This is a genomic window from Roseibium sp. JB4-4, assembly GCF_055693425.1.
In genome coordinates, this window is the sequence record NZ_CM146333.1 from 921,041 (window position 1) to 1,843,786 (window position 922,746).

General features: G+C 55.1%; 806 protein-coding genes, 7 tRNA genes, 43 pseudogenes and 1 riboswitch (2 of these 857 only partly in view). Of the genes and pseudogenes, 364 read left to right on the top strand and 492 right to left on the bottom strand.

Annotation, left to right across the window (positions count from 1 at the left end):
* A protein-coding gene (locus tag ACZ1HV_RS04175) for an AraC family transcriptional regulator (protein ID WP_298814252.1) crosses the window boundary here: on the bottom strand, positions 1–894 show its 5' portion. Its footprint begins 78 nt before the window's first position; 894 of the gene's 972 nt are visible here — the first part of the coding sequence; it begins with the start codon at positions 892–894; its stop codon lies off the left edge, out of view.
* A 120-nt stretch (positions 895–1,014) separates the two neighbouring features.
* Between ACZ1HV_RS04175 and ACZ1HV_RS04180 the strand changes: the two genes are divergently transcribed.
* Complete coding sequence (locus ACZ1HV_RS04180) at positions 1,015–1,419, top strand: DUF4345 domain-containing protein (protein WP_298814253.1); 405 nt, start codon at positions 1,015–1,017, stop codon at positions 1,417–1,419.
* A 92-nt stretch (positions 1,420–1,511) separates the two neighbouring features.
* Here ACZ1HV_RS04180 and ACZ1HV_RS04185 read toward each other — a convergent pair whose 3' ends face one another.
* The 3 genes from ACZ1HV_RS04185 to ACZ1HV_RS04195 all read right to left on the bottom strand — a co-directional run bounded on the left by ACZ1HV_RS04185 (position 1,512) and on the right by ACZ1HV_RS04195 (position 4,620).
* Positions 1,512–2,618, bottom strand: a complete 1,107-nt coding sequence (locus ACZ1HV_RS04185; RefSeq protein ID WP_472717408.1) for an alkene reductase — start codon at positions 2,616–2,618, stop codon at positions 1,512–1,514.
* Between the two features lie 102 nt (positions 2,619–2,720).
* A complete protein-coding gene (locus ACZ1HV_RS04190) occupies positions 2,721–3,329 on the bottom strand; it encodes a TetR/AcrR family transcriptional regulator (RefSeq protein ID WP_298814255.1) in 609 nt (202 codons plus the stop codon).
* A 103-nt stretch (positions 3,330–3,432) separates the two neighbouring features.
* A complete protein-coding gene (locus ACZ1HV_RS04195; protein WP_298814256.1) occupies positions 3,433–4,620 on the bottom strand; it encodes an ABC transporter substrate-binding protein in 1,188 nt (395 codons plus the stop codon).
* Between the two features lie 351 nt (positions 4,621–4,971).
* On the opposite strand from ACZ1HV_RS04195, the gene ACZ1HV_RS04200 reads away from it, so the two are divergent.
* From ACZ1HV_RS04200 to ACZ1HV_RS04215, 4 genes are all read left to right on the top strand, one after another.
* Positions 4,972–6,138: an SH3 domain-containing protein gene (locus ACZ1HV_RS04200; protein ID WP_472717409.1), complete on the top strand. Its 1,167-nt coding sequence runs from the start codon at positions 4,972–4,974 to the stop codon at positions 6,136–6,138.
* Positions 6,139–6,286: 148 nt separating this feature from the next.
* The gene (locus tag ACZ1HV_RS04205) at positions 6,287–6,766 is read left to right on the top strand and encodes a hypothetical protein (protein WP_472717410.1); all 480 of its coding nucleotides are present in this window, start codon (positions 6,287–6,289) and stop codon (positions 6,764–6,766) included.
* Between the two features lie 141 nt (positions 6,767–6,907).
* Positions 6,908–8,104 (top strand): lytic murein transglycosylase, encoded by a 1,197-nt coding sequence (locus ACZ1HV_RS04210; RefSeq protein WP_472717411.1) that lies wholly within the window; start codon positions 6,908–6,910, stop codon positions 8,102–8,104.
* Positions 8,105–8,254: 150 nt separating this feature from the next.
* A complete protein-coding gene (locus ACZ1HV_RS04215; protein WP_472717412.1) occupies positions 8,255–8,938 on the top strand; it encodes a CPBP family intramembrane glutamic endopeptidase in 684 nt (227 codons plus the stop codon).
* Positions 8,939–8,959: 21 nt separating this feature from the next.
* On the opposite strand, the gene ACZ1HV_RS04220 is transcribed toward ACZ1HV_RS04215, so the two are convergent.
* Together ACZ1HV_RS04220 and ACZ1HV_RS04225 are read right to left on the bottom strand one after the other, a co-directional pair.
* Positions 8,960–9,523, bottom strand: coding sequence for a cupin domain-containing protein (locus tag ACZ1HV_RS04220; protein WP_298957764.1), 564 nt, complete (start codon positions 9,521–9,523; stop codon positions 8,960–8,962).
* A 23-nt stretch (positions 9,524–9,546) separates the two neighbouring features.
* Positions 9,547–10,251 carry a metal-dependent hydrolase gene (locus ACZ1HV_RS04225; protein ID WP_298814265.1) on the bottom strand — a complete coding sequence of 235 codons (705 nt, stop codon included), beginning with the start codon at positions 10,249–10,251 and terminating at the stop codon, positions 9,547–9,549.
* Between the two features lie 260 nt (positions 10,252–10,511).
* On the opposite strand from ACZ1HV_RS04225, the gene ruvX reads away from it, so the two are divergent.
* The 4 genes from ruvX to ACZ1HV_RS04245 all read left to right on the top strand — a co-directional run bounded on the left by ruvX (position 10,512) and on the right by ACZ1HV_RS04245 (position 14,411).
* Complete coding sequence (gene ruvX, locus ACZ1HV_RS04230; protein WP_298814266.1) at positions 10,512–10,997, top strand: Holliday junction resolvase RuvX; 486 nt, start codon at positions 10,512–10,514, stop codon at positions 10,995–10,997.
* 78 nt (positions 10,998–11,075) lie between these two features.
* Positions 11,076–12,002 carry an AEC family transporter gene (locus ACZ1HV_RS04235; protein WP_472717413.1) on the top strand — a complete coding sequence of 309 codons (927 nt, stop codon included), beginning with the start codon at positions 11,076–11,078 and terminating at the stop codon, positions 12,000–12,002.
* 134 nt (positions 12,003–12,136) lie between these two features.
* Positions 12,137–13,093, top strand: coding sequence for an aspartate carbamoyltransferase catalytic subunit (locus tag ACZ1HV_RS04240; protein WP_298814268.1), 957 nt, complete (start codon positions 12,137–12,139; stop codon positions 13,091–13,093).
* A 16-nt stretch (positions 13,094–13,109) separates the two neighbouring features.
* Positions 13,110–14,411: a dihydroorotase gene (locus ACZ1HV_RS04245; RefSeq protein ID WP_472717414.1), complete on the top strand. Its 1,302-nt coding sequence runs from the start codon at positions 13,110–13,112 to the stop codon at positions 14,409–14,411.
* Between the two features lie 80 nt (positions 14,412–14,491).
* Here ACZ1HV_RS04245 and ACZ1HV_RS04250 read toward each other — a convergent pair whose 3' ends face one another.
* A complete protein-coding gene (locus ACZ1HV_RS04250) occupies positions 14,492–15,571 on the bottom strand; it encodes an alpha/beta hydrolase (RefSeq protein WP_472717415.1) in 1,080 nt (359 codons plus the stop codon).
* Between the two features lie 296 nt (positions 15,572–15,867).
* On the opposite strand from ACZ1HV_RS04250, the gene ACZ1HV_RS04255 reads away from it, so the two are divergent.
* From ACZ1HV_RS04255 to rpmG, 9 genes and pseudogenes are all read left to right on the top strand, one after another.
* Positions 15,868–16,647, top strand: a complete 780-nt coding sequence (locus ACZ1HV_RS04255; protein WP_472717416.1) for a DUF3108 domain-containing protein — start codon at positions 15,868–15,870, stop codon at positions 16,645–16,647.
* Positions 16,648–16,788: 141 nt separating this feature from the next.
* Complete coding sequence (gene plsY / locus ACZ1HV_RS04260) at positions 16,789–17,454, top strand: glycerol-3-phosphate 1-O-acyltransferase PlsY (protein WP_298982239.1); 666 nt, start codon at positions 16,789–16,791, stop codon at positions 17,452–17,454.
* Positions 17,451–18,584: a DNA-processing protein DprA gene (dprA, locus tag ACZ1HV_RS04265; protein ID WP_298982241.1), complete on the top strand. Its 1,134-nt coding sequence runs from the start codon at positions 17,451–17,453 to the stop codon at positions 18,582–18,584. The genes plsY and dprA overlap by 4 nt, the downstream gene beginning before the upstream one ends.
* Before the next feature lie 188 nt (positions 18,585–18,772).
* Positions 18,773–21,439: a type I DNA topoisomerase gene (gene topA, locus ACZ1HV_RS04270; RefSeq protein ID WP_472717417.1), complete on the top strand. Its 2,667-nt coding sequence runs from the start codon at positions 18,773–18,775 to the stop codon at positions 21,437–21,439.
* Positions 21,440–21,501: 62 nt separating this feature from the next.
* Positions 21,502–23,752: pseudogene (gene rnr, locus ACZ1HV_RS04275) on the top strand (ribonuclease R).
* Positions 23,749–24,225, top strand: a complete 477-nt coding sequence (locus ACZ1HV_RS04280; RefSeq protein WP_298814276.1) for a DUF983 domain-containing protein — start codon at positions 23,749–23,751, stop codon at positions 24,223–24,225. The pseudogene rnr and the gene ACZ1HV_RS04280 overlap by 4 nt, the downstream one beginning before the upstream one ends.
* Positions 24,222–24,968: an NUDIX hydrolase gene (locus tag ACZ1HV_RS04285; RefSeq protein ID WP_472717418.1), complete on the top strand. Its 747-nt coding sequence runs from the start codon at positions 24,222–24,224 to the stop codon at positions 24,966–24,968. The genes ACZ1HV_RS04280 and ACZ1HV_RS04285 overlap by 4 nt, the downstream gene beginning before the upstream one ends.
* Positions 24,969–25,154: 186 nt before the next feature.
* Complete coding sequence (locus ACZ1HV_RS04290) at positions 25,155–25,448, top strand: Rid family hydrolase (RefSeq protein ID WP_472717419.1); 294 nt, start codon at positions 25,155–25,157, stop codon at positions 25,446–25,448.
* Positions 25,449–25,660: 212 nt separating this feature from the next.
* Positions 25,661–25,828 (top strand): 50S ribosomal protein L33, encoded by a 168-nt coding sequence (rpmG, locus tag ACZ1HV_RS04295; protein ID WP_055676652.1) that lies wholly within the window; start codon positions 25,661–25,663, stop codon positions 25,826–25,828.
* Positions 25,829–26,340: 512 nt separating this feature from the next.
* Here rpmG and ACZ1HV_RS04300 read toward each other — a convergent pair.
* Entirely contained in the window at positions 26,341–26,712 is a 372-nt protein-coding gene (locus tag ACZ1HV_RS04300; protein WP_298814279.1) for a response regulator, read from the bottom strand.
* 137 nt (positions 26,713–26,849) lie between these two features.
* On the opposite strand from ACZ1HV_RS04300, the gene ACZ1HV_RS04305 reads away from it, so the two are divergent.
* Genes ACZ1HV_RS04305 through ACZ1HV_RS04315 form a run of 3 tightly spaced genes read left to right on the top strand, consistent with a single transcriptional unit; the run spans position 26,850 to position 29,165 of the window.
* Positions 26,850–27,149: a DUF3572 domain-containing protein gene (locus ACZ1HV_RS04305; protein ID WP_298814281.1), complete on the top strand. Its 300-nt coding sequence runs from the start codon at positions 26,850–26,852 to the stop codon at positions 27,147–27,149.
* Entirely contained in the window at positions 27,142–27,804 is a 663-nt protein-coding gene (locus tag ACZ1HV_RS04310; RefSeq protein ID WP_472717420.1) for a hypothetical protein, read from the top strand. The genes ACZ1HV_RS04305 and ACZ1HV_RS04310 overlap by 8 nt, the downstream gene beginning before the upstream one ends.
* 50 nt (positions 27,805–27,854) lie before the next feature.
* On the top strand, positions 27,855–29,165 hold the full coding sequence (locus ACZ1HV_RS04315) for a DNA polymerase IV (RefSeq protein ID WP_298957785.1): 1,311 nt from the start codon (positions 27,855–27,857) through the stop codon (positions 29,163–29,165).
* A gap of 24 nt (positions 29,166–29,189) precedes the next feature.
* Here the strand turns inward: ACZ1HV_RS04315 and ACZ1HV_RS04320 are convergent, their stop codons facing one another.
* A complete protein-coding gene (locus tag ACZ1HV_RS04320; RefSeq protein ID WP_472717421.1) occupies positions 29,190–30,050 on the bottom strand; it encodes a cell envelope integrity EipB family protein in 861 nt (286 codons plus the stop codon).
* Positions 30,051–30,335: 285 nt separating this feature from the next.
* Between ACZ1HV_RS04320 and ACZ1HV_RS04325 the strand changes: the two genes are divergently transcribed.
* The 3 genes from ACZ1HV_RS04325 to ACZ1HV_RS04335 all read left to right on the top strand — a co-directional run bounded on the left by ACZ1HV_RS04325 (position 30,336) and on the right by ACZ1HV_RS04335 (position 33,016).
* Positions 30,336–30,803: a RidA family protein gene (locus tag ACZ1HV_RS04325; RefSeq protein WP_472717422.1), complete on the top strand. Its 468-nt coding sequence runs from the start codon at positions 30,336–30,338 to the stop codon at positions 30,801–30,803.
* A gap of 41 nt (positions 30,804–30,844) precedes the next feature.
* Positions 30,845–31,618, top strand: a complete 774-nt coding sequence (locus ACZ1HV_RS04330) for a glycerophosphodiester phosphodiesterase family protein (RefSeq protein ID WP_472717423.1) — start codon at positions 30,845–30,847, stop codon at positions 31,616–31,618.
* Positions 31,619–31,702: 84 nt separating this feature from the next.
* Positions 31,703–33,016, top strand: coding sequence for a GNAT family N-acetyltransferase (locus ACZ1HV_RS04335; RefSeq protein WP_298957791.1), 1,314 nt, complete (start codon positions 31,703–31,705; stop codon positions 33,014–33,016).
* A 48-nt stretch (positions 33,017–33,064) separates the two neighbouring features.
* Here ACZ1HV_RS04335 and ACZ1HV_RS04340 read toward each other — a convergent pair whose 3' ends face one another.
* From ACZ1HV_RS04340 to ACZ1HV_RS04350, 3 genes are all read right to left on the bottom strand, one after another.
* A complete protein-coding gene (locus tag ACZ1HV_RS04340; RefSeq protein ID WP_472717424.1) occupies positions 33,065–33,916 on the bottom strand; it encodes a GNAT family N-acetyltransferase in 852 nt (283 codons plus the stop codon).
* Positions 33,917–34,161: 245 nt separating this feature from the next.
* Positions 34,162–34,482 carry an antibiotic biosynthesis monooxygenase family protein gene (locus tag ACZ1HV_RS04345; RefSeq protein ID WP_152502201.1) on the bottom strand — a complete coding sequence of 107 codons (321 nt, stop codon included), beginning with the start codon at positions 34,480–34,482 and terminating at the stop codon, positions 34,162–34,164.
* Between the two features lie 70 nt (positions 34,483–34,552).
* Positions 34,553–35,488 (bottom strand): LysR substrate-binding domain-containing protein, encoded by a 936-nt coding sequence (locus ACZ1HV_RS04350; protein WP_298814301.1) that lies wholly within the window; start codon positions 35,486–35,488, stop codon positions 34,553–34,555.
* A 125-nt stretch (positions 35,489–35,613) separates the two neighbouring features.
* Between ACZ1HV_RS04350 and ACZ1HV_RS04355 the strand changes: the two genes are divergently transcribed.
* On the top strand, positions 35,614–35,799 hold the full coding sequence (locus ACZ1HV_RS04355) for a YdcH family protein (RefSeq protein WP_298957794.1): 186 nt from the start codon (positions 35,614–35,616) through the stop codon (positions 35,797–35,799).
* A gap of 524 nt (positions 35,800–36,323) precedes the next feature.
* Here the strand turns inward: ACZ1HV_RS04355 and ACZ1HV_RS04360 are convergent.
* From ACZ1HV_RS04360 to ACZ1HV_RS04375, 4 genes are all read right to left on the bottom strand, one after another.
* The gene (locus ACZ1HV_RS04360; protein WP_472717425.1) at positions 36,324–39,443 is read right to left on the bottom strand and encodes an efflux RND transporter permease subunit; all 3,120 of its coding nucleotides are present in this window, start codon (positions 39,441–39,443) and stop codon (positions 36,324–36,326) included.
* A gap of 31 nt (positions 39,444–39,474) precedes the next feature.
* A complete protein-coding gene (locus tag ACZ1HV_RS04365) occupies positions 39,475–40,569 on the bottom strand; it encodes an efflux RND transporter periplasmic adaptor subunit (RefSeq protein WP_472717426.1) in 1,095 nt (364 codons plus the stop codon).
* 19 nt (positions 40,570–40,588) lie between these two features.
* Positions 40,589–41,146 carry a TetR/AcrR family transcriptional regulator gene (locus ACZ1HV_RS04370; RefSeq protein ID WP_298814308.1) on the bottom strand — a complete coding sequence of 186 codons (558 nt, stop codon included), beginning with the start codon at positions 41,144–41,146 and terminating at the stop codon, positions 40,589–40,591.
* Between the two features lie 149 nt (positions 41,147–41,295).
* Entirely contained in the window at positions 41,296–43,020 is a 1,725-nt protein-coding gene (locus tag ACZ1HV_RS04375) for an EAL domain-containing protein (protein ID WP_298814310.1), read from the bottom strand.
* Positions 43,021–43,095: 75 nt separating this feature from the next.
* Between ACZ1HV_RS04375 and ACZ1HV_RS04380 the strand changes: the two genes are divergently transcribed.
* The gene (locus tag ACZ1HV_RS04380; protein WP_298814312.1) at positions 43,096–43,995 is read left to right on the top strand and encodes a sugar kinase; all 900 of its coding nucleotides are present in this window, start codon (positions 43,096–43,098) and stop codon (positions 43,993–43,995) included.
* Between the two features lie 115 nt (positions 43,996–44,110).
* On the top strand, positions 44,111–45,283 hold the full coding sequence (locus tag ACZ1HV_RS04385) for a hypothetical protein (RefSeq protein ID WP_298957802.1): 1,173 nt from the start codon (positions 44,111–44,113) through the stop codon (positions 45,281–45,283).
* Between the two features lie 76 nt (positions 45,284–45,359).
* Here the strand turns inward: ACZ1HV_RS04385 and ACZ1HV_RS04390 are convergent, their stop codons facing one another.
* The 3 genes from ACZ1HV_RS04390 to ACZ1HV_RS04400 all read right to left on the bottom strand — a co-directional run bounded on the left by ACZ1HV_RS04390 (position 45,360) and on the right by ACZ1HV_RS04400 (position 49,567).
* Complete coding sequence (locus ACZ1HV_RS04390; protein ID WP_298957804.1) at positions 45,360–47,165, bottom strand: ABC transporter ATP-binding protein; 1,806 nt, start codon at positions 47,163–47,165, stop codon at positions 45,360–45,362.
* A gap of 107 nt (positions 47,166–47,272) precedes the next feature.
* Positions 47,273–49,054: an aspartate--tRNA ligase gene (gene aspS / locus ACZ1HV_RS04395; RefSeq protein ID WP_298957806.1), complete on the bottom strand. Its 1,782-nt coding sequence runs from the start codon at positions 49,052–49,054 to the stop codon at positions 47,273–47,275.
* Positions 49,055–49,234: 180 nt separating this feature from the next.
* Complete coding sequence (locus ACZ1HV_RS04400) at positions 49,235–49,567, bottom strand: winged helix-turn-helix transcriptional regulator (RefSeq protein WP_472717427.1); 333 nt, start codon at positions 49,565–49,567, stop codon at positions 49,235–49,237.
* Between the two features lie 112 nt (positions 49,568–49,679).
* Between ACZ1HV_RS04400 and ACZ1HV_RS04405 the strand changes: the two genes are divergently transcribed.
* Positions 49,680–50,792 carry an oxidoreductase gene (locus tag ACZ1HV_RS04405; protein ID WP_472717428.1) on the top strand — a complete coding sequence of 371 codons (1,113 nt, stop codon included), beginning with the start codon at positions 49,680–49,682 and terminating at the stop codon, positions 50,790–50,792.
* A 299-nt stretch (positions 50,793–51,091) separates the two neighbouring features.
* Here ACZ1HV_RS04405 and ACZ1HV_RS04410 read toward each other — a convergent pair whose 3' ends face one another.
* Positions 51,092–51,718: a nucleotide-binding protein gene (locus tag ACZ1HV_RS04410; protein ID WP_472717429.1), complete on the bottom strand. Its 627-nt coding sequence runs from the start codon at positions 51,716–51,718 to the stop codon at positions 51,092–51,094.
* A 143-nt stretch (positions 51,719–51,861) separates the two neighbouring features.
* Between ACZ1HV_RS04410 and rnd the strand changes: the two genes are divergently transcribed.
* A complete protein-coding gene (gene rnd, locus ACZ1HV_RS04415; protein ID WP_298814323.1) occupies positions 51,862–53,046 on the top strand; it encodes a ribonuclease D in 1,185 nt (394 codons plus the stop codon).
* Between the two features lie 204 nt (positions 53,047–53,250).
* Here rnd and ACZ1HV_RS04420 read toward each other — a convergent pair.
* From ACZ1HV_RS04420 to ACZ1HV_RS04435, 4 genes and pseudogenes are all read right to left on the bottom strand, one after another.
* Positions 53,251–54,779: pseudogene (locus tag ACZ1HV_RS04420) on the bottom strand (Ppx/GppA phosphatase family protein).
* A gap of 1 nt (position 54,780) precedes the next feature.
* Positions 54,781–57,003: an RNA degradosome polyphosphate kinase gene (locus ACZ1HV_RS04425; protein ID WP_472717430.1), complete on the bottom strand. Its 2,223-nt coding sequence runs from the start codon at positions 57,001–57,003 to the stop codon at positions 54,781–54,783.
* Between the two features lie 121 nt (positions 57,004–57,124).
* A complete protein-coding gene (locus ACZ1HV_RS04430) occupies positions 57,125–57,805 on the bottom strand; it encodes a P-loop NTPase family protein (RefSeq protein ID WP_472717431.1) in 681 nt (226 codons plus the stop codon).
* Between the two features lie 6 nt (positions 57,806–57,811).
* Positions 57,812–58,909 carry an AI-2E family transporter gene (locus ACZ1HV_RS04435; RefSeq protein WP_298814332.1) on the bottom strand — a complete coding sequence of 366 codons (1,098 nt, stop codon included), beginning with the start codon at positions 58,907–58,909 and terminating at the stop codon, positions 57,812–57,814.
* Positions 58,910–59,140: 231 nt separating this feature from the next.
* Between ACZ1HV_RS04435 and purM the strand changes: the two genes are divergently transcribed.
* From purM to ACZ1HV_RS04455, 4 genes are all read left to right on the top strand, one after another.
* Positions 59,141–60,217: a phosphoribosylformylglycinamidine cyclo-ligase gene (gene purM / locus ACZ1HV_RS04440; RefSeq protein ID WP_472717432.1), complete on the top strand. Its 1,077-nt coding sequence runs from the start codon at positions 59,141–59,143 to the stop codon at positions 60,215–60,217.
* Positions 60,214–60,864, top strand: coding sequence for a phosphoribosylglycinamide formyltransferase (purN, locus tag ACZ1HV_RS04445; RefSeq protein ID WP_298982270.1), 651 nt, complete (start codon positions 60,214–60,216; stop codon positions 60,862–60,864). The genes purM and purN overlap by 4 nt, the downstream gene beginning before the upstream one ends.
* A 246-nt stretch (positions 60,865–61,110) precedes the next feature.
* The gene (locus ACZ1HV_RS04450) at positions 61,111–61,596 is read left to right on the top strand and encodes a hypothetical protein (protein ID WP_472717433.1); all 486 of its coding nucleotides are present in this window, start codon (positions 61,111–61,113) and stop codon (positions 61,594–61,596) included.
* The gene (locus ACZ1HV_RS04455; protein WP_472717434.1) at positions 61,593–62,006 is read left to right on the top strand and encodes a hypothetical protein; all 414 of its coding nucleotides are present in this window, start codon (positions 61,593–61,595) and stop codon (positions 62,004–62,006) included. Before ACZ1HV_RS04450 ends, ACZ1HV_RS04455 begins: the two co-directional genes overlap by 4 nt.
* Before the next feature lie 71 nt (positions 62,007–62,077).
* On the opposite strand, the gene ACZ1HV_RS04460 is transcribed toward ACZ1HV_RS04455, so the two are convergent.
* Positions 62,078–62,974, bottom strand: a complete 897-nt coding sequence (locus tag ACZ1HV_RS04460; RefSeq protein WP_472717435.1) for an amidohydrolase family protein — start codon at positions 62,972–62,974, stop codon at positions 62,078–62,080.
* Between the two features lie 236 nt (positions 62,975–63,210).
* Between ACZ1HV_RS04460 and ACZ1HV_RS04465 the strand changes: the two are divergent.
* Positions 63,211–64,164 (top strand): annotated as a pseudogene (locus tag ACZ1HV_RS04465) (DUF808 domain-containing protein); the annotation flags it as partial.
* 165 nt (positions 64,165–64,329) lie between these two features.
* Here the strand turns inward: ACZ1HV_RS04465 and ACZ1HV_RS04470 are convergent.
* Positions 64,330–65,055 (bottom strand): GntR family transcriptional regulator, encoded by a 726-nt coding sequence (locus tag ACZ1HV_RS04470; protein WP_298957821.1) that lies wholly within the window; start codon positions 65,053–65,055, stop codon positions 64,330–64,332.
* Between the two features lie 267 nt (positions 65,056–65,322).
* Here ACZ1HV_RS04470 and ACZ1HV_RS04475 point away from each other — a divergent pair, with 267 nt between their 5' ends.
* The 5 genes from ACZ1HV_RS04475 (at position 65,323) to ACZ1HV_RS04495 (ending at position 70,196) form a co-directional block, all read left to right on the top strand.
* Positions 65,323–66,315 carry an ABC transporter ATP-binding protein gene (locus ACZ1HV_RS04475; protein WP_472717436.1) on the top strand — a complete coding sequence of 331 codons (993 nt, stop codon included), beginning with the start codon at positions 65,323–65,325 and terminating at the stop codon, positions 66,313–66,315.
* Between the two features lie 67 nt (positions 66,316–66,382).
* Positions 66,383–67,675 carry an ABC transporter substrate-binding protein gene (locus ACZ1HV_RS04480; protein ID WP_298814356.1) on the top strand — a complete coding sequence of 431 codons (1,293 nt, stop codon included), beginning with the start codon at positions 66,383–66,385 and terminating at the stop codon, positions 67,673–67,675.
* A 68-nt stretch (positions 67,676–67,743) separates the two neighbouring features.
* The gene (locus tag ACZ1HV_RS04485; RefSeq protein ID WP_472717437.1) at positions 67,744–68,673 is read left to right on the top strand and encodes an ABC transporter permease; all 930 of its coding nucleotides are present in this window, start codon (positions 67,744–67,746) and stop codon (positions 68,671–68,673) included.
* A gap of 4 nt (positions 68,674–68,677) precedes the next feature.
* Positions 68,678–69,517 carry an ABC transporter permease gene (locus ACZ1HV_RS04490; protein WP_472717438.1) on the top strand — a complete coding sequence of 280 codons (840 nt, stop codon included), beginning with the start codon at positions 68,678–68,680 and terminating at the stop codon, positions 69,515–69,517.
* 7 nt (positions 69,518–69,524) lie between these two features.
* On the top strand, positions 69,525–70,196 hold the full coding sequence (locus ACZ1HV_RS04495) for an aspartate/glutamate racemase family protein (RefSeq protein ID WP_472717439.1): 672 nt from the start codon (positions 69,525–69,527) through the stop codon (positions 70,194–70,196).
* A gap of 19 nt (positions 70,197–70,215) precedes the next feature.
* Here ACZ1HV_RS04495 and hdcA read toward each other — a convergent pair whose 3' ends face one another.
* Positions 70,216–71,085 (bottom strand): histidine decarboxylase, pyruvoyl type, encoded by an 870-nt coding sequence (hdcA, locus tag ACZ1HV_RS04500; protein ID WP_298814368.1) that lies wholly within the window; start codon positions 71,083–71,085, stop codon positions 70,216–70,218.
* Between the two features lie 205 nt (positions 71,086–71,290).
* Between hdcA and ACZ1HV_RS04505 the strand changes: the two genes are divergently transcribed.
* Positions 71,291–72,451, top strand: coding sequence for a WD40/YVTN/BNR-like repeat-containing protein (locus ACZ1HV_RS04505; protein WP_472717440.1), 1,161 nt, complete (start codon positions 71,291–71,293; stop codon positions 72,449–72,451).
* A gap of 39 nt (positions 72,452–72,490) precedes the next feature.
* Here the strand turns inward: ACZ1HV_RS04505 and ACZ1HV_RS04510 are convergent, their stop codons facing one another.
* Positions 72,491–73,006 (bottom strand): nucleoside deaminase, encoded by a 516-nt coding sequence (locus ACZ1HV_RS04510; RefSeq protein ID WP_472717441.1) that lies wholly within the window; start codon positions 73,004–73,006, stop codon positions 72,491–72,493.
* 297 nt (positions 73,007–73,303) lie between these two features.
* Here ACZ1HV_RS04510 and ACZ1HV_RS04515 point away from each other — a divergent pair, with 297 nt between their 5' ends.
* Both ACZ1HV_RS04515 and ACZ1HV_RS04520 read left to right on the top strand, forming a co-directional pair.
* Complete coding sequence (locus tag ACZ1HV_RS04515) at positions 73,304–74,698, top strand: aminotransferase-like domain-containing protein (protein ID WP_472717442.1); 1,395 nt, start codon at positions 73,304–73,306, stop codon at positions 74,696–74,698.
* Between the two features lie 157 nt (positions 74,699–74,855).
* Entirely contained in the window at positions 74,856–75,263 is a 408-nt protein-coding gene (locus tag ACZ1HV_RS04520; RefSeq protein WP_472717443.1) for a DUF983 domain-containing protein, read from the top strand.
* An 83-nt stretch (positions 75,264–75,346) separates the two neighbouring features.
* Here ACZ1HV_RS04520 and ACZ1HV_RS04525 read toward each other — a convergent pair whose 3' ends face one another.
* From ACZ1HV_RS04525 to ndk, 3 genes are all read right to left on the bottom strand, one after another.
* Positions 75,347–77,446: a molybdopterin-containing oxidoreductase family protein gene (locus ACZ1HV_RS04525; RefSeq protein WP_472718398.1), complete on the bottom strand. Its 2,100-nt coding sequence runs from the start codon at positions 77,444–77,446 to the stop codon at positions 75,347–75,349.
* Between the two features lie 103 nt (positions 77,447–77,549).
* Entirely contained in the window at positions 77,550–78,674 is a 1,125-nt protein-coding gene (locus ACZ1HV_RS04530) for a YHYH protein (protein WP_472717444.1), read from the bottom strand.
* 174 nt (positions 78,675–78,848) lie between these two features.
* Positions 78,849–79,271 carry a nucleoside-diphosphate kinase gene (gene ndk / locus ACZ1HV_RS04535; RefSeq protein ID WP_152502235.1) on the bottom strand — a complete coding sequence of 141 codons (423 nt, stop codon included), beginning with the start codon at positions 79,269–79,271 and terminating at the stop codon, positions 78,849–78,851.
* A 237-nt stretch (positions 79,272–79,508) separates the two neighbouring features.
* Between ndk and ACZ1HV_RS04540 the strand changes: the two genes are divergently transcribed.
* Positions 79,509–80,417, top strand: a complete 909-nt coding sequence (locus ACZ1HV_RS04540; RefSeq protein WP_472717445.1) for a DUF4344 domain-containing metallopeptidase — start codon at positions 79,509–79,511, stop codon at positions 80,415–80,417.
* On the opposite strand, the gene ACZ1HV_RS04545 is transcribed toward ACZ1HV_RS04540, so the two are convergent.
* The gene (locus ACZ1HV_RS04545; protein ID WP_472717446.1) at positions 80,378–81,343 is read right to left on the bottom strand and encodes a helix-turn-helix domain-containing protein; all 966 of its coding nucleotides are present in this window, start codon (positions 81,341–81,343) and stop codon (positions 80,378–80,380) included. The two genes, ACZ1HV_RS04540 and ACZ1HV_RS04545, sit on opposite strands and share 40 nt — an antisense overlap.
* Positions 81,344–81,565: 222 nt before the next feature.
* Here ACZ1HV_RS04545 and ACZ1HV_RS04550 point away from each other — a divergent pair, with 222 nt between their 5' ends.
* The 3 genes from ACZ1HV_RS04550 (at position 81,566) to ACZ1HV_RS04560 (ending at position 85,344) form a co-directional block, all read left to right on the top strand.
* Positions 81,566–82,648: an alpha/beta hydrolase family protein gene (locus tag ACZ1HV_RS04550; protein WP_472717447.1), complete on the top strand. Its 1,083-nt coding sequence runs from the start codon at positions 81,566–81,568 to the stop codon at positions 82,646–82,648.
* 111 nt (positions 82,649–82,759) lie between these two features.
* Entirely contained in the window at positions 82,760–84,646 is a 1,887-nt protein-coding gene (locus ACZ1HV_RS04555; protein ID WP_472717448.1) for an ABC-F family ATP-binding cassette domain-containing protein, read from the top strand.
* The gene (locus ACZ1HV_RS04560) at positions 84,646–85,344 is read left to right on the top strand and encodes an HAD family hydrolase (RefSeq protein ID WP_472717449.1); all 699 of its coding nucleotides are present in this window, start codon (positions 84,646–84,648) and stop codon (positions 85,342–85,344) included. Before ACZ1HV_RS04555 ends, ACZ1HV_RS04560 begins: the two co-directional genes overlap by 1 nt.
* A 36-nt stretch (positions 85,345–85,380) precedes the next feature.
* On the opposite strand, the gene ACZ1HV_RS04565 is transcribed toward ACZ1HV_RS04560, so the two are convergent.
* Both ACZ1HV_RS04565 and ACZ1HV_RS04570 read right to left on the bottom strand, forming a co-directional pair.
* Positions 85,381–85,833 (bottom strand): DNA polymerase III subunit chi, encoded by a 453-nt coding sequence (locus ACZ1HV_RS04565; RefSeq protein WP_472717450.1) that lies wholly within the window; start codon positions 85,831–85,833, stop codon positions 85,381–85,383.
* Positions 85,834–86,284: 451 nt separating this feature from the next.
* A complete protein-coding gene (locus ACZ1HV_RS04570) occupies positions 86,285–87,784 on the bottom strand; it encodes a leucyl aminopeptidase (protein ID WP_472717451.1) in 1,500 nt (499 codons plus the stop codon).
* 256 nt (positions 87,785–88,040) lie between these two features.
* Here ACZ1HV_RS04570 and lptF point away from each other — a divergent pair, with 256 nt between their 5' ends.
* The 7 genes from lptF to ACZ1HV_RS04605 all read left to right on the top strand — a co-directional run bounded on the left by lptF (position 88,041) and on the right by ACZ1HV_RS04605 (position 96,956).
* Complete coding sequence (lptF, locus tag ACZ1HV_RS04575) at positions 88,041–89,228, top strand: LPS export ABC transporter permease LptF (protein ID WP_298814400.1); 1,188 nt, start codon at positions 88,041–88,043, stop codon at positions 89,226–89,228.
* Positions 89,225–90,319, top strand: coding sequence for an LPS export ABC transporter permease LptG (gene lptG, locus ACZ1HV_RS04580; protein WP_298814403.1), 1,095 nt, complete (start codon positions 89,225–89,227; stop codon positions 90,317–90,319). Before lptF ends, lptG begins: the two co-directional genes overlap by 4 nt.
* Before the next feature lie 4 nt (positions 90,320–90,323).
* On the top strand, positions 90,324–92,699 hold the full coding sequence (locus tag ACZ1HV_RS04585; protein ID WP_298814406.1) for an LPS-assembly protein LptD: 2,376 nt from the start codon (positions 90,324–90,326) through the stop codon (positions 92,697–92,699).
* A 220-nt stretch (positions 92,700–92,919) separates the two neighbouring features.
* Positions 92,920–93,840 (top strand): SurA N-terminal domain-containing protein, encoded by a 921-nt coding sequence (locus ACZ1HV_RS04590; RefSeq protein ID WP_298814411.1) that lies wholly within the window; start codon positions 92,920–92,922, stop codon positions 93,838–93,840.
* A gap of 6 nt (positions 93,841–93,846) precedes the next feature.
* Positions 93,847–94,866, top strand: coding sequence for a 4-hydroxythreonine-4-phosphate dehydrogenase PdxA (gene pdxA, locus ACZ1HV_RS04595; RefSeq protein WP_298814414.1), 1,020 nt, complete (start codon positions 93,847–93,849; stop codon positions 94,864–94,866).
* A 17-nt stretch (positions 94,867–94,883) separates the two neighbouring features.
* Positions 94,884–95,735, top strand: a complete 852-nt coding sequence (gene rsmA, locus ACZ1HV_RS04600) for a 16S rRNA (adenine(1518)-N(6)/adenine(1519)-N(6))-dimethyltransferase RsmA (RefSeq protein WP_298814417.1) — start codon at positions 94,884–94,886, stop codon at positions 95,733–95,735.
* Between the two features lie 297 nt (positions 95,736–96,032).
* A complete protein-coding gene (locus ACZ1HV_RS04605) occupies positions 96,033–96,956 on the top strand; it encodes a LysR family transcriptional regulator (RefSeq protein ID WP_298957857.1) in 924 nt (307 codons plus the stop codon).
* 16 nt (positions 96,957–96,972) lie between these two features.
* Here the strand turns inward: ACZ1HV_RS04605 and gmk are convergent, their stop codons facing one another.
* From gmk to fabD, 7 genes are all read right to left on the bottom strand, one after another.
* Complete coding sequence (gene gmk, locus ACZ1HV_RS04610; protein WP_472717452.1) at positions 96,973–97,683, bottom strand: guanylate kinase; 711 nt, start codon at positions 97,681–97,683, stop codon at positions 96,973–96,975.
* A gap of 5 nt (positions 97,684–97,688) precedes the next feature.
* Positions 97,689–98,582 (bottom strand): YicC/YloC family endoribonuclease, encoded by an 894-nt coding sequence (locus ACZ1HV_RS04615; RefSeq protein WP_298814426.1) that lies wholly within the window; start codon positions 98,580–98,582, stop codon positions 97,689–97,691.
* A 41-nt stretch (positions 98,583–98,623) separates the two neighbouring features.
* A complete protein-coding gene (gene mltG / locus ACZ1HV_RS04620) occupies positions 98,624–99,754 on the bottom strand; it encodes an endolytic transglycosylase MltG (protein WP_472717453.1) in 1,131 nt (376 codons plus the stop codon).
* A gap of 128 nt (positions 99,755–99,882) precedes the next feature.
* A complete protein-coding gene (gene fabF, locus ACZ1HV_RS04625; protein WP_298814432.1) occupies positions 99,883–101,148 on the bottom strand; it encodes a beta-ketoacyl-ACP synthase II in 1,266 nt (421 codons plus the stop codon).
* Positions 101,149–101,235: 87 nt separating this feature from the next.
* Complete coding sequence (locus tag ACZ1HV_RS04630; RefSeq protein WP_008194310.1) at positions 101,236–101,469, bottom strand: acyl carrier protein; 234 nt, start codon at positions 101,467–101,469, stop codon at positions 101,236–101,238.
* A gap of 246 nt (positions 101,470–101,715) precedes the next feature.
* The gene (gene fabG / locus ACZ1HV_RS04635; protein ID WP_472717454.1) at positions 101,716–102,453 is read right to left on the bottom strand and encodes a 3-oxoacyl-[acyl-carrier-protein] reductase; all 738 of its coding nucleotides are present in this window, start codon (positions 102,451–102,453) and stop codon (positions 101,716–101,718) included.
* 71 nt (positions 102,454–102,524) lie between these two features.
* On the bottom strand, positions 102,525–103,469 hold the full coding sequence (gene fabD, locus ACZ1HV_RS04640) for an ACP S-malonyltransferase (RefSeq protein WP_472717455.1): 945 nt from the start codon (positions 103,467–103,469) through the stop codon (positions 102,525–102,527).
* A 524-nt stretch (positions 103,470–103,993) separates the two neighbouring features.
* Between fabD and rpsF the strand changes: the two genes are divergently transcribed.
* The 4 genes from rpsF to ACZ1HV_RS04660 all read left to right on the top strand — a co-directional run bounded on the left by rpsF (position 103,994) and on the right by ACZ1HV_RS04660 (position 107,231).
* On the top strand, positions 103,994–104,413 hold the full coding sequence (gene rpsF, locus ACZ1HV_RS04645) for a 30S ribosomal protein S6 (RefSeq protein WP_298814445.1): 420 nt from the start codon (positions 103,994–103,996) through the stop codon (positions 104,411–104,413).
* Positions 104,414–104,419: 6 nt separating this feature from the next.
* A complete protein-coding gene (rpsR, locus tag ACZ1HV_RS04650) occupies positions 104,420–104,668 on the top strand; it encodes a 30S ribosomal protein S18 (protein ID WP_207139517.1) in 249 nt (82 codons plus the stop codon).
* A gap of 117 nt (positions 104,669–104,785) precedes the next feature.
* Positions 104,786–105,379 carry a 50S ribosomal protein L9 gene (gene rplI, locus ACZ1HV_RS04655; RefSeq protein ID WP_472717456.1) on the top strand — a complete coding sequence of 198 codons (594 nt, stop codon included), beginning with the start codon at positions 104,786–104,788 and terminating at the stop codon, positions 105,377–105,379.
* Positions 105,380–105,746: 367 nt separating this feature from the next.
* Positions 105,747–107,231: a replicative DNA helicase gene (locus tag ACZ1HV_RS04660; protein WP_298814464.1), complete on the top strand. Its 1,485-nt coding sequence runs from the start codon at positions 105,747–105,749 to the stop codon at positions 107,229–107,231.
* A gap of 168 nt (positions 107,232–107,399) precedes the next feature.
* Here the strand turns inward: ACZ1HV_RS04660 and ACZ1HV_RS04665 are convergent, their stop codons facing one another.
* The gene (locus tag ACZ1HV_RS04665; protein WP_298957868.1) at positions 107,400–107,723 is read right to left on the bottom strand and encodes a hypothetical protein; all 324 of its coding nucleotides are present in this window, start codon (positions 107,721–107,723) and stop codon (positions 107,400–107,402) included.
* A 95-nt stretch (positions 107,724–107,818) separates the two neighbouring features.
* Between ACZ1HV_RS04665 and alr the strand changes: the two genes are divergently transcribed.
* The 7 genes and pseudogenes from alr to ACZ1HV_RS04700 all read left to right on the top strand — a co-directional run bounded on the left by alr (position 107,819) and on the right by ACZ1HV_RS04700 (position 114,452).
* Positions 107,819–108,961: an alanine racemase gene (alr, locus tag ACZ1HV_RS04670; RefSeq protein ID WP_472717457.1), complete on the top strand. Its 1,143-nt coding sequence runs from the start codon at positions 107,819–107,821 to the stop codon at positions 108,959–108,961.
* 20 nt (positions 108,962–108,981) lie between these two features.
* Positions 108,982–110,375: pseudogene (gene radA, locus ACZ1HV_RS04675) on the top strand (DNA repair protein RadA).
* A gap of 71 nt (positions 110,376–110,446) precedes the next feature.
* The gene (locus ACZ1HV_RS04680) at positions 110,447–111,064 is read left to right on the top strand and encodes a CvpA family protein (RefSeq protein ID WP_298814473.1); all 618 of its coding nucleotides are present in this window, start codon (positions 110,447–110,449) and stop codon (positions 111,062–111,064) included.
* 76 nt (positions 111,065–111,140) lie between these two features.
* A complete protein-coding gene (gene purF, locus ACZ1HV_RS04685) occupies positions 111,141–112,613 on the top strand; it encodes an amidophosphoribosyltransferase (protein WP_298814475.1) in 1,473 nt (490 codons plus the stop codon).
* A 9-nt stretch (positions 112,614–112,622) separates the two neighbouring features.
* Complete coding sequence (locus tag ACZ1HV_RS04690) at positions 112,623–113,345, top strand: SDR family NAD(P)-dependent oxidoreductase (RefSeq protein ID WP_298982319.1); 723 nt, start codon at positions 112,623–112,625, stop codon at positions 113,343–113,345.
* Between the two features lie 76 nt (positions 113,346–113,421).
* Entirely contained in the window at positions 113,422–114,036 is a 615-nt protein-coding gene (locus ACZ1HV_RS04695; RefSeq protein ID WP_472717458.1) for an HAD-IA family hydrolase, read from the top strand.
* 44 nt (positions 114,037–114,080) lie between these two features.
* Positions 114,081–114,452 (top strand): VOC family protein, encoded by a 372-nt coding sequence (locus ACZ1HV_RS04700; protein ID WP_298957875.1) that lies wholly within the window; start codon positions 114,081–114,083, stop codon positions 114,450–114,452.
* Positions 114,453–114,530: 78 nt separating this feature from the next.
* Here the strand turns inward: ACZ1HV_RS04700 and ACZ1HV_RS04705 are convergent, their stop codons facing one another.
* From ACZ1HV_RS04705 to ACZ1HV_RS04750, 10 genes and pseudogenes are all read right to left on the bottom strand, one after another.
* Complete coding sequence (locus ACZ1HV_RS04705) at positions 114,531–115,328, bottom strand: inositol monophosphatase family protein (protein WP_472717459.1); 798 nt, start codon at positions 115,326–115,328, stop codon at positions 114,531–114,533.
* A gap of 88 nt (positions 115,329–115,416) precedes the next feature.
* The gene (gene der / locus ACZ1HV_RS04710) at positions 115,417–116,844 is read right to left on the bottom strand and encodes a ribosome biogenesis GTPase Der (RefSeq protein ID WP_298814493.1); all 1,428 of its coding nucleotides are present in this window, start codon (positions 116,842–116,844) and stop codon (positions 115,417–115,419) included.
* Between the two features lie 50 nt (positions 116,845–116,894).
* Positions 116,895–117,194: an outer membrane protein assembly factor BamB family protein gene (locus ACZ1HV_RS04715; RefSeq protein ID WP_472718399.1), complete on the bottom strand. Its 300-nt coding sequence runs from the start codon at positions 117,192–117,194 to the stop codon at positions 116,895–116,897.
* A pseudogene (locus ACZ1HV_RS04720) lies at positions 117,189–118,246 on the bottom strand (PQQ-binding-like beta-propeller repeat protein); the annotation flags it as partial. The gene ACZ1HV_RS04715 and the pseudogene ACZ1HV_RS04720, both read right to left, overlap by 6 nt.
* Positions 118,243–118,926 (bottom strand): tetratricopeptide repeat protein, encoded by a 684-nt coding sequence (locus ACZ1HV_RS04725; protein ID WP_472717460.1) that lies wholly within the window; start codon positions 118,924–118,926, stop codon positions 118,243–118,245. The gene ACZ1HV_RS04725 and the pseudogene ACZ1HV_RS04720, both read right to left, overlap by 4 nt.
* Positions 118,927–119,127: 201 nt before the next feature.
* The gene (locus tag ACZ1HV_RS04730; protein WP_298814502.1) at positions 119,128–119,709 is read right to left on the bottom strand and encodes an NnrU family protein; all 582 of its coding nucleotides are present in this window, start codon (positions 119,707–119,709) and stop codon (positions 119,128–119,130) included.
* A 103-nt stretch (positions 119,710–119,812) separates the two neighbouring features.
* Entirely contained in the window at positions 119,813–120,946 is a 1,134-nt protein-coding gene (locus tag ACZ1HV_RS04735; RefSeq protein WP_472717461.1) for a Gfo/Idh/MocA family protein, read from the bottom strand.
* 134 nt (positions 120,947–121,080) lie between these two features.
* A complete protein-coding gene (locus tag ACZ1HV_RS04740; RefSeq protein ID WP_472717462.1) occupies positions 121,081–121,488 on the bottom strand; it encodes a Fur family transcriptional regulator in 408 nt (135 codons plus the stop codon).
* Complete coding sequence (locus ACZ1HV_RS04745) at positions 121,485–122,354, bottom strand: metal ABC transporter permease (protein WP_472717463.1); 870 nt, start codon at positions 122,352–122,354, stop codon at positions 121,485–121,487. The genes ACZ1HV_RS04740 and ACZ1HV_RS04745 overlap by 4 nt, the downstream gene beginning before the upstream one ends.
* Positions 122,302–123,138 carry an ATP-binding cassette domain-containing protein gene (locus ACZ1HV_RS04750; RefSeq protein WP_472717464.1) on the bottom strand — a complete coding sequence of 279 codons (837 nt, stop codon included), beginning with the start codon at positions 123,136–123,138 and terminating at the stop codon, positions 122,302–122,304. Before ACZ1HV_RS04750 ends, ACZ1HV_RS04745 begins: the two co-directional genes overlap by 53 nt.
* Positions 123,139–123,309: 171 nt before the next feature.
* Here ACZ1HV_RS04750 and ACZ1HV_RS04755 point away from each other — a divergent pair, with 171 nt between their 5' ends.
* The 3 genes from ACZ1HV_RS04755 to ACZ1HV_RS04765 all read left to right on the top strand — a co-directional run bounded on the left by ACZ1HV_RS04755 (position 123,310) and on the right by ACZ1HV_RS04765 (position 126,888).
* Positions 123,310–124,710 carry a mannose-1-phosphate guanylyltransferase/mannose-6-phosphate isomerase gene (locus tag ACZ1HV_RS04755; RefSeq protein WP_472717465.1) on the top strand — a complete coding sequence of 467 codons (1,401 nt, stop codon included), beginning with the start codon at positions 123,310–123,312 and terminating at the stop codon, positions 124,708–124,710.
* A 127-nt stretch (positions 124,711–124,837) separates the two neighbouring features.
* The gene (gene pcaF, locus ACZ1HV_RS04760) at positions 124,838–126,043 is read left to right on the top strand and encodes a 3-oxoadipyl-CoA thiolase (RefSeq protein ID WP_472717466.1); all 1,206 of its coding nucleotides are present in this window, start codon (positions 124,838–124,840) and stop codon (positions 126,041–126,043) included.
* A gap of 695 nt (positions 126,044–126,738) precedes the next feature.
* Positions 126,739–126,888: a hypothetical protein gene (locus ACZ1HV_RS04765; RefSeq protein ID WP_298814522.1), complete on the top strand. Its 150-nt coding sequence runs from the start codon at positions 126,739–126,741 to the stop codon at positions 126,886–126,888.
* Positions 126,889–126,925: 37 nt separating this feature from the next.
* On the opposite strand, the gene ACZ1HV_RS04770 is transcribed toward ACZ1HV_RS04765, so the two are convergent.
* Positions 126,926–127,294: a hypothetical protein gene (locus ACZ1HV_RS04770; RefSeq protein WP_472717467.1), complete on the bottom strand. Its 369-nt coding sequence runs from the start codon at positions 127,292–127,294 to the stop codon at positions 126,926–126,928.
* A gap of 305 nt (positions 127,295–127,599) precedes the next feature.
* Between ACZ1HV_RS04770 and ACZ1HV_RS04775 the strand changes: the two genes are divergently transcribed.
* The 4 genes from ACZ1HV_RS04775 (at position 127,600) to ACZ1HV_RS04790 (ending at position 134,318) form a co-directional block, all read left to right on the top strand.
* Positions 127,600–128,151 (top strand): PadR family transcriptional regulator, encoded by a 552-nt coding sequence (locus tag ACZ1HV_RS04775; protein WP_472717468.1) that lies wholly within the window; start codon positions 127,600–127,602, stop codon positions 128,149–128,151.
* Positions 128,152–128,174: 23 nt separating this feature from the next.
* A complete protein-coding gene (locus tag ACZ1HV_RS04780; RefSeq protein ID WP_472717469.1) occupies positions 128,175–129,278 on the top strand; it encodes an efflux RND transporter periplasmic adaptor subunit in 1,104 nt (367 codons plus the stop codon).
* Positions 129,275–133,240 carry an efflux RND transporter permease subunit gene (locus tag ACZ1HV_RS04785; protein WP_298982339.1) on the top strand — a complete coding sequence of 1,322 codons (3,966 nt, stop codon included), beginning with the start codon at positions 129,275–129,277 and terminating at the stop codon, positions 133,238–133,240. Before ACZ1HV_RS04780 ends, ACZ1HV_RS04785 begins: the two co-directional genes overlap by 4 nt.
* A 127-nt stretch (positions 133,241–133,367) precedes the next feature.
* Positions 133,368–134,318 (top strand): helix-turn-helix domain-containing GNAT family N-acetyltransferase, encoded by a 951-nt coding sequence (locus ACZ1HV_RS04790; RefSeq protein ID WP_472717470.1) that lies wholly within the window; start codon positions 133,368–133,370, stop codon positions 134,316–134,318.
* A gap of 128 nt (positions 134,319–134,446) precedes the next feature.
* Here ACZ1HV_RS04790 and ACZ1HV_RS04795 read toward each other — a convergent pair whose 3' ends face one another.
* The 4 genes from ACZ1HV_RS04795 to ACZ1HV_RS04810 form a co-directional block, all read right to left on the bottom strand.
* Complete coding sequence (locus ACZ1HV_RS04795) at positions 134,447–135,196, bottom strand: SDR family oxidoreductase (protein WP_472717471.1); 750 nt, start codon at positions 135,194–135,196, stop codon at positions 134,447–134,449.
* Between the two features lie 101 nt (positions 135,197–135,297).
* Positions 135,298–136,083 (bottom strand): CDP-alcohol phosphatidyltransferase family protein, encoded by a 786-nt coding sequence (locus ACZ1HV_RS04800; RefSeq protein ID WP_363324439.1) that lies wholly within the window; start codon positions 136,081–136,083, stop codon positions 135,298–135,300.
* Positions 136,084–136,178: 95 nt separating this feature from the next.
* Complete coding sequence (locus ACZ1HV_RS04805; RefSeq protein WP_298814546.1) at positions 136,179–136,883, bottom strand: phosphatidylserine decarboxylase; 705 nt, start codon at positions 136,881–136,883, stop codon at positions 136,179–136,181.
* A gap of 141 nt (positions 136,884–137,024) precedes the next feature.
* Entirely contained in the window at positions 137,025–137,975 is a 951-nt protein-coding gene (locus tag ACZ1HV_RS04810) for a LysR family transcriptional regulator (protein WP_298957899.1), read from the bottom strand.
* 96 nt (positions 137,976–138,071) lie between these two features.
* On the opposite strand from ACZ1HV_RS04810, the gene ACZ1HV_RS04815 reads away from it, so the two are divergent.
* Entirely contained in the window at positions 138,072–138,260 is a 189-nt protein-coding gene (locus ACZ1HV_RS04815; RefSeq protein WP_298814552.1) for a hypothetical protein, read from the top strand.
* A gap of 229 nt (positions 138,261–138,489) precedes the next feature.
* Entirely contained in the window at positions 138,490–138,675 is a 186-nt protein-coding gene (locus ACZ1HV_RS04820) for a hypothetical protein (protein WP_298814554.1), read from the top strand.
* A gap of 41 nt (positions 138,676–138,716) precedes the next feature.
* On the opposite strand, the gene ACZ1HV_RS04825 is transcribed toward ACZ1HV_RS04820, so the two are convergent.
* The 3 genes from ACZ1HV_RS04825 to ACZ1HV_RS04835 all read right to left on the bottom strand — a co-directional run bounded on the left by ACZ1HV_RS04825 (position 138,717) and on the right by ACZ1HV_RS04835 (position 142,923).
* Positions 138,717–140,600 (bottom strand): ABCB family ABC transporter ATP-binding protein/permease, encoded by a 1,884-nt coding sequence (locus ACZ1HV_RS04825; RefSeq protein WP_298982621.1) that lies wholly within the window; start codon positions 140,598–140,600, stop codon positions 138,717–138,719.
* Positions 140,601–140,712: 112 nt separating this feature from the next.
* Positions 140,713–141,108: an ArsR/SmtB family transcription factor gene (locus tag ACZ1HV_RS04830; protein ID WP_298957902.1), complete on the bottom strand. Its 396-nt coding sequence runs from the start codon at positions 141,106–141,108 to the stop codon at positions 140,713–140,715.
* A gap of 141 nt (positions 141,109–141,249) precedes the next feature.
* Positions 141,250–142,923, bottom strand: a complete 1,674-nt coding sequence (locus ACZ1HV_RS04835) for a LysM peptidoglycan-binding domain-containing protein (protein WP_472717472.1) — start codon at positions 142,921–142,923, stop codon at positions 141,250–141,252.
* Between the two features lie 197 nt (positions 142,924–143,120).
* Between ACZ1HV_RS04835 and ACZ1HV_RS04840 the strand changes: the two genes are divergently transcribed.
* The 3 genes from ACZ1HV_RS04840 (at position 143,121) to ACZ1HV_RS04850 (ending at position 145,132) form a co-directional block, all read left to right on the top strand.
* Entirely contained in the window at positions 143,121–143,756 is a 636-nt protein-coding gene (locus tag ACZ1HV_RS04840; protein ID WP_298982345.1) for an LOG family protein, read from the top strand.
* Between the two features lie 123 nt (positions 143,757–143,879).
* A complete protein-coding gene (locus tag ACZ1HV_RS04845) occupies positions 143,880–144,443 on the top strand; it encodes a response regulator (RefSeq protein WP_472717473.1) in 564 nt (187 codons plus the stop codon).
* A 47-nt stretch (positions 144,444–144,490) separates the two neighbouring features.
* Positions 144,491–145,132 (top strand): GGDEF domain-containing protein, encoded by a 642-nt coding sequence (locus ACZ1HV_RS04850; protein WP_472717474.1) that lies wholly within the window; start codon positions 144,491–144,493, stop codon positions 145,130–145,132.
* Positions 145,133–145,155: 23 nt separating this feature from the next.
* Here ACZ1HV_RS04850 and rarD read toward each other — a convergent pair whose 3' ends face one another.
* From rarD to cysS, 5 genes are read right to left on the bottom strand one after another with little or no spacing between them, the layout of a single operon-like run.
* A complete protein-coding gene (gene rarD, locus ACZ1HV_RS04855) occupies positions 145,156–146,067 on the bottom strand; it encodes an EamA family transporter RarD (RefSeq protein ID WP_298814566.1) in 912 nt (303 codons plus the stop codon).
* Between the two features lie 36 nt (positions 146,068–146,103).
* Positions 146,104–147,702, bottom strand: coding sequence for a citramalate synthase (gene cimA / locus ACZ1HV_RS04860; protein WP_472717475.1), 1,599 nt, complete (start codon positions 147,700–147,702; stop codon positions 146,104–146,106).
* 32 nt (positions 147,703–147,734) lie between these two features.
* Positions 147,735–148,229, bottom strand: a complete 495-nt coding sequence (locus ACZ1HV_RS04865) for a GFA family protein (RefSeq protein WP_472717476.1) — start codon at positions 148,227–148,229, stop codon at positions 147,735–147,737.
* Positions 148,226–148,723, bottom strand: coding sequence for a GFA family protein (locus ACZ1HV_RS04870; RefSeq protein WP_298814572.1), 498 nt, complete (start codon positions 148,721–148,723; stop codon positions 148,226–148,228). Before ACZ1HV_RS04870 ends, ACZ1HV_RS04865 begins: the two co-directional genes overlap by 4 nt.
* A complete protein-coding gene (cysS, locus tag ACZ1HV_RS04875) occupies positions 148,720–150,135 on the bottom strand; it encodes a cysteine--tRNA ligase (protein WP_472717477.1) in 1,416 nt (471 codons plus the stop codon). The genes ACZ1HV_RS04870 and cysS overlap by 4 nt, the downstream gene beginning before the upstream one ends.
* A 277-nt stretch (positions 150,136–150,412) precedes the next feature.
* Here cysS and ACZ1HV_RS04880 point away from each other — a divergent pair, with 277 nt between their 5' ends.
* From ACZ1HV_RS04880 to ACZ1HV_RS04890, 3 genes are all read left to right on the top strand, one after another.
* Positions 150,413–152,077 carry a L,D-transpeptidase family protein gene (locus tag ACZ1HV_RS04880; RefSeq protein ID WP_472717478.1) on the top strand — a complete coding sequence of 555 codons (1,665 nt, stop codon included), beginning with the start codon at positions 150,413–150,415 and terminating at the stop codon, positions 152,075–152,077.
* A 139-nt stretch (positions 152,078–152,216) separates the two neighbouring features.
* A complete protein-coding gene (locus ACZ1HV_RS04885; protein WP_298814578.1) occupies positions 152,217–152,405 on the top strand; it encodes a sugar transporter in 189 nt (62 codons plus the stop codon).
* A gap of 69 nt (positions 152,406–152,474) precedes the next feature.
* Positions 152,475–152,816: an ArsR/SmtB family transcription factor gene (locus tag ACZ1HV_RS04890; RefSeq protein WP_298814580.1), complete on the top strand. Its 342-nt coding sequence runs from the start codon at positions 152,475–152,477 to the stop codon at positions 152,814–152,816.
* Between the two features lie 28 nt (positions 152,817–152,844).
* Here ACZ1HV_RS04890 and ACZ1HV_RS04895 read toward each other — a convergent pair.
* Positions 152,845–153,359, bottom strand: a pseudogene (locus ACZ1HV_RS04895) (CreA family protein).
* Entirely contained in the window at positions 153,347–154,717 is a 1,371-nt protein-coding gene (locus ACZ1HV_RS04900; protein WP_472717479.1) for an MBL fold metallo-hydrolase, read from the bottom strand. Before ACZ1HV_RS04900 ends, ACZ1HV_RS04895 begins: the two are co-directional and overlap by 13 nt.
* A 370-nt stretch (positions 154,718–155,087) precedes the next feature.
* Between ACZ1HV_RS04900 and ACZ1HV_RS04905 the strand changes: the two genes are divergently transcribed.
* On the top strand, positions 155,088–155,588 hold the full coding sequence (locus ACZ1HV_RS04905; RefSeq protein ID WP_298814585.1) for a MarR family winged helix-turn-helix transcriptional regulator: 501 nt from the start codon (positions 155,088–155,090) through the stop codon (positions 155,586–155,588).
* A 134-nt stretch (positions 155,589–155,722) separates the two neighbouring features.
* Complete coding sequence (locus ACZ1HV_RS04910) at positions 155,723–157,063, top strand: DUF2865 domain-containing protein (RefSeq protein WP_472717480.1); 1,341 nt, start codon at positions 155,723–155,725, stop codon at positions 157,061–157,063.
* Here ACZ1HV_RS04910 and gltX read toward each other — a convergent pair.
* From gltX to ACZ1HV_RS04940, 6 genes are all read right to left on the bottom strand, one after another.
* Positions 157,026–158,387: a glutamate--tRNA ligase gene (gltX, locus tag ACZ1HV_RS04915; RefSeq protein WP_472717481.1), complete on the bottom strand. Its 1,362-nt coding sequence runs from the start codon at positions 158,385–158,387 to the stop codon at positions 157,026–157,028. The two genes, ACZ1HV_RS04910 and gltX, sit on opposite strands and share 38 nt — an antisense overlap.
* 183 nt (positions 158,388–158,570) lie before the next feature.
* On the bottom strand, positions 158,571–159,788 hold the full coding sequence (locus ACZ1HV_RS04920) for an MFS transporter (RefSeq protein WP_298982370.1): 1,218 nt from the start codon (positions 159,786–159,788) through the stop codon (positions 158,571–158,573).
* 34 nt (positions 159,789–159,822) lie between these two features.
* Positions 159,823–161,490: an NAD+ synthase gene (locus ACZ1HV_RS04925; protein ID WP_472718400.1), complete on the bottom strand. Its 1,668-nt coding sequence runs from the start codon at positions 161,488–161,490 to the stop codon at positions 159,823–159,825.
* Positions 161,491–161,742: 252 nt separating this feature from the next.
* Positions 161,743–162,135, bottom strand: a complete 393-nt coding sequence (locus ACZ1HV_RS04930) for a GFA family protein (RefSeq protein WP_472717482.1) — start codon at positions 162,133–162,135, stop codon at positions 161,743–161,745.
* Between the two features lie 199 nt (positions 162,136–162,334).
* On the bottom strand, positions 162,335–162,922 hold the full coding sequence (locus ACZ1HV_RS04935; protein ID WP_298814602.1) for a response regulator: 588 nt from the start codon (positions 162,920–162,922) through the stop codon (positions 162,335–162,337).
* Positions 162,923–163,133: 211 nt separating this feature from the next.
* Positions 163,134–164,516 (bottom strand): class II 3-deoxy-7-phosphoheptulonate synthase, encoded by a 1,383-nt coding sequence (locus ACZ1HV_RS04940; protein ID WP_298958587.1) that lies wholly within the window; start codon positions 164,514–164,516, stop codon positions 163,134–163,136.
* Positions 164,517–164,790: 274 nt separating this feature from the next.
* On the opposite strand from ACZ1HV_RS04940, the gene ACZ1HV_RS04945 reads away from it, so the two are divergent.
* Entirely contained in the window at positions 164,791–165,522 is a 732-nt protein-coding gene (locus ACZ1HV_RS04945; RefSeq protein WP_298814606.1) for a VIT1/CCC1 transporter family protein, read from the top strand.
* 27 nt (positions 165,523–165,549) lie between these two features.
* Here ACZ1HV_RS04945 and ACZ1HV_RS04950 read toward each other — a convergent pair whose 3' ends face one another.
* The gene (locus tag ACZ1HV_RS04950; protein WP_472717483.1) at positions 165,550–166,140 is read right to left on the bottom strand and encodes a gamma-glutamylcyclotransferase family protein; all 591 of its coding nucleotides are present in this window, start codon (positions 166,138–166,140) and stop codon (positions 165,550–165,552) included.
* A 53-nt stretch (positions 166,141–166,193) separates the two neighbouring features.
* Here ACZ1HV_RS04950 and ACZ1HV_RS04955 point away from each other — a divergent pair, with 53 nt between their 5' ends.
* The 3 genes from ACZ1HV_RS04955 to ACZ1HV_RS04965 all read left to right on the top strand — a co-directional run bounded on the left by ACZ1HV_RS04955 (position 166,194) and on the right by ACZ1HV_RS04965 (position 170,754).
* The gene (locus tag ACZ1HV_RS04955) at positions 166,194–167,402 is read left to right on the top strand and encodes an aminotransferase class V-fold PLP-dependent enzyme (protein ID WP_472717484.1); all 1,209 of its coding nucleotides are present in this window, start codon (positions 166,194–166,196) and stop codon (positions 167,400–167,402) included.
* 75 nt (positions 167,403–167,477) lie between these two features.
* Positions 167,478–169,013, top strand: a complete 1,536-nt coding sequence (locus ACZ1HV_RS04960; protein WP_472717485.1) for a sensor domain-containing diguanylate cyclase — start codon at positions 167,478–167,480, stop codon at positions 169,011–169,013.
* 148 nt (positions 169,014–169,161) lie between these two features.
* Complete coding sequence (locus ACZ1HV_RS04965; RefSeq protein ID WP_472717486.1) at positions 169,162–170,754, top strand: sensor domain-containing diguanylate cyclase; 1,593 nt, start codon at positions 169,162–169,164, stop codon at positions 170,752–170,754.
* Between the two features lie 45 nt (positions 170,755–170,799).
* On the opposite strand, the gene gor is transcribed toward ACZ1HV_RS04965, so the two are convergent.
* From gor to rpiA, 3 genes are all read right to left on the bottom strand, one after another.
* Positions 170,800–172,176 carry a glutathione-disulfide reductase gene (gor, locus tag ACZ1HV_RS04970; protein WP_298814622.1) on the bottom strand — a complete coding sequence of 459 codons (1,377 nt, stop codon included), beginning with the start codon at positions 172,174–172,176 and terminating at the stop codon, positions 170,800–170,802.
* A 250-nt stretch (positions 172,177–172,426) separates the two neighbouring features.
* Positions 172,427–172,942: a DUF2059 domain-containing protein gene (locus ACZ1HV_RS04975; protein ID WP_298814625.1), complete on the bottom strand. Its 516-nt coding sequence runs from the start codon at positions 172,940–172,942 to the stop codon at positions 172,427–172,429.
* 53 nt (positions 172,943–172,995) lie between these two features.
* The gene (gene rpiA / locus ACZ1HV_RS04980) at positions 172,996–173,688 is read right to left on the bottom strand and encodes a ribose-5-phosphate isomerase RpiA (RefSeq protein WP_472717487.1); all 693 of its coding nucleotides are present in this window, start codon (positions 173,686–173,688) and stop codon (positions 172,996–172,998) included.
* A gap of 232 nt (positions 173,689–173,920) precedes the next feature.
* On the opposite strand from rpiA, the gene ACZ1HV_RS04985 reads away from it, so the two are divergent.
* Both ACZ1HV_RS04985 and gph read left to right on the top strand, forming a co-directional pair.
* Positions 173,921–175,693, top strand: a complete 1,773-nt coding sequence (locus tag ACZ1HV_RS04985) for a methyl-accepting chemotaxis protein (protein WP_472717488.1) — start codon at positions 173,921–173,923, stop codon at positions 175,691–175,693.
* Between the two features lie 104 nt (positions 175,694–175,797).
* Positions 175,798–176,478, top strand: coding sequence for a phosphoglycolate phosphatase (gph, locus tag ACZ1HV_RS04990; protein WP_472717489.1), 681 nt, complete (start codon positions 175,798–175,800; stop codon positions 176,476–176,478).
* Here gph and ACZ1HV_RS04995 read toward each other — a convergent pair.
* The 3 genes from ACZ1HV_RS04995 to ACZ1HV_RS05005 all read right to left on the bottom strand — a co-directional run bounded on the left by ACZ1HV_RS04995 (position 176,465) and on the right by ACZ1HV_RS05005 (position 179,577).
* Positions 176,465–178,426 (bottom strand): DUF4139 domain-containing protein, encoded by a 1,962-nt coding sequence (locus ACZ1HV_RS04995; RefSeq protein WP_472717490.1) that lies wholly within the window; start codon positions 178,424–178,426, stop codon positions 176,465–176,467. The genes gph and ACZ1HV_RS04995 overlap by 14 nt on opposite strands.
* 249 nt (positions 178,427–178,675) lie before the next feature.
* Positions 178,676–178,978, bottom strand: a complete 303-nt coding sequence (locus ACZ1HV_RS05000) for a hypothetical protein (protein ID WP_472717491.1) — start codon at positions 178,976–178,978, stop codon at positions 178,676–178,678.
* A gap of 320 nt (positions 178,979–179,298) precedes the next feature.
* Complete coding sequence (locus ACZ1HV_RS05005; RefSeq protein ID WP_472717492.1) at positions 179,299–179,577, bottom strand: hypothetical protein; 279 nt, start codon at positions 179,575–179,577, stop codon at positions 179,299–179,301.
* 210 nt (positions 179,578–179,787) lie between these two features.
* On the opposite strand from ACZ1HV_RS05005, the gene ACZ1HV_RS05010 reads away from it, so the two are divergent.
* Positions 179,788–181,641 (top strand): tetratricopeptide repeat protein, encoded by a 1,854-nt coding sequence (locus tag ACZ1HV_RS05010; RefSeq protein ID WP_472717493.1) that lies wholly within the window; start codon positions 179,788–179,790, stop codon positions 181,639–181,641.
* A gap of 32 nt (positions 181,642–181,673) precedes the next feature.
* Here the strand turns inward: ACZ1HV_RS05010 and ACZ1HV_RS05015 are convergent, their stop codons facing one another.
* The 6 genes from ACZ1HV_RS05015 to ACZ1HV_RS05040 all read right to left on the bottom strand — a co-directional run bounded on the left by ACZ1HV_RS05015 (position 181,674) and on the right by ACZ1HV_RS05040 (position 187,251).
* Positions 181,674–182,555 (bottom strand): class I SAM-dependent methyltransferase, encoded by an 882-nt coding sequence (locus ACZ1HV_RS05015; protein ID WP_472717494.1) that lies wholly within the window; start codon positions 182,553–182,555, stop codon positions 181,674–181,676.
* A 36-nt stretch (positions 182,556–182,591) separates the two neighbouring features.
* Entirely contained in the window at positions 182,592–183,293 is a 702-nt protein-coding gene (locus tag ACZ1HV_RS05020; protein WP_472717495.1) for an acylneuraminate cytidylyltransferase family protein, read from the bottom strand.
* 42 nt (positions 183,294–183,335) lie between these two features.
* A complete protein-coding gene (locus ACZ1HV_RS05025; protein WP_472717496.1) occupies positions 183,336–184,367 on the bottom strand; it encodes a GDP-mannose 4,6-dehydratase in 1,032 nt (343 codons plus the stop codon).
* 150 nt (positions 184,368–184,517) lie between these two features.
* Complete coding sequence (locus ACZ1HV_RS05030; RefSeq protein ID WP_472717497.1) at positions 184,518–185,792, bottom strand: N-acetylneuraminate synthase family protein; 1,275 nt, start codon at positions 185,790–185,792, stop codon at positions 184,518–184,520.
* Between the two features lie 35 nt (positions 185,793–185,827).
* Positions 185,828–186,181 carry a hypothetical protein gene (locus ACZ1HV_RS05035; RefSeq protein ID WP_472717498.1) on the bottom strand — a complete coding sequence of 118 codons (354 nt, stop codon included), beginning with the start codon at positions 186,179–186,181 and terminating at the stop codon, positions 185,828–185,830.
* Between the two features lie 257 nt (positions 186,182–186,438).
* Entirely contained in the window at positions 186,439–187,251 is an 813-nt protein-coding gene (locus ACZ1HV_RS05040; protein WP_472717499.1) for a ferredoxin--NADP reductase, read from the bottom strand.
* Between the two features lie 478 nt (positions 187,252–187,729).
* On the opposite strand from ACZ1HV_RS05040, the gene ACZ1HV_RS05045 reads away from it, so the two are divergent.
* Together ACZ1HV_RS05045 and ACZ1HV_RS05050 are read left to right on the top strand one after the other, a co-directional pair.
* Positions 187,730–188,359 carry an AraC family transcriptional regulator gene (locus ACZ1HV_RS05045; RefSeq protein ID WP_472717500.1) on the top strand — a complete coding sequence of 210 codons (630 nt, stop codon included), beginning with the start codon at positions 187,730–187,732 and terminating at the stop codon, positions 188,357–188,359.
* Positions 188,289–188,768, top strand: a complete 480-nt coding sequence (locus ACZ1HV_RS05050; protein WP_472717501.1) for a helix-turn-helix domain-containing protein — start codon at positions 188,289–188,291, stop codon at positions 188,766–188,768. Before ACZ1HV_RS05045 ends, ACZ1HV_RS05050 begins: the two co-directional genes overlap by 71 nt.
* A 50-nt stretch (positions 188,769–188,818) precedes the next feature.
* Here the strand turns inward: ACZ1HV_RS05050 and ACZ1HV_RS05055 are convergent, their stop codons facing one another.
* Together ACZ1HV_RS05055 and ACZ1HV_RS05060 are read right to left on the bottom strand one after the other, a co-directional pair.
* Entirely contained in the window at positions 188,819–189,589 is a 771-nt protein-coding gene (locus tag ACZ1HV_RS05055) for a sulfite exporter TauE/SafE family protein (protein ID WP_472717502.1), read from the bottom strand.
* Positions 189,590–189,605: 16 nt separating this feature from the next.
* On the bottom strand, positions 189,606–190,355 hold the full coding sequence (locus ACZ1HV_RS05060; RefSeq protein ID WP_472717503.1) for a substrate-binding periplasmic protein: 750 nt from the start codon (positions 190,353–190,355) through the stop codon (positions 189,606–189,608).
* A gap of 270 nt (positions 190,356–190,625) precedes the next feature.
* Here ACZ1HV_RS05060 and ACZ1HV_RS05065 point away from each other — a divergent pair.
* From ACZ1HV_RS05065 to ACZ1HV_RS05080, 4 genes and pseudogenes are all read left to right on the top strand, one after another.
* Positions 190,626–191,839 (top strand): annotated as a pseudogene (locus ACZ1HV_RS05065) (winged helix-turn-helix domain-containing protein).
* Between the two features lie 240 nt (positions 191,840–192,079).
* Positions 192,080–192,721: a hypothetical protein gene (locus ACZ1HV_RS05070; protein ID WP_298814696.1), complete on the top strand. Its 642-nt coding sequence runs from the start codon at positions 192,080–192,082 to the stop codon at positions 192,719–192,721.
* A 161-nt stretch (positions 192,722–192,882) separates the two neighbouring features.
* Positions 192,883–193,278, top strand: coding sequence for a hypothetical protein (locus ACZ1HV_RS05075; protein WP_298814699.1), 396 nt, complete (start codon positions 192,883–192,885; stop codon positions 193,276–193,278).
* A 54-nt stretch (positions 193,279–193,332) separates the two neighbouring features.
* Positions 193,333–194,295 carry a DoxX family protein gene (locus ACZ1HV_RS05080; RefSeq protein ID WP_472717504.1) on the top strand — a complete coding sequence of 321 codons (963 nt, stop codon included), beginning with the start codon at positions 193,333–193,335 and terminating at the stop codon, positions 194,293–194,295.
* Positions 194,296–194,454: 159 nt separating this feature from the next.
* Here the strand turns inward: ACZ1HV_RS05080 and ACZ1HV_RS05085 are convergent, their stop codons facing one another.
* The 7 genes from ACZ1HV_RS05085 to ACZ1HV_RS05115 all read right to left on the bottom strand — a co-directional run bounded on the left by ACZ1HV_RS05085 (position 194,455) and on the right by ACZ1HV_RS05115 (position 200,559).
* Positions 194,455–194,895 carry a hypothetical protein gene (locus tag ACZ1HV_RS05085; RefSeq protein WP_472717505.1) on the bottom strand — a complete coding sequence of 147 codons (441 nt, stop codon included), beginning with the start codon at positions 194,893–194,895 and terminating at the stop codon, positions 194,455–194,457.
* Between the two features lie 59 nt (positions 194,896–194,954).
* Complete coding sequence (locus ACZ1HV_RS05090; RefSeq protein ID WP_472717506.1) at positions 194,955–195,863, bottom strand: nicotinate phosphoribosyltransferase; 909 nt, start codon at positions 195,861–195,863, stop codon at positions 194,955–194,957.
* Between the two features lie 70 nt (positions 195,864–195,933).
* Complete coding sequence (locus ACZ1HV_RS05095) at positions 195,934–196,998, bottom strand: NUDIX domain-containing protein (RefSeq protein WP_472717507.1); 1,065 nt, start codon at positions 196,996–196,998, stop codon at positions 195,934–195,936.
* 167 nt (positions 196,999–197,165) lie between these two features.
* Positions 197,166–198,206, bottom strand: coding sequence for an L-threonine 3-dehydrogenase (gene tdh / locus ACZ1HV_RS05100; RefSeq protein ID WP_298957984.1), 1,041 nt, complete (start codon positions 198,204–198,206; stop codon positions 197,166–197,168).
* Positions 198,203–199,390 carry a glycine C-acetyltransferase gene (locus tag ACZ1HV_RS05105; RefSeq protein WP_472717508.1) on the bottom strand — a complete coding sequence of 396 codons (1,188 nt, stop codon included), beginning with the start codon at positions 199,388–199,390 and terminating at the stop codon, positions 198,203–198,205. Before ACZ1HV_RS05105 ends, tdh begins: the two co-directional genes overlap by 4 nt.
* 113 nt (positions 199,391–199,503) lie before the next feature.
* On the bottom strand, positions 199,504–200,130 hold the full coding sequence (locus ACZ1HV_RS05110; protein ID WP_298814717.1) for a LysE family translocator: 627 nt from the start codon (positions 200,128–200,130) through the stop codon (positions 199,504–199,506).
* Between the two features lie 42 nt (positions 200,131–200,172).
* On the bottom strand, positions 200,173–200,559 hold the full coding sequence (locus ACZ1HV_RS05115) for a RidA family protein (RefSeq protein WP_472717509.1): 387 nt from the start codon (positions 200,557–200,559) through the stop codon (positions 200,173–200,175).
* An 81-nt stretch (positions 200,560–200,640) separates the two neighbouring features.
* Here ACZ1HV_RS05115 and ACZ1HV_RS05120 point away from each other — a divergent pair, with 81 nt between their 5' ends.
* Positions 200,641–201,171: an Lrp/AsnC family transcriptional regulator gene (locus tag ACZ1HV_RS05120; RefSeq protein ID WP_298814723.1), complete on the top strand. Its 531-nt coding sequence runs from the start codon at positions 200,641–200,643 to the stop codon at positions 201,169–201,171.
* A gap of 252 nt (positions 201,172–201,423) precedes the next feature.
* Here ACZ1HV_RS05120 and ACZ1HV_RS05125 read toward each other — a convergent pair whose 3' ends face one another.
* Complete coding sequence (locus tag ACZ1HV_RS05125) at positions 201,424–201,984, bottom strand: helix-turn-helix domain-containing protein (RefSeq protein WP_152502347.1); 561 nt, start codon at positions 201,982–201,984, stop codon at positions 201,424–201,426.
* A gap of 153 nt (positions 201,985–202,137) precedes the next feature.
* On the opposite strand from ACZ1HV_RS05125, the gene ACZ1HV_RS05130 reads away from it, so the two are divergent.
* Positions 202,138–202,371, top strand: a complete 234-nt coding sequence (locus tag ACZ1HV_RS05130) for a hypothetical protein (protein ID WP_472717510.1) — start codon at positions 202,138–202,140, stop codon at positions 202,369–202,371.
* A 46-nt stretch (positions 202,372–202,417) separates the two neighbouring features.
* Here ACZ1HV_RS05130 and ACZ1HV_RS05135 read toward each other — a convergent pair whose 3' ends face one another.
* Entirely contained in the window at positions 202,418–202,972 is a 555-nt protein-coding gene (locus tag ACZ1HV_RS05135) for a hypothetical protein (protein WP_472717511.1), read from the bottom strand.
* A 387-nt stretch (positions 202,973–203,359) separates the two neighbouring features.
* On the opposite strand from ACZ1HV_RS05135, the pseudogene ACZ1HV_RS05140 reads away from it, so the two are divergent.
* From ACZ1HV_RS05140 to ACZ1HV_RS05170, 7 genes and pseudogenes are all read left to right on the top strand, one after another.
* Positions 203,360–205,037 (top strand): annotated as a pseudogene (locus ACZ1HV_RS05140) (formate--tetrahydrofolate ligase).
* Positions 205,038–205,303: 266 nt separating this feature from the next.
* On the top strand, positions 205,304–206,005 hold the full coding sequence (locus tag ACZ1HV_RS05145) for a corrinoid protein (RefSeq protein WP_298814737.1): 702 nt from the start codon (positions 205,304–205,306) through the stop codon (positions 206,003–206,005).
* Positions 206,006–206,014: 9 nt separating this feature from the next.
* Positions 206,015–206,683 carry a DUF1638 domain-containing protein gene (locus ACZ1HV_RS05150; RefSeq protein ID WP_298957993.1) on the top strand — a complete coding sequence of 223 codons (669 nt, stop codon included), beginning with the start codon at positions 206,015–206,017 and terminating at the stop codon, positions 206,681–206,683.
* 115 nt (positions 206,684–206,798) lie between these two features.
* Positions 206,799–207,101, top strand: coding sequence for a virulence factor (locus ACZ1HV_RS05155; protein ID WP_298814743.1), 303 nt, complete (start codon positions 206,799–206,801; stop codon positions 207,099–207,101).
* Positions 207,094–207,987, top strand: a complete 894-nt coding sequence (locus ACZ1HV_RS05160) for a methylenetetrahydrofolate reductase (protein ID WP_472717512.1) — start codon at positions 207,094–207,096, stop codon at positions 207,985–207,987. Before ACZ1HV_RS05155 ends, ACZ1HV_RS05160 begins: the two co-directional genes overlap by 8 nt.
* Positions 207,988–208,950: a methyltetrahydrofolate cobalamin methyltransferase gene (locus ACZ1HV_RS05165; protein ID WP_298814749.1), complete on the top strand. Its 963-nt coding sequence runs from the start codon at positions 207,988–207,990 to the stop codon at positions 208,948–208,950. It begins immediately after the preceding gene.
* A 232-nt stretch (positions 208,951–209,182) separates the two neighbouring features.
* Positions 209,183–211,216, top strand: a complete 2,034-nt coding sequence (locus tag ACZ1HV_RS05170; protein WP_472717513.1) for an ASKHA domain-containing protein — start codon at positions 209,183–209,185, stop codon at positions 211,214–211,216.
* Between the two features lie 24 nt (positions 211,217–211,240).
* On the opposite strand, the gene ACZ1HV_RS05175 is transcribed toward ACZ1HV_RS05170, so the two are convergent.
* Positions 211,241–212,362, bottom strand: coding sequence for a thioesterase domain-containing protein (locus ACZ1HV_RS05175; protein WP_472717514.1), 1,122 nt, complete (start codon positions 212,360–212,362; stop codon positions 211,241–211,243).
* A gap of 159 nt (positions 212,363–212,521) precedes the next feature.
* Entirely contained in the window at positions 212,522–213,550 is a 1,029-nt protein-coding gene (locus tag ACZ1HV_RS05180) for a DUF1194 domain-containing protein (RefSeq protein WP_472717515.1), read from the bottom strand.
* Positions 213,551–213,560: 10 nt separating this feature from the next.
* Between ACZ1HV_RS05180 and ACZ1HV_RS05185 the strand changes: the two genes are divergently transcribed.
* Both ACZ1HV_RS05185 and ACZ1HV_RS05190 read left to right on the top strand, forming a co-directional pair.
* The gene (locus ACZ1HV_RS05185) at positions 213,561–214,382 is read left to right on the top strand and encodes an enoyl-CoA hydratase (RefSeq protein ID WP_472717516.1); all 822 of its coding nucleotides are present in this window, start codon (positions 213,561–213,563) and stop codon (positions 214,380–214,382) included.
* Positions 214,383–214,415: 33 nt separating this feature from the next.
* Positions 214,416–214,850: a DUF3052 family protein gene (locus ACZ1HV_RS05190; RefSeq protein WP_298958591.1), complete on the top strand. Its 435-nt coding sequence runs from the start codon at positions 214,416–214,418 to the stop codon at positions 214,848–214,850.
* A 17-nt stretch (positions 214,851–214,867) separates the two neighbouring features.
* On the opposite strand, the gene ACZ1HV_RS05195 is transcribed toward ACZ1HV_RS05190, so the two are convergent.
* Positions 214,868–215,743 (bottom strand): AraC family transcriptional regulator, encoded by an 876-nt coding sequence (locus ACZ1HV_RS05195; RefSeq protein ID WP_472717517.1) that lies wholly within the window; start codon positions 215,741–215,743, stop codon positions 214,868–214,870.
* Positions 215,744–215,922: 179 nt separating this feature from the next.
* On the opposite strand from ACZ1HV_RS05195, the gene ACZ1HV_RS05200 reads away from it, so the two are divergent.
* From ACZ1HV_RS05200 to ACZ1HV_RS05215, 4 genes are all read left to right on the top strand, one after another.
* Entirely contained in the window at positions 215,923–216,453 is a 531-nt protein-coding gene (locus ACZ1HV_RS05200) for a CoA-binding protein (protein ID WP_298982420.1), read from the top strand.
* A gap of 111 nt (positions 216,454–216,564) precedes the next feature.
* Complete coding sequence (locus tag ACZ1HV_RS05205; protein WP_472717518.1) at positions 216,565–216,768, top strand: hypothetical protein; 204 nt, start codon at positions 216,565–216,567, stop codon at positions 216,766–216,768.
* A 134-nt stretch (positions 216,769–216,902) separates the two neighbouring features.
* Positions 216,903–217,028 (top strand): hypothetical protein, encoded by a 126-nt coding sequence (locus ACZ1HV_RS05210; RefSeq protein ID WP_472717519.1) that lies wholly within the window; start codon positions 216,903–216,905, stop codon positions 217,026–217,028.
* 130 nt (positions 217,029–217,158) lie between these two features.
* Complete coding sequence (locus tag ACZ1HV_RS05215) at positions 217,159–218,439, top strand: O-acetylhomoserine aminocarboxypropyltransferase (RefSeq protein ID WP_298814771.1); 1,281 nt, start codon at positions 217,159–217,161, stop codon at positions 218,437–218,439.
* Positions 218,440–218,656: 217 nt separating this feature from the next.
* On the opposite strand, the gene ACZ1HV_RS05220 is transcribed toward ACZ1HV_RS05215, so the two are convergent.
* The 3 genes from ACZ1HV_RS05220 to ACZ1HV_RS05230 form a co-directional block, all read right to left on the bottom strand.
* Positions 218,657–219,025: a dihydrofolate reductase family protein gene (locus tag ACZ1HV_RS05220; RefSeq protein WP_472717520.1), complete on the bottom strand. Its 369-nt coding sequence runs from the start codon at positions 219,023–219,025 to the stop codon at positions 218,657–218,659.
* Positions 219,026–219,180: 155 nt separating this feature from the next.
* On the bottom strand, positions 219,181–220,287 hold the full coding sequence (locus ACZ1HV_RS05225) for a COX15/CtaA family protein (RefSeq protein ID WP_298982424.1): 1,107 nt from the start codon (positions 220,285–220,287) through the stop codon (positions 219,181–219,183).
* Positions 220,288–220,494: 207 nt separating this feature from the next.
* Positions 220,495–221,844: a hypothetical protein gene (locus ACZ1HV_RS05230; protein WP_472717521.1), complete on the bottom strand. Its 1,350-nt coding sequence runs from the start codon at positions 221,842–221,844 to the stop codon at positions 220,495–220,497.
* 345 nt (positions 221,845–222,189) lie between these two features.
* On the opposite strand from ACZ1HV_RS05230, the gene ACZ1HV_RS05235 reads away from it, so the two are divergent.
* Positions 222,190–222,405 carry a DUF2842 domain-containing protein gene (locus ACZ1HV_RS05235; RefSeq protein WP_298814783.1) on the top strand — a complete coding sequence of 72 codons (216 nt, stop codon included), beginning with the start codon at positions 222,190–222,192 and terminating at the stop codon, positions 222,403–222,405.
* On the opposite strand, the gene ACZ1HV_RS05240 is transcribed toward ACZ1HV_RS05235, so the two are convergent.
* Positions 222,365–223,465, bottom strand: coding sequence for a polysaccharide deacetylase family protein (locus ACZ1HV_RS05240; protein ID WP_298814786.1), 1,101 nt, complete (start codon positions 223,463–223,465; stop codon positions 222,365–222,367). The genes ACZ1HV_RS05235 and ACZ1HV_RS05240 overlap by 41 nt on opposite strands.
* Before the next feature lie 192 nt (positions 223,466–223,657).
* On the opposite strand from ACZ1HV_RS05240, the gene ACZ1HV_RS05245 reads away from it, so the two are divergent.
* Positions 223,658–224,827: a GNAT family N-acetyltransferase gene (locus tag ACZ1HV_RS05245; RefSeq protein ID WP_472717522.1), complete on the top strand. Its 1,170-nt coding sequence runs from the start codon at positions 223,658–223,660 to the stop codon at positions 224,825–224,827.
* A 26-nt stretch (positions 224,828–224,853) separates the two neighbouring features.
* On the opposite strand, the gene ACZ1HV_RS05250 is transcribed toward ACZ1HV_RS05245, so the two are convergent.
* Both ACZ1HV_RS05250 and ACZ1HV_RS05255 read right to left on the bottom strand, forming a co-directional pair.
* Entirely contained in the window at positions 224,854–226,104 is a 1,251-nt protein-coding gene (locus tag ACZ1HV_RS05250; RefSeq protein ID WP_472717523.1) for a hypothetical protein, read from the bottom strand.
* Positions 226,091–227,344 carry a GumC family protein gene (locus ACZ1HV_RS05255; protein WP_472717524.1) on the bottom strand — a complete coding sequence of 418 codons (1,254 nt, stop codon included), beginning with the start codon at positions 227,342–227,344 and terminating at the stop codon, positions 226,091–226,093. Before ACZ1HV_RS05255 ends, ACZ1HV_RS05250 begins: the two co-directional genes overlap by 14 nt.
* 195 nt (positions 227,345–227,539) lie before the next feature.
* On the opposite strand from ACZ1HV_RS05255, the gene ACZ1HV_RS05260 reads away from it, so the two are divergent.
* From ACZ1HV_RS05260 to ACZ1HV_RS05285, 6 genes are all read left to right on the top strand, one after another.
* A complete protein-coding gene (locus tag ACZ1HV_RS05260; RefSeq protein ID WP_173006068.1) occupies positions 227,540–228,097 on the top strand; it encodes a polysaccharide biosynthesis/export family protein in 558 nt (185 codons plus the stop codon).
* 106 nt (positions 228,098–228,203) lie between these two features.
* Positions 228,204–229,436 (top strand): glycosyltransferase family 4 protein, encoded by a 1,233-nt coding sequence (locus tag ACZ1HV_RS05265; RefSeq protein WP_472717525.1) that lies wholly within the window; start codon positions 228,204–228,206, stop codon positions 229,434–229,436.
* The gene (locus ACZ1HV_RS05270) at positions 229,433–231,058 is read left to right on the top strand and encodes an undecaprenyl-phosphate glucose phosphotransferase (protein ID WP_472717526.1); all 1,626 of its coding nucleotides are present in this window, start codon (positions 229,433–229,435) and stop codon (positions 231,056–231,058) included. The genes ACZ1HV_RS05265 and ACZ1HV_RS05270 overlap by 4 nt, the downstream gene beginning before the upstream one ends.
* A 5-nt stretch (positions 231,059–231,063) precedes the next feature.
* Positions 231,064–232,314 carry an O-antigen ligase family protein gene (locus ACZ1HV_RS05275; protein ID WP_472718401.1) on the top strand — a complete coding sequence of 417 codons (1,251 nt, stop codon included), beginning with the start codon at positions 231,064–231,066 and terminating at the stop codon, positions 232,312–232,314.
* A gap of 89 nt (positions 232,315–232,403) precedes the next feature.
* Positions 232,404–232,480 (top strand) — tRNA-Pro (locus ACZ1HV_RS05280).
* A 303-nt stretch (positions 232,481–232,783) separates the two neighbouring features.
* Positions 232,784–233,596 (top strand): hypothetical protein, encoded by an 813-nt coding sequence (locus ACZ1HV_RS05285; RefSeq protein ID WP_472717527.1) that lies wholly within the window; start codon positions 232,784–232,786, stop codon positions 233,594–233,596.
* 222 nt (positions 233,597–233,818) lie between these two features.
* Here ACZ1HV_RS05285 and ACZ1HV_RS05290 read toward each other — a convergent pair whose 3' ends face one another.
* From ACZ1HV_RS05290 to ACZ1HV_RS05335, 10 genes are all read right to left on the bottom strand, one after another.
* On the bottom strand, positions 233,819–236,641 hold the full coding sequence (locus tag ACZ1HV_RS05290; protein WP_472717528.1) for a hypothetical protein: 2,823 nt from the start codon (positions 236,639–236,641) through the stop codon (positions 233,819–233,821).
* Positions 236,631–237,560, bottom strand: coding sequence for an SIR2 family protein (locus ACZ1HV_RS05295; RefSeq protein ID WP_472717529.1), 930 nt, complete (start codon positions 237,558–237,560; stop codon positions 236,631–236,633). Before ACZ1HV_RS05295 ends, ACZ1HV_RS05290 begins: the two co-directional genes overlap by 11 nt.
* 470 nt (positions 237,561–238,030) lie before the next feature.
* Positions 238,031–239,815, bottom strand: coding sequence for an adenine deaminase (locus ACZ1HV_RS05300; RefSeq protein WP_472717530.1), 1,785 nt, complete (start codon positions 239,813–239,815; stop codon positions 238,031–238,033).
* Entirely contained in the window at positions 239,802–240,182 is a 381-nt protein-coding gene (locus tag ACZ1HV_RS05305; protein WP_472718402.1) for a hypothetical protein, read from the bottom strand. Before ACZ1HV_RS05305 ends, ACZ1HV_RS05300 begins: the two co-directional genes overlap by 14 nt.
* Positions 240,125–240,709, bottom strand: coding sequence for a nucleoside hydrolase (locus ACZ1HV_RS05310; protein ID WP_472717531.1), 585 nt, complete (start codon positions 240,707–240,709; stop codon positions 240,125–240,127). The genes ACZ1HV_RS05305 and ACZ1HV_RS05310 overlap by 58 nt, the downstream gene beginning before the upstream one ends.
* Positions 240,706–241,719, bottom strand: coding sequence for an ABC transporter ATP-binding protein (locus ACZ1HV_RS05315; protein ID WP_472717532.1), 1,014 nt, complete (start codon positions 241,717–241,719; stop codon positions 240,706–240,708). Before ACZ1HV_RS05315 ends, ACZ1HV_RS05310 begins: the two co-directional genes overlap by 4 nt.
* Positions 241,712–242,488, bottom strand: a complete 777-nt coding sequence (locus tag ACZ1HV_RS05320; protein ID WP_472717533.1) for an ABC transporter permease — start codon at positions 242,486–242,488, stop codon at positions 241,712–241,714. Before ACZ1HV_RS05320 ends, ACZ1HV_RS05315 begins: the two co-directional genes overlap by 8 nt.
* Positions 242,489–242,491: 3 nt before the next feature.
* Positions 242,492–243,316 carry an ABC transporter permease gene (locus ACZ1HV_RS05325; protein WP_472717534.1) on the bottom strand — a complete coding sequence of 275 codons (825 nt, stop codon included), beginning with the start codon at positions 243,314–243,316 and terminating at the stop codon, positions 242,492–242,494.
* 60 nt (positions 243,317–243,376) lie between these two features.
* Positions 243,377–244,396, bottom strand: coding sequence for an extracellular solute-binding protein (locus ACZ1HV_RS05330; protein ID WP_298814816.1), 1,020 nt, complete (start codon positions 244,394–244,396; stop codon positions 243,377–243,379).
* Complete coding sequence (locus ACZ1HV_RS05335) at positions 244,393–245,370, bottom strand: LacI family DNA-binding transcriptional regulator (protein ID WP_472717535.1); 978 nt, start codon at positions 245,368–245,370, stop codon at positions 244,393–244,395. Before ACZ1HV_RS05335 ends, ACZ1HV_RS05330 begins: the two co-directional genes overlap by 4 nt.
* 1,315 nt (positions 245,371–246,685) lie before the next feature.
* On the opposite strand from ACZ1HV_RS05335, the gene ACZ1HV_RS05340 reads away from it, so the two are divergent.
* Entirely contained in the window at positions 246,686–247,654 is a 969-nt protein-coding gene (locus ACZ1HV_RS05340) for an aldo/keto reductase (protein ID WP_472717536.1), read from the top strand.
* A 118-nt stretch (positions 247,655–247,772) separates the two neighbouring features.
* On the opposite strand, the gene ACZ1HV_RS05345 is transcribed toward ACZ1HV_RS05340, so the two are convergent.
* The 7 genes from ACZ1HV_RS05345 to ACZ1HV_RS05375 form a co-directional block, all read right to left on the bottom strand.
* Positions 247,773–248,189: a universal stress protein gene (locus ACZ1HV_RS05345; protein WP_298958027.1), complete on the bottom strand. Its 417-nt coding sequence runs from the start codon at positions 248,187–248,189 to the stop codon at positions 247,773–247,775.
* A 175-nt stretch (positions 248,190–248,364) separates the two neighbouring features.
* Positions 248,365–249,978: a fucose isomerase gene (locus ACZ1HV_RS05350; RefSeq protein WP_472717537.1), complete on the bottom strand. Its 1,614-nt coding sequence runs from the start codon at positions 249,976–249,978 to the stop codon at positions 248,365–248,367.
* Between the two features lie 11 nt (positions 249,979–249,989).
* The gene (locus ACZ1HV_RS05355; protein WP_472717538.1) at positions 249,990–250,937 is read right to left on the bottom strand and encodes an FGGY-family carbohydrate kinase; all 948 of its coding nucleotides are present in this window, start codon (positions 250,935–250,937) and stop codon (positions 249,990–249,992) included.
* Positions 250,904–251,608, bottom strand: coding sequence for an FGGY family carbohydrate kinase (locus tag ACZ1HV_RS05360; RefSeq protein ID WP_472717539.1), 705 nt, complete (start codon positions 251,606–251,608; stop codon positions 250,904–250,906). The genes ACZ1HV_RS05355 and ACZ1HV_RS05360 overlap by 34 nt, the downstream gene beginning before the upstream one ends.
* 3 nt (positions 251,609–251,611) lie before the next feature.
* Positions 251,612–252,394: an ATP-binding cassette domain-containing protein gene (locus ACZ1HV_RS05365; RefSeq protein ID WP_298958032.1), complete on the bottom strand. Its 783-nt coding sequence runs from the start codon at positions 252,392–252,394 to the stop codon at positions 251,612–251,614.
* An 8-nt stretch (positions 252,395–252,402) separates the two neighbouring features.
* On the bottom strand, positions 252,403–253,374 hold the full coding sequence (locus tag ACZ1HV_RS05370; RefSeq protein ID WP_298982454.1) for an ABC transporter permease: 972 nt from the start codon (positions 253,372–253,374) through the stop codon (positions 252,403–252,405).
* Positions 253,375–253,425: 51 nt separating this feature from the next.
* Entirely contained in the window at positions 253,426–254,406 is a 981-nt protein-coding gene (locus ACZ1HV_RS05375; RefSeq protein WP_298814841.1) for a sugar ABC transporter substrate-binding protein, read from the bottom strand.
* Positions 254,407–254,623: 217 nt separating this feature from the next.
* Between ACZ1HV_RS05375 and ACZ1HV_RS05380 the strand changes: the two genes are divergently transcribed.
* Both ACZ1HV_RS05380 and ACZ1HV_RS05385 read left to right on the top strand, forming a co-directional pair.
* Positions 254,624–255,277, top strand: a complete 654-nt coding sequence (locus tag ACZ1HV_RS05380) for an SGNH/GDSL hydrolase family protein (protein WP_298958036.1) — start codon at positions 254,624–254,626, stop codon at positions 255,275–255,277.
* A 148-nt stretch (positions 255,278–255,425) separates the two neighbouring features.
* The gene (locus ACZ1HV_RS05385) at positions 255,426–256,493 is read left to right on the top strand and encodes an ROK family transcriptional regulator (RefSeq protein WP_472718403.1); all 1,068 of its coding nucleotides are present in this window, start codon (positions 255,426–255,428) and stop codon (positions 256,491–256,493) included.
* Positions 256,494–256,613: 120 nt separating this feature from the next.
* On the opposite strand, the gene ACZ1HV_RS05390 is transcribed toward ACZ1HV_RS05385, so the two are convergent.
* The 3 genes from ACZ1HV_RS05390 to ACZ1HV_RS05400 all read right to left on the bottom strand — a co-directional run bounded on the left by ACZ1HV_RS05390 (position 256,614) and on the right by ACZ1HV_RS05400 (position 257,911).
* Positions 256,614–257,069: an SRPBCC family protein gene (locus ACZ1HV_RS05390; RefSeq protein WP_298958038.1), complete on the bottom strand. Its 456-nt coding sequence runs from the start codon at positions 257,067–257,069 to the stop codon at positions 256,614–256,616.
* Entirely contained in the window at positions 257,059–257,397 is a 339-nt protein-coding gene (locus ACZ1HV_RS05395; protein WP_472717540.1) for an ArsR/SmtB family transcription factor, read from the bottom strand. The genes ACZ1HV_RS05390 and ACZ1HV_RS05395 overlap by 11 nt, the downstream gene beginning before the upstream one ends.
* Positions 257,398–257,722: 325 nt before the next feature.
* The gene (locus ACZ1HV_RS05400; protein ID WP_298814854.1) at positions 257,723–257,911 is read right to left on the bottom strand and encodes a hypothetical protein; all 189 of its coding nucleotides are present in this window, start codon (positions 257,909–257,911) and stop codon (positions 257,723–257,725) included.
* A gap of 280 nt (positions 257,912–258,191) precedes the next feature.
* Between ACZ1HV_RS05400 and ACZ1HV_RS05405 the strand changes: the two genes are divergently transcribed.
* The 3 genes from ACZ1HV_RS05405 (at position 258,192) to ACZ1HV_RS05415 (ending at position 262,112) form a co-directional block, all read left to right on the top strand.
* A complete protein-coding gene (locus ACZ1HV_RS05405; protein WP_298814856.1) occupies positions 258,192–259,427 on the top strand; it encodes a cytochrome P450 in 1,236 nt (411 codons plus the stop codon).
* A gap of 79 nt (positions 259,428–259,506) precedes the next feature.
* Positions 259,507–260,706 carry a glycerophosphodiester phosphodiesterase family protein gene (locus ACZ1HV_RS05410; protein WP_472717541.1) on the top strand — a complete coding sequence of 400 codons (1,200 nt, stop codon included), beginning with the start codon at positions 259,507–259,509 and terminating at the stop codon, positions 260,704–260,706.
* A 95-nt stretch (positions 260,707–260,801) separates the two neighbouring features.
* Positions 260,802–262,112, top strand: coding sequence for a hypothetical protein (locus ACZ1HV_RS05415; protein WP_472717542.1), 1,311 nt, complete (start codon positions 260,802–260,804; stop codon positions 262,110–262,112).
* A gap of 21 nt (positions 262,113–262,133) precedes the next feature.
* Here ACZ1HV_RS05415 and ACZ1HV_RS05420 read toward each other — a convergent pair whose 3' ends face one another.
* The 6 genes from ACZ1HV_RS05420 to ACZ1HV_RS05445 form a co-directional block, all read right to left on the bottom strand.
* Positions 262,134–262,742, bottom strand: a complete 609-nt coding sequence (locus ACZ1HV_RS05420) for a MerR family transcriptional regulator (protein WP_298814865.1) — start codon at positions 262,740–262,742, stop codon at positions 262,134–262,136.
* 14 nt (positions 262,743–262,756) lie between these two features.
* Complete coding sequence (locus ACZ1HV_RS05425; RefSeq protein ID WP_023003819.1) at positions 262,757–263,071, bottom strand: integration host factor subunit alpha; 315 nt, start codon at positions 263,069–263,071, stop codon at positions 262,757–262,759.
* Between the two features lie 143 nt (positions 263,072–263,214).
* Positions 263,215–264,192, bottom strand: a complete 978-nt coding sequence (locus tag ACZ1HV_RS05430; RefSeq protein WP_298814870.1) for a beta-ketoacyl-ACP synthase III — start codon at positions 264,190–264,192, stop codon at positions 263,215–263,217.
* On the bottom strand, positions 264,189–265,253 hold the full coding sequence (gene plsX, locus ACZ1HV_RS05435) for a phosphate acyltransferase PlsX (protein ID WP_298814873.1): 1,065 nt from the start codon (positions 265,251–265,253) through the stop codon (positions 264,189–264,191). Before plsX ends, ACZ1HV_RS05430 begins: the two co-directional genes overlap by 4 nt.
* A 224-nt stretch (positions 265,254–265,477) precedes the next feature.
* Positions 265,478–266,053: a YceD family protein gene (locus ACZ1HV_RS05440; RefSeq protein WP_298982461.1), complete on the bottom strand. Its 576-nt coding sequence runs from the start codon at positions 266,051–266,053 to the stop codon at positions 265,478–265,480.
* A gap of 58 nt (positions 266,054–266,111) precedes the next feature.
* Positions 266,112–266,660 carry a ubiquinol-cytochrome C chaperone family protein gene (locus ACZ1HV_RS05445; protein ID WP_472717543.1) on the bottom strand — a complete coding sequence of 183 codons (549 nt, stop codon included), beginning with the start codon at positions 266,658–266,660 and terminating at the stop codon, positions 266,112–266,114.
* A 110-nt stretch (positions 266,661–266,770) separates the two neighbouring features.
* On the opposite strand from ACZ1HV_RS05445, the gene ACZ1HV_RS05450 reads away from it, so the two are divergent.
* Entirely contained in the window at positions 266,771–267,208 is a 438-nt protein-coding gene (locus ACZ1HV_RS05450) for an outer membrane protein assembly factor BamE (RefSeq protein WP_265681224.1), read from the top strand.
* A gap of 70 nt (positions 267,209–267,278) precedes the next feature.
* Here ACZ1HV_RS05450 and ACZ1HV_RS05455 read toward each other — a convergent pair whose 3' ends face one another.
* The 16 genes and pseudogenes from ACZ1HV_RS05455 to ACZ1HV_RS05530 form a co-directional block, all read right to left on the bottom strand.
* Positions 267,279–269,417: a sodium-translocating pyrophosphatase gene (locus ACZ1HV_RS05455; RefSeq protein ID WP_298814894.1), complete on the bottom strand. Its 2,139-nt coding sequence runs from the start codon at positions 269,415–269,417 to the stop codon at positions 267,279–267,281.
* Positions 269,418–269,634: 217 nt separating this feature from the next.
* A pseudogene (locus tag ACZ1HV_RS05460) lies at positions 269,635–270,857 on the bottom strand (MFS transporter).
* 101 nt (positions 270,858–270,958) lie between these two features.
* Positions 270,959–271,972, bottom strand: coding sequence for a thiamine-phosphate kinase (thiL, locus tag ACZ1HV_RS05465; RefSeq protein WP_472717544.1), 1,014 nt, complete (start codon positions 271,970–271,972; stop codon positions 270,959–270,961).
* A 2-nt stretch (positions 271,973–271,974) separates the two neighbouring features.
* Positions 271,975–272,496: a transcription antitermination factor NusB gene (gene nusB / locus ACZ1HV_RS05470; RefSeq protein WP_298814904.1), complete on the bottom strand. Its 522-nt coding sequence runs from the start codon at positions 272,494–272,496 to the stop codon at positions 271,975–271,977.
* Positions 272,497–272,499: 3 nt separating this feature from the next.
* Positions 272,500–272,949: a 6,7-dimethyl-8-ribityllumazine synthase gene (gene ribH, locus ACZ1HV_RS05475; protein WP_298958049.1), complete on the bottom strand. Its 450-nt coding sequence runs from the start codon at positions 272,947–272,949 to the stop codon at positions 272,500–272,502.
* A gap of 160 nt (positions 272,950–273,109) precedes the next feature.
* Entirely contained in the window at positions 273,110–273,721 is a 612-nt protein-coding gene (locus ACZ1HV_RS05480) for a riboflavin synthase (RefSeq protein ID WP_298814910.1), read from the bottom strand.
* Position 273,722: 1 nt separating this feature from the next.
* Entirely contained in the window at positions 273,723–274,814 is a 1,092-nt protein-coding gene (ribD, locus tag ACZ1HV_RS05485) for a bifunctional diaminohydroxyphosphoribosylaminopyrimidine deaminase/5-amino-6-(5-phosphoribosylamino)uracil reductase RibD (protein ID WP_472717545.1), read from the bottom strand.
* 55 nt (positions 274,815–274,869) lie between these two features.
* Positions 274,870–275,346 (bottom strand): transcriptional regulator NrdR, encoded by a 477-nt coding sequence (gene nrdR / locus ACZ1HV_RS05490; RefSeq protein ID WP_298814916.1) that lies wholly within the window; start codon positions 275,344–275,346, stop codon positions 274,870–274,872.
* Between the two features lie 31 nt (positions 275,347–275,377).
* On the bottom strand, positions 275,378–276,679 hold the full coding sequence (glyA, locus tag ACZ1HV_RS05495) for a serine hydroxymethyltransferase (RefSeq protein ID WP_472718404.1): 1,302 nt from the start codon (positions 276,677–276,679) through the stop codon (positions 275,378–275,380).
* Between the two features lie 248 nt (positions 276,680–276,927).
* Complete coding sequence (locus ACZ1HV_RS05500) at positions 276,928–277,155, bottom strand: DUF6898 family protein (RefSeq protein WP_152502409.1); 228 nt, start codon at positions 277,153–277,155, stop codon at positions 276,928–276,930.
* 101 nt (positions 277,156–277,256) lie between these two features.
* On the bottom strand, positions 277,257–278,540 hold the full coding sequence (locus ACZ1HV_RS05505; RefSeq protein WP_298814923.1) for a L,D-transpeptidase family protein: 1,284 nt from the start codon (positions 278,538–278,540) through the stop codon (positions 277,257–277,259).
* A gap of 397 nt (positions 278,541–278,937) precedes the next feature.
* A pseudogene (ldtR, locus tag ACZ1HV_RS05510) lies at positions 278,938–279,454 on the bottom strand (transcriptional regulator LdtR).
* Positions 279,455–279,607: 153 nt separating this feature from the next.
* Positions 279,608–280,500, bottom strand: a pseudogene (gene mmsB, locus ACZ1HV_RS05515) (3-hydroxyisobutyrate dehydrogenase).
* An 87-nt stretch (positions 280,501–280,587) separates the two neighbouring features.
* On the bottom strand, positions 280,588–281,028 hold the full coding sequence (locus tag ACZ1HV_RS05520) for a DUF6163 family protein (RefSeq protein WP_298958053.1): 441 nt from the start codon (positions 281,026–281,028) through the stop codon (positions 280,588–280,590).
* Between the two features lie 26 nt (positions 281,029–281,054).
* Positions 281,055–282,089, bottom strand: coding sequence for an enoyl-CoA hydratase/isomerase family protein (locus ACZ1HV_RS05525; protein WP_298958054.1), 1,035 nt, complete (start codon positions 282,087–282,089; stop codon positions 281,055–281,057).
* 55 nt (positions 282,090–282,144) lie between these two features.
* Positions 282,145–283,284, bottom strand: a complete 1,140-nt coding sequence (locus ACZ1HV_RS05530) for an isobutyryl-CoA dehydrogenase (protein WP_472717546.1) — start codon at positions 283,282–283,284, stop codon at positions 282,145–282,147.
* Between the two features lie 275 nt (positions 283,285–283,559).
* On the opposite strand from ACZ1HV_RS05530, the gene hemB reads away from it, so the two are divergent.
* From hemB to ACZ1HV_RS05545, 3 genes are all read left to right on the top strand, one after another.
* Positions 283,560–284,555: a porphobilinogen synthase gene (gene hemB / locus ACZ1HV_RS05535; protein WP_298982627.1), complete on the top strand. Its 996-nt coding sequence runs from the start codon at positions 283,560–283,562 to the stop codon at positions 284,553–284,555.
* Positions 284,552–285,799, top strand: coding sequence for a threonine ammonia-lyase (locus ACZ1HV_RS05540; protein ID WP_298958056.1), 1,248 nt, complete (start codon positions 284,552–284,554; stop codon positions 285,797–285,799). Before hemB ends, ACZ1HV_RS05540 begins: the two co-directional genes overlap by 4 nt.
* Positions 285,800–285,963: 164 nt before the next feature.
* Positions 285,964–286,476 carry an RDD family protein gene (locus ACZ1HV_RS05545; RefSeq protein WP_298958057.1) on the top strand — a complete coding sequence of 171 codons (513 nt, stop codon included), beginning with the start codon at positions 285,964–285,966 and terminating at the stop codon, positions 286,474–286,476.
* A gap of 20 nt (positions 286,477–286,496) precedes the next feature.
* On the opposite strand, the gene ACZ1HV_RS05550 is transcribed toward ACZ1HV_RS05545, so the two are convergent.
* Both ACZ1HV_RS05550 and ACZ1HV_RS05555 read right to left on the bottom strand, forming a co-directional pair.
* Positions 286,497–287,246, bottom strand: coding sequence for an anti-sigma factor family protein (locus ACZ1HV_RS05550; RefSeq protein WP_298958058.1), 750 nt, complete (start codon positions 287,244–287,246; stop codon positions 286,497–286,499).
* A gap of 41 nt (positions 287,247–287,287) precedes the next feature.
* The gene (locus ACZ1HV_RS05555) at positions 287,288–287,782 is read right to left on the bottom strand and encodes an RNA polymerase sigma factor (RefSeq protein ID WP_298814947.1); all 495 of its coding nucleotides are present in this window, start codon (positions 287,780–287,782) and stop codon (positions 287,288–287,290) included.
* A gap of 118 nt (positions 287,783–287,900) precedes the next feature.
* On the opposite strand from ACZ1HV_RS05555, the gene ACZ1HV_RS05560 reads away from it, so the two are divergent.
* Complete coding sequence (locus ACZ1HV_RS05560; protein WP_472717547.1) at positions 287,901–289,349, top strand: S8 family serine peptidase; 1,449 nt, start codon at positions 287,901–287,903, stop codon at positions 289,347–289,349.
* Between the two features lie 11 nt (positions 289,350–289,360).
* Here ACZ1HV_RS05560 and ACZ1HV_RS05565 read toward each other — a convergent pair whose 3' ends face one another.
* Both ACZ1HV_RS05565 and ACZ1HV_RS05570 read right to left on the bottom strand, forming a co-directional pair.
* Complete coding sequence (locus ACZ1HV_RS05565; protein WP_472717548.1) at positions 289,361–290,824, bottom strand: ABC transporter ATP-binding protein; 1,464 nt, start codon at positions 290,822–290,824, stop codon at positions 289,361–289,363.
* Between the two features lie 68 nt (positions 290,825–290,892).
* Positions 290,893–291,948, bottom strand: a complete 1,056-nt coding sequence (locus tag ACZ1HV_RS05570) for a molybdopterin-guanine dinucleotide biosynthesis protein B (protein ID WP_298814991.1) — start codon at positions 291,946–291,948, stop codon at positions 290,893–290,895.
* Positions 291,949–292,207: 259 nt separating this feature from the next.
* Between ACZ1HV_RS05570 and ACZ1HV_RS05575 the strand changes: the two are divergent.
* The 3 genes and pseudogenes from ACZ1HV_RS05575 to ACZ1HV_RS05585 form a co-directional block, all read left to right on the top strand.
* Positions 292,208–293,323 (top strand): annotated as a pseudogene (locus ACZ1HV_RS05575) (SLC13 family permease); the annotation flags it as partial.
* Positions 293,260–294,024: an SLC13 family permease gene (locus ACZ1HV_RS05580; protein ID WP_472718405.1), complete on the top strand. Its 765-nt coding sequence runs from the start codon at positions 293,260–293,262 to the stop codon at positions 294,022–294,024. The pseudogene ACZ1HV_RS05575 and the gene ACZ1HV_RS05580, both read left to right, overlap by 64 nt.
* A gap of 45 nt (positions 294,025–294,069) precedes the next feature.
* Positions 294,070–294,852 (top strand): arginyltransferase, encoded by a 783-nt coding sequence (locus ACZ1HV_RS05585; protein WP_298814998.1) that lies wholly within the window; start codon positions 294,070–294,072, stop codon positions 294,850–294,852.
* A gap of 156 nt (positions 294,853–295,008) precedes the next feature.
* Here ACZ1HV_RS05585 and ACZ1HV_RS05590 read toward each other — a convergent pair whose 3' ends face one another.
* Positions 295,009–295,668, bottom strand: a complete 660-nt coding sequence (locus tag ACZ1HV_RS05590) for a uracil-DNA glycosylase (RefSeq protein ID WP_298815001.1) — start codon at positions 295,666–295,668, stop codon at positions 295,009–295,011.
* 19 nt (positions 295,669–295,687) lie between these two features.
* A complete protein-coding gene (locus tag ACZ1HV_RS05595; RefSeq protein WP_298958071.1) occupies positions 295,688–296,281 on the bottom strand; it encodes a LabA-like NYN domain-containing protein in 594 nt (197 codons plus the stop codon).
* A 407-nt stretch (positions 296,282–296,688) separates the two neighbouring features.
* Between ACZ1HV_RS05595 and rpoZ the strand changes: the two genes are divergently transcribed.
* The 9 genes from rpoZ to recO all read left to right on the top strand — a co-directional run bounded on the left by rpoZ (position 296,689) and on the right by recO (position 304,622).
* The gene (gene rpoZ, locus ACZ1HV_RS05600) at positions 296,689–297,090 is read left to right on the top strand and encodes a DNA-directed RNA polymerase subunit omega (protein ID WP_298815007.1); all 402 of its coding nucleotides are present in this window, start codon (positions 296,689–296,691) and stop codon (positions 297,088–297,090) included.
* A gap of 108 nt (positions 297,091–297,198) precedes the next feature.
* Positions 297,199–299,445, top strand: a complete 2,247-nt coding sequence (locus ACZ1HV_RS05605; protein WP_298815010.1) for a RelA/SpoT family protein — start codon at positions 297,199–297,201, stop codon at positions 299,443–299,445.
* A gap of 28 nt (positions 299,446–299,473) precedes the next feature.
* The gene (pyrE, locus tag ACZ1HV_RS05610) at positions 299,474–300,055 is read left to right on the top strand and encodes an orotate phosphoribosyltransferase (RefSeq protein WP_298815013.1); all 582 of its coding nucleotides are present in this window, start codon (positions 299,474–299,476) and stop codon (positions 300,053–300,055) included.
* Between the two features lie 29 nt (positions 300,056–300,084).
* Positions 300,085–300,687, top strand: a complete 603-nt coding sequence (locus ACZ1HV_RS05615; RefSeq protein WP_298815016.1) for a DUF2062 domain-containing protein — start codon at positions 300,085–300,087, stop codon at positions 300,685–300,687.
* Between the two features lie 60 nt (positions 300,688–300,747).
* The gene (gene acpS / locus ACZ1HV_RS05620) at positions 300,748–301,179 is read left to right on the top strand and encodes a holo-ACP synthase (protein WP_472717549.1); all 432 of its coding nucleotides are present in this window, start codon (positions 300,748–300,750) and stop codon (positions 301,177–301,179) included.
* Between the two features lie 116 nt (positions 301,180–301,295).
* Positions 301,296–302,048 carry a signal peptidase I gene (gene lepB / locus ACZ1HV_RS05625; protein WP_472717550.1) on the top strand — a complete coding sequence of 251 codons (753 nt, stop codon included), beginning with the start codon at positions 301,296–301,298 and terminating at the stop codon, positions 302,046–302,048.
* A 22-nt stretch (positions 302,049–302,070) separates the two neighbouring features.
* Positions 302,071–302,775, top strand: a complete 705-nt coding sequence (gene rnc, locus ACZ1HV_RS05630; RefSeq protein WP_298815025.1) for a ribonuclease III — start codon at positions 302,071–302,073, stop codon at positions 302,773–302,775.
* A gap of 82 nt (positions 302,776–302,857) precedes the next feature.
* Positions 302,858–303,784: a GTPase Era gene (gene era, locus ACZ1HV_RS05635; RefSeq protein ID WP_298815093.1), complete on the top strand. Its 927-nt coding sequence runs from the start codon at positions 302,858–302,860 to the stop codon at positions 303,782–303,784.
* Between the two features lie 79 nt (positions 303,785–303,863).
* Complete coding sequence (gene recO, locus ACZ1HV_RS05640; protein ID WP_472717551.1) at positions 303,864–304,622, top strand: DNA repair protein RecO; 759 nt, start codon at positions 303,864–303,866, stop codon at positions 304,620–304,622.
* Positions 304,623–304,641: 19 nt separating this feature from the next.
* Here recO and lepB (ACZ1HV_RS05645) read toward each other — a convergent pair whose 3' ends face one another.
* Positions 304,642–305,310 (bottom strand): signal peptidase I, encoded by a 669-nt coding sequence (gene lepB / locus ACZ1HV_RS05645; protein WP_472717552.1) that lies wholly within the window; start codon positions 305,308–305,310, stop codon positions 304,642–304,644.
* A 348-nt stretch (positions 305,311–305,658) separates the two neighbouring features.
* Here lepB (ACZ1HV_RS05645) and parC point away from each other — a divergent pair, with 348 nt between their 5' ends.
* On the top strand, positions 305,659–307,914 hold the full coding sequence (gene parC, locus ACZ1HV_RS05650) for a DNA topoisomerase IV subunit A (protein ID WP_472717553.1): 2,256 nt from the start codon (positions 305,659–305,661) through the stop codon (positions 307,912–307,914).
* Here parC and ACZ1HV_RS05655 read toward each other — a convergent pair.
* On the bottom strand, positions 307,909–308,823 hold the full coding sequence (locus tag ACZ1HV_RS05655; RefSeq protein ID WP_472717554.1) for an AraC family transcriptional regulator: 915 nt from the start codon (positions 308,821–308,823) through the stop codon (positions 307,909–307,911). The two genes, parC and ACZ1HV_RS05655, sit on opposite strands and share 6 nt — an antisense overlap.
* Here ACZ1HV_RS05655 and ACZ1HV_RS05660 point away from each other — a divergent pair.
* From ACZ1HV_RS05660 to ACZ1HV_RS05670, 3 genes are all read left to right on the top strand, one after another.
* On the top strand, positions 308,822–309,229 hold the full coding sequence (locus tag ACZ1HV_RS05660; RefSeq protein WP_472717555.1) for a DUF2000 family protein: 408 nt from the start codon (positions 308,822–308,824) through the stop codon (positions 309,227–309,229). The two genes, ACZ1HV_RS05655 and ACZ1HV_RS05660, sit on opposite strands and share 2 nt — an antisense overlap.
* Positions 309,230–309,322: 93 nt before the next feature.
* Positions 309,323–310,486, top strand: a complete 1,164-nt coding sequence (locus tag ACZ1HV_RS05665) for an iron-containing alcohol dehydrogenase (protein ID WP_472717556.1) — start codon at positions 309,323–309,325, stop codon at positions 310,484–310,486.
* Complete coding sequence (locus ACZ1HV_RS05670; RefSeq protein WP_298815095.1) at positions 310,486–310,941, top strand: acyl-CoA thioesterase; 456 nt, start codon at positions 310,486–310,488, stop codon at positions 310,939–310,941. The genes ACZ1HV_RS05665 and ACZ1HV_RS05670 overlap by 1 nt, the downstream gene beginning before the upstream one ends.
* Positions 310,942–311,127: 186 nt before the next feature.
* On the opposite strand, the gene smpB is transcribed toward ACZ1HV_RS05670, so the two are convergent.
* Entirely contained in the window at positions 311,128–311,607 is a 480-nt protein-coding gene (gene smpB, locus ACZ1HV_RS05675; protein WP_298820183.1) for an SsrA-binding protein SmpB, read from the bottom strand.
* Positions 311,608–311,650: 43 nt separating this feature from the next.
* Positions 311,651–312,529, bottom strand: coding sequence for a 4-hydroxy-tetrahydrodipicolinate synthase (dapA, locus tag ACZ1HV_RS05680; protein ID WP_298958084.1), 879 nt, complete (start codon positions 312,527–312,529; stop codon positions 311,651–311,653).
* A gap of 358 nt (positions 312,530–312,887) precedes the next feature.
* Between dapA (ACZ1HV_RS05680) and ACZ1HV_RS05685 the strand changes: the two genes are divergently transcribed.
* Complete coding sequence (locus ACZ1HV_RS05685; RefSeq protein ID WP_472717557.1) at positions 312,888–313,817, top strand: alpha/beta fold hydrolase; 930 nt, start codon at positions 312,888–312,890, stop codon at positions 313,815–313,817.
* 158 nt (positions 313,818–313,975) lie between these two features.
* Here the strand turns inward: ACZ1HV_RS05685 and ACZ1HV_RS05690 are convergent, their stop codons facing one another.
* The 12 genes and pseudogenes from ACZ1HV_RS05690 to phnC all read right to left on the bottom strand — a co-directional run bounded on the left by ACZ1HV_RS05690 (position 313,976) and on the right by phnC (position 329,621).
* Positions 313,976–315,139 carry a porin gene (locus ACZ1HV_RS05690; protein ID WP_298958088.1) on the bottom strand — a complete coding sequence of 388 codons (1,164 nt, stop codon included), beginning with the start codon at positions 315,137–315,139 and terminating at the stop codon, positions 313,976–313,978.
* Between the two features lie 508 nt (positions 315,140–315,647).
* Positions 315,648–317,096 (bottom strand): penicillin-binding transpeptidase domain-containing protein, encoded by a 1,449-nt coding sequence (locus tag ACZ1HV_RS05695; protein WP_472718406.1) that lies wholly within the window; start codon positions 317,094–317,096, stop codon positions 315,648–315,650.
* Positions 317,097–317,126: 30 nt separating this feature from the next.
* Positions 317,127–317,788: pseudogene (locus ACZ1HV_RS05700) on the bottom strand (transglycosylase domain-containing protein); the annotation flags it as partial.
* Positions 317,789–317,818: 30 nt separating this feature from the next.
* On the bottom strand, positions 317,819–321,280 hold the full coding sequence (locus ACZ1HV_RS05705) for an alpha-2-macroglobulin family protein (protein ID WP_472717558.1): 3,462 nt from the start codon (positions 321,278–321,280) through the stop codon (positions 317,819–317,821).
* Positions 321,244–321,576, bottom strand: a complete 333-nt coding sequence (locus tag ACZ1HV_RS05710; RefSeq protein ID WP_472717559.1) for an MG2 domain-containing protein — start codon at positions 321,574–321,576, stop codon at positions 321,244–321,246. The genes ACZ1HV_RS05705 and ACZ1HV_RS05710 overlap by 37 nt, the downstream gene beginning before the upstream one ends.
* Positions 321,577–321,671: 95 nt before the next feature.
* Positions 321,672–323,354: pseudogene (locus ACZ1HV_RS05715) on the bottom strand (PAN domain-containing protein); the annotation flags it as partial.
* A gap of 98 nt (positions 323,355–323,452) precedes the next feature.
* Entirely contained in the window at positions 323,453–324,094 is a 642-nt protein-coding gene (gene parA / locus ACZ1HV_RS05720) for a ParA family partition ATPase (RefSeq protein WP_298816334.1), read from the bottom strand.
* Positions 324,095–324,186: 92 nt separating this feature from the next.
* A complete protein-coding gene (locus ACZ1HV_RS05725) occupies positions 324,187–325,386 on the bottom strand; it encodes a lytic murein transglycosylase (protein WP_472717560.1) in 1,200 nt (399 codons plus the stop codon).
* A 155-nt stretch (positions 325,387–325,541) separates the two neighbouring features.
* Positions 325,542–326,879 (bottom strand): phosphonate ABC transporter, permease protein PhnE, encoded by a 1,338-nt coding sequence (gene phnE / locus ACZ1HV_RS05730; RefSeq protein ID WP_472717561.1) that lies wholly within the window; start codon positions 326,877–326,879, stop codon positions 325,542–325,544.
* Positions 326,880–326,890: 11 nt separating this feature from the next.
* The gene (gene phnE / locus ACZ1HV_RS05735) at positions 326,891–327,739 is read right to left on the bottom strand and encodes a phosphonate ABC transporter, permease protein PhnE (RefSeq protein ID WP_298816331.1); all 849 of its coding nucleotides are present in this window, start codon (positions 327,737–327,739) and stop codon (positions 326,891–326,893) included.
* A 73-nt stretch (positions 327,740–327,812) separates the two neighbouring features.
* Positions 327,813–328,730 (bottom strand): phosphonate ABC transporter substrate-binding protein, encoded by a 918-nt coding sequence (gene phnD, locus ACZ1HV_RS05740; RefSeq protein ID WP_298816330.1) that lies wholly within the window; start codon positions 328,728–328,730, stop codon positions 327,813–327,815.
* Positions 328,731–328,787: 57 nt separating this feature from the next.
* The gene (phnC, locus tag ACZ1HV_RS05745) at positions 328,788–329,621 is read right to left on the bottom strand and encodes a phosphonate ABC transporter ATP-binding protein (RefSeq protein ID WP_298816328.1); all 834 of its coding nucleotides are present in this window, start codon (positions 329,619–329,621) and stop codon (positions 328,788–328,790) included.
* Between the two features lie 394 nt (positions 329,622–330,015).
* On the opposite strand from phnC, the gene ACZ1HV_RS05750 reads away from it, so the two are divergent.
* The 6 genes from ACZ1HV_RS05750 (at position 330,016) to ACZ1HV_RS05775 (ending at position 333,371) form a co-directional block, all read left to right on the top strand.
* A complete protein-coding gene (locus ACZ1HV_RS05750; RefSeq protein WP_472717562.1) occupies positions 330,016–330,642 on the top strand; it encodes a DapH/DapD/GlmU-related protein in 627 nt (208 codons plus the stop codon).
* A 78-nt stretch (positions 330,643–330,720) separates the two neighbouring features.
* Complete coding sequence (locus tag ACZ1HV_RS05755) at positions 330,721–331,158, top strand: GFA family protein (protein ID WP_298816324.1); 438 nt, start codon at positions 330,721–330,723, stop codon at positions 331,156–331,158.
* Positions 331,155–331,577, top strand: coding sequence for a VOC family protein (locus tag ACZ1HV_RS05760; RefSeq protein WP_472717563.1), 423 nt, complete (start codon positions 331,155–331,157; stop codon positions 331,575–331,577). The genes ACZ1HV_RS05755 and ACZ1HV_RS05760 overlap by 4 nt, the downstream gene beginning before the upstream one ends.
* A 39-nt stretch (positions 331,578–331,616) precedes the next feature.
* Positions 331,617–332,189 (top strand): helix-turn-helix transcriptional regulator, encoded by a 573-nt coding sequence (locus ACZ1HV_RS05765; protein ID WP_472717564.1) that lies wholly within the window; start codon positions 331,617–331,619, stop codon positions 332,187–332,189.
* Positions 332,190–332,238: 49 nt separating this feature from the next.
* On the top strand, positions 332,239–332,877 hold the full coding sequence (locus ACZ1HV_RS05770; protein WP_472717565.1) for an HD domain-containing protein: 639 nt from the start codon (positions 332,239–332,241) through the stop codon (positions 332,875–332,877).
* Positions 332,878–333,005: 128 nt separating this feature from the next.
* Positions 333,006–333,371 (top strand): SpoIIAA family protein, encoded by a 366-nt coding sequence (locus ACZ1HV_RS05775; protein WP_298816316.1) that lies wholly within the window; start codon positions 333,006–333,008, stop codon positions 333,369–333,371.
* Here the strand turns inward: ACZ1HV_RS05775 and ACZ1HV_RS05780 are convergent.
* The gene (locus tag ACZ1HV_RS05780) at positions 333,368–334,165 is read right to left on the bottom strand and encodes a class II glutamine amidotransferase (protein ID WP_298816314.1); all 798 of its coding nucleotides are present in this window, start codon (positions 334,163–334,165) and stop codon (positions 333,368–333,370) included. The genes ACZ1HV_RS05775 and ACZ1HV_RS05780 overlap by 4 nt on opposite strands.
* Before the next feature lie 10 nt (positions 334,166–334,175).
* A pseudogene (locus ACZ1HV_RS05785) lies at positions 334,176–335,641 on the bottom strand (aminotransferase class V-fold PLP-dependent enzyme).
* A gap of 104 nt (positions 335,642–335,745) precedes the next feature.
* Here ACZ1HV_RS05785 and ACZ1HV_RS05790 point away from each other — a divergent pair.
* Positions 335,746–336,207 (top strand): Lrp/AsnC family transcriptional regulator, encoded by a 462-nt coding sequence (locus ACZ1HV_RS05790; protein ID WP_298982507.1) that lies wholly within the window; start codon positions 335,746–335,748, stop codon positions 336,205–336,207.
* A 46-nt stretch (positions 336,208–336,253) separates the two neighbouring features.
* Here the strand turns inward: ACZ1HV_RS05790 and ACZ1HV_RS05795 are convergent, their stop codons facing one another.
* Together ACZ1HV_RS05795 and ACZ1HV_RS05800 are read right to left on the bottom strand one after the other, a co-directional pair.
* Positions 336,254–337,333 carry a class I SAM-dependent methyltransferase gene (locus ACZ1HV_RS05795; RefSeq protein WP_472717566.1) on the bottom strand — a complete coding sequence of 360 codons (1,080 nt, stop codon included), beginning with the start codon at positions 337,331–337,333 and terminating at the stop codon, positions 336,254–336,256.
* Between the two features lie 157 nt (positions 337,334–337,490).
* A complete protein-coding gene (locus tag ACZ1HV_RS05800) occupies positions 337,491–340,148 on the bottom strand; it encodes an SH3 domain-containing protein (protein ID WP_298958111.1) in 2,658 nt (885 codons plus the stop codon).
* A gap of 222 nt (positions 340,149–340,370) precedes the next feature.
* Here ACZ1HV_RS05800 and ACZ1HV_RS05805 point away from each other — a divergent pair, with 222 nt between their 5' ends.
* Complete coding sequence (locus ACZ1HV_RS05805; RefSeq protein WP_298816303.1) at positions 340,371–340,799, top strand: hypothetical protein; 429 nt, start codon at positions 340,371–340,373, stop codon at positions 340,797–340,799.
* A gap of 64 nt (positions 340,800–340,863) precedes the next feature.
* Here ACZ1HV_RS05805 and ACZ1HV_RS05810 read toward each other — a convergent pair whose 3' ends face one another.
* Both ACZ1HV_RS05810 and ACZ1HV_RS05815 read right to left on the bottom strand, forming a co-directional pair.
* Positions 340,864–341,988, bottom strand: a complete 1,125-nt coding sequence (locus tag ACZ1HV_RS05810) for a Gfo/Idh/MocA family protein (protein WP_298816300.1) — start codon at positions 341,986–341,988, stop codon at positions 340,864–340,866.
* Between the two features lie 37 nt (positions 341,989–342,025).
* Positions 342,026–342,736 carry a GntR family transcriptional regulator gene (locus ACZ1HV_RS05815; RefSeq protein WP_298816298.1) on the bottom strand — a complete coding sequence of 237 codons (711 nt, stop codon included), beginning with the start codon at positions 342,734–342,736 and terminating at the stop codon, positions 342,026–342,028.
* A 178-nt stretch (positions 342,737–342,914) separates the two neighbouring features.
* On the opposite strand from ACZ1HV_RS05815, the gene ACZ1HV_RS05820 reads away from it, so the two are divergent.
* From ACZ1HV_RS05820 to ACZ1HV_RS05845, 6 genes are read left to right on the top strand one after another with little or no spacing between them, the layout of a single operon-like run.
* Complete coding sequence (locus ACZ1HV_RS05820) at positions 342,915–344,069, top strand: LLM class flavin-dependent oxidoreductase (RefSeq protein ID WP_298816296.1); 1,155 nt, start codon at positions 342,915–342,917, stop codon at positions 344,067–344,069.
* Positions 344,069–344,959, top strand: coding sequence for an aldo/keto reductase (locus ACZ1HV_RS05825; RefSeq protein WP_472717567.1), 891 nt, complete (start codon positions 344,069–344,071; stop codon positions 344,957–344,959). The genes ACZ1HV_RS05820 and ACZ1HV_RS05825 overlap by 1 nt, the downstream gene beginning before the upstream one ends.
* Positions 344,959–345,474: a flavin reductase family protein gene (locus ACZ1HV_RS05830; protein WP_298816293.1), complete on the top strand. Its 516-nt coding sequence runs from the start codon at positions 344,959–344,961 to the stop codon at positions 345,472–345,474. Before ACZ1HV_RS05825 ends, ACZ1HV_RS05830 begins: the two co-directional genes overlap by 1 nt.
* Before the next feature lie 59 nt (positions 345,475–345,533).
* Positions 345,534–346,124, top strand: coding sequence for a TRAP transporter small permease (locus tag ACZ1HV_RS05835; RefSeq protein ID WP_472717568.1), 591 nt, complete (start codon positions 345,534–345,536; stop codon positions 346,122–346,124).
* Complete coding sequence (locus tag ACZ1HV_RS05840) at positions 346,124–347,617, top strand: TRAP transporter large permease (protein WP_298816289.1); 1,494 nt, start codon at positions 346,124–346,126, stop codon at positions 347,615–347,617. Before ACZ1HV_RS05835 ends, ACZ1HV_RS05840 begins: the two co-directional genes overlap by 1 nt.
* A gap of 27 nt (positions 347,618–347,644) precedes the next feature.
* Entirely contained in the window at positions 347,645–348,703 is a 1,059-nt protein-coding gene (locus ACZ1HV_RS05845; protein ID WP_298816287.1) for a TRAP transporter substrate-binding protein, read from the top strand.
* Between the two features lie 137 nt (positions 348,704–348,840).
* Here the strand turns inward: ACZ1HV_RS05845 and ACZ1HV_RS05850 are convergent, their stop codons facing one another.
* The gene (locus ACZ1HV_RS05850) at positions 348,841–349,323 is read right to left on the bottom strand and encodes a tetratricopeptide repeat protein (RefSeq protein ID WP_298816285.1); all 483 of its coding nucleotides are present in this window, start codon (positions 349,321–349,323) and stop codon (positions 348,841–348,843) included.
* Positions 349,324–349,353: 30 nt separating this feature from the next.
* On the opposite strand from ACZ1HV_RS05850, the gene ACZ1HV_RS05855 reads away from it, so the two are divergent.
* Together ACZ1HV_RS05855 and metG are read left to right on the top strand one after the other, a co-directional pair.
* A complete protein-coding gene (locus tag ACZ1HV_RS05855) occupies positions 349,354–350,643 on the top strand; it encodes a cytochrome-c peroxidase (protein WP_472717569.1) in 1,290 nt (429 codons plus the stop codon).
* A gap of 194 nt (positions 350,644–350,837) precedes the next feature.
* Positions 350,838–352,358 (top strand): methionine--tRNA ligase, encoded by a 1,521-nt coding sequence (gene metG / locus ACZ1HV_RS05860; protein WP_298958123.1) that lies wholly within the window; start codon positions 350,838–350,840, stop codon positions 352,356–352,358.
* 54 nt (positions 352,359–352,412) lie between these two features.
* On the opposite strand, the gene dapA (ACZ1HV_RS05865) is transcribed toward metG, so the two are convergent.
* The 3 genes from dapA (ACZ1HV_RS05865) to ACZ1HV_RS05875 all read right to left on the bottom strand — a co-directional run bounded on the left by dapA (ACZ1HV_RS05865) (position 352,413) and on the right by ACZ1HV_RS05875 (position 354,379).
* The gene (gene dapA / locus ACZ1HV_RS05865) at positions 352,413–353,291 is read right to left on the bottom strand and encodes a 4-hydroxy-tetrahydrodipicolinate synthase (RefSeq protein WP_472717570.1); all 879 of its coding nucleotides are present in this window, start codon (positions 353,289–353,291) and stop codon (positions 352,413–352,415) included.
* Positions 353,292–353,464: 173 nt separating this feature from the next.
* Entirely contained in the window at positions 353,465–353,752 is a 288-nt protein-coding gene (locus ACZ1HV_RS05870; protein ID WP_298816276.1) for a YciI family protein, read from the bottom strand.
* 33 nt (positions 353,753–353,785) lie between these two features.
* Positions 353,786–354,379, bottom strand: coding sequence for a TetR/AcrR family transcriptional regulator (locus tag ACZ1HV_RS05875; RefSeq protein ID WP_298958128.1), 594 nt, complete (start codon positions 354,377–354,379; stop codon positions 353,786–353,788).
* A 561-nt stretch (positions 354,380–354,940) separates the two neighbouring features.
* On the opposite strand from ACZ1HV_RS05875, the gene egtB reads away from it, so the two are divergent.
* On the top strand, positions 354,941–356,206 hold the full coding sequence (gene egtB, locus ACZ1HV_RS05880) for an ergothioneine biosynthesis protein EgtB (protein ID WP_472717571.1): 1,266 nt from the start codon (positions 354,941–354,943) through the stop codon (positions 356,204–356,206).
* Positions 356,203–357,150: an L-histidine N(alpha)-methyltransferase gene (gene egtD, locus ACZ1HV_RS05885; RefSeq protein WP_472717572.1), complete on the top strand. Its 948-nt coding sequence runs from the start codon at positions 356,203–356,205 to the stop codon at positions 357,148–357,150. Before egtB ends, egtD begins: the two co-directional genes overlap by 4 nt.
* Before the next feature lie 27 nt (positions 357,151–357,177).
* Here egtD and ACZ1HV_RS05890 read toward each other — a convergent pair whose 3' ends face one another.
* The gene (locus ACZ1HV_RS05890) at positions 357,178–357,804 is read right to left on the bottom strand and encodes a LysE family translocator (protein WP_472717573.1); all 627 of its coding nucleotides are present in this window, start codon (positions 357,802–357,804) and stop codon (positions 357,178–357,180) included.
* Positions 357,805–358,061: 257 nt separating this feature from the next.
* On the opposite strand from ACZ1HV_RS05890, the gene ACZ1HV_RS05895 reads away from it, so the two are divergent.
* The 7 genes and pseudogenes from ACZ1HV_RS05895 to ACZ1HV_RS05925 all read left to right on the top strand — a co-directional run bounded on the left by ACZ1HV_RS05895 (position 358,062) and on the right by ACZ1HV_RS05925 (position 367,861).
* Positions 358,062–358,931: a MurR/RpiR family transcriptional regulator gene (locus tag ACZ1HV_RS05895; protein ID WP_298816267.1), complete on the top strand. Its 870-nt coding sequence runs from the start codon at positions 358,062–358,064 to the stop codon at positions 358,929–358,931.
* A gap of 63 nt (positions 358,932–358,994) precedes the next feature.
* Positions 358,995–359,958, top strand: a pseudogene (locus tag ACZ1HV_RS05900) (TAXI family TRAP transporter solute-binding subunit).
* Between the two features lie 196 nt (positions 359,959–360,154).
* A complete protein-coding gene (locus tag ACZ1HV_RS05905; protein ID WP_472717574.1) occupies positions 360,155–362,782 on the top strand; it encodes a TRAP transporter permease in 2,628 nt (875 codons plus the stop codon).
* Entirely contained in the window at positions 362,779–363,213 is a 435-nt protein-coding gene (locus tag ACZ1HV_RS05910) for a universal stress protein (protein WP_152502480.1), read from the top strand. Before ACZ1HV_RS05905 ends, ACZ1HV_RS05910 begins: the two co-directional genes overlap by 4 nt.
* A gap of 352 nt (positions 363,214–363,565) precedes the next feature.
* A complete protein-coding gene (gene yghU, locus ACZ1HV_RS05915) occupies positions 363,566–364,438 on the top strand; it encodes a glutathione-dependent disulfide-bond oxidoreductase (protein ID WP_472717575.1) in 873 nt (290 codons plus the stop codon).
* 406 nt (positions 364,439–364,844) lie between these two features.
* Positions 364,845–366,415: pseudogene (locus tag ACZ1HV_RS05920) on the top strand (Re/Si-specific NAD(P)(+) transhydrogenase subunit alpha).
* A gap of 12 nt (positions 366,416–366,427) precedes the next feature.
* The gene (locus tag ACZ1HV_RS05925; RefSeq protein WP_472717576.1) at positions 366,428–367,861 is read left to right on the top strand and encodes an NAD(P)(+) transhydrogenase (Re/Si-specific) subunit beta; all 1,434 of its coding nucleotides are present in this window, start codon (positions 366,428–366,430) and stop codon (positions 367,859–367,861) included.
* A 46-nt stretch (positions 367,862–367,907) separates the two neighbouring features.
* On the opposite strand, the gene ACZ1HV_RS05930 is transcribed toward ACZ1HV_RS05925, so the two are convergent.
* The 3 genes from ACZ1HV_RS05930 to ACZ1HV_RS05940 all read right to left on the bottom strand — a co-directional run bounded on the left by ACZ1HV_RS05930 (position 367,908) and on the right by ACZ1HV_RS05940 (position 370,647).
* On the bottom strand, positions 367,908–368,429 hold the full coding sequence (locus ACZ1HV_RS05930) for a hypothetical protein (RefSeq protein ID WP_472717577.1): 522 nt from the start codon (positions 368,427–368,429) through the stop codon (positions 367,908–367,910).
* Positions 368,430–368,649: 220 nt separating this feature from the next.
* Entirely contained in the window at positions 368,650–370,191 is a 1,542-nt protein-coding gene (locus tag ACZ1HV_RS05935; protein WP_298816255.1) for an alanine/glycine:cation symporter family protein, read from the bottom strand.
* A gap of 21 nt (positions 370,192–370,212) precedes the next feature.
* Positions 370,213–370,647 carry a universal stress protein gene (locus tag ACZ1HV_RS05940; protein WP_298816253.1) on the bottom strand — a complete coding sequence of 145 codons (435 nt, stop codon included), beginning with the start codon at positions 370,645–370,647 and terminating at the stop codon, positions 370,213–370,215.
* 141 nt (positions 370,648–370,788) lie between these two features.
* On the opposite strand from ACZ1HV_RS05940, the gene ACZ1HV_RS05945 reads away from it, so the two are divergent.
* Positions 370,789–371,247, top strand: a complete 459-nt coding sequence (locus tag ACZ1HV_RS05945) for an Lrp/AsnC family transcriptional regulator (RefSeq protein ID WP_298816251.1) — start codon at positions 370,789–370,791, stop codon at positions 371,245–371,247.
* 90 nt (positions 371,248–371,337) lie between these two features.
* On the opposite strand, the gene ACZ1HV_RS05950 is transcribed toward ACZ1HV_RS05945, so the two are convergent.
* Complete coding sequence (locus ACZ1HV_RS05950; RefSeq protein ID WP_472717578.1) at positions 371,338–373,701, bottom strand: transketolase-like TK C-terminal-containing protein; 2,364 nt, start codon at positions 373,699–373,701, stop codon at positions 371,338–371,340.
* Between the two features lie 93 nt (positions 373,702–373,794).
* Between ACZ1HV_RS05950 and ACZ1HV_RS05955 the strand changes: the two genes are divergently transcribed.
* On the top strand, positions 373,795–374,292 hold the full coding sequence (locus ACZ1HV_RS05955; protein WP_472717579.1) for an Lrp/AsnC family transcriptional regulator: 498 nt from the start codon (positions 373,795–373,797) through the stop codon (positions 374,290–374,292).
* Between the two features lie 3 nt (positions 374,293–374,295).
* Here the strand turns inward: ACZ1HV_RS05955 and ACZ1HV_RS05960 are convergent, their stop codons facing one another.
* A complete protein-coding gene (locus ACZ1HV_RS05960) occupies positions 374,296–375,498 on the bottom strand; it encodes a methionine gamma-lyase (RefSeq protein WP_472717580.1) in 1,203 nt (400 codons plus the stop codon).
* 112 nt (positions 375,499–375,610) lie between these two features.
* Between ACZ1HV_RS05960 and ACZ1HV_RS05965 the strand changes: the two genes are divergently transcribed.
* Positions 375,611–376,069 carry an Lrp/AsnC family transcriptional regulator gene (locus tag ACZ1HV_RS05965; protein WP_472717581.1) on the top strand — a complete coding sequence of 153 codons (459 nt, stop codon included), beginning with the start codon at positions 375,611–375,613 and terminating at the stop codon, positions 376,067–376,069.
* On the opposite strand, the gene ACZ1HV_RS05970 is transcribed toward ACZ1HV_RS05965, so the two are convergent.
* From ACZ1HV_RS05970 to ACZ1HV_RS06030, 13 genes and pseudogenes are all read right to left on the bottom strand, one after another.
* Positions 376,066–377,124, bottom strand: a complete 1,059-nt coding sequence (locus tag ACZ1HV_RS05970) for an ABC transporter ATP-binding protein (RefSeq protein WP_472717582.1) — start codon at positions 377,122–377,124, stop codon at positions 376,066–376,068. The genes ACZ1HV_RS05965 and ACZ1HV_RS05970 overlap by 4 nt on opposite strands.
* 9 nt (positions 377,125–377,133) lie before the next feature.
* The gene (locus ACZ1HV_RS05975) at positions 377,134–377,976 is read right to left on the bottom strand and encodes a carbohydrate ABC transporter permease (protein WP_472717583.1); all 843 of its coding nucleotides are present in this window, start codon (positions 377,974–377,976) and stop codon (positions 377,134–377,136) included.
* 8 nt (positions 377,977–377,984) lie between these two features.
* The gene (locus tag ACZ1HV_RS05980) at positions 377,985–378,914 is read right to left on the bottom strand and encodes a carbohydrate ABC transporter permease (protein ID WP_472717584.1); all 930 of its coding nucleotides are present in this window, start codon (positions 378,912–378,914) and stop codon (positions 377,985–377,987) included.
* The gene (locus tag ACZ1HV_RS05985; protein ID WP_298816236.1) at positions 378,911–380,167 is read right to left on the bottom strand and encodes an ABC transporter substrate-binding protein; all 1,257 of its coding nucleotides are present in this window, start codon (positions 380,165–380,167) and stop codon (positions 378,911–378,913) included. Before ACZ1HV_RS05985 ends, ACZ1HV_RS05980 begins: the two co-directional genes overlap by 4 nt.
* Before the next feature lie 41 nt (positions 380,168–380,208).
* Positions 380,209–381,374 (bottom strand): annotated as a pseudogene (locus ACZ1HV_RS05990) (aminotransferase class I/II-fold pyridoxal phosphate-dependent enzyme).
* Positions 381,367–382,086: a FadR/GntR family transcriptional regulator gene (locus ACZ1HV_RS05995; protein ID WP_472717585.1), complete on the bottom strand. Its 720-nt coding sequence runs from the start codon at positions 382,084–382,086 to the stop codon at positions 381,367–381,369. The pseudogene ACZ1HV_RS05990 and the gene ACZ1HV_RS05995 overlap by 8 nt, the downstream one beginning before the upstream one ends.
* Before the next feature lie 325 nt (positions 382,087–382,411).
* Entirely contained in the window at positions 382,412–383,152 is a 741-nt protein-coding gene (locus ACZ1HV_RS06000) for an SDR family oxidoreductase (protein ID WP_472717586.1), read from the bottom strand.
* A gap of 42 nt (positions 383,153–383,194) precedes the next feature.
* Positions 383,195–384,649, bottom strand: a complete 1,455-nt coding sequence (locus ACZ1HV_RS06005; protein WP_472717587.1) for an aldehyde dehydrogenase family protein — start codon at positions 384,647–384,649, stop codon at positions 383,195–383,197.
* Between the two features lie 9 nt (positions 384,650–384,658).
* On the bottom strand, positions 384,659–386,248 hold the full coding sequence (locus ACZ1HV_RS06010) for an ABC transporter ATP-binding protein (RefSeq protein ID WP_472717588.1): 1,590 nt from the start codon (positions 386,246–386,248) through the stop codon (positions 384,659–384,661).
* Positions 386,245–387,075, bottom strand: a complete 831-nt coding sequence (locus ACZ1HV_RS06015; protein WP_298816225.1) for an ABC transporter permease — start codon at positions 387,073–387,075, stop codon at positions 386,245–386,247. Before ACZ1HV_RS06015 ends, ACZ1HV_RS06010 begins: the two co-directional genes overlap by 4 nt.
* A complete protein-coding gene (locus ACZ1HV_RS06020; RefSeq protein WP_298958158.1) occupies positions 387,076–388,023 on the bottom strand; it encodes an ABC transporter permease in 948 nt (315 codons plus the stop codon). It lies immediately after the preceding gene.
* A gap of 108 nt (positions 388,024–388,131) precedes the next feature.
* Positions 388,132–389,616, bottom strand: coding sequence for an ABC transporter substrate-binding protein (locus tag ACZ1HV_RS06025; RefSeq protein WP_472717589.1), 1,485 nt, complete (start codon positions 389,614–389,616; stop codon positions 388,132–388,134).
* A 28-nt stretch (positions 389,617–389,644) separates the two neighbouring features.
* Positions 389,645–390,928 carry an acetylornithine deacetylase/succinyl-diaminopimelate desuccinylase family protein gene (locus tag ACZ1HV_RS06030; RefSeq protein ID WP_472717590.1) on the bottom strand — a complete coding sequence of 428 codons (1,284 nt, stop codon included), beginning with the start codon at positions 390,926–390,928 and terminating at the stop codon, positions 389,645–389,647.
* A gap of 85 nt (positions 390,929–391,013) precedes the next feature.
* On the opposite strand from ACZ1HV_RS06030, the gene ACZ1HV_RS06035 reads away from it, so the two are divergent.
* Positions 391,014–391,574, top strand: coding sequence for a PAS and helix-turn-helix domain-containing protein (locus tag ACZ1HV_RS06035; protein ID WP_298816217.1), 561 nt, complete (start codon positions 391,014–391,016; stop codon positions 391,572–391,574).
* 67 nt (positions 391,575–391,641) lie between these two features.
* On the opposite strand, the pseudogene ACZ1HV_RS06040 reads toward ACZ1HV_RS06035, so the two are convergent.
* Positions 391,642–393,167 (bottom strand): annotated as a pseudogene (locus ACZ1HV_RS06040) (UxaA family hydrolase).
* 108 nt (positions 393,168–393,275) lie between these two features.
* Here ACZ1HV_RS06040 and ACZ1HV_RS06045 point away from each other — a divergent pair.
* A complete protein-coding gene (locus ACZ1HV_RS06045) occupies positions 393,276–393,989 on the top strand; it encodes a GntR family transcriptional regulator (protein WP_472717591.1) in 714 nt (237 codons plus the stop codon).
* Positions 393,990–394,079: 90 nt separating this feature from the next.
* Here ACZ1HV_RS06045 and ACZ1HV_RS06050 read toward each other — a convergent pair whose 3' ends face one another.
* Entirely contained in the window at positions 394,080–395,087 is a 1,008-nt protein-coding gene (locus tag ACZ1HV_RS06050; RefSeq protein ID WP_298816211.1) for a LacI family DNA-binding transcriptional regulator, read from the bottom strand.
* A 171-nt stretch (positions 395,088–395,258) separates the two neighbouring features.
* On the opposite strand from ACZ1HV_RS06050, the gene ACZ1HV_RS06055 reads away from it, so the two are divergent.
* The 7 genes and pseudogenes from ACZ1HV_RS06055 to ACZ1HV_RS06085 all read left to right on the top strand — a co-directional run bounded on the left by ACZ1HV_RS06055 (position 395,259) and on the right by ACZ1HV_RS06085 (position 402,716).
* Positions 395,259–396,242 carry a substrate-binding domain-containing protein gene (locus ACZ1HV_RS06055; protein WP_472717592.1) on the top strand — a complete coding sequence of 328 codons (984 nt, stop codon included), beginning with the start codon at positions 395,259–395,261 and terminating at the stop codon, positions 396,240–396,242.
* 67 nt (positions 396,243–396,309) lie between these two features.
* Positions 396,310–397,815 (top strand): sugar ABC transporter ATP-binding protein, encoded by a 1,506-nt coding sequence (locus ACZ1HV_RS06060; RefSeq protein ID WP_472717593.1) that lies wholly within the window; start codon positions 396,310–396,312, stop codon positions 397,813–397,815.
* Positions 397,808–398,820: pseudogene (locus ACZ1HV_RS06065) on the top strand (ABC transporter permease). The gene ACZ1HV_RS06060 and the pseudogene ACZ1HV_RS06065 overlap by 8 nt, the downstream one beginning before the upstream one ends.
* Complete coding sequence (locus ACZ1HV_RS06070; protein WP_472717594.1) at positions 398,817–399,809, top strand: ABC transporter permease; 993 nt, start codon at positions 398,817–398,819, stop codon at positions 399,807–399,809. The pseudogene ACZ1HV_RS06065 and the gene ACZ1HV_RS06070 overlap by 4 nt, the downstream one beginning before the upstream one ends.
* A gap of 2 nt (positions 399,810–399,811) precedes the next feature.
* Positions 399,812–400,660, top strand: a complete 849-nt coding sequence (locus ACZ1HV_RS06075) for a sugar phosphate isomerase/epimerase family protein (protein ID WP_298958604.1) — start codon at positions 399,812–399,814, stop codon at positions 400,658–400,660.
* Positions 400,657–401,295 (top strand): nucleoside/nucleotide kinase family protein, encoded by a 639-nt coding sequence (locus ACZ1HV_RS06080; RefSeq protein WP_472717595.1) that lies wholly within the window; start codon positions 400,657–400,659, stop codon positions 401,293–401,295. The genes ACZ1HV_RS06075 and ACZ1HV_RS06080 overlap by 4 nt, the downstream gene beginning before the upstream one ends.
* The gene (locus ACZ1HV_RS06085; protein WP_472717596.1) at positions 401,292–402,716 is read left to right on the top strand and encodes an FGGY family carbohydrate kinase; all 1,425 of its coding nucleotides are present in this window, start codon (positions 401,292–401,294) and stop codon (positions 402,714–402,716) included. The genes ACZ1HV_RS06080 and ACZ1HV_RS06085 overlap by 4 nt, the downstream gene beginning before the upstream one ends.
* A gap of 132 nt (positions 402,717–402,848) precedes the next feature.
* On the opposite strand, the gene ACZ1HV_RS06090 is transcribed toward ACZ1HV_RS06085, so the two are convergent.
* Complete coding sequence (locus tag ACZ1HV_RS06090) at positions 402,849–403,079, bottom strand: hypothetical protein (RefSeq protein WP_472717597.1); 231 nt, start codon at positions 403,077–403,079, stop codon at positions 402,849–402,851.
* 263 nt (positions 403,080–403,342) lie between these two features.
* Between ACZ1HV_RS06090 and ACZ1HV_RS06095 the strand changes: the two genes are divergently transcribed.
* From ACZ1HV_RS06095 to ACZ1HV_RS06115, 5 genes and pseudogenes are all read left to right on the top strand, one after another.
* Entirely contained in the window at positions 403,343–404,371 is a 1,029-nt protein-coding gene (locus tag ACZ1HV_RS06095) for a helix-turn-helix transcriptional regulator (RefSeq protein WP_472717598.1), read from the top strand.
* 236 nt (positions 404,372–404,607) lie between these two features.
* Positions 404,608–405,276, top strand: coding sequence for a cysteine hydrolase family protein (locus tag ACZ1HV_RS06100; protein ID WP_472717599.1), 669 nt, complete (start codon positions 404,608–404,610; stop codon positions 405,274–405,276).
* 70 nt (positions 405,277–405,346) lie between these two features.
* On the top strand, positions 405,347–406,261 hold the full coding sequence (locus ACZ1HV_RS06105) for an urea transporter (protein WP_472717600.1): 915 nt from the start codon (positions 405,347–405,349) through the stop codon (positions 406,259–406,261).
* Positions 406,262–406,331: 70 nt separating this feature from the next.
* Positions 406,332–406,700 carry a cupin domain-containing protein gene (locus ACZ1HV_RS06110; protein WP_472717601.1) on the top strand — a complete coding sequence of 123 codons (369 nt, stop codon included), beginning with the start codon at positions 406,332–406,334 and terminating at the stop codon, positions 406,698–406,700.
* 239 nt (positions 406,701–406,939) lie between these two features.
* Positions 406,940–407,144, top strand: a pseudogene (locus tag ACZ1HV_RS06115) (hypothetical protein); the annotation flags it as partial.
* Positions 407,145–407,483: 339 nt separating this feature from the next.
* Here ACZ1HV_RS06115 and ACZ1HV_RS06120 read toward each other — a convergent pair.
* From ACZ1HV_RS06120 to ACZ1HV_RS06200, 17 genes and pseudogenes are all read right to left on the bottom strand, one after another.
* The gene (locus ACZ1HV_RS06120; RefSeq protein ID WP_472717602.1) at positions 407,484–408,134 is read right to left on the bottom strand and encodes a peroxiredoxin; all 651 of its coding nucleotides are present in this window, start codon (positions 408,132–408,134) and stop codon (positions 407,484–407,486) included.
* Positions 408,135–408,441: 307 nt separating this feature from the next.
* Positions 408,442–409,137 carry an RraA family protein gene (locus ACZ1HV_RS06125; protein ID WP_472717603.1) on the bottom strand — a complete coding sequence of 232 codons (696 nt, stop codon included), beginning with the start codon at positions 409,135–409,137 and terminating at the stop codon, positions 408,442–408,444.
* Complete coding sequence (locus ACZ1HV_RS06130) at positions 409,137–409,829, bottom strand: alpha/beta fold hydrolase (RefSeq protein ID WP_298816195.1); 693 nt, start codon at positions 409,827–409,829, stop codon at positions 409,137–409,139. Before ACZ1HV_RS06130 ends, ACZ1HV_RS06125 begins: the two co-directional genes overlap by 1 nt.
* Positions 409,826–410,959, bottom strand: a complete 1,134-nt coding sequence (locus tag ACZ1HV_RS06135) for a cobalamin-independent methionine synthase II family protein (RefSeq protein ID WP_472717604.1) — start codon at positions 410,957–410,959, stop codon at positions 409,826–409,828. The genes ACZ1HV_RS06130 and ACZ1HV_RS06135 overlap by 4 nt, the downstream gene beginning before the upstream one ends.
* Positions 410,960–411,009: 50 nt before the next feature.
* A complete protein-coding gene (locus ACZ1HV_RS06140) occupies positions 411,010–411,975 on the bottom strand; it encodes a cupin domain-containing protein (protein WP_472717605.1) in 966 nt (321 codons plus the stop codon).
* A gap of 30 nt (positions 411,976–412,005) precedes the next feature.
* Positions 412,006–412,974, bottom strand: a complete 969-nt coding sequence (locus ACZ1HV_RS06145; protein WP_298982584.1) for a nuclear transport factor 2 family protein — start codon at positions 412,972–412,974, stop codon at positions 412,006–412,008.
* A complete protein-coding gene (locus ACZ1HV_RS06150; protein WP_472717606.1) occupies positions 412,961–413,992 on the bottom strand; it encodes a LacI family DNA-binding transcriptional regulator in 1,032 nt (343 codons plus the stop codon). Before ACZ1HV_RS06150 ends, ACZ1HV_RS06145 begins: the two co-directional genes overlap by 14 nt.
* The gene (locus tag ACZ1HV_RS06155) at positions 413,992–414,759 is read right to left on the bottom strand and encodes an SDR family NAD(P)-dependent oxidoreductase (protein ID WP_298816186.1); all 768 of its coding nucleotides are present in this window, start codon (positions 414,757–414,759) and stop codon (positions 413,992–413,994) included. The genes ACZ1HV_RS06150 and ACZ1HV_RS06155 overlap by 1 nt, the downstream gene beginning before the upstream one ends.
* Complete coding sequence (locus ACZ1HV_RS06160; RefSeq protein ID WP_472717607.1) at positions 414,756–415,811, bottom strand: ester cyclase; 1,056 nt, start codon at positions 415,809–415,811, stop codon at positions 414,756–414,758. Before ACZ1HV_RS06160 ends, ACZ1HV_RS06155 begins: the two co-directional genes overlap by 4 nt.
* Complete coding sequence (locus ACZ1HV_RS06165; RefSeq protein ID WP_472717608.1) at positions 415,808–416,440, bottom strand: glutathione S-transferase family protein; 633 nt, start codon at positions 416,438–416,440, stop codon at positions 415,808–415,810. The genes ACZ1HV_RS06160 and ACZ1HV_RS06165 overlap by 4 nt, the downstream gene beginning before the upstream one ends.
* Positions 416,437–417,746, bottom strand: a pseudogene (gene hisD, locus ACZ1HV_RS06170) (histidinol dehydrogenase). Before hisD (ACZ1HV_RS06170) ends, ACZ1HV_RS06165 begins: the two are co-directional and overlap by 4 nt.
* Positions 417,736–418,425 (bottom strand): ester cyclase, encoded by a 690-nt coding sequence (locus ACZ1HV_RS06175; RefSeq protein WP_472717609.1) that lies wholly within the window; start codon positions 418,423–418,425, stop codon positions 417,736–417,738. The pseudogene hisD (ACZ1HV_RS06170) and the gene ACZ1HV_RS06175 overlap by 11 nt, the downstream one beginning before the upstream one ends.
* Complete coding sequence (locus ACZ1HV_RS06180) at positions 418,422–419,423, bottom strand: nuclear transport factor 2 family protein (protein WP_298816177.1); 1,002 nt, start codon at positions 419,421–419,423, stop codon at positions 418,422–418,424. Before ACZ1HV_RS06180 ends, ACZ1HV_RS06175 begins: the two co-directional genes overlap by 4 nt.
* 12 nt (positions 419,424–419,435) lie before the next feature.
* Positions 419,436–420,317, bottom strand: coding sequence for a carbohydrate ABC transporter permease (locus ACZ1HV_RS06185; RefSeq protein ID WP_298816175.1), 882 nt, complete (start codon positions 420,315–420,317; stop codon positions 419,436–419,438).
* A 3-nt stretch (positions 420,318–420,320) separates the two neighbouring features.
* Positions 420,321–421,346, bottom strand: a complete 1,026-nt coding sequence (locus ACZ1HV_RS06190) for a carbohydrate ABC transporter permease (RefSeq protein ID WP_298982597.1) — start codon at positions 421,344–421,346, stop codon at positions 420,321–420,323.
* Positions 421,347–421,419: 73 nt separating this feature from the next.
* Complete coding sequence (locus tag ACZ1HV_RS06195; protein ID WP_298958181.1) at positions 421,420–422,655, bottom strand: ABC transporter substrate-binding protein; 1,236 nt, start codon at positions 422,653–422,655, stop codon at positions 421,420–421,422.
* A 72-nt stretch (positions 422,656–422,727) separates the two neighbouring features.
* Positions 422,728–423,783, bottom strand: coding sequence for an ABC transporter ATP-binding protein (locus ACZ1HV_RS06200; RefSeq protein ID WP_472717610.1), 1,056 nt, complete (start codon positions 423,781–423,783; stop codon positions 422,728–422,730).
* Between the two features lie 150 nt (positions 423,784–423,933).
* On the opposite strand from ACZ1HV_RS06200, the gene ACZ1HV_RS06205 reads away from it, so the two are divergent.
* The 3 genes from ACZ1HV_RS06205 to ACZ1HV_RS06215 all read left to right on the top strand — a co-directional run bounded on the left by ACZ1HV_RS06205 (position 423,934) and on the right by ACZ1HV_RS06215 (position 426,018).
* A complete protein-coding gene (locus ACZ1HV_RS06205; RefSeq protein WP_472717611.1) occupies positions 423,934–424,920 on the top strand; it encodes a nuclear transport factor 2 family protein in 987 nt (328 codons plus the stop codon).
* A gap of 186 nt (positions 424,921–425,106) precedes the next feature.
* Entirely contained in the window at positions 425,107–425,541 is a 435-nt protein-coding gene (locus ACZ1HV_RS06210; RefSeq protein WP_472717612.1) for a Rossmann-fold NAD(P)-binding domain-containing protein, read from the top strand.
* A gap of 87 nt (positions 425,542–425,628) precedes the next feature.
* Positions 425,629–426,018, top strand: a complete 390-nt coding sequence (locus ACZ1HV_RS06215; RefSeq protein ID WP_472717613.1) for a hypothetical protein — start codon at positions 425,629–425,631, stop codon at positions 426,016–426,018.
* Between the two features lie 356 nt (positions 426,019–426,374).
* Here the strand turns inward: ACZ1HV_RS06215 and ACZ1HV_RS06220 are convergent, their stop codons facing one another.
* The 3 genes from ACZ1HV_RS06220 to ACZ1HV_RS06230 form a co-directional block, all read right to left on the bottom strand.
* A complete protein-coding gene (locus ACZ1HV_RS06220) occupies positions 426,375–427,655 on the bottom strand; it encodes a TRAP transporter large permease (protein WP_298816160.1) in 1,281 nt (426 codons plus the stop codon).
* On the bottom strand, positions 427,652–428,176 hold the full coding sequence (locus ACZ1HV_RS06225) for a TRAP transporter small permease (protein ID WP_298816158.1): 525 nt from the start codon (positions 428,174–428,176) through the stop codon (positions 427,652–427,654). Before ACZ1HV_RS06225 ends, ACZ1HV_RS06220 begins: the two co-directional genes overlap by 4 nt.
* Positions 428,177–428,248: 72 nt before the next feature.
* Positions 428,249–429,232: a sialic acid TRAP transporter substrate-binding protein SiaP gene (locus tag ACZ1HV_RS06230; protein WP_472717614.1), complete on the bottom strand. Its 984-nt coding sequence runs from the start codon at positions 429,230–429,232 to the stop codon at positions 428,249–428,251.
* A 146-nt stretch (positions 429,233–429,378) separates the two neighbouring features.
* Here ACZ1HV_RS06230 and ACZ1HV_RS06235 point away from each other — a divergent pair, with 146 nt between their 5' ends.
* Together ACZ1HV_RS06235 and ACZ1HV_RS06240 are read left to right on the top strand one after the other, a co-directional pair.
* The gene (locus tag ACZ1HV_RS06235) at positions 429,379–429,612 is read left to right on the top strand and encodes a hypothetical protein (RefSeq protein ID WP_472717615.1); all 234 of its coding nucleotides are present in this window, start codon (positions 429,379–429,381) and stop codon (positions 429,610–429,612) included.
* On the top strand, positions 429,609–430,277 hold the full coding sequence (locus ACZ1HV_RS06240; RefSeq protein ID WP_298816154.1) for a GntR family transcriptional regulator: 669 nt from the start codon (positions 429,609–429,611) through the stop codon (positions 430,275–430,277). The genes ACZ1HV_RS06235 and ACZ1HV_RS06240 overlap by 4 nt, the downstream gene beginning before the upstream one ends.
* Before the next feature lie 84 nt (positions 430,278–430,361).
* On the opposite strand, the gene ACZ1HV_RS06245 is transcribed toward ACZ1HV_RS06240, so the two are convergent.
* The 9 genes and pseudogenes from ACZ1HV_RS06245 to ACZ1HV_RS06285 all read right to left on the bottom strand — a co-directional run bounded on the left by ACZ1HV_RS06245 (position 430,362) and on the right by ACZ1HV_RS06285 (position 438,685).
* Entirely contained in the window at positions 430,362–431,195 is an 834-nt protein-coding gene (locus ACZ1HV_RS06245) for an amidohydrolase family protein (RefSeq protein ID WP_472717616.1), read from the bottom strand.
* The gene (locus ACZ1HV_RS06250) at positions 431,192–432,157 is read right to left on the bottom strand and encodes an aldo/keto reductase (protein ID WP_472717617.1); all 966 of its coding nucleotides are present in this window, start codon (positions 432,155–432,157) and stop codon (positions 431,192–431,194) included. Before ACZ1HV_RS06250 ends, ACZ1HV_RS06245 begins: the two co-directional genes overlap by 4 nt.
* Complete coding sequence (locus ACZ1HV_RS06255) at positions 432,150–433,187, bottom strand: zinc-binding alcohol dehydrogenase family protein (protein WP_298816148.1); 1,038 nt, start codon at positions 433,185–433,187, stop codon at positions 432,150–432,152. Before ACZ1HV_RS06255 ends, ACZ1HV_RS06250 begins: the two co-directional genes overlap by 8 nt.
* A gap of 3 nt (positions 433,188–433,190) precedes the next feature.
* Positions 433,191–433,957 (bottom strand): annotated as a pseudogene (locus ACZ1HV_RS06260) (SDR family NAD(P)-dependent oxidoreductase).
* Entirely contained in the window at positions 433,954–435,465 is a 1,512-nt protein-coding gene (locus ACZ1HV_RS06265) for a sugar ABC transporter ATP-binding protein (protein WP_472717618.1), read from the bottom strand. Before ACZ1HV_RS06265 ends, ACZ1HV_RS06260 begins: the two are co-directional and overlap by 4 nt.
* Positions 435,462–436,436: an ABC transporter permease gene (locus tag ACZ1HV_RS06270; RefSeq protein WP_298982610.1), complete on the bottom strand. Its 975-nt coding sequence runs from the start codon at positions 436,434–436,436 to the stop codon at positions 435,462–435,464. Before ACZ1HV_RS06270 ends, ACZ1HV_RS06265 begins: the two co-directional genes overlap by 4 nt.
* 76 nt (positions 436,437–436,512) lie before the next feature.
* Entirely contained in the window at positions 436,513–437,505 is a 993-nt protein-coding gene (locus ACZ1HV_RS06275) for a sugar ABC transporter substrate-binding protein (protein WP_472717619.1), read from the bottom strand.
* A gap of 56 nt (positions 437,506–437,561) precedes the next feature.
* On the bottom strand, positions 437,562–438,332 hold the full coding sequence (locus tag ACZ1HV_RS06280) for an enolase C-terminal domain-like protein (RefSeq protein WP_472717620.1): 771 nt from the start codon (positions 438,330–438,332) through the stop codon (positions 437,562–437,564).
* Positions 438,333–438,340: 8 nt separating this feature from the next.
* The gene (locus ACZ1HV_RS06285; protein WP_472717621.1) at positions 438,341–438,685 is read right to left on the bottom strand and encodes a hypothetical protein; all 345 of its coding nucleotides are present in this window, start codon (positions 438,683–438,685) and stop codon (positions 438,341–438,343) included.
* Positions 438,686–438,869: 184 nt separating this feature from the next.
* On the opposite strand from ACZ1HV_RS06285, the gene ACZ1HV_RS06290 reads away from it, so the two are divergent.
* Positions 438,870–439,670, top strand: coding sequence for a helix-turn-helix domain-containing protein (locus ACZ1HV_RS06290; protein WP_298958193.1), 801 nt, complete (start codon positions 438,870–438,872; stop codon positions 439,668–439,670).
* Positions 439,671–439,715: 45 nt separating this feature from the next.
* Here the strand turns inward: ACZ1HV_RS06290 and ACZ1HV_RS06295 are convergent.
* Positions 439,716–439,805, bottom strand: a tRNA-Ser gene (locus ACZ1HV_RS06295).
* 507 nt (positions 439,806–440,312) lie between these two features.
* Here ACZ1HV_RS06295 and ACZ1HV_RS06300 point away from each other — a divergent pair.
* Positions 440,313–440,801 carry a DUF930 domain-containing protein gene (locus ACZ1HV_RS06300; protein ID WP_472717622.1) on the top strand — a complete coding sequence of 163 codons (489 nt, stop codon included), beginning with the start codon at positions 440,313–440,315 and terminating at the stop codon, positions 440,799–440,801.
* Between the two features lie 125 nt (positions 440,802–440,926).
* Here the strand turns inward: ACZ1HV_RS06300 and ACZ1HV_RS06305 are convergent, their stop codons facing one another.
* Positions 440,927–441,166 (bottom strand): hypothetical protein, encoded by a 240-nt coding sequence (locus tag ACZ1HV_RS06305; protein ID WP_472718407.1) that lies wholly within the window; start codon positions 441,164–441,166, stop codon positions 440,927–440,929.
* Positions 441,167–441,604: 438 nt separating this feature from the next.
* Between ACZ1HV_RS06305 and ACZ1HV_RS06310 the strand changes: the two genes are divergently transcribed.
* The 3 genes from ACZ1HV_RS06310 (at position 441,605) to ACZ1HV_RS06320 (ending at position 443,511) form a co-directional block, all read left to right on the top strand.
* Positions 441,605–442,285 carry an alpha/beta hydrolase gene (locus ACZ1HV_RS06310; RefSeq protein ID WP_472717623.1) on the top strand — a complete coding sequence of 227 codons (681 nt, stop codon included), beginning with the start codon at positions 441,605–441,607 and terminating at the stop codon, positions 442,283–442,285.
* 223 nt (positions 442,286–442,508) lie between these two features.
* The gene (locus ACZ1HV_RS06315; RefSeq protein ID WP_472717624.1) at positions 442,509–442,931 is read left to right on the top strand and encodes a DUF2147 domain-containing protein; all 423 of its coding nucleotides are present in this window, start codon (positions 442,509–442,511) and stop codon (positions 442,929–442,931) included.
* Positions 442,932–443,040: 109 nt separating this feature from the next.
* The gene (locus ACZ1HV_RS06320; protein WP_472717625.1) at positions 443,041–443,511 is read left to right on the top strand and encodes a DUF2147 domain-containing protein; all 471 of its coding nucleotides are present in this window, start codon (positions 443,041–443,043) and stop codon (positions 443,509–443,511) included.
* Between the two features lie 37 nt (positions 443,512–443,548).
* Here ACZ1HV_RS06320 and ACZ1HV_RS06325 read toward each other — a convergent pair whose 3' ends face one another.
* The 8 genes from ACZ1HV_RS06325 to fliK all read right to left on the bottom strand — a co-directional run bounded on the left by ACZ1HV_RS06325 (position 443,549) and on the right by fliK (position 451,962).
* Positions 443,549–444,262, bottom strand: coding sequence for a glutathione S-transferase N-terminal domain-containing protein (locus ACZ1HV_RS06325; RefSeq protein WP_472717626.1), 714 nt, complete (start codon positions 444,260–444,262; stop codon positions 443,549–443,551).
* A gap of 126 nt (positions 444,263–444,388) precedes the next feature.
* A complete protein-coding gene (locus ACZ1HV_RS06330; protein WP_298816088.1) occupies positions 444,389–444,853 on the bottom strand; it encodes a GNAT family N-acetyltransferase in 465 nt (154 codons plus the stop codon).
* Positions 444,854–444,900: 47 nt separating this feature from the next.
* Positions 444,901–446,442 (bottom strand): ArnT family glycosyltransferase, encoded by a 1,542-nt coding sequence (locus tag ACZ1HV_RS06335; RefSeq protein ID WP_472717627.1) that lies wholly within the window; start codon positions 446,440–446,442, stop codon positions 444,901–444,903.
* 64 nt (positions 446,443–446,506) lie between these two features.
* The gene (locus ACZ1HV_RS06340) at positions 446,507–447,127 is read right to left on the bottom strand and encodes a LysE family translocator (protein ID WP_298816084.1); all 621 of its coding nucleotides are present in this window, start codon (positions 447,125–447,127) and stop codon (positions 446,507–446,509) included.
* Between the two features lie 91 nt (positions 447,128–447,218).
* Positions 447,219–447,614 (bottom strand): GFA family protein, encoded by a 396-nt coding sequence (locus ACZ1HV_RS06345; protein WP_298816082.1) that lies wholly within the window; start codon positions 447,612–447,614, stop codon positions 447,219–447,221.
* A gap of 3 nt (positions 447,615–447,617) precedes the next feature.
* Positions 447,618–449,099, bottom strand: a complete 1,482-nt coding sequence (gatB, locus tag ACZ1HV_RS06350; RefSeq protein ID WP_298816080.1) for an Asp-tRNA(Asn)/Glu-tRNA(Gln) amidotransferase subunit GatB — start codon at positions 449,097–449,099, stop codon at positions 447,618–447,620.
* A 186-nt stretch (positions 449,100–449,285) separates the two neighbouring features.
* Positions 449,286–449,579 (bottom strand): EscU/YscU/HrcU family type III secretion system export apparatus switch protein, encoded by a 294-nt coding sequence (locus tag ACZ1HV_RS06355; protein WP_298958202.1) that lies wholly within the window; start codon positions 449,577–449,579, stop codon positions 449,286–449,288.
* Positions 449,580–449,592: 13 nt separating this feature from the next.
* Positions 449,593–451,962 carry a flagellar hook-length control protein FliK gene (fliK, locus tag ACZ1HV_RS06360; RefSeq protein WP_472717628.1) on the bottom strand — a complete coding sequence of 790 codons (2,370 nt, stop codon included), beginning with the start codon at positions 451,960–451,962 and terminating at the stop codon, positions 449,593–449,595.
* 224 nt (positions 451,963–452,186) lie between these two features.
* Here fliK and ACZ1HV_RS06365 point away from each other — a divergent pair, with 224 nt between their 5' ends.
* A complete protein-coding gene (locus ACZ1HV_RS06365) occupies positions 452,187–452,429 on the top strand; it encodes a DUF6455 family protein (RefSeq protein ID WP_298816339.1) in 243 nt (80 codons plus the stop codon).
* Between the two features lie 7 nt (positions 452,430–452,436).
* Here ACZ1HV_RS06365 and ACZ1HV_RS06370 read toward each other — a convergent pair whose 3' ends face one another.
* On the bottom strand, positions 452,437–452,739 hold the full coding sequence (locus tag ACZ1HV_RS06370) for a phosphatidylglycerophosphatase (RefSeq protein WP_298816073.1): 303 nt from the start codon (positions 452,737–452,739) through the stop codon (positions 452,437–452,439).
* 252 nt (positions 452,740–452,991) lie between these two features.
* Between ACZ1HV_RS06370 and ACZ1HV_RS06375 the strand changes: the two genes are divergently transcribed.
* Positions 452,992–453,585 carry a hypothetical protein gene (locus ACZ1HV_RS06375; protein ID WP_298816071.1) on the top strand — a complete coding sequence of 198 codons (594 nt, stop codon included), beginning with the start codon at positions 452,992–452,994 and terminating at the stop codon, positions 453,583–453,585.
* Here ACZ1HV_RS06375 and ACZ1HV_RS06380 read toward each other — a convergent pair.
* Positions 453,493–454,548, bottom strand: coding sequence for a nucleotidyltransferase domain-containing protein (locus tag ACZ1HV_RS06380; RefSeq protein ID WP_472717629.1), 1,056 nt, complete (start codon positions 454,546–454,548; stop codon positions 453,493–453,495). The two genes, ACZ1HV_RS06375 and ACZ1HV_RS06380, sit on opposite strands and share 93 nt — an antisense overlap.
* Before the next feature lie 883 nt (positions 454,549–455,431).
* Between ACZ1HV_RS06380 and ACZ1HV_RS06385 the strand changes: the two are divergent.
* Positions 455,432–455,688, top strand: a pseudogene (locus ACZ1HV_RS06385) (YjhX family toxin).
* Between the two features lie 78 nt (positions 455,689–455,766).
* Here the strand turns inward: ACZ1HV_RS06385 and ACZ1HV_RS06390 are convergent.
* A complete protein-coding gene (locus tag ACZ1HV_RS06390; RefSeq protein ID WP_472717630.1) occupies positions 455,767–457,665 on the bottom strand; it encodes a PhoX family protein in 1,899 nt (632 codons plus the stop codon).
* A gap of 207 nt (positions 457,666–457,872) precedes the next feature.
* A complete protein-coding gene (soxR, locus tag ACZ1HV_RS06395) occupies positions 457,873–458,379 on the bottom strand; it encodes a redox-sensitive transcriptional activator SoxR (RefSeq protein ID WP_298816045.1) in 507 nt (168 codons plus the stop codon).
* A 98-nt stretch (positions 458,380–458,477) separates the two neighbouring features.
* On the opposite strand from soxR, the gene ACZ1HV_RS06400 reads away from it, so the two are divergent.
* Complete coding sequence (locus ACZ1HV_RS06400) at positions 458,478–458,867, top strand: VOC family protein (protein ID WP_298983326.1); 390 nt, start codon at positions 458,478–458,480, stop codon at positions 458,865–458,867.
* Positions 458,868–458,918: 51 nt separating this feature from the next.
* Here the strand turns inward: ACZ1HV_RS06400 and ACZ1HV_RS06405 are convergent, their stop codons facing one another.
* Positions 458,919–460,160: an HlyD family secretion protein gene (locus tag ACZ1HV_RS06405; protein WP_298816043.1), complete on the bottom strand. Its 1,242-nt coding sequence runs from the start codon at positions 460,158–460,160 to the stop codon at positions 458,919–458,921.
* A complete protein-coding gene (locus ACZ1HV_RS06410) occupies positions 460,160–460,672 on the bottom strand; it encodes a hypothetical protein (RefSeq protein WP_472717631.1) in 513 nt (170 codons plus the stop codon). Before ACZ1HV_RS06410 ends, ACZ1HV_RS06405 begins: the two co-directional genes overlap by 1 nt.
* Positions 460,673–460,829: 157 nt before the next feature.
* On the opposite strand from ACZ1HV_RS06410, the gene ACZ1HV_RS06415 reads away from it, so the two are divergent.
* The gene (locus ACZ1HV_RS06415; protein WP_298958211.1) at positions 460,830–461,006 is read left to right on the top strand and encodes a hypothetical protein; all 177 of its coding nucleotides are present in this window, start codon (positions 460,830–460,832) and stop codon (positions 461,004–461,006) included.
* Here the strand turns inward: ACZ1HV_RS06415 and ACZ1HV_RS06420 are convergent.
* From ACZ1HV_RS06420 to ACZ1HV_RS06445, 6 genes are all read right to left on the bottom strand, one after another.
* A complete protein-coding gene (locus ACZ1HV_RS06420; protein WP_298816040.1) occupies positions 461,003–461,770 on the bottom strand; it encodes an SDR family NAD(P)-dependent oxidoreductase in 768 nt (255 codons plus the stop codon). The genes ACZ1HV_RS06415 and ACZ1HV_RS06420 overlap by 4 nt on opposite strands.
* A 158-nt stretch (positions 461,771–461,928) precedes the next feature.
* Entirely contained in the window at positions 461,929–463,284 is a 1,356-nt protein-coding gene (locus tag ACZ1HV_RS06425) for an adenylate/guanylate cyclase domain-containing protein (RefSeq protein WP_472717632.1), read from the bottom strand.
* 100 nt (positions 463,285–463,384) lie between these two features.
* Positions 463,385–464,536, bottom strand: coding sequence for a helix-turn-helix transcriptional regulator (locus tag ACZ1HV_RS06430; protein ID WP_472717633.1), 1,152 nt, complete (start codon positions 464,534–464,536; stop codon positions 463,385–463,387).
* A 360-nt stretch (positions 464,537–464,896) separates the two neighbouring features.
* Positions 464,897–465,721: an MBL fold metallo-hydrolase gene (locus tag ACZ1HV_RS06435; protein ID WP_298816033.1), complete on the bottom strand. Its 825-nt coding sequence runs from the start codon at positions 465,719–465,721 to the stop codon at positions 464,897–464,899.
* A gap of 10 nt (positions 465,722–465,731) precedes the next feature.
* Positions 465,732–466,190 carry a cyclic nucleotide-binding domain-containing protein gene (locus tag ACZ1HV_RS06440; protein ID WP_152502590.1) on the bottom strand — a complete coding sequence of 153 codons (459 nt, stop codon included), beginning with the start codon at positions 466,188–466,190 and terminating at the stop codon, positions 465,732–465,734.
* Between the two features lie 62 nt (positions 466,191–466,252).
* On the bottom strand, positions 466,253–468,835 hold the full coding sequence (locus ACZ1HV_RS06445) for an ATP-binding cassette domain-containing protein (RefSeq protein WP_298816030.1): 2,583 nt from the start codon (positions 468,833–468,835) through the stop codon (positions 466,253–466,255).
* 231 nt (positions 468,836–469,066) lie between these two features.
* Between ACZ1HV_RS06445 and ACZ1HV_RS06450 the strand changes: the two genes are divergently transcribed.
* From ACZ1HV_RS06450 to ACZ1HV_RS06470, 5 genes are read left to right on the top strand one after another with little or no spacing between them, the layout of a single operon-like run.
* Entirely contained in the window at positions 469,067–470,287 is a 1,221-nt protein-coding gene (locus ACZ1HV_RS06450; RefSeq protein WP_298816029.1) for a glycosyltransferase family protein, read from the top strand.
* 51 nt (positions 470,288–470,338) lie between these two features.
* Complete coding sequence (locus ACZ1HV_RS06455; protein ID WP_472717634.1) at positions 470,339–471,559, top strand: glycosyltransferase family 4 protein; 1,221 nt, start codon at positions 470,339–470,341, stop codon at positions 471,557–471,559.
* Between the two features lie 19 nt (positions 471,560–471,578).
* Complete coding sequence (locus ACZ1HV_RS06460) at positions 471,579–472,706, top strand: glycosyltransferase family 4 protein (RefSeq protein ID WP_472717635.1); 1,128 nt, start codon at positions 471,579–471,581, stop codon at positions 472,704–472,706.
* Positions 472,703–473,857 (top strand): glycosyltransferase family protein, encoded by a 1,155-nt coding sequence (locus tag ACZ1HV_RS06465; protein WP_472717636.1) that lies wholly within the window; start codon positions 472,703–472,705, stop codon positions 473,855–473,857. The genes ACZ1HV_RS06460 and ACZ1HV_RS06465 overlap by 4 nt, the downstream gene beginning before the upstream one ends.
* Positions 473,854–474,612 carry a polysaccharide deacetylase family protein gene (locus ACZ1HV_RS06470; protein WP_472717637.1) on the top strand — a complete coding sequence of 253 codons (759 nt, stop codon included), beginning with the start codon at positions 473,854–473,856 and terminating at the stop codon, positions 474,610–474,612. The genes ACZ1HV_RS06465 and ACZ1HV_RS06470 overlap by 4 nt, the downstream gene beginning before the upstream one ends.
* A gap of 26 nt (positions 474,613–474,638) precedes the next feature.
* Here the strand turns inward: ACZ1HV_RS06470 and ACZ1HV_RS06475 are convergent, their stop codons facing one another.
* A complete protein-coding gene (locus ACZ1HV_RS06475) occupies positions 474,639–475,139 on the bottom strand; it encodes a peptide-methionine (S)-S-oxide reductase (protein WP_298816019.1) in 501 nt (166 codons plus the stop codon).
* Positions 475,140–475,447: 308 nt separating this feature from the next.
* Between ACZ1HV_RS06475 and nthA the strand changes: the two genes are divergently transcribed.
* The 4 genes from nthA to ACZ1HV_RS06495 are packed head-to-tail and all read left to right on the top strand — an operon-like array spanning position 475,448 to position 477,533.
* Positions 475,448–476,077 carry a nitrile hydratase subunit alpha gene (gene nthA, locus ACZ1HV_RS06480; RefSeq protein ID WP_472717638.1) on the top strand — a complete coding sequence of 210 codons (630 nt, stop codon included), beginning with the start codon at positions 475,448–475,450 and terminating at the stop codon, positions 476,075–476,077.
* On the top strand, positions 476,074–476,733 hold the full coding sequence (nthB, locus tag ACZ1HV_RS06485) for a nitrile hydratase subunit beta (RefSeq protein WP_472717639.1): 660 nt from the start codon (positions 476,074–476,076) through the stop codon (positions 476,731–476,733). The genes nthA and nthB overlap by 4 nt, the downstream gene beginning before the upstream one ends.
* Positions 476,720–477,073 carry a nitrile hydratase accessory protein gene (locus tag ACZ1HV_RS06490; protein WP_298816013.1) on the top strand — a complete coding sequence of 118 codons (354 nt, stop codon included), beginning with the start codon at positions 476,720–476,722 and terminating at the stop codon, positions 477,071–477,073. The genes nthB and ACZ1HV_RS06490 overlap by 14 nt, the downstream gene beginning before the upstream one ends.
* The gene (locus ACZ1HV_RS06495) at positions 477,045–477,533 is read left to right on the top strand and encodes a methyltransferase family protein (protein WP_472717640.1); all 489 of its coding nucleotides are present in this window, start codon (positions 477,045–477,047) and stop codon (positions 477,531–477,533) included. The genes ACZ1HV_RS06490 and ACZ1HV_RS06495 overlap by 29 nt, the downstream gene beginning before the upstream one ends.
* Positions 477,534–477,537: 4 nt before the next feature.
* Here ACZ1HV_RS06495 and ACZ1HV_RS06500 read toward each other — a convergent pair whose 3' ends face one another.
* Positions 477,538–478,440 (bottom strand): LysR family transcriptional regulator, encoded by a 903-nt coding sequence (locus ACZ1HV_RS06500; protein WP_298958224.1) that lies wholly within the window; start codon positions 478,438–478,440, stop codon positions 477,538–477,540.
* An 88-nt stretch (positions 478,441–478,528) separates the two neighbouring features.
* Between ACZ1HV_RS06500 and ACZ1HV_RS06505 the strand changes: the two genes are divergently transcribed.
* Positions 478,529–478,816 carry a DUF1330 domain-containing protein gene (locus tag ACZ1HV_RS06505; RefSeq protein WP_298816008.1) on the top strand — a complete coding sequence of 96 codons (288 nt, stop codon included), beginning with the start codon at positions 478,529–478,531 and terminating at the stop codon, positions 478,814–478,816.
* A gap of 139 nt (positions 478,817–478,955) precedes the next feature.
* On the opposite strand, the gene ACZ1HV_RS06510 is transcribed toward ACZ1HV_RS06505, so the two are convergent.
* From ACZ1HV_RS06510 to ACZ1HV_RS06555, 10 genes and pseudogenes are all read right to left on the bottom strand, one after another.
* Entirely contained in the window at positions 478,956–479,549 is a 594-nt protein-coding gene (locus ACZ1HV_RS06510; protein WP_298983308.1) for a class I SAM-dependent methyltransferase, read from the bottom strand.
* Positions 479,550–479,615: 66 nt separating this feature from the next.
* Positions 479,616–480,796 (bottom strand): annotated as a pseudogene (locus ACZ1HV_RS06515) (ABC transporter permease).
* A complete protein-coding gene (locus ACZ1HV_RS06520; RefSeq protein ID WP_298816000.1) occupies positions 480,793–481,818 on the bottom strand; it encodes an ABC transporter permease in 1,026 nt (341 codons plus the stop codon). The pseudogene ACZ1HV_RS06515 and the gene ACZ1HV_RS06520 overlap by 4 nt, the downstream one beginning before the upstream one ends.
* A 77-nt stretch (positions 481,819–481,895) precedes the next feature.
* Complete coding sequence (locus tag ACZ1HV_RS06525; RefSeq protein ID WP_298815998.1) at positions 481,896–482,558, bottom strand: O-methyltransferase; 663 nt, start codon at positions 482,556–482,558, stop codon at positions 481,896–481,898.
* A gap of 43 nt (positions 482,559–482,601) precedes the next feature.
* Positions 482,602–484,485, bottom strand: a complete 1,884-nt coding sequence (locus ACZ1HV_RS06530) for an ABC transporter substrate-binding protein (RefSeq protein ID WP_472717641.1) — start codon at positions 484,483–484,485, stop codon at positions 482,602–482,604.
* Positions 484,485–486,371 (bottom strand): ABC transporter ATP-binding protein, encoded by a 1,887-nt coding sequence (locus tag ACZ1HV_RS06535; RefSeq protein ID WP_298958236.1) that lies wholly within the window; start codon positions 486,369–486,371, stop codon positions 484,485–484,487. The genes ACZ1HV_RS06530 and ACZ1HV_RS06535 overlap by 1 nt, the downstream gene beginning before the upstream one ends.
* Positions 486,372–486,563: 192 nt before the next feature.
* Complete coding sequence (locus ACZ1HV_RS06540; RefSeq protein ID WP_472717642.1) at positions 486,564–488,435, bottom strand: adenylate/guanylate cyclase domain-containing protein; 1,872 nt, start codon at positions 488,433–488,435, stop codon at positions 486,564–486,566.
* 95 nt (positions 488,436–488,530) lie between these two features.
* Positions 488,531–489,124, bottom strand: a complete 594-nt coding sequence (locus tag ACZ1HV_RS06545) for an NUDIX domain-containing protein (RefSeq protein WP_472717643.1) — start codon at positions 489,122–489,124, stop codon at positions 488,531–488,533.
* Positions 489,125–489,139: 15 nt separating this feature from the next.
* Entirely contained in the window at positions 489,140–490,318 is a 1,179-nt protein-coding gene (locus ACZ1HV_RS06550; protein WP_472717644.1) for a CaiB/BaiF CoA transferase family protein, read from the bottom strand.
* A 30-nt stretch (positions 490,319–490,348) separates the two neighbouring features.
* Positions 490,349–490,846 (bottom strand): class I SAM-dependent methyltransferase, encoded by a 498-nt coding sequence (locus ACZ1HV_RS06555; RefSeq protein WP_298815986.1) that lies wholly within the window; start codon positions 490,844–490,846, stop codon positions 490,349–490,351.
* Positions 490,847–491,055: 209 nt separating this feature from the next.
* Here ACZ1HV_RS06555 and pepN point away from each other — a divergent pair, with 209 nt between their 5' ends.
* Together pepN and ACZ1HV_RS06565 are read left to right on the top strand one after the other, a co-directional pair.
* On the top strand, positions 491,056–493,701 hold the full coding sequence (gene pepN, locus ACZ1HV_RS06560; RefSeq protein ID WP_472717645.1) for an aminopeptidase N: 2,646 nt from the start codon (positions 491,056–491,058) through the stop codon (positions 493,699–493,701).
* A gap of 301 nt (positions 493,702–494,002) precedes the next feature.
* On the top strand, positions 494,003–496,213 hold the full coding sequence (locus ACZ1HV_RS06565) for a PAS domain-containing sensor histidine kinase (protein WP_472717646.1): 2,211 nt from the start codon (positions 494,003–494,005) through the stop codon (positions 496,211–496,213).
* Positions 496,214–496,227: 14 nt separating this feature from the next.
* On the opposite strand, the gene ACZ1HV_RS06570 is transcribed toward ACZ1HV_RS06565, so the two are convergent.
* From ACZ1HV_RS06570 to ACZ1HV_RS06590, 5 genes are all read right to left on the bottom strand, one after another.
* A complete protein-coding gene (locus tag ACZ1HV_RS06570; RefSeq protein WP_472718408.1) occupies positions 496,228–499,218 on the bottom strand; it encodes a bifunctional [glutamine synthetase] adenylyltransferase/[glutamine synthetase]-adenylyl-L-tyrosine phosphorylase in 2,991 nt (996 codons plus the stop codon).
* Positions 499,181–500,629, bottom strand: coding sequence for a sensor histidine kinase (locus ACZ1HV_RS06575; protein ID WP_298815980.1), 1,449 nt, complete (start codon positions 500,627–500,629; stop codon positions 499,181–499,183). The genes ACZ1HV_RS06570 and ACZ1HV_RS06575 overlap by 38 nt, the downstream gene beginning before the upstream one ends.
* Entirely contained in the window at positions 500,613–501,299 is a 687-nt protein-coding gene (locus ACZ1HV_RS06580) for a response regulator transcription factor (protein WP_298815978.1), read from the bottom strand. The genes ACZ1HV_RS06575 and ACZ1HV_RS06580 overlap by 17 nt, the downstream gene beginning before the upstream one ends.
* Before the next feature lie 190 nt (positions 501,300–501,489).
* The gene (locus ACZ1HV_RS06585; protein ID WP_472717647.1) at positions 501,490–503,019 is read right to left on the bottom strand and encodes a Do family serine endopeptidase; all 1,530 of its coding nucleotides are present in this window, start codon (positions 503,017–503,019) and stop codon (positions 501,490–501,492) included.
* 254 nt (positions 503,020–503,273) lie between these two features.
* Positions 503,274–503,930, bottom strand: coding sequence for a glutathione S-transferase (locus tag ACZ1HV_RS06590; RefSeq protein ID WP_298815973.1), 657 nt, complete (start codon positions 503,928–503,930; stop codon positions 503,274–503,276).
* Between the two features lie 127 nt (positions 503,931–504,057).
* On the opposite strand from ACZ1HV_RS06590, the gene ACZ1HV_RS06595 reads away from it, so the two are divergent.
* Entirely contained in the window at positions 504,058–505,056 is a 999-nt protein-coding gene (locus ACZ1HV_RS06595; RefSeq protein ID WP_472717648.1) for a DUF2336 domain-containing protein, read from the top strand.
* Positions 505,057–505,156: 100 nt separating this feature from the next.
* Here the strand turns inward: ACZ1HV_RS06595 and ACZ1HV_RS06600 are convergent, their stop codons facing one another.
* Positions 505,157–506,068, bottom strand: a complete 912-nt coding sequence (locus ACZ1HV_RS06600) for a LysR family transcriptional regulator (protein WP_472717649.1) — start codon at positions 506,066–506,068, stop codon at positions 505,157–505,159.
* A gap of 107 nt (positions 506,069–506,175) precedes the next feature.
* On the opposite strand from ACZ1HV_RS06600, the gene ACZ1HV_RS06605 reads away from it, so the two are divergent.
* The 3 genes from ACZ1HV_RS06605 (at position 506,176) to ACZ1HV_RS06615 (ending at position 508,314) form a co-directional block, all read left to right on the top strand.
* The gene (locus tag ACZ1HV_RS06605) at positions 506,176–506,331 is read left to right on the top strand and encodes a hypothetical protein (RefSeq protein ID WP_472717650.1); all 156 of its coding nucleotides are present in this window, start codon (positions 506,176–506,178) and stop codon (positions 506,329–506,331) included.
* Between the two features lie 155 nt (positions 506,332–506,486).
* Positions 506,487–506,951, top strand: coding sequence for a nuclear transport factor 2 family protein (locus ACZ1HV_RS06610; RefSeq protein ID WP_472717651.1), 465 nt, complete (start codon positions 506,487–506,489; stop codon positions 506,949–506,951).
* 280 nt (positions 506,952–507,231) lie between these two features.
* Complete coding sequence (locus ACZ1HV_RS06615) at positions 507,232–508,314, top strand: DUF2336 domain-containing protein (RefSeq protein WP_298815964.1); 1,083 nt, start codon at positions 507,232–507,234, stop codon at positions 508,312–508,314.
* Between the two features lie 31 nt (positions 508,315–508,345).
* Here ACZ1HV_RS06615 and ACZ1HV_RS06620 read toward each other — a convergent pair whose 3' ends face one another.
* The 14 genes from ACZ1HV_RS06620 to ACZ1HV_RS06685 all read right to left on the bottom strand — a co-directional run bounded on the left by ACZ1HV_RS06620 (position 508,346) and on the right by ACZ1HV_RS06685 (position 523,910).
* Positions 508,346–509,581 (bottom strand): bifunctional alpha/beta hydrolase/OsmC family protein, encoded by a 1,236-nt coding sequence (locus ACZ1HV_RS06620; RefSeq protein WP_298958260.1) that lies wholly within the window; start codon positions 509,579–509,581, stop codon positions 508,346–508,348.
* A gap of 117 nt (positions 509,582–509,698) precedes the next feature.
* A complete protein-coding gene (locus ACZ1HV_RS06625; protein WP_472717652.1) occupies positions 509,699–510,184 on the bottom strand; it encodes a cytochrome c-type biogenesis protein in 486 nt (161 codons plus the stop codon).
* A gap of 4 nt (positions 510,185–510,188) precedes the next feature.
* Positions 510,189–512,180, bottom strand: coding sequence for a heme lyase CcmF/NrfE family subunit (locus ACZ1HV_RS06630; RefSeq protein WP_472717653.1), 1,992 nt, complete (start codon positions 512,178–512,180; stop codon positions 510,189–510,191).
* Between the two features lie 37 nt (positions 512,181–512,217).
* Positions 512,218–512,667, bottom strand: a complete 450-nt coding sequence (gene ccmE, locus ACZ1HV_RS06635) for a cytochrome c maturation protein CcmE (RefSeq protein WP_298815957.1) — start codon at positions 512,665–512,667, stop codon at positions 512,218–512,220.
* Between the two features lie 66 nt (positions 512,668–512,733).
* Complete coding sequence (gene ccmI / locus ACZ1HV_RS06640; protein WP_472717654.1) at positions 512,734–513,867, bottom strand: c-type cytochrome biogenesis protein CcmI; 1,134 nt, start codon at positions 513,865–513,867, stop codon at positions 512,734–512,736.
* A gap of 114 nt (positions 513,868–513,981) precedes the next feature.
* Complete coding sequence (locus ACZ1HV_RS06645) at positions 513,982–515,382, bottom strand: hypothetical protein (RefSeq protein ID WP_472717655.1); 1,401 nt, start codon at positions 515,380–515,382, stop codon at positions 513,982–513,984.
* Positions 515,383–515,588: 206 nt separating this feature from the next.
* Positions 515,589–516,026 (bottom strand): RT0821/Lpp0805 family surface protein, encoded by a 438-nt coding sequence (locus tag ACZ1HV_RS06650; RefSeq protein ID WP_298815951.1) that lies wholly within the window; start codon positions 516,024–516,026, stop codon positions 515,589–515,591.
* A 270-nt stretch (positions 516,027–516,296) separates the two neighbouring features.
* The gene (locus ACZ1HV_RS06655; protein ID WP_472717656.1) at positions 516,297–517,715 is read right to left on the bottom strand and encodes an ATP-binding protein; all 1,419 of its coding nucleotides are present in this window, start codon (positions 517,713–517,715) and stop codon (positions 516,297–516,299) included.
* On the bottom strand, positions 517,705–518,373 hold the full coding sequence (locus tag ACZ1HV_RS06660; protein WP_152502628.1) for a response regulator transcription factor: 669 nt from the start codon (positions 518,371–518,373) through the stop codon (positions 517,705–517,707). Before ACZ1HV_RS06660 ends, ACZ1HV_RS06655 begins: the two co-directional genes overlap by 11 nt.
* A gap of 79 nt (positions 518,374–518,452) precedes the next feature.
* Positions 518,453–518,707: a PepSY domain-containing protein gene (locus tag ACZ1HV_RS06665; protein WP_173006090.1), complete on the bottom strand. Its 255-nt coding sequence runs from the start codon at positions 518,705–518,707 to the stop codon at positions 518,453–518,455.
* 114 nt (positions 518,708–518,821) lie between these two features.
* Entirely contained in the window at positions 518,822–520,117 is a 1,296-nt protein-coding gene (locus ACZ1HV_RS06670; RefSeq protein WP_298815945.1) for a glycosyltransferase, read from the bottom strand.
* 72 nt (positions 520,118–520,189) lie between these two features.
* Positions 520,190–520,939 (bottom strand): HAD family hydrolase, encoded by a 750-nt coding sequence (locus tag ACZ1HV_RS06675; RefSeq protein ID WP_298815943.1) that lies wholly within the window; start codon positions 520,937–520,939, stop codon positions 520,190–520,192.
* A complete protein-coding gene (locus ACZ1HV_RS06680) occupies positions 520,936–522,474 on the bottom strand; it encodes a glycosyl hydrolase (protein ID WP_298983281.1) in 1,539 nt (512 codons plus the stop codon). The genes ACZ1HV_RS06675 and ACZ1HV_RS06680 overlap by 4 nt, the downstream gene beginning before the upstream one ends.
* Before the next feature lie 257 nt (positions 522,475–522,731).
* Entirely contained in the window at positions 522,732–523,910 is a 1,179-nt protein-coding gene (locus ACZ1HV_RS06685; protein ID WP_472717657.1) for a phytanoyl-CoA dioxygenase family protein, read from the bottom strand.
* Between the two features lie 93 nt (positions 523,911–524,003).
* Here ACZ1HV_RS06685 and ACZ1HV_RS06690 point away from each other — a divergent pair, with 93 nt between their 5' ends.
* Entirely contained in the window at positions 524,004–525,029 is a 1,026-nt protein-coding gene (locus ACZ1HV_RS06690; RefSeq protein ID WP_472717658.1) for a LacI family DNA-binding transcriptional regulator, read from the top strand.
* 102 nt (positions 525,030–525,131) lie between these two features.
* On the opposite strand, the gene ACZ1HV_RS06695 is transcribed toward ACZ1HV_RS06690, so the two are convergent.
* Together ACZ1HV_RS06695 and ACZ1HV_RS06700 are read right to left on the bottom strand one after the other, a co-directional pair.
* Entirely contained in the window at positions 525,132–525,824 is a 693-nt protein-coding gene (locus ACZ1HV_RS06695) for a helix-turn-helix transcriptional regulator (RefSeq protein ID WP_298815936.1), read from the bottom strand.
* Positions 525,825–525,836: 12 nt separating this feature from the next.
* Positions 525,837–526,211, bottom strand: coding sequence for a VOC family protein (locus ACZ1HV_RS06700; RefSeq protein ID WP_152502635.1), 375 nt, complete (start codon positions 526,209–526,211; stop codon positions 525,837–525,839).
* Positions 526,212–526,497: 286 nt separating this feature from the next.
* On the opposite strand from ACZ1HV_RS06700, the gene ACZ1HV_RS06705 reads away from it, so the two are divergent.
* Positions 526,498–528,441, top strand: coding sequence for a calcineurin-like phosphoesterase C-terminal domain-containing protein (locus tag ACZ1HV_RS06705; RefSeq protein ID WP_298983278.1), 1,944 nt, complete (start codon positions 526,498–526,500; stop codon positions 528,439–528,441).
* Between the two features lie 79 nt (positions 528,442–528,520).
* Entirely contained in the window at positions 528,521–529,789 is a 1,269-nt protein-coding gene (locus tag ACZ1HV_RS06710; RefSeq protein WP_472717659.1) for a HupE/UreJ family protein, read from the top strand.
* Positions 529,790–529,873: 84 nt separating this feature from the next.
* Here the strand turns inward: ACZ1HV_RS06710 and ACZ1HV_RS06715 are convergent, their stop codons facing one another.
* Positions 529,874–530,665, bottom strand: a complete 792-nt coding sequence (locus ACZ1HV_RS06715; RefSeq protein WP_298958279.1) for a crotonase/enoyl-CoA hydratase family protein — start codon at positions 530,663–530,665, stop codon at positions 529,874–529,876.
* Between the two features lie 103 nt (positions 530,666–530,768).
* Here ACZ1HV_RS06715 and ACZ1HV_RS06720 point away from each other — a divergent pair, with 103 nt between their 5' ends.
* The 4 genes from ACZ1HV_RS06720 (at position 530,769) to ACZ1HV_RS06735 (ending at position 533,774) form a co-directional block, all read left to right on the top strand.
* Positions 530,769–531,347, top strand: a complete 579-nt coding sequence (locus ACZ1HV_RS06720) for a TetR/AcrR family transcriptional regulator (RefSeq protein ID WP_298815925.1) — start codon at positions 530,769–530,771, stop codon at positions 531,345–531,347.
* Positions 531,348–531,659: 312 nt separating this feature from the next.
* Positions 531,660–531,863 (top strand): YdcH family protein, encoded by a 204-nt coding sequence (locus ACZ1HV_RS06725; RefSeq protein WP_472717660.1) that lies wholly within the window; start codon positions 531,660–531,662, stop codon positions 531,861–531,863.
* A gap of 798 nt (positions 531,864–532,661) precedes the next feature.
* The gene (locus ACZ1HV_RS06730) at positions 532,662–532,991 is read left to right on the top strand and encodes a hypothetical protein (protein ID WP_472717661.1); all 330 of its coding nucleotides are present in this window, start codon (positions 532,662–532,664) and stop codon (positions 532,989–532,991) included.
* 27 nt (positions 532,992–533,018) lie between these two features.
* On the top strand, positions 533,019–533,774 hold the full coding sequence (locus ACZ1HV_RS06735; RefSeq protein ID WP_472717662.1) for an SDR family NAD(P)-dependent oxidoreductase: 756 nt from the start codon (positions 533,019–533,021) through the stop codon (positions 533,772–533,774).
* A 9-nt stretch (positions 533,775–533,783) separates the two neighbouring features.
* Here ACZ1HV_RS06735 and ACZ1HV_RS06740 read toward each other — a convergent pair whose 3' ends face one another.
* Positions 533,784–534,080, bottom strand: coding sequence for a hypothetical protein (locus ACZ1HV_RS06740; protein ID WP_472717663.1), 297 nt, complete (start codon positions 534,078–534,080; stop codon positions 533,784–533,786).
* A gap of 135 nt (positions 534,081–534,215) precedes the next feature.
* On the bottom strand, positions 534,216–534,641 hold the full coding sequence (locus ACZ1HV_RS06745; RefSeq protein ID WP_472717664.1) for a secondary thiamine-phosphate synthase enzyme YjbQ: 426 nt from the start codon (positions 534,639–534,641) through the stop codon (positions 534,216–534,218).
* A gap of 205 nt (positions 534,642–534,846) precedes the next feature.
* Here ACZ1HV_RS06745 and ACZ1HV_RS06750 point away from each other — a divergent pair, with 205 nt between their 5' ends.
* Complete coding sequence (locus tag ACZ1HV_RS06750) at positions 534,847–536,148, top strand: glycosyltransferase (RefSeq protein WP_472717665.1); 1,302 nt, start codon at positions 534,847–534,849, stop codon at positions 536,146–536,148.
* Between the two features lie 44 nt (positions 536,149–536,192).
* Here the strand turns inward: ACZ1HV_RS06750 and ACZ1HV_RS06755 are convergent, their stop codons facing one another.
* Positions 536,193–537,107 (bottom strand): hypothetical protein, encoded by a 915-nt coding sequence (locus ACZ1HV_RS06755; RefSeq protein WP_472717666.1) that lies wholly within the window; start codon positions 537,105–537,107, stop codon positions 536,193–536,195.
* Positions 537,108–537,471: 364 nt separating this feature from the next.
* Between ACZ1HV_RS06755 and ACZ1HV_RS06760 the strand changes: the two genes are divergently transcribed.
* Positions 537,472–539,118: an FMN-binding glutamate synthase family protein gene (locus ACZ1HV_RS06760; RefSeq protein ID WP_472717667.1), complete on the top strand. Its 1,647-nt coding sequence runs from the start codon at positions 537,472–537,474 to the stop codon at positions 539,116–539,118.
* A gap of 33 nt (positions 539,119–539,151) precedes the next feature.
* Here ACZ1HV_RS06760 and ACZ1HV_RS06765 read toward each other — a convergent pair whose 3' ends face one another.
* Positions 539,152–539,304: a hypothetical protein gene (locus tag ACZ1HV_RS06765; protein ID WP_472717668.1), complete on the bottom strand. Its 153-nt coding sequence runs from the start codon at positions 539,302–539,304 to the stop codon at positions 539,152–539,154.
* Between the two features lie 35 nt (positions 539,305–539,339).
* Positions 539,340–540,185 (bottom strand): helix-turn-helix domain-containing protein, encoded by an 846-nt coding sequence (locus ACZ1HV_RS06770; protein ID WP_298958291.1) that lies wholly within the window; start codon positions 540,183–540,185, stop codon positions 539,340–539,342.
* 317 nt (positions 540,186–540,502) lie between these two features.
* On the opposite strand from ACZ1HV_RS06770, the gene ACZ1HV_RS06775 reads away from it, so the two are divergent.
* Positions 540,503–541,594 carry a class I SAM-dependent methyltransferase gene (locus ACZ1HV_RS06775; RefSeq protein WP_472717669.1) on the top strand — a complete coding sequence of 364 codons (1,092 nt, stop codon included), beginning with the start codon at positions 540,503–540,505 and terminating at the stop codon, positions 541,592–541,594.
* A 75-nt stretch (positions 541,595–541,669) separates the two neighbouring features.
* On the opposite strand, the gene ACZ1HV_RS06780 is transcribed toward ACZ1HV_RS06775, so the two are convergent.
* The 3 genes from ACZ1HV_RS06780 to ACZ1HV_RS06790 form a co-directional block, all read right to left on the bottom strand.
* Positions 541,670–542,506 (bottom strand): hypothetical protein, encoded by an 837-nt coding sequence (locus ACZ1HV_RS06780; protein WP_472717670.1) that lies wholly within the window; start codon positions 542,504–542,506, stop codon positions 541,670–541,672.
* Between the two features lie 100 nt (positions 542,507–542,606).
* Entirely contained in the window at positions 542,607–544,496 is a 1,890-nt protein-coding gene (locus ACZ1HV_RS06785; RefSeq protein ID WP_298958297.1) for an ABC transporter ATP-binding protein, read from the bottom strand.
* Between the two features lie 102 nt (positions 544,497–544,598).
* Complete coding sequence (locus ACZ1HV_RS06790; RefSeq protein WP_298958299.1) at positions 544,599–545,225, bottom strand: helix-turn-helix transcriptional regulator; 627 nt, start codon at positions 545,223–545,225, stop codon at positions 544,599–544,601.
* A 358-nt stretch (positions 545,226–545,583) separates the two neighbouring features.
* Here ACZ1HV_RS06790 and ACZ1HV_RS06795 point away from each other — a divergent pair, with 358 nt between their 5' ends.
* A complete protein-coding gene (locus ACZ1HV_RS06795) occupies positions 545,584–547,581 on the top strand; it encodes a putative bifunctional diguanylate cyclase/phosphodiesterase (RefSeq protein ID WP_472717671.1) in 1,998 nt (665 codons plus the stop codon).
* 47 nt (positions 547,582–547,628) lie between these two features.
* Complete coding sequence (locus ACZ1HV_RS06800) at positions 547,629–547,946, top strand: DUF2293 domain-containing protein (RefSeq protein ID WP_472717672.1); 318 nt, start codon at positions 547,629–547,631, stop codon at positions 547,944–547,946.
* Between the two features lie 45 nt (positions 547,947–547,991).
* On the opposite strand, the gene ACZ1HV_RS06805 is transcribed toward ACZ1HV_RS06800, so the two are convergent.
* From ACZ1HV_RS06805 to ACZ1HV_RS06820, 4 genes are all read right to left on the bottom strand, one after another.
* Positions 547,992–548,384, bottom strand: coding sequence for a RidA family protein (locus tag ACZ1HV_RS06805; protein ID WP_472717673.1), 393 nt, complete (start codon positions 548,382–548,384; stop codon positions 547,992–547,994).
* Between the two features lie 59 nt (positions 548,385–548,443).
* Positions 548,444–549,061 carry an MOSC domain-containing protein gene (locus ACZ1HV_RS06810; RefSeq protein WP_472717674.1) on the bottom strand — a complete coding sequence of 206 codons (618 nt, stop codon included), beginning with the start codon at positions 549,059–549,061 and terminating at the stop codon, positions 548,444–548,446.
* Positions 549,062–549,240: 179 nt separating this feature from the next.
* On the bottom strand, positions 549,241–550,068 hold the full coding sequence (locus ACZ1HV_RS06815) for a hypothetical protein (protein WP_298815881.1): 828 nt from the start codon (positions 550,066–550,068) through the stop codon (positions 549,241–549,243).
* Positions 550,069–550,240: 172 nt separating this feature from the next.
* On the bottom strand, positions 550,241–552,496 hold the full coding sequence (locus ACZ1HV_RS06820; protein ID WP_472717675.1) for an FUSC family protein: 2,256 nt from the start codon (positions 552,494–552,496) through the stop codon (positions 550,241–550,243).
* 142 nt (positions 552,497–552,638) lie between these two features.
* Here ACZ1HV_RS06820 and ACZ1HV_RS06825 point away from each other — a divergent pair, with 142 nt between their 5' ends.
* Positions 552,639–553,166, top strand: a complete 528-nt coding sequence (locus ACZ1HV_RS06825; protein WP_472717676.1) for a ricin-type beta-trefoil lectin domain protein — start codon at positions 552,639–552,641, stop codon at positions 553,164–553,166.
* A gap of 284 nt (positions 553,167–553,450) precedes the next feature.
* Here the strand turns inward: ACZ1HV_RS06825 and ACZ1HV_RS06830 are convergent, their stop codons facing one another.
* The 3 genes from ACZ1HV_RS06830 to ACZ1HV_RS06840 all read right to left on the bottom strand — a co-directional run bounded on the left by ACZ1HV_RS06830 (position 553,451) and on the right by ACZ1HV_RS06840 (position 557,434).
* Positions 553,451–553,978, bottom strand: a complete 528-nt coding sequence (locus tag ACZ1HV_RS06830) for a phosphoribosyl-AMP cyclohydrolase (protein ID WP_298958311.1) — start codon at positions 553,976–553,978, stop codon at positions 553,451–553,453.
* Between the two features lie 643 nt (positions 553,979–554,621).
* Positions 554,622–556,271, bottom strand: coding sequence for an energy-dependent translational throttle protein EttA (gene ettA, locus ACZ1HV_RS06835; protein ID WP_298815873.1), 1,650 nt, complete (start codon positions 556,269–556,271; stop codon positions 554,622–554,624).
* Positions 556,272–556,453: 182 nt separating this feature from the next.
* Positions 556,454–557,434 carry an acyl-CoA desaturase gene (locus ACZ1HV_RS06840; protein ID WP_472717677.1) on the bottom strand — a complete coding sequence of 327 codons (981 nt, stop codon included), beginning with the start codon at positions 557,432–557,434 and terminating at the stop codon, positions 556,454–556,456.
* Positions 557,435–557,655: 221 nt separating this feature from the next.
* Between ACZ1HV_RS06840 and ACZ1HV_RS06845 the strand changes: the two genes are divergently transcribed.
* The 3 genes from ACZ1HV_RS06845 (at position 557,656) to ACZ1HV_RS06855 (ending at position 560,444) form a co-directional block, all read left to right on the top strand.
* Positions 557,656–558,009 carry a metalloregulator ArsR/SmtB family transcription factor gene (locus tag ACZ1HV_RS06845; RefSeq protein WP_298958315.1) on the top strand — a complete coding sequence of 118 codons (354 nt, stop codon included), beginning with the start codon at positions 557,656–557,658 and terminating at the stop codon, positions 558,007–558,009.
* A gap of 208 nt (positions 558,010–558,217) precedes the next feature.
* Complete coding sequence (locus ACZ1HV_RS06850) at positions 558,218–559,171, top strand: 2-hydroxyacid dehydrogenase (RefSeq protein WP_298815869.1); 954 nt, start codon at positions 558,218–558,220, stop codon at positions 559,169–559,171.
* A gap of 148 nt (positions 559,172–559,319) precedes the next feature.
* Positions 559,320–560,444, top strand: coding sequence for a hypothetical protein (locus tag ACZ1HV_RS06855; RefSeq protein ID WP_472717678.1), 1,125 nt, complete (start codon positions 559,320–559,322; stop codon positions 560,442–560,444).
* Positions 560,445–560,535: 91 nt separating this feature from the next.
* Here the strand turns inward: ACZ1HV_RS06855 and ACZ1HV_RS06860 are convergent, their stop codons facing one another.
* Both ACZ1HV_RS06860 and bla read right to left on the bottom strand, forming a co-directional pair.
* Entirely contained in the window at positions 560,536–560,928 is a 393-nt protein-coding gene (locus ACZ1HV_RS06860; protein ID WP_472717679.1) for a hypothetical protein, read from the bottom strand.
* 21 nt (positions 560,929–560,949) lie between these two features.
* Entirely contained in the window at positions 560,950–561,843 is an 894-nt protein-coding gene (gene bla, locus ACZ1HV_RS06865; protein WP_298958319.1) for a class A beta-lactamase, read from the bottom strand.
* Positions 561,844–562,005: 162 nt separating this feature from the next.
* Between bla and ACZ1HV_RS06870 the strand changes: the two genes are divergently transcribed.
* Positions 562,006–562,890: a LysR family transcriptional regulator gene (locus ACZ1HV_RS06870; protein WP_472718409.1), complete on the top strand. Its 885-nt coding sequence runs from the start codon at positions 562,006–562,008 to the stop codon at positions 562,888–562,890.
* Here the strand turns inward: ACZ1HV_RS06870 and mnmC2 are convergent.
* The gene (gene mnmC2, locus ACZ1HV_RS06875) at positions 562,887–563,609 is read right to left on the bottom strand and encodes a tRNA (5-methylaminomethyl-2-thiouridine)(34)-methyltransferase MnmC2 (protein WP_472717680.1); all 723 of its coding nucleotides are present in this window, start codon (positions 563,607–563,609) and stop codon (positions 562,887–562,889) included. The genes ACZ1HV_RS06870 and mnmC2 overlap by 4 nt on opposite strands.
* Before the next feature lie 119 nt (positions 563,610–563,728).
* Between mnmC2 and ACZ1HV_RS06880 the strand changes: the two genes are divergently transcribed.
* The 3 genes from ACZ1HV_RS06880 to ACZ1HV_RS06890 all read left to right on the top strand — a co-directional run bounded on the left by ACZ1HV_RS06880 (position 563,729) and on the right by ACZ1HV_RS06890 (position 565,887).
* The gene (locus ACZ1HV_RS06880) at positions 563,729–563,950 is read left to right on the top strand and encodes an FAD-dependent oxidoreductase (protein WP_472717681.1); all 222 of its coding nucleotides are present in this window, start codon (positions 563,729–563,731) and stop codon (positions 563,948–563,950) included.
* The gene (locus ACZ1HV_RS06885; RefSeq protein ID WP_472718410.1) at positions 563,911–564,888 is read left to right on the top strand and encodes an NAD(P)/FAD-dependent oxidoreductase; all 978 of its coding nucleotides are present in this window, start codon (positions 563,911–563,913) and stop codon (positions 564,886–564,888) included. The genes ACZ1HV_RS06880 and ACZ1HV_RS06885 overlap by 40 nt, the downstream gene beginning before the upstream one ends.
* A 525-nt stretch (positions 564,889–565,413) precedes the next feature.
* Positions 565,414–565,887 carry a YbaK/EbsC family protein gene (locus ACZ1HV_RS06890; protein WP_298815855.1) on the top strand — a complete coding sequence of 158 codons (474 nt, stop codon included), beginning with the start codon at positions 565,414–565,416 and terminating at the stop codon, positions 565,885–565,887.
* Positions 565,888–565,900: 13 nt separating this feature from the next.
* Here ACZ1HV_RS06890 and ACZ1HV_RS06895 read toward each other — a convergent pair whose 3' ends face one another.
* Positions 565,901–566,914 carry an NAD-dependent epimerase/dehydratase family protein gene (locus ACZ1HV_RS06895; protein WP_298958325.1) on the bottom strand — a complete coding sequence of 338 codons (1,014 nt, stop codon included), beginning with the start codon at positions 566,912–566,914 and terminating at the stop codon, positions 565,901–565,903.
* A 168-nt stretch (positions 566,915–567,082) separates the two neighbouring features.
* Here ACZ1HV_RS06895 and galE point away from each other — a divergent pair, with 168 nt between their 5' ends.
* Complete coding sequence (gene galE, locus ACZ1HV_RS06900; protein WP_472717682.1) at positions 567,083–568,072, top strand: UDP-glucose 4-epimerase GalE; 990 nt, start codon at positions 567,083–567,085, stop codon at positions 568,070–568,072.
* Between the two features lie 35 nt (positions 568,073–568,107).
* Here galE and cysN read toward each other — a convergent pair.
* The 3 genes and pseudogenes from cysN to ACZ1HV_RS06915 all read right to left on the bottom strand — a co-directional run bounded on the left by cysN (position 568,108) and on the right by ACZ1HV_RS06915 (position 571,750).
* Positions 568,108–570,041, bottom strand: a pseudogene (cysN, locus tag ACZ1HV_RS06905) (sulfate adenylyltransferase subunit CysN).
* A gap of 1 nt (position 570,042) precedes the next feature.
* Positions 570,043–570,972 carry a sulfate adenylyltransferase subunit CysD gene (gene cysD / locus ACZ1HV_RS06910; protein WP_472717683.1) on the bottom strand — a complete coding sequence of 310 codons (930 nt, stop codon included), beginning with the start codon at positions 570,970–570,972 and terminating at the stop codon, positions 570,043–570,045.
* A gap of 61 nt (positions 570,973–571,033) precedes the next feature.
* Positions 571,034–571,750 carry a 3'(2'),5'-bisphosphate nucleotidase CysQ family protein gene (locus ACZ1HV_RS06915; protein ID WP_472717684.1) on the bottom strand — a complete coding sequence of 239 codons (717 nt, stop codon included), beginning with the start codon at positions 571,748–571,750 and terminating at the stop codon, positions 571,034–571,036.
* A gap of 420 nt (positions 571,751–572,170) precedes the next feature.
* Here ACZ1HV_RS06915 and ACZ1HV_RS06920 point away from each other — a divergent pair, with 420 nt between their 5' ends.
* On the top strand, positions 572,171–572,674 hold the full coding sequence (locus ACZ1HV_RS06920; RefSeq protein WP_298815842.1) for a PilZ domain-containing protein: 504 nt from the start codon (positions 572,171–572,173) through the stop codon (positions 572,672–572,674).
* Positions 572,675–572,860: 186 nt separating this feature from the next.
* On the opposite strand, the gene ACZ1HV_RS06925 is transcribed toward ACZ1HV_RS06920, so the two are convergent.
* The gene (locus ACZ1HV_RS06925) at positions 572,861–574,783 is read right to left on the bottom strand and encodes an acyl CoA:acetate/3-ketoacid CoA transferase (RefSeq protein WP_472717685.1); all 1,923 of its coding nucleotides are present in this window, start codon (positions 574,781–574,783) and stop codon (positions 572,861–572,863) included.
* 1,050 nt (positions 574,784–575,833) lie between these two features.
* A tRNA-Gln gene (locus tag ACZ1HV_RS06930) sits at positions 575,834–575,908 on the bottom strand.
* 366 nt (positions 575,909–576,274) lie between these two features.
* Here ACZ1HV_RS06930 and ACZ1HV_RS06935 point away from each other — a divergent pair.
* Positions 576,275–576,351: transfer RNA gene (locus tag ACZ1HV_RS06935), tRNA-Pro, on the top strand.
* 182 nt (positions 576,352–576,533) lie between these two features.
* Positions 576,534–576,983, top strand: a complete 450-nt coding sequence (locus ACZ1HV_RS06940; protein ID WP_472717686.1) for a hypothetical protein — start codon at positions 576,534–576,536, stop codon at positions 576,981–576,983.
* Between the two features lie 72 nt (positions 576,984–577,055).
* On the opposite strand, the gene ACZ1HV_RS06945 is transcribed toward ACZ1HV_RS06940, so the two are convergent.
* Positions 577,056–577,943, bottom strand: coding sequence for a LysR substrate-binding domain-containing protein (locus tag ACZ1HV_RS06945; RefSeq protein WP_298958451.1), 888 nt, complete (start codon positions 577,941–577,943; stop codon positions 577,056–577,058).
* 107 nt (positions 577,944–578,050) lie between these two features.
* Here ACZ1HV_RS06945 and ACZ1HV_RS06950 point away from each other — a divergent pair, with 107 nt between their 5' ends.
* Together ACZ1HV_RS06950 and ACZ1HV_RS06955 are read left to right on the top strand one after the other, a co-directional pair.
* The gene (locus ACZ1HV_RS06950) at positions 578,051–579,211 is read left to right on the top strand and encodes a trans-sulfuration enzyme family protein (protein ID WP_472717687.1); all 1,161 of its coding nucleotides are present in this window, start codon (positions 578,051–578,053) and stop codon (positions 579,209–579,211) included.
* A 58-nt stretch (positions 579,212–579,269) separates the two neighbouring features.
* Positions 579,270–580,247, top strand: a complete 978-nt coding sequence (locus ACZ1HV_RS06955; RefSeq protein WP_472717688.1) for a DMT family transporter — start codon at positions 579,270–579,272, stop codon at positions 580,245–580,247.
* A 30-nt stretch (positions 580,248–580,277) separates the two neighbouring features.
* On the opposite strand, the gene ACZ1HV_RS06960 is transcribed toward ACZ1HV_RS06955, so the two are convergent.
* Positions 580,278–580,472, bottom strand: a complete 195-nt coding sequence (locus tag ACZ1HV_RS06960; RefSeq protein ID WP_298815831.1) for a helix-turn-helix transcriptional regulator — start codon at positions 580,470–580,472, stop codon at positions 580,278–580,280.
* Positions 580,472–580,870: a hypothetical protein gene (locus tag ACZ1HV_RS06965; protein ID WP_298815829.1), complete on the bottom strand. Its 399-nt coding sequence runs from the start codon at positions 580,868–580,870 to the stop codon at positions 580,472–580,474. Before ACZ1HV_RS06965 ends, ACZ1HV_RS06960 begins: the two co-directional genes overlap by 1 nt.
* 140 nt (positions 580,871–581,010) lie before the next feature.
* On the opposite strand from ACZ1HV_RS06965, the gene ACZ1HV_RS06970 reads away from it, so the two are divergent.
* Positions 581,011–581,310: a hypothetical protein gene (locus tag ACZ1HV_RS06970; RefSeq protein WP_472717689.1), complete on the top strand. Its 300-nt coding sequence runs from the start codon at positions 581,011–581,013 to the stop codon at positions 581,308–581,310.
* Between the two features lie 47 nt (positions 581,311–581,357).
* Positions 581,358–581,729 (top strand): VOC family protein, encoded by a 372-nt coding sequence (locus tag ACZ1HV_RS06975; protein WP_298983226.1) that lies wholly within the window; start codon positions 581,358–581,360, stop codon positions 581,727–581,729.
* 101 nt (positions 581,730–581,830) lie between these two features.
* Here ACZ1HV_RS06975 and ACZ1HV_RS06980 read toward each other — a convergent pair whose 3' ends face one another.
* The 7 genes from ACZ1HV_RS06980 to ACZ1HV_RS07010 form a co-directional block, all read right to left on the bottom strand.
* Positions 581,831–582,220, bottom strand: coding sequence for a VOC family protein (locus tag ACZ1HV_RS06980; protein ID WP_472717690.1), 390 nt, complete (start codon positions 582,218–582,220; stop codon positions 581,831–581,833).
* A 213-nt stretch (positions 582,221–582,433) separates the two neighbouring features.
* Positions 582,434–583,858: a M20 family metallopeptidase gene (locus tag ACZ1HV_RS06985; RefSeq protein WP_472718411.1), complete on the bottom strand. Its 1,425-nt coding sequence runs from the start codon at positions 583,856–583,858 to the stop codon at positions 582,434–582,436.
* 171 nt (positions 583,859–584,029) lie between these two features.
* Positions 584,030–585,028: an ABC transporter ATP-binding protein gene (locus tag ACZ1HV_RS06990; protein WP_472717691.1), complete on the bottom strand. Its 999-nt coding sequence runs from the start codon at positions 585,026–585,028 to the stop codon at positions 584,030–584,032.
* Positions 585,025–585,999 carry an ABC transporter ATP-binding protein gene (locus tag ACZ1HV_RS06995; RefSeq protein ID WP_298958463.1) on the bottom strand — a complete coding sequence of 325 codons (975 nt, stop codon included), beginning with the start codon at positions 585,997–585,999 and terminating at the stop codon, positions 585,025–585,027. Before ACZ1HV_RS06995 ends, ACZ1HV_RS06990 begins: the two co-directional genes overlap by 4 nt.
* Positions 585,996–586,913, bottom strand: a complete 918-nt coding sequence (locus tag ACZ1HV_RS07000; protein WP_298815817.1) for an ABC transporter permease — start codon at positions 586,911–586,913, stop codon at positions 585,996–585,998. The genes ACZ1HV_RS06995 and ACZ1HV_RS07000 overlap by 4 nt, the downstream gene beginning before the upstream one ends.
* A complete protein-coding gene (locus ACZ1HV_RS07005; protein ID WP_298815815.1) occupies positions 586,910–587,887 on the bottom strand; it encodes an ABC transporter permease in 978 nt (325 codons plus the stop codon). Before ACZ1HV_RS07005 ends, ACZ1HV_RS07000 begins: the two co-directional genes overlap by 4 nt.
* Before the next feature lie 60 nt (positions 587,888–587,947).
* Complete coding sequence (locus tag ACZ1HV_RS07010) at positions 587,948–589,531, bottom strand: ABC transporter substrate-binding protein (RefSeq protein ID WP_472717692.1); 1,584 nt, start codon at positions 589,529–589,531, stop codon at positions 587,948–587,950.
* 171 nt (positions 589,532–589,702) lie between these two features.
* Between ACZ1HV_RS07010 and ACZ1HV_RS07015 the strand changes: the two genes are divergently transcribed.
* Entirely contained in the window at positions 589,703–590,614 is a 912-nt protein-coding gene (locus ACZ1HV_RS07015) for a LysR family transcriptional regulator (protein WP_298958465.1), read from the top strand.
* On the opposite strand, the gene ACZ1HV_RS07020 is transcribed toward ACZ1HV_RS07015, so the two are convergent.
* The gene (locus tag ACZ1HV_RS07020) at positions 590,611–592,149 is read right to left on the bottom strand and encodes a M81 family metallopeptidase (protein ID WP_472717693.1); all 1,539 of its coding nucleotides are present in this window, start codon (positions 592,147–592,149) and stop codon (positions 590,611–590,613) included. The genes ACZ1HV_RS07015 and ACZ1HV_RS07020 overlap by 4 nt on opposite strands.
* Positions 592,150–592,196: 47 nt before the next feature.
* On the opposite strand from ACZ1HV_RS07020, the gene ACZ1HV_RS07025 reads away from it, so the two are divergent.
* The 4 genes from ACZ1HV_RS07025 (at position 592,197) to ACZ1HV_RS07040 (ending at position 597,542) form a co-directional block, all read left to right on the top strand.
* The gene (locus tag ACZ1HV_RS07025) at positions 592,197–593,156 is read left to right on the top strand and encodes a M14 family metallopeptidase (protein WP_472717694.1); all 960 of its coding nucleotides are present in this window, start codon (positions 592,197–592,199) and stop codon (positions 593,154–593,156) included.
* A 29-nt stretch (positions 593,157–593,185) separates the two neighbouring features.
* Complete coding sequence (locus ACZ1HV_RS07030; RefSeq protein ID WP_472717695.1) at positions 593,186–593,932, top strand: M20/M25/M40 family metallo-hydrolase; 747 nt, start codon at positions 593,186–593,188, stop codon at positions 593,930–593,932.
* A complete protein-coding gene (locus tag ACZ1HV_RS07035; protein ID WP_472717696.1) occupies positions 593,908–594,588 on the top strand; it encodes a hypothetical protein in 681 nt (226 codons plus the stop codon). The genes ACZ1HV_RS07030 and ACZ1HV_RS07035 overlap by 25 nt, the downstream gene beginning before the upstream one ends.
* A 308-nt stretch (positions 594,589–594,896) precedes the next feature.
* Complete coding sequence (locus ACZ1HV_RS07040) at positions 594,897–597,542, top strand: molybdopterin-dependent oxidoreductase (protein ID WP_472717697.1); 2,646 nt, start codon at positions 594,897–594,899, stop codon at positions 597,540–597,542.
* A gap of 117 nt (positions 597,543–597,659) precedes the next feature.
* Here the strand turns inward: ACZ1HV_RS07040 and ACZ1HV_RS07045 are convergent, their stop codons facing one another.
* From ACZ1HV_RS07045 to hmgA, 12 genes and pseudogenes are all read right to left on the bottom strand, one after another.
* Positions 597,660–598,520 carry a metal ABC transporter permease gene (locus ACZ1HV_RS07045; RefSeq protein WP_472717698.1) on the bottom strand — a complete coding sequence of 287 codons (861 nt, stop codon included), beginning with the start codon at positions 598,518–598,520 and terminating at the stop codon, positions 597,660–597,662.
* Positions 598,520–599,449: a metal ABC transporter permease gene (locus ACZ1HV_RS07050; protein ID WP_472718412.1), complete on the bottom strand. Its 930-nt coding sequence runs from the start codon at positions 599,447–599,449 to the stop codon at positions 598,520–598,522. The genes ACZ1HV_RS07045 and ACZ1HV_RS07050 overlap by 1 nt, the downstream gene beginning before the upstream one ends.
* Complete coding sequence (locus tag ACZ1HV_RS07055; RefSeq protein WP_472717699.1) at positions 599,449–600,351, bottom strand: manganese/iron ABC transporter ATP-binding protein; 903 nt, start codon at positions 600,349–600,351, stop codon at positions 599,449–599,451. Before ACZ1HV_RS07055 ends, ACZ1HV_RS07050 begins: the two co-directional genes overlap by 1 nt.
* A 118-nt stretch (positions 600,352–600,469) precedes the next feature.
* Positions 600,470–601,384, bottom strand: a complete 915-nt coding sequence (locus ACZ1HV_RS07060; RefSeq protein WP_472717700.1) for a metal ABC transporter substrate-binding protein — start codon at positions 601,382–601,384, stop codon at positions 600,470–600,472.
* 190 nt (positions 601,385–601,574) lie between these two features.
* Complete coding sequence (locus ACZ1HV_RS07065) at positions 601,575–604,019, bottom strand: methyl-accepting chemotaxis protein (protein ID WP_472717701.1); 2,445 nt, start codon at positions 604,017–604,019, stop codon at positions 601,575–601,577.
* A 291-nt stretch (positions 604,020–604,310) separates the two neighbouring features.
* On the bottom strand, positions 604,311–604,517 hold the full coding sequence (locus tag ACZ1HV_RS07070) for a DUF2783 domain-containing protein (RefSeq protein WP_298815794.1): 207 nt from the start codon (positions 604,515–604,517) through the stop codon (positions 604,311–604,313).
* A pseudogene (locus ACZ1HV_RS07075) lies at positions 604,514–606,015 on the bottom strand (FAD-dependent oxidoreductase). Before ACZ1HV_RS07075 ends, ACZ1HV_RS07070 begins: the two are co-directional and overlap by 4 nt.
* A 140-nt stretch (positions 606,016–606,155) precedes the next feature.
* Positions 606,156–606,650, bottom strand: a complete 495-nt coding sequence (locus ACZ1HV_RS07080) for a DinB family protein (protein WP_298815790.1) — start codon at positions 606,648–606,650, stop codon at positions 606,156–606,158.
* A gap of 33 nt (positions 606,651–606,683) precedes the next feature.
* Entirely contained in the window at positions 606,684–607,643 is a 960-nt protein-coding gene (locus ACZ1HV_RS07085; protein WP_298815788.1) for an MBL fold metallo-hydrolase, read from the bottom strand.
* 71 nt (positions 607,644–607,714) lie between these two features.
* On the bottom strand, positions 607,715–608,731 hold the full coding sequence (locus tag ACZ1HV_RS07090; protein ID WP_472717702.1) for a fumarylacetoacetate hydrolase family protein: 1,017 nt from the start codon (positions 608,729–608,731) through the stop codon (positions 607,715–607,717).
* Positions 608,728–609,614: pseudogene (locus ACZ1HV_RS07095) on the bottom strand (MBL fold metallo-hydrolase). The gene ACZ1HV_RS07090 and the pseudogene ACZ1HV_RS07095 overlap by 4 nt, the downstream one beginning before the upstream one ends.
* The gene (hmgA, locus tag ACZ1HV_RS07100) at positions 609,611–610,984 is read right to left on the bottom strand and encodes a homogentisate 1,2-dioxygenase (RefSeq protein ID WP_472717703.1); all 1,374 of its coding nucleotides are present in this window, start codon (positions 610,982–610,984) and stop codon (positions 609,611–609,613) included. Before hmgA ends, ACZ1HV_RS07095 begins: the two are co-directional and overlap by 4 nt.
* 258 nt (positions 610,985–611,242) lie before the next feature.
* Between hmgA and ACZ1HV_RS07105 the strand changes: the two genes are divergently transcribed.
* On the top strand, positions 611,243–611,560 hold the full coding sequence (locus ACZ1HV_RS07105; RefSeq protein ID WP_298958482.1) for a hypothetical protein: 318 nt from the start codon (positions 611,243–611,245) through the stop codon (positions 611,558–611,560).
* Between the two features lie 61 nt (positions 611,561–611,621).
* On the opposite strand, the gene ACZ1HV_RS07110 is transcribed toward ACZ1HV_RS07105, so the two are convergent.
* A complete protein-coding gene (locus tag ACZ1HV_RS07110; RefSeq protein ID WP_472717704.1) occupies positions 611,622–612,092 on the bottom strand; it encodes a DM13 domain-containing protein in 471 nt (156 codons plus the stop codon).
* A gap of 296 nt (positions 612,093–612,388) precedes the next feature.
* Here ACZ1HV_RS07110 and ACZ1HV_RS07115 point away from each other — a divergent pair, with 296 nt between their 5' ends.
* Positions 612,389–613,372, top strand: a complete 984-nt coding sequence (locus ACZ1HV_RS07115) for a DUF4274 domain-containing protein (RefSeq protein WP_472717705.1) — start codon at positions 612,389–612,391, stop codon at positions 613,370–613,372.
* A 58-nt stretch (positions 613,373–613,430) separates the two neighbouring features.
* On the opposite strand, the gene ACZ1HV_RS07120 is transcribed toward ACZ1HV_RS07115, so the two are convergent.
* The 4 genes from ACZ1HV_RS07120 to ACZ1HV_RS07135 form a co-directional block, all read right to left on the bottom strand.
* Positions 613,431–614,906 carry a helicase HerA domain-containing protein gene (locus ACZ1HV_RS07120; protein ID WP_472717706.1) on the bottom strand — a complete coding sequence of 492 codons (1,476 nt, stop codon included), beginning with the start codon at positions 614,904–614,906 and terminating at the stop codon, positions 613,431–613,433.
* A gap of 424 nt (positions 614,907–615,330) precedes the next feature.
* Positions 615,331–615,759, bottom strand: coding sequence for a hypothetical protein (locus tag ACZ1HV_RS07125; protein ID WP_472717707.1), 429 nt, complete (start codon positions 615,757–615,759; stop codon positions 615,331–615,333).
* A 464-nt stretch (positions 615,760–616,223) separates the two neighbouring features.
* Positions 616,224–616,754, bottom strand: a complete 531-nt coding sequence (locus tag ACZ1HV_RS07130; protein WP_472717708.1) for a DUF2867 domain-containing protein — start codon at positions 616,752–616,754, stop codon at positions 616,224–616,226.
* A 130-nt stretch (positions 616,755–616,884) separates the two neighbouring features.
* Positions 616,885–617,469, bottom strand: a complete 585-nt coding sequence (locus tag ACZ1HV_RS07135; protein WP_298983199.1) for a nitroreductase family protein — start codon at positions 617,467–617,469, stop codon at positions 616,885–616,887.
* A gap of 209 nt (positions 617,470–617,678) precedes the next feature.
* Between ACZ1HV_RS07135 and ACZ1HV_RS07140 the strand changes: the two genes are divergently transcribed.
* Positions 617,679–619,040 (top strand): MFS transporter, encoded by a 1,362-nt coding sequence (locus tag ACZ1HV_RS07140; protein WP_298815765.1) that lies wholly within the window; start codon positions 617,679–617,681, stop codon positions 619,038–619,040.
* Between the two features lie 36 nt (positions 619,041–619,076).
* On the opposite strand, the gene ACZ1HV_RS07145 is transcribed toward ACZ1HV_RS07140, so the two are convergent.
* Entirely contained in the window at positions 619,077–620,588 is a 1,512-nt protein-coding gene (locus ACZ1HV_RS07145; RefSeq protein WP_472717709.1) for a malonate--CoA ligase, read from the bottom strand.
* Between the two features lie 96 nt (positions 620,589–620,684).
* On the opposite strand from ACZ1HV_RS07145, the gene ACZ1HV_RS07150 reads away from it, so the two are divergent.
* A complete protein-coding gene (locus ACZ1HV_RS07150) occupies positions 620,685–620,840 on the top strand; it encodes a hypothetical protein (RefSeq protein WP_298983194.1) in 156 nt (51 codons plus the stop codon).
* Positions 620,833–621,486 carry a PAQR family membrane homeostasis protein TrhA gene (gene trhA / locus ACZ1HV_RS07155; protein WP_298815761.1) on the top strand — a complete coding sequence of 218 codons (654 nt, stop codon included), beginning with the start codon at positions 620,833–620,835 and terminating at the stop codon, positions 621,484–621,486. The genes ACZ1HV_RS07150 and trhA overlap by 8 nt, the downstream gene beginning before the upstream one ends.
* 68 nt (positions 621,487–621,554) lie before the next feature.
* On the opposite strand, the gene ACZ1HV_RS07160 is transcribed toward trhA, so the two are convergent.
* Positions 621,555–622,289, bottom strand: coding sequence for a L,D-transpeptidase (locus ACZ1HV_RS07160; protein WP_298815759.1), 735 nt, complete (start codon positions 622,287–622,289; stop codon positions 621,555–621,557).
* 169 nt (positions 622,290–622,458) lie between these two features.
* Here ACZ1HV_RS07160 and ACZ1HV_RS07165 point away from each other — a divergent pair, with 169 nt between their 5' ends.
* A complete protein-coding gene (locus ACZ1HV_RS07165) occupies positions 622,459–623,526 on the top strand; it encodes a dipeptidase (protein WP_298983190.1) in 1,068 nt (355 codons plus the stop codon).
* Positions 623,527–623,960: 434 nt separating this feature from the next.
* A complete protein-coding gene (locus ACZ1HV_RS07170; protein WP_298815755.1) occupies positions 623,961–624,728 on the top strand; it encodes a GntR family transcriptional regulator in 768 nt (255 codons plus the stop codon).
* A gap of 21 nt (positions 624,729–624,749) precedes the next feature.
* Here the strand turns inward: ACZ1HV_RS07170 and ACZ1HV_RS07175 are convergent, their stop codons facing one another.
* From ACZ1HV_RS07175 to ACZ1HV_RS07195, 5 genes and pseudogenes are all read right to left on the bottom strand, one after another.
* Positions 624,750–626,375, bottom strand: coding sequence for an ABC transporter ATP-binding protein (locus ACZ1HV_RS07175; protein WP_298815753.1), 1,626 nt, complete (start codon positions 626,373–626,375; stop codon positions 624,750–624,752).
* Positions 626,376–626,385: 10 nt separating this feature from the next.
* On the bottom strand, positions 626,386–627,510 hold the full coding sequence (locus tag ACZ1HV_RS07180) for an ABC transporter permease subunit (RefSeq protein ID WP_298815751.1): 1,125 nt from the start codon (positions 627,508–627,510) through the stop codon (positions 626,386–626,388).
* A gap of 14 nt (positions 627,511–627,524) precedes the next feature.
* Positions 627,525–628,446: pseudogene (gene oppB / locus ACZ1HV_RS07185) on the bottom strand (oligopeptide ABC transporter permease OppB).
* A gap of 90 nt (positions 628,447–628,536) precedes the next feature.
* On the bottom strand, positions 628,537–630,123 hold the full coding sequence (locus ACZ1HV_RS07190; RefSeq protein ID WP_298815745.1) for a peptide ABC transporter substrate-binding protein: 1,587 nt from the start codon (positions 630,121–630,123) through the stop codon (positions 628,537–628,539).
* 222 nt (positions 630,124–630,345) lie between these two features.
* A complete protein-coding gene (locus tag ACZ1HV_RS07195; protein WP_298815742.1) occupies positions 630,346–630,846 on the bottom strand; it encodes a BA14K family protein in 501 nt (166 codons plus the stop codon).
* Between the two features lie 207 nt (positions 630,847–631,053).
* On the opposite strand from ACZ1HV_RS07195, the gene ACZ1HV_RS07200 reads away from it, so the two are divergent.
* Complete coding sequence (locus tag ACZ1HV_RS07200) at positions 631,054–632,865, top strand: ABC-F family ATP-binding cassette domain-containing protein (protein ID WP_472717710.1); 1,812 nt, start codon at positions 631,054–631,056, stop codon at positions 632,863–632,865.
* Positions 632,866–633,072: 207 nt separating this feature from the next.
* Here ACZ1HV_RS07200 and ACZ1HV_RS07205 read toward each other — a convergent pair whose 3' ends face one another.
* From ACZ1HV_RS07205 to ACZ1HV_RS07230, 6 genes are all read right to left on the bottom strand, one after another.
* Positions 633,073–633,621 carry a GNAT family N-acetyltransferase gene (locus ACZ1HV_RS07205; RefSeq protein ID WP_472717711.1) on the bottom strand — a complete coding sequence of 183 codons (549 nt, stop codon included), beginning with the start codon at positions 633,619–633,621 and terminating at the stop codon, positions 633,073–633,075.
* Positions 633,618–634,175, bottom strand: coding sequence for a helix-turn-helix domain-containing protein (locus ACZ1HV_RS07210; RefSeq protein ID WP_472717712.1), 558 nt, complete (start codon positions 634,173–634,175; stop codon positions 633,618–633,620). Before ACZ1HV_RS07210 ends, ACZ1HV_RS07205 begins: the two co-directional genes overlap by 4 nt.
* Positions 634,176–634,244: 69 nt before the next feature.
* Complete coding sequence (gene fabF / locus ACZ1HV_RS07215) at positions 634,245–635,507, bottom strand: beta-ketoacyl-ACP synthase II (protein WP_472717713.1); 1,263 nt, start codon at positions 635,505–635,507, stop codon at positions 634,245–634,247.
* Positions 635,508–635,802: 295 nt separating this feature from the next.
* Entirely contained in the window at positions 635,803–637,875 is a 2,073-nt protein-coding gene (locus tag ACZ1HV_RS07220; RefSeq protein ID WP_298958507.1) for a methyl-accepting chemotaxis protein, read from the bottom strand.
* A 259-nt stretch (positions 637,876–638,134) separates the two neighbouring features.
* Positions 638,135–638,869 (bottom strand): helix-turn-helix transcriptional regulator, encoded by a 735-nt coding sequence (locus tag ACZ1HV_RS07225; RefSeq protein WP_298815731.1) that lies wholly within the window; start codon positions 638,867–638,869, stop codon positions 638,135–638,137.
* A gap of 364 nt (positions 638,870–639,233) precedes the next feature.
* Complete coding sequence (locus ACZ1HV_RS07230; protein WP_298958509.1) at positions 639,234–639,653, bottom strand: MarR family winged helix-turn-helix transcriptional regulator; 420 nt, start codon at positions 639,651–639,653, stop codon at positions 639,234–639,236.
* Positions 639,654–639,802: 149 nt separating this feature from the next.
* Here ACZ1HV_RS07230 and ACZ1HV_RS07235 point away from each other — a divergent pair, with 149 nt between their 5' ends.
* Positions 639,803–640,366: an HdeD family acid-resistance protein gene (locus tag ACZ1HV_RS07235; RefSeq protein ID WP_298958510.1), complete on the top strand. Its 564-nt coding sequence runs from the start codon at positions 639,803–639,805 to the stop codon at positions 640,364–640,366.
* Between the two features lie 267 nt (positions 640,367–640,633).
* A complete protein-coding gene (locus ACZ1HV_RS07240) occupies positions 640,634–641,749 on the top strand; it encodes a TauD/TfdA family dioxygenase (RefSeq protein WP_298815724.1) in 1,116 nt (371 codons plus the stop codon).
* A 74-nt stretch (positions 641,750–641,823) separates the two neighbouring features.
* Here the strand turns inward: ACZ1HV_RS07240 and ACZ1HV_RS07245 are convergent, their stop codons facing one another.
* The 7 genes and pseudogenes from ACZ1HV_RS07245 to katG form a co-directional block, all read right to left on the bottom strand.
* Entirely contained in the window at positions 641,824–642,522 is a 699-nt protein-coding gene (locus ACZ1HV_RS07245; RefSeq protein WP_298958511.1) for a pseudouridine synthase, read from the bottom strand.
* 1 nt (position 642,523) lies between these two features.
* A complete protein-coding gene (locus tag ACZ1HV_RS07250; RefSeq protein ID WP_298958512.1) occupies positions 642,524–643,567 on the bottom strand; it encodes a class I SAM-dependent methyltransferase in 1,044 nt (347 codons plus the stop codon).
* 59 nt (positions 643,568–643,626) lie between these two features.
* Complete coding sequence (locus tag ACZ1HV_RS07255; protein WP_472717714.1) at positions 643,627–644,205, bottom strand: GDYXXLXY domain-containing protein; 579 nt, start codon at positions 644,203–644,205, stop codon at positions 643,627–643,629.
* Positions 644,202–645,563: a DUF2157 domain-containing protein gene (locus ACZ1HV_RS07260; protein ID WP_298983174.1), complete on the bottom strand. Its 1,362-nt coding sequence runs from the start codon at positions 645,561–645,563 to the stop codon at positions 644,202–644,204. Before ACZ1HV_RS07260 ends, ACZ1HV_RS07255 begins: the two co-directional genes overlap by 4 nt.
* Positions 645,564–646,008: 445 nt before the next feature.
* Positions 646,009–648,611: pseudogene (locus ACZ1HV_RS07265) on the bottom strand (DUF3141 domain-containing protein).
* 9 nt (positions 648,612–648,620) lie between these two features.
* Positions 648,621–649,385: an enoyl-ACP reductase FabI gene (gene fabI / locus ACZ1HV_RS07270; protein ID WP_472717715.1), complete on the bottom strand. Its 765-nt coding sequence runs from the start codon at positions 649,383–649,385 to the stop codon at positions 648,621–648,623.
* 234 nt (positions 649,386–649,619) lie between these two features.
* Positions 649,620–651,791, bottom strand: coding sequence for a catalase/peroxidase HPI (katG, locus tag ACZ1HV_RS07275; RefSeq protein WP_472717716.1), 2,172 nt, complete (start codon positions 651,789–651,791; stop codon positions 649,620–649,622).
* A gap of 277 nt (positions 651,792–652,068) precedes the next feature.
* Between katG and ACZ1HV_RS07280 the strand changes: the two genes are divergently transcribed.
* Positions 652,069–652,971, top strand: a complete 903-nt coding sequence (locus tag ACZ1HV_RS07280) for a LysR substrate-binding domain-containing protein (protein ID WP_472717717.1) — start codon at positions 652,069–652,071, stop codon at positions 652,969–652,971.
* Here the strand turns inward: ACZ1HV_RS07280 and ACZ1HV_RS07285 are convergent.
* The 4 genes from ACZ1HV_RS07285 to ACZ1HV_RS07300 form a co-directional block, all read right to left on the bottom strand.
* Entirely contained in the window at positions 652,965–654,146 is a 1,182-nt protein-coding gene (locus tag ACZ1HV_RS07285; protein ID WP_472717718.1) for an MFS transporter, read from the bottom strand. The two genes, ACZ1HV_RS07280 and ACZ1HV_RS07285, sit on opposite strands and share 7 nt — an antisense overlap.
* A 120-nt stretch (positions 654,147–654,266) precedes the next feature.
* Positions 654,267–654,938, bottom strand: coding sequence for a class I SAM-dependent methyltransferase (locus ACZ1HV_RS07290; protein WP_472717719.1), 672 nt, complete (start codon positions 654,936–654,938; stop codon positions 654,267–654,269).
* A gap of 16 nt (positions 654,939–654,954) precedes the next feature.
* Positions 654,955–655,731: a class I SAM-dependent methyltransferase gene (locus ACZ1HV_RS07295; protein WP_472717720.1), complete on the bottom strand. Its 777-nt coding sequence runs from the start codon at positions 655,729–655,731 to the stop codon at positions 654,955–654,957.
* The gene (locus ACZ1HV_RS07300; protein WP_472717721.1) at positions 655,728–655,874 is read right to left on the bottom strand and encodes a hypothetical protein; all 147 of its coding nucleotides are present in this window, start codon (positions 655,872–655,874) and stop codon (positions 655,728–655,730) included. Before ACZ1HV_RS07300 ends, ACZ1HV_RS07295 begins: the two co-directional genes overlap by 4 nt.
* An 86-nt stretch (positions 655,875–655,960) precedes the next feature.
* Here ACZ1HV_RS07300 and ACZ1HV_RS07305 point away from each other — a divergent pair, with 86 nt between their 5' ends.
* Positions 655,961–656,869, top strand: coding sequence for a LysR family transcriptional regulator (locus ACZ1HV_RS07305; RefSeq protein WP_298983161.1), 909 nt, complete (start codon positions 655,961–655,963; stop codon positions 656,867–656,869).
* A 114-nt stretch (positions 656,870–656,983) separates the two neighbouring features.
* Here the strand turns inward: ACZ1HV_RS07305 and ACZ1HV_RS07310 are convergent, their stop codons facing one another.
* Both ACZ1HV_RS07310 and ACZ1HV_RS07315 read right to left on the bottom strand, forming a co-directional pair.
* Positions 656,984–657,568, bottom strand: a complete 585-nt coding sequence (locus ACZ1HV_RS07310) for an alpha/beta hydrolase (protein ID WP_472717722.1) — start codon at positions 657,566–657,568, stop codon at positions 656,984–656,986.
* A 26-nt stretch (positions 657,569–657,594) separates the two neighbouring features.
* On the bottom strand, positions 657,595–657,867 hold the full coding sequence (locus ACZ1HV_RS07315) for a hypothetical protein (protein ID WP_472717723.1): 273 nt from the start codon (positions 657,865–657,867) through the stop codon (positions 657,595–657,597).
* 247 nt (positions 657,868–658,114) lie between these two features.
* Between ACZ1HV_RS07315 and ACZ1HV_RS07320 the strand changes: the two genes are divergently transcribed.
* The 7 genes from ACZ1HV_RS07320 to ACZ1HV_RS07350 all read left to right on the top strand — a co-directional run bounded on the left by ACZ1HV_RS07320 (position 658,115) and on the right by ACZ1HV_RS07350 (position 663,707).
* The gene (locus ACZ1HV_RS07320) at positions 658,115–658,741 is read left to right on the top strand and encodes a Crp/Fnr family transcriptional regulator (protein ID WP_298958522.1); all 627 of its coding nucleotides are present in this window, start codon (positions 658,115–658,117) and stop codon (positions 658,739–658,741) included.
* Positions 658,742–658,804: 63 nt separating this feature from the next.
* Positions 658,805–659,020, top strand: coding sequence for a YgaP family membrane protein (locus ACZ1HV_RS07325; RefSeq protein ID WP_298983158.1), 216 nt, complete (start codon positions 658,805–658,807; stop codon positions 659,018–659,020).
* A 6-nt stretch (positions 659,021–659,026) separates the two neighbouring features.
* The gene (locus ACZ1HV_RS07330; RefSeq protein WP_298815691.1) at positions 659,027–659,389 is read left to right on the top strand and encodes a rhodanese-like domain-containing protein; all 363 of its coding nucleotides are present in this window, start codon (positions 659,027–659,029) and stop codon (positions 659,387–659,389) included.
* Positions 659,390–659,779: 390 nt separating this feature from the next.
* Positions 659,780–660,484: a ParA family protein gene (locus tag ACZ1HV_RS07335; RefSeq protein ID WP_298815689.1), complete on the top strand. Its 705-nt coding sequence runs from the start codon at positions 659,780–659,782 to the stop codon at positions 660,482–660,484.
* Between the two features lie 189 nt (positions 660,485–660,673).
* Positions 660,674–661,630, top strand: coding sequence for an HlyD family secretion protein (locus tag ACZ1HV_RS07340; RefSeq protein WP_298815687.1), 957 nt, complete (start codon positions 660,674–660,676; stop codon positions 661,628–661,630).
* The gene (locus ACZ1HV_RS07345) at positions 661,630–662,565 is read left to right on the top strand and encodes an ABC transporter ATP-binding protein (protein ID WP_298816053.1); all 936 of its coding nucleotides are present in this window, start codon (positions 661,630–661,632) and stop codon (positions 662,563–662,565) included. The genes ACZ1HV_RS07340 and ACZ1HV_RS07345 overlap by 1 nt, the downstream gene beginning before the upstream one ends.
* Positions 662,562–663,707 carry an ABC transporter permease gene (locus tag ACZ1HV_RS07350; RefSeq protein WP_298815685.1) on the top strand — a complete coding sequence of 382 codons (1,146 nt, stop codon included), beginning with the start codon at positions 662,562–662,564 and terminating at the stop codon, positions 663,705–663,707. The genes ACZ1HV_RS07345 and ACZ1HV_RS07350 overlap by 4 nt, the downstream gene beginning before the upstream one ends.
* Before the next feature lie 11 nt (positions 663,708–663,718).
* Here ACZ1HV_RS07350 and ACZ1HV_RS07355 read toward each other — a convergent pair whose 3' ends face one another.
* Both ACZ1HV_RS07355 and ACZ1HV_RS07360 read right to left on the bottom strand, forming a co-directional pair.
* Complete coding sequence (locus ACZ1HV_RS07355; RefSeq protein ID WP_298815683.1) at positions 663,719–664,639, bottom strand: DMT family transporter; 921 nt, start codon at positions 664,637–664,639, stop codon at positions 663,719–663,721.
* 215 nt (positions 664,640–664,854) lie between these two features.
* Positions 664,855–665,187: a MerR family transcriptional regulator gene (locus ACZ1HV_RS07360; protein WP_298815681.1), complete on the bottom strand. Its 333-nt coding sequence runs from the start codon at positions 665,185–665,187 to the stop codon at positions 664,855–664,857.
* Between the two features lie 373 nt (positions 665,188–665,560).
* Between ACZ1HV_RS07360 and minC the strand changes: the two genes are divergently transcribed.
* From minC to minE, 3 genes are read left to right on the top strand one after another with little or no spacing between them, the layout of a single operon-like run.
* Entirely contained in the window at positions 665,561–666,397 is an 837-nt protein-coding gene (minC, locus tag ACZ1HV_RS07365) for a septum site-determining protein MinC (protein ID WP_472717724.1), read from the top strand.
* Positions 666,398–666,452: 55 nt separating this feature from the next.
* Positions 666,453–667,274 (top strand): septum site-determining protein MinD, encoded by an 822-nt coding sequence (gene minD / locus ACZ1HV_RS07370; RefSeq protein WP_298815677.1) that lies wholly within the window; start codon positions 666,453–666,455, stop codon positions 667,272–667,274.
* Complete coding sequence (gene minE / locus ACZ1HV_RS07375) at positions 667,271–667,531, top strand: cell division topological specificity factor MinE (protein ID WP_298815675.1); 261 nt, start codon at positions 667,271–667,273, stop codon at positions 667,529–667,531. The genes minD and minE overlap by 4 nt, the downstream gene beginning before the upstream one ends.
* Before the next feature lie 341 nt (positions 667,532–667,872).
* Here the strand turns inward: minE and ACZ1HV_RS07380 are convergent, their stop codons facing one another.
* Positions 667,873–668,388 carry a P-loop NTPase family protein gene (locus ACZ1HV_RS07380; protein WP_298958531.1) on the bottom strand — a complete coding sequence of 172 codons (516 nt, stop codon included), beginning with the start codon at positions 668,386–668,388 and terminating at the stop codon, positions 667,873–667,875.
* A 347-nt stretch (positions 668,389–668,735) separates the two neighbouring features.
* Between ACZ1HV_RS07380 and ACZ1HV_RS07385 the strand changes: the two genes are divergently transcribed.
* Both ACZ1HV_RS07385 and ACZ1HV_RS07390 read left to right on the top strand, forming a co-directional pair.
* Positions 668,736–669,782: a methyltransferase gene (locus ACZ1HV_RS07385; protein WP_298815671.1), complete on the top strand. Its 1,047-nt coding sequence runs from the start codon at positions 668,736–668,738 to the stop codon at positions 669,780–669,782.
* A gap of 12 nt (positions 669,783–669,794) precedes the next feature.
* Positions 669,795–670,247 (top strand): thioesterase family protein, encoded by a 453-nt coding sequence (locus tag ACZ1HV_RS07390; RefSeq protein WP_472717725.1) that lies wholly within the window; start codon positions 669,795–669,797, stop codon positions 670,245–670,247.
* Positions 670,248–670,327: 80 nt separating this feature from the next.
* On the opposite strand, the gene ACZ1HV_RS07395 is transcribed toward ACZ1HV_RS07390, so the two are convergent.
* From ACZ1HV_RS07395 to ACZ1HV_RS07405, 3 genes are all read right to left on the bottom strand, one after another.
* Positions 670,328–671,773: a diguanylate cyclase domain-containing protein gene (locus ACZ1HV_RS07395; RefSeq protein WP_472717726.1), complete on the bottom strand. Its 1,446-nt coding sequence runs from the start codon at positions 671,771–671,773 to the stop codon at positions 670,328–670,330.
* A gap of 323 nt (positions 671,774–672,096) precedes the next feature.
* Positions 672,097–672,942, bottom strand: coding sequence for a metal-dependent phosphohydrolase (locus tag ACZ1HV_RS07400; RefSeq protein ID WP_298958537.1), 846 nt, complete (start codon positions 672,940–672,942; stop codon positions 672,097–672,099).
* Positions 672,943–673,103: 161 nt separating this feature from the next.
* Entirely contained in the window at positions 673,104–673,982 is an 879-nt protein-coding gene (locus ACZ1HV_RS07405) for a choline kinase family protein (protein ID WP_298815661.1), read from the bottom strand.
* 172 nt (positions 673,983–674,154) lie between these two features.
* On the opposite strand from ACZ1HV_RS07405, the gene ACZ1HV_RS07410 reads away from it, so the two are divergent.
* On the top strand, positions 674,155–677,757 hold the full coding sequence (locus ACZ1HV_RS07410) for a P-loop NTPase fold protein (RefSeq protein WP_472717727.1): 3,603 nt from the start codon (positions 674,155–674,157) through the stop codon (positions 677,755–677,757).
* Positions 677,758–677,803: 46 nt separating this feature from the next.
* Here ACZ1HV_RS07410 and ACZ1HV_RS07415 read toward each other — a convergent pair whose 3' ends face one another.
* Positions 677,804–678,520, bottom strand: coding sequence for a class I SAM-dependent methyltransferase (locus tag ACZ1HV_RS07415; protein WP_472717728.1), 717 nt, complete (start codon positions 678,518–678,520; stop codon positions 677,804–677,806).
* 123 nt (positions 678,521–678,643) lie between these two features.
* On the bottom strand, positions 678,644–680,245 hold the full coding sequence (locus ACZ1HV_RS07420; RefSeq protein WP_298983146.1) for a peptide chain release factor 3: 1,602 nt from the start codon (positions 680,243–680,245) through the stop codon (positions 678,644–678,646).
* 181 nt (positions 680,246–680,426) lie between these two features.
* Here ACZ1HV_RS07420 and ACZ1HV_RS07425 point away from each other — a divergent pair, with 181 nt between their 5' ends.
* The gene (locus ACZ1HV_RS07425; protein WP_298815654.1) at positions 680,427–680,981 is read left to right on the top strand and encodes a DUF2585 domain-containing protein; all 555 of its coding nucleotides are present in this window, start codon (positions 680,427–680,429) and stop codon (positions 680,979–680,981) included.
* 51 nt (positions 680,982–681,032) lie between these two features.
* Here ACZ1HV_RS07425 and ACZ1HV_RS07430 read toward each other — a convergent pair whose 3' ends face one another.
* A complete protein-coding gene (locus ACZ1HV_RS07430) occupies positions 681,033–681,707 on the bottom strand; it encodes a GntR family transcriptional regulator (protein ID WP_152502757.1) in 675 nt (224 codons plus the stop codon).
* The gene (locus ACZ1HV_RS07435; RefSeq protein ID WP_472717729.1) at positions 681,700–682,740 is read right to left on the bottom strand and encodes a Gfo/Idh/MocA family protein; all 1,041 of its coding nucleotides are present in this window, start codon (positions 682,738–682,740) and stop codon (positions 681,700–681,702) included. The genes ACZ1HV_RS07430 and ACZ1HV_RS07435 overlap by 8 nt, the downstream gene beginning before the upstream one ends.
* A gap of 221 nt (positions 682,741–682,961) precedes the next feature.
* Here ACZ1HV_RS07435 and ACZ1HV_RS07440 point away from each other — a divergent pair, with 221 nt between their 5' ends.
* The 8 genes from ACZ1HV_RS07440 (at position 682,962) to ACZ1HV_RS07475 (ending at position 689,954) form a co-directional block, all read left to right on the top strand.
* Complete coding sequence (locus ACZ1HV_RS07440; RefSeq protein ID WP_298958552.1) at positions 682,962–683,975, top strand: TRAP transporter substrate-binding protein; 1,014 nt, start codon at positions 682,962–682,964, stop codon at positions 683,973–683,975.
* 68 nt (positions 683,976–684,043) lie between these two features.
* Positions 684,044–684,571, top strand: coding sequence for a TRAP transporter small permease (locus tag ACZ1HV_RS07445; protein ID WP_298958554.1), 528 nt, complete (start codon positions 684,044–684,046; stop codon positions 684,569–684,571).
* On the top strand, positions 684,571–685,854 hold the full coding sequence (locus ACZ1HV_RS07450; RefSeq protein WP_298815643.1) for a TRAP transporter large permease: 1,284 nt from the start codon (positions 684,571–684,573) through the stop codon (positions 685,852–685,854). The genes ACZ1HV_RS07445 and ACZ1HV_RS07450 overlap by 1 nt, the downstream gene beginning before the upstream one ends.
* Positions 685,855–685,869: 15 nt before the next feature.
* Positions 685,870–686,160: a putative quinol monooxygenase gene (locus ACZ1HV_RS07455; protein ID WP_472717730.1), complete on the top strand. Its 291-nt coding sequence runs from the start codon at positions 685,870–685,872 to the stop codon at positions 686,158–686,160.
* Entirely contained in the window at positions 686,157–686,954 is a 798-nt protein-coding gene (locus tag ACZ1HV_RS07460; protein ID WP_472717731.1) for an N-acyl homoserine lactonase family protein, read from the top strand. Before ACZ1HV_RS07455 ends, ACZ1HV_RS07460 begins: the two co-directional genes overlap by 4 nt.
* Positions 686,951–688,183 carry a 3-oxo-tetronate kinase gene (gene otnK, locus ACZ1HV_RS07465; RefSeq protein ID WP_472717732.1) on the top strand — a complete coding sequence of 411 codons (1,233 nt, stop codon included), beginning with the start codon at positions 686,951–686,953 and terminating at the stop codon, positions 688,181–688,183. The genes ACZ1HV_RS07460 and otnK overlap by 4 nt, the downstream gene beginning before the upstream one ends.
* Complete coding sequence (otnC, locus tag ACZ1HV_RS07470) at positions 688,180–688,827, top strand: 3-oxo-tetronate 4-phosphate decarboxylase (protein ID WP_298958560.1); 648 nt, start codon at positions 688,180–688,182, stop codon at positions 688,825–688,827. The genes otnK and otnC overlap by 4 nt, the downstream gene beginning before the upstream one ends.
* Positions 688,828–688,838: 11 nt before the next feature.
* Positions 688,839–689,954: an isocitrate/isopropylmalate dehydrogenase family protein gene (locus ACZ1HV_RS07475; RefSeq protein WP_298815633.1), complete on the top strand. Its 1,116-nt coding sequence runs from the start codon at positions 688,839–688,841 to the stop codon at positions 689,952–689,954.
* Between the two features lie 40 nt (positions 689,955–689,994).
* Here ACZ1HV_RS07475 and ACZ1HV_RS07480 read toward each other — a convergent pair whose 3' ends face one another.
* Entirely contained in the window at positions 689,995–691,029 is a 1,035-nt protein-coding gene (locus ACZ1HV_RS07480; RefSeq protein WP_298815631.1) for a LacI family DNA-binding transcriptional regulator, read from the bottom strand.
* A gap of 202 nt (positions 691,030–691,231) precedes the next feature.
* Here ACZ1HV_RS07480 and ACZ1HV_RS07485 point away from each other — a divergent pair, with 202 nt between their 5' ends.
* From ACZ1HV_RS07485 to ACZ1HV_RS07505, 5 genes are all read left to right on the top strand, one after another.
* Positions 691,232–692,755, top strand: a complete 1,524-nt coding sequence (locus tag ACZ1HV_RS07485; RefSeq protein ID WP_472717733.1) for a sugar ABC transporter ATP-binding protein — start codon at positions 691,232–691,234, stop codon at positions 692,753–692,755.
* 2 nt (positions 692,756–692,757) lie between these two features.
* Positions 692,758–693,765 carry an ABC transporter permease gene (locus ACZ1HV_RS07490; protein ID WP_152504383.1) on the top strand — a complete coding sequence of 336 codons (1,008 nt, stop codon included), beginning with the start codon at positions 692,758–692,760 and terminating at the stop codon, positions 693,763–693,765.
* Positions 693,766–693,872: 107 nt separating this feature from the next.
* A complete protein-coding gene (locus ACZ1HV_RS07495) occupies positions 693,873–694,829 on the top strand; it encodes a substrate-binding domain-containing protein (protein ID WP_298815627.1) in 957 nt (318 codons plus the stop codon).
* Between the two features lie 76 nt (positions 694,830–694,905).
* Positions 694,906–695,961 (top strand): sugar phosphate isomerase/epimerase family protein, encoded by a 1,056-nt coding sequence (locus ACZ1HV_RS07500; RefSeq protein WP_298815625.1) that lies wholly within the window; start codon positions 694,906–694,908, stop codon positions 695,959–695,961.
* A 182-nt stretch (positions 695,962–696,143) separates the two neighbouring features.
* Positions 696,144–697,304: a Gfo/Idh/MocA family protein gene (locus tag ACZ1HV_RS07505; RefSeq protein WP_472717734.1), complete on the top strand. Its 1,161-nt coding sequence runs from the start codon at positions 696,144–696,146 to the stop codon at positions 697,302–697,304.
* 75 nt (positions 697,305–697,379) lie between these two features.
* On the opposite strand, the gene ACZ1HV_RS07510 is transcribed toward ACZ1HV_RS07505, so the two are convergent.
* The 7 genes from ACZ1HV_RS07510 to chvE all read right to left on the bottom strand — a co-directional run bounded on the left by ACZ1HV_RS07510 (position 697,380) and on the right by chvE (position 706,501).
* Positions 697,380–698,888 carry an aldehyde dehydrogenase (NADP(+)) gene (locus ACZ1HV_RS07510; protein WP_472717735.1) on the bottom strand — a complete coding sequence of 503 codons (1,509 nt, stop codon included), beginning with the start codon at positions 698,886–698,888 and terminating at the stop codon, positions 697,380–697,382.
* 26 nt (positions 698,889–698,914) lie between these two features.
* Positions 698,915–699,838 (bottom strand): Gfo/Idh/MocA family protein, encoded by a 924-nt coding sequence (locus ACZ1HV_RS07515; RefSeq protein WP_472717736.1) that lies wholly within the window; start codon positions 699,836–699,838, stop codon positions 698,915–698,917.
* Entirely contained in the window at positions 699,838–701,580 is a 1,743-nt protein-coding gene (araD, locus tag ACZ1HV_RS07520; RefSeq protein ID WP_472717737.1) for an L-arabinonate dehydratase, read from the bottom strand. The genes ACZ1HV_RS07515 and araD overlap by 1 nt, the downstream gene beginning before the upstream one ends.
* 3 nt (positions 701,581–701,583) lie before the next feature.
* On the bottom strand, positions 701,584–702,579 hold the full coding sequence (gene araD1 / locus ACZ1HV_RS07525) for an AraD1 family protein (protein WP_472717738.1): 996 nt from the start codon (positions 702,577–702,579) through the stop codon (positions 701,584–701,586).
* A 3-nt stretch (positions 702,580–702,582) separates the two neighbouring features.
* Positions 702,583–703,827 (bottom strand): multiple monosaccharide ABC transporter permease, encoded by a 1,245-nt coding sequence (gene mmsB, locus ACZ1HV_RS07530; RefSeq protein WP_298983130.1) that lies wholly within the window; start codon positions 703,825–703,827, stop codon positions 702,583–702,585.
* Positions 703,828–703,839: 12 nt separating this feature from the next.
* Positions 703,840–705,354: a multiple monosaccharide ABC transporter ATP-binding protein gene (mmsA, locus tag ACZ1HV_RS07535; protein WP_472717739.1), complete on the bottom strand. Its 1,515-nt coding sequence runs from the start codon at positions 705,352–705,354 to the stop codon at positions 703,840–703,842.
* A gap of 82 nt (positions 705,355–705,436) precedes the next feature.
* Positions 705,437–706,501, bottom strand: coding sequence for a multiple monosaccharide ABC transporter substrate-binding protein (chvE, locus tag ACZ1HV_RS07540; RefSeq protein WP_298815611.1), 1,065 nt, complete (start codon positions 706,499–706,501; stop codon positions 705,437–705,439).
* Between the two features lie 157 nt (positions 706,502–706,658).
* On the opposite strand from chvE, the gene ACZ1HV_RS07545 reads away from it, so the two are divergent.
* A complete protein-coding gene (locus tag ACZ1HV_RS07545) occupies positions 706,659–707,615 on the top strand; it encodes a LysR substrate-binding domain-containing protein (protein WP_298958573.1) in 957 nt (318 codons plus the stop codon).
* A 546-nt stretch (positions 707,616–708,161) separates the two neighbouring features.
* The gene (locus ACZ1HV_RS07550) at positions 708,162–711,920 is read left to right on the top strand and encodes a LamG-like jellyroll fold domain-containing protein (protein WP_472717740.1); all 3,759 of its coding nucleotides are present in this window, start codon (positions 708,162–708,164) and stop codon (positions 711,918–711,920) included.
* A gap of 155 nt (positions 711,921–712,075) precedes the next feature.
* Here the strand turns inward: ACZ1HV_RS07550 and ACZ1HV_RS07555 are convergent.
* The 13 genes from ACZ1HV_RS07555 to ACZ1HV_RS07615 form a co-directional block, all read right to left on the bottom strand.
* Positions 712,076–712,151 (bottom strand) — tRNA-Phe (locus ACZ1HV_RS07555).
* 205 nt (positions 712,152–712,356) lie between these two features.
* On the bottom strand, positions 712,357–715,251 hold the full coding sequence (locus tag ACZ1HV_RS07560; RefSeq protein ID WP_472717741.1) for a FecR domain-containing protein: 2,895 nt from the start codon (positions 715,249–715,251) through the stop codon (positions 712,357–712,359).
* Between the two features lie 9 nt (positions 715,252–715,260).
* A complete protein-coding gene (locus tag ACZ1HV_RS07565) occupies positions 715,261–716,652 on the bottom strand; it encodes a hypothetical protein (RefSeq protein WP_472717742.1) in 1,392 nt (463 codons plus the stop codon).
* Positions 716,653–716,865: 213 nt separating this feature from the next.
* Positions 716,866–718,476, bottom strand: coding sequence for a bifunctional metallophosphatase/5'-nucleotidase (locus ACZ1HV_RS07570; protein ID WP_472717743.1), 1,611 nt, complete (start codon positions 718,474–718,476; stop codon positions 716,866–716,868).
* Between the two features lie 263 nt (positions 718,477–718,739).
* A complete protein-coding gene (yacG, locus tag ACZ1HV_RS07575) occupies positions 718,740–718,934 on the bottom strand; it encodes a DNA gyrase inhibitor YacG (RefSeq protein WP_298822698.1) in 195 nt (64 codons plus the stop codon).
* A gap of 43 nt (positions 718,935–718,977) precedes the next feature.
* Positions 718,978–719,604, bottom strand: coding sequence for a Maf-like protein (locus tag ACZ1HV_RS07580; protein ID WP_472717744.1), 627 nt, complete (start codon positions 719,602–719,604; stop codon positions 718,978–718,980).
* Between the two features lie 43 nt (positions 719,605–719,647).
* Positions 719,648–719,866 (bottom strand): translation initiation factor IF-1, encoded by a 219-nt coding sequence (gene infA / locus ACZ1HV_RS07585; RefSeq protein WP_006939340.1) that lies wholly within the window; start codon positions 719,864–719,866, stop codon positions 719,648–719,650.
* 229 nt (positions 719,867–720,095) lie between these two features.
* On the bottom strand, positions 720,096–720,530 hold the full coding sequence (locus ACZ1HV_RS07590) for a YybH family protein (protein WP_298822700.1): 435 nt from the start codon (positions 720,528–720,530) through the stop codon (positions 720,096–720,098).
* A 76-nt stretch (positions 720,531–720,606) separates the two neighbouring features.
* Positions 720,607–721,059 (bottom strand): arsenate-mycothiol transferase ArsC, encoded by a 453-nt coding sequence (locus ACZ1HV_RS07595; protein WP_298822714.1) that lies wholly within the window; start codon positions 721,057–721,059, stop codon positions 720,607–720,609.
* Between the two features lie 175 nt (positions 721,060–721,234).
* Positions 721,235–721,738, bottom strand: a complete 504-nt coding sequence (locus tag ACZ1HV_RS07600; protein ID WP_298822701.1) for a UPF0262 family protein — start codon at positions 721,736–721,738, stop codon at positions 721,235–721,237.
* A gap of 26 nt (positions 721,739–721,764) precedes the next feature.
* Positions 721,765–723,060, bottom strand: a complete 1,296-nt coding sequence (hisD, locus tag ACZ1HV_RS07605) for a histidinol dehydrogenase (RefSeq protein WP_472717745.1) — start codon at positions 723,058–723,060, stop codon at positions 721,765–721,767.
* 52 nt (positions 723,061–723,112) lie between these two features.
* Positions 723,113–723,550: a DUF2948 family protein gene (locus ACZ1HV_RS07610; RefSeq protein ID WP_298966559.1), complete on the bottom strand. Its 438-nt coding sequence runs from the start codon at positions 723,548–723,550 to the stop codon at positions 723,113–723,115.
* 144 nt (positions 723,551–723,694) lie between these two features.
* Complete coding sequence (locus ACZ1HV_RS07615; protein ID WP_298822704.1) at positions 723,695–723,907, bottom strand: hypothetical protein; 213 nt, start codon at positions 723,905–723,907, stop codon at positions 723,695–723,697.
* Positions 723,908–724,039: 132 nt separating this feature from the next.
* Here ACZ1HV_RS07615 and ACZ1HV_RS07620 point away from each other — a divergent pair, with 132 nt between their 5' ends.
* Positions 724,040–724,522: a DUF3124 domain-containing protein gene (locus tag ACZ1HV_RS07620; RefSeq protein ID WP_472717746.1), complete on the top strand. Its 483-nt coding sequence runs from the start codon at positions 724,040–724,042 to the stop codon at positions 724,520–724,522.
* 9 nt (positions 724,523–724,531) lie between these two features.
* Here ACZ1HV_RS07620 and murA read toward each other — a convergent pair whose 3' ends face one another.
* A complete protein-coding gene (gene murA, locus ACZ1HV_RS07625; protein WP_298822706.1) occupies positions 724,532–725,821 on the bottom strand; it encodes a UDP-N-acetylglucosamine 1-carboxyvinyltransferase in 1,290 nt (429 codons plus the stop codon).
* Positions 725,822–726,014: 193 nt separating this feature from the next.
* Positions 726,015–726,194, bottom strand: a complete 180-nt coding sequence (locus tag ACZ1HV_RS07630) for a hypothetical protein (RefSeq protein WP_298983733.1) — start codon at positions 726,192–726,194, stop codon at positions 726,015–726,017.
* Positions 726,195–726,628: 434 nt separating this feature from the next.
* Between ACZ1HV_RS07630 and ACZ1HV_RS07635 the strand changes: the two genes are divergently transcribed.
* Positions 726,629–726,703: transfer RNA gene (locus tag ACZ1HV_RS07635), tRNA-Thr, on the top strand.
* Between the two features lie 197 nt (positions 726,704–726,900).
* On the opposite strand, the gene ACZ1HV_RS07640 is transcribed toward ACZ1HV_RS07635, so the two are convergent.
* The 3 genes from ACZ1HV_RS07640 to ACZ1HV_RS07650 all read right to left on the bottom strand — a co-directional run bounded on the left by ACZ1HV_RS07640 (position 726,901) and on the right by ACZ1HV_RS07650 (position 729,268).
* Entirely contained in the window at positions 726,901–727,629 is a 729-nt protein-coding gene (locus tag ACZ1HV_RS07640; protein WP_472717747.1) for a hypothetical protein, read from the bottom strand.
* The gene (locus ACZ1HV_RS07645; protein ID WP_472717748.1) at positions 727,626–728,093 is read right to left on the bottom strand and encodes a hypothetical protein; all 468 of its coding nucleotides are present in this window, start codon (positions 728,091–728,093) and stop codon (positions 727,626–727,628) included. The genes ACZ1HV_RS07640 and ACZ1HV_RS07645 overlap by 4 nt, the downstream gene beginning before the upstream one ends.
* 221 nt (positions 728,094–728,314) lie before the next feature.
* A complete protein-coding gene (locus ACZ1HV_RS07650) occupies positions 728,315–729,268 on the bottom strand; it encodes a hypothetical protein (protein ID WP_472717749.1) in 954 nt (317 codons plus the stop codon).
* Between the two features lie 441 nt (positions 729,269–729,709).
* Between ACZ1HV_RS07650 and ACZ1HV_RS07655 the strand changes: the two genes are divergently transcribed.
* Positions 729,710–730,252 carry a recombinase family protein gene (locus ACZ1HV_RS07655; RefSeq protein WP_472717750.1) on the top strand — a complete coding sequence of 181 codons (543 nt, stop codon included), beginning with the start codon at positions 729,710–729,712 and terminating at the stop codon, positions 730,250–730,252.
* A 70-nt stretch (positions 730,253–730,322) separates the two neighbouring features.
* Here ACZ1HV_RS07655 and ACZ1HV_RS07660 read toward each other — a convergent pair whose 3' ends face one another.
* The 4 genes from ACZ1HV_RS07660 to ACZ1HV_RS07675 form a co-directional block, all read right to left on the bottom strand.
* Positions 730,323–731,936 carry a hypothetical protein gene (locus ACZ1HV_RS07660; RefSeq protein ID WP_472717751.1) on the bottom strand — a complete coding sequence of 538 codons (1,614 nt, stop codon included), beginning with the start codon at positions 731,934–731,936 and terminating at the stop codon, positions 730,323–730,325.
* A gap of 577 nt (positions 731,937–732,513) precedes the next feature.
* On the bottom strand, positions 732,514–733,026 hold the full coding sequence (locus ACZ1HV_RS07665) for a hypothetical protein (RefSeq protein ID WP_472717752.1): 513 nt from the start codon (positions 733,024–733,026) through the stop codon (positions 732,514–732,516).
* Between the two features lie 318 nt (positions 733,027–733,344).
* Positions 733,345–733,740: a hypothetical protein gene (locus ACZ1HV_RS07670; protein WP_472717753.1), complete on the bottom strand. Its 396-nt coding sequence runs from the start codon at positions 733,738–733,740 to the stop codon at positions 733,345–733,347.
* Positions 733,741–734,213: 473 nt separating this feature from the next.
* Positions 734,214–735,200, bottom strand: a complete 987-nt coding sequence (locus ACZ1HV_RS07675; RefSeq protein WP_472717754.1) for a tyrosine-type recombinase/integrase — start codon at positions 735,198–735,200, stop codon at positions 734,214–734,216.
* A 41-nt stretch (positions 735,201–735,241) separates the two neighbouring features.
* Between ACZ1HV_RS07675 and ACZ1HV_RS07680 the strand changes: the two genes are divergently transcribed.
* From ACZ1HV_RS07680 to ACZ1HV_RS07715, 8 genes are all read left to right on the top strand, one after another.
* A tRNA-Leu gene (locus ACZ1HV_RS07680) sits at positions 735,242–735,380 on the top strand.
* A gap of 411 nt (positions 735,381–735,791) precedes the next feature.
* The gene (locus ACZ1HV_RS07685) at positions 735,792–736,784 is read left to right on the top strand and encodes an OmpA family protein (protein ID WP_472717755.1); all 993 of its coding nucleotides are present in this window, start codon (positions 735,792–735,794) and stop codon (positions 736,782–736,784) included.
* Between the two features lies 1 nt (position 736,785).
* Entirely contained in the window at positions 736,786–738,213 is a 1,428-nt protein-coding gene (locus tag ACZ1HV_RS07690) for a caspase family protein (RefSeq protein WP_472717756.1), read from the top strand.
* A gap of 5 nt (positions 738,214–738,218) precedes the next feature.
* The gene (locus ACZ1HV_RS07695) at positions 738,219–738,386 is read left to right on the top strand and encodes a hypothetical protein (protein ID WP_472717757.1); all 168 of its coding nucleotides are present in this window, start codon (positions 738,219–738,221) and stop codon (positions 738,384–738,386) included.
* The gene (locus ACZ1HV_RS07700; protein ID WP_472717758.1) at positions 738,383–739,831 is read left to right on the top strand and encodes a caspase family protein; all 1,449 of its coding nucleotides are present in this window, start codon (positions 738,383–738,385) and stop codon (positions 739,829–739,831) included. Before ACZ1HV_RS07695 ends, ACZ1HV_RS07700 begins: the two co-directional genes overlap by 4 nt.
* 295 nt (positions 739,832–740,126) lie before the next feature.
* On the top strand, positions 740,127–741,461 hold the full coding sequence (locus ACZ1HV_RS07705; protein WP_472717759.1) for a caspase family protein: 1,335 nt from the start codon (positions 740,127–740,129) through the stop codon (positions 741,459–741,461).
* Positions 741,462–741,517: 56 nt separating this feature from the next.
* Positions 741,518–742,060, top strand: a complete 543-nt coding sequence (locus ACZ1HV_RS07710; protein ID WP_298959399.1) for a hypothetical protein — start codon at positions 741,518–741,520, stop codon at positions 742,058–742,060.
* A 68-nt stretch (positions 742,061–742,128) separates the two neighbouring features.
* Positions 742,129–742,800 carry a hypothetical protein gene (locus ACZ1HV_RS07715; RefSeq protein ID WP_298813289.1) on the top strand — a complete coding sequence of 224 codons (672 nt, stop codon included), beginning with the start codon at positions 742,129–742,131 and terminating at the stop codon, positions 742,798–742,800.
* A gap of 177 nt (positions 742,801–742,977) precedes the next feature.
* Here ACZ1HV_RS07715 and ACZ1HV_RS07720 read toward each other — a convergent pair whose 3' ends face one another.
* The 24 genes and pseudogenes from ACZ1HV_RS07720 to ACZ1HV_RS07835 all read right to left on the bottom strand — a co-directional run bounded on the left by ACZ1HV_RS07720 (position 742,978) and on the right by ACZ1HV_RS07835 (position 769,295).
* On the bottom strand, positions 742,978–743,700 hold the full coding sequence (locus tag ACZ1HV_RS07720; protein ID WP_472717760.1) for an SDR family NAD(P)-dependent oxidoreductase: 723 nt from the start codon (positions 743,698–743,700) through the stop codon (positions 742,978–742,980).
* A gap of 68 nt (positions 743,701–743,768) precedes the next feature.
* Positions 743,769–745,378: pseudogene (locus ACZ1HV_RS07725) on the bottom strand (isochorismatase family protein).
* 63 nt (positions 745,379–745,441) lie between these two features.
* Positions 745,442–746,290, bottom strand: a complete 849-nt coding sequence (locus ACZ1HV_RS07730) for an N-acyl homoserine lactonase family protein (RefSeq protein ID WP_472717761.1) — start codon at positions 746,288–746,290, stop codon at positions 745,442–745,444.
* Positions 746,291–746,334: 44 nt separating this feature from the next.
* Positions 746,335–747,210: an amidohydrolase family protein gene (locus ACZ1HV_RS07735; RefSeq protein WP_472717762.1), complete on the bottom strand. Its 876-nt coding sequence runs from the start codon at positions 747,208–747,210 to the stop codon at positions 746,335–746,337.
* Positions 747,207–748,310: a vWA domain-containing protein gene (locus tag ACZ1HV_RS07740; RefSeq protein ID WP_472717763.1), complete on the bottom strand. Its 1,104-nt coding sequence runs from the start codon at positions 748,308–748,310 to the stop codon at positions 747,207–747,209. Before ACZ1HV_RS07740 ends, ACZ1HV_RS07735 begins: the two co-directional genes overlap by 4 nt.
* Positions 748,307–749,188 (bottom strand): AAA family ATPase, encoded by an 882-nt coding sequence (locus tag ACZ1HV_RS07745; RefSeq protein ID WP_298959386.1) that lies wholly within the window; start codon positions 749,186–749,188, stop codon positions 748,307–748,309. Before ACZ1HV_RS07745 ends, ACZ1HV_RS07740 begins: the two co-directional genes overlap by 4 nt.
* 3 nt (positions 749,189–749,191) lie before the next feature.
* Positions 749,192–750,213 (bottom strand): annotated as a pseudogene (locus ACZ1HV_RS07750) (xanthine dehydrogenase family protein molybdopterin-binding subunit).
* 485 nt (positions 750,214–750,698) lie between these two features.
* Positions 750,699–752,110: pseudogene (locus ACZ1HV_RS07755) on the bottom strand (xanthine dehydrogenase family protein molybdopterin-binding subunit); the annotation flags it as partial.
* Positions 752,110–752,592 carry a (2Fe-2S)-binding protein gene (locus ACZ1HV_RS07760; RefSeq protein WP_298813308.1) on the bottom strand — a complete coding sequence of 161 codons (483 nt, stop codon included), beginning with the start codon at positions 752,590–752,592 and terminating at the stop codon, positions 752,110–752,112. The pseudogene ACZ1HV_RS07755 and the gene ACZ1HV_RS07760, both read right to left, overlap by 1 nt.
* Positions 752,592–753,395: an FAD binding domain-containing protein gene (locus ACZ1HV_RS07765; RefSeq protein ID WP_472717764.1), complete on the bottom strand. Its 804-nt coding sequence runs from the start codon at positions 753,393–753,395 to the stop codon at positions 752,592–752,594. Before ACZ1HV_RS07765 ends, ACZ1HV_RS07760 begins: the two co-directional genes overlap by 1 nt.
* A gap of 3 nt (positions 753,396–753,398) precedes the next feature.
* Entirely contained in the window at positions 753,399–753,842 is a 444-nt protein-coding gene (locus ACZ1HV_RS07770) for an SRPBCC family protein (RefSeq protein ID WP_472717765.1), read from the bottom strand.
* A gap of 18 nt (positions 753,843–753,860) precedes the next feature.
* A complete protein-coding gene (locus ACZ1HV_RS07775) occupies positions 753,861–754,319 on the bottom strand; it encodes a nuclear transport factor 2 family protein (RefSeq protein WP_298813312.1) in 459 nt (152 codons plus the stop codon).
* 36 nt (positions 754,320–754,355) lie between these two features.
* Positions 754,356–754,793 (bottom strand): SRPBCC family protein, encoded by a 438-nt coding sequence (locus ACZ1HV_RS07780; RefSeq protein ID WP_298813313.1) that lies wholly within the window; start codon positions 754,791–754,793, stop codon positions 754,356–754,358.
* The gene (locus ACZ1HV_RS07785; RefSeq protein ID WP_472717766.1) at positions 754,794–758,132 is read right to left on the bottom strand and encodes a flotillin family protein; all 3,339 of its coding nucleotides are present in this window, start codon (positions 758,130–758,132) and stop codon (positions 754,794–754,796) included. It lies immediately after the preceding gene.
* A complete protein-coding gene (locus tag ACZ1HV_RS07790; RefSeq protein ID WP_472717767.1) occupies positions 758,129–758,281 on the bottom strand; it encodes a hypothetical protein in 153 nt (50 codons plus the stop codon). Before ACZ1HV_RS07790 ends, ACZ1HV_RS07785 begins: the two co-directional genes overlap by 4 nt.
* Positions 758,282–758,302: 21 nt before the next feature.
* A complete protein-coding gene (locus tag ACZ1HV_RS07795; protein ID WP_472717768.1) occupies positions 758,303–759,130 on the bottom strand; it encodes a phosphoenolpyruvate hydrolase family protein in 828 nt (275 codons plus the stop codon).
* Between the two features lie 2 nt (positions 759,131–759,132).
* Complete coding sequence (locus ACZ1HV_RS07800; protein WP_472717769.1) at positions 759,133–761,304, bottom strand: Tm-1-like ATP-binding domain-containing protein; 2,172 nt, start codon at positions 761,302–761,304, stop codon at positions 759,133–759,135.
* The gene (locus ACZ1HV_RS07805) at positions 761,291–762,106 is read right to left on the bottom strand and encodes an ABC transporter ATP-binding protein (RefSeq protein ID WP_472717770.1); all 816 of its coding nucleotides are present in this window, start codon (positions 762,104–762,106) and stop codon (positions 761,291–761,293) included. Before ACZ1HV_RS07805 ends, ACZ1HV_RS07800 begins: the two co-directional genes overlap by 14 nt.
* Positions 762,103–763,170: a branched-chain amino acid ABC transporter permease gene (locus ACZ1HV_RS07810; RefSeq protein WP_298813316.1), complete on the bottom strand. Its 1,068-nt coding sequence runs from the start codon at positions 763,168–763,170 to the stop codon at positions 762,103–762,105. The genes ACZ1HV_RS07805 and ACZ1HV_RS07810 overlap by 4 nt, the downstream gene beginning before the upstream one ends.
* 3 nt (positions 763,171–763,173) lie before the next feature.
* Positions 763,174–764,187, bottom strand: a complete 1,014-nt coding sequence (locus tag ACZ1HV_RS07815) for a branched-chain amino acid ABC transporter permease (RefSeq protein WP_298813317.1) — start codon at positions 764,185–764,187, stop codon at positions 763,174–763,176.
* Between the two features lie 206 nt (positions 764,188–764,393).
* Positions 764,394–765,227, bottom strand: coding sequence for a helix-turn-helix transcriptional regulator (locus ACZ1HV_RS07820; RefSeq protein WP_298813318.1), 834 nt, complete (start codon positions 765,225–765,227; stop codon positions 764,394–764,396).
* Between the two features lie 150 nt (positions 765,228–765,377).
* Positions 765,378–766,808, bottom strand: a complete 1,431-nt coding sequence (locus ACZ1HV_RS07825) for an aldehyde dehydrogenase family protein (RefSeq protein WP_472717771.1) — start codon at positions 766,806–766,808, stop codon at positions 765,378–765,380.
* Complete coding sequence (locus ACZ1HV_RS07830) at positions 766,808–767,959, bottom strand: iron-containing alcohol dehydrogenase (RefSeq protein ID WP_298983713.1); 1,152 nt, start codon at positions 767,957–767,959, stop codon at positions 766,808–766,810. Before ACZ1HV_RS07830 ends, ACZ1HV_RS07825 begins: the two co-directional genes overlap by 1 nt.
* Positions 767,960–768,041: 82 nt before the next feature.
* On the bottom strand, positions 768,042–769,295 hold the full coding sequence (locus tag ACZ1HV_RS07835; RefSeq protein WP_298959363.1) for an ABC transporter substrate-binding protein: 1,254 nt from the start codon (positions 769,293–769,295) through the stop codon (positions 768,042–768,044).
* 584 nt (positions 769,296–769,879) lie between these two features.
* Between ACZ1HV_RS07835 and ACZ1HV_RS07840 the strand changes: the two genes are divergently transcribed.
* Positions 769,880–778,579, top strand: coding sequence for a beta strand repeat-containing protein (locus tag ACZ1HV_RS07840; protein WP_472717772.1), 8,700 nt, complete (start codon positions 769,880–769,882; stop codon positions 778,577–778,579).
* Between the two features lie 153 nt (positions 778,580–778,732).
* Here ACZ1HV_RS07840 and ACZ1HV_RS07845 read toward each other — a convergent pair whose 3' ends face one another.
* Together ACZ1HV_RS07845 and ACZ1HV_RS07850 are read right to left on the bottom strand one after the other, a co-directional pair.
* Positions 778,733–779,662 (bottom strand): response regulator transcription factor, encoded by a 930-nt coding sequence (locus ACZ1HV_RS07845; RefSeq protein ID WP_298983711.1) that lies wholly within the window; start codon positions 779,660–779,662, stop codon positions 778,733–778,735.
* Positions 779,649–783,050 carry a hybrid sensor histidine kinase/response regulator gene (locus tag ACZ1HV_RS07850; RefSeq protein WP_472717773.1) on the bottom strand — a complete coding sequence of 1,134 codons (3,402 nt, stop codon included), beginning with the start codon at positions 783,048–783,050 and terminating at the stop codon, positions 779,649–779,651. Before ACZ1HV_RS07850 ends, ACZ1HV_RS07845 begins: the two co-directional genes overlap by 14 nt.
* Before the next feature lie 532 nt (positions 783,051–783,582).
* Between ACZ1HV_RS07850 and urtA (ACZ1HV_RS07855) the strand changes: the two genes are divergently transcribed.
* From urtA (ACZ1HV_RS07855) to mog, 11 genes and pseudogenes are all read left to right on the top strand, one after another.
* Positions 783,583–784,752 carry an urea ABC transporter substrate-binding protein gene (gene urtA / locus ACZ1HV_RS07855; protein ID WP_472718413.1) on the top strand — a complete coding sequence of 390 codons (1,170 nt, stop codon included), beginning with the start codon at positions 783,583–783,585 and terminating at the stop codon, positions 784,750–784,752.
* 168 nt (positions 784,753–784,920) lie between these two features.
* Positions 784,921–785,847, top strand: a complete 927-nt coding sequence (gene urtB, locus ACZ1HV_RS07860) for an urea ABC transporter permease subunit UrtB (RefSeq protein WP_298813327.1) — start codon at positions 784,921–784,923, stop codon at positions 785,845–785,847.
* Between the two features lie 10 nt (positions 785,848–785,857).
* Positions 785,858–787,021, top strand: a complete 1,164-nt coding sequence (urtC, locus tag ACZ1HV_RS07865) for an urea ABC transporter permease subunit UrtC (RefSeq protein WP_472717774.1) — start codon at positions 785,858–785,860, stop codon at positions 787,019–787,021.
* A 9-nt stretch (positions 787,022–787,030) separates the two neighbouring features.
* The gene (gene urtD, locus ACZ1HV_RS07870; RefSeq protein ID WP_298813329.1) at positions 787,031–787,786 is read left to right on the top strand and encodes an urea ABC transporter ATP-binding protein UrtD; all 756 of its coding nucleotides are present in this window, start codon (positions 787,031–787,033) and stop codon (positions 787,784–787,786) included.
* Between the two features lie 9 nt (positions 787,787–787,795).
* Positions 787,796–788,485 carry an urea ABC transporter ATP-binding subunit UrtE gene (gene urtE / locus ACZ1HV_RS07875; RefSeq protein WP_298813330.1) on the top strand — a complete coding sequence of 230 codons (690 nt, stop codon included), beginning with the start codon at positions 787,796–787,798 and terminating at the stop codon, positions 788,483–788,485.
* A 50-nt stretch (positions 788,486–788,535) separates the two neighbouring features.
* Positions 788,536–789,765, top strand: a complete 1,230-nt coding sequence (gene fmdA / locus ACZ1HV_RS07880) for a formamidase (protein WP_298813331.1) — start codon at positions 788,536–788,538, stop codon at positions 789,763–789,765.
* Between the two features lie 10 nt (positions 789,766–789,775).
* Positions 789,776–789,847 (top strand): annotated as a pseudogene (locus ACZ1HV_RS07885) (FmdB family zinc ribbon protein); the annotation flags it as partial.
* An 11-nt stretch (positions 789,848–789,858) separates the two neighbouring features.
* Complete coding sequence (locus ACZ1HV_RS07890; RefSeq protein WP_472718514.1) at positions 789,859–790,215, top strand: hypothetical protein; 357 nt, start codon at positions 789,859–789,861, stop codon at positions 790,213–790,215.
* A 59-nt stretch (positions 790,216–790,274) separates the two neighbouring features.
* Positions 790,275–790,820 (top strand): DUF2478 domain-containing protein, encoded by a 546-nt coding sequence (locus ACZ1HV_RS07895; RefSeq protein WP_298959355.1) that lies wholly within the window; start codon positions 790,275–790,277, stop codon positions 790,818–790,820.
* Positions 790,813–791,826 (top strand): annotated as a pseudogene (gene moaA, locus ACZ1HV_RS07900) (GTP 3',8-cyclase MoaA); the annotation flags it as partial. The gene ACZ1HV_RS07895 and the pseudogene moaA, both read left to right, overlap by 8 nt.
* Positions 791,827–791,832: 6 nt before the next feature.
* Positions 791,833–792,354 carry a molybdopterin adenylyltransferase gene (gene mog, locus ACZ1HV_RS07905; protein ID WP_472718414.1) on the top strand — a complete coding sequence of 174 codons (522 nt, stop codon included), beginning with the start codon at positions 791,833–791,835 and terminating at the stop codon, positions 792,352–792,354.
* Positions 792,355–792,420: 66 nt separating this feature from the next.
* On the opposite strand, the gene ACZ1HV_RS07910 is transcribed toward mog, so the two are convergent.
* The 5 genes from ACZ1HV_RS07910 to ACZ1HV_RS07930 form a co-directional block, all read right to left on the bottom strand.
* Complete coding sequence (locus tag ACZ1HV_RS07910; RefSeq protein ID WP_472717775.1) at positions 792,421–794,829, bottom strand: HEAT repeat domain-containing protein; 2,409 nt, start codon at positions 794,827–794,829, stop codon at positions 792,421–792,423.
* Positions 794,830–794,921: 92 nt separating this feature from the next.
* On the bottom strand, positions 794,922–797,597 hold the full coding sequence (locus ACZ1HV_RS07915; protein WP_298983699.1) for an arsenate reductase (azurin) large subunit: 2,676 nt from the start codon (positions 797,595–797,597) through the stop codon (positions 794,922–794,924).
* Between the two features lie 11 nt (positions 797,598–797,608).
* Positions 797,609–798,205, bottom strand: a complete 597-nt coding sequence (locus ACZ1HV_RS07920; protein ID WP_298813337.1) for an arsenate reductase (azurin) small subunit — start codon at positions 798,203–798,205, stop codon at positions 797,609–797,611.
* Between the two features lie 11 nt (positions 798,206–798,216).
* Positions 798,217–799,359 (bottom strand): cytochrome-c peroxidase, encoded by a 1,143-nt coding sequence (locus ACZ1HV_RS07925; protein ID WP_298959341.1) that lies wholly within the window; start codon positions 799,357–799,359, stop codon positions 798,217–798,219.
* A 12-nt stretch (positions 799,360–799,371) separates the two neighbouring features.
* Entirely contained in the window at positions 799,372–800,445 is a 1,074-nt protein-coding gene (locus ACZ1HV_RS07930; RefSeq protein WP_298813339.1) for a cytochrome-c peroxidase, read from the bottom strand.
* Positions 800,446–800,726: 281 nt separating this feature from the next.
* On the opposite strand from ACZ1HV_RS07930, the gene ACZ1HV_RS07935 reads away from it, so the two are divergent.
* Both ACZ1HV_RS07935 and ACZ1HV_RS07940 read left to right on the top strand, forming a co-directional pair.
* The gene (locus ACZ1HV_RS07935; protein ID WP_298959337.1) at positions 800,727–801,506 is read left to right on the top strand and encodes a Crp/Fnr family transcriptional regulator; all 780 of its coding nucleotides are present in this window, start codon (positions 800,727–800,729) and stop codon (positions 801,504–801,506) included.
* A gap of 130 nt (positions 801,507–801,636) precedes the next feature.
* Entirely contained in the window at positions 801,637–802,134 is a 498-nt protein-coding gene (locus ACZ1HV_RS07940) for a plastocyanin/azurin family copper-binding protein (RefSeq protein ID WP_472717776.1), read from the top strand.
* A gap of 118 nt (positions 802,135–802,252) precedes the next feature.
* On the opposite strand, the gene ACZ1HV_RS07945 is transcribed toward ACZ1HV_RS07940, so the two are convergent.
* On the bottom strand, positions 802,253–803,512 hold the full coding sequence (locus ACZ1HV_RS07945; protein ID WP_472717777.1) for a molybdopterin molybdotransferase MoeA: 1,260 nt from the start codon (positions 803,510–803,512) through the stop codon (positions 802,253–802,255).
* A 368-nt stretch (positions 803,513–803,880) separates the two neighbouring features.
* Between ACZ1HV_RS07945 and ACZ1HV_RS07950 the strand changes: the two genes are divergently transcribed.
* Entirely contained in the window at positions 803,881–804,507 is a 627-nt protein-coding gene (locus tag ACZ1HV_RS07950; protein ID WP_298983696.1) for an HAD-IA family hydrolase, read from the top strand.
* Between the two features lie 90 nt (positions 804,508–804,597).
* Here ACZ1HV_RS07950 and ACZ1HV_RS07955 read toward each other — a convergent pair whose 3' ends face one another.
* The 5 genes from ACZ1HV_RS07955 to ACZ1HV_RS07975 all read right to left on the bottom strand — a co-directional run bounded on the left by ACZ1HV_RS07955 (position 804,598) and on the right by ACZ1HV_RS07975 (position 808,922).
* Positions 804,598–805,371: an IclR family transcriptional regulator gene (locus ACZ1HV_RS07955; RefSeq protein ID WP_298813346.1), complete on the bottom strand. Its 774-nt coding sequence runs from the start codon at positions 805,369–805,371 to the stop codon at positions 804,598–804,600.
* A gap of 31 nt (positions 805,372–805,402) precedes the next feature.
* The gene (locus tag ACZ1HV_RS07960; protein ID WP_472717778.1) at positions 805,403–806,764 is read right to left on the bottom strand and encodes a TRAP transporter large permease; all 1,362 of its coding nucleotides are present in this window, start codon (positions 806,762–806,764) and stop codon (positions 805,403–805,405) included.
* Positions 806,765–806,776: 12 nt separating this feature from the next.
* The gene (locus ACZ1HV_RS07965; RefSeq protein WP_298813349.1) at positions 806,777–807,442 is read right to left on the bottom strand and encodes a TRAP transporter small permease; all 666 of its coding nucleotides are present in this window, start codon (positions 807,440–807,442) and stop codon (positions 806,777–806,779) included.
* A complete protein-coding gene (locus ACZ1HV_RS07970; RefSeq protein ID WP_298813350.1) occupies positions 807,439–807,567 on the bottom strand; it encodes a hypothetical protein in 129 nt (42 codons plus the stop codon). Before ACZ1HV_RS07970 ends, ACZ1HV_RS07965 begins: the two co-directional genes overlap by 4 nt.
* A gap of 122 nt (positions 807,568–807,689) precedes the next feature.
* Positions 807,690–808,922, bottom strand: coding sequence for a TRAP transporter substrate-binding protein (locus ACZ1HV_RS07975; RefSeq protein ID WP_472717779.1), 1,233 nt, complete (start codon positions 808,920–808,922; stop codon positions 807,690–807,692).
* A 127-nt stretch (positions 808,923–809,049) separates the two neighbouring features.
* On the opposite strand from ACZ1HV_RS07975, the gene ACZ1HV_RS07980 reads away from it, so the two are divergent.
* The 4 genes from ACZ1HV_RS07980 to ACZ1HV_RS07995 all read left to right on the top strand — a co-directional run bounded on the left by ACZ1HV_RS07980 (position 809,050) and on the right by ACZ1HV_RS07995 (position 814,674).
* Positions 809,050–810,666 carry a GMC family oxidoreductase gene (locus ACZ1HV_RS07980; protein ID WP_298813352.1) on the top strand — a complete coding sequence of 539 codons (1,617 nt, stop codon included), beginning with the start codon at positions 809,050–809,052 and terminating at the stop codon, positions 810,664–810,666.
* Positions 810,667–810,697: 31 nt separating this feature from the next.
* Entirely contained in the window at positions 810,698–812,479 is a 1,782-nt protein-coding gene (gene xsc, locus ACZ1HV_RS07985) for a sulfoacetaldehyde acetyltransferase (protein WP_298813353.1), read from the top strand.
* Between the two features lie 81 nt (positions 812,480–812,560).
* A complete protein-coding gene (locus ACZ1HV_RS07990) occupies positions 812,561–813,568 on the top strand; it encodes a YeiH family protein (RefSeq protein WP_298813354.1) in 1,008 nt (335 codons plus the stop codon).
* Positions 813,569–813,693: 125 nt separating this feature from the next.
* Positions 813,694–814,674 (top strand): LysR family transcriptional regulator, encoded by a 981-nt coding sequence (locus ACZ1HV_RS07995; RefSeq protein ID WP_298959325.1) that lies wholly within the window; start codon positions 813,694–813,696, stop codon positions 814,672–814,674.
* A gap of 33 nt (positions 814,675–814,707) precedes the next feature.
* Here ACZ1HV_RS07995 and ACZ1HV_RS08000 read toward each other — a convergent pair whose 3' ends face one another.
* Positions 814,708–816,231, bottom strand: a complete 1,524-nt coding sequence (locus ACZ1HV_RS08000; protein ID WP_472718415.1) for a trimethylamine methyltransferase family protein — start codon at positions 816,229–816,231, stop codon at positions 814,708–814,710.
* 178 nt (positions 816,232–816,409) lie between these two features.
* Between ACZ1HV_RS08000 and ACZ1HV_RS08005 the strand changes: the two genes are divergently transcribed.
* The gene (locus ACZ1HV_RS08005; protein WP_472717780.1) at positions 816,410–818,845 is read left to right on the top strand and encodes a GcvT family protein; all 2,436 of its coding nucleotides are present in this window, start codon (positions 816,410–816,412) and stop codon (positions 818,843–818,845) included.
* Positions 818,846–818,910: 65 nt separating this feature from the next.
* Here ACZ1HV_RS08005 and ACZ1HV_RS08010 read toward each other — a convergent pair whose 3' ends face one another.
* The 4 genes from ACZ1HV_RS08010 to ACZ1HV_RS08025 all read right to left on the bottom strand — a co-directional run bounded on the left by ACZ1HV_RS08010 (position 818,911) and on the right by ACZ1HV_RS08025 (position 825,384).
* Entirely contained in the window at positions 818,911–820,113 is a 1,203-nt protein-coding gene (locus tag ACZ1HV_RS08010; protein WP_472717781.1) for a DegT/DnrJ/EryC1/StrS family aminotransferase, read from the bottom strand.
* 123 nt (positions 820,114–820,236) lie between these two features.
* Positions 820,237–820,959 carry a FadR/GntR family transcriptional regulator gene (locus ACZ1HV_RS08015; protein ID WP_298813360.1) on the bottom strand — a complete coding sequence of 241 codons (723 nt, stop codon included), beginning with the start codon at positions 820,957–820,959 and terminating at the stop codon, positions 820,237–820,239.
* A 131-nt stretch (positions 820,960–821,090) separates the two neighbouring features.
* Positions 821,091–822,005 (bottom strand): response regulator transcription factor, encoded by a 915-nt coding sequence (locus ACZ1HV_RS08020; protein ID WP_298813361.1) that lies wholly within the window; start codon positions 822,003–822,005, stop codon positions 821,091–821,093.
* On the bottom strand, positions 821,995–825,384 hold the full coding sequence (locus ACZ1HV_RS08025; RefSeq protein ID WP_472717782.1) for a hybrid sensor histidine kinase/response regulator: 3,390 nt from the start codon (positions 825,382–825,384) through the stop codon (positions 821,995–821,997). The genes ACZ1HV_RS08020 and ACZ1HV_RS08025 overlap by 11 nt, the downstream gene beginning before the upstream one ends.
* Before the next feature lie 358 nt (positions 825,385–825,742).
* Between ACZ1HV_RS08025 and urtA (ACZ1HV_RS08030) the strand changes: the two genes are divergently transcribed.
* The 7 genes and pseudogenes from urtA (ACZ1HV_RS08030) (at position 825,743) to ACZ1HV_RS08060 (ending at position 834,038) form a co-directional block, all read left to right on the top strand.
* On the top strand, positions 825,743–827,026 hold the full coding sequence (gene urtA / locus ACZ1HV_RS08030) for an urea ABC transporter substrate-binding protein (RefSeq protein ID WP_298983686.1): 1,284 nt from the start codon (positions 825,743–825,745) through the stop codon (positions 827,024–827,026).
* A 233-nt stretch (positions 827,027–827,259) separates the two neighbouring features.
* Complete coding sequence (urtB, locus tag ACZ1HV_RS08035) at positions 827,260–828,882, top strand: urea ABC transporter permease subunit UrtB (RefSeq protein WP_472717783.1); 1,623 nt, start codon at positions 827,260–827,262, stop codon at positions 828,880–828,882.
* The gene (urtC, locus tag ACZ1HV_RS08040; protein ID WP_298813366.1) at positions 828,879–830,123 is read left to right on the top strand and encodes an urea ABC transporter permease subunit UrtC; all 1,245 of its coding nucleotides are present in this window, start codon (positions 828,879–828,881) and stop codon (positions 830,121–830,123) included. Before urtB (ACZ1HV_RS08035) ends, urtC (ACZ1HV_RS08040) begins: the two co-directional genes overlap by 4 nt.
* Positions 830,124–830,127: 4 nt before the next feature.
* A complete protein-coding gene (gene urtD, locus ACZ1HV_RS08045; protein WP_298813367.1) occupies positions 830,128–830,874 on the top strand; it encodes an urea ABC transporter ATP-binding protein UrtD in 747 nt (248 codons plus the stop codon).
* A 3-nt stretch (positions 830,875–830,877) separates the two neighbouring features.
* Complete coding sequence (gene urtE, locus ACZ1HV_RS08050; RefSeq protein WP_298813368.1) at positions 830,878–831,573, top strand: urea ABC transporter ATP-binding subunit UrtE; 696 nt, start codon at positions 830,878–830,880, stop codon at positions 831,571–831,573.
* A 171-nt stretch (positions 831,574–831,744) separates the two neighbouring features.
* A pseudogene (locus ACZ1HV_RS08055) lies at positions 831,745–833,051 on the top strand (UDP-glucose dehydrogenase family protein).
* A gap of 273 nt (positions 833,052–833,324) precedes the next feature.
* Positions 833,325–834,038, top strand: coding sequence for a sugar transferase (locus tag ACZ1HV_RS08060; RefSeq protein WP_472717784.1), 714 nt, complete (start codon positions 833,325–833,327; stop codon positions 834,036–834,038).
* Between the two features lie 41 nt (positions 834,039–834,079).
* Here the strand turns inward: ACZ1HV_RS08060 and aroQ are convergent, their stop codons facing one another.
* Positions 834,080–834,529, bottom strand: a complete 450-nt coding sequence (gene aroQ / locus ACZ1HV_RS08065; RefSeq protein ID WP_472717785.1) for a type II 3-dehydroquinate dehydratase — start codon at positions 834,527–834,529, stop codon at positions 834,080–834,082.
* A 199-nt stretch (positions 834,530–834,728) separates the two neighbouring features.
* Here aroQ and ACZ1HV_RS08070 point away from each other — a divergent pair, with 199 nt between their 5' ends.
* Entirely contained in the window at positions 834,729–834,953 is a 225-nt protein-coding gene (locus ACZ1HV_RS08070; protein ID WP_298813372.1) for a hypothetical protein, read from the top strand.
* Between the two features lie 72 nt (positions 834,954–835,025).
* On the opposite strand, the gene ACZ1HV_RS08075 is transcribed toward ACZ1HV_RS08070, so the two are convergent.
* Positions 835,026–835,529, bottom strand: a complete 504-nt coding sequence (locus ACZ1HV_RS08075; RefSeq protein ID WP_472717786.1) for a response regulator — start codon at positions 835,527–835,529, stop codon at positions 835,026–835,028.
* Positions 835,530–835,845: 316 nt separating this feature from the next.
* On the opposite strand from ACZ1HV_RS08075, the gene ACZ1HV_RS08080 reads away from it, so the two are divergent.
* Positions 835,846–835,995: a hypothetical protein gene (locus tag ACZ1HV_RS08080; protein ID WP_298813374.1), complete on the top strand. Its 150-nt coding sequence runs from the start codon at positions 835,846–835,848 to the stop codon at positions 835,993–835,995.
* Between the two features lie 35 nt (positions 835,996–836,030).
* On the opposite strand, the gene ACZ1HV_RS08085 is transcribed toward ACZ1HV_RS08080, so the two are convergent.
* From ACZ1HV_RS08085 to ccoN, 9 genes are all read right to left on the bottom strand, one after another.
* Positions 836,031–836,699 carry a class I SAM-dependent methyltransferase gene (locus ACZ1HV_RS08085; RefSeq protein ID WP_472717787.1) on the bottom strand — a complete coding sequence of 223 codons (669 nt, stop codon included), beginning with the start codon at positions 836,697–836,699 and terminating at the stop codon, positions 836,031–836,033.
* 86 nt (positions 836,700–836,785) lie between these two features.
* Positions 836,786–836,935, bottom strand: a complete 150-nt coding sequence (gene ccoS, locus ACZ1HV_RS08090) for a cbb3-type cytochrome oxidase assembly protein CcoS (RefSeq protein WP_152502863.1) — start codon at positions 836,933–836,935, stop codon at positions 836,786–836,788.
* Positions 836,936–836,940: 5 nt separating this feature from the next.
* Complete coding sequence (locus ACZ1HV_RS08095; protein ID WP_472717788.1) at positions 836,941–839,190, bottom strand: heavy metal translocating P-type ATPase; 2,250 nt, start codon at positions 839,188–839,190, stop codon at positions 836,941–836,943.
* A gap of 10 nt (positions 839,191–839,200) precedes the next feature.
* Positions 839,201–839,713, bottom strand: coding sequence for a FixH family protein (locus tag ACZ1HV_RS08100; protein WP_298813387.1), 513 nt, complete (start codon positions 839,711–839,713; stop codon positions 839,201–839,203).
* 10 nt (positions 839,714–839,723) lie between these two features.
* Complete coding sequence (ccoG, locus tag ACZ1HV_RS08105) at positions 839,724–841,187, bottom strand: cytochrome c oxidase accessory protein CcoG (protein ID WP_298813389.1); 1,464 nt, start codon at positions 841,185–841,187, stop codon at positions 839,724–839,726.
* Positions 841,188–841,376: 189 nt separating this feature from the next.
* Positions 841,377–842,255: a cytochrome-c oxidase, cbb3-type subunit III gene (gene ccoP, locus ACZ1HV_RS08110; RefSeq protein ID WP_298959293.1), complete on the bottom strand. Its 879-nt coding sequence runs from the start codon at positions 842,253–842,255 to the stop codon at positions 841,377–841,379.
* A 3-nt stretch (positions 842,256–842,258) separates the two neighbouring features.
* Entirely contained in the window at positions 842,259–842,414 is a 156-nt protein-coding gene (locus ACZ1HV_RS08115; protein WP_152502866.1) for a cbb3-type cytochrome c oxidase subunit 3, read from the bottom strand.
* 5 nt (positions 842,415–842,419) lie between these two features.
* Entirely contained in the window at positions 842,420–843,154 is a 735-nt protein-coding gene (gene ccoO / locus ACZ1HV_RS08120) for a cytochrome-c oxidase, cbb3-type subunit II (RefSeq protein ID WP_298813394.1), read from the bottom strand.
* A 13-nt stretch (positions 843,155–843,167) separates the two neighbouring features.
* A complete protein-coding gene (ccoN, locus tag ACZ1HV_RS08125) occupies positions 843,168–844,823 on the bottom strand; it encodes a cytochrome-c oxidase, cbb3-type subunit I (protein ID WP_472717789.1) in 1,656 nt (551 codons plus the stop codon).
* Positions 844,824–845,174: 351 nt separating this feature from the next.
* On the opposite strand from ccoN, the gene ACZ1HV_RS08130 reads away from it, so the two are divergent.
* Both ACZ1HV_RS08130 and ACZ1HV_RS08135 read left to right on the top strand, forming a co-directional pair.
* Positions 845,175–845,882, top strand: a complete 708-nt coding sequence (locus ACZ1HV_RS08130) for a DMT family transporter (protein WP_472717790.1) — start codon at positions 845,175–845,177, stop codon at positions 845,880–845,882.
* The gene (locus ACZ1HV_RS08135; RefSeq protein ID WP_472718416.1) at positions 845,879–846,076 is read left to right on the top strand and encodes a hypothetical protein; all 198 of its coding nucleotides are present in this window, start codon (positions 845,879–845,881) and stop codon (positions 846,074–846,076) included. Before ACZ1HV_RS08130 ends, ACZ1HV_RS08135 begins: the two co-directional genes overlap by 4 nt.
* A 24-nt stretch (positions 846,077–846,100) precedes the next feature.
* On the opposite strand, the gene ACZ1HV_RS08140 is transcribed toward ACZ1HV_RS08135, so the two are convergent.
* Positions 846,101–846,994, bottom strand: coding sequence for a LysR family transcriptional regulator (locus tag ACZ1HV_RS08140; protein WP_472717791.1), 894 nt, complete (start codon positions 846,992–846,994; stop codon positions 846,101–846,103).
* Between the two features lie 104 nt (positions 846,995–847,098).
* On the opposite strand from ACZ1HV_RS08140, the gene ACZ1HV_RS08145 reads away from it, so the two are divergent.
* The 4 genes from ACZ1HV_RS08145 to ACZ1HV_RS08160 all read left to right on the top strand — a co-directional run bounded on the left by ACZ1HV_RS08145 (position 847,099) and on the right by ACZ1HV_RS08160 (position 852,421).
* Positions 847,099–848,421: a serine hydroxymethyltransferase gene (locus ACZ1HV_RS08145; protein WP_298813402.1), complete on the top strand. Its 1,323-nt coding sequence runs from the start codon at positions 847,099–847,101 to the stop codon at positions 848,419–848,421.
* Positions 848,422–848,522: 101 nt separating this feature from the next.
* Positions 848,523–849,668 carry a two-component system sensor histidine kinase NtrB gene (locus ACZ1HV_RS08150; protein ID WP_472717792.1) on the top strand — a complete coding sequence of 382 codons (1,146 nt, stop codon included), beginning with the start codon at positions 848,523–848,525 and terminating at the stop codon, positions 849,666–849,668.
* Between the two features lie 22 nt (positions 849,669–849,690).
* Positions 849,691–849,999 (top strand): response regulator, encoded by a 309-nt coding sequence (locus ACZ1HV_RS08155; protein ID WP_472717793.1) that lies wholly within the window; start codon positions 849,691–849,693, stop codon positions 849,997–849,999.
* 94 nt (positions 850,000–850,093) lie between these two features.
* The gene (locus ACZ1HV_RS08160; RefSeq protein ID WP_472717794.1) at positions 850,094–852,421 is read left to right on the top strand and encodes a methyl-accepting chemotaxis protein; all 2,328 of its coding nucleotides are present in this window, start codon (positions 850,094–850,096) and stop codon (positions 852,419–852,421) included.
* 132 nt (positions 852,422–852,553) lie between these two features.
* Here ACZ1HV_RS08160 and ACZ1HV_RS08165 read toward each other — a convergent pair whose 3' ends face one another.
* The gene (locus ACZ1HV_RS08165) at positions 852,554–853,603 is read right to left on the bottom strand and encodes an AbrB family transcriptional regulator (RefSeq protein ID WP_298959272.1); all 1,050 of its coding nucleotides are present in this window, start codon (positions 853,601–853,603) and stop codon (positions 852,554–852,556) included.
* 113 nt (positions 853,604–853,716) lie between these two features.
* Positions 853,717–854,457, bottom strand: coding sequence for a glutathione S-transferase family protein (locus tag ACZ1HV_RS08170; RefSeq protein ID WP_472718417.1), 741 nt, complete (start codon positions 854,455–854,457; stop codon positions 853,717–853,719).
* 102 nt (positions 854,458–854,559) lie between these two features.
* On the opposite strand from ACZ1HV_RS08170, the gene hemN reads away from it, so the two are divergent.
* Positions 854,560–855,924, top strand: coding sequence for an oxygen-independent coproporphyrinogen III oxidase (hemN, locus tag ACZ1HV_RS08175; protein ID WP_472717795.1), 1,365 nt, complete (start codon positions 854,560–854,562; stop codon positions 855,922–855,924).
* Between the two features lie 48 nt (positions 855,925–855,972).
* On the opposite strand, the gene ACZ1HV_RS08180 is transcribed toward hemN, so the two are convergent.
* From ACZ1HV_RS08180 to ACZ1HV_RS08205, 6 genes are all read right to left on the bottom strand, one after another.
* Complete coding sequence (locus ACZ1HV_RS08180; protein WP_298959266.1) at positions 855,973–857,055, bottom strand: MerR family transcriptional regulator; 1,083 nt, start codon at positions 857,053–857,055, stop codon at positions 855,973–855,975.
* 123 nt (positions 857,056–857,178) lie between these two features.
* Positions 857,179–857,892: a Crp/Fnr family transcriptional regulator gene (locus tag ACZ1HV_RS08185; RefSeq protein ID WP_298813416.1), complete on the bottom strand. Its 714-nt coding sequence runs from the start codon at positions 857,890–857,892 to the stop codon at positions 857,179–857,181.
* Between the two features lie 251 nt (positions 857,893–858,143).
* Entirely contained in the window at positions 858,144–858,485 is a 342-nt protein-coding gene (locus ACZ1HV_RS08190; RefSeq protein ID WP_152502879.1) for a response regulator, read from the bottom strand.
* Between the two features lie 144 nt (positions 858,486–858,629).
* Positions 858,630–859,235, bottom strand: coding sequence for a response regulator transcription factor (locus tag ACZ1HV_RS08195; RefSeq protein WP_298813419.1), 606 nt, complete (start codon positions 859,233–859,235; stop codon positions 858,630–858,632).
* A gap of 19 nt (positions 859,236–859,254) precedes the next feature.
* Complete coding sequence (locus ACZ1HV_RS08200) at positions 859,255–860,448, bottom strand: two-component system sensor histidine kinase NtrB (RefSeq protein WP_472717796.1); 1,194 nt, start codon at positions 860,446–860,448, stop codon at positions 859,255–859,257.
* A 61-nt stretch (positions 860,449–860,509) separates the two neighbouring features.
* On the bottom strand, positions 860,510–861,682 hold the full coding sequence (locus ACZ1HV_RS08205) for a pyridoxal phosphate-dependent aminotransferase (protein ID WP_472717797.1): 1,173 nt from the start codon (positions 861,680–861,682) through the stop codon (positions 860,510–860,512).
* A gap of 277 nt (positions 861,683–861,959) precedes the next feature.
* On the opposite strand from ACZ1HV_RS08205, the gene ACZ1HV_RS08210 reads away from it, so the two are divergent.
* Positions 861,960–865,481: a PAS domain-containing hybrid sensor histidine kinase/response regulator gene (locus ACZ1HV_RS08210; RefSeq protein ID WP_472717798.1), complete on the top strand. Its 3,522-nt coding sequence runs from the start codon at positions 861,960–861,962 to the stop codon at positions 865,479–865,481.
* Between the two features lie 29 nt (positions 865,482–865,510).
* Here the strand turns inward: ACZ1HV_RS08210 and ACZ1HV_RS08215 are convergent, their stop codons facing one another.
* Both ACZ1HV_RS08215 and ACZ1HV_RS08220 read right to left on the bottom strand, forming a co-directional pair.
* Positions 865,511–868,003 carry a putative bifunctional diguanylate cyclase/phosphodiesterase gene (locus tag ACZ1HV_RS08215; protein WP_472717799.1) on the bottom strand — a complete coding sequence of 831 codons (2,493 nt, stop codon included), beginning with the start codon at positions 868,001–868,003 and terminating at the stop codon, positions 865,511–865,513.
* A gap of 209 nt (positions 868,004–868,212) precedes the next feature.
* Positions 868,213–868,899 (bottom strand): response regulator transcription factor, encoded by a 687-nt coding sequence (locus ACZ1HV_RS08220; RefSeq protein WP_298813429.1) that lies wholly within the window; start codon positions 868,897–868,899, stop codon positions 868,213–868,215.
* 456 nt (positions 868,900–869,355) lie between these two features.
* Between ACZ1HV_RS08220 and ACZ1HV_RS08225 the strand changes: the two genes are divergently transcribed.
* Positions 869,356–870,225 (top strand): acyl-CoA thioesterase, encoded by an 870-nt coding sequence (locus ACZ1HV_RS08225; protein WP_298813431.1) that lies wholly within the window; start codon positions 869,356–869,358, stop codon positions 870,223–870,225.
* Between the two features lie 44 nt (positions 870,226–870,269).
* On the opposite strand, the gene ACZ1HV_RS08230 is transcribed toward ACZ1HV_RS08225, so the two are convergent.
* From ACZ1HV_RS08230 to ACZ1HV_RS08240, 3 genes and pseudogenes are all read right to left on the bottom strand, one after another.
* Complete coding sequence (locus ACZ1HV_RS08230) at positions 870,270–870,809, bottom strand: hypothetical protein (protein WP_472717800.1); 540 nt, start codon at positions 870,807–870,809, stop codon at positions 870,270–870,272.
* A gap of 148 nt (positions 870,810–870,957) precedes the next feature.
* A pseudogene (locus tag ACZ1HV_RS08235) lies at positions 870,958–872,612 on the bottom strand (cisplatin damage response ATP-dependent DNA ligase).
* Positions 872,613–872,702: 90 nt separating this feature from the next.
* Positions 872,703–875,024 carry a methyl-accepting chemotaxis protein gene (locus tag ACZ1HV_RS08240; protein ID WP_472717801.1) on the bottom strand — a complete coding sequence of 774 codons (2,322 nt, stop codon included), beginning with the start codon at positions 875,022–875,024 and terminating at the stop codon, positions 872,703–872,705.
* 311 nt (positions 875,025–875,335) lie between these two features.
* Between ACZ1HV_RS08240 and ACZ1HV_RS08245 the strand changes: the two genes are divergently transcribed.
* Both ACZ1HV_RS08245 and ACZ1HV_RS08250 read left to right on the top strand, forming a co-directional pair.
* Positions 875,336–877,405: a DEAD/DEAH box helicase gene (locus ACZ1HV_RS08245; RefSeq protein ID WP_298959248.1), complete on the top strand. Its 2,070-nt coding sequence runs from the start codon at positions 875,336–875,338 to the stop codon at positions 877,403–877,405.
* Positions 877,406–877,495: 90 nt separating this feature from the next.
* Positions 877,496–878,134 carry a PAN domain-containing protein gene (locus ACZ1HV_RS08250; RefSeq protein WP_472717802.1) on the top strand — a complete coding sequence of 213 codons (639 nt, stop codon included), beginning with the start codon at positions 877,496–877,498 and terminating at the stop codon, positions 878,132–878,134.
* Between the two features lie 94 nt (positions 878,135–878,228).
* Here ACZ1HV_RS08250 and ACZ1HV_RS08255 read toward each other — a convergent pair whose 3' ends face one another.
* Positions 878,229–879,080: a MipA/OmpV family protein gene (locus tag ACZ1HV_RS08255; RefSeq protein WP_298813441.1), complete on the bottom strand. Its 852-nt coding sequence runs from the start codon at positions 879,078–879,080 to the stop codon at positions 878,229–878,231.
* A gap of 287 nt (positions 879,081–879,367) precedes the next feature.
* Here ACZ1HV_RS08255 and ACZ1HV_RS08260 point away from each other — a divergent pair, with 287 nt between their 5' ends.
* Positions 879,368–880,045, top strand: a complete 678-nt coding sequence (locus ACZ1HV_RS08260) for a TetR/AcrR family transcriptional regulator (protein WP_298813443.1) — start codon at positions 879,368–879,370, stop codon at positions 880,043–880,045.
* On the opposite strand, the gene ACZ1HV_RS08265 is transcribed toward ACZ1HV_RS08260, so the two are convergent.
* From ACZ1HV_RS08265 to ACZ1HV_RS08280, 4 genes are all read right to left on the bottom strand, one after another.
* The gene (locus ACZ1HV_RS08265) at positions 879,988–881,388 is read right to left on the bottom strand and encodes a right-handed parallel beta-helix repeat-containing protein (RefSeq protein ID WP_472717803.1); all 1,401 of its coding nucleotides are present in this window, start codon (positions 881,386–881,388) and stop codon (positions 879,988–879,990) included. The two genes, ACZ1HV_RS08260 and ACZ1HV_RS08265, sit on opposite strands and share 58 nt — an antisense overlap.
* Positions 881,381–881,824 (bottom strand): DUF4440 domain-containing protein, encoded by a 444-nt coding sequence (locus tag ACZ1HV_RS08270; protein ID WP_472717804.1) that lies wholly within the window; start codon positions 881,822–881,824, stop codon positions 881,381–881,383. Before ACZ1HV_RS08270 ends, ACZ1HV_RS08265 begins: the two co-directional genes overlap by 8 nt.
* Positions 881,825–881,865: 41 nt before the next feature.
* Positions 881,866–882,888: a ligase-associated DNA damage response exonuclease gene (locus ACZ1HV_RS08275; protein WP_472717805.1), complete on the bottom strand. Its 1,023-nt coding sequence runs from the start codon at positions 882,886–882,888 to the stop codon at positions 881,866–881,868.
* A gap of 71 nt (positions 882,889–882,959) precedes the next feature.
* Positions 882,960–884,174, bottom strand: coding sequence for a DUF4189 domain-containing protein (locus tag ACZ1HV_RS08280; protein WP_472717806.1), 1,215 nt, complete (start codon positions 884,172–884,174; stop codon positions 882,960–882,962).
* Positions 884,175–884,291: 117 nt separating this feature from the next.
* Between ACZ1HV_RS08280 and ACZ1HV_RS08285 the strand changes: the two are divergent.
* The 5 genes and pseudogenes from ACZ1HV_RS08285 (at position 884,292) to ACZ1HV_RS08305 (ending at position 890,734) form a co-directional block, all read left to right on the top strand.
* A pseudogene (locus ACZ1HV_RS08285) lies at positions 884,292–886,795 on the top strand (ligase-associated DNA damage response DEXH box helicase).
* A complete protein-coding gene (pdeM, locus tag ACZ1HV_RS08290; protein ID WP_298813454.1) occupies positions 886,792–887,529 on the top strand; it encodes a ligase-associated DNA damage response endonuclease PdeM in 738 nt (245 codons plus the stop codon). The pseudogene ACZ1HV_RS08285 and the gene pdeM overlap by 4 nt, the downstream one beginning before the upstream one ends.
* 10 nt (positions 887,530–887,539) lie before the next feature.
* Positions 887,540–888,127, top strand: coding sequence for a hypothetical protein (locus ACZ1HV_RS08295; protein WP_472717807.1), 588 nt, complete (start codon positions 887,540–887,542; stop codon positions 888,125–888,127).
* 378 nt (positions 888,128–888,505) lie between these two features.
* Positions 888,506–889,435 (top strand): alpha/beta hydrolase, encoded by a 930-nt coding sequence (locus ACZ1HV_RS08300; protein ID WP_472717808.1) that lies wholly within the window; start codon positions 888,506–888,508, stop codon positions 889,433–889,435.
* A gap of 192 nt (positions 889,436–889,627) precedes the next feature.
* Positions 889,628–890,734 carry a linear amide C-N hydrolase gene (locus tag ACZ1HV_RS08305; protein ID WP_298813460.1) on the top strand — a complete coding sequence of 369 codons (1,107 nt, stop codon included), beginning with the start codon at positions 889,628–889,630 and terminating at the stop codon, positions 890,732–890,734.
* A gap of 348 nt (positions 890,735–891,082) precedes the next feature.
* Here the strand turns inward: ACZ1HV_RS08305 and ACZ1HV_RS08310 are convergent, their stop codons facing one another.
* From ACZ1HV_RS08310 to ACZ1HV_RS08330, 5 genes are all read right to left on the bottom strand, one after another.
* Positions 891,083–892,198, bottom strand: a complete 1,116-nt coding sequence (locus ACZ1HV_RS08310) for an AI-2E family transporter (protein ID WP_298813462.1) — start codon at positions 892,196–892,198, stop codon at positions 891,083–891,085.
* Between the two features lie 98 nt (positions 892,199–892,296).
* Entirely contained in the window at positions 892,297–893,076 is a 780-nt protein-coding gene (locus ACZ1HV_RS08315) for a TIGR02186 family protein (RefSeq protein ID WP_298813463.1), read from the bottom strand.
* The gene (locus ACZ1HV_RS08320) at positions 893,073–894,002 is read right to left on the bottom strand and encodes a sulfite exporter TauE/SafE family protein (RefSeq protein WP_298813464.1); all 930 of its coding nucleotides are present in this window, start codon (positions 894,000–894,002) and stop codon (positions 893,073–893,075) included. Before ACZ1HV_RS08320 ends, ACZ1HV_RS08315 begins: the two co-directional genes overlap by 4 nt.
* Before the next feature lie 159 nt (positions 894,003–894,161).
* Positions 894,162–895,640 carry a peptidoglycan-binding protein gene (locus ACZ1HV_RS08325; RefSeq protein WP_472717809.1) on the bottom strand — a complete coding sequence of 493 codons (1,479 nt, stop codon included), beginning with the start codon at positions 895,638–895,640 and terminating at the stop codon, positions 894,162–894,164.
* 110 nt (positions 895,641–895,750) lie between these two features.
* Positions 895,751–898,279 (bottom strand): hypothetical protein, encoded by a 2,529-nt coding sequence (locus ACZ1HV_RS08330; RefSeq protein ID WP_472717810.1) that lies wholly within the window; start codon positions 898,277–898,279, stop codon positions 895,751–895,753.
* Between the two features lie 481 nt (positions 898,280–898,760).
* Here ACZ1HV_RS08330 and ACZ1HV_RS08335 point away from each other — a divergent pair, with 481 nt between their 5' ends.
* Positions 898,761–899,222 (top strand): MerR family transcriptional regulator, encoded by a 462-nt coding sequence (locus tag ACZ1HV_RS08335; RefSeq protein WP_298813466.1) that lies wholly within the window; start codon positions 898,761–898,763, stop codon positions 899,220–899,222.
* A 114-nt stretch (positions 899,223–899,336) separates the two neighbouring features.
* On the opposite strand, the gene ACZ1HV_RS08340 is transcribed toward ACZ1HV_RS08335, so the two are convergent.
* Complete coding sequence (locus tag ACZ1HV_RS08340) at positions 899,337–899,657, bottom strand: EthD family reductase (protein ID WP_472717811.1); 321 nt, start codon at positions 899,655–899,657, stop codon at positions 899,337–899,339.
* Between the two features lie 79 nt (positions 899,658–899,736).
* Entirely contained in the window at positions 899,737–900,480 is a 744-nt protein-coding gene (locus ACZ1HV_RS08345) for a VOC family protein (RefSeq protein WP_472717812.1), read from the bottom strand.
* Between the two features lie 293 nt (positions 900,481–900,773).
* Between ACZ1HV_RS08345 and ACZ1HV_RS08350 the strand changes: the two genes are divergently transcribed.
* The 7 genes and pseudogenes from ACZ1HV_RS08350 (at position 900,774) to ACZ1HV_RS08380 (ending at position 909,231) form a co-directional block, all read left to right on the top strand.
* Complete coding sequence (locus tag ACZ1HV_RS08350; protein ID WP_472717813.1) at positions 900,774–902,570, top strand: acyl-CoA dehydrogenase C-terminal domain-containing protein; 1,797 nt, start codon at positions 900,774–900,776, stop codon at positions 902,568–902,570.
* Positions 902,571–902,675: 105 nt separating this feature from the next.
* Positions 902,676–903,314 carry a glutathione S-transferase family protein gene (locus ACZ1HV_RS08355; RefSeq protein WP_472717814.1) on the top strand — a complete coding sequence of 213 codons (639 nt, stop codon included), beginning with the start codon at positions 902,676–902,678 and terminating at the stop codon, positions 903,312–903,314.
* Between the two features lie 27 nt (positions 903,315–903,341).
* Positions 903,342–904,549, top strand: a pseudogene (locus tag ACZ1HV_RS08360) (acetyl-CoA C-acetyltransferase).
* Positions 904,550–904,552: 3 nt separating this feature from the next.
* Positions 904,553–904,933, top strand: a complete 381-nt coding sequence (locus ACZ1HV_RS08365) for a cupin domain-containing protein (RefSeq protein WP_298813477.1) — start codon at positions 904,553–904,555, stop codon at positions 904,931–904,933.
* Positions 904,934–904,952: 19 nt separating this feature from the next.
* Positions 904,953–907,162, top strand: a pseudogene (locus ACZ1HV_RS08370) (FAD-dependent oxidoreductase).
* A 155-nt stretch (positions 907,163–907,317) separates the two neighbouring features.
* Complete coding sequence (locus ACZ1HV_RS08375; protein WP_298813481.1) at positions 907,318–908,454, top strand: AraC family transcriptional regulator; 1,137 nt, start codon at positions 907,318–907,320, stop codon at positions 908,452–908,454.
* A gap of 498 nt (positions 908,455–908,952) precedes the next feature.
* On the top strand, positions 908,953–909,231 hold the full coding sequence (locus tag ACZ1HV_RS08380) for a DUF6460 domain-containing protein (protein WP_152502913.1): 279 nt from the start codon (positions 908,953–908,955) through the stop codon (positions 909,229–909,231).
* Here the strand turns inward: ACZ1HV_RS08380 and ACZ1HV_RS08385 are convergent.
* Positions 909,158–910,126, bottom strand: a complete 969-nt coding sequence (locus ACZ1HV_RS08385) for a histone deacetylase family protein (protein WP_472717815.1) — start codon at positions 910,124–910,126, stop codon at positions 909,158–909,160. The genes ACZ1HV_RS08380 and ACZ1HV_RS08385 overlap by 74 nt on opposite strands.
* Positions 910,127–910,281: 155 nt before the next feature.
* On the opposite strand from ACZ1HV_RS08385, the pseudogene ACZ1HV_RS08390 reads away from it, so the two are divergent.
* Positions 910,282–911,633: pseudogene (locus tag ACZ1HV_RS08390) on the top strand (MATE family efflux transporter).
* Positions 911,634–911,635: 2 nt separating this feature from the next.
* On the opposite strand, the gene ACZ1HV_RS08395 reads toward ACZ1HV_RS08390, so the two are convergent.
* A complete protein-coding gene (locus ACZ1HV_RS08395; RefSeq protein ID WP_298813491.1) occupies positions 911,636–912,730 on the bottom strand; it encodes a quinone-dependent dihydroorotate dehydrogenase in 1,095 nt (364 codons plus the stop codon).
* Positions 912,727–913,071 (bottom strand): DUF952 domain-containing protein, encoded by a 345-nt coding sequence (locus ACZ1HV_RS08400; RefSeq protein WP_298959193.1) that lies wholly within the window; start codon positions 913,069–913,071, stop codon positions 912,727–912,729. The genes ACZ1HV_RS08395 and ACZ1HV_RS08400 overlap by 4 nt, the downstream gene beginning before the upstream one ends.
* A 297-nt stretch (positions 913,072–913,368) precedes the next feature.
* Here ACZ1HV_RS08400 and ACZ1HV_RS08405 point away from each other — a divergent pair, with 297 nt between their 5' ends.
* Positions 913,369–914,268 carry a thermonuclease family protein gene (locus ACZ1HV_RS08405; RefSeq protein WP_472717816.1) on the top strand — a complete coding sequence of 300 codons (900 nt, stop codon included), beginning with the start codon at positions 913,369–913,371 and terminating at the stop codon, positions 914,266–914,268.
* A 57-nt stretch (positions 914,269–914,325) separates the two neighbouring features.
* On the opposite strand, the pseudogene ACZ1HV_RS08410 reads toward ACZ1HV_RS08405, so the two are convergent.
* Positions 914,326–915,983, bottom strand: a pseudogene (locus tag ACZ1HV_RS08410) (lysine--tRNA ligase).
* 257 nt (positions 915,984–916,240) lie between these two features.
* On the opposite strand from ACZ1HV_RS08410, the gene ACZ1HV_RS08415 reads away from it, so the two are divergent.
* Positions 916,241–916,612: a tellurite resistance TerB family protein gene (locus tag ACZ1HV_RS08415; protein ID WP_298983777.1), complete on the top strand. Its 372-nt coding sequence runs from the start codon at positions 916,241–916,243 to the stop codon at positions 916,610–916,612.
* A gap of 18 nt (positions 916,613–916,630) precedes the next feature.
* A complete protein-coding gene (locus ACZ1HV_RS08420; protein WP_472717817.1) occupies positions 916,631–917,707 on the top strand; it encodes an alpha/beta hydrolase family protein in 1,077 nt (358 codons plus the stop codon).
* Positions 917,708–917,748: 41 nt separating this feature from the next.
* Here ACZ1HV_RS08420 and apaG read toward each other — a convergent pair whose 3' ends face one another.
* On the bottom strand, positions 917,749–918,150 hold the full coding sequence (gene apaG, locus ACZ1HV_RS08425) for a Co2+/Mg2+ efflux protein ApaG (RefSeq protein WP_298813500.1): 402 nt from the start codon (positions 918,148–918,150) through the stop codon (positions 917,749–917,751).
* A 148-nt stretch (positions 918,151–918,298) separates the two neighbouring features.
* On the opposite strand from apaG, the gene ACZ1HV_RS08430 reads away from it, so the two are divergent.
* Entirely contained in the window at positions 918,299–918,907 is a 609-nt protein-coding gene (locus ACZ1HV_RS08430; protein ID WP_298813502.1) for a CDP-alcohol phosphatidyltransferase family protein, read from the top strand.
* On the opposite strand, the pseudogene ACZ1HV_RS08435 reads toward ACZ1HV_RS08430, so the two are convergent.
* Together ACZ1HV_RS08435 and ACZ1HV_RS08440 are read right to left on the bottom strand one after the other, a co-directional pair.
* Positions 918,904–919,706 (bottom strand): annotated as a pseudogene (locus tag ACZ1HV_RS08435) (Stf0 family sulfotransferase). The gene ACZ1HV_RS08430 and the pseudogene ACZ1HV_RS08435 overlap by 4 nt on opposite strands.
* Before the next feature lie 212 nt (positions 919,707–919,918).
* Entirely contained in the window at positions 919,919–921,118 is a 1,200-nt protein-coding gene (locus ACZ1HV_RS08440) for an O-succinylhomoserine sulfhydrylase (RefSeq protein WP_298813506.1), read from the bottom strand.
* Between the two features lie 44 nt (positions 921,119–921,162).
* Positions 921,163–921,242, bottom strand: a riboswitch (SAM riboswitch).
* Between the two features lie 127 nt (positions 921,243–921,369).
* On the opposite strand from ACZ1HV_RS08440, the gene ACZ1HV_RS08445 reads away from it, so the two are divergent.
* Positions 921,370–922,506 carry a 2'-deoxycytidine 5'-triphosphate deaminase gene (locus ACZ1HV_RS08445; RefSeq protein ID WP_298813508.1) on the top strand — a complete coding sequence of 379 codons (1,137 nt, stop codon included), beginning with the start codon at positions 921,370–921,372 and terminating at the stop codon, positions 922,504–922,506.
* Between the two features lie 6 nt (positions 922,507–922,512).
* Positions 922,513–922,746, top strand: the beginning of a protein-coding gene (locus ACZ1HV_RS08450; RefSeq protein ID WP_472717818.1) for an IMPACT family protein. 315 nt of this gene lie beyond the right edge of the window; the window shows 234 of its 549 coding nt (coding positions 1–234); it begins with the start codon at positions 922,513–922,515; the stop codon falls past the right edge of the window.

Below are 922,746 nucleotides of genomic sequence, written 5' to 3' on the forward strand. Positions count from 1 at the left end.
CCCGACAGCTGAGGCAATCCCGGCCAGCGAACTGCCGCTGTTTTTCAATTCGCTGCAAGCAAGCTGCATCCTCCATCGGGTCACATAATTCATCACCCCTTCACCGGTCAGTTCCTTAAACCGCGCAGCGAATGCTGATCTGGACATGCCGGCATGCTGGGCAAGACGCTCTATCGTCCAGGAGGCTTCAGGCTCTTTGTGAAATATCTGCAGGGCTTTACCGACTTTCGCATCACGGAGCGCTGCAAGCCAACCGGTTTGCTGATCCGGCGCGCGCTTCAACCAACTTCGAATGGCCTGAACAACCAAAATGTCCGTGAGTCGCGTGAGGACCGTTTCACCGCCAGGCTGAGGGTTCCGGGCCTCTTCTGCAAGATATTGAAGTGTACCTTCAACCCACCTTCCTGCTAGCAAATCAAATTCGTCCAGCAAGATCACCGGTGGCAAAAGCTCGATCAGCCTTTCGGCTGCTGCATGATCCACCTTCAGTACACCGCAGGTCATACGTGTCATGACACCGCCACCACCAAAACTCATGGTCTCGAAATTTGCACTGTGTCTTTTGGCAGGAATATCAAAAAGGGGTGTCAGTGGACTGCATGGGTGATCACGCAGATCAACTGCCCCTCCATGAGGCAGCAGCGCCAATTGGCCCTGCCCCAACTCAAGCACGTCTCCGTTCTTGAGATCCAAGACACACTTGCCTTCGGTCACGACAATCAAAACCAGTCGCTTTGCAAGCTCCGGAACTGCAATGCCCCAAGGCGCTGTCAGTTCCGGTACGCAATAAAATGTCCCGCTGAGATTGAGCAGGTGAAGCGCTTCATTCAATGGATCATGCCTGTCGACTTTGACAGGCGTGGGATGATTTTCTTCTGCAACGATATCGGACAAGGATGTGTGTCTGAGCCTACTTCTGGACGATCTGCTGACTTTTTAACACTTTCAAGCATGGAAAATCCAGACTTCGACCGTCACCTTGAAATCAGATCAAACCACGACCGGAGAATTGGAATGGCCAGCATTCAAACAAAAATCGCCCTATCCTTGTCTGCTTTGACATTAGGTATCGTCGGCATTCTCGTAGTCTTTGCGCCCGCATTTTTGTATGGTTTGAACAATATCGCTCTTGACCCGTCCGCTGCTATGATGAGCGAAATCAGAGCTCCTGGAGTGCCGATCCTCGCTGGATGCATCCTGGCAATCGCCGGCTTGAAAGACGATAGACTTGTAACACCAGCTCTCATCCTGTCGGCCGTGCTTCTGCTGTCTTATGCGGTTGGACGCCTGATCAGCTTGCCGATGGACGGAATACCGCCTGCGTCACTTCTTGCGGCCCTGGCAATAGAGCTTGCTCTTGGCTTGTGGTGCGCCCTCATTGTGGTCAATGTGCGCGAGCCAGCGCAGCACGCAGGCTAAAAAGAAGCCGGTGCTGGCAATTACGCCGCACCGGCCAAGCTTCAGGCCGCCTCAGAAGGGGTGGATGTCAGACAGCCTGAATCTTTTCATGCCTATTCGGCCGCAATTGTCGCTTCACTCAAGGAGGGATAATCGATGTATCCCTTTTCAGTGCCGCCGTAGAGTGTATCGGGATCGAGCTGGTTCAACACAGCGTCGACTTTGAGACGCTCCACCAGATCGGGGTTGGAAATGAACGGCCTGCCAAACGCCACGAGGTCAAGCGTGCCACTCTCAACCGCCTCGATTGCCGTAGCGCGGTCATAACCGTTGTTGCCCATTCTGACGCCGTTGAAGAGCGCATATAGCGCAGCAAGATCGCCACCTTCGGGGATATCGCGCGGTCCGCCGGTCTGGCCTTCGACCAGATGTAGGTAGGCAAGGTCGTATTTGTTCAGCAAACGTATCGCGTGAGAGAAGGTCTGTTGCGGATCGCTGTCAGAAATGTCGTTTGCGTTTGAGAACGGACTAAGGCGGATCCCCACCCTTTCGCCACCCCAGACACCTACGACCGCATCCATGACTTCCTTCAAGAACCGAGACCGGTTCTCGATAGATCCGCCATAAGCGTCCTCTCGCTTGTTAGACCCATCCCGCAGGAACTGGTCGATCAGATAGCCATTGGCCGCATGCACTTCGACCCCGTCAAAGCCTGCATCAAGGGCATTTGCCGCGGCTTTGCGGTAGTCTTCGACAATCTGCGGAATTTCACTTGCTTCAAGTGCTCTTGGTGTCGGCGTGTCCACAAATTGCGCGCCGTCGAAGGTCTTCGATTGAGCGGCAATCGCGCTCGGTGCAACAGGATCAACACCTTCCGGCTGCAAGACTGGATGCGAGATCCGGCCGACATGCCAGAGTTGAAGAACAATCTTGCCACCCTTGGCATGAACCGCGCTGGTTACCTTTTTCCATCCATCAACCTGCGCCCTGGAGTAAATACCAGGTGTCCATGCATAACCCTTGCCTTGCGGCGATATTTGAGAGGCCTCGGTAATGATCAGGCCCGCCCCTGCTCGCTGTCCATAATATTCAGCTTGCAATTCTGTTGGGGCATCGTCCTCGGCACGGGCGCGGTTCCGCGTCAGCGGTGCCATGACCACGCGGTTCTTGAGTTCAATTGCACCTGCTTGTGAGGCCTGGAAAAGCTTGCTGTCCGACATCTTACTATCCTTTGCAGTCCTTTGGTCGGGTTGGCATAAAATTGGAACGATCAGTCCAATATTATTCGCGAAACGTATTGTTGGAATAGAGTTCAGGTCGACTTAAGGTGAAAGCACCTCTTTTGCCTGTTGAATCGTTCGGGTGATCCGTTCGGCAGGAATTCCGGCTTTTCTGAGTGCCAGCGTGCCTATGGCCAGCGACGAATAGGCACTGGCCTTGTCACGGACGGCATCTGGATTCGCGGGATCGAGTGCCTTGGCAAACAGATCCTCAATGCTTTCAAGATGACGCCGGCCGAGTTCGGCAACTTTCTCATCGTGTGGGGCAAGCTCTGTTATGCAGTTGATGAGAAGGCACCCGCGCGGCCCACCCTTGGGGTCTGACAAGGCCTTCATCATGGCATCAACGACATTTGCGTCGCTCGCCTCAGCTGCTCTCGCCGTTTCCGCAAGACCGCGTATCCCATTGCGGGAATAATATCCAATTGCCCTCAGAAACAGATCCTGCTTGCTGCCGAATGTAGCATAAAAACTTGATCGGCTTAACCCCATGGCGCCGGTCAGATCATCAAGAGAGGTTGACTCGAAACCATTCTGCCAGAAGACGTTCATCGCTGCTTCAAGCGCAGCCGCTTCATCAAACGCACGAGGACGCCCAGGCCCTGAAGCCCGTTTTTCCTCGATGGTTGTTTTGCTTGCAGTGTGGCTCATGACACTGATATGGACTGGCCAGTTCAGAATACAAGATGGCAGCGGACGTTTTTTGGACTGACCAATTCAATACTCACGCAGTGCAACGTCGAATTGAGCGTAGTTACATGCGGCAAGAACCGGCATACGCGTCGCCGACATCGTCAAATACCCGCGCAATAGCTTCCATTTCATAGAGCCTGCTGGTTCTGCGAACACCTTCGACGAGATAAAAATCCTGAATTGGAAACTGGTTCGAATTGAACCGGAAGTCTCCGCGAACACTTTCGAACGGGGCCGCGCTAATTGCCGAAATAAGAGCTTCCTGCTCTTTCACCCCGCCTGTCAGTTCGAGTGCAAAGTGGATGAGCTTGGCTGCATCATACCCCTGCGCGGCATAGACTGACGGCGCATATTTGTACTTTCGGGAAAACTCCCGAACGAACCTTTTGTTTGCGGGATTGTCGAGATTTGGGGCCCAATGAGATGCTGAAAAAAGCCCCTCACCCATCTCCGACGTTATTGGAAGCGTGATGGCATTGATCGTGTTCGATGACAGAAATGGGACAATGCCCTTCAGTCCGGATGTGTGAAACTGCTTGACCAGTTCGACACCCATGCCACCCGGCATGAAGGCATAAATGGCATCCGGTTCAATCTCAGCGATCTGGTTGAATTCCTCGGCAAAATCGGTCTGACCGAGTCTCGGGAAAAGCTCTCGTGCAATCTGCCCCTTAAAGTGTCGTCTGAATGCCGTAACCGCATCCCGCGCGGCTTCGTAGTCAGGTGCTATTGTCACAACCTGCTGATATCCCTTGAGACTCGCGTATCGCCCCATGGTTTCGTGAACCTGGTCGTCCTGGGATGCAGTGGAGAAAAAGAAGCGGTTACACTTGCCGCCTGCGATGGGAGCGGGCCCGGAATTTGTTCCAATGAACAGCGTCTTGGATCGCACGACGGGATCGTGAACCGCCAGCATCACTCTTGAGAAATTGACACCAACGAGAACGTCGACACCATTTTCATCTATCAGTTTGGTGACCTGCTTGACCGCATGTTCAGGATCGAGCTTGTCGTCAACGACCAGCACGTTCGTCGCAAGACCACCAAGAGCTCCATTTGATTGCGCGACTGCCAGCATGAAGCCGTCCCGCATATGTTCGCCGAAGATCGCTGCCGGTCCTGACAAGGTTGCCAAGAGCCCGACCTTCAGTTCCTTGGCTTCTTGAGCGACAGAAACATTCGTTGCATAGATCAATACAACTGCAATTCCCATCGACTTGATGAAGAGTTGAGATAACCAGCGCGCCATAGTTTTCACTTGCCCATTTTTCTAAACGCCGGTGCGACCCACATTTCGCATCCGAACGCTCGACTCGGACATATTGTGAACGAGACTCGTTAGGCATTTGCAAACAAGGCCAACCTGCCCGTCATTCACCACAAGCCCGTCACATTTTCCGTGAAATTCCCCAGTGCTGCCCCAATCCGGCCTGTGAACCGACGCATTATCAAAGGTTAATGCTTCAGGTCGTGGTCAGTGCCCGATGTCGTTTTGAACATGTTGAGGAACGGCAGGCACAAGAGTGTTCAGCAAAAAATACCGACCGGGACCAATGTCACCGCTCTGAGCGTACCCGTAGCGCAAACCCGGGAGGGCCAAATGTATTCCGTAATCGCGCCTGCCAACTCTTGCGATATCAGCACCAGCTACAGACCGGACAATGTAACAGCAAAACCACCCAAAAAAGACCTCAAACTCGTTCATACAACCGATACGGCTGCACTTGCTCTTCAAGATCCCGAACCGCTGGATGCCAGCAAAATTGCAGCAAAGATCTTGCACATGCATGCAACCACTGAGGAAGCAGCCATCAAGGAAGCACGGAAACCGAAACTGCTCGATGGCCATGAGGAACCGGATCTGGAAATCCCCGGCGTGTTCCGCCGGCCGCGAGACAGTTCTGAAACAACGCCCCCGAAACCGGCCGTGGTTCCCCTGCCTCAAGCCATAAAACAAAAAGCAAAATCCGGCCTACAGGATCCGAAATCCAAAATGTTCCTGATCAGCGGGCTGCTGATTGCCGTGATCGGATCCGCGGGTTTTGCCATTGGCATGGCTGCTGCCAACAAACCGGTTGAGGAAGATGCCCGACTGGTGACAACAGAAGCGATCTCCGCCGAACCGACCATCGAAGGGCTCATCGCCGAAGACGCTGCGTCCCCTGTCAGCGCAACCGCCGTTCATTCCAGCGGAGCAACAACTGCACAAATTGAAAACGCCAAGGAGCGCATACGCCTGGCATTTGCAGAGCGAGGCACCTTGACGACACCGCAAGTTGCGCCTCTTTACCCGCAGACAAACGACACGAGGCCTTCAGGTTCAGAGCAGCCGACGCTCGACTTGGGTGACAAAGCGATTGGTGTTGATGCTATCGCCGGGAATAATGCACAACAGGTTGCTGCCGGTACAACGGCAACTATCGCGCCATCTCTCGCAGAACCTGCACCTCAACCCGAAACACCGTTGCAGAGTGACCCAACTTTACAAACAACCCCTGTTGAGTTGACGGAAACAGCCAGCGTGACGCCCAAAACGACGGCTGACCCTGGTGCCGCTGGCACCGACTATCCCAACAAGGGGACCATCACCGCATCGGTCAATCTCAGGAAATCGGAAGACAAGGACGGAACGATCCTTGCTGTAATTCCTGCCGGTACTGAAATCAGTTTTAATACCTGCGGCACGTGGTGGTGCGGCGTCGACTTCGATGGGCAGACTGGTTTTGTCGGCAAGAAGTTTATCGAACGAACAGCTTCGGGCGAATGAGTCACCTGTTCAGGTAGAGGCTTGTTAAACCCTGCCCCGTATCCTTCTCTTGGGCACATCCCACGTCTTCTTGATGGGCTGTCCCTGACACACTGGAATGGCTCCGGTGGATGATTAAACTGGCCTGAAGCAGCTACGGAGACGGATCATGGCTTACCGCCAATCGTTCGCATTTGCCGCCGCAGTGTTTGCCATGTCCGGCCTGAATGTCGGCCAAGCAGCACTCGCTGACGGGACAGACTGCGTCGTCTATGCCACCGACTATGCCAATGCGCATGTGGGAAGCGGCGACGTCGTGGGCGACGCCGTTTCCGGAGGCATGGCGGGAGCGGTTGTCGGAGGCGAATGGCGCGGCCCGAGCGGCGCGCGTCGTGGTGCACGCGTAGGCGGAGCACTTGGCGTGTTGGACAATCTCGGATCGATGCCCGGTGGTTGGGAAGCGCTTTATGACATGGCCTACCAGATGTGCCAGCAGCAGACTTCCGGCGTGAATACCGACAGCTACCCGCAGTCTGGCTTGGCAGGTCCACGCTCCGACTGCCGCTCCTCAGCGACCGTCAATGGTCACCTGAAGCGCTCACCCGATGGCACCATTATGGCAGGGTCAGATTTCGGCAACTGCCGGTAACCCGCTCAAGCACCCGAATTCCTGTGTGCGACACGTATCAGCACGCTTGACCTGTTGACCTTGCCTGCGAAGCACAGTCAACTAGGGCGGATTTTTTAGGCTCCGCCGTTTCCATTGCGCCAGAATACGACAGGACTGTTCATGAACCGCCGTGCCAAATTCACTTCCAAACTCACCCTCGCTGCCCTTGCAGGACTTTGCCTGACAACTGCACCGGGTCTCGCACAGCAATGTGGCGGAGACTTCCGTCAGTTCCTGGCGGGCGTGAAGCAGGAAGCCGTCGCCAAGGGCCTTTCCGCCAACGCGGCCGACAAGACACTGGCAGGTGCCCAGATCGACAGAAAGGTCCTTTCCCGAGATCGGGCGCAGGGTGTTTTCAAGATGACATTTTTGGACTTTTCCAAGAGGGTCATCTCCAACTACCGCATGAAGAACGGCGCGGCCAATATGAAGAAATATGCCGCTATCTTTCAGCGTACAGAGCAGGAATATGGCGCTCCGGCACCGGTCATCACGGCATTCTGGGCATTGGAGACCGATTTCGGCGCGGTCCAGGGCGATTTCAATACGGTCAACGCACTCGCGACGCTTGCACATGATTGCCGGCGGCCCGAGCTCTTTCGGCCGCAACTTATCGCTGCTATCGAAATGGTCCAGCATGGCGACCTAGACCCACAGCGCACAACCGGGGCCTGGGCAGGTGAAATCGGCATGGTCCAGATGCTGCCTGAAGACATCATCAAATTCGGCAAGGACGGAAATGGCGACGGTCATGTGCGCCTGAAGCAGAGCGCGGAAGATGCAATCCTGACAGCAGGTGCCTTCATTCAGCATCTTGGCTGGAGACGCGGTGAACCCTGGCTTCAGGAAGTCGCGGTGCCGCAGAACCTCAACTGGGCCGAGACCGGGCTTGGAAAAACCAAGACCGGAGCGCAGTGGGCAGCACTCGGTGTCCAGTCCCGTTGGGGGCAAATCTCCAGCAACCTGCCGGCTTCACTCCTGCTGCCACAAGGTCGCAAAGGTCCGGCGTTTCTCGCCTATCCGAACTACAACATTTATCTGGAATGGAACCAGTCCTTCATCTACACGACAACAGCGGCCTATTTCGCAACCCGGCTTGCCGGAGCTCCGCGTTATACTGCGGGCAATCCGGACCCGGGCCTGAACGACGCTCAGATGAAACAGCTGCAAACCAAACTTCAGAGCATGGGTTTTGATGTCGGCAAGATCGACGGTATTCTCGGCTCCGGGACCCGCGCCGCCGTTCAGGCGGTCCAGGAGCGCCTCGGCTTGCCAGCTGATGCGTGGCCCACACCGGCATTGCTCAATCGTCTATGATAAACGCGCGTGTCGCGCGATTAAAATAAGAGAACTGCCGGTCGTCCTGCCATTTGTGAGACACGACACGCGTTGCCAGTGGTGATGATGTGGCACACGCCTTGAAACGGCAGTATTGCGTTGCAGAAAGGGATCCAAAGTTCCGGCAATTTGAGCCGAACCAAGCCCGGCACTGGGAAGGCCCTGCTTGTTCTTGAGCTTTTAGCGATTGTCGTCGGTCCAATTGTCCTGACAGGTCTGAGCGTTCGATTCCTCAGATTCTCAACAATCTTCCTTGTCGCCGGTTACTGTTTCTGGCGCTTAAAAGCCAATGGCGTCGAGACGAGTTATCTCGCGGTCAACTGGGCAGGCTGCGTCAAGGCGTTACCTGGCATTTTTGCCAGATGGCTCCTTGGCACTGGAGCGATTGCGCTTGTCGTTCTTGTCCTCAATCCGGACAGACTATTTTGTATTCCACGCGCGGCGCCTCTTATGATGGCATCGATTGTGGTCTTCTACGGGTTTGTTTCCGTTCTTCCTCAGGAAATTGCCTTCCGGGCGTATGCTTCCTGGCGGATGGACGCCTTCAATCTCACCTATCTGCCGGCCTTACTGGTATCTGCGGCTCTTTTCGGCTGGGTACACATCATCTTCGGCACCTGGGTGTCGGTCGTTCTTGCCGCTGTCGCAGGTCTTTTCTTTTACCGGACATACCGGAAATACAAATCTCTCGCAGCCGTGTGGCTGGAACACAGTCTGATCGGCGTTTCTGTGTTTGCGCTTGGGCTGGACAACTACTTCTATCTTGGTCCGATCTCGCCCGCGATCGCTGCCACCTGCGGTGCAGCTACATGACAACTACCCGGCGTTGAACACTCACTCGACCTTGGCCCCGTTAGCACCGGGTGCGGCTTGATCGACCGTCGCTTTGCCATCATCGCCCAGCAAAAAGACAGCCAGAATCTTCGCAGGCCCGCTTCCGGTGTTTTCACTGCGATGTGTCACATTCATAGCTTCGAGAATGCCCTCACCTTCCCGATAGACCTTCTTGCCAATTTCCTCGTAGGTCACCGTTATTTCGCCTTCCAGGATATACGCGAACAAAGGCGCATGGTGTTGATGCCAACCTGTCACGTCTCCCGGTTCCATCGTGACGATCAAAGACTTCACTGATGGATTGTCCTGCGGAAATGCGACTTTCTCACCTGCGACCGTGAGATCACCGGAGAACACTTCCTGGACCTTTTCATACGGTGTCTTGGCGGCGCTTTCAGCCTCGACCGCTGCCTTGGAGCCAGGCTTTGCCAGAGGCTGCGACGGGGCTGGCTTTCCGTCCGGTGTAATGGATTTGTCCGCCGCAAAAACCGGATTTGCAACAAGTGCCAGCGACAAACACAAACATACCGGCAATGCCAGCAGCGACTTCACAGAGATGTTCACTTTCACTTGTCTCCAAATACCGGTTAGATGCTTATCCCGGAACCGGGCTCCATGCTCTTTACCTTGCCTGAGTCGGCCCCGAGAGCCGAAACAAATGTCTCTGCCGTCTGATCAATAATCGGAAAGGTGCCATAGTGGCAGGGAACAATGGTGTCGAATTCAAAAAATCTCTTACAAGCCATTGCGGCCACTTTACCGCCCATGGTGAACCGGTCACCAATGGGCACAAGACCGATCTTCGGCTGGTAAATCTCGTTGATCAGTGACATGTCGGAAAAGATATCCGTATCGCCCATATGATAGAGAACCGGTTCATCAGGCGCTTCGATGATCACGCCATGCGGATTTCCAAGATATATGGCTTCGCCGTCGCCTTGTTTGGAAGAGGAATGCAAAGCCGACGTCAGCGCCACCTTGAACTTGCCGGTATCAACCATTCCGCCACTATTCATCGGGTTGATGTTCTCAACACCTTGTCGGCCGGCCCACATGCAAATCTCGAAGTTTGTCGTCAACAGCGCTCCGGTCTTTTTGAGGATCTCGACCGCGTCTCCGATATGATCGTCGTGACCATGTGTCAGAATAACGTGGTTCACACCCTCACAAACCTGATCAACCGAATGTGTTTCCGGGAACGAAGGATTGCCTGTCAGGAAAGGGTCTATGAGGATGGATGCACCATCGACCTCGACCTTGAATGCGGAATGGCCGTACCACGTCAATTTCATTTGTGCCGCCTCTTTGTCTGCTCCTATTCCGAGCACTCCAATTGAGCACCGGGAGCGTTACTCTTAACTCGCATGAAACTTCTTTTGACGCGATTGCACAATGTCAGGTCAACGGATTTTGAAAGCCTGTTGCGCAATGGAACCACTCGATTTTGTTCCCAATGGGATGACCGGAGGCAATGTCGTCTCCGGCAAGACTTTGGGCTTTGAAGAGCGTTTTCACGCTGGATCAGAGCCATTGGGCCTGTTAAAGGCACCGCATGGCAAATGATCCCGCGCTTTCACTTGAAGACTTTGTGGCCACGCTTCCTGCCAATACCAGGTTGATCGGCCTCGATCTCGGCACCAAGACCATCGGACTTGCACTTTCTGACCTTGGCCGCGGCATCGCAACGCCAATGGAGACAATAAAGCGCAAAAAGTTCACTATCGATGCGGAGCACCTGCTGAGCCTATGCGCCAGTCAGGATGTCGCTGGTATCGTGCTCGGTCTTCCTTTGAACATGGATGGCAGCGAAGGTCCGCGGGCGCAGGCGACACGCGCGTTTGCACGCAACCTTTCGCAGAAAACCGATCTTCCGATTACCTATTGGGACGAGCGCCTTTCCACCGCCGCTGTGACGCGCACGCTTCTGGAAGCCGATTCCAGCCGTGCAAAAAGAGCTGAAGTAGTCGATAAAATGGCCGCAGCCTTCATTCTTCAGGGATTTCTGGACCGGTTGGGATTTATGGGATTAGATAGCTGACAACCTGCCCTGCCGTCTGTTAAGTGGCTTTCCCGCTATCGGGCGAGCCGGGCTTATCCAATTCGCGACCATCACACTATGCTGACGACCCTTGCCGCGCTGACGCCGGTTATTCTTGTTATTGCCTCCGGGTACCTTCTTGCACGCATTGGCCTGATTACGGGTGAACAATGGCGCGGTGTTGAGAAGCTTGCCTTCTATGCGCTCTTTCCAGCCGTTCTCTTCCGGACGATTTCACAGGCAGATTTTGCTAGTTTTCCAACGCTGGATCTCGGCCTCGCACTGCTTGCCGCGATCCTTGTCATGGCAGGTGTGTTGCTACTGCTTCAGCCGGTCATCGAGCGCATCTGGGGCATAGCCGCGACGCGCTTCACGTCGATTTTTCAAGGCACTCTGCGATGGAACGTCATGATAGCGCTCGCAATCGCGGACAATATTCTGGGCGACACCGGACTTGCACTGATGGCAGTTGCAATGGTGTTCATGATCCTGCCATTGAACATCATGAGCATCATAGTGCTGTCACGCTACGCAAGCGGCCCTGCTCCCAGCGCTGCCAAGGTTCTCAGGGATCTCTATTCGAATCCTTTCATCATCTCCATCGGCGCAGGTATTGTCTTCAACTTCAGCGGCTTGAGCCTGCCATTCGTTGTCAGCGACACGCTTGAAATCTTTTCCAGGGCAGCCCTGCCGATCGGCATTATTTGCGTCGGCGCCGGTCTCGATCTGAGTTCGCTTAGAAGACCCGGCCCGGCCCTGACGATGGGAACATTCCTAAGACCGGTCTTGATGCCGCTCTTGGGCTTTGGTTGCGCCATGTTGTTCGGCGTTTCGGGTCCGGCGATGACCGTCGTCATCATCGCCTGTTCCGTGCCATGCGCTAGCAATTCTTACCTTCTGGCAAAGCAACTTGGCGGCGATGCAAAACTCATGGCGGAGATCATCACGTTGCAGACACTGGCCGCCACCGTGACTATTCCTGTCGCTCTGCTGATCTTCACATGACATGTCAGACAAGAACCCGGAACGCTTTCAATATTTGTCCAATTGTTCAAATCCTTAGCTGACATGTGGACAGCGGGCACGATGCGAATTGTTTCTTGTACAGGCGTGCGATTCCCCATATAGGGATGGTCTCGATGACCGCGAAAGACTCCCATCGAGACAACCCCTATCCCCATCGACATTTGCTGGGCATAGAGGGTCTTCACCCCCACGAAATTCTGGGCCTACTGGACAGAGCTGAAGAAGCTGTTGAAGTTTCCCGGCAGATCCACAAACGCAAGCATGTGCTGGCGGGGCGAACCCAGATCAATCTCTTCTTCGAGAACTCAACCCGCACCCAAAGCTCTTTTGAGCTGGCTGGCAAGCGGCTTGGGGCAGACGTCATGAACATGGCGGTCTCTCAATCCTCGGTGAAGAAAGGCGAAACGCTGATCGATACGGCGGCCACGCTGAATGCGATGCATCCGGATCTCCTGGTTGTGCGCCATCACGCTGCAGGCGCTGTTCATTTGCTGGCGCGAAAAGTTGGATGCTCTGTTGTCAATGCGGGAGACGGCCCGCATGAACACCCGACACAGGCTCTTCTCGACGCTCTGACAATCCGGCGGCATAAGGGGAAAATCGCCCGGCTCACCGTTGCTATTTGCGGCGATATTGCCCACTCGCGTGTCGCCCGTTCAAACATCATCTTGCTGAATGCTCTCGGCGCGCGGGTCCGGGCAATCGCACCGTCGACATTGCTGCCTTCAGGCATCGCCAAGATGGGTGTCGAGGTTTTCAACGACATGCGCGAAGGCCTCAAGGGCGCTGACATCGTCATGATGCTGCGCCTTCAACGCGAGCGCATGAATGGGGCCTTCATTCCTTCTGTTCGCGAGTACTATCGCTACTACGGCCTTGATGCAGAGAAGCTTGGCTTTGCGCGTGACGACGCGCTGGTTATGCATCCTGGACCGATGAACCGCGGTGTCGAAATCGATGCCTCCATTGCAGATGGCGCTCAAAGCCTGATCCGGGAACAGGTCGAAATGGGTGTGGCCGTCCGCATGGCTGTTCTTGAAGCACTCGCCGCCAATTTACCGAACAACTGAACCGGGGACAGACACCGTGGCACTCGACACACCAAAACCTCTGGTTCTTTCCAACGCCAGAGTGATCGATCCAGTACGCGAGCTGGACGCACCGGGCTCGGTCATCATTGCCGACGGCACAATCCTGGCTGCCGGGCCGGAAGCCGCCAACCAAGGAACACCTTACGGGGCCGAAATCATCGATTGCAAAGGCGCTATCGCCTGCCCCGGCCTGATTGACATGTGCGTTTCTGTCGGAGAACCGGGCGCTGAGCATCGCGAAACCCTTGCCAGCGCGTCACAGGCGGCAGCGGCGGGCGGGGTTACCACGATTTGTACCATGCCCGATACGGATCCGGTAATCGATGATCCGGCACTGGTCGACTTTATCTTGAGACGCGCCCGCGACACCGCGATCGTCAACGTTCATCCGCTTGCTGCGCTAACCAAGGGGCTCAACGGCAAGGAAATGGCCGAAATCGGTCTGCTCAAGGAAGCCGGTGCCGTTGCTTTTACAAACGGGCACATTTCCCTCAAAAACGCCCAGGTCATGCGGCGTATCATGACCTATGCCCGCGATTTCGACGCTCTTGTTATCCATCACACCGAAGATCCCGACCTGGCAGGCGGTGTTATGAATGCCGGTCTCAATGCGAGCTGGAAAGGCCTTTCGGGCATTCCCCGCGAGGCGGAAATCATCATGCTGGAACGGGATTTGCGCCTGGTCGGTATGTCGAAAGGCAAATATCACGCGAACCTGATTTCGACTTCTGACAGCGCTGATGTCATTCGCACAGGCAAAAAGCGGGGCTTGGACATAACTGCGGGCATTTCGATCAACAATCTCACCCACAACGAGAACGACATTGGAGACTACAGGACCTTCTTCAAGATGTCCCCGCCACTCAGGGATGAAGACGACCGGCAGGCGATGATCGAAGCTGTCGCGGATGGAACCATCGATATCATCTGTTCAAATCACGACCCCCAGGACGTGGAAACGAAGCGTCATCCGTGGGCAGAAGCAGAAGATGGAGCGATTGGCCTGGAAACCCTTCTTGCGGCGGCACTGCGGCTCTATCATACAGAGCAGGTTGATCTGAAAACGCTTTTAAAGACGATGACGTGCCGCCCCGCCGACAGACTGGGTCTTGAAACAGGCCGACTGACCAAGGGCGCACCGGCGGATGTCACGGTTTTTGACCCGGAACGGCCCTGGGTGCTGGAAAAAAGCGCCATCAGATCCCGCTCAAAGAATTCACCTTTTGAAGATGCAAGGTTTTCAGGCCGGGTTCTGACCACTGTTGTAGCGGGCAAAACAGTGTATCGCTACTCCTGAGGCCGATAGTGGGGAAAATGCCAGCCCTTTCAGCACGATTGTGGGCCGGTAAATCCTTAGAGCCACGCTCTGCCTAAACCCTATTTGGTTGACGTCAGTCGCTCAGCCACCCAAGGGAATGCCGTGCTTTCCAGACGTTCTCCGACGAGTTCGCGATGGTCTCCGTCATAAACATCCAGCCTGTGCGGAACCCGTTCTTTGCCCAGCTCCTGTGAAAATTTTAGCGTCCCTGAAGGGATGTGAAGGAACTGGTCATCCAGCCCGACACTCATACCTAACCCGTGAAGGCTGCGGAGACTTTCGCGTGCATTCCTTATCTGGCGAACCGGGAACTGATCCAGGTACCGGTCGAGAGCCTCATCGTCGAGCACTATTTCGCCGCGAACGATATCAAATGGAAAGTCACCGTATAACGGGGCGGCATGAAGATCGGGACTGAAAGCAGTCACAATACCCAGGAGAGCGATCGGATAAAAGTCTCCGGCCTCAAGCAGCTCTTGAAGGTCTTCGATTTTTTCAACTGCCGCTGCACGCCGCCAGGCATCGTTGCCGAAACTCAGATCTTCTTCGGGCACAAGACAACAAGGGCTGAGCGCCCATATGACCGAAAAAACATCTGGCCGTGTTATCGCCAGGTTCAGTGCGCCGTAACCGCCCATGGAATGGCCCACTACCGCGCGGCCTGCGGTGTTCGCCACGGTACGAAATTCATTGTCAACAAAGTCCACCAAGTTTTCTGCGATGTAGTCAGCCCAGTTTCCTATCACGGGTGAATTTCGGTAAAAGCCTCCACCAAATCTGTTACCGCCATTTGGCATCACAACGATCAGATCCGGGATCTCGTCACGTGCAATCAATCGGTCCAGGATCTTCGGGACTTCAAAGTTTTCAACCCAGACGCCGTAATCATCAAAGATGCCATGCAGAAGATAGATGACCGGGTAGCGACGGTCCTCTGAAAGATCATAGCCGGGAGGCAGATAAATGGCGGCTTTCTGGATGCTGTTTGTCCCGACCAGATTACCTTTCAGTGCGGGCGCTGGCACTTCGACCTCCAGCACACGGCCAGGGTTTGGAAGTTCGGACTGAGCCAAAAGGACATTGGGGCTCAAAAACAGGATCAAAGCCGAGATCATCCCAATGAAAATCGACTTTCGCATCCTCACAGGCTCCTTTTGAACGTCATTGACATCTAGGTGTGTTTTTTCCAGCGCAAGCGGTTACCCGCCTAGCCAGTGCACCGAACCGAACCAACCCAGGTGCACTCAAGCTCTGTTGTTGCCTTTGCGTCCCGCAGTGTTCGCTGGCGAAAACAAGTGTACCGTCGGCTATTGTGAGTTTGTTGCTATGGCATCCAGACCAGACTGCAAGCAGGGCCAAGATGTTCCGGCGTCCTGTTTGGTGCCACAATTCTCCGGGATCTTGTTCGCGACGATGAACCGGATTGGACCGCTCTATGCGCTTGTTGGCATTTTTCTTTTCGCTCCAACTGATAAGCCTCGCACCGGCGGCAGGAGCGGATCTCTACTTGAAATACAAGCTCTATGCGCTTGGGCTGCCCGTCGGGTCAGGCGTCCTGCTGCTGAATGTGAACGACGAAAGCTATTCGCTGAGTGCAAAAGGCCAGACAGCAGCATTCGGGCGACTCGTTTCCGACGGCAGAGGTTCAGCCGAAGTGCGCGGCGGTGTGCGAGATCGCAATTTACAGCCTGAAGCCTATTCACTTGACATCAAGAGTGAGGATGACAGCGGTTCGGTCGCAATGACAATTCGCTCCAGGGACGTCAAAAAGGTTGCAGTCGATCCTCCTCAGGATCGAATGAAAGAGCGGATAAAGGTAACAGCCGGTCACCTGAAGAACGTCCTTGATCCCCTGTCAGCCGCCATCCTACCTGCACCGAACGGACTGAAGAAGGAAAGCTGCAACCGAACGCTGCATATCTACGATGGCAAGGAGCGATATGATGCGCACCTGAGCTACAAAAGCACGCGGACCACAAAAACGGCTGACCGGCGTTTCAAGGGCAAGGTAATCGTCTGCCGGGTACGTTATGAGCCTGTTTCAGGTCACCGGCCGAAGCGCAAAGCCATTCAGGAGCTCGCTGCCAACAAATCCATGGAGGTCTGGCTCGCACCCGTTGGCAGCAAACCCTATCTGGTGCCTCTCCGGGCGGCCATTTCGCTTCCCTTCGGCTCCCTGGTGGTCGAAGCTGAAAAGTACAAACTGTCAGATTAAATGTGGTGCCTGATTTCTGTTGGTGATCAACACCCTATTCCACCAGGCAAGCCGTTTTGACCACGATCTCCTTGATCCGATAAGCGATACCGTTACAGTGCCGGTGCAAATTGCCTTGTGCACTACCTGAAGGAAAAGAGCGTGCCTGATCCGATAAGCTGGGAATTCGCCTGGCCATATTTTGTTGCTGCGCTTGTCTTCGGCTATCTGCTCGGTTCGATACCGTTTGGCCTGATCTTCACGCGCATGGCGGGCCTTGGAGACATTCGCAAGATCGGCTCCGGCAACATCGGGACAACCAACGTTCTGCGTACGGGCAACAAGGCCGTTGCAGCGGCCACACTGCTGGGTGATGGGCTGAAGGGAACTGTCGCGGTGCTGGTCGCGGGTTCGTTCTATGGTCAGGATATGGCGGTTGTTGCCGGCTTGGGCGCGTTTCTCGGACACCTTTTCCCTGTCTGGCTGAAATTTAAAGGTGGAAAAGGCGTCGCCACTTATCTGGGCATTCTGCTTGGTCTTTATTGGCCGATGTTTCTTTTGGCTGCCGCAATCTGGGTCGCGATGGCTGTCGTTTTCCGCTATTCGTCCATGTCAGCTTTGACCATGACCCTTTTGACGCCAATCCTGCTCTTTGTGGCTTTCCAGCAAGCGCAGTTTGCGGAACTCTTCCTGCTGCTTTCGGTCCTGCTCTGGCTAAAACACAATGAAAACATTGGCCGTCTTCTCAAAGGACAAGAGAGCAAGATCGGCTCGACTTCCAAACCAGCAGTAGAAACGGCACCCGAGCCGGACAACGGAGGCTCGTGAGCAGCTCAGCTCAATATAAAAGCAAGAGCCTCGCAGAGGCCGAGAAACTTGCATGGCTTCGGCTAATACGATCTGAGAACATCGGTCCGGCAACGTTCCACGATCTGATGGATCATGCAGGATCTGCCGTAAATGCCTTGGAGATGCTACCGGCACTGTCCCGTCGCGGCGGCAAGAAGGCGATCAAGATCTGTTCACTCGAAGAAGCTGAAGCCGAATTTTCTTCCCACCGCTCCAAAGGTGCCCGGCTTGTCGCTTATGGCGAACAGGACTATCCGCAGCATTTGATGCATATTGACGCTCCTCCTCCAATTTTGTCTGTGAAAGGTGGAAACGCACTCGGTCAATCTCGCATGCTTGCAATAGTCGGCGCTCGAAACGCTTCGCTTTCAGGCCGCAAGCTGGCAGCAAGGTTTGCAAAGGAACTTGGTGAAGAAGGATTTGTCATCGCTTCGGGGCTCGCCAGAGGCATTGACGCAGCAGCCCACGAAGCTGCGACCCCGTCCGGCACGATTGCCGCCTTTGCAGGTGGTATCGACATTCTCTATCCACCCGAACATGACCGTTTGCTTGCCGGCATATTGGATGCTGGCGGAACCGCGATCAGTGAAATGCCTCTGGGCTGGAAACCGCGCGGGCGCGATTTTCCGCGGCGAAACAGACTAATTTCAGGGGTTTCCCTGGGTGTCATCGTGATCGAAGCGGCCAAAGCCTCCGGCTCGCTTCATACGGCGCGCTACGCCCTGGAACAGAACCGTGACATTTTCGCCGTTCCCGGCTCCCCTCTCGACCCGCGATCAGCCGGAACGAACGGATTGATCCGGCAAGGTGCAGCTCTTATTACTTGTGTTGAGGACATCCTGGAGGGCTTGTCGGGACGACTTGAGCCCGTCCTGCCGCTTCAGCCAAAACTGCTGGAACCCGGCAGACCGTCCCCAGCCCGGGAAGAGCCAAGTGGAAAGCTTAGGGACAAGCTTCTTTCGGCACTCGGTCCAACACCAGTCGATGTCGACGAACTCATCCGCTTTGCCGAAGTCGATGCCCGCACACTTCACGTCCTGCTTCTCGAGTTGGAGCTTGGCGGACGTCTTGAACGGCATCCGGGCAACAAAATCTCACTCCTGATGTGATAGGAAGAAATCTCTTGAATCTCAGTGGATAACCCGTATCAGCAGCGAATAACTTGACCGATGTGTCTCAAAGGTCCATTTGACAGGCGGCGCGCGATCCTTGATCGTCTGCGCCAACGCAGTATCTGAAAGATCTCCTTCTCCACCGGTCGGCAGCCCCGTTTCCGGCAAAAATTATTTGGGTAAGAATGAACGTCGTCATTGTGGAATCGCCGGCGAAAGCCAAGACGATCAACAAATATCTAGGCTCCGATTACACTGTTCTGGCTTCCTATGGCCACGTGCGCGACTTGCCGGCGAAAGACGGCTCGGTGCTGCCGGACGACAATTTTTCCATGAGCTGGCAAGTGGACTCCAAGTCCCAAAAGCGTCTGACCGAGATTGCAAATGCAGTCAAGGAAGCCGACCGTCTCATTCTGGCAACCGATCCCGACCGTGAAGGCGAAGCCATCTCATGGCATGTGCTTGAAGTGTTGCAGAAAAAGCGTGTCCTGAAGGACAAGCAGGTGGAACGTGTGGTCTTTAATGCGATCACCAAGAAGGCAATCCTGGAAGCGATGGACAATCCACGCGAGTTGGATGCCCCGCTTGTCGATGCCTATCTTGCCCGCCGCGCGCTCGATTATCTGGTTGGCTTCACCCTCTCTCCAGTCTTGTGGCGCAAACTGCCGGGCGCGCGCTCGGCCGGGCGTGTTCAGTCCGTTGCCCTGAGGCTGATTTGCGACCGGGAAATGGAGATTGAAACCTTTGAATCTCAGGAATACTGGTCGATCTTCGCCAATATGAAGACGCCTGCCGGCGATATGTTTCAGGCAGGAGTGACCGGATTCGACGGCAAGAAAATCGGCCGTCTCGACATCAAGAACGAGACGGAAGCCACCACGATCAAGACCATGCTGGAAAGCGCCAGTTTCAGCGTAGACAGCGTTGCTTCCAAGCCCGCCAAACGCAATCCGGCTGCGCCATTCACAACTTCCACCCTGCAACAGGAAGCCTCTCGCAAACTCGGATTTGCCGCGTCCCGTACCATGCAAGTTGCGCAGAAGCTTTATGAAGGCATTTCCATAGGTGGTGAGACATCCGGTCTGATCACCTACATGCGTACAGACGGCGTGCAAATTGCCGGTGAAGCAATTGCTGCGGCCCGCTCGGTGATCGGCAAGGACTTCGGCGACAAATACGTACCTGAAAAACCGCGTGTATATTCCTCGAAGGCAAAGAATGCCCAGGAAGCACACGAGGCGATCCGACCGACCGACCTTTCCCGCCGTCCCAAGGATGTTGCCCAGTTCCTCGATCCGGACCAGGCCAGACTTTACGAGCTGGTATGGAAGCGCACCATGGCGTCGCAGATGGAATCGGCTGTGCTGGAGCGTACGACTATCGAAATTGTCGCCGATGGCTCGGGCAAGCGTGCCAACTTGCGCGCAACAGGGTCCGTGGTGCGCTTCGATGGTTTCCTGGCTCTTTACCAGGAAGGCCGCGACGACGACGACGACGAAAACTCAAAGCGTCTGCCTCTGGTCGATCAGGGCGCTTCATTGAGCGCGACTTCCGTCGACGGATCGACGGAAGCGATTGAATCAAGCCAGCACTTTACGACACCTCCGCCCCGTTACACCGAGGCTAGTCTCGTCAAGAAGATGGAAGAACTCGGCATCGGCCGTCCGTCAACCTACGCATCGACGCTACAAACGCTTCGCGACCGCGACTATGTCGAGCTCGACAAGAAGCAGCTGGTACCGCAGGACAAGGGCCGAATCGTTATTGCGTTCCTTGAAAGCTTCTTTCAGCGCTATGTTGAGTTCGATTTCACAGCGAGTCTTGAAGAGAAACTCGACAAGATTTCAGCTGGCGAGCTTTCCTGGCTCGACGTTCTGCGGGACTTCTGGACCGGTTTTTCCGGTGCGGTCGATGAAATCAAGGATCTGCGCGTTGCACAAGTAATTGACGCGCTGAACGAGCTGCTTGGTCCGCATATCTTCCCGCCCAAGGAAGACGGTACCGAACCGCGCAAATGTCCGTCATGCGACACTGGACAACTTTCACTGAAAGTCAGCCGCTGGGGCGCCTTTATCGGCTGTTCCAACTATCCCGAATGCGGGTTCACCCGCCAACTGGGCAAACCGAGCGGCGAAGATGGCGACGCGGATGAAGGCCCCAAGGTGCTCGGTGTCGACCCGGAAACCGGACAGGAAGTATCGCTAAGAACCGGTCGTTTCGGTCCATATGTTCAGCTTGGCGCAGAAGCCAAGCCAAAACGCGCCTCTCTGCCCAAGGGGTGGTCCGCGTCTGATATGGACCTGGACAAGGCTCTTCAGCTTCTATCTTTGCCTCGCGAGGTCGGACCTCACCCTGAAGACGGCAAGATGATAAGCGCCGGTATTGGCCGCTATGGACCTTTCGTTCTTCATGAAGGCACCTACGCCAATCTGTCCACGCCGGATGAGGTCTTCTCCGTCGGCATCAATCGTGCCGTTGACGCGCTTGCCGAAAAGCGTGCCAAAGGCGGTGGTCGGCGCGGTGCTGCGGCCACACCGTTGAAGGAACTCGGCGACCACCCCGACGAGGGTGGTCCCATCAATGTCTATGAAGGGCGCTACGGGCCTTATGTCAAACACGGCAAAATCAACGCCACTCTGCCAAAGGATTCGGATCCAAAGGCCGTCACGTTGGAACAAGCGCTTGAATTGATCGCCGCAAAGGCCGCCAAGGGCGGCGGAAAGAAAAAGGCAACTGCCAAGAAAAGCACGGCGAAAAAGACAACGACCAAGAAGGCCACCACAAAAAAGACTTCCACCAAGGCCAAAGTGGATGCTTCGTCGGACGAGGTACCCTGGGATGACGCCTCTTGAGCGCAAAACGCATTAACACGCGCAAACATACAAACCGAAAACACGCCAAGGTACCCGGCGAAATGCCCTCCCGTGAGGATATTCTCGCATTTGTAGCTGACAATCCCGGGCGTGCGGGCAAGCGGGAAATCGCACGCCACTTCGGGATCATCGGCGGCGCGCGCATTCAGCTCAAGAAAATGCTCAAGGACCTGGCGGATGACGGTCTGATTGAAAAGCGCAACAAGCGTATGATCCGGCCAGGCGACTTGCCGTCCGTCTTTATCGTCAGCTTGAACGCCCGCGACAGGGATGGCGAGCTCCTGGGAACTCCGGTCGATTGGGACGAGGAAGCAGGTGCACCACCGAAAATTCTAGTTCTTACCGGCAAGACCAAGAATACCCAGGCCGGGGTCGGAGACAGAGCGCTCATCCGCCTGACTGAAGCAGAGACCGGCCCGGAAGCGGAACATGTCGGCCGTGTCATCAGAGTTCTAGAAAAACGGCAAGGCGCTATCCTCGGCATCCTTCGCAAACGCGACGGAAACCGACCGGCTTATCTGGAGCCGATAGACCGAAAGCAACGGGAACTGGATGTTGACCCGGCAGAGATGAAGGAAGCTGACGACGGCGACCTCGTCAGTGTCCAGGTGACGAGATCCGGTCGATATGGCCACCCGCGCGCATCCATCGTGGAGCGGTTCGGCTCCATGAACTCGGAAAAGGCTGTTTCGGAGATTGCACTTCAGTCGCTTGGCATTCCGCATGTCTTTCCGTCCGCAGTTGTGCAGCAGGCTGACAGCGCCAAGCCCGTTGAAAAACTGGGTAAGCGCGAAGACTGGCGTCAGGTTCCGCTGATCACTATCGACCCACCCGATGCCAAGGATCACGACGACGCCGTCTATGCGGAACCGGACAACGATCCGCAAAATGAAGGCGGATATGTCGTATATGTCGCGATCGCCGATGTGGCCCATTATGTCACGCCCGGATCGCCGATGGATCGCGAAGCACACTTGCGGGGAAACTCGGTCTATTTCCCGGATCGCGTCATTCCCATGTTGCCGGAGCGCATTTCAAACCAGCTCTGCTCCTTGAGGAAAAAGAAGACAAGCCTGCGATGGGTGCGCGCATGGTCTTTGACAAGACCGGACGCAAGGTCAATCACACCTTTCACCGGGTTCTGATGCGCTCGGCCGCCAAGCTGTCCTACCTGCAAGCTCAAAAAGCCATAGACGGTGTAACCGACGAAAGGACAGAAACGCTCCTTGAGGGCGTTCTGAAGCCACTGTGGGCAGCTTACGAGGTCTTGAAGAAGGGGCGCTCGGCCAGGGAACCTCTGGAGCTTGACCTGCCTGAACGAAAGATCAAATTGAAGCCCGACGGCACTGTTGATCATGTCTACGTTCCTGAGCGCCTCGATGCACACAAACTCATCGAAGAGTTCATGATCCAGGCGAATGTCGCAGCAGCGGAAACACTGGAAAAAAGAAGTCGCCCCTGCTCTACCGGGTTCACGATGCATCTACCCCGGAAAAACTTGAAAGCCTCAAGGAGTTTCTGTCGACATTGTCCATGAAGCTTCCATCATCCGGTGGATTGAGGCCCGCGGTGTTCAACGGAATATTGGCCAAGGTCAAAGACACGCCGCAGGCGCATCTGGTCAACGAGGTGATCCTGCGCAGTCAGGCACAAGCAGAATATACGCCGCAAAATATCGGCCACTTCGGACTGAACCTGCGGCGGTATGCTCATTTCACATCACCCATCCGCCGATACGCGGATTTGATTGTCCATCGCGGCCTCATATCGGCCCTGGGCCTTGGCAATGATGGTCTGCAAGACGGAATTGAGGCCAAACTCGAAGCTATCGGCGCAGAAATATCTTCTGCCGAACGCCGGGCGATGCTGGCGGAGCGCGATACCATCGACCGCCTGATCGCGCTTTGGATGAGCGACCAGATCGGCGCGACGTTTCAGGGACGAATTGCGGGTGTCGTAAAGTCCGGACTTTTCGTGCGCCTTGAAGACACCGGTGCTGATGGCTTCGTTCCCGCATCGACGATTGGTGTCGACTACTATCGCTACGACGAAGGGTCGCATGCCTTGATAGGTGACAAAACCGGCGAGACTTATCAACTTGGTGACCAGGTGGAAGTCAGGCTTGTTGAAGCTGCGCCATTTGCCGGAGCTCTCAAATTCGAGATTCTCAGCCATGGACGGATGGCAGGGAAACGTATTCGCAAAGCAACTCCCAAGGCGCGGCGCGGTCCGCCCAAAGGCGGACGCAACAAGACCTCCACACGGAAACAAAGCCGAAGGAGGGCCTTGTGACGGTTCGCTATGAGTTGAATGAAAACCTTGCTGCGCCGCCCGAGAAAGCAGCCAAACCGCGCCGAGCAGTCATGCCGGCAATGTTGCGGGGCGCATTCAATCGCTGCATGGCCTGCGGCGAAGGAAAGGTCTTTGACGGCTTTCTGAAAACACGCCATGCCTGTTCGAATTGCGGTGAAGAGTTTCATCATCATCGCGCGGACGATGCACCGCCCTATTTCACGATCACCATTGTCGGCCACATCATCATTCCAGCCCTGCTGGTTGTCGAGGTCATGTGGCGCCCGGCAATCTGGATCCACATGTCGATCTGGCTGCCACTCACCGTTTTCCTGGCACTCGCTCTCATGCGGCCCGTAAAGGGGGCATTGGTCGGTCTGCAATGGGCCCTCTACATGCACGGTTTCGATCCCGAAGCCGAAGACGACATGCCCGTTATCGACATGTCGGCGGGGCACGAAGGCACCCCATGACCGGTTCATTCGAAAAGCAGTTGGCGAAAGACGAAAAGGCCGGCGACTACCCCTATATCCGGCCCAAGGACGCTGCCACGCTGCTCATCCTCGACAGGGACGGATCGGGTGACGTCAGAATGCTGATGGGCCGTCGGCACATGCGCCACACGTTTATGCCCGGAAAATTCGTTTTCCCCGGCGGACGGGTCGATCCGGCAGACTCCAGAGTAGCAAATGTGCTTCCCTATCACCCGGACGTTCAGGCGCGTCTTTCAAAGGGATTGAAAAAGGTCAAGACCGAAGCACGTGTCCGTGCTTTCGCACTTGCGGCAATCCGAGAGACCTATGAAGAAGCCGGGCTTTTCATCGGCAAGAAGGACAGCGGAACCCCTCAACGGCTCGGCACAGGCTTCGAGGCTTTCATGGAACGCGGCATTCAGCCTGACCTTGGCGGGCTGCGCATGATCGCCAGGGCGGTTACCCCGACGAAACGCCCTCGCCGCTTCGATACCCGTTTCTTTTCGGTCTGGGCCGATGCGATTGCCGATAGGCTGCCGGATGGGAAAGGTCCTTCCGGGGAATTGGAAGACTGTGCCTGGCTCACGCTTGAAGAGGCGCGAGAAAAAGAGCTGCCGTTGATCACGACAAAGATATTGGCCGACCTGGAAAGCCGACTGGAAACGGACCCGGACCTGTCTCCAGGTACTGCCGTTCCTTACTATTATTTTCGCAACGGTGCGTTTGTGCGGGACTTTTTGTAGCTGTTCGGAATTCAGCGCACCGTATCGCCTGCTGCGATGCTATAGTTGAACAGCTGCAACAGATGGAGCCTTGTTCCATGAAAGACCGCGCTATCATTCCTGACGAGTTGGAGGGGTGTTACAGCGACTGGAAAATGTCGCCAGGGCTGGCTTGCGGAGATTTCCTGTTCTTTTCAGGATTTACCGGTGCTGACGCAGACGGAAACCTGTCCGGTGATCCTGAAACACAGATCTCGCATGGCCTTCCGAAAGGTGGGGCTGGTGCTTGCCAAAGCGGGCCTGAGCTATAATGCTCTTGTGGAAATGACGACCTATCACATTGGCCTGAAAGACCATCTTGAGCTTTTCAAGAAGATACGCGCAGAGTTTGTCGAGGAACCCTATCCCGCCTGGACTGCCATTGAAGTGGCCGGATTTGTGCGGGACGGGGCTGTGATCGAAATCAAGGCGGTTGCCAACCGCGTACCGAAATCCGAGTAGGTTTGTCAGTCTTGGCCGCTCACTCCCCTACACGCTGGTTCGCGCACATTGCCGATACCCGTTAAAAATCGTCCAGGACCGCACGCAACGCTTGACTTTGACAACCTGATGAGTACTTTGCGCGCTGATTTCAGACATTGGGGTAGAGTCACCGCCAGCCAATCTGGCCGCGAGAATTCTTTGCCCGACACAAGAGAACAGGATCCAAGGCCATGGCCAAGGCGACAACAATCAAAATCAAGCTCCTCTCCACGGCGGACACCGGCTTCTTCTATGTCACCAAGAAGAACTCCCGCACGATGACCGAAAAAATGGTCAAAAAGAAATACGACCCGGTTGCCAAAAAGCACGTCGAGTTCAAGGAAGCCAAGATCAAGTAATCTGGTTTTGAATGAAGCAACGATCGGAACCCGCCATTTCGGCGGGTTTTGTTTTTTTGACGTGACCTCGCGCTTGGCTTTAGACGCGAGAAGTCAAAAGTGTGATGTTCAGAGAGAATTTGTGGTCGGCGGGAACACGGCATTCGAGGAGGCCACTCATCGGCCGGTTCCCAACCGACCTGCCCCACGGACCCAGGAGATGCGGCGGACCTGAGCACTCCGAGGGGAAACTAAATACCAGATTAACGTCGCGGCAATCACAACCGCGTCAACAAGGCCATCAGGGAAAACCCTAATCTTCGGCCACAGTACCTTATTGTTGCCTGATTGCAATAAATTCCGCGAAATATACACAGAAACAATGCGGTTTTAGTAAATTCGTAACCTTAATGTGAGCTTGAAATTCGTTTTCATTGACCAGAGTCGCAGCTCATGAACGAGTTACGACAACTCGTGATTGCTCGAAGTCTTTGCGAAATCTTTCACTGGCGCAGTATTTTCCGGCACGCCGGTCAAGCTTCACCGAGATAGGCGCGCACCGTCTCCAGAAACTTGGCGACTGAAATGGGCTTCGAGATATAGGCCTCGCATCCACCCTGCCGAATGCGCTCTTCATCACCCTTCATGGCAAATGCTGTCACCGCAATTACGGGAATAGACGAAATGTCCTCGTCTTCCTTGATCCACTTTGTAACCTCTAACCCGGAAACTTCCGGGAGCTGGATGTCCATCAGGATAAGGTCCGGGTGATGTTCCCGCGCAAGCTTGAGAGCTTCAATTCCGGTCCGGGTCTGCAAGGTGTCGTAACCGTGCGCCTCAAGCAGATCATGAAATAATTTCATGTTCAGCTCGTTGTCTTCGACGATTAACACCGATTTTGCCATAAGTCCGGCCCTTCACCCGGCTCGGAGCCGGTCCCATCTTTCAATTTGCGGCAATTCTGATCCGCTATGGAACCCTTCCCCGGTCCGCATTAGGTTTCTTCTAACCCGGAATCGTTTCAGAAAGGCAAAAAAACACAATGAAAAATATACACGGAAAGTCATTATCCGTTGAAGAAGCACAAGGAATTGCCACTGAAGCACTGCTGCAGTTGAGCCGGGAGCCAGAACAGATAGGTCGTTTTCTGGCTTTTTCAGGTATTGGCCCAGAAATGATTCGGGAAGCAGCAGGAGAGCCAGGATTTCTTGCTGGCGTTCTGGAGTTCTACATGATGGACGAAGCTCTTTTGCTTGCCTTTTGTGAAAATGCCAGCATCCGACCGACCATGATCGCCGCCGCCCGATATGCCTTGAGCGGAGGTGTGGAAGACCATGCCTGAACCGACACCGGTTTTACCCGAAGTTTTGGGTCAGATCCGCGCCTTGCCAGCGTCTGGTAGACCGCTGATTGTCTGTGATGTCGATGAAGTCATTTTGCATCTGACGACCCATTTGGAGGACTATCTTCATTCCAACGGTCTGATGTTCTTGAAGTACGAATACCGACTGACCGGAAACATCGGCGACAAGAAAACCGGCACATCACTGAGTGCGGCAGAGGTCAAGCAACTGCTGTTGAGATTTTTCGACGAAATCAGCCCACATCAGGACATGGTACCGGGCGCTGACATGGCGCTCCAGAAACTGTCCAACGATTGGGACGTTGTGTTACTGACAAATCTTCCAGGCGCGCACAACAAGCCGGTTAGAGAGAACCTGCTGGCCGCCAAGGGACTTACTTATCCGGTGTTAACGAACTCAGGACCCAAGGGCGGCGCGGTCGCGGCCCTCGCCGCGGGCCGACCTTCTCCCATTGTCTTCATCGACGACAGCCCAACCAACCATAGTTCCGTGAACGCCTCCCTGCCCTCGTCCATTCAGATCCAGTTTATCGCCGACCCGAGGTTCCTGACCTCAATGACACGCGAAGAGCATGTTGATCTGCTGACAGGGGATTGGCAGGAGACGGAAAGCTTTATCAGCGGTATTCTGTAGCCGGCGAAAACCAGATAGCTTGGCCCACAGCTTCCGCACCAGAGATATCCATGTCGACGGACGTCACTCGATCAACCACCGAGGCTCCCGCTCTTTGCAGAGACTGCGGCACCCGTCCGTCTGCGGATGTGAACCGGTGCCCGACTTGTGGAAGTCCGAGGCTCGTCAAGCATTGCGAGCTTGACCTGCTGTCCATTGCTCACATTGATTGTGATGCCTTTTATGCTTCCATCGAAAAGCGTGATAACCCGGAACTTCTTGACAAGCCGGTGATCGTGGGCGGCGGTCAACGCGGTGTTGTTTCGACCTGTTGTTACATTGCGCGGATATACGGTGTGCGTTCAGCCATGCCGATGTTCAAGGCCCTGGAAGCCTGTCCGGATGCAGTCGTCATAAAACCGAATATGGAAAAGTACTCCAAGATCGGAAAGGAAATGCGAGAGCGCATGCGTGCCCTCACCCCGTTGGTCGAGCCGCTGTCCATCGATGAAGCCTTTCTCGACCTTACCGGAACGGAGCGCTTGCATCGGGCAACACCTGCAGAAACGCTCGCCAAGTTCATTCGGGAAATTGAAGAAGATATCGGTATCAGTGCCTCAGTGGGTCTGGCACCGAACAAGTTTCTGGCGAAACTTGCCTCGGACCTTGAGAAACCGCGCGGATTTTCGGTGATCGGCGCGGTGGAGGCCAAATCCGTGCTGTCAGACATGCCAGTGGGCCGGATCTGGGGTGTCGGCAAAGTTTTTCAAAAGAAACTTGAAAAGGATGGCATTCGGACAATCGGTCAACTGCAAACGATGGATTCTGCCGATCTCGCGCGTAAGTACGGCTCCATAGGATTGCGTCTGGCTCATTTGTCTCAGGGCGACGACAGCAGATTGGTGAAGCCCCAGCGGGGAGCCAAAAGCGTATCGACCGAAACCACTTTCAGAACGGACATTTCCAGCTTTGAGACCCTTCGCCCGATTTTGCGCGATCTTTCTGAAAAGGTCTCGGCACGTCTCAAGAAATCGGATTTATCCGGGCGAGGCATAACTTTGAAGCTCAAGACGGCGGACTTCAAGACGATCACTAGGGCCCGCCATCTGACAGACCCGACCCAGCTGGCAGACAGGATCTTCTCTGCCGGTGTTTCGTTGCTCGAAAACGAGACGGACGGCAGGCGTTTCCGCCTGATCGGCATTGGTGTCAGCGATCTGGAAACAGCCGACAGGGCTGACCCTCAGGACCTGCTGGACGAGTCGGCCGAACGGCGCAAAAGCGCTGAACGTGCCGTCGACCGGCTCAGGGACAAATTCGGCAATTCGGCTGTTGAACTCGGACTGACGCACGCGGCCAAGGCTTCCAAGGAAGGCAAATAGCCTGAGGACTGCGACCTCGCGCGCCTATTGGCACTCCGTCTCGTCATAGAGTTCCAGAGACGTCATCGTGCCCTGAATTGTGAAGTCGCCGTAGTCCAGTTTCAGATGGCCACTGATACCGTTCTCATAAAGCCAGAAGGAAAGCTGGTAGACCGGAAGAAGTTCGCCGGATGCATCGTCCGTACTGGGGTCGAAATAGGCAACTGTCACCGGCCAATAATTCATACCGGACAGCGGAGCATCGGCACTACTGGAATTCGATTTGACCGAATTGACCGCTTTTGTGCCGATCACAGACGTCGTGGCATAGACCTTTTCGCCTGTTTCCGCGCCATCATAAATATCGGCAGCGACGAAACGGATGCCGTCCTTCGCAGACTTCATGACCGACAGGAGGTGCTCGGTCGGGAACAGTACTTCGTTGCTTATTTCTAGGGACTTTTCGGCGGGTTGTTTCAGCTCAACCTTTTTCGCATCCGCTCCGGCATGTGCGGTGCCCCGCGTTTCCTCGACGAGTTTCTGGTCGACATATGTCTTGGACAGAAACTGGTAGCTCTCCGCTTCCGGTTCTTCAAAGGAGGTGGTTTGCAGATCGGTGATCTGAGATCCGCCGCTGGTGTCTTGAAACTCGGTCACAAACCGGAAATTGACGCTATAGCCTTCACAGGCATTTCCTGAAAAGTCATAGACCATGCGGCCCGAGAGCCCGGCGATACCAGACTGCTCTTCCGTGTCTCCAAGTTTCATGTCGTAGACGGCCCTGTGAGGGACCAGTTTTGTCCCGACTGGCGCCGCACCGGCAGCAGCTACAGGTGTCGCACCAAGGATCCCGGAAAGGAGCAGCAAAGTGGCGGCTCTGGACGAAAAATTCACGACAGTCTGCATCAAGAACCTCATGTTTCACCGACGGTTCGCTGGCCGCCAGTGCGTTTGCTCCATCATATTCGGGAAACGGTGCATTTCGCTATAGTGAATGCACAAATCTGCACGAAACTTGTGTGCTGCACATTCGGTTCTTAGCGTTTTGATCCGTTGCAGCACTGCAATTGCAGTTTGTTTCCTTGCAATTTGCCACCATTCACATCGTGGAATTTTGATCTTGTGCCGGTCGGCAAATTGAGCGAAGACACCGCGACAAACAACCGGATCGAAATCCTGCGGAGACATTTCATGAGCAGCACCATTGAAACACGGCTCGCGGACCTTGGCGTAACACTTCCAGAAGCAGCTGCGCCTGCCGCCAACTATGTGCCTTTCGTAAAAACGGGCAATCAGCTGTTTGTGTCCGGGCAGTTGCCGATGAGTGCAGGCAAGATCGAAGTCACCGGCAAGCTGGGAGACGGACTGGGTGTTGACGAAGGCAAGCATGCTGCAAAACTTTGCGCCATCAATTTGCTTGCTCAGGCAAAAGCGGCCACCGGTGATCTTGAGAAGGTCGCCCGTCTTGTCAAGATCGTCGGGTTCGTCAATTCGACCGGCGAGTTTGCAGACCAGCCACAGGTCATCAACGGTGCTTCGGATTTCCTGGTGGAAGCCATGGGTGACAAGGGCCGCCACGCCCGCTCCGCGGTTAGTGCCGCCTCCCTGCCCTTTGGCGCTGCCGTCGAGATCGAAGCCATCTTCGAGATTGTCGACTAAGTCTCAGTTCACGCCCAAACGCCGAAGCGGTATTTCAATTCATGTCTCCCGATCTTGAGGCTATTTTCGCCCGTCCAATCGCCCATCGTGGCTTTCACGATGTGGATAACGGCATTATGGAAAACTCACCCTCTGCGGTGCGGGAGGCAATGGACAGGTCCTTCGGCATTGAAGTCGATATTCAGGAGACCGCTGACGGCGAAGCGCTGGTTTTTCACGACTACACACTGGATCGGCTGGCCGAAGGATCTGGAAAAGTCGTCGACTTCAGTTCGAAGGCACTCGAAAAGATCCATATGAAAACGGGGACCGACAAGCTTTGGCTGCTTCAGGATCTTTTTTCGCTCGTCGAAGGCAAAGTTCCGATTGTTGTCGAAATCAAATCGCTGATGCGCCGTGATGCTCAGGGCAATTTTGTGCGCCACGTTGTTGATCAGGTTGCGGCCTACAACGGGCCGGTTTGCATAAAAACCTTCGACCCGGACATGCTTTCGATAGCACGAAACCACAATCGGCAGGTTCTACGTGGCATTGTCGCCGACGGTGCGGAACCGGGACGCACTTATGTGAGCTACAGCCGTGTTGACCGGTTTATTCTGCGTCATCTTCTTCACGCGCCGCGCACACGCCCGGATTTCATATCCTATGGTGTCAAAGACCTTCCGAAAGCGGGCCCCAGCCTATTGCGGTCTGTTTTCAAACTTCCGCTCATGTGCTGGACCGTGCGCACACGCGAACAACGCGAGATCGCAGCGCGCTATGCAGATCAAGTTGTCTTCGAGGGGTTCGACCCGGACAAAAGCCTCGGGATTTGACTTCAAACTGACTTAAGCTCTTGCACCGCAAAAAGGCAGCGCTACATTTTGATCAAGGTTTCAAACTGTGGTTTTTTTTAACGTATGAGCTCCACCTCCACCCAAGGCGGCGACAGTCCTGCAGATGCCGGACAAGCCATTACCTTGCGCATCTTGTCTTCTTTGAAGGATGTTTCTCGAGAGTCTTGGGACCGGGTTGCAAATCCAGGCTGGAAGCTTTCAGGACGCGGGTCCCTGACGACAGACGACGACTGCAAATCACTCAAGGATCTGTCCGGCGTGTTGGCCAGGGAGTTTGAACCAACTTCTGAAGAAACGTCGTTTAATCCTTTTCTTTCTTACGATTTTCTTGAAGCGCTTGAAAGTTCAGGATGTGCCACAAATGCGACCGGCTGGATGCCCCGGCACATGTTGCTTCAAGATGAAAACGAGACTGTGCTTGGCGCAGTGCCGGCTTATCTGAAGAGCCATTCACAAGGTGAATATGTGTTCGACCACGGTTGGGCGGATGCTTTTTACCGGGCTGGTGGCGACTACTATCCCAAGCTCCAGATTTCTGTTCCCTTCACTCCAGCAACAGGAAGACGGTTTTTGACCGGACCGGGTGTCAACCGGGAAGCCGGGCTTCAGGCCCTGGCAGCAGGTCTGGTTCAGGTTTGCCAGAAAACCGGCGCATCGTCCGTTCATGCGACCTTCCTCTCCAAGGGAGAATGGGACACTTTGGGTGACCTTGGCTATCTTCGTCGCACCGACCAGCAGTTTCACTGGGAAAATCACGGATACGAAGGCTTTGAAAGCTTCCTTGCAGACCTGGCATCGCGCAAACGCAAGGCGATCAAAAAGGAGCGCAAGGAAGCTCTTTGCGCTGATGGCATTGAAGTGGAATGGGTCACAGGGTCGGACCTCACCGAAGCCCATTGGGACGCATTTTACGAATTCTACCTGGATACCGGGTCTCGAAAATGGGGCCGGCCCTACCTCAACCGAGACTTTTTTTCACTGATTAACGAACGGCTGGCAGAGCGCACGCTGCTGGTTCTTGCAAAGCGGCACGGTCGATATGTTGCAGGTGCACTGAATTTCATTGGCTCTGAAACCTTGTTTGGAAGACACTGGGGATGCACGGAGCATCATCCCTTCCTGCATTTCGAACTCTGCTACTATCAGGCCATCGACTTCGCCATCGCCAAGGGCCTGAAACGGGTCGAGGCCGGGGCGCAAGGCGCGCACAAGCTCGCGCGCGGCTATCTTCCGGCAACGACCTATTCGGCGCACTGGATCGCGCATGAAGGTCTTCATGATGCCGTCGCAGATTTCCTGGAACATGAACGCCGTGCCGTCGAGCGGGAAAACGAAGCGCTTGCTGACCATGCCCCGTTTAAGAACCGCCCCGTTTAAGAACCGCGAAGTGACCTGAAGAGAAACAAGCAACGGCTCAGTCCCCCATCAGAATGTCAGGCGCATTTCCAGCTGTTCCAGAAGGTCTTCAGCACCGGCCCTGTCCAGCAGGGCATTTGTTGCCATGTCCGACCTGTCTACATTGACGAACACAAGCTGTTCATTGTCGACAGCTTCTGCAGCAGCTGCGAGCAAGGCCCCACCGACACCTTTTCTGCGCTGGTCTTTCCTGACAACGAGCTGCGCAACCGAGCCGTCACGATAAAAAGCGACCCAACCCAAGACCTCTCCGTTGGCACGGGCGGAAATTGCCTTGCTCTTTCCGGCCAACGCACTCAGGGCTTTCTTGCTGTTTTGCGGTGTCGGCTGCCAATCGAAAAAGGCGGTTTCCTCGGAGGGAAGCGCAGTGATCTCAATCGGCCGCAAGTCCCAGCCAGCAGATGAAACCTCAATCCCCGCTGTTGAAAGCTTGCAAACACGAAGTCTTCTTCCGGTTTGAAAACCCGCGTTTTCATAGGCTGCGACCGCCTTGTCGTTGGTGCTGATTACTTCAAGCTGCATACCGGACGCACCCTCCGCGGCAAGCTGACCGGAAACCACTTTTAGAAGCTGTGCGAACAGACCTTTGCGCCGATATTGTGGCTGTGTTCCAACGGATAGCGTATAGGCGCCACCTCCCAAATCCGGGTTCGGGGCGGATGAAAACCAGAACGCTGCGATTTCACCATTCGTCCTTGCGATAAAAGAGTGTCTGGATGAAAATCCGCGTTGTTTTTGAAAATCTGTGAACTTTTCAACACTCAGATGAAGCGGGACGACATAGTCGGAAAACGCCATGTTCATGGCCTCGCAAAGCAGGGTCGGCTCAATGCCGGCGCAGTTGGAAATTTCAAGTGACATTTTGTGTGACTGGTGCCCTTAAAAACGGTCCATGATTGCGGAATTCAGTTCGACGACGTGGCAATGATGCGAGATATCCGGCCCCTTCGAGCCCTACAACTCGCGCGCAAGGCCAATGCACTTTGTTCTCAAAGAGCCGTTCCAATTGACTGAATTGATCCTTGAATCCAGTCACAGCGCTGTTTGCGTTGATTAAGGCGTTGGTTTTCCGCTTACGCAGAAGGCAATTCGGGTCGCTTCTTGTCCTAGTCGAAGCTTTCTGCAACGTCATACATGACCGGCTCAAAGCTCTTGCAAAGTGCGCTTATTCTACGGTTGCGCTCCCGCATTTCCTGCGTGCGCAGCATGGCGAGAAAGTCTTCTCGTTTGCGCCATTGGGAGTAGTTGGCAATACGTGTTTGAGCATCATTGACATGAAGACCGGCGCCAATGAAGCCCGGTTGGTGACGGATGAAATTCTCGTAGGCTTCCTTCAACTCGTCCAGAAGATCGAAACAAGTTCCCGGCGTCATTTCAAACGTGGTGATCACGGTCTGGCAGTCCTTGCCACTTGAAATCTCTGGCATCGTTCTTCTCCCGTATTCGCGTCGCCGAAAAGGCTGGCATGTTTTGGATGGTCCGGCAACAAGGAGAACGTTATTTGCCCGGCACCTCCACCCCTTTCACATTCATTGCCTCAACCGCCATGAGCGCAAGCTCCAGCAGAGTTTCGAAATGAGCCGTTCTCGAGCTGCCGCGCCGCCAGACGAGATACATGTGCCTGAGCATGGGAAGATCCTCGACTTTCTTCAGAAGCAAATCGGGCTCCTTACCGAATTCCGAAGCAATGTAGGCTGCCGGAAACAGCGCCAGGCCCATCCCCATTGACGTCATTTGCCTCAAGGCATCGAGGCTCGTTCCCTCGTATTCTTGCCGAAAATCCGCCCCGGCAGCACGTGCAAGCGCCTGAACATCGTCATGGAGACGGAACCCTTGGCTGAGAGACAGCAGCTTTTCATCACGCAGCATTGCAGTCGGAACAACATCAAGACCGGCCAGTGGATGCGATTTTGGAACCGCCAGCGAAACGTCCTCGTGACAAAGGACCCGTTCCACCAGTTGATTGCTGGGCGATATGTCCGGCGTGATGACGCAATCAAGTGCACCAGAGGCGATCCCCTCTTCCAACAGGTTGGGTCTGTCCTCGCGAATATAGAGTTCAAGCCCCGGGTAGTCGCGTTTTAGAATCGGCAGGAAGTGGGGCATGAAGTAAGGACCGAAAGTGGGAGACACTCCCAAGCGGATCAATCCACCAAGGTTGGACCGTCCGGCCTGTGCCGCCGTCACAATTTCGTCTAGGTTCTCCAAGGCCTGCCGGGCAAGAGGCAGGAGGTTCTCTCCCGCAGCCGTTAGGCTGATATTGCCTCCTCCCCGTTCCAGCAAGATTGCCCCAAGCTGATCCTCCAAGAGCTTGAATTGTGACGATAAAGTCGGCTGAGAGACATTGCACTTCTCTGCCGCTTTGCCGAAATGCATCGTCTCTGCAAGCGCGATGAAATACTCCAATTGACGCGGTGATGGGCGGAAGCTCATCTGGTCCTCGCATTCTATAGTTTTTTTCTATTGATTTAATACAAACAATGTATTTCTTCTATTCCGTCTTGTCACCATATCATTGTTGTCAACGAAGCAACCGAAGCGAAATGGAGAGATAGGCGATGTACAACCGGTTGAAATCCTTGCGCAGCCAGCACAACACTCTTGATTCCCTGATCCGCCGCGAAGAGTTGCACCCCTATCCGGACACTCAGCACATTCGATCATTGAAGAAATTCAAGCTTCGCCTGCGTGACGAGATTAGCCGTATCGAGGGCGCTCTCAGCGCAAGCCGCCTCGTTTACTAGTTTGCAGTAGCTGCATCACTTTCAAGGAAATACGACGATGAACCCGTTCTGGCCGTTCATGACTTTACCTGCAACGCAACCGCCTCTCTCCAGACAGAGTCGGTTGCAGGACCTCAACGCTCGGATGACGTCCTTCCTTTCGGAAAAGCAGGCGTCGGGCACCTCATGCCCCCAGGTGCTCGACAACATCAAGACCGCACGGTCTGAAGTCCAGCGCGAGATGGCCTCACGCACCTAAAGCCCCTCCGGACTTCCGCGGTCCGGAAAGAGCGCCCCAACAGCTGGACCAACCCGCCCGCACCGGCCTCGCGGGCGGGTTTTTATTTGCCGATCCGTACGCAAGCTGAACCAAAATTATTCAGCTCAACCGCCAATCTTCGGCTCAAACCAGAGCTTCCTTTTTCAAAAAGCGACGATTTTTCCGACCGCATTTCGTTGAGGAATTGAGTCTGTTTTTCGGCACAACTCATTGAAAGATATATACTAAGGCGAATTTCTCCGCCTTAGTAAAGATGCGTTTCATGCTATTCTGCAGGCTGTGCGTCTATCGTCGCGTGAACCGTATCCTTGCCTGGCAAAGCTCCTTTCGGCGCTTCCCTTGTCGGCTTTATACCGAAGAACAGTGCATAAAGGACTGGAGCAGCGATAAGGGTCAGGATCGTTGCAAATGCCAGCCCCCCCATGATCGTAACCGCCATGCCCCTGAAAAAGGCGTCCGACAACAACGGAGCCATTCCCAGAATGGTTGTGATGGCCGCCAGCATGACCGGGCGCATACGGGAGACACTGGCCTCAACGATTGCCGTGTATTTCTCCTTGCCCTCGCGGATCAAAAGATCGATCTCTTCCAGCAACACGATTGCGTTCTTGATCAGCATGCCCGACAGGGACAGGCATCCAAGCAGCGACATGAAGCCAAAGGGCGTATCTGTTGCCAAAAGCGCGATGGCAACGCCATTGATCGACATTGGCACCATCAACCAGATGATCAGAGGCTGACGGACCGATCCGAAGAGAAGGATCGAGATGATAAGCATGACCAGAAAGCCAAGCGGCAGTTGAGCACCCAGAGACGCCTGGGCATCGTTGGTGCTCTCATATTCGCCGCCCCACTCCAGACTGTAGCCGGGAGGCAAGGCCATGGCCTCGATCTGGGGGCGAACCCGGGCCAGTGCTGCCGAGGCTGTTTCACCGGCAGTCGTTTCCGCTTTGACCGTGAGCGTGCGAACTCTGTCGCGGCGGTGGATCACCGTGTCCTGTGGTTCCATCAGGAACTCCTGAACCACCTGATCAATGGGGATATAGCGGCGTTGACTGCTGCTCCAGATCAGCGAATCCGAAACGCTTTCATTGACCGAAATACCATCGGGGCCGGCTTTTCGCGCGACGATCGGTATTGATTCATCAACATCCCGGTAAGCGCCCACCCGCACACCTTCCGTCGCGAATTGTAGAGAAAGCGACAGCTCTTCACGAGTCGCACCGGAAATCCGAGCGCGGTCTTCGTCGAAAATCGGTCTGACCACGAGCTCCCGCTGGCGCCAATCCGTATTAACGTCAGCCAGCCCGTTGTCCGGCAGATTGAAAATGGTCTGCGCCTCATCTCCAAGGCGCTTGAGCACGTTTGCATCCGGGCCGGTAAACCGGGCCTCGATCTTTGCTCCGCCTCCCGGACCGAACACGAGCCGTTTGGTAATCACCTGGGCTGCCGGAAAGCTCTCGGCAAACTGTCGCCGCAGATCCAAAGCCAGCTCGTCGATGACTTCCCGGTCCGTGGTGCGGACAATCATGTGCCCATAAGCCGGATTTGCATCCTCCGGAGAATAGGTGAGCATGAACCGTGTCGCACCGCCGCCGGCAAAACTCGTAACGGCTTCAACCCTTTCGTCATCCAGAACAACCTTTTCCATCTCGGTCAGGTCCGCTTCCGTTGCCCGGATATCAGTGCCTTGCGGAGCCCAATAATGGACATAGAAAATGGGAGTGTTGCTGTCCGGAAAGAAGGCCTGCTTCACATTTCCGAAGGCCATGACGCAGGCCACTGTAATTCCCAAAAGAGCGGCCACGGTCAGCAAACGAAAATGCAGCGTGCCAACAAGGAAGCGACGATAGATTGTATAGATCAAACCCTTGTAAGGATCATGATCGTCCAGATTTCCGCTTGCTGTCCGAAAGAAGTATTTGCCGAAGAGCGGTGTGACCGTAATCGCGAATACCCAGGAAAGGATCAGGGAAATACCGATCACGGCAAACAGCGAGAACAGGAACTCACCAGTTGCGTCCGGCGACAGACCGATGCCTGAAAACGCCATGATGCCGATCACGGTCGCACCAAGCAGCGGCCACATGGTCTGCCTGACAACCTTGCTGGCAGCATCAATCGCTTTTTGGCCGCGCTGCATATTGATCATCATGCCTTCGGCGACAACGATGGCATTGTCCACCAGCATGCCCATCGCGATGATCAACGCACCGAGGGATATACGCTCCATCTCGATCGTAAATATGCGCATGAACAGAACGGTTGCCATGACCGTGAGCAGCAAAACCGTCCCGACTACGAGGGCTGCGCGCCAGCCCATGAACAGAGCCAGGACGCCAATCACGATCACCACTGAGGCAGCGAGGTTCAAAATGAAGCCGTTGACGGAATCATCGACGACCACATTCTGTTCATAGATCGGGTGGATTTGCATACCGACAGGCAGTTGCTTTTCGATCTGCGCCAGTTTCTCAATGACGCCTGTGCCAACTTCAACGATGTTGGTGCCGTCGACCTGAGAAACCCCGATTGTCACCGCCTCATGACCGTCATGGCGGATCAGGCGATCAGGGCGTTCAGGGTCTCCCAGTTCCAGCGTCGCAATATCGGACAAGCGGATCATGGCCGTTGAACCCGGCCGGCCTATCACCAGATCCTGAATGCCTCTGAAGTCATCGAAAGCGGATGCCGTCATCAATCGGATGCGCTTTTGACCCGACACACCGGACCCATTGGACTGAATTCGGTTTTCCGCATCCAGAACACCTATGATATCGGTCATGGATATGCCCAGACCTGCCATCTTGTCCTGGTCGACATTCAGATAAATGACGTCCTCGGGCTCTCCCGCGACCTCTACCTTGCCGACACCGGGCACAGTCAACAGCTCCCGCCGAATGCGTTTCACCGTGTCGCGAATGTCGCGATTGGTGTAACCGTCCGCTGTGAAGGCATAAAAAAGTCCGTAGACGTCTCCAAAATCGTCATAGACAAGCGGCGTTCCGGCCCCAGCCGGCAAGTTTCGGACTTCGTCAGAAACCTTGCGTCTCAATTCGTCCCAAACCTGCGGCAACTCGCTGCCGTCATATGTTGGTTTGATTTCAACGCCGATGCGCGACAACCCGGGCTCGGAGACAGACTTGATCAGATCCAGCTGAGGCATCTGCTGGATCGCCGTTTCCAGGATTTCCGTAACCTCGTTTTCAACTTCGGCCGCAGTTGCCCCGGGATAGCCCGTAATTACCTGCGCTTCCTTGATCGTGAAGGCCGGGTCCTCCAGCCTACCGACGGTGGAAAGGCCCCACAATCCTCCCAGGAAAGCCATGATGACGATCATCCAGGTGTTGACCGGCTTTTGTATGGAATAGCGTGCGATATCCAAGTGTCTGATCCTTTTCCTGCACCCGTTCGGATCAGCGCAACCGGCGCACGACCTGTCCGTCACTCAAGTAGGCTACGCCCGCGGACACAATTTCGTCTCCTGCCGCAAGACCTTGGCTGACAGGCATGAAGTCGCCCATGACGGTACCCACTTCGATCATCTGTTTTGATACTGCCTCTGTGCCGTCATCGAATTTCCAGACAAAGGAGTTGCCATCACCGTCAACGGCGACTGCTCCGGTAGGCACCAGAAATTGTTCGCCCAGCTCTAGTCCCTGAGGCAGAAACTTGACGATGACCGAAGCCGTCATGCCTGGGAAAAGCTGTTCGGCCCCTTCCCTCGGCATCGCAAGCGTTATCCGGTAGGTTTGCGCAACATCATCAACCTGGCTGGAGTGTTCACGGTAGGTCAGCGGGAAGACCTTGTCGCTATATGCGGGAAATTTCGCTTCGATGGATGCGACTTCAGATTCGGTGACCCGTCCAAACAGCGCCTCTGCAACATTGATATCGACCTGAACCTCTGAAACGTCGTGCATACGCACGACGGGTGTGCCGACATTGACCGTCGTGAAGTTGTCGACCAGCCTGACAGAGACAACACCATCAAACGGGGCTTCGAGCGACGTGTATTCGAGGTTCTGTTTTGCCTCTTTCAAGCGTTCGACAGCCAAATCATAGGTGTTTTGCTGTTCGTCCAATGCTGACTGAGAAATGACCGATCGGTCCAACAGCGTCTTCAGGCGATCCAGCTCTCGTTTTTCCTGCTCAGCATTGATGGTCGCCTCACGGACAGCCCTGTCGTAGTCGGCGGTATCAAGCCTGGCGATCAAGTCCCCCTTCTTGACCTGCTGGCTTTCAAGCACCGGCAATTCGAGCAATTTGCCGCGAACCTGGAAAGACAAATCGACCGTCTGGACCGCTGCAACCCGACCGGCAAACCGACGCTCAAGCAAACCTATCTGATCGGTGATCGTGAAGATCTTTGCAGGTCTTGGCGCGGCATGCAGTTCCGCTTCGGCCTGCGCGATAGGATCCATTGCATCGTCCTGGCAAGCAGAAACAATGCCGGCCAGCATCAAAATGGCTGCCCAACGAACGTGTGAGATTTTTGGAAACACCAACATTTTTTGTTCGCTCCAAACCTTAGTTTTCATCCAGGCGCCGGCGAAGCTCAGCAAGGACCGCAGCCCGCTCATCATCAGAGAGGATCGACACGCCGTGAGCCTCTGAAAAGTGAAGGCCCTCCAGACTCGCCCAGATTGCCCAGGCTTTTGCGAGCTCATCCGTTTCCTGTGTGATTGCATTTTTCAGGCGCTTTTTTACGACCATGAAGGGCTCGGCGAGTTCCGGCCTGTCGGCCTTGGTTGCCAGCATGGCACGTGCGACGTCGCGGTTGGCGAGTAGCCAGCCTTCAGTCACGTCGATCATGGCGTACAAAGTCGGTGCTTTCGAGGTTTCGTGCGAAGTCCGTGCAGTACTGACCTCTGTCTCGAATTGGCCCGCCAGGAACTCGACCATCCCTATGATCAAAGCGTCTTTGGTCGGAAAATTATAGAGCACTCCTCCCTTGGAGAAACCGCTCCTTTCCGCGACAGCATCAATCGTCAGGCTGGCTGCGCCAGATTGCCGAATGAGATCAAGTGCCGCCTGCAGAATTTCGGACTTTGAGTCCTGTGCATGCCTTATAGCGCGAGCCGCCATTTTATACCGTCCAGTCAGTACAGTTGAATGGCGCATATAAACCGTCCAGTCGGTACAGACAAGAGATTTCAACTAAGCACGCGCAGGCAACCCCGAACCTCAGCAACTAAAGGCTTGGGGAAACAACAGTAATTTCCATTGGGGAAATTTTAGGCAGCAGATGCGGTCATCGCCGCTTCCGATGCGGCTTGCTCCGCCGCAGCTGCTTCAGCAGCCAGGCGTGCGCGCTCGCGGGCTTCTTCCTCGGTCTTTTCTGCGAAGGCAATAAAGTCTTCGGCCGACATGGGCTGCGCAAAGAAATAGCCCTGCGCCGCTGTCACTCCAAGTTCGAGAAGACGCTCGATCTGCTCTTCCTGCTCAACGCCTTCCGCAATGATGCCCATGCCAAGATTATCGGCAAGTTCGACCATCGAGTCGACAATCGTCGTTGAATTGTCATCGGAGCCGATCGTGTCGATGAACATCTTGTCGATCTTGATAATATCAACACCGAGCTTTTGCAGATAAGCCATGCCGCCATGGCCCGTTCCAACATCGTCCAGTGCCACGCGTACGCCAAGAGCCTGCAGTTCGGCCATGATCTTGCGAGCCAGTTCCATGTCCTCAAGCGGGTGGCGCTCGGTCACTTCAACAACAATCTGCTGATAGGAAATCTTGGAATTTTCAAAGATTGACCGAATGTCTGAAATGATCTCACGATCAAGGAAGTGGCCGGCAAACAGATTGACGGACATTTTCAGATCCGGGTTCTCGCCGTAAAGGTCGCCAACTTCTTCAGATGAGATGCGCATCATCTGACGCGTCATGTCGAAGATATGTCCGTTGTTCTCGGCATAGGCCATGAACTGGCCCGGCGAGACGATATTGCCGTTCGGACGGCGCCAACGCATCAGGATCTCACAGCCACGCAGACGGCCACTCTCGATGTCCATGACCGGCTGGTAATACGGAATGAACTCACCATTGCGAATTGCCGCAACAAACTCATCGTTGGCTTCACTCTCGGGCCGCCAAGACAGCCAGACACCAATCGCGACAAAAAGCACTGCAATGCCTGCACATGCCGCGGCTGCAATAACTTTAAGATCCTGAACCACAAATGCAGCAGCCGACACTGGTGCAGTCACAGTCGCAACAAGCGGATACAACTCGGATGCCACCTCGACATTGAGCTGTTCTTCCGGGGTTGTTGCTTCGGAATTATAGCCACCGACGTCATACCAGAGCAGATTATCGCCCAAACGCAGCTCCGTTCGCCGATAGGACCGCAGGTATTCAGGTCCCGGGTCGAGCGCGATAACGGCCGGCGTCACTTCAGCAAATAGCCGTGTCTGGTTTTTCAGGTCCCAGCTGATCACAGCAGCGCGCGCGCCGAGATAGGCGCGATCCAGCATGCCGATGCCGACCAGCGGGCCATCCACCCGCAGCGGCGGGAGAACGACTTTGCCCGCCAGATCCCGGTCCGGAATGATGCACATGCGCTGACCGATGGCATCTACTAGACCGATGGCATCAATCATGCCGTGCTCGACAATCTGCTTTTCAAAGATGACACGGTCTTCAGCGCTGCAAGTCTCGATCTTGTCCCGGTCAAGCCTCTGCAACACGGCGACGGTTGCACTGATGACTTCTTCTGCCCGCTGGATCGAAGCTTTGCCCATCGCCTCCATTTCGGTGATGGCGCGGCGTTCGGCGTATTGATCCAGTATGATGTTGCCTGCAAACAGCGGAGCGGTCGCCAACGCGAGGGCGATCATCACCGTCTTTGCAAAACCCATATACCGGAAGGACAACGCTGGAACCCGTTCGCGAATAAACTCTTTCTGACAATCGCTGATCTGGGTAAACAAGGACTGAATGTGATGGAATTTCATCCAGATCAAAGCTGTCCGCCAGGCTGTTGTGTTTAGGTGCGGTTTGAACGCGGAACCTGATGAATGGAGGTTTGCATGCAGGCGTTGTTTATTGGACAGGCCTATATCGACGTCACTTTTCTGACCGACTGTCTGCCGACCGGCGACGAAAAAGCAATCGCCGAAGATTATGCCATCAGTTTTGGCGGCAATGCAGTGACGGCAGCATTTTGTTGCGCGAAGTTGGGTGGAAAACCGGATGTGCTGTGTTCCCAGGCCGACGATTGGCTGGCACGGATGTTTCTGGATATGGCAGCGGCCTACGGGATCTCCATTCACGGTCGGAAAGTGCGCGAATCCTCCCTTTCCTTCATCATGCCCCACGGTGGAAAGCGTGCGATTGTTCGCTGTCGCGACAATGAATTTCTGCACCCCTTCCCGCCACTGACACTCACTGGGATGAAGGCTCTTCATCTGGACGGCCACATGCCTGATGCCGCCTTGCACTATGCCAAGACCTGCAAAGGCCTCGGCATACTGACATCTCTTGATGGAGGCGCTGTTCGAGAGAACACCGATGAGCTGCTGGAGTATATCGATGTGCCTGTCGTTTCAGAGCGTTTCTGCCAGCAACTCGGAAAGACGACCGGCGAGACACTGCAATACCTGAGATCCAAGAACTGTCCCGTTGGCGCAGTCACTCTCGGCGAACATGGCACGGTCTGGTATGAAGCGGGTGGTCCGGACAAGGTCCTGCCTGCCCTCGCTGTACCTCTGGACAAAGTGGTTGATTCCAATGGTGCCGGCGATGTTTTCCACGGTGCCTACATCGCCTCCTATCTGCGTTGGCCGGAAAACAGCTGGGACCAGCATTTCAGGTTTGCACGCGGCGCATCGACACACGCCATCCAACATCTTGGCAATGAAGCCAGCTTGCCGACAATTGAAGATATCGAACGCGCCAACGGAACTTTTCAGGAAAAGGCTGCCGCCTGAAGGCAAACAAGTCTGTACGGGCAAATGTGAACCATCGTCAGATCTGCTTACGCCTTGTTTCATGACGGAACTTGGAGCAGAGTGAGGCCGCCCTAGTTTGGTGGAGTATAAAAAGATGTTTTCGCGTTCAAACCGTTTGGCTGTCGGTCTGTCGACAGCGGTTAGCCTTATTGCCCTGCAGGCTGCTCCTGCACTCGCATTCGATCCAACCGGCAACGACGTTGCCGACGCCTTTCTGACACTGATTGATTCAGAAGAAGGAACCGTTGAAAGCTACGGTTCTGTTGACGTTTCAGGCGATACGGTCGTGATCAAAGACATAGTCGTTTCCAATGACGCGGATGAAAACGCAAAGGCGACCATCGGCGCAACAACGCTTGCCGGTGGCACCGTTCAGGGAGACGGACGGCTGAAGCTGTCAGGTCTTGATCTGGAAAATCTGGAACTCACGGCTGATGACGGTGGCATGTCTCTGAGCTCACTTACCGTTACAGACCTTCTTTTGCCGTCTCCTGATGAAGTCAAAGCCGGTACACCGCCTGTTGGCCCAGGCTACAAGACCTTCGAAGCCAACACGATTGAGATACGCGATGAAGACGGAAAGATCGCCGACATAACCAAAATTGCGTCATCCATTGACGGAATGGACGGAGACCTTCCCACAAGCGGCAGTTTCGCGGTCACGGGAGCGACAATCGACGTCAAACAGCTGGAAGCCAAGGAAACCAAGGCACTGGCTGATCTCGGCTATGAGACACTTTCCATGGATATCTCTGGCCAGGGTAAGTGGGATCCGGACGCGGCAACACTCGTGATCCCTGAACTCAAGATCGACGCCAAGGATGCGGCAAGCCTCTCGCTTTCCCTGTCTCTTGGCGGTGTCACACGCGATGTCGTCAATCAGCTGGATGAAACATCTGACAAGCCGGAAGAAGCAATGGCGCTTCTGCAGAATGTGACAATAGAAAATGCCAAGGTCCGTCTGGACGATGCCTCGCTGACCGGACGCATTCTCAATCAGGAAGCACAGAAGGCCGGTGTCGAGACCCCGCAATACGTTGCCGGCCTGACCGGTACATTGCCGCTCATGCTCGGGATGCTTCAGAACAAGGAACTTGAAGCACAGGTTACCGAGGCCGTAACTGAATACCTGACGACACCTGGTTCGCTCGAAGTCACCGCGACGCCTGGCGCCCCTGTACCGGTATCACAGATCATGGGAACCGCGATGCTGGCACCGCAAATGATCCCGCAGATCCTTTCGGTCGGCATCACCGCCAATCAGTGAAGCCGGTAATCGGATGAACAAGAACAACAATGGCCGGACAAATTTCCGGCCATTGTTGTATCAGGGAAGCTCCGATTTATTCAGCTGCCTGGTTTCGGCTCTGGAACTGTAACTCGCAAAGTCGCCGATAGGTACCATCGTGCTCATAAAGCTCATCGTGTGTACCGCTTTCGATGACTTTACCCTGGTCCATGACATGGATCTTGTAGGCATGGCGCACCGTGCTGAGGCGATGGGCAATGACCAGGGTGGTCCGGCCCTGCATCAGAGTTTCAAGAGCCGCTTGAATTTTTGCCTCAGATTCCGCATCGAGAGCTGAAGTTGCTTCATCGAGCAGCAAGATAGGCGCGTCACGAAGCATGGCTCGTGCGATTGCAATACGCTGGCGCTGACCACCCGACAGATTGCTGCCTCCTTCGCCGCAGCGCGTTTCATACCCTTCCGGCAATCGCGTTATGAATTCATGCGCGTTCGCTGAACGTGCTGCCGCCTCAATTTCCTCCTCCGTTGCCCCGGCTTTGCCGACAGCAATGTTCTCGCGAACGCTGATATTAAACAGGAAGGAATCTTGACCGACATAGGCAATCTGAGAGCGCAAAGAGGCAATCTTGAAGGATCTGATATCAACGCCATCAACATGAATGGCACCAGACGCCGGATCGTAAAAACGTTCAATCAGCGCAAAGACGGTCGACTTGCCGGCACCTGAAGCGCCAACAAGAGCCGTCATTTTGCCCGGCTCGGCAACAAAGCTTGTTCCGGAAAGCGCGGCACTTTCACCATAGGTGAAGACAACATCCTTCAATTCGATCCGGCCGCCGCTTACCTCAAGGTCCCGGGACGCTTCGGTGTCTTTCATTGCGGGTTCGCGGTCAACGAGCTCATACATGAGCCGAAGTCCGACGATCTGCTTGCCCAGGTTGACATTCAACCTGGCAAGACGCCGAGCCGGATCATAGGCGAGCAGAAGTGCCGTGATGAAAGAGAACAGCGCGCCTGGATCCTGATCGAGCTCAATAACTGAATAACCGCCGTAGAAGATCACCAAAGCTATCGCAAAACCGCCAAGTGTATCCATCAGCGGCGACGTCCTTGCGGTCAACGATGCGATCTTGTTCGATTGTCTTTGGACTTCAAGGACGCCGACTTCCATGCGCTTACGCATCGCAGGTTCCATGCCAAAGGCCTTGACGATACGCACGCCAAGAACCGTTTCCTGCAAGGTAGCCTGGATCTTCGCGCTTGAGACAACCTGACGCTTGACATAGAGCTTGACCCGCCTCACCAGCACAGCAACGCCAACGACGGCTGGCGGCATGATGACAAGAGCGAAAACGCTGAGCAGCGGGTTCTGCACAATCATCACGAACACCAGTCCGATCAAGGTCAGAATATCCCTGCCAAGCGTAACGATAATCAGATCGAGCGTGGTTCTGGCGGCACCGACACCCTGAGCGACCCGCACACCGATTTCCGCGAGCGACATCTTGTCGAAATAGGTCTGATCCTGGCGTACCAGATGGTCGAACATCCGCCTTTGAAGGTCTGCAACGATGGCGTTCCCGACACGCGCGAGGACGACCATCTGACCGAATGTCGAGGCACCTTTGAGCGTAAATATGAGAAGGACAGCCAGAGCGATGACGTAGACCATGGTGGAGTCTTTGTTGACAAAGACTTCGTTGACGACGTCACGCATGATCCAGGCGCTTGCCGCCGTTGTCGCCGCGATCATGGCCATGAATACGAAGGCAACGAGATATTTCGGGATATATGTTCTGAAATTCTCGCTGAACAGCCGCTTGATCAGCTGAACCGTGCCGTTCGGGTCCGTCCAGGTCTTCGATTTAAACGGGTTTCGCACGCCGCTTTGCCTTTTCATGGGGCTCTAGCCCGACTGAAGCGGGGCCGTCCCTACCGGCCCCGCAGTCCCTCTCGTTGCTAGAGGGGTACTCTTAAAGTGCGGTTTCCTGCAAGTCGCCCCTTTACCTAAGCTTCTGGCAAGTTAAGGCGCAAATGCAAATCTCGGAGCTGCGCAGGCGTCGCATCGCTTGGCGCACTCATCATCAGATCTTCCGCTTTCTGGTTCATCGGGAAGAGCATGACTTCGCGGATATTGGCTTCATCCGCAAGCAGCATCACCATGCGGTCGATACCGGCTGCGCAACCTCCGTGCGGCGGAGCACCATACTGGAACGCGTTGACCATGCCGCCGAACCGGTTGTTGACTTCCTCAGCAGGATATCCAGCAATCTCGAACGCTTTGTACATGATTTCCGGCTTGTGGTTCCGGATGGCACCGGAAACGAGTTCGTGACCGTTGCAGGACAGATCGTATTGCCAGCCAAGAACTTCCAGCGGGTCGCCTGCCAGCGCTTCCATGCCGCCTTGCGGCATGGAGAACGGGTTGTGCTCAAAGTCGATCTCGCCGGTTTCCTCATCCCGTTCATAGATTGGGAAGTCGACAATCCAGGCAAACTCAAATCGCTCCTTGTCGGTATGACCGAGTTCCTCACCGATGATGACACGCGCTTTCGCGGCAACGGCGGTGAACTGCTTCGGCTTGCCGCCCAGGAAAAAGGCCGCGTCGCCGACCTCAAGACCTAGCTGAACACGAATGGCTTCCGTGCGCTCCGGACCAATGTTCTTGGCAAGCGGACCAGCGGCCTCCATGGATCCGTCTTCGGCCTTGCGCCAGAAGATGTATCCCATGCCAGGAAGGCCTTCGCCCTGCGCGAACTTGTTCATGCGGTCGCAGAACTTGCGGCTGCCGCCTTTCGGTGCCGGAATGGCACGAATTTCGGTGCCCGGCTGCTCCAGGAGATTTGCAAAGATTGCAAAGCCCGATCCGGCGAAATGCTCAGATACAATCTGCATCTTGATCGGGTTTCTGAGGTCCGGCTTGTCTGTGCCGTACCAGAGTGCGGAATCCTTGTAGGAAATCTGCGGCCAGTTGCGGTTGACCGGTCGTCCCTTTCCGAAACGCTCGAAACATCCTGCAATCACCGGCTCGATTGTGTCGAAGACTTCCTGCTGGGTAACGAAAGACATTTCCATGTCGAGCTGATAAAAATCGGTCGGCGACCGATCAGCACGCGGGTCCTCGTCCCGGAAACACGGGGCAATCTGGAAGTATTTGTCAAAGCCGGAAACCATCAGCAGTTGCTTGAACTGCTGAGGAGCTTGCGGGAGCGCGTAGAACTTTCCCGGATGCAGACGAGACGGCACCAGAAAGTCACGCGCACCTTCCGGCGAAGAAGCCGTGATAATCGGTGTCTGGAATTCGTTGAAGCCGATATCCCACATGCGATCCCGAAGATCACGCACCACGTTTGACCGCAGGATCATGTTGTCGTGCAGCTTTTCGCGGCGCAAATCGAGGAACCGGTACTTCAGACGAACTTCTTCCGGGTAGTCCAGCTCACCAAAGACGGGCAGCGGCAGTTCCTTGGCTGAACCGAGTACTTCCATTTCGCGGATGAAGACTTCGATTTCACCTGTCGGCAGCTCGGAATTGATGGTTTCGTCTGTCCGCTTCTTAACATTGCCGTCGATGCGGATGCACCATTCGGAGCGAACCGTCTCAGCAAGTCCAAAGGCGTCCGAATCAGGGTCAACGACGCACTGTGTCATGCCGTAATGATCGCGCAAATCGATGAACAGCACCCCGCCATGATCTCGGACCCGGTGGACCCAGCCGGAAAGACGGATGGTCTGGCCTTCGTCGGTCAGACGGAGATCACCGCACGTGTGACTACGGTAGGGGTGCATTCTTGTTCCTCAACATTCTTCTTGGCATAGAAAATCATTACGGCCCGCCAGAGGCAGGCCGTGTCGGGCTGCACAAGCCATGTTGCGGAGCGAAAGTCAAGGGAGACACGGCCGTGGCCTCCGGGAGTTCCTGATCGTTTACCTCACAGCTCTCTCGCTGCTAAGTCTATTCCCGTCTTCTCACTCTTGCTGACGCTGTTCCAGGTATTCACGGGACCAGTCTTCCAACAGGTCCAGAATTGGCTTCAGCCTTCTGCCATGTGAACTCAGGCTGTATTCCACCTTGGGCGGAACCTGAGCATAGACTTTCCGTTCGATAATACCGCTCTCTTCGAGTTCCCGCAGCTGCTTGGTGAGCATGCGTTGTGAAATCGATGGAATCATCCTGTGCAACTCGTTGAAACGAATGGTTTTCCGGCAAATGCACCAGAGGATCATGCCCTTCCACTTCCCGCCGATAACGCCAAGTGCAGTTTCGGTCGGGCAAAACATCGGATCGATCAGCGTTCCCATAACAAGTCCCAATAGTTACCTTTTTGTATGTATATGCCAAAATATTGCGTACTTGTCAGAAAATCATGCGCTTTCTACCTCTTGAGCATCACGCTCAACAGATGGAAAAATCATGTCCGACCAATCTGCACTCCTGAGTCCGGCAACTATCGGGACAAAATCATTTTCAAACCGACTGGTGCTTGCTCCCATGTCACGCGCATCCGCTAAACCGGATGGTACTCCAACGCGTGAAATGGCCAACTACTACGCTGACTTTTCGCGCGGTGGGTTTGGTTTACTGATCGCTGAAGGAGCTTTCGTGGACGACATATGTTCGCAATGTTACGGCAATCAGCCCGGCCTTGTAACTGACAGTCATGAGGCTGGCTGGCGGACCGTTGTCGAAGCTGTCAAACGGGAAAATGGCAAGATCATACTGCAGCTCATTCATGCCGGTGCGGTGTCGCAATCCGTAGAGACGGCCTTTGCGCCTTCGCCTGTGCGCCCCAGGGGTCAAATGCTGCAAGGGTATGGGCCCCGTCAAGGACACTATGATGTGCCCCGTGAGCTGTCGGTGAATGACATTCTTTCAATAGGTTCCGCCTTCGTTGAGGCAACCATGCGGGCAGAAGCCGCAGGCTTCGATGGCGTGGAGATCCACTGCGCGAACGGATACCTCCTTGATCAGTTCCTCACACCGGAAACAAATCTTCGCAGCGATACTTATGGCGGGAAGCTTGAAAATCGGCTGCGACTGACAACCGACATTTTATCGATGGCTCAACAAAGAACCTCGCCGGACTTTATCGTCGGTGTGCGCTTGTCCCAGGCCAAGGCAACCGTTCAGGACTATTTCTGGCCGAACGGCCTCGAAGATGCCCGCGTGATATTCAGCGAGGTTGCTGAAGCTGGAGCGGACTACATTCACCTTGCAAGCGAAAAAGGCGGATACACCTATCACAGTACAGCAAAGACAGGTGAGAACCTCACGGCCTTTGCACGCAGCTTGACGGGCCTGCCTGTCATTGCCAATGGCGGGCTTCAGGAAATTGGTTTGGCGAACCAAATCATTGAAGACCAGCTCGCGGACTTTGTGTCCATCGGCAAGTCGGCTATGCTTAACCCAGACCTTCCGAAAAAGATTGCATCAGGTGCGCCACTTCGCGATTTCACGTTCGACATGTTCAAGTACGGAGTCTCGGTCAATGCACAACTCAAATGGGAGGCTGAACAGCACGCATGACGTAATCCGCAAACTTGTTCACACACGTTTTGCGGTTTGTCGCCCAGGATCACACTTGCCCCGGATTTTTCCGGGGCAATGCTGTCATGCCTTACATCCATGCGAAAAACGCGGCGGCTGTCACAAAAGGAAGACGACACGTTCAGCTTGGAAAGCTCCAGGCTGATAGGCTCGCAGCTCTGTTAAATTCATCGCCGCTCCTACCGGGATTGCGATGAGCACCAAGGCATTTCAGATACAATCGAAATCGCTTTCCGCGACCCAGCGGTCAGATGACTACGCGGCAAAACCAGAAAGCCCTACGTATCCACCGCCTGAAGAAGTGGATGCCATTGGCCACGGATTTCATGGGACTTGTTGTCCATCACATCAAAGACACCTGTCCCCGCGGCTGCGTGACGCGCATAAAGAACACGATCGGAAATTCTGGCCAACAGCGGGTAGCCCTTCTTTGAGAGGGTCTGTTCAAGGTCGGCGACCTGTGTTGACCGCCTGTTGATTCGATTGGCCACCACGAGAATCTCAGCTTTGCCTTTCCGAACACGTTTGATATCCGAAATTCCGTCGAGGAATTTCAGTGTTGCATTCCAGTCAAACGCGCTTGCCAGAACCGGGACCACAATGTCGGTTGCTTCGGCAATCAGGTTCTTGGCAAGTTCAGATCTCAGGCCTCCCGGCCCGTCGATCACAATCGCATCCAGGTTCTTGTCCTTTTCTCCAATCGCGCTTTCTTTTGTCCAATTCAAAGCTTCAATCTTGTTGAGATGCTTGGGACGGCGCTTCACCCATGCCAATGCGGATTTCTGACGATCCGCATCGGCGAGCGCTACATCTTCGCCGCAGGCGGCGAGTGCAACGGCGAGATTCGTGGCGACGGTTGTCTTCCCGCAGCCCCCTTTGGAATTCACCACAAGTATCTTGCGCATATACACTTCCCAGTCCCGACAGGTTTTGCTTCAGCTCATGTCAACATAGGCGCACATTTTGCGCCTTTTCAAGTAGAGTGCTGTCCAAAAATGCCATTTCGTGGCGACAAAGCGGCAGAACTCAGGTATAGCTGAACGTCACCATGCATGTGATTACAAAAACAAAAGACCTCGCCGCTGCCTGCCAGCGCCTTGCAGCAAATGACTACGTTACGGTAGACACGGAATTTCTCCGTGAAACCACTTTCTGGCCCAAGCTCTGCGTTATTCAGATGGCTGGACCAGATATGGCCTTCATAGTCGATGCGCTTTCCGAAGGGCTTGATCTGGAACCCTTTTTCGAGCTCATGCGTGATGCAAGCGTGACCAAGGTGTTCCACGCGGCGCGTCAGGATATTGAAATCATCTACCACCTGGGCGAACTCATCCCGGCCCCTCTGTTCGACACTCAGGTCGCAGCGATGGTGTGTGGCTTTGGCGACTCAATTTCATACGATCAACTTATCTACAAGGTTACCGGTGCCCGGATTGACAAGTCCTCCCGTTTCACTGACTGGGCCCGGCGTCCTCTTACAAACAAGCAGCTTGACTATGCACTTGCCGACGTCACCCATCTACGGGACGCCTATCAGTTCCTGAAGGCGAACCTGGCCGAACAAAACCGCAGTCACTGGGTTCAGGACGAAATGGAGGTGCTGACGTCTGTCACCACCTACAGAACCGTTCCAGAACAGGCATGGAAACGGCTGAAGCTTCGGGTGCGCAAGCCCATCGAATTGGCCGTTATGATGGAAGTTGCAGCCTGGCGTGAACGGGAAGCCCAGTCCCGAAATGTGCCGCGCAGCCGGGTTGTGAAGGACGATGCAATCTACGAGCTTGCTGCACAGCAGCCACAGGACACTGAAGCGCTCGGCCGTTTGAGAACCATTCCCCGAGGTTTTGAGCGTTCCAAATCGGCCGACGAGATCCTGAAGTCCGTTCGCAAAGCACTTGCCCTTCCAAAAGAAAAATTGCCAACACTGCCCAAGGGTCGCCAAGCGCCTGACGGATCTGCGGCGGCGGTCGACCTTTTGAAAGTCCTTTTAAAGCTTGTCAGCGAGGCCAATGGCGTTGCCGCCAAGGTGATCGCAACAGTCGATGATCTTGAGAAGATCGCGGCGGACGATGCTGCGGACGTCGCTGCGATGAAAGGGTGGCGCCGGGAGTTGTTCGGAGAGACCGCTTTGAAACTTAAGCGCGGCGAAGTCGCCCTTGCGTTCCAGAACCGTCAGATTGTCGCTCTCGATCAACCAGCTCCGGCTGAGCCCAAAAGGCAAGCGGCGGAATAAGCCGCCGAACGCTGTGCCGTCCTACAAACGGCACAAGACCTAGACGGCCTATACCAACCTCAGCAAAATAGAACCTATTCGATGGATTTTCGGGTTCGCCGGCAAGGAGTGGCGCGCAGATCGACCTGGTTGGCCGGTCAAGCGGCGTGACGCAGTCCGGTGGACCTGAAAAACTACCTGAGGCCGCGACATGAAAGTGCGTTCCTATTTGTTTAGGCCGGTATTAATCTCAACTGTGGCGCTGATTGCCTTGCCAAGTTGAGCTGCCCGCTTTCGCAGGCGTTCGCCCTCTAGATCCGCTAGTTTCTTGCCAAGGTCGAGCGAAATGCCTCCCGCGATGGATGAGATACCCACTTGCGGTAGCGTGCCAGCCATGGAGGCGCTCAGGAGCGATGCAACACGCAGCGTTGCACCCAGCACCTTGGCTCGAATACGCAGTCGGTCCGTGAACAGCTGCCGGATCACAGAAGACAGGGCTCCTTCTCTCAAGCCCTGGTGCCGGTAAAAGACAGCTGCCGCCAGATACGCCCGGCTCGCATGATCCAGCCCGACAAACGAGGCGTTGGAAATAATGTTCAAACTCTGCTCGCCACGATAGTCCGGATGCGCGCGCCAGCCGATGTCGGACAAAAGGCAGGCGGCATGACGCAAGCGTGTCTCGTTGGCGGTTTCCTCGATCTCCAGAACTTTGAACAGCTTGTCGGTCCAGGCAATCAGCTCCTCTGCATGCTCTGGCGATCGGGCACGCAAGACACAAAGTTCACGTGCTGCCTCGATGACAGGATCCTGGGACTGCATGTCTGCAGGCAAGGTTTCGTGCAGGAGACCTTCGCGCACTCCGGTGGCCGAGAAAATCACCCGCTCGGCCTTCATGGCCGTCAACACCTGTTCCAGTACCACTGCACCGATCGGAACAAGCGGTCGGCGCTGTTTGGAGATGACTTCCCCTTTGTCGACGCCGTCCAGATTAGGTACTGCAACCTTGCGGCAGAACTCGATCGCCTCTTCCGCACCAATCTCGTAATTGTGCATCACGTGCAAGGGATAGTCATTCTGCATCAAATGCAGCCGCCCCAAAGATCGCCAAGTTCCACCAACCGCGTAAAAGGTGCGTTCACCGGGGGCAAGATCCGGCCAGTTGTATTCGCTCAATGCTGCTTCGGCAATCTTCACTGCTTTGGGTATCTTGCCATCGGCTTCTTCGGAAAGACGTAATCCGCCAAGCGGGAAAGTGGACCCTTTCCCCGGCAGGTTCTTGTCGATCTCAACGAGTTCCAGGCTGCCGCCACCCATATCGCCGACAAGTCCCCGAGGCTGCCAGAAGCCTGCGATCACGCCGAGGGCCGAGTAGTAGGCCTCTTCATTTCCGTCAAGAATACGGACCGGCGATTTCAGGAAGGCTTCAACTTCGCTCACAAACTCAGCGCCATTGGCCGCATCCCGCGCCGCGGCAGTTGCAACGACGTAGGTCTCCTGACACCCAGTGTGCTCGATCAATGCTTTGAAGCGGGCCAGTTCGTTCAAGGCCAGGTTCACGGAATCGTCCGCCAAGCGCCCTGTTGCAGCAACCCCCGCCCCAACCCGGCAAGCAGCTTTTCGTTGAAAAGCATGGTGGGAGTGCGGGCCTTGCGTTCGTAAATCACGAGACGCACGGAATTTGAGCCGATGTCCACAACCGCGATCGGTCCGGACCCGTTGAGCCGACCTCGTGCCGGCTGAAACTGGGCGTTCATACTATCCTCGTTTTTGCCGTTCATTGAACGGCTTTGGACGATCGCTCTTCAACGACTTACCGCGCCCAGACAGGGACGGATTCGTCATGAAATACTGATGGGCATTGAACGGGTCTTCATTTGCGCCCGGTACGATGCGCTCGTGCCGTCCGTTCGAAAGAATTCGCCAGCTCTGCTGGTTGTCTTTCAGATTGGCGACCATGATCTGGTCAAGCACTTGTTCATGAACGGTTGCCGTCAACAAAGGCGTCAGCACTTCGACACGACGGTCGATATTGCGCGGCATGAGATCAGCTGAACCGATATAGACATGTGCTTCCGGCGAAGGCAGTCCCTGTCCGTTGCCGAAGCAGAAAATCCGCGAATGCTCCAAAAAGCGCCCGACGATAGATTTGACCCGGATATTTTCAGACAGGCCCTCAATGCCCGGCCGCAGGCAGCAGATACCCCGGATGATCAGGTCGATTTGAACACCCGCCTGGCTTGCCCGGTAGAGGGCATCGATGATTTCCGGATCTACCAGAGAATTCATCTTCATCCAGATCTGCGCAGGACGACCGGCTTTGGCGTGTTCAATTTCCGCCTCGGTCATTTCCAGCATGCGCTGGCGTAAATTCACGGGCGAGACCATCAGATGGTTCAATTCGGCCGGCTGAGCATAGCCTGTAATGAAATTGAAAACTCTTGCCGCGTCCTCGGCAATGCCGGGATCGTCAGTGAAGAACGACAAATCCTCGTATATGCGCGCGGTGATCGGATGATAATTGCCGGTCCCGATATGGCAGTAGGTCTTGAGCTGTCCGTGTTCCCGCTTGATGACCATTGAGAGCTTCGAGTGTGTCTTCAGCTCGATAAAGCCGAACACGACCTGCACGCCTGCCCGTTCCAGGTCCCGCGCCCATTTGATGTTGGCCGCTTCGTCAAAACGCGCCTTCAGTTCCACCAGCGCTGTGACGGACTTTCCGGCCTCGGCCGCCTCTGCCAGAGCTTTGACAATCGGCGAATTGTTGGAAGTTCGGTAAAGCGTCTGCTTGATGGCGACCACATCCGGGTCCCGCGCGGCCTGACGCAAATATTGCACAACCACGTCAAAGGACTCATAGGGGTGGTGAACGATGATGTCCTTCTGATGGATGGCAGCAAGACAATCACCGCCATGTTCCCGGATACGTTCAGGAAAACGCGCCGTATAAGGCTGAAATTTAAGGTCAGAGCGTTCCAGGTCGACGATCTGTGACAGGTTGTTCAGTGCGAGCAAACCATTGGCAAGAAAGATTTCGCTTTTACCGACATCAAGGGCATCGGCTACAAACTCGCGCAAAGCCGGCGGGGTTGTCTCTTGGATCTCAAGCCGGATCACAGATCCACGGCGGCGCCGCTTCAGGGCGCTTTCGAAAAGCCGCACCAGATCTTCCGCTTCTTCCTCAATCTCAAGGTCGCTGTCACGAATGACGCGGAAGGCCCCCTTGCCGCGAATTTCATAACCTGGAAAAAGCCTTCCAATGAAAAGGCTGACCACTTTTTCGATAGCGATAAACCGGGCGGCGCCGTCCTCGCCTCCTGGCAGCTTGACAAACCTGTCCACCTGGTTGGGAATTCTGAGAAGCGCGATCATGCTGCGGCCACCGGACACAGGAACCAGCTCGAAGACGATGGAGAAGCCGAGATTGGGAATGAACGGAAACGGGTGCGCCGGGTCGATGGCCAGAGGTGTGAGAACCGGAAACACAAATTTCAGGAAATAGTCCTGCAGCCAGACCCGCTCGCTTTCACCGAGCGTATCACGCTGAATAATTTCGATCCCTTTTTCGGCAATCTCCCGGCCCAGTTCACCCCAGATCTTTTGCTGCGATGCCTGGAGTTCGCGAACAGCTTCGCTAATTTTTTCCAGTTGTTCGGTCGGTGTCAGGCCGTCATCGGACAGGTTGGTAACTTCCGCCCTTTGCTGTCCACGCAGACCGGCGACACGCACCATGAAAAATTCATCGAGATTATTGGCTGAAATCGACAGAAACCGAACCCGTTCAAGCAACGGGTGATTGGGATTCATGGCTTCTTCAAGAACCCTCAGGTTGAACTGCAGCCAGGATAACTCGCGGTTCATAAACCTTTTTGGAGAAAGCGCGAGATCTTGTCCGCTGCCTGCACCGTCCGACTTAATACGCGGATCGGGAACGACTTGAGACGAAGGCAAAATGTCCGAAAGATCCGTGGCTTCGTTCATGTCACTTTCCATCGTAAGGCATTGCGACACCCACATCCAACACGGGGTGCTTGCCTCTCGTAGCCGTGACTAACATGGACTGCTCCGCTCGCAAATGACAGTTCTTTGTGCTGCCCGCAGATTAATGGCCTTTATGCACATTTTCCAAAACCCTGCCCGCGAGCGGCTTCGTGATCTTCACCCGTCCCGCCAACGCTTCCCGATCAATAGCCTCGACAGCGCGCAAGGCCACTTCAAGCGACCGCTCCATTCGGACAACCAGATAGTCGATCACGCTGATTTCCACCGTGATCTGACGGTCGGCAAACAATTTCACAAGGACCCTGCGAAGCAAATCATCATCAGGTTCCTGAATTTCAACGGGTGTTGCAGCACGCAGACGGGAAAGGAGATCAGGCAACCCGATTTTCCAGCTCGCTGGCCATGTCCGGCTGGTGATCAGAACAGAGTTCTCCGCCTGCCTGGCTGCATTGAGAAGATGAAAAAGTGCGGTGTTGTCGACACCCAGATGTGCATCTTCAACGACCGCTGCAGGCGCGAACGCAAGCCATTCCACATCGTCTTCCTTCAGATCAAGCGCCTGAATGACAGCAGCGCCCGTCTCGTCCCGAAAGGCATTGACCAGGTGGGTTTTGCCAGCACCGACCGGGCCAGCCAAAACGACAACAGGCGATGGCCAGTCGGGCCAGCGCTCCAAAAGCTCGAACGCAGCTCTGTTTGAGCCGCCGACCAGATAGTCGTCGCGGCTCAAGGCTGCTTCATGCGGCAGGTCCAGCGGCAGCTGGCGCGGAGGTTCCGCCATGTTCGGTTACTCTGATACCTTGTCGTCACCAACCGGGGTCGCCCGGCCGATGCCTTTGTACACCGGGCTAGCGAGATACTGCTTCAATCCGAAGCGCGCAAGCACACCGATCATTGCTGCTGCAGGGACTGCAACCAGCATCCCCACAAATCCAAAGAGATATCCAAAGGCAAAAAGCGCAAACATCAGCGTGACAGGATGCAATCCAGTGCTGTCGCCCACCAACTTCGGTTGCAAGATATTGCCTTCCAGAAACTGTCCGACCCCGAAGATTGCGGCAACTGCGATGATCCATGGCCAGTCCGGCCAGAACTGTACCAGCGCAACACCAATGGAAAGCACAAGACCCAGGCCCGCCCCGACAAAAGGTATGAAGCTCACGAGACCTGCGGCCATGCCAATCAAGAGGCCGAAGTTAAGGCCGACAACGGCAAGAGCGATCGCATAAAAAGCGCCGAGGATAAGGCAGACCGACACCTGACCCCTGACGAACCCGGCAACCGCGCCATCCATTTCTGCCGCAAGACCGCGGATTTCATCCAGATGATCTCGCGGTATCCACCCATCAATGCGCTCCACCATTCGGTCCCAGTCGAGAAGAAGATAAAACGCGACCACAGGCGTGATGACAAAAAGCGAGAGGATCGACAGCAAAGCCTGACCACCGCTCCACAGAGATTGTGCCAATTTGCCGACAAAACTCGCGCCCTGCCCGATGAGATCCGACATGGAAGACTGCAAATCTTCCGGATTGATTCCGGCCACGGTTGCCAAATCAGCTGGAAAATACTCCGACAGCAATGTCTGCAATTTGCGCACAAGATCAGGAAACCGTTCCAGAAAAAGTGCGAGCTGATTGCCGAGCAAGGGCAAGATCAAAATGAAGAAAAGCACCAGAAGGAAGACGAACGCGAACAAGATCGTCAAGGTGGCCCACATCCTGGCCATGCCCAGCTTCTCGAGCCGGTCGCACACCGGATCCAGCAAGTAGGCTACCGCCATTCCTGCCACGAACGGCAGCAACACACCTGAAAAGACATAGAGAAACAGGCAGAATACAGCGAGGGATATCAACCAGAACTGAACCTGACGGCGAAGGGTCATGAATGGCGCTCCTCAAACGGCACACTAGAAACGGATCAAAGCCAACTCAGATGGGATTATACGCCGGCAACGGTCAAGTCCAGTGGCGAGACCAGACGCTCCGTTCGCGTAATCGAACCCAAGCGTTTGGGCAAAGCGTGGAGCAATGCCCCCTCACCTCTTGTGTTCCGCAGCGCCAGAGGGTAAGCCGCGTTGGCATAGCCACCTGCCTGAAATGTCTTGGAGCGCCTTATGAGCCAATCCTCTGGGTCCAACGGTCTGACCTATGCCGATGCCGGGGTCGATATCGACGCCGGAAACGAACTGGTGAACCGCATCAAGCCCTTGGTCAAAGCGACTTCCCGACCAGGCGCGGACAGCGACATTGGTGGCTTCGGCGGCCTGTTTGACCTGAAAGGCGCTGGATTTACAGATCCGATACTCGTTGCGGCCAATGACGGTGTCGGCACGAAACTCAAGATCGCCATTGAAACCGGGCAACATCGCACAGTCGGCATCGACCTGGTTGCCATGTGCGTCAACGATCTTGTTGTGCAGGGTGCCGAACCACTTTTCTTTCTCGACTATTTCGCAACAGGTGCACTTGATGTTGAAACCGCAAGTGATGTCGTTGCCGGCATCGCGGATGGCTGCAAGCTGGCCGGTGCCGCTTTGATCGGCGGTGAGACGGCGGAAATGCCCGGCATGTATGTCGAAGGCGACTATGATCTTGCGGGTTTTTCGGTGGGAGCGGTTGAACGAGACGCGATCCTCCCACGCAAGGATGTTGCCACAGGAGATGTTCTTCTTGGATTGACCTCCTCCGGTGTCCACTCCAACGGGTTCAGCATGGTGCGAAAAATCATCGAACTCGCTGGTCTTACCTGGTCAGACGCTGCCCCATTTGCTGCAGGCAATACCCTTGGCGAAACGCTGATGGAACCCACAAAGATCTACGTCAAACCGCTGTTGTCAGCCTTAAAAGCCACGACTGGCATAAAGGCTCTGGCTCATATTACAGGTGGTGGATTGCCAGAGAACCTTCCGCGCGTCCTGCCTGACAATTCTTCGGCGCGCATCGATCTTTCAGCCATCAACGCTCCTGCCGTTTTCAAATGGTTGGCCGACACCGGTGGTGTGGCCGAAAAGGAAATGCTGCGCACGTTCAATTGCGGGATAGGCATGATTGTTGTTGTGGCCGAAAACGAAGCGGACGAGATTACGCGCGTTCTGCAGAGCGAAGGTGAACAGGTTGTGCGGATCGGCGGCATAGAAGCGGCAGGCAGCGCACCGGTCGAATTCGAAGGCAGCCTGGGCTTTTCTGCATGACCCGCAAAAAGACAGCCGTTTTGATTTCCGGTCGTGGCAGCAATATGAGCGCCTTGATTTCGGCGGCAATGGCGCCGGACTATCCGGCGGAAATCGCACTGGTCTTATCCAATCGCCCCGAAGCCAAGGGGCTGCAGCACGCAAGCGAACTAGGTATTGCGACAGCGGTAGTCGATCACAAGGACTTTTCAGGAGACCGGGAAGCCTTTGAAAGAGACATCGATGCGGTTTTGAAGGATCACAAGATTGAGCTCGTCGCTCTGGCAGGCTTCATGCGGATCCTCACTCCCTTTCTGGTCAATGCCTGGTCGAACCGCATGATCAACATACATCCAGCGCTTCTGCCGTCCTTCAAAGGACTTGCAACCCACGAACGTGCATTGGAGGAAGGCGTCAAACTTCACGGCGCAACGGTGCATTATGTTTCGGCAGAAATGGATGACGGGCCAATCATTGCACAAGGCGCCGTCCCAGTCCTCGATGACGACACTCCTGATGCGCTTGCCGCACGTGTTCTGGAAGTCGAGCACCGGATTTATCCGAAAGCACTGGAACTCGTGGCTTCCGGAAAAGCGAAGGTCGCAGGCGCCCGCGTCACGACTGGAAGCACGGACGGTTCGCAGACCGACAAGCTGGTCTGGCCATAAACGCTTTCCCGGCCAATTCTCGTGGCGTTAATGTGTCTTCGGTTCGTTGAATCTCAACAGCGTTTTGGCCGGATTTCCCTGTCCGGTTCAAAGGTCGGCTGATCTTCTGCTCTTCACAATCTAAAGTTTTGCGTTTCCTGTCTTTCAAGACATCGGTTGATCGACATACGTTTGAAAGCGAACTGGTTTCGAAAGACCGGTGGTCTTTGAATTAAGCGCTAGGCCTTTAACCACGGGAGGCGGACATTGCCATTGCTTGAAGACGCACTTGTGAACGACTTGAAACCGGCCTTGTTGATCGGCAACGGCATAAACCGATATGGCGGTTCGCAAGACGCTAGCTGGGAAGGCCTGTTGAAGAAACTCTCCGGTCAACAGGGACTTTCCCTGACCGAAGACGAGATGAGGGAGATGTCAAACACCGAGTTTTTCGACATCCTGGACCTCAGCAGACCGCTTGAAGAAAAGGTGTCGTTGCAAAAGACGTTTTGTGACCTGATGACGGATTGGCGACCTAGCGCGCATCATGCAAAGATTGTGGCCTGGGCGAAAGCCAAGTGTGCACCCATCATTACCGTCAATTTCGATGAAAACCTATCCAGGTCGGTCGACGCCAAATTCATTCGGTCGAATGCGGGATTCACCGACTACTATCCCTGGAGTTCCTATTTCTCGGACCAGGCAATCGACACCCCCGAAACAGTTTCGCGATTTGGCATGCTCACGGGATGATGCGGTATCGCCGAAGCATTCGCCTCGGTCTGACACACTACATGGGCGCGGTTCAACGTGCGCGCCACTGGGTCTATTCGGGGAACGGATTACGGCGCAGTGCCAAAGACCAAACATCAACTTGGCGCGGTGCAGACACCTGGCTCGATATTCTATTTCATTCGCCGCTGCTCATATTTGGATTCGGATTCGGCAAGGACGAAAATTTCATCAGGTGGCTATTTCTGGAACGCGCCCGGTTTCATCGTATGGATGAAAGTCTCCGTCAGCCCGCCTGGTTCATTGATGTTGAAAATGCAAGCAACAAGCACCGGCGTCCATTTTTTGAGCGCCTCGGCATGCAGTTTGTAACCGTGCCGACCTATTCTGACATTTACGACGCGTCTTTCTGGAACACTTCATCCACTTGAGCGAATAGGATTGCTCTGGGCGGCCCTGCTCAACAAAATCCTTTGAAGGCAGGGCGAGACCAGTCCAACCCTCAACGCGTTCCGACAAGATCGGGTGTCACTTCCCGCCCGAAAATGCGTTCGGCATTTTTATAGGCGATCTTTTCCGCAACCGACCTTGGGAGCATCGCAAGCCAGCGTCGATTGGATGCCATGATGTCGGAATATTTGTCCCATTGGGCGTTGACCCAAGTGTCGCTTCCAATCATCAAACGGTCTTGAAAATCAAAAACGATTTCCGCCCATTCAGGGTCAAGACTGCTGCCTGAACCTGCAATTTCCCATTCACGCAAGGATGTGTCTGCAAGCAATGTCGGAAAGTCCGACATCAACTTGTGCACATCGGGCGCCGGAGTACTAAGGCCCGCGTGTGCCCAGATAATCTTCACATCCGGATCGAGCGAATAAAGCCACCGCACCGGTTCGGCTCCTGAGTGAACATGCAGGTAAATGTCCCGCTCCCGCGCCATTTCGATGACTTTCCGAAAGAGCGCTTCATCAGAGGTATCCAGCCGATGGATGTGAAACTCGCCGATCCCTTCATGCGGGTACTGTTCCAGCCGGCGTTGAAGATAGGTATCCATGCCTTGCATTTTGGTCCAATTTCCGGACCCGGCGCTGCCGTGATAGGGCCTTAACTCCGGCACAATGCGGTTAGGCGCATGTTCCCAGAGCATGATCGTGCCCTCGTCAGGCGTTGAAGAAACCAGAGCCATTGCGACATCGTTTTCGTCCATCAATTCGATCACGCTTTCAACCGGATATCGCTCCCATGCAGGTTCCTTGTAATGCATGTGCGCGTCAAAAAGCGGGAGTTCATTGACGGCATCCCCGATGGGCTCATCGGCCCGCACGAGCGGGCTATAGGCGAACATGAATGCAAGCAAGCCGAAAGCCGGGAGAATATTGCGGATCAGTTTCAGACACATCAGCTCAACTTTCGTGCATCGGTGCTACGGGAGGTCCAGCGTAAACACAAAGACCATCCAAGGTCACGTTACAGAAGTTTCTATCATGTGACGAAGACCAGTAGGTGCGTACGATGCGCTTCATCTTTTTCTTGTTTGAAGCGCAGGTCTTGTGGAAAAAATTCAAGCTGGCGGTTAAATGCTGCTAAACACGGTATCTAGTACGAACATTTTTTAATTGCACATTTGGAGCTGTCATGAGCGGATTGCTTGCCCTTCTGGATGACGTTGCCGGAATTGCCAAAGTTGCCGCAGCATCGGTTGATGACGTTGTCGGCCAGGCAGCCAAGGCCGGAGCAAAGGCAGCAGGCGCGGTCATTGACGACGCAGCGGTTACGCCGAAATATGTGGCAGGGTTTTCTCCGGCCCGCGAACTCCCGATCGTCTGGCGCATTGCCAAGGGATCGATGAAGAACAAATTGATTTTTCTTCTGCCCGTTGGCTTGCTGCTCAACACTTTCCTGCCATGGATCATCACACCCCTTTTGATGATTGGCGGAGCGTATTTGTGTTTTGAGGGAGCGGAAAAGGTCTATCACCTGTTCCAGCCCAAGCACCACGATGCAGATGAGCCGGAAGGATATGTACCTGATCCCGTCCATCTGGAAGAACAGAAGGTGTCAGGCGCAATCAAGACAGATTTCATCCTTTCTGCTGAGATCATGACGATTGCACTGTCAGAAATCCCGGACAGCAATATCTGGATGGAAGCCGCGACACTTGCCGTCGTCGCCATCGGCATCACAGTGCTCGTCTATGGTTCCGTCGCTCTGATCGTAAAGGCTGACGATGTCGGGCTTCACATGTCCAAAGAAGGCAGCCTGGCCCTTACCCGGGCCATTGGTCTCGGCATTGTCAAAGCCATGCCCGGCTTCATGAAAATACTTATGGTGGTTGGCACTGCCGCCATGTTGTGGGTCGGAGGTTCTATCGTGCTGCATGGCACCGAGGTCCTCGGGGTCGGAGGGCTTTACCATATCATCCACAATATCAGCCATGGCGCAGCCCATGCAGTTCAGGTTGCGCAAGGATTCGTGACCTGGGCGGTTACGGCTGCACTCGACGGCGTTTTCGGCCTTGCGCTCGGCCTGGCGCTGATCCCGGTCACAGACAAGATCATTCTGCCGGTTTTCAAGCTCTTCAAAAACCTGCAAAGGTCTAAATTCATTGACGAATTTCATGCTGTTGCAAACTGCGTCGGTGGCCCGGTGACCGTTCTGGACTGGGTCCAGAGCACCTGTCAGCCAATCGATGCAAAGATGGACAGGGATGCGCGCTCGGTGTCCATTCGATCAGGAATGCGGCTCTGTGAAGAGCTAGTCGTCTTGCAGCGCCTGACTGAGCGATAGACCCCGGTCTGACTTTGACCTGAGATCCAGGCCCGAATGCAGGTCGATGATGTGACTTTTCTGAATACTTTCAGCGGCTCCCGCATCCCGTTTTTCCAGAGCATCCATCAGCGCATGGTGGGAGTGACTTTCACACGCAGTGTCAGATCGTTTCCAGTAGAGCGCAATCACAAGCGAAGAACGTGAAATCAGGGACCTGACCATGCCGGCAAAAACCCTGTGATCGGCGACATCCGCGATTTCTGTATGAAAGCTGCCGGAAAGTGACAAAGCCTTTCCCATGTCTCCGTCATGAAGCGCTTGGTGCTCTGCTTCCAGATGCGCGTAAAGGCGCTTGATCTGTGCATCAGTGATCATGTCTGCGGCCAAGCGGGCAACCGCAGGTTCGATCAGGGCACGCGCCTGAAATACTTCGTGCGCCTCCTGGACCGAGGGTTTTGCCACAAAGGCGCCCCGGTTCTTTTCGATACTGACCAAACCCGAATGGGCCAACGCCTGAAGCGCCGCCCTGACGACAGTACGGCTGGCGCCATAGATCTCCCCAACCTCGTCTTCCGACAACTTCAAACCCGGCACCAACTTGTGCTCCAGGATTGCCGAATGCAGGCTGCGGCAAATTTCCAGCGCGCGCCCCGGCGGCAGGGCGATCACCTCGTGCAAATGGCTGCTATCGCTGAGAGCGGCGTTGGTCATGATCTTTGTCGTTGTTTGATTGGCAGGAAGGATCAAGCAATGAACCGATCCTACTCTTCATGCACATTCACCACAACGAAATATCGTATACAATTTTTGAGCAATATGTATTCGATTTGCTAATTTATTGTGCACTCAAATTCATCACTCGTGAGTGTGCCTGTCTCTTACCCCTCTTTTTTGGCTGAATTCCGCCGCTCTTTGAGATTGGCACGACGCTTGCTGACTTCCTGTCCGAACACGACATTCACGCGGAGAAGCCCGGACATGGCAACACCCCTTGATCTGGAACTTGTGGCAGCAACCAAACAGTATGGGGAAACGGTTGCAGTCGACGCCCTCGACCACAAGTTCGTAGCTGGGTCATATTCCTGTCTGCTTGGTCCTTCCGGCTGCGGCAAATCCTCCACACTGCGCATGATTGCCGGGCATGAAAGTGTCTCGTCAGGTGACATTCTTTTGGCCGGCACCAATATCACCGACTTGCCGCCGGCGCGCCGCGGCACAGCGATGATGTTTCAGAACTACGCGCTGTTTCCGCATCTCAGCGTCATCGACAACGTTGCTTTTTCCCAGAAGATGAAAGGGGTCGACAAGCCGGTGCGGCTCAAAAAGGCGCGTGAATTGCTTGAGCTGGTGGATATGGACGCCTATGCGGAGCGTCTGCCCTCGCAACTATCAGGCGGGCAACAGCAGCGTGTCGCACTTGCCCGCGCCCTCATAACCGAGCCGACGGTATTGCTGCTTGATGAACCGCTCTCCGCGCTCGATCCATTCTTGCGCATCAGGATGCGCCTTGAACTCAAACGGCTTCAACGTGAACTGAATATTTCGTTCATTCATGTGACACACAGCCAGGATGAAGCATTGGCACTTGCCGACGATATCATCGTGATGAACGGCGGCAAGATTGAACAAGCCGGACCGCCTCAGGTCGTTTTCAATACACCGGCGACCGAGTTTGTCGCGCGCTTTATCGGTGGTCACAACGTTCTGAAACAGCAGGGCAAACCGATTGCCCTGCGCGCTGACAGGTTGCTGGTAAACAAGTCGGCAGAGAGCGAGAGCACCCTTCTCAGCGCATTTGTCAAGGATGTCGAGTACCTCGGTTCAAGCGTAAATCTGGCTCTGGATGCAGGCGGTGCGGGTGAGCTGACCGCGGCTCTGACCGACGACGCATTTTTCAATGATCCAATCGAAATCGGCACAACCGTCTTTCTGACCTGGAAGCCGGAAGATGCTCACGAGCTGGCGGCGTAAAGCCACCAATCACGGCTCTTTTCGTCGGAGCCGAACAAAACTCCAGAGGGGAACAGGAGTAGGACTGATGACTAAGAAACTGACTGAAAAAGGTATTAGCCGGCGCAACATTTTGAAAGGTGGTGCCGCCGCGACCGGTGTAGCTCTTGGATCCGGAGCCATCACGGGCTTTCCAACCATCTGGGCACAAAACATCAAAGACGTGACACTGCGCCAGTTCGGCACCGGGGTCTCCAACCTCAACGAGGTTGCTCAGAAGGTGAAGGAAGATCTCGGCTTCACCCTGGAAATGACGGCGCTCGATTCTGACGCGGTCACACAGCGCGCAGCTACTCAGCCGGACAGCTTCGATATTGCCGATATCGAATATTGGATCTGTAAAAAGGTGTGGCCGACCGGCAACCTTCAGGCCATGGATACCACCAAGATCAAGAATTACGACAAGATTGTCGGTATCTTCAAAAGTGGCAAACTGACACCGGAATCGACTATTGCACAAGGCACCGCGCCGCATACGGTTGGCTTTGTCGATGGTCCGGACGGCAACACCTTTGCTACCGAAGAAACAGGTTGGATGACCCTCATTCCAACGATCTACAATGCCGATACGCTTGGCATTCGTCCCGATCTGATCGGACGCCCAATCGGTAGCTGGACAGAACTGCTCAACCCGGAGTTCAAGGGTAAAGCATCGATCCTGGACATCTCGTCCATCGGCATAATGGACGCTGCAATGGTTTGCGAAGCCATGGGCGAAATCCAGTATGGCGACAAGGGCAACATGACGCGTGAAGAGATCGACAAGACCATGGCGATCTTCACCGAAGCCAAGAAAAACGGTCAGTTCCGCGCTTTCTGGAAAACATTCGATGAGAGCGTCAACCTGATGGCGTCTGGCGAAGTGATCATTCAATCCATGTGGTCGCCTGCAATTACAGCCGTGAAATCTCGCGGTATTCCGTGTGTCTACCAACCGCTGAAAGAAGGCTACCGTTCCTGGGGCGGCGGCATCGGATTGTCGAAGAGCTTGTCCGGCCTCGAGCTGGAAGCCGCCTATGAATACATCAACTGGTACCTTGATGGCTGGGTTGGCGGCTTCCTCATGCGCCAAGGCTATTATTCCGCTGTCCCGGAAACGTCCAAGAACCACATGGACGAGAACGAGTGGGGTTACTGGTTCGAGGGCAAGGAAGCCACTGGCGACATCACCAATCCGTTCGGCGATGTCCTGGCAAAGGCCGGCGAAACCCGCGACGGCGGTTCCTTCCTGGAGCGTATGGGGGCGGTTGCCTGCTGGAATGCTGTCATGGACGAGAACCAGTACATGGTTCGCAAGTGGAACGAATTCATCGCGGCTTGACTTTCGACCGGCAAATGCGCTCGGGGCCACGGCCCCGGCGCAATCTCCCTCAATCGGACCTGGGCTTAATGACAGACCAGACGCATCTCTTCATTCCCGTTGAAAAAACCGACAAGAAGTTGTCCAGGGGCACCCGCCGGCAAAAGGGCCTGCCTGACGCGGTATCCAGCTGGCTGTTGTCCTTGCCGCTTGCGCTGGTGCTTCTGTTTTTCCTTGTCCTGCCTATTGCGATGATCGTGGTTGTCAGTTTTTGGGGTGCCACCGAGTTTTCAATCTACCCGGCCTTCCTGTTTGACAATTACGAGTTTCTGCTGACCTCGCCTGTCACCTATCAGGTTTTCCTGAACACCGTGAAATACGCTCTGATCACCTGGGCCATAACACTGGTTTTGGGGTTCACGGTAGCCTATTTCCTGGCCTTTCATGTCCGTTCTTTGACATGGCAAATTGTGTTGTTTCTGCTCTGCACGATCCCTTTTTGGACATCCAACATTATTCGCATGATCTCCTGGATCCCGTTTCTGGGCCGGAATGGCATTGCGAATTCCACGCTGATTTCAATGGGTGTTATCGATGAACCCCTTGAATGGCTGTTGTTTTCCGATTTCTCGGTAATCCTGGCTTTCGTGCACCTTTACACGCTTTTCATGGTGGTGCCGATTTTCAACACGATGATGCGAATCGACAAGTCCTTGATCGAAGCAGCCTATGACAATGGCGCAAGCGGATTTCAAACACTCACCAATGTGATCATCCCGCTGACCAAACCGGGCATCATGATCGGGTCGATCTTCGTGGTCACCCTTGTCATGGGTGACTTCATAACTGTGCGCTTCATGTCCGGCAGTCAGAAAGCCAATGTCGGGCGCTTGATATCGAACGATATCGCGCTGCTTCAGTATCCCTCAGCCGCAGCAACAGCCGTGATCCTGCTGGTCACGGTGATACTTGTGATCGCAATTCTCTTGCGGTTCGTCGACATTCGGAAGGAGCTTTGAAGAGATGGAAAAACGCTCACGAGCCTTTTACGTGCTTGCGACAATCTTCGCGCTTTTTCTGGTATTCCTCTATGGGCCGACCATCACGATAGCGATCCTCTCCTTCCAGGGGCCACAGGGCGGGCTGACCTTTCCGATGCGCGGTGTTTCGGTGCATTGGTTTGAGGATCTTTTCCGGCAACAGGCTGTCGGCGACATTTGGGGGAGTTTTGCCCGCTCGCTCACGCTCGGTCTGATGGTGATGGTCACAACTGTCATCGTGTCCGTGATGGGCGGTCTGGCGTTCCGCAAACGGTTTCCCGGCTCAAGTGTGATCTTTTACCTGATCATCACGTCACTCGTGATCCCATCGATCCTGATATCGCTTGGTGTCGGACTGATATTTTCGCAATCGAGCCTTGCGGTACACTGGTCGACGTCAGGCTTTGGTGCGCAGCTGACCTGGACCCTTCCCTTCGGCCTGTTGATCATGTTCGCCGTCTTCAACCGCTTCGATAAATCCTATGAAGAAGCCGCGCGCGACCAGGGAGCGAGCGCCTGGCAGACCATCCGATATGTCGTCTTGCCGATTATTGCACCCATGCTGATCGGCGTTGCCCTTTTCGGCTTCACCTTGTCCTATGACGAATTCGCGCGCACGCTTCTGACGTCCGGCAGCTACAACACCCTGCCCCTTGAGATTTACGGCATGACCACGAATGTCACGACGCCGGTCATCTTCGCACTTGGAACCCTGACAACCGCATTTTCCTTTCTGATTATCGGTCTCTTTCTGGCAATCGTCATCACGCTGAACCGGCGTCGCTCCAAACATGGGTCGGATGCCGGACAGGGTCTCGTTTGAGGCGGATATGACAGACGCGCATTTTCTCGTCATCAATCCAAATTCGACAGCCTCCATGACGGAGAAGACCGCGATAGCAGCAAGACAGGCAGGTGGTGCCGCAAGCCGGATAACGGCCGTAAATCCTGAAGACGGGCCTGCCGCCATCCAGGGTCCCGAAGATGGCACAGCGGCGCTGCCCGGTCTTTTCAAAGTGTTTGATCAGCACATTCAAAACGATCCGAGCATCGACGCGGTCATCATCGCCTGCTTTGACGATACGGGCCTGTTTGAGCTGAAGGAAAGATCACCGGTACCGGTGATTGGCATAGGCGAAGCCGCTTATCATATCGCGTCGGTCGCAGCTCCAAAATTTTCGGTGGTTACGACATTGTCTGTTTCTGTGCCTGTACTGGAACACAATTTGATCCTGAATGGCCTTGCGCCGCGATGTGCCAAGGTTCGTGCATCAGACGTGCCGGTGTTGGAGCTTGAGGATCCGAAAAGCAACGCGCGTCACAAAATAGAAAATGAGATTGCAACAGCTTTGCTGGAAGACGGCATTGGCGCCGTTGCCCTGGGATGCGCAGGCATGGCTGATCTGGCGGATGATCTCTCCAGAAAGTTTCAGATACCGGTCATCGACGGTGTTGCGTCAGCGGTGCGCCTTGCACAGGCACTGCCACTGAGAAACCGCTGATGCCACGTCTGCATCTTTTTCAGCCAACAGAGCGCTCCCACTCGGAAAGCGTCACGTCGTAGAGGGCGTTAAAGCCCGCCTGAGGCACAGCTCTCTGGGCAAGTGTCACATAAGGAGCAACCGTCAGAGCCGTGCCGACAAAACCTGGCTCCATGATTGTGTAGGCATAGGCCATGAAGGTCCGGTCATAGAGCACTGACTGGTCCTTGCCGCAGGCTACGATGCTCCAGGCGACCGATCTCTGGTGCTGATCAAGAAATGCCTGAAGATCCTGCGGATTGTCATTTTCTGTCCAGGTTCCGGCATCTTCGATGAAAAGGTCAGCTGAGTTCTCTCTGTCCCGCGTAATCGACAACGCGATGTAACACCAGACGCCGTAAGCTTCGCCTTTGGCCGGGTCCGGCACACCGGCCCTGGGGCGAAGGTTTGTTGTGCTTTTGTTGGCACAGATCACATGCGCACCTGGCGCCGGTGGAAAGCGCCTCGATTGCTCGGTGCCGAAGAGTGCAATTCCAGCGTCAATCAGAGGGCCGGCATTGTAGACCGGCAGGTCAGATCCGTCATATTGCTGCGCATTGAACATCGGCTGAAGCGTGTCGATGGCTGAATTATATGCAAGGTCATACCCCCAGACATTGCCCGCAATGCCGCAAAACGAGGATGCCGTTTCCATGTTGATCTGGCCGATATAGGCATCATTGGCCTCGGCGCGATCATAAGCGACGATCCCGTCCAGAAGAAAATCGTCTGTTTTTTCAACGACGCCTGTAGCGACCTTTACAACCGAGACATACCCATTGCCGCTGTTTCCCGGGCGGGCATACCCGTCACAATATGTCGGATAGCCACTGATGGCGGTCCGGTCGATCATAGAAACTGTCTTGCGCATTTGCCCCTCCAAAAAACCACCGATGCACCTTTGAGGTGAAATCAGTTTTGCCTGGCCATTTAACACTTGAGGTCATTCTTCTGCAATTTATTGTTTATCTTTTTCACTTCACCACTTTTGAGATAGCTGTCTTCTTCTCCACTCCACGCGCCCAATTCACGTCCTTTGCGTGGTAAGATTGCCTATAAACCAGGGAGGTCGCGCGATGACGACGAACGAATTGACTGTTCTGGTTGGGACAACAAAGGGGGCGTTTCTATTGAACGGGGGCTCGGCCAGATCCGGCTGGTCGGTCAAAGGCCCCTATTGCGATGGCTGGCCCATCAACCATGTGGTCGGCCGGGCGGATACCGGTACTATCTGGGCAGGCGGTGGAGGAGACTGGACCGGAGCTGGTGTTTGGAAATCACAGGACGGGGGTGAAACGTGGTCCTGTACCAAGCTGACGAAGGGCACGGTAGACGAGTGGGCGGCAAACGATCCGGATACGGCGCAGTTCTTCAACTGGACACCACAAAGCGCCCCATTCGAAGAAGATTTTACCCAGATCTGGTCGCTGGGTTTCGCACATGGCGTGCTCTATGCAGGAACCAAGCCAGCAAGGCTCCTCAGAAGTACGGATGATGGCGACAGCTTTGAGCATCTCGAGGGTATATCGAACCACCCGTCCGCGAAGGACTGGTCGCCCGGTGCCGCAGGACTTGTACTGCACACGATCGTTTCCGATCCAGCGGATCCGCGAAAGCTCTGGATCGGGATTTCCGCTGCTGGTGTCTTTGCCAGTGAAAATGGCGGCAAGACCTGGGAGCGCAGAAACAGGTTGTCAAACGCGGCCACCTGTGAGGACCACCCTCACCCGGCCGCGCCGCGCGATGGGGAAACCGGACACTGCGTGCATAACATGATGCTGGCCCCTGGCAGCGGCGATGTGCTTTATCAGCAAAACCACCACGGCGTGTGGCGGTCATCCGACGGTGGGCGCAGCTGGGACGATATCAACGAAGGTCTGCCCTCCACTTTTGGCTTTCCGATCCGCGTTCATCCACGCGATCCCGACACAATCTGGACATTGCCGCTCAATAGCGACGCCGGTGGCCGCTATCCACCCGATGCAGCTGCTGCCGTCTGGAAGTCCATGGATGGTGGCAAGAGCTGGCAAGCAAAGCGTCAGGGATTGCCGCAAGAGGCGTGCTTTTTCACCGTTCTCAGACAAGCCATGGCAGGTGACGACAGAGATCCGGCCGGTCTCTATTTTGGCACGAATACAGGCTCGATCTTTGCTAGCCTTGATGAAGGTGAGAGCTGGCTGGAAATCGCAAGGCATTTGCCGACGGTTTTGTCCGTCGAAGTGATGGACCGTACCTGATCCTTTCGCCAAGGATCGAAAGTGTCGAACCTTAATTCTTCAATTGGCCGTTTTCTGCTCACTTTGAAAACGCGCCTGTCGTGCTGCCCACCATTTTTCGAACATTAAGTTGGTGTGGTCTTCCAGAACACCGCTGATGATTTCACCGCTGTAAAACGGCGCTGCACCGGCAACCGTCGGGGATTCCAGACCAATCTGGTTCAGGCCGATGTTTTTCAGTTTCCTGATCGATGTCGCATAGACCACTTTGGGAATGCGGTTCCACACGATTGCGCTCATGCACATCGGGCAAGGTTCACCGGTCGTATAGAGCGCCAACTTAGACCAGTCTATGTCCGGATGCTGGTTCGAGCAGTTGATCATGGCGTCCATTTCGCCGTGATATATCCGGTTGACTCTGCCCCGGTTTACGCCCTGACACATCACCTCACCGCTTTCCTCATCGACAATGACAGCGCCGAAAGGCGCTCCGCCGCCCAGAGCGTCTATAGCCATTTGCATGTAATGCTCGTGGCGATCCCTTGCCTCAGTCGTGAGGTCGCCTGCCGACGTCACTTTAATTTCCCGGCTTGAGGCTGACACGTCTTTTGGCCTGAGAAACAGGGCGGCCAGCGATGCGGTCAATACATGTCTACGTCCACAGATCATGGTCAGTTCCTCACCTGTCGATACCTCACGCTACAAGCCTAGGCGCACCGGTTGAGGTGATCAAGTTGAGCGCGCTCGGAATACATTCATGATTGCCGATCGAAGCCCAGGCGCAAAACACTGAGGAAAGTCCATTTACCGAATGACTATATTTATCGGATCGTATATACAGTCAATATACAGTCATTTGAAAAGTACACGACCGTGACAAGCTGGATTCCAGACCTTTCGACGACAAACACACCACGCTACATGGCCATTGCGGACGCTATTGCAGCCGATCTTGCCGCAGGCCGGCTGACACCGGGAGACCGGTTGCCGGCGCAGCGCCGGCTCGCAGGTGAACTTGGGCTTGATTTCACCACCGTCGCCAGGGGATATGCAGAAGCACAGCGGCGCGGTCTTCTGGCTTCTCAAGTCGGAAGCGGCACCTATGTCATGGATCCTGGAAGTAACGAGCATCCAAAGCAGGTAAAGTCGGACACGCGACGTAACGGCCCGGCTGACTTTTCAATGAACCTGCCGCCGGAACCCGATGATGAGGCCCTGATGGGCCGCATGCGCGCCGGCACTGAAGCCTTATCACAAGATCTTTTGTCCTTGTTGCGCTACCAGACCTTTCCCACAGACGGTCCTGATCAGGAGATGGCGTTGCGCTGGCTCAAAGGTGTCGGACTGAGACCGGCAGCGGACCGAGTTCAGTTCGCATCCGGTGCACAGGCGGCGCTCGCAGGCATCTTGTCCGTGCTCGCATCACCGGGCGACATGATCGCGTGTGAAGCCCTGACTTACCCTGGCATCCGCTCGCTTTGCAGCCAGCTCAATCTTGGCCTCATGGGGCTTGAAGAAGATGATCATGGGCTGGATCCCGCAGCCTTTGAAGCTGCATGCAAAGGCAGAATGATCAACGCGCTTTATCTCAACCCGACACTTCACAATCCGACAACACGCACCCTGTCGCTGCAACGGCGGAAGGAGCTTGCTGAGATTTCTGCACGGCATGGTGTCCCCATTCTTGAAGACGATGCTTACGGTCAACTTTGCCAAACAAAGCCGCAACCCTTTGCAGTACTTGCTCCGGAGACGACATGGTATGTCGGTTCTCTTTCCAAATGCGTCGGCGCCGGCCTTCGCCTTGCCCATGTTGTTGCACCGGAGCGAAACGCGTCTATGCGCTTGGCGCGGGTCCTGCGCTCACAAAGCGTTATGGTCTCACCAATCATGATGGCACTTGCGAGCCGCTGGATCGAAGACGGCACTGCCAATGAAATGCTTTGGCATATCCGAAACGAGAGCGCGGCCCGCCAGAAACTTGCTGCGCAACATCTGAAAGACCAGACCTTCCGAGCCGACCCGGACGGGTTTCACTTATGGCTGCAACTCGGCAATGGCTGGACCTCCACCGCCTTTGTAAGCCAGGTCAGAAACCAGTCGATCGGGCTGGCAGAGAGCGATGCCTTCGTCGTATCGGGCCAGTCGCCTGAAGCTGTGCGGCTTTGCCTGGGCGGTCCGCACAAGCGTTCACAAGTCGATACCGCACTCAGCGTCATTGCCGAAACGCTGTCCAATGCGCCCCAAGACGTCGCGACCTATTTCTAACCCGCCTCCCATGGCAATCCGTCGCAGGCAAACTTCTTGCAATCGTGAAAAATTGGCCTATCTTTGACTGCATTCACTTGCAGTCAAAATTACAAAGTGACTGGTTTTAGTCGCAGGACAGATACGCACAAGGATGCACCTGCAGAAAGAGCACCCGATGAACACGTCAGAAAGTTGGCCAAAACTTCCCCCGATCCAGACCGGCATCAGGGGCAGATGCCCGCGATGCGGCGAAGGCAGCATTTTCGACGGCTTCCTGAAGCTGAAAAGTGGCTGTACGCATTGTGGCCTTGACTACAGTTTCGCGGACCCGGCCGATGGCCCGGCATTCTTTGTCATCTGCTTTGGCTGCGTTCCGGCTGTTGCCTTTGCCATCTGGCTGGAAATCGCCTTTACCGCCCCCTATTGGGTTCACCTTGTGACCACCCTGCCCCTGATCCTTTTGACCTGCATACCCATTTTGCGGCCGTTGAAAGGGTGGCTGGTCGCCAGCCAGTACTTCTACAAAGCTGAAGAAGGCAGGCTTGTGACGCCGGAAACCACGAGTTCAGAAAGCCAGACCTGAATACCGGGAGCCCCAAACCTGACTTGGGTTCGGCTTTTTGCAAGAGGGCGGCGCCATCGCGAGATCGATGCGCCGCTTTTCTTTTAGGCCACCTTCACCCAGACCGCCGTGTCGTGAAAGGCTGCTCCGCCATAGGGGGCGACCGGGTCTGCACTGGTCAGTGTGTTAATGCCTCTGCCGTCTTCAAAGGCATCGTTGGGCCAAAGACCTTCCGAGACAATTGTGCCGGGTGCAATGCTGTCTTTCAGGCGGGCGTGAAGCATAACCTCACCTCGGCGATTTCCCATCTTCACCTTAGCGCCATCCTCGATCCCGAACCTTGCTGCGTCGTCCGATCTTAGCCAGACTTCCGGCCGCCCTTCTTTTTTGCGCGAACTGTCGGTTTCGTTGAAGGTCGAATTCAGGAAAGACCTTGCCGGAGCGGTCACAAGACGCAAAGGATGTTCTTCATCGGCTCGCTCGATGATGTCCCACTGATCAGGCAATACAGGCATTTCTGCCACCGGACCGAAAACCGTGTCCCCATCCGGTTTGTTCGGTGCTGCAAATCGGCCCCAATCGGGTTTGAAACGGAACTTTCCGTCCGCATACGCAAACCCGTTCAGATAATGAGCGGTTTCAAAATCCGGCTGCAAGTCCCGCCACTTTCCAGCTTCAAGTTCATTCAAGGTGCCGTAGCCTGACTGCTGCAGCATCCAGTCAATATGGTCGCGTGCGCTCATGTCGAAGCCGACATGAGGTTTTGAGTCAACGCGCTTTGCGATCTCGCTGATAACAAAGAGATTTTCTCTTGATCCCGCGGGCGGTTCAACCGCCTTCGGACCAAACATGAGATACTGATGGCCACCGCCTTTATAGATATCATCATGTTCCAGAAACTGTGTGGCCGGCAGGACGATATCCGCCATCCGGGCTGTTTCGGTCAAAAACTGCTCGTGAACGACGGTGAACAGATCTTCGCGCGCGAAGCCTTGCTTCACCAGTTCTTGTTCAGGTGCCACCGACACCGGGTTGGTGTTTTGAACAAGCATGGCCTTGACAGGCGGGCCTCCTTGCAGCGCGTCTTGATCGCCCGTCAGAATACGACCAATCAGGCTTTGGTCGAGCACGCGAACCGAAGGATCCTTCAATGACCCGGCTTCGATCATTTCCTTGTTGAGCTCATAAATTGCACCGTTGTTGTGAAAAGCGCCGCCGCCTTCCAGCTGCCAGGCACCCGTCACCGATGCAATCGAGCATGCGGCATGCATTCCAACAACGCCGTTCCGCGAGCGGGTAAAGCCGTAACCAAGGCGAAAGTAGGTTCTTTTCACCTGTCCAATCAGTTGGGCGACTTCTTCGATCTGCGCTGTTTTGAGACCCGTGACGCCTGCCGCCCATTCCGGTGATCTGTCTTTGAGATGTGCTTCCAGTTCGTCCGGACAGTCGGTGTATTTTTCCAGATATGCCCGATCGGCAAGGCCATCGCGAAAGAGCACATGCATAATTGCGCAAGCCAACGCCGCATCTGTTCCGGGCTTCAGGATCAAACCCAAGTCCGCCTGCTTCATCGTTTCCGTCTCATAGACGTCCACAACAACGATGCGCGCGCCACGTTTCTTACGAGCAGCTATGGCGTGGGTCATCACGTTAACCTGCGTGGCGACCGGGTTCGTCCCCCAGATGACAACCTGATCAGACACGGCCATCTCGCGCGGATCCGGTCCGGCCAGACGACCGGTTCCGGCAACATATCCCGTCCAGGCCATGTTGGTGCAGAAGGTGTCGAATTGGCGTGAATACCCTTTTGCGTGCCGGAGGCGATGAATACTGTCCCGCTGAACCAGGCCCATGGTGCCCGCATAATGATACGGCCAGACACTTTGTGCTCCGAACTCGGCTTCTGCCTTGAGAAACCGTTCGGCGGTCAGATCAAGCGCTTCTTCCCAGGACACTTCCGTAAAACGGCCTTCCCCCTTCTTGCCGACGCGCAGCAATGGTTTGGTCAGGCGCTCTGGGTGATAAAGCCGCTCTGCATAACGGGCGACCTTGGCGCAGATTACACCCGCGGTATAGGCGTTGTCTCTGGCGCCGTTCAGTCTTCGCACATCGCCATGCGGAGAAAAATGAACGTCCAGCGCACATGTTGACGGGCAATCGTGCGGACAGACGGAGTAAGTGCTTTTGGGTGGTTGCTGGTTCATATCGACCCATTTGGAGCGCAGGTTTCGCAAAGGCGAATTAGCCTTATGAAAAACAAAAAGAGGCGCCGTCAAGCGCCTCTTCCTGGAATCGAAGCCCTTCTGATCAGCTGCCGCTGCAAGGTCCCCTGCCACCGGGCTGCCCACCTGGTGGTGGCATTCCGCCCTGGCGCGGCCCCCGCCCTTGCCGCGGGCCGAGACCGGGAGGTGACGTTCGTCCACCACGGCGCAATCGGGGCGGATGTCCGCCCTGAGCCTGAATAAGCGTCAACGCCGCGTCGGAATTGTCAATCATCGCTGCAAAATCGACCGTCGACTCCAGCCCTTGCGTATCCACATCACCGCGCCGCCCTTTCAGGCGCAAGAAACTGCCATCAGGTGTTCCCATCCAGCAGCGGGGAATAAATGGAAATTCGTCCGTGAGGACATAGTGGTAGATACCTTCCGGGTATTCCGGCGTCATCGCAAATCGCCCGTTGCACTGGTCGAGGTCGCCTGAACCTGATACAAACGCCCTATCCTGCGTAAATTTGCCATTGTGACGCCCGCCCGGACCGTCCGGTCTTGATCCGTTTTTAATACGATAGCTGGACTTCAATTTGCGGACTGCAGATTTTTCACCGGGATCAGAATATCCAAATGGCCCGTAGACCGGAAAACCATCCGCAGCGTAACCGATCATGGCCGGAACAGTGTCACCGCCATTGGCAGCCAATACACCAGTAGGTATGCCGTGGTAGTGGTATGTCCCGTTGGGTTGAACATGCGCGTTGTAACGATCCAGGCCAAGCTTGCACGCGCCGCCCAGCGCTTCATAATTCCAACCCGAGTTCCGATCATTTTGCCAATATTCTGCTGTGCCCGGATCCATAACAACACCGTTGATGGCAATGCCGAAGACAGCTCCCTGAGCAGACGTTGCCTTTCCCGTCGCATGCGGTTTGACAGGAATTTTCAGATTGTAATTCTTTTTTGAAATCGAATGCGGATTGTTGCGATTTGGAAACTGGCCTGGAGCTTTGTCAGGATAACCGTTCGCACGAATGTGCCGATAGGCACCGTCGATCGTGATGTCCGCCTGCGCTTCGGCTTCAGGCAACAGCAGGTCCCAGATCTCATCGCCAATGTGGGTGTGTTCAACTGCTTCTTCACCGTGAAGCCGCTCGGTGCTGTCATGGGCGGTTGCTGGCACGGTTATCAGCACAACGGCCAACGCAAGACATAGTCGCATGTTTGTCTCCAAGTTGTCGCCCAGACAGGACAACTATGAGTCATTCGTGCTTTGAACGCTGTCTTCACTTCGTAAGAATGTGTAACGGGATGTATCAAATGCCCCGGCAGACGTAAAAAAGGACCGGCTCAAAGAGCCGGCCCTTTCAGATCTCAACGAGATTTATCGGTCTGTTCAGCCAACAATTTCAGTGCCGGAAAACCAGTAGGCAATTTCCTCAGCAGCTGTTTCAGGTGCGTCAGAACCGTGTACAGAGTTTTCGCCGATGGAAAGCGCAAATTCCTTGCGGATGGTGCCTTCGGCCGCTTCAGCAGGGTTGGTCGCACCCATGACTTCACGGTTCTTCGCAATAGCGCCTTCACCTTCAAGAACCTGAACAACGGTCGGGCCGGACGACATGAACTCTGTCAATTCACCAAAGAAGGGACGCTCTTTGTGAACGGCGTAGAAGGCCTCAGCTTCGCGCAGGGACATCCAGACGCGACGGGAAGCAACCACACGCAGGCCAGCTTCTTCCAGCTTGGCGGTGATGGCACCGGTCAGGTTGCGCTTGGTGGCGTCCGGTTTGATCATGGAAAACGTGCGTTCAATCGCCATTGTGTCGTCTTTCTTGTTCAATTACAGACCGGCAAAATGCCAGGTCCCGAATATCTGAATTTCGCGGCCTTAATAACGGGGCGCTGCCTCGCCTGCAAGGGGGCGGGTGTATGACATTTCCAAGTCAAACACTTGCCGCAGCGCGAAAGACGCTGGAAAAGCACTTTGTTCAAGCTTATTCTGCGCAGTTCAAGGAAATCAACGGCTGTCCAGGGACCCGGCAAAGGCTATTTTAGAATGTCATTCATCGCATCAGCGGCCGCTGCCCTGCCTTCCCTTTTGAGCACTGCCATTGCCGCCTTCGGTTTCGGTGTATTCCTGGGAGATGTCCCCGCTCCCCAAAGTGTCAGCGATGTGGCCGCTAGCTCCCTTGAACAGGAAATTGCAGCCCTTTCCCCCGAGGATCGGGAAGAATTGTTCGTCTTCGTAGCGGGCAATGTCCTTCATACGCTGTACCACGAGGGTGGTCACATGCTCGTTTCCGAACTCGAGCTGCCCGTTCTTGCGCAGGAAGAGAACGCGGTCGACAATCTCGCCACGGTCTCCATGCTGGCGGACGACACCGAAGACACCGACATTTTGCTGATAAGTGCGATGGTCGGTTGGTTCATGATCGCGGAGCAAGATGTTGAGAGCATGGTTTTCTACGATGAACACGATCTCAACGTTCAACGTGGCTATCAGATGCTTTGCCTAATGGTTGGAGCGGATGAAGAAACGTTCCTGGAACTCGCCAACGATCTTGGTATGCCTGAAGACCGTGTTGAAAACTGCGTCGACGAATATGAGCAAGTTGCCGATTCCTGGGAGTATTCGACCGAACCATTTTGGCGCGACGAAAATGCAGGCCCCGGCGGTAAAATCTCGGTCGTTCATGAAAAGGCCCCTGATGAATTGAAGCCGTTTGCGCTTTTTCTGAAAGAAACCGAGTTGATGGAGAGGGTCGCAAAAGAACTCGACAGCCTCTACGAACTCCCTGAAAAAGTGACGTTTCGGGCTGATGTCTGTGAAGAGGAAAACGCCTTCTGGGATCCGGGCAACCGGGAAGTCATCCTTTGTCACGAGCTGGTCGCGGGATTTGCGGCCGTTTATCTCGCCGATCTTGCCTATGAAGAAGATCGGGCTGACCTCGAAAGCTCGGACTGAACCTTCTTTCGATATGTCCCTGGAGCTTCACCGTACTGGTTTTGAAATTCGCGGTAGAAATTGGAGCGCGTCAAAAAACCGACCTCTTCCAGTATGGAGGACACAGGCTCATCTGATACCTTCAAGCGTTCGGCAGCTTCTTCCAGTCTGATACTGTTGACGAACTGACTTACATTCATGCCAAGTATGCGATTGACCGCTTGAGAGAGATCCCGCTCCGGAACACTCAATCGCCTGGCAAGGCGTGTCAGCGACAACTGCGGGTCCTTCGCGAACCCGCGGTCCTTAAGCAATGTGCGTGCTTCATCAACAAGAGCACGGCTTTTTCCCTCATCGGTAGCATAAGATTCGGGCGTCTTTGATCGTCCCGGTTTCCACTTTGTACTGGCAGCAATCAGCGCAACAGCAGCAATCAAAAAGAAAAGACTGGCGAACGAAATCGCCAAGGCCGCCGCGTCCGGTCTGTTTTGGGCAAAAAGGATCGCAATCAGTCCATCGATGATTAGCGTCGCGATCATCACGGCGATTGCTGCCAAAAGAAACTTCGAAAGCAACGCTCCAAGTTCTATCGGTGATTGGGAGAAGACGTCCCTTCCCTGGCTCCACAGACGTATCAAAGCCACGGAATAGACACTGAAGCTCGCCGCAATCACTGCATCGATGTAGCCGATGAAAGGGACTGGGAAAAACAGCGCAACGGACAAGCCAACCGAAATCACGCCATTGACCAGAAACCACTTGCCAAGCCCTGCAGGTGAGACTGTCAGCGAGGTGAAAGACAGGAAAACCAGGGGCGCTATCCAGACCGGGAGAACTCGCTGCAGCGGCAGGAAGGAATAGTTTGCAAATGCAAACCGCAGGCCGACCAGCACAGCCTCCAGGGACATCACGCAAAAAAGCGCAAGGAAAAGGCACCTGGTACGCATTGGAAGAACTTTCCGGGAAAAACCAGGACACCCAGGCCGAGAAAAACACTGGCAAGCAAAAACGAGATGGGAATGCTGATCATGGGAACCCTAGACGGCAGTTCACGGCGTTGATCCTGTCCTTTATCACGATCAAGGACAGGACACGTGCCCCGTACCGATTGTCAACACGTATGGATCAGCGCCAATTGACTGCTATTGCAATCAACCAGCGGAAGTCAGATGCTCCAGCCCAAACCCGATCCACGAAAGACAGTCAAAGGCCTTCTTTCTTCAGCCTTCGCGGCAGTTGCGCTTTTGGTTACCACTCCAGCCTTGTCGCAATCCGAAACGGCATCCCAACTACCGTTCGGACCTGGCGTCACCAAGTTGGTGGTTCAAGACAATCGAGTTGATCGCAAGCTCGAAGGCGATCTCTGGTACCCGACCGGGACCCCGGGCATCTTTCAGCGCGCAGACAAAAGCAAAGTCTGGCAAATGGCTGATGCTGATCCGGAAGGCGAGCCCGCGGAAGGCACCTTCCCCCTCCTCGTCATTTCCCACGGAATGTACGGCAATACATTCAATCAGGCCTGGCTGGCATCAGAGATGGCTCGGCGGGGCTATATTGTCGCCTTAGTCAATCATCCTGGAACCAGCACATTCAAACGCGACGCCGACCAGGCAAGAGAGCTTTGGGAGCGTCCCGTCGACCTGAGCCGGTTGATCAGTTATCTGGTTGGAACCAGCCCCTACAAGACACGCATCGATCCTGAACGAATCTATGCGGCCGGCCACTCACTTGGCGGCTTCACCACCATGCTTCTCGCAGGCGCTCAGTTCGATACGGACCGATACCGTTCAGTCTGTACCGACGACGCGACGCCCGTTGCCTGCAGTGTCCTGAAAGGGTGGTCAGTTGCGGAGACACAACGAGACCAGGAGGAAATGGAAACGCGGCGCGAAGACAAACGTATCTCCAAATTCATCAGCCTGGACCTTGGAGGAACACCCGTCTTTTCGCGCAGCAGCCTCGCGGCCATCGACAAGCCCGTTCTGGTCCTTGGTTCCGGTAGAGCGGACATGCTCGATCAGACAATTGAATCGCGCGCCCTTTCATCAGCACTGCCGGAGAACTCTCATCGTCATGTGGAACTGGAGGATGCCGGTCATTTCGACTTCATGGGCGTCTGCAAATCGGCGGGATTTGCCATTTTGAAAGAACATGAACCCGGCGATGAAATGGTGTGCATCAATGGCGGAGCCGAGCGGGAAGAGCAACATCGACGCATTGTCCGGGAAATTGTCCACTTTCTTGAACAATGATCGGCCTGGGCCTGCTTGCCATGTGCATCTCTGCCACAGGCGGATAATCGTTGATCTGGAGGCTCGCTTTCTCCTTGCATCCGGGGCACAGGTTCGCCAAACATCCGGCCCATGTTGCAAATTTCTGATCTAACTTACCGGATTGGGGACCGTCTCCTGATCGACAAGGCCAGCGTTACCCTGCCCGGCAAGGCCAAGACCGGCCTCGTCGGGCGCAATGGCGCGGGCAAATCAACGCTCTTCAAGATCATTACCGGAGACCTTTCCACCGAGACAGGCCATGTGCAGGTTCCCAAGCGAACCCGGATCGGCCAAGTGGCGCAGGAAGCACCCGGGACCGAAGACACTTTGATGGAAGTCGTGCTTGCGGCCGACACCGAGCGCACGAAGTTGCTCCAAGATGCCGAGATCGAAACGTCGCCGGAAAAGATCGCCGAAATTCATACCAGGCTCGCGGATATCGGTGCACACACAGCAGAAGCACGCGCTGGTGCCATCTTGTCTGGTCTTGGCTTCGATGCGGACGCGCAACTGAGGCCGTGCTCATCCTTTTCCGGCGGATGGCGTATGCGCGTAGCACTTGCAGCCGTTCTATTTTCCGAACCGGACTTGTTGCTGCTAGACGAACCGACCAACTATCTCGATCTGGAAGGCACTTTGTGGCTGGAAAATTATGTCTCCAGGTATCCTCATCAGGTTCTCCTGATTTCCCATGACCGGGACCTTCTCAACAATTCAGTCGACAGCATCGTGCACTTGGACCGCGGCAAGCTGACCTTTTATTCAGGCGGCTACGACAGTTTTGACCGTCAGCGGCGCGAGGCCATGATCCTTGCCGAAAAGGCGAAGGAAAAACAGGACGCACAGCTAAAGCACATGCAGGCGTTCGTCGACCGGTTCCGCTACAAGGCAAGCAAGGCACGGCAGGCCCAATCGCGGCTGAAAATGCTTGAAAAGATGCAGCCCATCGCCGCCTTGACGGAGGAAAGCGGCAGGCCGATCCATTTTCCTGATCCGGAAAACCAGTTGGCTCCTCCGATCCTCAAACTTGAAAATGTTGCGACGGGCTATGGTGAAACCAAAATCCTCCAGCATCTGACGCTGAACATCGACACAGACGACAGGATCGCGCTCCTTGGTGCGAACGGCAATGGCAAGTCTACATTTGCGAAACTGATTTCAGGGCGGCTGGCAGCCATGGCCGGTGACATGGCCAAGGCCTCAAAGTTGAAGATTGCCTTTTTTGCGCAGCATCAGCTGGATGAGTTGAAACCGGCCGAGAACGCCGTCGCGCATGTGCGCACGCTGATGCCGGACGCTCCCGAGGCTAAAGTGCGGGCAAGAGTAGCCAGATTCGGATTGCCTACCGATCGAATGGACACACCGGCCAAGGACCTGTCCGGCGGCGAGAAGGCTCGCCTGCTGCTTGGGCTGGCGACGTTCGACGGCCCGCACCTGCTTATTCTCGATGAACCGACCAACCACCTGGACATCGACAGCCGCGAAGCATTGGTGATGGCATTGAATGACTTCCAGGGTGCTGTGGTGCTGATCAGTCACGACCGACACCTGATTGAAGCTTGCGCCGACCGGCTGTGGCTCGTCGCCGGCGGCAAGGTGGAACCCTATGACGGTGATATGGATGATTATCGCCGCCTCATTCTGCAGAGCCCGGAGGCAGCACAGAAAGCCAGGGACAGGGCAATAGCTTCCGAAGCCGAAAAAGCGTCCGCACAAGACAAACGGCGGGAGGCAGCTCAAAAACGCAGCCAGTTGAAACCGCTCAAGCAGAAAATCGATGCTGCTGAAAAGGAGATGGCAAGGCTGCAGGACAAAATCGGAAAGCTGGATGAAGCTCTTGCCGACCCGTCATTCTTTGCAAACGAGCCCGAGCGGGCCGCCAAATTCGCCAAGGAGCGTGCCTACTGCGAAAAAAAGCTGGTCAAGACTGAAGAAGACTGGTTGGAACTTTCCGCGGAGTTTGAGGAAGCAAGCTGATGGCCGGCATCACCACGCTCGGCTTTGACGCCGACGACACGCTTTGGCACAACGAACGCGTTTTTCGTTTGACACAAGACCGCTTCGCTTCGCTGCTTGCCGAGTTTACCGAAAAGACCCACCTCTCCGACCGCTTACTGGCTGCCGAACGACGCAATGTGCTGCACTATGGTTACGGCGTGAAAGGCTTCACGTTGTCCATGATCGAAACAGCTATCGAAGTCACCAATGGACGGGTCCATGCCGATGTGATCTCTGAAATCCTTGAGGCCGGCAGGGATATGCTGAAGCATCCCTTGGAGCCGTTGCCTCATGTCGAAGAAATGTTGAAGGCACTGAAAGACCAATATCGGCTGGTGCTGATCACAAAGGGTGACCTGTTCGATCAGGAGCGCAAAGTTACTGCCTCCGGACTGGATGTCTTTTTCGATGCCATCGAAATCGTATCGGAAAAATCGGCGGCGACCTACCGCACACTCTTTGCCCGTCACGGCTCAGGTCCCGAAAAGGCCATGATGATCGGCAACTCACTGAAATCGGACGTTGTGCCGGCACTGGAAGCAGGCTCCTATGGTGTCCATGTGCCTTACCACGTCACCTGGGCTCTTGAGGAAGCAGAAGCACCTCTTGGAAATGATCGATACCATCGGCTCGATCATATCGGAAAGGTACCCTTGCTTTTGGCAAGGCTTGCCTGATTTGAAGGTTGTCGCGCCAGCACCAGAAACGCGCGCCTAAGCTTTACGTTCCCATCCTCCAGCCTGGGTTTGTTGCCAATAGGCAATTTCAAAACCCTCTGCCTTGGCTTCTTTCCAACGGTTTCGGGCTTCCTGCACGGCCTCCTGATCATTGCCGTCAAACATGAAGATTGCGCGTTTATAGGCGCTCAGTGAAGGCGGTTCCGCTCTATCGACCAGGAAACGAACATCTGCTTCGTTCGGATTGTCCTGTCCCGAAGTCAGATAGATCGGCTGGTGTTCAGCATTCCCATCACCCTTCGTTCCATGCGGAAGAAAGCTGTCGTCGGTGAACGTCCACAAATGGGCATCAAGTGCGTTGCAGCGTTCATCGCTTCCGGTTTGCACCACAACTTTCCAGTCTCGCTCCAGGCATTTCAGAAGCAATTGCGGCAAGGCCACTTCAAGCGGCTTGTGCAATAGGTGATAGAAGACAACTTCAACGCTCATCGTGCATTCCACTACTACGCCTCATTGATTGCACGGCTGATGCTCCAGCGAACCAGCGCATTGCCGTCGCACGAGTGATGCAGGCTTGCAACAGCAGCGCCTTCAAATGGCCAGGACAACAAAACCGGCATAGACAGGCCACAAGACTCGTATCATTAACCCTTCGCAAATGTCGATTGACTAGGGTTCGTCCCCGGGGACGATCCAATGATCATTTTTATTTGGCTGGTGAACGGTATTCCCGAACCAGCTCACATAGGGGTTTGGTGAATGCTTGCACGAGTAGTTGTGTTTTTTGCGTTGGTAGCAGTTGTAGCAGGTGCCACCGTTGGAATGGGGCTTTTGGTTGAACCGGCGACAGCCTGTCAGGCCTACAAGACCTGCTGAACCAAACGCCAGGGACATAAAAAACCCGCCGATTGGCGGGTTTTTCTTTTTCTAAACAGCACGCTCAGTTTTCGTAGTGATCGGCCACCAGCTGGTTCAGAAGCCGAACACCGTAGCCTGAGGCCCAACTTTGACAGATTTCGTCTTTTGGGGCGCCAAATGCCGTGCCAGCAATGTCCAGGTGCGCCCAGGGCACATCATTGGCAAAGCGCTGCAAAAACTGCGCAGCGGTAATAGAGCCTGCCCAGCGGCCGCCAATATTTTTAACGTCCGCATTGGGCGTATCGATCATCTTGTCGTAGCCTTTGGAAAGTGGCAGGCGCCAGAGCGGCTCACCACTCGCCTTTCCAGCTGCCAAGAGATTGTCTGCAAGCTCATCGTTGTTGGAAAACAGACCTGCATTCAGATTGCCCAGTGCGACCAGAACAGCACCAGTCAGTGTCGCAAGGTCGATCATGATCGAAGGCTTGTATTTTTCCTGCGTGTACCAAAGCGCATCGGCCAGCACCAAGCGCCCTTCTGCATCCGTGTTCAGGACTTCGATCGTGGTGCCGGACATGGCTGTAACGATATCACCTGGCCGCTGAGCGTTGCCATCGGGCATATTCTCAACAAGACCGATCACACCGATCACATTTGCCTTGGCTTTCCGGCCTGCAATGGCATGCATCGCACCGACGACAGCAGCAGCTCCGCCCATATCGCCCTTCATATCTTCCATGCCGCCTGCCGGCTTGATCGAAATACCACCAGTATCGAAAACAACGCCCTTCCCGATCAAGGCAACCGGTGCAACACCCTTCTTGCCGCCATTCCAGCGCATCACGGCCAGTTGCGGAGGACGGACTGAGCCCTGAGCAACACCAAGAAGGGCTCCCATCTTCAGCTTTTTCATTTCCTTTTCGCCGAGGACATCAACTTCAACGCCGAGCTTTTCAAGCTCTTGGGCCTTCTTGGCGAATTCCACCGGCCCAAGCACGTTTGCAGGCTCATTGACGAGATTACGGGCGAGGATCACACCATCGGCAATTGCTTCGGACGCCGCCCAGGCTTTTTTGGCGGCCTTCTGATCAGCAACTGACAGTGTAAGCTTCAAGTCTTTCGTCTTTTCGCCGTCTTTTTTGACGGTCTTATAGGCGTCGAACTCATAGGCACGCAGTTTTGCGCCCATGGCAAACTCAGCTTCCAGATCTGCTGTAAGGTCACTGTCTTCCGGCGCATCCAAAAGTACGGTCGCAGCGCTCGCTTTCGCAGCTCGAAGGCTGGCCAGAACCGTGCCACCGAATGCACGCCAATCATCCCGGGTCAGGTCATCAGGTTTGCCGATACCGAGGACGATCAGCCGATCAACGGCGAGGCCGGCTGGAGCGACAAGATCCAACGTGGTTTTTTTCTTCCCTTCAAAGCCGGCTATCTCCGCGACACGTGAAAAGCCTCCCTCAAGCCCGGACAGGTGTTCACCGGCTATCTGTCCGAAGCTCAGATCTTCGCCGGCGAGGACAACCGCCACACCGCCTTTTGGCGCGGCTGCTTTCGTAAAGGTGATTTTTGCAAGTTTGCTCATGCGACGGTCCTGTAAAAATTTGTACTGCTGCTGATTGATTAGAAGGCATATCTTGAGTTGCCATTGACTGGAGGCAGACTAGTCCCTGGATTGCTGATTTCCTTCCAAATCATGGGGTTTCAACAGCTTTTCGGCAAGAGCTGCAAAAATTAATGTATATTTACCATTCTTCTTCATGGGCCGTTCACCACATTTCGTGTTATTCGGACGTGGGCTGGAAGATCGTCAATTTTACAAGGGACAAGCTCCTGCAGCTATGAAGACGCTTGAACGGTACATTATCCGCCGGACGGTCTATGCATTCACCCTGACCATTGCGGCCATGACAGGTGTTGTCTGGGCAACGCAGGCGTTGCGTCAGTTGGATCTCGTCACGTCCAAAGGCCAGACCATCGTGCAGTTTATCGGCATCACCATGCTGGCCCTGCCCTTCCTGATCGTGATCGTTGCTCCCTTTGCTCTCATGATCGCGCTGATCCTCGTTCTCAACGCGCTTTCGGGCGACAGTGAACTGATCGTGATCGATGCAAGCGGTGGCTCGCGGTTTCTTGTGCTCAAGCCCGTCATGATTTTTTCCGTCATTGTTATGGCGCTGACAGGCACGATGGCGCTCTACGTCGCACCTCTGGGGCTGGCCCAACTCAGAACGGAAATTACCCGTGTTCGCGCCGACCTTGTGGCCAACATCGTCAAACCGGGCCGTTTCATTACCGTTGAAGATGGGCTCACATTCCACATACGAAACCGTTCGGGCAATGGCACCCTGGATGGCCTTCTTCTTCATGACACGCGCGATGAAGAAACCTCATTTACCTACCAGGCCGAAACGGGACAGATCGTGGAAGCGTCCGAGCGGACCCTTCTGGTGATGCAGAACGGCACTATTCAGCGGCGTCCGAAACAGGACGGTGACATTTCCATCGTCCGCTTTCAGTCATACGCGTTCGATCTATCCAATCTGATTCCGGAAGCTGGCGAACCGGTATTCAAGGCAAGCGAGCGCACAACGGCCAACTTGATGGTGCCTGGCCGAAACGACGCATATGCGCTTAAAAATCCAGATAAGCTGGCCCAGGAACTGCACGAACGTTTCAGCCAGCCGCTCTACTGCATCGCCTTTGGTCTGATTGTGTTCGCATTCCTCGGTAAGGCACGCACCACGCGACAAGGTCGCGGTGCGGCTGTGCTTGGTGCCATCTGTTCTTGCGTGCTGCTCAGAACAACTGGATTTGGTGTCACGGCAATTGCGGGCGCTTCATCAGCAGTTCTAGCGCTGCTCTATGTTGTGCCGATAACGGGCGCTGCTCTTGCTTTGGTATCGATCTTCAGGGAACGGAGTTTGGCAGAACCGAAATGGCTCACCAAACTGCAGCTGAAGATCCAGGATCTGATCGATGGCCTTAGCGACCGCCTCAACGGCCGGCGGACTGGAGGCGCAGCGTGATCCTGGGCCAAACTCTAACACTCTATTTTTCAGGCAGGTTCCTGAAGGCCATTCTTGGTCTTTTCCTGTTTGCTGCAGTTCTGATCTTTCTGTTCGACGTTTTGGAACTGGTCCGGCGCGGTGGCGACCGGGAAGGCTTTTCCGTCCTGCGGGTTGCCTTGATTTCGCTTCTGCGCGTGCCGCTCCTGCTTGAACAGGTTATCCCCTTCACCGTTCTGTTCGGCGCAATTGCTGCCTTCGTGACGTTGAGCCGCGCGCTTGAACTGGTTGTTGCCCGCGCTTCGGGTATCAGTGTCTGGCAGTTTTCGATGCCTGCGATTGTCGTGGGCATCGTGCTCGGCATTCTTTCCATCACGGTCTACAATCCGGCAGCCGTCTGGTTTCAGCAAAAGTCCGATGAAGTCGCTACGGGCCTTTTCGGCTCTGAACAGAACTTTCTTTTGCAAACCTCTTCAGACGTCTGGGTCCGCCAGGACGGGCTTGACGGAGAGTCTGTGCTCTTGGCCAAAAAGCTTCTTGAAGGCGGCACATTCCTCGTAGGCGTTACGATTTTCACCTTTGACAAGGACGGCACATTTAGAGAGCGGATCGAGGCGGAAGAGGCTCGTCTTGGTGATGAAATCTGGTATTTGAGCGATGCAATCGTCTACACCACCGAACAGGATCCGCAGACTTATGGACGTTACGAAGTCAGCACCTTCCTGACCGCCACCGAGGTTCGTGAAAGCATCGGCTCACCCGAATCAATTTCGTTCTGGAATTTGCCGCGCTTCATCGAATTGGCAAGAAATGCGGGATTGCCGGCCTATCGGTACAATTTGCAGTACCAGACTCTGCTCGCTCGCCCGCTTCTTCTTGTCGCTATGATTCTGATTGCAGCGGCAGTTTCCCTTAAAGTTTCGCGGTTTGGTGGATTGGGAAGTATGATTCTGGGTGGAATCCTGTCCGGGTTCGTGCTTTACGTTCTAACCGAGCTTGCGAAAGACTTTGGAGGTGCGGGAATCGTCCCGCCGCTTGTTGCTGCGTGGGCGCCTGGAATATTTGGAGTACTTATGGGGTTGACTATTCTCTTGCATCAGGAAGATGGCTAAAGCGATGTCTTTTGCAGCATTCCTGAACACAGAGATTTGGTCCAAGAAGGGCAACCTGCTGGCGGCGGTAAGCGCAGTCGCCATAACCGTTGCCGTCTGTTTTCCGGGAACTGATACCGCCAAAGCTCAGGATCTCGTGTCCGGCCTCGCCGACGACGTAAATCCGGATGCGAACCTTCTGCTTGAATCCAGAGAAATCACCTACGACTTCGACCGGGACCTGATCGTCGCGACCGGCAATGTGCAGGTTTACTACGACGGCAACACCGTTCAGGCGCAGCAGATTGTGTTCGATCGCAAAAGTCAGCAACTGCGCGCAGCCGGCAATGTCATTTTTATCGAAGCAAACGGCACTGTTGTACGCACTGAAGAAATGGTGTTGTCAGAAGACTTCTCCGAGGGCTTTGCCAAAGCGCTCCAGATCGACACGACCAAGCGCACGCGTTTCATTGCCGAACAGGCGCGGCGCGAAGGCAGCAATGTCACCACGATCGATAATGGCCTCTATACGGTCTATACGAAACCGACCAACCCGCCGAACAAACCACCGCTTTGGCGCGTGAGAGCTGAAAAGATCATCCATAACCAGCAGGAAAAGGTGATCCGGTTCGAGAACGCAGCCTTTGAGGTCTATGGGCAACCGATTGCCTATCTGCCTTACCTGTCGATGCCGGACCCGACGGTCAAGAGAAAGTCGGGCTTCCTGATGCCCGAAGGTGTCATTAACGACAAGCTCGGCTATGGCGTCACGATTCCCTACTATTGGGCCCTCGCCCCGAACTATGATGTCACCACCATTTTGACCCCTTTGACCAAACAGGGTGTCTTTGGTGACGTCGAGGCACGCTATCGGTTTTCGTCAGGTCAGATCAGCCTTTCGGGTGCCGGTCTTTATCAGGCGCAGCCGAACAACTTCACAACGTCACGTGCTGACGAACGCTGGCGCGGTGCCATCAATTCGAAGGGTTCTTTCAGTCTTGCAAAAGATTGGACGCTAGGCTGGAACGTGACCTACAAAAGCGATCGCCAGTTCTTCCAGGATTATTCCTTCACAAGCTTCAGCGGAAACGGTGACACCTCGGAGATCTATCTGGAAGGCAGAACGGACAGCAATGCGCTGACGGTCAGGGGCTATGCCTATCAAATCTCCCAGGAGGACTACACCGACAGTGAGTTCAATGCGAATGGCTTCTCCTCTGTCGGCAGCTCGCTTCAGGACAAACAGCCACTTGTCCTTCCGGTGATCGATTATGATTATGTTTTCGCCGATCCGGTTCTTGCAGGTGAACTGGCACTCACTGCGAACTTCACCTCGCTGACGCGCGATGAGACCGATGCATTCTCGGTTGACGGTGGTACAACGCCCAAATTCCGAGGTGTTGACGGAACATTCTCGCGTCTCTCCTTGAAAGGAAACTGGCGCAAAACGTTCATTGACCCCCTGGGGCAGACCTTTACACCGTTCGCCTATATGCGCGGCGACCTGTTCTTCCTTGCCTCGCCTGATGCGGATGTGACAGCGCTGAGCGGCGAGAGTTTCGTCGGACGCGCCATGCCGGCGGTCGGCATGGAATACCGCTATCCATTTGTCGCCACCTTTAACGGCGGCAACCAGATACTTGAGCCGGTCGCCCAGATCGTCGCCCGTCCGAATGAACAGCGGATCGGTGAATTGCCGAACGATGATGCGCAAAGCATCGTCTTCGACACCACAACTTTGTTCGACTACGACAAATTCTCAGGCTTTGACCGTGCAGAAGGCGGAACGCGGCTGAATGTTGGCCTGAATTACAAACTGCAACTTGATAGCGGTTATTATGTTAGCGGTCTGTTCGGCCGGTCCTATCATATTGCGGGCGAAAACTCATATGCGACACCCGACATCCTCGGTGCAACGCAGGATTCCGGCCTAGAGACAGACCTCTCTGACTATGTAGGCAGTCTCTACATCGATACCCGCTATGGCGTGAAGGTCGGCGCTCAGGCGCGGCTTGACAAGGAAGACCTGACTGTCAACCGTGTACAGGCCCAGGCAAGCGCGATCTACGGTCCGGTTGTTTCGTCTATGGCCTACGCCTTTCTGAACGCACAGCCCGATATCGGCATTGACGACCCTCGTGAAGAATTGCTCGGATCGGCAAGCCTGCGTCTTGAAGAAAACTGGCGCGTTTTCGGCTCAATGCGCTATGACCTTCAAAACAGCAATATCGTGCAGGATGGATTCGGTATCGGCTATGACGACGAAGGGTTCTCCTTCTCCGTTTCCTACGCTGAAGACCGCAGCCGGAATGATGGCGATGAAGTGAACAGAACACTTTATTTCCGGATCGGGTTGAGAACCATCGGCAATACACAAGTATCAAGCGGTGCTCTTAACTGATACACGTTTACCGCTAGAAACGGTTGAGTTTTGACCATCACAAATGCGTTGGGTCATCTTACCGCCACGAATTGTCACCACATTTGCTGAAATTTTGAAATTAAGGCCATGATGTGCGAAACATCATGGCACTAGAAAACAAAGCGACAGGTGGTTTCTAAAATCCACCGAAATGCTTAAAACTTCGGTTCGGCCAAAGGCCAGCACGGATGGTTCATCAATGCGACTTCGTCTTGCCCCAATTTTCCTCAGCCTGGGTCTGATCCTGGCAGCGCCGTTGGCGATGCCGGCTCACGCGGCTATCAAGGTGATCGTCAACGACGTTCCGATTACCGATTACGACATAACGCAGCGTGCGCGCCTGATCACGCTCACACAGCGGAAATCAGCTTCAGTCGCTCGGCGTCAAGCCTCTGAAGAGCTCGTAGATGATCAAATCAAACTGGCTGAAGCGGATCGTGTCGGCATCGAAGTGACGCAAAGCGAAGTCGACGGTGCATTCAACAACATTGCCCGCGGTGTCAAAATGACACCATCGAAGCTGTCTTCGGCTCTGCGCCAGGGTGGCGTTCAACCCGACACACTGAAAAAACGCCTTAAGGCTCAATTGGCCTGGAATCAGTTGTTGCGGCGAAAGTTCAGCGGTCGTGTCGAAGTCGACGAATCCGACATCATCGCAGCGCTCCAGAAAACAGATGAGGAAGAACGCAGGACGTCTGTCGAATATGATCTCAAGCGTGTCATCGTTGTAGTCCCGAAAAATTCTTCCGGTGGATTCAAATCGAAACGCAAGAGCGAAAGCAACCAGATCCGTGCATCGTTCGACGGCTGCGATAATGCCGGAGCCCTGCTCGGAAAATACAGCGAAGTCGTCGTACAACCCATTGGCCGCAGGTTGGAAACAGAATTGCCGGAAGGCCTCATGGAAGAAATCTCTGCTCTGAAGCCGGGAAAACTGACCAAACCGTCCAACTCTCCTGTCGGCTACGAAATGATTGCGGTCTGCGGGAAACGGGAAATAGCTTCCGACATTGCCGTCAGAACCAAGCTTGAAAACGAAATTCGCAGCGAAGAAAGCCAACGTCAGTCCCGTCGGTATCTGCTTGAAGTCCGTCGCCGCGCGACAATCATTTATCGTTGATCTGATATGAAACCCACTCCTCTGCCGCTTGCGGTCAGCATGGGTGAACCGGCTGGCATCGGCCCGGATTTGGTTCTTCTTGCCTGGAAAAACCGCAAATCGCTTCAGTTGCCACCCTTCTATGTTCGCGGTGACCGTGCTCTTTTCGAGAGCCGTGCGGCTCGACTTGGACTGAATGTGCGTATGGACGATGCCAGTCCTGCGGAGGCTGGACACGCTTTCTCCAAGTCCCTTCCAATTGTGCAGACGGGCCCTGCAATTGAAGACAAGCCCGGTGAAGAGCAGGAAGAAACGGCACATTCGATCGTGACATCAATCGAGCGCTGTGTGGAAGACACTGCAAATGGTCTGGCAGCAGCAGTTGTTACCAACCCGATCAACAAGGCAGCGCTCTATAAGACCGGCTTCAGTTTTCCCGGTCACACCGAATTTCTGGGTGATCTGGCAAAGAAACACTGGCCGGATCAACCTGCAAATCCTGTTATGATGATTGCGGGACCGGAACTAATGGTGGTCCCGGTCACCATTCATATCCCATTGAAAGACGTTCCGGAGAAACTCGAAATCGACCTGATCGTCGAAACTGCGCGCATCACTGCTGGTGACCTCAAGACCCGGTTCGGCTATTCAGACCCGCATCTGGCGATTTGTGGCCTCAATCCACATGCGGGTGAAAACGCGACAATGGGAACGGAAGATCGCGATGTGGTCGCACCGGCAATTGCTAAGCTCGTAGACATGGGCATCACCGCCACTGGGCCCCATCCTGCGGACACCCTGTTTCACGCAGCAGCACGCAAGACTTATGACTGTGTCCTGGGTATGTATCACGATCAGGTACTCGTTCCCGCCAAGACAATTGGCTTTGATGACAGCGTCAATATCACGCTTGGTCTGCCTTTCGTACGGACGTCTCCGGACCACGGCACTGCCTACAGCCTTGCAGGCACGGGGTCCGTGCGGATTGACAGCTTTGCCGCCTCGCTGCGCATGGCATCAGTGCTTGCCAATCCAGAACGCCTTTAAACCGCAGACAGGACCTGATGGCCCAAATCGACGACCTGCCGCCGCTTCGTGAGGTGATTGCGAACCACAGCCTCAATGCCAAAAAGTCATTGGGTCAGAACTTTTTGCTCGATCTCAATCTTACATCACGAATTGCGCGTTCAGCAGGGAGCCTTGAGGACTGCACGGTTCTTGAGATTGGTCCCGGCCCCGGTGGACTGACAAGGGCACTGCTGGCGTCAGGGGCCAAAAAGGTTGTTGCGGTCGAAAAAGACAGCCGCTGCCTGCCGGCGCTTGCGCAGATTGCCGATCATTATCCCGGGCGTCTTGAGGTGATTGAAGGGGACGCACTTCAAATTGACCCGGTTTCAATAACCGGAGGCGACAAGGTCCGCATTGCTGCCAATTTGCCCTATAATGTCGGCACTCAACTCTTGATCAACTGGATCACCACGGAAACTTGGCCACCCTTCTGGTCTTCACTGACTTTGATGTTTCAAAAGGAAGTGGGAGAACGGATTGCCGCCGCCCCCGGATCCAAGGCTTATGGTCGGCTTGGCGTGTTGGCAGGTTGGCGCTGCAAGGGTGGTATCCTCTTTGACATCAGCCCCAAAGCTTTTACACCTCCACCAAAGGTGACGTCGGCGGTTGTGCATCTCACACCAAACTGCAGTCCTCTACCCTGCGATCTGAATTCCCTGCAGCGAATAACTGCGGCCGCATTCGGACAGAGGCGGAAAATGCTGCGTGCCAGCCTCAAGCCTCTTGCTCCAAACGCTGAAAGCCTGATCGAAGAAACGGGCCTGAGGCCAACGGCTCGCGCCGAAGAAATCGACATCGAAGGTTTCGTTGCACTCGGCAATGTCTTCAAGGACGCCGCCGCCTTTTGATGAACCAGCAAGTCGACCTGAAAGTCGATAACCGGTTGACGGCACGCTCGTGAGCACTGTTTTCAAGCCGCTTTCTGAGCGTTTCGGGGTCGTTCAAGCCAATATCTTTCTGCAAATGGGCTGATAGACCCTGACGGAAGCTACGCAGCGCAATCGACGCGCGATGTCTCCGGGTCTGCTGACGCTTGAGCGTTTCGAGCCAGGTGAAAATCATAATCTGCCTCCCTTGCGACAGTGGCAAAATGTCAGACAACGAAGCCGATGTAATTGAATGAAATTGCATGCTATTATTCATTTATGAATGACATAGATTTCGATTGGGATACCATTCGTGTGTTTCTGGCAGTCGCGGAGAACGAGAGCCTCAGCCGCGCCGCAGAAACGCTTGCCTTGTCGCAACCAACCGTTGGGCGGCATATTGCGCGACTGGAAGACCGTCTCGGCGTGCAATTGTTTGACAGACGGCAAACAGGTTATGTGCTGACGGAAGGCGGCATACGACTTATCAAAGTTGCAAGGTCCATGGCGCGTGGTGCCGCCGACTTCAAACGAGCCGTTGATTTTGAAAAAGCCGGACATGTTGAGCAAGTTTGCCGGATCACTTTGGGAGAATGGGGCCAACACTTTCTGTCCCGTCATGTCCCGGTGCTCGTTGAAGGGCTCGGAAACATCCGTATCGAACTTTATGCAGATGACACTTTTTGGGATCTCACTCGAAACTCGGCAGATATCGCGGTAGGAAACCTGCCTCCTACGCAATCGCACCTGATAGCGCAAAAACTCGGTGAACGCGGCTTTTACGCCTACGCATCTTCCGCCTATCTCAGAAAACACGCGGACGCCTACGATCCCGCATCCTGGTCAAACCAGGTTTGGGCAGGTTATTGCGGCGCAAGAGCCAAGCTGCGCTCTTCCCGGTTGCTCGCTGACATATTGGACGGAAAGCCCAGCAGATATGCCGTCAACAATTCTCGAGCCTTGTTGGACATTCTGCGAACAGGCGAAGCCATGGGAATCTTGCCGGACTGGATCGGCGAAAGTGAAGATTTGCATCGTTTGAACGCAAAGCCACTTGGGCTTGGAAACTCCTGGATGAGCTTCCATGAAAGGCTGCGGCTGCACCCGGATCTTGCCAAGGTCAAAGACCGGATCGCAGCTCTCTATCGGCAACGCTATGCCGAAACATCTCAAAGCCTTCAAAGGCCCAACAATCCAAAATGAAAGAGCACTCTGGCCTTCAGGCTTTGACTTCTCCGAGCTCTGTCTCCAAATCGTCGACCATCCCCTGGATGAGCGGGCCGATTTTAGGTGACCGGAACTGTTTCAGTCTTTCTGCCTTCAAAATGGCGCGGACATTCTCATAGGCCCGCTCCAGATCGTCATTGACAACCACATAGTCGTATTTCGACCAGTGGCGCATTTCTCCGACCGCAGTTTTCATGCGTTTTGCGATAATCTCGTCAGAATCTTCCGCACGCCGTTTCAGTCGCGACTTCATCTCGGCAATCGATGGCGGCAGAATGAAAACAGACACGACATCGTCACGCATCTTGTCGAACAGCTGAAACGTTCCTTGAATATCAATGTCGAAGAGAATATCGCGCCCGTTTTCGATCGCGTTTTCAACCGGCCCTCTGGGCGTCGCGTAGTAGTTTCCGTGTACCTCGGCCCATTCAAGCAGCTCGTCTGAATCGCGCATTTGCTCAAAGCGCTTGCCGTCCAGAAAATGGTAATGGACACCATCAACTTCGCTTGAACGACGCGCGCGCGTCGTCACGGAAATCGACAACGCCAGATTGTCCTCCTTTTCCAGAAGCAGGCGGGCAATCGTCGATTTGCCTGCGCCGGAAGGAGACGACAAAACAAGCATCAGGCCCCGGCGCTGTTGCTCAGCCTGTTCAGCACTGACGGTGGTCCCGGCGGTCGTCCCAACAGCTGCGTCGGTCATTTGGCTCACTCCAGGTTTTGTATCTGCTCGCGCATTTGATCGATGACCGCCTTCAAGTCCAGCCCGATCGCAGTCAGATCAACATCATTGGACTTGGAACACAAAGTGTTCGCTTCGCGGTTAAATTCCTGCGCCAGGAAGTCCAGGCGTCTGCCAATTGCACCGCCACTATCCATCAATTCTCTGACGGCAGCGACATGAGCATGCAATCTATCGAGTTCCTCGCGAATGTCCGCCTTGGTCGCAAGAAATACCGCTTCTTGATGAAGTCGCTGAGGATCCAGTTGCCCCTCGGCCGCATCCAGCAATTCGGTCAGCTGCTTTTTCAGTCTTGCCTTGATTGCCTCGGGCTTGCGTGCCGGCAGACCTTCGGCGGCGTGCGTCAAGTCGGCAATCCTGTCGATCTGGTCGCGAACAACTGACCCGATTGCCCTGCCTTCGGTGTGCCGCATGTCCACAAGGTCGATCAGGGCAGCGTCCAGTGACGTTAAGAGCGCATTATGCAGAGCCAATTGCGCAACCTCGTCGTCCTCTGGTTCCTTGAGTTCGAAGACACCTTTTTGAGACAGAATTCCGTCGACTGACGGAGGTGCAAGCTCAGGAACACGATTTTTCAGAAGCTCGATTGTAGTCAAAACCGCTTCCAGCGCAGATTCGTTCACCTGAAACTGTTGCTCAGACTGGTCCCGGTTCATCGAAAGGCCGATCGAGACGTTGCCTCGCCTCAGCACCTTTGCGCAACGTTCTCTGATCTTGGGTTCAAGGGTTTCGAGGCCGGTCGGGATTCTAATACGAAGATCAAGAGATTTGCCGTTGACCGATCTGAGTTCCCAGGTCCAGCGTACCGGACCGGATTCTCCAATCGACCTCGCAAACCCTGTCATGCTGGCTAGCGCCATTGCCCCCTCCGGATTTGTTGTGATCGGGCTCGCAGCCCCGACTAATTCGATGTGTCCGGCTGGGTCGTCTGTTCTTGTTCTGCCTGCCGGCGTTCACGTTCGATCTCGCGCCATTTGCGAACATTCGCCTGATGCTGTTCATACGTCTCGGCGAAAACATGCCCACCGGTGCCGTCTGCGACAAAAAACAGATCCTGCGTTCGCGACGGGTTTGCCACCGCTTCCATAGCCGCTCGACCGGGATTGCCTATCGGACCAGGCGGCAGACCGTCGATCTGATAAGTGTTGTAGTCGTTTTCGGCACGCAGTTCTGATTGCTTGATAGCCGAACGATCCTTCAACCAAGCCTCACCACCATAAAGGCCATAAAGTATGGTTGGATCGGACTGCAAACGCATGTTTTTGTTCAAGCGATTGACGAAAACACCTGCCACGCGCGGACGTTCATCCGCCAACGCCGTTTCCTTTTCAACGATTGACGCAAGGATCACCAATTCTTCAGGCGTCTCAACAGGAAGGCCCTCGGTTCTGCGTTCCCAAACCTCGGCAAGCAATTTTTCCTGTGCTGCCTTCATCTGGTTCAGTACATCCTGACGGGCAGCGCCGCGGGCAAAAGTATAGGTATTGGGAAGCAATTCACCTTCAACGGGAACTTCCGTGATTTCACCGGTGAGGATCGGGTGCTCACGCACGCGCTCGAGGATCTGTGCCGTGGTCCAGCCCTCAGGAATTGTCACCGAGTGGACAACTGCGTTGCCTTCGACAAGATCGGTCATTACCTGCTGCATCGAAACGCCAGGCGCAAACGCATATTCTCCGGCCTTCAATTTGGTCGCGTTCTTGTAGAACCGGATTCCAAGATTGAAGATCCATTCATCGATCAGGCTGTCGCCGATGACACCTTGCCCGGAAAGCCGATTGGTGATGCCCGTAAGGCCCGCGCCGGAGGATATGACGACCGTGGCGTCCTGTTGAAGCGGACCGCCCTCTTCGAACTTCTCTTTCCCAAAGTACAGGGCACCGCCAACCGCCGCGAGACCGAAGACCGCCAGCGTGATCACAAGATTGATCAAAATTACAAGGGGGTTGCGGACATGCCTCGACCGCTGCGGCGGCTCTGGCGCAGGTTCAGGCTGCAGGGCTTCACGCGGGCTTTTAGGCTTAATGCGCATGTTTAGCGGCACCTCCAGGATCGAGCCTCACATCCGGGATAATGAGCTCAATCGGATCAGTTGTCACAATCAATTTCCCGAGCCGGGATTTTGACGAATCGTACCCGGCTGGGGAGAATTTGAATGGGTTATGCGGCAACTTTGCGGAAGACGAGCGAAGCATTTGTGCCACCAAAGCCGAATGAGTTCGACAAGGCCACGTCGATGTCCATCTTCTTCGGCTTGTGCGCAACCAGATCGATTTCCGTTTCAACGGACGGATTGTCAAGATTGATCGTCGGCGGGGCCATACCGTCACGAATTGCCAGGACGGAGAATATGGATTCCACGGCGCCGGCGGCCCCAAGCAAATGGCCAATCGAAGACTTGGTCGATGACATGGTCAGACCTGAAGCATGTTCGCCAGCAAGGCGTGTGACAGCACCGAGCTCAATCTCATCACCGAGCGGCGTTGAAGTTCCATGCGCGTTCACATAGTCGATATCCGCGGGAGTAACTTCAGCACGCTTTAATGCGGCTGCCATGCAGCGGTATGCACCATCGCCGTCAGAGGAAGGAGCCGTGATATGGTAGGCGTCTCCCGAGAGGCCGTATCCGATGACCTCAGCATAGATGTTTGCACCGCGCTTGACCGCATGTTCGTATTCTTCCAGCACGACAACACCGGCCCCCTCACCCATGACGAACCCGTCACGAGCGACGTCATACGGCCGTGAGCCCTTTTCCGGTGTGTCGTTAAATGCGGTGGACAACGCACGACAAGCTGCAAATCCGGCAAGAGCCAGTCGGCAGACCGGAGACTCAGTGCCGCCAGCAACCATCACATCGGCATCGCCGAACGCAATCAGCCGGGAAGCGTCGCCAATAGCATGTGCGCCCGTCGAGCAAGCAGTCACAACCGCATGGTTCGGGCCCTTCAGGCTGTGGCGAATTGAAACGTAACCACCGGCCAAGTTGATCAGACGACCAGGAATAAAAAACGGGCTTACCCTGCGCGGCCCTTTTTCAGCCAGCAGATGAGCACCTTGTTCAATCCCCTGAAGCCCGCCGATACCGGACCCGATCAGTACGCCTGATCTGGCTTGCTGATCATAAGTTTCAGCCTTGAAACCGGAATCCGCCATGGCTTGATCGGCAGCTGCCATTGCGTAGACGATGAAGTCGTCGACTTTGCGCTGTTCCTTGACGTCCATCCAGTCATCAGGATTGAACGCGCCTTCTTCAGCAGTATCGCGCGGTATCTGACAGGCAATCTGACAGGCCAGGTCGTCAACCTTGAAATTGTCGACCTTGTTGGCCCCGCTCTTACCTTCGAGGATCTTTTTCCAAGTGACATCGACACCGCTGCCAAGCGGCGTGACCATGCCCAACCCAGTTACGACTACTCGCCTCATACACCCGCACTTACTGTTGAAGGGCCTGGCGGAGCATATCCCCGCCGGCCCGATCTTCATACATTCACAAAAAGAAGGGCAATGCCCTTACTTGTTGGCTTCCAGGAATTTGACAGCATCGCCCACAGTGAGAATGGTTTCTGCTGCTGTATCCGGGATTTCTACGCCGAATTCTTCTTCGAAGGCCATGACCAGCTCAACGGTGTCAAGGCTGTCCGCACCCAGGTCGTCGATGAAGCTTGCGCCTTCTACAACTTTTTCTGCGTCAACACCGAGGTGCTCAACGACGATTTTCTTTACCCGATCCGCGATATCGCTCATCTTTCACTTCCTTAGTTTTCTTCTAAACATATCTCGCGACCTGCCCCTGACCGGTTTTCCAAAAAGCGGAGGCGCGACATCGCGGTCTTCAAGATGCCAATACGCATCCAAACCGGAAAACCGGACTTGAATGCGCATTTCGTAACAATCGGCGGGTTGGTAACACACTTTGTTGACCTTTACCAGCCGGTCCAGAACGCTTGTCGGCGGCCCGGATTCATTTCGCCTTCTCGGCAATTTTTCCTTTTAAATCATTGCCATGCCACCATTTACATGCAGGGTCTGCCCTGTCACATAGGCGGCTTCGTCGCTGGCAAGATAAAGAGCGGCTGAAGCGATTTCAGCCGAAGTGCCCAGACGCCCGGCAGGGACACTGGTCAAAATCGATTCTTTTTGCTTGTCATTCAGCGCATCGGTCATCGCAGTTTCGATGAAACCTGGCGCAATCGTATTAACGGTGATGTTCCGGCTTGCCACTTCACGGGCCAGAGACTTGTACATGCCAATCATGCCGGCCTTTGCCGCGGAGTAATTAACCTGGCCCGGATTTCCCGTGACACCGACAACCGACGTAATGCCAACAATGCGCCCAGAACGACGCTTCATCATGCCCTTGATCGCCGCACGACAGAGACGGAAACCGGAGGTCAAGTTCACTTCCAGCACCTGGTCCCACTCATCATCCTTCATTCGCATGAAGATATTGTCCCGGGTGATACCCGCGTTGTTGACCAGAACATCTACCGAGCCCATCTTTTCTTCCGCAAGCGGTAGAAGAGCATCGACTGCCCCGCGATCAGAAAGGTTGGCAGGCGTTACGAACGCACGTTCGCCGAGGTCGGCGGCGAGCGCCTCCAGTTTTTCGGCCCGTGTTCCAGACAGAGAAACCGTCGCACCTTGTGCATGCAATGCACGGGCAATTGCTTCGCCGATGCCACCGGTCGCACCAGTAACGAGTGCGTTTTTCCCTTCCAAACTGAACATTAGGGGTCCTTCCCTCGTCGGTCCTTGCCCCGCTTGGGGCACTTGATGGTGAAACCTACAGAAAAAGCGGCCTATCCGGAAAGCTTTTCCAAAAGCACGTCGATGTCTTCAGGAGTATTGACGGCTATACCGGTAGCCTCTTTGGCAATCCGTCTGACCATGCCGGTCAGAACCTTGCCGGTTCCGGCTTCCACAAAGGTCTCAACTCCGTTTTCAGAAAGCCAGGTGATGCTTTCACGCCAACGCACGGTTCCGGTAACCTGTTCAACAAGACGACCACGAATTTCAGCCGGATCTGAAATCGGCGCAGCAAGAACGTTAGCCACAAGAGGAACTGACGGTGCCTTGATATCGGCGCCCGCAAGCGCCGCTGCCATAGCATCGGCGGCGGGTTCCATGAGGGAACAGTGAAACGGCGCACTGACCGGCAACATCACCGCACGGCGCGCGCCCTTGGCCTTGGCAATCTCTACCGCGCGCTCAACGGCTGCCAGGTGGCCTGAGACGACCACTTGTCCTGGCGCATTGTCATTGGCAGTCTGGCAGACTTCACCCTGGGCGGCATCTTCAGCGACTTCCTGTGCAGTTTCAAAATCAAGACCAAGAAGAGCCGCCATCGCTCCCTGACCGACAGGAACGGCGTTTTGCATGGCATCGCCTCTCACCCGCAAAAGCCTTGCTGCGGTGGCAACGTCGAGGCTGCCGGCAGCCGCAAGCGCCGAATATTCTCCAAGCGAATGACCTGCGACAAACGCGGCTGTAGATTTGAGTTCGAGACCTTTTGCTTCCAGAACGCGCATCGTTGCCAGACTGACCGCCATCAGCGCCGGCTGGGCGTTTGCAGTAAGCGTCAGAGCATCCTCGGGACCGCTCCACATTATATCGGACAGTTTCTGGCCGAGAGCCTCATCGACTTCCTCAAAAACCGCTTTTGCTTCCGGAAAAGCATCCGCAAGCGCCTTGCCCATGCCAACACTCTGGCTGCCCTGGCCGGGGAATGTGAATGCAATCGTCATTTGAAATCGCCTCCGAGACACGTGCACGGGACCGGAATGCTTTCGCGTTCTGCGCCCGGCTTTAATAAGAAAGCGGCATACCAACCCGGGGATGGGCTGAAGTCGAACTTGGCGCGAGGCTATGATACGCTCTTGACCACACTGTCAAGGCCTTGTGCCATGATTTCTCAATTTCAGTCGGTTTTGCGCGATTTGTTAGTCCTTTACACATGAGCGACCCAACTTTGCATTCCCGACAAGCCGGAAGTCGGTGAGATCATCGCGAACGTGCGCCTCGAGATGCAGGGGATCAATGGTCCGCAGTTTTCTTTCAGCAAGACTTGCATTTTCCCCCGAAAGGAGTATAGAGCCCGCTTCATCCGAGGTTTGGCCGGGGGCTGAACGGAAGGGCGCTAGCCAGGATTTTCTCAAAAGGTCCGACTTCCCGTGTTCCCGCTCTCGTTAGATTTCTCGTGCCTTTCCGGGGTTGCGAGGAGGCTCTGCGCCAGATCTCGTGTTGTCAACTTGAGGAAAGGCTTGTTTCCATGCCTCTTTATGAGCACGTGTTCCTGGCGCGCCAGGACGTTTCGGCCCAACAGGTCGAACAACTTGTCGAACAGTACAAGGGCCTGATCGAAGGCGCCGGCGGAAAAGTCGGAAAAATCGAAAACTGGGGTCTTCGTACTCTCACTTACCGCATCAAGAAAAACCGCAAGGCTCACTACACCCTGATGAACATCGAAGCACCGCATGCAGCTGTTGCCGAGATGGAACGCCAGATGGGTCTGAGCGAAGACGTCCTGCGTCACATGACTTTCCGTGTCGACGAGCTGGACGAAGAGCCTTCTGCAATGATGCAGAAACGCGACCGTGACGACCGCCGTGGTGGTGGACGTGGCGACCGTGGTGACCGTGGCGAGCGTCCTGGTGGTAGCCGTCCACCGCGCCGGACCGAAGAGGAGTAAGAGACAATGGTTGATGTTGCACAGCTTCCGAGCCGCCGTCCCTTCTTCCGTCGCCGGAAGACTTGCCCGTTCTCCGGTTCGAACGCACCGAAGATCGACTACAAAGACATCCGTTTGCTGCAACGCTACATTTCCGAGCGCGGCAAGATTGTCCCGAGCCGCATCACCGCGGTTTCGGCGAAGAAACAGCGTGAGCTGGCCCGCGCAATCAAACGCGCTCGCCTTCTCGGCCTGCTGCCCTTCGTGATCAGCTAAGCGTTTCTGGCCATCAGAAATGCTGTTCTCCCGGGTTTTCCCGGGAGACCCGAATTGGGACCGCGGGAAAACGGTCTCTAACCATTGGATCTTCCAATGGGACAGTAGGAGATAGACATGCAAGTTATCCTTCTTGAGCGTATCGCCAAGCTTGGCCAAATGGGCGACAAAGTCCGTGTGCGCGACGGCTATGCTCGTAACTACCTTCTGCCGCAAGGCAAGGCACTGCGCGCCAACAAAGCCAATCTTGAGCGTTTTGAGCGTGAACGCACCCAGCTTGAAGCACGCAACCTTGAGCGTAAGTCTGAGGCAGAAGCAGTTGCTTCCAAGCTCGACGGCGAATCCCTGGTCATGATCCGTTCAGCGGGCGAGACCGGACAGCTCTACGGTTCCGTATCTACACGCGACATCGCTGATGGCCTTACCGAAAGCGGCTTCAGCGTTGCCCGCAATCAGGTTGAACTGCGGACACCGATCAAAACCATCGGCCTGCACTCGGTTCTGATCCAGCTTCATCCGGAAGTCGAGGTCAGCATCTCTGTCAATGTCGCCCGTTCGGAAGACGAAGCTGTCCGTCAGGCTGCTGGTGAAGACCTCACCACACCTGAACAGGATGTCTTCGAATTCGAAGAGGACGAAGAAGCAGAAGAGGAAGGCGCCGAAGAAGGCGCTGAAGCAACCGAAGAAGTTTCAGCTGAAGAAGAAGCCTGAGGGCTTTAATTCAACTTCACCGGCTAAAGATCAACGGCGCTGTTTTCAGCGCCGTTTTTCTTTTGCCAGCAGTTTATTTCCGATCATCTACAAGCCGCTTCATTTTGTGAATTCAAAGTCTCATTCAACGCCTTGAAACTCATGGCAAAATTGTTAACTTTCCATTTACTTTTTCAAAAAATTGTTTGATTTCAAACACTAAGAGCTACAGCCTTGAGTCTTCAATCGACTTTAGAGTCAAGCAGGATTCGACTCTTTCCCCGTTGATCTGTGGATCTCATGAAGAATCAAAAACTGCTCTTTTTGGTGCTTGAGCGGCCCCTCAACAGAGAGTATTCCGAATGAACTTGGGTCATCGGGGGACGAAATGAAGGGCACGTTGCAGAAGGTCGAAACGGAAGAAGACATCCAACGCCTGGCGCCGCATAACGCGGAAGCCGAACGGCAGCTTCTGGGCGCAATTCTGGTGAACAACGAAACCTTTTACAGGGTTTCCGATTTTCTGGAACCGCACCACTTCTTTGTTCCTTCACATCAGGACATCTACGAAAAGATCGGCCATCTTATCAGAGCAGGCAAAACCGCCTCTCCGATAACGCTCAAGACCTTCTACCCTGCAGACGCCAAAATCGCAGATCTGTCGGCCACACAGTTCTTGCTGAGGCTTGCTGGAGACGCAGCCTCCATCATCAACGCCGAAGACTATGGCCGCGCGATCTATGACCTCGCCATTCGCCGGAACCTGATCCGGATCGGCGAAGACATGGTCAACATCGCATTTGACGCCCCGATCGACGTACCGCCGGGACAGCAGATCGACGATGCCGAGCGCCGGTTGTTCGAATTGGCGGAGACCGGACGCTCCGAAGGCGGGTTCGTTGCCTTTGGCGATGCGTTGTCTGAAACCATCGAAATGGCGCATGCGGCCTATAATCGTGAGGGGGCGCTCTCGGGCATCTCCACCGGCTTACGAGAACTCGACAGACTGATGGGCGGATTGCAGCATTCGGATCTTATTGTCCTTGCCGGCCGACCCGCAATGGGCAAGACATCGCTTGCCACCAACATCGCCTATAACATCGCTCAGTCCTACAAGTCGGAAGAGCAGCAGGACGGTTCGATAAAAACCGTGAATGGCGGTGTGGTCGGGTTCTTCTCCCTCGAGATGTCAGCCGAACAGCTCGCAACACGTATTATCTCCGAGCAGGCCGAGATATCGTCTTCCAAAATCCGCCGCGGAGACATTACGGAAGCGGAGTTTGAAAAACTCGCAGCTTGCGCTCAGACCATGCAAGCCGTGCCACTTCATGTCGACCAGACCGGCGGTATCTCCATCGCGTCGCTTGTCGCCAAGGCACGGCGCTTGAAACGCCAGCGCGGCCTGGATCTTTTGGTAGTCGACTATATCCAGCTTCTTTCCGGTTCAGCCAAGAACTCCGGCAACCGCGTTCAGGAAATCACCGAGATCACCACCGGATTGAAAGCGTTGGCAAAGGAACTCAACGTACCGATCATCGCGCTGTCACAGCTTTCCCGTCAGGTTGAATCGCGAGACGACAAACGTCCGATGATGTCGGATCTGCGTGAATCCGGTTCCATCGAGCAGGACGCCGATGTGGTGCTGTTCGTGTATCGTGAAGAATACTATCTGTCGAAGACCGAACCAGAGGTCGGATCACCTGAATATGCAGCCTGGGAAGCCAAGCACGATGCAGCCAAAGGCAAGGCAGAGGTAATCATCGCCAAGCAACGTCACGGACCGACAGGCTCAGCCAACCTGCACTTCCAGGGCGAATTCACCCGTTTCTCCGACCTTGCAGAGGACGACCACTTGCCGCAGAGGTATGAATAGCTTTGCCGCAAATGCAAAAGTCGACAGGACAGATGGCAGTTGGAAACAACTGCCATTGCAACAAGAGACAGGGGCAGTCAGGCCTCACCTGAAAACATCCGCAACTAGAAAGCGCGAATTGCAAACTTAAAGCGCTGTTAAACAACTATAGATATGGTTCGTTGCTGATTATTTCCCACAGTGCATTTCAGGCGAAACCACTTGTATTCTTCGAAACAAAAACTCCTGGAAGAAGCGAGGATTTTCCCCCGCAAAAGGTGCAAGTGGCCCGGGTTGCTCAAGCAGGAAGGAGCGCACCGTCCTTGCGTTGTGGAAGATATCAGCGTGGGTGGATGCCGCCTTGCCACGAATACCAAGGGGCTTGAGCCCGGGCAACGTGTCACAATTGAAGTTGAAAGCCGCAGACTGCGTTTTTACGCCGAAATTCGGTGGATTCGAAGTGGCGAGACCGGGGTCGAATTCCTCTACATGGATTGATGTCCATTTCGCCATCTTGCAGATCTCAGCAATGGCATTCCCAGTCTCTGATGCGCTAAACTCTCGTCTATTGAGCATTCACTGATTCTGGCTGGAGACCAAAGCGCATCGTGTCGCCGTATCACCATTCATCATTCCCTGCCGAACTTTATGGTGGCCGGTTGACTATCGATTTGAACGCCATTGCGGCAAACTGGTCAGATCTCAACAACAGGCTCATCGGCGAAACTGAATGCGCGGCCGCCATCAAGGCCGACGCTTATGGCACCGGTCAGGACAAAGTTGCCCCTTGCCTTTTCGAAGCAGGCTGCCGGACCTTTTTTACAGCCGTTCCGACGGAAGCTGTTGAACTTCGGCGGATCTTGCCTGAGGCAACAATTTACGTCCTTGACGGCTTGCTTCCCGGGACCGCCGAACACTTTCTTGACCAGAATATTCGACCCGTTCTGGGCTCTCTTGAAGAATTGGAAGAATGGGCCGGGGTCTGCAGGTCCGCTGGCAAAAATCTTGATGCTGCAGTTCACGTTGACACCGGCATTCATCGCCTTGGGCTCTCGCCGGAAGAGTTTCGAACCTCCATGCAGGACAAGGATCTGCTTGGTCCCTTCAAACCGCCGCTTATCATGAGCCATCTGGCCTGCGGCTCTGTTCCCGACCATCCCATGAACCGGGAACAGCTCGATCGGTTTCGTGAACTCACCGCGCCCTTCCCGTCCATTCCGAAGTCGTTGGCAAACTCAGCAGGGATCTTGATGGGGCCGGAATACCACTTCGATCTGGTCCGGCCCGGTATCGCACTTTACGGTGGTCAGGCGATAGAGACAGCTCCCAATCCGATGAAGCCTGTTGCCAAGGTTGAGGCACGGATCATGATCGTGCGCGACGTGCCCGAAGGCGACACAATCGGTTACGGGGCAAAGCAGACGGCCCGTCGCCCGCTCCGGAATGCTGTCATAGCGGCAGGATATGCGGACGGCATGTTGCGGCGCGCCAGCTCCAGCGATGATCAGCCAGGTGGGTTCGGCATGATCGGTGGCCACAAGACACCGATCCTCGGACGTATTTCCATGGACATGATTACGCTGGACGTCACGGACGTGCCCGAGCACCTTCTTCAACGCGGTGCGTTTGTGGAAATGCTCGGACCAAATGTTGCGGCGGCGGAGATTGCGGCTTATGCGGAGACCATCGACTATGAATACCTGACCAGCCTCGGGCGTCGTTTTGAACGCGTCTACGGGCCCCTCTCCTGATCGGAGCTTGATAAACGGCAATGGCGCGGCGCTCGACTTCCTTTGTTTGCCAATCCTGCGGCGCAGTTTCCGCAAAGTGGGTCGGCCGCTGCGAATCCTGCGGCGACTGGAACACGATTGTCGAAGAACAGACCGGTGGCGGTGTGGGCGGCGGCCCTAGCCGTGCCTCCCGCAGCAAGGGACGGGTTGTACCGCTGGTCGGTCTGACAGGAGACAGCAAGGAAGCACCGCGATGCGAGACAAAGGTCGCCGAACTCGATCGGGTCACAGGTGGCGGATTTGTGCGCGGTTCGGCATTGCTTGTCGGTGGTGACCCAGGCATCGGAAAATCGACACTCCTAATCCAGGCAGCTGCCCAGCTGGCTCATCTCGGTCACAAGACGATTTATATTTCGGGCGAAGAAGCCATTGGCCAGGTACGGCTCAGGGCCGAAAGGCTTGGCCTGGCCGATGCCCCTGTTGCTCTGGCGGCAGAGACCAGTGTGGAAGATATTCTTGCAACGCTTGAGGCCGATACCGCTCCTGCACTTCTGATTCTCGATTCAGTGCAAACGCTCTGGACCGACCAGGTCGATTCTCCCCCGGTGCTGTCACGCAGGTGCGTGCATCGGCTCAGGCGATGGTCCGGTATGCCAAAAAGAATGGAACCACGCTGGTTCTGGTCGGTCACGTGACCAAAGACGGCCAGATTGCAGGCCCCAGGGTCGTGGAACACATGGTCGATGCAGTCCTCTATTTCGAAGGCGATGGCGCGCACCAGTACCGGATATTGCGCTCTGTGAAGAACCGCTTCGGCGCCACCGATGAAATAGGTGTCTTCGAAATGACCGGCAAAGGACTGGTGGAAGTGCCAAATCCTTCTGCGTTGTTCCTGGGAGATCGCAATACCTCCGCACCGGGGGCCGCGGTTTTTGCCGGTCTGGAAGGCTCACGGCCTCTGCTGATCGAAATTCAGGCGCTTGTTGCCCAATCTTCACTCGGAACACCACGCCGCGCGGTTATCGGTTGGGACAGCGCTCGTTTGTCGATGATACTTGCCGTGCTGGAAGCACGATGCGGCGTGCGTTTTTCGCAACATGATGTCTATCTGAATGTCGCGGGTGGATTGAAAATCAATGAGCCCGGCGCCGATCTTGCTGTTGCGGCTGCCCTGGTCTCTTCACTCAGCGGGCTTGCCCTTCCGTCCAATTGCGTCTATTTCGGCGAAGTCAGCCTGTCAGGTGCCATCCGGCCAGTCGCCCAGGCCCAATCCAGGCTGAAAGAAGCGGAAAAACTCGGCTTCGATCAGGCCTATTGTCCGGAAGGGAACCTGAAGGACGGCGCCGCATCGGCTTTCAAAGCCACAGGGCTGCCGGAACTTGGGGACTTTGTTGCCAAACTTTCGGCGGAGGCTAGTGCTTCAGGGCGGACCTGACGCATTATGCGCCGGGTTTGAAAAAGGTTTAGGCTCTTGCCAGAGCGCCAGACAGAGGAATTTCAAGGATCATGCCGATAACGCTGCTGGACGGACTGCTTTTGGCCATCATGTTCATTTCGGCGATCCTCGCGATGATCCGCGGATTTGTTCGGGAAGTTCTTTCCATCGTATCCTGGGTCGCAGCCGCAGCAGCGGCATTCCTGCTTTATGAGCGGGTCGTGCCTTACGCCAAGCAGTATATCTCCCATGACATCGTCGCCATGGGTGTTTCCGCGGCCGCTGTCTTCCTCGTGACACTTCTTGTTGTAAGCTACATTACGATGCGGATTTCGGACTTTGTTCTGGACAGCCGCATCGGCGCCCTCGACCGCACGCTTGGCTTTGTCTTTGGTGCTGTTCGCGGCTTGTTGCTGGTTGTCGTCGCCATGATGTTCTTCAACTGGTTTGTCCAGCCTGACCAGCAACCGCAATGGGTGCTTGACGCGAAATCGAGACCTATTCTCTTGTCGATCGGAGAACGGCTGGTAGCCGTGCTTCCGGAAGACCCCGAAAAGGCAATTCTCGATAAAATCCGCGAGAACAATCTGAGTGGCGGAGGCAATGCCAGCACGCCTGCCGAAGAACCGACTTACAGTGAATCCGAGACCCAAGGCCTCGAACAGCTGACTACGGACAGTAATAACTGACGCCGCCGGACGGCGCCGATCTTGACCATAGACGGACCGGTTTCAACAAACCGGCCGAACTCAAGGAGAGTTCGCCATGACTGGCGGAACTGAGATTCACGAGCCGTTTGACATCAATGACGACACACTGCGCGAAGAGTGCGGTGTGTTTGGCATTTTGGGACATGAGGATGCCAGCGCACTGACGGCCCTTGGCCTTCATGCCCTCCAGCACCGCGGACAGGAAGCGGCTGGCATCGTCACCTTCGACAATGACCAGTTCCGGGCGGAACGGCATCTGGGTCTTGTCGGTGACCACTTTTCCGATGCGGACACGATCGGACGGTTGACCGGCAAGGCTGCCATTGGTCACGTCCGCTACTCAACGACCGGCGAAACCATCCTTCGTAACGTGCAGCCGCTCTTTGCCGAACTCGATGGCGGCGGCATTGCGGTCTGTCACAACGGCAACTTCACCAACGCCCTCACCTTGCGCGCTCAACTGATCCGCGACGGGGCGATTTGTCAGTCCACGTCTGACTCGGAAGTTGTGCTGCAGCTGGTTGCCCGGTCCCGCAAAGGAAAGATCGTCGATCGTTTCATCGAAGCAATCACACAAATGGAAGGCGCTTATTCTCTCGTCGCCCTGACATCCAAAAAACTGATTGGTGCGCGCGACCCTCTTGGCATTCGCCCACTCGTTCTAGGTGACCTCAACGGTGCGCCAATTCTGGCGTCGGAAACATGTGCGCTTGACATCATCGGTGCCAAATTCATTCGTGAAGTCGAAAACGGCGAAGTGATTGTTTGCACATCCACCGGAATCCAATCCTACTTTCCCTTCGGCAAATGTCCGGCCCGTCCCTGCATCTTTGAATACATTTATTTCTCACGGCCGGATTCGGTGGTTGGCGGGCGCAGCGTTTATGACGTTCGCCGGGAAATGGGCAAACAACTCGCCAAAGAAACACCGGCCGATGCGGATGTGATTGTTCCCGTTCCCGACAGTGGTGTACCGGCGGCGATCGGCTACAGCCAGGAAAGCGGTATCCCGTTCGAGCTTGGAATTATCCGCAACCACTATGTCGGGCGCACATTCATCGAACCGACCCAACAGATCCGGGCACTTGGCGTGAAAATGAAACACTCCGCCAACCGCTCCCAGATCGAAGGGAAGCGGGTCGTGCTGGTTGATGACAGCCTTGTACGCGGCACCACCTCGGTCAAAATCGTTCAGATGATCCGTGAAGCCGGCGCTCGTGAAGTGCATTTCCGTCTTGCAAGTCCACCTATCAAATACTCGGACTACTACGGGATCGACACACCTGTTCGCGAAAAACTGCTGGCCGCCAAATATGGTCTTGAGGAAATGCGCGCGTATATCGGTGCAGACAGCCTGGCCTTCCTGTCAGTCGACGGCATCTACAGGTCCATGGGCTTTGATGGACGAAACGACGCCAGCCCGCAATTCACCGACCATTGCTTCACCGGAGACTATCCGACACCCCTGACAGACCTGTCCGAAGACCAGGACTTCGTGTCACCCCCTCGCCTGGTAGAAGTCGGCTAAGAGCACATTATGGAAAAAGACTTTGACGGCCGGGTCGCGCTTGTAACCGGCGCATCCCGCGGTATTGGCTATCAAATCGCAAAGAAGCTGGGTGAACGCGGAGCTCACGTGATTGCTCTTGCCCGCACGGTGGGTGGCCTGGAGGATCTGGACGACGAAATCAAATCAGCCGGTGGACAGACGACACTCGTGCCGCTCGACCTGATGGATTTCGACGCTCTCGACAGGCTTGGTGCAGCCGTGTTTGAACGCTGGAAGAAGCTCGACATTCTGATCGGCAATGCGGGCATGCTGGGTGTCTTGTCTCCAATCGGGCATATCAGTCCCAAGGACTTTGAAAAGGTCATGTCAGTGAACGTCACCGCGAACTGGCGGTTGATCAGATCGCTGGACCCGCTACTGCGTCAGTCTGATGCCGGCCGTGCGCTTTTCCTGACGGCGGTACAGGCCCAGACCTGCACCGCATTCTGGGGTCTTCACGCTATAAGCAAGGCCTCCGTTGAAGCCATGACAAAGACCTGGGCCAATGAAAGCCTGCAAACTCCGATGAAGATCAACATCGCGGACCCAGGCCCGACACGCACGGGATTGCGAGCCAAGGCAATGCCGGGAGAAATTCCCGACAACCTCGCAACACCTGAGCTTGTCGCGGAAGACCTCCTTGAACTGGTCAAACCAGATGTCCTGGAAACAGGCAGGCTTTTCGATCGTGTCAGTCGAGAGTGGGTGTAGTCTGGCTGCATAGATCCGTTCACATCCACCAGGCCGTGAAAGCCTTTCTCCCAGCAGATCATCGAACTTTGAAACAATGCATCAAAAGCTCAAAGCGATTGCCTGGGACTTCGACGGTGTTTTGAACCGAAACATCGTGAATGGCCGCTTCGTCTGGGCCGATAGCCTTCAAGACGACCTTGGCATTTCGTTGCGTGATCTTCAGAAGGGCATTTTTGACGACACGTTCCTGGATGTGATTTCAGGCAAGATCGATCTGAAAATTCATGTTCAGCGCTGGCTGCAGGCAAGCAATCACAAACTCAGCGTCGGGGCGCTTCTGGAATACTGGTTCCGGAAAGACGATCTGAAAGACCCTTATACCTGCGATTTGCTGGTCAGAATGAACCTTCAAGGGGTGCAACAAGTGATCGCAACCAACAACGAACATCACCGGGCCAGCTATATTGAGCATGTATCCGGTTTTGGCGATCGCGTCAGTGAGATCTTTTCATCCGGACGTATCGGTCACGCCAAACCGGAAACAGCGTTTTTCGAGTACGTCAGCAACTCACTCGACCTCGCGCCGCAGCAGTTGCTTCTTATCGACGACAGTGCGGCCAACGTGGCAGCTGCAAAAGCGCTCGGCTGGCATGCCTATCACTTTACAGATGCAACACGATCAGGTCTTGCAACCTGTCTCGGCCTTTGACAGCATCACGGCTGCCCTGAAAACCGGGCTAGGAGGACGAGCGCATGAAACTTGGTGCATTTTCAATCAGCCTGACCGTGAAGGACATCAAAAAGTCGAAAGCTTTTTATGAAGGGCTTGGGTTTTCAGATCTTGGTGGATCCGGTGACGACAACTGGCTCATCATGAAAAACGGTGACACTGTCATCGGTCTGTTTCAAGGCATGTTCGACAAGAACATTTTGACATTCAATCCCGGCTGGGACCAGAACGCGCAGAAGCTGGGCAGTTTTCAGGATATCCGCGAACTTCAAAAGGATCTCAAAGGCAAGGGCTACGCCTTTGTCACTGAAGCAGATGAGACGACGTCAGGCCCGGCCAGTTTTACCCTTGTCGATCCGGATGGAAACCCCGTGCTTGTCGATCAGCACGTTTGAATGAGACTTGCTGTGCTAATGAAAGTTGGAGATGACGGCATGTGGCGAAGCATGCCGTCTCCGGTTTTTAAGCAGCTGCTATGCTGCTTCCAGCGGGGCGAATGAGCTTTCAGCGATTGCCCGCAATTCTTCGAAGACCCCAGGAGCTCCGACAACAACACGAGCACCGTGATGGAGCGCATGGTTGACGTCCTGCTCCATGACAACACCGCCAGCTTCAACTGTCAGGAGCATGCCTGCGAGGCAGTCCCAGGCATTCATGTGCGATTCCACATATCCGATCAGCCGCCCTGAAGCAGCGTAGGCAAGCATCAAGCCGCCTGAGGCATTGCGAAAGAAAACGCCTCCGTTGGAAACAACGGCGCCAACAACATTGACTGCATCTGTAATTGCGGTTCGGCCATTGAAACCAACCCCGACAGAGCCAACCGAGAGGCTCTGGCTGTCGGAGATCTTGATCGGCTTGTCATTCAAAAAAGCGCCGCCGCCTGCGGCAGCTTTGAATGTTTCTTTCGCCACTGGGTCGTGAATGACGCCCACGATCACCTTGCCCTGATACACACAGGCAATGATGACGCACCATTGCGGGATACCGGTCACAAAATTCGCAGTTCCATCAATCGGATCCGTCACCCAGGTGTATCCGGACGAGCCGTCTTCCATGCCGTGCTCTTCACCCAGAATGGCGTCATCGGGATACGCCTTTGCAAGTTCCTCACGGATAAGCGTTTCCACATTCCGGTCAGCCTCGGAAACGAGGTCCTGGTGCCCTTTCTGAGTAATCGTCAGAGTGTCCAGCTTGCGAAAATAATCCAGCCCCAGGACACCAGCCTTCTCAGCAAGCGCCACGGCAAAATCAAGCCGCTCATTCGACATCAACACGTCTCCTTCAAAAAATAAGGCACCACGCCGGTCCTTGATCACAAAGGCGCGACCTGCAGGAAATGGCCGGAGCACTCCCCGGCTACTGTATCTTTCGTTTTTTCTTGGTCGCGTAAGGGTTTTCGCCCTTGCGGTAGGACAGGCGAATAGGCGTGCCGTGAATGTTGAACTTTTCACGAAGCGAGTTCACCAGATACCGGGTGTAGCTTTCGGGAAGCTGTTCGGGCCGCGAACAAAAAGCGATGAAATGCGGCGGCCTGGTTTTTGGTTGCGTCATGTAACGCAACCGAACGCGTCGCCCTGCAACGGCAGGAGGCGGATGATTGATCGTTACCCGGTCAAGCCAGCGGTTCAGCATGGATGTCGACACGCGCGAGTTCCAGGCCTCATAAGCGGTAAAGACGCTCTCTACCAACCGATCGATGCCCTGCCCCTGCAGTCCTGAGAGTGTCGCAATCTGTACGCCACGGATCTGATTGAAGTATCGCTCATTGGCGTCGCGGATCTTTTTCCACGCTGCTTCACGATCCTCCACCAGGTCCCACTTGTTGATTGCGATGACGAGGGCCCGGCCCTCTCTCGCGACCAGATCGATGATCTGCAGATCCTGCTTTTCAAAGGACATTGTTGCATCAAGCGTCACAACGACCACTTCAGCGAATTTGATGGCACGAAGCGCGTCAGCAACGGAGAGTTTTTCGAGTTTCTCCTGAACACGTGCCTTCTTACGAATTCCAGCTGTGTCAAACAACTTGATGTGCCGGTCACGCCAAGTCCAGTCAACAGAGATGGAATCCCGCGTGATGCCGGCCTCAGGTCCGGTCAACATCCGGTCTTCACCAAGCATCTTGTTTATCAGCGTGGATTTGCCGGCATTTGGCCTCCCCACAATGGCAACCCGAAGGGGTCGCTCGATTGTGCCGACAGGGTCTTCCTCGTCGATGATTTCACCGTCCTCGTCGACATCGACGTTGGTGACGGCTTCCTCGCGCCGGGTTTCCTCTTCCTCGGTGACCCGATCGACATGAGGTTTCAGCGCGTCATAAAGATCAGCAAGGCCTTCGCCGTGCTCGGCGGAAATCGCGATGGGATCCCCCAGGCCGAGCGAAAAGGACTCATAAAGTCCGCTTTCCCCAGCTCTGCCTTCCGCCTTGTTAGCCAGAAGAATAACTGGCCGAGTGGTCTTGCGGGCAACTTCGGCAAAATGGGAATCGAGCGGTGTAATCCCAGCTCTGGCATCTATGACGAAAAGCACGGCATCCGCGGTTTCGATCGCTTCTTCCGTCTGATGACGCATGCGTCCTTCAAGCGAACGCCGATCGGCATCTTCCAATCCGGCCGTATCAACGATTGTAAAGCGCAAATCGCCGAGCCGCGCATCGCCGGGACGTCGGTCGCGCGTGACACCGGGCGTGTCGTCGACCAGCGCCAGGCGCTTGCCGACCAGACGATTGAATAGCGTGGACTTACCGACATTCGGCCGTCCGATGATGGCGACAGTTGCGCCCACAGCAGTAACTCCTGACGGGTGGGCCTCTTCGTGAGCCCAGCCCCTGATTGCTAGTTGTAAGCGGCTACGCCATCATTCCCGGTCAGCACCACAACGCGGCCGCCTGCAACGATTGGTGTCACGTAGACATCCGCATTTGTGCGTTGGGTCAGCATCGTGTTGCCGGACGCCGCATCAACAACGGCAATCTGACCATCGCTGGAAAACGCCACAAGCGCACCATTTGCAAGAATTGGCCCTGCCCAGTTACGGCGGCGCTTCTTTTTCTCCGGACGTGGAAGCGACGTCGCCCAAAGCGGCTCGCCGGTCTTCAGGTCGAGCGCGACCATCCGGTCATCCAGGTCCACCATGAAGAGCGCGTTGCCCGAAACGACAGGTGTATGCACGCTGCCCAGGTCCTGCTCCCAGCGGCGCTGTCCTGAGCGAGCGTCAACAGCCACCGTGCGTCCGGCAACCCCAGTCGCATAAACCGTGTTGCCTGCGATTACCGGGCTCGCCGAAACATCGGCAAGGCCGGACAAGGCAAGCGTCCTGAAGCCTCGGGAAACTCCATCGATCCACTCAGGTTCACCGCTCTTGATATCAATAGCCATGATCTCGCCCGATGAGAACGGAACGATGACCTTGTTTCCGGAGATTGCCGGATTGGCTGCAGACAGCAAGCCTGCGGTTTCTTCAACGCCGGCATAGCTCCATGCCACCGAGCCGTCAGACTGAGACAGTGCATAGACTTCGTTTGACTGGGAAACGACAAAGACGTGCCCTGCCCCTGCAACAGGGGCTCCACGCGCGGGGTGTCCAGATCCGCGCGCCAGATTTCACGTCCAGATCCGGCTTCCAGTGCGACCAGCTGGCGGTAGCTCGTTGCGGCATAAACAATGCCGCTGGCAACCGTTACGCCGCCACCGGGACCAACATCGCGTTCACCTTCCGGACGCAGATTTGCAGTCCACTGCCGACCGCCTCCGGTTGAGAGCGCCACGACCTCGCCATTCGGCTTGTAAAGATAGATCCTGCTGCCGTCGCTCACAGGTCTTGAGGAGATCCTGAGAGCAGATGTCGTGAGCCCGCGACCGGATGTACCGATCTGCGTCCGCCAGGCTCTGTTGCCTGATACGGAAATCGCGATGTTGCCCGGATCATTTGTCAGTCCGCCTCCGGCAGTGGTCCAGCTCTGCCCGCCGGTCGCAGGACCGACTTTCGCAGATTGTCCAAGAGCTTCAGACGCAGGATCCGCGCCGTCAAAGACGGGCTGGCGGTCGCCAGACAGAATTTTCTCGCGGTTGAACGGGTTTACGTTCTGCGTGAAATCGCTAACTGAACCGCATCCTGTCAACGCAAGAGACAGTGCAATAACAACCAGCGGCCCGCGCCCCAATGAAGAAACGACTGCTCGTGTCACTGGCCAGTTCCTTCGCTTTCAGGAGATGCAGCGCCACCGCTGGCACGAATGACATCGCTCAACAGCGAGACGCGCTGACTGACTTCAGCAGGCGTCTCCGGGTCGTCCTCAAGCGCGGAAATCCATTGTTGTGCCGTTTCAACCTCGCCGCTTTTCCAAGCGCTTAGCGCGAGTAGTTCACGCGCGGCTGCCCGAAATGGACCTGTGTCGGATGTCAATCTCTCGACCCTATCGGCCACACCGGTATAATCTTCGCTGTCGACCGCCAGGTAACCGGCGCGAAGGGCAGCAACATCTTTCAAGGCATCGGTAAGGCTGGCATCTCGCGAAAGCGCATCAAACTGCGCAAGAGCATCAGCAGCCTCGCCGGAATTTGCCAGGTCGGTCGCCTTGCGCAGCTTTGCGAGAGCCGGATATCCGCCAAGAGCCGATTCCAGTTCTCCATAAAGCGCCGCGGCTTCCTGGTAGTTTTCAGCCTCAGAAAGCCGAACAGCTTCAAAAAACTTGTCGCCAGCGCTTTGGGCCTGCGTTTCCTGCCAATAGAGCCAACCGCGATAGCCACCAGTACCAATAACGATCAGAACCGCGACACCGATTACCCATGGGCCAAACCGATCCCAAAGCCGACGGTATTTCTCCTGGCGGATATCTTCATCGACTTCACGAAAAATATCAGACATACGTGTCGTGTTCCTGCATTCACTCTACCGGCCCGTCGCCATGACCGGATCAACACCCCATTGCGCGGGGCGCACATTATCCATTTGATCCGTCTCGGGCAATTCCCAGGACGCGCTTAACATTCTTTTCGTGGCGCAAGTGGGGCAAACCTCGATGAATTGACAAATCCGCAGAGGTTTTTCATCAGCTGCCCGCGTGTATCAGACTATCGGGACGCCGAAAAGCCAACCATGCAACTTCCAGACAAATAGTCCATAGAGAACAATGCCGATCAGAATCACCACAATGTCGGTATGTCTTCCCGGTTCGGCCGTCGCACCGGCAATTTGTCCTGCTCCAGGTCCACGCCGTTTGACGGAAATCCGATCTGCAACTGCCCAGAGAAAGAAAGTGCCAAACAAAAGAACGGAGGCAAGATCACCGTTTGCCAACAAGTGCGAGAGCGCCCAAAGTTTGATCGCGACAAGCATCGGATGCTTCAGAGCGCGTCTGATCCTGCACGGCACGTACGCTGCCACGAGAAAGATAAAAACCGGCACCATGAGCAACATGGTCACATGACGCAGCCAAAGCGGCGGATCATATAACAGCGGCGGCCCTTCAAACCTTGCGACACCGTAGCCGTAAATTATCAGAGCGAAACCGGCAATCGAGACCAGCGCAAATACGCCCTTGTAGGCATTTTCACCGATTTTCGAGATCAATCCCGCCCGCGTGGCAGGGACCATTGGCAAAACGTGTATTGCGAAAAACAGGACTAGTCCTGTTATCAAGATCGCCATGAATTCTCTCCCTCGAACCACCGGCAATTGGCAGGTCCGATCAGCAAAAGTGACAGGACCTCAGGCGGAACATAAGAGCCCCACAAAGCCACTGCAACCGCCGCTATTGCAAGAGTTGGTTTGCGGCGACGGCAGACAAGGGATCAGGACGCTCGGCAGAGTGCTCAATGCCAACAAAAGTGCCTGTTTCCCCGGATTTCAGGATTGAAGCCATGACATCGACCGCGTGCAGAGCACGGTCTAATGAGCAACGGAAATCACCGCCAAGAAGAATGGATTGAACCATATCGGCAAGGCCAGCTGATCGATAGTTGGCATGAGCGGTTTCGGTTTCCTTCACATTGGCTACAGCAAAGGGATGTCCGGATTGATCCAGACGCCTGATCCGGCCATCGGGTCCCGCCCATTCCACTTCACCGCCAAAAAAGTTCGGATCCGGCAGAAAGAGCGAACCTTTTGTGCCGTATATTTCCATAGGAGCATGACGATGGGCCCAGACATCCCAACTGGCTGAAAGTGTCACGGAAGCTTCATTTTCAAATTCGAGCAGCGATTGGATAGTGGTCGGCGTTTCAACCCGAATGCGTTCGCCAGATCTCGACCCGCTTTCGATGGTTCGCTCTTTGAAGGCGGAGGACGAAAGTGCCCCTACACGCTTAACTGGACCGATGAGATTGACCAGAGCTGCGATGTAATAGGGGCCCAGATCGAAAATCGGTCCACCACCTGATTTATAGAAAAAGTCAGGATTTGGATGCCAGCTTTCCATCCCGTGACTGAGAACATGACAAGTGCCTCCAATCACATCTCCGATCAACCCGCCGTCCAGAGCCGTTCTGGCTGTCTGTTGCGCGCCACCGAGAAATGTGTCCGGTGCACATCCGACTTTCAGGCCTTTTTTCTTGGCCAGGTCACCCAAGGCCATGCCATCCTTAATGGACAGCGCCAGGGGCTTTTCAGAATAAACGTGTTTGTCGTGGGCCAGGATCTCATGAGAGACAAGGTAGTGCGCATCAGGCACGGTCAGATTGACTATCAGGTCGATGTCCTCGGCCAGTAACAAGTCATGTACCGTCAAGGCGCGAATACCATAATAATCCGCCTTAATCTCAGCCGCCTCCCTACTCAGATCAGCACATGCCCGTATTTCTAATCCGGTAAATGCTGGGGCCAGATCGAAATAGGTTTTTGAGATATTTCCGCAGCCGATGATGCCAATGCCCATTCGGTCAGTCACAGGCGCCTCCCATATTCCGCGATTGGCTGTCGCGGAAAACAATAGGCGGTGCATCTGACACACATCAAGCGCTTAAGTTGTATATTCGACTGTTCTGGTTGATGGCACTACCGGTAGAAGATCGAATTGGCGGTTCAGTTACTGGATACACATGCCTTGCAGGTACCCCGCAGTTCAATTGTGGTGCGAGACAATCGAAACCCCTGCTGCTCTGTCCAATTACGCAGCAAGTCGATTGCTTTTTCCGGTGTGAATTCAGACACATCACCGCATCTTTCGCAAATGGCGAAAGCAGCGGCGCCGTGGGCCGCGCAACCTGTATGAGCACAGGCCACAAAAGCGTTCAGGCTTTCCAGCCTGTGCACCATGCCGTATTCGACCAGCTTGTCCAATGCTCTATAGACCTGAAGAGGGGCGCGGAACCCGTCGTCGCGCAACTGATCCAGAATAGCGTAAGCTGTCAGCGGACCACCTGCGCCCGATAGAGAACCAAAGACCAGCGCCTGATTCTTGGTCAATTCAGGATGCGTTTCAGCGCTCACGGCCGGTCTCCACTTCTGTTTGTTCTCATCCACTTTACCAAAAGCCCACCGGGAACAAGGCTCAGCGTGAACAGGACCACTGCAGCCACGACGATTGAAGGGCCGGAAGGTGTATCATAATTGAGCGAGGCATAGAGCCCCCCGACCACCGATGCACTTCCGATAATGGCCGCAAGTACCGCCATTTGCTCCGGCGTGGCAGAGAGCCTGCGCGCCGCTGCGGCGGGAATGATCAAAAGTGCCGTAATCAGCAACGCTCCGATGATCTTGAGAGAAATTGCGATAACAATCGCTGTCAGAATCATGAAGATCAATTCTGTGCGCTCAGGCCGCAGTCCCTCTCCGGCGGCAAGATCAGGACTTACTGTTGCAGCAAAAAGCTGCCGCCAGATGAGTGCCAGAACCATGAGCACAATTCCGCCCCCAGCATAGATCAGCGCAATGTCGATGCGTGTAACAGCCAGAATATCGCCAAACAGCAGTCCGAGCAGGTCGACGCGGACCCAGGTCATGAATGCAAGGCAAACCAGTCCGAGTGCCAGGGCTGAATGTGAAAGCAACCCCAGCAGGGCGTCCGACGACAGGGTGTCATTCCGGCGCAACAGAACCAAAAGCATTGCAATCACAACCGAAACGGCTCCAACTGCAAGTGTCGTGTTGATACTGAGCAATAAAGACAAGGCCACGCCCAGAAGTGCAGCATGCGAAAGTGTATCACCGAAATAGGCCATTCGACGCCAGACGATGAAACAGCCAAGCGGACCGGCAACAAGCGCCACCCCTATTCCGGCGACAAGCGCTCTTGTGAAAAAGTCATCGAGCATTTTGGCGCTCCAACTGCACTTCAGCGCCATCATCGTGCTCATGGTGCTCGCCCAGACAATCCGAACAAAGAGAGCCGTCGGAGTGCTGCACTTTCCCACCGGGTAGATGAACGTGATCATGATGATGTTCGTAAACGGCCAGCGCCGTTCCGGAACGCGCGCCGAAAAGAGCCTGATAATTGACATTCTGACTGACATCGGAAGGCGTTCCGCGGCAACAGACATGCCCGTTCAGACAAATGACCTGATCCGCCGCCGCCATGACCACATGGAGGTCGTGAGAGATCATCAAGATACCGCAGCCCAGGGTTCCCCGGATTTCGGAAATCAGATCGTAGATTGCGATTTCACCGGCATAGTCAACGCCCTGTACCGGTTCATCGAGCACAAGCAGCCCAGGAGCCCGGGCGATGGCGCGGGCCAGCATTACGCGTTGCAACTCACCGCCGGACAATGAGCGCATCTCTGCATCAATGAGCCGTTTCGCTCCTGTTTTTTCAAGAGCCTCAACGCATTCAGCATCAGTCAATGGGTTCGTCAGGCGTAGAAAACGCCGAACACTCAACGGCAGAGTCCAGTCAATTGAAAGCTTCTGGGGAACATAACCCACTGTGAGGCCCCGGCTTCTCACGGCACTGCCTTCGTTCGGCTTCATGATGCCGAGCGCCATTTTCGCTGTCGTCGACTTGCCTGACCCGTTGGGCCCGATCAGGGTCACGATTTCACCTGCCTCAACAGACAGATCGACACCCCTTACCAGCCAATCGGTGCCTTTCTGAATCCCTGCCCGGTCGAGCTTCACCAGACTGGTTTCTGATTTTGTCATGTTTTGAAGGCCAGTTCTGCTCAATATGTGCGTCGTCCGAGGGCGTTACTTTATAACACAAATACCCGTCAACCCCATTGCTTGCAACTTCAACCTCCGCTGTTTAACAATCCAGTCAAATTGACGTTTTGCAGTGACTAGCCAAGGCACAGCCAGCTTCAGGATCAACCAATGATATTTCCATGCATTTTGTCGGGAGGCGTTGGAACGCGCCTGTGGCCCTTGTCGCGCAAGGACAGACCCAAACAGTTTTTGACGATTTTCGATGGTGACAGCCTGTTTCAGAAAACCTGCAAGCGTGTTCAGGCCTCCGGGTTCGCGGACCCGATCGTGATCGGGAGCAACAATCACCGCTTCCTGATTGGAGAACAGCTTGCGGAGCTTGGCATCGATGCGCAGTCCATTCTGCTTGAACCAGTCGGCCGCAACACAGCTCCCCCTGCCCTGATGGCGGCGATGACGGCGGTTGAGACCGACCCGGATGCCCTTGTCCTTCTTTTGCCCTCTGATCACCTGATCCGAAAGGAAGATGAATTCATTGCTTCCGTTCTGAACGCCGAGGGTGCCGCCAGAAACGGCGCAATCGTTACTTTCGGGATTACTCCGACGGAACCTAATACCGGTTACGGCTACATTAAAGTCGTCTCGGGCAGTGACCCGGTACGACCGGTGGATGCATTCGTGGAAAAGCCCGACCACGCCCGCGCGGAAGAATTCTTGCGGGCCGGCGACTATTTCTGGAACGCAGGCATCTTTCTCTATTCGGCCAAGACGATGATTGCCGCGTTCAAATCGCTGCAACCGAAGCTTTTTGAAGATGTCAGCGCGGTAATGAAAACGCGGCATGCCGACCTCGACTTCACCCGCCTGGACACCGAAACCTTCGAAAAGCTCGACAACATTTCGATCGACTACGCGATTATGGAAAAGGCCAGCAATGTCGTTTGCGCTCCTGTTGCACCGCAATGGGATGATTTGGGTTCGTGGTCGGCCATCTGGACGGTTCTGGACAAGGACGGAGACGGCAACTCCGCTTTGGGCGATGCCCGGTTTCTCGGATCCAAGGACTGCCTTGCCTTTGCCGATAAAGGCCTGGTTTCGGTTATCGGACTTGAAAATGTGATGGTGATTGCCACGGCCGACAGCGTGCTTGTTGCACACAAGGACCGGGCACAAGATGTCAAGGATGTGGTCGAACAGCTGAAGTCCGAAGGCCGTGAAGAAGCCGAAAAGCATCCTCGCGCCTACAAGCCTTGGGGTTACACGGAGCGGATCAGTGCGGGAGACAGGTTTTCCGTACAATCCATGCTCATCAAGCCCGGCAAACAACTCAGCCTGCAGAGCCATCTGCACAGAGCTGAGCATTGGGTTGTTGTTTCTGGCACTGTGGAAGTCACGATCGATGGCGAAACACGTCTTTTGACAGAAAACCAGTCCGCCTATGTCCCGCTTGGCGCTCGTCACACGCTCACAAATCCGGGTAAAATTCCGGTGCGGATGATCGAAGTGCAGTCCGGAACTTATCTCAGCGAGGATGACATAATTCGCTACGATAAAGCATCACGCATCTAATAGTATTTCGGACTTTTCTGTGATGCTTTCTTGCCTTCGGTGCTGAAATCCGGCAAGACTTCACGTAGTCCATCGCGCACTTTCCAATCACTGTGCGCCTAGAAAGCGACACGTTGGGAACTTGCCTATGCATCATGTCTATCTCTGTGATTTCGTTAGGACACCGATCGGTCGGTTTGGTGGAATGCTGTCCTCGGTTCGTGCCGACAATCTTGGCGCAATCCCGATACAGGCCCTAATGGAAAGAAATTCGGAAACGGACTGGACAGAAGTCGACGACGTTTTTTTCGGGTGCGCCAACCAGGCCGGCGAAGACAATCGCAATGTTGCTCGGATGTCCGCTTTGCTGGCGGGCCTTCCCGAGACCGTCCCGGGAATGACGTTGAACAGGCTCTGCGGTTCAGGCATGGACGCGGTCATGACAGCTGCCCGGGCCATCAAGTCTGGTGAGATGGATCTTGCGATTGCCGGTGGTGTCGAAAGCATGTCCAGGGCACCTTTCGTGATGCCAAAAGCGGAAAGTGCCTATTCTCGGAATGCCGAAATCTACGATACGACCATTGGCTGGCGATTCGTAAATCCGTTGATGAAAAGCCAGTACGGCATCGATTCCATGCCGGAAACTGCCGAAAACGTTGCCGAAGACTTCCGCATCTCTCGGCACGACCAGGATGCGTTTGCGTTGCGAAGCCAACAGCGGGCCGAAGCCGCCAAGTTGTCGGGCCGCTTCGCAGAGGAAATCGTTCCGGTCATGATCCCCCAGCGCAAAGGCGACCCTGTCCTTGTAGATACCGACGAGCATCCGCGAGCTGGAACGACGCTCGAGTCGCTGTCGGCACTCAAAGCGCCTTTCCGTGACGGGGGTACGGTGACCGCTGGAAATGCTTCGGGAGTGAACGACGGGGCTGCGGCGCTTCTGATTGCATCAGAAGCTGCCGTTACCAAGCACAAACTAACCCCGGTTGCTCGCATTGTCGGTGGTACAACGGCAGGTGTACCGCCGAGGATCATGGGAATTGGCCCAGCCCCAGCCACCCGCAAACTTTGCGCCCGGCTTGGACTTTCGCTTTCTGAGTTTGACGTTATCGAGCTGAACGAAGCATTTGCGGCTCAAGCAATTGCAGTGATGCGTGACCTTGGCCTTCCCGAAGACAGTGACGTATTGAACCCGAATGGTGGCGCTATTGCTCTTGGCCATCCTTTGGGTATGTCGGGCGCAAGAATTGTCGGATCAGCTGCGCTAGAGTTGCGTAAGCGGGGTGGCAAACTGGCGCTGGCCACCATGTGCATCGGTGTCGGTCAGGGAATTGCGCTTTCCCTTGCCTCGGTATGACGCGTCCCACTCGATCGGATGGGGGCGGGACAAGTACTCGGTTTCGACCACGGATCTCGTTCGCTTCGGTCCGCCTTGATGCGCGTTTGCGCTTGAGATCTGCCTCCACTTCGCCAAGACGGTCCGACAATCTTTCAAACAGCGATGTCGGCAACCTCATCGTTTCGACATATATCGAGACAAATTCGTCTGTTATTTCGCTCAAACTGACCGACCTGAACTCTTTGTGCACCTCTTTTGCGAGGTTGCCCAACTCAACAGCATCCTCAATCAGGGGTCGAATTTCTGCTGTTGTCCGATCCGTATTTTGAGCTACCCAGAGCGCTGCAAAGACAGATAAGAACGTAAAAACAAATATATGCAGATTTTTGATGAAATATCGCATTGCAACCCCGAGCACTCATTAACAAATTGTTAACTTACTTCACTCGTAGCTGCCAAAACCTTGGGGTGCAACCTGATGCATTCAGTTTTAAGTTGTATTTTAACGATCATAGTTAATGGGTGCGAACTGCCGTTCTCACGGTTCGAGACAATCAGGTTTTGTGTCTTGAATGCATGAAACCGGCCGCGGCCTGGCCATTCAAACAGGACTTTCCTGACCCAAAATCAGTTCCAATAAAATTTTAGAGGACCTGTTACCGGGACCTTAGATGCTGGGTGCCTATAAGACGGTTGAGAATTGGGAGGGCGCAATGATCGACAGGACCGGAGAGATGAGGCTTTCATCTGCAGGATTGCTGCTTCTTCTTGCTGCTGCCGCCATGACCCTGTTCGCCGATTTCGGGCCCCGCCCTTCCGGCGGTGCACAGGCTGAAAGCTCTTTCTATGGCGTGCACAGATAGCGTTTAACCTATCAGGCTATCAGTTATGATTTCGGCATCAGTTGTGGGTTTTGTGCGCGCCCGGCCCCGCCGCAGTCACCGCAATGGGCGTCAATTCAGCGGTGAAGCGCAAGGCCTCCCTCTTCCCACCTCCACCGCCCTCTCGCGGTTTGTCGCCGAGGAGCATGATCGCGGACCCCATCACCACCGATACAAGGGTAATTATCAGGCCAAATGCAAGCATGATCACCGGCAGGAATGGGTCGTCGGCGGCAAGCACAAGCTCTCTAAGATTTCCGATGTTCGCGACGAAGATCCCTCCCAGAACGAGAGCAGCAATACCAAGACCGGCAGCACCGTTGATTACAAGCAAACGAAACAACGGATCTTTGGGCAGCTTGAAGTACCGAAAATATTTGCCGGTCATGCCAGACCCTTTCGAAAAGCAGCGACGAGATACTAACGTTATGTCGCCCCTGCTTGTGTCAACAAGGTGTCAATTCCGCCAAGCCGGGCGTATCTGGTTCGAGTAGCGCTTAATCGCTTTAAAAAATTGTGCGCCGCACTCTTGATTAGTTTCGAATTGATATATAACTAGTCGATATATCGAACCGGCATATGTTACTTTTTACAGGCTACGGTCAGTCATCCGGAATGCCCTGTCTGACGTAATGTGGTCGTTCGTCTCACAACCGTCAGACCGGGAGGACGCTTCCGGATACGGAGAAGTCAATGAGTGTGCGCAGCCTCTGTCTTGCGATTCTGTCGTTTGGCGATGCCACCGGATATGAGATCCGGAAGGAATCGACCGAGGGGCGGTTTAGCTATTTTGACGATGCGAGTTTCGGTTCGATTTATCCGGCACTTGCCCGGCTTGAAACCGATGGCCTCGTGACTGTTCGAGAAGAACCTCAAGCTGGCAAACCGGCCCGTAAAGTGTACTCAATTACGCAAGCTGGCCGGACCGAGTTCATCAATTCCCTATGTGAACCGCAAGCCGCAGACACTTTCAAATCGCCGTTTCTCCTCATTGCCCTCAACGCAGCACAGCTGCCTCCGGAGGTTATTCGTCGCGCGCTGGTGCGCCGTAAGGCCCAGGTGCAGGAAGAGCTGAGGCTTTTGACGGAGAGCGAAAACGAGGAATGCCGCCATCCTGGTTCTGATTGGACCCGGAACTACGGCATTGCCTGCATGAATTTCACCCTCGCCTACCTGGAAGAGCACGGCGGGGCCTTGATCAAGATAGCTGAAGACAGCGCCGAGCAGCTTGCAGCTGCCGAGTAAGCGAATATCGCGGAGTTTTAAGAATGCGTGTGAAGCTTTCATACATCCTTGCAGTTGCATTGGCGGCTGGTATCGGGTTCTGGATGTCGAGTGGCTCTGTAGTGGTTGGAGGCGTCGGCGACGGTGAAAACGCGACACCAGCCCCCGCCGAGAGAGTTGCAGCCAAAACCGGCGACACATTCCGTGTTCAGGTCGCTCGGCTGAAAGCTCAAGACCGACAGGCCGTGCTGGAAGTCCGTGGCCGGACCGAGGCTGAAGCCAAGGTTGCTGTCATGTCGGCGACAACGGACGATGTTGTCAAACGGCCTGCACGCGAAGGTGCGAGAGTTTCAGCCGGCGACATTTTGTGTGAACTGGACAGTGGCACACGCGAAGCACGCGTGCTTGAAGCCAAAGCTGCACTCACTCAGGCAGAACTGGACCACAGCGCAGCGACACAATTGGCCACAAAAGGGTTTACGGCGCAGACCCGCGCTGCAGCAACACAGGCCCTCCAGGACGCAGCGACCGCAAGACTGAAGGAAGCCAAGCTGGAGCTGGAGCGCACGATCATCCGTTCACCAATCGACGGCGTGATCGAAAGCCCTATGGCCGAAGTTGGTGCTCAACTTGAAAGCGGCAGCATCTGTGCCACCGTTGTAAATTCCGACCCTATGATCGCAATCGGTCAGGTTTCGGAAGTCAACATCGGCAAGATTTCCGTCAATATGGAAGCCGAGGTGGAGTTGGTTACCGGCGGAACGATCAACGGTGTCGTGCGCTATATCTCTCCTTCTGCGGATCCTGACACCCGGACTTTCCGCATCGAGATTGAGCTGCCAAACAAAGACGGCAAGGCCCGTGACGGTGTCACTGCAGTCAGCCGTCTTCCTCTCCCGGTGGAAAAAGCACACAAGATTTCACCTGCAATCCTGACCCTCAACGACGATGGGCAGGTCGGTGTGCGTACTGTTGGCGAAGACAACAAGACTGCATTCTACCCAGTCAAAGTTCTGGGCGGCGAATCTGACGGCCTTTGGGTCGGCGGCTTGCCCGAGAACGTTACGGTGATTGTCGTCGGACAGGAATATGTGGGTGACGGTGAAACCGTTCAACCGGTGTTTGAAACTGCGGAGGTCAGCCAGTGATTGACATGCTCGAAGGCGTCCTCCGACGTCCTAAAACGGTTTTCGTACTGATGGTCGCCCTGCTTGTTGCAGGGGTATTCAGCTATATCAGCATTCCGAAGGAAGACAGTCCGGACATCGATGTCCCGGTATTCTATGTCTCAATCGCGCAACAGGGCATTTCACCTGAGGACGCGGAACGCCTGCTCGTCAGGCCCATGGAAACAGAGCTTCGCGGCCTGGATGGGCTCAAGGAAATCACGGCAATTGCGTCCGAAGGCCATGCCGGTATCGTCCTGGAATTCGATATCTCCTTCGACAAGGACGAAGCGCTTGCGGATGTTCGCGACAAGGTTGATGCCGCAAAGGGTGAATTGCCTGCCGATGCTGAAGAGCCGACGATCTCCGAAACCAACTTTGCGCTTATCCCGACGATTACAATCGCCTTGTCTGGAAACGTGCCGGAACGCACTCTGTATCAGCATGCGCGGCGCCTGAAGGATCAAGTCGAAGCAATCGACACAGTTCGCTCTGCCGACTTGAAAGGCCACAGAGAAGAACTCCTGGAAGTCCTGATCGATTCAGAGAAACTGGAATCCTATTCGGTCACACAGCAGGAACTCCTGACGTCGCTGTCCAACAATAACCAGCTTGTCCCTGCCGGGTACATTGATGGCGGACAGGGCCGCTTCAACGTCAAGGTTCCAGGCCTGATCGAAAACTCCCTCGATGTTTATTCTCTGCCGATCAAGCAGTCTGGAGAAGGCGTTGTTACACTCAGCGATCTCGCCGAAATCCGCCGCACCTTCAAGGACGCGGACTCCTATACGCGTGTAAACGGCAAGCCTGCCATCGCCCTGGATGTGACCAAGCGGATCGGCACCAACATCATCGAGAACAATCTGGCGATCCGGGCTGTTGTTGATGAAGCCACCAAAGACTGGCCCGAGACGATCCAGGTCGACTACATGCTCGACATGTCTTCGAATATTTTCGAAGTGCTGGGCTCACTGCAGTCTTCGATCCTGACAGCGATCTTCCTCGTGATGATCCTGGTTCTGGCGGCTCTTGGGTTGCGGTCCGCCCTCCTCGTTGGTCTCGCTATCCCGACCTCCTTCATGGTCGGCTTCCTGATCTTGTCCGGCCTGGGATACACGGTGAACATCATGGTGATGTTCGGCCTTGTGCTGACAGTTGGTATGCTCGTCGACGGCGCCATCGTCATGGTCGAATATGCAGACCGCAAAGTTCACGAAGGCATGGAGGACCGGGAGGCTTACATCCGTGCTGCCAGACTGATGTTCTGGCCGATCGTTTCCTCGACCGCCACGACGCTGGTGGCCTTTCTGCCGATGTTGCTCTGGCCGGGCGTTGCCGGCGAATTCATGAGCTACCTGCCGATCATGGTCATCATCGTTCTGACCGCAGCTCTGCTGACGGCAATGGTCTTCCTGCCTGTGACCGGCGGCGTCTTTGCGATTACCACGCACTGGGTTGAGCGTAACGCAGCCCTTGTGCTTTCATTCCTTTTCGGCGTCATCGCGGCCGTATCTGCTCTTGCCACGTTCGGTGCCATGATCGGTTCTCCCGATTTTGCCGCGCGAATTGCAGAAGCTCCGCTAGCTGTTCCAGCGGCAATCCTGTCCTTCTTCGTCGTGGGTGTGCTGTCTTTCCTGGTTTTGCGCCCCTTCGTTCGCTGGCGCCGGCAGCGCGCTGCAAAGCAGGTCGAGCTTGAAAACGAAAAACCGTCCAAAAGCTTCCGGACTGTCACTTTTGTCTCTTTGATGTTTGAGATAGTGGCTGTCGGATTCGCGGCGTATTTTGCCTACTTCCTGGTCACAACAAGGCCTGAAATCATAACCGGATCTATCGGCGGGATCTTCACATATCTCTCCGGGCTGGCTCAGCCGCTTGCAATCTTCTCGCATCCGATTGCCCTTGATGTCGGGTTCTACCTTACGGTTTGCGGTCTAGCGTTTGTTGCCATCTGGGCCGGATACAAAACAATCTCCCCGCTCGTCCACTTCCTTGAGTGGGTGTTTGACGGAGTGCGCAAGCGTCTGGGTTTCGGCACACGCAATGGCGGCGGCCAGAGCGAAAAACCGGCGGAACTCACATTTGACGCAACGACGGTCAAGGGCCTCACCGGTCTTTACGTTCGCCATTTGAAACTTCTGGCAGGAAACCCGATCGGCAACATTTTGACGATTGTGGTCGTTCTCGGAACGTGTGGACTTATCTTCACGTCCTTTTCTTCCAACCCGACCGGCGTCGAATTCTTCGTTGACGAAGAACCCGATCAGGCTGTTGTCATGGTTTCGGCTCGCGGCAACATGTCCGCCGCCGAATCCCTTGCCATTGTCCAGCAGGTCGAGGCTGAAGTTCTGCAGACGGCCGGTATCCAGAATGTCATCACCTCCGCCTTCCCTCCGGGTGGCGGCAGTGGCCCGCAATTCATTGGCGGGGTGCAGGACAAACCTGCTGACGTGATCGGTGAAATGTCGCTGGAACTGGCAAAATACTGCTGTCGGCGCAATGCTGCCGAGATCTTTGAGGAGATCCGTCAGCGCACTGCTTCCATCCCGGGTATCAAGGTTGAAACCCGCAAGATCGAAGGCGGCCCACCAACCGGCAAGGACCTCCAGCTGGAAGTCAAATCAACCGAATACGACACAATGGTTGAACAGGTTGCCCGCATCCGGGCTCAACTTGACCAGATGGATAATCTGCTTGATCAGGAAGATGGTCGCCCTCTGCCGGGCATCGAATGGCAGATTACCATCGACCGCGAGCAGGCAGGGCGCTACCAGGCTGGTATCGGCTCAGTCGGCAACATGGTTCAGCTCGTGACCAACGGTGTTCTGATCGGCAATTACCGTCCGACAGATTCCGAAGACGAAGTTGATATTCGTGTTCGATTGCCAGCTGACGAGCGCACGCTCGACCGGTTTGACCAATTGCGTCTGCAGACCAATCTCGGTCTTGTCCCGATTGCCAATTTCATAGACCGGGCACCGGAACAAAAAGTTTCTGCGATCACACGCAGGGACGGTCTTTATTCCATGATGCTGAAGGCTACTGTCGACCAGACAGCGCTGGATGCGGAAGGCAAGCCGGTGACGGTTGACGCCAAGGTTCAGGAGCTGAGTGAGTGGATTGACGCACAGACCTTCCCGGACAACGTCTACCTGCAATTCCGCGGGGCAGATGAAGACCAGAAGGAATCGGGTGAATTTCTGATGAAGGCGATGGTTGCTTCGCTCTTCCTCATGTTCCTCATTCTGCTGACGCAGTTCAATTCGTTCTACCAGACCTTCCTGACGCTCTCCACGGTTGTCATGTCGGTGATGGGTGTTCTGCTGGGCATGATGCTGACAGGCCAGAAATTCTCGATCATCATGACCGGGACCGGAATTGTCGCGCTTGCAGGTATCGTGGTGAACAACGCGATTGTTCTCATAGACACCTATAACCGCTTCAGACACGACGGGTTTGAACCGCTGGATGCGATCTTGAAGACCTCCAGCCAACGTCTGCGTCCGATCCTGTTGACGACTGTGACAACGATTGTCGGCCTCATTCCGATGGCGACAGCGGTCAATCTCGACTTCTTCACGCAGACTGTCGCAGTTGGCGGCATTACGGCTATCTGGTGGATCCAGCTCTCGACAGCGGTCATTTCAGGCCTCGCGTTCTCGACGATCCTGACACTGGTCATGATTCCGGTGATGATCGCCTTGCCGAGCACATTTGTCCGCTCCGCCAAAGCTGTCTGGTTCTGGCCTGCAGAAAATGCAGCTCGCCGCAGAGAGCGCAAGGAGCTTCAGCAATCGGTTGAGGTGGAAACGGAAGCGGATCAGGATGTCGAATGGACAGATCCGCAACAGGAAAAAGAACGGCCAGCAGCCAAGGTCGTGTCAATGCCCAAACCGGCACCACCAAAAGTCCCCCCGCAAGAGGAACTGCCGCACGCGGCCGAGTAACCTCCAAGCAAGACGAAAGGCCGCCACTTTGGCGGCCTTTCCTTTTTGAAACGCAAAACCAAAAACCGCTTGCTGTCCTTAGCCAATCCAATATAGTTGCTTAATACAACTATATTGGATTTTACAGATGACAGCCGTTTCTCCGTCCGTTGTTCAGACCGTTCGCTCCGCTTCCCGTCAGCTCGTGCGGGAATTTGGTTTCCTGGACAAGGCAATCGCCGGAACAGACCTATCGGGGTCCGGCGTCCATGCGATCCTTGAGATCGGATTGACCCCGGGACTCACCGCAAAGGACCTTTCTGCCCTGCTCAAACTTGAAAAGTCCACGATCAGCAGGCTTCTCAAATCATTGGAACGACGTGGAGACATTGAACAGACACGCTCAGTGAGCGATGGCAGGGCCTTTGGTCTGAGCCTCACTGAACAGGGCCAGGCCACCTATGCTGCGATTGACCGTTTCGGAAACAATCAGGCACACGGCGCCCTTTCCCGTCTTGATGGGGAAAACCCCGAAGATGTCGCAAAAGCCATGTCTTTGTACGCTGATGCATTGAAAGGATCAGACGCAGGCAATGAGGCGCTGAGAACCAAGTATCCGATTGTGGATGGCTACCAGACCGGAATGATCGGAGACATCGCGGCAATGCATGCTCGGACTCACGGTCCGATAGTTGGCATGGGAGCAAGGTTCGAAAGCGTTGTATCAGCGGCAATGGCCGAGTTTATGCCCAGGATCGCGAACCCGCTTAACAACAGCTGGAGCGTGCTCGACGGCAGCGAAGTGATTGGTTCCATCAGCATTGATGGAGAGCATCTTGGAAACAACATTGCACATCTGCGCTGGTTCATTTTGTCTGAACGCCTGCGAGGCAAAGGGCTTGGAAAATCACTTTTGAAAAGCGCGCTGGATCATTGTGATCGTCACGCCTTTCGTGAAATACATCTCTGGACACTCAAGGGACTGGAAGCTGCACGGGCACTTTATGAAGCGAACGGCTTCGACCTTGCTGAGGAATATGTCGGCGACCAATGGGGCAAGGCCGTCACCGAGCAAAAATTCATTCGAAAGCTTTCCTGAGGAATCCTACAGCCCTACCCGTCAGAGATGGCAACGGTCACGCCTGTTTCTCGATTTTGGTCATGCTGAGCACCACAGAGAGCCTCAGCACAACCTTGTCTTCATCGCCAGCCCGTTGCCAATTTCCCTTATGCCTTGGTGATCGAGTTACCGCCGTCACAAAGCATTGCGGAGCCGGTTACGAACGAACCGGCATCGGAAAGCAGGAACAGGGCCGCATTGGCAATCTCTTCAGGCTTCGCCATGCGTTTCAGCGCGTGCAATCCGGCGACATAGTCATGAAATGCCGGATCATCCCCTGCCATTTCGGTGCGTGTTCCGCCGGGTAGAAGCGCGTTGACCCTGATATTGTCGGGGCCATGTTCCACGCTCAAGACCTGCGTCAACCCGACCAATCCGGCTTTTGATGCTGCGTAGGCAGCCATGCCCGGCAATCCAATCGTGTGGCCCACAAAGGATGAGGTAAAGACAATTGCGCCGCCACCGCGGGTCTTCAAGGCCGGTATCTGATGCTTGGCGAGCAGGAAGGCGCTGGTGAGATTTGTGTCCATCACCTGCTGCCAGCTGGTGAGGCTCATTTCCGGAACGGGGCCCATGTCGCCAAGCATTCCGGCATTATTAAAGGCACCGTCCAGACCACCGAACTTTTCGACGGCCATTGACACCGCCGCTGATGCAAAATCCGGGTCAGACACATCACCAGCCAATATTTCCACCTTGCCGGCGGCATCTGGTATCGACGTCCTCACCTCTTCCAACTTCTGCTTGCGACGCGCCGTTAGAACCAGATTTGCGCCAGACGCGGCAAACAAACCCGCTGCTGCAGCGCCAATTCCGCTGCTGGCACCTGTGATCAGTATTGTTTTTTCATGCAACATTTTTTAGCTCCTCATTTGAACGAGGCGCTTTAAGTGAACTGGTTTTTAAGACGTTGAAACCCGATTTGCGAGATCCGAAACCGGCCGCTGACTATTGGTGGTCAGCCACCGTGATCCTTGTCCCGGTCTGCTATATTGTCGAGGTCGGTATCGCACTCATCACCATCGTCAACGAGGTGCATCGATGCATCCGCAAGAACCAGCTTTCTGTGTGCGCGCCAGGAAAACGGGATCGTGAGGAGATAAAGAACCGCCCCGCCGGCAAGCATGCGGAATGGATAGCTGACTGTCAGGGCCACGATCAGGACGGCGAAAACAAACAGGGGCAAAACGTAGTCACGGCGGACGCGTGTTCCGAGCGTTTTGCCCGAATAGGTCGGCAGTCTGCTGATCAGCAAAAACCCAATGCAGATTGTATAAGCGGCGACGAACGCAGCGTCGGCAAACCAGTGCGGAAACAGTCCGAGAAAGTCCAGATAAAGAGGCAGGAGAACCGTCAACGCCCCTGCCGGCGCTGGAACACCGGTAAAAAAACGCGATGCCCAGGCTGGCTTGTCGGGATCGTCAAGCGCGACGTTGAACCTTGCCAGGCGAAGGGCAGCTGAAATCGCGAAGATAAGCGCAGAAATCCAGCCGAGGTTTCCCGCGTCTTTGAGTATCCAAAGATAGAGCATCAGCGCAGGCGTTACGCCGAAATTGACGAAATCCGACAGAGAATCCAGTTCCGCGCCAAACCGGCTGGTTCCCTTCATCATGCGCGCGACGCGTCCGTCCAGCCCATCAAGCACCGCTGCCACCAGCACGGCCCCGACCGCGAACTCCCAACGACCTTCGAAAGCCATACGCACAGCCGTCAGTCCGGAACACAGTGCGAGCAGCGTCACCATGTTCGGCACAATCAGACGCAATGGAACGCGGCGGAAACGCGGCGCAGAGCGGTTCTGGTCGGTGTCTGTTTCGGGGGCCTCGGTCACGTCTGGCCTCAGTTTACTCTGGTCAGCGTTTGTGCGGCTTCTTGCGGAACACTTAGGTCCGCCAGAACCGTTTCACCGGCTATCATCGTTTGTCCGAGCGCCACTTTCGGCTGCGTGTCCGCCGGGAAATAAACATCCAGACGGGATCCGAAGCGGATCAGTCCAAAACGCTCACCCGTGTTGAGCGTTTCCCCTTCCCGCACGAAACACACGATCCGGCGAGCAACAAGTCCAGCAATCTGGACCACGCCAATACGGGTGTTTCCGGTCTCAATGACCAGCCCGTTTCTCTCGTTGTCTTCACTGGCTTTGTCCAACTCGGCATTTAAAAACTTACCTGCCCGGTAGGCCACTCGGGTGATCTTGCCACCGATAGGCGCGCGGTTCACATGGCAGTTGAAAACATTCATGAAAATGGAGACGCGCATCAGGGGTTCGTTGCCGAGCTCCAGCTCAGCCGGCGGGCGCACCAAACCGACAAGGCTCACCACCCCGTCAGCCGGGGAAATGACCAACCCCTCGCGCACCGGCGTGACCCGCTTGGGATCGCGGAAAAAGTAGCAAACCCATCCTGTGAAAAAGAGCCCGATCCAGAACAGCGGATCGATAAACCATCCAACAACCAGAGTTGCGACCAGTGCAATGGCAACGAACGGCCACCCTTCGCGGTGGATCGGAACCATGGACTTGGTAACGCTATCTACAATCGACATTTTACATCCGCTTCACTGAACAGGCTTTTCGGGACCTGGCTTTATCGGCAACTCATCCCCTATTGATATGCACCTGTTGCGCTTCTCTTTCCCCGCTTCTAGAGGCTTTTTTCTACCAAGAGAACCGGCAAATCCCGTTATTCATTCGAATCTTGCCGGTCTCTCCCCAAGACTTGCGGCTGACGGAAGCTTGTAATCAGTCTCCCAATAAGGCGGTTTGCCATATTTTCCGATCAGGAAGTCCACAAAAGCCGTCACTTTCGGCGGAACAAACTGACTGGGTGGATAGACCGCCCAGATCGCGCCCGTTCGGGCGATCGAGTAGTCTTCCATGACAGCAACCAGCCGTCCATCGCGCAAGTCTTCCCAAACGTGCGCAAGTGATTTCAGACTGAGGCCAAGTCCGTGGATAGCGGCATCATAGGTCAGGTCTCCGCTATCCCCCTTGATCACCGGCTTTTTCAACTCGAACGCCATTTCGCCTTCAGGGCCGTTGAAATACCAGATGGGTACGGATGCCATGCTGATACAGTCGTGATTGGCAAGATCTTCCGGTGTGCTGGGGACGCCCTTGCGGGCCAGATAGTCTGGCGAGGCGCAAAGAGCCCTCGGATTGCCGCCGAGGCGTCGTGCAAGAAGGGAAGAATCGGCAAGTGGTGCCCCGCGAACCGCAATGTCGTAGCCTTCGTCGACGACATTCACCATACGGTCCGAAATGTCCATTTCGAGTTGGATGTCCGGATATAGCGACCGAAACTCCACCAGATGAGGCAGGATATGTTTTCTGCCGAAAAAGGTATTGCAGGAGATCCGCAGCGACCCGCGAGGCGCTTCATTGGAAGCCTCAAGTATCGTCTTGGCCTGATCGATTTCTCCAACAGCCGCGCGCGCATGTTCCAACAACACGCGGCCCGCTTCTGTTAAAGTTGTCTTTCGCGTTGTTCTTGCAAACAACTGAGCACCAAAGACTTTTTCAAGCCCGGTCAGCCTTGTGCTGGCCGCAGATGGTGACAGTCCGATTTCCCGGCCTGCACTGGCCATGCTGCCAAGCTCAGCAATGCGAATAAAGAATTTCAGATCTTCCAGTCTCATTATTCGACTTTATAGAATAATAATTTCTATTCAAGCCATATTCTTCCAAAGATCGCAACATGAAATAACAGTCTCATCAACACGAAGGAGACCACCATGTTGCACACAGGCGATATCTACGAAATCAGGGCACGCGCTGCCCGGAATGAAGGACTGCGTCAGTTGGCGATTGCTCTGACCGGTTTTCTCGTTCGTGCAAAAGGCAAGAAAACAAACAGAGCCGGCACATCACTGAATTTGGAGAATGCGAATGACAGCGTATTCGAGTTCAAGCGCGCGGCGTAAGCGCATGAAATTGGCTTCGCTCCGACATTAAACGGCCAGTTTCGGTGCAACCGACCAGGCGGAAGAAGCACTAAAACCAACGCATGCTCGATACTTGAATATGCGCACCGCTAGCCGGGTGCCCCAATCAATTATTCGATCTTCTGGAACAAAACCTTCCAGAGAAGCCCAATTCTCCCAACTTTCTCAATGTGAAATACAGGGTAACCGACACACAAAGGAGACCATCATGTTGCACACAGGCGATAGTTACGAACTCCGCGCGCGTTCGATCCGCAATCAGGAACTGCGTCGTTTGGCAGGTGTTGTCTCGCGCTTCTTGTTCCGGTCCACTTCTTCGAAACACGCCCAAAAGCGCTTCGAAGGTTTGCAAGGCGCAAACGACCTCAATGTGGAAATCCACCGCGCAGCCTAATTGCTGCGCGGCTGCCCCTGCGATGCATTGCCGCCATATCTCTATTTCGCTGGAATGTAGTCCGCAGTCTTGCCCCGGGTCACGACACCAAGATCGTCTTGCTCCCGCGCAGCGCGCAGCCGCTCCTCAGCTTCATCCGCCTCTCTCTGACGTGCCCACATGGAAGCGTAGAGACCGCCCTTTTCCAGAAGCTCCATGTGGGTGCCACGCTCTGCAATCTCACCGGCCTCAAGCACAATAATCTGATCGGCATTGACGACCGTCGACAAACGGTGCGCAATCACAAGCGTGGTTCTGTTTTTGGAAACCTGATCCAATGCCGACTGGATTTCCCGTTCCGTGTGGGTGTCCAGCGCAGAGGTCGCCTCATCCAGGATCAGAATTGGCGGTGACTTCAGAATTGTGCGGGCGATGGCAACACGTTGTTTTTCTCCGCCAGACAGTTTCAGTCCCCGCTCGCCAACCTCCGAGTCATACCCTTTCGGCAGTTTCTCGATGAAGTCATGGATCTGCGCCATGCGGGCAGCCTCCTTGACATCCTCTTCACTCGCGCCCGGCCTGCCGTATCGAATGTTGTAGGCAATCGTATCGTTGAAAAGCACGGTGTCCTGAGGAACCATGCCGATCGCATGGCGGACACTTTCCTGAGTGACATTGCGAACGTCTTGCCCGTCAATCTCAACAGAGCCACCGGTCACGTCATAAAAACGGAACAACAACCTGGAAATTGTCGACTTACCTGCTCCGGAAGGTCCGACGATAGCCACGCTCTTGCCGGCAGGAACTTCGAAATCAATACCCTTCAGGATCGGGCGGTCGGCATCGTAGTGGAACCTGACGTCCTTGAAGACAATTTTGCCCTCAACTGCCGAGAGCGGTGCAGCGTCAGGCTGATCCCTGATTTCAGCCGGAACAAGAAGAAGATCGAACATGGTTTCGATATCCGCCAGTCCCTGTCGAATTTCGCGATAGAGGAAGCCTATGAAATTGAGCGGAATGGAAATTTGCATCAACAGGGCGTTGATAAGAACAAAGTCACCTATGTTCTGTTCGCCGGCCAGAACGGCCTGCGCCGAGAGCGCCATGCAGACCGCCATACCGATACCAAGGATGACGGCTTGTCCGAGGTTGAGCCAGGCAAGTGATGTCCAGGTCTTGGTTGCCGCCGCTTCGTATCTGGCCATGGAAACATCAAAGCGTTCGGACTCCATCTTCTCATTTCCGAAATACTTGACTGTTTCGAAATTCAAGAGACTGTCGATCGCCTTGGAATTGGCTTCCGTGTCGCTTTCGTTCATTTCGCGGCGAATGCCGATACGCCAGTTGGTACATTTGACCGTGAACCAGACATAGGCTGCGATCATGACTGCCACAACGACAACATAGAAAAAGCCGAACTGGTACCAGATCACCGCTGCCATAATCGCGAATTCAAGGATGGTCGGCAGTCCGTTCAAGATCGTGAAACGAACTATGGACTCAATCCCCTTCACCCCGCGCTCAATGACGCGGCTGAGCCCGCCTGTCCTGCGCGAAAGGTGATACCGCAGCGAAAGCTGGTGCAAATGGCGGAACGTCAGATTCGCAAGCTCTCGCACGGCGTGCTGACCAACCCGCGCAAACAAGGCGTCCCGAAGCTGGTTAAAGGCAACAGATAGAATTCTCGCAGCATTATAGGCAAGAACAAGCATGACCGGCGCAACAAGAAATGCCGGAAGATCCGCCACCTCCCCTGTCAGTGCGTCGGTTGCCCAGGCGAAGAAATAGGGAGATAGCACAGTAACGAATTTTGCGATGATCAGCGCAAAGACCGCCAGTAAAACGCGCTTTTTCAGATCAGGCCGGTCTGAAGGCCAGATAAAGGGCCAGAGATTGGCCAGTGTTGTAAGCGTGCTGCCCTCATCGGCATTGACCGCCTTGCGGATTTTGGGCTGGTCTGACTGGCTGCCTGCAGCCGCACCAGATGACTTGTGCGGCGAGGTGGCTGATTGATCTGTCACAAATTTTCTCCGGGTCGCGGTTGCGACCGTTCTTTATTTATTCGCCGGCGGAGCTCGCCGGGTCCTTGGTCGCGGGCGCCTGATCGGACTGAACCGCATTAAGACAGGTCCAGAAGTCTTGTGAGCACCTCTCGGCCTGCGCGAGCTTGTCCCAATTCAAGATGTAATGACAGTTTCTGCCACGGGTGTCGCATGTCAGCAGGCCAACATCCTTCAGGACCTGCAAATGCTGTGAAACGGTGGACTGAGCCAGCGGCAGATGATCCACGATCTCGCCACAACAGGCTTCATTTCGAACGGCAAGCTGCTTGATAATCGCAAGGCGCGCGGGATGCCCCAGCGCGCGAAAAATTCCGGCAAGGTCCTCGCAGCTTTGCAAGCACGCGCGCGATGCTTCAAGGCAAGTTTTGGTTTTCACTTCCGTTTCGCTCATCGAGCATATCCCGGCTCACATCCGCGTGTTCCATCGTGAATATGCGATGAATGTATTCAAAAACAAGGCAGGAAACGAAAAAAGGCAGGAGAATGCTTTCCTCTCCCGCCTCTTATTACGTTTGCTTCAGGGCTGGATCACCTATCCGTTGCGCCCGTCGTCATCCGATCCATCGGACCAATTGAGATCGCCCTCAGGCGTCAGGAAGACCTGGCCAGGATAAATGAGGTCGGGATTGCGGATCTGGTCGGTGTTCGCCTTGTAAATCGTGGTGTAGCGAACACCATCACCATAGAGCCTGCGCGAGATCCGCCAAAGGTTATCCCCTTTGCGGATGATGACCACAGGCAGCGACTTTTTCACTTGAGCACCCTGCCCGTCACCAGTATCGCCACTTCCGGTGGCCACAACCTTTGTCAGGACGATCTGCTTGTCTTCTTCCTTTTCGAAGGTCACCGCAGCGCGGGCGTCAACAGAACTGCCGTCGCCGGCAATCAGGTCCGCCCGAACTTCCACGTCACCCTCGGCGATGTTCTTGCTGCCCTGCACCAGCCATTTTCCACTGGAATTGACCTGGGCTTCACCCTGGAATTCGTCGCCAACATACACGCGGACTGAAGACCCTGGTTCGCCGGTGCCTGCGACATAAACCGTGTCCTTTTCAGATTCCACAGCTTCCACAGTTACCGTTGGAGCTGCTTCGGTCGGCGTCTCGGTTGCCGCTGAAGCAGCAACACTTGTTTCTGCTGGTGCTTTTTCCGATTTGCCCGCAATCGTACTTTGCGTTTCCGCCGTGACCGCGCCCTGGCTGTCTTGCTGAGAAGATGCAGCTGCTGTTTGCGTTTCCTCCGCTTTCACCTCGGGAGTTGCGTGATCGCCGCTTTCAGCGACAGCCGTTGTTTCTCCACTCGGCGCATCTGCGCTTTGGGCAGCAACCTGCGCTTTTCCATCTTCTGTAGCAGGAGCTGTTTCTTGCGATGCTGCAGCCGTCTGTTCTTCCGTGGCCTGCGATGAGGTCTCCGGTGCAGCTGACGCTGAAACGGCAACTTCCGCCGATGGATTTGAAGCTTCAGAGGACTTGGCTGAAACGTCTTCGCCAGCCGTTTCATTGGCAGCTGTTTCTGCCTCAACCGATGGCGTTTGACCCGCATCGGCCACTGAATCTTTTCCGGTAACCTGCGCGCTCGTGCTGGTCTGCGGCGCGGCGGCGATCACGGTTTCTGTTGCTGGTTTTTGGAGAACGTCTGAAGGACCATCGGGCGTATTCAAGACGACCAGTGGCTGTTCGTTTCCGCCTTCGGGAATGGACACAGCCAACCTTTCAGTCGATTGCTCGACGGGCTGGCCCTTTTCGTCATGAACCTCTAGGCCAACATCATAGTCGCCCGGCTTGAGCGGTTCATCAAGAATAATTGTCCACTCGCCGGCCTCGTTGGCAATGCTTGTACCGACGACCTTGCCATTGGCCAGGAGAGCAACAATTGCACCGGCATCGGAACGACCTGCAACAACCGTTTCGCCGGTCGGCTCAACACCAACAACATCAAAGCTTGGCCCCTTTGGCGGTGTCCCACTTTCGACGTCCACACTCTTTTCGGCAGCCTTGGTCTCAACCGGACCGTCTGAGCCAGATGATTGCTGAAGCGATGAGACAGATTGCTCGTCCGTTTCTTGCGTGGCAGGTGCAGAAACAACTTCTGCAGGCTGCTGAAACGGCAACCGGCCGGTCTGGTTGTAAGTGTACCCGGTCACGACTGCGGCAACCCCGACCGGTACACCCACAATCAAAGTCCAGATCAATGTCAGCTTGTTCATTTTTTTCCTGTCGGAAGCGCGAATTCTTGTCCGCGGCAATTCCGTGTCTGTTCCCTGCATCAGGCCCTGCGGCTTCAGCCACAGTCAGAAAAGTCCTGTCAGGGTCCATGCATAGCTGTTCTTTCAAAGCGCGGCAAGAAATCCCGCTTCAGAACCAAGGCCTTTCAAACAGAATGCTTGACCACATGGCAATCTGAATGCCACATCTTTGCGTCATGAATACGGTTTCTCAAAATCAGCTTAAGAGCGTCTGCGTTTATTGTGGTTCCAGCTTTGGTTCGGACCCGACTCACGAAGCAGCGGCAACCCGTCTTGGTCAGCTCATCGCCGACGCGGGGCTGCGTCTGGTCTACGGCGGCGGCTCGGTCGGCCTGATGGGCACGGTTGCAAAATCTGCGCTGGAGTCCGGCGGCGACGTTACCGGGATTATTCCAAAGTTCCTGGAAAAACGCGAAGTGATGCTGGACACGCTGGAAGACCTTGTCATCACCAGTGACATGCACGAGCGCAAGCATTTGATGTTCGAAAAATCGGATGCGTTCATTGCGCTACCAGGTGGGATCGGCACCTTGGAAGAAGCCGTGGAAATGATGACCTGGGCCCAGCTTGGTCAGCACCGCAAACCCGTCGTCCTTGCGAATATCAACGGTTTCTGGTCACCACTTCTGGAACTGCTGGACCACATGCGTGCTCAGGGCTACATCCGTCCAGAAACCGAAGTCCCTTATCTGGTCGCCAAGAAGATAGAGGACATCTTGCCGTTGCTGCGCCAACAAGTTTCCGGCACCTCGCACCAGGTATCAGATCACCTGGCCGACGTCAGAGAGTTGTGAACAAAGTAGTCAGGTAGAAAGTTCTTTCTCCTGAGGTGATCGGAAAAACAACAACCGTATAAATTGCGGTTGGTGTCATTGAATAGTACCGTCCCGAAAGATTCGCTAGCAATAGGTCCTTCCATGCAAACGACCCTTTTGGTTGAAGACGCTTCGTTTTTTGAAAAAGCGATCGTTAAAAAACTGCACGAGGTCGGCAGAAACCAGATCATGGTGGCCCGAAACTATGCGGAAGCTGAAAGCTGCCTCAATCTGCCCATCGGCGAGCCGGACCTTGCCCTGGTCGATCTGACGTTGCCCGATGCACCTGATGGCGAGATCGTCGATCTTTGCGAAAAATGGAAAATTCCGACGATCGTCTTCACCAGCCGTTTCGATGCCAAAACCCGGAGCAAAATGCTGGAAAAGGGTGTGATCGACTATGTGTTGAAGGATTCACCGGGCAGTTTGAACTACGTTGCCGATCTGATCCGCAAACTTGCGAAGAACCCGAGCATCGGCATCCTGGTTCTCGATGATGCTGCGGTCGAACGCGATGCAATTTCCAAGATAGTCTCCAAACATCTTTACAAGGTCTATCAGGCCGGCTCCACGGATGAAGCCCTGGAGTGCCTGGCGGCCAATCCGGACATCAAGCTGGTCTTGGCCGACTATTTCATGCCGGACAAAGACGGATTTGCTTTTTGAAAGCCTGCAGGCGGCTGCATGATGCTGAAAAAGTCGGCGTCATCGGCATGTCCTCATTTGCAAATCCGGACAATCGGGTTCGATTTTTGAAGTATGGCGCTGCTGACTTTGTCGACAAGAACTGTTCTCCGGAGGAACTGCTTCTCAGAGTGTCGCAAAATCTGGACTACATCTATCGCATTGAAGAACTGAACAACATGGCGATGCGCGATGCGCTGACCGGGCTATACAACCGACGCTACCTGCTCGACGAAACAGCCAAAGTCATCAAGGGGTGGGCCGTGACCGAGGGCCGCAACCACTGGCTGGCCCTGCTGGATCTGGACTCCTTCAAAGACATCAATGATACCCTCGGCCACGATTTCGGGGACGCGGTCCTAAAGCGCTTTGCAGGTCACCTCGCCGAACTTACCAATGAAAACGACATTGTTGCCCGGCTGGGGGGCGATGAGTTCTGCATAGTCTTTTGCGACAGGTCGAGGGATGAAGTCGCTCAAAGTTTACAGGGATTGCTTCAAACCTTACAAATCGCGCCCGTCAAATTCGACGGTCAGGAACACAATATTCAAACAAGCATCGGAGCGTCGGTGCTTGAAGACGACAAGTTCGACACCGCTCTCAAAACCGCTGATCTGAGGCTCTATACGGCCAAGAGAACCGGTCGCGGCCAGCTGGTAGCCGCAGACTGAGCAACAACAAGCTTGACCTGATCTCAATGCGCCTTTCGGTAACGATGCCAACTGTCAAAGGTAAAGACCACTAGCGCCACCCAGATGAGCGCAAAAGCCATCAGCTTTGTCGGGTCGAGTGGTTCGCCCCAAACATAGACTGCCATCAGAAAGTGCATGGACGGCGCCATATACTGCATCAAACCCAACATGAAGAGCGGCAAACGCCGAGCCGCAGATGAAAAGAAGATGAGCGGCAGAGCGGTGACGATACCGGTCCCTGCGAGTGCTGCGAGAACCGGCAGATCGTTCAGCACCAAGGCATCTTCACCCCAGCTGAGGCTCAAGAGAACATAGAGGCTCGCCAGCGGCATCAGCAAAAGCGTTTCCACGAACATCCCCGGCGTAGCCTTCACAGGCGTCACTTTGCGGACATAGCCATAACCGGCGAAGGAAAAAGCCAAAACCAGCGACACCCAGGGCAATCCGCCAGCAAGCACCGCCTGCATCAACACCGCCAGAGCTGCAATTCCAACGGCAATGCCTTGTCCTATCGAGAGGCGCTCATGAAGCACAACCAGACCGACGACTATGCTCACAAGGGGATTTATGAAATACCCGAGGGAAACGTCGAGAACCTGCTCGTTGGCAATCGCCCAGACGAACACGAGCCAGTTGACCGCAATAAAACTTGCCGAAGCGCACAGGCCCTTCAGCACATTGGGTTGTCTGAAAACCTCGCGCACTTCAGGCCAGCGGCCCCGCAGGTACAGATACAATCCGACAAACAGCACCGACCAAAGGATACGATGGGAGACGACAATGTCGGCAGGAACCGTGTCGGTCAGCTTGTAGTAAGCGGGAAAGAAGCCCCACATACCGTAAGCCGCAAAACCGAACATCAGTCCCCTGCGGAACTCCGCATGCGCTTCGGCGTCAGACACCGTCTGCGACATCAGATTGCCTTTCTGGCGCCTTGCCAGCGACGGACCTTAGTCAGACCCGTTTGCCTTTAAAAGCGCGAATGTGATGGAGTCGACAAGTGCCTGGAACGAGGCATCGACAATATTTGAAGAGACACCGATCGTGAACCAGCGGCGGTGGGATTTGGTATCATGGCTTTCAATGAGAACGCGCGTTACAGCGCCCGTTCCACCATTGAGAATCCTCACCTTGTAATCAATCAACTCCAGGCCCGCAATGTCCGACTGATACTTGCCGAGATCTTTGCGCAGAGCCATGTCCAGCGCATTGACCGGACCGTTTCCTTCGGCAACCGACATGCGGGTTTCGCCTTCAACATCCACTTTGACGACCGCCTCAGACACGGTGACCAGATCACCGATCGCGTTGAAACGGCGCTCGACCATCACCCGGAAGGAGTTCACGTCAAAAAAACGCGGGACTTCCCCCAATTCACGCCGGGCCAGCAGTTCAAAGGAAGCGTCGGCGGCCTCGTAGGCATACCCCTCCGCTTCCCGTTCCTTGACCAGAGCAAGCAGCCGGTCGAGCTTCGGATCGGCTTTGTCGACTTCAATGCCGACCCGGTTGAGTTCTCCCAGAAGATTGCTTTTACCGGCCTGGTCGGACACCAGAACGCGGCGCTGGTTACCGACGTTTTCAGGCGCAACATGTTCATAGGTCTGCGGATCTTTCAAAATCGCGGACGCATGGATACCGGCCTTGGTGGCAAAAGCCGTTTCGCCGACATAAGGAGCCTGTCGATCCGGGGACCGGTTCAGGATCTCATCAAAGGCATGAGAGATGGCTGTGATGTCTTTCAGCTGCTCATCGCCGACACCCAGTTCGAAACGCTCATTGAATGCCGGCTTGAGCTTCAATGTCGGGATCAGAGTGATCAGGTTTGCGTTGCCGCAGCGCTCTCCGAGTCCGTTGAGCGTGCCCTGAACCTGACGAACGCCCGCATCAACAGCTGCCAGCGAATTGGCAACCGCGTGACCCGTATCATCGTGGGTGTGGATGCCGAGATGTGAGCCAGGCACGACATCCTGGACGCGCGCCACGATATGATAGACCTCATCCGGCAGGGTTCCGCCATTGGTGTCACAGAGTACTATCCAACGGGCACCGGCCTGATAAGCCGTGCGGGCGCAATCGATGGCGTAGTCCGGGTTGGACTTGTATCCATCGAAAAAATGCTCGCAATCGATCATGGCCTCTTTTCCTGCGGCCACGGCAGCGGTCACTGTTTCGTGGATCGAATCCAGGTTTTCCTCATTGGTGCACCCAAGCGCGACCTTGACGTGATAGTCCCAGGCCTTGGCAACAAAACAGCACGCATCCGATTTCGACGTCAGAATCTGCTGTAGACCAGGATCATTGGCGGCAGAACGCCCTGCCCGTTTGGTCATGCCGAACGCAGTGAAAATCGCCTTTTCCGTACGCTTTTCGCGAAAGAATTCCGTGTCGGTCGGATTGGCTCCCGGATAACCGCCTTCCAGATAGTCGACACCGAGGCGCTCAAGAAGTCCGGCAATCACAATCTTTTCGTTGACCGAAAAATCAATCCCGCTCGTCTGCGCTCCGTCGCGCAGCGTTGTGTCGAATAGATAAAGGCGATCCTTGGTCATATGCGTTTCCTACCCAGCGCGTTCGCTGCTTTTTATATGTTTTCCGTATGAACTGACTTAACCGGCGGCCAGGTTTCGGTGTCGTGATCAGGGTGCTGGTTCGACACGATCGAGGCCAGAAAGGCGAGTGCCTCAAAATCGTCTTCGGTCGTGCGTGCCGGAATGTCCGCCATGCGGTCAGTGAAGGGCAATTTGCCCTCGACCCCATATTGAATAACGGGTGCTATCGCTCCCGGGTCGTCAAATGCGCCTATGGCCAACGCTACCCCATCCGGGGCTTCATAGGTCAAAGGTGTGCCGCATTCACCACAAAACCCGCGTTTCACCGCGTTCGAGCTCTGGAACCGTTTCGGTTCCTGGCGTGTCCAGCTGAGATCCTTTTCGTCCAGCACGCTGACGAGCGGACCGTAGAGCCCTCCGAAAGCCTTTTGACACATACGGCAATGACAAATGGACGCCATTCCCAGCTCGCCGGCAACGCGAAAGCGAACAGCGCCGCATTGGCAACCGCCGCTAAACCCGGTCATCGATGTCCCTCCGGCCAGGTTGTTGTGTCATGATCCGGGTGCTGGCAATTGGTCGATGAAACATCACTTGTGCCCCCTGGCAGGTCGTCGCGATTTGACACCGTTTCAGGGAGCGAGAAGAGTTTGTCATAGAAAGAAACGCGCCCCTCCACGCCGGATTGCTCAACCGGTGTGACGGCTCCGACATCGTCCAGGCTGCCATGGGTGAAGGAAATGACCGTGTCTCCCACTGTGTCGAACGCCAGTGGAGTGCCACAGACATTGCAAAAGGCGCGCCGGACAGGCTTGGAAGAATGAAACCAGGTCGGTTCTCCCCTGGTCCACTCGAAATCCTTTTTCTCTGTCCCTATCAACGGCAAAAAGAAATTACCCGACGCTTTTTGGCACATCCGGCAGTGGCACAGATGCGGATAGTCGGTTTTTCCGGTGACCCGGTAGCGCACCGCGCCGCACTGGCATCCGCCGCTGAGTGACTGATTTTCAACTACGCTCACCGCTTGACCTCCCATGTCGTAACCCGCTCGCCGGTTTCTGAGTCTTTTGAATCCTTTAGAAGAATTCCCTGAGACGTCAGTTCATCGCGGATCAGATCGGCTTCGGCCCAGTTCTTGGCCTTCAGTGCCTCCAAACGGCGATTTATGGATGACAGGATTGAAGTTTCATCAAATCCCGAGAGATCGACCTTGACTGGTGAAACACCAAGCAAGATCGCGGAGGCGGAATAGGCCTGCAGCTTGTCGGGGTTCCTTGAGGCTTCCTGCGCAAGCAAATGAAGTGCCTGAATGGCCGAGGCCGTGTTCAGATCGTCCAGCAGTGCATCGACGACCTCGTCGGCAGGCGGCGCATCGGTTTCAAGGGGCTCCGGCCATTTTGACAACAGGTTCTCAGCCTCTTCGAGCTTGCGCTGCGAGAAGTCGATCGGCTCACGGTAGTTGGTCATCAGCATGGCGAGGCGCAAGACTTCACCCGGCCAGCTCCGGCCGCCAAAACTTTCCGTTTCCAGAAGCTCCTGGATTGTGAAAAAGTTTCCCTCCGATTTGGACATCTTGCGGCCTTCGACCTGCAGGAACCCGTTGTGCATCCAGTAATTGGCCATCAGGTCAGTGCCATGTGCGCAGCATGACTGTGCAATCTCGTTTTCATGGTGCGGGAAGATCAGATCGAGACCGCCACCGTGAATGTCGAAAACCTTGCCCAGGTGATGTTCGCTCATGACCGAGCATTCGATATGCCAGCCAGGCCGTCCCCTGCCCCAAGGGCTCTCCCAACCCGGCTCTTCCTCACTGGACAGCTTCCAGAGAACAAAATCCCCCGGGTTCTTCTTGTGCGCATCAACGGCGATGCGGGCACCGGCCATTTGTTCGTCCAGCTTGCGCTTGGAAAGACCGCCGTAGCTGTCCGTTGAAGAGGTATCAAAGAGGACTTCACCACCAGCCTGATAGGCATGCCCCTTGTCGATCAGAACGCCAATCATTTCGACCATTCCGTCGATATGCTGGGTCGCACGAGGCTCGAACGTGGGTTCAAGAACGCCGAGCGCATCGATGTCCTTGTGATATTGATCCGTAGTTTTCTTGGTCACCTTCGCGATGGCTTCGTTCAAAGGCAAATCGGGATAGTCCCGCAGAGCCCTTGCATTGATCTTGTCGTCCACGTCGGTGATGTTGCGGACATATGTTACGTGGCTCTCGCCGTAGAGGTGGCGCAGCAGACGATAAAGCGCGTCAAAAACAATGGCCGGACGTGCATTGCCGATATGAGCGAAATCGTAAACCGTCGGGCCGCAGACATAGAGCCGCACGTTGCCGTCATCGATCGCCCGGAAGTCTTCCTTCTGGCGCGTCAATGTATTGGTGAGCTTCAAGCCCTTGAAAGTGCCGGATTTCGCTGTTTCAGCGGCGCTCATGTCAAACGGTCTCCTGGCCGGCTGGCCGGGCGATCCGTCTCAGAGGAATTTTTGCCAAGAGGGGACGGCCACAGCCAGCGGTGTCGCTAGCTGCAAATAATGGTGATCGAAATGATGTTCCGTGTGGCCGTCATCATGGCCAGCTTTATGGACCGGAAATCGCGAGCCGGTCAAGGCAGCAAATGAGGTGGCCCGCCAAAACGTGAATACCGTAACGTTGGCGCATCACCTGACTTGTCTTAAACTGAGCGAACCGGGAATCAGAGGGGGTATTCCTTTGGAAAGCTTTTCATCATTTCGTTTTGTCTTCAAAGTCCTGATATTAGTTCTGGCTCTTAGCTTGCCGCACGGCGGTCAAGAGGTTCTTGCAAAGACCGAGGCACCGGCTGTCGAAGAGACGCAGATCGTCCCGCAGCCTCAGGTGCTCGATCCTCAAACGCCGATTGCCAAGGCGATCCAGTCCGCAATGTCAGATGATGACGAAGGCGGCCTGTTTTTCTATTACGGCGAACGTGCATTCGCTCCCGTCTGGTTCACGGAAAACGGGCTGACCGAGAATGCGCATCTCGTCATCGCTGCTATGGCCGAGGCCAATGACCATGCGCTCAATCCAAACAATTACGGCCCAATAGAATTCATCGAACGATCTGAAACCGCCCAGACAGCTGATGAATGGGCCGCGTTCGATTTGGACCTATCCCGCCAGTTTCTGCGATACGCCACCCACTTGTCTTCCGGAAGGGTGCAGCCCAATGCAATCAACAAGGCGCTGAACCTGTTTCCAGACAAACCGGATGCCAAAAACCTTTTTGAGAATGCCGAGAAGGCAGTCGACTTCAGCGCTTTTCTTGAAGGCCTTGCGCCCCAGTCCGACAACTATGCCCGCTTGAAACGGCGGCTCGCCCAATATCGGGAAAAGGCCGCAAGTGGCGGTTTCACACAGATCCCGGATGGTGCCGTGCTGAAACCGGGGATGCAGGATCTTCGTCTCGAAGCCCTTCAGCAAAGGTTGATCGAAGAGGATATTCCAGGCGCTGAAAATCACACCGGAGATCTATACGAAGGCGCGCTGGTGGAGGCGGTCAGAACCTTTCAGGAGTATCACGGACTTGATATGGATGGGGTCATCGGCAAGAGCACGCTAGCCAACCTCAACACCCCTATCCAGGAAAAACTGATCCAGATGGAACTCAACATGGAGCGCCGCCGCTGGATGCGGGACGATCTTGGCGAGTTCTATGTGTTTTCAAATCTAGCGGACCAGAACCTGAAGGTGGTGCGCAACGGAAAGACGATCCACACCGCCAGAGTTGTCGTGGGCAAGCCTTATCACGCCACTCCTGTCTTTTCCGACCAGCTGGAATATGTCGAGATCAACCCTTTCTGGAATGTGCCCTACTCCATCGCAACGAAGGAATACCTCCCCAAGCTGAAGCAGAACCCCTCAGCCCTGACCAGCAAGAAAATCAGGATATTCCGGGATGGAACTGAAATTGCCCCGACGCAAATTGCCTGGAACGGCTATTCGCGCGGCAATTTTCCGTTCCGGCTGCGCCAGGACCCAGGCGATGGAAATGCTCTCGGCCGGATCAAGTTCATGTTCCCGAACCGGTTCAATATCTATATCCACGACACGCCCTCCAAATCCTTGTTCTCTCGGTCGGAGCGCGCGTTCAGCCACGGTTGCATCCGGGTCTCCAACCCGTTTGGGTTAGCCGACGTGCTTCTTGTCGATAGTGCCGTGAATCCGGGACACTGGGAAACAGTCAGAGACAGTGAAAAACGAACTGTCATCAAGCCCAAGGTGCCCATAGAAGTGCATCTGACCTATCTGACAGCATGGATGAACAAGGACGGGTCAACGCATTTCAGAAAGGACATCTATGAGCGGGACAAGGTTCTTCTGAAAGCGCTGCGAACAGCGATGACAAAGAACCTCTAAATGAGTAAACATCTGAAAACAAAAGATTAATTCAGCGTTTACGAAACTGAACGGTAGCTGAATGTGACACTCAGCATGGGTTCAAGGCCACAAGCCTAATCTCCAGTCAATCGATACGGATTGCCATCAGGAGATACCCATGTTGAACCGCCTCTTTGTCATAGTCTTTCTGGCCATTGTTTTTGGCGGCCCATTTGCAGCCATCGTCGTCATCACCGACGGCACCAAAGCTTTCGGTCAGGAAATGCAACAGAAAAGCATGTGCTGGATGACGGGCACAGGTTGCGGAAACGGCAACATCATTGTCACGGTCGCCAGCCGTATATAAAAAGCGCCTGCACTGCTTTGGCCAAGCGCCTCACTTGCAGTGCGATCCTTTGTTTGGCAAGGTTACCTCATGGAATACAAGGCACTAGAAGAAAAAGCGGAATCTGCGGCGGAATTTCTAAAGATGATGGCATCCGCGCCGCGCCTGCTGCTGATGTGTCTGGTCCTGGAAGAGGAACGCTGCGTCAGCGATTTGGCTGAAAAAACCGGGTTGCGTATGCCTACGGTTTCACAGCAGTTGGCCTTATTGCGCGCACAAGGATTGGTGACAACGCGGCGCGAAGGAACAACGATTTACTATCGACTGGCAAGCGAACCGGTCAAAGACATCATGGCCATGCTGTACAAGCATTTTTGCGCCGATGCCGATCTTCCGGTCGCCAAGCATCTCGAAACGCTTGACGCGGACTGACCCGCGCCAAGGCCAATTGTAATCAAAATCAGTCGCTCAGGTAGTCACCGCAGTTTGGCGGCATTTGATCACCCCAGGGCATCAGCGGCACCGTCGAAGTGGAATTCTTCGGGCTGCCTTCAATCAGCTTGTCTGAGTAGACCAGGTAGACCAGAACATTTCGCTTTGTGTCGCACCCCCGCACGATACGCATCTTCTTGAACATGAACGATCGACGCTGACGAAACATTTCCTCGCCCTGCTCGAAGTTTTCCTTGATCGTTACCGGCCCGACCTGGCGACAGGCCAGCGAAACATCGGAAACCTCTTCCGCAACACCCAGCCAGCCTGACACGCCCCCTTCTCCGGAACCGTGAAATGGCAGGCAACGCCATCGACCAGTGGATCGTCGATTGCATAGGTTGCCAGCTTGTGATCCGGGGTCAAGAATTTCCAGACGGTCGATTTCTTGAAAATCAAATCGGGGTCGTCGTCAGCGAACGCCAGGCCCGCACCGTGAACACAAACGGCCAGTGCAAAAGCGACGGCTGTCAAAAAACGCATTGATATTCTCCAGATCTTAGGAACGCCTCACATGTGGGGGCCTTACAATCATGATCAAGCGCTAGACAGAGAAAACGCGCGCTGGTCAAGCGCGCGTCAAACTCAAGAAGACCATATCTCTCGCTGAAATCAGCGAACTCCTTCCAGAACCTTTTCCTGGTTTTCACCATCACCTTGCCGCGATGCGACGGTTGTTTCATCGCCATCGTCGGCGATATCCTCTGCAGTAAGGTCCAGATCTTCACCTTCGTCATCTTGCTCTGGTCCGGAGACCAGCGAAGCGGCAAAATCGGTGTCGGTGACAAGCTCAGACTGACTGTCTTCGACTGTCTGATCCCCGTCGGCCTCATCGGACTGCGCTGCAACTGCCACCTGTTCATCGGAAGCTGCGTCGTCCGGCGTCGATTGAGATCCCCCAAAGCATCAGCCAAATCCGCACAACGCTCAAGGGTCCAGATTTGTGGTTGATCGAGCCCAAGCGCCTCATCATAGGCGCGTGCGACATTGAAAGGCAGGTGAAACTCAAAGTTCTCGCGCGACCCGAACTGAGGCTCCAGTGCGTCCTTGACGGCGAGATAAGTGTCCCGAAGACCGAGGCTCTGCTCCACACAGGCAGACGCTGCATCTCGAAGAGTAATGACGTAATCCCTCGTCATTTCTACGGCGGTCGCAACTGCCGGACCACCCTTGGCAGACTTTCCACGTCCGGGCATCAGAGCGTTCGGACGAAATGCGGTCACACGATCGAGCGCACGCGGCCAGTCCGTCAGATGAGCATCCCCGCAATAGGGAACACTTGTTTTTTGTACCAAATCGCCCGCAAATATGACTGAACTCTGCGGTACCCAGACAACCATATCGCCCATGGTGTGACCTCGGCCAAGGTGCATAAGACGAACTTCCATTCCGCCGAGGTCGATCATCATTGAAGACGCAATCGTCATACTGGGCTGAATGACAGTGCTGTCTGCTGGAAGGTCTGAAAAAAGCGCCGAATCGCGGTCACACAACACACGGATATCATCGGATCCACGCGTATCGATCATCCGTCTTGTCAGGTCAGATGCAATGACATCCGCGGGCTCGAAAGCCGTTGCCCCAAGTGTGCTATCGGCATGAAAATGGGTCAGAACAACCTGCTTAATAGGCTTGTCCGTCAGTTCCCGTATTTTCTGGAGTACTTTTTCGGCAAGAGCAGGTGTTGCCTGTGGATCCACGACAAGAACGCCGCGTTCACCAATGATCACACCTGTGTTGGAACAACCGTCAGCGCTAAAAGCATAGCAGCCTTTTCCCAGTTCCTCGAACCGGACATTTTTTCCCGGAACAGTCTCGGAAGGGTTCCTGATTTCCACCATAGCGGCCTCGCTTTCCTGCCAGCTGAGTGTCGGCGCTTGCGGATTTCCCGCATCCGATCTTGCGCTTTAACTATTGACTGTAGCGTCTCAGCTTACGTCTCTGATTCGCAATTTCGCCCCCACCAAATCCTTAACTATTCCCTCTTTATCAACAGATAGCTCCACGCATTTGCCGCAATTTCACTTCGATTGCGCAAGCTCTCCGCCACACTTGCTTACGCAACTTGTAATTTTCTGAAGAAGCTTCGAGTGTCTTTGCCGAAAACTTCAATTGATTATACTTGCTAGACACAGAAAATGGCCGGATCACGGCAGACCAATTCTGGCCGCGAAACAGGCTTAACGAAATTCGCAGGACGATATCGCGATCATGTCAGAACAATCGAAGCAACCCCAGCATGATCCAGGCCCGGATGGCGCGGAACACCGGGTCCTGAAGTTGCGGCACTTCATGCCCTATCGTCTCAATCACCTTGCCGAGACGGTTAGCCGATCTTTTTCAAAGATTTATGCGGACAAGTATGGGATCGGGATTCCGGAGTGGCGCGTGCTTGCCACACTTGGCGAACACGGGTCCATGGCAGCCCGGGATATCGGCCGCGAAACCTCAATGCACAAGACCAAGGTCAGCAGGGCCGTTTCTTCGCTCGCTGAGAAGGGGTTTCTGGAGCGCAACAGAAGCCTTGATGATCAAAGGGAACAATCGTTGCATCTGAGCAAAGATGGGTTGGCTCTTTATGAAGACATCGTCCCCAAGGCACTTTCCTATTCAGAAGATCTTCTCGATGCGTTGACTGAAGACCAGCAGGCCATGCTGGAAGATATTCTCGACCGGCTCGCGCGCGCCGCTGACCCAACTTCTATGGACTGAAGATCGGTCAAAAACCGTCGCCAGCATTAACCTAACGTGAGAGCTTTCGTTGCTATTGATTGATGTTGCAGTGATAGTGTTGCCTTAGGCAATAGCCGACACGGCGTGGTGTTGAACGCTGCTGGGGATGGGTCATGAGACTTTGCCGAAACGCCAAGTCCGGAAGTATTTTGCGCACGCTTATTGTGTGCGCAGCCTTTGTCCTGCCCGCACACGATGCAATAGCGGCGAGCTGCGCCAGCTTGAAATCAGAGCTGCGCCGGCTGGAGTCCGGCTCGGGCAACCAGAGCGCCACAGCACGGAAATGGAGCGCTGCGAAGCAACAGCAGCAAAATGCGATTTCCGCAGCCGAACGCGACGCGCGTTATTTCAACTGTGCTCGAGGCAACAACCCCAACTGCGCTGGTTTGAACAGCAAGATCAAGCGCATGAAGGCCAATCTGGCCAAGATCGACAGGCAACTTGCCAGGTCTGGCGGAGGTTCGGCGAAGAACACGATTCGCATTCGGCAAATCAAGGCCTCACTCGCCAAGTGCAATCGACCCACCAATTCTCGCGAAGCCAACAGAAACACGAATAGCGGCGAAGACAAACCCCGCAACCTGTTTTCGCGCTTGTTCAACCCGCAGACAAGAGCCGAACCTGTTGCGGCCCATTCTGGCGACCGCGACATCCGCGCCGTACGCCGCAAGACGAGCACCAACCAGAGACGCACGCACTTTCCAACAGGCGGCACATTCCGCACGTTGTGTGTTCGAACCTGCGACGGGTATTTCTTTCCGGTCAGCTTTTCGACAGGAAAGAACCAGTTTGTGAATGATCAGGCACGCTGCTCTGAGATCTGTCCTGCCGCTGAAACGGAACTTTACGTTTATCGAAATCCGGGCGGTGACCAGGCGCAAATGATGTCATTGGCAGGCGATCTTTATGCCGATCAGCCCTTCGCGCACCGATACAAGTCGGAATATGTCGAGGGCTGCAGTTGCCGCGCGGCCGGACAAGCCAAAACGCCCTCGTCCTGGACAGAATTGTCCAGCGGGTCCGGCAATCGCATATTTTTGTCGGACATCAGTGCGGGTCTTCCGCGCCGCACCTTACAGCCGAGCCGTGGCGGAACCTTTGAGGAAGACGAGAACGCTCCCTCTCCGTTTGCCCGCACACCACTGCGTCGCGCGCACCTGCCACGCTATGAAGATCCGGACACTCTTTTCAATCTGGAAAAGGGTTTTGATGTTACCGTTTCACTTGGTCGTCTGTCTGATACAAAAGGTGCGGCTGGCAACGAGTTGGCCAAGGCCACCCAAAGCAAGGACGGGCTGCCTGTACTCTCCATACGCGCGCGTCTCGGCGAAGACGATGAAGGCGACAGCTCTTCGCCAGTGTTCAGAACACATGACGACGGTTTCCGACCGGCTCAGGACAGTCGCAAGGATGCCGTTAGGGTAGTCGGTCCAGAATATTTTGTCGCCCAATAAGCGGCAGCAAAGCCTTCATGTCTGGACCGTGATCCATCCCTGTCAGCACGCGGCGGAGCGGCATGAAAAGTCCACGTCCCTTCCTGCCTGTTTCCGCTTTCAAGGCTGACGTCCATGCACCCCAGCTGTCTTGCGTGATGTCGCCGTCAGGCAGGAACTCTTTTGCCTTCGCAATGAAGTCAACATCATCATCTTCAACCCGGCTTTCGACAGGACCGACAACGACCTGCCAATAGTGGCGGGCATCCCCGACTGTTTCACAGTTTCCGCGCACAGTTTCCCAAAAATCTGCACTTGGGCGAATACCCAGGTTGGCCAATCGGTCCTTCACAGCCTCAAACGGCAGTTCATGGACCAGTCTGGCATTCAGGCCCTTCAGCTCCTCCGGATCGAATTTCGCGGAAGACTTCGACACGCTGGTGAGATCGAACTTCGCAACAAGCGCTGCCATTGTCGGGACTGGCTCAACTGCCTGGCTGGTGCCGGTCAGGACTGCAAGAGACGCAACGGCCATCGGTTCCAGGCCTTCCTCCCGCAGTGAACCGATTGACAGAGCGCCTTTTCGCTTCGACAGGCCTTCACCATCCTGTGTGGTCAACAGATTATGGTGACCGAATATCGGAGGTTCGGCATTCAATGCCTTGAAAATTGCAATCTGCACAGCAGTGTTCGAAATATGGTCTTCGCCTCTGAGAATGTGGGAGACGCCCATATCGATATCGTCGACGATGGATGTGAACGTATAAAGGTAAGAGCCGTCTGCGCGGATCAGAACCGGGTCGGACATGGAAGCAAGGTCAACAGCCTGATCACCTCTGCACAGGTCTGACCATGCAACATCGGTCCGCCTGGTTGAGAACGGGTCACCATCGAAGTTCGGCAACAGGAAACGCCAATGCGCCTTGCGCCCTTCGGCTTCCAGGGCTGCGCGTTCTTCAGCGCTCAGTTTCAGTCCAGACCGGTCATAAACTGGTGGCCTGCCGAGTGCGCGTTGCCGTGAACGCCTGCGTTCCAGTTCGTCCGGCGTTTCGTAACAGGGATAAAGGAGGCCGGCATCCTTCAGCCTTTGAGCAGATACATCGTAAGTCGCCAGGCGATCAGACTGTCGCTCAATGCGGTCTGGATCTATGCCGAGCCACCTCAGGTCCTTTTCAATCGACTGCGCATATTCCTGCTTCGATCGCACCGTGTCGGTATCGTCAAAGCGCAATATGAACTGGCCACCCATCTTTTGAGCGAAGAGCCAATTGTAGAGGGCGGGACGGCTGTTGCCGATGTGGATGTGGCCAGTCGGTGACGGCGCAAAACGAACAGTTACAGTCATGCCGACTGAGTTAGCTTGGCAGCTTCCCTGCGGCAACCCCTAACTGGTGCAAGCCACATAAATGAGACCTTTGCGGCATCGTCGGGTGGCAACCAATTCGGTGAGTATCGGGCAAGCTTTCCTTTGTCGAACTGATCAAAGGTCCAGTTCAGAAGGCGCTTGAGTTTTTTGGTCCCGAAGCATTCAATTTGCCGCGTGCTCCGGCCGATAAGCCTTGGCCATGATGGCGAGAACGCCACAAAAGGCAATGCAGTAGAGCCCCGCCGCCATGATTTGCAAATCGAAGGAAATTCCCAGATCAATCAGCCACCCCATCAGGCCTGGGCCGGCTGCCGATGCGAACACCATAAAGGCAAACGCCACCGATCTGATCGCTCCCATATTGGTGGTTCCGTAGACCTCGGGCCACAAAGCCCCAACCAACGTGCCGTTGAAACCGTTTGAGATCCCGACAAGACCCAAAAAAACAAAGGCCGCGGCAGGGGCGTGAAAGAACGCAAGCACAGCACAGGCAATTGTCAGGGGCAAAAGAGTGAATGGCAGAAGCTGGCGAGCGGAATACCGATCTATCAGCGGACCGATGACAAGCGCTGCACAGACAACGCCCAGAGCCATGATGACAAACGCGCTGGCGAACACTTCGAGCGACCAACCTCGCAGCTCCACCAGATAGACCTGGTGAAAGAAGATCGCAGTACCAATAAACGCCGGTGCGTTGACGCCGAAGGAAACCAACCAGAACCTGGGATCCCGCAGGACCTCCGGCCGTGTCCATTGGCGTCCCTCTGGCCCCTTTTCCGCAACTTCCTTCGCGCTCGGCACTCTGTCTTTTGCAAGCAGCGTCAATATCACTGGCATGGACACAACAATCAGCACGAGTGCAGAAACAGTCCATGCCCCGCGCCAGCCGAACAGACCGCTCAAGGCAACAAAACAGATCGGAAACAGAGCCTCCGCCGTCGGGAATCCCATCGTGGCGATTGAAACTGCCCTGCCCCTTTGTGCGGAGAACCAGCGTCCTGACGCAGTGATCGCCGTGTGCGTCATCATTCCCTGCCCGCAAAGGCGAAGACCGTAAAAGGCAACAAAGATCATCCAGACAGACGTTGTGTTCGCCATCAAGACACAAAACAGCGCAAGACCGACCATCACGACGGCAGCAATCCGCTGCACCGGAAAATGATCCAGGCTCTTGCCCACATAGGGCAGCGTCAGAGCACTGCCCAAGGTTGCGAACATGTATAAAAGGCCGATGTCACCGTGACTGAGACTGAATTCGGCCCGCAAGGAGCCGGCGGACAGGGAAATGAAAAACGTCTGCCCAAAACCGGAAAACACAGCCATCAAATAGGAAGCCGAGAGCCAACGCGCGTTGTCACGCAGAAAACTGAAATAGCTCATGTAGCCTGCCAGGCAGAAAGATATAGAACCGGCGTCAGGTGCGGTCCCGGAACCTGTTGGTAATTGGGTAGCGGCGGTCTTTGCCGAAATTCCGCTCCGTGATCTTGACGCCGGGAGGCGCCTGACGTCGTTTGTATTCGGCGACATAAAGCAAGTGCTCGATACGATGGATCAACGCTCTGTCATGGCCGCGTTTTTCGATGTCACTAACGGACATTTCCTCTTCTACCAGACACTCCAGAATGTCATCGAGAACATCATAGGGAGGCAACGAATCCTGATCCGTCTGATTTTCGCGAAGTTCGGCAGTCGGAACTTTGGTGATGATATTGGAGGGAATAACCTCTCCGTCCGGCCCAAGCAGCCCGTTGGGCAGATGTGCGTTACGCCAGGCTGCCAAATGATAAACCTGTGTCTTATATAGGTCCTTGATGGGATTGTAGCCGCCGTTCATGTCGCCATAAAGGGTCGCATACCCGACCGACATTTCCGACTTGTTGCCAGTCGTCATAACCATTTTGCCGAATTTGTTGGAGACGGCCATCAAGATGACACCACGGGCCCGTGACTGCAGGTTTTCTTCTGTCGTGTCTTCCTGGGTTCCACTGAATAGAGCGGAAAGAGCGGAAGTGAACCCTTCCACGGGCTCTGCAATCGGAACCGTGTCATAGCGGATGCCAAGAGCATTGGCGCACGCAGCTGCGTCCTCGATGCTTTCCTCAGACGTATACCGAAAAGGCAGCATGATCGCATGCACCCTGTCGGCACCCAGCGCATCCACCGCCATGGCGGCACAAATGGCGGAATCGATCCCCCCAGACAGACCCAGAACGACACCCGGAAATCCGTTCTTGTTGACATAGTCACCAAGTCCCATGACGCAGGCACGCCAATTGGCCTCGTCAAGGTCCGGAAGTTTAGCGAATTCGCCATTTTCACAGACCCAGGTTTCACCGGACCTCGTCCAGTCGCTTATACCGATGCCGGGCTCAAATTGTGGCATCTGAAACGCGAGGCTTCTGTCCGCTGCCAAAGCAAAGGATCCGCCATCGAAGACGAGCTCGTCCTGCCCACCAAGTTGATTGCAGTAGATCAGAGGCAAATCTGTCTCAACAACCCGGGCGACAACCACTTGCATGCGTTCTTCGGCACGGTTCTCCCAATAGGGAGACCCGTTTGGCACCATCAAAAGTTCAGCGCCTGTTTCTTCAAGGCATTCGCAGACTTCGTCATTCCAGATGTCTTCACAGATCGGCAAACCGATGCGAACACCTCTGAAATCGACCGGACCGGGCAACGGGCCTGCTGCAAAGACCCGTTTTTCGTCAAAAACGCTATAGTTAGGTAGATCGTATTTGTAACGGACCGCTTTTATTTCGCCAGCGTCAAGCAACACGACTGCATTGTAGACCTGACCGTCGTCAGCTCTCCAAGGCGTGCCAACCACCAGTGCAGGCCCAGCATCGGCCGTTTCCTTTGCCAGCGCTTCCACACATTCCATGCACCGGCTGACAAATGCCGGTTTCAGAACAAGGTCTTCGGGCAAATAGCCGGAGAGCACCAGTTCTGAAGTCAGAACGATATCCGCCTTCTTTGCGGCGGCTTCGGCACGGGCCTTTCTAACGAGGTCCTTATTGCCGGCCACATCGCCAACGGTCGGGTTCAGCTGCGCGACAGCCAGTCTAAAACGATCAGATATCATGGGAGCAATGCCAGGAAGTGTCATTCTTCCAAGATGTAGCCTGAAGAACGCCACCTGTCTATCTGATCTCGCGAACCTTCATGTGTTCTTTGGTCTCGAAACGTCAAACCAGAAAACCGCTCTCACGCATGCGCTCAAAGGTTCAGTCTATTCCTTGCGCGATTGGCGGCAAAGAGTTTTGGTCCTGCCCTGCCGCGCTTGTTGCGCAAAACATCGTTCCTCTCCGCGCCTCTCTGCCAGAACCGGTCACGCCTAATCGGCCTTGATATCCACGTGCCACCATTTCGGCCGGCTGCTTCGAAACGAATGTGCGGTTGGCATGAGGTCCTTTTTGGCAGGCTTGTCAAAGGTTCCAAGAAGGAGCGCGATAGTCGGTGCGTCGTCGATTGCACCTATTGTACTTCCGCACCGCCCACAAAAGGCCCGGCTGGAATTTTCAGATGATCGGAAAGTGGCCGGTTGGCCGCCCGGTCCAGTCCAAGCAATAGCGTCACTTGAAAACTCGGCCCAGGCCGCAGTGAGCGCCCCTGTGTGTTTGCGACACATCTGGCAAGAACAGGTGTGTGGGTTCAAGGCCGGACCTGTGGCTTCGAAACGAATGTGGCCGCAGAGGCAGCCCCCGGTGTGATAAGTTGACCTTGCCATCTACCTTCCTCTTTTACCGAGCCTACCGCGCCGCAAGTGCTTCATTGCGATGTAAATTTCCTGAACTCAACACAAGACCGGCTGTTGGTTCGGGGCAGAATTCCTAAAGCCAATGGAATGCAATTGCATGCAGACCGTCGCGCTTCGCTTTGAGGGGAAACGAACAACTTTGTTCGCAAAATAAAAATCGGGTTTCGGTCTAAAGCAGCGCCAACCCCGAGGCGTCAAAATCGTCATACGGCTGCGCTGATGGCACTTCAAGTTCAGGTGCCTCTGACGGATTAAGATTTCGGTGGAGTTTTTGGTGGCCCGGTCCAAGTACCCCTTTGGACCGACCGTGCAGATCCTGACGCTCCAGTGTTTCGCCTATGTGATTATAGAGAACGGCTGGTGAAACCGGCTTGGCAACAAATCCATGGATGCCAATGCCAACCGCCTCCAGGATCGTGGCGCGTTTGGCGTGGGCGGTCACGATCAAAACCGGCGTCGTGCTGATAAGCGGATCTCTGTCGCCTCTGAGTATGCGCAAAAATTCATTGCCACCAAAAGGACACATGACCCAATCGCACAGAACAATGTCGGGTTTCCGGTCCACGACCAGTTCCAATGCTTCCGCGCCGTCGCTTGCCTCGAACGTAGAGCGAATTCCAAACCCGGTCAGGATTGAACGCATTATTGCGCGCATGTGGGCATTGTCCTCAGCAATCAGACAGGAATTCTTTGAAAGATCCCACCGGTCGCGCAAAGTCCACTCCCCCAGCAACTCGACAATCAACGCGACCGGCAACTCATAGCCGTCCGGTCGTACTCAAACTCTCAAACGTTCCATCCTCTCGCCGAAACGTGGCAACAGAAGAAAAGCCTCCGATGCAGGTATGCGCCAGGAGCGTTAAATGAGGCTTACCAAATCTCTGCCCCGATGTGATTTTGCGCTTTGGAAACGAAAAAAGGCGGCCGAGGCCGCCTTTTGATAACGCTGCGTTAAGCAACAGATCCGATCAGGCGCTTGCCGCCAACGGTTCGGCTTGCTTGTCGTCACGTTCCTTCTTCAGATTTTCCGCAATCAGGAAAGCCAATTCCAGTGCCTGGTCGGCGTTCAGCCGCGGATCACAATGCGTGTGATAGCGATCGCCAAGCTGTTCTTCGGTCAACGCTCTTGCACCGCCGGTACACTCGGTCACATTCCGGCCGGTCATTTCGACATGCACACCGCCTGCATGGGTGCCTTCAGCACGGTGAACGGCAAAGAATGCTTCCACCTCTTTCAGAATACGATCGAACGGGCGGGTCTTATAGCCGCCAGCGGAAACTGTGTTGCCGTGCATCGGATCGCAGGACCAGACAACAGATTTGCCTTCGCGTTCCACTGCGCGCACCAACTGCGGCAGATGGTCAAACACCTTGTCCGCACCGAAGCGGGCGATCAGCGTCAGACGGCCAGGCTCGTTGTCCGGGTTCAGAACGTCGATCAGTTCCAGCAATCCGTCCGCCGTCAAGGACGGTCCGCATTTCAGGCCAATCGGGTTTTCGATACCGCGGAAGAATTCCACATGGGCGTGGTCCGGCTGGCGGGTCCTGTCGCCAATCCAGATCATGTGTCCGGATGTTGCGTACCAGTCGCCAGATGTTGAATCGACACGGGTCAATGCTTCTTCATAACCAAGCAGCAGGGCCTCATGGCTGGTGAAGAAATCCGTCCCGCGCATCTGCGGAACCGTATCGCCGCTGATACCGCAAGCCCGAATGAAGGCGAGCGATTCCGCGATCCGGTCAGCCAGTTCCTTGTAACGGTGCCCTTGCGGACTGTCGGAGACAAAGCCCAGCGTCCACTGATGCACCTGATCCAGGTTGGCGAAACCACCTTGCGCAAAGGCGCGTAGCAAGTTCAGTGTTGCCGCTGACTGCCGGTAGGCCATGGCCATTCGCGTCGGGTCCGGGATCCGGCTTTCAGACGTGAAGTTGATATCGTTGATGATATCTCCGCGGTAGCTCGGCAACTCAACGTCGTTCTTCTTTTCAATATTCGAAGAGCGCGGCTTTGCGAACTGTCCGGCAATACGTCCAACCTTCACGACAGGCTGAGCGGCTGCGTAGGTCAGGACAACTGCCATCTGCAGAAAAACGCGGAAAAAGTCACGGATGTGATCTGGATGGTGCTCGGCAAAACTCTCTGCACAGTCTCCACCCTGGAGAAGGAAACCATTGCCGGCCGCGACATCAGCGAGCTGTTGCTTCAGAGCACGCGCTTCACCTGCAAAAACGAGCGGCGGATAAGTCGACAGGCGCTGTTCAACATCCGCCAAAGCCTCTTGATCCGGGTATTCCGGCACCTGCAAGATCGGTTTCGATCTCCAGCTGTCCGGGCTCCACTTCTCCGCCATCATTCCTACTCCTCATTGGACCTGCAGGTTGGTTCCATTTGGCCAACCGCGCAGTCCACGACAAATTCGTCCGATTTTATTTGCCCAAATCGTGCAAACGTGCGGCCTTATACACGCCAAGTGCCGATTATGCCACAGGGCATTCCGCCAAATTTCGACTGAAATCCGGTTCTGATTTCCAAGAAATCAAACCCTGAATTGTTGCGAGCCTTGAGACGGATCATGGCACAGAACCCAAATAGCGCAGAACCTGAGCAAAATTCAGGATTTTTCTATGCCGCAGCCACGTCTCGAACACAGCCACCGGCCCCACGATATTTCCGTCCGCCTCGCAGCAGGTCCGGACACCAGCTACTTGCGGGACTGGATCTATGGCGGGATTGACGGTGCCGTAACAACCTTCGCAATCGTTGCCGGGTCCGTTGGCGCGAACCTCTCCACTAAAGTCATCCTCATCCTTGGAATTGCAAATCTGCTTGCAGACGGATTTTCAATGGCCGCCGCCAATTACAGCGGTTCCAAGTCCGAAAACGAGGACTTTCAGCGCTTGAGAGCGATCGAAGAAAAACACATCGAGATCGAACCGGACGGAGAACGGGAAGAACTCCGTCAGATCTTTGCCGGCAAGGGGTTCTCTGGTGACGACCTTGAGGACATCGTGCGACTTATCTCCTCAAATCGGACAACATGGATCGAGACCATGATGCAGGCCGAATACGGAATGTCGGACGGTATGCGCAATCCGCTAAAGGCAGCCCTTTATACTTTTGCAGCGTTTGTGCTTTTCGGCGCGATCCCGCTGGTTCCCTTCATCCTGCCGCTTCCAGCCGATGCGGCAACGGCAACGATTTTGACGGCCATAGCTTTCTTCGCGATCGGGTCCTTCCGTGCAAAGTGGTCTCAAAGACACTGGATGTCCTGCGGAGTGGAAACAATGGCCATCGGCATGCTGGCAGCTGGCATCGCTTACCTCGCCGGACACGGTCTGCAAACCTGGCTTGGCTAAGTGCACAAGTTGTTCAATCGACCCATCTCAAGGCTGCATGTATTCGATGCCCTTGTTGGTCAGCTTTTCATCCACAAGAAGCGCAAGGTCTCTCTCAAGCCTGATACTGCGCGGATAATGCGGCTTGTGCCGGTCAGAAAGAACCGGGGCATGCCATCCGTCCGTTGTTTCCAGAAAGTGGTCGATCCCGTCTTCTCCCCAGATCCCGAAGTAGCCTGCCAGAACACAATCCAGATAGCTTTGCAGAATGGGATGTGCGTCGTTTCCCCATCTAAGGTGATCCGTCGCCGCCTTGAAGAGAAAGAGATCGGCAGGCCCAGGCTCGTTCTTTGCCTCGCAGGCAAAAGCGGTTCCGATGGCTTCAACCTTTTCATAGCGCCTTTCACGATGCTCCAGTTGGGCAAGCCCCTCTTTTGCCTCGCGCGCCATCACACCCCAGATTTCGCTTCCTTGCTTTTTTCTAACACTCAAGGCACACCGACCTTGACCGTCCTCACCAATACCGCAAACACGCCACTCACGGACCCACCCGCTCAGACGGCCGGGGGTTACCTCCATTGCAGCGGGAATGGTGTCGACATTGACGAGAGAGCCATAACCAAAATAAGTGATTGTCATGATGAACCGGTCTTGAGTCTCCAGATAACTCTTGATGCCGCTTGAGGGTTGCCATGATTGTCCCTTCCCTGTCTCAACAAGACGTCGAGCTCTTGCGGGCAGACACACCCGGTGTAGGCCAGCGGATCCACTTTAACAATGCCGGCACGGGTCTGGCCCTGCAACCTTCTCTGAATGCTGTCAAACAGCATCTTGATCTTGAAGCCAAGATCGGAGGTTATGAGGCAGCAGCCGCCGCAATGGCTGACCTCGACGGTTTCTATACAGCACTGGCCGCACTCATCGGCAGCAAACCGCATGAAATCGCCTACATCGAAAACGCCACACGTGCCTGGGATATGGCCTTTTATGCCATCGACTTCCGCGAAGGTGACCGCATCGTGACCGGGCGTGCGGAATATGTATCCAACTATGTCGCTTTTCTTCAGATGCAGCGCCGCAAAGGCATCGAGATCGACATCGTCGAGGATGACGCAGATGGGCAGATTGACCTGAAGCAGCTTCAGTCTACCATCACGCCGAGAACCCGGCTGATCGCTTTGACGCATATCCCGACCTTTTCCGGCTTGATCAATCCTGCCGAAGACGTTGGCGAAATCGCTCGCAAGGCAGGCATTCTATATTTGTTGGACGCTTGCCAGTCAGCCGGCCAGATTCCACTCAGCGTCAACGAAATCGGATGCCAGATGTTGTCCGGCACCGGTCGAAAGTATCTGCGAGGGCCTCGTGGAACCGGTTTTCTTTACGTAAGCGACCGGGTACTTGATCAACTCGACCCACCATTCGTTGATCTGCAGTCGGCTGAATGGATCGACGAAAAAACGTACCGGCTCGTTCCCGGTGCTCGAAGGTTTGAAACCTGGGAAAGATATGTTGCAGGGCAAATCGGTCTGGGAGTTGCCACCACATATGCCATAGGGTTCGGCATGGAGCGCATCGGAAATCGCATTTGTGCACTAGGCGCACAATTGCGCTCTGAACTTAAAGGCATCGCTGGGTCAAACCTGCATGACAAAGGCGCCAGGAAGGGCGGTATCGTGACCTTCACGCTTGATGGAGAACAAGCGGAGCAAACCAAATCCCGATTGTCTGACTCATCGATCAATGTCTCGGTCAGCACCGCAAGTTCGGCACGCATAGATCTCCCCGAACGAGGGCTGGACTCGGTCGTGCGCGCCTCCTTGCATGCATATAATACTGAAGATGAAATCGAACTCTTTGTTAAGGCTCTTCGAAGAATTGGGGAGAAGTCTCCCAGATAATCACGCTACGGGCAGACAGTTTTAAGTCTTAGAGGCTAGTGTAGTTGCGTTTTTAACGTAACTGGTGACCAGCCTTTGCTTGGCAAACGCGAAAATGATGGCGTTCCGCACAGCCTTTCCTCCACCGGTCTAAATGCCGGGCGGAAAATAACTGTCTGGATTTATGGGCTTGCGGCACTGCTCATCGTGCTGTCCGCGGCCTCGCTGACATTTATTGCCCACATGGCATGGCGAGAAGCCGACCGCAAAGCGCTGGAAAGCGAGCAAATGCGTATGGACGCAATGCTCAAGGACATTCACTGGCAGATCGGGCGCGACCAACTGTCCTTGGCCCAATGGGACAAAACCTTCAATGCCGTGCAGGCGCCTCTCGACAAGGAATTCATCGAAGACGAGCTCGTCGAATACCTCTGGGAAGACTATGTGCTGGATCGGACTTTCATTGTCCGAAAGGACGGCACATTGGTTGCTGAGGCTGTCGAAGGCAAAACCAGATTCGGGCCCAAACAGCTGCCGCCCGACAATCTGATAAGAGAACTGGCAGATCAAACGCGAGCTGCCTTTGAGACCAAGCGTGGTGTTTCCGGCTCTGATTTTTCAAACTGGCACATGCCACAATCGGTTCTTCTTGACCTTTCTGCTGCAACATTTGCCGTTGTTGACGGTACGCCTGCGTTCTTGAGTACCATGCCCATTCTGCCAGACGACGGCCAGGTACAGTTGAATGAAGACTATCCACACGTACTCGTAAATGCCGCCTATCTCGATGAAGAGTGGGTCGCAGAAATAAACGACCAGCTCTCGTTCAAGGATTTGCGTTTTCAGCTGGGGGCACCTGCACAGGAAGATGCGAGCAATCACCTGGTCATGTCTTCCGACGGCTCGGTATTCGGATATTTTCGATGGACTCATGCCAAGCCGGGCCGTGAAATCTGGGTCGCCGCCCTGCCCCTGATTTTCGTCCTCGCGACGCTGATCGCGGTCGTTGCTTTCGCCGTGGCAAGCAAGATCAGCCGATTGTCGCGATCGCTGGAAGAGAGCGAGCGGAAAAACCACTATTTTGCCAGGCATGACGCCTTGACCGGCCTGCCCAACAGGCATCACTTTTCCGATTGCCTTGCCTTCGCTCTGGACAACCTGCCCGACTGTCCATTTGCGATACTCACATGCGATTTGGACCGTTTCAAACCGGTCAATGACACTTACGGCCATGAGGCCGGCGACACAGTGATCTGTGCCGTTGCAGACCGACTGCAAGGTCTCGTCGCAGACAAAGGTGTTGTCAGCCGGATTGGCGGTGATGAATTTATCATTCTGGTGACGAGCCTCTCTGACAACCATCCGCTGCACCTTTTGGCAGACCAGCTCAGATCCGCCATTGCACAGCCGATCGACATCGGCAATGGACAGCGCGTGGAAATTGGCATTTCCATCGGAATTGCAACTGCGCCAGACTGTGGCACTACGGAAAAGGACCTGATCCGCCTCGCGGACATGGCACTTTATCGCGCGAAAGATAATGGCCGGAATGCCTTTGAATTCGCCATGGCACCATCCGCGTCCCACGCGGAAGACATTTCGGGCTTCACCACCCAATCAAAGTTGCACTAAGTTCAATCTTTCCATTTTTATCCGTAATACTGGCAATGTGCACAGCACCGAAAATTGCATAAACTCATTGATACTACTCATAAATTTCAATTTTTCGTACATCTTATTAAGCAATCTCTGCTTAGAATTTCATCACATGCAGTAACCCATGGCGTTCATCTTGGTAGATGATGCCGAACAGGATCAAGGTGTGAGCGAGCCTGGCAAAAGATACAGCGACCGGACCTGGAAAGTTCCGCGGCAGCAGATATCGCGACTGGCCTTCCTGCTGGCCGGGCTGCTTATCGCCGTAACTGCGGCGTCGCTCATCTTTGTGGGGCTGGTCGCTTCTCACGCATCGAACCGGCAGGCTATAGCAAATGAGCAGCAATTGTTCGACGGCGCTCTAGCCTACCAAATGCGGACAATTGTACGGGAACAAATTGGTGTTGCCTCATCGGACGAAGCTGTGGCGCGTCTCGTCAACGCTCTGGACCCGGTTCATGTTCAGCTCAGCTTCGATACGCTGTGGACCGACTATCGGCACAATAAGGTGGTGCTGATCTCCGGTGGTGGCGAGGTTCTGGCAGAGTCCTTTGATGACTACATCCACATTATCCGGCGACCTGTCGCTGAAACGCCCGAACTCCAAACTGTTCATGAAAAGCTGAAACTGATTTATCAGCGAAACCGTGTCCGTGTCCCTGGCGGTTTCGGACACAGATCCTTGCAAGGCGTTGACCCGAGCGAATATGCGCTGATGGGTTTCACACGGATCGACGGCAAGCCGGCCATTTTCGGAGCAATGCCCATCGTTCCGGACAAACATGCCCAAACCCTGCCGGATGGACCTCCAACGATCCTCTTCTCCGCCCGCTATCTGGACAGTTTGCTGTTAAAACAGCTCAATGCCCAGCTCCGCTTTGACGCCTTTTCCTTCATTGAAGGCATCGGCCCGGGCGCTCGGGAACCTTTTCATCTGGTCTCAGACCCTAACGGGGAACCGGTGGGCACCTTCAATTGGGCAAGCAAGACCGAAGGAACGTCCATTTGGCCAACGGTCATTCCGGTGATTGCTGTTCTGAGTGTTGCTCTAGCCGCACTTGCATTCGGAATTGCGTGGCGCATCGGACAGCTGACAAGTTCCCTTCAAGCCAGTGAACAGCAAAACCGGTATCTGGCCTTGCATGACACCTTGACCGGGCTTGGGAACAGGCTGCAGTTCAACCGGTCGCTTGAAGCGTCCGTCGAGGCCTTACCGGATCAGCCCTTTGCCGTTGTCCATTGCGACCTCGACAAGTTCAAGGCAGTCAACGACACCTTTGGTCATGCCGCAGGTGACAAGGTCATCAGAACCATTGCAGAGCGTCTGCAGGACATCATAGCAGAACGTGGGCTTGCCTGCCGCATCGGGGGAGACGAGTTTATGTTGCTCTACAAGGGCACGCCCACTCGCGCCGAGTTGACGCGCTGTGCGAAGGCAATGATCAGAGCCGGAAATGAGCCGATCTCCCTGGACGCAACAACATCTGCTCAGATCGGCATGAGTGTTGGGATTGCGATTGCGCCTGATGATGGCGCGACATTTGAGCAGCTCGTGGCAAGGTCCGATGCCGCACTTTATCATTCCAAGAAACTGGGGCGTGGCAGATACTCGTTCTTTGAAGAAACCTTCTTCCAGGAAGAAGAAACCAGTCAAGCGACCGGTCAGGAGCACGCACGCCGTCCGGTTCGAAAATCCGGAACCGGCCCGGCAGCGTAAAGACCGCCGGGACTTCACATTTTTGGTGGCTATGACCGAACGCGATCAGCCCCGCAGCTGTTCTGTTGGCTCACGCATGGTGACCAACTCTTCCGCTGCGGTTGGATGTACGGCAATAGTCCGATCGAAATCTGCCTTTGTTGCCCCCATTTGCAGTGTAACGCCGAGAATTTGAGCCAGTTCTCCGGCGTCCGGCCCAACAACATGCACACCCAGCACTTTCTGCGTCTTCGCATCGACGATCATCTTCATAAGCATTTTCTCGTCGCGCCCGGACAAAGTGTGCTTCATCGGCCGGAAACTGGATTTGTAGATATCAAGATTCGGCGTTTTCTCGAGCGCCTGTTCCTGTGTCAGGCCGACTGTTCCCATTTCAGGTTGGGAGAACACGGCTGTCGCAATCAGGCTATGGTCGACCGTCCAGGCCTTGCCACCGAATATCGTGTCTGCAAAAGCATGACCTTCCCGGATAGCGACCGGCGTCAAGTTGGCCCGGTTGGTGACGTCGCCGACCGCGTAGATCGACGGGACACTTGTCTGAGAGTCATCACTCACCTTGATGGCGCCGATCTTGTCCATTTCAACGCCAGCCTTTTCCAGGCCTAGATCGCTGGTGTGGGGACGACGTCCGATTGCAAACATGATCTGACCGGCCTGGAGACTGCGCCCGCCCTTGGTCGCACCGACCAGCGAGCCATCAGCCTGTTTTTCGATCTTGGAAAAAGTGTCATTTAAAATGACGTTGATACCCTTCTTTTCCATCTCTTCACGAACAGTCGTTCTCAGGTCACGATCAAACCCGCGAAGGATCTCCTCGCCGCGGTAGATCAGTGTGGTGTCGACACCGAGACCATTGAAAATGCCGGCGAATTCGACCGCAATATAGCCACCGCCCGCAACCACGATCTGGTCCGGCAATTCACTCAGGTGAAAGGCTTCATTGGACGTGATGACATGTTCCACACCCGGAAGACTGGTATCAACATTAGGTGACGCCCCAACGGCGATCAGAATGTATTTGGCCGTGATGGTCTGGCCGGTGGAGAGCAGACGAACCGTATGAGCGTCTTCGACAACCGCGCGGCTGTCATGTATGTCCACGTCGGTTCGTTCAAGATTGCGCCGATAAATGCCTTCAAGTCGGGAAATTTCCTGGTCCTTGGCCGCAATCAACTTGGTCCAGTCAAAACTGCGCTCGCCGACCGACCAGCCGAACCCCTCCGCGTCTTCAAACTCCTCAGAGAACTTTGAGGCATAGACAAAGAGTTTCTTCGGGACACAGCCGCGGATAACGCATGTGCCACCGTAGCGATACTCTTCTGCGATCCCGACACGGGCACCATGGGTCGCCGCGATGCGCGCCGCGCGCACGCCGCCGGACCCGCCCCCGATGACAAACAGATCGTAGTTGTACTCAGTCATCACAGCCTCTTCATTCTCAGCCTTGCCGGCTTTTGCTCTTTTGTTTCATTCGGTGCGCAGATAAGCGGTCGTGTTTTTCAAACAAGCCCCTGCGCGAAAACGGACAAATGCCAAAAAAGAGAGTTGCCCGCTAACCCAAACGATTTGGGCCGCGTTCGCGGCCCTTCACGTCAGCCAGAGGGCCGTCGTCAAATCATCGTGTTTTTCATGTGTACACCTGATGCCAACCGGCCTTCCAGGGTACTCAGGATCACTGGGCGCTGTCGATGCGCTCAAGCTCCTGCTGGACCAGTGTCACCATTTCGGTAGACAGGGCATCCTGCCACTCGCGGGCAGACGCAACCGACTTGGAAGTGACAACCGGGATCGAGCGGGTCAGCTTTTGTCCAAGGTCAGTGCTGTAGAACTCAGCAAGCTGATCAAGTTCTTCTTCCGTAAAGCTTTCGGCCCACAGCGTATAAACTCTCTCGTTCAACAGCGCGCGTTTCGGTGCCAGTTGGAGCGCAATCTTCTGGGTCACGTCGATGACGTCTTCTGCACGGGTCGGCTGCGCCTGAATGAAGGCAGTCCGTGTCTGTTCCGCCAACAACGGCAGGATGTCATCAAACGGTTCCAGCATTCTCGTTGCGATTGTCACCTTTTTTGCCGCTGCCAGATGGCTCTCTGAAGGACCATCCTGTGCAAGTGCGGCTGTCGACAGGCAACCGGTAGCCATCATGACTGCGCCCAGAACAGCTGCCCGCGGGAATGATTTGATTAGCTTCATTTTTTACTCCTAGGCGGCTTCCTCATTAGCCTGGAAAGCCATATCCATACTACTTAGATGGGCAAGACGGTCTTTACCCCATCTGTGCCTGCCACGTAAGCTTTTGTTGCAAGTTCGATGAAAAGACCATGTTCGACCACGCCCGGTATGGCAACCAATCGCGCGGCAAGAGCTTTCACATCGGAGATTTTTTCAAGGTGCGCATCCAGGATAAAATGCCCGCCGTCGGTCACGAATGGTTGTGAGGCCCCGCCTCGCAACACCAATGCCTGCGGAAGCCCCAGATCGCTCAGCACCGTGACGATTGCCCGTCGCGTTGCTTCCAGTCCAAACGGGACCACTTCTATCGGCAATGGAAACCGCCCAAGTGCGTCAACTTCCTTGCTGCCATCGGCAATCACGATCATTCGCTCGGAGGCCGCCGCCACGATTTTCTCACGCAGCAAAGCACCTCCCCCACCCTTGATAAGAGCGAGTTGAGGATCGAATTCGTCAGCACCGTCGACGGTCAGATCGAGCTGCGGCAATTCATCCAGGGTGGTCAGTTTTATGCCCAGCCCGGTCGCCAGGTCTCGTGTGCGTTCGGACGTCGGCACACCTACAATGTTCAGGCCTGCTGCCACACGCTTGGCAAGTGCATGCACGAAGAACTCGGCCGTTGAACCCGTTCCAATGCCAAGCCGCATTCCTTCGGTGACGTCTTCTGCCGCGCGTTCCGCTGCTTCCTGTTTAAACTGATCGCTCATTACCCATTCCTCCGGTCAACGCCCATTGACGTGCATGTTGACCGGCCGTCTCTTTTCTGGCCGCCGGGTGCTTAACATGGCCAGCCTCCACCGGTCCAGTGACATTCCCCTTTTCACGGGGGAACTGCCGCAAGACACTTACGGTGCCGCATGGTTAATTTGTTAACCATCATTTTAGACAGACCCTCGATAATACTTGAAATTATTCAGTGTTCGGAAAGCACAGAATCAGATGAACATCTTTCGACTGAAGCCGCGGCGCGATCGGCACAATAATGCTTTGTCGGACGACTTGGTTCGCGACGAGACCACTGAAATTGAACTTCCGGCCGAAACGGATGACCCTTCCCATGCCGACCAGATGGGTTTTGTGCTCGACAGCCTTGAGGACGATTTACAGGTCGCAGCAAAGTCGATCGATTCATCAGCACAAAAAGTGCAGAGCCGACTCGACAGCCAAATGGAAACGCTCGCGTCAATTCGAAGCGGCAGCCAGTCGCTCGCCGATCAGTCAGCCATTGCCGAGGAAAATGCCACCGGACTTGCGGCTTCCATCGAGGAGCTGACGGCATCCAGCGGAGAGATCGGCAATCAGGTCGGCGTTTCCAACGAGCTTGCCAACGAAGCGCGGGATGTTGCCGACGAGGTCAATCAGGGCGTTATGGATCTGAAGCAGGCGATTGATGACATTGCAAATGTTGTCAGCCTGATCTCCGACATCGCCAAGCAAACCAACCTCCTGGCGCTCAATGCGACGATCGAGGCAGCCCGGGCCGGTGAAGCAGGAAAAGGCTTCTCGGTTGTGGCAAGTGAAGTCAAAGCCCTCTCCGTCGAAACACAATCGGCGACCGAGCAAATTGTTGCCAATATCGATCGGCTCAATCAGTCTGCAGAGCAAAGCCTGGGGTCAGTCGGACAGATCATCGACGTGATCGGCAAAATTCGCCCGAGCTTTGCAGCCGTCGAGGAAGCTGTTCAGACCCAGATCGAAACAACGAACGTTATCGGTGGTCAGGCGCACAAAACCGCCGACTTCGTGCAGGAAGTTGTCCACACGGCCCAATCCATCACCAATTCCGCTGCGAAGGCCGAGGAAGGTGGCACGCTGGCGCGCGAGACCGGCGCTGAAATGAGTGCTGCAACCCGGTCCCTGCAATCTCGTTTCACAATGATGATCCGTCAAACCGGGATGGGTGACCGCCGACAATCGGACAGACTGCCCGTCAAGATTCCAGGTACGGTCTCGAGCGGTTCAAAAAGCGTCCGCATTGAAACCCTTGATATTTCCAAAGGTGGACTGCTGTTCAAGCCGGATGAAAACAGTAATTTCTCCAAAGGCTTCACGCTACTTTTGGACCTGAATGGCATTGGCCAGGCCGAAATGAAAATCGTCGCAGTTTCGGAGAACGGCTGTCATTGCGCCTTCAGTGATCCAAATGACGCATTCAAAGCTGGGTTGGAGCGAAAGATCGCGGCCATACACGAAAGTCATGCAGAAGAAGTCGAACGCGCGCAGTCCGGTGCCGCGAGGATCGCTGCCGCAATGGAAAACCTGCTTGCTGCGAACGCACTTACTCAAGACGATCTTTTTGACACGGTCTACAAGCCGATTGCCGGAACCAATCCGCAACAGGTCTCAACGCGCGCGCTTGCCAAACTGGAAGACATGTTGCCCGAGATCCAGGAAGACATTCTTGAGAACTGCAATGGACTGGCTTTTTGCGCAACCGTTGACCGGAATGGCTACTTGCCGGTTCACAACCTTGTTTATTCGAAGCCCCAAAACCCGGACGACCCCGTCTGGAACGCGGCCAACTGCAGAAACAAACGAATTTTCGACGATCGTGCGGGCCTGAGCGCCGCGCGTAACACCCGTCCTTTCCTGATCCAGTCCTACGCAAGGGATATGGGTGGCGGCAACATCGTCTGGATGAAGGAAGTCGATGCACCCATTATCGTGCAAGGCCGGCATTGGGGCGGTTTCCGCACTGCCTATAAGCTCTGACAACATTGAGTTCCAACACTCTGTCACCCATGGCGATTGATTGGCTTGCAGCATTTGCGTGATGCAGATAGGCATTGACGTTCTGCAACTCAGCTGAGGGTCTCATGTCTGTTCTGGTGTTTGATTTGGACGGCACCCTGGTGTCTTCCATGGAAGATCTTGTTGCAACGCTCAATGTTGTCATGACAGCAGCCGGCCATTCGGCCATACCCCAAGACGACGTCGCACATATGGTGGGAATGGGTGCAAAGGTGCTGATCCAAAGAGGTCTGGAGTTCAATGGCATTGACTGGACGGACGCAGACATCGAGCCGCTCTTTGAGCACTTCCTGGAACATTATGCCGCGAACATCGCGGTGCACACGCGCCCCTTCGATGGTGTCGTCGACGCACTCAAGGCATTTCGAGAGGAAGGCTGGAAGCTGGCGGTCTGCACCAACAAGGCAGAGCGCCTGACGCTTCCGCTGCTGACGGAGCTGGACTTGTCTCAATATTTCGACGCTGTCATCAGTGGGGATACATTTCCCGTTTCAAAGCCGGATGCCGCACCGGTGCACGGTGCGATCAACCAGGCGGGAGGCACGGTGACCGGCTCTATCATGATCGGAGACAGCGTTACGGACATCAATGCAGCCCGCAATGCCGGAATTCCGGTCATTGCCGTTGATTTCGGCTACACACCTGTCCCTGTCGAGCAGCTCGGACCCGACAGGATCATTTCCCATTTTGACGAGTTGGCGGGCGCAGTGACGGCCTTGGCCGATGCGCCCTCTAAAACGTCCTGATAGCCTCGCCAAGCGTTGCTCTGATTTCTTCGCTACGCTCCTTCATAGCGGCAATCTCAGTGTCGATCGCTTCGATGCGGGTCTCAGACTCGGCAAGCTTGCGGGCCGTTCGTTTATAGAGATCGGCACCGGTTTGAACGGCAGACAAGTTGGCTCGAAGCCGATCCTGGTCTGACGTCTCCTCATTCTTGCGGGCACGCAGCAGATTGATCTGACGTTCTACCTGGGTGATCTCGGACTGCAGCTTCGCCAGTTCCCTCAATTTGGTAGCTGTCTGCCTTTCAGGGGCGCGTGAAGCCAGACTGACCAGGGTTTGCGCATCGGTCGTGATCAGCGAATATGTTTCTGAAAGCGTACGTTGTTCGAGCACGGCCGCAGTTTCAGTTGCGCCTTCCAGAACTTCAATTTTCAGTCGATTGTGCGTGGCCGTATCGTCCATATGTTCCGATGAGGAAAACTCCCAGCCCGGCCGTTTGGGGTGTTCAATGACAACCGTCCGCGCATCATCAGGCGCGCCTTTGATCGCGTAGCGTGTTTCAGCGCGCTGGCGGACAGAGGCCGTCAAAAGGCCGTTTGCCACCTTGATCGTCGTGATTTCATTGTCAGATTCGGCCGATTGCGCAATTCTGACCTTCTTGTCGGTTGCAAAGCTCGCCATACGGCTTTCGCCTGATGGCATGCCATTGATCTGCGCGTCGCCGACATACCCTTCGCTTTCGTCATAGACCGTCAGGATGCCCCTCGGCAGGCTTGTGTCGGTTTCATTCTTGATCAAGATCGCCGCGATCGGATGCGCCAAGCCGCTTTCGGGCCGATAAACGGAAACAGTTTCTGCGGAAACGACCTTATCGACAATTGGAGCCGACAGTGTTTCACCACTCTCAAGGCTTACAGGCCAGGGCAACGTGAAGGAGGCTGTCACAGCTCCTTCACTTGCCTCGCTGACATTGGCATTTGCCATCTTGCGCGCCATGGGTGCCGGTGCAGGAGCCGCTGCCGACAATGCGGCGATCCTTGAACGGCCGTCGAACATGGCTTCGCTTTCCGCCACCTCAAATCTAGGTTCAGCGCCCGTGTCCGCCGGGGGCACATAACCGGCGGAGACGTCGATCGGAACTTCGCGCCGCTGTTTCCAATAAAGATCATGCAAGCGTTGTTTGAGTGTTACCGGCGCACCTGAAGACAAGGTCACCGTGACATCCCGCCAATCCTCTCCACTGGCGTTTTCCAGAACCGCCCAGGCCTGAAGACGGGCCGTGTCGTCAGCGAGCGTCACAACACGGTAGGCAGTCTTCCAAATGGGAGTTGGCACCACATAGGAAACTGCCACTTCGCGAGCTCCCTCGCCCGCAACCTTCAGCGCCACACTGCGCGCGCCGTCAGACTTGCCTCTGCCGACGGCTCCGAGCGCCTTGGCAACTTTCTGCTGAATATCTTCGTCCAGAAACTGAATTTCCGTATCGGCGGTCAGATCGACGCTTTTGATGCCGCTTGCGCTCAGGACAGAGACGACGTTGCGTTGTCCGCTGTCTCCTTCGTCACGTACGGAAACGCCCAGCACCAAACCTTCAACGCTGGAACCGGCCTTTTCGATGAGCACATTGGTCCCTTGCAGGGCGGCCAACAAACGGGCCGGTGACTGAAGGTCATCAACCGAAAAGGGAAGGTTCTTGAACGTCTCCGCCAGTGGGTTGGGGCCAGGAAGCGTGATGCCCTCGACAACACCCTTTTCATCGAAGACAACAATGCTTTTCAAGACATCGTTCACCTGATCGAGCGGCACCGTCATGTTGATAAGACCGGTGCTATCGATATCCGCCTTGCGAACGACCTCCGCAAGACCACCAGAAGACAGTGTAATGCTGGTTATTGGACCGTTTTCTGCGGCAAGGACAGCAGCGGGAATACTAATAAAAAAAGCGAAAGTTGAAGTAAGTCGAGGCAACATGATTGAAAAACTCCGATCAGACGGCAAGAGGCAAATCGGTAGGCAAACAATACGGCCATTGTGGGAATTCCATGTGCCCTACATCACCAATTTGCACTTGCCAAAGATTGAACACTGCCATGGACAGCGCGCAGCCCAAACAAAAGTTTTCAAGCGGTCAACGCAGGTGGGGAGCGTTTTGTATTTGCGCAACTGGAGAATACCGCTTCATGATCAGGGGGATGTGAAATCACTGCTCGTTGAAAACTGTCAGCCTTCCGGAACCGGATTCAAAGATTCTATAGATACCGCTGCCAAAGTCACTGACAGCGGCTCCGTCGATCTCACGGTGCGCAGAGTTTCGTTAGTTGCCAGCAGAACGGTCTGGTGAACGGCATCACGCTCAATGGAAGCATTCAGTTTCAGGGTGATATGCGCCAGTTCCTGCTCAACTCCATTGCGGAAAACAAAATCGAGGGAACTTGGTGACATCATGTCGACATAACCATTGGCGGCGTATGCACAATCGAAACAGAGCCGCAGAACATCGATCGAAGGTTTCTCGGATTTCAAGAAAACTGGGCATAATTTCTTAATCAAATCCTTAAGAAAGACCGCGACTGTAAGCAATCTGTTAAGTTGGAGCTTACAGGAAGAACGACTCAGTTACCGGTAGAGTTGAGTGAATGGCGAAGTGCCTTTCACAGTCACCGGCCAAGAACCGGCAGCACATGTTCATCACCTTCCTCAAATCCACCACTCTGGCAACATGCCTGATAACAGCGCTCGCTGTTGTTTGTCCCACCCAAGCCCGTCAAAACGTTGACGTGACTTCAACGGACACTGCGCCTGTCAAAAACCCTCGTCAACTCATGCTCGCTTGGCCGAGCCGCTCATCGGCTGACGCACCCTTGAGAGTTGCACAAAGCACGGAGCTCGAGCGGCAAAAGGAGCTGCTTGAATTGCAGCGCCAGTGGATACAGCAGGAACGGCGCCGCCTTGAACAACAGCGGGCCAGCCAGAGGGCCCGCGAGCAAAGCCTGCAGCAGCGTGAGCTGCAACAAAGGCAAGGCCGGGCCGCACAGAACCGTCAAAACTACCAGCGCCAGCAATACCGCTCCCAGCAATACCGCCGCGTCCGCAACCGACCTCAGCAGTATCGCCGCCAGCAATTCCAGAACCAGGGATTCGTGAGGCAGTAAGTCTGTGCCTCAATCAGCATTGTCGCTTTGAACAATCACGACCAGAACCGATATGCTCTCGCCTTTCCGACCAGTTTGTTCAGCCGTCCCCAAGCCATTTCTTAAAAAGAGCCGTTGAATTTTTTCCGACGGAGCCTGTCTGGTATTGTCAGTTGGTGATTCCAATCTGGTGGGAAAAATATGGCTACACAAACCGCAAACAATCCAGCTCGGGAAAAGATGCTGAAAGGTTTGTCCTACCAGAAATCGGGTGAAATCGAGAAAGCGCAACGCTGTTACAAGCAGGTTCTGAAAAGATCTCCAAACCATCCGGACGCCCTGCATTTGCTCGGTGTGACATATCGACAGCTGGGCTATCCAAAGCGAGCGGTTGAATACATTCAAAAAGCCATCAAAGCGAATGGCAACCAGGCTCCATTTTACGCCAACCTGGCTCGGGCAATGATGGACATTGGCACGGACCCTGAAAGCCTTCTGGCGGTATGCAACAAGGCTTTGTTGATAAATCCCAAGGAACGCGAAGCGCGCAATATAAAAGGTATTGCACTCACTCAGCTCAAAGACTTCAACGAAGCCGAAATGATCTTTCAGGAGCTAGTAGTTGAGTATCCCAATTTTTCCGACGTCTATCACAATTTTGGGAACTTATTGATGGAGGCTGACAAAGCAGAACACGCCATCAATTTTTTCACGAAAGCTTGCTTACTGGATCCTGACAATTCGAATAATTTCATTCAACGCTCCAGATGCCGAATGAAATTGAAACAATATGAACCCTCACAGCTGGAACTTTCCGAAGCTCTCGAAAGGTTTCCGGGGGATAGTGAAGTTGAGCATGAAGCTGCGAGGCTATTGTTTTGCATGAACGAGTCTCGGAGAAGCGTTGAATATGCCCGCAATTCACTCGGTTCTGACCCGAAAAACTATCACAAGGCCATTACGTTAGGCGTGAGCCTTTTGATGCTCGGAGAAGAAAAAGAGTCTCTTGAGACAATGAAAATGGCACAAAGATTGGGACCTCAGGGAAACAAAACAATCGAGTGGAACCTTTCGCTGGCGTATCTGGCAAACGGAGATCTTGAAAATGGATGGGCTCTTCACAAAGCTAGATTTGGTGACCCGTCGCTACAGGTAGCAGACCGGAAATTCGAGGTACCGGAATGGACTGGAGAAGACATCTCAAACAAGACTGTATTGGTCTGGGCTGATCAGGGTCTTGGAGATGCACTAAGAGCAGGAACTATGCTGCCAGAACTCATTGAAAAGTCTGGTAAAGTGATCATTGAACTCTCCGAGAAAGCCGCTAAGTTTTTCAAATATTCTTTTCCGAGCACCGTTTGTCGGGTAGCTCAGGTGGATAAAGACCTGAATGCCACTGCGTCTGATTTCGATGTGCATACCAATATCAGTGATCTGGTCGAGTTTTTCCGACCGGATTTGAATTCATTCACAAACGCACAGTGTCCAGTTTATTCTTTTGAGAAAGAGCGTGCGCTTGGCTACCTGGAAAGACTACAAGATCATGAAAATAAACCTATAATCGGGTTCTCCTGGAGGTCGAAAAACCTTGCTGTAAATCGTGCTCGGTTTTATTTGTCAGCGCCAGGGATTGCGCCGATTATGGAGTCTCGTGACGCGATTTTCGTCAACTTGCAATACCTTCCAGTGGCAAAGGAACTTGAGTTTTTTCGAAGCAAGTTCGGAGACAAGTTTCACAACCTGGAAGATGTAGACCTGTTCAATGACCTTCTCGGTGCTGCAGCATTGACTGCGTGCTGCGATCTGGTTGTTTCCGCGAACACAAGTGTTGCTGATATGGCAGGTCTTTTGAACGTTCCATGTATTCGTTTTGGACAACAAGAAGCCAGCTTGCTCCTTGGACAGCAGAATCCTCCATGGTACCCATCCGTGACATACATGCACCCATTTCTGGATCGACCATGTGCGGAATTTGTGCCGGAAATTGTTGCTGCGATGAACAAACACCTGGAAGACTGGTCGCCAGACCCTAGAAATGCTCGGCTTGGCCTATAACGCAACTCCATGGCCTATCAATGGAATTTAACTCAGCCGGGTGTTCGAGCGATCGCAACCAGAGTGTCCGTTCTGTCGATCCGGTTTAATGCAGCCTCATAAGTCGCCGAGAGCTCTGGCGTATCAATTAGCGCCAATGGAGACTTGTGCCCTCCTGGCTTTCCAAAAGACAACCAAGCGAGGTGGTTTGAAATTGGATACCTCTGCACGCCTTCGACGGTGATATCGACGAACCCAGAATACGCCAGCAACCTCTTGAGACTTTCGCGAGTGTGAAGAACGAGGTGTTGGCTCCAGAGGGTAAATGACTGAAACGCCTCATTTTGCAGATCTTCTAGGAGAAAATCCCGCGCATGTGGAACTTCGACAACGACAAGTCCTCCAGGTTTTAACATCCGAAAAATGTCATTCAGAACCAACGCTGGCTCTGGCAGATGTTCCAAAACATGAAAGCTGACTAATGTGTCTATGCTGTTTTCGGAGAAGAACTCCAATGACCTCTGGCACGGGATCCCTTCGTCATTCAGCGCCTCTACATAATTCTTTTGGAGTTCCACACCTGCGACTGATGCTGCTTCATGTTCAACGCGTCTCAAAAATGCGCCATCGCCGCATCCAAAGTCTACTATGTCGCGCCCGCAGATATATTTTCTGTATGCTTCAGAACGGCGCCTCGCGTCCCGCGAGACCTCAAAATCGCGATTTCCTGATGCCGCTAGATTTACGGACCTGTACTGCCCTTCTTCGTAGATCTCGTCGCCACCATAAAAATTATCTATGTAGATCACGCCAGAGTGCCGGTCCCTATAGACCGTAAGGTCGCTTCGGTCCCTTGTACCGTGAGCAAAAACCTCTCTATTAGCCTCGCTGGCAACACCAATATTACTGAGGGTTTGGAAAATACCTGCCGTCATGACACGCCTACCTGAATTTGACATCTGCCGTTGAAATTAATTGTGCGTACTGGGCCCGTTTTCAACGGCATTGGCATAAGTTTCTAGCGTGAGCCAATCCCTTGGCGTGTCCAAATCGATTTCCGTTGCATCTGGCAAAACAACCGGAACGCTTTTGCCGAAAAACCGTTGCCCAGAGCTCAGAAACCCGTTCATGTCGAGCGCATAGATAGCCCCCGTCTCCCTGTATTCCTTCGAACGATCCTGGCGCCGCTGACGCGGCTTGGAGGCGTCATGATTTACACCTACACCCGTCCCGTCTGGGTTGATTTTCCAAAGAAACGCATGGACTTCAACAACGGAAAATGCCGTATCAGCGTTAAGTTTACTTCGTTCACTTACAACTTTGTCTATTTCTGCAGAAGTTGTTAGCGGCGAGGTACACTGAAGAAACACTACTGTCTCTGCGTTGGCGCACGATTCCTGTGACTGAATTGCATGCAATAGCGCTGATTCAGATGAAGCCTCATCGCCCGAAATCTCAGCCGGCCTTTGCACGGTTCTTGCACCGTATTTCTCAGCGATCGACAAGATAACATCGTCGTCGCTTGAAACGATGACATCGGAGATTGATTGCGCCTTCATCGCTGCACGAATGGTGTGCGCTATTAGGGGCTCACCAAGAAAAAGCTTTATGTTTTTTCCCGGAATTCCTTTGGAACCGCCACGAGCCGGAATTATTGCGACAGCACGCTTCATAACGTTCCCTATATTCTTCAAAAGGTTTTCATGTGAACAGTTCTAAAAACCTTGCGTATTCACTGCCGCCTTTTTCAAGTCGTAGATTGCCATGCGTCTTGCAATTTCAGGCGCTAGGACTTCGGGTTTCCAACCAAGAACTTCCTGCGCTTTCGAATTGTCGCCACGCAAGTAGACAACGTCAGACGCCCTGAAGTATCTCTGATCGACAAAGGCTATCATCTTGCCGGTCTTGCGATCGTAGCATTTCTCTTCAATGCCTTCTCCTTCTGAGTAGAGATCGAAGCCGAATTCCTGAGCTGCCAGGAATAGAAACTCCCTGACAGTGTATTCGGTATTTGTTGAGATCACGAAATCATCAGGACTATCGTGATCAAGCATCTTAACCATCATGTCGGTATATTCCGGCGCATATCCCCAATCCCGCACACTGCTCAGATTGCCTAGTGGCATGGCTTCCGCGTTCTGAACTTTGATACGAGCGAGCCAACTGGTGATCTTGCACGTCACGAACTCGTATCCGCGCAGCTCAGACTCATGGTTGAAAAGTATCCCAGAAGTCGCAAACATATCATAGGCTTGCCGATAATTCACGACGATAGAATGCGCAGCGAGTTTTGACACCGCGTATGGGCTTAATGGGTTAAAGGGCGTTTTTTCGGTTTGGGGTTTCTCAAGGACATCCCCATACATTTCGGATGTCGAAGCCTGATAGAGTCTAGCGTCTAGTTTCAAGAGGCGCATGGCTTCCAGGATATTTAGTACGCCCATATAGTTCACGTCGGAAGTATAGTGCGGGAACTGAAAGCTATCAGCGACAAAACTCTGTGCAGCCAAATTGAAAATCAATTCGGGCCGAATTTCATTTAAGATATTCTGGACATTGGCAAATTCTGTCACCTCCAAGGTACAGAATTTGATTTTATCCCTTATTCCCAGTTCCTTTAGACGACCGGTCTTTGAGGTGCTTCCTCGACGCATTGCCCCCCAAACTTCATCACCCCGGTTCAACAGAGAACGAGCCAAAAAAGCCCCGTCCTGACCAGATATTCCGGTGATTAGCACTTTAGCCATGCTTCTCTCCTAGCTGCCGAATAGCATTTTCAAATCCGTCTCCTTCCGACAAATGGCCCTGCCAGACTTCAAGTACTTTGCGTCCTGGACCATTGATAAAAGAAGTTGGATCTCCCAGATCACCATGACCAAACTCTATTCCCTCCCCATCTATTCCGGTCGCGTCCGCAATATGAATATGCCTGGCAAGTGGGATAAGTTTTCGTACCAGTCTCGCCAATTGGCCTTGGCGTAGTTCGCTGATAAAATCAGATGGGACAGATCAAGGCACAACTCCATGCCAGTTTCTTGCAGTGTCGCTATGTCGCCTTCATCGCAAAACATATCCAGAACGTCTGCGCCACCAAAATACCATGCAATTTTTGGCAGCCATTGCGGGAAAATTGGAGCGCCGCGATTCTGGCCTGTATTGAACAGAAATGTTTGCAACATTTCGTATGTCTGGAATTTTCCTTCAGGCCTCAATCGAGAAAAGCTACCGACGATCGGCACCTCTGCGCCCGTCCGATTTGCCAACTCTAATGCAAGATCAACGCAAGTATCGATGACAGACCGGCTTCCCTTCCGAATTCTTTCATCTCCGCTGAGTGGATCGATCAGTGTTTTGCTGTCGATATAGTCGGGTATATGAATGGAATAGTGCTTGGCCAAATCGAGTTTCGACAGGCCATCTGCCATCGAAACTCGGAACCTCTCGACTTCTTCATAAGAGAGATGCAGCTCATTGTTCTTGATTGGAAAGCGCTCCTGCAGAGCTCTCGCATCGTGCAGTCTCAATGGGATCGAAAGTTGTTTTTCGTCGCAAAACAAAACAAGATCTTTTTGAAGCGGAGGCTTTAATTCAGTGAAATGCTGCTCCGCAATTGCGCTACCGGCAGCAATAGATCTTTTGACTTCGCCAAGATTCTTCTGATTCACGCTGTCCCAGGTCAGACCTTTGCGGGGTGCTCTCGTGACCGTATTCTGTAAACTCAATTTTTCGCCTACTTCGATCGTGCGGGAAGCATATAGCGATGATCCCAGGTTTTGCATGTTTATGCGTTCACCCTGGTTCAATTCGCGTTCCCCTTCCCCCTGCACAGCTTTGAACGAGTTCAATAAACGACAAAACCTAGCAAACTCATCAGGATCAGAACTTGAACTGTCATCTATGCCGCGTCCCCTTTTGTCCAGGGTCAAATGGCGCTCAAATACTGTTGCACCATTTGCTGCAGCTACGAGGCACACTTCCCAATCCAAGTCATGGCTAGAGTAGCCTACGACCGAATTCGATCTTTCCTTCAAGCTTTTGATAAATGCCATTTGCTGGTTTCCCAGCAATACCGGATAGTTGGAAATACAGTGCAGATAAATGATGCCCGGGATGTTTTTCGTTGCATCGACTGCACGAAAAATGTCCTCTTCGCTATGGCCACCAGTACTCAAGATGAGCGGTTTGCCTAGTGCGGCTAGCGATTTGATCAAGTTTTGTTGAGTAGTTCTGCAGAAGGAACTTTGAAGAAATCAAACTCATTAATATTATCGCCAAAATCAATTGTATCTTCGAATTTAAAAAAACTTATTCCCGCGGTCATACCACTACTTTTTATTCCTGCACTGAGTTCAAGAACAACTGAAGGCGGTATATAACATTCGTCAATTTCTCGACTAAGGATCTCGTCGCCGATCTCGTCTGTGGCCTGATAGAATCCATGTTTGCTGCGATATTGGAATTTCGCTCCCCATGCGCCTGCTTCGCTGGCAATCTTGATCAGTTGTTCTGCGACTTCGGTTGAACCGCGGTGATTTATACCTAGTTCAGCAATAACTTTCATGAGGTGGAACCCAATTGCGGAAGGGTCCAGCAATCGGGCCAGAACCTATCGGTTTAGGTTCTAAGAGTATTGCATGGTGTCGGCAGTTGAAATTCTTACAACGTACTTCGACGCTGCCTTCCACAGATATGCGAAAGTCATTGCTTGATTTTCCAGCTTTTTCAGAGCCGACTTGCACGATCACCGCTTATTTGCTTCTAGAAAAAAAGGGTCGGACAAACCGACCCTTAGAAGACTCTCTAACTTTCCAAATATTTTTAACCCACGAATGCCCGTTCAACGACGAACTCGGCGGGTTTGTTGTTTGCGCCCTCGTTGAGGCCAGCGGCTTCTAGCAGTTGTTTGGTGTCTCGGATCATGTCCATGGAGCCGCAGATCATGCCGCGGTCGACCGCAGGGTCGAGTGGAGGTACGCCGAGATCCTCAAACAGTTTGCCTGACTGGATCAAATCGGTAATGCGGCCCTGGCGTGGAAAGTCTTCACGGGTGACAGACGTATAATGCACCAGTTTGTCTTTCGCATACTCCCCGATCAGCGGATCGTTGATTGTTTCCTGAACCAGTTCTTCGCCGTATTTCAGCTCTGCCACCTCGCGGCAGGTGTGGGTCAGGATGACCTGATCGAACTTTTCATAGGTATCAGGATCCCGGATCAGGCTCGCGAAAGGTGCGATCCCTGTACCGGTTGAAAACATATAGACCCTTTTGCCGGGCACGAGCGCGTCGTTGACGAGCGTCCCGGTCGGCTTCTTTTTCATCAAAACCGCATCGCCCGGCTGGATCTTCTGGAGATGCGAAGTCAGCGGACCGTCCGGAACCTTGATGGAGAAGAACTCCAGTTCCTCGTCCCAGGCTGGGCTGGCAATCGAGTAGGCACGGTAAAGCGGTTTGCCGTCGATCATGAGACCGATCATGACGAACTCGCCGGAACGGAAGCGAAAGCTCGCCGGGCGGGTCATGCGGAACCGGAACAGCCGATCCGTGTAATGTTGTACAGTTTTCACTTCCTCGACGAAGACACCTGCCGGCGCGGCAGCTTCAAGATCAGCGGGTTTGGCAAGTACATTCATTTGAGTTGAGGTCCGTAGGTCATCGCACTGGTGGATTTGTGCCCCATGTAGCACCACTCCTACATTGACTTGAAGCAACCCGCATCCACGAAACAACCGAATTTCAAAAAAAACATTCTAATTTCGGTCAACTTTCAGGGTCCATGTCCCCATTTCGAAGAGATGCGTCCATTCGAGCCCGTGCCAGCCATTTCTCAACGCATAAAGTGAAGTTCATTCAAAGGGCAGAACCAGGTTATCAAAAGCCCTACTCCCGACCCGTTGCGGCCGGTGATTTCTAACAACTGAAACCGGAAAATATTGTCATTGGCATCGCCGAATGGCGATCACGCATTCGCTCACAATTTGCAATCATTTGTGACAATTCAAAGAATTCGACAGTCTATGTCGCTTTTTATTTGACAGACCAAGACAAATTGAAAAATCTGTAGATAAACAAAGACAAACCTCAATAATACCTTCCAACGAGGTGAAGTAAATGTCCGGACGCACACACGAAGAAACAGGCCAGACGATAGCATTCGTTCTGTTGGACCGGTTCTCCATGAACGCATTCGCAAGCGTCATTGAACCACTGCGTATAGCAAATCGGCTGCTCGGCCGGGAGTATTACGCATGGACGACTTATTCCCTTGACGGGAATTCAGTCATAGCAAGCAACGGATGCGAGGTTGCAGTAAAAAAGTCTATTCGTGAGCTTCACGACGCTGACATTACACTGTTGTGTACTGGCATTGATGTGGAACGCTTGCCGCTCAATCCGGATCTCGGCAACAAGCTCAGGCGTTTAAATGCCATGGGCCGCACATTTGGCGCCATCTGCACGGGCGCCTATCTCCTGGCCAGATACAATCTGCTCGATGGCAGACGCTGCACCATTCATTGGGAGAACCTGCGGTCACTGCGTGAAGAGTTTCCGGACGTTGAAGTGACCTCTGATATCTTTGCAATTGACCGCAATTGCATCACCTGCGCAGGCGGCATGGCGTCGCTCGACATGATCCTGCGGCTGATTGCCATCCAGCATGGAGCATATCTTGCGCACGAGGTCGCCGAGGTCGCGCTTTACCAGAACATGCGCTCAGGCGAGATCTGCTCAGCGTCATGACATTGAGGCCCGGACCGGTATCTCCAATGCCAAGATCCTCGATGCCATTCGCATCATGGATCTGCACATTGAAGATCCGCTCAGTTGCCAGCAACTGGCGATGACCGTGAACCTGTCCCCACGTCAGCTTGAGCGTCTGTTCCGTCGTCATTTCAATTGCACACCGGGCCAGTATTACCTGCGTCTGCGGCTTGAAACCGCGCGGGATCTTCTGCGCCGGACAAGCCGTCCGGTGCTGGACGTTGCTCTAGCCTGCGGCTTTGCCTCCACGTCTCATTTCACCAAGTGCTATCGGGAACGTTTCCTGTGTACGCCGACGGAAGAGCGGCAGTCTTACCAATGGGCCAATACCAAATCCACGTCCGGTGTCGGGACTGCAACGCCTATGAGGCTCGTCGCAAAGTCCTGATGTGCTGTGTTGGTCTTTTCAAGAACGCCGCGTGATCGCGGCGTTCCTTGCTACTGCGCCAGCCGCCAGACACCAAGCGGGATCAGATAAAGGCCAAGCGCCAGTATGGCCGCCAGGATCAAACGCCTGAATGCAGCTTCTGAAACCCTTTTGCGCATTTTCTGGCCTGTCCAAACTGCAAGCAATGTCGGGATCACGAGTATGATGGAGGCCAAGGTTTCGCGCCCGCTTACGAGCCCGAAGCTGCCCAGAGAGATGCCGAGCGCAACCGTTGAGAACAGAAACAAGAGCCCCATAGCCTGAATTAGCTGATCTCTCGGCAAACCGATCGCCTGAAGAAACATGACGCCCGGTACCGTGTAAGATCCGGTCAGTCCCGAGAAAAGCCCGTTGACCAAGCCTAGCCCAACACCGAGCGGCACTTCAATACGCGCTGGTATTGCCAGAACAACTCCTGCCAGCAGCGGCACGGCATAAGCCACCATCAAGATACCCAGCACCAGATCGGCCGCTCCAACCGGGAGGCGTGTCAGAACCAACGTGCCCGCACCGAGGACAAGGACGGCGGCACTCAAAAACGGCCACAGGCGTCGCAGCAAGACTTTCAGGTGACCACCCAGAAGCCCCTGCCAGAGGTTGGTTAAAAATGCCGGCCACAGGACCAGCACCATCGCCTTTTCCACGCCGACAAAAACAGTCAACAGGCCCAACCCGATTGTCGGCAGGCCAAACCCAACAAGCCCTTTGACAAAACCGGCAACCAGAAATGCCGTGATTGAGATCAGTATCAATTCCGGGCCTGCATTCACCAGTCCGGTCAAGATAAATCTCCCGGTATCATTCCTGCCCGCTTGCCGACGCGTTGAAAGCCTTCATCATGTTGTTGGCTTCGCCCGCCTCAACGCGCTTTTCCAGCTCATTTTGAAAGGCACTGATGTGTTTCAGGCAAGGCGACTTCTTCGAAAACATGTAGTGCAAGGAGTTTTCGAGTGCTGGCCAGGGCAGCGCTTCAACCTGACCTTCAGCGCCAAGATCTTTCAGCATCATCTCACCGGCCTGACGCGCGATGACCAGATAATCGGCCTTGCCATCCACAAGAAGTTCCATATTGGTCGAGAAATCATCGAAGGACTGACGACTGATGGTCAGGTGTTTGTTCGCGAAATCGTCGAACTCTTCACCGAAAGTCGCACCAAAGGGTGCTAACCCTTGCAAACCTATCAAATCTTCAAGCGACCCAGGGCGGTCTGACATGCCGGCGCGCACAAAAATCGCTACCGGCTCCTTGATAACAGGTGAGCTAAGCACGTAGTTCCGAGCCCGATCCTTGGTATGGTAAGCGCCGGCGACCATATCGATCTCACCGCTCTCGAGCTGAACAAACACGCGTTTCCAGGGCACTTTGGCACCAAACGCGACATCAACCTTCATCGATTGAAAGATTTCTTGCGCAAGGTCCGGAAAGACACCGCTCAAATCTTCAGCGTCCTTGTGCCTGATCGAGATCGGGAACCAGACATTTGACCCGTTTATCTTGATTTGATCGCAGCTTCCCGTACCTGCAAAACCGTTCGGCATGGCCGCCATGCCCGAAACCAAAACCAACGACAAATAAACAGCAGCTCTGCTGCAAAAATTCAGACACATTCGATCGCAACTCTGAAAAATTCACCCTTAAACATACCAACCAATCAAGCGTCTAGCGGTTCTCCGGTCAATGAAAAAGCCGTAGATGCCGACCCTATTGCCCAACCAAATCGCAATGCATGACTGGATTGCATAAAAACCATTGTCATAAACACCAATTCAAACCCCCATGTCTGGTCAGGCTGCGCATTGAGATGCTAACACTTGGTCATGACGTCTTCCTCGATTTTCAAGATGCCGAACACAGTGGCTCGACATCTCTTCCTGCAAAAACATGGCCTTAGCGAAACACCGAGAGGCAGTGGCAAGGGCGAAGATCTGGCTACGTTGATCACGAAACTCGGGTTTACCCAGGTCGACAGCATCAACACCGTGGCGCGTGCGCATCACATGATCCTGGCAGCGCGCAGACCCGCCTACAAGGAGAAGAACCTCAAGCTTTTGCTGGAGCGGGACAGACTTGTCTTTGAACATTGGACCCATGATGCATCGGTTATTCCAACTCAATTCTTTCCGCACTGGCGTTTGCGCTTTCAACGGGACCGGGAAGCCCTTACCGGGCGTTGGCGCAACTGGCATGACAATGGATTTGAAGCCAAGATCGAGAACGTTCTCAAGCAGATCAGCGATCACGGTCCGGCAACGTCGGCAACTGTCGGCGAGGACGAAAAACGCAGCAGTGGCGGATGGTGGGAGTGGCACCCTTCCAAAACCGCTCTGGAGTTTCTCTGGCGAACGGGTGAGCTTTCCGTCTGTCACCGCGCTGGCTTCCAAAAGGTCTACGACCTGACCGAACGCGTCATACCACATGAGAAACTGAACACCCGTTTTGATGCCGAGGAAACGATCGACTGGGCTGCGCGCTCGGCCATGGAACGTCTCGGGTTTGCGACCTCGGGTGAAATTGCGGCTTTCTGGGACCTGATTACCCCGAAGGAAGCCAAGGACTGGTGTCAGGTGGCACATGGCAGAGGCGTACTGACAGAAGTTGAAATCGAATGTGCTGATGGGTCATTTCGCCGGGTGTATGCCTTTCCTGAAACGGTCGAGACCCTCGACACCGTCGAAACACCGCCTTCGCGTGTGCGGGTCCTATCACCTTTTGATCCAGCGCTCAGAGACCGGAAAAGAAGCGAACGGCTATTCGGCTTCAGCTACAGGATTGAAATATTCGTTCCGGAAGCCAAGCGCGAATATGGGTATTACGTCTTTCCGGTGCTCGAAGGTGCTCGCCTCATCGGTCGCATTGACATGAAGGCGCTTCGGAATGAGGACAGGCTGCATGTGCGTGCCTATTGGCCGGAAAAAGTGTTCGCGCGTCAAAAGCGCGAACGGCAAAACTTGCGTCGGAACTCAACCGCATGGCCCGCTTTGCGGGGTGTTCGGAAGTCAGCTATGAACCCGATTGGCAAAGGACGCGCTAACGGCTCGTCGCAATGCAATCGCTCGCTCGCCTCTCCTGAGCCAATCTCAGTTTGTGCCTCTTACTCATTGCTTTTTCAGTATTTTCCCTGACAAAAAAGTTAAAAATAAACTAACCAATCAAGCGCATCATTTGCTATCGAGCCACGAGGTTGATGATGCGTCTGTCAAACAAGAAACCGGCTGTGACATGGCCCAAACTCAGCGGACCACACATATGTGTGGGGGCTGGACAAAGGGCGATGGATCTTGCACGCAAGAGCCTGATAAGCGCCGCAGAGCTGCGGGACGGCAAACTCAGCAAAGCCGACATCGAGGCTGTTTTTGACTTCCTGTCCGCCTCTCAGGACCTCTTCGACATCTATCGCTCCAATTACGAGGCCTGCGGCCGCATCCACAAGAAGCAGCCCTTCGTAGGGGCCAACAAGGACTTCTTCGCAATGTCGGTCCTAAGATTCCTGTGTTTTGATGTTGTGAGAAAAGTCTTCGAACCGCAGATCAAACGTGCGGACCCATCCTGGGAAATCGAATTTCTTCAAGCTTTCGCAGCTTATATCTGCCGAACGTCGGATGCTCAGTTCATTGACGAACTGTCTGAAGCCTATCGCAAACTTGCCAAATCACACGGTAACGAGATTACGGCCATAACGATTGCCAACGACAAGTCCATCAGAGCAATCGTTGGCCGCGTTTCAAAGCAGTTCCCATCAGAACATATTGATTTCGTGAACTTTTCAAATGCCGTGAACAAAGCTCTGTCGGACAAATACGAGACTTATGGCCCTTCGCCGATCAAAGTTTCAGAACCTGTGATTGAACTGTTTTTCAACACATTGAAAGACCCAGAAAAGTCCAATTTCTTCCGTAAATCGGTTATGGCCTAGGGAAAGCTGCATTATCTGCGGCTACAGAAACGCAAGTCACCCACGCACCATTCTCGAGCGGTTTTGATAAGAGAACACATTTACTTTAGATTGCATTTTTTCCTTGATCATCTTTAACGTGAGCTTCATGCTGCATCGCAAAAAATCGATCGAGTCGAGACATGTTCCGTTTCTTCAACAGCCACCTTCCTGTGCTTGTCGTCGCCCTGCTGGCGTTCTGGACATTGGCCCAAACTGTTTCTTTCGCGTTTTCGGTCGGCAACGCAACTCTCGCCTATTCAACTGTCGAGACGGTGCCAAACTCCGCTGAACCTATTGAAGCTTCCACAAGGAACGCACCATCAGGAACTGCGGAACAGCAAGGTCAAAGATCCTGCTTTCTGACCTGTTTCTCCGATGCTGACTTTTGTTCAAGCCACTGTTCAGCGACATTGGCCATGGCCCCGGCCGAGAGGGCGCGCGATTGGAGAATTCAGCGCGCTGGCAGGGCGAAGCCGGATGTGCTTGACGGTGTTGAAGTGCCCGTCGACCCTGCACCTCCCAAAACCTTCATCTAACTCCGCAACCCGGCCAAACCGGGACCTTGTTTTGTCATCTTCGGAGTAAGACGAATGTCTTCCAATTCTTTGCATTCAAGCGGTTTTGCCGCGCAAATCGAACGTACCTTTTCCCCCGGACCCGACCGTCTGACCGTCCGCCAGAGTGACCAGGTCGCTTTGCTCCTGCGGCTTGGACTTGGGTCCGTCTTTGTCGTCGGCGGCTGGTGGAAGCTCCAACGGGCAATCGACGCCGGCAGAGCGAGCGAACTCGTTGAAAAATACACGGCTTCAAACGGCTACATAAATGATTTTTTCCAGTCGTATCTGTTCCGTGGCGACTGGTTGTCCGCTTGGGGCTTCCTGACGGCACTCTCAGCCTTCGAGCTTGTCGCAGGTATAGCGCTCGTAGCCGGTCTTCTTGTCCGGCCGCTTGCAATTGTCTTTGGCCTGCTGATGTGGTCGTTCGTTGCTGCCCTCCCCGTTTCAACTGTGCCTGGTCACGACACATCAGCCAGCACCTTCTTCACGCCGGCGATGATTGTCCAGATCCGCGACATCGGTCTGTCCGGAATGTGCTTTACACTTGCAGTTCTCGGATCAGGCAGCATGAGCCTCGATGAACGTTTGACCGGACGCGGAGCCGGCGCACAAACGGCGGACTGGTCGGCTCTTGGCCTGCTGCTGCGCCTTTCGGTCGCCGTTGCCTTTCTGGCTGGTGGATTTTTCTACGGACTCGATCATGTCAAAAGCTGGTCCGGATTTCCCCTGCTGCTCATTCTTGTCGGCTTGACACTCGCCTCAGGACACGGGGTCAGGATCGCGGCGGTGGCTGCCTTCCTGATCCTTGTGATTTATTGTGCCGGCAAAATCAGTTTGGACAAGACACTTTGGGACAATCTGAATGCCATCAAGCGTGAGTTTGCCTTCCTGGCAGCCTCATTGGTCCTGGTCCGCTACGCAGGTGGTGCAGGTTTCAGGGTTTCTGACTTGCTGTCTGCACCAAGAGAGGTGTTCTTCGGAAAATTGCGCAACTGATCTTCAGGAGAACGCGTAGCTTCACGGTGCTGAAAAGCCAGGCGTCTTCGCTTTCATAAAAAACACAGGAGACGCCACAAATCGGCGTCTCCTCAGGCTGTGTGCCAGCTCCCGGGTTGCAAAGTCGCTCGCCCAGTGCTGGTCTTCGGCCCGTTTCAGCTACCCGGATGCCAGACTTTGTTTGAGACCGGCAATTGCGCGTGCACGCACATCATCAAAACTTGATGTTTCAAGCAGCTTCCCGTTTCGATAGACCACTTTCAATTGGTCATCCGACGGGTCCACCTCGTCGAATTTTCTAGCAACCAATTGACCGTTTTTGACAACGACCGCCTGACGGCCCGCCTTGGATGCCTTGTTCGGGTCGGAAACAGGCATCTTGAAAACGTCCTTCCATTGGCCGTCCCCGGTTCTCATCGCATTTGCCTTCATCGCAAAACGCATCGTGTCCCGATTGACGTGCTGCAGCAGGCCGCCCCCCATGCCAAAGGCGATATTGTCCAGTGACCAGCGTTGCCGCACCATTTCATCGACAAGTTGCCTGATGGTCGCAAGCGTCATTCCATCACCCTGAATGACCCTGACGGCCGGATTGAGCACCCGTGCTCCCTTGGCGTTTTCCGCACCACCGTAGCTTTGCCAAAGCGTCTCAAGAGCCTTCAGGGGGTCTCAACTGGGCTTCCGGAATCCGGTCTGATGACAACCGTTGCACCAGATGACAGTACCTGGTCCTTCAGGGCACCGCACCAGATGTTCTTCACGGCGTTGTGGATGTCATAACTGTCCGAGACAACCGCAACCAACGCGTCCTTTTGTGCGAACTGATCGAGCATGTTGGCGTAGGCAGCCGTCTCGCGCTCCGGGCCCCAGCTTGTCATTGTCGAGTGTTCTGCAGCTGGAATGGAAAAACCGGCAATGTCGGCATCATAGAATTCCGTGGCAGCTTCCAGAGCCTCCATCGTGTCGGTGCCAGCAAAGTTCACAAGGTGCGCCATGCCTCCGAGAGCAGCGCTCTCCGACGAAGAAACACCGCGTGCGCCAAAATCGTGCAGCTTGAACGGAATTTGCTGGTCCGGTTCATCAGAGGTTGCCAGCAATCCGCGATAGATAACCTGTTTGCATTTGAAGGACATTGTGGCGACCGTTGAGGGATACCAGACCGCGCGCAGCAGCGCGGTTTCGACCCACGTGGTCAACCAGGGCATGCGGTCATCGGTGTTTTCCAGCTGGACCAGCGGCACGCCACTTGGCACCAGCGAGCCTTCGGGCAGCGCCTTGATTTCCAATGGCAGCAGGCCAGCGTGTTCGTCAACAATCTGCTGCCAGCCTTCCCGGTTGAACGGGACGCCGTGTGCCAAGCAGATTTGAGCAGCCCGCTCAATGTCCTTGACCGTTATCGGCCGTTGAAGCGCCTTTTTCAGATAGGCCTGAAGGCCGAAGAACAACACGTTGCCCGAAAATGGATTGGCGCGTGCCTCGACATAGGCCGAGATCTGCCGAGCCTCGGGCGGGTATTGCCTGTAGTGAGATTGCTTGTAGCTATCTGTTGCCAATAGTGGATTTGTCATTGTGAACTCCTCACGCGACAAGGTGAACGTGCCAGAGGGGCTCCCCCTCAGGCGAGTGAACGATCCAGCATCACAGATCTGCCATCAGATCGATGATGGACCAGTGATCTTCGAAGAACTGCTCGGGTTTCAGATCCCCCAGCCGATGCCAGTTCGCCGATCTGGCATCATCTCCGCCGGTGACCGAGAACAGCTCACGCCGCTCCGGGAGCCTGAAAAGGTAGGCATGTGTGATGATGCGGCCACGCAAAGACCTCTCGGGATGATCGAAAACCCGTGTTTTCGCGCCATCGATGAAAGATGCCAGCATCGCAGGAGGTATCTCGCCCTTGTGGTCGCTGATCCTGGTTTCTTCCTTCAACTCCCGAATGGCCGCATCGCGAATGCTTTCTTGCGGGTTGAGAAAACCACCCGGCAATGCCAACAACCCTTTGCCCGGCGCTTCTCCGCGCTCCACCAGCAGAATATTGCCAGACTGAATGACCACCGCATCGACGGTCACAAAGGGACCGCGTCCCCATTTATCAGGGTAGGCGTCGAGAAACTCAGCCTCTTCCAGAAGCCCCCGAAATGGGTCCGATAGAGCGAAAGCCTTGAGCCATTCGGATACTTCGTTCGAAAGGACCGATTGCGAAATCACAGGAATGCGCTGGAAGAACTGTTTCCTGACATCTGTCGAGGAAAATGTTCCGTATTGGCTCGCGAGCTGAACATTTCCCCACTCGGGAAAGAGCTTCAGGTAGTAGCTGCTCCGATCCTTGCCGTAGCCAGCCAAGGCAATCCGCAAGTCCTGCAATCCGTGCAATACGACCCCGCCCTTGTTGTAGTGCTCAAGAACGGTTTCGTTGACCACGCGCTGCACCTCTGTACACCACGCTGTGTCTGAATAGGGGTGATCCTGAACGGGTTTCAACACCAGTCGTCCGGTCGTCAATTCGTGCTTGAAGACCTTCGCGAACATGTCCTCGCGCTCGGAAAATGTGAAGGGATTGCGGGGGGTGCGTGCCTGCCGTGCAGAACCGATCAGCACGATCAAAGTATGGACCTTTTCAAGCGCTGATCGGATCACGGCCTCATGACCGATATGCAGCGGCTGAAAACGGCCGATGAATACGCCGTAGTCAAACTGTGACATTCGAGTCTCCCTCGAATTGATGGATGGTCAGTCGAACTCCTCGACTGAAGAGATATTAATGCTCAATTTGAGCATATTCAAGAGATTTTGAGAAATTTAATGAAGAATGACTCAGGAGCAACGGTTTCTGACCAAGTTTCCAGACAAGTAGCGAAGAGAGGTGCGGCTTAGGTCCAGCTCAAGACGACTTTCCCGGCCTCCCCCGACTTCATTGCTGCAAAGCCTTGCTGAAAGTCATCAACCGCAAACCGGTGCGTGATGACATTCCTGACGTCCAGGCCGTTTTGAAGCATGGCGATCATTTTGTACCAGGTCTCGAAAATCTCGCGGCCGTAAACGCCCTTGATCGTGATCGCCTTAAAGACAATGCGAGACCAGTCCACCGGAGATTTTCCCGGCGGAATTCCCAGAAGTGCAATGCGCCCACCCATCACAAGGTTTTCCACCATCTGGTCGAGGGCAATCTGGTTGCCGGACATTTCCAGACCGACATCGAAACCCTCTTTCATACCTAGTTTTTGCTCAGTACCTTTGAGGTCTTCCTCGGCGACATTGACCGGAACAACATCGGCGACCCGTGTTGCAAGGTCCAGGCGCGCTTGATTGACATCCGTGATGACCACATTGCGGGCACCTACATGGCGCGCAACGGCAGCTGCCATGATGCCAATCGGACCTGCTCCTGTGATGAGTACGTCTTCGCCGACAAGGTCGAAACTCAGCGCTGTATGCACTGCATTTCCAAGCGGATCCAATATGGCACCAATTTCATCGTCTATCTCATCAGGAAGCGGCACCACGTTGAAAGCCGGCAGACGCAAATATTCGGCAAAAGCACCCTGTTCGTTGACCCCAATGCCGCGGGTTTCGGGATCAAGGTGAAACTTGCCTGCGCGCGATTGACGAGAGTGCTTGCCGATCAGGTGCCCCTCACCTGAACAGCGTTGACCAATTTCGAGATCCGTTACTCCACTGCCGATCTCGACGATTTCACCGGCAAATTCGTGCCCGGTTATCAGAGGCACGGGAACTGTCTTCGATGCCCATTCATCCCAGTTCCAGATGTGGATGTCGGTTCCGCAAATACCCGTCTTGTTGATACGGATCAGAACGTCGTCCGGGCCTATTTCGGGAACGGGTGCCCGGGTCATCCAGAGCCCTTGCCTTGGTTCTGCCTTGCACAGCGCCTTCATCTGATTGCTGCTCATAACAAAACCCCTGTTGCCTTGCCGGCCTTGGCAAAGGCATCCAACGCCCGATCAAGGTCGGAGCGGGACAAAGCAGCGTTCATTTGGGTTCTGATACGTGCCTGTCCCCGTGGTACAACGGGAAAGAAAAAGCCAGAAACAAAGACACCCTCTTCAAAGAGCTCGGCTGCCATTGCCTGAGCGAGTTTCGCGTCACCCAGCATGACCGGCACGATTGGATGTTCGCCTGGCAGCAGCTTAAAGCCGAGGCTTTCCAGGCCCGTTCGCCAGTAACCGGTATTGTCGAAAAGGGCCTGGCGAAGATCATCCCCTTCTTCGACGAGGCGGATGGCTTCAAGTCCGCTCATCACGACTGCAGGCGGCAACGAATTGGAAAACAAATAGGGCCGCGCCCGCTGGCGTAACAGGTCGACAACGGGTTGCGGTCCGGCAATATACCCACCTATGCCACCACCCAGCGCCTTTCCCAGTGTCCCTGTCAGAATGTCGACGTTTACACCGAAATGCGCTGGTGTGCCTTCGCCCCTTGGACCCATGAAGCCTGTCGCATGGCAATCGTCCACCATGACGACGGCGCCATATTTCTCAGCCAAGGCAGTGATCTCGGGGAGCTTGGCCAGATAACCATCCATGGAGAAGACACCGTCTGTGGCGATCATCATGTGCCGGGCACCGCCATCACGTGCCTCCTGAAGCTTTGCCTCCAGATCCGTCATATCGGAATTGGCATATCGGAAGCGTCTGGCCTTGCAAAGACGGATGCCGTCGATGATAGACGCGTGATTGAGCGCGTCCGATATGATCGCGTCCTCAGGTCCGAGAAGAGGTTCAAACAAGCCGCCATTCGCGTCAAAACAGGCAGCAAACAAAATGGCATCATCCTTGCCCAGAAAACCTGCCAAACGTTGCTCGAGTTGACGGTGGATGTCCTGTGTTCCGCAGATAAAGCGCACCGAAGCCATGCCATAACCCTTGGGTTCAAGCGCTTTTCTCGCTGCTTCCTCGAGCGCTGGATGATCAGCCAGGCCTAGGTAGTTGTTGGCGCATAGATTGATCACGTCACGTCCACCAACCGTTATCAGACCGCCTTGTGGCGACGTAATCTGGCGTTCGCGCTTGTAAAGCCCTTCCGCTTCGATCTCTTTCAGGGTCTCGTGGATATGTGACAGGAAGGCCTCGGACACGGCATTTCTCCGGCAAAATGGATATTTCATCCACTATGCCGGATTTTCACTCGCAATAGAAGAGAAGATTTCCGGTATCACGGATTTTTTGACACCTGCGCGAATTTTTCACGTCATCGGGGCATGGTTACCCCTGCCATTCGAATACCAGCGTAAAGCAATGCACCACCGGCGCATTTGTTGAACAAGGAGACGATCCAGTTTTTGACCCCTCCCCTGGTCAGCCTGTCTCCCAGGAAAGCGTAGGCCGTGTAGGATGTCAGGTCTATCAGGAAGGTCACGCCACCCATGATCAGGATCTGGGGCAGAATGGGTTGCTCGACGTTCAGAAACTGCGGCAGTATCGCTGCAAAATACAAGAGCGCTTTCGGATTGGCGAACTCGATGACAAAGCCCTTTGCAAACAGGCTCTTCAAACTCGACAACTGTTTGTCGCGCTTTACGCTGAGAGCACCGGCCGGTGCCAGAAGCGACGTCAGTCCGAGCCAGACCAGATATGTAACCCCGGCCCATTTGATGATTGAAAACACGAGATTGGACGCGACGAGCAAAGATGCGATTCCTGTCGCCGAAAACACGAAATAAATTGCATTGGCAAACGCAATCCCAAAAACACCGGCAAGCGCTCGTTTGCCGCCGTTTGCCGCCCCTTGCGCAGCGACGGCGACCGCTGCAGCGCCTGGTGTGAAAACGACCACGGCAGTGGTGATGAGGAAAACCAAAAAGACATCGAATTGCATTCCGATCTCCAATTTCTGCAAGAGAAAGCGTATTGGGTGCCGTCAGGCAGCTGCCACGATTTCGATCTCAACCAGCCAATCGGGTGTGAGCGTCCTGACGACGATGGCAGTTGTCGGCACCCGTCGGTCTCCAAGAGCCCTGACCCTTGCGTTCTGGTTCTTTTCTGCAAGGTCGGCGCTTGTCAGATAGCTCGTAACGCGCACGATATTATCGCACGTCATATCGGCGGCGTTCAGGATGCACCGAAGATTGTTCCAAATCAGTTCAAGCTGCTCGTCCAGTCCATCCGGAGCGCGGCCCTTTGCGTCGAGACCCATCGTGCCACTGACAAAAAGCATGCGACCGGGGCCCTGAATTTCCAGCGCATGAATGTAGTCCGGTGTCGCCGGGTATATCCCGGATACGGGATTGATCATCCTTTCGTTCATGCCTCAACCTCGCTTGCTGAATTTCTTCTTCCGTGAGAGCATGAAGCTGAATAAAATTTTGATCAATGCGGAAGAGGCCGAATGACATCAAATAGAGAAGACGTTCAGAAAAACAGGCTGTCGAAGAGGCCGCTGGATGCATTCGACCGAAAGATATTAGGCAAACTGGTAGGCAACGCCCGCCAGACCTATGCCGAAATCGGCGAGGAAGTCGGCCTTTCGGCACCGGCAGTGCATGAACGGGTCAAACGCATGACCGCTTCAGGAGTTATCAAAGGCACAAACGCTGACATTGACGCGATGGCGGTCGGCAAGCCTTTCCTGGCCTTTGTTCATGTCGATGCAAGCGGCTGGGGCAAGAGCGAGAGGATGATGCGTCTCAGGGACTTTCCGGAAGTCGAAGAGCTCCACTCCGTTACGGGCGATACTTGCGTGATCTTAAAGGTCAGAACAGCCAACGCAGACGCAATGGAAAACTTCCTGGCCCAGGTCTATGCCCTGCCCGGCGTCCGGGCGACGCGGAGCTACGTTGTGTTGACAACATATCTGGACCGTCCTGTTCAGGCCGAAGTGACCGAAGAATGGCCAGACGTCCCGATGCCAAAAGATTAGAGTGGCCTCGACAGAACATGTGTATGTCTTGTTTGAAACTCTATGCTGACAAGGCTGCTATTGCGGTCCCAGAAAGTGCAAATTTTAGAGAGGGCGTTTCGGTTCGTCATGCATTAGCCGAAGTTAAGTCATGTGAACATCTTCGCCCGGGATGGTGATACGTTGGCAGCGTTTTATAGAAAGGCATTTTGGAGCTTGAACAGTGCCATCAGTGAAAGGTCAACACGCCTCTAGGACGCTGCCCAGCAAGCCTCAGAACTTCACGACCATCAAGATAGCACGAGCCGGACCTGATATCGCTTCTATGCAATGGGGCACGTCAGCGGCATAGCGTGCAGTATCGCCCTTGTCGATGACGCCCTTGGCAACACCCGATGTCACCTCCAGCCGTCCTTCTTCCGCGATCAACTGCTCGCGGGTTCCGCGTTCGTGAGGTTTGCTCTCCAGTTTGCCGCCTTTGGCGAAAATAAGCTCATAGACTTCAAACCGGCCGGTGTCCTGTGGCGGTGACAGAATACGGATCTTGCACCCGTCTCCTGCCCTATCAAGCGCGGGCGTCTGATGCTCATGCAGAATTTCCACCCGGTCTTCTGGCGTGTCCTCGCCCAGGAGCCCTGCAAAATCGACATTCAAGGCCCTTGTCAGGTTGAGCAATGTCGCAACGGTTGGATTTGATTCCCCGCGTTCAATTTGACTGACCATGGATCGAGACACACCGGAAATCTTTTCAACTGCCTCCAGCGAAAGGCCCTGGGCACGGCGCGCTTTTTTCAAGCGCTCTGGCAAACGTGAGAGAATTTCTGAATCAGTCATGACGCTGAAAGGATCTACGGAAAATTCCCGCTTGTCACGTCCGGTGTTAGCGAACGGCGCGATTGAACAAGCTTTACCTATGGAAGTGAAGCGCTTCTGTCCTACCTACGTGAATGAACGCGTTTTCACGTAAACAGACCGGACGGGCAGCAGGTGCTACGAGACAAGCGGATTGACCTCGATTCAGTCAAACGCAAGAAGCTGATCGAACGACTGCTGCAAGAGATCAGCCGCTCGCAGGGTGATCTATACTATCAATCAACGAGCACAATCGCGCTTCAGATAAAAGAATACCTCAAAGGCGATGCCAAGTTGAACGCCGAGGAAAAGGCCTTGCTGGAGCCACTCTCTCAAAGAGACATAGAAGTTCTGCTGAGCTTGCATTGACCCCACTGCATCCATAGGCAGTCTATTGTGTACCTGCGCATCTCCTCTACCCAAGCGCCCGCATTCGGCACAAGGGTTCGGACTGGACCGCCTTTCGCTGGGCTGACTTAAGGAATCCCAATGCCGGACGTATGGCCTCGTGAGCCGGCTTGTGTTCCAGATAGTCAAGAATTCTGTAGAGATTGATCGGTTGTTTCTGGATAAGCGAAATAACCTTTTCAACAGCAAGGTCATAAGGATAGGCGTCGATGAACTGGCAGGCTGTCTGTGTTGGTGTGAGAATATAGTAATCCTTGTCCCGTTTGGGAGTATAGCGCGTCACATCAAAGGGAGATGCCCCGAGCACCTGAGGCTTTGGAATGTAGCAAGTAACGTCGGTTGCCGTGTTGTACAACACAGAACCAGACGTCTGTCTGAACCCCAGACTTGCGAGTTTTGATACGGCATGACGCCGCATCGCGGGACTCATTATTTCGGCGTCGGAGCGGTCGTATTTCAGATCATCAAACACAGAAAATATTTTGAGATCGACATCAGCGAGCAGCATATAGGGGCCGAAATCTGTCGTGAAAGCCGCGCTTTCATCAGGAATGATGTCCACCCTTTGCACACCAAAGGCCCTTCAATAAGTAGATACGCCAACCGCCTCGATCCGTGGCTCCTTGTACGCGTCGACAGGATAACACCACACATCTTTTCGCTCAGTTGTTAGTCAAGACTTGGCGCTCGAATTTTCACAGTCAATACCAGGCGTCAGCAGCTCGATTAACCGGAGCAAGGCGAATATTACCAATCGCTGTTCAGTTTCTGCTGCTTTTTCGCCCTCGCGTCCCCAAGCTCACGGGGACTGAATGCGTCGTCGTTTCCGGGGCGCATCCTGTCGTATTCGGAACAGTTCAAGTACCGCGCTCTCAAATAGCGTTCCCTCAACGACTTGAGCGGCAAATGCCTGCTTGAATAAACCGCAATATTTGACACGCCCGGAGACATGAAGATGGCCAGCGATATTGAGATTGCCCGCGCAGCCAAGATGAAACCTATTCAGGACATCGGCGAGTGGCTGAGCATTCCAGAAGAATCCCTGCTGCCCTATGGCCGCACGAAGGCCAAGATCGCAGCTGACTACATTGAAAGTCTCGATGGGCGCAACAGCGGCAAGCTGATCCTGGTCACAGCCATCAACCCGACACCAGCAGGCGAAGGCAAGACGACGACGACTGTTGGTCTTGGCGACGGTCTGAACCGGATCGGCAAGAACGCCATGATCTGCCTGCGCGAACCTTCTCTCGGCCCATGCTTCGGCATGAAAGGCGGCGCTGCGGGCGGTGGTTACGCACAGGTCGTACCGATGGAAGACATCAACCTGCATTTCACAGGTGACTTTCACGCCATCACCTCCGCTCACAACCTGCTGGCTGCGTTGATTGAAAACCATATCTACTGGGGCAACGAACTTGGTATCGACCAGCGCCGGGTCACATGGCGCCGGGTGCTCGACATGAACGACCGTGCGCTGCGCTCCATTGTCTGTTCGCTCGGCGGCGTTGCCAACGGCTTCCCTCGGGAAGGTGGTTTCGACATCACCGTTGCTTCGGAGATCATGGCGATCCTTTGCCTGGCAACGGATCTGGATGACCTTCAAAAGCGTCTTGGTGACATCATCGTGGCTTATCGCCGTGACCGTACGGCAATCAGAGCACGCGACCTGGAAGCGGACGGTGCCATGACCGTGCTGCTGAAAGAGGCGATGCAGCCGAACCTGGTTCAGACACTGGAAAACAACCCGGCCTTCATCCATGGCGGTCCATTCGCCAATATCGCGCATGGCTGTAACTCTGTTGTCGCCACACAGACAGCTCTGAAACTTTCTGATTATGTTGTGACCGAGGCCGGTTTCGGTGCGGATCTCGGCGCGGAAAAATTCTTCGACATCAAATGCCGCAAGGCTGGTCTGTCGCCTGATGCAGTTGTCATCGTTGCCACGATCAAGGCCCTGAAAATGAATGGCGGCGTCGCCAAAGATGATCTCGGCGCTGAAAATGTCGATGCCGTCACCAAAGGCTGTGCGAGATCTTGGCCGTCACATCGAAAACGTCAAGCAGTTCGGAGTTCCGGCCGTTGTTGCGATCAACCACTTCACAGCGGACACAGATGCAGAAGTTCAGGCCGTCAGAGACTACTGCGCCGATCTCGGCGTCGATGCCATCCTAGCTACGCACTGGGCCAATGGTTCTGCTGGAACGGAAGAACTGGCAAACCGCGTGGTTGAACTGGCTGAAAGCGGCGCAGCACAGTTTGCTCCGCTTTATGACGACAACCTGTCGCTGTTTGAAAAAATCGAGACCATCGCCAAGCGGATTTACCGCGCCGATGAGGTGCTGGCAGACAAGTCCGTGCGCGACCAGTTGAAGCGCTGGGAGGCCGACGGTTTCGGCGACCTCCCGGTCTGTATGGCCAAGACGCAATATTCGTTCACAACGGACCCGCAAATGCGCGGCGCACCGACCGGCCACAGCCTGCCGGTTCGTGAGGTTCGCCTGTCAGCAGGTGCCGGCTTCATTGTTGTCATCTGCGGTGAGATCATGACCATGCCGGGCTTGCCGCGCGTGCCCTCTGCCAACCATATCCGTCTTGACGACAACGGACAGATTGAAGGGTTGTTCTGACCGCGTCCGGATCGGAACGACAAACTGGAGGCGGATCACTCGATCCGCCTTTTTCTTTTTCAGGTAGCAAATCGGGTAAATCGCGGTTTCAAAACGCTAATCCGGCATACCAAACACTGCGAGACGCGCCCTTCCCGGCACTGCTGTCGCGTAAACGACTTGCCGTGTCGCATTGGAGATATCCAGGTTTCAAGCTTGAGGCATAAGGTTTTTTCTTAATCTGTTGGCCTTTCGCGCCCTGTATGCGCGCCCGGTGGAGCTGCCTTATGTCCGATGAAGACGATATCGATCTCGCCTCCCTGTCCGACGACGAACTCGTCGAACAGATGCATGATGATCTCTATGACGGTCTGCAGGAAGAAATCGAAGAAGGGGTGAACATCCTTCTTGGACGCGGCTGGACACCTTATGACGTCCTGACCAAAGCCCTCGTTGAAGGCATGCGTATCGTCGGCATCGACTTCCGCGATGGCATCCTCTTTGTGCCGGAAGTGCTGTTGTCAGCCAACGCCATGAAGGCCGGCATGGTAATCTTGCGTCCTCTGCTTGCCGAAACTGGCGCGCCAAAGGTCGGCAAGATGGTGATCGGCACGGTGAAAGGCGACATCCACGACATCGGAAAGAACCTTGTTTCCATGATGATGGAAGGCGCTGGTTTTGAGGTGATCGATATCGGCATCAACAATCCGGTCGAAAACTACCTGGCTGCCATCGAAGAGCATCAACCGGACATTCTCGGCATGTCGGCGCTGCTGACAACCACGATGCCCTACATGAAAGTCGTCATCGACGAGATGAAGGAAAAAGGCATTCGGGACGATTACATCGTGCTCGTCGGCGGTGCGCCTCTCAATGAGGAATTCGGCGAGGCTGTCGGGGCTGACGGCTATTGCCGGGATGCGGCCGTTGCCGTGGAAATGGCAAAGGACCTGATTGCCCGGCGTCACAACCAGCTGGCCAAAGGCTGAGGCTGAGACATGTTCAAGGAGGCTGCCGATATGCAGGCGGGCGAGCCTCTCTTTCCAATCGAAACGGAAGGCGACGCGGCCAACAAGATCGGCCGCGTGCTTGTGATCGCCTGCGGTGCCCTGGCACGTGAAATCATCGCGATCAGAGAACAGAACAAACTCGATCATATCGACCTCACCTGCCTGCCGGCAAAGCTTCACAATACGCCCGACAAGATTCCTGAGGAAGTTCGCCGAACTATCCTCATGAACAACGATGTCTATTCCGAGATTCTGGTCGCCTATGGCGATTGCGGTACCGGCGGGCTGTTGGACAAGGTTCTCCAGGAAACGGGTGCCCGCCGTATCGAAGGCGCGCATTGCTATGCTTTCTTTTCCGGACTGGACACATTTGACGACATGGAAGAGGACCAGTTGGGCACATTCTACCTGACTGACTTTCTGGCAAGGCACTTCCAGACCATGGTTATCGAGCCGCTCGGACTCGACTGGCACCCGCATCTGCGAGACATGTATTTCGCGCACTATACGCGCTTGCTTTACCTTGCACAGACCGACGATCCGGACCTCGAAGCAGCCGCGAGACGCGCCGCAGATCGACTGAAACTTCCTTTCGAAATCAAAAAGACCGGGTATGGAATGCTGGCGCCCTTTGTCGGCAGCGAACCGCCAAAGTGAATTCCGCCGTTCCCACCGTGGGATAAGTCGGTTTTTCACGTGCTGATGCCGCTATCAGGCGACCTGAAGATCAGCCCTTCCTTCAAAGATAGTTTGTCAGGTGGAGAAAGAGGCCATGGCGCAGAAGATCATCGTATTTTGGCGGGATATTCCGGCACAGATCCTTGTGAAAAAGGGACGGAAATCAGCCCGGAGGGAACTGCCTGCCATGTTCATGGAGGCAATCGACGCCTGCGCCATGAGGGTCGGTGCAAAGGACAGCGAAGCCTATATGGCCGAGTGGCGCCGTGCAGACCCGATTGAGGTTTCCGACGATCTGGAAACTGAGGCGGAAACGGCGTTGAGTGAGCTCGTGACGGCCTATCCGAAGGACCGTCTGAAAACCCTGTTGGCAAGTGGAGGCAGCGAGAATGACTGAACAGCGTCTTTTGGCGAATGGGCGGCTTCCCGCCTCGACGGAAATGTCACCCAAACAGGTGATCGAAAAAACGGAATTGCTTGCCAACATTCCCGCCGGAACGCAGGTCTATGTTACAGATCTCGGCAATGCTTCGGAAGATACCATTGTTGCCGCTGCCCGCACACTGACCAACCACAAGCTGACGCCGGTGCCGCATATGGCAGCGCGCCGGTACACGTCCTATGAAGCGTTTGAGCGGCGTATCCACCGGCTCACGCAAGAGGCAGGCGTCACCGAAGTTCTGGCAATAGCGGGTGAAGCTGAAAGATCCGGTCCATTGACCTCGTCTGTCGCCCTTTTGGAAACCGGTCTTTTCAACAAGCTTGGTATTCAAAAGATTGCAGTTGCAGGTCACCCGGAGGGCGCTCCCGACATTTCACCTGACGTCATCAGGGAATTTTTGAACCGCAAGCATGAACTGGCGGCCCAAAGTGATGCGGAATTCCGCATTGTCACCCAGTTCGGCTTCGACCCTCACCGGGTCAGCCTCTGGCTTGACGAGTTGCGAGACTGGGGCAACCTCTTTCCGGTGCATATCGGGGTGGCTGGTCCTGCAAAGATGACGACGCTCTTGAAATATGCCGCCTTTGCCGGCGTCGAGAACTCGCTCAATTTCCTGAAAAAGCGCGGTGGAGCAGTCGTCTCAATGCTTGCCGGCTATGACCCGGACACCATGGTTGAGCCGCTTGAAAACCGTGTTGTCAGTCAGCCGTCCTGCCAGCTCGTTCAAATCCACGTTTATCCGTTTGGCGGGGTCCAGAAAACAGCGGATTGGCTCCACAACCGCGGGAGCTGGTCCTTTCAATCCCCCTCTTCCACACTGACAGTCAACGAAAGCGCCTAAATGACCCGCACTGTTGTCGCCTCCGCCACCAAGGAAATCATCATCGGCTTCGACCAGCCGTTTTGTGTGATCGGTGAACGGATCAACCCGACCGGCCGCAAGAAACTGGCCGCGGAAATGAACGAAGGCAATTTCGAAACCGTCAAGGCCGATGCATTGGCGCAGGTCGCGGCCGGCGCTACGATGCTGGATATCAATGCAGGCGTTACCGCGGTTAATCCGAACGAGACCGAACCTCCGCTTCTGGTTAAAACTCTTGAGATTGTTCAAGAACTTACGGACGTTCCTTTGTCAATTGATTCATCTGTCACTGCGGCCATTGAAGCCGGGCTGGAAGTCGCCAAGGGCCGTCCGCTTGTGAATTCGGTTACGGGCGAAGAAGAAAAGCTTGAAGCGATCCTGCCGCTTATCAAGAAGTATAACGTTCCGGTAGTTGCGATCTCAAACGACGAAAGCGGGATATCGGAAGACCCGGATGTGCGCTTTGCCGTTGCCAAGAAGATCGTGGAACGGGCGGCCGATTTCGGCATCCCGTCACATGACATTGTCGTCGACCCTCTGGTCATGCCGATCGGTGCGATGGGAACTGCCGGCTTGCAGGTCTTCAAACTTGTGCGCCGCTTGCGCGACGAGCTGAAAGTGAACACGACCTGCGGTCTTTCCAACATTTCCTTTGGCCTGCCGCACAGGCACGGCATCAATGCGGGTTTCATTCCGATGGTGATCGGCGCAGGCATGACTTCGGCGATCATGAACCCCTGCCGCCCGCAGGAAATGGAAGCCGTGCGAGCTGCCAATGTTCTGAATGGAACGGACCCGAACTGCCAGGAATGGATCATGACCTACAGAGACCACCAGCCGGCAGCAGCGAGCGCTGCATCCGCGGCTCCGGCGGATGGCGGAGCGTCTGCCGGCGGCGGACGTCGCCGCGGCGGTCGCGCCGCGCGGCGGTCCGCAGGCTGACGTCTCCGAATGATCAGACAGGTTCGGTGACAAGATCGAAGCGCTGCTTCATTCCCCTCCCGTTTTCGGGAGGGGTTTTGTGCATCACGGGGGCGCAGGAATAAGCATCTGGTCTCTCCAGACCCCACAGGAGGTTTGTTGTTGCCAATGTGCATTCCTTCTCCCGCGGTCAACGGATAGAACAAGCTTTTGTCGAAAATTGAAAAATCCATATGGTGACTGAACCAAAGCCATGACCGACACACCCCAGAACGCCAAAGTTGTTTTTCAACCCAGTGGGCGACGTGGCACCTTTCCCGTTGGCACCCCACTGCTTGATGCCGCTCGCTCACTTGGCGTCTATGTGGAATCGGTTTGCGGCGGACGTGGCATATGCGGACGGTGCCAGGTTGCTGTGTCCGAGGGGAAATTCGCCAAGGAAAACGTCATAAGCTCGGCAAACCACCTGGAAGGTGCGACCGAGGCCGAAACACGCTATGCAACCTTGCGCAAACTGCCCGAAGATCGCCGTCTTTCCTGCCAGGCGAAAATTCTCGGGGACCTGGTGATTGATATCCCGACCGACGCGCAAACCAACCGTCAGGTGGTCCGGAAACGCGCGGAAGCCAAGCAGATCGAGGCAGATAGCGCAATTTCGCTGGTGAGTGTTTCCATTGACGAACCGGACATGGAAACACCACGAGGTGACATCGACCGCCTTCGCGAAGCACTGGTCGCCGTAACTGGTCTTGCAGACCTCGTCTTTGATCCCGCCCTGCTTCCCGGCGTTCAGGTTCTGTTGCGCAAGGCAGGCTGGAACGTGACAGCCGCCATTCACCAGGATCCAGGATCGTTGCCAACGCTGATTGCGCTTTGGCCGGGAGAAAAGAAAGCCGTCTACGGACTTGCGGTCGACATCGGTTCCACGACCATTGCGGCACATTTGTGCAACCTGCAAAACGGTCGAACGGTCGCTTCGGCCGGCACATCGAACCCGCAAATCCGGTTCGGTGAGGATCTGATGTCCCGGGTGTCCTATGTGCAGATGAACCCGGCCAAACTTCCCGACCTGACCAAGGCGGTTCGGGAGGCAATCAATGCCCTTGTCGGTAAACTTGTCGGCGATGTCGGCGCTGAACGCTCAGACGTGCTCGATGCGACCTTTGTCGGCAACCCGGTGATGCATCATCTGTTTCTCGGCATTGATCCCGTGGAACTTGGTGGCGCACCGTTCGCACTTGCCGCCTCCGATGCAATGAATCTGGTTGCGCGTGATCTGAACCTGGAGCTCAATCCAGGAGCACGTGTCTACATGCTGCCATGTATAGCCGGGCACGTTGGCGCTGATGCAGCGGCAGCAACCTTGTCTGAAAGCCCATATTCACACGACGAAATCACTTTGCTGGTTGACGTTGGAACCAATGCGGAAATCGTTCTTGGTAACAAGGATCGACTGCTTGCAGCCTCCTCCCCGACAGGACCGGCCTTTGAAGGTGCAGAAATCTCTTCTGGACAGCGCGCAGCTCCCGGCGCGATCGAGCGCATTCGGATCGACAAGCAGACGCTGGAACCCCGCTTCAAGGTCATTGGCGTCGACGAGTGGTCGGACGAGGAAGGGTTTGCTGAGAAAATCGACAGCGTCGGTGTCACAGGAATTTGCGGGTCGGGCATCATCGAGGCCGTCGCGGAAATGTTCCTTGCCGGGCTGATCACGGAAGACGGTGTCATCAACGGCAATATGGCCACACGAACACCACGCATCCGGTCACAAGGCCGAACCTTTTCCTATTCGATCGCCGAAGACGGGGTGGAGATCTCAATCCTGCAGACCGACATTCGCGCAATACAGCTTGCCAAGGGTGCTCTATATGCCGGAGTGAAGTTGTTGCAGGACAAACTCGGCACCTATCAGCTTGACCGTATTCGTCTGGCCGGTGCTTTCGGCAGCTACATCGATCCCAAATATGCGATGGTCCTCGGACTGATACCCGATTGCCCCCTTGAAGGTGTGACCGGCGTCGGCAATGCCGCAGGCACTGGGGCACGCATGGCATTGCTCAATCGTGGTTTCCGCCGGGAAATCGAACAGACAGTGCGTGATATCGAAAAAATCGAAACAGCGCTTGAACCGAAGTTTCAGGAGCATTTCGTCAACGCAATGGCATTGCCGAACAAGGCAGATCCCTTCCCGAACCTGCGCGCTGCCGTCGAACTGCCGGCGCGTCAGCAAACATCATCTCCAGATACCGGCACCGGTGAGCGGCGCAGGCGCCGTCGGAGAGGATAACCGGCAACGAGTGTTGGAACCTGACTATCCCGCGCCTGCCAAACGGAGGTCCCAGGCTGGTGCCTCCGTCATCGTCATGTTCAGGCGATCGGCAACGTCCTTGCCAATAGCTAAGCCGTTTTTGCCAGCAACTGCACTCAGATGATTGCCCCGTACGCTCGACCACTCTGCCTTCGGCAAAAACCGATGCCAAGTATCCCATGGATCGCAGCTTTGCGGCTTAAGGCCACTTGCCCTGTAGAAGACGAGATGCTCACCATAGGCTCTTGGCTGATAAAGACCGCGCATACGCAGCAATTGCTTTCCAGCGTTTTCGTATCTTGGTGTGTGCCCGTAGACCCACTCCGGAGCCATTTCCGGATACTTGAGAGATGTGGGCCTGTAAAACCTGAAAAGTATGGGGCTCAGCCGCCGCGCCAGGACTTTTCTGGGCAATGACACCGATTTGGAAACGGTCAGACCCGTTTTGCACTGACCTGTCGTCATAGCGGCCTTGATTTTTCCCAGACGGCTGAGAATTCTCTTGCCGACTACGCGAGCCCAGACCCTGAGTGGCCACGCATGTTCGCTTTGATGCGTGTCGATCAATCCCAGAAAACAGACTTCCGAACCCGCAGCCCTCAGCTTCCGGGCAAGCTCAAGAGCAACAACGCCGCCAAACGAATAGCCGAGTAACCGCACCGGCACGTCTTTTAACCTTTGTTCAATGATGTGACGGCAGGCCTCAACTTCGTCTGCAACAATCGCAGGCTCCAGATGATGCCTTCCGAATTGAGTCTGGCGGACACCATAGACAGCACCTCTGAAATCGAGGCCCGCCAGGATATTTTTTAATTCAAGAAAGCAGCTTGCCCCTCCGGCGAAGACAAAAAGCGGCAAGCTTTCGTCCCCTTCCTTGAGCAAAATCAGTTTTGGAATGTCCTGGTACTGCCTTTGCCGAATGGCCTCGGCGAGAGACTGAATGTTCGGCCAGACATAAAAACAATTCACGTCGAGTTCTATGCCGGTGCTCTTGTAGACACCTTGAATGAATTTCAGAACTTTGTTGATGTTGAAATGATCATTGAGGTCTTCGCCAGACATGACAATGCGCCCAAGCACATTGGACGCTTCTCTGGTCAATATTTTTTCGATGTCGAGCGACACCCTTCCCCCTAAAACCAAAACGACCTGCCAGACCCCTTTTATGCCTACATAGCACAACCCTCGCTAGAAATGAGGGTCGAGTTTCCGTTATGGTAAACAAATGGAAAGCAAGAACTGCCAGCCAGCGACTTGCGAATAATGAAGCCAAGTCTCAGCGCATCAATTGTGAAGTATTTCGCCGTGTTCGTGTAGAAACCGGTCTTCACGGATCCCAAAATACTGTTGGCGCAGCCGCCGCCAGATTTTCTCACCAATCAGACAATCATAGGGCTCCCCAAAGCGGATTTGCGCCTTGAGGACCTTCGGCACTTCAGCCGGCACCCGTCCACCGATTTCCAGGATCAGCTTGCGGCGCACCGCATCTGGAAATTGAGCCCACTCGATTACAGGGATCACAAAACTCGCCGGGCCACCGGTCACGCACCGGCGATAGTATTCATCTAGGTCAGGAATATTGAACTGAAATCCAATGCCGCCCTTGGTCATCAATGGAAGCCCGTTGATAACAAGCCCCTCCTCCAGTGCGGCATCTCTCACAGGCGTCACCGGCAACCCCTGATTATTCGGTCCATCACCTGAAATATCGATGACTTTGCGATCCGTTTCGAAAGGCACCTCGGCAAGTATGGCGGCTGCATGCCGGATAGCGCCCGATATGGACGTACGGCGTTGTCCGAATGATCTGTCCTTCAGAACCTTGTCGGCGAAAACCAACGCGTCTTCCTGAGTTTCGATAACAGACCAGCCGACGATCTCGCGGGCGTGGTTTTCGTTGGCCCATTCGAACATCATCAGTGCAATCCGACCGTGCGCACCCAGCTCGATCGCGCGGACGACCTCAGGGCTTGAGATTGCCGCGGCGTAGCCTTTGCGCTGAATGTCAAGTTCTTCCGGTGACATGGAGCGGGAGACGTCGACCGCCAAAACAAGCGCAACATCGACTTTTTCCTGCCCTGCAGCAGGAGCAAGAAGGGCAAGAAGTCCCAGCAATGCGCCGGTCCAGGACCGGAATGGGGCAATCTTCCACATCAAGCAAGGATAACTGATCCGGCGCAACCCGTCAGCTGCCCGCTTCAAAGGCCTGATAAAGGATCTGTGATCGGAAACTTTACAGGGTGTTCCAATCGAACACACTGCTATGGAAGCCAGGATCGGATCAGGTATAAGACCAACAAAGGATCTGTTCACGGAGTGCCCCATGTCCGAAGCCGCAGCGAATGACGACGCCCAAAAGCCCTTGCTTTCCACGCTTCTTCACGAAGGCGTTTACCGCATCGTTATGCAACGTCCGGAACGCATGAATGCGCTTTCACGAGAGATGATGAGCGCGCTGTCGAATGAACTGACAAAGGCAGAAACCGATCCGAATGCGCGTGTCATTCTGCTGGGTGCGGAAGGCAAGGTGTTCTGTGCCGGTCACGATTTGAAGGAACTGACCGCCGCGCGGGCCGAAAGCGACGGAGGAAAAGAAACTTACCAGGCAATCATGCGGCAGTGTTCGGACCTGATGCAGCAGATCGTCCGGCACCCGAAGCCCGTGATAGCTGTGGTGACAGGCGTTGCGACGGCAGCCGGATGTCAGCTGGTTGCATCGTGTGATCTTGCGATTGCAACGGATACGGCAACCTTCTGCACACCGGGTGTCAATATCGGTCTATTCTGCTCTACACCAATGGTTGCCCTGTCGAGAAATGTGGCTCCGAAACAGGCAATGGAAATGCTTTTGACCGGAGAAAGCATAGACGCATCGACCGCCAAGGACTTCGGTCTGATCAACCGCATCGTTCCTGGTGACTATCTGGAGCAGGTCGTCCAGAAATACGCCGAAGTCATTGCATCCAAGTCAGCAAAAACTCTCAAGATCGGGAAAGAGGCCTTCTACCGTCAGCTGGAAATGCCGCTTGCCGAGGCATACGACTTTGCCGCCGAGACCATGGTGGAAAACATGATGGCCAAGGATGCCGAGGAAGGGATTTCAGCCTTTCTGCAAAAGCGCAAACCTGAGTGGACCGACACTTAAGGTGACCGGTGTTTCAGTGAACTGGGAATGACCATGACACAAGCTGGCTATTCCGGCCGCCCCCTTGCGGCAAAGCTCGGACTGAAACCCGGGATGACTTGCTGGCGACAGGGAATGCCACAGGAAATCGCCGAGCTACTGACGGTGCAGGAGCCAGCCCTGATGCTGCTCACAAGCGCTGAACCGGGTCTGGAATGTGCCCATGTCTTCATAACCGAGCGCGAGGATCTGGAAACTCAACTTTCACAGCTCAGAGAAAGTCTGGCTCCTGACGGCATGATCTGGATCTCCTGGCCCAAAAAAGCCAGCAAGGTGCCGACAACCGTCACCGAAGACGTCATTCGTGATATCTGCTTGCCAATCGGCCTTGTCGACGTAAAGGTCTGCGCCGTAGATGCAACCTGGTCGGGATTAAAGTTGGTTATCCGAAAGGAACTGCGCGCTCAACAGGCAGAAAACCTCTCCTGAATGCTTGAGAGTCTACATCACTGCTGAAGCGGCAAATAAATATCCGTGATTGCCTCGTGCTCGGCCACGTCCGGAAAAAAGCTGACCCGTTCGACAAAAAGTGGAAAGTCCCGAAGGTCTTCGCCGCTAGACGGAAGCCACTTCCCATAGAGTTCGCGGATTGCGTTGTCAGCGTTTTCCAGCGGACCCTTGTGCCGGAAAACCGCACAGCGCCCACCGGGAATACGACCGGTTTCGACCCCAAAAGTGTTTTTCTCAACTGGCTTGTCGACCTGGCAGCAAATGCCGAATCGAAAGGCCTCGGCTGGCGTTGTCTTTGGATCATCGTAACAAAGGTTATAGGTCGCACTCCTTGAAGGTGGCGTACCAAAATCCTTGCGCCAGGCAACAAATTTTCGAACGGACGCAGGAACTTGCGCAGGCGGTCCACGGTGCTCCAGAACTGCGACCAGTGTTTCTTCAAAGGCTATGATGCGCACCTGTTCGGCACTGAGTTCAACGCTCGACATGAATTCTCCTTTCAAATCCAACATCGGTTGATAGACACTTTGCCAGCTCGACCAATCGGGCGACTTTCGAAACGCGCTCGGGCTCTGACCGAAGACGCGCTTGAAGGCGCGGGAAAAGCTCTCCAGGTTTTCGTAATGGGTGTTGAAGGCAACCTCGGTGATAGGTGTCTCAAGTCGGAACGCGAGTTGAATACCGGCGCGCCGAAACCGCATAAGGCGCTGATAATCGACAACTCCCATACCGAAAAACGCAGAGAACAACCGCTGAAAGTGGAACTTGGAATAGGCTGCATTGGCCGCCAATACAGCAATATTCAAGGGCCTATCGAGTGTTGTATCGATCTCCTTCAACGTGTCCTCAAAACGCTTTTTGATTGCCTTCATCCAAGTTTCCCAAGCCTGTACCTTGTCTTTGGCTCACCTTGTCTAGACTGCTTCGAACCGAGCTGCCTGACCGCGCGTGCGCTTTTTCGAAAATTTGACCTTATGTGCACTCTGTCGCCCTTGCAGCATCCCCCGGTTTCGCATTGGATGGCGCGATATAGAAAAGGGATACTTTGACGATGAATCACGACGGATATTCCGATGCCTACATCAAAGGCATCCTGGATGAGGTCAGAACTGTTGCCATGGTCGGCGCAAGCGCGAACTCAGTTCGTCCGTCCTTTTTTGTACTCAAGTATCTGCTTTCAAAAGGTTATGACGTTTGGCCCATCAACCCCGGTCAGGCTGGAAAGGAAATTCTTGGCCAGAAAGTATATGCGTCGCTGGAAGATCTGCCGGCCATTCCCGATATGATCGACATTTTCAGAAATTCAGAAGCCGCGGGACAAATTGTCGACCAGGTCATTTCGAACCAGAAGTTGCCGAAAGTAATCTGGATGCAATTGACGGTTCGCCATGATGAGGCCGCAAAACGAGCCGAAGATGCCGGAATAAAGGTGGTTATGAACCGCTGTCCCAAGATCGAATATGGTCGGTTGTCCGGTGAGATCGGTTGGGCGGGCGTCAACTCAAGGACTTTGTCTTCGAAACGCCCTTCCCTGAAATCCGGGTTCCAGCACCGAGGACTGTCCGGGGACAAAGACGGTTAGAAAAATGCTGCCAGCTTCGACACTGCATGTAACTGGTTTGGATGACGTCTTGTCGACCAAACCCTTTCAACCGGACATCAAGTCCGGAAACATGTTCGAAGAGGGGACAGAATGCAGGAACCGACCCTATTTACGGCGTTTGAACTGGTTTTGATGGCGATGGCCGGCCTGGTGTCATTCGTTTTGTTTGTGATCTCAAACCGCGCAAAACCTGGGTCACCTTTCGCCAACCGCGACGAAAGCTGGACCGAAAATGGGTTCCATCGGCAGGTCAAAGGGTCGGAAAGGCGTTCATCGCAAACCAAACGCGCTTAAAGATTTAGGCTTGTTTGACGCGATGTTTCCTTGATCTTTGCACAAATGCAAAGAACAAATTTTCCTGTTTGTCCATATTGGCGGGTCAACACTCGTGGTTGCAGGTCCGCAATTCATAAGCACAGGAGGTGCTCATGTTTCCCTTGGTAAGTGACACGGTCCTCTTGGCACTGTGCCTGCCCATTCTGGCGATCGCCCTGGTGCTCGGTGTCTATTTTCTAATGAGACTGAACCAGGGAGACGATATCTCCAATCAGTAGTCCGTTTTGCGCCTTGATCGCGTTTTCGGAACTTCAATTTTTACTCCCGTCCGGAAATCGGAAAATCCTGCTTTGACCTGCCCGAGGCCTTCGGTCAAACTGGCCGCCAATCCAAAAGGGAGGTTAATTAATGAGCGAAAACATTCCGGGCTTTTCCACGCTTGCCATCCATGCCGGCGCTGCGCCTGATCCATCGAGCGGTGCCAGGGCAACACCAATTTACCAGACAACATCTTTTGTATTCGACGATGTTGACCATGCGGCCTCCCTGTTCGGTTTGCAGGCCTTCGGCAACATCTATACGCGCATCACCAATCCGACCACTGCTGTGCTTGAGGAACGTGTTGCTGCTCTTGAAGGCGGTACTGCCGCCCTGGCAACAGCATCCGGCCACTCCGCTCAGCTTCTGTGCTTTCACTCGCTGATGCAGCCCGGCGACAATATCGTTGCGGCCAACAAGCTTTATGGCGGTTCCATCAATCAGCTCAACCACTCCTTCAAAAGCTTCGGCTGGGGTGTAAAGTGGGCCGATCCTGCAGACATCAACTCGTTCGAAGCGGCAATTGACGATCGGACCCGGGCGATCTTCATCGAAAGCCTGGCCAATCCGGGAGGTATCGTCGTTGATATCGAAGCCATTGCGGCCCTTGCAAAGGCCAAAGGCATTCCGCTTGTCGTCGACAATACAATGGCTAGTCCCTATCTCTGCCGCCCGATCGAGCACGGTGCAGATATTGTGCTGCACTCCCTGACCAAGTTTATGGGCGGTCACGGCAACTCCATGGGCGGCATTATCGTGGATGGCGGCAGCTTTGATTGGTCTGCCAGTGGTAACTATCCATTGCTCTCGCAGCCTCGACCGGAATACCAGGGCATCGTGCTGCACGAGACGTTCGGCAACTTCGCTTTTGCCATCGCTTGCCGCGTCCTTGGCCTGCGTGATCTCGGCCCTGCGATTTCGCCGTTCAACGCGTTCATGATCCTGACTGGCATCGAAACGTTGCCGCTGCGCATGCAGCGACACTGCGACAACGCCAAGAAGGTTGCTCTTCATCTGTCGGGTCACGATAAGGTCAGTTGGGTGTCCTATGCCGCCTTGCCCGAAGACACGCACCACTCTTTGCAGCAGAAATATCTGCCCAAAGGCGCCGGTGCCGTGTTCACCTTCGGCGTTGAGGGCGGCTATGATGCGGGCGTCAATCTCGTATCCAAGGTGGAGCTTTTCTCGCACCTGGCCAATATTGGCGATACACGCAGCCTGATCATCCACCCGGCTTCGACAACGCACCGTCAGCTCTCCGACGATCAGAAAGTCGCAGCAGGGGCCGGACCCGATGTGGTTCGCATTTCTGTGGGACTGGAAGACGTCAATGACATCATCGCCGATCTGGACCAAGCCCTTTCGGGGTAGACTTCCCAACCGGATCATTAAAAAGCCCGCCGATTTGGCGGGCTTTCTTCTGTCTAGGGTTGGACTTGAAACTCCTGAAACATATAGCCCCCATCGTAGGTGCGCGTTGTTGTGTTGACCATCTCGCAACCGTCACCAACGCCACCAAACAGCTTGACGCCCCTGCCCAGAAGGATCGGGGCTCGCTTCAAACGAAGGGTGTCAATCAGGCGATTGCTCAGGAGGTGGCCTGCGAACTCCCCTCCCCGCAAAGGTAAATTGGCCCCGCTGCCTTCGCCTTCAGCTCTTTGATCTTTGGGAGTTCGTCTATTCCAACCACTTCCACGTCACTTTCTTCCGGAAGCTCCAGCGAACGGGAAAAAACATAGGTCCTCATGTTCTGATACGGGTTGGCTCCCGGCTCAAGCCCAAATCGGTAGCCAAATTCGTAGGTGTTCCGTCCCATGACTGCGATGGCGTATGTGCTGAGGCGCTCAAAATAGTCCTCAACAACGGGGCCCTCATGGGCAAATTTCGTGATGTCGTCGTCCGCACCGGCAATAAAGCCGTCAACTGAGACAGCCACGTCATAGATGATGGGTTGCATGATGTGCTCCGCAAGTAAGTCCAATTGGCCCGAAGGCGATTTTTCAGTTGGCCTTTACTTGATCACTGTCGGAGCACTCCTCTTTGATGGGCGAGAGCGGATTGCGCTGCAAATGATTGTCGAACCGTCAGCGCCGAAGATCCACTCTTTGCAGACTAGGCCTTGATTTGCAACGGGTAAGGCCCCTTCAACAGGGCCAAGTGATCCACGGCAGCCGCCAGGACAATCACTGCAAACCCTTGGTGAACCAATGCAATTGAAAGCGGAACATGCCACATCAGCGTCAAGATCCCGAAGATTGCCTGAAGCAAAATGAAACCGCCGACATGTGCGCCAGCCCGGCGCAACGCTGGACGGCTGCTGACACGGAAGGTAGCGACCGTTAGCGCCAGGCCGATAAACACCAGAATATAAGCGGTAATCCGGTGCTGGAACTGGACCGTCATGACATTCTCAAAAAAGTTGAGCCAGATCGGGTCCATAACGAAAAGCCCCTTCGGGATCACCTGACCGTCCATGAGTGGCCAGGTGTTGAATGTCAGCCCGGCATTCAGGCCGGCAACCAAACCACCCAGGAATATTTGCAGGAAAACAAATGCAAATACGAGTTTACTCAGTCCTGATAGTCGCGCCGTTTCTGTTTCGGTTGGCTCCGAAAGTGGGGTCAAACGTCGCGCAATCCGGAATAGATAGGCAAAGATTATCAAGGCCAACGTCAAGTGCACTGCCAGCCTGTACTGACTGACATCAACACGCTCAACCAGACCCGAAGCCACCATCCACCAGCCGACAAAACCCTGCAATCCGCCCAGAGCAAGTCCCAACAGGAGCCTCGGCTTCAGCCACGGTTCAATCCTTCCCGCTGCCCAGAACGCAACCATTGGGACGAAGAAGGCAACCCCAATGAACCGGCCCAACAGCCGGTGTCCCCATTCCCACCAGAAGATGAACTTGAATTCTTCCAGGCTCATTCCCTTGTTGATGAGCTGATACTCGGGAATCTGTCGGTATTTTTCCAACTCTTCTTCCCATTCAGCTTCACTCAAAGGCGGAATGACGCCATGAATGGGCTTCCACTCGGTGATGGACAGGCCCGATTCCGTAAGACGGGTTGCCCCGCCGACAACAACCATCGCCAGGATCAAAGCGCACACCATATAGAGCCACCAGCGGATCATCGCCCGGCTTTGCTGGATCCTTTGTCTTCTGGCTGGAATCAATTGACCTGTGCTTTCCTTAGCGCTGTCTGCGATGACGTTCATAAACCAGCCCCGGCCCTGTCACGTTTCCAATAAATCCCTTGGATGCCGAAATATAGGGGCTGCAGCATGTCGGCAAGGAGCCTGAGACACTTTGTGCCAATTCCAATGACATATCGTGCGGTTCAGGCCTGACGCGCAACCGGGACGCGCGCTTCGAACCCACCGCAATTCAGAGCTATTCACGCCTGCCGAAAGGCCCACCAGCCTCTAGCGAATGGCATCGTAGCCCGCTTTGAGCTTCTTGATTGCGCCGTTCACCTCATCGGCGTTCTTAACCACCTCTTCGACGATTGTCGCAGCATCACCTTCAGTGAGGGCAACTCCTGCTTTCTTGAGGGACGAGACCAGATCCAGAGCAGCCTTTTTCTTTTCGGTCGCCGTGATTTTTACCGCCGCCGGAACAGAAGTCAGTGCCTTCATGACAACACTCGACAAAATGGTCCAAACCAGACGAAGTGCCGTCATGCGCGCGTTGAAGCCGCTCTTGCCGATGGAGCCCAAAAGAGATCCTGCAAGTTTGGTGATCTTTTTGGTGTCCCCTGCCATCGCCTCCGGAATATTGCGAGCCACATCTTCTCCGAACATGGCAACAGCTGCCTTTGTTCCTTTCCATGCCGCAAAAAGGGCAGCGTCCACGATCTTGTCCCACAGGGTCGGAGCATACGTTTTCAGCGTCTTTCGCGCAGCAAGAACAAGGCTGACGGCCTTTGCCCATTTGGGAAAGTTGTCTTTGTTCTTGGCTGTCCACTCGGCAACCTTGAGCCCGGTATCGGCGGCAAAGACGAACGGATTGGCAGAAGCGACCGCAAGCAAAAACTCCATTTCCATCTCGATCAGGACTTGCGTGGACTTTAGTTTCTTCCCCGCATGCGCAATCCCTGCGTAAAGAATATCTGTGACAAAGCCCTCCCTGTTTTGCCGATAGATCACCCCCTCTTTTGCCGTTGCAATGTCGGATGTGATCTGCTGGTAGGTGATGATGCCGTTGGGTTTGAGTTTGCCGCCTTCCCGCGTTTCATACTCGATGGCATGGATGATCAGGCGTTTGCCTTCAGGCGCAAGCCAAGTTTCGCCAGCCTTGACGGTGGCAAACCCACCCGGCGAGGCCGCATCTGCGAACCTTAAAAACCCACCAGGCTTGGTCGCGGCAATTTCCTTGTCAGTCAACGCACGCGGTACCATTGTCGGGCGCGTTGCCGGTTTTGGCTCCTCTTTCGGCTTTTCCGATGATCCACCACCTGACGGGCCGTTGTCGTCCGGCAGATCGGGAATGCTCATCCTTTGCCACACCGACGCCGAATTCGGATCATTCATAGCAATTATTGTGCGCCCTGCTGGATCAACACGGGAATCAGGATGCCGGAATCCGACCACGCTGATCTGAAAGTCAGCGATCATTCCGCGCGTCTTCCTTCCGCTGATACCATCAGGAACAAGGTTTGTGCGCGAACCACCCATGAGTTCATTCAGCCGCGTTTGCACCGCGACGACATCGAGTTGGTCGTTTTTTCCCCATCGCCCGACAGAACCTGTAATGCCTATTGAAGAATTGATCATGTCAAACACCTTGCCGTTGATGACTTGATCCGGGTCGCAAGGCCAAAATCAAATGACCAACGCTCTTCCACGCACATGAAAGCGCTTCTGCCCCTTCGAAAACGTTATACGGGTCAGCTCGCTCGGGCCCAAAAATAACCCTGCGCCAAGTCAGAAATTTCAAATGTCTCAATCTGGCGACGAACGAACCGGTCAAACAGTTCGGGCCGCTTGCCGCAAAAAGCAGATCCGGGCTATAAGCTGCGCCGGATGTCTTCCGTTATGAAGCAAGATTTACGGGACACTCGCGGAGCGTGTCTGTGACAGCCATCACAATCCATCGAAAGATAATGGAAACCCTTGCAAATGGTCCCCTCGTTCAGAAAATTCGTTGGCATGGTGCTGCTGGTCGTGTTCGTAGTGATTTATGCGCTCACAGCGATGGTGATAGGTGACATCACACTGCAGGGGGCCTCATCCATCGTACGACTGATCTATTTTGCAATTGCCGGCCTGGTCTGGGTGGTTCCGGCCGGTGCAATTATCTGGTGGATGGAAAAAGGCGGGAAAAGCCGGACCTGACCCCAAATCCAGAGGCAGCCCACCGAGCTGCCCGGTAAAGCGCGAAAGGTGCTCCCGTCAGATACTGATCAACGATACCGGGATCCTGGAACCGGCCGTTGAGCGACACCCGTGGCAGCATCATGGGGTCGCGTGCGTTGGCGGACTGAAGAACCCCCGGCAACGTTGTCACAGAAGAGGCAAAGCCAATTTCCCTGACGATTTCAGCGTCCCGCAGACTGACAGCGTGCGACTTCCCATAAGGGTAGGCAAAGTGCTTTGGACGCCGGCCAAGCTCTTCTTCAAGCCGCCCCAGACCTTTGAGAACATCAGCGCGAGCTACAGAGGCCTCAAGCCGGGCCATCGCATAGTGTTCATGTGTGTGAGCGCCGATCGAAACCAATGGATCGGAAGAGAGTTCTCGCACCTGATCCCACGTCATCATCAGTTCGTCCGCCATCGCGGCAAGGTCCAATCCGTATTTCTCAGAAAGGGCACGAATGATTTTCCGCTGGTCGTATTCACCTATTTCCAGGGTCAGGTAATCAACGATCTTGTCGAAACAGGCGATCTTGTCATCTAGACTTGCGCAGGGAAGACCGCTGGCCTCACCGGCCTGGGTGAAAATCACCTCATCGTTTTCAGCAATGATCTTTTCCAGCGCCAGCCACCATAACTCGCATGTCCGGTCGATCAGGCCGCTGGTGATGAAAACAGTAAACGGTGCTTCGAGCTCTTTCAGGATCGGATAGGCAACCTCAAGATTGTCCTTGTACCCATCATCAAATGTCAGAACGGCGTAGCGATGATTGCCGTATCCTGATTTCAACAGATCGACGGCCTCGTCCAGCGCGATGATCTCGTACCCGTTGGCCCTGATCCGTTCCACGGCCAGGCGCAGAAACTCAGGGGTGATCTCCAGATGACGATTTGGTTGAAACGCGCTTGTACGGGCCGGCCTGACGTGGTGCATCATGAAGACTGCACCACACCCTTGCGTAAACGGCGCCAGAACGCGATCGAGTCCGGTCCCTTTCAGGACCCGGAAAGCGCGTGAAACTGACTTGTGCCGAACTTTCATCTGGCGTGATGCCCATTTGTGAAGAAGGTGCCAATTAGGCACCGTTTCTTTAACAATTATTGCTAAATCTATCGAGACTTAATCTGATCTTCTAGCGTGCGATACGGTCTAAGCCCCATGATCGTTCAAAATGGTTTATCCGAGTGTAACAATCGTGTTCAAACGATCTTTGATGAGGTCGAGGAAAAGTCTGTGACCTCAACTTCCAGCCCTTGGCACCTCACCGTTCTCAATAGCCTTAGCGAAGCGCTACCATACTGGCAACAATTAAGAACTGCAGATTGTAGAAACCCGTACCAGTCTTCCGAATGGCTTTCATCATGGATTGAAACCATTGGAAAAGAACGCAAGATCAAGGCCGCCATCGTCGTGATCCAGGTCGAGGGAAAGCCTGCCGCAATCCTGCCGTTTGCGCTGGAGCGCAGAGGACTTGCCAGCACCCTTACGTTTCTTGGCCATCAAAATGGCAACCAAAACACCGGTCTATGGGATCCAAGCTTTTATAGCGAAGTGACCAGAACACAGATCGCGGACATTATGCGAGACGTTCAGATCCAGACTGGAGCGGACGTAGTCAGTCTATCGAACATTCCTGAACACTGGCGCGGCCGGCCGCACCCTTTGCTGAACGCATCTGCGACACAAAGTCCAAGTCCCATCTTCGTTCAGGATCTTCCTGAGGCCTTCGACGCATTCTTTCGGGAAACGCACAGCAAGTCATCACGCAAGAACCTGCTGCGCAAGCAAAGACACCTGCAGGCAACCGGCGACTATCGCGTTGGAAGGGCTGTCGAGCCTGAGGAGGTGGATCATGCCTTCCAAGCTTTTTTGGACCAGCGCGAAAAGCGGGCTGAAGAGGCCGGAATTCCCAATGCATTTTCAAGCCCCGAAGCTCAGGGGTTTCTGGCGCGGCTCCTAGGATTGATACCATCCGTTTCGGGTGAACACACAAAGTCGATGGATATCTGGTTCCTGGAAACCGGGGGCGCCATTCGCGCGACCTATCTGTGCGTGGAACAGGACGGCACGCTTTACGCCTATAGCAACAGCGTTGCACATGACGACATGTTGCCGAACAGCCCTGGCCTGGTGCTGATCAAGGAAATCGTCGAATACGCCTGCGGTTCTGAGCAATTAAACGTTCTCGACCTCGGCCTCGGAGAGGAACGATACAAAACAGCCTGGACCAAGGCAGTCCCGCTCAAAGACCTTGCAATGGCGTTTACCTGGAAAGGGATCTTGCAGAAAAAGAAGGATGCGTTCCGACTGCAGATCAAAGCGGGCATCCGTAACTCGGACGTTCTCTGGCCTCTGGTCCGGCGCCTAAGGAAATTGAAAGCCGGCGTGAGCAGTCGCGGATAGGACAATCCGCTGGAACGACTTCATCTTCAAGCCGCGTGGCCATCTCCGTTACGACGGGGTCCCTTGCCACCTGCAATCACCACTTCCACCTTTGCTCCGGTATTGTGCGCCAGGAGATTGGCCGCGCTTTGCAGTTCATGTCCCTGGTCAGGCGCACTGGCGGCAATCAGAACCCTGTCCGCAAAGCTCAACATACGGGCGCTGGCCAGGGTCCCATCGATGGCGCCCAAATCGACGACGATGGTTTCATAAGTTGAATCAATCGCTTCCAAGGCAAGCTTGAACCGCTCAGCGTTGACCATGTCGTCGGTAATGGCTTCACGCCCTGCTTCAATAATATGGGCCTTTGATCCTGCGTCACGGTAGACGACCTTTGCGAAGGCCGCGTGGCCTGCAACAATATCGGCGAAGCCTTCAGCAGCCTTCGGATTGGACTGTTCCGGAAAGACTTCCATAATCAACGCGGACCGGCTCGAGCCTGCGGCCTTGCGAACGAGATCAAACGCCAGGTCGTGAGACAGAGCGTCGTCATCGACACTCAGAACGACAATGCGGCCACTTGGTTCAACCTCGTCGGCATAAGTTGCCGGAAAGTCGTCTTCTTCGTTTTTCAAGCGGCGCTTTTTCCCTAGCGCCGCGGCAGCCATCGCTCCCTTCGCCGCGTCGAAAGCAGTCTTTGTCTCGCGCGCAGAGCCATCGTCAGTGACCGGTTCCGGTACTTCATTCGCCTCCTTGCCGCGCATGCTCCCGATCCAGTCGGGTGCAACGTCGTGATCATAGCTGTTGCGGTCACGCAGGCTGCGCTTCTTGCGCCCATGCTCGGTGCCTGACCGAGTCGATTTTTCAAGTGTGTCTTCGAACCGGCCTTTTCTGGCCTCGGCTACAGTGTGGTCGTCATTGTCACCGAGTGCGCCGGGTCGCTCAGCTTCACGGAAACCGGTGTCCATCCGATAGTTGGAAATGGTTTGGCTATACCCTCGCTCCCAACCCAAACTGTCGTCTGGTCCTGGACCGATGTTTCTCGAACGGCCGGTTTCCGGTGACGCATAAGCGACGCGCTCGCCAGATTGATCCTGCGATGCACCGGCAAATGCCGGGTCGACCTGGTTCATGCGGTATAGGGCATTGCCGCTCAAAAACTCGCGCATCAGGACAAAGGCGCAACCAAGAATGAATGTGACAAGCGTTGCGATAATCGTGCTGGACATGATTTTCGGAGAATCAGGCTCCACCGGGATGGCCGCCTGGGAAATGACCCTCGCGTCAGCAGGCTGCACCAGTGCCCTCAACCGCGAGATCCGCTTCCTGATAGCTTAGCAACAGTTGATCAAGCTGCATCGCCTTGGCATTGGCCTCGCGCTCCAGTTCAGCCAGACGGGCCTGATCCGCATTGGATTTTGCGGCAGCCGTTTTCAGATTGTCCAAACGCGTTTCCAGTGCCTTGGCCTGCTGCTCTGCAACCTTGGCATCGTTTTCCAGTCCCTGAAGGATCTTGCGTGCTTCCGATATGATCTGCCTGTCATAGTCGCCCAGCTGCGACTTAAGCGCCTTTAGCTGCGGGTGGCTTGGCAACAGAGTGATGGACAGCTCGGCGATATTGGACTGAATTTCCACCTGCCGTTCACGCAAACGCTGGATCAGGGGAGAATTGAGAACGTCGCTGGCGGTTTCGAGCGACCCGCCTGAGTTCAAAAGCTCACGGATGAGATCTGCCTTGGCCTGCGATTCTGCCTTGACAGCCTGGGCTGCGGAATAATCGCTGCTGGTTTCGCCAAGCTGCTGCTGGTTCAACGGAATGTTGTCGGCACCAATGAGCAGATCCGCGCGTGCCCTGAAATCGGCAACCGCCTGCCTTGCCGCCTGCACTTCCTTGCGCAGCTCCAGGATCTGGGGCTCAAGCGCGGCTGACGCCTGTTCTGTGGTCTGGCGCTTTGCGTTTGATTGAAGCAGGAGGTACTGATCGACGATAGTGTTGGCTACTTTTGCCGCGAGCACCGGGTTTTCAGCTGTGTAATCAACGGCGATGACACGTGACCCGTCGAGACGATAGATGTCCAGGTTCTCATAATAGTGTTTGAGCACCCTCTCCTCTTCGCTGTTGCCGGCAGAGGTGCTGCCCAGACCAATCATCGACAGGAGACCTTTTACCAGGCCGCCCGACCGTTGGGCTTCGAATTCAGGTATTGCGGCCAGATTGAGTTTGCTTGCGACACGGCGAGCCAGATCAGCGGACATGAGAAGCTGCGCCTGGCTGGCGACGCCTTCTGCGTCAAGCAGAGCTCTTTCTTCTTCCACACCACGTGAGGCACCCGGAAAATTGTTGTCCGTGCTCTCAATAATGATCCGCGCCTCGCCTTTGTATTTAGGCGCAACGAACTGAAGTCCCAGGAAGACCGCAGCGGCAACGATCAGTGTCAGCGGCAAGAGCCAGCTCAGTGACCGTCCAATGGCACGCAATAGACCGCCCAGGTCCAGCGCCATGTCGTCGTCAGGAAGGGTCTGCCGCTCAGCATTCATCGTTAGAAACTCCAAGGTTCCGGCAAACTATGTCGAATTAGGGTAAGCGATCAGTTAAACTGTCCCAAATCCGGTCAGATCTGCTGTTAATTTTTTTCCGGGGGATTCATTCATCCCTCCTTTGAGTGTTTTTTCTCTTCACCCTCAATTAACCATAACACGCGATGCTATCTCCGAATTGTAGGAGAGTCGTTGATGCGAATGAGAGCGCTACTTGTCCTGGGCATCTGCCTGGGCCTTGCTGCTTGCAGCGGGTACAGGCAGCCGCCGACAGCATTTCATGAAACACTGACACAGCCCTATCTCTTGGATTCAAGCGACAGGCTGCGCATCATCGTGTTTGGTCAGGATGACCTGTCCAATACCTATGTCGTTGATCAAGCTGGATATATTTCCTTTCCACTGGTTGGAAGCGTTGCGGCTCGCGGCAAGACCCAGCAAGGGCTTGCCTCAGAGATTGCCGGCAAATTGCGGCAAGGTTTTATCCGCGACCCGGATGTCTCCGTGGAGATCGACACCTATCGTCCGATCTTCTTGATGGGAGAGGTGCAAAATGCAGGCCAGTATAACTATGTGGCCGGCATGACAGTGCAAAATGCCATTGCCACTGCCGGTGGATTTTCTGCCAGGGCACAGCAATCGAACGTCGATGTCACCCGTCAGATCAACGGTGAAATCCTAAACGGACGTGTGCCCATTTCGGACCCTGTCCGCCCTGGAGACACAATTTACGTCCGCGAACGCTATTTCTAGAGATCCACGAAGTTAACCGCGGACTCACCTCCCTTTGCTAGTGTGCAGTTTCAGAGCTCCACAGGTTCAATAAGAAACCCGGGGGCGAGAACAGGGAAACTGCACCATGACAACGACTCCCATGCGGATCGTGCATTGTGTTCGCTCGCCTATCGGCGGGATCTTCCGTCATATCCGCGATCTGGCAACAGCCCAGGCGGAAGCGGGACACGATGTCGGCTTAATTTGCGATAGCACTACGGGCAGCGCTTTCGACAACCGAGGCGTGGAAGAGCTTGAACCAAAGCTGGCTCTCGGCCTGGCTCGCTTTCCAATGCAGCGTCAGCTGACCTTTAAGGATCTCACGGCAACGCTATCGCTCTATCGTCATATCCGGGACCTGAAACCGGATATCCTGCACGGCCATGGCGCCAAGGGCGGCGCATATGTGCGCCTGATCGGCAGCATCTTGAAGCTCCGCGGTCAGAAGGTGTCCCGCGTTTACTGTCCGCATGGCGGCAGCCTTCACTACGATCCGAACCGGTTAGAAGGCCGGGTCTATCATACAATTGAAGGCATGCTTGGACGTCTGACTGACGGCCTGGTTTTTGTCTCGGATTACGAAGCTGCGGCTTACGAGAGCAAGGTCGGTCAACCGCGCGCGTTGTCCCGGATTGTCTATAACGGTCTGACGCCCGCCGAATTTGCACCGGTCAGCGTTGACGAGAGCGCTGCCGATTTCCTCTATATCGGTATGCTGCGTGATTTGAAGGGACCGGATCTCTTCATTGAAGCGCTCCACAATATTCGCTTGAGGACCGGTCATGCCCCACGTGCGCATATCGTCGGCGAAGGCCCTGATGAAGAACGCTACCGCAACATGGTCAAAAGGTTCGACCTGGAGCGTGCCGTCACGTTCCACGGTGCCCTGCCCGCCCGCGAAGCATTCAAGCTTGCACGAAATGTGGTTGTCCCGTCCCGGGCGGAGGCAATGCCTTACATCATTTTGGAAACTGTTGCCGCGGAACGCCCGCTGATTGCGACTCGCGTCGGCGGAATTCCGGAGATCTTCGGCAGATATTCCAATCGACTGATTGAACCGGGCCACATTGGCAAGCTGACCGTTGCGATGGAATCGGCACTTGAAAGCCCCGAGCAGATGGCAAGCGGAGCAAAGGAACTTCGCAGCTGTCTTGCCGAGACTTTCTCGACCGAGCTGATGAATGATCGCATCACAACGCTTTACCAGGAGCTGAAAGGCATCAAACCGGCTGATCAGTCTGTTGCTGCTCCGGCAAACGGTCTTTCCGGCGTTGCGCGTGCACAAACTGCGCTGGCGAGGTCGAGCAACAGATCATGAGCAGCCACGCCCTAAAACCGACGGAGCCGATCGAGCCCAAGGCATTTGCTGCAAAGGCTGGGGCCGGTTCGCGTGCTGACGACCTGGACGACCGGCTGGAAAAGCAATTCCGGGATTCTCTTCAGGGCATCACCGACCCCGACAACAATCAGAAACTGTCCGGGAATGGCTCCAGCTTGAGCGTGGAAGCAGCTGAAATTGCACAAGGCCTTGGTGGCAAGGGGCTTTCTGCGCCCGTGTTGTCAGGGTTTGTGCGCCTCACCGACATTCTGCTGGTCGCCGGTTCGGCTTTGGTCGCGGCAGTTGCAGGTCAGGAGCCTTCCGGTTTCGGCCTTGAAAACGTTTTTGCGATCGCGGCTGCACTGCTCTTTACGTTGGCTTTTTTTCAGGCTGCGGATGTTTATCAGGTCCAGGTCATGCGCCAGGGCCTTTCACAGCTTGGCCGTGTCGCTGCCGGCTGGACCCTTGTTTTTGCGATGTTCGCTCTGCTGCGCTCCACGACCGGCGTCGGCATTGGGCTGGCGGAGGCATGGATCGGCTCGTGGTTTGTGTTTGGACTGACAGGGCTCTGCCTTTCCCGCGTCATCATCTCACAACTTGTGCGCCGCTGGATGACGTCTGGCCGGTTGGAACGGCGGGCGATTATCGTGGGAGGCGGTACGGCTGCCGCGGAGCTGATACACGAACTTGAAGCCCAGCCGGGAAACGATATCCGCATTTGCGGCATCTTCGATGACAGGTCAAATGATCGCTCGCCACCGGTGGTGGCGGGCTATCAGAAGCTTGGCAACATCAGTGCGCTTGTGGAATTTGCCCGGCTTGCCCGCATCGACATGCTGATTGTGTGCATCCCCTTGCGCGCGGAAAAGCGCGTGCTGGAACTTCTCAGAAAACTCTGGGTTCTGCCCGTCGACATTCGCCTGTCGGCCCACACGGACAAGGTCCGTTTCCGCAATCGCGCAGCGTCCTTTATCGGCACGGTTCCCTTTGTGGATGTTGTCGCCAAGCCGATTGCCGACTGGGACATGGTCGCCAAGCGGATCTTCGATCTGGTGTTTGCAACACTTGCCATCGTCACCCTCTTCCCGGTGATGATAGCAGCGGCCATCGCGATCAAACTCAACAGCAAGGGACCGGTCCTTTTCCGTCAGAAGCGGTACGGCTTCAATAACGAGGTCATCGACGTCCTGAAGTTCCGGTCGATGTACACCGACATGGAGGATCCCGATGCAAAGACCGTCGTGACCAAGGGCGATCCGCGTGTCACCAGTGTCGGACGCTTCATCAGAAAAACCTCCATCGACGAGCTGCCGCAGCTGTTCAACGTTCTGGCGGGCAGCCTGTCGCTGGTCGGTCCGCGTCCGCATGCGGTCAACGCCCATACGGACAACAAGACCTGGGATGACGTCGTCGACGGCTACTTCGCCCGTCACAAGGTCAAGCCGGGCGTCACGGGCTGGGCACAGATCAACGGCTGGCGTGGTGAAGTCGACACGCCGGAGAAAATTCAGAACCGTGTCGAGTGCGATGTCTACTATATTGAAAACTGGTCCCTGCTTTTCGATCTGCAGATCCTGTTTCTGACACCGTTCCGCCTGCTCAACACGGAGAATGCCTATTGAGCGTCATGGCTGGCACACATGGCGGCTCACCTCTGGTGCGCGCGTCTGTCGGCCTCCCGGCTAAAAGCCTGGGAAATGCGGCACTGTGGCTTGCAGCTTTCCTGTCAGGTTTCGTTATTGAGGAACCGGCCCCTTACGAACTCTACATGGTGCTGTTGTCGGTCATCTGGCTGGCATTCGGACTGAAGCTGCGCCCGGAATTCGGCCCTCTGATCATCTGCATGATGCTTTATGTCGCCGGTGGTGTCGCCTCGATCCCGATGGCGCAGGAGTTCGGCGATGCGGTGATGTATATCGCCGTCTCGGGCTTCCTGGCGATAACCGCGATCTTCTATGCAGCCATTCTTGCCGATGAACCGGACCGGTTTCGCGTCATTCAGAGCGGTTACACGATCAGCGCGGTCTTTGTGGCGATGATCGGGATTGCCGGCTATTTCAACCTGTTTCCGGGCGCTGAGTATTTCACGCTTTACAGCCGGGCACGCGGCACGTTTCAGGACCCGAACGTCTTCGGACCGTTTCTGGTGCTGCCGACCATGCTGATCATCCAGAAGCTGTTGCGCGAGTCCGTCATCAGGAACTTTGCACTGTTGTTGCCGCTTGCCATCCTCCTGCTCGGCATCTTTCTCAGCTTCTCACGCGGTGCCTGGGGCGTTCTGGTGGCAGCCGTTCTGGTGGTCTATTTCCTTGCGCTCGTAACGGAGCAGAGCAACCGCCGGCGCGCGCGCCTGGTGTTCCTCGGCTTTGCCGGCATTCTGGCCTGTGCCGGTCTGCTTGCCGCAGCCCTTTCCATCGACACCGTGTCAGACATGTTTTCCCAGCGCGCGCGACTCGTTCAGGAATATGACGGAGCCCGCCTCGGACGCTTTGCGCGTTACGCGCTCGGTTTCCAGATGGTGATGGAATACCCGCTCGGCCTCGGTCCGCTGGAGTTCAACAAGTACTTTCCAGAAGACGAACACAACGTCTACCTGAAAGGTTTCACCACCTATGGCTGGCTCGGCGGGTTCGTCTATATCGCGATGGCGCTCTGGACGGTCTGTGCCCTGGTGCCGCTCCTGTTCAAGTCCCGTCCCTGGACAGCGTTCACCCAATGTGTCTTTGCGGTCTTCGTGGCGCACCTGATCCTGTCGGTGATTATCGACACCGATCACTGGCGCCACATGTACATGCTCTATGGCCTTGCCTGGGGCATGATTGCGACGGACAAGATCGAGCAAAAGCGCGCACGCAGACAAAGACTGGCAGCTGCATAAAGTCCCCTTGACCGGTTTCAAAAATCTCACAGGACGAGCGCAACAAGCTGCTTGCGCTTGCAAGGCGAACAAGCTAGGTAGGGTCCGTTCGGGCAGTAGCGCAGCCTGGTAGCGCACTTCACTGGGGGTGAAGGGGTCGTCGGTTCAAATCCGGCCTGCCCGACCATTTTTCAAAGACATGGATGATGTTGAGACCTTTGGCTCGGTTGCCGAGCGAAAGGCCGATGATTGACGCTTAGATTTGGATCGTGGTGTAGCGCGCAACTTCATTTGGCATTTCGCGCAACTTCACTTTGCATCCAGTTTGAGGGTGAACCAAATGCGCTTTCGGCCCTTTGCGGACCTTGGCACATTCCACAGCGAAAGACCGTTCAGAGCCCAAACCGGGCCTTGGGAGTAGCGTTCACTGGACAATGTTCCTATTATCTCGGAAGAGCCACCCTCACCATTTTGCAAGTACGGATCCCGAATGGACGAGAGCGAAGCACGGAGTATTGTGGCGTCCGGATTGGGTCGCGCTGAACTTGAGTTTGTGACGTCAATTTGTGCGCCTTTGTACTGGATAATCCGGGAACCAAACGACCATATTCGGGTCCGCAACGGCACAGCATTCTTTCTCAATGCTGGAAAAGGGGCTTTTGCTGTAACGGCGGAGCATGTAATTGCGGGACTTGAGCATGACCAGAAAGACCACAATGTTATAGGTGTTCAGCTTGGGCACGATCTCAAACTAGAGCTTGGTCGACAGCATGCGGTAATTGATCGAAATCTCGAAGTTGATATTGCAACGTTTCGGGTTTCAGAAGCCGAAATTACTGCACTTTCTAAGACCGTTTTGACAGGCTCGCAAAAGACTTGGCCCCCGCCCCGCCCTGAAAGCCGTAAAGGGATCTATTTTGCTGGATTTTCTGGACACGAAACTCTGGTGCGGTCCGCTACCGAAGTGTCATTCGGCTCAATATCAATGGCAGGTATAGCCGACACCATCAGCGATACGGATATTTGTACCTTGTTTGACCGCAGCCGGTGGATCGACGTTGTGGGGCGCGGGTTGCCTCCGGAGGGATACGACTTTGGCGGCATTAGTGGCGGTCCAATGCTCTCTGTGATTGAGAGCTCTGGCCTTAGGTCATGGACGCTTGCGGGCGTAATCTACCAGGGCCCCAACCCAACGCAAGAAGAAGGCCAAAGCATCCCTGGTTTTGACGTGGTCAGAGCAAGAAGCGCGAAATTCATTTCTGCCAATGGCAAATTGGATCTATCGACATGGAACGCGCCTTAAATTACGTCGGTGTTAGCAATTTTGTCCCGCATTTCCGCCATTGGTTTCCAGCGCAACGAGTGACCGGAACCCGCCCACGCGCCGGTTCGAACTTGAAGAAGCGTCAGCCACCACAGACTGTCACTGTCACTTTCTCAATGCCCAAGTGCGGAAAACGTTGCGAATTGAGGATCTGACAATAGTCAAACGAAGCCACCCTGTTCGATCGGTTCTTTTGCAATCTCATTCAGTCACCAGGTCAAAAAGCTCATTAAGGAGCTTCGCAGGACGTTCAACGCCATTGGAAAGATACATGCTTACGGTTTGTCTCGCCTCCCTTATGCCTTCTCGTCCCTTTTCTACCAAGTTTGACAGTATTTGACGTACTGCCTCCTCAGGGTAATCAGGCGTGTTCTCCGCTAGCATTTCCTGCCAGATGGCATTTACTTCAAATGGCTGCTCGTCGCTGAGTCGCGCAAGACCTTCAAGCAGGTGGTAAGAGTTGTAACTCTCGTCAGCAAACGGAGCGACTGCGCGCAAAAGAGGGTCGCTAATTGCATCAATCTTATCTATGAACACTATCCATTGAGCGAGAGTCGATACTAGCTGCCGTCCTTCAATCGTGCGCGTATCTGCGCTGTTCAGCAAAACCGGCCAAAGTACCAACGCTTTCTGCTTGAGGTTTGCGTCGTCGCCTTTTCGAAGTGTCCAAAAGAACCAAACGAGCTGCTTCAATTCTTCGAAGTCCTTGCGGTCGATAAGAAGTTGCAAAAGACTGCCTTCTTCTTCCAATGCTTCGAAGTCGTTGATGTAAGCGACCACTATTTGTTGAACCACACGATCTTCAATTCTCAGCTTAAGATTGCTGTCGTCTAAGGCTCTCAACAAATCACCGTGGTCTCTCAAGAACGCATAAATTTCTTGATACACGGATCCTACGTATGAGTATCCCTGCATGGCGCAAAGCCAGCGTAGATAGTCGTCCTGTTCAAAAATCCGCGGCAAGTTTTTGATTACCCACTCCCGCGACATATAGAGAAAGTTGGGGAGATAGTTTGTAACGAGCGTTGCAAACTCGTATTCATTGGCCGACGAGCGAACCAACTCGGCTTCATAGTAGCCTTGAAAATGATTCCACGTCCGATCGTGTGAACCAGCGTTCGCATTATTTTCCAGCCTACAGGCACGAAGTGTTAGATTTATTAGAGCCTCTAGACATTTTCCTCTAGGACTGTTGATGGCAACTGAAACTGCGTCGCTATCGGTACTAAATTCCTCTCCAGGTTCCCTAGCAAGAAGAATGGCCAGTATCTCTTCTGCAAGGCCATTGAACTCCATGGGAAACGTATGTTTGTCCGACTTGCAGCCTGCTTCAATTAATGTTGCAAGCGAGCCGACAACCCAATGACTATTTGCTGTGAACTCTTCGCGGCTCTTGGCATTTGCATCTGACCAAAAATCATCTTCTTTGATGAGAGACAATATAAACTTGAACAGGGACGACCAAATCTCGCTCCAAGGCAACTGTGCTTTTTCGCTCCATAGCTCCCTGAATGCCTCGATCACACTGTGAACGTAGGCTAGATCGAGCTCCAAGAACTCCTTGAGATCGTCCGAATATTTTATTGGGTTTACCTTAATCGCCTTTTTCAAAGAGGTAGAAAGGCCTCTTATTCCTGGTTCGTTCCACCTCTTACTCGGCACGAATTCTATAAGCTTCTTGACGAGTTCGGATACACTCCAAGATTGAAGCTCATCAATTTCATATGGCGATACATCAACAACAAAACCAGATGAAGTGTATCTCAAGAAATCTGGGTGCTCCGGCTCTGTGCCTGCTTTGGTTACTGCATCCTGATACAGATTAAGTTCCTTTTCTCCGAACTCTTTAATTGCGGCTAGCCACCTTGCACGTTGAAATGCTGTAGCGCCCTCTCGAACGTTGCCGTCATCGTCCAAGACCCTTAGGTCGCCAATGATCTCTAAGAAACTTTGTCGTTGCGTTGCAACCAGAAACGTGTATCGCTGGTTCAGAAAATGCCACATCTCATGGTGATAATTCACACCGAAGAAGTGCTCGCTCCGCAATTTCCCTAATCGATCCGTGAAGAATTCAAAATACTCTCCAATTGCATGGATAGCCACACGAACCAAAGTTCCGTGTTTAGAGTCTAGAATGCTATCCAAGTAAACGGCAGCAGCTTGGGGATCTGTTTCAATGAAGCCGCTAATTGCTTCTCTATAGCCCCTGACGAGAATGTTCTCCGCATCATCTCTGTATTTGTTTTGCTCGTGGTCCTCAATCGCAGGCTGCCAAATCGATGACCAAGAATCATTTCCTAGTTTGCAAAGAGTTTCAATAAGCTTCACTTCGAAAACAGCAACGCCTTGTTGCCCTAAAACACGGCCGAGAGCAATCCCGACCTTTCCTGTAATTTTCTCGGCATCATGCGCGTCGAGGCGCAACTTTACATCGGTGTGGTCCTTGCCAGCGCGGCTTTCTGTAACGAAAACTGGATCGAAGAGAACACCACAAATCTGGAGGGCAATATCATGTGATTCAGAAGCGTCCTCAGCGAGTAGCTTCGGTACTAGATTTCTTCCTATTTCGCCTGAAACAAGGGAAGATTCATACTTGTCACTCAGCCAATAATCTATTGCTGCTACTGCATCATTGCTTAGAAATTTCGATGGTAGCAGGTGCAGTATTTCTGCAAATACTCTCCAAGCATGATAGTTGCCGAAATCTTTGGCCTTGGCAAAGTCGGTTGCGCCCGTCACAATCTCTGAAATTCGCGTTCCAAAATAGTTATCGGTTTCATCGGTTATTTCTTCGGCGCATTTTTGAAGATAACTTAAGATCGGCCAATAAGGGATCGTAATATAACCTTCTTTTTTTGCTGATGTTGGCTCGGGAAGTTTAGAGAAGTCGAAGTAGCCGGCCTCATCGAGCGGGCGAAACCACTTTAGACCGGACACTCTTCGAAAAAAGAGCGGCTGAAGTTCTGGCTTCTTTCCAATGCGTTCAAGCAGGTCTAGTTCTTTAGGGTCAAGGTTATCCATCACTTAAGACCTCATCCATCAATCTGAGGTCCTCAGCGAGCGGGGGTTCTCGAACTTCAATCCGATTGACCCATGACTTTATCGTGTGTTCCAAACCGGCATAGTTTTCGTGATCTCGAATAAAGCCAAGGATGTGCACCCCGAAAGACTTTTCATAGTAATCATAAAGTTTTTCATACAACGGCTTTTCGCTATTAAAGAAGCCCTGTATCGTGAATCTGCGTTTTTCCTGCGACTCCTTTGCACCGCCACGGCGAAGAATGTGCTCAAGAATTTCCGCTTCTTCCAAGCCGTACCCAAGAAAAACAACGGTTTTTCTGGCAAACATCTCGCCCAAGAACTCTTGCACATTCTGATTATCATAATGCTCAAGGTAGTCTTTTGTCGTTACGATCATCGTTTCAGGTTGACTGATGCAGCCGTGAAGATGAATGACGGCTCCAGGCTCATTCAATAAATTTGAAAATAGCTGATCTCTATTGGCAGTTCGACTTGTAACACTCGCTGTTTCGGAGCCGTCCTTGGCTTTGAACATGCGGGGAGATAGTAACTCGTCATAGTTCGTGGTGACGCAAGAGCATCCAATTTCATTTATCGCTCTATAGATGTTGTCACCTTGAGTTTCTTTAGTCAGATGCCTTCCTATGTTCAGGTCAATCTTATTCTCTGATGCGATGAGTGTTGCGATAGAAAGTTGCTTCTTAGGATCCAACGTCTTGAGCTGCTCGATTTCTGCATAATTCAGCAATCCGGCTTCGCGCAAATCCTGCAAGGCAAAATTTGCGAGTCCAGCCCAAGAAGGAAGACCAAGCAAGCGAGATGCTCCTGCCCCCACAAACAAAACTAGGTTGCCGTCAAGACCGGCTTGAATGACCTCCTCAGGTGGTTGTACAGTTTCTCTCAGGTCGGGTACCCTGGGCATTGCTATGTTTTCTCAGTCTATTGACCATGCTGGTATGTCCTGCGACTAAGGAAGCACATAGTAACCGCCTGTGCCATATTCATACGACTGGTTTGCTTCACTTTTCCACTCCACTAATGGCAATTTATCTCGCAATGCAGACCATCGTTCAACCCGCAACGAACGACCGCTTCCTGCCCAAAGCTGTCATTTTTCTTTAAACGAACGCAGCCTTGAGAGTTCGCCACGCATATGCTGCGACCAGCGGGACAACCCCGTTACCGGCTGTACAGGATCGCTCCACCCGATTGGCCAGTCCATCATTCAGTCCGAAAAATCCGGGTTGAAGGTCCAGATGTCCCGCGACGTTTTCGCAGAGCACCCATTCAGGGTCGCATTCTCCGACGATGCGGGCAACGTTCGAGAAAGAGGCTCAGGAGCCAAAGGAAATTCATGTTGCCGCAATGCAGTCATGTCTAAGGGCCGACCGCTCATTCAGTTGTGCTTTCCAAAGACAAAACCGGCGTCTCGAGAACGCGTCCCTTGAAGACATCGACGATGCCGACATCGCTCAGGCGTGGCCCCGCATTGCAGACCAAAGATGCTCCGAAAAGCGCCTTGAACACCAGATAGGGCGGCTCCCAGTCGACCAGGGCATCGAGAGCATTGCGCAGAGCGGCGAAGCGCACGGCGATCTCCGAGAGCGGGGCTTCGCTCACCAGGCCCGCCAATGGAAGTTCAATTTTTTCAACGACTTCGCCATTGGCAACCACACACATTCCGCCTTTTGAAGACCGGACGGTGTTGGCAGCCAGAGCCATGTCTGAAGGATCACGGCCGAAGACTGTCAGGTTGTGGCTGTCGTGGGAGACGGTTGTTGCAAAGGCGCCGCGCCACCTGCCCCACTTTTCCAGAAAGGCGACCCGGACGGGCGCATTTTGCCCGTAGCGGTTCGCAACGGCCATGCGGATCATGTCGTCGGGGAGGATCAGCTTGCCCGCCTCCACATCGACCGTTCTTGACCCCCAAACCGGAAAACGCGGTTTTGAAAGAACCGCGATCTGTGCGCTGGAGCCGGAAGCCTGAATTTCAAAGTCATCAGCCTGAAATTCGGCGACGGACACGGAATTGCGCAGCGCAGCCGGCGGTTCGGTGCTGCGGCAGGGCGTTGTCAGATTGCCATCTTCAGAGACAGTTTTGCCATCCGCAACAACAAGGCTCGGCTTCACCTGCGCAAGATCGTCAAGGAGAACGATGTCGGCACGTTTGCCCGGCGCGATCAGGCCAAGGTCGGGTCGCCGTATGCGCGTTGCCGCGTTGAGAGTTGCCGCGCGGTAGGCCCACTCCGGAGGAAGTCCGAAACGGATCATGAGACGGATGACGTTGTCGAGACCGCCCTGGCGCTGAAGATCGTCCGGGAAGACGTCGTCGGTGCAGAGTGTGAGCGTTTGCGGAAGATGGCCCAGGTCGAGAATGGCCTTGGCAAATTCCGGCAAGAGATGTTCGTGCGAACCGCGCAATTCAACGGTCATACCGGCTTCAAGGCGTGCAATCAGATCTTCGGCTGAAGACAGTTCATGGTCTGTCTCAACACCGGCTGCGGCATAGGCCGACAATGCGCCGTCGTTCAGACCGCGTGCGTGTCCGCACACACGTTTGCCGCTTGCCAGACCGGCATTCACGATGCCCTGAACCCTGTCGCTGCCGTTCAACAGCGGCTGCATGGTCATCAACTCCGCAGCGCCATGGATGTCGGGTCTTGCCAGAAGCTCTGTCAGCAGATCCGGGTCAAAGTCGCCTCCGCTGGCCTCGAACCCGGGTGCGGAGGGAACGCATGTGGGCGCAAGGGTAAGCAAGCGCAGCGGCACCTCCTTGCCGGCCGCAATCGCATAATCAACCCCGGCAAGACCGCAGGCGTTGGCGAATTCATGCGGATCCCAGACAATGGTGGTCACGCCGCGCGGAACCACGGCCGCAGCATATTCAGCTGGTGTCACCATCGAGCTTTCAACATGCATGTGCGTGTCGATAAAACCGGGCACCACGTAGCGGCCTCCGGCATCGAGGCTTGCAATTGCATCGGGCTTTGAGCCTGCTTTTCGAACGCTGGCGATGAGCCCGCCGACAATGCCAATATCGGCGTCCCGTTCCCGGCCCGTGACCATGTCCAGCAGGCGCGCGTTCGATATGAGGAGATCGAACGGTTCCAGGCCCTGGGCAGCTCTCACAGCGCGGGCCCGCAGTTCCGGCGCGTTGATGTTGCTATCTTGGGCCATCCATGGCCTCCCGTTTCAATGCACTCAGACAGAGCCGGGCAAGATCGGCTCCGGCAGTTGTTGCAAGTCTCACTTTGGACGCTGCGACGTGCGAGACGTTCGTTGCGCCATAGCTCTCGTCAGATTTGGTCGACACCTCAACGGCACATGGCGAAAAGCCTATGCAGTCCGACTGCGCCACAGCCAGCGCTGCGAGAGGATCGTAGATCGCCATTGTGGACCGCCCGCGCTCCAAGGCAATATCGAGGTAACCTCCAAGAAGGTCACCGGTCAGCTGGTCCGTCAGGGGCATGTCCTTTGCTCCAAAGGTCACTTTTCGGCAAAATGACAGATCGACAATGTCGATCCGAATGCCGGTTGAAAGCACATAGGCCAATGCGTCTGCGTCCGCAAAGGCATTGTACTCTGCCAGGGGCGTGTGGTTTCCCCTGTCCGCGCTTCCCCCATCCAGATCAGCCGCGTTATCCGATCAGCCAATTCTGGCGACTGCATTAGGAGCAAAGCCATATTGGTCAGTGGCCCAAGCGCCAAAACCTCGCGCTCAGCACCTGTGCCCTCTGAAAGCCAGTTTCCAAGAGCTTGCACCGCGCCTTCAGAAGGCGCGTTCGTATCCGGCTTTGGTAGCACCATTCCTCTGGTTCGCATGCCCGTTGGGCCCAAAATGCGCTCAGCGGTTTCCAACGGGCGCTTCAGGGGCTTGGCTGCTCCCTGCCATACCGGCCAGTCGAACCCGTAAGCAGTCTTGGCGCCCATTGCGTTGGCCGTGACCTGAGCAAGCGGTGCGTTTCCCGCAACAAGGGAGACGCCAGCCACATTCCGCCCAAAGTGCCTCAGCACGAGAAGCGCCCACAGGTCGTCAAACCCGAAATCCGTATCGACCCAAATTGCTGTCACAGTGCCAATTGCCGTGCGGTTGCCTGGGGAAGATCAAAAGCAACCTGCTCGCCAAGCGGCACTTCGGGAAGCTCAATCGAGGCATCGGCCTTGATCTGCCCCAGCGGACTGTCGATCACATATTCCCGGTGTTCGCCGGCAAAACTGCTTGCGATCACCCGGCCGGTGTGTGGCCCCTTCCCGACCGCGACACCGCTTGGGCGCCAGGCGAGCATGGGGGCGGTAACTTCAGAGCCAAGCGGCAGTCGGCCTTGGTCAGAGACGAGATCCGTTCCCTCCATCCGGAAGATATTCTCAAATCCCATGAAGTTTGCGGCAAACGCTGTGCTGGGTTCGGCGTAAAGCTCTGCCGGCGATCCCAGTTGCTCAATCCTGCCATCCTTCATCAACACGACCCGATCAGCCAGGGCCAGGGCCTCGGATTGGTCGTGCGTCACAAAAACCATCGTAATTCCGGTGTCCTTTTGCACCCGCTGCAATTCGTTGCGCATCTCCAGCCGAAGCCGTGCATCCAGGTTGGACAGCGGTTCATCAAGCAGGAGGACCTTGGGCTCCATCACAAGAGACCTGGCGAGCGCCAATCGCTGCTGCTGCCCGCCGGACATTTCGGCGGGCTTGCGCGTCTCGAAGCCCTTAAGGCCGACAGTTGCCATTCCGGCTTCCGTCTTGGCCCGCACCTGAGCATCCGGCAACTTGCGAAGCCGGAGCCCGAACGCGACGTTCTCAAAGGCACTGAGATGGGGAAAGAGTGCATAGGACTGGAATACAAGACCGATGCCCCGCTTGTTTGCCGGTGTCCGGGTCACGTCCGCACCGTCGATCATGATTTTGCCGCTGGTCGGTGTCAAAAGCCCGGCGATGGCGCGCATGGTGGTTGTCTTGCCGCAGCCCGACGGGCCCAGCAGCGCGATCAGTTCGCCCTTTCGGATATCCAGATTGAGATCCGGCACAGCGACCGTCTGCCCGTAAGAGAGCGTCAAATCCGACAATGAAACGAATGCGTTAGACATAACGAGAGAACCCCAGAAGTCGTTCGGCGGCAAAAACAATGGCGACCGACATGAAGGCCAGGAGAGCCGACAGCGCTGCGACCGACGGGTCGAATGTGATTTCCATATAGGACAGCATGTCGATCGGCAGCGTGCGCACGCCAGGTCCGGACAAGAACAATGAGGCCGGAACCTCGTTGAAGCTGGTGACGAAACCCAGAATGAAGGCAGCGAGAATACCGCCCCTGATGTTGGGCAGAACGACCTTGGTGAAGGCCTGCAGCCGGGTGCAGCCGAGGATGACCGCAGCCTCTTCCATATCGGCACGCAGATTGTTCAGGCTCGAAGACACAACACGCACCGCATAGGGCAGCACCAGAGCGGTGTGTGTCACAAAAAGCGCCATGGTGATTGTGACATCAAGCGGCACCACGAAGTATCGCAGAAGTGCCAGCCCAACGATGATGCCGGGCACGATGATGGGTGCGGCAACAATCGTTCGGATGGTCTCTGCACCGGGCAGATCGTAGCGGTCGAGCGCGTAGGCAGCCGGGATGCCGATCAACAGCGCTGCCAACGTGCCAAAGATCGCAAGGAACATTGAAAGAGCAAAGCTGGCCCGGAAGCTCTCCACAGTGAAGACCTTGGCATACCATTTGAGCGACAGGCCCTGAGGGGGAAAAGACAAAGCCTCTCCAGCCGAAGCGCCAGCCAGAATAACGATCAGGAACGGGCCGATCAGGAAAGTGAGCGTTGCGCCCAGAATAAGCCAGACAGTTAAACGGGACACGGTCTACCTCCTCACCGAGGCAATGCGCTTCAGGACCAGATTGGCCGAGAAACACATGACGATCAGGATCATGGCGATCACGCTTGCCGACACGAAGTCGTTTGAAACATTGACCTTTTGGTAGAGCAATGTTTCAAGCATAAGGACCTTCGACCCTCCAAGAATGGCCGGCGTGATGTAGGCCGTAAGCGCTCCGGTAAAGACCAGCGTACCGCCGATCACCAGGCCCTCCTTGGTCAGCGGCAGGATCACCCGGAAAAACACCTGGAACCAGCTGGCGCCCAGCACACGGGCTGCCGGAACAACATCGCGGGGGATGTTCTCCATGGCGGAAACCAGGGAAATGATCATGAGCGGAAGGAACAGTTGCAAAAGACCGATGAAGACAGCCGTTTCGGTGAACAGCAGGCGGATGGGCAGTTCCGACAGGCCGAGCCCCACAATCACATCGTTGACGATGCCGGTCCTGCCCAGAATGACTATCCAGGCATAAGTCCGGGCAACCGGAGAAATCATCAGTGGCAGTACAACGAGGCCGAATATGCGCCCACGCGATGTTGTCGGCAGATTTACGATGCAGAACGCTGCTGCATAGCCGATCACAGCGGAGGTCCCGGCGACCAGAATTCCGAGTTTGAGCGTGCGGAAAAAGACGCTTTGGTTCAAAGGCTCGGAGAAGAAATCAACATAGCCCTGCAGGCTCCAGGCCCCGCTCTCGGCCTGAAAGGCAACCGAGAGCAGGATGCCAACCGGCACCAGGAACACAAGAAAGGTGAAAAGCGCGGCAGGCAGGGCAAGCGCCAGTCCTTCTGCGCGGTTGAGAAACATGAGGAAGCTCCGGGCGAATGGGCGTGGGAGGGCGGCCGGTCTGACCGCCCCCGGTCGTCTTTAACGGATGACCTCATTGTTCCACTGGTTTACCCATGCATCGCGATTGGCGATGATGACGGCTGGGTCAAGAATGTTGAGCGAATTGATGAGCTCGGCCCCGTAGGTCAGGTTTTCCGCCACTTCATCGCTGACTTTGACGTCCATATTGGCCGGGCTGTCGATCAGCGCTTCGGCAACCCGGGTCTGAACTTCTGTCGAAAGCCAATAGTCCATGAGCTTGTAGGCCAGTTCTTCATTGCCGTTGTTAGCGGTCATGATCATCACATTCATGCCGCCTGCCTGGCCTTCTTTCGGATCGGCCCATGCAAACGGAAGCGGAGAACTCTTGAAGCGGCTCCAGGCGAAGCGGCCGACAGGTGCTGCAATGACTTCTTCCTGGTTCATGAGCTGCGCAAGCTCCGAAGACCGGGAGTAGAAGGTCACGATGTCATCGGCGTGTTTGCCGATTTCCGAAATCGTTGCGCCAAATTCACCCGGAGCGCCTCCTTCGGCCTTGTTGAGCATCATCAGGGTGAGCGGCCCTTGTGTGCCGGTAATATTCGGTAAGGAAACATTGCCTGCCAGCTTTTCGCCCAGCAGGTCGTTCCAGCTCTCAATGCTCACCAGGTCTTCACGATAAACGATTGAACTCGCATAGAAAGTGTAGCCAACAGCCATGCTGTCGCCAATCGGATCCTGGGCCGCCGGGTAGAGTTTGTCGAAGCTTTGAAGCTTTGAAGTATCAATTGGCTGAAGAAGACCCTTACGCGCGAGGCTTAGCGCGTCGTGGGAAGAAATCACCGCCATATCGATCACTGGATCCGCAGCATTTGCCTCGATCTTGGCCATGCGCTCCACGGAGTTGCCGGTTTCAATCACCAGTTCACATCCGCAGATCTCCTCAAAAGGATCGTACAGCGCTTCCTTGTAAGCGTCCTGAGCGAAGGAATAGACCGAGATGGTAAGCTTGTCTTGTGCTGCCGCACCGGTCGCAGTGAGAGCTGCACTCAGCGCAAGGATGGATATGTACTTGGTCATTGAGGTCGTCTCCTTGTTAAAAGCTGGCTCGGGATGGATGTTGATTGCCGCACCACCAATCGCATCGGTACGGTTTCCCCTTCTTGAGCCGGTGTATCGCCGCTGATTTTGGCTGAGATGATGTCAATCGCGCGGCTGGCGATTTCGTCGACATTCTGGGCAACCGTCGTAAGCGCCGGATGCATGATTGAAGAAAAGGACATGTTGTCGAAGCCCGTCAGACTGACTTGATCCGGGACGGAAATCTGCCTGCGCATCAATTCGGTGCGCACCTGCAGCGCAATCAGGTCTGACGTGGTCATGATCGCTGTCGCACCCGCCTGCACCTTGGCGGCCGCCAGCTCAACGCCTGCTTCGCCCCAAAACACATCGACTTCAATGTCCAAAGGCAGGGCACCACGCATTCCGGCAATGCGATCACGCTGCACCTCGGAAACCTTGTCCCCTCCAAGGATCACGAGCTTGCGATGTCCTATATCCAGGATATGCCGTGCAACCAGAGCGCCGCCGCCTGCGTGATCCGCAGAGACTGAATTTCCCGGGTCAGAAGCCGTGTTCAAAACCGCAATCGGCACGGGCACCGGGTCGGGCGTCGTTCCCTTTTGCGGTACAACGATAAGGCCATCCACGCCCCGATCCATCAGTCTCCGCAATGCTTCGGTCTGCTCGTCCGCGCTGCCCCGTGAATCCGCAATCAGAATACCAAGCTTCCGTTTGTCTGCTTCCATCGAGAGCGTCTGGGCGATGCGTGGAAAAAGCGGGTTGGTCAGGTCGGGCATGACAAGACCGAGAATGCCGGTCTGCCCGGTCTTGAGGGCGCGGGCCGCCGTGCTGGGACGATATCCAAGTTCGTCCGCTCTTGTCCGGATACGCGCAGTCAATTCCTGCGAAACCCGTCCCTTGCCGGTCAACGCGTTCGAAATCGTTGCGGTCGACACGCCCATGTCATTGGCAATTTGCTTGATGCTGACCATCATGCCCCCTTGCTTTAACGATTAAGCAAGTTAGCTGACCTCAAGTCAACGCTTAAGTTAATCGATTAATCAAAATTCTGGATTGAGAAAAAAGCGGTCGAGGAGTCTTTCCAGGATTTGAGCACGTGCTGCGACCGGTCCAAAAGCTCTAGCGGCAACACCTGCGGGCCAGAGCGTTACACCGACGAACATCAATCACACTGTCAGCCGGTAATCGCCTGGCGGGAAAATTATCTGTTGGTCACCCCGGCAGCCGCAAGACCCAAACGACAGCCGGCCGAGCCGGAATCGATGATCGGCTGAATTCCGTTTCGTGCCAAAGAATGGACACTTTGTGCCCGACCCGGCAACTATCAAACACACCGGGCAGGACAAAGACGACAGATTCCATCACCGTCCAAACAGCCCTCAAAACAGGACCTTAGGGCAAAGCGCTCAACGCCTGGCTTATTTGACACAAGACAAGCAGACACAAAGCAAGCTGAAAATAGATCTAAATTAATTCCACAATTTTAGCTCTAAATTTTCAACTTATCGACGAATTCAAATCCTAGACTCCCAACCATAATAACAAAGACGGGGCGGGAACTCTCAACGAACGCGCTTACAGGGATAAATACTTGTAAGCGCAGACTTAAGGAAAGATATTCCAGATGAAAAGCGCGTTCATGGTTGTTGTTGCTGCGTCACTACTTGGACTAGCCGCTTGCAATGGCGAAAATTCCAATCAACCCGATGGGGCTTCACAAGGGAATGAGAGTGTTGCTCCCCAGAGCTCTGCCCCAAGCGACGGCGCGCCGGCCGTCGGCGATACGGACACCACCCAGTCATCCGCTCCAACGGCGCAATAGTCCATGTGCGTTCTTTCAAGGTGGCCGAAGTCGGCCACCTTGCTCTAACAAGAACACCATTTTCGAAACGACACCAGCCGGCGCTGCAAAGAGAGCGCAAAACCCCCGCGTCAATGCCGTCTGGACTTGTCCCCTCCTACCCCTTTTTGAAAACGTGCTGAACTTGCAGTTGCTCAAAATATGGCGGCCTGCAAGACGTCATCATTCTCCCATCGATAGAGAGACAGCCCTGGGTGCTTTTGCACATCAGCGAAACTTGGCTAATGGCCTGACATCGGCTTTCCTGATTTGATAAATCCGATACGGAACGCTATTCTTGCGCCCCCTTCACAAGCACGCCCAGCACAATCGCGGTGTGCCCAATTTTCTTGTTTTTCACTCAAACACCGATGCCATCCGGCGATGCTGTGTGATGTTTTCCAGTCATGAGCAAATGCGGATCCTGGATTCGAGGATGTTAAAAGATGCAGTACAAAACACTCGGCCGCACAGGCGTCAAAGTCTCGCAACTCTGCTTTGGAACCATGTCATTCGGCGGCGATGCGGACGAAGCTACTTCTGCGGAGCTTTACAAGGCGACTCGCGACGCGGGCATCAATTTTTTCGATTGTGCGGATGTCTACAGCAATGGCCTTGCCGAGGAAATTCTTGGCAAGTTGATCTCTCATGAGCGCGACGATCTTGTGATCACCTCGAAGGTGTTCGGAAAAATGGGAGAAGGTGTCAATGACGGAGGCACCAATCGCAGACACGTGACAAAAGCCGTTGAAGCGAGCTTGAAGCGATTGAACACCGACCGTCTGGATGTCTATTTCGTTCATCGATGGGACGAAGATACGGCGCTTGAAGAAACCCTGCGCGGGCTCGAGGACCTCGTACGATCGGGCAAAGTGCTTTACCTCGGCGTCAGCAATTATGCAGCCTGGCAAATCGCCAAGGCGCTCGGCTTGAGCGCAAACAAAGGATGGTCTCGTTTTGAGGTCATTCAACCGATGTATAATCTTGTGAAACGGCAGGCCGAGGTCGAAATTCTACCCTTGGCACAATCAGAGGAGATGGCCGTCATCTCCTATAGCCCGCTTGGCGGTGGTCTCCTGACAGGCAAGTATTCCGGTGCGTCGTCAAAGAGTGCCGGACGCCTGAAGGACAATGACATGTACGCGTCCCGATATGGTGATGACTGGGTCTACGATGTAGCCGAAGCGTTCACAGCTTTTGCACGTGAAGGTGGGTATGACCCGGTCAGTCTTGCTGTTGCCTGGGCCGGTGCACACGAAGGCATAACCTGCCCGATCATCGGTGCTCGAAACACACGTCAGCTTGACCCTGCGCTGCGGTCCATTCACATCGAGATGACACCAGAAGTGCGCAAAGAAATCGCGGCTCTTTCCCGCACGCCGTCTCCAGCGACCGATCGTTCGGAGACCACGTGAGAACTCCCAAGTCTTCTGTCCAAAGCACTACGTCTCGGCGTCTTTAATGCGCTCGGCACAAATCGGCAGCCAAGCTTGAGGTCAGCCTGAACTTCTGTTGCACCAATTCAGGCCTTTTCTAGCGCACCACGTAAACCGAGCACTTTGCGTGGCTGGCGACGTACCCTGCGTTGGAGGAAAAGATGTGATCCAGGAAGCCGGGGATATGAGACGCCATCACGATCAGATCGACGCCCATGTCTTCTGCAGCCTTGATAAGCACATTGCCAAGGTCAACAGCGACGTCGTTGTCGATCATCGAACGGGTCTCAACTGGATGTCCGATTTCTTGCGCAACGTCGCGCGCATAGGCATCCAGGTTCTTTTCAAACTCGGCGGGATTGTGTGCAGCTTCAGTCACCGCAGAACTTGTAACGCCGATCAGAGTGAGTTTAGTGCCAACACCGAGTTTCGCCAGTTCTCCTGCCACGGAAACAGCTTTTGACAAAGCGTCTTTATGGGCAAGATCAACGGGAATTAAGATGGATTGAGCCATGACTGGCCTCCCTTAATTGCAAGACCCTAGGTTGACGGATATGCGGCTTGCCTGCCTTGATCTAAGACAAGGGCTGGAAGCGGTCATCCCCCATCAGGTGCCCCAAGGCCACAGAGGGCCTGAGGGGTATCTTTGGATGACAGGATCGGCACACCCCGAACCATGCGGGTGGGGCTCACCCTGATCCGGCAACGTCTCCAATGATATTGACCTTGATGTTCAACTCGTGCCCCAGATGCGCGCGCGTCCAAAGAGCTCGATCTGCGCCGGATGCAGAATTCGCGTAGACGACCTGGATGTGGTTGGCTTTGTGGCGTCCCATAAGCTGGTCGCGACTGACGCCATCAAGAACCCCGTGCATGATCGGCCATTCCGGCGTTGTGCTACGCCGCCGCCGCTCCGTCTCACTTTCAGGAAGCTCAATGCATCGTCCACGACCGATGTCCATATGCAACGCACTTTCCTGCACATAAATGCGCGACCAGATTATCTCACCCGGTTTGGCGACACCGCTGAGTGTGCCACCGCCTGAGGGAAAATACATTGCCGGCTGGCGCAGACTTTCGCTGCCCGTCCAGCCACCGAGATGGTGAGCTGGTGGAGCAGCACCGGAGATTTCAAAAACCCAGACAAATTGGTCCGTCGTTCCGCTAGCATCCAGATCACCCCATCGGATATCGTGGAGTGTTGTTTCCAGGGGTTCGCCAAGTGCCGAATGTGTTCTGTTAATCAGCAAAGCATCCAAACCGGCACATTCATCCACTTCATTGAAATGGATAACCGGCTGGCCGGGCCTGATCACGCTGCCATTCGCACGTACGACGTCCGGACGGTCGGCGTTGTTCAGCATTCCTTCCACCAGATCGGAGGCCGGCAGCAGATCCTTGAGGCCCTGTTGGTATTGTATTCCGATAGTTTCGCAATCAAATGCATCCGCCATCCGCACGGCTGCGACATACATCCGGCATTGCATCAGGACCTGGTCTTCAGTCAGTTCCGTCGCCTCGTCGCGGCCGAGATGGAAAGTCATACCCCTCGCCCGCATCCAGTCGTAAACGGCCCGGGCCTCGCCTTCGGATATCTGAAGCGTTTCGTGGTAGAGGGCCGATTGCGAAAGGCGTTCCTTGAACACTCCCAGAGGCATCAGCAATTCATCAGGAATGATCGCGTTATACATGCCCATGCAGCCTTCATCGAAGACACCCATGATGGATTTGTTCTTCCGTAGATCCGCTGCAATTCGGCCAGCGGTTACCTTGTCGGGATCCGGGGTCAAATCAGGGTCATAGTCCGCGACGTGGCTATCATCGTGGCTGATTTTGCCGGTGGACAGCCATGCCTTTAGATGATCGCGAAAAAACCCGTCATCAAAATCAGCGCTCCAAAGGGTCGAATAGGAGACCCCTGCCTTTGAGAGGGAGCCATTGAGATTGAGCATCCCCACAAGACCGGGCCATTGCCCGGACCAGTTTGCCAGTGTGAGAATGGGGCCCTTGTGACTGGTAAGGCCGGGAAGTATGTGGTGCGAATACTGCCAGACGGCCTCCGCGACCACGATCTTTGCATCGCTCGGAACAGACGCAACAGCATCCATGCCGTCGCGCTGCGAGGACAGGAATCCATGTCCTTTGTCCGGATCGACCGGGTGCGCACGATTGACATCAAATCCGAATGCCCTGCATTCTCGGGCAAACGCCCTTTCCATGACTTCCTGGGCCGGCCAGCAGGTTCGGTTCGCACTTTCCCGGCTGTCACCGCTGGCAAACAGATAAACAGAGTTCTCGGACATGTTATCGGGCCTTAGTCGGACATGATTTTTCGGTAGGTTTCAAAGTCGTCGTGCATGGCGCGGAAGACACGGTACTTCCTGTCGTGGAAGGCCCTTGTCCTGGTGTCCGACCGCAGAACTTTTGCAGGTCCGCTCATTGCGTCCATAGCGCTGCGCAGGCTTTCAAATTTACCGGACCCCACAGCCGCTAACATTGCGGTTCCAAGCAGAACAGGCTCTTCCTGATCAGGCAAAAGCACCGGCAATCCGGTGACGTCTGCATGAGTTTGGCAATAGAGACAGTTGCGTCCAAGGCCGCCGCTGACAACAATCGCATCCGGTCGAACGCCGTTCTCGGCCAACTGGTCGAGAATATGCCTTGTCCCATAGGCCAGTGACTGGATACAGGCGAGATAATCGCGCGCGAGATCCTCAATGTCGGAAACCGCGGTCTGTCCCCAGGTCACACCCAATCGTCGTGGGTCGGCGAGTGGCGCCCTGTTCCCGTTGAAATCCGGAATAATGTGACGGTCGACAGACAGAAATGATGGAGGCTCATTGGCCGAAAGACCGGACAGGAAATCATCCAGGAAGTCATAGACGTTCTTGCCTTGCTCTGTGGCCATCGCTTTTGCGTCTTCAAAAGCGCTGTGTCTCTGCAGAACCGTGTCGATTGCTGCGCCGGCCATGGATTGACCGGCTTCATTTGCCCAAAGGTCAGGCAATACAGCACCATAATAGGGTCCCCAGACACCCGGCACGAAGGCCGCCTGCTGTGCAACAGTGATATGACACGCGGAGGTGCCGGCTATTAAAGCCATACGATCCGGACCGACAGCTTCAGCCGTAACTCCGAGCGTTCCCATGGCACCTGCATGGGCGTCAATCATACTTGCTGCAACAAGGGTCGACGACGTCAACCCGAGCTCTTGCGCCGCCTTTTCGCTCAACTGGCCAAGGGGGCTGCGGGGCTCAAACATTTAGTTCCAATGCGCCCGAACCCCTCGTCTGCGAGGTCTTTAAGTCCTGCAAGTGCAAAGAATTCGGCATCCCAGCCTTCACCGGTCGTGCCGGCTTCGCCCTGATAGGTCCATTTGCATACCGAGCTGCACAAGGATCGCGTCAGGTTTCCCGTGGCCCGCCATGTCAGCCAGTCCGGAAGGTCAAAGAAGTGCCCGGCCGCCTCCCAGATGGAAGGAAGATTCTCCTTTATCCAGAGCAGCTTCGGCAATTGCATTTCAGGAGATATCTTGCCACCTGAAATACTCAGTCTCTGGTGACCGGTTTCATCGATCCGGGAAGCTTCTGCGATCGCCCGGTGATCCGCCCACAAAACAATGTCCTGCTCTCTTTCACCATCGGGCGAAATGCTGAGTGGTTCGCCCTGTCCGTCGGCCACAACAAGGGAACAGGTCGCGTCGAACCCCAGTCCTGCGACGTCCTCCGGTGCGACGGAGGCCTGGCTCATTGCGGACTGCACGGAAGCGCACACCGCACCCCATATGTCAGCACTGGACTGTTGTGCAAAATGGGGCCTTGGGTGCCAGGTTCTGATTTCTTGACTGGCCTGCGCCAGCAGCTGCCCGTCCTGGCTGAAAACACCTGCACGCACACTGCCGGTTCCAACATCCACCGCTAGAAACAGGCTCATCGGTCAATCAATCTGTTCAAGGTCATCTTCAAGCTCGCTCATGTCTTCGCCTCCGGCCATGAGATTGAGAACTTCCTCACGAGACTTCTCGCCCCGCTTGAATGACGCTGCGACCTCTCCCTGAATCAGGACTACAAATGTGTCGCCAACGCTCATGGCGTGGCGTGCATTATGCGTTATGAAGACAATGCCCGCACCGTTCTGCCGGGCGATTCTCATCATTTTGAGAACCATCGACGCTTCCTTGACGCCCAGGGCGGATGTCGGTTCGTCGAGGATCAGCATCTTGGCACCGAAATACATTGCCCGTCCTATTGCCAGAACCTGGCGTTCACCGCCGGACATCGTTCCAACAAGCTGATCTCCGCTGGTCACCCGGGTAAGCCCGAATTTCTGCATCTGTTCCACAGCGACCTCGTTGGCGAGACGTGTGTCGATGCTTCGAAACGGCCAACGGCCCTTGGCAGGTTCAGCGCCCAGAAAGAAATTGCGGCCAACGCTCATCAACGGGATAGAGCCAATGTCCTGATGAACTGTTGCAATACCGCGCTGACGTGCTTCGCGTGGCGTTGCAAATCTGGTTGGCCTGCCCTCGAAAAACACCGTTCCTGATGTTGGCTGGTGATACCCGGAAAGGACCTTGATCAGGGTTGACTTGCCGGCTCCATTGTCGCCGAGCAGGCAAAGGATCTTGCCTGGTTCGACCTGCATGGACACGTGTTTGAGCGCTTTGGTGGACCCGAAAAACTTGTCGACGTCGCGCAATTCCATAAGGGGCTGAGACATGACGGATCCTATTTGCTTGAGAGAGCCAACCGGCGAACGTAGTTGTTGGCAAGAACGGCTGCCGCAAGCAAAAGCCCAAGGAACAACTGGATCCAGTCCGTGTTCCAGCCGGTATAGAAAATTCCGCTTGATATGACACCGAACAGCGCCGTGCCGAGTACAATACCGGTGACACTGCCATACCCGCCGGTTAGCAGAACGCCGCCAATGACAACGACAATCGGAGCCTGGAACACAAAGCCCATACCGTAGGTCGCGTTGCCTGAATTCCATTGGACGCCCTGGAGGATGCCGACAAGGGCGGCGGCGAGTCCGGTCGCTATGAACAGGCTGATCTTGACCTGCTGCACCGGCACGCCTGCCCCTCGGGCAGCATCCAGATTGCCACCGGTTGCATAAATCCAGTTACCGAAGATGCTGCGGCTCAAAATCCGATAACCGATGAATGCAACGAGCAACCACCAGAGGATGGAAATATTGGCCTGGCCCCAGCGCGCCGCGAACACGAATTTTGCACTGTCGGAGGCAACAATCGAACTTGATGTGACATTGGCAACCAGACGCGAAATGCCCATGGTTGCGCCGATCACGATGAAGTTGGTTGCCAGGGTGACTATGAAAGAGGGCAGTTTGGTCTTTACGACAGCAAGTCCGTTCGCCAGACCAATCGTGGCGCCTGCGGCCAGTGCCAGAAAAACCATAGGCCAGATCGGCAATCCGTATTGGTTGGTTCCAAGCGCCAGGATCATGGACGAAGCCCCAACTGTCGAACCAATCGAAAGGTCGAACTCACCTGAAATCATCAAAAGACCTACCGGAATCGCGACAATTCCCAGTTCAGCGGCCAGATTGAGCCATCCGGCAGTCCCGTTCACTGAGATAAATCCGGTTCCCTGTGTGGCCAAGGCAAAGAAAAGGTAAGTGATGACAAAAGCCGCGAAAGCGCCCGCTTCGGGCCGCTTCATGAAATTCCTGAGCACGTCATTCTCCAGGCAAGCTAGGTTGGATACACGGACCGGGCCTTGCGGCTCCTAGGAGGCGCCGCGAACTCCTGCGTGTTCCTTGTTGACCTTCAGTGTTTCTTCGACATTGGAACTGTCGATCACCAATGGTCCGGTTTTGACATGCCCAATCGGATGCAGACCGTAATTCAGGTATTGGTGAGCGATCTGAATAGACATGAACCCTTGCAGATAAGGCTGCTGATCCATGGCAAATGCAAGGTCACCATTCTTGATCGCAAGGAGGGCTTCATTCGACAAGTCTGCCGTTCCGACCATGATATCGCCTTTACGTCCGACCTCATCCACCGCGCGCAATGCGGACATTGCGGGAACCGCATTCAATGTATAGATCCCGTCGATCTGGGGATTGGCCTGCAGGCTGCCCTTGATTGCCTGCGTCATCGCCTGTGGGTTTGTCGCATCCCCCGTACCGATGGTCTGATAGATCGTTTCTTTTCCGGCTTCCTTCATGGCAGCGACATAGCCATTGCACCGTTCTTCAACAGTCGGATTGCCGGGCACCTGGTTAAAGCAAAGACCTGTGGTCACACCGGCGTCCGCCTGGATCTGCCCCGCTTTGTACCCCATCTGATAAGGGTCTTCGCCGACAAATCCGATTGATCCGTTGCCCTCCCAAAGGGTCTGGCCGGAATTGTGAATGAGGACAGGAATACCGGCAGCCGTCGCCTCCTTGATCAACGGGTCCATGCCGTCTGGAAAGAATTCACCAACGAGAAGCATTCTGGGCTCACGGCTGATCGCTTGCTGCAAAAGCCGCGGGTAATCGCTCGTCATATTCGAGGTGTCCGTGACCGCGATATACTGGTAGTCGACATCGAAAATTTCCGCAGCATCGTCGAAGCCCTTCTTCACCGCGGCGAAAAACGGCCAGGACAACGGCCCGCTTACGACCAGGATCGGCCCCTCTTCATTGGACAATGCAGGCGAAGCGGCACCAAGGCCCAAAGTGACAGCGGCAGCCGCCAGAACTGATTTCATGAGTTTCATTTGATCCTCCCGTGATCTGACGACACGAACAAGGCATTTTTGACCGGATCCGTGTGTCTGTTCATCATGATGAGCACGGAAAATACGCCCTTGTCAATAATTATTCACGATGAATTACTATTGACCATTGGAAGATCCGCTTCTAGGCTGGATCACGTTGGCACTCACGATCTGACTGCCTATCTTGTTGAAAATAAAGACACCTTGTGGAGGTTGTATGCGATCAGTGTTGTGTTACGGAGATTCCAACACGTACGGACAAACGACCGCGAACAAACCAGATGACCGATATCCGCATGATGTCAGGTGGCCGGGAGTTCTACGCGGCCTCATCGGCAACGAGTGGCTTGTAATCGAAGAAGGTTTGAGTGGCAGAACCACCGTCAGTGATGACGAGATTGAGGGCTCTGAGAAGAATGGCCGAACCTATCTTCGGCCTTGCATCATGAGCCACAAGCCACTTGATCTGATCATCATCATGCTCGGCACCAACGACCTGAAGGTGCGCTTCAACAAGACCCCGGGTGAAATCGCCATGGGTGTCGGAGCGTTGGTCAGCGACATCAAATCCATGCCTGCCGGTGTCGATGGGAAGATCCCTGAAATACTGATTGTCGCACCGCCGCCAACAGCCCTTGATCTGAAAGAATGGTCGGATGTGTTTCTCGGTGCACAGGAAAAATCGCGTGCGCTGGCACGTGAATATGAACGTATTGCCGAAGCACATGAAGTGCATTTCTTCAATGCGGGTCTTGTCGTCAACTCAAGTGATGAGGACGGCTTTCATCTCGACGTTCAGGCCCACAAGGACTTGGGCCACGCCATTGCTGAAGAGATCGCGGCCATTGGCTGGCCGGAGCAAAATGACTAAACCATGAGGAATTAATTTCCGGACAAGATATACGCATCCGGTTCCCGACGCCCAAACGTGATAACCCATAACGTGAAGCCGTGCCTCGAACACGAGGTGAGCATCGCTGACCCTGACTTGAAAGCCGGAGGCTGTACTTTTGCCGGATATGCGTTTTGCCCCGCCACCAACTGTTCGTGTCGCAGAACACCCAGGCGGTATGAATCAGGTTTTGGCGCGCAGCTTCAACGAACGATTGATCATGTCCCTTCTCTTGCAGCATGAGGGCATGACTCGGCTCCAGCTCGGACAGGAAAGTGGGCTGTCCGCGCAGACGATATCTGTCATCGTCAGAGCTCTTGAACGTGACAATCTGGTCAGTAAAGGCGAAGCGGTCCGCGGACGGATCGGGCCTCCGACCACGCCAATCAGCTTGAACCCAAATGGGGCTTTTTCAATCGGGCTTCATGTTGACCGTCATGCAATCGAGGCGACCATCATAAACTTCGTCGGTGAGCCGGTCGCTCAAAGCCGCAGCCCCTTAGCTGTGCTTGATGTACAGACGGTGCAAGACACGCTGACCGGAACAGTCGACGCTTTGTTGTCGGAACTGGGTGCTGAGCAAAGAGCGCTTATTGCAGGAGTTGGCCTCACACTTCCCGGGCGTTTTGAGGCCGGCGGACCTGAGGAACAAGCAGTTCTTGCACATGACTTTGAAGAAGATTTGCGCGCGCATACTGGTTTTGAGGTGTTCATCCAGAACGACATAACCGCGACCGCCAGTGCGGAGACCTTGTTCGGTCAGGCCAAACGGATTGACGATCTGCTTTTCTGTTACGTCTGTGAGGACCTGAAACCTCGGCTAATTCTTGGTGGCCGCATCTATACAGGCGCAACTCCGCAGATTTCCATTTGCGACAGCAAAGCTTGGCAATTGACGCATGACGCAATCGCGTCTGGCGCGCAAGACGACGATCCGGCTGTCAGCCAGTGGCGTGGTACAGTCGTCGAAAAGCTGGGCAGTCTCGTTCAGAGCCTCGGCACGTTCGCAAAGGTCTCTGAATTGATTGTGTCGGCCCCGGTGCCAAAATCGATCACCGATGTGCTGGTGTCTGATTTGAAACTGAAGGTCTCGGACGATCTATCGGTAACTGGAAGCCAGTTTGGGCCGAATGCGCTTGCCTACGGAGCGGCAACCCTGCCGATCCATTCCAGGTTCACTGCGGAAAGCCCTTAGGCCCATTTGGCAAATCATTCCATTTCCAACGGCAAATGTGCGTGTATCCTGACCTCAAACAGACCAGATTGGTATAGACAAAAGACCATTCTTTTGCGCATTCGGTAGGGTGAGACACAGTCACGCCACCCGCCGTTGACCCTCGAAAAAAGCTTCAAGCCTCTCAAACGATGCCGTCCATCCGGCTGCGACCACGTCTTTCAGGCCACCGCCAATTTCCGACTGCTTGAGAACGACCCGCGTCCCCTTTCCGGTCTGTTCAAAACTCACCGAGACAAGCATTTCGGGCGCAAAGTCATTTGCCGGGATTGTGTATGCCAATTTGTTTGGCGGATCATAGTCGATCAGTGTGCCTTCGATCGTATGATCTCCGACGCCTTCAATGGACATTGTGTGCCGATAAGCGCCTTCCACTTTGGGCTCGACTGTGGAAACAACCCTGGTCGTATTTGCACAACCCCACCAATGCGTTGTTTTTGCCGCGTCAATCCAAGCATCGAAGACTGCCTCGATCGGTTGAGGAAACTCCTTGGTAATCGTCAGTATGTTGTCGGAAAAGCTTGTTTCAACGGCCATCTGGTCGCTCCCTTTGCTTTGTCAGAATGACGTCCATGTGATCAAAATGCGCGGTCCAGAAATCCACGTAATCCGTCAGCCAGTGCGCAGCTTCAGCTGCAGTTTCCGTGGCGGCCGTAACAATGGTCTCTCGTCCCCGCTTTTCTCGCCTGACAAGCCCCGCGCTATCCAGCACGCGCAGGTGCCGAGACACTGCGGGCTGCGAAATGTCGAAGTCGGATGTCAGTTCGTGCACTGTCCGCTCTCCCGAAGCCAGACTGGCCAGAATTCCCCGGCGTGTCGCGTCAGAGAGCGCTGAAAATACGAGATCAAGGTTTTTCGAATCCATAACAATATGGTTATGAATTTTCTCGATCAAGTCAACACTCGTGCCAAAACCAATAGATTTTGAATGCAGAAAACCAAAGACGTTTGCGGCAGAGACCGGAGCGTTTCTCAGGACCTCACACAGCATCGCGTGAGCGTGTCAATGAGCGCTTGGTAAGCGCGGCCCTTATAACTGCGATCTATACAACTCGAATTCAGACATGAGAAGCATCAGAATACGTCGATAGCAATCTCATGCCGTTTCCCTAGAAGTTCGGCGAAACGAGAGCAGTTGGCGTCGCTATGATAAGAAGTGAACTTTTGCGCTGGCGTTGGCGCGCTGTTGTTCAAGCAGCCTCGCGATTGGCTTTCCTGATCCGGCCTATGAAATCCGACAGCCAGGCTATTTCCTTCAGGTAGACTTCCATGCTGAGCGAGGCGAGTTCCATCAAGAGCGCCTGCGGGTTCTGATTGTCGAACCCGGTCTCCTTCAAGAAGGTCTGATACTCGTTGATGAACGCCTTCGGCACTTTCATGTCGATCTCACGCACTCCAGCTTGCAATGGGGCCTTCCAAAAGCGTCTGCCGCCATTTCGCGATTTCACAATCGTTAAGAACCCGGCCCTCAGGCGGGTATCGTCAGTTTTGCCCTTTCCTCGCTATCCCCAAGCCTCAAGCACCAATTGCTGAAAATCGCTGAAATTTGCTGATATCGGCAGACTGACAGCGGATTTTGCTTGCACTTGGCCAGCCAAATCTTCGACCCTGCCAAGAATCACAATTTTACCGCAATGAGCGGCTTCTCATGAGTGCCTGATGCCCCCGTCCACAGACCTTTCCTTTGAGCCACTGTCAGACGCCTTTGCGCAAGACCCCTATCCGACCTACGAGGCTCTGCGTGAAAGCGAGGGTTTGACCTATTACGAAGACTTTGATGTCTGGCTTGCCGCACGTTTTGAAGATGTCATGGAAATCGTCATGCATGACGATATGGTCCGATCCATGGAGCATGTTGCCAGTCCGGAAGAGATATCGGCGCAAAAGCGAGCCGGTAACTGGCACGACATGCCCCATCATTCCCGTTTCGTGCAATTCTCGTTGCTGGACAGTGACGGTGAAATTCATGACAGATTGCGCAAGCAGGTGTTCAAGCTGTTTACACCTGTCATGGTGGGCAAGCTGCGGGATGAGATACAGGCCTATGTGGACAGCCTCTACGACGGGTTACAGGATCACAGCGAAGTCGACTTTGTTGCCGATCTTGCCGCCCATGTGCCCGGCCATGTGATTGGACGGATCATCGGAGTTCCCGACGAGGACTGCCCGCAACTGCGGATCTGGTCGGAAAACATCGTGCAGTTTTTCGATATTGAACGGTCCGATGAACGCAAGGAACTCGCGGAACGCAATACGACCGAGTTTTACGAGTACCTGCTGAAGCTGAAAACTGAACGTGAGGCGGTGCCCAGGGACGATCTGCTGTCCGTGATGATACAGGCTGAACGCGAAGGGCACATGAACCACGACGAGTTCTTTTCCACTGCCATGCTGATCCTGATGGCAGGCCACGGATCGACAATTGATGTACTCGGTTCCGGCTTGCATGCGCTTTTGAAATTTCCAACGGAAATGCAGCGCATGCGCAAGGAGCCCGGCATCATGAAGACGGCTGTGCAGGAAATGTTCCGGTATGAATCGCCCCTGCCCTTCTTTCATCGCTATTCGACCAAGGAGATGAATGTGTGCGGCAGCACGTATCCCCGGGGTACGAAGTTCGGTGTGCTTTACGGTGCTGCCAACAGAGATCCGCGACAATTTCCGAATGCAGACATCTTCGACGTCGGACGCTCCCCCAACTGGCACACCGCTTTTGGCAGAGGTGCACATTTTTGTCTGGGCAATCATCTGGCGCGGCTGGATATGGACATCATCTTTTCAACGCTGTTGAAACGTTTTCGATCCGTTGAGCTGGCAGAAGAGGCACCCAAATACAAACGCGGACTGTCCGTCCGGGGTCCGCAGGCTCTCAAAGTTGCCTGGAAGCCAGCTTGACCTTTTCCTGATAACCTACTGACCTAAAATATCTTCTGAAGCCACTTAAGAATTTGATTCAAGAACCGGGATAAAGACCATGCGTATCAGTCTCTCACTTTCGATCCTTCTCGGCTTCGGCTTTGGCGCGACAGCATTTGCTGAAGGTGTCGATCTGGGACCACGACCTGCCTATCTCGTTTCTCAAATGAACGCCGGCCCGTTGAAAGACAAGCTCGCCGCCTGCATCGGCAAACCTGCAAAGCCGTCGCTCTTTTCCATCAGTCACCGAGGCGCACCGCTGCAATTTCCCGAGCACACCGAAGAAGGATACCGAGCCGCTGCGCTGATGGGCGCGGGTGTGCTGGAATGCGACGTGACCTTTACCGCAGACAAGGAATTGGTTTGCCGTCACTCCCAGAACGATTTGCATACCACGACCAACATTCTTGCGACGAACCTTGCAGCCAAGTGCACCTCTGGATTTGAACCGGCCAGCGGCGGCGATCCCGCGTCCGCCGAATGCAGAACTTCGGATATCAGTTTAGCTGAATTCAAGTCCCTGAAGGGGAAAATGGACAGTGCCGACAAGCAGGCACAGTCGGTTGAAGACTACATGAACGGCACGGCTTCGTGGAGGACGGAGCTTTACGGGGCGACCGGCACATTGATGACCCACGCTGAATCCATCGCCCTATTCAAGGACCTCGGTGTCAAATTCACGCCGGAACTGAAGTCGCCGAAGATTGACATGCCCCATGACGGTTTTTCACAAGCAGACTACGCACAGAAGCTGATCGACGACTACAAGGAAGCTGGTGTTCCACCCGAAGATGTCTTTGCACAGTCCTTCCGTCTCGATGACGTGCTTTACTGGATCGAAAACGAACCGGAATTCGGCAAACAGGCGGTGTTCCTGGATGGCCGGCGCGACGTCAATCCACAGGATCCGTCGACATTTTCTCCCTCGATGCAGGAACTGAAGGACAAGGGCGTGAACTACATCGCACCGCCGCTCTTTGTGCTTATGAGCGTCGAAGACGGCAAAATAGTTCCATCAGCTTATGCGAAAGCCGCAAAAGACGCCGGATTGGACCTCATCACCTGGACGCTGGAGCGTTCAGGACCGCTGAACACGGGCGGCGGGTGGTACTATCAGACCGTCAGCGACGTGATCAAGTCAGACGGTGACATGCTGGAAGTCGTGGATGTTCTGGCAAAGGATGTTGGCGTGAAGGGTATCTTCTCGGATTGGCCAGCAACCACCAGTTTCTACGCATCCTGCATGGGTCTCAACTAAATGCGCAGATAGGGCAAATTCAATTTTGCGTTGCAAGGCCGCGTTTACCGTTTGTCGTTAGACCTAACCCCGTAGCAATTCAATTGGGGGCGGCCTTGAAAACCCATCCGTTGCGCAGTGTCGATTGTCAGCTGCTGTATGAAACTTATGCACCGCTCGACAGCGACGCGGTTCAAACGCTCATTAGGAAGACGATCGGGCATTTCGGGCTCGACCCGGTTGCTTGCCGGCTTATGGTGACCAGCACGGAGGCGGACATCTACATGTTGTTCGGTGACATGCAGATCATGGTCACGCAAAGTTTGCCGCTTACCCAGAAGACCCACCTTACCGGTTCAACAAGTGATCTGATGACCCAAAACGTCTTTTCAGACGCTCCCGAGGTCATTGAGCAATGCCACGCCGTCACGAGCATTTCCGTACGCAAGTTTGGTATGGGCGGCGTCGACCTGCCCGAAAACATTGCCAAAGTGATGGGGCCTGATTTCGAGGCTTTCTGCGACAGCAAAAAGACCAGGTTCGCCATGGACCTGACCAAAATGCTCGCAGCTCAGATAGGCTTGAAAACGCCGTGCAAGGGTGTGTTTTGGGGACCAAACAGCTATTTGTTACCGGTAAAGACCTTCTGCAATTTCGCGACCGATGACAATCCGACCACTCTATTCATCCGCTCTCATTTCTATTCTCCGATTCAGTCCGTGTCAGACAAAAGGGCTATCGGGGTCGCTGCAGCGGGTTCTGAATATCTGATCGGCTATCAGCTGCAATTCGATCCGTGCACCCTGCCGCCGGAATACATGGTCTCCAACCTTCTCGCATTCGTTGGATTTTGCTATCAGCGCGAAGAAGTCTTCCCCGATGGCGACGTCTTTGGCATGACCGCTGATGAAAAGATCAGAATCACTTACGAAAAAACAGACGAAGATTTCCCGGACCGCATTGTCCTATGTGTGCAATCCAGTGCCGAACTTGGCATCTCAGGCGGTGATCGTCCAACGATCCAGAATCAATACGATGAAAGCGGCGAAATCCAGTCGTCAAAAATCAGCGATGTCGACGTCAGCGACCTGGATCCTGACGATCCGGTAGACGCTGCGATCTTACAGCGCCTGTATGAAGTCAAAAAATCTTCTCCGCAAAACCCAGATAGTGCGGGTGCGTCCGAGCCGGAACAAAAACACCACGACAAAACTGCCGTGCAATCCTCTGACGAGACGGCATGGCGTGACGATGTTCGCGAGACCGGCCTAACCGGAACCCCTCGTAAGAGGGTGCCTCCTTCATCGCGCCCGTCAATGAGTGAACTCAGAGAATTTGCCCGCCAAGCTCAAGTTGCCGGTGAGCCGGAAAGGTTCCAAAAAACAAGTTTTTTGCAAAAATTTCTGGGCAAGTTTCAGAAGTCTTAGACCTATGCGGAACGCTAAGACTTATCGCGCCTGATCGAGCGTGCGCTTGCATTCCAGCAGTTCAAAGAGCGTTGCCTGCAGGCGCCTGATGTCCTCTTTGGTGACGGAAGCTTTGCCGGCCGGGGCACTTGCAGCAGGCTTTTCGCCTCGCAGTCGACCCAGAATGTTCAGACCGCCGGATTGTGAACCCGTATCCGTTTCGGGGGCATCATCCGGCAACAGACCGCTCGGCAACTTCTCCTGAGGTCCATACCCATTGTCAGTGTACTCAGGCGTCGGTGACGAAGACGCCTCAGGCGCTGCAGAGACAGGTTCAACAGCCTCCGGTTCCATATGGATCTGCGCGATGTCTTCCTGCCAGGCCTGCATAACGAAACGCGGTCCCTGCTCCTTCAAAATGCGCTGGACACCTTTGATGGTGTACCCCTCGCCATAGAGCAGATGCCGGATGCCTTTTAAGAGCTCCACATCGTCAGGCCGGTAATAGCGGCGCCCACCACCTCGTTTTAGCGGCTTGATCTGCGAGAATCGGGTCTCCCAAAAGCGCAGCACATGCTGCGGCAAATCAAGGTCTTCTGCGACTTCGCTAATGGTACGAAAAGCGTCTGGGCTTTTATCCTGCGAGCTCATCCGGTCTTTTTTGGTTATTTACTGGCCTGTCCTGTCAGCGCATCATTGATCCGCTGCTTCAATACATTGGACGGTTTAAACACCATCACTCGGCGCGGTGAAATCGGTACTTCCTCGCCAGTCTTCGGATTGCGGCCGATACGCTCCCCTTTGGAGCGGACCACAAATGACCCGAAGCTTGATAATTTTACCGATTCTCCCGTCACAAGACAGTCAGAAATTTCAGAAAGTACACGTTCGACCAATTCAGAAGATTCGGTGCGCGAAAGCCCGACTTTTTGATAAACGGCTTCGCACAAATCCGCGCGGGTAATAGTCCGGTTGCCCATAACCCCTCCTCAAGGACGCCAGTGATCTGGCTGATTTTGCAAGAGAACTTCGATGCAAGGCCATACGGTACGGCCTCAAGGCGAGCCGGTCAACCGGAACTCCTTAACAAGATCGCATTTGTCGTTTTTTGAATGAAGACCGACTACCAGCGCAGCAGGACCGAACCCCAGGTAAAACCGCCGCCCATCGCCTCCAACATCAAAAGATCGTTCTTTTTGACACGTCCGTCCCGAACGGCCGTATCCAAGGCCAAAGGTATGGATGCGGCAGACGTGTTGCCGTGCAGCTGTACCGTTGTCACCACTTTCTCAGGCGCGATATTCAGTTTCTTCGCACTGGCATCAATGATGCGTTTGTTGGCCTGGTGCGGTATGAACCAATCCAGATCATCAGAGGACAATCCTGTCGCCTTGTAAGCGTCCTCAATCACATCGGTGATCATGCCAACCGCATGTTTGAAGACTTCGCGGCCTTCCATGCGCAAGTGTCCAACCGTTTGCGTTGCCGAAGGACCTCCATCGACAAACAGCTTTTCCTTGTGACGCCCATCCGAGCGCAGATGCGACGTGAGAATTCCACGGTCTGCATTGGTTCCGGCGCACTCTTCAGCTTCGACCACGACAGCACCTGCCCCGTCGCCAAAAAGCACGCAGGTGGTGCGATCGGTCCAATCAAGTATCCTGGAAAAAGTTTCCGCACCGATCACAAGACACCGCTTTGCCAATCCGGACCGGATATAGGCATCAGCTGTCGTGAGGGCATAGACAAAACCCGAGCAGACAGCATGAATATCAAAGGCAGCACCGTGGTAAATGCCAAGACCGCTTTGAACGGTCACCGCCGTTGCAGGAAACGTGTTGTCGGGCGTTGCCGTGGCAAGAATGATCGTGTCGATGTCCTGTGCATCAAGACCTGCATGCTCAAGGGCTCTTTTTGCAGCACCGAGTGCAAGGTCGGACGTCACCTGCCCTTCGGCCGCTACGTGCCGTTGTTTGATGCCGGTACGCTGTACGATCCAATCGTCTGAGGTATCGACCATCTTTGAAAGGTCGTCGTTGGTCAGGATCTTTTCCGGCAGGAAACTGCCACAGCCGGTCACGGTCGAACGGATAACGCTCACAAATCACCTTCCGATGTGGGCCCGTCTTCAGCGAAGCGACCCCGATGGTAGTGCACAAGATCCTGAGCGATCTTGTGAGTCAGTTCATTTTTAACCATGTCATAGGCCAGATCGATCGCCGAGGCATAGCCCTCGGCATCCGTGCCGCCATGGCTTTTGATCACAATGCCGTTCAATCCCAGGAACACACCACCATTGACCTTGCGCGGATCCATTTTCTCGCGCAGCAGGTCAAAGGCGCCTTTGGCGAAGAGATAACCAATTTTGGACATAAAGGTCCGATTCATAGCCGAACGCAAGTAACTGCCGATCTGTTTGGCCGTACCTTCTGCTGTCTTCAATGCGATGTTGCCGGCAAAGCCTTCCGTCACGACGACATCCACGGTCCCTTTACCGAGGTCATCACCCTCGACGAAGCCAGCGTATTCGAGTGAGCGCAGAGGCGTTTCCCGCAACAGACGTCCTGCGGTGCGGACCTCTTCGAGCCCCTTCACCTCTTCAACACCTATATTGAGAAGGCCAACGCTGGGGCGTTGCACCCCGAACAGGGCACGCGCCATCGCACCGCCCAAAATGGCGAAATCAATGAGCTGTTGAGCATCAGCGCCAATCGTGGCCCCCACATCCAGCACAACGGACTCACCGCGTGTCGTCGGCCATATCGCCGCAATTGCGGGCCGCTCGATGTTTGCCATCGTACGCAGGCAAAATTTGGACATTGCCATCAATGCACCGGTATTGCCGGCAGACACGGCAACTGAGGCTTCGCCCTGTTTGACAGCCTCGATCGACCGCCACATGGAAGACCTCCAGCGGCCTTGGCGCAGCGCCTGGCTCGGCTTTGTGTCCATGGCGATGGAAACGTCGCAATGATGAAAAGTCGAAGCGTCGCGAACGCGCGGATACTCTTCGAGGAGCGGACCGATGACCTTTTCATTGCCATACAGGATGAAATGAATATCAGGATGCCGGACAAGCGCGATCTCGGCGCCGGGAATGACAACCTCGGCCCCGTTATCGCCGCCCATGGCGTCCAGGGAAATCGGTATAGTTTTCGCCATCTAGAATGTCTTTTGACGTTTCGCTACCAAGAACAGCACCGGATGGCGCCCCCCATAGTCCTGCCACCACGACAGAGGCCCAGACAGGAGTGCCAAGAACGGGCGCGAACATAACGGTTTTGGCAAGACTGACAACCGTTTTAATGAACGTGCACCGAACTGACGTTGAAAACCCGCTCACCCAGCCAGAGGGTCCACACCGACCGGCGTGAGTTACGGCACGATCATTTGTCGGCCGGGTTGTCCTTCAGTGCCTGAAGGGCGGCAAATGGCGAGGGCTTTTCCTCTGCCTGTTCACCGGCGTCTGGGGCCTCCTCCTCCCCGGTTTCAAACTCTACGCCTGGACGACGCGGAAAAGGATCCAGTGACAGGGCAAGCTCCTCGCAGATGACCCCACCCAGATCAAGCACACCATCCTCGATCACGTCGGGTGGATCGAGCGATTCCAAGTCTATTTCGATTTCGCCGTCGTCATTCAGATCTCGAGCCTTGCGTGCCCGGGTCGAGTGTGGCTCGAACGTACGGTCCACGTCCAGCTTGAGACTGCTTTGGAAGGGTTCAAGCGTTACCACACAGGTTTGTGTCACAGTTGCCGATATTGGCCCGACCACCCGCAATCCGGCTTTTCTGTAGGGCTTGAGAGTGAAATCTGCCTTGAGTGTTTCAATCCCATCCAGTTCATAGGTTTTGGCAATGGCGGCCAACTCAGCCTGATCCGGCTTCACGACCACCGACTGGTCCTTGTCGACCACCTTGCTTGCATTCACCTTGAAGGAATAGGGAAAACTGTTCTGTGCCATTGTTCTTCTTCTAATTTTTGCGTTTGGCCTATGTTGTGTTTCTTTTCGAAACAGGATTTCAGACTGGCAAGGTCTTGAAGGCATTTGGATCTGGCCAGCGAACATCGGTGCGCATAAGATCCTGCGCAGACTGTTCGTTTAACAGCCTCGCAGCCTCCAGAACATAGGCAGCAAGTCTCTTTTGAGCGACCGGCTGCGCATCTTCTGTGAAAATATTGCGCCCGATAGCGTCAGCAAGTTCGGCAACATTGCCACTATCGATGGCGGAGATATAAGCATCCGCCCGGCCATAGAAAGCCTCGCCCATCACTTTCACTTTTTTGGGAACGCGTGTGTCGCTTACGCCCATCTCTCTCAGAGACGCATCCATATCCTGAAAAAACAGATCAAAGACGTTTTGCGCAAATTCCGCCACATCAGCGCCCTCGCCCCGCATACGGCGGAAATACAGCACTGCATGAGCAACGATCATGTCAAATCGGCCATCCACAGTATCGGGGACAAGTAACCCTGAATAAAAGACCGGTTGCCGCGCTTGAGCCACGATTTCACAATAAACCTTGTGCTCGGCATCGCGGGAACGGCGGCGGAACAGCCCAAAAAGCATGACGTCTCCATAAAACCAAGTGTTGCCTTGTGCCCTATCCCACGATAGTGAATTTGCCAAGCAACGAAATTCAAGGAAGCCAGCAGATCTGGCAAGATGGGACTTCTTAAATGAACTTCAAGGCAGGCGCCCTGATCCTTCCGCTTCTTGTAACACTGCCTCTCGGCGGATGTTTCACGACCACCTACACGCATGGTCATGTCATCACAAGCGACATGATGAGCCAGGTGCAGGTCGGCTCCAGCCGTGAACAGGTTGAACTGGTCCTCGGCTCACCCTCCACAACGTCGAGCCTTGCGGGCGATGCCTACTACTATATTTCCCAGAAGACCGCGACCACGGCCTTCATGGCCCCCGATATCGTCGAACAGCGCGTCGTGGCGGTCTATTTCGATGAGGACGGTTTCGTCAAAGACATGGGCAACTACTCCCTCGAAGACGGCAAGATCGTCGATATCGTGACCCGCAAGACGCGGACAGGCGGTGCCGACTATGGCTTCCTGACCCAGATCCTGCGCGGCGCGACAAACCCGAACTTCAGTCTCTGACCTATTTCAGTGGCTCAAACAAAAACCCCGGCCTGACAGGCCGGGGTTTTCTCTTTTCATTTCGCTATCCTCAATGCGCGAGGATCGCCAACAGCAACAGTGCCATGATGTTGGTGATTTTGATCATCGGGTTCACCGCCGGGCCGGCAGTGTCCTTGTAAGGATCACCAACTGTATCGCCGGTTACCGATGCCTTGTGCGCGTCACTGCCCTTTTCGTGGGTCACGCCGTCCTTGTCGGTGAAACCGTCTTCAAACGACTTCTTCGCGTTGTCCCATGCACCGCCACCGGCGGTCATCGATATCGCCACGAACAGTCCAGTGACAATCACGCCAAGCAGCATGGCACCGAGGGCTGCAAACGCATCCGCCGGGGTTGCCACCGCCCGCACCACGAAGAAGACCACGATCGGTGACAGCACGGGAAGCAGCGAGGGAATGATCATTTCCCGAATGGCTGCCTTCGTGAGCATATCCACCGCCCGGCCATAGTCCGGCCGCTCCGTACCCTGCATGATACCCGGCTTTTCCTTGAACTGACGGCGGACCTCTTCCACAACTGCCCCGGCAGCCCGGCCCACAGCCGTCATTGAAATGCCACCGAAGAGATATGGCAGCAGTCCACCGAACAGAAGACCGGCGACGACATAAGGGTTGGAGAGCGTGAACAGCGTGCTGACATCAATGCCGTAGAAGATCGATCCTTCTTGCGCATTGGCAGAGAAGAATTTCAAATCTTCCGTGTAGGCGGCAAACAACACCAGGGCACCGAGACCGGCAGAACCGATTGCGTAGCCCTTGGTGACTGCCTTTGTGGTGTTGCCGACAGCGTCGAGCGCATCCGTCGTTGTGCGGACTTCAGCAGGCAGGTCAGCCATTTCAGCAATACCACCGGCATTGTCAGTCACCGGACCAAACGCATCAAGGGCAACAACCATGCCTGCCAGAGCAAGCATCGTCGTCACCGCGATTGCGATGCCGAACAATCCGGCAAAGGAGAAGGTCACCAAAATACCGGCAATAATTATGATTGCCGGAAGGGCTGTTGCCTCGAGCGAAACCGCTAGCCCCTGAATGACATTGGTGCCGTGACCTGTAACCGAAGCCTGTGCGATGGATTTCACCGGGCGATACTCAGTGCCCGTATAATACTCGGTCACCCAGATGATCAGGCCGGTAACAATCAGCCCCACAACGCCGCACACGAACAGATCAAAGCCGGAGAAGGTTGTTCCGCCTGAGGTCGTGTATTCGGTGCTGCCACCAAGCCAGCCAAAAATGATCACCGCAAGTGCGACTGCCGACAGGACCGAAGTTGCAATGAAGCCCTTGTAGAGGGCCCCCATGATCGAGTTGTTTTCGCCAAGCTTGACGAAGAACGTGCCGATGATGGAGGTGACCACACAGCTGGCGCCAATAAGGAGCGGCAACAGCATCAACTCAACTGCCTGGGCGCCGGTGAAGAAGATCGACGCCAGAACCATGGTGGCGACAACGGTAACCGCATAGGTTTCGAACAAGTCAGCAGCCATGCCGGCACAGTCACCGACATTGTCGCCGACGTTGTCCGCAATGGTAGCAGGGTTGCGGGGATCGTCCTCTGGGATTCCGGCTTCTACCTTACCAACGAGGTCTCCGCCAACGTCAGCACCCTTGGTGAAGATACCGCCGCCGAGACGCGCAAATATCGAGATAAGAGAGGCACCGAAGCCAAGGGCCACCAGAGCATCGATCACGGTTCTGTCTGACTCTGCATAGCCCATCGGGCCTGTCAGAATTGTAAAGTAGACGGCAACACCCAGCAGCGCGAGGCCGGCAACCAAAAGGCCGGTGACAGCACCGGCCTTGAACGCAATTTCCAACCCTGCCCCTAGGCTTTGGCTTGCTGCTTGAGCAGTGCGGACATTCGCCCGCACGGAAACCATCATGCCGATGTAACCAGCTGCGCCGGAGAGGATGGCGCCAATGGCAAACCCGATTGCCGCAGGTCCGGAAAGCAGTATCCAAACAAGTACAAAAACAACCGCACCAACGATCGCGATCGTAGTGTATTGCCTGTTGAGATATGCGCTGGCTCCTTCCTGGATCGCTTCCGCGATCTCCTGCATACGGGCATTTCCCGCGTCCGCCGCCATAACGGACTGAATGGCCCAAGCGCCATAGGCGATGGACAAGAGACCACAAAAAATGATGACGACAAGCTCGATCATACTTCCTCCCAAGACTGTGGCGGCATGATTTTCTTGTTGTTTTTTCGCCGTACCGCAATTCACGCCATTTCCGCAGCGTGAAGCATCGACACGATAGCAGCAAAGCGGAGCGCTTCGTCAAGCTCTCACATTGTTTAATTCGGTACTTCCGTTGCGGTATTGTTTGGTGCAGTGCGGTATTTATGCTGCAATGACGAAATGAATTTTCGCAACGACTTTAAGCGGTTGTAACTTCTTTTCTTTCAGCCCAGACGAGCCAACCCAGCAAACCGAGACAAAGTGCCACAAATGGAAAGACCAGAATATTGACGGTGCCCCAGCCGAAGGCGTTAAGCAGTGCACCGGAAGAAAACGACGCCGCAGCTACGAATCCGAAAACCAGAAAGTCGTTTGCGGCCTGCACCATATTGCGTTCTTCGGGCCGATAGGCTTCGGTGAGCATTGCTGTTGCGCCAATGAAACCGAAGTTCCAGCCCAGTCCCAAAAGGACAAGAGCGGTCCAGAAGTGCGTCAGTTCAATACCCATCAACGCTACGACCGAACACCCGGCAAGAAGCGCAAGGCCTATGGAAACGACCCTTTCCTTGCCGTAGCGCGCGATCAGACTGCCGGTGAAGAAACTCGGGCCGAACATCGCCAACACGTGCCACTGGATACCTAGCGCCGCGTCGGTCTCCGTCAGGCCGCAGGCAATCATGGCAAGGGGCGTTGCCGTCATCACGAGGCTCATCAGAGCATAAGAACAAATCCCGCAAGCAGCAGCGACTATGAAGCGGCGCTGCGCCATGATCTCAAGAAGGGGACGACCGCCCGCCTGGGCATGACTGATCCGGGGCGGTTTTGGGATCTTGATGAATAGAACCAGGACAAAGGCAACAAGCGCGAGGCCTGCCTGTGCAAGGTAGGTCCCGGCAAAAAGAATTGGTGAGAAAAGGTCCTTGGTGGCGATGACAGTTTGAGGCCCGACAATTCCGGCCAGGACACCGCCTGCCAACACCCAGGATATTGCTTTGGGTTTGAATGCATTGCTTGCCGTATCTGCGGCCGCGAACCTGTACTGCTGGACAAATGCACCGGTAAAGCCCCCAGACAGCAGGCTAAGGAAAACAGCAGGAAACTGTCTCTGAACACTGCAAATGAGGCCAGCAGGCCTGCAAGGACACCAAGAAGAGAAGCGCCTGCAAAACCCGCACGGCGCCCGTAACGTCGCATGATCATGCCGGCAGGGATGGTACCGAACGCTGTGCCGAGAACCATGGTTGATACGGGCAAGGTTGCCAGGGACTTGTCTTCGTCCAGCATCATGTACCCGACAAGCGGGCCTGTGGCGATCACGATCGAAGCCGAAGCACCTCCGACAGCTTGTGCAAGGGCAAGCAACAAAGCGTTGCGCTTGGCCAATCGGTCATCAACAAAGGCTTCCGTCAGAGCGGCGGTCATGGCTCAAGTCTCTGGTTTCAGATAGTCAAAAAAGGCAGGAATCAACCGGTAACATGAGCGCGGCCGAACACAAAGCCATATGCAGGATCACATTTCCAGGATCAGATGATGACCGGATCAAAAATGGCGGAAACCGCCCGGTTCATCCAGGTGAAGAGGGCTTCCTTTTTTGTCACCGTAACAATTCCTGTTCCCGGACCGGCACGACCGATCAATGTCACCGGACAGTTCGCCGCAGCGGCCTGATTTGAAAACTGCCCGGCATTTTCTTCAGAGACACATGCGAGGATTTCGTAGTCGTCGCCCCCGTCAACGCAGCGCAGGAAATCGTCTTGCGAGTTTGCTTTTATCCTCTCAATCGCCCGCGATACCGGCACCTTGTCCAAATCGAGCACAATGTCGACGTCGGACGCTCGTCCCAGATGACCGCAATCGGCAATCAGACCATCGGAAACATCCATGGCTGCATTTGCGTATTCAAGCAGAACGGGTGCCAGGGCTGTTCTCGGCCTCGGCAACAAATATCGATCGCACAGATATTGGCTATCAGCAGCCGATAATAGGCGTTCTTGTCCAAACGCCGGATCCAGCCGCACCTGAAGTCCTGCCGCCGCATCGCCGATCGTGCCGGTTACGAAAAGTAGGTCACCCGGATGCGCACCCGTGCGGCGAACAGCCTTTCCGGAAGGCACCTCACCCAGTGCGGTAATGGAGACCAGCAATCCACCGGAAGAGCGGATCGTGTCGCCCCCTAAGAGTTTGAAGTCATAAGCCTTCTGGTCGTCTGCGAGCCCACTGCAAAAGCGTTCCAGCCAGTCGGTCGACCAGTCGGACGGCAAAGCAAGACCCATCAAGTAGCCGCGGGGTTTTGCCCCTTTCGCGGCCAAATCAGAGAGATTGACCCTCAATGCCTTTGCAGCAATTGCTTCCGGCGGATCTTCGGAGAAAAAATGAACATCTGCGGCAAGCATGTCTTTGGTGAGCACAAGATCAGAACCTGCGCGCGGTGTCAGCACGGCCGCGTCGTCGGTCAGGCCCAGACTTCCCGGATCTTTTGCCAGCGGAGCGAAAAACTCCCTGATGAGATCAAACTCGCCAGGCCGATCCGCGTTCATCGTCAGACGGCACCATCAGCCTTTTTGTCGCCGAACTCAGCATCTCGCAGCTCATGCGCCAGACGGTCGAGAACGCCATTGACGAGACCCGGTTCATCGTCCTCGAAAAAGGCTTTGGCAACGTCGATATATTCAGAAATGATCACCTTCGGCGGCACATCCTTCCGGCGCAGAAGCTCATAAGAACCGGATCTCAATATTGCACGTAAAAGGCTGTCGATGCGTTTCAGCGGCCAGTCTTCAGTGAGCGCTGTATGAATGAAAGGATCGAGGAACTTCTGGTCTTCAACGACACCGGCAACGATTTGCTTGAACCATTGTTCATCGGCATCACGGTATTGCGCACCGTCAATTTCCTTGCCCAGTCGAAAAGCTGTGAACTCGCTGATCACACTGGTCAGGGGGGCCCCGCCCACCTCCATCTGGTACAGAGCCTGGACGGCAGCCAGCCGGGCAACGCCCCGCTTGTTCGCAGGGCGCACAGTTTTGGCAGCCGGGTTTTCCGGGTCAGCCTTTCCGGTCATTCGTTATACTCCGAGGCGTTCACGCAGGGCGATCATGTCCAGGGCCGCCTGAGCTGCAGCTCCGCCTTTGTTCTTGTCGTCTACTTTTGCACGCGCCCACGCCTGATCGTTGTTTTCAACGGTCAAAATCCCGTTTCCGACTGCAAGATCAGCATCGACGATCAGATCCATGATCACTCGGTTCGATTCATTGGCGACGATGTCATAATGTGTGGTTTCCCCGCGGATCACCACGCCAAGAAGCACGAAACCGTCATAAAGAACGCCGTCGTTCTCCATTGCAGTCATGGCCATGGACAGAGCTGCCGGAATTTCCAGGACACCTGGAACCGCAACCCTGTCATAGGTGGCACCAGCCGCCTCAATCGTCTTTATGGCACCCTCGGCGAGCGCATCGGCAAGATCGTCGTAGAAGCGGGCTTCGATGATCAGAAGTTTCTTTGCAGCGCTCATGGGTCGTACAATCCTTTATAAGGCCGCGACAGGAACCATGTCTGCCCCGGTTTGTCCAGTCTCATTCGAGCATGATCGCGAAAACCTGGCGAAATCTGCGCCGCCGGACACTCGCAATCAGGGAAGAACAGTTCTTTTAAGAAGGTATTAGGTCCGTCCCCTACCCGGTCTTGGAGAATTCCGCAAGACGCGCTGCATAGCGCGCCATCATATCAACTTCCAGATTGATCTTGTCGCCGACCTGGCGTTCGGACCAAGTGGTCACTTCGAGCGTATGCGGAATGAGAAATACTGAAAACAGTAGCCCATCAACCTCATTGACAGTCAACGAAGTTCCATCAAGTGCAACCGACCCTTTCTTGGCAATGAATGGCGCGGTCTCCCCAGACGCCTCAAACTGAAAATAGACGCTTTCGGGGTGATTTTCCCGCTTTGTGACGGTTGCAAGTCCGTCAACATGACCCAGCACCAAATGACCGCCGAGTTCTGCGCCAAGGGTCAGCGATCGCTCAAGGTTGATCTTCTGGCCAGCGGTCCACGCTGACACATTCGTAAGCGCAAGAGTTTCTGCTGCCGAAACAACTTCAAACCAATTGCCGTCTGAAGAGTTTTGTTTTGCTGTCACCGTATGACAGACACCCGAACAGGATATCGACGCTCCAATGTCAAACGTGTGCGTGTCGTATGTGGTCCGTATCCGTGTCTGCTTGCCGGCTGGAACATCTTCAACTGAGAGAATTTCGCCAAGGTCGGTCACAATGCCGGTAAACATGTCAGGCTCCACGCCGTCTGAGATAAATGAATGTGTCGTCGCCATAGGAACCGGCCTCGACCCGCTGAAACTTGGGGTCTGTCAGCACATTCTCAAGATCAAGATCATGCAGGGCCGGTATTCCATTTTCACCAATCACGAGATTTCCCGTCACCACGCACAGATCGTCGACAAGATCGTCCGCAAGAAATGACGACGCCATTCTTGCCCCGCCTTCCACCATGACACTGGTGATGCCGCGAGTGGCCAAAGCGCTCAAAATCACGGCCGGCTTGATGCTGCAGTCGCTTGCCGGGACCCGGATCACGTTAACTCCCGCAGCTGCCAGAACCTCGATTTTGTCGGCATCAGCATCGTTGCCACAAATCAGCCAGACGGGAACGTCAACGCAGGTTCTTACAAGCTTGGATTCCAGCGGGAGGCGCGCACAGCGATCAATGATAACGCGGACAGGAGACCTTGCCGCCAGTCCCGGCAGTCGGCAATTCAACAATGGATCGTCAGCAAGCGCTGTACCAGACCCGACCAGGATTGCATCGTGTTCAGCTCTGAAACCGTGCACCTTGCGCATGGACAAAGGGCCGGAAATCTTGACCTGCCCCTCGCCTGAACGGCCAATGAACCCGTCTTGCGATGCCGCCAATTTCAGAAATACGTGCGGCCGTTGCTTGAGCTGACGCAGAGTGAACCCGTGATAGAGATCCTCCATCTCGGATTTGTGCACTCCAATCGTCACGGGAATCCCGGCATCTTCGAGCATTTTGGCACCCCGCCCGGCAACACGTGGATTGGGGTCGAGCATCCCGATTACGACACGGCCAATACCAGCCTCAATCAATGCAAGCGCGCAAGGTGGTGTGCGACCGTAGTGGGAACACGGTTCGAGCGTCACATAACAAGTCGCACCCTGAGCCTTGTCACCGGCTTCGGCCAGAGCATTGACTTCCGCATGGGCCATTCCCGGCCGGGAAGTGACGCCTCGGCCAACAAGGCGATGACCTTCTTCCCCTTGCCTGACAATCAGAGCTGCCACCGAGGGGTTGGGCCACACACGTCCGAGGCCCCGCCTGGCAAGACGTCCTGCGGCAGCCATGAAGCGCGAGATCGAGATCGGATACTACTGACATGAAAAACCGGATACGGAGGAATTATGTATTTTTTACAGGCTGCCCATCGGAATCACTGAGTTCGTCCAAAAGGGCCTCGAAATCCTTGGCTTCGCGGAAATTCTTGTAGACAGAAGCAAAACGCACATAGGCGACATCGTCTATGCCCTTGAGGCCTTCCATGACGTGGTTGCCAATTGTTTCCGCGGTAATTTCGCTTTCGCCCGAACTTTCCAGCTGGCGAACAATGCCACTGACCATGCGTTCGATCTTGTCCGGATCAACAGGCCGTTTTCGCACGGCGATCTGAACCGACCGCATGAGCTTTTCCCGATCGAAAGGCACCCTGCGATTGGAGCGTTTCAGCACCATCAGTTCGCGCAGCTGCACCCTTTCGAATGTGGTGAAACGGCCGCCGCAGGTGTTGCAGATCCTGCGGCGGCGTATAGCGGTATTGTCCTCGGTCGGGCGGGAATCCTTGACCTGGGTTTCGTCGCCGCCGCAAAAAGGACATCTCATTTCTTGTAGCTCCTGACCGAGCCCGCGATTGTCAGCCCCCGTAAATAGGGAAGCGGGCCGTCAGTGCTTCTACCTTGGCTTTGACGGCTGCTTCAACTGCCGCGTTGCCCTCTTCACTGTTTGCGGCCTTCAAACCGTCCAACACTTCCGTGATCAAGAGACCAACTTCGCGGAATTCAGCCACACCGAATCCGCGCGTCGTTGCTGCCGGTGTTCCAAGACGGATACCGGACGTAACAAACGGTTTTTCCGGATCGAACGGAATCCCGTTCTTGTTGCAGGTAATGTTGGCCCGTCCGAGCGCCTTTTCGGCAACTTTGCCAGTCGCGTTTTTCGGACGAAGGTCGACAAGCATCAGGTGGTTGTCGGTCCCACCGGATACGATATCGAGCCCCTGTTCTTTCAGGGCCTCGGACAATGCCTTGGCATTTTCCGCAACCGCGCGCGCATAGGTTTTGAATTCGGGCTGCAATGCTTCCTTGAAGGCCACAGCCTTGGCGGCGATCACATGCATCAGCGGGCCACCCTGAAGTCCGGGGAACACGGCGGAATTGATCTTCTTTGCGATCGCTTCGTCATTGCTGAGAATAAGCCCGCCACGCGGGCCACGCAGGGATTTGTGCGTGGTTGAGGTCACGACGTGAGCATGAGGAACCGGTGACGGATGGACGCCACCGGCCACGAGACCGGCAATGTGGGCCATGTCCACCATCAGGTAGGCACCGACGCTGTCGGCAATCTCGCGAAACTTTTTCCAATCCCAGATCCGGGAATAGGCGGTGCCGCCAGCCAGGATAAGTTTCGGCTTGTGCTCATGCGCAAGACGTTCGACTTCATCCATGTCGAGCAGATGATCGTCCTGACGAACTCCATAGGAAACGACATTGAACCACTTGCCGGACATGTTGACTGGAGATCCATGTGTGAGGTGACCACCAGAATTCAGGTCAAGACCCATGAATGTGTCGCCCGGCTGCAGAAGCGCCAGAAAAACAGCCTGGTTCATCTGGCTACCTGAATTCGGCTGCACGTTGGCAAAGTTACAGCCGAACAACTCCTTGGCGCGCTCGATTGCCAGCGTTTCGGCAATATCGGCAAATTCACACCCGCCGTAGTACCGCTTGCCCGGGTAACCTTCCGCATATTTGTTGGTAAAGATCGAGCCCTGAGCTTCCAGCACCGCACGAGAAACGATGTTTTCCGATGCAATCAATTCGATTTCATGCTGCTGACGACCCATTTCTTTTTCGATCGTGCCGAAAATGTCCGGATCAGCCTCTGATAGACCGCTGGTGAAGAAACCGGACTGCAGGGATTGACCAGAGCTTTCCATCAAAGACATCGCATCATCCTTGTATTCTGTGCGAGGAGCAGAAGGCACCAGCGGTACGGTCCTTTGCAGACCTTCATCGCAACCGTGCCAGCTTGACGCGAGGGATTAACACAGCGTTCGGCAAGAACCAAGGGTCATAGCGACGCGACCCACTTGGAAAACGACACCAATGTTCCGCAAAATCAAAAATGTTCCGCAAGTAAATCAATCAAGTCGCGCAAGGTCACGCAACGACGGTTCTGCCGTTATCAATACAGTGTCGGGTCTGGTCGAGTAGTTTTGGCCGCGGCTTCTTGTTCAATGCGACGCTGCAGCTTGCGCACCACAATCCGCTTCAGGTCTTCCTGCGCCACGGACGCCGGACCAAAGGTCGACACCTCGATACCGGTTGCCGCATCAATGGCGGTTACCTTGACCTGTTTCCCGACCGGCCTGAATTCCAGATAGATCTCGCCCGGCCGCGGATCGCGACTCATTGCCCTGCTCCTTGCTCAACAAGGACCAGAAGACACGAAACGCCGGCCTGATCAAGGCCGGCGTTTCCAATGAACATTGCCATAAACCTGGAGAAACAGCTTCAGAGACGGGCCTGCGACCCGGTTCCGTGAATGTCGTCCCGGTCGTAGATGTCTTCACGGAAATGCACGACACCGTCGGCATTGGACCAGGCTGTCACATATGTCAGATAAAGCGGAATGGACTTCTTCAGCTTCACGTCTTCACGCTCACCTGTACGAATAACGGAGTCCACCTTGTTCCGGCTCCAATCCGCGTTTGATGACTGCAGCATCCATGTTACCAGCTCACGCACGTTCTGAACCCTGACGCAGCCGGAAGAGTGAAAGCGGTTGGCTTCACCGAACAGCGTCTTGGAAGGTGTATCGTGCAGATAAACCTGGTGCTTGTTGTGGAAGTTGATGCGCACGTTGCCAAGCGAGTTCTCTGCGCCCGGATCCTGCGTGAAGCGGTACTGTGTCGCTTCGTCGGTATTCCAGTCGATCTGCTGCCAGCTGAGTTCGTTGTTACTCCAGTCAAAGATCCGGATGTTGTTCTTTGAAAGATACTGCGGATCCTCTTTCATCTTCGGGATCAGATCCTTGCGGATAATCGACTTTGGCACCGTCCAGTATGGGTTGAAGTTCAACTCATAGATCTTGCTGTTCAGGATTGGCGTCTGACGATCGATCTTTCCCACAACAGCGGTATGGCGGGACCGGACCCGGCCATTTTCGACGGCCTCGATCTCGGCTGCCGGGATATTCACCATCACGTACCGATCGCCCTTGAAGCCGGACATGGACCGCAGGCGGATCATGTTGGTCTCAAGCTGGCGCAGGCGGACATGTGCCGGAACGTTCAGGGCGGCAACGGTATCTGCGCCCATGACGCCATCCGGAATCAGGCCATGACGCAGCTGAAAACGGCGCAATCCGGCGTCGACATAAGAATCGAATGTATCGCTGAGGCCCGCTTGCTGCTCAAGATCACCTGATGCGATCAGACGGCGGCGCAATTCCACGACACGTGGGTCGCGGGAGCCGATGCGAAGGGTTTTGCTACCGCCGCTCACCGTGCCCCAGCCGCCAGCCTGGACAATTTGCTGATAGCGGTTGATCGCAATCGCATTGTAGTCAGCCGTGTTGGGTGACAGCGTCGGTGCCGACGACTTCACTTCCGTGATGTTTTCGGTCGCAATGTCGAAATTGTCTGCCCATTCAACGGTCTGACCGCCTTGCGCTGGAGCCGGTCCGCCCAATACAAACGGCACCGCCAAACCGAGCGCGCAAAGGCCCATTAGCGATTTCCCAGTCGTCTTATTGACGTGAAGCTTTATCCCGAACGGTCCGGATAAAAGGTTCATTGCCGACCCCATGTTGCTGCGACGATGCGCGGATGTTTTCGTGTTTCAGGCCGGTTTGCCATAATTAAACCGAGCCAGCTATACCAATTCCTAGCGGAAGGGAGTTAACAAATCGCTTGATTTTTTAACCATCTTTTCGTTTGGAATACCGCACAAAGCCATTCCAATGTGACCACAAGATGTCAGCTTCTTGCCGCTAGGTCTATCTGAGGCGAAGACATCAGCTTTTTGAGCTGAAATCAACAATTCGGCAGCGCAATTCTGCGTGAGGTCGACAAAGCGTGCAGCGTTTGTGGTTTCGGAGCTCCGCGCAGCGGCAAATACCCTTGAAAATCTGCCCAAAAGAAAGGCACCGCCCCGAGGGCGGTGCCTTGTCATCTGAATGTACCGCGAAAACTTACAGACGGTAGAGAATCTGGTCAGTCCAGAACCGCTCTAGACGGCGCAGAGACTTGTTCAGAGCAACAAAATCCTGCGGCCCGATCTCACCAACCTGTTCGACAGACAGAATGTGGCGCTCATAAAGATCATTGACGATCTTTGCCACTTCCTGGCCCTTGTCCGTGAGGCTTACACGGACGGACCGACGGTCCATGCGAGAACGCTGGTGATGAATATAGCCGGTTTCAACCAGTTTCTTCAGGTTATAGGAAACGTTTGATCCCAGGTAGTAACCGCGTGTCCGCAGTTCACCAGCTGTCAATTCAGCATCGCCAATGTTGAACAGCAGCAAAGCCTGCACACTGTTGACATCGGAACGACCCATGCGATCGAACTCATCCTTGATAACGTCCAAAAGACGTCTCATGCAGTCGCTCGACGAGCGTAAGTGCCTCGAGGTAGAGTGGCTTGATGTCCACTGCTTCCTCTTCACCTGGTGCCACAGCGTCGACTGCCCTACTTGCGGTGATCATTTGATTGCGCCTCTTATAGTACCTGTCTTTCGGCGGATATTTTCCCGCCTTGACCTGCAATCTAACCGAGCGATTCTAAAATCCGCTTAAGAGACACGCTGAATCATAAGTTAACTTTTGAAGGGTCATTTAGGGGTCCGATTAATGTCTTGTTTACCCTGCCCCCCTGAGGAAGTTCACAATCCCGGAGAAATCCGTCTCATTACCGCCAGAGTTGCAGTACAATGCATACAAAGACGAAGCTTCAGCGCCAAGCGGTGTTGCCGCTCCTGCAGAATTTGCTGCTTCTTGGGCGAGTTTTAAATCCTTCAGCATCATTGCAGCGGCAAAGCCCGGCTGATAATCACGGTTTGCCGGCGATGTCGGCAATGGCCCTGGAACCGGACAATACGACGTCAGCGACCAGCACTGACCCGACGCAGTCGACGAAACATCGTACAACTTTTGCGCGTCCAAGCCGAGCTTCTCCGCAAGAACGAATGCCTCGGAGACCGCAATCATCGAAATACCGAGGATCATGTTGTTGCAGATCTTTGCGGCTTGGCCGTTTCCAGCCCCCCTGCGTGAACGATTGTCTTGCCCATGATGTCGAGGAAGGCTCTGGCTTCCTGAAAGGCCTTGTCCGGTCCTCCCACCATGAAAGTTAGCGTGCCGGCAGCGGCACCAGCGACACCACCGGAAACCGGGGCATCGACCATGAGCATCCCCTTTTCCTCTGCTGCACTACTGACCGCGCGAGCACTATCGACATCGATCGTGGAAGAGTCGATCAACAATGTACCGGATCTGGCATTGTCGAGGATGCCGCCCTCGCCCTGATAGATCTGCCGCACATGTTTGCCCGCCGGCAGCATGGTAACAACCACATCCGCTTGCGCAGCAAGGTCTGCGACATTGCCGGCCTTTTCGCCGCCTGCATCGGTCAGGAGCGCCACGGCTGCTTCGGAAAGATCAAATCCAAGAACCCTGTGTCCGGCCTTGACAAGATTGATCGCCATCGGTCCGCCCATATTGCCCAGACCAATGAATCCGATAGTGCTTGGCATGGTTTCCTCCCAAACTGTTTTTACGTTGATTTTGAATCGGTTGACCGCTTGTCCTGAACCGCTTTGAAAAGCGGTTCAAAGACTGATTCAAGTTCTGGACTCTGCAGGTCGACCCGCAGCCTCCCGGTTTTCCTTGATGGTCAGATAGTGAAGTGTCACGTAGATCGCGATCGTCAGCAGATAAAATGCAATCTCATATGGCCGGCGACCGTATAGGTCGGAAAAGGCGGTATGCATCACGATCTGGCAAAAACAGCGAAACAGCCACATGACTGTGCCCCAGGATACCGTCAGCCAAAGCCCGGTTGCAGCCACAAGGTCCAGAACGGCGAAAAACACAATTGCTCCCTGAAGGGCAATCGGCATTTCCCAGAACCAAAGTCCCCGCCACTCGACAATACCTATGATCCGCGCCCAGTAGATGACGCCGCCTCCAATCAAAATGATCGCGATGACACGCAGATACCAGATCAGCAAAGTGCTCCAGGGCGGGCGCGAGTCGATCAGGTCCTGAAAGCTGGTGATCATATTCAGCGAGTGTCCAATGGTCAGTATCAAAGAGGCAAATCGCCCTCAGGCGGTTCTTCGAAATACGATGCCAGCGTCGCGCTGTCTACTTGGCTGAACTGGGTAGGGCTCCACGCAGGGTTTTGATCCTTGTCGACAACGGCTGCCCGGATGCCTTCAAAAAAGTCATTTTCCAGCAAGATACGCGAGACGATGCGGTATTCCAGCTTCATGCACTCATTAAAGGATAATTCGGTTCCGCGCTTCATCTGTTCAAAGGCAACCAGAACACTGGTCGGCGATTTAGCCCGAATTGCACTTGCGGTTTTTCGGGCGAACTCGTCGCCGGAGCCATCCAGCCTGTCAAGAATGTCGCTCACGCTGGAGGCTGAAAAGAGCTTTTCGATCAAATCAGCCTGTTCGGTGACCGGTCCTTTTTCGGGCGTGACCAGAAATGGTGCCAGTGCTGTGTTGACATCTTCGGCACTTTCAAGCGCAAGAGCGACGTCGCCCAGACTTCGTTCCTCTATTGCGTGGGTCAGGACACCCGTCGCCAATGCATCTGCTTGCTTCAAACGGCCGGCACTGAGAGCACAATAGATGCCTGTCTTCTTCGGCATGCGCGGCAGAAAGTACGTGCCACCGACATCCGGAAAGAAGCCAATCCCGGTTTCCGGCATTGAAAAGAGCGTCTTTTCCGTGCCGATCCGGTGGCTTCCATGCACTGAAACACCAACACCGCCTCCCATGACTATGCCGTTGATCAACGCTATATAGGGCTTTGGATAGGCTTTGATGTGCGCATTGAGCAGATATTCTTCACAGAAGAATTCTGCCAGGCCGTCTGCCTTCCCGGCCATTCTGGCATCATAGATGCTGCGGATATCGCCACCGGCGCAAAAAGCCTTTTCACCCGAACCGGTGATGACCACATGCGCGACTTCCCGATCGTCCGCCCAGCGCGTGAGTTGCTCCTCAAGCAAGCGAACCATTGCTTGGCTGAGTGCGTTCAGCGCTTTTGGCCGATTGAGGGTAACAAAGCCGGCCCTGCCGCGCTTTTCAAACAGAATTTCGTCGCTCACTGGGCGCCTCGCAAGAAAGAGGAGTCATTTCAATTTCCAAGCAGCTTGAATTCACTCAGTCTTTCAAGAGCTGTCGGGCGATAATCAGGCGCATGATCTCATTCGTGCCTTCCAGGATCTGATGCACCCTGACGTCGCGAAGAAAACGCTCGACCGGATAGTCCCGTAGGTAGCCGTAGCCGCCGTGAAGCTGCAGTGCTTCGTTGACGACCTTGAACCCGGTGTCGGTTGCGAGCCGCTTCGCCATCGCAGCCAGCCGCGTTGCATCTGGAGACTTGGCATCGACCGCGGTCGCGGCCTTGTGCAACAGAAGGCGGGCGGCTTCCAGTTCAGTGACCATGTCGGCCAATCGGAATTGCAGCGCCTGGAATTCGGCAAGCGGCTTGCCGAACTGCTTGCGCTCTTTCATGTAATTCACGGCAAGATCAAGACAGGCTTGTGCGCCCCCTAGAGAGCAGGCGCCTATGTTGAGGCGTCCCCCGTCAAGCGCAGACATAGCAATCTTGAAACCCTGTCCTTCTTCACCGATCAGATTGGACTTTGGCACACGGCAATCCTGAAAATTGACTTGCGCTGTCGGTTGGCTTTTCCAGCCAAGCTTGATTTCGTTGGCACCGAAGCTGAGGCCTGGTGTGCCCTTCTCAACCAGAAGACAGGAAACACCGGACGGCCCTTCGCCGCCCGTGCGCACCATAACCGCATAAAGATCGCTGACCCCACCGCCCGATATGAAAGCCTTGGAGCCATTCAGAACGTAGTGGTCACCATCGTCCTTAGCACTTGTCCTTAGGGACGCGGCATCAGAACCGGAACCTGGCTCCGTCAAGCAGTAGCTTGTCAGCAATTCCATCGTGCAGAGCCTGGCCAGGTATTTTTGGCGCAACTCCTCCGATGCGAATGTGTCGATGATCCAGGCCACCATGTTGTGAATGGAAAGATAGGCGGCTGTCGATGTGCATCCCTTGGACAGCTCTTCGAAGATCAATGCAGCATCAAGACGGCTGAGCGAAGAGCCGCCAACGTCTTCCCGGACATAGATGCCACCAAATCCGAGTTCTGCGGCCTTGCGCAAAGTTGGGATCGGAAAATGGCTTTCCTCGTCCCATTCCTTGGCAAAGGGAGCGAGCTCATCTCTTGAGAAGCTTGCTGCCATATCCTGAAAGGCACGCTGATCTTCGTTCGGTGAAAAGTCCACTTCGTTGTCCTCCCATCGCAGGCGATGACACAGGCCCCTTCCCCGGACACACCCGCCGCTTTCAATTGCGGCAGCACTAAACCATATTTGACGCAAACGTCAAACAATCTCTTTTTTGTTTTTATTTTCAGTTATTTTACAGAATGTTGGACTGCGTCAAACTGCGTGGTAGATTGTCGGCTCACTCCCGGCAGAATGCAAAAACGAACTTTCCTCTAATACAGGCTGCTGAAATGCCGTCCAAAACGTCCCTCCCGAAGATCACATCCGACCATATGGATACACTGCTTGCGGGCACCCGCATGCGCCGCAATCGCCAGACCGACTGGTCCCGGCGTCTCGTGCGTGAAAATGCGCTGACCGTCGATGATCTGATCTGGCCGATTTTTCTGGTGGACGGGGAAGGTATCCGGCAACCGGTTCCATCCATGCCCGACGTTGTCCGCTTGTCGGTGGATGAAGCCGTGCGCGAGGCCGAGCGTGCCGCAAATCTCCACATTCCCGCGCTTGCTCTCTTTCCATATACGGATCCTTCCCTGCGAGACGACACAGGATCAGAAGCACTGAACGCCAACAATCTGACCTGCCGCGCCCTGCGCGCCATCAAGGCAGAGGGTTTTAACACTGGGCTGATGACGGACGTCGCGCTGGATCCATACACCAGCCATGGCCACGACGGCCTGATGGAAGGCGAAACCATTCTCAACGATGAGACAGTCGACCAGCTCTGCCGGCAGGCTCTCGTTCAGGCCGAAGCGGGGTCGGATGTGATCGCCCCTTCAGATATGATGGATGGCCGTATCGGCGCCATTCGGCAGTCGCTTGACGCCCAAGGGTTTCGCGGCACGCAGATCATGGCCTATTCGGCCAAATACGCTTCGGCGTTTTACGGGCCGTTCCGCGATGCTGTCGGGTCGTCGGGCACATTGAAGGGAGACAAGCGCACCTATCAGATGGATCCCGCCAACACGGACGAAGCCCTGCGCGAAGCCGAACTCGACATCTCGGAAGGTGCGGACATGATCATGGTGAAGCCAGGCATGCCCTATCTCGATATCGTCCGCAGGCTCAAAGACGAATTTCAGGTTCCAACTTATGCCTATCAGGTCTCAGGTGAATACGCGATGATCAAGGCGGCCGCCGCAAACGGCTGGCTTGATGGCGACAAGGCCATGCTGGAAAGCCTGTTGGCGTTCAAGCGCGCCGGTGCCGATGGCATTCTGACCTATTTCGCGCCGAAGGTGGCCGGAATGCTGGCTGAGCGTTCATGACACTGGCTTTCAACGACCCGCAGCAAGTTACTGTCGATAAAATCCACAATGCTGCGGAGATCATCAAAGGCGCGGTTCTTGAAACGCCGTGCCTGCCTGCCCCGCGTCTGTCACAGCTGACCGGTGCGGATATTTTTGTCAAATACGAGAACATGCAGGTTACCGGCGCTTTCAAGGAACGTGGCGCACTGGTCAAACTCACCAGCTTGTCCGAGCACGAGAAATCACGCGGCGTGATCGCCGTTTCTGCGGGCAACCATGCGCAGGGGGTTGCCTATCACGCTGGCCGGCTTGGCATTCCGGCTACGATCGTCATGCCTGTCTTGACACCTTTCGTGAAAATTGCCGCCACGCGTGGATACGGCGCCGAAGTGATCCTGGCCGGCAACACGCTTGCCGAGGCCAAGGAAGAGGCCGATCGTCTGGCGCAGAAGAAGGATCTTGTCTGGGTTCATCCATATGACGACGCGCAAGTCATTCACGGCCAGGGAACCATTGCTCTGGAAATGCTGGCGCAGCAACCCGATCTCGACGTCCTGGTGATCCCGGTTGGCGGTGGCGGCCTGATCTCCGGCATTGCAACGGCGGCCAAGGCACTGAAGCCGTCAGTGAAGGTAATCGGCGTTGAGACGACGCTCTATCCTGGCATGTGGGGAGCTTTCTACGGCAAGGAAGTGCGATGCGAAGGGGCAACCATTGCTGAAGGCATTGCGGTACGGGACATTGGTCAACTCACGACGGAAGTTGTCAAGGACCGGGTCGATGACATATTGCTGGTTTCAGAGAGCAGCATCGAACAGGCGATCAACGCCTACCTGACCCTGCAGAGGACAATTGCAGAAGGTGCCGGTGCTGCCGGACTTGCAGCCCTGTTGAGCGATCCGGCCAGGTTTGCCGGTGAAAAGGTCGGACTTGTCCTTTGCGGCGGCAACATCGACCCACGCCTTCTCTCCAAGATCGTTGTGCGCGAGCTCGCCCGCGATGGCCGCCTTGTGTCAATCCGCATCGACACGCCTGACCGCCCGGGAACGCTCGGCGAAATTGCCACCGTCATTGGAGACATGCAGGGCAATGTGGTCGACGTGGAACATCACAGGCTGTTCCTGAATGTGCCCGCCAAAGGAGCAACCCTCGATGTGACCTTTGAGGCCTTTGACCGCCCGCACGGTGAGCGGATTGTGGCGGCTTTGCGTGAACGTGGGTTTGTTGTGCGCTATCTGGAAATCGGCGACAGAATGGATTGATACCCAGCCTCAAATGTCAAACTGTCACGGCACTTCCGAGTAGTGTTCTGAACTTTTTTCTTTTGAGCCCGCACCTCACCGGAGGCATTGCCGTCTGCAGTCCGATTTGCGAAGTCGGCATTCAATCCCCACATCTGGTTCATCACATTCTTGGGAGCCTGAAAATGTCAGCTGCAAGCACTGCCGATTACACACGCCAGGATGTCTTTGATCCGATGGTCAACCCGGAGCTCTTTGCCGGTGTTCGCAGCCGTCGGATATTCGCGTTCTGTATAGACGTGATTGTGATTGCGCTTTTGACATTCGGTGCCGGCGTACTCGTGTTCTTTCTTGGAGTGTTCACGCTTGGCCTGGGCTTCCTGCTATACGGGATCCTGCCGGCGGCGGTCGCCCTGCTTTATGTTGCCTTCACACTTGGCGGGCCACAGGCTTCAACGCTTGGCATGCGTGCCATGGGGTTGGAAATGCGCTTGTGGTATGGCGCAAAGCCCTATCCGCTACTGGCAGCAGTGCATGTTTTGCTCTTCTGGTTCTCCATATCCCTGCTCACGCCCCTGGTACTGCTGGTTTCGCTCTTTTCGGATCGCAAACGCCTTCTGCATGACTTGATCCTGGGTGTTGTGGTGATCAACTCGGCTTATCATCAGCAGCATGTCGGTGATCACCACCAGGGCTAAACCTTCAAGGTCTGGCAGATCTATCTCACGGCCAAGTGCTGCAGTTCATCTTCAGCGCCGAGAGGGTCTCCCAAACCGGACGATTTCAACCAGGCTTCCAGGGCATCGAGCGAAGAAGCTGGAGCGTAGTGGTTCGCCGCGTCTCCGGAGGCCGCAATAGCGATCTTCGGTTGCCACTGGCCACCATCGCGACAGGCGACCGACACGACAGAGTGGCCATTTGCCCCTTCATAGTCGAATTCGCGGCAAAGCACCCCGGCTTCATCCATGAACGATGCGATCAGGTTGAGCGTCGCCCCCGACGACAGCACGCTGCTTTCGCCAGAAGGCGTTGACGCCAGCGCCCCTTCAATCCCAGGGTCCGCAAGTGCTGCAACCCCAAAGGGTGACCCTTCGCCTGCCTGATCAGGCAGATTGAGCGAATAGCCTGTTCCAAGACCGATCGCGAGTGCCAGGCAAGCAGCAATTGCGGTCGGAACAAATCCGGAGCGTCCAAAGCGACGGAACGGCACCACATTGTCTGCCTCCGCAGGTGCGGGTTCATCGTCCTTATCTCCGATCAACGCGTCGATCCGACGTGCCAGATCATCCGGTATAGGCGGAGCTGTTGCTGCCTTCAGCTGGTCAGCGGTCTCTCGAAACATGGCAAGCTTGCGCTGCGCGGACTGGTCTGTTTTCAGGGCTTCTTCAACCCTTGCGGCCTGGTCTGCCGTCAATTCGCCATCCGCATAGGCCATAATGAGTTCATCGGTCATCTCGGTCTGGTCCATAGTTAGCCTCTACTCTTTCGGAATACGGTTTGAAACCCGATTTATTCCGAGGACAGTCCAATTTTGGTTGCGAGTGCGCGGCGGGCACGGCAAAGCCTGCTCATGATTGTTCCCATTGGCACGTCGAGTATTTCTGCAACTTCCGCATAGCTCAGCCCTTCGACGCTCACCAACAAAAGAACTTCTCGCTGACCCTCGGGAAGTCGTTCGACCGCTGCCATGACACTGGAAACCATCAGGCGTGCATCACCTTGATGACACACACTGTCTGCGATTTCGGGAGCGTCGTCATACTCCAGCTCGTGGCCCCGAACTTTGTTTTTTCGGATGATATCAATCCACGCGTTTCGCAGAATTCGGAACAGCCACGCTTCTATCTTGCTTGCCGGATCAAAACTGGATCTCGCCTTCAAGGCGCGTTCAACGGTTGATTGGACAAGATCGTCAGCTTGGTCTCCGGATCGACACAGTGACAGAGCATACCGTCTCAAATTCGGCAGTTTCTCAATCAACAATCCACAAAACGGGTCAGTCATGCATGTACCATTTTAAAAGCTTGAGGAGCGGAATATTCGAGCCGTTTTCACGTTCTTCCTATGAGTACGAAACAAGCAGGCGGTTTATTCCGCAACCGATGCATGAAAAGGTGACGCTATGAAGAAGCTGTTTTTTGCGTTTGTCGCAATGCCATTTTTCCTCCCCCTGACCGACGCCTTCAGACAGGAAAGCGCATCGTATCTGTTTTTACAGTCAGCCTATGCTGACGACGACGACAGCGACAGCGATAGCGATGGGGGAGACAGCGACAGCGATGATAGCGACGATGATGATGATAATGACGACGACGACCGAAATGACAGCCAAGGCCAACGAGGCGGTCAGAGCAGCCAGGGAGGCCGGAACAGCGGATCTGCGTCAGGTCTTTCACCATTGCGCCGGCTCTTTGGTGGTCAGAACAGGCAACGTCAGGAACAAACTTCACCCAGACGGGTAGTTCCGACTGCGCCTCTGCCTCAATTCGCATCTTCGGAAATCATCGTTTTCAATATTTCACCGCAGGATTTGCAAAATCTTCTGGATAACGGCTTCGGTATCTTGGAAGAACGCTCGGTTCCTGGCGGCACCGTTCGCTCTCATCGCCTTAGCCCACCATCCAATACCAGCCTGGAAGATGCGCGTGACGCGGTGCGGGCGCTGCCTTCAGGCGGAAATGCCGATTTCAATCACTTCTACCGCTTGGATCGTGGCGACAACACATGCACCGGACAGCACTGTGCTGCCTTCACACTGATAGACTGGCCAGGTCAGGTTGCCGAACTCGCAAACAAGTGTGAAACCGGGATCCGACTTGGCATGGTCGATACCGGCCTTAACGAGAATCACTCCACCTTCAGCGGTGCCAAGATCAAGGTATTGCGATTGGCCGACCAGGAGCGACCTGCCTCCAAGGCCAGCCACGGCACTGCTGTCGCGGCAATCCTGATCGGGCAACCGGATACGCGCACTCCTGGTCTTCTGCCTGACAGCGAGCTGATCGCCGTTGATGCATTCTATCGAAGTGGGCGGGATGAAAGAGCCGACGCTTTTACCCTTGTTGAAGCTCTATACAGGCTCGCCGCAGAACAGGTTTCGGTGATCAATCTCAGCCTTAGCGGGCCTGAGAACCGTGTCCTTGTGCTGGCGGTCGATGATATCAAGGAAAACCGCGGCATCGCGCTGATTTCCGCAGCCGGCAACAACGGCCCCAGTGCAGACCCGGCTTATCCCGCAGCTTTTCCTGGCGTGTTGGCGGTAACTGCGGTCGACAAGAACAAGCGGATCTACCGCCGGGCAAATCGCGGCAGTTATGTCGATCTGGCAGCACCCGGTGTTAACGTGTGGTCGGCGGCCTCGGTCAAGGGAGCAAAGTGGAGAACCGGAACATCATTTGCCGTGCCGTTTGTGTCCGCCGCGGCGGCGATTGTCCGCCAGAACAATCCGGACCTCTCCGTCGATGATGTGTTTGAGCTTCTCAAGTCGAACGCCGAAGACCTTGGTGAACCCGGCCATGACCCCATATTTGGTTCGGGGCTGCTTTCGGTCTCTGCACTTTGTGGCAGTTAGGGCTTCCTTGCTCAATCGGTCTTGGGCGCTGAGAGAAACAGAAGTGTCGTTCCAGCGTCTTCTGCCAACTGGCGAGTTTTCTTGCCTGTGCAATCCGTCCGGCAAATTCCACTGTCCTGAATAATGAGGAGTTTCGGCCGGCGCAAAAGTGCGCGAGCAAGCCTGATGTTCAAGCGATCTGCGTCGGACAGTCGAGTTGCAGTCCTGCTGTCCCAGTCCAACTGAAGTGCGAATATCTCCATTAGGCTCTCCGGCACCTCATCGGATACACCAGACTTCATGCCTAATTGTACGGCCTGCTTGTCGCCCGTTTCTTCCGGAATTCCATTCGCCGGGGAAACCAAGGCAACAGCCCTCCAGATCTCCTTAGCACCCAGAGACGCATAGTCGATTTCGCCCAGAAGAACCCTCCCTTCGTCTGCCCGCACTGTCAAACCGGCCAGGCTAAGCGCAAGAAAATGCCGATCTTCCGGGTCAGTCAGCACAATGTCGTTGCTGACACCCGGCTCAATCCGCGCAGACACGCTTTCTCCGGATGGCAGCTTCAGGCCGGAAATCACAAGCGGCGCTTGCCAGTCAACCTTTTTGCCGTGGGAAGTCGGTTGAGGTTTCAAAGCCGTTAGACCAAAAACCCTTGCCAGTTTTTCACGAGCGACCTTGTTGGCTTCATAATATTCAATACCCGCTGCTCCGGTCTCAAGCTGCGTTGCCAAGAACGAAAACAACATCAGGAACAAAACGATCGTTTCCGCGCCGTCCAGCGATGTGAGCACAAACAAGCCAACCGCGACCGGAAATGTTGCGCGACTGCAGGCTTTCAGGACACCGGACCATGTCGCGCGTTGAATTAGATAGCTGCAAACTTTCTCACTGCGGCGGGCAAGCCGTCTCAGAAGCGGTTCAAGCCGGCCATGAAGCAGTAACGGCAACCGGTCAGGCAACGCCCGGCCAAGAAGCAATGCCATCCCACCACGTTTTTGCCTTGACCTGCGAATGCTGTGTCTGAGTGGCCGCAATGTTGCCAGAATGGCAATGCCCCACATGAAAATGACGGCGCAAAGCGGCAACAAGAGCGTCGGTTCCGCCAGGAAAATCCAGGTCCCCAGCGTCGCAACCGTCGGAACAAGAGCAATCAGTGCCAAAAGCCCTCTGGAAAGCCACAGCTTGATTGCGCCCAGGTCGTTGACAAGCCTGGTCAGCGACAAGCCGACACCTGGAGCCTTACCGTCAAAGGGTAACAAAAGGGCGTGGCGTGCATAGGCCAGTCGCACTTCGTGCACGTAAGACAACGCGAATCTTTCGGCGTGCCTGTTTTGAAAGATGAAAAGCCCGAGCGCAGAAATGGCGGCAAATATGAAGACGGCCAGAACGGGTTGCCCGAACAGGTCCGCGTCCTTTCTGAGCAATGAACTTGCGCTAAGGGAAAGGATGATTGCGCCAACTGCCTGGGCGATACCGGCGGCCACGAGAGCCATGCACATCACCGTCCGGCGAGGCTTCCACAATCGTGGGAAGCCCTCGCCAGTGCTTGGTTGAAATTGGCTCATCCGGTTGCCGCGTACCGAGGCGATACCACGGTATCCATGATTTGAGAGACTTTCTCTGCCTGGTGAAATTCCGGCAGGTCATAGGCCGGAAGGCCGAGATTTGCAGCGGCTTCCCGTGCAGCAAGCGGAGACCGCAACAAGGCGCCGGAAATTGCGAGCACATTATATCCAAGGTCGGTCAGCTGTTTTGCGCCTGCGACAGCACCCAATGCGTCTCCTGAGGCAAACACAACGCCGTCGAAGACGGACTGGATCAGCTTGCTTTCCGCAATCTGCCGTGTTTCGTCCTGAAACAGGCCGTCTGCAATTTCCACCACAGCAAGATCACAATTCGATCTGCTGAGAGACCTTAGAAGATTGCGGGTCGAGGCCACCAGGGTGTCGAGCGGAACGCCAAAGGTGGTTGCCATTCCGGCATCGGTGAAATCAAGAACCTCGCTTGCGCCTGAATCGCGCATCAACCAGGGATCCCCGCCAGCAGCGGTGCCTGTGATCTTGAGAGCTCCAACGCGATAGCCGTTCAGCGCAAAGCCTCTGACGAGCGCCGCCGCTGTTGCCGTCTTGCCGGAATTCATCGACGTTCCGAAGACGCCGAGCACGACGGAAGGCATTGGTCCGGCCAATGTTGGAAGCGCGTAGGCGTTCAAATTCACTGGACGGCCATTTGACTGGCAAAGAACGCCGACCGGTTCTATTGCAGTCGGCCCGGAGAGCCTGTTGTGCCAGGAAACGGCCTTTGATGCGATGCCGCCGGCTGCAACCATGTGACAGGTTTCCAGACTTTCCGGGACATAGGATTCATATTGGTCGGGAGCATATCTGTTGCCATAAGCCAGGATAACTTCGTCGCCAATGTTAAGCTTGGCCTTGCGGCCGTTCGGCAATTCGATACGGCCGTGGGAGCCGATTTCAGAAATACGAGCCAGAACAAGGTCGCCTGCTTGCGGTTTATAGTCAGCTGAAGAGACTGCTGCGCAGTCTTGCAGATCGACGCGGCGCACGGCATATGAGGGCTTTGCTGCCATAATGCGGGCGGGTGAGATATTTTCCATGTCCGTTTCCTCTTCTGGTCAGACCGCTCTGGCGCGGTCATTGAGAGAAACGGGACAGAGCTGAGGTTATTCCCTCGGACATTGAGATTTAGATATTTCCATTGCATCGATTGGGCAGTTTCTAGCGGAACCAGCAACTTTTAACCGCATTCTGGCTTGCGTCCCCTTCCAATCGACCGACCGGCTGTTTTAAACTATGCCTTGAAATAGATTGGCCACTGTGGCTTTGGGCAGGTGAATGCATTCAGTTGATATCGCGATGGCGCTTACCTTTCTGGTGATCGCGTCAACCGTCTTTCTTTACGCCCTTGAACGTTATCCGATTGAAACAATCGCGCTAGGATCCGTTTCCGCGTTTATCGTAATATTTTCGGTCTTTCCGGTCACGTCGCCGGACGGCGACCCGATTACGACGGCAGACTTTCTGACCGGTTTCGCCAATCCGGCTCTCATCACGGTCATCTGCCTCTTGATCATCGGACAGGGTCTGTTCCAGACAGATGCTCTGGAAGGCCCTGCGAAAATAATCGTCCAGATGTCCCGGGGCCATTCGGCACGTGCTGCCATTCCAATCCTGATCGTTGTTGCTGTCCTGAGCGCGTTTTTGAACAACACGCCGGTCGTGGTGATGTTCCTGCCCATATTGACAGCCGTTGCAGCGACAGTCGGCCAATCCCCTGCCCGGGTTCTGATGCCGCTTTCCTTCATTGCCATCCTTGGCGGCATGACGACATTGATCGGCTCGTCAACCAACCTACTGGTAGCAAATTATGCGGCTCAAACATCCGACCTGAAGCTGACCTTCTTCAGCTTCACGCCCATCGGAATGATCGTCGCAGGGACAGGTGCCATCTATGTTCTCTTCGTGATGCCGCATCTCATGCGTGCGCGCAAAACAATGGCTGAAGAGTTTCAGGCAACATCGGGCAAGCAATTCATTGCGCAGATCGAGATCACCCATGGTCACCCGCTGGTTGGGGTTGAATCTGTGTCCGGCATGTTTCCCAAGCTCAAGGACATGACGGTTCGACTGGTTCAACGCGGTCAAAAGCCAATTCTGCCACCCTTTGAAAATGTGGTGCTGACACCCGGGGACACGGTGATCGTTGCCGCGACGCGTGCAGCGCTCGCAAATGCGCTTGCCCGCCGCCAACCGTTGATGGAGACCGAGAGCGAAACCCCAAGCAGTGCTGAGCGCGAAACCACGGCTGCGCAGCCAGGGTCGATCAGCTTGTCGGAGGTGGTTGTCGCTCCAGCGTCACGCCTGATGGGCAGGACGTTGCCCCAATCCGGCTTCTATTCGGAAACCGGCTGCCTGGTGATGGGCATTCAACGGCGCAGCCGCATGCCCCGCATGGCCATGAACGATATCCGCCTGGAAGCTGGCGATGTCCTTTTGGTCGCCGGAAACGAGGACGAGATCGCTCGACTGCGCGGCAACAGGGATGTGCTGTTGCTCGACTGGTCAACAACCGAGGTCCCACGAAGGCGTTATGCCCCCGGGCCCTGGCGATTTTTGCGATCGTCGTCGCGCTTGCGGCAACCGGCATCGTTCCGATCGTGACCGCAGCAGTCGCCGGCACCTTTGCCATGATCGCTTCAGGTTGCCTGAACATTCGCCAGGCCATGCGTGCCATCGACAGCCGGATATTCATGCTTGTCGGAGCTTCTCTTGCCGGAGCCGTTGCTTTGGAAGGCACTGGAGGGGCAGTGGCGATTGCTTCCGGTCTTGTCGATGTATTGGAGGGGGCATCGGCATCTGTCGTGCTGTCCGCGTTGTTTTTCATCGTGATGATTTTGACGAATTTCCTGTCAAACAATGCGGCGGCCGTCTTGTTTACGCCGATTGCGATCAATCTGGCCGAGCAGATCGGTCAGCCGCCCGAAGCCTTTGTCGTTTGCTTGATCATTGCCGCGAACACCTCGTTCGCAACGCCGGTCGGTTATCAGACAAATCTGATCGTCATGGGCCCCGGACATTACCGTTTTGCCGACTTTGTGCGGGCTGGTACGCCGCTGGCTATTATTTTATGGTTGACCTTCTCTTTGGTGGCTCCATGGTATTATGGATTGTAAGGCAACAGATCAGGGACATATTTTGAGGTATCGCGGGACAACACGGTGACACGGCACCCAACAGATCATCCGCAGTTTTATCTTACAGCGCCTGCGCCCTGTCCCTATCTTGAGGGAAAGCAAGAGCGAAAGGTCTTCACCCACCTTGTTGGCCATGGAGCACCTGCTCTAAATGAAGTCCTGACACAGGGCGGTTTTCGTCGCAGCCAGAATATTGCTTACAGGCCGGCTTGCGAGCGCTGTCAGGCCTGTGTCTCCGTGCGCGTGCGTGTTGACGACTTCAAGTGGAGCCGTTCTTTCCGAAGGGTCTGGAAGTCGGGTTCAAACCTGATCGGAGCACGTCTGCCACCGAGCCCCTCAGCCGAACAATACGATCTATTCCGGGACTATCTGGAAGAACGCCACGAAAATGGCGGAATGACCGAAATGAGCGTTCTCGACTATGCAATGATGGTGGAAGACACGCATGTGGACACGCTGCTGATCGAGTATCGAAAGCGAGGCCCGAATTCCTTCATCACCGGCACAGGCGACGGGCCGCTTCTTGGCGTTGCGCTCAGCGATCAGCTTTCCGACGGCCTTTCCATGGTCTATTCGTTTTATGATCCGGACTACGCCGATACGGCGCTCGGGACCTATATGATCCTCGACCATATTGAACGCGCAAGAAAGCTTCGCCTTCCCTATGTTTACCTTGGGTACTGGGTCGAGGGATCTGAAAAGATGGCCTACAAGGCGCGCTTCAAGCCTCAGGAACATCTGGGACCGAACGGTTGGGCAATCGCCGAAGCAGAAGACTACAAGAAGTCTCCGCATTCCGTTGAATGAGGTTCCAACGCTCTTCCATTGCAGACCTCATTGAGGCACACGAGATCAAGACGATGCTGGCCAGCACCGGTAAGCATTACGCTCGGAAGTTTGCAGCAGGGCACTTCGCCCGATGTTGCCGTTTATGCTCCCTCAAACGAATATTGCTCAATCGGATCAGGGAACGGCCTTGCGGATCTTGTCAAACACCGATCTGAACATGTCTTCCGTCAGTCGGCCTGTGTTGGTGTTGTACCGTGAGCAGTGATAGCTGTCGAAAAGCGTCATGCCGTGGCCAGGCAAGTCGTGTTCGGCGCAATGTGCAAAGGGAAAGGCGGACCGTTTCAGCTCAAGCGCCGTCAGAAACGTCTCGTGGGCAATACGGCCAAGTGCGAGAACAGCACGAATGGAAGGATTGGCGGCCAGTGTCGACAACAGGTAGGGGCGGCAGGTCTTGATTTCCGCACCTGTCGGCTTGTTTTGCGGCGGCAGGCACCGCACCGCATTGGTGATCATGGCGTCTTTCAGCTGCAGACCGTCATCGGGTCGCGCCAGATAAGTGCCTTCGGCGAAGCCATAATCAAGCATTGTCTTATAGAGGAGATCACCGGCGTAATCGCCCGTGAAAGGCCGTCCGGTACAGTTGGCGCCTTTCATGCCAGGTGCCAGGCCGATGACCAGCAGGCGGGGCTTTTCCGATGTGAACGAAACAACAGGTGCGTTGTGCCAGTCTGGATGCGCGGTCTTGAGCTCTTCGCGAAGTGCCACCAGACGCGGACAGGCCGGGCAATCCAGCGGTGGATCGACCGGCCCGAGAGTTTCGTTCTTCCAATTCATCGTCAAGACAGACCTGAACTCAGTAGTCGTCTTCCTCGTCATCGTCATCCAGATCCGCAGGAGCTTGCGGGCGTACCGGACGTTCTGAGGGGTCACGGCCGATTTTGTTGGCAAGATTGGCGAGGTCTATGAAATGGTCAGCCTGGCGGCGCAGGTCGTCGGCGATCATTGGTGGCTGCGTCTTCAGCGTTGAGACGACGCTGACCTTGCGCCCCTTTCGTTGCAACGCCTCGACGAGCGAACGAAAGTCTCCATCGCCTGAAAACAGCACAACGTGATCGACGGATTCTACGAGTTCCATCGCATCCACGGCGAGCTCGATATCCATGTTGCCTTTGACTTTGCGACGGCCAGCGCTGTCAACGAATTCCTTCACGGGCTTCGTAATGACCTTGTATCCGTTATAGTCCAGCCAATCGATCAAGGGCCGGATTGAAGAATACTCCTGATCCTCGATCAATGCCGTGTAGTAATATGCGCGCAGCAGATAGGCTTGCCCTTGGAATTCTTTCAGCAAACGCTTGTAGTCAATGTCGAAGCCGATAGCCTTGGCAGTGGAATACAGGTTGGCCCCATCAATGAACAAGGCAACCTTTTCACGAGCGTCAAACATTTTATTTGAAACCTTTCCAAGTCATATGCGCAAAGAAATAAGATGTCTTCAAGTACCAGGCTTCCCGCAGCCAGGCACAATTCACCAGCTTTCGTCATCAATCAGCGCATACTTTGCTGTGGCGATGCTACTTATAAGGCAACGTCAAACAGCTTATTGTTTTATTTTCCCACCGGCCTTTTGATTCTTTAGTTAAGGGCCTGCCAGTGCCCTACACTATAATATCGGAGTGCCGCAATGCAAAAGCGAGAGCCACTTTCGAAAAACCGACAAAAAATCAGCGAAAATTGACCGTCCGTAACGTCAACACAAGCTTCCGCTTCCAAGAATTGACAAGGGGTTGCTTTTTCTAAACGCGACTACTATACGCTGGTTCTCCAAGTTCCTGAAGCCTATGGAGACGTCGAATGGCGCGCGTGACCGTCGAGGACTGCATCGACAAGGTCGAAAACCGGTTTGAGCTGGTGCTGCTGGCTGCGCACCGGGCTCGCATGATCTCAAGCGGTTCGCCGCTGACCATCGACCGTGACAACGACAAAAACCCTGTTGTCGCGCTTCGCGAGATTGCCGAGCAGACCGTCAGTCCGGAAGATATGAAAGAAGACCTGATCCACTCCCTGCAAAAATTTGTGGAAGTGGACGAGCCGGAGGCAGAAGCCGTGCCGGTGGTACCTGCGCCCGGACAACAGCAGGTTACACAGGTGAACAGCGTCGATGACGGTGCTGTTGAATTTGACCGCATGTCAGAAGAAGATCTTCTTCGCGGACTGGAAGGCCTGGTTCCGCCAGAGCGGACCGACGACGTCTGATTTCACGTCACAAGCTCGTTCGAAGCGCGGCTGGCTGCAGCCCGCGCTTTGAGCGTTTTTTCTTTTTCCAGCTGAAGTCTCAGCCGGTTTCCAAGGTCGGTTGCGGCCATGATGCGTCAATACGAACTCGTTGAACGGGTTACGCGTTACAATCCGGAAGCTGACGAAGCCTTGCTCAACAAGGCTTACGTCTATGCCATGCAAAAACATGGCTCCCAGATGCGTGCATCGGGCGATCCCTATTTTTCCCACCCTCTTGAAGTCGCCGCCATTCTGACCGACCTGCGCCTCGACGACGCAACGATTGCCGTTGCCTTGTTGCATGACACGATCGAGGACACGGATGCGACACGATCCGAGATCGACTCTCTCTTTGGAGAGGAAATCGGCAAGCTTGTTGAAGGCCTGACCAAGATCAAGCGACTTGACCTTGTTTCGCAGAAGGCCAAACAGGCAGAAAACTTCCGAAAACTGCTGCTTGCCATTGCCGATGACGTTCGGGTGCTTCTGGTCAAACTTGCAGACCGTTTGCACAACATGCGAACTCTGCAGCACATGCCGGAACACAAACGTGGACGGATTGCCGAAGAAACCATGGAAATCTATGCGCCGCTCGCCGGCCGCATGGGCATGCATGACATGCGTGAGGAACTGGAGGACATTGCCTTCCATACCCTCAACCCGGAAGCTTATGAGACGATTACCAGTCGGTTGAGCGACCTGCGGGACCGCAACGCCGAACTGATCAAGGACATCGAAACCACACTGACCGAACGCTTGAGCGAACGGGGCATGGCAGCTGAAGTCCGAGGACGGGAGAAACGGCCTTATTCGATCTTCCGGAAGATGCAACGCAAGGCAATCGGCTTTGAGCAACTTTCCGACATTCATGGCTTTCGGGTCACCGTCGGAACAGTCGAAGCCTGCTACCGCGTGCTTGGCGTCATTCACACAACGTGGCCAACGGTGCCTGGCCGGTTCAAGGATTACATCTCGACACCAAAGCAGAACGACTACCGTTCGATCCACACCACCATTGTCGGACCTTCCCGCCAGCGCGTCGAACTTCAGATCCGAACAATTTCGATGGACCGGGTCGCAGAATACGGTATTGCGGCACATGCGCTTTATAAAGACGGCGAGTATGGTGGCCGCAACATTGCCCGCCACACGGAAGATTGCCGGGCATTCGAGTGGCTGCGCCGGACTACGGAACTTCTTGCGCAAGGGGACACGCCGGAAGAATTTCTGGAGAACACGAAGCTCGAATTGTTCCACGATCAGGTCTTCTGTTTCTCGCCCAAAGGCCGCCTGATCGCCCTGCCCAGGGGTGCCACCCCTATCGATTTTGCCTATGCCGTTCACACAGGGATCGGCAACACATGCGTTGGGTGCAAGGTGAACGGCAAGATCATGCCGCTCGTCACCGAGCTCAGAAACGGTGACGAAGTGGAGATAATCCGCTCTCCGGCTCAAACCCCTCCGCCGGCCTGGGAGGCAATTGCTGTCACGGGAAAGGCAAGGGCTGCCATTCGACGCGCGACACGGGAGTCGGTTCGCAAACAATATGGCGCTTTGGGCGAACACATTTTGAAACGGGCTTTTGCACGCGCCGACAAGGCCTATTCGGAGGACCTTCTGGAGGCCGTCCTTACAGAGCATCATCAGTCCAGCGTTGCCGATCTGCTGGCCTCAGTTGGTCGAGGGGACCTCAGCGCACAATTGGTGCTTAAATCTGCGCATCCGGACTATCAGGATGAACGGGTCGCAATATCAGGACCGTTGACCGAAGAAGGCTGGTTCGGGCTCAAGCAGGGCCAAGGCATGAAATTCCGAATTCCGCCCGACGCGCTTGAGGCAGAGAAAAATGCCGCTGAACAGTCGGATGATCCAGGCGAAGGTCCCGCGCTCCCGATCAGAGGTCTATCCGGTGACATTCCCGTTACTTTTGCACCGGATGGCGGCGCCGTTCCGGGTGACCGCATCGTTGGTATCTTGACCCCGTCGGAAGGACTGACCATTTATCCGATACAGTCGCCGGCATTGAAGGAATTTGATGACCAGACGGAACGCTGGGTAGATGTGCGTTGGGATATCGATCTCAACAATCCGGAACGGTTTCCGGCCCGTCTGGACATCTCTGCTGCCAACGAACCAGGGTCTCTGGCGACGATTGCACAGGTAATCGGTGAGAACAGCGGGAATATCGACAATGTCAAGATGGTACAGCGTGCACGCGATTTTCATCAGATGCTCATTGACCTGGAGGTCTGGGATCTGAAACACCTGAACCGGATTATCAACCAATTGCGTTCCAAACCGAATGTTTCAAGCGTCAACCGTGTAAATGGATGAGGCGCAACACACCCGAGGATCCAGCTAAATGACACGCGACGAAGTCTTGTCCTTGTTTCGCGAAGCCGGTGCCTACATGGAAGGGCATTTCATTCTGACCTCCGGGCTTCGCAGCCCGGTCTACCTGCAAAAGGCGCGGGTATTCATGTATCCCGACAAGACCGCGACGCTGTGCAAGGCGCTGGCGGACAAGATCAGGTCTTCCGGACATGGACAGGTCGATTACATCATTTCCCCTGCGCTTGGCGGCCTTATCCCCGGTTATGAGACCGCACGCCATCTGGGCGTCCCCGCAATGTGGGTGGAACGCGAGGATGGCGAGTTTCGCCTGCGCCGTTTCGACCTTCCGAAGGGGGCAAAAGTGGTTATTGTCGAAGATATCGTCACAACAGGCCTTTCAGTGCGCGAGACGGTAACCTCGCTGAAAGCTCTTGGTGCTGAAGTGGTTGCAGTGGCTTGCCTGATCGACCGGTCTGCGGGAGAGGCGGACACATCCGTGCCATTGATTGCCTTGACGGAATACAAGGTGCCTGTTTACGAACCGGACAATCTGCCTCCGGAACTGGCGGCCCTGCCCGCGGTCAAGCCAGGCAGCCGCGGACTGAGCTAAATAAAAGTAACGGAGACGAACCCCACACGATGCTGTTCCGCCGAAGACAAATACCAACACGCATTGAGCGATTGCGCGTTGCCGTCTGGCCACGGAACAGCTGGTCACGATCCACCAAGTATTTCGGCAAACGGGTTTTGCGGCTGACTGCAACACCACACGCAATTGCCATAGGGTTTGCAGCTGGTGCCTTTGCTTCATGCACACCGTTGGTCGGGTTCCACTTCCTGACAGCATTCGGCCTGGCCTGGTTGCTTCGCGGCAATTTGATTGCAGCCGCGCTCGGCACTTCGATCGGGAACCCGATCACCTTCCCGTTTATCTGGGCATTCACGTTCAAAATCGGTCAATGGATCCTGCATGGACGCGCGCCTAAGGCAGATCCTGCGCATGTCCATCAGCAGTTTCAGCACGGACTTCTGGAAAAATCGATGGATTCTCTCTGGCCAATGCTCAAGCCGATGTTCATAGGTGGCCTTCCGCTCGGATTGGTCATCGGCTCGGTGTCCTATGTGATTGTCTATAAGAGTGTCGAGGTCTATCAGCGGCGGCGCAAACGCATTCTCGCCGAACGGGGCGAGCAGCTCTTCCCAGCACCAGGGCGCACGCTGGAAGAAGACGGCGGCGCTTGATTCCAGGTCCGGCATGCACCACCTTTTGCCGATACCCCTCAGGGACGGAATTCAAGAAACATGATTTTGGGTATTGGTAGCGATCTGATCGACATTCGTCGGATCGAAAAAACACTGGACCGTTTTGGCGAACGCTTCACCAATCGGGTCTTCACCGACATTGAACGAGCCAAATCCGACAAGCGCGCCGAGAGAGCCGCTTCCTACGCCAAGCGTTTTGCGGCCAAGGAGGCTTGCTCCAAGGCGTTGGGAAGTGGCATCCGCATGGGTGTCGCGTGGCGGGAAATGGGTGTGGTCAATCTGCCATCGGGAAAGCCTACAATTGCATTGGTAGGAGGGGCTGCCGAACGGCTTGCGGCGATGACACCTGAGGGCTTCAAAACGACCATCGATCTCACGATCACGGATGATTTTCCGCTGGCGCAGGCCTTCGTCGTCATTTCCGCATGGCCCCAGGACTGGCCGGAACCACCCCAACCAGGATCAAACTGAAAGGCATTGGGCATAGCGCCCTCGCCTGCATTGCTTCCGCAGACGTGAACAGCTAAAAGTCGCGCAGGATTGCAGCGTCGCCCTCCGGATCAACGGAAAGTATTTTAAGGGAAATTATGAGCGTGACCGAAAACAAAAAAGAGAAGGAAAGCGGCGTTGGCGAAACCATAAAGGTGATCGTCCAGGCGCTTCTGCTTGCCCTTGTCGTGCGCACATTTTTGTTTCAGCCGTTCAACATTCCATCCGGATCGATGAAGGACACCTTGCTGATTGGCGACTACCTGTTTGTGTCCAAATACAGCTACGGCTACTCCCGGTATTCGTTCCCTTTCGGATTGGTGCCGATCCCGGGCCGCGTTTGGTCGGCCGATCCTAAACGTGGCGATGTCGCTGTTTTCAAACTGCCGACCGACACGTCCATCGATTACATAAAACGGGTTATCGGCTTACCTGGCGACACGATCCAGGTGCTGGAGGGTGTCGTTCACATCAATGGCGAACCGGTTAAACGCGAGCGCATCGACGACTATATAGAGCAGTCTGAATCGGGTGCTGTACGCCGGGTGCCTCGTTTCCGAGAAACGCTGCCAAATGGCGTTTCCTACGACACGTTGGACTTGACCACCAACGGTCAGCTGGACAACACGCGCGAATACAAGGTTCCGGAAGGCCATTACTTCATGATGGGCGACAACCGGGACAATTCTGTCGACAGCCGCGTTTTGAGCAAGGTCGGCTACGTGCCAATCGAAAACTTCATGGGTCGCGCGGAGATCCTATTCTTCTCCATCAAGGACAAGACCCCGGCCTGGCAGATCTGGACCTGGCCCTGGAGTGTACGCTGGGAGCGGCTTGGCCGGACCCTTTAAGTCCGGATATCAGGCCAAACGCATGACCCTAAAACCAAAGAACCCAATCTCAGCACTGAAGTCGGCTCTTGCTTATGACTTCAAGGACCTGGAACTTCTGAGAGTGGCGTTGACGCACGCAAGTGCGCTGAACCCTTCGGACACCGTTGCGGGCAGCTATCAGCGACTGGAGTTTTTGGGCGACCGGGTTCTTGGCCTCGCCATTGCCTCCATGCTGCACCAGCACTTTCCGAAGGCAGACGAAGGCGAACTTGCACGGCGTTTCAATCATATGGTCAAGCGCGAGACCTGTGCCGAAATCGCGCAGGAGCTCGGCATCGGTGACGCAATGCGCATCGGACTTGCAGAGGCACAGACTGGTGGGCGCAAGAAAACCGCCTTGCTTGCTGACATTTGCGAAGCGGTGATTGCAGCCATTTATCTGGACGGTGGATTTGAGGCGGCCCAGGAATTCGTGAGACGCCTTTGGGAACCGCGCATGCTATCTTGGTCCGGTCCGTTAAGAGATGCCAAGACGACATTGCAGGAATGGGCACAATCCAAAAGCCTGCCCACCCCTCGGTATGATGTCATAGGCCGTGATGGCCCAGACCATGCACCCAGTTTCACGGTTGCTGTAACCGTTCAGGGCCTGGCACCGGGGGAAGGCAAAGGCGGCTCAAAGAGGCTTGCCGAACAGAATGCGGCCGAAGCCGTTCTGCGCCGTGAAGGCGTCTGGAAGGAATGATGACACCGTGAGCGATGAGAACACCAACGGCGAACCGGACGATGACGACAACGGGTTCGTTGCCCCGAGCGGTCGTTTTGACATGCCGCTTCCAGAACCTCTGGCAGATATGCCGGCCGATACGAAAGCCGGCTTTGTTGCACTGATCGGAGCTCCGAATGCGGGCAAATCAACCCTGATCAATCAGCTCGTCGGCACCAAGGTGTCCATCGTTACCCACAAGGTTCAGACAACGCGTACCATTGTGCGCGGTGTCGCAATGCATGGGTCCGCCCAGCTGGTATTCATTGATACGCCCGGCATTTTCAAACCCAAGCGGCGGCTTGACCGCGCAATGGTCGACACCGCCTGGGGCGGTGCGAGGGACGCAGACGTCATTGCGCTTCTGATCGATGCACGTAAAGGCATCGATGAAGAAGTGGAGAACATACTAAAACGACTGAGGAACCAGCCGGCTCCGAAGGTTCTCATTCTGAACAAAACCGACATTGCCAAGCGGGAAAAACTGCTCGACCTTGCACAGAAGGCCAACGAATACATCCAGTTTGAAGAAACCTTCATGGTTTCCGCACTGACGGGCGACGGAACCGACGCGATACTGGACTATTTTTCGTCCAAAGTCCCTGAAGGACCGTGGCTCTATCCTGAAGACCAACCGTCTGACCTGCCGCTGCGTATCCTTGCGGCCGAGATCACGCGCGAAAAGCTGTTTGAACGCCTGCATCAGGAGCTGCCCTATATTTCCACAGTGGAAACCGAACAATGGCAAGCTCGAAAGGACGGTTCCGCCCGTATCGAACAAACGATCTACGTGGAGCGTGACAGCCAGAAAAGCATTGTGCTCGGCAAACGGGGCCAGACGATCAAGGCAATTTCCCAAGCCGCACGAGAAGAACTCTCTGAGATCATTGATGCGCCCGTGCACCTGTTCCTTTTTGTAAAAGTCCGCGAGAACTGGGCCGACGACCCTGAACGCTACCGCGAAATGGGACTCGAGTTTCCGAAATAGCTGGCACTTAGGCCAGAATCCGCCAAAATCGGCGAAACAGTTCCAGACCTAATTGTCATCCAAGCACAGGACCTGAGACGTGGAGTGGAGCGGACGCGGCGTGGTTCTGACCACCCGCAAACATGGCGAAAACGACGTCATTCTGGAAGTCATGACGCTGGACCAAGGACGGCATCTCGGTCTGGTGCGCGGCGGACGGGCCAGACGCCATCGCCCCATGCTGCAACCAGGTAACGAGTTGGATTTGACCTGGAAAGCGCGTCTGTCAGACCATTTAGGTCAATTCCAGATTGAGCCGCACGCCTTGCGTGCTGGAGACCTGATGACAAATTCGGTTGGCCTCACGGCTCTTCAGCACCTTGCTTTTCTGCTCAGGCTTCTGCCTGAACGCCATCCTTATCCGAAGCTTTACTCAGCGTTGTCTGTTGTTCTAGACCATCTGGAGAGTTCGGATGCGGCCGCAGCACTGCTCATCCGTTTCGAGCTCGAGTTGCTTCGCGATCTCGGCATTGGCCTGGATCTGACCTCCTGCGCTGCAAACGGCTCTCAGGAAGATCTGGTCTATGTCTCTCCAAAATCAGCTCGCGCAGTGAGCCGTCAGGCCGGTCTGCCTTATCATGACAAGCTCTTGCCCCTGCCCTCCTTCCTGCTGGATGGGCAACGCCAGAAGGGAAGTGAACTGACCTGGAACGACGTGACCGAGGGATTTGAACTGACAGGCTTTTTCCTGAACCGTCACCTGATGGAGCGAAACGGTGAAGACAGCGGCACGCGGAACATGCTGCTCGGGGCGCTCGAAAAACGGTTTCGCACCGACTTTCCCTGGAATTTTCAATAGGGCATTTCTCTGAACTGTCTTAGTTCGCTTCCAGGGAGCGCCACACAAATCCGGCTTCAGGGCCTGAGAAATAGATATGACGGGCGATACCAGTGACATTTTCGATCGGTACAAATCCAAAATGTTCTTGCATACGGCTGTCGATCGAATTGTCTCGGTTGTCACCCAGCACAAACAAATCTCCCTCGGGGACTTCGAATTCCGGTGTTTCGTCGAACCTGCTGTCAACCTGGAGGTCGATGACCTCGTGTGATCTGCCGTTTGGCAAGATCTCACGGTAAGTCTGAACCAACGAAACCTGTCCATTTCTGGATTTTTCCTCGATCGCTTCCGCTTTCTGCCGCTCGAAGGGATGACCGTTCAGATAAACTTCTCCATTTTTCATCTGTATGCGCTCACCCGGCAGGCCAATGACACGCTTTACATATGTAACGCCTTGGTTCTGGGGGTGGCGGAAAACAACAATGTCTCCGCGCTCGGGTGCATATCTTTCACCAATGATTGGAAAGATCTGACTGACAAGAAAACTGTCTCCCTGCTGAAGAGTGGGGCGCATGCTGCCGGCGGGCGTTTCAAATGGTTTGGCACGCAGATAGTAGAAACTTGCTGAGAAAAAAATCGCGGTTATCGCCGCTAAAATTCCCAGGACCAACCCTGACAGCAGGAGTGTTCTCGCGGTTCGGGTCAATTTTGGATCCTTGATTTCAAGAGCTAAAATCCTGAACGAGGGTACAGAGCAACATGACCACTTCGATGTATTCAGTATCGGCAGAATTTCAACCATAGAGGATCAATTGCCCCCCTTCTTCCCGGGTTGAGTGCATAGTTTCCGCCCCGAGCGGCTATCTGACCTGCAGGTCCGACACACTGACAGAAGTCAGGTCGACCAATTGGCTTCATGCCAATTCGGATGGCCCACTGAAATTGTAGAGAATTGCTCACAGCACGTTCGATTTCCGTTGAAAATCCGCCGTTCGTGACTGCAAAAGACTGCAATCGAATTGCGCCGATTGGTGGAAAGGTTTAGCAAGCAAATATGGGAAAAGAGACGACACCTCCACCAAGCGGCGGAATCGAAGGCATCAATCTGAAAGAGGCGCTGGAAGAGCGCTATCTCGCATATGCCCTTTCAACCATCATGCACCGGGCATTGCCGGATGTGCGCGACGGTTTGAAACCGGTTCACCGGCGCCTTCTTTACGCCATGCGGCTTCTGAAGCTCGACCCGGGCGCCGGTTTCAAGAAATGCGCACGCGTCGTCGGTGACGTTATCGGTAAATACCATCCGCATGGTGACCAGGCTGTCTACGACGCTCTTGTCCGACTGGCACAGGATTTTGCGCAGCGCTATCCACTGATTGACGGTCAGGGCAATTTTGGCAATGTCGACGGCGATAACGCGGCCGCCATGCGTTACACCGAAGCCCGAATGACCGACACGGCCAAGAGATTGCTCGATGGCCTGGACGAAAACGCTGTCGATTTCCGGGAAACCTACGATGGCGAAGACAAGGAGCCGATCGTGTTGCCCGGCGGGTTCCCGAACCTGCTTGGGAACGGATCGTCCGGCATTGCGGTCGGCATGGCCACATCGATCCCGCCGCACAATGCCTTTGAGCTTTGCGAGGCCTGCCAACACCTGATCAAGAACCCGAAGGCGGAAGCCGACGAGCTGCTTGACTACATCAAGGGACCGGATTTTCCGACAGGCGGTCTGCTGGTGTCGGACCAAGGCTCAATTCGCGAAGCTTATGCAACCGGCCGAGGAAGTTTCCGTATCCGGGCGCGTTGGGAAGTTGAGGATCTGGGACGTGGCCAATGGGTCATTGTGGTATCTGAAATTCCCTATCAGGTCCAAAAATCGCGGCTCATAGAGAAGATTGCCGAGCTGCTGACAGCACGTAAACTTCCATTGCTGGACGATGTCCGTGACGAATCAGCGGAAGACATCCGCGTCGTGCTGGTTCCCCGGTCCCGTAATGTCGATGCCAATCTGCTTATGGAATCCCTGTTCAAGCTGACGGACCTGGAAAACCGCTTCTCGTTGAACATGAATGTTCTGTCCATGGGCAAGGTGCCGATGGTCATGGGACTGAAGCAGGTCCTTCGCGAATGGCTGGACCATCGCAAAGTCGTTCTGATACGCCGCTCCGAGTACCGTCTTGGTCAGATAAATCATCGACTTGAGGTCCTTGCCGGCTATCTGATCGCCTACTTGAACCTTGATGAAGTGATCCGCATTATCCGCGAAGAGGATGACGCGAAAGCAGAATTGATCAGGACGTTTGAGCTGACCGATGTCCAGGCCGAAGCCATTCTGAACATGCGCCTGCGGTCCTTGCGCAAGCTGGAAGAACTGGAAATCCGCAAGGAACACGACAAGCTCACCGATGAAAAAGATCAGCTGACCAAATTGCTCGGTTCAGACGCTCGCCAGTGGACCAAGATATCCAAGGAAATCTCCGAAATTTCCAAGGTATATGGCCCGGAGACCGAAATCGGCCGTCGGCGTACGGACAAGTCCGAAGCTCCGGAAGCCGACCTTGTCGATATCCAGCAGGCAATGATCGAAAAGGAACCGATTACTGTCATTATTTCTGAGAAGGGCTGGATACGCGCGCTCAAAGGCCACCAGACAGACATGTCGAGCCTGTCCTTCAAACAGGGAGACAGTTTGAAGCTATCTTTCCATGCGGAAACGACGGACAAGATCCTGGTTTTCTCAACGGGCGGCAAGTTCTTTACACTTGGTGCGGACCGGCTTCCTGGTGGACGTGGCCATGGTGAACCCATCCGTCTGATGGTTGAGATGGACGAAGCGCAGGATGTGGTGACCGCGTTTGTTCACAAGGCGGGGCGAAACCTGCTGTTGTCCAACAACGAAGCGCGCGGATTTGTTGTCTGTGAAGACGACGTTATTGCCAACACGCGTAAGGGCAAGCAGGTGTTGAACCTTTCTGCACCTTCCGAGGCTTCGCTGTGTGTCGAAGCAACAGGCGATCAGGTCGCTGTCATAGGCGAGAACCGCAAACTTCTGGTGTTCCCCTTGGCGCAGATACCGCAGATGGGCCGCGGACGCGGCGTCCGGCTGCAACGCTACCGGGACGGAAACATCTCTGACTTGCGGGTCTTCAGCGCAGAAGAAGGTCTGACCTGGACAGACAGTTCCGGAAGGAGCTTCACACGGTCGCTCGATGAACTGGCGGACTGGTGCGGAGAACGCGGAAACGCTGGCCGCTTGCCGCCGACCGGCTTCCCACGGTCGAACAAATTCGGTCCAAACAAACTATAGCGTTTGATCTCCAGCGGCGCGCAGGCGCCGCCATTGCCCCGGAGACATACCGAAGGCACGCTTGAAGTGTCGGCTCATGTGGCTCTGATCGGAAAAACCGCTGCCAACGGCAGTTTCGGCAAGCTTCTCACCCTTCTGCAATTTCGACTTGACCCGGTCCAGGCGCCGCATGACCAGATACCGATGTGGACTGGTCCCGAATGCATGGCGGAACTGACGGGCCAAAGTATAGCGGTCGATTTGCGCGACCGCTTCAAGGTCCGCCATCCTCACGTCCTGATCGCAGCACTCCTTCATCAAATCGCTGCATTCCTTCAAGGCCCTCAGGTCAAGCACCGCCGGTTTTGACTGGCTGGTATCTGCATGTCGTTTCAGACAGGCAGCAAGATCTGCAATCAGGCAGTCCAGTTTGAAATCACCGATTTCACACTCGATATCGGTCAGAGCCTCAACAAGTTCCTTTCGAAATTCAATGTCGGACAGCACTGGTGAAGATACGAAAGGAAGTCCGCTGTCCCGGTCTGCTGTGAGTGCGTCCGATATCTTTTCGGGTGGAACATATATCATTCGATAGCGCAGACCCTGCTCATCACCGGCGCCACCATCGTGGAGTTCGTCAGGATGGATAACAATCACCTGACCTGGCAAGGACGCTTGCCCTTCCCCCCGATAGGTGAAGGTTTGCACACCGTCGATGGTCAAACCGATTGCATAAGTGTCGTGGCGATGCGGAGAAAAACCATTGCCATGAAACCGGGCTTCAATCCTCTCAATTCCGGACTCAGACGGTGCGGACGTTATTCCGTCTCCCGGCGCGTCGCACAAACGTTCAAGACCTGCACCCAGCTCCGCGTCTAGGGTCGCCGCGTTGTTTTTGTTTCGATACCCTAACGTGGAGTTTGTGCTCATGTTCGAAACCAAATTTGTCGTGGTCGTACGCGATGACCTTGCTGCTTGGCAAAAACTGAATGTCACTGCTTTTCTGGCAACCGGCATTGCCGCAGCAAAGGCCGAGATCATTGGTGAAACCTATCGTGACGCAGCTGACAATGTCTATTATCCAATGAGCGTCCAGCCGATCATTGTGCTGTGTGCGGATGCTCAAACACTTGCCAAGGTACAGAAGAGAGCGCTCAATCGAGGCGTTTCTTCCAGTATCTATGTCGAAGAGATGTTTACAACGGGACACGATACCGCCAACAGGGAAGTGTTCTCGAAATTTTCTCCAGACAACGCCAATGTGGTCGGCATTGCCTTTCACACCGAAAGGAAAATTGCAGACAAAATCTCAAAAGGAGCTCGCATGCATCCCTGAACAGACCGACTTCATCTAAAGTCTGGTCCATTGGCCCTCGACGGATTGCGTTTTGAGGGGCAATCTTCAGGCCACTGTCAAATGGGGAAAGCAATGATCGGTGCATTCACGTTCAACACCAGCCAACGCATCGTCTTTGAAAGCGGCTCGGCAGCTCAGCTGGCGGATCACGCTGCTGATTTTCTGGGTGAGCGCCCGTTTCTTGTCACAGACCCAGGCATCCTGTTGCTTGGTTTGCAAAGTTCTTGTGAGCGCGCCCTTGTTGAAACCGGCCGCAATCTCGGCCGTTTTGAGAAAGTTGCCGCCGATCCGCCGCGAGCGCTTGTCGATGAAGCCGTGGAAGCGGCGAAACAGCATCGCGCGACCTCCATCATAGGCTTTGGCGGCGGCTCATCTCTTGACGTTGCCAAACTCGTTGCGCTTCTTGCCGGCAGCAATGAGAACTTGGATGAAGCCTGGGGCATTGGAAACGCCAAGGGACCGCGTCTACCGCTCATCCTGATACCCACGACGGCCGGGACAGGTTCAGAGGTAACGCCAATCTCAATCATTACTGTTGGCGATGAGGAAAAGCGCGGTGTCGTCTCGCCGATCCTGTTGCCAGACATTGCCGTACTTGACCCGCTTCTGACTCTCGAACTGCCCGGCCCGGTGACAGCAGCCACGGGCATAGACGCCATGGTGCATGCCATTGAGGCCTATGCCTCGAAATCTGCCAACAACAATCCTGTTTCCAAAACTCTTGCAATTGAAGCATTGCGACTATTGGGAGCAAACATCGAAACAGCGGTCTTTTCACCACAGGATGAGAGCGCACGAGGTGCAATGCTGCTTGGCTCCATGCTCGCAGGCATGGCATTTGCCAACGCGCCTGTGGCCGCCGTGCACGCCCTCGCCTATCCGATCGGCGGAACTTTTCACGTCCCTCACGGCCTTTCGAACGCACTGGTTCTGCCGCACGTTTTGAAGTTCAATAACCCAGTTGCGGCAGAGCTTTACGCTGAAATTGCACCCATCTTATTTCCGGATCTTTCATGTATCGAAGATCCAGCGAACCGCGCAGACGTGTTTGCGGAAAGGCTTGCCAAACTTTCAGAAAAGCTCGGGCTGCAAACAAGTTTGCGCGACGTCGGCATCGGTGAAGACGATCTTCCCAAAATGGCGCGCGATGCCATGAAACAGACTCGGCTTCTGATCAACAACCCGCGTGACATTGCTGAAAAAGACGCTCTTGAGATCTACATGGCTGCCCTATGATGACAGGTGTCCATCCACAAGCTGCCCGCCCCGTCCCATTAAACCGTTCGGAATTCAAAGCTTTTCAACAAATCCCCACCAGGTGGATGGATGTGGACATCTATGGCCACGTCAACAATGTCCAGTATTTGAGCTTCTTCGACACAGCTGTAAATGGCTGGTACGTGGCCAACGGCCTCCTTGATCCGGTAAACAGTTCCGAGATCTTTCTAGTCGTTGAAACCGGATGCCACTATTTTTCCGAGCTCACCTTCCCCAATGAGGTCTCCGCCGGTCTCAAAATCGAAAAACTTGGCGGGAGTTCGGTGGTTTTCAGGGTCGGTCTGTTTTCTGGCGACGCCAGCGAAACGGCCGCACATGGACGTTTCGTCCATGTTCAGGTGGATCGAAACAGCCGAAGACCTGTGACAATTTCCCACCGGAAACGAGGCATTCTAACAAGTTTGATGGCTTAAAAAGGTATCAATCACAAAACTTATGGAAATTCTGTCACAGACCACAAGCTTTCAACAGGATTGCCGGTTGAAAGAGAAAAGGACAAACCACAGGAAAGTCACACGCCGTTCACAGCTTATCCTCAAGCTGATAACAGGTTGCGCACAGGCGTCATTCCAGTCCATTGAAATGAAAAATACTATCGCTTAGCCCAAGTTCTTCATAAGACGGGACTTTTCCCGTTGCCAATCACGCTTTTTCTCAGTCTCGCGTTTGTCATGAAGCTTTTTCCCGCGCGCAAGGGCCAGTTCAAGCTTTGCCCGGCCCTGAGCGTTGAAATACAGCTTGAGCGGGACAATGGTCTTACCTTCCTTTTGAACCGCTCCTGCGAGTTTTCCAATTTCACGCTTGTGCAACAATAACTTACGCGGTCGACGCGGCTCGTGATTGAAACGGTTGGCCTGAAGATATTCCGGAATATAGACGTTGTAGATCCAGATCTCTCCGCCATATTCAGCCGCGTAGGATTCAGCAATATTCGCCTTGCCGTTGCGCAGGGATTTCACTTCCGTGCCCTTCAGCTCAATCCCCGCTTCCAGCGTGTCCTCAATTTCAAAATTGAAACGGGCTTTCCGGTTGTCGGAGATAATCGTCCGTCCCGGTACGTCCCCCTTTTTCGGAGCCATTGTGTTCTTTCCAGGTGCGCGGCACCTTGTCTGTTACTTCCGATCAGTTGATCAAGCCTGCATGTGCCATTGCATCCCTGACTTCTGTCCTTGCGCCTTCCGATATCGGAACAAGCGGCAAACGAAGTTCCTCATCGATCTTGCCGAGCAGAGACAATGCGTATTTCGACCCGCCCGGGCTCGGTTCGAGGAACAACGCGCGATGCAAAGGAGCCAGTCGGTCTTGTAGCTCCAAGGCTTTCTTGTAGTCGCCTGCGAGCGTAGCTGCCTGGAATTCAGCGCACATACGCGGAGCAACATTGGCGGTTACGGATATGCAGCCGACGCCTCCGTGGGCGTTGAATGCAAGAGCAGAAATATCTTCGCCGGAAAGCTGAACGAATTCCGGGCCGCACAAATGCCGCTGACGGCTTGCCTTTGCCATGTCCGCAGTTGCGTCTTTGACACCTTTGATGTTTTGGCAGGTTTCGAAGAGCTCAGCCATTGTTTCCGGGGCCATGTCGATGATGGAGCGACCCGGGATGTTGTAGATGAAGATTGGAATACCGACCGCATCATTGACTGCTTTGAAGTGCGCTTTCAAACCGGCTTGATTTGGCTTGTTGTAGTAAGGCGTTACGACAAGGATTGCATTGGCGCCCGCCTTTTCGGCATGCTGTGCAAAATCAATAGCTTCAGTGGTGTTGTTTGACCCAGCCCCGGCCATCACAGGAACGCGGCCGGACGCTGCTTCGACACAGAGTTCAATCACACGCTTGTGCTCTTCATGAGTGAGCGTTGGGCTTTCACCTGTCGTGCCGACAGGAACAAGACCGGAGGAACCTTCCGAAATCTGCCAGTCGACAAAGTCCTGGAACCGTTTCTCGTCGAGCGCTCCATCCTTGAACGGCGTAATCAATGCTGGAATGGAGCCTTTGAACATTTCGGTTTCCTCTTGAACGGTCTGGTCAGACTTTCCAGATCGTACACTTACTGTTTTGAATGGAGGCGCAACATACTCATCTGCACGTCAAGGAGCAATGCTTGCCGCACCATTCCCAGCTTGCAAAACAACTTTTCTTGCCGCAATTGGATACTTCCAACTCATCAGGCGGTCAAAAAATTCCGAACGATTTCCAAATGAATGGAAACCCCAGCCCGTTAAGGCGCAAATCACAACCAAATTTCACCTGAAAAGAGCGCGGTCCCATCGTTGGTCTTTCGTTTGTCTGCTGGCAACTTCATTGAAAGGTCATTATCTTTCGCGGCAAACAGAATTGGAAACCCAGCAGGAGACGCTCATGGCTTCCGTGCCGCAAGAAGCACTGAATGGCGAGAATAATGATGATGCGCCTCAGCCCGACGAATTCTTCTGGAAGAGCCCTGATGGTTTGACGCTTGCTGGCAGAGAATGGCCACCATCTGCCAACGCGAATGAAATGCACAAAGCACCCATACCTGTTCTCTGCCTGCCTGGCCTTTCCAGAAATACCCGTGATTTCAATGAGATTTCCAATTTCCTTCAAAGAAAGGGACATCGCGTTATCGCGCTCGACTATCGCGGGCGCGGACAAAGCGATTGGGATCCGGATTGGCAAAACTATGCTCTTCCGATCGAGGAAAAGGATATCGACGCCGCCATTGACCACCTCAAGTTAAAACGTTTTGCGTTGTTTGGAACATCTCGTGGTGGCCTTCATGCGCTCGTTTTGGGCCTTCGTTACCCGGCAGATCGTATGGCGGCAGTCATCTTCAACGATGTTGGACCTCATATCGAAATGCGCGCAATCCACCGCATTGCAGCAACACTTGGTCACAACATGACCAGCGCCACTCTTGACGGGATCGCAGATGTGCTTGCACGAACACTTGGACCACAGTTTCCGGTGTTCGGAAAAGAATACTGGCTAAAAATGGCGGCGCAACTGGCCTCCGAACGCAATGGCGAGTTTGTTATGGACTATGATCCGGCACTCGCACGCCAGTTTGCAAGTCTGGACGATGCCGCTCCGGTTCCAGATCTCTGGCCTCTTTACGAAAACCTGTCAGACAGACCAGTTTTGATCCTGCGGGGTGAGCATTCAGATCTCCTGAGCACCGAAACATGCAAACGCATGCTCGATGTGCACCCCAACTCTCAGCTCAAAACGATCAATGGCCAGGGACACGCCCCGGTTCTCTGGGAACCGGACACTCACGAGACCGTCGCAGAATTTCTGAGCACGATCTGAGTTCTATTCCGGTCGGCAGGACCAAATTCGCGTAGATCTGTTACGCAATGCCATCTGACTGGAAGAGATCTGCACAGACTGGTTTTGATCAAACGTTCAAACAAAAAGAAACCCGGCGTTTCCGCCGGGTTTCTCATCAAACCTCGAGAGAGGGTTGATTAGAAGGTGCGCTGCAGGCGAACACCGAAGAGGAGTTCGTCAACATCGGAACCAGTGTTCGGGTCAGTGTTGGCGTAACCAACGTCAGCACCCATGATGAAGCCAGATACCGGCTCCCACTGTACGGAACCATCGATCGCCCAACGGGAGAAGTCGGTGAAGCCGTTAGCCTGATCGACGTCCATGTAAGAACCGTCGAGTGCCAGACCGATAGTGGAAGTTGCCTGGACGTATGCACCAGCTGACAGGGAGTAACCAGTGGAAGTACCGCTAGTTGCGCCGAAGTCAGAAACAGTCACGCCGCCTTCAGTGCTGCCTGCACCGATGTAGGACAGAGCGCCGTCAGCATAGAAGCCCTGGAAGTAGATGTTCGAACCGGAGTTGATCATCGGCAGGTTGAACTTCACACCAGCGCCGATTGCCCAACCGAGCTGATCGTCAGCACCGTTGTTGGTTGCGCCAGTCTGGTGAGCAGCAGCTGTGCTCGGGTAAACCTGGTGCAGAGCACCGGACAGCTGTGCAGAACCCCAGCCCTGGGAAACGCCAAGAGCAGCAACGACGTCCGGCATGCGGGTGCCGCCGTAAGAACCGACCTGACGGCCAGCCTGATCTTCAAGAGCGATCGTAGCGGAGAAACCGTTGCCGAAAGCTGCTGTGTAAGCGATCTGGTTCAGAGTTTCATCGGACCAGTCACGACCAACAACACCGACGAAAGCCTGACCGGTGAAGATGTCGAAGTTAGAACCGAGGTAACCAGCTGTGAGGCCGCCCCACTGGATGTAAGTGGAACCGAAGTCGAATACTTCGACGTCGTTGTCTACACGCTGAGACAGCTCAACATATGCACGCAGAGTACCGAACTCGGTTGCTGTACGAGCGTCGAGGTACAGGTAACCCTGTGTACGCCAGGAGTAACCGTCAGAGTCGCGAGTGCCCCAGTTACCATCGTCGAGAACGTTGTTCACGATGAACTGAGTACGAACACGGCCACCAACACGCAGGCAGGTTTCTGTGCCCGGGATGTAGTAGAAGCGTGCGCCGTATGCGTCACAGATACGAACGTAGTCGACCGGCTCCGGAGCAACCGGAAGATCGGCAGCCTGAGCGGTGGCAGCAGTTGCAACTGCAGCAGCGCCGAGCATCATGCCCTTAAAGAGTTTCATTTTTGACCTCCAATCAGTCATATCAATCGGTACTAAACAGAAGCACCATTGTCCCCGCGAATTATGTCTGTGTTTGCTACCGACCGGAGGTTGGACGTCCGAGGTGTGCAAACCAGTGCGGCGCGAAGCCGCTCGCAAATGTGACCATACGCATCCAGCATCGCGGTTCAACACAGAATGCGGTTCCCCCAACCCTCTGAGCCTGTTTTCAAAAACCGGTGTTGCGCGAATGTCACAAAATCGGTGGTGAAATTTAGGAACTGTTAGGAAATAGGCGCGGTTCCGCCCCTAAAATGGGTTTTCAATGAGCAAGGCTTCTAAGGTGGTTTCGGGATTTTCGGTCAATGCGGGGAATCGAATCCGCTTCAAACAGGCCATCGTCACCCACGGGAACCACACGAACAGAGCCAGAGCGATTCACGCAGCAACACAATTGGCTGTCTCAGAATCAGAAAGCCGCGCAGTCCTCGGATCGAACGGGTTCATAAGTTGCGCGTGACACCAGCGGCTATCGAAGCAGAACCGTCACCTTGTCACTGCGACCTGATCTGTCCAGAACGGTCACCTCGGTAAAGCCTGGTCCATCCGGTTGCCAGACCAGCTGTTGGCGACGCATTTTTTCCGGCAATGGCCGTCCATTGATCAAGACCGAATAAGGTGCCTTGCCCCCTTTCAGTTTCACCACCAAAGGCTGAACCTGCAAACTTGGCACCCCGTTCCTGGTTAAGCCCAGGTCCAGCTCCGCGCCGTCCGGCGGAAAGGCGATGCGAAGACCTTGGTTTCTAGAATCGCGGTGTTGAGAATCTGGCAATCGCGCATACCGCAAAGGCACGGGCACTTCGCGTTGCGCTAGCCGGGCGACGTCTGCCGGGGCATCTCGCATCGGAACTCTATCAGGCCCCAGCTTCTGAAAGACCTCAAACAAGATAGGGACCGCCGCTGAAGCGCCGGTTTGACCAGGCACCGGCGTGCCATCCGGTCGACCAACCCAAACGGCCACAACATAACGACCGTCAAATCCTGCCGCCCAGGCATCCCGGTATCCGTAAGCCGTCCCGGTCTTATAGGCGATGTGAGAAGTCTCGGCGCTTTGTGTCTGAGGAAGACCTGTCAAAATATCGCTGACCATCCAGGATGCTTTCCCGGACAGGAACCTCTGTGTTCCCTGAACACTGCTTTCAGCCTTGCAATCTGTTCGGCAGGTCGTGAGTTCAATGGGAACTCCTCCCCTTGCCAACGCTGCATAAGCCTGGGCCAGGTCCTTCAGAGTGATGCCAACCCCACCCAGACTGATCGCAAGGCCTGGGGCAACATCCCTCTTCAGCACAGGACGAACACCTGCACGTTTCAAACGCGCGATCAACCGTGCCGGACCGACCGCCTCGAGCAACTGAACGGCCGGAGTATTGAGCGACAGCTGTAATGCTTCACGCAATGTGACGGTGCCTTGATAGGCCTGATCGAAGTTTGTCGGCTGATAGCCGCTGATATCGATTGCCCGGTCCACGATAAGGCTTTGAGGCAATCCGATGCCTTCTTCAAATGCGAGTCCGTAAATAAAGGGCTTGAGGGTCGAGCCTGGTGAGCGGACAGCTCGTGTCATATCCACGTGCCCGAGACGCCCGCCGTTGAGCATATCCGGAGCACCGATCCGGGCGACGATCTCGCCACTTTGATGATCCGCGACAATAATCGACGCCGAAATTGGCGCCGGTAATGCCGTCACCTTTCGGCGTGCCAGTTTTTCAAGTGCAGCCTGAAGATCTCTGTCCAGGGTCAGATTGTGCTCGGACCGGGCCGGATTGCCGGATCGTGCTTCCCTGCTCTCGTGAGGGGCCAGAAACGGCATGTCGTATCGCCTGGCGCGAACAGGCTCGGCCATCGCCGACACCGTTTCGTCCCTGGTTAGGACGCCTGCCTCAAGCGCTCGCCTCAACACTCTGTTGCGGGCTTTCATTGCATTGTCAGCAAAGCGGTCCGGACGCCGGGCTTCAGGGCTTTGCGGGAGAGCGACCAGCAGGGCGGCCTGCGCCGGCGTCAACCGCTTAGGTTCCTTGCCAAACCATGTCAGGCTTGCAGCCCGCACCCCTCAAGGTTGCCACCGAACGGAGCCCTGAGCGCGTAAAAGTGCAGGATGTCTTCTTTTGAATAAGCCTGCTCGAGCTGCACTGCTTTCAAAAACTGCTCGTATTTGCGCTTCAGCGACCGTGTCGGTCTTTCGTCCAGCAACCTGGCAACCTGCATCGTCAACGTGGAGCCACCGGAAACAATTTGCCCCTGGCGCAAGCTTGCAAGTACCGAGCGCAACAGCGCCCTGAAGTCGATCCCGTTGTGCCGGTGGAAGCGCTGGTCTTCGAATGCGAGCAGCATCTTGATGTAAAGCGGGTCGAGGTTTTCAAGTTCGACCGGTAGCCGCCATTTGTCATCAAGGCTGGTAAAGGCCCTCAGAAGCCTGTCCTGCCTGTCCAGCACGACAACAGAAAGCGGCAGGTCACCCACTGCCGGCAATGGCGGCAAGGCTCGATAGTCGGCCTGGACTTTCAAAATCCCGCACATCGCGAGTGACGCAACACCGATGCTGGCAGCAACAAACCGCTGCCCGGCTTTGCGCCAGGTTTGTCGATGGCGAACGTTAAGCAAGCCAGGCATGTTCCTATCGCCCTGCCGCCAATGACTTTGTCACCTTGTTGGGCCCAGAACGGTGAAGCGGCCTGTTGCCGTGACCGCTCGGCGATCCGGCCGGTACATATCCTCAACGGACGCCGGCGGGTGAGCAAATTCACCCGGCGTTGCCGCGCGCGCCAGATAGGCAAAACTCATTTCCTGACCATTTTGCCGTGTCTGGTCGATCGCAACTTCGAACCTGTCACTATAAAAAGCACTGTGCTCCGGCCGATCAATCATCGAAAGGAAAGACAGGCCACCGAGATCGCCTGAACGGACAAGTCTGGGATTGTCGATCGCCAGTCCCGCAGGCAACCTGTCAACCACCATCAACCGGCCCGGCTGATCAGTCAGCGCACGAACTGTGACGACGACGGCAACACGGGTGTTTACGGGGACAGCTGAAGTATCGATCTCATTGCCGTCGAGATCATAGATCTTCCGTTCGACCGCGTAGTCCGTGCCTCCTGCAGGTTCCGGCGTCAGAGGCTGTCCTGCAACCGAGACAAGCAGATCTGTTTCATCGGCACCGTTGTTAGTAACATTGACGGGAGTGTTGGAAATGGCGTCGCCCGCAAACGACCATGCCAATCGGCCGGGCGTTTCATTTCCATCAACGGATATCCGGGCCTCTTCAGCCGACTGGTTCAATGCCTGGGCTGCAAGCAGCAGCCAGGCCATATCCTGGGTCGAGCGTCCACCCGTTCGTGCCTGCGCTGATTTCAGCGCAGCCAATGCATCTTCCTTCAGTTTTTCTCCCATCGAGGCCGAGACCACGTAGTCGGTGACACCTGCACTGTCACGCAGGATTGACCCGTAGTCGGACCGGTAAGTCTGCTTCTTCTCGCGCGGAAGTGCCGAGATCGCGGCAAGAAAACCCGTCGCAGCCCGTTCCTGCTCACCATAGAGGGCAAGGCTTGCGGCCACCTGAGCCTTGGCAAGCGGCGTGGCGAAGCTTTGCAGCTTCGCATCGAGGTAATAGCGAAGGTCGCCCATGGAAGCCCGTCCGTTCCGCGCCAGGACATAGAGCGAATAAGCAATGCCCTCGCCGCCGTCCTGGAAATCGGAAGCATATGCCAACTGGTTCTCCAGATTGTCGAGCGCGGTCGTGAAGGCAAGATCAGGAACCCGGAAGCCTTTCTCTTTTGCGCGCGTCAGGAAATCTGTGACATAGGCATCCAGCCAGGTATCGCCGTCGCCATAGCTGTTCCAAAGCCCGAAATCACCGGATGCGGATTGGTTGGCCAAAACTGCGGCTATCGCCTTCACGACACGTTCCCGGATGGCACTGTCACCACCAAGGCCGGCCGCTTCCGCCACTTCACTCAGATAGAGCAAGGGCAATGCGCGGCTTGTCGTCTGTTCGGTACAGCCATAGGGATACCGATCGAGCGCCGCCAGCAATCCTGCAATATCAATGCTTGCAGCGCCGCCGGCACTCAGCGTGACATCGACCGTGTCAGCGCGCAAACCGTCAAACGTGTCCGGGCTGAGTGTCAAACTGCCACCGGACGCCAGCTGAAACGATGATCTGCGAACCACTTCAGGCTGAGTATCCTTCACGTCCAGACCGAGGCGTTTGACATATACCTTGCCGTCGGGCCCCGTAAGCGAGGCGACAATTTCCGATCTGATGGGGGATGACCCGGCAGACACAGGCAGAAGCGAAAGTGTCTTCTTGCCGGTTTCAAGATCAATGGTGCGTGTCTGACGGTCAGTGCCGCCTTCAAGTGCCAATCCATCGGCAACGGAAACGTCCAGTTCATAGGAGCCGGACACGCCGTCGACATTGTCAATTTCAAGTGCGAGACGCGATTGATCGCCGGGTGCAAGGAATGCCGGTGCGCTTGCAGTCATCACGACCGGTGAGCGGACCTCAACTTCCTGGTCCGCGTGGCCAACGCCGTCCTTGCTCCAGGCAACCGCCATGAGTTTGAGGGCACCGTTGAATGCCGGCACATCGAACGAAACAGTGACTTCACCGTCCGCGCCAACTTCAACCAGACCGGAAAACAAAGCAACCGGTTCATCATCAGGCGGCGGCGCATCCAGGCGCAGGGCCATGGCATCGCCGCCCGACCTCACCCGGCCAAGCGTGCCGGCAGTCCGGTCAATAAGCTGACCATAAAGATCTCTGATATCCGTGCCGAGACGACGTTGGCCGAAATACCATTTTTCCGGATCCGGCGTCTCGAATGCAGTCAGGTTCAAAATACCGACATCCACCGCCGCGACAGTGACATAAGCTTGCGTACCTGCCTGAAGATTGGCCAGTTTGATCGGTACATCCAACGTCGTTTCCGGCAGGATCCTATCGGGCGCTGAAAGCTCTACATCAATTGCGCGCGCACCTGGATCGACTTTCAGCCAGGACAGGCCCATTGAACGCGAAGGCATCCGGTTCTGATCGAGGTCCATGGGCCTATAGAGACTTGCCGTGACATAGGCGCCAGCACCCCAGTCATCGCTGACAGGTATCTCGACTTCCGTTTCAGCCGCGTCGACTTCAATCGATCGGCTGGATACAAGCCCGCCGGAAACCACATTAATGACGGCAATCCCTGACGTTTGAGGCTTCAGCCTGAGCTTTGCGGTGTCGCCGGGCCTGTAAGAACTCTTGTCGAGGCCGACATCCAGATAGTCTGGTGTCTCCGAAGTCGCATCTGCTGTGTACCAACCAGCATCGAACGTTACAGAGCTTGAGGTTTGCAAATCACCACCGCCCTGGATGTCGAGACTGTACTCACCCCACTCAACCGGGAGCGACAACCGTGCCGGCTGTCCGGCCAGGACGTCAAGATAACCGCTGGACACACGCCGTGTCGTGGTGATCGGCTCATAATTCCACCGACCGTCAACACGGTACCACTGGTATCGACGATCTACTTTCGAAAGCGTCCAGGTGAGACCTTCCGCGCTTTGTTCCGCGCCATCGCCATTGACCACGATGACTGTGAAGTCCGCAGGTCCGCCTTCATCGACACCGCCATCGAAGGCGGGCTTGATTCCAATGCGCGGTCCATCGAGCGCGACGGACAATTCAAGATCGCGCTCCACATAGCGACCACCGGCCTCCACCAGTCTGGCGACCAGTTGGCCGTCATACAACTGCGTGGTATCCGCCAACTCCGGAAGCGTCACATCAAAGGACAGCTTTCCGTCAGCGTCGGTCTTGAGGCCCGAGGGAAGGCTGCGGCGTTGCGTGTAAACCTCGCTGTCTTCCAAACCAAAACGATACCCGGGGAAAGCCTTGAGCGATCGTGTCGGTTTGACAATGACATCGCCTTCCAGCGTCTGACCACTTGCCGGTGAGCCATAAAGGAATTTGGCATCAAGCGAGACAGCCGTCGGTTCGGTGCGACTGAAGGCTGTTGCCGAAGTCGAAAGGTCGAAATCGACCCTTTCGGGCTGGTAGTCCTCAACCAGGAAGGTCTCCTGGCTCAGTGCGCTTGCCTTGGGGTCGGAAAAACCTCCCAAGACCAGATGCCCTGTTGGGCCGAAGCACTCAAAGTCAGGTCTTGAAGGTGCCCGCCCAATCCGCTGTCATTGACCGTAAAGCGAGCATGCTCGACACCGTCCGGACGGTTGAAGACAAAGGTAAGTGGGAATTCTTCCTGCGCGACGGCTTTGGAATTGCGCAAGAGCGCCTGCGCATGGACGGTTTCACCGGCTTTGTAGATGCCGCGTTCTGTCCAGGCGAAAACGTCCAATGGCCCTGGCGCAGGCCGACCTTCAACGCCGCGGTCCGACAAATCGAAAGCCGGTTTGCGCAAATCAAGGAAAGAATAATCCCCTTCGTCGGTCTCCGCGACCAGAACACCGGGTGCCAGCCCCCGCGTCCGCGGGTCAATCCCGCTTCAAATTCAGCAAACCCGTCGGCGTTGGTGACCACCTCACCCAGGATTTCGTTGTTGACGGCGAGCAGGCGCACCTTGACGCCTTCAAGCGCGGCAGCCGTGGTCAAGGAACGGATATTTGCGGCCACACCATTGTCGCCACTTAAAGCCGTCAACCCGAGATCGGATACCAGAAACCACTGTGTGGCCAGAGCACTCCAGCGGTTTTGAAGATCCAATTTCGAGCGGGCTGTCATTGCGTAGACACCCGGCTCCAGTTCAATTCCGGTCTCCGAAAGAGGTATGGCAGTCGTAATATCGACATTCAGTTCGTTTTCAGTCTCGACAATTCCGGTCCAGACTTTTTCACCCAGCTCGTCTTCAATCTGCTCGGCTTGATAGGAATCGAGCTGGCGCAAAAACTTGTTGTCTCTCAGAATGTCCGCGATCGTCCTGTTCCCGACCCGGTAAACTGACGCCTCAACCTCCGCAGTATTGACCGAAATGATGGGGATCGTCGGGTTGCCGCCAGCAGGCAGGACGTAGGAGCGGCTGAGGAAATTGACCGACGGCGAACGGTCTTTCACATAAACGGATAGATCTGCGGATCTTTCCAGCTTTTCTCCGTCAGCGGCAGGCAATCCGCTACGAGCCGTAATCTTGTATCTTGCACCGTGCTTCAAGCCGTCGGCACAGATCTGATTGTCGTTTGCTTCAATCGAAGCAGTCCCCTCGCCGATGACGCTGACATAAGGGCTCATGTCTTCGCCGAGAGCCAGCTTTTGTGAAAAGACGAGGCAGATCCTGGGTGACACGCTGTCGGAATCAACCACGTGATCGACAATCCGGAAGCCATGTTTGGCAATCAGGTCATCATAGCGGCGGCGCAGATTAGCGTTTTCTTCGAGCGCCAAGGACGCACGAAGGGCCTTGATTGCTGTTTTGAATTCGTTGCGGCGCTCAAATGTTCTGCCTAAGATGTCGAGCGAGAACGCCCTTTCATTGGTGCTGACAGAGCGCAGATACGCATTGATCGCTGCCGAGATGGCATTCTTCTGTTTGGTTTCCTTTGTTTGCCAATCTTCTGGGTTCTGCAGCAAAAGTGCCGTCGTCAGGCTGGTCCAGCCCTCGTAGTCACCCGGCTCCAGCAAAAGCAATTGAAGGAAATCGCTTTCCGCCAACGCGCCATTTCGGTTGTTCAGCGCAGCAAGTCCGTTGCGACGATTCACGTCAGCGCTCTGGCCATTACCACGGACCGAATTTTCAATCTGCAGCGAATAGGTTTTTGCGCTCTCGAGTTGAGATTGCGGCACGAAATTCAGTTCCGCCCGACGATCGGCACTCATATCGGCTCGCGGCGCCTGCACCGCCACCACACGCCCGGCGATCGCACCTGAAAAACTCTGGAGTTCACCGAAATCTGTCTTGAGGAAACACCAGCCTGCAGAGGTGTTGAATGTAAAGGCCCGGCACTGGTTGTCCTGCAGACAAGCCGATTTGCATCCGTCCAGATCGACGTCCTTGACCGTTCGGTAATCGCTGCCGAAGAAGTCGGCATCATCGATTGTGACGATGCGTTTGTCCTGGGCACTTGCTGCGTCCGGCTGCAATCCGCCAAAGAGCAGCAGCGTTGCCAAAACAGCTGTGCGGATGCGGGCAGTATCTTTGTTTGATTTCAGAAGTTTATGTTTAAAAACAAGCGAAAAAATAGACATGGCCAATCCTCCGGGGCCTATAATTTTCTCTATCAAGGCACCGGAACGTGACAAGGACAAGGCAAATTTTTGAAGAGTGACGACTGACAAGGCCTGCGTCAGCCGATCCTGTTCACGAGTTCCTCAATCAATGAAGCAACTTCTTGTGCCGCTTTGCTGCTCGGCGCATCTTCAGTTACGGCACACCCCCGGCCCATGGCCGATGCAAAAACCGTCCGGTTTCCCAGACGGGCACTCAGTGTGTCGTAACCTGATTCCGCAATCGCCTCGGCCATCTCGCCTGTCAGCGAAGCTCGTGGCGGCACTCTGTTGAGCACAAGCAGTGCCGGTGTGTCTTCTCTGGCTGCCAGTTCAATCGTCTGTGATGTCGCCCACAGGTCCACCGGCGTTGGCTGTATCGGAACAATAACAAAATCAGCGGCGTCTATGGCCGGCTTTGCGTCCGTGTCTGTTTTCGGAGGTGTATCGATGATGACATAGCCATGCGATCTTGCCAGAGACCTTGCCTCCCGGCGCGCGCCCCACCCGGAAGCAGTGCGAAACTCCAGACCGGTCTCATCCTCGCCATAAGATTCCTCCCGGGCTTCATACCAAGTTCCGAGAGTTCCCTGCGGATCCACATCCAGAATTGCAACCGGCTCACCAGATTGTTTTGCCAGAGCAACGGCCAGGTGAGCTGCCAGTGTGGTTTTTCCCGAGCCGCCTTTTTGTTGCGCAACTGTCAATATCCGACCGGACATGGCGAACCTCCAAGTTTCCGGCTCAATATTGCGTTGCAAAATACTGCAGCGCAACAAGGCAATTCGATTTAGCGCTGAACAAACGCCTCGATCTAGCGCCCGCCAAGTGCGTAATAGACGTTCCAGGACGGACGACCAGTGACAGGCATACCGTATTTAGCTTCGGCTTTGCGGATGCCTTCGCGGGTGGCCGGACCGACTTTTCCGTCTGCCTCACCTACATTAAAGCCGTTTTTGTTCAAGAGCTTCTGAAGCTCCAGCCGCTGCGCCCTCGACAATCCCGGATTGTTTGTCGGCCAAGGTGTCTTGAACGGGTCACCACCAGCAACGAGTTCCGATAGCAGGGCAATCGCCATGCCGTATGACGTTGACGCGTTATAAGATCGCAGTGCACGAAAGTTCCTTGTGACGAGGAAGCCAGGCCCTTTGGCACCCGCTGGCCGGATAAGAGCTGCCTCCAGCTTGCCGGACAGTTTGCCACCATCAATCCTTGTTAAACCGCGTTTGTTCCAAGTTGCCAGCGACGCATATTTTTTACGGCCCGAAGGACCGGAATAGCTGCCCGGCACCTTCACTTCAATGCCCCACGGGCGGCTATCGCGCCAACCGGCGTTCTTCAAGAAATTCGCAGTCGACGCCAATGCGTCCGGCACGGAGTTCACGAGATCCTTGCGGCCATCCCCATCAAAGTCCACAGCCAGGCTGTTGTATGTGCTCGGCATAAACTGTGTCTGGCCGAATGCACCTGCCCAGGACCCCCTGAAATCGTTGATCGGCACGTCCCCGCGAGACGCGATCTGCAGGGTCTTGATCAGCTCACCACGGAAATACTTTTGACGGCGTTTGCCCGCGCACGCCAGTGTCGCCAAGGCATGGGGAGTATAAAAATCTCCTCTGAACTGGCCATAGTCGCTTTCGATGCCCCAGACGGCGAGCACCACATGACGGTTGACGCCATATTTTTTCTCAATGGCGGACAAAGTATTGCGGTGTTTCTTGAGGTTTTTCTTTCCGTCGTCAATCCGCTTGGCGTCCACCAGAAACGCCATATAGTCCCAGATCTCGGTCTTGTATTCCGGCTGTGACGTGGAGAAACGAATGACTTTCTCGTCGTAGTTGGCGCCGGAGAGCATACGGTCGGCAATTTCCGGTTTAACGCCAGCTGAAACAGCCTGCTTTTTCAAGGATGCGACACAGCTCTCGATCGCATGTGCAGAGACGGTCATGCCCGTCACGAGTATTCCGGCCCCAACAGCCGCGCTTGTCCAAGTCTTCCAAAAACCTTGCTGCATCGCCCGCTCCGCCAGCTCTGATTCCTTGAGGGAACGCTGACACGGTAGCGCGACGGAAATGCGGCAAAAAGATGCGAACAACAGTTTTCAAGCAAAATCAGGGCAAACAACGTCATCAGTTGGCCGACTTGTCGTTCTTCTGTGCCGGCGTCCGACTATTTTCCTTCGATCAGTTTTCGCCGGAGCCAGCTCGATGTCTGGTCCATGATGATCACAACGACTATGGTCAAAATGATGATATAGCTTGTATTTTCCCAGTCTCGAGACGTTTTCATTGTCTCAACGAGCATCAACCCGATACCGCCTGCCCCAAGAGCCCCGATGACCGTTGCCGAACGGGTGTTCGATTCCAGGTAATAAAGGACCTGTGAAACGAAAACCGGCAGGATCTGCGGGATCACCCCAAACCGGTAGCGCTGTAACTGACTAGCGCCTGTCGCGCGCACGCCTTCCACCTGCTTGTTGTCGATATTCTCAAGCGCTTCTGAGAAAAGCTTTCCAAGAGAGCCGGTGTCGGTAAACGCAATAGCCAAAGCACCTGTGAGTGGACCAAGGCCAAAAGCGCGAATGAAGATCAGCGACCAGATCAGCATGTCGATACCTCGCAGGAAGTCGAACAGCCGGCGAGTACCGAAACGAAGGATCTTGGAGGGCGTGAAATTCCGGGCAGCCAGAAAGGCCAGCGGCAAGCCGAAAAAAGCTGCCGTCAAGGTGCCGAGCACCGCCATCATGATGGTTTCAAAAAGAGCTATAAACACTTCACCATGCTGCCAGTCCGGATTGTCCAGGAATTCGTGCATGATGTACGACATGTTGGACTGAGCAGGATCGAGACGCTCGTTCGACAGGGCGATTGCCCAGAGCTGACTGAACGGCATGCCATGCAGTTCCGATGTGAACGGAAACCAAAAATTCTCCCAGCCACCGAAATAATTGTGCACCTCAATCTTGGTTCGAGTCACCTGCACACGCCGGTCGAGGGTTGGTCGGGCGTCGAACTTTTTCGGATTGTCCCTGAGCCACTCAGGCACGGGGCCGGACGGTAGCTCGGTGTTGACACCGCTGTTGGTGGCAGTGACCTTGATGACGCCATAGTCCGGGACGTCGAATTCCATCACCTTGCCGGTGATAGCGACCGAATAGCCCTCGCCCAAATCAACGAAAGCATTTGTCCCTTCAACCTCGACCCAATCGGGTAGCTGGTTGATTTCATACGTTGCGCGTCGTTCACCTTCTATCGAGACTTCCATGATGTCACGGCGAAGCAGCTTGGTGACGTGAACTTTGTAGGCCACCGAGTCAGTCGCCAGGATTGCCGCCCGCTCGGGCTGAGCCTTCGACAACAGTTGCGGGACACCGAACGCAAACCAAGTGTAAACGAGGTAAAGACAGACGACGACAGGAGCGGCGACTGTAATCCATGCCCTTCGGCGGACATTCTGAAACACCGTGTTGCGATCAAAAACCGGTTCGTTGAACGTGTCGTAAGCCATCTTCAACCTCCTCAGTGCGCCCGGCCTGCGCCGACAAGCTTGCCGCGAAGGTAAGAGGACAGTTGGTCAATCATCATGATCGTGAAAAAGAGCAGAACGAAAATGGCTGCTGTCTCGTCGCCGGCTCCCTTACCCCAGCCGATTGTCCGGCGTAACTCCTGTCCGATGCCACCTGCACCGACAAAGCCAAGAATGGCCGAAGCGCGCACATTGATTTCAAGGCGCAGCAGGAAGTAGCTGAGATAGTTGGGGGCCACCTGAGGCATCACAGCGTAGCGAATGCGCTGCAGCCAGTTGGCGCCGCAGGCAGACAGGCCCTCGATCGGCTTGCGGTCGATGTTTTCATTGACCTCGGAGAAAAGCTTGCCCAGCGCGCCGGCCGTGTGAAAGGCGACCGCGATCATGGCTGGCACCGGGCTGGACCCAAGAACAAAGATCAAAAAGAGCGCGATGATAAGTTCGGGAAAGGCGCGCATAATATCCATCATGCGGCGCACTACGGGTATGAGCGGTCCCCAGCTGTCGACATTGCGTGTCGAGGTCATCGCCAGAACCACGGCCATAGCGCCACCAATCAGAGTGGCAACAGCTGCAATGTTGAGTGTTTCTAGCATTGCGGGAATGAATTGAATGATCAGGCCGAAAAATGCAGGTCCGGCTTCCCAGGCCTCGACGACAATTTCACCGGGATAGTCAAAGAACTTCGTCAGGCCTTGCAGGAAACCGCCGGAATTCATCTCGTTTGATTTCGAGTAACCGGACATAAGCACGGCAACGACCAGCAGCAGCCCGATCAGGGAGTAAAGCTGGCGTCGTTTGCGCAGTGTCAGGATTTCCTGTTCGAGTGCGGCAACAGCCATTTCAAGATCCTTCGAGGAAGTCATAGAAAACGCGGGCCGGAAACCGGCCCGCGTTCGGGTTCAGAAGAACCGCTTAGTTCTTGTTCTTGGCCTTACGAGCTTCGACAATATTTACGTAAGCTTCGTGTGTGATCGGCATGAAACCCTTGGTCTCACCGGCAGCGATGTTGTAGGCGCAATCCGGGTCGATAGAGTTCAGGGACGCGATTAGACCGGTCATCTTGATCTTGACGTCTTCCGGCAGTTTCTTGGACAGAACGATCGGGCCTTCCGGGATCACCGGGGACTGCCAGATCTGACGCAGTTCGGTCATGTCGACCAGACCGGCGTCGGAAGCCTTGCGCAGAGCGCCGGAGTTGTAACCGTCTTCCCACTCACCGAGGCCGTCGGCCCAGGTCACACCGGCATCGATGTCGCCGTTGGAAACAGCAACGATGGTCTGCTCGTGACCACCGGTAAAGACGACGTCACCAAAGTATTCGCCAGCCTTCATCGGATAGCCTTCCTGCGGAATGGCGATGGAAGGGATCAAATAACCGGAAGTGGAGTTCGGATCACCAAAGCCGAAAACCTTGCCCTTCATGTCTTCGAGCGAATTGATCTCGCTGTCGTTGCGGGCAAAACCGATGGAATAGTAACCGTAGCCGCCGTCAACGTTGACCTTGATGAGAACCGGATCAACAGCTTCCGGATCGGTCAGGTAGACTTTTGCGTAGCTGGAAGCGCCGAGCCAGGCCAGGTCGAGGTTGCCGCCGAGCAGGCCTTCGATAACGCCATTGTAGTCAGCCGGTGCGAACAGCTTGACCGGCACGCCGAGAAGGTCAGCGGTTTTCTGCTCAAGGCACTCATAGGCGCGCAGACGATCAGAGGCGTTTTCGCCACCCAGGATGCCGATACGGAATTCGGTGATTTCTTCAGCACCTGCGACAGATGCATTCAGAGCGATCATGCTGACTGCAGCAAGCGCAGCAACTTTAGCAACGATTTTCATGTGGGACACTCCCCGAGAGTTCTCGATCTTGATGACGTTTAAGGGTGTGCAGCCGGTTCAGACCGCTGCTGCCGCCGGGGTCATCGCTCCAGCGGATTCTTTGTCGCCGGCTTTACCGGCATCGATGGCAGTGGAGGTCGCTGCCTCGTTGAAACTTTCATCCGCGCCGTAGATTTCGCGTGCAACGGTCGTGGTGAGCTCTTCCGGCTTGCCGTCGAACACAATGAAACCGTCACGCATACCGATCACCCGGTCGCAATAGGTGCGTGCTGTGTCGAGCGTGTGCAGATTGCAGAGGACGATCTTGTTGTCGCGTTCATGGATTTCACGCAGCGCATCCATGACAATCTTGGCGTTCATGGGATCAAGCGAGGCAATCGGCTCATCAGCCAGAAACATGTACGGGTCTTGCATGAGCGCTCTGGCGATGGCGACGCGCTGCTGCTGACCACCGGACAGTTCTTCAGCCCGTTTGGTCGCCTCCTGGGCGATGCCCAGACGGTCCAGGGCCGCAAGCGCAGTATTCACATCGCTCGCGCTGAAAACATTGAACAGGCTTTTCAAAGTACCGTGCCCGTTAAGGCGGCCCAGCATTACATTGGTGCAGACATCAAGACGCGGAACCAGATTGAACTGCTGAAACACCATGGCGCAATCACGCTGCCAACGGCGCATCATGCCGCCCCGAAGGCCAAGGATGTCGCGGCCGTCAAACAGAATATGGCCGGACGTTGCCGGGGTCAGCCGGTTTATCATGCGAAGCAAGGTCGATTTCCCCGCACCGGAGCGACCAATGATGCCGACCATTTGCGGCTCATCGATATTAAAGCTGACCTTGTTGACAGCGGTCCGAGACCCGAAGGTCTTGGTAACTTCCTGAAACTGAATCACGCGCCGACCCTGTTGGTTTTGTCCTGTGGTGCCCGGCGCACAAGAGCCACTGGATCATTACAAAGGGATGACAGCTGTTTGACTGTAACGTCAAAGATTTATGACAGATCAATGACATACATGATCGATCAACGCTCAATCACACGCAACTCCCTGAAAACCCGTAATAGGCTCAATCCCTTCGTGCTTTGGCCAGCGCTGGCGGAGAGTGACTGCTTTTTGGGGAAACCGTTTGCTCGGAGCGAAAAATCCCTGAGCAAACATCAGTCCAGTTTTGAAAATCGGCCAGCAGGAAAACAAAAAGGGTCATGGCAATGTCATCAAACCGTCACCAAGACCTGTTGCGCAAAGACTAAACCGGGTCCTCAACCACCCTTGAGCCGATGGAGATAAAATGTCCGCTCCCACCCAGAAACAGTCCCTGAATGAGGCCCCGAACGTTCATCCCGAAGCGAATGTCACCAATTGCGAACTCGGCATATGGACGGAAGTTGGGGCGCGGACAGAAATGCGCGAAAGCCAAATGTATGACTACTCCTACATCGTTCAAGAAGGAGATGTCGTTTGGACAACCATTGGCAAGTTTTGCTCCATTGCACGCCGCGTGCGCATCAATCCCGGCAATCATGCGACCTGGCGTGCTTCACAACATCACTTCACTTATCGCGCGGCAGCTTACGGACTTGGCGAGGACGATGCCGAATTCTTTGAATGGCGAAAGAACGACTGGGTCACCATCGGGCATGATGTTTGGATCGGTCACAATGCCACGGTTCTGGCCGGCGTTCATGTTGGCACCGGTGCCATCATTGCGGCGGGTGCCGTAGTCGCCAAGGATGTGCCCCCTTACACGGTGGTAGGCGGCGTCGCCGCAAAACCGATTAAACGACGTTTTTCGGAGACCCAGGCCGACGCTCTGATGGAAATTGCCTGGTGGGACTGGAACCATGAAACGCTGAAGCAGCGCTTGCCGGATTTCCGAAAGCTGGCAATAGATGCCTTTATTGAAAAATATCGATAGGTCTCTTCGAAAAAAACCATATTGAATGCCTCCCCTGCCGGTGCTTTTGTGAACGGCAAACTGAATTGGAGGCACTTGATGGCGACACGAACTGCGACCTGCCGATGCGGGCAATTGCGCGCCGAATGCGAGGGTGATCCGGTGCGCATCTCGGCTTGCCATTGCCTCGAATGCCAGAAAAGAACAGGCAGCGTGTTCGCTGTTCAGGCCCGCTGGCCTGACGATAGAGTGTTACTTTCGGGAGACTACTCCGAATGGCAGCGGGAATGTGACAGTGAGCATGTGGCGACTTACCGGTTCTGCCCCGAATGTGGTTCCACACTTGCGTTCGTGATTGAAGGCTGGCCCGGCGTCATCGCAATTCCGGTGGGAGCATTTGCAGATCCCGAGTTTCCGTCACCACGCTTTTCGGTTTACGAGCATCGAAAACATGCCTGGGTTACGGTGCCAGGCGACAATGTCGAGCACTCGTCAGACCCTTCGATCGCTTTTACGCAGGGCGAACTCAGAAAATGAGTGAGCTTGACCCCGGTTCAATGCAACACACCCAAACCACAGTTGGCGCCAGCCTCAACCGTATCATCCTCTATGTGCGCGACGTGGATATCAGTGCATGCTTTTATTCATTCTTTTTCGGCTTCAAGGTTGTGAGAACTCCAACGGACCGATTGACCGAACTCGTGCCGGAAAATGGGGGAGCGCACTTGCTGCTTCACCGGGCCGGTAAGGCTCAAAAGCTCGGCCAGGCGTCTGTCAAACTTGTTTTCGAAGTCGAAGACGTGCAGGCCTTTCGCAAAGAGGCCAACAAGAAGGGGTTGAAGTTCGGTCCCGTTCACAAGGCTGACGGCTATTCGTATTCAAACGCCAAAGATCCGGATGGAAACTCCGTTCAAGTATCCAGCCGTGCATACCGGGACCAGAACAAAGGCAAGTAGGCCTCCCTTTTCTGGCCGATAGCCTGTAACCTTTGCCGCATGAAAAACGTTCCGGCCGTTATTCCTTCCAGCTTGGGTTTGTCGCTGCGTCGTTGGCGAGTGCTGAACCGCATCAAACAAGACGTTTTGGCACACGAGCTGGGTGTTTCTCAAAGCCGAATTTCACGATGGGAAAGCGGTAAATCGCACCCAAACCACGAAGACTGCCTCAGGATTACAACGCTTCTGCGCGCTCGAGCGGACAGCGCGGCCGACAATGCGCTTCTGCATTTGGTGTCCCGGTCGAGCGACCCGGTCCACCTTGTCTGCGATCTCACCCACCGGCTTCTGGCCATGTCGCCTGCACGGGAGCGGGAATGGCGCGCGCCCGTCTCGGAGTTTCTCCACCGTCCGCTCTGGCGCTTTGCGACAGATGAAATTCGCGATGTTGAGCACCAACTGGCCGACCTTGGCTGGTTCGAACCGCGCAACGATGACATCATCTATTGGACCGAAGCTGCCGTATTTCCGGAAATGTCCATTCCGGAAAGCAAGATCCGGATTTCTAGGCTTCAGTTGTCAGACGGCAGTTTCGCGCGGCTTGTCAGAGAAGAAACGGCCAGAGCTGCATAAATTATTCAGGCTCTCGTTGGGACCGGTGTACAGCGCTAAACTGTGGGGTATGACCGATCGAACCAACACAGCCAACACAAAATCAAGTCTTGCCCGGATGGATACCGACCGACTGTCGGGTCTTCTGTCATTTCTCCAGGCCGCAGAGCAATTGAAAGACACGTTGCGGTCAGGCACCACGCGAGAGAAACGACCTGAAAGCACAGCGGAACACACCTGGCGGCTCGCACTCATGATACTGATTTTCGAGCGAGAGCTTGAAGGGATCGATTTTCAAAGACTGCTTAAACTCTGCCTCATCCATGACCTGGGCGAAGCTATTTCCGGAGACGTGCCAGCCCCGTCCCAAAGGCAGGATGACGACAGACAGGAGCGGGAGCGGCGCGACTTTGAAACGCTCTGTGCGCCGCTACCGGAAGACGTGCGCGACCATTTGATGGCACTTTGGTCGGAATATGCGGCAGCAGTGACCACCGAGGCACAATTGGCAAAGGCATTCGACAAGCTGGAGACCATGCTTCAGCATCTCCTGATGCCCCCGGGAGACGTGATCTTTTATGAATTCAATCTGACGTACGGTCGTGACCGCACGGATTTTTCTCCGCTCACCCGGCAAATTCGAGATTTGGTGGATAAAGGCACACGCCAGATAATGGAAGATCTGCAAAAACCGGCATCCGATACCTGAATGGACTTTGCAGGACAGGAAGTCTTCGCGAGCGAACCCAAGCATTTCTGGGGCTTGGACAACTGGATTGTGGCCCCTTAAGCTCATGTGAAAGGATCGATTGACCCTCACATCCGGAGAAAAAAGACATGTATTCAATCCTGCCCCGCAGCCTGGGCCCTGTCCTGGGTGTCGAGATATCCGGAAAAATAGACATCGCTCAAGAAAAAGAGCTGATCGCCAAGGCCGAAGAACTGATCGAGATACATGACAAGATCAACATACTTGTCACCCTTGGTGATCACGTCGGCACCTCGTTTGAGGCAGTTGCTGCCGACATCAAATGGATGCTCACTCACCTGGCACATCTCAACAAAATCGCCATCGTGACGGACAGCAAACTGCTTGCAACCCTGGTTGCCGTTGATGCGACCTTTGCCAAGCTGGTCGGGATCGAAGAAAAACATTTCGACAGAAATGAAATTGAAATCGCCTGGCATTGGATTGAAAGCTAACCGGCGGCGACTTCGGCGAGTTCCTCGTCGCTCACGAACGCCATCTCGGTGACTGTTCCATTTTTCACTTCGATCATGTGTCCCTGCTGAACTTCAACCCAGCAGTTTGGTGCTTCATCAAGTGGTTCGGAAACAACCATGACCCCGTCCGAGAATTTTCGGTAAAAAAGGGTCGGGGCAAATCGATCCGATGCATAGCGTGCCGCATAGAGTGTTTCGCCGTTCGACCAGGCGGATGCAAACCGCATATGCGGAGCGGTTCCGGCATATTTGGAAACCGCTTCAGCTTCGCTCACTGTTCGCGCCATTGCGGCTCGAGGGTGCAATTTCAAACCATAGGCCAAAGCGATCAGAAACAGGCTTTCGCTGTCAGTGCCCCCTGCCCTGTGGCGGTAAAGGTCATCGGGGATCATGTTGTCCAGACGCCGCCTCACGGTGTCGTATCCGCCGACCTGGCCATTGTGCATGAACGTCCAGCGCTCAAAGGTGTAGGGATGGCAATTGTCGCGCGTGGTCGCCGTGCCTGTCGACGCGCGCACATGGGCCAGAAAGTGTCCGGAGCGAACGTGACGGGCGATCTGAAGAAGGTTCGGATCCGACCAGGCCGGGCGCACGTCCTTATAGAGACATGGCGTTTCACGGTCACCATACCAGGCGACTCCGAACCCGTCCGCATTGACCGCCGTCTTACAAGAAAGCGCATTCCGGCTTTGATCGATGAGGGAATGCTGCGGGTCGCAAATCACTTCCTCCAGATATTTGGGAGCTCCACTCCAAGCGGCCCAGCGGCACATATGGTCTCCTTTAAGCGGCGTCCCGCACAGCGTTGAAGCGCGCGGTGGTCGTGTCACAGTTATAAGAGTCAGCGGCCGGGTAAGGATTGAGTGCCAGTTCCTCAACTGCTGCGATGATTGCGTCAGTCTTTTCGTCACTCATCAGCACGGAAAAGTTGAGTCTTGTCCAGCCCGGCTTTTTAAGTTCTTCACCGGACAGAATACCTGCTCTCAGCATTTCCGACTCGTCCCTGTCTATGCCCAGGAGGCGGTGGGCATAAGGTCCGGCACAGGCGCAGCCTCCACGTGCCTGAATACCGTAAAGATCAGACAGCATCCTTGTAATCAGTTGCTGGTGGATATAGCCACCACGTTCGGTATCCCTGATGCGGAAGGAAAAATTGGAAGCGCGTGCCTCGCGTTCGGATTTCCCAGAATTTCAATCGCCGGATTGTGCTGCCAGGCCGAAAGCGCTTTCGCGCGCGCCACCGCATTGCGCTCATCCATGCAGCTCTGCCCGATTGCCTCTTTGACGAGAAAGGCAAGCGCTGCACGAATGTCTCCCACCACATTGGGCGTTCCGGCTTCTTCGCGGACAGCAATTTCCTCGCAGTAATCGTGTTGCCAGGGAGATACGAAACGAACCGTACCGCCACCTGGAAAAACAGGCGTGCCCAGCGAGACTGCAGCCTTGCGTACGATCATCACACCAGAGGCTGCGGGGCCACCAATGAATTTATGCGGTGAAACCACCACGGCGTCTATCTGCGTTTCCTGCCCGGCTTTGACGTCGATCGGAAGGTACGGTCCTGAACCTGCGCAGTCCCAGACACTGAGCGCGCCGTATTTCTTTAGGACACGTGTGACCGCGTCGCTATCGGTCACAATACCGGTGACATTTGACATCATTGAAAAGGCACCGACGATCAACCGGTCCGATCCCGCGTTTTTCAGCAAGGTTTCCAGCTCATGGAGGTCCGGACCGCCATCTTCAGCTTCAGAAACCTCGACCACCTCAGCTCCGCTTTCGCGCCAAGGTAAAATGTCTGAGTGATGTTCATAGGGGCCGATGACGACCAGCGGACGATGACCTTCTTGGACCGCAGCCGACACGCCGAGAAGATGGACCAGCCTGTTCAAACCGGCCGTTGCACCAGAACCGCAAAAAACGGTGGCATACTGTTCATTCGCGCCGCAAATCCTCGCGATTTCAGAGCGTGCTGCACCACGCATACGTGTCATGGCGCTGCCACAATACGACGCTTCTGTATGAGAATTGGCGTAGACCGGCAGTATCTCTTCAAGGACGAAATCCTCGATCTGACGCAAAGCGCGCCCGGACGCGACATAGTCGGCATAGATCATTTCCCGTTCGCCGAACGGGCCAGCAATGGTTGTCCCTTCGCCAATCAGACCTGCCCGAAGCCGATCCATGAGGTCGTCACCCTTGAGTTCGTTCTTGAAGCAATCGAGCGCCGTATCGCTTGTTTGGGTCATTATGTGCTCCGAATCCGATTTCTCAGATCATACGACCCATCAAGGTTTGGCTTCCTCACCTAATGAGATTGTTTTTCTGCCAATTTTGTGTCATTTGACCCGATATGGAGAAAAAAATAGATCAGATTGATCGTGCGCTCGTCAGGGCACTGCAGCGTGAAGCGCGTCTTTCGCAAAGGGAACTTGCTGACGAGGTTGGTCTTTCCCAAAACGCCTGCTGGCGCCGATTGAAGGCCTTGCACGAGAGTGGACTTATCGAAGGGCATACCCTGCGCCTGAACCCTGCCCGGCTCGGTCTCAATCTTACAGTGTTCGTGATGGTCCGAACACGGCACCATTCCAAGGATTGGCTTAAAACCTTCCGCGATGAAGTTGCGTCGATCCCGAATGTGATCGATTTCTATCGCATCGCTGGGGACTACGATTACATGCTGAAAGTTGTTGCGGAAGACATGAACGCCTTTGATCGCATCTACCAGCGCCTCATCGAAAAGGTCGATCTGGACACAGTGACATCCTACATGACCATGGAAGCGATCGCGGACGCCCGCGATCTTCCGATTTAGTCGTTCGCTAACCGTCAGGAGTGTTCGGTTTTCTTCAAGACGACCGTCAGGATGGTTTTTTCTCAAGGTGGCGCCGATTTGGTCCTCTGCATACGTCGGCCCATATGGCTCTTTCCATGCGTTCGTAGAAGTTCTCCGCCAATTGAGCCGCTTGAAGAGGCGTGTCGCAAGACGGCCCGAACAAGTGCGTCTTCAGCGCGCTGTGAAGCACGGCGCGAGCTGCCTTGGTCTTTTTTCGAGCATAAAGGTGCGGTGTCATCAAAAGACCACCCAAAGGGTCAGCTTCCTGATCATCGCTGGACTTGATGTCCAGACACTCGACCTCGCAAGCTGTTCCCTGCGAAATTGTCTGATGAATTGCCAATCGAGCATCATCTGCCGTCAAGAACCAAACTGCGACGACGAAGTTATCGACCAGAGACCGCTCCAGAAGACCATCCTTGACCATGGCGTAAGCCGTCTCGGTTGCGAAGGGCATCAGGATACTTCGTGAAGGTGCAACCCCATTCCTGGTGTTCTTGTCTACGGTAGACCCCATCGTAGACACGATCAGACGTCCACCGGTTGCGAGCTCATGCATACGGTTTTTCACGAAAAGGGCAAAATCGTTCAGTGCTTTCTGTCTCAGAACTGCATATGCCAGCGCAGGCAACTCATCAAACCACAACGTGCCCGGCGACAAAGCCGTTACGGGCCGGCTGAGCCAGTGGGTCGCGTAAAACGCTGTCGATAGTGAGAGCGAGCTTTTCGGAAAAATCTCCTTGTAGAAATCACGCGCGACGAGCTGAACTTGTGGTGGATTTGGTTTGGAATAAATACCTTCCTGCCCGAACAATCGGCTTCTCAGGGCCGACCAGTCATTTCCGGGTAGATCCGCAAAACAGGCTGAAACGCGTCGCTTAGGCACCGATTTACGCCAAACATCAATGACGGGACGCACAGTTCTGAGAGACCCCATTCCAGGCCCACAGCCAAAATCGGCAATGGCAGGCACTTCGTTTAAGGAATGTGTCCTGCCTGCATATTCTCGTATCAGCGTTTCGTGATCTTCGATGTTTTTGATCTGATCGACGGAATTCAGGTCGTAGTCGATCATGCCGTGCGTTGCTCTGGCAGGCTCCATCATGTCTCTGCTCCTCTCTTGCACCCAGTAAACTGCCTGTGCGCATGAGGTAGGCATGCCAAGTTATGCAAACAAATTAAGTCTTTGTAATGCCGTTACGAACGCAAACAGCCGATGTCCCCGGGGAACATCGGCTGTTTCACTTCAATCAGGATTGCCGTTAGCGACGACGACCGCCTCCGCCACGGCGATGGCCGCCGCCGCCGCGCTGTGGGCGCGCCTGCTGCGGACGCGCTTGCTGTGGTCTCGACCGTTGCACATTGCGTTGGCGATTGACCTGACGATTGCCCGCATCTCTCGCCCGGCGGTCCCGGTTCAGGTGCGCCGGTGCCTGCTGAGGGCGCTGCGCCGGGCGCGTAGCAGGTCTCTGCTGAGGCCGTTGCGCTGGACGCTGGACATTGGGTCTTTGGGCCGGCCTTTGGACATTGGGCTGCTGGGCGGGCCGTTGGACATTCGGTCTTTGTCCTGCGGGAAGATTGGCAGGTCTTTGGACGTTGGGACGATTGCCCGCATTGGGCCGGTTCTGAATTCTGTCGCCAGCAGGTCGGTTCGCTATCGCTGCGCCCGCACCTGCACCAATGGCAGCCCCAGCACCGATGTCTCCAAGTCTGTTCTGAAGGTTGTCGCGTGAAGGTGCGGCAACGTCACCCCAGCGGCCACCTTCGAATTTCTTCCAATTCTCTCCATCGCGCCGATAGACCGATCCGTCGCGCCCGGCAAAGACATCGCTACGCCTGTCGAAACTGGCGACACGACCAAGATTGCCATCCTGCTTCCAACGCTGGGCTGCGTTTGCCTGCAGGTCTCGCGTCCGGGACCATTGCGGTCCCGAGACGACTGCTCCACCCCAGGAACCGTAAATTCCCCTGGCACCTCCGGCGACGATCCGGTTGCCGGTGCGTGGATTGTAGGCGCTTATGAAACCAGCACTGCCGCGTGGTCCACTGATCGCACCGCCCCTGATATAACCTCCAGTGCGCGGATTGTAGATCCCGCCTCCGGCAATGCCGCGGCGCGGTCCATAGGCATAACCATAGCGCCCGAAAGTCCCTCGTACCGGATTGTAAAAGGCACCGATTCCATAAGTAACCGGTCGCCGGAAGTAGATCGGGCGCACACCCGGGCGCCACCAGGGACGGTAGTAGTAACCTGTTCCATAAACGAAGACGCCCCAGGCAAGAAAGCCTGTCAGGTATCCCATTGTGTAGCCGTACCACACCGCATTGGGTTCACTTTCATAGACCCGGACATAAGTCACGTTATAGACCGGCGAGGAAGGTGGAATTGTGTAGATTTCATCCGGAACGGCCGTTGCAACAACAAACGGACCATCGGGATTGTCGCTGACAAACCAGACCCCGTTCTGCAGCACATAATACTTGGCGCCGACCTGGATCACCTGTTCGTTGGTGTTGACCGCATAAGACATGGATGTGCCTTGGATCGGCTCAAACTCAGGGTCTCCCGCATAGGCGACATCTGCACTCACCGAGCCCACTTCGACACGCGCAGTTGTCGGAATGCTGGCCTTCAGCCGTGCCTGGGAGGCTTCCGAAGTACCTGGGATTGAAGAGCGTACTGAGTAGTAAGGCGCATTTTCCGGAATGTTCTGAAAATCGGAAGGCATGTCCTGAGTTGTAAATGTCCAAGGCCCATCAAGGGACGCGGACTTGAACCAGCGGCCTGAAACCAGGATGTACCAGGTGGATGTGGATTTCAGGAAAAAAACATCGCTGTCGGTGTTGGAAGCCCATTCAAGATCTGTCCCCTCGACAGGCGCCAGTTTCGGTTCACCGTCAAACACGATCATTTCCGCAGGCTTGTCGGAATAGACTACCTTTGGCGGCTTGTTGTCCGCAAACGCTTCACCGGGAATGGCTTCACGCGTCTCCTTCCAGTTGTCGTCATCCGGAAGGGCTTTGATCAGTTCCGGAAGTTCTGAAGCGGCTTCCCATCCGGCTGAAACGTCCTTGGTCTTCAACCAGGATTTTTCATCACGCAGGTAAAGCTCTTTCGTCTCATCGATCTTCAAAATATCCCAATTGGTGTTGACGACGAAGCTGAGGCCCTGATCGCCCTTAACCGGCGCAAAAATGGGTTCGCCTTCGGTTTGAACCAGAATGGCCGGTTCCTTGGATATGAAAATCGGTGGAGCTTCCGAGTTCAGCCCCTGAACATCATCCATGCGCTGATACTCGGCGAGACCCGCAGTAATGCGATCTTCTTTTACCGTGATCATCCCGGTTGGCATGATCTTGCCAATTTGCAGCGAGAGGTCACCGAGCGAGCTGCGATCAAGCGCCGAGAAATCCAGCTGGGTAACCTGAATATTGCTGACATCGACGACACCCTTTTCAGGGTCCGCGACAGTCTCCCCATTTACGCCGATGACACCAAAAACGGGTGTTGCATCCTTGTCCTTTATGTATTCGGCAGCAACAAGTGCTTTTAAGGTTTTGAAATTGTCCCACTCGGTAAACTGGGGCTGATAAAGGACCAACGTTGCGCCGGCGTCCGTTTGAAACGATCTTGGCCACCCTGTTGTGTCTTCAGATTGGCTCAGCTGAAGATATTGCCCGCTGACAAAGCCGTTCTGCCCGTTGTAACTTACCGAACACCATGCACCCGTGTCGTCGCAGTTTTGAAGATCAACCTCCGCGCCATTTGGTAACGTTCCCAACGATCCGAAATTGGTTCCAGGGCCCTGACGGAAGTTCACGTTTGCCGTGGTCACGGCCGGAGCTGCAAAAACACCATTTATAAAAACTGCCTGAAAAACCAATGCAGAAGACAAAAGAACGGATAAGGACTTGCGCATAGGGCCCTCCTAAATGTGAAAAATAAGGGAGCCGGCAAACACCATCACATTGTCAAAGTTGCCAATATAGATTTTGCAACCCGGTCCAATAGTTATCCTGCACATCGCTTGAGCCAAATGTCCAGCTCGTCACAACAGCACAATGAAGCGGAACATAGTCTGAAAGCTAAAATTAATGCGTTTCAAACACATGACCTCACTGAACGAATGGAGTGTATCAACATGCAGAACCTGAAGAGATCGGTGGTTCTCCTGCTGACGGTTCTTGGATTCTCCGCATTCTGGCCGTTCACCTCTTCAACTGCACAGGCGGAAATCTTCTTTTGTCAGAGCACGCGCACTCCGAAGGGCTCGGCCAAGTACTGCAATTTTCTTCTGTTCGACAATGCCTTCACCCGCCATCGTCAGATCATTGTCGCTCAAGGCGCGCGCCGCGAAATCGCAATCAACGGCCGATATGACCTTTTCTGCGTGTTGGTACAAAACACCAAGGATGTTCCGGAAAACATCGCCTATCGCAAGCAGCAATGCCGGCAAACGGATACAGGAAGGGAATACAAGGTGCCGATCCGAACGCTCAACATGCGCAGGGGACGGGACGGCTTCAGTACAAATGCGGTCATCGATCACCTGCCCGCAACGCGCTGGTGATCGATAAAAATGCCGGCGCGACAGTGTCACGCCGGCAGTTGCCCCGGAGGAAACACCTTTTAATTCAACAGGCGACCGAGGAAAGCTTGTTGCTCATAAGAATTACAGCCTGGCCCGTGCGTGCTGACTGTTGGGCAGCAAGGCCCATTTCCACCGCGCGGCGACCGTCTTCCAAAGTTACTTCAGGAACTTGCTTTTCGCCCCGTACCACGGCAACGAAGCCTTCATGCTGATAGAAAGTCGAGCCGTTGTGGTCTCCAGCATCCAGAATTGTCGGGTCCACGGGAATGTCAATCTGGCGCGGTCCCTTGGGTTTCCGCGGGGACACGACCAATTGGGGTACCGGAGGATCGCCGAGATCCGACGGCCAGAAACGCCCTGGGCCTGGTACGAAAGCTTCGATCTTGCCTTCAGATCCGATTGCGACCACTTCTTCCTGATAACGTGAGCCTTCTGCAAACATGCAAAGTTCAAGCATTGCACGTGAGCCGTTTTCGAAATCGACAATCACATAGCCGTTGTCCAAAATGTCTGGCTGTTCGCCGTCATAAGTCTCATCCTTGTGATTGGCGTCCTGACCGGCGGAGGCCATCACGCGCACAGGTTCGCTTTTGATGATCAGGCGCATCAGATCGAAAAAGTGACAACACTTTTCAACGAAGGTGCCGCCGGAATATTTGTTGAACCTGTTCCAAGCGCCAACCTTGTCGAGAAACGGAAACCGGTGTTCCCGAATGGTGAGCATCTTGATCCCGCCGGTCGCCTCCTCAGCCTGTTCTATCAGGGCTGCAATCGGTGGCATGTAGCGGTATTCCATGGCGACCCAAACCGGAGCCGGATAAGCCGACTTGAATGTTTCCAACTCCGCCAGGTCTTTCGGGTCGGTGAAAAGCGGTTTTTCGACCAACAAAGGCAGTGGCCGCTTTTTCCGGATCTCCTCCATCTGCGGCACATGGCAATGGTTGGGGCTCGCAATCAGGATGCAATCAAGCTCGTCTACCTCGAGGAGTTCCGCAACGGACCCGACAAACTTTGCGCCAGGTGCAAACGCTGCTGCCTCACGGGCCATGTCAGCATCCGGCTCAAACACCACGGTCACTTCGGTGTCGGCAAGCAGGGCGATATTGCGCAAATGCTCCTGGCCCATCATTCCGCAGCCAACAACCCCGTATCTTACCTTTGCAGGCATTTCCTTCTCCTAGTTCCGGCGGCTTCTTGCCGTCCGCCTATTTCAACCGTTGTACGTAATGCGCCTTGTCCGTATCAAACCAGGTCCGTGAATACTCGACCGGCCTGGCTTTGTCGGACCAGCTGAAACGCTCTATATATCCGGTGAGTGTTCCAGGTGTTTTTGAGAATACGTCCGGAGCCCAATCCGGGACCTTTCCGATTGTGACCCTGTCTTCGGCGCGAACAATCCAAAACCCAAGATGCTTCTGGTAGAAGCGATACAGAGAATCTGAAAGCAGATCCTGCCGCACCATGCCACAGTCTCCGTCGAGCCAGATTTCCTCCACAGCGATCATGACCTCATTCAGGTAGCGGAGCCTGCGAATGCGAGTGCCTTCCCGGCCTGTTCCGAAGGCTGGCAGCTTGTCCGGCTTAGGCAGGCGATCCACAGTGAGTATGTCGGCCCGCGGCAGACCACCTCCGGACAAAAGCTCCAGGCGGAACATCGCATAGACGCTTTCCTGTGTGCCTCCCTGACGTACGTAATTCCCCGAGCCCTGAATTCGCTCAAGTAAGCCTTTATCCGTAAGGTCCGCTAGCGCTTTTCGCAAGGTGCCGATGGATATCCCAAGCTCTTCCGCCATGTCACGTTCAGGCGGCAGCCGCTCTCCATCGATCAGCCGTCCAGCCGCAATATCTCTTATCAAAAGCTCGCTGATCTGCACATAAAGCGGCAGCGCTCCAGACGTTTGCGAGGCGGTTGGCATGATGTTTTTGTTGCCTGATCTTCAAAATTGATACACTATTGATTTACATCAAAACGGGTGATATGCAAGAAGAAATCGAAGGCAAAATGAAGCCATTCGAAAACAAACGAAAACACCCCGACAGCCAGTCAAAGGCAGTATCAGAGGGTTGAAATGGTCAGTCCCAGGGAGGCACTTTATGACCGTAGTCCCAGTCACTTCGCCGGACCTTGATGCAGCGGAAGTTTCCTGGTTTGCCGCACTTTGCTCCGACGACTATCAGTTTCTGGGCGTACCGGAGGGCGACCTGCGCTCTTCGTGGAAGCATTGCTCGTCAATTGTGAAGACAGCAGAGGCTCAGGGCTTTCGAAACATTCTGTGCCCGTCCTCTTATCAGGTGGGTCAAGACACGCTGAGCTTCGTTGCTGGCTGCGCACCGATTACCGAAAAAATCAATCTCCTGGCAGCCGTGCGCTGTGGCGAAATGCAGCCGATCATGCTGGCGCGGACAATCGCGACGCTCGATCACATGCTCGAGGGCCGCCTGACAGTGAATATCATTTCGTCCGATTTTCCGGGCGAACAGGCTGACAGCGGTTATCGTTACCAGCGCTCACGTGAAGTGGTTGAAATCCTGAAACAGGCCTGGACACAGGACGAAATCAACTACGAAGGCGAAATCTACAACTTCAAGAACCTGACGACGGATCCGGTCCGGCCTTACCAGACAGGCGGTCCCCTGCTCTATTTCGGCGGCTACTCGCCGGCAGCACTGGAGCTTTGCGGCCAGCATTGCGACGTCTACCTGATGTGGCCCGAAACAATGGGGGAGCTGGAAGGCCGAATGAAAGCGGTCAATTCCGTTGCTGAGAAGTACAACCGCACTCTCGATTATGGCCTGCGGGTTCACATGATCGTGCGGGATACGGAAAAGGAAGCGCAGGAATACGCCGACTACATCGTCTCGAAACTCGACGATGCACAGGGGACGGCAATCCGTGAACGTGCGCTCGACGCCAAGTCTCTGGGTGTCAGCCACCAGGCAAAGAACCGCGAGGTCGCTGACGAGTTCGGATACATCGAACCAAATCTTTGGACCGGGGTTGGACGCGCCCGCTCAGGCTGCGGCGCGGCACTGGTCGGTTCGACCGATCAGGTCATGTCGAAGATTGAGGGCTATCAGAAGATGGGCATTCGAGCTTTCATCTTCTCAGGTTACCCGCACCTTGAAGAAGCAAAACATTTCGGCGCCCGTGTATTGCCGAATTTGAAAACATGCTCGCTGCCCCATGCCTATGGCCGCGTACCTGCAGAAACACCGGCAACACCACTCGGCAACGGAGTCCGCCGCTGATGAACCGCGTCAAACTTACAGACACCCTGGAATTTTCCCAACTGGTCTACGGCATGTGGCGGCTGGGTGACGACACAGATACTTCTCCTGCTCATGTCGAGCGGAAAATCCAGATTTGCCTTGATCAAGGTATTACGACGTTCGATCAGGCAGACATCTACGGCGGCTATGCTGCAGAAGCGGTGCTCGGCGGCGCATTGAAGGCAAACCCATCGCTGCGCCAGCGTATGGAAATCGTCACCAAATGCGACATCGTTGCACCGGCAGGCCGATACGCCGATGCCAAGGTGAAATACTACGACACCAGCCGCGCTCATATCGAGAAGTCCGTCGACATTTCGCTCTCCGAGATGGGTATCGAGACGATTGATCTTCTTTTGATCCACCGCCCGGACCCGCTGATGGATCACCATGAGACCGGAGCGACGCTCGACGATCTGATCAAAAGCGGCAAAGTAAAGAATGCAGGCGTCTCCAACTTCCGGCCCTGGGACTGGGAGCTGCTGCAATCGGCCATGTCAAACAAGCTGGTGACCAACCAGGTCGAGATCAGTCTGAAGGAAATATCTCCCTTCACAAACGGCGACCTGGCATTCCATCAGCGACTTGGTACAAAGCTCATGGCCTGGTCTCCCCTAGGTGGTGGTGCACTGATTTCCGAAGCTGGCCAGCTTGGAGCAGTGATGGACGAGATTGCAGGCGCACATGGCGTTGACCGCTCCGCGGTGGCAGTCGCATTCCTTTTGGCGCATCCGGCCGGACTACTGCCGGTGATGGGCACAAACAACACCGACCGCATAGCAAAAATCTCCGATGCCCTGAAAGTCTCGATAGATCGTGAAACCTGGTATCGGCTTTATGAAGCCGCTCTTGGCAACGAGGTGCCTTGATGACCATGCAAAATGCCAATCATCCCGTAACCTTCGAGCCGGATTCAGACAATACACGGCTGTTGCGCGACGCTTTTGGGCGTTTCGCCACCGGGGTTACCGTCGTGACCACGCATTCGGCGGATGGTCCTGTCGGCATCACCGCCAACAGTTTTTCGTCCGTTTCTCTGGAGCCGCCGCTTGTGCTCTGGATGCCGGACAAGGGATCGCGGCGTTTTCAGTATTTCGAAGAGGCCGAACATTACGCCATTCATGTCCTCAGCCACCATCAGGCGGAAGTTTGCAATGGCTTTGTGCGCAATGCGCACGCATTCGATCAGCTGCCACACAGAATAGACGAAAAAGGCATACCGCTGATCGAGAATTGCCTTGCGCGTTTCGAGTGCAAGCGTTTTGCTGCCTATGAGGGAGGCGATCACCTGATTGTTCTGGGTCAGGTGTTGCAGGCGGAAATGCGCACCGGTGACGCTTTGACATTTTTCTCGGGCAAGCTCGGGCAAATCGCTCCACGGTAAGGGCGGACTGCGGGGCGATACTGAGCCCCGCCGGGAGTAAAAACTTGGGAGGGGCCCTCATGGGCATTTTGCTTGCGGTGTTAGCACCGTTTGCTTTCGTCAATTCGTATTTGTTGCGTCTTGGCCGAGCTATTGGCGTCGTCGCTGTCGCCCTGATGGTTGTTGCGATCCTGATCCAGGTCGTATTCCGCTACGTTTTCAACAACGCTCTTCCATGGCCTGATGAGGCCGCTCGTTTCTGCATGCTCTGGATGGCAGGCCTCATGGCGCCGACGGCCTTTCGCCGGGGTGGCTTTGTTGCCATTGACATGCTGGGGCAGGCCCTTCCTGTTATGATGGGTAAGGTGCTGACACTGTTCCTGCTGCTCATTTCGCTGGCCGTTCTGGTCGTTTCCGTGCAAATCGGATATTTCGAAGTGACCGGGTTTGGCGGAAAATTCGCGACCGCCTCTCTTTACATTCCGGGCAATTTCTCACTGACAGAGTGGATCAGGGTTCCTCGCAGCTGGATGATGCTGTCCATGTTCGTGGGCGTGATCATGCTGACACTGGTCAATATCGAACTGATCCTGAGAAATCTTATCTCTCTCCTTGGCGGCGATGACCGGATGCCGGTCATGCCCGAAGCAGACATGGCGGGGGCAGACTGATGCTTATCTGGTTCCTACCTGTCTTCCTTGTTTTCCTGATGATCGGATTGCCGGTCTTCTTCGGTCTCCTGGCAGCGCCTGGCATCCTGCTTTGGATGAACGGCCAAGAGCGGGATATCACCCTTCTCTACCGTAACGTTTACAACGGTATGGACAGTTTTCCTCTGATGGCGATTCCGTTCTTCATGCTCGCAGGCGAGCTGATGAACAAAGGCGGTATCACCATGCGCCTCGTGGAGTTTTCGCAGGCGCTGATGGGACACCTGCGGGGTGGTCTTGCCCATGTGAACATCCTGTCTTCGATGCTGTTCGCCGGGCTTTCCGGTTCTGCGGTCGCTGACACGTCAGCGCTCGGGTCAATGCTGATCCCGGCGATGGAGAAACAGGGCTATACGCGAAAGTTCGCAGCTGCGGTGACGGCTGCTTCGTCAGTTATAGGTCCGATCATTCCGCCATCCGGCATCATGATCATCTATGCGTATGTCATGGGTGAAAGCGTCGCCGCGCTGTTTCTGGCCGGTATTGTTCCAGGCGTCATGGTCGGCATCGGCCTGATGCTCATGGTGCGTTTCATGGCGGATAAATACGATCTTCCGAAAGCGCAGCGGATCGTCAATCCAGGCCAGTCCATGGCGCCGGTCGAAAAATGGTTCTCGTTCGCCGTTCTCCGGATCAACGTCGCAGGTCTTGCAACCGTGACAGCGACCGGCATTGCGTCCACGCTCGGATTTGAACCCTTCTCCTACACCGTCACACTCCTGCTCTTTGTCGTGATGATGGTGCTGGCGCATTTCCTGCTCGTCAGCCTGCGCGGGGTGGTTTCAAGTGATTTCCGGGTGGTGTGCAAAAAGGCTGTCGCACCTCTGCAAACGCCGATCATCATTCTGGGCGGTATCTTGCTCGGTGTCTTCACGCCAACCGAAGCAGCGGCTGTCGCCGTCGCCTATGCACTTCTGATCGGTTTTTTCGTTCTTCATTCCCTGAAGATGAAAGAAATCCCGGGTGTTTTGAACAGGGCCGGCATTACGTCTGCCGTTGTGCTTTTGCTGGTTGGCGCTGCAATGGCTTTCAAGACGGTCGTCAGTTTGAGCCATGCCCCGGAAACGATGGCCGCGTTCGTTCTCAGCCTCTCTGAGAACCCGTTGATCCTACTTTTCCTGATCAACATGCTGCTATTCGTCGTCGGCATGTTTTTGGATGCAGGTCCGGCCATCATCATTCTCGGCCCGATCCTCGGACCCATCTTCACGTCCATGGGTGTCGATCCGATCCATTTTGCCATTATCATGAGCGTAAACCTGACCATCGGTCTGGCCACTCCGCCAATGGGCCTTGTCCTCTTTGTCGCGGCATCGGTCTCACGAGAACGGGTTGAGACCATCGCCAAAGCAATTCTGCCGTTCCTGGCGGTAGAGATCGCAGTGATCTTCTTGATCACTTATATCCCGGCACTTTCCATGACGATTCCGCGTCTGACCGGATTTGCCAACTGATTATGAGCTTTTAAAGGGAGGTACCTAATGCTCAAATCTGCACTGAAAACGCTCACCGTTGCGGCGATGCTCGCCGGATCGGCCTTGAGTGCCGTTGCCGCGGATTACACTTTGCGTGCAACTGCAAACTCCAATGAAAACGATGAGGACTATGACGGCCTGATCGTGTTCAAGAATTTCGTGGAGTCCGCCTCGAACGGCGCCATTGAAGTTGAACTCTTCATCGGCACGCAGCTTTGCTCCAACGGTGCCGAGTGCCTCCAGGGTGTCGCTGGCGGTGCGATCGACATCTACATTTCGACGTCCGGCGGCGCTTCGGGCATTTTCCCGTATGTGCAGGTTCTCGACCTGCCTTACATGATGGCCGACGACCGGATTGCCGAGCATGTTCTGTCCGGCGACTTTGTCCGCACAATGCGCGCCATGGCACTGGAAGACAGCCAGAACGCCATTCGCCTCATGACTGTAGGCAACACCGGCGGCTGGCGTAACTTTGCCAACACCAAGCGACGTGTTGCAAATCCGGCTGATATGGAAGGCCTGAAAATCCGGACCGTCGTCGCCGACCTTCCGCAGGAACTGGTCAAGGCCCTTGGTGCTTCCCCGACCCCGATTCCGTGGCCGGAGCTGTTCACATCCTTCCAGACCGGTGTTGTTGAAGGCTCCAAGAACGGTATCACCGACATCATGGGCATGAAGTTCCCGGATGCCGGTCTGCAGTATGTCACTTTGGACGGCCATGCCTACATGGGTGCTCTCTGGTGGATGAGTAACGAGAAGTTCCTCTCCATGCCGGAAGACATGCGCCGCGTTGTTCTTGACGGGTTCTATGCCCTGCAGCAGGCGACCTTCGCCTCTCCGAAGCGTAAGTCCATCCAGGCTTATGAAGACTTCGTTGCCGGTGGCGGCGATCTCTACGTACCGACCCCGGAACAGAAAGCGGCCTTCAAAGAAGCGGCTTCTCCGGTCTACGACTGGTTCAAGGATAACGTGAACCGTGGCGGCGAAATCTTCGGTGCGCTGGAAGAAGCTGTTGCTGCGGCTGAAACCGACATCAACGGTGCGCGCGACGCAGACCTGAACTGATCCTTCGGATCGCAAAGGGAGCCCGGCGATTTCATTGCCGGGCTCCCGCATTTACGAAGCTTTCCAGATGCTTGAATTGACAGTTTCTGGTATTGCCTGGGAAAATAAGCCGGCCAAAGCGTTTGGCCGGTTCCACGTCATCGGAACGGATACATCCAAACCTTGTAGTCATCGACCAGGATATGCGCCTTCTCAATTTCATCCTTCGTCATTTTCTTGACCACTTCCTCAAGCGAGATCGCCGCATCAGGATCGCCGCCGATCGCGGAAAGGGTGTACCACATATAGGCGCGTACCAGATCGGGTGCCGGCATTCCGCGACCGATTTCATAATACCAGCCGACGCCGGACTGAGCTCCCGGGTGCCCCTTCATTGCGCTTCGGAGATACCATTCAAACGCCCTCTGATCGTCCCGTGCAACGCCAAGCCCCATGGCATACATGATGCCGATAAGCTCTTCGGCATCCGCGTTGCCGGACCGCGCAGCCGGCCAGAGTTCCTTCATCGCCTCTTCGTAGCGATTGGCCTCCATGAGGTCGCGCGCTTCCTCGATTTCGGCGAGCGCAGGTGTATTCATCAGCACAAGCCCCAACAAGGCGGCTTTCAGGGTTTTCGTCATCGGCTCTTGTCGTTCCCCGTTGTTCTTCTCATGTCAGCCCCGGCGTATGCCACGGAATTGCCAGCGTCACTCACTTCAGACGATTTCATCGCCTTCGACCAAAAGCAGGCGGCGCTCGGCCAGCTCCTGTTTTACGACAAGATCCTGTCAGGTAACAGGAATATTGCCTGCGCCACGTGCCATCATCCAACGCTTGGAACAGGTGACCGGCTGTCGCTTGGCATCGGCGAAGGCGGATCCGGTCTAGGTACAGAGCGCACGGCCGGCAAAGGCGGTGACCGAATTAAGAAGCGGATTCCACGAAACGCGCCAGGCCTTTGGAATCTCGGGGCAAAAGGCCTTCACACGCTCTTTCACGACGGGCGTTTGTCAATCGCCGAAACATACGAAAACGGCTTCAATTCTCCTGCCGAGGAATGGCTTCCAGAGGGCCTTGAAACACTGCTGGCCGCTCAGGCGATCTTTCCGCTTGTCGCCCAGTTTGAGATGGCGGGAAATCCGAGAGAAAACGAAGTTGCCGGCGCAGTACACGATCGCATCGACGCATCCTGGCCAATCCTTGCCAAACGCGTACGCGTCATACCCGAGTATGGTCGCCTGTTTGTCGAAGCGTTTGATCACATAGATACGCCGGATGAGGTCACAATTGCCGAAGTTGCCAACGCGCTTGCGGCTTTCCAGGCTGTGGAGTGGGAAAGCTTCGACAGTCCCTTCGACAATTATCTGGCTGGCGACAAGGCGGCCCTCTCACCCGCTCAGGAACGTGGCCTTGAGCTTTTCTATGGAAAGGCGCAGTGCTCCAGCTGTCACTCTGGAAGTCTGCTCAGCGATCAGAAATTCCATGCTATTGGCCTGCCGCCATTCGGGCCGGGCAGAACCCGCCGCTTCGATCCCATGGTGCGCGATGTTGGCCGAATGGGAGAAAGTGACCGGCTGGAAGATGCCTACAGGTTCCGCACCCCGATGCTGCGCAATGTGGAACTGACTGGCCCCTATGGTCACAATGGGGCTTATCCAACACTTGAAGGCATTGTTCGCCATCACCTGGATCCGGCTGGCAGTCTGGCCTCTTGGCGGCCTGAAACTGCCTCACTCCCGAATGCGCCCTGGCTGGAGGCAATTGATTTTGTCGTCTGGAATGACAAACGGGAAATGGCACGGCATGCTAGGTTTAGAGACATTGCCCCCATTGCTTTGAGCGACGACGAGATTTCCGATCTGGTCAGCTTCCTGAAAGCCCTGACAGGAACAGCCTCGGTTGCCAATCCCCCGTTCGGTATTCCGAAAAGCGTTCCGAGCGGCTTGCCGATAGACAAGTAATTGTTCAAGCAACGTCCTTTGGTGCATCTGCCCGATCAAATGGCCTGCCATGCTTTTCACCAGCCAGGGCTTTCAATGGGCACATGAGTGTGAAATATAGCTTCGACTTCATATATTCGGCACAGACGGTCGCTTGCGCCCGATAACACTGTCGACAGACTGCCACTACAGGCCAAGATTTCGAAAGCGTTTGGATGAAAAGCTACATCACCACTCCGATCTACTACGTCAATGGGTCCCCGCATATCGGTCATGCCTTCACGTCGGTGATGGCTGATATCCTAAAGCGGAACCGGCAGGCGCTGGGGTATGAGCTGATGCTGTCCACCGGCGTTGACGAGCATGGCCAGAAAAATCAGGAAGCAGCGAGCGATCTCGGCATGCCGGTCGAAGAGTTTCTCGATATGCGCTGCAAGGAATTCCGCGACGTTTTCGACAAGCTTGACGTCCGGTATGACTATTTTGTCCGGACGAGCCGCGAAGGGCACAAGGTGGCTGTCGGTGGCATGGAGCAGTCGATCTTCGACAAGGACCTGATTATCAAGAAGAATTACACCGGCACCTACTGCAAGGGTTGCGAGGAGTTCAAGAAGGAATCCGATCTCACCGAAGAAGGCCAGTGCCCTCTGCACCCGACCATGAAGGTCGAGCATACGGAAGAAACAAACTACTTTCTGAAGATGGAGCCGTTTCGCGAGCGGTTGCTGAAGCACATCGCCGACAACCCGGACTTCGTACAGCCGGAAGCCTTCCGAAACGAGCTGAAACAGATGCTGTCAGATCCGCTCGAGGATCTTTGCATTTCGCGTCCAAAATCCCGCGTAACCCTTGGCGTCGACCTGCCGTTCGACACCGAGTTCGTTACCTATGTCTGGTTCGACGCGCTTGCCAACTATCTGACCAACATCGACTGGCCCGACGCCAAGTATGAAACCTGGTGGGCAGAATGCGAGCATTTGATCGGCAAGGACATTTTGAAACCACACGGGGTCTACTGGCCGATCATGCTGATGGCCGCTGGCCTACCGTTGCCAAAGAAACTCTCCGTGCACAGCCACTGGGTTGGGGCTGGAGGCGTGAAAATGTCAAAATCCATCGGAAACGTTGTCGACCCGATCGAAGTGATCGAGAAACTCGGCATTGATGCACTGCGCTGGTACCTGGCCCGTCATATGCGCGCAGATAGCGACAGCCAGATTTCAGTCGAACTGATCACACAGACCTACAACAGCGAACTGGGTAACAAGATCGGCAATCTTCTGTCACGCGCCGCCAAGTTTTCCAAGGCGCGGTTTGACGGCACGTTACCTGTGCCTGGCCCACTGTCGGCTCAGGACGAAGCCATTCGTAAAGCAGTCGTGGACGCCACAGCTGGTTTGGGTGAATGGGTCGATCTCGCCGACATTCCTGCAAGAGTGCAGTCGATCATCACTGTCGCGGACGAAATGAACAACTATTTCGCTGAGCAGGCTCCCTGGGAACTCATCAAGAATGATGACACCAGGGAACGTTGCCAGACCGTGATTTATGTGACGCTGGACAGCTTGCGCATCGTTATGGAAGCCCTGCTACAGGTCATTCCCGCATCCGCCGGTCGCGCGTTGAACATGCTTAACGCACCTGAAGCTCCACAGCCCTGGAAGCCTGAACTGGACAAGCTTCAAGGTGGCGGCGAACTTGGCGAGATAGAGACCCTGTTCCCGCGTGTTCAATAGCAACAGCAATGCAGACATCGTAAAACGCCCCCACCGGGGCGTTTTTTCTGCCGGTTACAATAGCCCTGCCGCTCCCATTGCCTGATTAAGTGCTTGCTTCGTCTCGTCAGTGACTGGTGTCAAGGGCAATCGCACCTCATCGCTGCAGCGGCCGAGCCTGGACAAGGCATATTTGACGCATGCTGCCGGCGGCTCAAGGAACACAGCGCTATGGAGAGGCAATAGCCGATCTTGAAGCGCACGTGCACAGCCCAGGTCTTCTGCCAGCGAGGCTTCCTGAAATTCGGCACACAGGCGCGGAGCAACATTGGCCGTCACCGAAATGCACCCGCTTCCGCCATGTGCATTGAAGCCGAGAACCGCTGCGTCTTCCGCACTGAGCTGGATGAAATCAGTTCCGCACTTGGCGCGTTGCTGACTGACCCGCTCCATGCTGCCAGTCGCATCCTTGACGCCGATAATCCGCGGCCAGCTGGCCATCTGAGCCATTGTGTCCGGCAAGATATCGATCACGCAACGCCCGGGAATGTTGTAGAGAATGATCGGCAGATTGCTGTTGTCATGCAGAACCTGGTAGTGGCTTAAAAGGCCCGCCTGGTTCGGCTTGTTGTAATAGGGAGTAACAATGAGCGCTGCGTCGGCGCCAACGCTTTCTGCGTGTTGCAGCATGTCCAGCGACTGAGCGGTCGCGTTCGAGCCCGTTCCCGCGATCACCGGGAGCCTGCCGGCCGCGAATTCTACGACGCGTTTCAAGATTTCCTTGTGTTCCAGCTTTGAAACTGTCGGACTTTCGCCGGTTGTGCCCACAGCGACAATTCCATGGCTGCCTTCTTCGACATGCCACTCAACAAGGCGTTCCAAAGTCTCGTAGTCCACCTTGCCGTTCTTGAAAGGGGTCACAAGAGCAGGAATGGATCCTCTAAAGTCCGGCATTCTGGTCTCCCGCCTGCAGCAAATGTCTTCGCGCCGCTTCGTATCTGGTCATCTTCAAGAACGAAGCTGTGACACTAAACGGTGCGCAATTGCAACCTGTGCAATATGCTGGTCACGTCTCTCCCAACTGCAAATCTATTGCCCGCCGTGTCCGGAAACAGGCCTGTGCGGATTTAAGCCGCCAAAAAGTTCAGCCGCTCATCCAGTCTTGCCGGTGTGATTTCAAGGATGTCGGCACTGACTACCTCTTCCGCAACAAAGGGGTCACTTGAGACAAATCTCTCCAGTTCTTCACGCGAAACCCGGTGTGCAAGGATGCCACCGCCCTGATTTGGCTGCAGGCTACCCACCATCAGAAACATGCCCTGATCGAAACCTTTCTGGATCCAGGCTTTATGGTCCGCGATAAACTCACCTGCCCGCTCCCTATTCTTTGAAAATCTCAATGTGACAACAAACATCGGTCGTTAACCTCGCAATAATAATTGTTTCGTTCAGGTGGATGAAGGAATTCGGCGACCTGTGACAGCGATCTCATGCAGCCAGTCGGTGATCTGTTCGACCTCACGGCGCACATACACTTCGTCACCAAACGCTTGTGCAAGGCTCGCCACACCCTGGCTCCAACCCAGAACGTGAAGCGCATGCAGCTCAGCGTCCTTGCCAAAACCCAGCGCTCCGAACTGACGCTGAAGCCAATTGCGAAAGAGAGCCATGATCTGGTTGGCCCTGGTCCTTGAAGGATGGTTCAGCTTCGCAAGTTCAGCCGTCATCGTGCCGACCGGGCAGCCATATGCCATGATCTTTGATTGGTTCACGATGACAATTCGGATGAAACAAATGATGCGCTGGACCGGGTCGTCAGCTGTTTCGTCCCATTTGGCCAACAACGTCTCGCGGTCAGCCAATCGCTTGTCGATCACCGCATCGAGGATCTCGTCTTTGGTCTTGAAATGATAGTAGAAGTTGCCTCGCGAGATGTTCACAGCCTTGGCAATGTCGGCAAAGGATGTCTGCACAAATCCTGCGCTGTAGAACAGGTCATCAGCTGCCTCGACAATCTGCTGACGCGTATCGATTGCTGCCATTGCTTTGCTTTCCCATTTGGTGACTTGCCGTGTCCTAAAGGGTCATTAGGACAATTGACCTAACAATTAGGACAAGCATCCTAATAAGTCAAGCCTCGAACCTGATCGTCCGAATTTTCATCCGCAGTTTTTACCACTCGACACTCAGGCTCATTGGTTGGCGAACCGCGTTCAGAGCCGAGTGGGAAATCGAACATCAATGCTCACGCCAATGTGAAGAGGTCCCATCGGCAATCCTGACAGCAGGTTGTCAGGATGGTCTCCCTATTTTCTCCCTGTCAGCAGGCACCAGCCTATTGGCTCCGTCGTACAAATTGCCTTTGATAAAACAATGCGATGGGGAATATTAATCACCTTTTCACGTAATATGGAGCTAACTTCATCAGTGTTGATTTTTCTAAACAATGAGCACTCAGCCCGATTGTCGGCGCATTTTTGCACCGGTGCGGTGCAATTCCCGACATTGGAAAACCAGAAAGCTCTCTTACGTTCAAACCGCTTGGTGGCATTCACAGGCTCGGTCGGGGGCAAGTCGACCGGGATCCGCGTGGAGGAATTGATATGACAAATTTGGACGGGCAAATACAGCCGTCACCGGTTGACGACATTCTGCATCTCTTCAATCAAACCAGATCTCAAACTTTGAAATTGAGCGCTCCTTTGAGTGCTGAGGACATGGGCCTACAATCGATGGAGGACGCGAGTCCCCCCAAGTGGCATCTGGCTCATACGACCTGGTTTTTCGAAGAATTTATCCTGAAGCCATCGCTCCCTGGCTATCAGCCAATAGACGATCGCTTCGCCTTGCTCTTCAACTCTTATTATGTGCAGGCCGGCCCCAGGCACACACGTTCCAAGCGCGGACTTTTGTCCCGCCCCTCGGCAGAAGAAGTGATGAACTACCGCAATCACGTCGAAGATGCCGTTCGTCACGGTCTGATGACCGACGCGTTCGACCTTGATGAACTAAAGCTTGAAGAACTGGTCACGCTTGGTTGTCACCATGAAATGCAGCATCAGGAACTTCTGGTAACCGACCTTCTGCACGCCTTTTCCTATAATCCGTTGCTTCCGGCCTATTCCGAACCGAAGCCGCTCTCAGTGACGGCTGCACGGGACTTGAGTTGGACCAACTTTGACGGCGGTCTTCTGCAAATCGGGCACAATGGAGACGGATTTGCCTACGACTGTGAAGGGCCACGGCACAAAGTCTGGCTCGATCCGTACAGGCTTGCCAATCGGCCCGTAACCAACGGCGAGTGGATCGCCTTCATGGAAGACGGCGGCTATGAAACACAGACGCTCTGGCTGATGGAAGGCTGGGCGGTCAAGGAACAGAACGGTTGGGACACGCCGCTTTACTGGTGGCGGCAGGACGGTGAATGGTGGACCTACACATTGCAGGGTTCACGCCCCGTCGATCCGGCTGCACCCGTTGTTCATGTCAGTTACTACGAGGCCGACGCGTTTGCCCGTTGGGCAGGTCAACGCCTTCCTACCGAAGCAGAATGGGAAGCGGCCGCGGAGCCGACGGTAGTTGACGGCAACTTTCTGGACAACGGCGTGCTTTTGCCGATCGGGCAAAAAGACGGTCTTTGGGGCGATGTCTGGCAATGGACCTCAAGCGCTTTTTCGCCCTACCCCGGCTTCAGGCCGCCGGAAGGTGCAATCGGCGAATACAACGGCAAATTCATGGTGAACCAGATGGTGCTTCGAGGCGGCTCCTGTGCAACGCCCAAGCAGCAAATGCGCGCCTCTTATCGCACTTTCTTCTATCCACACCAGCGTTGGCAAATGCTGGGCCTCAGACTGGCGGCTGACCTATGAGCAAACACGTTCCCCCTGTCTCTCACAATGATGCGTTCCGATCCGATGTCTTGTCGGGCCTTGGCGCAGATCAAAAGCAGCTTTCCAGCAAATGGCTCTACGATGATGTCGGCTCGCATCTCTTCGAAGCCATAACAGAGCTGGACGCCTATTATCCCACGCGCACGGAATTGACCATTCTGGAAGAGAATGTCGACAAATACCGGAGACTGCCCGGCGCACGCGGCGCCATGGTCGAACTGGGTAGCGGTTCAAGCCGAAAGACCAATTTGCTGCTTGGTGCCTTTCCGGATCTGTCGGTCTATATGCCAATCGACATTTCGGCCAATCACCTGAAAGAGGCCGCGGAACGCGTTCGAAGGGCGTTTCCGTCCCTCGCCGTTATTCCTGTGGCCGCGGATTTCACCGAACCTCTGGGTCAGCTGCCGCTGTTGCCGGAATTACCGGTTCTGGTGTTCTTTCCCGGGTCAACCATCGGCAACTTCGAAAGAGCGGACGCAGCCAGCCTTTTGAAGAACATTCGGACAGTAATGCCGAACGCGACCATGATTGTCGGCGTGGACCGCCCAAAGGCACAGCACGTCCTGATCGAAGCCTATGATGACCCAGCGGGGGTTACAGCCGCTTTCAATCAAAATATTCTGCAGCGCATCAATCGCGATCTGAATGGTCGGTTTGACCTCTCAACTTTCAAGCACAAAGCTGTCTGGAACGCTGAAGACAGCCGGATCGAAATGCATCTTGTCAGCAAATGCACACAGTCGGTCGACGTCGGAGGGGTAACCTTCGCGTTCCAGGAAGGCGAGACAATCCACACTGAAAACTCACACAAATACAGTGAAGGCGCGTTTGCCGAGATTGCTGATGAGGCCGGCTGGCGGATCTTGAGTTCCGATACCGATCGTGAGGGCTATTTCGCGGTCTACACCATGCAGGCTTTGTGACGCGGCATCTTCAAAAGGATATTGCCGTCAGCGCTCGGTGACCGCCAGCCTGACGGCAAGTCCGACGAAGACGATGCCCGCAAGGCGATTAAGCCAGGTCTGAGCGCTTGGAGACTGCCTCAAGTAGGTTCCGATCAGCCCACCGCCAAGGGCCACGGCACCGAAGACCAGGATCGTCGCAACGATGAACAACCCTCCGAACAACATGATCTGAACCGGCACCGATCCTCTGGCCGGATCGGCAAACTGCGGCAGGAATGCCAAAAAGAAGATGGCAACTTTTGGGTTGGTGACGTTCATGATGATGCCGCGACGAAAAAGTGCGGGCAGCGGTAGGGATGGCGTGCTTTGCATTTTCAGCTCCGCACCTCCTGCCCGGAAAGCCTGGAACGCCAGGTAGATCAGGTAGGCTGCGCCAACAAATTTCAGCAATGTGAAAGCCAGCACCGAAGTTTCGAATACTGCGGCCACACCCACCGAAACTGCAATGCTGTGAACAATAAGTCCCGTGCAAAGACCAAGTGTGACGACCAGGCCAGCAAGCCTGCCATAGAGAGCAGACTGGGTGAGGACAAAAATATTGTCAGGCCCTGGCGCAAGGCCAAGCGCGATCGCAGCAGCAAAAAAGACCGTCAGAACATCGAATGGAATCACAACCGGTTCCCCCTGGTGCGTCCAAGCTTCAGCGGTGAATGCAACCGGCGTCAAGAGCGGCGTTCAATGGGCCGCAGAACCGTAGAGCCGATAAGGGACAACTGACGAGTTGGCACTTCCTTGGTGTGGTTCGAACACTGAACAGGAATGGCTTGAAATTTCGCAGATCTGACAGCCGTAGAAGAAACAATAGCTTCCGCAAGGAAACATTTGTTTCATGGTTTGACTTTCGAAAAAACAAATGAAACAGTAACGAAATGGAAACTATTTCGCCGCCCCAGATAAGGACAGCGATCTCGGCGAATTACGCCGAGTTGAGCGACACACTTCGTGTTGCGGCGGATTATATTGCCGAAAATCAGGTTGAAATCGCAACCCGCAGCCTGCGATCGGTTGCGTCCGCAAGCGGCGTCTCTCCAGCGAGTTACACCCGTCTTGCGCGGGCATTGGGTTTTTCCGACTACGAGGCTCTCAGAGAACAGGCCCGCTCGGAAATCAGCCGACGCGGCAGCGGTTCCTTTCAGGACAAGGCCCGGAAACTGCAATCCTACGCGGACCAGCCTTTGCTGCCGCGTCAGGTTTCTGCCTGCATTGACAACATCAAGGCACTCGTTGATGACATTGATCCGTCCATGCTGGACGCAACGGTTCAGCAGCTGGAACGGTCACGCAGGATCATCCTGATCGGCGCTCTCGCCTCGGCAGGGTTCACCGACTACTTCGCCTATCTCGCCAAATGGTTTGATGACAGGTGGATCGTCGCCGGCCGGAACGGAGCCACGCTGGGAAGTACGCTTGCCGGAGTGTCTTCCAAGGACACTGTGATTGTCATCTCAAAACATCCCTATGCACATCGTTCTGTCCGTGCGGCAGAGATCGCAGCGGCAAGCGGCGCAAAGGTGATCGTCCTGACAGACAGCCATGCGTTTCCGGGACTACAATTCGCCGACTTTCATTTCATACAACGCACTGAAAGTCCTCACTTTTTCTCATCTTACGCGGCCACTCTCGTGCTTATAGAAACCATAACAGGCATGTTGGTCGCGCGAGCCGGATCCGATGCAGAAGCCCGGATCCAAGACGTCGAGAAGCACAACCGCTTACTCGACGAATTTGAAAACGTCTAAGGTGGCAACGACCATTTTAGGCTTAGAAAACTTGAATTAAGAGGGAAGCCTAGTCAAATGATGATGAAAATGAACCTTGCAGGCGCTGTGATGGCGACCAGCATTGCATTCACGGGCGCCGCCTCCGCAGAGGAATTCATCACCATCGGCACTGGTGGTGTGACTGGCGTTTATTACCCGACCGGCGGCGCAATCTGCCGATTGGTCAACAAAGGCCGAAAGGATCATGGGATCCGTTGTTCGGTCGAGATCCACTGGTGGTTCTGTTTACAACATCAACACTGTTCGTGAAGGCGAGCTGGAATTTGGTGTGGCACAGTCCGATTGGCAGTATCACGCTTACAACGGCACTTCCAAGTTTGAAGAAAAAGGTCCGTTTGAAGGCCTTCGTGCCGTGTTCTCCGTGCATCCGGAGCCGTTCACGGTTGTTGCACGCGCGGATTCAGGCATCAAGAACTTCGAAGACCTGAAAGGCAAGCGCGTCAACATCGGCAACCCGGGTTCCGGTCAGCGCGGCACCATGGAAGTTCTGATGGAAGCGATGGGCTGGACCACGGACGATTTCACGCAGGCTACTGAGCTGAAGGCTGCTGAGCAGTCCGCTGCGCTTTGCGACAACCAGATCGACGCGATGATCTACACTGTGGGTCACCCGTCCGGTTCTATCCAGGAAGCCACGACTGCATGTGATTCCGTTCTGGTGAACGTGGGTGGTGAAACTGTCGACAAACTGGTCGCAGACAACAGCTACTACCGTACCGCCACCATTCCAGGCGGCATGTATCGCGGCAACGATGCAGACACCGGCACCTTCGGTGTTGGCGCAACCTTCGTAACCTCCGCAGACGTATCGGAAGACACAGTCTACACGCTGGTGAAGTCAGTCTTTGAAAACTTCGATGCGTTCAAGAAGCTGCATCCGGCATTCGCCAACCTGAAGCCGGAAGAAATGGCTCAGGACGGCCTGTCCGCACCGCTTCATCCGGGCGCTGCGAAATATTACAAAGAGCAGGGCTGGATCAACTAAGCTCCTGTCTTTCAAAAATACGGGTCCGGAATTTCCGGGCCCGTTCTGTAGCGCCGGTCCAATTTCAATTCTTCACGACCGCTTGCGCTCTCCAGAACTAAAAAGTCTGATCTAGGCGCAGGATTGCGTCCTGCCCGATCGTTGAATTTGAACAGTGCCGGCGCTGTTGATCAGCCGGATGACCGGGGGAATTTTAATGTCAGAGCAGAACCAACAGAACGGGCAGGCAAAGGGGCAAGGCCTTTCTGAAGAAGAACTTCAAGAACTAGTTGCCGCCTCTGATTCCGGATCGAGAAATCCTGCCGGTGCGGTCGGTCTGCTGATTGCGGGCATTGCTCTGACATGGTCATGCTTTCAGGTCCTGCTGGCATCTCCGATTGTCTACAATGTTCTGCCTTCGGATCTGATCAACAACAGCCGTCAGTTCCACCTGGCGTTCTCCATGTTTCTGGCTTTCATGGCCTATCCGGCGCTGAAGTCGAGCCCCCGCCATCATGTCCCCATTCAGGACTGGATCCTTGCCCTGTTTGGGGCGTTCATCGCGCTCTACGGCTTCTTCTTCTATGAAAAGATCGTCAACAATGGCGGCCTGGCCGATCACACTGACAAGTGGTTTGCGCTAGCCGGGGTCATTGTCCTGTTCGAAGCGGCCAGACGCGCGCTCGGCCCGGCAATGGCGATCGTGGCAACGATCTTTCTGCTTTATGTCTTCTTCGGTTCCTCACCCTGGGTTCCGGAAGTTATCCGCTGGAAGGGTGCATCCCTCCAAAAGGCCATGAGCCACATGTGGATCACATCCGAAGGCGTCTTCGGAATTGCGCTCGGCGTTTCCACCAAATTCGTATTCCTGTTTGTGCTGTTCGGTGCACTTCTGGATAAGGCGGGCGCAGGCAACTACTTCATCAAGATGGCATTCGGCGCACTTGGCCACCTTAAGGGCGGTCCGGCAAAGGCTGCTGTTGTAGGTTCCGCCGCGACTGGCCTGATTTCCGGTTCCTCCATCGCCAACGTTGTCACGACAGGTACGTTCACCATTCCTCTGATGAAACGGGTCGGCTTTACTTCCGAACAGGCCGGTTCCGTCGAAGTTGCCTCTTCGGTCAACGGTCAGATCATGCCACCAGTTATGGGCGCTGCAGCCTTCCTGATGGTTGAATATGTTGGCATTTCCTATGTTGAAGTGATCACACACGCGTTTCTGCCGGCACTGATATCCTATATTGCACTGGTCTATATTGTGCATTTGGAAGCCGTGAAGCGAAACATGCCGACAATCGGTCACAAGGCTGTTTCGACGCTCCGCACCGTGCTTGGCATGTTCTTCTTCTTCGCCGGGTTTGCCGTGCTCTGTTACGTCATCCAGTTCCCGATCGGCTGGATCGTCGCACTGGTGCCCGCCGGGGCCAATTGGATACTCGCAGCGCTGGTATTCGTTGCATATCTCGCGCTTCTCAAGCTGGCAGCCAGCGTTGACGACCTGCATCCGGATGACCCGAATGCCAAGGAGATCACGCTTCCGGAAATCTCCGAGATCTACAAGGCCGGCCTCTACTATCTGTTGCCGATCATTGTTCTGGTCTACTTCCTGATGATCGAGCAGAAGTCACCGGGCCTCTCAGCCTTCTGGGCTACTGCGCTGCTCTTCGTGATCCTGCTCACGCAACGTCCGATCAAGGCAATTTTCCGCGGCGAAAATGAAATGGTCGAAGCGTTCAAGGAAGGCGTCAGCGACCTTGTTCACGGCATGATTGACGGTGCCCGTAACATGATCGGCATCGGTCTTGCTACGGCGACCGCTGGAGTGATCGTCGGAACCGTGACGCTGACCGGCATCGGTCAGGTCATGGCAGATCTCGTGGAATTCGTCTCCGGCGGCAATCTGGTGCTGATGCTGGTATTTGTCGGCGTGCTTTCGCTGGTGCTTGGCATGGGCCTTCCAACAACCGCGAACTACATTGTCGTGTCTTCGTTGATGGCCGGCGTCGTGGTCGAGCTTGGCGCCCAGTCCGGCCTCATTGTGCCGCTGATTGCCGTGCACCTGTTCGTGTTCTATTTCGGCATAATGGCGGATGTGACGCCACCCGTGGGACTTGCCTCCTTTGCCGCGGCAGCGGTGTCGGGGGGCGACGCGATAAAGACGGGCTTTACGGCTTTCTTCTATTCGCTCCGCACAGTCGCGCTGCCATTCGTGTTCATCTTCAACACCGATCTCCTGTTGATCGATGTCGGCTGGATACAGGGCATAATCGTCTTCATTGTCGCCACCGTAGCGATCCTGGTGTTCACGGCCGGGACCATGGGACACTTCATTACGCGCAACAAAATCTACGAGAGCATTGCTCTGGTTCTGGTTGCGTTCGTTCTGTTCCGTCCGGACTTCTTCATGAACAGGATCCAGCCTCCTTTTGAGCAGGTTCCACCAACCGAATTTGTTCAGGCTGTCGGCAATGCACCTGCAGGAGAGGAAATTCGTGTTGAGATCAGCGGTCCCGACTTCGATACCGGTCTGACAACGGCAACGACCCTTGTCCTGTCACCTGGCGGCGAGGATGGCGGCGACGCGCGTCTGAGTGCGCTTGGCCTGACCGTTCTGGAGGAAGACGGCGTTCTCAAGCTGGAAGAACCGTTCCCGGGAACACCATTTTTCGAAGCCATGAGCAACTTCGACTTCTATGCCGATGAACCCGTTATCATCGACACTGCACAGATTGAGGTTGCCCAATTGCCGAAGGAACTGATTTTCATTCCCGGCTTTGCACTTCTGATCCTGATTTATCTGGTCCAGCGCGCACGTGCTGGCCGCCTGGAAGGAGCACCGGCATGACCGTCAAATCCATTTTGTGCGCTATCGATGTCTCCCACCAGGACGACATGCAGGTTCTGGAAACCGCAGACAAACTCGCGCGCCTCGACGAAGCGCAGCTTGATGTGATCACTGTCGTGCCGAACTTCGGCGTGACTCTCGTCAGCTCCTATTTCGACGAGAATTTCCAGGGTGAGATGGTCTCCAAAACACGCCAGGCATTGACCGACACTGTTGGCAGAGTTCTCGGACCGGAGCGCAACAAGGATGTCAGACATCTTGTTGCGGCCGGGTCCATCTATGAAGAAATCCTGGAAGCTGCGCGTCAGGCCGGTTCGGACCTTATAGTGATCGGAGCTCACAAACCGGACTTAAAAGAGTTCCTGCTTGGTCCGAATGCAGCTCGCGTTGTCCGGCACTCCAATTGTTCAGTCTATGTCGTAAGAGGGTAGTGCGCCTGGCGGCAGTCATTTGTAGTACCTCACACAGCGTATATTCCGGCTGAATCTGAACAAACCCAGTTTCAGCCGGGACGCTATATGCGATCTGCCGAATTGGGCATCTGCGCATCCGCTGGTCAGGACCGGTGTTCTGCCGGGATCGCATTGACCGCTCTGGGGCGGTGGCATGGCGGTGCGTGGAGCTACCTATCCAGCGTCTTTCTCAATGAAATTGAATTGCCCTCTAGGCAACTCCGACATGACACCCTATTTGATCGTAAGATTGCGATGGATTCCGTTTTCACGCGGAAGTCCGATGATCTGAATACACTATCGTCAATTCCGTTCCGGAGGCCATTTTCACATGAGCGACTCTTCCGAATACACGCCACCAAAAGTCTGGACCTGGGAGCAACCCAGCGGCGGCCAATTCGCCAACATCAATCGACCAATTTCGGGTGCAACACAGGAAAAGGATCTTCCTGTCGGCAAACACCCCTTGCAGCTGTATTCGCTTGCCACACCGAACGGGGTGAAGGTGACAGTCATGCTGGAAGAGTTGCTTGAGCTCGGACACAAGGGCGCGGAGTACGACGCCTGGCTCGTTCGCATCAATGAAGGCGACCAATTCACCAGCGGATTTGTCGGCGCCAACCCGAACTCCAAAATCCCTGCCCTCATGGATCACAGCACCGGAACACCAACCCGCGTTTTTGAATCTGGCGCCATCCTGGTCTATCTCGCTGAAAAATTTGGTGCGTTCCTGCCCAAAGATCCTGCTGCGCGCACGGAAACCATGAACTGGCTCTTCTGGCAGATGGGGTCAGCTCCTTATGTCGGAGGTGGCTTCGGTCACTTTTATGCCTACGCACCGGAAAAATTCCAGTACCCGATCGACCGCTTCACCATGGAAACCAAGCGCCAGCTCGACGTGCTCGACAAGACGCTCGCTGAAAGACCCTTTATTGCAGGCAATGACTATTCGATTGCCGATATGGCCATTTTCCCCTGGTATGGCGGTCTGGTGCTTGGAAGGCTTTATGACGCCGCGGAGTTCCTGGCGGTCGATGACTACAAACACGTGAAAGCTTGGGCGGAGAAGATCGATGCGCGTCCCGCGGTTGATCGCGGACGCCGGGTCAATCGTGTTTGGGGTGAGGAAGCGGAACAAGTTCCGGAGCGCCACGATGCCTCTGATCTTGATCTAAAACCGGCTGCCGAGGCAGCAGCGGAGTAGGCATCTCAGTTCGCCGCGGCCCCTGAAAACGGGGGCGCGGCGAAAAATGTCATATTAATTGCCGTGTAGTGAGCCAACTGTCTCACAGATTGCGCAGCGCAAAAAAATACTAATCAATTCGAAATTCTTAGTAATTCGGCAAAGGAATTGCGTTGCAAGCAACGTCGTTTTCTCATTTCCGCACCCGAGCTGTGCGATAAAGTTTAGCGCCTTTCATAAAGCTGCGCGGAAATACCGCCCAATTCTAAGGCAATCGCACCTTGTCATAAGTAGTTTTTTTGTTTCTATATGCGCTGCACACATGCATGCCCCCCGGTTTGTCGACGTCCTCAACGTCTGATCGCGTGGGTAAATTTTCGATTGGCCTCTCCCGGTCACCATCTTGGAGCGACATATGTCAGAAGCGCTGATAATCGGCACACCGAAGGAAACCTTCCCCGGGGAGGCCCGTGTGGCAATGACCCCGGAATCGGCTAAGCAACTCCAGAAACTCGGCTATTCTTGCGTGATCCAAAGTGGTGCAGGCAAAGCAGCAGGGTTCTCGGACGAGGCTTACAAGGAAGCCGGTGTCGAGGTTATCAAGACCGCACCAAGCCTTTGGAAACGATCCGATATCATTTCCAAAGTGCGCCAGCCGGATGACAAGGAACTTGGTTACCTCACCAAGGGCAAGACCCTGATTTCCTTTTTCAATCCGGGCGGAAACGAAACCGGGATGGAAGCTGCCAAGGACAAGGGCGCCAACGTCATTGCCATGGAAATGGTGCCGCGCATTTCGCGTGCCCAGAAAATGGACGCGCTCAGCTCCATGGCGAATATCGCCGGGTATAGAGCCGTTATTGAAGCCGGCAACAATTTCGGCCGCTTTTTCACCGGCCAGATCACGGCGGCGGGCAAGGTTCCTCCCGCAAAGGTTCTTGTTGTTGGCGCCGGTGTGGCTGGGCTTGCAGCGATCGGCACCTCTACGTCTCTCGGTGCAGTGACCTACGCCTTTGACGTTCGTCCGGAAGTCGCCGAGCAAGTGGAATCCATGGGTGCTGAATTCGTTTACCTGGATTTCGAAGAAGAACAGCAGGATGGTGCGGCGACCGGAGGATATGCCAGCGTGTCGTCGCCGGAGTTTCGGGAGGCCCAACTTGCCAAATTCCGCGAACTTGCTCCCGAAATGGACATCGTCATCACAACTGCGCTGATTCCGAACCGGGACGCTCCGAAACTCTGGCTTGAAGACATGGTCAAGGCCATGAAACCAGGCTCTGTCATTATCGATCTTGCGGCCGAACGCGGCGGCAATGTCGAAGGAACCGTCAAGGACGAAAAAGTCGTTACGGACAACGGTGTTACCATTGTCGGCTACACCGACTTCCCTTCAAGGATGGCGTCCCAGTCTTCGACGCTTTATGCCACCAATATTCGCCACATGATGACAGATCTGACGCCGGAAAAAGACGGCCAGATCGCCCACAACATGGAAGATGACGTCATCCGTGGTGCAACTGTTGCCTTCGAAGGGGAGATCACCTTCCCCCGCCTCCACCCAAGGTTCAGGCGATCGCGGCAAAATCGAAGGAAAAGCCGAAGGAGCTGACACCTGAAGAAAAGCGTCAGCAGGAGGCTGAGGCATTCAAGGCACAAACCAAACAACAGGTCACGCTGCTCGCAGTCGGCGGTCTGGCGCTGCTCCTTGTCGGCCTCGTCGCGCCGGCAAGTTTCATGCAGCACTTCATCGTTTTCGTGCTTTCGGTCTTTGTCGGGTTCCAGGTTATCTGGAACGTCAGCCATTCACTACACACACCGCTCATGGCGGTGACGAACGCGATTTCCTCGATCATCATTCTTGGGGCCTTGATGCAAATCGGGTCTGGATCCTTCCTGGTTATCCTGCTTGCCGGCGTCTCCATCTTCATGGCGGGGATCAACATTTTCGGCGGTTTCCTCGTCACCCGGCGCATGCTCGCCATGTTCCAGAAATCTTAAGGAGGCCGAACGATGGAATTCGGTTTTACGACTGCCGTCTATGTTGTCGCGGCTGTTCTTTTCATTCTGTCTCTTGGCGGTCTTTCGGGTGAGGAAAGTGCGAAACGCGCTGTGTGGTACGGCATCGCCGGCATGGCGCTGGCTGTTGTCGCGACACTGATTGGCCCAGGCTCGGGCCTTTGGCTCCTGTCGGTCGCGTTGATCGCTGCAGGCGGCATCATCGGCTACTATGTCGCTCAGCGCGTTCAGATGACAGAGATGCCGCAGCTTGTTGCCGCGATGCACTCGCTGGTGGGTCTTGCAGCCGTCTTTGTGGGCTTTAACGCCTATATCGAACTCGTGCGTGTCAACGGCATGAGCGAGGGGGAACGCCATGCGCTGGAGGGTTTTGCCGCCATCCTCGCCCACAAAACGCCGATTGAGCAGTCAATCCTGCGCGTTGAGGTTTTCCTGGGTGTGTTTATTGGTGCTGTGACCTTTACAGGTTCGGTCATTGCCTTCGGCAAGCTGGCAGGCAAAGTCACATCGAAAGCCGAAAAGCTTCCGGGCGGTCATATGCTGAATGCGAGCGCGGCTGCTCTCAGCGTCATTCTGCTCCTTCTTTTCCTGAACGGTGCCGGCATCTGGACGCTGATCCTGATGACATTGCTCGCATTCTTCATCGGATATCACCTCATCATGGGCATCGGCGGCGCCGATATGCCGGTTGTGGTGTCGATGCTGAACTCCTATTCAGGCTGGGCCGCGGCTGCCATCGGCTTCTCGCTCGGCAATGATCTGCTGATTGTCGTCGGTGCTCTTGTCGGCTCGTCCGGTGCGATCCTCTCCTACATCATGTGCAAGGCGATGAACCGCTCTTTCATCTCGGTTATCCTTGGAGGCTTCGGCAACACGACCGGTCCTGCCATGGAAGTGGAAGGCGAGCAGATCGCCATCGATTCCGACGGCGTTGTCGCGGCGCTGGACGATGCAGACAGCGTCATCATCGTCCCGGGTTACGGCATGGCAGTTGCCCAGGCGCAGCAGTCGGTCAGCGAGTTGACCAAGCGCCTGCGTGGCAAGGGCAAAGAAGTTCGATTTGCAATCCACCCGGTTGCCGGCCGCTTGCCCGGTCACATGAACGTGCTGCTGGCTGAAGCAAAAGTGCCTTATGACATTGTGATGGAAATGGACGAAATAAACGATGACTTCCCATCAACGGACGTCGTCATCGTTATCGGCTCCAACGACATCGTCAATCCGGCGGCACAGGACGACCCGAACTCACCGATTGCCGGCATGCCGGTGCTGGAAGTCTGGAAAGCCAAACAGGTCTTCGTTTCCAAACGCGGCCAGGGCACCGGGTATTCCGGCATCGAAAACCCGCTCTTCTTCAAAGACAATACGCGAATGTATTACGGCGATGCCAAGGCCAGCCTCGACAAGCTGCTGACACAGATCAGCTAAGGCGCTCAAGACAGACAACCCCGGCCACGAGCCGGGGTTGATCGTTTCAACACGACGAAAAAGAGCTGTAACCAGGCGTTCTATTGCCGGTGTACGACACTCCGTTCTGGCCACTGCTATTTGTCCATGTGAAGGAGTTCGGACCGGTCACGAAGATCCTGTGTCCGGAAGCGGAATTGTACTGGCTGGCACCACTGCGGATATAGCGGGAGGTCTTGCCTTCCGCGTCACCACCAGCCATCCGTGTGATCACGATCTCGCTTGGGGAAGCATTGACGCGTTCGATCATCGGGCGCCCGTCTTTCCAAACGCCAAAATAAAGCCCGCTCTGCAAGGCTGGAGCATATTGGGCAAACATCAAGTCTCCTCTTGGACCCGTGTGCCCCGTGCAAATCGTCTGGCTGCCGTGGCTCGCACAGAACTGACCAGGGGCCGCCGTCGCAAAAGCCGGCAGTCCAACGACAGCTCCAAGAAGGCATAGTGCAGCCAGGGCGGCACTCAACATTTGCCCGTGCCCCGCAAGCGGTGACATTTTTTCACAAAGGACTTTCAAATAAAGGTTCGGCATCTCCTCAATCTCTCTCTTCCAGCAATACATGAGCTTGCGTCAGCTCCAAGCGCGGTGAACGCCATGAGAAAGAGGTGAGATCCGTTCCCCCAAGCCCCTATGAGGTTAAACCCCCAATATGCTCAGCAGCGATGAGCGCTGAAGCCAGAACGGATCTCCAGACAGCATGAAGCCGCCCACTAGGGGCGGCTTCGGATTTTTTGGCTGAGCTGCTGCGCAGTTAGCCGTACTTCTTGATTTCACCGGATTTCAGACGGCTCAGGTAGCTGTTGACCTCCCGCTTGACGATCGGCATCAGCGCATAAAGCGCGATGATGTTGACAACCGCCATTGCGAAGATCGCTGCGTCTGAGAAGTCGATCACCGGGCCCAGGCTTGCTGCTGCTCCGATAACAACGAAGATGCAGAAGATGACCTTGAACACGAGCTCTTTGGTCTTGCCTTCACCGAACAGGAAGGTCCAGGCTTTCAGGCCGTAGTAGGACCAGCTGATCATCGTCGAGAAAGCAAACAGGACAACCGCAATTGCGAGGATGTACTGGAACCAGCCGAATGAAGCGGAGAAGGCCGCCGATGTCAGAGCAACACCTGAGTTGCCATCAACAGTCTGAATGGCGGTTCCGCCCTCGTTGAGAAGGTAGAGACCCGTTTGCGGATCGGAAACCAGCTGACCGGTGATGATGATCACGAGGGCCGTCATCGTACAAATCACAACGGTGTCGATGAATGGTTCCAGGAGAGAAACGAAGCCTTCCGTGATCGGTTCCTTTGTCCTAACCGCGGAGTGTGCGATCGCCGCGGAGCCGACGCCGGCTTCGTTGGAGAATGCAGCCCGTTTGAAACCCTGAATAAGGGCACCTACAAAACCGCCGGCAACTCCAAGACCTGTAAACGCCCCTTCGAAGATCTGACCGAACGCCCAACCGATCTTGTCAGCATTCATCAGAATGATAACCAGAGCAGTGATGACATAAAGAACGCCCATGAACGGCACGACTTTTTCCGTCACTGATGCAATGGATTTCAGTCCGCCGACGATGACCGCAAATACGATTGCTGCAAACACCAGACCGGTGATCCAGCCAGGATAGTCGCCAACGACATTTGCGATCTGAGCATGAGCCTGGTTGGCCTGGAACATGTTCCCGCCGCCAAGCGAACCGAGGATACAGAAGATCGCGAACAGAACAGCCAGGATCTTGCCTGCAGGCAGGCCGCGTTCCTCAAAACCCTTGGTCATGTAGTACATTGGTCCACCGGAAACGGTGCCGTCGGAGTACTCATTCCGGTATTTGACGCCAAGCGTACACTCGGTGAATTTGGAGGCCATTCCCATCAGGCCCGCAAGGATCATCCAAAAAGTCGCTCCCGGCCCCCCGATGCCAACGGCAACAGCAACGCCGGCAATGTTTCCAAGTCCGACAGTGCCGGATAGCGCCGTTGCAAGTGCCTGAAAGTGGCTTACCTCACCCGCGTCATTCGGGTCTGAGTAATCGCCTTTGACGAGGGCTATAGAATGCGGGAAAGCCCGAAACTGAATGAAGCCGAAGTAGATTGTAAAAACTGTCGCGGCGATCACCAGCCAGGCAACGATCCAGGGAAAGGACGTTCCCGGAAACGGGCTGAAGATGAAGCTGACGAACCAGCCGGTGGAACTTGCAAAAATTGAATTGATCTGTTCGTCAATCGATTGAGCCATCGCCGGCGCGGATACGCAAAGCGAGGCGAATGCGGCCAAAACCGCAGCACTGATGTTTTTCATTTGAATTTCGCCTTCCAAGACTTACGGAACGATGGTGACCGGAACAGGCGCTGCCTGTGCCAGACTTCCGGCAACGGAACCGAAGATGCGTGATGACAGTTTGGAGTGGCCGGTACGACCGATCACGAGGTGATCCACTCCTTCTTCTTCCGCAATCTTGATGAGCGTTTCTGCGATGTGACCGTAGCGCAGCTCCGAGGCAACCTCGAGCCCGGTACCGGCCAGTTTGGTCAGAACGGGTTCCAGTACGGCCGTTTGCGCCCTTTCCAGTTCCTCGTTCCGTCTCGCGTGCCGTTCTTCAATTTCCGTAGGTGTCAGGAAAGTATAGGGCGACCACTCGAGCACATGGGCTAACACGAGCCCTGCTCCTCCCGCCTTTGCCAAACCAACCGCGAACTCCACTGCGTTCATGGCGTTTTCGCTGCCGTCATATCCGACGACGATCCTCTTAGACATGATTATTTTCCCCTGTCGTGCGGCGTTTTGCCGTAGGTAAATTTAGCCAGCACTCGATCATAAAAGTTCTCGAATTTCGGCGAAATTAGGATATTTTATGAATAATTATCGAAATTAAGCGGAGTTTTCGGAATATTTCTCATGGATGCCATTGACCAGAAAATTCTTACAGCCTTGCAAATTGACAGCCGCATCTCCATGGCCAGGCTTTCTGAACAGGTTGGCCTGTCCCTTTCGGCCTGTCACCGACGGGTCAAACTGCTGGAAGCAAATGGCGTGATTTCAGGCTATACGGTGCGGCTGGAGCGAAGTGCGCTGAATCTGGAGATCCAGGTCTTTATCGAAGTCAAACTGACAAGCGCGCGCACCGACGACATCACAGCCTTTGAAAGCGCGATCGCGAAAATGCCCGAAATTCTCGAATGTCATCTGATATCGGGAGAATTCGACTATCTCATTCGACTTGTCGCGAAAAACACCGCTGCTTACGAGAAGCTCTATCGGAACAGGCTCTCGCAGATCCCGTCAGTGTCACAAATGAAAACGCTGCTTAGCCTCAGCACGGTGAAAGAATTTCGCGGCCTGTATCTGGAACCGTGAAAAGCAACGTATGACCTGCGCTCTACCTGAGCGCAGGTGCGGGCGTGCCAGCCCTTCAAACGCGATAGGGCTTATCGTGTGCAGAAGTGGCTAAATTGCCGGGCCTGGCGTCAGACCGCTTACCTTTTCGACAATCGAAGCGGCATCGATGCCAAAATGACGATAAAGATCGGAGATCGTCCCGGTCTGACCAAAATGCTCCACCCCGAGCGGGATTGTCTGATGCCCGGCAACTCCGCCAAGCCAGGCAAGCGTCGCAGGATGCCCGTCGATAACAGTGATCAGGCGGCAATGGGCCGGCAAATCGCCCATGAGCATCTCAATGTGCGATCTTGCACCGGCATGGCCGCGAGACCGAGCTCGCTGCGCTGCTGTCCATCCGGCATTCAACCTATCTGCGGACGTAACGCTCAGAACGCCGACATCGCGTCGGTTTCCTGCAAGCAACCCAGCCGCCTTGATGGCCTCGGGCGCAACGACACCCTGGTATGCAATTACCACTTCACAGTTCGGCCCCGGTTTGCGCAGCCAATATGCACCATCGATTGCACCTTGTCTGAAATCGTTGTCTGCCCGATTGACAGGCTGCTCAATCGGATTGGTAGAGAGCCTCAGGTAGACCGAACCGCCGGTTTCGTCGCGAAGCCAGGTACGCTCGTCCGGGTCCCCTTCCCCATCCCGCTGCAGATAGTCGAAAGACCATTCCATGATCACGGCCAGCTCGTCGGCAAAAGCCGGTTCGAAGGCAGCCAACCCATCCTGGCTCATACCGATCAGCGGTGTTCCGATTGACTGATGTGCGCCCCCTTCCGGGGCCAGAGTAACCCCGGACGGCGTACCGACGATCATGAAACGGGCATCCTGGTAGCAGGCATAGTTGAGTGCATCGAGCCCCCTGCAAACAAACGGATCGTAGACCGTTCCAATCGGAATCAACCGCTCACCAAAGAGCGAATGCGACAAACCGGCTGCGCCCAGCAACAGGAACAGGTTCATCTCGGCAATGCCAAGTTCGATATGCTGACCTTCCGGTGTAAATTCCCATTTGGCAGTCGATGGAATCCGGTGTTCGATAAAAGCGTCGGCCATGGCGGTACGGGCAAAGAGTTTGCGCCGGTTTACCCAAGGTCCAAGATTGGTGGTCCCCGTCACGTCCGGAGACGTTGTCACGATCCGCTGCGCAAGTTCGCTGTCACCTTTCGACAGATCGTCGAGCACTTTGCCGAATGCCATCTGGGAAGAGATTTCCCGATCTGAACTGAGTTCAATTGGCGGCACATCGATCCTGTCAGCGGTGAAACGCCTTGGTCCCTTGGCAAAGAACGGGACTTCATTCAAAAATCCCTTGAATGCAGCAACATCTTCAACCGTTGCAAAGGGCTCCCATTCATCTCCTTCGCCGACCCCCATATGAGCCTGCCAAGCGGCCATCTGGGTCTTGTTCATCAAGCCGCCATGGTTGTCCTTGTGACCGGCAATCGGTGTGCCCCAACCCTTGATCGTATAGGCGAGGAAACATGTCGGACGGTCGTGGTCAATCGCGTCAAAAGCCGCGGCCATTGTCTCGGTGCAGTTGCCTCCAAGGTTTTCCATCAGTGCGGCAAGCCCGTCATCGGACCGACTGTCGATGAGAGCGCTCACTTCGCCCTGGTCGCCGAGGTCATCCATGAGCCGCTTGCGCCAGACAGCACCTCCCATGAAGGTCAAGGCCGCATAATCCTGGTTGGAACACGCATCAATCCATTGCTTCAGACTGGCACCACCAGGTTCATCGAAGGCTGCCTGCTGCAGAGCGCCGTATTTGACGCGGACGACATCCCAACCAAAGGCGTCGAAGATCTTCTCGACCCGGTCAAACAATCCTTCCCGGACAATCCCGTCCAAAGACTGCCGATTGTAATCAATGATCCACCAGCAATTCCTGAGGTCGTTCTTCCAACCTTCCTGAAGTGCTTCGTAGACATTGCCTTCGTCCAGCTCAGCATCCCCAACCAATGCCACCATCCGCCCCAAGGTCCGGGCCTTTGACCAGTTCTTTGCAGCTATAAAATCCTGAACGAGAGAGGCAAACGACGTGATCGCGACACCCAAACCGACTGAGCCGGTTGAAAAATCGACATCATCGATATCCTTTGTGCGGGAAGGATAGGACTGGACACCATGAAACCCCCGGAAATTCTTCATTTTTTCCAGGTCTTGATTGCCCATGAGATACTGGATCGCGTGAAACAGCGGCGATGCATGCGGCTTGACTGCAACGCGGTCTTCGGGACGGAGCGCTGAAAAGTAGAGCGCCGTCATGATCGACACCATCGATGCCGAACTTGCCTGATGCCCACCCACCTTGATGCCATCAGCCTTTGGCCGAACGTGATTGGCGTTGTGGATCATCCAGTGAGACAGCCACAAAAGCCGCTGCTCGATCGTCTTGAGATGCGCCGTTTTCGATGTCATGCCGATTTCGTCCAATTCTCTTTTGACGACCAACCTAACGGTCAGTTCGGGCTGGTTTCTTGCTTTTTCATAGTCACCAGGGCTAGAAAATAGATGTATTCGCTTCAAAAACGGGAAAACCTAGTGGTTTCAGTTAGTCTCGATCAATTTGATATCCAGATCCTGCGTGAATTACGCGAGAACGGGCGAATTTCCATACAAGACCTGTCCGAGAAAGTCGGCCTCAGCCCGACACCGGTTGCGCGCAGGCTGCGGCACTTGGAGGAAAATGGTGTGGTCACCGGATACTGCGCCCTGATCGACGAAATGAAACTGGGCTACGAAGTGTCGGTGTTCGTATCGGTTCAACTGGACAAACAGGTCGATGTCAGCCTTGAACGCTTCGAGACAGCGATCCAGGGATTTCCCGAAGTTGTTGATTGCTGGCTGATGACCGGTAACCGCGACTACCTTCTGCGCGTTGCAACCACCGGCCTGGCCAGTTTTGAGACATTCCTGACAGGCAAGCTCACACGTGTGCCCGGTGTGGCGAACATTGAGAGTTCCATCCCGCTTCGCCGGGTGAAATCCGCTGTTGCCCGGACACCTTGACCGTCAGGCGGCGTCAGCCACGGTTTCTCTCGGCAGGGCCTGCTGCAAATCCTCCAGAATGTCGTCAACCTCTTCCAACCCAACCGAAAGACGAACCAATCCGTCGCTGATGCCATGAGCCGCGCGTTCTTCAGGCGTATAGGTCGAATGCGTCATGGAGGCCGGATGCTGGATCAACGTTTCGGCATCCCCCAGCGACACTGCCCGCTGGATCATCTTCAGAGCGTTCATCATGCTGGTGCCGGCATCCAATCCTCCGGTCAGTTCGAAGGCGATCATGCCACCGGGCTGCCGCATCTGCGTTTTTGCAAGATCATGCTGCTCAAAGCTCTCAAGCCCCGGGTAAAACACCTTGGATACTGAGGGCTGAGCCTCCAACCAACGGGCCACTTCCATCGCCGATGACGAATGCCGATCCATACGTAAAGCCAGCGTCTTCAGCCCTCGCAAGATTAGCAGTGCGCTGAATGGTGCCATGACCGCACCCGTCATATCCTTCATACCGACAAGCCGGATCTCCTGGATCTGTTCCTCCGAGCCAACCACGAGACCGGCAACAACGTCCCCGTGACCGCCCAGATACTTGGTTGCCGAATGCAGAACGATGTCTGCACCCAGTTCGATGGGACGCGTCAGATAAGGGGTTGCATAGGTGTTGTCGACAATCACGGTCGCACTTGCCTCATGGGCGATTTCGGAAATCTCCTTGATGTCGACGAGACGCATATTGGGGTTCGCCGGTGTCTCAAAATAGACAATCCGCGTCTTGTTCGAGATCGCATCGCGCAGTTTCTCCGGATCGGTCATATCCACGTGCGAGATCTTAATTCCGAACCGGGTCAAGCCGTGGCGCATGAATGCAAATGTGCAGCCGTAGAGCGTCTCATCAACGATGATTTCGTCGCCTGGTGAAACGAGTGTCCAAAGAGTTGCGGTAATCGCGCCCATGCCGGAAGACAGCGCCAAACCTGCCTCCGCACCTTCAAGATCGGCAATCCGGCGTTCAAGGAGATCAAGGGTCGGATTTGAGATGCGGCTATAGATATGCCCGGGCCGTTCGCCCGCGAACATCTCACCGCCGGCTTCTGCGGTTTCAAAGACAAATGTGGAGCTCAAGTGCAGCGGCGGCGTGAGCGATCCCTCGTTGTCCGAAGGCCGGTAAGCGTGGTGGATCGCTCGGCTGGCAAAACCCTTGTACATGCTCATAGTGTTCTCCCGAATTGCTTTGAAGCAACTTAGGAAAGATTGAGAGGCATTTGATTTCAAAATATGCTAATTTAGAATACAAAATTAGCATTTTCTGCCAGAAAAGACATTCATGGACGCCAAAGACCGTCAAATCATCCGGGCACTGCAGGGTGACGGACGCATGACCAATCAGGACCTCGCGGACACCGTCAATCTATCGCCGTCTCCCTGCCTTCGCCGCCTTCGCAATTTGGAGAATTCAGGCGCGATCCGCGGTTTTGTGGCCGATGTGGACGCGTCTGCATACGGGCTGCCGATCACCGTCTTTGTCCGGATCAGGCTGGAGCGCCACAATGAAGAAGACGTTCAGCGTTTCGAGCGGCACGTTCAAACCATCCCGGAGATCCTGGAGTGCCATGTCCTGACCGGTGCAATGGACTATCAGTTGCGCGTGGTGGTCTCTGATCTGGAAGCCTACGAAACCTTCATTCGAACACGCATCCACCCTATCGGCGGCATTGCCTCGATCGACACAAGTTTCGTCTACGGAACGGTGAAAAGGACCGCCGTCTTTCCCCAACTGGACTAACGCAATGACCGCCCGTCTTCTGCGAAAAGATGAACCTTTTCCGGATCGATGAAGAGACCGACCTCATCTCCTGTGTTGACCGGCACGTGTCCATGTTCGCGAACAAGAAACGGTCCGATCCCGTCGACCTGAACATGGATATTTGTGTCCGAACCGAGATGTTCGACCAGTTCGGCCCTACCGCTGAATTGAGCGGCTTCCGATCCTGCCACGTGAATGTGTTCCGGGCGTATTCCAAGCTCGCTCACACCGGAGGCAGGCACGTCTCCTTCGACTTGAATTCTGGTGCCACCGGAAAGTGCGATACTGTCGCCTTTGGCTTCGACCCGCAGCACATTCATAGTCGGAGACCCGATGAACTGCGCAACAAACTTGTTTGCCGGCCGCTCGTAAAGGTCGAGCGGTGTTCCGACTTGTTGAATATCGCCTCCATTCAGAACCACAATCCTGTCAGCCAGGGTCAATGCCTCAACCTGGTCGTGCGTAACATAGATCATCGTCGCTTCAAGGCGCTGGTGAAGGCGAGCGATTTCAAGACGCATCTCAACACGCAAGGCCGCATCCAGGTTCGACAAGGGTTCATCAAAGAGAAATGCGCTGGGGTCCCGAACGATTGCGCGGCCCATTGCAACACGCTGACGCTGGCCACCCGAAAGCTGTTTTGGCAGGCGTTCCTTCAATCCCGTCAGACCCAGTGTCTTCGCAGCGCCCTGTATCTTGGACTGACGTTCCTCAGCCGCCGCTTTCCGTATTTCAAGCGAAAAGCCCATGTTTCGAGCAACGTCCATATGCGGATAGAGCGCATAGGACTGGAACACCATGGCCATGTCACGGTCGCGGGGCGGAACCTCGTTCATGCGCCTGCCATCGATGGTGAATTCACCGCCCGAAATCGGTTCCAATCCGGCGATCATGCGCAACAAGGTAGACTTGCCGCAGCCGGACGGACCGACCAGCACGATAAACTCGCCGTCTTCGATCGTCAGGTTAATGTCACGCAGGACTTCAACTGAACCATAGGACTTTGCGATGCTTTGCAGTTCGATACGGGCCATTTTGAGCTCCTATCCCTTGACGGCGCCAGAGGTAAGCCCCTGGACCAGGTAGCGCTGAATGAAAATGAAGAAGAGGCAGGATGGCACAAGCGCCAGGACACCGGCGGCCATCATCTGTCCCCAGTCGACCGAGAACTTTGAGACGAACGTCAAGAGCCCGACAGGGAATGTCATCGTGTCATTGGAGTTGATCAACATCAGCGCAAAGAGCAATTCGCTCCATGCCGCTGTGAAGATGAAACCAAGTGTTGCTCCCAGTCCAGGCAGGGTCAGGGGCAGAATGATCTTTCGCAGCGCTTCAAACCTCGTGCAGCCGTCAATCATTCCGGCCTCCTCCAGGTCCTTTGGAATGCCGTCGAAAAAGGACTGCATCAGGAATGTGGCGAAGGGAACATTGAAGGCCGTATAGACGATGATCAGGCTTGTCAGCGAGTTCAGCAATCCGACGGCAGCCACGATCTTGTAGATCGGTGCAATGATCATCAGCAGCGGAAACATCTGGGTGATCAACATCAACGCAATGACAAGGCGTTTGCCCCGGAAGTCAAAGCGCGAAAATGCATACCCTGCCGCAGCTGCCACGCAGGTGGTGATGGCCGCGGTCCCAAGGGACACGATCAGGCTGTTCTTGAAATAGGACAGGAAGTCCGTTGCGACCAGGACCGTTCTGAAATTCTCGAAAGTGAAACTGCTGGGAACCATCGCGGTTCCTTCCGAGAAAATGAGCTTGTCCGGTGTCACCGCGATTTTCGCCAGCCAATAAAGCGGGAACAGCGCAAAGGTCAGATAAAAGGCCAGAGCCAGATATTTCCCGGTCACGGCCAAGGGTGAGGACTTGCGAAGCGCACTCATGACGAACCTCAGATCTTGACCAGTCTGCGGCGCAGAACCAGTAGAATGACAGCGTAAATCAGCAAAAGTACCAACAAGGCGACCGCAATCGCCGATGCGTAGCCGAAATCGAGTTTCCGGAATGCCGTTGTGAAGATGTAAGTCGACAGAATCTGCGTTGAGTTGGCGGGGCCTCCACCGGTCATGACAAAAATGAGATCGGCGAAATTCGCGATCCAGATCGTTCTCAGCATGACAGTGATGGCAATCATCGGTGCCAGGAACGGCAGGGTGATTTTGGTGAAGCTTTGCCAGGCAGTCGCTCCGTCGATTTCGGCTGCCTCATAGAGTTCGCCAGGGATCGACTGCAGCGCTGCCAACAGCGTGATGGCAAAAAACGGAATCCCGAACCAGACATTCGCAGTGATAGGGCCCCACATTGCCAGATCCGGATCGCCCAAGATATTGTAAGGCTCAGACAAAATGCCGAGCGCGGCCAGCCAGTGCGGCAGCGGCCCAATTGTCGGATTGAACAACCAGGCCCAGGTCAGAGCTGAAAGAAATGTTGGAACAGCCCATGGCAGGAATACGAGCGCCTGAACCAGCCGTTTGCCGTAAAAATGGGTATTCAAAAGAAGTGCCAGGCCCAAACCGAGAAAAAACTGAAAGAAGATCGAACCAAGGGTCCACCAGAAGGTGTTTTTAAGCGCCAACCAGAATTTCCTGTCCGTCCAAAGCGCCTGAAAATTCTCAGTTCCGACCCAACCGGTGTCGAACGGGCGCAGCAGCGAAACGGACTGAAAGGCATAAGACACGCCAATAACCAGTGGCACCAGCATCACAAGTGCGATCAGAACAAATGCCGGCGAAATATAGAGATACGGTTCGACCAGGTATCGGAAATAGAAAGAAGGCCGCGCCCGGGGTTTCCCGGGCGCAGGTTTAGTAGTCGACATCATTGTGCAGCTTTCCAGCGGGCATATTCTTCGGTCAGAAATTCAGCCCATTTGTCGGCGACTTCCTGAGCGCTGATTTGGCCCAACAAAGCTTCCTGACTGCTTTCCAAGGCGATGGAATCCGCAAAATATCCAAACTGTTCCAGGTAGGTCGGCATTACCGTCGGCACATACTGGTCACCGTTCAGTGTATCGAACCAGCCCTTGAACTGTTCGGTCTTGAAATAAGGATCCTGCTCGGCGCCCTCATGGATCGGGATAACGCCCACACGCTTTGCCCATTCCTTGTTTGCCTCTGGGCTGGCCAGATGCGCAATCAGCTTCCAGGAAAGGTCCTCATTGGACGTCGTGTCAAACATTGCCCAGCCGGCGAAACCGATTGTCGGGAAGGCTTTGCCTGCCGGCCCAACCGGCATTGGAACAACCGCAAAATTGTCGGCCTCCATGCGCTCGGCCACTGCAATCAGAGCATCAGGATCCTGATCGAGGAATGCGCAGGTGCCCGAATAGAAACCGGCCACAATCTCATTAAAGCCCCAACTCACGGCATCTTTTGGAGCATACCCGTTCTGGTAAAGATCGATCAGAAATTGGATCCCTTCCACCGAACCGGGCTGGTTGAGGGTGCTCTTGCCGTTCTCATCGAAGAAGGTGTTATTGCCGTTCATAGTGGCGGCCATCATGATCCAGCCATTCAGACCACCCGGTCCGCCACGAAGACAATATCCGTATTTTCCGTCAAGTTCGGACACGGCCTTGGCCGCGGACATGAATTCCGCCATGGTCTTCGGAGGCTCACCGACACCGGCCTCTTCCAGTAGCTTTTTGTTGTAGAACAGGGCGCGAAGGTAGAAACCGTAAGGGATCATTCGCGCGGTTTTGCCGTCTGTCTGCCGTCCCATGTCGATTGTTTTTTGGGTCAGCGTTTCGCCGTGCTCCCAATCGGCAATCCGGCTGTTCAGATCGACCAGCTTGTCCTTGTAGATACCGGCCCAGCGATCCGGCATTTCAACCACGTCAGGAATGTCTCCTCCAGCAACCATGGTTGCAAACTTCTCGAACGCCTGCCCCCAGGGCAGCGACACGATTTCCACCTCAGTTCCAGGATTGGCGGCTTCGAAAGCCTCAACCTGTTGCTGCAGGACCTTGGTTCGCTCCGGGCTGGTGATCACTTCCACCAGTTTCAGACTTTCCGCGCTCACCGCTGAGCTCGCCATTATGGCAAGTGCGCTAATTGCTCCTATCAATCCCCTCATGATCAACTCCACTGTTTGGGGTTTCGTCATAGACACGCCGCTTATCGGTGGGCGCTTGTACTCAGGGCCGCTTCGAAGTCAGCCCAAAGGTCATTGGGGTCTTCCAACCCCAGGCTCAGGCGAACAATTCGGTCGGAGACGCCAAAGCGCTGCATTGAATTTTGTTCGCCCGCCTGTTCGAGTGCGATTTTCGTCGGCAGGACCAAGCTCTCAAATCCACCCCAGCTCACCCCGAGACGGAACAGTTTCAGGGTGTCTGCGAATGCGGGTATGTCCACGGCTTCATCGAGCTCCACCGACATCAGCCCCGAGCGGCCGGTCAGTCCGGGAACAACATTCGGGCCAGGTGAAAGAACTCTTTTGACAAGCGAGTGTGCGGACAACTTGTCGACGAAATGATTTGCAGTGGCCTGATGCTGGCGCATCCGCGCTGTCAGCGTCCTTAGTCCACGCGTTAGCAAGAAAGCTTCAAATGGTGCCAGTTTGCCGCCCAGAAGCGCCAGCGAGAGCTCACGGATCTGGTCGATCAGGTCCCGCTTCGCCACCACGACACCCGCAACCGTATCTGAGTGCCCTGAAAGGTATTTCGAAGCCGAGTGCAAGACGATGTCGATGCCGAGCGTCAGCGGTTGCTGAAATAGCGGTGTTGCCCAGGAATTGTCGATCATCGTGAGTGTTTGATGACGTTTGGCATGGGCTGCGACAGCTGGAAGGTCCATTGCCTCAAAAACAACTGTGTTCGGGCTCTCCAGGTAGGCAATGCGTGCACCTGCAAGCAGGTTCTCGTCCGTCTCGAATGCCGTTACAGAGTGATAGGTTACTTCCACCCCGAACGGGCGGAGCATCCTTTCAAAGAACCTGTATGCATCCGGATAGACATGCTCGACACATGCAATCCGGTCGCCGGGTTTTATGAATGCCATTACGGCAGAAGAAATCGCCGCCATTCCGGAAGCAAAGGCAACTGCAGCTTCCCCTCTTCCGCCTTGGCGATCAGGTTTTCGAATGCGGAGACTGTCGGGTTCTGAACGCGGGTGTAGAGCGGGTCATCGGAGCGCCCGGCCATCCGTTCCGCGAAAGCGCGGTAATTGTCGAATGTGAACAAAGAGGTCTGCATGATTGGTGGCGTCACGGCCCCACCAAACTCGGTTGCAGCAGCAGCAAGTAGTGTCTGGATGGAATAATTCTCCGGCACTGAGTCAACCATTGTGTGCCTCGGAAAATTTTTGCGTTGCAGTACAGACCATGTCGATGATGGTCGCCGTCAGGTCCGCAGCCTTGTCCTCATCTCCGGCAATGATCGCGTCAGCGAGCGGACGGTGAAGAGGAATGGTCTCTTGCCCCAGATGAGGCGTACCAAAGGGCGTTTCGTAAATGTCGTGAAAAGCTTTCTGGATTTGTTCGATAAACTGCATGAAGAGCGGATTTCCAGTTGCCTCGTGAATGGCATTGTGAAAACGGCTGTCGGCGGGCCGCCAGTCTTCGCCAACTTCGTAAATCGCCATAAGCTCCGCAGCGCGAGCACTGATGATCCGGCGCTGCTCGGGCGTGGCAAGCCGGGTCGCGATCCTTACGGCCTCAATTTCGAGCGGGCGGCGCACCTGCTGCATGCGCAGAAGGCTTTCAGCTTCGTGCTTGATGGTCAGAGCGACCCTGAGCGTATTTCTCGAAATCTCGGAAATTAGCCGGGTGCCGGCGCCCTTGTTTCGGCTGACAACTCCCATGCTTTCCCAGGTTTTCAGGGTTTCACGGATTGTGGAGCGACCAAAACCAAGCCTTCGAACCAGCTCAAGCTCAGGAGGCAACCTGTCTCCAACCTGCAGCCCTTCGTCCTCAATCAATCTGATGAGAGCCCGGGGCACATCACGAGGACCGTCTTCGTCGATATCAGCGTGCACTTTTTCTGGGTCTGCCGACATGAGTCGATGCTGCCTTTTCTCGTTCATTTAGAAGCAACGCAACTTTGTCTGACATAATACGAACTATGTCAGACATTGCAAATTCTTTGTCTGACATTGTTAAATTTTGTCGGACAAAGAAACTTCAAGTAGCGTACAAACCGCACGTTTCCGGCTTTTCACTGCAAAAAGACACACACAAGTCCAGCGGGACGATCCGCGAGAATCAGGAGAAATTCGGACACACGTATCCGTCGTGGCACCAAACAGCGCCATCGCGGACCAAAGCATTCAATTGGATCAGGACGTTAGCGGAAGGCAGGTTTTCCAGTTCAGCAACGGCAAGTCAGATACAGCGACCGCCATCGACTTCCATGGCAACACCTGTAACCATGCCGGCTTCATCTGAGCACAGGAAACATGCTGCGTTGCCCATGTCTTCAGGCGTCGAAAAGCGGCCAATTGGAATGGTCGACAGGAACTTGGCGCGAATTTCAGGGGTGTCCTCGCCCATGAAGCTTTTCAGAAGCGGCGTTTCCCCTGCAACCGGGCAGATCGCATTGACCCTTACCCCGGCGGGAGCCAGTTCCACGGCCATTGTTTTGGTTGCGGTAATCATCCAGCCTTTTGAGGCATTGTACCAATTGAGCTTCGGGCGCGGGCTGAGCCCGGCGGTCGAAGCCACATTCAGGATAGCGCCCTTGCCGGCTTCGGTCATGGCAGGAACCAAGTGCCGGGCCGTCAAATAAACCGACTTGCAATTGACGGCCAGCACCCGGTCGAACTCGTCTTCCGTCACATCCTGCATTGGCTTTGGAAGATGAGTGATGCCGGCATTGTTGATTAGAATATCGACCCGTCCGAGTTCGGCCAACGCAGTTTCGGCAAGTGATCGAACACTGTCGTTGCTGGCGACATCGACCTTGACCGCTTTGCAACCTGTTTCTTTTGCGACGTCCTGCGCGAGAGCCAAATTCAAATCTGCAATCAGGACGCTGGCACCTTCGGCTGTGAATTTTCGCACAATTCCGGCTCCAAAGCCTGAGGCACCGCCCGTTACGATTGCCGTTTTTCCCTGAAGTCTCATATGTGCGTTTCCTTCCAGTTCGATGTCCTGCAGGGGCATGTTTCAGCCATGGTAGGCAGCGACGGTTTTGAGCGAGGTGAAGCCATAAAGGGCTTCAAACCCCTTTTCTCGTCCATGGCCGGACTTGCCCATTCCCCCGAACGGAAGTTCGACGCCGCCACCGGCTCCGTAGTTGTTGATGAACACCTGACCGGTCCGAATTTTCTTTGCCATACGCATCTGGCGCGCGCCATCGCGTGTCCAGACACTTGCGACGAGGCCGTAGTCCGTGCCGTTGGCGATCGCTATCGCTTCATCTTCGCTATCGAAGGGAATGATCACCTGGACGGGACCGAAGATTTCGTCCCGTGCCAAAACATGAGAGGGATCGACACCGGCAAAGAGCGTCGGCTTGACGTAATTGCCTTCTTCAGGCGCATCCAGAAACTGGCCCTCCGCGATCTTCTCCAGATCGGCACCGCGATCCAGAAAGCTGGAGACGATGCCTCGTTGCCTTGATGAAATCAGAGGACCGACATCAAGATCCGCCAATGCCGGTCCGACTTTCAGAACCCGGTATTTTTCGGTCATGCGCTCGGCGACTTCAGCAAGGCGGGATCTATGCACCAGAATACGAGAAGATGCTGAACAGGTCTGGCCTGCATTTTGGATCCCTGCATTCACAAGAAACGGCAGGGCAGCCTCAAGATCTGCATCATCGAAGAAAATCTGGGGCGATTTACCGCCAAGTTCCAGCGTTACGGGTATGACATTTCGCGCAGCAGCCGTCTGGACATGAACCCCCGTTGCCACAGATCCTGTGAAACTGATGTGTTGAACGCCCGGGTGGGCTGTAAGCGCGGCTCCGGCCTCAGACCCAAGACCGGGCACCACATTCAATGCTCCTTCCGGAAGACCGGCTTCCTTTGCAAGATCGGCAAAAGCCAAGGCCGTGAGACAAGCATCTTCCGCCGGTTTCAGGACACAGGCATTTCCGACAGCCAGGGCTGCACCAACCGAACGTCCAATGATCTGCATGGGGTAATTCCATGGCACGATATGGCCTGTCACCCCGAAGGGCTCACGCAAGGTGTAGACCGTGTAGCCATCCAGATATGGGATAGTCTCGCCATGGAGTTTGTCCGCAGCGCCGCCGTAAAACTCAAGATAACGGGCGAGAGCGACCGCATCATTGCGCGCCTGTTTGAGCGGCTTGCCAACATCGAGTGCTTCAATGCGAGCCAGATCGTCAATGCGCGCCTCGACCAGTTTGCCGAGCCGAAACAGAAACCGGCCGCGTTCAGCGGCTGTTGTTTTTCCCCATTCGCCGTTGCGCGCTTCGTGCGCTGCTGCAACTGCGGCATCGATGTCAGGGACCCCTCCCCTTGCGATTGCCCCTATCCGTTCACCATTTGAGGGGTTCATGAGCGGAAGGCTGTCGCCGCCCGCGCTGGAGATCCATCTCCCAGCGATCAGGCACTTTTCAGGATCGAACCAGAGATTAAGGTTTTCAGTCATCATTCCCCCTCACGCGGCACCAACCGGCAGAACCGGTGCCGCGGCAACAAGCTGTTTCGTATAGTCGTGGTTTGGATGATCGAAGACCGCATCTGTCGGTCCGCCCTCCACGATCTCTCCCGACTTCATCACCAGCACCCGATCGGTGATGGAGCGCACGACGCTCAAGTCATGGGAGATGAAGAGATAAGTCAGATTGAAGCGACCCCCGAGATCAGCAAGAAGGTCGAGCACCTGGGCACGCACGGAAACGTCCAGGGCGGACACCGCTTCATCCAGGATGATCAGGTCCGGCTTGATGATCAAGGCTCGCGCAATCGCGATGCGCTGCCGCTGACCACCGCTGAATTCGTGTATGTACTTGTGCCGGTCTTCTGCACCGAGACCAACACTTTCCAAGGCTTCCACGACAGCGTTTTCCCGTTCATGCCCGTGAAGAGGTGTCTGAAGCAGGTGAAACGGTTCGCTGACCAGCTTCTCAACGCGCCAACGGGGATTGAAACTTCCATATGGATCCTGAAAAACCACCTGCATCCTTCGCCGCACATCCTTGTTGGCGTGATGGTGTGTGAACACAGGCTGACCATCAAAAAGAATCTCCCCGCCTTGCACCTCTTCCAGACCGAGAATGGCACGGGTCAGCGTGGATTTTCCGCAACCGGATTCGCCGACAAGGCCAAGGCTTTCACCGCGCCGTATGTCGAAGCTGACATCATTGACGGCTCGAAAATGAGTTGTCGCTCCCCACCAGCCATGAACATGTTGCTGATAATCGCGCACGACATTGCGGACCTGAAGAAGCGAGGTCTTGTGCGCTTCGCCCAGCCGGTCCGGTACATGGCTCGACGCTTCCAGCAACGCTCTCGAATAAGGATGCTGCATGGCACCGAAGAGAGACCGGGCGGGACCTTTCTCCACCACCTCTCCCTGCTGCATGATCACAAGGTCATCGGCAAGATCGGCAACGACCGCCAGATCATGGCTGATCAGCATCAGGCCCATGTCGTCTTCCGCGACCAGACGCTTCAACAGATCCAGGATCTGCGCCTGTGTCGTCACGTCGAGTGCTGTTGTGGGTTCGTCGGCAATCAGCAGCTTTGGTCTCAGGGCGATTGCCATAGCAATCACAACCCGCTGGCGCTGACCTCCGGAAAGTTCATGCGGGTAGCGCGACAGAGGAAACTTCTCCTGCGGCAGCTCTGCCCGTTGCAAAGCCTTTGCCGCGCGTGTCATCGCTTCCGCCTTCGACACGTTCTTATGCACCAATATCGTTTCAGCGACTTGTGCGCCGATGGTCTGTAGTGGATTGAGGGCGGTCATTGGCTCCTGGAACACCATACCAACCTCGCGGCCTCTGATGCTGCAAAGTTCTGTTTCGCTGCAGGTCAGGATATCCTTGCCGGCAAGACTGATGTTGCCGGTACATTCTGTCCCGTTCGGCAATAGCTGCAGAACACTGAAAGCTGTCATCGACTTGCCGGACCCGCTCTCGCCGATCACGCCCAGGATGCGTCCGGGGTCAACTGCAAACGACACGTCCTTCAGGATGGGCGTGCCATGGATCTTCAGCGACAGGCGATCGATCCTAAGGAGGCTCATGTTCTTGCCCTCCTCAATTTCGGGTCGAGCAAATCACGCAAGCCGTCGCCCAGGAGATTCAATCCCAGCACGGTCAGAAGAATGGCCAGTCCGGGAAACAGGGCCAGATGCGGTGCGAAGGATATCATCGTCTGGCTGTCTGCCAGCATACGGCCCCAGCTGGCTGTCGGTGGCTGAGCGCCCAGGCCGACATAGCTAAGGCCAGCTTCAGCGAGAATGCCCAGCGAAAACTGGATGGTACCCTGCACAATCAAAAGGTTGGCAACGTTCGGCAGGATGTGCTCGACGGAGATGCGCGCCTGTCCCTTTCCGGCGACCCTGGCTGCCAGAATGTATTCCCGGTTCCAGAGCGTGAGCGCTGCACCGCGCGTCAACCGCGCAAAAACCGGGATATTGAAAATACCGATCGCAATAATGGCATTCAGCGCCGACGCACCGAATACCGCGGTGATCATCACGGCAATCAATAGGCTCGGAAACGCAAAGACGAGATCATTCATACGCATGATGACTTCATCCAGCAGTCCACCCTTGCGAGCCGCAGCTGCCAGGCCAAGCGGAACACCGGCAATCATGCCGATGCCGACCGCCACCAACGCAACGGCAATCGACGTTCTCGCCCCCACCATGATCATACTGAGGATGTCACGCCCGAACTGATCTGTGCCAAGCGGGTGGGCCAGGTTCGGCGGTTTCAGTTTTTCGGCAATGTTCAGAATTGTCGTGTCGTATGGAACCCAGACCAAGCTTATGAGCGCTGCCGCTGCAAAGACGGTTGTCAGAATGATCCCGGGTAAAAACGAGCGGTTGTGAAACAGAAGGCTCATTCAGCGGCGCCTCCGCAACCGCGGATCAACAAGCGCATAGGCAAGGTCCACGGCGAAATTCACAACAATCACCGCAAAGACCAACAGCATCACAACGCTCTCGACCACGATAAGATCGCGCGCGCTGATCGCCTGAAAAACGAGGCGTCCCAGGCCCGGCAAATAGAAGACGTTCTCGATAATTATCGCGCCTGCGAGTAAGAACGAGAATTGCAGACCCATGATGGTCAGAACCGGGATCAGTGCATTGCGAAGCGCATGCCGCCACATAGCCTGAGCACGGGTCAGGCCTTTAGCGCGGGCAGTCCGGATAAAGTCTTCGCTCAATGTGTCCAGCAGGCTGGAGCGCATGACACGGGTCAGGATGCTTGCCTGAGGCAGCGCGAGTGCTATCGCCGGCAACGTCAGTGATTTCATCCCGGCAAGGAACCCTGCCTCCCATCCGGCAAAACCACCAGCGGAGAACCAGCGCAAATTGATGGCAAAAACCAGAACCATCAGCATGGCGAACCAGAAATTGGGAATTGCAACACCAAGCTGGGTTGCTCCCATGACACCGGTATCAACGTAGGAACCACGGCGCGAAGCTGCCCAGATACCGGCAGGGAACGCAATCAACGTACTCAAAGTCAGCGCGTAAAGTGCAAGTGGCAGCGAAACCCAAAGCCGGTCTCCGATCATCTCCGAAACAGGCGTTCGATATGTGTAGGAAATTCCAAAATCGCCTGTGAGCAGACCTCCTGCCCAGGAGAGATAACGTTCCAGGATCGTTCCGTTCAGGCCAAGCTGCTCGCGAAGCGCGTTCAGCGTGTCTTCCTGGGCATTCAATCCGAGCATGTAGGCAGCCGGGTCTCCGGGAACGACTTCCAAAGCCAGGAATATGACCACGGACGCCGCGACCAGGCTGAGCGCAAGAGACAGCAGTCTTTTCAGAAAATACCGCAGCATGAGCCTGTCACACGCCGACCGGCGACATCCAACCGGGGCGATTGCAATAAAGTGTGTCTGGAAACGGGCGCTTGACAGTCGTGCAAGCGCCCGCGTTGCGAGGTCAGATCAGTCTTCCCAATAGACTGCCGTCAGGTCGGTTGCCTGCGTGGGCTGGTTTTTCCAAAGTCCCATGATCTTGGCATTGGCAACAGTCGGGAATGCAAGCTGGAACAGGTAACCGTTGACATAGTCTTCGGAGATCATTTTCTGCGCTTCCTTCAAAAGCTCAGAACGTTTGTCCGGATCGTTTTCAACGGTCAGCTTCTCGAACAGTTCCTTGAATGCCGGATTGTCATAATTGAAGTAATAGTCCGGACGGGCATAGATGCCGATGTCCATCGGCTCCGTGTGACTGACGATGGTCAGGCCGAAATCCTTGCCCTTGAACACCTGTTCCAGCCACTGGGCCCATTCCAGATTGCTTATTTCGGTTTCGATGCCGACGGCGCGCAATTGAGAGGCGATGATCTCGCCGCCGCGCCGGGCATAGGAAGGCGGCGGCAACTTGAGTGTCGTGGTGAAGCCGTCAGCCAGTCCCGCCTCCGCCAGAAGCTCTTTAGACAACTCCGGATCGTACATGCTCAGGCCTGTCAGATCGACATAGTCCGGATTATGGGGTGCGAAGTGCGTGCCGATCGGCGTTCCGTAGCCGAACATGGCGCCATCAATGATCGCCTGCCGGTCGATTGCGTGGGCAATGGCCTTGCGAACCTTGGGGTTGTCGAGTGGCGGTTGCTTGTTGTTGGTCGACAAAATGGTTTCACCTTCCGTCGAACCCACCAGCACCTGAAACCTTGGATCGGCTTCGAATTGCGGCAAATTTTCAGGCGCCGGGAAACCCACAAACGCATTCACATCTTCCGCCATGACGGCTGCGAAAGCTGCTGTCGGGTCCGAAATAAACTTGAAGGTGACGTTGTCCAGTTTGGCGGGCGTTCCCCAATAGTCTGCATTTTTCTCCAGATCGATCCTGTCACCCTGGACCCAGTTGGAAAACTTGAATGCACCGGTCCCGATCGGCTTGGACTTGATGTCGGCAATGGTTTCAGGCGCAACGATGACCGCGTCACCCCATGCCAAATTGAACAGCAAACTCCCGTTCGGTTCCTTCAGCGCGACCTTGACCGTGGTCGGGTCGACGGCCTCGACACTTTCGATGCCGGCGAAAAGAGCCTTTTGAGCATTTGCACTGTCTTCACCGCGAGCACGGTCCAGACTGAATTTGACATCCTCGGCAGTCAAGTCGGACCCGTCATGGAACTTCACACCCTCATGAAGTTTGAACGTATAGGTCTTGCCGTCTTCGGAGATGCTCCAGCTTTCCGCCAGCCCCGGGTTGACCGTACCATCCGGTCCGAACCGCGTAAGCCCCTCGAAGACATTGGAATAAAGAACGGAATCGATTGCTCCGGCAGCAGCACTGGTCGGGTCCAGATGCGGCGGCTCCAGTTGCATGGCAACGACGATGTCGCTCTTGGCATGTGCCATGGAAATACCCGCGGCCAATGCCAGGACGCTGATCAGTCCACTCCCTAACTTCGTCAAACGCATAGCTCTCCCCTTTTTCAGTGCCGCAACGTTACGGCCTTGCAAGAAGCTCCAACAGCGAAAGGCCCATAACCTTTGCTGAATCGAGCATATCTTCCACGCCTACATATTCATCCGGCTTGTGCGCCAAATCCAATATTCCGGGTCCATAGGCAATGCAGTTTTTCAGTTTGCCGATCCGGTCAATGTGTTTTTGATCGTAAGTTCCTGGACTTACGACATATTCCGCTTCCTTCCCCATTGTCTGCGCGATCGCCTTTGCGACCGTCTTGACCACAGGTGCGTCCTTGTCGGTCATTGTCGGCAGAACACGATGCAACTCTTTCAAGTCATATCGAAAGTTTTCTCTTTTCTTTTCAACGCCTTCAAGTAGGTCTCTGATTTCAGCCTGAACATCTTCAATATTTTCTTCAAGCAAAAAACGACGATCTATCACCACGCGGCAACTGTCCGGTACACATGGGCTCGGAAGGCCCGTGAAATCTTCGTCACCTTCTGACTGACCACCATGGATGGAATTTATGTTGAGAGTCGATTGCCGCGCCCCTTCGGGAACTACCGGCATATCGGTTCGTTTCTGGGCAAGAGCAGGAAAGAGGTTCTCTTCCATCTCCTCCAGAACAGCGCCCATATGCCGGACGGCACAGTCGCCGAGAAACGGCATCGATCCATGCGCGATCTCGCCGTGCGTTTCGATCTCCGCCCACCACACGCCCCGATGCCCAAGGCAAATGCGATCCTTGTTGAGCGGCTCTGGAATAATCACGTGCTGGACGCGTTCCGGGCTGAAATATCCCTTTTCAGCCAGATAGGCGACGCCCCCATAGCCACCGGATTCTTCATCCGCTGTTCCACTGATTTCAATTGCGCCTGAAAAGTCGGGGTTAACTGCCAGGAAAGCCTCCGCCGCAACAATGCTTGCGGCCAGCCCTCCTTTCATGTCGCAGGCTCCACGCCCGTAGATTTTTCCATCGACGAGTTCGCCGCCGAACGGGTCTCTGGTCCACCCGTGCCCGACATCCACGACATCGATGTGGCTGTTGAAATGAACGCATTCGCCAGGACGCTTCCCCTCGCGACGCGCAATCATGTTCCAGCGTGGATACTTCTCGCTGTCGCCTGGAGTTCCATGCGCACGGATCAATTCGACCGTAAATCCAGAACCTCTCAATCGGTTAGAAAGGTATTCGCAAATTTCCAGATAGTTTTCGCCAGGCGGGTTCAGCGTCGGTATACGCAGCAGATCCTGGGTCAATGCAATCAGATCTTCACGTCTGGCATCGATTTCCGCGTTCAGCTGATCCGGCAACGGCATTCAGGGTTCATCCTTTGCTGGTCCTGTAAAGTTTTACTATGCTATCGTCTGACTACGGTGCCAATACCGTAGGAACACGGTAACCATGAACCTTCTTGATGAACTCGCCTTCGATTGTGCCCCAATGGGTCTGGCCTTGACGGAGCACCGCGTTATCCGCACATGCAACGACACATTTGCCCACATGTTCGGCTATCAAAAACCAGATCTGGTCGGACAAAGTTTCCGTCTGCTTTATGGAACGGATCAGGAGTTTCATCAGATCAGAGACATCGGGCTTGAACCCTTGCGCCGGTCCCTGCCTTATACGGATGAGCGATTGATGCGCCGCGCGGACGGCTCAGCCATCTGGTGCCGATTTCGTGCCCGAACACTGACACCGGAGACCCCTCTCGCCCGCATCGTCTTGAGCTTCGCGCTCATCGACAACACACCAAACGGACCACAGCTGACGCCACGGGAACGCGACGTTCTGCTGCTCCTGTCACAAGGTCAGACGAGCAAGGAAATGGCGCAGGTTCTGGGCCTCTCACCCCGAACTGTCGAAGATGTTCGCGCCCGCCTCTTGAAGAAGTTTCAGGTCAAGAACGTTGCGGTCCTTCTCAGCCGATTCTCCGGCAGGCAAAGTCACAAGGCGGCAGGCTAGATACTTTGTATCCAGCGAAATTGAGCAACCTTTGACCCGGTTTTCCCTGGAATACCAAGTGATGTGACTACATCACGGCACCGATCTGCCAGGGAACGAATTCGACACCACCAAATCCTAGTTCTTCGCTTTTCGACCTTTCGCCTGAAGCAACCCTTATGATCGTTTCGAAGATCTCGTCCCCCTTGGTCTCCAGACTGACATTTTCAGAAACGATGTCACCACAATTGATGTCCATGTCTTCAGACATCCGGCCATACATCTCGCTGTTTGTCGCCAGTTTGATGCAGGGCGTGGGCATGTACCCGGAAACAGAGCCCCGACCGGTGGTAAAGACGATGATGTTCGCACCCGATGCGATTTGCCCCGTCACCGAACAGGGATCAAAACCAGGGCTATCCATGAAGACAAAGCCCTTCTTGTCGATGTTCTCACCGAACTTGTAGACATCGACCAGAGGGGCTGCTCCCCCTTGGCTGCAGCGCCGAGCGATTTTTCAAGGATGGTCGTCAGCCCGCCGCGTTTGTTGCCAGGCGACGGATTGTTGTCCATTTCACCACCGTTTCTGGCTGTATAGTCTTCCCACCAGCGCACGCGTTCAATCAGCTTTTCGCCGACATCGACGGAGACGGCCCGACGCGTCAGAAGATGCTCCGCACCGTAAATCTCCGACGTTTCCGACAAGATCGTCGTACCGCCATGGCGCACCAGCATATCGGAGGCCAGCCCGAGTGCCGGGTTGGCCGTTATGCCGGAATACCCATCCGATCCACCGCATTGCATACCAACGGTTATCTCTGAAATCGGAGCAGGCGAGCGAACGGCCTCGTTGGCAAGTCCGGCGAGCACCTTCAATTCGGCTAGCCCTGCTTCGATGGTCTTTCGGGTTCCGCCGCTCTGTTGAATGGTCATGTAACGGAGATCGCCACCCGTCCGTATTTTCCGATCACCGATCAGGTCAGCGATCTGCATCACTTCACAACCGAGACCGATCAAAAGAATTGCCGCGAAATTCGGATGCTGGGCGTAGCCAGAAAGGGTGCGAAACAAGGTTGCATAGCCTTCATCGCGTGAAGACATGCCACAACCGGTACCGTGCACAATCGGCACGATGCCATCGACATTCGGGTAGGCGTCCAGCAATCCGGACTTTTCGGCCGCCTCGGCTATGAACCTTGCGACCGACCCTGAGCAGTTCACCGATGTCAGTATGCCAATATAGTTGCGTGTGCCGACCTTGCCTGTCGAGCGCCGGTATCCCATGAACGACCGCTCGCTGCTTGCGGCTGGGAGCGGCTGTGACGCTTCTGCGTGCTGGTAGTCTCGATTGTGCTGACCCATTCCAAGATTATGGGTGTGTACATGTTCGCCGGTTCGGATATCCCGCGTTGCCTGCCCGATGATCTGGCCATAGCGGATGATGTGGTCACCCGAAGAAATATCCTTGCAGGCAATCTTGTGCCCCTGCTGAATCTGACCAGGCAGCGGTTTGTCGACATGTGTTGCCAAATTCCCGGCTTCAATGTCCTGCAGGGCAACAACCACGGTGTCCTGGGCGTTTAAAAGGATCGTATTCGGCCGAGCTTGCGCCACGATTGTCTCTCCAAGTCTTCTCAGGCGTGAACACCTTTCGGTTTTGACGGTTATCTTGACAGAGCGGCCGCGTCAACTAACATGTTAGCATTCAAATACGGAACTCTCATGTCCCCAAACGCTGAACGCGACCTGCCGCCTTACATCCTGCCCGATATCAGAAAGCTCAGAGGTTCATTGGCCCAGCGCGTTTATGAAGCCCTGCGCACTGCCATACTGGCCATGGAGCTGCCGCCCGACACGCTGTTGAAAAAACCGGAAATTTGCGCGCAGCTTGGCGTTTCCAGGTCACCTGTGACCGAAGCGATTACCAGGCTCGCCGGTGAAGGGCTGGTGGAGGTGGTGCCCCAATCCGGCTCGCGCGTCACCCGGTTTTCCATGCCTGAAATTCGCGAAGGTGCATTCCTGCGCGAAGCGATAGAACTCGCCGCCGTTGCGCGCGTTGCCACCAGCCGAACCGAGGAACAACTCTCGGAGCTGAACAGAAATCTCCACCTTCAGTCACTTTGTCTGGAAGACAGGGATGAAGCTGGTTTTTACCGGGAAGACCAGCAGATGCATGATCTGATTTTCGAATTTACCGGCTATCCGAAACTGAATGCGATTGCAGCTTCCGGATGGGTTCAGGTCAATCGCGCACGCCGCTTGCTGCTGCCGATCCCGGGCCGCTCGCGCCGGGCATTTGACGAACACTGTCAGATCATCGAAGCAATACAGCAACGAGACCCTGAAAAGGCCCGCAACGCGATGCTGAAACATCTGCGCGATCTTGTGGCGCGCCTCGAACCGCTCAGGCAGTCGAGACCTGACCTTTTTGACTAGATTGCACCAATTCAGGGAACCCGCTGGGGCGCTCCCCTCTTCCGCTTGTCTTAACTGCATTTCGGCCAAGAGGTTACAGTTCGCGTGATGTCAGACCAGATCTGGCGCGACCCGGATCAAACACGCTTCGGAAGTTCCTTTGTCCAACTGACGAAAAGCTTCCTCCACCATAAGGTCTGCGCGCTGGCGGACCATGCGCAGCGGAAACCGCGACAGTGTTGCGAAAGGGTCGTGGTCAAAACAGCCGAACGTGGATCGAGAGATATCCCCCTCCGGCAAGCGCGAGAGAAAACGCAGAACTCCTTCAAAACAGCCGATCGAATTGACAAAAAGACCTGCAGGCAATTGCCCGAGCCTCGAATAGAGATCGGAAAGTGCCTCCTCGGCCTTTTCGCTTTCATAGCCGCAGGCCAAAATCTGGCCCGGATCAAACAGAACTTTCGCTGCTTCAGCTTGCTGGCGGAACCCATGGATACGGTCTGCCGAAGCAGGAAGGCTCGATTCACCACCGAGAAAATAGAGCCACGTCGTCGGATCGGTTTCCGATGGCATGTCCATCTCATCCAGAAGCGTCTTCGTGAGCATTGCAGCACCACCCGTGTTGTCGGTGACAATGGAGGGCGCTTCGCTGCAGGGATGGTCGACAAAAACATGTCTTATGCGTGCCTTGCTGCAGGCACTGGCCAAGCTCAGAGGTTCAGTCGCACCTGCGATCATCAGCAGGTCGACAGAATAGGCAATCAGGCTTTCGACTGATGTGAGCTGAGCGTCCGCATCACGTCCCGCATGCACAATTGCCGGGCATAGACCGCGCGCATGCGCCTCTTTCGCAAATTGCTGACTAAGCTCTGCAAAAAACCGGTTTTCATGGTCCGGCAAAACCATGCCGGCAAGCCCGGACTCCGCTTTCCGCAACCCGCGCGCCTGAAGGTTGGCCATATAGCCCTCTTCCTGCGCGATCCGCTGGATCCTGTCGACTGTTTCTTTCTTCAGTCGTCGCTGTTTCCATTTGCCATTCAAAGCTGCAGACACCGCTGACGGAGAGGCGCCGGCTTTCTGTGCGATGTCGTAGATCGTGCTCTTCTGCCTGGATTTCACGCGACAGTGCCCTTCAATTATTGCGTCACGAGCAGCTTGACTGAACTTTTCTTTCTGCCTAACATTGCTACATCGATTGAGCAACTTGTTTTTTGCCCAGTCGAGCTCCGGCCCAATCGGATTGGACCGGATGACTTTGCGGTACCCGCGTGCCGCGCATGGGAGGAAAACATGAACAAACTAAAGTACGTCACAGTAGCGATTGCCTTGGTGGCCTGCGCAAGCACTGCCAATGCAGAAACTTCGATGGGTATCGTCGTCAAGATCGGTGGCATCCCCTGGTTCAACGCAATGGAAGAAGGCATCAAAGAGCGCGCAGCAGAACTTGGTGTCAGTGCGGAAATGATCGGGCCAACCTCGGCTGACCCGGCGCTGCAAGTCCGTGCTATCGAGGATCTTATCGCCAAGGGTGTCGATGTCATCGGCGTGGTGCCGAACGACGAAGCCGCACTTGAGCCGGTTCTGAAAAAAGCAATGGATGCCGGTATCAAGGTTGTCGCGCATGAGGGACCCGGCCTGAACAATGTCGACTGGAACTTCGAGCTGGCATCGGCAGACGGTTTTGGTGAGGCCCATGCCAAACTCTTGTGCGAAAAGACAAATGAGCCAGGCACATACGCAGTATATGTCGGATCCCTCACCGTCCCCCTCCACAATGCTTGGGCCGATGCCGGAATCAAGTGGATCGCCGAAAACTGCGCCGACAAGCTGCAGCCGGTCGGTGACCGTTACGGCGTGGCTGAAAGTGTCGATGACAGCCGCTCGACGGCACTCGACCTGATCGCGGCCAACCCGGATCTGCGTGGCTTCCTTGCCTTTGGCAGCCAGGGGCCCATTGGCGCAGGTCGGGCCATCGAGGAGCGTCGACTGGGCGGCAAGGTCCATGTCATGGGACCGTTCTCGCCCGGCCAGGGCCAGAAACTCCTCAAGGACGATGTAATCTCAGGCGGTTTCATGTGGAATCCGGCTGAAGCCGGTCGAGTGTTTGTCACGATGGGCAATATGCTGGTCAACGGTGACGAAATCGCCAGTGGCACCGAAATCGAAGGCCTCGGCGTTGTTGAGCCCGACGCGGAAACCCGCAACATCATCACGGACAACCTGCTTGAGATCAACAAGAGCACCGTGGATGAGCTGGCCGCTAAGGGTCTTTAAGACCTTTTGACGCTGAACCTGGGGACCCCGCGCAAAGCGGGTTCCCCGTCAGGCGCTGAAAACAATCATGACAACAGTTTCCGATACAGCCCACGCGCTGCGGCTTCGTTCCGTTTCGAAGACCTTCGGCGGCGTGAAAGCCCTGCAGTCTGTCGATTTCGAGGTGCGTGCGGGTGAGGTCCACTGCCTTGCCGGTGAAAACGGCTGCGGAAAGTCGACGCTGATCAAGATCGTGACCGGTGTATACACCCCCGATGCGGGCGGCGAAATCGAGCTGTTTGGCGAACGCGTCGGCACAACCTCGCCAACCAAGGCCAGAGCCCTCGGGATTGCCGTAATCTGGCAAGACCTTGCCCTTTTTCCGCACATGACCGTTGCTGAAAACATTGCGTTCGACGAGATGGTGGGTGTGGCGCCTCGCCTTGCCTTCGGTGGGCGCTACAAGGGCCGCGTCAGAAAGGTTTTGGACCGGCTGAATGTGTCACTTGACCTGGACACTCGGCTTGGCGACCTGCCGATTGCACAACGCCAAATTGTTGCAATTGCCAGAGCATTGATGGGCGATGCCCGGCTTGTCTTCATGGACGAGCCGACCGCGTCCCTGACGCAAAGCGAGACCGACGCGCTTTTGAAAGTTGTGCGTACGCTTTCCGCGCAAGGTGTCGCTGTGGTTTTCGTCAGTCACAGGTTGGCAGAGGTGATCGACATTTCTGAAAGAGTAACCGTCCTGCGCGATGGCAAGCTTGTAGGCGTTTATCCGACTGATGGCATGACCCAGTATCGCCTTGGAGAACTGATGACCGGAGCTCAGTTGGAAAATGTCGTCCGGGCACAAGACCGGTCGACCGCCCTACCCGTTTTGGAAGTCAAAGCCCTTTCACGCCATGACGAGTTCAAGGATATAGATCTTATAATTCGACAGGGAGAAGTGCTCGGCCTCACAGGGTTGATCGGAGCCGGTCGGAGCGAACTGGCACATGCCCTGATTGGTATGAATGCACCCGACAAAGGCGAAATCCGTCTTGGGGGATCCCCGATCCGCCTCCGCTCGATCCGCGACGCAATCGCACGCGGTGTGGCCTATGTATCGGAAGATCGATTGTCTCTGGGGCTGATCCAGCCGCAATCAATTGCCGACAACACCGTCATTTCGGTGCTTGATCGCATTCTCGGTGCATTTGGCTTGATCTCTCCAGCGCGACAATCACGGCTGGTGCGGCACTGGATCGACGAGCTGGCCGTCAAGATCGGAAAACCGGACGACGCTGTCTCGACCCTATCGGGCGGCAACCAGCAGCGGGTCGTACTCGCCAAATGGCTGGCGACCGAACCGCGCCTCCTGATCCTCGACAGCCCGACTGTCGGTGTCGATGTGGGGGCACGGGCAGGAATATTTCGTATTGTTCGAAGGCTCGCAGATGAAGGTCTTGCGATACTGTTGATCTCTGACGAGGTGAGCGAAGTCATGTTCAACGCAGACCGCGTTTTGCACATGGCCGACGGTAAGATTGTGGGAGAATACGATCCTCACGCTACCAGCGTGCAGGACCTGGAGGCGCTCATCTATGCGTGACCTCTTCCGCACATACCCTGTTGAAGCCCGCCTTTCGGTTGTCCTTTTTTGATGATCCTCGGCCTCTCGCTGGCAACAGACACATTCCTGACACTCGGCAATATCACTTCGCTTCTGAACAACAACGCCGTCAATCTGATCTGGGCCGCCGGCCTTCTCGTGGTTCTGGTTGCGGGAGGCATCGACATCTCGTTCGCGGTCGCTGCCTCGGTTGTCCAATACGTCGCGGCACAGATTTTCATGGGGATCGGCGGTGGAAGTTGGGCCATCGGCTTTTTGGTCGCGGCGGCATTGGGGATTGGCCTGGGGATGGTCAACGCTCTTTTAATCCATGGTTTCCGGGTGATATCCATCGTCATCACCATTGCGACGTTCAACGCGTTTTTCGGCCTCTTGATGTTCTTCACCAAGGGGCGAAACATTTACAATCTTCCCGATTGGTGGACTGACCGCATCTTCATTTTCGAACGCCAGGCACCGGATGGAAGCTGGTCGGAACTGAACCTGTCTGTTGCGGTCATGATCGCTTGCGTTCTGGCAACATGGGCACTGATCCGGCTGACAACACTCGGTCGTCAACTCTACGCTTTCGGAGACAATCCTGAAGGGGCGCGACGCTCCGGCGTCAACATCTGGCAAATGCAGATCGTGGCCTTCGGCTGGTGCGGCATGATGGCGGGAATTGGCGGACTAATGCAGGTTAACATCGCCCAGGAAGTCGTGCCCAACGCGCTTTACGGCCGGGAACTGGACGTACTGGCGGCGGTCGTTTTGGGCGGGGCACGCCTTGGCGGCGGACGTGGAACGGTTGTCGGCTGTATATTGGGTGTGATGTTCGTGGCAATCACACAAAATGGATTGAACCTTCTCGGCATATCTCCCTTCGCGTTCCAGATGATCATCGGTGCCACAATCCTGGTGGCGATTTCGTCTTCAAACTTGTCCTTCAAACTCTGGAACAGGTCTCGAGACACCGAAGCGCGCTTGAAGGAAAACACCACATGAGCCTAAGAGAGCGCATTCATGCCGTCGCCGGCGCAGAAACGTTGCCGCTTCTGATTTTTCTCGGAATAGTGTTCCTGGCATTCTCATTGGCAACACCGTTGTTTCTTACCGGGGCAAACCTGAGATCCATGGCATTTCAGATGCCAGTGCTGGGTCTGCTGACACTGGCCATGTTGGTACCCATTCTATCAGGCGGTCTGAACCTGGCGATCATCTACCAGGCCAACATTTCCGGCCTGGCTCTTGCATGGACGTTGATCCAGTTCGGCGGACCCGATGCGGGCATCGGTGCTTTTATCCTTGGTGTCACGCTTGCCGTACTTGCCGGCGCCTTGTCTGGCGCCGTCATGGGGGCAGTCGTTGCCTATGTGGGCGCACATCCTATTCTTGTTTCGCTTGCCATGATGATTTTTCTGCGCGGGCTGGGAGAGTTCCTCACCAGAGGCGGCGACATTTCAGGGTTCCCGGAATTCGTGAACATCCTCGGTCACGGCAGCATTGCCGGTATTCCGGTTCCAATGATCATCTTCATACTCGCCGCGATCGTCTGGCACATCATGTTGAAGCGCACGCGGCATGGGTTTTCGGTCTATATGGTCGGCTCGAACATCAAGGCCTCCGAATATTCCGGCATCCATACCCGCAAAACCCTGGTCACGATCTATGCCATCTCGGGCGTAATTTGCGCGATTGCCGGGATCGTGATGGCGGCACGTTTCAACTCGGTTCGTGTCGGCCATGGCGAGGCTCTTTTGCTTGTTACGGTTCTGGCATGTTTTCTGGGGGGCATCGATCCCTTCGGTGGCTTCGGCCGCGTCCTCCCCGTGGCCATTGCCCTGATAATCCTTCAGGCGCTGTCTTCGGGCCTGAACCTGATCGGGGCAAACCAACATCTTTCAACCGCAGTCTGGGGCTTGTTTCTGATCGGCGTTATGGCGCTCAGGTGGGTCGGGTTGCGATGGCGGAGCAGACAACGAAAAGGAACATGACCGTGGAAGGTTTCGGCGTACATACAAGCATGTGGACCATGCATTGGGACCGCGCGGGCGCAGAAAGAACAATACCGGCTGCCGCGGCCTACAAAATGGATTTCATCGAGATCGCACTTCTGGACACAAGCGTCGTCGACGCGCAGCACACACGCGATCTGCTGGCCAAGCACGACATGCGGGCCGTCTGCTCGCTGGGTCTGCCGCAGGAAAACTGGGCCTCGGTGAACCCGGACGGTGCCATCGAGCATCTGATCGATGCAATGAACATGACCAAGGCTATGGGCGCGGAAGCGCTGTCTGGAGTGACCTATGGCGGGATAGGCGAGCGCACCGGCGTGCCGCCAACCCAGACCGAATACGACAATATCGCCCGTGCCCTGGAGGCCGCGGCGAAACATGCCAAGAACCTTGGTATCGACTTCGGGATCGAACCGGTGAACCGTTATGAAAACCACCTGATCAACACGGGCTGGCAGGCGAAGGACATGATTGAGAAGGTGGGAGCCGACAACATCTTCATTCACCTCGACACGTATCACATGAACATTGAGGAAAAAGGCGCGGGCAACGGGATCCTCGATGCGCGTGACCATCTGCGTTACATCCACCTTTCGGAAAGCGATAGGGGAACGCCGGGCGAAGGGACCTGCGACTGGGATGAAATCTATGCCACTCTGGCGGCCATCGGCTTCAAGGGAGGATTGGCGATGGAAAGCTTCATCAACATGCCGCCCCAAGTGGGATACGGCCTTGCTATCTGGAGGCCTGTCGCCAACTCTTTCGAGGAAGTGATGGACAAGGGCCTCCCCTTCCTGCGCAACAAGGCAAAGCAGTATCGTTTGATATGAGCGTGGAAATCTCAGAAGCCGCCCTGGCAGACCATCTGCTGGGCATGACCTCAGGGCAACGCATCATCTGCGCGGTTGCCGGTGCACCCGGGTCAGGCAAATCGACACTGGCACAATCCCTTGTTGATCGCATGAACGCAGGCCAGCCCGGTATTGCTGAAGTGTTTCCAATGGACGGGTTTCACTATGACGACCTGTTTCTCGTGCCGGCTGGCCTGCGTCCGCGAAAAGGCGCTCCAGACACCTTTGATGTCGGCGGGCTTGCTTCCATGCTCGCCCGGCTCCGTGACAACAAAGAACCGAACGTGGCAGTGCCCGTTTTCGATCGGGAGATCGAAATCGCACGTGCCGGAGCGCGCCTGATTGACAATTCGGTTCGTATTCTGGTGGCAGAAGGAAACTACCTTCTTTTGGACAAAACTCCTTGGAAAGATCTGCTTCCCTTTTTCGACGTCACGGTATCGTTGGACGTTCCTGAAAGCGTACTTCGCAAAAGACTCAGCGAACGCTGGCAGGCTTTTCAGCTTAGTGAGGCCGAAATCGATGCCAAAGTCGAGGAGAACGATCTGCCAAATGGACGGCTTGTTCGGGAGCATCAAACTTCAGCCAACTTCGTAATTCGATATCGGGAATGACCGGCAAGGGCAAAATCGCGGTCCTCGACGTTGGTAAAACCAACGTTGACCTTTGGGTAGCGGATCCAGCGGGACACTTGCTTGAGAACCGGTCGACGCCGAACAAAGTATCGGACGGCCCTCCCTGGCGGCACCATGACCTCAAGACACTTGGCGATTGGTTGGGAGAAACGCTTGCAGCTATCTGCCTGCACCACCCGATCGAGCTCCTGATACCGGTCGGACACGGCGCGGGAGGCGTTCTTGTGGGTGGGGACCCTGCAGCCGAACACATGGGCGCGATGCTGCCCATGATTGACTATGAAGAAAGCTGCCCGGAAGACATCAACACTGAATATCTCGGCATAAGCGGCACATTCGAGGATCGCGGAAGCCAGGTGATGATGGCCTCAACCCACGCGGCGCGGCAACTGCTTCTTATGCAAAGGGCAGATCCAAAAACCTTTGCAAAGGCAAGCCACTATTTGAACATTGCCCAGTACTGGGGATGGTGGCTGACCGGCGTCGCCGCTTCGGAATTTTCTGCCATGGGGGCTCAATCGCATCTGTGGAATGTTCCTCGACGACAGTGGAGCCCCATCGTGGATGCCCAGAGCTGGCGCGGGCTTATGCCCGACTTCCGGCCGGCATGGTCAAAACTCGGCAATATTCGCCCCGAGTTGCAGAGCCGATACGGCTTGCCAGACACCATTGGCGTTCTGACCGGTGCTCATGATTCCAGCTCGAACTTTTACCGTTACATTGCCGCTGGACTTGAAGACTTCACACTGGTTTCGACCGGAACCTGGGTCGTTGCGATGTCGAGGGAAGCCAACACGGCAACACTCAATCACGATCGAGGCACGACAATTAACGCCGACATGAGCGGAATGCCTGTTGGCGGTGCACTGGTGATGGCAGGACGTGAGTTTTCGGCAATTGCCGGCCCCACCTGGCACGGCGACGGCGCGAAGCTTGAGGCGCTCGCCCATATCGTGAATCAAGGCACTTTGGCCCTTCCCAGCTTCAGCAACAATGACGGTCAGTTTCCCGGCAGCGCCGGCCGTGGCAAAATTATTGGGCCGATGCCGGAAACCGCAGCAGACCGAACGGCTCTCGCGGTGTTGCAGGCTGCCCTGCTGACGGTCAACTGCGCGGATGTTCTGGACGGTGGTCGCCGCTTGATCCTCGACGGCACTTTTTTGAAGGAACCTTTATATGCGCCACTGGTCGCAGCTCTGCGCCCCGATGACAAAACAGAGCTGTCAGAAGAAAAAAATGGTGTCGTGATAGGTGCGCTTTGCCTGGCAGCACAAGAATTGGGTGGGCAGCCCATTGATCTCAGTCTGAAACCGGTGGAACCTGCGGCTATTCCAGGTCTTGCGACCTATGCCAGTGACTGGCGCACGGCCGCCGAAGAAAACGCCAGCGAGGCGCGATAACCAGTTTCACGTTCTCAGCCATCACGACAGAGCCGACGAGCCGACGAGCCGACGAGCCGACGAGCCGACGAGCCGACGAGCCGACGAGCCGACGAGCCGAGTGATGCGCTACTGACGCTTTAAAGCGCAACTTCAAAAGAGTGGTGCGTATTTCCAGTTATCTGCATCAGGAGTGACTTCGTCGAGTTCATAACCTGCTCTTTGCAGACGCTTGGCGATTTCCAGGCCGTCCTGTGCTGCCTGGTCGACATACTGCCGGCCGATCATTTCGTATTTGGCAACCCCATGTCCGCGCACCAGATCCAGACCATAGTTGTATCTGCCAACCGGGTCGCCAGCTTCGGCGGCGCGGCGGTCCTTCAACAGCTTGACATGCGTGGAATGGCGCCAGACTGCACCGTATCTCCAATTGAGTCATTGCAGACATGGCTTACTGAAAAAGATGAGGTGTCACAGCCGACAAAGGATCAGTACGGATAGAGTGCGATGCGTTCGGATACTCTATCCAAATCAAAGAGTAACCACGCGCCATGATTGGATAATACTTGCGCAGGGTTGTAGCAATGTAGATTTCGCAACTTTTAAGAATCGGATTAAAGTAGCGCTGTTCGATAGGGGTGGGCGCTATGGATAACAATACAATTCCCACGTTTCGGTTCGACGGTGCAGATATTGGACGCCAGTTCTGCTTTGATGCGTGGCGTGAAACGCTTCGCTGTGTCTATGACGTTGAACCGCTAGAGGATGACGCAAGCGATTCAGTTCGCTTGGATGGCTGGCTGTTGGACGGTCTTATCTTTTCAGAAGTTGCATTCTCTAAACAGTCATTTAGCCATCACGGTAAACATTTGCGTGATTCAAACTATCTGAGCTTGCAAGTATATCGTTCCGGCAGCTCAAAAGGCATCTCGGCAGATGGAACGTGGTCATTGGAGCCTGGCCAGGTTCATATTTTTGATTTTTCAAGAGAGTTTCATTCTGTAGCTGAAAAATCAGTGGTCTCTGGGGTGACGATTCCACATGAGGCCGTCGGCTACGATCCGGCAAGATTTCCGCCGCACATTATGTTCTGTGGAAGTTCCGTGATTGGTAGTTTGTTGTTAGATGCTTTTGATAGCATTCAGCGCAATCTTCCGGGATTACAGCAAGAGGAAGGAATGGCTTTGGCGCAGGGCTTTTCTGGCCTTGTTCGTGGCATTCTCGCCCCAAAAACGATTGACCAATCATCGGCGGCAAAGAAATTTGCGATCGAACGGCGTGTAGCGATGCGGTCCTATCTTGACAGTCACTTGTCGGACCCAGACCTTGGGATAGGGGATCTGTTGCGGGCGTTTGGTGTGTCCCGTCCCTCAATCTATCGCGACTTTTGTGATGTCGGTGGCGTGACGACCTATATTAACTCGCGTCGTCTCGATCGTGCTTTCCATCAGCTAATAGCTACGCCGCCATCACACGGTCGCGTCAAAGAAATAGCCAACCGGCTTGGATTTAATGATGCAGCACATTTTAGCCGGTTGTTCCGCCAGCGATTCGGAGTATCACCTGGCACTGCAATGAAAGGCCGTCCGAAGGCCAGCGCGGATTCTCTAAACTCAGATCAGTGCAGTTCATCCTTCGCAAGTTCACAGCTAAACGATTGGTTTGGCGTTTATTGATAAATAAAAACCCCTTGCCGGAGATGCGTCTCAACAAATAAATTTGAGACTTATGTCCATTTTTTTATTCTTTTAGTTTGGGCACACTTAACACGTGTCATGGACACTATTTGTGTGACTAGGAAGTAACTGCTTCGCCAAAAATCGAAAAAGCCTCCATTGATCGCTCGGCATACACTCCGTGGTGACGGGCCTTGGGCGGCAAATTAAGAGAAACCATATTAAGGAGTGGGCTCGTGACAGCAATTGATGCCAAGCCGTTTCCGTACCATTTCGATATCGATCACATCGCTTTGGTTTGCATAGACATGCAACGAGACTTTTGCTTGCCGGGAGGATTTGCTGAATCGCTCGGAAACAATCTTAGCAATATACAGCCATGCATTCCGGTCATCGCTAAGCTCCAGGAGGGCTTCCGCAAAGCCGGCCTTCCAGTAATCCACACAAAGGAATGTCATAAACCGGATCTTTCTGATCTACCGACAGCCAAGCGTAACAGGGGTAATCCGAAGATAAAGATTGGCGATCCTGGACCCATGGGCCGCATTCTAATTGACGGTGAGGAAGGGTCTGACTTCATTCCTGACTGCCAGCCACTTGAGCATGAGCTGGTCGTCGCGAAGCCCGGAAAAGACACTTTCTACGGAACCAATTTCCACGAATACCTTATGAGACGCAATATCACCAATTTGATTATCACGGGCGTAACAACCGAGGTTTGCGTGCAGACCACGATGAGGTGTGCAAACGATCGCGGGTATGACTGCCTTTTGGTGGAAGACGGTACCGACAGTTTTTTCCCTGAATTCAAGGAAGCTACATTGAAGTCTGTAGTGGCTCAGGGCGGCATCGTTGGGTGGACCTGCTCGTCTGACAAGATTCTGGATCATCTCGCAACACTATAAGGCTCTGACCGCTGAGCGGATAAGACCGTTCTCGAACGACCGCATTCCTGTGGAGGTTGTGGACCAAGAAATGATCAAGCCAATTGACATGGTTGTTTTGAGAGTTGAGCCGGGCCAAGTTCCGTATTGGCGCTTGGTCCTGCGCGGTTGTTCGCAATTATGCTTTCAAACCAACGAGCTAACCGGTTTGTTTTTTCTGGCGGCAGTTTTCGTTGCGTCGCCTATCGCCGCAGCTTACATGTTCACTGCGGCAACCATCGCACCCGGTGCCCGTATGCTTCTCGGCGATCGTGGCGAAACGCTAGAAACTGGCTTGCCGGGCCTCAATCCGACTTTGATTGCAATCTCATTGCCCGCCTTCTACCAGACCGGCTGGGCAAATTTCGAGATGTGGGGCGTGCTTGTCTTTTGCGTGATTTGCGCGGTTTTGCTTGTCAAATTACTTCTTTTACTTCTTCCTTTTCCCATACTTGTCTTGCCTTTTTTGATCATCTTCTGGCTTCTGGCTGCTGCGGCGCCTCACATCGAATTCCTTGAGCCGGTCGTTGTTCCTGCAGAGTCCACGGCGCAGTTCAAACCATTGGTGGCTGTAGTGCTAAGTTTGGGACAGGCGTTGTTTTCACCAACAATCCTGTCAGGATTGCTCTTCCTCGCCGGCATCCTCGCTAGCAATTGGAGGCATGCCGTGATCGCGGTCATCGGCGCGCTTATTGGTACGGTGGTTTCCTACTATTATCGAGAAGTGGATCCCGTAAGTATCAATTTAGGCCTATATGGGTTCAATGGCGTGTTAGCGGCAGTGGCAGCCTACGTTACTTGCGGAGCAAAGCTGCGGCTAAGCATTCTTGGTGCGCTGCTTGCAACAATACTGATACCGGTCGTTACCGACTTTGGTGTCCAGATGCTCTCGGCGCCTTTTGTACTCACGACTTGGCTTTTGCTCTTGCTTGGGTGGGCCGAAACCAAATGGTTCAATGTCGACTGAGCCAACGGGGCGTCTGATGTCCAAGACGCCGCCCCTCCCTCAACACCTTTAAAAAGAAGGGAACTGAGACATGTCCAATTTGGATTCTGTGACCGTACTTCCTGATCTGATTCAATACGCAACGAAGTTGAAAGATACGGAAGATTGGGTTGCTTTCCGCCCGGGAGTAACGGCTCACTGGCTCTACAATGAGGGAAATGGTGGCCCTGCTGCCGTATTGTTACGCTACGAACCAGGCGCGAGGGTCAATCTGCACGAACATATCGGTTACGAACATATATTTGTCATCGAAGGAGACCAGTTCGATGAATTTGGTAGTTATCCGCAAGGCACCTTTGTCATCAGCCCGCCTGGCACAAGACACTCTCCAGGCAGCAAAAACGGCTGTGTGGCGCTGCTGATTTATGAAAAACCAGTGCGCTTCATTGAGGAACAGTGACAGGATCGCGTGCTTAGCCGCAAATGGAAACTTGTTAGGTCCTGTTGAGAAAGTGGATTCCCAAATCAGCTGAGCTGTAATTCAAGGCTCTCTTTTAGGTGGCAGTTTCAGCACGTGGTGATTTGACAGACTTAGAATGAGATTTAATCGAAACACTGCTTCCTTCTAAGCGGGGCCGAAAGTCTCGCCCGACTTAGGAAAACCGCAGGGAAACGATGCCTTGCAACTCCCGAGCCTGCAAAGACAGAAACCGGATCGAGCTCATGTTCTACAAGGTCAAACAGTTCCGAAGATTTGCTACCCGGTATGACAAAAACAAAAACCTTTGCCGGGCTCCTCAACCTTGCAGCCGCACAAATCTGGTTACGTGAATTTGTCAACTGGACACAGTCTGAAACCGGTGGAACCTACGGCTATTCCAGGTCTTGCGACCTATGCCAGTGACTGGCGCACGGCCGCCGAGGCAAACGCCAGCAAGGCACAATAAGCGGTTTTTCATTTTCCGGTATTGCGACATCACGACAGAGTTCACTCGCCAAGTGATGCGCTACTGACGCTTTTGAGCTCCACATTAAAAGCGAGGCGCATATTTCCAGTTGTCTGCATCTGGCGTGACCTCATCAAGGTCATAACCTGCTCTTTGCAGACGTTTGGCGATCTCCAGACCGTCACAGCTTGAGTTAGGCAAAATGGATCGCCGACACATTCGAACGATTCAATCGCCGATGAGACTGCGATCGGACGCCGGAACGGCACTCTTGAGCGCTGTTCCGGCAATTGGCGTTAGGCCGGAACCTTGGTTTTGCGCAGGTACGGCAGAACGGTCTCGAAAGAACCGAACTTTGCCTTGGCATCTTCGTCACTTACGGTCGCCGGGATGATCACGTCCTGGCCAACTTCCCAGTTGGCCGGTGTTGCAACACCCTTGCCTGTTGTCTGCAGTGCATCAAGCGCACGCAACACTTCGGCAAAGTTACGGCCGACAGTCATCGGGTATGTCATCGACAGTTTCAGCTGCTTGTCCGGTCCGATAATGAAAACCGAACGCACAGTCGCGCTGTCCGCAGGTGTACGGCCATCCGGCAGATACGCTTCTGACGGCAACATGTCGAAGGCCTTTGAAACTTCCAGCCCCTCATCGGCAATGATCGGAAATCCGGCAGCGGCACCGCCAACCTTTTCGATATCGGCTTTCCACTTCTTATGATCGTCTGCGCTGTCTACCGACACGCCGATCACCTTCGTGCCACGCTTTTCCCATTCCGCAGCAAGCTGCGCCACTGCGCCGAACTCAGTCGTGCACACCGGGGTAAAGTCTTTGGGGTGACTGAAGAGGATAGCCCAAGTGTCGCCGATCCAGTCATGGAAAGTGATCTGACCATGGTCGGTTTCAGCGGTGAAATTCGGAACAATATCGTTGATGCGAAGCGACATGTGATGTGTCCTTTCAGTCTTCGGGGATCAGGGGCGGAAGGCGGATGTTCAGTCCTGCGTGATGAGCTCAGCTTGATGTTTAGTGCATGTTCGGCACTTGGTCCAATGCGGCAATGAGTACCTGTACAGACAAAAACGCTGCCGCACTGAAGTGCCCAAGGAACTGGCTTTGGTCCGTTTCCCCTCGATATGCTTTCTCAGCCAAACACTTTCAAGGAACCAGTTGCGCAAAGACGATGATTTAAGAGCGCTCGGCCGATTTGAACCAGCAACGGCAGCCGAGACCCGTGAAGAGAATCCAATAGTCTCACGTTCGCGCCTTTTCGAACGCGGTCCATGCTGCTTGAAATTTCTCGAAATTGAACCCTGGTTCGCGTGCAGGGCCCAAAACCAGCATTTCAGTCTCAAGGAGCTTTCGGATGGCGCCGGCAAGGTTCGGCATGACCGCGTCCGGTATCACAAGTGCACCGTGGCGATCTGCGTGCACAAGTTCACCGGCGTGAATTTCAAGGCCGAAGATCTTCACAGGAGTGTCGATTTCTTTCACATGCACATATCCGTGGCTGGGGCCAATGGATCCGGCGACAACTGGAAACCCTTCTGGCAAGTCACCGAGGTCGCGCATGACGCCATTGGTGAGCGTGCCGGCCAGATCAAACCCCTTGTGTACCGTCGTGTTGATCTCGCCCCAGAAGGCTCCAATTGCATTTGGATAGTCGAGGTCCTCGACAACTGTAATCGCCGGGCGTGGACCTTCCGACATATAGCGGTAGTAGTCCATCCGCCGAGCCTTGATAACTTCAGCCGGCTCTGTTGGCGGCGCCAAGGCGGAGATCTTTGCCGTTCTTGCGATCCCGACCATTGCACCATCCTCTGGTGCGGAACACAGCATTGTGCCGCGCGTGAAACGATTGAAACCGCGCCGCCCTTCGGCGACTTCAATTGCGTTGCAGACAGTCGGTGTGTCGACGGATTTCAGGAGGTCGATGAGATCAATGTCCATCAGAGTTCCAGCCAGGTTTTGAACGCCTCATTGACAGCGTCAGGTTGTTCAAGTGTCGGGAGATGCCCAGCGCCCTCCACGATCGTCAATGTCGATCCGCTTATGAGGTCATGCATCAGTTCATGTCGATCGAGCGGGCAAAGCCTGTCCTCGGCACCCATGAGAACGAGGGTCGGACATGTGACCCCAGCCAGAGTGTCCTGCTGATCGGGCCGTGTCTGCAATGCCCGCGACTGACGCTCGAACACACCAGCACCAAGATCCAGCGCCATGTCCATGCACAAGTCCAGGACATCCTGACGGCGCGGTCCGTTCGCCAGATAGTTGGGCTTCAATTCGTCTCTCATGACGTCCTTGAGGCTGCCGGCCCGAACCTTGTCTATCTGCGGTTCCCGGCCTTTCTTGACCTCATCAAGTTCGGCACGCGGATTGGTGTCGAGCAACGCAAGCCGGACAACGCGCTCAGGCGCTTGGCGAACGACTTCCATCGCCACAATGCCACCCATTGAAAGGCCGGCGAGCGCGAAGCGAGGAGGAGCATTTTGCAGGAGATCTTCCGCAAGCTCGCGAACGCTCTCGTGCCCGGTCACGGGCGCCAGATGTAACGGCACTTCACCGGACAATTCTGCTATTTGCGGCCCATAAAGGCGCGCATCACACATCATGCCGGGCAATAGAACCAAAGGGGTCACGCACGCTCTCCAGCGATGGCAGCCCCTTCAGCAAGAGCGCCGAGCTTGGCATACGCAATCTCAGGATCAACGGCGCCAAAACCTGCAAATGTCCCGAAACCACAATCGGAGCCTGCGATCACCCTGTCAGCGCCAACAATGTCGACAAACCGGTCGAGACGCTGTGCAACGGCCTCCGGGTGTTCGACAAAATTCGTCGTGGTGTCGACAACACCCGGCACAAGGATCTTGTCTTCGGGAATTTCTGATTTTCGATCCCGGAAGACGCTCCATTCATGCGCGTGGCGCGGGTTCGACGTTTCGAAGAGAACATACCTTGCACGTGCGGACATCAGCGTGGAAAAAACCTTGTCCATCGAAATATCGCACACGTGCGGTCCTTCGTAGTTGCCCCAGCAAATGTGAATACGCACATTCGCCGGATCAATGTTCTGAAGGGCATGGTTCAAGGCCTCGATATGGCTTGCGGCAATCTTGATAAACTCTTCGTCGGACAGGTCGGTGAAGAGCATGTGCCGCGACAGGGCGAGGTCGGGACAGTCCAACTGCAGATCGAGCCCTGCTCCAACGATTGTCTCGTATTCCGCTTTCATGACCTCGGCCAGGGCTTCAAGGTAAGCCTCACGCGAAGGATAAAAGTCATTCTGCAAAAAGAGTGAGATCACACCAGGAGACGCTGCATTCATAAAGCCGCGCTCGACCTCATTGGCTGCCATCGCCGCCTTCAGATTGGCGATGTCCTTTTCCAGTTCCCCCTGCCCTTTTGAACGAACTTCACCAGTGCACATTGGCCGGGCATATTTTGGAGTGCCGCCGCTTTCTGCGATGCGTTTCAGGAAGCTCGGATAGAGCTTCAGATCCGCAGGCGCATTGCGCGGACTGTCACCTGAAAAGCCGGTGTATCGATCCTTCACGTAAGTTGCGTAAGATATCTTGGAAGTCTCGCCGTCGCTCACAATGGAGACACCGGCGTCCACCTGTTTGCGCACGGTTTCATTGACGGCTTCCGTCATTGCCGCGTCAAACGCCGCAGTTTCATAGTCGTCACCATTTTCCCGGGCGAATATGTAGTCGACGACTTTTTGCGTGCGTGGCAGCGATCCCACGTGCGTGACTTCGATTTTGCTCATGTGCATTTCCCCCTTGCGGAACAGGTTGACCTGTCCTTCAAAACCCTTGGTCAGCCAATCCAGGTTGGACCCGCGGGGTCGTCTGTGTTCATCACTCTGAAGAGGCTGGCTTCTCCGCTCATCGAGGGTTCCAGACTATGCTCCAGTTCCGGCGGAACAGCGCAGGTGTCCCCCGGGGCCAGCACCTTTTCGCCGCCCGTCCAACTGAGTTTCCAATGGCCACGCATGACCATCAGGATCTCGTGGCAGTTCAGCCTGTAAGCGGTTTCGGGGATCGATCCGCGGGTCAGGAATTCGACTTCAAAACCTGGCTTGTCCTTGAGCAGCGCATTCTCACCAATCACCTTGCAAGGATTGCCCGCCGCAAGCGCCATCATGTCCCAATACCGGGCGATATAATCCCGAACGACAATGTCGTTGCGCGGTTCCGGAAACGCCTTCAGCTCTTCTTCACTCAAGAGCGGCATCGGATTGACTTCAGCAGGCAGAGACTGACCCATTTTTGTGTCATAAAGGACGCCGTTTTCCCCCAGCACAAGGCCATGATCTGCGGCGTCTTCGATGACCTGCGGCGCCCATGTCACCCCTCCGCCGGCATCGTCACCACCCAGGATCGCCATGATCATTCCGTAGTCCGTGCCGATATTTTCAAAGCCTCGGAAAATCCCGGTGGGGATATTGAAGATGTCGCCTTCTTCAAGCACCATTTCTCCGGCCTTGCCCCAGCGGCCCCAGAAGAAACGCCACCGCCCTTTCAAGACATAAAAGACTTCGGCCGTTGTGTGCGAGTGAAGTGAATTTCGGCATTTTGGCGGTTGTCCGGCCGCACCGATGTTAAAGCCCGGTGTCTCCTTGATATGGACGTGCTGGTCCGGGCTTTCGGAAACACCGCCACCAATGATCGTGAAGTTTTCCTTTTGATCGGACCCGGGTGTATGAGCATCGATAAAGGCCGTACGGCAGGGTTTCAAATCGCCGTATCGGACGATCCGTGTTTCCATTTGTTCAGGGGTCATGACGGAACCTGTTGGTGTTGCGGCTGGCTATCAGCCTGTTTTCAGGACAATCTGTTTCCAGATCGCCGTTTCATCAAAAAGTACGTATTCCCGGCGCAGACCCCATGGACCGAATTCGGCATGTGCGGCACCCATCACGTGGACGTCGGCACCAGATGGTTCGCCGAAGGCACCCCAGCCGTCATGGGTGCCGTGGAGCGACCAACGCAGCGCCGCGCGCGGCGGCATCATCGGGTCATCGCGGCCAATCTGATGCTCGATCTTGAATTCTGCGGACGGAAAGCTTGCACGCAGCCCCATCCAGAACCGGTCTGCATCACTCCAGGAACAACCGGCAACACCACCTGGATAGGCAAGCTGGCAGGCCCGATCATATTCGGCTTCAATTGCTGACATGTCGGCGTTCATAAGGCGGGCCAAAATGTCGGCGTATTTAGCGCCCCACTCATTGTCATTGCCCTTGCCCTTGTATGGGCCCGGTTGATCAATGGCAGGCGTGAATGGCCGCACGCATTCCTTTGGGCCACCCTCGCGAGTGATGAGGTTTCGCGCATAGTCCGCCGGATCCCATCCCATCTGACGCACGATCGCACCCTGGTCCCGGATCAGCCACTCGTCATTGATCTGATTGTTGATCGCGTGGCAGTCGGCAATGATCCGGTATTGCAGTTTCTTGCCGCTCGCCTTGCCGTAGACACCGTCCCCGAGATGGGTCGCTGTTGAAATGATCCGGTGAGACGACAGCATGCCTTCTTCAGGTGAACCGGACCAAATGACATCTTCGCCCAGAAGCGTGCGATTGGGAAATTCGGCAAGTGTCGCCATTGTCGCCCCGATGACGTCCTGGTTGCCTACAACGAGTGAACCAGGCGAACGAACGACGATATCGTCAGAATAGTAGTGATGAAGCGTGGCGATCTTTCGCTCTTCCCAGATCTCCCGGGTGATCCCGATAATGTAGTCGGGAAAGTCCTTCCAGCGCGGGTCAAAGCCTTTCATTCGGCCATCCTTCCGGTACACGTGCGGACCCGCGGATCATGAGCGGCCCATCTATCTTGATTTTCTGAACGTCCTTGCTGCCTTCCTCGATCCAGCCAAGCAGCGTGGAAACCGTCGCTTCCACCATCCGGTTGGAAGGCTGGCGCAACGTTGTCAGGTCGTAGGCGGGCCAGGACGAAAGAGGCACATCATCGTAGCCAACGACCGAAACATCGCCCGGTACATCCAGCTTCAACTCAAACCGCAGGACATCCATGACAGCGAAAGCCATGTGATCGTTGCCGACGAAAACCGCGTCAGGGCGATCACCGCCCTTGAACATGTCGAGCGCTGCAGCGGCAGCGGTCTCGCGCCTGTACATTCCGTCAACACAGGCCAAAAGTTCCTGACCGGCTGCTTCCAACCCGGCACGGAAGCCTGCTTCACGGTCTCGCCCCGTTGAAGACCCAGCCCATCCGGCAATATGCGCTATGCGCTTGTGACCACCGGCCACAAGGAATTTGGCAATCTTTCGGCCGCCCTCGAAATTGTTGGAGGTCACCTGATTAAGGCGCTCGTCGTCCTGTCCACGGTTGAAAAGCACCACCGGAACCCCGGCGTTTGAGCAACGTGAGGCAAGCTCGTTCGACATGCCGACCGAGGCGGTGATGATGCCGTCGACCTGGTAGTCGAGCAATTCACCCATCACCTTGTCGATACCAGCATCATCATTCGACACCATGAAAACCAGAATGTGATATCCGTGTGCCTGAAGGGCATTTGAAAGCTTTTCCAGAGCGTCCGGGTAGAACTGGTTTTCCAGATAGGCCACAACGAGGCCGATGATGCGAGAGCGCCCCGTGATCAGTGAGCGGGCGAGAACATTTGGCCGATACCCAAGTTCTTCAGCTGCCTTCAGGACCTTGTCCGCCATTTTAGGAGACACGGAGGCACCCGGTGTGAAGACACGGCTGACCGCCGACTGGCTGACACCGGCATGCCGCGCAACTTCAACGGATGTGACTTTTTCGCTGCCCATCAGTCTGCCGTCCAACCTCCGTCAACCAGAAGGGAGGTTCCGGTCACGAGGGACGAGGCATCACTTGCCAGATAAAGCACTGCGCCCATGATGTCTTCCACAACACCAGTGCGACCCAGCTTGATCTTTTGTTCGATCCACTTGACCCGCTCGGGATTGTCGAAGGTCTGTTCGGTAAAAGGTGTTCGTATGAAGGTTGGGCAAATAGTATTGACCCGCACCTGTTTCGGACCGAATTCCAGGGCCATCGCCTTGGTGAACCCTTCAACTGCAAACTTCGATGCGCAATAGACAGCACGATCGATGCCACCTACATGGGCCATCTGAGATGACATGTTGATCAGGGAACCGGGTCTTCCCGCCTCGATCAGCCCCTTGGCGACACACTGCGTGATGAAATAGGCCCCCCTGAGATTGACATTCATCACCGCGTCAAAATCTTCAGGCGTGGTTTGTGTCGCCGGGGTGTGCCTTGCAAGGCCTGCACTGTTTACAAGCACGTCAAACGGCCCGTGTCTTTCCACGCTCACCTGCACTTCCAGCACATCGGCAATATCGAGCTGCAAGGCAGATGCCTTCCAGCCTCGTCCATTGAGCGCTGAGACTGCCTCTTTCAGCTTTTCCTCACGCCGGGCAGCCAGGACAACCTCGCCGCCAGCTTCCGCCAATGCTGTGGCACAGGCCAGCCCGATACCGGAGGAAGCACCTGTAACAAGGACGCGTTTACCGGCAAGAGAAAAACTTGGGGTGGAAGGAAGCTCGATCATTGAAAGGCCACTCCGGTGTCTGGGTCAAAACCGGCGCGGGCCTTGTTGAATTCCCGGAGCCTCTGGAAAACGTCAACACCGAGCTGCGCATAGGCGTCCAGCAGGTCGACCAGCACCCAGTTTTCACGGATCAGGCCGTTCTCCAGTCTCCAGAAATCCAGACTGCGCATGGTGATCTTCTTGCCAGATGGGGCAATTCCCATCCAACCGTCGTGCGAAACGGTCTGGATCATGTTCGGCCAACCAGTCACGGCGGCATAATTTCTGTCGCCAAAGAAGTGATACTGGACCTGATCCACGTATTGTCCACGGTCCGGCATTCCGTTCAGGAAGGGGATCTGGTGCCATTTGCGAAATCCCTCGATGCCGCGCCCAGTCCCGATACCGGAAGGACCGTACCAGCTCATCCTAGGGTGCCAGAACCTTGGCATTTCCATGACTTCATGGCCGCCTTGCGACGGATGCCGCTTCATGTATGTGAGCATATCGATAATGTGCTGACAGGTGACTTTGCCGGCACCTGCGTCGTAGGGACCTGGTACGATGCCATCGGCAGTGGCAGGGCCCGGCACTTGCCACTCTCGACCAAGGCTTGGAGCCATTGGCCAGGCGCTGGCCTGCATCATGACTTCCGGAATGTCCCAAAGCGCCTGAAACTCGACCACCTTGCCGTCGGCAAAACGAAAAAACTCATGAAAACGCATGGCAACCTGGTGCCTGGTCGCCGGGATATCGAGCCATGGATTTTCGAAGGAACCGGTGTAATACCCACCGCATCCGACCCAGTCATTGCCTTCCGGTGTCGGGCCGGCCATCACGATGGTATCCCGGCGCTCCAGATCAGGTATTGCCTTGAACAAGGCCGCATAGGCCTTGTCATAAAAAGCGTCGCTTCCTGTCGTTTCGCCAATTGGATGGCAAAGACGAAACACGGCATCCGGAGAACAAAGCTCGGTGAGTGCCTTGCGGACACTCACCTCCTCAAAATCGTACATCGCTTCGCGCAAGGAGGCGATGCGCGCTTTGTGCTGCGTATGCGTGTCCAACGTCATGCGCCGGGCACTTTCATCGGCCAGAAGTCGATCATGACATTCTTCTGATAAGCAGGCCGTTCACACAGTCTGTCGTAATAAGCCTTGAGCCCCGGCAGGTCCGCGCGGTCGAACTCCAGCTCATAGTATCGGTACAACAGACCGCCGATCTGAAAATCGGCAAGGTTGAGCGCATCGCCGCCGATATAAGTGCCCTTTATCAACTGTTCGACAATTGTCATGGCTTGTTTGAGAGCTGCCTCGGCAGCGGCGATTGCGTCTGAGTTCCGGTCTTCGACAGTGGTGCGCACGAACTGTATGAAAATGGTCGGGATGAGCGGCACATAGATGTGCTGTCTCGACATATCCGCCCAGCGCTCGATCTGCGCTGCAGCCATGGGATCGGTGGGATGATCGCCATATTTGCGCATCAGGTACCGCAATATGGTCATGGCCTCAGAAAGGGTTTCGCCACCATCTTCCAGCACGGGCACAAGGCCCAGCGGGTTCATTGAAAGAAATTCCGCAGTGTCGTTGCCGCCGAACGGCCCGCCGACATCAAGACGCTCATAAGAAAGGCCCAGTTCTTCCAGGCACCAGACGACGGGCTGAACATTGGCGGATGTCAGGCGTCCATGGACTTTTATCATTCTGCTGCTTCTCCATAAGGTACATTGCCGCCTCCATAGCGGCGCACCCGGATATTGGCCTGTTCGGCATGGCCAACGAAACCCTCAAGCATGCAAAGACGGGAACAATAGGCACCAATTTCAGCTGCAGCCTCGTCCGTCAGTACTTTTTGGTAGGAGTGCGTCTTCAGGAACTTCCCAACCCAGAGACCTCCTGTGTAGCGGCCTGCCTTCTTTGTCGGCAGCGTATGATTCGTTCCGATAACCTTGTCACCATTTGCAACGTTGGTACGGGCCCCCAGGAACAGCGCACCGTAACAACTCATGTTTTCCAGGAACCAATCGTCCCTGTCCGTCATCACCTGCACATGTTCGGAGGCAATATCGTCAGCGACCGCCAGCATCTCTTCGTAGCTGTCGCACAGGACAACCTCGCCATAGTCTTCCCAGGATTTCGCTGCAGTCTCTGCTGTCGGCAAGATCTCAAGGAGGCGGTCGATTTCCGCCAAAGTCTCTGTGGCAAGCTTGCGGGAGTTTGTGACGAGGACAGCCGGGGAATTATAGCCGTGCTCTGCCTGCCCCAGGAGATCCGTCGCGCACATTTCCGCATCAACTGTTTCATCCGCAATGACCATAGTTTCTGTTGGTCCTGCAAAGAGATCGATCCCGACACGGCCGAAGAGTTGCCTCTTGGCTTCGGCGACAAATGCATTTCCAGGTCCAACCAGCATATGCACAGGGTCAATGGTTTCGGTCCCGATCGCCATTGCGCCGACCGCCTGAATACCGCCAAGCACGTAGATCTCATGAGCACCACCCAGATGCATGGCCGCGATGACCGCAGGGTTAGGCGCTCCTTTGAAGGGGGTGTCGCGGCAACGATACGTGGCACTTTCGCCACGGATGCGGTCGCGACGGACATATGCGCTGAAGCGACCATCGGAAACTTGCCGCCCGGCACATAGCAACCGACCGACTGCACCGGGATGTTCTTGTGACCGAGAATGACACCGGGCAGCGTTTCCACCTCGATGTCGAGCATGGAATCGCGTTGTGCCTGAGCAAATTTCCGCACCTGCTCTTGCGCAAATTTGATGTCAGCCATGTCGCGTGGCGACACTTGATTCATCAAGGCTTCAATTTCAGACGGAGACAGGCGGAAGGACGGTGGTGCATAATTATCGAACTTCTCTGAAAGCTCGCGCACGGCGGCGTCGCCTCGTGTCTCGATTTCGTGCAGCGTTCCCTCGACGATTGAACGAACCTTGGCGTCATCCTCAGACCGTTCGGCTTCAGGCTTGCCACGCTTGAGATATTCAATCGCCATGTTTCTTCCCTTTCAAAGCGCCGGCGAAGGTCTTGTTCCGGCCTTCTACCGCTTGCGCAAAATTGTCAATTCTCAATTTGCATACGTATGCAGAACAATCAAGACGCTTATTCAGATTGCTCTGGAAGTTGTCTGCGGCCCGGTTAGGCCGCCTTGCCAGGAACGGGGGTTGACGGTCTCCGCGGTCGAAGGCCTCCCACCCTTCCCCGTTGAAAACATCTATTCCGAGCTGAGCCAGGACATGCGGAAAGTCGACCATGACCCAGTTGTCGACAATCTTGCCGTCTACCACTTTCCAGAAGTCCATATAGCGGATCTCAACCCGTTTTCCGGTCGGCTCGACGCCCATGAATGCACCGGAATGTGTTGCTTCCTGCCTCCCGAATGCAGCCGCCCACTCGCCCATGTAGAGCCGTGCTTCGTCCACGCAAACCTTTTCCGAAAAGGCCGCCTGAAACGGCTTTTGCCAGTTGTTCTGAAATTCCTTAAGTCCGGTTTTGGTGCCGCAGCCGGTGTTGCCGAGCCAACGGAAACCTTCGGAGAAGAATTCTCCAATGTCGGCGATCCGGTGGTCGTTGAGGCCATCTACCATTGTCTCGATGACACGTTTCGTCTCATCGGTTTTGCTCATATCCGTATCGCGGCTCAAAACAGCCTGTTCAGGACGAGATCCCTTCATGTCCGGCCTCTGTTCATTTCTTCAAAAACATCAAAACCCATCTGCAAAAGCACGTGTGGCACATCGACAAAGACCCAGTTCTCCATCAACTTGTCACCTTCGCGCCGCCACCAGTCGCACACGCGCATATAGAGACGATCTCCTTTGGACGGCTGCCCCAGAAATGGCTTCGCCTGAACCGCGTTCAGTGACGGCCATCCGCCCGAGCAGACATAATTGCCGTCGCCAAAACGCGTGAAATGCCGGGTGCGGCTGCCTTCGACTGCTCCGCCGATCCATTCACTGAATGTGTTCTCGAAAGGCACCTGAAATCCGGCAAAACCTTCCAGACCCGCAAAGCTCCCGAAGGCTGCGGGGCCATACCAGAGCATGTTTTCGTGCCAGTACGGCCGCCACTGTTCGTCCTTGGTCGCGAGCTTGCGCAGCATGTGCGTAACCATCTTCAAGGAAACCGCACTTACCGCCGGATCATTGTGGTGCCACTGCAAACCATCCTGGGTCACAGGGCCGGGCAGATACCCGGTATATCCGCGGGTTGCTCCCGGTGAAACGGCAATTGGCCATTGACTGGCCGCAATCATCAGCTCTGGGATATCGAGATAGATGTAGCTCTCGACAGCGCGCCCATTTTCCATTCGGTGGAATTCCCCAAACCGGAGATAAGCCAGCGCTCCCGTCGGTCTGATGCCAAGCCAGGGTGACTTGAAATTCCCAAAATAGTAGCCTGTCGAAGTTACCCAGCCTGCCTCCTCAAAGCTTCCACCGAAAGCGATATAGTCGGACCGCCCAAGTCCGCTGAAAGCTTGTTTGAGGGGCCCCAGGAACTGATCGACATAGTTGCCCGGTCCGACTATCTCGTTCAAAGGATGCACAAGATTGATGACCGCATCTTCAGCGAAAAAACGATGCGTTGCTGCAACTGCCCCTCCGGCATGTCCCAATCTGCAGGCGTCCACATACGCCTTCAGGGCAGCCTTGTTTGCCGGTATGGGGGACACCTGGTTCACCGATCAGCCCTTCACCGCTCCGGCGGTCAGTCCGGAGACAATCTGACGCTGGAACAGCATCACGAGCAGGAACAACGGTGCAGTGGCGGACACAACAGCTGCAACAGCGAACATCACGTTACCCTCGGTATAGGTCGTTCCAAGGAACGCCGCGATTTTCGGCACCATGGTCCGGTTCTGCTCGTTCAGCAGCATCGTGGTTACAGCAAAATCGTTGTAAGCCAGCAGGAAACTGAACAATCCGGTCGTGATTACACCGGGCCACATCACCGGAATGATGACATAGCGAAAGGCCTGAAACTGCGTGCACCCATCAACCTTCGCGCTTTCATCAAGATCGATCGGGATCTTCTTGAAGAACGAATGCAGCATCCACAGGGTGAATGGCTGATTGATCGCCACAAGCACGATGATCGCCGTCGGCAGATACCCCCAAAGGTTCCAGGCAAAAAACGGTGGCAGATACCCCGAAACCAGTGTGATTTGGGGCATGGCGCGGAAAATCAGCGCAGCTATCAGGAGCCAGAAGACATAATTGTAGTTGGAGCGGCTGAGCGCGTATCCACCAAGCGTGCCAATCGTCAATGAGGTGACGACGACAAAAACGCAGACGATGCCGGTGTTCAGTGCAGCGCGCCAAAACTCTTCCTGCACCCAGGCACCATAGTATCCGGCCCCGGTAAAGGTCGAACCATGCGTTTCTTCGGTCAGCTTGCCGGTGATGGCATTGGTCCAGTCGGCGATCGAAAAGAAGTCGAGTTCGACCTTGAAGGATCCCCACAGCGTCCAGAAGAAGGGAAACGCTGCCAGCACAAGCCAGAAAACGATGAATAAGGTCGAGGCAACCTTGAGGGAAACCGGTGCCTGCCTGGCAGATGAACTCATGGCTCAAGCCTTCCCTTTAAAGTCGCGCCAAGTGCGCACAAGAACCGGCGACAGCAAAATGGCCACCCCGATAATCGTCAGAACGGACGTGGTTGCAGCCGCTGACAGCTGGTTGGTCTCTCCGCTTAGATCGTTGAAAATGATCCACGAAAGCGACGTCGCATGAGCGGAGGCATTGAAACCGATGATCGGCTCAAACACGCGGAAATTGTCCATGAGCTGGATAAGCGCCACAAATGTCACGAGCGGCGTCAGATGCGGAAGCACAACATATCTGGTCTGCTGCCAGCGTGTTGCGCCGTCGATCTGCGCGCTTTCCAGTGTGTCTTGCGGCACGGTCTGTAGTCCGGCGTAAAAAACAACGAATGCAAAAGGTGCCGAGTGCCAAATGCCGTAAACCATCAATGCGATCCACATCAACGGTGTCGAGGCCTTCAGCGAAAGATCCGGGCTGCCTGCAACATATTGGATGAACTCACCAATGACGCCGCGACTGTCGATCATCCAATAAAGGGTCAGCGATCCGATCAGCGGTGTAACGATCATTGGCAGAAGCGAAAAGAAGATGACAAAGCCGCGAATTCTGCGGTTCAGCGAATTTACCGCTAGCGCAATCACAAATCCGAGGGCGATGAGCAGAGGCGTCACAACAAATGTGTAAGTCAGCGTGAACGCCATTGCCCGATAGAAGGGGAGATCGCCGACATCGCTAAAGAACTCGCCGATGCTCTGGCTAGAGGTCCAGGCTTCGCCCACCTCTGCAAAAGCCAGGTGCCCGCGATCCAGATAGATCCCAAGTCCCGCAAACCGCCCAAGCGGCTCGGCTTCACGCAGTTCAGCTGTTGCTTCCTGGTCGATCACCACACTCTTTGTGCAGCCGAAGGGACCGCAGTTTTCCGTCTCAACCAGAACGGCTTCATGAGGTACGAACAGCGACTGGATCACGACCGACCCTATTGGCGCTGCGATGAAGATCAGCATTGCAAGTGCTGTCGGTAGAAAAAACCAAAAGAAGGTCCTGTGTTTCATACCGTTGCCCGATCATCTGGTTGATTGGAGAAAGTGGAGTGCGTCCAGTTGGACGCACTCCAGGCGGTCCCGATTAAAGGAAGCCTTTTTCCTTGGCAGCAGCTGTGTAAGCAGCTTCCACATCCTTGAGCGCCTGCTCAGCGCTTTCCTTACCCTGCATGAAGTCAGTCAATTCAGCGCCAAGAGCTGTGTGCATCAGGCCCATGTATGGGAAAGTCGGGTAAGGGATCGTACCCTTGTTGGCGGCATCGAAAACACCGGTTGCTGCAGCTGTCGGCTCATAGCCGTCAATCAGCCATACGGCCTGGATCGCAACACCGTCGTCATTAAGAATGGACGGATCGATTGCATTTTTCATTGCAACGAAAGTCGCCTCTGCATCTTCGTCGGAAATGTTCTTTGCAACGGTCCAGCCGTCCCACCAAAGTGTCGAAGCCGGCGTTGAGCCACCGCCAACGGTCATCGGACCGGAAATGGCGAAGCCGTCAACAACTTCCTGCGGCACACCATCCGCTGTGGTCAAAGTAGCTGCGCGCGACCCCCACATGTTCATCAACGCAACGTTGCCGGCACGATATTCGGCATTTGTGGCGTTTGAATCATGGGTCAGAAAGTCCGGGTTCATGTATTCGCTGAGTGCCTTCATCATTTCCAGAGCCTTGACGCCGGCTTCGGAATTGACGTTCGGTTCTGCGGTGCCCGGTTTGAAGAACTCACCGCCAAAGCCCAGGAACATGTTGTTAAATTCCTGAGCAAGGTTCCAACCCGCGGCATAGGCACCGCCGACAGGGTTTTCCATGATGCCCTTCTCGCGGATCATTTGCGCGATGCCGAGCATGTCTTCATAGGTTTTCGGCGGCTCGACGCCAAGTTCATCAAGGACGTCCTTGCGGTAAACCAGGTGCTGCGCATTGGCCATGAAGGCAACTGCCATGACCTTGCCGTCGATTGTGATCAGCTGGTTCTTGCTCAACCCGTCGCCATGCTTGGCAACAAGATCGTCCAGCGGGCGGATAAGATCATCGTTCATCAAGGCGACGATGGACGAGTTGGCAATGATGGCTGTGGTGTACTCGGCCGGATTTCCGCTCATGCCAGCAACATTGAGCTTCTGATGGTCGGCTGTAAGGTTCGATTTGACTTCAACCGTGTCCGAAGCACATTCCTGAGCGCCCGCTCCAACGGTTTGAATTGCCGGGAATTCGTTGCCGATGATACTGATCCGGCCGTTTTCGACGCCGCATTCAGCATATGCAGCGGTTGCCATCAATGACATGGCACCTGCCAACAATAGTCTTTTCACAAGCATATTTGTCCTCCTGCTATTCCTTGCGCCGATGACGCATCTCTGGAAACCGGCTGTGCCGGGTATGGACAGGCTTTAGGCGTCGAGACGCGCGCCTGTCTCGTGATGAAAAAGGTGACAGATCTCCGGTGGGATATGCAGACCGACGGTCTCATCAATCTCAATTCGATAGTCTTTGCTTGCCTTCACAGAGACCAGCGCACCACCCGCCTTGACCGTGATCATTGTGGCGTCGCCGAGAAGCTCCATCGTGTAGACCGGCGCGTTGATCTCTGCTTCAGCGCTGGACTGAGCAACGGCTGCATCTTCGGCGCGAAAACCCAGGGTCACGGGTCCGTCCGGGCCGTTCAACCCGCCAATTTCGACATGCTCACCGGAAAACGTGCCACCCTTTAACGTGCCGTTCATGAGGTTCATTGCGGGGGAACCGATAAATCCCGCCACGAACGTATTGGCTGGCTTGTCGTAGATATCAGTGGGGGTGCCAACCTGCTGAATGATGCCGCGCTGCATCACGACGACCCGATCGGCAAGCGTCATTGCTTCGATCTGGTCATGTGTCACGTAGATCGTGGTGACCTGGAGCTCGTGCTGCAGGTTCTTGATCTGTGCCCGTGTGGACACACGCAACTTGGCGTCAAGGTTGGAAAGCGGCTCGTCCATCAGGAAGACATTCGGTTCGCGCACAATGGCGCGGGCAAGCGCGACGCGCTGACGCTGACCGCCTGAAAGTTCCGCCGGCTTGCGATGTAAAAATTCCCGCAGCTCAACCATATCGGCAGCGCGCATGACCCTTTCGTCATGCGTCGAGGGATCGACCTTGCGCACTTTCAGCGGAAAGCGAATATTGTCATAGACATTCATGTTCGGGTAAAGGCCATAGGACTGAAAGACCATGGCGATATCCCGGTCCTTGGGCTCGAGATTGTTGACCACCCGGTCACCAATAACAATTTCACCGCCCGAGGCATCCTCAAGGCCGGCGATCATCCGCATCGTTGTGGTTTTGCCGCAACCGGAGGGTCCCAGAAGCACAAGGAATTCTCGATCCGCGATCGTCAAGTTGAAGTTGTCGACGCCGACAAAGGCCCCCCAACGTTTTGACACGTTTTTCAGCTGAATCTCAGCCACAGCGCCCCTCCCGAACCGTTCGCAAACTCAATTTTGCATTCCTATGCAAAATAAGTAGACACACTTATCATTCTTTGGCAATGATTTTTTGCATACGAATGCAAAAATGATATCAAGCCACGTTCAGCTCTTCATCTCAAAGGTTTGGAAATGCCCGATTTTCGGATACCCCCGTATCAATTTCTGAATGCGGTTCATACCGTCTCGGCTTCTCAGGCAAAGGACCTGTTTGACCGTCATCTGGCAGAAGACGCTGTCTTTGACGTCGCCTTTCCGGTCAACCGCCTCAAAGGCCGCGATGCCGTTGTTGCCGGCTTCTTCGATCCGCTGGCAAACGCTTTGAAAGATGTTCGCCGCCGCGACGAAATCTTCATTGGAGGTCCAAACAGGCGTGCGCCTGGAGGGCATTGGCTGGCAAGTGTTGTGCATTATGTCGGCAATTTCGAGGAGCCGCTTTTCGGTGTCAAACCGTCAGGCCACCTCGCCTTTCTGCGCGCGGGAGAGTTTTACCGCGTGGAGCCTGACGGACGAATATCGGAAGCAAAGATAATCATCGACCTGCTGGACCTGATGCGCCAGTCGGGCGGATTGCCTCTGCCGAAGATGCTGGGTACGGAAATGCTGTTCCCGGGCCCGGCCACGCATGACGGTGTTTTGCCCACCGAACAGGCTGACGGAGAAAAAACGCTGGACCTGTGCGAGGCAATGCTGGCCGACCTCAAGGCGTTCGACCCTGATACTTTCACATCAAAGGGTCAGACAGGTGATGACGGCTACTGGCATGACGACATGCTCTGGTACGGACCCGGTGGAATCGGTTCCAACTATCGCTGGAGCGGCTTTGAAAAAGACCACCGGGCATCTTTCCTGACCGCTTTTCCAGACCGTGTTGGCGGTGATCACTATTGCCGGATCGGTGATGGCAATTACGCAGCTGTCAGCGGCTGGCCTTCCATGACGATGACGCATAAAGGCGACTATCTGGGCGTAGCGGCCTCCGGTCGGTCCCTCACCCTCCGCGTCATGGATTTTTATCGCTGTGCAAATGGAAAGATCATGGAAAACTGGGTCTTGCTGGACTACCTCGATCTATTTCAGCAAATGGGTCGGGACTTGATTGCCGAACAGTCCGGCTGACGTTTGCTTTCAACAAATCGGAGGGCGCGTTTGTGCGCTTGAGAGCCTCCCAGCCGTAGACTGCAAGCAGGGCATGAGCCTACCTTGCTATGGTCACCTCGGATCTGCAGGATTAGTGCAGATCTGAGGAAGAACGGTCTTGTGGGAGGGGCTTAGTAGGCAGAAAAGACCGTCATTTCAAAGTTCATGCACGAAGCAGCTCTTGAGGCATTTCGCCCGGCAATTGACGTTTGGTATGACCCGACGTTGGTTGACGATACCGAGCGTCTGCACCGGGAACTCGCACAAGCAGATGCATTGATCGTCCGAAATAGAACGCGGGTTGACCTGTCTCTTCCGGACGCCGCACCAGGCCTTCGCGTCATTGGCCGTCTCGGGGTCGGATTGGAGAATATCGACCTTGAGGCTTGTGCAGAGAGAGGCTTCAGCGTCAAACTCGCGACCGGCGCCAACACACAGTCGGTCGTGGAGTGTGTGATCGGCGCGATGCTGGTTCTCCGGCGGGGCGTCTTCGCATCAACTCCGGAGTTCTGGCAGATGATTGGCAATCTCTGGGGACAATTCTTCGGGCGTCCATTGTCCATGGCGATCATTGCGCTGACGCTGATCACATTTTTCTAATCCTTTCTGCCGCGTCTGAAGCATATATTCTCCCGATGCGAAGTAAGGCCTGCACATGATCGCGAACGCGCAGCAAGACCCGCAATAGTGCGCGATCTGATTGCGCTTCTGGTTGCGCTTCTAGTTGCTGGCGGGATCGCCCTGCTCACTCTTCAGCAGTCGGCGCATCTCAATCCTGAAGCCGCCGTGTTCCGCCCGAACGATCGCAATGGCAATGACAGCGCTCGTTTGTTTCGCTCTTCTCCGGCTTGCCCTAACAAGGCACGTAACCGAGTTCGATGTGGAAGGCTCCTGGCTCCGATAACAGCGTTGCCCATAGCCATGCACGGCGCGATGTTCCTCTTTCCCATACTCGGATTTGGAATTGCGGCAATTCTCCTTGGCCTTGTTCTGACAATCATTGCACAGCACGACCGGTACTCGGCGAAGAGTTGGGCGATCCTGCAAATGAGCGTCACCGGAGTTATCGTTGCATGACAGTGCTATTCAGCGAGGTTTTGTCGGTGCCGTTGCCGGAATTGGGCACTTGTTGCGATTGGGGGAAAAGACTGAGATCCCAAAGCTGCATGTTGCTGCTGGTGCGATCACCTCTCCGCACCGCATTCTCGTTCACGAAGTGCACAGGCGTTCGAGAGGCGCATTCAAACTGGCAAACTTTGGCAGGACACCGTGTCCGTGTCTGATCCTCCATCTTCCAGTTGAAGAATGCTAATGCGGAATTTCCGGAAGGCAGCCAAAAATGCGCGAGAAATTCAAAGAAGGCTCCACTTTAGAAAAGTGGAACCTTCAACAGGTGTTCTTGAGGTGCTGCCGGCGTTCTGACACGCCAAGATCTACTGCCGGTAAAGAACTTCGGGCAGATAAAGCGTCAGCGAAGGCACGAAGGTCAGAAGGAGCAACACGCCTATCAAAGGCACCAGGAACGGCACCGTTGCTTTGACACATCTTTCAAATGGTACGTTCGAGACCTTCGAGAGGACAAAAAGCACCATGCCCACGGGCGGTGTCAAAAGTCCGATCATCAGGTTCAAAATTACAATGATGCCCAGGTGCACAGGGTCGACACCAATTTGCTGTGTTACGGGCAAAAGAACCGGAACCAGAATGGAAATAGCTGCAATCGTTTCCATGAACAGGCCGACCACCAGGACGACCAGAGTGATCAATAGCAAAATCAGGTATTTGTTTTCGGTCAGCGACAACAGCCCTTGCGCGAAGAGGGCCGCGGCCTGATTGGCTGTTAAGATCCAGGCGAACACGCTTGCCGCGCCAACAATCAGGAGGATGGAGGCCGTCATTTCGATCGTTTCCATCGCGGCCGTGGCCAGGCGCTTGGCATTTAGTGTGCCGTAAACGAAAAGCCCCAGTCCCATGGCATACGCAGCAGCGCAAACCGCCGCTTCCGTTGGCGTGAAAGCGCCCGAGACAATGCCACCAACAATAATGACCGGTGTCATTAGCGGCAAAAAGGCACGTTTGAACGTTTTCCAGACATTCCCCAGCCGGAATTCGGTATCCCTCGGATAGTTCCGACGGCGCGAATAGAACCAGACCATGACCATCAGCGACAACGCCATCAGCAGCCCTGGTACGATGCCTGCAACAAACAATTCGCCGATTGAGACGGACGCCATCACGCCAAAGATCACAAGCGGAAGAGAAGGAGGAATAATCGGGCCGATTGTCGACGAAGCTGCCGTCACACCAACGGAAAAGTCGTCGTCGTAGCCTGCGTCCCGCATCGCGCGGATTTCAATTGCGCCGAGCCCACCAGCATCGGCAACGGCGGCGCCTGACATCCCTGCGAAAATGATGCTCGCGCCGATGTTCACATGGCCAAGGCCACCATGCATCCATCCGACAATAGAACGCGCGAAATCGAATATGCGTGAGGTGATGCCGGCCGAGTTCATCAAAGCCCCGGCGAGTATGAAAAATGGAACGGCCAGAAGGGGAAAACTGTCCATACCAGCGATCATGTTGTGCGGTAGGACGACGGATGGCAGCCCTTCAACCAGAATGTAGCCCAGAGACGACAGTCCGAGCGCTACGGCTATCGGTACGCGCAACAGCATCAACGCGAAAAGGCTCGCAAACAAAAGGATGATTGTCATTTGAAGAGTGTCCGAAAAGCCCTTGTCAACTGCACAAGCTGGAGGCAGACGATGGCGACGATTGACGCCAAAAGAACGTAATAGAGATAGTATTTGGGGAACGGCAGCGACACCATGTGCTGAAAGCTCGTCTTTTCGATCAGTTCAAGCAGGGAGTAGCCGCAGAACGCAAAAAACACCGTCGTGGCAATCAGTGCAAAAAACTTCAGATACTTTGCTTGCCTGGGAAGCCAGTGATCGACGAATTCCAACCTGATGTGGAGGTCGAGCTGTTGGCACTTAAATGCTCCCGCAAATCCGAGTATGATAAGCAGATAACGCGCAGCTTCCTCAGTCCAGGCTATGGAGTCGTTGAGGACATAGCGGGTGAAGAACTGCAGAAACACAACAACAAACAGCGTTAGGAAAATGGCCAGAAGCACGTAGTCCGTCAGGGAAAGCCGGTTTCCTTCGGCAGCTTTGGTCTGTTCCGCTTCCTGTTCCTGTAGCAGCTTTTCAATGCTTGCCGGGTCCACAGCCATTTGCCGTCCTTTCGCTAGTTGGTTTGCCCCAGTTGGGGCAAACCAATACTCGCTACCATAATCCCGGTTGGGTTATTTGATCGCCTGAAGCTTGTCGTAGAGCTCCGCCGAGAACGGTGTTTCATCGCCCTTCAGGTGCGGCGCTACTGCTGCGATAAAGGGCGCCCGGTCAACTTCATTGACTGTTACACCCTGTTCGCTGAACCAACCGGCAAGGTTGTTCTCCGATTCAACAATTTTTCCCGACGCCCAATCTGATGATTCACCCAGGATCTTTTGAAGAACCGCATAGTCGTCACCGAGTTTCTGCGCAGTAATCGGCGAGACCAGTACAGCCAGAGAATTGGTGATGTGCCCGGTCAGGTTGATGTTCGATTGAACCTCGTAGAACTTTTTGAACTGAATCGTCGGAAGTGGGTTTTCCTGAGCGTCGACGACACCTTGCTGAAGCGCAAGATAGACCTCAGAAAATGCCATCGGTGTCGGATTTGCGCCGGTTGCCTTTGGGAACAACTGGTAAGCAGGTGCATTTGGCGTACGGATCTTTAGACCGGCCATGTCTTCAGGCTTCAGGATCGGCTTGTTCGACGTGACGTGACGTGCCCCATAATACGTCATAGAGGCAACCAGATTGCCCGTTACTTTCGTATATTCGCCGGCCAGCTCACGGAACAAATCCGAAGTGGCATACGCCTTCCAATGGTCATATCCACGCAGTGTAAAGGGATAGTCTGAAATGGAGATTGGCGGGTAACTTTGGCCCATGAACCCCATGCCGGTGTAGATAATATCCACAGTACCGAGAGACAATCCTTCGTTCAACGCGACTTCTTTGCCGAGCTGAGACGCAGGAAACACTTCGATTTTGAACCTGCCGTCAGTCGCCTTTTCAAATTCGGCTGCGGTCCGGAGCGCTGCTTCATGGTACGGAGTGGCCGCCTCGTAAACGTGTCCGAACTTCAAAACGTCTTGAGCCTGAACAGCGCTTGCCCCCAAAGCAGCAGTTGCGCTGACTATGGACGTGGCCAACAGGCGATTCATAGATTTCTTGAACATTGTGTCTCCTTCCTCGACCAGACCTCCATCCAGCCGCACACTTCTATGTTCAAAATTTATAAAAGACACGCACCCCTTGAGAAGATGTTTTTAAAAATATAAAACAGATATTAAGAACACTCAGAATTCCAGCAGCGGAGCTTGGAATGGCACGAACCGACAAAACATTTAAGCTGTCATACAATGAATCGCTGAAGTTGTGCCGGGAAGGAAAACTTCCATCGACCATTCAAGGTCTCGCCCTAACTCTGGGAGTAAGCCGGACGACAGCGCGAAAAGTGTTGGCTCACCTGGAAAAAAACAAAATCATCGAAAGGAGCGATGATGGAGTTCATTTCTTACAACCTGTCAAAGGCTCCGATTTTTTTCACCCGTTTTGACGAAGCCCACGCGCGAAGTCGCTGAAACACGGTTTTTCAATTGGCTTTTGGATGAGAAGATCGCGAGAGGAGCCCGGATCGCCGAAAATCACGTCGCCGCTCAGATCAACGTGCCGATCGCGACACTCCACCAAATCTTTGTAAGCTTCAGCCGTTTCGGGTTTCTCAGCAAGGAGCAACACAGAAACTGGACTTACCACGGCTTCACCAGAGAACTGGCTGATACCCTTTTTGATTTTCGGTATTACTGCGAGATGTCGGCATTGGACAAACTTGTCGAGTTGCCAGACGACTCTGAGTTCTGGCAACATCTGGACGCAGCGCAACAGCTGCACAGGTCCTACCTCGATGCACCCGAAGAGTCGTCCCAGAATGTTGCCGAGATGGATGCAGCCTTCCACCGCCTGCTGTTGCGGTACTCAAGCAGCATTCTGTTACTGGTCAACGAAGCTGCTTTGTCGCTGATATTCTATTTCAGGTTCCACGAAAGCTGGCGCGAGCACAACACGGAACGGCGGCTTATTGCACTCAGCGACCATCTGGAAATCATTGACGCTCTTCGGGCACGCGAATGCGGTGCGGCCAGGGCTGTCATGCGCCGCCATCTCGAGCATGCATGGCACTCAGTCCTCGAACGTTTCCAGGAAAAGCCGCAGGTATCCTGATTACCCGCCCGAAGTTCGGCTTGGGATCGTTTAGGAACATCTTCGGTTTGCAAGAAAACTCTGATCTGCACAGCAGCAATCAGGCTATTCGATCCCGTAAAATTTCCGCGCCGTATCGCCCATTATCTTGTTCACGTCGCGCTCCGGCAGGTCTGACAGGAGGGAACGGGCAGTTATTACCCAGGATGCATAATCACTTGCAAGATTTACGACCGGCCAATCGCTCCCGAACATCACCCGATCAGGCCCAAAGCAATCAAGGACCGTTTGCGCAAATGGCTGCAGGTCCTGCAATGTCCAGTCGGGTCCTATTTCCGTAACCATGCCAGAGAGTTTGCAAAAGACATTGGGCCTCGCCGCGAGGTGCTCCATGCCCGTCCGCCAGAAATGATCAGGTTCGCGCCCTTCCCCCATTTCAGGTTTGGCCAGATGGTCGATTACAATCGCCAAATCCGGGTGGCGCTCTGCCAGTTCGTGCAGATGCGGCAGATGACGCGGCTGGATCAACGCATCAAACCGCAATCCGACACTGGCCATATGCGTCAGAACGGATGCAGCACGATCTTGCAAAATCCAGTCTGCCTGCTCAATTCCCTGCAGCATGGGTCTGAGCCCCTTGAGCTGCGGGTTCTTCGCAAGTTCCTGCACCGTGCTGACCGCCTTATCCGACGCAAAGTCGACCCATCCGACCACAGCTGCGATGCGATCTGATTTGTCTGCCAAATCGAGTAGAAACCTTGTTTCATCGACACTATCGGTCGCCTGGACCAAAACTGTGCGGTCAACGCCGGCGGCGACAAGCAACGGCTCCAGATCTTGTGGTGAGAAATCCTTGAAGATCGGTGCGACGCTTTCATTCGGCCAGGCGTAGTCCCCTCTTGCCAGCGACCAGAAATGCTGATGGGCGTCAACAATCATTCTCTCTCTCCAATGAAACCGGCCTGCCTCAGATCACCCCACAAAGCCTCGGGCAAAGGGGTCTTGAATTGCTCGATGTTTTTCATCAATGAACTTGTCCTGGCCGTCCCGATCAGGGTCGACGCAACCAGGGGATTGCGTGCTGGATACTGGAGTGCGGCCGCAGCAAGCGGAACATTGTGGCTTTTACAAATAGCTTCGATTTCAGACACCTTCTTCAACACGCGGTCCGAAGCCGGCGCATAGTCATAGTGCGCGCCCTTTACCGGACCCGTTGCCAGAATTCCGGAGTTGAACACACCGCCAACAACCAGACGGACGCCTTTCTTTTCAATTGTCGGAAACAGCTCATCCCGTGCGGATTGATCCAGCAGAGTGTATCGGCCCGCAAGCAGAATTTGATCAAGGTCCATCTCCGGGACAAGCTCACGGCAGATCGCCGTGTGATTGACGCCCAGTCCAACAGTCTTGACGACGCCGCTAGACTTTAATTCGTGAAGAGCCACCTGCCCTCCGTCAAGCAGCTGCTTCTTGTGACCGGCCGTGTCGGTACCAGCGTTTGGATCGCCAATATCGTGAACGTAGAGCGTATCGATCCGGTTCAGGCCCAGCCTGTGAAAGCTTGCCTCGACGGACCGCATAATGCCCTCGTAGGAAAAGTCGAAATGCTGGTCGAAAGGAAGTGGATTGTGGAAACTGTTGACAACATTGGCTGCATCGGCGGCAGGTGTCAGGACACGGCCGACTTTTGTTGAAAGAACCCATCCCTCCTTCTGCCTGAGGAAATCACCAAGGCGCCGCTCGGACATTCCATTTCCATAGTGGGGAGCCGTGTCAAACGAACGGATGCCGTGTGCCCAGGCCGCCCAGAGCACTGAGTTGGCGGCGTCCGTGTCGCAAGGACGATAAAGTCCCGCGAGTGCAGAAGCGCCAAAAGAAAGATCGCGAACAGCCTCAGTCACGGCTGGATGCTTCGGGTTGCGCTATGATGAACTTTGTCACCGCATTGGGGTCGTCTTCCCAAAGCTGAAGCGCGGTATCGGCATCTTCGAAGTCGAAAACTCTGGTAATGGTCGCATCAGCTGGATAGCCACCCGCCTCAACATATTTTACCGCGTCCTCGAAATCCTGCTGCAACGCTCCGCGGGACCCCATAATGTCCAGCTCCTTGGTCAGGATTTTTTTGGTGTCGTAAGACACTGGCGCCTGGGAATACCCGATATAGACCACGCGCCCGGCCGGAGCGGCCACATCGACGCAATCAACAAATGTCTGGGGGTGGCCCACGGCCTCGATTGCAAGATCCATCCCGTCACCGCGGGTATAATCCTTTGCAAATTCGATGACATCCTGAGACCTGCTGTTGATTGTCGCGGCAGCCCCAACAGCATGTGCAATTTCCAGTTTCCGGTCGACAATATCGACCGCCACAACCTCTGCGCCCGCACGCACGCAGCCGGCAATAACCCCAAGCCCAATAGCACCGCAGCCGAAAACGATGACCTTGTCCGTCTTTCGGGCCCGACCGCGCCGGACTGCATGAAAGCCGACGGCCATCGGCTCGATGAGCGCAAGATGATTTAGCTCCTTGACGGATGCCTTTATTATCCGCTCCCAGGGAACCGCGATGACTTCAGTTAAGGCACCTTCGCGCTGGACACCCATGGTCTGGTTGTTTCGGCAGGCATTGATGCGCCCTTTGCGGCATGCCGGGCACTCACCACAATTCTTGTAAGGGTTCAAAGTAACAAGTTGACCGGGTTGAATTGAGCCCGGAACCTTTGTGCCGACCTTCACAATCTCACCGGCGATCTCGTGCCCTGGAATGCGCGGATAGCTGACAAGCGGATTACGGCCTCGAAATGTATTCAGATCTGATCCGCACAAGCCAACCCTTTGAACTTTCAGAAGAACCTCGTTCTCTTTCATCTCAGGCGGTGTTGCGGTCCCGAAGCGGGTAACTCCGGGGCTGTCAATGTAAAATGCTCTCATTCTTTAAAATCCGCTAAGGGCTCCACCATCGACGACCAGCACATGACCGTTCACAAAGGCTGCGGCATCGGAGACAAGATAAGTCGCTGCCCAGCCGATATCTTCCGGCTTGCCCATGGTCTTCATCGGTGTTCTTGAAATAATCTTGTTCTTGCGTTCCGGATCGTTGTCCAGTGCCTTCGCCGTCATGGGCGTCTCGATCCATCCTGGCGCAATTCCATTTATGCGGATGCCTTCCAAGCTGATTTCCGCCGCTATTCCCCGGACAAGCCCGAGAACGGCGGATTTTGCCACCGTATATCCGATGACCTGCGGTACGGAGAGATATGAAGCCATCGATGCGATAAAAAGGATGGAGCCGCCCCCCGAGCGCTCATGGCCGGAACCGCACTGCGGCTCAACTCGAATGCCGCCAGAACATGGGTGTCCAGAATGGCTTGAATATCCTCCACTTCCGTTTCAAGGAGTGGTTTCTTGACGTGGTTTCCAGCGTTGTTGACCAGTATGTCGAGGCCCCCATAACGCTCAACACAGGTGCTGATCAATTCGCGTGCCGCACCTTTTGAGGTAATGTCGGCAACATGATAGGAGGCGCATTCGCCAAGTTCCGAAACCGCAGCCTGCAGCTTCGCCTCTGTCTTGCCCGCGATCAGGACCTTGGCACCGGAAGCAACATAACAACGGGCCATGGCCAACCCCAATCCGCTTCCCCCACCCGTGATCAAAGCTACTTTCCCGTCCAGGCGGAAGGGCGTTTCAATTGTCCTCATGCCATCAATCTCCCGATCCCACGGCTCAAAGTGTCGTAGGTCTGCCCGGGCTCAGCGATGCCCGGAACCACGCCCGTAATGCGCTTTTCCTTGAAAACTAGTATCCGGCTGGCCAGTGAAATCATTTCCGGCATGTCTGAGGAAATCAGGATAATCGATTTCTTCTCAACTTTGGCAAGATCCCAAATTAGCTTGTGAATCATGGCCTTCGCACCAATATCGACGCCAACCGACGGTTCGTCGATGATCAGGATATCGCAATTCGCGGCAAGCCATTTTGCAATCGATATCTTCTGCTGATTGCCACCGCTCAGATTGCCGACGCGCTGGTCGATGCCCGTCGCGCGCACATCCAGCGCCGTCATCAACCCGTTTGCGACATTGCGTTGCTCAGTCATGTTGATGGCGCGCGTTACGGGATGCTGGATTTTCTTCCAGATCGCCATCGTCATATTGGTTTCGATATCAAAATCGAGAAAGAGGCCGTCTTCCTTGCGGTTCTCCGACACGTAACCGATGTTGTGCACTTTGATGCAGTCCGCGACGCTTCGGATCTTGACATCGCGCCCATGGACGGAAAGCGCTCCGGTACTGACGGGAAAGTGGCCGATAATCGTCTTGGCAAGTTCGGTTCGCCCGGAACCAACCAATCCGTAAAAGCCCAAAATCTCACCGCGCCGGAGATCGAACGATGCGTTTTCGAACAGACCTTTCGACGACAATTCTTTTGCCTTCAAGACCAGATCATCTGGATCGGTATCAAGCCTGGCGAAGTTTTCGATCTGAATTTTCCGGCCGATCATCAATTCGATGATCGTTTCCTTGTCCAGCTCCGAGATACATCGCGTCCCGACATGGCGGCCATCGCGGAGCACGGTTACCTGATCACAGATCTCAAGCACTTCCTCAAGCTTGTGGGACACAAAGATCAAAGTGTAGCCCTTGGCCTTGAGGTCTTCGATCACCTCGAACAGTTTGGTGACTTCATTTGCGGTAATGGATGAAGTCGGTTCGTCGAACAAAATGACAGTCGCCTTGCTGGAGAGCGCTTTGGCAATTTGTACAAGTTGCTTCTGCGCGGCACTCAGCCCCCCAATGGGTGTCTCCGGGTTAATCTCAAGTCCGACAAGCTCTAGATATTCCAGGGCATCGGCATTGAGACGCTTCCAGGAAATCCCGCCAAAACTGCGGTACTTTTCAAGTTTGTCGATCATGATATTTTCGGCGACGCTGCTCTCCGAAAACACCTGGATTTCCTGGTTCACGATAGTTATGCCGTGACGCATACCGTCCTTCAGGGACGACAGGTTGAGTGGGACACCTTCCAACGAGATCGTGCCTTGGTCGGCCCTTTGAATGCCGCAGATGGCCTTGATCAAGGTACTCTTGCCCGCGCCGTTTTCACCGAGCAACGCATGAACCTCGCCCGGTTTGAATGTGACCGACACATCGTCCAAGGCTCTCACACCGGGAAAGGACTTGCTTATGTTTCTGAGCTCGAGCGTCATGACTTTCCAGCCTTGCGGCTCCAGACCTCACGTGCCCGGTCGAGCAATATCGTCAGGAGGATGATCGATCCCAAAAACGCCTGTTCGAAGTAGACATTTGCCTGTACCAGGATGAGGCCATTCTTGATCAGTACCATGATCAGGCCGCCACAGAAGAGACCGATGGCAGTGATACGGCCACCAGCAAGCGCTGTTCCACCGATGATCGCGACTGCAAATGAAATCAGAAGCCAATTCTGGCCGATGGCGGGCTGAGCCGACCCGAGTCGGGACACCCAAAGCAACCCACCGACGCCAGCAAAGAACGCCGACAGGAGATTGGCTCCCATGATGATGCGGCCGGTGTTGATGCCGGAGAGTTTTGCAGCTTCCAGATTGCTGCCTGTCGCAAGCACCTGCCGCCCGAAAACAGTGTACCGGAACATGTACCAGACGGCGATCAAGGTCCCGACCATGAGGTAGAACAGATAGGGTAGCCCCAGAAAGTTGCCGCGACCAATCCTTACAAAGTCCGCTGGGATCTCCCGGTAGGAATAGCCTTCCGAAATTCCATAGACGAACCCGGTGAAGATGAAGAGGGTCGACAAGCTCACGATAAATGAGTTCACACCGAGAACGGTCATGACGAACCCGTTAAAGGCACCTGCGAGCAAGGCAACGCCCAATGCAATCAGCAGAGCCAGCGGCCATGCGAGATCGAGCGTGTCGACGGAATAACCGAATATCACCGCAGTCAGTCCTGCAATCGCCCCTACTGAAAGGTTCATGTTACCGGTGGCGAGCATCACCGCCTGAGAAAGAGCGACAAAGATGTAAAGTGACTGCGTACGCGTGAGATTGAACAGATTGTATTGGGTCAGAAAACTGTCTGAAGAGAGCGTGAACAAAATCACCAGGATCAAGGCAGCACCAATGATGCCTGACTCTGCTCCCGTGATGATCTTTCCCGACTTTAGTCTGGTGAGAAACACAGCTGGGTCCTGTCGTTGACATATGAGCATGGCTCGCGGAACCGGAAGACCGGCTCCGCGAGGTTTTTCAGCTGGATCAGTTGGTCAGATATTTGCTGTCGAGATTGTCGATGATGTTTTTGGTCAGTGCAGAGATATCTGCATGATAGGTATCGATGTTATCAGCGGTTACAGGGACGACACCGGCATCGATTGAATGCACGCCTTCACGAGGTTTGTAGCCTTCGGACAGCTTTTTCAGCAATACCATTGGAATGTAGCCATGCCCGAATGGGTTTTGCGCCATCGTGCCATCTATGTGGCCGGCCCGGATCGCGTCGAGAACAACAGCATCCGTGTCGATACCGTAGAAGTGGATGCGTTCGCCGCCATTTTCATGGTACTCGGTCAGCAACTGGGCGATTGCAACGGTCGGCGTGTAACCGGTCGCGATCATACCATCGATGTTGCCAAGATTTGCGGCAATGGCGTTTTGGACCTTCTCGACACTGTCTTCAATTGAAGAAAGGTCACCGACAGTCTGGATAATCTTGACGTCGGGATACTTGGCGACGACCTCCTCGACGCCTTCCTGACGCAAGCGGGTGTTGTCCCCGGGAACTTCCAGAACGTTGATGATGTTGCCCTTGCCGCCCATGGATTTGATCAGCTCTTCAGTGGCGAGCATCGCCGCCTCTTTCAACTGGGTCCCGACGTAAAAGGCAGCCGGTGTAGGCTCCTTGGTTGCCTGGCCAAAATCCACGATGGTGACGCCTTGCTCGGCAAGCTCTTCATAAAGCCCCCTGGCGCCTGACACATCCGACGGAAAAATGCTGAACGCATTGAAACCCTGCGCCGCCATGGCAGCAACGTTTTCGTTCTGATTGTCTTGCGTCCAATCCTGACCGAGGCGCTTTGTGACCTCGACGCCGAAGTCTTCGGAAAATTTGTCGACGCCTTTTTGCACCTCGTCGAAATAAGGATGCACTGTTGACGCATACCAAGCGTAACGGGCGTCTTCAGCGGCGGCTGAAACTATGGTCATTGCGCTCAGCGCGGCACCGGTTACGAGTTTTGCGATCAGTTTCATGGTTTACTTCCTCCCTTTTCGATTATTCCGTCCGCTTCCTCCTGCGTCGGCGATAATCAGTTGCTGTAGCTGCGATGAGATACGCAGTTGTCATCGACGAGATCCCAGTCGATATCCACGCCAAGCCCATGCCCCTCAGGAGCATGAATATCGCCATTTTCGTCGATGAAGTCGTAGTAGCTCTGGCGCATGGGAGCCTGAAAAATGTCTTCTGGAACAAAGAGTTCGAAGAAGTCGCAGTTTCGAACCGCGCAAGAGACATGAACGTTCGCCATGTCCATGGGTCCCATAGTCGTTGTATGCAGCTCACAGTTCATCCCGTGAGCCTCAGCCAGATGACAGGATTTCAACGTCCCCGTGATCCCTGCTTTCCAGGAAACATCTGCACGGACGGTGTTTACCGCATCGAACTTGATTGCTTGAGCAATTCCCCAGGGGCCACCTCGAGTGGTTTCGGTTCCAACGATTTCAATATCAGTGGCACGGGTAAGCTTGGCGTATTTGTCGAGCTCGTAGTCACGGAATGGCTCCTCGAGCCATCTGTAGTTGAGATCCTCGAGTTGCCTGGCCACTTTGATCGCTTCGGAGAGGGTGTATTCGGACACCGGGTCGGACATCAGGATCATGTCCTCGCCAACAGCGGCGCGCACTGCTGTGTGAATTTCCATGTCCATATCGGACGGACCGCAAGGATGAACCTTGTAGGCCTTGAAGCCTTTCGATTTGTATTTCAGCGCCTCATCCACGTAAGCCTGGACCGAATCCAGCCAAAGACTGCTGGCATAAACGGGAAGTTTCTGCCGGTAGCTGCCGATAAACCTGTGCAAGGGGAGTTCTACGGTCTTTGCCGCCGCATCCCAGAGAGCAACATCGATGGGCCCCGGCAGGAAGACGGGAAAAAAGCTCCGTGCCGGTCGATGTTCCAGAAATCGTGCCAGATACGTTCGCGGTCTGAAATGTTGCGACCGAGAATAACCGGAGCGATTACGTCCTGCAGGTACGCATCGGTAACAGCGCCGGAGCGTGCGGCCCAGAAGGTAGCGAGGCCCTCGACACCGTCGCTTGTCACAATTTTTCCGACACCATAGTCCCAAGGCATTGGGGCAGCGCCTTCACGGGCCTCGTCGAACACCCCGTGCCCCCGCTTGCATATCCAGGTCTCGAATTTCTCGATCCTCATTGGTCCTCCCAGAGCGTCGATGCCTTCAAATACTTGGAAAATACAGCCTGCGAGACGCCTCACTGTCTATGCATCAATGTTTCATTTTTTTGCACCTATTTCCCATTTTTGAAAAAATCTCTTTATTTAAAGCCAATTATCATTCACTGATGTGATCTCTTTTATTCCAAATGTGAGCAGATCTTTGGATATCAGCGGCCTGGAAATCGTGCTGTTTCACTCCGACAACTCGGACTACCTCACCGAGTGGAACGGCACCCGTCTGAATGACGACTATCACCGGCTCTATTTCATTGCCGGAGGCTCTGCTGAGGTGACTTACGACGGCCACCATTGCCAGCTTGCAGAGGGGCGGACTTATCTCTTCCCGACAACGCGACGTTTCGACTATTCGTGTCCGTCGCATCTCAGATTGTTAAATGTTTGTTTTAAAATGACTGTTCAGGGCGGCATTGACGTGCTGGACCTCTATCCCTGGAGCTTCGAAATTCAAGCGCAATCAGCGTCGGAAACATTTCGGTCCATGACGATGATTGACGAAAATCTGACCAGCGAATTCTTTGCGGATCAAATCCTCGTCCGCAGCCGGATTCTATCCCTGCTCTCTCCCCATTTCAGAACCCGTGCGAAACACCGGGATCTCAAGCGCCAGCGCGACGTCCGGCGCATGGCGCCTGTGCTCCGGCACATCGCAGACAATCTCCGCACGGGTGTGAAAATCTCGGAACTGCACCTTCTGGCTGGCATGAGCCGCTCGCATTTTGTCCGGAAATTCCAGGCAACATTCGACGTCTCTCCGCAAGATTATGTCCGGAAGAAACGGATTACATTGGTCAAGAACGAATTGCACTCATCAGACTTGCCACTATCGATCCTGGCCGAAGACCTTGGCTTCAGCAGCTCGTCTCATATGTCACGGGAATTCAAGCACTACACCGGCTACTCGCCCAAAAAATTCAGAGCTCTGGACAAGATCTACGGCTAGGCCTGCGCAAACACCGATAAAAATCAAATAGCTGTCAAAAAGAAATGGCGGAGAGGAAGGGATTCGAACCCTCGATACCGTTCCCGGTATACTCCCTTAGCAGGGGAGCGCCTTCAGCCACTCGGCCACCTCTCCGGTAAGCTCCGTGTACGAACAAAAACCTCGGAGTTCAAGGCGTTTTTTTGAACGCCCATTCGTTTTCCCCATTGGCTACCATGGGCTTGCATGTTGGATAGCCCGTCAGAAGTGAGCGCGGCAATGCGGATTGGTCTTTGTCTCGCTGGCAAGGCAGGCGCCCGTCAGCTTTTGGAATTGAGCGCTATTGCCTTTTCGTGAAACGCAAACATTTTGCACAGACAAAGGTTGCACGATATCCAAGCCTTCCATACTTCAGCCGCACTCCTTTGGTGAGCTTGCCACGTCTTTTGGTCAGGTTCGGAGCGTGACATTTATAGTCCACCTGCCCCTGCTGCACTCTCTCATCTCATCGCAACCCGGTTCGACTGGGTCTGCGCGGTATTGTTGCATCTTGCTGTGTTTAGTTTTCTGACAGGAGCCGGCTACTGGCCGCCCCAACAGACCTCTCCCCAAGAACCCGTGGAAGTGCAATTGGTTCGAGCGCCAGCAGCGGCCAGAGGAACCTTGGACATCGCAGGCCCTCCAAATGGAAGCGCTTTGACGGGTGAAAGCGAAGAAGGCGTTCCTGAAACGCCTCAAACAGAACCAGCCAATCCTTTGGCTGACAGCTGGGTTACCGCCACATCTTTCCTGGCTGCGGATGTCTTAAGAAGCCCCCGGTCCAGCCAGGCGCGCGTGGCACTTGCCTCATTGACGGGTGCCGACAAACACGAACAGGTGCGCGCGCTTGAAGCGATGGAACAACTCCGTCAAGACAGGCCGGATTTTCGTCCGACGCGACTTGCACCGCATGCTTTCAGGAACGGATTTTCAAAGGGAAATACGCTTCATGTCACGGCGGGTGCCGTCAGAAGCAATCGTATCTGGTACGAAATTGCCTATCGGTGCCGCCTTGAAAAAGGCAGTCAAAAAATCATCGGCTTTGAATATGCACTCGGTGCGGAAATCGAAAGATCGCTCTGGGATGAGCATGGGCTAGCGCCAGTTCACTAACCCCATTCCGGCTGAGCTTACGACAATTTCGACCAAGATCCGGACGCGGCGGACTGAAATGCAACTGCCGCGTCAGATGGGTGTTTGCGGTTGAGGTGCCGTATGGCCGGCAGCCTTTGACCAGCTCAATGCATTGACAGCCATTCACGGGCGGAGCGCTGAGCTTCAGCAATTTCTGATGGGCTCATTTCACTGGAGATTTCCTTACGATACTGAACCGCATCCCGGTTGCCTTTGAGAGCTGCAATGTTGAACCACTTGTGTGCGGTGACCAGATCAGTCGCGCCGTTGCGGCCGCAAGCGCTGTCCAGACCCATCTGAAACAGAATGTCAGCTGTAACGGGCTTGCCGCCCATGATGGCCATATCAGCCGAATGAATTTCAAAACGAGCCATGATGCTCCCCTTTCCTACTCTGTTTTTCCAGAAGCTTCTCTTGGTTCCGTGGAACACCAGATGCTTCCCCCTGTTTGCCGGTCGGACCGGAGCGAAAACACTCCTTTATTGCGACCGAAGAAACGTAAGCTTTCTTGTAGCTTTCCCCTTCGTTTCTTGAGGTGTACTTCAGCAGGAGCAGTTAAATGGCCAGTTAAGATACAGGTTTAACGTAATGCGAACAAAAATTTAAATATCTCTGAAATTTACTTGCCGGTAAGCATGCAGTTGCGAATTCCTCTTTAATATCAGTGACATTCTCACAAAATTTGAAAGGACCTCTCAACGTTCTGTTCACCAAACGGGAAATTCAGTGCAGTCTTGGCTGAAATTTTTGGGAAAACCATCGCTGCTTCGGAGTGAAAGAAAATGCCAAAACCGCCAATCGTCCTCCTGCATGGCACCAATGCCCAGCCCTGGACCATGGAAACGTTCAAGTCTTATTTTGAGAACGCAGGATTTGATTGCCATACGCCAAGCTATCGTGGGCATGGGCTTCCCGAAGGGGACGTCAGGAATGATACGCTGACGGGGGCAAGCATTGCGGACTATGTTGAGGATATTGCCCACTACATTCGGGAGATGGAGCAGCGCCCCATTGTCATTGGTCACTCTCTCGGAGGACTGATTGCTCAGCTGTTATCCCCACGCGAACTAATTGAGGCCGGCGTTCTGATAAACAGCAGCATTATTCACGGCACTCTGCCCACGACCGAAATGGAGCGGGCACTTGGCAAGATGTTCATGTCGGCAGGGCGTTTTTGGGAAATGGTGCCGGGGCAGGACTTTGAATTGCTTGCCGCTTATGGTCTCAACACCATGCCGGAGCGACAACAGCACGAAATTTGCGATCGGTTGGGTACGGAGTCCGGAGCCGTACTCTTCGAACTGTTTTTCTGGATGTACGATGTCAACCAGACCACCAAGGTCGACTTCGCCAACGCAAAAGCGCCATTGCTGTTTTTGTCCGGAAGTGAAGACAAAGTCGTTCCCCCTCCACCGCCCTCACCATGGCTGACCGATATGGGAGCCTGGCAACCTTCGAAGTGATTGAAGGACGCTGCCACTACATGCAGCTCGAAGATGGCTGGGAAGACATCGCCGCCAAAAGCATGAAATGGATTGAAAACATGCGCCGGGTTTGAGTTCACAATTTGTGAGCAGATGGAAAAAGTCCGCCAGGTGACGTTGGGACACGGGTTTTCAGCAGGCTTTCAAAGCATATACATTCCGTTTCCGTAAACGGAATCTTATTCCGCATTGGGAGGACTTAATGCTGAAATCCATGATCGCGGCGGCTGCCTTGGCCGCTGGTGTTGTTGCCGCATCCTCAACGCTGTCTCTTGCCGCAGACGCGAAGGGAGACTGGGTGCGCCCGAACGGGGCCTCAAAAATCCGCATCAGTTCGTGCGGTGCCGCTCTTTGCGGCAAACTGATCTGGCTGAAAACGCCACGCAAAGACACCAACAATCCCGATACTTCTTTGCGTGAGCAGCCCTTGCTCGGTGCTCAGATCGTCAAATCGATGAAACCCACGGCCAAATTCAACCAGTGGAAGGGCAAGGTTTACAACGCTAAAGACGGCAAGACATACACCGGTTTCATTGAACTGACCTCAGCCGACAAGCTGAAACTTGAAGGCTGCGTGATGGGCGGGTTGATCTGCAAGGGTGAAACCTGGACCCGCGCCAATTAGACAAAACTGTGCTGTTTGCCAAATCCTGGTGATTTGGCCATTGCCCCGTCGCATTTGCTGGTAAAAAATTGTGGCGCAATCTTCATCGGCATCGCGGCGGGGTATTTCCGTGACATCTCTTTCATATTTCAGTTTGCTCCGGTTTCCATTTAGATCCGCATTCGGGATCGCAATCCCGGTTTTGTTTTTCCTGGCAGCCCCTCCTGCAACTGCAGCTCCCGACATATCAGGTAATTGGAAGACACCGGCCGGGGCTATCATCAACATCAGCACCTGCGGCAGTGCGCCTTGCGGGAAAATTGTGCGGTTCACGCCGCCCAAGGGCTATACGATGAAAAACACGCCGGATCTGAAAAACAGGGATGCCAGCAAACGCGGCCGCAAGATCCTGGGACTCAAGGTGCTCTGGCGGATGAAGTCGCAGCCCAACGCCTGGAAGGGGCGGGTCTATGATCCGCGCAGGGGCTTCAGCGCCAACGCGACCATACGCAAGAAGGGTGGTTCAGCGCTCGAAGTTCAAGGCTGCGTCCGGGTTGTATTCAATGTTTGCGAAAAGGAAGTCTGGCGCAAAGTCAATTGAGTAACAGGCAGGACCACTTTTATTCGATCAGGTAGCCTTACCGCGCCTTTTGCCCGAACAGGACGCTTTGGGCCGCCTTGTCCTTCTCAATCACCAGCTTTTTCTGCTGATCTGCACCGACAGCGAGACCGCGTTGAACGGCATCACGCGCCTCCAACCGCAACCGCCAATCTCTGACATTGGGAAACTCTTCCAGGTCGATATTCTGTCGTTGCCAGCGCTGCGCCCAGCCGAAGGTTGCAATATCCGCAATGGTATATTCGTCAGCGGCAATGAACGCCCGTCCTTCCAGCCGCCTGTTCAAAACGCCATAGAGCCGATGGGTCTCATTGGAGTATCGCTCGATCGCGTAAGGCACTTCTTCCGGCGCATAATGGCGGAAATGGTGGTTTTGTCCCAGCATTGGCCCAAATCCACCCATCTGCCACATCAGCCACTCTTCCGTCTCCACGCGCTTGCGTTCGTCGTCAGGATAGAATTTCTGAAACTTCCGGCCGAGATATTGAAGAATTGCGCCGGACTCAAATACGGATATCGGTTCACCGCCGGGACCTTCTGGGTCAAGAATGGCCGGCATCCGGTTGTTGGGGGAAATCGCAAGAAATTCGGGGGCGAACTGATCGCCCTTGCCGATATTGACCAGGTGCAGGTTATAGGGAACCCCGAGCTCCTCTAGCATGATGCTCGCTTTCCAGCCATTCGGCGTTGGCCAAAAATAGAGCTCGATCGGTTGTTCCTGCGATATGGTCATGGAAGTTCCTGTTTGAATTTAAGATGCCGAGGGCACCGCTACCGCAGTGAAGCAACTAGGATTTGTTCTGGCAAGCCCGTCAGCTGGCGATTGCGATTTCGGCAGCGAGCACCTTTGTGAGCGGCCTCACATCATCATTTTCTTGTAACCGAGGTGGCTCTGGTCGTAGCCGAGCTGACGGTAGAAATGATGAGAGCCTTCACGCTCCTTGTTGGAGGTCAGCTGAATGATGCAGGCATCCACCGAGCGCGCCAGGTCCTCCGCATGTTTCATCATGGTGCGGCCAACGCCTTTGCCACGCTGATCGGCGCGCACATGAACGCTTTCCAATTCCACGCGTGGCCGACCCTTGAAGGCAATGCCTTTCAGGAAATGGATTTGATAGGTTCCGACAACCGCACCAGCCTCATCCAATGCCACGTAGATGTCGCACTCGGGTGCGTCCCTTAAAGCATCAAAGGCAGAGCGATAGTTTTGCCATTCTCCAAATTCCTTGTTCTTGCGAACGGAAGTCGCTCCGGCATTGATGATCTCGACAATCTCCATCAAGTGATCAGGAGACGCTTTTTCAATTTGGATCGTGGAGCTCATACTGATTTCTCTGTCCAGGGCATGTTTCAGTTGGTCGTAGCAGGTCACTATCTGCAAATCGGCTGATCCGGGTCCAATTCAGCAACGCCCCACCAGGTTGTTCTCCAACCCTGACGCTTCCAAAGATGAGGCCAATTGCCGGTCAAATAGCGCGCTGACTTCGGATCCGCCGCATCCCAATAGGCGTTTTTGCTGAAACGGTCCTGGGCAGGCAACTCCGGCTCCCGGTCACCTTCCTCCCAGATATAGAAACACTTTCCGCGCGGCGGCACCCGCGCCGGTATGGCTTTGGTGACAATTCTCGCATCAGGGAAAAGCACTCTCATGTTGCCGCCCGTATATCCGTCGTCTGCAATCAAGGTCGCTTCAGCTGCACCCAATTCAGAGAGCGGCGCCTGCAGATCTGCATATGGCTTCATGTGCCGGCACTTGCCGCCGCACCAGAACTTGTCGGGCGCGATGAGGCCTGGAACACGGGCGAGAAACGCAATAGCCACCACGGCCAGCATGACAACAGCAAGCCAGCGCCAACGGCTTTTGAATTCAAAACGCTCCAGGTCGGCAAACAGATAGATCGGCAACAGCAGCAACAGCGGATGCATGTGCCGCTCTTTGACATAGGTCGCCCCGGTCACCACGATCAGCAAAGCTGTAAGGACGATCATCACCAGCACAGTCCGCCCGCACAGGCGTGCGACCGCGTTGAGTGAAGCTCCGTCAGGCTGAATACGCCGCAGATACCTCGGCCAGAACAACAAGATCAGAAGCGGGACAAGCGGCACGGAAAACCCGACAAGTCCGAAGGCGAGTTTTCCCAACCCTTCGCCTGCCCTCGCAATATGCGGCGTTTGTGCGGTTACCCCCATGGTGTCGGATACGGAGGCGAGCAACTTCAAGCCTTCGCTCAAGATCCAGAGAGCATAGGGGCTGTAGACAAATGCCGCAGCGACCGGCACCAGACACAAGCCAGCCCAACGGAACCGTCCGCGCCAATGGGCGTCGCTTAACGCGGCAAGAACAAGGGCAAGGGCGAATAGCGGATAGGAATGCTTACCCAAAAGCCCGGCACCGGCAACTGCTCCGAACAGCAGGTAAAAGGCCAGCTTTTCAGATTCCAGCGCCTTCAGAAAAAAGAAGGCGCTTGCCGCGCAAGCTGTTGTCAGAACGACAGTGTGGGTCACACCCTCATGAAGGTTCCAGCCAAATTGATAGTAAAGCGAATAGGAAAATGCGCAGAGCGCGGCCAATCTCGGATCAAAGAGCGCTTTGCGCGCGATCAGAAACAAGAACAACGCCGCTAGTGATATCAGTCCATACTTGATGAACAGCGCGGCCCAGATTGTCGGTCCGAAAACCTGTTGTGCCGACCACAAAAGCCATTCGTAAAGTGGTGGCTGGCGTAGCATGTAGCCGGGCTCAAGCGTCTGAACCAGCACGTTCTCGAACATATCGTCCGTTCCGAGAACCGGTGTCGACAGCGCGCGCAACAGCAGGTGTGACAAGCCCCAGAGAGCCACGATAGCCCACACGCCCACGGGTGTGGCATAGAATGGCGCCTTAGAAGAGCTGTTGTCGAAACTAGCGGTCATGCGGCTCAGCGGTTTGATCAAGACTGTCAGCCGTTTAGCCTATTGAGACTTGGTTGCCTAGCGATCAGCCGCGATAGGTCGCCAGCTTGAAGGCAGCAAAGGTGAAAAACACGCCGAGCCCAGCTTCAATCACACGGCGTGAGCGACGATAAAGCGTAACGACCGGCTGCGTGGAGAAGGTGACAGCATATGCCAGATGAGCCAGAACGGACATGATCGTACAGCTAACGATGAGCACGAACCCGACCCAGAGTGGCGCGTTCGGTCCCAGACCGACGCCAACAATCGCGATCCAGTGCAGGGCTGCTTTGGGGTTGGTCATCTGAATGGCCAGTCCTTGCAACAGGAGCCGGTCACCTCTGGCTGCTTTGACGGCGATGTGACCGTTTCTACTGGCGGCAGAACGGAACGCTTTGAAAGCAAGCCAGATCAGGTAGGCAGCGCCCAGAATTTTCAGAACGGTGATCGCATAGGCAAAGGCGGCAATCAGCGCGGTAAGGCCAGCAACGGTGAGTGTTGCCCAGATGCCGGACCCCAGACCAACGCCCAGCGCCAAACGGGCACCCGACCGGCGCCCACGTTCCATGGACGTGCCGATGATGGCGAGAATGTTGGGGCCAATGCTCACAAAGCCAACGGCGAATATGCCAAGGGCCAGCAGCAGGCTCGAAAGATCCGCGTTCATCGAAGCTCCTGGAAATCGCGACAACCGGCAGAACTCAGGTGCCCTGCTTCAACTATCAAAGACAAAGGATATCAGGTGAAACCGTCAAAGCTCAATCCAGAAACGTCCAGGTTTCCGCCCCATCGAATTTGCGATGTCCGATGGCTTCGATTGTTCCGGGTTCTGCAAGGCGCAGGTTGACTGCCAGTCGGCCCAAGGCCTCACCCTTCACGGCTTCCCAATGTGTGGTCGAACCGCAAGTCCTGCAGGTGTGGAAAGCCAGTTCTTTCTCACCACGAAAATATCTGATTGTCGCTTCAGGGGCGGCGTGAATGGTGATTTCGGGCTCCTGCCCGTGCCCCCAAACTGTTCCAAGACTTCTGCAGATCGAACAGTTGCATTCAACCGCGTATCGAGGAACAGCGTTCATTTCAAAAGAGACGGCACCGCAGTGGCATGAACCGGTAATCGGCAATGCCACATTCGATTGCGGAGCATCTGTGGACATGGCTTATTCCAGACCGATTTTCTGCTTCAGCAGATCGTTCACTGCCTGCGGGTTGGCCTTGCCTTTCGAGGCTTTCATGACCTGGCCAACAAACCATCCTACGAGGTTCGGCTTTTCCTTGGCCTGTTCGACCTTGTCCGGGTTCGCGGCGAGGATTTCATCGACAATCGCTTCGATAGCGCCAAGGTCCGTAACCTGCTTCATGCCCCGATCTTCAACGATCTGTGCGGGATCACCGCCTTCTGTCCACACGATCTCGAACAGATCCTTGGCAATCTTGCCCGAAATCGTTCCGGCCTTGATCAGATCGACAATCCCGCCAAGCTGCGCGGCGGAAACGGGGCTTTCGGAAAGATCCTTGCCTTCCTTGTTCAGTCGGCCAAATAGCTCGTTGATCACCCAGTTGGCGGACAGTTTCGCATCGCGTCCCTTGGCAACGTCCTCGAAGAAATCAGCGGATGCCTTCTCGACGACAAGAATATCCGCATCATAGGCCGTGAGCCCGTAGTCAGCCACGAAACGGCTTTTTTTGTCATCCGGCAATTCCGGAAGGTGGCCTGCCAGTTCATCGACAAAGCCCTGGGTGAATTCCAGCGGCAGCAGATCCGGGTCCGGGAAATAGCGATAGTCATGCGCTTCCTCTTTGGAACGCATAGACCGCGTTTCACCCTTCACGGCATCAAACAGGCGTGTTTCCTGATCGATCTCGCCGCCGTCTTCCAGGATCGCGACCTGGCGGCGGGCTTCATATTCAATGGACTGACCAACAAATCGGATCGAGTTGACATTCTTGATTTCGCAGCGCGTACCGAATTCACCGCCTGGGCGGCGAACAGAAACGTTGACGTCAGCGCGCATGGAACCCTGGTCCATGTTGCCGTCGCAGGTGCCGAGATACCTCAAGATTGTGCGTAGCTTGGTTAGATAGGCCTTGGCTTCATCCGAGGAGCGCAGGTCGGGTTTGGACACGATCTCCATCAAAGCAACACCTGATCGGTTCAGATCGACGAAGGACATGGAGGGATGCTGATCGTGCAGCGACTTGCCGGCATCCTGTTCCAGATGAAGGCGCTCAACACCAATCTCGACTTGCTCTTCCGGCATGTCCAGCAGGACTTGCCCTTCGCCCACGATCGGCTGCTTGAACTGCGAGATCTGATAGCCTTGCGGCAAATCCGGATAAAAATAGTTTTTGCGATCAAAAACCGATTTCAGATTGATCTCGGCTTTCAAGCCAAGACCAGTGCGGACCGCCTGTCGCACGCACTCTTCGTTGATGACCGGCAACATGCCTGGCATGGCCGCGTCAACGAGGCTGACGTTGTTATTGGGATCCTTGCCGAATTCAGTAGAGGCACCGGAAAAAAGCTTGGCTTCGGACGTGACCTGGGCATGAACTTCCATGCCGATCACGATTTCCCAGTCGCCGGTCGCGCCCTTGATGAATTTCTTCGGATCGGGTGTGCGTACGTCGACAATCGTCATTTTCGTCAAGAATCCTGTTTTTCGGTTGCGCCCTTTGAAAGGCAGCCCGGAAGACTATGCTGCGGCGCGAATATGTAGCTGTCTTGTTGACCTAATCGGGAATTGCTTCTGCTGCAAGGTTTTCCTTGCTCCAGCCATGCGCTTTCGCACAGTCGGTCACGAGGTGAAGAGGAGACCCGTTGGACTTCAGGACGGTCCGGGTTCTTCAGGCGGGTTCTGCGCTTGCCCGGTGCGCATGATGAAGCCAATCATGACAGCGACCGCCTGATATAGTTCTATCGGAATTTCCTGGTCGATTTCTATCTGCGAGAGTGCCTCGGCCATCATCGGGTTTTCCTCAATGGGGATGCCTGCCTCCCGCGCGATCTGTTCAATTTGCTCGGCAACCGTTCCGGCACCCTTGGCCGTGACTATGGGCGCACCCTCATTTTCGTACTGGAGGGCAATTGCCAGCTTTTTATCTTTGCTCTGATCGCTCATCGGACAGCCATCCTCAAGACTGACGATCGATCAACGCGCCGTAGCGGGCAGCAGTTCTCGGCGGCAGTCCGCGGATAAGCCGGAATTCCTGAAGATCGAGCCCGGCATCGGCAAATGCGGCTTCCATGGTCTCCCGCAACGAATTCAGATTGTCGAAGGTCTCCTTGCGGTCAACCCACAAGCTGGCGTAGGTGCCGCCACCACGCAGACTGATCGCAGCCTCCAAAGGTCCGGTTGCAGTTAAATCCAGCGCAAATCGCAGCCGCCATGCCGGCTCATGGTCGTCTTCCTGGTGCGAACCATTTCCATCCCTGCCAATTTGCATCTGCATGATGGCCGTTTCCTGTCCCAGTGCGAGCGGCAGTTCCAGCACAACATCCATCGGGCGTGAAGCTGCCCTTGGTCCCTCCTCGCCTGCAAGGCCCGAATTGACCAGCTGGTTGAGCCGAAGCCGAGCGAGCGAGGCATCTGTATCCTTTAACAAGGCCTGCAAGTTCTGCGCAGCTGCACCAGCCCAAAACCCGCTTGCGGCTTGCGGTGCCTGCCCCTGCGGTGAACCGTGCCGCGCAGGCGGCGCCGCTTGTCCGGCAGGTCTGGAAATCTGCTCCTCCGCTCCCATAGATCGCAACAGCGACTTGAAGGACAAAAGTACTGATTTCAAATCAGGCAGAGGCATATTTCCACCGACGGATCTGGCCAGGCCAGCCTCATGAAACTGACCAGACTGGCTCACGGCCTGCTGCAAAGACTGCGCAGTCGGCGGTTGTCCCGCATTCAATCGCAAGCCCAAGATCTGTTGCATCGCCTTGACGACCGCATCCGGCATGGAAACTTTGCCCGCCGATTGCGCACTCATGAGACTGCCAATTTGCGCGAACAGTGCGCTGTAGCTGGCCTGTTGTTCCGTCAGCGGTTTTTGCAGTTGAGCAGCGGCCTGGACCACAGGCTGCTGAAAAACCCTTTGTTGAGTGGCAGCGGTCTGCCCTGCCGGTGATCCGACCGTCGCCGTAGCGTAGGCTTGCGATGCGGGCGTACGCGATGCTGCTGCTTTCGTATTGGTTCCAAGGCTGGTGCTTGTTGCCACCTGTGACGGGACTGAATTCGGATGGGCCGGCGCACGTCCTCCTGAGACGGGAGCAGAGGCGGACTGCGCGCGTGCAGGCACAGTTGGGCCAACCTGTCCCGATTGAGGCGTGTTGCTTGGCAAAGGCGACGCGGGTAGCACCCCTCCGGCACCTAATTTTGGCGCAGACGACAGACCCGAGTTTATCGCGGCGGAAGCGGTTTGAGTTTGTACCGTTTGACCGGTCAGTGTTTGTCGTGGTTCCACCACATTGGGGATAGGCACTCCTTGGTTGCCGGTGGCAGCCGGTTGGGACGGTGTCGCTTGTGTTCCCTGCCCACCTGGGTTTGCGCCTGCCGTCTGAACCTGCTGAGGGTTGGCCGACTGTTGACCTGTTGCCTGAGGTGCGCTCAAAGACTGTCGTGGCGCACCCATGACCTGTTCGGAACCGAATACCTGTGCAGGGCTTTGAGCACTGCCGGGTGCTGTGTTTACCGGTAGAGACGGCGGGGCAACCGTTGCCAACTGTCCGCTTGCCGGACCAGCCAATTGACCGGAAATCTGAACACTGGACCGGCCGCCAACCTGTAAAGAGCCCGGTGCCCCGGCACTGGGTGTGGGCGCGTTTACGGGATTTTGAGCTCCTGTCAATTGACCGGTGCCCGGAACCCGGGGCGATACCTGAAATGATGTGCCCGATTGCGTCGTTGTGAATTGCGAAGAGGTGCTGCCGCGAGGTTCCGCGCTTGGTAACGATCCAGATGCCGACATTGGCGGTTTCACACCGCTTTCTGAAGGTTGCAGCTGAAGCGGTGAAGAAATGGACGGACGAGTTCGAGGAGCGGTACTTTGCGCCAGTGGCGGTACACCGGGTCTCAACGCTGCGGAACCGGCTTCAGATTGGGGCGCAGGCGGCGCAACCGATTGCAGCATATGAGCCATTGTCGGAGCAGGTCGCAGCGCCGTTCCGATTGATACACCCGCCCCCTGAGCTGTCGGTGGTGCAGAGGCACCATTGCCCGGCGTCGTCGGCTGTTGTCCTGTAGAATTCGCAACCTGTCCGCCCTCCGGAAGGGTCGATATCTGGATCAAGGGTTGCTGACGGCTGCCGGAAACTGTGACTGTCACATCCGCACCAACAGGAAGCGGAGCCGGCACACGAAGGTCCAGTTTCGTTTCTGCCGTAGCCAAACGAACAACGCCCCCAGGCATGTTCTGCTCGACTTTGGCTTTCAGCTCGGTGCCTGGCTCCAGCCCTTTGGCAGATGATGAACCGCTTGCACCTTGTGGGAGCGTCTGCGCGCTCACCGTTTCAACCATCACACCATCTCCTGGTGTTGTGTGCCGAAAAGATTCTCAAGAGCTGATTATGGCCGCAAACAAGTTGCCTGCCCAGCCTTGATACGGATCAAGGCCTATGTGGCGGTGATCAGGCAGTGTTTGCCAACTTGCCGGTCTGCGCCTGCCACCGCCCGGCCTCAAGAACAATAAGCGGCAAATGTCCGCTACGAGTCCCGGCAGAAGGAGACAAAAGCGTGAACTGGATGGACCGTTTGAACGAACGCGCTGACCTGATGGGAAGAATGCTGGAAACCATCGGCGCTATGAAGAAGATACCCGCTGGCCCCCCGAGCGAAATTGCAATCCGGTCTGCTGCATTCCGATGTATCAATTGCTCGGAGACTGAAAAATGCAAAAACTGGCTGGATAAGCACACTGACGGTGCTGACAAAGCCCTGTCCGAATGCCCGAATGCGCATCTTTTCAACAGCTGGCTGGACGACTGAGTTCCGCTCAGCTCCTTTGACGATGCCTGCCGATCCAATAAGTGAGTGCACCGGCTAGGGCACCACCGACAAAGCGGAACGGAAACATGGCCAGCGCGCCGGCGTCCTGCGAGACCGGCAGCGGTATCTGAAGCATTCCGACTGCGGCCTCAAGTATCAAGGAGAGTGCTGCGGCGGCAAAACCAGCGATCCACAATTTGCCAGTGCGATCTGCGCGCCATCCAAGATACCCTCCAATCAGAAGTGCAAACGGATTAAGCAGGCCTGACAGACCGAGCAGGTCGAACCAAGTGTCTGATAGCATTGTCATGTGCTCCTCTTACTTCCGCCTGTCAAAAAAAGCGAGAGGCATCTCGTATACAAAGACCTTGGATTTCAAGCGAAAACTGGCAACACATTCATTCTTCAATGTTTCAGGCGTCTCAAGGCAAATATGGGCCGCCAAGATCACCCTTCGTCGAGTGCTTTGCTAAAGCCGTTCGTAACGAAGATTTCTAATTTGCTATTTGTTGGCGCAATTTTCTGAACAGATCTTATCCTTGCCGCAGAGCTGGTTAGTGTCATGTCCATGAATTGTTATTCATTATTTACATCAGTTGACGGAGAACCGACGTCGCGCGATCTGGAATTGCGCATTACAGATGATATGCGCCTTGTCTGGGGCAAGGACCCGGTCCGTGACGCGCGACCGCTTGCCGAGGTCATAGAAATCAGGCTCTGGGCGGAAAAGCCGAAGATCGCCGATCCTGCAGGCCGAGCCCTGATTAAGTTTACTGACGGCATGTCAGTAAAGGTCAGCGGGGCATTTGCGACCGGCGCACCCGACACGATCCGCGCTCGGACATATCTTGAATTCCTGCGTCACCTGCATCGTTGTCTGGCCCCGGGGCATAAAAGAAACATCCGGTTTTTGCGGGGGACCGCAAACGGTTCTCCAGCCAAAGGGTGGACGGTGTTCGCCGTCAGCGCTGGTATCGATGTCGCACTCTTTGTATTTCTCTGGATGAACATGCGAGCCGATGCACAATGGTTCGTGCGCCCCGGTCTTATCATTTTCGCGCTGTTAGGTCTGGTTGCCGCGGCAAGCTTTGGTCAGGCCACTTACGGACGAAGATACGATCCCGACAGGATTCCCACAGACCTTACTCCGTCGTGATTTGTTGAGTTTCACTCGGTTGAGCGAAGAACCTCTTTGTACACCAAACGCCGGTAAACACTGCCGAAAGGATCGAAGCAGGGATGGCGTCGTGTGCCCATTGAGATGATATGACCCGAGACCGCTAAACGAGGCGCTTATAAAAACTGAGCGACCTGCCGCGTAGCCCGGCCAAGCATTACAAAGCCGTTGTTGAGCGCGATTGTGCAAAACACCACTCATCCAACCCACGAATGCTTCGAGCCGTCCTGCAAAATACTCAGGCTCCGCTACGGGTTCCCGGGCCTGCTGAAAAAAATATTGCAGTTCGTCGCGATGATCTGGAAAAAGGCCCTGAAAGCGGGCGACATGCTCCTCAAGCGTGTCTGGCCAATCGATGTCCCGATCTTTCCTGAGGATATTGGTTGAACGTATCAATTTGCGCGAGGCCTCTCTCACGAGCCTGCCGTTGTTGGACGCCGGTCTAGAGACAAGGAGCAAGCGGTGATTTTTTCCCAGCACCTGTTCAAAATCGCCGTTCACCTCAAGGGCAAGCGACCGAGACGGCCGGAACAGCAGGATGTCTTCAGCCAGGTCCTCGCCTGCGATGCACCGACAATGCTGTTTGAGCCAATAACGCCACGCCAAACTTGCATCCGCCGACACAATGTCCTCAAGAAATCCGATACCGAAATCGACTTTACTTACAATGGGATTGGCAATCTCATAATTTCGCCTCTTGCTTTCGATTAGGTCACTGTCGTGCTTCGATGGCGCTTTGTTCAGGATCAATGTCAGATCCAGATCGGATCGACCCGCAACAGCCTTTCCAGTCGCAATACTTCCGTAGATATAGACGCTGTGGACTAACGTAAGGGTCTGGGGAGAAAACCTGTCCCGCACTTCTTGCAACAAAGAGTGGAAGTCTGTTTGGAAGGGCTGATCTCCCACCACACCAATATATCCATTCTGGTCAACACTCATCTGACAACGAACCTTCCGGTCCAACGCCGAGCTGAGTGTGCATGGTCATCAATGGCGTCTCGGAACCCACAGCATTTGCCTGTTATAGTTGCAATCATTTACGTGCCTCAAGTCAAGGCATCCATTACATCCCAACACACCTTATTCGGTGCTAGAAGACTTGATTCCGGGAGACTTCGAGGCAGAACCGAACAAAACTCAAATAGTCGCATGAACCCCGGACCAGATATTGGGCAAACTCCAACGTAAATTGCATTAGTAATCCATTTGGATCACCAAAGTGGAGCAAGTGGCAACTTTTCTAAACCAACACAGTGTGCTACCTTGAATATCCGGATTTTTACCGATCCCATGCAGATTTTCAGCTAGACAAGTTTGTTACCATGGCATTGCGCGCTACCGTCGACGCCGACGATCCCACTATTGACACCTTGGCTCAGTCTGACAAGCGGCTTGGCATTCGGTGCGACTATTGCGGTCGTTTTCGCTACTTGAAGATCTCAAAATTTTCCGGTTCTCAAAAGGTCTCCGATCTTAGCAGCGGTTTGACTTGCGCCAAATGCGGAGCGGCAGAAGTCAACGCAGTTGTCGTTTCCAGAGATCCAGAAAGCGGCTACTGGCCTGCCGAAAGCAGCTGATCTGATTGCTGATTTGCAACAGCTGCATCAAATCCGGCCCTTCTTTCAATTCCGACTTGAGCTCCTGATTGTCTTGAGCGGCATGGCGTGCTAGGCGCAAGCTTCCAATTGAGAGGTTTTATGCGCGGATTTTCAGAGTCCCGGTAATCCCCGGCTGATCTTTGCCGGGGTCATGCACACCAGCACTGCAGGCGTTTTGCGGCAGTGACTGACTAACTGCATCAAAATTCAGGCTTCTCACTTCAATGGACATTTCGAAAGCCGAGCAGCGGGTTCTTCACCTGCTGGCTCAAGGTGGCTGTATTCTCGTGGAAAGGACGAGCACGGTCATATTCTCAATCAGGAAACGGTTACGCGGGACGGATGGTATTGGGGCGGGTGCTCTTTGCGACTTTTCCGCAAACTCAAATACAAGCGCCTTATCGCATCCAAGAACAGTGGACCATATCGTATTACTCAGCTGGGTTTAAAGCGTGTCCGTTCACAACTGAACAATCGATAAGGAGAGTACCTCTGGTACGAGAAACAAAAGCGCGCCGGTTTCCGGCGCGCTTCTTTTTCACGCTGAGTTTGTCCGGCGCTAGCCGATCAGCGCATTGTCTGCACGCTTTACCGCGATGACGGACGAGCGAGCCAATTTGCCTTCACCGTCAGGGAACGGTGCTGCTGGGTGCTGCACGCCGACAAAGAGCGTACGCCGGTCGGCCGACCATGTAATTCCAGTGACTTCAGATCCATAAGGAACAGTCATGAAGCGCTCGATCTGGCCGGTAACCGGATCGCCAACCAGCATCTGGTTGTTGCCCATGCCGGCAAAGTCGCCCTCATTCTTGTAGTTTCCGTCAGTCTGTATCCACAAGAGACCGGAAGAGTCGAACATCATGCCGTCCGGCGAGTTGAACATGTTACCCGCGTTGACATTGTCCGAGCCGGCATATGGGGTTCCGGCATGGACATCCGGGTTCCCGGCCATAACATAAAGATCCCATTTGAATTTGGTATCTGCATGATCATCGTTTTCGGGATACCAACGGACGATCTGGCCGAAGTTGTTCTCCTCACGCGGGTTCGGACCGTTAACCGCGGTGTCGTCACCGCCGGCATTCGGCTTCACGCCCCTGTTCTTGTTGTTGGTCAGCGCGCAATACGCTTCAACGGCAACCGGATTGACGGCAACCCATTCAGGACGGTCCATTGTTGTCGCCCCCACCTTGGAAGCGGCCATCCGGGTGAAGACCGAGATTTCCTCAAGACTCATTTCGGTCGTTTCCGGGGTCAGGGCCATCCACTCGCCAGTTCCGTCATCTGCAAATTTGGCAACGTGCAGGACACCATCATCCAAAAGGCCGTCTGTCGGCACGCCCGGTGTGTAGGTGCCGTTGGAGACAAACTTGTAAAGAAACTCACCCCGCTCATCATCTCCCATATAGACGATGACCTGACCGTTGGGTGCCAGCGCACAAGCCGCATTTTCGTGTTTGAAACGTCCAAGCGCCGAGCGTTTTACAGGCGTTGATGCCGGATCAGAGGGATCAATTTCGACGATATAGCCAGCACGGCGCGGCTCGTTGATGTTTTTGGAAATGTCGAAGCGATCATCGAACTTCTCGTAGGAATAGCGGCTTTCCGCTGCAATACCATAACGTTTGAAGTCTTCGGGAAGCTCAATCTCAGGATCTGTGGACCCGAAATAGCCGTTGAAGTTTTCCTCGCAGGTCAGATAAGTGCCCCACGGCGTCTTGCCTGCACCGCAATTGTTGAAGGTTCCGAGAGACCGGGTTCCAGTCGGATCGGCCTCCGTCTTCAATAGATCATGACCAGCAGCCGGACCGGAAATCGCCATTTCCGTGTTGTGCGTGATGCGGCGGTTGAACGGGCTGTCGACGACCACGCGCCAGCCATTTTCGCCTTCTTCCACTTCCATTACGGTAACGCCTTGGAAGTTTTGAAGCATGCGGACATCTTCCGCCGTTTGCGGTGTGCCATCTTCGGTATGCGGCAGATTGATCTTCGGGTTCACATACTCGCTGTTCACCGCGATGATCTGCTTGTCGCCGATGGCAAAAAGCTCCATGCCATCAGTGTTTTCACCGAAAACCTTGTCAGAAGAACTGATCGGGACACCGGCTTCATGCGAGAAATCATGCGCGTCAGAAACGAGCTTGTCTCCCCATTTCACCAGAATGTCCCATGTGTAACCTTCAGGAACATGAACCGTGCTGTCGGTCGCAATGCCAACCGGGCTGAATGCGAAGCGTCCGGCATCCTGTGCCCTTGCGGAGGTGGAATTCATGAGGCTCGCACCAGTGCCAAGGCCCATGACGGCGGCGCCGGACCCGAATGCCACCAGGCCCCCGAGAAAACCGCGCCGAGAAAGACCGGATTCGACGACCTTGTCGAAATCTGTCGTTTCAGAGGTAGGACGAACCATTTCGTCCCATTCGTCCCAGGAAAGATCGTCCTTGTTGATATGATCCATAGTGGCTCTCCATCGGATGGCTAAAGTGAAACGCATCGTTGCGCACACCACGCATTAAATGGGTCCACGTGACAGAGCGATGACGGGCAGATGACAGATGGATTACAACGGTGATTTGGAGTTGTGGGACGCAGCATGGCCGCCCCTCAAAGCGTTGATAAGGCCAAAGAAATGTCTTTAGCCCGCCAGAGAAACACTGATGCCAAATTATTTTTTCTGCCGGCCGGGTCGGTTCAGGCCGGCGGCTCTCTCAATGACATCGGGATCAGGCAGATCTCCAAGGAGATAACGCGGTCCCCGGCCATGTCGGGACGCGGCATCACCGGCGTTGTAAAGCTGGCATGACTTCATCGACAGGCACCCACATCCGATACATGCATCCAACTTGTCCCTCAACGTCGTCATGCGCTCAATCCGATCATCCAGGTGCCGGCGAAAGTCCCTTCCGATACGTGTCCAATCTGCCTTTGTTGGCGCCCTGCCCTCTGGTAGCCGTTTCAGCTGACCAGCGATTTCTCCAATTGAAAAACCGAATTCCTGTGCAACCAGGACAAAGGACAGCCTTCGGATATCCGCGCGCAAGAATCGCCTTTGCCCACCTTCATTTCTCACGGGATGTACCAGTCCCTTTTCCTCGTAAAACCGGATCGCCGACACCGAGAGACCGGTTCTGCTCGCAAGTTCACCAATACTGAGAAGATCACTTCCTCGCATAACCCTATTCAATTTTTCTCTTTTCTCTCTTGACCTCAACTTAACTTGAGGAATTATCTCCAGTGTCCCGATCAAGTCAATCTGAGAAAGGACACCAGATGAGCACCCCCTTTTTGGAACATGTGAACGTCACCGTGAGCGATCCGGAAGCGACCGCAAAGCGGCTTGAAACGTGGTTTGGATGGAAAGTTCGCTGGAAAGGTGCAGCGAAAGACGGTGGCACCACCTATCACATAGGCAACGAAACCAGTTATGTGGCGGCCTATACACCTGCGCACACGACAGAGGCGGTGAAGGAAAGCAGCTATTCCCGCCACGGCGGCCTCAACCACATTGCCGTTGTCGTGGACGACTTGGATGCCACGGAAGAGCGCATAAAGGCTGGAGGTTACAAGACCCACAATCACGGTGACTACGAACCGGGCCGCCGCTTCTATTTCGACGATGATGACGGTATCGAATTTGAAATCGTCAGCTATTCCAGCTGACGCCCAGGACCGGGATCGGGCGGCGAGAGCCGCCCGATCCGGACTGCCTGTTTAGTGCCCAGACAGTACAAGTGTTCTGATCGGGTACTGGATAGCCTGACTGCGCAAAATGATGGCATGCACCAGTCCAACAGTGTCGACCACATGCAGGAAAACATACTGCGCTGTCGTCAAGTCCTTGTCCTCCAGAAGCCTGTCGTGATTGCTGGTATAGGCATTCACTTCACAACTTGCGCCCGGTGGCAGCTTGTCGAGGCCGCCTTCATACAAGGGCTCAAGGATCGCTGTAACGGTCGATGTTTCCGACGCCTTGGTCGCATCCACAAGCTGGCTACCCGTGCTGACCTGACCAGCAGCAATTTCAGACTGAACATCAGCCACGACCAACGGGATGATGGTGAATGGAACGGCGGGACAAAAAGCTTCAGCAACCATTCCCCGTTTGATGACCTGAGCCTCGACCTGCCCGAAACCGGCAACAATCCGCTCCTGCACTGAATCGTGGGGAATGAGGATTCCCGCCGGGCGCATCAAAGGATTGACGATCTCGCCGGGACGCAGCACGAATTGGGTGACCATGCCGTCGACACCGGCATAAACGGTCATTTTCCCCAATTCGACTTCAGCTTCTTCAAGCTTTGCCTCTGCGCTTGAAAGCTTTGCGGGAAGCGCAACGTTGATCTTGGTTTCAGCAAGGTCCTTGTTTGCTTTCGCAGCCTCGAGTGCACCCGTGCGGGAATCAACCGTGTTCTGCAGCTTTTCCAGGTCACGCTCACTGACGACATTCGCATTGCGTTCGAACAATTCCTGTCGTGTATCAAGCTCGTCCTGGGCCTGTTTCAATGAAGCTACAGCCTGGTCAACCTGTGCGGACGCGACCGCAAGCTCGCCCTCTGCCAGGGCGATTTCACCCTTGATCTCCTCAACCTGCTGCTTCGCGGTTACGACATCGGCTTCCTGCCGACTGCTGTCCAACTTGAAGATTGGTGCACCAGCCTTGATCTCCGTCTCAAGTTCGTTGGGAACGAATATCTCTTCGACCCGACCGGACGCTTCCGGCAGGATGGGAATTGTGCGGAATGTCGACACCGCGCTTGTTGCTGTTGGGTGGTAGTAAAAGATCAAAGTGATCAGGGTGATCGTGAGCATCAGGCATGTCACGATGCCAAATCTCAGCTCATACCAGACCGAATAGAGTGTGATTTCATGACCAATTCGTTTGCCCTGCACATATCTGCGAAACAGGTAGTCAGGAAGAATTGTAATCATCGCACTGAAAAGCGTCTCGAACATTATTTGTCCTCCTGCTTTTCTGTTTGAACAACCGGAGCATCGGCAGCTGCTTGTGTTGCCATTGCCGGTCCGGGATCCGTTACAGGTTGAGAAGGCGCTGCCTCAGACGCAACGGTCGTTTCAAATGGTTCCGGGTTCTCCTGTGCTGGTTCACAGGACCCATTTCCAGAACGCTTCGCGAGTTTGCTCATCGAGTTTGCTATCGATTCCAGTGGTGTCATGAAGTCAGGCATCTGCACGAAAGCCAGAACGAGCGCAGCAACCCAGAATATCTGGTTATGGGTGAACAGCGCCAACAACCCAAGCACCGCAACAAGTTCGAATTGAATGCGGCCGTGCTTGTGGGCAAGGCGTTCAGGCAATGAATGCAGATACAGGTAAAAAGTGCCAAGAAGCACCACAATGACGATCAGACCGATGAGGACACTCGTCATCATCTGGTCGCTACCGTCAGCAGCTGGAATAAAAAAAGGTAGGTGATGGGGCGCTAATTCGTGCGCGTTTTCGGCCATTGGTTTCTCCCGTGCGTACCAGGGCGCCGGGAAAAGTCCGGCAACGCTGCGTCACATTAAAGTGGAAACTGAACCGACCGTGTTAAAAAAACAAGCCAACTGAAGATCTTGCAGTGGAAAGCCGCAACCTGAAGCGCTTCCACAGGTCACGTCCAGGGTGCGGATCCTTAAAATCACACTCTCAGGCGTCAATCAGGCGGAGATTTGCGGGAAAAGCCTGCAGGCCATGTTTGCTGAATGGCGCAAAGGCTTTGACGCTGCAACTCAGGACCTGATCGGCATCCTTCGGATCGACAGGGACAGGATCGTACAAAATTCCAGGTTCGCGCCCTAACGCGGCGCCATGCGAATTGCACCATCCAGACGGATGGTCTCGCCGTTGAGCATGTCGTTTTCGCAGATCGATTTTACAAGCTTGGCATATTCCGACGCCTTGCCAAGCCGCGAGGGAAACGGCACCTGCTGACCCAAGCTGTCCTGAACCTCCTGGGACAGTCCGAGCAGCATCGGCGTTTCGAATATGCCGGGAGCTATCGTCATCACGCGAATGCCGGACTTTGACAGATCGCGCGCCACCGGGAGCGTCATGCCTGCGACACCGGCTTTCGACGCTGCATAGGCAACCTGACCTATCTGACCGTCAAACGCGGCGACCGAGGCCGTCGAGACAATCACACCGCGTCCGCCGTCGGGCGTCACAGGCTCCAGATCAGCCATTCCGGTGGCTGCCAGAGACAAACAGCGGAAAGAACCGACCAGATTGACGCCAATCACCTTTTCAAACATGTCGATGGGATGCGGCTCACCACGTGACGTGGTCTTGGCGACCGGAGCAATACCGGCGCAATTGACAAGGATACGTTCCTGACCATGTGCTTCACGGGCTTTTGCAAATCCCTGTTCCACACTCACCTGATCCGTCACATCAACATTGACGAACAAGCCGCCAACATCAGCAGCCATATCCTCGCCTTGTTCAGTATTGCGATCGAAGAGAGCCACTTTGACGCCTTCGGCTGCAAGCATGCGCGCCGTCGCGGCACCGAGCCCGGATGCACCGCCTGTAACAACAGCGGCCAGTGAGGAATCCAATTTCACCTTGCTCTCCCAAATCATAATTCATTGAAAACAATGAATTTAATTTACTCTATTGACGATATGGTCAATTTACGCGCCAAAGTGACCGAGAAATGCTCTCCGGTCAAGCATTTCCGCGGACAATCAGTATGAAGGAGACAGGAACGCCGCGACTTGCTTCAACGCGCCAACACAACAAGATCCAGCGGCTTCAAGACACCCGATACGACGGTATCACAACGAATTTCCGCATCCGGGCTCTGATACCCCTGGCTCTGTGCCAGTTCCCAGGTGCTTTTGTCTGTCAGCGCTTTTGTCAATTGCGCCTTGTTGGCGTCTTCCATCTTTGCCGCGCGGTTGACGGCATCGCCGATAACGGTGAATTCCAACCTGTTTTTTGAACCAATGACGCCGACCGTCACCGGACCGGCAGCAACCGCTGTGCCAATCGTCAGAGTTCCAGGCCAGCCCGCGGTGCGGAAGCGCTGTTGATCTGACCTGACGCTTTCCACAAGCGTGGTTGCAGCTACTAGTGCATCGGCTGCAAAACTCTCCGAAGGCTGTACCGCTCCAAAGGTCGCCAGAATGCCGTCTCCCAAAAATTTGTCGACCCGGCCCCCGGCCTGATTGATCACTTCAACCGCCAGGTTCTGATATTCGGCAAGCACCTTTAAAACCGCTTCTGGAGGAAGAGAAGATGACACCGACGTAAAGCCGCGGATGTCCGCATAGAGGATCGCCGCCTCACGCAGGTTGCCTTCTCCCGCCTGAAGCTCTGTATTGGCATCTGTAATAGACGCGGCAACTTCAGGCGCGAAGAAACGCCGTAAGTCCATGGCCGCAGCGTGATCGCGCGTTGCCTCGAACAGCATTGAGCGTCCCCGATAGAGCGCAACCGACAGGATGACGGTGACGGCTAAGATCACCATGGTCTTGTCCAGCTCCGCGCCCACCAAGATCGAGTTTCCGGTCAGGTATTCCACATAGTTTCGGGTGACCCGCATGGAGTCCATGTCTGCAAAGGCGGCATAGAATACCAGGCCAAGCCAACCGGAAACGGCGACAAGGCCGGTGGTCAATACAAAGCGCGGATCAAAACGAAGAGCTCTCAAACCAATGAAAATGAAAACATACATGAGTGTCGGCGTCTTGAGATAAAACGCCGGATGCTGGTCGTACTGAATGTGAAACGAAAAAATGAGCCCGACCAGCAGCGCCATGTCGACACCAATGGAGATCAGCAGATACCACTGTGGAAGCTCGAACCGGTACGACAGCAGCAATCGAAAGATCGTGAACAGGAAGTACGCGCCGAGCGCAATCGGCACAAAATTAAATCCGGCCGACCCCTCCGCACGCGGCGCGATGATGTAGAGCGTCGAAAAAAACAGCACTAGACCCAGCTGCACCCAACTGATCAGGCGCTCCGAGGAGGCTTCATGAGCACGGATTTCGGCGCGCACACGGTCAGGAATGCCGGATTCCGGCGGCCCGCCACGCAATATGTATCGCATTTTGTCCGAAAGTGAGCTCATGTTGACCCTTCAATCCAAGGCCTCGGAGTTTCCACTTATATGCTGCGACGCGCAATAAGACCTTCGGGAATGTGAGTCAAAGTGAAGAGCTGTGGACCGGTCACACACTGCCACTCAGGCGCAAATGCTCGATCTTGCAGACAAGTTCGCTCTGTCGATGGCACCCTGACTTCGACAAGGCTGCCTTGATCTGATTGCGCACGGTATGAACGCTGACGCTCCGGTTTGTGGCAATCTGCTTGATGGATTGTCCATTTGCCAACATCACGGCAGCAGTTGCTTCAGTCTTGCTGAGGTCAAAACAATCTTGAACCTGTCGCTGCAGTGTTTCCATGTCTGTTTCAGGTTTGATTGCGACCAGAAGAGCCGGATTGTTCTTGGAAACAAATGCCCTGAACGGCGTTCTGTCCAATTCATCAAGCCGCACAGACATTGCCCGGCACGTCCAGCCTTGACCTTTTGGATCCTTAAAGTTCCAACTCCCAAAAGGCGCCTGCCGGCCATTGCCTTGAAGTTGGGCCATATGACTGAATTCAAATTGGATTGCATCTGAGCAAAACCGGACCCGCTCGCCAAATGCTGCCTCGATGACACTGCCTTCGGAGAGCAGTTCCTGAGCTTCGCTGCTCGCGTAGTGGATCCTTCTGCCGGCATCAACAAGCAGTATGGCAGTCCGCGAACCGAGCCTGTGCTGTTCGGCGGCCCACTTCTCAAACGACAAGCCTGCGATCGTCCGATTGATTTCAAGCGACTGCCGAATGATCGGCGCCAGATCCCTGCAGAGCTCAAGCCAGTCGCTTTCATACTTCGCCCGATCCTTTTCCCTTATGTTGCCGCCGATCAGAAACATGCGGTCGGCGTCGTTGGCCAGCATGGCACCCCCACCGCCCCAAATGTCTTCCATGGGCTGCAGAAGATCCGCATAAAAGGATGTTCTTTTGAGTTCGCAAGGGACAATCATCTCGTCAGAGGAAATGGTATCTCCAACAGCGCATTTGGTGAAATGGGCCGCATAAGGGTTCTTATCCGAATAGTGCGCTTCGTATAATTCAAGGATCCCCGGATCATAGCCCGAGGCAAATGCCAGCGGTGCAACCTTGGTCAGCTGATCGAAGCCAATCAGTTGTGTGCAGATGCGCGTGCCTTGCACTGTTCCCATTTCATCGAGAAAAGACTGCCAGCAAACCGGGTCCATTGCAGCAGCCACCGCAAGATTGTACAAATGCAGGAATTTTTCCGCAGAAATGACCACCTTTGCCCCCCAAGGTTCTCACATACGCGACGTCAATTCGGCATTTCTCACGTGCGGTCAGTAAAAAATCCGGCACGCTTAGCCCAAATGGACCATGCACTTAATGTATACACCCTGTAAACAACTTTTGATCGCAAAGGTCATTCGTTCTCAACGTGTTTGGAAGTTGAGAGCGTCTGAATTCCGGGTGCAATCAAGGAATTCCCGCACTCCTGTAGTCGGCAGGCGATCAATAGTTTAGCACGTATTATTTTTTTGGCGGCCGTTTGGGCCGCCCTTTTTAGTTTGGCGGTTCAAAGAAGCAAGGCGCAGCGAACCAGAGCACATCCATCTAGTGCTGGATCATTGAATGGATGTGCTCTAGGGCCGCAGCACCATGCCTTCACTAGCAACCAGCATACCTGGATAGCTGTTTTGTGCAGCAAGCCCGATTTCATCGAGCTCATCATCAGAACGGCGCGGATCGTGATGGAACAGGACAGGCGTCTTCACATCACCGTCCTTGGCCAGCTGGACAGCCTTTTCCCACGTCGAGTGTCCCCAGCCCTTGAAGGAAACATATTCACTATCCGTGAACATGGCATCGTAGATCATGATGTCGGCGCCACGCACGAAATCAGGCAATGCCGCGTCGATTTCAGGATCGCCATGTTCGTGGTCCGTGATGATACAGATCGACTTATCATGATAGTCAAACCGATAGCCGCAGGCACCGCCCGGATGGTTCAGTTTCGTGGTCCGAATGACCAGATCGTCTTCACGCGGGATGTTGTCGCCTGCAGTGAACGATTTGAATTCGACGGCTTTCAGCGTCTTGGCTGCGACCGGAAAGATCGGCGGTGACATGATCCTGCTGACGATATCGACAAGGCTTGTTTCATCCTGAAAATGGCCGGCCCAGGCAGTCACTTCAAAACTCGGGTCATAAGCAGGCTTGAAAAACGGCAGACCGCAGATGTGGTCGAGATGCGTGTGCGTGAACAGAAGATCGAAACGGCGATGTTTCCCTTTGAGAAGCTCCATGCCGAGGTTTCGTGCGCCTGATCCGCAGTCAACGAGGACGAGCGCGTCTCCCGCGTGGATTTCGAAAGACGCCGTCTCGCCGCCATACCGGAGAGTGCTCGAACCCGGCGTTGGAGTAGAGCCTCTGACTCCCCAGCATCGAAGCGAAAATTCCTCAGCCACGTGTTACTCCCTAACCACCGGAGGACCCCCTGCGCGCATCCGCAAGGTCACGGGTCGTGCGCTCAAGACGAAGCGCAAGCGTCCGCATCACCTCCAGCGATATATCCGGAAATTCTTGCAAGAGTTTCAAGAAATCATCTTTTGAGACAGTAAGCACGTCCATGTTGTTGGCTGCGACAAGTGTCGCTGTTCTGGGAACATCACACAAAATAGCAATTTCACCGACGATGGAGTTTTCCGACACCTGAGCGACTTTCTTTTCGCCTTCCGGGGTCTGGACCAGGACATTCGCGTCGCCGGACAAGATGATAAAGGCGCAGTCACCTTCTTCACCCTGGGAGCAAAGACGCTCTCCTTCCGGATACTCGGTCCGATCGCTAATGAAGGCAAGGAGACGCAGCTTGGTCTCGTCAATACCGTGGAATAGCGGAACCTTGCGAAGGGCTTCGACTTCAGTTTCTAGTGTCATGTTCTCCTCCCCGGCATTTTGGGCCGCTGCTTCGCGGCCTTACCGTGTTTTCCGCCATTGTCCTACCCTTTGTCTGCAATACGTCCCTGATCCAAAACGAAGCGCTTTTCAAATTCACCGGCAATATCCATGTTCGATGTACCGAACAAGAACGTTTTCCCGGCTAGTATTCCCCGCAAACCACTGCGCAATTCTTTGTCGTCATCTGTCATACCTGTAGCAATATCATCCAATATGGTGATTTTTGCGTTCTTCAGTAGACCTCTAACCAATGCGATACGCCTGCGCTGGCCCGCTGACAGCCGCGAACCCGAAACGCCCACATGGTAGCCGAAGCCGGCATATATGATCGGATGGCGCAGTCCCGTCTCTTCCACAATGGCACGGATAACGTCGTCGATGCGCCGTCGGGCGTCCCTGCGGTCAACCCTCGCGCGACCGAACAGCAAGTTGTCTTCGATTGTGAGCGGCGGCAAATAAACGTCAGGATCGAACGCGACGAACCCATCGCTGTTCTTGACGACGCCCTCCAGGAACCGCTTGCGGGCCGCCACAACTTCATCCTTCAAGCTGTCGTCCATAACGCCAAGACGGTGTCTTGCGGGGACGAGCTTGAATGCCAATCCGGTCAGACGAGATTTGTCCGCTTCTGTCAGACCCGGACGCTGGTGCCCAGACTTCGCGATCCTCACAATCCTTTCAAACTCGGGCAGATCATCCTGATTGATGAAGGAATAGGACCCCAGAAGACCACTGTCGCCAGAAACATTGGAGAACAGCTCCAGCATGGTTTCGGCGATCTTCAGGCCAATCTGCTGCAGTTTGACATCAAACCCGGTGTCGGCCAGGAACGATTTCACCTCTTCGAGGTCGGGCACCTCGTCCATGGTGATATCCGGATCTGAAGGTACGGCAAAGAACAGGTTGTCGGCCAGACTTGCGCTGGCGTTGAAACGATCCTTGTGCCAGAGCTCGACCAAACCACCCAACGCGGGTTCGCTGGCAATGCGGCCAGCCAGGTTTTTGCGCACATTCAGGATCTTGTCTGCAAAGGCGTCGTTCATGGAAGGATCAAAGCGCGATTGCAAACCGAGCCGATAAATATCCTTGTCGAGTTTAACCGCTTCAAGCAATTGCAGCGCCTTGGCGTCGAGTTGCTCCTCGTCGTCAACGCCAGCTGCGGACAGGTCGTCCCAGTCTGCTGCTAGGTCATAGACCGGATTGCGCGTCTGGTTGGCTTCGTTGACCCTACGCTTGTAATTCTTGAGGTCTTCCCCTTCCCGCTCGGGCGGCACAAGAGGACGGTGACGCAAACCATAATAAAGATTGTCCCGGATCGTGCCGGTCCAAACGTGAACAGCACCGCCGACATAGGCGATTTCGCGGCCAAGCGTCGAATCGGTCAATTTGTCGAGGTCATGCTCGCCGATGCTGACTTTGCCCGAAGAGGCCGAAACCAGGCCAGCCGCAAGTTGCAGCACTTCTGAACGACCTGACCCGTCGGGCCCGACAATCGCGCATGTGCTGTTCGCAGGGACCGTCAGCGAGATATCCATGACTTCCTGACCGGCCGCACCGCCGGAGAAGCTGACACTTTCAAACTTCACATCACCCGACAATTCAACCTGATCGTCATCGGTCAGGCGCTCGGTGTCATAGATGTCCGGCGGGTCGAAATTCTCGACAACGGTCTGGTACTTGACGCTGACATCAGCCGTCATCTGATAGAAGGACAGCAGCAGCTTCCATGGTCCTGCCAGATCCTTGTAGGCGGCGATCACGGCCAGCAAAGCACCTATACTCAGGTTGCCCTGAATGACCAGATACCCGCCGATCAGGTAGAAGAAGAACGGCGTCAGCTGGTTCATGAAGTTGTTCAGGAACTTGATGAGAAACTTCCGGTTAAAGATCTCATATCGGATCTTGAAGTTCTCATAGAGACGGTCGGAAAGGTCCGCCGAATGCCAGGCTGCAGCATCATTGGCGTGGATCTCTGCAACACCGGTGATGCTCTCGCCGACCTTGTCTGCGATCAAGCGAACGTTCTTCACCCGTTTGCGAGAGAGAAGAATGACTTTCTTCTGCAGCATCGGGATGATGTAGCCCTGGATCGGGTACGAGCTGATCGCGGCCAATCCCAAAAGGGGATCCTGCATGAAGATAAAGCCCAACTGAACGATCAGCATACCGCCCTGGTAGGCGGGCAGAGCAAAGGCTTCACCGATATAACCGCCAACATCCTCCACTTCGGACGTGATCATCGGAATGATCTCGCCGGAACTCACTTTCCGGAAATGCGGCAACCGAAATCTCAAGACCCTTTGAAAGAGCTCGAAACGCAGACGGCGCAACATGCGCTCACCCAGGCGGCCCTTATAGACATTCAGATAAAATTTAAGCCCGTTGGAGACCACAACGAGCGCCAGAAATGTCAGGCAAAGGAGAACCAGATACGGGATCTGGTCAAAGTCGAAACCCAGAACGGCGCGCGGGAAGTTATCTCCCTGGACGGCATCGTTGACAATCAACTTGGGCAATTCGAGCAGGAAATAGACCACCGGGTAAGTAAGGACGGTGACCATCAAAATAAAAATCTGCTGGCGCGAACTATACTTCCAAATGAAGCGGAAAAGGCTTTTTTCCATCAGCTCATCCAAACAGAAATGGATCAAAAATGTGCAAGCAGATCATATTTGGTATATTAACGATCCGAATTCGAAGTGCTAGCCGGGTTTAGCATTTGGCACAACCGTATTGAAAGTATCAGTTGACCGTTCCTTGTCGAAAGATGTCTGTCAAGACAGATCGGAACGTGACAAACTCCAGTCAATTGAGACATAAGTGCCTCGGGGCAAATTTACAAATTTAGGGGCAGTATGAGTTCCGGAACGCCTAAGATACTGATCTATAGCCATGATTCGTTCGGATTAGGCCACTTAAGGCGCTGCCGTGCAATCGCTCAGTCTCTGGTCGGAGACTTTGACACTCTTTCTGTTCTGATCCTCTCAGGTTCACCGATCATTGGCAGTTTCGAATTCAGAACCCGTGTCGACTTTGTCAGGATTCCGGGTGTCATCAAGCTGCGCAATGGCGAATACACACCTTTGTCGCTGCACATCAACATCGATCAGACACTGGCGATCCGTTCGTCGATCATCGAACATACGGCCGAGATATTCGAACCCGATATTTTCATTGTCGACAAGGAACCGCTTGGCCTGAGAGGCGAAGTGCTCGGCACATTGGAAGCGCTCAAAGGCACCAACACCCGCCTCGTACTGGGCTTGCGAGACGTGATGGATGACGCAACCGTTCTGAAGGAAGAATGGGACCGCAAGAACGTCTTCCCGGCGCTGAAAGAACTCTACGATGAAATCTGGGTCTATGGCCCTGAAGATATCTGTAACCCGCTGGAAGGCATGGAGTTGCCGGAAGGTGTGCAGGAAAAACTCCGATACACGGGTTACCTGCGCAGGGAAATGCCGAATGCTGCACTGGAGAACCCCGCTCCTGCCCCGTTCGACGAAGAACCCTATATTCTGGTGACCCCGGGCGGGGGTGGTGACGGCGTTGAAATGGTGGATTGGGTCATGCGGGCCTATGAAGCGCGCCAGCGACCTCTTTTTCCGGCATTGATTGTGCTTGGCCCCTTCATGCCAGCTGCTTCGGCAGCGCAATTTACCGAACGGGCAGAGCATCTTCGCGACGTGGAGGTTATTCGTTTCACGCCCCAGATCGAACCCTATCTTGCCAATGCCACGGCAATTGTCGGCATGGGGGGCTACAACACCTTCTGTGAAATTCTGTCTTTCGACAAACCCACTTTAATGGTGCCGCGTGTCGTCCCGCGCCGCGAACAGGCCATACGCGCCGAGCGGGCGGAAAAGAGCGGCCTCTTGAAGGTCCTGCCGATAGACTGCTATCCGGATCCCGATCTTATGGCGACGGCGCTGTCGGAGCTTCCAAACCTCGCGCCACCCTCGGCCGCAGGTGTCGACAATCTGCTTGGCGGACTGGAAGTTATTTCCGGACGTGTCGGCGAAATCTTCGATGAGCAGTATCCGGCGGATAGCAATGTCAAACTGGCTATAGTCTGATCGCTATCGCGATTCGCAGCTCTACGACCAACCCTCTCAAAGATCGAAGTAATGTCCAGAATTGCCGTTGTGGTCAAAGGCTATCCACGCCTGTCTGAAACTTTCATTGCACAGGAAATTCTAGGCCTTGAGCGGCGTGGAATAGGCATCTTGATCGTTGCGCTGCGCAAACCCTATGATCCCTTTATTCACGACCTGCACCGACAGATATCCGCGGACGTTCTCTATCTTCCCGAATATGTAAAGGACGACCCGGCGCGTGTTGCCAGGGCCAAGCGTTGGGCTGAAAAGCAACCAACCTACGAGAACGCCAAAGCGCTCTTTGAAGCCGACTTTGCCCGGCAATCCAATGCGGACCGGCAACGCCGCTGGTCGCAGGCCTGTGTTTTTGCTCACGAATTACCAGATGACATCGCCTGGATTTACACCCATTATCTGCATACTCCTTGTTCCGCAGCACGCTATGCAGCGCACCTGTCCGGTCGTTCCTGGTCGTTTTCTGCCCATGCGAAAGATATCTGGACCAGTCCGGAATGGGATTTGAGAACCAAGATCAACGACGCGGCCTGGGGTGTGACATGCACGAGTGTCAATGCCACTTTCCTCAAGGGACTTGCCGAGACACCCGACAAGGTCGAGCTCCTTTATCATGGGCTCGATTTTTCCGGATTTCCGGAGCCTTCCAAGGAAATTTCAAAGCGCGATGGCAGCGGAAAGCCGGTTCGGCTCGTATCCGTTGGACGTGCGGTTGAAAAGAAGGGGTATGACGATCTGCTGAGTGCACTTTCAAGGCTGCCCGGCCACTTGAACTGGAGCTTTACGCATATCGGTGGCGGCGATCTCTCTGAAATGCTGAAGCGAGAAGCCGACCGGCTTGGTGTTGCAGATCGCATCACCTGGCGCGGTGCCCAACCGAGGGAGGAAGTCATCGCGGCTTGCGCGGAGGCTGACTTGTTCGTTTTACCATCGAAACTTGCAAAGTCCGGTGATCGGGATGGACTGCCAAATGTTTTGATGGAAGCTCAATCCATGGGGCTTTGCTGTCTTTCAACCCGTGTCTCGGCAATACCGGAGCTTATCGTTGACGGTGAAACGGGTGTCCTTGTGGAACCGGGTGCCCCAGATGAACTCGCAGATGCCTTGAGCGGCTTGATTGCAGCCCCGGATCGCAGGTGCACGCTTGGACTTGCCGCTGCAAGCCGTGTTCGCAAGGAGTTTTCAACTGACCCAGGCCTTGACCGGCTGGCAGAGAAGTTTCGTAAGGTGCTTTGATCCGCCAGCAGGACTTTTCATGAAGATCGCTTTCACAGCTCCGATGAAACCCCTTGATCATCCTGTCCCATCCGGTGACAGGACGATGGGACGTCTGATTGTAAAAGCCCTCCGGGCAGCAGGGCATGAGATTGAGGTTGCCAGTACATTCCGGTCCTGGCGCAAGGTTGGCAGCGACGAGCTTCAGTCAAAGGTGAAGGCCGAAGCTCTCAAGGAGGTCAGCCGTATTGCCAACACCTGGAAATACGATGGGAGCAAACCAGACCTGTTCCTGACGTATCATCTTTATCACAAGGCTCCGGACTGGATTGGGCCGGCCCTCACCGAACGGTTTGATCTGCCTTACGCTATCATCGAGGCAAGTCGCGCACCGAAACGCAAAACAGGCAATTGGGCATTCGGCTTTGCTGCAGCCGATACGGCACTGCGACAGGCCGACGCCGTTGCCGCCATTCACAACGCTGATGCTGAGTGCCTGCGAGAGGTCGTCCCAGCAGACCGTCTTGAAGTTCTTTTGCCTTTTCTGGATGCAGAGCCTTATCAACAGGCGGCATCAACAGCCAAACCTCCCGCAGCTGCGCCCTTGAAGCTTCTTGCTGTCGGAATGATGCGTGAAGGTGACAAGTTTCGTTCCTATCAGGTTCTTGCCAGAGCCCTTGACCGCCTGATGCAGCTTCCATGGCATCTGACCCTGATCGGCGACGGGCCTGTCCGCTCCCAGGTGGTTGACCTCTTCCCGGCAGACAGGATCACCTATCTCGGCGCTCTCGGGGCGAAGGAATTACCGGCGCAATATGCTCAACACAATCTTGTCGTCTGGCCTGCAATCCGCGAAGCATTCGGACTGGTGTTGATGGAAGCACAAGCGGCTGGTACGGGCGTTGTCGCCGGTAATACGTTTGGAGTTCCCGATATCGTCCGGCAAGGCGAAACCGGATTGCTTTCGCAGGAAGGCGATGTTGAGGCCTTTGCCGCACATCTGGAAAACGTCATCAAAAACCCAGGCATTGCCGATCGATTGGGTATGGCAGCCAGCGCATACATTTCCGCCAACCATTCACTGGAAGCCGGGGCTGCCCGGTTGAACTTGTTTGCCCGCAAGGCCGTCGAAAACCATAAGCGGACCCAGAAAGATCAAGGAATATGACCCGCAAGGCCTTCATTCACGTGCAACATCTATTGGGAACAGGCCATGTGGTCCGGGCAGCTGCAATTGGCAAGGCGCTGGCCTCCGCAGGTGTTGATGTGACACTGGCCAGCGGCAACAAGATCCCTCCGACCCTGGACACCGGCCCGCTTCACATCGTTGAACTTCCCGCCTGTAAAAGCCCCGATGCTGCGTTCAAGCGACTTGTTACTTTAGACGATGAAGATATTGACGATGAATGGAAATCTGCGCGCGTTAAGGCATCGATTCAAGCGTTCGAGCAGGAAGACTTCGATCTGCTTTTGACAGAGACCTATCCATTTGGGCGGCGCCAACTGGACTTTGAACTGAGCCCCCTCCTCGGTGCTGCGAAGGCACGGTCCAGTCCTCCTGTTATTGCAACATCCATTCGCGATATTCTGGTTCGCAAGAAGGAACTGTGGAAAGAGGAGTGGATGGCTGACCAGGCACTGAACAATTATCATCGAGTGCTGGTCCATTCCGACCCGGATTTTGTCCAACTTGCCGACAGCTTTCCATTTGCGGATCGGATAGAACATCTGATCCGCTATACTGGTTATGTCGAAGGGAATGCCCGCACCGCCTATGGGGGGTTTGATGGCGAAGACGAAGTCATCGTTTCCTGCGGTGGCGGTGCGGTCGCTGAAAACCTGCTGACAGCTGCCCTGGATGCCCGCCCACTTTCGCGACGTGCCGGAGACACCCATTGGCGGGTTCTAGTGGGTCACGACGTGCCGGATGACACCTTTCTTGCCTACCAGAAACGCGCGTCGACCGGTGTCAGTGTTGAACGGGCCCGCCGTGACTTTCCCGACCTCTTGAAACGCGCCCGGCTCTCCGTCAGCCAGGCTGGCTACAACACGGTGCTTGATGTACTGACTGCAGGCGTCGCCGCAGTCTTTGCGCCGTTTGCCCAGCAAAACGAGACGGAGCAAACACAACGCGCGGAAGCATTGGCACGACATGGAAGGGCAATTGTTACACCCGAAGTGGGTTTGACACCTGAACGGCTTGCCGTGGCAGCGGATGATGCTCTGGCGCTTCCCCGCAGTCATCATGCGGTTCTGCTCGGCGGTGCTGACAAAAGCGCCGAAATTCTCCTCGCCGATCTGAAAGAGCGCGCCGCATGACAACGGACCTGCAACGCTTCAAAGACGAACTGACGGCTCATCTCGACTGGTTTGCAGAACGTGGGCGCAAAGTAAGGTTCTGGTGGCGGGACGATGACGCAGTAGAACCGACGCCAGAACTTGAGCAGATGCTCGCTCTTTGCAATCGCCACAAGGTTGATGTTGCGCTTGCCGTTATTCCGAAGAACGCGACTGAAGACCTTGCAGCTCGGCTTCAAAACGAGCCGCATGCATGGGTGCTGCAACATGGCTGGCAGCACAAGAACTTTCAACGCAAGGATCTGCGCGAAAAGGCTGCGGAGCTTGGAACCCGGCGCGACCCGGATGAGTTGATGGCGCAGCTTTCCAACGGCAAAGCGCGGCTCGAGACGTTGTTCGCCGCCAAATTCATCAAGGCTATGGTGCCTCCCTGGAACCGGATCGCGCCTGAAATTTCACGCCGATTGCCTGGTATGGGACTTGCGGGTCTTTCCACCTTCACTTGGCACAATTTCCCGCGCGACCATCAGGTTCAGTCACATATCGACATTATCAAGTGGAAAAAACAGGTTCGCTTCATCGGCTGGGAAAGTGCTCGGTTACGCTTTGACCTGCAGCTCACGCGCCGCCGCAATACTGGTAGCGAACCGATCGGCCTGCTGACGCATCATTTGGCGCATGACGAAGGATGCTTTGAGTTTCTGGAAGAGTTTCTGGCCATTGCCGCCCACCATGAAGGTGCGGAATGGCCGGGCGTGAAAAGCCTGTTTGACTGAAGCTCAAACCACAAGACTTGTCATTCCTATTGGGCAGCTTCGACGCGCTGTTCCCTCAACACCTTCGAGAATTCCTTTCTGAGGAATGCAAGTTTCGGATCAATGTACGTCTTGCAAAAAGGACGCTCGGGATCCTTCTCATAATAGCTCTGAAAACGTTCATCGGACGTCTTGAAACCGGCGAGTGTCATGACATTGGTGATCAAGGGTTCATCGAAATCACGTTGAAGCTTACGCAGGATTCGGCCGACTTTCACGCCTGTTCCTGCATCATACACGTAGACGGCGCTGCGGTATTTACCCCGCATCTTGTGGCGGGAGGTGCTTGAATGGGTGCGCAAATGGATTTCGATCAAGACATCCATAGGCAACAATTCAGGATCGAAGGTCACGATGACTGCCTCCGACCAGGCGTCCTCTGGAGGATCAGAGCGGATAAACCCCTGCTCCACCTTCGAAATGCCAGCAATTGCCTGAAAGACGGCTTCGGTGCACCAGTGGCACCCACCGCCCAGCCCGATTTTCAAGAAACGTCTCCAAAGTTCCGTCGAATACATGCCATTTTGACCTCTGGAGGGAAATAATCAAAATGGCTTGGCAGAGATTCCCCCAGGGGAGTTCGCACCGTCGTGGCAAACGGCATGGATCTCTGGACATATGATTATATGATCAATGACTTACAGGACTTACGAGAGGCACGCGACGCAATATCCAGCAAATTGTCGATGTTCCAAGGCCGTCGACCCTCGCGTCAGCAAGAGCAGAGCTCGGTCCACGATTGACAGTCAGGGTGGCCCAACCTCAAATGAGGCCGGCCACAAATCAGGAGAATTCCATGTCCGGTCACGACCACGATCACGACCATTCAGAATTGAGCGACATCGAACTCCGCGTTCGAGCGCTGGAAACGCTCTTGACGGAAAAGGGTTATGTCGATCCGCCTGCCCTGGATGAGCTTATCGAGACTTATGAGACCAAGATCGGTCCTAAAAACGGAGCACAAGTGGTTGCAAAGGTCTGGACCGACCCGGACTATAGAAGCCGGCTCTTGAAGGATGCGACGTCGGCCATCGCCGAGCTCGGCTTTACCGGCCGTCAGGGCGAGCACATGGTGGCGGTTGAGAATACTCCCGACACACACAACATGGTCGTTTGCACACTTTGCTCCTGTTATCCATGGACGGTGCTCGGACTGCCGCCTGTCTGGTACAAATCCGCGCCTTATCGCTCCCGCGCAGTGCGTGATCCACGCGGTGTGCTGGCGGAATTCGGCATCACGATGCCAGCGGCCAAAGAAATTAAGGTCTGGGATTCCACAGCTGAGGTCCGCTATCTTGTCATCCCCGAGCGCCCAGCGGGTACAGATGGCTGGAGTGCGGAACGACTGGCGGAGCTGGTCACCCGCGACAGCATGATCGGCACCGGGCTTGCAGCATCTCCACAGCAGGCGAAGGAAAGCGCATGAACGGCGCACACGACCTTGGCGGCCAGATGGGGTTCGGCCCCATAGAGTTGGAAGAAAACGAACCCAACTTTCATGCCGATTGGGAAAAACGGGCTTTTGCGGTGACGCTTGCCATGGGCGCTACCGGAACATGGACGCTGGACGCTTCCCGCTTTTCACGCGAGTCGCTTCCGCCAGATGTCTATCTTTCATCCAGCTACTACGAAATCTGGGCCAGGGGACTGGAGCGCCTGGTCGTCAAATACGGCCTCGTTACAGAAGACGAGCTGACGGAAGGCCATCAGAAGGCCCCGGCCCAACCGGTCAAAAGAGTGCTCAAGTCGGCTGACGTTGCAACCACACTGGCGAAAGGTGCAACTGTTGACCGGCCTCAGTCGGAAGCCGCCCGGTTCAAGGTTGGAGACCTTGTGCGAACCAAAAGAATGCACCCCGAGCATCACACACGCCTGCCTAGATACGCGCGCGATGTTGTTGGAAAAATCGAAGCCATCCACGGCGTGCATGTCTTTCCGGATGCCAATGCACATGGCAAGGGTGAACAGCCTTGCTGGCTCTACGGTGTGGTCTTTCGCGGGCCGGATATCTGGGGCGAAGACAGCGATCCAACGCTGACGCTTCGTATTGACCTTTGGGAGCCATACCTTGTCCCAGCCTGATCATAAGAGTTCAACACCGCACCTTCCTCTTGACGAAGATGGGGGTCCGGTCTTTTCAGCTCCCTGGGAAGCGCGTGTCTTTGCCATGACGCTCCAGGCCCACGAAGCAGGCGTCTTCTCGTGGAGCGAGTGGGCAGACACACTCGGCGCTGAACTTGCCGGTGATGGTGACGGCTCAGGCGATACAAAGGGGTACTACGATCATTGGCTGAATGCATTTGAGAAACTGTTGGCCAAAAAAGGCGTGGCCGCAGCGGACCAGCTTTTCCACCTAAAGGAAGCCTGGGACCAAGCGGCCCGGGCGACGCCTCATGGCCAACCTATCGAACTTGATCGGTGACGGCATCATGTATCTGAAGGTGCCACCACCGGTCGTCGTGTTGATTGGCCTCGGCCTGCTTTATTTAGGTGACCGTCAGCTACCAAGCTTTAGCCTGGCGTTTCCTGGTCAGATATCACTCGCGATCGTGCTGCTGGCATCCGGTCTTGCAATCGGATTTCACGCTCTTTTTCGTTTCATAATGGCAAATACAACCTTCAATCCAACAACGCCGGACAAGGTCAATGTCCTTGTGACGAACGGGCTCTATCGGTTCAGCCGAAACCCGATGTATGTTGCTGATGTTCTGCTTCTTTTGTCGCTGTCGGCCTACTACGGAACGTTGACCGTTGCTGCTGTCGTCCCTCTCTTCATCTGGTATCTGACAGAATTTCAAATCAAGCCTGAGGAAGATCACCTCAAGCGCAAATTCGGAAAGGATTACCTTGCCTACAAAGCCCAGGTTCGGCGCTGGGTCTGACGGGTCAGGTTCGCCCCAGATAAAGATCGCTGCTTGCCTTGAATGCATCGGCTGCGAACCGCAGAAATGTCCGAATTCTGGTGACGTTTTTTAGGTCGGGATGGGTCAGGACCCAGATATCGAGATATCGGCTCGGCTCCAGGCCGGGCACCCTGACCAGTTCAGGGTCGGGATCGCCCAAGAAGCATGGCAACCTGCCAATGCCCATCCCAGCTCTAACAGCTGCCAGCATGGCTATCATGTCATCCGACACCAGACTGACATAGGCTTTGGGGTAGCGCGCCCGCATCTCTTTCGGAACGCCTCGGCCCCACCATTTAAAGACAACACATGGCAAATCTGCATTGTCATGGCTAACGTCCATGGCCTCTCGATTGCGCCGCGCAAATTCCTTGGACATATAGAACGTCCGGTTTTGCCCTGTCGCCTGCCTGCCGAATAGACTTTCATCTGGATTGTTGGTCACGCGAATTGCAACATCCGCTTCGCGCCGATGCAGGCTGAGTTTTTCATTGGCCGCGATCATCTCAAGCTCAATGCGGGGATGCCGCTCTGAAAACTTTTGCATGATCTCCGCGACCTGAATCTGGAAAAGCAGTTGTGCGGCAGTGACGCGAAGAGGGCCTTCGAGATCCGTATCCTGTGCGGTGATCCTTGTGTCGAGCGCGAACACTTCTGTCTCAACACGCCGCGCCGCCGACACAGCTTCCTCACCCGCGACGGTTGGCTTAAGCCCATCAGGCAGTCGGTCGAACAGCCTCGTCCCGAGGCGGTCTTCCAGCGCCGACAATCTGCGAGACACGGTGGAGTGAGTTACCCCGAGTGCCCTTGCCGCCTTGGTCACATTGCCAGCGTTTGCAATGGCGAGCACAAACTTCAAATCATCCCAGTTGTCCATGCCGTGCATTTTTGCACACTAGCATTCCAAATTTGAATATTTTTTCGCATGGAAACTTGATGCAGTGTTGCGCCATCTCTTCAAAAGGAGTTTTGAGATGACCATACAAGCTCTTGCTATGATAACCGTCACCGACAAGGAAACACTCGGCGCTTACCGTAAGAAGGCTGCCGATGCGCTCGCCAAACATGGGGGAAGCGTGGTTGCTGCTGATCCCGAGCCGTTGGTACTGGAAGCTGCCATCGATACCCCGAACATCGCTGCACTGCTCTCGTTTCCAGATACGAAGGCAGCTCAGGCCTGGCACGCGGATCCGGACCTCGCCGAGATCCATGCACTGCGCAATAAGGGTGGCAAGTCGACCATCATCGTGCTGCCGGGTTGATGTTTGAGCCAGCCCTGATTTCAGGGCTGGTTGTCTCCGTCGGCCTTTGCTACACCTTCGGCGATTTCCGGCTATTAAGCCATCTGGGCATTACATCCGACTTTGTTGGGCAGCGACAAAAAAGCAGCCAGCATCAAACTCAACTCAACGGCTTCACAAGGCGCATGCGCCAGGTCACGCCCTTCTTGTCCGAGACAAGACGATAGTCATCCAGAACTTCCCAGTTCGCCTCATTGTCCGTCGCTTCCCAGAGCCGGTTGATCAGCTTGTTCGCGCCTGATTCCGGCCGTTTCGGCGAATACATGGAAAGCGCGATGACCCCGTCCTTTTTCAGGAACGGCACATAGCGGGCAACAAGCGCTGCAGGATCGTCCGCAAAGTGCAGCACTTCATTGAAAACGATGGCAGAAAAGGTTTCGCCATCCTGCGGCTCGAATGTGTGCATGTCACTGGCGCGCAAACTGGCGATAGCCGTATCGACATTGGCAATTTCCAGCGAAGCGGGAGAAAGATCCATGCCCACATAGCGCTTGATGCCCATGGGCTGCAGGCGTTCGTAGAGCAGGCCTTCGCCGCAACCAATGTCGAGCACCTCGTCCATGGATCCGGTCAGGCTGAGCCACATGCCGATAATGCCGTAGCGTCCGCTTTCCGGCAGTGAACGCAAGAAGGCCCAACGGCCTGCTTCATATTCTTCATCCCAACCTTCGGCAGTTGTGGCGTTTTTCGACATGGATCGCTTCCTAACACTAAAGACGGGCCAGAACGGCCCGCCATGTCTTTTCAAAATTGTGTTGCATCACTTATAGGGATCTGCCGCGTCGCGCAAACCATCGCCAAGGAAATTGAACGCCAGCACCACGATGATGATGGGGATTACCGGAGCCATAAGCCAGGGATAAACTGTCACTACCGAAATGTTCTGTGCTTCGTTCAGCAGGACCCCCAGGAAATCGCCGGACGCCTGAGGCCCAGGTTGAGGAATGACAGCGCCGTTTCCCCCAGAATCATCGATGGGATCGACAGCGAAGCAGATGCGATGATGTGGCTGGTGAAACCGGGCAACAGGTGCCGGGTGATAACCCGTTTCGGTTTGGCGCCCATCAATACCGCAGCCTTAGCATATTCTTCCTCACGCAGAGACAGAAGCTTCGATCGCACGGCTCTGGCAAGCCCGGGCCAATCCAGAAGCCCCAAAATGATCGTGAGGCCGAAATAGATCCAGACCGGGCTCCAGGTAACCGGTAGCGCTGCGGAAAGCGCCATCCAAAGCGGCAACTCCGGCAAGGACCGAATGATCTCGATAGCACGCTGGATCACGCTGTCGGCCAGACCGCCAAAATAGCCGGCTATGCCACCGAAGAAGAGGCCGAGGACGATTGAAATGGTAACGCCTATTAGACCGACCGTCAGAGACAGGCGGGCACCGTAGACAAGACCGGAGAACTGATCGCGGCCCAGACGGTCCGTCCCCAGCAGGAACATCGTGCCGCCTTCAGCCGGACAGACCAGGTGGAGAGACGCGTCGAACAGGCCCCAGAATTCGTAGTCGTCACCGCTGCAGAAGAACCTCAGTTTCTGGACTTGCGACGTGTCGTCCTTGAACACCCATTGCAGGGTCTCCATGTCGATTTCCGATGTCATGCCGTAGACGAAGGGCCCGACAAAAGAGCCGTCATGGAAGAGATGGATCGGTTGGGGAGGTGCATAAAGATGCAAGCTGTCGCGCGTATTTGCATCATAAGGTGCAATCAGTTCCGCAAAAGGCACCGTCAGGTAAAACAGGATCAGGATGACACCCGACCAGACCGCAACCTTGTGGCGCTTGAATTTCCACCACATGATCTTCCACTGGGAAGCCTGGTAGTAACGCTCCTGCTCAGGCGTCATCTCCTCGGCAACGGTAGGGTTGAACGGCGTGGGATCTACATAGTGTTCCACTTCACGGACGGGCGCGCCGTTGTTGGTATCCGTGCTCATGACGAAGCCCTCCCGCCGAGACGAATACGGGGATCAAGCACCGCAAGCAGCAAGTCGGATATCAGCATGCCGATCAATGTCAGGACGGCGACGAAGAGCAGAATGAATCCGGACAGAAACTGATCTTGAGACTGTAGTGCCGAGACCAGAACAGGCCCAACCGTTGGAAGGCTCATCACCACGGACACAATCACCGAGCCTGACACCATCGACGGGATCAGGTTGCCGATATCGGCAATGAACGGGTTGATCGCCATTCGAAGCGGATATTTTACCAGAAGCTGATTTTCCTTCAGCCCCTTTGCCCTGCCGGTGGTGACATATTGCTTGTGGAGCTCATCCAGCAGGTTGGCTCGCAGACGGCGGATCATGGCCGCCGTTCCAGAAGTTCCAATCACGATCGTCGGCACAATCAAATGCGCCAACACCGACATCGCCTTGTCAAAACTCCAAGGCTGATCGATATACTCTGGCGCCATTAGCCCGCCCACGGAAAGACCGAACCAGCGATTGAAAAAATATAGAAGGATCAACGCAAGCAGGAAATTCGGCGTGGCCAATCCGATATAGCCGACAAAGGTGATGCCGTAATCGCCCCATGAATACTGCCTGGTTGCAGAATAGATGCCGATCGGAAATGAAACCACATAGACAAAGAGGATCGTCGCGAAATTCAGGACCACCGTGAGCGGCAATGTCGGGCCGATTACCTGGTCAACCGGCTTGTCGAACTCGAAAGACCATCCCCAGTTGCCTTGGATCAGACCATCAAGCCCATGGGGTCCTGGCCATAGACCGACCCAGATCAGGTATCTTTCGAAAAATGGCCGATCGAGCGAAAACTCCTTGCGCAGGAACTCCAGCTTGGCAACAGATGAACTTTCCCCTGAAGCCTTCAGAGCTGCAATCTGGTTGGAAATATAGTCTCCAGTCGGAAGCTCGATGATGAGAAACGTCAGAAAGCTGATCACCAGCAAAGTCGGGATCATCATCAATATCCGACGTATTATGTAGTAGAGCACTTATTCCCCCTAAGCCCCAACTGCGTCTGAATACGAGCTGTCACTGCACCAGTGACAACATGAATTTTACTCCAGCATCAGCCCGCCTTCAGCGCAAGCGTCAGGCCGTCTGAAAACGGCAACATTGAAATCACCACCCGGTCGTCGTCCCGCAAACGTGCATTCAAGGCGCGAATTTCATCTACAGCCGGGTCCTTGATTTCCGGATCGATGACGTCACCGAGACGAAGCATATTGTCAAACACCATCATCCCGCCGGTTCTGAGCAGTTTCAAGGCAAGCTCGTAATAGGCGGTGTAGCTCTTCTTGTCGGCGTCTACGAAAATCAGATCGAATGAACTTCCCTCACCTTCCTCGAGCATGTCCTGCATAACCCCTTGCGCCCGTCCGATCCGAAAATCGATCTTGTGGCGAACTCCGGCTTCCTGCCAATGGGTTTCTGCCAACTCCTGCCAATTGTTGCGCTTGTCGATGGCGACAACACGGCCATCATCAGGCAGAGCGGAGGCCATCCAAAGCGTGCTGTAGCCGGTGAACACACCGAGCTCCATAACCCTTTTGGCGGACATGGCCTTGATCAGGAAATACAGCAACTGGCCCTGCTCCTGCGGGACGCGCATTTCGGCGTCCGGCAGGATTTGAGTGTGGTGGCGAAGTTTCTTAAGTGATGCGGTTTCCCGGGTTCCGTGCTGGCAAACATAGTCGATAAGTTCTGCGGTAATCTCCAGCCGGTCAGCCATATTTCCTCCGTACGAGCCCCGGAAATCACTTTCGGGTGCGGGTTCAGTTCGTCAGATAGAACTCATCCATGCGATGAATTCCAAAATGCGCACCCGGGTCCCAGCCATAGATACCTTCAAGCGGGACATTCTCCACATTCTTGATCGCTACGGGCTGGCGAACGCCGGAAACAAGTCCAATGCGGATTGTCTCGTTTGCATGAATCTGGAGCATCTCATCCCAGATTTTGGTCCGCTCTTCCGGTGTCTTGGAAACGAGCCAGGAATTGTAGAGTTCCATCAAACGCTCGGCAGGCGCCCAATCCGGCTTTTCGCCGCCCTCACCCTTTGTTTCGTAGTAGTCGCCCCAGGAATGCCAAGACAAAACATCTCCGTGAACCGGCGCCAGGTCTTCAGGCGGCATTTCTGAAGTTGGAATACCGTTTTCAAGCCCCCACCAGACCGACATTACCAGCTGGCCGGTGATTGCCCGTTCGCGCAGGTTGTCGCGCTGGCTTGGCTTGGCGAACAGTTTGATGCCGAGTTCGCCCCACATCTCGCTCACCAGTTCCAGCGCGTCGTCCTGCACCTGGGCTTCGCCTGCTGTTTCCACGATGATTTCGATCGGCCTGCCATCAGGCAGAAGGCGCGTGCCTTCTCCATCGCGTCTGGTCAGACCGATTTCATCCAGCAGTTCGTTCGCCTTGTCCGGGTCATACTCAGCCCATTTGGTCGTGTATTCGGGCTTATAAAGCGGGCTTGCCGGAAGGATCGTGTCGTTGCCGGGCGTACCGAGACCGAAGAACAGAACACGATTGATCAGATTGCGGTCAATGCCGAGCGACAATGCGTGGCGGAAGCGATTGTCACGGAAAAGCGCGCGCCACTCGGGATCCTTCACTGTGAAGTTCGGAAGAATGGAGATTTCAGAACCCTTGGTATTGGACCAGAGCGCTGTCACGTAACCGTTCTGCTTCTCGCCCTTTTTCAGGACGGTGATATCAGAAAAACTCAGGTTTCTGGCCTGAAGATCGCTTTCGCCAGCCTGAGTTTTCGCTGGGATAAGCTTGCCGTCCGCAACTGTCATGATGACGTTGTCGGCATAGGGCAATTGTTGTCCGGTGCTGTCGACCCGGTGATAGTATGGATTGCGTTCAAGAATGAACCGCAAATCGCTGTCGTCACGCATGCGCACCCAGGGCTGAAGGCTCGGAAGCCTGACATTCCGGGCGTTGTACATGTCATCTTTTTTGGCGTGAAGCGGCGCCCAGCTGCGCGCCTTTACCTTGGCGGCCTCCTTGGTGATGAAGTCCGGATCGCCATATTTTTCGTGAAACTGTTTCAGATAATGCGCAGGGCGATAGATAAACGGAGGCCGGGCCTTGGCAAGTTCCGGCAGGAACAGCGGATTGGGGTCGTCCCAGGTAAACCGAACAGTGGTCTCATCCACCACTTCGAATTTCGGACCTTTGCCGTTCACAACGAGAAACGGCGGCAAACCGGAGGGGGTCAGTTTTTCGTTGCTGACAATGTCCTCGAAATAGTAACGGAAGTCTTCAGCTCCGAAAGGATGTCCATCTGACCATTTGTGGCCTTCACGGGTGTGAAACGTGAAAATGCGTCCGTCTTCCACTTCGACATTTTCAAGAATGTCGGGCAGCAGCTCCAACTTCTCGTTATAGCCGACGAGGCGCGCATAACCCCAGACATTGATCAGACGCACATCCTTGGCGCGGCCGATGAGCGTGTCGATGGCACCGCCATGCTTGCCGACGGTGCGGCCCTTGGCTTGGAGGTCCACGACCAGCGGTTCGGATGGCAGCCTTTCGGCCACCGGTGGAAGTGCCGGGTCGAGACCTGGCGTTTCCTTCAGTTCAAGCGCGGCCAAAGGCCCCGCGAACATGACGGCGGTCACAAACAGACCGGCCCTTACGGTGTTCACAAGCATTATGCAGCTGTCCCCTCTTGCGCCCCGGTGTTCTTTAGGCCAGGTGCGCAGACAAAGTGATCCGGCTCCATTTCCACCAGCAACGGCTCCTGACCGTTCACAAGGCGGAATGGTTCCGGCCAAAGTTGCGGCTCTGACGCGTTGTTCGCATCCAGAGCGGCAAAATCAAGCGGCGCTGACAGGTCCGGTTCCGGTACCGCGGACAAGAGCGCTTTTGTATAAGGATGAAGCGGGTTGCCAACCACTGTTCGGGTCTCACCAATTTCAACCAGTCGACCGCGGCACATGACTGCGATCCTGTCGGCAACATAATCGACAACGGCAAGGTTGTGACTGACAAAGAGATAAGTGAGATTGAGATCCCGCTTCAGGTCCTGAAGCAAATTGAGGATCTGCGCCTGGACAGATACATCCAGGGCCGACGTCGGTTCGTCACACAAGATGAATTCCGGGTTGAGCGTCAGCGCTCTGGCAATGCCGATGCGCTGCCTTTGCCCGCCGGAAAAGGAATGCGGATAACGCCTCAGGAAGCGCGGATCGAGCCCCACAAGGTTCATGAGATTGCGCGCACGCTCCGCGCGCTCTTTCGGCGTGCCGACACCATGTACTTCCATGGGCTCCATCAGCGTATCGTTGATGGTCATGCGCGGGTTGAGCGAGGAAAACGGGTCCTGGAATATCAATTGCACCCGGCGACGGTAATCCATGAGTTCCGCGCCGCTCAGATTGGCAATGTCTTCCAGACCGTTGCCGCGGTTATAGAGAACCTGACCACCTTCAATACCAATGGCCCTCAAGATTGCCTTTGCAGCTGTGGTTTTGCCTGATCCGGATTCACCGACCAGACCCAGGCATTCGCCACGGCGAATGGTCAGGCTGATATCGTCCAGCGCAGTCAGGGTCTTGGCCTTGGACCCGAAGAATGATCCCTTGCGCAGCGTGAACTGCTTGGTCACGTCCCGCATTTCAACCAGAGGCTCACCCGGAGCCACATCACAGTGGGGCCTGTTGCTCGTCAGCTCTTCCGACTTCAAAACAATGGGCCGGATCGGCACCAGCCGTTCATCCTTGTCCATGTGAAAGCTTGGAACCGCGTTCAAAAGCGCCTTCAGATAATCGTGCTTCGGATCGGAAAAAAGCTGCTGTGCAGTGCCTTTTTCCATGATCCGGCCATGATAAATCACCGCGATCTCGTCAGCCATGTTGGCAACAACACCGAAATCGTGAGTGATCATCAAAACGGACATGCGCAGTTCCGACTGAACTTCGCGGATCAGCTTCAGAATTTCCGCCTGGATCGTGACATCGAGAGCTGTTGTCGGCTCATCGGCAATCAACAGCGCCGGACGGCAGATCATCGCCATCGCGATCATGGCGCGCTGGCGCAGGCCACCGGACAATTCAAAGGGATAGGTTTCAAGAGCTCTCTCAGGATCTGGAAACTTGACAAGACTAAGCATGGTCTTGGTCAGTTCGCTCGCCTCGGCCCTGGATACATTCCTGTGCAACAGGGCGGCTTCCCCGATCTGGTCGCCGATCGTGTGGAGCGGCGACAGCGATGTCATGGGTTCTTGAAAAATAATCGCAACGCGGTTACCGCGCAGATGCCGCATTTGCGGCCCCTTGCGCTCCAGCGCCGCGATGTCCACCGGCGGTTCTTCGCCTGTTGGATCTGCAAGGATTACATTGCCGGACGAGATCTCAGCTGCCTGAGGCAACAGGCCCATGATCGTCTGCGAAATAACGGTCTTGCCGGACCCCGATTCCCCTACCAGCGCGACAGTCCGGTTTTCGGGAACGACAAACGACACATCATCGACAGCACGCACGCGGCCTTCTGCTGTATTAAAGTCTACCGTCAGTCCCTCAATCGAGAGAACATTCACTGCGCTTTTCCTCCCCGGCAAGGATTGTCTGCGAGAGGCTTACTAAGCCCTTATTGCAATAGAAAGACAACCAAATTCGCCGGTCGATAGCAATGCAGAATTCATTGATAATCGACTGTGACGTTCGTCACATTCTCAAATTTTTTTATTGCGGTTCATGATCTTGGCCTGCCGAGAGGCCGGAAACAGGGCTTATTCTGCCGCACTGACGGGGAGGTTTTTGGCTTGAACCGTGCCAACCGGGAACGGATCGAGCCAATAAACTTCCATAAGACCGCTACGTCCGCGCAGGTGGTGCTCCCCTACAGCCCGCTGGTTTTCTTCTTCCGGAAGCCTGGCAATCGTATCCGCGCTCGCCAGAATTGTAACGTCCGGATGTCCTGGAACCTCCTTACCAAGGGTCTGCAGACGTTCGGCTGCATTCACGGTGTCCCCGACAACAGTATAGTTCCACCGATCAAGGGCACCCACGTTGCCGACAACGGCCTGCCCTGTGTGGATACCTATCCGCAGACACATCTCCGGCTTTCCATTCGCCATGGCCCTGGCATTGGCCTCGCGCAACGCCGACGCAATCCGGCGCGCCGTTCTGACGGCAGCTTCGGCGTGATCATGACGTGCATCGGGTGCGCCCCAAAATGCCAGCATGCCGTCACCGAGAAACTTGTCGACCGTTCCCCCTTCACCTTCAACCGCCTCCACAAGAATGGCGAAATGATCGTTCAGAAGGCCTGCTGTTTCCTCAGCGCTCAGATGCTCGGAAAGCGCAGTGAAGCCGACGATATCGGTGAACAGGATCGTGAGTTCTGCTTCTCTTGCCTCGGCAGCTTCGCCGCCTCCAAGGCGCATCAGTTTGATAAACAACGAACGCGGGACATAGGTGTTCATTGCCTTAAGGCCTTCAACCATGGCGTTGAAGGCAAGGGCAACCTGGTCCAATTCGGCGACCCGGCTCCGCGGAAGCGGTTCGACTTCGTTCAAGGACAGCGTTCCGACACGCTCCGACTGAACGGCCAGTGTCCGCAAAGGTCGCGCAACCCTGCGTCCAATCCAGAAAGCAATCAAAACCGAGATGACCAGTGCTCCAAATCCGACGAACATGGAACCGGCCAAACGCTCGACTTCGCGCGAGACGGTGGCTCCCAGAAAATACTGTCCGATTGTAAATGGTCTTTGGCTGAAGCCGGATAACGGGGCCTTCATAAGGATGAATTCGGCGTCTCCGACCTGGACGAATGAGACCTCGATACCAAGGTCTGCCGCCTTTTCAAATTCCGTAAGCTTTTCCTCGCCGGACATGCCGGCCAGCACCGGATCGCCGGCAGTTCTGAGCGAACTGGGCAGTTTCGTCCTGATTTCGCTGCCGGTCTGCAAGCCGCTGGCATCTGAGTGCATGATGACCCGATTGTCGCCATCCAGAATGAATACCGTATTGTTCCTGCCTTCGTCCTGAGAGGCCACGATGTGGGTCAGGTCTTGCATGGAACTGGCAGCCGTCAGAAGACCCTTGACCTCGCCGTTCTGCACGATTGGAACCGAGACATTTGCAAATAGCCCAACTTCGTGTTCCACCAGCGGCCCCCAGCTCGGCGGACTGTCGGCGTCAAGTTTCGGCAAGTCCCTTGAAGTCATGCCAGGCGGTGGAACATCGCTCTCGATGCGCCACATTTTTCCATTTGGAGCACGGTAGATCCCCATGCGTTTGCCTGAAGGGTCTGTTACCGCAAGTGTCGTAATATCGTTGTTGGAGCCGAGTGCTATCTTGAGGTCTTCAAGCGTGCGTTCCGGGTTCTCAAACCCCAGAGTACCGTCGTCGAAATAGGGTTTCAGTCCGACAACCGCGCTTTGAACCGAGCCAAAATGCGTGCGCAATTGTTGTTCGAGCGCTTGCGTGCTCAAAATCGCCTTGTCGTTCAATAGTGAAAACGTGTTCTTGAAATTGGCGGCAACGGAGAGACCAAGGACGAGGCCGATGGCGATCGCGACAAATGCTCCAAAGCCAAGCCCAACGACGGTGGCCAAGCGCAGCTTCAATCGCCGGTCATTCCGTGCTGGTTTTGCCATTGGCCCTGATCCTCGATTTACATTTGGCAGCTTACTTGCCTGAAAGGAGCCGTCAATTTAAGAGATGTAACAGTGTTATCGACGCAATCCCCAGCTCAATCTTTGCTCACAGAAAACTGTCGAAGTGCCAGTTCCTGCAGCAAAATAATTGTCTTCGCATCCCTGATCTCACCCGACCGCACCATGCCTAGGGCGTCAGGCAAGGGAACATGAACGACTTCGATGTCCTCTCCTTCGTCTTCAGCGCCTCCACCAGCGGCCACCTTGTTCTTCAAATGGTAAGTGCCAGTGAAAAATGCCAGGTACTCGGTGACGGACCCTGGGCTCATATAAGCATCGAAAAGATGATTGAGTTCGGAAACCTCAAATCCGGTCTCTTCGATCAGCTCCAGTCGCATGCGTTCTTCCGGCTGGGCTCCTTCAAGCAACCCAGCAGGTGCTTCGATCAAAAACGGATCTTCACCGCCCAACCAAACCGGCAGACGGAATTGTCTCGTTAGCAGCACGCAGTCCGTATCGGGATCGTGCAGAAGACACGCCACGCCGTGGCCCCGATCATAGGCTTCACGGATCTGCTCCTGCCATCTTCCATCCTTGCGGCGATAATCGACCTTGAACTGGGTCAGCGTGCCCCATTCATTGGACAGAACCCTGGTGTTCTTGACCTTAAGATACTCTGTGTCCTTCACGCATTTCTCCAATCGTCAGGATCCGGATTGCAGACCGAGTTCCTTAAGGATCTCTTCTGTATGTTCTCCCAGCGCAGGAGCCGCCTTCTCAAGAACGAGATTGCCATTCTTGAAGCTGATAGGTGTACGAACCGATGAAACACTTCCTGTCGCGGCCTGCGGTGCCGGAAGTTCAACTTTCAGCCTCCTGTGCCGAACCTGTTCATCGTTGAAGACATCTTCCACGGAATTGATCGGACCGGCAGGCACACCTTCTTTTTCCAGTGCGTTCAAAAGGTCATCGCGACGATAACCGGACATAGCCGCCGTCAAGAGTGGCACCAATTCATCCCGCGCGGCAACGCGTGCCGCATTGGAGGCAAATTCTGTGCGCTTCGGCAGTTCAGGGCACCCCAGAACGTCACACAGCCTTACAAATTGGCCATCATTGCCAACAGCTATGATCAGGTGACCATCGGCGACTGGAAAAACCTGGTAGGGAACGATGTTGGGATGCGCATTGCCAAGACGCTTTGGCGTGTTGCCGGAGACAAAGTAGTTCAGTGCCTGATTGGCGAGCACCCCGACCTGAGCATCGAGCAGAGCCATGTCGATCCACTCACCTTCGCCGGTCTGATCCCGACGCCTGAGCGCGGCCAAAACGCCGACGACACCGTAAAGACCCGTGAAGATATCGGCAAAGGCAACACCTATCTTCTGGGGGTCGCCTTCAGGGTCGCCGGTCAGATCCATGATGCCGCCCATGCCCTGGATCATGAAATCATATCCTGCCCGGTGGGCATATGGCCCGTCCTGGCCGAACCCGGTGATCGAACAATAGATCAGCTTCGGATTGACCTTGCTAAGGTTGTCATAGTCGAGACCGTATTTCTCAAGACCGCCGACCTTGAAGTTTTCGATCAGAATATCGGCCTCGGCCACAAGACGCCGAACAACGTCCTGTCCTTCCTCGGTCCGGAAATCGACGGTTATGGAGCGTTTCCCCCTGTTACAGGCGTGGAAATAGGCAGCGTCACTGCTCTCGTCTGCATCGCCATCGACAAATGGCGGCCCCCAGCCTCTGGTGTCATCGCCTTGCGGACTTTCAACCTTGATGACATCGGCACCAAGATCGGCCAGCGTCTGACCCGTCCAGGGACCGGCCAGAATTCGGGCGAGTTCAACAACCTTGATGCCTTCCAATGGGGCGCTCATGTCTTGATATCCTTGAACGGTCAGGAACGATCAGGCTTCCGAAACTTTCCGGTAGATGTGATACCGGCCTGGATGAATGCCGTCCGGTTTGTCGAGCGTTTCAAAATTCGAAAGCTCCAGTTTCAATGCGGTCAGGACGAAACCACCAACCGCCATGCGTTCGTTCAAAAGAGGCGCGAGCCAGTGAACAATGGCAAGATCATTGGTCGGATCGGCTGAACCGATATCGATATGGGCAAACGAGGCCTTTGCACCAACGCGAGGTCCGCAAAAGGCCAGCGTGTCGCGGATGTCACCGAGGATCATATGGTCCGCATCCGGCGCGCAGCTCGGATGGCAATTCATGGCAAAATCAAATACGAAAATTTCCTTTTCAGGATAAATTTCCCGAAGATGGTCATAGGTCCGGCCGTTGCCCAACCCCAGCTCCAGGACCGGGCCATCGACCTGATTGACCTTTTCGACAAGATATTCAAGCAAGATTTTCTGCGAGGTCATGCGGCGGATAAAGCTGTCCAGACGGCTCATTCAAAATGTCCCTTCAAGTGACGTTGCCCCTCACATAGACAAAGGCCAGAGCCGCGTCAAAACTTGAGCTTCGATTGCCTTCACCAGCTGCTGGAATTGGGGATCAACTGTCTGCCATGGAATCTAGACTTTGCCATGTTCCGCGATCATGTTAACGCGGGAGCCTAACCCTCTGCCATCGCTTGGCCATTGTCACTCGGGAGATCCAGATGCGTTCTGAAACGGCGCCAGCCATCCGGCTGGAAGACTATCAACCGCCTGCATACCGCATTGGAACAGTCGATCTTCGTGTCGAACTTGCACCAACCGAAACCATCGTACGGGCAGTGCTGTCCATCGCTCGGCAAGACGGGACGCATCCCGGTGCCCCGTTGGAACTGGACGGCGACGAGCTGACACTCGTGTCCTTGACCATTGACGGACAGGCCCCTGCCCAGCACGAATTCAGTGCAACGGCGGATCGGCTTGAGCTTTTCACGCCACCGGAGGAGCCGTTCGAACTTGAGATCATCACCCGCCTCAACCCGGATGCCAATACCAAGCTTATGGGACTGTACCGTTCGTCCGGCACCTATTGCACGCAATGCGAAGCAGAAGGGTTCCGCCGCATCACCTATTTCCTCGATCGGCCTGACGTCCTTTCCGTCTACACAACCCGATTGGAAGCCGAAAAAGACGCATGTCCGGTTCTGTTGGCCAACGGTAACCTTGTTGAACAGGGACCATTGGGTGACACGGGGCGGCATTTTGCAGTCTGGCACGACCCGCATCCCAAACCCGCTTACCTTTTCGCGCTTGTGGCTGGTGACCTTGCCCGCGTCCCTGCCCGTTTCACCACGCAATCCGGCAACGAAGCGGAACTCAACATTTATGTTGAACACGGCAAGGAAGACCGGTGCGCGTGGGCTATGGACTCGCTGATACGCTCCATGCGCTGGGATGAAGAAGTGTTTGGCCTCGAATACGATCTGGACGTCTTCAACATTGTCGCAGTTTCGGACTTCAACATGGGGGCGATGGAGAACAAGGGCCTCAATATCTTCAATGATAAATATGTTCTCGCCGATCCGGAAACAGCGACTGATCAGGATTTTGCAAACATAGAAGCCGTGATCGCGCATGAATACTTTCACAACTGGACGGGCAACCGCATCACCTGCCGGGACTGGTTCCAACTGTGCCTGAAGGAAGGTCTGACGGTTTTTCGCGACCAGGAGTTTTCTTCCGATATGCGTTCGCGCGCCGTGAAGCGGATCGCAGATGTCAGATTGCTCAAGTCGCATCAGTTTCCGGAAGATGCAGGCCCGCTCGCGCATCCGGTTCGACCAAGAACTTATCATGAAATCAATAACTTCTATACTGCCACGGTTTACGAAAAGGGCGCTGAAGTCGTCCGAATGCTGAAAACGCTAATTGGTGATGATGCCTTCAAGGCAGGACTGGATCTCTATTTTGAGCGGCACGACGGTGAAGCCACCACGATCGAGGCCTTCCTGGCGTGCTTTGCCGAAGCAGCGTCAACCAATCTCGATCAGTTTTCGCGTTGGTATGAGCAGGCCGGCACGCCGGTTGTAACGGCGGAAACCGACTACGATGCAGGTTCAAAGACATTTACGGTGTCACTGTCCCAGGAAATCCCGCCTGTTCCCGGTCAGAAAACCAGCAAACCAGCTGTTATTCCACTGCGTTTCGGATTGATAGGCGCAAATGGCAACGACCTTGATACGGTCGCTTCCGAGGGTGCACGCGTTCAAGGCGACGTACTGATACTCGACAAGGCACACCAGAAGGTCACCTTCGGCAATGTCGCCTCCCGTCCCGTCCTGTCGCTGCTCAGGGGGTTTTCCGCACCGGTCAGGCTCAATCAAACCCTGTCGCAAGACGAACTTGTGTTCCTTGCTGCCAATGACGGCGATCCCTTCAATCGGTGGCAGGCCGTTCAAAGCCTTTTGATGAAGGATCTCGTTCGCCTGACCGGCGACACAAGGCAGGGAAACTGCGCCGCGCCGTCGACGGATACGATTGCAGTGATCGGCAATGTTTTGACCGACGCCTTGCTGGATGAAGCACTGCGTGCACAGGCCCTGGCCCTGCCCAGTGAAGCCGACATCGCACAGGAGATCGGCAAGAACGTCGATCCAGATGCCGTTTATGAGGCGCGCCAGCTGCTGCGAAAGGCCATTGCAGCTGCACACGGGGCTGAATTTCAGTCGATTGCCAAGTCTACCACGCCAAACGGTTCCTTTTCTCCAGATGCGGTCAGCGCCGGCAAGCGCGCACTCGCCAATCGTGCGCTTTCCTTTGTCGCCGTGTCTGAACTGGCAGGGGCCGCTGAAACGATCTGGGAAAGGTTTGCAGCTGCGGACAACATGACCGACAGAATTTCCGCACTGACATTGCTTGTTCATGACCACCTTGCCAAGGAAGACGAGGCTCTTGCCGCTTACCTTAATCGCCATGAGGGCAATTCTCTGGCCATGGACAAATGGTTCGTGACGCAGGCGACAGCCCCTGGAGAAGATGCCCTGGCAAAGGTTCGTGCGCTCAAATCCCACCCGCTCTATGATGCCGGTAACCCCAACCGGGTGCGCTCTTTGCTGCAATCCTTTGCCACAGGCAATCCGACACAGTTTGCACGAAGCGATGGTGCTGGATTTGAGCTTGTTGCCGAATCAGTATTGGAGATTGATCGCCGAAATCCACAGGTAGCTTCCAGGCTTTTGACCAGTTTTCGTTCGTGGCGCGCACTAGACCCACAACGTTCTGCCCTTGCTGAAACTGCCCTCTTGAGGGTTTCATCATTCGAAAATCTGTCAAGAGACAGCCGCGATATCGTCGACAGAACACTGCAATAGTGTGAAATACTGGAAAAGGTTAACGCAACAGCGCGTAAAGCGGCGCGGCGTTAACCATTTTCTTCTTGGCAAGGTCTGGACAAGAACTCGTGTTTTGATTCAAATGGAAGTGATTCGGGGCCGACCCCGAGACGGCGGTTTTTGAGGCACACTTCCTATGGCGCGAGCATTGGCTGGCGACGCATCTGCGCGGCGCGGCGATAAGGAGTCAAACGGAGAAACAAGAACAAGCGACATCAGCTTGTCTCTCCGCTCTCTGCTCACCGCCCTCTCTTCGGGTCTGGCGAGATCAGACAGCCTGATGCGCCGTATTATCCCGGGCCTCGCCATCATCTTCATCATCGTCCTTGCGATATTCCGAGCCGGTGAACTGGCAAACGGATATACAGACACGCAGCGCTCGGCGCAGACAACACTCAGCCTGATGGCAACTGTTGTTGCAAGCAGTCTGGAAGCATCTGAACCGACCTTGCCGGACACCGGCTACAGGACCACCCTCAAGCGTATTCTTGCAGACAGCCTGCCCGCGGGCGCTACCAGCAAGGGACGTATTTACATTGTTGCCGACAAATCAGGCACCGTTGTTGCGACCGCCCCCATTCAACCTGGCCTTGAGAGCCGGCCAATCACCGATTTGCTCGGCCCGTCACAACCGCTGACGGTCTTTGGTGCTCGAGCCGGCGTTCTCTCCATTCCCGTGGACATCGGCGGCCTCGACCAGGAAGAGCAAGTCTTCGCGACTGTCCATCACTTGTCCGGCCGTCTCGGCATGATCGCCGTTGTTCAGCCGGAAACGGACATCTATTCGAGCTGGCGCAATGATCTTTCGGCCAACGTAACCTTGTTCGTCGGAACATCCCTGGTTCTTTTAGCGGTGATCTACGGATTCTTCAGTCAGGCAACACGTGCGGAATCCGCTGACGAAATGTATGCGACCACAAGAGGACGGATCGACACCGCCCTCACCCATGGCCGCTGCGGTCTCTTCGACTGGGATCTTTCCAGGGGCCGGATGTTCTGGTCGTCTTCACTCTACGAGTTGCTTGGGCGGGAGCCCAAAGACGATATTCTGAGCTTTGCAGATGTCGCAGACATCACCCACCCGGATGATATCGACCTCCTCGGCCTTGCCGAGCATCTGCTTGAAAGCGGCGAAACACTGGTCGACGAGACCTTTCGCATGCGGCATTCAGACGGAAGCTGGATCTGGCTCCGGGCTCGCGGTGAAATCCAGTCTGAACCCGGCCGCGCAGAACCGCATCTGATCGGTATTTGCATCGACATCACCGAGCAGCATGAGCTGGCAGAGCAAAGCCGAATGGCCGACCTGCGTTTGCGCGATGCGATCGAAACCATTTCAGAAGCGTTTGTTCTCTGGAATGCCAAGAACGAACTGGTCATCTGCAACTCCAACTACCAATCGCTGCACAGCCTGCCGAGCGCGGTCATCAAGGCCGGAACGCCATATCAGGCAGTCATGGAGGCGGCTTCCAATTCAGAAGTTGCTCCGAGGCCAATCACCGTGACACAGCGCGGCGGAGCGCCCGAAGGGTCCTATGAGGCGCAGCTGGAAGACGGGCGCTGGCTGCAGATTTCTGAGCGCCGTACCAAAGACGGCGGCTTTGTTTCTGTCGGTACCGACATTACTGCGCTGAAGAAACACGAAGAAAAACTGATGGAGTCGGAAAAACGGTTGAAGGCGACGGTTTCCGATCTGCAGAAATCCCGTCAGACGCTTGAGATCCAGGCACGTCAGCTCGTGGAAATGGCGGACAAGTACCAGGAAGAAAAGACCCGGGCCGAAGCTGCCAACCAGGCCAAATCGGAGTTTCTTGCAAATATTTCTCATGAACTCCGCACGCCTCTCAACGCGATCATCGGCTTCTCCGACATCATGACGCAGGAGATGTTCGGGCCGCTTGGTACTGATCGCTACAATGACTATTGCAAGGATATCTATTCCTCCGGAACTTACCTGCTCAATGTGATCAACGACGTCCTCGATATGTCCAAGATCGAGGCTGGGCGCATGTCCATCGAAACCGAGATTGTCAGCGCAACGGCGGCGGCAGCAGATGCAGGCCGGATCGTCACTGGTGCTGCGACCGAAAAGAACATCACTGTGGTCGAGGACGTGTCGGACGATTATCAGGTCCTGGCGGACAAGCGGGCGCTGAAACAGATCCTTTTGAACCTGCTGGCCAATGCGGTGAAATTCACGCCGGACAACGGCACGGTCACCTTGCGGGCCATCCCGCGTGGCGACAAGCTGCGCTTCGAGGTGACCGATACAGGCATAGGCATATCGGAGCGCGACATAGAACGCCTTGCGCAGCCGTTCGTTCAGGTGGAAAACCAGTTTACCAAAACCCACCAGGGCTCCGGTCTTGGACTGGCCATTGCCCGCTCACTGGTTGAACTGCATGGCGGCAAGCTGACGATTGAATCTAAGGTGAAAAAGGGTACGACCGTCAGCTTCACGCTCCCGATTGCCGAGGCAGATGCCGCGTAGTCGCGCAAAACTGATCATTCCTCGATCTCGACTTTTCCAATCAGTCGCACGAACACCGAACGAACCTTGCTTTGCAGCTCCCCCAGTTCGATTTCCAGGCGTGCAAATGTCGGGCTCGAAGACGCCTGCACAAGCAGATCAAGCACTCCGCCCGGAGCCTCGGAAGACACAAACTTGCCGGATAGCACGAGCCGAAGGATTTGCGTAAGCCTGTGGTAGAGGCGCAGCGCCTCCAACAAAAGTTCTGCATCGTCCAGTGCCAGGAAGCCAGCGTCCCGCAGCTTTTCAAGAGCCTCTTCGGTCCCCTGCGCCAAAATTTCCTTGCTCTTTTCTGCATTCGCCAACTGCAGGAACTGAGCAATGAATTCAATGTCGACCAACCCACCGGCAACCTGTTTCAGATCCCAGACATCTTTGGTCCCCTTTTCCTTTTCGATGCGCGCCCGCATTGCCCGCACGTCGTCGGCGAGTTGCACGAGGTCACGTGGTTTGGTCAGCGTGTTGCAGATGCTCCCGATGATCTTGGCTCTGAACTCCGGCGACGATGACGCAATCACTCTGGCACGGGTCAAAGCCATATGTTCCCAGGTCCACGCATCCCTTTCCTGATAGGCGATAAAGCCGCCCAGATTTGTCGCCAGTGGACCAGCGTTGCCGGACGGGCGCAGCCTGAAGTCGACCTCATAAAGGGAGCCTTCTGCTGTCGGTGCGGAAAGAGCGGTCACAAGCCTTTGCGTCAGGCGGGTGTAATATTGTGAAATCGCCAATGGCCTTCGACCATCGGACTCTTTGACATCTTCAGGAGCTTCATAGAGCAAAATCAGATCAAGATCAGAGGCAGCGGTCATCTCCCGCCCGCCAAGTTTGCCCATGGCAAGAACTGCGACGTCTCCCCCTGGAACGTTGCCGTGGTTCTCGCCGACATGGACCATCACCTGCCGCAGGATGCGGTCAACAACAACTTCCGCCAGTCTGGCCAGGGCAAACCCGACCCGGTCGGCAGAAAGCGTGTCGGAGATCAGCCTCAAGCCGATCAGAAACTGTTGTTCCTGAGTAAAGATGCGCGCCCTGTCCAAGGCTTCTTCGTAAAAGCGAGACTGAGCAAGTGTACGGTCAAGTCCGACACGAAACTCCTGAACGCTCGGCATGGCGCCGAAAAAGGCCGGATCAAGAACGGCGTCCAGAACGTGCACACGCTTTGAGACCGTTTCGGCCATGCGCGGGGCGGCTCCCATCGTCGTTGCAAGAAGCGAGAGCAATTGCGGGTTTGATCTCAAAAGCGAAAACAGCTGCACGCCAGCGGGGAGTTTTGACAGAAAACTGTCGAATGCTCTGAGCGCTGCATCGGCGTTATCAGTTGCCGCAAGCGCTCCAATCAGAGAGGGATGCATTTCTGTCAACCGTTCACGGGCCTTGGTTGACCGGGTGCAGGGGTACCGGCCGAAGTGCCACGATTTGACAATGTTGGCGGCTTCGGACGGTTGCTTAAATCCGAGCCTTGCCAGCGTATCGAGCGTGTCCGGATCATGATCATCGCCGGTGAAAACCAGATTGCCGAGTTCAGACGACAGGCCAGGCTCATCTTCGAAGAGTTCAGCATAGTGATGCTGCACCTTGCGCAGATGATCGAGCAAGACCTCCTCGAAGTCAGGCAGGCTTTCAAATCCCATCAGCGACGCGATACGATTAAGGCCTTCGCTGTCTTTCGGCAGAAGCTGGGTCTGCTCGTCATTCATCATCTGGATGCGATGTTCGACATCCCGCAAGAAGCCATAGGCGTGCCTCAGCTCATCTCTTGCACGCACCCGGATCCAATCCGCATCACAAAGCGCATCGAGCATTTCAAGTGTCCGGCGTCCGCGCAATTTCGGATTGCGCCCGCCTGCAATCAGCTGCTGTGTCTGAACGAAAAATTCCACTTCTCGGATACCGCCACGTCCGAGTTTAACGTTGTGGCCGGCAACCGCGATAACGCCGTGACCCTTGTGCATGTGGATTTGCCGCTTGATCGATTGCACATCCGATATCGCTGCAAAGTCAAGATATTTACGCCAGATGAAAGGTGCAATTTCTCTGAGAAACTCCTCGCCCGCCGGAATGTCCCCAGCGCAGGGGCGTGCCTTGATCAGAGCTGCTCGCTCCCAATTCTGCCCAAGTGACTCGTAATAAACCAATGCCGCGGGAACAGACATTGCAAGCGGCGTTGCTCCCGGATCGGGGCGCAGACGCAAATCGGTTCGGAATACGTATCCCTCAGCCGTTCTGTCCTGCATGATCTTTACCAGGCGCCGGGTCATGCGAACAAATTCCACAGGTGCTTCAGCATTGCCGGACATTGGCGCCTTATCCGGGTCATAGAGCACGATCAGATCAATGTCCGAGGAGTAATTGAGTTCGTTTGCACCGTGTTTGCCCATTGCAAGCACGATCACTCCGCTGTCGATCTCAGGCCGCTCGGCGTCAACAGGTAAAAACTTGTTGCGGCGGGTCAGATCCGTGAGACAAAACCGGATAGCAGCAGTCAGGGCAGCGTCGGCAAAACCGGCAAGCGCTCCTGTTACCCGGTCCAATCCAATCACTCCGCCGACATCCGCCAGCCCCAACGTCAGGGCAAGGTCCTGCTTGAACAGTCTGAGGGCCTGCATGATACCGGCTTCATCTTCCGCAACCGCATTTTCTGCTTCTGACAGCAGCCGACTGATGCGCGCCTCAGGCACTTCTTGCAGCAAGGCCAACAAGCGCGGCGGGTCAGCAAGCATCAAATCGCGCAAATAAGGTGAGTTGGAAATTATGCCTGAAAGAAAACCTCTCAGGTTCGGTTTTTCCCGGGACAGGTCTTTCAGGCTTTCGCCCGCCTCGGGATGGTCCAACAGGTCTTTAAGGAAGAGGTCTGCACGGTCCGGATCTGGTGTCCTTGGGACAATGGTTATCCGGTCAGCAAGACTTCCTCTGGTGCCGTTCTCGCCATCAAGGGGCTTCGTCTCCGGTTTTCCCGCCTTGTCCATTTCCGCTCCCGCTGCCATCCGGCTCCGCCCGCTTCAAGTCGATCCGGGCGGACAGGCCCGGTGTCTCATTCTTGAAGCGCAACTCTCCTCCATGCAAGCGGGCGACTGCCTTGACAAGGCTCAATCCAAGTCCGGTTCCAGGTTCTGAACGGCTTTCTTCTAGACGCACGAACCGCTCTATAACCCGGTCCTGATCCTTCTCCGGAATACCGGCGCCGTTGTCGCTTACCGACAGCTGCACACGGCCGTCTTCCAGGCTTGCCGACATTCTGATCAAGAGGCTTCCCTCGTCGGGTCGGCCATATTTCAATGCGTTTTCTGTCAGGTTGACCAGAACCTGGCTGATCAGGTCCTTGTTGCACTCGGCATAAAGGCCGGAAGGCACATCAGTCTCTAGGCGGCCCCCTTCATCTTCAATGAGCGGCTCATAGAGCTCGGCGATTTCCGCGACCATTTTGTTCAGGTCCGTTGGTTCCATAACCGTTCCAGGTGCCATCGATTCAATTCTGGCGATCCTCAGCAACGCGTTGAAAATGCGAAGCAGGTGGTCGGTCTCGTCAAGTGTTGCTTCAAGGGCGTCGCGATACCCTTCCTCTCCCTTGGAGTCGCGCAGAGCGACTTCGATGCGTGTCTGAAGACGCGTGAGAGGTGTTTTCAAGTCATGAGCAATGTTGTCTGTCACATCCTTCATCGACTGCATGAGCAACTCAATGCGTTCCAGCATGGTATTGAGATTGACCGCGAGCCGATCGAATTCATCATTGTTTCCGGCAACGGATAGCCGGCCAGTCAAATCGCCATGCATAATCGTCCGGCTCGTTGCCGAAATATCGTCGATGCGCTTCATCACGCGGCTGTTGACAAAGAACCAGGTGATCGCCCCCATCAAAACAATCACGACGAGCCAGAGCCGCAACGCATTCGCCAGAAGATTGGAGAATTTCAGCTGATCGCCGAGATCCCGTCCGACGAGAAGACGAAAACCGCCACGCAGCTCAAACGTGCGCACCATGGCCTGACGTTCAATGTCTTCGGTGTTTTGACCAAGCCTCGTGTAGCGAACGCGGCGCAGTCCGCCATCGGCTTCTTCGAGCACGACGGTCGGAAGGCGGGCAATGTTTCCGACAAGGGCATTGCCGGCAAAGTCAGTCAGCAAATAGAGGCTGGCATCGGGATGTTTGGATCGACGGTCGATGGTTTCCACCAGGTCACGGACGCCGCCGCGAACGTAAACATCCGCCAATCCCTTAAGCTCGGAATCAACGGATTGAACGACCTGTTCGGACATCAGGTGGTCGGTATTTTCAGCCACATAGACGACAAGAAAGCCGGACATGACCGTGAAAACACCGACATAGAGCAACGACAGCTTGAATGCCGTCGTTCGGGTGAATCTAGTGAGCCGTGTCACGGATCGTGTATCCAGCACCTCTGATTGTGTGCAGAAGCGGTGTGGCGAAGCCCTTGTCTATCTTGCTGCGCAAGCGCGAGATATGAACGTCGATCACATTGGTTTGCGGGTCGAAGTGATACTCCCAGACATTTTCCAGAAGCATGGTGCGGGTGACCACCTGACCGGCATTCTGCATCAGGTATTCCAGCAAACGGAATTCTCGCGGCTGAAGTGGAATTTCGGTTTCGCCCCGGCGGCAGGAATGCGCCATACGGTCAAGTGTCAGGTCACCGACAGTATAGGTTGTTTCGACCTGACTGGCGGATTTCGGACGCCTGGCAAGCGCTTCCACACGGGCCTGGAGTTCGGTAAAGGCATAAGGTTTGGGCAGATAGTCGTCACCGCCGGCTTTCAGACCCTTGACCCGGTCATCCACCTGACCGAGGGCGGAAAGGATCAACACCGGTGTGTGATTGCCTTCGTCGCGAAGCTGCTGGATCACGGACAGTCCATCCAGCCTGGGCAACATGCGGTCAACAATGAGGATGTCGTAGTCGCTGTCCAGCGACATCTGCAACCCTGTCTGACCGTCTGCGGCCTGGTCGGCCGTGTGCCCGAGTTCGGTCAGACCCTTCACTAGGTAGCTGGCCGCTTCGGGATCATCTTCGATAACAAGAATCCTCAACATAGCTTCCTTTTACCGTGAGTTGCGCTGAATGAAAATGGCTGGCGGCGGCGATGGATGTGAGACGCCACCGCCAGTCAGTGCGGGTTTAGAGGCTAAACCCTAGGCAAAGACCGGCCTGTCGGGGTTTGGGGGCAGAGGGCAGGCCGGTCTTGCCACACAGGGGCCGGTCCGGGGCGGGACCGGATCCTGATCAGGCAAGGTTCATGGGAAGCGCCACGAACCGTGTTGAGTTGTTGGTTTCGACCCTGAAGAGAACCGCCTTGCGGCCATCCTTTTCAGCCTTGTCGAGTGCCTTGAGAACATCTTCCGGGTTGCTCACCTGCATCCCAGCGACTTCAAGAATGACGTCGCCAGTGCTGAGGCGTTTTTCGGCCGCAGGACTTTCCGGATCGATCTCCGCAATCACAACGCCCTTGCCTTCCATGCCAGCTTCGGACTTGGTGGTCAGAACCAGACCCAACTCATCAAGGCTGGTTTTTGTTTCTTCGACCTGCGGCTGTTCGACAGCAGCCTGTTCCTGCTCCTTCAGACGGCCAAGTGTAACGGTCACGTCCTGTTCTTCGCCGTCTCGCCAGATGGTAACGTCAACCTTGGTGTCCGGCTCATAGGCAGCAACAATCTTGGACAGATCACGAGGCCCTTCGACGCTGGTGCCGTCCACCGCGAGGATGGTGTCGCCTGAGCGCAGGCCAGCCTTCTGAGCCGGGCTGTTTTCCTGCGCTTCCGCGACGATGGCGCCGCGGGCCTGATCAAGGCCAAGGCTTTCCGCGATGTCATCGGTCACGTTCTGGATCTGAACACCCAGCCAGCCGCGTACGACTGTGCCGTCGTTCTTCAGCTCCATGATGACATCTTGCGCGGTCGAAGCCGGGATTGCGAAGGCAATACCGACATTGCCACCAGACGGCGAGAAGATCGCCGCATTCACACCAATCACCTCACCCTTCATGTTGAAGGCCGGACCACCGGAGTTTCCGCGATTGACGGGTGCGTCAATCTGGATGAAGTCGTCGTAAGGACCGGCTCCGATATCGCGTCCTCGAGCGGAGACGATGCCTGCGGTCACAGAACCGCCGAGACCGAACGGATTGCCGATTGCGACAGTCCACTCTCCGACTTCCGGAGCATCATCAGCAAAATCGACATAGGTAAAGTCGTTGTCGCTTTCGACTTTCAACAGCGCCAGATCTGTGCGCTTGTCCGCGCCGATCAGGGTTGCGTTGTACTCATCACCATTCTGATCGATGATCGTAAATTCGGTACCGCGATCAATCACGTGATGATTGGTGACGACAAACCCATCTTTGGAGATGAAGAAGCCGGAGCCCTGGGACATGCCGAACTGACGCGGATTGCGACGCTCGCGCTGGCCTTCTTCACCACCACGGTTTCCAAAGTCACGGAAGAAGCGTTCAAACGGATGCCCGTCTGGCAAGCCTTTAAAGAATTCCTGGGATCCCTCTCCGCCGTTGAAGTTCATCATGCGGGGCTCGGCTGCCTGCTTCACGCGCACGCTGACAACGGCAGGGCTTACGGTGCTGACAACGTCAGAAAAGTCCGCCGGAGACGCTGCATTCACGCGTACAGCCTCGGCGTGCGCCAACTGGCTGGGCACTATGGTTTGCGCGGTCAAAAGACCCGCAGCGCCGAGCGCGAATACTCCTGCCAGTAATTTGGCGCGGCGAGACCGCAAGGGAGAAACTGACCGACCGTTTTGCATATTATCTTCCTCTGTAGACTTTCAAATTGAAGGTCGTTGCAGGAACGCTTGCGGGGACTCACGTTCCGGTTCGAGAAAGAACTTAGGTAATCGTTCCTTACAGCCGCCTGTCGGTAGCATTACGTTTTTGTAAGATTGTGCTGGAGGCGCGCAGCTTCGGCAATAAACCGCTGACTTCTGCGCTGTGGTTCATACAAAATAGAGTATCGGCAAATGGTCTCTTCAGCCGGAGACAACCTTTGTAGAGTTGCTTCTCACGACGAAGGAACTGGAAACAACACTGGTGCGTCCCCCGCCTGCCATCTAGACCATTTGGGCATTACGGCCTGGAATTGTTCAGAAGTCTCAAATGCACCAAGCCATGCCTTGATGGCATTCCAAGCCTCTCCGTCGAACCATGTTCGGTCGGAATTGGCAAATTGGCGGACAAAAGGAAGAATGGCGTAATCGGCAAGTGACGCACGTTTTCCCATCAACCAGGAGCCTTGCGACAAGCGCTTTTCCCACCGCCAGAGGATATCGGAGGCAGCGCTGCGCTCGGTTTCTCTGTCTGCGTCCTGATAACGGGTATCGTATTTGTAACGGTCAAGATGGTGCTTGAAAGGACCGTCACATATTTCGATCAATTCAAGTGCGTCATCAAGCGTCCCAACTTCGGGCCGCAACCAATGCTCCGGATCGGATTGACGCAACGTCCACAACATGATGTCCAAGCTTTCATCAAGCACGAAGTTACCTTCCTTGAGGCAAGGAACTGTTGCTGATGGCGACGTTTTCAGAAAATCCGGAGCCTTGTCGCGCAGTACAATCTCGCGCAGTTCAACTGTTTTTCTGCTTGCATGAAAAGCAAGACGCGCCCGAATTGCATAGGGACATCGCCGAAAGGAGTACAGAATTGGGTAGGTATTCATGCTTATTCTTTATTTCAATCATAAAGTGCAAAAAACACATTATGAAACCAAGCGATTGCAACTTAAAGGCTTTTTCTTCACCGGTTGTAAATGAATTGCAGTGATACTTTTGACTTAGGGTATCAACATGACTGAGTCGCTCCTTCAACTTGCAAAAGACAGTTCCGCAGACAAGAAACACGAGCTTGCAGAGCACGTGACCGAACTGCTTGTAGCACGGGCAAGTGACACTCAATCAGAAGAAACCAGTCTCCTGAACAATATGCTCGAAGGCGTTTACGATTCTCTGGAATTGGAAGCCCGGAAAACAATGTCCGAACGCCTTTGCACTGTCGAGGCGACTTCGAACAAGCTTGCCGTAGCGATGGCAAGCGATGATTTGCCGGTCGCCCAAGCGGTTCTGGAGCGCTCCAATTGCCTTCGCGAGAAAGATCTTCAAAATATCGCCGCAACCAAGGACGAAGCCTATCTGCTTGCGTTGGCCAAACGCGACCATATCAGCAAGGATCTGGGCGGTATCCTCGTCAAACGCGGCAGCAAAAAGGTTAAGCATGCGGTCGCCGCAAATCTGGGTGCCGAGATCACCCTGCCGGTGTTCGAGTCCCTGGTCAAAGACATGCCCAAACAGCTGGGAGACCGCATCCGGCATCTGCGCAAGTCGAATGACGAATTGATTGAAGACCTTTTCAAGGACGACGGAGATATCGCTGCCGGCAAAGAGCTTGTCAAACGCCCGTCAAAGATCAGCCCGAAGGCATGGCTGATGGGCATCAGGCTAAAGAAAACCAACCTGAACAAGGCAATCTATCAGCTCTCCATCGAGCATAATCTTCTGGATGCCGTCGCACTGTTGTCCTTTTTCTGCGGACTGGACATGAAATATGTTCACAACCTGATGGTTCGCTTCGATTCAACAGGCATCGCCACAGTTTGTCGTGCAACCGGTATTGGCGCGAAGGAATTTCAAGCCATCTGCAAGGAACGCTGCAAGCACCTGAAGTTTCCAGAAAGCACCGGCAGCAAGTGGCTGACCAACTACCACATGCTGGATGAAACCGATGCCCGGCGCCTGCTGTCGCTCATGAAGATGAAGCTGAAGGCAACAAAGCAGAAAAAGGCTGCCTGACATTTCTTGAAACGTCGAGGGCTGGCAGCAGTCAGGTCCATCCGGATTTCAATTCCCAGCACAGCGGGCCCACAAAGATCAGCCATCTCTCCAATTTGCATCATCGCCAGTCTGCTGCACCGGCGAGAGTTGTTTCAATTGCCTTGATGGTTGCCTGAACTGACCCGGGCAACAGCTTTTCATAAGCATGAAGAGCATATACGGGTGTTTGTTCGAGCGCGTGTTCTCCGAAAAGAGGTACAAGTCGTCCTGTTCGCAAGTCTTCAACGACCCCAATGTCAGGCAGCAACGCAACGCCCAGGCCTTCCCGGGCGAGCGCTGCGATGGCCTCGACCGTGTTGCTTCTGATACCTGGTGTGAAATGAAGGTGTATCGGAGTGCCGTCCTTTTGAGGTTGAAGGATGTGCTCAAGATATTCCGGCTCGCGCGCATGAGCGATATAGGGGAGCGACTGCACCCATTCCTGGAAGGTCGGATCGTCACGGGAAGGTGCTGCATCGAGCAGGCCAGGTGCAACGCAAAGCATATCGTGCAAGGCTCCAACACGGCGCGCCCTCAAACTGCTGTCGGGCAGGTCTCCAACGGTTAGGGACACGTCAATTCCTTCTGCAATCAGATCAAGCCGTTTGTCGTCAGCGATAACCTGTGGCTTGAGATGAGGAAACTGCCGCCTCACATGCGCCATTGCCGGCGCTATGACGGTCGAGATCAATGCATGGGGAGCCGTGATCGTAATTGGCCCAGATGGCCTGGCGCCAAAGGCTTCCATTTCCGTTTGTGCAAGTCGCGACAACGCAACCAGTTCTTTGCATTTTTGGTAGTACCGCTTTCCCGCCGGCGTCAGTGACAAACGCCGCGTCGTGCGCACAGCGAGCTTCACGTCAAGTTCCGTCTCAAGCCGCTTCAGGTTTTGACTGACGGCGGACTTGGCCAAGTTCATCTCATCTGCGGCACGCGTTATCGACCCGGTTTCGACAATGGTGACGAACGTTTGCGGCAAGACGGACAACATTGATTATTTGTTCTCTTAAAATGAACAGTATTTTCTTTTTTATACTCTTTTTAGAACATTAGAACCATCTCAAATTAGCGGCACCGGAAATCATAACGGAGCCGAGCATGACCCGCCTTGTTACCTTTGAGTTGACTTCAGCCGACCGAGCCGCTGACAGCCCCGCCTCCTTCCTGGAAACTATCCTGCCGCAGACCCGTTGTTTCGAGCGCCGCGAAACGGCTGAATTTGCCGTGTCTGAAAACGCGCCTTTCCCGGCTTAGCTTATTGAAAAGCGGCAATCAAAAGCAGGCTTTGAAGCCTGTCTGAACTGGCATTTTGAACGCGGCGGCTACGCATGAATGCACCAGCTTCTTGCCGCCGAGCCTGCCTCACTCACCTCACCCAAGCCTGACACATGCATTAAGGAACCAAATCAATGAAACTGAAACACACGCTTACCGCCCTTGTCGCAATTCTCGCTCTCACTTGCGGACAGAGCTTCGCGCAGGATGCGGAGACACGTGCTGCCAGTGAATATGAACTTAGCACCGCCGTTGCGAAAGCCAGCCGTGCCTGGCGCGATGCCTTCAATGCTGGCGACGCAGCCGCTGCGGCAGCGCTTTATGAAGAAGACGCTATCATGGTCGCTAAACCGTTCGGTACGTTCAAGGGCCGGGCCGCCATTGAGGGGTTCTGGACAAAACTCATTGAAGATGGATTTGACGATGTCGTCTATTTCAACACGTCAACCACAATTGTTGACAAAAGCCTGACATCCGCGCGCGTTGCAGCGGATTGGCAAATGAACAATGCACAAGGGATCATCACCAATGAGCATTGGGTCCTTCAACCTGACGGTAGTGTCTTGTTGCGCGAAGATCACTTCGAGGTTGCACAGTAAAACCGGCGGCCCCATCCGCTACCTTTAAGCGCCCCCTTTCTTCCGCTGAAAGCCGCAACTCCGACCTGCGTGTTCAACATCGACGCGCAGGTCTTTTCAAACACATTGCCGCGACAGTGAACAAAGCTCTGAACACTTGCATTTGCTGCAGCGCACGGTCCATTCACTGTGATTTTTCACAATGCACCCAAGATTAATTGAATTTTTTCGGTGCGTTTTATCCAGTTGTAAACGGTCTATACGGTAGTCCTGAAGGTCAAAAGAACGGATTGGCCCCGATATGATCGAAGATATTCTTAATCTCGCCCAGGAAACGACGCCGGAAAAACGCCATCAGCTCGTCGAACACGTCACCGAGCTGTTTGTAAATGGTGCGGACAGTTACCAGACCGAAGAGATCACCCTCTTCAACACGGTGCTTGAAAAGATGTTGCCGGCGATGGAGCGGGAACAAAAGAAAGACGTATCCGAACAGCTAGCTCCAATCGACACGACATCATCGGAGATTGCCAACCATTTGGCCCGAGAAGAAATCGATATCGCGCGTCCAATGCTTACCCAATCCAAAGCGCTGGCGAGCGAAGACATTCTCCGTCTGGCCAAGACAATGGGGCAAGGTCACCTGCTGGCCATTTCCAAACGCGACAACCTTGAATCGAAAGTCACCGACGTGCTTCTGGAGCGCGGTGAAAGCCCGGTCAAACAATCCGTTGCCGCCAACTCCGGGGCAGAATTTTCCGATTGGGGCTCCCGCCTGCTCATCAAGCTCGCCGAACGTGATGACAAGATCCGTGATGCTCTGATGGAGCGTGCAGACGTCAGCGAAGCGGACTATGAAAAGCTCATCGCACAAATGCCGAGCGAGCAGCAAAAGCGCATACGCGAGATGCGATCTCAAAATGAAGAGCTCATTCACGACCTCTTTCACAAGGCAAGCAAGGTCGTTGCCAGCTCGAAACTGGAACGCAAAGCAACCCGGATCGACTCCAAAGCAGTCCTGAAGGAAATCCGTGCCGGTCAGCGCACTCTCGGCAAGGCCATTACCAAGTTGGCTCTGTCAAACAACCTATTGGACATCTGTTTTCTGCTCGCAGAAATGGCTGGGCTGGAGCAGAAATACGTCACCAATGTCATGGTTCGATACGACGCAACAGGCGTGGCCGTTCTTTGTCGTGCTCTGGGCGTGGACAACACCGACTACAACGCATTGTGCAAGGCACGCGCCATGCATAACAAGCAACCGCAATCGACCGTGGAAAACTGGATAAACGACTACCAGTCGCTAACGGACCGGGATGCGCGCCGTCTGCTGTCTTTCATGAAAATCCGCCTTTCATCGCTCGAAAGCGAGGCAGCTGCCTAGCACAGTCAGCCTGCCTCTTTTCGCGTCGACGCTATTTCATTTCTTCGCGGGTCACCACAGCAGCACCAGCTTCCAGCGTCCGATGGACCGGACACTTGTCGGCTATCTCAAGCATGCGAGCACGTGTTTGGGCATCCAGATCGCCTTCCAGAGAGATAACGCGCTCGAAGCGATCGATCTTGCCTCCCTTGGCCTTCTGCTCCTCAGAGCACTCCTGGCAATCGGCCGCGTGGACCTTGTCATGAAGCACCCGCGTTCCGATGCGGTCAAGTTGCAGTCCCTTGCGGTCGGCATACATGCGCAACGTCATCACCGTACACGCGCCGAGAGCTGCCGACAGGTAGCCGTAGGGAGACGGACCGCTGTCCAGACCGCCATAGGAAGTCGGTTCGTCGGCAATCAACCGATGATGCCCTGTGGCGACCATTGCCTGGAATTTGCCCTGACCTGTCTCGACAACGTCAACGCCTTCCGGGACCGGTTCGTTCTGCGATCCTTCGTCCTTGTCGAGATATGCGCTCGCCCAGCCGGCAATCACACGAGCCGCATAAGCAGCGTCCTCGCTCCGCGTTAACAGATGATCCGCCTTGTCCAGCGATACGAAACTCTTCGGGTGTTTGGCGGCAACGAAAATACTGGTCGCATTGTCAATGCCAACCGTTTCGTCCAGGGGCGCGTGCATAACAAGCAGCGGTTTGCCGAGGCTGGCCGTTTTCGATTGAACGGATTGCGCCTCCAGGTCCTCCAGGAACTCCTTCCGGATCGTGAAGGTGCGGCCCGCGAGATCAACTTCGCCAAGCCCATTTTCCCGAATTTCGTCTTCCGCCCCTTTGAAGTTGTGGATCACATGATCCGCATCTGAAGGCGCTCCGATTGTAACCACGGCACGCGCTTCGGGTATGTCACCGGCAACGCTCAGGACCGCAGCTCCCCCTAAGGAATGGCCAATTATGAGCTGTGGCGCTTCGTAGTTCTTGCGCAAAAAGTCAGCGGCCAACTTCAGATCTTCGACATTCGAAGAAAAACCGGTGGAAGAGAAATCGCCACCACTGCCGCCAAGTCCGGTGAAGTCGAAGCGAAGAACAGCGATACCTTCGGCGGAGAGAGCACCGGCGATGTGGCGCGCGGCAGGAATGTCCTTTGAACAGGTAAAGCAATGAGCGAACAACGCAAATGCCCGAATTTTACCAGCTGGAAGATCCAATCGGGCCGCCAGCTTCGCACCATGTGCGCCGTCAAATTCCAGTTTCTGTGGTCGACTTGCCATATCCAGGCCCTCCAGCGTTTGTCTGCGCCAGAGGTAAGCACGCCCAATAGCCATGCAAGTCACGCCTTGGTGTGAACAATGTGATCCGGCCTTGCTGGTGTTCAGCTGGCCGCAGGTTCAATCCGTTTTTTCAAGCAAGGCCTTCAGGCGTCTCTCTTCCTCAGCCGACAGTTTCGTCTGCGCGGAGCCTGCCTCGGCCTGTAAACGCTTCGAGCGCCCCCGGAGTGTCAGAACAATTGCGATCATGCCGGCGACCAGTGAAATTGGACCGGCTGCCCACAACAAGATCGTGTGCCAGGCAAGCCTCGGCTTCAGCAATACAAATTCGCCGTAGCGCGACACCAGATAGTCGATCACCTGCTTGTCGCTGTCGCCGGCAACAAGCCTTTCACGGACCAGGACACGCAAGTCTTTTGCCAAGGGTGCATCGCTGTCATCGATGGACTGGTTCTGACACACCATGCAGCGGAGTTCAGCTGAAAGCGCCCTTGCGCGCTGTTCCAACACCGGATCATCCAGGACCTCGTCCGGCGTAACCGCATGTACGGAGGGAACCATCAAGCAAATACTCAGGACAAGGGCTGAAAAGAACGTCTTCCACATGGGGCTACTCTGCCGGTGCCGGCGCCGCTGCAGCGGTGCGTTTTCGTGAGGGTTTGGGCGCGCCGACACGAAGGCGCCTGTCGGCCATCGAGAAAACCGCCCCAATTGACATGATAACGCAGCCAATCCAGATCAATGTGATCATGGGCTTGAAATAGACCCTGACATCAACCGCGCCATCACCACGACTTTCGCCCAGCGACAAATAGACCTGGGAAAAGCCGGTCGTGTAAATTCCCGCTTCTGTCGTCGGCATTTGCCGCGCGGTGTAGACCCTTTTGGATGGATCAAGTTCACTGACAACGACCCCACCCTTGCGGATCGTGAAATGACCAACTTCTTCGGTGTAGTTCGGTCCCCGTCTGGGAGCGGCTCCGTCGAAGGTCACCTGGTAGCCGGACAACTCAACCGAGTCGCCGGGACGCATGGTCTGAATGTGTTCCTCCTGGAAAGCGGATGCGGTAACAATACCGAGAACCGTCACCCCGACGCCGAAATGGGCAACAGCGGTTCCCCACGCCGAGCCTGGAAGTCCCCAAAGTCGAGCGATCCCGCGCTTCAATCCGATTTCAAAAAGCTTCACACGCGTCAGGATTTCAGAAACCGCACCGGCCATCACCCAGACACCCAGGCCCACACCGAGCGGTGCCAGGACCTTTTCCATGCCCCAGAGCCAGAATGTGAACAGGGTCATTGCCAGCGCAATGCCGAGTGCAACGTAAAGCCTCTGACAGGCCGCCAGAAGGTCTCCACGTTTCCAGGAAAGTATCGGTCCGAACGGAACCGCCATCAAAAGCGGTATCATCAACGGTCCGAATGTCAGGTTGAAGAACGGTGCTCCGACGGAAATCGTTTCACCCGTAATCGCATCGAGCACCAGGGGATAAAGCGTGCCGACAAAAACGGCTGCGCACGCGGCTGTCAGGAAGAGGTTGTTCAGGACAAGTCCGCCCTCCCGGCTGATTGGGGCAAACAGCCCGCCTTGCTTCAGCATCGGTGCACGCCAGGCATAAAGCGCCAGAGAGCCGCCGATAAAGATACACAATAGGCCAAGGATGAAGACACCACGCGCCGGGTCGGTTGCAAAGGCGTGAACCGAGGTCAGAACACCCGAACGGACAAGAAAGGTTCCAAGAAGCGAGAGCGAAAAGGTGAAAATCGCCAAAAGGATCGTCCAGACCTTCAGCGCTTCGCGCTTTTCCATGACGATAGCGGAATGCAACAGCGCTGTCCCGGCCAGCCAGGGCATGAAACTGGCATTTTCAACCGGATCCCAGAACCACCAGCCACCCCAGCCGAGTTCATAATAAGCCCAGTATGAGCCCATCGCGATGCCGAGTGTGAGAAAGCACCATGCAAGCAATGTCCACGGCCGCACCCAACGCGCCCACGCCGCGTCAGTCCGCCCCAGGATCAAGGCGGCAACCGCAAAAGAGAAGGTGATGGAAAAACCGACATAACCGACATAAAGAAGCGGTGGATGGATGGCCAGACCAATGTCCTGAAGGATCGGATTGAGATCCGCACCTTCCAGGGGCGGATTTACGACCCGCTGGAACGGGTTTGACGTGGCCAGAAGGAAGAGAATGAAACCGGCGGTCACCCAGCCTTGAACGGCCAGTGTCAGAGCCCTGAGATCGGCCGGCAGATTGCCACCGAAAAAGCCAACCAAGGCGCCGAAAAACACCAGGATGAGCACCCAGAGCAACATCGACCCTTCGTGATTGCCCCAAACGCCTGTGAACTTATAGAGGAACGGCTTTGCCGAATGAGAATTCTGCACGACGTTCAGAACGGAAAAGTCAGAACTCAGATAGGCCATGGTCAGGACAATGAAGGATATCAAGACCAGGATGAAAAGCATCACGGAGACTGGAGAGGCAACCGCCATCAGCCGTTCATTTCCCGTAATACCGCCCCAGAATGGGATGATGGATTGCACCAGCGTAAGAGCGAACGCGAGTACCAGCGCATAGTGTCCGAATTCGATGATCATCGTCGGCCTTTAAGTCCCGTCCATTTCGACCGCCAAACTAGTTTGCAGTCGCCTCACCACCTTGCCAATGCCCCTGATCCTTCAGGGCTTCGGCAACCTCCTTGGGCATGTAGTTCTCGTCGTGTTTTGCCAGAACGCTGTCTGCGACGAAAATACCATTGGTCCCGATGATACCTTCCGTGACAACACCCTGCCCTTCACGGAAGAGATCCGGCAGAATACCTTTATAGGTAACTTGAACCACGTTCTCCATGTCGGTCACGCGGAATTCAACCTGAGCGTTGTCGGAGCGAACGATGGAACCTTCTTCAACAAGACCACCCAGTCTGATGCGTTGTCCGTCGGGGATCGTGTTTTGCGTGATGTCCGTTGGACTTTGGAAAAAGACGATTTGGTCGTTTAAGGCAAACAGGATCAGCCCAAGCGCAACAGCCAGAACGGCACCAGCCGATCCGATCAGGGTCAATCTCATTTGTTTTCTTGTCATGGCATTGCGTCCGAATTTCAATTGCGAAGTCGTTTGGGCCCCCAAATGTCCCTCACCCGGCTCCGTTCACGATCCAGTTAAGCCCAACTGATCTGCAGCGTCCTTGATCAGAGACAAATCATCCGGATTTTCAGCATAAGCCGCCAGAGCGTCATTCAAGGCTGTTTCCGCCTTCTGTTTTTCGCCAAGAACCATGTAAGCCCGCATCAGCTGGTTCCATTCATCCACGCTTCCGCCTTCCGCAGACAGCCGCTCAGCAAGACCGGAAACCATACCCTGGATCATGGTCTGTCGATCTTCGGCTGTCAGGTCCGAAGTTACGGCAATATCTTCTTCAGTGGGTCCTGGCCGATTCGCCACTGGCGGCGCGGTTCCTTGAAGTTCGGCAAGTTGCGCGCGCGCAGCGCCGACCCAGGCCTGCGTTTCATCCTCGCCTTTAAGAAGCTGTTCCCAGGCGGCTACAGCTTCATCCGTCCGGCCTTCCTGCCCGAGTGCAAGCGCCAGGAAAAACCGTGGTTTCACCGCTTCGGGTTGCAGGCTGACGGCCTGATCAAATGCCTTGCGCGCATCTGCTGTCACCAGTCCCTGATTGGCAATTGTGAGCGCTTCGCCCATGTCCGTCAGCCAATCGGCGTTCGGACCGACAATGCGAAGCGCGTTTGCATAGGCTCTTGCCGAGCTTTCAGGTTGCCCGATGGTCATATAAACCGGGGCAATAACCGCCCAGCCTTGGCCGTCTTCTGGATTTTCCGCAAGATGCCGCTCAACGCGCGCAACCAGCACATCAACTGATTGTCCCTGCGCAGGTCCCTCAAGACGCGCCGAAAGCGGCTGATCCGGCTGATCCGGAGATCCCAGGAAGATGTAAAGGCCGAATGTCGCGGCAGGCAGGAAGACAATTGCCAGACCGATTGCAATTTTGTTCTGGAGAGACCTCTCGCTCTTTTCGACCGTTTGTGTCTGCCGTTCGCTGGCCGACAAGAGGCGGCGTGCGATCTCAGTGCGGGCTGCCTCGGCAGCCTCCGGCTCGATCAGCCCTCTTTTCAGGTCGCGATCCACTGTTTCAAGCTGTTCGCGGTAAACAGCCTCATCCGCCTTTGAAGCGGCAGCGCCGGCTGGCTGCCGGTTTCTAGAAAGCGGGACGAGAACCGCAAGCGTTGCGGCCGCCGTCAATGCAGCAATAAGGATCCAGAACATCATGGGCGCACTATAGACTACCGGCAGCAGACAAATGCAAGGCAGCTGTCCTGTGACCGGCGGTCGCGGCTGACCAACCGGCAACAGGATACGCCGGGCCTAAATTCGGAGATGTTTTCAGCGCCTTCCAAGCGCGCTGGCGACGAGCTTTCGTTCCGGATTTTTGTGTGGAGCACCCTCTCTCGAAGATCCATTGCCAACCGCGGATTGTCGGCTGCGCCGCAACTGTGCGGCATAGTCAGCACCAAAATAGATTTCGGAGAGCATGATCGCAGCATCTGCCGCAGCCGTACTGGCCTCCAACTGCTGACCCTTCGCCTTACCCAGGTCCGTGATCAGCGAACGTGTCATGATTTCCAGCGTCTGCTCGACTGCCTGGCGCGTCCGTTTTCCGATCTCGTTGACTGCAAAGGTCTCGGACGCATTGCGCACCATCCCCACGACCCGAAGCGCCCGGACCGCGTCGTCGATGGCGGACTGGTCCACCACGAGTTTGCCGCTCTGGTCATGTTTGGGTAGCCGCAAGGCGCGTCTTATAGCGCCGTGGGCCCCGTCAAGTTCGCGTGTGACTACACCCGATATGCTGCGTTTGGTCTCCGACAGCTGCTTGTGCCACTTGCCTGTAACTGTCAGATCGATGTCGCGTTCCACGCCACGAACCAGAGTGTGATACTCCGAAAGCGCTTGAGAAAACGCAACCGGATCCGGATTGTGATTGCGGTGTTCGAACGCAAGGATCTGCAAGCGTTCGGCCTCGCTCATGACCACATCGACAAATGGGGCGAATTGCGAGCTTGCGATGGCTTTGGGATCGTCGTCTCCCACGAGCCTTCCGGCAAAGGTACACAATGCGGACGGTGTTTCGGATCGCTCAACAAGCGCCGCGGCCAGCACAGGCACGTGATCGGGGAAACGCGCAGAGCATTTGTCGACCAGACGCAGGACATCCATGTCCTTTTTCAAGCGATGTTCGTTGATCCGGTCGGGGATGCTTTGCAACAGCGGCGAAAGCCACTTCTCGGCAGCAAAGACCTTCAGGATATCCCTGACTTCAGCGATACCCCGTTCACCGCCAAGTTCAATGCCAATTCGCCGATGTTCCTTCTCGGAGATTTCGGCGCGGTGCAAAGCGTCACCGATCAGCTCGACGGACCGGCTTCGCAGGGCGTGGACAAGAGCGTCAACCCTTTCACCGCTGACTGTCGCATTACCGGCCTGTTCCAGAACGATCCTGACATCAGTCGCCAGAACATCCCGGCAAAGCCATGCCCAGACCTTGTCCAGGATACCTCGGTAAATGCGGCCTTCCTGCCTGTTCGGCAGAACCTCGTTGATCAGGAAGTCATCCAGCGGCGAAAAGAACATTCGCTGGATCTGGCCGCGTCGTTGCTCCCCGCCCTGTATATCGGGCGTCACCTTTTGAGGTTTGCGAAGTAGTTTTACGGCTGCAGCAAGAATAAATTGGATGTTGGGATCTGCGTTTTTTTCGGTCTTGGCGCGTTCCAAATTACGGACCAAAGCCTCAACCGCCTGAGGACTGAGGCTGCCCAAATATGACTTCAATTTGGTTTCAAGCTTGTCCGAATATACCATTCACAGGGTCAACATCGCGATCTCAATTCGAGCGATGGTACCCGCAGAGACTTAAGCAATTGTTGAGATTGCAAGTAGCTGATTGATAGATATCGGGAATTGCGTTTCGAGATAAAGACCGCGAAGAGGCTTCAACCGATGACTTGCCACTTGCCGCGATCGGTTTCACAAGCTGTTCCGCGTGCCTGCAGGATCTGCCCTCGCAATACCATTTCATGAGTGAACTCACGGCAGCCAGTCTCATTCACGTAATAAACCGGACCGGGACGCACCTGGCCACTGCGGCCGGTACGGTCGTTTTGCCAGGCCACCGATACGCCGACACCTTTGGCCCGCAACGCCCGGTTCTGCGCATCTTCAGCCGCGCGGCGATCCGAAGGCTCCAGCGCATCTCCGAACTCGTTGTTCACAAGCACCGAAATTGCAGCATTGGCTTCAGTCCCCGCAACATTTGCGTTCGGATCTCCGAAGAACGATCCCAATCCGCTGGTATCCTTCGTGCCGGATGTCATGGAACAGCCGGCAAGAGCGGTGAACAGAGCAAGACAGATGGCACTGCGAAAACGCATGCGTTGAAGCTCCCAGAGCACCGGAAGGCGGCATTTGTGCCGACCGCGGTGCTGTTGCTCGATTTCCAGTTACCAGAGCATTTTTCTGGTTGTCACCTGAAGGCGACATGCTCCAGTGGGTTTGAGAACCGGCGTGAACCGGTGGGTGAATCATTGATATTTTCAATTTGTGGCCGAACTTGGCCACAAACCGGAATATAAGCACATGATTTGCGATTCAACTTATCACAGTCACTTCATCAAATTGGCATGGAACACTTAAAAATTCGCCTATTCCCTGGTGAGTGACGGCAGGATCAGCTTTGCCTTCAAACCGCCCAAATCCGACCCGTCCAACGTGAACTTGCCACCATAAAGCGCGGCAAGATCCGCAACGATCGACAGGCCCAGTCCGGTCCCGGGGACAGTTTCATCCAGCCGACGACCGCGCTTGACGGCTTCTGCGCGCTCTTCGGGCGTCAGTCCAGGACCATCATCCTCGACCGTAATCGAAAACATGTCCCTGTTGGTGGTCGGATCCTGAAGCGTTTCAACTTTGACGGCGACCTTTGAAACAGCCCATTTGCAAGCATTGTCGATCAGATTGCCGCTCATTTCTTCAAGATCCTGGCTCTCGCCGCGGAACCGTATCTCGGACGCTTGATCGAACGTCACCGCAATGCCTTTTTCGCGATAGATTTTGCCCATGGCTCGGATCAGACGGGACAGAACCGGTTCGGTCTCGCACGAAACGCCGATCACTCGCCGCTGTGCCGCCATGCGCGCGCGCTCCAGGTGATGCTGTATCTGCGTCGACATGATAGCGGTCTGTTCCGAAACCTTGTCGGCAAGTGGCCCGCCGGACGCTCTTGCTTCATTGGAAATCACCGACAACGGGGTTTTAAGCCCGTGTGCAAGGTTGCCGACGTGGGTACGGGCGCGTTCAACAATCTCCCTGTTGGAGACAATCAAAGCATTCAGCTCCACCGCAAGCGGGGCGATCTCGCGCGGCAGAGCTTCCTCAATTCGGTCCGCCTCTCCCTGCCGCACTGCACTTAGAGACGCACGCAAACGGGACAGCGGCCGCAAACCGACGCGAACCTGAAGGAAAATAGCCAGGATCAAGCCTAGTCCGACGACGCAGAGCGTGATTGCGACCATGCGGCTGAATTCGGAAACATCGGCCCAGAAACCCGCCGTCGCGGCACCAACAGCAATGATGTAGGGCACGTCTTCTATGGAAATTCTCTGCTGCATCACCCTGATTTCGTCGCCAGTCGGCCCGGTGATGAAGCCAACCGCGCTTTCCGCGTCTCCAATTTCGGGGACGTTCAACGGGTCACCGACAAGCGATTCAGAGGCATAAAGAATGGCTGGACTATCGGCTCGCCTGACGGTCCAATACCAACCTGATAGTGGCAGCGAAAATCTTGGATCTCCGCGATAGGTCGGTGCGGTCACGCGTGCAGCAGCTTCAGGCGCGTCGGCATCGGTCTCCAGCATTTCGGATATCAGCGCCTTGATATGAATTTCCAGCTGCGTGTCGAACGCACGTTCGCTTGCCCGCTGATAGAGGCTGACGAGAAACACACCTGCAAGGGCGAGAGCAATAGCGGACCATACAGCTGCGACAAGAACGAGCCTGGCTGCGAGCGATCGCTGCGGCCGCGCTTTCACGTTCGGTGCCACCTCAGCCGATTCAGCTGTCACTGGCATCTCCGAGACGATACCCAAGTCCTCTTATGGTTTCGATCAGGTCCGATCCGATTTTCTTGCGAAGCCGGCCGACAAAGACTTCGACCGTATTTGAGTCGCGGTCAAAGTCCTGATCATAAAGATGTTCCGTCAGCTCCGTACGCGAGATGACCTTGCCCTGATGATGCAGCAGGTAGGACAGGAGCCTGTACTCATGAGAGGTCAGTTTGATGGGATTTCCGTCAACCGTTACCCTTCCAGCCCGCAGGTCGAGCCGTACCGGGCCACACGTCAGTTCATTGGAAGCATGACCGGCGGCGCGCCGTACCAGGGCTCTGACGCGGGCAAGGACTTCCTCCATGTGAAAGGGTTTTGCGACATAGTCATCAGCGCCTGCGTCGATGCCAGCCACTTTGTCGGACCAGCGGTCACGTGCGGTCAGAATCAGAACTGGCATCGTGCGTCCGTCGCGGCGCCAGTTTTCCAGAACAGAAAGACCATCGAGCGTCGGCAGGCCGAGATCGAGGACAACTGCATCATAGGGCTCCGTGTCGCCCAGAAAGTGTCCGTCTTCACCGTCCGTGGCACTGTCGACCACATAACCCGCCTCTTCGAGAGCGGTAACCAGTTGACGGTTCAGATCCGTATCATCTTCAACAACGAGAATGCGCATGCGTTTTGACTTCGGGCTTTCAAAAATGGAACACTCCGGCAATTCTCAGACCAAGCCGCCGGACAACAGTGAATATCCTCTAGCGACTGGCGTTGACTGTGACCGTCGTCACCTTACCGCCCTTCAGAACCGACAACTTGTAAACATAGCCGCCACCCTGTTGGCACAGCTGTGCCTTGACGATTTCCCCACCGGCACGGCCGGCGACCGCACCAAGTGGTGCTGCTTTGCCGCTCGCCACCGCATCGCGGGCCTGCGCCTGAGACAGGCAGGCCGCGCTTGCCGGGGTCACGGCGGCAAAAAACACGATTAAAAGGGCAACGAGCTGTTTCACGTTTTCGGTTCCGGTTCTGCCTACGATTTGATCATCAACGTGTAATCAAATTCACATGAACGCAAGCTGAACCATTCCTTTAGAAAACGGAAAACACCTCCTTCTCAGAAATCCTTAGCCGAGAAGCATGTCTTCAGTCTGCAGATCGTCATAGCGCCCCTTGAAGTGCTCAAAGACCTGCAGCGTCCGCCGGGCGATACCGGTCCAGCCAAAAACACGCCGGGCAAATCTTGCGCCTTCGACGGCGAGCGTTTCCCGGATCCAGGGATACTGCATCGGCATGTTGACCATGGTCGCAAACTCTTCAGGTCTTTTGGGATCTGCGATTAGCGCATGTTTTCCGAACTCGATTTGTTCAAAAAGGCCGCCATGAACAGTGACGACTGTCGGGGTTCCGCAAGCCATGGCCTCAACCGCGGTCATTCCGAATGGTTCGTAGCGCGACGGCAGGGCAAATATTCCCGGGGCACGATAAAGATCTGCAAGGTCTTCATCTTCGACATATCCGCGCCAACTAATCCGTTCGCCAACCCCCATGTCGGCAGCCGTTTGTTTCCATTGGTTCAGGAGAGCGATGTCGCTTTGAGAGTTCGCGCCTGCGGCCAGAACAAGTCTTGCTTCCGGTTGAAGTTCCAGGATTTTGGGCAAGGCTTCGATGATGAGGTCGTAGCCTTTGTTTTCTGCAGCTCTGCCGACCACATAGATGTCGGTGTCCTTCATGTCGTGTCTTGCCCTGGCATCCTCAACCTTGCCTGGCGTTGCCGGCATGAACCTGCCCTCGTCAATCCCAGGCGGGATCATGGTGATGTGTTCTTTGGGCAGCTGATAATGTTCAACGATGAGATCGGTTTGCTGCTCTGTCGTTGAGATCACATGATCGCAGTTTCTGTAGAGAACAAATTCCCTCTGGATGCGCTCCTCGAACCGATAGCCTGCCATCTCCTCCTCACCGGCCCCGGTCATGTCGTGTTCTTTCCACCAACCGAGCGAGTGCGGTGTGTGGATGTGTGGAATTTGCAGTTCTTCAGCGATTTTCTGTCCAGATACGCCTGCATCCCAGTAGTGACTGTTGATCACGTCATAATGCAGGTTCTTTGCGCGTATCATGGCCAAAGCGTTCGTGACAAAGTCGCCATACCAGTCGTGCATGTCTTCCTTGCGCACGAACTCCTTGCCCGCAAATGGCACTCTGACAACCCGCAGATTTTCATTGAGAATGTCTTCAGCTGGCTGGTCTTCGAACTGGCGCGTCATGACATCCACCCGATAGCCGAGGCGTGCGAAGCGCTTGGCCAGTTCCAGAACGAAAACAACCTGACCACCGGTGTCGGGTTTGCCCAACTCAGGCGAACCGGCGACATAGCCATGTAATGAAATCATCAGCAGTGAACCGATGTTTTGCTTAGTCATGAGAGTTGGCCTTCTTTCGTGTTTGAGACTTCATCCCTCCCAGGCATTCTATTTTTGTTTGCGAAGGCTTTTTCAGCATTCTTCTTTGGTCAGCAGTCCAAATTCTATCAATCCCTCCATCACGCCAGCTGCATGAGGAGCTATAGCGTGAAAGGTTTTTTCCGTCGGCATGGCGGCAATCAGTTCGCTGCGCGCGTTGCCCACGGCAATTGCCTTGCCTGCGGCATTAAAGAGCGCAAGGTCATTCCCGGAGTCTCCGGCAGCAATCGTATGAGACGTTGCGACCTCAAGAATACCTGCCAAATGCATCATGGCAGTGTCCTTACCGGCGCCAGGCGCCAAAATGTCCAGATCGCTTGTTCCCGAGTGGACCGAACGGAACGGTATTTCCTGATCCGTCAGAGCATTCAACACACCTTGGACCGCATCTATGCCAGCAACTTCAAAACTTGCCTTCCCACATGTCTGGTAGGCACTTGAATGAGCAGCGTATCCCATATCTGTGACGAGTTTGCGGACACGCCGGTCCGGCCACTCCTTGAACTGCTTCTGCCAGCTGTCGAGCCAGGCACCCCTTAAGCGGATTTCCGTACCAAGTCCGGTAATGATCGCTTCAGGTTCAAAATCTTCGGGGAAATACGTCGAAATAGTTTCATCAACGCTTTGCCACGGTCTGCTGGAGTTAAGGGCCAACTTCAAGGTTTTCCGGCGTTTTTTCAAAGCCTGCCAGAGCTTTCTCAGGTCCTCCCTGTTCCCGGTCAGCGTATCGTCGACGTCGCAGACCAGGAGCCACGGCTCCGACTCATCGGGAGCCTCACTCATCGCGTGTCCGCCTCGTCTTCTGGCGCAAGATAAGTGGTCGTATAAACCCGTTCCGCGGTGTCTTCACTGACCGGTCTTCGCAAGGTTTCAATTACGAGATCTTTCACGCATACCGCTGCGCTCTCCACGTAAAAGCCAATGCCGCCTTCGTGGAAGCTGTCGTCGACCAGACTCAAGACGACGTATCCGTCGATCGAAAATTCGATGTACATGCCATGCGCAACAACTTCGATCTGCCATGGTCCTTGGTCGCTGCCGCGGAAATGCGCCTCCTGAAGCGGCTCATATCGGAATGCGTGTTCAAATTCCGGTGTCGGATTTGCGCCCCAGGCGCGCATTTGCGCAATACCATTCACAAGATCGAGGGAAAGATAGTATCCGTCTCCCTCTTCGTTCATCCGCAACACAAGGCCCGTTTTTCCAGACCCTTCAAGCATCAGCTGCGTCCTCAGCCTGAAATCCTGGTGCTGACCTGGAAACAGGTATGCCTCGTAGCCGCTTTTGCAGGCCAGATGGAGCCCATCAGGTCGATCTATGGCCGTGGCATACTTGTTGTCATAAAGTATCTTGCACTGATAGGAGGCTGTAACGACCTCTTGGCCCGTCACCAGATTGTCAAAACTCCTGTAGGACCTGACTTTCAAACGTCCTGCCTTATCGGTGTCCAGTTCCTTTGGAGGCGGTAGAAGTTTTTTGACCGCTTCGCGACCGTAAAAATTCTCGGTCTTTGAAAAGAAATTGAATAGGAGCAATCGATCTTCGGTTTGACAGATGCGGCCGGCGTAATTTCCGGAGGGAAGCAGAACGTTGTCAAAGAAGTTCTCGTATGGCCCGTCCCAGGATTGCGCATACCAATAGTGGATCTTTGTATCTTCTCGGATCGAGCCCATCAGATAATAACGGTCATGAAGCTTGAAGAGGTTGGGAACCTCAACATCATCATAGAGGCCAGGACGATGCAGCGGGGCCTCAAACGAAAACCTGTCAGGTGCTGTTTCCCGCGCAAGACCGACGCAACCGCGCCGGATGACCGGCCCGTCCTTGACGCGCGCTGCGCTCAATAGCAACCGGTCTCCGGTTTGCCGATCATGATAGAAAAACGGATCTCGAAAGCTGACCCAGTGCCGTCCCTCGTCAATCGAGCTTTCGTAGTGGGGTGCTGGAATTTCGAGTGGATAAACACCCTGATTGCAGCGTTCCCAGTGGTAAAGGTCGCTCGAGCGCGCCAACCCGACCCTCTGAACACGGCCAAATTCAGAACGGGCCAGGCCCGTATAGAACATGCGCCACTCTCCCGCTTTGTCGGGGTTCGGCGTGACGTGCATTGTCCAGAGCATGTCGTCGTCCCACTCTCCCGGTTCTCCGACAAAAAGCGCGTTCTTTACGCGGCGCCAAGTCATGCCGTCGGAGCTGACCGCGTGGGCAATGAAATCGTGATTTGGAAGAACGAGATGAAACAGATGGAATAACCCATCGTGATAAACAACATCGACGTCGCCGATGTCCGACCTCAAAAATCCATGGGATGCATACATGTCCTAAGCCTGCCCCAGGTGCTTGGGCGGCTTCAAGTCCTTCAGCAATATTTTTTTGCAGCGCAACAATTGCGAGGCGCTCCGCACAGGAACTGGCGGCTATCAGCTCGCGTTCTCAGAAATTGTTTTCAAATGTCGCCTTTGTCCGTTCACTGGCGAACGACTTCAGGTGCAAACCGCCCGCAAACGCATTGCGGGCGGTGTGAGAGCATCCGTTCGTCTTTATTGCATCGCAAATCGCGCAGACATGCAGCCCCTTAATAGAGCCGCCTGGAGCTTTGGACCTTAAGTGCGTCTGCAAACTCTTCGACGCTCATGCGCTCGCTCACAGCTCGCAGCATGAGCTGTTTCTGTGTCTCTGGCGCAAGGCCGCCGGTGGGGGGATCGCTGTCAAGATTGGTGGGGAACGAATACCCTTCCGCGCAGGCGGAAATTGCAGCCTCAAGTTCTGCTTGCCCCAAGTCTCCTGCTTTCACTCTTTCTAGCAAAACGGGATAGAGGACAGTACACATCGACTGCCGGTCAATGTTCTCCATGGCTCTACCAAATGCAGACGAAATCTGCAGCAGATTGGCCATGCGTTGGATATCGCTGCTGATATTTGCACCTGCGGCATGAAACAGGGCTGGATTGAAGAACAATGCATCACCCTTTTTCAAAGGCAGCTGAGCATAGGCTTCTTCAAAAAACTGCTTGAACGTCTCCAGCCGGTAGGCCGCATATCCCGGGCGATAGAGTTGTGAAAACGGCAACAACTTTGTCGGACCACTCTCGACCGGCATATCCGTATGAGCGATGCCGCCCTGCAATGTCATCACTGGTGACAGGTCATGCACATGTGCCGGATAACGTGCGCATGTTTCAGCAGTCTGGAAACCCAGGTGATAGTCCCTGTGTGCCTGCTGCGCAGCGCCTCCCGGCCGCACCACGTTGACTTGCGCCGTCATCTGATAGTTGGGGCCAAGCCAGGCTTCACAAACCGCGTCGATTGCCGTGTTGGCAAAATAAGTGGCGAACGCCTCCGGCGAAGCCATGCACAGCTTTTGCAAACTGTTCCATATCCTGTCATTTGCCCCGCTTGCGGCAAAATGATCTGCCCCTCCGCCCGTGGAAATCTTCTCTGTCTCGATGACCCGATCAAAAATGTCGGTGGCATGATCTATGGCCGTGACATCAGCATAGGCTCCATCAAGGATGAGCACTCCAGCCCCGTGCATCAGCACCCTGGCCCATTCGGCCATTAGGCGCCGGCGTGATTCTGTCTCGTTCAACACGTCTTGCAAATCGGCAACCCGATAAATCGGAATGTTTGATGTCACCTTTGCAGCATGCGGCACAGCAGCCGGGTCCAGTTGCTGCCCTACCAGTTCTTTAAACTCTTCGATGTCGCAATCAGCTGCATCGAAATAGCCGCTCAGGGCCGCTCTCTGATCCATGTTTTCCTCCCAGGCATCGGTCAATCTGCCAGAACCCGAAGATTATCAGAAATCGCTCTTGCATCGCTGTGATAATCCATCAAGAATCCATCAATGACACATCGATTTCCCATCAAGGAGATCGCACTGCAAGCCGGTCTGAGCACGGCGACAGTAGATCGCGTTCTCAATAAACGGCCCAATGTCAGTCCCCAGACCCATCGTCGCGTTCATGACGCAATGGAAGAACTTGGCCGGCAAGAAGGCCAACTGGCGGCGAAGGGCCGGCGTCTATTCATCGATGTGGTTATGGAGGCCCCTGCCCGCTTCAGCCGGGAAGTTCAGCTGGCCAGTGAAGACGTCCTGAAGCAACTTGCTCCAGCGGCGCTTAGAACGCGCTTTTCAATTGCTGAAACGATGACCTCAGCCACGTGTGCGGCAACGCTTGACCGGATCCGCAAACGTGGAAGTCACGGTGTGTGCCTGAAAGCCAGAGACACTGCTGAATTGCGCAGTGCCATATCTCGCCTGACGGGCAAGCGGATTCCGGTCGTCACAATATTTACCGACATCACCGGTTCGCAAAAACTGGCATATGCGGGGTTGAGCAATGAGAACGCGGGGAGGACCGCGGCCTATCTCATGCTCAAACAGCTTGGCCCCGCGGACCGCGTTGTTCTGACAATCCTCAGTCAACTTGCCTTTCAGGGCGAAGAAGAACGGTATGACGGCTTCCGATCAGAGTTGAGCCGCTCGCGGCCTGATATTGAGGTTCTTGAAGCCAGTGGTGGCGGCGGCCTGAACACGGCGACAGAGCGCGCAGTTGCCGAGAAAATCCAGTCCGCCCCCAAAATTGCCGGCGTCTATTCCATGGGCGGTGGCAATCAAGCTGTATTGAAGGCTCTGGAACGCGCCGGAAAGACCCCATCGGTCTTCGTCGCGCATGATCTTGATGAAGACAATCTCGAGCTGCTTCGCGGTGAGAAGCTGACTTTCGTCCTTCACCACGACCTGCGCTCCGACATGAGAACGGCCTTTCGGCACATTATGGCATTTCATGGTATCGGGCCCGAGCCAGCCGCATCCCTCAGCGACATTCAAATCGTCACACCGGTCAATATTCCAATGGCTTTCAAGTGAGTTGAAGCTTTTTGTGCGCTCGAAAAACATGAAGAAATGTGTATGGCGGGAGATCGCAACTTGTCTGAGGTTCAACCGGACTGGAAGCGATTTGATGCGCAGTTACCGTCCCGGGTCCTTGCTCTCCATGGAGCGATAGAAGTCCTTCAAGGTCTTGCCGGGCTCCGCTTTGAACTTGTCGCCGGTCTCCCGCAATTCGGAAATACGATCGAGACGGAACATGCGGAAGTCATGGCGAAGTTCGCACCAGGCTACAAGTGTCCATACCTTGCCCCAGAACCAAAGGCCGAGAGGACGGACCACCCGGTCAGAGGCATCGCCTTTTCCATCGCGATAGGCGATCGAAAGGCGCTTGCGTGTGTCCGCAGCATTTTCAAGAAAATCGATATGTGACCTGACCTGTGGGGTCATCTCTGGCGCAAATGCGTGGATTTGCACCTCATTCTGCCTCACCCGCAGTTTGTCTGGCATGACGGCATCGATCTTGATCATGGCCTCTTCGGCAGCCCGGGCCATGGCTGCTCCACCCCAGGCGCGGATCAAACGTGCACCGGCAAGCAAGGCAACGATTTCATCTCGTGTGAACATGAGAGGCGGCAACTCGTAGCCATCTCGCATGATGTAGCCGACACCTGCAGCGCCCTCGATGGGCACACCGGAGGCCTGCAAGTCGGCAACATCGCGATAGATGGTGCGTTCCGATACTTCCAGCCATTCGGACAACTGTCGTGCCCGGACGAGCCGCCCGCCACGCAGATATTGAACGATCTGAAAAAGGCGGTCGGCACGTCTCATGCTGCAAGACCCTTAAGCAGCGAAAAGCCCGATGGAATTGCCATCCGGGTCGATACAATACGCAAATCGGCCTGCCGGAATTGCAATCGGGTCGGAGACGACTTCACCACCTGCTTTCGCAAAACGTTCCATGGTTTCCTCAAGCGTGTCAGGGCATGCAATATGTACAGTGGGCCCAGAGCCGTCGCCTGCCGGTTTGCCGGGATAAAGATGTCCTGCAATGCCATCCTGCTTGTTGGTCGTGAACATCGCGATATGGTTCGGTCCCATATCTGTAACAAGTTTGAGTTCGGTTTTGAAAACGTCATTGTAAAAACTGATTGCCTTGTCCAGATCCGTAACCGGAATCTCCATCCAAACAGTGAAATTGTCAGGAACAAATGTCATTGAAAGTCTCCTTGGCTGCAGTGACGTCAGGCACTCTAGCAAAGGGCTCCTGACAGCCTTCTGTCAGGAGAAACCGACAGGTACATCAACGGCAAGATTTTGTGTTCAGGCCCGAAAACGGGCCTCGTTCTAATGTGTCCCGTGCTGTTTGTGACGGTTCAACCACAATATGACATTGCGTGCGTGCGAACTGAAATATAACTTTAACGCGAATGCCAATCTTCCGTCACCGTGTGCTTGCAGAGTGCCCTGGCTGATCTTCAGCTCATTCCCTGCGGAGGCTCTCATGAGAAAACTTACCCAGGTCCTGCTTTTGGCGGGCACCAGCGTCATGGCATCCAGTGCGATTGCCAAGGATGCCGGATATACTGGCGAAATTGATGTCGTGCATGGCGACAGTTCTGCTGACATGGCAACCGGAAGAATATTTTTGGATACCAACCGCAATTCCAGACTGGACGCTGGAGAGACCGGACTGGCCGGCGTTCTTGTCTCAAACGGGCGCGAGGTCGTCGCAACCGGTGAAGACGGTTCCTACTCTTTGCCCGCCTATGACGACATGAACCTTTTCATCACGAAACCGGCAGGCTACATGACGCCAGTCAGCGACGACATGGTTCCGCAGTTCAGCTATGTGCACAAGGTCGCCGGTTCGGCCGATCTGCGGTTTGGCGGTATCGAGCCAACGGGGCCTCTGCCTCAATCGGTCAATTTTCCGCTTGTGGAAGATCCGGTCGGCGATGAATTTCAGTGTCTCGTTTTCGGCGATACACAGCCGTATTCCAACCAGGAAGTTTCCTATGTCCGCCAGACGGTGGGCAAGCTTTTGGCTAACCGTGACAACAGTGCCACCCAGTGCCTGCTGTTTCAGGGTGACGTCATGGGTGACGACCTTTCGCTTTATCCGCGCTTCAAAAAGATTGTCGCCACGGGCGGCGTGCCGCAATACTACGTTGCCGGCAACCATGACCTTGACTTTGATGCCAAATCCGATGCCGACAGCTTTGACACCTTTCGCCGCGAATTCGGACCCGAATACTATTCCTTCGACATAGGTCAGGTGCATTTCGTCGTTCTCGACGACGTGCGCTACCCCTGCAACGGTGTTGACGCCCACGAATTCTGTGACCTGTCGGCCAAGCCTTCCTACAACGGCGTCATCTCCGAACGTCAGCTGGAATGGCTGAAAAACGATCTTGCCAATGTGCCGGAAGACAAGCTGATCGTTCTAAGCGCTCACATACCATTCGTGACCTATACGGATGCAACCGCCCAGAAGCACCAGGTCGACAATCTCGACAAGCTCTACGAGCTGATAGGTGACAGACCCGCGCTTGGGCTCTCGGGCCATACACACACAACAGAACAGATCCTGCCGGGCGAATTTTACAAAGGCTGGGAAGAAGCTACGGGGACCGGGCCTGCCAAATTTCATCAGATCGTCACCGGTGCGGTCTCCGGCTCCTGGTGGGCAGGTGACCTGAACAACAGCGGAGTTCCCCACGCGACACAGCGTCTTGGCTCCCCGCGCGGATACTACGTGCTGGATTTCGCAGGCTCTGACTATGTCGATACCTATATGACCTTCGAAGGCGAGGAAGACGATCAGCTTCACGTCTCTTTCAACACACCCCGCTTTCGTGATTGGGCAGAAAAGCTTGTCAGCTTCACGAACCAAAACGACATCCCCAGCGACATCACGCCTCCGGTTACCGTCAATGACCTGGGAGACATGGACATGTTGACGAAGGAGGACCTCTCCGGAACGACGTATGTCGCCATCAACGTCTGGAACGGTTCGAAGGAAAGCCAGGTATCCTTCTCCATCAATGGTGGCGACCCGATTGAGGCAGAGCGCACGCAAAAGGGTGAAGGAGAGGAAGCATTCGAAGGTCCGACCTATTCCGATCCTCTGGCGATGGCCAAGCAATCCACCAATGGACGTCAGGCCGTACGCAGCACAGACGGGGGCGAAGCAACCGCCGGCTACCGCACCTGGCAGGGCCTGCAATGGGCCGGTATTGCCGGCCCGTTCCAGGACTGGATGCTCACCACAAAATCAAACCATCTCTGGCGAGCCGAGTTGCCCTCGGATTTACCGGCGGGCGTTCACACGCTGAACATTCGCACAACAGACCGTTACGGGCGCACGTTCAATCAAACCAAAACTTTCGAGGTCGTGGATGAATTGCCGCAAATGACCTGGCAAGAGAAATTCTGGAATGAATAGCCGGTAAAAACCGGTAAGCTGCAACATAGACTGCCCGGGTGCCGTTGAAGCGCTCGGGCCCATTCGACGGACCGCCCCTATGCCTCAGAGCCACAAGTGCACCAGCGCGCTTAACTTTGTTTTCTTCAGCCTGTTTCTTGTCCTGGCGATACTGCTGACGCAGCCCGCGAGCGCGCATTTTTCTGAAGGAACAAAGGTCCGCACAATTCTGGTTGCTGAGCAGAACGGCATTCTGGTTGTTTATGTTAGGGCGCCAGCGCCACTTGTTTTTTCCGATCTGGTTGGAAAAGCACAGGTTGATCAAACGCCCTTGGAATCACCTTTCCTGCGCTATGAGGCAACCGGAACCGGCAACCGCTACCGACTGAACATGAGCGCAATTGCCCAAGACAGGAGTTCGTTCGAAACACGATTAACCGAAGCTCTGGTCTTTTCGCAAGCAGGCCTGGATCTTTCCGCAAAGATTGCAGGCTTCACCGTGCACATGCAGCGACCGCAATCAGGGTTCAATTCGCTGTCCGCGGCCAAGGCAGCGGTTGCAGAACCTACACCGCGCCTCGACCCTCTCTTCGGACAGGCCATGGTCGATTACGTGGTGCATTTGAACAGTCAGGACCCCATGGGGATCCTCAGTGTGCACGCAGGTTATGACCCGCTTGTTCCGGGGCCAGGCGTTACAATCGACAATCATCTCATCGACGCGCGCATAAGCCCGCCTGTCTCACTGACCGCACCTGGACAGCTTGAGACGCCGGTAGTGATTGACGGATCGCCTCTTTCAACTTTCGGTCATTTCGTTTTTCAAGGTGCCTTGCACATTCTGGAAGGTCTTGACCATGTGCTTCTGGTGATTGCCATGGCCCTTGGTGTCGGTGCCACACGTAAACTGATCTATTTGGTGACTGCCTTCACCCTCGGGCATTCGGTCACGCTGATTGCAACGTTTCTTGGCGCGACACCGTCCTGGCCCTGGTTCATTCCAGCCGTGGAAGCTGCGATTGCTGCCTCGGTTCTTTATGCGGCCATTGCGGCGATGATCCAAAGATCCGGCTCGCTTTTAGTCTTTGCCGGTATCGGACTGCTGCACGGATTAGGATTTTCCTTTGTGCTCGGAGATATTCTCGGTCGTGACGCACCGGACCTCGTTCCGGCTCTCCTTGCTTTCAATATAGGTATAGAACTTGGTCAACTCGCGATCCTGGCCGCCACGTTGGGCATTGTCTTTTTGATGAAGCATCTCGCCGAGCCAGCACTCAGGCCCGTCAGATTGGGAGCTCTGAGCGGGATCGCGATACTGTCAACTTGGTGGATCGCGGAACGGATCAACGGGCTGGTGTATTCGGTCTGAACTTATTTGAGTTCCGGATCGGACGGAGAGCCGCAACACCGTTCTCTCGAAGGTATTGCGGATTTTCTCTTCAGCACATGGCAGTCATTTGCCAGCATAGCAGGGTGTGCGGCGCGCAATCCAGGCGTCCAGTCCTTCAACGATATCCCGTGTTGCACACATCCTGGCAAACTGTTCCTGTTCGACAATCAACCCTTCACCGATGGTCATGTTCAATCCCCGCGTAACGGCAGTAATGATACGCGCGGCTGCCAAGGGCGAATGCCTCAGAATCCGCTCCGCCAACTCGAATGCTGCCGGTAATAGATCATTGTGCGGCACGACCTTGTTGACGAGACCCAACTCATAAGCACGTTCAGGCCCAAAAGTGTCGCCGGTCAACAAAAGTTCCAATGCACGCTTGCGCCCAGCCAAGCGAGGCAGACGCTGAGTGCCACCAAATGTCGGAGGAATTCCGATGTTGATCTCAGGCTTGGCAAAAACAGCTCTTTCAGAGGACACCGCGAGATGGACCGCCTCCGTTATTTCGCAGCCACCTCCAAAAGCGATGCCGTTTACTGCTGCTATCACCGGTTTGGGGTATGTCTCAAATCTTGCTGTCATGCGTTGTCCACGACGGCAAAATTCCCTTACAGCCTCGTCTGTCCCGCTTTTGATGCTATTCGTGAATTCATGGATGTCGCCACCAGCGGAGAAGGCCCTGTCGCCTGCTCCGGTTAAAACGATGGCGCGGGCAGCTTCATCTTGCTCTATCTGATCGAGAAGCGAGAGGAGCCGGTCGTTCGTTTCGTAATTGAGTGCGTTGAGTTTTTCAGGGCGATTTAACGTCAGCAGAGCGATTTTGCCGCGCATTTCGAGTGTCACTGTAGTGTCCAAAGCGTTTCTCCTGATCGGTTGACAGGCACGCTAGCGAGAGACAGAATACCAGTACACTCACTAGTTAGTATACTTTTCGTAACTAACTGAAAAAGAATACAAAATGCGAAAAGAAACACGAAACAAGATTGTTGATGCGGCAACGAGGCTCTTCTACCGGGAGGGCATTCGAGCGGTGAGCGTCGATGCGGTTGCCGCGAAGGCCGGTGTTACGAAAAAGACGCTCTATTATCACTTTGAAAGCAAAGATGATCTTGTTGCAGAGTATCTTTCGTCTCGCGATCAACCCAACTTGAGACTCTATGAAACCTGGTTTGGGGCTGCGCAAGGCAACGTCGCCGACAAGGTTGAAGCTATCTTCCAAGAATTGACGCAGGCTGCAAGGCATCCGAAATGGCAGGGTTGCGGTTTTCTGCGCACCACCGCAGAACTCGCCAATCAGCCAGGCCATCCAGCTCTGCGCATTGGTGCTGCGCACAAAAAGAAATTCGAAGACTGGCTGACAAACTCACTGGCGTCTCATGGATGTACCCAGCCCGGAGCGGTTTCACGTCAGGTCGTTCTGCTGATGGATGGTGCATTTTCCACCATGCTCGTCCATCGGGACCCTAGCTATATTCAAGAAGCTGGGCGTGCCGCCAAGACCCTGGTGAAAGGTGCGCTCAGGCCACTCAAGGCCTGAGCAGACGAAGTATCCCTTGTGTTGACAGCCTTCGGCGTTGAACCGAATTCGTCACCCAAACATGCCAAACGTCTGGGCTCCGCACCTCTCTTGTCGGGTGTTGATCAGGTCTTGCAAACAGCCCCATGAAGCCGGTGCAAGGCTCACACGCATGGAGCCGAATCCACAGAAGCTTGAACTTCTCAGGGATCGCATACCGTTGTTACCGCTGCGGCAAGCAAACTCATCTGCTCAAATGCCACCAACATTGATCTTGCTCAAGGTAACCGCTCCGGCTTGGCGGCACTTTGAGTGTCTTAAAAGGAGGCAAGAATGAGCCACGTCCCACACGAGCTGCACGAAGAATTTCCAGAAGCGGCTGAAAAACTGCATCAACTGAAAATTGGCGACAGTCATTTTGCGCGCCTCGCAGACGAGTACCACAACATCAATCGAGAAGTTCATCGCATCGAGACCGACGTGGCACCCGCCTCGGACGAGGTATTGGAAGATCTGAAAAAGAAACGGCTTTTTTGAAAGACCAGATTGCCGCCAAGCTGGCGGCGACCGAAAACACCGTGTCCTGAGCCCCTCCTTTTCAGGCCGGTGTTAGCGCCCGCGCCGTCCCCGTCCGACGGCGCGGGCCACCTAAACGATCTTTGGTAAATCTGGAAAGATCACGATACCGCGGTTCAAAAAGGCGGCACCGGCTGCACTGCCTACGAGCGCTTTTGGAGAAATGCCGCAAGGCCGGTTTCCGAAAGCTTGCATAAAGAAGGCGCCGAAACTTCCAGGAAGTCCGGCGCCAGTCTGGGGAGGAACGACCCTCATCGTTCTTGGGACATGTGGGTCCACATCGTTAAAATTGCAAGGCAAAAATATGTGAGCATGACGTGAATCCGATCCGTTACCTGCGTCAGAATTGCACTACTGTCTTGTTGCTTGATCAGCTTTTCCAACACTACGCGAACGAGAGCTGAAACACTGTTCCTCCATTTCCATTTGATTTCACCCTATTAAGTTTCTCGCCTAGTTATCTGAAAAATATAACTCTTTTCTTCCTGAGAAATTGATTGAAGAAATTCACAAGCTGATTCAACACGACATGCTGGTGTTCTCACGAAGCCGCCTGTCAAAGAAGTTGGGCATTTGTATGCCTTATCCGCCTTGACGGCTCATCGACGCTGCGGTCTTCTTTCGGAAAATCGTTCTCTTGGAATTTGTCATGCGTCTGACCCGCCTGTCCGTCTTTCTCCTCTTCCTTTTCCCAGCAGCTGCAGAAGCAGCTGACTTCTGTATCGATGTTCATTCCAAAAAGGTTGGCAAAGACTCAGTTTGCCCGACGGAAAAATAAGTCGTGTCAGCTTCAAAGGCGGCTGGAGTGTCATCAACGGCATCTACGCGCCAGTCGGGCCACGCGGATATTCGGGCAAGGATGCGAAGAGCCTTGGCCCGTTATATGGCTATAAATTTGACCAGTCCTATTCCTTTGGCGAGATGCTTGTCAGAGACCAAGCTGGCAGGATCATTCCCTTTGCCGAGTTTGCGGCCTTGGCGGTCAATGCACCGGACCCATCCGGCACCTATAGCTTCAGGATCAACGACAAGGACGTTGCCCTTTGGGACAATGCAGGGGCAATCCGTGTATGTATCTCAATGCGTTGAAGCCAGAACTTATCAGTCGGGAAGCACATGACGAATAAGGTTGTTCTGATCACTGGTGCGGCCAGAGGCATCGGTCTTGCCACTGCGCATCTGATGATGGACCGTGGCTGGCACGTTGCAATGCTGGACAGGGACGGTGAAGAACTGCTCAGGGTCGGGAGTGACCTCGAGAAAGCGGTCCCTTTCATCTGTGACGTCTCAATTCCGGAAGACGTGGCAACCACACTGCCGCAAATTCTCTCCAGATTTGGACGTCTGGATGCGGTCGTGAACAATGCGGGCGTTGCCGAATTCGGACCAATCGACCAGACGGACTTCGCAGTTTGGCGACGTGTCATGGAGACAAATCTGGATGGCGTGTTTCTCGTGTCTCAAGCGGCTGTGCCAGCTTTAAAGGCGACAAGGGGCGCGATCGTGAACATTGCCTCTATTTCCGGTCTGCGCGCTTCAACGTTGCGCGTTGCCTACGGCACTTCGAAAGCTGCAGTGATACAGCTTACGAAGCAGCAGGCAGCAGAACTCGGAGAACATGGCATACGAGCCAACTGTGTCTGTCCCGGTCCTGTGAAAACCAAACTCGCCATGGCGGTTCACAGCCAGGAAATCATCGATGCCTATCATGATGCCATACCGCTGAACCGATATGGCCAGGAGACTGAAATTGCTGAGGTGATTGCGTTCCTGTGTTCCGATCAGGCAACGTATGTGACTGGCCAAGTGGTCGCCGCCGATGGTGGGTTCGAAAGCACGGGCGTCGGCCTTCCCGCGCTTCGAGACCAGTAAGCCCTAGCCCTACTTTCGAAACGCCCCTTCCGGGCGATACGTGTCCATGACAGCATCAAGCCGGTCATTTGTAATGGCAGGGTTTGCCTTTTGCAGGCAAGGCAGAAGAATCGCCTTATTGGCACGCTGTTCCGCGCCGCTTGGAAATTTGTCAGGTTCCGGATTGACGGGTTTGAAGCACTCGATGAACACCGCCTCCTCGATTTGGAGGTCCTTGGCAATCTTTCCAGTCGGCCGGTTGGGGTCCTGGTCTGCAAAGGCAGACTGGGAAAGCAGCAGAAAGAAAATCACAAGGCTTGATCGCATTTCGTTGCTCCCATGATGGCTGATCACCTGTGCGGCAAGCGCGTTTGGACAATGTGACCACTCTATGGGGTTGGGATTTTTTATGTGTGACGATCGTCACACCTGTTTCCAATTTCCCTTTATTTTCAACGAATCTTAGTTGTCCGAAAGGAAATGAGCCGCGATTTGACGCTGGTGCGGGCGTGTTCTGTGCTCAAACAGATAAATGCCTTGCCAGGTGCCCAGAACCATTTGGCCGTTTGTCACCGGAATGGACAAGGAAACAGGCAAGAGCGCCGCCTTAATATGGGCCGGCATGTCATCCGGCCCTTCAAATGTATGAACCAGATAATTCATGGACGGATGATCCGCAGAGGGCACCAGACGCTGCAAATAAGCTTTCAGATCACTTTGCACGTCCGGGTCGGCGTTTTCCTGTATCAACAGTGAGCAGGAGGTGTGACGCACGAAGAGCGTCAACAACCCTTTCTTGCCACCTTGATCGGAGACCCAGCCGGCAACGTTCCGGGTGAACTCGTAGAGACCCTGACCTTCCGTGCGAATAGAAAAAACGGTATGCATTAAGGGCTTTCAGATAGAGAAACGAACGATTTCGAACAGGCTTATGCCATTCGCTTTTTTCTGGCAATCACCCCTTGGACACCAGCTTTCCAGCCAAGCACGAAAACCAAGATACAGTTAGGTGCTTGCAACCGGGACTGGCAACCGCCATCTCAGCTAAGGCCTCTCATCGCCGCCCCCGGCGTCACCGCTTCTGGAAGTCCTTATGTCCAATGCTGCGAAACGAATACTAATTGCCTCGCTAGGTACGCGAGGTGATGTCCAGCCATATGTCGCGCTCGCAAATGCTCTGGTGCAGCAGGGTGCCGAAGTAACGCTTTCCACCGGCGAAGGCTTTGAGGACATGATCGAACAGACGGGAGCAAAGGCCCGTTCCATGCCGATCAATTACCAGACACTTCTGCAAAGTGAAGAAATTCAAGAGGCACTCTTTTCACTGAAAGGGAAAATCAGGGCGGCAAAGCAGAACCTTGCACTTCAGAAAGAACTGACGAGATGCCTGTGGTCGATAACGCTCGATGAGCAGCCGGACCTGATCCTGTTCAATTTGAAAGCGACTGTCGTGACGCTTGCAGCACGGCGTCTTGGTGTCCCCGCTCTCCCGACTGCGCTCCAACCCGTTACCGCTCCGACAGCAGAATTTCCATTGCCGCTCTTCGGCATTCCCAACCTTGGCGCTTACTTCAATCGCAAAAGCTATCTGGCCGGACGTTTTTTGATGAAGGCCGGACTGGCGTCACTCATAAAACCGATCAAACCGGAAGCAGAAGCAGAATTTGGAATGTCCGGTGCTCTTATGGACGGTCATTGGCCGAGTGGCGGCATGGCGCCTGCGTTGCAAGCCTTTTCCAGAGCGCTGGTGCCGACACCGGAGGACTGGGGCGACGAAAATATTGCCTGCGGCTATTGGCTCACAGAGCCGGACGCAGCCTATCAGCCCCCAGCCGATCTACAGCAATTCCTGAAAGACGGCAAAGCTCCCGTCTATCTGGGCTTCGGTTCAATGCCGAGCCAAGATCCTGAAAAGCTGACGGCAACAGTTCTTGAAAGTCTTGAGAACACAAGACAGCGCGCAGTGCTTGCCACCGGTTGGGGCGGACTTGTGAAAGAGAAACTGTCCTCTGAAATGGCGGACCGTCTTTTCCTGATCGACAAGGCCCCGCATAGCTGGTTGTTTCCGCGGTGTTCAGCTGTTGTCCACCATGGCGGAGCCGGCACCACGCATGAAGCGCTGCGCTGGGGCAAGCCCTCTCTCATTTGCCCGGTCTTTGGCGATCAGCCATTCTGGGGAAGCCGTGTGCACAAGATTGGCGCTGGCCCCGCCCCGTTGCCTCAAAAGAAACTGACGCCGGAACAACTGACTGCTGCCTTGAAAGCCCTTGAAAACCCCAAATATCAAATTGGTGCTGAAAAAGCCGCGGAAACGATGTCGAAGGAACCCGGCTCAGCCGGGACAGCAAAATTGCTGATCGGCATTCTTAAGACCGGCCAGAAAGCGCCTTCATGAAACGGTTCGCGCCAGACCATCATCGGAAACAAGCAAAGATCAGCCTAGGCCTCGAGAGCCTTGCCGATTTCAACGTTGGTGACCCAGCCAACAACAGGCTCGGTTGACTTTCCGGTGGCCGTTACAATCACATCCTGACAGCCGTCCTTGTTTTCCATATGCATTTTCGCGTCCGCGAGCGTTCCACCCGCCCGCGCAAAGGCGACATACCCCGTGATGAATGTTCCAAAGGTTTCAGGCGCCCGCGACTCGCTAGCAAGGTCGTGCACCTTCTCCAGTTTGTCCGCATTCTTCGGGTCATTCTTGAAATTCACGGTAACATTCGACGGAAGGTCGATAGCGCGCATTTCGCTCCAAAGACCGCGATGAAGCACACCAACGCAGGCCTTGCCCGGCGTCAGGATGACTACTCTTGAAATCGGCCTGCCACCAGGGAGTTTGTCTTCAAAAGCTTCTGCCAACTTCTGGATCGGAACTTCCTTAAGGTCCCCATTCGGCGCTTCAACTGTCCCAACAATATTTCCGACAGGAATCATGGCTTCCTCGATAGGGACAGCTCGGAGCTTTTGCCCTGACAACTTGACGAGGCTCTCCGTCGCCTTGCTGGCCGCTTCGAAGTTCTGCTTGCTGAAGTAATAGGCGAGAACCGTGCCCACCCAGGTTGCGAACAGGGGCAACAAGGCTGCGAATACATACTGACTGTTTTCAACTGCATCGCTGTTCGAAGCGCCAAAAATACCAACGCCCAGTACGACCACAGAGACAAAAATCAACCCGACAATGGAGAATTTGACGATGTCGTCAGCCAGCATTTCTCGAAAACCAGAAGACGCTTCAGAAGCTGGAGCAGTTTTTTCAGCTTCCTTTGGCTTCCGATAAAAGGCGATGTAAGCAAGCACACCGGAGATAAAGACCAGAAAACACAGAATTATGATCAGAATGGCGTTCAAACTAAGCACTACCCCACCCCTTTTGCTATTTTTAAGAAAATAAAAACTTGCAATTACATCGATATACTAAATTGACTTATCGTTAGGAACTACCAACCGGTACACACCTTTTGGTTGAAAAATGGTTTCGATCAAACCGAAACCTGGCGCCGAACGCTGAAGCATTGGGTACACTTGTGTTTCCTATCTCGCCTGACAGGTGAATACCGGCAGTCAATCCCGATACTTTAGGCATCTTGGACGAACACCAATTCCTGCGTTCTCAGGGCCGCTGGAGAAACTGCATTTCAATCGCGTAGCGGATCTCTCTTTTCTTTTCGACCTTTGCCTGACACAACTATGAATGCCAATTTGATTGAGGAGTCACCAGCCTGTGTTTCCCGCCCGTTATTTCGTTTTCCTTCTGTGCCTTTTTCTGACTCTTGTCAGCTTCATCTTGATCTTTGCCTGGAACGTTCACTTCCTCTGGCCATTTGCCGTCTTCACAGCTCTTTCTGTCACAGGTGTGCTGGATCTCTCGCAGTCCAAGCATTCCGTCCTTCGAAACTATCCGGTGATCGGTCACTTCCGGTTTCTGTTCGAAGCCATCAGGCCGGAGCTTCGGCAATATTTCTTTGAAAGCAACCAGGACGGGCGACCTTTTTCGCGGGAACGTCGGTCGATGGTCTATGACCGGGCCAAGAACATTGAAGATGTGCTGCCCTTCGGCACGGAACTGGATGTCTATGACAACGCGTATGGCTGGGTGAACCATTCAATCAACCCAAAACCCGAAACGCATGACGACCTGAGGGTTACAATCGGTGGACCGGACTGCAAGCAGCCCTATTCGGCATCCCTGTTCAATATTTCCGCCATGAGTTTCGGTTCGTTGTCGGGCAACGCGATTCTGGCTCTGAACAAGGGTGCCAAGGCAGGCAATTTCTATCACGATACTGGCGAGGGCAGCGTCTCGCGCTACCACCGGGAGGGCGGCGGTGATCTGGTCTGGGAACTTGGCAGTGGATATTTTGGCTGCCGGGCGGAAGATGGCACCTTCGATGCGGAGAAGTTCAAGACACAGGCCGCCAACCCTCAAATCAAGATGATCGAGATCAAGATGAGCCAGGGCGCAAAACCTGGCCATGGCGGCGTATTGCCGGGCCCCAAGGTTACGGAAGAAATCGCAGAGGCGCGCGGCATTCCTGTTGGCAAGGAATGCGTTTCGCCGGCCAGCCATTCCGCATTCTCAACGCCGCTCGAACTCTTGGATTTCATCGCCAGACTTCGCGAACTGTCCGGCGGCAAACCGATTGGTTTCAAGCTCTGTGTTGGGCACAGATGGGAATTCATGGCAATCGTCAAGGCCATGTTGAAAACCGGCGTAAAGCCTGATTTCATCGTCGTGGACGGGGCGGAAGGCGGAACGGGCGCGGCGCCCGTTGAGTTTGCCAACAGGCTTGGCACACCGCTTCGTCAGGGGCTTTCCTTCGTACACAATTGCCTGGTCGGCACCGGACTGCGCGACGACATCAAACTGGCAGCCAGCGGCAAGCTGATCAGCGCCTATGACATAGCTGGCACAATGGCACTCGGGGCCGATTGGGTGAATTCGGCGCGCGGCTTCATGTTTGCCGTCGGCTGCATTCAATCCCAGAGTTGTCACACCAACCGCTGTCCGACCGGTGTTGCAACCCAGGACCCAAAGCGTCAGCAGGCGCTGGACGTTCCCGATAAATCCCAAAGGGTCGCGAATTTCCATCGCAACACGCTCAGGTCCCTGAAAGCCTTCACGGCGGCTTCCGGCTTCGATCACCCAAGCGAATTCGAGCCGGAGCATTTTTACCTGCGCGAAGGCAACCGCGCGATCATGCCTGCAAGCGCCGCACTCACCTGGCTGAAACGGGGAGAACTGCTCGACGAAGCACACAACATTCCCGCCTATTCAACCTATTGGGAAATGGCCGTAGCCGACAGCTTCCATCCAGCCAAATCCCTGGCAACCGCAAAAGCACTGCAGCAACACAAGGTTGGCCACTGAGACAGGTATCCAAATCCCCGTATCTAACTTTCATCAAGGATCGATCTGAACGTTCTCAAAAACGACTTTTTGTCCGTCAATGTTGAGTTGCAATGTCTCGTAGCGGGCAATTCCTGTAGGGGGATCAAAGAACCGGAAACCGACGTTCAAAGGCAGAATTTTTGAGTGCTGTTCCAGTTTCTGCATCAAAAATGTTCTGAGTTGATGGTGGTGTCTTGAGCTTAGATGCTCTTGCTCAAGTCCAAAACAAATTGGCCAGCCTCGTGCGAGCGGATCAGTGCGTGGCGCACCAGGTCGTCGAAATGGCCGGAGAAAAGCTGTACATGGCGGGTGTTGGAGAAAGCGAGATAGCGTTGGCCTAAATAGAGGGCCGCCCATTTCTTGCCGAAGACCGTGAAGGGGGCGGAGAACCGGTCGTTCGCACCAAACAGATGCAGCCGGAGAGACGGATAAAGATCGTCCAGGATCCGTCCCATGGTTTCGAGCTGTTCTTTGCGCGTTTCTGGCGGAAGGCCGGACCAGAGCCCCTCACCCCGTGCAAAACCTTCCAATGCTTCCTTGGAGAGCGCAATTTCCATGTCGGTTTCAGCCCGCCCCAAAAGAGCGCGTTGATCCTTCGTACCTGTGATCGCCTGATCCGCAGTACGCAGCGTTTCACCGGCATATTCATATGCCAGCACGGCTTCGGTCTTTAGAACATCCGGCAAATTGGCCGGGACATGCCGGATTTTCGCACCAACAGCATCCCTATACCATGCAAGCAGATGCTCATCGACGGGATGGCGCTCCGTTTCTGCCACCTGGACGGCCTGATCGAGGATTTCAGCCGCGGCCCCCCGGTGGGTGGACAAGCCAAGCAGCCAGTCGGAAGACACGCTCAATGCCGTTGCGATGGCAGCAAGAGCTTGTCCGTTCGGCAATCGCGGCGCGTCTTCGGACAAAAGCTGCGAGACCGTGGAGCGATCAAGTCTGGCTCCGCGCGCAAGATCACTCCGGTTCATGTCCCGGCTGCGCAAAGCGTCGGAAAGCCTTTCGCGAAATAGCTCGGCGCGGTCTCTTTTATCCATAGGGGAGTTTTGTCATTCAGATTTCGAAAAATCAACAGACTTACTTCCTGTAAATCGACCGCTCAGCCACATGGGCATCTGCGGCCCGAAGGGGATTGGGTACGCGCACCCTATCGAAGAACCGGACATGGCTGCTCAAAAGGAACCAAAAGGATGCTGCTAAGCATCTTTCATGCCGTCGCGGAGGCATTCCTCCAAACCGTTCAGCGCCAACGCCTGGCACCCAATGACGCTGGCCAAAACGACCCTTAAAACTTAGGCTGAACTGTGCAAATCCTTAGGGCATACTGAAAATCGTGGGAACGCCGGAGATTTCTATGACAAGTGGCAAGGCAGTAAATCGCACGACCGACGGTATGGTCGACTACGATGCGAATTCTCGCGCACAGCAAAGCAATGCTCTCGCAAACGCCAGAGTTATCAGTGAACTTGCCCAGCGCGTCTCCTCACATGCTGACGTCCTGAACATGACCGACTTTGGCTGCGGCCCCGGGCAAAGCGCAATTGAAACCGTAAAACCGGCCCTCTCCTGCTGGCACGATTGTGCGCCCAACAAGATGGTCTCCGTGTGTCATGCCGACCAGCCCGGCAACGACTGGAACGCACTCATGCATCGGATCTTCGGTGACAACGGGTATGTGCAGGGCACAAACCCGGCGCAGGTCTCAACATCCGTTGGTTCATTTTATGAGCGCATGCGGCCGGACCGGTCCGTTTCTCTGGCGACGTGTTTCTTTGCAAGCCATTGGCTTCGCAGCCCCGCTTCATTGCCCGCTCCCGACACGGTCTGGTTTGCCGATCTTACTGGCGAGGCCAGAACCAGAATGTGGCAAATCGCCGAACGGGACTGGATCAGATTCCTGCGCCTGCGCGCAGAAGAACTGCGTCCGGACGGCTACCTTTTTGTCTCGACCATCGGCGCTGTCCCGAACAAGGGAGAAATCAATGGCACTGCGGCTTCCGGGCGGACGCTTTACAGAGCAATGCAGGAGGTGACTTCCAGCATGACCGAAGATGGTCTGCTGGACCGAAAAGCTTCAGAAACCTTCCTGTTCGGCCTTTGGTTCATGACTGCGGAAGAAGCGCGCAGTTCCTTTGAGATCCATGCCGATCTGAATGAAGCCTATGAAATAGATACAATCGAGGTTGTCCCGGATCGGAACGGTGACATCTTCGCCGATCACGTCGATGAACCGGAACTCTATGCACAGAGCTATGCCGGATATACACGTGCATTTGCAGCCAGCTCCCTGAGGCGTCAACTCTTTCGCCCGTCTGAAACGACCAAGCGAACCGCTGAAGCACTTGAGACAGAATTTTTCAAAAGATATGAAGCACTTTACAAAGACAAGACTTCTGCACTTGCACTTGAGCAATGGCACTTGAATGTTATCTTACGAAGGCGATAAGTCCGACTGTCCTGCGATTTTCAAAAGATTCGGCGAAGCGACGCACAGGCTCCAGCGGTTCCCGTCACACCTTGATCAGAACCTTGTTCCCTCGCCCGGTGGACTAACGCTGCGCCCTTGATCATTTTTCTTAAGTCGTTTGAACTTGCCGCCGGCAGGTACCAATTCTTTGAGTTTCCCGGATTTGATCTTCATGATTTTGGAGCTGCTTGTTTTATTGGCTTTCCTGCCCGTAAAGACAACGTCGTCGAACTCGAAAGTACCCCGTCCAAAAGCCGCAAGCGCCAATTGAAATTCTCGGTACTTCAATCGGTCGAACGGCACGCGCGTGATCTCGATACCATTTCCTCTGAAAACCAGTTCGTTTCCCAAAACCCTATAACTTATGCGGTTCGGTCCACGCCTTTTCAGGGCAGCGTGTGCGCCGCTATAGGCCAAAGTCAGTTTGCCGCGTTCCTTTCGCAGAACGTGGTATTTTCCCTTGCTTGCAACAGCAAATAACCAGTAGTCGCCGTGTCTACCCGTCAGCACCGCTATACCGGCGCCGCCCCTGCCAGAATTATCTGAAATCACCGTGACGGCCATTGCCCTGCCGTACAAGCGGGTTAGACTGTTCGTTCCTTCAAAGCGTGCCCAGTTGATAATGTCATAGTGGGCGGCTTTGGGGCTGGCATCATTGACGAAAACAAGCTTGCCTCCGTCGACTTTTTTCATCCAGGGCCGATCAGTTTGGTCAAACTCAATTTGGCCACCCAGCATCAACTCGGGATCGTCACCGTTGAAGTCTTCTTTGTAAGTGAGTTTGCCCGGCGATCTGTCCGAACCTGCCTGAGCCCTGGCAACGCCAACCGCGACAACACCGGACGCAAGCATCAGAACGATAGTAAGGAAGACACTTTTCCAGACCGGCATCCACCCACTCCAGTTTCGATACAGCAGGTTGTCTATAGGTTGCATCGAGCGGAGAGCGAAGCAGGAACTCTACTTAGAGTTAATTTTACTCACGCCACACCTAAGTCTGCTCTGTTGAATCAAATGCCAGAAACCCGCCGGATTGCCGTTCCCAAAGCGTTGCATATAGCCCGCCGCGGGTCAGCAAATCGCGATGGCTGCCTTCTTCAATGATTTTGCCTTTGTCCATCACAACCAGCCGATCCATTGCAGCAATGGTCGACAGGCGATGGGCAACTGCAAGCGTCGTACGTCCTTCCATCATGCGTGCAAGGTTTTGCTGAATGGCAAGTTCCGCCTCGCTGTCGAGTGCCGAAGTTGCCTCGTCCAAGATCAAAATTGGAGCATCCTTCAAAAGGACCCTTGCGATCGTGATCCTTTGTCGCTGGCCGCCTGAAAGCTTGACGCCGCGATCTCCTACGTGCGCATCAAGCCCTTGCCTGCCTTTGCTGTCTTTCTGATCTTCAATGAAGTTCAGTGCCTCTGCCGCCCGCGCCGCTTGCAGAATTTCGGCGTCCGTTGCCTCAGGCTTGCCATAGCGGATGTTGTCTCGGATAGAGCGGTTCAAAAGCGAGATATCCTGGGTTACGACACCGATCTGACTGCGCAGGGAGACCTGAGTAATGTCCCTCACATCCTGGCCGTCGATGGAAATGCTGCCGGCGGACACGTCGCGCAGTCTCATGAGAAGAGAAATGACCGTTGACTTGCCTGCCCCGGACAAGCCGACCAAGCCAACACGCTCACCAGCGGAAATTCTGAGATCGAAGTCTTCCAGAACCGGTTGACGGTCCTCCTGATAGGCGAAGGAGACCCTATCAAAGTTGATTTCTCCTGTGTCGACACTTAATTCGACCGCGTCGCGTTTGTCCGTTATTTCCGGTCGGCTCGTCATGATCGGCATGGCATCCTTTATGGTGCCAAGCGTGCTTGTAACCGACTGACCGACGCCGATAAAACTCGAAGAAGCAGCTGAGAGTGAACGCGTTACGGTCAGGCCGGCGACAAAGTCTCCGATCGAAACCCAGCCTCCGCTCATACCCCAAAAACCTATGGCGACAACGGCCAGCACCATTAGAACGTTAAGAAAATGGACGCTGCTATCAGTCAGAATGTAGGAACGATTTTCGTTGTGGCGCGTATCGATGGTTTCACCGATCACCTTCCTGATAGCGCCGGCTTCAGAATCTTCAGCCGCAAAAAGTTTCACCATGGCAATGTTGGAGTAAACGTCCGTCATGGCCCCGGTCGCGCGCGAGTTGGCCGCCGCCACTTTGGCGGAGCGCTGCAAATAGGCCGGGATCGCGGCCCAGGCGACCACAATATTGGCACCAATCCAGATCAACACCGGGATAGCCAGCGGCCAGGCCAATGCCAGCAGCAACAGAAATGAACCACCAAACTGGATCGCAAGGAAAGGGATGGTTTCGATTGCCAACATCATCTGCCGATGAACGGACATTGTGACTTGAGCAATCCGCGAAGCGACCTGACCGGCAAAGGTATCTTCAAAAAATGCGAGATCCTGCGCTTCCACCGCCTTGTGAGCCTGCCAGCGCATGGCCGCTGGAAGCAGTATCCGGACCGTTTGAAAGGCGAAAGTCTGCCGCAGCAGAAACACGACCGGATCCACCAGAACAAACAGAACGAAAATGACAGTTAGAAACCTGCCATGTGTTTGCAGGAACGCTTGAGGCCCCTGCCCGGTCACCCCATCCACGACATAGGCAATCGCCCAAATTCCAGCCAGACCCAGCGCAGATGAAATCATAGCCAGAACCGACACGACAACAAGCTGCCACCGGAACATCTTGGCAAAATGCCAGACGAGAAATAGCGGACCTTTGTCCGGCAAAGGCGCGACGGGAAGCTCCAAAGGCTTGAAATGTGTCTCGAACGGTTGGAAATACCGATCGATCAACCGCGCCAGGACCGGTTTCATGAACGACATTGCCCGACCTCCTTGCAACGCGATGGGGCTTGTTGGTTTTGATGGTCACACAAGACTGGATCTGCCAGGGAAATCTTCTGACACAGACGGCAGAAAACGGTCTCAGGCACGTGCCTCGATGCGGTAGACGCACCGCCTGTCGCCTGAGAGTTGGTGTTCAAGGCGCTCAACGTCAACATCGGGACCAAGCACATCCTGAAACAGCTTCAGTTCCGATCTGCAAAAGCCCTGACAGGCAGTTGCAGCGGCACAGATCGAGCAATGGTTCTCGATAAGCAAAAATCCGTCACCCTCTTGCGCGACATCCGCCATGTAGCCTTCCTGCGTGCGTAACTCGGCCAGAACACCCACCTTCTCAGACAAGCTGGACGTTTCGCTCAAGGCTTCCAGATAGGCGATCCGGCTATGCTCCTCGCGATGAGAGATCAGTTTCTCCAGTCCATCGGCACCGTAAAGATCAGTTAGGCCGTTCAGCAGCCCCAGCACCAGATTGGAGTGATTGTCCGGAAATTGCTGATGCCCCTGGGGTGTCAGATCCCACACTCGTTTGGGACGCCCGACCGACCCTTTCAGATCCTCAAAAGCCACCAGATCATCCTGCAACAACCCATCAAGGTGCTGACGAACGGCGACTGATGTCACATTGAGCCCTTCGGCAAGATCCGCCGCTGTTTTGGGTCCGGATGACTTCAGAGCGTTCAGGAGCCGTGTTCTGGTTCTATCTGCCATGGCTGGATATATAGCGCATTTCGCCGATAAAAAAATAGTTCGCTTTTCTTATTAGCGGCGGTTTACCCGCAATCCATCGCTGTCCTGTCTTGCGGTAAAGAGGCGGCGAGCCTGCAAACGAGTACGTGTGTACGTCGCAAGGCCCGGATTTGGAAACAGAAATCACAGAACAATGCAACTCGAACCATCAGGACACACACTTAAAAGTTGCTTTTCCAATCACTGCACCGTATTAACGCTTCGTCATCCATGTGATCTTTTGGCGCAAATTGTCAAACGCGTTAAGTAACGCGCTTTTACATCTATAACTTTTCTTTCATCTTCTATCCGATAGAAATAAAGCATGGCAGAGGAGAAGATGAGCAAATTTTCGGCGTTCGTGAGATGGATGATGATCGATCCTCGCCATCCGGAGATCGCGCAGGCTCAATACAATGAGCTGAAGTCGCAAATTCCTTCCCTTTATGCCTTGCTGATGGTCAACGCGATTGCGGTTTCCTACACGCATTACGATGTTGCACCATTCTATCTGACCGTCGGCATTCTTGTTCCGATGCTGATCTTCACGTCGATCAGAATGGTGACGTGGCTGCGTGCGCGCAGAGTGGTTCTGGGGCCGGACCAGGCCATCAAAAAGATGCGCCAGACGGTCATTCTGGGCAGCCTCGTCGCAGTCATCTACATCGCCTGGTCTTTGAGCCTGGACGGATATGGCGGCCCTGCCGAAAGAGGGCATATCGCGCTCTTCATCGCCATCACGGTCATCGGTTGCATATTCTGTTTGATGAACCTGCCGCAGGCAGCTCTCATGGTGATGATTATCGTCACCGTCCCCTACCTCTTTCACTACATCCGCCAGGAACAAGACGTTTACATCGCCATCGCGATGAACATCTTTCTTGTCTGCCTTGTTGTCATTCAGGTTCTGCTCAGCGGTTACAAGGGGTTTTGCAAACTCGTCCGTTCTCAGGCCGCACTGGCTGCCAAGCAAAAGGAAACAGAACGACTGAGCGCTGAAAATGCTCAGCTCGCACAGACCGATGCCCTGACCGGTCTTCCCAACCGACGCTATTTCTTCAACAGGCTCGAAAGCCTGATTTCTGACGTGAAAGGAACCGACGCTGTTTTTGCCGTCGGAGTTGTTGATCTGGACCGGTTCAAGCCCATCAACGACACATATGGTCACAAGCTTGGCGATCAGCTCCTCACCGAGGTCGGGAACCGGCTGAAAAGCATCGGTATGTCGCAGTTGGACATTTGCCGGCTGGGTGGCGACGAGTTCGGTTTTCTTTACCGGGGCGATCTGGAAGACGCTGCACAGACCGGTCAAACCATCTGCGAACAAATCAGCGAACCCTATCGCATCGGGGATCTGCAACTAACCGTCGGAGCATCTTGCGGAATTGCTTATTATCCGGAAGCCGGCACGAGCGCGCATGTTCTCTTCGACCGGTCGGACTATGCGCTCTACAATTCCAAAACGGCCTCACGCGGTCGAACGACCGTTTATTCAGCTGAACATGAGGCACGCATCCGTTCCGAGCGGGCGATTGAAAACGCTCTGCAAAACGCAGATCTAGCTGAAGAATTTGAGATTTACTTCCAACCGGTCATTTCTCTGCCGGAACGTGAAGTTGTCGGCTTCGAGGCCCTTGCACGCTGGGACAGTCCGGTTTTGAGCCGGGTTCCACCCGATCGTTTCATTCCGATCGCCGAGCGCACCGGCATGATCCATCGGTTGACCGTTCACCTTTTCGAGCGGGCCGTGGAGCAGATCAATGGCTTGCCGGGTTCGCTCAGTCTTTCCTTCAATCTGTCCGCCCACGACGTCACCTCGGCAGAGACGGTCGCTGCGCTCTTGGACATCATTCGCCAGAAAAAAATTGATCCACGCAGGATCATGTTCGAAATCACCGAAACGTCGGTCATTGGCAGCTATGAAGCTGCAGAAACTTGCCTCAAGACGCTGCGGGCTGCCGGGGTAAAACTGGCCCTGGACGATTTCGGAACCGGTTATTCCAGCCTCGGCTATCTGCACAGACTGCCCATAGACTGCGTCAAGATCGATCGCAGTTTCGTTTCCGGCATCGCGGACCCTGTCGCCATTGGCGTCGTCAACTCGATCGTCAATCTTTGCCGCTCAATGGAGATCTTGTGTGTGGTTGAAGGCGTTGAAAAGCCGGACCAACTTGAGGTCCTGGAAGCACTGCAGTGCCATCTGGTCCAGGGTTTTCTGTTCGGCCGCCCGCAACCCTATGAAACAGTTGCAGCCAGTGCCATTGAAGCCGGGACGGTCGACGGCCTCTCCTTGTCGAACGGCTCCATCAGCGGAAAAGTTCTCCATTCGAACGGCTGATCGTTTTTGTTGCTGATGTAGAGCCACTTGCCGTGCTACCAGAAGTCATGACTGGCGGTACGAAACGACAAAAAGACATGCGCAAGGCCTTGCGGCTCTTGTTGCCGCACATACCGATGCGCGACGCCGAATCCATCCTCACAGCATCACTGGCAGGGCATCTCAGGCAACTTCCGCCGTCCATCGCGCTATGGCAGGCGACTACGAGCTATGTGAGGCATGAATTGACGGACTACGATGTGCTGCTAGACGATGGCTACGACAGGGATGCCGCCAGGTTCTTTGTCGTCGACGACATGAACACGGTTCTGGAGGGCTGGGGCTGTAAAAACCGTGTCTCGGCAGAAGACGATTTTGTTTCCTGAAGACACAGCTCCTGTTGCGACTGTCGCTCCTGGAGGTGAAACGCCCTAGGGTCGCCGCGCGACCAGGTCGATTTCAACCAGCGCATCAACAGCCAGGCCCGAAACGCCAACGCAGGTGCGCCCCGGTAGTTTTCCTTTGTCGAAGAATTTCTTGTAGGTCTCGTTCATGGCCTGATAGTCGCGTTTGAACTCGGTCAGATAAACTCTCATGAAGGTAACGTTTTCCAATCCAAGGCCGAGCCCTGCCAAAACAAGTTTCAAGTTTTCCATCACCCGTTCGGTTTGCGCCTCAACACCGTCAGGCAAAGGGGCATCGGGCGCATCGGGTGCCGTCGGCATCTGGCCAGTGACGAAGATCCAACCGTCGATTTCAACGGCATGGGAAAACGGGGCGACCGGTTCGGGAGCCTGATCAATCATATGATGGATGGGAAGCATCATGTTCTCCACGTTGTTGAAACTCTTGCAACAGGGTACGGCCCCATAGAATTGGGCATTCAGGAGCGCCGGTAAATCCATTGCTCAGGAATATGCGCCACCACCCCTTCACCCGAACGGGCAACACCGGGTTTTTCGACATAACCCACGAGGCCACGCAATCCCCGCGCTTTTTGTGCGAAAAGGAGATCCAGCCCTTCCCGGTCAGGGTAGTTTTGCGCAATCGCGGCCCCTGCAAAGCGACACGGCAGATTGTCACCGTCGACGCGGATCACAAGGCCACTTTCGAAAACCAACCGAGTGCGCGCCGGGACCCTGGTCAAGTCAGGAATGCCGGAGAGAAGAAAATTTGCTCCGATCCACGCAGGCTTCAGCTCCTCGATCTGCATAAGTGCAGCAATCTTGATGAGCTCCTCGCTGGAAAGAATCGATACCTGCCGTTCGTTGCACATCTGCGTGCCACGTGGATACCAGGGCTCCCGCCCACCGGACAGCCTTGTAAAACCGGCATGTCGGTCGCCGGGGATACCCTCGAAAGTCAGTTCCAGAAAATCGACTGGATCTGTTCGAAAGTCATCCTTGTCGGACGTTCCGAAAATACCTTCGATACGCCCGGAGACTTTAAATTTTGGCGTAGTCTCGAAGGTGTCGGGAAGGAGCGAAAGCTGGTCACTCATGAAGGCCTCCTGATGGCGATTTCGGCCAATCTAGGTGCGGAAGTCTCCCTGAACCAGCAAATCTAATTGATGGATTGATCAAGAATGCCGATTGATGCGTCCCGGCCAAAAGCCGGTTGCACGCTGGCGTTATCCGACAATGCCTTCCGTGTCCTGGGACACGGAAGGCAGTCTTTCAACTATTGAAGCTTTACAGTGCAGACCATTTGCGTGTGCTGCGAATTGATCCAGCAATTCGACGGCAGCGGTCCTGTCGGGATCGGATAGTAGTAATAGGCAGGCTGCTTGTTGGCATTGGCGATCGCAGCTCCCGTTGCCACACCAGCAGCATAGGCTCCTGGATGATAATAGGGTCCATACGGCGGATATGGCGGGTAATACGGGTGATGGGGCGGGTAGTAGGGATGATAAGGATGGTGCCATGCGCGGCATCGTGGATCCTGGGGCGAGTGATAACAGTAAGGACCGTAGGGCTCGAACCCTACACTTCCCGGCGCGGCTGCTGTCGCGCCATGACGCTGCGCGCGATGCGGTCTTGAACTGCGGTCAATGAACAGGGCAACACCTTCAGCGCTTTCCGGTAGCTCACCACGCAACAGCGTGACACCATAAACCATGGTTGAGCCTTCGGTTTTGGCCGACGTCAGCTCGACAAGTGCCGGTGCCTTGTCGGTCTTGCTAAGGATACTGACCACCGCGTTTGGCGGGTCGCCTTCGAAGCCGTCAGCAGATGTCCAGAAATCCGCAAACTGTGCGTTGGTAATCTGGCCGCCAACGCGATAGGGACGGTCGCTGAAATAGAGCACACCAGTGTTGGCATTCGACAAGGTCAACGTGCTGCCGTCAAACGTCATATCTCCGGCTTGCTGCACAAAATCATATGTCGGCGGCGGTGTTGGATCCGCATTAACTGGTTGGGCGTCCTGGGCCATTGCCTGGCCGGACATCATGATACCGGCAAGACCGGCTGCAATCATGAAATCACGCGCTGAATGAAGTGTCGTCATTATCCATACCTCCTCCGGGTGTTACCCGATCTTCAGCTTTTTACACGGGTTGCGAATTTCAATTGTGATATGGAACACACTGTGCCGCGCCAAATGCAGCTGGATGAAGGCCACAGGGTGAAATCTTGGTAACGTTGCCCCTCCTATGTCCGCCGATGGCAACCTTCTCGTTTCAACGGACCGCCGGCGCCATAGAGGTTTCAAATGCCAATGACCAAAGATTGTCTTCTTTCAAAGCGTTGAGACAATAGATCACCTTTCGTGCGTGATAGAGCATGGCAACCCAATCGGTGATCAGATCAGTGTCTTTGCCTGCAAGATCAGGCAAAACCGCTAGCCAATCGTCGGCAATCTCTGTCCCACGCTCAGCCAGGATCTCATCAAACACACTCAAAATGCGGGTATTGAGCCTATACGCAAGCTTCTGAAGATCGACGGCATCCGGAACCATGGACAATTCCTGTTCCACCGCCGTTCGGGCTTGATGGTAGAGAACCACATAGTCGGCCAGAACGATCACCAGAACATCAAGTCTGTTGGCCGCTCCGGAAAAACTCGACCAGGGAGCCTGTTCGGCACGATAGGCACTTGCGGTTGTCACCAGCTTGCCGGCGGACACGCGCAATGCGGAAAAGTCTCCCCAGTCGTCCTTTGCCCTGGCCCCGTCCGTGCGCAGATAGTCTTTACAGGCGCTCAGATAGTCAGCAGCAAGCGCGCGGATCCCGGTGTCAGACCGTTTTGGAAAGAGGACAAATGCAACGCCCAACCCGATACCCGCGCCAATGAGCGTGTCATAGAGCCGTGACCAGAGCTCCAAAATTGGAAGGTCTTCGAGCGTCTGAAGCCCCATGACCACCAGAAAGCTTATGATACCGGACGCGACCGCATAGTTGCGTTCCATGAAGACGATTACGACAGGAATCGATACCACGACCAGGCCAATTCGGAACTCCGGCACCGAAGAAAGCAAAGGATCAACGGCCATTGCGACAACAACACCGGCTGCTGTACCGAGGCTTCGCTGAATGGTGCGCTGAACTGTTGTTCCAAGCGTGTTGCTCAGAACTATGACAATTGTCAGCGTCACCCAATAGGCGTGGCTCAGCTGAAAATAGACACCAAGGCCATATCCTATTGCAGCTGCGACCCCTGCCTGGAGCGCGAGCGGCCAGGACAGGCGGGTCAACCAAGCCGCCTTGCTGAGTTCCGCCGCTGCGGGCGGAATTTTGGGGACAGGGCTGCCCCTTCGCGACAACGCGCTCAATCTCTTGAACGCTTGAGCAATCCTAAGGATTTGGAACTGATCACTCACCGGAAGATCCGTATCCGGTATCTCCCAGCCTTTTCCGCAATCTTCCGACTTTGGCACGCTACCAGATTTGAGCGCTGCCGCGAGTTCATCGACCGAGTTTTTGAAAGTCGGTGTTGAGGTTAGCCGCACTTTGCCAGATTTCGTCAGGTGGGCCAACGCATCCCGAACCACCTCCAAAGCAAGTTCGATCATGGTTGCATTTTCCGGCGAGAGGCCTCGAACTGAGGGCTTTGCACCCAGGAGCTGCGTACAAAGTCGCAGTTCCCCGCGCAAAGCCGCCAGATCCGCCATAGCAGCGGCAGCACTCTGGCGATCTTCCAGCAAACCGGTGGCTGCAAGATTTAGAAATCCGGCCATAGCCTCCCGGTTGGCCGCCTCCACGCGAAGATAGGTCTTTTCGGTTGAAGGTCGCCACACGCCTACGCGGATGGCCATCGCAACGACTGCTCCCAGGACGGCCATTGCCGGCATCCAGATGCCGGGAGAACTTGGCAAGCTGCCCATGATCACGAACAACCAGCAAATCGCCATCATGCGACCGGCGCGCTGCCAAAATCCACCGATCCCGTCCAGCGCGAAACCAAGCGCGATTACAGCAACCCAGATCAGTTGCAAAACCAGTGAGCCTGATGCTCCTGCCAGAGTTCCGGCAAGCCCGCCAATACTGAAGAGAAGTACCAAGACACCTGCCATTGCAGTCAGCGAGGCAATTTCCTGACGGCGCGTCGCAACGGGTGTGAAGATCAGGCAATGAGCACCTGCTGCCGCGGCAAGCACGGCCAGTTTGAAGCCAGAGACATTCTCGACAAAACCGCCGGCCATGTGACCCAGTGCGGCAGCCACGAGAACGGTCAGCATCAAATGCACACCGCGCACAAGTCTGAGTGCGCCAGGGTCATAGGTCAGCAATCGAGATAGTGTGTGAAACAGCTTTTGAAGCATTGGCCTAACGTGAACTGCCGGTGTCAAATCGTTGGTTTTCTTATCAAGACCCTTTAGTCGATCAGAGTCAGGCAACAGCAAGTCCCAGAATGCAGCCGAATACCGGTTACAGCAAAGGAAAAGACGAAACTCGTCTCCTGGGGTTGATCTCAAGGCACCTTTGTCCGTTGCCATGAGACGCTTCGAATATCGGACATCGCAGCACCAGAGCAAAACGGCGCAGACAGTTTGTTACACTTTTAGGCGTTGAGCGATGTTGCTCGCATTGCCTGTCAACTTTAGCCTACCGAGGATTTCAGCTTTCTGGAGACACAGCATGATCCGCACATCCTCAATTGCAGCGACCGCTGTGTTGACCCTTGCGACTGTTCACACAGCCACCGCTGCTCCTCCTGATCTCAAAACGCCGGCGCCCGTCATCTATTTGGCCGACAATCTGGATGAAAACCAGAACCTCGGCTTCTGCATAGACACGGTCGGACGCGGCTTGTCGGACCGCCTTCATGCCCATTCGTGCAAGCCGCAAGGCGGCGATGTGCAGTTCCTCTTCCTGGCGGACACTGGAAAGATCAAGTCCGCGACATTTGAAAACCTGTGCGCCGAACTGCTTGCCCCGGCGGCGGCGGGTGTAACCCTTGGGCTCCTACCCTGCAGCGACAACCCGATGCAGGCCTTCGCTTACGATCCAGGCAAGCAGGAATTCCAGCCTCAAGGCACAAGCGATCTTTGCCTGGCCAGCCCGGGAGATACACGCAGCGCAGGACCGTTCGTTTCACGCGACCTTGCCCTTGCCAATTGCGCCTCAACGCCTCCTGCTCAAAAGCAATGGGTCATTCGGGAATAACCGACGTTACAAGGGTCCCGGCTCAGTGCCATTCACTCGAGCGATGCGGGAAACATTCTGCACTGCACGAATGTCCGAAAGGCGCTCAGGATGTGCAACATAGTCTTCGAATACGGCTGAGAACGTTTTACAAGCCGTTCAAGGTGGAATCTAAACCCAACCAAGCGATTTGTTTTCAGGGCAGACTTGTTCACCCAAAACCGAACAATGGAACGTTCAGCTAAGGTGAATTTATTTCGCCGCTCAAGTAATTTTCTAATACTTACAAAAAGCCAGTCAATTACTCATGGCGAATACGGCAATGATGAGTGATGCAGGTTGATTTTCAAATTTCCATCAGCATCTCTCAAGTAACCAAACGTGTACTCTACTTTAACTTCCTCTCCATCAGGATCAGTGAAGAAGTAGTTACCCATTGCCATTGCTACTTCGTCACTCGTAAAAATTCCATTGTTTTCCCAACGTACATTTGTCCACCCCTTGGTAGCAAAACCACTATCTTCTGTACCATCAGCGCCAATGAAATAGCTTAGTGCTTCATCAAATGTTTCACGGAATTGGTCTTCAGCTGCCAACGTCGGTTTGAACATAACGTCGGTGTCGCCATAGGCATAAAGTTTCTGAATATGATCGGTCGCACGGGTTTTGAAGTCACCGCCGTTTGCGTACAGAGCAGCTATTTCAACGATCCCTTTGCCCCAGCGTTCCTGGGCATCGATAACGGCTTGCTCCGAGATCTCTCCACCAAGAGCTGCGCCGGAAAACATCAACGAAAGCCCGACACTTGCCGCGATGGTATTTTTGATAGTCATTGCTTTTCCTAGAACCAAGTTGACATTCGATTTCGTACTCAAGGCCCGCCCTTGAGGGAACCTCCATATTGCAGCCTATGAATGCTAATTCCTGATATGCAATCATTGCGTTCAAAAGAAGGTTGGAACGGTTTCGTTCAGTTTCTCAACTTTTTCTGTGATTTTCGTGAGGCGGTATCGGTAGGCCTTTCTGACCCTACTGTAGAAACGAGGACAGAGCTTACACTGAACATGCAGGCTCAAAGACTGCCGGTAACAGCGATTTTGCCCAATCATACGCACGCCATTCTGACCACTCGGCAGGCAACTGAATACACCTGCAAAGTTGCAGGCACTCCGGATTCAGGGTGACCGTCCCGCCGGGACACTGTGACGTGGTGTTGCTACGGACCGTTAAGTTATATCAGCGGTGTAAAGTGAAGGGCGAAACCAGTCGAGACGGCTGTTTTTTGATCGGCGATCAATGCAAGGCTCAAGAACTGACGATGGTCTGACACCCAAGGTGTCCGCCCAAACCAAACTGAAGACCCCAATACCCGATTGGAAATATAGGCAAAAACAAACCCGCCGAAATTCGCGGGTTTGTCAGCAATCTGAGGCGGCCCGATGGAACGCCTTTTTCGGTCACGACCGCTTTCCAGGGTCAGCGCGTCAACGGCTTGTACTTGATCCGGCGCGGGTCGGCGGCATGAGCACCAAGGCGGCGGACTTTGTCCTTCTCGTAGTCTTCAAAGTTTCCTTCGAACCATTCCACATGGCTGTCGCCTTCAAATGCCAGCATGTGTGTCGCCAGGCGGTCGAGGAACATACGATCGTGCGAAATGACCACGGCGCAACCTGCATAGTTTTCAAGCGCATCCTCGAGGGCGGCAAGCGTCTCGGTGTCGAGGTCGTTGGTCGGCTCATCGAGCAGGAGCACGTTGGCCCCCTGTTTCAACACCTTGGCAAGGTGTACCCGGTTGCGTTGACCGCCTGACAGGTCTCCAACCTTGGCCTGCTGAGCCGGACCCTTGAAGTTGAAGGACGAGCAATAGGCACGAGAGTTGATCTCCTTGTCATCAAGGTAGATTACTTCAGCACCACCGGAAATCTCTTCCCAGACATTGTTGCCGGGATTGAGCGCATCGCGAGACTGGTCGACATACCCCAGATGCACGCTGTCACCGACGACCACCTCACCGTTGTCAGGCTTTTCCTGACCGGTCAGCATCTTGAACAGGGTCGACTTGCCGGCGCCATTGGGACCGATGACACCGACGATACCGCCGCGCGGCAGTTTGAACGACAGATCATCGATCAGAAGACGGTCTTCGAAACCTTTCGAGACATTCTTGACCTCGATGACATTGGCACCGAGACGCTCACCCACCGGGATCAGAATCTGTTCGATTGATGGCATACGCTCTTCCTGAGCGCTGAGCAGATCATCAAAAGCCTTGATACGAGCCTTGGATTTGGTCTGGCGACCCTTCGGGCTCATTCCCATCCACTCACGTTCGCGGGCAATCGCGCGCGAGCGGGCCATGTCCTCGCGGCCTTCCTGCTCCATACGCTTGGTCTTCTTCTCCAGGTAAGCGGAGTAGTTGCCCTCATAAGGGATACCGGAGCCGCGGTCGAGTTCCAGAATCCAGCCGGTCACATTGTCCAGGAAGTAGCGATCGTGGGTGATGATCAGGACGGATCCCTTGAACTCGCGCAGATGCCGTTCAAGCCAGTGGACGGTTTCAGCGTCAAGGTGGTTCGTCGGCTCGTCAAGCAGCAACAGGTCGGGCTCGGACAGGAGCAGCTGACACAGCGCGACACGGCGGCGCTCACCACCGGAAAGATTTTCAACCGAAGCATCGGAGGGCGGACAGCGCAAAGCTTCCATCGCCATTTCAACCTGGCTTTCCAGGTTCCACAGGTCCTGGGCGTCAATCTCGTCCTGAAGCTGAGCGCCCTCATCCGCGGTTTCCTCGGAGTAGTTCATCATCAGTTCGTTGTAGCGGTCGAGTTTCGCTTGTTTGTGAGCGACACCTTCCATGACATTTTCCATCACGGTCTTGGTTTCGTCCAGTTTGGGCTCCTGCGGCAGATAGCCGACTTTGGCACCCTCTGCAGCCCAGGCCTCACCGGAATACTCCTTGTCGAGACCGGCCATGATCTTCAACAGCGTCGACTTACCGGCCCCGTTCGGCCCCAGGATGCCGATCTTGGCGTCCGGGTAGAAACTGAGATGGATGTTGTCGAGCACTTTCTTGTTGTTATAGGCCTTGGAGAGGCCATGCATGTGATAGATGAACTGGCGCGCCATGGGGCTCCGCTTCTCCACTTTCGAAAACTGACGGGAATCTTTGGAATTCTGCCGGGTCTTTTAGGGGAGTTTTGACCGTGGGGCAATGGGGGCAATTGCCGGCCTCGGTGCAATCAGTTTCCAGTCCCATCATCTCAAGTATCGACCACTCGGCGCACAGGCGCTTGAACGCCGAAATCGTTCTAGGTTCTTGGTAGTGATTGCAACCACTTAGGTTCCAGTCCCGGCTTGCACCGTTTGCTTGAATTCACTGTCAGACCGGTCCTAATCTTCAACGTTTCGGGCGTTTTCACTTCCCAAGCGAGGCCCAACCTTTCCAGCGTTGTCACCAGCCACCAGCCCGGATCGGTCTGACCCGGCAAAATGCCCAGCTTCGCAGAACTCGGAAACGCGTGATGATTTTCGTGGAATGCTTCCCCGAATGTGAGGTAGCCAAGCTTGGGCAGATTGTAGCCTTGAACGCAGGCGCCTTTGACGTAAAGCAGGTGGTCTTTGGGTTGATGCGCATAATAGCCCACCAACCAGTGACCGATGAGAGACACCGAGACCCGAACGCAAACGCCCCAGACGACAAAAGGCAACCCGCCCAGAAGGTAAAGCGGCACGGCAACGACGAACTGCTGAGCCATCCAGGTAGCCTCAACACGCCGGTAAAACGGATCATGTGCGACCTCGTCCTCGATCTTGAATTGAGGCTCTTGCTTCAGCTGTATGCCACAACAAAGCTGCAACCAGGCGTCTTTCCAGAAACCAGACCGGTGGGAAAAGAAGTCGTGACACCCTGACTGGCGCTGGCCCCAGTCCCTGAAATCATGAAGCCGGATCATACCAAACGGACCAGCCATACCAACAAGGACACCCAGATAGACAAGCAGTCTCTCGATGTTCTTGTAGGTCCTGAAGGACCGGTGGATCAGAAGCCGATGCATACCGACCGAATGGCCACCGCAAATGGTGATGGCCGTCAGGACGACAAAGACTGCGACAGCAGCGGGCGTTGCTGTAAATGGCCCCGCAAACAGTGCTATCGCGGTCATGCCACCAATCCAGAAAGCTTTGACGGGCTTGAAGACGACTTCACCTTCCAGCGGATTGGCTCCGCCTTCGGAAGACACGCGTTCCGTAGAGATGGTATTCACCGAATGATGCGGAATTGCAGACATGTTACTTCCCTCCGGTCCGAACGGTGGACACAGGTTCTTGTCTTCCGAAGGCCTCTTCGAAAGCATGGTGGATTGGATGACAGCGGGACCGCCGGAACCGACGAACACTTGCCTTTAGCGCTGTTGTTCACTATTTAGGCTGTAAGCTAAATACCATCCGTTAGATAATTAGGCAACCACCTAATTACTGATTTTTATGCATTGCACCGGAGCGCGACGACATGAGCGACCTGCAAGACTCTCTAAACGCTGCAGAAACCGGCGGGATTCAGAAAATCTTCGAAGCGCTTGCCTCTGCGCCACGCCGCAAGATCTTGGCCTATCTGTCACACAGCTCGTTGACCGCCGGAGAAATCGCCGACCGCTTTGACATGTCGAAACCGTCGATCTCCCAGCATCTCGGCGTTCTGGAAAGTGCTGGACTGGTGCACAAGGAAAAGCGCGGTCAATACGTGCATTATTCGATTGTCCAGGAGAGCCTGACCAACACGTTGAACAGCTATGTTCAAGAGGTCTGCCCAGTTGCAAGGCCACTCAAGAAAGAAAGCGCGGCGCTTAAGGGCGGCTCTGAATAGAGTGACACTTAGCCTTCGCTCCCTCGCATTACCTTTATAAGCCGGCAACACAGTTTTTTAGGTTTCGGCAATTCAAGCCGAACGCCTGCAATGGATAAAAACAAACTGATCTCTCAGGGCAAACCATTTGATGCCCACCAAGGCTTTCTTGCTATAAGCCTAAATCGTATGGTCTGCGCCACTCGTTCTTTTTCCAAATGGATTTCCCATGACCGCCATCGACATTCTCCTTCCCCGTCCAACCTTGCCTATTGTCGAGGAGCAACTGGATGCAGCTTTTACGGTGCATCGGCCCTACAAGGCCGAAGATCCGGAAGCCATGCTGCGTGAACTGGGTAACAAGATCCGTGGGGTTGCCATGGCGTTTGGCACGATCGACGCACAGTTGCTGACGAAGATCCCGAATGTTGAAATCGTCTCCAGTCTCGGGGTCGGATACGACCACATCAACATCCCAGACTGCAAGGCAGCCAATGTGATGGTAACCCATACCCCGGACGTACTGTCCGATGAGGTCGCAGATACCGCCATCGGGCTGATGATCATGACGATCAGGGAACTCGGACAGGCCGAACAATGGGTGCGGCAGGGAAACTGGGTTTCAAAAGGCCCCTACCCTCTTACTCAGGCTACACTGCGCGGGCGTACACTCGGGGTGTTCGGATTGGGCCGCATCGGCAAGGAAATCGCCACGCGCGCGGAAGCCTTTGGCATGTCGATCCGCTACCACGGACGGAACCAGCAAAAGGACGTTGCCTATCCCTATGACGCCAGTCTGGAAGATCTGGCCGAGGCTTGCGACACACTGATGGTGGTCGCCCCGGGAGGTGCTGCCACCGAACATGCGGTCAATGCCAGGGTGCTGGAAAAACTGGGCCCTGATGGCATCGTCCTCAATATCGGCCGGGGCAGTGTCATTGACGAAGCCGCATTGATCGAGGCTCTTGATAAAGGTACGATTTACGGGGCCGGTCTTGATGTCTTCGAATATGAGCCGCAAGTGCCTGAAGCCCTGTTGAAGCTACCGCGCGTCACTTTGCTGCCTCATGTGGGTTCGGCTTCGCAAGCAACTCGCAACGCAATGGGTCAGCTTGTCGTCGACAACCTGACCAGCTGGTTCAAGTCCGGCAAGGCGGTTACGCCGGTGCCCGAGATGCGTTGACAAGACGACAATCGATTTTATTGCCTTTTCAAGACCTTGGGAATTGGAGCAGACTTCAAACCTTACTTATGGTAATCTTACGTCCTTTCAGAAATGACAATTCAACTGACCGTTTCGCGGCCACATTTGTTTGGATTGGACTTAATAGATGGCCGAAGTCGACGATGATGCCCTTCCTGCGAGTGTAAAACTTGTTGATTGCCTGCCTGACTTGGACAATCTCCTGAACCGCCACATTTCCAGTGCGCGTTGGGATGGTATTACCGGTGAAGAATTGGTCGAATATATATTCGATTTATTTGGGGACGCGCCCAACATCGACGCCCCAATCGAAACCTGGATCAAGAGTAACCTTCCAAAGGCGTCTCCCGGAACACCCGGTAAACAGTTTCAAGCCGACCCCAAGAAAACAAAGTACAGAAACACTCTAAAAGCCGGTTCCAACAGCATGGCTTCGATCATCCTGTGTAATCGCATATTGATGGGCGGAGACAAGGTCGGCCACTTCTTTCAGCTTGGCTACCGGATTTACCACCGGAAGAAAGGTAACAATCCAACCCACACCCGCGAAGTTATAGAAGATCAGTCGATTGCTGCATGGCGGGCCTACAAAAATTATGAGTTTGGAAAAATTTCCGACGCGATCCTGGACGGAGGAGCGCGCATTATCGCCCGAAAGACGGGGGTAACATCGCCTCCAAAATTCGTTCAGACCCAATGGAACCATGGCAAAGAAATGGGTTCGTTTGGAATTCGTGCGACCGGTGTCTATTCACCAGCTGACATTGCCGCCAACAACGCCGGCGCAAGATTTTATACTGACCTTGCCAAGCTCAAAGGCGGCAAGATTTCACTCGCAAGATACATTGACCGTACATGGAATGAATCGGTCAACTGCAACAAATACGCGGCGAACGTCGGCACGCGCGTATGGGAGAACCTGCTCCTGCACCGGAATTGGGTGTTACAGATGGACACTGCTTCCCACGACCGAAAGGTGCACGCAAATTGCACGTTTTTGAAGAAGGCCAATACATTCGAGGCCGCTTTGAGCATCCTCGGCAAACCCCCGGAAGGGTCGTTGACCCTTTCACCAGTTTACAAGAAAGACGCCAAAGGCCTCATCGAAGGTATCACGCTAAGCGGTCCCTGGTCTTACAAAGGCGAAAGCGGCCTGATGACTATCAAGTCCTCGAGAGAATGCTGGATCAAAGGCACTTGGGGAACAGGACAATCCAACCAAAACGGTGGAGACTGTCTGCTTTTTATGTAAAACGTGACAGAAGAAACGTGCTCGCCAGGCGCTACGGTAACAGCCTTGCGAAGGGGGCAGCCCAGCTTCCATATATTTTTCAAAAATTGATCTAATTTGCGCGGGAGTGATCTTCAACCGGGCAGCGGAAAGGCGTGAAAGTGCTGCCCATGTTTGCGCTCACGCTCATCATGATCATCAGATCGGCGAATGCGAAATCCGCTTCCGTCCTCGGGCAGGCAGGCTTGTTTGAAAGACAGCCTGCCTCGATGAAGGCATTGCTGTCTTTCAGGAATTCAGGCGTCAAATTCGGCTCACCGATTGAGGCCAAGGCCCGCGCCGACATCTCTTGATAATGAGCGCAGTTCCGCTGCCGCCGTTCGTCCCGGCTTTCCGCCCACGCATCCGTGGCAACACCTGTTCTCAGGCAAGCAACCACACAAAACACCGGAATTGCTGACAAGAACCTGATCACAACATGATCTCCAAGCGACAGCGGGAACATGAGCTTCGGCCTCCGAATGCCTTACGGTTTCAGAGCCGAAGCAACTGCGCGGCCGATATCGGCAATTGCCTGGTTGCGTGCCTTGAAAGAGGCCTGCGTCTCGGTGATATAGACCGCTACCACGACAGGAGCCCGGCCTTCCGGCCAGATGACGGCGATGTTGCTCCGCGATCCGTTTCCTCCTGCCCCGGTCTTGTCAGCCACCTTCCAATTTGCCGGCAACCCAGCTCTCAGCGTTGAATTCCCGACGCGATTGTCTTCCAGCCAGCTTTGCAGCTGTTTTTTTGCATCAGCGCTTAGAGCGTTTCCCAAAACCAGCTTTTGCAAAGTGGCGGCCGCCGCTGCCGGTGTCGTCGTATCCCGTTCATCTCCAGGCTGGCCATAATTCATCTCAGGCTCGCGTCTGTCGAGACGTGTGACGGTGTCTCCGATCCCGCGCAGGTAGCGGTTCAGTGCGTCAGGTCCACCGATATCGTCCAGAACAAGATTGGCCGCTGTATTGTCGCTTTTCGTCACGGTCGCCTCACAGAGCTCCAGAAGGGTCATACCATCGGTTCCAACCTTGGTTTCCGTAACTGGAGAATAGGATACGAGATCCGATCCTCGGATCTCAACGCGTCTGGTGGGATCTGTTTCTCCAGCTTCCCCCTGATGCAACAACGCAGCGCAAAGAAAAGTCTTGAATGTGCTGTTGAGCGGAAAACGCTCCTGCGCACGGTGTGTCCAGTTTTCTCCGGTCTGTCTGTCGACAACGACAACGCCAATGCGTGCCGAAAGACGCGCCTGTGCATCCTTGACGGCTCTCTCGATCGGTGCAGGGTCGAATTCTGCTGCGGATGCCGCCTGGTGGTGACCTGTCACCCCAATGGCAACGAGTGACAATCCAAAGGCGGCGCGGCGAATAAGATGGTTCATCGGTAAAACTCTAAGATTTCGGGTTGTGTTTCGGACTTCCTATGCGCGCCCCAAAGCACTGTCTGTCCGGCAAGGTCTCCACAATGCCTCGGCAATAGACATCAAACAAACGATGATTTATGACGTCTGACATGAGAAAAACTTAGTCATCTGGAGGCCGATATCGATATTTCACAATTGCCTCTCAACGCTCTCAGGGCATTCGAGGCTTCCGCCAGGCTGCAGAGTTTCACAAGGGCGGGGCTGGAACTTCGTGTCTCTCAGACTGCCATCAGCCACCAGGTGAAAGCGCTGGAAGAACGGCTTGGCGTTGAACTCTTTGAGCGTTTGCCCCGGGGTGTGAACCTGACAGAAGAAGGTCAGGCTCTTGTACCTGTCCTGAGCGATGCGTTCCGCCGCATGAGTGCCACCCTCAAAAGGTTCGAGGACGGCAACTTTCGCGAAGTGCTGACGCTTGGCATTGTCGGAACATTTGCCACCGGATGGCTGTTACCCCGCCTGGAGGCCTTCTCGGCGGCCAATCCGCAGATCGATTTGCGACTGCGGACCAACAACAACCGCGCCGACATTCTGGCTGACGGTCTGGACTGTTTCATCCGCTTTGGAGACGGGGCCTGGCACGGCACGAATGCAGTCAGGCTGATGTCGGCATCAATGTCGCCTGTCTGCTCTCCCGCAACAGCAAAGCGCGTTGAGGCGCCCAGTGATCTGGCCGACTTTCCGCTATTGAGATCCTATCGGATTGATGAATGGGCATTGTGGTTCCAGGCTGTCTGCCTGCCTCCGCCCAGAACACGGGGCTGGATGTTCGATTCATCCCTGACCATGGTTGAGGCCGTTGCTCAAAACGCGGGTGTCGGGCTTGTCCCGGTCGGAATGTTTCTCTCCGACCTTAGAAGCGGCCGCATCGTTCAACCCTTTCAGGCAAGCGTCAGCACTGGCAGCTACTGGCTCACCTGGTTGAAGTCGCGTGAGGAAACGGGCGCCATGCAAAAATTTCGGCACTGGCTGGAAACCGAAACGAAGTCCGAAAACACCCAGGACTAAGCCTTGCGGCCGATGACCATTTCCCGTTTACCAGCGAAACCGCTTGTCTTTTCAATCAGAAATCCGGCGGCCTGCAAGTTCCGCCGAACCCAGCCCGCAGCCGTATAGGTGGCCAAGGTCCCCTCAGGAGCGGTCAGGTCGGCCGCTGACCTCAATAGATCCGCATCCCAAAGTTCCGGATTGCGCGCCGGGCTGAAGCCATCAAGAAACCAGGCATCGACAAGTGGAATGACAATACTGCTCGTATCGGCAGCCTGAGTTTCAGGCTTCAGGTCCTTGATCAACTCCCGGGCATCTCCCACGCCCAGGACCAGGTTTGCTCCGGCAACCCTGAACTGCGACCAACCGGCACATGGCTGCCAATAGTCAATAAGTTCATTTGCCAGATCGCCAAGCTCGGGAAACGCGCTGAGAGCCTTTGCAAGCTGATCGGGTGTCATGGGAAAAAGCTCAAACGACACGAAGGTTAATTCCGGCGGGTTTTCAAGGGCCCGCCAAGCTGCGATGGCAGTCAGAAAATTTAGTCCCGTACCGAAGCCGAATTCCGCAATGGTGAAAGCAGTCGTCGTCTCAAAACGATCAGGCAGCCGGTTTCCGGCCAGAAAGACATGGCGCGTTTCAGCCAAGCCACCAGCCTTGGAGAAATAGGTATCTTCAAATCCCAATGCTTTCGGGACATCTCCGTCCAGCCATTGCAGTTCAGGTGGATTTGTCGACATAGCTCTTCACATCAATTGGTTACGGTCAGCGACGGGCTTCACATTTGCCGCAATTGCCATTGCCTGACGCTTCTCATATGAGAGCTGGAAGGCTCAATCAACCAGCAAGGTTTTCCAAAATGGCACAAGGCCAAGCCGCCTCATACGACATCGCAATTGCCGGTGCGGGCATTTTCGGTCTGTCAATTGCCACCGCAGCAATCAAGGCTGGCCAGCGGGTGGTCGTATGCGAAGCAGAAACAGTTGGTTCCGGCTCCAGCGGAGGACTACTTGGCGCTCTGATGCCCCATATGCCGGCACGCTGGAACCCGAAAAAGAGTTTCAGTTCCAGGCGCTATTGAGCCTCGAAAACCATGTTCGGCAACTCGAAGCCGAAACAGGTCAATCCGTTGGATACAGTCGTTGCGGGCGCATTCTGCCACTCACGACAACGGATAAGCTTGAGCATCATCTGGAACGCGCAGAAGAAAGCAAACTTCGTTGGCACCCTGACAAAACCGGCTTCACCTATGCCGTTGAGCCGGCGGGCAGCCGTGCAGACTGGCTTTCTGCAGACGCTGCACCATTCGGCATTGTTTATGAAACCCTCGCCGCGCGCGTTTCACCCCGGCAATATCTTTCAGCTCTCAGCGCTTTTGTTCGCAAGCACGCAACTCTCGTGGAAGGAGCAAGGGTTACCGGCTTCGACGAGGCCGCAGGTCGCGTAGAACTCGAAGATGACCAATCCACACTCCAAACCGGCAGCCTCATCCTTGCTGGAGGATTTTCAACCTTCGAGCTTGTCGAGCAGTTGACCGGAGAACGCATAGGACGCGGTGAAAAGGGACAGGCCTTGATCCTGGACGGCGCGGGTTTGGAGGGCTATCCGGCAATCTATTGTGACGGCCTCTACGTCGTGCCGCATGACAATGGAACGGTTGCGGTCGGCAGCACATCGGACAGGGAGTTCACAGACACCCACCCGGCACCCGGCAGGAGCAGAGAGCTTATCGAACGCGCCACTGCCTTCTGTCCGAAACTCAAAGACCGCCTACTGATGAAGGACTGGGCCGGCATTCGGCCCCGATGTCACAAGCGCGACCCGCTGATCGGCAAACTTCCCGGCTATGAAAATCTTTTCGTCGCAACCGGCGGCTTCAAGATATCTTTCGGCATCGCCCATCAGATAGCAGACGCTCTCATTGCAGAGATCATTGGTGGATCAGCGATGCATGAATTGCCCGAGACATTTCAACCAGCACACCATTTCGGCGTTAACCGGCTGGAGGCCGATGGTTGATTGGATTCATTTGCAATATGCTTGGGCGGACTTGCTCACAGATCTAAGGCGCGCAAGCTTGACGAGAGGAGACTTGTCGCTCCATCGCAGTGAACGAATGAAGCGCTAGAGCGCGGCAACCACAGCGTAAAGAGCGTAAATGGTCGCCGAAATAGAGCCCCAAAACAGCAAGTTTTTCGCCAACAAAACGGGCATATTCACAGTCCCACCCCGATGAACCGGCGTTGCAGACCGTTTGCGATCCCCACCCCTGGCGTCACAAACGTCGGACATTGCTGATGCCGTCCTGGCCATACCGGCTACCTTCAAACATGGTGTTCAACGGAACGATTGGATTTGCAGTTCCAACCCCGCGTCATACCGTTTAAAAGGTAAATAGTTAATTACCACTTAAAGTCACTACGGATACATTAACAAAATAAACCATGATGAAAACATGACGCTAAGCAAAATATTCCCGTATTTTTTGAATTTTCGCGTCAAAAATCAGAGATTTCCACTTGGGCAAAAGGTTCCGTGATCACAATGAGCTTAGAAAGTGTTCGAACCCACTTTGAAAATGTTGCGCCTGATCTGGAGGTTCTCGTCACTGACGAGAGCAGTGCAACCGTAGATCTTGCAGCTCAGGCTCATGGTGTCGCGCCGGGTCAGATTGCCAAAACCCTGTCTATCCAGCTCAAGGAGAAGATCTTTCTTGTGGTCACACGCGGCGACGTCCGGCTGGACAACAAGAAGGCAAAGGCGGCCTTTGGCGGAAAGGTAAAAATGCTTGGTCTTGAGGACGTTGAGCGACTAACAGGCCATCCGGTTGGCGGTGTCTGTCCCTTCGGACTGGCTGAGCCATTGCCGGTCTATTGCGATGTGTCGCTAAAGGACTTCGATATCGTCATTCCCGCTGCCGGCGCAACCAACGCCGCCGTCAAGATCTCGCCCGAACGCATGGCGGAGATCACATCAGCCGAATGGGTCGATGTTTGCCAACCGCCGCTCAGTTCCTGAAGAGATCAGAGTGTCAGATCCGGTAGTAGTCGCGATACCACTCGACAAATCGGCGAACCCCGTCCTGTACCGAAGTGACCGGGCGATATCCCGTCAGACACTGTAGCAGATCCGCATTTGCCCAGGTGGCTGGCACGTCGCCCGCCTGCATGGGCATCAGATTGCGCTCTGCCTTCTTACCGGTTGCATCTTCAATCGCCTCGATGAACTCCGTCAGCTGAACGCTGGTGGAGTTGCCGATATTGACCACGCGCCAGGGGGCAACAGGAGACAGGCTGTCACCTACCGGCACTTCTTCATCTTCCCCAAGACGAACCGGCGCTGCGTCCATTAACAGACGAATGCCTTCGACGAGATCTTCCACGTAAGTGAAGTCCCGTTTCATGTCACCGTGATTGTAGACATCTATCGGCCGCTCTTCGAGGATTGCCTTGGTGAACTTGAAGAGCGCCATATCCGGGCGCCCCCAGGGACCATAGACCGTGAAAAACCGGAACATGGTTACAGGCAGATGGTAAAGATGGGCATAGGAATGCGCCATCGATTCCGTAGCTTTTTTCGTGGCTGCATAAAACGAGAGCTGATGATCTGCCTTGTCGGTTTCCGTATATGGCATTTGCGTATTTGCGCCGTATGCGGACGAAGTCGATGCCAGCAGCATGTGCTCCGGTGGATGGGCACGAGCAGCTTCCAGAAGTTCAAAAGTTCCGCAAATATTGCTCTCCAGATAGGATCGCGGCGCTTCGATGGAGTATCGAACCCCAGCCTGGGCAGCAAGGTGAATGACGAAATCAGGTGTTTCGGTCTTGAACAAGGACATGAGCAATTCAGGTGTTTCCACCCGGTCGTTGACTGCCTTGAAGTGCTCGTGCTGCAGCAGCATCTGCTGGCGCCGTTCCTTCAACCGCACGTCATAGTAGTCGGTCATGGCGTCGAGCCCGATAACCCTGAAACCGTCCGCAAGGAGGCGCGTACACAGGAAATAGCCGATAAAGCCGGCAGATCCGGTTACAAGAACGGTTTTCATGCTGCGCTCGAAGCCTTCCATCGATGACTGATTTAAAACGCGTCTTAAAGGGCTTCGTATGACCGGGCAATGACAAAGTCCGTATTCGAACCTGCTTGAGCATTCTCTGACCGGGCGCTAAGAAATTGCCATTGTCTTGATGACTTCAGTGAAAAGGCTACAACACTCATGTCCGTTCTTGTCACCGGCGGTGCCGGCTACATCGGCAGCCACACAGTGCTCAACTTTCTGGATGCGGGTGAAGCACCGATCGTCGTCGACAATTTGAGTACCGGGTTCGATTGGCTGGTGCCAGAGGGCATACCTTTTTACAAGCAGGACATCGCAGACAAGGATGCCGTAACCGCCATCATGCTTGAGCATAAGGTGGATACCATCATTCACTTTGCCGGATCGATCATATTGCCGGAATCGATTGAAAATCCGCTCAAATATTATCGCAACAATACTGCAAACTCACTCGGTCTGATGGAAGCTGCAGTTGCGGCGAATGTGAAGCATTTTGTGTTTTCCTCAACCGCCGCCGTATATGGCTTGCCGGACAGCGTACCGGTAGCCGAGACGGCCCCATTGAGGCCCGAGGCACCATACGGCACGTCGAAACTCATGACCGAACAGATGCTTCTGGATGTCGCAAACGCTCACGACCTTACGATTACGGCGCTGCGTTACTTCAACGTTGCCGGTGCCGATCCGCGCGGACGCGCCGGCCAGGCCACTCACAACGCCACAAATCTTATCAAGGTCGCCTGTGAGGCTGCTACCGGCAAACGCTCATCGATGACCGTATTCGGCCAGGACTATGACACCCCTGACGGAACCGCTATCCGTGACTATATTCACGTTGCCGACCTCGCTATGGCGCACCGCCTTGCCGTGGAGCGCATGCGTCAAGGCGGAAGCAATCTCATCGTCAATTGCGGCTACGGGCGTGGGTTTTCCGTATTGGACGTTGTCCGTGCCGTAAAAAAGGCCTCAGGGACCGATTTTGCCGTCGAGATGGGGGAACGCCGCCCCGGAGACTGCCCTGAAGTCGTTGCGCAAAGCTCGCTTGCCCGTGCCGAGCTGGGCTGGAGACCGGAACTGGATACCATTGATCAGATCGTAGGAGACGCCTATCGCTGGGAAGACAGTCTTACCCGCAGGAACCGGGTCTGACGGTATTGCCCTTTTCAGACGTCTCCCTGAAAGATTTAAATCCCGTCTCCATGGGTCCCTGCAATGGACAGGAAGCCATGGTTGCGCAGGTATTCGATGATATCTTCTGCAACTTCCTCAGGATCACGCCCGACGTTTCGAATATGTAGTTCCGGATTTTCCGGTGCTTCATAAGGACTGTCGATGCCGGTGAAGTTCTTGATCTCTCCGCGGTCTGCCTTGGCGTAAAGTCCTTTCGGGTCGCGCTTGCGGCACTCCTCGATCGGCGTATCGACGAACACCTCGATAAATTCGCCCTCGCCCATCAGATCGCGTGCCAGCCGGCGCTCCGATCTGAATGGCGAGATGAACGAAACCAGCGTGATCAGACCGGCGTCTGTAAAGAGTTTGGCGACTTCCCCGACCCGGCGAATGTTTTCCACGCGGTCAACGTCGGTAAAGCCCAGGTCCTTGTTGAGACCATGTCGAACGTTGTCGCCATCGAGCGTATAGGTATGGCGTCCATCGATATGCAGTTTCTTTTCAACAATCGAGGCGATGGTCGACTTGCCAGAACCGGAAAGACCCGTAAACCAGAGCACCGCAGGTTTCTGGCCGAGTTTTTCCGACCGCGCGCTTTTGTCGACATCCAGAGCCTGCCAGTGAATGTTGCTGGCGCGGCGCAATGCAAACCAGATCAAGCCGGCACCGACGGTCGCATTGGACATGCGGTCGATCAAAATGAACGATCCTGTGGAGCGGTTTGCCTCATATGGATCAAACGGGACAGCCGAAGACAGCGCGAAATTACAAAAGGCGATCTCGTTCAACTCAAGCGTTTTGCCGGCGATATGCTCAAACGTGTTGACATTGATCTTGTGCTTGATCTCCGAAACGGTCGCCGTGACTGTTCGTGTACCAAGCTTCAACAGGTATGGACGCCCAGGCAACAGCGGCTCATCCGACATCCAGATGACATGCGCCGCAAACTGGTCGGCAACGTCTGGCCGGTGCGCGGCAGAGGACAAAAGATCGCCTCTGGAAATGTCAATTTCATCTTCGAGCGTGATTGTGACCGCTTCACCTGCTCGCGCTTCGCTGACTTCCCCTCCGGCACCAATGATGCTCTGAACCTTCGACGCGGTTGCTGGGCCGGCAACCACCAGTTCTTCGCCAACCGCCACGCGGCCACTGGCCACCGTACCGGAATAGCCCCGGAAATCGAGATTGGGCCTGTTCACCCATTGCACCGGGAACCGGAACGGGGCCTCAAGGGTGTCTTCGCCAACTTCAATCGTCTCCAGATGCTCCAGAAGATGCGGGCCGGAGTACCAAGCCATCTTCTCGCTCTTCAAGGTGACGTTGTCACCGTAGCGCGCGGACATCGGGATCGCTTGTAGCGTCTCGAAGTCGAAACCGTTTGCGAATGTCTCGAATTCCTTGCGGATTTCCTCGAAACGATCCTGCGAATACCCCACGAGATCGATCTTGTTGACTGCCAGCACCACGTGCCGGATCCCCAAGAGCGAAGCGATGAATGCATGTCGGCGTGTTTGCACCATCAGGCCGTTGCGCGCATCTACCAGAAGAACGGCGAGATCCGCTGTGGAGGCTCCGGTCGCCATGTTGCGCGTGTATTGTTCGTGGCCCGGCGTATCGGCGACAATGAACTTTCGCTTTTCCGTCGCAAAGAAGCGATAGGCGACATCGATGGTGATGCCTTGCTCACGCTCGGCCTCAAGCCCATCGACAAGCAGGGCAAGATCAATGTCCTCACCAACCGTGCCGTGCTTTTTGAATCCCTTTCAAGGGCCGCAAGTTGATCCTCGAAGATCAGCTTGGTGTCGTAGAGCAAACGGCCGATCAAGGTGGATTTGCCGTCATCGACGGAGCCGCACGTCAAAAACCGAAGCTGGTCCTTGCTTTCCTGGGCAAGGATATAGTCCGTGACAGCTGTTTCAGTAGCTTCCTGTACGTCGAGAGTCGTCATCTTAGAAATATCCTTCCCGCTTCTTTTTCTCCATCGACGCGCTTTCGTCCTTGTCGATCAAACGTCCCTGACGCTCAGACGTACGGGCAATCAGCATTTCGCGGACAATGGCCGGCAGAGTTTCGGCATCTGATTCAATTGCACCGGTCAGCGGGTAACAGCCAAGGGTGCGGAAGCGGACGCTCTTTTCTTCGATGACTTCGCCAGGCAAAATCTTCATCCGATCATCATCGACCATGATCAGCATTCCGTCCCGCTCAACGACAGGACGTGTGGCGGCAAAATAAAGCGGCACCATCGGAATGTTCTCCGTCAGGATGTACTGCCAGATATCCAGCTCGGTCCAGTTTGACAGCGGGAACGCGCGGATGCTCTCTCCTTTGGCAACACGCGCATTATAGAGGTTCCACAGTTCGGGACGCTGGTTCTTCGGGTCCCAGCCATGGTTGGAATTTCGGAAGGAGAACACCCTTTCCTTGGCGCGAGATTTTTCCTCGTCACGACGCGCTCCGCCAAAGGCGGCATCGAAGCCATACTGGTTCAAGGCCTGTTTGAGCGCCTCTGTCTTCATGATGTTGGTATGGACCGAAGACCCGTGATCGAACGGGTTGATGTTCTTCTGCAATCCCTCCGGGTTGGTGTGAACGATCAGATCCAGCCCTAGCCGCTTGGCCGTCTCATCCCGGAATGTGATCATGTCACGGAACTTCCATGTGGTGTCCACATGCAGCAGCGGAAACGGTGGCTTGGCCGGATAAAACGCTTTCATCGCCAGATGCAGCATCACACCGGAATCCTTGCCGATGGAATAGAGCATCACAGGATTGGAAAACTCCGCAGCCACTTCACGGATGATGTGAATGCTTTCTGCTTCCAGTCGCTTCAAATTGCTGAGGCGCTCGGGTGTGACGCCCTGAGATTGCATGTTCATGTTCACTTTTCCATTGTGGTCGCTGGCGACCAAACACTTTGTTTCGTCCACTCGGCTGAGGTCAGTCTGACAAGGCTAGATCGGCCAATACGGAACGGCAGCCGACGGCGAGAAAATGAGGATTAAGCAAATCGTCTTTAATCGCCTGAGTTGGCACCTGGTAGGTGAAGTCCTTGCCTGTTTCAGCATAGACCAGCGCACCACCTGCAGCACGCAGGACAGCATCACCGGCTGCAATGTCCCATTGCATCGTCGGTGCCATGCGTGGATAAAAATCTGCCTGGCCGGCAGCAAGCCAACACAGTTTCAGGGACGATCCCACAGACAGTTTTTCTGCAACGCCCAAACGGCTGATCAAGGAAGCCGTTTCTTCCGACATATGCGACCGGCTGGCCAGGACACTCAGGCCCGACTGAGGCGGCGTCCGCACCGAGATCGGTTCAACGTCCACGATTTTTCCGGTCTCAATCCGACCCTTGAAAGCGCTCTTGTGTTGGTTTGCAGCTATCGAGCCACCCCAAAAGATTTCACCTAGCGCCGGTGCGGAAACAACACCGAACACCGGGTTGCCGTCCTCGATAAGGGCAATGTTGACCGTGAATTCTCCGTTCCTTTTCAGGAACTCCTTGGTACCGTCAAGCGGGTCCACCAGAAAGTACCGTCCCTCGACAACCGGCAGTATTCCAGCCTCGACAGATTCTTCCGCAACCACGGGAATTTCAGGAAAAACCTGTGCCAATCCAGCCAGAATGACTTTCTCGGCAGCCGCGTCAGCCACGGTAACTGGCGATCCATCCGACTTTTTTCAACGTCGAACGGCTCAGCATAAACTTTCAGGATCTCCTCACCAGCCTGCACGGCAAGCTGAGTCAATAAGGATATCTTTTCTTCCGTCATCAACACCTCTTCAAGCGCTGTTCTGCCCGAACTTTGCGCTTATCCCGCTTCATGAGCGTGGACGTAAATAAAAGGAACAATGTGTATCAATTCAAGGAATGGTGTTCCACGAAACCGGCAGAATGGAAAACACGTGAAACTGTCTCGCCCCGACTTATGCGGTTTTGTTCCTCCGCTCAAGAAAACCTTCCCGGCAGTGGGTGTCTTTCAACGATCAGATTCACTTCTTGGCAAGGGCTTTTGGCTAAACTCACAGGGCAAAGGTGGTAAAAACCCCGAGTTATTGGAGAAGTTAGTCGCCATGTCGGACACCGGTCCCTCACTGCAGGCAGAGTCGGAAGAAGCCACGGAAATCGTTCCGCGCGCCCGTCGTGCACGTGTGTACAAAAAGGGCAAAATGGTATTCCAAAACGGTCTGCGTTCCATTCCTTGCATCGTGCGCAACATATCCCAGGGTGGCGCACTGCTGGAATTTGAGCAGGCCTACATGCTTCCAAAGCACTTCGAGCTCTACATCGATCTTGAAGACTATGAAGTCAGCTGCGAGCGCCGTTGGGAAGAGGGCTTGCGCTGCGGTGTCATGTTTGTCGGTGAGAAGCGGCAAGTGGCACAAATGCGGGCACAGTCGCTGAAGACGTCCGAAGAAGCATTGACGAAAGACGACGACCCATATGTCGACAACACCGGTGGCTTTTTCGATCGGCGCAAGGCTGACGACAGACGCCCGGTCAAGCCGGGCGAACCTCTGAGCCGCCCGCGACCCGGTTCGGCCAGCGGAAAACCCTCCTTCGGCAAACGTCGCTAGAAGCATTTGAGGTCAACTGACCTGAAAGCTCCTTCAGATCCACTGAAGGGGCTTTTTGCTGCTTTTCTCCTTGCGTCGAACTGTCAGCGGCTCCCAATTCAAATGAGACCACGGTCACTACAATAAGAATTGCCGGTAACACCATGCCCTGCTGAAATGCCGGCGGGATTGAAGCCCCTCGGGCAGCTATTCCTGACTGTCCAGGAAGGCTTGTGCCGATTCCCGTGTTTCGTAGATGTGAGCAGCCCCTTTCAGGGTCTCGCCGAGCTTCAGACGCATGAAGGCCGAACCGGAATACCGGGTCACGGTGCTGTAAAAGCGGCTTTCAAGATCGGCGACCATTTCCGCATAGTCGTTGGCAATGTCATCATCCAGATGAAAACCATCATAGTTTACAATCACATCGACACGCTCGCCCAAGGGACCACAGACCCGCTCCACCTGATCGCGGACCTGCTCCACTTCGGTTCGTGTGCGAATACGCATTTTTTCGAAGTTGATGAAAAGCCTGTCGTGAGAAGGATCGAGGGCGATGCGTTCAGGCAGATCGAGATGCAACAATTCGCGCCTCAGATCCATTGGCCCTTCAGCAAAGAGACGTGCATCCATCTCCTGGAGTTCACCGATGATCGGCCGGAACCCCATTCGCTCCAGAATGTCACGATCGACATCGATACCTGGTGCGACCTCGGTCAAGACGAGCCCTTCTTCGCTCAGCTTGAAAACGCAGCGCTCCGTTACATAGAGCACCGGCTGCCCGAGGCGCGCTGCCCGTCGCCCTGAAAATGTAACTTGTTCCACATCGCCCAAGAATTTCCGCGACGCTCCTTCATTCACGACCTCCAACCGGCCAGCCGTCAGCCTGATCTGCAAACCTTTGGCCGTGAAGGTTCCCGCAAAGACAAGCGACTTCGCGTTCTGACTGATATTGATGAACCCACCTGCCCCCGCCAAGCGCGGTCCGAAGCGGGAAACATTGACGTTGCCAAGTGCATCGGCCTGGGCAAGTCCAAGACAGGCCATGTCCAGTCCGCCGCCATCATAAAAGTCAAACTGCACGTTCTGAGGAATGACCGCGTCGACATCCACGGCAGCACCGAAATCGAGACCGGAAGCCGGTTGACCTCCAACAACCCCGGGCTCGGCAGTCAAGGTAACATGGTTCAACATGCCTTCTTCTGCGGCGACCGCGGCCACGCCTTCCGGCATTCCGATGCCCAGGTTTATGACGCCGTTGACGGGAAGTTCAAACGCACAGCGCCTAGCAATGATCTTGCGTGGGCCAAGCGGCATCGCCGGTATCTCACCGGCCGGAGGACGAATGCGGTTGGTAAAGGCGTGGGAAAAATCGGTCTTGTAGGTCTGCATATGGTTTTCGGGCTTCGCCACCACCACGGCATCAACCAGGATACCGGGTATCTGGACGTCGCGCGCCTGAAGACTGCGCCCGCGTGCAAGACGTTCCACCTGAACAATCACCACACCGCCTGCATTCTTGACCGCCATGGCCTGCGCCAGATTGTCGATCACCAGGGCTTCGCGTTCCATGGTGACATTGCCGGCTTCATCCGCCGTCGTGCCACGCAGCAGGGCAACGGTGAGCTTCGGAGCCGGGTAGAACAGATACTCTTCACCATCCACTTGCATCAGGTCAATTTGCGGTTCGGTGGACATGTCATTGATGGCGCCGCCGCCATTGCGCGGGTCGACGAATGTCTCGAGCCCGACTTTGGACAACATGCCCGGTTTGCCTGCTGCAGCGTCCCGATAGAGCTGGCTGATGCAACCCTGAGGCAGATTCCAGCCCTGAATTTTACCCGAGACAGCAAGCTCGGCTACTTTCGGGATCAAGCCCCAGTGGCCTCCGACCACCTTTTTCAAAAGGCCATCATGACCGAGCCTGTTTAAGCCCCTGTTCTTTCCGTCTCCCTGGCCGGCAGCAAAAAACAACGACAGGTTTCTGGGAGTGCCATGCGCCAGAAATCTTGCTTCGATTGCCGCAAGCAGCTCGTCGGGAACGCCAATACCGACAAAACCGGATGTGGTGATGGTGTCGCCGTCCTTCACCAGGGCAGCGGCATCCGACGCAGATACAACCTTCCGCCGCATGAAATCCTCCCAGTTGTTTTTTGCCAGTTTGGAACGGGCAAGGAGGCGGCGTCCAGTAGCAACTTTCCTTCTTGTTGCTGTTCTTCGGTCTGGCGGGCAAGGAAATGACGCACGCCTTTGCGGCGCGGCGGTGAACTCAGATCTCCACGCAAAGTGCCTGTAGCATTGTACGTCGTGCGACAGTCAGACCAACGCGCCGAGATCGTACCAGCAGGTGAGGCTTGTCTCCGCCGCGCCATAAAGCAGGCATTGCGATCATGATGTGATTGCACATGTGGCTTGCAGGCACGGGAACTTCACCGGTTCATTCTACAGGTGATGCGTGCGGAAAAACCATGAGAAACAGAGATTTCGTGGACAGGCATCCTGACATCAGCCGAAACAAAAAGGGTGCCGGTTTGCACCAGCACCCCCTGTTTGGAGCAAGACGCTCGTTTCGGCTACATTTCCGAGGAAACGCGATGCCAAATCGATCCTGGTCTCCAGACTTTCCAGCTTCCTTCCAGAAGCCTTTCAGCCCGTGTGTACGAAATCTGGCGGATTTCGAACCCACGCCGGTTACACGGATAGCCCGCCGTTACCGGTTTGCCGGAGCGCCAACTGCGTCACGTGGCCGCTGAAAGCGCATCCCATGCGGTTTCCCAAAACCTTCTGGTAAGTCATCCCTAAGGAAAACCCCCAGTCAACCTGGGCATGGGCTACTGATTACCCAGTTTGGCGACCCGCTTACCAGGGCGGAACCTGTCTGGCTCAGTAGTTGTTATGATAGTGACCAAATATTTACTTGCTGTCCACTGAGATATTTACTTTTCAACATCTACGGAATAACTCCGTTGACAATTTGTGAATAAGTCCGATCTTGAGTAATTTTTCTATTTTAACTACAAAATCTTAGCCGTGTTAACGTTTTTTACTTCTGCAACGCAGCAAATCGCGACAGCTTTTGCGGCAACGCGGCAATTCATGACTGATGCGATCAGGCGCTGCAACAGGAGGCAACTGAGGCCTGATGAGGCGAGTTGAAAGGCTTTAAATTGTAAAAGAGAAAGTTGGCTGGGGTGGCTGGATTCGAACCAGCGCATGGCGGTACCAAAAACCGCTGCCTTACCGCTTGGCTACACCCCAAGGCCGTGGGAGAGGTGTATAGCGGGGCCGGTTCTGAAGCGCAAGCCTTGCCGGGCTCAATCTTTGAGCTGTTTGAAGTGGTTTTCCCCAGAAGGCTTTGCACATGAATTGACCGGACAAGACAGAGCATATCGGGAAGCGCATCATAGGGCTGTATTTCCCGGGATTTCTCGATGCTACCTATTGCAGTGAAATCCCGGTGTTTTGACCTAACGTTCTGAATTTGTATCGAAAACCAAAAAAAAACTGCCCGCTTCAGCAATTTTCTTGCGGGAACAAGTCAGCTTTGCTAAATGACCTCCCACGCAGCGGGCCCTTGCCACGCTGTTCCCGATGGATCTTGTCTTGTGCGATCCAATCAAGTGTCGGAGTGTAGCGCAGCCTGGTAGCGCACCTCGTTCGGGACGAGGGGGTCGGAGGTTCGAATCCTCTCACTCCGACCATTTTTCTTTCTTCCACAGCGTTGATCTACTTTGGTATTCAGCTTCTTTGCAGAACAGGCTTTTTGGAAAGATGAAACCGGAAGAAAGTTGAGACTATTTGAGCTCGAATTCACGATCGCAATCATCGACTTCGTTCCGTTGCAGTTGCATACTTGGGCCGATTTCGAACTTGGGCAACGATCATGAAGCTTGTTCTTTCCGTGGTTTTTCTTCTTTTTCCAATTTCGCTCTCTAACGCTGCAGAAACGCTAAGCCTTCAGGAAGCGCTGGAAGCTGCCGGGGATCTTCATGCAAAAAACGCGGTCGTTGCCGGGATGATTGCCCAGGCAAGTGGCGCGCCGCCAAATCAACAAAGAGACACCTATCGCGCGGGCATTCTTGTACTGCTTGACGCCAGTTTGAAGTTTCAATCGAAATGGTCAGCCGACACGTTGGCAGCAACCAGCGCCACACCGCCCAGACTAAGCGAACTGAATTCATTTTCGCCCTGTCTGTGGCTTGCAAATACTCTGACCGAACTGTCGTTTGAGTTGGCTGAAAGCCGGCAGTGGAAGGACAGGTTTTCAGAGGCAGTTGCCGAACACACAGGCGCTTGCGACGCTGCCTTGGGTTTGCGGTCTGATGCACAGTGAGCAAAGTCAGTCATGCAAACCAGTTGCATTTCAACCGCGCCAAACGCGTTTCCGTCCTGCATGATCCTGGTATCAGACAATCGAATTTCTCAAGTCATACAGGCACTTGGTGAAGGCTCTGACCAGTTTCGACCTTTGTATGTCCGGACGAAACAAGAGGAACGAGCGAAAGTTTACCGCAGGGGCAAACGGGCGAATTACCAGCCCTCTTGCAACAAAACCTTCCACGACAAGCGGATTGACCAGTCCAACTGCGTCCCCGGCAAGCGCCAAGGCACATGTCGTCGTTGAGGAAGGTGTCTCCACCACATATTCCGGTGACACGCCTGCCTCGGACAAAATGGCGTCAAACCTGTGGCGTGCGCGATCTTCCGGGGCAAGGCCGATCATCGGCTGGCCGACCAGATCCTTTGGTCCAAGACTGTCTCGCGTGGCCAGTGGATGGTGGGAGGACATCGCGATGACACCGGAATAGCCGCCGAAATGGGTCGTATCGACGCCTGAGCGGTCAATCTCATCGGCGGCAAGGCCAATGTCAAAGTTTCCATCGACGACCTGATTGCGCACCTGGGCTGAAGGCAAGATCTGGAGCGTTATCCTGACGCGCGGATTGCTCTTTCTGAAATCCTGAATTGCCTTTGGCACCACTTCCGCGCCGAGGGCGGAAAGCGAGGCAATTTTCAGGTGCCCAGAACCGAAGTCCCGGATTGCGGCCGCTGCAGAGCGCAATCGGTCCATGCCTTTGAAACTTTCTGATACCTCGCGAAAGAACAACTGTCCTTCTGTGGTTGGCACCATGCGCCCGCGCACCCGGTCAAAAAGTATGAAACCGAGAGACGCTTCCAGTTCAGCAATGCTTCTGCTGACAGCCGGTTGCGTGATCTGCATGAGTTCGGCAGCACGGACTGTCGAACCCGAGATCATCAGGGTGTGAAAGGCTTCAAGCTGCCTGAACTTCATGATCTGCACTCACTTGATATAAGTTTTGTGCATAGAACTATGCCGAACTATTAATTGTTTGCCAGTCTGGATTTTGCTGTAGTTGGAAAAACTTCAGAGGAGTTCACATGCGCGACGCGACAAACTGCACGATCCATCCCTCCGTTGACCTTTCGGAATTTACAAGTCTGGCGGTGCCGACCTACCGCGCATCCACAATCGTGTTTGAAAATGCCCAAGCCTATACAACGCGTTCACAGAGAGATCTCGACAGCTATTTATATAGCTTGTACGGAACACCAACGACGCGCACGCTCGAAGCGCAGATCACTAAATTGGAGAACGGCCTTCGATCCGTCATCGTGCCTTCTGGCCAGGCCGGGGCAACGATCGTCTTCTTAAGCGTTCTGCACCCGGGAGATACGGTTCTTGTTCCCGACAACGTTTACCCACCCGTTCTGGATTTCAGCGTCAACTATCTGGAACCACGCGGCATTCACCACAAGATCTATCGGCCCGATGGCGAAGGGATGGAAGATCTGATCGATCCCTCAGTCAAACTGATCTGGGCGGAATCGCCCGGGTCGACAACCATGGAACTGCAGGACTTGCGGATGATTGCCGCCCTTGGCAAGAAGCATGGAATTCTGACGGGAGCCGACAATACCTGGTCAACCCCGTTGCTTTTGAAGCCGTTGGATCTCGGCATCGACTTTTCCATGCAGGCGCTGTCCAAATATGTGGGCGGGCATTCAGACATTCTGCTCGGGTCCATTTGCGTCAACAATCTGGAGCTGCGCAAAAAGCTGCGCGACACCATGAGAATGCTCGGCATCGGCGTCTCACCCGATGAGGTGTCGCTTGCCTTGCGGGGTATTGAGACAATGTCCGTGCGGCTTGCGCATGTGGGAAAAGTCGCGCTGAGCCTTGCTGAAGAGCTGGCTTCCCGTCTTGACGTTGAAAAGGTGCTGCATCCTGCACTCCCGGATTTTCCGCAGCACGCGCTTTGGAAACGAGACTTTTCCGGTGCGAGCGGAGTTTTCAGTGTTGTCCTGAATGAACGTCAGGAACACCGACTGGATGAAGGGCTTGATCAGCTCAAAGTCATGGCGATTGGCGCGAGCTGGGGCGGGACGCGCAGTCTGATCGTTCCCATGTCGGTCAAAAACGCAAGAACGTTCGAGCAAGCAGAGCATCAGCGCATCTTTCTGCGGATCAATGTTGGCCTGGAGGACCAGGAGGACCTGCGTACGGATCTGAACAATCTGTTCGACATTCTTTCAAAGTAAGCTGATCATCCACTTTCGCGGGCAAACCGAAAATTTTGAAGGTAAGGATTGGGCCTGAATGACCCTGTTAGTGACCACTCCCACAGGACAACCCGCTATCGTTCACATTCGGTGGTGGGAGCGGTTTGGCGGAACGAGGCTGTCCGGTACTTCAGGTGGCCCGAAAGCAAAAACAATGGGTCTTGTCGCCGGAGCCGTTGTTTTGTGGGCGAGTTGGCCAGCACTTGCAACAGCGGTCGGTCCTGCGCCTCCATTTCTGACCCTGGGCGCATCAGCGCTGATCGGCTTTCTGTTCTCTCTTTCGCTGGCTGCTCGAAAGGGTGCTTCCCGCACCTTTCTGTCCTTGCCGTTGAGGACGATGGTTTTCGTTTCCCTTGGGCTGATGGGCAACAACGCATTCTACATTGCCGCGATAGCGAGGATCGGGCCGGCCGAGGCCAATGTCGTGCACTATCTCTGGCCGGTCTTTCTTGTACTGCTCGCATCCATGCTGCATCGACGCTTGCCTTCTTTGTTTCAGGCGCTTGGCATTGCCTGCGGGTTTCTGGGCGTGGCCGTCGCCCTCTATCCTCAGATGGCAGGAAATCTTGATGGCGTTGGGGTTCTGCTTGGTGTCTGTGGAGCGATGACTTTCGCGGTGTATTCTGTCGGCCGCTCCATTGCCAGGGTCGAAACAAATGTCGTCGGTCCATCGCTCGGGCTTGCCGGGCTTGCCGCACTCTGCGCACATTTCATCCTCGAACCTGCCTACTGGCCGTCCAACCCGGAATGGCTCGCGATCATTTTCATGGGGATCGGCCCGTTTACGGTCGCAAATATGCTGTGGGACAAAGCCACGCGATCGGGCTCGGCAGCGGCAATCTCCAGCTTCGCCTTTCTGACCCCACTTGTCGCCATGGGCCTGTTGGCGACATTCGGACTTGGCAATGTCACCCTCAACACCATTGTAGGGGCGCTTTTGGCCATTGCCGGTGCCTTGTTGAGTTCGACGTCCAAGCGAGGTTCAAGTTCTGCCCGGGGTTCCCGTCAAGACTGAAGACTTCCGGCTTCAGATCCGGGTGACCGGTCATTCGTCTGCTTCAAAGATGTCTTCAATTCTCCTTTCAAACAGGCGAGCAATCTTGAATGCCAGAGGCAGCGACGGATCATAGCGCCCCGCCTCGATGGCGTTTATCGTTTGCCGGGAAACACTCAGGTATTCCCCAAGGACTGCCTGGGACCAGCCTCGTTCAGCCCGCAGCGCCTTCAGGCGGTTTTTCATTAAAAAACGCCTTCACGTTTCGATATCAGCGTGGTTGCCAATCCTTGTGCTGCCCAAAAGATCGGCAACAGCCAGAACACCGGCAGTCTCGGGACGTCGGCCAATCTTTCCATCTGGCCCCATCCCGATGCGATCATCATCACGCAGGCTATTCCAACGAGGGTGCCCTTGATTTGTATCAGGCGAAGAAACTCGTCGAGTTCCATCGCAAATCGCCATTGCGCCCAAAAAGCTACGAAAATTGCCACTATCGGGATCAGGACCAGTGCGTAGAGCGCATAGGCAGGAAGAGTGCCGCTGTCTGTGGACCACCGGATCCCAGCCGATCCGGCAATGTAGACGATCATCGCGGGGATAAAGATCTTAAAAAAGCGGGACGTTGCGAGTTCCGTCGTCATGTTGAGTACTCCAAAGAAATGGAAAGCCTCCTTTACATAAACGTATCGCAACCAATTGTAAAGCTTGCTTTACATCTCTTCGATGCGGTCGACGCTTTTGGCGCGAAGCGTTTTTCCGATGCATTTGAGGAATTGCCTCTATGAGGCGTCAATGTTCTGGCCTAGACTTTGAAGGCAATCAGCTTAATGCACGGCAGGACATGCACATTCCAAATCTAAAACGCGTCAAGGTCTCGTCTGTTCAAGAACTGAGAAATTGGCTCGGCAAAGGCCCTGACCAACATCAAAGGGTCATGATCGTTACATGCAACAAGACATCGACCGGCAAGTTCTTAAGCCGTGAGAGCGTGCAGAATACGCTGGCCGAATATGGCTGGGCTGTTGAAACGCGATATACACTGAATGGCAACCTGGTTGGTCACGTCGCCTCGCCCTCTTGATGTCCGTTTTGACGAAGACGTCAAAAGTACTGCTTATGAAGGTGCCTATGTCAAAGTCATTTCGATGCTCAGCCGTTTACCCGACACTTGCCGTGCCGAGTGTTTTGGACACGTGTAACTGGTATGTCGACCATCTCGGCTTTTCCATCAGGTTCGTCTGGGGAGAGCCGCCAACGCACGGTGCTATTCTGCTTGACGCAGCCTGCGTGCACTTCTGGCAAGGTGAGCCTCAGCTCGGTGCGAACTGGCTCTATTTTGACGTGAATGACCTGGATGTTGTTTACGACCGGGCAATGGCCAATCAGGTGGAAATTACCCGCGCTCCGGAAATCTATCCCTGGGGCATGCGCGAATTCAACGCAGTCGATTTGAATGGGTACAATATTCGCTTTGGGCAGCACATGGGCTCTGCCGACTGACCGCCGTGAGCCGAGTGGAAGAATTCGCATCCTTCTCGTATCCGGTCACAATCCATGCCAATCGTTGGATGTTATTTTGGAAGATCGGCAGCCCTCGGCCGCTAGGGTGCTTCCGGGAGATGACAAACGGCCTCGATATTGTGCCCGTCAGGATCGAGAACAAAAGCTCCATAATAGTCATTATGGTAATGGGGCCTCAATCCAGGCGCACCATTGTCCGTACCTCCGGCCCGAAGCGCCGCGGCGTAAAACCCGTCAACACCCGCACGGTTAATCGACCCTAACGCTATGTGAAGCATTCCTCTTGTCGCGTTCTCTTCTGCAAGCCAGAACCAGGGTCTGTCATCGCCGTAACCAGCGACCTTCACTCCGCCTGTGTGTTCCAACGGCACTTCAAACAACCGCTTCACCCCAAGCGGCGCGAATGCCTGATCATAGAACTCCACCGACCGGTCGAAGTCAGTCACACCAAAGAGTACGTGGTCTATCACGATGCATCTCCCGCCCCCTGCGTCGCGCAATGTTTAGCACTTATCGTCCCAAAAGCATCCTCCAAACACCTTAAATGGAAAACAAGCAGACGATCGCTTTGACCGTTTTGCAGCAACGTCAAAGTCCGTACACAGCTAAATAGTTCCCGACACGGGTGGAGCCTCGAAACGCAACGGCACGGCTCGATGAGTTCCTATTGCAATCACCAAAGGTTACTGGTTGCTCATCGCCTTCAGTGGCGGCGAGACGTCATCAGGGATCGGGCAGACATAAGGGTCTTGCTCCAGAGTGTTCTTGTGAGCTTCGATTGCGTTTTGAAGAACCTGGGTGTCTTCAAACAGGTCGATTGCGGTTCCGGCCATGATCTTTGCAGCTTGCGTCATGCCCTTGTGTGCCGCCGGTGCCTTGCCTTGCGCGGTCAATTGCCAGGTGTGGAACGGGGTTCCAACGGCACAGGTTGCGACACGTGCCTGAACCGTCGGGACCGCCCAACTGACATCGCCGACGTCGGTTGAGCCCTCCCCGCCTTCGCTTTGCCGGTCGAGCGGAGCAATAAAATCGCAAAGCGACAGATCCGGGTCGACTTCCGCTCCAATCCGGCGGAAGGAGACGGTGATATTGTCCTCGCTGAGTGTCGCACGGATCTTTTCGGCAAACTCCCGATCGCTGTCGTCGAAGTCCGGTGCACCGAGCCGTTCCATATTGCGTTGCATGGTCTCTTCTAGCGGACGGTTGCCCATGAGGTTCGAGACGCCGCTGACCACACTGGTTTCAACCCGTGTTTCGGTCATCAGCGCGGCACCTTCCCCGATTTTGCGCACACGCTCTATCAGACCGCGCAGTTCCTTCAGATTGCGCGCCCGGACAAGTTGGCGCACGGTTGCCTTGGATTGTACGACATTGGGTGCAATGCCGCCGGCATCCAGATAGGCGTAGTGCACCCTGGCATCATCAGGCATGTGCTCGCGCATATAATTGACGCCGACATTCATCAACTCGATCGCATCAAGTGCGCTGCGGCCAAGTTCCGGCGCTCCGGCGGCATGCGCCGCGCGTCCGTGGAAGGTAAAATCGATCCGGGTGTTGGCGAGAGAGCGCGCTTCGTTGACCGCCGTGAAGGTTGCCGGGTGCCAGGAAATTGCGGCATCCACGTCGTCGAAAATGCCTTCACGCACCATGAAGGTCTTGGCGGCACCTCCCTCTTCGGCCGGACAGCCATAATATCGGACGCGACCCTTGAGGCCGCGTTCTGCAAGGTAGTCCTTGACGGCGGAGGCTGCCATGAGTGCGGCCGATCCCAGAAGATTGTGCCCACAGCCATGACCCGGACCACCTGCTTGGATCGGCTCATGCTCGGCAACCCCTGCGACCTGTCCAAGCTCGGGAAGAGCATCGAATTCCCCAAGAATGGCGATCACCGGACCTTCTTCGCCCGCTTCACCGACAATCGCGGTCGGTATTCCGGCGAGGCCTTCTCTGATCCGGAAGCCTTCCTTTTCAAGCATTTTCTTGTGTTCGACGACCGATTTGAATTCGGTATAGGCGATCTCAGGGAGGTCGAAAACGCGGTCTGACAGGCCGATATAGTCTTCACGGCGTGCATCCACCAAATCCCAGACCCGATCAGTGTTTTTCATGTTTTCCTCCAAGACTTGGCAATAGATCTGTGCCGCCGCAATGACGCGGTCGAGCATCAATTCGATAAGTTCTGTCGTCATCCGTCTGACCGGCCGAACAAAGCGGACATGTTCGCTCGCCCGCCTTCGGTCAGCTGCGGGACAAACGGCCCGGACTTCCGGTATCCGGGATCATGTGTCTTTCCAATAGTGGCAGGCGACCGAGCGCGCGTTTCCGAAACTCTCAAGACCAGGTTGCGCCTGGCGACAAAGGTCCTTCGCGTGCGGACAACGAGGGTTGAAATAGCATCCGTCCGGCGGCGCCAGTGGAGATGGAATTTCACCTTCAATCGGAGCGAAGTCGCGTTTGCGCTGATCCAGGCGCGGAGCTTCGGCAAGAAGCGCCCGCGTATAGGGGTGCTTGGGTGCGCTGAAAATGTCTTCCGTTGAAGCGCTTTCCACGATCCGGCCAAGATACATGATGGCAACACGGTCGGCGATATGCTCAACGACGCTAAGGTCGTGACTGATGAACAGATAAGTCAGTCCGAACTCTTCGCGCAGATCCATGAAAAGGTTGATCACCTGAGCCTGGATGGAAACATCCAGCGCGGCGATCGCCTCGTCACACACGAGAAATTTTGGTTTGACTGCAAGCGCCCTGGCGATACCGATGCGCTGTCGCTGCCCGCCGGAAAACTGGTGGGCGTAGCGCTTTTTCAAGGAGGGATCGAGCCCCACTTTCCGCATGATATCGTCAACATAGTCAGACGCTTCGGCACGGGAGACAATGCCGTGGACCCTTGGCGCTTCGCCAATGATATCCTCAACGCGCATTCTCGGGTTCAGGCTGGCAAACGGGTCCTGAAAGATCATCTGAACGGCAAGCGTCGCCGCCCGTTTGTCGGCACTCGACATGGTTGCGACATCGTTGCCCTGAAAGAGAAGCTGTCCGCCACTTGGTGCGTGAATGCCGGCTACGACACGGCCAAGGGTGGATTTGCCGCAGCCGGATTCCCCGACCAGTCCCAGGACCTCTCCTTCACGGATCTCAAGATTGACCTCGTCCACGGCGTGAACGACTTCCTCGTGAATGTCGGCACCGAGTTTTTGCGCGATCTTTCCGGCAACGTCGAGCCGCTTTGCGAAGCGTTTGGAGACGTCTTTGATCTCTACCAGCGGGGCCGTCATTCTGCGGCTACCTGTGATTGGGGATGGTAACAGCGCAGCTCACGGCTTGCCACCTGCTCTACCGGAGGCGGCACCTGACAGGCTTCGCTGGCGAACCCGCAACGGGGTGAAAAGGCGCATCCTTTTGGAAGCGCCAGCATATTCGGGGTCATACCCTCGATCTGGAACAAGCGTTCCCCCCGGTTGTTCGCAGTTGGGACCGATCCAAGCAAGCCAACTGTATAGGGGTGAAGCGGCCGGTCGATAACGTCGTCAGTCTCTCCCTGCTCGACAATCTTGCCGGCATACATGACCGAAATCCTGTCGGCGAGACCGGCCACAACAGCAAGGTCGTGCGTAATCCAGATCATTGCCGTCCCGGTTTGTTTCGTCAGTTTCTGGGCCTCATAGATAATCTGTGCCTGAATGGTCACGTCGAGTGCTGTGGTCGGTTCATCGGCGATGATCAGATCCGGCTTGTTCAAGAAGGCAATGGCGATAGACACACGTTGGCGCATGCCGCCTGACAGTTGATGCGGATAGGCCCGGAGACGCTCCTCCGGCGACGGAATACCGACCAGTCCCAGCGCGTCGCGGCAACGTTCCCAGGCTTGCCTTTTCGGCATAGCTTCATGCGCCAGGATCGCTTCCATCATTTGCGTATCGATGCGCAGTACCGGGTTGAGCGTCATCATCGGATCCTGAAAGATCATCGAAATCCGATTCCCGCGTATGGATTTGAGTGTTTCCTCGGGAGCCCCGGCAATGTCGTCGCCATTGAACCTGATGGCGCCTTCGACGATCCGGCCAGGCTGGTCAATCAGGCCGATGATGGAAAAACCTGTTATCGATTTGCCAGAGCCCGATTCGCCAACGAGCCCCATGACCTCGCCTTTGTTCACCGAAAAATCGACCCCATCGACGGCCTTGACGACACCGGCATGGGTGAAGAAATGCGTCTTTAGACCGCTCACTTCCAGGACAGCAGTCATTTCTTCATCCTCGGATTGAGAACGTCGCGCAACTGGTCGCCGACAAGGTTGATCGATGCAACGGTTAAAAGCAGTGCGATGCCGGGAAAGACTGAAATCCAATACCGACCCGACAGCATGTACTCAAAGCCATTGGCGATCAGAACGCCAAGCGATGGCTCGGTTTGCGGCAGTCCAACGCCAAGGAAAGACAGGGTGGCTTCAAGAGATACGGCATGCGCGGTCTGCACCGTGCCAACCACGATCAGCGGAGCAAGGCAATTGGGCAATATGTGCCTGAAAACAACGCGCACCCTGGAAAGGCCAAGGCATTGCGCCGCTTCCACATATTCCTTGCCGCGTTCCACAAGTGCTGTCGCACGGACGGTCCGGGCATAATAGGCCCATTGTGCAACCACGAGCGCGAGGATGATCTTGTCGACGCCTTTGCCGAGCGCGGCAACCAGCATCAGGGCAACAAGGGACGCGGGGAAGGACAGTTGCAAATCCACCACCCTCATGATGACCGCTTCCGTCCGGCCACCTGAATAGGCCGCAATCAGTCCAACGACCATGCCAATGAAAAGAGCGATAACGCCTGAAGCCAAACCAACCGAGATCGAGATCCGCAAGCCGTAAAGGATCGCCGAATAGAGATCTCTTCCCGCGCCATCCGACCCAAGCCACATGGTATAACCGGCAAAGGCTTCAGACCCTGGCGGCAATCGGCCGTCCATGACATCGACCTGTCCCAGGTCATAGGGGTTTTGAGGTGTTATCCAGGGCGCCAGCACCGCAAGCAGAATAATGACCATCAGGACTACGAACGCCGTAGCCGCAATGCGGCTTTCGAAGAACTCGGCCCTGAACCGCTGAAACGGCGTTTCGACTTTGGCCGCAACCTGTCCTGAAGTCTGGATCGTTGTATCGGTCATGCACCCTGATCCTGTAGGCGGACCCTCGGGTCCAGAATGGAATAGAGAATGTCGACGACCAGATTGATCAAGACAAAGAACAGAACCATGATCATCAAATAGGCCACGACCACAGGGCGATCGAGCTGCAGGATTGCGTCAATCAGCAACTTGCCCATGCCTGGCCAGGCGAAAATCGTCTCCGTCACAACCGAGAACCCGATCAGACTGCCGAATTCCAGCCCCATCACGGTCACCACCGGGATCATGATGTTTTTCATGACATGCACAAAAATAATGCGACTGGTCGAAACGCCCTTGGCGCGGGCATATTTGACGTAGTCCTGGCCCATCGCCTCGCGGACCCCGGCGCGCGTCAGCCGAATTGCCAGGGAAATCTTCAAGAGCGACAGATTGAGAGCCGGCAGGAAGATGTGCCGGATCCCGTCCCATGTGGCCAGGCTCGTCTGAATTCCGAAGATTGATGCCGTGTCACCGCGGCCCGTTGACGGCAGCCATCCAAGTTCGACCGCAAACAAGAGTATGAGCATCAGACCAACCCAGAAGGTCGGTAGGGAAAAGCCGAGAATGGATCCGGCCATGACGCCTTTTGACACCGGGTTGTCCGGATAGAGCCCGGAGAAAAGTCCCAACGGAATGCCGATTACGATGGATAGAAACAGCGCACTGAATGCCAGTTCCAACGTTGCCGGCATGTGATGAAGAATCAGTTTCAGGGCTGGCTCACCGAAGACGAATGAGTCTCCGAGATTGCCCTGAGCTGCGCCTTTCAGAAATAGGAAGTATTGCTCCCAAATAGGGCGGTCGAGCCCCAATCGGCGAATTGCCGCTTCAATGTCTGCCTGATCTGCATCGGGACTGACGAACATATAGACCGGGTCGCCGACGATATTCACGCCGAAAAAAACGATGACGGACATGAGAAAGACGACAAAGAACGCCTGCATCAACCGACGGATGACGAAAACAGTCATGGGGGATTCCCGACTTTAGGAAGGCCCGGGCCGCCATTGGCGGCGGCCCGGAAGGATTGACTATTCCTTCACGACACCCGTTGCGAGGGTGTATTCGTCGGTCCGCGGAATGTACTTCAAGCCCTTCTTGGCTGCCCAGGTATTGACCTGGAAGTGCGTCGGGATGATAGCGACATCCTCAATGGCCATTTCGGTGGATTTGGCCAACAGGTCCTGACGTTTCTCGTCGTCCACGGTGCTCAGAGCTTCCTCGATCAGCGCATCAATCTCCGCATTGGAATGCCGTCCGCGATTTGAAGAACCGAAACCCTTGTCCTTGTCGTAGGTGTGGATGAGTGACTTCAGAGGTGAAGACGCTTCGCCCGATCCTGCGCCCCATCCGACGAGAATGAAGCTGAACTCAGGCAGTCCGTCCGGGCTGCCACGAGAAGCACGCCCGAAGTACACGGAACGCGGCATTGTCTCGACTGCTGTCTTGATGCCGACTCTTGTCAGCATCTGGCCAATTGCCTCGGCGATCTTGGCATCGTTGATGTAGCGATCATTCGGGCCATGGATGGTCATCTGAAAACCGTCGCCATAACCGGCTTCTGCCAGCAAAGCCTTTGCCCCTTCCGGGTCATAGGCAACAGGTTGCAGTTTGTCAGAGACACCGAAAAAGCCTTCCGGCAGCAGCTGTCCAGCAGGCAGCGCCACACCTTCCATCACGCGTTCCACGATAGCGTCACGGTTGATGGCCTTCGAGATTGCCAGCCGAACGCGCTGATCCATGAGCGGGTTCTTGATAGCGCCGCCATCATTGCTCTTCACAAAGGGAGAATCTTCGCGGAACTGATCCATATGCAGGTAGATGACGCGGTTCGAAACGCCCTGGCTCAGCTGAATGTCGTCTTTTGACTCAAGCGTTTTGATGTCCGTTGTCGGAACGCCCGCGATCATGTCCACGTCCCCGGCCAACAACGCCGCGACACGGCTCGGCCCGGACTTGATCGGACGGAATTCCACTTCGCTCCACACAGGAGCATCGCCCCAATAGTCGTCATTGCGAACGAGCGTGATGCTCTCACCGGGCTTATAGTTCGAGAACTTGAAAGGACCCGTTCCGACCGCCGCGGTACCAGCGTTGAAATCTTCCGTTGCAGCCCCGCATCCGGCGCTGTCGGAAATGACCGGGATGGTCGAAATATCGTTTGCCATCAGCGGGTAAGGCGCTTCAGTGACGGCATGCACCGTGTAATCGTCAATCTTCTTGAAGGTCTTGCCTTTCAAGTAGGTGCCATAACCGGATGGCGAGTTCGGCACATCCGGTGCTCGTTCCATGGTGCAAATGACATCGTCAGCGTTGAAGTCGCTGCCGTCATGGAACTTGACGCCTTCGCGCAGTTTGAATTCCCAGGTCAGATCGTCAATCGGTTTCCAGGAGACGGCAAGGCCCGGAGAAAGGCGTTGCTTCTCGTCCTGTGCGATCAGGCGATCGAACAGGTGAACCGACATTGCGTTGTTCGGTCCCAGATTATGAAAATGAGGATCCATCGACGTTGGTTCGGACGCCAGGCCAATAGTGAGCTTCTCTGCAAAAGCCGCTCCGGTAAACAACGCCAGAGCGCTTACTGTAGCCGCTGCTGCGGCTGTAAGTTTTATCATGACTGTGTAACTCCCTCGGAAGGTGCGGTGTCCTTTTCCGGACTTTTTGCCGCACGATGAAAAGGATGTTAGCTTGCAGAAAATTCATTGCCAACAGTAAAGTTAATGCATTTTTGCATAGGCCAATTCAACATAACCAACCGCCCTCTTCACGCTGGAAGCACCACATACATGGCAGAACACCGCCACAGACTGCGAGAAATGGAAGCGCTCAGAGCACTGGTGACGACTGGGACAACCATCGGAGCCGCACGACGACTTGGTGTGTCGCAGTCTTCCATAAGCCGGGCACTGGGGCAGCTGGAACAGCGCGTTGGACGCAATCTCTTTTTGCGCAGCTCCGGCAAGATCGAACCGACGGCTGCTGCACTCAGGCTGAATGAACAGCTCGATCCACTCTTTGAAACACTCGCCCAGATCGAAGGAGCAGAATGGGCGGCAGCAGACGAAGAGCCTTTGCGCCTTATCGTACCGCCCACCCTGGCGCATAATTTTGTCATCAAGCAGGTTGCAGCCTTTTTGAAGCAGAACCCGGGCAAGAGCCTTCAACTGGATATTCAGGCGACGGACGTGCTTGTCTCAGGCATCCTGGACCTGCGTTATGACCTTGGCCTGACCAGCGCCATGATCCAGCGTTCCGGTGTGACACTTGTGCCCTGGCGGCGGTCCCAGGTCGTGTGCGCCATGCCAACCGGCCATCCTCTGGAACAGAAAGAAATCATCACCCCGTCCGACCTTGAAGATGTTGAACTCATCGAGTTTTTGCGACGGCTCGGAACGCGGGCGATCACTGAGCAGGTCTTTGCCAGGGCGGGCGTTCGCCCGCGCACCGTTGCTGAAACTGCAACAAACATGGCAGCGCTTGAGCTGGTTCGGGAAGGTCTTGGCGTCACGCTGCTCAATCCCTTTCCGGTATTGTCCGGGGGAATGGCGGATATCACGGTCAGGCCGTTCGACGCGCCGATCACCTACAACACCAGCTTCGTCTTGCCGACCGGTCGGCAGCCTTCCGAACTCGCGCAGCAATTCATGGAGTACGTCAAGGTCACCACTCCGGCGGACGAATACTCGGAGATCGTTTAGTTTTGGCCGGCGCTCTCCCAATTTGTGTCTGGGTCCAATGGGAAACTCGGGCGTGGAACAAACTCAAAGGGCCAGCGCTCAAGCACTGGGCTGGTCAGGCCAGCAGTGTCGATTTCGAAAACCTGATCGGGTGCGAACCACTTCGCGAATCCAGCGCGGAAATGCCCTCGAGACTTGACCACCACGCAATTGGCGCTGCCCACGTCCAGCCCAAGCATATGGAAGAAAACCGGGTCCGCCGTCTGTGTGCGGTCGGAAATGACAACAACGCGGATCCCGCCGAGATCCAGAGCTGCACAGGGCCCGAGATGAAGCCGGCGGCCTTTTGTCATGCCGCGTTCCCCCACCACATTGCCGTCATGCAACGCAAGCACCTTGGCCGAAGCGTCGATTGGCTTGTCCCATTTCTCCCAGACCTCCGCGCCCGCACTGCGGTTGAACCTCGCAGTAAAACTGGCACCTACGCCAACCGCATGAGCTTCACAGGCAAGATCGGGATCGAAAAACGAACCATAGAGAATGCGATCAGCGCCACTTGCCTTGAGCGCCGCAAGAAGCTCAGTAGTGCGCCCCGATCCACCGCCTCCCGGATTGTCGCCGGCGTCCGAAAAGATTACCGGCAGTTTTCCAGGATTCAGCGCAATCGTCACAGCCTGTTGCACCGAAGTCAGGGTGCGCGTGAAGCTTTTTCGTTTGTTCCAGGCGCGTTGCGCAATTTCCAGAGCCAGATTATCTGCGAGTTTCTGGTCCTCTCGCGCTGTCACGACCACGCTCAGGCCGTTGTCCGGCGTGTCGGAAAATACAAAATTGCCGAATACCGAGACATTGACAATCGCACTGCCCAGTTCGGCCTGTCTTTGCTGCCCGTAGTTGATCAACTCGCCATAAGGAGCCTCAGCGCTCAAAAGGGTCACGGAAGAGGGAACGATCGGTGGTTTCTTAAGCGCTATTTTCGGCCTGCTTCCGCTTGCAAGGCAGCGCCGCAACGAGAAGGCCGCTTCTTCTCCGCGTTCTATCATGTCGACATGCGGATTGGTCCGGTATCCAACGATCAGGTCGCAAGCATTCGCCATCCTTTGCGAAATGTTTGCGTGAAGATCGAGCGTGCTCACAATAATCGGTTCTTGACCGACGGACGAGCGGACACGCTCCATCAATTCGCCGTCCGGGTCATGAAGATGTTCGGCGACCATGGCACCGTGATTGCAAATGTAGACCGCATCGACAGGACCCGCCGCCGTCAATTGAGCGATTGCACTGTCGGCGATCTTCTCAAACACCGCCCGTTCAACGGGTCCCGCCGGGTGACTGGCCGCGAGCGTACAGGGCACGGGTTGCCAGGGTCCCGTCGCATCCATGGCGCGGACGAATGCAGCGAATTCGGCAGCAAGCGCAGGTGTTTCCAACCGGGATTCTTCGAGCAGTCGTTCGCCATCCAGCCATGTCAGCGAACGAAAGTCGTCTTCCGTGGCGGGGCGCGAGAAGCGGTTCGATTCCAAAATCATACCCAGCAAAGCAACCTTGGGTGTATGCACCAGCGTCTCTCCCTAATCTGGTTTCAATGAAAAAGGAGCACGTTCCAGTGGCCGAAATCAACATTCCAAACGAATACCCGGTCGAACTCAAAGCTCCTGATCTGTCGCCGTACAAGTCCGGAAATACTGGCATCCCTTACATCTGGCGGTTTGACAGCGGCAAGCCCGGAGCAAATGTCATGATCAGCGCAATCGTTCATGGCAATGAGCCTTGCGGGGCGATTGCGCTCGATTGGCTGCTGAACAGGGACGTAAGACCAGCAGCCGGCAGCCTGACCTTGGCTTTCATGAACATTGCTGCCTATGAAGCCTTCGACCCGGCAGACCCGAATGCAACGAGGTGGATTGACGAGGACTTCAACCGGGTCTGGGATGTCGCAGTGCTTGAAGGAGAGCGAGACAGTGTCGAATTGCGCCGAGCACGGGAAGTCCGACCGGCGCTGAATGACATCGACTGTCTCCTGGACATTCACAGCATGCAGCATCTTGCGCCTCCCTTGATGATGTCGGGACGCCAGAAGCGCGCAAAGACACTCGCAGGGTCTGTTGGCGTGCCGGAACGCGTCGTTGGCGATGCGGGTCATGCCGAAGGCCGGCGCATGCGGGACTATGGAGCCTTCGATGATCCAGATGCGAGAAATACGGCACTATTGATCGAATGCGGCCAGCATTGGCAAGCCTCGGCGGAGGATCTTGCAAAGGAGGCTTCTATCCGTTTTCTGGTTGCCACAGGGACACTTGGCAAGGAGGCACTTGCGGCATTTTCCAAACCGAGTGTCACGCAATCCGCATTTACCGTCGTGGAGGCAATCACCATTCAAAACGAAGGATTCGTCTTTGCAGAACCGTTTTCAGGGGGAGAAGTTATCGCGCAGAAAGGAACACTGATCGGATACGATGGGACAACTCCCGTTCGAACGCCTGAAGACGATCTCATGCTCGTGATGCCTTCCAAACGGCTCTGGCGCGGGCAAACGGCAGTAAGACTGGCAAGACGCGATACCTGACAAGATTTTTTAACCGAGGGAGGTCGCGAATGGCGACGCGCGAGGCGGCGATCAAGGCCGTATCCAACTATTTCGAAACCGGTGGATTTCAGACCGAACTGGCCGACAGGGTGGCGGTTCGAACATCGAGCAGGGAACTCGAGCACCAGAAAGAGCTGACACGATATCTGGATGACCTGATGCGGGCCCGCTTTGAGGCGATGGGATTTACAGTCGAGATCTATCGCAATGAAATGCTGGAGCGCGCGCCGTTTCTGGTGGCAAAACGCATTGAAGACCCTTCCCTGCCCACTTTGTTTTGCTACGGACACGGTGACACAGTGCCCGGTGAAGACGGATGCTGGAGCGAAGGACGCGACCCCTGGGCCCTCACAGTTGCCCAAACGCCATCCGGTGAACGATGGTTTGGCCGCGGAACAGCGGACAACAAGTCCCAACATGCCATCAACATGGAAGCCATGCGCCACGTTCTCCAGACACGCGGCAGACTTGGATACAACGTCACGTTTCTGATCGAGACGGCGGAGGAAATGGGGTCTCCGGGCCTTGAAGAGTTCTGCCGCAAAAACCGCGATTTGCTGGCGGCGGATTTGCTGATCGCATCCGATGGCCCTCGCTTTTCGACAGACGGACCGGATATCAAGCTCGGCACCAGGGGCGGCCTGAATCTTCGCTTCAGACTGGAGTATCGCGACGGCGGACATCACTCCGGCAATTGGGGGGGCTGCTTGCCAATCCCGCAATTGTGCTCATGCATGCTCTCACTACTCTGGTGAGCCGAAACGGTGAAATCCTTCATCCCGGTTTGAAGCCTGGGCAGATCAAACCTTCAGTCAGCGCTGCCTTGGCCAACGTGACGGTCACTTCAGGACCTGACGACCCTGAGATCGATCCCTGGTGGGGTGAACCCGGCCTTAGCGGGGCGGAGAAAGTGTTCGGCTGGAACACGTTCGAGGTGTTGTCTTTCATCACCGGCGATCCTGTGAAAACTCAGAATGCCGTGCCGCCCTTCGCAGAAGCCATCTGCCAGATACGCTTCGTGGTTGATACAGATCCTGACACTTTCCTTCCGCTGATCCGCGAACATCTTAGAGCACAGGGTTTCGACGGGATCACCGTTGAACCGGCCCGCATGTCGATGCTGCGTGCATCCCGCCTGGATCCAGAGCACCCGGCGGTGGCTTGGGCTGTCACCTCAATCGAAAAGACAACAGGCAAAACCGTTACGGTCATCCCAAACGCGGGTGGCTCCCTGCCGAACGATATTTTTCTGAACATCATCGGCATGCCCACAATCTGGGTTCCGCACAGTTACACAGGCTGCTCCCAGCATGCCCCGGACGAGCATGTCCTGCCGCATTTGATGAAAGAAGGCCTTCAGATGATGACCGGCCTGTTCTGGGATCTCGGCGACGGATTTCCCGAGAGCTGAGGCCAAGGGCAAAGGATCTTTCAGCGTACGAATTTCTAGACTTTGATCTCGGAAATGAGGGCAATTTCAGCCCTCTTTTCCGCGCGTTGAATCACCACCCCCAAAAATTGCAGCAGCAAATTGATACACCTCAATGCCGACGCGCCGGATATTTTTGTAACTAGTTACATCGCATGACTTCTGTGCGAGGTGCCCCAAGGTTTTCTGATGAAAATTGAACACGTTACCTCAGCCTCGGATTGATATCCGGGCGCAATTTCGTGTCGCTGCCTTGCGGCGCAAATTCCTAAATCAACAGGACGATGATGATGTCTGTAACTCTATCGCGTCGAAACTTCTTGAAATCGACTTGCTCAACTCTTCTGGTAAGTATGTTTCCGATCTCGGCGCATGCTGCGGCGAACCGCGGCGTGACATTCGTTCCCCATGCCGGTCAGGCCGGTGCATTTTGGGGCATGATCAAGGATGGCCAGCTGATCAAGGCGATCCCACGGACAGAATTTGATCCACGCCCGACAAAAATGATCAGCGATGGGGTCGTCAGCCGAACCTATCACCAGACACGTGTCAAATATCCACATGTCCGCCGGTCTTATCTTGAAGGTTATGAAAACGGCGATGTACGGCCGGATCTGCGTGCGCGGGAAGACTTTGTGCGCGTGGATTGGGACACTGCGCTGTCTTTGGTGGCACGTGCGATCCTCGATACAATCGATGAGCACGGCAACGAGGGTCTGTTTTCAACCTCCTACGGGGGCTGGTCTCATGGCGGCGTTCTGACACCCAATGTTTTACAGGGCCGCTTTTTCAATCTGATCGGTGGTGCGGCTGTCACCGTTGGCGACTATTCAGGTGGCGCTGGACAAATCATCATGCCGCACGTTCTGGGCGACATGGAGGTTTATTCGCGCCAGACTTCCTGGTGGCAAATGTTGCAGCATTGCGAGACCTTCGTGATGATTGGCACCGATATGCATAAAAACGGCCGTGCAGAGGGCCGTACGACCGATCACTCCATGTATCCGAGATGGGAACAGATCAAGGAAGCCGGTGTCGACTTCATCTCGATCAACCCACAGCGTACAACCACCGACGAGTGGCTGAATGCAGAATGGATCAAGATCGTTCCAAACACGGATACGGCGCTTTTCCTCGCCATGAGCTATCACGTCCATGAAAACGGCAGCTACGACCGGGAATTCCTCGACAAGTACACGGTCGGTGCAGACAAGTTCATTGACTACCTGACCGGCAAGACCGACGACCGGCCCAAAACACCGGAATGGGCAGCTGCGATCACTGGCATCGATGCTGATCAGATCCGCGCCCTCGCCGATCGGTGTGCCACCACCAGAACCCAGTTTGCAGGCTCCTGGGCAATCCAGCGCGCTCAGCACGGTGAAATGCCGTATTGGGCGATAACGGCATTCGCGGCAATGACCGGCCAGATCGGCCTTCCGGGCGGCGGCGTCGGTTTCAGTTGGCACTGGGGCCAAGGTGGCGCCCTGTTCGCCCAAGCGCGTGTTCCAGGCGGCTTGCCTCAGGGACGAAACCGCGTCATCGGCATCTGCCCTGCGTCAAGGTTGAACGAGATGCTGCTCAATCCGGGCAAGGAGTTCACTCGAAACGGCAGTACTTTCAAGTTCCCGGATGTTCATCTCATCTACAATTCCGGCAACAACTTCGCGTCGCACCAGCAAGACACCAATGAACTGCTGAAGGCAATGGAGAAGGTGAAAACGGTCGTCTGTCAGGACCCCTGGTGGACTGCGGCCGCCCGGTTTTCCGATATCGTCCTTCCGGCAACATCGCATGTTGAGCGGGATGAAATCAGTTCCGGCGGCACCTATTCCAAGGACAAGGTCTATGCCATGCGCAAGCTCATAGACCCGGTTGGTGAATCTCTCGATGATTTTGAGATATTCCAGCGCCTGGCGGAAAAATTCGGTGTTGAGGGCCCGTTCACCAACAACATGGAACGCATGGACATCATTCAGGAGTCTTATGAGAAGTCTACGGCGGCTGATCATATGGATTTCGATGAATTCTGGACCACCGGGGTCGCCCGTGTGCCTCAGCCGCAGGAAGAATTCGAGTGGGTCCGTCATGGCAAGTTCCGCGAGGACCCTGACGCCAATCCGCTCAGAACACCTTCCGGAAAGGTCGAAATCTACAGCGAGACAATCGCCAAGATGAACATTCCGGATTGCCCGCCAATGCCGATGTGGCTGGAGCCCGACGAATATCTGGGTAACAGCGAACCGGACGATATTCACGTCGTCAGTCCGCACCCCTTTAACCGGATCCACTCGCAGTTTGCCCAGTCTGATCTGCGGCACGAATTGAATGTCCAGGATCGTGAATTCCTGCTGATCAATTCTGAAGATGCGGCTGAGCGCGGCATCGAGGATGGGGATCTCGTTGAGCTTCACAACGAGCGCGGAGCGCTGATAGCCGGAGCGCGCGTTTCCGACAACATCATGCGCGGTGTCGCATCGCTCTATGAAGGGGCCTGGCTGTCTTTCGACAGCAAGGGTCGCTGCAATTCCGGTGCGATCAACATTCTCACGTCCAGCCGGGCCTCCAGCGGCTTGAGTCAGGCAACGACAGCCAACACATGCATCGCCAAAATGCGCAAGGCCACGGATGTTGATGGTCCGAACCAGGCGTATGAACCTCCCAAGACCACGACTGATGTCGTCTCTCTGGATACATCGGGGTTCGGACTGGAGCGTGCAGATAATCTTCAGGAAACCTTCACCGCGAACATGGAGCCAGGTGAAAAACTCTTTTACGAGTACTGCACCTTGTGCCACGTGCCTCAGGATCCGGCGTCGCACACAAAAAATCAGTGGCGCGGTATTACGGAGAGCATGTTCGTGAATGCAGGCGTCACGGAAGAGGAAGGAGCGCTCATTCTTGAGTTCCTTGATCAGTACGCAAAGCCTGACTGATCCGACTGCATAACAACAGAGAGGGCGTGGCTGCAGTCCCGCCCTCTTTCTGTGTTCGCGCATCACGTGCGCGAAACTTTGCTGTATCCCAAGGCAACCGCTTCAGGAAATGATCAATCACTCCGCCGTTGCAGGGATTTCCATGCGCTGCCGAGACATCTTCCGTGTCAGCAGCATACGGCGGATGAAAGCAAGCACGAACAGTGCAGTCAGGATCAGGATGATTGTCGGAGCTGGAGCGCTATCAAGGAAGAAGCTCGCATAGGTTCCGGCGAGCATGGATGCCATGCACACACCGACGGCAACCCAAAGCATTGTGCCGAATGTTCGCACAAGCAGGAAGGCGATTGCACCCGGCGCAATCAACAAACCAATCGCAAGGATCAAACCGGCAGCAGACAAAGTTGCGACAATCGTCAGAGACAAGGCTGCCAGCAATCCATAGTGCAATAGATTGACCGGCAAACCGGATGCCTGTGCCTGGGCTGCATCAAAGCTGTGCAGCACGAGGTCCTTCCACTTCAATATGAGGGCGGTGCCGACAAGAACGGCAATAACGCCGGCCGTTAGGAGATCCTCCTGCCCGACGCCGAGCATGTTTCCAAAGAGAATATGGTCAAGATGGGCGTTGGTCTCAACGGAAACATATAGCACGATCCCGAGACCAAACATGCCGGAAAACACCACGCCCATGACGGTGTCCTGTTTCACCCGGCTGTTGCCAGACAGGTACCCTGTCGCGAGCGCGCAGATCATTCCGGCCGCAAAGGCACCGACCAAAAGGGGAAGTCCGAAAATATAGGCAACCACAATGCCTGGCAGGATCGCGTGGCTGACCGCATCCCCCATCAAAGCCCAACCCTTCATGACGAGAAAGCAAGACAGGAGCGCTGTCGGAACGGAAACGATGACGCAGATCAGAAATGCGTTCTGCATGAACGGGAACCGAAATGGCAGAAGAACTGTCTCCAGATCCATCAAACAGCTCCTTCCACCTTCTTGGAACGGTGCGCGCCATTACCTGCATCATCCAAGGTTGCCAAATCTTCGGGCGGTCCCTTTAACAGCGCTTGAGCGGCCTTGCGTTTTGCCGCCAGCAATCCGTGCTTGGGCGCAAACATGAACACAGCCAGGAAAATCAGCGTTTGCAGAGTGACGATGATGCCGCCGGTCGCACCATCCAGAAAATAGCTGACATAGGCGCCTATGAAGCTTGTCGATGCGCCGATCACGACCGAAAGTGCGATCAATCGCGGGAAGCGGTCGCAAAGCAGATAGGCGGTGGCACCTGGTGTCACAACCATGGCGATGACAAGAAAAGCGCCCACAGTTTGCATCGCGGCGACCACGGATGCCGACAGCAACACAAAGAAAATCGCTTTCAGCAAACCGGGTCTGAGACCAATGGTCCGGGCGTGATTTTCGTCGAAGAAGGTCACCATCAGATCCTTCCATTTCGTCAGCAGGATAACCAAGGAGACGAAGCCGATGATCGCCAGCTGCATCGTGTCTTCCGGCGTAATGGCAAGGATATTCCCCATCGTGATGGTCTGGATGGAGACGGATGTCGGATAGATCGAGACCACAAACAGTCCAAGTCCGAAAAAGGACGTGAAAATCAGACCAATGACGACATCGACTTTCAGTCCCGACCTTTCGGACAGGAACAGCATGGCGCTCGCCGCAAGCCCTCCGGCCAGAAACGCACCAAGCGCGAACGGCAAACCAAGTATGTAGGCACCTGCGACACCCGGCACGACGGAATGCGCAAGAGCATCCCCGATGAGCGACCAGCCTTTCAGCATCAAATAAGCGGACAGGAAAGCGCAAACACCGCCAACGAGCGCGGAGACCCACATGGCGTTTGTCATGTAGTTGTAACCAAATGGCTCCAAGAGCACTTCCATCACCCAGAAGCCTCTTCTGCACCGGTCTGCCCTGGTGTCTTCTTGGCCGTCTGCACCTGGTCGCCATATTGAACGAATGGCCGTTCGTCGTCTGTCAGAATGGTGACCTTGCGTTGATCGCCATCGGTGTGCAGCGTCTCGTCGGAGATCGTGAAATGGCGCAGAACACCACCAAAAGCGAGCTCCAGATTGTCGCGCGTGAACGTTGTGTCGGTCGGCCCAAAGGCCAGAACAGTGCCCTTGACCAAAACCGTCCTGTCGCAAAACTCCGGAACAGAGCCCAGATTGTGAGTGGAAACGAGCATCACCCTGCCCTCGTCGCGCAGTTCCTTTAACAGCGCGATGATCTGCTCCTCGGTCTTGACATCAACGCCGGTGAACGGCTCGTCGAGAAGGATCACCTGGCCGTCCTGCGCCAACGCTCTGGCAAGAAAGACGCGCTTGCGCTGCCCTCCTGACAGTTCGCCAATCTGGCGATGACGGAAGTCCTGCATGTTGACCCGCTGCAGCGCCAGGTCGACGGCGTCGCGGTCAGCCTGTTTCGGCCGTCTCAGGAAGCCCATGTGGCCATAGCGCCCCATCATCACGACATCTTCGACAAGCACCGGGAACGACCAGTCGACCTCTTCGGACTGCGGCACGTAGGCCACCTGATTCCGGCGCAGGGCCTCCTGAACCGGCTGACCGAGGATCCGGATCCGCCCCTTGGCGGCTGGCACAAATCCCATAATCGCCTTGAACAGCGTGGACTTGCCCGCTCCATTGACGCCAACGAGAGCCGTTACGGTGCCACGCGGTATTTCAAAACTGGCATTCCAAAGCGCGGTATGTCCATTGCGATAGGTCACCGTGACGTCTTCGGCGGTTATGCCATCACCGGCTGCTTGAGCGGTCATGTCCATGTCCGGGTCCTTGAGGATTTGAAGCATCACGAAAAGCCATTAAAGAACACTATTGAAACGATCACAATTGCGGCCAACTCTTGACCGCAATTGCAGTTTTTACGCGGCGAGGCAGTGGTTAGTTTGCCGCCGACTTCAATCCGTCCACGACTGTTCCGGCAGTCACTTTTAGCAGGTCAAGGTAAGTCGGCACCGGTCCGCCGGCTTCACTAAGGGAATCCACATACAGCACGCCGCCATAGGCAGCACCGGTTTCCCGTGCAACCTGTTCCGCCGGTGCGGTGCTGACTGTGCTTTCGCAGAAAACGACCGGAATTTCGTTTTCGCGTACGCCATCGATGACGGCACGCACTTGCTGTGGCGTTCCCACTTGATCAGCGTTCATCGGCCAAAGATAGAGCTCCTTCATGCCGAAATCCCGGGCAAGGTAGCTGAAGGCTCCCTCGCAGGTTACCAGCCAGCGTTGTTGTTCCGGAATTTCCGCAACGGCTTCGCGAAGCGGTTCGATCGTCGCGCGCAACTGCTCTTTATAAGCTTCGGCATTTTTCTGATAAGCGTCGGCATTGTCAGGATCCTGGGCGGAGAATGCATCGACGATGTTGTCTATATAGATCAGCGCGTTGTCGAGACCCATCCATGCATGCGGGTTGGGTTTGCCTTCATATGAGCCGGAGCGGATCGAAATAGGGTCGATGCCATCCGTCAGGGTCGCTGACGGAACATCTCCCAGATTGCCGAGAAACTGTTCAAACCAGAGTTCAAGGTTCATACCGTTCCAAAGGATCAGGTCGGCGTCAGACGCACGAACGATATCCTGCGGGGTCGGCTGATATCCGTGGATCTCTGCACCCGGCTTGGTAATGGAAACCACTTCAGCCGTGTCTCCAGCAACATTTTGCGCAATGTCTGCAAGAACAGTGAAGGTCGTCACGACCTTCATCTTGTCGTCAGACCAGGTCGCTGTCGATGAAAATGACGCCAGCGCCGTCGCCAACACGGCCGCTGTCATTGAAAAGCGCTTGTTACCGGTCATTCAAATCTCCCAAACAGAAAAGTATCTTCTTGCAAGTGATATTGCAACTCATTCGCAACTGTCAAGCTTGTTGCGAATGAGTTGCAATATTAAAAACCTGTCAAACTGAATTCAGCCTCGGCAAAAATAAAACCGCCGGCCCAAGGTCCGGCGGTTTCTGCATGCCAAAAAGACACCCAGCGTTGTTGCCTCAGGCGGCTGAAACCTTGTCCAGGAAGGTTTCAATCCCCTGCTTCAGTGCAAGACTGCGGTTGCTCAGGTCATCGGAAGCCGCAAGCACATTGCCTGAAGCATCCTTTGTTTCGACCACCGCTTTTGCCAGCCGGTCCATGTTGGATTTCACCGCCATCGTGCTTTGTGCGGCCCGCTGTACGTTTCCGGAAATCTCGTTAGTGGCCGAGCCTTGTTGAGAAACAGCAGTTGAGATGCCCTGCGTATAACCATTGACCTCTTCCATCGTGTCAGAGATCTCGCCAATCGCAGCAACCGCTTCAGTCGTGGAGTCCTGAATGGTTTGGATCTGGGAGGAGATTTCCTCAGTCGCTTTCGAAGTCTGGTTCGCCAGCTCCTTGACCTCGGCGGCGACAACCGCAAAGCCCTTGCCCGCCTCGCCGGCGCGCGCGGCTTCAATGGTGGCATTGAGAGCCAGCAGATTTGTTTGTTCAGCGATGGCCTGAATGAGGTTGACCACTTCGCCAATCTTGGATGCGGCTTCCGCAAGCCCCTGAACCTTGCCGTTGGTCTCGTGAACGGCTCCGGTTGCCTGCGTCACGATATCTGATGACCTTCGTACCTGTTCACCAATTTCAGCGATCGAGGCGGATAGTTCTTCGGCGGCACCCGCGACGTTTTCAACGCTCATGGAAGCATCTTCACTAACGCGCGATGTATCCCCCGCCTGCTCCGCACTGTTCCTTGCAATGCCACCCAGCGAAGACGCTGTGCCGCTCATGCCGGCCGCAGTTTCGTCGAGTGCGCTCAAAAGTCCCTGAACTTCTTCACGGAACCCCTGGATCAGACCTTCAACAGCCTCCTGACGGGTAAACTGTTCCTGCCTGTGGTCATCAGCCTCGATTTCCAGGCGAAGACGTTCGCGGGCGTTTTCCTGGAAGACCTGCACTGTGCGGCTCATGTCGCCGATCTCGTCGCGTTGATCTGTCGACGGAATTTCCACATCCGTGTCACCTTCCGCGAGACGACCCATCGCAGCTGTCAAAGCTCTTGTTGGCTTGGTAATGACAAGCGAGACGACAAAGGCCAGCAAACCGCCAACCAGCACCGCCGCGAACAGCGCGACAGCAATCAGACCGAGAGCCGTGTCGGCGCGCGCATATGCGCTGGCCGATTGTGCTTCGGTCAATGCCGTGATGACGGACCGGACCTTGTCGGAGATCGCCGCAAGTTCGAGCCTTTTGGTGTCAAACACCTCCTTGGCAGAGACCATATTGGCAAATTCTGCTTCGTAGTTGTTCACCTCCTGCTCGATAGAGGCAACCGCATCGGTAATTTCAGGAAAGGCAGCGCTGTCGGCCTTGAGCGTGTTCGCAAGATTGCGAAGAATTCCGATGCGCGTTGTAACGTCATCTGCGCCCATGGATTCAAAGCCGGCGAAAAACTCCATTGTGACCGAGCGAATCTCGAGTGCCGCCCGCTGAAACTTGATGGCATTGACATTCACTAGATCAACGATACCAAGCTTGGATGACGCCTTTCCAGCGACCTTTTTGGCGTCGTCGCTCGCCGCGTAAACGACTTTACGCAACACAGCTGCCTGATCATGTATGCTGTGGAGCCCGACAACCAATTCGGCGGCAAGATCAGCTGACACCAGTGCAGCCGGAGCGCTTTCCCCCTCGATCTTCGGCATTTTTTCTTTTAAACCAACGGCAAGCGCTGAAAGGCCTTTCATCTTTTCAGGATCCAGGCCTTCAACCTTCAATTTGGCAGCTTTTTTGGCCCATTTGGCAAGAGACAAGACACCATCGGATAGAGCGGCAGACACTTCAACAGGCAGATCTGCATTCTCCCCGACTTCGGCCACTGACACCGACAATTCAGAGCTGGTGTCTTCCATATCGGAAAGCATGCGGCCAACCTTGTCGGCCCGGTTTCGGGTACCGGTCGCCTTTTTTGCAGCGCTGCCGGCATCCCTTTGTATCTTGTTCATCTGGTCAGTGATCTGAACGGAAAGCGTCTCCAACCGGACAGCGGACTTCAGAAGACTGTCCACCTGTGCCTGCCGGCTGTCCACTGCCTCCACAAATCCGGAAAATTCTCCACTCAATTGCCCCACAAGCGCAATAGCTTCTTCGGTCGCCTCACCACCTGCGCCGCTTTCGGACACACTGTCCAAAGAAACCAGTGCCTGCTCCAACTGTCCGATCCGGGCGCTCGCTGACTGTGCCAGGTCCGGGCTGCTATCGGCAAGGTAGGCCTCCTGCGCCTGGGCAACTTGCTGTAGATTTGCCATCGCCGCCGTGGCCTTGGCGCTGACATCCGATTGAGCCCGCAATCCAAGAATTGCAACAGTTCCGACAGCACCAACTGCCGCTGCAACAAGTATCATTGTGACAAACCCGCCCCCGACTTTAGCCGAGAAGCGCGCATTCTTTAATGGTGTAAGTAACTTGGACATGTGAACCCCGCACTTTCTTTCATAGAATGCGGGGCAGATAAACAATTGGTGAAGAGATCAGGCCGTCGAAATTCCATTCGGACGGTGAATTAAATCGAAGACGAATGTGTGATTTCTAACAATAAGATAAGGGCAAAAATTCATTCAATTTTTTTGCCTAAATTAAATGATGCATATCTGCCAAAGCACGTCAGAGCTCGAATATGACCTCTGAGTGCTGATTGCTATGTAGTTATCCGTAGAACGATTCTATACTTTTTTCCGCTCGATGAATGCTTGCCACAGATCGTTTCATTCACCAACGACCTCTTTCAGATGTGCAGCGTCCAATAGTTTCTTCAAAGTTGCGCGTTCACCGATTTGATTTGCCATCAACAAGATGAGGCGCGCATTCAAGGCATCGCTTTCCTGTTGGGTCAGGCCTTCATGGGCCGACAAAAGATCAGCATAAAAGTCGTCCGGTGCTTCCAGATTGAGCCCAATTCCCTGTCTGCTCATGCGCTTTGCTCTCCCTTGCCGATCGCCTTCTTGAACGCGATTGCCAATTTGTCCGCATCGAAGTCGCGCCACCTTGCTGCAACGTGCTGATCCGGTCGAAACAGATAGACTGCTGCCTCAAGGTCGCCCAGGTACCGCTCTTTGATTTCGGGCCCGATTTCAGTTTCAGGCAAGCTCCTGCCTTCTATCTGAACACCCAGGACATCGCACTTTTCAGGTACTTCCACTCCGAAGCCCAGCAGTACAAATCTGTCTCCGAGACTGTCTACCAGCCAAGATTTGCCCAATGGTGCATCAATAGCAGGACTGCCGGGCCTCGTCCGAGCGGGCAGGTCAACCTGGTCCTCACCGTTCAAAGACGATCCATCGTAGATCGCTGGTACGGACAGGCGGCCTGAATTTACCAATGGCCTGGCAAAAGAATGGTGTTCGGAAAGATCCAGAACAGCGTCCCTGAATATCCTGCTCATTTCCGACTTGGGCGTTATGAAATCCGTTGAGCGCGAGCTTTGAAGGATGTTTTCGTCAGCGGCCAGTTCGCGTTCGAAACCATAGCTGTCCAGCAACGTTTCCGGAGCCTTGTCCTGAAGCACAAGTTTCAGCTTCCAGCCCAAGTTGTCGATATCCTGAAATCCCGAATTTGCGCCCCGAGCACCAAATGGCGACACCTGATGCGCGCTGTCGCCGGCAAAGAGGACGCGGCCGTGCCTGAATTTCTCCATCCGCCGACACTGGAACGTATAAATTGAGACCCACTCCAGATCGAATTCAACGTCCGGCCCAAGCATCTGCCGCAGCCTCGGCACGACGTTTTCAGGCTTTTTTCCTCGTCCTTGTCGACTTCCCAACCAAGTTGAAGGTCAATGCGCCAAACGCCGTCTGGCTGCTTGTGCAGCAGAGCCGACTGGTCCTTGTTGAACGGTGGATCAAACCAGAACCAGCGTTCGGTCGGGAAATCCGCCTTCATAACCACATCGGCAATCAGGAAGTTGTCCTCAAAGACCCTGCCGACAAAATCAAGATCCAGCATGCGCCTTGCCGGTGAGCCGGCACCATCGCAAGCGATCAACCAGTCTGCCTCAATGTTGTAGGCGCCTTCGTGGGTTTCCACGGTCACAAGTGTATGGTCATCGTGGTTTTGAAGGTTCGCAACCCGATTGCCGCCGCGGATTTCAACTGGTTTTCCCTCTGCCTGCAGTGCCCGGATACGCTCAACAAGATAGAGCTCGCAATAGTACTGCTGGAGATTGATGAAAGCTGGCCGTTTGTGACCTTCTTCAGGCAACAGGTCGAACGCGTAGACCTGCCTGTCGCTGAAAAACACCTTGCCGGTGTTCCAGACAACGCCTTTCGAGACCATCTCGTCTCCGCAGCCGAGCCGATCGAAAATTTCCAGCGAGCGTTTGGAGAAACAGATGGCGCGTGAGCCGACGCTGACACGTTCGTTGTCATCCAGCACCACAACGGGAATGTCAGACTGGGCCAGGTCGATCGCCATGGCGAGCCCGACCGGTCCGGCGCCGATGATGACGACCGGATGGCGAACGGGTGCCGCAGCCCCCTGATCATCGCTCCACTTATAGGGATAGAGCGGCACCTCGAACAATTTGGTCACAAGTCGTCCTCCCGCTCCTGACCTTATAAAAACTTGGCGGCAATCGGATGCCGGTCGAAATCTAAATAGAACTCGTCAAGCTGCGGCGGCGCAACTTCAGTCCCAGCCAACATGGCGTGAACCTGCCCACGATGATGTATCTGATGCTGAAACAGGTGCAGCATAGTGCTGCCAATTGTTTCTTCAAACCGACCGTTCTTGCCCCGGTCCTGCACAACCTTGCGATCCAGATCCTCATCCTTGAGCGCGTCACAAAATCCGATCAGCTTCAGATCTTCCTTCCCCTGAGCAATCCGAAGCTCTTCCACTGTCTCCAAATGAGGAACTGAGAAAACAGCTCTTCCCTGCCCCACCTCCTTCAGCGCATCAATGTAGTAGCGATCGACCTCCCAATTGTGGTTGAGCGTCTCCCGGATCGACGGAAAGAAGTTGGTTCGTTCTGCCTCAAACGCGTCCTGAGACAGCTGGCAGCAGGCCTCGAACAAACGCTCATTTGCATAAGCGTTGTTACGTGCCATGAGGCGGAGTTGATCCAAGGCACCTGTCATCGCTCACCCTTGCAGATCCGCCCACATCTTTGCGTCCCGTTCCGCCGTCCAGATGCGCGGCGTGTCTATGCCGAGCGCTTCGTCATAGGCCCGGGCGACGTTGAACGGCAGGCAGTGTTCATAGATTGCGTAGTCCTTGAACTTCGGATCACATTCGGCACGGCAGGCGTCCCAGGCGTCCTTCAGCGAACCACCCCCTTGGGCGATCCGGGCCACAGGCCTAAAGGTCGAAGACACGAAATCGGCGGTGTTGGTCAACGCCTTGCCGACCATCTCCCTGCCGACCAGCGCTTCGCCGCGGCCAGGCGCTATGGCTTCCACATCAAAGGAACGGATGGCCTGAAGCGTCGTCGGCCAGTCGTTGAAATGGCCGTCACCGCAGTAACATGCAGAATGGTATTCGACGATGTCACCGGTGAACATGACGTTCTCGTCCGGTACATGAATAACGATGTCCCCCGCCGTATGGGCGCGGCCAAGGAAGCGAAGGTCAACCCGACGTTTGCCAAGATAGACGGTCATGCGGTCGTTGAAGGTGGTTGTCGGCCAGGTCAGGGGCGGAATATCACTGACGTTGTCATAGCCCATGAACAGACGCGGGAAGCGCATGAATTCAGATTCCCGGTCTTCCGCGCCGCGTTCCACAACCATCGAACGAGCCTTCTGGCTCATGATCACGGTCGGTGCCTGATAGGCGGCAGCCCCCAGCACACGCACGGCGTGATAGTGGGTCAACACAAGATGACTGATCGGTTTGTCGGTTACGGAGCGCACCTTCTCGATCACCTTGTTGGCGAGTTCAGGGGTCGCCTGCGCCTCGATGATCATGACACTGTCATCGCCGATGATGACGCCGGTGTTCGGGTCACCTTCAGCGGTAAAGGCCCAGAGGTCCCGGCCAATCTCGGTGAACGAGATTTGTTTTTCTGCCATGTCTCCGGCGGATGCGAATTGCTTGCTCATCTCATCTCCCAATCTGCACCCTGGCAGTCTGTTTCAATTTGTCTTTGATCAACCGAACAAAAAAAGAAAGGCTAGGCCCCATCCGACACTTCAACGGTCTGCTCGATGGCACCGAAGATCGAATGGCCATCCTCATCAGACATCTCAATGCGTACAGTGTCGCCCGACTTCAGGAATGGCGTTTTGGCTTCGCCGGTCTCGATCGTTTCAATCATGCGGACTTCAGCGATGCATGAATAACCGGCACCACCTTGCGCAACAGGCTTGCCCGGACCGCCGTCCCGTTTGTTGGAGACCGTTCCAGATCCAATTATGGTTCCAGCGCACAAGTCTCTCGTTTTTGCCGCATGCGCAATGAGGTTGCCAAATTCGAACGTCATGTCGATGCCGGCATTGGCGCGGCCGAAAGGCTCGCCATTGAGATCAACATGCAAGGGCAAATGAAGTTTCCCGCCTTTCCAGGCATCGCCAAGCTCATCTGGCGTCACAGCAACCGGTGAAAAGGCCGAGGATGGTTTTGACTGGAAGAAACCGAAGCCCTTCGCAAGCTCCGCCGGGATCAGGCCCCGCAACGACACATCATTGACCAGCAGGACAAGCAGAATTGCGTTTCGGGCCTCTTCGGGACTCGCGCCCATGGGAACATCGCCTGTGACAACTGCGATCTCGCCTTCCATATCAATGCCCCAGACCTCGTCCCGCATCCTGATCGGGTCACGCGGCGAGACAAATGTGTCGGATCCGCCCTGGTACATGAGCGGATCCGTCCAGAAGGTTTCCGGCATCTTTGCGCCTCGTGCACGGCGCACCAGTTCGACATGATTGACATAGGCCGACCCATCCGCCCACTGATAGGCGCGCGGGAGTGGCGACAGCGCGTCGTGTTCATGGAAGCGAAGCATGGGAACGGCTTCGTGCGACAGGCTTTCGGCAAGCAATGCAAGCTTCGGCGCGACCTTAGCCCAGTCATCGAGCGCGGCCTGAAGCGTGGGTGCAATATGGCCGGCCTCCGTACAATAGGTGAGCCTTTCATTCACGACGACAAGTTTGCCGTCCCGGGTGCCGTCCTTCAGCGTTGCCAGCTTCATTGACTTTGTTTCCTTGTGATCGTCAGACCGTCATGGCCAACGATGGTTTCCCCCGAAAAGGCCTTGGTTGCCTCGATCCATTCCGCGTGTTCAAAGCCCGGCAAATCCGCCGGGATAAGGTGGTTCAAAACAAGTCTTCCCGCCCCCGCTTCTTCGGCGATTTTCGCAACATCGGGTGCCATTGTGTGGCTTGCCAGCAAGTGCTGGCGCAGCCTGTCTCCATTCCCCGTGATTTCAACGATCTTGTCTACCCCACGAGACAGCATCGCTTCGTGGACCAGCAGATCACACCCTTTCGCAAAATCGGCCAATGGGGGAAAAAAGTGGTGTCGGCAGAGAAAACGACAGACCAGTCTTCCGTCTCGAACCGCAAGGCAAAGCAATCAACGACCGGAGGATGGTCCACTTTGAACGCCCTGACACCAAGGTTTCCGTCCTCCAGAGCGACCTCGCCTTCCTTCAAGAGATGAATTTCCACCAATTCGCGCAAATCCGGGCGGCCTTCATCTTCGATCCTGAGGTCGATATCATAGCGCATAGATGCCAGGAAACCGTCCCAATACTCCATGAGATCGGCCGGACCATAGACTTTCACGGTGCTGGAAAGACCCGTGGTCCAGGCTGTATGGAGCAGCGGCCCAAGTTCCAGCACATGATCTGAGTGCATATGAGTTATGAAAACGAGATCGAGCTGCTTCAGAACAATGCCGGCTTCCACAAGCCCGCGTGTTACGCCGAGCCCGCAGTCGACGACGCAGCGACGACCGCCAATCTCGAGCAGAGAGCTGGTTGGCGACGGCCCACCTGGCCGAATTGCCGGACCGCCCTTGCACCCTAGAATGACCAGCCGGTCCTGAAGTTCAGGCAGTTTCGTTCCGCTCATTCTGCGTTCCAGGTTCCTTCCGGCGTACCGTCGAACTTCTTCTCAAGCGTTTCCCAACAGTCGATATAGTCGTCCTGCATTGGCGCTTCCTTGCCGGCGAACTCGGTCAGATGCTGAGGGAAACGGGTCTCAAACATGAAGGACATTGTATTGTCGAGCTTCTCCGGCTTCAAATCTGCATTCGAAGCCCCTTCAAATGCATTGTTGTCGGGCCCGTGCGGCAGCATCATGTTGTGAAGGCTCATGCCACCGGGTACGAAGCCCTGAGGTTTGGCGTCATACTGACCGTATATGTTGCCCATCAATTCGGACATGATGTTCTTGTGGTACCAGGGTGGACGGAAAGTGTCTTCCATTACCATCCAGCGCTCACGGAACAGTACAAAGTCGATATTGGCAGTGCCCGGTACTCCGGACGGAGCTGTCAGAACGGTAAAGATCGACGGATCCGGATGGTCGAACAAAATGGACCCGATCGGGCAATAGTTTCGAAGGTCATATTTGCAAGGCGCATAGTTGCCATGCCAGGCCACGACATCGAGCGGTGAATGCCCAATCCTGGTTTCATGAAACTGCCCGCACCATTTTACCGTGACCGTCGAGGGCACTTCCTTATCCTCGAAGCTGGCGACAGGTGTTTTGAAATCGCGGCGGTTGGCCATGCAGTTGGCACCGATGGGGCCCCTGCCCGGCAACTCGAATTTCTGGCCGTAATTCTCGCACACAAAGCCGCGGGCCGGGCCCTCCAAAACCTCAACCCGGTAGACAAGACCGCGCGGCAGGATCGCAATTTCCTTCGGCGCCAGCTCAATGACACCGAGTTCGGTTGCAAAGCGCAATATGCCTTCCTGGGGAACAACCAGCAGCTCGCTGTCGGCGGAAAAGAAATAGGCATTTTCCATCGACCGGGTGACCAGATAGATGTGGCTTGCCATGCCGACTTGGGTATTGACGTCGCCAGCGGTCGTCATGGTTCGCATACCGGTCAGCCAGGTCAGTTCCTCATCGGCATGCGGCACCGGATCCCAGCGGTATTGTCCAAGCGAAATCACATCCTCAAGAACATTCGGAGCGCTTTTCCAGTAAGGCAGATCTATCTTGCGGAACCGGCTCGTATGCTTGACCGACGGCCTGATCCGGTAACACCATGTACGCTCGTTCTGGTGGCTTGGTGCTGTGAAGGCGGTGCCGGACAATTGCTCGCCATAAAGGCCATACGCGCATTTTTGAGGACTGTTCATGCCCTGTGGCAAGGACCCCGGCAAGGCTTCTGTTTCGAAATCATTGCCAAAGCCCGGCATGTAACCCAGATCCGAAGAATTGTGTCCAGCGCTCCGGGACCCAGCCGAACTGTCTGCTCTCTGATCCATGATGACCTCCCGGTTCAGTTTTAATTTAGTTACAGATGTAACTTTTCACCTCTACGGCGTCAAGCTGGATTGGACACTTCCACGTGGCGTTACGTGCTCTTTTACTCCAAACATCTGAAATGCTTTCAGTTTTCACGATTTACTCAAACAGCTCTTTCGAGGAGAAAAGCATCTGTCAGGGCGGCTAAGATTCAGTCTTGCCAGAAATTTGATGAGCTGATACACATGAGAACATAACATGAACACTTGAGGTGACCAATGCGGTTTGCAGATCCGATCCGTGAGCAATCGTCCGTGCTTGTGGCTTCACACACACCACAATTGGACACTCAGTCGACAACTGATGTCACTGTGCAGGATGTTCGAACCATGATGCTTTATCTGAGAAAGGCACGGGATCGAGCCATCGACATTCGCGATCGCGCTCCAGCGGGAAGTTATCTTGAAGGTGTGCTGAAACGCACGATCGACGGCATCACACTGGAACTGTCCCAACTGGAATATCTGCTTGCCTGCAAGCCGGCCGACGCGTCCTCAGACAAGAAATCAAAACGGAGAATGCGCCCGGCTATCTGATACCTGTTCGCACGTCGGTCAGCCTCGTATCGGTGCACCCTTTGAATTCAGTGTCTGAACGTCAGCGGTACTTGGCAGCCGTGATGAATTCGCCAAAGGCCTCGCACCAGACAAGAACAGTGGTGTAGTCATCGATATTCACGTCATCGGGCACATCGACAATAAACCCATTGAAGGTCTTGATATCGCCAAGTCTGCGGGCGCTTGCCTTGATGGCCTCAAACGCGGCTTCGTCCTCGACAAATTCTTTGGCAAGATAAAGCTTGTAGTCGGGGCCTGGCGACAATTCACCTTCGTGAACAATCTGGTTTTTCGACAGGCTGATTGTGCCTTCCCCCCAATGCAGAAGATCACTGCCTTTCAAGTCTCTGGTCAGGCCGGCTTTGTATTGCGCCTGTTCGGTTGCAGCTGACAGAGAAGCCGCATCCGGTCCTTCAGGAGCTGTCAGTATGGGCAGGAAATAGACACCAAGCGCAAACCCGGCGGCAAGCATCGCGCCATGGGAACACAGCAACAGTAACAACCGGATCATTTCTATTCCTCCGACCGGCGCGTCATTGGCACCGATTGGGAAGTCCACATCGGCACTCAACATGACCTAAAACATGACTTTATTGCGGAGCTCGCGATCTCCCTGCTTTCCAGCAAACCACACCAGTTCCAAGAAACACAAAATCAATCAAAAGTTCAGTTGCGGATTGAACTACAAAAACCTCGATCAAAGCGCGATCAAAAGCAAGAGGCAATCAAGTTTTCGCCTTGCTCTTAACCAATCTGCAAAGCATTTTGTGGTTGGTTTGACCATCAAATTGAATTTCCTGGCAAGTCATGACACCCACCGAAGCTTTTTCAATTTCTCTAGAAGATAAAATCAAAATACTGGAAGGCGATTACCTACTAGGAAAAATCCATCAATTATCGCCAAATAGGCAAGTAAACAAAACATCTCTTTCTGATAAAAAAAATCAGTTAAAAACTTCTTTCTTAGATTTTTTACATCAAGTAATACACAAAGAACTCTCTGTAGATCCAAGCGCTGAATTTCAAAAACTTGATAGACTTATAATAGACACCCTCTATTTAGTTCGGCTCGCCTGCTTCAGAGACGAGATTGACATTGAGAAAATAGTTGACCAAGCACCGAAGGATCTCGAACAAGTTCTTCGAAACTTCCGGTTAGAGCTTTTAAGTACCCTTGAATATGACCAGAACGAAAGAAATGAGATCGAAGCAAGACAATTGGAACTCGATTTACATCTGAAATGGCTTGATGAAGCTAAACTTGATATTCCGAATACTTTGGATTGGCTCAAACAAAAATCACGGGATGAATGGCATATAGCTGTGGCTAGGACAACATTTGACGGGGATATGGAATTACTGGATTGGATCGTTAGCCAACCTGAATGCGACACTTCAACCGCTATTTTTATTTTTTGGCAGGGAGCGCCTGAAGCCTATCTTTCAAATGAACTCGAAGGACGTCACTATTCTGAACGTATTCGCCGCCAGCAATTCAAGATTTTTCGAACGATCTCAGAGAACCTTCAGAACGGTTTTTATCGAAATCAAGACTTTTCCTTTCCGCATGCAAAATTTCGCCGCGATGATTGGAGGGCCTACCAAAAGCAGTTTTCTTTGCACAATGCTTCTGTTGAACGCTTCAAAGAAATCAATAGGCCGTTTCCCTGGCACATTCCTGAAATTGCATTTAAAAAATTTGACGGAATAGAAGCTAGCTCGGAGTATGTATTTGAAGGGTACAGCGTTTATCCAAAATTTGAAACTTGGATTAAAACCCTTTCTGCCTAGCAAGAAAACACTTTCGGTTCTATTTCTTAGACAGGATGCCAAAATGTACAACTTATGGTTATGCAGCCGCCTCATCTCCCGGCTCGGTTTGCCAGCCGAGATCGGTGAGCGTCACGATACGGTTGCCCCGCAAATCGGTGGCGCAGACTAGGAAACCGCGCTCTTCCATGTGACTGAGGAGCCAGCGGGCACGACCGGGTGAGCGTGTTCCATAGGCTGTCGCGATTTCCAGATTTCCCGGACAGGGAGCCTTGGCAAGTGCAGCCTTGGCCAGTAGCAAATAGACACCGCGCATATCGTCGGGCAGTTCGGCTGCTATCAACTCGGCCTGTGTCCAGGCACCATCGTCCACTTCACCCTTTTCAACCCCGGCCCGTGCTACCGATAGCTTTTCACGGAAAGCTTGCAGATCGGGTGCTCCACCCGGCAATTTCGCAATCCGGCAGCGAACCTGAAAATCCTGATAGAGCGATGCGATCGGCTGAAAGGCAGCATCGTCGTCTTCAAGGATGCCGGCAATGATCTCCGATATTTTCTCGTCCCGTTCGCCAAATTCCAGCAGGCTTTCAGCTTGTGGCGTTTCAGCTTCACCAGCCCGTTCCGCACTTGTGAGGCGGTCCAGCACCTCTCCCGTCGACGCGACCGGTTCGATATAGCGCTGGCGCACGGGCCGTACTTCGTCAGCACCGGGCGTGAAAATCAGGTCCTTTGCCTCTTCTTTTGGCTGCTCTGGAAGTGGCATCAGCTTGTGACTGCCTCCCCTTCCCGCGGTTTCGACCGGGCCAATCTTGACCGGGATCGGACGCCGTGACATTGCCGGGCCGAGCGCGATGAAATGACCACGGTCCAGATTGCGGAAACTTTCCGCCTGACGTCTCTCCATTCCGAGCAGGTCGGCTGCTCGTGCCATGTCGATGTCAAGAAAGGTCCGGCCCATCAGGAAATTTGAGGCTTCCGCCGCAACGTTTTTGGCAAGTTTTGCAAGACGCTGTGTTGCGATGACACCGGCCAAACCGCGCTTGCGGCCACGACACATCAGGTTGGTCATGGCACCCAGCGACCGGCGCCTGGCTTCTTCCGTCACTTCTCCGGCTGCGGCCGGGGCAAACAGCTGTGCTTCGTCGACGACGACCACCATCGGATACCAAAGATCCCGGTCCGCATCGAACAAGCCGTCCAGAAATGTCGCTGCTGCCTTCATCTGCCGGTCGGCATCCAGACCTTCCAGATTGAGAACAACCGACACGCGGTGCTGACGCACGCGGCCCGCGATCATCTGCAGGTCTTTTTCCGTGCCGACGGCGTCGACCACCACATGACCGTATTTTTCGGCAAGCGATACAAAATCGCCTTCAGGATCGATGATCGCCTGCTGAACCCAGGCTGCTGACTGCTCCAGCAAACGGCGCAGCAAATGCGACTTTCCGGACCCGGAATTGCCCTGCACCAACAGCCGGGTCGCCAGGAGCTCTTCAAGATCAAGCTCGGCGCGTGTCCCGCCCCTAATTTCCCCGATATCGATCTGTACTGTCATACGATCACTTGAGACACCGCTTCTGCCGCGCCATTCATTCCCCAGACCATGTTTCCTGCAGTGCGGTAGTCAGCACGATTCCTCAGCCGTTGCAAAGCCGTGGACCTTCCATAGCCGGGTTTTCCCAGAATTCCACCGGGCGCCGGAGCTGAATGCGGCGGGTTTACAGATGTTGTCTGAAGCGAACGGGTGCAAATAGAGGAATCTATGGCGCTTGACCCGGATGTTCCGGGGGAAATAAAGCCTCCCTATTTTGAATAAGCGCGCCAATCGTTCGGCCTTCTTTGATGACCTTTACGAACCCAAAGAAATAAAAATTACAAAAAAATATCTTTTTTCAAAATCTTACGGCTCACACCCACCTTCTTGTGAACGCCGAACGAAAATTCACCGCTCCATGAGTCCAGCTTTTCGACATTGGATTCTAACTTAAGTTAAAATCCACGATCTCTCGCCCGCGCATCTTGCAGTAGGCCTTCACCACCTTTGATTCATCTTTGATCCGATAGTCGATATCTACGTTCTTGCGATGTGATCCAAGGGCTCTTGAACTTGAAATACGCTCAATTGGCTTGAAGATGGCTTTGCGCGCGAAATCATTACAAATCTGGATCGCAATATCGGCGCTTATTACTTCTTCTTCATTTTGTTTTTCTTGTTCTTTTTTGTAATCAGCGAGAGATTCGCTTTGTGCCTTCAGAAGAGCCACGCATTGCGAAAACTCCACGGTGCCTGGAGTGAATTCCCCAGCGCATATCCGCTCAGCTTTTTCAGACTTTGTCTCTGAAACAGACGTGTCGGACACGCACCCTGCGAGAAGAGGAACAAGTACGGCAAAAACCCAAAATTTCATGTGATCCGCCCCCGCGCGGCAATAGCTTGAGTCAACCTGTCGGCAGCTGCCGCACCCTAACTAGCAACAATCACAAATACAATCAAAAATGGTATTGTTGGATTAACTTCCCGAATGAAGAGCAGAGAGCTGATTTGACGATTACTGTGTCACGGGCCTTTATTGGAACCACCAGATCGAGAATAACACTGCCTTCATCACCGGCGGCGGCTTTCAACACAAACTCTTCAATCTCGAACAGTACCAACTACTCAGAAACAAGCTTCTTTTTTCCACACCCAGTTGCGCAGCAAGCAACTTGGCCCCATTGGTGCTGAAACGGTCTCTACTTATCTCGACAATGTCGATGTCATCTTGGATGTAATGAATGTGGTCAGGGTCTTTAAGATCCAAGCAGAACAGTGTGCTAACGACAAATTCTTTTCAAAAAAGTCAAATAGATTCAACCCCTCCACTCCCAATCCCTAAGCTGCAAGGTCTTCCTCAATGGCTGTGTCGAGCACAGTTGCAGCGATTTTTTTATGAAACGGCAAGATCAGCGCTAGGTAAGCGTAGCCGAACAGGTTGTGCCGTTTGCAGCAGGTGGTGGCATAAACGCGCGGGGTCTTCCCAACGCTGCGGAAGATGGACAGGCGAAAATCCTGGTGCCAGTCGTCTTCTCCCAGAATGATCTCATTCTGCCCGACACCGTAGATCTTGAAAAACCCGACCCTGTCTCCGGCCTCACGCTCTTCCAAAGGTATGTCTGACTGCTCTTTGAGAAGATCATCGGTTGTTTTCAGCCCCAGTGGCTTGACCACCGCGTCGCGGGCCGCCAGAAGCTTGTTCATCCAGCCGATATCCGCATTTAGCATGTGATCCGCGAGCACCCTAATATCGACCGACTGCAGGTCTGGACGTCCTCTCAGTGAGACGGAAAAAGTGTCCATATAGTCGCCTTTCGAATGATAGGCGTTGAGGCGACTGTCTTGAGGAAGAGTGTCGGCAATGCTCATCTTCAGCTCCGGATCCATTGATAGAACGTAAAGACATTACACCAGGATCTTGCCGGAAACGCTGAGCAGATTGCCGCAATCAGCGTTTCCAGCACATTTGTTCTGACACCAGAAGGCGAACGTTTCTCCGTCAGGTCCAGCGACCAGGGAAGGCGATTTCCGTCAGCGGTTTGCGGCCACTTGGCGCTTCCCTGGACTGCAAGCTCTCCGGCAATTGGTTGGCATCTCCGCGTCGGCCAACGGCAAAGGCTATTTCCGGCTTGAAACGCTCAGGAACACCGAGTTTCTCGTGGATCTCATCCTTCAGGATACCGGCCATGCCATGGGTGTGATAACCAAGTGCCGTTGCCTGGAGGGCCGCATGCGCCCAAGCAGAGCCTGCATCAAATGAGTGCGCGCCATTGGCCCGGTTCGGCCTGCCATCCTTGCCGTCAACTTCCTGATCTGTGAAGAGAAAAACAAGTGCGGATGCATGTTGCGCCCAATCACGGTTAAACGGGTTCAGCAACTCGACCAATGGCTGCCACGCATTCTCGCCCCGCAATGCATAGACGAAACGCCATGGCTGTATATTGAATGCAGAAGGCGCCCAGCGCGCGGCTTCCAAAATGGTCTTCAGATCCTGCTCGGGCATCGACGATCCATCAAAGGCGCGCGGTGACCAGCGCTCGACAAACAGATCCGTTACCGGATGATCAGGTGTTCTGACGCTCATATTCGTTACTCCAGCTCTTTCTTGGGCTTCTATCCGCCCTGTCTTGCCCGAGATAGTCAATCTTTATCTTGATATCAAGATTCTTTTATAAAAGATATTTTGCATTTCCGAGCACGTTCGAAGAAGCACACGGATCAAAAAAACCGGGTGCAAATTGCCGAGGTGACTTAAGGTGGTGGAAATTGCTTTTGCAGGTTGGGGGACGGCACGTGGCAGGACTATCTGAAAAGGAGCGAAAGCGCGGTCTTGTTCTCGCCGTCGGCGGCCTTGGAGGGCTTGTCATGCTGGACGAGACCATTTTGGGCGTGTCGCTGCCAGCAATACGAACCGAACTTGACCTTTCGCCGACAACCGCACACTGGATCATCAACTCCTACATGCTCACCTTCACATGTTTTGCTGCCATTGGCGGCAAAGCGATCGACCTGTTCGGGCTGAGACCAGCCCTGATCGTGAGTTGCACTATTTTTGCGATTGCGAGCCTTCTCGCCGGATTTTCCGACAGTGCGGCCATGCTGATTTCAATGCGCGTTATCCAGGGCCTTTGTGCGGCGATCATGTTCCCCATGTCGCTTGCAGCCACAACACTGTCTTTTGGTGAAAAGGAACGTGGGCGAGCCATCGGCATTCTGGCCGGGATGGCAACGATCTTTCTGGCGGCAGGCCCGATGCTTGGCGGCGTCCTGACCGATTTTCTGTCCTGGCGCTGGGTTTTCTGGATCAACATCCCGATTGTCGTGGCTGGCGGTAGTCTCGCCTGTGTGCTCTGGCGCAATCCGGAGCATCCCCGGCCTCGGCCTGTCATTGACCGTATTGGCCTTGTCCTGCTCTTGATCGGTCTAACCGCATTGATTTTCGGCCTAATGGAAGGCCCCGATTTCGGCTGGGCCACACCGGTTATTCTGGCCAGCCTGGCGGGCGGCATCATTGGTCTTGTTGCGTTTGTGCTGTTTGAAGCAAAGCAAAGCAAACCGTTGGTCGATGTCTCGCTGTTCCTGCTGAAACCCTTTCATGCCAGCGCGGCGGTGATCCTTTTGACACAGATGAGCAAGATCATGGTTGCAATTTTCGTTCCGCATTTTCTCCAGTTGGAACTCCATTTTGCGGCCCTTTGGGCCGGTATAGGGACCGCAATAGCCGTGCTCCCCTTCCCGTTCCTGGCGGCACCTGCGGGCAAGTTTGTCGACAAACACGGGTCACGACGACCGGTGGTGATTTCTCTATTTCTGATTGGTCTTGCCTGTATCCTGATTGGCGCGCTGATGCATTTCAACAGCTACTGGGCCATTGCGCCGGCCCTTATTCTATGGGGCACCGCGCTGCCGATTGCCATGATCCCCGCAACACGTTTGAACGCCAATGCAGTGCCGCAAGACAAACAGGGCGAAGTCAGTGGCGTAGTGATTACTGTCAGGCTGGTCGGGGGAACTCTCGGCGTCACTCTTGGCAGCGTGTTATTGGCCATGAACGCCGGCTTTCCTGCCATTTTCTGGGTGACAGGCGCTCTGATCATTTTGTGTGCGCTCTACGGTTTGACCGCATTTACAGATGATGCGCCGGAAGAACAGTAGTTCCCGGCGCAACCTGTCAGCTAGGACCGATGCTTCTCAGGCGAAGTCGTCCTGAAACTGGTCTCTCAGAACATTCTTCTGGATCTTGCCCATCGTGTTTCGCGGCAGTGTCTCTAGAACGTGGACCCGTTTGGGCTGCTTGAACTTGGCCAATTTGCTGGAAAGCGCCGATTGAACGTCGCCACTCTCCAGACTTGCACCAGGTTTTGGAGCCAATACCGCGACAACAGCTTCTCCAAAATCGGGGTGCGGTACGCCGATCACCGCGCTTTCCGCCACACCTGGCATCTCGTCCAGTGCAGCCTCAACTTCGGCGGGATAAACATTGAAGCCACCGGAAATGATCAGATCCTTGGAACGGCCGACGATAGAGATGTAGCCTTCTTCGTCTACGCGGCCCATGTCGCCGCTGATGAAGAAGCCGTCGACACGGAACTCCTGAGCTGTCTTTTCCGGCATCTGCCAATAGCCCTGGAAGACATTCGGACCCTTGATCTCGATAATTCCGACGTCGCCTTGCGCCACCTCCCGGCCGGTCTTTGGATCGGCGATCCTGATGCCGACACCAGGCAACGGAAAGCCGACGGTGCCCGGTCGCCGATCGCCATCATAAGGATTGGAGGTGTTCATGTTGGTTTCGGTCATGCCATAGCGTTCCAGAATGGCGTGCCCGGTGCGGTCCGAAAACTCCTTGTGAACTTCCGCCGAAAGCGGCGCGGAACCGGATATGAAAAGCCGTATATGGGCCACAAGATCTCGCGTAAACTCATTAGATCCGAGCAATCGCGAATAGAATGTCGGAACCCCCATCATCGATGTGGCACGCGGCAACAGTGCTAGCATCCTCTCCAGGTCAAATTTGGGCAGGAACAAAAGCGAGCCACCTGCAATCATCAGGCAATTCGTTGCAACAAAAAGACCGTGCGTGTGAAAGATCGGTAACGCGTGCAGCAGAATGTCATCTTCAGTGAACCTCCAAACCTTGACCAGCGTCTGGGAATTGGAGGCCAGGTTTCCATGGCTGAGCATCGCTCCTTTGGATCGGCCAGTCGTGCCGGAGGTGTAAAGGATTGCGGCCAGATCGTCTTCATCCCGAGGTCGGGTCTCGTAGTCGTCCGCCATTTCATCAGCCAACTGCGCGAGCGTGCCGCCGCCCTCAGCATCAAGCGTCTGCAGCTTGGCGCCGGATTTTTGTGCCGTTCCGGCAAGCGCATCGGCTTTCGCAGGATCGCAGACAAACACAGCCGGTTCGGCGTCACCGACAAAATAGGCAATTTCAGCTGGTGTATAGGCTGTGTTGAGCGGCAGAAAAACACCGCCCGCCCTAATGGTGCCGAGATAGAGCATCAATGCGTCGGGCGTCTTTTCAACCTGAACCGCAACCCTGTCGCCCGGTTTCACGCCCAGCTTTTGCAGCGCCCCTGCATATTGCGCCGAGCGAGCAAGCACACCTTGATAGGTCAACCGATTTCCGTCTCCGGTTTCCAGAAACACTTTGTCCGGATCCGGAATAAAGGCGGTCAGCGCGTCGAAAAGGTGATTGCTCATCAAGAAATCCCAAGTTTGCCATCAAGTGCCGAGGCTATATGCCGATCGGGGTGACAGTTAAAGCAAGTCTCTACAGTTTCAGCAAGGTCACATTCCTTGGCTGAACTGCCAATGCTACTTATGAAGTCTCTGGCCGTTGTGATGGTCCTTTCCTTGACTTACCTCAATTTCGACCAACACCTGTTTCAAGTTATGATGGGTATTGCCGAAACTTCGGCCACGGAAAGCAGCGAGGATATCCTGGATGCCTGAAATCAGGCGGCTGACAATGGCTGAACTGATCGCCGACGGTGCCGTTCATTTGGTCGGCATATGTTTGGGCATAACGGCAACGGTCATACTCGCCGTGACGATGTGGGACGTTGCGGATCGCGCACGCCAGGTGACGGTCATGATCTATGCCGCCTGTCTGATGACGATGCTGATCTGTTCAGCGCTCTACAATATGTTGGCCAAGGACCATAAGTCCGGCATCTTGCGCCGTCTCGATCATGCCGCAATTTTCCTCATGATTGCAGGCACATATACACCATTGGCCGCAATCATTATCGGAGGATGGACGGGAGGCATATTGCTGGCCATTGTGTGGACCGGTGCTGTGGCGGGAGCTATTCTCAAGCTGGCACACCTGACCGGCCTGGACCGTTTGACGGTACCAATATATCTCGGCCTGGGTTGGGTGGTTGTTTTTGCGGCCCAGCCGCTGATCGAAAGGGCCTCGAGTTTCGGCTTTTTAATGATCCTGGCCGGGGGGCTGCTCTATACGATCGGAACCGTGTTTTATGCCTGGAAGAAACTGCCATTCCAGAATGCGATCTGGCATGCGTTCGTACTGGCAGCAGCGGTCTGTCATTTCACAGCCGTCTTTCATGACGTAGCACTGGCCATGACCCCATAATGACAGCGTGACAAATAAAAAGTGCAGCCTGCAATCAGCAAGCTGCACTTCTGTAACATCGCATTTCGTCAGGCTTCGGCGTTCGGGTCTTTTGTCAGCACAACGACCTTGGTCCTGAGGGGCACTCGATTGAACAGGTCAATCACGTCCTGCTGCCACATGCGGATGCAGCCGGAAGAGACACTCTTGCCGATGGAATTCGGCTGATTTGTGCCGTGAATCCGGTAAAGCGTGTCTGTTGCACCCTGCCACAAATCCATGGCGCGGGCACCGAGCGGGTTTCGCAGCCCGGCAGGAAAGCCTTTTTCCCAGTATCGCTCCAGCGATGGCTTGCGCGCGATCATTTCACGTGGAGGGCGCCAGATAGGATGAGGGCGTTTCACCCGAATCAGGGCCTCGCCTGACCATGCAAACCCTGCACGCCCGACACCGATGCCATAGCGCAGAGCCTTGTTGTTCCCAAGCGTCCAATAAAGAAAGTTATTGTAGGGGTCGACGACAATCGTACCTGGCTTCTCTCGGGTTTTGTATTCAACCACCTGACGCCAGTATTGCTTGTCGAATTTCTTGTAGTTGATCGCAGGCCAGGTGAAATCCCCGTCTGGCAAGGCTGCATAGGCCGAAGCATAGTCAAATTCTTCATCAGGCAGTTCTGCCTGGTCCGGCAAGCCGACGATGGTTGCAGTCTGGCAACCGGCGAGAGCGGATCCGGCAAGCGCAAGACCCCCGGTAAGAAGAAAGCGGCGGCTGAGAAAGCTTTCTTGCGCCGAAACAGTATCATTCAGCGATTTGGTACGCTTCATGGGACCTCCTGAAATTCAGGCTTCTTCTTGAGACAGCTTTTCAACAGTTGCAAGTCACATTCTGCCGATCTGCCTTACATTCTTCGCATGATTGCCTAGATTAACGGAGCCTGTTACCTGAGCGCCTCACTTCCCTGCCGTTTATTGCCATTGCTTGAAGGACTTTAACTTGCAAAACGAGACGACCAAGTCCCCCTTTCCCGTGTTCGACGGTCACAACGACACATTGCTCAAGTTGGAAATCGACAAGATAAAAGGCAAGGAACGGAGCTTTTTCGAACGTTCCGAGACCGGCCACATCGATATGGTACGCGCCGGGGAAGCTGGATTTGCTGGCGGCCTTTTTGCCATGTTTGTGCCCTCCAATCCCGACCAGGATTTTTCAAAACCGTTCAACCCGAAAGACCCGGCCAACTATCAGCCGGTCCCGCAAAAAGAAGCCCTGGATTTCACCTACCGGTTGCTCGAGCACGCCGAGCGGATTGTCGAGGATTCGGACCAACGCGTTGCTATATGCCGAACACCGGAAGAAATCCGCTCGGCAATCGAAGCACAAACCATGGCCATCAGCCTCCATATGGAAGGCGCGGAGGCAATAGATACACAATTTTATGCCCTTGAGGACCTTCACAAGCGCGGTCTCAGGTCACTCGGCCTCGTCTGGAGCCGAGAGAACGCGTTTGGTCATGGTGTTCCGATGGCACATCCCGCGTCACCGGACATTGGCCCCGGGCTGACAGGCCCAGGACGAGACCTGGTCCGCGCCTGCAATCAACTGGGCATCCTTCTCGACGTCTCACACCTGAATGAAAAAGGTTTTTGGGACCTTGCCCGCATCACGGACCGCCCCATCGTTGCCAGTCATTCCAACGTTCACGAAATTTGCGCCAGCAGCCGGAACCTGACTGACAAGCAGCTCGATGCAATCAAGGAAAGCGAAGGGCTCGTAGGCATCAATTTCCATATTGCATTCTTGCGTCCCGATGGCGCTTACGCCAGAGACATGCCGCTTGATGTCATGGCCGATCACGCAGCTTATCTTGTTGATCGTGTTGGCGAGGACTGCGTAGCGCTCGGGTCCGATTTCGATGGCTGCATGCTTCCCAAAGACCTCAAGGATGTCACCGGGCTTTATCGTCTGATGGAAGCTTTTGATGCCCGTGGCTTCAATGCCCAGCTTCTGGAAAAAATTGCGTACAAAAACTGGCTCTCCGCTCTTGAGAAGGCAGCAGCTTAAAGATTGTCCCGGCGAGCCACTGACGCGGAAGCCAAGTGGTCGCCGAGCCGAGCTGGAAAGGTGTCTTGTCCAGCGCTGCATGCGGACGCGCTTTTCGAACCTGCTCTCATTTTTGTTACTAATGCTGTCGAAATCGCGATTGCAATTGCTTGCCCTAAACGGAAGAATGCCTGCACTGTAATTTCTAACAGCCATTATTCTGATTTTGCATCGTAACTGCGCATTTTTGCTCTTGTCGTTGTTTTGCAGGTAGAGACGCAGACAGGTGCTTCCATCGGGCCATTGGCTGTCCGTGACTGACATGCCCCATCGACCGGCTTTCCTAACTTGGAACACCGGGTAGAGACTCGAAAAAACAGTGGCCTGAGACTATTCTCCGGCGACAGTTTTTGTGGTGCTGCCAGTCTTATTCGCTGCCAGGGGGAGGCAACGACTTGGACGAGATTGTAATTGCGGAAAACGTGCCGCAAGCCAAGACAAAGGTCAGTAAGAAACGGGCGCGCAAATCAGATGCCGTCTACCAGGATCTCAAACGCAAGATCCTGACGGGAGCGTTAAGCGCCGACAGTCCAATCACCGAGCAGTCTCTTGCCAGCGACTATGCTTGTTCGCAGAGCACGATACGCGAAGCTTTGATGCTGCTTCAGGAATACGGACTTGTGGTCAGGCGCGGTTACCAGGGCACGTTTGTCACGAACCCGACACCGCTTGAAGCAAAACTGATGCTGAAGCTGCGCTTCGACATTGAATCCACCGGCATTCTGGAAGCAGCCAAACTGGTCACGCCAAAGCAGATCGAGGAACTCAGGGAACTTGACCGGGACTTTGAGGAGTACCGCGCCGTGCGGGATGTCTTTGGATGCGCGGAAGTCGACAGATACCTGCACTTAAAGCTCTTCCGGATTGCACAAATGCCTGTTCTGGAACCTGTCCTGGTCCGGACAACAATGATGCTGCAGCGTGTGATGCTACCGACCCCCAGATCGGAAAAGGCATGGTCGAGGCCAAATGTGACCCCTCACAAGGATATTTTCGACGCGCTGCAGGCACGAAACGTCCAAGGGGCGATCAATTCGCTGCAGGCGCACATTCTCTCAAGCGCCGTTCTGCTCGCGCCACACTTCTATGGTTCAGATCTCGGCAGACTCAAGAATGAATACGACCATGAACCCGTTCAGGCGCTCGGTCTGACCGGGTTTTAAGCTCAAGCATGCGCCGTAACGTCAGGCGCTCTCCATCATTTGCTGTTGTGTCAGCATGGCCGCACCGATCAGTTCTTTGGTGTAATCGCACTTCGGCGCTTCGAATATGTCGTCGACCGAACCGGCTTCGACCACCTTTCCGCGCTGCATGACCATCACCGTATCTGAGAGCGCGCGCACGACCGCAAGGTCGTGACTGATGAAAAGGTAGGTCAGATGATACGTGTTTTGCAGATCTCTCAGCAGTTCAACCACCTGTTTCTGGATGGTTCGGTCTAGCGCGGATGTCGGCTCATCGAGGACAACCAGCTCCGGTTTCAACACCATCGTGCGTGCTATTGCGATACGCTGGCGCTGACCGCCGGAAAACTCGTGGGGGTAGCGGTTGCGCATTGCGGGATCGAGCGAGACTTCTTCAAGCGCCTGGCAGGCGCGCACGTCCCTGTCTTTTCCGCTTAGCGACGGTTCGTGCACCAAAAGCCCTTCAGATATGATCTGTCCAACGGTCATGCGTGGACTTAAGGAGCCGAACGGATCCTGGAAAATGAGCTGCATGTCCTTGCGCAGCTCCCGCATCGCTGCTCGATCTCTGCCGGTAATCTGCTGCCCCTGGAACACGACACGCCCACCTGCCGGAAGCAGGTTGAGAACCGCCCGGCCCAGAGTTGACTTGCCGGAACCGCTTTCTCCAACGATCCCGAGGGTCTGGCCCTTGCGCAGCGAAAAGCTGATGTCGTCAACTGCCCGCAGAACATGCTTTGGTTTCAGGAACCCTGAATCCAGTTCAAATTCCACCTCGACTTTCTGAGCTTCCAGGAGAACAGGAGCAGTGTCCGGAACCGGCGGTTTATGACCGGTGGGCTCTGCGTCCAGCAGCATTTTCGTGTAGGGATGCTCTGGTTGCGTGAAGATGCTGTTCGTCTCTCCGTTTTCAACCACCTCACCCGTTTTCATCACATAGACCCGGTCGGCGATGCGCCGGACAATACCCAGATCATGGGTGATGAAGATCACCGCCATTCCAAGCCGTTTTTGAAGATCGGCCAGAAGGTCCAGGATCTGCGCCTGCGTCGTCACGTCGAGCGCCGTAGTGGGTTCATCCGCGATCAGAACATCAGGATCATTCGCAAGTGCCATGGCGATCATGACACGTTGGCGCTGGCCTCCGGACATTTCATATGGATACGCTTTGATCTTTCGCTCAGGTTCGGGAATGTTGACGAGCTTCAGAAGGTCGAGCGCCTTTGCCTTTGCGGCCCTCCAGGACAGGCCGCCATGCACGACCATGGGTTCCGCCAATTGACGGCCAATGGTGTAGAGTGGGTCCAATGACGTCATGGGTTCCTGGAAGATCATCGTGATCTTGGCACCGCGTATGCCGTTCAGTTGCCGGACCGGCAACCCCAATATGTTACGGCCTTCATATATCACTTCACCCTGGGTCTTGCCGTTGGAGGCCAGCAGGCCCATGGCAGCCATCAGTGTCTGGCTTTTGCCGGATCCACTTTCACCAACGATGGCAACCGTTTCGCCAGCATCGACATGAATGTTGACGCCGCGAACCGCGTTGACCGTGCCCGTTGCCGTCTCAAAGTCGACAACGAGATCCTTGATGGAGAGCACCGTTTTGGTCGTTGTATCTGTCATGGCCCCCTCCTTACCTATCCTTCGGGTCCAGCGCATCGCGCAGACCGTCGCCGATAAAGTTCAGCGCAAATAGCGTCGATGTCAGGAAAATGGACGGGAAGATAAGCATCCAGGCAGCCCCTTGCAGATTGCGCGCGCCCTCTGAAATCAGGACACCCCAGCTTGTCATCGGCTCCTGAATGCCCAGGCCCAGGAAGGACAGAAAGCTCTCCAGCAGAATGACCTTTGGCACGAGAAGTGTCATATAGACAACGACCGGTCCCAACGTGTTCGGAATGATGTGGCGTCGTACGATGCCACCATCCGCAACGCCCATCGCCTCGGCGGCCTGCACATATTCCTGGCGTTTGATGCTAAGCGTTTGACCGCGCACGATACGTGCCATGTCAAGCCATTCGACAGCGCCAACGGCGATGAACATCAAGATGAAGTTACGACCGAAAAACACCACCAGCATGATCACGAAGAAGATGAAGGGAAGCGAATAGAGAATATCGACGACGCGCATCATCATCTGATCGACACGTCCGCCAAGATATCCGGAAGTGGCGCCGTAGAGGACGCCAATGCTGATGGCAACGATTGTCGCCAAGAGGCCAATGGTCAGCGACACCCGGCCGGCAATGAACGTCCGCGTCATCATATCCCGGCCATTGGCATCCGTACCGAAATAGAAATGGATATAGTTGATGTCAGCGCGAAGCGTTGCCTGTTTCTTGTCGGCCGAAAACTCATCAATCTCGGCATTTTTGAACAGGTCACTGCGGTCAATGTAACGCGTCGTTCGCGGGTCGATTTCGCGGCGAGAGCTGATGCGCGCAACCACCCGATCACCCACTTGCTCATAGCTGTCCAACGTCACGCGAGCGCGCTTGACTGCCCTTTCAAAGCCCGGCTCGACCTGGTCCTGACGCGGGTAGGCTTCAAGGCTGGCAGGCACTTTGACGTAGTCGCGGTAGACGGTATCAAATTTATGGGGTGACAAGATCGGCCCAAGCACCGAAAGCACCGCGATGATCACCAAAACAATCATTGAGGCGACGGCAGCGCGGTTGGCCAGGAGCCGGTCGCGAGCATCGTCCCAAAGAGATCGGCCCTTGGCAGGGGCTTCGTTGTTTGACATGGCAATGGTCATTGAAACGCCCCTCCTCAATCGTAACGCACGCGTGGATCAAGCAGTGCGTAAAGCAGATCCACGACGAGATTGAACAAGATGACGAAGCAGGCCACGACCACCACGGTCCCCATCACAAGCGTGTAGTCACGATTGAGTGCTCCTTGGACGAAGTAGCGACCGATACCGGGAATGCCGAAGATCGTTTCGATCACCACGGATCCGGTCAACAGGGCCGCTGCAGCCGGTCCCAGATAAGAGACAACCGGCAGGATTGCCCCCCTGAGTGCATGCACCACAATGACCATATAGCCGGTCAGGCCATAAGCACGTGCGGTGCGCACATGATTTGAGCGCAGCGCCTCGATCATCGAGCCGCGTGTCAGACGCGCGACCACAGCAACCTGTGGCAACGCCAGCGTCACGACCGGCAAGATGACATTGACGAAGGCGCCTCCATTCCACCCCCACCGGGAGCCAGCCGAGCCAGACCCCCAGGATCAGCGTGAGAATGGGGGCAACGACGAAATTCGGGATCGTCACACCGAGGGTTGCCGCCGCCATGATCGAATAATCCGCCGGTTTGTTCTGGCGAAGGGCAGCCGCCACACCGAGCGTTCCTCCGACCACAAGCGCCAGACACAGGGCGGTCAGGCCGAGTTGGATCGAAATAGGCAGGCTTTGGGCAAAAAGCTCATTGATCGTGAAATCTCTGAAATAGAAGCTTGGCCCGAAATCCAGTTGCGCAATGCTTTTCAGATAAAGCAGGTACTGGTTCCAGAGCGGTTCATCCAGGTGATAGATCTTGTTGAGATTTTCCATCACCTTGGCCTCTAGCGGGCGCTCAAGATCGAACGGGCCACCAGGCGCGATCCGGATCAGGAAAAAGGAAATGGTCACGATCAAGAAAAGAGTCGGGATTGCTCCTAGCAATCGACCGAGCACATAGCGGTGCATAGGTTTGCCCCTGTTGTTTTGCCGGCGGTCTTTGCTTGCCGCCTTGCAAAAGACCGGCAGGGAGTTCCCTGCCGGTCCTGGCGTTATCGATTATTCGGAGATGCTTATGAAGCGGGTCGGATGAACGTTGAGAAGATTGTTCTCAAAGCCGGAAACCTTGTCGGAAACAAGGTTCATGGAGCCGTAGTACATCAGCGGGATGAACGGCAGGTCACGCATGAACATTTCTTCCGCCTGCTTCAGGATGCCGGCACGCTTCTCCAGATCAATGGTCGCCGCGGCTTCATCCATAAGCGCGTCATACTCCGGATTCTCGTAACGAGCGTAGTTGAAACCGGTGTTGTCGCTCTCGACCATGAACAGGAAGTTCTGAGGGTCGGAATAATCACCAATCCAGCCAGCACGGGCAACGTCGAAGTCCTGACGGTCGCGCAGCATGGCGTAGTGGGTCTTGGTGTCGGTGTTGACCATCGAAATTTCAACACCCAGTGGCGCCCACATGTCGGCAATCGCAACAGCCGTGTTCTTGTGGTTTTCCGAAGTGTTGTAGTTGATAGTCAGCTTGAGCGGATTGGATTCACTGAACCCGGCCTTTTCAAGCATTTCGATCGCTTTTTCTTCACGATCGATCTGGGACATTTCCTTGTAGTCGGCATAGGCCGGCTCGCCGTAATTGCCGATGCCCGGCGGTACGAAGGAGTAGCCCGCAACCATCGTGGAGCCCCAGATTTCGTCAGCCAGAAACTCCCGGTCAATCGCCATGGACAGAGCCTGGCGGACGTCAGGATTGCTCAGCGCCTCATCTTCGTGGTTCAGCGCGTAGTAGTAGGTTCCCAGATACGGTGCAACGCGGAACTGCTCGCCCAGGTTATCCTTCATGAAGGCAACCTGCTCGGTCGGAGCATCGTTGTTTGTGTGCAGTTCACCTGCCTGGAAGCGGCGGAGTGCAGCGCCACGATCTTCTGTCGGGTAGAAGAAGACTGTGTCGACTTTGACGTTGTCGGCGTCGTGGAAGTTCGGGTTCTTCGTCGCCTTGACGTGCGCGTTCGGAATGAACTCAGCCAGTGTGAAGGCACCGTTGGTAACGATGTTTTCCGGCTTCACAAAATCAGAGCCGTGCGCTTCGACGGAGGCCGGATGAACCGGCAGGCCGGTCTGGTGCGTCAGCTGATCGATGAAATAAGGTGTCGGAGCTTCAAGCGTGATCTCGAGCGTGTGGTCGTCAATCGCCTTTACGCCGATTTCTTCCGGCTTCAGATCGCCTTTGTTGACCTTCTCCGCATTTTTGATCGGATAAAGAATGTTGGCGTATTTGGCACCCGTTTCAGGCGTCATGATACGCTGCAACGAGTAGACGAAGTCACCAGCTACGACCGGGTCGCCATTGGACCACTTGGCATCGTCGCGCAATTTGAAGGTATAGACGGTACCGTCATCGGAAATCGTCCAATCGGTCGCAACGCCCGGGATCACCTGACCGTCGGCACTGTAGGCAACCAGGCCTTCGTAGAGGTCACGCAGAATATGCGCTTCGTATGTGGTGGAAGTCTTGTGCTGGTCCAGTGTTTCCGGGTCAGCAGTGTTGCCGCGGTGGTAAACCACTTCAGCAAAGGCGGTAAGAGATGTAGCAGCCATCAGAGCAGCCGCAAGCGCAGTCACGCGCATAGACTTGATCATATCGCTCTCCCCTCGTCGGTTATGTTTGAAGTTACAGGAACGATACCGGACAAGATTCCACGACCTTTGCGCGCAATCAAGCATCCCCCAACGGCACATTTCGACGAAGGTCGAAAATAGGCTATGTTTTTGCGGGAAACGCGCATCAACCGGAAAAAAATTCCGCTCTTTTCCGATATTGCCAATGGATCACCCGCAGAGATGGGCAACATTATGCCGGAGTCATCGGCAAAATCGATATTTTCCGCTATAGGCCAAGTAAGTGCCTGTATTTGGATTGAAAGACTTGAATTTGCGCGAACAATAGGCCACCCACTGGGGCGTAAACGGGGCTAATCCGGTCTTCGTGTAAGGAACACGCTGTGGTTGTCCGTAGGCGCGTCTCGGCGGGTTAACATAGACCCTTGAGCGGTACGGATAAGCCCGCCTGTCATATGGATGATAGTAGTAGGGAGCGCCATAAGGTCTGAAGGGAGGGCCTGAAAATCCGTATGGACCGAACCCATAATAAAAGCCGCTTCGATAGCCGCGATACCCTCGTGTCCCAATCGCAATGCCGACACCGCTGCCGCCGAAATAGAACGCATCAGCGCGGGCCTCACCAGCTCCGGTCAATACGGAAGCTGTTCCTGCAGCCACAGTCAGGACCGTTGCTGCGAGGCAGGATTTGAAGGTCGTTTTCAGGCGTGCGGCCCAGTTCGGGCCAACTAGCCGATAAGACATGATGCTCTCTCCTGTCAGCCGTTTTGGCTGAACGTTGGTGGTCGCCCCTGTCCACGTCGGGTAGATCATAACCGAATTCCAACCGAAAATCTCGGGTCGTTCCGATCAAAATTGGCCAACGGGTCGTTCGGTGCGCTTGCAGTGCGCTTGCTCGACCAGTAAACCGGGCGCCGTTCGTGATCCTTGAACCCTGACCGACAGGCACACATGGCCCCACCGCTTCTTACGCTCCGCGACGTCCACCTGACTTTTGGCGGGACACCGCTTTTGACCGGCACCGACCTGTCGGTATCCGAGGGCGAGCGCTTGTGTCTTGTTGGCCGCAACGGCTCGGGCAAATCGACGCTTTTGAAAATTGCTGCGGGCCAGATCGAGATGGACAAGGGAGAACGTTTCTTTCAGCCGGGCCGCACCATTCGTTACCTGCCACAGGATCCTGACCTTTCCTCGTACACATCTGTTCTGGACTATGTGAACGAAGGTCTCACGGAGGGTGATGATCCCTATCGCGGTGCCTATCTGCTTGGGGTTTTGGGCCTGAGTGGAGAAGAGACCCCACAATCCCTGTCTGGCGGGGAGGCGCGCCGGGCGGCGCTTGCACGCACGCTGGCACCGGAACCGGACATTCTGCTTCTGGACGAGCCGACCAACCACCTGGATCTGCCTGCCATCGAATGGCTCGAAGAGGAGCTCAAAAGCCTCAAATCGGCTCTGGTCCTGATCTCTCACGACCGCCGCTTCCTGGAAAATCTTTCACGTGCAACGGTCTGGATAGACCGCGGTATTGCCCGGCGCATGGAAAAAGGTTTCTCCCATTTCGAAGCGTGGCGCGACGAAGTGTTCGAGCAAGAGGAAATCGACCAGCAGAAACTCGCGCAAAAGATCAAACGCGAAGAACACTGGATGACCTACGGGGTCACCGCGCGTCGCAAACGGAACATGCGCCGGGTACGCGAACTCGCCGATTTGAGAAAGCAGAAGCGGGAGCATCGCGGACCACAGGGCACCGCCAAACTCAGCGCAACAGAGGCAGAGGTTTCCGGCAAGCTTGTCGTGGAAGCAAAGGGTATTTCGAAAACTTATGGCGACCGGCGGATCGTTCAGGACTTTTCAACGCGCATCCAGCGTGGCGACAGGATCGGTTTCGTCGGCCCCAATGGTGCCGGCAAGACGACACTCCTTAAAATGCTCACCGGAGAGCTTGCACCGGACAGCGGCACGACGCGTCTCGGCACCAATCTTGAAATGGTAACCCTCGATCAGAAACGGGAAAAGCTCGATCTCAGCGAGACACTTGCCACGGTTCTCACCGGTGGCCGTGGGGACATGGTCGTCATTGGCGACGAAACCAAGCACGTCATGTCCTATATGAAGGACTTTCTGTTTTCACCCGAACAGGCGCGAACGCCGGTCGGTGTCCTTTCCGGCGGTGAACGGGCCCGCGCCATGCTCGCGCGTGCACTTGCCAACAAGTCCAACATGATGGTGCTCGACGAGCCGACCAACGATCTTGACCTGGAGACGCTGGATCTGTTGCAGGAATTGCTCGCGGATTATCCCGGCACAGCCCTGATAGTTTCGCACGATCGCGATTTCCTCGACCGGGTGGCCACTTCGGTTATTGTCTCTGAGGACGGCGGCGTCTGGCGCGAATATGCCGGTGGCTATACCGACATGCTGGCTCAACGCGGTGAAGGCGTGAAGGCGCGCAAGGACGAAAAACCCGCACCGGCAAAGAAGGAAAAGTCTTCTTCTTCAAACGGTTCGGTTCAAAGGCCGCAATCGAAGTCGAAGCTCAGTTTCACCCAGCAGCATCTTTTGAAAACGCTGCCAGACACAATCGAGCAACTTGAAGCAAAACTTGAAAAGCTTCAGGCGGAAATGAATGACCCGCAGCTTTACGTCAAGAACCCTGACAAATTTGCCAAGTTATCGCAACAAATCACTGATCTTACAGAAGAAAAGGATGCTGCCGAGGAGCAATGGCTGGAGTTGGAAATGCTGAGTGAGGAAAGCTAGAAGCACCTTTCAGTTGCCTGGTAACCTGCCTCTAGCCTCCCCCTGTTGCGCATATCTTCAAACTGTCTCGTGTGGATGTTTTCCCGAAGCAGGCTTTTAAGCCTACAAAATGCTGATTTTCCCGTTTCAAAACATTAAGGCGAAACTTGTCGAGACCTGCCAAAGCCTTCGACAAACTTGGCTGCTTGGGTGATCAGCCCTACCCCGTTACGATTGACGCAGATCCTTGTAAAAAACCGTTGTCGCGTCCAGGGCACCGCGGCTCCCAAAAGCGTAGTCCGGTATGATGCCAACCTTGTTGTAGCCGCATGTCGGGTAGAGCAGCTCTGCCCGGTCTCCAGTTACCGTGTCCAGAACGAGCAGCCAGCGGTCAATTGATAACGCCAAGCCGTCGACAGAAGCCATCAACCTGCGTGCCAGACCTTTGCGTCTGTGGTCCGGATGCACCATCAGCTTGGCGACGTCTGCGCGATGGGAACCATTGTCTTGTGCTGCGGGCAGCAGCATGACAACTCCAGTCACGTGCCCCTGATCACGGGTGACCAACAGGAACGCCTCGCCCTTCTCAATCGCCGCCACCTGTTTTTTCCAGAAGATTTCCGCCTTTTCGGATGACAGGGGCAGAATAAAACCGATGCCCGCACCATCCTCAACGCAGACTTTGAGAAGGTTGGAAAGTTGCGGCAAGGCAGCATCTGCTTCACCAGCAGTCAGAAGGGCAACTGGCGTTTCCGGGACAAAGTTTATGGAACTCATGGCGTGACCACCGTCAGAAGATATCGCGCCGGCTCAGGACCGGTTGCATGGTAGGAGTTCGCGGCGTTCAGACGAAACCGCAGACAGTCTCCGGCGGTGAGTTCGTGACGCTCATCGCCAATAGTCATTACCAATGCTCCTTGCAGAAGCACGAGGTGATGCTCGAGATCCGGAAGCGGTGGCACCGAATAAGAGATTGTCTTACCGGCAGGCAACTCACCTTCAATGACACTTCCACGAAACCCGCTGCAGGCCGGCGACACAGAGCGTCTCAGGAATCCGGTTTCCGGATCCTGCCAAACAGCCTGTTCGGTGCGCGCAATCTTTGCATCCAGCACGGGCGCTCCGAAACCGAACACTTCTGCCATTGTAATCTGGAAAGCCCGGGCAAGTTGCCCGAGCGAGGCAGCCGTCGGACTGGTGTCGCCCCGTTCTATGCGTGACAGCGTGGCGCGACTGATGCCGGACTTTTCAGCAAGCAGGTCCAGGTTCCAGTCGCGAGATTTGCGAAGCTCGGCAATGCGGCGCCCCAGGTGTTCGTCTGTATCGGTCATCGATTATTCCCATAAATGATACTTTTCTCATATATGGGAATAATCTTCTTATCAAGTCATCCGATGGCCTCAGACTTTCGAGAACACCGCGCTGGCATTGACGCCACCGAAGCCGAAACCGTTGGTCAGGACATGATCCACCTGCCTCGAGATTGCCCGGTCCGGGATCATCTCGAATTTCGCCATGCCTTCATCCGCATTTTCCAGGTTCCGCGAGGGCGGCAGCAAACCACTGAGAAGTGCCTTGACGCAGGCAATTGCCTCAACCGCGCCTGCTGCCCCCAGAAGATGGCCAAACATCGATTTCGACGAAGAGACAGCCAAGTCTTTGCCGCGCCCGACAAACAAACTCGTCAAAGCCGCGACCTCTGCAGCGTCTCCAACCGGTGTCGAGGTCGAATGTGCATTGACATAACCAATCTCTGCCGGTTTGAGATTTGCCGTGGACAGGGCCTGCCGCATCGCTCGCAAGCCACCTTCACCGTCAGGAGATGAGGCCGTTACGTGATAGGCGTCCGCACTGGTGCCGTAACCGGTCAATTCCACCAGCATGTTCGCACCGCGCGCCTTGGCGTGCTCATAGTCTTCCAGCACGAGAATGCCGGCCCCTTCCCCCATAATAAAACCGTCCCTGTCCTGATCGAATGGCCGGGAGGCATGAGCCGGATCATCGTTTCGTTTCGAAGACATGGCCTTGGCCGCGCAAAATCCTGCATAAGACACCCGGTCGATACAGGCTTCCGCACCGCCGGCGACCATAACATCGGCTTCACCTGCACGGATCAGCCTTGCTGCATCACCAATTGCCTGCAGGCTGGCCGCGCATGCGGTAACCGGCGCACCAATCGGCCCTTTCAAACCGTGCCGAATGGAAACCTGACCGGCTGCGAGATTGGCAAGGAATGAAGGAACCAGAAAGGGAGATGCCCTGCGCGGACCTTTTTCGTCCACCAACCGCGTGCCGGCTGTCATTGCCGGAAAGCCACCGACCCCCGTGCCGATGATCGTACCGGTTCGCTCTTTCTCCCCATCTGTCTTCGGAGCCCAGCCTGCATGAGCCAATGCCTCCTGAACGGCGCCCATGGCAAAGTGAATGAAGCGATCGGAACGACGCTGTTCGCGCGGCTCCATGACAGCATCAACATCAAAACCAAACGTGTCTTCAGCGCGTGTCGGCACTTCACCGGCAACCTGGCAAGCAAGATCACCGGCTTCGAAGTGGCTGATCTTTCTGATGCCATTGTAGCCAGAGGTCAGTCGTTCCCAAAAGCCTTCGACCCCTGTTCCGACCGGTGAGACAACTCCCAATCCTGTAACGACAACGCGGCGCATATCTGACCTCTACTGATTGATGGATTTGAATGTGTAATTACACATCCAACGTCGGCAACTCAAGCGTCAACTGTCCAGCGCGCTTTAAAAAATTCAGGGATTTGAGTTTCTGTCAGGCAACTTGGCGAAAAAACGCGCCGCACAACTCCTGGTTTTTCAGTTTGAGAAACGCTAGGCCAGTCAGGAAGCAATGAAATGCCCCCAACAAAAAGAGCTTTCGCGCAACCGGGGTGGGGGGAAGGTTGCGCGAAAGCAGTCCGCTGGAATGCCAGAACCCGGCTCCATTGCGGATGTATCAGCCCATTCGAACCTGGGAGATGAACGAACCGACTGCCTGTTTCAGGATCTCGGATTGACTGGACAGTCTGTTGGCAGAATCTGTCAGGCCGGTCGTTGCAGACCCTGATTCTTTGGCCGCCTGCGTCACACCGGAAATATTCTCAGAAACTTGCGCGGTGCCATTTGCCGCTTCATGGACATTTTGAGAAATCTCTTTGGTGGTCGCGCCCTGCTGTTCGATCGATGCCACGATAGAGGCCGAGGTTTCATCCAGCTGGCTCATGACCTTCGACACTTCGTTCATCGAGACAACGGCTTCTTTCGTGGAAGACTGAATTCCTTCGATCTGCTTGTTGATCTCCGCCGTCGCACTGGCTGTCTGGCTTGCAAGTTGCTTCACCTCACCGGCGACAACGGCAAAGCCTTTGCCGGCGTCCCCTGCCCTTGCAGATTCGATCGTTGCATTCAGGGCCAGCAGATTTGTTCTTTCGGCAATTTCGGAAATGATTTCGACAACTGCGCCGATCTTTTCCGCGGTTTCCGCAAGTTGTGCAATCCGGGAGCTGGTCTGATCGACTGTTGCAAGTGCGAGCTTTGACGCGTCCGATGCCGAAACAACCTGACGATTGATTTCACCAATCGAGCTTGCCATTTCCTCCGCCGCGGTTGCGATGGTCTGCACGTTCATGGACGCTTCGTGCGACGCCTGGGACACAGCTGTTGCCCGGGCTTCGGTTTTTGCAGTCGTTTCAGCCATGAATTTGGCTGAGTTGTTCAGGTCGGAAGACGCGGAAGCAACCGTGTTGATGATTTCGCCGACATTTGCATCGAAATCATCGGCCAACGATTCAAGCAGCGCCTTTCGTTCCTGTTCCGCGTGTTCCTTTTGCTGTTCCTGCTCCGCCTCAAGCTCTTTGCCGCGCAGTGCATTCGATTTGAACACCTGAACAGACGCAATCATATCGCCGATTTCGTTCTTTGTGCTCTCAGGCAATGCCACATGAAGATCGCCCTCCGACAGCCCTTTCATGGCCGAGGTCAAAGCTCTTAGCGGCGAGAGAATCTGGCGGAACAAAACCAGATAAACCAGAAGCGACAAGACAACAGCGGTGACAATCGCAATCCAAACAATGCTTCTGGTGACTTGTGCAACTTCATATAGATTTTGGGACAGTTGCTGACCTGCCGTCACCGTGTCTGCACCGGACTGAAGTGTGAGTGCCTGCAATCCTGCAAGCGCCGGACCGTCATCCACCTTGATGACCTGATCAATCTGCTCGGGCGTGTTGCCCTGCTTGACCAGTTGGATCGCCTGATCAAGACCGGCGGCATATTTCTGCACAACGGTGCGAATATCTTCCAGAGCTTCCCGTTCGGCCGGCTCCACAGGACTTGCCAGAAACGCATCTATCGCGTCGAGCGTTGTGTTAAGTCCGGTTCTCACCTTTGCGATGCGCGCATCATCTTGCCGAAGCACATAATTCTTGAACTGGTGAATCATGCCGCCGTAACCAAGCGAAGCGCGAATTTGGCCTCGAAGCCCGGTTTTGGTAATGGCCGCATCGTCAGGCTTTGCTCCACTTACGGAATTGGTCAGCGTCGCAATTGCATCCAATGCAGGTGCGTCGTTGATTTTGACAGCCTTGTCTATTTCCGCAGCGCTTTTGCCCTGGGCGACCAGTTCGCGAACATCTTGGAGTTTCGCTGCATAGGAGTTCACGGTTTCGCGCAGGACATTGAGCGCTTCAACCTCGCCGGGTGTGGGCCCGCTTGCTGCGTAGTAATCAATTGCAGCCATGACAGCGCCATTGGCCGATTGAACTTTTCCAATCCGTTTTTCATCGTGACGCAGAACATAATTCTTGAACTGGTGGATCATGCCGCCATAGCCGATGTGCCGCTTGATCTCGCTGAGCGCTTTGGCCTTTGGCTCGTTTTGGGCCTTGAAGGCCGCCCAGGCCTGCTCCGATTGCGTAACATCGTGATCGATCACAAGAGACGTGCCGACGAATACGGCACCAGTCGCGATCGCAAAGACGATCACAACAACCGCCAGCGTTCGAACTTTCAGATTTGACAGATAATTCATAGCATCACCCGAGTGCACAAAATCATTTTTGTCGCCCGCATTTGCGGGTCTTCGATCGGGGTGATTGCTCTTTGAACCGATCCTTACTAGCGCCAAGCGCGTAAAAATACGTACTACCACCCGTCTCTATAAAGGTGATCTGAATTCAAATAAAATTGGTCAACGAGGAGTGAGAGGTTTTGACCCCTTAAAATTGCGGGCTCGAAATTAGCAGATTGTTAACCTGACATACTTTGTGAGTGATTTGAAAGTCATGCTTTTATTTGATCAGCCCAAGTCGAAGTGCTTGAGCGACGGCATGTACCTTGTTAGATGCGTCAAGCTTTCGGCAAGTTGAGGTTATGTAGCCTGAAACCGTATTTTCTGAAATTGCCAGAATAACTGAGATTTCAGCATTCGTTTTGCCTTGAGCCGACCAGCTCAGGCATTCGAGTTCCCTTTTTGTCAAACTGGGTCCGGTATCGTCCTCTTCTTCGAGGAAAAGCGAGAGTTTCTTGAACACAAACACGGAAATGATGTGAAGCACGGCAATTTCGTTCATTTGCAACGGCGCGCGTTTTCCCGCAAAAGAGACGGCACCTTTCATTCCTTTGATATCGTATGTCGGAAAATATACGCCGTTATGCATGTCGAAGCTTCGGAACAGCTCGACACTCCTTTTCAACTCCGTTTCCGAGCGTTCAAGATTCAGCTTCTCGAGTTCCCATTCAAGCGGCTTGTGAGACTTCCGAAGCATCCTGATTATTGGACTGTTTGAGAGCAGCTTCATTTCATCATAGGCGCGCAGCAATTCGGGCTGCCAGTTGCTCAATACGATCTTGCGGCGGAGCTGTTCTTCTCCGAATACAGGTATGTAAAGCACCGAGAAATGAGAATAGTCGTAACTTTCAGCGACAGATCTCAAGAACTTAAATATCTCATAAGCTGATTTGATATTTGCCAGGCGCTCATAAGACTCGCAAACAAAACCCTCTGTCGCCGCGCCGTCTAACACAATGATTATCCTCTGAGATCAACAATTTAAAATTGGCCACCGATCAGATTCAAATTTAGTTAGACTAAAGCACAACTAAAATGACCCTCGATTGCGACTTAGTACAATCACGACGCCACCAGTACTTGAGATAAGACTTCGCAGGAACATCTACAATTGTATAAGTGGTATTATTACTTATTCTCTTAAGTTGAAAATGAACTGTCTTTATTTCCTAAAACGCACAGCATGGCTATTTAGTTGAAAACCGAACTGGACGAAACACACAAGCAGCGGCAAAACGCTTCGCTGGCTCAATTGGCCGCATGTTTCAGTCGCAACTGTCAGGACATCGGCCTTGGCTCAGCAATCCCGCGCAAATTGATCAGAGCTCCGAAAGCTGTTTCAAGGCATCGATCGTCTTCGTGAAGTTCTCTTTCCCCAGAAGAGTTTCCACGTCGCGTTGAGCCTGCCGCCAAAGGGGCAAGGCCTGATCGAGTAATTGAGACCCTCGTGTCGTCAGCAAATAGGTTTTGCCGCGTCCTTTATGCACAGGGCCCGATGCGACAAGGCCTTTGCGCTCAAGCAAAGCGACATTCCGTACCAGTGTTGTCCTCTCCATGGAAAGCCGGTCCGCAAGCTGCCCAGTCGTTTCCTCCTGCGTCTGGCGTATCGCGACCAGAACGGAAAACTGGCCTGCAGTCATACCAACCGTTCGCGCCAATCGATCATAGTGACGGCTGACGGCACGCGCGGCCTTCCGTGCGTTGTTCACTACACAAAGAGAGAAGTCGTCTTCTTCCATGTCTTTTACTGTGCAAATACACACTAACTGTCAAGTTCGCACGTCGAGTAAGGTTGCCATCGGGTACAATGACCTGCAGTTTGCGTTTTCTCCAGAAGCGATTACCGTCAGCTTCGACAACCGGAACGATGCAATCTGAGGAGATCCAAATGACGGACGCGTTGCAAGCTGTAGAAGACATGAAACAGAAAATTCAGGAAAACTGGGGGTGGTTTCTGACGCTCGGCGTTGCTCTCGTAATCGGCGGCATGATCCTGATTGCGGCCCCACTGGCAACTTCAATCGCCGTCACCGTTCTGATTGCAGCCGTCCTGTTCATCGGCGGCCTTGTGCAGATCTATAATTCTTTGAAAACCAAAGGGACTTCCAGCTTTCTCTGGAACCTGATTACAGGCATCGTAGCGGTGATCGGCGGGATCCTGATCTACGTCAATCCGATTGTCGGTGCCTTTACCTTGACGCTTCTTCTTGCAGCCATCTTTGCGGCACAAGGTATCAGTCAAATCCTGCTGGCCTTCAAACTAAAGCCACACGAGGGTTGGGTCTGGGTCCTCGTTGCCGGGATCGTGTCACTTGCCGCAGGATTGATGATTGCAATCGACCTGCCCGGTTCAGCAAGCTGGGCCCTCGGCCTGATCGCAGGCGTCTCCGTGTTGATCAACGGCTGGAGCTATATAGCCATCGCCCTCGCAGCGCGTGCGGCCAAAGGTTAGATACGAATTGTAACCACCGGATTTCCAAAGATTGTTTCACCCGGCAAAATCTCTATTGCCGGGTGTTTTGTTTGATGTCACTTTGCTCACGTGTTTAATCGCAGGTATTCCCTGCAAAAGGCTCACGTTGATGTTTGCTATTCTCGGGCGCAACCCTGGCAATCCGCATAACAAAGCCTACTGGTGGTGGCCGCCCCCTCTCCAGCCGTTGAAGCGCGCCAACAGCGCCGCCTAACCACGACCAAAAGACATCAACGGAACTTTAGAATGACCAGCATATCCCTGCGCGGTGACGACCGCGTGCTTCATGTTGCCTGGGTTGACGGTACAAGTGCAGACTTTCCATTCGTCTGGCTGCGTGACAACTGTCCAAGCGGCTTTCACCCGCAAACTCAGGAACGCGAATTCGACCTGACAAGTATTCCAATGGACATTTCGGTCTCCAATGCCGATCTGGAGACAGAAGAGATCGTTTTGACCTGGAATCACGGAGACCATGTCAGCCGGTTTGACACTGGCTGGCTGCACAAACATCGGCCCGGGATCGGATTGAAAGACCCGGCAAAGATCGAGCCGACACTCTGGCGTGGAGATCTGCCGCCGGCCAGCCTGCCACGGGCCGATGCGCAGGATCTTTTGGCTGACGACACTGCCCTTCTGGAGTTTCTGAGAGAAACCAAGAAAACCGGCCTGTCTATCGTTACCGGTATGGCCGATGATTCTGAAGCCGGCATGACGGTCGCAGGCCGGATCGGCTTCCTTCGGCAGACCAATTTCGGCACGACCTTTGAGGTTATGTCCAAGCCGAACCCGAACAATCTGGCCTACACATCGCACGCACTTCCCCTGCACACGGACCTTGCCAACCAGGAACTCCCTCCGGGCTTCCAATTCCTGCACTGTCTGGCCAATGAGGCCGATGGCGGCGGCTCGACCTTCTGCGACGGTTTTGCAATAGCCTCCGACCTTCTGGAAAACGACCCTGAAACATTCAAGCTACTGGCCGATACGCCGGTGCCTTTCCGGTTCCACGATGCGGATTTCGACATTCGGCGCCACCAGACAGTTATCGACCTGGATCCATTCGGCAGATTGCAGGAACTGCATTTCAATGCTCATCTGGCCGGCATTTTCGACCTGCCGGCAGATATCATGGAAACATATTACAGAGCCTATCGGACAATCATGCAAATGACCCGCTCGGACGACTACGTCATCACCACACGCCTCAATGGCGGCGAGATGGTCATCTTTGACAATCGTCGTGTGTTGCATGGCAGGGCGGCATTTGACCCGAACACAGGCTTTCGCCATTTGCGGGGCTGCTACGTCGATCGGGGAGAGTTCGACAGCCGGATTCGGGTGCTCAGCCGCGAAAGCTGACCTCAGGAATGGACCCAATTTGAATTGAAAGACAAAGTGTCCGGCAAGTTGCCGGGCACTCCAATTTTGCGGGATTACTTGAAAATCGCGGCCTTGCGCTCATCGGTGAGTGCCTGCCAATTGCCTTCTTCAACGCCATCAAGGCCAAGACCACCTATTGCGCTGCGCTTCAGTTCATTGACGTGGTTGCCAACGCTTGCAAACATGCGGCGCACTTGATGATACCGACCTTCGTGCAGCGTTAGGCGCGCATGAGTTTCATCCACAATATCCAGAAGAGCCGGTTTCAGTGGCTTTTCCTCGCTGTCCAGCATCATTTCACCGGATCCGAAAATGTCAGCTTCATCGCCTTTCAAGGGGCGATCCAGAACAACATCATAAATCTTCGGGACATTTGATTTCGGTGAAATCACCTTGTGCAGAAATGTCCCGTCATCGGTAAACAGCAAGGCGCCTGATGTTTCCTTATCCAGACGCCCTATTGTCGACAAGACGGGTTTACGCATCCGGAACCGATCAGGCAGCAGATCATACACGAGCCTACCTTGATCCTTGGTTGAGCACGTGTATCCGAGGGGCTTGTTCATGAGCAAAACAACGCCCTGTGCCGGATCCAGCGGTTCATCGTCAAACAGGATGTCTTCATGGCTGACGCGGCTGTCGGCTTTCAGGGCATTGCCTGCCTTGTCTGTCACCCATCCATTCCGGATCGCAAGCTGCATTTCCTTGCGGCTGCCATAGCCCAGATTGGCGAGAAGCTTTACAAGATGCACGCTATCGCCCTCCCTTTCCCTTTATGGCCCGGATGACCTTGTATCCGCCCTCGTCAGCCAATTGAACCACGCTGGCGAATACATCGGAAAGTGTCTGCTCATAGGGCAAGTGCCTGTTGGCCACCATGAAGAAATCTCCACCCGGTCTCAGCCCTCCGGCTGCAGAGCGGATAAAGCCTTGCCCGACATCGGCCCGATCTGCCCTTCCAGCCTGGTGAAACGGGGGATTGGAAACAATAAAATCATAAGGACCCTCGACGCCTTTTGTGACGTCCGACCAGACGCCGTTCAGGGCGCGCTTTCCTTTGAAGGCCGAGAGGTTTCGCTCCGCAAGATCCAAAGCCCGTTTCTCGGCTTCATAGAGATCCATTGCCGCAACTTTCGGAGCTTTTTCCAAGACCGCACGGCTCAAATAACCAAAGCCTGCTCCGAGATCCGCACCCCGTCCCTTCAGGGTTTCCGGCAGATAACTGACCAGCAACGCTGAAGCCGGATCTATGCGGTCCCAGGCAAAAATGCCTGGCCGGCTGACATAGGCCCCCTCCAGAACCGGTCTGGGCTGATCCAGGATTGACCATTCTTCCAGAAGTTCCTGGTTCAGATCCTCAGGCTGCACAGCTCCCCAGACGGCGCGGCACTTGTTCTTTGTCAGTTTTTCTGTGTGCCCAAGCAAATCAGAAAGGTCGCTTTCAAGCGTCTTTGCGCCTTCCGTATTTGCGGAGCAGGCAATCACCACACCACCGGAGACTGCCTTTGAAACAGCCCGTGCCAGCTGCGATCGCGCTTCCTGGCGCTGGCGCCCCGGCAGCACGAGCACCAGATCAAATCCGGTTTCGGCGACCTCGGCCACAACCTCAAGACCCGACTTGTGCAAGGCGTCGCGATCCGGAGCAAAGCTCTGCTCGCAAACGAGCTTGTTCAGCGCCAGATCTGTCAGTGACTGCCCTGCGCGTGCGCGCAGGAACAGAGCCTTTGGATCGGATCCGGGCACCACTTCACCGGATGAAAGAGGTAGCAACAGTGTTTCGAGCGCGAGATCGGACATTTAGAACCTGATTGAGGGACGACGATACCCAGCGCTCTTAACGTCTGACGGCCTCCAGGTCAAAAGGCTGCGTCAGACTGAAACGCCTTGCCGTCAACCAGCAATGTAAGCGGCAGAGACCGACCGTCCTCCGTCACAGCGATTTCAAGCAGAACACGGCTGGTATCAAGACGTTCAATGACCCTGCCTTCGCCTTCGGGAAGGAAAAAAGCATCTATGCCATAGTCAATCCGGATCTCGTTTTCAGTCACCGAACGCACGGTGCCAGACATGGCGAGATTACCAGCATTGTCCCGCTCTAAAGTCACGACAATTGGCTGCGCAGCTTTGCCTGTACCTGCCCTCAGACCGACAAAGACCTTGTCTCCGACTGCGATCTCACCGTCTTCGCTTAGATCTTTGGAGAGATTGTTGATCGCGAGATTTATGATGACATAGTCGCCTCTGAGGAGATCCCTCGGATCCACGGGCACAAGTTCCAACGGCACCACCTGCCCGTTGCGCTGGACGTCAAACCTGTCTGCAAGTGGAATTGCAATCAGGAACAGCTGCACGACGGCTACAAGTCCCCACCGCAAAAACGGAAGTCGAAGGGGTTTGGGTCGGGTTGATGGAAGTGTTCCGGCAACATCGCTCATGTCGGCAGGACCTCCTCGTTCTCCGGTGATTGTTTTACCTGCCCGCTCCTTCTGAAGACGCGCGCCAGCCAAAGCGCTACTCCAAGCAACAACACGCCCGCGACCAGGAAGAACAGGGATTGCCCCAACAATGACCCTATGGTGACTTCAAGCAGCCAAAGGGCAACGGCTGTTAGCCCGAGATAGGCGCAGAGCATCCAGAACCGGTTATTGTACCAGGTACCAAGCGCACAAAGGCCGACAAGAGCGGCCAGGCTGAATGCTGATAGAAGCAGAACATTTAGAGTGGTCAAGGGCATCAGAACCGCCAGAAGCGCAAATCCCACAGCGGCAAAGAGTGCAAGGGCCTTCGTAGTCTTGAAAGAAAGAACCAGGCCGACCACGCATAGGAGTACCGCTAGTGTGAGCGGTACCAGGGCAGGAAGTGCCAGAAGGCCTGCCGAGACAAGGCTGTCGGAAATCTCGGGCACTAGAATAAGCGACACAACCAGCAAGATGCAAAGGATCATTATACCGGCATCTTGAAGCGACCGCGCCATCATCCAATGGCCATGGTTTCGCAGCGGTCGGTCGCTCGACCATTTGACGAACAGATCTGCAACCGGGTCGAGCTGAACCATGAGCGCTGCCACGCCGCCGATGCCAGCTAAGGCCATCGCCAGAACAATGTCGTCCCCGCCTCTGAGAATTTCAGCTGTTTCGGCAAACCAGCGGCCATAGGTCACCCAAAAGATCACGATCGCGGCCCACCTTGACAGGCGTGCCGGATAGACCACCGAATGTGCGAAAATCGCAACAAGCAACGCCAGTCCAACAAGACCGGGAAGCAGGCCAGGTTCACCGAAGTCTTCCCTCATGACCTGCCATGTGATCGCGGCAACCGCAGCGACTGCCACAGATGCCCTGGACCCTGTGATCCAGGCTGCAACAAGCGCACCTAGACAGACCAGTAGAGCACCGCCAGCCCAGTCGGAAGGTAAATGAAAGATCTGGCCGACAAGAGCCATGCCCCCAACAAAAACAAGCGTAGCAAATCCGGTCGCCAAATCCGCAATGCCTCTTTTTCCACGCTTGGAAGCCAATGCCGCCAGGCTGTGGCTCGCTACAATGAGACACGCTATGCCAACGAGCTTGACCGCTTTCGGGATCACCCCCCAATTAGCGGCGATAAAAGCGAATAGGGCCAATGCTACACACACCATGCCAATACCCGCGAGTACCATCGGCAATCGGGACCGGCCATCGCCCTGCTCTTGCTCTTTGAGGATCAGCGCCGCTCCATCCGGGTTAACCCATCCGTTGGACACCCAGATCTCCAGGTCGTCTTTCAGTCTCTTCTTGTACGCCCAGTCGAACATTCCGCACTGCCACCGATTTTCGTTGTGTTCCACCGTAGCAGTCATTCGGCTGCCAAAGCACCACTCGATTGTTGGAAGAGTTGACCGCAAATTGGGCCAAAGGTTTGGCAGCGGTTCTTTTCCGATGAAGAGACAGCCCCTGTTGACCTCTGCTCCCCATGCGGAAGTCACACCTTATGGTTGCAGCCATGCATACTTTCTATGCACGGTCACCAAAAGGACAAAATTTAATATTTGCAGGGCGCTTCAGGTCTTGCCGAGCGTCGTTGTCTTGGTATTCTATTTCGCAGAATCTGTACCGAACGACCGTTCCGAGACGAGCCGATGTGCCGAATTTCGGGACTTCAGACAAGCTTGGCATTTCCTGCCACTGCTGTTCAGAGCCAAACTCCAACAACAATCCAGGGGGCTCTGAGGGGCGTCCGAGAGGCCCGGACGCCCTTTTTCATTCAGCCGGCTCTTGCGATTTGCCGACGGCGCGACGCGGCTTGCGCGCTGAAGTTGACTTTTTGGCTGTTCTATTTCGTGCCGGCGCTTTACGGGTGGTCGACTTTTTTGAAGCCACCTCTTTCGGTCTGGAAGATCCCGGCATTTCGGTGCCTGAGCCCTTCAATGCCTTAGCGTCAGCTGCTGCTCGTTCCCGTTTCACTTGCGCTTCCAGCGGGTTTTCAGTGATGTCTTCCGAGACCGGCGGCAATCCCAAAACCTTTTGAAACTTCTGCAAGGTCTCAAGAGTATGAGGCGCCATTTCCTTCAAGGCACCCGGGATATATCGAACCACATTGGACGCAAGCTCTCGCTCTTCGGCCGTTTTTAGCAGTTTCGGCAGGCTTTCTATCGCTTTGTCGTGGGCAAATTCAACGATCAGCGTCTGTTCCTGAAGGATAAAGCTGCGCTCATCGGGGGCCAGTGACTTGAAGGGCTCATCCTGCGTGAGAACCCGGGCCGACCGCTCCAGTCGATCCTTGCGAACTGCTCCGCGGCTTTCCGCAAGCAAGATCAGCATGCGAATGACTGCATCGCAGAAGCCACCCTCTTCGATCCGCATCAAGGCGGCCTGAACCGGTGGCAAGCTGCGCAGGTCTTCTTTTCGTTTCAGCGTGCGTCCCGGTAGTCTGCTACGGCCGAACCACCGCATATAGGGCGAGCCCCAAACGGACAGGAACAAGTTCTCATACATGGTGTCGCGAAGGTCCCGGAAGAGATCCATCGACTGTTCGACGAGCGCCGCATTGAGGTGCTCAAGTTCTATAAACGGGTTTTCAGGGGCCGCAGGCGTCCGGCTTTCTTTCACTTTTTCCGCCCAACCCGGTAAAAGTCCAAGAAACGGATTGAGGCTGGATATCATGGACCGCTGTACGCGAAGCGGATGCAGCCGGCGACGCAGGTCCGCGCTTTGCTCAGTCACGCCGGACTGTACAAACGGCCGGATAAAGACGTCGTAAAATTCAGACTGCTGTTCCGAAGCGCGCGCAACTGCCGCAAACGCGTGTTCTTCATCCCGGCCATCGTCTATCTCTCTGAGGTCATCCATTGTGCGTTCATGAAAACTCACGGTGAACTCACGCTCCAGGATGTCGCCGGCATAATCATCTATCGTCATTTCATAGAGCCCAGGTGGCAGAGCTTCGATGGTTTTCAGGGTCGACGTGACTTCCGTGTGTTCTTTCTTTGCGATCTTTGAAGAAACAAAGATGCCCAGGTGGCCGACCTGGTCGTGCACCATGTAGATGATACGCTGTCCCCGGATTGCGATTTCCCGTTCGTCCGTGTAGCTGTCGACGATCCAGTTGAGCGCTTGCTGCGGCGGCGTGATGTTGTCTCCCCAGCTGGCAAAAACAATGATTGGTGCCCTGATCTCCTTGAGATCGATATTGCGGCCCGGCTCAAGCTGCGCCTCATTCTTGGCAAGCCGGTTACCGACAAACAGCTGTTCGACGATCCATTTCATTTCCGCTTCATTCAGCAGAAAATACCCGCCCCACCAGCGTTCGAAATCCAGAAAACGCTGCGGTTCCGTGTCGACCTTCGAATAGAGGTCATAGTATTTGCCGAAGTAATTTCTCGCCGGATTGAGCAACTCGAAATTCTGGACGATATCGGCGCCATCGAAAACGCCGTGCCCGAGGTCGGAATAGTACATGGCGTTGTAAGTTCCGCCGAGTATCCCGCCATTGTATCGCATCGGGTTTTCCCCGACCCGCCCGGACCAGGTGCTGACGGGTGCGCCGTTGAGGACGATTGGCCCTGTCAGATCGGGATTGGTGGCAGCCAAGAGAAGTGTGGCCCATCCCCCTGGCAATTGCCGGTCACGATCGGATTTGGCGCTTCCGGGTGCAGCTCTTTTACCTTTCGAACGAAAGCAGCTTCAGCGTTGGTGACATCGGCGAGCGTCTGACCTTTTTCAGGCCAACGCTTGAAAGCAACGAAATAGACGGGATGGCCGTCACGGAGCGCGACACCAACTTGGCTATCGGACTTGAAACCGCCTATGCCTGCACCGTGGCCCGCACGCGGGTCGATGATGATGTAAGGCCGTTTCCAGGGTTGATGGTCACGAAACTTGGAGTCGTTTGGAGGGGTAATCTTGAGCAGCATGTAGTTGCATGGGCGCGGCAGATCGGTACCGTCCACCACAAGCTCATAGTCGTAGATCAGAACCGGCGGGCAGCCAGCGGCTTCATGTTCCACAAATACGTCACCGCGCTGGCGCAACGTGTCCATGGTCAGCACGGTACGTTGCACCGCGTCCTGCCAATAACTGTGCCAGTTATCGAGGAGCGCGCCTGAATTGTGCGCTTCGCCGAGATCTTGAACGGACTTGTTGAAAGCTGACAGGTTCTTGTGCCAGTGGTCCTTTTGAACATCGGCGATCCTTGTTATGTGCCGCGTCAGACCAAGGGAGATGAGTTCTGTCATCTTGGTGAGCTCTGTCGCCTGAGCCTGCATGCGAGTGTAGTGCGCGGAAGGCGCCCATGCAGTCGCATCGGACAGAAGGTCCAGGAACTGGTTTTGTCCCTTCTCAAGAGCGTCGAAAATGTCCTTCATCAGAACCTCCTATCCAAGAATGCTGTAGCCACCGTCGATCGGATGAATACCGCCAGTTACATTGAAGGCTTCGCGGCTTGCCAGGAAGGCCGCGTAGGCGCCGACGTCGTCGATGGTTGCCAGTTGATGCGTTGGCGCGCGTTCGGCGGCGTCATTGAGAAGTGCATCGAACTCTGCAATTCCCGAGGCAGCGCGGGTCATCAACGGACCAGGCGAAAGCGCGTGAACCGATATGCCTTTCGGGCCCAATTCGGCGGCAGCATAGCGCGTTGCGGATTCAAGTGCAGCCTTGACCGGGCCCATGAGACCGTATCGGTCGACCACGCGCTGTGCCCCCATGAAGGAGACTGTCATACACGTGCCTCCCTCCGGCATCAGGGGTTCGGCCTTCCGGATCAAGCGCAAGAACGAGTGCACGGAGACATCCATCGCGAGCGCGAAACCCTCTGCAGAGCAATCGACAACCCTGCCATGGAGATCTTCCTTGTTCGAGAAGGCGACCGAATGAAGAAGCGTGTCGAGCCTGCCCCAGCGTTCGGCGATCCTGGAAAACAGATCATCAAGTTCACCCTCTTCACGGACGTTGAGAGGTGCGATGATTTCTGCCTCAAGTGCTTCGGCTAAAGGTCTGACAAAGGGTTCGGCCTTTTCGTTCGCATAGGTAATGGCAAGATCAGCACCTTGCGCCCTGAAGGCCTTGGCACAGCCATAAGCAATGGACTGGTCATTTGCGACACCAACAACAAGGGCTTTGTGACCTGTCAGATCGAACATGAAATCGAATTTCCCACATGGAAGTCTCGGCTGCTGTCAAAACTGACGGCTGACTGAAACTCATTGTCCAGGACGGGGCCCGGCAGCACTCCGCAGTGCAGCATATCCATCATGACGACAGCATGACCATGCAGGGAAAATAGGTGTTTTTGGCGACCGATGCCAGTTGTCGCAGCGCAAAAAAGCGCCCCGAATTGCTCCGGAGCGCCACATTTAACGTTTGACGTCGATTTATCAGGCCAGATCGAACCGATCGGCGTTCATCACCTTGACCCAGGCAGCCACAAAGTCCTTTACGAACTTCTCGCTGTTGTCGTCCTGAGCATAGACCTCAGCGTAGGCCCGCAGGATGGAATTAGAACCAAACACCAGGTCAGCGCTGGTTGCGGTCCATTTCAACGTTCCGAGCTTCCGGTCGCGGATTTCATAGGTACCATCCGATACCGGAAGCCAGCTATTGGCCATGTCGGTCAGGTTGATGAAGAAGTCCGGGGAAAGCGCACCCTCACGATCCGTGAAGACACCATGTTTGGTGCCTCCATGGTTCACGCCAAGAACACGCAAGCCGCCGGTAAGAACCGTCATTTCCTGAGCGGTCAGCCCAAGAAGCTGAGCACGATCCAGCATCATTTCTTCCGGGCTGACGACGTAGTTTTCCTTTTCCCAGTTCCTGAAACCGTCAGCAAGCGGCTCCAGCACATCAAAGGATTCACCATCCGTCTGCGCGTCCGTCGCATCGCCACGACCGGGCGAGAAAGGAACCGTCGCACTCAGACCAGCGGTCTTGGTCGCCTGCTCGACACCGACATTGCCGGCGAGCACGATCACGTCCGCAACGGAAGCACCAGCTTCGGCAGCAATCGGCTCCAGTACTGCCAGAACCTTGGCAAGCCGCTCCGGCTCATTGCCCACCCAGTCCTTCTGCGGCGCCAGGCGAATGCGTGCACCATTGGCACCGCCACGCTTGTCTGAGCCACGAAATGTGCGAGCACTGTCCCAAGCCGTTGCAATCATCTCAGCTGCAGTGAGGCCGCTGGAAGCAATCTTGGCCTTGACCGCATCGACATCATAAGACGTTGAACCAGCCGGGATCGGATCTTGCCAGATCAGGTCTTCGGAAGGAACATCCGGACCGATGTAGTTGACCTTCGGCCCCATGTCACGGTGGGTCAGCTTGAACCAGGCGCGTGCAAAACAATCACGGAAGTAGGCTTCATCGGCCATGAATTTCCGGCAGATTTCATTGTAAACCGGGTCCATTTTCATGGCCATGTCCGCATCGGTCATCATCGGGTCGTGACGGATCGACGGATCGGAAGCATCGACGGGTTTCTGATCTTCCGGCATGTCCACCGGCTTCCACTGCCAAGCACCTGCCGGAGACTTCGTCAGCTCCCATTCATAGTTGAAGAGATAGTCGAAGAAGCCCATGTCGAACTTGGTCGGCTCCTTCGTCCATGCGCCTTCAATTCCCGAGGTGAAGGCCTTGGACGCCTTGCCGTCCTGGTCCGGGTTCGCCCAACCGAGGCCCTGAGCCTCAACACCTGCCCCTTCCGGCTCAGCGCCGATATGGTCTCCGGCACCTCCGCCGTGAGCCTTGCCGACTGTGTGGCCACCGCAGGTCAGCGCCGCGGTTTCCTCGTCGTTCATGGCCATGCGCTTGAAGGTTTCACGCACATGGGCACCTGTCTTGACCGGGTCGGGCTTGCCATCAACACCTTCCGGGTTCACGTAGATCAGACCCATGTGGACAGCTGCCAACGGGTTCTCCAGCGTTTCCGCATTGTCGGTGTCGTCGTAGCGGTTTTCAGCGGGTGCCAACCATTCCTTTTCAGAGCCCCAGTAGACGTCTGTCTCCGGGCCCCAAATATCGGCGCGGCCAAAACCAAATCCGAAGGTTTTGAACCCCATGGACTCGTAAGCCATGTTGCCGGCGAGGATGATCAGATCCGCCCAGGAAAGGGCGTTGCCGTATTTCTTCTTTACCGGCCAAAGCAAACGGCGGGCCTTGTCCAGGCTGGCATTGTCCGGCCAGGAATTGAGCGGAGCAAAACGAATGTTTCCAGAACCGGCGCCGCCACGGCCGTCCTGCATGCGATAGGAGCCAGCTGAGTGCCAGGCCAGACGGATCATGAGACCGCCATAGTGGCCCCAATCGGCAGGCCACCATTCCTGACTGTCGGTCATCAGGGCACGCAAATCGGCTTTGACACCTTCATGATCGAGGCTCTTCACGGCTTTCTTGTAGTCGAAGTCCGGGTCCATCGGGTTGGTGCGGGCACCGTGCTGGTGGAGGATGTCCAGATTCAGAGCGTTAGGCCACCATTTGGTGACGGGCTTGTCCATGGCCGTATTGCCACCGTGCATAACGGGACAACCACCTGATTTATCGACCTTAGCGTCCATCTTCCTCTCCAATTCTAAACTCGGTGCCTTGCACCGGCTTACACAAACCAGACCCTTTGTCGGCAATTTGACATCGGACTGGAACTATCTTGCGAAACTCGCTGTATGCTCTGGAAATAGTGACAGACCACACCGTTTCAATTCTTGGCTGAACAGACTGCAGACAATACCACCAAAGGATGCACAGTCATCTGTCTAGTCTGTTCTGATTCTAAACTAGCAAACTGCAATCATCAGAAGAAGTTGAATTTTCTGATCGCTTCGATAAGTTTAGATTATGATCAACATCACTTTGAAGCAGCTCCGCTATTTTGAGGCTCTCGCACGCCATGGGCACTTCGGCAGAGCTGCGGAAGCCTGCGCAATTTCGCAACCAGCTCTGTCCATGCAGATCAAGGAAATGGAAGATGTTCTGGGTGCAACGCTCTTTGAGCGGGGCGCACGTCAAGTCAGACTGACTCATTTTGGGGAAGTGGCAGTAGAGCGCGCCAGAGACATTCTTCGTTCCGCTGACGAGCTTGGCGATCTCGCCCGCGCCTCCCGTGAACGGCTGGTCGGCCGGTTCCGCATCGGGGTGATTCCCACAATTGCCCCTTACCTGCTGCCAAAGGTGATCGGCAATCTCAAGGAAAGCTATCCCGAACTCGATATTCATGTTCGGGAAACCGTGACACCCAAACTGATACAGGAGTTAAAGGAAGGCCGGCTCGATACGGCAATCGTTGCCTTGCCGGTCTCGGAAAGCTCTCTTGAAGAAATCCCGCTCATACAGGAGAGTTTTGTCCTGGTGCGCACCGCCGGTGAAGCCAATCTTCCACTGCCCAACGCAGACAGTCTTAAGGAAATGCGGTTGCTGCTGCTGGAAGAGGGCCACTGTTTCCGCGATCAGGCGCTGTCATTTTGCAATCTGCCCTCCGGGCCACCAAGGGAAGTGCTGGACGCAAGTTCCTTGTCGACGCTCGTCCAGATGGTCAGCGCAGGAATGGGGGTGACACTCATTCCGGAAATGGCCGTTCCGGTTGAAACCAGATCGGCACCGGTCTCCGTATCCCGTTTTGAAGCACCGGAACCCAACAGAACGATCGGTATGGTGTGGCGAAGAAGCAGTCCGCTGGCCAGTCAGTTGACGGAGATTGCGGACATTGTCCGCCGGTCAGCGGAACCCATGCCCCATCAATGAGAAGCGGCTATCTTGCGCCTGAAAGTCCAAACGCCAATAAGCGCCATGATTGCAGCCAACCCTAAAAGAACTGCTCTGGCGTCATCCCCGGCTGCAAACAATGCCACCATGAGCCCTGCAAGCGGTTGCGACAGGTTGTTCAGGCAGATGATTGCTCCTGTGGTCTTGCCGAACTCGGATGGCGGAATGATTTCCTTGCGCAGGGTACGAACATAGATGTTGAACATCTTGTCGAAGCCGGCAATCAACAGGAACCCGAGCGCGTAGACCAGCGGATGAGCGCCGAGACCGGTCAAGACAGCACCAAGACAAATGAGTGCATAGGCCGTGCGACCGAGCGTGTTCAGACCAAAATGGACATGTGCTGTCAAAGTCAGAACGGCGAGCGTCGCTAGTGCTCCCCCTACCTGCAGCCAGGCGTATTCCTGCTCGGACCGATCGAAGAAACCCGTCATCATGGCTGCCGCAGTTGCTAGCGTTGCACCGATTATAAGATTGACACCCGCGGCCTGAAAAATAGCGCGCAAGAGATCCGGCAACTGCCAGATCAGCACGAAGGCATGCTTCAGATCGGCGAAAGGGTGACGCTCTTCGAGGGGCGCAGGAGGATCTACCATGCGCACCTGGCCAGGCCAAAGCCGAAACACGGCGTCCGACAGGACAAACAACCCAGTTGCCAGGATCACCACGGTTTCCCAAGGCCACAACACCATCAGATAAGCTGCCGTCAATGGTCCAAGAACGACACCCATTTGTGAGGCCAGTTGACTGTAGCTCGCCACCTTTTCAAAGCGTTGATCCTTGAATGCGCCGACCAGAACCATTTCCAGTGCGAGCAGACCCTGTGTCGTCAACACGCCGACAATCGCGGAGAGCGCGATCAGCCACCAGACACCGCCGAAAACGATCTGGCCTGTGATGCCGATCAGGCAAACAAGGGCTCGCAGCACGCGACTGACGCGCAACAACATGATCGGGGAATACCGGTCACACAAAATCCCTGCGACCGGAAATGTCAGGTATCGAGGCAACGTTTCAAAGAAAAACGCCAGACCGGACCACGCGACATTGCCGGTGATCTGGAAGATGACCAGCGGCACCAGAAAGAGCAGGATCTGATCGGCCAGAACCGTCAGAAACATGGACGCGAAAAACGCGCGGTCGCGAACGAGCATCAGATGCTTTCAATGGACCATCATTGGCGGGGCAACTGTCGTATCACCCGCCATAAAGGCCTGCAACTGAAGCCTGCTATGATCCACTCGCATTCATCCGGTGCGGCACTGACCAATGGTTCATATTTTTCTGGCAACCACGAAACGGCTGTAAGGTTCCGGATACGTACCGGTTTCAATGATTTCAAAGCCACTCGAGGCAATCATTTCTTCCAGGCCCTGAAAGGACAGCATGCGCACAAAAGGTGCTTTGCCAAACAGCTGCATCACCTTGATCATCGGTGTGAACAACCAGGCCTTTTTCTTCAGGCAGACGGTCTTGGAAATATAAAGGCCACCCGGGTTCAGAAGGTCCCGCACTCTTTTCAAAGTGTCTTCCGGGTTTTCAACCAGATGCAGGAAATTGTAGGCCAGTACCGCATCATACCCCTTGCCGTCCCGGGCTTCGATCTCCTCACTGAAAACATCAGCAACCGCAAAGCTCAATCCGTCTGCCGAGGCGCTGTTCCGTTCTTTCTCTGTGAGAAGTTTTTCGTTGGCAATGTCGATCATTCCGCCGGCAAAGTCGGTCGCGAGATATGTGCTGACATTTCCGGAAAGAAGAAGCGCAGTTGAGCCCGTTCCGCAACCAAGCTCGAGTACCTTGTCCTGCGGGCCAAGATGTTCAGTTGTCCGTTCAAGCGTCTTTTCGTAAGCCTTCTGGTCCTTAATCGGAGAGGCAGCGTATTTCTTGGCAGCCTTGCTCCAGAAACGGGTCGAAGGGGTCATGTCGTTGGTCCAGGTGATCGTCATTATCGTGTTATCCTTATCATGCTGAGCAGGGCAATGCGCATGGCGCATTGTCTTGCGCGACACATAAAGCCGGCAGCTGCTTTCGGCCCGAGACCGCCGTACTCCAGAGCCGCGTCCAGCTGCCGGTGCCCACCGGCATCGTTTCAAGGTCGCTCAGGCCGTTCTGCTTAAGCCACTGTCTTAGGGTCGATGAGGTGAGCCGGTGAGTTCGCCATTTCAGGTGAATGAATGCACCGAAGAGGGTTTTGCGGGTGGTCACGACAAGCAGTGTGCCACCAGGTTTCAAAACCCGGTACATCTCACTGATCGCGGCTTGCGGGACCTCCAAGTGCTCAACCGCATGCGCGCACATTACGAGGTCAAAACTCTCAGATGCATAAGGCAACGCCCTGATGTCGGCGACCTGAAGCTGACAATTGATGCCCATCCGCTCAAATCTGCTGTTCGCCTCTTCAAGCATAACCGGAGAGATATCGACTGCCGACAGCTCGAATGCAGAGTCCATTTCCGCAGCCAATGCGAGCGCCATCGCCCCGGTTCCGACACCGCAATCCAAAACCTTCACCGGGCTCTCGCGATGGCGTTTCAGTTTTGGCACAAGTTGGCGAAGAACTTGCCGATACGCCAAGGGGAACCCGAGCCGTTCGATGGTTCTTTCCCAGGACGGTACGCAATCGTCATAAGCGCGACGCAGCTGGTCATTGGCAAGACCCTGTCGACTGACGGCAATCTGCCAGGATCCAAGATGGCGTTTGAAAACAGGGATATGAGGCGCATGGGTATCAAGTGTCATTTGCGTTTCCCCGCACCGCCCCAAAGCCCAATGCGATCAAAAATAACGCGGCCGATTTCCCGGCCGCCGCTCGGCGATGCCAGAAAGCACAAAACCAGCTCAAACGCTCTTACCAATGTCACTGTCAGCCATTGCGGATTCATGGGAACCACTCCTTTGAACCGCTAGTTAACCCCTTCAGAATTTAATGGGAATTGCCGAATTTCCACTGGGTGATATACATATTTGCATGAACTGGCAGAGTATTACGTTTGACTGGAACCAGGCACGTGCCTTTCTTGTCACTGCAGAAGAGGGCTCGCTTTCGGCGGCCGCGCGAGCTCTCAAGCTGACGCAACCCACATTGAGCCGACAGGTTGCCGCCCTTGAAGAAACACTTGGCGTGACCTTGTTTGAACGTGTCAACAAGAGCTTGATACTCACTGAGGCAGGTGTCGAACTCGCCGAACACGTGCGCGCCATGGGTGAAGCCGCTAGCCGCGTTTCTCTTTCGGCCTCAGGTCAATCGCAGCAGATCGAAGGACTGGTTACCATTTCCACGACCGATGTGATGGCTGCCTATCTTTTGCCGGACATCTTGCGGGACCTGCGCCGGAAAGCCCCCGGCATCGAAATCAAGGTCGTCTCCACAAACAGCGTCAGCGATTTGCGCCGCAGAGAAGCCGATATCGCAATACGCCATGTCGAACCCGACCATCCTGAACTTTACGCCCGCAAACTGCGCGATGCGCGCGGCCAGATTTTTGCCGCCCGTTCCTATCTTCAGCGGTTCGGCCGTAAGCTGACGAAGGAGGATGCGCCCAAGCTCGACTTTCTCGGCTATGAAGACAACGAACAGCTGATCGGCTATCTGCGCGCTATGGGCCTTGACGTGACCCAGGCTAACATCAAGCTCAGCTCACCAAGCCTGATTGTCGCCTGGGAGTATGTGCGCCTGGGATTTGGCCTCGGTGTGGGAGCGGACGAAGTCGCCGATCGGTGTCCGGATATCGTTCCTGCCTTCGAAGACGTTGCTCCGGTTACCTTTCCCATCTGGCTGGTGACACATAGGGAATTGCACACCAGCTTGAGAATTCGGACCGTGTTCGATCATCTGGCTGAGGGGTTGTTGAAAGTTCGTGCAGGTACCAACGTTTAAGTTTGCCGCACAAGTGTGTAGCGGCGACTTGCAAGAAATTCCATTTGGCTGATTGGCTCAAACGAGGGCGAGCAATTGTGAATCAGTTTGCAACGAATTCAAATCGTCAGTTTCTCAACCCAGCATCCAGTTCAACACAAGTCGCCAATCCGTCATGCGAATGGGTGTCCCGTGTGTGCCGGTATCAAACAGCGTGAACTTGATCGGGTAGTTCGGTGCTTTGGATTTGATCTGCTTGAAGAAATTCGCCTGATCTTCCCAATTATAGACCCGATCCAGCGTGCCCTGCCCCATGTAGATAGGCACATTCCGCGACAGCGCACTGGACCCGAGGAAATTCGGATCCTTGGGCGAGCCAAGCAGCATGATGCCGCTGAGCAAACGCGAGTAATTGCCGTTTCTCACAAGGTTCCAGCAGATAATCCCACCCATTGAACCGCATGCGACAACGACCTTTGCGCCCGGTGAAATCTGTTTCTGGTATTCAATCAGTGCGGCGACATCTGCCGTTCCGCGTTTGTCGAAGTTCTTGATATCAACCGTCAGATAAGCGCCCCCGTTGCGCACCATGAGGTTCTGAATACGGTTGAAATTGCCACCAAAGGACACATCGTTCATGCCCTGAAAGCGGTTTCCGCCCTGGCCATGAATGTAGATGACGATGGCTTTGGCCCCACCCTTCCATTTGCCGGTTCCCATGTACTGGACCGTCCGACCGTTCGCGCTTAACTCGGCGCTGCCGCGCCCCTTTTGGGCTTGTAGGAAACATAGTTGCCGTAGACCCGGCGTTCATCGACTTCGTCCCGGTCGCGCAAGTCTCTCTGCTTTGAGTATTCAACGACAATGAAGTCGCCATTATAAAGCGTTTCATGCACCTTCTTGTAGCGGAACAATCGGTCCTTATAAGGTTTCAACGCTTCGGCATTTGCAGCAAGAGACCCTGTCACCAGGAAAGCCGCCGTCGTTGCAATCGTCAAAAGTTTGTGCCGAATAGTCATGTCAGTCCTCAAGGAACCCTGGAAAAGTTTCGCAACAGAATCTTAGCGCCAAGGTAGCCTTTCGGTCCTTTTGCCGCAATCGTGCACAAACCGGCGGCATGATAAAGTTTTCCTGAATTAGGTCTGCCAACCGCCTGTGCGCAGCGCCAGGCTGCAGGTCCGGGCCACGCAAAACCTTCACGAAATCACGGACCATCGTCTGGTCTCTGATCTTGCTAGATCGGTTACCTGAAAGAAACGCAAAGCAATGCAGTCAGACCAGTTCAGACCCAAATGCCTTGAAGGATTTCAGAGCGTATCGCTCCCCAAGGGTGCATCGGTGTTTCGGGCAGGAGATCCATGCCGCAACTTCTATTTGATTGAAAGCGGTTCGGTACGCGTCGATCTTGTTAATTCGGAAGGCAAATCGATCCTTCTTTACCGCATTGGCGCCAACGAGACCTGCGTGCTGACCACATCATGTCTGATGTCGCACGAGAACTACAGCGCGGAAGCGGTGACCGAGACTGATGTGACTGCTCTGGTGGTCCCAAGAAGCGAATTCCAGGCCCGTCTTGCCTCATCGGAAGAATTCCGGGACCTGGTTTTCAGGTCCTTTTCCTCGCGTCTTTCCCGCTTGATGGCCAAGGTCGATGAAGTCTCGTTTGCGTCCCTCAACAGCCGCCTTGCCAAGCGGCTACTGGAATTGGCAGGCAAGACAGACCTTGTCGAGACCACGCACGAACGCCTTGCGCAAGATCTCGGGTCTGCCCGGGAAGTGATCGGCAGAAAGCTGACGGACTGGGAAAAACGGGGACTGATTGCCCGACACAGAGGCAGTATCGATATTCTGTCACGCCCGGCGCTCGCTGTTCTTTGCAGCCAATGTGACTAAGTCACAGACACCTTTAGGCACTCAGATTTATGTCTGACTCATCTTGAAGTCAGGAGACATTCCATGAGCATTGCCAACGTAGGTTCACTCGACCGCATCGTCCGTATCGTCTTGGGCGCCGCACTCATTCTTGCCCCCTTGCTCGGCTTCATCGCCGCTGCTTCGTCAACGCTCGGGATTGTGCTGATGATTGCAGGTGCGGTTCTGGTTGGAACGGGTTTCATCAGTTTTTGCCCGATCTACCGGATCATTGGTGCCAGCACACGGTCCAACTCCTAAGCCGTCGTGAAAATTTCCGAACTCTTCAACCTCTTTGCAAGGTTCGACCGGCTATCGCCTCGAGACGCCTACGAAGGCAGTCTTCGGGGTGACGTCGTTGTCATTGATGTTCGAACGCCAAACGAATGGCAGGCGACGGGAAGTCCAAAGACAAGTCATCGCATTTGCAAGAATGACAAGGACTTCGAGCAAGAGGTCTTGAAACTCCTTGAGCCCGCCCCTGAGACCACCCTGGCCTTAAGTTGCCTGTCTGGAAGCCGCGCAAAGTCGGCAGCCAAGCGGCTCCAAAAAGCGGGCGTAAAAAACCTGAAGATTGTCGAGGGAGGAATTTCCAAGTGGGTGAAAGGCGGACTGCCCGTCGACACTTGAACCGGGCTTCGGTTTTGGGAGTGCGTATCAGACTTCCCTCTTTCAAGATCCATTTGATCCATGACGAGATCGACATTTCTTGAAAGCACACTCGGTTTTCTGCCTTGGGGCAACTATCAGCCACCCGAGTTCCGAAAATAGTTTTCTGTGAAATACAAGCGAACTCACGGTTTCCTTTTGGAACATGGCGATTAATCACGATGCACCCCTGCAAATTGTAACTAGAGTTTTTACCCCTCTTATCCACATTCATTAACAGCCACTGAATAACTCCGTCGCAAAATGCGAATTTAAGAATTTGGTAACCATAAAAATCCAAGACTGCCAGATAGATAGGACCCCATGAGGCCCGTCTTAGAGACAATGCACGGCAAGTTCAGGAGAACCCAAATGCCAGTCATTTCCTTCGCAAACGCAAAGGGCGGCGCCGGGAAAACCACAGCAGCGCTTCTACTGGCGACAGAAGTCGCCGCCCGGGGAAAGCGTGTCACGATCTTCGATGCCGACCCGCAAAAGTGGATCTCGAAATGGCACGAGCTGCCGAAGAAATGTCCTGGCATATCGGTGATCAGTGAGATCTCGCCCGCCTCCATTACAGAGCAAATCACCTATGCAGCGGAACATTCCGATTACGTGGTGGTCGATCTGGAAGGTACGGAGAACCTGGTCGTTGCAAATGCGCTGTCTGTCTCGGACCTTGTGGTTGTTCCAATTCAAGGCTCTTCCATGGACGCGCGCGGCGGGGCCAAGATCCTGACGCTGATCAAGAAGCTTGAAAAGATCGTTCGTCATGACATCAAGCACTGCGTGGTTTTGACACGCACCAATGCCGCGGTTACGACCCGGGCCATGAAAGCGGTACAGGATTTTCTGGCAGCCCAGAATATCGACGTCCTGATGACGCCGATTGTTGAACGTGCGGCCTTCCGCGACCTGTTTGAGTTCGGTGCCGGTTTGGCGGAACTTGATCCATCGGTGGTCTCCGGCGTTAAAAAAGCTCGCGAAAACGCTGCCCTTTATGCGGCCGAAATTCTGGAACGCGCAATCACGGTGCCCAAAAAGCGTTGGTACAACATCTTCAAACGCGCCAGCTGACCTCAGCCAGTCTAATGAGAAACCTGAAGCCGGGCTCACCCGGCTTCTTTGCATCCAGGACCTGTCGGTGATTGATCCACATTGCCCGGGAAACCCGCTTGCATTGGCCCTCCTCCCACAGTCGCGCTAAGGTTTGACCCGACTCAGATCCGTTTGGCCAAATGCCAGCGATCGGACGGGAGGAACGTCATGACTTTGGCTCGACTTCGCACAAGCCTTGCTCTGGCCTGTTGCGCTTTGCTGATCGCTTGCAGCCCCGATGAAGGCAACATAGCACTCGGGACCCTTGAACGAGACCGTGTAGCGCTGACTGCCACTGCCAATGAGGTTCTGGTTTCCCTGCCGGTTGCACAAGGGACCTTCGTCGAAAAAGGGACGATCCTGGCGCAACTCGATCCGGGAGAGCAGCAGGCGATCGTCAACCAGGCACGTGCCGAGGTTCAAAAGGCGCGCGCCAATCTGATCAAATTGGAAAACGGGGCGCGTGAAGAGGAGATCGCCAAGGCCCGCGCCAATGTTGCCGGTGCCAAGGCCGAGCTGGTCGATGCGGAGGCCTCATTCAAGCGCTTTCAGGATCTGACCCAAAGGGGGACGACGAGCCAGGCGCAATTTGACAGTGCCAAGGCCACGCGAGATGCGGCCAGCGCCAGCCTGCAAAGCGCAGAGCAACAGCTGAAAGAACTGGTGACCGGAACGCGTCCAGAAGATCTCGATATTGCTAGAGCAGAACTTGAAGCTGCGTTGGCGAGCCTTGCCACACAGGAAAAGATCCTGTCCGACCTGACCATCACCGCAAGCCGCGACGGCGTGCTGGACAATCTTCCCTGGAACCTGGGTGAGCGCGTGACGGCCGGCAGTCCGGTCGCAGTCATGTTGGCAGGAGCGGCTCCCTTTGCCCGCGTTTACGTGCCGGAGCCGCACCGGGTCAAGATCAACGAAGGCGACAAGCTGGAGATCAAGGTGGATGGCCTTGATGACCCGATAGAAGGTCACGTTCGATGGATCAGTTCCGAGCCGTCCTTCACACCCTACTATGCGCTTAATCAGTCGGAACGCGCACGGCTGATGTATGTGGCAGAAGTTCAACTTCCCGACAGTGCAAGCGATCTGCCCAATGGCGTGCCTGCACAGGTCGTGCTGCCGTGATGGTCGCAGACACCGATATTGTCGTCCGTGCCGAGGGACTTGTGAAAAAATTCAAGGACTTCCGCGCGGTCGACGGGTTAGATCTGACCATAGAACGCGGCATGATTTATGGATTTCTGGGTCCAAATGGCTGCGGCAAGACAACCGCCATGCGCATGTTGACCGGGCTGCTCACACCGACCGAAGGAAGCGTCGAAGTCCTTGGACTGTCGGTCCCCAAGGATGCGGAGGCCCTGAAATACAAAATCGGTTACATGACGCAGGCCTTTTCGCTTTATGGCGATCTGACGGTGCTGGAAAATCTCCGTTTCATGGCCACCATCTACGGATTGACGGGCGCAAGGCGCAAACAGCGGATCAATGAGGTCATGGACCGCTATGAGTTGAGCGACCTCAAGAACCGATTTGCCGGCCGGATGAGCGGTGGCCAACGTCAACGCCTCGCATTGGCAACCGCTGTTTTGCATGAACCTCAACTGCTGTTTCTGGATGAACCGACCTCAGCGGTCGACCCGGAATCCCGTCGGCATTTCTGGGAACAGCTCTTTGACCTGATTGAAGGCGGAACGTCTATCGTCGTTACCACCCATTTCATGGATGAGGCAGAACGGTGCCACAAGATCGCCATCCTGGAAGCCGGGCAAAAGCGGGCTGACGGCGCTCCCAAGGACCTCATGGCCGAAATGGGTGCCAACGTGGTGGAAATCGAAGGGCCCAACTTACGCGACATCCGGCGTCACCTGCTGGGTGCCGATGGCATCGTGGCCGCTGCACAATTGGGTGCGCGCCTTCGTGTTCTTGTCGAGACAGGCATTGCGGATCCTGAAGCCTTTTTGAAAGCCAGGCCCGAAACCGACGGTGCAACTCTGATCGAGAGGGTCCGCCCGAACCTTGAAGATGTCTTCGTAACGGCGACCGGAGAAGGCCGCCAATGAGACCGCTCTCCCGCATTGCCGCAATCTTCTTCAAGGAACTCAATCAGTTACGGCGAGACAGGATGACCTTTGGCATGGTGATCATGATCCCGCTCATTCAATTGGTTCTCTTTGGCTATGCCATCAACACGAATGTCCGAGATATCCCCGTTGCTGTAGTCGATCACAGCCAGACCGGGCTCAGCCGGGTTCTCATCCAGATCGTTGAGGCAACGACAGTTGTGGAAGTCACAGAACGGCTGAATTCGATCGAGGAAGCAGAGCAGGCAATCAAGTCAGCGCGCGTACGAGCAGCCTTTATCCTGCCCGAAGACCTCTCGCAGCGCGTTGCGAGATCGCCTGCGGCAGGACTTGGCACACCAGCCTCAACGGATGAGGAAACCAGTCGTCCGGTCGCCCAGTGGATCGTCGACGGATCTGACACCATGATCGCCGGCGCCATCAAATCCCTGCGCAGCATGCCCTTGTCCGAGCTCAACCGTCAGCCCCCGAACCGCTCGACACCGACCTTCGAAGTGGCTCTTTTCTTCAATCCCGAACAACGCACCGCCATCAATATTGTGCCGGGTCTCGTCGGGATCATCCTGACCATGACGATGATCATGTTCACCTCTTCAGCCATCGTTCGCGAGCGCGAACGCGGCAATATGGAAATGCTGATCAATACGCCGGTTCGGCCGATGGAATTGATGATCGGGAAAATTATTCCCTATGTTTTCATTGGCCTCTTGCAGACGGTGATCATTCTCGGTCTAGGGCACCTTCTGTTCAGTGTGCCGTTCGGTGACAAGACGCTGGACCTTTTTATCGGCACGTTGCTGTTTATCGGCGCCAGCCTTTCTCTCGGCCTGGTAATGTCGACCATCGCCCAGAGCCAGCTCCAGGCAACACAGATGACCGTATTCGTGCTGTTGCCCTCGATCCTGCTGTCCGGTTTCATGTTTCCCTATGAAGGCATGCCGCTGGTCGCGCAATATATCGCAGAGGTGTTTCCCGCGACCCATTTCATGCGCATGATCCGGGGCTTCGTACTTCGCGACGCAAGTCTATTGGACCTGCACCGCGATGTGATCTGGATGTGCGGTTTCTTCGTGCTGGGCATGCTTGTCGCAGCCTTGCGTTTCAAGAAGCGGCTGGACTGACGGCCGCGATGTTATTTCGGCTGTGGACCGGCGTCGAAACGGGGGTTGGCTGACTTGAGGACCGGTGTCTTGTCGGAAACATTTTCACGGCTTTCGCGCCAGACAACGAATATGCCGGACAAGATGATGATCGATGAACCGATGCCGACGTAAATGTCAGGCGTTTCGGCGAAAAACAGCATGCCGAACATGGTTGCCCAGAGGATCTGGCTGTATTGCAACGGAGCAACCACAGCAGCGGGGGCGGCCTTATAGGCGGAGATCATGAAGAACTGCGCGATCACCGACAAAAAGCCTACGGCTGCCATCATGGCCAGATCCGGAAGCTGGACCGGAACATAGACGACAGGCAGTGTCATGGACATCGCCGTCATTGCCAGGATCATCGGATAGAGGATCAACACGGCCGGACGTTCGCGTCCACCGATCTTGCGGACCAACACCGTCGAGAGCGAGTTGGCAAAGGCAGCGGCCAATGCTGCTCCATGGCCCAGTGACAGCTCGGTGACACCGGGACGCAGCACGACAAGAACCCCAATCAGGCCGACAATCACAGCGGCCCAGCGTTGCGCGCGCACGGTCTCACCCAGCAAAGGGACGGAAAGCGCCGTTATCAACAATGGCATGGCAAACAACAGCGCGTAGACTTCGGCCAGAGGCAGAGCCGTGAACGCGTAGAAGCCACAGGACATAGCGATAATTGCAAGCCCTGCGCGGGTTGCAACAAGCAGCGGATGCCGAGGCCGGAAATTGTCGACCGCCTTGTCCGCCAGCATCATCATCGCCATTGGTACAAAAGCGAACAGCACAGAAAAGAAGATTATCTGAAAAACCGGATAGTCAGCACCCAGCGCCTTGATAAGCGCGTCGTGAGACGAAAACACACCAAATGCAAGCAGCGCGGCAAAAAGGCCCTTGAGCGTTGCAGACATGGCAATGCCCCTTTCAGATATCTGACTTCAGCCTGCGACTCTGCAGGCGTCGCGATTTAGAGAAAGTCGGCGCTGTACGGCTGAGCCAGTCTTGCGCCAGAGGCCCTCCGAATGCTGGCCCTTGAAATTGATATCAGAAAGCGCCGAATTCCTAAAGGGCAGACCATTTGAATTGCCTGAAAGAAACTGCCGGATAGAGATCGCAGCCTTCAGTTTTAGACAAACACTCGGGCAAGTGCTGCCACGGCAAGTGCTGTCGCAGCCCGTTTCGGGCCGGCAAATTCAGCGGCGGTCTGACCTGGCACTGTCAAGTCAATCCGATTCAGATCAGAAGCATCGATATGGTCGAGATCCGCGGATTTTGCTGCTTCTTCTGCGGAAATGCGGATTTCGTCAAGCATGCGTACCAGACCCTGCCAAATATGGATGGGCGGCGCTTCGTCCGTGCTGCACCAGCGAACAATTTCATTCTCAGATACATCAAGAGCCGCTGCAGCCTCAGACGGCGTCAAGCCGATGTAACTCACCATATCACTGAAATTACTCATCTTTGTCCCCAAGACGCCATTGCGCCCCAACACCTACCGCACCATACTGCACTGCAATATGGCAAAAATCCAGCGCTAAGCTGGAAGTCAGTTAACTCCTGCTCCGGCAAAGGAATTTGGGGCAGCATTGCCGGTTCGATTCTTGCAATCGGACTCAGTACTTCTAGCAGGTCGCTGGTGACGGAATCCCAAGACAGACTCCGCCGAACAGCCAATTATCTGAAATATCAAACGAAAATTGATATCGGTGGAAAACGATCACCCGCGTAAACCTTCCGTTCTGTTGATGATACCTTTGAAAAAGCAAATCAACCTGAACCACCACGGGCTGGAATCCCCTCCCCGATCACTGAAGATGCTGCCGGACCTCTGAATGAAATTCAAAGGAAAATCCTTCATTGCGATTGTGTTGTCGCCGGAGCCGCCCTTTGATGCCTGGTTCCAGGAAATCGACCGCATCATCGCCCGCTCACCGGGCTTTTTCATCGACCGGCCTATCATTCTGGACGTTCGAGGCAGCAAGATCCCGATAGATGATCTGGAAGAGCTGCTGTCGGGGCTGTCGGAGCGATCTGTCAGGGTCATGGGCATCGACGGGGTGGCCGGAACCCGGTTGAAGCCCGGTATGCCGCCCAGCTTTTCCGGTGGCCGGCTGGCATCCGATGTCGAAGTGCCTGAGCCTTCTTCGGCCAAAAACCCGACAATGAAAGCAGAAGATACGAAAAAGGCGGCATCCGCGACGTCGGAAACCCCTGATGCGCAAAAATCTGCTCCGACGGTTCAAAGCAAAGACGCCGCTTCTTCAGGTGATGAAAAGGCAAGCGCCGCTGCAACAAATGGTGCTGCCGAGAAGATGACGGGTCCGGCAAGCATTCCCAGCGGATCCTCGATTGTCGTGACCGAACCAGTACGGTCCGGTCAAAGCATTCTGCATCCGGAAGGAGACGTCACTGTCATCGGGTCCGTCAGTTCCGGCGCTGAAATTATCGCAGGTGGCTCCATTCACGTTTACGGAGCGTTACGGGGGCGCGCACTTGCAGGCGTATCCGGCAAAGACTGCGCACGTATCTTCTGCTCGAAACTGGACGCGGAGTTGGTCTCCATCAACGGACTTTACAAAGTCGCGGACGATTTCGACGGAACCTTGCGCAACGCGCCAGCTCAGATCCGCTTCGAAAACGAAACCCTGGTCTTTGAAGCACTGAACTAACCACGGTGCCGCAGTCCAATCAGGCGCGGCGCAGACAACAAACGGGACGAACACCATGAGCAACGCCACTGTCGTTGTGGTCACGTCAGGCAAAGGCGGAGTGGGTAAAACCACCACAACCGCTGCTATTGCTTCGGCGCTTGCCAAAGAAGGCTACCAGGTCTGCGCGATCGATTTCGATGTCGGTCTGCGCAATCTGGACCTGATCATGGGGGCCGAGCGCCGCGTCGTCTTTGATCTGGTCAATGTTGTACGAGGCGAAGCTTCGATCAAGCAGGCCCTGGTGCGGGACAAGAAACTCAACAATCTCTATCTGCTTCCAGCTTCGCAAACGCGAGACAAGGACGCACTGACAGAAGAGGGCGTTGCCAGCGTCATCAGCGAATTGCGGATGTATTTCGACTGGGTGATCTGCGACAGTCCGGCCGGCATTGAGCGCGGCGCGACCCTTGCGATGCGCCACGCCGATGAAGCAATTATTGTTTCCAATCCTGAAGTCTCTTCCGTGCGCGACTGTGACCGGATCATTGGCTTGCTCGATGCAAAAACAAAAATTGCCGAAGACGGCGGCCGGATGCCAAAGCATCTCATGATCACACGCTATGACACGGAACGTGCCAAGTCCGGCGATATGCTGGAGACAGACGATGTCGTCGACATCCTGTCAGTGCCTCTCATCGGCGTGGTGCCGGAGAGCAAGGACGTGCTCAAGGCTTCCAACGTCGGATTGCCGATCACCGTGTCGGACGAAACCTCACCGGCCTCCAAGGCATATATGGAAGCCGTGCGACGGCTGCTTGGCGAAAACATTCCGGTGACCATTCCCGAAGAGAAGAAAAGCTTCCTCGGCAAGCTCTTCAAAGGGAGGGCCGCATGAACCTTCTGAGCCTCTTTGGCAAAAGAGGCGCTAGCGCCTCGGTAGCCAAGAACCGGCTGCAAATTCTCCTCGCGCATGAACGGGCGGATAACGGTTCAGACGCGGCACTGATTTCCAGTCTTCGAGAAGACATTCTTGCAGTCGTCGCCAAGCGGGTCGACATCGACCCGGACTCCGTCAAGCTTGAAATGGACAGATCCGGAGATGTCACCACACTTGGTATCGACATCGAACTTCCGGCGGCGCGCGCCTCTTGAGGGCATCTTCATGACCAGAGACTGACCGGCCCTTCCGGCCGGTTTTTCTGTTCTGCATGAAGCATTGTTTTTGGTGTTGAAGACAGCATTCCACATCGATGTCCGGTCGACAGAGACCACTGCGAACTGCCTTTCCAGGTATTACCCACATTTACGTCGCTAAAGTTGACCAGAGACGGGCAACCAGATCCGGATTGCCGCTCGTTTGACGAAGGAAGTTCACCCTTCACTTTTCATGCCGCGCGGCAATGCTTGATCCTGCTGAAAGACCGCACATTAAGATGCCGAACACTACATCCAGCAAGCACTTCATTCAAATGAGCCCAAGATGTCGTTTGGATTTAGACACTGGACCATCTTGAAACGACCGCTATACGATCGTGTTTGTTTCGACATTGCCACTTTTCAAGCCCGCTTGCACAGCGAAATGCTTCCGAGATACAGGAGCGAAACTTCGACTTGTTCTTGAGACTGCGAAGGGCGAAAAAATACTGTTGCAACGGCCAATCGAGGTTACCCGGTGGCAGCTCTGGTCTGGTCTGCCCGAAATTTTTCCAGGGGCGTACGGCTAGCTGCAATGCCCTCACATATTCTGGTGGGTCCAGCCAAACAAGTGCGTCAGCCTGTGCAATAGCTTGTGATAAAAAGCCAGGGCCTCCTTCAAGTATCCATGCGTCTTTCTCAAGCGCTCTCGCAAGGGCTGTTTCGATTTCGATTCTAGTTCGTTTCTGCCAGTTGGTTTGGAGCTTCATTTCATCGATCGAGATCACTGGGACATCTGGACGGGCCTTAGCCAATTTGCTCGCGAAGAGGCTTTTGCCAACGCCGTTGGCTCCGGTGATGATGATCTTCTTCAATGAAGTCTCAAGTCTTTGGGAAATTGAGGTGCAACAAAGCGGTTGGCCCTTCAAATGCAAACTGCATCTTTGTCCGCAAATGAGACATAACCCACCGCGTCGTACATGAAAGGTAGCAGATCGAAGGTGGCCATCACAAATGTTGAAAACGCGACTTCGCCAAAATGAGCTCATTGATGCAACCGGTTTTGCGTTCTCCGTCGCCATGAAAACAACGCGCCCACAGCTCTTCGATCGTAAAGACATGCGTCGCTCCAAACTGCCCGGCAGCCAGGACCTTTGTTGCACTGCGGAACCGAAGGTGTATGTTTTGCACCTCAAGTTCAAAACAAAGGAGTGAATACGGCATGCTGGTCCAAGACACCGCGGCGACGAGTGCACACACAATCGAAAGCGCGGAGGACCTGTCATCGATCGCATTCGGCTTCATGGCATCCAAGTCTCTGTTTGCCGGACTGCACGTCGATATGTTTTCAGTTCTCGCAGACGGTCCCAAAACGGCCGAACAATTGGCTAAAGCCACTGATATACCGGTCAATCGCATCGTCATTCTAACGACAGCGCTTGCCAGCATTGGCTTGCTTGCAATCGGTGACGACAAAAGGATCTCAAATTCTCCTGCAGCGCAGAACTTTCTCTCCAAACAGTCGCAATATGACTTCGGAGACTATCTTCGCCATCAGATCGACCAGCAGATGTATCCATTCCTGCTCCAGCTGAATGCCGTCATAAAAGGCGATTTGTCCGACGATGCCATCGCTTCCTATAGCCACTGGATGACGGACGAAGAGCAGGCTTCTGTCTATTCTGAAAGCCAGCACGCAGGCTCGCTCGGACCGGGTCGGACACTTGCACGGAAAGTGGATCTTGGTGACACGGAAACCCTGTTAGATGTTGGCGGCGGGACTGGCGCCATGACGATAAGCCTTTGCAACGAATATGAAAACTTGCATGCAACGATCATCGACTTTCCGAACGTCGCTGAAATTGGCTGGCGTTTCATTTCCGAGGCCGACCTGGTTGATCGCGTCCGGTATATTCCTGGCAATGCCATCGATGTTCAATGGCCCAGCAATCAGAACGCCATCCTGATGTCCTATCTCATGAGCGGTGTGCCGGGTGACGATGTGGAAGGGCTGCTAAAAAAGGCGTCCAATGCACTGTCTCCAGGCGGCAAGCTGATGGTGCATGATTTCATGGTCGAAGAAGACCGGCGTGGACCCGCCCTTGCCGCTCTCTGGCAGCTGCAGCATATGGCGTTTACTCCGGAGGCCCGCTCGCTGTCTGTCGGATGGCTGACGGACGCAGGCAAAAAGATGGGCTTTGAGGTCGATATCGTCGACAATCTCATTCCCGCGATGACCAAACTGGTTGTTTTTGTGAAACCCTCTTGATCCAGAGGCACCATGGTGACGTTGCAACTGCACGAAGAACCACTACAGAACAACTGGCTGGATGCTTATGGCCACCTGAACGAGGCCTATTACCTGGTCCCGTTCAGCAATGCGACCTGGAAGCTACAAGATCACTTTGGGGTCGGAACGGACTATTTCGACAAGACCGGTTGCGCACTCTACACGCTCGAAACGCATTTACGGTATGTTGGAGAAGTCCGTGCACCTGCAACTCTTAAAATAGAGACCGCCATACTGGGGGTGGACGCTAAGAGATTGCATGTTGGTCACACCATGCTGTGCGACAGCCGTGAATGCGCCACGTTCGAATGCATGCTTTTGCACTACGACACAAAGGCAGAAAGGTCTGCTCCCTTCCCGAACGCAGCCAGAAATGTCCTGCAGGATTCAATCCTGATGCCAACGCCTGATTGGGTTGGTCAAGCCTTGCGAAGACTGGTCTGAGGCTCGATGGAAGTACGCATCTGCTTCGACGACCTTCCGCAATTTGTTTCGTTTCGTACAAATTTACATGAACAGCTTTGCTAACCACCCTTCAGCTCAAGCAGTTCATCGGTATAGACAGCCATCTGACCCCGACCGCGCCTCTTTGCAGCATAAAGGGCCACATCAGCTTGTCTGAGCAATTCAGAAGGTTGCGTTGCAAAAGCGATGCCTATGCTCGCTCCAAATTTGCAGACCACATCGTTCAATTGCATGGGTTCGCTGAGGTGCTCGATTATCATGCGTCCGAGGTTATTGATCCGTTCTTTATCGGCCCTTGAAAAGACGATAACGAACTCATCTCCCCCGATGCGCACAACAGCGTCATCATCGCCGGCAAATGCACGCAGTGACTTGGCGACGTGTTGAAGCACCAGATCCCCCATTTCATGTCCGTGCTCGTCGTTGATCTGCTTAAAATCATCCAGGTCGAGATAAAGGAGCGCGTAACCATCGCCCGAGACCTCCTGTGCCTGCAATTCGGACATCTTCTCATCCAGGAAGCGCCGGTTCCCAAGCTTTGTCAGAAAATCACGCTGCGCCTGCTCGGCAAGCAGTTCCCTTGAATGTTCCGCCTCGTGTTTGGCCTCTGCCAAATCCCGTACAATCGCCGTCGCCCTGTGAACATAGAGCCGCGCAGTCAACAACGTACATATGAAGACCAGAAGGACACCGATGGCCATCAAGGGCAACAATCGGATGCCTGGTAGTGCAGGGTCCCAAATCAGGTATCCCAGTTGAGTTCCGTCAACCGTTGAGAGTTCGAAGCCTCCTTGCCAATAGGTCGGCATGGAAGAGGACAAGCGCAAGTTTGGAAGGCCGTACTTTTCACTCAACGCGGCCAGTTCGTTGCTATCAAGCGGTTGCACAAAGACAAGAAGGTGGTCTGTTCGAATATCCACATCGTCATAAGTCGTGAGAACAATCGCACTGGCCATTGAGAGGTCGGTCAGATTTCCAATTAACCCGGAGACTGGCTCGGGTGCTGTAAACGCATTGCCCCGTCGCGCTTTTTTCAGAAGCGGCGTGAGGCCGCGCTCGTACTGGGACAGATCAAATTCAGCTATCGTATCATTCAAGATTTGAAGTTTTGGACGGTTGTCGCCATCCAGTACATGCAGAGCTTCGACCTGAAGATTTTCCTGAAGATAGTCGACAAAGGTTTGATCCACCCACTGAAGATTCAAATCCTTCACCAGGTTCTCGACGGCACTGTCCCAATACCCATACTCAAGGACTAATGTTTCAAGTCGTCCCATGCGGTCGATCAGCAAAGCTTTGAAGACTTGCTGAGACTGTTCGACAGAATTCCGGTCGAGCGACCGTGTCAGAAACGCGACAAAGACCAACAAACTGACAGCACCAATCAAGACCGTCGCCCAAAACGGTCTGGACAGTCGGCGAATTTCTGCTGCCTCGGCCTCAACTCCAACTGATGGAGTTGCAACAGTTGTGCTGCGGCCGCCTGATTGGTCAGAAAGAGACAAATTCACTCTCTCTACAGATCTCATTCAACCATGCTCGGGATTTACTCCCTAAAGCTCACTCAAAGTAAGAATTCTTAGACTTAGCATGATTTTTACCTAGTTAACTCAATCATCTTACTTACTAACAGAGGACTTTCAATAAACTCCAGCAATAAGAATTACTAACAATACTTGCCTGCAAAAATTAAACAAAATAATCCGTATTATTACCAATAAAGAAACTTTTAGTTTTTAGCGAAATCAACATCGCTACAACTTGAAATTACGATATCGGTTGAAAGGTGTCTCTTTAAGCCGAGAATGTGGGCTATGAGCAATGCAATTCAGCGCTGCGGCCCCAGGAGCGCGATGTCTCTCTCCGCCAGGAAGAGATTTGAATAGAGGTTTGCAATCCACTGGCGGCCGGACGCCGTGATTTTCAGATACTGAATAGCCTTTTGAATATAAGGCGCGACGCTGTTCCAATAGAATTGAGGATATTTCAGAACCAGATCCGCTGGGGTGTCGTAGCCGAGCTGTTTGTTAAGGCCCGCCTCTTCAAATTCGAAATAGAGGGCATTGGCCTTGCGGATGTAATGCGGATCGCCCAGCTGACCGATGAAATCTGCAGCGCGCACCAAAGTGGCATCTTCACCGAGCGTTTCATTGTCGTCCGGGAACTTGCTTGGAAATCGTGATCCCTCAACCGCATCGGCGATCCGTTGAGGATCGAGCAAACCGGTGCCGGAGATCCGTTCAAAGATATATAGCTGCGACCGGTCAACGTGGTACGGCGTCAGCGCAGCATCAGACGCCCCGCGCGCCAATTGAACCTTTTTCCCTGTGTCGTCGACGACAAAGCCCTCAGCATCGTCGCCCGGCAGAATGCCGCGTACATAGCCGATATCATGCGTCAGGCAGGCAACGATCACATGCGCATAGTCTGTTGGCGCCATGTGGGTGTGCAATGCACGCCCGCGCAAGATGTCATGACCGGCCAAAGTGACCAGCATTGTGTGTTCAATATTGTGGTAGAGCGCATCGCTGTTGCCGATGCATTCCATGGCAATGCGAGCAATGGAGGGCACCAACTCGGCCAGTTCCGGATCTGACTTGCCGAAACGGCGCTGCACGTAAGCGGTCAAAAAATCGCCGAGCGCGTCGGCCGCAAGTCCCGGCACTGTCAACATTGGAGGCGCTTTCCCTGCCTGATAATGTCGAAATCAATTCATGCACTACAGTTTGGCACGTTGCCGAGCTGTTATGTCAAGCAAATGTCGGCGCTTGGGTCATTGTCAGGCGAGACCAGCGCCAACCTTGTCTTGCTTCCACGCGGCCTGCCCGCGTTTTCCTATAGTTCCTCAAACGTCCGAAAGGCCTTCCGATACCGGTTCAGATTTTCCTCGGCATAGGCCGCAAAGTCGAAGTCGATTTCAGAATGATGCTCAGACACCATGGACCACATTGCTTCTCTCATGAGCGCTGCGCATTTCATCGCGTGGTAACGCCTGACAAGCAATCCGTCCGGCGAATGGCCATAGTAGATCTCAAGCGCGAGCGCTTCTTGTTGCGGCAAAAGTGAGTTGTTCGAGGCAAGCCCAGCCAGATCGAACAGAGGTGAGTTAAATCCGGCATAATCCCAGTCAATCAACCAAAGGCGTGTGCCGTCATCAATCAAATTGGCCGCCAGCAGATCATTGTGACTGAAAACCATCTGGATCAGACCTATGGTTTCTTCCAGGTGGCTCGCCTGCCACTGCAATTCCGGCAGCATCGGCACATATTTGCTCCCGTCATCGCGCAAGATCCGGTCATAGTTGCGAAGGATGTGAAACACCCAGAAGGCCATGACCGGCCCTTTCAGGAACCGGGGCACGTCGTGGTGACAGCGGCGCAACAGATCGACCGCGCGCTGCAGCATCATCGGGTCTTGCAGGTCGTCGACCGCAAGCGTGCGCCCGTCGATGAAATCAAGGACGATGGCATTGTCCTGTGCATAGTGAACTGCCGGCGACAAGCCGGCATCGAACGCAGCACGACTGGCGGCTATGTCATTGAAGCGCATGATCTGGTGCACCGGGATATCGCCGCCAATCCGAGCAACGAAGGTGCGCCCGCCGTCGTTCACCTTGTAGCTCGTATTGGTGATCCCGCCGGAAAGGGGTTCCGGGTCTATCGGCCCTGACCAGCAAGGCAGATCGAGGACGATTTCAAACGGCTGTTCAATCAACGCAATCTCCAGTCGATACCAAGCGTATCGAAGGCGTCCCGCGGTGGAAATGATGTGCCGCAAATCCGGCTGGCAAAAGTTGCTTCCTCTGCCCCCCGATTTCGGCGGCCATTCTCGACGGTTGCTCAAAACAGCACCTCCCGTTTAAGCTGATTTATGGGGGAGTGATCACGTGACTGCACGGAAACAGGAATTTGATCTCGCTGAACTTGAAGCCTGGCTTTCAAAACAGCCCCGACACGTTGCGGCGGCTATCGCCCTGCGCTGTTCCCTGCGTGCAGTGCCGCTTCTCCTTTTGCAGCTCGAAAACGACGAGACTGCCGATGCAGCAATCCTGAAAACCTTTCGTCAAAACAACGCTGTGTTTGCCTTTGTCTGCTCCGGTGGCGACGTCGGTCACTCTTCAGGGCTAACCTCTGCCGGTCAGGACACATCAAGTGAAAACCCTGCTGTCCTGAGTGGATACCAGAGCGCAGATTCAGCATTCGCCTCGCCGGAAATAACAAAGGGTTCGATCGATCCCCGGTTCGAAGAAACGGCAGATGACGCGGCCCGGATGCTGGCCATACGTGCCGCATTGAACGCAATCTACATTGATAGCGACTATAATGGTTCGGCATATGAAACAGACGTTGAGCAACTCTACGAGGGGCTCCCTGCCGACGCCCTTGTGCAAAATGCGCTCTGGCCGGATGGACGCATGCCAGATGACGTCCTCAAAATGTGGGAAGAGCTGAAGGCATGGCTCCTGGAAAATGGTCCCAACTGGGACGTCTGGACGCTTTGGTACGAACAACGTCTGGCAGGTCAGGCGCTGCGCGACCTGACGCTTGAGATTGCGCGCATCGCCTTGCCTGAACCGATGTGGGCAGATGGCGCAAGAGCAGTCAATCCTGAAATCGCGAACCTGCAAGAGCTCTACGACAAAGACGGTCCAGAAGCCGTTGAAGCCCGCATGATCGAGCTTCATGGCCGGTCTTCTGCCGAGGGAAGCCACTCAACAAACAATGAGACGCAGGACGAGGCAAAAGCCACGTTCAAGGGGGAAAACGGCAAACAGGGTGCAAGCAATGGAACCGCCGCCCTTCCGCGGGTCTGGATCCTGCAGTTCAACCCGGAGGACTGGACATCTGCCCCGGATGTGATCAACACAGGTGAAACCTTACCCTGGAAGACCGCAAAAGCTCTTCCGGCGGAGATGCAAGCCAATGATCCGGTCATCTATTGGAGAACCCGGTCGAACGGAGGGTTGGTTGGCACGGGCCATGTCACATCGACAGCACAGGATACACAGAGCAGAGATGACGGCCAGCGAACATTCGAGACCGAAGTTCACGAATTCGATCAAACTCGTCTGATTTCCCGGAAATCTGTCATCGAGGCAGCCGGAATAGCCCGCAAGAACTGGCAAGGTGCAGTTCTGGCTTTGCCGGAAAGCCAGGCTCTTAAACTCGACGCATTTCTGCGGACACAAAACCGCCCACCATTGTTCAATGACAGCCAGCTTCAAGCAGTTGCTCAATCCAGCCCAGTGCAATCCGATGCAGAAGGATCAAATTCTCAAACGCAGGCCGGTCAAACAGGCACGGGAACCGGACAAGGAGATGCTCTTGTCGAATCTGAAACAAGTTTCGCACCCGATGACGCTGAAACGGAACGTGACGATCTTGGCAGAGGCATTCTGGCAATTGCACTGGCACGGCGGCTCCACCTGATCTGGTGCCGGCTCAACGATGCCATGTGGCGGGAGGAGAAGGAAGCTGCCGGGTTTCCCCGTCGTCCGGTTTATTCCTCGGCATATTGGACAGGTGAAGGCGCTGAAGAATTGAGCGGCGCCGGCAGTGGTGCGGTCCCGACTGAGCAGGCGGAAGGTTTTTCCGGAGACCGGTCACGCAACAACACGCGCGCGGGATTTGTACTGCACCTGGACGCGCCCTGGGGCGGTGGAAAAACGACGTTTGCCAATTTCCTTGCAAGGGTTCTCAACCCAACCGGCTACCGGCACGGCAAGAACTCGTTTTTATCCAAGAGATACGGCGATGCGGACCTGACCACCATTTTTCTCAGCGACCCGTTGCCGAAGGACGGCTCCACCACCGGGGATGGTCGGGATTGGCCGGACAGCGCGCGCAGACCCTGGATAGTGGTGCCTTTCAACGCGTGGCAGGCACAGCATGTTACACCTCCCTGGTGGGTCTTTTACCAATCCGTTCGCAAGCGTTGCTTTGATTCCGTAATATATGAAGGCTGGAACCCTGAAATCGTCGATGGAGAACCCGCCCGAAAACCGGACTGGTGGCAACGCCAGTATCTGCGTTTGCGGCTCTGGCTGCCGGAAATATTCTGGCGCCTGACAAGCCCGAAAATCGTGGCCTTGATCTCAACCGGGTTTGTCAGTCTGCTGCTTTTCTGGCTGCTCTATGTTTTTGGCATTTTGGAACTCAACACCAATGCCAAAGGTCAGGGCAGTCTTATGTTCAGCGTCGGATCGGACAAGGGTTTCGGCATTGCGGACGGCATTGGCCTCATGCTGACCGCTCTGACGGGATTGAGTTTTCTCTGGGGTATAGGAGCGTGCTTCACAGAGTCCATTCGACCTGGCACCGACACACTTGCCGAGCGCCTTTCCCTTGGCAATGGCGACCCGTTCGAACGGTTCCGGCGGCATTTCTATAAAACAATGAAGCGTCTGAAACGTCCTGTCCTTGTGGTGGTCGACGATCTCGATCGTTGCAGCCCGGAATTCATCGTCGACCTGGTGCGCGGAATGCAGACGCTGTTGCGCAGCCCGCGCGTCGTCTTTGTCATTCTAGGTGACCGTGACTGGATCGAGCGTGCCTTTGAAGTCCATCACAAGGACATGAACAAGGTTAGTGTCGGTCCTGAACAGACTTTCGGTGCGCGTTTTGTTGAAAAGGCGATCCAGATGTCCTTTATCCTGCCCGGCCTTATCCCGGACAGGCAAAAGGACTATGTCCGGCGCCTGCTCCTTGGTTCCAAGGCCAATCTGGACGAAGCGCAGATCAAGACTTTTTCCAGCGAAACAACGCAAAGCCTACGTGTCTTCTTTCAACGCGCCGTTCAACAGCCCACCGCGCCGGTGCTCGACAGTGAAGCCCTCAAGGCACAGGTCCGCAGCGAAGCGGCAACCGCATCGACCGGTTCTGGTTCTGGAGAAGAAACTGACGCTGGAGATACCCCGACCACGGATTTGAAAAGCGCGCTTGAAAACACCGAGGCGTTCGATGAGTGGTTCAAGGACGAATTCACAATCCACGCAGCCTCCGATGAGGATGTTGAGGCAGAAATCTCCCACAGGCTCGAACCTTTGGCTGATCACCTTCCTGCGAACCCGCGCCAGATCAAGCGCATTATCAATGGCGTGACAATGTACAATGCTGTCGCGTTCAGACAACGCGACTGGCCACCTGACGATGAACGCTGGCTGCAGCTTGCCCGCTGGATCGTGATCATGACCGAGTGGCCGAAGACCTGGCGGCTATTGGCCTCTTATCCATCGCTGCCGGACCTGCTCGATGAACAAAACCCCAAACAGGCCTACAAGAAGCTTATGAAAAACAGGCTTTTTGCAGCTGAGCTTCCAGATTCTGAAGATGCAACGCTGGCGGAGATTGAGCGCATCAAGGGCGACGCCAAGTTGCTTGCTCTGATCCAGGGCGATGGCGATAGCGAAGAACTTAACCGCAACGCCATTGTCGATCTCGTCAGTCTGACACCGCTGCACAGCCGTGCCGCCAAGGCGGATGAGAAGTAGAATTGACTAGGCCCCGTCGCCCCTCAGTCCTCTTTCCTCGCGGTCATTACAATGCAGCTTGCGTTGTCAAGATACCAGGACCAATCCGATGCCAGGTCTTGCCGGTCCGCAGGCAGCTTGAGCGGGTGCCAATTGATATCGGTGAGCCCCCCGCCCTTAAGGCATCTTCGTGGTTCTGGCGGCTCCATTGCCAGATCGGCACTGCAAAATCCTTGATGACGAGCGCGAATTCAGGCGGATTGACGATGTCGTAACGGAAGCCTATCCGCCGCTCCATGTCATCTGGTGCATCGGTGAAATCATAGTCCGGGCTAATCGTGTAGGTGACAAACCGACCTCCAGGCTTAAGGTTCCGGCCGATGAACCGGCCCATTGCAGTCAGCTCTTCCACGCTGTTTGCATAGTGAAAGAGATACATGGCCGTGACGATGTCAGCCGGATCGGCCAGTGCGAAACCCGTATCCGATGCGCTGACCTGTTTATAGTCGACTATGTCGGGAAAGGCGTCCGGTTGGCCGGCTTCGTTCTGAGCCTTAGCACGGTCTAACATTTCGCTTGAGACATCCAGCCCCAGCACGTTCGCGGCACCGCCATGGGCGAGAACACGGGTCAGCCTGCCGTCGCCACAGGCTAGATCCAACACCTTCCTGCCTTGAACCTGACCGAGTTCTTCCAGGAACACCGACCATTCCAACAACCGGTACGGGTTGTCGGAAAAAGCCTGTTGCAGATAGGGTGACGGGTTTTTGTCGTAGTCGGCCATGGTGTCCTTGCGCTACACGACTGAGAACATGACAGTATCAACGCTTCATGTTTGAAACAACACTCGTCACCTTGGCGCGATTTGACTTTATCAGCTTGTCAGGGCTGGATTCGAGCCAATCTGTTATTCTTCGTGCACGATTTCCCGTGTCTCACGGAAAGTGACATCCGGGAATTTCTCGGTGACATGGCCGATCTCCCAGGCATTCTTGAAGAGAAACACCGGCTTGTCGTCGCGGTCGTTTGCCACAGACATGCGGTGACCTTCGATGATCTTCTGCAAGGTCTGGCTGTCGGTTTCAATCCAGCGCGCTGTGGAATACGGCACCGCTTCAAAGCCGATTTCTGTCCCGTATTCCGCTTTCAGCCTGTCGACGACGACGTCGAGCTGCAGCGCGCCCACGACGCCGACAATCCAGTTTGAACCAAGGTCCGGCTTGAAGATCTGCACAAGACCTTCTTCTGCAAGGTCCTGTAGGCCCTGGCGCATCTGCTTGACACGCATGGTGTCGGAAAGGCGCACCCGGCGCAGAATTTCAGGGGCGAAGGCGGGCAAACCGGTGACGTGGATGTTCTCGCCCTCAGTCAGGGTGTCGCCGACGCGAAGCTGGCCATGGTTGGGAACGCCGATGACGTCGCCTGGATAGGCAAGATCCGCAATCTCTCGCTCCTCGGCAAAAAAGAAGATTGGAGAGGAGACGGCAATCTGTTTGTTGGCTCGCACATGTTTCAGCTTCATGCCACGCTTGAATGTGCCTGAACACAGCCGCACGAAGGCAATCCGGTCCCGGTGCTTGGGATCCATGTTGGCCTGAACCTTGAAGACGAATCCCGTGACCTTGTCTTCTGCCGGCATGATCGTGCGCCCGCCAGTGGCCGGTTGTGAATGGGGTGCCGGGGCAAATTCGGCGATGAAATCCAGAATTTCCTCAATGCCGTAGTCGCGCAGTGCGGATCCGAAAAAGACGGGGGTCAAATGACCCTCAAGAAAGCTTTCCTGGTCGAATTCGGCATAGCCTTCGGCACCGAGTTCAACGTTTTCCGTCAGCTCTTCCATGATCCGGTCAAAGACAACATCGGTCAGAGCGCCATCATCGAGACCTGAAACCTCCTTCGTTAAAGCAAAAGCGCCACCGCGCTCGCCATCCGAAGTGTGGAATTTCTTGTGTTGCCAGTCATAAACACCAAAGAAATCCGATCCCATGCCCACCGGCCAGGTCTGCGGACTCACGTCCAGTGCGAGTGCTTCCTGCACCTCGTCAAGGATCTCCAGCGCATGGCGGCCTTCACGGTCGATCTTGTTGACGAAAGTGATAATCGGAATGTCGCGCAAGCGGCAAACCTCAAACAGTTTTCGGGTCTGGGTCTCAATGCCTTTCGCGGCATCGATCACCATGATCGCCGCATCAACGGCCGTCAGGGTGCGATAGGTGTCTTCCGAGAAGTCCTCGTGGCCCGGCGTATCGAGCAGGTTATAGACAATTCCCTTACGCTCGAACGTCATGACGGATGACGAAACAGAGATGCCGCGTTCCTGCTCGATCTTCATCCAGTCGGACCGTGCCCTGCGTCTTTCGCCACGCGCCCTCACCTGCCCCGCAGCGCGGATCGCACCACCGGAGAGCAGAAGCTTTTCGGTCAAGGTTGTCTTACCGGCATCCGGGTGGGAAATGATCGCGAACGTGCGTCGATCCTGAAAGGGTGCCTTGCCGTTGAGGCTGGACATAAAGAACTCCTGAATGCCTTCTCCGGCGAGGTTGCGCAAACGCATCGGTTGAAACCGGGGCGCAACTTCAATCAAAGGGGCCGGAAGGATTGATGTTTCGTTGGCGCAAGGTCATAGAGAGAATCCGGCAATATTTCCAGTCTTGATTCATTGTCGACCAAGTTGCACCGGGGAGAAACGCGTGAGCCGAACCAAATGCCTGATCATCGGGATCGCGATGACCGCCGCCACCGCAGCCATTCTTCTGGCTATGGGGCGTATTCCCATTTGCGAATGCGGCTATGTTCTGTTCTGGACACCGGCTGATGATGTTGCAGGGTCGTCTCAGCATATCGCGGACTGGTACACGTTCTCGCATATTATTCACGGCTTTATCTTTTACTGGCTGCTGTGGCTGCTCTTCCGCCGCAACTCGGTTGCCGAGCGGGCGCTTGGTGCGATCCTGATCGAGGCAGCCTGGGAAATCGCAGAGAACAGTCCCTGGATCATCGACCGCTACCGCGAAGCAACCATTGCGGTCGGATATACCGGCGACAGTGTCCTGAATTCCGTATTCGATATTGTTTGGATGCTGGCCGGGTTCTTCTTTGCGGCCCGGATGCCCGTTTGGGTGACCATCCTGACTGCCATCGCTTTCGAGCTGCTGGCGCTTTGGGTCATTCGGGACAACTTGACCCTGAACGTGCTGATGCTTGTCTACCCGGTTGAGGCCATCAAGGTCTGGCAAGGCGGGTAAGCGCTTCGTGACGGCTCCCCCTGCAACAAAAAGGGGAAGATATGCAAGGCTCTAAAGCTGAAACAGCTTGTGTTTCTTCAAAAGCTCGATCAGCACTTCGCGGGCGTGCTGCCGGTGACTTCTGTGGCGTTCACGCGCCTCGTTGGCATAGCCTTTCTTGATCGCGGCATAGACCGCCCGGTGGTCCTCATTGGACTTGACCGGAAGGGGGCGAATATAGAGCGTCATGGCGCGGGCCCGGCGGACCTGGTTCGCCATCATCGACACGATGGATTCCACGCGAGAATTACCGCCCAGCCTGACGAGCTCGTCGTGAAAGGCGTCATCCGCGATCGCCCAGGCTTCGCGATCTTCACGCCCCAGCGCTTCTTCCATGGCTTCGATCGACTGTTTCAGTGCACTGAGATCCTCATCGGAATACCCCTTGTCGGCGGCTTGTTCCGCAGACAGGCTCTCCAGTTCGGTCAGCACAGCATAGATTTCTTCCATGTCTCTCAGCGACAGGGTCGAGATCCTCACGCCCTTGCGGGGCCGTACTTCCAAGAGGCCTTGCTGGGCAAGCATGAGCGTTGCTTCGCGCACCGGTGTTCGGGACATGCCAAGGCGATCCGCCAACTCGCTTTCCAAATGATCGGAGCCGGCTGCAAGTTCACCGTCGAAAATCAGCTGACGGATTTTTTCCATCGCCTGGGTGGTGATTGTTTTTGGTTTTGGCGCCTCAAGCATGGGCAAACTCCCGGATTTTCGTCCCCAGGCGATTGGATTCATAAATCGCCTGTTCGATCGCGATCACCTTCAAATACGCGCGCGCCTCGTTTTCAAGCGGCATTCCGTCCAAAAGACCGTCGACAACATGGTCTATCAGATTCTTCACGCAATCGCCGCCAAAGCCGTTCCAGGTCTGAGCAGCCAGGAGAACGCTTGGCTTTACATTGCCAAAATGGCGCAACCTGACGGCTCCATCCCCCGACAAGGTCAACGTTCCCCCGGTGCCCTCGATCAGGGCTTCCCCGAGTGTGGTCCGGCAGTTTTCGGCAGCGTGATCCAAAAGACGGTTGCCATCAAAGAGTGCGCGAACGCCATCGGCATAGTCGAAGACGAAATAGCCTGCATCTTCTCCCTTGATTGCCGGGTTGAGACGACGCAAATCCGCGTAAACGGCCTCGGGCTCGCCGAGCAGATACCGGAAGGTGTCGACCCAGTGCACGCCGGTTTCATGAATGAGCAGTTTCGGCATTTCCTGGAAATAGGGTTGACGGTCGAGGTACGCGCGCGGCCCCTGCCCGTCACCTGTTCTCAGCCGGAACGTGACCTGTAGAACGTCACCGATCAGACGATCGTTCAGTGCCTGATGGATGGTTCTATACCAGGGTTGAAAGCGGAAGTTTTCGTGGACAACGACCGTGACGCCGGCAGCCTCGGCCAGTACGGTCGCCTCTTTCGCTTCTTCCAGAGAGGTGCAAAACGGTTTTTGACAGATTATCGCCTTCACACCCTTTGAGATTGCCAGCGTGATGGCCTCAAAATGTGTCGGTGGCGGCGTGATGATATCAAGCAGGTCCGGTTTGGCCATCTTGAGCATGTGCTCCAGATCGCCAAAGGCGGTCAGACCGGTGGCCTTGGCTTTTTCCCGGTCCCGGTCGCAGGACCCGACCAGACGGACGCGCGGGTTCCGACGCCAGGCATCATAATGAAATTGAGCAAAGTAGCCTGCGCCAAGGCAGGCAACACGCAATGCTTCACCACCGTTTTTCGTCAATTGCTTCCTCCCACCGGCTAACGCCCGATGTCCCAAGGTGCCGTCTTCTGGCGGCCACGTCGATCAGAGCCGGCATTCGCTGGCCAAACAGGCTCAGTGCATTCGTCGTTGGATTTTTGATAGTCGACATTTCCCAAGTTGACAAGGGATTGATTTACGTATACGCAATCGAATGTGTAAATCGATACGGCCTTCTGGAGCGGCCGTGGGAGGAGACCAAAATGCTTGATAAGAAGAGTTTGAGCCGTCTGTTGCTGAGCGCGGCAATCCTTGCTGCCGGTATGGGTGGCGCACATGCTGTGGAAACCCTGCGTTTCAGCCACACCGATAATCCGGGCGGTTCCCGCCAGGCGGCGGCAGAACTGTTCGCTGAAAAGGTTGCTGAATATACGGACGGCCGTTACGAAGTTCAGATCTTCCCGTCAGGGCAGCTCGCCAACGATCCGAAGGCGATCGAGCTGCTGCAGCTGGGCGGCCTGGACTTTACCGTGTCCGCGACAGGTTCCTATGCGACGCATATGCCGACCCTGAACCTGACGGCCATGCCGTTTCTGGTCGACACTTATGAACAGGGTTGGGAACTTTATGACAATTCCGAGTGGCTGCAGGGTGAGTTCTCAAAGCTTCCGGAAAAGGGTTTCCGTGTCCTGAGCACTTGGGAAGCCGGCTTCCGAAGCTTCACGACCAATGAACCGCTGGCGTCTCCGACCGATGCGGAATCCATGAAGATGCGCGTCTTTCCGAACGACATGATCCGCTGGTCGATGGAAGCCATCGGATTCCAGACAGTGGTCATGCCGATCACGGATGTTTACCTCTCCATTCAGCAGGGCATCGTCAACGGCCAGGAAAACCCGGTCGACACGATAAAATCGCTCCGCTTCTATGAGGTCGCGCCGAACATCACGCTGACGCGTCACGTCTATAGCCCGCTGCCTTTGACAATTGCGGAAAAGACCTGGCAGTCCTTCTCTGACGAAGACAAGGAAGCTGTGTTGAAAGCTGCAGCTGAATCCGCAACTTTCAGCCGCAACCTCGTCAAGAGCTCCGTTGAGAGCCAGCTTGCTGAAATGACCGAAGAAGGTGCAACGGTCAGCGTTCCGGAAATCGGACCGTTCCGTGATGCCGTCCAGTCGGTCTATTCAAAAGCCAAGGACGTTTACGGCGACGAAGCAGTCGACAAGATCCTGGCCGACGCGGCTGCGATCCGCGAAGCACTCCCAGCCCAGAACTGATCAAGTACTTCGGGCAACAACTAGCCGGGACTTATAAAGTCCCGGCCCTTTCCTAAAAGAGAAGAGCCTTGGATTACCGAGAGCATTATCCGGCTGTGCTGCGCTGGCTCAGCCATATGGTCGATATTTGCCTGGCGCTTGGCGGATTTGCGATCGTCACACTGGTGTTCTGCAACGCTTCCCTTCGTGGATTTGCCGGCTTCGACCTGGCGTGGTCACTGGAAGTCACCAGCTTTCTGTTGCTGTGGAGCACCTTCTTCGGCTGTGCCGCGGCCATTGCGCGCGGCGCGCATATGCGTGTTACCGAAATTGTCGAAAAACTGGTTCCCAGACCCGGTCAACGCGCCCTTTCGATCGCGATAGATGCCATTATCGCAATTCTGCTGATCAGCCTGATCTATACGGGTTACAACATCTCCGTTCATACCTGGGCGCAGAAGACCACCGTGCTCTATTGGCCGGTTGGACTGCTGTACGCATCCATGCCTGCCGGCATGGCCGTGACGCTGATCTTCCATCTATTCAACATGGTGTTCGATATCAGAAACCCGGTCGTGCCCCATGCATCTCACTCTGACGGCGGGGAGGCCCTTTAATGATCCTGCTCTTTGTTGTGGCGGTTTTCTTGACCTCCGTCTTCATCGGCATTCCGCTTGTTTGGGCAATTCTGCTCACCGCCGTTCTGCCCATCATCGTCTTTGATCTCGGATATCCGCTTCAGGCGTTGTATCTTAATTTCATTGGCGGCGTGGAACCGAACCACTTCCTTGCCATTCCACTTTTCATTGTGGCTGGCGAAATGATGAGCCGTGGCGGTGTCGGCCTGCGCATCATCGGCTTTGCACGTGCGGCCTTCGGCTTCATGGCGGGCGGGCTCGGCATGGTTGTCGTTGGCGCTTCCATGATATTCGGCGGAATTTCCGGATCGGCAATTGCAGATTCTGCCGCCATCGGCTCGGTGATGATCAAGAACATGTCCCGCGAGGGATACAACACTGCGTTTGCAGCAGGCCTCGTTGCAGCAGCTGGAACCATCGGCATCATCATTCCGCCGTCCATTCCCATGCTCATCTATGGCTTTGTCGGCAACGTTTCCGTTGCGGATCTGTTCCTTGGCGGCATGATCCCCGGCGTATTGTTCGGCGCACTCTTCATGGCGGTTTGCTACTACGTGGGCAAAACAACCAATTGCGATCCGGGCGGGCGAACAACAACGCTGAAGGAGCTGACATCGTCCTTCATCGGCACGGCCCCGGCGCTCTTTATGCCAATCCTGATCCTTGGCGGCATCTTCACCGGCTGGGTCACGCCGACCGAGGCTGCCGCGCTGGCCGTTGTGTATGGCCTCTTCGTGACGACAGTTGTCTATCGCGACTTCAAGATCAAGGATCTGCCGCGCCTGCTGGTCGATTCCTTCGTCACCAGCTCAGTGGTGATGGTGGTGATCGGCGCAACCACCGTGCTCGGCTGGTTGATAACCCTGGAACAGATGCCCCAGATCCTGGTTGCCTTCGTTCAGGAGTTTTCCTCCGGCCCATGGATGTTCCTGTTGCTGGTCAACATCGTGCTGCTCATTCTGGGCCTGGTGCTAGACCCGGTTCCCGCCATCCTGCTGACCGCACCCTTGTTTCTGCCAACGGCCAAGGCCTTCGGCGTCGACCCGGTGCATCTTGGCGTGATCATGACCTGTAACGTTGCCGTGGGCCTGTTCACACCACCGGTGGGCGCGACGCTCTATGTTGCCTCGCGGATCTCGGGTGTGGGTGTGCTCTCGATTGCCAGAAAAATGGCACATCTTTACATCGCGGCAATCATCGCGCTCCTTGCAGTCACCTACATTCCCGCCGTTTCAATGACTATGGTGCATCTGTTCCGGTGATGAGGAGTTGAAAAGATGTATGCAGTAACCGTGCTGTTTCGCATCAAGGAAGGGCAGATGGAAGCATTCATGCCCCTGATGATCGCAAATGCACAAACGTCGGTGAAAGACGAACCAGGGTGCAGACAGTTTGATGTCTGCGCCGATCCGGATCTGCCGGGTGAGGTTTTCCTCTATGAAATCTATGAAGATGCAGCTGCGTTCCAGTTTCATCTTGCGACTGACCATTTCAAGGACTTTGATGCCAGGGTCTCCGACATGATCGCCGAAAAAACCGTCAAGACATTTCAGAAGGTGGACGCATGACACCCTGGGAAGTCTTCGCAGTTAAATATGCCGACCGGAATGCCAGGACGCGCAAGGACAGTTTTCTGTTCGATGACAATCACAATCAGTCCCACGACATGGATTATTTCATCTGGGTGCTGCGCCAGCGTGACGAAGTCCTGCTTGTCGACACCGGCTACGATCAGGAAGAAGGCGATCGGCGCGGACGGCCCGTTCGGCTGAACCCGGCAGAAGCTCTGGCGCCTCTGGGCATCGTTCCTGAAGACGTGACAACCATCATCGTGACTCACCTTCACTACGATCATGCTGGGGGCCTTCGGCATTTTCCAAATGCCACAATTCATCTCCAGGCAGCTGAAATGGCTTATGCCACGGGCCCCTGCATGTGTCATGGAACCTTGAACGCACCCTTCACGGCTGATCATATCTGCGAAGCCGTCCAAAGGCTTTATTCCGGACGTGTCGTCTTTCACGAAGGAGATGGTGAAGTTCGCGAAGGTGTCACGGTTCACCGGACGGGAGGTCACAGCGACGGATTGCAGGTCGTACGCGTCCTGACCGAAGCAGGCTGGTTGTGCCTCGCCTCCGACGCGTCCCACTACTACGAGAACTTTCTAGAGGAAAAACCGTTTCCGATCGTGGTCGACCTTGGTGACATGCTCAACGGATTCAAGACCATTCAGCGTCTGGCCAGCTCGAAAGAGCTTGTTATTCCTGGGCACGATCCACTGGTACGCCAATTGTTTCCCTCACATGGCCCGGACCACATCGTTCGCCTAGACCGGGGCCCGGAAAAGGTGTTTCTGCCATGAAGCTTGGTGTCATTGCAGACGATTTTACCGGCGCATCCGATATCGCGCTGATGCTGTCTGAAGGTGGCATGCCGACCGCACAATTCGTCGGCGTCCCGGAGCACAGCATTGAAGATCATATCGAGGCAGGAGTTGTCGGACTCAAGTCGCGCACCATTGCGGCTGCTGATGCCGTTGCGATATCGCTGGAAGCCTGCGACTGGCTGTTGAACCAGGGCTGTCAGCAGATCATTTTCAAGATTTGCTCCACGTTCGATTCCACCGACGCAGGCAACATCGGCCCGGTGACCGAAGCTTTGGCGGATCGGCTTGGTGAAGACACAGTTCTGGTCTGCCCGGCCTTTCCTGAAAACGGACGCTCAGTCTATCAGGGCCATCTCTTCGTCAATGACGTTCTGTTGAGCGAAAGCGGTATGCAGCACCATCCGCTGACGCCCATGAAAGATCCCGACATTCGACGTGTACTTGCGCGGCAAACTTCGCGCACCGTGAAACACATCTCGATATCCGACGTTTGGGCTGGCGCAGATGCTGTTGTTCAAAGCGTTTCAGAGGCCGGCAAGGCCATGGTGGTCGTCGATGCCATCCGCAACGAAGACCTGATAACCTTCGGTCGTGCGGCAGCATCCCGTAAACTTCTGACCGGCGGCTCGGGCATTGCGCTTGGCTTGCCACAGAACTTCGGGTTTCAACCTGAAACATCTTCCTGGGCCGGGGTTTCCGGCAAGGCCGTCGTCCTGTCCGGCTCCTGCTCGACAGCCACGCGCGGTCAAGTTGAGGCCTACAAGGCCAACGCACCGTCGCGGGAACTCAATGCAGACGACATTATGGCTCAAAAGCTGTCGCTGCAGGAGATTGTCGAATGGGCGATCCGACAGGATACCGCACCTCTTCTTTATTCCTCTGCTGATCCGTCGATCGTTGCCGCCGCTCAAGACAAATACGGCCGCGAGAAAAGCGCCGACGCAATCGAGAAGGTCTTTGCCAATCTTGCTGCAGCCTTGTCGCACGAAGGGGTCAAAAGGATCGTGGTTGCCGGAGGAGAGACCTCCGGTGCAGTGGTCTCGGGTCTTCAGGCCGACACGCTTGAGATCGGACCCAAGATTGCTGCGGGCGTTCCCGCGCTCAAGGTTGCCGGACGCCCCCTCGCCCTTGCCCTCAAGTCCGGCAATTTCGGCGGACCTGATTTCTTTTCCGAGGCGCTTTCCGTTCTGGAGGGCCGCGAATGAGCGAAATCGCCTCGGCTCGCGAGCAGATCTGTCTTATGGCGAAATCCATGTTCGACCGTGGTTTGACACACGGATCGACGGGTAACATTTCGCTGCGGCTGTCCGACGGCACCCTGCTGGTCACGCCAACGGGGTCTTCCATGGGATTTCTGAATCCGGCGCAGATCAGCCATCTATCCGAAAAGGGCGAGCTTTTGTCAGGTGACAAACCGACAAAGGAAATCCCTCTTCATACCGCTTTTTATGAGACCCGCAGCAACACTGGTGCGGTTGTTCATCTTCATTCCTGTCATTCGGTCGCGCTCACGCTTTTGCCGGACATCGATCCGGAAAATGTTCTGCCGACGCTGACACCCTACGGGATTATGCAGCTCGGCAAGGTACGGCTGTTGCCCTTCTTTGTGCCTGGTGATCCAGCCATGGGAGAGGCTGTGCGAGGTCTGGCGGGAAAACGATCGGCTGTCCTGCTTGCCAATCACGGACCTGTGGTCGCCGGCAAGGATCTGGAGGCAGCGGTTTATGCCATGGAAGAGTTGGAAGCCACGGCCCGGCTGGCGCTGCTTATGCGCGGAACCGGGGCCATTTCTCTCACACCTGATCAGATTGGCCAGGTGGTAGAGCGTTTTGACGTTGATTGGAATTGAGGAAGTTACCGATGAAAATAGCACTTATAAAAGGTGACGGGATCGGCGTCGATGTTGCAGAAGCGGCCATGGCTGTCATGGAAGTCGCTCTGCGGAAAACCGGTCAGGCTCTGCCGGCCTATGACGAAATTCTGGCCGGAGCCGGCTATTTTCGGGAGACCGGGACCGACATTGAACCAGACGGCGAAGTGCGGGCAGGTGAAGCAGACGCTATGTTCCTCGGCGCAATCGGCATGCCGTCGATCCGTCACGCCGATGGAACGGAAATTTCTCCACACCTGCGGCTGCGCGATCGCTTTGAGCTGTTTGCCGGGGTCCGTCCGGTCAAAGCTTATCCGAATGCACCGCAACGGCTGGCAGATCCGCGTGCAGCAGGCATCGACCTGATTATCTTGCGGGAATCCACAGAGGGGCTTTTTTATTCGGCCGCTGCGCACAAGCGCACGCTTGTGGCCAACAACGATGAAGTTCAGGACGTGCTTCGTGTAACGCGCAAGACAACAACGAAACTGCATCATTTTGCCTTCAACCTGGCGCGCAAGCGCAGAGCCAAGGGCAAGAACGGCACCCTCACCTGCGTCGACAAGGCCAACGTCTTTACATCGCTCGCTTTCTTCCGCCAGATCTTCAACGAGGTGAAAGAGAACTATCCCGACGTTCCCGTCGGCTATAACTACGTCGATGCGCAGGCACTTGATCTGGTCCGCAAGCCCTGGGAATTCGATGTACTGGTGATGGAAAACATGTTCGGTGACATCCTGTCCGATCTTGCAGGTGGTCTGGTCGGCGGCATGGGAATGGCGGCCTGCGGCGAGATCGGCGATACGACCGGTCTTTTTCAGCCTGCCCACGGAAGCGCACCCGACATTATGGGGCAGGACAAGGCCAATCCTTTGGCGGCAATCCTGAGCGCAGCCCTGATGCTGGACTACCTGGCTGAGAAACTTGGAAATTCCCACCTGGCCGATGCTGCCGACCTGATCAATTCATCCGTTGATGAGGCTTTTGAACAAAACGCCCTGAGACCGATGGAATTCGGCGGCGACATGGGCACCAAAGCTGTGACCAACCAGCTGTTGACTGGAATTGCGGAACTTGCACCTGCAAAGGATCGTGTCAGCGCTTAAGAGCAACGCTGTCCTGGCACTACCCCAAGGTTATCCGGACTTATCTGCCGCGTTTGCTGACGCCCGCGCAGCTTTCCCGGACGATCAGGTCCCCATGCAATAGGTGCGTTCTGGTTTCAAGTGATCTGTTAGCCAAACGATCCAGAAGGATTGTCATGGCCTTTTCGCCAATGTGGTGGCGCGGCTGGCGAATGGTCGTCAGCCCCGGCGTGAAATTGTTGGCAAAGGGAATATCGTCAAACCCCAAAACAGAGAAGTCTTCCGGCACGTTGTAACCGCGTAGTTGGAGCGCGGAGATGACGCCGATTGCGGTATTGTCGTTAAAGCAGAAAAACGCGGTAGGCAGGTCATCCTTGATAAAAAGGCGCTCTACCGCGGCTCGGCCACTTTCCGCCGTGCCGTCACCTTCGACACGCCAATCTCTCGGCGCGTCCGGTGTCTCTTTCAGGCCCTGGCGGTATCCGGAATGCCTCAAATCACTTCGAATGTCCGCAGGTCCCCCGGAAATGAAAACGATTTTCCGATGACCGAGTGAGATCAGATATTCCGTCGCCATCTTGGAAGCTGCAACGTCATCCACCCCGACATAGCTGATATCGGAATGCGCCAGAGGCCGTTCAGTCGCAACGACTGCCGGCAAGGAGCTCAATGGCGTCTGCGGTTCACCGGCGACGGGAATGTGGCCCGTCAGAAGCACCAGTCCATCCGCCATGCCGGTCGACAAAAAGCGCATGTAGGTCTGCTCTATACCTGTAGTGCCTTCCGTGTTGCCGATCAGGACGCCATAGCCTCTGTCGGCCGCAGCCTTTTCCAGACCAATCAAAATGCCGGCAAAGTTCGGATCAGCAATCGAAGATGCCAGGACCAGGACCATCTGCGAACGTTGCATGCGCAAATTCTGCGCCATGGCATTGGCGGTGTAGCCTGTTCGCGCAATCGCGGCAGTGACCTTTTTCCGCGTGCTTTCGGCGACCTTCTCGGGCGAGCGCAGAGCCCTGCTGACGGTGGCAATCGACACGCCCGCAAGTTTTGCAACATCTTCAATTGTGGCCGGCCGCTCCAGCGGTTCGCTCATTTATTGATCCAGACATGTTGCAGCGCGAAGACCCATTAAGTTCATGAATCTACACACCCTCTACGCTGTATAATGCGCATTGGCTCTGATGAAAAGGTTTACAATGAGTAATGTAAAGGTTTACATAAATCGTGAAAACGTTTACATCCAAACATGGCGTCAGTGTGGAGGAAACATGTCGGCGCCTGGGAGGAAGACATAAATGCAGATGGAAACGACCGCACAAGCGGCGATCATCGAAGCTGTCAACATCAGCAAATCTTTCGGTCCAGTGCCGGTCCTGTTCAGCGTGAGCATGGATGTGCGCTCAGGAGAGGTTCATGCGCTGATCGGCGAAAACGGCGCCGGTAAATCGACACTCATGAAGATTCTGTCCGGTTTCCACGACCCTACATCCGGTCAAATCCGGCTCGACGGCAAAAAGACAGATCTGCCTCCAAATGGCGCAGCCGAATCGCTTGGCATCGTGCTCATTCACCAGGAACTGAACCTCGCCGAGCAGATGACGGTCGAAGAGAACGTGTTTCTCGGGCGCGAGGTCAAATCCAAAGGATTGCTTGACAAGGCAGCAATGCGTGCGGCCGTGCAGGGCTATCTCGATGAAATCGGCCTGGATATTTCTCCGACCGACCGCATTTCCGACTTGACGATCGCGCAGAAGCAAATGGTCGAAATCGTCAAGGCGGTCAGTCGAAACGCCCGCATTCTGATCATGGACGAGCCGACCGCGGTGCTGACCGAAGAAGAAACGGAAGTCTTCTTCCGGCAGGTTACGAAGCTGAAGGAAAGCGGCGTTGGCATCGTTTTCGTTTCCCACAAGCTGAATGAAGTCAAGGCGATCTCGGATCGCATCACCATCTTGCGGGACGGTCAATGGATTGACACCCGACATGCGCAAGATCTGACACCGGATCTGATGGCTCAGATGATGGTGGGCCGTGAACTGTCGGACCTCTACCCCCCGATGCAGGAGGCGGATTTCGACGCTGACCTAGTTCTGGAAGTCGACAATCTTGTTGCAACGGGTGTGAACGGGGTCAGCTTCGGACTACGCAAAGGTGAAATCCTGGGTTTCTCGGGGCTGATCGGGTCGGGTCGAACCGCTGTTTTTGAAGCAATTTGCGGACTAGCGCCGACCGACAGTGGAACCGTCAAGCTGTTCGGACGCGATGCCGGCACGATGACGGTGGCCGGAGCACGAGATGCCGGACTTGCCTACCTGACCAAGGACAGGAAGGAAAAGGGGCTGCTGCTCGACAAGAAAATGCAGCCAAATCTGACCCTGTTCGCGCTCCCGAAATTCGTGAAGAATTTTGCTATCGACCGCAAGCGCGAAGAAGCTGCGCTTGAACGCGCGATCCGCCGTTTTGACGTCAGGGCCAAGGACAACGATATCACCGTCGGCAAACTGTCCGGCGGCAACCAGCAAAAACTGCTGCTCGCCAAGATCATGGAGTGCGACCCAAAGATCGTCGTTATCGATGAACCGACGCGCGGCATCGATGTCGGGACCAAGCAGCAGATCTATCATTTCATCGCTGCGCTTGCCGCCGAAGGCGTTTCGGTCGTCGTCATTTCCTCCGAAATGCCGGAGATCATCGGCATTTGCCACCGGGTGGTGGTGATGCGCGAAGGCAGCATTACGGGCGTTCTGACCGGTGATCACATCAACGAAAACGAAATCATGCGTTACGCCGCCGGGCTGAAACGGGAGGAACTTCATTGACCATGGTCACCTCATCGACCGAGACGACTGCCAAGCGGTCTTCAATCGATTTCAAGACGATCGGACCGGCCCTTGCCCTTCTGATCCTGTGTATCATCGGCTTTTTGCTGAACCCGTCATTTGTCAGCGAAGGCAATCTGACCAACCTTTTGACCCGTTCCGCCTTCATCGGCATCATCGCGGTCGGCGCTACTTTCGTCATCACGGCCGGCGGTATCGACCTCTCGGTCGGTTCGATGGCCGCGGCGATTTCCGGTGTCATGATCATCATCATGAACAACGCAGTCGATACGATGGGGACCGGTGTCGCAACAGTTCTGCTCGGCTGCGGCTGTGCCGTGGTACTCGGCATCGGTGCCGGTTGGATCAACGGTGCCCTGACAACCAAAGGCAAGATCGAAGCGTTCATTGTCACCCTCGGTACAATGGGTATCTATCGTTCGCTCGTGACCTATTTCGCCGATGGCGGGACTTTGTCGCTCAACTTCGATATCCGCGGCACCTACCGGCCGGTCTACTATGACAGCTTCCTTGGCCTCCCCTACCCGGTCTGGGTGTTCATCGGAGTGGCCATCTGCGGCTGGCTGTTACTAAACCGGACCGCATTCGGGCGCTACTGCACGGCGATCGGATCAAACGAAGCCGTTGCCCGCTACTCTGCGATCAATGTCGACCGTGTGAAAACGCTTACCTATGTCATCCAGGGTCTGTGCGTTTCGTTCGCTACGATCATTTATGTTCCGCGGCTCGGTTCGGCGTCAGCCTCGACCGGTGTTCTCTGGGAATTGGAAGCAATTGCGGCTGTGATTATCGGGGGCACGGTTTTGAAGGGCGGATACGGCCGTATTGGAGGCACGATCCTTGGCGCTTTGATCCTGACGACCATCGGCAACATTTTGAACTTCACCGATCTGATCTCGAACTACCTGAATGGAACCATGCAGGGCTTGATCATCATCGTTGCGGTTCTACTGCAGCGCAGCGACTGGAAACTTGGCAAGAGCAAGTAAGTCGATGCGCTGAACTCAACGGAATAGGGACCCGTCCCCAATTTAAAGACCGGCTCGCACCGGACGGGAGAGGTGCGTCCAAGTGAAATGCATTGGAGGAGGAAACCATGCTTATGAAGAAAGCCTTGGGAGCAATGGCGGTGACAGGGATGCTTGCCTTTGCAGGCTCTGCAGTTGCCGACGAGAAAATCAAGATCGGCGTCAGCTATCCGACACCGACCCATGCCTGGGCTGCAGGTATGAACTGGCACGCGGAACAGGCTGAAAAGAGGCTCGAAGAGCTTTATCCTGATGTTGACCTTATCCTGGTCAACTCTCCGGACCCCGAAGCACAGGCCAGCGCCCTGGAAGACCTTGTGTCCGTCCATCAGATCGACGCTCTGGTGGTTCTGCCGTTTGAATCCGAGCCGCTTACCGACCCGGTGCTGAACGTCAAGAAATCCGGCGCCTGGATCACAGTCGTCGACCGCGGTCTCAGCCAGCCGGGCATCGAGGACCTTTATGTCGCCGGCAATAACCCGGAACTCGGCCGTGTTTCGGCTCAGTACATGAAGACCCGCTTGAAAGACGGCGACAACATTGTTGTCCTGCGCGGTATTCCAACAGTGATCGACAATGAGCGTTTTGATGCGTTCATGGCGGAAATCGAAGGTTCCGGCATCAATGTCCTGGATCACAAACACGCAAACTGGAACCGCGATGACGGCTTTGAAGTGATGCAGGACTTCCTGTCCCGCTTCCCGGATATCGATGCAGTCTGGGCACAGGACGACGATATCGCAATCGGCGTTGTGGCAGCGCTCAAGCAGGCAGGACGTGATGGTGACGGCATGTTCGTTGTCGGTGGCGCGGGCATGAAGGAAATCATCAAGGGCATCATGGATGGTGAAACGTTGATCCCGGTCGACGTGCTTTATCCGCCCGCGATGATCGCAACGGCCATGGATGCAACTGTTCAGGCATTCAAGTCCAACGGGCCAGTGGCCGGTCGCTACATTCTCGGTGCGACCCTGATCACCAAAGACAACGCAGAAAGCTACTACTTCCCGGACTCACCGTTCTAAGGAACAAGTAGCCACTTGGGCCGGGGTCTTGCGATGGGGTCCCGGCCCATTTTTGTCCCTACTCTGGAGAGAGAAAATGAAAACCATCAAGGGTCCTGCACTGTTTCTAGCCCAGTTTGCCGGGGATGAAGCGCCATTCAATTCCTGGGATTCAATCACAAAGTGGGCCGCTGATTGCGGCTATCTCGGTGTGCAGGTGCCGAGTTGGGACGGGCGCCTTATCGATCTGGAAAGGGCAGCGAGTTCCAAGACCTATTGCGAAGAGTTTGCCGGGACCGCAAAGGAAAACGGAGTTGAGATCACGGAACTCTCGACTCACCTTCAAGGCCAGCTGGTTGCCGTACATCCGGCCTATGACACTGCCTTTGACGGTTTTGCAGCGGCCCATGTGCGCGGCAATCCAACCGCAAGGCAGGCCTGGGCTGTCGATCAGGTGAAAATGGCGCTCGCCGCCAGCCACAATCTCGGCATCTCGGCTCATGCGACCTTTTCCGGTGCCCTTGCTTGGCCCTATCTCTACCCTTGGCCTCAGCGTCCTGCAGGCCTGGTGGAAACGGCTTTTGACGAGCTTGCAAAACGATGGCGTCCCATCCTCGACTATGCCGAGGATATGGGTGTCGACGTTTGCTATGAAATTCACCCGGGCGAAGACCTGCATGACGGCATCACGTTCGAAATGTTCCTTGAGCGGGTAAGCAATCATAACCGATGCAAGATGCTCTACGACCCCTCGCACTACGTGCTGCAATGCCTGGATTACCTGGACAATATCGACATCTACAAGGACAGGATCGGCATGTTCCACGTAAAGGACGCCGAGTTCAATCCAACCGGTCGGCAAGGTGTCTACAGCGGCTATCAGCCATGGGTTGACCGGGCGGGACGGTTCCGCTCGCTCGGTGACGGACAAGTCGATTTCGGTGCGGTTTTTTCCAAGATGGCAGCGAATGACTTTGACGGCTGGGCCGTGGTTGAATGGGAGTGCTGCCTGAAACATCCAGAAGACGGTGCACGGGAAGGCGCGCAATTCGTTAAGGACCACATCATCCGCGTCACAGAAAAAGCCTTTGACGATTTTGCTGACGGAGGTACCGATGACGCCGCCAACCGGAAAATGCTTGGAATAAGCTAGTCAGAGCACGCATTTCATTGCCGCACGCCATCCTGTCGGACATGTCATTGATGACGAATTCAATGATCTTCTCCGGGATGGCGTCGGCACGCTTCCTCCCGGCAGCGTTTCTTTGTAAAGAGTATTCAATCGATTTATGAAGCGCCGAGATGGGTGCTTGAAGAACAAACTGGAGGACCAGGATGGCCATTGAAGGAACAGACAGCGCGCAAACACGCCCGATCCGCCTCGGCATGGTGGGAGGTGGCAAGGATGCCTTTATCGGAGCGGTCCACCGGATTGCCTCCAGGATCGACGGTGCCTATGACCTGGTTGCCGGTGCCCTTTCCTCCACGCCGGAAAAAGCGCGTGAATCCGGTCGCGCACTCGGTCTGAAGGAGGACCGGACCTACGCATCCTTCGCTGATATGGCCAAACGCGAGGCCAGGCTGAAGGACGGCATCGAGGCCGTCGCGATTGTAACGCCCAACCACGTGCACTATCCGGCAGCCAGGGAGTTTCTGAAACGCGGTATTCATGTCATCTGTGACAAGCCGCTGACGTCTACTCTTGCCGACGCCAAGAAGCTGGTCAAAGCGGCAGAAAGCTCAAGTGCCCTGTTTTTCCTGACGCATAACTATACCGGCTATCCGATGGTCCGTCAGGCACGCGAACTCGTTCAAAGTGGTGAGCTTGGTACAATTCGTGTGATCCAGGTCGAATATCCGCAGGACTGGCTCACGATTGAACAAAACAACAAGCAGGCAGAATGGAGAACCGACCCAGCGCGGACCGGGCTGGGCGGCTCTACCGGCGACATCGGCACTCATGCCTATAATCTGGCAAGCTTCATTACCGGTCAGCTGGCTGAAAGTCTCGCGGCCGATCTCCAATCCTTCGTGCCGGGCCGACAGGTGGACGACAATGGCCACGTGATGCTTCGCTATGCCAGCGGTGCGCGAGGCATGCTTTGGTGTTCGCAGGTCGCACCGGGAAATGAGAACAATCTCAAGATCCGCGTCTATGGCGACAAGGGCGGTCTGGAGTGGCATCAGGAAAACCCGAACTATCTTTACCTGACACCATTTGGCGAACCGAAACGGATTATCACCCGTGGTGGTGCAGGCATGTCGGAGAGTGTCGGGCCTTCAACCCGCATTCCACCAGGACATCCTGAAGGATACCTGGAAGGCTTTGCAAACCTTTATAAGGACGCGGCAGATGTCATCCGTGCCCATCAGCGTGGGGAAAACCTCCCGTCGCTCGTGCCGAATGTGGAAGACGGTCTGGCCGGCGTTCGTTTTATCGATGCCTGCGTAAAGTCGTCTTCAAGGAATGCGGCCTGGGTCAAACTCGACGGCTAACGCTGCCAACGTTCCACAAAAAGCGCCCGAGCACGCGTGTCTCGGGCGTTTTTTTCTGAAATTTCGACGTTTGGATCAGCTTTCCGGCAGCAGCGTGCCGGGCAGGTTCTGATAGCAAACCGGCCGCAGGAACCTGCGAATTGCCAGCGTGCCAACCGAAGTCGCACCGAAGTTCGTCGATGCCGGATATGGACCGCCATGAACCATGGCATCAGCGACCTCAACACCTGTTGGAAACCCGTTTGCCAGGACACGGCCCGCCTTGCGTTCAAGGACTGGCATCAACGTGCGTGCAAGCGCGGTGTCCCCCTCTTCCAAATGCAGCGTGCAGGTCAGTTGACCATCGAGGCTCTTGGCGATCTCAACCATCTGCGCGTCATCTTTCACGCGCACGACAATGCCGAGCGGGCCGAAAACCTCTTCCCCGAGCTGTTCGTTTTCCAGCCAGGCTTCACCTGTCGTTTCAAAAAGATAGGGAGAAGCTTCCCGGGCATCACAGCTGGTACCCATCAACTCCCGGACGCCGGTGGTACCGGCAACAAGCTGACTGCCTGACCGGAAGGCTGCCGCGATACCGTCCGTCAACATGGTTTGCTTGCCAACTTCATTTAGAGCCGCAGCCGCAACTTCGACGAAAGCATCGGCATCAGGACCGTCAACAAGGATGACAAGACCCGGATTGGTGCAGAATTGACCTGCTCCCATGGTCAGCGACCCCGCCCATCCCTTTGCGATGGCCTCACCTTTGCCCGAAAGCGCCGCGGGCAGCAGGAACATCGGATTGACAGATCCCAGTTCACCGAAGAACGGGATTGGAACCGGGCGCTGCGCGCAAAGATCAAACAACGCGCGGCCACCCCGCAAGGAACCTGTGAAACCGACAGCGCTGATCAACGGGTGCTGCACCAGCGCCTGCCCGACTTCGTAGCCGTCTCCCTGGATAAAGGAAAACACGCCAGGATGCAGGCCGCACGATTTGACCGCAGCCGAAATCGCCTCAGCGACAATTTCACCCGTCCCCGGATGCGCCGGATGGCCCCTGACCACAACGGGACAACCTGCTGCAAATGCAGACGCCGTGTCGCCACCCGCAGTCGAAAAGGCCAGAGGGAAATTGGATGCACCGAAAACCGCGACCGGCCCGATCGGTCTTTGCACCAGTTTCAGGTCAGGGCGCGGCAAGGGTTGACGGTCTGGAAGCGCCTCGTCGTGGTGCTGATCCAGGTAATCACCTTTGAGAATATGTGCGGCGAACAAACGAAGCTGACCCGTTGTGCGGCCACGCTCCCCATTGAGGCGCGCTTCAGGCAGCCCAGTTTCGGATGTCCCGATCTCGGTGATGGCTTCGGCCCGCACTTCGATTTCATCTGCAATTGCATTCAGGAACTTGGCCCTGTCCTCACGCGAGGAATATCCGAAGGTCCAGAACGCTTCCTCAGCCGCGCGGCAAGCCGCATCCACCTGAGCAACCGTACCTGTGGAATAGCTATGAGGTGTCCCCTGCGCGGGCTGAGACAGGAACGAAGCGTCGCTCCCAACCCATTGACCTGCAACGAGTTGCTTTCCGTGAGGCATAAAAGTCATGTCAAACCTTTTGGTTTTGTAACTGATCAATAGTGAAAGGCGTCAGTGGTGAGCCTGCGGCCCAGTGAAAACGCATCGCAGACATGGATTATAGGGTAAAGATCCATATCACTGTTACCGTGTCTGATCAGTTCTGCCATGCGGGCATAGAGATTGGCATATTCGTGGTCCGCGCCTTGTTTCACCAATGTGCCGTCAATTTCGAGCTTTGCACCGCCATCTGAAAGCTTTGCACTTCCCTGGTCGGTCTCCACATCGATATCCCAGGCCTGCGGCCCGTCTTCTCTCCAGTCGAAAACTGCGCGCATGTCTGCGCCGGTGGGGTCGACGAAGGTCAGATCCGCTGCAATTGGTGTCGACCTGTTCTCCGGAAATTCAAGTGCGGCTTCGCTCAAATGAACAGGATACGGCAAGATTTCAGTCAGGATCGACAAGGCATTGATGCCAGGATCGAACACCCCCATGCCACCCGGCTCCCAGATCCACTCCTGACCTGGATGCCAGCGGCGGACATCTTCTTTCCAGGTAATCATCAGTTTTCGGATGACGCGGTTCGACAGCCAGGACTTCAAGTCCGGTACACAATCGGAATAGCGTGAATGCCATGTCGCGAAAATCGAAACCCCTTGTTCCTTCGCCAGGTTCTCGAGCGTGAAGCACTCGGCAAGGCTTTGTCCAGGAGGCTTTTCCAGCATCACATTCTTGCCTGCATGCAGCGCCTTGGCCGCGTACTCAAAACGAGGCTGAGGCGGAATGGCCAGAGAGATCGTGGTGATGTCGGGCCTGCGGTCCAGCAGCTCGTCAAGCGTTTCGAAGTTATCAAGGCCATCAATGGAGGCATGCCTGCTGACCGCAGCTTGCAGCGACCAGTCCGGATTGTTCTCGATTGCCGGAATATGCTGGTCCCGGGCAATCTTGCCAATGCCAACCAGCGCCAGTTTTTCTGCCATCAGTGGGAGTCCTTTGGCACCGCGGAACCGCGGCAACCTCTCAGAAAATCAAAGTCAGCGCCTGTGTCTGCCCCTTCGACATGGTCGTGAAACAGGCGGGCGTAGCCGCTTTCCGGGACATGGTGCGACGGTGTCCAAGCGGCCAACCTGTCTACTAGCTCAACCTCGGATATGTCCAGATGCAATCGACGGTTTGGAACATCCAGTTCGATCATGTCGCCTGAGCGAACGACGGCAAGCGGGCCTCCGGCGGCAGCTTCGGGCGACGTATGCAGCACGACTGTTCCATAAGCCGTCCCGGACATGCGGGCGTCGGATATGCGCACCATATCCGTAATTCCTTTTTTCAGAACCTTAGGGGGAAGCCCCATGTTGCCGACCTCGGACATACCGGGATAGCCCTTTGGGCCGCAATTCTTGAGAACCATGATACACGTTTCATCGATGTCGAGGGCTTCGTCGTTTATCTTTGCCTTGTAGTCATCAATGTCTTCAAACACCACGGCCCTGCCTCTGTGCTGCATCAGGTGCGGAGATGCTGCGGAAGGTTTAAGGACCGCACCGCTTGGGGCCAGATTGCCTTTCAGAACGGCAATACCGCCTTGCGATGTAAGGGCGCGGTCAACCGGCAGGATGACGTCTTCATTCCAGTTTCGGGCGTCTTTCACCTGGTTCCAAATCGGTTCGCCGGCAACTGTTATTGCCTCCTTGTTTAGCAGGTCTGCATCACCAAGACGCTTGAGGACGACGGGGAGACCACCTGCATAGAAGAACTCCTCCATCAGGTATTTGCCGGACGGCATCAGGTTGACGATCGTCGGAATGTCCTTGCCGAAACGATCCCAATCCTCAAGCGACAAATCCAGACCAACACGTCCGGCAATGGCAAGCAGATGGATCACCGCGTTGGTTGACCCCCCTATTGCGCCATTGGTGCGGATCGCGTTTTCAAAGGCTTCTCGTGTCAGGATGTCCGACGGTTTCAGATCGTCTTTCACCATTTGTACGATGCGGCGACCGGACAAATGCGCCATCACCCGGCGACGGCTGTCGACAGCAGGGATCGCCGCATTGCCAGACAAGGCCATACCGAGAGCTTCCGTCATGGAGGCCATGGAGGATGCCGTTCCCATAGTGTTGCATGTTCCCGGAGAGCGGCTCATAGCCGTTTCTGCTTCGAGAAACTCCTCCTGTGTCATCTCCCCTGCTTTGACGGCTTCTGAATACTTCCACAAATGTGTTCCTGATCCGACCCGCTCTCCCTGGAACCAGCCGTTCAGCATGGGGCCACCGGTGACCACAATGGCCGGCAGGTCGACAGACGCCGCCCCCATCATCAGTGACGGAGTGGTCTTGTCGCACCCCACAAGCAAGACGACCCCATCCAACGGCGCACCGCGGATGGCCTCTTCGACGTCCATGCTGGCAAGATTGCGGAACATCATGGCCGTCGGGCGCAGAGTGCTTTCGCCTGTCGAAAAGACCGGAAATTCGACAGGAAACCCTCCAGCTTCGTAAATCCCGTGTTTGACCCGTTCTGCCAGATCCCGCAAATGCGCGTTGCAGGGTGTCAATTGCGACCAGGTATTGCAGATGCCGATCACGGGACGGCCATCGAACAAGTCATCAGGTAGGCCCTGATTTTTCATCCAACTGCGGTGATAGATGTGATCGCGGCCCGTGCCACCGAACCATTCGGCCGAACGCAGTTTGCGCGGCCACTTTGCGGGTTGGAAAACCATTGGCTAGAGAACTTTCACAAGTGTGGCTGCGTTTTCGTCCGCGCGAAAAGCAAGACGGTTTTTGAGGGGAACGCCAAAACCTGGCGCGGAAATCTCAACTTCATCGCCTTCTTCGCAGGAAATACCGTCGGCAAATGAAAGCGTTGCCGTACCGAACATGTGCACATGAACATCACCAGGCTGACAAAACAGCTCATATTTGAAGTGATGATGTTCCAGATTGGCCAACGAGTGAGACATGTTCGCCTCACCCGACAGGAACGGTTTTTCCCAAAGGACACTGCCGTTCCGCAATATCCGGCTTGTCCCCTGGACCGTTTCCGGCAATGACCCGACCAGCAGCTCCGGCCCGAAGGATGCAGGTCGCAGTTTGGAATGCGCCAGATAAAGGTAGTTCTGCCGTTCCATCACATGGTCGGAGAATTCATTCGCGAGCGCAAAGCCGACCCGGTAAGGCGTGCCGTCTTCTGCAATCACGTATATGCCGGCAATTTCAGGTTCTTCGCCACCATCTTCGCTGAAGCCTGGGCTGACCAGTTCATCCCCCGGCGCGACGGCAGCGCTGCCATTGCCCTTGTAGAACCATTCGGGTTGAACACCCACGTGTCCCGGCTTTGGACGTCCGGCTTCCAATCCCATGTGAAACATTTTCATGGAATCTGTAAGGTTGTCGTGATCCTCTTTCACCTTGTTGTGCATCGCATCGCGCGTTGACGCAGACCCAAGGTGCGTCAAACCCGTACCGGTCAAATGCATGTGCGCAGCGTCCGGATGGTGGATCGGCAGCAGCAGCCGGTTTTCTTCCGCAAGCTTTTCAAGATCGACAGCAGGTCCAAGGTCATGTGACCTGATACACGATGTCAGGCTCTGCTCGCGGCTGATTGCTTCTTTCACCAGGTGGTAACTTGATGGCACATCTTTCAGGATCGAGGCTTCGCTGCCGTTCCGAACGACAACGGCAAGTTCACCTGAATCGTCTCTAATTTGCGATATCAGCATCACCTATCCCTGCTTGTTTTTGTTGTAGACATCGAAGATGACGGCAGCGAGCAGTACGAGGCCCTTGATCATCTGCTGATAATCAATCCCGATGCCCATGATCGACATGCCGTTGTTGAGGACACCCATCAGAAACGCGCCGACGACCGCCCCGACGATGGTGCCAACCCCGCCAGACATCGATGCGCCGCCGATAAAGACCGCTGCAATCACATCCAGTTCCAGTGCAAATCCTGCCTTGGGCGTTGCCGTGTTGAGCCGCGCTGCAAACACCAGACCTGCAGCTGCCGCCAGAACGCCCATGTTGGTAAAGGCCAGAAAGGTAAGCCGTTCAGTCTTGATACCGGACAGTTTGGCCGCTTTCTGGTTGCCTCCGAGCGCATAGATACGCCGTCCGACAGTGGTGGTTTCGGTGATGAAGGCGTAGATGATCGTCAGAACGCCCATCGTGATCAAGACGTTTGGCAACCCCCGGAACAGGGAGAGTTTGTACATCACGAAAATGAGTGCCGCGGCGACAATGACATTGCGCGCAATGAAGAAGCTCTTGGGCTCATCTTCAATGCCATAGACCTTGTTCTGCGCCCTCTGCCGCAGACCAAGCCAAACGACAAGAGCTGCAGCAACAAGCCCGGTTGTGAGTGCCAGCACATTGACTTGCCGGGCTCCGAACAGATCAGCCAGTCCCTGACCAAGGACTGCCGGAAAAACGTCAGGCACAAACCCCGTCGCGATGATCTGGAATTCCTTCGGAAACGGTCCGACCGACTGCCCCTGCAGGAGCCAGAGCGACAGCCCCCGAAACACCAGCATTCCGGCGAGTGTGACGATGAAGGACGGGATCTTCCAATAGGCAACCCAGTAGCCTTGCGCCGCGCCAATGAGACCGCCAGCAACGAGGCACGTCAGAATGGTAAGAAAAATGGGCTGCTCAAAATTGACGATCATCACGGCAGCGAGCGCGCCGATGAACCCCATGACAGACCCCACCGAAAGATCGATATTGCCGGACACGATCACGACCAGCATACCGAGCGCCATGATGATGATGTAGGAATTCTGCAGCAACAGATTGGTGATGTTCACTGCGCGCAATAATGTGCCGTCCGTAACGATCTGGAAGAAAACCATCACGGCGATCAGCGCGAACAGCAAACCATACTGTCTTAAATGAGAAGACAGATATTCGCCGATACCCTTGGTTTCCACCGTCGTTGTCGATTGGCTATCGTTTTTTGCCAAGTCCATGGATAATGCTCGCTATTCGTTGACAATGAGCGACATGATGCGCTCCTGGCTTGCCTGGTCGGCGTCGAGTTCACCCACCAGAGCCCCTTCGTTCATGACGTAAATTCGGTCGCACATGCCGAGCAGTTCAGGCATTTCCGATGAGATCATCAGCACGCCCTTTCCGTCCGCCGCGAGGTCGTTGATGATCGTGTAGATCTCGTATTTCGCGCCGACATCTATGCCTCGGGTCGGTTCATCCAGGATCAGAACCTCAGGCGATGTGAAAAGCCACTTCGCCAGAACCACCTTCTGCTGATTGCCTCCTGACAAATTGACCGTTTTCTGAAACACCGACGGCGTACGGATCGCCAGAACTTCGCGGTACTTTTCAGCAACGCCGGTTTCCTCGTTGCGCTTCAAAATGGACCCGGTGGATACGCCTTTCAGATTGGCGAGCGTTGTGTTGAAACGGATCGTTTCATCCAGCACCAGACCCAGCGCCTTTCGGTCTTCTGTGACATAAGAGATGCCCGCTGCGATGGCGCGGTCGACCGAACTGACGTCGATCTCACCGCCATGCAACTCGACAGATCCTGAAATATTCCGTCCATAGGAGCGACCGAATATCGACATAGCGAGCTCTGTACGGCCTGAGCCCATCAGGCCGGCGATCCCGACCACTTCGCCGGCACTAACGTTGAACGAAGCGTTTTTGATGATCTGGCGTTCGGCATGTTCGGGATGCCAGACGTTCCAGTTCTTGACTTCAAAAAGGCGTTTTCCTGGCGTTCGGTCGTGATCCGGAAAGCGATGGGTCATGTCCCGCCCGACCATGTCCCGAACGATCTCGTCCTCGCTAAGACCCGCTGCTGCATCCAGATTTGAAACCGTCTGGCCATCGCGGATGACAGTTACGCTGTCGGCGACATAACGCACTTCATTGAGTTTGTGCGAAATGATGATGCTCGTCACGCCCTGCGCCTTGAGCTCAAGCATCAGATCCAGCAGTTTACGGCTGTCATTTTCCTGAAGCGCTGCAGTCGGCTCGTCCAGAATGAGCAACTTCACATCCTTGGAAAGAGCCTTGGCGATCTCAACCAGCTGCTGCTTGCCAACGCCGATGTTGTCAACCTTGGTGGTGGGCGCTTCGCTCAGTCCTACTTTTTTGAGAAGCTCCTCGGTCCGTCTGTTTGTCCGGCGCCAGTCAATCACTCCCCTGGAAGCACACTCGTTTCCGAGAAAGATGTTTTCCGCGATGGAAAGTTCGGGCACCAGGGCCAGTTCCTGATGGATGATGATGATGCCTTGTTTTTCACTGTCGGAGATCCCCCCGAACCGGGCCGGCTGCCCGCCAAAAACGATCTCACCGTCATATTGGCCATGAGGATAAACACCAGAGAGCACCTTCATCAGGGTCGATTTCCCTGCACCGTTTTCCCCGACGATCGCATGGATCTCACCCGCCTGGACGTCGAGACTGACCTGGTCGAGCGCCTTCACGCCTGGAAAGGTCTTGCTGATGTTTTGCATGGAAAGGAGTGCCATTGCCTCCGGTCTCCAACTTACGTGACAAACCCGCCCGCGAGCACAAGCTCGCGGGCGACCTGGTTGCTGTGTCGTCCGGTGATTATTTGATCTGGTCTTCGGTGTAGTAGCCGCTGCCGATCAGAATATCTTCCCAATTTCCTGCATCGACCGCGACCGGTTCCAGAAGATAAGACGGCACCACCTTGACACCGTTGTCGTAGGTTTTTGTGTCGTTGATTTCAGGCTCTCCGCCATCAAGCAAGGCATCCACCATGCCGACTGTCACGCGGGCAAGTTCTCGGGTGTCTTTGAAGACTGTGGAGTATTGCTCACCTGCCAGAATGGACTTCACCGAAGGCACTTCCGCGTCCTGACCGGTCACGATTGGCATTTGCTGATCGCCGGAACCGTAGCCGACGCCTTTCAGCGACGACAGAATACCGATCGACAAACCGTCATAAGGGCTCAGCGCGCCGTGCAGGGGCTTGTCCGTGTAGTGGGCGGACAACAAGTTGTCCATGCGGGCCTGTGCGACAGCACCGTCCCAGCGCAGGGTTCCGACCGTGTCCATGCCCATCTGTCCGGACTGGACAACAACCGTGCCGTCGTCGATCAGTGGCTGCAGGACGGACATGGCACCGTCGTAGAAGAAATAGGCATTGTTGTCGTCGGGTGATCCGCCAAAAAGTTCGACATTATAGGGGCCATCGCCAAAACGCTCTTTAAGGCCGCCAACCAGAGACGTCGCTTGCTGAACACCGACCTTGAAGTTGTCGAATGTTGCATAGTAGTCGACATCCCCACTGTCGCGGATCAGCCGGTCATAAGCGATAACTTTAATGCCGGTCGCTGCGGCGTTTTCAAGGGCATTGGACAGTGTCGTCCCGTCGATTGCTGCGATCACCAGCACATCCACACCTTTGGTGATCATGTTTTCGATCTGTGCCAGCTGGTTCGGAATGTCGTCCTCAGCGTATTGCAGATCAGCGGAATAGCCTGCCTCCGTGAACTGTTCGACCATCGAATTTCCGTCGGAAATCCATCGCGCCGAAGACTTGGTCGGCATTGCGATACCTATGGACCCTTTATCCTGCGCCAGAGCAACGCCGGACATCACGGTAGCAGCAGCCGCTGCCGCGACGAGTGCCTTTGAAATGAAATGCATCTTTTTCCTCCCGGGCCGGATCCCAGCCGACCACAATCTGTTTCGGTCCCCAAAAGAACGACCGGCTTTGTAGATGTGAGAAAAATTACATGACCGTCAAATTATTATTCGTTATTCTCTCATACCAGAACTGATATGTATTGGAGTGAACCTTCAAATGACACTGGATCTGTTACGGCGCGGTCTGAAAATGTCTCATTTGCGCCTGTTGTCGGAGCTCTCCAATCAGTCACGCCTAACAGATGCCGCCATCGCGCTCGGCATGACACAACCGGCCGCTTCTCGCCTCATTGCCGAAATCGAACGGATTACAGAGGCTGAGGTCTATGTACGTTCGGGACGTGGGATCGAGCTGACGGATGTTGGCCGCAAACTCGCAGAACGCTGTGTCCGCATCCTTCAGGAATTCGCGGATGCCGGGCGAGATATCGAAGAGCACAAATCGGGTCAGAGCGGCCATGTCACAATTGGTTCGGTGACCGGGCCTGCCATCGAATATGTGCTTCCTGCACTGCGCCACATACGCCTCAGCTACCCGGACATCTCCATCTCTGTCGAAGTCGGGCCCAGCAACACGCTTGCGCCAATGCTTGAAGATGGTCGGCTGGACTTTTCTTTCAGCCGTGTACCTGCAGAGCTGGACCCTTCACTCTTTGAGGAAAAGCCGCTGCTGCGCGAGCCTGCACTTATGGTCGGCCGTATTGGGCATCCCCTCACCCGCAGCCAGTTTCCATTGGAGCTCGAGGCCTTTCTTGGTTTCGACTGGGTACTGCCACCGGTCGGGTCGCCGATCAGGGCGACTGCGGAACAGGCACTGCGCGACAAAGGCTTGGCGTTGCCGTCTCGTGTTCTGACAACTTCCTCATTCCTGTTCACACTCGCGAGCGTGCAACAGACCAACGCAGTGGCACCTGTTGCAAGATCGGTGGCAAACAGCTTTGCGACCCGGCCGGATGGCTCGCCTGGCACGGTAACGATCTTGGAATGCAGCGTATCGCTGTCCGTTCAGACCTATTCATTCCTGATGCGGAAAGGCCAGGTTCTGACACCGGCGGCCCAAATCGTCGCCCGAGAGGTTTTACGAGCTGTAACCGGACAAGAAAGGTATCCCTGAGCACTCCATCGCTGTTTGATCTGAAACGTTGATCCGCAACAGATGCCCGACATGTCAAATCGGCGACCTACTTCTGGTTCAGGCCCGCCTCGCATATCTCTTAAAACTGGCGCCTAAAAACACCCCGATATCACAACCGGAACACAACCATTTTTGGTTCGCGAAAGTTAAGCTCAAAACAAAATTTCAACGAAAAAGATTTATTCGAAATACAACAGCACCACCCTCTTTCAAAGTACTTCCCCTTACTCAAACAGCTTAATCAGCGAGCTTCAAATCTTCGTCCCAATCTAAAATCCATATTATTTACAACATCCTATCGAAAACGACACAAATCAGCTCATTACTTAAGTTACTTTGATCTAATTATTTTCCAATTATTGTAAATTTTTCGCCTCATTTCACCGTACTTTTCGCCTAATTAGCCCGAATACATTAAAGCCATAAAAATAATCCGCTGAATTTAATCGCTTAGACCCAAGAAGTTTCAACGCCGATCGTCTGGTCGGCGAACAGAGTTGTTTTGCCTAACAGGAGGGCAGGTTAGTGCACGCAAACGCAGTTTCCAATATTGGTTCCCCAGTCTTTGAAGTGTCAGAAAGCAGAACTTTTTCCGGTGAGAAGGGTGATTACCTGGATGCGGGCAATCCGGACAGTCTGAGCCTTGCGGCCGGGACGATAGCGCTCACCTTCAATGCGGAGACCGTCTCCGGTTCCAAGGCGCTCTTTTCCAAGGACGGCAACGGTTACGACGATGGCGGTCACCTCACCGTCTGGATCCAGAACGGACGCCTGGTTGTCCGTCAGCAATCCGATGACAAGACCGAATACCTCAAGGTCCCGGATCTCCAGCTGTCGGCCAACACCGACTATCACCTGGCCGTTTCCTTCGGCGACGATGGCCTCAACGTCTATGTCAACGGCAAGCTGTGGGCAGCAGAACCGGAGTTCAAGCAGGGCATGGACATGAACGAGCGCGCCTTCCTGGTCGGTGCGTCAGGTGCCTGGCGCAAGGATGATGCCCAGACGGCTCACCAGCAGTTCAAGGGCACCATTGCAAATGTCATGGTCTTCAACGAACAGATCGCTGGCACCGGCATGGCGGCCCTGGCCGGCGAAGTCGATGCCGCGTTTGAAGCAGAGGCGCTGGCAGCCCTGGCACAGGACGACCTGATGCCTGCCTTTCAGCAGCTCCATCACGGTTCCGACGAGGCCAAAGCCCTCGCCACGGCCTATGGCTTCAACCATCACGGTGAGATGACGGCTTCAGCTGCCGTCCAGACCGGAACCGATGCCGGAGAGACACTTGAGGGAACCGAGGACGCGGACGCAATCGACGCCGGTCTTGGCAACGACATCGTCAACGGCAAGGGCGGCAACGACATCCTCCAGGGCGGATACGGCAATGACGAGCTCAATGGCGGCGATGGCAATGATGTGCTGGATGGCGGTCACGGCGAGGACATTCTCAATGGCGGGGCCGGCAACGACCTTCTGATCTCCCGCTCCGACGGACGCGAGGGCCCTGTCGCGGAAGATCCGGACAGGGATGAAGGTGATCCTGACAACGAACTCACTAACGGCAAGCTCTATCCCGACCAGCCGATCCCGGCCGACGATCTCATGATCGGTGGAACCGGGGCAGACGTTTTCTACTTCCAGACCCTCATCAACGCCAAGAAGCGCTTCATTGAAGAACACACACAGGATGACGGCTCCATCCGGTGGCACGGGGTTGCCGGAGAAAACGCAAATATCCATGACCACTGGGTCGATATGCTGGGCGATGAAGTCATTGCCGACTTCTCAAAGGCGGAAGGCGACAGGATCGTCCTTGAAGGCCACACCACAAAAATCCGCTCCATCACCTATGGCGACAGCGACGGGGACGGTGTGGTCGATCATTCCCTGATCAGCGTCTATTCCGATCAGGGCAATGGCGGCGGTGCGCACAACAACGACGATCTGGGCACCATCAAGGTCTTCGGCGATCTCGTCACAAAGGCCGACATCTCAACAACGGCCAAACCCGCCTACGGCATCGTCAGGTCCATCGAGGATCTCGATGAAGCCCTCAAGCCGATCGAGATGGGCACCGACAGAGGCCCAATCGCTCCGCCCGACACCCTGCCGGGCAAAGAAGACCTGCCCCTCCCCCAAGGCATGAACCCAGTCCTTGCAATCGCTGGTGACAACACTTTTTCCGGTGAGAAGGGTGATTACCTGGATGCGGGCAATCCGGACAGTCTGAGCCTTGCGGCCGGGACGATAGCGCTCACCTTCAATGCGGAGACCGTCTCCGGTTCCAAGGCGCTCTTTTCCAAGGACGGCAACGGTTACGACGATGGCGGTCACCTCACCGTCTGGATCCAGAACGGACGCCTGGTTGTCCGTCAGCAATCCGATGACAAGACCGAATACCTCAAGGTCCCGGATCTCCAGCTGTCGGCCAACACCGACTATCACCTGGCCGTTTCCTTCGGCGACGATGGCCTCAACGTCTATGTCAACGGCAAGCTGTGGGCAGCAGAACCGGAGTTCAAGCAGGGCATGGACATGAACGAGCGCGCCTTCCTGGTCGGTGCGTCAGGTGCCTGGCGCAAGGATGATGCCCAGACGGCTCACCAGCAGTTCAAGGGCACCATTGCAAATGTCATGGTCTTCAACGAACAGATCGCTGGCACCGGCATGGCGGCCCTGGCCGGCGAAGTCGATGCCGCGTTTGAAGCAGAGGCGCTGGCAGCCCTGGCACAGGACGACCTGATGCCTGCCTTTCAGCAGCTCCATCACGGTTCCGACGAGGCCAAAGCCCTCGCCACGGCCTATGGCTTCAACCATCACGGTGAGATGACGGCTTCAGCTGCCGTCCAGACCGGAACCGATGCCGGAGAGACACTTGAGGGAACCGAGGACGCGGACGCAATCGACGCCGGTCTTGGCAACGACATCGTCAACGGCAAGGGCGGCAACGACATCCTCCAGGGCGGATACGGCAATGACGAGCTCAATGGCGGCGATGGCAATGATGTGCTGGATGGCGGTCACGGCGAGGACATTCTCAATGGCGGGGCCGGCAACGACCTTCTGATCTCCCGCTCCGACGGACGCGAGGGCCCTGTCGCGGAAGATCCGGACAGGGATGAAGGTGATCCTGACAACGAACTCACTAACGGCAAGCTCTATCCCGACCAGCCGATCCCGGCCGACGATCTCATGATCGGTGGAACCGGGGCAGACGTTTTCTACTTCCAGACCCTCATCAACGCCAAGAAGCGCTTCATTGAAGAACACACACAGGATGACGGCTCCATCCGGTGGCACGGGGTTGCCGGAGAAAACGCAAATATCCATGACCACTGGGTCGATATGCTGGGCGATGAAGTCATTGCCGACTTCTCAAAGGCGGAAGGCGACAGGATCGTCCTTGAAGGCCACACCACAAAAATCCGCTCCATCACCTATGGCGACAGCGACGGGGACGGTGTGGTCGATCATTCCCTGATCAGCGTCTATTCCGATCAGGGCAATGGCGGCGGTGCGCACAACAACGACGATCTGGGCACCATCAAGGTCTTCGGCGATCTCGTCACAAAGGCCGACATCTCAACAACGGCCAAACCCGCCTACGGCATCGTCAGGTCCATCGAGGATCTCGATGAAGCCCTCAAGCCGATCGAGATGGGCACCGACAGAGGCCCAATCGCCCCACCCGACACCCTGCCGGGCAAAGAAGACCTGCCCCTCCCCCAAGGCATGAACCCAGTCTTTGCAATCGCTGGTGACATTGCTCTTGACGGGAGCCGCGAGGGGCAGATTGCAGTTTCACACGACAAGGACATGGAGCTCAAAGAAGGAACCATTGCCTTTTCGTTCAACGCGAACTCCATTTCAGGTTGGGATGCTCTTTTCTCCAAGGATGCCAAAGGCAACGGCACCGGCGGACATCTGACGGCCTGGGTGACGGATGGGGGCGATGTCAAGGTCCGGTTCCAAAACGAGAACAGTGAGATCTGGTTAAAGGCCAAGGATGTGGTGGAGGCCGGCAAGGACCACGACTTTGCCTTCACATTTGGAGATGACGGGGCGTTTCTGTTTGTTGACGGTGTTGAGGTCGCGAGCGATGAGAACTTCCAGTCGGACTGGCTCGGCAACAAGGAATATCTGATGGTCGGATCCAATGGCTGGGGCAGCCCAGCGGGCGAAATCGGTTGGGCCAACAACCATTTTGATGGCGTTGTTTCTGATTTCATGATCCTGGACGACCAGTTAAGCGACCTTCAGATCCGGGACGACCTTTTCGCGTAGAACAATAAGAAGAAGAGGCTGGCAATGCAACGACGCCCCTCCCAATTCGGGAGGGGCGTTTTTCTTTGCCCGAAACGAAGATAGGGACGCGCCGCCTCAGACGTTCTAATTGTTAGAACATCGGAAGGATTTCACAATCTTAGGAAAGAAGGAAGTGGTGCCCAGAGCCGGAATCGAACCAGCGACACGCGGATTTTCAATCCGCTGCTCTACCAACTGAGCTATCTGGGCGTGCCTTGCAGACTGATCGGAGCAGGACCCCGTTCGTCGAAAGCCCGGTCCTTATAGAGGCTCGTTCAGACCTTGTCCAGCACCACGGCAAAGTTTTTTACCACCTTCGGGCCTGCCTTTTGGGGATAACTGAATTTCAAATCAAGCCTCTGTAAAACATACGCTTTTCCTCAAAACAACAATGATTGCACAACGTGCAGCGAAGCTATTGTTTCTCCCCTGCAACGATGCCTGCTGCTGACCAGTTTCCCTGGGTGGCATGAAAGTCGCCAATGACGCCCTGATGGTTGGAATTGGGCCCGGTTACAACAGATGTGTTGATATTGCCCGACAGCCCCCCGGTTCCAGAAAGCGTGCCTTCGAACAAGTTCCCGCTGGCAACACTGGTTTCGGACAACGTGGCACTCATTGTCCTGCTATCAAAATTGCTGATTGTCGCAGTACCGGTCCGATAGGTGAAATCCAGCGACATATTGAAATCACCCGCAGCAAGATATTGCCTTGTGCCGTCCGCGACACTGCCCACAGCATGCCCGGCATAGGTTGCACTTCCGCTGGTCGGAAGGTCGATGGAATTGGTCACATCTCCTGCAACCCATGTGCCCATATGGAAGGTGTCGAACCTGTCACCGCCGGCAAGACTGGTGTCGCTTGCTTCCATCTTGCTGCCCCAATACCCCCATTCGAGAAAATCACAGGTGCATTTGGTCTTGTCGACAAACAGGGCATTGTCTGCCCCTTTCACAAGAGTGTTGGAGATCAAGTAGTTGTCCGGTGTCGTTCCAGCTTTCGGTGATACAAACACCTCGGAGTCAGTCAGGATTTGGTTGCCTGAACCACCGGAGGTTTCGATGGCCGCGAACGTATCGGCATCGACGTAAACGGACTGGCCGGAACCCGATTGCTCACCAAAAGCGAGTTGATACTGGTCGACCTCGTCATCCAGATTTGCGACGTCTTTTACGTGCAGTGTTGCATAGAGCGAACCGTTCTGACTGTCGAAGCTGATCTCGAAATCGCCCAGCGAATTGCTGGCAAATATGACGGGATCGACTCCTGCTGAGTAGTTTACATTGGACTCAAGTACGCCGGCCGCATACCCCTTCAGTGTCTTGCTGGTCCTGTCCAAGGTGGAAACATTCACCTCGCTCGACAATTCGGCCACGTGCATTGTGCCGCTCAGTTGATCCGTCGACTGAACCCCTGTGGGCACCTGAACATAGCCGTCGGTGTAAGTCCCATCCTCTTCCAGGTTTCCGGGACCGAGCACCAGATAGTCAGCATTGCTTCCGAAGATTGTGCCGCCAGTGCCACCTTCAATGCTTTCTACCGAGCCCCCATAAAGACCGGCGCTGTTGTCCGCATCGGTTCGATGCCCGCCGCGTCGTTCACCGTCCAGAACCAGGGTACCGCTTTCATTTTCAATATCGCCGAGACTCAGGGAAACGAAGGACTTTTGAGCGGTTGTCCCGCTGGAGATATACATAGACGCGGCCAGATACCTGGCACCTTCCAGAGTGTTCGACGCGCCTTCCAAAACCTTCAGACCACTGCTTTTCACCGAACTCAGGAAGCTTGTTCCCAAATCTTCCGCAATGGACGGATTGAGAAACAGGGCAGCAGATGTTGCAGCCTGAATGTTTCCGAAATTGTCTTCCGAAGACAACTGAAAGGCGGTCAGGATATCTCCGTGAAGGGTGTAGGTTCTGAGCTTTTCAGCGTCGGAACCGTTGAAATTGTCGAAGTCGGTCGCCGACCCATAAAGGCCATAGAAATAGTCGCTCCCACCGTAGTTGAACGTCGGATCCGAACCGGCTTCCGTTGCTACGAAATGGGCAAAAAAGCCGAAGCCGTCTCCTGTAATGCGCTGACCACGGGCATTTTGAACAATCGTACCTGAAAGGGACGGCGCGTCCGGAATATTGCTGGTACTGAAGTTTTCGATCACGTCGCCATTTGAGTTGACCGACTGCGTGTAAAACTCATTCACGCTTGTGTCAGGGTCGAAGACATAAATGGACGTTCCGTCGGCTGTTCCGGTCCAGAGCCTATATGAATTTCCGCTGGTATCCGGGTCCTGCGTAAAGACAACAACCTCATCGAAACCACTTGTTCCACCCACGATTCCAAGCGTGCCGGGAACAAGATTGAGCGCTGCCGTACTTCCGAACTTATTGCCGGCGCGCAGTATCCGCGCGTTGTCAGTGATTTCGGTGGTGCCAGTGCTTTCTTCCTGTTCGATGCTTTGGGTGTTCTGCGACTGCGACAGGATCTGTGTCTGGATCAATCCATTCACAGTTTGCTCTATTCCATTTCCAGTCGCCGAAGTCGGTTTCGGTCTGGGTGTTGTGGGTACATTCTGAAGACCGGAAATCACGCGGGATAGGCCAGACTGGACGATTTGACCATCAGTTGGTGTATTCCTGGTACCCCCACGCTGACGACTGTTGGTCAAAGCCGTTTGCACGTTTCCGAAATCGGATTGTGTGCTGCGGCGGACTCGCGTGGACCCGCCGGCACCGACCTCCATGGAGTAACCGGCCTGGTGGATACGGGATCTTTGTCCGCTCGGAGACGTGAAGGTCAGATCCTTGCCAAAAAGCAGAGAAAAGACCGGTGGATTGCTGGCCAGATTGATGTTGGCGATACCGCCACGGATGCCGATCGTCCCGACCGGGGTCTTTACAGTCACACCGCCGCGCTTCTTGCTGAGCTTGCCGCCGACAAAACGCGCAACGCCCTTGCCGAACGACGATACCAGTTTTCCGGTTCCCGCGTTCGGGTCATAGACAAATTCATCAATCACAAGATTGGAATTGGCACCAACCGTGAATGTCGACCCATCGACCAACAGAACCTGAACAAGCCCGGACCCGCTTGTTTCGATCTTTTCGTTGTAAATGACGTTGTCGCCGAGGACCTTGGTACTGCGTGCCCCGCCTGGTGGCGTACCGAAGGCATCTGAATTGACTGCGGCCGCAACACCGACCTCAGTCGCATACGCAGCCGGGGCCCCAATTCCGACGACAAGCAGCACTGTAGCCAGACAAGTCAGGCGACCGGCGATCGAATTTGCTCCAAGCTTCAAGGGTATGACCATAAGGCGTCTCTAGAAGGTCTTCGTCAGCGAAATCAACGCGGACGTGTTTGAATAGGTTGCAAGATCATAGTTGGAATGCTGGCGGCGGAATTCACCGGTAAAGCCGATGGCAAAATCATTGCGCAGTGGCACGGACAGGCCCGCCCTGAACCAGCCTTCCTGATCCTCCTGGGCCAAGACAGGGTCAACCAACGGGTCAGGTCCCTCGTAGGACCGATAGATATACCCTGCCTCCAGATCCAAAGACCAGGGTTGGCGCAACTTTTCGATAGGCGAAGCGAACTGGACAGTCGCGCCAATACCGCCGCCCACTTCCCAGCTTTGTGTCCATTCCTGTTTGGTCTCTTCGAAATCAGCCAACAGCAATGCCCTTACAGTGACTGCCGGTGACATCTGGCGGGACAAGGTTGCTGCCAGGCGCCAGAAAGAGCCATTCCGGTCCGAGACAGTCGGAAACTCAGCCGTGTCATTGTACCATCTGCGCCGCCATTCGGCCTTGGCGTCCAAAAGCATCACCGGGGTGATTTCAGAAACAATGCGCGCGCCGAACCCCAATGCACCATTGTAGTTGGCATGGTTCAGACGAACGCCGGCCGCAACCGCATAGAGGCTCAGCCTGCTGTTGTCCCAGTCGATCCGCTCCAGATTGATGGATGGTCCAAGGGTCAGTTCGGCCAGAGCCGTATCGAGCCGGACGATATCAGCGTAACGGGCGCTGTAGAAAACCAGATCCGCCTCCAGAAGATCACCCTGTAGTCCAAGGTCGTAGGACCCTTGCACACGCCCAGCCAGGAAGGCGTTGGTGTCGGCCTGGCCAGTTGCTGTGTCGTCAAGAAGGAAAGTTCCCCCGTTCAAGTCGACACGGCGGCTGCCCGGTGCTGCATTGGCATTTGTCTGATAGCGAACACCGGTGACGACAGCCGCACGGAAATCGGCTGGGTCCTCCTGTTCAGAGATCGTCGTTAGATAGGCCTGGACGCGGGCTTCCACTTCAGCTGGAACATTTGGCGAATTCACCGCTTCCTGAAAGTAGAATTTCGCCGTTTCCCTTGATCCCAGGCGAAAATACAGCACTCCAAGCTCGAGCTGGACCCGAGGCAAACCCGGCGCATATATCAGCATGCGCTCAAGCGTGGAAATGGCTGCCTCATAGTCGCCAAGCAGTGAGGAAACCATTGCGTATTCAAAAGCTGTATCAAGATCGTCCGGAGTAGCCAGCATAACGTCAAGCAGCATTTGCTGGCGGGTGGCCAGTGCATCCGGTGTCTGGGCCTGGCCGTCCCCAACACCTGTTTGCGCGCGCGCCGGGCCGCTTGCGAGTAAGACAAAAATCGCAAAGACAAGCGCTCCCAGAACGGGCGCGCAGAACTTTACGCAACTCGAGTGTCTTACGCTTACCAAAAACTCATCTCCTGCCAAAAACCAGCGGAGTACGCTCACCAAAAAAATTTAATAGTTCAGATCTGGCCGCTTCGAAAACACATCGAAACGCGCTGATATACTAGAATTCCTTGGGGTTTTGGGCAATGACCGCAATGCAACACTGCGCGCTTTACGTAGCACAAAGAAAAAGCGCGCCGTTTCCGGCGCGCTCTATTCGTGATTCCGTAAGCCTTATTGCTCGGTAATACGCCCATCGGTGAAAGGTGTATATCCATTGCGTTCGGCAATGAAATCAGCAACCACGACTTCGAGCCCGGGCCCATAGTCATAAGCATTCATACCGTTTTCGGCGAACACCTTGTAGCCATCGCCGCCACCGCGCATATAGTTATTGGAAACAACGCCATAGACCTTTTCAAGGTCGATCGGTGCCCAGGCGCCATCTTCCATGACTTCCACAACAAGAATGCGGCCCTCACCCGGTGCTTTCTTGCGCGTCCAGGAGTATTTCAGGCCGGCGACCTGCGGGAAACGGCCCTTTCCGTCTTCAACTTGGGACACACCGTTCTCGAGCGCTGCAATAACGTCAGCGCCTTTCAACTGGAATGTTGCAAGCGTGTTCTGGAATGGCAAAACGGTCAGAACTTCGCCCATGGTCACTTCACCACCGTCGATTGACGCGCGAAGTCCACCGCCATTCTGGATAGCGATCTGAACGCCCTGGTCCTTCACCCTGTCCAGCATTGCATCGGCGACCAGGTTGCCCATCTGACACTCGCCGGACCGGCAGGAACCGCGATCACCGTCAATCGGCGCATCGGTAGCACCAATCACCTTGGCCTTCAGTTCTTCAATCGGTGCTGCAAATTCTGCTACCCTGGCCAGGAAAGCTTCATCCGGCTCAACAGAGGCATCCAGCAGAATAGGTTCGCCTTCCGCCTTGATGAGATTGCCGTCGTCATCCCAGGTCAGATCGATCTCGCCAAGGAATTTGCCATAGGCATAGGCCTGGACAATCGGCACATCCTTCCCGTCCGGGTTCTGGACGATGACCGGGTAAGGGCCTGCGGCACCTTCCTGGGTGTTCGAAAGAAGCGTGTGGGAATGACCGCCAACAATGAGGTCGATCCCCGGCACGGCTGCGGCAATCTCCATGTCGCGCGGCAGACCCATATGGGTTACAGCAATGATCTTGTTGACGCCGGCAGCTTCAAGACCTTCGACAGCACCTTTCAGGTAGTCTTCGGCCTGAATGAAACGCACACCCGCTCCAGGTGACGACGTATCGACTGTGTCTTCGGCGAGTGCCGAAACGATGCCGACTTTCTCACCGCCCTTTTCGACGATCAGGACGCCAGGCACCTTACCTTTGAGTGCAGCATCCGCAGTCACATCGATATTGCCCGACAGGATCGGAAACTCGGCCTTGTCGATGAAGTTGGCCAGGGCTTCAGGACCATCGTCGAACTCGTGGTTGCCCACTGCCATCACATCGATGTCCATACCGTTCAGAAACTCAACGGCAGCCTCGCCCTTGTAGGTCGTGTAGAACAAGGACCCTTGAAACTGATCGCCTGAATCGACGACAAGGACGTTCTTGCCTTCGCTATCCAATGCGGCACGGCGTTCGTCGAGTTTCGATTTGATGCGGGCGATGCCGCCGAAACACTTTCCTTCCGTCTCGGATTCAGCGTCACAAGTGGAATCGTATTTGTTGATGGATTCGATGCGCGAATGCAAATCATTCAAATGCAAAACCGTAAGTGAATATTCGGCATAAGCCGCTGTCGACAGCGCAGTCGTAAGTGACAGCACCGCAGCGCTCAGGATTGTTCTTTTCATTGGACCCTCGCCCTTTGGATTGGTTGTCGTGCAGGAGCCGATCTCTCAAGTCGTCTCCCTCACCTCCCGGTATCGTTTCCCGATGCCGTGGCCAGGCACGCCCCGAACTCTTTCTCACAAGGGTGCCGCAACCGGCGACGAGTCGACCGGGTTAGTCGGTGTAGACGGATCTTGGTGCAGTTTTGTGACGTCTGCAAGTGACATCGTATGCGCAAGAAGCAAGAAATTTAGCCGAATAAATACCAATTCGCAGGGACGCCTGCCTAATCTCCGGGCAGGTCGCTCTCGTCGATATCGTCGGTCTCGACAACGGGAATTGTATAGCCTTCCGTGAACCAGCGATTGAGATCAATCTTGGCACACCGATCTGAGCAAAATGGATAGTTGCCCAAGGTCGATAATTTCGAGCAAATCGGACAAGGGCGCATTCGCCGTTCAGGTTTCTGGCTGTCGGTCATGATACCTCCGTTTGCCTCTTTACCCGCACCCTCAGAAACATGCTCACGCCGCGGCTGTCGCCCAGCCCTGATGAACAGGGTAGCCGGCAGCGCTTAGAAGCCCGGCCGTTTCCACGAGTGGAAGACCCACGACTGCCGGGTAAGAGCCGACCAGTTTGACAACAAAACTGCCCGCCAGCCCCTGGATGGCATACCCACCAGCCTTGCCTCGCCATTCGCCGGATGAAAGGTATTCGTCCATATCCTTTCGGGACAGACGCTTGAACCGAACACGCGTCTCAACCAGCTTGGAGCGCACCTTGCCTGTGGTTTCAGCCACGGCGACAGCCGTGAATACCCGATGGCCGCGGCCTGAGAGGAGTGACAGGCACATGAGCGCCTGGTCAGTCAGTTCAGCTTTTGGCAGCGCACGGCGCCCTACAGCAACAACTGTGTCGGCCGCCAGAACAACGCTGTCCCGCAGTTCATCCGACGCATCTGCGGTCTGCCGGACGGTTTCTGCCTTAGCCCGAGCCAGGCGCAATGCAAGACTGCGCGGCGTTTCGTGCTTTTTCGGCGTCTCGTCGATGTCGGCTGGCAGAAGATGATCCGGTTCCAAACCGATCTGATGCAGAAGCGCGAGACGGCGCGGCGAAGCGGAGGCCAGGATCAACTGAGGGGCAGTGTTCATGAATGCATGTGCCTGATAGCCGGTGTCACCTTCAAACAACCACTTACTTGAAGCGGTAGGTGATCCGCCCCTTGGTGAGATCATAAGGGGTCATTTCGACAAGAACCTTGTCGCCTGCAAGAACGCGAATGCGGTTCTTGCGCATACGCCCGGCAGTGTGGGCGATAATTTCGTGATCATTTTCAAGTTTTACGCGGAACGTCGCATTCGGCAACAGTTCTGTTACGACGCCCGGAAACTCCAGAGCTTCTTCTTTGGCCATTTGATATCCTGAATGAAGCGGGCCCAGCCCGCGGGTGCGGGGAAACTAACGGATTAGTCCCAGAAAGTGAACCTTTCTTTCCACCCTAATCGAAGAAAGCTTCACCAGGGCGCAATCAAGCTGTTCAAATCTTCATCTGGACAAGCTGAAGCAACGGCTCCGAGACAATTTCGCGGAACTTGGGTCCAACCTTTTCCTGAAATTTTGTAGACCATTTCGGCCTGAATGATCACTGCGCAATGCCAAGAACATGGTACATGTCGCGGTGAATAAACCAGACACCCTCAACTTTTTTCCAGACATGCATCGATCTTCCGGAAATTGTCTTGGCACCCAGCTTGACCTTTGTTTCCGCAACTTCGACCGCAGTGTCCGGTCCTGTCTGATCGATTTCCAATATGTTGTATTCCAGATCGGACACGCCGTTGTTGAAGGCCTTGGCAAAATGCGCCGCGATGGACGGGCGTCCGACAAGCGCCCGGCTCCGGGGCGGTAACAAGGCTGCCTTTTCGGTATAGTAGGCTGAGATCGCCTCTGCGTCCTTTGCGTTGTAAGCAGCGATATAGGTGTTCAGCCGGGCGAGGATCGGGTTGTCCTGCGCCAACGCGCTTCCACCCATAAAAAACGCGATCCAGACAAAAGCAACCAGACGAACAATCATCATTGATCCTCCCCGGAACGTATTTTGGCGCTGTTCGACTTTCCAAGGTTGAAGCATAGCGCGTTACGGGAACCGCTTGTCAATCGCCCGGTGGTGGTGCCCAGTCGAGCCTCTTCTTGATGCGCATGCTCAATTGGTCCCGCACCGCCCGGTATTCGTTCAAGATCTGCTCTCGGCTACCGGTCGCCACCGTAGGGTCCATTGTCGGCCAATATTCGACTTCGACTGCATCCGTGCGGGTCAATTCAAGTGCCTTGTGGTGCGCTTCAGGAGCGAGCGTCAAAACAAGATCGAAGCCGGATTCGTCCAAATCATCGAAGGTTTTTGGCTGATGCTGGCTCATGTCTATCCCAATTTCTGCCATCACCGCATCGACGAAGGGATCGACCTTGCCAGGGCGCACACCTGCGGAACGCACATAAATCTGGTTCGGAAACAATTGCTTTGCCAGCGCTTCTGCCATCGGGGACCGAACGGCATTCATGCTGCAAGCAAAGAGCACCGCAGTCGGACGCAGGCCAGGCCCTGTCATCGCGCCTAGAGCGCAAGACGGCAAATATGAACCAATTGATTTGCCTGCCGGCAGCGGCAAAAACAGCTTTCGAACACCACGCACCCGTTGCCTGCACCATACGGCGCTGCGCAATGCGCTTTTCCAAATGAACTGCCTACCGCCATCAATTGGTTCATATTTGTCGCCTTACACCCTATCCCTTCCAATGCAGAGCGTAGACGAGTGTGAACAGTCGTCTTGCTGTTTGCGTATCCAATTCGATCTTGCCGTGCAGACGTTCCATCAATATGGCAGAGCCCTCGTTGTGGACCCCTCGCCGCCCCATATCAATGGCCTCAATCTGGCTGGGCGTCGCATGGCGGATCGCTTCGTAATAACTTTGGCAAATCAGATCGTAGTCCTTAACGATCTTGCGCAAGGGCGAAAGCGACAAAACGTGGGTGACGACAGCCTGTTCCTCTTCGGTGGTGACTTGAAAGACAAGCTTCTTTTCGACCACACCGAGCTTCAGGACATATTTGACCGGTGGGTGGCCAACCGGCTGGAAGGAGTTTTCTTCAATCAGGTCGTAGATCGCAACAGCGCGATCATGTTCGACTTCCGGCGTTGACCGGGCAATAGAGGCTTCATCCAGGACCACATCCACAAGCCTGCCACCGGCAGTCTTGTGATCGGTCTCGGATTGCGGGTCGCTCATCTTCGAAGGGCCTCTTTCGACTCCGGTTAAAGGTTCAGCCTGATGGAAACAGAGCGGGCGTGCGCCGACAACCCCTCAGATTCACCAAGTGCGATGGCTGCCGGACCGAGTGCCCGCAAATTGTCCGGATTACACTTCAGGATCGAGGTTCGCTTCACGAATTCCAGAACCGACAAACCTGAGGAAAAGCGCGCGGATCGTGCAGTCGGCAAAACGTGGTTTGATCCACCGACATAATCCCCGATCGCTTCGGGTGTATAATGGCCGAGAAAAACAGCGCCTGCGTTGCGTACTTTTTTCAGCAGCGCTTCCGGGTCGCTGACGGCGAGTTCCAGATGCTCAGGTGCGATCCGGTTTGCCAATGGCATGGCAGCATCGAGATCCGGCACAAGGATTATGGCCCCGAAATCCTGCCAGCTTGCACGCGCCACGTCTTCGCGCGGCAGAGTTTTCAATTGCGCCTCGACAGCCTTTTCGACTTCATCCGCAAGACCGGTGCTATCTGTGATCAAAAGCGACTGCGCTGCAGTGTCGTGTTCAGCTTGGGCAAGCAAATCCGCCGCCAGCCAGTCGGCATTATTTCCCTCATCCGCAACGATCAGGACTTCCGAAGGACCGGCTATCATATCGATGCCAACCGTTCCGAACACTCGTCGCTTTGCCGCCGCGACAAAGGCATTGCCTGGACCAACGATCTTTGCAACTGGCTCGATCGTTTCCGTACCATATGCCAGAGCCGCGACCGCCTGTGCACCGCCGATTCGATAGATTTCGCTTACACCGGCAACTTTGGCAGCAGCCAGAACCAGCGGATTGAGAATGCCGTCCGGGCTTGGCACTACCATGACAATGCGGTCTACACCGGCAACTTTGGCCGGAACGACATTCATCAGAACTGAGCTCGGATAACTGGCAAGGCCACCGGGCACATAGACGCCCACAGCTTCAATGGCTGTCCAGAGCGAACCCAGCTCCACACCAATAGCATCGGTATAGCGGTCGTCTTGCGGCATTTGGCGTGCGTGGTGGGCGTAAATGCGGTCATAGGCCAGTTGAAGTGCGTCCAGCGTTTCACCTGGAACTTCGGCTATTGCGGCGTCAATTTCCGCTTCACTGACCGTAAGCTCGGCCATGGCTCCAGCGTCGAGACGGTCGAACTTTCTGGTATAGTCCAGCACTGCCTTGTCGCCGTTCCGACGGACATTTTCCAGAATATCCCGGACAATATGGTCGACATCCTCTGACACTTCACGCTTTCCAGCCAGAAGAGCCCTGAAGGCATCGTCAAATTCGGTGTCGGCAGTTGAGAGGCGCAAAACCACGCAGTATCTCCATCAGGTCCGGGTAAAATATAATTTCTGTCTATCAGGCCCGTCAGCTCAGATCGTGCTGTGGCAGGTTCGGCGTCGACCAGGCAGCGCCAAGATCGGACAGCTGAGCTTCGATGCACTCCACATCCAGGACGAGGCTAGCACCACCGGCGAATGCCAGTTGGATACGGCCAGACGGCTCTTCGCCGGCCTCAAACGTCACCGCAAGCAATTCCATCACGGCGCCCTTGGCGTCCTGGTGGATGTTTTGCGCTTTCATGGCCGTGACCTGTGCAATGGCCAGCGCCGAGCGGCGGCGCTCATGCTCCTTGGAGCGTTTGTCCGCCTCCTTGTCCCAAACAAACCTGTTCAGGATAAAGACAGCCTTCTTTTCCTTGGGCAGAAAACGGATGTCGGCAACTGTCAGGATGGCATCCTGCAAATGGGCCGAAAGAACCTCAAGGTCTTCCTGGTCGAGTGCGGCAAGTTTCAGCTGATCCATAATGCTCGGTTTCTGATCCAGTCGAGTGTGTGTTTTGGCTTCCCGCATATAAGGCGGACCGGCCCTGATCCCAAGGCTGTTGACCTAATGGGGAATGAGGGATTTGGCAATGTTGAATCCAATTTGCGGCGAGCAAGGTCAACTTTACGGACCATCATCCACACGATCGCGCAGGTCGTCCTTGACTTCATCCAATGTCGCAATCCGCTTGAACACGCGCCTGCCGAGCCAGAGACCGAACACCAACAGAAATAGCCCGAGCGATGCACCATAGGGCGGCGCAACCAACACGACCGCGAACAATCCGGCCATGGCGAAAGCCACCTGTATGAGAAACCGGATTGTCTGCGCTCCCATCTGCCAATGTCTCCCTGGTTCCCAATCGACAAAAGATGCAATCGGCAACCACTCTCGCCGATCACTTGCAATCAGGGCAAGCATTTCGGAAAGTGCCTCGATCTGATGCCCGCCTGTGGGACTGCGAGAACAATGATGCTGAAACGACTGACCCTTTTTGGTGCCCTGACCCTCTGGCCCCTTCAGTCCTTTGTCCAGGCTCAGGACATCGCAGAAAGAGCATTGGGCGAGACGATCTATGTTCCGGCCTATTCCCGGATTTTTTCCTATCCCAACCGTTCCGATCTGCTGGCGTCCACACTTGCCGTCCACAATGTAGATCCGAAGACATCCATCACGTTGCAGAATGTCAGCTATCATGGAGAAGGCGGCGAGCTGATCCGGACCCTGCTGGAGGAACCATTTGTGCTTGCGCCGCTGCAATCCAAAACCGTGCTCATCCCGATCAATGATACATCCGGTGGTGTCGGCGCGAACTTCTTGCTCACATGGACTTCGGACGAGGCCGCGCTCAGCCCGATCGCAGAGGCAATCATGACCAGCGGCATCGGTGGGCCCGGGCCCTCGTTCACCTCACGCGGCCGCGTCATTGAGCGGCGTACCGCCAAAGACTAAGGCCGTCTCCTAGCCGGAAATCCGCTCGATTTTCGCCCCGCATCGCGTCAGCTTGTCTTCGAGCCGCTCAAAACCACGATCAAGGTGGTAGACACGGCTGACGGTGGTTTCGCCTTCTGCGGCCAGGCCCGCAATCACCAGCGACACGGACGCACGCAGATCCGTCGCCATCACCGGAGCCCCGCGCAGCGTCGAAACGCCTTCGATTGTTGCCGTGCGTCCATCAACCTGGATCTGGGCGCCGAGACGAGCCAGTTCCTGCACGTGCATGAAGCGGTTTTCAAATATGGTTTCCGTAATACGGCTCGAACCGCCAGCGCGCGTCATCAGCGCCATGAACTGAGCCTGCAAGTCTGTCGGGAAGCCCGGAAAGGGTTCGGTTGTGATGTCGACGGGCTGAATGCCGTTGCCATTGCGATAGACCTTGATGCCATCCGGGGTCTGTTCAATGTCCGCTCCGGACTGGCGCAGCGTTTCGAGCGCGCTTTCCAGCAAGTCAGTCCGGCCCCCTTGCAGCAGCACATCGCCGCCCGTCATGGCAACTGCCATGGCATAGGTTCCGGTCTCGATCCGGTCGGGAACGACCGAATGATGAGCACCATGCAGGCGCGGCACGCCCTGGATGCGGATGGTTGAAGTTCCCTCGCCTTCGATCCTGGCACCCATCGCCTTCAGGCACTTGGCAAGATCAACCACTTCCGGCTCACGGGCGGCGTTGACGATTTCAGTCTCACCCTTTGCAAGGGTTGCCGCCATCATGATCGTATGTGTGGCTCCGACCGAGACCTTGGGAAAATCCACGCGTGCGCCCTTGAGGCCACCCGGCGCCTTGACCACGACGTAGCCGCCTTCAATTTCGATATCCGCTCCGAGCGCGCTGAGCCCGTCAATGAAGAAATCCACCGGCCTTGTTCCGATCGCGCAACCGCCCGGAAGCGACACCCGTGCCTCGTGGCAACGGGCTACCAAGGGCCCGATCACCCAGAAACTGGCACGCATTTTTGAGACAAGCTCATAGGGCGCGGTCGTATCGACGATCTCGCGGGCGGTCAGGTTCAACGTCTGGCCGGCAAGGTCGTCCTGGCCACTGCGTTTGCCGTTGACGGAATAATCGACACCGTGATTGGACAGAATTTGCATCAACTGCGCCACATCACGCAGACGGGGCACATTGTTCAAGGTCAGCGTTTCGTCTGTCAGCAGTGACGCAATCATCAACGGCAGTGTGGCGTTCTTGGCTCCGGAAATCGGAATGATACCCTTCAGCTCCGAACCGCCGACGACCTTGATACTGTCCATTTGTTTCCGAACCCTCGTATAACGAAAAACGGCCGCAATTTGCGCTCCTGCAACAAATGCATTGGCGCACCGGCAAACTCACATCCAAACCGCCATCTATACACAACTTATGGCCCATGCAAGGCAACGCCCTGTCTTTGATCGGGCAATTTCGGGCAAGCAGAAAGATCTCAGGCGGTCGTCTTTTTGCCGGTCAGGTGTCCTTGCGGGATTTGGCAGCGCTCTTGCGCCTGCGCAGATTGGCCCTCAGAGCTTCAGCAAGACGGTCTTCCCGGGCCTTTGCCGCCCCGGTCTGACCGCTTTTGCCCTTCTCATCGGATGAGTCTACCCGGTTGGTCGTAACACCTTCACCTTGCTGGTCTTTTTTGTTCATGAAAGAAGTCTGCCTGCGTATTTCAATAGCCACACCTATTAACAACAGCCGGTCTGTCTGCAAAGATCGGCCCGCGTTTGCGGGCATCAAATCATCCCTTCTTGCTGTGCCTCACACCTCAAAAGCCAAAACCTGCTGCCAGCCTATGTGCACACAATAATCGCCTGCGCACCATTGATGAATATCCACAACCGTTTGGCATGATCAAAAGCCGCCATTCCATCGCCATTTAAGCGCTGCAACTGCGTGGTTCGGCACCACTGGTAAAGTCGCGGAAAAAAACCAAAACACAGCTTGCGTCCCTGATACTCTTATGGCAAAAGCGCCCTCATTCCGGTCGGCACCGCTGATCGGCAACAAAAACTGCGTCTTTTCTCATGCGGATCTTTCCAGGGTCTTCCAGACGCAGCGCCCGTCCAGATTGACGCGCACACGCTGCCGTAGCTCAGGGGTAGAGCACTCCCTTGGTAAGGGAGAGGTCGAGAGTTCAAATCTCTCCGGCAGCACCATCGTTTCCCAGCAAAAACAATAGCATAACGAAGCCCGTCGGCAAGGTGCTATCTCTTCGGTGTTGACGAATGCCGCTCGGCAGTGAACAAAAGTGGTGCAAATCTGGGGCACTCTGCTAACGGTGAAGACTTCTTGCAACAATTCGTCTCGTACTTGCTGTTCGATCTACTTTGCGCAAAGCACCTAGGATTCCACATTAATTAGGCATTATACCCTGCAAGAGGTCGGCGATACGCTTCAGTGCCAATCCAAGGCCCACCTCCGTACCCTTCTTAACAGAGTTAGCGGCACCCTCACCGGCCGCCTCACCAAGCCTCTTCAGCAGCCCCTTCTCCACCAGCGGAGCCTTAAGCATCTCCAGCGCTGTCTCCAGCAAATCGATCAATGCACGCCTCTGAAACTCAGTAAACGCAGCCCTATCTGGTGACAGGTTAGTACTTTTTGCTCTCGTAACGGCATCATTCAGTAGCTCAGTGAGGTCTGCGATCAGTACCGCGTTTCCGCTGCGATCATTACGTACCCAACCCATTGCCGTCACTTGAACTGTGTTGTCATCAGACGGGTCCGCCGAACTTGAGGGGTCTTCCCGTGTCGTCGGAGGTAAGTCGATATGCCGCCTGAACATACCTTCAGCTTCTCGTAACAAGCTTTGCAGACGAGTAGTTAGTTGCCGCAGCACATTTGTTTTGATCCGACCCGTTACCCCATAGAATTTGTTCAGATCTGAATCCGACAAACCTAGGCGATCCGTAAGACCAATGTCGTCCATGAAGTGTACTGAGTCGAAAATACCTTGGTAAAAGAAAACGTCGACCGATTTGTCCGGCTCGTTCTCAAGCTCTTTACCATCGTCTTCGAGCATATCGACAAGATCGTAGATACGTTCGATTGTGCTGCTGCCTGCGTTCTCACCTTCTGCACTCATCGGATCAGCTCGCAGTTTGCTTGGCTGTACCTCGTTTCAGCGATCATGGCTTTCAATTTAGTATCTGTAACGTGGTTCTCCTGAGCCAATGGCATACCGCTGGCGTCTTCGGCGACAACGTCGTGGTGCGCCTCACCTGCCACGAACTCAAAGACACGTCCCAGTACGAACTCTGACGTGGGACCCGCCATCAACATGCGAACCATTATGGGGACTTCCGCACGCAGTTGCTCTGGTGAGAAGGTTCCTGCCACCGCAGCCTCGATGAATTGTTTCCCTTTGTCATACCCCATATTGAAGAGCCTCTCTTGCTCTACTTTGTCACCCTTCATCTCGGCATAAATGCTGCACGTCCAAGCAGAGAGCATTACCCTGGAAGCTCGTGCACCCTCTTCAATCGCGAAGGTCCGTACTGGCAGCAATACTAATAGGCTTAGCGTGAAGATGACGGCGAAAGTACGCATGATGACCCCTGCAAATCCAACCCGTGGCTAAGTACGCGGACAGCTGAAGCACTGAGCACAGCGCCAGATTTCATGGCACATTTTTTCGAAGGGATATCAAACAGTCTCATGCCTTCAATTCCCCCCATGCCCCTACGTCTAGCAACGTTTCTTGACCTCGGAGACGCACAAACCATCACGAGTAGCTTGCTGTGTGCTGGAACCTAATGCCCCCTAGGTGCTCACTCCTCGTCTTCCGGAGGTTTCCATCGCTTATCCTTACCGGTGAACAAAGATGGCGACGCGTGGGGGGCTTCAAGCTGCATGTAGTCGCCCAAAACAGCCTTGATCGCGGCTGGCGAGAGAGGGTCGGCAAGTTTGTCCCCGTTGAACTCGAGAACACGCAGAACGCGACGGTTCTTCGGTCTACCGTCTAGTATCTGATAGGCCCACTGCACTTTGAGATTGTCCAGAACTTCGACATGCAGGGCCTTCTTGACAACTAGCCCCCAAAACTCAGCGTCATCTATTACGAAATAACTGCTGCGGCGGGCGCTGTCTTTGCCTTTCCATTGTCGATCTCTCTGATCTTCCTTGTCCCAGTTTGGAGAGGTGACAAATATACTCTCTGTCGATACCACCCATTCCGGGGGTTCTTCTTCGGTCTCTTTGCGTTCCGGCTTCTGTGCGCGTTCTGGAAAGCTATTTCTCGGCACGGGAAAGTCGTCCGTGGGCGTAAACCCAAGTCTCTGCACTTGTTTGTCGTCATAACAAGCCCGATAAAATTCAGCCCGCGCGTCAAGTGCGTCCGGTAGATTTCCAACCTCCATACCGAGACTTTGTAGTTCTGAAGTATCGCGCTCTAATATCTCTCTCGCCATAGCTGTGATGATCCGCGCTCCAGTCTTACAGGCTATCTCTTCGTCTTCCAAGAATGGCGACAACCACCCTGGAGGATGGTCTGGGTCAGTCAGTTCCTCGTGAGGGGTGTCGGTGTTTTGAAGCGTAACGTCTTGTGCATCAAACGCTTCTTTATGAAATTGACCTAGGTCTAGCGCCCAATCAGCAGGGGTTTTTCCGGTCAGTCCCTTCACGTAATTTGATAATATGTCACTGTCTGTAATTGTTACCAGTGCAGCGCCACTTGCCAGGATTAGTGCCAATCTCGCGAGAAACGACCCCGGTTCCGGGGGCATAACGAGCAGTTCATAATCCAAAGCGCCTTCAAAAAAGTCGCATCCAGTGCCTTAATGACATCATGAGCACTTGCCGCTGTCCGGACGAATGTGTCCAACTTGATGTGATGATCTTGCACGTCAAAATGTATGTAGAGTCTGCCAGACCTTTGCTCGAACTCAATCGGCAGTAATTCAGGCATGAAATCACTAACCCCTCAACCTTAACGAGACAAGACTATCTCCACCCGTCAACATGGGGCAAGTGGTAACTACAACGCTTTGCATACTGGCAGGCGCGGAATGTGCCGTTTTACAAGCATTTAATTGCAACTCGCCTCGTTTGGGTACACGCTAACGTGACAATGCCGTGAGACAAGTATCGCGTCTCAATAGGGCAGTCTTGACAATAATGAGACAGATAGCATATAAGGTCTGGAGTCTATTGAGACAGAGGCGTCTATGACCAAGTATGGCTACGCTCGCGTGAGCACCACCGACCAAGACCTAACAATCCAAGTTGATGCTCTTCGCGCAGCAGAGTGCGAGGTGATCCGGCAAGAGAAAGTCAGTGGCGCGTCGCGAGTTGGCCGGGACGAGCTTCGAACTCTGATGGATTTTCTCCGCGAAGGCGACACACTAGTCGTCACACGTATTGATCGGCTCGCACGCTCAATAGGAGATCTTCAGGACATCGTCAGAGAGCTACGCGAGCGCGGTGTAGGCCTTCAGGCTACTGAGCAGCCTATCGACACCCAGACGGCTGCTGGGAAGGCGTTTCTGGACATGCTGGGAGTATTCGCTGAGTTTGAGACAAACCTGCGTCGTGAACGCCAGGCCGAAGGCATAGCGAAGGCAAAGGCAAAGGGTGTTTATAAGGGGCGCAAACCCAGTATCGATGCAGATCGGGTGAAGGCCCTCAAAGCTGAAGGGCTCGGAGGCTCCGAGATCGCGAAGCGACTTGGGATCGGTCGAGCCTCTGTTTACCGGGCACTCGATAAGTGATCGCGATTCGGCGCATGCAATAATCACCCTGTAGTGGGCAAGATCGCCCAGCGTTGCTAATACAAATGTTCTATTCTAATATCTTAGGTTTGTAAAAAAACCTGAAATAAGTCCAGAATGATGAAAGTAACAAAGCGTTTATTATCACCACATAAGCAATGAAATCGGCGTATTGCGCCAGATGTAAGCCTTGAAAGTGATTTATTACGATCCCATTGGAGATAAGAGTTACAAATGTAACCGTAATTATCGACAAAGTTAGACCCAAAACTTCTCTTATTGCACCAGAGTAATCATTTAGGATCGCTTTGTCTGCGTATGAAACAGCTAAAAAAATGACGGTACACACAGGTAGAGAAAAAATCGCGTTCTCTTTGAGAGTTTGCAGCACAAAAGCCTTGTCAACCACATTCCACTGCAAAACCAAATTCATAGCAAACATTGAGAAAAGGCAAAAAACATAGATGCAAATCAACGCAATTGTTTGAGTAAATGGCAATGGCCGTACGTATTTTTGGCCTTCATCGGTTTGTTCGTGCCCAAACCAAGATTTGAAACCCATAGTCCCACGCAGCCACCACACAATCCCAAATCCAAAGATATATGGCGCTGACCAAGTGAACAGCAGACTTATTCCGGTCGGAAACTCGGTCGGAAAATAGTTTGATGCATCCCACGGGAGTTCGAATTTTGGCGATACGAAACCGAAAGACAACGGAGGCGTCAGAGTGCAGAATGAGATACACAGGCAGGCAATGAAGGAAATCATTACAAAGTGATCAATACTTTTCCATTGACCGTCATCAAAACCTTTGGTCACCTCAATTTTATAATGGGCAAGGATCGCTTCTACATCTTTCAGTGGGGCGCTCTTGCAAAGCGATACCGATGAAACTCTCAAAGCGTCTTTTTCCAGAAGCTCCAAAATGTCAGAATTATCGACGATTTCTTCGTTATCAATTTCTCTAATATTTTCTAGTAATTCTACTGTTAGACCACTTCTTTTTAGAATATTTTCGTAAGATTTATCTTTTGATGATAAGTATTTTGATCTATCTTTTGCTATCTCTAGAAGCTTTTTACAAAATAGTAATCTTCGATATTCTTCATCTTTTTTCATTGACTTTGGGATTGATTTCTCCTGCAAGTGGGCATTTGAAACCACATCAAGAATCCTGGGCAATTTTTCCCGAACACCAACAAGGGACTGGCAAATCCTATCTGCCTTAACCTTCGAAAGATCGAAGTTCTTGATTTTTAGTTCAGAAACGAACGGCAGGATACCGATCATTGCTAGTGAAGAATACATTGGCAAATACCAATCAACTATTCTTTTGCCATCAAGATTGTCTAAATTGCAACCATCTTCAATACTCTTCAAATAAGTTTCAGTGAATACTGGAAGGTAGTCACCATATCCTGAAGAAAACACTTGTCCGACCAAAATCGTGATGGCGACATACACTACAAGATTTAAAAGCACTAACAATGTGACGGCGGGCAGCAATTCAGACAAAGCCAATAGGTTCTTTACACGCTCAGTCCGTCGTTGACCTTGAATGTAAAATGGTTCTACCCACTGAAAAGGTCGATAGACTGAATAAACAACTATAAAAAGCGCGCCGACGATAAAAGATATGATGGCGCTCTCATAAAAAAGAGGCCCTAATACAGCGAAGCACATTTCGAAAACCACCTAGTTGCAATTGCTTGTATCGCTATGACAAGGCGGCGTCTGTGACGCGGCAATATGGACGTGCGTGGTTGTCACAATCGAGAAAGCAAAAAGTGCAAAAACTATACGGAATGCCATAATGGTGTCCCCAAAATACTATTTCAAATAGTGCAAACACAATAGTACACTCTCCCTGGCATTTCAATTCGTTTTAGATGCAACTCAACCCCGCTTTGCCATGCTCCAGGATCATTGGCTTTTCTAGCGCGCCACGCATGACCACTAACTCGAGTTCAGCGTACCGCAAGGCAGCGTTCGTATAGACACAGCCAACTGCTCCAACCTGTAGCTACCATGGCAGTATTGTACGGAAACACTGTCAGGTACATGTTCTAGATTTGATCAAATTACTTGTTCTTCAGGGTTCACGTCGGACGAGATCGTAAACAAAAGTCGCAGAAAACTGAGAGTTATTTGCCCATCTGACTTAAGGCTCTTAGTAATGGAGGGGGACCGGGCTAAGAGTGCGGGAGGTTGAGCCAGCCAGGCGCAGCTGATCGACTGTATCGTTGATGGTACTGATCTATCAGCCAATTAGATCAGCTCGTGTCCGGTACTGTGACCATTCAAGTTCCCTTGTATCGTAGCCTTTGTACGCAGGGTCTGGTTCAAGTGCCTTGGATAGGGATGGCTCGATCATGCCACCCCCTTGTCTGAATGCTGCTGATCCTAGCTCGTTCTTGGTTCTGATCGGTCTACCGATGCGTCGTTCATAGTTCCGCTGCATGACCTTATTCAAGTCGTCCACTAACCCGTTGTGGACGATGAAACTGTCGTGCACTGGGAGGCATGGATAACCCCGTTCAGCAAAGTAGAGCATGACCTCAGCTGCAATGTCTGCGTCCACTCTCTGTAGTCGCAACCCTTCACCAGTTCCAAAGAACCTTTGTATTGGTTCGTGCCGTTCACGGATCGCTGTTACGAGTCTCTTCCAGTCGTGGACTGACAACTCTGTCCTTATGTCCTCCGGTGGACTGTTCAGCATCTTCTCTGAATTGATCAGAGCATTGACGGCACGTTTGATAGTACCGCGCTCCACATTTGATTGTCCGATGGCGTACGCATCACCCTCCAACTGTTCGCTTGTACGCGCATACAACATTTCAATGTGAAGTCCCGAGAAATCGACCTCGACCGTTACCTTGCCATTGATATGTATGTGCGACCGATGCCGGCTTGGAATGCGTTGCCACCAGCCTCCGTAGAAGCGTCCCCCTTCATCCCACCGGTTGTTATTGAAAATCCGTACTAGGTGCCGTTCTGTGAAATCCACGCGGTGCAAGCGCGCCGGTAGTCTGTACTGGTCAGCCGTCGATATCCGGAACTCGTTCTGCTCGTACCCGTCATGGTACTCGCTTTAAGGAACGTGAAGGTCGATCCACGTGTCGGCCAGCAGTGCATTTATAGTACCGAGTTCCGCTCTCATTCTCTGCGTGTCTTCGGTCTCTTCGTACACCTCTACAAGGTTCTTGTTCTCGTCGCGCATCAGAAGCACCTCTTCGGCGCTCTCGCCATTTGTGCCCCTGATGACAGGCATGGTCAGGTCAATATCGTTCGTGAGTAACCTGATAAGTCTGTCTGTCGCTCGTATCCGTGTGCTGCGACCGATTTCCGTTACAGGGTCGTTGAACCCTTGCCTGACCACCTCCAGGTATCCGAGCAACTCAAGACCCTTGAACGCTTCGTGCACCCCTTTGTGTTTTAAGAACAGCTTACGGTACCGGCTGTCCCCACTGTAACTGTTCCGGTTCAAGCTGATGCCCACGGACAACTGTGGGTCAGTACGCCACGCGGCATATAGGTTCAGGACGATGCATGTGACTGCGTTATACAGGCTCTTGTATGCTCCCGAGTTGCGTCCTCTTTGCCGTTCTTTCGTTGACGCCGCGTCGATCTGTGCAATCAATTCGCCAACACACCGTTTTAGCTCCGGGAATTCACTCCATCTGTGCACGTCCAAGCGACGTGAATAGTCCCGGTACCGCTGTTCCGGCTCTTTGTCCGTTCCTGACAAATTCAATTGCCTCGTATTAGGAGGGTTGAGTACCCTTGCCACATTGCACATGGCGCAACTTGAACACCGGCCTATCCGCTCGTGATTCTTGACACGCCATCAGACAGACCACGTTGCTTTGTGAAAAGGATGTATTTGGTTCTCTCCCGGCGCACAACCAAGAGCCGGTGTAGTCCGCATACACCTCCGAGAAGACGAACCCCGGCCCTTACCTAGATCGCATCAATCGTATGGACCAGTTCCTCGACGTTGGTATGCGCGTACCGCATCACCATACTCATCGTCTTCCATCCACCGAGCCTCATCAGTGCTCCAAGGTCCCGGTTTGCTTGATAATGCCAAGTTGCCCACGTGTGCCGACAATCGTGCGGCCTGAAGTCTGTTAGACCTGCCCGCCTTACCGCCCCTGAAAACCCTGACTTAATGCGGGTCCCTGCGGAAGTGTCATCTTCTCGTTTCGGCCTGGCGTAAGGCGTACCCTTCCCTGTTCGAAACACCACACCATTCCGGTGCGCAAGCCCCTCAAGTTCAGCAACCAGTACCGGGTGAAGGGGAACACCTCGTGATGTTCCGTTCTTTGTCGCCACGAACTGTACATGTCTCCGTTCAAGGTCAAGGTTGGCCCAGTCGAGCCATAGCGCTTCCCCAACCCTTGCCCCGGTGTACAGAAGGAAACAAATCAGTGGGCGCATGTGGGCACTGGAAGCATCCAGTAACCGTTGGGCTTCTTCTTTCGTGATCCAGCGGTCACGGCCACGTGGTTGCTTCGGTCTTCTGATTACGGGCTTGTTGCACCATCCCATAACGGCAGCATGGTGAAGGACGCTCGATATCGGAGAATAGACCTGACGGTTCAGCGTCCCGGGTGCACCGCCAGGAAGCACAGAACGAGCCACACGGTCGATTAACTCCTGACGAATAGTGGATACCTCCATATTGCGCAAACGGGCCACAAGCGGCTTTAGGAAGCGTTTGCAGCCACCGCCGCGAACATAGTCCTCCGCAGCCTCCGCGAAGCTGACGGCGGGCCGTGCCGTGTCCAAGAATTCGTCATGTATCTGTTTTTCGCGCTTCAAACGGTAAGCGTCTGCGATCTTCCTGTTCGCGGTTCCGGTACTCTCGTCATACCGGACACCGTTGATCGTACCGCGCATGTACAACATCGCCCGGCCCGGCTTACGAACTATCTTAAGTGGCATGGTCTTCCAGTGCTCCCATCGATCCAAATCGTGGGAAACGTGCTGGTGCACAGCTGGTGCACTATCCGTGCAATCTGTGAACAGCGACGGAAAAACGGCCAAATTTTCAATACTTAACAGCCGAAGCCATTTCCCTTGGTAAGGGAGAGGTCGAGAGTTCAAATCTCTCCGGCAGCACCATTAAATCTCACATTCAGTTTGCACGAATGCGACACTACTGGTTCAGCGCCTCGCATACTCTTGCAGCAACATGCAGCTATCAATCTCCTGTTTGCTGGATGCATCACACAAAATCCAAACCGATTTTTGTTTGTTTTGCTCTCTCGTTCTCAGCAACTTACCCGCAGTCTAAACTGTTTCCGGCATTGGCCTGAGATGATTTGACTACTATGCCCATGGTAAGAAGACACGCTGTCAAATGCGCACTCTTGTTGCTCAGATTGTCCCAGTTAAAGATTTCAGAAGTTGCCGCCGCGAGCGAGATGAGTCATTCTCCGTTAAGTTAAGGGTATTTAGAAGCAAATTTCAGGGTGGATCGGCATATTTCCGATTCAAGATGAAGCAATCCAAAACCTTTCCTATAGGAAAAATATGGCTGTACGGCTCGATACTTTTTCATTGGTCTCAAGTTTATATGCTCGATTAAACGTCCTTGTTTTGGCCTTGGGCATATCATCGTTTGCCGCGGCACCAGCGCATGCGGACCTTCTGTCCTGCGAAGCTCTCAAGAAAGCCTGGTCGAGTATTTCGAGCGATGCCTCCTATGACGAGAAAGCCAGTCTCTATGACCAAGCCTACAACGACAGCGACTGCGATGGCGTGACGGTAGAGGCGTTTGGTGCAGACATCATCCATTCGCGGCTCGACAGCGTCGTTCCTTTTGACAGCCTTGCCTCCCATTCAGGGAACATCGAAGAACTCAAGGAGACACTGCTCGACCTGCAGGAGTTTGGCGAACACTGGCGGCTGTCTTATTTCCTAGGTGAAATCTACCGGCAGCAGCAGCAGGTGCTGCCGGCTCTCAGAGCCTACCAGGAAGCGCTCGGACTGGTCGACGATGAAGAGCTGACACCCAACGAGCCCGATCACAGAATGATCGCTCGGCTGCGGGACAGACTGGACGAACTTGCCGTCGTGGGGGCTCAGGTCTCAAACTCACCTGAAGACGTTCAAATACCGACCACCAGAAGTGGCCAGACGATCTCCCAATACAGCTTTTCAACACGCGGTTACAAGAGAAAGAAGACTCTTGTCCCGATCCAGTTCAAATATGACCAAGCCATCTTGACCGAAGCAGGCAGGCTCAGTTTTCAAGACGTCAGAAAAACGCTGGAGGCCCAAGGCAACCCGGACATTCGTGTGGTCGGACACACAGACCCGGCGGGCTCGGGCCCCTACAATCTCGACCTGTCCTTGCGGCGAGCACAAGCCATTCGCGAAGCACTTTTGAATACGGGCTATTCCGGCCGGATCGACGTGGACGGAAAAGGAGAAGCGCAGCCCTTTCGGTTTGATGATCCATCACTCTATTCAGAAGATCTGAGAAACCAGGCCCATCGCAGGGTCGAGTTCGTTCGCAACTGACATGAAGGAACCCATTGTCAAAAGACCTCGTGTGCAAGTGCGGACACACATTTTCAAAGTTGTCTTCTGGTTGGCGATCGCAATCGCTCCAACCTCGGTAGCAGCCGGCGATCTCTATGCGTTGGTTATCGGAATTGACCGGTACAGCACTCTTTCCGACCTCAAGGGTGCAACCAATGATGCCAAAGATGTTGCGCAAACCCTGGAGGCGATCGGTGCAAGGAAAGTTACCTTGATCACCGACGAGGACGCGACGCGTGAAGCAATCTTCTCTGCTTGGCGCGCCTTGACCGAACGCGCGGGAGAAAATGACACTTTGATCTTTCACTATGCCGGACACGGTGCCCGACAGCCGGCGATCCTTGATGGCCACGAGGCATTCGACAACATGTTCCTGTTGTCGGGGTTCAACGAAACCGGCCCTGGGGTCAACGAACGCCTGATCGACAACGAGATCGGCCATCTGCTGGCTGAAGAAGCCGAAGCAACTGTCGTTTTCGTCGCGGACAGTTGTTTTGCGGGCGGAATGACCCGCGATATCGATCCCAGTCTGCCGGCAAATTCCAGGGTTGCACAGGTCTCGCTTGACCCTAGTGAGGACCTTATTCCACAACGTGTCGAGGCACTTGGCGAAGTCAGCGAGAAGGCGCTGGAACGCGTCGTCTGGCTCTACGCTCAGGATCAAAACAAGGTTACCCAGGAATATCGGATCAAAGACCAGGTTCGAGGGGCGCTTTCCTATGCATTTTCGCGTGCGTTGGAAGGAGCTGCCGATAAGGACAAGAATTCCGTCCTGAGCACTGCGGAGCTCAAGCGGTACATCAACCGCACGGTCAAACGCTATTCGGAACGCCGCCAGCGACCCGAAGTCAATGCAGGTTCCCGGGGATTGTCGATCCCGATTCCGACGGCATTTGGTGGTGGCACGGAACCTGTGAGCACTGGACTGCCAGGCCTTTCGCTTTACCGGACGCCAGATTTTCGGTTGCCACAACTTATTGGCGTGAAGGAAGTCGCAGACAAAACCCGGGCCGATCTGATCCTGGATGGCGAAGCGGGCTGGCTTTACAACAGAGCTGGTGATCGGGTCACGCGAATTTCGGATGAGATGAGCGCAGCAGCCTTGCAAGGTGCGATAGACAAGTGGCGCTTTCTGGCTTTTCTGGCCGAATTGAAATCCACGGAAGATCCGGACGTTTCGCTGCGTGATGGAAGCCGTGTCTACAAGGCTGGAGAACGCGTGACCTTTCAGATGGTTTCCGGCTCTCACGAAAACATTCTGCTTTTTAATCTGGCTGCGACCGGGAAAATCCAGCTGGTCGCTCCCGTTCGCTCCGGGGGCGCGGTCTGGCAGCCGGCAAATTACGGCTTGAGCGGACGGAACGCTTTACCTCACAAGTCGTTCCGCCGCTCGGAGCAGATCACCTGATTGCCTTGTCATCGCCGACACCGATGCCTGGTCTGGTGTCGCTGATCAAATTGGCAAACGGAACGGCAGACCTTGAAAACCTGGCCAAGGACTTTCGAGTGCTTCTGGACGGCCAGCAATTCGGGCTTGATTGGGTCGGTCTTTACACCCGCGAAAAGGATGAAACCCCGTGACATCAAAAACCGGCCCTTTTCTGGCAACCTTGGTGCTTTACTTCTTCCTGCTTCCAGCGGCACAGGCTGCTCAAAAGGCACTGCTGATTGGGGTCGGCGATTATCCACATCTGCCGCCAAGCGCACAATTGATCGGGCCGGCAAATGATTTGCGCGCCATGTCCTCCTTTCTGCAAAGCCACTGGAAGTTTACTCCATCGGACATTCGCATCCTCAAGGACAAGGACGCCACAAAGAACAATATCCTATCATCCATTTCAGGCTGGCTTGCCAATCAGACCAGCCCGGGCGACAGAGTTGTAATCTACTATTCCGGTCACGGGTCCCATGTACCCGACAGGAACGGCGATGAGGAAGATGGCGAAGACGAGACCTTTGTTCCATATGACTACGGGCGCCGAGGCAATGTCGCAGAGGACATGGTGCTGGACGACGAAATCGGCAAAGCCTTGTCAGCGCTTCCGGGGCGTGAAGTGATCCTGATCGCCGATTCCTGCCATTCCGGCACCATCAATCGGGATATCTTCGGCAAGGAACCCGCGAACGAGGCCGACGTGCGAGCGCGCTACTTGCCATTTGGTAGCGGGGCAAGGTCTGTTCCGCAAACGTCCCGGACGGAAGATCCACTCGCTCGCGACGCCGGTTCGCACATAACTTTTTCCGCCGCACTTCCCCACCAACTGGCCTGGGAATCTCGTGGCTATGGTATCTTCACTCGTAATCTTATCGAGGGATTGAGCACTGGCGCTGCTGACTTGAACGGCAACAACAGAATTACCAGTGCAGAACTCATGAACTACATCAGACCGAAAACGGAAAGGTGGTGCAAACAGGTCGCGCAGTGTCGCGAACTTCAGTTCACGCCCAACATATCGCCCCGCAACGAAGCTTTCATCTTACAGCCAATGCTGGCGGGCGCGCCGGTCCAGGCTGTCGAATGGAGCGCCGCTGAAGACGTTTCTGACGTGGTGCCTGAACTGAATTCGGCCGAAATCCGTGTGGATATTCTTCCGGGAAATACCCATCGCATTGGCGATGAGGTCCAGTTCCGGCTGACCAGCGGACTTGACGGTTACCTTACTCTTCTGGATATCACCGCCGAAGAAGAGCTTGTGCTTTTGTTTCCAACCGATGAGGATCGGCAGGCTGGCAAAACCGGACGTATTCGAGCCGGTTCAGTATTGACGGTTCCTGATCCCACCTACGGCTTTGTTTTCGAGGCACAAGCGCCTGCGGGTACAGGAAGGCTTCTTGCCATCGTGACTGAGGACCCCGTCGAACTGGAAGATCTGCTTCGCGAACATGGCGAGCTTGAACCAATCTCCGGCAAGATGATCTTTTTGAAAGAGCTCTCCGCACGTCTCAATCAGCCTTGGACGCGCGATGCCAGCAACCGAAGTGTCCGTTGGGCTTCCGGATATGAGGATTACCAGATCAAGCCCTGAAGCTGGAGACTGCTCACATTCGGCTAAGTAGAGACCTGCGGATTTTTTCACGATATCCCGATGAAAAACAGAAACAGGCGCTTTTACAACCTGTCCTGCTGGACAGCGGCAAAATCGTCTGCCTAGTATGCCCCAGGGGAATTTGAAAGCGCTTTCAGCAGCCAGCTTTTTATTACAGGAGCAGTCGGGTGAGCGGTCATCTGTCGGGGCGATTTTATATTTTAAAAAAATATTGTTTGCTTTCTTGGTCTTGCAGGTTTTTTGGTCGACGCAGGCCGCACTTGCTGCGAGCCGGGTGGCGCTTGTCATTGGCAACTCGAATTACGAAAACATCCAATCTCTTTCCAATCCGGAAAACGACGCACGCCTGATGGCTGAAACGCTGATCGAGGCGGGGTTCGAAGTGCGGCAGCTGATCGACGCCGACTATCGGAAAATGAAAAAAGAGCTGCTGGAATTCGGCCGCGTACTGCGCAATTCCGATGTTGAGGCGGGCTTGATCTACTACGCCGGACACGGCGTTCAGGTGCGCGGTGAAAACTATCTTATTCCGGTCAATGCCACACTTGCGGACGAAGATGAAGTCGACCTGGAGGGAATCAACGTCAATGACTTTCTTCGCGTGATGAATTCATCCAACAGCCCCGTCAATATCGTTGTGCTGGACGCGTGTAGGAACAACCCGTTCAAAGGAGCCTTTCGGTCAGCAACACGTGGACTTGCGCCCGTCGACGCGCCCATGGGCACTTTGATCGCCTATGCGACCTCGCCAGGCCAGGTCGCCCTTGATGGTGCCACCAACAACTCCCCCTACACGGCTGCACTGAGCCGCGCCATCGTGGATAGTCCAGGCAAACCGATCGAATCCGTCTTCAAGCAGGCTCGCCGAGATGTGCTTCAGGAAACCGGTGATCGGCAGGTGCCATGGGAGGTGAGTTCGATTACCGGCGACTTTTACTTTTATCCCGAAGACGAAGACGCACAGACGAGCGCATTGAGCCCCTCGGTCAGCACGTCCGATCTTGATGTGGCCTATTGGTCTGCCGTTCGAGACGACCCGACTACTAGCGAACTGCGTGCCTATCTTGAAAAATTCCCGAACGGACTGTTCGCCGCGGTTGCCGCCAAACGTCTGAAAGAACTTGAAAACAAACCCCAGCAACAAGCGAACCTCAATCCGGCGACGACGGTTCCCACGGAGACTGTCGCTCCCGAGAACAATCAGCCGGTGCCAAGCGACCCAAAAGAACTTGCCCGCGCCGTTCAGCTTGAACTGAACAGACTGGGCTGCAATGCCGGATCGCCAGATGGTGTGTGGGGTCGTGGCAGTCGTTCCGCCGCCGACCTGTTCAACCGCCACTCAAACCTGCGCCTGGCCTCGATTGAACCTAACGGCGAGTTTCTCAGACAATTGCGGGAGTTTGACAATAGGGTCTGCCCGCTTGTCTGCAAGGTGACCGAAAACCTTGTTGGCAATACCTGTGTCACCAAGTCGTGTCCGAGCGGCAAGAAACTGTCTAGCAAGGGCGTGTGTTACACGCCACAACGAACAACAACACAGACGACACGGCCCGCAAGCAGCGGCGGGTCCAATTGTTTCGTTTTCAACGGAGAGCAATTTTGCGACTGAACGCCACCGTCAACCGGGGCGCATCAAAAACAGTATTGGGGTTTTGGGGCTTTTATATGAGAAAGACATTCTATTGGCTGACAAGCGTGTCAGCGCTATTTCTTGCTGCCGTCGTACTGGCTTTGCCGGCGCAAGCGGCACCCCCATCCGGAAAAACGGTGAAATGGGTGGTCTCTTACACAGTCTGCAGTCATCCCGTTGGCGTACGTGCATGCTATAAACGCCGAACGTTCAAAACGCCTTATCAGGTTTATTTCGCCAAGAACGGCGATGCCTTCTACTACACTGGCGACGGCGGCGGCATTCGCATTCGCAAAGGGCAGTCAAAGGGTGTTGAGCGGTCCAGCGGATCCATTACCGAGGCGCGACTGAAGGTTTCCGGCAACGGCTTCACGGCAGTCCACAAATACATCGACAAACGTGTCGTCAACGGAATGCAGTTTAAAGTCCAGTTCACTTCCAAGATCAGACTGAATGGCAACTCCTGCCAGGTCACACGTTTTGATGCGGACAATGTGTCAAGTGGTGGCAAGACGCTCTCCTATACGGCCGCAAAACAGGCAATTTGCAGCGTTCTTAACGGACCTCCTGGGTCTTAACCTTAGTTCAATCGACAAAAACACTCGAGCCAGGCTTTGGCTACAAAGACCTCGTAGGGAAGCATCGCATGCCAAAATCCACATTTGCACTGATCTTTATCGGGATCGCGTTGTCGCTCGCCGGCTGCCAATCAACGTCAGATGATGGTGGAGCCGCCACTCAGAATACAGCGCGCGCAACACCTCAGTCTCTTGATCTCAATGGCAAGGCCTTGTTTTTCGTCGCCAATACAAATTTCGAACGGCGAGATTCCTACTCGCAAACCGACAGGGGTTCGTTCACCGAAACGCAACGCGGAACCTCCAAGAAAGCCGTTCTTATCCGGCAGAATGACGATAGGCTCCTGATCGCCGACCCGGACACCCCGTCAGGCGTTGTCTTCGTGAACGGCCGCAGCGTGAATTCATCCGGCAGCATTGCCGGCAAGGGCAAGACCGTTTGCGTCGAATTGCAGATCGAAGAAGGCTACAGGCGCGATCTCTGCTCACGTTACTCTTATCGAAACGGAATTATCGAGATCACTGAAGAAGAGAAAGACCCCGCTGAAAGCCGCACGACCAAACGCAGCTACAAACTCTCTTTCGACGGCAATAGCTGCAAGTTTGTCAGCTATACCTCTTCCTCAAATGCCACGGACGCCTATTGCGACGGCATTTGCCTCTCGGCTTATGGCGGCTCCACAAAATGGCGTTACACCTCGAAAAGCACAGCCACCACGGGAAGTTGCAGTATTCGTTAGTAAGCGAAACAGCTATTGTTTCATCAGTGTAAACTGGCCCACATCAAGAGCTTGAAGTAGAAACAATTCGGTCAGAGAGCCAGCTGGCCCGGCCCGCCTGGGTCAACGCGCACGAACTCTGCTCAAGCAGGCAACATCCAATCAACCGCTGGGGCGCGTTACCATCATCGCAGAAAGTCAGTAAGTTGCCCTTCCGCCGGACAGATCGAACACGGCGCCGGTTGCAAAGCTGTTTTCGCGGTCGCAGAGCCAGGCGATCATGTCGGCTGCTTCCTTGACCTCCAGAAACCGGTTCCTCGGGATCTTGGACAGCATGTAGCCGATATGTTCTTTGCTCATCTGGTCGAAAATGCGCGTGCGCGCGGCGGCCGGGGTGACGGCGTTGACGGCAATGTCGAATGACGCGCATTCCTTGCCTGCGCTCTTGGCGAGAGCCATCACCGCAGCTTTAGATGCGCTGTAGGCGGACGCGTTGGGATTGCCCTCCTTGCCGGCAACAGAGGCGATCAGGGCAATACGCCCATAGTTGCGTTCTTTCATTCCCGAAAGGACGGCCTTCAACATGTGGAATGAGCCGGTGGTGTTGACGTCAAAAATCTGGCACCAGTCTTCCAGCGGGTAGTCTTCGATCACCGCATTCGGGCCTGCGATCCCTGCCGAGTTCACCAGAATTGAGGGCTCACCGGCCTTTGACACGGTTTCTTCCATCGCCGCGGTGACCGAGGCCCAATTGGAGATGTCGGCACAGATCGGAACAGCTCCGATCTCTGACGCTGCGGCTTTCACTACAGTTTCATCGATGTCCCACAATGCGATTTCAACGCCCTTTTCCCGCAAGCGCTTGGCGCATGCAAGACCAATGCCCTGGGCGCCGCCCGTAACAATAGCAATTTCCTGCATGATGATCTCCTGAACCCGGCACCCGTGCCGCCATGATCTGGTCGATTGGCTTCATGGCGAGACTATCTTCATGACAGCGCCGAGACCACAGAGGACGTGCGTGTCACACTGGCGACATTCTGCATGGCAAAGTTGATTGAGGCCCGGTGCCAGTCCGCGTTCATGGTGGAACAGGCGTCTTCCGGCACGATGACCTGAAACCCCTTGTCTGCCGCGGTGCGGGCCGTATGTTCCACGCTCATGTTTGTCCAGGACCCCGTGTTGATAATCGTGTCGATGCCGGCATGGCGAAGATAGCTTTCAAGACGTGACGTCTCCCAACCACTCATGGACATCTTTTCGCACACGAGGTCTCCCGGTCGTGGTTCCAGCCCCGGCACCGGCGCAACACCCCAGGTTCCCCGGACAAGCGCATTTTCCCCCTTTAACCCCTGAAAGAGCGGCGCATGCTGGGACAGAAGCGGGTGGCCGGGCTCGCAGACCATCCAGATGTGAATGACCGGAATGCCCTTTCGGCGTGCGGCTTCTGCGAGCGCGATCGCGTTGGCAACGACATTCTGATCCCGCGCATGTTGCGGCGAGCCGGTTTCGGCGAAGGCACCACCGTCCATCATGACATCGTTTTGCAAATCCTGAATGAGAAGCGCGGTTTTCTTCGGGTCGATTGCCGGACATCCCGAGACCTGAAGGCCGTTCTCTGTGCTTACCGGGGCTGCTTCGGAGCCCCTGGCCGAGCATTGCTGCCAGCGCCCGAGGGCCTTGGATACATGAAAGGCTCATTGCGCGGCCTGACCCTGGTCTGGACGCTGTAAACGGATGTGCAGGCGCACATGAAGAGGGTTTGCCAGTCGTCACCTCCCCAATGAAGGTTCGCCACCATTTCAGGCACCTCCACCTTGCCGATCAGCAGCCCTTCAAACGAATAGACCCAAACCCCACCCGGTGCCGTTACCCAGACATTGCCGTTGATATCGGCCTTCATACCGTCCGGAACACCGGCTTTGAGCGCGTCCTTAATGCCGGAGGCAAAGACGCGGCCATTTTTGAGCCGGCCATCCTCGCCGACATCGAACATGCGGATATTCGCCTGTTCCGTGTCATTGACCCACATCCACCGCTCGCAGGGTGAAAAACACAAACCGTTCGGCTGCGTGAACATATACCGATCAGACACCAGGATCGCTTCATCGCCAGGCCGATGGTCAGCTGGCAGCATGTAAACGCCCTGGAACCCTTGCTGAAGCGGCCGGGGCACACCGAAGTGTTCAAGCCGTCCGTAGGTCGGATCGGTGAAGTAGATCGTCCCGTCGGATTTGACCACTATGTCGTTGGGTGAATTGAGTTCCTTGCCTTCAAAGTGAGATGCAAGAACCTCGCGGGTTCCGTCTTTTCGAAACCGGGCCACGGAACTTGTCGCATGTTCGCAGACGAGGAGGTTCAATTCCGCGTCATAGGTCATGCCGTTGCCCTTGTTGGAGGGCCGCAGGTATTCGCTTACACCGGCTTCCGGCGTCCACTTTCGCCTGACGTCTCCGGGCATATCGGAAAACAGGAGAAACTTCTCCACCGGGTGCCAGATTGGCCCCTCGGTGAACACAAATCCCGTCCCGATCTGATTGACCGGTGCAAATTCGTCGATCAGGTCCCGGAATTTCGGGTCAACAACAGTGTGGCCCATGGGCTCCTCCCAATTTCACCCCTTTGCCAGCACAGCTTTCAAAGCCGTTCTCGCCGGCCTAAATCACATCGGAAACCATTGCCTTTCCGGCACGGTTTCCGTCATTGGTCCCGGCACGCTCATACCGAGCCGCCCGACCACCTGCTGGTTTTGAATTTTCGCGGGCTTGTCATGCACCGGCAGCAGGAAGGTGTAGTTGTTGAGGAGCTTCTTGATGGCGCCCTTCTCCTCACGTTTCGACCCGGCGTGGTTGCCGGTCACACGGGGTTCCATCCAGTTGTTGGTGTAAACGTGGTTCACGATCTGATCGTTGAAGTCGTAGATGACATCGCCGCAGATGCAGGCGAGCCCCTCCGCGGTCTCAACGATGACATTCATGGACCCTTCGGTGTGCGCACCTGCGGCTTCACACCAGACACCCGGAATGATTTCTTCCGCGCCGGTGATCTCCAGATCCAGAAAGCGCATCGCCTCCGGTTCGTAAATCCGTTCCACCAGATGCATGATATCGGGCTTCGGATATTGCGGATACATGATGCCGGAGACAGAGAATTCCATTTCCTTCCGGTTCAGAACAACAGTGGTGTTCATCGGAAACTTGTCGTCCTTGCCGGCATGGTCGATATGCAGGTGGGTGTGCAGGATGTAACGAATGTCGCCCAGTTTCAGACCATGTATGGCAAGCTGGTTTTCAATCATGTTGTCGTGAAACTGAAGCCCTCGCATGCCGAGGCTTTCCATGATCGCATTGTCACGATAACCTGTGTCTACGAGAACAGGATGCGTGCCGCCCAGGATCAGAAATCCATAGACAGGCACTCTGCGGACCCTGCCGCATTCATGACCGAGCACGAGAAACGATGTCTCCAGCTCTATGTCTCCGTAGTCCAGAACGTGGATGGTAAGGGCCATTTCTATTACTCCCATGGAATGAAAGACCGGACGGCAGACAACGGCTAAAGCCGATAGATCCGCTCGGCCGTATCGTTGAAAATTGACTGCCTTTTTGCCTTGGTCAGTCCCTTTGCTCCGTCCTGAAAGGCGGCAAACAGATCTGCGTATGTGGTCCAGAGTTTTTCGATGGGGAAATTCGATCCGAACATGCATCTTTCTGCACCAAACAGGTTGACGCTTTGCTTGATCATGAAGGCGATAAATTCCGGATCGTTCTGGTGAATGAAGGTGCCGAATGCCGATAGTTTGGTCGCAACGTTGTCGCACTCGGCCAAGCGCCGCATGCCCTTGCGCCACAGCTTGAGGCCGTTCTGGCTGGTGTCCTCCAGCATGCCCGCATGCATCAGCACGAACTGAACATCGGGACAGTTCTCCGCCAGGTTCGCAGCATCGTTCATTTGCGAAGGAAACACCTGCAAATCGAAGCTCCAGTCGTAGTCGGCCAGGTATGCAATGTTCTTTTGAACCAAAGGATCGGCAGGCAGGTCCGGTCTGGCGGCAAACCTGTAGAGCGGGTTTTCGTGCCAGTGCAGCTGCTGACGCAGCCCGCGCATGAGCGGGTAGCGTTTCAACCTGTCCAATTGCGGCCTGACATCTTCGACCGTGAAATCGGCATAGCCGACTATGCCGTGCGGCCACCCTGAAGCATCGGCAACCGATTGCACCCAGGTAACTTCGTCCTCAAACCAGTTCGGCGCCCAGTTGGCCTGCACATATACCGACTTGGTTATTCCGGTTCCGCTCAGATCGGCCTGAAACTCATCGACAAGGTAGTCGCGTTTGATTGCTTCATAAGGTCCGAAAATGCGCGGTTGTTCCGGGCCCAGAAGCCACGGCAGATCCTTCTGCAACCAGATATGATGATGGGCATCTATCATGAAGACCTCGATAGGCTGAGAACATGAGTGCAAAGCACCTCGATCCTGTCGCCTGGGACCAGGCTGTCGAGATAGGGCAGGCAGGCCGACAATGCTTCGGTTCGCGGCTCGTAATGCGGATCGGCGGCAAGAGGGGTCAGCCAATCCAGGCGCCAGCACAAGCGTGACAGCTTCCGGACCGCTTCAACAAGCGATGCAGGGTCACCCCGCTCCAGTCCGTCAGACAGGATCAGCACAGCTGCTCCTCTCGCCTGACCCGCAAACCTTGGCACTGAAAGAAACGCCTGAAGCGCATCGCCAATGCGTGTGCCGCCATCAAAATCCGCAACGCTGGCCCCAACAGTTTGAAGAGACTGGTCGACATTCCTGATGCGTAAAGTCTGCGAGATGCGAGTGAGCCGGGTCCCGAATGTGAAGGTTTCAACGCGATCGGCTGACTGGGTCAGTGCGTGTGCAAACCGCATTGTCGCTGCGCTCTGGTCCGTCATAGACCCGGACACATCCACCAGAAGCAGGATACGGCGCTGCCTGGTTTTCCTGCGGGTCACCGGCAGATCAAAGACCTCACCATCCCGTCGCAGAGCCTGCCTCAGTGCCTTGCGCAAATCGATGCGGTCGCCCCGCTGCGAAAAACTCCGCCGATAGGAAAGGCGTCTTGGCAGATCCCTCTCCGCCCGGCGCGCGAGGTGTCTCAGGGCATCGCTTGCGTCTGCCGGTACGAATTGCCGGCGGCTCAGAAGCTCTGCGGACGTTGCGAGGTCGCCGGTTTCGTCTTCCTCCGCCCCCTCTTCAACATCCACCCGCGCTCCGGTCGGCTCAAAGGCTTCGAGATCGTCCTCTTCGTCGTCATCTTCAATCGACGTGGCAAGACCCTGACCGAGGAAATAGGCCCTGAACAAAGCATCGAACTCAAGATGACGCTCTCTGGGCACCGACAGCATTGCAATTGCCGCGTTTCTGATATCGCGCATGTCTCTTGGCCCCAGCAGACCCACAGCTTCAACGAAGCCCATCGTCTGATCGGGTGCGACAGGAAATCCGTGCGCACGAAGGATCGCGGGAAACTCGACAAAGGGTCTGGTTGCGGCAGGAAGCGTCATGCGGCCTCCTGCGGCATGAAGCTGTCCATACGCTCTTCCAGGAACGCCAGGTCGTCATGGTCCTTGAGTGCAACGCCGATCGCACGGCGGAACGCCTCGGGCCAAGTTGCTCCCTGATCATGAAGCAGAGTGGCGGCCTCGGCCCACTCCACCGTTTCAGCAATGCCGGGCGGTTTGGCAAGAGGCTCCGTCCTGAGTTTGGCCACCGCTGCTGAAACGGCCGCGGCAGTTGCTTCAGCGACAGAGCTGGCCCGCGCCATCACGATCCGCGATTCCAGATGAATGTCCGGGTAGTCGATCCAGTGATAGACACAACGCCGGCGCAACGCTTCATGCAGGTCGCGTGTCCGGTTGGATGTCAGAACAACAACGGGTGGGCGCAGCGCCCTCACCGTTCCGGTTTCCGGAATGGAGATGGCAAAATCGGACAGAAACTCCAGAAGAAAGGCTTCGAATTCCTGGTCGGATCGGTCAATCTCGTCGATCAGAAGAATACAATCCTCAGGAGAGCGTAGTGCTTCCAGCATGGGGCGTTGCAACAGGAACTGATCGTCGTAGATGTTGATGTAATCATCACCGGCCTGCCGAATGGCGAGCATTTGCCGCGTGTAGTTCCATTCGTAGAGAGCGGATGCTGCGTCTATGCCCTCAAAACATTGCAGCCGCACGACACGGCGTCCAAGCACCGAGGCAATGGCCTTGGCAGCTTCCGTCTTGCCGACACCGGGTGCTCCTTCGAGCAACAAGGGTTTTCCAAGGGCCAAGGCCAGATAGGCCGCCGTCGACAGGTCGTCGCCTGCAATATACTGCGCGGCATTCAGCGCGTCCCTCAGGCGGTCTGGACCATCAATTCCAACGATGGACGGCTTCACGGGCATGGATCACCGCACTCCCTGTGGGCGGGCACCACCGTTGGCGATCAATCCGCGCAGTACCTTTTCCGGCGTGATCGGCAGCGTGTCGCAGCGCACGCCGACAGCGTTGTAGACGGCGTTGGCAATAGCCGGCAGAACAGGGTTGGCACACATCTCACCAGGCCCCTTGCCGCCAAATGGCGCGTCTTCAGCTGGCCGTTCCAGGACGGCAATGTTGTGATCAACCACTTCACCCGGGCCAGGCATCAGATAGGCATTGAAGTCTGTGGGAGCGTGGCTCCTGTCCGGATAGTAGGGTTCCGTCGTTTCATAAAGCGCATGGGAAACACCCATCCATGCACCGCCGATCAGTTGCTGTTCAACAAGACGCGGATTGAGCGCGCGGCCCACCTCATAAGCGGAGTTTATTTCTCTGACAGTGACCTCGCCGGTCTCGTCATCCACTTCCAGATCAACGACCAATGCGGCATGCGCAAAACACGATACTGGCGTCATTTCACCTGTATCCGGGTCAACATCTGAAGGGGGATCAGAAAAATCCCCCTGCCCGACAACGTCCGCCCTTGCTTGAATTGCGCAGCAATTGCGGTATCGGCAACTGTAATGGTTCGGCTGGGGGCACCTTTGACGTGAATGTTTCCCTGACCGTCGGTGTCCAGGTCCGAAGCGTTGACTTCAAGTTCTTCAGCGGCGGCTTCCAGCAGCGCCTTTCGAGCTTCCGTCGCCGCCCGGATCACGGCATTACCGACCCGGTGCGTACCACGGGATGCGAAGGAGCCCATGCAATGCGGGCCCGTGTCGCTGTCAGCGGTATCGACATAGACGTCCGACACCGGGACCCCGAGCGTTTCCGCCGCGATCTGACGGGTCACCGACTTCATGCCTTGTCCGAGGTCGATCGAGGACAAGGACACCATGAACTTGCCGTCCGGTGTTGAATGAACCAGTGCCTGACTAGGGTCACCACCAAGGTTCATGCCAATCGGATAGTTGATGCAGGCAAAACCGCGGCCCTTGTGAACAGTCATGATCAGCGTCTCCTTGAACCGGACAAGAACCTGGAAACGCCAGGTCGATTGACACCGCGTGAAAATGGTTTCTCCGGTTTGTAGGGCTGTGATGCGGGTTGCTGCGGCACTGCCGGGGGTTGGGCAGCAGGTGGCTCAGGAGCCATTTGAGCTGCAGGAGGAGGTGGCTTTGCTTGCTGATATTGCGAGCTGCTTGGAGGTGCCACGGGGCCGGGCCGGCTTGCCGGTGGTGGAGCTGCCGCGGCTGCCGCAGGCTGAAGCGAATGATCTGGCGTCATCGCAGCATCGGGAATTCTTGTCGGTGTGGACGATGGTCCCCTATAGCCCGTGCGGGCAGGGTCGATGACCATGTCTTCGTCCTGGGGAGCGGCAGCAACGATTGGTATACCTTGTGTCCCCGCACGAACATGCCCCTTGCTAGCAGCGCCTTCTCCCGGCGCTGTCGGGACAGGTGCACGCCTCCGCTCTCCTATTCGCCCGGCACTGTCGGTTACCGTTTCCGGGATCTCCGCCCTTGCCCCCCGCCACCCAAAAGGGATGACTGCCGTATGGCATCGGCCCCGATGCTCCAACCGGATTTTTGTGCCGCGACCTGGCAGCACTCGATCAGGGCCGTGTTCTTTGCCAACCTGCGGTGCGGCTTCATATCGCCGTCGCGATAGGCATTGAGGATCCGAAGCTCGATCGGATTCAGGCCGACCGTTTCCGCAACCTTGTCCATGTGACATTCGATGGCGAAGTCGACACCTGTGATGCCGAAGCCGCGCATTGCGGTCGCGGGCGTGCGGTTTGTGAAGACACAAAAGACGTTCGAGGCCACATTGGGGATGGTGTATGGCCCGGGCAAATGCGCCGAACACTTGATTATCGCGTATGAAGAGAGCCGGGTGTAGGCGCCCGCATCGAAGAAACCGGTAAAGGCCCGGGCCAGAATACGGCCATCTCTTGCAACGCCATCCTTGATCCGCCAGCGCTCCGCTCCGCGCGGGGCTCCGACCTGCATTTCCTCGGTGCGGTCCCACATGAATTTCACAGGCCGTCCGGTCAATACAGCTCCAAGGACAGACAGCGGTTCCACAATGCTGTCGACCTTGCCGCCAAAACCACCGCCGACAGTCCCGCCGATGAAGTGAAGCCGTGACGAAGCCATATTCAGGAGCTTTGCGGTCGTCCCGAGTGAGAAGAACAGCGCTTGCGTGGAGGTGTAGCAGACGTATCTGTCATTGGTTTCCGGGGCTGCAATGGCACCGCAGGTCTCGATCGGAGCCTGTTCAATCGGCGACATCTGGTATTCGCCCTCGACGATATGATCTGCCTCAGCAAAACCTTTTTCGACGTCTCCGAACCTGAGTTTCTGATGATCGTAGAGGTCGTGATAATCGAACGTGTTGTTCGGATAGATCTCGTTGACAACCGGTGCGTCGGAAGACAGCGCTTCTTCGGGATCCAGAACGTGGTTCAGAACCTCATAGTCCACCTTGACTGCAGCGCAGGCGTCACGGGCCTGACGGTCGGTTTCGGCAATAATGGCCGCGACGGGCTCGCCGATATAGGCGACCTTGGTATCCTGTATGAGTTTCTCTTCGTCTTTACCGAAATTGATCAACGACAACAAGGTGTTGAGATTGTTCGGAACATCACGGGCGAGAACCACCCTGATGACACCGGGCATGCGCTCCGCCATGCCAGTATCGATTGACCTGATCCGCGCATGATGGTGGGGCGACCGGACACACCGCATGTGCAAGAGGCCATCAAAGAGATGATCATCATAGTAGGGTGAGCGGCCCGTTACGTGACCCAGAATATCCTGCCTGCGTGTCGGCTTGCCGATCTCCTGCAGATTATCGTCACGTTCGTCGTTGAAGAGATCCTTGCGGAATTCCACGGATGACATCAGCCGGTCCTCCGTGTCGGTTGACCGCTCGCAGCCAGGATGGCGTCGATTATGGGCTCATAACCGGTACATCGGCAGATGTTCCCCGAGATGGCTTCGATGACTTCTTCGCGGCTCGGCCTTGGTGTTCGATCTAGCAAGGCCTTGGCTGCCATCAGCATACCCGGCGTGCAGTAGCCGCACTGAGCTGCAAAATTTTCCATGAACGCTTCCTGGAGCGCATGAAGCTGCGGACCTTCGGCCAGGCCGTTTGTCGTTTCAACGGCGCGGCCCTCTACGGTTTCCGCCAATGTCAGACAACTCAAATGCGGCTCGCCATCGATCAGCACGGTGCAGGACCCACAGGTGCCCTGTCCGCAGCCGTATTTCGGCGACAAGTCGCCAACACCGCGTCTGAGAACATCAAGAAGGTTCTGTGCGTCATCGACAAAGACCGCTGCCGGAGATCCATTGAGTGAGAATTGTACGGGTGTCTTGGACATCAGCGCGTTCCTTGCCCGAGAAGCAGACGTTTGAGATACACGGGTGCGACTTCCTTGCGGTACCAACCGGAGGCCAAACTGTCGTCTGGTGGGTTCAGGTCGTTGGCGACACTCTGAAGCGCGCGATCAATGCCATTTTGGTCGAGACTGACACCTTCGAGCGCGGCTTCGACGGCTGGGGTACGAACCGGTGTTGGCGCCATGGCCCCAAACGCAACGCGTGCACCGGAGATACGGCCTGCCCGTCTCGGCAGCCACGCGGCGATGCTGAGCACCGACGCCCCTCGCGGCTTAACCCGGGTGACTTTGAGAAACCGGAAATCATCGCCGGCAGGGCGCATAGCCGAAACAGATTCAATGAGACGCGGTTCCGTCTCGCGCGCGGCGAGCAGACGCTCCAACTCCAATTCACTGCCATCCGACATGCGCAGTTTTGCGTCCAATGCCAGCAAGGCGACGGCAAAATCACCATAAGGATGCGGGGCAAAAACATTGCCGCCGACAGTTGCCATGTTGCGGATCGCCGGACCGCCGACGGCGCGCGCCACAGCGTGCAAAAAAGCGACATCTGCGGATTTCAGAATTGTTGCCATGGTCGCGCATGCCCCAAGCCGGACACGTTCTCCTTCCGACGACACGCCCGCAAGGCTCTCGGGCTGCCGCAGCCGCACGATGCGCGACACATTCTGATCACCATAATTCACACCACGCATGAGCAAAGTGCCGCCACCGAGGAACGCAGTTCCCTGGCCTTTGTTTGCAGCTGCATCCTGGAGCGTTTCGACCGTTGTAATCGTCACCATCTGTTAGGCCTCCAGTCCCATAAAGTCCGATACGGCTTTAAAGCCGGCGACATAGATTTCATTGCCGACGAGGGCCGCAAGCTCCTTGTTGCGGCCCGCCGGGGTGTCGAACCGGCTTTGCCATTCCCAAAGCGTGGTGTCGTCGTCCGTGACCGGTGACAAACGGACATGGGCGACATAGTTGAAAAGCGGAATGGGCGTATCCAGAAGGCAATAGGAGAAGGTCTGTTCCAGATCGGAGAGTGTCAGAAGCTGCTCTCTGAGTTCAGATCCGTCCTTCAACCTGAAGCGTCGGACAGCGCCAACCCTGTCGGAACTCCCGCCCCGCTCTATCTGGCTGGACGCCACTGCCGGATGCCAGCGATCGTGGCCGTTGAAATCGCGCAGGACATCCCACACAGCTTCGATCGGTGCCTTCACTATTGTGCTGCGAACAACCTTGACCACGGCGCTAACTTTCTGTTTTCACTTGAACTTCATGTCAGCCGGATCAAAGGTCGTGACCTGCACATACATCAGACCATCGCGCGTTACATATGCATCCGCTCCCTTGTAGGGCTCTGCAAGAAAGTCTGCCTCGACACGCCAGGAGACATTCACAGTGTCGCCAATGGTCTTGACCTTTTCCGCGATGAAGGTTGCGCCCTTGAAGCCACCATCTTCGCGAGATTTGCAGAACCCCGCGAAGACGTCTCCGATGTTGCGACGTCCTTCGATCCAGACCCCATTTGGAAGAATGAACAGAACCTCTTCCGGATATTGCGCCATGAGCCGGTTCCAGTCGCAGGCGTTCAGCGCATCGATATGCTCAAAGGTTACCCGTTCTGCGTTGGGTTGAATTTCGAGTGGCGGAAGATCCTGCGCCAATGCATTTGATGTTCCCAGGATCAAGCCAAACCCGAAAACCACTTTCTGGAAATTCATCTTCTTTCCTCCCATTTTGACAGCGGAACCTGCTACTCAGCCTCCGAAATGTCTCTTCAACGCTTCAAAGCCACCTTGAAAGACATTGGTGCCGATGCCGGCGACCAACTCGTCTTCCACGTCCGGTTCGCAGGAAAACTCCGCCGACCATTCAATGAATGTGCGGTCACCCTCGGTGACCGGCGTCAGACGCAACGTCGCGATATATTCGCTCAACGGCATGGGCCCCTCGAGCATGGAATAGCTGTAGAAAAGGTCGTAGTCGGAGAGACCGAGCAGCTGTTCTCGAATGTTGTCGCCGTTTTGAAGATTGAAGTTTCTGATGCAACCGATCTTGTCGGCTGGCAGCGCTTCCTCAATGCGGCTTTCTCGTATCCTCGGATGCCATTTTGGCAGACCGTTGAAGTCCCGGATCCGCTCCCAGACCTTGGCTGCGGGGGCATCAATCACGGATGAGGTGTAGACCCGCGCCATTCACTTGCCCTCCTTGGAAGTGGTCTGGCCTTTGGGTTTGTCATCCGCCTTCAGCCGCTTCATCTCATTGGCGGCGCGTGTCATGTCGTTGGCGGTTCTCATCACGTCCGATTTGGCGAGATTGGATCCATCGATCCCGATATCGCTGAGCAGACTGTCCACCATCGGCGCTTGCACCCGGTAACGGAGTGCCGAGTTGATGACCTCGTCTGTCGGACTGCCGCCGCCACCTCCACCACCGCCGGTGCCGGTACCTGTGCCATTTCCGTCTGCCCAGCCAAGGCCGGAAGTTCCGCTTCCGCCCAACTGCATGATTTTGATATCGTTGATCTTCTCAAGCGGCTTGACAGACGCTGAGACAATTCCTTCCACATGCTCCAGCATCTTGCGCTTGAAGAGCGAGTGGCGTGCTGCATCGGTGAGGACGTTTTCTGCCTCGTTGATGAGCTTTTGAGCTTCGGCCTCCACTGCCTTGCGAACACGCTCGGCGTCGGCAGCAATACGTGTCTCCTCTGCTTCCTTTTCCGCTAGAACCACATCGACCGACTTGCGGCGTGTTGCGACTTCCGTTTCCTGCGCCGTCTTGACCTTTTCAGCAGCTTCCGTCGCCCGTGCCTTGGCAACCTCGGCCTCTACCGCGGCTGCACTTTCATCGAGCGATTTCTTGTAGAGCTCAATGGCCTTGTCCATCTGGGCACTTTCGACGGCCTTCTCGCGCGCAATCTCAAGGCGCCTGCGCTCCGTCTGATGACCAATCCTGGCATCGTCGAGACCACGCTCGGATGCGATCTGAGCACGCTCAATCTCTTCCTGGCTGGAGATTTCGGCTTCGCGCAGGGCCTGAACGCGTGAGATCTCGAGCTGCTCGAGCACTTTCTTGCGCTCCAGCTTCTTCGCATCGAGTTCCTGCTCGGCAAGGATACGCTCGGCATCGATGGACTTTTCCTTGGCGACCTTTGCAGCCTCGATTGCCTGATCTGCGGCAACCTGGGCTTGGTCGATTGCCTGGTTGCGTGCGATCTCGAGCGCCCGGATCTTCTCGTCGCGGGCGATCTTCTCCGCAGTCGTTTCCTGCTCCTTGACAATCCGAAGCTGTTCGACGGATCTGCGTGAGGCAACTTCTGCAGTCTCGATCGCCTCGGTGCGTTCGATCTCCCGTTTTCTGACTTCGGCTTCTTTGGAGATTTCCGCCGTGCGCAACTTGTTCTCCTGCGCAATGCGAGCGGCTTCGACCAGTTCCTGCGCAGAAATATTGGCGACATCGACAGCACGATTGCGCGCGATCTCGCGTTCTCTCAAATCCTGTTCGTAGGCAATGCGCTCTGCAGCGACCTTTTTCTCCTTGGCAATGCGGGCTGCCTCGGTCGCCTCGGCTTTTGCAATCTCTGCCGCTTCAACGGCCTTCGCTCTGGCGACATCCCGTTCTCTGGTGGCTTCTTCGCATTCGATACGCTGCAACGCGATTTTGGCTTCCTGCGCGATGCGCGTGGCATCTACAGCTTCGCGTGCGGCAATCTCAGCCTCCTCAACAGCCCTGTTGCGGGCGATTTCAAGAGCACGTGTTTCCTGCTCGAAACCGATCCGTTCGGCGGCGATGACTTTCTCCTGCGCAATGCGCTTGGCTTCCGTTGCCTCCTTGGCGGCAATGGTGGCGGCATCCAATGCCGTTTGACGTTCAACGTCGCGGCCGTCCGTTGCTTCCTGAGCTGCGATCCGCTCGAAGGCGAGCTGCTTGTCCTGGGCAATTCGCGCCTTTTCGACTGCTTCGCGTGCGGTGATCTCTGCCTCGTCTATCGCCTTGTTGGAGGCAATTTCGAGATTTCTAATCCGCTCTTCCTGGGCAATCCGTGTCTTGTTGGTCTCCTCGCGGGCAGCAATCTGGGCGATTTCGATTTCGCGCTGCTGCTCGATCTGGAGTGCACGTGTTGCCTGTTCGGATGCAATACGCTCTGCCGAAAGAGACTTCTCCCGCGCGATACGAGCGGCCTCGGTTGCCTTTTGGCTTGCGATCTCTGCTTCCTCGAGGGCCTTTTGCCGCTCGATTTCGAGGCGGCGTGTTTCGCGATCGGCCGCGATACGAGACGCATTGACCGTCTGCTCTTGCGCAACGCGCAGTTTTTCTGCGGCTTCGCGCGACGCGATTTCCGCCTGTTCAATTGCCAGATTGCGCTCGATTTCCCTTTCACGCGTAACAAGCTCGAAGGCAATACGTGCTTCCGTAATCGCGTCTTCCTGTGCGATCTTTGCCCTCTCCACGATCTCACGCGCTGCTATGTCGGTTTCCTCGATTGTTTTGCGGCGTTCGATTTCAAGCGCTTCGGTTTCGCGGTCTTTTGCGATCCGGGCTTCGGTCAGGGTGCGTTCCTGAGCAATACGCGCCTTTTCAACGGCTTCCTTTGCCGCGATGTCGGCTGCTTCCGTGGTCTGCTGCGTGCGAATGCGTTCTTCGGTGAGGTTCTTTTCCTGACCGATCCTGGCTTTTTCAACAGCTTCGCGGGTTACTATTTCTGCTTCATCGATCACCCGCTGACGTTCGATCTCCTTTTGCCTGACTTCGCGTTCCGATGCGATCCGTGCCTCTGAAATGAGCCTTTCATTTTCGATCCGCGCCGTCTCGATGGCTTCGCGGCTCAACAGTGAAGCCTGTTCAGCTTCCTTTTCTCGCTCGGATCGCTCTCGCACCAGATCGGTGTGCTGCTGCGCCCGCTTGAACTCAATTTCCCGCTCCTGTTCAAGTCGCGCCTTCTCGCTTTCTCGTTCGATATCGAGAACCTGCTTTTCCGCTTCCAGGTTCCGGGTACGAATTCGGATCATCGAGTCCTGCTCGATGTCATTGCGCAGCTTTCTTCTGTCTTCGATATCCCTGATGACAGTCGTCAGACCTTCAGCGTCGAACCTGTTCGACGGGTTGAAATATTCAATACCGGTCTGGTCGATGTCTGTGATTGCAACGCTTTCCAGTTCAAGGCCATTCTTGTCGAGACCGACCTGGGCCGCTTCAAGAACCCTGTCGACATAGACGTGCCGGTTCTCGTGCAGTTCTTCCATGGTCATCTCGGACGCAACGGTGCGCAGCGCGGATATGAATTTCCCCGTCAACAACGAGTGGATGCGCTCAGGCTCCAGTGTCCGGCGGCCCAATGTGGACGCGGCCAGACTGACGGCCTTCTTTGTCTGGCCCACACGGACATAGAATTCCGCATCGACATCGACCCTCAGGCGGTCCTTGGTAATCAGGGCATCTTCCTTTGCACGGGTCAGCGCCATCTGAAGCGAATTCATGTTGACCGGTGTGATGTCATGAATGATCGGCCAGACGAATGCACCTCCGTCGATCACGACCTTCTCTCCCTGAATCCGGTTCGGACGAAGGCAACTTCCTTGGTCGACCGCCGATAGAGCCAATGCATCACCCAGTAGAGGATGAAGACCACAATGACTGCGAGAATGAGCCACAGCACCAGTTGTCCGATGAGCTGACCAGCCATTTTCGATCCTCCCTCCCCGGCTCAAGAGCCGCGGATTTCCTTGAATTTTTTGGTTTGTTCGACAAGAGCGATTTCGGTCGGCAGGCGTTCCATTGAAGACGCGCCGTAGAACCCGTGACAGTTGCGCGTATTCTTCAAAACGAATTCCGCGTCGTCCGGCATGGCAACAGGGCCGCCATGGACCAGAACAATGGCTTCCGGATTGACCTCAAGAGCCGCCTCGGACCATTCATCGACGATCTGCGGGCAATCGGCCAGTTTGAGGGATGTTTCAGCACCAATACTGCCGCCAGTCGTCAGCCCCAGGTGACAGACGATGATATCGGCTCCCGCAGCAGCCATCGCGGCCGCGTCCTCGGTTGAAAAGACATATGGCGTGGTCAGAAGATCCTTTTCGTGAGCCATCCGGATCATGTCCACCTCAAGCTGATAGGACATGCCGGTTTCTTCCAGGTTTGCACGGAAGTTGCCGTCAATCAGGCCAACAGTCGGAAAGTTCTGAACCCCGGAAAATCCGGCCGCTTTAACCTCGTCCAGGAACTTGTCCATGAGCCTGAATGGGTCCGAAGCGCAGACGCCGGCAAGAACCGGTGTGTTGCGCACAACCGGCAAGACTTCACCCGCCATTTCCATCACCACCGAATTGGCGTCGCCATAAGGCATCAGCCCGGCGAGACTGCCGCGGCCCGCCATCCTGTATCGGCCGGAATTGTAGATAACGATCAGGTCAATTCCGCCTGCTTCCTCGCCCTTGGCTGACAATCCGGTGCCTGCGCCACCACCGATGATCGGCTCGCCCCTGGCGATCATGTCGCGATACCTGGAAACAAGTTTCCTGCGATCAAACATGTTCAGTCTCCTGCTGCTCGGCTGCGCCGGCTGGAATAAAAGCCCCGGAACGTCGTGACGATCAGATCGGCGAATTCGGGGGCGTTGATGTTGTGAGGTACCCTGATCAACCTGCGCTCGCTCGTCTGCCGCACAGTGTCTTCAAGGGATCTGAATAGTGCTTCGTCGGCGGCAGGGTCATGGAAGGCCATGCCTGGAGCATCGAGCAGGGAAACGCCGCCTTCGGGCATGAAAAACCGGACTGGTGCCGTCATCTCATTGAGACGCTGGCCAATCCAGCGTCCCATTTCGACGTTTTCCTCAACCGTTGTCCGCATCAAGGTGATTTGCGGATTGTGCTCATAGAATGTGCGTCCGCGATATCTTTCCGGAACTGTGTCAGGTGCATTGAAATTCACCATGTCCAGCGCACCGCAGGAACCGATGTATGGCAGGCCTGCGCGGATCGAAGCCCCGAAACGGTCTTCGCTGGCGGCAAAGACACCACCGGCGACCATGTCGCAGACTTCCGTTGTCGTGAGGTCGACAATGGCGGCCAGCATGCCGCTGTCCATGAGTTTTTCCATGGAGCGGCCACCGACGCCCGTGGCATGGAAGACCAGACAGTCGAAGTCATTTTCCAAGGCAGCGGTGACCTGTTGCACACAAGGTGTCGTGACGCCGAACATCGTCAGGCCAACGGCGGGCTTGGCATCCACAACAGGCTTGCGTTTCGCGCTCGCCTTGACGGCTCCTGCGAGCGCACCGGCACCATTGCCAAGCACTTCGCGAGTGATTGAATTCAGCCCCTGAACATCGGCAACCGAATGCACCATCATGATGTCTGACGGGCCGACATATTGCTCGACATTTCCGCTGGCGACCGTTGAAATCATGATCTTTGGGACGCCCACCGGCAGCGTGCGCATCGCCGGAGTGACCAAGGCCGTTCCTCCGGATCCACCCGCGGAGATGATCCCCGCAACGCTCGACTGGGCCTCCATCCAACGTTCGAATGCAAGTGTCATGGCAGCGACAGCAGAACCGCGGTCGCCAGTGAAAACCCCACTCGCACCACGCGGGTGAAATGCTGCGACCGCATGAGGGGGAACCTCGGCACCTGATGGCCTGCCACTCGTCGAAAGATCGATCATCTGAACGGACAGGTCTTCCGCCTTTAAAATATCGCGCAGGTAGCGAAGCTCCGCACCCTTGGTGTCCAGCGTTCCTGCCACATAGACAGTCGCCCCGGCCTTCGCCCGCTGAGCGGAGAATGGTGTCACGGTTGCAGAGGGAACCGCCGCGGCGGTGCTTGTCCGTGCAGAACTTTCAATCACTCTGATCGGAACCGGCTTTGACCAGCGTGTGGGGATCTTCGGGTTGGAGACATAAATCCTGGCAACGGAAGGGGCGGCAGGTGTTCCCACCGGTGTTTCCGAGACCCTTGCAGGTGCCGGGGTCTCGTCGTGCGCATGGCGACCAACACCCAGGAGTGCCTGTTGAAGGTCCCGATCTGCCGCCAGTTGAGCTGATGGCATGATCCTGTTGATCTTGCCGTTGACCATGATGGCCACCTGATCGGCAACCGCACAGGCAACGCCGATATTCTGTTCAATCACTAGAACGTCGATGTCACCTTCCTGGCCGAGACGCACAAGCATCTCGGCAACCTGATTGACGATGACCGGGGCCAGGCCTTCTGTCGGCTCGTCCATTACAAGCAGCTTCGGGTTGAGAAGCAGCGCCCGTCCGATTGCCAGCATCTGTTGCTCACCGCCGGAAAGCTGCGCACCTCCGTTCGAGCGGCGTTCGGCCAACCTCGGAAAGACCGAATAGACGCGTTCTGGGGTCCAGTCACCTCCTTTGCGCGCCACCAGTTTCAGGTGTTCGTCTACCGTCAGGGAACGCCACAACCGGCGACCTTGCGGAACATATCCAACACCCAACCGGGCGACTTCCGCCGGGCCCAGACCGGCAAGGTTGCGGCCCGCCAGACTGATTGTGCCGGAAGCTACCGGCACAAGCCCCATGATCGCCTTGCAGGTTGTCGTCTTGCCCATGCCGTTGCGCCCAACGACGGACAAAACGCCATTGCCAAGTGTCAGATCGACACCCTGCAAGGCATGCGAGTGACCGTAGTAGACATTCAGGTCTCTGATCTCGAGCGCAGGTGCGGAGCGGTCAACCATGTCCAAGCCCCTCTTCGCCACCGAGATAGAGAGCCTGCACCTCTTCATCGTCTTCGATTTCAGCCGGTTTGCCTTCTTTGAAGATCCTTCCGTTGTGCATCATCGTCACGGATTCGGCGACACGCAGGGCGACATCCATGTCGTGTTCGATGATGATGAAACCCATATGGCTGGGAAGACCGGTGAGTATCTCGATCAGTTCGCGCCTTTCGGTGGGTGACAATCCTGCGGCAGGCTCGTCAAACAGGATGAAACGCGGTGCGCCGGAAAGTGCCATGGCTATTTCCAGCTGCCGCTGTTGCCCATAGGAAAGATCGGCCACCTTGGTGTCGCGTAACTCATCCAGATGAACCACCTGAACAAGGTTTTCCGCGCTTGCCATCAAGGCGTCGTCCCGTCCGGGGCGCACAAACGAGAACCGCCCGCGCGACACGCCGCAACAGGCCAGATAGACATTGTCCAAAACACTCAAGCCGGTGAACAGCAGAGATATCTGATAGGTTCTGCGCAAACCCCGCCGGATCCGTTCCTGAGCCGGAAACGCTGCGACTTCCTCGCCAAAAAAGCGGATGGAACCTGTTGTCGGGGCGAAGTCACCGGTAATGCAGTTGAACAGCGTTGTCTTGCCAGCGCCGTTGGATCCCAGCACTGCGCGCCTCTCACCGGGCTTGACCGTCATGTCGATCTCGGAAAGCGCTGCCAATGCACCAAACATCTTGCTGACGTTGCGAAGCTCCAGCGCATTGGCTGTGCCGGTTGCACTCAAGCGGTCGGAAACTGAAGAGCTGGCACGATCAAGCAGGGTCAACGCATGTCCTCCCGCCGATCGAGGAGTGGGTCGCGCTTGCGGTATTCCTGCCAACGATCCCAAAGTCCGAGCAGACCGTCCGGCGAAAAGAAGACGATTGCCAGGAAACCGAGACCGATGAGCAGCTGAAAGCGTTCTCCGCTCAATCCGACTGACAATAGAACATCAATGGCAAAGGTCTTCAGAAGGACATAGATGAACGCTCCGATAAAGGGACCGATCGGCCGGCTCATACCGCCGATAACGGCAATCACGAGAATATCGATTGCCGGTCCGATTCCCGCCGTCCCCGGCGAAATCTGCGCGGATTGCCAGGTCAGCAAAATGCCTCCCGTCCCCGCTATCAGCGCGGCAAATGCATAGGCCGCAATCCTGTGCGCGTTGACGCTGTACCCCAACGCCGCCATCCGGCGCGGATTGTCCCGTACACCTTGTAGTGCGAGCCCGAAGGGAGCCCGGGAGATGTAAAGCACGGAAAAATAGGCAACGGTCGCCCAGAAAAGGGTCAAGTAGTAGAATGGCTTGCTTTGCCGCCAGTCGACACCGAAGAGATCGGGTGGCAAAACGCCGTTGAACCCGGAAAACCCGTTAAACACGACATAATTCTGACGCGTGAAATAGAAGAACGCAGCAGCCACCGCGAGCGTGATCATGATGGTGTATATGCCTTCGGTCCGCACGGCGAGCGAGCCGACAATCGTGCCGAAAAACATGGCAACGATCAAAGCCAGAGGGATGGCGACGTACCAGGGCCAACCCATGCTGATATCGGTGATGGCGCTGTCGCCAAATATGGCGACCATATAGCCGGCAAGGCCTGCGATGGACATCTGAACCAGGCTAACCATGCCGCCATAGCCGCCAAGGAACATCAGGCTGAGCGAAATCATGCCGAGGATGAAGGTCCAGCCGAAGACTTGATAAAGCGCGAAGTCGCTTGCAAATGCGGGCATGATCAAGAGGACGATACCGACGACCCAATAGCTTGCCGGGATCCGCTCGAACCAGACCCTCTCCTGTGCATTGTGTGTCCTGCGTGTTGAATTGGTTTCCGCAAGCGCCATCGATCAAGACCTCCCCATGAGGCCCTGCGGGCGGAATGCAAGCACAAGCACCATGATCAGGAAGGTCAGGACAACTGCATAAGTTGGAAAATAAACTGAGCCGAACTGCTCGGCGAGACCGATCAGCAGTGCCCCAAGCGCAGCGCCTGTGATCGACCCCATTCCGCCAACGATCACCACCACAAGCGAGGCCAGCAGAAAGCGAATGTCTTCGCCCGGTGCCACGGATTGGAATGTGCCACCGACCACGCCTGCAATACCCGCAAGGCCTGCGCCAAAGGCGAAGACGCCGACAAAAACCAGTTGAATGCGTGCACCTGTTGCCGACAGCATGTCCCGGTCATCGACGCCCGCACGGATCATCATACCGATCTGCGTCCGGTTCAGGATCAGCCACATGGCAATTCCGATGACGACAGATGCCAGAAAAATGACTACGCGCACCACCGGGTATTTCAGGTAGATGAGATCGCCTGAAGAGCGCTTCACACCGGTTACCAGAAGCGTTTCCATCGGACCGCTCAACCAGCTAGGCGGCGTAATGTTGTAAAAATCGCCACCGACGCCCCAAAGCATCAGATCCGCCATGACGATCGAAATTCCGATGGTAACGAGTGTCTGTCTGAGGTCTTGTCCCTCCATACGGCGGAAGATGAAAATTTGCATGAGAACACCGACAGCCGCCACGAGCACAAACGCGACTGGAAAGGCTAACAGCCAATACCCTGTCGAGGACGCGACGAAGTAGCCGATGTATCCACCAAGGAGATAAAGGGATCCATGCGCAAGATTGACGTTGCGCATGAGACCGAAGATTAGCGTGAACCCGCTGGCGACGAGAAAATACAGACCACCAAGCGTGATGCCGTTGAACAAGGCGTTGAGAAACACTTTCTTGCGGCCGATCACATCGACCAGTCCCTTTGGCCAGATTGCAAAAATCAGCCAGATCAGGGCTGCGACCGCCAGCAGGATGACAATCGTCCAACCAGGATGCCGTGATGCCAAGGCCCTCATGTGCGAAACTCACAAATGAGCCCTGCCCCGGTGCTGTCTTCAAATTGCCGCATAATGCGACACCCTCCCAAAGCGCTGTTGACGACAAAGTCTTCCGCTCTTGAAGAAAGGCTACGGCTTAGTTTCGGAAATCGGCGTACCCGATAGTCTTCTCGGATGGCCCAACATCGGCATTATTTTTGCCGATGCAGATTGGCGTTCAGGCGCTATTCGACATGTGCGACCCTGCGATAGTCGCTTGGCGGGATGCCAACATTGGAAGAAAAGAAGCGCGTGAAGCTTGCCTGGGAGGAAAAGCCCAGGTCGTAGCTGATTTCCGTGACCGATTTGTCGGTCGTCATCAGATCCGAAATCGCCTGTTCCGCCCTTAGCGTGTTCAAGTAAAGATTGGGCGTGATGCCCATCTGCTTCTTGAAAAGCTTGAAGAAATGCGGACGCGACAAGCCAACTTCCCGGGCCAGCCATTCCACTTCCACTTCTTCAGTGTAGTTTTCCTGCATAAGACGCAGTGAGCGACGGACGCGATAATCCGTAAAACGGCGTTTGCTGTCTTCCAGAACCGAATTGCGATCGGCATTGCGCCAGGATTGCTCGAAACACTGCAGTGTCGTGCGGTAAAGATATCCATCGAACAGGTGATCGTTGCCACCATCCAGCAGCAGCGACGTCAGCCGCTTCACCCAATTCACAACATCCGGCGTCATGGCGACATGAGACCTGCCGAAATTCAGTGCGAACTCCGCGGATTGGCTGTTTTCCAAAAACCAGATTGGCTTGATGTAGAGCACGAGACACAGACATGCTTCTGCAGTTGATGCATTTTTCAGATGGAAACTGTGCTGTTCCCAGGGACTGACTGCCACTCCGACGTGTTTATCCGCTGGCACCCACTTTCCAGATACGCTGACCTTTGCTTCGGCACCGCTCAAATAGAAGATCAAATGACCTTCTCGATGTGCGTGAGTCACGATCGGCTTGTCCAGCTTGTAAAGCGCCGCACGACCGAACTCACCGTGGTGAACGGAGATCGCCTCGCTCATCATCATTCCTCCCGATGACTTGCACGTTTATCGATGTAAACGTTTTCTTTTAAGTATCCTCCGTAAAAATCGATATTGGCAATACGAAATGACTCACAAAGAGACTTAGAGTTACGGAAGAAGACAATAATTGATGCTGCAATGCAGCGATCACGCCCGTATGTAACTTGTTTTTACTGTACTGAAAAACTCAGCCGCGTAACGTCCTTGTTCTCTTGGGCCATAGCTTGATGACTTCCTCCCGCCAAAGGGGACATGGTAATCCACGCCCGCCGTCGGCAAATTGACCATCACCATTCCGGCTTGGGAGTCCTTCCTGAAATGGGATGCGTATTTGAGGCTCGTTGTCATTATGCCCGAGCAAAGTCCGAATTCTGTATCGTTGGATTTTGCCAATGCTTCTTCAAAGTCGCGAACGCGGATGACGGATGCAACCGGCCCGAACACCTCTTCACGATTGATGCGCATGTCATTGGTGGTATCGGTAAAAAGCGCGGGCTGCAGAAAATAACCCTCATTCGAACCTTTGACGAGATCGCCGCCACAGCGCAGGTTGCCTCCTTGAGCGCGCGCAATTTCGATATATTTGAGGTCCGTTTCCAGTTGCGCAGCGCTAGCCACCGGCCCGATATCGGTTCCAGCGTCCAATGCATCGCCAACTTTTAGTGTCCGGCATCGTTCGGTCAGCTTTTCAATAAACCTCCCATAGATACCCTCCGTAACGATGAGCCGGGAAGAGGCCGTGCATCTTTGACCCGTTGAATAAAAGGCCCCATCGACAGCACAGTCGACCGCGAGATCCAAATCGGCATCGTCAAGCACGACGAGGGGGTTCTTCCCACCCATTTCCAACTGCAGTTTGCGCATATGCCTGCTACAGGCCTGCGCGATGTGAGAGCCCACGCCTTGAGAACCTGTGAAGGTAACAGCTTCAACATCTTCGGCTTCTAGGATCGTATTTCCAACAACCGATCCCTTCCCAGTAACCAGGTTGAAAACACCCTTTGGGATTCCAGCACTTTGAAGGATGTCAGCCAGCACCCATGCACATCCCGGGACAAGTTCAGCCGGCTTGAAAACAACAGTGTTGCCATAGCAAAGAGCCGGGGCGATCTTCCAGGATGGAATTGCAATCGGGAAGTTCCAGGGTGTGATAATCCCGACAACGCCGAGCGGCTCGCGCGTTACCTCAACTGAAACATCGGGGCGGACGGACGGGAGAAGCTCGCCGGCTTGTCGAAGGCATTCACCTGCAAAGAAGCGGAAGATATTGGCTGCCCGTTCAGTTTCCGCAATTCCTTCGCGCAGCGTCTTGCCTTCCTCACGCGACAGAAGCGTCCCGATTTCTGTTTTCCGTCCGATCAGTTCGTTTGCCACCCGGTTCAGGATTTCGAACCTGAATTGTGGGATGCTCGACGCCCAGTCCGGAAAAGCCCGGGCAGCCGCCTCAATTGCCGCCTGCGTCTCGGCTCTACCAGCGTGAGCGTAAAGATCGATCACTTCGCTCGTGTTTGACGGATTGCGATTTTCCTCGGCATGTGCCGTCGTGACCCATGCTCCGTCGATCAAGAGAGGCTTCATCAATTCACCTGAATTTCGTTCGAAAGAGCCGACTTCATGATCGAAAACAAGCTCGGACTGCTGAGGGCTCTCGGGCTTTGCACCGCTGCCAGGTCCGATGCGGCAAGTTCGGCTGCTATTTTGATTTCTTGCTCGTTGATGCCCATCTCGGCAAGACTCTCCGGCAGAGGCAGCGTATAGAGAAAGTCCGCGACGCAGCGCGCCGGCGACCTGTCTTCTCCCGATTTGAGAACCTGCTTCAACGTTATGTATTTTTCCTGGGCGGCATCTGCATTGAACTGCAGAACCGCCGGCAGCAGCAACCTGCTGAGGGCACCTGGATCCAGCCGCCTGCCGGCCACCGTTTCCAGGGCGCATCCAATTGCATGGATCGTACCCAGGCCCTTTTGCAAAGCCAGCGCACCATTCAGGCTGGCGGCCATCAACTCTCTGCGGGCCTGAACCGAGTCCTCGTCCAGTACCTTGTGAAGGTTGCTGACAACGCGGCCCAGGCCGTCGAGGGCTATGCCGTCGGCGGGCGGATTGAACCCGGGAGAGAGATAAGCCTCTATGCACCGGCCCATGGCATCAGCCCCGGCGCTGGCGCTCTCAATCCGACCAGCACCCAAGGTCAGCGTCGGATCGCAAATCGTCATGGTCGGCACCAGCTTCTTGCACATGAGGCGGGTGCGTTCGCCGCTTGTCAGAATAACCGGCGCATGAGCACTTACAGCTGCACCAAACCCTTGAATGCTCGGCACGGCATATAAATCAGGCAGATTTGTACCGATGCGCCTCGATCCGCCACTGGCATAGGAAAAGGTCTCCAGCGGCTCGGTATGGGCGATCGAAATTCTTGCAATCTTGGCCAGGTCAATCGCCGTGTTGCGGCCGAAGGCGATCAATAGGTCGCGCTCCGTCTGGCGAAACGCCGTCGCAATTTCCTTGGCGGCTGTTTCGTTCGGAATGTCGGGTATATCGCTAAACACCTCAAGGGAAGTGCGCACCGGCAAACCGGCCAACAAACGTTCAAAAAGTTCGCTGTTCAGATGATGTTCGTCCGTGATGATCAGGGGACGCTTTTTGCGATTGACTTCAATTTCAGACCAAAGCGCTTCTTCCAAAACGCCGTCGGCGAAATGAACTCGCGTGACGTATGTGATGAGCGTCATGGCCTGATCTCGAGGATACGCTGCACTGGAGCGCGAAAAGATATAGGCACCGGGCAGAAACTCCTGCCCGGTGCAGTCGCCGTCAGTAAGAAGTCTTACACTCAGGCACGTCGCGGCTCGGGAGGCCGATCTTTGCAAAGACCCCGGGATCGATGCCGAGCGTCTGAGGGACATTGTCCTTTATTTTCACCAACTTCGTGACCAGCGACCCATCGTCGAGTTCGGTCACTTCCGATACGAAGTTAGCGCCGATGGCCTGACGGTTTTCATCAAGCTTGATCTTGCCGTTCGGAGCATCCAGTTCAAGATTACTCAGGCAGGTACGGAACGCAGCTTGCCCGTCGGACAGATCGCCACCTACCTCATCGAGACAGGTCATGGCCGCCGTGGTCGCATTGTAATAGCCGGTCGCCAGCAGAGACGGGCTCGGGAAACGTTTGTCGGGCGGGAACGCGTCCTGATAGGCTTTCACATAGGCCTGCCAGCCTTCGTCGTCCCAGGTGTCAGCCTGAGGTCCGGAAGACGGCGTTCCGATCAGAGCCTTCTTGGCGTCTCCCTTGGAGTTCAGCACTGTGCCGTCCACCATGATGGATCCACCGATCAGATTGGCATCGCCGCCGGCCTGTTGATACTGGTTCAGGAAGTTGACGGCATCGCCCCCACCCAAGCCAAGATAAATTGCATCCACATCGTCGGGAAGCGAGGCAATGATCGAACCGAAATCCTTGGTTCCAAGCGGCACCCAGAAGCGATCTGTGATTTCGCCACCGGCCTGACAATACTCGAGCGCAAATCCGAAGACCTGTGTGTAGATGAAGGAATAGTCCTCACCGATCGTGGCGACCGTTTTCCATCCCTTGTCGTTGAACACATAGTCGCCGAGGCCGGCCGACCATTGCGCGCCGTCAGTATTGAAACGGAAGAAATTGTCCGACGGGGTCACATAGGTTGTTTCCTGTGCGCCGGAAATTCCGTTCAGGAAAGTCACCTGCGGTTGCGTTTTCGAGTAGTCGCGGATCGCGATCCCCTCAGATCCTGAAAGTGGACCGATAACAATGTCCACCTTGTCCTGCTCGACCAGCTTGCGGGCTCCGCGTACGGCACTATCCGGTGACGCATCGGTCGACTGGATGATGAGTTCGAGATCTCTACCACCTGCCTGCTCGCCGCGGACGGCCAGCGCTGTTCTCAGACCGCGCACGCCATCTTCTCCAAGAACCGTATAGGTTCCTTCCAAGGTGGCCAGAACGCCGACTTTCAGTGGATCCGCCGCATAGGCGGCACCTGTCGTTAGAAATGCAGCCGCCGATACCGCGGCCAGGAGTTGCTTCTTCATCCGTTCCTCCCAACGAATTCCAGCCGCTTCTGGACGCAGGCGGAGAAAAATCTTTCGATCTTCACCGCTCGGAATGCGTCTACGGCAACCCGGTCAGCATGCGCCAAGGAGGAATTGTGACCTATCTCGGAGAGTAAGCGTCATATAACGCTCAGTCTGTTTTTGAGTTGTTTTTCACCTGGAACACGCCTGATTATCTTTTCGCTAGATCAAATCCGATGTGAGTTGCAAAAACTTTTGAGCCATTGTTTTCGGAACAATCAATTCCAAAAGGGTGTTTTCACTACAGTGCTCGTGAAAGCCGCATTTCATCGCTGTATCGGCGGAATTTGATACCCCCTAGAACACACTTAAACGCGGTGTAGCGCAAAACTATGCTCCGCATCGAACCCCAATCTTTGTAAACAACTCTCCATCACAACAAGACATTGTTTACGTTGCGTAAGAAAATTTTGCTACCTAAGAATGTGCACTTTATACTTGTATAAGGGTGTATTGCCGCTAACGTTGATAAAAAACCGATTTGGATTCGGCTTGCCATTTCTTGTTTTTTTCAGCAATCTAAGTAGCTTAGGAAACCTAGCATGACCAACACTGCCCCCACAGCCAATACAATCAGTGCGTCATCCGAAGAAAATACCAGTATTCTCGTTCAAGCCAATTTTAGCGACCCTGACGCTTCAGACACGCACACGTTCAGCGTGGATACCACCAGCACGCTTGGCTCCGTTACAAACAACGGCGACGGAACCTTCAGCTACGATCCCAACGGACAATTCGAACATCTGGCTGCCGGAGAAACCGCAACCGACACGTTCACCTATACAGTCGATGATGGAAACGGCGGCTCATCAACCGAGACGGTGACTGTGACAATCACCGGTCAGAACGATGCACCCGTGGCAGTTCCCTTGACTGGCACCGCCCAGGAAGATGGGCCCGCCATCTTGCTGACGGCCAGCTACGCCGACATCGATGGATCGGACACGCACACGTTCAGCGCGGATACAACCGGCACGCTTGGAACCGTCAGCAACAATAGTGATGGAACCTTCTCCTACGACCCGAACGGTCAGTTCGAACATCTGGCTGCCGGCGAAACCGCGACCGACACGTTCACCTACACGGTAGACGATGGAAATGGCGGGACATCAACAGAGACAGTAACGGTAACAATCACCGGTCAGAACGATGTACCCGTGGCGCTCGCCGTGGCTATGACCGCAACCGAGGACGCACCCTCGGCAACGTTCACGCCTTCCTTCACCGATATTGACGGTACCGATACCCATTCGATCTCCTTTGACCTTGGAACCGGTTCGCTCAACTCGATCTCCGACAATGGTGATGGCACCTATACATTTGTCGCGGGAGGAAACTATCAAAGCCTGGCCGCAGGTGAAACAGCGCAGGAGACCTTTACCTACACGGTAGATGACGGAATCGGCGGCACTTCAACCGAGACAGTGGCCGTGACAATCACCGGTCAGAACGATGCGCCTGTGGCCGTGGCCTTGGCTGGCATTACACAGGAAGACGGCCCCACCGTCTTGCTCACGGCCAGCTACACCGACATCGATGGATCGGACACGCATACCTTCAGTGTCGATACCACCGGCACGCTTGGCTCCGTTACAAACAATAGCGACGGAACCTTCAGCTACAATCCCAACGGACAGTTCGAACATCTGGCTGCCGGAGAAACCGCGACCGATACCTTTACCTATACGGTCGATGACGGAAACGGCGGCACATCAACCGAAACAGTAACGGTAACAATCACCGGTCAGAACAATGCACCGGTCGCAGTCACCTTGACTGGCACCGCCCAGGAAGACGGACCTTCCATCACACTGACGGCGAACTACTCAGACCCTGACGCTTCTGACATGCACACGTTCAGTGTCGACACCACCAGCACGCTTGGCTCCGTTACGAACAACGGCGGCGGAACTTTCAGCTACAATCCCAACGGACAGTTCGAACATCTGGCAGCTGGTGAAACCGCAACCGATACCTTCACCTATACGGTCGATGACGGAAACGGTGGCACATCAACCGAGACGGTGACCGTGACAATCACTGGTCAGAACGATGCGCCGGTGGCAATTGCCGTGGCTCTGACCGCATCCGAGGACACCCCATCGGCAACATTTACTCCTTCCTTCACGGATGCCGATGGTACCGATACGCATTCGATCTCATTTGACCTCGGAACCGGTTCGCCCAACTCGATCTCCGATAATGGTGATGGCACCTATACATTTGTCGCGGCAGGAAGCTATGAAAGCCTTGCTGCAGGTGAAACAGCTCAGGAGACCTTCACCTACACCGTCACAGACATTCAGGGAGCGTCTTCAACCCAGACGGTGACCGTGACAATCACCGGTCAGAACGATGCGCCGGTGGCCGTCGCCTTGACTGGCACCGCCCAGGAAGACGGACCTTCCATCACACTGACTGCGAACTACTCAGACCCTGACGCTTCTGACATGCACATTTTCAGTGTCGACACCACCAGCACGCTTGGCTCCGTTACGAACAACGGCGACGGAACTTTCAGCTACAGTCCAAACGGTCAGTTTGAGCATCTGGCAGCTGGCGAAACCGCGACCGATACGTTTTCCTATACGGTCGATGACGGAAACGGTGGCACATCAACCGAGACGGTGACCGTGACAATCACTGGTCAGAACGATGCGCCGGTGGCCGTGGCCTTGGCTGGCACCGCCCAGGAAGACGGGCCTTCCATCACACTGACGGCGAACTATTCAGACCCTGACGCTTCTGACATGCACATTTTCAGTGTCGACACCACCAGCACGCTTGGCTCCGTTACGAACAACGGCGACGGAACTTTCAGCTACAGTCCAAACGGTCAGTTTGAGCATCTGGCAGCTGGCGAAACCGCGACCGATACGTTTTCCTATACGGTCGATGACGGAAACGGTGGCACATCAACCGAGACGGTGACCGTGACAATCACTGGTCAGAACGATGCGCCGGTGGCCGTGGCCTTGGCTGGCACCGCCCAGGAAGACGGACCTTCGATCACCCTGACCGCGAGCTACTCCGACCCTGACGCTTCAGATACGCATACGTTCAGTGTCGATACAACGGGTTCGCTTGGCTCCGTTACAAACAATGGCGACGGAACCTTCAGCTATGATCCCAACGGACAGTTCGAACATCTGGCTGCCGGAGAAACCGCGACCGACACGTTTTCCTATACGGTTGACGATGGAAACGGCGGCACTTCAACAGAGACGGTGACCGTGACAATCACCGGTCAGAACGATGCACCAGTGGCAGCGGTCGTAGCTCTGACCGCATCTGAGGATGCCCCATCGGCAACGTTCACGCCTTCCTTCACCGATATTGACGGTACCGATACCCATTCGATCTCCTTTGACCTTGGAACCGGTTCGCCCAACTCGATCTCCGACAATGGTGATGGCACCTTCACATTTGTCGCGGGAGGAAACTATGAAAGCCTGGCTGCAGGTGAAACAGCTCAGGAGACCTTTACATACACGGTAGATGACGGAAACGGCGGCACTTCAACCGAGACAGTGACCGTGACAATCACCGGTCAGAACGATGCGCCTGTTGCTGAAGCAATAAGCGCCACGGTTGAAGAAGACGGGCCATCTGTATTGGTAGCGGCCTCTTACTCCGATGTGGATACATCCAACACACACACCTTGAGTATCGATACGACCGGAACACTGGGCACAGTGACAGACAATGGTGATGGAACATTCACATATCATCCGAATGGCCAGTTTGAGTACCTAAATCCAGGTCAAACTGCGACAGACACGTTTTTGTACACCGTCACAGACGAAAGTGGCGGGACCTCGACGGAGACAGTAACAGTAACTATTGAAGGGCAAATCGAACCGACCAAGTTTGTTGCCAGCGATGGTTCTGCGGTGGATTTCTTTGGTCATTCTTCGGTGATGAACGATCTGGGTGTTGTTGTCACCGGTGCCTATCTCGGAGATACCGTTGACGCCTCCAACATTGGCGGTGTGTATGTTTACCGCCCGAACGATATTGGCGGTTATACCCAAACCAAGCTGATGTCATCCGACGGTCTGGCCGGCGACACCTTCGGCTTCCAGGTCGCTTTGAACAATGCCGGCACCATTGTCGTCGGAGCTGTCAACGATGACGACAGCGGGACCTCCTCCGGCGTGGTCTATGTCTATCGCCCCGATGGTCAGGGAGGCTTTTTTGAAGCCAAGCTTCATCCCGCGGGTCTGACAGCACACGACAATTTTGGCTACCGTGTCGCGATCAACGAAAGTGGCGTGATCGCCGCCAGCGCCTGGCTTGACGATGGCATGAGTGCAAACACCGGCTCAGTCTATGTCTATACGCCCGATGGATTTGGTGGCTATGACGAGGTCAAGTTGACGGCTTCCGATGCGCAGGCAGGAGACGTTTTCGGCCAATCGCTCCAGGTGAGTGACACCGGCCAGATCGTTGTTGGAGCCCACGGGGACGACGATAATGGAGCTGACGCTGGCGCAGTCTATATCTATGTACCGGATGGAAACGGCGGCTATACGGAGACCAAACTGACAGCTTCCGACGGAGAGGCTGGAGACCAATTTGGCTGGGCCAACGCCGTCAATGCCTCCGGCACGGTCGTTGTAGGCGCTGCCTATGACGATGATGGTGGCGTCAGCGATACCGGTGCGGTCTATATCTACCAACCGGACGGAAGCGGTGGCTACACCGAAACCAAGCTTGTGGCGCTGGATAAGTTCACAGGCGATCTGTTCGGTGCTGCTGTAGCGATCAACGATGCCGGCATTATCGTGGTCGGGGCTTACGAAAACGATGACGCCGGAGCCTCCTCCGGAGCAGCCTACATCTTCGTTCCGGACGGAAACGGCGGCTACACCGAGTTCAAACTGACTGCACCGGATGCGGCGGCAGCAGACCAGTTCGGCATCTCTGTCGACATCAACGCTGATGGCGTCGTCACCGTTGGAGCGCAAAGTGGTGACGGTGCTGTGGCCAACACAGGGGCCGTCTACACATTCGTGCCAGACGAAAACGGTGACTATGTCGGATATGACGATACAGTCTATCAGGGTGTGCCAGCAGATGGTTCAGCAGTCGACCCCGTTGTTGCGAGCACTCCGGTCGCTAGCAAGTTTGTTGCCAGCGATGGTTCTGCGGTGGATTTCTTTGGTCATTCTTCGGTGATGAACGATCTGGGTGTTGTTGTCACCGGTGCCTATCTCGGAGATACCGTTGACGCCTCCAACATTGGCGGTGTGTATGTTTACCGCCCGAACGATATTGGCGGTTATACCCAAACCAAGCTGATGTCATCCGACGGTCTGGCCGGCGACACCTTCGGCTTCCAGGTCGCTTTGAACAATGCCGGCACCATTGTCGTCGGAGCTGTCAACGATGACGACAGCGGGACCTCCTCCGGCGTGGTCTATGTCTATCGCCCCGATGGTCAGGGAGGCTTTTTTGAAGCCAAGCTTCATCCCGCGGGTCTGACAGCACACGACAATTTTGGCTACCGTGTCGCGATCAACGAAAGTGGCGTGATCGCCGCCAGCGCCTGGCTTGACGATGGCATGAGTGCAAACACCGGCTCAGTCTATGTCTATACGCCCGATGGATTTGGTGGCTATGACGAGGTCAAGTTGACGGCTTCCGATGCGCAGGCAGGAGACGTTTTCGGCCAATCGCTCCAGGTGAGTGACACCGGCCAGATCGTTGTTGGAGCCCACGGGGACGACGATAATGGAGCTGACGCTGGCGCAGTCTATATCTATGTACCGGATGGAAACGGCGGCTATACGGAGACCAAACTGACAGCTTCCGACGGAGAGGCTGGAGACCAATTTGGCTGGGCCAACGCCGTCAATGCCTCCGGCACGGTCGTTGTAGGCGCTGCCTATGACGATGATGGTGGCGTCAGCGATACCGGTGCGGTCTATATCTACCAACCGGACGGAAGCGGTGGCTACACCGAAACCAAGCTTGTGGCGCTGGATAAGTTCACAGGCGATCTGTTCGGTGCTGCTGTAGCGATCAACGATGCCGGCATTATCGTGGTCGGGGCTTACGAAAACGATGACGCCGGAGCCTCCTCCGGAGCAGCCTACATCTTCGTTCCGGACGGAAACGGCGGCTACACCGAGTTCAAACTGACTGCACCGGATGCGGCGGCAGCAGACCAGTTCGGCATCTCTGTCGACATCAACGCTGATGGCGTCGTCACCGTTGGAGCGCAAAGTGGTGACGGTGCTGTGGCCAACACAGGGGCCGTCTACACATTCGTGCCAGACGAAAACGGTGACTATGTCGGATATGACGATACAGTCTATCAGGGTGTGCCAGCAGATGGTTCAGCAGTCGACCCCGTTGTTGCGAGCACTCCGGTCGCTAGCAAGTTTGTTGCCAGCGATGGTTCTGCGGTGGATTTCTTTGGTCATTCTTCGGTGATGAACGATCTGGGTGTTGTTGTCACCGGTGCCTATCTCGGAGATACCGTTGACGCCTCCAACATTGGCGGTGTGTATGTTTACCGCCCGAACGATATTGGCGGTTATACCCAAACCAAGCTGATGTCATCCGACGGTCTGGCCGGCGACACCTTCGGCTTCCAGGTCGCTTTGAACAATGCCGGCACCATTGTCGTCGGAGCTGTCAACGATGACGACAGCGGGACCTCCTCCGGCGTGGTCTATGTCTATCGCCCCGATGGTCAGGGAGGCTTTTTTGAAGCCAAGCTTCATCCCGCGGGTCTGACAGCACACGACAATTTTGGCTACCGTGTCGCGATCAACGAAAGTGGCGTGATCGCCGCCAGCGCCTGGCTTGACGATGGCATGAGTGCAAACACCGGCTCAGTCTATGTCTATACGCCCGATGGATTTGGTGGCTATGACGAGGTCAAGTTGACGGCTTCCGATGCGCAGGCAGGAGACGTTTTCGGCCAATCGCTCCAGGTGAGTGACACCGGCCAGATCGTTGTTGGAGCCCACGGGGACGACGATAATGGAGCTGACGCTGGCGCAGTCTATATCTATGTACCGGATGGAAACGGCGGCTATACGGAGACCAAACTGACAGCTTCCGACGGAGAGGCTGGAGACCAATTTGGCTGGGCCAACGCCGTCAATGCCTCCGGCACGGTCGTTGTAGGCGCTGCCTATGACGATGATGGTGGCGTCAGCGATACCGGTGCGGTCTATATCTACCAACCGGACGGAAGCGGTGGCTACACCGAAACCAAGCTTGTGGCGCTGGATAAGTTCACAGGCGATCTGTTCGGTGCTGCTGTAGCGATCAACGATGCCGGCATTATCGTGGTCGGGGCTTACGAAAACGATGACGCCGGAGCCTCCTCCGGAGCAGCCTACATCTTCGTTCCGGACGGAAACGGCGGCTACACCGAGTTCAAACTGACTGCACCGGATGCGGCGGCAGCAGACCAGTTCGGCATCTCTGTCGACATCAACGCTGATGGCGTCGTCACCGTTGGAGCGCAAAGTGGTGACGGTGCTGTGGCCAACACAGGGGCCGTCTACACATTCGTGCCAGACGAAAACGGTGACTATGTCGGATATGACGATACAGTCTATCAGGGTGTGCCAGCAGATGGTTCAGCAGTCGACCCCGTTGTTGCGAGCACTCCGGTCGCTAGCAAGTTTGTTGCCAGCGATGGTTCTGCGGTGGATTTCTTTGGTCATTCTTCGGTGATGAACGATCTGGGTGTTGTTGTCACCGGTGCCTATCTCGGAGATACCGTTGACGCCTCCAACATTGGCGGTGTGTATGTTTACCGCCCGAACGATATTGGCGGTTATACCCAAACCAAGCTGATGTCATCCGACGGTCTGGCCGGCGACACCTTCGGCTTCCAGGTCGCTTTGAACAATGCCGGCACCATTGTCGTCGGAGCTGTCAACGATGACGACAGCGGGACCTCCTCCGGCGTGGTCTATGTCTATCGCCCCGATGGTCAGGGAGGCTTTTTTGAAGCCAAGCTTCATCCCGCGGGTCTGACAGCACACGACAATTTTGGCTACCGTGTCGCGATCAACGAAAGTGGCGTGATCGCCGCCAGCGCCTGGCTTGACGATGGCATGAGTGCAAACACCGGCTCAGTCTATGTCTATACGCCCGATGGATTTGGTGGCTATGACGAGGTCAAGTTGACGGCTTCCGATGCGCAGGCAGGAGACGTTTTCGGCCAATCGCTCCAGGTGAGTGACACCGGCCAGATCGTTGTTGGAGCCCACGGGGACGACGATAATGGAGCTGACGCTGGCGCAGTCTATATCTATGTACCGGATGGAAACGGCGGCTATACGGAGACCAAACTGACAGCTTCCGACGGAGAGGCTGGAGACCAATTTGGCTGGGCCAACGCCGTCAATGCCTCCGGCACGGTCGTTGTAGGCGCTGCCTATGACGATGATGGTGGCGTCAGCGATACCGGTGCGGTCTATATCTACCAACCGGACGGAAGCGGTGGCTACACCGAAACCAAGCTTGTGGCGCTGGATAAGTTCACAGGCGATCTGTTCGGTGCTGCTGTAGCGATCAACGATGCCGGCATTATCGTGGTCGGGGCTTACGAAAACGATGACGCCGGAGCCTCCTCCGGAGCAGCCTACATCTTCGTTCCGGACGGAAACGGCGGCTACACCGAGTTCAAACTGACTGCACCGGATGCGGCGGCAGCAGACCAGTTCGGCATCTCTGTCGACATCAACGCTGATGGCGTCGTCACCGTTGGAGCGCAAAGTGGTGACGGTGCTGTGGCCAACACAGGGGCCGTCTACACATTCGTGCCAGACGAAAACGGTGACTATGTCGGATATGACGATACAGTCTATCAGGGTACAGCTTCCGATAGCTTGCGTATCATTGGATCAACGGCCGACAATTCACTCCGCGGTGGGGTTTCCCATGACGTCATGCAGGGATTGGCCGGCAACGATGTTCTGACCGGAAATGCGGGTGACGACATTCTTACAGGTGGAACTGGCAGCGATACTTTTGTGTTCAAAACCGGTGACACAGGTCACGACACTATCACCGACTTTGATGCAGGTGCAGGCAGTGAAGACGTGTTGTCGTTTGAGATCGGGCTGATCGCGGATTTTGCAAGTGTTCTCGTGGCGGCCACCGATGTAGGCGCTGATGTTGTCATCACGATTGATGCAAATACATCAATTGAATTGCAGGGTGTTCAAACCTCGCAACTGCACCAAGACGATTTTCTGTTCGTGTAGCATCGAGCGGCAGGAGCCAATGACTTCTGCCGCTGGTTCACTGTTGGTCGTCCCAAACTGGTCTTCGTATTCACAACACACCTCAAAGCAGCACAAATCAACTCCAACACTTTGCGGATTTGTCCACCTATGGCCCGGTTCAAATTCTGATTTTCAGCGCTCCAGGATTTTCTTGAGCGAGACCACGGCAGCGGATGTTCGGTTTTCGACGCCAAGTTTTCCAAAGATCCGGTCCAGGTGCTTGTTCACCGTCCTTGGACTCATTTCCAGGATGGCCGCGATTTCCTTGTTCGATTTTCCGTGGGCGATCCACATGAGCACTTCTGCTTCGCGCTCGGTCAAATCAAAGGATCTGCGTAGAACATCGGTCGGGTTGCCGTCGACCATCTCAGCGACCCTCAACAGGTGCTCACCCGAGCTTATTTGCCCTGCATAGCTGAAACGCAGCGAAAGGCCTCCCATGCTGGCAACGACATTGCTGTCATTGTTCGCTGACTTGCTAACGTTGACGAGATAGCTGCGCAACCATTCGACTGCTTCTGCGGGCAACTGGCCGATATGGTCCGGCTCCTTCTGGTTCCCGCCGTCGATCAGCACTATGGCCTGCGGTGTCGCCCAGCAAATTGCTCCGGTAAGATCAACCGAAATCAGGAACCTGCCCGACGCATCCAAAGCCACATGGGCACTGTGGGAATTGCGGGCATTGGAGATGTGGACGCGCAATCTTGCAATCAACTCTTCCGGGTCTACCGGCTTGGTGATGTAGTCGACACCTCCTGACTCCAGTCCCCTGACAATGTGTTCGGTCTGGCTCAGCCCTGTCATGAAGACGACCGGAACATCCCGGAGCGCATCCAGTCTTTTGATCCTTTTGCTCGTTTCGAACCCGTCGAGTTCCGGCATGATCGCATCCATCAGGATTGCGGTCGGCGTCACCCGCGAAGCGATGTCGAGCGCTTTGCGTCCATCCTGAGCGACCAGCACGGTATAGCCGGCCTCTTCCAGCGCGTCCGTCAGCATGCCCAGCGATGCCGGCGCGTCGTCGACCACCAGCACCGTTTCGCTTGGACTAGGAGCACTCATGATCATGTCCGAGCCTTTCAAGAACCTTGTCATATTGTGTCAGATCGAATTCGCGGATGAGGCGACGCATGTGCACCACAAACTCCGCAGCGTGGGGTTCGTGTGCTTCAATGTCATCAAGCTTGGCGCGAATGCCGCGCACATATCCAAGCCCGCTCAATTGTTTCAGCATTTCCAGGCTTTCCACCGACGGCAAACGGCCCTGCTCGAAAACCGGTTCAAAGTCCGATCTCGAGGAACTCGGCTTAATGCGGGGCTCTGCCGGAACGGTTCGCCAAACGATTTTCAGGCCCTGCTGCAGCTTCTCCTGAAGGTCTTGCAGCCGCACGGGCTTGACCAGATAGTCATCGTGAAAGATCCGGTGCAACGGCTCACGCCCGCTTTCATCCGCATTCGCCGAGATCATGATGATCACCGCGTCGCTATGGCCCCTCTCCCGTAGCGTTCTGGCAAGGGTCCACCCGCTCATGCCCGGCATGCTGATATCCAGGAGAAATGCGTTCGGCTTTTCAACCTCCGCCATTGCCAGACATGCCTGACCGCCTGGAGCGGACAGGACCTTGAAGCCGAGCGGGCTCAGAAAATCCTCGATAAGGGTTCTCTGTGCGGCGTCGTCATCAACCACAACGACCGTCTGAACCGGGCCTTCGTAGCCATTGATCCGCATTTCAGCCCGTGCCACCTTGGCCGGTGCGGCGGCTGCGCTCAACAACATGCGCACTTTAAAGGTGCTGCCTTTGCCGACTTCGCTTTCGACCTGAATATCGCCGCCCATGATTTCGCTCAGGAGCTTGGTGATCGTCAGGCCGAGACCGGTTCCCGGCACCCCTGCCTGTCCTTCTTCTTCCACCCGCTCAAAGGGATTGAAGATCCGACCGAGATTTTCCTCCGCAATACCGATACCGGTATCAACAATCGAAAACTCCGCCACCTGGCTGTGATAGTTGACGATCAGGCTAACGCTGCCTTGATCAGTCCATTTGATTGCATTGGAAAGCAGATTGATCAGCACCTGGCGCAGTCGCTTTTCATCGCCGAAGACGAAGAGCGGAAGATTGTCCGCAGGCTGAAAGGAAAAGGTCAGCGCCTTGGCATCGGTCTGCAATCGGAACATATCGACGATCTGACTGAGGAAGTCGTGCAGATTGAAGCGCTCGCGATAGATTGTGAGATGCCCGGCCTCGATCTTGGAGATGTCGAGAAGACCCTCAATCAGTCCCGCGAGATGATCGGCGGAATGCTGAATCACCTTGACCGCATCACGGCGATGAGCCGGGATCGTCGGATCCTTGCGCATAAGCTGTGCGTAGCCGGCGATCGCATTCAGCGGTGACCGCAGCTCGTGACTGATCCCGACAACGTACCTGCTTTTCGCCTGATTGGCCGATTCAGCTGCTTCCTTTGCCTTTTGCAGCTTTGCATCCGTGCGCTTGTGCGCCCTGATTTCCTTCATCAAAAGACTGGTCTGCCGCCGGGTCTCCTCGTTCGCGAACTTCCGGCTTTCATGAACAAGAACAAAGAGCCAGGCCATGACCCCTGAGATCACCAGGAGAATGAAGAAGACCTGCGTCAACGCCCTTGCAACGCCGTCCTGATCAACGGACTTTGCTTCGATAAACACGAGCGAGAGAATGCCGCCCAGTGATGCCATCACGATCAGCATGACGCCGAGGTATTTGCCGACCCGCGATCCAAGCCTGCTTGCAGCGTTTGCCGGCAACAGGGCATGCAGCAACATTGAAATCTGATCCCCCAGGCGAGCATTTTCCTTGCAATCGTCCTCACAGCGCGCGTCAAGGGAGCAACAGAGTGAACAGATCGGTCCCGAATAGACCGGGCAATTGGTCATGTCCTCATGTTCAAACGTGTGCTCGCAAATACAGCATTGGATACGGTGTTGTTTCACACCTGTTTCAGACACCACGTCTTCAGGTTCCCGGGCGATGTAGAACCGGCCCTTCGTCAGATAGGCAATGAGCGGTGCGAGGAGAATTGCAGTGAGGAGCGCGATGTAGCTTGCAAGCGCGTGCGCTGTCTGACCGAAGAAGCCCGCATATGCGATAAATGCGGCCACGCTTGCAACGGTCATCGACCCAAGTCCGACGGGATTGATATCGTAGAGATGCGCCCGTTTGAATTCGATATGCGGAGGGCTCAGACCCAAAGGTTTGTTGATCACCAAATCGGCGAAGATCGCACCGATCCAGGCCACCGCAACAATGGAATAAAGACCTAAGGTTCGTTCAAGCGCCTTATAGACACCCAATTCCATGAGCGTCAGTGCGATCACCACGTTGAACACCAGCCAGACGACCCGTCCAGGATGGCTGTGCGTCAGGCGGGAAAAGAAGTTGGACCAGGCGATTGAGCCCGCATAAGAGTTGGTAACGTTGATTTTGATCTGGCACACGATGACGAATATGCCGGTCAAGGCAATGGCAACTTCCGGTGTTGTAACTTTGCTAAAGGCCACCAGATACATATGCGTCGGTTCGACAGCCTTGTCCGGTGTCAGTCCGCTTTGCAGGGCAACAACAACCAGAAACGAGCCCATCAGCAACTTGATGGCTCCAACGATGATCCATCCCGGTCCTGCGGCCAGCAGTGCGAGCCACCAGCTGCCACGACGTCCCTGTCTCTGACGGGGTAAAAACCGCAGAAAATCGACTTGCTCGCCAATCTGCGCGATCAAGGAGAATAGAACCGCGCTGGCCGCGCCGAAGAGCAGAAGTTCAAATTGCCCCTCTTCATTGCCGAGCCGCCCTGAAAAGCTCCGCCAGTCTTCAATCGGAGCGACACCCTGCCAGGCCAGAAACACGAATGGCAGCAATTGAAGGGCGATCCACACGGGCTGCGTATAGACTTGCAAACGGCTTATCAAAGTGATGCCGTAGATCACCATCGGGATGACAACGAGCGAACAGACGAGATAGCCGATGTTGAGCGGAATACCGAGGAACAGCTCAAGCGCTGTTGCCATTATCGCAGCTTCAAGAGCGAAGAAGATGAAAGTGAAACTCGCATAAATGAGCGAGGTGACCGTGGATCCGATGTAACCGAAGCCGGCCCCGCGCGTCAGCAAGTCGATGTCGACACCGTATTTCACCGCGTAGTAAGAAATCGGCAATCCTGTGATGAAAATCAGCACTCCAACCAAAAGGATGGCCGATACGGCATTTGTGAAGCCGTAATTATAGGTGATGGCCGCTCCGATCGCCTCTAGCGCCAGGAACGAAATCGCACCGAGTGCAGTGTTGGCCACCCACACCGGAGACCACCTGCGTGCGCTTTTGGCGGTAAAGCGCAGGGCATAATCCTCCAGGGTCTGGTTAGCGACCCACTGGTTATAAGTTCGACGCAATCGAACGACCCGCTGATGACCTGCCATATACCCCGCCTTGCGAAACTGCTTCAGTCAGTCACGCTTAGTATTTGTGCAACGCAATCATTTGACCTGCTGATTTCGCACAAACTCACAGCAGAGCGCGCTAACAAACAACAGATCGTCCCCTCACCTCTCCTAAAAGCAAAATACGTGCCTAAAATTTTTGAAATTAACTTTTACATTAAAAGTTGTATTCAAAACTTTATTTACGTTTTCCTCCCGAAAATTTCCAAAGCTCAATAAAAATGGAAAACTTTCACGTATTAACTCCTGAACACTTTAGTCCATACAAACGTAAAACGATCTCACAGTTTCTCAACGCTTGGAATCAGTCAATTGACCCACAGCAACTGACGCATTGCGGCAGTGCACAAATTCAAGTGAGCCTTCCCTCCATGCGGTGGCGCCATGAGGTGCCCTGCTCCAACCTCAAACATGGAGGGGTCATCTGATGCGACGCCTGAAAAACCTGATTGAAAACCGGCTCTCCCGCCGGGCCGTTCTCGCCGGAACAGTGTCGGCTGCAACACTCGCGATGGCAGGTGCCTTGACGCCGTCTTTCGCGCAGGATGTCAACACGACCGGCCTTGCTGTTACCGAAGACACCGTGAAAGTCGGGATCCTGCACTCCGTTACCGGGACAATGGCAATTTCCGAAACCGGTTCAGTGCAGGCGGAAAAGCTGGCAATCGAACAAATCAATGCAATGGGCGGCGTGCTGGGCCGCAAGATCGAGTATATTCAGGAAGATGGTGCTTCCGATTGGCCGACATTTGCGGAAAAAGCGAAGAAACTTCTGGTCAACGACAAGGTCGCCGCCGTGTTCGGATGCTGGACGTCCGCATCACGTAAGGCCGTTCTGCCAGTGTTTGAGCAATATAACGGCATGCTCTACTACCCAACCTTCTATGAGGGCCTGGAGCAGTCACCAAATGTGATCTACACCGGCCAGGAAGCCACTCAGCAGATCATTGCCGGCATCGATTGGGTCGCCAGGGAAAAGGGCGCAAAAAGCTTCTATCTGCTCGGTTCGGATTATATCTGGCCGCGCACTTCCAACAAGATCGCACGCAAACACATCGAAAAGCTGGGCCACAAAGTTGTCGGTGAGGAATACTATCCGCTCGGCCACACCCAGTTCAATTCGGTGATCAACAAGATCAAGTTGAAGAAGCCTGATGTGATCTATGCAATCGTGGTCGGCGGTTCCAATGTCGCGTTCTACAAGCAGCTTAAGGCCGCAGGCATCGACATGACAAAAGAGAAACCTCTGCTTCTGACCATTTCGGTGACTGAGGATGAAATTCGTGGCATCGGCGGCGAAAACATCGAAGGTGCCTACGCCGCAATGAAATATTTCCAGTCTCTCGACAATGAAAACAATCAGGCGTTCGTCAAGGCTTTCAAGGAGAGATGGGGAGACGACATCGTGATCGGCGACGTCACGCAGGCAGCATATCTCGGCCCGTGGCTTTGGAAAGCCGCCGTTGAGAAGGCGGGCAGCTTCGATATCGACAAGGTTCGCCTTGCCTCACCTGGTATCGAGCTGACGACCGCGCCGGAAGGATATGTCCGTATCCATGAAAACCATCACCTTTGGTCCAAGACCAGAATTGGTCTCGCCAAAACTGACGGTCAGTATGAAATGATCTACGAAACCGCGGATCTGATGGAACCCGATCCCTTCCCGGAAGGCTATCAGTAAGCCGGTAGCTGTTCCCCAGGGACGGAAACGCCCGCTTGAATGACGGGCCGATCCAGAGGCGCTGCGTGGATGCAGCCTGCGCAGCGCCGCATCAGCAATTTCATATCAACCATTCCCACAGCAGGGGTGCCGGCACTTGCCCCGCCCCCAAGCATGGAGACGTGCGCAATGTTCGCCGACTACACCTGGACAGAACTCGGGTCCATCTTTGCCATGCAGGGTTTTGCCGGACTGATCCTGTTTTCCGTTTTTGTCCTGATGGCCCTCGGCCTGGCCATCATCTTCGGCCAGATGGGCGTCATCAACATGGCTCATGGTGAGTTCATGATCCTCGGCGCCTATGTCACGTACCTGTGCTCCAACTTTGTCGAAGCTTACGCGCCGTCCTTCTTCGGTGTGTATTTCTTCTTTGCCATGATACTTGCCTTTGTGGCCGCCGGATCGCTTGGCGCCCTGGTTGAATGGTCGCTCATCAGACACCTATACAAGCGACCGCTCGACACGTTGCTGGCAACCTGGGGCCTCAGCCTGATCCTGCAGCAAGCGTACCGGTCGATATTCGGCGCCCGCGAGGTGGGTGTCACTCTTCCGAACTGGCTTCTCGGATCAGTCCCGCTGACGGATATAATCGAGATCCCGATCAACGGGATCTTCGTGATGGTGCTGACCTTCTTCATTGCCATCGGCGTCTATTTCATCCTGTTCAGGTCCCGCATGGGGATGCAGACGCGCGCGGTGGTGCAAAACCGCGTCATGGCCGGTGCCGTCGGCATCAACACCGAGAAAGTCGATCGTCATACATTTGCCCTTGGTTGCGGCATAGCCGGCATCGCCGGGAGTGCTTTCACAATGATTGGCTCAACCGGTCCTACTGCAGGCCAGCTCTATATCGTCGACACCTTCCTGATCGTCGTATTTGGCGGCGCAGCCAGCCTTCTGGGCACGATTGCCTCATCCTTCGCCATCAGTCAGGCGCAGTCGACAATGGAGTTCTTCCTGTCCGGCTCAATGGCCAAAGTGCTCACCCTGTTGACGGTTGTGGGCATCTTGATGCTGCGCCCTCAAGGGCTTTTCTCCCTGAAAATCCGCCGCTGAGGAGGTATCGATGACCAACCTGAAATCCTTCATGTCCCGGCAGGAAATGCTTGGCCTCATGGTAGTTGCAGCGATGCTGTTCGTTGTCATGCCGCTTGCCATGGACATCTTCAGACTGAACCTCTTCGGCAAGTATCTGACCTACGCCTTTGTCGCGATCGGCCTTGTCCTTTGCTGGGGCAAGGGCGGCATATTGAGCCTCGGGCAAGGTGTCTTCTTCGGCCTCGGCGGTTACTGCATGGCCATGTATCTGAAATTGGAGGCCTCGACCCCCGAGGCAACCGCCATCCAGTCGACACCGGGCATTCCCGATTTCATGGACTGGAACCAGATCACGGCCCTTCCCTGGTTCTGGCAACCGTTCAATAGCCTCACCTTCACAATAGTCGCGATCATCGCAGTTCCGGCCCTCTTTGCCTTCATCATCGGCACAGCCATGTTCAAGCGCCGTGTGGGCGGGGTCTATTTTGCCATCATCACGCAAGCAATCGCTGCAATCCTGACCATCCTCATCATCGGTCAGCAGGGCTATACGGGCGGCGTCAACGGCATCACGGATCTGCGCACTCTCAAGGGCTGGGATATTCGGACCGATGAAGCCAAATACATCCTTTATTATGTCAATGGCGGTCTGTTGATCGCAGTCCTGCTGCTCAGCCAAATCGTTCTGAAGAGCAAGCTCGGCCGGCTACTGGTCGCCGTCAGGGACCAGGAGGACCGCGTTCGGTTTTCCGGCTACGACGTGTCCAACATCAAGATCTTCGTCTTCTGCTTCGCGGCCGTTCTTTCAGCGATTGGCGGCGCGATGTTCACCTTGCAGGTCGGGTTCATGTCGCCATCTTTCGTCGGCATCGTTCCATCCATCGAAATGGTCATCTTTTGCGCAGTTGGCGGGCGGCTTTCAATCTTTGGGGCCGTTTATGGAACGCTGCTCGTCAATTGGGCAAAAACCACATTTTCCGAGACGTTTCCCGAACTTTGGCTGTTCGGTCTCGGGGCTCTGTTCATTGCCGTCGTCCTGGTTTTTCCCAACGGACTGTCAGGCCTCTACCGCAGCTATCTCGCACCAATTGTGGACCGCTTCATCGTTCCGAAGGGACGAAAGGCCGAACCGGACAAATCAACGCCGGCGGCGCCGTTCGGTGCGGACACAACAGCCAAACCCGCGGAGTAGGACGCAGTCATGAACACGCTCAACAACAACACGGATTTCTTGCTCTCCATTGAGAACCTGACCGTCTCCTTCGACGGCTTCAAGGCAGTCAACGATCTCAATCTTTACATCGACGAGAACGAAATTCACGTCATCATCGGCCCGAATGGGGCCGGCAAGACAACGGTTCTCGATCTCATCTGCGGAAGAACCAGGGCGACCGACGGTTCGATCAAGTTCCGCAACAAGGAACTGACTGCCATGCGCGAGCACGAGATCGTGCGGGAGGGTGTCGGCAGAAAATTCCAGAATCCGTCTATTTATGAAGATCTCACGGTCTTTGAGAATCTGGAGCTTTCTTTCCCGCGTGGACGTACCGTCTTTGGTGCCCTCACCTTTCAGCGTGACGAGGAAGTCCGGTCACGCGTCAGGGAGATCGCTGAAATGGTCTTCCTGGACACACTTTTGGACATGCAGGCAGCTCTTCTGAGCCACGGTCAGAAACAGTGGCTCGAAATCGGCATGCTCCTCATTCAGGACCCGGAACTCTTGATGCTGGACGAACCGGTTGCCGGCATGAGCGTCTCGGAACGCAAGCAGACCGCAAAGCTTCTCAATGAAATCACCAAAGGCCGCTCTGTGATGGTGGTCGAACACGACATGAAGTTCGTTGAAGACATCGCCCACCGCGTCACCGTCCTGCACCAGGGCAAGATCCTTTCAGAAGGATCAATGGCGAAGGTCCAGGCGGATCCCAAGGTCATTGATGTCTATCTCGGTCACTAGGAGGCTCACATGCTGAATGTAGCGCAATACCACGTGGCCTACGGCCAGAGCGAGGTCCTGCATGGCCTCGATTTCACGGTGGCGCCTGGCGAAATCATTGCCATCATGGGTCGAAACGGCATGGGCAAGACCACGCTGATGAAGTCGCTGATGGGGATCGTTCCGACCAAGGACGGTGCCGCCGCCGTTGACGGCATCGATATCACCTCGATGAGAAGCTACGAGAGGGTCGCCAGCGGGATCGCCTATGTGCCTCAGGGACGGATGATCTTTCCGACCATGACCGTGCAGGAGAACATCGAAACCGGACTGACGATCAGCGGCCAATCCAAGGTACCTGGCGACATTTACGAACTGTTCCCGGTGTTGCTCGAAATGAACGGACGCCGTGGCGGCAATCTTTCCGGCGGTCAACAACAGCAATTGGCTATCGCCCGGGCACTGGCAACCAATCCCAAAGTGCTTCTTCTGGACGAACCGACGGAGGGCATTCAACCGTCCATCATCCGGGAAATGGCACGGGTCTTGAGGCGCATCCGAGATGAGCGCGGTCTGTCCATCGTTGTTTCCGAGCAGGTGCTCTCCTTTGCATTGGACGTCGCCGACCGCGTGCTCGTTCTGGAGAATGGCCGGCTCGTCCACGATGAACCCCGTGACAGTGTCGATGAGGACAAGGTCGCCGCATTCCTTTCCGTCTAACTCCGTTTCCAACCGCGCCAATGCTTGCGCACTTCCAAGAGGAGAACCCCATGGCTGATACGCTGATTTCGGTAGATTTGAGTGAGTCTCCGCATACGAATGAAAAAGTTCACAATCGCTGGCACCCGGACATCCCCATGGCGGTCTGGGTGGAACCGGGTGACGATTTCAAGATCGAAACCTATGACTGGACCGGCGGACAAATCAAGAATGACGATGACGCGGCCGATGTCAGGGATGTCGAACTTGAACAGGTTCACTACCTCTCCGGCCCCATCGGGGTCAAAGGGGCCGAACCTGGGGACCTTCTCGTCGTCGATATTCTCGATATCGGTGCGAAAGAGGAAATGCTTTGGGGGTTCAACGGCTTCTTTTCCAAACAGAACGGCGGAGGCTTTCTGACAGAACACTTCCCGGAGGCGCAGAAATCGATCTGGGACATTGAAGGAATGTTCACGCGCTCCAGGCACGTACCGGGCGTCAGTTATGCCGGGCTTATTCATCCCGGACTGATCGGCTGTCTGCCTGACCGCTCTATGCTGGACATGTGGAACTCCCGCGAAAAGGCCCTTTTCGACACGGACCCCGACCGTGTTCCGCCGCTGGCTGCGCTTCCCAACACCCAGTCGGCTCACATGGGCCAACTGAAAGGCGAAGCAAAGGAAAAGGCTGCAGCAGAAGGCGCACGCACCGTTCCGCCGCGCGAGCATGGCGGCAACTGCGACATCAAAGATCTGTCGCGCGGTTCAAAAATCTACTTCCCGGTCTATGTCGATGGCGCAGGCCTGTCGATGGGCGATTTGCATTTCAGCCAGGGTGATGGCGAGATCACTTTCTGCGGTGCGATCGAGATGGCCGGCTGGTTGCATATTCGCGTCAGTCTGATCAAGGATGGTGTCGCGAAATACGGCATCAAAAACCCGATTTTCAAACCATCCCCGATCACTCCAAGCTACGATGACTACCTGATTTTCGAAGGTATTTCGGTCGATGAAGCGGGAACCCAACACTATCTGGATGTTCATATCGCTTACCGGATGGCCTGCCTTAACGCCATCGAATATATGAAGAAATTCGGATACTCGGGCGCTCAGGCCTACGCCATTCTGGGTACGGCACCCGTTCAGGGGCACATTTCCGGCGTGGTCGACATTCCAAATGCCTGCGCCACCTTGTGGCTGCCGACCGACATCTTCGACTTTGACATGATGCCAGGTGCAGAAGGGCCGACGAAACTCATTGACGGGTCCGTGGATATTCCTCTGGCTCCAGACCTGTGAGGAGAAAACTATGCCGGTTTATGATTACCTTTGCGCGCAGTGTGGGCCAATAACGGCACTACGCCCGATGTCGGCTCACTCAGAACCGATCGAATGTCCGGCCTGCAAGCAGGAAGCGCCCCGCGCTTTCCTGCAAGCACCGAACATGTCGACGCTCTCAACAAGCGATCGGACAGCGCACCAAAGGAACGAAACGTCACGCCACAATCCCGTTCATTCGACCAAGTCGGACAGGCAAGATGGGGCCAAAGAGCAAAGGAAACGTCATCCGGCCGGCTGTTCCTGCTGTTCCGGTTCGAAAAACAGCTTTCGATCAAGTGCTGTCTACAAAGCAGACGGCAGCAAGACATTTCCATCAAAAAGACCATGGATGATCAGCCACTAGAGCATTTCTCAACTTTGACTAAGGTCATGGCAACACAGGCTGAAGCGGCCCACAACTTGAATTGAACTTGAGCGCAATCCGTCAGCTTTCGACAACAGGCTGACAGTCTCATTGGACAATTCAAATGCTTGAAGACACACCGCTCTGCGGAGCGATTAGATCGGAACGAGGCGAAAACGTTGACCGCCTCCTCGAAGCGCTTGTCAAACTGCTTCAGGCCGAAGGACTTTGTGTTTCCGGGGTCGTTCAGCGCCGCGCCGAATATGGTGACACTTGTTGCGCCGATATGGGGTTGGAACTCATATCGAGCGGTGAAACCATAGAAATATCGCAAGCGCTTGGGCGTGGGTCGCAAGGCTGCAGGCTCGATCCGCGCAGTCTGGCCGACATCACTGCTCGTTTGCAAACAGAAATCGATCTGAAACCCGATCTCCTTGTCCTGAACCGGTTCGGAAAAGGCGAACAGGACGGCCAGGGATTTCGTCAGTTGATCGGTAAGGCCATGGAGCTTTCCATTCCGGTTCTGACCGTGGTTCGAGAGCCCTATCTGGAGGCCTGGCGTAGCTTTGCCGGCGAATTGGCTGTCGATCTTCCAGCTGACCTGGATGCAACCGTGGCCTGGTGCCTGACTGTTTCCGGTAAACCGGCGGCGGTGGCGGCCAATGGTTAGTCTTGATCCTGCCTGCGGTACGTTGAACGATCAGTTCGGCCGGACCGCGACGTATCTGCGCCTGTCTGTAACCGACCGATGTGACCTGCGATGCACCTATTGCATGGCAGAGAACATGACTTTTCTTCCACGCAAGGATCTGTTGTCGCTTGAAGAGCTTTATCGGCTTGCGACGATCTTCATCGGTCATGGCGTGCGCAAAATCAGACTGACCGGAGGAGAACCGCTTGTCCGCAAGAATGTGACCAGCCTGTTCAAGAACCTGTCCCGACATCTGGAGACGGGGGAACTTGATGAAGTCACCCTGACCACGAACGGATCACTATTGGCAGCTTACGCCGGTGAGCTTGTGGATTGTGGTGTGCGCCGGGTCAATGTCTCCCTCGATACGTTAGATGCCGACAGGTACAGAACCATCACGCGCTGGGGCAAAATTGAGCGCGTCTTTGCGGGGCTGGAGGCAGCAAAACAGGCTGGCCTGAAAGTCAAACTGAATGCCGTCGCCCAAAAAGGCGTCTTTGAGAGCGAACTCAATGACTTGATCCGATTTGCCCATGAAAGGGCGATGGATCTTACCCTCATTGAGGAAATGCCACTTGGCGGGGCTGTAGCGTGTCGCAGTCGAAGTTTCCTCTCTCTTGCAGAATTGCGCGGACGACTCGAAACGGAATGGACGCTCGAACCCTTGTCGGAGACGACGGGCGGTCCCGCAAAATATGTCCGGCTAAAGGAGACCGGCGGCAAGCTGGGGTTCATCACGCCGATGTCCTGCGACTTTTGCGCTGACTGCAACCGCATCCGGTTGAGCTGCACCGGCGATCTTTACACCTGTATGGGGCACGAAGGCGGCTTGGCTCTTAGGGAGCCTTTGCGTCAATCCAACGGCAACGAAAAAGTGGCGCAGCTCATTCGACAAAAGGTCTTCGACAAGCCACGCGGACATGCGTTTCAAATCAACGACACCGGGGTTAGCGGAATCGTTCGCTCCATGTCGACCCTTGGGGGTAAGCCGATGCGTATTGCCATTCTCGTGGTGTCGGACCGCGCCTCAAGGGGCGAGTATGAAGATCGGGGTGGGCCTGCCATTCAGGCATGGTTGGAAAAAACCGTCACCACACCGTTTGAATGCGAAAGGATCATCATTCCGGATGGTTTTGAAAGCGTTCGCGACACCTTGATCGATCTGTGCGATGCCAAGGCATTCGACATGGTGCTGACAACAGGTGGCACCGGTCCGGCTCACCGCGATCTTACGCCGGAAGCAACACAGGCCGTTATCACAAAGGAACTGCCAGGATTTGGCGAATTGATGCGCCGACGCAGTCTGGACTTTGTGCCAACGGCTATCCTTTCCCGGCAAACTGCCGGAATTCGGGGCAACACTTTTCTGCTCAATCTGCCAGGCTCTCCAGGCAGCATCGATGTTTGTCTGACGGCGGTCTTTGCGGCAGTTCCCTATTGCCTTGACCTGATCGTGGCAGGTTACGTCGAAACCGATCCATCTATTTTGAAGGCCCACCGTCCCGGCACATAGGTCCAAAAGCCACAAACGCCCGCGGTCCATTCAGGTCCGCGGGCGTTTGTGTCTTGGCTTACAGGTTCATGCAGGCCGGGTCGATTTGCCGAGGTCAGCCAGTATTTCAAGCGCGATGATACGGCCTGCGCCGCTGACCTCACATGCGTCTTGAAGTTTGCCCATGATCCTGGTTGTGAGATCGCAAGCCCCCCGTTTTCCGACAGCGCCCGAGAGCTCTGACCAGAGCGCGCCGCTTTCTCTGAATGCTGCCTCAAGCAGAGCATCAGCAGCATCCCCATCAGCAGATGCACACAGTCCTTTCAGGGCAGCCCGCCGTGTCGTCCGATCATCAGATTGAAGTAACGCGCCGATTTGCGGCGGGAGGGTCTGCATTGTCATGCAGGCTTTCAGTGCTGCCGCCTGATCGGCAGGGTCGTTGCCGCTGAGGGCTGCCTCAAAATGAGGAGCCGCAACTGCGTCCGGTGCAAACGACAGGAGGTCGAGAAGCGCAGCCCTTGACGGCGCATAATTGTCGGGTGGCAAGTTCACCAGAAACGACCAATCCGAATGAGACAGGGTCACTCCGTTGCCGCTTCGCGTTGCAAGCGCTGTTAAAGCGGCAACGCGCAATTCATCGTCAAGGGTTTCCATCGCAGCCAGCAAAACCGGAGTGAAAACGGTCAGTTTTTGCTCGCCAATCAGTCTGACGGCAATTCTACGAATTTCCAGGCCCGCATTTGGTGCCACGTCCGGTCGGACGCGCTTCTTCTTCAATGTGGATTGTGCGAGTTCCAGAAATTTCAGGTCCTCGTCCGACAGGTCGATCTTCTCTTCCGTGAATTCGGCTTGTTCCACATCACCCTGCAGGATTGCTGCCAGCGTGCTTTGGGGGAAAACGACAATTTCAGCTGTCTCCTCAGGCGTTTCGCCTGCAGCTGCATCCGAACCAGCACTTTGCGCCTGGCTCTGGTCGGGGTCGTCAGCATCATCACCCTGCGTTTCGGGTCTGCGATAGTCGCTCAGCTTTACCGGTTCACCCGACTCGTTGGTCTCGTTCACCTCGTCTTGAGGAACAATGTTTCCCTCCCGATCCAGCACGATGCGATTTTTCGTGCCTCCGTCGTCGTCCCGTGCACGAGCGCCAAACTGTTTATGCTCCTCTTCAGCGCCTTCCTTTTCTTCATTCTCGGCGTCCGTTTCTTCAGACACCAGGTCGCCTTGTGCAGCCAACAGAAGAATGGCGGCGGCATTATCAGCGACCGCTCCCTCCCCTTCAGACAGAGCCGCCACCGTGGCAAGCGCTGAAAGCCGGACCATCTGGCTCTTTGAGGTTGTGCCATCGGCCAGTTGTTCAAGAACTTCTGGCTTTCGGAAATGTTCGAACGCCGACAACACAGCCCGTTGGACTTCCGGTTTCGGGTTATGCGCTTTGATTTCCAGAAGAGCTTCAAATGCTTCGTCGCTCTCGCTACGGCCCAGAACGTCCACCAGGCTAGAAACAAAATCTTCCCGTTCGCCGCGCAGTTTCGCGCCGGCGAGATCCAGAAGCTTGGCAAGCTGGGATGGTTTCAGCTTGTGATCTTTCAGTCGGTTGATCGCTGCCAGCCTCACGGTCCTGTCGTCGTCATGCAAAACCAGACCAATCAGATCATCGACCGATATCGTGGGCGATTTTGCGGCCGTCATGGATCGAATGAGCGCAGATGGATCTTCGATCAATCGGGTGTCAGACACGGGAGCGCCGCGCTCCAACATGGTTTCCAGCGCGGCTAAACGCACATCAACAATCTTGTCCTGACACAATCCATCCAAGGCCTTCAAAGCATGTGGGTCAGAGGATGCACCAAGCGCCCGGGCAGCGCGGGCGCGCTGACGGTCCGACGAGCTTTGCCCCGCATCCAGAAGCGCGAGGAAACCAGGGCGGCCAAGACCGGCATAAGCTTCAAAAACCTCTCGCCAGAGTTCTTGACCAAATTCATCCTTTGCCGCCGTCAGCAGGTCATCGAGGGCCTCTTCGATCCCCAGACGACCGATTGTGCGGATCGCTTCCTTTTGGACATCGAGCCAGTCATCCCAATCGGCGTTTTCATCTTCCCAGGCGATTTCGTCATCGAAGCTTTCAACTGCCAGCTTGCGCAATAGCGGTGCGGCCAGTTCGCGGTCTTCCGGTTGAAGACCATTGAGCGCCGCGATCTTGGATTCACTCACGGGATCATTCTGAAGGCTCCAGAGAAAGGTCTCACCCAAGCCCTTCCCGCCAAGTTTTACCAGCGTTTGCAGCGCATCGACCCGGATATCGGGATCGTCATTTCGAGTTGCCTCCAGGAGCACATTACGCGCTGATGGAAGTTTCCATTCGCCGGCTGCCTTGATGGCCAGACATTGCTCCGCAGGTGAGCCTGATTGCACGATTTGAAGCATGGTGTTTTCAAGATCGCTGCCAAGCACCAGCGCCTCAGGCTGCATGGAAATCGAGGGTTTAGGCTGGGCCATGTCTGAAGAACCTTTTCGTTAAATGCCTGGAAAAACAATAAGGCGGGAACTCTCGTCCCCGCCTTGATCTTGATCAGTCTATCGCGACGCCTTTATGCGATGTCACGGCGTGCGAAGGACATCGAACGGTAGCTGGTCTTGTAAGGCGATGTGCCGATCTTGCGGATCCGGCCAACGCCCATCTTGTAGTTGTAGTTACCGCTGATCCAGTCGACCACACGCCCGGACAAGGCGTTGGCCGGCTGAGCCGTGTGCAGGAAGTCCATGTAAAGGAGCCCCTTCTTGACGGCGGGGGTCACAATGGCGACTGCTGTGATCGCGGCTTCCGTCAACTCGATATGGCCATGCTCCATCAGTTTTTCGAACTGGAAGTCATCGCCTTCCACACCGATGATGGTGTCCTTCTGAACAGGGATCCGGTCAGAATAGAGCATGACGTAATCACCGTTCTCGATCCCTCTGGCCGCCGCATCGTCAGGATGGATTTCCACCCAGTTTTCCGGCCAGCGCTGAACGATGTACGGGCGACGGCGATCATCGTAACCGGACTGCCAGCGCTCGTTGATACGACCGGACGTGACCCACAACTCGTCGTCCTTCGGCTTCAGCCATGCCCAGTAGTCGGAGAACAGGCTCCATGGTGACTTCTGGATGTTGCACTTGCCGGTCTGCGAGTTGAAGTGCGTCAGCTTCTTGCCAAGGCGGTTTGCACCGGACGGCCCGTCAGCTGGCAGTTTGCGTTCAGTGTCATGCAGACGCTTGGTACCTACCAGCGTGCCATCGTCCTGCAACAGGACCGGGCCCTGGATGCCATTTGTGCCGAACTCGGCCAGTTTCTCATGCAGGGTTTTGCCTTCACGTTGTGCAACAACCTTGACGTTGAAGAAATCCTTGCGGCTTCCTCGTGAGAAACGGGCACCTTCTTCAAGCACTTCGTTGGAATTCTTCCAATCAAAGCCTTTGTAGCCCATGGCGGTTGCCAGTTTGGCAATGATCCACCAATCCGGCTTGGCTTCACCCGGCGCATCGTAGAACTTCGGATAGAGCCGAATGCGACGCTCGCCGTTGGCGCGGGTGAAGGTATCCTCGCCCCAGCCGGCAGCCGGGAAAACGATGTCCGCATAGCGTGCACCGATCGGGTCCACCAGATAGATGTCCTGGTTGACGACGACCATGCCGCCACTGTCAACGCGCCGCTTCAGCGTGTCGATGATCTCCTGCTTGTCGAACGAACGGATCTGATGCGGATTTTGCACCGTCAGCTCGTTGAACTTCGCCGCAAGAGACTGCGATCCGCACATGGACTGGATCCAGGTGTTGCCGATCACATGCGCAAAGCGCGTATGGCCGGACATCAGATACCGGTCCGTATCCATGGCACGGCGACGGCGGCCGGGCAGTTTTTCAGGCGACTTGTTGCGTGGGTATTTGCCGCCGCGCAGACCGCCACGCTGGTGACCGCCAGCTCGACCGATGACCTGTCCGGGACGTCCACCGGCCCCGACGATGATGCCGAGTGCGGAGATGGCCTGGGTGTTGCCGGTGTTGTTCGACCAGTAGAAGCCCTTTTCGATCATGACCGATGTCTTCGGACGTGATCCGTCTTCCTTCGGTTTGGCCATCCATTCAGCGGCGGTGTAGATCTTCTGAACGTCGATCTGGGCGATCTCGGCAGCCGTTTCCGGTGCGAACTCGTCCTGAGACAGGAGCCACTCTTTCCAGTCTTCAAATCCGGCGGTCTGGAACTTGCCCCAGGTGGTGCGCCACTGCCACGGCGTGTTCCGGGTGCCCTGACCGAAGCCTGAGGAGCTTTCCCATTTGTTGTTGACCCATTTCTGGATCCAGTCGCTGTCTTCCCAACCGTTTTCCACGATGACGCGGGCAATGGCGTTGACGACCAGAAGGTCGGTGCCCGGTTGAATGTCGAGCCACATGCCGCCGTTCTTTTCGGCATAGGCAATGCCACCGGTCTTGCGCGGAACCATGAAGATCGCTTTTTGCCCGTTCTGAATACCAGGCATCATCCAGTCGGTGAACAGGATGGTCTTGGTCTCATAAGGGTCGGTGCCGCAAACAAGCAGCGTTTCAGCGTCTCTCCAATCTTCGTAGGACGGTCCGAAGTTGTCGAAGCCAGCATCCCGGAAACCGGGTGTGGATGTCACGTCGGACGGCGTGTCGTGGAACGTGAAGTTGGCAGTGCTGACGCTGTTCAAGGCGTATTTCGTGATGGCATAGGTGTTTTCCATATAGCCATACGAGAAAGTCTTGACGCAGTAGGCGTTTTCGCCGTGCGTCTTGATCACATGCTTGCCGACTTCTGCCGCGATTTCCATCGCGAAGTCCCAGGTGACCGGCATCAGGACACCGAACATGCGGATCATCGGAGATTTCAGCCGATCACGGGTCGGTGTCTGCGGATTATAGACCTTCTGCGCCAGAGCCCCGCCGCGGATGGAGGAGTTGCCGAGAAGATTGACATGCTCCGTATCCTTGTCGGGAATGATGATGACGTGATGTGGCTCGCCATCATGCAGCACGACATTGTACTGGTTCGGTGCAACCCATGGGCCGAGCGGGTCGACCGGGAAGTCGACGCCAAAAGCGTTTTCCTCGGCCTTCTCGCCGCCAACCTTGCCGCCCTTGACCGGCCAGCGATAAATCTTGTAGCCGCAGGCGACAATGCAGTAGTCGCAAGCGGTCGAGATCACATCCGCATCCACCGGAGGCAGCGGAATATTTGTCTCTGGGATATAGTAGGGTGTGGACATTATCGGTCTCCTCAGCCCTTGAGATTGTTGTAACGGCCATAGATCAGGCCGAACATTCCAACGGCATAGATGTCATCTCCATCCAGCTCGAGCAGCACCTGAGGCAGGCTCTGGTAAGCTTGTCCGGAGATGAAAATACCGTGGCGTGTCAGATCGAATGTGGTCAGGTGCAACGGGCACGGCCCCAGCACCTTGTCCTCGGACTTGTAAGTGCCCTGAAGCGGTCCACCCTGGTGGGTACAGGTGTAGTTGAACGCAACCACATCCTTATTGGGTCCGATCCCTCCGCCGGCTTCACGGCCGAGCTTGACCAGCATGGATTCCGAATAAGCGCCGTCATCGGGGTAGGTGAAGTCGAGAGGCTCATCCTCTTTCAACTCCGAGAGCTTGCCGATCAGCTTGCGTTCGTAGGTCGAAACCACCGCCGGAACCTTTGCAGACGAAGGGCCAGCCTTCAGAGCGACCATGACCGTGAACGTGGTGATGCCCGACGTCAGAAGAAACTGACGTCTGTTCATGAGGCACCGCTTGCCTGTCTTGGCAACGTCCTTCGGGCCGTTGATGGCTTCGATCAGAGCCGGATCGATCGGTTTTTGATGTTTCGTCATAATCCGTCTCCTTAGTTCGAAGCCGCCGGAAGGACGTCGTATTCTGGAAGCTCAGGCTCCTCCATCACGATGCGTTCACCGGAAAGGCTTTCCAGGAAGGCCAGCAGATCGGCTTTTTCGTCGTCATTGAGGCCGAGAGGTTTGATGAGTTCGCTTTTGGTTTCAGCGAACTGGTTTTCACCGCCGCCCTGGTTGTAGAACTCGATGACGTCTTCCAGCGTTTCGATCATGCCGTTGTGCATGTATGGCGCCGTGTACTTTGTGTAGCGCAACGAAGGAACGCGGAATTTGCCGAGGTGGTTTTTGTCCTTTGCACGGAAATAGACGCCCGGATCATCCTTGTAGGACCGGTACATTTCCTCCGTGGACCCCTTCGCATAAAGTTCGTAACGGAAGGTGATCTGGGCAAGCTCGTCGGCTTCCCAACCGTCATAGGCAGGCACACCGAGATTATAGTATTTCTGGTTGCTCAGGAGCGCTCCGTTGTGACACTGGGAGCATCCTGCCTTGCCGGTGAACAGTTCCAAACCCCGCTTTTGGGCATCATCCAGAGCCGCATCATCGCCGCGCATATAGGTGTCGAATGGCGTGTCTGTTTGAACGAGTGTGCGCTCAAATGCGGCAATTGCCATCCAGGCGTGGCTCAGGCGCGGATACTCGGTTCCAAAGACATCCTTGAACCGCTCGCGGTATTCCGGAACGAATGCCAGGCGAGATTCAAGCATGTCATCTTCGCCATTCCCGGCGACCGCACCTTTGGCAGCTGACTTGGCCTGTGCTTCCAGCGACTTGGAAGATCCCGCCCAGAAGAGGTTGCCGTAATAGGCCGAGTTGATGATTGTCTGGGAGTTCCGCCAGTGAACCGTGCCCGGATATCCAAGCGAGATCTTGTCGGGGAAATCCCACCCGGCATCGGGTAGATGGCACGCCGAGCATGGCATTGCGCTGTTGCCGGAAAGACGCGGATCGAAAAACAGCATCTTGCCGAGTTCGATCTTTTCCGGTGTTTGCGGGTTGTCTGCCGGAATGGGCGGGTCACCCAGCGGTGCAAGGTCTGCCGGCCGATCTGCGGCGATTGCTCCGGTGGCGATTGCCAGCACTGATGCGCCTGCAAGAGCCCATGCGGAGACGGCTTTCTTCATGGCTTTTGACATGATCCTGTCTCCTCAATTGGTCGCGTTTTTCCAGTCGGGAACGACTTCATATGCGTAGTCATCCTGTTCCCAGACATAGGCGGGTTGGTTGTAGCTATCGCCGGAAAGCGCTTTCAGAAATTCAACCAGGTCAGCCTTTTCGCCGCGGGTTAGTTCAAGCGGCTTCAAACGAGAATCCTTGTTCAAGTCATCACCACCACCCTGGTTGTAGAATTCGACCACGTCTTCCAGCGTTGCCAGCGTGCCATTGTGCATGTACGGCGCGGTGTAAGTCAGCTCGCGTAAGGTCGGCGTCATGAATGTTCGTTTCGAACTTTCCTTGTGATCGCGGATGTAGGCTCCGAGATCCGTGCGCACGTTCATGTAGTTTTCGACACCCATGAATTTCGCATAGGCAACGTATGTCTGATGCCGCAGCGGGTCGGACCAGATGTCCGGGTTGTCGGGAACGCCGATATTGTGCGGCTGGTCGTCGGTGAAACGGTCACCGGAATGACAGGCCGTGCAGCCGGCCTTGCCCTTGAAGTTCACGTAGCCGCGTTTCGCAGCTTCGCTCATTTCACCGGTATCGAACGGAGAACCTGAAGAGGCGATCGACTTCAGGAACTCCTGAAGCGCTGAGCGCGCACCGCCGTTTGAAGGTTCACCCTTGCCGGCAGCCTTGAACATTTCCACATAGACCGGATCCTGCTTCAGACGCTCCTGCATCATCCGCATGTCCATGTTCATGATGTAGTCTTCCGTGATCATTTCACGGGAAACGTCGTTCAGGTTCGTGCCGAGGCGGCCATCATGCATCCAGGCCGCACGCTGGCCGACATTGGCAAGCGTGGGCGTGTTTCGAAAACCTTCCGACCCGCTATAGGCCGTTGAAAGGGCCTCACCGTCCGAAAAGGCGAGATCCGGCTGATGGCAAGATGAACAGGAAAGGTTGGTGTCGCCGGACAGGCGTGTGTCGTAGAAAAGACGCTTGCCGAGTTCGGCCAGCTCGGGATTGACCTCCATCGGCGTAACCGGACCCTGATCTGCGGACCAGGCAGCCGTGGTGGCTAATAGCAGAGCTGCAATACTTGCAGTTAGGCGCATAGGACCCTCCGTAGTGGAGAGGAGTATTAGAACGCGATCACCACTGAATCCGGCGACCGCTCAACTCCCCCATCACGGCGAGTATTCACTTGTGAAAATCATCAGCACTGATTGCAATCAATCGTCCGTTTTTTTGAGTAATCATACGTAGAGATTTGAAGTAAAACCGAACATTCAAACATTCGAAATTATATAATTATCAAACATTTGTGACGATTGATATTGCTCAATTATGTATTCGGAGACAGACCATATAGTCCCCTCAACAGTAGGGGCCTGATATGAGACCAATGAACGGACTATCGGCGGAGAGCTATACTGAAGATCAAGATGCCGGCAATCTGTGCAGTCTGGAACACAGCTGCGGTTTTCATTCTCAAAACTGTATTTGCGCCGCTCTTCGCACGACCTTTGGAATAGATCTCCCGAAGGGTGCGCATAGATATGCGCTTGCGACCGGACAGGAAATAGACCCCGAGACACTTCCAAATTCACCTGTTATCGGCATCCTGACCGGTGCGGTCGGGATCGTTGCCCACCTCAGCGATGGCAGAAGAACGATCACCGGTCTGTTCCTGCCGGGCGACTACATCAATCTTGCGACACTGCAACGTCAGTTCGACGGCTCGATAACAGCGCTTACGCCCAGCGCGGTCCAGTTGATGGAATACCCGATTTTCGAGAAACTTCTCAGTCGGTCCGATACAGCCAGAGACCACTTTATCGATCAGACAAACAATTTTCTTTTCCGCTTGCTCGATCACAGCAATGATCTTGCCAAGAAGACGCCTATCGAACGCATTGCTGCATTCATTTTTGAGCTCAAAAGCCGGATGCTGCCGCGAAGTGGACATCAGTTCAATTCGATCACAATTCCATTCGGGCGCCGCGACATCGCCGATTATCTCGGACTTCAGCCTGAAACCGTCAGCAGAGGTTTTACGACGCTGACAAATGAAGGGGTTATCAGCCTTCCCGAGGCCGAGCTGGTAACCATCGAGGACGTTCGCCGATTGCGTCTGATTGCCAATGGGGGGCGTCCCAGAAAACGCGGCGCCTAGTGTCGCTCACTCATGGCACCCAATTGGGCTGCCTTTCGTTCCCAAATTTCAAACTGCCGAGCCATCGCGGTCAACAGGTGTCGTAAACGCCACTTTCGGACCGGTAGCCAGGTCAACCTGGAGTGAACCCATGCCAAGCGCATTTTTCAAATATGCTGCGGTGGCTTCCGTCATGGCCGCCATACTTCTTGCGACATCGCCAATCTTTGCTGATGGCACATCTTCCAGCGCGAAGATCGATCAAATCAGCGACCCGTTGGCTGACCGGGTGTTGGACATGTTTCGGTTTGAGCCGAATTTCGTTGCCCTGAAAACAGGTGAACGGGTCACCTTCAACAATTCCAGGGGGCAGCACACGGTGGTCAGCGTCAAGGGACTGATACCAGACGGTGTTGAAAAGATCTCGGTGGCCAACACCGCATCCGAAACCCTGACAATGGACGTGCCGGGACTTTATGTCCTGACCTGCAAGGTTCATGGCCGGTATGGGATGGTCATGCTGCTGGCTGTCGGAGAACCCGACGCCTGGAAAAATCCATCGGAAAGCTGGACCAGGAAACTCTCCGGCCGCCAATATGAAAAGCTCCAGGAACTGCTGGCAAAGCTGGACGCAAAATTCCCGCGTTAAACCGCTTCTTTCGCGTTTTCTTGTGGCTTCCAGATCAGCAGCAAAGCTGCGCGTTTGCCAAGAGCAGTATCAAAAAACAGCCAGTCCTGAGGCTTCTCAAGGACCGGCTGCGTTCTTCCTAAAGTCCCATATCTGCTCTGAACGGATAAAACTTCAGCTCAGATCCCGGTTCTATGCTTGAACAGCCTGCAGTAACCGCACCCAAACCGTCTGCCTCGATGAGAGGCATGAGACGAGCGGAGCCGGCTCTGCCCGTCTTCTCAAGAAGCGGAAAACCTTCTTGTGACGTGCCGACGATGTTGCAGGGAAAGAATTCCAGCCGTCCCGGTCTTCGTTGCCAGCCAAAGGCGGCTCTGGCGTTCAGGACCAACGGCGCGCGCTGCACGGCACCGGCAAGCGCTTCAAGAACCGGCCTGCCGACCAGCAGAAAATCAACAAAACAGGCAAGCGGATTTCCCGGCAACCCGAGGTATACCGCCTTGCCGATCTTTCCAAGCGCGATCGGCTTGCCGGGCTTAATTGCCATGCGCCAGCCTTCTATGCTGCCACCTGCGGCAACTACGGCAGCTTTCAAATGATCTTCCTCGCCGACCGAGACGCCGCCTGATGTAATGATGAGATCGTGATCCCCTGCAGCTTCCTTCAGCGTCTCCGAGATCGCGCCGAGATCATCCTTGATGATCCCCAGATCAGTCGTCTCCACGGCATTCGAATTGAGAAGCGTGCGCAGCATCGGTCGGTTGGTGTCGAAGATATGGCCAGGCCCCATTCCTACACCGGTATCGCGCAGCTCATTGCCGGTCGACAGCACAGCCACCCGAATTTTCCTGACAACACATGCTGTCTGATAGCCGCTGGCAGTCATCAGCGCAGTGTGGCGCGCATCAAGGCGCGTGCCGCTGCGGACAAGGGATTGGTTGACTTGAACGTCTTCGCCGGCACGGCGAATGTTGTCGCCTTCCGGGACGTCGAAATTCGGCACAACGCAGCCATCCGAAACGGTCGCGTGTTCCTGCATGACAACGGACCTAGTTCCATTTGGCGTTGGAGCGCCGGTCATGATGCGGACGGCTTCGTCCGTCGCAATTCGGCCTTTCGGGCAATCTCCGGCAATCATTAGTCCGACAATCTTGAACGCTTTTTTCCCACTTCCGCCCAGCGCATATCCGTCAACGGCTGAGTGATCATGAATTGGCAGGGAGAAAAGCGAAACCGTTTCGCCAAAGTTGACCCTTCCGGCGGCGCCTGGCAAAGGCACATCTTCAAATTCTGTGATTTTGCTGCAAAGGCTGACAGCCCGTGACACGGTATCATTAACGCTCGAAAGGCGTTTTTCCTGGCTATTGTCACAACAATCGAACTTGGCTTTGCTTTCCATGGACTTGATTCCGGGATGAGTTGTTGCTTGGTTTTTCAAGATCCAGAAAAGCTAACTCAGACCCGTCCGTCTTTCTTTGACGAGCGTCAAAGGCGTTTTCTTTGAAGAGACGTCCATCCCACAATCGACAGCAGCGAATTAGGTTTTTCAACTCAAGCAATGTCTGATTGCCATCTCATCTAAGGCGCGCGTCTCGCTTCACCTTGCGACACAGCTGCTATCGGGGTCCATTCGATGTCCGGCAGGAAGCGTCTCACTTTCAAGGCTCCCCGGGACAGAACATGTGATAGCGTCAGCACAAGATTTCATGCGGCGCAGTTGTTCAAGCGAAAACTCGAAAATGATTGCAGAAGGACCAAACGTCAAAAATGATGAAGCTAGATCGAGCCTATTCAGCTGTCCTGTTCGATATGGATGGAACGTTGCTGGATTCGCGTGTCGTAATCGAACGGATCCTGACGGAATGGGCCGTTGCAAATCAAGTTGATCCTGATGCCTTGCTCGCAGTTTCACATGGTCGAAGGACAATCGACACTCTAAAGGACTTCGCGAATGCCGGCACCGATTGTGAGGCGGAAGCTGCAAAAATTGAGGCGGCGGAAACTGCCGATGTGCGTGGCATCATCCCTGTTCCGGGCGCAGTCGAGCTTTTGAGCCGTTTGCCGCCCAAACGTTGGGCCATTGTGACGTCTGCGGGTCGCGACCTCGCTATCAAAAGGTTATCGGCAGCTGGTTTGCCTATACCTGAAGTGCTCGTGACTGCTGAAGACATCGAACACGGAAAGCCGGATCCTTCCGGATATCATCTGGCTGCCAAAAAGCTCGGTACGACCACCGACCAGTGCCTTGTCTTTGAAGACGCTCCGGCGGGAATTCAGGCTGGGATGAACGCTGGAAGTGATGTGATTGCCATCGGCTTTGCAAGTCCCACCAATACAAAACCCGCATGCCCACTGATTTCAGATTTTGAAGCCATCGAGTTCCGATTGACCTGATCCAATGCTGCTTCGTTGCAAGGCAGGATACTTCAGTTTTGACACCAAAAACGGATCCGACGTTGAATTCAAAAGACTGAGAAATGAATTTCAACCTGCAAGAAGGCTGGAAAGTTGAGCCGCGGCTGATTTCAGCTTGTCGACATGATTGATCGCATCATTGAGCGGCAGTCTTTGTTCCGGGGCGTGAAAAGAAAGGGTCGAAACCAATCGGCCATTGGCTTCGATGATTGGAACCGCAACGGCAATCATGCCCTCCATGAATTCGCCGTTGTCAGTTGAAAAACCGCGCTCCCGAACTTTCGCAACCTCTTCAATCAGAACCTGGGGGGCCGTGATCGTCGTCGCAGTCATGGCGTCCAGTTTCGTCGAGGCCGAGTAGTTCCTGAGGTGCCTGCGATCAAGACTGCTCAGATACATCTTGCCGCTTGCTGTGCAGTAAAACGGCACTCTTGTGCCAACCGGCAGCTGAATGCGCAAAGGCCATTTGGTTTCCACGCGGTCCAGATAAATCATTGCATCGCGGTCAGGGATGGCAATGTTGCAGGTCTCGCCGATGTCTTCTGCAAGCTTTGCCAGGATTGCCAGACGCGCGGTACGAATGCGCAACGACGACAGGATGCCAGCCGACATCTTCCGCAAGCGAAGACCGGGCGAGTAACCCCTTCCGTCAATTTCCCGCTGGATGAAACCTTCGCTTTCCAGCGTGGTAAACAGCCTGTGGATAGTCGGCTTTGGCAAACCGAGCTTGGAATTCAGTTCCGTGGGGGTGACCGGAACGCCTGATTCGGCCAATTCTTCGAGAACGAACAGCAAACGCAGATTGGTTGGAATTGCATTTTCCCTGCCGTTTTCGTCCACCATGCAGTCCCCTTCCCCCTGTACTGCCTCCGCTTTAACCGGTTGGGACCAGCATTGTCGAGAGGGTCGGGACCATGGCGACAATAAACCAGACCACCAGAAGCGAGATCAGATAAGGCACCGTGTACCTCAGAAGTCGAAAATAGGGAACGCCCGTTACGCCCGACGCAACATAGAGATTAAGTCCGTATGGCGGGGTGACGAAGCCTATTGAAGCTCCAACGAGAAAGATGACGCCGAATTGCAGAGGATCAACACCGACCGAGTGGGCCGCTGGCGCAAGGATGGGCGCAAGGATGATCGTCACAGGAAGACTTTCAAGCACCATTCCCGCGACGAAAACGATCATCATCGATGTGAACAGAACGGCATAATAGCCTCCCATGCCCGTCACGAAATCGCCAATGATCTGCTGTGCACCGAGCACGGACAGAATTTGCTGCATCACCACTGAAACCGCGATCAGCGGTGCGAGAATGCCGGCGATCTGCGCTGAGCGCATCGTGATGCGCGGCAGCTCGAGCGGGCCGAAGCCTTTGACGACAAGATATTCTGCGATGTTTCGTTCTTTGTAGCTGCGTTCTTCAGACGGTGAGCCCAGCAACTTGAACAGCGGCAAACTGAAGAAACCGACCAGAACGCAGAAGCCGACCGTGACGCCCGCAGCTTCCGTCGGTGAAAACTTGCCGGTGTAAATGCCCCAGAGCACGAGGCCGATGGCAAAGAAGCCCAGCCAGGCACCGGTTGCCGTCTTGAACACCCGGATGAAATCCAGCTGAATGAGGTGACCCCAGGCATTTCTGCTGCAAATGACAAATGCGACCAGCATCATGGCGCCGACCATCATCGCGCCAGGAACAATTCCGGCGAGGAACAACTCGGAAATCGGCAGATTCAGCAGGAACCCATAGACAATGAAGATGATCGACGGCGGGATGATAATCCCGACCGTACCACCGGCGGCGGCCGTCGCCGCTGAAAAGCGCTCGTCATACCCACCCTTGACCATTTCCGGGTGCAGCATCGAACCGATCGTTGCTGTCGTCGCGGAGTTGGAGCCAGATATGGCGGCAAACAATCCGCAAGCGCCAAGACTGGCCATCGCAAGACCACCACGCAGCCAGCCAAGGCAGGCATAAGCAAAGTCGGACAGCCGCTTGGCAATCCCCGACCGGTTGATCAGGTCTCCTGTCAGAATAAAGAGCGGCATGGCAAGAAGCGCAAAACCGTCCGTGAATACGTCAGCAAGTGCCGCACCAGTGTTGATAAGGGGAAGGCCCAGCACAAAGCTCATGCCGATCACCCAGTATCCGATAACGAGAAACACAGGCACGCCCAGCATGAACAAGACTGTGACGCCGATTGAGATGAGAGTGGTCCAGGTACCGTCAGTCATGTCTTGAATTCCTCAGTCTGAGCCAATCGCGACGGCGCCGGTAAGCGGCTTTCCGGTCATCAGGTTTTTCACGTCAATCATCCAGTTCTCCATTGCCCGGGCCGCAATCAGCAAGAATGCGAGCGGCACGGAAATGAGGAACCACCACTGCAGCACGTTGTCGGTGCCGAGCATGATTTGGAAATTTGCAGCAGAGTTCGCCGCAACCTGTGTGGAGGTGACAACAACAACCCAGGAAAAGCCGAGCCATAAAAGGGCGTCCAAGGTAAGACACATAAATTGTGCGGGACGCGGCATAGCCATTCGAAATTCAGAAAACGCCAAATGCGTCCGGAGCTTTACATTATAGGCACAGCCCATCCACGTCATGATCAGGAACAGGAAAGGAGGAAGCGTGGTCGACCAGGGTGCCTGCACGTTCAAAACAAATCGCCGGAAGACCTCAACAAATATGATCGCGCCAATCAGGAGATAGGTCGACGTCATGATTGTGGCTTCGAGGCTCCGCTCGATCCACGGCACATAGTGATAGACAAGCACGATCAGGGCGCCGCCAATAAGGGTAACAAAGGCTCCGACAACCCAAGCTGCATCGGTTTTCAGGGCTTCACTGATCATCCAGGCATCGTTTGACAAAACAGCACTGAAGATCTCGGCAGCTTCGCTGACGATACTCATGACATGTCTCCTCCCAAGCCAGACATTGTCTGGACTTTTGCAGCTGGTGACCACTCCGTTTCAATGCCGGCTCGTCCGGGCACCAGATCTGCAACGTAACCCATGGAGCCCACGGCGCGTGCCATGAGGTTCTTGAAATACGTTTCTGAAAACGCAGTCCCTGGAAACGTATATGAAGTTCCCCTCAGGCCCCATCTGTGAAAAGGGCGGCGGGGTCCTCCACCCCGCCGCCACTGTTTTCTTCTCGTCAGCCCTTCCACCAACGGCGAGGCTCTACGTTTTCCGGCTTCATGTCGGCTGGCACTTCGCGGGCCACGCGATAGAGTTCCGCGTAGGTATCCATGCCGCCAGCCCAGTTGTTGATGCGCTCGCGCCATTGTGCCCATGGCTCCGGATTGAATTCCGGCGAACACATTTCCTCAGCCATCTTGATCTGATCATCAGACAGGAAGGCCGGACGAACGTCGTTCTCGGCAAAGAGCGTACCCGGCATGACCGGATCAGAGAAACCGACGGTCTTGACCAGCGCCGCCTCGTTGGCAGCCTGAACATGAACCTGCGCCAGATAGGCCGATTCCATAACCGAATCCTGCAGATTTGCCTCAAGGCTGTCGAAGACCTTGGCGGACATGGCAGTGTGCTCAGTGCCGCAGAAGAAGCGCAGGTCGACCGATTGCGAAACGACCGGCGACATGTTGGCGTAGGCAACGGCAGAAGCCCAGGTTTCCGCACCGTCGATCAGGCCGGTTTTCAAGCCATCCAACGTCTCTTCCCAGGCAACAGGAACCGGATTCAGGTTCAGGAGTTGCATGGCAATACGACCCAGCTGAGTGCCGGTAACGCGATTTTTGGTTCCGAACAGTTCTTCGAGTTTCGTCACTGTCGGCTTGTCCGCAAAAGACTGGCCAAGCTGGATGCCGCGCAATTCGCAGTGGCTGAAGAGGAACTTCAGACCATGGCGTTTTTCGAGCGGATCACGCAGGATCTTCTGGGACTCCGGGCTGTAAAGGAAATGATACTGCGACGCGCGGCCCGGGAACACATAGGCATAGTCGAGAACGTTCAGGTAAGGTGCGCCACCAGCAGAGTTCTGGGTTGAAGCAGCGTAAATATCCACGATGCCGTTCTGTGTTTTTTCAACACAGTTCAACTGACCGCAGATCTGGTTGTCACCGATGAATTCAATTCTGATCTCACCATCGGTACGCTCTTCCAGGTCACGCGCAAATTCCAGACACCCTGCCCGCTCGATCAACAAGTTGCGTGCATTGAAGCCCGAAGCTCCGAACTTGAGAGTGTGCTTTGCTTCCTTCTTGTAGCGCTTTTCGTAAGTGGACTCCGCTGCTGAAGCGAGTGCGCTCAGAGAAACCGTGCCTCCGAGAGCGCTAGCAGCAAACAGTGTGGACGACAGACCGTATCGTCCGGCAACCTGGAAAAACTCCCGACGAGAGACCCCATCAAGCTTATCCGAAATTTTCATGAACTCCTCCTCCGTGTTCATATTCGGCAATTTTTGAGACTTGCAGTATCATTTTTAATCATTATTGTTGCTACCGCAAGGAAAACTTCACTCGGTTCCAATTCGCGTCTTTTGGAGGGCCTGATAGATGGGAGCGCAAAAAGCCGATTATATCGTCGTTGGCGGCGGTTCTGCCGGATGTGTTCTGGCAAACCGTTTGAGCGAAGATCCGTCGAACCGCGTGATCCTGCTTGAGGCCGGTCCGCGTGACTGGAACCCATGGATTCACGTGCCGGTCGGCTACTTCAAGACCATGCACAACCCTTCCGTTGACTGGTGCTATCGCACTGAACCGGATGAGGGAATCAACAAGCGAACCATCGACTGGCCACGCGGCAAGGTGCTTGGGGGATCCTCTTCGCTGAACGGCCTGCTTTATGTGCGCGGTCAAAAGGAAGACTATGATCGCTGGCGCCAGATGGGCAACGAAGGCTGGGGTTGGGATGACGTTCTGCCACTGTTCAAGCGGTCTGAAAATCAGGAGCGTGGAGAAGATGATTACCACGGCGTAGGGGGAGAACTTTCCGTTTCGAACATGCGCCTGCAACGGCCGATATGCGACGCATGGGTCGCAGCTGCCCAGGAAGCCGGCTATCCGTTCAACCCCGACTACAATGGCCCAACCCAGGAAGGCGTCGGCTATTTTCAGCTGACGACCCGCAATGGCCGGCGCTGCAGTTCTGCGGCCGCTTTCCTCAAACCCGCCCGCAAGCGACCGAACTTGCAGATTGTCACCAAGGCTCTGGTCCGCCGGATCGAGATCGAGGACGGTCGCGCCACCGGCGTCACGTATCTGAACGGCTCCGGCAAAGAGCATACCGTCCACTGCTCTCGTGAAGTGGTTCTCTCGTCCGGTGCGATCGGATCGCCGCAGGTTCTTATGCTGTCGGGTGTCGGAGATGCCGAACAACTCAAAGATAACGGCATTGAAGTGCAGAACCACTTGCCAGCCGTTGGCAAGAACCTCCAGGACCACCTGCAGGCCCGTTTGGTATTCAAGTGCAATGAGCCGACCCTGAATGACGAAGTGCGCAGCCTTTTCAATCAGGCACGCATATTTGCCAAATACGCACTGTTCCGCGCAGGCCCCATGACAATGGCTGCCAGTCTCGCCGTTGGCTTCATGAGAACAGGCTCGCATGTCGAAACGCCCGATATCCAGTTTCACGTTCAGCCCTGGTCGGCGGACAGCCCCGGCGAAGGAGTGCATCCGTTTTCAGCTTTCACCATGTCGGTTTGTCAACTGCGCCCGGAGAGCCGTGGCGAGATCAAATTGAATGGCAATGACCCGCGGACTTATCCGAAAATCCATCCTAATTACCTGTCGACGGAGCTGGATTGCCGTACCATCGTGGAAGGCGTGAAAGTGGCCCGGAAAATCGCCCGGCACAGCCCTTTGAAATCGAAGATTTCCGAGGAATTCCGTCCGACAAGGGATCTCGATCTGGAGGATTATGAGGGGACCCTTGATTGGGCACGCAGCAATTCCTCCTCAATCTATCACCCGACAGGGACCTGCAAGATGGGGCAAGGACCGGGATCGGTCGTCGATTCGCGGCTTCGCGTTCACGGCATTCGCGGTCTCAGGGTCGCCGATTGCTCGATCATGCCGGAAATCGTCAGCGGCAATACCAACGCGCCCGCCATCATGATCGGCGAAAAAGCCAGCAACATGATCCTGGAAGACCACGCGGGTTCGATCTGATCATCATTTTTATAATATCAGGAGACGCACTATGAAGATGACCACGGAAGAGGCATTCGTCAAAGTACTGCAGATGCATGGGATCGAGCAGGCATTCGGTATTATCGGGTCCGCGATGATGCCAGTGAGTGACCTGTTTCCAAAGGCTGGGATCAATTTCTGGGATTGCGCCCACGAGACGAATGCCGGTCTGATGGCGGACGGGTTTACCCGCTCCACCGGAAAGATGTCGATGGCGATCGCACAGAACGGTCCAGGTGTGACCGGTTTCGTGACGCCGATCAAGACAGCCTATTGGAACCACACCCCTCTCTTGCTGGTAACACCACAAGCAGCCAACAAGACCATCGGTCAGGGCGGCTTCCAGGAAATGGAGCAGATGAGGCTTTTTGCCGACAGCGTCTGCTATCAGGAAGAAGTGCGTGACCCAAGCAGGATACCGGAAGTTCTCAACCGCGTCATAATGCAGGCCTGGCGCTGCAGCGCACCGGCACAAATGAACATTCCGCGAGATATGTGGACCCAGGTGATTGACGTCGATCTGCCGCAAGTGGTCGCATTTGAACGTCCTGCCGGTGGAGAACAAGCGGTGAGCGAAGCCGCCAAACTTTTGTCGGAGGCCGAATTTCCGGTAATCTTGTCCGGTGCCGGTGTGATACTGGGCGGTGCGATCCCGGATGTCGTTGCACTTGCCGAACGATTGGAAGCCCCGGTTTGCTCCAACTATCAGCACAATGACAGCTTTCCTGGCCAGCATCCCCTGGCGGCTGGTCCTCTTGGCTACAATGGCAGCAAGGCGGGCATGGAACTGATTGCCAAGGCTGATGTCGTGCTCGCACTCGGCACGCGGCTCAATCCATTCTCGACACTTCCAGGCTATGGCATCGATTACTGGCCGAAACAGGCGAAGGTGATCCAGGTCGACATCAATGCCGACCGCATCGGTTTGACCAAGAAGGTCACTGTCGGCATCCAGGGAGACGCGGGCAAGGTTGCACGCGGAATTTTGGCACAACTGGCTCCGAATGCAGGCGACAAGGGCCGGCAGGAACGACGTGACCTGATTGCGGTGACGAAGTCATCCTGGGCGCAGGAACTCTCCAGCCTCGATCACGAGGATGATGATCCCGGCACCGAATGGAATGTCGGAGCGCGCGAACGCGACGCCGATCTGATGTCCCCACGCAAGGCCTGGCGTGCAATCATGCAGGCTGTTCCTGAGGATGCAATTGTGTCCTCGGACATCGGCAACAACTGCGCTATCGGCAATGCGTATCCATCCTTCCGGCAAGGCCGGAAATATCTGGCACCTGGCCTGTTCGGTCCATGCGGATATGGTTTTCCATCTATTCTCGGTGCAAAAATCGGCAATCCTGACACGCCAGTTATCGGCTTTGCCGGGGACGGTGCCTTCGGTATTTCGATGAACGAGATGACTGCATGCGGGCGAGACAACTGGCCACCCATCACCATGGTGATTTTCCGAAATTACCAGTGGGGTGCGGAGAAGCGGAACACAACGCTGTGGTACGACAACAACTTTGTCGGCACGGAGCTAGACCGCGACACATCCTATGCCGGCATCGCACGGGCTTGTTCAGCCGAAGGCGTATCGGTCAAGTCGCAAGAGGAACTGACGGACGAACTGCACAAGGCCGTTGAACGTCAGATGAAGGAAGGCAAGACCACCTTCATTGAAGTGCTGCTCAACCAGGAGCTCGGCGAACCGTTCCGGCGGGATGCGATGAAGAAACCGGTTGTTGTCGCCGGCATCGACAAGGCCGACATGCGCCCACAGCAAGGCGCTGCCTGACCCATTGAAACAATACGCGCGGCGGTGACACCACCGCCGCGCCTTCATTTTCTGTTGCATGCGCAATCAAGGATTGGCGCAATGAAATCATTTGTCCCTACAACTGCGCAGATGCAGTCGCACTTTCCCGGCATCGCCGTCTCCGTCCTGATTGCCATATCGGCGCAGTTCCTGTCCGAGCATTACGGCGCACCAGCCATGCTCATGGCGTTGCTTCTGGGACTTTCCCTGCACTTTCTTGCGGAAGAGGGCACGCGCACCGAGCCTGGGATCTCGCTTTCCGCACGCACAGTGCTGCGGCTCGGCGTGGCACTGCTTGGCGCCAGAATAAGTGCCGACATGCTGGTAGGGCTCGGCACCCCGATGATCGCGCTCGTGATTTCAGGCGTGCTCGTGACAATCGTGTTTGCGCTGATTGTCTGCCGTCTAGTCGGACGGTCCATCGGCTTTGCGTTGTTGACCGGTGGGTCGGTCGCAATTTGCGGGGCCTCGGCCGCCATGGCCATTGCTGCGGTTCTGCCAAAACACGACAAATCCCAGCGGGATCTTGTCTTCACCGTGCTTTCGGTGACAGTCCTGTCGACGATTGCGATGGTGCTCTACCCGATGCTGTCGAACCTGTTCGGCTTTAGTCCCCGTGACAGCGGTGTCTTTTTGGGCGGAACCATCCACGACGTTGCTCAAGTTGTCGGGGCCGGATTTTCGATCAGCCCTGAAGTTGGGGAAAATGCCACTCTGGTCAAACTGATACGCGTTGCCATGCTGGCACCGGTGGTCCTGATTTTTTCACTTGCTTATCGCTCCAGCAGCAAGGCAACGACCGGCAAGAAGCCTCCCCTGCTTCCTGGCTTCGTCATTGGCTTTCTGATCCTCGCAATTTTGAATTCAATTGGCCTGATCCCGTCCTTCGTCTCGGAAGCTGCCGGCAATCTGTCTCGATGGTTTCTTCTGATTGCCATTGCAGCGGTTGGTCTCAAGACCTCCTTGAAAAAGATGCTCGATGTTGGCGGCGTTGCCATCGCCCTTATCGTCGCAGAAACGATATTCCTGGGCGGCTACGTTTTGATAGGCCTGCGCGTGATCGACTAGGTTTCCGTATGCTTCTGAACAGCTTTTTGAGCTTTCGGAGACCTCGAGCGCACCATCGGTGGCAATGCGGTGTTAGTCTGATTGTCGGGATCAATTGAACTTGATGAACCGACACCTGGAGACCAATGCCTCAACGCCCGGAAATCAAGGATCTCAGCCTGAAGGCTCTGGAGCTTTTCCAACTATGCGCCCGCCGCGGGTCTCTTCAGGCCGTTGCAACTGAAACCGGCCTTTCGCCAAGTACGGTTTCACACCATTTGCGCAACCTTGAAAGTTCCTTGCGCGTTCAATTGATAGACCACTCACGGCGCCCGCTTGTTCTGACACCAAAGGGCAAGATTTTCCTTCGCAACATTGATGATGCGTTGCATGCATTGCGCAAGGCCAGAGCCGAGGCCGCTGTCGGGGATATGTCTGATGCAAGTTATCTGAGGGTGGGAGCGATTGAGGACTTTGACAGCGACGTCATTCCCGCGCTCGCTGTCTCGCTGTTTGAAAGCATGCCGAATTGCGACTTCGTCTATCACACAGATTCAAGCCACCGGATTATGGAGATGCTGAAGAACCGGGACCTTGATATCGGCATAACCGCAACGTCAAATGAGCGGTTTCCAGATTGCGTTGAGCGACCGCTTCTGCGCGACCCGTTTGTCATGGTGTTGCCGAAGAACCTGGACTGGCGACCCGCCGAGGTTTTGAACGGCAAGGCAAACCTGCCCTTTCTGAGGTTTTCCAGCAATCTCGTGATCGCACGGCAGATCGAAGCGCAGCTGCGGAGGATAAACGTATTGCCCGCACACCGGTTCGAGTGCGACAACAACCAGACCCTGCTTGCGATGGTTGCGGCCGGAACGGGTTGGGCCGTCACCACACCCCTCTTGTTTTCAAGAGCACGGCGCTTTCACACCCATGTTGAGATGCACCGTTTCCCTGGAAAAGGATTTGCGCGCAATCTGGCGGTGCTGGCAAACGACGACTGTTCGCGTTCCGTGCTGGATCTGGTGGAGGGATCCCTACGCGATCTCATCCAGGAAACCCTTATCAAACCCACTCAACGAGATGCGCCCTGGTTGGCGGAAAGCTTCAGGCTTCTGGACCGGACCTGAGGACTTTGACGACCGGGAAGTGCCCACCGACCTTCAAAGGATTTTGAAACGGTCTCTAATATACCGGTCTTCGTCCTTTTCGAGATAAACAGGATGGTGGCTGTTGAGGATGTCCATTGCTCTTTCGCGCGCCCGGCCCCATGCATCCCGAGCGCCGTTTTGCGCCCAGGTTCTCGGCTCGTCCCGGTCAGCAAGCGCGGGATAAAAATAATCCCGTTCCATAGCCTGGTAAGTGTTTTCGCACCCCAGAAAATGCCCTTCTCCCAGAACCGCGTCTCGAATGGTTTCAAAGGCAAGACTTTTTTCGGTCACCTCGATGCCGCGCAAGGTGCGGTAGGTAAGTGAGTGCATTTCATCGTCCAACACGAAAGCCTCAAAACTTGCCCCAAGCAAGGATGCCGTCATGCCCGAACTCTCGTAGATGAGATTGCCACCAGCCAGTGCTGCTGCAAGCGATGTGATCCCCTTTTCAACGCCGGCCTGCGCATCGACAGCCTTGGCATCGGTCATTGAACAGGCAACGCCGGACGGGAGCCCAAGCCAGTTCGTCAATTGCGCTGAAGCAGCGTTCAAAAGAGCTGTTTCCCCACCACCACCTGAAAAGGCACCCGTGCGCAAGTCCACAACCAGTGGCCAGTTGGAAAAGATCATCGGAAATCCCGGGCAAATGGCGTGCACCATCACAAGGCTCGCAAGCGTTTCGGCAAGTGACTGCGCCAGAAAACCGGCGAGCGTCGCCGGTGCCGTCGCACCTGCCTGAGCGGCCGTGATACACGTCATCGGTATCTGGTGCCTGATGCATTCATAAACCACTCCGACGGCGTCCTCGCCATACCTCAGCGGCGAAATTACCGGGCTGATATGCGCTTTCAGAAACGGCTGCTTTGCGAATTGACCGCTGCCACCGGCAGCAACATCCAACATCTCCACGATCGGGCTGACATGCTCCGGTAAAGTAAAGGAGGTCGCGACCGGCTTGGTGGTGTTCTTGAGTAGCGCATAGACCGTGTTCACATCGAGATCGAAATTGTCGGGAACATCCGTTGCGACGCAGCAGCGGGTGAACCAGCTGACATTCTGGAGTACGTCCTGTAGACGGGTAAAATTGTGCAGATCCGCAAGCGTTGACGGTCGATAGAGGCCGGTTTCCATATCAAGCGTTTGAACTGCCGCACCTCCGGTCCCGAAATAGACCCGGTCCGCACCGACAACAATGGACCGTTGCTCATCTCTCCCGTGAAAGGTGAAGGACTTAGCTGCCGAAGCGATCGCGGCCTCAACAAGCCTTTCCGGAAAGCACAGTCTGTCGCCGCTTCCAGACGATGCACCCGCAGCGATCAGATCCGCTCGAAGCCGGGCGGGCACCTCTCCCATACCAAGACTTGAAAGCAGGTCCAGGGCAGTTTGAAAAATCCGGCAAAGATCGGTTTCGTCGAGGGGCCTGTACCGCCCTCCCGGCTGACCGGGCGGACACGGGTCGATCAAAGGTTTAGCGGCCCGCATTGCCAATCGCTCCTTGCGGCCACCTCTCTTTTTAGACCTCCTGCCAAAACGGATCCTCCAGAACCTTTGCGGTCGATTTCAAAAGATCCACAAAGCCGGCGCAATGAAATTGAGATGTATTTTAAAATTTCGTTTTAATATTTCTATTTTTTCGAATTTAGTGATCCCTGCGTTGTCGGCTGTCGCGCGGTTCGGCTTTATGGGCCTTCCATCGAATTTGGAGTCGAAACGCATGAAGTCGCGTACCAGGGCCGTCGTCATCGGCGGAGGCATTGCCGGATGCTCAACGCTTTTCCATCTCACGCGAGAAGGCTGGAGCGACGTTGTTCTGGTCGAACGTAACGAGTTGACCAGCGGCACAACCTGGCATTCAGCAGCCCAGGTGACAAATTTTGGCATGAACCAAACGATGGTCGGCCTGAAAAGCCACTCCATCCGCCTTTATAAGGACCTGGCGGAAAACCCTGAATACCCGATCAACTATCATCATGGCGATGGAGGTATGCGGCTCGCGAACACACACGCCCAGATGCAGGGTTACCGGCATTTCGCCTCCATGGCGCGTGCAATGGACGTTCATTTCGAAGTTATTGACGCAGACGAATGCGCCCGCCGTCACCCGCTGGTTTCCAAGGACAATCTCTTAGGTGGGTTGTGGGACCCCTTGGACGGCGACATCGACCCCGCTCAGTTGTGCCAGGCACTCGCCTTTCACGCCCGCAAGGCAGGTGCTGAAATCTACCGCAACACACCCGTGACGGCTTTGACCCAGCACCGGGACGACACATGGACCGTACACACAGAACACGGGGACATTGACTGCGATGTCGTTGTCAACGCCTGCGGCTATCGGGTCAATGAAGTCGCCGCCATGATGGATGTGCACCACCCGGTCGCCTCCATGGAACACCAGTATTTTCTCACCGAAGACATTCCGGAAATTATTGCAGCAGACCACCGGATGCCGCTCATTCGCTGCCCGATCAGCGACTATTATTGCCGGCAGGAAAAACAGGGCTTGCTGATCGGTTTTTACGAACAGGACTGCAAGACCTTCGGCATGGATGGCATCGACCCGAACTTCGTCAACGCCTTGTGCCCGGACGACCTTGATCGCATTATGGATGTGTTGGAGGGCGCCTTTGAAAGAATGCCCGCCCTTACGGAGGCTGGCATCCGCTCGGTTATAAACGGTCCCATCACTTATACGATTGACGGGGCACCACTTGTCGGCCCCATTCCAGGCAAGCGAAACGCATATTGCATAATCGGGCTCAGAGCTGGCCTTGGAGAAGGTGGCGGCCACGGATGGCTTCTGGCCCAGCAGATTGTTCATGGCGAAGCGTGCTACGACACCTGGTGCATCGACCCGCGAAGATTTACGGGGCATGCCAATGTCGAGTTGACGTCAGTCAAAGCGATCGAAGACTATCAAAACGAGTTCCGTTTTCACTTCCCACATGAACACCGGCCTGCGGGACGACCAGCCAAGACAACACCGCTCACGCCCCATTTGAAGGCAGAGGGCGCAGAGTTCACCGCGATCAATGGCTGGGAGCGCGTCGACTACATCAAACCGAATGAAGAGTTTCATCCCTCGCTCAGTTACGGTTTCGATGAGGCTTTTGGTGTGGTCAAACGCGAGATCGAGAATGTTCGGGACAATGTCGGCCTATGCGAAGTCAACGGTTTCAACAGGATTGAGATTACAGGTGCCGACCGGCATACGTTTCTCGATCGGCTCGTCTGCGGCAATGTGCCAAAGCGCGATGGACGCGTCGGTCTTGGCTATCTTCTCAATCATCACGGCAGGATCAAATGCGAAGCAACATTTGCGAACCTGCCACGGAGCGATCGTGGCCCTGCCCGCGTCTGGTATGGCTCTGCCGCAGCAAGTGAATATCACGACATGGACTGGTTGAGGCAGCACCTTCGCGACGACGAAGATGTTGAGATCAAAAGCCTGACCAATGATCAGACTATCCTCGTTGTTGCCGGGCCGAATGCTAGAAAGGTGCTGTCCGAGTGTGCGCGAGGCGACTGGTCCGCCGAAACGTTTCCATGGCTTAGCGTTCGCGAGTGTTTTGTCGGCTTTGCGCCAGCCACCGTCATGTCGGTGAGCTTTTCCGGCGAGTTGGCCTATGAAATCCACGTCCCGAATGCGTCGCTTTATGCGGCTTATGCTGCGCTTCGCCAGGCAGGGGCACCGCTTGACATGAAGCTGTTTGGCGCACGCGCGGTGGAAGCCATGCGCCTCGAGAAAGGCTTCTTCCATTGGAAGGTGGATCTTCTGACTGAGTTCGACCCTTTTGAGACCGGCCTCGATCGATTTGTGAAAATGTCCAAGGACACGTTCATAGGAAAGGCTGCCCTTCAAAAACTTGTAGAGAATGGGCCAACCAAAAAGATTGTGACGCTGAGAATTGACGCCGAACATGCCCCGGCACCACCTGGAGCCTCGCTGATGAAGGGCGAGACTGTCGTCGGCACTGTGACGTCTGGCGACTGGGGGCACAGGGTTGGAATGAACCTTGCCTATGCTTTTGTTGACCCGGTCTATTCAGAAGTCGGACAAACCATGTTGCTCGATCTGTGTGGCGAGCCGGTCGCTGCGACCGTCATTCCACCTTCTCCATATGATCCCGGACATGATCTCATGCGGGGCTGACCCTCAGGACATGGCTGCGGGCCGGGTGTTGCGATTTCAGACGGATGTTCTTGCAACGTCGAGTGTCAGGCAGCACCGTCCAGGACGAGCCCGGTCGCGCAGTGCACGATGATTTCCGAAACCGTTTGGCAATCATCCAGTGAAAACGTAAGCGGGATCCGCATGTCGAACAAACCTGCAAGGATGTCATCGGTTTGCGGCAGTTTCTGGCGTTCCAGATACCGCCAACTGTGATGATTTGAGGTAAAGGCAACAGGGTCCACGTCGCCGAACCACTTCAATTCTACTCCCAGTGATTTGGCATTTGCCACAAACTGCCTTGCTTCGGGCTCGGCAATTCCGGGAATACGGAATTGAATAGAACTGCCGACATAGAATTCCTTCGATGAGCGCTCCGGCAGAACGATTGTGGCCGAACGGCTCAAGTGACCGGCGACAAGATCATATCGTTCATTCCAGCGCTGAATGTTCTCTTCCAGTACCGCAATTTGAGGTTTCAGGATCGCTGCTCTCAGATTGTCCATCCGTCCGGACATGTTCGGGGTATCAAGGCGCGCATCGTTAAAGTGGTGCTCTGCGGGTGCTGCACCGTGGCGCTCATAAAGCATGTATGAGCCTGAGAGCATGATGGCCCGGGCCATGAAGTCAGGATCATCAGATGTCAGAAGCCCTCCTTCTCCGGAATTGATGTGCTTGTAGGTTTGTGCCGAGAAACATCCCGCCAGGCCGAAATTTCCGCTTAAAGCCCCGTTCCAGCGCGCACCCATTGTGTGGGCGCAGTCTTCAATCAGCGTCACACCCGTCTCGTTCAGAACCGCAACCAATTCATCCATGTCGCACAAGTGACCGCGCATGTTCGACAACAGCAGATGCTTCGCACCGCAGCCCGAAATTTTCTTGCGCAGATCGTGCAGGTCGATCACCAGGTCCGGTGTTATCTCAACGAGAACCGGAACCGCGCCAACAGATGCAATCGCGCCTGGAACCGGGGCAAGGGTAAAACTGTTTGTGAGGATCTTGTCACCCGGGGCGACACCGGCAGCACGCAGCGCAATCGACATGGCATAACCGCCGGAGGCGCAGGCAAGGCAGTATTTTGCACCTTGAAAGACAGCATAGTCCCGCTCAAGCTCACTCGCGACGCTCGGTTCGCTGCCCAGCGTATTGTAGCGATGAAGGCGGCCGGATTTCAAAACTTCCACCGCTGCCGCGATCGCCTCGTCAGGAATGGCTTCCTGTTGCGTGAATTGCCCCGTGAACGCTTTCAAACTCCACCTCGCCCCGTCAGCGGTCAGTCAAATGACCGGCGAATGATCATCATTGAAAACGAATAGTGCTGGGACCTGCGAGATGTGCAAGCAGATTATGCATCTCGCACATAGAGGACTTGTTTAGTCCTTGCCCGCAAGCTTGGATTTGACCTTCAGCCGTCCAGCTGCACCTCGGACATGAGCGGCCATGGCATCGCGCGCGGCGGCTTTGTCGGAGGCCTCGACGGCATTCAAAACCTTCAGGTGTTCTGCAATCGTGGTACCGACGAGATCCTTCTTTACGTGAAGGCCGGATGTCGCCCGGGTGGTGTCTTTCAACCGAGACGAAATATATCCGATGATGGCGGAAAGGTAAGTGTTGCGCGTGGCATTTCCGAGTGCGCGGTGAAACGCGGCGTCCGCTTCCAACCGCTCGTCATCAAATTGCTCCTGTCCACCCATCTCGGAGATGGCATTTCGCATATCCTGAAGATCGTCGGCGCTTCGGCGTTCAGCTGCCAGTCCCGCCGCTTCAATTTCCAGGATGCCTCGCAATTCGAACAGATCAGCAAGATTGTCCGACTTGCCGAGGGCACGAATATCGACACGGAATGTTTCACGCTCCGACACCGGTTTGACGACCGCGCCGCGTCCTTGCCGGGATTCAATGACGCCATCGGAACGCAGCCTGGCGATGGCTTCACGCACGACGTTACGGCTGACGCCAAAGGTGTCGGCAAGGCTGTGCTCTGTCGGCAATGTGTCACCGGGTACCAATTCGCCATCGGTGATCTTGGCCATGATGTCAGCAGCAATCTGATCCGGCAAAAGAGACGCCCGCTGCACCTCCCGAAATTGCGGCATCACCGCTCCTCCCTGCATTGTCTTGTGTCGTTTTTTCACGACTTTAATGTATGCATAGGCGAAGGGTGCCTGCTTGTCGAGCTAGGGGCGACCCGTATGTTTCAATGGCAATCCGTCTGAATGACACCTGTCTAAAGTGCATAGATCACTTCTGCTGCCCTGACGGCGGCAGAAGCCCTATTCTCGACGCCGAGTTTGACGAAGATCTGTTCCAGATGCTTGTTGACCGTGCGCGGCGACAGGCCAAGGATTTCACCAATGTCCTTGTTCGACTTGCCTTTGGATATCCAAATCAAGACCTCGGCTTCCCGATTTGTGAGATCAAAACGCTCCTGCAAGGCACTTATCTGTCCGGCTTCGTTTTCAGCAGTCACCCGGAACAGGTTTTCGTCGGGTCCGACACGGCCAAGCGGATGCAATTGTACAGACAGGTCTTCCGAAAGACCAAGCATGAAGCTTTTGCGCCGATCGTTTGCCTGTCCGGCACCGTCCAACCAGTCCCCCAGTGCCCTGCCCAGTCGGAAGAGACTGTCTTCTGCAATGCCCGTACGCGCAAGAAGGTTCTGGATTTGCGGCGTCGACCAGAGGACTGCCCCTTCTCGCGACACAGCAATAAGATGGCGGCCCGCCGCATCCAGAGCAACATGCGCGCTTTGTACAGAGCGTGCGTTTTTCAGATGCACCTTGATGCGTGCCTTCAATTCATCAACATCAATAGGCTTGGTGAGGAAGTCCACCCCTCCCGACTCCAGTGCCTTGACCACGTGTTCGGTCTCAGAGAGACCGGTCATGAAGATAACCGGGACATGCTTTAGTGCAGGATTTTCCTTGATCCTGCTACACGTGTCGAAACCGTCAAGGCCTGGCATGACAGCGTCCATCAATATCGTGTCGGGTGTCACCCTTTCACACACGGACAGCGCCGCCTCACCACTTGTCGCCACCAGCACGGCAATTCCGGTCTGTTTCAGCGCTTCGGTGACGAAACCCAGCGTTTCCGGACTGTCGTCAACAACCAGAACTGTATCCCGGCGCTCATCCGTCATGTACTTCCAATCCGCTTAACACGTCTTTGTAGGCTTTAAAGTCGAAACGCGTGAGATGTCCTTGCAAGGTTTCGGTGAGTGGCCGATATTCCGGCATTTCGGCAAGCTCGCTCAATTTCGCCTCGATGCCTTCCACATATCCGATCTCTGCCAGCGACATCAGATCCGCCACCTGATCGGCTCCCGGTGAGCGAAATTTCGTCACGGGCGCAGGGCCCCGGTTTTCAAGATTTGGGGTTTCGGTCCAACTCAGCGACAGATGTTTCTGCAGGAGGTCAAACAACTGGCCGATATCAAATGGCTTGGCAAGCGTCGCATCATGATGGGATGGGCCATCGGGGCGTAGAGCCTGATCGCCGATATTGGCCGACAACATGACGATCGGTGCCATGACATTCCGGTCCCGCAAGGCCTCTGCCAGTTCCCACCCATTCATGCCGGGCATCAAGATATCGACGAGATAAAGATCCGGCTTGTGCTCAACGATTTCACCGAGGCAGGATTTTGCGTCCTCGCCCTCCAACACGGTGAAACCTATTGGTTTGAGAATATCGCTCACCAAAGCACGATGGTCCGGATTGTCATCGATCACCGCGATTGTGCGGTGCTGGCCCTCATAACCACGAACCTGGCGTTCAAGTCGAACGGTGTCCACTGGGCGATCCACTGCGGCAAGCATGAGCCTGACTTCAAAAGAAGCGCCCTTTTCCGGTTCGCTGGCGAGGGCGATCGCACCTCCCATGGTTTCAGTGAGCAACTTGGTAATCGTCAATCCAAGCCCAAGACCCGGCGTCCTTGCGCCACTGGCTGCCTTGCTGCGGCCGAAGGGTTCGAAAATCTTTCCCTGTTCATCCAGAGCGATGCCGGGGCCGCTGTCGCTCACGACGAAGCTCGCGACCTGGGACCGATAGCTGATGGACAAGGAAACCTCGCCCGCATCGGTGAATTTGATCGCGTTCGAGAGCAGATTGACCAGAATTTGCCGTAACCGCTTCTCATCTGTTCGAGCAAAAACCGGTAGATTGCGAGCCCTGACATAGTTGAAACCAAGCCCTTTGGCGGCAGCCTGCATGCGGAACATGTCGACGATCTGGTCCAGAAATTCATAAAGGTTGATTTCGTTGGAATAGATCTGCAGGCGGCCTGCCTCGATGCGGGAGATATCCAGAAGACCATCGATCAGACCGGAAAGGTGTTCCGCGCTTCGGCGAATAGTGCTGACCGCCGGTTTGCGGGCAGGCGGAAGAGTTTCATCCCGCTCCAGAACCTGCGCATAGCCCATGACCGCATTCAGGGGTGTCCTGAGTTCGTGACTGAGGCCGACCACATAGCGGCTCTTGGCAAGATTAGCCGCCTCAGCGTCCTCCTTTGCCTTCTGCAAGGCCGCGTCCGTGACCCCGTGGGCATCGATTTCCTTTTGAAGGAGCGCGTTCTGGCGCACAGATTCTTCTTCCGCGACCCGGCGGGTGTCGTGGGCCAGAACCAGAAACCAGCAAGCGATGCCGGCAACGATGGCAAAAACGAAGAAAATCAGTGCAACGGTTTGGGCGATAATGCCGGTCGGGTCACCAAGCCGGCTTGCGGCCTGTGCATAGATAATCCAGAGCACCAGGCCGATGCTGGTCACCGACAAGAACGAAAACAGCGCATAGCGTCCCAGCCGGGATCGGAAATGGACAAGCATCCTTTCCGGCAAGATCATTCCGGCAACTGAGCCAACCTGATGGGAAAGCCGGGCTTTCGGCTTGCAGGAATCGTGACAGCGTGCATCCAGCGAACAGCACAGCGAACAGATTGGCGCTCTGTAGGCCGGGCAATAGGCCATGTCTTCCGGTTCGAATGGGTTTTCGCAGATGGAGCAGGCTATCTGATCGGCGCTCTGCCAACTTTGCCTTGGTTTGCGCGCCAGGTAGTACTGGCCCCTGGTCAAATAGGCGATCAATGGCACGGCAACAAAGGCAATACCCATCGCCAGGAACGTTGCCAAAGCTGCCGCGATCTCACCGAACATGTCGAAATGGGCAGCAAGAGCCAACCCGGCCGCCAGAAACATGGCCCCCGTCCCGACCGGATTGATGTCGTAAAGATGTGCACGCTTGAACTCAATGCCGGGCGGCGACAGACCCAAAGGCTTGTTGATGAACAGGTCCGCCGAGATGGCGGATAACCAGGCCATGGCAATGATGGAAAAGATACCGAGTGTCTCTTCCAGAAGTCCGTAAATGCCGAGCTCCATCAAGAGTAGCGCAATTCCAACATTAAAGACCAACCAGACCACCCTGCCCGGATGAGAATGGGTCAGGCGTGAAAAGAAGTTCGACCAGGCAAGCGACCCCGCATAGGCGTTCATGACGTTGATCTTTAGCTGCGCCACGACGACGAAGGCCGCCATCAAGAGCAGCACCAGAGTTTCATTGGGGATCATGTAGCCGAAGGCAACAGCATACATGCGCGCCGGTTCGTCCGCATGTTCCACGGGCACACCATGAGACATAACGAGGACCGCCAGGAAGGACCCTGCGATCATTTTTGGAGCGCCCAGAACGACCCAGCCGGGCCCGGCCAGGAACAGCGCCAGGCGGTGCCGCTTTCGGACGAAATCCTGAGCTGGAAGAAATCGAAGAAAATCGACCTGTTCGCCGATCTGGGCCATCAATGCCAAAATAACTGCGGAAGCTGCACCAAAGCTGACGAGGCTGATGTTGTCCCAGCCTCCTCCCGATGTTGCCGGCGCACCGGTTGATGGATCGATCCCGGAGAAACTCAGCCATTCACCGACGGCTTGCCAATCGGTGAAAGCTATGAATACGAAGGGCAAAATGTTGAGAATGATCCAGAAAGGCTGCGTGGCCAGCTGAAACCGGCTGATCCAGGTAATGCCATGCGTGACCAGCGGAATGACCGCAACCGCGCTGATGATGTAGCCAAGCCATAGCGGTACGCCGAATGCAAATTCCAGCGCGCTCGACATGATTGACGCTTCAATGGCGAAGAGAATGAAGGTGAAGCTGGCATAGATGAGCGAAGTGACCGTTGAACCGATATAGCCAAAACCCGCACCTCTGGTCAGAAGGTCAATATCAACACCGTAGCGCATGGCATAGCGGCTGATCGGCAACCCTATGACGAGAAGAACGAGGCTGCCGACCAGAATGGCAAGAAAGGCGTTAGCCGTCCCATACGAGAGCGTGATGGCGCCACCGATAGCCTCCAGCGCCAGGAAGGAAATGGCTCCGATTGCAGTTTGCGAGATCGCACGCGATGAGAACTTGCGTGCACTCTTTGCCGTGAAGCGCAGCGCATAATCTTCAAGCGTCTGGTTGTTGACCCATTTGTTGTATTGGCGCCGAATGGGCAGAATGCGTTGACGGGCATTCATTTGGCAGGCGCCGCGGCCAAGGCGATCTTCGGCTTCCTCAGTTCAGAATTGGCGTGCGTTTGGGACGTCATGAAGCCAGTGAGTGCCTCATAAATCATCATTTGCCTGCTTTTTCGGCAAACACTCGTCTTCATCAGCCCGATTTTCCGCCCCGTTACTCTGGTTAGCCAAAACACTCAGCATTTTTCGTGCCGAACTGGCTTACACTTTGGCGTAACCCCGTTTTCGCCACTTACGTCAATTGACGTATGTTGCGCCGCAACAGTTCCGGCGCACGATCCTTCCCCGACAGCGGCAGTCCTTCCAGCCGCCATTCGCCGGCCGGGAACCGGCGACGTCATCGAAAAGGGGAACTCATATGAAAAAGTCTTTTACCAAATTCGCATTGGCAGGTCTGATGGCCTCCACCATGATCGGCGGCGCAGCTGCTGAAGACACCATCAAGGTTGGCATCCTGCACTCCTTGTCCGGCACGATGGCGATTTCGGAAACGACGCTCAAAGACGCAATGCTGATGCTCATCGAAGAGCAGAACAAGAAAGGCGGTCTTCTCGGCAAGAAACTGGAAGCCGTTGTCGTCGACCCTGCGTCCGACTGGCCACTCTTTGCGGAAAAAGCGCGTGAACTGATCGAAGTCAACGGCGTTGACGCTGTCTTCGGATGCTGGACTTCCGTTTCGCGCAAATCCGTGCTGCCGGTCTTTGAAGAACTGAATTCACTGCTCTTCTATCCGGTTCAGTACGAAGGCGAAGAATCTCAGCGCAATGTCTTCTATACCGGTGCGGCACCGAACCAGCAGGCCATTCCGGCAGTTGACTACCTGATGAATGAAGAAGGCGTCGAGCGCTGGGTCCTGGCCGGCACAGACTATGTCTACCCGCGGACAACCAACAAGATCCTGGAAGCCTACCTGAAGTCGAAGGGTGTCGCTGAAGAAGACATCATGATCAACTACACGCCGTTCGGTCATTCCGATTGGCAGACGATCGTTTCCGACATCAAGACCTTTGGATCCGCCGGCAAGAAAACTGCTGTGGTTTCAACCATCAACGGTGACGCCAACGTTCCCTTCTACAAGGAACTCGCGAATGCCGGCATCAAGGCTGAGGACATCCCGGTCGTTGCTTTCTCGGTGGGTGAAGAAGAGCTTGCAGGTCTCGACACGGAGCCGCTCGTCGGCCACCTGGCTGCCTGGAACTATTTCCAGTCCGCAGACACTGACATCAACGCCGAGTTCATCGACGCCTGGCACGCCTATATCGGCGACGAAGAACGCGTAACAAACGACCCGATGGAAGCTCACTTCATTGGCTTCAACATGTGGGTCGAGGCCGTTGAAAAGGCCGGCACCACCGATCCGGATGCCGTGATCGACTCCATCGTCGGTGTGACCGTTCCGAACCTGACAGGCGGTTACAGCGCAATGATGCCGAACCACCACATCACCAAACCAGTCCTGATCGGTGAAATCCAGGATGACGGTCAGTTCGAAACCGTTTGGGAAACCTCAGGCCTCGTGGTCGGCGACGCCTGGTCCGATTACCTGGAAGGCTCCAAGGACCTGATTTCCGACTGGCGTGCACCAATGTCATGCGGCAGCTTCAACACCGCCACTGGCGAGTGCACCGGCTCCGGTTCCTAACGAATCGACCAAAACCGGGGCGGGCCAGCAAATTGGCCCGCCCCGAATGGCTTGGTTCGTAACGGTGGGCGATAAATGTCCTTGAAGGATCTTCTCCTCCTGGTCGATAGCCAACACGTTCGTTTGGACGAACAGGCCAACACTAAATGCACCGGTTTCCCGCCTTGCGGGCACCACCAAGCGGCTCTTTGACGAGAGGCCGCCATCGTCAAGCTCACAACGCCGGTGGACACATGTCCTTCTTGAAATCCCTCTTCCTGATCCTGGGCCTCATTTTTGGTGTCTTTGTGAGCCCTGCTGTTGCCCAGTCCGAGCCGGAAACGCTCCGCCCGCTGATCAACGAGCTTGCCAAAGGCAAATATGCCGAAACGGAACAGCAGATTGGCGCCCTGGCTGCAACGGGCGATCCTGCTGTGGCTCCGGCACTGAAGGCACTCAGCGAAGGCGATCTCTTCTTTCGCAAGTCCGACGGTGTGGTGTTCATCGCTGAGAAGCAAGGCAACTCCTACAATCTGAAAGACCCACTAACGCTCGAGGCAGCGGGAGAAGCCGGCAGACGCGAAGTCAAAAAAATCAAGGTCAACAACAAGCTACGCCGTGTGATCCGGTCGGCACTCGGTTCCCTAACGCTGATGGCTTCGGACCCGAACGTACGGCGGCTGGCGGCTGTGGCGATTTTCAAGGCCAAGGATCCCGAGGGTATCGAAGCACTTGATGTAGCGCTTGCTGCTGAAGAAGACGAGGGCGTGCGCCGTGTCATGGAGCAGGCGCGTGCCGCAGCCGTATTGAATTCAGACCTCGATGAAACGCAAAAACTTGACGCTGTCGCCACTCTTTCGGACATGGGCAACAGAGATGCACTTTCGTTGCTTTTGAGTGTCAGGGCTTCGTCAGAAGGCGTGGTCCGCTCCGCTGCAAGCGAAGCCATCACAAAGATTGAAAAGTCAATTGCCACCTGGGATGCGGCCCAGAACATCTGGTACGGCGTGTCTCTGGGATCGGTTTTGTTGCTGGCGGCAATCGGCCTTGCCATTACGTTCGGCGTGATGGGTGTCATCAACATGGCGCATGGCGAGATGGTGATGATCGGCGCTTACACCACCTTTGTGGTTCAAGACGTGATCCGGACCTCCATGCCAGGTCTGTTTGAATACTCTCTCTTTATCGCACTTCCACTTGCCTTCCTCGTTGCGGGTTTGATCGGAATTGCGATCGAGCGCGGCGTCATACGCTGGCTCTATGGTCGACCGCTCGAAACATTGCTCGCAACCTGGGGCATTTCGCTGATCCTGCAACAAGCCGTGCGCTCCATCTTCGGACCGACCAACAGGGAAGTCGGCAATCCCGACTGGATGTCTGGAGCGTTCGAGCTCGGGCAAATGACAATCACCTATAACCGGATGTGGATCATTGTCTTTGCCTTGCTGGTTTTTGCAGGACTGATGCTGGTTCTCAAGAAAACCCCCTTTGGTCTCTACACGCGTGCAGTTACCCAGAACCGGCGCATGGCTGCCTCAATGGGCATTCGCACCCCATGGATTGACGCTCTGACATTCGGCCTCGGATCGGGCATCGCAGGGATAGCGGGTGTTGCCCTCAGCCAGATCGACAACGTCTCTCCCAATCTCGGTCAGGGCTACATCATCGACAGTTTCATGGTTGTCGTGTTCGGCGGGGTCGGAAATCTCTGGGGAACATTGGTCGGTGCCATGACGCTTGGGGTCGTCAACAAGTTTCTGGAGCCCTATGCCGGCGCAGTGCTTGGCAAGATCTTCGTGCTCGTCTTCATCATTCTCTTTATTCAAAAGCGTCCTAGAGGCCTCTTCGCCCTCAAGGGCCGGGCAGTCGAAGCATGATGTCTTCCTTTCTCTTCCGCGCGATGGACGCAAAAGCCGGCATATTCCTGGCCATTCTAGGGGCTGCGATTGTCCTCGTTCCGGCTGGCAATCTTCTGGTTCCGGAGACATCGCCCTTCCACGTACCGACATATGCCGTCACGCTTATGGGCAAGTACCTGACATATGCCTTGCTTGCCCTGGCAGTTGATCTGGTTTGGGGTTACTGCGGCATCCTCTCGCTCGGTCACGCGGCGTTTTTCGCTCTCGGTGGTTATGCCATGGGCATGTATCTCATGCGCCAGATCGGTCCACGTGGCGTTTACGGCGACCCGGTCCTCCCCGACTTCATGGTGTTTTTGAATTGGGAGCATCTGCCCTGGTACTGGTATGGCTTCGACATGTTCTGGTTCGCCGCGTTGATGGTGCTGCTGGTACCAGGCGCTCTCGCCTTCGTGTTCGGATGGTTTGCGTTCCGCTCGCGTGTCACCGGTGTTTACCTTTCCATCATTACCCAGGCGCTTACCTACGCCCTCCTGCTCGCTTTTTTCCGGAATGACATGGGCTTCGGCGGCAACAATGGCCTGACAGACTTCAAAGACATTCTCGGCTTCGACATTCAAGCCGATACGACCCGCGCCGGCCTGTTTGCAGCCTCGGGCATTGCGCTGGTCCTGTGTTTCCTGATTTGCCGCTCGATCACGCGGTCCAAGCTCGGCAAGGTTCTCGTGGCTGTTCGCGACGCCGAAAGCCGAACACGGTTTCTGGGTTACCGGGTCGAACATTACAAACTGTTTGTGTGGACCCTCTCCGCCATGATGGCCGGAATTGCCGGCGCGCTTTACGTGCCGCAGGTCGGTATCATCAATCCAGGCGAGTTTGCGCCGGCAAATTCCATCGAGGTGGTGATCTGGGTGGCCGTTGGCGGACGAGGAACACTGGTGGGCGCGGTTCTCGGTGCAGTATTGATCAACTTTGCCAAGACCTGGTTCACCGCGGCACTGCCGGACATTTGGCTGTTTGCACTTGGTGGCCTTTTTGTCGTGGTCACGCTGTTTCTGCCAAAGGGGATCATCGGCACACTTGGCTCCGGCTGGACCGCATTGAGGCAACGCAAGATTTCCGCCAGATATGAAGCCGGTTCCGACCAACCGCCGAGCCCTGCCCCCCATTCGCCGGGCGCAGCCGCAAATATCTCACCAAGAGCCGAAAACACCGCGTCAAGCACATCCGGTGCTGCCAAACCACAGCCTGCGGAGTAAGTCGATGGCCCGAGCAACAAGTCTCCTTTATCTCGACGGTGTTTCCGTTTCCTTTGACGGCTTCAAGGCACTCAATGAGCTGTCACTGATTATTGCCCCTGGAGAAATGCGCGCCATCATCGGTCCGAATGGAGCCGGAAAGACCACCATGATGGACGTGATTACAGGCAAAACCCGCCCGGACACGGGAGAAGTCTTTTTCAACGGTGCCATTGACCTGACGGGTGAAGACGAAGCATCGATTGCCGAACTTGGGATCGGCCGCAAGTTTCAAAAACCAACGGTGTTTGAAAGCCACACGGTTTGGGACAATCTTGAGCTCGCGCTCAAAGCTCCACGCGGTCCGTTCTCAACACTGTTTCACGTTATCGCCCAGAGCGAGAAGAAGCGCATCGACCACCTTCTGGATCTCATTCGGCTTGGGTCAAAACGCCATGAACTGGCCGCCAACTTAAGTCACGGACAGAAACAATGGCTCGAGATCGGCATGTTGCTTGCTCAGGACCCGAAACTCCTGCTGGTTGATGAGCCGGCTGCCGGAATGACCGATGCAGAGACCGCAGAAACCGCAGAACTGCTGAAAGATATCGCCAAGGACCATTCCGTTGTGGTCGTCGAACACGACATGGTTTTCGTGCGATCCCTGGATGTCAAAGTAACCGTACTTCACGAAGGCTCGGTGCTGGCGGAAGGGTCACTTGATCATGTATCCGCGGATGAGCGGGTTGTCGAAGTCTATCTGGGCCGTTGAACCATGTTGCAAGTTGAAAAAATCAATCTTCATTATGGCGCTGCTCAGGCTCTCAAGGGCGTGTCGCTCAACGCTGAAATCGGCAAGGTAACCTGCCTGATGGGCCGCAATGGTGTCGGCAAGACCTCGACCTTGCGCGCGGTTGCCGGCCAGCATGGCATAAGCTCGGGCAAGATCGTGTGGGACGGAACCGACATTTCCACACTGCCTGCGCACGCGCGTGCGAAAAGCGGAATTGCGATTGTACCCCAAGGCCGCGAGATCTTCCCGCTCCTTTCGGTAAAGGAGAATCTGGAGACAGGCTACGCGCCGGTGAAACGCCAGGATCGAAACATCCCTGAGACGATCTACGAACTGTTTCCGGTTCTGAAAGACATGTTGAACCGGCGCGGCGGAGATCTCTCTGGAGGTCAGCAACAGCAGCTCGCCATTGCCCGTGCACTCGTAACCCGGCCAAGGCTTTTGGTTCTGGACGAGCCGACCGAAGGCATTCAACCGTCAATCATCAAGGATATCGGACGGGCAATTTCCTGGTTGCGGGATCAAGGCACCATGGCCATCGTGCTGGTCGAACAGTATTTTGAATTCGCACGCGATCTGGCGGATGACTATTCCGTAATGGACCGGGGCGAAATCGTTCTTTCCGGGACTGGCGCTGATCTCTGTGAGGCGGAGGTTAGACGCTTTCTTACGGTCTGAGATTTTGAAAGCAGGCTAACCGGTCAATCGCAAAGCCACCCCGGCGAAAAACCAGGGCAAATTGACCGTTGGCCCATTCAGGTCTGGCCTTTTCCGGCTACAGGATGTAATCGGTGCGCAACTTACGATGATTGGCGTTCGCCGAGAAGCATCCAAATGCGGGAATGAACAATGCGCGTTGCAATGATTGGAACCGGCTATGTAGGTCTGGTGTCCGGAACCTGTTTTGCCGATTTCGGTCACGTTGTTACGTGCATTGACAAGGACACTTCCAAAATCGACGCGTTGAACAACGGCGAGATCCCAATCTACGAGCCGGGCCTTCAGGATCTTGTCGCAAAGAACGTTTCGGAAGAACGGCTTTTTTCACGACTGCTACTGAGGAAGCAATCAGACAGGCGGACGCGGTCTTTATTGCCGTCGGCACACCAACCCGGCGCGGTGATGGTCATGCGGACCTAACCTATGTTTATGCCGCAGCTGAGGAAATCGCTGCCCTGATCGAAGGCTTCACCGTTATCGTCACCAAGTCCACCGTCCCAGTCGGCACGGGAGATGAAGTTGAAGCCATTATTCGGCGAACCAACCCCGATGCCGATTTCGCGGTGGTTTCGAACCCGGAGTTCCTGCGCGAAGGCGCCGCAATCAATGACTTCAAACGTCCTGATCGCGTTGTCGTGGGAACCGACAGCGAGCAGGCCGTGGAAGTCATGCGTGAGCTTTACCGCCCGCTCTATCTCAACGAAACACCGATCATTGTCACGCGCAGACGCACGTCCGAATTGATCAAATATGCCGCCAACGCATTTCTCGCCGTCAAGATCACCTTTATCAACGAGATTGCAGACCTTTGCGAGAAGGTCGGTGCCAATGTTCAGGAAGTGTCGCGTGGCATCGGACTTGATAACCGTATCGGGTCAAAGTTTCTGCATGCTGGCCCTGGATACGGCGGTTCCTGTTTCCCCAAGGACACACTTGCTCTGTCGAAGATCGCCGCAGACGTCCAGTCCGACCTGAAAGTGGTCGATTCCGTGATCGAGGTGAATTCAGCCAGAAAGAAGAAGATGGCTGACAAGGTCATCGATTTCCTAGGCGGAGATGTCAATGGAAAGACCATTGCCCTCCTCGGACTGGCTTTCAAGCCGAACACCGACGACATGCGTGAAGCGCCCAGCCTCGACATTGTTGCGAAACTGCAAGAGGCTGGTGCCAATATCCGTGCCTTTGATCCCGCAAGTATGGAAGAAGCAGAGAAGCTCATGACGGGCGTGTTGTTCTGCGATGGGCCCTATCACGCGATCGAAAACGCGGACGCTGTTGTCATAGTCACTGAGTGGGATCAATTCCGGGCACTGGATCTGGAACGCATGAAAACTCTGCTGAATGAGCCGAAAGTGGTGGACCTGCGCAACATTTACACCTCTGACTACATGGGTAGTCGTGGCTTCGAATATACAAGCATTGGTAGAAGCTACTAAGTTGTATTGACGGTGACAGTATTCAGAATGGTTGTAGACAGGTTGCAAGCACTCTGACTCACACCTTTGAAAACGTTACCAAAATTTCACATCACATTTAACTTTGGATTATTGCGCGATCAATTTCTGCGTGGTAACCAAATCCTTAACAGCAAGAACTTTTACGAGTTCTGTTAACCAATTGTTTACGATATCGTGGCGCGCGCAGGACCCAACAGGTACGATTTAACCGTTGTTCCTCGAATGCACGTGACCGCGTGAGGCTGACGGATTTTGGCAAACGAAACTGTCTCATATGACGCTGACGATCGTCGCAGCGGACCAATCAAGCTGCCCGGAATTTCCGGTCTGCAGCCGAAACGGGTCCGATCCGCGCGAAAGGTTCAGTCGCGCTTCCTGAAGCGATCTTTCGACGTTATCGCCGGCAGCATCGGACTCGTCTCGCTAATGCCTCTGTTTGTGCTGATTGCCCTTTCAATCAAACTGACAAGTCGAGGCCCGGTCTTTTTCAGACAACAGCGATATGGCTTGAACGGCGCACCATTCGAGGTTCTGAAGTTCAGGACCATGTACAAGAAAGTGTGCGACGATAGCGGTGTCGTGCAAACCGTTAAGAATGACCCACGAGTGACGCCTGTTGGGTCCTTCCTGCGGAAAAGCAATTTCGACGAGTTACCCCAACTGATCAATGTGCTTAGGGGCGACATGTCTCTCGTGGGGCCTCGCCCGCACGTGCCCGGTATGCTCGCCGCCGGTGTCCCGTACGAAGAATTTGATCCGAGATATATGGATCGCCATAAAATTCTACCTGGAATTACGGGACTGGCGCAGGTCAGCGGCTTCAGAGGTGAAACGCGCGAAGAATATCCGGCCCGCATGCGGCTGGAGCATGATCTTCATTATGTCGAGCACCAGTCTCTTCTGCTCGACATAAAGATCATTCTCGAAACCATACGGAACGAATTTTTCAGTGGCAAAGGCTACTGATTGTACTGACCTAAACCGTCAGATCTCACATTTTAGATGGATCAGTCAGACTTTTGACTTAAGCGGCCCGCGATGTGTCGAACGGCCAACAGATATCCGTCGACGCCGCACCCTGCCAACACTGCTTCCGCACGTTCCGAAACGTAGGAATGGTGCCGAAAATCCTCACGTTTATGAATATTCGAGATATGCACCTCGACAACAGGTGCGTCAAACGTGTTGAGCGCATCAAGGATGGCAATTGACGTGTGTGAATATGCGGCCGGGTTGATGATAATTCCATCAGCCTTCTCACGGGCCTCATGGATCCAGTCAATGAGTTCATGTTCAGCATTGCTTTGGCGAAATACGATTTCGACCCCGACTTGCGAACCCATGGTTTCGCAAAGCCGGCAAACATCATCGAGCGTCTGCGAGCCGTATATCTCCGGTTGGCGCTTGCCGAGAAGGTTGAGATTCGGTCCGTTCAGTATGTAGACAACTTTCGACATGTAAGAAGTTCCCTGTTCACCGTCAAAAACGGCAAGCCCCTTGCTAGTTTTCCTGCGCAATTAAGTGAATTACCACAAAAGATTGTGGACGGCTCCCGAATACACCAAGCACAACCAGACGTTCACTTGCACCGACCAATTTTACGTACTATTAACCATAAATCTCCAGTGTGTATGAAAATCACCTTAGCGAGAAATCATGATCAAGCTGCGTGAACGGCTGGACACTTTAGAAGCTCTGATGTCAGCCATTGAGGGCTATCAGCACCTCCCGATTGACGTTCTGTCTCAATTCCTTCTGGACCACTATACCGTCGATCTTGATGTGCTGGCCCAATTTGCCGACGCCGCGGAAAACAGCAGTTCCGTTGTTGCGAAGGGCGGTGAGACGTTCCAGACGGCAAGAGCCGGTGCTGCAGCTTAACCAGAACCAAGTCGGCAGCGCAAAAATCCTGAAAATCAACCGATTGCGGTGATGTTTTCGACGGGACCTTCCTCACCAGGTGGTTGACCTTGCGGCTGACCCGGTCCTCCCTGCCAGATTTTCTGACGGTTGCGAGATCTCCCGCGGCGCCGGCCCAAAATAGGTGGCGGTTTTGATGAAGTCACGCGGATGCAATATGACGCTCGAGACGCGTTGATAAAGAGACTTCGCAGAAATTGGTTTGGACAAAAGCTCATGCACACCGAGCCGGCGCGCTTCAACGATCCGGCTGCGTTCCGTATGCGCTGTCACCATGATGATCGGGATATAAGCGAACGGATTGTTGGGACTGCGGATCATGCGGACCATGTCAGCACCGTCCAGAATTGGCATGACCCAATCAAGGATCAAGATATCGGGATTGGCACGGTCCATGGCCTCGAGGCCGGATGCACCGTCCTCGGCCTCAACAATTCGGCGCGCACCGAAGCCCTGCAGCATCGTGCGCAGGATCGTCCGCATATATGCACTGTCTTCGACCAACAAAAATGTCAGCGAGGCAAGATCCAGGCTCACCTAGTCCTCCATGTTTCCTGACAGTGTTGACATGAAAGTCTGAACAATGAGTTAGCCAGTGAATTTCGCCTGTTTTGCCTTGATTTGCAGCGTTCAGGGAGGCACTGGAAAGCCTGCATGGATTGGTAAGGTGTTTACAAAACTCAAGGGATGCAAACAGACCCTTTCACCTCTCGGTAATGTTGCGGCACATTAATCTTTTGTCGCCTATCGCTTTAACGCGGGATTCAATCCTGAGCGTCATGGTGAGGCTGTATCGTCAATGCCTTAAACACACATTCTGCCGGTTGTCCGCTCTATGCCCTTGCATCAAGAAATGTTCCAAAACGAAGAAACGTTTGCTGCCGACAAGCCGGACGTCGACATACCTGCAGGATCGTTTCAGCGAGACAACATGTTGCTGATTGCCGGTATCGCGCTGGTGTTGCTGGCAGCGGGCATGGCGATGTCAAGTGCACTGGCCTAGGCCTGCAGTCCGGCATTGAGTTGACAGCCTGTCCCTCATGGTTTTGCAGATCTGGCAGTAAACAAGGCAACACATCCAATCATCTGAATGGACACTTCGGCGAACCGCGCAGAGAGTTCAGCTCGCAATGTTTCCAGAGTGTCGTTGGCGTTCGCAAAAACGCCTTTTGAATTGTAGATACTCATCAGCTTGCGAGCGACCGGCGGGCACGGATTTACGCCTTGCAAGATGGTCGATCCAAAAACCATCCCGTCTTCGGAAAGGTGAGGCTTCAGGTGGTCGAAAATGACCGACTTTCGGGTCATCGAACCTGGCAAGCAATGAAGAAGATAGTTCAGCCCGATACTGTCGAAGTGACCAAGAGTGCGCGGGAATGGGACCAATGCATCGGCGTGAACGGATTTCGGCTTGTACCTGCTGATGCGTTCCGATGCGATTTCCAGACAATCCCTGTTCGGGTCAAGCAGAGTAATCTGCGGTGACCTTTCAGGAAACCTGGCCTTGTCGAGGAAGAAACCGGTGCCTACGCCGATATCAAGATGGCACGCTGCCAAATTTTCCTCGTGATGTCTAATGAGATGCCGGCTTGGACAGCGCCAGATGAAACGATTAGAAAGTCCCAGAACCAAGACGTCGTAGATCGCTAGAGATCGGCGAGAATAGACCGCGTAACCGGGTTTGTTTTCTTCGGGAAATTTTTCCACGCACGAGTTCCCAAGCCTGACCGTCCACACCAAATCCTAGCAGTGTAATCGTCTGCACACGCTCGCGCCAACGAATAGAGCACCGCTCAATCGGGCAGATCGTCATCGTCCAGGATGCGCCATTTAGCACCTTCCAGGTCGTCATATTGACCACTCTTCAGGGACCAGAGAAACGCGCCCAAGCCGAGCGCTCCCAAGAACAAGGCAATCGGGATCAGGAAAATGAGCACATCCATGAGCGTTATCCCTTTGCCAGTTGGTCTTCAGACTTACGATGCGGCAGTGGTTCACGTGCATCGGCGTCCTCACCCAACCGTAGTTTCAGCGCATTTGCCGTCACTGCCAATGAAGACGCAGACATGGCAACAGCGGCCATAAGCGGTGTCACGAAACCGGCGACTGCGATCGGTACCGCAATGATGTTGTAGACAACCGAAATCCAAAGGTTCTGCTCGATCGCAGCACGGGCTCGCTTTGAAAGTCGCAGTGCGTCCGCAACGGGTTGCAATTTATCGCCCAGAAAGACCGCGTCTGCGGCAGCCTGGCTCAAATGCACAGCCGAGACCGGAGACAGCGAAACATTTGCACCGGCGAGCGCTGGTGCATCGTTGAGACCATCCCCCACCATCAACACGTTCCTGCCTTCAGCCTGAAGTGCTTCCAACCGGGCAATCTTGCTGGCCGGTTTCATGCCTGCTTGCCAGGCATCCACACCAAGAGCCTTCGCGCATGCGGCGACGGCCGGCTCTGTGTCACCTGAGACAATCTCAAGCGCAAACCCTTGCGCTTTCAGCTGATCAATGACGGCACGCGCATCAAGACGCAGGCTCTGACGGAAGGTCAAAAGCCGAACTGGTGCATCACCGTGCCGGATCGCAAGAAGCGAAGCGCCCGGTGTCTCGGACAAGGCTCGCTCGATCTGCTGGCGAGACGCACCGCAGAACATTGGGCTGCCGAGCCGAAGCGTTTTGCCGGCAACTTCCGTTTCCAGTCCAGCGCCGGAAACCTCGGTTACTTCAGCAAGCGGTGTGATCGCACCCGTTGCCTTGACAAGCGCAGTCGACAGAGGATGGCGGCTGGCCAGAGCAAGCCGACCGGCCAAAAGCACCGTGTCGTCTGACAGGTCTATTTCACCGCAAAGTTCGGGTTCCGCCAGCGTTAGAGTACCCGTCTTGTCGAACAAGATGGTGTCAATATCGGCCAGACGTTCAATCGCATCGCTTGAATTCAGAAGGACACCGCATCGAAACAACTGTCCCGAGGCAACGACCTGGACCGCGGGCACCGCAAGCCCGAGCGCACAGGGACAGGTAATGATCAGAACCGAAATGGAAATCACAAGCGCGGGCTGCCAAGCCAGTCCTGCCAGCAGCCAGCCAAGGAAGGTGATTGCCGCTGCACCGTGCACAAGTGGCGCATAAAGCCGGGCCGCCCGATCGGCAACGCGAACATACTTCGACTTTGCCTGTGACGCGGTTTCAAGAAGCCGATTGACCTCATCCAGGAGCGTCGCACCGGACGCTGCCTCAACGCGCACCTGCAAGGCTCCTGCTCCGTTCAAGGTACCAGCATAAACGCGCTGCCCCGGATTTACGGGAACAAGAACACTTTCCCCCGTCACCAGGCTCTGGTCGATTTCCGAAGCGCCTGTTTCGACAACTCCGTCAACGGGGACACGTTCACCACCCGAGACCATGACAAGGTCACCGGTCTCAATCTTGGAAAGCGGAACTTCGCGGACGCTGCCATCCGGATTGATCCGGGCTGCGACTTCAGCCTTCAAAGCGGCAATGTTTTCAGCGAAGGAACGCGTGCGGCCACGCATATTGTGGTCGAGATATCGGCCAATCAGCAAAAAGAACAGCAACATCACCGCAGATTCAAAATAGGCATGATGATGATGCTGGATCGTTTGCACGACTGAGAGAGCAACCGCAAGAAAGACACCGATCACGATCGGCACATCCATATTCAACCGCCCCGCGGAGAGCGCCTTGAACGCGCTTTTCACGAAAGGCCGGCCCGAATAGGCAACGGTCGGCAACGCAATCAAAGCTGACAACCAGTGAAAGAAATCACGCGTTTCAGGGGTAATGTCAGTTGCATTTCCGGACCAGACGGAAACGGACAACAGCATGATGTTCATGCCGGCGAAACCTGCAACCGCCAGGCAACGCAACAATTGTTTGCCGGTTTTGTCCTGCCGCTCGCGCTGACTTGCGGGATCGAAAGGATGCGCCGCATAACCGAGACGCTCCAACTCGGCAACAATCTCGTCGGCTCCGGTCTCATCCTGGACCCAGTCGACTGCAAGACGCTGGCTGGTCAGGTTGACCCGTGCATTGCGAATTCCCGGAAGCCGGCGTAAGCCACGCTCAATTTCGCCCATGCAGGCAGCACAGGTGATACCGTCGACGGCGAGGTCCATATGAACCGCGCCGTCCTTTCCCGGGGTGACAAAAGCCTGCCAATCGCGCTGATGAACCGTCAAGACAGTCGCCTCAATCCGTCAGGAAAACCCGGTTTTCGGACTTGAACATCCGCTTACCGTCCTGCTCGATTACCAACACAAGGTTCCAATTGCCGGCAGGCAAACTGGAGACGTCAGCCGTATACCGGCCACCGCCATCTGCATTCAGGAAGAGCTCGACATCCCCCTCACCCTGAGCGGGGCGCCGCAGCGCGGCTTTGACATCCACACCATAGAGAGGCGTCCCCTTTGCATCCAATGCCGTGACCTGAACCTTGGCACTTGCACCAGCCGTCCGGGTAACTTCATTGGTCACCTGCCAGTGCAATTCTTCCTGAGCCTTTGCAGCCGCAATTTCCTGATTGTAGGCCTGCCCGGCCTCATAGGAACTTTCCACGACCACGCCCGGGAATGATCCGAATGCGAGGTAAAGAAAAATCGCGTTGGCGGTAAAAATGACGCCAAAAAACCCTATCAGCCAGGCCAGCACCGTCTTGCCGGTAATAGCCTTTGGATCCTTCATGTTCGACTGGACCATGGTCATCATTATCTCCTCAAGGATTTCCCGGGGCTTTGAACGTGTCTCTGGCTGTAACAACCTCACCCATCACGCTTTCCGTGATCCGGAAGATGACGGGTGTCGAATGAGGCATGTCTAAACTTGGCGGCGATGTCACCAGTATCCGAACTTCCCGCGTGGTGTCCGGGCCAACCTCAATGAATGGCCGACCGGCAAAGGTTTCGTCGACGCCTACAGCTTCAACAAGCGTTTCGGGCGGCATGCCCTCCACGTGAAGCATGAAGTGGCGCTCGTGGCGGCGCTTGTTCGAAAGACGAACCGAATAGCCGTTGCGCACAGATCCGTCGGACTGTTCCACAAAGACCGGATTTCTGTCGTGCAGAACGCTGATGTCGGCAAAATCCCGGTTGAGCAACACGAACAGCATGATCGCGCCAACCAGCGCAATGACTGCCGCATAGACAACGGTTCGGACGCGGACAATCTCGTAGACCGGTTCCTTGCCTTCGATCCGGCGTTCAATGTTTTCGTCAGTATCATAAGCGATCAGGCCCGTTGGCTTTCCGACCTTCTTCATGATGTTGTCGCATGCGTCGATGCAGAGGCCACACTGAATGCAATCAAGCTGCATCCCTTTGCGAATATCGACCCCTGTCGGACAGACCTGGAAACACTGGTAGCAATCGATGCAATCGCCTGCGGGAAGTCCCTGATCAACGAGTTTCTTGTTTTGCTTCAGGGATCCGCGCGGTTCACCACGATCCCAACGATAGGTGACGTTGAGGGCTTTTTCGTCGGTCAGTGCAGCCTGAATCCGTGGCCAGGGGCACATATAGATGCACACCTGCTCCCGCATGAAACCCGCCAGCAGATACGTCGTCGTGGTCAGTATCCCGATCCAGATATAGGCAATCATGGGTGCCTGGAACGTCAGCAATTGCCAGACCAGCGTCGGGGCATCGTTGAAGTAAAGAACCCAGGCTCCACCTGTCCACCAGGCAATCATCAGCCAGAAGAAGTGTTTTGTCGCTCTTTTGCCAACCTTGCTGGCGGTCCAGGGCTGTTTGTCGAACGCGATACGCTCGCGCCTGTCACCCTCGACCTGTCGCTCGACCCACAGGAACAGATCCGTCCAAACCGTCTGAGGGCACAGATAGCCACACCAGATCCGGCCAGCGACGGCGTTCATCAAAAACAAGGCCACTGCTGCGATAATGAGAAGGCCGGTGAGGTAATAGACTTCCTGCGGCCAGATTTCGATAAAGAAAAAATATGCCCGCCGGTGCTCCATATCGACCAGAACAGCCTGTCCCGGTGCGTTCGGCCCCCTGTCATAACGAATGAAAGGCAGGAAGTAGTAGATGCCCAGAGTAATGAATAGCAGAGCCCACTTGATCCTGCGAAACAGACCGTGAGTTGCCATGGGATAGATCTTTTTGGCTGACGCAAACCATTCGTCGGATTGCGAGCCTTCATGCGTTTCGGTGTCCGTAGACATGCCGCCCGTCCTCTTAAACGCGATCCTGCCCCAATAGGATCTGAACTTTCAGATGCTCATGATCTTTAGCATCCGTATCTCAAAATAAACCGGCGCAAAGCGTCACACTTTGCGCCGGATCAAATCATTCAGGCCATCTGGCGTTTTTGTCGCATCAGTCCTGTGAATTGCAGGCCCGGCCTGACAGTTTTACTGACCACCACCGAAGGAGTGGACGTAAACCGTCAACGACTTGATGGTCGCCGGATCGAGACGATCCGCCCATGCGGGCATCACACCGTTCCGCGGGTTCGTGACCTGTGCCTTGATGGCATCAAGCGATTTGCCATAAAGGTAGTTGGCCGACATCAAGCTCGGTGCTCCGACTTCCTGGATACCTTCGAGGTTGTCGCCATGACATGCCGCGCAATTGTCTTCGTAGAGCGTCTGCCCAGCGGCCAGATCAACACCCTCGTCCGTTTCCAGTCCAGCTTTGGATGCGACGAAGTTCGAAACCTGATTGATCTCGTCCTTGCTCAGAAGCTCGTCGCGGCCATATGCCGGCATGTCACCGAAACGGGTGTCGTCATTGGTTGTGCGGATGCCATGGAGCAAGGTGGTTTGGATGTCATCCAATGTGCCTCCCCAAAGCCAGGTGTCATCCTGCAGGTTTGGATAACCCTCCGCACCCGTGCCGCCGCTGCCATGGCAAGGTGCACAGTTGTCACCGAAGGCAGCCTGTCCGTTTGCCAATGCAAATTGCAGCATATCCTGATCAGCCGAAATGTCCTGTAGCGAGGTTGCGACAATCTTGTCGGCAAACTCGGACCGGTCGGCAATACCCTGATCATAAGCGGCAATCGCTTCCATGCGCTGGTTGGCACCGAGGACACCTGTGGTGTAACTGGTTACCAACGGCCAGGCCGGATAAAGGATCCAGTAAACAACCGCCCAGGCGATGGTGACGTAAAAGAGATACAGCCACCACCTCGGCAAGGGATTGTTCAGTTCCTTCAGGCCATCCCACTCGTGACCGGTTGTTTCGACCCCGGAAACCTGGTCGACTTCCTTATTGTGTGCGTCAGCCATCAATCAATCCTCCCGAAACGGGATCTGAGCTGCATCGTCGAACTTTTTGCGGTTCTTTGGCCACAACGCATAGGCCAGGACGATGCCAAACAGGATCATGAAGTAGAGTAGGCCCCAGGTCTGTGCGAAGCCTGCGAAAGCGGTATACGTTTCGTTCATCGCCCTTACCTCGAGTTTGCCTTGTTGTCGTAGATGGAGAAGTCCACCATCGTGCCGAGCACCTGGAGATAGGCGACGAGTGCGTCCATCTCGGTAACGGCGTCAGGGTTGCCGTCGAAATCACGGATCTGAGCCGTCGGCCAGCGTTCCTCGAATGCATAAGCTGCATCCGTGTCCGGCCGAGCTTGTCCCATCAGGTCGCTGGCGGCGTTCTCAATCTGCTCTTCGGTGTAAGGCACACCAACGATGCTGTTGACCGTCAGGGCCGATTGAGTGTCACGCGTATCCAGCTTGTTTTCCGCCAGGAACGGATAGCCGGGCATGATAGACGCGGGAACCAGAGACCTTGGGTCGATCAGGTGCTCAGTGTGCCAGGCGTCGGAATACTTGCCGCCAACGCGGGCAAGGTCCGGGCCTGTACGCTTGGACCCCCACTGGAACGGATGGTCATACATTGACTCCGCCGCCAGCGAGAAATGACCATAGCGTTCCATCTCGTCCCGCATCGGGCGCACCATCTGCGAGTGGCAGAGGTAACATCCCTCACGGATGTAGATGTCACGCCCCTTGAGCTCGAGCGGCGTGTAGGGCCGCATTCCGACGGTCTTCTCGATCGTGCTCTTCAAGTAAAAGAGCGGCGCAATCTCGACCAGACCGCCTATGGCGACCGCCACCAGAATGCCGATCAGCAGAACAAAGGAGTTCTTCTCAAAGACTTCGTGTTTTTTCCATGCAGACATTTTTGTCCCTCCCCTATTCGGCCGGAGCCAGGGAGCCAGCCGGCGCAGCATCGGCTTCTTCAGCCTCGCCATGACGGACGGTCATCCAGAGATTATAGGCCATGATCACAGCGCCGATCACAAAGAGCGCACCGCCGAGAGCACGGATGATGTAGAAGGGATGCATCGCTTCCACGGTTTCCACGAACGAATATTCAAGGAAGCCGAGACTGTCGTATGCGCGCCACATCAGGCCCTGCATGATACCGGACACCCACATCGCTGTGATGTAGAGAACGATACCGAGCGTCGACAGCCAGAAGTGCCAGTTCACCAGCTTCAGCGAATAGAGCTGCTTCTTGTTCCAAAGCCATGGAACGAGGCAGTAGATCGCGCCGAAGGAGATGTAACCCACCCAGCCGAGAGCACCGGAATGCACATGGCCAATGGTCCAGTCGGTGTAATGTGACAGCGAGTTGACCGAGCGCAGGCTCATCAGCGGACCTTCAAAGGTCGACATTCCGTAGAATGCAACCGAGACAACCATCATGCGCAGAACCGGATCGGTTCTCAGCTTGTCCCAAGCACCCGAAAGGGTCATCAGACCGTTGATCATGCCACCCCAGGACGGCATCCACAGGATGATGGAGAAGGTTGCACCCAGGGTCGATGCCCATTGCGGCAGAGCCGTATAGTGAAGGTGGTGCGGTCCAGCCCAGATGTAGAGGAAGATCAGCGCCCAGAAGTGGACGATTGACAGACGGTACGAATAGACCGGCCGGTCAGCCTGCTTCGGAATGAAGTAGTACATGATGGCCAGGAAGCCGGCTGTCAGGAAGAACCCGACCGCGTTGTGGCCGTACCACCATTGCACCATCGCGTCCTGTACGCCCGACCAGACAATGTAGGACTTGGTCGAATAGATCGACACCGGTATCGTCAGGTTGTTGGTGATGTGAAGCATGGCAATCGTGACGATGAACGCCAGATAGAACCAGTTGGCCACATAGATATGCGGCTCTTTCCGCTTCCAGAGCGTGCCGAGGAACAAGAACAGATAGAAGACCCAGACAATGGTCAGCCACAGATCGGCATACCATTCCGGTTCCGCATATTCCTTACTCTGGGTCACGCCCAGAAGGTATCCAGTGCCGGCAATAACGATGAATGCGTTATAGCCGAGAATAACGAACCAGGGCAGGATCCTGCCCGGCATGCGAGCCCGGCTGGTCCTTTGCACCACATACATTGACGTGGCCAGCAGCACGTTGCCGCCAAAGGCGAAAATCACGGCTGAGGTGTGCAGGGGACGCAAGCGCCCGAAATTGGTCCAGGGAAGATCGAAATTCAGCGCTGGCCATGCCAGCTGCAATGCGATCACGAGCCCGACCGTAAACCCGGCCAGCCCCCAGAATACTGCTGCTATGGTCCCGAATTTGACCGGTCCCATGTTGTAGTTAGGTTTTCCGTCGATTTCAGCCGGGATCGGTTCCCCGCCATCGTCGAAGTAGTTTTTGAAGATAAAAAACACGCCCACAGCGGCAAACAATGTGCCGATGCCAGCGTGAAATGCCATGACCTGATCAAAAGTCTTGCCCGCCACGATCAGGCAGGCAAAAGCAAGCACTACGAGGAAGATTGCAAATCCGCCTTCCTCGAGCGAGATCATTTTGGCCTTATTTTGTGCCATTTCAGCGCCCCAGTCCTTAGAATCCATACAAGGTGCCAACGATGGCACGACCATGCACACGACTTTTCCCGAGCCGCGTTGATTCATATCAATGGGGTCATACAGTCCCTCTAGACAAAAGGTTGAGTGCAGGTTGTCGCACCTGATCGGCACAATGTCGCAGCTCTCGGCCCGATCCCCGCAAAGGCCCTTGATTTGCCCATTTTTCCAACCGGTAATTGCCGGTCGTTTACGTCCCTGAACCACGAATTTTAAGCGCACCTGCAGGTAAGCTGTGCTACTTCGTCTCTGCCTTCCTCACGTCGGCACTGGTTTCAGTGGGGCCGGTGCCTCCAAATCAGGACATGCTTCTTGTCATCGTCGCACGAGAATAAAACGCCTTTGCCAGCGAACCTTGCCGGTAGCCTCTGGATGATCGCTGCCATGGCGGCGTTCGCATTGGAGGATGCGTTTGTGAAACAGGCGGCGCGACAGCTGCCTGTCAGCGAAATACTTGTCTTGTTTGGTATCGGAGGTGCATTGGCGTTCTGGGCCCTGGCAGTCTTTAATGGTGAGCGCGTGTTCAGGCGCGAAGCCCTGTCGCCCGTAATGCAGGTGCGTTTCGGTTTCGAGCTCGTTGGACGGTTGTTTTATATTCTCGCTCTGGCCCTCACGCCCCTCTCGGCCACAACAGTCATTCTTCAGGCCACACCGATTTTTGTTGTGTTGGGCGCTGCGCTTTTCTTTGGCGAGAAAGTCGGCTGGCGCCGATGGACAGCAATTCTCGTCGGTCTTGTCGGCGTCATTATCGTTTTGCGGCCTGACAGCGGATCGTTTACGCCCTTGTCACTGCTTGCGGTCATCGGCATGCTCGGCTTTTCCGGCCGTGATCTGGCCAGCCGGGCAGCTCCGGCATCGCTCAGCACAAATGTACTGGGATTCTACGGCTTCGTGACCATACTCATCGCCGGGCTCTTGTTCGGTCTCTGGGAACAACCGGTATTTGTCACTCCTCCCCCAACAGCGTTTTCGCTCTTCTGGCCGCCGTTTTTTTCGGCATCTTTGCCTATACCGCGCTGATGAAAGCGATGCGCAAAGGTGAAATCGCCACGGTCGCGCCTTTCCGCTATTCCAGGCTTCTATTCGGTGTCCTATTGGGTGTTGTCTGGTTTGGAGAAACAATCGATGCGCAAATGCTGATCGGATGCGGCGTCATCGTCGGATCGGGGCTGTTCATCTTATGGCGCGGTGGCAAAGTGCGCGGCAACACCTGATCAGCTGCGGTAGTCTGATCTTGTTCAAGCGGTCTGGCCGGCCAGTCTTTTCAGTTCCATCGTCACATCGTCAACCGCCTTGTTGCCTTGCCCACCCGGGAGGCTCCACAGACATATCGGCATCTCGAGCGGCGTGGATATGGCGAATGGAGCCACCAAATCTCCTGAATGCAAGTGTTCCTCAATCAGGCGCTTGTGCGCCATCAGAACACCAGCGCCGCTAAGAGCCTCCTGAACCGCCAGCGAGTAGAGGGAATAGACCGGTCCCTTGGGAACAAACTCCCAGCCGTCTAAAGAACGGGATGCCCAATTGCGCCAGTCATCCGACCAGGCACTGTCGGTCAGGCAGGTGACATTATCGAGATCCATAGGTGTTCTAAGCGTCGCGGCAATCGCTGGGGTGCACACAGGCAACAACTCATCTGACGAAATGACGGTTGCCCCACGATCTTGCGCGTCCGCATAGAAAAGGCACAAATCAAAGGGAACACGCTTGAGGTTCGGAGGCACCTCCAGAGCCGTTACAGAAATATCCATGTCCGGATATTTCGCCCGGATAGCGGGCAGACGGGGTGCCAGCCAGAGTTCCGCAAGCGCTGGCAATGCCGCGATGTGAACCTTGCGCGGTTCTGCTTCGCGTCGAAGCTCGCGGACGGTCTGGCCCAGATCGTCAAAAACGGTGACAAAACCGGGTAATGCTCTTTCACCAAGCGGTGTCAAACGCACACCACGCACATGGCGTTCAAATAGCGGCGCCCCGATGTCTTCTTCCAATTTCTTGACCAGGGCTGCAACAGCTCCAGGCAACACATTCAGTTCTTGTGCTGCCTGTGCGAACCCGCCCAACCTTGCTGAAGCTTCGAACGCCCGCAAGGCATTGAGAGACGGCAGCCGGGGGACCGGAGGGGCAACTGACATGATCTGAGACCTAATTTTTCTAGCCCTTAAATTTCTAAAATCTTGTTTGTCCTAGCGCAAGTTTCCGCGACAATCTGGTGCAGACGAGAAACTGGAGTTGAGACATGAGTGCACGAGACACACATCCCTGGTTGCCTGCTGAAGCCATTTCACGGATTGACGGCATCAAGGATGCTTCCTGCGAACTGAATTCGCAGCAGATCGTCTCACGCATTGAAGCGTTGGCCGACGAAAACCGGACCATCCACGAAAAGAACTGTTTCAACCTCAACCCTGCGACCAATGTCATGAACCCTCGGGCCGAAGCACTGCTGGCAAGCGGTCTCGGCTCCAGGCCTTCGCTCGGATATCCAGGCGACAAATATGAAATGGGTCTTGAAGCCATTGAAGAGATCGAGGTTTTGGCGAGCTCACTGGCTTGCGAAATTTTCAGATCTACCCATTCGGAAATCCGGGTCGCTTCCGGAGCAATGGCCAATCTTTATGCCTTCATGGCTACCACGCGTGCGGGCGATGTCATTATCGCTCCTCCGGCATCGGTCGGTGGCCATGTGACCCACCACCAGCCAGGCTGCGCCGGCCTCTACGGTCTTGAAATCCACACGGCCCCGGTCGATGCCGACGGCTACACACTCGACATTGACGGCCTGCGGCAGCTTGCCCGCGAGAAGCAACCGAAGCTCATCACCATCGGAATGAGTTTAAACCTCTTTCCGCATCCTGTTGCGGACATTCGGGAAATAGCGGACGAAGTCGGCGCCCTGGTCCTGTTCGATGCAGCCCATCAGTGCGGAATGATCGCCGGCGGTGTATTTGCAGACCCGCTTTCGGAGGGCGCCCACTTGATGACGATGAGCACCTACAAAAGCCTCGGCGGCCCCGCCGGTGGCCTGATCGTCACAAACGAGGCGGACCTGGCGCAGAAGCTTGATGCAATCGCGTTTCCGGGCATGACGGCCAATTTCGACGTGGCCAAGTCGGCCGCACTGGCCATCACATTGCTGGACTGGCGCGAATTCGGGACTTCCTATGCCCGGAAAATGGCAGACACCGCACAGGCACTTGCCGCGGCACTTGCTGATGAAGGGATGCCTGTCTTCAAGACCGGCAACGGATTTACCGCTTCACACCAATTTGCTCTTGAAGCGGCTGCGTTTGGCGGTGGGCAGACTGCATCTAAAAAACTCCGCAAGGCAGGCTTCCTGGCTTGCGGCATCGGCTTGCCTGCCGCGGATGTTGCCGGTGACATGAACGGCTTGAGAATTGGCACTCCTGAACTTGTGCGCTGGGGTATGGACGATATCCATATGCCGCAACTGGCGCATCTGATCGCTGAGGCTCTGCGGTCAAATGATCCCGAAGCAATGGCCGGACGTGTAGCGGAATGGCGGGGCAGTTTCGGGGCACTGCACTATGTGCTGACATAACCAAGACTGTGGTTTTACCGCATCAAGTGCCTTCCGTTTTTTCCAGTCTGTGAATACCTTTTGCATTGCAAGTTCTTCAATGCACCGGGGGCAACACGGATATGCCGGACTCTAGCAACGACGGATACGCAGCCCTGGGGCACCTGATCAAAGGAGCCCCGGATCTCTTAAAGTCGATCCTTGAAGGTTCTCCGGACACCATCAGCGTTTCCGATGTAAGCCAGCCGGACTTGCCGCTCACCTATGTGAACCCGGCATTCACGAAAACAACCGGCTACGCCTCAGATGAAGCCCTTGGTCGGAACTGCAGGTTTCTGCAGGGCGAGAGCACCAACAGGGACGATGTCGCCAGAATTCGGAAGGCCATTGAAGACCAGAAACCAATCGACATCATCGTACTGAACTACAAGAAAGACGGGGAGCCATTCCTGAACGCTTTGCGCATGGCACCGATCTTCGACAAATCAGGACGGCTTTCAGCCTATTTGGGCATTCAACGCGACATCACCCAGGAACGCCTTAGGGAAGAAAAGGAAAAGACGCAGAACCGTCTTGAAACACTCGGGACTGCGTCAGGTGCACTCGCCCATCAGCTGAACAATCTGCTGCATCCCATAGAGAGCCTGATTTCACTTCATTTGCCTGACATCCCCGACCCCGCGATCAGGGCCGATCTGGATATGGCACGCTATAGCGCGCATCAAGCTGCGGACCTCTCCAACAACTTGCTCGGCCTTTCACGTGGGGAATTTCAAAACAGTTCCGAATCGACTCACCTGCCTGACGCCCTGATCCGCACAATCTCACTGGTGCAGCTCATGCTGCCGGCAACTGTCAGTATTCAAACCGACTTTCGGAACGTTCCAGCAGATCTGGCTATACCGATCAATGAAACTCTGTTTGCACAAGTATTAATCAATATCATCACCAACGCATCCCAAGCGACGAAGCATCTAGGGATAATACGTATAGAACTCCGGAAAATTGAAAGTACCCGACTTCAGATTTCCATCTCTGACAATGGACCCGGCGTTGAAAAAGCTGATAGAGATAAAATATTCAAACCCTTTTACTCAAGAAGCTTAAGTAAAAATAGCTCTGGACTTGGCCTTCCCGTCGCTTTGCAAATTATTAATAATATTGGTGGAATAATTCATCTTAGTGAGGGCTTAATACAACCAGACGGACGTGGATACGGTTGTATGTTTACTTTAGATCTGCCCAACGTTACGCAAGGTAGCTTTTAGATAGTACTTGGAGGAGAATGCCGTGTGTCAAATTCTGCTGATTGACGATATGCAGCCGGTTCGCCACGCGATTGCGGCCACCTTGCGGAAAGCTGGGCATGAAGTTGTCGAGGCCGAGGACGGTCAGAAAGGTCTCGATATCGCTTCTAGCCGGACATTCGATCTCGTGATCACCGATATCATGATGCCGGCAACGGACGGCACAGATGTCGTGTTTGCGCTCAAGTCTGCACCGGCAGGGCCCAAAGTGGTCGCCATGTCAGGCGGGGGGCCGGCATTCCTGCGAAGGAAGCACTTCATCTTCCTTCTTCGCAGGCCGACGCAGTTCTGAAGAAGCCTTTCACAAACGAAGTTCTGATCGACACAGTGCGCGATCTCACCTCGAGCTGATCTAGACATTCATCCACGCTTTCGGAGGGGTAATCGTGGCCTGGTTTTATAATATGCGGCTTACGCAGAAACTTCTGCTTGCCTTCGGTGCATTACTTGTCGTGATGCTCTTTCTCGGCGGAAAATCCGCCCTGATGTTTCAAACACTCGATCACGAATTCTCCGAATTCTCCGAGCACGGCAATGCTCTTGCTGCCGCGGCGGACATCACGCAAGGGTTTTCAGAGATGGAGATCTCGGCGATAGAATACGTCACCAATCCAACTCCTGAAAATCTCGAGAAGGTTGATGTTGCGCGCACTAGTGTCGCTTTCATGATCGATGAAAAGCTGAAAAAACTGCATGTGCCGGAAGAGGTTGAACGCCTCGAGGATGCGAAAAAACATATCGAGATCTATTGGAAAAACTTCCAGAAACTCGCCGAGGAGCGTGAACAGCAGCTCGTTATTGTGGACAATCAGCTCCACAAAACAGGCGACAAGTTGCAGTCGGAAATTTTGACGGTCTTCAAGCATAAACTGGAAGGCGAGCTCGCAAGCGAGACCCCAAGCGAGACACTTGATCTCGTCACGGATGCGACGGTTCACCTGCTGATCGCCCGCGATCATGCCAACCGATATGTCTATTCACACGATGAGAGCGAACTCGACTACGCTCTTTCGGAGATTGAGCGGGTCAAGAAAGACCTTACGAGCGACTCCATGGCGGCGCTGAAAGGTGAAGACAAAGCACTCGTTGAAGATGCCGTTCATCAGATAGAAGTCTACGTCGCGGCCCTGAACGACTACCGTGCACTTGATCAGGACATCAAACGGCTCGAAAAGGATGTCATGCAGGCCGAGGCGAAGATCATCACTGACGATCTGGAATTGATCAAAAACTTCGCAATCGAGGCCGAACACAAGCTCGAAGATCTGGTTCACGCACAGACATCCAGCGCAATTCTGTTTTCGATTGCTGGAACGCTGGTTGGATTGGTCCTTGGCCTGTCAGCCGCTATTGTCCTCGGACGCATGATAAGCCGCCCCATCGTCCAGCTTTCGGGCACCATGCACGACCTTTCTGAAAACAGGCTCGACACACATGTCGCTGAACCGCGTGGCAAGGACGAAGTCGCAGATATGACCCGTTCGGTCATCGTGTTCCGGGACGGTCTGATCGAGCGCCACAAAATGCGCGAAGAGCAGGAAAGGGACCGCGAGACTTCGCAACGGCGCAGGGACGAACTCGATCAGATGGTCGGAATCTTCGGCAACACCATCCGCGGCATTTTCAAACGTATGTCAGAATCGTCCACCGAAATGTCCACGACCGCCGAAGACCTGACCCAGAATGCAGATCATTCAACGTCGCAGGCTTTAACACTTGATCAGGACGCCTCGGAAACCTCCGGCATGGTCGCAACGGTTTCCTCCGCCGCCGAGGAACTGATTTCCTCCATTCAGGAAATTCAGCGAAACGCCGACCACTCGGCGGAAATTGCCACGAAGGCTTCCGGAAAGGCGGAAGAAACGCGCTCGAACTTTGCGGAACTTGTCAGCGCAGCAGACCAGATCACAAGTGTGGTCGATCTCATTCGCGAAATTGCGGACCAGACCAACCTCCTGGCCCTGAATGCGACGATTGAAGCCGCGCGTGCAGGTGAAGCGGGCAAGGGATTTGCGGTGGTTGCCTCCGAAGTCAAGGAGCTTGCTGCACAGACCGCGCGCGCCACAGGTGAAATCGGCAATCAGGTTGGCGCTGTTCAACGCACTGCCCAGGGCGCTGAACAGCACATGAGCGAGATTTACGAGACTGTTCAGGAAATCAGCGAAGTTGCCAACAGCATTGCAGCCTCGGTTTCGCAACAGCAAAGCGCAACCTCGGAAATCGCGCAGAGCATGGAAACCGTGTCGAGCAATGCAATGAGGGTTCGTGATAGCGTCTCCGTCATGCGCGACAACGCAGAAAACTGCGCGTCTTCGTCGCTTCTTGTCAAAAGAGGGAGCGCCGTTGTCTATGATGAGGCCGTGCTCCTGGGCTCGGAGGTCGAAACCTTCCTCGGCGCGATCGGCAACAGGTCCGATGACGAGACCTATCGGATCTATGCTGTCGACTGGGCCGCCAATCTGAGCGTTGGCGACAACCAGATGACCGCACAATGTGTTAGCATCTCTTCGGCCAACTGCGTGATCGATGTCAAACTCGATTGCCCGGCCGGGACACCTGTCGTGTTTGAGACGGAGTGGCTGAAAGAGCCTGTTCAGGCGCGCGTCTCGGTAACGGACGATCATGGCACCACGCTGCAGTTCCCGCTGAAGCTGGACCATATTGCCGATATCAAGTTCCAGCTGGAACAACTGAGCCTGCGCACAGCCGCTTGAGACAGATCGTTTCGCAAATCAAAAGGGCCGTTGCAAAACGGCCCTTTTTTCTTGTTCGCATTGAGAACCGCGCAAGCTTGGAACAAACTGTTCAAACAAGACTGCGATTTCTGTCTTTCCCTCATTGACGCTTCAGGTTGGCCGCCTGCCCAGGACCAGAACGGTTATCAGCGGCAGCAACAAAACCATGCTTGTGAATCGGACAATCTGATGGGCGGCGACAAAGGCAGGATCGAGATCGAGCATGAAGGCAAGCAGCGTCATGACTTCCAGTCCGCCGGGCGCATAGGCAAGAAGCGCCTGACCAAAGGGAATGCCGGCCAGTTCCGACAGGAGCAGTGCTCCGGCAATCGACGTCAGAAAGGCGGCACAAAACGCGGCAATCGATGCGCCCAACACGCTCATGAATTGGCGAAATGTCATGTTGGCAAATCGGCAACCGATCATCGCTCCCATCATGACAAAGCAGGGCAGCACAACAAATTCAGGTAGAGCCAGGGTCAGAAGACCTGTCGCGTTGAGCCCCGCGCTCATAAAAAAGGCACCGGTCATCCACCCGCCAGGCACCCGAAGCTTTACGGCCAAAAAGCTGGCTGCCAGACAAAGCGGCAAACCCAAAAGGATTTCCAGAGGCGTGGAAACGATGACCGACATTCCCTGCCCTGTCGGTTCACCATTGGATGTCACGACAGCGAAGGGCAATATTGCGACCAACACAAAAAGACGGAGAGACTGACTGGAGGCAATGCGCGGCAGGTCCGCGCCGCGCTCTGTCGCCAACGCAATCACGTAGTTCAGCGCGCCGGGAATTGCTCCGAAAAAAGCCGTATCACGTGACCATTTGGCGCCGAAATGCAGCACGACATACCCTGCCATTGTCACGGCAACCACAACAACAACCAGCAAGGCCATGGAAACTGGCCATTCTCCTATCCGTTCCAGGACATCGGGACGGACGCCGGCTCCCATTGACAGGCCGATCAAGACGAACAGCGCGTCACGAAGCTTGTCGGGCAGCAATGTTGGCGCACCCGCCAGCGTTGCAAGCGCAACAAAAACCATCGCGCCAGAAAGCCACGCGGCCGGAAGGTCCATAATATAAAACGCTGTTCCTCCCAACGCGGCAATCAGTACCGTAAGGAGAACGCGGCCGAAGACCGTCTCGATAGACATCGAATTCATGAGCAACCGTTTTCTGATAGGGAAGATACCCTATAGAACCGTCCTACAGCTTTGGCATGCTTGATTGCTTCAATCAACATAAGCTGAATGGCAGATCGGCCAATTTGTCAGACTTAAGCCGTTGTACCAGGCAAGGTGACAGGTTTCGGTTCGCTGAAGGGCAACCCCTTAATGCCTTCGAGACTGCAAGCGCGATTGACTGCAGGGCGATCCTCCAGCTCCTCAATCATGCGTTTAAGATAGGGTGTGCCAAGCGGAGCCCATTTGCCGTCGTTGCGATAGATCTGCGCCCAACGCGCGCAACAGGCTGCATAGTGATCCAGACAAGTCAGCTCCTGTCCCATGAGATACGGACCGCCGCTTGCCGAGATTTCGCGGTCGAGCAGGTCAAAGCTCCGCGCAATCCGCAAGATGAGCCCGTCTGACAGATCTTCGGCCGCCCTTCCTTCCGCAACATATTTGTACGGCTTGAACGAAATCCTCAGTTCCGAATGAAGGGTATTGGAAATGAAGAAAAGCCACTTGAGGAACCGGCCCCGTTCCAAGGAGCCAACAGCCGGACCGAGACAGCCATGCGTCTCGACGAGATGAAGGAGAATGGCACCGGTCTCAAAAAGCGGGGCATCTTGCCCCGGCACTTCTAATACCGGAATAAGGCCTTGCGGATTGAGTTTCAGATAGGCTTCGGAATTCTGCTCTGAACGAAGCCGGTCAACCGGCACATATTGATAGGGCGTCTCCATTTCTTCCAGCACAAGCCGCACAACCAGATTGGCGCTGTCAGGAGATCCATGGAGGCGGTAGGTGCCGGCGGCGGGCTTATCGGAGCGCTTGGGCGTGGTTGATGTGCGCATTTCAGTCAAGCTTTGCCCCTTCCCGGAAATTCTCGCCTGACTTCAAACAGACGCTTGAGCAAGATCAAGGAACGGATCGGCGAAATATCAGAAACAAGAACCATGATGAAAGATCCGCTTTCCTATGCACTGCGCAATGTACCGCGCTACACGAGCTACCCGACTGCGCCCCATTTTCATGACGGCGTCACGGCAGAGACCTATGCAGATTGGCTTCGGGCGGTCACGCCGGCTGACTCGCTCTCGCTTTATCTGCATGTGCCGTTTTGCCGGGAGCTTTGTCATTATTGCGGGTGTCACACCAAAGCAACCCGTCAAGATGCGCCGCTAAAGGCCTATGCCGCGACATTGGGGAAGGAAATTTCTCTTGTCGGTGCGCAACTTCAAAAGGCAGGCCCCGTCAGGCACATACATTGGGGCGGCGGCACCCCGAGCTTGCTTCCGCGAGAAAGCCTTGTGGATCTGGCCGGATTGTTGCGGGTGATGTTCAATTTCGCTCCCGACGTTGAACACGCAATCGAACTGGATCCGCGTCTGGTATCCGCCGGTCTGGCGGAGACCTTGGCCACCATCGGTATCAACCGGACCAGCCTTGGCGTTCAAGACTTCGATCCGGAAGTGCAAAGGGCGATCGGCAGAATTCAACCCTTTGAGATCGTGGAGCGCGCAACGGCCAATCTCCGAGCAGCCGGTCTAGACGACCTCAATTTCGATCTGATGTATGGGCTGCCTGGCCAGTCCAGAGAAACTATCCTCGATACGGTTGAAAAAACTCTTGCGCTGGCGCCGGGGCGGATTGCGCTTTTCGGCTATGCCCATGTGCCCTGGATGCGCAAGCACCAGAAACTGATTGACGAAAGCACCTTGCCGACAGCAGCTGAACGCATCGCACTGGCTGATCTGGCGAGAGCCGAATTGCTGAAAGCCGGTTATGTTGCCATCGGTCTCGACCATTTCGCACGTGCCGATGACAGCATGGCAATTGCCCTGATGGATGGATCGCTTAAACGGAATTTTCAGGGTTACACGACGGATCAGGGCGAACAATTAATCGGCTTTGGCGTTTCCTCCATCGGCAAGGTGTCGAACGGATACATTCAGAATATGCCGGATGTCGGCAACTGGCGCCGCAGTGTTGAAGCCGGCAAGCTACCGGTGTCGAAGGGACTCGCACTTTCTGCGGACGACCGGTTGCGCGGTCACATCATTGAAGAGTTGATGACCAACTATTCCTGCGATCTCAAGCCCGCCTGCAATGCATTTGGCTTGTCGACCCATGATCTTTCAGACGCTATCGACGCTCTTCAAGACCTTGCAAGAGATGGCCTTGTTCGGCTGGACCTCGGTGCAAACGACAATGCCAAGGTCGAGGTAACGGATGCGGGCCGCCCCTATGTCAGGCTCGCGGCAGCCGCCTTCGACGCCTACCTTTCCGAGGGCAAGGCCCGCCATTCTGCAGCCATCTGAATATTCGTGAAAAGCCCGGACGTTCCGGGCTTTTCTTTCACGTAGGACTTAAGGAACCGGCCTCATAAAGAGGCCATTGAGTGTCTCATCCGGGCATTGCGACAAGCCCCATTCCATTCGCCCGTTCTCAAATTCGACTATATAGATGTCAAAGCCATCGACCCCAACACCGCGGAACTCGACCGATCTCATCTGACCAAGACGCTCAAGTTCTTTGACCACGACCGGCAGTTGCTCCTCGACAAGTGACTTCAAAACAGGCGTCATTTCGACATAGTCCGGTTTTCCCTCGCGATGTTCGCCAATCAGCCGGCGCAGTTTCTGTTCACCACCGGCAAAGGGCGTCTTGTTCCGAATTCTGTCCTCCAGTTTGGCTTTCGCCGTCGCAAAGACACCTTCGGCGCACCTTTCAGCTTTCATTTCGAAACCACCTTGGTGCAGGACCAATCCTTCAACCGCGCCTTCCGCATCTCGTGAAAACGTGAACTGTGCCGGTGTCACCTTCAGAAAGAACCTGTCCGGTGCTTCCGCAAAGAGATCGAACTCCGGTTGGCCAAGCAACTCTCCACGCAGTGCCTTGCCGGTTGAGGTGATCCTGATCGCAATACCGTCCTCAAAACGATATTCGCCAGCGCAAGCCTGCAGGTTTTCCCGATCAGGCTCGATCTCCGTTCGGGGACGCGCTTGGTCATATCGCTTCCAAGCATATTCATCCGCTGCTTCGTTCATTTTTGTCTCCTTTGCCAAATCAAGGAGATCACCCATAGACAAGCCTTCTCCAGCCAGGTTCTTGGATTGAAGCTGGGCCACGAGACGGAGGCCGCGTTCAGCCTGTTCCTGACGGGCGGTCAGTATTGTTTTTTGAATGTCCAGCAGTCGGCCGACATCCGTCATTCGCCCTTCCAAAATCTCGGCAATGGCCGACAGACTGAGGCCAAGCTGTTTCAAGCTCAGGATTTCGTTCAGCCTGGCTATGTCTCCAGAGCTGTACAGCCTCCAGTTCTTCTGTGAGCGAACAGGTGACAGTAGACCGTTTGCTTCATAGACCCGGAGAGTTCTCACTGAGATTCCGGTTCGTGCGGCGCACTCCGCCGCAGTCAACAACACATCCTGAGGGCTTGTCTTATCCATGGGAACCTCCTGAACAGGCTCCCTAAGCTATGACCGTAGGTTCGGCTCAAGTCATTATTTGAAAAAAACAAAAAAGAAGGCTGCGGAAACCGCAGCCCCAGGGAGGAACATGCCAAGTGGGAGTTAGTGCATGCCGGTCATCTGACAAAGGCTGCAAACTTTGTTCAGATGGATCTTGTCTGCCTTGTCGACCCTGATGACGCCGCGGCGTTTCAAGTCGGACACGACACGACTGACTGTTTCGATGGTCAGTCCGAGATAATCTGCGATTTCCTGCCGGGTCATATGAAGATGAAGATCAAACCCGTCTTGTTCTTCATTGTCCGGTCCAACGCACCCGATACCACCACGGTCGGGAACGAGGTGCATCAGGAAGCTTGCGACACGCTCAACTGCCGACTTGCGCCCAAGGAGCACGGCATGTTCGTGAAGAACACGCATCTGGTTTGTCAGGCAGGTGCTCAGCGTGCGCTGAAGTTCATTGGAGCGCTCGACTTGCTTCAGGTCGATTTCGTTGACTTCTGCTTCGGTAAGTGTCTCGGCGGTACAATCGTATTCGTCACTACCGGCCAGGCCAAAAATGTCGCCCGGACGCAGCACTTCCACGACCTGACGCCGACCGTCGGGCAGGAGCTTGTAGAGCATCACCGACCCTTTGACGAGTTCATAAAGCCGTTTGCTCGGGTCACCCTCGTAGTAGACCACCGAGTGGGTGTCATACTGAGCTGCCTTTGCACCGAAAGCCGAAAAGGAGGATGTTTCCGAGGAGAAGACCGGTGCGGCGCTGTGCGCGAAAGATGCACCCTGGCTCGGATTGCTTGCGTCGAAATATGCCATTTTCCCTCCTTCGAGCAGAAATGCCCGGATCTGATCCGCAAACCAGCAGGTGCTTTCCTGTAAGGGGATCCAATCGTCCGAACCCCAAACCGCCCCGTTGCCGATGCAAGCGCCCCGTCCGACGCTCGCCGTTTGCATGATCAAACTTTAGAGACAGAAGTAGAGGGACGAAATTCGGTCGACTGCGTAAGAGGAACTACATATGAGGTGAAAAGACGCGCGATTTTTTGTCGCTGGGTAGGGATTTCTTCTTATCCCATTGCGTCCGAAATCATCTCTATCGACAGCGGTTTGCGCAAAACTTTCAGGTCTGGCAACTCGCGCAACTGGCGCAGAAGATTGGTTCGCGACTTTCCGGAAATTGCAACAATATTGGGAGGTTGCCCAGAATCCAGCAGATCTCGGATTACGTCTGCACCGCTCCTGCCCGGCAGTCCCAGGTCAACAAAGACCCAGTCATCCGTTGCGATGCGCGCCCGGGCGAGGAATGTCTCGCCGTCCGGATATGTTCTGGGACGATGATCGAGATCTTCGAGCGCCATGGCAAGCGCATCTGCAACCGCTTCATCATCCTCTACAATATGAACAACCACGTACTGCAATCCCATGGTCAGGCACAATTACCTGACCTTGCCTTACAGATACTCCAAATTTACAGCTCGGGATGTACGCACAAATACCAGCATGCATCACAGCTTTGAGAGCAAAAGGCAGAATTCTTCGAACTTAACGACGCTTTACGCAGTTGGATGCCCAAGTACAATGCGCACCAGATCAGCCGCGTTCCGAGCTCCGAGCTTCTCCATAATGCGCGCACGATGTACTTCGACAGTCCGCGGACTGATGCCCAGTGTCCGGCCGGCTTCCTTGTTCGAAGCGCCGTCGGTGATCTCCTTGAGTACCTCAAGTTCACGCCGTGTCAGAAGTTCAGCGCCCTGGAATGTCGGGCTTGCAACGTCCCCTTGTTTCTTCATACGGGAGATCCCGTCGCGCACACGCTCCAAGACCGTCTCGGCAGAGAAGGGTTTTTCGATGAAATCGAAAGCGCCGTTACGAATAGCTTCAACAGCCATCGGGATGTCGCCCTGGCCCGAGATGATAAAAATCGGTGCCGGGTAGTTTTCAGCATTGAGAGACTTCAAGATCTCAATTCCCGAACGGCCTGGCATATGCACATCCAGCATGACGCATGCCGGAACAGCCTTGCTGGCCGATTCGATAAATGTGTCGCCGTCGGAAAATGTCTCGACCACATATCCTTCCATATTGAAAAGAACAGACAGCGCGTCTCGCACCGCAGGGTCATCATCAACGATGTAAATGGCCTCCGCGTCAGCTTTCATGTGGACGTATTCCTCGCTCTTAATCTTCTGTCGTGGCAGAACCGGATGGCTCGACCATTTCTTCGTCTTTCGGTTCGACCGGCAAGGTCAAAACGAACGACGCTCCACCATCCTTGTTATTCTCCAGTCTCAAATCACCGCCGTGATTTTGCGCGATTGAGCGGGAGATTGCCAATCCCAGACCGACACCCTTGTGTTTTGCGCCTGAAAAGGCTCGAAAGAGATTGCCTGCAAGCTCTTCAGGAACACCCGGGCCATTGTCTGTGACCCGAAACTCCAAGGTGTCGCCAATCCGGGAAACGGACAGGAAAACTTTTTTCTGCGGCACGTCTATCACTGCTTCGCGTGCGTTGCGAAGAAGATTGATCAAAATCTGACGGATTTGAACAGGGTCTGCCTGCAGCATTGGCAGTTCTTTGGCAACATTCGCCTGCAGATAGGCGTATCCATCGGAACTCCCGAGCTCTGCCATTTCCACACAGGTCTTGATGAAGTCCTCAACCTGAATGGTCTGCCGTTCTGGAGCTTTCTTTTCCACCAGCTGGCGCATGCGCTGGATAATTTCGCTGGCGCGTTCGGCTTCACGGACCGCTTTGCCGATCACATCAACAATGAGCGGATCCAGTGAGTCTTCGGCATTGGCCTTGCGGGAAACGGACTGCAGATAAAGCAGAACTGCCGTCAAAGGCTGATTGAGTTCATGAGCAATAGCTGCGCCCATCTCATCCAGAGCGCTGATCCGGGTCATGTGCAGCAATTGCGCTTGTGTCTTGGACAAGCGGTCTTCCATGGCCTTGCGCGGTCGCAGATCCCGCAAGATACCGATGAACTGGCGTCCAAAATGCGTCCCGGCTTCACCCACGGACAGTTCAATTGGGAAAACCGTGCCATCCTTGTGTTGCGCCTGCACTTCCCGGCCGATGCCGATGATTTTCTTTTCACCGGTGGAAATGTAGTTGTGCATGTATTGCTTGTGCTGGCTCGCGTAGTGATGGGGCATGATGCGGCTGACATCCCGGCCCAGCAGATCCGCGGCCTCGTAGCCGAACAACTGTTCGCAGGCCTTGTTGAAAGCAAGAATCTGACCGCGCTCGTTGATGACCACGATGCCGTCTGCGGCTGTATCGAACACGCTTGCAAGACGCGCTTCCGATACGGCTGCGTTTTCCTCTTCCCGCTCTATTACGCCGTCCTGCCCCATACCGACACTCAAATGGATTCCACGCCATTTAAGGTTTAGGGGCTTTTACGTATCCGAACAACCCACCCGGCACCTAAATCGCTGTCAGCCAAGAATTAATTCGGTCAATGGCCGTTTCCAGATGGTCTGTGCGGCGGGCGTAGCACAGGCGAAGATGGTTCTCACCGCCAACACCAAAGGCGGTGCCCGGCGCGAGACCGACGCCGGTTTGACGAACAAGGTCGAGGGCGAACTGGCGAGTGTCTTCAACACCGTCTATGGAGAAAAACAGATAGAACGCACCGTCCGGCGCCTGAATGTTCACCCGGTCAACCTTATTTAGCCCTTCAACAACGCAGTGTCGGCCTCTTTCGGCTCTTGCCACCTGCTCTTTCAAGAAATCATGTCCCTCGCTCAAAGCAGCGACCGCGCCCCACTGAGAATAGGACGGCACACCGGACGTCGAATATTGAATGAGGTTTTCGATCACCTGGCCAAGGACCGGCGGAGCCGAGATCCATCCAATACGCCATCCGGTCATGGCCCAGTTCTTGGACATGGAGTTGACGAACAGGATCTTGTCTTCCTCGTCCGCCACATCATAGAATGAGGGGGCCCGACGTCCCTCTCCATAGTAAAACAAGGCGTAAATCTCATCAGCGATGATCCAGAGATCATGTTTTCTTGCAAGCGCTACAAAATCCTTGAGAAGCTGACGGTCTGCAACCCACCCGGTTGGATTGCATGGTGAATTCAAAAAGAGTGCCGATGTTCTTGGCGTGATGGCGGCCTCAATGTCATCCAGGTGGAGCTGCCACCCGCTATCGGATTCCCGCATGGGCACGCGAACCGCTTGAGCACCGTGAATTTCCACCGCGGCAGTGATGTTTGGCCAGGTCGGCGACGGAACGATCACCTCCTGGTCTGCGCCCGAAACAGCCTGAACGGCGAGCTGGATGGATTGCATGCCGGACCCGGTCACGAAAAAACGTTCCGGAGAAAATGATCGACCGTAGAGATCTGAATGATAGGTGGCCAACGCTTCACGCAGTTGCGGAATGCCGCGCTGGTAGGTGTAAAAGGTTTCGCCGCGGTCCAGTGAAGCTTTTGCCGCGTCGCATATGAATGCGGGCGTCGGCAAGTCTCCCTCTCCTGCCCAAAGGGGGATCAGATCTTCCCGGCCCCGGCCAGCATTGAACACTTCAACAATTCCGCTTTCCGGAGCGTTTCTGGCTTCCGGGCTCAGTTGGTCTATCAGGCTGGTCACGCCGACTCCTTGCTTTCCTTGCACCAAGCTTACTTACTTTGCCGCCATTTGTTTCATGAAAGGATGTGAAGAAGACTTCACCAATGGTGATCAATCGCTCGAACAATCCGTGCAAAATACAAGGAATGCCGATGTTGTTCACAAGGCGAATGGACAGAACCACTTAGCTGTGGTCGGATCACAAAATTGCGAAGCTGAATGCCACTGCGCAGAGACGCAAGGGCAATCATCATCTGGCGTAATGCCAAACCGGACGGGAGGACGGTAAAACCAGACCATGCTGCATGGATGGCTCGTGATCTTAACCGCAACGGCCTACATCCTGTGTCTGTTCGCGATTGCAAGCTACGGCGACCGGATGAGACGGCGTTTTTCGTCGCGCTCTGGCGGCCGACCGTTTATCTATGCCTTGTCGCTGTCTGTGTACTGTACCTCCTGGACATTTTTCGGCTCTGTTGGCAACGCCAGCCGAACCGGTATTGAATTCCTGACGATCTATATCGGCCCACTGCTCGTCTTTGCGCTCGGCTATCCGTTGCTGCAGCGGATAATCCAGATCTCCAAGACAGAGAGCATCACCTCGATCGCCGACTTTATCGGCGCTCGATACGGCAAGAGCCAGTCGGTTGCCGCTCTCGCCACGCTGATCGCCGTCATCGGTGTCATTCCCTATATCGCTCTGCAGCTCAAAGCCCTGTCGCTGTCGATCACCACGATGGCCGGATCTCTGATCTCGCCCGGCTTTATTTTCGCGCCGATTTTTGACGACATAACCCTGATGATCGCGCTCGGCATGGCGATCTTCAGCTGGGCCTTCGGCACACGGCACATAGACGCCACCGAGCACCAGGAAGGACTGATGCTGGCCATCGCGGCTGAAGCGGTGGTCAAGTTGCTCGCCTTTCTGGCGGTCGGCATATGGGTCACCTATTTCATGTTCGAAGGTCCGCTCGACCTCGTCCGCGCAATCTCGGAAGCTCCGGAAGTCGCTCAGGTTTTCGACCAGCCCATCAATATCGGCAACTGGCTCGTCATGTCCTGCCTGTCGGCCTTTGCCGTCATTTTGTTGCCGCGTCAGTTTCATGTCACCGTGACGGAAAACAATTCCGACGAAGAGTTGCGCCGGGCCACCTGGATGTTTCCTCTTTATCTGGTGCTGATCAATCTTTTCGTTATTCCGATTGCCGCTGCCGGCATGCTCAGGTTCGGCCAGGACATCAACCCTGACACCTATGTTCTGGCACTGCCGATAGATGCAGGTCAGTACTGGCTGGCCATGTTTGCGTTCATTGGCGGTCTGTCTGCTGCGACCGCCATGGTGATCGTCGCCACTGTTGCGCTGTCCATCATGATTTCAAATGACATTGTGGTGCCCTTACTGCTGCGCCGTCACAGCGAAGAGGACATTGTCAACGCAAACGGCCGCGACATGAGCAGACGGCTCCTGACCATCAGGCGTCTGGCGATCTTCGGCATCCTGCTGCTTGCCTATGCCTACTACAAAGCGGCTGGCAATACCGCAGCTCTTGTGTCCATTGGCCTGTTGTCATTTGCGGCGATTGCACAGTTTGCACCGGCCTTTGTCGGTGCCCTCTTCTGGCGCCGGGCAACCTCGCTCGGTGCTATTTCCGGTCTTTGCGGCGGCTTCATTGTCTGGGCCTATACGCTATTGCTGCCGACTTTTGCGAAGTCCGGCCTTTTTTCCGACGGTTTCCTGGCAACCGGCCCTTTCGGCATTGGATGGCTGCAACCCCAGGCGCTTCTCGGCATTGAGATCGATCCGTTCATACACGGCACGCTCTGGAGCCTTGCCGTCAATATCTGCCTGTTTGTCGGCGCTTCTTTCATTCGAAAGCCACTCCCGGCGGAAACCATCCAGGCAAACGTGTTCGTCCCGGCAAAGCTGGCCCCCTCGCCCAACTTGCGGTACTGGCGCACCTCCGTGACGGCGGGCGATCTCCAGGCAACTGTTGCGCGCTATCTTGGCGACGTGAGAACCGAACGTTCCTTTCAGCGGTTCGCCAGCGAACGTGGCAAGGAGCTGGACCCGAATATGATGGCCGATGCCAACCTGCTCAGGTTTTCAGAGCAACTCTTGGCAAGCGCGATTGGAGCTGCCTCCTCTCGCCTAGTACTCACATTGATGTTGAAGCGGCACGACCCCTCCACGAAGGGTGCGGTCAAGCTGCTCGACGATGCCTCCATGGCGATCCAATACAACAGGGATCTGCTGCAAACGGCGCTTGATCAGGTTCGGCAGGGCATCGGCGTGTTCGACCGGGATCTCAGGCTGATCTGCTGGAACCGCCAATTCCGCGACCTCCTCGGATTGCCAGCAGAATATGGGCAGGTCGGCACGACGCTGGATGCAATCGTGAGGTTTAATGCCGAACGCGGTGAGCACGGGGCGGGTCCGGTGGAGGCAATTGTTGCAGACCGCCTGGAAAAACTGGTGCTGGTGCAGGAGACCTTTCAAGAAAGACTGGCCTCCAACGGAACGGTATTTGAAGTGCGCATCAGTCCAATGCCCGATGGTGGCATCGTGACGACCTATACGGACATTACCGAGCGGGTGATGGCGGAAGATGCGCTGGCACGGGCTAACGAAACACTGGAACGCCGTGTGCGCGAACGCACAGAAGAGCTGACCTCTGTCAATGAACGCCTCGTTGAAGCGACCCACGCCGCAGAAGAAGCCAACATCGGCAAGACGAGGTTTCTTGCGGCAGCCGGCCACGACATCCTGCAGCCACTCAACGCCGCCCGTCTTTATGCCTCTGTTCTGGTGGACAAACTCAAGGACGGTGAAGACGGTTCACTTGTCCGCAATGTCGAAACAGCGCTGGAATCCGTTGAAGATATCATCGGTGCGGTGCTCGATATTTCCCGGTTGGATACAGGAGCGTTGAAGCCGGAACCAACCGTCTTTCGGCTGGATGAAATCCTGCGGGGACTTGCCCTGGACTTCCAGCCTGTTGCTGAGGAGAAAGGGCTGGAGCTGCGAATTGTTCCAACGTCTCTATCCGTTCGGACGGACCGCCGTCTGTTACGGCGGCTGCTCCAAAACCTCGTCTCAAACGCGTTGAAATACACGCAGAAAGGCCGCGTGCTCGTTGGCTGCCGCAGACGCGGCAAACGCATTCTGGTTGAAATCCACGACACCGGCATGGGCATTCCCAAAAGCAAGCAAAAGGCGATCTTTCAGGAATTCCATCGACTGGATGACGGAATGCGCGTGGCAAAGGGTCTCGGGCTCGGACTTTCAATCGTCGAACGAATTTCCCATGTACTGCAACACCCCGTGGAATTGCGTTCAGAGGCCTACAAAGGCTCCTGTTTTTCGGTCGAATTGCCTCGCTCGGCAGCCTTGCCGGATCTCACACCGGTTCAGCAGATGCCCGCATCATTGGGACAGCTGGACGGCCTATGCGTGGTTGCGATCGACAACGAACCCGATATCCTCAGTGGAATGCAGCACTTGCTTTCCAGCTGGAATTGCAGAGTGTTCACCGCTGCGGACGACACGGAAGCGGCAGCAAAACTGAATGAAGCCGGCCTGACACCCGATGTGATCCTTGCCGACTACCACCTGGACAATGGGACCGGCATTGAAGCCATTGTCAGATTGAGATGGAAATTCGGAAACCAGATCCCGGCGATCCTGATCACGGCAGACAGAAGCCGGGCCGTCAGAACCGAAGCTGGAGAAAAAGACATCAGCTTCTTCAACAAACCGGTCAAGCCGGCTGCACTAAGGGCACATCTGGCGCGTTGTCAGGCAGGTCAGGCAGCAGAGTAACTTACAAGGTATTGTGGCCAGGACGCTGTTCAACTGGCCGGCTTCAAAAGCCCGGCCACCGGCGAATTCTCTTCAGAAAGAGGCTGGTCCCAGTCTTCGTTCACAACGTCGGTGATCTTCATTGGGTTCGCGTTCGGCTTGCCGAAATAGTAGCCTTGCATTGTGTCACATCCAAGCGTGCGCAAGGCATCGACCTGAAACTTGCGCTCGACACCCTCCGCTGTCACTTCAAGACCAAGATTGTGCGCAAGTGCAATCACCGCCGAAATGATGGCCAGCCCGTCGCTGCGCTCACCGATTTCGTCCACGAACGACTTGTCGATCTTGATCTTGTCGAATTTGTACTGCCGCAAATACGAAAGCGACGAATAGCCCGTTCCGAAATCGTCAAGCGCAATGTGAATGCCGAGTTCGCGCAGTTTCGCAAGTTTGGTGGAAGCTGTTCCGAAATCCTTCAGGAAGACGGATTCCGTGATCTCCAGAACCAACCGCTCGGGCGGGAAGCCGGTTTCAGCCAGCACAGCTGTAACCTGCTCGACGAGATTTGGATCCATAAACTGAACCGGTGACAAATTGACGGCAATACTGTTCAGCTCCGGGCACTGCGCTGCGGCGGCACAGGCACGTTTGAGAACCCAGTTCCCCAATGGCAAGATCAGGCCCGCATGTTCGGCAATAGGAATGAATGTGTCCGGGCCAATTTCGCCACGCGTCGGGTGGAACCAGCGCACAAGCACTTCACTGGATACGACCTTGCCAGTGCGCGCATCGACAATCGGCTGGAACTCGGTTGCCAGTTTGCCGTATTCAAACGCCTCGCGCAGATCGGCTTCCATTTCCCGGCGCTCCCGGACTTCCCGCTCCATGTCGGCTTCAAACGCAAGTGCCCTGCCGCGTCCGCTTTCCTTGGCCTTGTAAAGCGCAATATCCGCCTTGCGCATCAGGTCATCGACTGTGTCGGTGTCATCGCGAAGGCGCGTGAAACCAACCGTTGCACCAATAGCAAAATCTCTGCGGCCAATCCGAAATGGCTTGCGGGTCACATTGACCATTTCCTCGGCGAATGCACTTGCTGCCTGATCGCTCACGAACTGCCCAAGGGCGGCAAATTCATCACCACCAAATCTTGCAAGAACCGTTCTGCCTTCGCTGATTGAGGAAAAGCGGCTCGCGACCTGTCGCAACAACTCATCTCCGGCCGGGTGTCCGCTTGTATCGTTCACAACCTTGAAGTTGTCCAGGTCGATAAGGAACAGCGTCAAAGTCGTCCGGCCGGTTTTTGACTGTTCTTCAAGCAACTGCTCAGCCTGTTTCAGGAACCAGCTTCGGTTGCCTATTCCAGTCAGGGAATCGTGTTCGGCAAGATGTGAGACAAGTGCGTTAGCACGCCGTGTCTCGGTGATATCTGACGCCACGCCGCGATATCCTGCAAAGGACCCATGATCGTCATAAACCGGGCGGGCAGACAGGGACCACCAGCGCTCGTCGCCCTTTACATCCACCCCGATAACTCTGTCGCGGAATGTCTTTTGAAGTTCCAGCGCTTCTTCCAGGTCGCCGACAACATCACGTGCTTCGCTTTCGTCGAGCGAATAAGCGAGGTCCACCATGCGCAATGTTTCAAGTTCGTCTTGTGTTCTGCCGCTGGCGTGAACAAAACGCTCAGAGATATTGCGCAACGTGCCCTGGCTGTCCGCTTCCCAGATCCAGTCGCTGGCCTTTTCTTCAAATTCATTAAGAAGTAAAGCGATCAACTCTCCGCGGTGTTCAAGTTCGGCCTCCGCCAGGAAGTGAGATGCGAACAGCCACCCTGCGGACGCCACGCTGCAGACGATCACGACCGCATAACTCGAAAGCAGAAACAATAACGGCCAGGTGGATGCACTCGGATCGATGGAAAGCGACAGGACTGAGGCAATGAAAATAATGGCCACCCATCGAATGGCTGCCTGAGGAACAGTCGCAAGAGCAAACCCGCCACCGCAGATCATGCCGGTGGTCACACAAGAGGCGATCCAGATAGCGTTTGCATCACCGCTCGAAAACGCAGCGATCGGCACAACGGCCCATAAAGCGCTGAAGATCGTGGCATGGGAAACCGCTTTGTCGAGTGCCCGCCGGGAGGCCGACTCGATGGGAGACCGGCTGGCACTGATCCATTTGCTCGTTGTGAGCGTCAAAAGTCCGACGACGGCAGCCAGCCAGCCAAAGACGACCACGTTCGGCAGAATTCCCAAGAAGACAGGGACAATGACAATGGCATTGATCAAGTTCGCCAACACAGTGAAAGGTGTCAGGCGGGCAATACTGGAGATCTGCGCCGCGCGAACCTTGCGTGCAACGTCCTCCTCAACGACCGGATACCCGAAAGACAGAAGAAAGGCCCTGGTTGGATCGGAATCCTGCTGACCGGTCGGGGTGACCGTGCGATCTTTTAGCTCTCCCTGGACTGTCTTACCAGTCGAAAGGAATGCCCTGCCGATCGTCAGCAAGACCAGTTTCCAGTGGGCGCTAAAGCGCATTTTGTCTCCGCGATTGCTACTCGAAACTTGAGCGCGGAATCTCCCCGCAGGACGAGCTATAGGGGAATACCCTGAAGGTCCGGTAAAGACGCCCGAATAGAATCGACAGGAATTTCAAATTACTTTAGGGGAAGCGCGCAAGCAGGGTGGTTCTTGCACTGGCAGAAACCGGGCAGAATTCGGGTCTATTTGCCAAAGCGCTGACCGCTTTAGCGCGCTTCTGCAGCTTTCGTTTCTTCTTCGCCGCCAAGCTGCCACTGGCCGGCTTCAATCTTCGACGCTTCAATCACGGCCTGGGTGCGGCTTTCCACACCCAGTTTTTGCAGGATCGCTGAAACGTGGGCTTTCACGGTTGCCTCTGATACCGACAGCTCATAGGCGATCTGCTTGTTCAAAAGTCCTTCAGAAAGCATCATCAGAACCCGCACCTGCTGCGGTGTGAGCGTGGACAAACGCTGCACAAGATCACTGCCACCGTCATCAGCTGACAAATCAACATCCGGCGGTGTCCAGACATTCCCGTTCATGACTTCGGAAATCGCCTGCCGGATGACTTCAATACCATGCGACTTCGGGATGAAACCTGATGCACCGAACTCAATCGCACGCCGAATGGCTTGAGGATCCTCATTGGCGGAAACAACCACGACCGGCACTCCAGAAAACTGTGCCCGCAAATACATGAGACCTGAGAAGCCACGCATGCCCGGCATGGTCAAATCCAGGAGAATCAGATCCGCATCCCCGTCCTGTTCCAGGCGTGTTGTGACGTCTTCAAGCGCACCAGCCTCTTCTATTGAGGCATTTGGAAACTGGGTCTCGAGCGTCTGACGCAGGGCGCCACGAAACAAGGGATGATCGTCTGCGATGATAAACTTGTACGTTGTCGCCGACACGTTGTTTTCCTCCCTCAACGGTCCTTTTGCAGCACAGTCCCCCGTCCAACGAATTGGGACATCCCTGTGCCTTAGACCATTTGGTTATCGAGCGTGACACTCATTCTTGCGGCCTTTAGTTCAGTATGTTTGCAACAAGGAGAACTCGCAAGTCAAACCATGCTTTTGGCGAACCCGTATTATTCGCAAATGCACCGCGGCAAGGAACAATGACCTAACCTTACGCTGAATAACCTAAGTATTAATTGCACCATGCAGCACAGCTCCCCAAACAACCCAGAGTTTATTTCACTTATGCGAAGTGAATTTATGAATGGATGCAGTATCCATTCACCCGTGAGCGTATTTTTTCCACAGACTACATTTGCTGTTGATAATTTACGTAAAGACAGCAACAAATGAACTTGCAAGCGATTGCACACATAATCAAAATCACTGGGCATACGATTTTAAATAATGACAATTCAGGCAACGCTATTTTCGTTTGTCAATCGCTGGGAATGCGATGAAAACGACCATCTTAACGTGCAGTTCTACTTCAACCGGTTCGAAGAGGCGGATCGTCAGTTTCGACTCATCTCGGGCCTGAGCGAAACCCTTGTCGGCGCAAGAAGGGTCCGACACGTCAGATTTCACAAAGAGCTGCGCACCGGCGACCTCATCACCGTTCAGTCGAGTGTTGCCTTCGACGGTCCACATATGTTGACCGTCATTCACGAGTTGCGGGATGGTGGCACCGGAATGCTGGCCGCGACGGCACTCGATGGTTATGAGCCAAATGCAAGTTCAGCCAAGAACCTCCGCCAGAGATTTTCGGATTATCAGACACCGATGATTTCCGAGGCCTCACCAAGAGGCCTCTCGGCCGGCCCTGCCGGCCTTCGAACGACGTTGCCCGGAGTGCAGTCAAAGGGCGCTCAGATCTGCTATCGGGGCACCGTCCTGCCGCGTGATATCGGCATTGACAACAAGGCAGACGATCAGTTCGCGTTGTCATGTTGTACCGACGGTGTTGCTCATGTTTGGCAACGCACACCGATGACGCATTCATATCTTTCCGAAAACGGTTTTGGTCGTGTTGCGGTGGAAATGAAACTCACATGGGCGACACCCTTAAAAACGGGTGACACAGTGATCGTGGCGACTGGATTTACCGGTGTGGGTCCAAAAACGTTCTCGATGCGCCACCATCTGTTCGAAAGCCGCACCGGCCGCCTGGCAGCCACACTTGACGTTGTTGCACTCACTATGGATCTAGAGGCACGGCAAGCCGTTTCTTTGCCCCAAGAGGCACATCAGGCCATCAACAAGATGCTGATCGATTGACGTCGGTAAAACAGGAAAATCTCGAAAATGGGAGTGAAGGAAAATTAGTTTCCTTCACCTTCGAAATCGCGCTGAAGCTCGCGCACCATACCGAAGAACCTGCGCATCGCGCTTTCGGTAAAGGTCATCATTTGCTCTAGCTCTTTCTCGTCCTTTTCGTTCAGGCGCGAGGTTTCATTTTCAGAACCTGTCTCCGGATCCGCCTTTTCAGGTGCCTTTCCCGGCGGCACTATTGCGCCATCGCCGGCCCCGTCTTCCAACTCTTGAAGCCGTGCCGTGAGACGGTCAACCTCTTCCGCAAGATCGTTGATCTCGGCAAGATACGCATCTTCCGCGAGGGGCACCGGATTGCACCGCCAGGAGGCATTCTGTTCCTTGCAGACCGACACAGTGCCGTTTTGCCGATCAACCCTCAGAATATCATCGTCAACGGCGACCAGTGAATAGCGATCAGCCGCGCCGCCTGTAACCGCTTCGATATCTTCCGGAGAGACCCTGCTCTCGGCACCGACTGAAGTGGCGAAAATCATTGCGGCCACAATGCCGCTCAGAAGGGAAAGAAACCACGTGTTGCGGTTTGACATTATGTGTCTCCAGTTACAGAACACGGCGTCTTCTGACACCCGCGCACTCAACAGGTGCCACAATTCCGTGTCCAAAGCACGGCCAATTGCCGATATTTCAAGACCTTCATCCGTCTCAAACCACCAGGACCGTTCGGCACACCGGGAGTTACCCTTCCACCGGCAGCAGCGCCTGGAGGGTTTCGATGTGGTCTGCTTCGGAAGGGGCTTGTCCCATCTCAGCCGTGAAATTCTCGGAAAACGCATGGCAATTCCAGACTTGTGGCGCGTTGAGCGGTTCAATCCCTCAAAAGCAACTTCCAGAACCAATCCCTTTTCCGGATCGTGACTGACTTCGCGAACCGGGCCGAAGCGATTGATTGTGTTGTTGCGGACAAACCGGTCAATTTCACGCAGTTCCTCGTCAGTGAACCCGAAATATGCCTTGCCGACAGGGACGAGTTCCGGTCCGTCATCCCCATGGCGCCAAACACCAAATGTGTAGTCTGAATAAAACGATGACCGTTTGCCATGACCTCGCTGTGCATACATAAGCACTGCGTCTACCAGTTTCGGTTCCCGTTTCCATTTAAACCAAAGGCCCTTTGGCCGTCCGGTTACATAGGGCGTTTCCCATCCCTTGAGCATCACACCTTCGACGGCCTCTGCGTTGCCGTCCTTCAGCAACTCCGCCGGCTCTGCACGGGCTTCAGCTATTTCCTTCCAGGATGATGCAGGCACCATGTCGGAGATTTCGACCCGCGGTTCCGACAACGTGGCAACAAAGGCTTCAAGTTTCTTGCGCCGTTCGCGGAAGGACAAACTGCGCAGATCTTCGCCCTTAAGATAAAGCAGATCGTATGCGCGGATAGCGGCCGGGTAGTCCCGCAACAATTTTGGGCCGGCGGTCTTTCGGTTGAGGCGCTTTTGCAAATCCGAAAACGGACGCACCTTGTTCTGCGACACGATCAGAAGCTCGCCATCAATGCAGGCGTCAAACGCAAGGATGTCCATGATGTCGGGGAATGCCTTTGAAATGTCCTCTCCGGTTCGGCTGTACAGGCGTTTCACTGGTTCACCTTGACGGTTTGTGCCCGACGACGCCTGGACCCGGATACCGTCCCATTTCCATTCAACGGCAAAGTCCGCTGCTGCCAGCAGCTCAAGGTCTTTGGTCTCGTCGAGCGGATGTGCGAGCATAACCGGCCGGAATGGTGCGGGATCATCAATGTCAGGCTGTTCGGCCTTACCTTCCGCCCAGGCAAAAAGTGCTTCGTATGGGGGTGCCATGCCGTGCCAGACCTCTTCGACCTGCGCGACATTCAACGAGCCCAGTTTCGCAACCGATGATTTTGCAAGGCGCGCCGAGACACCAACGCGCAATCCACCGGTGACGAGTTTCAGCAGGGCCCATCTGCCGGTTTCGTCAAGGGTATCCAACCAGCCGATCAAAAGGCGGGGAACGTCTGTTTTGCCGGCGTGTTCAAGTTGGTCGACAATATCGGCAATGTCGGGTGCAGGAGCATTTTTGCTATCAGTCTGCGATTTCTCAGGTGCAGGCCACATAAGCGCAATGGTTTCCGACAAGTCTCCAACGAAATCATAGGAAAGCGCGAAGAGCACTGGATCCGTGCGCTCGCTCACCAACGCACGCAGGAGAGCCGGTTTGGCATTCTTGAATGTCAGTCCGCCCGTCAAAGCCGCAAGCGCATAGCCGCGATCCGGGTCCGAGGTCTCCTGGAAATATCTGACCAGCAACGCCTCTTTTGCGAGACGTCTGGGCTCTAACGAGAGCCTGTCGAGCAGTTTCGAAAAGGAACGCATAAAACCAATACCAACCGGGAAAGCTTGTGTGTTGCAAGTCTTTCCCGGTTAAGTGTCTCAATCAGTTACAGCGTCAAGTTTTCAAGACTGTCAGGCTGCCGCCGCATTCAGGTCTTGTGCCTCGAGAAATTGCAGACCTGCAACATCGTCCCGCACCCATTTGACGGCCATCGGGAAGCGGTCACCTGAGGGTTCTTCAAACATCACCTGCATTCCTGCATGGGCGCCGTCGAAAGTCATGACACCTATGCCACCTTCCGAGCTGTTCATGAGTCTCGTGGTGTATTGCTTTCCGTCTTCAGTCGTCAGCGTAACTTCCTGTCCGGATTCCTGTTTTCGGTTTGCACGGCGACGCTCCTCGACATCGTGCGCCATTTCCTGCAGGAAGCCTTCGATGCCCTGGGCCATTTCTGCGGCGACGCGTTTGACCTCACCCGCGATACGGTCGACGGCTTCTGCTTCACCTGCAGTGATATGGATTGCCTCATCCACGGTCTCGGCGCTCTTCACGGCATTGCCGGTTTCCGTCGCCGCCATGGTAATGCTTTGTGATATTTCCTGGGTCGCAACGCTTTGCTCACCAACCGCGGTGGTGATTGCCCCGGTCACGTCATTGATCATTTCAATAGAGCCGGATATCCGCCGGATTGATTCTACCGCTTCATTTGTGAGGCCCTGAACAGACGAGATCTGGTTGGAAATTTCTTCGGTCGCCTGCGCAGTCTGCGTTGATAGCTCCTTCACTTCCGCCGCGACAACCGCAAACCCTTTGCCTGCTTCGCCGGCACGTGCTGCCTCGATGGTTGCATTCAGCGCCAGAAGATTGGTCTGTTCGGCAATGGCGCGGATCATTTCAACAACCGTACCAATTTTATCAACCGCGTCAGCGAGACTTGAAACATTCGTATCGGTGCGCTGCGCGACGTCGGTCGCCTCACCAATGACAGTGTTTGCACGATCTGCCTGATTCATGATCTCCTGAATAGCGGCCGACATTTCCTCTGCGGCCGCAGCCACTGTCTGCACGTTGTTCGAGGAAGATGTCGAGGCATCCTTTGCCTGGGTCGCAGCGCCCGAAGCATCCTGTGAAATATCCCGGACTTTGGCGGCTATCTCGGTCATTTCACCGGTCTTGGTGTTCACATCGGCGGTAACGCTCTCCATCAGTGCATGGAACTTGTTGATCAGGTCCTCGATGTGGTTTTGACGCATCCGCTCGCGATCCCGTTCCTTCACTGCTTCCGTTTCAAGCGAGGTGCGCACGCGGGAATTTTCCTGGAAGACACTGCCTGCCCTGGCAAGATCGCCGACTGCATCCTTGCGCTCGGTAAAAGGCATCGCAAACTCCGTGTCACCCTTGGCAACGCGAACAAGGTTCTGGGTCAGCTGTGCCAATAGCTTGTCGACACTACGCAATTGCCAGACACAGATTGCCAGTGTGATCAAAACGACAACGACGGTTTCTGCGAGCACATACATGAAGTGAGACGAGGCATCGCTGGCCATCTCCGCAGCGCGGTCTTCTGCGGCAAACAGCATCCCAAGCGCTGTCTCCCTGATCAGGTTCAGGCGCTCGGTCGCTTTCCCGAACCAAACCAAACCATCGATGTTCTGTCCGTCCTTTGTGTCAGGCAGCGAACGCAGGATCTCGCGCCATTCATCAACCTGGGCAACAACAGGTCCGGACACATTTTGGTTATATGCCTCCAGCTCTTCAGGCGTCGCAATACGCTTGAAATTGTCGAGGAAGGCGGATTCGATCGACAGGCGTTCGAAATAGGCCAGATACCTTTCAGCCGGCACCTCGCCGATTTTGGCGACAGTCGTGAACAATTGGCTGCCGATAGCGCGCTCCAGTCCGCCAGCCTCTGTCGCTTCCGTCAACAAGAGGAAAGGCGTCATCAGACTCGCGTACTTGGCGTCAGCGCTTGCATGCTGCGCTTCCTGGACAATGGTGATGAGATCCCGAACCTTGGTGGAATAGAACTTGAGATTATCACCCCCGGTGATCGATTTCCCGTCTATTCCGGCACGATGGACACTGATTTCATCCATCCCTGAAACGATATGCTCAACTTCGCTTTGCAGTTTTTCGCGGGTAATATCAAACTCGGCGACCATGTTGCCAAGTTCGCTCAAGGCGATGTCGGTTGCAGACCGCTGAGCTGACAGGAGGCCACTTTCTTTTGCCCCATATTCTGAAGCGAGAAGGCCAGCTGTGAGGCCCCGCTCTTTCTGCAGTTCATGCAAGAGTGCTTCCGATTTTTCGGCGACCTTGGCAATTGGCAAAATCTCGGAAGCGGTTGTGCGTTCCAGTCCCGCTTCCTGCAGCGCAATAAAACTGGCAAACACGTAAGCCAACAACGGCACAATAGCTAACAACGCAATTTGAACGCGAATCGATTTCAACATCGCAATTCCCCAAATCCAGCAATCCCTGGGGTAAATCTGCGCCTGAGCTGGTTAATTTTTGATATAACCAGAAGCTGAGAGATTTTAATTTACTAACTTACGGTATTTTTGACGGTTGTGCTGCCGGTTGCACTCAAATTCACATCGGGAAAAATCTGGATACTTCTTAATATCCGACTGAATTACCGGGATGGACGCTCATGTAAATTCGCTGTATAAGCCGCGCCCATCCCTTGGCCGATGCAAAATCGGCCCGATCCGGTAGACTGCTGACTGGCATGCAGATGATCCGGAGCAGTTGAAAGATCTCGATGACCGAATTGACGTCTCTCGCCCCGGCCCTGTCGGCCGCGCTGGCGAAACGGGGCTATGAAAGCCTCACTCCCGTACAGGAAAGCATTCTGAGCGAAGCGCCGCCAGAAGCAGACCTTCTTGTTTCAGCGCAAACAGGTTCCGGTAAAACGGTTGCCTTTGGGCTGGCCCTTGCACCCACCCTGCTTGAAGGCGAGGAACGCCTCGGCCCTGCATCGTCTCCTATTGCTCTGGCAATCGCGCCAACCCGCGAGCTTGCGCTTCAGGTCAAAGAGGAACTGTCCTGGCTCTATGCGGAAGCAGGCGCGGTGACGGCGTCCTGTGTTGGTGGCATGGACCCGCGCACAGAGCGTCGCACACTTGAGCGTGGCGCCCATATTGTGGTCGGTACACCGGGTCGCCTGCGCGATCACATCGAACGCGGTGCGCTGGATCTTTCGCAGATCAAGGCCGTCGTACTCGACGAAGCCGACGAGATGCTCGACATGGGCTTCCGTGAAGATCTCGAATTCATACTGGATGCCGCGCCGAGAGAACGGCGCACCCTGATGTTTTCTGCAACCGTGCCGAAGCAGATCGCCGAGCTTGCCAAGCGGTTCCAGAAGGATGCCGTGCGCCTTTCGACAATCAATTCAAGAGAACAGCATGGCGACATCGACTATGTCGCGCATCCCGTAGCACCAAATGAACGTGAAAACGCACTCATAAACGTTTTGCGTCTCCATGAAGCGGAAAAGGCAATCGTCTTCTGCTCCACGCGCGAAGCTGTAAGCCGTCTGACTTCGCGGCTTGCAAATCGTGGCTTTTCAATTGTCTCGCTTTCCGGCGAACTCAGCCAGGAACAACGCTCCAATGCGCTTGCTGCGATGAAAGATGGCCGTGCGCGGGTCTGTGTAGCAACAGACGTGGCGGCACGCGGTATCGACCTGCCCAACCTTGATCTGGTTATCCATGCCGATCTTCCGACAGGAAAGTCTGCTCTTTTGCACCGGTCCGGACGGACGGGCCGCGCGGGCCGCAAAGGAACCTGCGTGCTCATGGTGCCATTTCCGCGCCGGCGGCAGGCCGAACGTGTGCTGCAGTTTGCGGGCATCAAGGCGACTTGGAAAGGCGCGCCGACAGCTGATGATATCCGCCAGAAAGACAAGGAAAGACTTCTTGCCGATCCGGTTCTGAGCGCAGAACTTGAAGAAGAAGAACAGGCCGTTGCCATGGAACTTCTGGCACTCCATAGCCCGGAGAAACTGGCAGCCGCGTTCGTCAAGCTGCGGCAATCTCGCCTACCGGCCCCAGAAGATGTTTCAGACCTTCAGGACACCGCGCTCCGAGGCCGGGACGCGGGTTCGCGCGGCGGCCGCAGCGCTGAGATCACCGGCAAGTTTGAAGATGGAGTATGGTTCTCGCTGTCACTTGGACACCGGCAACGTGCTGAACCACGCTGGATCTTGCCCATGATCTGCCGCGCCGGTCACGTCACCAAACGGGAAGTCGGCGCAATCAAGATTTTCCAGAACCAACTCTATTTTGAGATTGCAGGCAGCCACGGCCAGAGATTCTCCGAAGTCATCAAACGCGATGGCACGGGCGAGGAAAATGTCGTCATCGAGCTTCTCGATGCGCGAGGCGGTAAAGTGCCGTCACCGCCCAAAGAGGATTTTTCGCGCGGAAGCCGGAACGCACCACCACGGCGCAAGCCTCGAAATGCTGATGCCCCCGACTATGAGAGCATGGGCCGGGAAGACACATTGAAGCAAGGGCGCCCAAAGCGCGGCCCTAAGCGGGACAATGAAGCCCCCAGAAACAAAAAACGCCGGCGCTCTTCAGATGACGACGCAGCCCCGCACCATCCGGCATATGAGCCTTTGGACATGAAAGCACTCGCACGCGAACTCGATGGGGCTGACAATTCCGAAAAGCAAAAATCTCGGCGCAGCCCAAAAGCAGGCGAGGAACGCGGCAAGCCCCGGTCAAAATCTGCTGCCAAATCATCCGAGACGAAAAAGAAAGCCTCCAAGAAGAACAAGCCGTCTCGCGCCACACGCAAGGCATCAAAGGCAACTAACAAATAGACACAGTCGACTGGGCCACAACCTCTGTCAATTTCTCCAAATTGCGGTCCCCCGTTTCGTCCAGTACGCTGGTTCAAAATGGGGGGTCCAATGAAATTTGTTGTTGCCGTATTGGTTTCGTTGATCCTGACGTTCGGGGCCGGACTTTCTATCTCAAACGCTTCAGATCAACCCGATTTTCACATGGACTGCCACGCAGCCCGAACGAACAATGAGCAATTCATTTGCGCTGATGAAGATCTGCTGCGGCGCGATGCTCAAATGGGCGAAGTGTCCGACAAGCTTTATGCTGTCCTTGATGCGCCAGCGCGCGCCGAAATGGCGCGGGAATTCGCAGAATGGCTTGCCACCCGAGACGACTGCGAAGACAACTATTTCTGCAATGCCGGAATGTACAGCGACCGGATCGCATATTTGCAGCAGGAGCTTGACCACATGGATGCTCCAGGATTTGTGCAAAAATCAGCGCCTATAGACTCCGATGGATTCGGTCTTGTTGCGAACGCCGGCATTCCCGGGCACAACAAGGAAACCTACCCTGCCCTGACGATCGAAATCTGCAAATCAATCTGCGTTCAACGTCCCTGGTGCAAAAGCATTGATTTCGACCGTACGAATGGCGCGTGCTACGTGCAACCAGTGGCGGAAGAAGACGTCGGTGCTCTCAGAACGGACTATCCCGGTCATCCCTACGATCATTATTTTTACGCACCGCGTCTCAGGAACTGACTACAAGTGCACCGGTGACCTCTTTCACCATGTCGCCAGCTGAACGTTCGTCTTGGCCTGGTGGGAAGCGGAGGCAACCGCCTCCGCATCACCATCAAAACGAATAGGAAATTCCAATGCCGCCTGAAAACTGGTCGGCTGAGCCTTCCTTTTTGACGATCGGACTGTCGGCAGCATCGCCCAGAAGTCTGGAATAGCCCACCTTTCCTACGATGCCCCAACGTTCCGTCACATTGAAACTGGCAGTCGCACCCAGACTGACGTCCTTCACGCCCCCTCCCGCGGTGTAGGACTGAAGGCCAGAACGTGCAGCCCCGCCGCTTGTCACACCAAAATAGGTATCCATGTAACCGTCACTTGCAAATCCGACGGCCACCTCCGTTCCCAGACGCAATCGATCCGTAACACCGTACATATAGCTTGCGCCAATGGAGCCAGACACTCCCTCGTGAACACCTGAGACATCGGCCATCAACTCGGCAGAAATTTCAAAGACGTCTGATTGGGCCAAAAGTGAACTGAACTGATAGGCGGCAAAGCCGCCGACTTCGAAGGCAGCGTCAATTTTGTCAAGACGATCAACCACTTTGTTGGAAGCTCCATCGCGGCCCATGTCGTAGCCGATTGAAGGTCCGAACTGGAAGGCCGCGTCGGGTCTGAGATTTAACGAAACCTCAGGACCTTCGATTTCCAGCCCAAGGCCGAATGCGGTCAAGTTGGCGTAAAGCAGAGGTACAGCGGCATACTCAGCGGCCCCTTCAAAGTCCGGCTGGACACCGCCGCCCAGGACTATAATGCCATGAAAACCCTCTTGTTCATCGTCCTCCAGGATGACGTTTTCAGGCACGTCTGCCTGCAGATCCGCGGCCAATGCCGGTGCTGCGCAGCAACCGGTTAAGGCCAGCATCAATCCGGTTGTCAGTGGAAAATCCTTGCGGTTGCGCAACTGTGTAACCTCCGTCCAAGTCAATAGATGTGGCGCTTTTCGAACAAGCGCCGGTTGGCAGCAGGACTTTGGCTTCAGAATGGATTTTCAGATACTCGCGTTCCCAATCGTGTGGTTCGCTGTCTCAATTTTCAGCAATCTAGATTTAACCGATTGATTTTTATCGATTAAATTCCCACTTAACGGCATTCGGCGAGCATTGACCTTCAGGTTACTCGCGTTCCCGTCACATTTCTGTCCAATCTCGTTCCCTTTTAGAGACGGTCGACAGGAAGAAGGAGTTGTCTGTGCCTTTGCAAACGGATCCGCAACCGCGGCGTCAGCCCAAACAATTGCGTTCACGAATGATGGTGGAAACGACTGTTGAGGCTGCCCGGCAGGTTTTTGCCGAACACGGGTTTGAAGCAGCAACGACAAACCAGATCGCGGACCGGGCCGGCATCAGCATCGGGTCCCTCTACCAGTATTTCCCCAACAAGGATTCCCTAATTCTGGCAGTTCACAAAAAGCACCACGAAGAGGTACTTGCCGTGGTCAAGGGAGCTATGGACAGAAGTCAGCACCTGCCGCTGAAGGATGCAATCAGGCACATCATTGCTGCCAACCTGGAAATGCATATGAAAACGCCGCGCCTTCACACAGAATTTGACGCATGGATCCCTGCCCGCTCGAAACTGGTCGACCAAGACGGTTTCCAGAACGAAATGGCGCAGATCGTTTTGAACTTCCTGTCAAAAAGGCCTGACTTGCAAAAGGGAGATCAACTGAAACCAGCGGTCATTGTCATCATGAACATGGTCCGTTCGGTCCTGCATGCCACTGTCGGGAGCGTTTCTGATGCTGAAAGCCGCGAACAAATGCTCGACCATCTGTGTGCAGGTATATATGGCAGTCTGAATACCGTCGTTCAGCCGCTTGGGCAGGACGTTTCTGCACCAGCGCCGGCTTCTGACGGTTTTGGCTGAAGGATCACTGTTTGATTGTGCTCCCCTTTCCCTAGGAAACTGTTTTGGAGGAAATCTCGGCCTGAAGGTGAATAGTTTCGATTGTTCTCAATAACCGTTCCGACAACAGGTCTGTTCAAGTATTTTGCCCGAAACGGGCTCCCCAGATACAGATATTCGAAATCCCCGACAAAAAAATTGTCCTCGACCACGTTGCCGTCGTCCTCGATACGAATGCCGGTTTGCAGGTTTTCAAAACAATTGCCCTGGTAGAGATTGTCCTTCGCAAAGTCTTCAAAGAGGCGAAGTTTCATCGGAAACGGCCAGCGAGGCGAAAGCGCACGCTTGTCGACAAACCCGGCGATCAATTCCGGGTTGAAACGGTAGCCGAGGAATTCGTCGGACTTGCCCCAGGATCTGTCACCCATCATGAGCTCCAGTGAAACCGGGTTTTCATAAGGGCTTTCGTCACCGCAGTCCCACATCACCAGGTCCCGCGCCTGGCGTGAAGCCACCCAGATACCGATGTCCATGTTTTTAAAAATATTCCCGCGGATGACATTGCCATCAGAGCCTTGCAGGCGTGGCCGGCTTTCCGGGTTGGTCGTGTGAAACTCCCAGCAATTCTTGTAGTGAAAGATACCACCGAAGGCATTGCTGTCGAAAACATTGTTCTCAATCAGGTTGAAGGCGGATCCGTCGACCGAAAGACCCTCGCGCCGTGTCGGGCCGATCCGCCGAATGCCCTGATTGGTGAAAAGGCCGTTGTTGCGTATCAGGTTTCCCGACACGGTGTTTTTCTGTGAACCGTGTTCCAGGTAGATGCCGACATGATGTCCATCCGCGACAATGGAATTCCGGATCGTTGCGCCAACGACATAATGATCGACAAAGACGCCGGTCATATAGGATTCGGTAATCGTCAGATGCTCCAGCACAACGCCGCTAGACGAAGCGGCTCGGGCAGCATCGCGCGCTGGCGCGTCATCTTCCGGCGTTTGGCCTTCGATCAAGATGCCACCGGTGTCATGCAATCGACAGTCGCGGATCGTGACATTGCGAAGTCCCGGGCGGATGACGATGCCGCGTCGGTGCATTCCGGTGATTGTTGAGCCCCTGCAATCGAGCAAAACATCGCTCTGTTCTATCGTGATACTGCGGCGGTAACGGCACCCGTTTTCAAGGAAAACCGTGCCAGGACCGATTTCGGGCAGTTCGCAATCCCGAAGTTCTGCTGGGGCTCCGGTCAGTGCACCAAATGTCGTTTCTACCTGATCGTCCGCCTGCGCATGACCGGACAGGCAAAGCAGCAAAACGACACACGCAGATAAGCGCAGTACCGGACGAAAGAAGCACTCAATCATTGATTATGCAGGCAATCACCCAATCCGAGCCGTCCTGAATGAGCTGGTAGTGACAAGCGAATTCAAATACAGGCTCACCGTCCGAGTTCTCCTGCGTCCAGTCCAGCGTCACCAGAGCTGCCGATCCGCTGACATGGCTGGACGCGACATGAAACTCCGAGTGACTGACACCTTCTTTCTCGAGGGCTTTCAGAAGTGCTTCAATATTCTCAATCAGCTCATCTTCATCGGCAAAGACGTGTCCCTTTTCATGTTGCCAGATGATTGCAGGCATTGCGAAGCAATCGCAGATGCGATCAACGTCGTAGTCGTTGAAACCTGACTGATAATCGTCAAAGAGTTCGGCAATGGCCACTTCGGCATCGCCGTTCGCGCCGGCTCCTGCCTCATTTGTCGGGTCGTTGCCGGCACCCGCAAAACCACCGTCATCCGCCATGACTGCCTCCCCGAAGGACTGCCCGCTGCGTTTGCTTGGCATTACACCTCAGCTGTCGCCGCATTGTCGGCATCCTCGCCATCGTCATACCCTATCATATTGAGTGGACGTGCCTTTCGTCCATTCAATTCGCACCAGTGGACAAGCGCTTCTTCAGCGCCATGTGTTACCCAAATTTGCTCCGCTCCTGTTTCAAGAATGGTCCGGCAAAGATCGTCCCAGTCGGCATGATCCGACAGGATCAGGGGCAGTTCGGCCCCGCGTTGGCGTGCACGGGCACGAACACGCATCCAGCCGGAGGCCATGGCTGTGACGGGGTCGCCGAAACGTCGCGCCCATCTGTCTGCAAGCTGACCTGGTGGGCACAGGATGATCTCTCCTTGCAGCTCTTTGCCCCGTTTCGCGACCGGCTCTACAGAGCCCAGATCAATGCCCTGGCTTTGGTAATACGCGGTCAGTTTTTCCAGTGCGCCGTGAAGATAAATCGTCTTTTCATAGCCCGCCGCACGCAACTCTCCGATGACCCTTTGCGCCTTACCAAGAGCATAGGCACCAACAAGATGTGTCTGTTCGGGAAACAGATCGTGGGAGGACAGGAGTTTTGCGATCTCCTGAGCGGCAGGAGGATGGCGAAAAACCGGAAGCCCGAAGGTTGCTTCGGTCACGAAAGTGTCGCAGCGAATGAGTTCAAATCCGGCGCAGGTGGGATCCTTCTGTCTTTTGTAGTCTCCGGAGACCACTGTCCGCCGGCCCTCGGCTTCCAGCAAAACCTGAGCGGATCCAAGAACATGCCCGGCTGGATGAAGCGACACAGAGACCCCACCGATAGTCAGTCTCTCGCCGTAATCTGCAGGCTGAGCCGTGCCGCAAAAATTCTCACCGTAACGGATTGCCATGATTTCCAGTGTCTGACGCGAAGCAAGGACAGCACCGTGGCCTGCCCGAGCATGATCGGCATGCCCGTGTGTGATAATGGCCCTTTGAACTGGTTTTATCGGGTCGATATGCGCACTGGCCTGTGAGCAATAGAGCCCTTCTTGAGTGAGCGTGAGGAGGTCTGACATCTGGATCTAACTAGGTTCGCCCGTCATCAAAGCCATATCCAAGCGGCCCAAAAGCCGCCTGGAATTCAAGACTACTGACAATAGGTGTATTCGATCCGGCAGCCGGAGGCGCCGCTGTTGGAGCACCAACCCATCGCAAAGTTCTGGGCTGCCTGCTCGCTTTCTCCAGCTCCGATGCCGTTGCTGCCGGGCGCGACTGCAAGCGCGTGGCATCTGGCCTGCGTTGCGTCGGCTATCCGGCACTGCGCGCCTCCACAATAGTTCATGGCAAACTGCTCAGCCCCGGCCTTTGTTGGCGCGGCTCCGTGACCATACGCACCGTTCGGTGCAAGCGCGAACGCCATCCAGCCACCTGCTGAGCCGGTTGAACTGTTTTGCACAGGCTGTTGCGGCGGCCGACTGCCACATTGCTGATATATGCCTGCTAGTTGCTGTCCATTGGAGCACATGATGCCACCCCATTGGAAACCACGCTGGCCACGGTCGGTTGCAACTTCAAACCAGTCGTAGCCGTCAAACCGAACACCCGTGTTCCTGAGGATCGTGACCCAGGTACCCTCGGTCAGACTTCCAACCTGTGCATAGTTGGTTCCCGGACCGCCACGAAGTTTTCCGCCGAGAGATTGTCCCTGAACATTCAATTGCTGAGCGGCACTCGCAGGCTGTTGGGGCTTTTGCATGGCACGGGCACCGCATTGTTCGAAAATGCCCGCGAGCTGTTGACCGTTGGAGCACATGATACCACCCCACTGGAAGCCGCGCTGACCACGATCAGTTGCAACCTCAAACCAGTCGTAGCCATTAAACCGAACGCCGGTGTTTGCCAGTATGGTGATCCATGTTCCCTCGGTAAGACTTCCCGTCTGGCGAAAATTCATGCCCGGCCCATCGCGAAGTTTGCCACCGAGCGACTGACCTTGCGCATTCAGGCGCGTTTCATTGCCGCCGACAGCACCCCCTGCGTGGGTTTGACCGCCCGAGGGGCGAGGAGCCGCCAGCTGGCAGGCATAAGCGACGTCACCGAGATAGAGTGCCGGTTGGCCGTTATGGTCGGCGAAAGACACTTCCTCGCGGTCATTGAAATATCCACCGCGCCCGTCCGGCACAAGGTTCAGGTTACCAGTGTCACCTTGATAAAGCGCACGCCCCTCTTCGGGAATAGTCTGCACGAAGGCAAACCCGTCACCGAGATTGCATTGGTAAGCAAGACTTTCCGATGCCGTTGAAATGCCGTGAGTTGAGAAAAATCCTGCGGCCAAAAACCCCATAAAAACAAACGATTTCAACTAACCCTCCTGATCGAATTTTCGCAGTGAGAATTGACCATTGGGAAGCTGAACACAAGCTGAACAATTCAAGGCGGACCACTCGCCTTTTTTGGTGGCCTATCCTAAAACGGTGTCATGGACGCCGCTCTCCTACCCAACCGCTTCCACAACTGGTTCGCTTCGCGCGGTTGGGCGCCGCGTGCGCACCAGTTGCAGCTGATCGACCATCTGGAGCAGGGTCACTCCACTCTGCTGATTGCACCAACTGGGGCAGGCAAGACGCTTGCGGGGTTCTTGCCGAGCCTGGTGGAACTGGAGCGAAAGGGCAATCGCAAGCCCGGCCAGGCCGAACGCGGTATTCACACGCTTTATATTTCACCGCTCAAGGCCCTCGCTGTCGATATTGCCCGCAACCTTGAAGCACCGGTCGCGGAAATGGGCCTGCCCATCAAGCTGGAAACACGGACCGGTGACACGCCTTCTCACAAACGCCAGAGACAAAAGCTCAATCCGCCGGACATTCTTCTGACGACCCCGGAACAGATCGCCCTATTGTTGTCGGATCCACTGTCCGCGCGGCTGTTCGGATCCCTTGAAACGATCATCCTGGACGAACTTCATGCGCTGGTGACTTCCAAGCGTGGCGATCTGCTGGCCCTGGGACTTGCCCGATTGCGGCGCCTTTCACCAGGCCTCAGAACAATCGGCTTGTCTGCAACCGTGGCAGAGCCTGAGGATCTTCAGGCCTATCTTGTCGATCAGGCAGATCCGAAACGGCGGAATTTGTCGCATGTGGTTAAAGTCAGCGGCGGAGCCCAACCGGATATTTCGATCCTCGATTCAGAGGAGCGCCTTCCCTGGTCGGGCCATTCGTCGCGATACGCCATCCCCGACATTTACCAGATGATCAAGGCGCACAGTGTTTCGCTGCTATTCGTCAACACCCGCAGCCAGGCCGAAATGGTTTTTCAGGAACTGTGGCGGATCAACGAGGATACCTTGCCGATCGCGCTTCACCACGGCTCGCTGGATGTCGGCCAGCGGCGAAAGGTCGAGGCAGCAATGGCATCAGGTGGTCTGCGGGCAGTTGTTGCCACGTCTTCGCTGGACATGGGCATCGACTGGGGTGACATCGATCTTGTCATCAATATCGGCGCTCCCAAGGGAGCCAGCCGACTTGCCCAGAGGATCGGACGTGCCAACCACCGCATGGACGACCCCTCCAAGGCCATCTTGATCCCGTCCAACAGGTTCGAGGTGCTGGAGTGCCAGGCAGCGCTCGCAGCCTCCAAAGAGGGGAACAGGACACGCCTCCACTGCGCAAGGGCGCTCTGGACGTGCTTGCCCAGCATCTGCTCGGCCTTGCCTGCGCCGATCCGCTGGATGCGGTTGCGATATTTGATGAAATCCGCTCTTCGGAGACCTATCGACAGCTCGACTGGGAGACATTTGAGCGGGTGCTCGACTTTGTTGCCACCGGCGGATACGCGCTGAAAAGCTACGAGCAATACGCCAAGTTGCGCAAGGCCAAGGACGGGCTCTGGCGCATTTCGCACCCGAAGATTGCGCAGCAATACCGGCTGAATGTCGGCACAATTGTCGAGGCTCCCAAGCTGAAAGTGCGGTTGGTGCGGTCGAAAGCCAATGGCCGGCGCACGCCTGTCGGACGCGGTGGCCGTATCTTGGGAGAAATCGAGGAATATTTCATCGACCAGATGACACCGGGCGACACGTTCCTGTTCGGCGGCGAGATCGTGCGGTTCGAGGGCATCAGGGAAACCGAAGCCTATGTTTCCCGGTCCAACAGCGAAAACCCGATGATCCCATCCTATATGGGTGGCAAATTTCCACTCTCCACATATCTGGCCGAAGGGGTCAGAGCGATGCTGGCAGATCCGCCATCCTGGAAGGAGTTGCCCCACCAGGTGCGCGACTGGCTGGAGATCCAGCGTGAAAAGTCCGTTCTTCCGGCCAAGGACGGATTGCTGGTCGAGACCTTCCCCAGATCCAACAAGCACTACATGGTCTGCTATCCCTTCGAAGGCCGTTTGGCGCACCAGACGCTTGGCATGCTGCTCACCAAACGACTAGAGCGGATGGGTGCCAGACCCATGGGATTTGTTGCCAATGACTATGCGCTGTCCATTTGGGGTCTTGGCGATCTGTCGCTTCTGTTCTCATCGGGAAAGATCCCGCTGGAAAGATTGTTCGAACAAGACATTCTGGGCGACGATCTTGATGCGTGGCTGGCTGAATCCAGCCTGATGAAACGCACATTCCGCAACTGTGCGGTGATTGCCGGCCTCATTGAACGCAGGCATCCGGGCAAGGAGAAATCCGGCAGGCAGGTCACCGTATCGACCGACTTGATCTACGATGTCCTGCGCGCTCATGAACCGGATCACATCCTGCTGAAAGCAACCTGGAACGATGCTGCCGAAGGACTTTTGGATATCTCGCGTCTGGGGGAACTTCTCACACGTATCCAGGGACGAATCACGCATACTAGCCTTGAGCACGTCTCTCCACTCGCCGTCCCCATTCTTCTGGAAATAGGCAAGGAACCGGTCTACGGAGAAGCTATGGATTCGCTATTGGAAGAGACGGCAGAGGAGCTGGTTCTGGAGGCCATGGAATGAGTGCACTCACGTCACATTTGCGCAAATACACAGCTGCGCCAGTGTGTCATGACATTCAGATCAATGGACAACTGGTGGGCCTTCACGACAGTGGTGTTTTGTGGTGGCCGGACGAAGCAACGCTCGTTGTTGCTGACCTGCACCTTGAAAAGGGCTCAAGCTATGCCCGAAGAGGCATCATGCTGCCGCCTTACGACACCGGCGTCACGCTGGAAAAGCTCGCGGGTGTTATCGACGCTTTCGATCCGGCCCGCGTGATCTGTCTCGGCGACAGCTTTCATGATCCGGACGGGTCTGACCGTCTGCCCGCACCCTACCGTGCCATGCTGACAACATTGCAGCTTGGTCGGGAATGGATCTGGGTCACAGGCAATCACGATCCTGTAGCCCCTGTCCGGCTTTGCGGTGAAACGGTTGACGATGTTTCCATCGGACCTTTGACTTTCCGGCATGAGCCGATTGAAGGCGTTGGAGCGGCCGACGCCGTGGGTGAGATCTGTGGTCACCTGCACCCTGCCGCCAGGGTCCGACGGTTCGGACGCTCGATCCGTCGAGCCTGCTTTGTAACCGATGGCACCCGCCTGGTTTTGCCCGCATTCGGTGCGTTGACAGGTGGACTTAACGTGACCGACGAAGCTTACGCCCTGGTTTTCAAGCGCAGGAAGTTTTCAGTCTTCATGTTGGGCAATGACCGACTGTTTCCCTTTACTGCGTCGCGGCTTGTCGGGGACTGATGATCAAAGGGTGACCAGCGCCTACTCAACCTTGCTGATTTTCGGCACATCTCACGCCGGTAAATCGACGCTCGCCAAACGCATTGGCAAGGAAGTCGGATGGCCTGTTCTGTCTACGGACAAAATGGGAAGGCATCCAGGCAGACCCTGGCCCAATGTCAGGAAGCAGGTCGCCGAGTATTATTCGAAACTGTCAGCAGAAACCATCTATTGGTTCTTGAGGGTTCATCATGAAAACATTTGGCCACATCTCAGAGACAGGATCAGCACCGCCAGCCAATCAAATTCCGGGTGCGTGATTGAGGGATCGGCGCTCCGCCCGGAATTCATTGCCGAGCTGCAACCTTCCCGAACCCTCACGGTCGGGCTTCATGCGAGCAACGCGTTTCTGAGGCAACGCATGGAGGCTGAAAGTCTCTATGAAAACCAGGATATGCAAACGAAACAGTTGATAGAAAAGTTCATTCAACGCTCGCTTACAGACAACGACAGCATCGTCGAAGCGTCAAAACATCATGGGTTGACCTTGATAGACGTATCAGATCCATCATCTCTCGGCACTGAAGCCGACCGGCTCATTGAAAAACTGCGCCAATAATCAAGCGAAGTGCCTTTGCGATTTCACTTGATGTTTGATGAGAGGTCACTCGGTTGCTGTGAGGGAAAAACGCATTTGGTCAGCTCCTTTTCAGATCTTGAATCATGCCAACAGTCCGTCGGTCAAGGTCTCTTTCCCCGTTAGAAACCGGCATGGTGCACAGCAGGCCGATTGTCTGCGGTGAGCCCAATTTGGAAGTCGTCGCGTATGCTGTAGGCAGCACTCCTACGCCTCAGAAGCAACTGCTGTCATACTGCATTTCCGCTTCACGTCGCTAAAACTGCAAGAGGAAATCAAATGGCTTCTTTCCGCACTCGTATTTCGTCATTTGCGATCACGTTTGCCACTCTGTTGGCAGCCTCTCCCTTGGCGGCGCAGATGACAGAGGAACCACTTCATCGCGTCGAGGTTACGCGGGATATCGTTTATGCTGAAGGCAGAATCCGCGTCGACGGTCAGGAAGCGGTCCGAGACCTCTGGATGGACGCGTATCTTCCCAAAGGTGCTGGAGAGGACCCTTTGCCGGTGGTAATCTACACACACGGCGGCGCGTTCCACCATGGTTCACCTCGTACCGGATACAGGGTCGACGGTGCACTCTCCACCTCCCCGGAACACTATTGCCGCTTGTTCGCCGAACTGGGGTACGCCTGTTTCGCGATAAACTACCGGCTCGGTCCGGAAGAACCGATCGCTTCGGGGATTGGTTACGACGAGCAGCGTGTCGAACGCGACACCATCGCACTCATGATGGACCGGGTGAGCATCATTCGACAGAACCTAGGCATGCGACCTCTCGACGTGAGTGATCCCAAAGACGAACTCCTGCTATCCGACACGGTTCTGAGCGCGACTGAAGATCTCTGGCGCGCGATCGACTTTGTCCGTTCGAACGCCATCGATTTCGGTGTCGATCCTGACCGCATCGTGTTGGGCGGGTTCTCGGCAGGAGCGGTGACCTCGCTCAACGTGGCACACGGGACGGATGCGGGTGTCGCTGGTGCATTCATGCTGTCAACGGCGCCAATCGGGCTCAACATATTTGAAACGGTCAGGGAGGGTTCAAGCGCCCCCCGGCTCTTATTTTCACGGGCCAATACGATCTGTCCGGTGCGCTCGCCAGCATCAAAGGTTTGCTGCAGCACTACCATGACGTCGGTCTTGACTACGAATTCGCCTGGGTTCCGGGGTTTGGACATTTCTATCCGTCAGGGGCTCCGTCGCTCGGTGCTGATGGCTCGATCCAATCGGTTGAAGATCGCATCGTGGCATTTGTGGACAGGGCAACCGGTCACCGCTGATGGCTAACTGTTCGGAAGTCGCTTGTTTTGAGACAAAGAGCTCAATGGGAACGGATACAATCAGTGAATGAAATCCCGTCGATTTGGTCGCCGCCAAAATTTGAAGACGTGGTAACCTCCAGCTATCGAAGGATGAACGAAAATCCAGACCTGCCGACCACAGTATTCAGCAGACATGCCTTAGAAAAGGATCTCTGAAATGCCGAAAATTACCAAGATCGCCAGCGCCGCTTTGGTGGCGGCTTCGTTGACATTTACGCAGGTTGCCAATGCCTGCACCACGATCATTCTAACGGCCGAGGACGGCTCGAATGTATGGGGGCGGACCCTTGAATGGGGCGCGTATGACATCAACACGGAAGTCATGATTGTCCCTCGTGGACATGAGTTTGTTTCTGATCTTGGAGAAGGTCGTGAGGGGTTTTCATGGACGGCTCGGTATGGCGGTGTCGCGTTCAATGGCTTCGATCAGGACTATTGGCTCGACGGAATGAACGAGGTAGGTCTCATGGTGGGTGCCAACTACCACCCGGGCTTTGCGGAGTATCTCGAGGTGGACGAGACGATGATGGAAACCTCCATCGGAGCCATCGACGTGATGGCCTACATCGCCACGAGTTTTGCAACGGTCGACGAGGTGCGCAACGCCCTTGCCGACTTGCGCGTGGTGGCCGTCGTAGAGCCCAAACTCGGATTTCCGCCACCTGCGCATATAATGGTGAGCGACAAAAGCGGCGAGACCATCGTGATCGAGTTTCTCGAGGGTGAAACCGTGATCTTTGACGCGCCGCTAAGGGTCATGACGAACGCGCCGTCCTACGATTTTCACATGACCAACCTGAGGAATTACATCAATCTCTCGCCGGTCGCACTCCCTACGCGTGAGATTGCCGATCTGGATTTTGCACCACTGGGAGGCGGCAGCGGTATGATCGGCCTGCCCGGTGACAACACTCCGGTGTCGAGGTTTGTGCGGGCAGTTGCAGCCACGCAAACGGCGCGCCCCACCTCGACCGGCGACGAAACCGTGTACGAGATTTTTCGTATCCTTGACAACTTCAACATTCCCCTTGGAGCCGCAGAAGGCGACGCGCTTGAAGGCAGCGATGACAGCATGCGATCGGCCACGCTTTGGACCAATGCGATGGATAGCCAGAATATGAAGGTGTACTACCACACCATGCACAACCGCCGCGTTCGCATGCTCGACATGAACGAGATCGACTTTGAAACTCTCGACACGCTCACCAAGATGCCGCTGGATCGTGTGAATGAACAGGACATCGAGGAAATCAATCTGAACTGACGCGTTGCTATCGACAGTACGACTGCCTTAGTGAGAGGGCACCTTTTGCGGTGCCCTTTTTTCTGGATTACGCGGTTCTTCGGAAATTCATTACCAGGTCGAACGGCATATCCGCCTGGAATTGAGACACCACCTGCTGCCTCGCAAGTGTTTTCTGGCCGGCGGGAAGTACCCTATTCGGACTTTTCTATAGTAACCGGCCTAGAGAAAGCGGTAACCGGCGAAAATCAGAATGCCGATCACAACAACAATCAGAATGAGGTTCTTGCGCAGTTGCTTGCGCACAAAACTGTCGAGTTCTTTGCTCATAAAAATGCCCTCAAAACCCAATTCCCGGCGACAAGTTGTTTACGCATCGGATGTGGCTTCGTCTTCACCCACTTTCACCCAGGCGATTACGAGTTCATAGAACACAGCAAGCACGACAGGCCCGAGAAAGAGCCCCAATAAACCGTGGGCAATCGTGCCGCCAAGAACGCCTATCAGAATGATCAGCATGGGTGTATCCAGCCCGCGGGACATCAGGATGGGTCTCAGTACGTTGTCCACGAGCATGACGGGAACCATCAGCACCGTAAAGAGAAGTGCCGGGACAAGGTCCCAAGCGCTCCATGCCCAGATAATTGTCGGCAGGATGACAAGAGCAGGCCCTATCTGGACAATGCAAAGTACTAGGGCAATGAATGTCAGGATACCCGCAAGCGGCACCGAAAATGCGATGAGCAAAACACCTGTCAGAAGCCCCTGAATGACGGCAACGCCGATGACACCGCGAGAAACATTGCGGATGGTCGCGCCTGCAAGATCCACAAATTCCGCACCGCGCGGGGCGATAATCCTGTCCGCGAACCGTTTCGCTCCCTTGGCGAGCGAGGGCCCTGGGACGAAAAGACATCCGGCCAGTATGATCGACACTACAAAAAAGAGAACGCTGCCGCTCAGGGATGCCAGCACGGACAGAATACGACTGCCAGCGGGTACAAGCATTGGTCCAACCTTGGTCAGGAACAATTCAAGACTGCGTTGCGCCAGCCCCCAAAACTCGGCAATCTTCTCGCCGACCAGTGGAAGGGCTGCAATCCGCTCCGGTAGTGAGGGCAGATTGAGCTGGCCGCCCGACACCGCTTCAAACCAGGACTGCAAGGTTTCGACAAGACTGACGACCAGCACCGCAACAGGCCCGATGACAACGGCAAGGCAGAACAACGTCAGCAGTACGGCGGAAAGTACCTTGCGCCCGCCGAGCTTGCCGGACAGCCAGGCGTAAACCGGGTACAGCGCCACGGTCAGAACCACTGCCCAAAGCAGAAACAGAAAGAAGGGCGCTATCAATTGCAGTGAGAAATAGGCAAACAGCCCGAGGACACCGAGCCGGATGGCGATGTCGATTACTCTGGAATCAACCGACGGATTTGAGTTTGCATCTGTGCCGACCGGTGTTTCGGTCGAAGGTTCATCACTCATCTTGGCCCCACTCACGCTACTGGCTGTTCCACCGAAAACTGAGAATACCGACGCCAATGCGCAGCGCCACCCCAAAGAGGTGCCAGGGGGACCAAAAATTAGTCTTTGCGGAAAATCACACCAGCGAGCCAACCGGTGAATATCGCCAGCATGACCGCAAGCACACCATAGAAGAATGGGTAGTGCTGGGCGAGCTCGAACGTAATCTGCTCAAAACCGATCTTGGCAACCGCGAGGCTTTCCTCGGTTTGCGAGACCACCTCTCCATGGTGAAACAGGAAGCTTTTCACCTTGTAGTCTCCAACGGGAATGTTTGCCGGCAGAGGAATGTTGGTGCGGAACATGGTATGGGTCAGAAACTCGATCGATGTTTCCTGTTCCGAGTAGAGCCCGGCTTCCTCGCGCAGACGGATAAAGGCCTTGCGGAAATCGTCACGATCAGAGAGCGGCACGTTCGAGACACCTGAAACTGCCAGATTGATGTGATTTAGACCAATACCGAGTTCATCAAGGACAGTCCTGTCGGCCATCATTCCGATATCGACTGAGCTTGCCACTGCATAAAAGGACGGAACAGCCTGAAAGCGCTCGGCCTCTCGATTGACCCAGACCCCCAGAAACCGGCCTTTCCGACGGGTGGTGATGTCCTGAGGAGGCCCTTCAACGACAATCGCCAATTCATAGCCGCTCGGGTCGTTCGGCTGACGGGCGATATGGCTTGCCTGTCCGAAGATGACGATTTCAGTTCCAGTGAAATTGGACTGGATCGACACAACATCGGAGGACAGCGCCGTTACCAGGTCTTCGTTGGAAACGCTCTGCGCATGCCCACCAACAGGCACCAGAATTAGGGCCAGCAGAAGAACCAGGCACCTCATGACCCGGCCCCCTTGCGGATGGCGATGGAATAGAAATCATCGGGAATAAGCAACAAGTCGACGGCAAAACGCAATCCAACACCCAGAACCAGCAGCGCAAGCAAAAGGCGAAGCTGATCACCGCGCAGGTTCTGTCCCATGCGAGCGCCAAATTGTGCGCCTATTACACCGCCGATCATCAATGTCAGCGCCAGGACGATATCGACGGTCTTGGTTCCCATGGAGTGGAAAATCGTCGCTGCGGCCATCGTAAACAGGATCTGGAACAGCGACGTCCCGATGACAATGCTGGTCGGGACCCGCAGCAGATAAATCAGCGCGGGAACCATCATGAAGCCGCCGCCAATGCCGAGGATTGTTCCCAGGAAACCGATGATCGCCCCGAGACCCACAACCGGGATCACACTGACATAGAGTTTGGACCGCCTAAACCGCACCTTGAGGGGCAGGCCGTGGATCCAATTATGCTGCCCCGGCCTGCGCGCGCTTGGCGCGGAACCGGACTTGCGCCGACGGATCGCACGCACGGATTCAAACAGCATCAAACCGCCGATTGCACCCAGAAAGGTCACGTAGGACAGCGAAATCACAAGGTCCAACTGCCCGACGGATTGCAGGACGTCGAACAGGATTACGCCAATCAGCGAACCGAACACACCTCCCGCCAGCAATATGCCCGCCAGTTTGAAATCGATCGCTTTTCGCCGCCAGTAGGTGACCACCGCTGAAGCAGAGGACGCCACGACCTGGGTCGTCACTGTCGCGACGGAAACCGCGGGGGGAATGCCGGAAAAGATCAACAACGGCGTCAGCAGAAAGCCGCCACCGATGCCAAAGAGGCCAGAGAGAAAACCCACTGCCCCGCCCATGGCAAATATCACGAAGATATTGACCGGTATTTCGGCTATCGGCAGGTATAATTGCACAGGGTCAACGCCAGGACAGATTGCAGGTAAAACTGCGTATCAACTACATTAAATTGGTTAAAGACCCGTGCTGCCCGGTGTGTCAACCGGGCAACAGGCTTCTTCGGTTCGATAGAGCTATATTAGGCCAGTTTATGGCGGAAACGGTAAAGTTCCGTTTTAGATCGCCTGGCTCTTGAGTTCGTCGATAAGCTTGTTGTCCACTTCACCGGTCTCCGGCAGCCCAAGGCTACGCTGAAACGCGCGAATGGCGCTTCTGGTGCGTGGCCCCATCTGACCGTCAGGTGTTCCGGTATCGAAGCCAAGGTAATTAAGTTTGTCCTGTGCTTCGCGGACCATGGCTGTGTTGTCTACGGCCTTAACGGCGGCCTGTGCTGCAGGAAGCGATGCATTGTCCGCCCATCCCTGCTCCATGGTGACCTTGTTTGCAGCCGGGTTCGGCGTTTCCAGCTTGAAGCTTTCAACCGCGAGCCGCGCATTTGCCAGCGTTTCCTGATCCATCATGTTTGCAACATCGTCGCGTCTCTTGGCGGCTTCCGGATCTCCCTGATCAGCAGCGATTGCAAACCATTTGTAGCTGGCAACCAGATCCTTATCGACACCGATGCCGCCCGCATAAAGAATGCCGAGATTGAACAGGCTGTCTTTCACGCCGAAATTGGCTGCCTGCTCAAACCATTTGGCAGCGGCTGCATAGTCGGGCTGTCCGCCGCCGCCTTCGGCGTAAAGAACCGCAAGGTTGTGCATGGCCTTTGCGTTGCCGGCTTCGGCCGCCTTGACGTACCAGGCCTGCGCCTTCGGCAGATCCTTGTCGACCCCACGGCCTTTCTCGTAAAGGCTGGCCAGACGGTACTGTGCCGGTGCCAGACCCTTGTCGGCAGCTTTCTGATACCAGGTTGCAGCCTGAGCAAGATCGGCAGGAACGCCATTTCCTTCCGTGTATTTCACACCGACGAGGAACTCAGCTGCGGGATTGCCGCTGGCTGCGGCACTGCGCAGTGCCATCGGGCCGACCCCTTCAGGCGGGAGACTTGCAATGAGCGCAGAAGGCGCGTTTGCGGTTTCGCTTGCTGAAGGAGGTGCGGGTTTGAAGCCCGTGGAGTTATCAACGGTCTGCTGACCGAAACTGCCGGCCACACCTGCAGGCGGTGCAAAGGCAAGTTCTGCGTCCGCGGACATAGGTTCTTGTGAAACGGCACTCTGGACGTTCCGAGGTGTGGCTGCCGGCGCGGCCTGTGTCGCTGTACCAGGAGCCGGTGTCGCAGCTGCGATCGCGGGCACCTCAGGTTGCGCCGAATTTGCTTCCGCAGGAGGTGCTTCTGTCGAGGCGTCCCCCGCTGAACGGGTCGCGACAGCCGGTGGATCTCCGCCCTCGGGATTGGCAGCTGCATCTGCGACTGACGTTGCCGGTGCAGCAGCAGCGTCTGCCTGTGCGGAGGCGGGAGGCGTATCAACGCGCTCCTGTGTTTCCTGCGGCACTGCGGCAAGCTGATTGCCGTCATCTGAGGACGTCGTTGCGATCCGGTAGACCTGAATACCAAGAACCAGAACCACAGCTGCAGCCGCATAGAGAATGGCACGGCGGCGGAAACCGGATCCTTGCGGTGTCTCAGGTGCAGGTCGGTCGCCCGGCAGCACAGTGGTGTCCTGAGCTTCGAAGTCCCGGTCGGCGATATCTTCCGTACCAAGCTCCAGATCATCAAGCTGTTCGCCCTTTTCCTCGACCGGTGCAGAGGACTTGTCGCGCTTCAGGACATTGCGGAGCCAGCCGACACGCGCTTTTCCGCGTTGTTCATCGGCAGGATCTGGTTCAGCGCTTTTCTTCTGTCTTTTTCAAGCTGGGCCGCTTCGGCAGATGCTGCCTGCGCAGCGCGACGGGCCGCAGCAATGAAATCCGCCTTGCGGTCTCGAGCCCGTTCTTCAGGACTAGCCTTTTCTTCAGCCCTGTTGGCAAATTCGGCTTGCGGCGGCTCGCTCAATTTCGGCTTAGAAGGTCCTGAGAAAAGTGTGGATGTGTCGTCAAGCGTGAGCGGTGAAAATTCAGCTGTGGCTCTCGCGCCCGCAGGTTTCTGAATGGGGCCGCCCTGATCCGGCGCTTCCGTACGTTCCAGATTATCCAGACGTTCGGTCAGGGAACCGAGAACGGATTTGACGCCGTCGAATGTATTGCGGGTGCGCTCCTCGCTGCCTTCCGCCGCATCGAGAAGCTGCCTCAGATCTCCCTGCAAAGAATTGATTGCCTGGTCATATTGCTCGTTCTTCGGCGCGGGCGTCGTTGCTATAGCCTCTGCTGCCGCTTGCCTGGCAATTCCCGCAATGTCGTCGCGGCTTTGCTCCAGGCCTTTTTCAATACGCTCCAGCACCGGAGACAGGTGATCTCCGTTGGCCGCGTTGATGGAGGTGTTTTCAATCTGCTCTGCAAGCGCAGCCACCTTGGAGCTCAATTGATCGAAACGGCTGTCGTCAGCTCCATCCGCACCCTTGGAGACAATCTGCGCCAGGTCGGAAATACGTTTTTCCAGAGCTTCCGTGGAGCCCGGAGCCTCCACAGAGGCGCGCATTGCACCAATTTCCTCACGCAGCTTGTCCAGATCGGATGTAGTTACACCCACTGTCGGCTGGTCGAGACGTGCGGTCAGATCGTTCAACCGATCCTGTAGCTGGGTCATGAACTTGTCATCATGACCGCCTGCGCCGCCTGCGCGCATATTGGCCGCATCCAGAACGGGCACCGGACGGGACGCCTTCTTTTCGATGGCGTCGATCTTGCCGGATATCGTTTCAAGCCGGCTTTCCAGCGACTGAAACGCTCCAGTGTCGGTTGCCGGCAGCGGCGCCTGTTCCATGCGCTCCAGCCGATCAACGATCTCATTCAGGCGCTTGTCGACCTGAGACAGATGTTCATGGTTGGCCGGGGCAGCCCTGTCGTCGGACATCATGCCGACAATGTCTTCAAGTCGTCCCTGGAGCCGGGAAATGGTTTCCGGCTCAGGCATACGCTCTTCCATCGCGGAGAGACGGCTGTCGAGACCTCGCTGCTCGCGCGCAAGTACTTCAAGGTCATCCAGCCGCCCGGAAACGAACTTCATCCGGTCGTCGATACCTTCGACAAGCCCATTGATGTCGATTTGCTCAACGAAACCGCGGACTTCACGCAGCTCCGCACGCAAAGGCTCGATTTCGGCATGACCCTTGCGCTGAAGCAATTCTTCCATGCGCTCGGCGATGCTCACGACACGGTCCTCAAGCACCACCATGTGCTCTGACCGAGGCAGGGCAGCGAACGCGTCTTCGATTTCGCTCAGACGTGCGGTGACACCGCGCAATACTCTTGGGTCAACCGAAGCCCGGGACAGCTCATCAAGGCGCTGAAGAATGTGCGCATAGCCGTGCTCGAGCGTTTCCAGTGCGCCTTCGACATTGGTCCGACCAACCATCGATTTGAGGTCGGCAACTTCCTTACGGATCTCTTTTGCAAGCAAGTCGTTCCGTTTGTCGGTGCGCATGCGTTCGACCATATCGGACAGACGCCGGAGCTCTGCGTTTTGCCGGCCTACCGTTTCGCTGGTGCCACGCGAAATTCCACCGAGAGCATCCCGCAGGGATCCCAGTTCCTCGCGCACCTGGTTGAGCGCTTGCTCATGAGGAGCTCTCAAAGCGTCGATACGACGGCCAAGATCCTTGTAAATATGCATGGAGGCATCGCGCTGCGGATGGCCTCTGCGGCGGCGGGCGGGTTCGTGAACGTAGTCGTGTTCGTCAACGTAGCCGTCATCATCGTCTTCGTCTTCGTGATGGTAATACGCGTCTTCTTCACGAAGTGCGTCCATGGCGTACCGGCCTGGCCGGCGCTGCGGACGCGGAGCATCACGATATGGGTCCGACGGAGCCTCGTAGCCTGAAAGACCCTGGACCTGTTCATCCAGCCGGTCCAGTGCTCCCATAACATCATCCAGGCCGGGTTCAGGTGGGCGGGACTGACGGCGCGGCGCCGGACGAGAAGTACGGCGGGGCTTTGCTGCGGCTCTTCCAGGCCTGCCGGTCGTGCGGTCCTGATCCGACAAGAGACGATCCAGTTCATCTGCTACAGCGTCCAGATCCTCGTCCCGCTCATCGATCATCTGTGAATCGTATCGGTTACCCAAGGCGGTCGCGGTGCGTGTCAGCCGTTCAATTCTGCTATTTGCGTGCTCGCGGCGGGGAGCGTCGTAATAGTCGTCGCTCTCATACACATCACGTCCGCGGCGTCCTGCCTCGTTTTTCTTCCAAGCCGGCATATCTTGACCCTGGGCTTACGGCCATTCAGGCCGCTGATGGAGCAGGCTGCACCGGGAATCCGTCATAAGACGGTACAAGCGCAGCGTTTTGAAAGACTTTGTAGACTTAGGGTAAACAGGGCGTTAATCGGCCTTGCTAAATGCAAAAACCGACTGTTTTCGATTGAAAAGACTGAGGACAAACCAAGGATTCGTGCCGAATCGCCTAAACAACCGTTAACGTTTTTTTGTCGGATGACCTTACGCGACTGGACCTTGACGCAAACGTAAGGTAAAGAGTGCGCCATCAATCAGGCTGACTGCTTGTGCGGATGGGCATTCGGGAACGAAATCCTCAACGGGGTCTTGATCCCGTGACCCGTCTCAACCCGTCCTCCGGGCGTCACCCGAAGTCGCACGGCCACCCGAATCTGCCGGGCGACTTTCGAAAAAGCATCAACAATGAGCCGGCAAACGGCGACACTGAAGAGTACAAACTGCTATGAGCGAAGCGCTTTCGATCCTCAACGAGGACGATCTGGTTGACGTCGTTTCCGCAAATGACGACAGCACCAAGAAAACGCAATTTACGATCGGCGATCTGGCCAAGGAATTCGACTGCACATTGCGGACCCTGCGTTTCTACGAAGACAAGGGATTGCTGAATCCGAAACGCGACGGCATGAACCGCATCTATAACCGCCGCGACCGTGCACGCCTCAAACTGGTTCTGATGGGAAAGAGCGTTGGCTTTTCCTTGTCTGAAATCCGGGACATGCTTGACCTTTATGACTTGCGTGACGGCCAGGTGACACAGCTGCGTGTGGCACTGTCAAAGTTCAACGAACAGATCACCGTTCTGGAAGAACAACGCAAAGACATCGAGCAGGCAATCGAGGAATTGTCCCGGACTGTCGAGATCGTTTCCGGAATGCTGAAGCAGAAAGAAGCTGAAGAGGCCTAAGCCCCAAAGCTTCAAACGAATTGGAAAGCCGTCGAGCCTCGGGCCGGCGGTTTTCTCTATTCTGCTCCGATGGAAGCGTCCCGTCTGCTTTTGCGTCTCTTTGCGCAAGAGCTTCTAGTGTTTTGGTTCGCCAATTAGAATTGTTGGCTTTCCACCTGTCGAGATGCGTTCAGCGTCGGCTGCGACTTCCTGCATGCCGGCGGTAGACATGGCTTCTTGCAGTGCTTGAGCTGATGAAAATTCCATTGAAAAGCTTTGGTAAAAGGGCGGATTGCCGTCAGGGCCCGCAAGGAACCTCACCACAGAGTAGGGTTTCCGGCCTGACGGAATTCCGGCTTTTTCATTCAGCAAGTCCAAATGGGCTTCATAGTCGGCATTGAATTTTTCGGCATCAGACGGCCAAGGATACAAGACTGTCAGCACGACTTGTGACAAAGCGGCCTCCCTTCGGCGCAACGCAAATAATCTTTCCGAAGAAGAGTTATCACCAAATCAGTTGGAACCGAAACAGAACCTAAGACCTGCGGATGCGAAACTCGTTAGCCACAGGGCCCTTGTTCAAGCCAGTCACAACTGTTTCCCGATAGCCGGCTTGTCCGGCACCTGGAAGTCTTGTCGCTTCAAGTGAAGGACGGTGCTGGAATTCCAGGACTGTATAGGGCCTTTGGTAAAGCCAACTGCGATTCTGAATTGCCAAGGGGTCAGATGATGGTGGGTCTTCTTCGGTGAAAGCAAAGAAATAGAGCGTGAAACCAAAAGCTTCTACCGGCATGATTGCCAGCAGCTTCATGCCCAGGGCGTCACAGCTTTCGAACATTGTCGCTGTTTCCCGGCAACGCAGTGTCAAAAGGTTCAAGGCTGGACCGCCACCCAGTTTGCCTGGTTTTGTATCTTTAGGGCTTCGCTCACCCTTAAAACAATGCGCAATCAGCTCGACCGCAAACCCCTCCGGGTCCTCGAAATGGGCCAGATAGCCAATATCGCGGAATTGTTCGGGCGCACTGACTTTCACGCCTTTTCCGGCGAGCTGCTGACAGGCCAGGTCAAGATCTGGCACGGCCAAGGCAATTTTCCAATAAAGATCGTCGGCAGATCCGCAATAGGACACGGTTGCCTGCTCGAATTTGAGCCTTGCCTCTTCACCGCCATAGCCGACAGAGCCATCCCCCCAATCCTTCATTCCAAGGACATCACAATAAAAGCGTCGTTGTGCTTCAGGGGCCCGGCATGTCAGCGTGATCCATTCAATCTTGGGCATACGACAATCTGCTCCTTTGATCCTTGATTATGCCGGTACGCCTTCTTCCCGGTTTATGACCTGCTGGTGAAAGGCAGTCGCGAAGACCTCAAAAATAAGTCATCGAAACACAGATCTGTGCTGACGAACCCTCAAAATCATTCCAATTAGCATGTTTTGGGCGTATTTTTTTGTCATGGCTTCCCTTGGGACACCACTTGCCGGACGGAATCAAGACGCGTATATAAGTCTCAAGATGACGTTTACGGAAACGTAAGCTCATACTGCATTCCGGCGAATCTGGGAGGATTTCCATGCCGAGTTATACAGCACCCGTCGATGACACACTCTTCCTCTTAAGAGACGTATTCGGGTACGAACGCTATTCCAACCTTCCAGGCTTCAGTGACGCTCCTTTGGATCTGGTTGAAGCGATCCTGCGCGAGGGCGGCAAATTTGCCGAAGAAGTGCTTCAACCCCTCAATCAGAGCGGTGACCAGGAAGGCTGCACACGCAATGAAGATGGAACAGTGACAACGCCAAAGGGTTTTGGGGACGCTTACCGCGCATTCTGCGAAAACGGCTGGGGCACTCTTGCAGCTGATCCGGACTATGGCGGCCAGGGCCTGCCCCACACGCTCGCCACCATTTTCAATGAATTCGCATCATCCGCAAACATGGCCTTTTCCATGTATCCCGGACTGACGGCCGGGGCCGTCGCTGCATTGACGTTCCACGGTAGCGACGAACAGAAACAGACATATCTGCCGAACATGATCGCGGGAATCTGGACCGGCACCATGAACCTGACTGAACCTCATTGCGGCACGGATCTTGGCCTGATCCGTACCAAGGCGGTTCCCCAAGAAGATGGCTCATACAAGATCTCCGGCACCAAGATATTCATCTCGGCCGGCGAACACGACATGGCTGAAAACATCGTTCACCTTGTGCTTGCACGGATTGAAGGCGCACCGGATGGTACGAAAGGAATTTCGCTGTTTGTCGTGCCGCGCAATCATGTTGTCGAAGACGGATCGGTGGGCGACAACAACGGCGTTTCCTGCGGATCCATCGAGCACAAGATGGGTATTCACGGCAACGCAACCTGCGTAATGAACTACGACGATGCGACCGGCTGGCTGGTCGGCGAGGAGAACAAGGGCCTGCGGGCCATGTTCACAATGATGAACGAGGCGCGCCTCGGCGTGGCGGTTCAAGGTCTTTCCCAGTCGGAAGTCGCCTATCAAAATGCGGCCACCTATGCCACCGACCGTTTGCAGGGACGTGCACTGACCGGCCCCAAGGCCCCTGACAAGGCGGCAGATCCCATTATCGTACACCCGGATGTGCGCCGGACGCTGATGTCGATCCGCTCGTTCAACGAAGCTGCAAGGGCTCTCGTCATCTGGACAGCTCTTCACGGTGATGTTTCACATCGCTCGGACGACGACGCATCGAAGCAGTTTTCAGACGACATGATGGGACTTATGACCCCGGTCCTGAAAGGCGTGCTTACCGACACCGGATTTGCCAATGCGGTCAACGCCCAACAGATGTATGGCGGGCATGGGTACATAGGCGAGTGGGGAATGGAGCAGTTCGTCCGCGATGCCCGCATTGCCATGATCTATGAAGGCGCAAACGGAATTCAGGCACTTGATCTCGTCGGCCGGAAACTGCCGGCGAATGGTGGCCGTGCAATCATGAGCTTTTTCAACGAAATCAACACGTTCCTGAAGGAAAACAAGGACAATGAAGACCTTGCAGGCTTTACCGCACCATTGAAGAAAGGCGTCGACGATCTTCAGGCGGCCACGATGTGGTTCATGAACAACGCCACCAAAAACCCGGACAATGCCGGTGCCGGTTCGGTCGACTATATGCACCTCTTCGGTTTGGTAGCGCTTGGCTATATGTGGGCCCAGATTGCCAAAACGTCGAAAGAGCAGTTGTCCAACGGCGCAGGCGACAAGGCCGGTTGGCTTGAAAACAAGCTTGCCTTCGGAACTTTCTTCATGGAACGGACAATGCCGGAAACGACGGCACATCTTGCCAGAATCTCAACTGGCTCCGACACAATGATGTCGGTTGCCGCAGAGGCGTTCTGATCTCATTCGGCCCTCTTTGTGAGGGCCGGTAATTCACCCGCGCAAATCGCGACGCGGCGCGCTAGTCTCGCCCCTCAACTGATTTGCCAGGGAGATAATCAAGTTATGGCTGAATTCGTTCTTCACTGCATGGCACAATCGGGTCACTCTTACAAAGTGGCCCTGATGCTGGAATTGTGCGGTGCCGACTGGGAACCCAAGTGGGTGGACTTCTTTAATGGAGAGACCCGTACGGAAGAGTTTCGCACCACATTGAATGAAATGGGTGAAGTTCCGGTTCTCGTCGACGGATCGAATGTACTGACCCAATCCGGCGTCATTCTGGATTACCTGACCGAAAAGTTCGGAAAATTCGGCGGCGACTCGGCAGAAGAACGCCGCGAAGTTCTGCGCTGGACCATTTTCGACAACCAGAAGGTTTCCGGCATGATCGGACCGCTGCGTTTCCTGCGCGCGTTGATCAAAACCGGCGAAACCGAAGTTACCGGCTGGCTAGACGGACGGGTAAAGTCTGCTCTTGCCATCATGAACAAGCACTTCGAACACAACGCTTTCGCTATCGGGTCGAAGCCAACGACAGCCGACTTCTCTCTCTGCGGATATCTTTACGTCAGGGACGAGACCGGCATTGATTTCGCACCCTACCCCCACGTCATCGCCTGGCTGGACCGGATTAAGGCCCTGCCCGGTTGGAAACATCCCTATGACCTCATGCCCGGCCATCCCCTGCCGGACGCCAAGTGAGGATCGTCTGATCTTGAGGAGGAACTGATGCCCGAAGCCTATATTTTCGACCACGTGCGTACGCCGCGCGGCCGCGGAAAAAGGACGGCGCTTTGCACGAAGTACCATCCGTGCGTCTTGCAGCAACGGCTTTGGAAGCCATTCGCGATCGCAATTCATTGGACACGTCCAAAGTCGATGATGTCGTGCTCGGCTGCGTAGACCCGGTCGGAGAAGCGGGCGGCGACGTCGCCCGTGCCGCCGTCTTCGCCGCCGGTTATGCGACGTCGGTTCCTGGTATGCAGATCAACCGCTTTTGTGCCTCCGGGCTGGACGCAGTCAACATGGCGTCCGCCCAGGTCATGGCTGGTCAACACAAACTGGTGGTCGCCGGCGGCGTGGAGAGCATGAGCCGCGTTGGCATAGGCGCGTCTGGAGGCGCATGGCCGATCGAACCGCAAGTCGCCATTCCCTCCTATTTCATGCCGCAAGGTGTTTCTGCCGATTTGATCGCCACCAAATATGGCTTTTCTCGTGACGATTGCGATGCCTATGCCGTGGAAAGCCAGAAGCGTGCCGGGAGATCCTGGGACGAAGGACGCTTCTCCAAATCGGTAGTACCGGTAAAAGACATCAATGGCATCACCATTCTCGATCGGGACGAGCACATGCGGCCAGAAACGGATATGCAGTCGCTCGCTGCGCTCAATGCATCCTTCGAACTGATGGGCGCAATGGGTGGTTTTGATGCGGTCGGCATCCAGGCGCATCCGGAAATCGAAAACGTCAAACATGTGCACCACGCCGGCAACTCGTCCGGCATTGTCGACGGCGCTGCCGCTATCCTGATCGGATCCAGCACGGCGGGCCGCTCCTCCGGACTTAAACCGCGTGCCCGCATCAAGGCATTCGCCAATATCGGTTCCGAGCCTGCCTTGATGCTGACCGGGCCGGTGGATGTTACCGAAAAACTTCTGAAAAACGCCAAGATGGATATGAAGGACATCGACCTTGTTGAGATCAACGAGGCATTTGCTTCCGTTGTCCTGCGGTATCAGCAGGCATTCGATCTCGATCCAGACGTCGTCAACGTCAATGGCGGTGCCATCGCCATGGGACACCCTCTTGGCGCAACCGGGGCCATGATCCTTGGAACCGTACTTGATGAACTGGAACGCAGAGACCTCAACACGGCCCTTGTTACGCTTTGCATCGGCGCGGGTATGGGCACGGCTACCATCATCGAGCGGGTCTGAGCGATGATCAGCAATCTCGACAGGGAATTCGGCCGGATTACCGATTACTGGTCGCCGCGGGTTGTTGCCGATGTCAACAATCAGAGCGTCAAGCTCGCCAAGTTGAAAGGTGAGTTCGTCTGGCACGATCATGCCGACGAAGACGAACTGTTTTTCATCGTCAAGGGCAGTCTGACCATTCAGTACCGCGATCGCGAAGATGCAGTGTTGTCCGCCGGTGACCTGCATGTGGTTCCCAAAGGCGTTGAACACAACCCGCTGGCTGAGAACGAATGCTGGGTGATGCTTTTTGAACCTGCAGAAACCAAACACACGGGCGACGTGGTCGTGGAAGGCACGAAGTCGGCAGCGCAACAGCGCGCCCACTTGACCAACGGCGCTTGAGACCGAGGAGGATTGTCAGATGAACTACAAGAATTTCACCATTGAGACCGATACCGACGGCTTTGCGCTGATCACCTGGGACATGCCGGAAAAATCGATGAACGTCATTGATCTATCGGTCATGGACGAGCTGGATGCCCTGATCGACGAAGTTGCCGGTACCGACGCCATCAAGGGAGCGGTCATCGCATCCGGCAAGACGGCCTTTTCGGGAGGTGCGGATCTGACGATGCTGGAGGGCCTTTTGAGGGATTTCCACATCAAACGCGGAAGCGATCCGGAAGCGGCAGCCAGGGCCTTGTTTGAAGGCTCACGCAAACTGTCTCTCGCCTATCGGAAACTGGAGACCTGCGGCAAGCCGTTCGTGGCCGCTGTTGCCGGCACCTGCATGGGTGGTGGAACGGAGCTTGCCCTTGCTTGTCACGCAAGGGTCGTCGATGAGAGCCTGAAAATGGGTTTGCCGGAAATAAAGGTCGGCTTGTTTCCTGGCGCCGGCGGCACGCAGCGCGTCATGCGGATGACAGATGGCCAACAAGGCATGCAATTCCTGTTGCAGGGACGAACATTGCGCGCTCCACAGGCCAAGCAAATGAAACTGGTCGATGAGGTGACCGGCACCAGGAAACTGGTCGCCGCTGCCAAGAAGATGCTGAAAGCAGGAATTGATCCGGTCAAGGATTGGGACAAGAAGGGCTACAAGCTGCCCAACGGCAAGATCTATTCGCCTGCAGGTTTTCAGTTCTGGCCTGCGGCCAATGCAATTTACCGGCGCGAGACCCACGACAATTATCCCGGCGCGCGCTATCTGCTGCACTCCGTCGTTGAAGGACTTCAGCTGCCGATGGACCTCGCATTGCAGGTGGAAAGCCGGTATTTCGCCAAGGTGCTGCAAACGCCTGAAGCCGCCAACATGACACGGTCGCTCTTCGTGTCGATGCAGGAACTCAACAAGCTGGCACGCCGCCCGCTGGACCAGCGCCCGAACAAGATCAAGAAGGTCGGTATTCTTGGAGCCGGGTTCATGGGCGCCGGCATCGCTTATGTATCGGCTAAGGCCGGAATTGATGTCGTGTTGATCGATCGGGATCAGGAAGCCGCGGACAAGGGCAAGGCCCATACCGAACAGCTTATGAGCAAGGCGATCAAGCGTGGCCGGGCCAGTGAAGACCAAAAAGAAAAGCTGCTGGCCAAGATCGCAGCGACCACCGACTACGACACCCTCGCCGACTGCGACCTCGTCATTGAAGCGGTGTTCGAGGACCGGGATATTAAAAAGACCGTGACGGAAAAGGCCGAAGCGGTCATGAAATCTCGCGCAATTTTTGCATCCAATACGTCAACACTGCCGATCACGTCTCTCGCCCAGGCCTCCAAGCGACCGAAAAACTTCATCGGCATCCATTTCTTCTCTCCCGTCGACAAGATGATGCTGGTTGAAGTGATCCTTGGAAAACGCACATCGGACCGGGCCCTCGCACTGGCGCTCGATTACATCAAGGCAATCAAGAAGACACCCATTGTGGTCAATGACAGCCGTGGTTTCTATACCTCCCGCGTTGTCATGACCTATATCCGCGAAGGCCTGATGATGCTTGCCGACGGTGTTCCGGCGGCGATGATCGAAAATGCGGGCAAGATGGCCGGCATGCCTGTTGGCCCGCTCTCGCTTGGCGACGAGGTCGCACTGGATCTCGCCTGGAAGATCGTTTCGGCGACACGCAAGGACCTTGGCGTCAAATACGTCGAAGGACCTCTGGACAACATTCTGGAAGAAATGGTGGTCAAGCGCGAACGCTTCGGACGCAAGAACGCCAAGGGCTTCTATGATTACAAAGGCAAGGAGAAGAGCCTGTGGCCAGGCATTCCGGAGGTTATCGGCCAGCCGAAGCCGGCTGAAAGCTTCAACATTGAAGAACTGAAGCAGCGCCTCTTGGTGATGCAGGCTCTGGAAACTGCACGGATATTCGAGGAAAAATGCCTGACCGATGTACGCGAAGCTGACGTCGGCTCGATCCTCGGCTTCGGGTTCGCACCCTATTCCGGCGGCACCCTGTCTTATATCGACATGATGGGCACGCCCGCATTCGTGGAGCTTTGCAAAAAATTCACCCGCAAATGGGGCCCGCGTTTCAAACCCAACAAATTGCTCCGCGACATGGCCAAGGACAACCAAAGCTTTTACGGGAGATTCCGCCGAAAGCGCCTCAAATGGACAAGGACGCCGCTTAAACTTCACGCAGATACCGCCTCTTTTCTGAGGCGGTATTGTCATTTTTACCTAAATCGCACGTGATATATGTTAGCAAATCACGTCAAAACTTGATCCTTCACGACTTGTCATGCACATTTCGTAAAAGAGCTGTGCACGTCGGCTGGAGTTGGGAATGTCGCTTGATGGCGAATGGGCGCGCGCGGACGTTTTCCGCGTACTGCGTGATATTTGTTCAAACGAAGATTTGGACTGGCCCTATCTGGCGCAACGTTACAACTTTGACCTTGCGAGCCTGGAAGACCCTCAAGGCGTGGTTCCTATAACCGCGTGGCACGGGGTCTTTGAATATATTGCCGAAAAACTTGGCAACGATGCCGTCATGTTCGACCTGTTCAACAATGTCGACATCGGCTGTTTTTCCATTTTCGACTATCTCTTTGCCTGTGCGCCTACTCTGCGTGATGCATGTCAGGCCTGGGTGAAGTTTATTTCGATCCGCACCAATGCATACCGGATGACCTTTGAAGAAGATGAGACCGGCGGCTACGTTCAGTGGCCAATCCTGGAAGGACGCGGTGAATGGCGGCAGAACATGTTCGCGCGGATGGGTTGGGCGACGCAGCAGCTGGAACATGCTCTCGATATGAAAACGCCACCGATCATGATCGAATTGGCGACTTCGGAACCCAAAAACAGATCCGCTTTTCAGAAAAAGTACCAGGGGCGTATCCGATTCAATTCGCCCCATAACAGGATCGCTCTGCCAAAGGCTCTGTTATCACGCCCGCTTCGCCGCAACGATGCGCATCTTTACGATATCATCTTGAAATCGGCCTTGGGCGAACTGGACCGTTTCGGTGAGCTGGAAGCGCCGCTGTCCAGAATTGCGAATGAAGTCGCATCCAACCTGGCCGACGGCTCCTGCACCTTGCCGCATGTGGCGGCAAAACTCGGCATGTCGCAACGTGCCGTGCAGCGCCTTCTGGAAAAGGAAGGCACGAGTTTTCGCAAGCTTAGCGAGGAAATCCGCAGATCGGCAGCAGAAAGATACCTCCGCAGCACGGATCTGCCCATGAAGGAAATTGCCTACCTGTTGGGCTTTTCAGAACTCAGCACGTTCTCCCGTGCCGTGAAGGCGTGGTTCGGAGTATCTCCCCGCAAGGTTCGGGAAGCTCCGGAGAAGCCGCTTTCGATCAGTGGAGATCCTGCTTCTGACGAGCGCGTCAAACAATTCTCACGGCCCGCGCTGAAAAACAAAGGTGCGTCCGCATCCCAGCCACGCCTGCGGGAAGCGATTACAGCTGACTGATAAGAAATGGAAGAATTGTGGCACGGTGGTACTTTCGGGCAAGTGAGCCACCGTGCCTAAGAACATTCTTTTTGCCGCCAGGTACCAAAAACTCCCGCTTAGCTACCTGTCTCCAAAAACGGTTTCGGACTACGACGTGCATAGAGACCGATCCGCCTTCGATATTTTTTCGGCCCATCCCGCAGTGTGATCGTTTTGTTTGCCAAACCCGTTTTTCCGCGCCGGGCCGGCGAATATCTTTCACCACAGGTAGAGGTTGGTCAGCGTGCCGCGATTGTGGGATTTCGCTCTGCTACCGATTTATCCAACCTAGAATCATCATTACCCATTATGCCAAGTAAGTAATTGGCCTGACGCGTAAAGGATTTTACCATTTACGCCACCACATACAATTATTCGGGGTTTTGACCCCATCCGATGCCCTGCCATTGTAATCCGAAACGATTGTTCCTAACTTTCGGAACAATTCAGAAGTTAACGCAGGATCAGGAGAATCGCATGTCAGACACCGGCTTGAGCCGTTTTCTCGGAGGCTCTCCCGCTCAGGTGCTGTTGCGGCTTGTCTTCCTTTCCTTCGTGGTTGGGATCGTCTTGTCCGCACTCAACCTGGACCCGATCGACCTGGTCTACATGGTTCTCAACTTTTTTGAGCGTCTGTGGGATATGGGATTCAACGCGATTGGCAGGCTGGGAAATTACCTTGTCATCGGCGCAATTGTGGTCGTTCCGATCTGGTTGGTATCCCGCCTTCTTTCAATGGGCCGGACAAGGAACTAACCGCGCTCGCGGTGCGATGCAGGGTGACATGCCTATCCGCAAGTTCATCGATGTCTGTTGAATAACCGCCGCCGAGCACACCTGCGATCGGGATTCCGAAAGAGCGTGTGCTTTCAATCACCAATCTGTCACGCCGTCTCAATCCTCCCCTTGTCAGTGCGAGCCGGCCCAGACGATCATGTTCATAAGGGTCGACACCTGCGTTGTAGACAACCAGATCCCAGGCCTCGCGCTCCAACAAATCGGGCAACAGTTCGGCGAGCCTCATCAGATAGGCGTCGTCATGGGTCAGATCGGCCAGTGCGATATCGAGATGAGAAGGCACCTTTCGAACAGGGTAGTTTTTCTCGGAATGCATGGAGAAGGTAAAAATATCCGGATCACCTTGAAAGATGTCCGCGGTTCCGTCGCCCTGATGAACGTCCAGATCAACGATCAATGCCTTACCGATAGCGCCATCGGCCTGCATCACCTTGAGTGCAACGGCCACATCATTGAAAACACAAAAACCGGCACCGTGCGCGCGGCGTGCATGGTGGCTGCCTCCGGCGGTATTGCACGCGATACCATGTTCGAGAGCCAGATGACATGTCAGTACGGTTCCCCCTGTTGCACAGCGCGCGCGCAGCGCAATGTCTTCCCGCATCGGGAACCCTATTTCCCGTGCAATCCTGTCCGGCACCTTTCCATTGAAGACCTGATCCACATAAGCTGGATCGTGAGCGAGAGCGACCCACTCGAACGGAGCCGGCCGTGGCCGGTAGAAGTCACCCTGCTCCAATAATCCTTCGTGCCGGATCAAGTCGGCCACGGCCCGAAACTTGTCCATCGGGAAACGATGATTTGCAGGCAGATCAGCGCAATAGGCAGGATGATGAACAATCGGCAGCGGCATGGGTCGCAATATAGGCCAGACGTTCAGGCGTTACACCCCTGCGTGAAAGGGTTCTCATTCATTACAACGCCCTGGAATAACGGGTATGCAGGCTCGTGGATTGACGAAACCGGTCAAGCGGGACAAAGAAGGCGTCAGTCCAATCAGAGATCTCCATGTCACATCCAAGTGCCGCGCCCGAGCCGCCCAAATTTGCATTTTCTGTAACGCATCGATCGGTGCTGGCGATCGCTGTGCCGATGACACTTGCTTATTTGTCGACGCCGCTCCTGGGGCTGGTGGATATGGCGGTTATCGGGCGCCTCGGTGACGCGGCGCTTCTGGGCGGCATTGCGATTGGGGGGATCATTTTCGACCTGGTCTTCACGACTTTCAATTTCCTGCGCTCCGGCACGACCGGCCTGACGGCACAGGCATTTGGCGCCGGGAACGAGCGAGAAGTCCGGGCTACGTTGCTCAGGGCCATTGTCATTGCTCTTCTGAGTGGCCTGGCGGTGATCATCGCCCAACTGCCCCTTAAAGAATTCGGGCTCTGGTTCATGGGCGGCAGCCCGGATGTGCAATCTGCGACCAGACGCTATTTCGACGTACGTGTCTACAGTGCGCCTTTTCTTCTGGCCAATTATGCGATGTTGGGCTGGTTCATCGGACTTGGTCGCGCCGGAACCGGACTGCTGCTGCAACTGGTTCTGAACGGTCTCAACATCATTCTCAGCCTGTGGTTCGTGGTCGGGCTCGGATGGAGTGTGGAGGGCGTGGCGTTTGCCACCGTATTGAGCGAAATATCGGCAACGATTTTTGGACTTGTTCTGATTCTTGCGGCAACAAGGAACGGAAGCTGGCCGGGTGCTGCCATCGTTTTCGATCGCCGCCTGCTCTCGCACATGATGGCTATCAACCGCGATATCATGATCCGCTCATTCACGCTGCTTTATGCGTTTGCCTTTTTCATGGCGCGTTCGGCCGATCAGGGCGACATTGTACTGGCTGCCAATGCGTTGCTAGAAAAGTTCGTCATGGTCGCCGCGTTTTTTCTGGATGGCCTGGCAACAGCTGCGGAACAACTGGCCGGGCGCGCCGTTGGTGCGAAATACAGACCTGCCTTCGACCGGACACTGAAACTGACGGCGCTCTGGAGCTATGCACTGGCTGGGCTTCTTGCGCTGCTCTTTTGGACAATCGGTCCCCTCATGATCGATTTCATGACCACATCGCCCGAGGTCAGGCAGACGGCCGCAACCTTCCTGGTATGGGCGGTGATCACCCCCTTTTCGGCGTGCTGGCATTTCAGATGGACGGAGTTTTTATTGGTGCGACCTGGTCCGCCACCATGCGCAACATGATGTTGCTGTCGCTGGGGCTCTATCTTACTGCCTATTACGCCTTGTTCCCGTATCTGGGCAACCACGGCCTATGGCTGGCCCTTTTGCTTTTCTTCAGCGTACGTGGCTTCACGCTGCTTGCCGTCTGCCAAAGACGCGCGGCTGAAACCTTCAATGAAGGCTGATGTCACGCTTCTTCGCTTGCCCATGCTTCCATGTTGGCATCTCTTGCCTCCCGCAAGGAGGAAAGACCCTGCTCTTCGAGCTTGTCTGATAGCCCGTCCAGAATGTCGCCAACCAATGCAGGTCCCTTGAAAACAAGCGAGGAATAGAACTGCAAGAGGTCAGCTCCTGCAGTGATCTTGGTCCACGCGGTTTCAGCACTGTCAATTCCGCCCACGCCGATGATTGGCAGCTCTGGTCCGGCGAGTTTGCGCGCTCTTGCAAGCATGATCGTCGATTTACGGAAGAGTGGACGGCCTGAGAGACCTCCGGCTTCCTCTGCAGGCCCAAATCCGCTCAGGCCATCGCGGCTTATTGTTGTGTTTGAAACGATCAGCCCATCAACGCCTTTCGACAGTACTTCCTCGACAATGTCGGAGAGATCTTCATCAGCAACATCGGGTGCAATCTTGAGAAGCACGGGCACGTGACGGCCAATTTTCTGCGTGCACTCGTCACGCGCAGAAATCACACCGGTCAGGAGCTCTGCCAGGACCGAACGCGCCTGCAGGTCGCGAAGGCCGGGCGTATTCGGCGATGAAATGTTGACGGTGAAATAAGTCGCAATGTCGGCAAAGGCATAAATGCCGCTGACATAATCGGCGATCCGGTCCTCAGCATCCTTGTTCGCCCCAACATTGATACCGACAATACCGGTAAGGTTCCCTCTGGCATCAAGGCGTTTGCGCAGAGCCTCGTGGCCCTCATTGTTAAATCCGTAGCGATTGATAACACCCTGATCGGCAGGCAATCGAAAGACGCGCGGACGCGAATTACCAGGCTGGGGCCTTGGAGTTACGGACCCGACTTCGGCATGACCGAACCCAAGCTTCAGGAGCGCATCCGGCACCTCACCATTCTTGTCGAAACCTGCTGCCATGCCGAGCGGGTTAGGGAAGGTCAAGTCCCACAGTTTCACCGCAAGGCGCGGATCGGAACGAAGTCTTTGACCGGGCAGAACGCCTGACTTCAGCGCAAGTATCGTCATCCGGTGCGCTGTCTCTGCATCCAGAGCGTGAAGGACCTTAAGTGCTGCTTTGTCCAGCCAAGGCAAACTCATTCGTCCATCTCCGGAAAGACATGGTCACCATCCTTGCCGAGAGGCAGTTCCTTGACCCAAACCGCAGTCGCAGGGTCCAGGTCTGCATAAAGGTGCGGAAACAAAGCGCCACCGCGCGAAGGTTCCCACTTCAGCTGATCTCCAAGGACGCCGGCATCAAAAGCTGCCAGAAGCAGGTTCTCCTGACCCACAAAATGCTTTTGCGCCGTTTCGCGCGCCTGATCTGCAGTAGAAAAGTGGATGAAACCGTCTGAAAGATCCACAGGGGCACCCTTAAAGCATCCCTCCTGGATCGCGGTTTGCCAAAGAGATTGAGGAACGATCTTGAAAATCAGCGTCATCCGTGTGCCTTTTCGCGCGACAGCAGTGCGGGTTATTCCAATCCTGCCGTTAGTTCCGCCGGCAGGACACTACTCAAGTGAATTCTGTCGAACAAGCGGATGAACGGTTCCTTGTTCGCACCGCGTCACTTTTTTAAGGATAAACGCTGACACTTGAGCCATGAGAGAAGCCGCAACACCGCAAAATGCGAAATTCGAACCTGACCGCTCTGAAGGCCTCTGTTTTAATTTGCGCACTCGGCATTCATAGCATTTGCCGGTATCATTCACCGTGCCAGTAAAGCGAGTAACAACGGAATGAAACTCAGGCCAGTCTTGGTACCTGCTCTCGTGCTGACTGCCGCCGGCGGTCTGCTTGCGTTGCTGTTGTTGGCTGATCCGCCCGACCTGTCCGCCGATCGGCAATCCGGTGGCCATGATGGTCAGCTGGCAAAGGCATTGGTGGCAGACGACCAAAACAACACACCTGGTGCGCAAACATCTACGCCTGCCCCGGCAGCACCTGCTCCTCTTCCAGGAAACATCCGGGATGTCTCACCCGACGGCGTCAGCGCGCCAAAAGTGAGCGGCGGCTTGAAACGCATTTCGCCTTCCAAACGCTATCTGGAACTCAAGGATCCACCGGTTGAGCCGATCCCGGATGGCCCCCTGGAACTTGTCAGGGTGCAGGTTCTTGATGGTGGCCGGCTGCGTGCGAACCAAATTACGGTCAAGCTGGCTCACATTATTCCGCTAGAGCCGGAAGAGACCTGTGTCTCCCGCCTTGGCGGCACCTGGCCTTGCGGAGCCCGTGCCAGAACTTTCCTGCGCGGTTTGATCCGTCAATTCAAGGTCAGCTGCGAAAAGATCGAAGACCTCGGATCCCGGCAAATCCTGGCAACCTGCAGCAGGGGCAAGATAGATCTCAGCACCCGGTTGGTCCGCTATGGATGGGCGGACCCGCTTGAGAATGCGCCAGACAATCTGCAGGAGCTGGCTCTCAAGGCCAAGGAAAGAAAGATCGGCAAATGGCAGGCAGAATGGCTGAAAGACCTGCCGGCAACACAATGGGAAAATGACCCGACTGCGGCATTGCCCGGCCTCGAGGTCATCGAGCCTGAAATCGTCGAATGGAGCCTCAGAGCCGACCCTGAAGCACCGGAAGACGACACCTCTCTCTTCGGCCTAGGCGACCCCGCCATTGCTCCCCAGCAATAAGCCCGATGACCATTCACTTAAGGCTTTGAAAGGCGGCAGTTGCGCCGCCTTTCCTGTTTAGGCCGAGAGTTCGCCCGCGAGTGCCTTGCGGATCATTTCCCGGGTCTCGGCGATCCCGTAAAGAGCGACGAATGAGCCGAAACGCGGGCCCTTTTCCTGGCCGAGCAAAAGCTGGTAAAGCGCGGAGAACCAAGCAACCGAAACGCCGGGACCACCGTCAGGGCCTTTTTCTTCGGATCCTGGTATCGCTCAATTGCGCGCGCAACATCGAGCACTGCATCCTGGATGGCTGCACCGTCGGCGTCTTGTGGCAAGGCGGCCAGTTTTTCGTCCAGCTGGCGAAGCGCCACCTGTTCAGTTTCATCGGGTGCCTTGAAAGACTTGGTCGGTCGAACGAAGTCCTCAAAGTAACGGATCGCATAGCCGACAAGCGCATCCAGGTCCGGATGCGTCGCGGGTGTGACGCCCGGCGCATACCGCGAAATAAAGGCCCACAGGACGTCTTTGTTCTCCGCATTGGAGGCCGACACCAGATTGAGCAACATGGCAAAAGGCACCGGCAAATCGATCTTCGGAATGTTACCGGAGTGGATGTGCCAGGCCGGGTTCTGCAGCTTTTGCTCCACCGGCATCTGCTCGTATTTCTGAGCAAACGTATAGTATTCGTCGACAGCTTTCGGAATGACGTCGAAATAGAGCTTCTTTGCCGTTTTGGGCTTCTGATAATTATACAACGCAAGGCTTTCAGGCGCTGCATAAGTCAGCCATTCGTCAATGGACAGACCATTGCCCTTGGACTTGGAGATTTTTTCTCCCTTTTCGTCCAGGAACAGCTCATAGACATAGTGTTCCGGAGCCTTTCCGCCCAGAATGTTGCAAATCTTGTCGTAGATCGGCGCATTGGTCATGTGGTCCTTGCCGAACATTTCAAAATCGACATCGAGCGCAGCCCAGCGCATACCAAAGTCCGGCTTCCACTGAAGTTTCACCTGTCCCCCGGTCACCGGCAAGGTGATGTCGTCACCGGTTTCATCCTGGAACGTAATGGTGCCGTCTTTTGCATTCACCTCTTTCATCGGCACATAAAGCACGCGCCCTGAACTTGGCGAGATCGGCAGGAACGGCGAATAGGTTGCCTGTCGCTCTTCCCCCAGCGTCGGCAACATCACGTCCATGATCTTCTGATATTTTTCAGTTGCCAGGATCAAGACTTCGTCGAACTTTCCGGACTTGTAATACTCCGTCGCGCTCGCGAATTCGTAGTCGAAACCGAATGTATCGAGGAACCGGCGCAACATCGCGTTGTTATGAGCAGCGAAGCTGTCGAAGTCCCCGCCGAACGGATTGGGAACGGTGCTCAGCGGCATTTGCAGATACGGCTCAAGTGCCGCCCGATCCGGAACATTTTCCGGGATCTTGCGCATGCCGTCCATATCATCGGAGAAGCAAAGAAGACGCGTCGGTATCCTGTCTTCGGTGAGCAAACGGAAAGCTGTGCGCACCATGGTTGTGCGCAACACTTCGCCGAAGGTTCCTATATGAGGCAGACCGGACGGACCGTAACCGGTTTCAAACAGAACCGGCTTTTCCGGATCCCGCTTCTCGATACGTTTGACCAGTTTTCGCGCTTCTTCGAACGGCCAGGCTTTCGATTTCCGGGCCGCCTCGACAAAGTCTTGCGAAAGGTCAAGCGGAGGCAGGGATTGGTCGGTCATTTTTTGAATTCGTTCTGTTTGTTTGGATGAATTGCGCAGCATAACGGAATGCTTTTTGAGACTTCAGGCCAAATGCTGCGGCGCGACACTAGATCAAGCAGCATTCATGTGCAATCACATGTCGCAAGTCCATGACTTGAAGCTTTCACGCCAAGCCTATACACCGGGCCTTCGAATTGAAAATAACCGGCGCCACTGGAGAATGCATAGTGACTAAGAATGAGCCGATCAGCGTACAGGAAGCCCTCATCTATGTGATGGTCATCGTTTCGGCGTCGGACAACGAAATGACCGATATGGAACTGGCGACGATTGGCGATGTGGTCAAGATGCTCCCGGTTTTCCAAGGGTACGACAGCGCGCGGATCATCCCGGCTGCGCAGCGCTGCGGCGACATTCTGCAGGAAGACGATGGTCTCAAACTGGTGCTGGAACTGGTCGGCGACGTGCTTCCGGCCAAGCTTTACGATACGGCGTACGCACTTGCTGTCGAAGTTGCAGCGGCCGATCTTCACGTTGAACAGGAAGAGCTGCGCATTCTCCAGCTGCTTCGTGACCGCTTCAGTCTCGACAAGCTAACCGTGGCAGCGATCGAACGCGGAGCAATTGCGCGCCATCGCTCGGTCTAAGCAGGGCGGACAGGTGCGTTGAAGAAGCCGAGGCCAAGGCGCAACTGGATCTTCCCGACTATCTTTGCCGGTCTTGCGGCGATCATTTTAGCTGCACTCTTGGTCTTTCTTTCCGGCCTTGAAGACTTTGAGCTTTCAAAGTTTGAAACACGCGAGCTCAGTTTTCAGGACGAACGGCACCAGATTTCCGGGTCGTTGATCTTGCCGGTTGAACACCCGACTTCGCTTGTACTGCTGATCCACGGCGACGGACCGGCAGACAGGTTTGCCAATGGCGGTTATCTGCCGCTCATCAACGCACTCCTTGATGGTGGTATCGCAGTCTTTTGCTGGGACAAACCAGGGATAGGTAAAAGCGAGGGCGACTGGCTGCAGTATTCGCTCGCCGAGCGCGCGCGCCTTGCGGAGGCGGCACTGATTGCTTTGGCGGCGGAAGAGGACCTCTCAGAGGTTCGCAAGGGCGTTCTTGGCCTCTCTCAGGGCGGCTGGGTGGTTGCGGACCTCGCCGCAGGCAAAACCAGCGCAGATTTCGCAATCATCATTGGCGGTGCCGTCAACTGGCTTCGGCAAGGCCAATATTATCAGCGTCGCCGTCTTGAAAACGACGGTGCCACCCAGGGCGAGATAGAAACCGCGCTGTCGAAGAGTGCCGCCGCCAATAACCAAATGGCTGACAAAGACTTCGACTATCAGGACTACCTTGAAATTGCCGGGCCAGATCCAATGAGCTCAAGCCGCTTCCAGTTCGTTCGGAAAAATATGTTGGCAGACTCATCCGGTCATCTGACCAAGATCACAATTCCGGTACTGACTTTGCACGGTGGCGAAGATCTGAATGTGGACCCTGACTACAATTCCAGCCGCTATCGGTTTCTCTTGAAATCCGGGCACGCTGCAAATCGAAGCAGCGTAATCAAAGGTGGTACGCATAGTCTTTTGCGCGCGGAACTGTTCAACTACCAGCTTGAAAGCCAGATGCCATGGTGGTCTCAGGCAGCATTTCTCGCGTTGGGACGATACGCCTATGCGCCCGAAGCGCTGGATTTGCTGACGACATGGACGAGGCAGCACGCGCCCTCACGAACCGGAAACTGACAGTTCGGTTGAATTGGGGTTTCAAGCGCCGAAAGGCCGCGTCAGTTCAAGCTCCGAATGCTGTCGGGAAGATCCAATGAAAACGCAGGTATCGTCACGTTGAAGAGCGTTCCGTCAGGCCGTTCCATCTCATAGGCACCAGCCATGATACCGCTGTCTGTCGCCAGCGGGCAGTGTGAAGAATACTCGTAGGTTTCCCCGGGTTCGATAACCGGCTGTTCTCCGACGACCCCTGGACCATTCACTTCTTCCTGACGCCCAAGACCGTCAGTGATCTGCCAGTAGCGGGATTTCAGTTGAACCGGTTCGCTGCCGCCATTGTGGATCTCGACCATATAGGCCCAGATGAATTCACTTTCTTCCGGGCGCGATTCATCGTCCAGATAAAAAGGTTCGACGGAGACTTCGATTCCTTCGGTTGTGGCGCTGTAACTGCCCGACACGTTTAATCCTTTTGCTTCCGGGTTAGGACCCGTTCATTCAAAACGGGCTTATAAGGCGTATGACGTAAGCGTGAAAGGGACTGACTTGTGATTTCCGAGTGGATTTTGCATGTAGACCGCTGAATTTTTCAATTATGTGACCATCAACATGTTCGATGCCCGAATTCGTCCTCTGATCGATCCGCCCCTGAACCGAATGGGTCAGGCGTTGGCGGCTGCCGGCATCAGTGCAAACGCGGTGACCCTCTTCGGCTTCGCCTTGGGTCTTGTCGCAGCCGTGGCAATTGCTTGCGGCGCAACGCTTGCCGGTTTCTTTCTGATTGGACTGAACAGGCTGGCTGATGGCCTTGATGGCGCGATTGCACGCGCATCCGGCAAGACCGATCTTGGCGGATACCTCGATATCACGCTCGATTTTTTCTTCTATGGCGCTATTCCGCTCGCCTTCGCTGTGCTGGATCCTGCCAACAACGCCCTCCCTGCGGCAGCCCTTCTCTGCAGCTTCTACGCCAACGGCTCAGCCTTTCTGGCATTCGCCATCATGGCGGAACGCAAACAGCTGACGACGGACGCGCGCGGTTCCAAGTCTCTCTATTATCTCGGCGGCCTGGCTGAAGGGGCAGAAACCATAGCCCTGTTCCTGTTGATGGCTCTTCTTCCCGCCTGGTTCCCCGTTTTGGCCTGGGGATTTGCTTTTGTGTGTTTCGTCTCAGCCGCTGCCCGTGTCCTGATTGGCGTCGCCGCCTTGAGAGACTAGGGTTTCATTTCATTTGGCTTTTTACCTTTGAGACCTTCGTCCAGGAGATATCGTGTCTTCCACTCCTCGCTCACCTTGTCCGCAAGTTTGGCAACAGGCAGCGGAATCCCCTTTGCAACCGCGCCATCAAAACCGAGATGCGAAATGAGATCGACAAGGACAGTCTCCGGATCATTGGCCAATCCGTCATAGGTTATCCGGTAGGGATCCAGCCCTTCCCGGGAAAACCAATTGCTCCACTCGTCTTCATATAGTGTGACTTCCTCAACCGTCTGGCGGATCAGCTCCCTGTCGTAGTCCGGTTCTTTCGGTTCGGATGTTCTTTCCAGCTCTGTTCCATCGGGAGCTTTGTGCCAAAGGCCGGTTTGCGTGGCCTTGATCAATGAGATCGCCTGGGAAAGCTTGTCCTGCCGCGTCAAATGGATGATGCATGTTTTTCCAAATTCCGCTTCGAAGCGCGCCAGATCGCTCGAAGCGTCCGGGTGCGTAAATTCGAGCCGGTCAAAGAAAAAGCTTGCGCTTTTCCGCTGCAATCGCAGGCCGAAAAGACTGCTTCCTCCCATACCCTTGGAACGGGAGGCGGAAAAGACTGCCTTGAGAGCCGAAACTTCTTTTTGTAGTCACGGGACTGAAGGTTCAGGGATTTCTGCCAAGCCGCAAGTGTCGGCACGTGGAAATAGGATTCCGGCTTTCCGGCGACGCCTGTTGCCGCCAGCAATTTACACAACAAGGTGCTGCCGCTGCGGGGTGAGGTACAAATGATATAGGCCTGGTAACCGAATTTGGACTGAACCGTCATCTGAGCCACTTCCTGCCCTCAGGTATTCGATGGGCGTTCTTCGGCCCATCCAAGGGTTTCCTTGGCACAACTGGCGCGCCAGTTCACGCTGTTTTGCTCCTTTCGCAATGGTTCGGGCTTACTGTGTTGCCTCTTCACAACGGCCCTGGACAGCATCTCAAATGAAAAGCCCGGCACTTGGCCGGGCTCGTACGTCTAATTTCACGCGCTCATCAAACTGCATTGAGCGCTTTTTCAACGTCTTCCAGAAGGTCCAGCGGATCTTCCAGACCTATTGATAGCCGCAAGATGCCGTCGGAAATATCCAGCTCCGCGCGTGCTTCTTCACCAATCGACTGATGGGTCGTGGTGGCCGGATGGGTGATCAGGCTCTTGGCGTCTCCAAGATTGTTGGAGATCTTGATCGTCTCCAGCGCGTTGGTGAAACGGAAGGCTGCTTCCTTACCACCCTTGACTTCAAAGGCAACCATTGTCGATCCGGCTGTCATCTGACGCTGAACGACATCAGCTTGCGGGTGGTCGGCGCGCCCAGGATAAATCAACCGGCTGATCTTGGACTGGTCCGCCAGAAAATCGGCTACCTTTCCGGCACTCTCGGTCTGGCGTGCCACGCGTAGCGGCAACGTTTCCAGTCCTTTGAGGAGAACCCAGGCACTGAAAGGGCTCATGTGTGGCCCAGTATGCTTGATAAAGGGCATTACCTCGTCAGTGATCCACTCCTCATCTGAAAGAACGACCCCGCCCAGACAACGGCCCTGACCGTCAATGTGTTTGGTTGCCGAATAAACGACAACGTCGGCACCAAGCTTAAGAGGCGACTGATAGAGTGGTGTTGCAAAGACATTGTCGACAATCAGCCGCGCACCGGCTTCCCTGGCGATGTCGGCGACTGCAGCAATGTCGATCACCTCGAGCGTCGGATTGGTCGGGCTTTCCAGAAACAGTGCCTTGGTGTTCGGACGAACTGCTGCTTTCCACTGATCGATGTCGGTGCCGTCAACCAGCGTGCTTTCTACCCCGAACCGCGGCAAGAGTGTCTCGCAAATGTATCGGCATGATCCGAACAGGGCTTTGGCTGCAATCACATGATCGCCCGCCTTGACCGACGCCATCAGCGCCAGATTGACAGCTGCCATGCCGCTTGCAGTCCCGCGCGCAGCCTCTGCGCCTTCCAACCCCTTGATCCGGTCCTCGAACATGCTGACAGTAGGGTTGGCATAACGGGAATAGACATAGCCTGGATCTTCGCCGTTGAAGCGCGCTTCAGCCGCTTCGGCACCGCTATAGGTGAACCCTTGTGTGAGGTATATGGTCTCTGAGGTTTCACCAAAAGGTGACCGCATCGTACCGCCATGCACCAGTGCGGTTGCAGGACGCCAGTTCTTGTTTCCGGTCTTGGTGGTCTCAGTCATGTCTTCCATTGCTCCAAACGCAAAAAACCCCAGCCTCAAGACCGGGGTTTGCACCTCCGGCCTATTTAGCAACTTGTTTAACGTGGCTGCAAGCCGGCCGGCCCAAATCACCACGAAGAGCCTGTTTGTTAAGTGAAAACGTTTCGAAGGTCAATCTCCTTCGGCGAAAAGCCTGCCATCGGCACAAAGCCTGTTGGCGCGGGCCGCCCTATCCGCTAAGGACGATAGGCAAGGAATTTGCGGGAAATCATATGAACGTCACGGCGGGTCAGGTCTTGAACGGTAGCGCAGCACTTTCAGCCAGCGGCATTTTGCCCGAACGCATCATTCAGGAGATGTTCGCAGCCGGCGAAATATCGGCTGCCGAACCTCCAGTCACCGGTCAGATCCAGCCTGCAAGCCTCGATCTGAGGCTTGGACGCGAAGCCTACAGGGTTCGTGCGAGCTTTCTGCCCGGCCCGGAGATCAGGGTTGCCGAGAGGCTGGAGCAGCTGAAGCTTCATACAATCGACCTTTCGGAAAGCGCTGTTCTTGAAACCGGATGTGTCTATATCGTTCCCCTGCAGGAAAGCCTTGCCCTTGCAGCGGACATTTCGGCGACCGCCAATCCGAAAAGCTCCACGGGCCGACTGGATGTCTTCACCCGTGTTATCACCGACAACGGCCTTGCCTTCGACACTATCCCTGCCGGATACGAAGGCCCGCTCTACGCCGAAATTTCACCCCTCACCTTCCCGATCCTGGTCCGCTCGGGCTCGAGGTTGAGCCAGATCCGTTTCCGGCGTGGCCAGTCCCTGATTGCTGACGACATTCTGGAAGAGGTGCACAAATCCCATACGCTTATGAGCGGTGGCAATGAGCGTATCGGCAATGGCGTTCAACTTTCAATCGATCTTGAAGGCAATGGTCCCGACAGCCTGATCGGATACCGTGCCAAGCATCACTCCGGCCTGATTGACGTCGATGTTGTCGGCGCGCAGGACCCGCTCGATTTTTGGGAACCGATCCACCGCCGCCAACGCGGTGAGCTGATCCTCGACCCCAATGCGTTTTATATCCTGGTCAGCCAGGAAGCCGTGCACGTACCACCTGACTTCGCTGCGGAAATGGTGCCGTTCGACCCGCTGGTTGGCGAATTCCGCGTCCACTATGCCGGTTTTTTCGACCCCGGTTTCGGTCATTCCGGAGCCGGCGGCGTCGGCTCGCGCGCTGTTCTGGAAGTCCGGTCGCACGACGTGCCCTTCATTGTGGAACATGGCCAGACCATTGGCCGCCTTGTCTATGAACACATGGCAGAACGCCCGGCAACGCTTTATGGCGAAGGGATCGGCTCCAATTATCAGGGCCAGGCGCTCAAACTTTCCAAACATTTCAGGTCGCCTGCATAGACCGGCATGGCATTCAAGACCGTCACGCGGGAGTTCGAAGGTTTTCTGGAGGACCGGAAGTCCCGGTTTCTTGCTCATCTGGTTCCATTTGAAGTGTTTGACCAGCGGCTGGACGACCTTCGCAAGGAACATCGCAAGGCCAATCATGTGGTCACGGCTCACAGACGGCTTCTTGAAGGTGACCAGATAGAGGAAAGCGGCAAGGACGATGGCGAACCGGCCGGCACGTCCGGCATGCCG

Coding starts and splice junctions, on each gene's coding strand:
- ACZ1HV_RS04180 (WP_298814253.1), top strand. CDS start 1,015: ATGGCCAGCATTCAAACAAAAATCGCCCTATCCTTGTCTGCTTTGACA.
- ACZ1HV_RS04185 (WP_472717408.1), bottom strand. CDS start 2,618: ATGTCGGACAGCAAGCTTTTCCAGGCCTCACAAGCAGGTGCAATTGAA.
- ACZ1HV_RS04190 (WP_298814255.1), bottom strand. CDS start 3,329: ATGAGCCACACTGCAAGCAAAACAACCATCGAGGAAAAACGGGCTTCA.
- ACZ1HV_RS04195 (WP_298814256.1), bottom strand. CDS start 4,620: ATGGCGCGCTGGTTATCTCAACTCTTCATCAAGTCGATGGGAATTGCA.
- ACZ1HV_RS04200 (WP_472717409.1), top strand. CDS start 4,972: ATGTATTCCGTAATCGCGCCTGCCAACTCTTGCGATATCAGCACCAGC.
- ACZ1HV_RS04205 (WP_472717410.1), top strand. CDS start 6,287: ATGGCTTACCGCCAATCGTTCGCATTTGCCGCCGCAGTGTTTGCCATG.
- ACZ1HV_RS04210 (WP_472717411.1), top strand. CDS start 6,908: ATGAACCGCCGTGCCAAATTCACTTCCAAACTCACCCTCGCTGCCCTT.
- ACZ1HV_RS04225 (WP_298814265.1), bottom strand. CDS start 10,251: ATGAAATTGACGTGGTACGGCCATTCCGCATTCAAGGTCGAGGTCGAT.
- ruvX (WP_298814266.1), top strand. CDS start 10,512: ATGGCAAATGATCCCGCGCTTTCACTTGAAGACTTTGTGGCCACGCTT.
- ACZ1HV_RS04235 (WP_472717413.1), top strand. CDS start 11,076: ATGCTGACGACCCTTGCCGCGCTGACGCCGGTTATTCTTGTTATTGCC.
- ACZ1HV_RS04240 (WP_298814268.1), top strand. CDS start 12,137: ATGACCGCGAAAGACTCCCATCGAGACAACCCCTATCCCCATCGACAT.
- ACZ1HV_RS04250 (WP_472717415.1), bottom strand. CDS start 15,571: ATGCGAAAGTCGATTTTCATTGGGATGATCTCGGCTTTGATCCTGTTT.
- ACZ1HV_RS04255 (WP_472717416.1), top strand. CDS start 15,868: ATGCGCTTGTTGGCATTTTTCTTTTCGCTCCAACTGATAAGCCTCGCA.
- topA (WP_472717417.1), top strand. CDS start 18,773: ATGAACGTCGTCATTGTGGAATCGCCGGCGAAAGCCAAGACGATCAAC.
- ACZ1HV_RS04285 (WP_472717418.1), top strand. CDS start 24,222: ATGACCGGTTCATTCGAAAAGCAGTTGGCGAAAGACGAAAAGGCCGGC.
- rpmG (WP_055676652.1), top strand. CDS start 25,661: ATGGCCAAGGCGACAACAATCAAAATCAAGCTCCTCTCCACGGCGGAC.
- ACZ1HV_RS04300 (WP_298814279.1), bottom strand. CDS start 26,712: ATGGCAAAATCGGTGTTAATCGTCGAAGACAACGAGCTGAACATGAAA.
- ACZ1HV_RS04305 (WP_298814281.1), top strand. CDS start 26,850: ATGAAAAATATACACGGAAAGTCATTATCCGTTGAAGAAGCACAAGGA.
- ACZ1HV_RS04310 (WP_472717420.1), top strand. CDS start 27,142: ATGCCTGAACCGACACCGGTTTTACCCGAAGTTTTGGGTCAGATCCGC.
- ACZ1HV_RS04315 (WP_298957785.1), top strand. CDS start 27,855: ATGTCGACGGACGTCACTCGATCAACCACCGAGGCTCCCGCTCTTTGC.
- ACZ1HV_RS04320 (WP_472717421.1), bottom strand. CDS start 30,050: ATGCAGACTGTCGTGAATTTTTCGTCCAGAGCCGCCACTTTGCTGCTC.
- ACZ1HV_RS04325 (WP_472717422.1), top strand. CDS start 30,336: ATGAGCAGCACCATTGAAACACGGCTCGCGGACCTTGGCGTAACACTT.
- ACZ1HV_RS04330 (WP_472717423.1), top strand. CDS start 30,845: ATGTCTCCCGATCTTGAGGCTATTTTCGCCCGTCCAATCGCCCATCGT.
- ACZ1HV_RS04335 (WP_298957791.1), top strand. CDS start 31,703: ATGAGCTCCACCTCCACCCAAGGCGGCGACAGTCCTGCAGATGCCGGA.
- ACZ1HV_RS04340 (WP_472717424.1), bottom strand. CDS start 33,916: ATGTCACTTGAAATTTCCAACTGCGCCGGCATTGAGCCGACCCTGCTT.
- ACZ1HV_RS04345 (WP_152502201.1), bottom strand. CDS start 34,482: ATGCCAGAGATTTCAAGTGGCAAGGACTGCCAGACCGTGATCACCACG.
- ACZ1HV_RS04350 (WP_298814301.1), bottom strand. CDS start 35,488: ATGAGCTTCCGCCCATCACCGCGTCAATTGGAGTATTTCATCGCGCTT.
- ACZ1HV_RS04355 (WP_298957794.1), top strand. CDS start 35,614: ATGTACAACCGGTTGAAATCCTTGCGCAGCCAGCACAACACTCTTGAT.
- ACZ1HV_RS04365 (WP_472717426.1), bottom strand. CDS start 40,569: ATGTTGGTGTTTCCAAAAATCTCACACGTTCGTTGGGCAGCCATTTTG.
- ACZ1HV_RS04370 (WP_298814308.1), bottom strand. CDS start 41,146: ATGGCGGCTCGCGCTATAAGGCATGCACAGGACTCAAAGTCCGAAATT.
- ACZ1HV_RS04375 (WP_298814310.1), bottom strand. CDS start 43,020: ATGAAATTCCATCACATTCAGTCCTTGTTTACCCAGATCAGCGATTGT.
- ACZ1HV_RS04380 (WP_298814312.1), top strand. CDS start 43,096: ATGCAGGCGTTGTTTATTGGACAGGCCTATATCGACGTCACTTTTCTG.
- ACZ1HV_RS04385 (WP_298957802.1), top strand. CDS start 44,111: ATGTTTTCGCGTTCAAACCGTTTGGCTGTCGGTCTGTCGACAGCGGTT.
- ACZ1HV_RS04390 (WP_298957804.1), bottom strand. CDS start 47,165: ATGAAAAGGCAAAGCGGCGTGCGAAACCCGTTTAAATCGAAGACCTGG.
- aspS (WP_298957806.1), bottom strand. CDS start 49,054: ATGCACCCCTACCGTAGTCACACGTGCGGTGATCTCCGTCTGACCGAC.
- ACZ1HV_RS04400 (WP_472717427.1), bottom strand. CDS start 49,567: ATGGGAACGCTGATCGATCCGATGTTTTGCCCGACCGAAACTGCACTT.
- ACZ1HV_RS04405 (WP_472717428.1), top strand. CDS start 49,680: ATGTCCGACCAATCTGCACTCCTGAGTCCGGCAACTATCGGGACAAAA.
- ACZ1HV_RS04410 (WP_472717429.1), bottom strand. CDS start 51,718: ATGCGCAAGATACTTGTGGTGAATTCCAAAGGGGGCTGCGGGAAGACA.
- rnd (WP_298814323.1), top strand. CDS start 51,862: ATGCATGTGATTACAAAAACAAAAGACCTCGCCGCTGCCTGCCAGCGC.
- ACZ1HV_RS04425 (WP_472717430.1), bottom strand. CDS start 57,003: ATGAACGAAGCCACGGATCTTTCGGACATTTTGCCTTCGTCTCAAGTC.
- ACZ1HV_RS04430 (WP_472717431.1), bottom strand. CDS start 57,805: ATGGCGGAACCTCCGCGCCAGCTGCCGCTGGACCTGCCGCATGAAGCA.
- ACZ1HV_RS04435 (WP_298814332.1), bottom strand. CDS start 58,909: ATGACCCTTCGCCGTCAGGTTCAGTTCTGGTTGATATCCCTCGCTGTA.
- purM (WP_472717432.1), top strand. CDS start 59,141: ATGAGCCAATCCTCTGGGTCCAACGGTCTGACCTATGCCGATGCCGGG.
- purN (WP_298982270.1), top strand. CDS start 60,214: ATGACCCGCAAAAAGACAGCCGTTTTGATTTCCGGTCGTGGCAGCAAT.
- ACZ1HV_RS04455 (WP_472717434.1), top strand. CDS start 61,593: ATGATGCGGTATCGCCGAAGCATTCGCCTCGGTCTGACACACTACATG.
- ACZ1HV_RS04460 (WP_472717435.1), bottom strand. CDS start 62,974: ATGTGTCTGAAACTGATCCGCAATATTCTCCCGGCTTTCGGCTTGCTT.
- ACZ1HV_RS04470 (WP_298957821.1), bottom strand. CDS start 65,055: ATGACCAACGCCGCTCTCAGCGATAGCAGCCATTTGCACGAGGTGATC.
- ACZ1HV_RS04475 (WP_472717436.1), top strand. CDS start 65,323: ATGGCAACACCCCTTGATCTGGAACTTGTGGCAGCAACCAAACAGTAT.
- ACZ1HV_RS04480 (WP_298814356.1), top strand. CDS start 66,383: ATGACTAAGAAACTGACTGAAAAAGGTATTAGCCGGCGCAACATTTTG.
- ACZ1HV_RS04485 (WP_472717437.1), top strand. CDS start 67,744: ATGACAGACCAGACGCATCTCTTCATTCCCGTTGAAAAAACCGACAAG.
- ACZ1HV_RS04490 (WP_472717438.1), top strand. CDS start 68,678: ATGGAAAAACGCTCACGAGCCTTTTACGTGCTTGCGACAATCTTCGCG.
- ACZ1HV_RS04495 (WP_472717439.1), top strand. CDS start 69,525: ATGACAGACGCGCATTTTCTCGTCATCAATCCAAATTCGACAGCCTCC.
- hdcA (WP_298814368.1), bottom strand. CDS start 71,085: ATGCGCAAGACAGTTTCTATGATCGACCGGACCGCCATCAGTGGCTAT.
- ACZ1HV_RS04505 (WP_472717440.1), top strand. CDS start 71,291: ATGACGACGAACGAATTGACTGTTCTGGTTGGGACAACAAAGGGGGCG.
- ACZ1HV_RS04520 (WP_472717443.1), top strand. CDS start 74,856: ATGAACACGTCAGAAAGTTGGCCAAAACTTCCCCCGATCCAGACCGGC.
- ACZ1HV_RS04525 (WP_472718398.1), bottom strand. CDS start 77,446: ATGAACCAGCAACCACCCAAAAGCACTTACTCCGTCTGTCCGCACGAT.
- ACZ1HV_RS04530 (WP_472717444.1), bottom strand. CDS start 78,674: ATGCGACTATGTCTTGCGTTGGCCGTTGTGCTGATAACCGTGCCAGCA.
- ndk (WP_152502235.1), bottom strand. CDS start 79,271: ATGGCGATTGAACGCACGTTTTCCATGATCAAACCGGACGCCACCAAG.
- ACZ1HV_RS04540 (WP_472717445.1), top strand. CDS start 79,509: ATGTCATTCATCGCATCAGCGGCCGCTGCCCTGCCTTCCCTTTTGAGC.
- ACZ1HV_RS04545 (WP_472717446.1), bottom strand. CDS start 81,343: ATGCGTACCAGGTGCCTTTTCCTTGCGCTTTTTTGCGTGATGTCCCTG.
- ACZ1HV_RS04550 (WP_472717447.1), top strand. CDS start 81,566: ATGCTCCAGCCCAAACCCGATCCACGAAAGACAGTCAAAGGCCTTCTT.
- ACZ1HV_RS04555 (WP_472717448.1), top strand. CDS start 82,760: ATGTTGCAAATTTCTGATCTAACTTACCGGATTGGGGACCGTCTCCTG.
- ACZ1HV_RS04560 (WP_472717449.1), top strand. CDS start 84,646: ATGGCCGGCATCACCACGCTCGGCTTTGACGCCGACGACACGCTTTGG.
- ACZ1HV_RS04565 (WP_472717450.1), bottom strand. CDS start 85,833: ATGAGCGTTGAAGTTGTCTTCTATCACCTATTGCACAAGCCGCTTGAA.
- ACZ1HV_RS04570 (WP_472717451.1), bottom strand. CDS start 87,784: ATGAGCAAACTTGCAAAAATCACCTTTACGAAAGCAGCCGCGCCAAAA.
- lptF (WP_298814400.1), top strand. CDS start 88,041: ATGAAGACGCTTGAACGGTACATTATCCGCCGGACGGTCTATGCATTC.
- ACZ1HV_RS04585 (WP_298814406.1), top strand. CDS start 90,324: ATGTCTTTTGCAGCATTCCTGAACACAGAGATTTGGTCCAAGAAGGGC.
- ACZ1HV_RS04590 (WP_298814411.1), top strand. CDS start 92,920: ATGCGACTTCGTCTTGCCCCAATTTTCCTCAGCCTGGGTCTGATCCTG.
- pdxA (WP_298814414.1), top strand. CDS start 93,847: ATGAAACCCACTCCTCTGCCGCTTGCGGTCAGCATGGGTGAACCGGCT.
- rsmA (WP_298814417.1), top strand. CDS start 94,884: ATGGCCCAAATCGACGACCTGCCGCCGCTTCGTGAGGTGATTGCGAAC.
- ACZ1HV_RS04605 (WP_298957857.1), top strand. CDS start 96,033: ATGAATGACATAGATTTCGATTGGGATACCATTCGTGTGTTTCTGGCA.
- gmk (WP_472717452.1), bottom strand. CDS start 97,683: ATGACCGACGCAGCTGTTGGGACGACCGCCGGGACCACCGTCAGTGCT.
- ACZ1HV_RS04615 (WP_298814426.1), bottom strand. CDS start 98,582: ATGGCGCTAGCCAGCATGACAGGGTTTGCGAGGTCGATTGGAGAATCC.
- mltG (WP_472717453.1), bottom strand. CDS start 99,754: ATGCGCATTAAGCCTAAAAGCCCGCGTGAAGCCCTGCAGCCTGAACCT.
- fabF (WP_298814432.1), bottom strand. CDS start 101,148: ATGAGGCGAGTAGTCGTAACTGGGTTGGGCATGGTCACGCCGCTTGGC.
- ACZ1HV_RS04630 (WP_008194310.1), bottom strand. CDS start 101,469: ATGAGCGATATCGCGGATCGGGTAAAGAAAATCGTCGTTGAGCACCTC.
- fabG (WP_472717454.1), bottom strand. CDS start 102,453: ATGTTCAGTTTGGAAGGGAAAAACGCACTCGTTACTGGTGCGACCGGT.
- fabD (WP_472717455.1), bottom strand. CDS start 103,469: ATGACGATTGCATTCACATTCCCCGGCCAGGGCAGCCAGAGTGTTGGC.
- rpsF (WP_298814445.1), top strand. CDS start 103,994: ATGCCTCTTTATGAGCACGTGTTCCTGGCGCGCCAGGACGTTTCGGCC.
- rpsR (WP_207139517.1), top strand. CDS start 104,420: ATGGTTGATGTTGCACAGCTTCCGAGCCGCCGTCCCTTCTTCCGTCGC.
- rplI (WP_472717456.1), top strand. CDS start 104,786: ATGCAAGTTATCCTTCTTGAGCGTATCGCCAAGCTTGGCCAAATGGGC.
- ACZ1HV_RS04660 (WP_298814464.1), top strand. CDS start 105,747: ATGAAGGGCACGTTGCAGAAGGTCGAAACGGAAGAAGACATCCAACGC.
- ACZ1HV_RS04665 (WP_298957868.1), bottom strand. CDS start 107,723: ATGGCGAAATGGACATCAATCCATGTAGAGGAATTCGACCCCGGTCTC.
- ACZ1HV_RS04680 (WP_298814473.1), top strand. CDS start 110,447: ATGCCGATAACGCTGCTGGACGGACTGCTTTTGGCCATCATGTTCATT.
- purF (WP_298814475.1), top strand. CDS start 111,141: ATGACTGGCGGAACTGAGATTCACGAGCCGTTTGACATCAATGACGAC.
- ACZ1HV_RS04690 (WP_298982319.1), top strand. CDS start 112,623: ATGGAAAAAGACTTTGACGGCCGGGTCGCGCTTGTAACCGGCGCATCC.
- ACZ1HV_RS04695 (WP_472717458.1), top strand. CDS start 113,422: ATGCATCAAAAGCTCAAAGCGATTGCCTGGGACTTCGACGGTGTTTTG.
- ACZ1HV_RS04700 (WP_298957875.1), top strand. CDS start 114,081: ATGAAACTTGGTGCATTTTCAATCAGCCTGACCGTGAAGGACATCAAA.
- ACZ1HV_RS04705 (WP_472717459.1), bottom strand. CDS start 115,328: ATGTCGAATGAGCGGCTTGATTTTGCCGTGGCGCTTGCTGAGAAGGCT.
- ACZ1HV_RS04715 (WP_472718399.1), bottom strand. CDS start 117,194: ATGGTGGACCTGGATGACCGGATGGTCGCGCTCGACCTGAAGACCGGC.
- ACZ1HV_RS04725 (WP_472717460.1), bottom strand. CDS start 118,926: ATGTCTGATATTTTTCGTGAAGTCGATGAAGATATCCGCCAGGAGAAA.
- ACZ1HV_RS04730 (WP_298814502.1), bottom strand. CDS start 119,709: ATGGCGATCTTGATAACAGGACTAGTCCTGTTTTTCGCAATACACGTT.
- ACZ1HV_RS04745 (WP_472717463.1), bottom strand. CDS start 122,354: ATGAGCACGATGATGGCGCTGAAGTGCAGTTGGAGCGCCAAAATGCTC.
- ACZ1HV_RS04750 (WP_472717464.1), bottom strand. CDS start 123,138: ATGACAAAATCAGAAACCAGTCTGGTGAAGCTCGACCGGGCAGGGATT.
- ACZ1HV_RS04755 (WP_472717465.1), top strand. CDS start 123,310: ATGATATTTCCATGCATTTTGTCGGGAGGCGTTGGAACGCGCCTGTGG.
- pcaF (WP_472717466.1), top strand. CDS start 124,838: ATGCATCATGTCTATCTCTGTGATTTCGTTAGGACACCGATCGGTCGG.
- ACZ1HV_RS04765 (WP_298814522.1), top strand. CDS start 126,739: ATGATCGACAGGACCGGAGAGATGAGGCTTTCATCTGCAGGATTGCTG.
- ACZ1HV_RS04770 (WP_472717467.1), bottom strand. CDS start 127,294: ATGACCGGCAAATATTTTCGGTACTTCAAGCTGCCCAAAGATCCGTTG.
- ACZ1HV_RS04775 (WP_472717468.1), top strand. CDS start 127,600: ATGAGTGTGCGCAGCCTCTGTCTTGCGATTCTGTCGTTTGGCGATGCC.
- ACZ1HV_RS04780 (WP_472717469.1), top strand. CDS start 128,175: ATGCGTGTGAAGCTTTCATACATCCTTGCAGTTGCATTGGCGGCTGGT.
- ACZ1HV_RS04790 (WP_472717470.1), top strand. CDS start 133,368: ATGACAGCCGTTTCTCCGTCCGTTGTTCAGACCGTTCGCTCCGCTTCC.
- ACZ1HV_RS04795 (WP_472717471.1), bottom strand. CDS start 135,196: ATGTTGCATGAAAAAACAATACTGATCACAGGTGCCAGCAGCGGAATT.
- ACZ1HV_RS04800 (WP_363324439.1), bottom strand. CDS start 136,083: ATGGTGACGCTGCTCGCACTGTGTTCCGGACTGACGGCTGTGCGTATG.
- ACZ1HV_RS04805 (WP_298814546.1), bottom strand. CDS start 136,883: ATGTCGATTGTAGATAGCGTTACCAAGTCCATGGTTCCGATCCACCGC.
- ACZ1HV_RS04810 (WP_298957899.1), bottom strand. CDS start 137,975: ATGAGACTGGAAGATCTGAAATTCTTTATTCGCATTGCTGAGCTTGGC.
- ACZ1HV_RS04815 (WP_298814552.1), top strand. CDS start 138,072: ATGTTGCACACAGGCGATATCTACGAAATCAGGGCACGCGCTGCCCGG.
- ACZ1HV_RS04820 (WP_298814554.1), top strand. CDS start 138,490: ATGTTGCACACAGGCGATAGTTACGAACTCCGCGCGCGTTCGATCCGC.
- ACZ1HV_RS04830 (WP_298957902.1), bottom strand. CDS start 141,108: ATGAGCGAAACGGAAGTGAAAACCAAAACTTGCCTTGAAGCATCGCGC.
- ACZ1HV_RS04835 (WP_472717472.1), bottom strand. CDS start 142,923: ATGAACAAGCTGACATTGATCTGGACTTTGATTGTGGGTGTACCGGTC.
- ACZ1HV_RS04840 (WP_298982345.1), top strand. CDS start 143,121: ATGCCACATCTTTGCGTCATGAATACGGTTTCTCAAAATCAGCTTAAG.
- ACZ1HV_RS04845 (WP_472717473.1), top strand. CDS start 143,880: ATGCAAACGACCCTTTTGGTTGAAGACGCTTCGTTTTTTGAAAAAGCG.
- ACZ1HV_RS04850 (WP_472717474.1), top strand. CDS start 144,491: ATGTCCTCATTTGCAAATCCGGACAATCGGGTTCGATTTTTGAAGTAT.
- rarD (WP_298814566.1), bottom strand. CDS start 146,067: ATGTCGCAGACGGTGTCTGACGCCGAAGCGCATGCGGAGTTCCGCAGG.
- cimA (WP_472717475.1), bottom strand. CDS start 147,702: ATGACCAAGGATCGCCTTTATCTATTCGACACAACGCTGCGCGACGGA.
- ACZ1HV_RS04865 (WP_472717476.1), bottom strand. CDS start 148,229: ATGACCGGGTTTAGCGGCGGTTGCCAATGCGGCGCTGTTCGCTTTCGC.
- cysS (WP_472717477.1), bottom strand. CDS start 150,135: ATGAGCGCCGCTGAAACAGCGAAATCCGGCACTTTCAAGGGCTTGAAG.
- ACZ1HV_RS04885 (WP_298814578.1), top strand. CDS start 152,217: ATGTTGAACCGCCTCTTTGTCATAGTCTTTCTGGCCATTGTTTTTGGC.
- ACZ1HV_RS04890 (WP_298814580.1), top strand. CDS start 152,475: ATGGAATACAAGGCACTAGAAGAAAAAGCGGAATCTGCGGCGGAATTT.
- ACZ1HV_RS04900 (WP_472717479.1), bottom strand. CDS start 154,717: ATGGTGGAAATCAGGAACCCTTCCGAGACTGTTCCGGGAAAAAATGTC.
- ACZ1HV_RS04905 (WP_298814585.1), top strand. CDS start 155,088: ATGTCAGAACAATCGAAGCAACCCCAGCATGATCCAGGCCCGGATGGC.
- ACZ1HV_RS04910 (WP_472717480.1), top strand. CDS start 155,723: ATGAGACTTTGCCGAAACGCCAAGTCCGGAAGTATTTTGCGCACGCTT.
- gltX (WP_472717481.1), bottom strand. CDS start 158,387: ATGACTGTAACTGTTCGTTTTGCGCCGTCACCGACTGGCCACATCCAC.
- ACZ1HV_RS04920 (WP_298982370.1), bottom strand. CDS start 159,788: ATGAGCTATTTCAGTTTTCTGCGTGACAACGCGCGTTGGCTCTCGGCT.
- ACZ1HV_RS04925 (WP_472718400.1), bottom strand. CDS start 161,490: ATGATATCTGATCGTTTTAGACTGGCTGTCGCGCAGCTGAACCCGACC.
- ACZ1HV_RS04930 (WP_472717482.1), bottom strand. CDS start 162,135: ATGGCAAGGTCAACTTATCACACCGGGGGCTGCCTCTGCGGCCACATT.
- ACZ1HV_RS04940 (WP_298958587.1), bottom strand. CDS start 164,516: ATGGCGGAGAAGTGGAGCCCGGACAGCTGGAGATCGAAACCGATCTTG.
- ACZ1HV_RS04945 (WP_298814606.1), top strand. CDS start 164,791: ATGCCGCAGCCACGTCTCGAACACAGCCACCGGCCCCACGATATTTCC.
- ACZ1HV_RS04950 (WP_472717483.1), bottom strand. CDS start 166,140: ATGACAATCACTTATTTTGGTTATGGCTCTCTCGTCAATGTCGACACC.
- ACZ1HV_RS04955 (WP_472717484.1), top strand. CDS start 166,194: ATGATTGTCCCTTCCCTGTCTCAACAAGACGTCGAGCTCTTGCGGGCA.
- ACZ1HV_RS04965 (WP_472717486.1), top strand. CDS start 169,162: ATGGCGTTCATCTTGGTAGATGATGCCGAACAGGATCAAGGTGTGAGC.
- gor (WP_298814622.1), bottom strand. CDS start 172,176: ATGACTGAGTACAACTACGATCTGTTTGTCATCGGGGGCGGGTCCGGC.
- ACZ1HV_RS04975 (WP_298814625.1), bottom strand. CDS start 172,942: ATGAAGCTAATCAAATCATTCCCGCGGGCAGCTGTTCTGGGCGCAGTC.
- rpiA (WP_472717487.1), bottom strand. CDS start 173,688: ATGAGCGATCAGTTTAAACAGGAAGCAGCGGAACGCGCGGCAGAAGAC.
- ACZ1HV_RS04985 (WP_472717488.1), top strand. CDS start 173,921: ATGAACATCTTTCGACTGAAGCCGCGGCGCGATCGGCACAATAATGCT.
- gph (WP_472717489.1), top strand. CDS start 175,798: ATGTCTGTTCTGGTGTTTGATTTGGACGGCACCCTGGTGTCTTCCATG.
- ACZ1HV_RS04995 (WP_472717490.1), bottom strand. CDS start 178,426: ATGTTGCCTCGACTTACTTCAACTTTCGCTTTTTTTATTAGTATTCCC.
- ACZ1HV_RS05010 (WP_472717493.1), top strand. CDS start 179,788: ATGGCTACACAAACCGCAAACAATCCAGCTCGGGAAAAGATGCTGAAA.
- ACZ1HV_RS05015 (WP_472717494.1), bottom strand. CDS start 182,555: ATGACGGCAGGTATTTTCCAAACCCTCAGTAATATTGGTGTTGCCAGC.
- ACZ1HV_RS05020 (WP_472717495.1), bottom strand. CDS start 183,293: ATGAAGCGTGCTGTCGCAATAATTCCGGCTCGTGGCGGTTCCAAAGGA.
- ACZ1HV_RS05025 (WP_472717496.1), bottom strand. CDS start 184,367: ATGGCTAAAGTGCTAATCACCGGAATATCTGGTCAGGACGGGGCTTTT.
- ACZ1HV_RS05035 (WP_472717498.1), bottom strand. CDS start 186,181: ATGAAAGTTATTGCTGAACTAGGTATAAATCACCGCGGTTCAACCGAA.
- ACZ1HV_RS05040 (WP_472717499.1), bottom strand. CDS start 187,251: ATGAATGTACTTGCCAAACCCGCTGATCTTGAAGCTGCCGCGCCGGCA.
- ACZ1HV_RS05045 (WP_472717500.1), top strand. CDS start 187,730: ATGTCCGGACGCACACACGAAGAAACAGGCCAGACGATAGCATTCGTT.
- ACZ1HV_RS05060 (WP_472717503.1), bottom strand. CDS start 190,355: ATGGCGGCCATGCCGAACGGTTTTGCAGGTACGGGAAGCTGCGATCAA.
- ACZ1HV_RS05070 (WP_298814696.1), top strand. CDS start 192,080: ATGGATCTTGCACGCAAGAGCCTGATAAGCGCCGCAGAGCTGCGGGAC.
- ACZ1HV_RS05075 (WP_298814699.1), top strand. CDS start 192,883: ATGTTCCGTTTCTTCAACAGCCACCTTCCTGTGCTTGTCGTCGCCCTG.
- ACZ1HV_RS05080 (WP_472717504.1), top strand. CDS start 193,333: ATGTCTTCCAATTCTTTGCATTCAAGCGGTTTTGCCGCGCAAATCGAA.
- ACZ1HV_RS05090 (WP_472717506.1), bottom strand. CDS start 195,863: ATGACAAATCCACTATTGGCAACAGATAGCTACAAGCAATCTCACTAC.
- ACZ1HV_RS05095 (WP_472717507.1), bottom strand. CDS start 196,998: ATGTCACAGTTTGACTACGGCGTATTCATCGGCCGTTTTCAGCCGCTG.
- tdh (WP_298957984.1), bottom strand. CDS start 198,206: ATGAGCAGCAATCAGATGAAGGCGCTGTGCAAGGCAGAACCAAGGCAA.
- ACZ1HV_RS05110 (WP_298814717.1), bottom strand. CDS start 200,130: ATGCAATTCGATGTCTTTTTGGTTTTCCTCATCACCACTGCCGTGGTC.
- ACZ1HV_RS05115 (WP_472717509.1), bottom strand. CDS start 200,559: ATGAACGAAAGGATGATCAATCCCGTATCCGGGATATACCCGGCGACA.
- ACZ1HV_RS05120 (WP_298814723.1), top strand. CDS start 200,641: ATGACATCAAATAGAGAAGACGTTCAGAAAAACAGGCTGTCGAAGAGG.
- ACZ1HV_RS05125 (WP_152502347.1), bottom strand. CDS start 201,984: ATGACTGATTCAGAAATTCTCTCACGTTTGCCAGAGCGCTTGAAAAAA.
- ACZ1HV_RS05145 (WP_298814737.1), top strand. CDS start 205,304: ATGTCCGATGAAGACGATATCGATCTCGCCTCCCTGTCCGACGACGAA.
- ACZ1HV_RS05150 (WP_298957993.1), top strand. CDS start 206,015: ATGTTCAAGGAGGCTGCCGATATGCAGGCGGGCGAGCCTCTCTTTCCA.
- ACZ1HV_RS05155 (WP_298814743.1), top strand. CDS start 206,799: ATGGCGCAGAAGATCATCGTATTTTGGCGGGATATTCCGGCACAGATC.
- ACZ1HV_RS05160 (WP_472717512.1), top strand. CDS start 207,094: ATGACTGAACAGCGTCTTTTGGCGAATGGGCGGCTTCCCGCCTCGACG.
- ACZ1HV_RS05165 (WP_298814749.1), top strand. CDS start 207,988: ATGACCCGCACTGTTGTCGCCTCCGCCACCAAGGAAATCATCATCGGC.
- ACZ1HV_RS05170 (WP_472717513.1), top strand. CDS start 209,183: ATGACCGACACACCCCAGAACGCCAAAGTTGTTTTTCAACCCAGTGGG.
- ACZ1HV_RS05185 (WP_472717516.1), top strand. CDS start 213,561: ATGTCCGAAGCCGCAGCGAATGACGACGCCCAAAAGCCCTTGCTTTCC.
- ACZ1HV_RS05190 (WP_298958591.1), top strand. CDS start 214,416: ATGACACAAGCTGGCTATTCCGGCCGCCCCCTTGCGGCAAAGCTCGGA.
- ACZ1HV_RS05195 (WP_472717517.1), bottom strand. CDS start 215,743: ATGAAGGCAATCAAAAAGCGTTTTGAGGACACGTTGAAGGAGATCGAT.
- ACZ1HV_RS05200 (WP_298982420.1), top strand. CDS start 215,923: ATGAATCACGACGGATATTCCGATGCCTACATCAAAGGCATCCTGGAT.
- ACZ1HV_RS05205 (WP_472717518.1), top strand. CDS start 216,565: ATGCAGGAACCGACCCTATTTACGGCGTTTGAACTGGTTTTGATGGCG.
- ACZ1HV_RS05210 (WP_472717519.1), top strand. CDS start 216,903: ATGTTTCCCTTGGTAAGTGACACGGTCCTCTTGGCACTGTGCCTGCCC.
- ACZ1HV_RS05215 (WP_298814771.1), top strand. CDS start 217,159: ATGAGCGAAAACATTCCGGGCTTTTCCACGCTTGCCATCCATGCCGGC.
- ACZ1HV_RS05220 (WP_472717520.1), bottom strand. CDS start 219,025: ATGCAACCCATCATCTATGACGTGGCTGTCTCAGTTGACGGCTTTATT.
- ACZ1HV_RS05225 (WP_298982424.1), bottom strand. CDS start 220,287: ATGAACGTCATCGCAGACAGCGCTAAGGAAAGCACAGGTCAATTGATT.
- ACZ1HV_RS05230 (WP_472717521.1), bottom strand. CDS start 221,844: ATGATCAATTCTTCAATAGGCATTACAGGTTCTGTCGGGCGATGGGGA.
- ACZ1HV_RS05235 (WP_298814783.1), top strand. CDS start 222,190: ATGGTCCCCTCGTTCAGAAAATTCGTTGGCATGGTGCTGCTGGTCGTG.
- ACZ1HV_RS05240 (WP_298814786.1), bottom strand. CDS start 223,465: ATGAAAGTTCGGCACAAGTCAGTTTCACGCGCTTTCCGGGTCCTGAAA.
- ACZ1HV_RS05255 (WP_472717524.1), bottom strand. CDS start 227,344: ATGAATGCTGAGCGGCAGACCCTTCCTGACGACGACATGGCGCTGGAC.
- ACZ1HV_RS05260 (WP_173006068.1), top strand. CDS start 227,540: ATGCGAATGAGAGCGCTACTTGTCCTGGGCATCTGCCTGGGCCTTGCT.
- ACZ1HV_RS05265 (WP_472717525.1), top strand. CDS start 228,204: ATGACAACGACTCCCATGCGGATCGTGCATTGTGTTCGCTCGCCTATC.
- ACZ1HV_RS05270 (WP_472717526.1), top strand. CDS start 229,433: ATGAGCAGCCACGCCCTAAAACCGACGGAGCCGATCGAGCCCAAGGCA.
- ACZ1HV_RS05275 (WP_472718401.1), top strand. CDS start 231,064: ATGGCTGGCACACATGGCGGCTCACCTCTGGTGCGCGCGTCTGTCGGC.
- ACZ1HV_RS05285 (WP_472717527.1), top strand. CDS start 232,784: ATGGACGAGAGCGAAGCACGGAGTATTGTGGCGTCCGGATTGGGTCGC.
- ACZ1HV_RS05295 (WP_472717529.1), bottom strand. CDS start 237,560: ATGCCCAGGGTACCCGACCTGAGAGAAACTGTACAACCACCTGAGGAG.
- ACZ1HV_RS05300 (WP_472717530.1), bottom strand. CDS start 239,815: ATGGCCCAAGATAGCAACATCAACGCGCCGGAACTGCGGGCCCGCGCT.
- ACZ1HV_RS05315 (WP_472717532.1), bottom strand. CDS start 241,719: ATGTCTAACGCATTCGTTTCATTGTCGGATTTGACGCTCTCTTACGGG.
- ACZ1HV_RS05325 (WP_472717534.1), bottom strand. CDS start 243,316: ATGTTTCTCAACCGCGCAGAAGGACTGGCGCTTGCCCTGCCTGCCGCG.
- ACZ1HV_RS05330 (WP_298814816.1), bottom strand. CDS start 244,396: ATGACCAAGTACATATCCATCCTTGCGCTGAGTGCAGCTCTCACTGCG.
- ACZ1HV_RS05335 (WP_472717535.1), bottom strand. CDS start 245,370: ATGGTCAGCATCAAGCAAATTGCCAATGACATGGGCGTGTCGACCGCA.
- ACZ1HV_RS05340 (WP_472717536.1), top strand. CDS start 246,686: ATGCAGTACAAAACACTCGGCCGCACAGGCGTCAAAGTCTCGCAACTC.
- ACZ1HV_RS05345 (WP_298958027.1), bottom strand. CDS start 248,189: ATGGCTCAATCCATCTTAATTCCCGTTGATCTTGCCCATAAAGACGCT.
- ACZ1HV_RS05350 (WP_472717537.1), bottom strand. CDS start 249,978: ATGTCCGAGAACTCTGTTTATCTGTTTGCCAGCGGTGACAGCCGGGAA.
- ACZ1HV_RS05355 (WP_472717538.1), bottom strand. CDS start 250,937: ATGTTTGAGCCCCGCAGCCCCCTTGGCCAGTTGAGCGAAAAGGCGGCG.
- ACZ1HV_RS05360 (WP_472717539.1), bottom strand. CDS start 251,608: ATGAGCCTGTTTCTAGCGGTGGATGTTGGAACCGGCAGTGTGCGTGCA.
- ACZ1HV_RS05365 (WP_298958032.1), bottom strand. CDS start 252,394: ATGTCTCAGCCCCTTATGGAATTGCGCGACGTCGACAAGTTTTTCGGG.
- ACZ1HV_RS05375 (WP_298814841.1), bottom strand. CDS start 254,406: ATGAAACTCATGAAATCAGTTCTGGCGGCTGCCGCTGTCACTTTGGGC.
- ACZ1HV_RS05380 (WP_298958036.1), top strand. CDS start 254,624: ATGCGATCAGTGTTGTGTTACGGAGATTCCAACACGTACGGACAAACG.
- ACZ1HV_RS05385 (WP_472718403.1), top strand. CDS start 255,426: ATGCGTTTTGCCCCGCCACCAACTGTTCGTGTCGCAGAACACCCAGGC.
- ACZ1HV_RS05390 (WP_298958038.1), bottom strand. CDS start 257,069: ATGGCCGTTGAAACAAGCTTTTCCGACAACATACTGACGATTACCAAG.
- ACZ1HV_RS05395 (WP_472717540.1), bottom strand. CDS start 257,397: ATGGATTCGAAAAACCTTGATCTCGTATTTTCAGCGCTCTCTGACGCG.
- ACZ1HV_RS05400 (WP_298814854.1), bottom strand. CDS start 257,911: ATGAAAGTGCCGAAGGCGTTCATCAACGAGTATCAGACCTTCTTGAAG.
- ACZ1HV_RS05405 (WP_298814856.1), top strand. CDS start 258,192: ATGCCCCCGTCCACAGACCTTTCCTTTGAGCCACTGTCAGACGCCTTT.
- ACZ1HV_RS05410 (WP_472717541.1), top strand. CDS start 259,507: ATGCGTATCAGTCTCTCACTTTCGATCCTTCTCGGCTTCGGCTTTGGC.
- ACZ1HV_RS05420 (WP_298814865.1), bottom strand. CDS start 262,742: ATGAGCTCGCAGGATAAAAGCCCAGACGCTTTTCGTACCATTAGCGAA.
- ACZ1HV_RS05425 (WP_023003819.1), bottom strand. CDS start 263,071: ATGGGCAACCGGACTATTACCCGCGCGGATTTGTGCGAAGCCGTTTAT.
- plsX (WP_298814873.1), bottom strand. CDS start 265,253: ATGGCGAAAACTATACCGATTTCCCTGGACGCCATGGGCGGCGATAAC.
- ACZ1HV_RS05440 (WP_298982461.1), bottom strand. CDS start 266,053: ATGGCACAGAACAGTTTTCCCTATTCCTTCAAGGTGAATGCAAGCAAG.
- ACZ1HV_RS05445 (WP_472717543.1), bottom strand. CDS start 266,660: ATGCTTTTTGGGCTGTTCCGCCGCCGTTCCCGCGATGCCGAGCACAAG.
- ACZ1HV_RS05450 (WP_265681224.1), top strand. CDS start 266,771: ATGAACTTCAAGGCAGGCGCCCTGATCCTTCCGCTTCTTGTAACACTG.
- ACZ1HV_RS05455 (WP_298814894.1), bottom strand. CDS start 269,417: ATGATCGAGCTTGTCGTCATCATTTTTTGTGGTCTCTTGTCCATCGCC.
- thiL (WP_472717544.1), bottom strand. CDS start 271,972: ATGAACGCGGATCGGCCTGGCGAGTTTGATCTCATCAGGGAGTTTTTC.
- nusB (WP_298814904.1), bottom strand. CDS start 272,496: ATGACCGGAAAGGCTGACCCGGAAAACCCGGCTGCCAAAACTGTGCGC.
- ribH (WP_298958049.1), bottom strand. CDS start 272,949: ATGAGCGCTGCAAAGAAACTTCTGATCATCGAAGCCCGCTTCTACGAC.
- ACZ1HV_RS05480 (WP_298814910.1), bottom strand. CDS start 273,721: ATGTTTACCGGCATTGTGACCGACCTTGGCGAAATTCTCTCAGTTGAA.
- ribD (WP_472717545.1), bottom strand. CDS start 274,814: ATGGCTGCCGCAGGACGTCTTGCCAGGCGGGGCCTCGGACGTGTGTGG.
- nrdR (WP_298814916.1), bottom strand. CDS start 275,346: ATGAGATGTCCTTTTTGCGGCGGCGACGAAACCCAGGTCAAGGATTCC.
- glyA (WP_472718404.1), bottom strand. CDS start 276,679: ATGGAAAGCTCTGGTCAATCCCTGCAGTCCGGTTTCTTCACCAGCGGT.
- ACZ1HV_RS05500 (WP_152502409.1), bottom strand. CDS start 277,155: ATGAGTCGCGATCCGCGGCCGGGCGAGATCTATCTGGAATTCAGGCCG.
- ACZ1HV_RS05505 (WP_298814923.1), bottom strand. CDS start 278,540: ATGAACCTTTTATCCGGACCGTTCGGGATAAAGCTTCACGTCAATAAG.
- ACZ1HV_RS05520 (WP_298958053.1), bottom strand. CDS start 281,028: ATGATCACCAGCTTTCAGGACCTGATCGACTCGCGCCCGCCCTGGAGC.
- hemB (WP_298982627.1), top strand. CDS start 283,560: ATGGATACACTGCTTGCGGGCACCCGCATGCGCCGCAATCGCCAGACC.
- ACZ1HV_RS05540 (WP_298958056.1), top strand. CDS start 284,552: ATGACACTGGCTTTCAACGACCCGCAGCAAGTTACTGTCGATAAAATC.
- ACZ1HV_RS05545 (WP_298958057.1), top strand. CDS start 285,964: ATGTCAGCTGCAAGCACTGCCGATTACACACGCCAGGATGTCTTTGAT.
- ACZ1HV_RS05550 (WP_298958058.1), bottom strand. CDS start 287,246: ATGGACCAGACCGAGATGACCGATGAACTCATTATGGCCTATGCGGAT.
- ACZ1HV_RS05555 (WP_298814947.1), bottom strand. CDS start 287,782: ATGACTGACCCGTTTTGTGGATTGTTGATTGAGAAACTGCCGAATTTG.
- ACZ1HV_RS05560 (WP_472717547.1), top strand. CDS start 287,901: ATGAAGAAGCTGTTTTTTGCGTTTGTCGCAATGCCATTTTTCCTCCCC.
- ACZ1HV_RS05565 (WP_472717548.1), bottom strand. CDS start 290,824: ATGGCTCTCGTGGCCGCCGGTATCGCCCAGGCAGTTGGCGCAATCATC.
- ACZ1HV_RS05570 (WP_298814991.1), bottom strand. CDS start 291,948: ATGGAAAATATCTCACCCGCCCGCATTATGGCAGCAAAGCCCTCATAT.
- ACZ1HV_RS05590 (WP_298815001.1), bottom strand. CDS start 295,668: ATGAATTGGAAGAACGAAACTCTCGGGCCGGTCGATCCACCGCTGGAT.
- ACZ1HV_RS05595 (WP_298958071.1), bottom strand. CDS start 296,281: ATGTTTGACGCTCGTGAAAAGGTTGCCTTGTTCATTGATGGGGCCAAC.
- rpoZ (WP_298815007.1), top strand. CDS start 296,689: ATGGCGCGCGTGACCGTCGAGGACTGCATCGACAAGGTCGAAAACCGG.
- ACZ1HV_RS05605 (WP_298815010.1), top strand. CDS start 297,199: ATGATGCGTCAATACGAACTCGTTGAACGGGTTACGCGTTACAATCCG.
- pyrE (WP_298815013.1), top strand. CDS start 299,474: ATGACACGCGACGAAGTCTTGTCCTTGTTTCGCGAAGCCGGTGCCTAC.
- ACZ1HV_RS05615 (WP_298815016.1), top strand. CDS start 300,085: ATGCTGTTCCGCCGAAGACAAATACCAACACGCATTGAGCGATTGCGC.
- acpS (WP_472717549.1), top strand. CDS start 300,748: ATGATTTTGGGTATTGGTAGCGATCTGATCGACATTCGTCGGATCGAA.
- lepB (WP_472717550.1), top strand. CDS start 301,296: ATGAGCGTGACCGAAAACAAAAAAGAGAAGGAAAGCGGCGTTGGCGAA.
- rnc (WP_298815025.1), top strand. CDS start 302,071: ATGACCCTAAAACCAAAGAACCCAATCTCAGCACTGAAGTCGGCTCTT.
- era (WP_298815093.1), top strand. CDS start 302,858: ATGCCGCTTCCAGAACCTCTGGCAGATATGCCGGCCGATACGAAAGCC.
- parC (WP_472717553.1), top strand. CDS start 305,659: ATGGGAAAAGAGACGACACCTCCACCAAGCGGCGGAATCGAAGGCATC.
- ACZ1HV_RS05660 (WP_472717555.1), top strand. CDS start 308,822: ATGTTCGAAACCAAATTTGTCGTGGTCGTACGCGATGACCTTGCTGCT.
- ACZ1HV_RS05655 (WP_472717554.1), bottom strand. CDS start 308,823: ATGAGCACAAACTCCACGTTAGGGTATCGAAACAAAAACAACGCGGCG.
- ACZ1HV_RS05665 (WP_472717556.1), top strand. CDS start 309,323: ATGATCGGTGCATTCACGTTCAACACCAGCCAACGCATCGTCTTTGAA.
- ACZ1HV_RS05670 (WP_298815095.1), top strand. CDS start 310,486: ATGACAGGTGTCCATCCACAAGCTGCCCGCCCCGTCCCATTAAACCGT.
- smpB (WP_298820183.1), bottom strand. CDS start 311,607: ATGGCTCCGAAAAAGGGGGACGTACCGGGACGGACGATTATCTCCGAC.
- dapA (WP_298958084.1), bottom strand. CDS start 312,529: ATGTTCAAAGGCTCCATTCCAGCATTGATTACGCCGTTCAAGGATGGA.
- ACZ1HV_RS05685 (WP_472717557.1), top strand. CDS start 312,888: ATGGCTTCCGTGCCGCAAGAAGCACTGAATGGCGAGAATAATGATGAT.
- ACZ1HV_RS05690 (WP_298958088.1), bottom strand. CDS start 315,139: ATGAAACTCTTTAAGGGCATGATGCTCGGCGCTGCTGCAGTTGCAACT.
- ACZ1HV_RS05695 (WP_472718406.1), bottom strand. CDS start 317,096: ATGAAAGCCCGCAACAGAGTGTTGAGGCGAGCGCTTGAGGCAGGCGTC.
- parA (WP_298816334.1), bottom strand. CDS start 324,094: ATGTCCGGTCGGATATTGACAGTTGCGCAACAAAAAGGCGGCTCGGGA.
- ACZ1HV_RS05725 (WP_472717560.1), bottom strand. CDS start 325,386: ATGCAGCAAGGTTTTTGGAAGACTTGGACAAGCGCGGCTGTTGGGGCC.
- phnE (WP_472717561.1), bottom strand. CDS start 326,879: ATGGCTTACGACACGTTCAACGAACCGGTTTTTGATCGCAACACGGTG.
- phnE (WP_298816331.1), bottom strand. CDS start 327,739: ATGGCTGTTGCCGCACTCGAACAGGAAATCCTGACACTGCGCAAACGA.
- phnD (WP_298816330.1), bottom strand. CDS start 328,730: ATGAAAATCGTTGCTAAAGTTGCTGCGCTTGCTGCAGTCAGCATGATC.
- ACZ1HV_RS05750 (WP_472717562.1), top strand. CDS start 330,016: ATGTCCGCTCCCACCCAGAAACAGTCCCTGAATGAGGCCCCGAACGTT.
- ACZ1HV_RS05755 (WP_298816324.1), top strand. CDS start 330,721: ATGGCGACACGAACTGCGACCTGCCGATGCGGGCAATTGCGCGCCGAA.
- ACZ1HV_RS05760 (WP_472717563.1), top strand. CDS start 331,155: ATGAGTGAGCTTGACCCCGGTTCAATGCAACACACCCAAACCACAGTT.
- ACZ1HV_RS05765 (WP_472717564.1), top strand. CDS start 331,617: ATGAAAAACGTTCCGGCCGTTATTCCTTCCAGCTTGGGTTTGTCGCTG.
- ACZ1HV_RS05770 (WP_472717565.1), top strand. CDS start 332,239: ATGACCGATCGAACCAACACAGCCAACACAAAATCAAGTCTTGCCCGG.
- ACZ1HV_RS05775 (WP_298816316.1), top strand. CDS start 333,006: ATGTATTCAATCCTGCCCCGCAGCCTGGGCCCTGTCCTGGGTGTCGAG.
- ACZ1HV_RS05780 (WP_298816314.1), bottom strand. CDS start 334,165: ATGTGCCGCTGGGCCGCTTGGAGTGGAGCTCCCAAATATCTGGAGGAA.
- ACZ1HV_RS05790 (WP_298982507.1), top strand. CDS start 335,746: ATGGAGAAAAAAATAGATCAGATTGATCGTGCGCTCGTCAGGGCACTG.
- ACZ1HV_RS05795 (WP_472717566.1), bottom strand. CDS start 337,333: ATGATGGAGCCTGCCAGAGCAACGCACGGCATGATCGACTACGACCTG.
- ACZ1HV_RS05800 (WP_298958111.1), bottom strand. CDS start 340,148: ATGCGCAAGTCCTTATCCGTTCTTTTGTCTTCTGCATTGGTTTTTCAG.
- ACZ1HV_RS05805 (WP_298816303.1), top strand. CDS start 340,371: ATGCAGAACCTGAAGAGATCGGTGGTTCTCCTGCTGACGGTTCTTGGA.
- ACZ1HV_RS05810 (WP_298816300.1), bottom strand. CDS start 341,988: ATGCCTGCAAAGGTAAGATACGGGGTTGTTGGCTGCGGAATGATGGGC.
- ACZ1HV_RS05815 (WP_298816298.1), bottom strand. CDS start 342,736: ATGCCAACCGCCTCGCAAACGTCTGGAGCGCTGCCGCTTTATGTGCAG.
- ACZ1HV_RS05820 (WP_298816296.1), top strand. CDS start 342,915: ATGACCGTAGTCCCAGTCACTTCGCCGGACCTTGATGCAGCGGAAGTT.
- ACZ1HV_RS05825 (WP_472717567.1), top strand. CDS start 344,069: ATGAACCGCGTCAAACTTACAGACACCCTGGAATTTTCCCAACTGGTC.
- ACZ1HV_RS05830 (WP_298816293.1), top strand. CDS start 344,959: ATGACCATGCAAAATGCCAATCATCCCGTAACCTTCGAGCCGGATTCA.
- ACZ1HV_RS05835 (WP_472717568.1), top strand. CDS start 345,534: ATGGGCATTTTGCTTGCGGTGTTAGCACCGTTTGCTTTCGTCAATTCG.
- ACZ1HV_RS05840 (WP_298816289.1), top strand. CDS start 346,124: ATGCTTATCTGGTTCCTACCTGTCTTCCTTGTTTTCCTGATGATCGGA.
- ACZ1HV_RS05845 (WP_298816287.1), top strand. CDS start 347,645: ATGCTCAAATCTGCACTGAAAACGCTCACCGTTGCGGCGATGCTCGCC.
- ACZ1HV_RS05850 (WP_298816285.1), bottom strand. CDS start 349,323: ATGACGAAAACCCTGAAAGCCGCCTTGTTGGGGCTTGTGCTGATGAAT.
- ACZ1HV_RS05855 (WP_472717569.1), top strand. CDS start 349,354: ATGTCAGCCCCGGCGTATGCCACGGAATTGCCAGCGTCACTCACTTCA.
- metG (WP_298958123.1), top strand. CDS start 350,838: ATGAAAAGCTACATCACCACTCCGATCTACTACGTCAATGGGTCCCCG.
- dapA (WP_472717570.1), bottom strand. CDS start 353,291: ATGCCGGACTTTAGAGGATCCATTCCTGCTCTTGTGACCCCTTTCAAG.
- ACZ1HV_RS05870 (WP_298816276.1), bottom strand. CDS start 353,752: ATGTTTGTTGTCACATTGAGATTTTCAAAGAATAGGGAGCGGGCAGGT.
- ACZ1HV_RS05875 (WP_298958128.1), bottom strand. CDS start 354,379: ATGGCAGCAATCGATACGCGTCAGCAGATTGTCGAGGCAGCTGATGAC.
- egtB (WP_472717571.1), top strand. CDS start 354,941: ATGACAAATTTGGACGGGCAAATACAGCCGTCACCGGTTGACGACATT.
- egtD (WP_472717572.1), top strand. CDS start 356,203: ATGAGCAAACACGTTCCCCCTGTCTCTCACAATGATGCGTTCCGATCC.
- ACZ1HV_RS05895 (WP_298816267.1), top strand. CDS start 358,062: ATGGAAACTATTTCGCCGCCCCAGATAAGGACAGCGATCTCGGCGAAT.
- ACZ1HV_RS05905 (WP_472717574.1), top strand. CDS start 360,155: ATGTCAGAGCAGAACCAACAGAACGGGCAGGCAAAGGGGCAAGGCCTT.
- ACZ1HV_RS05910 (WP_152502480.1), top strand. CDS start 362,779: ATGACCGTCAAATCCATTTTGTGCGCTATCGATGTCTCCCACCAGGAC.
- yghU (WP_472717575.1), top strand. CDS start 363,566: ATGAGCGACTCTTCCGAATACACGCCACCAAAAGTCTGGACCTGGGAG.
- ACZ1HV_RS05925 (WP_472717576.1), top strand. CDS start 366,428: ATGGAATTCGGTTTTACGACTGCCGTCTATGTTGTCGCGGCTGTTCTT.
- ACZ1HV_RS05930 (WP_472717577.1), bottom strand. CDS start 368,429: ATGCCGAACCTTTATTTGAAAGTCCTTTGTGAAAAAATGTCACCGCTT.
- ACZ1HV_RS05935 (WP_298816255.1), bottom strand. CDS start 370,191: ATGAAAAACATCAGTGCTGCGGTTTTGGCCGCATTCGCCTCGCTTTGC.
- ACZ1HV_RS05940 (WP_298816253.1), bottom strand. CDS start 370,647: ATGTCTAAGAGGATCGTCGTCGGATATGACGGCAGCGAAAACGCCATG.
- ACZ1HV_RS05945 (WP_298816251.1), top strand. CDS start 370,789: ATGGATGCCATTGACCAGAAAATTCTTACAGCCTTGCAAATTGACAGC.
- ACZ1HV_RS05950 (WP_472717578.1), bottom strand. CDS start 373,701: ATGACATCGAAAACGGCGCATCTCAAGACGATCGAGCAGCGGCTTTTG.
- ACZ1HV_RS05955 (WP_472717579.1), top strand. CDS start 373,795: ATGTATTCGCTTCAAAAACGGGAAAACCTAGTGGTTTCAGTTAGTCTC.
- ACZ1HV_RS05960 (WP_472717580.1), bottom strand. CDS start 375,498: ATGAGCATGTACAAGGGTTTTGCCAGCCGAGCGATCCACCACGCTTAC.
- ACZ1HV_RS05965 (WP_472717581.1), top strand. CDS start 375,611: ATGGACGCCAAAGACCGTCAAATCATCCGGGCACTGCAGGGTGACGGA.
- ACZ1HV_RS05970 (WP_472717582.1), bottom strand. CDS start 377,124: ATGGCCCGTATCGAACTGCAAAGCATCGCAAAGTCCTATGGTTCAGTT.
- ACZ1HV_RS05975 (WP_472717583.1), bottom strand. CDS start 377,976: ATGAGTGCGCTTCGCAAGTCCTCACCCTTGGCCGTGACCGGGAAATAT.
- ACZ1HV_RS05980 (WP_472717584.1), bottom strand. CDS start 378,914: ATGATGTCGACTACTAAACCTGCGCCCGGGAAACCCCGGGCGCGGCCT.
- ACZ1HV_RS05985 (WP_298816236.1), bottom strand. CDS start 380,167: ATGAGGGGATTGATAGGAGCAATTAGCGCACTTGCCATAATGGCGAGC.
- ACZ1HV_RS05995 (WP_472717585.1), bottom strand. CDS start 382,086: ATGTCGGCAGACCCAGAAAAAGTGCACGCTGATATCGACGAAGACGGT.
- ACZ1HV_RS06000 (WP_472717586.1), bottom strand. CDS start 383,152: ATGAGACTTCAGGGAAAAACGGCAATCGTAACGGGCGGTGCCTCAGGC.
- ACZ1HV_RS06005 (WP_472717587.1), bottom strand. CDS start 384,649: ATGACTGAAAACCTTAATCTCTGGTTCGATCCTGAAAAGTGCCTGATC.
- ACZ1HV_RS06010 (WP_472717588.1), bottom strand. CDS start 386,248: ATGAGCCTCCTTAGGATCGATCGCCTGTCGCTGAAGATCCATGGCACG.
- ACZ1HV_RS06015 (WP_298816225.1), bottom strand. CDS start 387,075: ATGAGCCTTCTGTTTCACAACCGCTCGTTTTTACCCGGGATCATTCTG.
- ACZ1HV_RS06020 (WP_298958158.1), bottom strand. CDS start 388,023: ATGCTGCGGTATTTTCTGAAAAGACTGCTGTCTCTTGCGCTCAGCCTG.
- ACZ1HV_RS06025 (WP_472717589.1), bottom strand. CDS start 389,616: ATGCGTTTGACGAAGTTAGGGAGTGGACTGATCAGCGTCCTGGCATTG.
- ACZ1HV_RS06030 (WP_472717590.1), bottom strand. CDS start 390,928: ATGCCGTTGCCGGATCAGCTGAACGCGGAAATCGATGCCAGACGTGAA.
- ACZ1HV_RS06035 (WP_298816217.1), top strand. CDS start 391,014: ATGAACCTTCTTGATGAACTCGCCTTCGATTGTGCCCCAATGGGTCTG.
- ACZ1HV_RS06045 (WP_472717591.1), top strand. CDS start 393,276: ATGTCCCCAAACGCTGAACGCGACCTGCCGCCTTACATCCTGCCCGAT.
- ACZ1HV_RS06055 (WP_472717592.1), top strand. CDS start 395,259: ATGAACAAACTAAAGTACGTCACAGTAGCGATTGCCTTGGTGGCCTGC.
- ACZ1HV_RS06060 (WP_472717593.1), top strand. CDS start 396,310: ATGACAACAGTTTCCGATACAGCCCACGCGCTGCGGCTTCGTTCCGTT.
- ACZ1HV_RS06070 (WP_472717594.1), top strand. CDS start 398,817: ATGAGCCTAAGAGAGCGCATTCATGCCGTCGCCGGCGCAGAAACGTTG.
- ACZ1HV_RS06080 (WP_472717595.1), top strand. CDS start 400,657: ATGAGCGTGGAAATCTCAGAAGCCGCCCTGGCAGACCATCTGCTGGGC.
- ACZ1HV_RS06085 (WP_472717596.1), top strand. CDS start 401,292: ATGACCGGCAAGGGCAAAATCGCGGTCCTCGACGTTGGTAAAACCAAC.
- ACZ1HV_RS06095 (WP_472717598.1), top strand. CDS start 403,343: ATGGATAACAATACAATTCCCACGTTTCGGTTCGACGGTGCAGATATT.
- ACZ1HV_RS06105 (WP_472717600.1), top strand. CDS start 405,347: ATGATCAAGCCAATTGACATGGTTGTTTTGAGAGTTGAGCCGGGCCAA.
- ACZ1HV_RS06110 (WP_472717601.1), top strand. CDS start 406,332: ATGTCCAATTTGGATTCTGTGACCGTACTTCCTGATCTGATTCAATAC.
- ACZ1HV_RS06120 (WP_472717602.1), bottom strand. CDS start 408,134: ATGTCGCTTCGCATCAACGATATTGTTCCGAATTTCACCGCTGAAACC.
- ACZ1HV_RS06125 (WP_472717603.1), bottom strand. CDS start 409,137: ATGGACATTGATCTCATCGACCTCCTGAAATCCGTCGACACACCGACT.
- ACZ1HV_RS06135 (WP_472717604.1), bottom strand. CDS start 410,959: ATGAGCAAAATCGAAGTCACGCACGTGGGATCGCTGCCACGCACGCAA.
- ACZ1HV_RS06140 (WP_472717605.1), bottom strand. CDS start 411,975: ATGACCCCTGAACAAATGGAAACACGGATCGTCCGATACGGCGATTTG.
- ACZ1HV_RS06145 (WP_298982584.1), bottom strand. CDS start 412,974: ATGAAAGGCTTTGACCCGCGCTGGAAGGACTTTCCCGACTACATTATC.
- ACZ1HV_RS06150 (WP_472717606.1), bottom strand. CDS start 413,992: ATGGGCAGCGAAAAAGTCACATCCGTTGAAGTTGCGCGGCATGCCGGT.
- ACZ1HV_RS06155 (WP_298816186.1), bottom strand. CDS start 414,759: ATGATCGAGCTTCCTTCCACCCCAAGTTTTTCTCTTGCCGGTAAACGC.
- ACZ1HV_RS06160 (WP_472717607.1), bottom strand. CDS start 415,811: ATGACGTTGGACACGCATACGCAGCACAAAGCGCGCATCGCCTCCTTG.
- ACZ1HV_RS06165 (WP_472717608.1), bottom strand. CDS start 416,440: ATGATAAAAGTCCATGGACGCCTGACATCCGCCAATGTTCAGCCCGTC.
- ACZ1HV_RS06175 (WP_472717609.1), bottom strand. CDS start 418,425: ATGAAGGGATCTCGTCCTGAACAGGCTGTTTTGAGCCGCGATACGGAT.
- ACZ1HV_RS06185 (WP_298816175.1), bottom strand. CDS start 420,317: ATGAGTTCATCTGCCAGGCAGGCACCGGTTTCCCTCAAGGTTGCCTCG.
- ACZ1HV_RS06190 (WP_298982597.1), bottom strand. CDS start 421,346: ATGAAACACAGGACCTTCTTTTGGTTTTTTCTACCGACAGCACTTGCA.
- ACZ1HV_RS06195 (WP_298958181.1), bottom strand. CDS start 422,655: ATGCTTGTGAAAAGACTATTGTTGGCAGGTGCCATGTCATTGATGGCA.
- ACZ1HV_RS06205 (WP_472717611.1), top strand. CDS start 423,934: ATGCCCGATTTTCGGATACCCCCGTATCAATTTCTGAATGCGGTTCAT.
- ACZ1HV_RS06210 (WP_472717612.1), top strand. CDS start 425,107: ATGCACGAAGCAGCTCTTGAGGCATTTCGCCCGGCAATTGACGTTTGG.
- ACZ1HV_RS06220 (WP_298816160.1), bottom strand. CDS start 427,655: ATGACAATCATCCTTTTGTTTGCGAGCCTTTTCGCGTTGATGCTGTTG.
- ACZ1HV_RS06225 (WP_298816158.1), bottom strand. CDS start 428,176: ATGGCTGTGGACCCGGCAAGCATTGAAAAGCTGCTACAGGAACAGGAA.
- ACZ1HV_RS06230 (WP_472717614.1), bottom strand. CDS start 429,232: ATGTTCAAGAAATCTATGAATCGCCTGTTGGCCACGTCCATAGTCAGC.
- ACZ1HV_RS06235 (WP_472717615.1), top strand. CDS start 429,379: ATGGCACGAACCGACAAAACATTTAAGCTGTCATACAATGAATCGCTG.
- ACZ1HV_RS06245 (WP_472717616.1), bottom strand. CDS start 431,195: ATGATTGTTGACGCCCATCAGCATTTCTGGTCGCTGGCAAGAGGGGAC.
- ACZ1HV_RS06255 (WP_298816148.1), bottom strand. CDS start 433,187: ATGAGAGCATTTTACATTGACAGCCCCGGAGTTACCCGCTTCGGGACC.
- ACZ1HV_RS06265 (WP_472717618.1), bottom strand. CDS start 435,465: ATGACGCTCGAGCTCAGAAACATAAGCAAGTCCTTTCCCGGTGTGAGA.
- ACZ1HV_RS06275 (WP_472717619.1), bottom strand. CDS start 437,505: ATGAAACTGATCGCAAAACTCGTAACCGGTGCCGCGCTGAGCGCAATG.
- ACZ1HV_RS06285 (WP_472717621.1), bottom strand. CDS start 438,685: ATGAGGATCGAGAAATTCGAGACCTGGATATGCAAGCGGGGGCACGGG.
- ACZ1HV_RS06305 (WP_472718407.1), bottom strand. CDS start 441,166: ATGGCCATCATGGGCGGCAAGCCCGTTACAGCTGACATTCTGTTTCAG.
- ACZ1HV_RS06310 (WP_472717623.1), top strand. CDS start 441,605: ATGCCAAAACCGCCAATCGTCCTCCTGCATGGCACCAATGCCCAGCCC.
- ACZ1HV_RS06315 (WP_472717624.1), top strand. CDS start 442,509: ATGCTGAAATCCATGATCGCGGCGGCTGCCTTGGCCGCTGGTGTTGTT.
- ACZ1HV_RS06325 (WP_472717626.1), bottom strand. CDS start 444,262: ATGACCATATCGCAGGAACAACCGATCGAGCTCTATTTTTGGCCAACG.
- ACZ1HV_RS06330 (WP_298816088.1), bottom strand. CDS start 444,853: ATGAGCTCCACGATCCAAATTGAAAAAGCGTCTCCTGATCACTTGATG.
- ACZ1HV_RS06335 (WP_472717627.1), bottom strand. CDS start 446,442: ATGACCGCTAGTTTCGACAACAGCTCTTCTAAGGCGCCATTCTATGCC.
- ACZ1HV_RS06340 (WP_298816084.1), bottom strand. CDS start 447,127: ATGAACGCGGATCTTTCGAGCCTGCTGCTGGCCCTTGGCATATTCGCC.
- ACZ1HV_RS06345 (WP_298816082.1), bottom strand. CDS start 447,614: ATGTCCACAGATGCTCCGCAATCGAATGTGGCATTGCCGATTACCGGT.
- gatB (WP_298816080.1), bottom strand. CDS start 449,099: ATGACGATTGTCGACGTACGCACACCCGATCCGAAGAAATTCATCAAG.
- ACZ1HV_RS06355 (WP_298958202.1), bottom strand. CDS start 449,579: ATGAGCGATCAGAGCAAAGATAAAAAGCTGGCAATTGCCCTCCAGTAC.
- fliK (WP_472717628.1), bottom strand. CDS start 451,962: ATGGTTGAAACGGTGAGCGCGCAGACGCTCCCACAAGGTGCAAGCGGT.
- ACZ1HV_RS06365 (WP_298816339.1), top strand. CDS start 452,187: ATGGACCGTTTGAACGAACGCGCTGACCTGATGGGAAGAATGCTGGAA.
- ACZ1HV_RS06370 (WP_298816073.1), bottom strand. CDS start 452,739: ATGACAATGCTATCAGACACTTGGTTCGACCTGCTCGGTCTGTCAGGC.
- ACZ1HV_RS06375 (WP_298816071.1), top strand. CDS start 452,992: ATGTCCATGAATTGTTATTCATTATTTACATCAGTTGACGGAGAACCG.
- ACZ1HV_RS06380 (WP_472717629.1), bottom strand. CDS start 454,548: ATGAGTGTTGACCAGAATGGATATATTGGTGTGGTGGGAGATCAGCCC.
- ACZ1HV_RS06390 (WP_472717630.1), bottom strand. CDS start 457,665: ATGGATCATATCAACAAGGACGATCTTTCCTGGGACGAATGGGACGAA.
- soxR (WP_298816045.1), bottom strand. CDS start 458,379: ATGCGAGGAAGTGATCTTCTCAGTATTGGTGAACTTGCGAGCAGAACC.
- ACZ1HV_RS06400 (WP_298983326.1), top strand. CDS start 458,478: ATGAGCACCCCCTTTTTGGAACATGTGAACGTCACCGTGAGCGATCCG.
- ACZ1HV_RS06405 (WP_298816043.1), bottom strand. CDS start 460,160: ATGTTCGAGACGCTTTTCAGTGCGATGATTACAATTCTTCCTGACTAC.
- ACZ1HV_RS06410 (WP_472717631.1), bottom strand. CDS start 460,672: ATGGCCGAAAACGCGCACGAATTAGCGCCCCATCACCTACCTTTTTTT.
- ACZ1HV_RS06425 (WP_472717632.1), bottom strand. CDS start 463,284: ATGAGCTCACTTTCGGACAAAATGCGATACATATTGCGTGGCGGGCCG.
- ACZ1HV_RS06440 (WP_152502590.1), bottom strand. CDS start 466,190: ATGACACTAGAAACTGAAGTCGAAGCCCTTCGCAAGGTTCCGCTATTC.
- ACZ1HV_RS06445 (WP_298816030.1), bottom strand. CDS start 468,835: ATGGAAAAAAGCCTTTTCCGCTTCATTTGGAAGTATAGTTCGCGCCAG.
- ACZ1HV_RS06450 (WP_298816029.1), top strand. CDS start 469,067: ATGAGTTCCGGAACGCCTAAGATACTGATCTATAGCCATGATTCGTTC.
- ACZ1HV_RS06455 (WP_472717634.1), top strand. CDS start 470,339: ATGTCCAGAATTGCCGTTGTGGTCAAAGGCTATCCACGCCTGTCTGAA.
- ACZ1HV_RS06460 (WP_472717635.1), top strand. CDS start 471,579: ATGAAGATCGCTTTCACAGCTCCGATGAAACCCCTTGATCATCCTGTC.
- ACZ1HV_RS06465 (WP_472717636.1), top strand. CDS start 472,703: ATGACCCGCAAGGCCTTCATTCACGTGCAACATCTATTGGGAACAGGC.
- ACZ1HV_RS06470 (WP_472717637.1), top strand. CDS start 473,854: ATGACAACGGACCTGCAACGCTTCAAAGACGAACTGACGGCTCATCTC.
- nthA (WP_472717638.1), top strand. CDS start 475,448: ATGTCCGGTCACGACCACGATCACGACCATTCAGAATTGAGCGACATC.
- nthB (WP_472717639.1), top strand. CDS start 476,074: ATGAACGGCGCACACGACCTTGGCGGCCAGATGGGGTTCGGCCCCATA.
- ACZ1HV_RS06495 (WP_472717640.1), top strand. CDS start 477,045: ATGGCCAACCTATCGAACTTGATCGGTGACGGCATCATGTATCTGAAG.
- ACZ1HV_RS06500 (WP_298958224.1), bottom strand. CDS start 478,440: ATGCACGGCATGGACAACTGGGATGATTTGAAGTTTGTGCTCGCCATT.
- ACZ1HV_RS06505 (WP_298816008.1), top strand. CDS start 478,529: ATGACCATACAAGCTCTTGCTATGATAACCGTCACCGACAAGGAAACA.
- ACZ1HV_RS06510 (WP_298983308.1), bottom strand. CDS start 479,549: ATGTCGAAAAACGCCACAACTGCCGAAGGTTGGGATGAAGAATATGAA.
- ACZ1HV_RS06525 (WP_298815998.1), bottom strand. CDS start 482,558: ATGGCTGACCGGCTGGAGATTACCGCAGAACTTATCGACTATGTTTGC.
- ACZ1HV_RS06530 (WP_472717641.1), bottom strand. CDS start 484,485: ATGCTTGTGAACACCGTAAGGGCCGGTCTGTTTGTGACCGCCGTCATG.
- ACZ1HV_RS06540 (WP_472717642.1), bottom strand. CDS start 488,435: ATGGCAAAACCAGCACGGAATGACCGGCGATTGAAGCTGCGCTTGGCC.
- ACZ1HV_RS06550 (WP_472717644.1), bottom strand. CDS start 490,318: ATGAGCGCCCCATTGGAAGGCATCAAGGTTGTTGAACTCGCCCGAATT.
- ACZ1HV_RS06555 (WP_298815986.1), bottom strand. CDS start 490,846: ATGAGCCGTCTGGACAGCTTTATCCGCCGCATGACCTCGCAGAAAATC.
- pepN (WP_472717645.1), top strand. CDS start 491,056: ATGCGTTCTGAAACGGCGCCAGCCATCCGGCTGGAAGACTATCAACCG.
- ACZ1HV_RS06565 (WP_472717646.1), top strand. CDS start 494,003: ATGCGCCGTATTATCCCGGGCCTCGCCATCATCTTCATCATCGTCCTT.
- ACZ1HV_RS06570 (WP_472718408.1), bottom strand. CDS start 499,218: ATGGACAAGGCGGGAAAACCGGAGACGAAGCCCCTTGATGGCGAGAAC.
- ACZ1HV_RS06580 (WP_298815978.1), bottom strand. CDS start 501,299: ATGTTGAGGATTCTTGTTATCGAAGATGATCCCGAAGCGGCCAGCTAC.
- ACZ1HV_RS06585 (WP_472717647.1), bottom strand. CDS start 503,019: ATGCAAAACGGTCGGTCAGTTTCTCCCTTGCGGTCTCGCCGCGCCAAA.
- ACZ1HV_RS06590 (WP_298815973.1), bottom strand. CDS start 503,930: ATGAATACCTACCCAATTCTGTACTCCTTTCGGCGATGTCCCTATGCA.
- ACZ1HV_RS06595 (WP_472717648.1), top strand. CDS start 504,058: ATGACTGAGTCGCTCCTTCAACTTGCAAAAGACAGTTCCGCAGACAAG.
- ACZ1HV_RS06600 (WP_472717649.1), bottom strand. CDS start 506,068: ATGTTGTCCGTCTTGCCGCAAACGTTCGTCACCATTGTCGAAACCGGG.
- ACZ1HV_RS06605 (WP_472717650.1), top strand. CDS start 506,176: ATGACCCGCCTTGTTACCTTTGAGTTGACTTCAGCCGACCGAGCCGCT.
- ACZ1HV_RS06610 (WP_472717651.1), top strand. CDS start 506,487: ATGAAACTGAAACACACGCTTACCGCCCTTGTCGCAATTCTCGCTCTC.
- ACZ1HV_RS06615 (WP_298815964.1), top strand. CDS start 507,232: ATGATCGAAGATATTCTTAATCTCGCCCAGGAAACGACGCCGGAAAAA.
- ACZ1HV_RS06620 (WP_298958260.1), bottom strand. CDS start 509,581: ATGGCAAGTCGACCACAGAAACTGGAATTTGACGGCGCACATGGTGCG.
- ACZ1HV_RS06625 (WP_472717652.1), bottom strand. CDS start 510,184: ATGTGGAAGACGTTCTTTTCAGCCCTTGTCCTGAGTATTTGCTTGATG.
- ACZ1HV_RS06630 (WP_472717653.1), bottom strand. CDS start 512,180: ATGATCATCGAATTCGGACACTATGCGCTGGTACTCGCGTTCGCTCTT.
- ccmE (WP_298815957.1), bottom strand. CDS start 512,667: ATGACAAGAAAACAAATGAGATTGACCCTGATCGGATCGGCTGGTGCC.
- ccmI (WP_472717654.1), bottom strand. CDS start 513,867: ATGATGTTCTGGATCCTTATTGCTGCATTGACGGCGGCCGCAACGCTT.
- ACZ1HV_RS06650 (WP_298815951.1), bottom strand. CDS start 516,026: ATGCGTTTTCGCAGTGCCATCTGTCTTGCTCTGTTCACCGCTCTTGCC.
- ACZ1HV_RS06660 (WP_152502628.1), bottom strand. CDS start 518,373: ATGCGCATTCTCGTTGTTGAAGATGATACGGATCTGAACCGTCAACTG.
- ACZ1HV_RS06670 (WP_298815945.1), bottom strand. CDS start 520,117: ATGACTAAGCAAAACATCGGTTCACTGCTGATGATTTCATTACATGGC.
- ACZ1HV_RS06675 (WP_298815943.1), bottom strand. CDS start 520,939: ATGAGTGAGGCTCCCGATGAGTCGGAGCCGTGGCTCCTGGTCTGCGAC.
- ACZ1HV_RS06680 (WP_298983281.1), bottom strand. CDS start 522,474: ATGTATGCATCCCATGGATTTTTGAGGTCGGACATCGGCGACGTCGAT.
- ACZ1HV_RS06685 (WP_472717657.1), bottom strand. CDS start 523,910: ATGGATCAGAGAGCGGCCCTGAGCGGCTATTTCGATGCAGCTGATTGC.
- ACZ1HV_RS06690 (WP_472717658.1), top strand. CDS start 524,004: ATGACACATCGATTTCCCATCAAGGAGATCGCACTGCAAGCCGGTCTG.
- ACZ1HV_RS06695 (WP_298815936.1), bottom strand. CDS start 525,824: ATGAGACGTGCCGACCGCCTTTTTCAGATCGTTCAATATCTGCGTGGC.
- ACZ1HV_RS06700 (WP_152502635.1), bottom strand. CDS start 526,211: ATGACATTTGTTCCTGACAATTTCACTGTTTGGATGGAGATTCCGGTT.
- ACZ1HV_RS06705 (WP_298983278.1), top strand. CDS start 526,498: ATGAGAAAACTTACCCAGGTCCTGCTTTTGGCGGGCACCAGCGTCATG.
- ACZ1HV_RS06710 (WP_472717659.1), top strand. CDS start 528,521: ATGCCTCAGAGCCACAAGTGCACCAGCGCGCTTAACTTTGTTTTCTTC.
- ACZ1HV_RS06720 (WP_298815925.1), top strand. CDS start 530,769: ATGCGAAAAGAAACACGAAACAAGATTGTTGATGCGGCAACGAGGCTC.
- ACZ1HV_RS06725 (WP_472717660.1), top strand. CDS start 531,660: ATGAGCCACGTCCCACACGAGCTGCACGAAGAATTTCCAGAAGCGGCT.
- ACZ1HV_RS06735 (WP_472717662.1), top strand. CDS start 533,019: ATGACGAATAAGGTTGTTCTGATCACTGGTGCGGCCAGAGGCATCGGT.
- ACZ1HV_RS06740 (WP_472717663.1), bottom strand. CDS start 534,080: ATGCGATCAAGCCTTGTGATTTTCTTTCTGCTGCTTTCCCAGTCTGCC.
- ACZ1HV_RS06745 (WP_472717664.1), bottom strand. CDS start 534,641: ATGCATACCGTTTTTTCTATTCGCACGGAAGGTCAGGGTCTCTACGAG.
- ACZ1HV_RS06750 (WP_472717665.1), top strand. CDS start 534,847: ATGTCCAATGCTGCGAAACGAATACTAATTGCCTCGCTAGGTACGCGA.
- ACZ1HV_RS06765 (WP_472717668.1), bottom strand. CDS start 539,304: ATGCAGAAACTGGAACAGCACTCAAAAATTCTGCCTTTGAACGTCGGT.
- ACZ1HV_RS06770 (WP_298958291.1), bottom strand. CDS start 540,185: ATGGATAAAAGAGACCGCGCCGAGCTATTTCGCGAAAGGCTTTCCGAC.
- ACZ1HV_RS06775 (WP_472717669.1), top strand. CDS start 540,503: ATGACAAGTGGCAAGGCAGTAAATCGCACGACCGACGGTATGGTCGAC.
- ACZ1HV_RS06780 (WP_472717670.1), bottom strand. CDS start 542,506: ATGCCGGTCTGGAAAAGTGTCTTCCTTACTATCGTTCTGATGCTTGCG.
- ACZ1HV_RS06785 (WP_298958297.1), bottom strand. CDS start 544,496: ATGTCGTTCATGAAACCGGTCCTGGCGCGGTTGATCGATCGGTATTTC.
- ACZ1HV_RS06790 (WP_298958299.1), bottom strand. CDS start 545,225: ATGGCAGATAGAACCAGAACACGGCTCCTGAACGCTCTGAAGTCATCC.
- ACZ1HV_RS06795 (WP_472717671.1), top strand. CDS start 545,584: ATGAGCAAATTTTCGGCGTTCGTGAGATGGATGATGATCGATCCTCGC.
- ACZ1HV_RS06800 (WP_472717672.1), top strand. CDS start 547,629: ATGACTGGCGGTACGAAACGACAAAAAGACATGCGCAAGGCCTTGCGG.
- ACZ1HV_RS06805 (WP_472717673.1), bottom strand. CDS start 548,384: ATGCTTCCCATCCATCATATGATTGATCAGGCTCCCGAACCGGTCGCC.
- ACZ1HV_RS06810 (WP_472717674.1), bottom strand. CDS start 549,061: ATGAGTGACCAGCTTTCGCTCCTTCCCGACACCTTCGAGACTACGCCA.
- ACZ1HV_RS06815 (WP_298815881.1), bottom strand. CDS start 550,068: ATGACGACACTTCATTCAGCGCGTGATTTCATGATTGCAGCCGGTCTT.
- ACZ1HV_RS06820 (WP_472717675.1), bottom strand. CDS start 552,496: ATGGCAACGGACAAAGGTGCCTTGAGATCAACCCCAGGAGACGAGTTT.
- ACZ1HV_RS06825 (WP_472717676.1), top strand. CDS start 552,639: ATGATCCGCACATCCTCAATTGCAGCGACCGCTGTGTTGACCCTTGCG.
- ACZ1HV_RS06830 (WP_298958311.1), bottom strand. CDS start 553,978: ATGACTATCAAAAATACCATCGCGGCAAGTGTCGGGCTTTCGTTGATG.
- ettA (WP_298815873.1), bottom strand. CDS start 556,271: ATGGCGCGCCAGTTCATCTATCACATGCATGGCCTCTCCAAGGCCTAT.
- ACZ1HV_RS06840 (WP_472717677.1), bottom strand. CDS start 557,434: ATGTCTGCAATTCCGCATCATTCGGTGAATACCATCTCTACGGAACGC.
- ACZ1HV_RS06845 (WP_298958315.1), top strand. CDS start 557,656: ATGAGCGACCTGCAAGACTCTCTAAACGCTGCAGAAACCGGCGGGATT.
- ACZ1HV_RS06850 (WP_298815869.1), top strand. CDS start 558,218: ATGACCGCCATCGACATTCTCCTTCCCCGTCCAACCTTGCCTATTGTC.
- ACZ1HV_RS06855 (WP_472717678.1), top strand. CDS start 559,320: ATGGCCGAAGTCGACGATGATGCCCTTCCTGCGAGTGTAAAACTTGTT.
- ACZ1HV_RS06860 (WP_472717679.1), bottom strand. CDS start 560,928: ATGTTCCCGCTGTCGCTTGGAGATCATGTTGTGATCAGGTTCTTGTCA.
- bla (WP_298958319.1), bottom strand. CDS start 561,843: ATGAACCATCTTATTCGCCGCGCCGCCTTTGGATTGTCACTCGTTGCC.
- mnmC2 (WP_472717680.1), bottom strand. CDS start 563,609: ATGTCGACAAATCCACCTGAACTGCAATGGCTGGACGGAGATGTCCCG.
- ACZ1HV_RS06880 (WP_472717681.1), top strand. CDS start 563,729: ATGGCACAAGGCCAAGCCGCCTCATACGACATCGCAATTGCCGGTGCG.
- ACZ1HV_RS06890 (WP_298815855.1), top strand. CDS start 565,414: ATGAGCTTAGAAAGTGTTCGAACCCACTTTGAAAATGTTGCGCCTGAT.
- ACZ1HV_RS06895 (WP_298958325.1), bottom strand. CDS start 566,914: ATGAAAACCGTTCTTGTAACCGGATCTGCCGGCTTTATCGGCTATTTC.
- galE (WP_472717682.1), top strand. CDS start 567,083: ATGTCCGTTCTTGTCACCGGCGGTGCCGGCTACATCGGCAGCCACACA.
- cysD (WP_472717683.1), bottom strand. CDS start 570,972: ATGAACATGCAATCTCAGGGCGTCACACCCGAGCGCCTCAGCAATTTG.
- ACZ1HV_RS06920 (WP_298815842.1), top strand. CDS start 572,171: ATGTCGGACACCGGTCCCTCACTGCAGGCAGAGTCGGAAGAAGCCACG.
- ACZ1HV_RS06925 (WP_472717685.1), bottom strand. CDS start 574,783: ATGCGGCGGAAGGTTGTATCTGCGTCGGATGCCGCTGCCCTGGTGAAG.
- ACZ1HV_RS06940 (WP_472717686.1), top strand. CDS start 576,534: ATGAAGCTTGTTCTTTCCGTGGTTTTTCTTCTTTTTCCAATTTCGCTC.
- ACZ1HV_RS06945 (WP_298958451.1), bottom strand. CDS start 577,943: ATGAAGTTCAGGCAGCTTGAAGCCTTTCACACCCTGATGATCTCGGGT.
- ACZ1HV_RS06950 (WP_472717687.1), top strand. CDS start 578,051: ATGCGCGACGCGACAAACTGCACGATCCATCCCTCCGTTGACCTTTCG.
- ACZ1HV_RS06955 (WP_472717688.1), top strand. CDS start 579,270: ATGACCCTGTTAGTGACCACTCCCACAGGACAACCCGCTATCGTTCAC.
- ACZ1HV_RS06960 (WP_298815831.1), bottom strand. CDS start 580,472: ATGAAAAACCGCCTGAAGGCGCTGCGGGCTGAACGAGGCTGGTCCCAG.
- ACZ1HV_RS06965 (WP_298815829.1), bottom strand. CDS start 580,870: ATGACGACGGAACTCGCAACGTCCCGCTTTTTTAAGATCTTTATCCCC.
- ACZ1HV_RS06970 (WP_472717689.1), top strand. CDS start 581,011: ATGAGGCGTCAATGTTCTGGCCTAGACTTTGAAGGCAATCAGCTTAAT.
- ACZ1HV_RS06975 (WP_298983226.1), top strand. CDS start 581,358: ATGTCAAAGTCATTTCGATGCTCAGCCGTTTACCCGACACTTGCCGTG.
- ACZ1HV_RS06985 (WP_472718411.1), bottom strand. CDS start 583,858: ATGAAAAACACTGATCGGGTCTGGGATTTGGTGGATGCACGCCGTGAA.
- ACZ1HV_RS06990 (WP_472717691.1), bottom strand. CDS start 585,028: ATGACGGCCCCGCTGGTAGAGATCAAAGACGTCTCCAAACGCTTCGCA.
- ACZ1HV_RS06995 (WP_298958463.1), bottom strand. CDS start 585,999: ATGACTGCTGTCCTGGAAGTGAGCGGTCTAAAGACGCATTTCTTCACC.
- ACZ1HV_RS07000 (WP_298815817.1), bottom strand. CDS start 586,913: ATGACCGATACAACGATCCAGACTTCAGGACAGGTTGCGGCCAAAGTC.
- ACZ1HV_RS07005 (WP_298815815.1), bottom strand. CDS start 587,887: ATGACTGTTTTCGTCATCCGTCGGTTGATGCAGGCGTTCTTTGTCGTC.
- ACZ1HV_RS07010 (WP_472717692.1), bottom strand. CDS start 589,531: ATGATAAAACTTACAGCCGCAGCAGCGGCTACAGTAAGCGCTCTGGCG.
- ACZ1HV_RS07015 (WP_298958465.1), top strand. CDS start 589,703: ATGGCAGAACACCGCCACAGACTGCGAGAAATGGAAGCGCTCAGAGCA.
- ACZ1HV_RS07030 (WP_472717695.1), top strand. CDS start 593,186: ATGGCGACGCGCGAGGCGGCGATCAAGGCCGTATCCAACTATTTCGAA.
- ACZ1HV_RS07035 (WP_472717696.1), top strand. CDS start 593,908: ATGCATGCTCTCACTACTCTGGTGAGCCGAAACGGTGAAATCCTTCAT.
- ACZ1HV_RS07040 (WP_472717697.1), top strand. CDS start 594,897: ATGTCTGTAACTCTATCGCGTCGAAACTTCTTGAAATCGACTTGCTCA.
- ACZ1HV_RS07045 (WP_472717698.1), bottom strand. CDS start 598,520: ATGGATCTGGAGACAGTTCTTCTGCCATTTCGGTTCCCGTTCATGCAG.
- ACZ1HV_RS07050 (WP_472718412.1), bottom strand. CDS start 599,449: ATGGAAGTGCTCTTGGAGCCATTTGGTTACAACTACATGACAAACGCC.
- ACZ1HV_RS07055 (WP_472717699.1), bottom strand. CDS start 600,351: ATGGACATGACCGCTCAAGCAGCCGGTGATGGCATAACCGCCGAAGAC.
- ACZ1HV_RS07060 (WP_472717700.1), bottom strand. CDS start 601,384: ATGACCGGTAACAAGCGCTTTTCAATGACAGCGGCCGTGTTGGCGACG.
- ACZ1HV_RS07065 (WP_472717701.1), bottom strand. CDS start 604,019: ATGTCCAAGTTACTTACACCATTAAAGAATGCGCGCTTCTCGGCTAAA.
- ACZ1HV_RS07070 (WP_298815794.1), bottom strand. CDS start 604,517: ATGAGCAGACAGGGAATTGGGCTCAATCTGGAAGCACCGGACGACTTT.
- ACZ1HV_RS07080 (WP_298815790.1), bottom strand. CDS start 606,650: ATGGCACGTAACAACGCTTATGCAAATGAGCGTTTGTTCGAGGCCTGC.
- ACZ1HV_RS07085 (WP_298815788.1), bottom strand. CDS start 607,643: ATGAGCAAGCAATTCGCATCCGCCGGAGACATGGCAGAAAAACAAATC.
- ACZ1HV_RS07090 (WP_472717702.1), bottom strand. CDS start 608,731: ATGAAGCTGGCAACGCTGAAGGACGGCACCCGGGACGGCAAACTTGTC.
- hmgA (WP_472717703.1), bottom strand. CDS start 610,984: ATGGATCAGAGAGCAGACAGTTCGGCTGGGTCCCGGAGCGCTGGACAC.
- ACZ1HV_RS07105 (WP_298958482.1), top strand. CDS start 611,243: ATGCGGTTTGCAGATCCGATCCGTGAGCAATCGTCCGTGCTTGTGGCT.
- ACZ1HV_RS07110 (WP_472717704.1), bottom strand. CDS start 612,092: ATGATCCGGTTGTTACTGTTGCTGTGTTCCCATGGCGCGATGCTTGCC.
- ACZ1HV_RS07115 (WP_472717705.1), top strand. CDS start 612,389: ATGACACCCACCGAAGCTTTTTCAATTTCTCTAGAAGATAAAATCAAA.
- ACZ1HV_RS07120 (WP_472717706.1), bottom strand. CDS start 614,906: ATGACAGTACAGATCGATATCGGGGAAATTAGGGGCGGGACACGCGCC.
- ACZ1HV_RS07125 (WP_472717707.1), bottom strand. CDS start 615,759: ATGAAATTTTGGGTTTTTGCCGTACTTGTTCCTCTTCTCGCAGGGTGC.
- ACZ1HV_RS07130 (WP_472717708.1), bottom strand. CDS start 616,754: ATGAGCATTGCCGACACTCTTCCTCAAGACAGTCGCCTCAACGCCTAT.
- ACZ1HV_RS07135 (WP_298983199.1), bottom strand. CDS start 617,469: ATGAGCGTCAGAACACCTGATCATCCGGTAACGGATCTGTTTGTCGAG.
- ACZ1HV_RS07145 (WP_472717709.1), bottom strand. CDS start 620,588: ATGAGCAATCACCTTTTCGACGCGCTGACCGCCTTTATTCCGGATCCG.
- trhA (WP_298815761.1), top strand. CDS start 620,833: ATGCCTGAAATCAGGCGGCTGACAATGGCTGAACTGATCGCCGACGGT.
- ACZ1HV_RS07160 (WP_298815759.1), bottom strand. CDS start 622,289: ATGAAGCGTACCAAATCGCTGAATGATACTGTTTCGGCGCAAGAAAGC.
- ACZ1HV_RS07175 (WP_298815753.1), bottom strand. CDS start 626,375: ATGACAGATACAACGACCAAAACGGTGCTCTCCATCAAGGATCTCGTT.
- ACZ1HV_RS07180 (WP_298815751.1), bottom strand. CDS start 627,510: ATGACCATTGCCATGTCAAACAACGAAGCCCCTGCCAAGGGCCGATCT.
- ACZ1HV_RS07190 (WP_298815745.1), bottom strand. CDS start 630,123: ATGATCAAGTCTATGCGCGTGACTGCGCTTGCGGCTGCTCTGATGGCT.
- ACZ1HV_RS07195 (WP_298815742.1), bottom strand. CDS start 630,846: ATGTCTTATCGGCTAGTTGGCCCGAACTGGGCCGCACGCCTGAAAACG.
- ACZ1HV_RS07200 (WP_472717710.1), top strand. CDS start 631,054: ATGGCCCCACCGCTTCTTACGCTCCGCGACGTCCACCTGACTTTTGGC.
- ACZ1HV_RS07205 (WP_472717711.1), bottom strand. CDS start 633,621: ATGAGTTCCATAAACTTTGTCCCGGAAACGCCAGTTGCCCTTCTGACT.
- ACZ1HV_RS07210 (WP_472717712.1), bottom strand. CDS start 634,175: ATGACCGATACAGACGAACACCTGGGGCGCCGCATTGCCGAGCTTCGC.
- fabF (WP_472717713.1), bottom strand. CDS start 635,507: ATGCGCCGCGTTGTCGTTACAGGATTGGGAGTTGTCTCACCGGTCGGA.
- ACZ1HV_RS07220 (WP_298958507.1), bottom strand. CDS start 637,875: ATGAATTATCTGTCAAATCTGAAAGTTCGAACGCTGGCGGTTGTTGTG.
- ACZ1HV_RS07230 (WP_298958509.1), bottom strand. CDS start 639,653: ATGGAAGAAGACGACTTCTCTCTTTGTGTAGTGAACAACGCACGGAAG.
- ACZ1HV_RS07235 (WP_298958510.1), top strand. CDS start 639,803: ATGACGGACGCGTTGCAAGCTGTAGAAGACATGAAACAGAAAATTCAG.
- ACZ1HV_RS07240 (WP_298815724.1), top strand. CDS start 640,634: ATGACCAGCATATCCCTGCGCGGTGACGACCGCGTGCTTCATGTTGCC.
- ACZ1HV_RS07250 (WP_298958512.1), bottom strand. CDS start 643,567: ATGTCCGATCTCGCGCTCGAAACACTGTTGCTACCTCTTTCATCCGGT.
- ACZ1HV_RS07255 (WP_472717714.1), bottom strand. CDS start 644,205: ATGAGCGATGTTGCCGGAACACTTCCATCAACCCGACCCAAACCCCTT.
- ACZ1HV_RS07260 (WP_298983174.1), bottom strand. CDS start 645,563: ATGTTCGACTGGGCGTACAAGAAGAGACTGAAAGACGACCTGGAGATC.
- fabI (WP_472717715.1), bottom strand. CDS start 649,385: ATGTTCGATCTGACAGGTCACAAAGCCCTTGTTGTTGGTGTCGCAAAT.
- katG (WP_472717716.1), bottom strand. CDS start 651,791: ATGGACGCTAAGGTCGATAAATCAGGTGGTTGTCCCGTTATGCACGGT.
- ACZ1HV_RS07280 (WP_472717717.1), top strand. CDS start 652,069: ATGATCAACATCACTTTGAAGCAGCTCCGCTATTTTGAGGCTCTCGCA.
- ACZ1HV_RS07285 (WP_472717718.1), bottom strand. CDS start 654,146: ATGCTCGTTCGCGACCGCGCGTTTTTCGCGTCCATGTTTCTGACGGTT.
- ACZ1HV_RS07290 (WP_472717719.1), bottom strand. CDS start 654,938: ATGACGATCACCTGGACCAACGACATGACCCCTTCGACCCGTTTCTGG.
- ACZ1HV_RS07295 (WP_472717720.1), bottom strand. CDS start 655,731: ATGACACTTGATACCCATGCGCCTCATATCCCTGTTTTCAAACGCCAT.
- ACZ1HV_RS07300 (WP_472717721.1), bottom strand. CDS start 655,874: ATGAATCCGCAATGGCTGACAGTGACATTGGTAAGAGCGTTTGAGCTG.
- ACZ1HV_RS07305 (WP_298983161.1), top strand. CDS start 655,961: ATGAACTGGCAGAGTATTACGTTTGACTGGAACCAGGCACGTGCCTTT.
- ACZ1HV_RS07310 (WP_472717722.1), bottom strand. CDS start 657,568: ATGGGAACCGGCAAATGGAAGGGTGGGGCCAAAGCCATCGTCATCTAC.
- ACZ1HV_RS07315 (WP_472717723.1), bottom strand. CDS start 657,867: ATGACTATTCGGCACAAACTTTTGACGATTGCAACGACGGCGGCTTTC.
- ACZ1HV_RS07320 (WP_298958522.1), top strand. CDS start 658,115: ATGCAGTCAGACCAGTTCAGACCCAAATGCCTTGAAGGATTTCAGAGC.
- ACZ1HV_RS07325 (WP_298983158.1), top strand. CDS start 658,805: ATGAGCATTGCCAACGTAGGTTCACTCGACCGCATCGTCCGTATCGTC.
- ACZ1HV_RS07335 (WP_298815689.1), top strand. CDS start 659,780: ATGCCAGTCATTTCCTTCGCAAACGCAAAGGGCGGCGCCGGGAAAACC.
- ACZ1HV_RS07340 (WP_298815687.1), top strand. CDS start 660,674: ATGACTTTGGCTCGACTTCGCACAAGCCTTGCTCTGGCCTGTTGCGCT.
- ACZ1HV_RS07345 (WP_298816053.1), top strand. CDS start 661,630: ATGGTCGCAGACACCGATATTGTCGTCCGTGCCGAGGGACTTGTGAAA.
- ACZ1HV_RS07350 (WP_298815685.1), top strand. CDS start 662,562: ATGAGACCGCTCTCCCGCATTGCCGCAATCTTCTTCAAGGAACTCAAT.
- ACZ1HV_RS07355 (WP_298815683.1), bottom strand. CDS start 664,639: ATGTCTGCAACGCTCAAGGGCCTTTTTGCCGCGCTGCTTGCATTTGGT.
- ACZ1HV_RS07360 (WP_298815681.1), bottom strand. CDS start 665,187: ATGAGTAATTTCAGTGATATGGTGAGTTACATCGGCTTGACGCCGTCT.
- minC (WP_472717724.1), top strand. CDS start 665,561: ATGAAATTCAAAGGAAAATCCTTCATTGCGATTGTGTTGTCGCCGGAG.
- minD (WP_298815677.1), top strand. CDS start 666,453: ATGAGCAACGCCACTGTCGTTGTGGTCACGTCAGGCAAAGGCGGAGTG.
- minE (WP_298815675.1), top strand. CDS start 667,271: ATGAACCTTCTGAGCCTCTTTGGCAAAAGAGGCGCTAGCGCCTCGGTA.
- ACZ1HV_RS07385 (WP_298815671.1), top strand. CDS start 668,736: ATGCTGGTCCAAGACACCGCGGCGACGAGTGCACACACAATCGAAAGC.
- ACZ1HV_RS07390 (WP_472717725.1), top strand. CDS start 669,795: ATGGTGACGTTGCAACTGCACGAAGAACCACTACAGAACAACTGGCTG.
- ACZ1HV_RS07400 (WP_298958537.1), bottom strand. CDS start 672,942: ATGTTGACAGTGCCGGGACTTGCGGCCGACGCGCTCGGCGATTTTTTG.
- ACZ1HV_RS07415 (WP_472717728.1), bottom strand. CDS start 678,520: ATGGCCGACTACGACAAAAACCCGTCACCCTATCTGCAACAGGCTTTT.
- ACZ1HV_RS07420 (WP_298983146.1), bottom strand. CDS start 680,245: ATGTCCAGCCTCAACGGCAAGGCACCCTTTCAGGATCGACGCACGTTC.
- ACZ1HV_RS07430 (WP_152502757.1), bottom strand. CDS start 681,707: ATGCTTGAGGCGCCAAAACCAAAAACAATCACCACCCAGGCGATGGAA.
- ACZ1HV_RS07440 (WP_298958552.1), top strand. CDS start 682,962: ATGCTTGATAAGAAGAGTTTGAGCCGTCTGTTGCTGAGCGCGGCAATC.
- ACZ1HV_RS07450 (WP_298815643.1), top strand. CDS start 684,571: ATGATCCTGCTCTTTGTTGTGGCGGTTTTCTTGACCTCCGTCTTCATC.
- ACZ1HV_RS07455 (WP_472717730.1), top strand. CDS start 685,870: ATGTATGCAGTAACCGTGCTGTTTCGCATCAAGGAAGGGCAGATGGAA.
- ACZ1HV_RS07460 (WP_472717731.1), top strand. CDS start 686,157: ATGACACCCTGGGAAGTCTTCGCAGTTAAATATGCCGACCGGAATGCC.
- otnK (WP_472717732.1), top strand. CDS start 686,951: ATGAAGCTTGGTGTCATTGCAGACGATTTTACCGGCGCATCCGATATC.
- otnC (WP_298958560.1), top strand. CDS start 688,180: ATGAGCGAAATCGCCTCGGCTCGCGAGCAGATCTGTCTTATGGCGAAA.
- ACZ1HV_RS07475 (WP_298815633.1), top strand. CDS start 688,839: ATGAAAATAGCACTTATAAAAGGTGACGGGATCGGCGTCGATGTTGCA.
- ACZ1HV_RS07480 (WP_298815631.1), bottom strand. CDS start 691,029: ATGAGCGAACCGCTGGAGCGGCCGGCCACAATTGAAGATGTTGCAAAA.
- ACZ1HV_RS07485 (WP_472717733.1), top strand. CDS start 691,232: ATGCAGATGGAAACGACCGCACAAGCGGCGATCATCGAAGCTGTCAAC.
- ACZ1HV_RS07490 (WP_152504383.1), top strand. CDS start 692,758: ATGGTCACCTCATCGACCGAGACGACTGCCAAGCGGTCTTCAATCGAT.
- ACZ1HV_RS07495 (WP_298815627.1), top strand. CDS start 693,873: ATGCTTATGAAGAAAGCCTTGGGAGCAATGGCGGTGACAGGGATGCTT.
- ACZ1HV_RS07500 (WP_298815625.1), top strand. CDS start 694,906: ATGAAAACCATCAAGGGTCCTGCACTGTTTCTAGCCCAGTTTGCCGGG.
- ACZ1HV_RS07505 (WP_472717734.1), top strand. CDS start 696,144: ATGGCCATTGAAGGAACAGACAGCGCGCAAACACGCCCGATCCGCCTC.
- ACZ1HV_RS07510 (WP_472717735.1), bottom strand. CDS start 698,888: ATGACTTTTATGCCTCACGGAAAGCAACTCGTTGCAGGTCAATGGGTT.
- ACZ1HV_RS07515 (WP_472717736.1), bottom strand. CDS start 699,838: ATGGCAGAAAAACTGGCGCTGGTTGGCATTGGCAAGATTGCCCGGGAC.
- araD (WP_472717737.1), bottom strand. CDS start 701,580: ATGGTTTTCCAACCCGCAAAGTGGCCGCGCAAACTGCGTTCGGCCGAA.
- araD1 (WP_472717738.1), bottom strand. CDS start 702,579: ATGCTGATATCGCAAATTAGAGACGATTCAGGTGAACTTGCCGTTGTC.
- mmsB (WP_298983130.1), bottom strand. CDS start 703,827: ATGGACTTGGCAAAAAACGATAGCCAATCGACAACGACGGTGGAAACC.
- mmsA (WP_472717739.1), bottom strand. CDS start 705,354: ATGGCACTCCTTTCCATGCAAAACATCAGCAAGACCTTTCCAGGCGTG.
- chvE (WP_298815611.1), bottom strand. CDS start 706,501: ATGCATTTCATTTCAAAGGCACTCGTCGCGGCAGCGGCTGCTGCTACC.
- ACZ1HV_RS07545 (WP_298958573.1), top strand. CDS start 706,659: ATGACACTGGATCTGTTACGGCGCGGTCTGAAAATGTCTCATTTGCGC.
- ACZ1HV_RS07560 (WP_472717741.1), bottom strand. CDS start 715,251: ATGGTCATACCCTTGAAGCTTGGAGCAAATTCGATCGCCGGTCGCCTG.
- ACZ1HV_RS07570 (WP_472717743.1), bottom strand. CDS start 718,476: ATGAAAAGAACAATCCTGAGCGCTGCGGTGCTGTCACTTACGACTGCG.
- yacG (WP_298822698.1), bottom strand. CDS start 718,934: ATGACCGACAGCCAGAAACCTGAACGGCGAATGCGCCCTTGTCCGATT.
- ACZ1HV_RS07580 (WP_472717744.1), bottom strand. CDS start 719,604: ATGAACACTGCCCCTCAGTTGATCCTGGCCTCCGCTTCGCCGCGCCGT.
- infA (WP_006939340.1), bottom strand. CDS start 719,866: ATGGCCAAAGAAGAAGCTCTGGAGTTTCCGGGCGTCGTAACAGAACTG.
- ACZ1HV_RS07590 (WP_298822700.1), bottom strand. CDS start 720,530: ATGATGATTGTTCGTCTGGTTGCTTTTGTCTGGATCGCGTTTTTTATG.
- ACZ1HV_RS07595 (WP_298822714.1), bottom strand. CDS start 721,059: ATGACAGGGCCTGGCCTGCGTCCGACTGCGGTGCTCTTTGCTTGCAGC.
- ACZ1HV_RS07600 (WP_298822701.1), bottom strand. CDS start 721,738: ATGAGCGACCCGCAATCCGAGACCGATCACAAGACTGCCGGTGGCAGG.
- ACZ1HV_RS07610 (WP_298966559.1), bottom strand. CDS start 723,550: ATGGATCAGCTGAAACTTGCCGCACTCGACCAGGAAGACCTTGAGGTT.
- ACZ1HV_RS07615 (WP_298822704.1), bottom strand. CDS start 723,907: ATGGGAGCGCAGACAATCCGGTTTCTCATACAGGTGGCTTTCGCCATG.
- ACZ1HV_RS07620 (WP_472717746.1), top strand. CDS start 724,040: ATGATGCTGAAACGACTGACCCTTTTTGGTGCCCTGACCCTCTGGCCC.
- murA (WP_298822706.1), bottom strand. CDS start 725,821: ATGGACAGTATCAAGGTCGTCGGCGGTTCGGAGCTGAAGGGTATCATT.
- ACZ1HV_RS07630 (WP_298983733.1), bottom strand. CDS start 726,194: ATGAACAAAAAAGACCAGCAAGGTGAAGGTGTTACGACCAACCGGGTA.
- ACZ1HV_RS07640 (WP_472717747.1), bottom strand. CDS start 727,629: ATGAGTGCAGAAGGTGAGAACGCAGGCAGCAGCACAATCGAACGTATC.
- ACZ1HV_RS07645 (WP_472717748.1), bottom strand. CDS start 728,093: ATGCGTACTTTCGCCGTCATCTTCACGCTAAGCCTATTAGTATTGCTG.
- ACZ1HV_RS07650 (WP_472717749.1), bottom strand. CDS start 729,268: ATGCCCCCGGAACCGGGGTCGTTTCTCGCGAGATTGGCACTAATCCTG.
- ACZ1HV_RS07655 (WP_472717750.1), top strand. CDS start 729,710: ATGACCAAGTATGGCTACGCTCGCGTGAGCACCACCGACCAAGACCTA.
- ACZ1HV_RS07660 (WP_472717751.1), bottom strand. CDS start 731,936: ATGTGCTTCGCTGTATTAGGGCCTCTTTTTTATGAGAGCGCCATCATA.
- ACZ1HV_RS07675 (WP_472717754.1), bottom strand. CDS start 735,200: ATGCCACTTAAGATAGTTCGTAAGCCGGGCCGGGCGATGTTGTACATG.
- ACZ1HV_RS07685 (WP_472717755.1), top strand. CDS start 735,792: ATGGCTGTACGGCTCGATACTTTTTCATTGGTCTCAAGTTTATATGCT.
- ACZ1HV_RS07690 (WP_472717756.1), top strand. CDS start 736,786: ATGAAGGAACCCATTGTCAAAAGACCTCGTGTGCAAGTGCGGACACAC.
- ACZ1HV_RS07710 (WP_298959399.1), top strand. CDS start 741,518: ATGAGAAAGACATTCTATTGGCTGACAAGCGTGTCAGCGCTATTTCTT.
- ACZ1HV_RS07715 (WP_298813289.1), top strand. CDS start 742,129: ATGCCAAAATCCACATTTGCACTGATCTTTATCGGGATCGCGTTGTCG.
- ACZ1HV_RS07720 (WP_472717760.1), bottom strand. CDS start 743,700: ATGCAGGAAATTGCTATTGTTACGGGCGGCGCCCAGGGCATTGGTCTT.
- ACZ1HV_RS07730 (WP_472717761.1), bottom strand. CDS start 746,290: ATGGCCCTTACCATCCACGTTCTGGACTACGGAGACATAGAGCTGGAG.
- ACZ1HV_RS07735 (WP_472717762.1), bottom strand. CDS start 747,210: ATGATAGATGCCCATCATCATATCTGGTTGCAGAAGGATCTGCCGTGG.
- ACZ1HV_RS07740 (WP_472717763.1), bottom strand. CDS start 748,310: ATGACGCTTCCTGCCGCAACCAGACCCTTTGTCGAGTTTCCCGCGATC.
- ACZ1HV_RS07745 (WP_298959386.1), bottom strand. CDS start 749,188: ATGCCCGTGAAGCCGTCCATCGTTGGAATTGATGGTCCAGACCGCCTG.
- ACZ1HV_RS07760 (WP_298813308.1), bottom strand. CDS start 752,592: ATGTCCAAGACACCCGTACAATTCTCACTCAATGGATCTCCGGCAGCG.
- ACZ1HV_RS07765 (WP_472717764.1), bottom strand. CDS start 753,395: ATGGTGACGATTACAACGGTCGAAACGCTCCAGGATGCAGCTGCAAAC.
- ACZ1HV_RS07775 (WP_298813312.1), bottom strand. CDS start 754,319: ATGAATTTCCAGAAAGTGGTTTTCGGGTTTGGCTTGATCCTGGGAACA.
- ACZ1HV_RS07780 (WP_298813313.1), bottom strand. CDS start 754,793: ATGGCGCGGGTCTACACCTCATCCGTGATTGATGCCCCCGCAGCCAAG.
- ACZ1HV_RS07790 (WP_472717767.1), bottom strand. CDS start 758,281: ATGGCTGGTCAGCTCATCGGACAACTGGTGCTGTGGCTCATTCTCGCA.
- ACZ1HV_RS07795 (WP_472717768.1), bottom strand. CDS start 759,130: ATGTTTGATCGCAGGAAACTTGTTTCCAGGTATCGCGACATGATCGCC.
- ACZ1HV_RS07810 (WP_298813316.1), bottom strand. CDS start 763,170: ATGGCGCTTGCGGAAACCAATTCAACACGCAGGACACACAATGCACAG.
- ACZ1HV_RS07815 (WP_298813317.1), bottom strand. CDS start 764,187: ATGAGGGCCTTGGCATCACGGCATCCTGGTTGGACGATTGTCATCCTG.
- ACZ1HV_RS07820 (WP_298813318.1), bottom strand. CDS start 765,227: ATGAGCGAGGCGATCTCCGTTCACCACGGTGAGTTCGGTCGTGCGGCG.
- ACZ1HV_RS07825 (WP_472717771.1), bottom strand. CDS start 766,808: ATGAAGCCTCTCTTGATCGACGGAGCATGGGTCACGACGGCACATGCC.
- ACZ1HV_RS07830 (WP_298983713.1), bottom strand. CDS start 767,959: ATGACGCTCATCACATACGTCACGCGAGTTCATTTCGCCGACGGCGTT.
- ACZ1HV_RS07835 (WP_298959363.1), bottom strand. CDS start 769,295: ATGAAGAAGCAACTCCTGGCCGCGGTATCGGCGGCTGCATTTCTAACG.
- ACZ1HV_RS07840 (WP_472717772.1), top strand. CDS start 769,880: ATGACCAACACTGCCCCCACAGCCAATACAATCAGTGCGTCATCCGAA.
- ACZ1HV_RS07845 (WP_298983711.1), bottom strand. CDS start 779,662: ATGAGTGCTCCTAGTCCAAGCGAAACGGTGCTGGTGGTCGACGACGCG.
- ACZ1HV_RS07850 (WP_472717773.1), bottom strand. CDS start 783,050: ATGGCAGGTCATCAGCGGGTCGTTCGATTGCGTCGAACTTATAACCAG.
- urtA (WP_472718413.1), top strand. CDS start 783,583: ATGGCAGGTGCCTTGACGCCGTCTTTCGCGCAGGATGTCAACACGACC.
- urtB (WP_298813327.1), top strand. CDS start 784,921: ATGTTCGCCGACTACACCTGGACAGAACTCGGGTCCATCTTTGCCATG.
- urtC (WP_472717774.1), top strand. CDS start 785,858: ATGACCAACCTGAAATCCTTCATGTCCCGGCAGGAAATGCTTGGCCTC.
- urtD (WP_298813329.1), top strand. CDS start 787,031: ATGAACACGCTCAACAACAACACGGATTTCTTGCTCTCCATTGAGAAC.
- urtE (WP_298813330.1), top strand. CDS start 787,796: ATGCTGAATGTAGCGCAATACCACGTGGCCTACGGCCAGAGCGAGGTC.
- fmdA (WP_298813331.1), top strand. CDS start 788,536: ATGGCTGATACGCTGATTTCGGTAGATTTGAGTGAGTCTCCGCATACG.
- ACZ1HV_RS07890 (WP_472718514.1), top strand. CDS start 789,859: ATGTCCGGCCTGCAAGCAGGAAGCGCCCCGCGCTTTCCTGCAAGCACC.
- ACZ1HV_RS07895 (WP_298959355.1), top strand. CDS start 790,275: ATGCTTGAAGACACACCGCTCTGCGGAGCGATTAGATCGGAACGAGGC.
- mog (WP_472718414.1), top strand. CDS start 791,833: ATGCGTATTGCCATTCTCGTGGTGTCGGACCGCGCCTCAAGGGGCGAG.
- ACZ1HV_RS07910 (WP_472717775.1), bottom strand. CDS start 794,829: ATGGCCCAGCCTAAACCCTCGATTTCCATGCAGCCTGAGGCGCTGGTG.
- ACZ1HV_RS07915 (WP_298983699.1), bottom strand. CDS start 797,597: ATGTCCACACCCTACTATATCCCAGAGACAAATATTCCGCTGCCTCCG.
- ACZ1HV_RS07920 (WP_298813337.1), bottom strand. CDS start 798,205: ATGACGAAACATCAAAAACCGATCGATCCGGCTCTGATCGAAGCCATC.
- ACZ1HV_RS07925 (WP_298959341.1), bottom strand. CDS start 799,359: ATGTCAAAAGCCATGAAGAAAGCCGTCTCCGCATGGGCTCTTGCAGGC.
- ACZ1HV_RS07930 (WP_298813339.1), bottom strand. CDS start 800,445: ATGCGCCTAACTGCAAGTATTGCAGCTCTGCTATTAGCCACCACGGCT.
- ACZ1HV_RS07935 (WP_298959337.1), top strand. CDS start 800,727: ATGAGACCAATGAACGGACTATCGGCGGAGAGCTATACTGAAGATCAA.
- ACZ1HV_RS07940 (WP_472717776.1), top strand. CDS start 801,637: ATGCCAAGCGCATTTTTCAAATATGCTGCGGTGGCTTCCGTCATGGCC.
- ACZ1HV_RS07945 (WP_472717777.1), bottom strand. CDS start 803,512: ATGGAAAGCAAAGCCAAGTTCGATTGTTGTGACAATAGCCAGGAAAAA.
- ACZ1HV_RS07950 (WP_298983696.1), top strand. CDS start 803,881: ATGATGAAGCTAGATCGAGCCTATTCAGCTGTCCTGTTCGATATGGAT.
- ACZ1HV_RS07955 (WP_298813346.1), bottom strand. CDS start 805,371: ATGGTGGACGAAAACGGCAGGGAAAATGCAATTCCAACCAATCTGCGT.
- ACZ1HV_RS07960 (WP_472717778.1), bottom strand. CDS start 806,764: ATGACTGACGGTACCTGGACCACTCTCATCTCAATCGGCGTCACAGTC.
- ACZ1HV_RS07965 (WP_298813349.1), bottom strand. CDS start 807,442: ATGAGTATCGTCAGCGAAGCTGCCGAGATCTTCAGTGCTGTTTTGTCA.
- ACZ1HV_RS07970 (WP_298813350.1), bottom strand. CDS start 807,567: ATGGCACGCGCCGTGGGCTCCATGGGTTACGTTGCAGATCTGGTGCCC.
- ACZ1HV_RS07975 (WP_472717779.1), bottom strand. CDS start 808,922: ATGAAAATTTCGGATAAGCTTGATGGGGTCTCTCGTCGGGAGTTTTTC.
- ACZ1HV_RS07980 (WP_298813352.1), top strand. CDS start 809,050: ATGGGAGCGCAAAAAGCCGATTATATCGTCGTTGGCGGCGGTTCTGCC.
- xsc (WP_298813353.1), top strand. CDS start 810,698: ATGAAGATGACCACGGAAGAGGCATTCGTCAAAGTACTGCAGATGCAT.
- ACZ1HV_RS07990 (WP_298813354.1), top strand. CDS start 812,561: ATGAAATCATTTGTCCCTACAACTGCGCAGATGCAGTCGCACTTTCCC.
- ACZ1HV_RS07995 (WP_298959325.1), top strand. CDS start 813,694: ATGCCTCAACGCCCGGAAATCAAGGATCTCAGCCTGAAGGCTCTGGAG.
- ACZ1HV_RS08005 (WP_472717780.1), top strand. CDS start 816,410: ATGAAGTCGCGTACCAGGGCCGTCGTCATCGGCGGAGGCATTGCCGGA.
- ACZ1HV_RS08015 (WP_298813360.1), bottom strand. CDS start 820,959: ATGCCGCAATTTCGGGAGGTGCAGCGGGCGTCTCTTTTGCCGGATCAG.
- ACZ1HV_RS08020 (WP_298813361.1), bottom strand. CDS start 822,005: ATGACGGATGAGCGCCGGGATACAGTTCTGGTTGTTGACGACAGTCCG.
- ACZ1HV_RS08025 (WP_472717782.1), bottom strand. CDS start 825,384: ATGAATGCCCGTCAACGCATTCTGCCCATTCGGCGCCAATACAACAAA.
- urtA (WP_298983686.1), top strand. CDS start 825,743: ATGAAAAAGTCTTTTACCAAATTCGCATTGGCAGGTCTGATGGCCTCC.
- urtB (WP_472717783.1), top strand. CDS start 827,260: ATGTCCTTCTTGAAATCCCTCTTCCTGATCCTGGGCCTCATTTTTGGT.
- urtC (WP_298813366.1), top strand. CDS start 828,879: ATGATGTCTTCCTTTCTCTTCCGCGCGATGGACGCAAAAGCCGGCATA.
- urtD (WP_298813367.1), top strand. CDS start 830,128: ATGGCCCGAGCAACAAGTCTCCTTTATCTCGACGGTGTTTCCGTTTCC.
- urtE (WP_298813368.1), top strand. CDS start 830,878: ATGTTGCAAGTTGAAAAAATCAATCTTCATTATGGCGCTGCTCAGGCT.
- aroQ (WP_472717785.1), bottom strand. CDS start 834,529: ATGTCGAAAGTTGTCTACATACTGAACGGACCGAATCTCAACCTTCTC.
- ACZ1HV_RS08070 (WP_298813372.1), top strand. CDS start 834,729: ATGATCAAGCTGCGTGAACGGCTGGACACTTTAGAAGCTCTGATGTCA.
- ACZ1HV_RS08080 (WP_298813374.1), top strand. CDS start 835,846: ATGTTCCAAAACGAAGAAACGTTTGCTGCCGACAAGCCGGACGTCGAC.
- ccoS (WP_152502863.1), bottom strand. CDS start 836,935: ATGGATGTGCTCATTTTCCTGATCCCGATTGCCTTGTTCTTGGGAGCG.
- ACZ1HV_RS08100 (WP_298813387.1), bottom strand. CDS start 839,713: ATGACCATGGTCCAGTCGAACATGAAGGATCCAAAGGCTATTACCGGC.
- ccoG (WP_298813389.1), bottom strand. CDS start 841,187: ATGTCTACGGACACCGAAACGCATGAAGGCTCGCAATCCGACGAATGG.
- ccoP (WP_298959293.1), bottom strand. CDS start 842,255: ATGGCTGACGCACACAATAAGGAAGTCGACCAGGTTTCCGGGGTCGAA.
- ACZ1HV_RS08115 (WP_152502866.1), bottom strand. CDS start 842,414: ATGAACGAAACGTATACCGCTTTCGCAGGCTTCGCACAGACCTGGGGC.
- ccoO (WP_298813394.1), bottom strand. CDS start 843,154: ATGTCTGCATGGAAAAAACACGAAGTCTTTGAGAAGAACTCCTTTGTT.
- ccoN (WP_472717789.1), bottom strand. CDS start 844,823: ATGGCACAAAATAAGGCCAAAATGATCTCGCTCGAGGAAGGCGGATTT.
- ACZ1HV_RS08140 (WP_472717791.1), bottom strand. CDS start 846,994: ATGTCAGTTGCCCCTCCGGTCCCCCGGCTGCCGTCTCTCAATGCCTTG.
- ACZ1HV_RS08145 (WP_298813402.1), top strand. CDS start 847,099: ATGAGTGCACGAGACACACATCCCTGGTTGCCTGCTGAAGCCATTTCA.
- ACZ1HV_RS08150 (WP_472717792.1), top strand. CDS start 848,523: ATGCCGGACTCTAGCAACGACGGATACGCAGCCCTGGGGCACCTGATC.
- ACZ1HV_RS08165 (WP_298959272.1), bottom strand. CDS start 853,603: ATGAATTCGATGTCTATCGAGACGGTCTTCGGCCGCGTTCTCCTTACG.
- ACZ1HV_RS08170 (WP_472718417.1), bottom strand. CDS start 854,457: ATGCGCACATCAACCACGCCCAAGCGCTCCGATAAGCCCGCCGCCGGC.
- hemN (WP_472717795.1), top strand. CDS start 854,560: ATGATGAAAGATCCGCTTTCCTATGCACTGCGCAATGTACCGCGCTAC.
- ACZ1HV_RS08180 (WP_298959266.1), bottom strand. CDS start 857,055: ATGGATAAGACAAGCCCTCAGGATGTGTTGTTGACTGCGGCGGAGTGC.
- ACZ1HV_RS08185 (WP_298813416.1), bottom strand. CDS start 857,892: ATGGCATATTTCGACGCAAGCAATCCGAGCCAGGGTGCATCTTTCGCG.
- ACZ1HV_RS08195 (WP_298813419.1), bottom strand. CDS start 859,235: ATGAAAGCTGACGCGGAGGCCATTTACATCGTTGATGATGACCCTGCG.
- ACZ1HV_RS08210 (WP_472717798.1), top strand. CDS start 861,960: ATGCTGCATGGATGGCTCGTGATCTTAACCGCAACGGCCTACATCCTG.
- ACZ1HV_RS08215 (WP_472717799.1), bottom strand. CDS start 868,003: ATGCGCTTTAGCGCCCACTGGAAACTGGTCTTGCTGACGATCGGCAGG.
- ACZ1HV_RS08225 (WP_298813431.1), top strand. CDS start 869,356: ATGACAATTCAGGCAACGCTATTTTCGTTTGTCAATCGCTGGGAATGC.
- ACZ1HV_RS08230 (WP_472717800.1), bottom strand. CDS start 870,809: ATGTCAAACCGCAACACGTGGTTTCTTTCCCTTCTGAGCGGCATTGTG.
- ACZ1HV_RS08240 (WP_472717801.1), bottom strand. CDS start 875,024: ATGTTGAAATCGATTCGCGTTCAAATTGCGTTGTTAGCTATTGTGCCG.
- ACZ1HV_RS08245 (WP_298959248.1), top strand. CDS start 875,336: ATGACCGAATTGACGTCTCTCGCCCCGGCCCTGTCGGCCGCGCTGGCG.
- ACZ1HV_RS08250 (WP_472717802.1), top strand. CDS start 877,496: ATGAAATTTGTTGTTGCCGTATTGGTTTCGTTGATCCTGACGTTCGGG.
- ACZ1HV_RS08265 (WP_472717803.1), bottom strand. CDS start 881,388: ATGATTGAGTGCTTCTTTCGTCCGGTACTGCGCTTATCTGCGTGTGTC.
- ACZ1HV_RS08270 (WP_472717804.1), bottom strand. CDS start 881,824: ATGGCGGATGACGGTGGTTTTGCGGGTGCCGGCAACGACCCGACAAAT.
- ACZ1HV_RS08275 (WP_472717805.1), bottom strand. CDS start 882,888: ATGTCAGACCTCCTCACGCTCACTCAAGAAGGGCTCTATTGCTCACAG.
- pdeM (WP_298813454.1), top strand. CDS start 886,792: ATGAGTGCACTCACGTCACATTTGCGCAAATACACAGCTGCGCCAGTG.
- ACZ1HV_RS08300 (WP_472717808.1), top strand. CDS start 888,506: ATGACAGAGGAACCACTTCATCGCGTCGAGGTTACGCGGGATATCGTT.
- ACZ1HV_RS08305 (WP_298813460.1), top strand. CDS start 889,628: ATGCCGAAAATTACCAAGATCGCCAGCGCCGCTTTGGTGGCGGCTTCG.
- ACZ1HV_RS08310 (WP_298813462.1), bottom strand. CDS start 892,198: ATGAGTGATGAACCTTCGACCGAAACACCGGTCGGCACAGATGCAAAC.
- ACZ1HV_RS08315 (WP_298813463.1), bottom strand. CDS start 893,076: ATGAGGTGCCTGGTTCTTCTGCTGGCCCTAATTCTGGTGCCTGTTGGT.
- ACZ1HV_RS08330 (WP_472717810.1), bottom strand. CDS start 898,279: ATGCCGGCTTGGAAGAAAAACGAGGCAGGACGCCGCGGACGTGATGTG.
- ACZ1HV_RS08335 (WP_298813466.1), top strand. CDS start 898,761: ATGAGCGAAGCGCTTTCGATCCTCAACGAGGACGATCTGGTTGACGTC.
- ACZ1HV_RS08345 (WP_472717812.1), bottom strand. CDS start 900,480: ATGCCCAAGATTGAATGGATCACGCTGACATGCCGGGCCCCTGAAGCA.
- ACZ1HV_RS08350 (WP_472717813.1), top strand. CDS start 900,774: ATGCCGAGTTATACAGCACCCGTCGATGACACACTCTTCCTCTTAAGA.
- ACZ1HV_RS08355 (WP_472717814.1), top strand. CDS start 902,676: ATGGCTGAATTCGTTCTTCACTGCATGGCACAATCGGGTCACTCTTAC.
- ACZ1HV_RS08365 (WP_298813477.1), top strand. CDS start 904,553: ATGATCAGCAATCTCGACAGGGAATTCGGCCGGATTACCGATTACTGG.
- ACZ1HV_RS08375 (WP_298813481.1), top strand. CDS start 907,318: ATGTCGCTTGATGGCGAATGGGCGCGCGCGGACGTTTTCCGCGTACTG.
- ACZ1HV_RS08380 (WP_152502913.1), top strand. CDS start 908,953: ATGTCAGACACCGGCTTGAGCCGTTTTCTCGGAGGCTCTCCCGCTCAG.
- ACZ1HV_RS08385 (WP_472717815.1), bottom strand. CDS start 910,126: ATGCCGCTGCCGATTGTTCATCATCCTGCCTATTGCGCTGATCTGCCT.
- ACZ1HV_RS08395 (WP_298813491.1), bottom strand. CDS start 912,730: ATGAGTTTGCCTTGGCTGGACAAAGCAGCACTTAAGGTCCTTCACGCT.
- ACZ1HV_RS08400 (WP_298959193.1), bottom strand. CDS start 913,071: ATGACGCTGATTTTCAAGATCGTTCCTCAATCTCTTTGGCAAACCGCG.
- ACZ1HV_RS08405 (WP_472717816.1), top strand. CDS start 913,369: ATGAAACTCAGGCCAGTCTTGGTACCTGCTCTCGTGCTGACTGCCGCC.
- ACZ1HV_RS08415 (WP_298983777.1), top strand. CDS start 916,241: ATGGTCATCGTTTCGGCGTCGGACAACGAAATGACCGATATGGAACTG.
- ACZ1HV_RS08430 (WP_298813502.1), top strand. CDS start 918,299: ATGTTCGATGCCCGAATTCGTCCTCTGATCGATCCGCCCCTGAACCGA.
- ACZ1HV_RS08440 (WP_298813506.1), bottom strand. CDS start 921,118: ATGACTGAGACCACCAAGACCGGAAACAAGAACTGGCGTCCTGCAACC.
- ACZ1HV_RS08445 (WP_298813508.1), top strand. CDS start 921,370: ATGAACGTCACGGCGGGTCAGGTCTTGAACGGTAGCGCAGCACTTTCA.